Origin of the sequence: Poriferisphaera corsica, assembly GCF_007747445.1 — a bacterium.
Lineage (GTDB): Bacteria > Planctomycetota > Phycisphaerae > Phycisphaerales > Phycisphaeraceae > Poriferisphaera > Poriferisphaera corsica.
On the sequence record NZ_CP036425.1, the window covers coordinates 1095757 to 2018502 of the forward strand.

Sequence of the window (922746 nt, forward strand, 5' to 3'; positions counted from 1 at the left end):
AGAATGTGCAGCAAGCTCCGGTGGTGGAGGATGTGCAACCGGTGAACGATGGGTCGCAGGGTGAGGTGATGGCAGAGGTGGAAGCGGAGCCGGCGCAAGGGCAGCCGAATGTGGATACTGATCGTGCTCAGGCTGGATCGGGTGCGGGGTATTCGTTAGCGGATGCGGTGAATGATCAACCTTCGACTGAGCATCGAAAAATGAGTTCGCCGTTGTTGTCGGCGGCGGCGTCGCAGCAGCAGAAGATACAGGAACGTAAGCAGTAATTGGCTTGATTGTTTTTACTGTGTGCTAGATGGGGTTTGAAGAGTTCTGTATGAGATCATTTGTTCACAAAACTGGCCCGGCAACGCCGAGCATGAATTTGACGCCGCTGATTGACATCGTCTTTTTGCTGGTGGTTTTTTTTATGTTGGCGTCGACGATGGTGACGAAGCAATCAGTAAAAATGATTGTTCCAGATTTAGAGCAGCCTGAGACGCGAGAGATGCCGGAGAAGGATCGGATTGTTGTCAATATCGCCCCGAAGACAGGTGATCGAGACAAGCGTGCTCCGTTGGATTATGACGGCAAGCCAGAATTTGTGCAGATTGGGGCTTACGGGACATTTAAGATTGATGATCATGAGAAGATTGTTGAGGCGATTAAGTTGATGGCGGATCGTAATCCATCGGCGGAGGTTTATTTGCGTGCGGATGCTGCGATATTTTATGAGCAGATCGAACCGATCATGGATGATATTACGAAGAGTGGCATTGCGAGGGTGAACCTCGTGGCGTACTTGCCAGAAGAAGCGGCTAACTGATTGATAGAGGCGTGCTGACTTGAGTACGGATGAAGGACAACAAAATTCAGAGCAGTTTATGGCGCAAGGCTGTGCTGTGGATGACGAATATGTGCCTGTGCGGAAACGGCGGTTGCTGCCTCCTGCGAAGATGCAGTTGCAGATTACCTCTTTGATTGATGTGATTTTTCAGTTGCTGATTTACTTTATCGTGACAGCATCTTTTGTGATGGGTGAGGGAGCGTTGCCGGCGAATTTGCCGCATGGTGGGGATCAGGCAACATCGGAAGCGGCACACCCGGAGCAGCCTTTGAATATTGTGTTGACGCCGGTGGGGAATTCATCTGTGCGTATTGAAGTGGAAGGTTTTCGTAAGCCAACAGAATCGTTTGTGCAGTTGCAGAGTTACTTGACGATGTTGCAGTACAACCCGAAGAAAAAACGATCGGGTTTTTACAAGCCCAGTAATCCTGTCATCATCAAGCCAGTGGGACAGGTCAGGTGGCAGCATGTGTTGAATGCATTTAATTCAGCTGTTTCGATTGGTTATGAGAATGTATCGTTTGCGAGAGTCGAGAGATTTGTTGAGTAGTTTGGGGTGGATGTTAATGGTTAGTAAATATGGGATTTTCGATCTATGAAGCGAAAAAATGGTCAGTTGGTGTCAAAGTTTTGGCGGTGCGTGCTGTGTGTTTTGATCGGTATGTTGTTAGGTGTGAAGGGTTGGTCGGCGGAGTTTGATGAGGGATTGGTCGAGCCGATGGCAATGAATGGGGAGGTGTTGGAAAGCTATACGCACGGGTTGGGAGATTATCATCTTGCGTACTTATTTTCATCAGAGGCGGATCAATCAGAGGTTGTAAAAGAACGAAAGGCAGTTGAAGCTAGGATTCGGTTTGATGATTACATTCGACGCGCACGGCAGGCAGCTGAGACTAATCAGGCGTTAGCGAATCGGTTGCAGGATTTGGGACTTGAAGCGTTGGATGAGGTACAGCGATCTTATCGTGAGATGGTTGAGGCGTTTGGGAATTCGCCACGGCGGCCGATATGGCTGACGAATATGGCGGAGTTGAAGTTACAGCAGATTTTGCAGATCAAGTATGGCTTTGCATCGGAGTCGTGCCGATATGGTGTGCCAACGCGTGTGCAGGAAATTGCATATGCAGAGGTGGTGCGTGAGGCGTTTTTTTTATTAGCAGAGGCAGATGCGAGTTTATATAAGCTGCAGACGCGATTGCCGCGATCGCCGGGTTTTGCAGCGTTGAAGACGCGAGGGTTGCCGGGGATGTTGTTTGATGAGTATGCGGCAAAACGTGTGCCGTTCTATCTTGGGATTGCGTCGATTTATGTAGCGACATTGCCGGCTGATGATATCTATTTTACAGGTGAATATGACAAGACGAATAGTTTGCTGATACGTAAGGAAACGATTGAGGCAGAGCGGAAACGGTTGCTGGGAATTGGATTGGGGCGTTTGGATGGTTTTGTAACAGATCAGGGGGATGTGGCGGGTGTTCGATTTTCGGCGATGTTGCATGCATCTTATGCGCTATTTATGCGTGAAGAATATCAATCATCGATTCAGTTGTTGCAGCCACTGCTTAGATCGCAGCGACGTGATTTGACGACTTTGGGGGCGCAAATGTTATACGCACATGCGCTGGCAAAGAGTGATGTGCGGACGGCATTGGGTGAATTGAGGCGGTTGCAGGGATCACATCCGATTGTGATTCAGTCGCCCATCTTTAAGTTGATGGTTGTTGATGCAATGTTTCGCGTGCAGGTTGATAATCTTGAACAGTTGCGTCGCGGACAGGATGGTGAATCTGCGCTTGGGCAAGCATTCAATGTGTATTATGAATTGATTGAAAGCCCGTCGTTGAGTGAGATGGAGCGGCAACAGATTAGTTACATGGTTGCGCAACGTTTTGAACGATTGGTGGCTTATGTTGATGATGTAAATCAGATGCCTGCACGCGTGCGGATGTTAATGACCGATTATGGTTTACAGCAGATGCAGGAAGCGATTGCGCGTGGTGAGCAAAATGTCGAGGGGAGTGAGCTGAACCGGTATTACCGATTGATACTGGATTTGGCGAAATCTTTGGATGAGGTTGATGTGGAGCCTGAGGTGAGGGCAAGAGTGGGATATAATGCGGCAATAGCGATGTATTTGCCAGATAAGCAATCGATGGAAAATTTGCAGGAGGTGGCAAATATTCTGGCGGAGCTAGCAAAGAAATTTCCGCAGCAATCAGTGTCTGTGAAGGCGATCACTTTTGCGACGGAAACGTTGCAACATCTTCATCAGAAATATCCGGATGTTGGTCGTATTGGTGATGATTATGCGGATGCGGCAGAGACGTTATTTAATGCATTTTCTGTCTCGAAAGCTGCAGACAATCAGCGTGTTTATTATGCGTTTTATCTGTTGCAGGGTAAAGGGCAATATGCTGCTGCGGCGGGGCATTACAAGCTTGTGCCGTTTGATCATCCTCAGTATTACGATGCCCAGCGTGAACTGATGTTTTGCTATGATGCACAGATTTCTCTGAAGCAGCAGGCAAATCAAAACTTTGATATTTTACTTGAGGCGATGAATGCGGATGCGAGGCGGATATTACGTGAGGTATCGAAGGAAGATAAAAATATTGCGGAACGATCTGGGAAAGCGCAGATTGCTGAAGCGGTGACGGTGATGTTGCAAGCGGCAGGAATGGAGATGCGGGGAGCTTATGCGGATGCAGTCGCGTTGCTGGACGAGTCGGATGTAGATTTTGAGGCTTATTCAAACTTGTTACCCCGTGTACTGCAGGTGAGGATTAGCGCTTTGATTGGATTGCAGCAGTTGTCAGAGGCGGCGGCTTTATCGAAGACGTTTATGCAAGCGAGGCCGGAGCTGGCAGCGGCAACGATTGATCAGTTGCTGAAGCAGATCAATCGGCGATTTGATGTCGTGTTGAATCCATTGAATGAGTTGTTGCCACATGAGCGATTAAAGAAAGAAGCGCAGGCAGTTTTGACGTTGGCTGAAACGTTTCAGGTTGCGAATGAGGATGGTTTGATACAGCCGGGGTTGGATGATGAGTACTTGGCGAATATGGACATTATTAAATCGCGGGCGTATCGCGTTCTGGGGAGACCACAGGAGGCTGTGGATTTGCTTGGGCCTCAGACTGTGAAGTTTGGTGATGTGCTTGAATTGATTATGGCATATGGGGATGCTAATTATGATTTAGGCACAAGTGAATCATTGGAAAGAGCACGTGTGCAGTATCGTATGGTGATGGGTTCTTATACTGAGAAACCATATCCCGAGGTGTATTACCATGCATGGTTGAATTACTTGAAGGCGTGTATTGAGGGAGATGTGCAAGTTGAGGACGTGCCGTTGTATGTGGGGCAGCTGCGTATGCGTGATAGTGAGTTAGGTGGCGAGGTGTTTAAGAAAGCATTCGACGATTTGATTGAGCGGGTTAATCAATAGGGCGATGTGTTTGTGGTGGTAATTTAGAGAGTGATGGCCACTTTAACGTGGCCTGTACCGGAAATGGGGATCATGCCGAGATCAGCAGCTTCATCGTTGCCGGTAATGGTGATGCTAGGTTCGAGGGGAGTTGCGCGACGTATTGTTAAGTCGATTGTCCAGTTGTGCCATTTCAGATTAATTAAGCTCATTTCATCAATGCCTTTGGGGAGGTGTGGATGAAATCTCATGCCTGTATCACTTGCACGGATTCCAAGGATGCAGTGGAGGACCATATTCATGTAGGCTGTGGCTGACCATGTTTGATGGGTGCATGATTTTGTTAGGACAATACCGTCTTGCTCGCTGATCTCTTGGAGACCGCCATACATTTCGGTAGTATCTGGATGGTAGATTTCAGCGAATTGTTGATCGCGGATGGCGTGATTGAGTAAATTGTTGAATTCAAAATCGAAGAGATCATGTTGTTTATGTAAGCATGCTGCAAGTGCCCAGAAACCTTGTATGAAAGGCCAAACGGCGCAGTGGCGGCCGACGGCTCGCGCGTCTGGTTCGTCAATGTCTATGAGTTGATTAGGATGGTTGAATTTTTCAAGGTATTTTAGTGGCTTGGGATATGCTTGATAGCGTTTGTAGTCGGGGTAGATTGAGGGGATGCCAGCGTTGCTGATGGGTTGATTTTTGAAGACGAGATTACGCTGCCTATCGTCCGCGATTTTGAAGATGATCGCGTAGCTTTGCCCGAGTGCTTCGGATTCTTCTGTGTAGCCGATGGGGTCGCATAAGTAACGGTAATAGCCTTTATCCTCGCACCAAAAATGCTTGTTAATTGCTTTGATCAGGCGGTTTTCTTTTACTTGCCAATGATGGTGATCGTTGATTCTTATGGTGTGTTTAATTTGATGAAGGCAACTGTATGCTTGAGCGTAGATACAGTTTGTAGAGAAGGTTTTGATTGGGAACCCTTCGCCGAGGTTACGGCATTTATCAGGATTAAAGTTTTTCCAATCGTAGATTCCACCTGTTGCTGTTGCGTACGGATCGGGGTATCCGGAGCAGCCATCCCAACCGGGGCCGAAGAAAAGATCATCTGTAGTGTCCATCTCCTGCTCTTCGAGCTGGCGGATGGTGTTGACTCCAGCTTCGTATGCTTTTCGGAGGAAGTTATTGTCGCGGGTGTGGAGCCAATGATCCCATGCGCCCCAGATCCAGATGATTTTGTCCCAGTATTCGCCACTGATGATGGTATTGTCATTGTGTTTGGTAAGGACGGACAGGAGCGTGTTTTTTGCGATTTGTGGTAGAAGAAGTGAGCAGCTGAATATGCTGTTGATGGCGGCGTCACGAGTCCATGGGGAACTGTAATCATTTCCTGCCATAATACAGGGTTTGGGGTTGGGCATATCTTTGGTTTGGTATGATTTGATATTTGATTTCAGATCCTTGATGGCAATTTGCCAGGCATCGACGACCGATTTCATCGAGCATGAAAGCTGAATGTGGTTTACTTCTCGGATCAGAGTATCGGTCATGAGGTGCTCCGGATGCTTGAAGGGCAACAGTTGCTCAATTTTATGCAACCTCAAATACAAGTCAACGAAATTTTGGGTTTTAGTGATGTGTACGCAGGCAACGTCGACTGATTGCAAGGCAGGAAGATTGGAAACATGAAATGGTTGGTATTAGATGTCAAAAAGCTGAACATTGTTGCGTGTTCAGCTTAGTAATTAGTTGATTGTATATGGGGGTTAGGCGATTCACTCTTCATCGAACTTGCGATCGACGAGGTCTTTAAGGCCGGCTACGGCTGCGTCAGCGTCGTCACCATCTGCGATGATATCGAGTTGGGTGCCTTTGGTTGCGGCGAGCATCATGAGGTGCATGATTGATTTGCCGTCGACTTCTTGACCGTCTTTTACAACTTTGATGGAACTGTTGTAGCCGGTGGCCGTATCAACGAACGCCATTGCAGGACGCGCGTGCATCCCGAGCGAATTCGTGATTGTTACGGTCGTTTTGGCCATCGTTGGCTCCATCGGCTCATTTCAAGGCTTGGTGGTCGTTGTGTGGGTATAGTTTTAGTCGCGAATGATGCGTTTCACTCGCTCCAAGTGATACCTTATTATAGGTAATTTACCACGTAACGTCAGATTACAGTGGATCCATTCTCAGTCCACATGGTTGCTTCCGGAGATGAATCAATGTTTGGGACGTTAACCTGGGAGTTGCTGAGTATCGGCTTCATTGAGCAGATCTTTGATTTCGTCGGCACTGGTTGATTGGCGAAGAAAACGTCGGAACTGATCTTTTTGGAGGTTAGAAAAGATGTTTTCCATTGCCTGGAGGTGTTCATCAGGGCTATCTTTGGGGCTAAGGAGCATGAAGATGGAGTAGACGGGTTGTTTATCAAGGGCGTTGAAATCGACACCTTTTTGACTGACACCGACTGCGGCCTGCATTTTTGTGATGCGTTCATGTTTGACGTGCGGTACGGCGACCCCTTTGCCAAAACCTGTTGAGCCATGATTTTCGCGTTCGATAATCATGCTGACCAGTTCGTCTTTCAGGTCTGCGGGGACGGTGCCTGTTTCAACAAGTTTGTCCAAAACTTCATTGATAGCGGCATCGCGTTCTGTGGCCTGGAGATCTGAAATCAGAGCGTTGGTGCAGACGAAGTCGAGTAGTTTCATTCTATAACCTCAAAAAAAGCAAATGATTACAGGTGTTATCTTGCCGTGTGTATGTTTACACTGCGGCTGATTGGTCTTGGGTTTCAAATCAGGTGGTCCGGTTCCAAGCTTGGAGACCATTGGACTGTTACAGCTTAGGCCGAGTTGGGTTCGGCATGCTGCATACCCTGAGGAGGGATCCCGCCCTGAACACACTCAGATGGGTCGCGTTTAACAGCGACACGATCGTAAACCAGGCGATAATGATGCATTATCATAACATAAAACGCACAAAAAGGGCTGACATGTCGTGCAGCCCTTTTATCACATTATTCGATTTACAGTGAAGCAGCCCCGCGAGGCGGCTTCCAATCCACGTTCCGGCGTACTCAGTGAGTTTGAGTCCGGACAGTGGTCATGATTATCAATCATATCGTACAGCACTTAGTGGTGCTTGTGATTCTTGATTTTTTCTTTGTGGTCGTGGATCTGGCGCTCGATTTTGGATGAAGTTTCATCGATGCAGGCATAGAGATCATCGTGTGCGCCGGTCGCGACGAAGTTGTCATGTCCGTTGATGTGGGCAATAAGCTCACAACCGTAGGTATGACTGTCTGTTTTGTCGATGATGACGTCCATCGAGGTTACGCCGTTGAAATATCTGGCGGCTCGTTTTGCCTTTTCACTGGCATACTCTCTGATCGCTTCAGTAACTTCGATGTGCTTGCCGCTGACAGTCACTTCCATATTCATCTCCTGTCATCTAGGTGAGAAATTGATGTCATGGATCCCGGCCCATTTGAAATTATATATGCATTGAGGGCAGGTATCATCAACTATTTTGTAGTGGATTTATCGTCGATTTCATCGTCGTTCGGTACATCAAGTTTGTTAGTATCAAAAGATTGCGTGTTTTTAAGTGAGTCTTGTGACGGTGGTACCAATACGCCGAGGGAGACGGCGAATTTGAGTGCGTCTTCGATCGTTATATCCAGATCAATCGTGTCATTTTCCGCAATCGTTATGACGTAACCTGTGAAAGGTGTTGGGGAAGATGGAATGAAGACGGTGAGGCATTTTTGGCCGGCACGTTGTTCGATTGTGAGCATGGTTGAGCCGGTGACGAGGCCGACGGACCATAGGCCTTTGCGTGGGTATTCGACTGCAACAACGCGGCTGAATCTGGATTTTGGGTCTTGATCTTCGCTAAAGAAGAAGTCGGTGACTTGCTTAACACTGGGGTAGATGCGTCGGATGATGGGCACGCGGTCGATGAATTGCTCACCCTTCGAGTATAGACGGCGGCCGATGAAGCCGGAGAGGACAACGCCGATGAAGTAGATGATAATAACGGCGACGACGAGGCCGATGAGATTGAGGACATTGAAGCGGCCAATTTTGATGGTATTCCACCATCTGCCAATCGCGTTTTCTCTGGCAAGAATGACGATGTCTGGTTGCTCTTTGGTCCACTGTTCATAGAGAACTTTCTCAACGGCGGGCGAGAGTTCCTGCTGCTGATTTTTGTAGGTTTGAGCAAGCTCAAGGCGTTTGTTGGCCCAGCGGTTTTTTAATTTGGATGTATCGAGATAATCGAGCACGATTTCGCTGTTGTAATCGTCGGATGTGGCTTCGGGCCAATCCGAGAAGGTGACGATGAGCGAGCGGATGCCATCGTTGATGGGGTCTGCGATACGCTGCTCAACGAAGGAGTATGCGTAGTACAAGAGCCAAGCGGTTAAAATGGTTGGCAAGAGGATGCCGAGGCCACGGAAGAAGAATTTTCGGACATGTGATTTTGTTGCCACGCGTTTGCCTGTTTCTTAAATGATCAGTCGCAATGCCCGCCGCGGCGACAGATCGTGTATGAGCATCTGCTCGTGATGCGTGTGTAGATCGTAACGATATTGGTTTGCCATATAACCGATACCAACATCGGCTATTCCCTTAAGGGGAATGTATTTTATCAATCGTACGACCGCTATGCTTATTTCAGGCAATATTTGTGGTTATTCGACAATGCTGGTTATTTCTGATCTTTTGATGATATCGGGGATTTTGAGTGATTCGACGGTTTTTACAGGTCTGGGCATATTAAGAAACGCATATCCACCGGCATCCCCCGTGACTTGTCCACCGAGAACGTAGATGCGGCCATTGCGCGTGAATCCCACAGCATCATCGTGCGCGACCATGGATCGTGGTAGGGGATAGATACGCAAGCCATTGCTGAGAAGTAGGTAGGCTTCGCGAAGTTCAAGATCGCTGCCTTTGAACTGTGATTCGCCTCCCACCATGACTGCGATTGGATTTCCATTGCTATCTTGAGTTTGGATCAGTAAATGGTCTGCGACACCTCGCGTGTGTGGTAGACGTGGCCCTCTCTCAATCTTGTCGTCATCACTGGTTTGCCCGACGTGGATGAGGTGGGTTTCTTTAACTGTTTCGCCGGTCTTGCCGTCTTGTCCACCGATAAGCCAAACTTTTCCATTGCCGATATACATGGCTTGGGCGTCATCGAGTGCGCGAGGTAGTCGAACGCCTAGCAATCTAGAACGTTTAGAATCCATATCGATGAGTTCCATTGTTCGTTTGCTCTCACCTCCGATGACAAGAATTTGCTTCGTGTTGAGTTGGACAGAAGTATGAGCGATGCGGTCTTCACAAAGTCGGATGAGCTCTTTTTCCCATGTGTTGGTTTTTGAGTTGTAGATGGCAGCGTAGTCGTTGCTGATTGCGAGGATATTGCCGTCATTTAATGCATGGGCAGTCGGGACAGCCATAGTGATTGGGAGGCTATCGCCAACAACGGTTTTGTTATAGTCATTTGAAATGATTTCACATGAGCGGAGTGGTTCGTATTGTCCTTTTCCGAATTGGCGGCCACCGATGATTAGTATGCGGCCATCGGGTAGTTCGATTTGTTGATGCATAAAACGGGGTATATGCAGTTTGCTGCCTTTATGCCATGTGTCGTCATTGGGTTTGTAGATAGAAATTTGTGTCGCTTCGTCACCGTTCGCTTTGATGCCGCCTGATACAACATAAGCATCATTTTTACTTGAGTAGCTTCCTGCCGCCGCGATGACTCCAACGGGCATGGATGTGTGCTGTTCCCAACCAATGTCGTCGTGGCTGATTGAAGCAAACGTAGGGTCATAAGCACAACCGGACAATCCGAGAAGAGCTGTTAACGCCAACATGATGATGATTGATACGCTTTTGAGCGTTCGTTGATTCATACTCAACCTCACTTTCAAGTTGCCAGTTTAGCAGTAGATGGGCGTGTCTAATATCGGGGATACACGTATAAAGCCGCAACTTTTGTTGCGGCTTGGATGATTATTCAGAATTAATCGAAGTCGATCGTTGGCAAAGCCAACACTTAGTTCGAGATATCAAATCGGTGCATACGTTTTTTGCCAGCACGAAGCAATATGTATCCGTCTTTCACGTGCTCATCAGTGACCTTCATCAGAAAATCACTGATCTTTTCATCATGCAAACGAACGCCGCCGTTTATGATAAGTTTTTTTGCTTCACCTTTTGATTTGGTGAAGCCTGCCTTGCAGAGCAGATCGCGGACATCCAGCCCGTTATCTAACTCGCTGTTAGGCAAGTCGGAATTTGGAATTGAGTCGCCTGTGACGTCGGCAGCGGCGCTGAATGCTTTTTGTGCGGATTCTTGTGCTGCTGTCGCTTCATCTTCGCCGTGGATGAGCTTTGTGACTTCGTAGGCAAGGCGTTCTTTTGCGGGGTTGAGGGCAGCCCCTTCGCAATCTGTAAGCTGATTGATTTCATCCATGGGTAGGAAGGTGAAGAAGCCGAAGAAGCGTTTGAGGTCGGCGTCTGCGACGTTACGCCAGAACTGGTAGAACTCGAAGGGTGAAGTGCGGTTTGCATCGAGCCAAACGTTGCCTGCTTCGGATTTACCGAACTTGCCGCCGTCGGATTTGGTGATCAGTGGGAAGGTCAAGCCGAAGAGTGAGGCGTCGTGCATTTTGCGGCCAAGCTCGATGCCCATAACGATATTGCCCCATTGATCCTGCCCGGCAATTTGAATGGTGCAGCCTTCTTTTTGGTTGAGGTACGCGAAGTCATAGGCTTGCATAATCATGTATGAAAATTCGAGGTAGGTGATACCGTCGCCTTCGCCGGACATGCGGCCTTTGACGGACTCCATTGAGAGCATACGGTTGACGGAGACGCGTGAGCCAACTTCACGGAGTAGATCAATCCATGTGAGGTTTTTGATCCAATCAGCGTTGTTGACGAGCTTCGCACCGGTGGGCGAATCGTCGAAACGGACGACACGGCCGATCTGCTTGGCGATGCAGTTAGCGTTGTGGTTGACTTCATCAATGGTGAGCATTTTGCGGGTTTCGGTTTTGCCGGAGGGGTCACCGACGAGGCCAGTTGCGCCGCCGACGAGGACGAGGGGGCGATGGCCGCAGCGTTGCATGTGGGCGAGACCCATGATGGGGACGAGTGAACCGATGTGCAGCGAATCAGCGGTCGGGTCGAAACCGCTATAGGCGGTGACGGGCTTCGCGAGGATATCACGAATATTCTCGTCAGTGGTTTGCGCGAAAAGGCCTCGCTCTTTGAGGACGTCAAAGAGGTTACGTGATTCGATTGCGGTGTCATTACTCATAGTCCGTGCATTTTAGCGTGAATAGCGATGCGGGTGAATTTGAGGGTTTGGGATCTGTGGTAAACCGAGTTGTATTGCTGTGTAATTGCCTAGCTTGTTTTGCTTGAGCCGATCTGTAATTTGATAATTTCGATCATGCGATTCACAGATATCAAAAATAATTCACGGGTATCTTGTAAAAATTGCCTATAAATGAAATGTCGGTGCATAATGTAGAGTTGTGAATGTCAATTGTTGTTTGACTAATTCGATCTTGATTCTCAGGCCAAGGTAAAACATGCAAACCACAAATCTCGCACAAACTGTTCGTACCATCATCTCTCAACAGCGGGTTACGGATCTGCACACCCATTGTTTTGCTCCCGCGTTTGGCTATAAATTGAGTATTGAAAAAACTCAGGGGGCAGGCCTATTGCTTTGGGGTGTTGATGAATTGGTGACGTATCACTATCTGATTGCAGAGTTATTTCGGGTCGTAGGAGCAGATCAGATTACGCCAGATCAGTTTTATGGTCTGTCGAAGATTGAGCAAGCGAATTTGATTTGGGATGAGCTTTTCATCAAACGAACACCACTTTCCGAGGCTTGTCGTGGTGTGATTACGACACTTACAAAACTCGGTTTAGACCCGAATACGCAATCGCTTGATCCCATTCGACAATGGTTTAGTGAGCAGGATGTTGATTCATATATCGATCGTGTTATGTCCGTGGCAGGTGTTGATCACATTGTTATGACGAACGAAGTGTTTGATGCGGCTGAACGTAAGTTGTGGCTGTCAGATGCTGAAGCGTTGAAGCGTGATTCACGATTTAGTCCGGTGTTGCGTATCGATAAGTTGCTGAATGATTGGCCGAGTGTATGTCAAGATTTAGTGGAACTCGAATACGCGGTATCTGAGCCAGTAACACCTGACACACTTGCTGAGATTAGGCGTTTCTTAAATGATTGGCTTGACCGTACAGAAGCGATATATGTGGCCACCTCGTTTGGACCGGAGTTTCGTTTCGTGCCAGATGGTTCGGAACCGACAGAGTGTGAGTTGATTATCGAGCATGCGCTCATGCCGGTGTTGGCTGAACGCAATCTCGCTTGGGCATTAATGATCGGGTCTGTTCGTGGGGTGAATCCAAGACTCGGTGATGCAGGCGATATGTGCGGTAAGGCGGATATTTCTTCACTGACGAATCTTGCGTTACGGTTCCCTGAGAATAAATTCATGGCTACACTCTTAAGCCGTGAAAGCCAACATGAACTATGCATCGCGGCGAGGAAATTTGGTAATCTCTTGCCATTTGGATGTTGGTGGTTCTTGAATAATCCATCGATTATTGAAGAGATGACGCGGGAGAGGATTGAACTGCTCGGTACTTCATTTAGCCCACAGCATTCCGATGCTCGTATTCTCGATCAACTTGTCTATAAATGGGATCATTCGAGGCAAGTTTTGTCGAAAGTTCTAACGGAAAAATATGAAGATCTAAGTCGAGCCGGTTGGATCGTTACGGAAGAGCACATCAGAAATGATGCAGAGCGTTTGCTCCGTAATAATTTCAGAACGTTTGTGGGGATGGATGAATCCGCTATGTTGCGAGTTCAAAAGACGGGTCAGTGATGCCGTCTTCTTGGCTGATGCGTTCGAGTCCAGCGTTTAAGAAGTCACGCATTTCGCTTGCTGTTTTAACGTATTGAATATCACGCTTGAGATTCGGCCACGGTTGAAGGTGAGGCGAGTAACGCGACATGCGGACTCGGATCGTGTTGGTTGCGATACGTTCATCACGCATCGTGAGCATATTCTCAAAGTGTCGTATGACACACTTCATGCGTTCAATGCGAGGGTAGGGGCGCGGCAGTTTGCCTGTCTCAAGATGGTAAACAATGTCGCGGAATAACCATGGTTGGCCCATTGCGCCGCGAGCAACCATGATGCCATCGCATCCTGTTTCATCTATCATGCGCTTAGCATCTTGAGGTATTTTGATGTCGCCATTTCCAATAACAGGAATGCTATGATTAGACTTCAACGCGGCAACCGTCTCTGCGATCAACGGGATTCTAACCGATGGTTTGAAGCGTTGTTCCGTGGTCCGGCCATGAACAGTAATCATGGCGATGCCGACATCGGCGAGTTGTGTGGGCAGCGTGGTATGAATTAATGAACTGTCGTCCCAGCCTAGCCGTATCTTTGCGGTTACTGGGATATTGACTGATTTGACGATTGCCTCAGCCATCTTGATGGTATTGCATGGATCGCAGAGCAGTTTGGAGCCGCCGTTTCGTTTCGTGACTTTATCGACGGGGCAACCCATGTTGATGTCGATCATCGTTGCGCCATGGGCTTCAGACCATTGTGCGGCCTCGGCCATAATTTCGGCATTGGCGCCGTATAGCTGCATGCAAACTGGTTTGTCATCGGGAGAAGTGGCGGCCAGCCAGAGAGATTTTTCATTTTCGGATAAAAGTGCCTGAGGGCAAAGCAAGTCCGTGCAAGTTAGGCCAACTGCTGCGTGGCCTTTGTAGCCCGGGACGGATCGGACAACAAGCCTATACGCAAGGTCAAAATATCCCGCGACAGGCGCTAAAAAAGCATTTGAGGGTAGTTGTACGTTGCCAACTTGAAGCATCAGAGGATTTTAGGGGTTTTATGGCCTGAGGCAAGGGTGTGGCGGGTTAGCTGTTGGGTGTGATTGACGATTACGATTTGCGATCGTGCCAATCATATCTGAGGTAATGCTGCCAAGGATGATTTAGATAATGAGCTGAGTAATTGGGTTGTCGTTATTGGTGAAGTCCTCGGCTGCGCGTTTGATCAATGCTTGTTCGAGTGCAGCAAGGGCGGCGCCGTGGCATACCGCTTCTTCGCCTAGCTTGGCGTAATGGATCTGAATTGAGCGGTCAGGAAACTGGATTAACTGGTTTGGCAAATTGTCATAAAGGTATGCTAGAAACTGCCTGTTTTTGAGTGGGAAGTTGGTACCCAAAACATATGCTTGCGGGTCAAGTAAATTCGTGATGATCGCAAGAGAGGTTAGTAATTGTTTCGCGTACTCAAGCAGTGTAGGGCCAAGCTTTGCATCAGGATCAGCTAAAAGATCGAGCTGCTCTTTGGTGAGAATTTCATCATACTGCGGGTAAAGGCGGTGATCGATTTCGCCTGCTGCGTGGTGAAATCCAGCTTGATGTTGGCCGTCAAGATGGATTGAAGAGCCGTAGCCTGCAAATGAAAATCCAGCACCCTTTTTAATGATACTAATCATAAGATAGATGAAAGAGTGCAGGTCACGTGCCGAGCCTGCGGTTTTTTCTGCAATCGCAGCGGCATCTGCGTCGTGCAGGATAGAGATTGGCGTATCCGCAAACTCACGCTGTAATTTGTGCTTGAGTGGGTAGTCTGTGAGCTTCAGATCTGAGGATGTGCAGATGACGCCAGTTTCAGGTTGAACAATGCCTGGGACGCCAATACCCATACCGAGAAATTGTCCTGGAGGCGCATCAAACTCAGCGAGGAACAGATTGATTGTTTGTCGCAACTGTTGAGCGAGATTATCGAAATCATTGGGGATCGCGATTGATTTCTTTGCGAGTTGGTTGCCTGCCGCATCGTAGTAGATGATCGAGACATTACCCGAAAAAATGGAGATGCCTGCGCACCAGCCTAATTTGGGGTTGATTTCAAGGAGTACTTGTTTTTGCCCGACTGTTTTTGATTCTCTCTTGCCGGTGGAAATGAGAATATTTTTTTCGAGAAGCTCTCTAACAATATACGACAACGTGGAATTCTGGAGGCCGATCATCTGTGCAAGCTGCCGTCTGGACAGCTGGTTGTGGTGTTGGAGTAGCTTGATGGCAAGCGCACGATTGTGTGCTGCTGCGAGTTGCTGATTTGCTTTTGTGATCTTAGCCATGAGCGGATTACATTGTTGTTATTGCGAATTTAAGTAGTCCTGGATGAACTAGTGAATCGCATTGTTGTAGGGTTGTCAAATATCATCAGCCCGGAGGTAAGAAAAAACGCTCAGTCACTTCTGAGCGTTTTGGGTTTTGTGTAAAGTGTTAATCTACTTTTTGTTTTTCTTGCCAGCCAGATCAAGGAAGAACTTGCGTGCTTCACCAGCCAGATAGAAAGAACCGGCAACGACGATAATGTCTTCACGTGATACTGCACGAGAGGCAAGTCGAAGTGCATCTTCAAGCTTTGGAGCACATTGAGCCATCTTACCAGACATCTCTGTAAAGTCTGACATCAGGTCTTCTGCATCAACAGCACGTGGATTGTGTTTGGCTCGTGTGAAAATGACTTTGTCCGCGCCAAGAGCGACTTCCTGTAGCATCCCGTTGATGTCTTTATCTTGGCCGCAGCCGAAGACTAGTACCAACGAGTCATAGGCAATATGTGCCCCGAGTGCTTTGATGAGTGCTTTAATTGAAGCAGCATTGTGTGCGCCATCAATAATCACACGCGGCATGGGGTGAACAAGTTCCATACGTCCCGGGAGTTTGGTTTTTGCAAGGCCTTCAATGACCTTTTCCTCAGGAAGATTGAAACCGTGATTTTTCAGTTTATCGATCATCGCCAACGCGAGGCCGCAGTTGAGAGACTGATGCTCGCCCTGAAGTGGAACTGGCAGGTGTTCGAATTTAGATGTTTCCGTTGTCACGCAAACACGTGTATGAGGGCCTAACTCGCGGTTAGCCTCGAAACGAAACGAAAAGTCAATATCTTCGCCCGTAAACTGAAGCGGTGTACTATTTTCTTCTGCGCATTGCTTTAAAACATCGGTCACTTCCTCAGATTGAGGCACAGAGACTGCTGGGATACTTTGTTTGAATGTACCCGCTTTTTCTTTGGCAATATCTGTCAGCTTGTTTCCAAGTAGGTTTGTGTGATCCTTGGAAATCTGCGTGATACCTGTGACAAGTGTGTCGCAAACAGTCGTGCAGTCCAGTCGGCCGCCGAGCCCTGTCTCCAAAACAACAATGTCAACGCATTCATCCGCGAAGTAGCACAATGCGGCAGCGGTCATGATTTCAAAGAACGTTGGCAGGTCTTTGCCTAATGCCTTCTCGACCGATGCAATACGCTTGAAAATATCGGCACAGTCCGGATAGGAAACCATATTCCCGTCAATTGTGATTCGCTCGCGAAGATCAATCAGATGGGGTGAGGAGTAGAGGCCAACGGTGTAGCCACAGTTTTGAAGCATTGAGGCAAGCATCGCACAGGTCGAGCCTTTGCCCTTGGTACCCGCTACTTGGACGCATTGCAGCATTTCATGCGGATTGCCCAAAAGGTCCAACAGCTTGCGCATACGTTCAAGCTTAAAAGTGTCTTCGTTGTAGTTGATCAGACGCATGCGTTCATAATCTACGTGGTCGTAGAGCCAACGCAGGGCAGTTGTATAGTTCGTAATCTGTGATGCTGGGAGGACTTTGACGTTATTGGGATTTTTAGAAGCGCTTGAGCTGGTGGATGCCGCGCGCGACGATTTATTCTTCGAGGCAGTAGTCGTTGGCATAGTCCAGCCAGTGTAGCAGAAGCCCGCCTTTACGTCAAATTGCTTGGCTTAAGTGTATATACTTAAATGGTTTACGTCGAATATAGCGTTTTGCGTAAGCCGTGCCGATATGGCAGATTTTGAATACTCAAACAAGACTAATTGTGGTTTATTATCTTCTGCGATAATAATGACTCGATTTCTAATTCGCTGTCGAAAATAGGTTTATGCCATATACGGACAATCAATGGACATATGTAGGTTGTGTTACAGCTACAAATCTTACAATTGCTATGACCGTGTTTCTGTCGCAAATAGTATGATTTGTCTGCTAAATGATTTGATGGGTATGACGCGGTGTGGTAGTTTTAATCCCATTAAGGGTCAATTGACGAAGTATGCTCCTAAGTTGACCTATCACGAGAGAGACGCGAGAACAACATCATTACAAAGAGAGAGATCATGCTAAAACAAGTATGCAGTGTTTGTAGCTGTGCTATTGCGATATCGATCGCGACACCAGTGCAAGCTGATATCGTGGAGGGTTCGTTTGCAGGTGGCTCATTCTGGGCGGATTCGCCCGGTAGCTGGTTTGGGATGGGCAATAGCACAGCCATCTCCGGCACAGTCCAGTTCAACAGCGATGAAATTTTCGACAACGTGGCAAGCAATAACAAGAGCGTCATCCTCATTGGCGACTACTTCACGCAGCCCGGCTTCAATTTTAATCTGAATATGGGCAATCTGGCGCTGACCGACAGCCATATCGCTTTCAAAGATCAGCAGAATTCCGCGACGCTCCAATTCGGTGTGACTGGCTCAACTTGGAAATTTGAGGGCCTGTTTGCACAACTCGACTTCAACTCTTCAGGTAAAGCGTATCGCCTTGAGCAATCTGGTTTCACATGGGAGGTCAAAGAACGTAACTCTGATGGCACCACGACCCTCAAGCCGGTTCTCGTTTCGGGCTTCTGGAACTACGGCCAGCTTAATATCACGAATCTCAACAAGCCGAAGCCAATCGCGGATGCAGGTGGCGATTACGTATGGACTGCTAGCGACTTTTTTCTCAGCCTAGATGGTTCTGGCTCAAACAGCCCCGATCCAGATCCAGTCCTTTATGTTGACGAATACCAGTGGACGATGGGTGGCAATGAGTACAGTGGCGTTAACCCGCAACTCGGCACGTTCGATGTTGATTTCCAAAGCACGACAGATTCCGTTGATATCACGCTCGACGTGAAGGATTCATTTGGTGTTTGGAGTGAGGCAAGTGATACTGCGACGATCTCGTATCAAAATGCGGACCCGATCATTGATGCGTTTACCGCGGTGAATACAGATGAAGGCTTGGCGCTTGGCGTTGAGTTTAGTGATGTGGATCTGAACGCGATGTTTAATTTCATGACGCCCGGCTTCGAGTCGCATGACGTGGAATTTACCTACGCAGGTCAATTGCTTGGTGAAGATGCTTCTGTAATCTTGGATCAAAAACAATTGCTCGCAATTTTTGGCGATAGCGATGACTACGAAATTACCGTGACGGTGACCGATCGGGCAGGCGTATCCGTCAGTGATTCGATGTTGGTGTCGGTGGTGGTTCCTGAGCCGGCCAGCCTTGCGTTGATGGGTTTGGCAGGATTAATGGTCATGCGGCGTAAGCGTGCGTGATGGTGTTGTAAATATTATCAATTAAAAAAACTGCCTATTATTAGGCAGTTTTTTTATGCTTAGTTTTTTTTCTATTTCGTGGTTAGTCGCTCTGGAGGCAGTCGATCAGCTTTTCTTTTCAATCTTGGTCATGCCGCCCATGTAAGGCCTCAAGCATTCGGGGACGGTGATCGATCCGTCTTCATTTTGGTACATCTCCATCACAGGGATCAAGATACGTGGCGAAGCGATCACGGTGTTGTTGAGGGTGTGGCAAATTTGAACTTTGCCCTCTTCATCGCGGTAACGAAGGTTGAGACGGCGGGCTTGAAAATCGTAGAAGCGTGATGCGGAGTGGGTTTCGCCGTAGGACTCGCGTGAAGGCATCCATGTTTCGATGTCGTACTTAGCAACTTGGCCCATGCCGAGGTCGCCTGAGCAGACGTAGACGACACGGTATGGGAGGCCGAGCCGTTGGAGGATTTCTTCAGAGTTCTGAAGGATTTCGTCGTGGAATTTTTTGGAGGTTTCCTCATCGTTTTCGCAGATGACGACTTGTTCGACTTTGTCGAATTGGTGGATACGGTAGAGGCCGTGGGTGTCCTTGCCGTAGGTACCGGCTTCGCGACGGAAACAGGTGGACATCGCAACGGTCTTGAGCGGCAAATCTTTACGATCCACCATCTCGTCCATGTGATAAGCGGTGAGCGAAACTTCGGACGTGCCTACGAGGAAAGCGGTTGGGTCTTCCTCTTTCATTTCGTATGCCTGATCGCGGCCCATCGGGAGGTAGCCGGTACCTTCCATTGCGTGTTCACGAACGAGCAGTGGCACGTTTTGCGGGGTGAAGCCTTTCTCGAAAACCATCATGTCGTAAGACATGCGAAGGATGGCTTGGTGAAGTAGAGCGCCTGCACCGGTGAGATAGTATGAACGTGAGCCCGCGATTTTGACGCCGCGTTCGACGTCGATCATGCCGAGGTCAGCGCCAAGAGCGACGTGATCTTTTGGCTCGAAGTCGAAGGTTGGGATCTCGCCAACTTTGCGGAGTTCAACGTTCTCAGCATCATCTTTGCCAAGCGGAACGTCGTCAGCTTGTGGCTGCGGTACACGGAGGAGCAAGTCTTTACGCTCAGGCTCGATGGCTTGGATGCGTTCGGTGAGTTGCTGCTCTTCTTTCTTAATTTCGGATGGACGAGCTTGGAGGTCCTTCATTTGTTTTTGAAGGTCTGCTTTTTCATCATCGGAGGCTTTTTTGAGGCGGCCTGCAATTTGGCCGATCTGCTTGCCGATCTGATTTTTCTCAGCGGTCAGCAACTGCTGCTTGGAGAAAAGCTCGCGATATTCATCGTCAAGTTTGATCAGCGCGTCAACATCCACGCCAATATGCTTATCAGCGGCGGCTTTGCGGAATTTGTCCGGATTACTGCGAAATTCTTTGATATCGATCATAGTGAGGGGATTTTAACCGGTATCGCGGCAATGGGCGAGTTCCCAGTATTTCGCCAATCTAGCCAGTTTCCCTGCGTTACAGGCCCTACATGACATTTTACACTCGTATTAAGTGCTGTGGGAGAGAGTGATGCGCAATAATGGGGTACTAACGTGTTAGGAATTGATGAAATTGCGATAACGTTGGTACCTGATTCAAGAACATGCACCAGTAAAAATATTGCCACTTAATCTGAATCCTCATAAAAAAGATGCAGCGATGTGCTCATTATCACAATAGCCATTAACAACTCATTACTAATGGCCTCTCTACCATACTCCTGAAAACGTGAAAGGCAGTTGTTGTTTGTATGAGCTGATTGGATATGTTCGCCTCATCCAAAATGTAGTGCTTCATTAAGTGTTGATCGTTTGTTTGATAATTTTTTACTTCAATGGTTGAATTATTTTGTTGTTATTCTATTTCTATCCTGTAGATTTATATAACAATTAATAAGCGCAACGTGATCTGCACACAATTTGCTCCTACAAACGCAGCCCGACAATCCAATTCCATCAGCCCAACGTTTTGCCTCGTTGTGTTATCCCATGTTCACTCACCATCATCATAGATATCAGGAGTATGTAAGATGAGATGCCAGCACTTATCAACTAGCCTTGTTGCTGTTGTTGCATTATTAGCGATCACTTCAACATCTTTTGCTTGGGAAACAAGCAACCCTTTCGAAGGCGTTACCTACAATAAGCTTCGTGAAAAAGATGTGCATCCCATACTCGGTTGGCACACCAGTCATCTATCTGTTGATGTCTTTGAAATTGATATGGACGCCAATGGTATCTCATTAACTTCTACGCCTTCCAACGGATCCGCGCTCGGCGAAACGAATCGGCAGACCACGCTCAACTTCATGAAAGCCTCTAACACTGAAATTGCATTCAATACCTCCTATTTCTATACACAAACAGACGGCGGCAATAATAATCACGGTATTCTTGCCTCCGATGGCGATCTCATCTCTCCATGGGGGACCGAATTCCCCTTCACCGTTTGGCCAGCCATCAATATCACCTCCGACAATAATGTTGAACTTGTGACGGAAAATGGCAAGAATATTTTCGACTACCATAATGCAGTTACAGGTTCCGCGGTTATCCTACACAACGGCAACGTAATCGGTGACCCAAACTCTGGTATTCATCCTCGTACATCAATCGGTTACAACGAAGTGGATAACAAGCTCATCGTGATGGCTGTCGATGGTCGCAGTTCCTCATCCTACGGCGTACGCCTTTCGCACCTTGGCACACTCATGAAAAACTTCGGTGCAACTTGGGCCATCAATCTTGATGGCGGTGGTTCCACTCAACTGACGATGGACAACGGAACCGCGCATTACGTCAATACACCTTCAGACAAATATCGGGCCGTCGGCGCAAATATGGGTGTTCATGCCAACGTTGATAACACCTATACCGAAATCGCAAACTTCGAGCATAACAACCAAGGCAATTTTAATTCGGCGCTTACTCTCTCCGGATCAAACATTAACCTTTCAGGCTCCTCCAATTATCTAATTACAACCGACAGCGCCGCCATTGGGCACGCTTCAGTTAAATTAGAACTGAATAAGAACAATGATGATTCCGGCTTTTTCTGCCGGTTCCTCTCTGGTGGTGGCGCCGCACCAAATAACACAAAGTATGCAGCCGATGGCTTCCTCGGTATTTGGGCCAAAACCAATGACGCTGATCAGCAAATAGCCATCGCGATCGACGAAGGTTCTGACCTGGAAAAATCAATCAAGCAAGATCTGATTGCGGACGGCCAATGGCATTACTACGAGTGGCAGCTTGATGACAACAGCAACTGGGAAAATTTTGTTGGCAATGGTGAAATCGATAATGCTACTTTTTCGATCGATTCAATCCTTCTCTATGGCGAGCAGAATAGCACGGTCTACCTGGATCATCTCGCTCATGATACTGATGAATCCATGGTCATCCCAGAACCTGCAACCATTACCTTTCTTTCACTGGCCGCGATTACTTTTCTCCGTCGCAGCCAAAAATAGAATCTCTAAAGTTAATCGATAAACGTGCAAGCCCTCAAAAAATTCAGAAGGCTTTCTTGTTAGTAAATTCTGATTAGAGAATACTGATGGTATTTCGATAATGAGGCTATTTTAATATGCGTAGTTACTGCAGTCAGCTTCAGTAAGTTTGAAAATAATCCCACCGCAGCTTGTTGACTTGTAAACCAGGGATTTGTGCGACATCGGTGTGGTTTGAGAATGCGTTTCGGCGCTCGGTTTCAGCAGTGTTGCTTGTTAAATTGAAGGTCATGAAGAGTGGATCAGTCGCATTACTATGTGAGCAAGCAGAATCAAAATCGATTCAGTTAGCAGAAGTATTTGAGCTGTGGGGTTGGTTTTTGAGCCGGAATATCTGAATTAGTGTATGCGATAGCACAACGCAGAAAAATAAACCGATTTATGTCTTTCTGAATTTAGCTTGAAACATCCCCCACCATTCGAGCAGTGTCAGATGTCGTAGGCGGTGAGCCAGCGGAGCGTAATCGTCAGCATGTGGCGCAGCCTGCTTCAGTCGGCGTAGCCACGCTCTTGCCCGTGTCATATCACGCATCTGAATATAAGCCAACACCATATTCCGTAGCGCCTGCGCATTCTCAGGCCGCAATTGCAAACAATGCTTTAACGCCGCAACCCCCATCTCAATATCACCAATCTTTAGCCGAGCAATTCCGCCATATAAATACGCATGGGCTAGTTGATTCTCATCGCTAATGACATACGCTCCTGTGCTGTTTTCCAGCGTAATCAACGCATCCAACGCCTCCTCAGGCAAATCCAACTCGATAAACAATCTCGTCATATCCAGCAGCTGCTCAACCGATTGCCCCAGCGCATCCAATTCCTTGATCAGCAGCCTTCTTGCTTCATCTAGTTGCCCACGCTTGTGCGCTATGATCGACAGCCCCAAATTGATTCCCGGCCTTTGCGGGTCTAGCCGCTTCGCTCTTTTGAACCGCCGTTCCGCCGCATCTACATGTCCTCGCTGCAATGCTAATTGCCCAAGCTCCGCATGCGCCTCGGGCAACGCTGGATCAAGCTCAAGCGCCTGTCGCAATTTTTCAGCACCCTCCGCATCGTAGCCCATATCAATCAACAGATAAGCCAACTGCAGCAGCGTATCCAAATCGCCCGGCTCGACGCGCAGTTGTCTTAAAAACAACCGCCTCGCTCGTTCTTGATTTCCCATACGCATATGGATCCGAGCCAGATTCCCTCTAACACTTGGATAGGATGGATCTAGACGAAGTGTTTGTTGCCAGCACCAGATCGCCCGCTTGAATTCCGAACGATAGGACAGTGACTGCGCGAGAAAGTCATAACAGATCGGGCATTCCTCCTCGATCTGCCTAGCCAAATAAAACATCTCTTCCGCTTTTTCGTGATCCCCTAACTGTGTATAGGCTGCAATGCGTTGGCAGTATGTCGCCTCAGTGCCCGGTTGTAACGCTTCAATTTCTTCTAACAGTTTGATCGCCCGATGAGGTTTTCCAATCCGAATATGGTTCACCGCGACGCACATCCGTGCACCGATGTCTTGCGCATCCAGATCCACCGCCCGCTGATAGCTGACGATTGCCTCCTCGTACCGCTCCATCGCATCCAATGTCAGCCCCAAACCATAGTGCCATTCCGGTTTGTGTGGATTCTGACTCAGCGCTAAATTCAGCGCATCATAAGCCTGCTCCCATTGACCTGCCTCAGCAAATCGGTGAGCTCTTTCCGCATGTTGTTCAGCATCAAACCAGTCGTTCATAAGCCGCGACTTTCCTGTTGATCAGCTATCAACCCGCCGAACCTGTCATACTTGCCGATCCTCTATACTGATCTATCGACTATTTTACCACGTCCTGCCTATCAAAAGGAAGGATAATCACGCGATTCTCCCCTGCGAAATCTGTTATCTGAATTTCTGCTTAAGCCAAAAAAATTACCAGCCTTATGAATGAACCTTGTTAAAACTTTCCGATCTGTTAAACGTATATCCAATACAGTACGCAGATTAACTCCTGAACAACGCACTTAAGCCAATGGAATGGGCACGCATGGGTCTATATTCGCATCGTGGTCGAAATCAACAGTCTCACCATAACCCTGTTTTTGGGGTTCGCTGTCGCCATTGGCTCTCAGTTACCCTTTTCTCATGCTTGCTTTGGGGCTGTTCTGCCGCCCCCACCGGCATGCTCCCCGATGCCATCCTTGATATCACCCCGGTCAAGTCCGAATCCCAAGCCAAATACATTCAGCTCAGCGATGAAAAAAATCCCACTGATCAGCGACGCGAAGCCGCCGATTATCTTCTAGCGCTCGGCTCCACCGAATCCATCAGCCTGCTCAATAAATCCATCGTTTCAAACAGCGATCCGCAAGCCACCGATGCCGTCCTTCAAGCCATTATCCTTTCCCCATCCACGCCGCCGACCTCGCTATACGACAGCCTGCGAGGTCTGCTTCTCCGCGCCGAAGGCAATCTACGCTTCCGCGCCGCCGAGGCGATCAGCCGATATAACAATGACGACGCCATTCGCACCAACATCATCCGCCTTGCCAACAACGACAAGTCGCAAATTGAGCATCGGCAAGCAGCCATCCTCGTCCTCTCGCGTATGCACTCACGCATCGCAGCCCAAGCGCTCATCAATCTAACCGCTCCCGAGCAGCCTGACGCCATCCGTGCTGATACTTACGTCGCGCTTGCTCTTCTTGCTGGCGACAACACCCGAGGCCAGGACCGCGCCAAATGGCTTAGCTGGTGGGAACTCGCACGTACATGGTCCAAAGACCGCTGGTACGCATCACTCATCAACAACACCACACGTCAAAACGCACGCCAACGTCTCGAACTCGAAGAAACCACCCAATACCTCTTTGCCCTTGGTCGCTCCAGCTACCGCAACTCCAGCGAATCCGATCGCCCTAAAATCCTCGCATACATGCTCACCCATCTTCGTCCGGTTCGGCAACTTGCCATGGAGCTAGTCCTTGAACGTATCCTCGATCGCCAACCCTTTGACGAAAATCTCCTCACCGCCTTGCGTGATCGGCTCACCGATAGCAATGCCAACATCCGTCAGCTCGCTGCGCTCCGTCTTAACGATCTGCTTGATCAACCCGCCGCAAAAATGATTGCCAATAGACTACAAAACAAGCAAGAAATCTCTCAAAGCGTTATCAACGCCGACCTCCTCCTCCTGACCAACATGCCCCAAGCTAATGCGGTTGAGACCGCGCTCAATCTCCTTGAAAACCCAGCACTTCAGCACACCGCTGCCGGTATGCTCGCCGCCGCATCCGAGCATTCTCTCTTAAGTGAAACTCAAGCCGCACAAGCTGCAGTCTACGTTCGCCAAATGTTCAAACATCCCAACGGCATCTCACCTCAGTCTATTCGTCTGTTAGGTAAAGTTGGACGTGACAACGATTGGAACACCATTGCCGAGCTCATCGATCACGAAGACCCCGCATTGCGCCAAGCCGCCGCACAAGCCTGGGCAGACTCTGATCGCTCACTTAAAATATTGGCCGACCGTGTCTCCGATCTCATCATTCAACCGATCGTTATTGGTGCCGCAACTCAACGCGGTAACGATCCTTTCACACTTTTTGAACTTGCCAAATATCCACCCGAACAGCAGCAAAACCGTGAAGCGTGGGGCAGGGCACTATCCGCCATGGCCGGCCGCGTCTCACCTGATACCGTCCTAACGATTACTGAGGGCATCCTCAACATCGAGCACGTCAATCCAGAAGCCGCCGTCCTCGCCGAATCCATGATCACCGCCTCGCTCGAAGCGCACCAGCAACATGATCAATTCAAATCCGAAATGATGTTGTTGCGCCTTGACCGTGCAGAGATTTGGCTCAAGGCCAGTAACGTAGCCGGGGCGATTGGTGACTATCAATACATCAACCAAAACATATCCGATCTCCTCATGCCTCATCGCAGCCGCTTCTACCGTGGCTTCATCAAAACTCAACTCCAGCGTGATGCCATCGAATCTGCTTTCGACATCGCCCGAGATCTCTTCAAGCTCATCAAGCTTCGTGGCATCGCCCCTACCGACGACCCCATCGTCAATCTCTTTACGACCCAAGCTAAATACTACATTGATGCCCAGCGTTACGAAGAAGCCCAGCTCATTCTCGACAAACTCCGCGATCTTCTCGGCGACCAGATTTCTCCAGACGCCGCCCTCAAACTCAATCAACTCGATAATCAGCTCTCCTCGCCCTGATTCCTCCCTTCCCCTCAAATATGACCATCCACATCCCATCCGTTATACTGGCACCCCGCTCCTGATTCGGCGGTGGCGTCCTCGCCTCCCCACGCAGGCATCACTCGCGTCTACAATCAAACGCGCCCTGCCATTCTTCTCGGGAGCCTTCATTACGGAGATCCAACATGGAAAACATCATCACCGGCAAAGCATACGTCCTTGGCGATGACATCGATACCGACCAGATCATCCCCGCTGAATTCCTCTCATACGACCCCTCAAAGCCCGAAGAACGCAAGTACTTCGGCATGTACGCAAACGTCGGCGTCCCCAAAGGCCAACGCGGCCTCCCCGATGGCGACATCCCTTTCGTACCCGAAAATGAATTCAAAACCGAATACACCATCCTCATCGGTGGCAAAAACTTCGGCTGCGGCTCATCCCGCGAACACGCACCGCTCGCTATCGCTGAAGCCGGCGCGAAAGTCGTCATCGCTGAATTCTACGCACGTATCTTCTTCCGAAACTGCGTCAACGGCGGATACCTGCTTCCATGCGAATCCGTTCAACGTCTCGTCGAAGAGGTCAAAACCGGCGATAACCTCGAAGTCGACCTCGAGAAAGCTGAAGTACGCAACACCACCTCCGGCAAGGCATACGCCCTGAAACCACTCGGCGACGTCAAGCCCATTATTGAAGCTGGAGGCGTCTTCGACTACGCTCGCCAATCTGGCATGCTCGAAAAATAAATAGCCTGCCTCCCTCATCCCCCCCTTAAAAAACAATCATCAGACCCGCCCCACGGCGGGTTTTTTTATTCTCCCCATCCTCCTCCCCATCCTCCCCGCCTACATTTTTCTCCTACTTCAAGCCCGCCAACAACCAACCCCATTTCCTTCTCCATTCTCTAACTTTTTTTCTTCTCAAGTAGCCGCGACCTGACAGGTCGCCGGTCTTGACCCAATGCGTATTGAATTGAGCTGATGCGTTTCTTTCAAGCCTGCCACCGCCGGTGGCAGGGTGTTTGCAACAACCAACCCCAATCGCCTGCAATCTCATCCCTCCCCCCGCACCTGCCTCCTTACGCCTTTTTTCTCCCCTCCAGCTTGATGTTTCGCCAATTCACGCAATCCTTATTCCCTGTTGACAGCCTTGTAGGACACTTTTTGACGTAATTGGCAAGAATTTCCACATTTTCCGCCGATATCCACGGGCTAGCCGATCGGGAATAATTTCCATGATCCCACGGGTTGGTCACACAATCCCCCCCCCCACCCCCCACTTCCTTCCTCATCCCCTCACGCACCTCCTCATTACCTTGAGCCATACCACGCTCAACCAACCTAAAAGCAAACGGAGAATCATCCCCATGGATGCAGCATTCCTAAAAAGCATTCACGACGCCGCCACCGACTACCCAACCTATGTCGCCACCGGCAAACCCCAGCAGCAAGCCGACTGGACCGATATCTATAACCAAATCGAACTCACAGATGCTCAAAAGCAGCTTCTTGCCGAGTTCTCTCGTGAAATGAAAATTATTGTCGTCTCAGGTATCTGGTGCGGCGACTGTGTTCAGCAAGTTCCGCTTATCGAGAAAATTGCTCAAGCTTCCGATCGCATCGATCTCCGCTACGTAGACCGCGATGAAGTCCCCGAGCTTCGTGATCAGATCACCATTAACCAAGGCACACGCGTCCCTGTCGTCGTCTTCCTTGCAGAAGATTATGAGCAAGTTAGCTGGTACGGGGACCGCACGCTATGCCGTTATAGACGCCTCGCTGCTCAGCAACTCGGCGGCGCATGCCCACTTCCAGGAGCACCCGTGCCCGATGAAGAACTTGAAGAGTCACTCCAGTGTTGGCTCAACGAATTTGAGCGCGTCCAACTCCTCCTCCGTCTCTCAGGCCGCCTCCGCCAAAAACACGGAGATTAATCTCCTCCCACTCCAGATTTCATCCCGCACCGCAAAATAACCCTCATGACAGCGCAAACATTACTGAAATCACGCTAGACACGCCCATTCCCCGTACCCCCCGCAGCCTCACCCACCTGTAGCAGACAATCATGTAAGTACCTTGCAGGTAAACCTGTGCCGGTCATTCCGATCCGTGGAATCCAAAGTTCTACAGATCATTAAAATTGCTTGCGGTTTGTTAATCCCAAAGTTAAGATTCGGCCACCTCGGGCCCAATCGCCTGATTCACACGAGAGAGAGTTCCGGATTCTTTCGATTACACATACCTGTGAATTTTGGTCATTGAAATAAATAATCACTCCCTCTTAGTTGTTTCAGATTAACAACTTACAGAACGCATGGAGTCTCACGTTGGCTAAGAAAAAAGCGACCAAGAAGAAAGTTGCCAAGAAGGCAGCCAGCAAGAAGAAGGTAGCCAAGAAAGCTGCAACGAAGAAAGCCGCCACCAAAAAAGCGGTCGTTAAGAAAGCTGCAACGAAGAAAGCCGCCACCAAAAAAGCGGTCGTTAAGAAGGCTGCCACGAAAAAGGCTGTGACTAAGAAAGCTGCTACCAAAAAGAAAGTGGCAAAGAAGAAAGTGGCCAAAAAAGCAGTCGTTGCCAAGAAAGCCGCGACTAAAAAAGCCGTCACGAAAAAGGCCGCCGCCAAAAAAGCAGCAACCAAAAAAGTGACTAAAAAGAAATCGACAGCGTCCAAAACCCGACGCAAACCCATCATCCCAAAAGCTCAGGAAGAGGAAGTTATCGATAATTTCCTTATCGAGCTCACAGAAGATGAACTCAAAAAAATCGATTCTGGCCTAAGTGCCGCCGACCTCGAAGAATTCACCGAGCTTCTCCTCGAAAAACGTGAAGAAATTATCGGCGACGTCGAGCATATGGAGTCCGCACGCGATAAAGCAGGCAACCTCTCCAACATGCCGCTACACATGGCCGACGTCGGTACTGACAATTACGAGCAAGAGTTCACTCTCGGCCTCATGGAGTCTGAACGCCGACTCCTCCGCGATATCGACGCCGCTCTCCTGCGCGTCCGCAACGGAACCTACGGCATCTGTGTCCAGTCAGGCAAACCGATTCAACGTGTCCGCCTCGAAATCAAACCATGGGCCAAGTACTCAATTGAAGTTGCCCGTGAACGTGAACGCCGCGGCCTGCCGATCTGATTTTTTTCACATCCGCAGCATTTAAACCGATATATAGACTCATTGAGCGTGACCGGCGTAAACTGAGACTATCAACGCTCTCCTCGTGAGAGCGTTTTTTACACCCCCCCCCCCACACACACACTCACCCTCGCATCCCTCTCATTATTCTCGCTACAATATCGTAAAACTAACCTAACCAGCGATTAGAGATACAGATTTGAACCCTGAAAACACACAACCATCTCCTCCATCCCCCCCGTCTCCCGCAAGTGGCACCCCAACGCCCAGCCTCTGTGCCTACAAATCCCCACGCGCCATCATCGTCTTTCTTGCCGCGACTATAACCCTCCTCGCCGCAGACCTGCTCATCAAGCACTACGCATTCGAGTACGTTGCGCCGCATCCGGTCGACATTCTCGCCGCCGCTCCTGACATGACGCCCACCGAATACCCCTCGCTCTCAACCGACGCCAAACGCTATCAAATCTACGTATTCCCAACCGCTGCCGATCGCATCCCAACACGAGAAGAACCCGTCGTTGTGATCCCCTACCTCCTCAATCTTCAACTCACGCTCAACACCGGCGCCGTTTTCGGCCTCGGCAAGGGCGCGCGACCGATCTTCATCGCAATCTCTCTGATCGCCCTTGTTGTCATCTCGCTTTTCTTTGCACGATCACCCGCCAAATCCCGCCTCTTCCACCTAGGTCTCGCCTGTATCCTCGCCGGTGCACTCGGCAACCTCTACGACCGCGCAGTCTACAGCGCTGTCCGCGACATGTTTCACATGCTGCCAACAACACGACTCTATCCATGGATCTTCAATTTAGCTGACGTCCAGCTGCTTATCGGGGTTGCGCTTGTGATCCTGCACGGCTGGCTTTATAGCGACGAGCAGCCTCAACAACCAAAGCAATAGTCCCAAGTCCGCACGCATCTCGCGCACTCCGCTCCGGATGCCACTGCACCCCCAAATAGAACGGCTTACTCGGGTCATCAATCGCCTCAACCGTCCCATCTTCATCACGCGCAACAATTCGCAGATCACCCGGATCTTCAATCGCCTGCCTGTGATAGCTAGTCGTCAAACCCGTCACATCATTCAGCACCGAGTCATTCACAACCAGCTCCACTGGATGCTTCAAATCATTCATGTGTTTCGCATGTGACTCTAGCGTTTCAGGTAAACACTGATTGATCTTCCCGCCATGCATTAACGCCATTAACTGCATACCCAGACAGATCGCCAAGACCGGATACTCCGAATCTTTATGTATCTCGTTGTACAAAGCCGTCTCGAACTCTTGCCTCTTTTGGCAAAGCAGATTCGACTTCGGATGCTGTTCATGCCCGAATTTGGCCATATCTAAATCGTCGCCGCCGGTGAAGATCATGCCATCGCACAAATCGACGTACTCTTTCACCAACTCAACGCGCTGTGGCAACAGGATCGGGATCCCGCCCGCTTCAGCGACGTAATTCGAGTAACCCAGCCCAGACTGATATTTGCCTGAGTCCCAGGTGTTGTCTTTTGTATCTACGGTAATTCCAATAATGACTGACATGCCGACTATTCTACAAATTGTTATATAAAAATCAGCATAATTATCTCCCAAAACACCACCTTTTTCCCTCAATTCCAACCCCCTGATACAATATTCATCTAGCCTCATCCCGCACGCACTCATTCCCACTGGCACTAGTCACTAGCACTAGCACTTTTCCTTCCTAAATAACCTCAATTTGCTTCTCATAACCGGAGTAATTACCGTGCGTTACATCAGTACTCGTGGATCAGCCGAACTTGTCGATTTCGAAGGCGCCCTCATGACCGGCCTCGCCCGTGATGGCGGCCTCTACGTCCCCGAAACGTGGCCCACTTTCTCCGCCGATGACCTCCGCGCAATGCGAGGCCTCTCATACCCCGAAATCGCCTTCCGCGTTATGAAGCCTTTCGTCAGCCCATGCATCCCCGACGAAGACTTCAAGAAGATCATCGATGAGTCATACGCAACCTTCGTCGATCACTCCGTCGCACCCCTCTCACAGCTCGGCCCAAACCTTTGGCTCATGGAGCTCTATCACGGCCCAACCCTCGCATTCAAAGACGTGGCCATGCAAGTTCTCGGCCGTCTCTACGACTATGTCCTCAATAAACGCGATAAACGCATCACCGTCGTCGGCGCAACCTCAGGCGACACAGGCTCCGCAGCCATCGAAGCAATCCGTGGCCGCTCGCGTGCATCCATCTTCATCATGCACCCCAACAACCGCACCTCCGAAGTGCAGCGACGCCAGATGACAACCGTCGATGCAAACAACGTCCACAACATCGCCATCGAAGGCACCTTCGACGACTGTCAAAACCTTCTCAAAGCCATGTTCAACGATCACGACTTCCGTGACGAGATCAAAATCTCAGGCGTCAACTCAATCAACTGGGCGCGCATCATGCCTCAGATGGTGTACTACGTCGCAGCCGCTGTCTCCCTCGGCGCTCCCGATCGCACCATCAACTTCACCGTCCCCACCGGCAACTTCGGCGACATCTTCGCTGGCTACGCCGCAAAACAAATCGGCCTCCCCATCGACAAGCTCGTCATCGCATCCAACCTCAACGACATCCTCACCCGCGTCATGAACACCGGCGCTCACACCCTCGGCGAAGTTCACCCAACCATGTCCCCATCAATGGACATCCAAATCTCATCCAACTTCGAACGTCTCCTCTTCGACCTCTACGACAGAGACGGCAAAGCCATCGCTGACCTCATGAACCAACTCACCGAAACAGGCACCTTCACCCTCGGCCAAGCCCAGCGTGAAAAAGCACTCAAACTCTTCACCGCTCAACGCGTCGATGAAGAGCAAACACTCAAGACCATCGAAAAAGTCTATCAACAAAGCGAAAAACTCATCGACCCCCACACCGCCGTCGGCGTCGAAGCAGCGTGGCGCGAACAAGACGCAGCCACCGACAAGTCCACACCTATGGTCACCTTGTCCACTGCTCACCCCGCCAAGTTCCCAGACAACGTCGAGAAAGCAACCGGCACCCGTCCCCCACTCCCACAACACATGCTCGACCTCTACGATCGCGAAGAACGTTTCACCGTTCTGCCAAACGATCTCGAGACAGTCACCACCCACATCCGCAAAACCCTCGCCGCCGAATCGCAAACCGTCTAATATATGATTGGGTTGTAAAAAAATCGCAAATAAGCCTCGTACTTTGGTACGGGGTTTTTAAATACTAATTCTTTGATAAATTACTTCGATGAAATCAGCTTGTTTGCTTGATGTTTCTTCACTTTGAAGAGTCGTTTAAATCGTGGTATTAAGAAGATTGCGGCAATCACGATGCCCAAAGAAGCAAACTTTAACGCGGTAAATAGAGAGCTATACATTGATAGGTCGGCGGCTGTATTTAATGTACTCACGGAGTGGTCGTTTGGTTGGTAAAACACCTCAATGCGTTTGTTTTCACGTATATTCTCTCTTAACCATTGCTTGGCATCTTCTCGTTTTCTAAATGTTACCTCACGCGCCAATGCAATTCGGCTGCCAGTATATTCCTTCCCCTCAACCTTATACTTATATCGCACCACAGGTTCGTATTGATTCCGAGCGCCCAAAGCAGAGCTGAGGATAACCGTTTGCGATTCTACATGACCTTCAACTGATTGAAATGTATCAGAGCGCCAAGCAAGCTGTATTTCATAAAGCTTCACGGCCACGCCGCCAACTAAGCCCAAAATCATCACCGACCCAACGAGTATCATGTAAGCTTTTATCAACTTTGAAAATGAGAATTTTAACAGCCCCATACGTGTTCATCTCCAGACTATGTCAACGGAATGACTAAAAATGTAAACTACATCCTTCCGACCAATTGTACCGCAAAATTGAATTGACTCGTGTTTATCTGTTTCCTCTGCCAGCAATTATCTGCGTCTAGCAGTTTCGTAATAAATACTCGACCTCTACGACCGTGAAGAACGCTTCACCGTTCTCGCCAATGACCTCAATACCGGCACCGCCCACATCCGCAATACCCTCGCTGCCGAATCGCAGACCATCTAATACACGATTAGTCTAACCATTGAATATACACAAAGCTGACTCGGTCGAGTCAGCTTCTTTTGATCTCGAACGTATATGCGCTTGTTGCTGTTATATATCTAACTCAAATAGCTGCAACCTTTCCAGCTCAGCTCCAGATTCTTCTCAATATCCAAGCCCCCCCCCCCCTCCCATCTCCCTCCCTCAAGCCCACGACCGCCGGTCGTGGGGTGTTTGCAACAATCAATTCCCAGTCGCCCCAGCAGCTTTTCTAAAAACCTAGCCGCAGTATCTTCCATTAGCGACGATTTTCTGGGGCCGCTCATAGATTCTTCCTTTGCTGCTTGCACCAAATCCAACCACAAATTCTCCTGCTTCAAGCCTGCCACAGGTAGTAGGATATGGTTCATCCCATCTCTCAAAATCCTGCAGCCTAGCTCATTTTTTCAGCACACAAAAAAACCTGAAACTTCCAGAGAAGTTTCAGGTCAGATTGGGATTGCTCGATCTTAAAGATCGAACAGGTGGTGTGGGGTCAAATTAATTTAGTTGATGTCCCAGATGTTTTCTGCTTCTTGCGTGCCGATACGGATTAGGTATGAATCGCCAAGTGCATTTTCAGCATATGCAGAATCTTCTACGGCTCGTGCGACACCATCTGCATCTGGCTTCCATGGTGTTGATCTGCTTTCAACGTGACCGTCAGCAAAAGTTACGTTAGCCGCATTCTGGTGGCGAGGATGAACCTCGTAAGTGTTCAGGTTGTTGTATGAGTCGTGGATCTGGAAAATACCTGCTTCGTCACCAGTCAAATTCCACTTAGGATTGAATGAGTCAGCAAACATGATTGTGCTTGTTGGCTTCTTTACTTCAACCATTTTGTGTGTGTATGGGACCCAATCAGGAGCGGCACCGTACCAGCTGCCAGGGCCTGGGACCGTATGTGTTTTATACGACGACACGGAGCGGTACATTGTACCTAGGTTGCCCCAGTTGTAACCGTAGTCTGTTTTAAAATAGCCAAGGTCAGTTGGATCGTTGACATTAATATTCAAAAGAAGATCTTCACGTGCAGGTGTCCAGCCCGGGCACATGAAAAATTCACCACTCTTGATAATGCCGCTTGAGTTCATGATACCAGCCCAATACTTACGATTGGTTGTGCTCGCCATGCCCCATTGGGTCTGAGAAGGCATAAGGAAGTCATCTGAGTCATTGAGGTAGACGTAAGCCGCAACCCCCAATTGCTTTTGATTACTTCCGCACTGAATTTTTTGGGCTGTTTTGCGAGCCGCACCTAAGGCTGGCAGCAAGATACCGATAAGCAATGCGATAATAGAAATAACGACAAGAAGTTCAATTAGTGTAAATGCTTTACGCTGTGTGTTTCGCAACAAAACCATTGTTTTGCTCTCCTTTTAATCCCGAAAACCAAACTGTCAAGAACCCGGAAGCAAAGTGAACATGCCATGCCCATGGCGTTGATTCTTTGTGGTTGTGTTAAGAGTCCATTATGAATCCTAAATCAAACAAACAATCAAGTACGTGTTTGCCAATTACTTATATAACATTAAGCAATACCCCCAGTCAACCTGCATGTTTGGAAATAATTAAAATTTCTTTAGTTCGTCTTATATGATATCAGGATGCTAAATTATGAGCGAGTCATTCGGTTGGAACGGTATTTAAATCATAAAAACAATAATAACAATAGTTTAAATTCGTGTATGATCTTGCTGTACGTCTAGGTTTTTTGAAAATGGGATACGGGGAAGTCTTTGTGCAGCTTAATTTGTATGAAGAATGATAATAACAATATGATCTATAAGTTATATAAGACAAGACGTTAAATGAGCGTCTGAATTTGTTTGATTGCAGAATACTAGAGTAGTAATGCTATGTTAGACGCCTGCAATGCCCAAATTTATGCCATTTGACATTATGCTTCAGCACATTTCAGTGTCACAAGTACGTTCACCATAGATGTTGTGGATTACTGTCCCAACTTTTCAGCAGAGTAATCCATCCGCTGATCCTTGATCGCATTTTCTCAGGCCAGTTTTGTTCACTATCGTGGAAATTTGTACAAAAAAATGTAAAAATACGCCCTTAACCCCTTGGCAGCCCACTCCGCCACCGCTAAAGTACCTCCCATACCCGCAGCGGTGTGGCTGCGATATCAAACCAACAATATCAAAATCGTCTGGAACGAAGCCAACCAAACTCGTTTCACCGGCCCAACCATTCAAACCCGCCCAGCAACCTTCGCTCGATTCACACCAAATCATCGAGCCGCACGGTCGGGGGAGAAGACACGGAGAACAGACCCATGTCAGATCAGAACTATAAACGTGGCACCCAAGCCCTTCACGCAGGTCAAGAAGTCGACCCTACTACAAACTCACGCGCAGTACCCATCTACGCCACAACCTCATACAACTTCAACAACACCGAGCACGCCGCCAACCTCTTCGGCCTCAAAGAGTTCGGCAACATCTATACACGGCTCATGAACCCAACAACCGACGTCCTCGAAAAACGCCTCTCCGCACTCGACGGCGGCGCCGCAGGACTCGCCTTCGCATCAGGCCAAGCCGCAATCAACGCAGCCATCCTCACTATCTGTCACTCAGGCCAGAACTTCATTGCTTCCAAACAACTTTACGGCGGCACATGGACACTCTTCACGCAAACATTCAAGCAGCTCGGTATCGAAGTCCGCTTCTTCGATCCATTAAAACCAGAACAAATCAACGACCTCGTCGATGAGAACACACGCTGTGTTTATTTCGAATCCGTCGGCAACCCCAAGTGTGACGTCCCCGATTTCCAGAAAATCTCAGACGCCGCTCACGCTCACGGCCTCCCCGTCATCTGTGACAACACCGTCCTCACACCCTACCTCTTCCGCCCCATCGAGCACGGCATCGATATCGTTGTCTACTCAACCACCAAATTCATCGGCGGTCACGGCACGCACATCGGCGGCTGCATCGTCGACTCCGGTAACTTCAAATGGGCTGACAACCCCGAAAAATGGCCTGAATTCTGTGCACCTTGTCCGTCTTACCACGGCGCCGTCTTCGAAGAAGCGCTCCGTCCAATCGGCAACATCGCGTACATCATTCACATCCGCACCAATTGGCTCCGCGACACCGGCGCTGCCATGAGCCCATTCGCCGCGTTCCTATTCCTGCAAGGTCTGGAAACGTTGCACCTCCGCCTCCCACGTCATACTGAAAACGCGCTCAAGGTCGCTAAGTATCTCGAATCGCATCCCGATGTGGAATGGGTTAACTATCCCGGCCTCGAAAGCCATCGCACCAACGATAATGCGAAGAAATACCTCCCAGACGGAGCGGGCGCCATTCTCGGCTTCGGCGTTAAGGGCGGTATCGAAGCTGGCAAAGCCGTCGTTAACAACGTCAAGCTGCTTTCGCACCTTGCCAACATCGGCGACGCAAAATCACTCATCATTCACCCTGCCTCAACAACCCACTCTCAGCTCAGCGAAGAAGAACTGCAAGCCGTCGGCGTGACGCCTGAATTCGTCCGCGTATCCGTCGGCATCGAAGATGCCGAAGACATCATCGCTGACCTCGATCAGGCTCTTAAAGCCGCCAGCCTCGCAACTGTTTAACTTTGATTGAGTTCAATTGAAATCAAGTGAATTGGCATGGGGTATCGAATCGATACCCCATGCTGTTTATACCTGCTGTCTGAATTGAGAACCATGCTCGCTACACGAGGAGATCTGTAGGGAATTGGATCGGGAGGAGAAAGATAGGAGATCGATCCCGAGGAGGAATTGAGGAAGGGAAAAAGGGGAGTGAAGATGGCTAATCAACAGTTAGGTAATATCAGAGGGCGGAGCGAAAGCTCCGTCCTCTGTTTGATAAGCAGTGAGCATCTAAAATAGCGCATTTTGCCTGTAATTGAGTAGAATAAGAAGATCAAGCGGTGAGCTACAAAACGCTCCGCTTGCACAATAATCCAAAACAGGGGGCGGATAGAGTGAAGCAATGACAGAGCAATTGCCAATTAGTAGCGATGATGCCCGGACAAACGCACCGCTGAAATATGCAAAGACCGAGACGTTTGAAGGCCCGATTGCGCTCGAACGGGGCGATCATCTGCCTAAGGTTGAAGTCGTTTATGAAACCTATGGCCAGCTTAACGCGGTAAAAGACAATGCCGTGATGGTTTGTCATGCACTCACCGGCGATTCGCATATTGTGGCCCATGATGAAAATGACGACCCCGGTTGGTGGGAGATCATGGTCGGCCCGGGCAAGCCGATCGATACAGATAAATACTTTGTGATCTGCTCAAACGTACTCGGCTCATGTCGCGGTACAACCGGCCCTGGCAGCATTAATCCCGCAACGAATAAGCCTTATGGCAAAGACTTTCCGCTCATCACGATCGGTGACATGGTTGATGTTCAAAAACGATTACTTGACCGCCTTGAAATCGAAAAACTCTTCGCGGTTGTCGGCGCTTCTTTAGGCGGACATCAAGCACTGTGCTGGGCAACCAAGTATCCGGATCGTGTTGGCGCGATTGCTGCGATTGCAACCGGCCCGACGTTGACCAGTCAGGCATTGGCGTTTGATGTGGTGGGGCGAAATGCGATTACGTTAGATCCGAATTTTCATGACGGGCAGTATTACGATAAGGAAACCAAGCCGAATACCGGTTTAGCGATTGCGAGAATGCTGGGTCATATCACGTATTTATCGCGCGAATCGATGCGAGATAAGTTTGATAACAATCGGCTTGAACCACGGGCGGTCGATACTGAGTTTGAGAAACACTTTAGTATCAGCAGCTATCTGGCGTATCAGGGAGATAAGTTTGTTGAACGGTTTGATGCGAACAGTTATGTGGTGATCTCGCTTGCGATGGATCATTTTAATCTGGGTAATACGCATGAACAGTTGGCGGAATCGATTGGGAAATCGGGCTGCCGTTGGCTGATTATGAGTTTTAGTAGTGATTGGCTGTTCCCGCCGTTTCAGGCGAAGCAGATGCGCAATGCGCTGATTAGTCGTGGAAAGTATGTCAGTTACTGCAACATTAAGAGTGATTGTGGTCATGACGCGTTTTTGTTGCCGAATGAGTTTGAGCGTTATGGCGGGATCGTGCGTGGATTCTTAGATACGACGACGGTGGATGCGACGTTTGCCGATGTGGATGTGAATCAGCTGCCACAGGATGTGAAGAGTATCTTCCATAATAAGCGCTTAGATTATGACCAGATCTGCGGATTGATCGAGAAAAATAGTAGTGTTTTAGATCTCGGCTGCGGGCAGGGGGGGCTGCTGATGCAATTAGCAAGGCAGCGTGAGGCGTCGCGATTGGTGGGGATTGAATTGGATGAAGCGAATCTGCAGGCTGCGATTCAGTTGGGTTTTGACGTGATTCAGAGCGACCTTGAAAAGGGCGTTCCGATGTTTGGGAATGGGGAATTTGATTACGTGGTGCTGAGTCAAACATTGCAGTCGGTGGTTCATACCGAGCAGTTAGTTGAGCAGATGGTACGAATTGGGAAGAAGTGTATTGTGAGCTTCCCGAACTTTGCGTACAAGGATCTGCGTAACGAGTTGTACCATGAGGGTGTGAGTCCGGGGACTGAGCATGGGCAATTGAGTTTTGAATGGTTTAACACGCCGAACAGACGGTTCTTGTCGATCAAGGACTGGGAGGATTTCTGTAAGCAAAAGGGTGTTGTGATTCACGATGCGGTTTGCTTGAATAGTGAGACGGGTGAGCGTGTTGCGGATGATCCGAATCTGAATGCTGATCTAGCAATTTATGTCATTTCTAAATGACCCCCGTAAGCTTGAGTCTGGAGTGCTGGGTTTCTGGGTGTTTTGAGGCTTCTGTATAGAGCAGTGGTGACGCGTTTTTGTGCGCGCGGGCGGATGATGATGAGATTGGATGTGGATCAAAAACAGGGGGAGATGGGCTATGCGCAGGTTAGAGAAGGGTTGGCTGTACGCATGCAGTGAACATTTTTTGAACAGTCATAAAAATGCTTGTGCGCAAAAAGGCGCGTTTTGCGTGTGCGCACAGATTTTGTGCGCGTGTTTTGAAATGCATATAAGTGTTTAATTTGATGGTGGTTGGAAAGCGTTTGGGGGGAATTCTCAAATCTGCAACTTTTACGGGTTCTGCGTGAGGAATGTGAAAGTTAGCTGATAAATAGGTGAAAATGAGTGTGTTTTGGTCACAGAATGGGATGAGAAAATGAGAATCACATGATTGGTGGTTGCAAATGGTGTGCCAAATAGCGATGAGTTGATGTGTGTAAAGGTTTCGAAGTGATAGGAAAAGAATTATTATGTTGGCTTGTTTGTTCGTATGAGTTTGAGTGTGGATTATTTGAATAGATGGAGATAAATCGCATGTACAATCGTAGGGTTCAGTTGAGGCGAGAGTTTGTATTGTTAATTGGGATGTTGTTGGTAGGGATGGTTGGCTGTATGGGGTTGCCAGAGGCGAGTAGCGATTGGAATACGGTCTACAACGGTGCGCGGATGCGATATCAACGGCAGCAGTTTATGCAGGCAAAAGGCCTTGGGCAGCGGGCAGTGGATCTTGCGATGGAGCAGTATGGGGCGGGTGATATGAAGGTGGTGGAATCGTTTATTGTTATGGGGATGGCATCATATGCGATGGAGGCGTGGCCGGAAGCGGCACATGCTTTTGAGCGGGCACTTGCGCAGCGGGGGATCGAGGCGTCAGGGAATGAGAACATACAGATTGATGCGGTAAATTTGCTTGGTCTGTGTTACACAGAGATGGGGCGGTATCAGGATGCGATCAGAGCGCATAAGCGGCAGCTTGCATTGGTGGAGCGGAAGTATGGTGCGGAGAGTACTGAGATGGCGATGTCGCTGAACAACTTGGGCTTTGTTTATACTCAGGCTGGGCAGTTGAGCCATGCCGAGCCACTGCTCGTGAGGCAGATTGAAGTTTTGGAGGTGACGGGTAATAAGGCGGGACGAGATTATTCAGATGCTCATTACAATATGGGGCTGCTTCGCTACAAACAGGGGCGGTTCAGCGATGCGGCGGCCAAGTTCAAGAAGTCGGGCGATCTGCTTGATCGAATACATGGCGTGGGTGAAATTGAAGTTGCAGCGTACCGCTTGCAGGCTGGCATGATGTGGTTGAAGGCGGGTCGCGGGGGCGATGCGAAAATCCAGCTTGAAAATGTCGTTCGGGTTTATGACAGGCATGTGGCGAAGCTGGGATTGCAGGTTGCGATTGGTAAGGCGGCGCTTGCGGCGGCATGCGAAAAGGTGGGTGATGTGGAGCGTGCAAAACAGTTGAGAGGTGAGGTGAGGGGGATGTATCGATCGGCGTTTGGTGCTGAAGATGCGGTGATTGCTGAGATGCTTGGGGGCAGAGTGAAGGAGTTGCGATCGTTGAATCGTTGGGTTGAGGCGGATTTCCTAAAGGCGTATTCGGCGAGATTTAAGGCTGGGCAGTGGGTGCAGTGATTGTGAAGACGAGAGGACAGAGCGTCATTCGCAAATCCTTCCCGCGTTGGTTAGTTGGTCGTTATGGCTAAAGATTTTGGGGATTGATTGGCTGCCGCTTGTGGTTTGGATAAGGCGGAAAGTCAATACGCAAATTGCTTTATAGGCCAGTAGCTTTTGCTACTGGCTTTTTTGTATGAATGATGCTGGGCCGGTTTTGATCGTAGCGTCTTGTAGTATGCATGTGAAACAACCCCGCGAGGTGCGGGGTTGCTGAGTCTTCTATTTTGTTGCCTAGCCTCATAATGCCCGATTGGAAGTGGTCAAGCTTCCGGGGGGGGGAGGGGGTGTTAGGCAGCTTTTTTCTTGTTGAGCTTAACAGCGAGACGGCCTTTGTAGCGTGAGGCGGTCTTTTTGTGCATCGCTGAGGTGGAAGCGGTCTGGTCGAGAACCTTGTAGATCTCGGTGAGTTTCGCTTCGCACTGTTCGACTGAGCCGTGGAGGATGAGTTCGTGGTACTCTTTGATTGCTTCACGGTATGAACGCTTGCGCCAGCGGTTGACTGCGCGGCTACGGATATTTTGGCGGATGCGCTTTTTGGCACTCAGTGAGTGGGCCATGTTTTTGATTCCTGTTGAAAAAACTGCTGTCTGTTTGGTTACAAATCCACAATAAAGGGACTGTTTGGCCCGCGAGGGGCCGTGAGAGCAAGTCGAGCGGGGTATTATGCGCGATTGGAGGTGAGTTATCAAGCTGAGGTTGGCCCGGGGGGAGAAAAGTGGGGTTGTGGTGACTGAGAAGGGGATTTTGTGTGGAGTACAGGCGATGGGTCGGGGGTGGAGGAGCTTTATATTAAGGTCTTGTGTCGTTTGGTGTTGAGAAGGATGGCGGAGAGAGGGGTGAGGAGGGGGGGGAGATGGGGGTTAGAATTGGATTAGGTAGTGGTAAGGTGGTGGGGATTCTTGACAGGGGGGCTGTGTGTTATAGACTTAGTGACTCAAGGACAGGCGTTTTGCGCTTGTTGTTTACCGTTTTGTATGGAATTGACAGCCTGAGGCGTATGCGAATGGTCCACGAAAGTGAACATTCAATTGGAGCGTTGGCACAGTGATGGGCGCTGAATCGGCCCATCATGGAAGTTGTGTTTTGCCAACACTTCTTGGAGCTCCGGCACCTTCGTCGGTCTGGATGGAACATGCTGTTCCGGAAGGATCGTTAAGGTTCGCTGATTTGCTTATAGATTGCAGTGATGTGATCGTTAAGTATGCGGCGAGCGAAAAGGAGGTGACGGGCGTGGTGTAACTGAAGTGTTACATTCGCTGCGACTGATCGATCGAAAGATCTGATTGGTTTTCGTCTTAGGCCACGTTTCCAGAAGTTGGAGCGTGGTTTTTCGTTGCAGGACGACTGGGGGGCGGGGGATTGGGAGGGGATTGTGCTCGATGCCTGTGAGAGATTTGACAGGCGAGCCGTGTATGTTGAATTTCGAAGGTGAGCTTGAAGAAGCTTGCTAACAACTGAATAGATGGAAACTGGCCAAATGAACTCTAGTGAAATGCTACGACTGATTGATTCGATCTCACGTGAAAGAAACGTGGATAAGGATGCTTTGTTTGCTGATATTGAGCAAGCGATGGTGAGTGCTGCACGTAAGCACTTCAATACAGAGGGTACAGAAGAGTTTCGTAGTGAGGTTGACCGGTTGACGGGGCAGATTCGGTTGTGGCATGAAGAAGAAGAAATCGATCTTGCGGAGCTTGGCCGAATTCCGGCACAGACCGCGAAGCAGGTGATGATCCAGCGATTCCGTGAGGACGAGCGTTCGAGCATCTATAACGAGTTTGCTGACCGAGTTGGCGAATTGGTGACGGGTATGGCTCAGCGTTATGAGGGTGGGGCGCTTGTGGCACAGATTGGTCGTGCGGAAGGTTTTATGCCGCGCAGCGAGCAGATACCGGGAGAGCAGCATCAGGCAGGTGAGCGCGTGCGTTGTTTGATCTTGGATGTTCGCGAGAGCGGCAATCAGGTGAAGATCGTGCTGAGCCGTGCTTCGACTGAGTTTATTCGCAGACTGTTTGAGGTTGAAGTGCCAGAGGTTAGCGAGCGAATTATTGAGATTAAGGCGATGAGCCGCGAGCCGGGTCACCGCACGAAGATTGCGGTGAGTTCGATTGACTCGAAGGTTGATGCGGTGGGTGCGTGCGTTGGCGTGCGTGGTAGTCGCATTAAGAACATCGTTGATGAATTGGGTGGTGAAAAGATTGATATTGTGCGTTGGAATGAGTCGAGCCAAATCTTGATTCAGAACGCATTGAAGCCTGCAGAGGTTGTTGAGATTTCGCTGTGCTTTGAGCTTGGTCGTGCGACGGTTGTTGTTGCAGATGATCAGTTGTCGCTGGCGATTGGTAAGCGTGGCCAGAACGTGCGTTTGGCTGCAAGACTGACGAACTGGGACATTGATATTCTGACGCCTCCTGAATACACGAAGAACTTGGATGCGATGGAAACATGCTTGCGAACAGTTGAAGGCATGGATGATACGACGATTGATAAGCTGGCTGCACTTGGTGTGATCAGTGTGTTTGATATTGAAGAGGTGGGTGGTGAATATCTTGCTGAGCAGCTGGCGATTGAGTCCGAGCTTGCTGAGAAGATGGTTGACGCTTCGATTGAGCGTGGCAAGACATTGAGCGAAGAGCAGGCGAAGGAGAAGGATGCTGCGGCGAAGCGTAAGGCTTCGGAGCAGGATGAGATCTCGAGTATGCCAGGCGCTGCTCAGGCTGCTGCGATTTTGGGTGATCTGGTGACGCCAGCTCCCGAAACTGCTCCTGAAAGCACCCCGGAAAGTATTTCTGAGAATGCTCCAGAAGATGAAGCTGCTCCCACAGAGGAAGCAGCTGGGGAAGCTGAAGTGACTGCTGAGGTTGAGGAGGAGGCTGAAGAGGCTCCAAAGACTCCAGAAACACCTGCGGCAGACGAAGGTGGCAGTATTGTTGATATGCTCGAAAAACAGCATGAAGATGCGGCGACTGGTGAGGCGGAAGCTTCAGAAGAAGAAAAAGCAGAGTAAGCGTGTTCGCTTGCTTGGTTGAAAATAGATGTTGGGGGAGTGGAATTGTCGATGGGGAGATGATTTGGGGGAGATAAGGGGGGAGTTTGGGAGGGGCGGCCTTTGTGGCCGTTGGGCTTAAAGCGGCGAGAGCCGTGGCGGGCTAATCAGAACCTGCGTTGGGTTTTGATTGAAAGATTGAAGCTGGACTGCGTTGCAGCGGATTGTTAGACGTGAGTATGCGTTGCCGTTGCGATGATAAGTAAGAAGGGTCCAGCAGGACTAACCGCCGATCGAAGAGATCGGAAGGAGTGAGCATTGGCAAAAGCCAAGCGCGTATTTGAGCTCGCCAAGGAACTTGGCGTAAAGAGCAAAGCGATCGTTGATAAGTGTCAGGCCGAGGGCGTGCCGGGCATAACGAATCATATGTCAACGGTGAAGCTGGGCTTGGCGGAGACAGTTCGCCAGTGGTTCAGTGGAGCAGCAGCTGCGACTGATCGAACAGCCGTTGAGACGGCTGAGAAGGTTGACCTTGAGAAGGTTAAAGCCCCTGCGCGTAAGAAGGCGAAGCCATTGAAGGCAGTTGAGCCTAAGGCGGCGAAGGCCGTCCCAACAGAAGCTCCAGCAGCGGTGGTGAAGGAAGCTGAACCCGTTGTGGTTGAGAAGGTTGAGGCAGTAGCTGAAGCGAAAGCTGAGGTTGTTGCCGAGATCCAGGCTGAAGAGCCAGTGGTTGTTGAGGAGAAGGTTGAGAAGAAAGAGCCGCCGAAGAAGGTGGAGAAGGTGGTCGAGCCTAAGGTTGAAGAGGAAGCTGAGAAGCGTCCTGAGAAGCCAGCGGTCGTGACACCAGAACAGATTGCGGGCAAGGCGAAAGCGAAGCCCAAGATTGTGGAAGAGAAGAAAGTCCAGAAGAAAAAGGGCGAGGATAAGAAGCCTGTGGTGAAGGGGCCAACGAAGGTCGCAAAGGTGAGTGGTCCTCGCGTCGTGAAGGCGTTGGGTAAGGTGAATGTGCCTGACCGTCCGGAGATCATTAAGCCAGTTGGTCAGATGATGGAGAAACCGAAGCAGGTAGCTCTGAAGGGACCGAAGGTTATCCGTGTTGAGAAGCCTGAACCAGTGGTTCAGCGTCCTCCACGTGGCCAAGGTGGTGGCGGTCCTCGTCGCGGCGGTGGCGGCGGTGGTGGTCCACGTGGCCCAATGGGCGGCGGTGGCGGTGGGCAAAGAGGCCCACGCGGCGGCGGTGGTGTTCAGATGCCACCGATGGACATGGGTTCAGTTGAAGGAATCTCACGATCACGTGGTCCGGCACGCGGACGTGGTGCTGGCGCTGGTGCTGGTGGCCCGGGCCAAGGTGGTGGCGGTCCACAGCGTGGCGGTAAAGGCGGCGGTCCAGGTGGCGGTCGTCGCGGTATGAATCAACGTCGTGGACGTAGTGGTTCGGCTGCATTGCCATCGGGTCCAAGTAAATTTTCGCAAGCGGATATGGAAGAACTGGATGCACGGCTGAAAGGTGCATCGGGTTTCATGAAGCAACGTCGTCGTGACTTGAATAAGCGCGGCCAAGCGATTGCTCAGACGCCAGCGATGATCGGCGGCAAGGTTGAAATTGCTGAGCCAATTACGATTAAGAGTTTCAGTGCTGCGACCGGTATTAAGGGCGCAGAAATCATGAAATACTTGTTCGCTAAGGGCATCATGGCGACGATCAACTCGGCGATTGATACTGAGGCAGCGATGGAAGTTGCGCTTGAGTACGACATCGAGTTGGAAGTGAAGGAAATGGAGACTGCTGAGCAGACACTTGTGAAGCAGTTTGAAGGTCGTGAGAAGGTTGATGTTAAAGGCCGTCCGCCAGTGGTTACCGTGCTCGGTCACGTTGACCATGGTAAGACGAGCTTGCTCGACCGAATTCGTCAGGCAGACGTTGCAGCACACGAAGCTGGTGGTATTACCCAGCACGTTGGTGCGTACCGTGTGACGATCAAGGGTTCGGATGCTAGTGATAAGACGGTTGTGTTCCTGGATACGCCGGGTCACGAAGCGTTTACATCAATGCGTGCACGCGGTGCTGGTATGACTGACATGGTTGTATTGGTTGTTGCGGCAGACGACGGTTGTATGCCTCAGACGATTGAGTCGATCAATCACTCGAAGGCAGCAGGTGTGCCGGTGGTCGTTGCTCTGAACAAGTGCGATACGCCACAGGCAACACCAGAGAATATTCAGAAAATTTACGGCCAACTTGCTGAGCATGGACTTAACCCAACTGAGTGGGGTGGCGAAACTGAGATTATTAAGACCAGCGCGATTACCGGCGAAGGTGTTGAGGATCTGATTGAGATTCTTGACTACCAGGCTGAGCTTCTGTCACTGACAGCTGATTACGGCGGCCCTGCGAGGGGTACGGTTGTTGAGGCTGAAATGCAGACGGGCCGCGGTAGTGTTGCGAGAGTGTTGCTGCAGGAAGGCCAAATGAAGGTCGGTTCCTACATCAATATTGGGCGTGCGTTCGGTCGTGTCCGTGACATGACGGATGACAAGGGTATTAGCTTGAAGAGTGCTGGCCCGGCGACACCACTGGAATTGTCCGGTATTGATATCTTGCCGGATGCTGGTGACAAGTTCTATGTAACGGATAGTCTGCAACAAGCAGAGCAGGTTGCACAGCAGTACCGCGATGCGGAACGTATGCAGATGCTCGCGGCTCAGACCAAGGTCACACTCGACAACTTTGCGAGTGCGATTAAGGAAGGCCAAAAGCAGGATCTGCGTGTTGTCTTGAAGGCAGACGTGCAGGGTACCTTGCATGTGCTTCGTGATAGTCTTGAGAAATTGTCAAACGATGAGGTCCAAGTCAAGGTGCTGCACAGTGCTGTTGGCGGCGTGACGGAGTCGGACGTTGTTCTGGCGGATGCATCGGATGCGATTATTATCGGTTTCCATGTGACAATCACGCCGGCGGTTCGTGAAATCGCAGAGGCGCGTAAAGTTGATGTGAGACTTTACCGCGTGCTGTATGAACTGACGGATGAAGTGAAACAGGCACTTGAAGGCATGCTCGCTCCAGAGAAGAAGGAAGAGCAAGTCGGCGTTGCGGAAGTTAAGGAAGCGTTCAAGATTTCGAAGCTTGGCATGGTTGCGGGTTGTGTCGTCGAAGACGGTTCAATGCGGAAAGATTGCAAGGCAAGAGTCACACGTAACGGCGTTGTCGTTATTGATGAACGTGATATCGAGAGTATTCGCCGCGTGAAGGATGAGGTGAAGGAAGTCAGAGCAGGTACCGAGTGTGGTATCAGGCTGGTCGGCTTCGAGGACATCAAGTCCGGCGACCGTATCGAGTGTTACCGCGTCATTGAAGTGAAGCGTAAGCTTGAGCTTAACTAATAAAACTAATGAAGCGCGGGCTATGAAAGTAGCCCGCGATCTTCTTTATTGACAAATTGGACGTGAGCGAAGATGGTCATCGGCGTGCTTCAAGTTGAACTGGTCGTAGACGGATCGACGTCGCTGAAAGATAAGCGGCGTGTGGTGAAGAGTCTGAAAGATCGTCTTCACCGTGAGCATCAGGTTTCAGTTGCTGAAGTGGGTATGCAGGACAGCATGACAACGGCGGTACTTGGGATCGTGATGGCAGCGAGTGATGTGAAGTATGCGCAGGGTGCTATGGACAAGCTCGTGGACAAAATTATGGCGGGGCGAGGTTACTACGTCCAGGATCATAACCTGGAACTGTTGACAGGGCAGTGAGTAGTGAGGTCGTCGGATTGAGTTTGAACTAATCGTAAGTTAGATAGTTGGACTTGATCAATCAAGGGAAGAAAAGGTATTCATGTCGCACAAGATTGCACAGATTCAGTCAGAGCTGAATAAAGCCATTTCGAAGGTTCTTCAGACGAAGATTTCTGATCCGCGTATTCGTGGGATGATTAGTATCACACGGATGAAGGTGACGAAGGACATGAAGCAGGCATTGGTGCATGTGTCAGTTTTGCCGAAGGAGTATCAGAACCTGACGGTGGACGGTTTGAATCATGCTCGCGTGCATATTCAGCACTTAGTACGGAATGAAGTGGCGCTTCGGATCGTGCCACACTTTGAGTTTCGACTGGATGAGAGCTTGAAAAAGCAGGCAGAGATTTTTACGGCGATCAATGAGGGGATGGAAAAAACTTCTGAAAACGAAGAGGAAAATGGGGTTGAGGACGTGGTTGAACAGGATGAGACAGGGGAACAGGCTGAGTGAGCTCGCGTTGGCAAGCGGCTGATGAGAGGCTCAGATGACAAGGGTTAGATAAGGAATATCAGAGTGAGTGATCAAGCGAAAAAGTTTGAAACGCTGCTGAAGAAGATAAAGAAAAGCTACAAGCCAGAGGAGTTTCCTCCTCGTGATGGCGTGACGCAGTTGATCATTGGTTTCCTGACTTGGGAAACGACACGCGATCAGGCTGAGGACGCGCTGGGGGCATTGATGGAAGTGATGGTCGATGTGAATGAACTTCGCATCACACACGTTTCAGAGCTTGTTGAAATTATTGGTAAAAAATACCCGTTTGCTCAGGAACGTATCATTCGGCTGCGTGAAGCGCTGAATGCTGTGTATAACCTTGAGCACGGTGTGACGATGAAGTCGATCGATGGCAAAGGCAAGAAAGAGCAGAAGGCGTATCTTGATGCGTTGCCTGCCGTGCCAAGCTATGTGAAATCACAGGTCATGCTGTTGTGTTACGGCGGACATGCGATGCCAGTGGATCGACGTTTGGCGTTTTTATTGGAACAAGAGGGGGTAGTCAGCGATGGAGGTGATCTTCCAGCGGTCGAGTCGTTCTTGCTTAAGCAAGTCAAGGCGAGCGACTGTTTGGAGAGCCATCTATATTTGCAGGCATGGGCCGATGACCAGAAGGTTGCCGGCTTGAAGATGAAGAGCACGGTGATTGAGTTGGCGGATAAGCCTCGTGGTTCAGTTAAGAAAACCACGAAAAAGGCTTCGAAATCCCACTCAGAATCAGCAGCTAAGAAGAGCAGCAAGAAGACGACGGCTAAGAAGTCGAGCAGTACCGCGACTAAAAAAACTGCGGCTAAAAAGACCACTGCAAAAAAAACTGCTGCAAAGAAAAGTTCCAGTAAACAAACCAAGAAGAAAACCAGTAAGAAGAAGTAAATAAAGATGAGTGAGAATCAAGACAAGATGTTGAAGATCGGCATCCCCAAGGGGAGTCTTCAAGATGCAACCGTCGATCTGTTTGCACGTGCAGGTTATGGGGTTCGAGTGCCTAGCAGGTCCTATATCCCTGAGATCGACGATGATCAGATCAGCGGCGTTCTGTTCCGTGCTCAAGAGATGAGCCGATATGTAGAAGACGGTGTGGTGGACATGGGAATTACCGGCCACGACTGGGTTATTGAGAATAATTCGGACGTCGTCGAAGTTTGTGAATTGAAGTATTCCAAGGCAACCAGCAAGCCTGCTCGTTGGGTGCTGGCAGTCGCTGAGGAAAGCGGCATCGATAAGGTTGAGGATCTTGAAGGCAAGATCATTGCAACCGAATTACCTGAAACGACCAAACGCTTCTTTGCAGAAAAAGGCGTGAACGCCAAGGTCGAGTTCAGTTGGGGTGCAACTGAAGTGAAGGCACGTCTTGTTGACGGTATCGTCGACGTGACTGAGACCGGCTCTTCACTTCGTGCGAACAAACTAAAAGTGTTGGCAGAACTTTTAAGCTCGACCACACGTCTGATTGCTAACAAGGATGCATGGAATAATCCTTGGAAGCGTCAGAAGATCGAAGATTTGGCATTGCTTCTTCAAGGGGCAATCGCAGCCAAGTCCAAGGTCGGACTGAAAATGAATGTTGAGAAAACGAACCTGGATGCTGTATTGCAATTGCTGCCTTCGGAGCAGTCGCCAACGGTGAACCAGCTTGCAGATAATGCGTGGGTTGCGATCGAAGTGATCGTTGACATTAAGATCGAACGTGAGATCGTTCCACAACTGATGCGAGCCGGTGCAAAAGCGATATTCAGCTATCCGCTGAACAAAGTAATCCCCTGAAGCTTTGAATCGAGCGAAAGGGATTACGCTTGGCAAGGTGACAGATGAATAGACCAAAGACTGGGTTGATTGCAGTATCGGCAATGTTTGGCGTGATCGCTTCTTGTGGGGTACTGCCTGCTGGCGAGGGAACGATTAAGACCCCGGCTGCAACCAAGCCTGAAAAAGCTGAAGTGAGCAGCCCAGAAGCTGCGCAGTCTTATCAGCGGATGGCGAGTAAGTCAGGTGGCCGCGAGGTTACTGTTCCTAACGGTCTTATTGCTGAGCGTATTGCGCCGATCGCATCTTTCGATGAAAAAGCGCAGCTAACAATTGAACAAGTAATCCAACGAGTAGCTCTGCCTAAATACCTGCAGGAATTGCAGGAACAAGGGCAGGGCTATTCTGCTATCCAGACCGATACAGAATCTGATACTAATCAGGTGATAGAATCGGATGAGTCACTGGATGTATATAAACACCTCTGGGAGGGAAGTGAAACACTCACTTGGGCCGAAGACTTGGAGGATGTGGTCACGGTTGAGGTGGGTGACGTTGATGTGCCTGAGAGTGTTAAGAGCGAGCCATCTCTCGAAGCAACGATCGCGTATGAAAAGGGGATGGAAGCATGGTTGAGCCGGGATTATGAAAACGCTCAGAAGTTTTTCCTGCAAGCCTACAAAATTGAACCCGACAATATCCCAATCATTCGTCAGATGGGTTGGGTTAGTATGCTCAATCCTGCCAACCGGGCTAGGGGTGTACGATTTTTTAAGCGCGTGCTTAAGCAGAATCCGGGCGATGTTGAGGCAATGCATTGGGTTGGCTGGTATGAAATGGAAGAGGGGAATTGGGATACCGCAATCGCTTTGCTCGGGCGGGTATATCAGAAATTAAGCAGCGGAGAAGTGAAAGCTGACGGGGCAATGCTGCCGCTGACTCAACACTACCTAGCTTCTGCAATGAGGCGTGGCGGGTATCTCTATGCAGCCAGCGATATGCTTGAAGGATTTCTTGTATCACCCAAGCGGGTGAATGCGAGGACACTGTATGGCCAGAGATTGATGTTTGTGGGCAGGCAGATCGGATTGGTTTGGCTTGCGGCAGGTGATTTACGCAATCAACTCAATGAGCCAGAAGCGGCGCTTGCGATGTATGAGCAGGGGATGCAATACGGCTTACGGCAAAATGAACAACTCAGACTACGACTGGCCTATACAAAGCTTCGGTTAGATGACGAAACAGGCGCACTTAGTCAAATTTCAGGCATATTGCGTCAAAAAAAACCGCAAGCAGATCACCAGCAGATTGTGGATTGGGTCATTGATGCAGGTGTTGAGCGTGATGATTTGATTGCTCGTTTGCTGGAAGTCTACAACGAATCGAATCAACAGGATGACCAGTTAGCAATTGTCATCAGCGAGACCTATCAGGATACCCGAGGCAAGTTATTACTGGTCGAACATCTGAAAAATAACCCAGAAAACGAAGTGGTTTATGAGCATCTTCTGCGGCAATGGGTTTATGTGGATGTCGAAGATAAGTCGAGAAATGTCAGCAAATACGATCATGAGGTACGTGTCCGTGAAGGGCTCAATATCTGTCTGCTTGCGATGGAGGGTGCGCCCAATAAGGCAGGTGAGTATGCACGCATGATGCTTACGTATGTTGGTGATTGGAATCAGGTTGAGCACGTCATTGATGCAATGAGTGAAGAGGATCGTTTACGTGCGGAAGTGCAGGTTATCTACGGCCTCTCAAAAGCTGCAAAGGCAGATATGCCCAGCGCAAGTGTCGCCTTTGAAAATGCTTTCAATAAAGCGCCAGAATTAATGGTCGCTCGCCTCGAATTAACCAAGATGATGCTTGTCATGCGGCGGTACAACCGGGCTACTGAATTACTTGATGGCGCCCCACAATCGAACCGGCATAGTTCTGAAGTTGTTCAATTGCGTGCAAGGATGTTTGAGCAGCAAAGCAAGATGAAGAAGGCGCTGGAGATCTATCAGACCGCGCTTGATTCGGGTAACAACGATGTAGATATCCTGCTCGGCAAAGCTGATATACAAGTGAGGATGGGACTTGTAAAACCTTGTGAACAAACCTTACTTGATGCTGTAAGTGCTCATCCTAAATCAGAGAAACTCTATGCCGCGGTGTTCAAACTCTACGAGCAACGTGCACTTGAGTTGGGTGATATGAAATCGCGATATCAACGGATTCTCACGCGTTTGATGAGCTCTCTGCCTAATAGTCGATTAGCTCGTATGAAGCGTGGTGAAATTGCTGGGGCGCAGGGCGATATCAAAACAGGTGAACGGCTTCTTCGTGAATTACTTGCAGATTATCCGCAAGATATCGAGGTGATGGGTAGGCTTATTCAGGTTTACATGCGCGATAATCAAGTCGAAAACGCCACGGCATTTATCGAGCAGCAAGCCGTGATTTATGCGGCAAATCCAGCAGTTCTCAAGCTGGCCGCAGATTACTTCAAATCGATCAAGAACATGGAGAAGGTATTTGTTTATACCGAGAAGATGATCCGTTTGGAGCCAACCAATCACGCGCGTGATCTGCAATTGGCTTCACTCTATGTAGCATGGAAAAAAGATCTTGAGGCCGCTGCAATACTAGGTCGCATGATTGCAGATCCATCACTTGAACAGCCGCATGTGATCGCAGGCATGCTTTGGTCCGCTCTGCACCGTGTTGATATGGAAGGGCAGGGCGATGATGAAATGAAGGCCGCGATTGTGCGTTTCCCCAAGCAGGCAGCCGACATCGCATTCCAGTGGTCGTTGCTTGTTGATAGTGTTGGCAACGAAGGCAAATCAGAGCAGCTGATGCTTGAAGTGCTCAAGATCAATCCGGATCATGGGCCTGTCAATAACCAATTGGGGTATCGTTGGGTGATGCGGGGCGAGAACCTCGAAGAAGCCAAATCGATGATCGAGCGAGCTCTGAAAGTTGAGCCAGAAAATGGCGCATATATGGACTCGCTAGGTTGGGCTTACTACAAGCTTGAGCAGTATGAAGATGCGGTCGTTTGGCTTGAGAAGGCAACACAGAGTACCGATGGCGAGTATCCGGTGATTCAAAGTCATTTGGGTGACGCGTATTGGGAGCTTGGCCGCAAGGGTGACGCTGTGCGAGTGTGGGAGAAGGCCCGTCTCAAGCTTGAAAACGAAGCTGGCAAATATCGTCCGGAGCTTGATCCGGAATTGAATGGCTTGCAGGATATGCTCGGTCAGAAGATCCTAAAAGCGGGTGAATAACAGACGGATCAGGTAAGAATGCCAGCAGGAGAAGTGCCGTTAAGACAGGCATTTTCGGGTGAAATGACAGGGTTTTGGACGGGGTGTAGCCGATACCCAATTTAACCCCATTTTGATAGATCTAAGTAGCTTATTCATATAGACTTAAGTTAAGGCTCTTTGTGTTGGCTAGGTGGGGCTGTATGTGGTAAAATTAGGTTCTTGATAACTTGCGAGATGGCAGCATTGGACGAGGTTGGCCGCGTGCGGTTTCGGGGAGGTTTACAAGCTGGCATCACCATAACACAGACAGGAACGCAGGCACATGACTGAAGGTGCTGAGAACCAGAACGCCACCCCTCAGGGCGACGCAGAAATACAGAAGCAAAACGTCTACGGCGAAGAGCAGATTAAGGTCCTTGAAGGCCTTGAAGCTGTCCGTAAACGCCCCGGTATGTACATCGGTGACACCACCGCGCGTGGTCTGCATCACCTCGTCTATGAAATTGTCGACAACTCGATCGATGAGCACATGGCAGGTCGTTGTGACAACATCCAAGTCAAAATCAACGCAGACAACTCGATCACCGTCATCGACGATGGTTCTGGTATCCCTGTTGGCCCATTCAAAGGCAACAACCCGCAGCATCAGGGCCGTCCCACCGTTGAGATTATCCTCACGGTTCTTCACGCCGGCGGTAAGTTCGAAAACGATGCCTATAAAGTTTCCGGCGGTCTTCACGGCGTCGGCGCTTCTGTTGTCAACGCACTCAGTGAATGGATGGAAGTTGAAGTCGCGCGTGATGGCAATCTAAATGCGATGAGCTTTGAACGTGGTCACGTTTCTGAAGAACTCCACGTCATCGGCGAACGCTCAAAGACTGGCACGAAAATTTCTTTCAAGCCTGACAACGAAATATTTCCGGAAATTGAGTATCGCTTTGAAACACTCAGTGCCCGTCTCAAAGAACTCGCTTACCTCAACCCCGGCCTCAATATCATCATCGAAGATGAACGAGGTGATGGCAGACGTGTTGAGTACTGCTTTCCAGATGGCATCGCTTCTTTTGTGACCGCACTCAACGAGGGCAAAGAGCCGCTACACGACCCCATTTACTTCAGAGCCGAAGATGAACCGCAAGGCCTCGTCTGTGAAGTCTCGATGCAGTACAACGACTCATACAATGAGCAGCTGCTGACCTTCGCAAACAACATTAATACCATTGAAGGCGGCACACACCTCTCCGGCTTCAAAGTCGCACTTACGCGTACCCTCAACAATTACGCACGAAGCAATAATCTGCTTAAAGGCGGTGTCGTTCCTTCTGGTGACGACCTTCGTGAAGGTCTGTGTGCTGTCATCTCCGTCAAGGTCAGCGAGCCTCAATTCGAAGGCCAAACTAAGACCAAGCTCGGCAACGCAGAAGTCGAATCATTCGTCAATACAAGTGTTGGCCAAGCCATCGGCACATGGTGTGAAGAAAACCCTTCAAACGCAAAAAAAATCTGCATGAAGGCAGCCGGTGCCGCACAAGCGCGTGAAGCAGCCCGCAAAGCCCGTGACCTCACACGTCGTAAAGGCGCACTCGATGCAGGCGGCCTTCCCGGTAAACTTTACGACTGCACAAGCAAAGAAGTTAAAGACTCTGAAATCTACCTCGTCGAAGGTGACTCCGCTGGCGGCAGTGCCAAAGGTGGACGCGATCACAGAACGCAGGCCATCCTTCCACTTAAGGGTAAGATCCTCAATGTCGAAAAAGCTCGCCTCGATAAAATCCTTGGCTTCGAAGAAATTCGTACCATTATCCAAGCCCTTAAGTGTGGCATTGGTGCTGATGATTTTAGCCTCGATTCGTTGCGTTATGGCAAGATTATCATCATGACCGACGCCGACGTCGACGGCTCCCACATCCGCACACTTTTGCTTACCTTCTTCTTCCGTCAGATGCCAGACCTTATCCGAGGTGGCCACATCTACATCGCACAGCCTCCCCTCTATCAAGTAAGTCGTGGCAAGAAGAGCGAGTATGTCCTCAATGAAAAGCGCATGCACAAAGTCCTCGGCCAGCTCGGTACAGGTGAGTCGCAATTAGCAATCTATTCGCAAGATAGGTCAGAGCTCAAACGTATTCAGCCCGCTGAATTTAAACAGGTTTTTCATGCGGTTGAACAAGTTAGTGATTTCGTGTCCATCATTGAGCGTCGCGGCCTAACACTAAGAGAATTGGCTTCCTTACGCGGTGACGATCCTAAGAGCGAAAACCGTATGCCTCGCATCCACCTCAACGTCCCCATCTCGGATGCTGCGGGTGATCTGGCAGGGGATTACTTCTTCTGGAACGAACAACAGGAAGAAGATTTCAAACAGAAGCACGGACTCCACGCTGAGGATCCCGAATTCGATCAAGTCATCGGCGAAGATGGCAGCGAAGAAGCTCAAGCCGCTAGGCCGAAAAAAATTAAAAGCAAACGAAAAGAGCTTCATGAAGTCAAAGACATCGAGCGTTTGCTTCGTAAGCTTCATGATCTTGCAGATGGCCACATCGTGCTTGATGACTGGTTCGTTAAGCGTGAGCAAGCCGTGACCGGCGAAGAAGTGCCCGCCAAATTTGATATCGTAACCATCGATAACAAAGGTGTTGAACACAACCGTTCAGCTGTTAATCTCAGCGAGATCATCTCAGGCGTTCTCGAAACCGGTAAACACGGCATGGAAATTAAACGCTTCAAAGGTCTAGGCGAAATGGATGCAGATCAACTCTGGGACACAACAATGAACCCAGAAAACCGTGTGCTTCTCCGTGTTACTTGGGATTCAGCCAGCGAAGCTGAAAAGCTCTTCAGTGTCCTCATGGGTGAAGATGTAGAACCTCGCCGTAAGTACATCGAAGACCATGCACTGGAAGTCAAGAATCTGGATGTCTAATTTACAACGATAAATTATCTAAAACCCCATGTTTTCATGGGGTTTTTTTTATTGCGCACGGATAATTCATAGTTTGAGATTGCAGAATTATACTGAAAAATGTATGGTATGTGTTAGGTATTCGAAAACCAATTTTCTGGTGACGATATGATGATCACAAGGAGCTAGCATTGGCTAAATCTAAATCTTCCACGATTAAGCGTTGTGAGTGGTGTTCCAATGATGAACTGTATCAAGCGTACCATGACCATGAGTGGGGTGTCCCAGTTCACGATGATCGTTTGCTCTTTGAGTTTCTGATTCTTGAAGGTGCACAAGCAGGCCTTTCATGGATAACGATCCTGAAAAAACGTGAGCACTACAAGAAAGTTTTCGCCGATTTTGATCCCGTAAAGGTTGCTCGTTTCACTGAAACCAAAATCGAAAAGCTACTCCAAGACCCCGGCATTGTGCGTAATCGACTCAAAGTCAATGCGGCCGTCACCAACGCAAAGGCTTTTCTCAAAGTTCAGAAAGAATTCGGTTCATTCGATAAATACATCTGGTCCTTCGTCGATCAAAAGCCCATCCAAAACACGTTTAAAACACTTAAAGAGATACCAGCTAAAACCGACATTTCAGATCAAATGTCCAAGGATCTAAAAAAGCGAGGATTTAAGTTTATTGGCTCGACGATATGCTATGCTCTAATGCAAGCTATCGGCATGGTCAATGATCATACCACCGACTGCCATCGTTATAAGCCGATTAAGAAATTATCCCATTAAGCGAACGCTTAATCATTTCGGGAGTCGTCATGAGTGAATTGAAAAAGAAACCTAGCAAATTGTGGTACTTGCTTGCGGTGATCTGTTTAGTGTTTTCATTACTCATCATGATCAGTGCAGGTGTCGTTGGCTATCGCGGCATCGTCTCGTTCGTATCTCCCGATCTGCAGCGCGTCATCATCCCCGGCAGCGAAACGCTTTCATTTAAAGAGCCCGGCAGGAAAACCATTTTTTATGAATACACCAGCCAAGTAAAAGGTCGTGTGTTTAGTTCACGCAACCAATCTCCCGAGATGACCATTACCGTTACAGATTTGCAATCGCAGAGCATCATCCCTGTCGTTGATCCCAAAGGTAGCACGACATATAACCTGCCTTCACGCAGCGGCTATAGCATCGCTTCTTTTAATGTTGTAAATCCAAACGCCAAATACAACATCAATGTCACATATCCAGATAACGTGCAGAATCAATCTTCTGTTGTCTTGGCTATCGGAAAGTTGCCAGTGCTACCATTCGTTCTCGCGCTGCTCAGCATCATCTTTGGCGGCATACTCGGATTTGGATTAGCCATTGCCGGGACCGTGATTATTATCATCACGATCGTACGAGCCAAACAGGCTTCAGCCTAAACCGCTCAATAAAAAAGCTGAGCAAACACAGGCGTGCCGCTCAGCTCCGGTTTATGGGGAGGGAATTGGTTCGTTCATACCAGCATCAATCTTCATCGTGCTAGCAGTGACAAAAGCGTTGCTCTGATTGCCTTGTCATGTGCCCTCTGTTCACATAACCACAGTTCTCATTGTTTTATTTCAGGCTTTTTCACCCGCCGTGATGCCGACTGTTCTGGTTGCAGCATTCGCAATCGTATTACATAAAAAAAAGCCCACGAGAATCTCGTAGGCTTTGTAATACCAAATTTTGGGTGGAAGCTGTCCAGCTTTCGTGCAGAATCCAAGGGGATTAACGCTTGGAGAACTGGAATCGACGACGTGCACCACGTTGACCGTATTTCTTACGTTCAACCTTACGTGGGTCACGAGTCAAGTAGTTCAGATCACGCAATGCCTGCTCTAGAGCAGGGTCGTAACCTTTCAATGCACGGGCAACACCAAGTAGGATCGCTCCGGACTGGCCGGTGATACCACCGCCACCAACATTGACGAATATGTCCAGTTGGCCAAGAGTCTTGGTTGCGTCCAAAGCCTTGCGGCAATCTTCGCGGTGTTGTGGCTCGGAGAAGTAGTCATCGACTTCACGGTTGTTCACAAGGAACTTGCCTTCGCCTGGGCGAACGCGTACACGTGCGACTGAACTCTTACGGCGGCCTGTGCCCCATACGAATCCACCCTTGTCACGCTTTGCCGGCTCTGCGAGTGGGCGAGCGATTTCAACTGCTTCTGCTTCTGCGTTGATCTTTATTTCTTCCATAATGCTTCAGTCTCTACTGATCGATGGATTAGCCGCGATTAGGCGGATTTTAGTTCGTGCACTGTTGGCTGTTGAGCCTGATGTGGATGTTCTTCACCAGCATATACCTTCAACTTGCTCAGCATCTTAGTAGCGAGCTTGTTCTTAGGCAGCATGCGGCGAACTGCAAGCTTAATCAACAATTCTGGCTTCTTCTCTACCAACTCACGGTATGAGTAGAGTTTACGACCAGATGGATGACCCGAGTAAGTTTCGTAAAACTTCTGGTCAAACTTGTTGCCTGTCAGCTTGATCTTGGCAGCATTGGTAATCACAACAAAATCACCCACATCATGGTGTGGTGTGTAAGTTGGCTTGTTCTTACCCATCAGGATTACAGCAATCTCGGTAGCCATGCGACCCAGAACCTTGTCTGAGGCGTCAACCAGCAGCCAATCCTGCTTTACTTCATTATTTTTTGCGAGATAAGTCTGGCGATTCATCGTCTTAAATCCGTAATTAGTACCCCATATAGACGCGAATCGTCTATGGAAGGATTGTGAACGGAATAGTTTAGTGAGCACACCCGTCCTGTCAACCGACGCGCTCGGAACCATCTTCCGATCCTCAGCTACCAGGTCGGCATGAATTGGGTTCCATATTCTAGCGTAACCCGCCCTTCGATGCGAACTCACGCACTCCATCTGTTATTTTGCTCAGGCTTCATCCCCATATTCAGCCCAGCAGCTCTTGTTTTTAGTGGAAAACTACCCGTATTGCCCTACAAATCCACTTTTTTATCCCCCACACATTCCCCATTCTCATCACTTCATCTGCCTACCCACACCCTCTCCACCAGCTATACCCATACCCATCTCAATAAAAAAGAGCCCGTTAAGGGCTCTTGTGTTATTCATTATAGATTGTGGATTTCCTTCACCTCACTCATCCACCTCGGCTGAGCGGTGACCATGTCTCCGGTTTGTCGAGCATCTGAAGCTCCGGTGCCGCGTTAGACTCGAATATCCCCTTCGTCTTTGTCAGCCAGATCTTCATCAAGATGAACAGCACCAACCCAGCTCCCAGCATTCCACCCATAATCATCCCCGCCAGTCGCAGCGATTCATCTTTCACTGGCTCACTTCGCAGCGCCGCCGCGTCCGTAATCTCAGTCGAATCCGTCCTATTGAGAATCTGATCCTGAGCTAGCTGATACGCCATAAACGCTCGCGTCATCGCTTTCAGCAGCGGAACCGCACGATCCTTATCTGTCGTCTGGTATGACAACTTCATCATCGGCGCTGTGCCGCTTACTTTCAAACCTTCACCCAAGACTTCTTTAAGATTCGCCACATTGTATGACTTGATATTCATCTGTTGCAGCTGAGCCACCGCTTCCTTCAGCACAGGATCGCTCATCAGTACCTTACGCTGTTGCGGCAGCCATCCCTGATCTTTAATCGTATTATTCCCACTCACCGGCAAATCATCTGCCTTCGCCGTCGTCACACGCATGGGATCAAACGTTAGTCCCGCTGTGGCCTCATACGTCGGCTTTTCCAGCCTCATCGCCGCAGCATACGAAAACAGCGCCGAACCGATCACTGCAAAGATCAGCAGTAACACCTGCGTTGTCGCTTTCGCTGTCGCCCAGCGTTTGACCATCTCCGTCTCAGATTGCTCCAGAAACTTCTTCACATCCATCAGCATCTGACGTTCTTTCTCAACGCCCAACTGCTGCGCATTGGTTGATTCAACATTCACTTCCACCTGACGCAACTCAAAATCGCGTTTCTTCAGTAGCCGCTTCAATGTCTTCAGCCGCTCCATGCGCCGGTGCATGTGCTTCAGCTCCATGCCATCAATCTGTCCGTCCGCCCCGTTGCTTTCACCTCGCGCTTCAAGTTCTGCTTCTTTCTCTTTAAGCTTCGCTTTTTCTTGTTCCAGTTGTTCCTTGCCCTGAGCCAGAATCTGCTTGAATGATTTCTGTTTTTCTTCAAGCTGCTCACGTTTGCGCTCAAACTCAGCCGCCTGCTGCTTGTATAACTCCAACTCCTCGGTCAGTTGATGATTCTGCTCTTCAAGTTGATCCGAACGCTGCTGCAATTCTTCAACAAACTCACCTTCATGTGCCGCCGCGGATGATAACTGCTCTCGCTTCGCCTTCAGTTCACTTTCCATGACCTCAAGCGCAGCTTCCCGTTCGCCCAATGCATGCTCGCGTGTTTCAATTTCGCTCAGCAACTTATCTGCGTCAGCCGTCTGGCCTTCAAGCGCGTCCGACTGTGTATGCAGTAAATCTTCAAGTTCTGTCAGTCGGCCGCGTCCTGTTTCAAGCTCATTTCTGAGCTTCTCATTCTCTGTCCCCATCGCATCCAACTCGCCGCGCAGAATTTCAAATTGCTCAGATCCTTCTTCAGAATCCGCCAGATTCGCCGCCTGCTCTGCAAGTTTGTGGCGTGTCTGATCAAGCTGCTGCTCCTGCGCTTTCAGCGCATCTTCTCGCATCTGCAACTCAAATTTGTGCTTCTCAAATTCTTTTTTCTGCCCAACAACTGCTTCGCGTTCCGCATCAACCTCGCCGCGCACAGCTTCAGCTTCTTCTCGCATCTGTGCAATCGCGACCTGTTCTTGTTCCACTGCCTCACGAGACTGCCGCACTTCTTCGTGCTGCTCTTCAATCAGTTTGGCATGAACATCTTTTTGCGAATCAAACTCACTATATTGCTGCTCAAAATCTGCTTCACGTTTCGTGAGTTTCTCACGATCATCATCAACTAGTTTTTGCAGGTGATTCAGATCTTCACGAGTCTGCTCAATCTCATCCAGCACAGCCGTAAACTTCTCACGATCCTGTTCGAATGCACCGCGTTCTTCTTCTAACTTACGCTTAGATCCGCTGTGTGATTGCTCATCTCGATCAATCGCCTCTCGCCGTTGGCTGATATCAGCCTCAAGATCCTGCAGTGATTGCTCACTGTCTCGGAATTCTGCCCAGCAATGGTCCAGTTTTTGGCGGTCGTCCTCATAAGCTTGTTTCGCTTCCGCAAGCTTCACACGCGCTTCTTCTAATGCTTCGTTTTCTTTCGTATACCCCGCCACTTTTTCCTTCAGATCCCCGCGATCCTTTGCCAACTCCCCCTTCAATCCCTCAAGTTCATTCTTCCACAGATCCAAACGATCCCGCTGTTCATTCAGCTTTTGCTGCGCTGATTCAACTTCACCAATCCGCCCCTGTAGATCTTCTTCACGCGCAGATTGTTCCTCTTGCCTTCCGCGAAGTTCTTCCCATTGGCCTTTTAATTCAACTTTCTGCTTGTCCGCATCTTGCTGCAATTGTTCAACAAGCTGATGCCGCTCCTCCAGCAGCGCCTGCTCCTGATCGTGCAGCTTCACCTTTTCATCATGCTGACGTTCGCGTTCCTCAAGCTCCGCCCGTCGCGCACCAAGCTCCTCGGTCAGCCCTTCCAGCTTATTCCGATCGTCCTCAATGCGCGCAGCTTCACTCTCCAGCCGCTCCTTGCTCGACTCCTGATCCTGCTGCCAACTCTTCAGCTGCTGCAGCTTCGACTCAAGATCACCAAGCAATCCCAGCACCTCACCAGAACCCGGCGAGTCAATCTGTTTCGTTTCGTTAATTTTCTCTTCTTTCATAGGGCGTCTCGCATCCGAATCGTCACATATCCTCCAGATCGACCAGATCCACCCCCGAGATAAGGGCTAACCATGTAAAATCACACACCTGTTTTCCACCCTTCCCCAATCACCGCTCAGCACCACCCCGACTCTCATCTTTCGCCCTCACAATCCGCCCCTAGCATCCCCCCATTCACCCATAATTGATACAATCAGCCGATAATCTTCCTGTTCCTTTATCCGCACCGCACGCAAAAAAAAGATGACCGACGCCACCTCCATATCCCAGCCCGACGCCTCAGACGTCTTCCTTGACGTTAAGAATGTCTCCTTCGCTTATCCGCCTTCTCCACCAAACCCGCACGTCCTCACCGACATCTCTCTCCAACTCCATCCCGGCCGCATCACCGCCCTCATCGGCCCCAACGCCGCCGGCAAATCCACCCTCGTCAAGCTCATGCTCGGCCAACTCGCACCCACCACAGGCTCAATCCTCCTTCCACCACTCGGTTACAACACAACCGTCTCCTCACTACCCCCCATCCAACGTGCCAAGCACATCTGCTATGTTCCTCAACGCCCCACGCTCTCCTTTGCCTACACCGTTCGCCAAGTCGTCGAAATGGGGCGCTTCGCCCTCGGCCAATCCCCCCAAGCCGTCGATTGGGCACTCGAACGCTGCGATCTCCACCCACAAGCCAACAAAATCTTCTCCCAGCTCTCAGGCGGACAGCAGCAACGCGTCACCATCGCCCGCGCCCTCGCCCAAAGCTATACCGATCCCGAAATCGAAAAAACCGCCACTCAGCCTTCTCAAAACCTAAAAATATTCCTACTCGATGAGCCCGGCTCCAACCTCGACCTTTGGCACATCCAGCAAATGATGGCCGTCCTTCGTCAACGCGCCGACGCAGGCTTCGCCGTCCTCGTCGTCCTCCACGACATCAACCTCGCCGCCAGGCACGCCGACGACGTTCTCCTCCTCAATCAAGGCGCACTCGCTGCCGCAGGCCCTTGGCAAACCGTCCTCAATCCACAAATCCTTCAATCAGTCTACCGCGTTAAAATCCAACAACTCGCCATCCCCCACTCCAATCGCCCCTACTTCCTCATCGACTAACCCCCCCTGTTCATATCACCACACTTCCAACTCCGCCCTTGACCCAACGCGCAAAAAAACGTCTTATCTCTATCAATCTCGCTCCAGACCCTAGACCCATTTCTTCACTCCCGCATATCCCAATCCCATTCTTCCCACATTTGTGAGCGCCTTTTCATTCTTCCCCTGTTAGAATGCCTACAACTGGCAACCAACAGGAAACCTCATGATGATCCCACTAATCCCAAACATCCTCGCACAAAACCAGCCCAGCGGTGGCAGCGGCCAACTCATTTTCTGGATTATCATGCTCGTCATCATCTTTGGCTCGACGATCGCAAACGCCGTCAAAGAATATCTCAAATCTCAAAAAGCAAAGTCCAACCGCAATTCGCCTCAGCAAAGCAATCAACGTCAACAGGAAATGCAAGCCCGTTCAGGTAACCGTTCTTTCGACACCGAGCCCGCTAATCTCTCCATGGCTGAACGCATCGCCCGCGCCCGAGCCAAAGCCGAGTACGAAAAGAAACAGAAATCTCTCAATCAACGCCCACCCATCACACAGTCCTCACCAACGCCAACACAACAACCCGACTCCGACGTAACAGCTAGGCGGCAAGCCGCCGAACAAGCACGCATCCGGCAGCAGCGCGAACAAAAGCGCATGGCCGCAGAGCGTCAACGCCAACGCGAAAACGAACGCCGTCAACGTATCCGTCTCGAACAGCAAAAACGCGCCGAAGCAGCTCGGGCACATCGGCATCACGAACACAAAGATCCACCCCCTCAAACCGCTTCCTCTCCTCCTTCGCCACAATCCGAACAAACTCAGCAAGCAGAATCGTCACAATATCAGCGTCCATCTAGACGTGTCGCCTCATCACTCAATACAGCCAGTGATTTGGATTTCGACAAACTCACCACCAACGATCTCCGCACCGCCTTAATCCTCAAAGAAGTCCTCGACAAGCCCGTTGCCCTCCGTTCACCCGACGACAGCAACACCTTGTTTTAATAGACTGATTGCAGATCTCCAAGCAGGCAATCCAGCCTCTCCGTAACCAAGCTTTCACGTATTTTAAAACGTCCTTCAAGCCCACGACCGCCGGTCGTGGGGTGTTCTGCAATCCAACGATCAATGGCTGGCAAACTTTCGTTATCAACCAATAACCCAAAGTGTGAGTATTTTCTCAAAGCGCACTAAAATATACGCATGAGCGATATCCCCCTCCCGCAATCCGAAAACGATCCTGTCCTCTCGCGCATCGAGGTTCTCGTTGCCGACATCACCACGCTCAATGTTGATGTGATTGTCAATGCCGCCAACGAATCTCTCCTAGGCGGGTCAGGTGTCGACGGCGCCATTCACAACGCCGCCGGCCCAGAGCTACTCGAGCACAACAAAACGCTCGACGGCTGCAAAACCGGGCTCGCCGTCATCACTCCCTCGTTCAACCTCGCTTCTCGCAGTATCAAGCACATCATCCACACCGTCGGCCCCATCTGGCGTGAAGTGACTGACAACCCTCTTCCAGGTCAGCCCAACGTCAACGCCAAGATCGGTTACACCCTCGAGGACACACTCCTCGCAAGCTGCTACATGCAGGCTCTCACACTCACGACTAATCATAAGTTAGAGACGATCGCGTTTCCCTCGATAGCCACCGGTGTCTACAACTTCCCCAAACCTCGCGCCGCCAAGATCGCCTTCGGCCACATCTTCGGCTACCTCTCAAACTACGCACCTAACCCTGAGACAGACTTCCCCAAAAAAGTTACCATCTGCTGCTTCTCTCAAGCCGATGCGGATCTCTACATCCAAACTATCGCTACCAAAGATGACTGGATGTTCAATCGAGGCCGCATCTAACTAACATCAGCACCACCTCAAGCCCCGTCCGTTGGTGCGGGGGTGTTATCCCATATAAAAGTAAATACCTGCAACCACACAAACACCTCGCTTGCGTCTTATCTAGCACTAGAACTTATAACTAGCACTATTCCACCCATTGACAATGCCCCCCACATCGCTCACACTGAACCCATCATGCGTGCCCCAAAACATATCCTGACTATCTTAATACTCAGCCTGCTCTTGACTGCATGCAATCTCGGCCCGTCCATTAAAGTTAAATCCGACATTGGCTCGCTTAAAACCGTCACACTTTCCGGCTCACTCACCTTACGGCCTGAACTCAAACAAATACTTCACGAAGAAGATTGGACCATCCAACGTTTCGGCCGCATCGAAGACACCACCGGCCAAATCGATGACTACCCCAGCATCGATCCCGCCAACCAACTCCCTACGTATCATTATCTGGACATTGCCGCGTACGAAACCAAAACTTCCGACAATCCCCAGTTATCAATCTACCGCATCCATATCCGCATGTTCGGCGCAGACCCCAATCGTGATATATTCGAAATAAAGGGTATCGCAAACAAAAATCAAATCCTCGAGAACTTCAGATCTCTCGTCAGCGGTCGATATACTAAATAGGGCGGTCCAGCTCTTACGACCAAGGTGGGATCATGCAACATCTGAAAGCAGTTCTTCAGACCTCCATCGTTATCACTGTTATACTCACAGCAGCCGGCTGCTCCCTCTTCCGCAGCGATGCTGTCGATGACATGATCATCGGCTCTGCGCCATCCAACCCCTCAGCCATCGACTATTACAATGTCTACGAACCCTACAACGATGCAGCCTCCGGCCTCAAAGGCACTTGGTATATGCATAACTCATCAGGTGGCTGGGACCTCATCCTCTACGAAAACGGCTTCTACTCGCTCCAAAAGCTCGTAGGCTACGGCATGGACGACTCGGAAGTCGGCACATTCAAACTCAAAAACAACATCCTCTATCTCTCATCTAACGGCCAGTTAGATGAAACCCGTCGCCGTCAATGGGCACCTCGTAAACTCATCGTCATGCAGAACGAAACCAACACAATCCTCGTACCTAAACGCTACGAGACCCAATTCCGCAAGTACGGCTCATCCCGCTATGTCTGCTTCAACCGTCGCGCGATCGGCGAAACCGTCGATTTTGTACCCGAAGATTAATTCGACTGAACAAACAAAAAAACAAAACCTCGCAGCCATATGCCGCGAGGTTTTTTTATGTCAGCATCTGTCAAATACGACACCTCCCCCCTCCACTCAAGCCTGCCACCGCCGGTGGCAGGGTGTTTGAAATAGTCACGCACATCATCTGTACAGGTGTCTAACCACCAGTTATCCGTACCCTTAATCCAACCACTACTCAAGAATATGTTTGTCCAATAATCCCGCTTTCAAGGAAGCTTGCGTTAAAACGATCGCAGCCGTGTTTGATAAATTGTAAGAACGCACTGGCCCAGGGATCGGCACATAAATACACGTCTTCGCATACTTCTCTCGCCAGCTTTCTGGCAGCCCCGTGTTTTCATTCCCAAAAATCAAAACATCCCCATCCTGATACGCCGGCCCATCAAACCGCATCTCGCCAAACTTCGTAACTAAATATGGTTGCCGATCACCGAGCCATTCCAAGAACGCGTCATCATCCTCATGCAATGTGATGGTTAGATCATCCCAATAATCCAACCCAGCACGTTTTGCATTGGTGTCGGTGATTTCGAACTTGGTTGGGCCGATGATGTGCAGATGGGCATTCATGCCCACGCATTGGCGGGCAATGTTACCGGTGTTTGGCGGGATCGCAGGCTGATAGAGAGCAACATGAATCATGTCCAAATCTTAGAACCACGTAGCAGATCTGCAAGGCGGGCTTTGCTTAGGTCGATGTCATCACCTTCGTGCAGTGACAGCATGACCCAGTATCCGGGTGGCGCACAAAGGCAAAAATCCTGTACAACGGTTGCGCGTTGAGGAGGGGTTTAAAAGCCGAATATGCGGTTCTGGGAATCGTTGTTTGGCGCACAAAACCGTTGAATTTCCGGAGCAACAATAGAGCAAGTGATTGTTTGGTCAGAGCTTACGATGTGGGAATGGATGAAAAGCAAAAGTACTCACTTTCACTCGGAATCTTCAAAGAATGCCAAACTGTGGCTGAGAATCATGAGAAAACCACAAGGAATGGCCAGGAAATGGCTTTTTTTTGTGCGCACAAACCCGACTGTTAAGCAAAACGTGCGCACAGGATCGTATCAAATTAACGTCAACAAAAAGAAAGCATAATTCGCATCTGCTCCGTTAATTTGGGCGAGATATGAATATCAATTTGATTGAGACGGTTTTAGTGTGCTTTGCATTCGGCAGCTTCAATCTTTTTGTCCAAATCATTTGAATCGGAAATTTGCTGGCGCATACTTGCGGGTAGGAGAAAGATCGACTGATGCAATGTCAGTTGTTCCTGTGCTTAAACCCCCAAAAGTTTGTGTAGATCAGAGGAGATAGATAATGCGAGCTATTCTTGCAAAGTTGTGTGTTGTTGGTACATTGCTTGGTTTTGGTGCTGCGAATGTCGATGCTGGGATGTTGTGGATTGCCGATAAAGCTAATCGTTTGGTTTCGATTGATACCAATACATGGCAGACGAGCTATAAGGGTAAAATGTCGAAGCAGATGACGGACATCGCAATGGATGGTCAAGGCAATCTGTTTGGTATTGATTACGGAAAGCTTTATTCTATCAATAAGAACAATGCGAATACGTGGTCGATTACGAATGGGACCAGTGAGGTGGGGAATGCGCTAGGTTTTGTTGACGGCAAGCTATACAGCATGAAGGCTAACTACCTGTTAGAGATCAACAAATCTTCGGGTTATCCGGTGAAATCACGGTATACAGGGCGATTGACGAGTGGCGATCTCTCGGCTCATAACGGCAAAGCATATATGGTTTCGTACTACAATAAAAATAACTACACGAATGTGTTGGCTGAATTGGATGTGAAGACGGGCCGCGTGAGTGATGTGGGGAGTTTAGGCCGAAAGAATGTTTATGGGTTGGCTGAAGCGGACGGGAAGCTTTATGCGGCGAGCGAGAATGTGATCTATGAAGTGAATACGTCGAATGCGAAGATGACGAAGGTCAAGACGTTGAGCGGTGTGGGGCAGATTTGGGGGATGACGAGTTCGCCGTATACGCCTCCTATTCCGGAACCGGCAAGTGCAGCATTGATTGGTTTAGGTGCGATTGCAGTATTAGGTCGCCGCCGCGGCTAATCGAAGAATAGATTAAGTAGGATGTAGAGAAAGATAAAGCCGATCACGTTCGTGATCGGCTTGTTTTATGTTTGTCGTTTATGGTGTAAGGATTTAATCGTATTGGAGGAGGCGGCGATCGCCTTCGAGGGCGCGTTCGTGGGTGAGGTTTTGTGTGACTTCGAGTGTGCCTTGGTATTGGCCGTCTTCGTTGCGGAGGGCGTAGTAGCGGATATGGATGAATTCGCCTTTCATGTTGATCCAGAACTCCGCGAGCGATTGCTTGCCGGACTTAAAATCCTCGAGGATCTGATCGACGATGTGGACGGAGCCGGGCGGGTGGCAGTGCTGGACAAGGCGGCCGATGACGGCTTTGGGGCGATGGAATACGCGTTTTGGCCCTTCGGAAAAGAAGCGGACGCGATCGTCCGCGTCGACGTATGTGAGGTCAACGGGGAGGGTGGAGAAGATGAGTTTGAGTTGGTCGAGCGTGAGATGTCCGGTGGCGAACATGATGTGCTCATCCCCATCCCCCCTCTGTTTTTGATTGTTAGAAGAGGGGGTGTCAGTTGATTCACTGGAGGTGATATCGAGTGGCATGTTGCTGGGGATGTTTGAGGTTGCGGCGGTGGGGGTGTGTTTCGGTGGGATATAGCCTTCTTGTGGGTCGACGAGGCACCAGCCGAAGATGGGAGATTGTTCGAAGATTTCGGCCCATTCGATGTCGGTGAGGGTTTTGTAGGCCATGGGTAGGAGGATGTGCTGCTCCTTGAAGATCATGGAGGTGACGCTGTCGAATGCGGGGGTGAGTGTGTTTTGTGCGTAGGCTTGCCAATCGGCTGGGGATGATTTTTCAGTGGGGAAACGTTCTTGTGTGAGTTTGAGCTGTTCGCGGATTTGGTCATCGATGCCCCACATGACGGTGGAGGGGCCGGTGATGCCGTGACGCTCGAGAACGGAAAAGAGGAGGTTCTCTTTGCGGTCATAGTGCTTGTCGATGTCCATGAGTTCATTGAGTAGGAGGCGGGCTTGATAGCGAGCGACTTTGGCTTCGTCTAATAGTTGGTTAGGTGTTGCGAGTGTTTTAACATGTGTATTGATTTGGGCGATGTGTTCGGCGAGTGCGTTGTTTTCACGGGTGAATGTATCGATGGGGTGGCCGGGTTTGAGGTCGACATTGGCGAGGGGGTTTTGTGCGGCGTTTGCGTGATGATCGGCGCAGCCGAATTGTTTGGGCGAGGTGGGGGATGGTTGTTGCGGTGGTGTGTTGAGTGTGGTGAGGGAGATGGCGCCGGGGTCTTGGTTTTCTTCGTCGATGGTTGTGGCATCGAGGGGGGGCGCGTCAACGAGGATTTCGGAGACAAGCTTGGCGTGCAGATCGCACATGGACATGATTTCTTTGGGGTCCATGCCCTCGTCGATGAGTTCGGACTCCATCTGAGCGATCTCGGTGTGATCGCAGGCTTTGACGATTTCTTTGAGCTGGGTTTGAACTTCTTCGGGTGAGGAGCCGGCGTGGAGTTGGCGGATGATGGATTTGAGGGTGCGGACGCGGTGTGCGCGGTTGTCGAGGTATTCACTCATAATGGGGCTCCAAGCTGATTCAAGGCTGCAAAAGTATATGCAGGAGGGGGTTACAACACAGGCCTAACGCGGGGTCACGGCCTGGAGCGAACGTGAAAATGGTTGGTTCGCAGATATTTTAAGGTAAAAATATCTGCAAGTATTTTATTGAGAATGGGTCTCAAGTCAATAGCCAAGGTATTTCTTTACGCCATTGTGTTTGGGCAATAAACAAGCACGCGGAGGGTACCGGCGTGCTTGTTGGGAGCGATTGTATGGCTGATGTATAGATTGATGAGGTTTGGGGGACTGGGTTTTAAGACGCGATCGGCGTGTTTGAAACCGTTGTGGTATTTGGGTTGTCGAAGTATTTGGTCTTTAGTTTTAGAGCGACGTTGACGAGAGCAATGAGGACGGGGACTTCGACGAGTGGGCCGATGACGGCGGCAAAGGCGGCGCCGGAGGTGATGCCGAAGACGGCGATGGTGACAGCGATTGCGAGTTCAAAGTTGTTTGAGGCGGCGGTGAAGCTGAGGGCGGCAGTTTGTGGGTATGTTGCGCCGACTTTTTTGGATGAGTAGAAGCTGACGGCGAACATGATGAGGAAGTAGATGAGTAGCGGTACGGCGATGACGATAACGTCGAGGGGGCGGGCGATGATTTGCGAGCCTTGAAGTGAGAACATGAGGATGATGGTGAAGAGCAGGGCGATGAGCGTGATGGGTGAGATTTTAGGGATGAAGGTTTGTTCGTACCAATCTTTGGATTTGAGTTTGATGAGTGAGTAGCGGGTGATGATGCCTGCGAAGAACGGGATGCCGAGATAGATGAGAACACTTGTTGCGATGTCGATCATAGAGATATTGACAGTAGTTGATTCGAGGCCGAGGAGTGGTGGGATGAGTGTGATGAAGATGTATGCATAGAGGGAATAGAAGAGGATTTGGAAGATTGAATTGATGGCAACTAGTCCGGCGCAGTATTGGTTATCGCCTTTGGCGAGTTGGTTCCAGACGATGACCATGGCGATACATCGTGCGAGGCCGATCATGATGAGGCCGACCATGTAGGAAGTCCAGCGGGGGTCGGGAGTGAGGAAGAGTGGGAGGATGTAGCCGAAGGTTAGGATGGCGATGGTGGACATGATGATGGGGCCAAGGATCCAGTTTTGGATGAGGGAGAGCGTGAGTACTTTTGTGTTGCGGAAGACGTCGGAAAGTTCTTCGTAGCGTACTTTGGCGAGAGGCGGGAACATCATGAGGATGAGGCCGAGGGCGAGGGGGATGGAGGTTGTGCTGGTGGGTGAGAGTTTGAGTGAGTCGATGGATTGGGTGAGCTGAGGGGCGAGATGGCCGAGGAGGATGCCGATGGCCATGGCGAGGAAGATCCATAGTGTGAGGTAGCGATCGAGGAAAGACAGCGATTTGGAGAGAGGCTTGGCAGGCATGGTTGTTCTCCGAAGTAGGGGGTGTGGTGGTATTGGGCGGCGAAGCACACTTCGACATTTCGTCAATTAACGAATTGTATAGTTTGAATATGATATGTCAAGAGGGATTCGATGACGTTGTTGTTAGAGGTAGAAGGGCTTGGGAAGTGTGACCTATTGCTGGAGATGTAAGGTGATGGAATTGGATACTGGGGGTAAAATGACTATCTTGCGGCTTAAGAGGATATAGAAATGATGGAGATTTGCGATGGGTCTTGAAGATCTTGAGATAGCTTTGGATTTAGAAAAGGAATTTGGGATTCGCTTTGATAATCAAGATTGGCGTGGTGTTGTTACAGTGGGCGATCTATTTGACCGTACACAGTGTTTGGTCAAGCAACGAATTGTTGATGGTGTGATATGTAGTGTGGGTATCGCGTGTAAGAAGTGTCAATATGTATTGAAGGGGCTTGCGTGCAAGGGAGAATGTCCGGAATGTGGCGAGTTGTACGTGATTGAAAGAGAGATAGATGATCATGTGATACAGGAGAAAGTGATTGAAATTGTGGCTGATGTTTGTTGTGTGAAAAAAACAATGGTGCGGTTACAGAGTCGTTTGATTGAAGATTTGAATGTGGGATGAGTAAAAAGTATTGGGGTCATGGATTTGAGTATTTGAGTGAAAAAGATGAAGGCCCAAAACTACTTACGGTTACTACGGGGTCAGGTAGTTGATTTTGCGTCGCGAATTGGTCGGACGATGAGCTTGCGGAGGACGGCGAGGAGGGTGGCGGCAGGGGATAGGTAGTTTTGTGGGGGGCGGTAGTAGATGGTTGTGGGGTTGATGACGGAGACTCGGCCGGGAGCGGAGGTGAGGATGTTTTCGAGGTTTTTAACTTTGTGGGTGGTGAAGATGAGATCCTTGTCGGCTTCGAGTTTGAGTCGGTCTATCTCCAGAGTAGATGCGGCGATGCGGAGTTCGGTGAGGTCGATGAGTGTTTGGGCTTGTTGGGGAGGGGGGCCGTAGGCGTCGGTGAGGTTTTGGGTGACGGCTTCGAGTTGTTCGAGAGTAGAGGCGCGGCTAATCTGGCGATAGGCTTCCATGCGGTACTTATCAGAGGAGATGTAACGCTTGGGGAGCGAGCCGGTGATGGGGAGTTCGAGGTGTGTTTTTGCAGGTTCGATGATGGGTTCGTTTTTGAGTCGCTTGGTTTCGTGTTCGAGCAAGAGGCAGTACATTTCATAGCCGACGGCGGCGATGTGGCCTGATTGTTCGGAGCCGAGTAAGTTGCCAGCACCACGGATTTCGAGGTCACGCATCGCGATTTTGAAGCCTGCTCCGAGCATGGAGTATTGTTCGATGGCTTTGAGTCGTTTTGCGGCAGTTTCGTTGACGGTGCGTTCTTCGGGGAGGAGGAGGTAGCAGTAGGCGCGGTGTTTGTATCGGCCGACGCGGCCACGGAGCTGGTGGAGTTGTGCGAGGCCGAAGTAGTCGGCGTGGTTGACGAACATGGTGTTGGCGGTGGGGATGTCGATGCCAGATTCGATGATGGTTGTGGCGACGAGGATGTCGTATTCGTGACGCATGAAAGCGAGCATGATTTGTTCGAGTTGTCGGGGTGCCATTTGTCCGTGGCCGATGATGATGCGTGCATCGGGGACGAGTTCTTGTAGTTCGTCTTTCATGCGTTCGATGGATTGAACACGGTTGTGGACGAAATAGATCTGGCCGTCACGGTTGAGTTCACGGATGATGGCGCTTTTGACACGGTTGCGATCGAAGGGGATGACTTCGGTGACGATAGATCGGCGGTCGACGGGGGCGGTGGAGAGAGAGGAAATGTCGCGTAGGCCGATCATGGACATGTGGAGTGTTCGAGGGATGGGTGTTGCGGAGAGGGTGAGGACGTCGGCGGTGAGTCGGTATTGGAGGAGCTTGTTTTTGTGCTCGACGCCGAAGCGTTGTTCTTCGTCGATGATGACGAGGCCGAGATCGCCGAAGTGGATGTCTTTGGAGAGGAGACGGTGCGTGCCGATGAGGATGTCGACTTGGCCAAGTTGAAGGTCGGTGAGGATTCGCTTTGATTGTTTTGGTGTTTTGAATCGTGATAGTGATTCAATGCGGAATGGGTAGTCGGCCATGCGCTGTTTGAAAGTGATTTCGTGTTGCTCGGCAAGGACTGTTGTTGGGACGAGTACAGCGACTTGCTTGCCATATTCTGCGGCTTTGAATGCGGCGCGGATAGCGAGCTCTGTTTTGCCGAAGCCGACGTCGCCGCAGATGAGTCGATCCATTGGGCGATCTTGCGACATGTCGTGCTTGATGGCGTGCATGGCGGCGAGCTGGTCTTCGGTTTCGTCGTATGGGAATTCGGCTTCGAATTCGGACATCCATGCGGAGGCGTTTGGGTAGCGGATGCCGGGCATGGTTTCGCGTGCGGCTTGGACTTGGAGGAGTTGTTTGGCAAGGTCACGGACGGAGTCGGCAACGTTTTTCTTTTGTTTTGCCCATGATTTGCCGCCGAGTTTTGAGAGGGGAGGGCGGCCGTGGAAGCCGCCGATGTATTTTTGGATGAGGTCGATTTGTGTTGCGGGGACGTGTAGGAGTGCTTTATCGGCGAATTCGAGTGTGAGGTATTCTTGTGTGAGGTTGTTGCGGCGCATGGATTTCAAGCCGACGAATTGGGCGATGCCGTGGTCGATGTGGACGACATAGTCGCCGAGGTCGATGTCGAGGAAAGCGTCAGAAGCTTCGGTGGTGATGGGGTCGGCTGAGACTTTGCGGACGCGGCGGCGAGTTTCGTAGCGGTGGAAGAGTTCGTGGTGCGGGATGAGGTGCAGTGATTGGTCTACAGATTGGGCGGCTAGTTTGTGTTTACGAGCTTTGGAGAGGCGTCGCGTTTTTGTGGAGGTTGTGTCGTGTGCGTCGTCACGAAGGAGGTCGTCAGAGTCGGCCCAGACGAAGCCGCGGTGGAGGGAGCCGAGTGAGATGTTGACGAGATGTGCGTGGTCGGGGATGAGCTCTTGTGTGAGTTCGGCGAGGCGGTCGGCTTCGCCTTGCTTGCGGCAGAGGACGTGGACAGTGTTATTGGGTGAGTCGGTGAGGTGGCCTAACTGGCGGATGGCGGACTTGGCGTCATTGTCGAAGGGGACTAACTGTTGGATAGGGAGGTCGACACGGTCGGCGGTATCTGTGCGTGCGGCGTATTGTGTGACTTCGATGTGTGTTTTACGGTTGAGTCGGCCGAATGTTGCGTTGGGAGAGAAGATGCCGGAGGGGGAGGTGAGGCGTTCGTAGTAACCACGGGCTTGTTCGGAAAGCTCGACGGTTTCGTGCATGACAACGATGGTTTGTTCGGGTAGCAGATCGATGAGTGAGGTGGTGAGTTGATTGGCTTGAATTTGATCCGCGGAAGCGCCGACGATGCGTGCAATTTTGACGTGGTCTTTTGAGCCTAGCGTTTCAGGGTCGATTTGGTTTATGCGTTCGATTTCATCGCCAAAGTAATCGAGTCGTATAGGGCCTAATGGTTGGTTAGGCCCTTTGGGGGTGTGGCCGATGGATCCGGCTGGTGGGTAGATGTCGATGATGCCACCGCGGACGGAGAAGTCACCGGGTTGGTCGATGGCATCTTGGCGGGTGTAGCCGGCGTTTGCGAGCCAATTGATGAGGGCGTTGAGATCGAGGATGAGGCCTTCTTCGAGGACGAGTGTGAAGTCGGCGAGTTTTTCCGGCAGTGGGACGGACTGCATGAGGGCTTGAATGGGCGCGACGATTAAATCAGGTGTGTTGTTTTCTACCAGTTGGGAGACGACGTGGAGTCGTTCGCCGAGCAGCTCAATTGAGATGTTCGATTCACCGGGGAGGACTTCGAGAGCGCCGAAGCGTTCGGTTGTGAGGTCGAAGCCAGCGGCTTTGACGACATCGAAATCGTCGAGTGCATCGTCGGCTTCATCGAGGTGGGCGACAACGAGAAGTGTAGGGCGTTTAGTTTTTTCGGCGAGGGCTGCTGCGAGGAGGTTGGTGGATGAGCCGCGTGAGCCGTTGGCGACGATGTGGTTGGCTTTGGATGTGAGATCGATGAGCGCGCGGAATTGCCGCGACTCTAGGAGTTGATCGAGCCATGTAGAGGTGGAACTGCTCATTGTGGGTATTGTATCGGCAAGTGGGCGGTAAGTGTAATAACGCAGCTTATATGCTTAGGGCGTTCTGCGTAAATATTTACGGTGTTGATTGCAGATTGTTGTGGACTTATTGGCACGCCGTGTCGCAATGGGGATAGGTTGTAATGATGCGTGTTTATACGGCAGCGTTAGATGATTTGTGGGTGGCTGTTTATTTTTTGGTTTGGATTTGGGTGAGTGTGATGGGGACGATGTATTTGTCCTTGGGCGGCGCGGCGGGGTTGGGTGAGGGGATTTCGGCGACATCCTCGAGGACGTTGATCATGGCGATCTCGTCGCAGGCGTGGTTTTTGGGGCATTGGATGCAGGCGGACCAAACTTTGAGGGGGAGCGTTTGGCGGTCGATGACGGTGAAGTTGAGGGATTCAAAGAATTTCTGTTCGTAGGTGAGGGTCATGATTTTTTTGATGGAGAGATCGCGAGCTTCGTCGAGGCAGTGCGTGACGAGCGCTTTGCCGATGCCGTGGCCTCGATAGTCGGGATGGACGGCGAGGGAGCAGATTTCACCAAGGTTGGCCCAGATGATGCTGAGGCCTGAGACGCCGACAACGGTGGGTGTGGGGGGGGTGTTGTCTTCATTGAGGTTGGCGGTGTCGATTGCGACGTGGTATTTGCGGATGTTTTCGTAGAGCGTGGCGAGGGTTTGTGAAAGCATGAGGCCGAGTTCGGCGCAGTCGTTAATGATCTTGCTGAATGCGGGTACATCGGCAAGCTCGGCTTTTCGGTACTGAATATTGGGTGTGTTCTGTGGCATGGCTGGTACTGCTGGGAGGGTGGTATTTGGGTGTATGGGGAATGAGGGTATGCGAATAGGTCATTATACATGGGGAGAAGGGGCGGAGGAAGGGCGTGATCTCAGAGCGGGAAGTGGTCATGAAGCGGGGGATTGGGGGATAAAACTTAAGGTTGGGCGGGGGGTGGAGAAAGAGGGGGAGATGATGATGTGAAGGTGAGCAGTTCGTAGATGAGGAGAATGACTGCGCCGAATAGGAGTGGGAGTAGGAAGTAGATTGCACGAAAGAGGATGATGGAGCCGAGAGCAATGTCAGAGGTGTAGTATTGGGTGAGCATGAGGAAGGCGACGGCGTCGAAGACGCCGAGTCCGCCGGGGACATGGGAGATCATGCCGGAGATTTGAGCGAGGAGGAAGATGGTTAGGACGATGGGGAAGTGGATGCCAGTGTGATGGGGGAGGAGTGTGTAGAGGACGAGAGCGGCGAGAGAATAGTCGACGATGCCGATGAGGGGTTGCAGGAGTGCGATGCGGAGTTTGGGTAGTTTGAAGATGATGTTGCCGGGGAGTTTGATGAGGTAACGGTAGTTGTGACAAAGGACCATGTATGCGGCAACGAGCGTGAGTAGGAAGAAACCAAGCGGTCGTATGAGGTGTGTGGGGATCGGGATATCGGGAGGGAGATCGATGGGGTTGATGATGAAGGATAGGCCGGAGATAGTGAAGATGCCGAGCCACATGGTGACAGAGCAGAAAATGACTAATCGAAAGATAGACGCGGTGCGGAGGCCCCATAGTGGGTAAAAGCGGAGACGCATGGCAGAGGCGCCGACGATGGACATGCCGATGTTGTTGGAAAAGATGTAAGAAAGGATCGATGCGAATGCGGCTTTGTGTATGGGGATTTTTTTGTGGATGTAGCGTAGGCCGAGGAGGTCGTAGCCACAGAGGACGAGGTATGCGAAGAGGTTAAAGAGGAGTGCGAGAAGGATTTTGTGCGTGGGGACTGCTGTGATGTGGTCAATGATGCCTTGGAGTGTGAGGTGTTTAATTTGCCGTTGTAGGATGATGACGACAGTGATGAGGATGCACAGTCCGAATGCGGGGCCGATAAAACGGCTTATTTTATGGGGTATTTTGAGAGGCATGCCAATGTTATGTCGGCAAGGCCTGGGGCGATGGGTGAGGATTTAGAGGTAAGCGGGTTAGAAGAGTGAGGGCTGAGATGGCGGTGTTGGTGGGGGAGTGCTGTTGAGATTTTTGAGTAGTGTGGGTTCGTCCCAGACAGTGACACCAAGTTTGTTGGCTTTATCGAGTTTTGAGCCAGCGGATTCGCCTGCGAGGACGAGGTCGGTGTTCTTAGAGACGGAGGAGGTGACTTTTGCACCGAGGTTGGTGATTTGCTCGGCGAGATCTTTTCGTCCAAAGGATTCGAATGTGCCAGTGATGACGACGGTTTTGCCTGCAAAGGGAGAATCGGATGGGGCAGGGGTATGTCGTTTGGGGGTGCTGAGTGTGAGGTTGGCGTCTTTAAGTTCTTGGATGATGTGTTGGCCGGCTTCGCTGTGGAGAAAGTGGTGAATAGATTGAGCAGTGATGGGGCCGATCTCGTCAATGTCGGCGAGCTGATCGGACTTAGCGCTGATTAGGGTGTCGATGTTGCCGAAGTGTTGAGCGAGGATGTCGGCTGCGCGTGCGCCGATGTGTTGAATGCCGAGTCCAGCGAGGACGCGGGCGAGGCCTTGGGTTTTGGATTTTTCGATGCCTGCAAGGAGGTTATCGATTTTCTTTTCGCCCATACGGTCAAGGGTTAAGAGTTGATCACGCTTGGAATGTAGGGAGTATATGTCACCGAAGGATTTGATGAGGTTTGCGTCCATGAGCTGGATGACCGCCTTTTCGCCGAGTGAGTCGATGTCCATCTGATTGCGGCCTACGAACCAGATGATGGATTCGCGGAGTTGAGCGGGGCATTCACGGTTGTCGCAGAAGTGGCCGGAGATGTCGGCATTGGTCAGTGATGCGGGCGGTGGAATGTCGAGTGGCTTGCGCTTTTCCTTTTCGGCTTTGAGTTTTTCTTTTTCAATCTTGCGTTGCCAAACGGCGAGTTCATTGGCGCGGCGAGAATCGTACTCACGCGTGACCTCGCTACCACATTCAGGGCAGGCGTTGGGTTCCTCAATAGGCGTTGTTTTTGAGGGGCGTTTGTCAGTGACGACAGAAACGACTTGAGGGATGATTTCACCGGCTTTTTCAATGATGACGGTGTCGTTGACGCGGATGTCTTTTCGTGTGATTTCGCCGAAGTTGTGGAGTGTTGCGTGTTGGACGGTCGTGCCAGCAAGCGGGACGGAATCCATTGTTGCGCGAGGGGTGAGGCGGCCGGTTTTACCAACTTGCCAATCGACCTTGAGAAGTTTGGTTTCGGCTTGTTCGGCAGCGTACTTGTAGGCGACACACCACTTGGGGAATTTGGAGGTTTGGCCGAGTGCTTGTTGTTGAGAAAAATCGTTGACCTTGATGACGGCGCCATCAGTGGCGTAGTCAAGTGAGTTGCGTTTTTGATCGAATGATTCGATGTATTCGAGCGCGTCTTGGATTGAATTGCCGGTTTTGATTTTGGGGTTGGTGGGTAGGCCGAAGGCTTTGACAGTGTCGAGAAGATTTTGTTGAGAGGTGATGGAGGTGATGGGTTCGATTTCACCGTAGCCGTGTGCGAAGAAGGCAAGGCCGCGTGCCACTTGCTTCGGATCTTTGGTTTTTAATGCGCCCGCAGTAGCGTTGCGAGGGTTGGCGAGTAGTTCGTCGCCAACTTTTTTACGTTGTTTGTTGATGCGATCAAACACATGATTAGGCATGTAGATTTCGCCGCGAACCTCGAGAACATGAGGAGCGGTGAGTTTAGACTTTGTTGATGAGGTGAGTTTGATAGGAATCGCAGCGATCGTTTTTACGTTGTTGGTGATGTCGTCGCCTTTGCGTCCGTCACCACGGGAGAGGGCTTGCGTGAGGATGCCGTTTTCATAACGTAGAGAAACGGCGACACCATCGATTTTGGGTTCGAAGATGAAGTCGACTTTGGATTTATCAGAGGTATCAAGTCCTTTATAGACGCGCGTAAACCATGCGGATAGATCAGCTTCATCATAGGTGTTGTCGATTGAGAGCATGCGTTTTTTGTGGGTGACTGTGTTGAAGCCATCGATGGGCTGGCCGCCAACACGTTGGGTTGGTGAGTCGGGGGTGCGAAGATCGGGGTGTTTTTCTTCGAGTTGCTCGAGTTCTTTGAGCAGCGAATCGAACTCTTTATCAGGTATGAGTGAGAGCGCATCGACGTAGTAGCTACGTGAGCATTCGTTGAGATGGTCTTGCAGGTATTTGATGCGTTTTTGTGGAGTGTCGGCCATGTGTGAGATTGTATCCGAGGGTTGTGATTGGGTCGATGATGGTGAATACGTATAGGGCTGAGTGCAAAAGAAAACGGACCCGCGAAGGGTCCGTTTGTGATTGTTGTTCTGGGGTGCTTGGATCAAAGTGATTTGAAGACTTTGTCCATGGCAGATTTGGCAGCGGGGTGTTTAATTTTGGCTGCAATTTGTTTGACTTCGTTGAGTTGGCCGTTGTGTTTGAATTCGACAACGATACCTCGGAGGTGCTGATCGCGGTCACGTGCGAAGCGTGGGAAAGCGTGCTCGAGTTCATGGCGTGTGAATTTTGAGAGTGGATCGTTAAGCCCGGTTTGAATCACGGCCCAGTCGATGAGTGAGCGTGGATCGGTGCTGAAACGATAGGTTTCTAGCGTAGCGATGAGCCGATCCATGAGCGATGTGAATGGGTCAGAGAGTTTACTGGGAAGATCCCAGAGTTCATTTGATTTTTTGATGCCGGCTGCTTTTTCGAGCTCGCCGAGCCAGCCACCAGTGGCTTGTTCTTTTAGTCCAGTGTTCATTTCTTTCGAGTTCCTCTTGTTGACAAGCGGTGCGATGGCTGTGTTGATCACGACGCGACCTCGGTTCGCAAAATCGATGGCGAGACGCTGAGCTTGCGCTCCTTCGTGTGTGATCGTTGAGGCATCGCGTACAACACCGTCACCCCATTCGGGGCGTTTAGGGTGGACGACTTTGTCGCCACGGGTAAATGTTGTGCTGTACAGGTTCATGAGTTCCATCTCATGTTGAACGAGCAATGTACTGGCCAACTGGCGCAGAGCAAGCCAAAGATTGGCTGCGAATCAGGTCAGATTGATGTTGTCATCAAGCGAATGCTGAACGCATGGCTTGAGACACGCAAATCGAATGGAGAAACCATCCAAAACCCAAGTTTGCATGAGCAGCTTGTAGGCTGGCTTGTTAAGAAAGCAGCAAACAAACTGCCGCGTGCATGGCACTACTGGCAAGTCGTTGCTCAGATTTTCACTTTAATACCAACCACGTAAGTAACGTGATTGTACCGCAACATGCTAATTAAATACGGCTTGAGTATATCTCTACGGTGCTTCCGATTGCAAGTAAATCAGTGGTTTTTCCACAGAATTATTGTGGGGTATTATCTGTAAATCCAATGCAATTTAAGAAAATTTGTTGTCATCTAAGGGGAGAAATTGGTTGTTGGTTAGCAGCAGCAACATCAATATTCGTCATTTGTATACCTGAGGAGTCTGCGTTGTATTTGAGTCTTGAACATGTGTTTAGTTTATCCACAATTAAAAAAGTGTGGGTAACTGACTTCAGATAATACTTAGAATGATGGGTAATTATGGTGTGTAAAAAGAGTTAGTGCTGGTCATAGATGATTGGGAAATATGGTAGTTGCGGTGAGAACCTAATCAGATTATCTTAATGCTATCTTGTTTGAGTGGTGGGTATTTGAGCTCATCAAGATAAGAACTAGTTTGCCCCCGGAAGCCCGTATCGTAGCGTTCTGCTGCGGTGCGGGTTTTTTTGTGTTAAGAAAATAAAATAAAATGAAGCGATGAGCGGCGATGTGTGTTACAGCGGATCATTATTGTTTGTGGCATCGGAGCCATCATTTGTTTGATCGTTGAATTCTACGTCTTCGGTCTCGCTTTCTTCCGCAGCTAAGATGTCCTCGCGGGAGTAATCAGTGACTGAGGTGGTTTCAAGAAGTCGATCGATTTTGCGTCTCAGCAGGAAAAGCATTGGCACATGAGGTATACGACGCAGCTCTGAGCGTCCGGTGGCTGAATAGACGATGAGTGTGCCTGCACCAAGTGTTAATAGCTCAAGAATATCTGGGTAGGTGGATCGTACTCGTTTGGCGCCACGCGCTAATGAATCGTCGGCGCGACCCCAAGCAATGTGTTCGAATTCATTATGAGTGATACGCCAGCGGTGTTGAAGGCGGCTCCAGATGAACATAACAAGGTAAGGGGGAGTGAGGAGAATGCTCAAAGCAATTGCGAATCCTGAGCTATAAGTGACCCCCAGTGATGCGAAAAACTTAAAGAGATTACCGAAGAGCGTGAAGCTCTCGTATCGCTGCAACCACATGCCTAGAAAGAAAAATGCAATAAAAATGACAGCCCAGAAAGCGGTATGGTTTCTTTCGACGTCAACACTGATCGTGAGGGTAACCAGAAGGCATATCAGGAGATAGGCCCAGCCTAGTGTGGGGAGCAATGATTCAATACTGGCAAATGGGAAAAAGATATAGCCCGCAGCGATGAGTGGCCAAACAAAGATTAGCTTGGGGTATGTATGAAAGACAACGGCTGACTGGTTCTTGCGGTGTTTTGTTTTGAGGTTTGCCATAAGTATTATGATACCGCGATATTTGCAGTGATGATATTGATTTGATACGTGTATATGCAGAAACGAGAATTGTTACTTGTATGTATGCAATGTTGACTCAATGTTTTCTTAAGGATTCTTTTGTTAGAATGCGAGGCAATTTACCGGGCAGTCAAGGACGTTTAGAAGGGATTATTCTGATGAATCAAATGAGTAAACATAAAAGAACGATTATGGCAAGCGCGGTATTGGCATCGCTTGCGGCGAGTGGGATGGCTCAGGCAGAGGTAGGGCCAGGATTGCTGTTGAAGCCTTGGTCGGAAGAAACTCAAGTTGAAACGGTTAATGGTGGTTTTACGATTTTTGATAATGAGACAGGCCAAGAAGAAGATATCAGTATTGCATACATTTCATCTTCATCGCGTATGAAGTTGGATAAGTATGATCAGCCTAAAATATCGGTCGGTTACACAGCGAACTCGCTGATTGTAGATTCTGATGTTGCTGGGTTGCCGGGCGGTTTAAATAATTATGCAGTTGCGATGGCGTATGACATTGGTCAGGTGTCGGATGACTGGCGTCTTGGATACACCGTTGGGATGGGTACAGCGAATGATGGGCATTTTCAGAATACAGATTCGTATTATGCGATGGGTAGCTTTGCGGGAACCTATATGATTGACGAGCAGCGTAGTTTGGTTGTTGGTCTGACATATGATGGGAATAGGGATATCTTGCCGGATGTTCCGTTGCCGTTTGTTCAGTTTAATCACTATGTCTCGCCGCAGTTACAGTACATGCTCGGTTTTTATAACAGAGTGAACTGGCAGCCCAACGAATCGTTCAAACTTACAGCGGGCTCAGGACTGTTTCCCGGTGGGCAGATTATTGGTGCTGATGTAAAAGCGAGCTGGTTGATATCTGAACGGATTGAAACGTTTGTAAGCTTTGAGCAAATGACCGAAGGTTTCTATAAGGATGATCGTGATGATCGTCGTTTGTTCTATCGTTTCAATGCGGCCAAAGTCGGTGTGAATTACACATTAGAGAATGGCGTGAATATTGAAGGCGGTGTTGGTTATGCGTTCAATCAAAGTTTCAGTGAAGGATTTGATGTGAGGACGCTAGACAAAATTGCAAAGCCGGATGATCACGCGCTGTTGTTCCTGAATGTGAGTGCAGCATTCTGATTTTTTCGGTGGAACCATGTAATTGATAAGCCATTCTTCGGAATGGCTTTTTTCGTGCCTGAGATGGAGTGTTTGTAATAACTACTTGTGAGAACAGAGGTCATAAACTGAAAGCGATCTATTTTGCCCTGTTTAACACGTTTGCCCGAATTTCGTAATTAATACGTTTGTTATTTACTCGGTCATTATGCAAGAAATATGAGATATTTCGCTTCCCAATAGAGGTATTGAATTCGAGTATTGTTTTGATTGTTCAGTGCATTTGAGAGAATCGAGAGTTGATTCTGATTTGCACGGAAAGTAAGAAGAATAAGTAAGGAGTAGAACGGGCTTCTTGCGAGCTCGTAGGTAGTGCGTGATGTCGAAAAGATGTTACGTGGATTGATCGCTTGGCCAGTGTTGATCCAATATTAATTCGTTGACGCAAGGATCCAGAAAACCTTGTGTTTTTGGCGTTTCATATTGGTGTAAAACGAATGCTGGAAATTAAGCGACAAAAAAACCGGCTAATGCACCGATAGGTGGATAAGCCGGTAATCAAGATTGATTCTATCCCCCTAGTGCGCCGAGCCAGACTAGACCCAGACTGGTTCGGCGCCATTTTTATATTCAGTCATTCGGCAAATTAATTACGTCGGATAAGAAGCATCATCGAATATAGGTAAATGTTTTCCATTCACAGGTTTACTGTAATTCGTATAGAACAAGTGTTGAATTAGTCGAACTTTCTATATTGAAATGAAAAAGCCGATGTTAAACATCGGCTTTGTGTAATCTGAAATTGCTTATGATTTTATGCGCGTTTGCGCCGCTGAAGCAGTATTCCCGATAGGGCAAGCAAAGTGAGTGCTGCGGGCTCTGGGATTGCAGTCAGTGAGCCGAATGGATTGTGTGCAATCGTATCGATCATGAATTCCGCGTCGCCGACACCTTTAAAATACAAGCCATCGATGGTTGCTTCCAAAAGGTCAATGTCTCCATCACCACCGCCAGAGGCGAAGATATTCCAGTCAGCGATATCATCGAGTTTCCACTCGTATAGATGCCATAGACCGTCACCGATGACCTCCTGCCAGATGCCGTATTCTCCGGTATCTGGATCATCAATGATAATTGAAGCTGACATATCTTGGTTGGTCGTTTTTAGCCAGAAGCCGATATAGCCTTCGGTGAAAAATTCTTTATTGCCTTCAGTCGCTGCAATTTTATCAATGCCCGAGAGATACCTTAGACGCCAGCCATCGTTGGAACCATCAATCGTCAGTTTTTGAGCTTTTCCGAATTGACCTTGATCTGTCAGTTCTGAAGTTGCACCACTGATGCCCTGGTTACTGCCGGAATATGTTGGGGATGTGTTGAAGTACCCATCCCCATTCTCAAAGTCTTCGATGATGGAGAGTTGTGCGGTTTCACGGATGAGGTTGCGGTTGTAATCGCGTAATGCAAGACCGAATGCGTTGAGGGAGCCATCTGAATTGACCAGATCGCTATAGGAGAACATCTGGTAGCCGTTGGCACCGTTGTTCTTCGCATAGTTGAGTTGGCTATTCAAATCATAGAGCGAATAGGTTGCGCCGCCACTGGTTGGCTGGTCTTTGAGGTAAACACCAATGCCTGCGATCACTGCTGCTTGGCGGTCGTCGGCTCCAGGGTATTTGTCAAAGCGTGATTGGAATGATGAATCGCCATAGGCATAGATCATGGGCATAGCCGCATCAACGTTGCCGTGCTGTACCCACCATTTTGCATCTTGTTGGTATGAGCTTGAACCTGTATTCGGGTCGCCCCATGTTGCAGCTGAAAGCTCAAGATCAGGATTGATTGCTTTGATTGCATCGTCAATACTGTCGACCACTTGAGTCACATGAGCCGCAACCCATGCTTTGTAATGAGAAGAATTCGTGTTGACGTATTGGCCTGAACTCAAGCCATATGCTTGTCTGTAGTAATTGACCGTTTTTGAGTCTGCCATGTATCCATTACTGAACGCATTACCGATCATGCGGATGTAATCGAGGTGAATACCGTCCACATCATATTTTGTTGCGATGTCAGCCGCGACGTTGGCTAGATGCTGTTTTACTTCTGGTAAAACAGGATTAAACGTCACGTAGCCTGATCCAAGTGGTTGTGTTGACCCGTCTGCTTTTTTTAAACGCCAATCTGGGTTTTGACTCCAGACATGGTTGGAGCTCGGCGTGCTTGAGCCGTTCATCATGGGCATGGTGTTCATATATGCATGAAGCTTCATGTTGTAGCCATGAGCATAATTTACTGCGGGATCAAGTGCATCCCAACTGATCGCTTTGGTTTCGTACGCACTATCGTAGTAAGCATCACCCGAGCCGCGTATTTGGAATGAGATATTGTTCAGGCCCATTAATTTGGAATTGCGCATGATGTTCTTCACGCCCGCTTCCGTGCCATACTTATATTCGTAACGCGTCACCCACAGACCACGATAATCGTTGAATTTTGTATCAGCATTGACGGCTGCCTGAGCGGCTGTTGCGGTGCAAAGTGCTAGGGCAGCGATAGTCATGCGTGAATATGTGGCGTGCATTCAAACCTCCAAATGTATCTATTGGTACTTAACGTTCATGTATAGTTATATAACATGCGTGTGAAATACGGAAGATAAATTTGCAATGATTGAACGTATTGCGATGACTTCAGGCAGTATGTATAGATTATTTGCTGTAGTGAAATTGGGTGAGGCCTATCTATTTTGCCTATTTTGCCATATTTAAAAAGCACCGGCCATGATGGATGACGCCGGTGCGATTATGCGAGCCAATTATATGAACTCTTAAGCCCAAGCTTTATTGTGCTTACGCGTGCCGCACACATTTACCTCCATCCCTAACGCTTTCGCCATCGTTGCCTTCGTAAGCATGCATTGGTCTGCGGATTTTTCATCTTTCGCATAAGCAAAATGTGCGTGATTCGCTTGGTGCTTAGCCATGAGTTCATTACGACTAACGCCGTATAGAATTGCATTCATGATCGGCCATTCCGCTGTCGTTTCTGTCCATCGTCTCTCTGTCTCCGCAATGGGTAGCTCAACTGCCTCACCGCGCCCAATATCCATTTTTAACTTCCCGCCTTCCATATAAATACGTGACCAGATAATCTCACCCGCCTTTGATATGCCACGTAATGTCGAACCGCCTAGCGGAAAGTACATAGCAGGTTGCCGCATACCATCCGACCCCTTCCAGCCTCCTTTATTATGCGTGGCTGGAACCGCTCCCGAAATCAACATCACCCAAACATATCCATCAACTGTCCCTGACTGATCCCAATCACCCCAACGGATATCATGCAACGTATTTTCAACCGGCTGCTTCAGCGTTTTGTGCACACGATAGGTCAACAAACTATCTAACCCCGCGCATTCATCAACTTCGTTAAAGCACTTAATCGGCTGTCCTTTAAACAGTACCCGTTTGCCATCTCTCGATTTAACAGGCGGCCGATCTGTTGTATTCATCGTGCCCTCAATCAGATCGGAAGCAGGCAGTAAATCCTTCAAACCTTGTTGATATTGGATGCCAATACAATCGCATCCAAAATCATCTGCTATGCGAGCTGCTGCAATGTACATTTTGCACTGAGCTAAAATCTGATTCTCCGTTAGCTCAGTTTTCTCATCACGACCTGTATGAAAATGCATTCCCTTTTTGCGATACCACTCTCGAACTTCTTTAGCTTCCTTTTTGGTAACTTGCATTGTTTCGTAATACAACGCTGATTGGCTCATTCGTTCTTTAAAAACCCCAACCTCATTCAATAGTTTGTCGGGAATCATCGCATTAATCATCCCCATACACCCTTCATCGAAAATCCCCATAATCGCTTTTTGTTCCTTCAATTCACTTGCTAAGGCTGCACCAAGTTTTATCGTTTTTGAGGGCACCTTTAAACGTTCTAATTTATGAACATGCTTTAAACTATGTGTGCATTTTCCTGTTTCCAACCATTTCCTCAGTCGGCCTGTAAAATACTTATCCGAAAATTCTTCAGACCAAAGTGTCGAATATTCCACACCCATCTTAGTTAAGCTGCCATTCAGATTCAGCATCCCTACTAATCCCGGCCATTGCCCCGACCAATTCGCAACCGTCAAGATCGGCCCCTGATGTGTAAGCAAGCCATGTGCAATATGATGCGAATATTGCCACACAGATTCCGCAACAATCAATGGCTGCTTCGGGTCGATTTTCCGAAAGATAGCCATCCCCATTTTCTGTGAACTGATAAAACCATGTTTCTCAACCGAATCATACTGATGTGCCCGTTTAATCTTAAACTTGCCATCCGAAACTTTGAGAACAGCTTTTTCAAGCTCTTGTTCCATTTTCTTTTGAGCAGCCCAGCAGTTCTGATTGGCAGATAGCCGTAAATCGCCATTCGCGATTAGTAAAACTTCTTTTTGTTTGATTCTTTGTGACTTTGCCTTCGCCATTTCGATACCTCGATATTTGCGGAATCTCTCTGCGTCAGATGTGACCCGATTGTGTTTAATGATCCACCCAATGCGGCTCGTAACAAATAATGCTTACGTACATGCGCGACACCAAATGAAATACTTGCAGCGCACTTCAACCAAAATATAGATCGTCAGTATGAATGGTTAGTAGGGAAATATCTGAGTATTCGAGCGTTATAGCGCCCATAGATAGGCAGGCTCGAACGATCCATACGCATCTGACCCTTACATCATTGTGCAAAACGGTTGAATGTCGTTGTTATCAGAAAATTGCTTCCCGGATAAAATCCTGGAATTTTATCAGCCCCCCACTGTTATGTCACGATATTCGCTTGAGCGAAGCCTCATTTTCGTGTTCAGCCTCAACCACGATATGATGTTGTATCCCCCGTTCAATAGCGCGGCAACAGAATATGAAAGAACTGCGATCCAAACTCAAAGAGCTTCATAAAAAAGCGCGGGCGCTCCCCAAAGTGCCCGGCGTCTATCTCATGAAAGACGACAAGGGTCGCGTTATCTACGTTGGTAAAGCAACACGGCTAGCCGATCGTGTTTCCAGTTACTTTCTCAAGTCCACCGACCTCGGCCCACACAAGCAGCGAATGCTCAATATCGTCGATGATTTTGAGACCATCGAATGTGAGGGCGAATGGGAAGCGCTTCTTGCTGAAAACCGACTCATCAAAGATCTGCATCCCAAGTTCAACGTTCGCCTTACCGACGGTAAAACCTACCCCTACCTCGTCATCACTATGAGCGATGACTTCCCCGGCGTTTTTATCACACGCGAGCCCGGCTCCCCCGAATTCAAAGGCTCCAAAGTTTTTGGCCCGTTCACCAACGCATATGCGCTCCGAGAAGCTATGCAGATCATGCAGCGCATCTTTAAATTCCGCACCTGTCATCTTGATATCAAAGATGACGATGAAACCAAAAAATATTTCCGTCCCTGCCTTCTCTATCCCATCAAGCAATGCACCGCTCCCTGTGGCGCCAAAATCAGCAAAGACGAGTATCGCAAAGATATTCAGCACTTCATCCGCTTCCTCGAATCCAAACGTTCTGTCATGCTCCGCGAGATGCGTGAAGAGATGGAGTATGCCTCGAAGAACCTTGATTTCGAGCAGGCTGCAATTTTGCGTGACCAGATTAAGGCCATTGAAAAACTTGAAGAACGAGGCAAAATGTCGCAAGGTTGGCAACCCGAATCCGAATCCTTTTACGGCGATCCCAAAAAAGGTATCGAATCACTTTCCAAGACCCTCGGCCTCTCAGAGCCTGTTCGTTGTATGGAGGCCATCGACATCGCTCATCTGCAAGGTAACGAAACCGTCGGCTCAAAAGTTTGCTTCGTAGATGGTCGTCCTCTTAAAAATCAGTACCGTCGCTACAAAATCAAAACTGCGAAAAATGACGACTATACATCGATTAGGGAAGTTGTCTCGCGTCGGTATCGTGAAGCAGGGCAGGGCCACGAACTCTACCCCGATGTTATTCTCATCGACGGTGGGCTTGGCCAACTCCATGCCGCACTCGAAGCGTTCCAAGATCTTGACATCAAACCCCCAATGGTGATTTCGCTTGCCAAAAAAGAAGAACTCATTTACACCCAAGCCAAATCCGAACCCATCAAACTTAGTCGCAACAATGCCGGCCTCAAACTCTGCCAAGCAATTCGTGACGAAGCACACCGCTTCGCACAGCACTATCACCACATCCTTCGACGAAAACGCGTCATCGGCGAATAATCCGGAATCGCATGTTCTATATTCGTGACATAATTTTCGGATTATGCAGATTACGCCAGCCCTGAATTCTGCAATTGCAACAACATCTAATATCACGTCGAAACCATACCACGACCCCGCCGATAAATCCTTCATGAGTGATGAACGCAGGATCCTGATTCTTTCTGACACACACATGGGACACCCAAAGGCTGCCGTGTGGGGCCCCAAAGCACTCCGCAATCTTTGGCAGCGGGCACGGGCAACCGATCTCATTATCAACGGTGATATCGCTGAACTACATCATCCCAAGTTTCGCGCGAGTGCAGCAAAGCAAGTCGTTGATTTACAAAATCTCTGCCAAGATGACGGTGTTAAGATCACACTACTTTCTGGAAATCACGACCCACACCTCACCGATCAACGCCATCTATCTCTCAACCAAGGTGAAGTTTTCATGACTCACGGCGACATCATTCATCCCGCCATCTCACCCTGGAATAACTACGCTAAACACCTTCAAGAAATCCGAGATCACGCCTATCAATCGCTTAGTGATCAGCACGAGAATGCTTTTCAAGCACAATCAAAATCCGCTCAACACGCATCACATCTCAAATGGAACGAAATTGCCTCCGATGGTGAAACTATTCAATTTTCTCGTATCGGTAAATTCGAGAAGCGTTTTTCTGAAGCGTTCAAAGTGATGTGGTACTGGCATCGAATTCCCCGTATGGCCGCCGATTTTGCCGCCAAGTATGTTCCCGAATCCCGTTTCTTTATTTTTGGCCATATCCATCGTGCCGGCATCTGGGAGTCACACGGCCGCATCATCATCAACACCGGCTCCTTCGACTTCCCCAAACAACCTCGCGCCGTTGTCATTAAGCGCAATCAACTCTCTGTTTGGAAACTCAAACGCCAGAACATGATCTACGACTTCGCCGCTGAACCACTTCGCAAATGGGACCTGAATAATATTCAAATCTCCAAAGTGGGTGACGGCTTGCACGCAGCATAAACAATGTTCTTAACCATACTCAAACGGCTTCCGTCTACGGTCATGCTTCACCGCTACTTGTTCATGCCTGCGGCAGGATGCCTTAATCGATCGCTGCGCATAATGTACGACCCCATACACCACCATCACAGCCCCTACCGCAATGATCGGTTCCGTCGTATCAAATGCAAATCGACCAGATACATTCATCAGCAACTGCATCGCATAAGCAATCCCAGCAACCACAGCCAGAGTGAGCGTCGCATGGCTATCTACGCGCTTCGATTGAATCAATATCAAAAGTAATAATCCGACGACGGCATATACCACAAAGCTACTACCGATCAAAACAGCCGAGACATCATACGGCTGCAAATAATAAGCATAAAATGGCATCTCACTAAGCCGTCCATCACCAGCATGATCCATGAGATAGTCAACTAATTTTGCATGAAGCATCAACAAACTCAGCACCAGCACCGTTCCAGCAATCACTAAACGCAGCAGATACGTACGACGCACTTCAACATCTAATCGCAATCGTGCCCACCATATATAAAGCTTAAAGGCAAGTACTGATCGCAATTGATTCAAACGTGCGCCACACATCGCCCCAACAATTCCGCCTAAAGAATTACTCAACCAATCGTTCAAGGATCCGACCCGCCAACCGCTCAGCGTCTGTAAACTCTCCACGCAATAACTAAGTCCGATCGTAACAAACATCGCCACACTAATCTGTAGCCACCATTGCCCAAATACTCGCCTCATCGCCAGCCGTACCAACACACCAAACGGTATATACATCAGCACATTGATACCCCAATCACTCAACCAACCCGCGACACCGAGTCGTGAGAAACTACCAGAACCGCTTCGCCAAACGGGCATGCTTCCCATCGCAATCAAAACCCGATCAATATTCAACTCCCCCAAGTCAAATGGAAGCAGCGATCCGTAGATCAGCAACACCCCATATACCAATGCTACAACCCATGGCCGCATCCATAGTGCCGTCGTATCTGCAGTATCTTTACCACCACCAAATAATTCAGTTGGCACAACTTCCTTCACTTCAAAGCCTCCTCCCGAAATCTACATTACGTCCTGCTACCTTACGACCAAATCTCATCACGATCCATTTCATCCCCAAACCTCTCGTCACGCAATCCGTATAATCACTACAACACCACGAAACAAAACCCGCTACACAGCTTCATCAACGATAGCGATCATGACCGAATCACCACACATCATCACCCAGCCAGACGACACGACACTTCTTGTTCGCATCAAAGTTGTCCCCAATGCCAGCCGCACCAAAATCGTTGGCCGACTCGGTGATCGTATTAAAATCGCTGTCGCGGCCCCTCCAGAAGCCGGCAAAGCCAATAAGCAGATCATCGCACTACTCGCCAAAACGCTAAAACTTCCCAAAAAACAGATTGAAATAGACACCGGCCACACCCAGCCTCAAAAAACCATACGCATCAATACCCTCACGCCAGCCACGGCGCATGATCTCCTGAAATCGCACCTCAAAACCAAATGATTAAGTGTGTAATAGCCAATGTCAGCAGCATAGAAATTGATCATTCTCAAAATCTTGCGATCCCGTATAATGCCCCCATGAGGACGGGACTAGTCTACAACGATCAATTCTTGGAACACGACACCGGCCCCGGCCATCCGGAACGCCCCGATCGTCTGTGCGCCATCATCGATAAACTCAAACAGCAGCACATCTACGAGCAACTCATCCCCATCCCCTTTGACCCAATCAACATTGATCAAGTCCATCGCCTGCATGATCCCGCCTATACGCAGCGTCTTCATGAAGCATGCCAATCTGGCTTGCGCTTTATTGACTCAGACGATTCCTCCATCTCATCACGCAGTTACGATATCGCACTCCTCGCAGCAGGTGGCGTGCTCGCCGCCGTCGACGCTATCATGGCCGGTAACATTGCCCAAGCATTCTGCGCCATCCGTCCGCCCGGGCACCACGCCGAGTATGCACAATCAATGGGCTTTTGTTTTTTCAACAACATTGCCTTGGCCGCAGACTATCTAACCGATAGATATGGCCTTGATCGTGTTGCTATTGTCGATTTTGACGTTCACCATGGCAATGGCACTCAGCATCTTCTCGAAAATCGATCCGATATCCTCGTGATCAATATTCATCAACATCCCTCAACTCTATATCCCGGCACAGGCTTTGCATACGAAGAAGGAAAAGAGCAAGGAACTGGTTTTACACTTAATCTCCCCCTTCAACCCGGTGCCGAATTTACCGATTATCGCCAAATCTTTATTCATAAAATCGTGCCTAAGCTCAATGAATTCAAACCTCAGTTTCTCCTTCTTTCTGCCGGCTTCGATGCCTCCAAGGATGACCCACTGGCCAGCATGAATCTCGCCCCATCCGATTTTTCATGGATCACCAACACCCTAAAACAGATCGCCGCAAGGCACGCCGATCATCGTCTCCTTTCAGTTCTTGAAGGTGGCTACGATCTGCGATCACTTGCCGAGTGTGCTGCCGCTCACGTTCAGTCGCTTCTCGATGATCCTGAAGATAACACCATTATGAAAATGAAGGCTGGCTTTTAATTCGTGTTACCCAATACCGCTCACACACCCAACCCCTCAATCAACTTATTACTCGCAACCACTGCTCCCATCCCCTACAATATCCCGCCCGACCAATCCCATATTATTTTTATAGGTCACACATGACACAACCGCCAAACAACAGTGATGAATGGTACAAAGATGGCCTCTCCTTCGAGTGCTCGCTCTGCGGTAATTGTTGCACCGGTGCTCCTGGCTTCGTCTGGTTCAATGAGCAGGAAGCTGACGAGATGGCCACCATACTCAATATCGACGCACCAACGTTCCTCGAAAAATACGCACACAAAAAATTTGGCCGTTGGACACTCAACGAAGTTAAAAACGAAAAAAGACAATACGACTGTGTATTCCTAATCGATCTTCCCGGCGGACAACGCGGTTGCAAACTGTATAAATCTCGGCCTACCCAATGCCGAACCTGGCCCTTCTGGCCGGAAAACCTCAAATCATCTAGGACATGGAAAAACGCAGCCAAAACATGCCCCGGCATGCGCCGTGTCGACGCCAATTTTTACCCCGTTGAAGACATCCGTATCATCCTCAATCAAAATGAGTTCTAATCATCGGATAGTGACAACAACATGATGCAACCACACAATAACTTCCTTTCGACTCGTGACCTTTGGCAGCGTTGGTATCACGCAGCCTCAACCCCCGAAGTTACCGCATCGCTCCTTGATTTGTACAACCAGCTCGCCGACCGTATCAAACAGCAAAATGCTGCCTGCCTCGCTTCCGGTAAATGCTGTAAATTCGAAACCTATGGCCACCGCCTCTACGTCACAGGATTCGAAATCGCTTTCGTCCTTCATCAACTCATCCATCACCCCATGTCACCCGAAAGTGCAGATGACAATTGCGAGCAACCCGCTAAATCTAACAATCACTCCCTCAATGTACTCAACGGCGCAGCTCAATCACTAGCATCTGACAACACCCCCATTGATGGCTGTGTTTATCAAATCGACGGCCTCTGTTCCATCCATCCGATCCGTCCGCTTGGCTGCCGCATTTATTTCTGCGACCAGCAACTTCAAGATTGGCAGAACGATCTTTACGAAGAGTTCCTTAAGAAACTGCAAGAAGTCCATATGCAATACGAGATCCCGTATCGCTACGTCGAATGGCGCACCAGCCTCGCCGAAGCCTCAGAATATATCCAATCTGAATCCGCTTAAATCGCAGCAGCAATCTAAAGCTAACAAAACATAAAACCCCTGCTTTTACAGGGGTACACACACATTCACATCACTTCATCTCTTGGCAGCCAGTTTAATCTTTAACCCTTCACTGCTCCCAATTGAATCCCTGCAACCAACTGTTTTTGCATCGCAACAAACAGAATAATCAGTGGTACAACTGACATCGTAACCGCCGCCATCAACAAATTCGTTTCCGAACTCGATGCCGATTCAAACGATAAAATCCCGATCGGCAATGTATATTTATGTTCACTCTTCAGCATGACCAGCGGCCAGAAAAAGCTGTGATACGTCCCCATAAAAGTGAAGATCGTCAACGTTACTAGCCCCGGACGCGATAGAGGCAATATCACATCCCAATACACTCGCCACTTACTTGCGCCGTCAATCTCTGCCGCCTCATCTAAACTGGTCGGAATAGAGAGCATAAACTGCCGCAACATAAACGTTCCAAACGCCGAGAATGCTGCTGGCAAAATCAGCCCCGCTAATGAATTGACCAGCCCCAATGAAATCATGATCTGAAAGTTTGGGATCATCAACACCAGTCCCGGCAACATCATCGTTGCCAGATAAACAAAAAAGACCTTGTCACGTCCCGGCCACTGCAATCGCGAAAAACTATACGCTGCCAGCGAACTGGTAAAGACCTGCAAAAACGTCACCCAGCACGCAATAAAAATACTATTCCAATAGAACGTCCCGAACGGGATCACCTCGAAAACCCTGGCGTAATTTCCCAAATGCCAACCTGCCTCGCCCGGCAACCAGCTCGCACTACTCACCTCGCTTAGGCTCTTTAAGCTCGTCAGCACCATCCAGACAAATGGCAAAATCAGCGTAAAACTGATCCCCGCCAGCAACAGATGCAGCAACGACGCCCCCATAAACTTCTGGCGGTCTCGCACTAAACCATGTTTCGCATTAATCGTTGACATAGCGATTACCAAACTTCCAGTTAAACAATGTGATCGAGAATATCATCAAGAACAGCACCCAAGCGATCGCTGCCGAATAGCCCAATCGCCCCGTCTCAAAACCCTCGTTGTAAATAAAGAAACTCAACGGCGTCGTCGCACCCGCAGGCCCGCCATTCGTCAGCGTTCTCGCCATCTCAAACCCGCCCTGCAATCCGCCAATGATCGACATCACCGCAATGAAAAAAGTTGTCGGTGCCAACTGCGGCCACGTCACATTCCAAAAACGCGCCCATCGTGATGCGCCATCGATGTCCGCCGCCTCATACAACTGCTGTGGCACATTCGTCAACGCCGCCAAGTACAGCAGCATATTATTCGAACCCATCGCCGCCCAGAATCCAATAATCATCATCGACGGCTTCGCCCACGCATAATCCCCCAACCAATTCGGTGCATTCAACCCCGGATCAATCGGATCACTCACCATCCCCGGTAAGTGATACAGCATCGTCGATAGACCCAGAACAATAAATGACAACACCATCAACCCAAGTGTCAACAAAATCCCATTCCCGAACCCGTCAAAATCCTTACACGTAAACGCACGCCCATTGATCACCATCCGCCCAATCTGATAAACAAATACCGTTCCACACGAAACCGCTAACACCCAACTACTCTCCGACGTATACCTCCATATAGAAGCAACGACAATCGGCAACACTAACGCGCCAATCACTGGAATAAGCGCCGTCTTTCCAATCTCCCCATCATCCCATAGCCCACGCAATCTTCTCAGCCCAAACGCAAACAAACAAACAATAATCCCATACCCAATCCATCGGCACGACCCAAACAGCCCTGTCGGCAACGCCGCCGTTAACTCGCTTACTTCATCAAGCACCGGCTGCAGCGTCGTATTGATCGGTCCTGATCGTGGGTTATATAGCTTTTTCCAAAGCACATACGTCGGCACACCAGCTGTAAAGCTCGGCAAGTAGAACAGCGTGCGATAAACGGTATTCCCACCCATCACTCCAAAAAAGATAATCCCACCCAGTAAACAGATCAGCAGCGTCATCATCCCCATACCCGACCCGCCTGCGATAAACATTAACGCAACGGAGATACCAAGTACTGCTGAAATAATGACAAACGCGCTCTGTTTCAGCCACTTCGCAACCTTATGACTATCCGTCCTAGTATTTTGACTCAACAACACTGCCGAAATTAATGCCGCACCTATCCCAAACGGTATCCCCATCATCAAGAACAGTGTGTTCTTGAAATATTGAAAAAACTCCGGCTCTGTAAATAGCCGCACAAAGTTCTCCACCCCAATAAAGTTCAAATCCGGATTCTCTTTAAACGGATTTGTCTTCGTCAGATTCCAATCCGAAAACGCCATATAGATCGACAGCACCACCGGAAACACCACAAACAGTGCCACCCCACATATGTTCGGCGTCAAAAATGCCAAACCCGTCAAGACATTCTTCTTGGTCTTTGAATTCAACATCATTACTCACCCATGCTCATATCTTTGTAGTAACGCTTCAAAAACGGATTACGAACCAACCGCAACGGTATCTTTTTGCCTTCAGTCTTGCACTGATCAATCACTTTCTGATCTTCAGTCAGTTTGTCATACATCTCCTGTAACGCAGGCTTTTCACGCAGCGTTAACGCGATCTTCTTGTCTATCGCCAGCTTAGTTGCAGATGCCGCTTCTTCTGGAGACGAAATCTTGTTCACCACACGGTCGTAATAGTATTGCGTTGATCTGAACACCTCAGCATCCGCGACAAACGGACTGTACACCCCGCCAATCGCGATCGTCTTCGCCTGATTCACAAACTTTTCATGAATGCCCCATTCGTTCGGAAATTTTTCAGGCCGCAAAAACGCTTCCCCCTTCGCATATTCAGGGTTCGGAGGCAGCGCATCCGCATCATTCACAATCAACATGTTGTAATCTTCACTAGCTAAATACTGATAAAATAGCTTGGCCGCCTCTTTGTGATTCCCACCCTTATACATCGCCGAAGTGCGCGTCGAAATTCGGGCATTCGGATAATGATCGAAGGGCACACTCACCGCACCAAGTTTCATCGGCTCCTCAAATCGCCGTAACTGAATCAACATGTACCGCCCCGTATATATCATCGCAAAATTGCCACGATAAAACAGTTGCGCCGTTAACCCCCCATAACCCGACCCTACATTAAACGAACGTATTTCAGCTTCCGTGGGGATAATATGATCCTCATGAATCCACTTGCTAATCCGATCAAGTGTCTTCACATATCTTTCATCATCCAGCGTACTTGCCGTCAACGTTTCGTTAAAAATGCTCAGCCCCATACTCCGATGCATCAGCGTATAATCCACGCCGATTGCATAGAAGTTCGTCTGCTGCTTGCCTGGCTCGTTCGCAGCCTTAACATACGCTTTACCCAATCGTTCAAACTCATCAATCGTCCACTTCTCAGGCGGTAGCGGTTGACCATACTTCTCAAACACATCTTTATTCACCAGCAGCAGCGAGCAAACCACATTACACGGGAACGCCATCTGCCTCCCATTCACCACAAGCTCAGTTTCTAGCGCTTTATAAGTCTTCGAAAGATCGAAACCCATCTCTTTCGCACTATCCGTAAGCTCTTCCAGCACACCAATATCATCCATGTACCGAACATACCGGCCATTAAACAAATCCATCACATCGCCGCCCACACCTGACACCGTCTGGATGATCTTTTTCGCCATCCGTCCATTCGCCGCGTCAATGCGCAAATCAACCGCAGGCTTCCCATCCGCCGTCACATGACCATGCTTGATGAGCCACTTCTTAAATGTCTCAACCTGCAACGTCCTCGCAGGGTTCGGATCTGTCACCCAAAACAATACCGGCACCTCAGACTTCGCATCTGGGAACCGCATGTATGTCGCAAAGCTAAACAGACTTAATAAAACAGCAACGATCAGAAATATGTACTTCATAGCCTCTTTTCGCGCAGCAGATGGTTCAACAAGTCATTCACACAAACACAACATCCAAAGCACGCCAACTCTCTCAACCCAAACAGGCACCACGCCACTCGACTCACTCATGCAAGGCATGCTTATTCAATCAAATTTCAACATTCAATAAAAATGAGCAAAAGTTGCGTTGAGTATACCCGTAATTGCTCCCTCGAGATAGGACCATCTCAAAAAACTATCATTTGCTAAGAATCTGTCTATTTGCCCAGTATAATCCGCGATAGTTCGCACGCATCATGCACAACCACATCAGCACCATTCTGCTCTAGCTCTTCAACCTCTCGGAATCCCCATGACACACCCACCGTCATCACGCCCCCAGCTTTCCCTGTCAGCATATCCACTTTACTATCCCCCACATAGACACACTCACTCGGCTTGACCCCCACTACGTCCATCGCTTCTCTAAGCCCCGCCGGGTCTGGCTTTATCGCCACGCCCTCACGCGCCCCAAACACCACATCAAACCCATACCCATCAAGTAACTTTGTGACCACTTCACGCGTTGCACCGTCTGGCTTGTTGCTCACCACGCCCAGCTTCACACCCCCATTTTTCAACTCGCGCAACATCTCACCTACGCCCGGGTACAGCCCCGTATGGTCATACATATGAACATCATAGTATTCATGAAACAGCCGCAATCCTTCCTCAAACAACCCCTCATGCCCAGCACCCAAAGCATCCCTAATCAGGTTCTTCACACCCTGTCCCACCAGATACCGATACGCCTCCAGCTCATGCATCGGCCTGCCCAATTCTCGCAAAGCGTAATTCACCGCATCCGCTAAATCTCGCAAGCTGTTCACCAGTGTCCCGTCCAAATCAAATATCGCAGCTTCATAATTCATCCACTCACCCTAAGCCCCACCCACATCACCGTCAAACCACTTGCATCACTACAGGACATCCCTTCCCATAAATGCTATTGCCTATCTTCTCATCAAAACGTATCTTGCATCCATACATTAAGTTAAGCACGCCACATCAATCCGCTTGCCTCGCACAGCTCAACTCAAAAATCTCAAGAATAATTATCTCATCAAGATCGTTGTATCACTGATCCTCCCTCTCCGCCTCACCCATCGCCATCCCCTCACTCCACAGCAACCCACTGGTCAACGAGATCAATCGTAGAAAAGCGCACTAAAAAACCTCGCCAGTTTGGGAGCCGAACAATCGACATCCAAACGGAGGCCATATGCCATCATCCAAATCGGTTCGTAACGCAGATAATCCCGAATCACAAACTTCTGATCTAGCTCAAATTCTTGGCCAAATCCCTAGTGGAATCTACGTCCTCACAGCACACCACGAAGACCGTCGGCTCGGCATGCTCGCTTCATGGATTCAGCAAGTCTCATTCAATCCACCCATGATCTCCATCGCTATCGCCAAAGGCCGCCCCATCATGCCCCTCATCTCCGAGTCTCGGCACTTCGCCCTCTGCCAACTCGCCGACCACCACACCACCATCAAACGCAAATTCGCCGCACCCTCCGACTTCGCCGACGACCCCTTCCTCGGCTACCAGATCATCCACGGCAAATCCCCCTCACTACCCATCCTTGCCGATTCACTCAACTACCTCGAATGTGAAGTCTCTTGCCATATGGACGTCGACGGCGACCACGACATCTTCATCGCCAAAATCCTCAACGCCAAAACCCTCAACCCCGGCCCGCCCGCCATCCACCTCCGCGACTCCGGCTTTCACTACTAACCCCCCCCCTATACGTATGATCAATTTTTCAATCCCGCCCTTGACCCGACGCGCAAATTTTGAATTCAACGCCAAAAGTCCTCATTTAATAATTCCCTCAAGCCCGTCACCGCTGGTGGCGGGGTGTCTTGCCCCTAAACCATCTCATTAAAATTTTTCCGAAGCGCGACCCGCCCCTTCTACCCCTAAGAAAACCCCGCCCACCCTTCATTTAATCCCAAATTCCGCACTCAAAACCGTCCATTATCTTTTTGTAGACAACTCTTTACATCAATCTTGCAATTCGTTCTCGTCTTCTCCACCTGTTACAATTGAGCCTATGAAACGCGAATCCACCCCCCATAATTCCCCCCAATCCCCACAAGACGCGACCTCATTCGACCCCACACCCATCGAAGTCGAGGACCCCATCAATACCCAAATCCTCACCGTTTCCGAGGACAAAGTCCAAGGTTTCGAGCGATGTCCCATCTCCAAAATCGCTGAGATGACCGACCTCCCCACCGACCTCATCCTCACGCGCATCAAAGCCATGCTCGACGCAGGCGTCATCCGCCGTGTCCGTCAAACACTCATGGCCACCAACCTCGCACCCGGCGCGCTCATCGCTTGGAAAGTTCCCGCAGACAAAATCAACGACGCCTTCGAATACATGTTCGCCAACGACCCCTTCACCGGCCACGTCGTTCTCCGTTCCACCGACGGCGACACCCCCGGCTCAACCTACAAACTCTGGACCACACTCAAAGTTCCCAAGCCCTACTCAATGACCAAGCACTGCGATTACCTCGCATCAAAAACCGGCGCCCAAGACTACGTCCTCCTCCCCGCCAAAAACGTCTTCTCACTCGGCGTTGGCCACATGCGCCGTCGCCAACTCAAACCCGGCGATCGCTCCGAAACCCCCGGCCGCGTTCACAACGTCACCGTCACCGACCTTTCCGACCTTGAATGGAAAGTGCTCATGGCCCTCAAACGCGAGTTCACCTCCGCCGAACTTACACTCAACCTTTGGCAACCCCGCGCCCAAGAAATCGGTCTCTCACTCGATGAATTCTGCCACATCGCAGACGAGCTCAACAACCGCCGCGTCATCGGCCGATTCTCAACCTTCCTCGAGCACGTCAAAAAAACAAAGACCGGCAAAACCGTCTCACGTTACAACGCACTCTACCACTGGGCCGTTTCCCCCGGTCAAGAACTACAAGCAGGCATCGAAGTCGGCCGTCACCACTGCATGACCCACGCCTATTGGCGCGACGGCGGGCCAACCTTCGGCAACGTCAACATCATGGGTGTCTCTCACGGCAACGACAAAGACAACGTCCTCCAACACAAAGCCGCCATCGACGCACACCTCAAAGAAGCCGGCATCCCTGTCCTCTACACCAACATCTTCTGGGGCGGCCGATCCGAAATTAAACCCTCAGAAATCTCACCCATCGTCTACAAACAGTGGTGTGAAAAGTTCAACCTCACTCCCGCCGACATGCACGCCTAACCTATCCCGCCGCTGCACATCAACCACATCATTGCTCTACAAGCCCCGCACCGCCGGTGCGGGGTGTCACCCCAACCAAACATTATTTCAACAAACCCTCAAGCCCACGGGTTCCACCCGTGAGGTCTTTATGCAAAGCATCACGAACCTATCACCTGCGTCTTCATTCTAAAATCCCCATCCTCATCCCCCCAATATAAAAGCTGCACCAATCAAAGTCGGCGCAGCTCTCTAAATGATTAAACTAAAAATCTCACGCACGCTTACGTCTAATTAGCGCTAAGCCACCTAAGCCGATCAGCACCATCGAGCTCGGCTCCGGCACGATCTGTAAACTTTTCAAAAGCATCTCAATATCACCATTCGGTAACATCAAGCCAGTACCATAAAACTGGAAATACGGCGTGTGATAGATGCTGTCACGCTCAGCCTCATCCGCAAACGTCAACAGTTTTCCATCGATTAGTGAGTTAGGATTCGGTGTCCCAAGATTAAAAATGTTCCCATGATTAGCGTGTGTACTATTCGTCCTGAGTTCCAGCGTAAATCCTTCACTGTTAATATCAGATTCAAAAGTAATATAGTTCCATCCACCGTTTTCTCCCGGCAATCGATCCCACAACTCAAGCTCCACATCACTGTTCAATGCAATCACCGAATCGCCGTCCGCCTTCGTGAATGTGACATGATTGAACGTTATACCCGAATAGAATGTATCGGAGCCATCCTGCAAAATCCCATTTGATTCCAATTGTAGATTATCAGAAATAGTGAAAATCACTTCGCCGCCAGTGATCGCTCCATAATCAAAACCATCCGATGCGTCGTAATCATCCACATCATCGATCTCGCCAAACGTCGCGCGATAAACCGTCGCATCCGCCGATGTTCCTATGCCAAACCCACACGCCAATAACGCACACATAGCAAGCTGTTTGTGTAACATGCTGTCTCCTCGTAAATCAACAATAGATATGTCTTTTCCCTCTACATCTCCTACGTACAGGGTCGATCATTCCCGAGTAACTCACTCTTTCAATAGCTTGAAATGATCGCTGATCTGGCTAAGTATGGCATAAATTAGAACTAAATCAATGGCTATATGCGTCTGCATTCACTTCAAGCCAGAACCATATTTTTATTCCATAGCAAATCCCGTACCAAAACATACAACTTTCAAACTGTGCGCCAATTCACGAAATCACCCTTTAAAACAGGTACATTTCTCACACATTTCAATCAATATACAATGTGTTTCGCACCATTCTTTGCCCATTTCTCGCAATTTTAGATCTATTTGTGCTAAGGGAAACTCACCGAAAATCGAAATCGGCGCGCACAAGCTCGTCCGTCAATTTCACATTCTCCATCATATCTTTCGCTTTTCGCAACTCCCCATCTCAAAACAAACACAATTCATCTAATTCTTAAAAAACCAAATCAAAAAAAACCTCAAAATCTGCGCGCACAAATCCAACACCTAAACATTTTATGCGCACAAACCTAAATCCCAACCAATGAACCCAAACCATTCAACCCAAGCGGCTCTTTCGTAAAGAACGGCTCGGCATACGGCACACCAATCCGTGATCCCATATACGCATTCATACTCCGCAGCCAATCAACAATCGGCCGATTCTTCTCCGGAACCACAAACTGTGTGTGATACGCCTTAATCGCATCAATCTTCTTTTCCATCTGCTCCGTGATATCAACACAGAACGTCGGATTCGCAACCCACCGCAGATGTGTGCAGTAATAATAAATCATCCACCGCGGATAAATTGGTTCGCCCGGCAAATCAATCTTTGTCAGTTTCGCATCAAATCGCGCATCCTCCACAATCCGTGTCACCGCACGGTGATCCGGGTGCGCATCCTCCTCAAACGGCAAAAAGATAATCTCAGCTTGATGTTCGCGAATAATCCCAGCGACTGCATGCCGCGCGTCGAGGGTGTGCAATACCTCGCGGTTTTTTAAGCCCAATAGTTGCCGCGGCGCGCCCATAATTTTCGCAGCCAGCGTCCATTCTTTTTCACGTTCCTCAAGTGAACCATGCGGTGTTGGCTCGCCGTTGGTGATGTCGAGGATGAGAATATTGTGGCCTTGTTCGGCGAGCTTAATGATTGTGCCGCCCATACCGAGTTCCTGATCATCCGGGTGCGGGCCGACAACTAAGATATTTGCCATAAGTTTCACTCTCTAACGTGCTGTTTTGCATTTCATGCTGCAAAACAAATGTTTTATCAGTTGGGGATCGATCGCAGCGAATCATAAAGATGCTGAAGCGCATCGGTCATCGCCTGTGAGGAATACTGTTTGCGGACGAATTCTCTTCCCGCTTCAGTGAGTTTTTGTGTTTTTTCTTTATTTTCAATGGTATCCACGATCGCAGCGGCGAGCGCGTCATGATCGTGTGCGGTGACGAGGCGGCCGGTGTGCGCGTTGCAGATGGAGGGGATGCCGCCGACGTTATAAGCAACGATTGGGAGGCCGAGCAGGAGCGCTTCGACGAGGGTGCGCGATTGTCCTTCCTGATAAGAAGGGAGAACTTTCATGTCTGCGGCGGCGAGGGTTGCGGCGACTTGTTCATGCGGGATGTAGCCGGTGATGATGATTTTATCGGTGAGGTTTTGGGCTTTGATTTTTTGTTCGAGTTCTTTACGGTAAAAACCGTCGCCAATGAAGAGCAGGTACGTGTTGTCGCCGAGTTTTTGTTTGAGTGTGGGGTAGATGTCGAGCAGGTCGTTGTGCCCCTTGAGTGGGTCGAGTCTTGCGAGGTTGGCGATGACGACGGCGTCCTGGGGTATGTTCAATTTTTTGCGTGCGTCTAACTTTGCGTTAGGTGCGAGTTTAAATCGCGAGAGATCCACGCCAGAAGGGACAACAGAGAACTTGGATGCGGGCGCGATGTTTTTGTCAACGAAGGCTTGTACCATTTCGGGTGTGATGGCGATGATGTGGTGACAGCGTTTGGCTGCAAACTGTTCGAGGCCGACGTAGAGGTTGTGAACCCATTTGGGTTGATGATCGTGGAAGGGCAGGCCGTGCACGGTGTGGATGATGATGGGGCCAGGGTTGGGATTTGAGGAAGTTTTCTGTGAGTATTGAACTTTTGATGCGGCAGCGCGGCCGATGATGCCGGCTTTGGATGAGTGGGTGTGAACGATGTCGGGTTTTTCTTGTTTGATCAGTTTTTTAAGTGCGAGATAGCACTGCGCGTCTTTGAGCGGGTGAATGGATCGCACCATTGATGGGAGTTCGATGAGTTTTGCGCCGGATTGTTGGGCTTCTTTGAGGAGTGATCCTTCGGGCCCGTAGATTGGGCCGTAGACGAGGGTGACCTGATGGCCGGCGGCGACCTGCGCGCGACAACTCATGACGGTGTTTTGCTGAGCACCACCCTGAATGAGCCGCGTGATAATGTGCATGATCTTCATTGATCCCCCCCCTGTTCGTCAGATGTATCTGTCATATCCGGTAATGACGTATCATGATCCTCCCCCTGTGCGCCAGATATATTTTTCACATCCGTCACTTTCGCATCGCGCGATGTGGGTGGTGTAGAGGGCATTTTGTTTGCATCTAATGATGAGTTAGGTGATGGGTCGTCGTATGAGATCCATTCGAGGGTTAGGCCGGAGGGGGGGAGGGTTGGGCCAGCGAGTTGGCGGTCGGTGGTTTGGATGATCTCGTCGATGCGTGAGGGGGTGAAGTGGCTGCGGCCGACTTCGAGGAGGGTGCCGGCGATGATGCGGATCTGGTTCCAGAGGAAGCCGTTGCCGGTGACGACGATGTCGGTGAAGTCGGCGTTTTGTTCGATGTTGCAGGTGTAGATGGTGCGGACGGTTGATTCGCGGCCGTGACCTGCGGTGGCGAAGCCTTCGAAGTCGTGTGTGCCGACGAGACGATTGGCGGCGTCTTGCATGAGGGTGGTGTCGAGTTGATAACGTGTGTGGTAGACGAGGTTGCGGAAGCCGAGGGGTCGGTGATTGGAGATGAAGAAGCGGTAGCGGTATTGCTTGTTTTTGGCACCGAGGATGGATTGGAAATCAGGTGAGGTGACTTCGGCGTGGCGGATGTCGATGTCAGGGGGGAGGCAGCCGTTGACGGCGTGGGCGAGGTTTTCGACGGGGATGCGTGTGGCGGCGTCGAAGTGAGCGACTTGTCCGAGTGCGTGCACGCCGGAGTCTGTGCGGGATGCGCCGGTGAGGGTGATGGGTTGTTTGAGTTTACGGATGAGTGCTTGTTCGAGGACGCCTTGAACGGTGCGTAGGGGTTCTTGGTCGGGTGGTTCTTGTTTTTGCCAACCGAAGAAGTCGGAGCCGTCGTAGGCGACGGTGAGTTTGTATCGCAGGCGTTCGGGTTCAGGTTTTGGGTTGTCGGGGGAGGATTCGGGCATTGGGGTATTTTAGTGGTATTTGCGGAAGAGTGCAGGGGGAAAGAGGAAGGGATATAGGATTGCGGGTTTTTGAATGAAGACACAGGTGATGGGTCTGAGATGATGGAGCCGGGGCAGTCAAAGACCCCACGGGTGGTGAGGGGTGTTGGTTGGGGGAGACGTAGGTGAGAGGGGGAGATTTTATAGGCGATTGATTGGTGGGTTGTAAGACACCCCACGACCGGCGGTCGTGGGCTTGAGAATACTGCGGCATTTTCGTGTGGTTGGGAGGAAAAGATTTGCGCGCAGGGTCAAGGGTGGGTTTGGAAGAAGGATATGACGTATCAGGGGGGAAGGGGGAGGGGGGGTTAGCGATAGATGATGTCGGGGGTGATTTGGCCGGTGGGGGTCTGATGCCAAATGAGCATGGGTTCGGGTGTGAGCCCTTTGGCGAGGATGCGCGGGGGCATGTTGTCGCGCGGCGAGGCGAGGAGGATGAAGTCGGCGGGGAGGCCGTTGCGTTTGAAGGTGTAGAGTCGGGGGTCGTTGGCGGTGATGGTTTGTGTGGTGTTGTTGGAAGTCCATGAGACTTCGATGCCGAAGCGTCGCATGAGGTGTTGGAGTTTGTCGATGTTGCGGGGGATGGTGATGTTTTGAGATTGGAAGTGGCGGAGTGCGACGGAGAGGTATTGCATGCGTTCGGCGGCTTCGGAGACGGGGTCGTTGCGCATGGTGAGCGCGAAGCGTTGCCATTGGCGTTGGAGGTGGCCGCGATCGGAGCTGAAGATTTCTTCGAATGAATCTTTTGGGTTGTCGCCTGAGTTGAGTGCGGCGAGGTATTTGTTGACGTTAGAGGCGTTGCGGCCGTCATCGTGATGGATGAGGAAATAGACCATTGACCAGGCTTGAGCGTAGAGTCGTGAGGCTTGATCGGGGTCGGAGCTGAGGATTTTTGACCAGTCGTCGTGTGACATGTCCATGATGGCGGGGAAGGGGAGGAAATGGTTTGATCTAACCATGAGTTTGACGAGTTTGGTGCGGTTGATATCGGCGAGTCCGGTGCGGAGTGTTCCGTCGGTGATGACGGCGTCTTCGAAGTATTGTGCGAGTCCTTCGTTCATCCAGACGGGGAGGTTATTGCCGATGTAGTTCCATGTGAATTGATGGAAGCCTTCGTGCTGGAGGACGGCTTTGACGTCGCGCATGGGTTTGTCGCCGATCCAGAGTGCGAGGCATTTGAGGTTTTGTTTGTAGACGAACATGCCGCCGGAGTTGTGGGCGTGGATGTTGTATTTTGCGAGGAATCGGATGTAATCGGATTCGCTATCGAATAGATAGATAGGCATGGGGCGGTGCTGAGAGGCGATGAGGCCTTTAAAGCGTTTTTCGTATTGTTCGAACATTTGGTCGACATGTCGGCCGATGGGGATGACGCGATCTTGTGGGAGTTCGGTGTGGATGATGTAGTGGTCGGTGCGATAGCGTTTTGCGTTTTCGCTGAGGATGGGCGTTGTGGTGTTGAGTTTGAGTGAGGCGCTGCGAGAGAAGTTGTTATTGGGAAGGGCGGAGGCTCGGCCGACGGCGAAGTAGATGATTGTGGCGAGTAGGAAAGCAATGCAAAAAGTGAGCAGCAAGAGCTGCTTGAAAAGATGAAATACTACCCCTCGCAGTGTGAATTTGAACATCTATGATAATGTTCGGATGGATGGCGGAGGCGGATGATGGAGAGGTTGATTTGGGGGTGAAGAAGGTGGTGGGATTGTGCGGGATGTGTGGGTGTTAGTGATTAGTGCTGGTGCGAGAATTGATGCGGATGAAGGGTAGAGGGGGCAGAGTTAATGCAGGCGATTGATTGATGGGTTGTAAAACAACCCACGACCGGCGGTCGTGGGCTTGATATTTACGTGCAGGGCCAAGGGCAGATTGAAAAAATAAGTGTGACGAAACAGGGGGGGTTATTTGCCGGCGTAGTCGATGAGGCGGGCGACTTCGCTGCGGAGTTCTTTGCGATGGACGACGCGGTCGAGGAAGCCTTTTTGTAGGAGGAATTCAGCGCGTTGGAAGCCATCAGGGAGTTCTTGTCGGACGGTGTTGGCGATGACGCGGGGGCCAGCGAAACCGATAAGGGCTTTGGGTTCGGCGATGATGACGTCGCCGAGCATGGCGTAGGAGGCGGTGACGCCGCCGGTGGTGGGGTCGGTGAGGATGGAGATGAAGAGGCCGCCGAGGTCATCGAAGCGTGCGAGCGCTGCGGAGGTTTTGGCCATTTGTGAGAGTGAGAGTGAGGACTCTTGCATGCGTGCGCCGCCTGAAGCGGAGACGAGAATGAAGGGGCGATCGGTTTCGGTGGCGAGCTCGATGCAGCGTGTGATTTTTTCGCCGACGACGGAGCCCATGGAGGCCATCATGAAGCGTGTGTCCATGACGGCGATGACGACGCCGCGGCCTTTGACGAAGCCCTTGCCACAGATGAGGGCGTCTTTGTGGCCGGTTTTGGTTTGTTCTTTTTCGATGCGTTCGGCGTAAGGGATACGGTCAACGAAGTCGAGTGCGTCGACGGGGCCGATGTCTTCCCAGAGGGGTTCGAAGGATGAGGGATCAAGGATTTGCTCGATGCGCTGGTCGGCGCCGACGCGGTAATGGTGGTCGCACTCGGGGCAGACTTCGAGGTTTTCGGTGACCTGTTTTTGGTAGCACATGGCTTCGCACTTTGGGCATCGCATCCAGAGTCCTTCGGGGACATCGCTTTGCTTGAGGTCTTGCCAGGTGCGCGCACCGTTTGAGGTGGGCGGATTGTTGTTGGTATCCGAATCGGTTTTTGTTTGCTGCTCAGCCAAAGTCAATGATCTCCTCTTTGCTGCGGCAGAGATGTTATTGAGCAGTGCTTTTGATCGTGGGAAAGTGTTATATAAAACACAGATTATTCTTTTGATCAAGAAAGCAGTTGCTTGAATGGTTCATCGCGTTAACAATGATTATAACCAGATAAACCATGCTGCGAGAAATGCGATGCGAATTGTGAGATTTATTGATGCTGAGGGTGTTGTGAGATTGGGTGCGGAACAAGGGAATGGGACGGCGATGATTTTGGGGGGAGATTTGATGAAGGGGGTTGGTGGTATGGGTGAGACAGGTGAGTCGGCTGTGATTACGAGGCGGTTGGCTCCGATTATGCCGTGCAATATTTATTGTATAGGTCGGAATTATGCGGAGCATGCGAAGGAAGGTGGGGCAGAGATACCGGAGACGCCGGTGATCTTTATGAAGCCGACGACGGCGGTGACGAATCCGGAGAGTCCGGTGGTCATACCGGCTTGTTCGTCGGAAAAGGGGGAGGTGGATTTTGAGGCGGAGCTGGCGGTGGTGATTGGGAAATTGGGGAGAAATATATCTGAGGCTGATGCGATGGATTATGTGTTGGGGTACACGATTGGGAATGATATTTCGGCGAGGAAGTTTCAGAAGCAAGGGGGCGGCGGGCAATGGATCAGGGGGAAATCGTTTGATACGTTCTGCCCGCTTGGGCCGGCGATTGTGACGAAGGATGAGATTGTTGATCCGCAGGAGTTGGGGATTAAGTTAACGTTGAATGGTGAGGTGATGCAGGAGGATGTGACGGGGAACATGATTTTTCCTGTGGCAGAATTGATTGCCTATATTTCGAGGGACACGACGTTGTTGCCGGGGACGGTGATTATGACGGGGACGCCGAGCGGGGTTGGGTTTGCGCGGAAGCCTGCGGTGTGGTTGAAGTCGGGTGATGAGATGGTTGTGGAGATTGAGGGGATAGGTGAGTTGCGTAACACGGTCGAGTCGGCGTGAGGTTAGAATAGTGTGATGGAATTATTTATATCAGAGCCGATTGAACCGCGGGAGGGATCGTTTGATGCGCGTATGATTGCGCGGGGTGAGCCGGGGATGCCGACGCATTTTACGTGGCGGGGCGATGAGTACCGGGTGGATGAGATATTGGAGACGTGGAAACAATCGGGGGCGGAAGGTTTTTCGGGTGAGATGTATTTGAGACGGCATTACTTCAAGGTGCTGACAACGTCGAAGGATGTGATGACGGTTTATTGTGAGCGTCAGCAGAAGAGGAAGAATGCGAAGCAGCGTTGGTTTTTGTATACGATGGAAAAGCCGGTCTAGAGCATTTTGCGTAAATGCCCGCTTGTTGACTAGAAGGTCGTTTAAGATTAACTGAGGTATTGTGAGTAATTTTGCTGTTTACACACTTTGACAAGACCTGTGAATAGTTACGCAAATTGATCTAATATGGTGATAGATTGGTTTTTAATCTGCTTTGTTGATGAGGTATGAAGTGTGGGGTTGTGGTTTATATGATTGCGTTAACGTGGGGGGAAAAATGGGGTATGATTCTGATATGGCAGAACAAGTTGAGAAAGAAATTGATGTGATTGTGGCGGGGTCGTGTGTGGCGGATTTGGTGTGCAGGCCCGTGCCGCATGACATACCGATTGGTGAGAAGGTGCTGCATGAGATTGAGCCGATTCAGATGATACCGGGTGGGATTACGGCGAATGCGGGGATTACGCTGGCGCGGTTGGGATGTAAGACGTCGGTGTTTACATATGTTGGGGCGGATCATTTTGGGCGGATGATGCGGGTGATATTTGAGGAACGTGGTGTGGATGTGTCGGCGATGTATACGCATCCAGAGGCGCCGACATCGACGACAGCGGTGTTGATTTCGGATGACGGAGAGCGATCGTTCCTTCATGCGAAGGGTGCGCCGAAATTGATGGACTTGCGTGCGTACTACAAGAATATGGAGCAATTAGAGTCTGCGAAGTACTTTTTGTGGGCTTATTATGGGCTTAATCCGCAGATTGAGGGATGCTTGCCGAAGCTGTTGGAGGAGTTGCGGATGCGGGGGACGAAGACGGCGATTGATGCGGCGGGCGATGGTGGGGGGATGAAGCCGTTGGAGGAGATGTTGCCGCATTTGGATGTGTATGTGCCGTCGTATCATGAGGCGAAGAATCAGACGGGGAAGAAGGATGTCGAGAAGATTTTGAAGGTGTATCGTGATTGTGGTGCGCCGGGGATTTTAGGGGTGAAGCTTGGTAAGGAAGGTGCGGTGTTGTCAGGAGCTGATGGTGAGTTGATTGAGATTGATGCGGTTGATGCGCCGGGCGAAGTGGTGGATACGACAGGCGCGGGGGATTGCTTTTATGCGGGTTTGCTGACGGGGCTAGTGGATGGGTATACGCTTGAAGGTGCGGGGCGCTTGGCGGCGGCGGCGGGCGCGTGTGCGGTGACGGCGCTTGGAGGTTGGTGCGGGACGAGGGCGCGGGCGTACACGAATCAGTTGGCGGGGTTTGTTGATGTGTGAATGAGGGGAGATGGTCGGGTGGTGATGAAGAAAGAACATGATGGGTGCAAGGTGATTTTAATATGAATATTTTGGAGCTTATGTTCCATACACCCCATGACCGGCGGTCATGGGCTTGAGGTTGATTGGGTAGATGTCCAAGTAAAAAACCACGATGAAAGCATCGTGGTTTTTAAGTGGTGTCGTTGCGAGACTAATGGTTGATTAGTCGAGGTCTGAGGGGTCGTAAGTCCAGAGGTTGGAGGACTTGTCGTATTCGAGTGTGCCTTCGGGGAACCAGAGTGCGAGTTCGCGGTTTGCGGATTCGATGCTGTCGGAGCCGTGGATCATGTTGAAGCCACCGGAGAGGCCGAAGTCGCCGCGGATGGTTCCGGGATCTGCTTTGCGGCCGTTGGTTGCGCCGATGAGTGTACGGGAGACGGTGACGGCGTCGACGCCGCGGATGGCGAATGCCATAATGGGGCTGGATGTAATGAACTTGATGAGGCCGGGGTAGAAGGGTTTGCCTTCGTGTTCGGCGTAGTGTTTGCCTGCGAGGTCTTCGTCTACACGGAGCATTTTAGCGCCGACGACTTGAAGGCCTTTGCGTTCGAAGCGGTTAAGGATTTCGCCGACGAGGCCGCGTTGTACGCCGTCTGGTTTAACGAAGATGAAGGTTGTTTCCATGTTCCAGATTCTCCGAGTTTGAATCGTCGATTTCAGCATTCGCGGACATTGGCGAAGCAGAAATGTAATGCTCACTGACAAAATGGGGATGGCTGGATTTTGGGATCAATGCTCCGGCCAAGTCCCTGAAGATGTGTGTTATCACTGATGTGGCGAAAATAATCAAATCGGCATGGGTACGGGATAGCCCGATCATGGATAACGTGGGAGCAAGTAGCAGGGGTTAAGGGGATAAGCACCTCTTGTTAGGGGTGTAAGAATGAAAAATAAGGGGAACCGCGAGCAGAAATCCGATTTATCACGAATATGATTTAGTGAAACCCTTGGGCGAAATACATCTGGAATGTCCCAGAGGTATTTGTCGAGGTTTTTTGAGATACGGGAAAGACGTGAGAGCGTTTGAGTCGTGTCTTGATTGGCAACTGAATGTTCGAGATAAGTGATACGGTTGCGGATCAGGGTGTGGTTGATGCGATCATGGGTTGGGCATGGGATGATGTGTTGCGGTGCAATGAGTTTCATTTCAATTTGATACTTGAAGCCTGACACAACTTGTATGGATGAATGGGGAGGTTGGTTGAGCGTAGGTGGTGAAGGTTGTTGCGTACGCGATGAAAGCGTTACGGTGCGGCTTGCTGTTTGAGTTTGCGTGAGTGCGCGACTCGGAATGTATGCGGCATCCGGTAAAAACATAACCAAGAATGGAGAAATAACATGCGAAAAGTACTGCATGCGATGGATGTGACGGGGCATGATGTTGATAAGGGAGATACGGTGACGACGCTGAACGGTCAGATGACGGCTCGTGTTTGTGATATCGCGATTGATGATGAGGTATTGGATGAGGAAGTTCAGTTTGTTTGTTTGCGACCTATTCATCAGCCTTATGCGAGAGGTATTTGGTATTCATCGGATCAGGTGATGTGGGTTTCCAAGGGCAGGCGCAGAAAACCTGCGAATAAGGAAGAAGAAAAGGTGGCGGTTCCTGTCGGTGTTGAATCATGATGGATGATTAGGCATTTGGTGTTTGAATATGCTAAATGCTGATTATGAACGGATGCGAAGAAGGTGGACTCGTTGTGCGGAAGTGCAGCGAGTTTTTTTTGTTGGGGTGTTGTGGTGTGAATATGGGTTAGCTGTGTGTTGCGTGTGGAATGAGCGTGATTTGTGGTTAAAAAAAGGTGGGTGAGGGAAATCGATGAGTCGTGTTAATTTGGGTAAGGCAAAACTGAGGAACATTGATTTTGGGGCGATGAGTGAGGGTGAAGAGGTGTGTTGAGTGGCTGTTGGCCTGTTTATCGGGTGGTCACGTAGAGGTGAATATGCACGAGATTTTTTTGTGTCGATGGTGGCTGTGGGGTAGGATGAATGCTCATAGAGAGCGCGGTCATGGAGGGCCCGATTCCAGGTAATACGAATGTAGCTCACGGTTGGGCTGTGTATTACGGACGAATTGGAGAGACGCAATTGAATCGCGAAAAAGAGCGACGTGAAAATGTACGTGCGCACGAAGGTGTCGTGTCGCCGTTGTTGGTGATTGGCTTGGTGTTTGCGAGCTTGTCATTGCTGGCTGTTTGTGTGTACAAGGTGCGTGGTGCGGTGCAGGGAGAGGGAAGTGGCGTGGGAACGGTGAGTTTGATGGCAGTCGTCCCGGAGCAGGAAGAAACGCATGTCCTCGAGTACTACATGCCGGAAGCGTTTGGCGAGGTAGTCTCTAATGAGGCGATAGACGAAGTTGAGGTTGATGCAGAGCCAGAGCTGCAACTGATCGAATCGTGGGATGAGGAATATCTCATGTTTGATGGCAAGATGATGCGGAAGAAAGGCACCCTTCGCATGAAGGTGACCGCTTATAGCCCGGACTATCGGTCTTGTGGTAAGTGGGCGGATGGTATTACAGCTTCAGGCAAGAGCGTTGAGACCAATGGTGGTAATCTGGTGGCTGCGGATACACGGCTGCTTCCATTTGGAACTGTGTTGACGATTCCCGGCTATAACCAAGGACATCCGGTACAGGTGCTTGATCGTGGTGGCAAGATCAAAGAGAACCGGTTGGATGTACTTTACCCAACACATGAAATTGCATTGAAGTGGGGTGTGCAGAATCTTGAGGTTGAGGTTTGGGAATCTGCAGAATAAACATATTCGGCTTATCGATAATCGGGTAAAATGATTGAAGCGGAGTCTCGAAGCTCCGCTTTTTATTTTGTTCGTATTCGATGAGGTATTGAGGATGAGCTTGTTGATACTAGGGCAAGAGGTTGTGGAGGTGGAATGGTTTGGTGTGGGCGTGATGGCGGTGTTTTTATGCGTGTCGATAACGCTGGCGGTTGTGGCGATTGTATTGAGATTTATGGATGCGGTAAGGCGATGGAAGATGGGGTTGTGGGTTAGTGGTGTGATCTTGTTTTTGAACTGGCCACAGATGTGGTTGATGATATCGGGCATGGCGGAAGTGGTTGAGTATCCGGTTTTGATTGTAGGCATTGGCTTAATGATCTGTTTCGTGGTGTCGGCTTGGTTGTTGGCATGGCGGCTGTTTGTGTATGGGGCAGGAGCGGCAAGCTGGTTGCGTGTCCATGAGGGTGGGTATGTGTTGTTGGATCAAAGAATGCTAGGTGGACGTGGAAGAGATAAAGCGTGGCGGCGTGTGTTTGCGGGGTTTGGGATTGGTGTGTTGATGTGCGCGGTGACGATCGTTGCTTTTGCCATGATGGGTGTTGAGATGGGGGATGTATTGCGGCAGATGGTTGAACAGGATACAGATCGCAGTACACAGGTCACAGGTGGTTTGGAGGTCGTTATCGGTGTGCTGTCGTTTATCACGGTGGCGGCTATTGGTGAGGAGTTGATGTTTCGAGGATTGTTGTTGCCTTGGTTGGCGGAGTTGTTTGGGTGGAAGCCTGGGAAGGAAACGGGTTTTTGGGTATCGGTATTGCTGGTTTCATTTTTGTGGGCTGTGATTCATTGGCCGAATACGAATATGCCTGCGGTTAAATTAACGCAGATTTTTCTGGTGAGTTTGGTGTTTTGCTGGATGGCGAGGAAATGGGGAGTTGAGAGCGCGATTGCGGGGCATTTGGGGCTAAACTGGCCGACCATTTTGTTTGTTAGCTAGTGGATTAATGAGGAGTTGTTGTGTCTTTGGCTGCGAGTTTTTGGAAGTATGATTTTAAGGTGTGTGTTCCGGTGGCGGGAGCGATCATGTTCTGGGTGAGAACGGTGAGAAAGAACTCGATTGGGCCGTGTGTTTTGGTGGAAGTGAATGTTTGCATGAGAAACCGTAGCGATTTTGCGACAAATATTGGGATGTGACGCGTGTGGGCGGGTTTGTTGAGAGCGGCAAAGGCTGCGTTTGTAATCTCGTTTTGGGTCAGAATTTCTGGCCCGCCGATAGGCAGCTCTTTCGAGATGGAATTGATATTGTCGACGATGTAATTGGCGAGGTCTAATCCATGGATAGGGTTGTACTGAAGTGTACCATCGCCGAACGCATAGGCGGTGCCGGATTTGGCCATATTAAAGAACTCAGTCATATCTGAAAAGAAGCCATTTGGATAGATGATTTGGTACTGGAGTCCGGATTTTTTAAGCACGTTCTCAAATTTGAGTTTTGCTTTTACCATTTTCAAATTTTGTAATTGATGTGCGTTTAATACAGAGACGTATATGAATTTTGTTGTGGTTGGTGATGTTTGAGCTTCATTCAGGAGATGGAGATTAGCTTTGTAATCGACATCGTTGTAAGTGAGCCCATCTTTTTGGCGCGTAATGCCTAGTGAAGAGATGGCGATGTCGATGTTATCACAGATGCCTTTGATTGAGGTCGCATTAGTTGCTTGGCCGACATGTGAGCTGTCGATGTAGTTTTGCAGCGACTGGAGTTTTTCTGTTGATCTAGCGAGTGCGCGGACGTTGTGGCCACGTTGATGAAGTGTTTGGACGAGATAACGCCCGAGGTATCCAGTTGCACCGGCAACAAGTATGTTTGGCATGGATACCCCTTCGTGTGATGGCTGATTATTCGTTGATTTGCCCAGGCTCGATGTAGAGGCGTTCGATGAGCGTTTCGATTTGTTGTCTGATTTCTTGCTCGTTAAGTTGGAGTCGTTGTGAGATGATGAGTGAGGCTAGGCCGTGCATCGCAACCCAGCAGTCGCGTGTGGTGCGTTCAACATACGGTTGCATGTCTTCTTCTTTGATACCGAGTTCGCTGTAATACTCGTGGACGTCGTGACGCCAACGTTCAAAGTGAGATTGAATGTTGGCGAGTTCATGTTGATCGAGGGGGTGGGTAAACATGAGGGTGTAAAGGTTGGGGTAGTGGACGGCGAACTCGACATAGTTGGTACAGCCTTCGACCCAGCTTTCATGATTGTTCATTTTGGGATGCTCATCGCAATCGCAATGAGAATCCATGATTTCAAAGCCTCGATCGAGAATGGCAGTGCGTAAGCCCTGCTGCCCGTCGACGTAGGTGTACAACGTCATCGCGCCGACACCGATCTGAGACGCGACACGTCGAATGGTGACGTGGCTGATGTCTTTTTCGTTGAGAATGCTGATCGCAACGTCCACGATGATCTCGCGGCGCTGTTCAGGTGTGGCGCTATCCCAATCGGCTTTGGGGTCGTTTATGCGTGTTTGGGTATTTTGTGACTCTGATGACATAATTATTGTTAAAAATGATTTGATTCAGGGGGTCGCGTTTGACCGACGTACGATGGTGTCGTACAGTGTACCAAAGGATATCGTACAGTGTACGGTAGTCAACGCGTCATCGCAAGAAAATTGCCCAGGCAAAGGTATGATAAGGAAAAAATGAAGATGGGCCACTCAACGAACAAGGTGTTCTGGATTTCAATCCTCGCAGCAGGGGGCGGTTTGGTACTTGGTGCACTGTTTACGTCAACGGTTTTCACGTATGTGATCCGAGCGCAAGCAATGAAGGAAATTGAAAAAGTCAAAGAGCAGATTAGAGCAGGTGCCTCGCAGGGTGCTCCACCAGCGTCTGTACGCGTGGATTATGCTGCCTATGAGTCTGTTCAGAATCGATTTGACGTCGTCGGTCGCTTGCAGGAATTGCAGATGTCTGAGATCGCATCAGAGGTCGAAGGCAAAGTGTTGCGGGTTCCTGTCGAAGAAGGTGATCGTGTCGTAGGCGGCGAGACGGTGGTCGCGGAAATTGATGGCACATGGGCAGAACTTGCACTCAAGCAAGCTCAGGCTGATGTTGCTGCACGCAAAGCAACACTGGTCAAGAGTGAGGGTGATCTGAAGTTGCTTGAGCAATTGGCTCGTGCGAATAGTGCAAAGCCGAAAGAAGTGACTGATATGCGAGCACAGGTTGAATCTGAGCGCGCCAACTTGGAGGCTGCTGTTGCTGTTGTCGAAAAAGCACGTGAACAGATTGACCGTTTGAAGATTACGGCTCCGTTTGACGGGGTGGTCGTTAACCAGATGACCGAGGAAGGCCAATGGGTCAGCCCCGGGGGTTCGATTGCGGAGATCATTAGTGATGGCCAGATTGACGCGATTGTCAATGTGCCGGAGCGTTTCATCAACATGATTTCAATCGATGACAAAGTTGCTGTTGTTATCGATGCGATTGGTCAAAAATTCGAAGGTGATGTTGTTTCAATTACACCTATGGGTAGCAACTCATCGCGTACTTTCCCGGTGAAGGTCAGGCTTAATGACGTGAATGGTCGTTTGCTTCCAGGTATGAGTGTGACAGCACGTTTGCCGATTGGCACACAGAGTGACGAAGTGATTGTGCCACGAGATGCGCTTCTGTTTACGGCCAAAGGTCCGGTTGTTTGGGTTGCTGTTCCACCTGAAGATGGGCAAGGCATGCCAATCGCTATGTCCGTTCCGGTGCGTGAACTTTTCGGTCAAAACGGCAAGGTCGTCGTTGAACCAACCAATCCCGCGACGGCTGATCTCCTTGCAGATGGCACGCAGGTTGTGGTGATGGGCGCAGAGCAGATTCTTTTCCCAGGCCAATCGTTGGCAATCGACAATGCTCCGATCGCAGAGCAACCTAAAGATAATGGCTCTAGCTTACCTGAGCCTGCTACGAGTGAGCCGGCCAAGACTGAGGCAAAAATTGATAGCTAATTAACGCTTAGGTTATGGGTTTTGGATGAACACAACTTCACCCTGCATGCAGGGTGAGTTAAAGATAAGAATATTCGCGAGATTAACATGGATTTTATTGGTTTTGCAATCAAAAACCCCGTTAAGGTTGCAGTCGGCGTTTTGCTGATTCTACTTTTCGGCGTCCTTTCGTTGTTGTCGATTCCGATTCAGCTTACGCCAGACGTGGATACCCCGCAGATCACGGTGACAACCTCATGGGTTGGGCGTAGCCCTGAAGAGATCGAGAAAGAGATTATCGATCGTCAGGAAGATAAGCTTAAAGGCGTTTCCAATCTGCGGAAAATGAAAGCCTTGGCTCAGACCGGCACCTCTCAGGTTACACTTGAGTTTTATGTCGGCACGAACATCGACGTGGCTCGTAATGAAGTGTCTGACAAGTTGCGTGAGGTTCCTGATTACCCGGATGGTGTTGATGAGCCTGTGATCAGCTCGACAGAGCAGGGCGGCCAGGACGCGATTGCCTGGATCGTGTTGACGAGTGAGGATCCTAACTTTGATGTTGAGGGTTTTTATGACACGGTTGATGATCGTGTGAAGCCGTTGATTGAGCGTGTCGAAGGTGTTGACGAGCTACAGATCTATGGCGGCCGCGAGCGTGAAGTGCACGTTGAAATCAACCCCATCCTGATGGCTCAACGCGGCGTTACTTTTAATAGTCTAATTAACGCATTGCGTGGCGAGAACGTCAATGTGTCTGCGGGCGATTTCAATGAAGGTCGCCTCGATGTTCGTATCCGTACGATTGGTCAATACGAGACACTTGAAAATATCCGTGAAACCATTGTTTCAACGGATGCTTCTGGTCCTGTTCGTGTTAAAGATATCGGTGATGCGAAGTTGTCTCTCGATAAACGTCGTGCATTCGTTCACCAGCGTGGCATGAACGCGCTCGCTATGGCAGTCAATAAACAAAGTGGCGCCAATGTTGTGCAGGTTCAGAATCGGCTGGACAACGTGATTAAGGACATCAACGAAAATGTTCTGCCCACACTTGCTAAAGGTACCTCGCTTAAACAGGTTTATAATCAAACCATCTATATCAATGACGCTGTGCAGATGGTTCAGACAAACCTTGTAATCGGTGCGATTTTGGCTGGCGTGGTTTTACTTGTTTTCTTGCGAACAGTTCGCCCGACGATGATTGTCTTGCTTTCAATTCCGATCTCAGTGATTGGTACATTTGTTGTGATGACGATGCTTGGCCGCTCGATTAATGTTATTAGTTTGGCGGGTTTGGCGTTTGCTGTGGGTATGGTTGTTGACGCTGCGATTGTTGTTTTGGAAAACATCGACCGTCATCTCGGTATGGGTAAGAGTACGTTTGCTGCGGCCTATGACGGCACAGTCGAAGTTTGGGGTGCGATTCTTGCTTCTGTTCTGACGACCGTTGCGGTGTTCGTTCCGGTTATTTTTATGCAGGAAGAAGCAGGCCAGCTTTTCCGCGATATCTCCATTGCGATTTGTGCATCTGTTCTACTTTCACTGCTTGTATCAATTACGGTTATTCCTGTCGCGTCGGCGCGTATGTTGAAGATGAAGAAGGAGATTCACGAATCTGCCTTTATGCATCAGCTTCACACCTTGTTTGGTATCGCGAATATCGCTGCGAAATTTACGAAATGGTACAGCGACTCGCTTTATTGGGTTGTTGCAAAAATGCCTGCCCGGTTCATTATGCGTATCGTGATCGTTTCGTTGTTCACTCTGATCTCAGTCATCGGCGCGTATATGCTTATGCCGCCTAGCTCATACCTTCCCTCTGGTAACAACAACTTTGTCTTTGGTATCCTTCTGAACCCTCCCGGCTATAGCATTCCGTTCCAAGAGGAAATGGCTAAGGAAATTGAAGATTCTGTACGTCCATATTGGGAAGCGGAAACTTACGCAGATCTGGAAGGCCTTCCACCATTCCTTGATCCATTTACCGGCCAACCTGTTGAGAACATTCCGCCTGTCGAGAACTTTTTCGACGTTGCGTATCCAGGCGGTATGATCATGGGGGCTTCCTCGAAAGATAAAAACAACGTCATGCCTTTGGCGAATCTGATTACGGCTCGTATGTGGCAGATTCCCGGTTCCATGGGCTTTGGTTTCCAGATGCCCATCTTTGGTGACGCGACCAGCTCGTCCGATTCCATCGATGTGGAGATCATCTCTGATGACCTTGAAGACCTGAAGAAGGTCGGTGCTGCGATGGAGCAGGCGATGCGAGCAGAGTTTGGCAACTTTACGCCAATTCAGCCAGACCCGCGTAACTACAAACTTCCCGGTCCGGAGATGCAGCTTTCGATCAAACGTGTTCACGCTGCGGATATGGGTATTGATGTGAACAGTGTCGGCGTAGCCGTCCAGTCACTGATTGATGGTGCAGTTATCGGTGACTATCGTCTCGAAGGCGATACTGTTGACCTTAAGCTCATCCGTGCACCAGAAGTCGAGATTACTCTCGATCAGATTGGTGGCGTTCCTTTGGCTGTGCCAAGCTTCGAAAACCCAGGGCAAATGGATGTTGTACCACTTGCTTCAGTTGTGGATGTGAAGCGAACGCAAGCACCTCAGGAAATTAAACGTATTGAACGCCGACGTGCTGTGAGTCTTTCTGTGACAATGCCGCCTGGGCTTGCACTTGAAACTGCGATTCAAAAAGTCGATCAAATGCAGCAAGGTATCCTTGCACGCATGAAAGGCAACGGTGAAATTGGCAGCAATGTCATTGTTCAAATTGCGGGTTCTGCGGACAAGCTCTCAGCTGTCCGTACCTCGCTGCTCGGCGATTTCTCTGGCTCAATCAGCGACATCCTGATCAGTGTTATCTCATCGCGTATGTTCTTGGCTCTGCTTGTGACATACCTGCTGATGGCCGCACTATTTGAATCGTTCTTGTATCCTGCGGTCATCATGTTCTCTGTGCCGCTTGCAACCATCGGTGGTTTCATCGGCCTATTCATCGTACACAAGATTGACCCGACTCAGCAGCTTGACGTGCTGACCATGCTTGGCTTCGTCATCCTTATCGGTATCGTCGTCAACAACGCGATCCTGATTGTTCACCAGTCTCTTAATTTCATGAAGGGTATTGGTGAATCGACAGCTGACAAGGTGGAGCAGCTTGATCCATACAATGCGATCCGTGAATCTGTTCGTACACGAATGCGACCTATTTTCATGACAACCGCGACATCCGTATTTGGTATGCTCCCATTGGTTATTGCAGGGGGTGCTGGTTCGGAACTCTACAAAGGCCTCGGCTCGGTGGTTGTCGGCGGACTCGTCGTTGCGACACTCTTTACGCTCATTGTCGTCCCGATCCTCTTCAGTCTAATCGTTGATATGAAGGCATACTTCTACAAAGTATTTGGATGGCAGATGGCTGAAACAATGGATGCGGATAAGGCTGAGCATCTACTTGAGGCTTAATCTTATATAATGCTCCGGATTTTCTTAGCTTGATTTTTTTTGAGAATTTCCATCAGACTTTACATAATGTAATCAGAATGAAACCTGCCACGGAATAAAACTGTGGCAGGTTTTTTTATCACCCTCTTTTTAACGTCCGTCCGCTTTTCTTCACCACCTTTCCCCGTTTGACTAGGGAAGATGTGATGGTGCTTTTTTCGCAAATGAACGGACCGCCCAACCGATATAGGGAAAGCAGACCGGTTGGAATCTTTCACGCTCCTTGCGCGTTCTACTCACAGATTAGTAAACAGCATTCATGGCCTAACAAGAGTCGTTACGTGCAATCGGACATAAGGTATCAATTGTATTTTGACTGGCTTTTTTACCATCCAACTTAGTTGACTTGATGGATTCAGCCTCAATAATTCAATGTGTTACCTGACAACAATAGGAAGCGAGATATGCCTTATAACCAAGCACAAGTCAAGGCAGACAGCAACGCTGATCATGGGAAGAAATTCTTCTCTATCGAAGAAGCGAACAATTCGCTCGGCTACGTCAGGCGGATCGTTGATGATATCACGATTGTCTACACGAAGATTGTTGAGATGCGTCGTAGACTCGAAGAACTTGGCGAAAGTCAGTTTTCGCTTAGCCCTGATAGCGAATACGAAAAACTGATGGACCGCCTTGGACTTCTCGTAGATGAACTGCACAGCATGGGGGCCGAACTTAAAGATTTTGAAAAAGGCCTCGTCGATTTTCCTTCACGCCATAAGGACCGTGAAGTTCTTCTTTGCTGGAAACAAGGAGAAGACAAGGTCGAACACTGGCATGAAGTTGATACAGGTTATGCGGGCCGCCAGTCAATCGCTGATCTCAAATAGTTTTTTAATATAGTGCAGCGTCTAGGGACGCAAAATCATTCAATGCCTCATTGCATTGCACCTCAACGACACAACAGCGAAGCATTTTGCTTCGCTGTTTTTTGACTCAAAATGCAGTCCATGATCACGTACGTTTTAGATACAACACCCCAATTGTTGTCAGTATTTTATAGCCTGCTTTGATAGACCCGATGATGGAACCTGATATCTTCGATTTGCCTGCATGACGATCACGATACGCCACATCAAACTCCGTGATATGAAGCTTTTTCGTCGCAGCTTTATACTGCATTTCAACTGTCCAACCCCATGTCCTGTCATTCATGTCCAAATCGATCAACGCGTCGTACAGCATTGCTCGCATTGGGCCAAGATCCGTGTAGTGTTGTCCTGTTGTAAGATTAAGTAATAGGCATGCAAAGCGGTTTCCAAATTGCTGGGTCAGTGTTAATGATCCCGGCTCAGCTAATTTGGTACGTGAGGCAATCACAAAATCTGAGGTCCCCCGCAGGATCGGTGCAATCACATCGCCGAGTTTCGATGGATCATCGGATAAATCAGCATCTAAGAAAGCAACAGCATACGGTTTATCATCTAATGCATGGATAGCTTCCATACCTGCCAGGCATGCCGATCCATAACCACGACTTTTCTCGGTAATCACTTTGAATCCAGAATCGATTCCGCGCTTAGCAGTCTCATCTGTTGACGCGTTATCAATCAAAAAAACGTGACGAAATAGATGCCACGGCAATGCCGCCGCTAACGGTTCAATATTCTCTTCTTCGTTATATGCAGGGATGATCAAGTCAACTGGATGTTTTGGGTCAGCAGAAGTCATGGCTCTCACAGAGTTTGTATGCTAAAACACATAGATCTACACGGACGAATATTCAAAAACATCGGCGAATCGTTACGTCTCGAGATAAACTTATGGCTGGGAATCCTTATTTCAGGCCTAGCATGGAGTTAGCATCGTTTTTTATGCTATGGATGATCCGGAGTGTTTGAAAAATCCGACACTTTAGCGTATCATCACTATATCCGGATAGGCGGATGAATGCTTGTTCACCACGAGTCATTTGTTTTTGATATGGGTGTTGATTCAGGCGAGTGGTAAGAGAATGATCAATCATGCAGGCACGTAAATGCTTGTTAATACAAGGATTGGGAGCATCGCATGCACGCGAAGGATATCTTTGAACAGCACAGTACAACATTTTCATTCGAGTTTTTTCCGCCGAAGACAGAAGCAAGTGCAGAAGCGTTATTTGCTGCGGTGAAAGAGCTTGAGGCATTGAAGCCATCGTTTGTGTCGGTGACATATGGGGCAGGGGGCGGCACACGTGAGCTGACTCATGATCTGGTGTTGCGGATTAAGAAAGAAACACAAATCACGACTGTGCCACACCTTACGTGTGTATGTCACAGTGAGTCTGAAATCGAAGCGATCCTTGAGCGATATGCGAAGGAGGGGGTTGAGAACATCCTCGCACTGGCCGGCGACCCACCAGTAAGTGTTGGTGGTGATGATGGTTATGATCGTAGCCAGGATGCGTTCCAGCACGCATCGGATTTAGTACGGTTTATCAAAAAGTTCAACGATAGTGGCAAGCATCCCAATGGTAAGAAGGGGTTTGGTATTGGTGTCGCGGGTTTTCCGGAAGGTCATCCGGGAACGCCAAACCGTTTACTAGAAATGGATTACCTCAAAGCAAAAATTGATGAGGGCGCGGACTATATTTGTACGCAGTTGTTTTTTGAGAATCGTGATTTTTATGATTTCCGCGAACGATGTGAGTTAGCGGGGATTGATGTGCCGATCATTGCGGGGATCATGCCGATTACGACAGCGGGTGGGATGAAGCGGATGGCTGAGTTATCAGCGGGGTCACGGTTCCCGGCATCGCTCTTAAAGGCAGTGCAGCGTGCGAATGGCGATGCCGAGGCGGTGAAGCGTGTGGGGATTCACTGGGCGACGGAGCAGTGTCGAGATTTGTTAGATAATCACGTAAGAGGTTTGCACTTTTACACGTTGAATAGATCAGATGCGACGAAAGAGATTTATTTGAATCTTGGGGCGCGGGATAGTGCAGCGCTGGGTGGGTGATGCGTTAGGTTGATGGGAAGATGAAATAATGTAGCCGCATGCTTGAGTGTGCGGTTTTTTGTTGCGTGGAAGGAAGAGATTGTGGGATGATATTGTGGGTTTGCGGGGAATGATTCTGGGAGTAAATGATGGAAAGAAAAATTGCTGAACCTTTGGGAGAGTTAGTGTTGAGGCGAGGGGAAGAAGTATTAGCTGTTCGACAGTTGGAGGGATGTCCGGATGATTTGTTGGTCTGGGTGAAAGTGTATGGGATTAATTGGTGGGAAGTGTTGGTGATGTTCTGGCCGGAGGTTTTGACGCTGGTGTTGATGTTGGGGTTATTGGTTTATGTTTGGCGATGGAAACGATTGCGGGGACGGATTAAAGAAGTGCGCAGGGGGGAGTGGTATTGCATGAGGTGTGGGTATGGGGTGAGAGATAGGATTGGAACTAGAAAGGACGATGGTTGTGGTGAGTGTGGCAAGCAACTTGATGGAAAGGTGAGGGTGAGGGGATGGTGGCGAGGTGGGTGGTTGGGGTTGTTAGGCGGCGGGGTGATCGTGTTGGTGCTTTGCATGCCGATAGCGGGTTATGTGGTGTATCGATCGTTTATTGATCCGGATACGAAAGAGTTCATTTTTGGTGATGGCGCAATGGGGTATTTTGGATGGCGGCAGTATAGTTGGGAGTTTGAGAAGTTTGGCGGGATGATGGATTGGTCATCACGTTGGGGATATAGCGAGATTGTTGAGGTCCTTCAGGACAGGGATTGTGATTGGTGGGACATCCCTTCATGTTGGTTTGAGCTTCGTGCTGTGCGTTATGTAGATGGACAGGGGCTAGAGCATAGACGATTGGTGACCGCGGCATTACCGAGTGGTGAAGTTAGCGTGAGAATGCCTAACGGTCGGGCGAATAGAATTGAGCTTCTTAATGTCGAAAATAGCATGAGTTCGAAAGAGGTACTGTTTTCAGAGGAGGGAGAGAAGTATGTTCTCAGTATGGCTGATCAGTTATTTTTGTATGACAAATTGAGTGGTGAACTGGAGAGATTTGAAAGTGATTGGGGGTTGCCGATATTTTGGGATCGAGTGGAGATGCATCGATTGGATGACCGGTATGCAGTGATTTGTGGTTCTGGGAATGGGCGCGGTTTCCATGATCCAGATCCAAGTATAGAGGATGGTTATGCCGTCGATGAATATGAAGAAATGACGACTGGTTATGGTTCACAGTTCAGAGACACATGGTGGGCGATGCATGTTGTGATGTTGGATATGAAGCAAAGGCAAGTCGTGATTGATAGGGCTGTTTTGATGAGAGATGCAAGACCTGAATCTGAGCGCTATCTGGAGGAAATATGTTTAATTCCAGATGATGTCGATTTTGATATGGAGGGGCATCGTCGGTTGGGTTTTACGTATTTCTTTGAGGATGGTTTGAAATGCAATGACACATTATTGAATGAAGACTTAGGGGGAGAAAAGCAAATTTGGTTGATGTGGCGTAGTCATGATCGTTGGTTTGATCAAAGTAGACGGCAATGTATATTTTTAGATCTTGATGAGAATATCGATGAGCTAGTCTATACGCGGGGGTATGTTTGGCCAATACCGATGATGAAATGGTTTAAGTATCGATTGAAGGGCCTTTGCACCGTGGATTGGACCATCATTGCTACGTATTTTGTTGGTGAGAATGATGTCGAACTGTATTTGGATCATGAGCAGAGTTGGGATTCGGGGATGATAACGCATGATGCTTATTTTGATAAGGAGCAAAATAGGCTGTGGGTTGTGGATCAGTTTGGAGATGGAAATTCTGGGAAGTACGGCCACGACGAATTGGGGGTGCGGGTTTATAACATATCGGAAGTGATGGAATATGGGCATTGATACTGACAAGAGGGAATAGATGGGTGAGATGTGTGGTTAGGTGGAGGCGAGTTGAGGTTTTAAGTGGTGGGGAAGCGATTGTTGATGGAATTGGACAAGTGGGGATGTTGATTTAATAAAGAAAAGGAGATGCGTATGTGTTGTGTGATGAAAGGGGGCTTATCGGTTCTGGGGAGGCTTTTTTTGGTGTTGATCTTTGTGATGAGCGCTTTGGGGAATAAGGTGCCGAACTTTGAGAGTATGGCGGGGTATATGGCGAGTGAGGGGATGCCGATGCCGAAGGTGATGCTGGTGGGGGCGATCGTGTTTATGGTGGTGGGCGGTGCGCTGGTGTTTGTAGGATTCAAGGCGCGGATTGGCGCGGGGCTGCTGGCGGTGTTTTTGGTGCTTGCAACATATTATTTTCATGACTTTTGGACATTTGTGGATGCTGGAGAGCGGCAGATGCAAACGATCGCATTCATGAAGAACTTGGCGCTGTTGGGTGCGATGTTGTTTATCGTGGCGAATGGTGCTGGGGCGTGGAGTGTAGATCGGTTGATTGGTAGGGGAAAATCGTGTGCAAGTGAAGGTTGTAAAACAAAAGATCAGAAAGAAAAATCAGTGGTTGATCAGTAATGAATGATGCAGCGGCAGATTAGATATTGAAAATATCAAGATGATGTATGACCCGAGTACGCGAGTGTTCGGGTTTTTATATTGGCGGGCTAAAGGGCAATTCGATGATGTGTTCTTGAGTCATTGATGAGGTGATGGATGATCGTGTGTGCTGAGGTAGGGGTGAAGGTAGGTGGATATATGAGAAAACACTCAGTTGAAGCTGAGGATTATGAAGCGTGTTCGGAATCGTTATTCGTCGTTTTGCTTTTGGCGACGTTCCTTGATCATCGCAATGAATTGCTCACGCATTTGCTCCTGCTTTTTATACTGTTCTTTGGTAAGAACTTCCTTGAGTTCACTTTGTCTGGCACGTGAGATTTCACGAAATTTGCGCAATTTCTTGAAGCGTGGTTCATCGGAACTTTTGAGATCGCGCATTTGAGGAATGTATTTTTTGTTGATTTCGAGGACTTTGGCTTTTTGATTGTCATCGAGGTCAAGTTTTTCGGCCATGCTGTCGGTGATGAGTTGGACGATCTCGTCGTCGGTCATGCTTTCGTCGGTCTTTTTTGTGTCGTCAGAAACGTCTTTGTTTTCGTTTTCGTTGTCGCTGGTGTTGGTGTTATTTTGGAGTGGGGTGAGTTGGGCTGTAGTTACGGCAGCAATAATGAAGAAGCTGGCGAAAAATGAGGTACAAATCATCATGCATTTAGATTGAATAAAATGAGTCATGGCATTCTCCAGCTAGAAAAAGTGTGTAGGTGTTTGGTTTAAATTTCAGGCTAAGCAATGGTAGGAGTGACGTGGGACATGAGGACAGGAAGGTGGGGAATAGCCTAAAAGCGGAGTGATGGTTTTGTGATGAGATGAAGTGATAGGGCAATATGGGATACAATGAGTATGGAGTGTGTGTCTGATCGAGGTGAGGACGCTTGGTTGTCAGAAGGAATCATGAATGAGTCATATTGAATTGTTGACGCGATTGGGGTGGGACGATCATTTTGCAGGGGAGGCAGAACGGTTGGGTTTTGATATGGCTGAGATTGCGCGGGTGAGTGGTGTGAGGCGGAAGGGATTTGTGGTGAGGCGGGGAGATGAGAGTTGGATGGTGAAGGCTGCGGGGCGATTGAAGCGTGCGAAGTTTTACCCAGTGGCAGGTGATTGGGTGGTTGTGAATCAGAAGAATGTGATTACGGATGTGCTGCCGCGGCGGAATGCGCTATCGCGTGGTGCGGCAGGGGTGAGTCGGAAGGAAGGGGGGCCTGCGGTTGAAGAACAGGTGATGGCGTCGAATTTGGATGCGGTGCTGATTGTGTGTGGTTTGGATGGCGATTTTAATCTGCGAAGGATCGAGCGGTACCAGACGCTGATTTATAACTGTGAACTGAAGGCTGTGATTGTACTGACGAAGGCGGATTTGCAGGCGAAGCGTGATGAGATGGTGAAAGAAGTGATGGATGTGGTGGGAGGGACGGGTGGGGTTGAGGTGCATGTTGTTGGGATGGACGATGAGGTTGGGATGGATGGCGTGCGGAGGCATTTGAATGCTGGGGAGACGATTACGATGATCGGTTCGTCGGGGGCAGGGAAGTCGACGCTGATTAATCGGCTGCTGGGTGAGGAATTGCAGGTGACGGGAGCGGTGAGTGATGCGGTGGGCAAGGGAAAGCATACGACGACAAAAAGGGATCTGATCATGATGCCAAACGGGGGGATGGTGATTGATAATCCGGGGATCCGGGAAGTGGCGTTTTGGGGGGATGAAGGGGGAGTGGACGCGACCTTTCCGGAGATTGATGATGTGGCAGGGATGTGTAAATTTGGGGATTGCAGTCATACGCATGAACCGGGGTGTGCTGTGCGAGCGGGGGTTGAATCTGGGGAGATTAAGCAGGAGCGACTGGAGAGTTATTTGAAGATGCGGGGGGAAATGTCACGATTGGCGGAGCGGCAGGAGAAAGGTGTGAATCGGGCTGAAAAGGAGCGATTGAAGGGACTTTCGATCAAGATTCGGGATGTGCAGATGCGAAAAGGTGGGAAACGGCGGTAGATCGTAGAGGGGTGGTTTGGGAATTTGGTCGAAAAGTGTGGGAGAAATGTTGCTGGTATGGGGTGTGAGAAGTAGGATGTTGGGACACAATATCCGTGTATGAACTCTGCGGCTTTGTCTAGCGAGCGGTGGAAGTCTAAAAAGTAGCTGGGCGACAATTGAAATTGAAGCAAACCTGTTCCAATGTATACGTTTGGGGGTAGGGGGATTGCGCCCATTTTGTGTTGAGTTTTTGGGGATGAGTTGGTGGAGAGGGGAGAATGGGGGGCGGGCAGGTTTGATGAAGATATACACGGAGTAAATAGAGATGGCTGGAAGCATAGTGCCTTTGCCGGTGATGTTGGAAGACGAAGAGCGGAAACGCCATGAGAAGACGGAGCTGCCAAAGTCGGTGGTGGTTAGATATGGATTTCAAAAGAAAATCGCAGAGCTGACGTATGACGGTGTAGCGCGTCCGGGCTGTGGTTCTAAGCTCGTGATCAGGACAGATCGGGGTACGGAATTGGCAACGCTGCTGACGACGACATGCCCGAACAGCGGGTGTGGATCTTCGGTGAGTCGACAGCAGATGCTGGACTATATCGAGATGTCGGGTGGAAAAGAGTACCCATTTACGAATAAGGGAAAGGTGCTGCGGATTGCGACGGTGGAGGATCTGAATACGCAGAATGAGATGGATTCGGGGAAGATCGCAGCGATGAAGGAAGCTAGGGGGTATATCAAAGAGCTGGACATGGAGATGCAGCTAGTTGATGTGGAGTATCTTTTGGGCGGTGAGCGAGTGATTTTCTACTACGTGGCTGAGGATTGGGTGGACTTTCGGGAGCTTGTGAAGAAGCTGGCGGGGACGATGCAGACACGGATTGAGATGTGTCAGGTAAATTCTCGTGAGGAGGCGCGGCTGGTTGCGGATTATGAGAAGTGTGGGCAGCATTGTTGTTGTAAGCAGTTCTTGAAGGTGCTGAAGCCGGTGTCGATGCGTGCGGCGAAGGTGCAGAAAGCGACATTGGATCCTCAGAAGATTTCGGGACGTTGTGGCCGGTTAATGTGTTGTTTGCGGTATGAGGACAAGACGTATAGTGAATTAAAGAAGAATCTGCCGGCACGTAAAAGTTTGGTGGAGACTGAGGATGGGATTGGTGTGGTTTGGAATACGCAGATTTTGACGCAATTAGCGTTGGTTAAAATTGGGATCAATCCGCCATCGGCTTATCCTGTAGAGCAGTGTAGGGTGCTGGATAAGGAAGAAGCAAAGGAATGGCGCGAGGCTGAGAAAGAGCGGGAGGAGATGCGTTGGAAGGAACATTCAAAAGCTGCGGAGCGAAAGAAGAGTCGGCGATTTGAGGACAAGAAAGATGGGGAACGTGGAGGAAGACGGTCTCGTGGAGATCGAGAGGCTGGCAAGACGAGAGGGAGTGGTGAGGATCGGCGACCATCGCGTCAGCGTCGCGATGAAAACAAGGGGGAAAGCGGGGAGCGAAGCGGAACGAGCAGGCGAGAGCGAAGCGATCGTCGTGATCGTGGGGGAAGAAAGCGTGATGAAGATCGGAAGGTATCGAGAAGGGATGCGAATGCGAAGGGTGAGGACGGAGTTGGTGAGAAGGTTGAGAGGAATGAAGAAGGGACGAGGCCGAAGCGTCGCAGAACGCGAAGGCGACCGAATAAGAAAAGTGATGGTGGCGGTGAACGTGTAAGGCGCCCGCGTGGTGAGGGTGGAGAGAGGAGTAAGGGAGGAGAAAAGAATGAGGGTGGAGGTGAGCGTAAGCGACGACCGCGTGGTGGCCGGAGAAGAAGAGGTGGTGGTGAAGGGGAAGGTAAAGAGGGTGGGGGAGGCGATAAACCGAGCGGAGGCGAGTAAAGCTTGAAATGAAAAACACCCATGCTTAGGCGTGGGTGTTTTTTTATGTTTTATTTCAGGTCTAATTGATGGTTAGGCTTTGTTGCGGCGACGCATGAGTAGTGGAAGCGCGGTTAATGCGAGTAATGAGGTTGATGCGGGTTCTGGAACTGGAGTGACGGTGAAGGTAACCCAGTGGCGATATTCGCTTTTAGTTGCACTTGGATACCAAATATTGATTGACTGGATCGCTGTTTCGCTACTGAGAGCATCAACGTTATTTTCTTCATCGAGATCGCCCCGTATGCCTGGCTTCCATTGGCTGCCTTGGCTGGTGATCTTGTATGGAATCATAAACGAGTCGCTTTCAACATCGTTGTTGATGTATAGCGAGTCGCCGAGTGCGGCCATGATCTGATTAGCTGCTGATCCCACGCCGGTCCAGCTGCCACCGTTTTTGATGAACATGGGCTCTAGTTCACCGGGGTCGTCAAAGTCGCCATCATTGTTTTTGTCGAAAATATTTTTGAATGGAGCTGGGTCTTTGACAAAATGGGCGGTGTAGGTAACGCCATCCCATTCGACACCCTCAACAGCAATCGCTTCGCCAGCAAGATTGGTGATTGCCATTGGTGCGGCTGTTACACTTGCGGTTATGGCGAGTGCGCTGCATAGATTGAAAAAGAATTTTGTCGGTTTCTCCATAGGATGTTTCCTCATCGAAAGAATGCTTGTCTGCTTAAAATATGATTCATGATTGAGAAAATGATACTTTGGGTCTAGTTTTAGATTTGGCAAAAACGATCATGTTTTTATTGAGGCTTATGAATTGAGATATTTGTGAATAGATACATAACCACTCGTATTAACAAAGTAATGCAAATAAGATACATCGGAAAATGAGTATTTCAATTGTAATAGACTTAAAAAAAAGTGGAAAATAAAAAAAAGTGAATTTGAGAGTAAGTTAGTGTGAAATAGGTTATTGAATGTGGGTTTTTGGGAATACTTTTTGTGGTCGTAAATGCACAGTTTATTTGTATCTATTAAATTTGACTATTTCGATGATTTCGGAATCCATTTGATTTTGCTATGTGAGAAATGATTGAATTGATGTGGATATTCAAAATAAAAAACACCCGCGTAAAAACACGAGCGTTTTTATTAGGTGGTGACGCGTTGAAGTTAATTATGGTTGATGTGTTTACGATGGCGGCGCAGGAGTGGGATTGCTGAGAGTGAGAGAAGGATGGTGGCAGTGGTCGGTTCGGGGACGAGTGTGAAGGTTGCGTAGATACATGCGGCGGTGGTTGTGTGTTGATCGGTGACGAGGGTGTCAGTTGTGAGGTCTTGACGATCTTGGTCGAAGTAAGAGACGATGAGGCCGGATTGAGTGTGGTCGTATGGGACGACGATTTCATCGGTCAGGACAAAGTTGCCGACATGACTGTCCCAGACGTTATTAGTGGCATAGTTGTCAGACAGAACGTCGATAAGAGCTTGCGTAGCGGCCTGTGCACCGGTTGGGTTTTGCCAAAATATTGGAGCGTTGCTGGAGGCAAAGTCCCAGTTGGAGCCGGGTTGCCAACTTTGGATGAATTGTGAGTAGACGATGGAGACGTCATAGGTTTGGCCGTCGATATCGAGGTTGTTGACGTATGAGACGAGGCCGCTGTTGAGTATGATTTCTGCGGCAGTGGCTTTGGTTTGTGTGAAGGTAAGCGTCAGGAATAAAACGGTACAGAGTATAAGGGTATGTAGACGTAGCATCTCGATTTCTCCTCGTGATTGTGTTTGCCTGGTTGGATATTTTGCCAATAAAAAGAATGATTGCTGGCGATAATCATATGACGTGCGCAGCAAAAATTAATGGCTGTTAAACGATGTTGAAATGGGGGGTCTTTCTCCTCGCTTGATAGGGTGCAGGCAGCTCTCCTACGGGCATGCCGGCACGTCATTTGATTGAATTTAGCGTATTGTTAGTAAAGTTAATATATATGGAATGTGATGCAACTAGGGAAAACAGTTACGAAATGAGCGAGAATTTGTAGATTTGCAAGAATGAGGGCGTTTTCGTGTAGGCAGTTAATGCTCTGTTTGCTGAGGGTGGGGCGGGAGAAGGGTATCGCGAGTGGATGGTGAGTGATCTTCTGTTGTATCGTTGGTGGGGAGACTGGGGGGAGCTGGGAGTTTGCTGTTGAGTTTGTATTCGATTTGGGTGTCGGAAGTTGTGGTTGGCAGGAACTGAGAGGTCAGTGTGGGTGGGGTGATTCGGGCCGCATTGTTGCTGGTGGCAGGTATGGTTGTTGAGGAGTTGGTTGTGTCAGTGGGTCGTTTGGGTAGTGATTGGAGGACTTTGTAGGTTGGTTTTGCGGGGAGGTTGATGGGGGTGTCGGGGTTGGTGATATTGATGATGAGGATGATTTGCGTGGGGAAGTTACCGAATGGGTCTGCGAAGAGGGCGCGGCCGAGGTTTTGTGGGAGTGGGGGTAGCTGGACATCGGGCGGTAGGTCGTTGAGGTCATCGATTGGGGCGAGGTCGATCTCTTCAATTGGTGTGTGGTTTTGAGGTTGCATGCTGATTTGTTGATTAGCGTTTGATTTTAGCGCGTTCTTCGTTTTATTGAGTCGGGTTTGCTTTCGCTGGCGTTCAAGTTCTTGGGCTTGTTTTTGTGCGGCAAGGATTTGTTCGCGCCAAGGCCAATGAAGACCGACGACAAGAAACTGATCTTGTGGGATGTGAACGGTGAGTGAGAGGTCGTCATAGATGATGCCATCGAGTGCGGATTCGAGAGGTGAGCGTAGTGAAATAGGAAGGTTGGCGTTTTCGGTGATGTTGTATCGCTGTTGGTACAGTCGCTGGCGGCGGATGGCTTCGATTTGCTCTTCGAGGGTTGTTTTGGGGAGGTAATGGTGGGGTGTGAGTTGGAGTGAAGCTTTGTTGTTTTTGTTGTTGACGAGTTGTGCAAGGAGTTGGAGTTTGCCTTTTGAGAGTGATTTGGTGTTGTTGGTGTAAGGTGGGGTGTTGAGGTCGAGTGTGATGGGTTCACGTATGCGTGCAGAGGCACGGACGGGGAGTGGGTATGAAGTTGCGGCGATCTCGGTGTCGTAATTATTGATGATGCCGGGGAGAGAGTCGAGGAGAGTGGCGAGTTCGGATTTGGGAATGAGTCCGACGCGAAGGCCGTTGTTTTGCCACATGGCGCGGGTGATGGGAGGAATGGTGGATTCGTCGATGATGTTCCAAGATTGATCGAGAGAACGGGCGTAGGGTAAGGTGATGCGTGAGACTTGGGCGATTTGTACGAGTTCGGGATTGGGTGTGAAAATTTGAGGGAGTTGGTTGTAGTTTTGGTTGCTGCGAATGTTCTTGAGGTTGGTGTTTAATGTGGTTGTGTTAGAGGTTGTAGGGTTGATGAGATTGTTGGCGTAGGGATCGGGAGAGGTGCAGGCGGTGAGGAAAAAAAGCATGCAGAGGAGGATTGGCCAGGCGATTACTTGGGGAATGCGGTGATGAAGATGGAGTGAGGATTGGTACATATTTAAAGTAGGATTGTTGAAGTGGTGTGGGCTATGGTGGGTTGTGTCAGATTGGGATATTGGGGGATATATATCCTAACATGAAAATACAAGCCAACGAAGCAGAAGTGCTGTGTGAGGGTTGATTATTGTGGTGGTTGTACGGTTTGAGTGGGCATAAGATGTATGACGTGACTTTTCAGGGGCAGGTTTTAATTGGTTTGGTAAAGCAGGGATATTCGTGTAATTGTTGTTTTGAGGGTAAGGAGTGTGTTATGAGGCGTTTTGCGCTGGCAAGAGATGTGAAAAAATTGGTGATTTTGGTTGCGGTGATTGTCGCGATTGGGGCTTTGGGTGTGGATTGGGCACGGGGTGAAGGGCAGCGAGGAGAGGCTAGACGGGAAGCATTTGACGCGTTTGTTCGTGATTATGGTCAAGAGTTGAAGTTGAACGAAGCTAGGCGTGGCCGATTTCGCGTGATGTATCAAGAAAAGCTATCGGATAAGCGTGAAGAAATTGAAGCTTGGCTGGTGAAGGTTGATGAGCGGGATCGTGGGGATCGTGTTGAGGCGGCCGTTTTAGCGAAGGATTTAGATCAGATTACTGCGATGATTGATGGGCTTGTGGGTGGTCATCATGCGGAGACGGTGGCGAAAAGTTCGTCGGCCGATTTTTTGAAAAAGTTGTTAGGTGTTAATGGTACGCTGAGCTTTGTTGAAGGTGAGGTGGTGTTTGCGATTGTCGATCGGAACGATGTATTTAAGTATGTGCAAAAGGGTGGTGCAGTGCCGGGCGTGAGCATTGATCCGGAGACAGGTAGAGGCAAGGTGGAAGTGTCGTTTAAAGTTGGGTCGGAAACGGGACAGCAGGTGATTGACGGGGTTGAGATGGTTGTGCCGGTAGAGACAGGTGGTGGTGTGAGGCAGGGTGAGCGAAAAGATTTAGTAGATGCGTTTGAAGGGTTGACGCTGCTTTTGTTTGGAGGTGAGGAAGAGGATCGTGGGATCGGACGTGGTGTAGCGATTCATGAGATCGCGGAGCTGGCTATTATCAGGCGACTGAATGCTCAGCCGTTACATTCACGTTGGTTTACAGATGGGATGGCGGAGGTTGTGACTTGGCTGGTTTTGAGAGATGTTTATGGCGAAGAGATGGCTCAGCAATGGGAGCGAGATACAGAGCTGTTTGGGGATATGCTCTCAGAGGTCGATTTGTTGCGATGGGAGAAAAAAGGTGCTCAGATTGAGACGAAGATCGAAACGATATCGCGTTTGGGGCAGGCAAGGTATGCGTTTGCAGGTGAGGAGTTCAGGCGGCTTGTCGATGTGTATGGGGAAGATGTGATTAAGCAGATTATTGGGAACGCTGTTGAGATGGGCGAGCAGCGGCAAGCGACGGATACGAGTTTGGTGGCCGCTGTAGAAGATGTGGATCCGGGTTTTGGTGAGCGTATGAAGCGATATATGAAGTATGAAGGCGGGCAGGAAGCAATGATAAAGGGTTACTGGGCTGAATTGCTGGAAGCGAGAAAGGATGAGCGGTGGGATGAGGCTGTCGCGGCATTTATGCACTTGAAAGAGCAACGTGATGAAGTTGTGCTGGATGATTATGCGAAGTTGGCAGAATTAATGCGGAATGGCGGGCGAGGGCAAGAGGCAGAACAGGGGATGCTTAAGTTGCTGAAAGGGGTGAAAGGTGAGAAGAACAAGGCGAATGTGGGGCGGATATTGATACGGTTTTACTTGCAGAATAATGAGAATGGTAAAGCGGCAGAGTTGTCAGATTTGGTGCTGACGGTGTATCCGGATGATGAGGTTGCATTGCTGGGGCGGGTATTAAAGATGATGAGGTTGAATAAATATAATCAGGCGATACTGACGGCTGAGCGCTTAAAGCGTGTGGCGAAGCCTGATAGCCGGGCATACGAGATCGCAGAGAGTGCGGAAATATGGATTCATGAGAATGTAGGTTTGGTTAACCAGAGGTGATTTTGCTTTGGTGAATGAAAAACCCTGACCTACTATCGGAGCTGGTCAGGGTTTTATTTTTAACTTTGTCACGTATGGAAAATTGCTTTTCCGGTGTTTGGTCTGAGCGGAATGCTCAGGCCGGTGTTACAACACAGATAGGTTGTAAGATTAACCGAAGGAGGGGTCTTAGCTGACCATTTCCTTGAGGTTCTTGAGTGGGCGAATTTTGACCTGCTTGGAGGCTGGCTTCGCTTTGAACATCATTTCTTCGCCGGTGAATGGGTTGATACCCTTGCGTGCTTTGGTTGCAGGCTTCTTCTTGACGATCATCTTAGCCATGCCAGGGATGGTGAAGGTGCCGTGCTTCTTGAGGTTGGCGCCGACAAGTGCTTGCATGCATTCGAAGACGTTTGAGACGTCTTTCTTGGAGAGATCGGTTGCTTCAGCGATAGAAGTGAACAGTTCGCTCTTGGTTGGAGGTTTGACGCCAGCGCGTGCTTTTGGTGCAGCTTTCTTAACGACTTTCTTCTTGGTCACTTTCTTAGCGACTTTCTTCTTTGCAGCTTTCTTTTTGGTAGCTTTCTTCTTAGCCATGGTGCTCTCCTTGCGGTGCTTAATGGGTTGTTCTTTTGCGTCCGTGACAAAGTACGCATTCAAAACACTGTAAATAAAGTGTTATTTGGATGATTTATCGCAATTTTGGCTAGTTTGTCTGTAGTTTTCAATAAGGTTTTTGGAAGAAAAATGATTTTTTTTACTGTATTTGTAGGGTTTTTGGGTTTTTGAGGTGTTAAACGCGGTTTTAGGGGCGCATTTCAGCCTGAAAAATAAGGGGTTTGAGATCCCGCAAGCGGGAAAAAGCTACGAAATAAGGGGTAAATGAACGCTGTATTGTGGATATCTGTCGTATGCGAAGTGAATGATGATGTGATTTTGGGTGTTTGATTGTGCACTAGGCGGAAATGAATTTGTGGTGTTGGAGTCGGATTGTTGGAATGGTGTAGGCATGAGGTGTAGGTGATCGGAGATTGGATTTGGAAAGGGAGTGAGCCATGATAGGTACTGGATTAGTGATGGGAATGGAGGGAATATGAGGTTGCCAAATTGGCAGGGTGTAGGGCGGTACGCGGAGGCATGGCAGAGAAAATAGTAGGCGGATGAATAAAAAATGGCGATTTTGGGCTAAAAACGGAGATTTTGTAAGGTAAGCAAGTTGGCATCGTGTTTGCGGTATATGTGATGAACTTGCGAGCTAGTGCGTAAGCTTTAGGCAGTGAGGTCATGAGTAGGGTGGATACGGGGGCAATGAAGTGAGCAGCAGAAATGGTTGTTCCGGTGGAACGGTTGCTCAGGAAAACTTAAGAACAAACGATGTTGACAGACATTAAAGGAAAGCATCATGGCAAAGACGATTGGTATTGACCTTGGTACGACAAACTCGGTTGTAGCGGTAATGGAAGGTGGTTCGCCGAAGGTTTTAATTAACAGTAGCGGTAACCGAACGACGCCTTCGATCGTGGCATTTACAGATAAAGGTGAGCGTTTGGTGGGGCAACCTGCGAAACACCAGCAGGTCACAAACCCGACGAACACAGTTTTCTCAGTGAAACGTTTCATGGGACGTCGCCACAGCGAAGTGCATAGCGAAGAGAAGATCGTGCCATATGGTATCACTGGCGGCGAAGGTGAGCTGGTGAAGGTTAAGGTGGGTGATAAGGAATATACGCCTCAGGAAGTCAGTGCGATGATTCTGGGGAACTTGAAGAAGACGGCTGAGGATTATCTCGGTGAGAAGGTTGATAACGCAGTCATTACGGTTCCTGCATATTTCAACGACTCACAGCGTCAGGCAACTAAAGAGGCGGGCGAGATTGCTGGCTTGAAGGTTGACCGAATTATCAACGAGCCTACAGCGGCAGCGCTTGCGTATGGCTTGGATAAGAAAGAAAACGAAAAGGTTGTTGTGTTTGACCTTGGTGGTGGTACTTTCGACGTATCGATCCTTGAAGTGGGTGATGGTGTTGTTGAAGTACTGTCAACGAATGGTGATACGCACCTTGGTGGTGATGACTGGGATCAGTGCTTGATTGATTATCTTGCGGATGAATTCAAGAAGCAGGAGGGTATTGACCTGCGTAATGATGCGATGGCGCTTCAGCGTTTGAAAGAAGCCGCTGAGAAAGCGAAATGTGAACTTTCGACAATGCAGGAAACGACGGTGAACTTGCCGTTTATTACCGCGACGAACGAAGGGCCGAAGCACTTGCAGATCACGTTGACTCGTTCGAAATTCGAACAGGTTGCGGCTCCACTCTTTGATCGGATTAAAGAGCCTGTGATGAAGGCGCTTGCTGATGCGAAACTGAATGCTAGCGACATAAATGAAGTGGTCTTGGTTGGCGGTTCAACACGTATTCCTAAGGTTGAAGAGATCGCAAAGGGTATCTTTGGCAAGGAACCAAATAAGACGGTGAACCCGGATGAGGTTGTGGCATTGGGTGCCGCGATCCAGGGTGGCGTCTTGCAAGGTGAGGTGAAGGATGTGTTGTTGCTCGATGTGACGCCGCTGACACTTGGAATTGAAACGATGGGTGGCGTGATGACGCCATTGATTCCGCGTAATACGACAATTCCGACTAGTAAGAAGGAAGTGTTCTCGACGGCTGCAGACAATCAAACTGAAGTGACGATTCACGTACTTCAGGGGGAACGTGAGTTTGCAAATGATAATCGTACGCTTGGTCGCTTTAACTTGGCGGGTATTGCTTCAGCTCCGCGTGGTATGCCTCAAATTGAGGTGGAATTCTCACTGGATGCGAACGGTATCTTGAATGTTGCTGCAACCGACAAGGGAACAGGTAAGAGCCAGAATATCGAGATTAGCGGTTCTTCAGGTTTGTCTGAAGACGAAGTGAGTAAGATGAAGGCGGATGCAGAATCGCATGCGGCCGATGACAAGAAAAAACGTGAGTTAGTAGATACACGGAACCAAGCGGATTCTGTTGTCTTCCAAATGAAGCAGCAACTTGAAGAGCATGGCGATAAGGTTGATGCGGCTGTGCGTGGTAAGATTGAATCAGCGATCTCCAATGTCGAAGACAAAGTGAAGGGCGAAGATGTTGATGCAATCAAGGCTGCATTAGAAGAGCTGAACAAGGAATCTCAGGAACTTGGTAAGGCGATCTATGAATCTTCCGCTGCTCAAGGTCAGGCTGCTGACGGTACACCAAGTGGTGATGCGGGTGCTGCCGGTGGAGATGATAAGGGTGATGATGATGTGATCGACGCTGAGTATGAAGTGAAAGAGTAGCTCCATTGCTACTATTGTTTAAAGTTAAAAGCCCGTGAGCGGAAACGCTTACGGGTTTTTTATTGGTTATGTGGTAGTCAGGGAGTGTGAGAAGAGGTCGATATTAAAGGATGTGTGGGCGTAGGATTGGTGGCGCGAGGTGATGTTTTGCACGAAGAGTCACGAGATATAAGTGGTAGCGGCAAGTTCGTTCGAGAAGAGAACGATCAAGCGATCCGCACGCTGTTTGAGGGCGTACACCCAGCTCAGGTCGCGGATGAGCTATCGTTATTAAATGAACAAGATATTTGGTATGCGATGCGCGTGTTGGGGGTTGATAATGCGACACGTGTATTTCAGTATTTTGATGAGGATCTTCAGGTTCGATTGGCCAGTGGTGAGCATCGACGGATGATGGCGAAGATGTTAGAGGAGATGGATCATGATGATCGTGCCGATTTGGTGAGTGAATTGGATGAAGATGTTAAAGATCGGTTGTTGCCGTTGGTGGCGCATGCAGAACGTGAAGATATCCGGCGACTGGCAAGCTATGGTGAAGGAACGACCGGTGCGATTATGAGTAGTGATTATGCTTCGGTGCGGCCGGGCATGACGGTGGAACAAACAATACAAACACTGCGGCTGGAAGCGCCAGATCGCGAGACGATTTATTACGTTTATGTAATTGATGGTGTGAGGCATTTGGTTGGGTTTGTGGAGTTGAAGGATTTGATTCGTGCGAGACCGAATCAAAAAGTAGAAGATGTGATGAAGCGTGATGTGATTCATGTGACGGTGGGTACTGATCAGGAAGAGACTGCAAGAATGATCGGCAAGTATGACGTGATAGCACTACCTGTGGTGGATGCGCATCATGAGCTTGTCGGAATTGTGACATATGACGATGCGATCGATGTTATTAAACAGGAACAAACGGAAGATTTTGAAAAGTTTATGGCAATTGGTGGAGAACATGAGGCGGGAACATATCTAAAAACGAATGCTTTTCGGCATTTTCATAAACGGGTGTATTGGATTGTGGGGTTGGCTGCTGTTGAATTAGTGAGCGGATTGGTGATTCATAGTTATGAGGACGCGTTAACGACATTAGTGTTGCTTGCACTATATATGCCGATGATTACGGATACGGGTGGAAATACGGGAAGTCAATCGGCAACGGTTGTGATACGGGCGTTAGCATTGGGCGAGATTCGTCCAAATTTTGTTGGATTGGTTAAGGTGTTTCGCAAAGAAATTATTGTGGCAGGGTTGATGGCAATAGTGCTGATGTTTTTAAGTTTTGGGAAAGTGTTGTTTTTATCATATAAGGCCGTGTTACCAGGGGAATTTACACTTTCAGGGATTGGCAGTGTGATCGCATTAGCGTTGGGTATACAGGTTCTTAGTGCAACCATGATTGGTGCGCTTTTGCCAATGATTGCTGCGAGATGCAAATTGGATCCAGCAGTAGTTGCAAGTCCCGCGCTGACGACCTTGGTCGATATTACAGGATTACTGATATACTTCGGAACAGCACGAATGCTGCTTGGGGTTTAGTAAGCCGTTTTTGATCGGATAAATTGTTTGAGTTCTTCCTGTGTTGGGAGAGATGTTTGAGCGCCAAACTTCAGGCATGCGAGTGCGCCTGCAGCGTTTGCATGTTTGACCGCAGCGGCAAGATTGTATGGCTTATTTTGCTGTGCAAGTTCCGTTGCAAGACAGGCAGTGAAAGCATCACCCGCAGCAGTGGTATCAATTGGCTTGATAGGATATGAAGGGATATGACACGATTGATTTGAGGCGTGAATATATGTGCCTTTATCAGACATTTTTGCAATGATCGTTTGGATGCCCATTTGTTTAAGGCAGGTGCATGCATTGATAGTTTGATCAAGTGTATCTGTTGGCAGGCCGGTAAGTGTGGCAAGCTCGGTTTCATTTGGGGAGATGAGATCGCAATGATTTAGTAATTCGAAGGGTATTTGGGTTGTAGCAGGGGCGGGGTCAAGTATGACTAGTGTGTTGCATGCTTTGGCGCGTTGCGCAGCTTCGATATTGATGTCGATAGGGGTTTCAAGTTGCAGTAGGAGTACGTCAGCATTTTTAAAGATAGCATCACTCTTGGGTAGCTTGATGTCTTCATTAGCGCCCATGCCAACCATAATTGCATTTTGTGCGGTATTTGTGTCGAGTGTAATGATAGCAGTACCTGATGATTTGTTGATAGTCAAAAGATGAGTGCAATCGATTCTATTTTTGACAAGTCCGATGCGAAGTGTTTCCGCGAAAGCATCATTACCCACAGCACCCACAATGGAAACATTTGCACCAAGTCTTGCGGCAGCTACTGCTGCATTAGCGCCTTTACCCCCAGGTATAAATTCGATGCTGTCGATGAGTATTGTTTCGCCGGGTTTGGGGTGGCGATTAGTCGAGGCAACAACGTCCATGTTAATACTACCGACAACGAGAATATTTGACATAGGAAAGCTTTTCGAAGTAATAATCGATACAGTTTACGGAAGTTGTATACTGCAATGTTGCGTATTGTACACAAGGTGAAAGTTTTCGCTATGGCAATTTACATCGCGACATCGTCTGTGCGTTTACTAAGAACATCATGTTCGTATTGTTTTACCTCTAACATCCAATCATTACGTGTAGGTACATCGTACTTTAAACAGTAGTAATCCCAAATTGCCCCAAGTGGAAGCATTTTAATTTCTTCGAGTAAAGCTAAGCGATTTGTATAATCAGCTTGATCTTCATAATTTTTGAGCAATGTAACTGGTTCTAAATGTGCGGCGAGTAGAGCTTTAATCATATTGCGAGTGCCAATAGTCCATGCCGCAATTCGATTTATGCTTGCATCAAAGAAATCTAAGCCGATGTGTATGCGATGTGCAAAATTGCCACGGACAATTGATTGAGCAATTGCATGGAGATCATCATTTAAAGTAATCACATGATCACTGTCCCACCGAACACCTCGGCTTACATGTAAAAGTATCTCATCGAGATACAGCATGGTAGAACTGACTTTGTCGGAGATTGTTTCGGTTGGGTGAAAATGACCAGCATCAAGGCAATAGAGTTTTTGGCGACTTATAGCATAACCCAAATAAAATTCATGTGAGCCGGTGACATAACTCTCTGACCCAATACCAAAGAGTTTGCTCTCAACGGAATCTAGGTTATGAGCTTTGTCGATCTTCTCTTGGAAAATTGTATCGAGTGACAGCATGAGACGTTCTCTTGGGGCCATCCTGTCGTAAGGTGTATCTTTGTAGCCGTCAGGTATCCAGATGTTTGTAATGCAAGGCGAGTCTGTGGCTTTACCCATTGCCGCCCCTATATGTCGTGCAGCAACGCAATGTTCTATCCAGAAATTACGTATATTGGGATCTTGATTTGATAGTGTAAATCCAGAATTCGAATGTTGATGCCCAAAGCAGCTTGGATTGAAATCTAAACCAATATTGTTGGCTTTAGCCCAGTCAATCCAACGCGAAAAATGTTCGGGTTGGATATTGTTTCTTTCGATTTTTTTACCACTAGATTCTAAATAAATAGCGTGTAAGTTTAATCGGTGTTTGCCGGGTAAAAGTTGATACACGAGATCCAGATCTTTACGCAGTTCATCAGCGTTCCGGGCTTTGCCAGGATAATGTCCGGTCACAGCGAGTCCACTACCTAGATTTTGGCCTTGATTTTCGAAGCCTGTGACATCATCCCCTTGCCAGCAGTGTAGTGATATCGAGATTTCCGATGTTTTCTGCATAGCGGAATCAATATTTATGCCTAGTGTGTCATACCGTTCTTTTGCTATTTCATATGTTTGCTCAATAGATTGTCTTTTTGGTGTTGGCATAAGAACTCCAGTCTGAGAAAGTGATGATGAGACAATATCATAAAAGAAAGCATGGTAGTTGTGTGCTGTAATTTGCGACATTTTAAAGTCATAAGTATAGACTAATATACTGTAATTTATTGCATATATATTTGATATAGATAATATAGATTATTTAATTGCGCATAATACGACATAAATATGAGTGTGGATTTTCTATGAGTGACGATACAGGACATGTATATCTTCCAATCTCTGGTGAAGTGATGCGATTACCACTTTATGTGATTGGTGTTGGTGCAGAGCAGGTAAAATCTAATACGATATACCCAACTAAATCGCATCCATTGTTGTACCAATTTTTATGGAAAACTGGTCGCGTGTTACCTGAATATCAGTTGTTGTATATTCAAAAAGGAAAGGGAGTTTTTGAGTCAAAATATACCGGACGGATTCAGTTAAATCGCGGATCTATGGTGATGATTTATCCAGATCTTTGGCATCGATATAGACCAGATAAGCAAACTGGATGGAATGAGTTTTGGGTTTCAATTAATGGAGGTTTGTTACACGATTTGCAAGCTGAAGGTGTATCATTGCCAGAAGCATGTCATAAACTGATTTCATCTTCGTATATGAATGAGGTAGAAAGCATATACAACGAAATTAGATATTTAGCGATTAAATATCAACATCAATATCCTATAAATATGTTACCATTAATCATGCGTTTAATTGGTCATATGCTCGAAGCTAAAGATGATAATTCGGATCGTGTAAATCACGCAAAAGTACCTGAAAATGAATGGGGATGTAATGTTAAGGATCCAATTGTACAAGGTGCTGTTAAGGTCATATGGAATCATAGTCACAGGCAAATTAATGTGGCGCAAATTGCGGAATATTTGCCTGTAACAAGACGAACGTTGGAGCGAAAATTTCGAGAGGTAATGGGGCGGACGGTTTTGGAAGAATTGACACGTTGTCGTTTTTTGCGTGCTAGTAGATTTTTGAAAGAAACGCATATGCCAGTGAAACAGATTGCATTGATTACTGGATTTAGTGGGTTAGGACATATGGACAGAGTTTTTATGCGCATAATTGGGCAATCGCCAACTATCTATCGGTCTGGCGAAGGTAATGCAGATATTTAGCCGTATATTTCGCTTGTTGTACGTTGATGAAATGGCTTGCTATAATGCAGTGTATTGCGGGTGTAGCTCAGTTGGTAGAGCGTCAGCTTCCCAAGCTGAATGTCGAGAGTTCGAGCCTCTTCACCCGCTTTAAAGTCTGAGGACGACAGAATACGACTACAGGTGACACATGTTGCCTGTAGTTTTTTATTTGTTTGACGTTACAAGAGTTAGGGCAAAGTGGTGGAGAGTATGTTTTGTGACTTGGAGAGACAGGCAATGACAAACACGCCTCTCCCAGCCTGAGTTACGTGCAAGGATTCGTACCCACATTGCTAATTTGGGGCCAGTTTTGGGGCTTCTCTTGCAAGCATTCGTACAAGCGCTGGAAACGGAAATGTTTATTCTTCATGCTTCTAAAATTGCATATAAATCAGTCTAGATCTATATCGGTTGCGGTTGTGGATCCGGATATAAAGACCTGTTTGAGTAAGGAGCTACGATGCTAGAAGCTAACTCAAAAATTCTAGAAATGTAATTTGGGGTCATAATCTAGAGGTTGTCTCTCCATTTTGTAGTCCCAAATTTCACATTTGTTTATTGATCAAGGCAATCATAATGTTTTTAGGATGGCTTCTAGGCACGCTTGCTCGCATTTTTAATCCGGCTTTGTTTGTGTTCAATAATGATTCATGCGCTAAATAGTTATGACGATATATAAATAATATTTAGTCTAGTAATTTATGGAATATTGCTAGTGGGCAAGCTATATTAATTATTCGTGGTTAGTAAATGATAATCGTTTAATTTATAAATGGTAATGCTAAGAAAGGATCGGATTATGGCAAAAAGTTCTGGTGGAAAAAGCGGTGGCGGTGGTAAGAGTACTGGTAAATCAAGTGGCAACCCAAACTATCCAAGTACGACAGGGAAGCCATCGGGTGGAGGACGTGGAAATACTCCTAAAGGCAAGTAATCAAAATATAGGCATCATGTTTTCTTGAGTGGTGTATGATGCTTGTTTGTGTGAGTCTGCGTAGATGTAATTTGTCTTCTTGCAACCATCTAACATCTGTTTTAGCTCTAAATTTGTTGGCCTAGCGTAAAGAGAAGTGTTCGAACTTCTTATCAAGTTGAATGTTTACTTAAGTTCTGTTGTAAGTATTGCATTATCAATTCTGTTGGAGAGCGTAAAAGTCAACATGAGTGATAATTTAGGTCTAGTGTAAAAAGCAAATCAAACCTACCGGTTCAGCTGGTAGGTTTGATGGCTTTACGCTTTGCGTTATGTAGGTTGATAGATACGCTATGGTAGTTATAGTTATGAGATTTTGCTCAATACTTGCCGTTACATTAATATTATGATTACACCATTTTGACTAGTTGTGTCATGGCTTTACCGAGGGCGCTATGGATATTACTTGCGAACAACGTGCTATTATTCAGCAAGCAGAAACATCAAGGGCAATGATATTTGCAGGTCCAGGTACAGGTAAAACCGAAATTGTAGCCCGGCGACTAAATCATCTGCTGAAGGACTGTTCATTAAAACCATCCCAAATTTTAGTTTTATCGTTTTCTAGAGCTGCGGTGAAAGCTTTGGTTAAGCGTATTCAATTGCTGGGTAGCACAGATAGCGACATTATAGAAGATTTGCGGTATCTCTCTGTAAGAACATTTGATTCATGGAGTTTTCGAATTCTTCGCTTTTTGGGTAAAGACCCCAACGATCTTCTTCGTAATGGGTTTGATAAGAATATATATGAATTAGTACAGGTTATGTCTGATAGCGGTGCAGACTTGTTGAGTAGTCAATGTGCCAAACAGTTTAAGAACATACGGCATATTATTGTTGACGAAGCACAAGATTTATCTGGAATACGAGCGGAACTGGTAAAAGAGTTACTTAAAATGCTTGTCTCTAAAAGTAAGCCTGAAAGCTGTGGATTTACACTTTTAGCAGATCCTAATCAATCAATATATGAATGGGCGTACCGGGAATCAAATGAAAACGGGCTTACTTCTACAGATCTATTTAAGTGGGCGAAATCTTATTACCAAGATTTGTTAAAAATATTTAAATTAAAAAAAAATCATCGTTCATCATCTAAGATTGCCAAATTTGTTCAAGAAATATCAGATTGTATTGATGAATGCGAAACGAACAATGTGAGTCCGCTTCCACTCTTAGATGATATGTTTGCTGATTATATGGATGTAGATGATGGAAATATATTGCATCAGCTACCAGATTCAAATGGAGCAAGCACCGCAATATTATGTAGAAGCAATTCTCAAATTATTAACACAGCAATAAAATTGCGAGATAACCAAGAAATAAATGGCTTTACATTTAATGTTGGTACACCTCCCAAAAATTTGCCAATATGGATTGCGGCCTTACTGCATCCATTGGAAAGTGATGTTCTTACCCAAAGGCAATTTTTTAGAATTGTCGAATGTTATGCTAAGCAACTATTGGGTGGCGAAATCGATAAGCATGCAACATGGCAAAAGTTACTCAGGTTTTCGCGTTTAAATGAAGAAGGTAGATCTATCTCGATTAAACGTTTGGCTGAGCGGATAAATTGGCCTGACAGTTTGCCTGATGATGAGAATTTTGATCATAGCCCAGTAGTTGTTTCTACTGTACATCAAGTAAAAGGGCTGGAATTTGATAATGTCACATTGTTAAATTTCGCTAACAATACTGCGAATAAATTTCAAAATTCTTCAGAACTTGAAGAAAGTAGAATTCAGTTTGTTGCATTAAGTCGTGCCAGGTTTTCTGTAACACATTTTAATGATGATAATTTGGAAACAAATGATTTTTATAAGCATAACTTTCAGCGTCGAACTCGTTCGCGATGGTATAGACGATTGCATTATAAAAAGTCGCATCATCATATTCTTGAAATAGGTCAAGAGGTTGATGTTTATAAAGAAAGTTTTGTTGATACGCAAGTTTTAGGTAATGCAGATAATGTTAAAAAGTTGCAGCAATTTCTTTTACATAACCATGAGAAAATAATAGGTTGTAATATTGAGCTTGTAAGAACTAAACTGCCAGATACAGAAAATTGTTTTGTATATAATATTGTGTTGCAAGGCGATAGTGAATTCGGTGGCAAGGTGGTGGGGCAAACAACAGAACAATTAACTAAGGATATTCTACGATTGAAGAATAGTCGGCAAACGTTGCCTTATAAAATTTATGATCTTAAAGTGAACGCTATATCAACTTTTGCTAGTACACATATCTTAGATTCTCACATACCTAAGCCATGGCAACAAAGTCATCTTTGGCTAGGTGTACAGATACATGGGTTTGGTAGTTTTTCTACATTTTGGTCAAAACGCAAGTAATCGAGGGCATATGAAGAAAAAAAATAATAAACAAAAAGCAAGAGATCGCGTTTTTCAGCAAATGAATAGTTTGCTAGTTGGTCCAATCGAAGAAAATGAAATAATCAAAGATGTGCCTTTAAGTGCAGGGCCAACAGACTATTATCTTACCGGAATTTTATGGCCTAAAAATAGTGTTGTGGATTCTAGTGAAGATGATAGTAATACTGATGCATGCATGAATGCCGAGGACGGTAACGATTACAAGGATTCAGCGCCAATATTTAACCTCTTTCGCCCGTCTTCATTCGGTGTAACTTATACGATAGCAAAAGATTGTCAAGAGTATGAAATAATGATTAGCGGTGCTCGCTATGTAAGGACTAATCCTTGTGATTTGGAATCCTCTGAGAAAACATCTGGTGAGCATAAACAAAAAGTAGCTACATTTGATTGGGTTCGTGAGCCTTTCTGTTATCGATTGGTGGTTGAGAATGAGGCTGTAAATAAAGCGAAGGTTGTGTCTACTTTTACTGATGTAAATGGTGATGAATTAGAAGAACCTTTACTTGAAATGCATATCAAATCAAGAGTATTTGATTTGGGTAATGTAGTAACTGTTAGTGTTGTAAATCAGGCAACTGCAGACCCAGAAACGCAGCGTGATGTAAATTGTATTTTTCAGTCTCAGATAAAAATTCAAGCGTTGCCATCAGAAAAATCAGCGATATTACCTAATTTTAAAACTGATAGATCAGGTGACGATATTGAGTTGCTAATCAATCGAATGCTATATAGCAAAAAGAATGAGTATGCGGTGGGGCATGCTGTGGCTGCTGAGTGGTCTGAGCCAGAAGATGGTTTTGTCAGCAGTGTTTGGACTAACTGGATGCCAAAGCAGCATATTTCATCGGTTACGCCAAAAGGACATTCTACATTACAATTATTTAGTGAAGTATCAGAATCACCGTTGAATTCAGAGTTTATGTCATGTATAGAAAATAAAGATCAAATTATTCAGCAATTAAGAATATTTGCAAGAAAGTATGAGGATTGGTTAGAAAAAACATTTGGTGAAAATATTAGCAAAATACACCATGAAGCTTTCTCTGAAAATCAAAAATGTGCGCATATTGCATTGGACAGAATCAATGCCGGTATTGATACTTTAGAAGGTAATGATGAAGCATTTAAAGCCTTTTTATTTACTAATGAGGTTATGAACAATGTGGCCAGCAATCCAGAAACGAAACTAATACCTCGTAGGCTCATATGGAGGCCGTTTCAGATAGCATTTTTGTTACTAACAATACGTTCTATAGTGGTAGAAGAAGATAATGAGCATGCTATTCCAGATAGAGAAATTATGGATTTGTTGTGGTTTCCCACAGGTGGTGGGAAAACTGAGGCATATTTAGCACTAAGTGCTTTTGTTATTTTCTATCGACGTATAGCAAACTCCAAGTTAAGAACGCGAGCTCATGTAGATATTATCATGAGATATACGTTACGTTTGTTAACGGTTCAGCAGTTTCAACGTGCTGCGGAAATGATTTGCCAAGCTGAAAGTCTGAGAAAACAGAATCTACAATTATTAGGTAGTGAGCCAATATCATTGGGGCTTTATGTTGGACAAGCTGCGACTCCAAATAAGGTAGTAGATGGTGAGTTTAGCGCAAATAAAAAGTTACAAGAAGAAATTAAGGAGCAAAATCCTACATCTACGCCAAGGCTTTTGTTGAAATGCCCATATTGCGGCAGAGCTTTAAGGCCAATTGATTACCGTGTTTGCGAGGATACTCCATCTATTGAGATTAATTGCTCAAATAAAGATTGTCAGTCATTAAATGAACCTTTGAATATATACACTGTTGATGAGGATATATATCGCGTACGCCCCTCAATGATCATTGGTACCGTAGATAAAATGGCTCAACTTCCTCGTAAAGAGGAGTTAAGTTTATTGTTTGGAACGCCTGATAATCCGCCTCCAGAATTAATAATACAGGATGAACTGCACCTTATTACTGGTCCGCTTGGAACAATGATGGGTCTTTATGAAGCAGCAATAGATTTACTTTCAACTCGTAAATATAAAATACCAAAAATTATTGGGTCAACAGCTACCATTGGGCAGGCAAAAAAGCAGGTAAAATCATTGTTTAATCGAGACGTAGCTGTTTTCCCGCCTGCAGGTATTACTTCAGGACACTCATTCTTTGCTGAAGAAGATGCAAATGAGCCAAACCGTATATATAGTGCAATTGCGTCATCGGGACGTAGCCCCAAATTCACTCTTCAAGCTGTTAGTGCTAGTTTGATAGCGTCAGTATATTGTCTTCTTGAAAAAGATGAATTTGAACAAAGTGATCTCGATCCATATTGGACGCAACTTATTTACTTTAATAGTTTAAGAGAACTGGGGGGAGCCAATGTTATGATGCGAGATGACGTTCGTCGCTCAGTGAAATTCTACTGTCGTCGTTTAAATTGTGATCATCAACGTGAGCTAGAACAAAATCCAATTGAATTGACAAGTAATGTTTCATCAGCAGATATTCCAGCCGCGCTAAATCAATTAGAAATTAGTTTGGGCGGTAATCCCTATGAAGGAGAGCCTATAGATATTGTATTAGCTAGTAATATGATTTCAGTTGGTGTAGATATCCCACGATTGGGAGCCATGGTTGTAAATGGCCAACCTAAAATGACTTCAGAATATATCCAAGCAACATCAAGAATTGGACGTGGTTTACCAGGGCTCGTAGTTTCTTGTCTTAACGCCTCGAGGCCCCGTGATATATCACATTTTGAACATTTTAAAAACTATCATCAGACTTTGTATAAACAAGTTGAGGCTGCGAGCGTTACGCCTTGGTCGTCACGAGCAAGAGATAAAGCTTTGCATGCTATATTCATAGCATTAGTCCGCCACTTGTTACCATATATGTCAGGTCGCTTCAATGCCGCGGACTTTAATCCTAATGATTGCGATGTAATAAAAATACGAGACTGGATTGTTGAGCGAGCTAATAATTCTAGCCAGAATAAGACAATCAAAAATGAAGTATATAGTTCACTTAATCAAATAATTAATGACTGGACGCATATAGCAGATTTAATCAACAAATCAAATCGTAAGCTTGAATACTGGGCAACTTTTGACCGTCGTAATAAACCCAATAATCCATACTTAATGCGTAGTGCAGAGGATCAATTCGAAGATTCAAAAGTTTGGCGAACACCAAATTCAATGCGAGAAGTTGAACCGACCGTGTTTTATTCTATTTGGTAGTTTAACGAATTGGAGTTAATAAAATGTGCCCAGTACCAACTGTTGGAAAAGCAAGACGCTCACAATCAGTATTTACGTACGGTATAGGTTCAATTGTTGATACGCCTAAAGGTTCCTTTATGCCGATGGGGATACCGTTTATGCAAATGCAATGGGATCGCATCCCGCATGCAAGCCGCGAATCAATGACAGTCCGGGAACCGAGATTAAGTCATTTACTTGGTGTTGATGAATTTTACTCTATGCCTGTACCGAATGACCGGCAAATTGAAACATATGGAACGAGGGTTCAGCGTTCTGTAACGATACCTGTAAAAAGATTCCCTGAATGGTTACAGTGCACTGGATGTAACCGACTTGGAAAGGTTGGCAATCCATTTACAGAAGAACCAGATGGACAGGTGTCATGTGCAAACGAAAAATGTCGCCATAACGATGCGCACGCTGTGCCAGTCAGATTTCTTACCGCATGTAAACATGGTCATATCGATGATTTCCCATGGATTCAATGGTCGCATTCCGATAATTTCGAAGAGTGTAAGAATCCATGTTTGTATATGCATTCTTACGGTCAAAGTGCGGCAATAAGTGACCTGTATGTACAATGCAAGAATTGTGGTGCAATTAAAAATTTAGGAGATATTTTTCAACCCCATACAATGGCTCGTTTCCGCTGTAGGGGCATTCGTCCATGGCTAGATGATCGTGACAATGAAGAATGTGATGCGCAACGAGAAACATTACAGCGAGGTGCATCAAATGTTCATTTTCCCGTTTCTGCTTCGATGTTATCAATACCACCCGCTTCAGATGCCATATCTAAAATATTAGAAAAGCATTGGGCGTTGTTAAAAAATGCGCCTGAGTCCGCTTGGGAACCTATGTTGCAAGGTTTTATTGATACTCAAGGAATAAATATTGATCACACAATGGCAATTAAATGGATGAAAAGCCGTCTAGATTTAGATAATCTAAATGCTCCGATATCTGAATCGAATGCACGCCATCAGGAATATTTAGCATTAAGTATTGATAACAAAGCCGATTCTATTGCTGGTGTATTGCCGGATTTTGAAAATAAAGTCATGCAGCTCCAACAGCCATACTTAGAATATATTGATTTAGTTGGTGCTGTGAAGCGTTTGCGTGAAGTACGTGCTTATTGTGGTTTCTGTAGAATAAATCCAATTTCAGTACCGGTTGAACAGATTCCTCTAGCTGTTCAGCAAGGATTGATAACTCCCATTTCAACACAAAACACATCTTGGTATCCGGCTATTGAAGTACGAGGCGAGGGAATATTTTTTCGTTTTACTGAATCAGCAGTAATTGATTGGGAATCCAAACAAAAAGTAGTTGATAGGGCTGCTGAAATAAATCATATATTTGCTCAACAATGTTCAGAACGGGGAGCCGAACAATCCTACCCGATAACACCTAGGTTACTATTAGTACATTCTTTTTCACATGCATTAATACGAAGAATTTCATTAGATTGTGGATATTCATCAGCTAGCTTGAGAGAGCGATTATATGTCTCTAATCCAGATGCTCCACCGGATGAATCTATGGCTGGTGTATTGATTTATACTGCGTCACCAGATTCGGATGGTAGTCTAGGTGGATTGGTTGATTTAGCAGATTCAATTACTGTTGGCAATCTTATACAGGATGCAATTGAAGATGCAATGTGGTGTGGAAACGACCCCGTATGTTCAGAAACTGATCCGCAAGTGCGCGGAGACAGATTAAATGGTGCAGCTTGCCATAACTGTATGCTTGCATCAGAAACATCGTGTGAAAAATACAATCGTGAATTAGACAGAGTAATGCTAACGGGTAAAAGTTCAGGAATATCAGAAGAAGTACAAGGTTATTTTGCTGATTTGCTTAAATAATTAACTATACGGAGCAATTGATAATGGCTTATATGGTTCCAAGAGAGGTTAAAAGCGAAACTGTAAGTCGTGCAGAGCGTATGCTTTTTACAAGATTTCGACGAGAGCTACCAGACAATTATATCGTACTGCATTCTCTTGGGTTGAAAAATCATAGTACAAAAATATGGGGAGAATGCGATTTTGTCGTGATAAGCCCTTATGCAATTCTTGTACTTGAAGTAAAAGGTGGAAGAATTAATTTTGTAAACGGGGAGTGGATATTTACGAACCGCAATGGGACTAATTTTGTTAAATCAGAAGGGCCATTTGAGCAAGCAAAATCAGCAATGTTTGCTGTTAGAGAAATTGTGAATCAGCATTGCTCTAGTCAAGCTATTGTAGGTTATGGCGTGATGATGCCAGATGATAAGTTTATTAGTGATTGTATCGAGATTGAACAGCAGGTCTTATGGGATATTCGTAACAAACAATCTTCATTAGATGTTTATTTGAAACAGATTATCGACTATTGGCGTCATCAATATCAGAAAAAGTATAATGCAAACCCTGTTAATCTTACTGCAAAACAGATAGATGAGATCCGCAGAGCATTGAGGCCGGACATAAGGTCAGCCAGAACATTAGATAGTATGTTGTGTCAAGTTGAATCTGAACAAGTAGAGCTGACAGAAGAACAAATAGATGTGTTGACAAGGATTGATAATAATTCGAGAACTTTGGTTTCTGGATCCGCTGGAACAGGTAAAACTATATTAGCTATGGATAAAGCTATCCGGCTAGCGGAAAGTGGAAAAAAAACGCTGTATGTATGTTACAATAAATTACTTGGTGATCATTTAAATAATACTGCAAAAGACATTGATAATTTAACTGCAATTTCATTACATTCATGGTTTATGTCCGTGGTAAAGAATTCTAATTTAGGGCATCACTTAGTTAATTGTGGAGATGAAAAATATTTTTCAGAACAGTTGCCACGGCTTTATATGGATGCATTAACACAGTTAGATGAAAGCTATATATTTGATTGTTTGATAATAGACGAAGCCCAAGATTTGTTGACAGAAAGTTACTTTGATGCGTTGGATCTAACACTAAGAAAAGGCATAAATTCTGGGGAATGCCATATATTTATGGACCCTTTGCAGAATATATATTCTCAGAGCAATGATGATATTCTAGAAGAGTTAAATGATACAGGTTTTGTTAAATATGAGCTATCAGTAAATTGTCGCAACACAAAACAAATTGCAGTAGCGGCATCCATTGTTTCGGGATTAGATGTTTCCACAAACAAGGCTGTAGAAGGACAGAATTGCGATGTAGAATTTGTAGACGACTTAGACTGGCAGGATAAAATTGAGAAAATTATTAGTAAATATATAAAAAATCACATTGAAGTGAAAGATATTATTATTTTAGGGCCTAGAAAATTAGAAAAATCATCACTTGCTAACATGGATCGTATTTACAAAATTAAAATACGAAATCTCAATCAGAAGTCAGAATTACAGAGCAAAAAGTATATCGATTATTCTACCATTCATTCGTACAAAGGATTGGAACGACGTGCTGTTGTTGTAATTGATATTCAAGATTTAAATGATAGTTATTTCCAACTTTTACACTATTGTGGTCTTACTAGAGCTCGCAGTATGATGACTGTTCTAGTAAATAAGAGAGAAAAAGAAGTATATGATGAATTTGCCCGTCAATATGGTATTCGTCAATCTTCGAAGATTAATTGATTCTTTGTAGTTAAAAACGTTGTTAGAATTATTTTTGCTAAGATGAGATGTAGGCTTTGAAAATCATAATAACATAGTTGATAAAAACTTAATTACCAGTGAAATAATATAAAGAATCTAAACGAGTGTTGTAATAATTTTAGGGGCTGTCATAGATAACTAGGTTAAATTTTCTCTAACCCATTGCCGTAGCTGGATTAACTTCTCAGTTGGCTTCGGGTTGTTGAATCGCCACTCATACTCCTTCAGGAACAGGTGGAAAAGCTCCTTCGGGATGCCGTTGAACTTACGCATGTGACGCTTAGCCTAGTTCCAAAAATTCTCAATCCCGTTAATGTGATTCTTACTGTCAGCAAATAATTCACTGTGGTTTATTCGGTAGTGTTTGAATTCTGAAACATCTAACATATCGTAAGACGAAAGCGAATCGCTGTACACGATGCTGTCGGGTTTGATCTTGCTTTGCATGATCGGCATCAGCGTCTTCGCTTGAGCATTCGGGATCATCTTCGTAAATACCTTGTTTTTACGCTTTAAAATACCAAACACCGGTATCTTACCTGCAGCACCTCGGCCGCGTTTGCCTATGCGTCTGCCGCCGAAGTAACTCTCATCAACTTCGATTTCACCCGAAAGCAAATCTTCATCTTCAGTCGCGTCGGTGATGATCCCACGCAAACGGCGATAGTAAAACGCTGCCGTATTGCGATTCACGCCAATTAAATCTGCCGCACATCGCGCTGTCGTGCCCGCCACAAAATGCTCGATCAGACGATCCTGCTTCTGCCTGCTCAGCCGACTTTTCCTCATGCTGTCCCTTATAACTCAAATGAGTTATCTATGACAGCCCCTAATTTTATTAGTTAGTATTTCTGTGTTAGCGGTTTCGCATTCCCAGATGATGATTACTCGCCAACCCAAATCTTGGATCTGTTTGGTTCGCAGCCTGTCTCTTTTAATAGTTTTGCTAAATTTATTTTGCCAAAAATGAATATGAGATTTGGGTTTATAAGCTAGTTTGCAGTCGGCATGTCTATGCCAATAACAACCATGAACGAAAATCACAGTCTTGTATTTGGGTAAGACAATGTCAGGTTTCCCAGGTAAATCTTTGCGATGAAGCCTGAATCGATACCCCATTTTGTATAGTAAAGAACGTACAATAAGCTCAGGCTTTGTGTTTTTGGAACGAATCCTTGACATGTTCCAGCTTCGGTGTTCGGGGCTAATGCGATCTGTCATTGTTTAATTCAGAATTCCAGTATCATTAAGTAACTGAAAAACAATATCAGCAATTTGGTTAGCAAGCAGTGGAGGTACAGCATTGCCTACTTGCCCATATTGTGATGTTCGAGGTCCACAGAAAAAATAATTGTCCGGGAACGTTTGTAGCCTGGCTGCTTCGCGAACAGTCAAGCTTCGGCATTGAGCAGGGTCGTGGTGTATATAGTAGTGCCCATCTTTTGATATATGGCTAGTAATTGTAGTTGATGGGCGGTTGCCTAACTGAACACGAAAACGGTCGGCAAAAAGACTGCCGTTAAGCGCACTTTTTACGTTGTCATGGTTTGGCAATAGATACTTAGGAAAGTCGGCTAAGACGGGCGAGCGTTTGTGTGCCGCACCAAAACTGGACACAAAAAGATATCGATAGATATCTTTTACAATGTGCCCACGTGTTGTATGATTCCATGCGCCTTCTAGACGATCATCTAAAAACCAATCTTTGTTGTGACCAATTGACAAGTTATATTCTACAAATTCACCACCTCGGTCATGCTTGGGAATGGTGATTTTCTCGAGTGTTGTTTTCAGCTTACATGCAAGATTTTCGTCTGAGCTGTTAAGTAAATCAGAAAACCATTTGCGGTTTTGGATTTCTTTTATGTGTTGATACCAGTTAGTGCCGGAATCTACTTCTTTAGACAGTCCAGAGCGTAATTTAGGCAGTCCCTGCAAGATACTTTTGGTATTGATTTGTTTTTGTGGAGTAAGTTTATTGGGAGTTATATGTCCAAGAAGATCTTTACGTACGCCTAAAATGATAACCCTATGTCTAGCCTGTGGGATACCATAGTCTTCCATTTTGACTACATAATCTTGGAAATTTTCAACCCTGTAATTTCCTTTTTGTGTTAATGAAAATATTTCATATTTAGATTCATTCTTTGTACTTGGTGCGGGTCGAACGACTCTTTTTTCTCGCTTTAACGCATCTGTTGGATTTTTTAAATCAGCTACTATGCGTTCGAACATTCTCTTGTTTTTAACCGTCGCCGAAAGCAGACCTTTGACATTTTCCATGACAAAGATTGCTGGTTGATGTTCGGCAATAACGTGCAGATATTCGACATATAGATACTGCCTTTTATCGTCATCGGGTTTATAACTTTGATTTCCTTTGTTTCTGGATCGTCCTACTAATGAATATGCTTGGCATGGTGGTCCACCAATTAATACCCAAGGTTTTCTTTCTCCAATTGATGCTGCAATACGTTTTCTAACATTGTTGTGCTTTTCTTCGCCCAGTTCTGCTTGCCATGTTTCTGAAGAAGCTTGTTCGGCTTCTTTACTAAATGTGTTGTATAGTTCTTTTAAACGCTCAGGTAATAAGCGGCTTGTATCGCTAAGGATGTTGTAATAATCGTTTGGTACTGAATTCCCAAATTGTCTAAAAAAGCTACGAAGCTGCAATGTCATATGAGCTCGTTCATCTTTTTCGATTGATATTGCAATATTAAATGGATTGCCGCCCTCGCTATTACGATATGCGCTAAAACCTTCACCTAGGCCACCGGGGCCTGCAAATAAATCTACTATCGGGATGTTTAATCGTTCCGTCAATTGGATTATCCTGTGAGAACTATGATCGCTTCATGATTGAGATTTAGGCAATCAGATTCAATGCCATTATTTTTACATATTGTTACTGTGTGTGCATGATAAAGGAAATTCACCTTGAATTATCAACCATGGCACATTTTGTTTGTATTTAGAAATCGCTATTGCCTGTACGGCAAAAATAAGCAATTTTGTTTGGGATACTAGCTGGCGTTTTTGTTGTTTAATCGAAAAATGTCCATTACCGGCGAGTTTAAAGCAGGTAATGCTTCTACCGCACTCGCGACATCGAGTAGTGCCGGGTCGGTATAGACGTTCATCGTCAGTTCAATACTGCTGTGGCGCATGGCTGCCATCGCGGTGCGGGGCGCGACGCCTGCTTTGGCGAGATGGGTGCCGAAGGTGTGGCGAAGGGCGTGGATGTCTACGACGCGGCCTCGCTCGTCGTACTTGGGGATGCTGGCTGCTGTAAGATCGCGGCCAAATACGCGGATCATGTCTTGGGTGATTTTAAAGAGCGGTGTGTTGTGAGGCAGATGTAATGTGCGGTGCTTTTTGTGAAGCATTTGAATGTATGACCTTAGGTGCTGGGCAAGATCTGCTCGTAGTGGTATCATCGCGCCGCGTCCTGCTTTCTCGTCTTTAGCAAGAAGCTCAAGATGCGGTGTACGCTCATCCAGATAGACTTGCCCGAGCGTAATACTGGCAAGTTCACTCTTGCGAAGGCCTGTGTAGATCAGCGTGCGATAGATGAGTGAACGTTCTTTACCGAGGAAGGCGAGTTTCTTGGCTTGACGCCTTCTACCATCGCAGAGATGCTCCATGCCGCGTTCATAAGCTTCTTCCAGATTCTCCCACGTCAGTTCAGCTTTCGTCCAATTGCTTCTGCTTTTGGGCTTGGTTTTGTCTTTGATCACGCTTTCGCGGCCAAACTCAGCAATGGGTCTGATTTCTGCGGTTCGAAGTAAGCGGTAGATTTCATCTTCAGTTAGTGCGCGACGTATTCGCCGCTTATCGTTGTATTCATCTGCTTTGTGCAAGCGGTTAAGCGGGTTCACGCTGAGCCTACCAGTATCGACGCACCAGTTGCAGAAGGCTACAATCGCTGCGCGGTAGTGGTTGATCGTGCTGCTACCTATATGCGCTGAATCTTGATTGCCCATCCAGCGTTCCATGGCTTCACGGTTGATGTCTTGAAGACGTTTGAAGTGGCAAGCAGATGTGATGCGTTCAAGTTGCTGTTTGCGGTTACGTTGGTGTTGCTTTGAGATGCTTTTACCGCGTACGGTTTTGATTTTCAGGTGTTGCAGGTATGCGGTGATGTGATCTTGGATCGTCTGATCTGCATAGATCGATTGGCGATGCTGTTCGGGCGTGAAGATGCCGGATTTCACGTGCTCAACGCGTTTAAGTAGTTCAGCCAGTACATGCCTTGCGGATTGCTCATCTTTACAACCAGTTGACTTGATACGTTCAATGCCATCAGCATCGTTGTAGCGGGCGTACCACGTTGGACTGTGGCGAAGCAGTTTGTATTGGCCATTACGCCCAATGGTGACTGGTTCGTAGCGCGTGTGGCCGCGACGGTCGATCCATTTGGCAACGGGCTTGCCATCCTGTTCGATGATCTCACAGTGTTTGGGTAACGGCTGCGTGTAAGATTTCTTGTAGACGTTGGCCATAGGCACTGCTCCTCCCCCGGATCCCCCCCGAAGTTGGCTTACTGGGAGATATACATGAATCAGTACATCACAGTGGGCGGTATTTGACGCCTTAAATCAAGTGGTTTTGTGGATGTGGGCAAACAGATAGATGTGTGCAGGATTGATGTTTCGATTTACGTAAAACGATCTTATTCTTAATTTTTAGATGTTGGCTGTTTGGGGCAGCCTTGGGCGATCCATTGCTCGATGGTATCCGCGTTCCAGCGTATGAGTTGCCCGAGCTTGATAGGCTTAGGCATTAGTCCTGCATCGCATAAGCGGTAAACGGTTCGCGGTGAGCATTGCAATCGACGCGCGACATCTTTTACATTCAACATAGATGTGTGGGCAATGGGATAGGTGTCCTGCATTCGGATGACCTCATCAGGTTTGTCATGGCGAAATATGAATCAGAAAAACATTGTCCCCCCACTCCCCCTACACCCTCTATATCTGCGTCAAAACGAAATTTGTCGCGCACTTTTTGGTGATTTAGTGAGATTTTTTTTCAAAGCTAATAGGTTGAGAACCTGTTATTAGGTATTGATTCGCTTTCGTATTTGGCCAAAAAATGCGATAATGTGGTTTGGAGCTACGAATGACAGGTGTCAAGGATTTGTCCTTACGACTGGTATTTGATAGCTGCCGACAACTGAAAAAGTAAGTTCAGCGTAGAACTTGCTGCGTTCACAGAGAAACTACCACTTTCGAGCAAAAGAACGCACAAGAATTACGCACCCGGAAAGGGTGCTGTCTTGTTGTGTTTCTTTTGCGGGCTGTGGTAGGCCTCTCTGTGAGACACGCAAACGGCACCCCTTTTTATGCGCCGCTCGCGACCTGGGAATACCCGGCAATACCAAATCATTTGGGTACGCCAATGTCAGAACTTCCGGGGGCGGGGGGCAGGAGAACTTGCGATGTTACATATGTTGAATTGCCCTGTATGCGATCATGAGTTTGTGATTCCATGTGAGAAGTTCGGGAATCCGTTTCGCAATTTTGATGCGAAGTTGAGCATGCAGAAGTCGGGGGCGGAGTTGGAAACAGACATGCCGCTGATTACGCCGCCGCCCGCGCCGACGGTTTCAGTGCTGAAGATGTTGTTTCTTCTGGATTTGATTGGGGGCGATTTACCACCGTTGGACGAATTGCCAAAGCTGCCGGAGTATATTGAGTTGTATCTTGATCGGGCGAATGAAGATCAGGTTAAACATTTGATTATTCGTGTGGTGGGGCAGTGGGATCAAATGGTGGATCAGGTGTAGATACTAAAACGAAGCCTGTGTGCCAGCATTCCAAGATGGGGCGGTTTAAGTGGGGCGATTCATTGATGTGGTTGGTGGGGCGGGACGATTCAGATTCAGATTCATAAACGGTTCATGAGACGATTCATAAGTTGATATTGAATCAGTGATTGCTGTGATATCCCCACCCTTGCCGCTCTGTGATATTGCGTTGATCAGAGCGGCGGGGTTTTTGTTTTGGAAATTTGCTGCATCATAAATTATCTCGTTATTGATGATAACGTATTGTTGCATAAAACAGGGGGGATAAAAAGTGTTGCTATTGTTTTGTTCGTCGGTAGATAACCCGACATGAAATAATCTTCGCGATTTGTGTGTGTTGCATTAAAATTGTGATTTCAAATGTGGTTTTTGTAGTGCTTTTTACTTAGAGGTCTGTGTTGTGGTACGTTCGCTGTGCCTAAATCGTTTTTGCGATATCGCAGTCATTGTGCGAATCGATCCGCAGTTGTTGTTGCGGTTTTTATCACCATACAGACATTATCTGGTTGGTGAACGCGGGATGAACTGGCCACGGCACCCGGATGTAACCAACTACCGCCAATCAATGCAGATACTTATAACGCTCGGTCCTGATGCGCCAAGTCGGATGGTCGAGGGACTGTATTACGTCAGTCAATTATCAGATGATGCCAGCTGCCAACAGATTGTTGAGTTAGCGATCGATGCGGGTATCGATCTAGGGGTCTATCAATCGGCACCTGAAGATATTGCGATACGGGTATGGATAGAGAATCCATCGATCTTGCTGCAAGCGTACGCTGAAAAACATCGCATCAAGTCGATGAAATTCGTTTCGTATTATCCAAGGCAGACAACCATCCCTGATTTCACATATCCGAACGATCAAATACTCTCAAAGCTAGAAGCAACGCTGAATTACACATATGCCTATACGCGTACAGGTTGCGGGATGCGTGTATTGCCGCTGACAAAACATAACGGGTTCTGGCTAATGATTCGCCATGGGGCATTTATGAGGCGATCAGGGACAGTACAAAATGATGGCTCTGTAGGGCAGGTTGTATACAGACCGGAGTACTACGATTCGGTTATCTATAACGCGGATACGGGCGAGCTTGCTGTCAACGCCTCAACGAAAAATGAACGAATCAATTACTGCAAGTGTCTGGGGTTCTGTTTATTTGGTGATGGGTCATTCTTCGATATCCAGCAGAGGAAAAGTAAATATTCCCTATCGCCTCTGATTGATTTGAATCGGTTGTCTCTGGTGAGCTGTGATATTGAAGAAATTGAATCAATTTCCCTTTGTGAACTGCTTATACGTCATCGGAGCTGGCAGCAAGATGTCGAGGTACGCCGGGCAGATGATGTGTTTGCTGCGATTGATGAGGATAGCCGAAACTTGTTCGATGATTCCAGCCAAATCAAACTTGTGCGAGCGAAGTTTCGTATCAAATTTTTAGATCAGCAAATAAGACATGTAACAATCAGACCGCCCGGTACCGTCATCTTTGATCGGGCATCTGATTATTGCGTGATAAGTTCGTGGCTCAAGAAGCGGGGGTTTTTAGGTGCGTTTTGCGAAACAACTTCCTCGTTGACCAGCCCCGGAACCCCCGGAAGCCCCGAAAATGGGTTGATATCGCGGCTGTAGGAATCTCAAGCGTTATGTTGCTGCTCATCTTGATTCCAGTCTGAGAAGTTATTAGCGAATTGCAGGATAACCGCATTCAAGGCTACAGATGAAGGCGTTTTGGCAACTATGTGAGAGCAGGTCACGCCGAATCGCGGTTTACAAGGAATGGGTTGATGTTGGCGGCGATGACTGGGAACTTGTCAGGCAATTGATTTTGCCGACCAGTTGTCTTGCGGCCTCATATCCCAATCCTAAGCCGCACCGTGAAAGAATGAAGATTGTCCGGTATCCATCTGATAAGCTGGTTGCGATTGATCCGGATGATCGAAAAAATCGCATTGAGTTAACGCAGCAGGATATCATTTTTCATAAGCTAGACTTGTATAAGCTGAGGAAATTACTGTGCCGCGGGTTAAGCCAATTGCGCACATCTAAGTCAAAGATTCAAGATCGTATGCATGTTATCCGAGTCGGATCTTTAGAATTCAAGACAACCGCGAAATATCCGGTGTATCTGCTGCTGTGTACAAGCCACGTGATTTTGCGTGAAAAGCTTCTCTTGTTGACGGTTAAGCATAACTCTTCAGGCATACTGATCCTGACGCCAACGCGCATGCGCTGGACAGATGAGATTGAGGAGATTGCAAGCAGTAAGCGAATGCTGCTGGTACCGCTTGAAGCAGTTGTAGAATCGAAGCAGCAGGCGTTGCAAGAAACAAGGGTCTGGCAATCATATCTGGAAACATTTAAGCAGTTAGTTGGTGTTGATCGTCCCGGTCGAACCAATATTCAAAAACCGTTTCCAATGCGGGCCACGCGTGCTGCGAGTATCGAGAAACTCGAAAAGCTGCTGGAAGCGCATCTGATTGCTGCGCGTGATTATGCGTACTATCTACAGGATCAAGGACTTGAGCCTACGCTTTTGCCACGTCCTAAACTCAAGGAACTTGCGGTGCTATTGGGAAGCCACAAAACAGAGGTGAGCAGATGCCTGAATGACCCAAGAGCAAAGGTATTAAAGGTACTCTGGGAGGCGGCGGGATCAATTGAAAGTGTGATGAAATATCAGGCCAAAAGGAAGCAATAACAAGCTCCTTGAACTGTAACTGTTACAGTTTGACCAAATAGCTGTAACTGTAACAAAAATATTTTCGATTGTAAGTATATAAAAAATCACGTCTTAAGAAATGCTTGAAAATTAATAACGCGGATTGCTGTAACTCTCATAGAGGTTAGAGCGGCCTTTTGTGGGCTGCGGATTAATACTTCCATGCGGAGAGTTGCTGATGGATACGAGCGATGGTTCATGCATTGATGCGTTTGGCCGAAAGCGGATTGCATACCACGCCAGGCAACTGCAAGAGCAATTGCAATTGTCGTGGCGAGAGCGGGAAGAGCTTTCACAGGAATTGGCGGTGGGTTTACTTGCCGCGATGAAGCGGTTTGATCCGGCGAAGGCGAACCAGAAAACGTTTATCGATCGTGCTCTTGGCCGGTATGTCCTGCACCAGAAGAGAAAGCTGATCAATCGAGGTAAGTATGCTTCGTTAATCGCTAACTTCGATGATATATCCCCTTTCTTTGATCCGATCTGTAACGATCCTAAGCAGGGTGAATTTAGCGAGCAGGACAGAATAGATCTGAGGTTGGACTTACAGGTGGTACTAGCCAAATTACCGGAGCGCGAACGGAAGATCGTTTCGCTTTTAACACATTACAGCATTTCTGATGTCGCTGAACTGTTCGGTATTCATCGCAGTTCGATGTACCGGATTATTGTTCGATTGCGCGAGCGGTTAATACGTGCGGGCCTAGTGGTTTTCCAAAAACAGCGCAACAAATTTCGTTTTGACGCAGATATAGAGGGTGAAGGGAAATTGTTTCTTTATGAGAGAGGTGCGCGATGAATAACCAAAAGTTGGATATCGATCTCTCTGTCCTGCAGGCAGAACCCGCGGGTGATTACCACGCAAAAGCAAATGAGTATCTCAGTAGCCACCAGCTTATGGATTTTATGAAATGCCCCTGGCTTTACCGCAAAAAACATAAAGGCCTGATTGAGGACAAGGATTCACCTGCGTATCTGATTGGTCGGGCTGCGCATAGCCGCATCTTGGAAGGTCGCGATGCTTATGAATCGTCATTTGCGATGGGCGGACCGATCAATGAGAAAACTGGTAAGCCTTATGGCACACAAACCAAAGCTTTTGTGCAGTGGAGGATAGAGCAAGGCAAACCTGTTCTATCGCATGAGCAAGCTGATCTCGTTGAAAACATGGCCAGTGGTGTTGCGATGAACGACAAAGCGGTTGATCTCTTGCTGTATGGCAGAGCAGAAGGTGTTCTGCGTCAGTCTTACTGTGATATTCCTTGTCAGGTGCGCATCGACTGGACGCATCCACATAAGGGGATTGTGGATCTAAAAACCTGCGATGATTTGTTGTGGTTTGAGGCGGATGCCAAACGATACCACTACGCTTACCAGCTTGCTTTCTACCGGGCCATCTTCGCTACCGCAGTTAAAGAAGATCCTGAGAACATTCCGGTTCATATCGTTGCGGTTGAAAAGAAAGAACCTTATCGCTGCGGCGTCTGGCGCGTCAGTGAGCCTTTGCTCGCGATCACGCAGCGCGAAAACGAAGCTGCGATCCGTAGGCTCATTGCATGCCAGGCCATCAACCACTGGCCCACCGGCTATGAAGAGCTGCGTTATCTCGCAACAGCCCCCCGGAATTTTTGACTTGTAAATGCCTGACGCGCATTCAGGTCTTAATACAGATTCAAAATACAAATCAATTCGTGAATCCACCATCAATATTCACGTTAGATAACAGGAGCGTATGAATGTCATTACTCAAGCAGATTCATATTGGCAAGAAGCAGATGCCGCCACGGATGTTGATCTACGGCACAGAAGGGATTGGTAAATCGACGTTAGCTTCGCATGCACCTGACGCCATATTCATCCCGACAGAAGACGGGTTAGGTGAAATCGATTGCTCAAGCTTTCCGCTGGCTAAAAATTGTGAAGCGGTTATTGATGCGATTGATGTACTGATTAATGAAGAGCATCAATTCCAGACCGTCGTGATCGATTCACTCGACTGGCTCGAACGTTTAGTGTGGGATCAGCTCTGCAAAGAGTATGGCACAAGCAGTATCGAAAAAGTCGATGGCGGCTATGCGCGTGGTTACATCCATGCGTTAACCCATTGGCGCAGAATCCTCAATGGGCTGGATGAACTGCGAACCAAACGCGGCATGTGCACGATCCTTTTAGCCCACGCCAAAGTCGAAACATTTTCAGATCCGGAAGTTGGCGCTTACGACCGGTTCTCGCCGCGATTACACAAGCATGCCAATGCGGTGGTGACCGAATGGGCTGATGCGGTACTGTTCGCCACGCGTAAAGTGATTACGCGCACCGAAGATGCAGGATTTAATCGCACACGCACTCTGGCCTCGGGATTAGGTAAGGAGGGTGGGGACAGAATACTTAGGTGTGTAGGTAGCCCATCATGTGTGGCAAAGAATCGTTACGGCTTACCCGCGGAGTTGCCACTGTCGTGGCAGGCGATCATGAATGCATTGATTCAAACGAACAATCAAAAGGAGCAACGCAATGGCTAACTTAAACGGGTTTAATGCAAGTGAAGTTGAGCCGAATCATGTCTTTGAAGCGATTCCTGCTGGCAAATACATCGCTGCGATTACTTCCAGTGAGATGAAACCCACCAAACGCGGTGATGGCAGTTATCTGGAGCTGGAGCTGACGGTCATTGAAGGCGAGTACCAGAACCGCAAGGTGTGGGACAGGCTGTGTATCAATCATCCCAATGAACTAACGCAGAAGATTGCACGCGGGAACCTGTCTGCGATCTGCCGGGCGGTCAGCGTACTGGAACCAAAGGATTCTGTTGAACTGCACAATCTGCCAATGCAGATCACGGTTCGCTGTAAGACACGCCCTGAAACCAGTGAAATTGATAACGAAATCAAAGGTTATACGGCAATTCCATCACAAGAAACGAATGCAACGGAAGAATCGACAAACAGCGACCCACCCCCATGGAAACGCTAACGCAAATGATGAATGATTAGCAGAGATGCTAATCAAATATTAGACGTGAGCTGATCGCTCACGTTGGGGCCGACGGGTAGAGCCATGACCAAGAACCGCACGCGGTACGGTCATGGAACGTGGGTTCGACTCCCACCGGCTCCAATATGATTCAGGTTTTAGATCAATCAACGTTAAAAACCAAGCCGCCCATGGTACTCCGGCCCTATCAGCAGGAAGCGGTGCGTGCGGTCTATGAGCACCTGCGCTTACGTGATGACAATCCGTGTCTGGTGCTGCCAACAGCTGCAGGCAAAACGCCAGTGATTGCAAGTATCTGCAGGGATGTGGTGCAGAAGTGGGATGGCCGGGTATTGATATTGGCGCACGTCAAAGAACTGCTCGAACAAGCTGTTAATAAGCTACACATTATGGCACCGGATCTGTGGCACAGAATCGGCGTGTACTCTGCGGGATTGGGCAGCCGCGATACAGAGTACCCCATCATCGTCGCCGGGATTCAGTCGGTATATAAGCGTGCAACCGAGCTTGGTCATTTTGACCTGATTCTAATTGATGAATGCCACATGTTGCCGCCAGATGGCGAGGGGATGTATCAGAGCTTCCTCAATGGCATGCAGAAGATCAATCCGCAGGTGCGCCTGATCGGCTTAACCGCAACGCCGTACCGCATGAAGCAGGGACTCATCTGTAACTCTGATCCCGAAAGTTTGCTGCATCACATCTGTTACGAAGTGGGTGTTCGCGAGTTGATCGTTCAAGGTTACCTCTGCCCGTTAAAATCGAAAGCAGGCCAGCGCAAGGTTGATACCTCGAAGCTGCATATCCGGGGCGGCGAATTTATTCAATCAGAAACTGAAGCGTTAATGGATGAAGAGTCGCTGGTTCAATCGGCCTGCTCGGAGATCATCAAGCTTACACAAGATCGCCACTCTGTTCTGATCTTTGCTGCGGGCGTTAAACATGCCCAGCATATTCAACAGACGATCGAAAATATGGGGCATGCGTGCGGATTTGTATGTGGCGATACGCTTCCCTTTAACCGTTCGCAAACACTTGATGGATTTAAAGAGCAAAAGCTCAAATACCTTGTGAATGTGAACGTGCTTACTACCGGCTTTGATGCACCAACAATTGATTGCGTTGTCTTATTGCGTCCTACGCAGTCGCCCGGCCTGCTATATCAGATGGTTGGCAGAGGCTTTCGTATTCACCCATCAAAGCAAGATTGCTTGATTCTTGATTACGGCGGTAACATCCTGCGGCATGGTCCAATTGATGATCTGAAAGTGGCAGATAAAGCGAAAGGTACAGGCAAAGCGCCAGCGAAGGAATGCCCAAATTGCCGGGCGCTGATTCACGCCGCATATAGCAACTGCCCCGAGTGTGGTTATGAGTTTGAACGTGAGCCGGATAACAAGCACAACGCGCAAGCGGATTCTGCAAGTGTTCTTTCTGGCCAAGTCACTGAAACAGATTATGAGGTGCAGGAGGTGTATTACAGTGTTCACCAGAAACGCGGCGCACCAGAAAACAGCCCGCGTACGATGCGGATCGATTACCGCATTGGATTCAATGAGTACAAGAGTGAATGGGTCTGCCCAGAACATCATGGCTACGCACATCAGAAATTTCAAACATGGTGGCAGGATAGATCGCTTGAACCATTGCCTGATTCAGCAGAAGAGGCTGTTGCGATCTGCGATGCAGGCGGCATCGCTGAGACGCACGCTATTACGGTGCGATCGGTCGCGGGTGAAAAATTTGATCGTATCACGAGTTACAAATTGGGTGAAAAGCCACCACGGATGGATGGCTCAGCCTCCGGAAGTTCTGGCATATATTCTGATCAATTCGTTGAGGGTCTTCCATGTCCTGATGATGAGATACCGTTTTGAATAGGTGTAGGTCGATTGTGATCGAAGAAATCACGGCAGCTGATTCACTGCAGCAGTACGTCTCAGTAGATCTCTGCGCCCTGCCTGCACTGCGCATAGAGAAACGCCCAAGCTGCGGCAGGTGGAAGCAGTATCAAAAGCGGCTTCCCACAGAGGCTGAATTGTCCGCATGGTCTGCGAACCATCCGGATGCTGTCTGCATCATCTGCGGAAAAGTTTCGAATCACTTGGAGATTTTAGACTTTGATGCGCAGGGTGAATTGTTCGATGCCTGGGCGAAGCAAATATCACCAGAACTCCTAAACCGCCTTGTGATTCAAGGCACACCTTCCGGAGGCTGGCATGTCATTTACCGATGCCAAACGAGCATCAGCGGCAATATGAAACTCGCCCAGCGATTAGATCAATCAACCGGCGAAATCCTAACACTCATCGAAACACGCGGCGAAGGCGGTTTGTTTTTGTGCTATCCAACGCAAGATTACGAACTGGCACAAGGTGATCTGTGCGATTTACCAGTGATCACAGAAGCAGAACGCGACGCACTACTTCAGGCCGCTTGGGATCTGAATGAATATCTGCCACCTGTGTTGAATAGTCATGCGAACAATCAAACATCAGCCAGACCATGCGAATCTCAACCTGCACATTTGAACAGGCCCGGAGATGATTTTAATAAGCGAGGCGATGTGCGAACTGTGCTCGAAGAGCACGGATGGGTGCGCACTAAAGGCGGAGAAAACGAATATTGGCGAAGACCCGGCAAACAATCGGGTACATCAGCGACGCTAAAGGAGAATGTGTTCTATGTGTTCTCATCAAATGCCACGCCTTTTGAACCGGGTCGCGGATACTCGCCCTTTGCGGTCTATGCGATACTTAGTCATGGCGGAGATTTTGAACAAGCGGCACGTTCTCTTGGAGAGCTTGGCTTTGGTTTAAATTGTTCGAATTCTCTACCAGATGATTCGAATAATCCGGACATCTCGGCCATTGTTCAAATGTCAGCCGCACCACTGAAAGAGAATTCGAATAACGGTCAGACAATCGTATTAGCTGGCGAACCAGCCGAGGCAAAGTCAGAGATCCAAGACCCCGGGCCGATCCCTTTGGAGATGTTGCGCGTGCCGGGGTTTGTCAGTGAGGTGATGGATTACTGCCTTGCGACTGCACCTTACCCCAATCCTGTGATGGCGTTTGCAGGAGCATTAGCGCTTCAGGCGTTTTTAGGTGGACGCAAGGTGCGCGATAGCGGCAATAACAGAACCAATCTTTACCTTCTCGGTCTGGCCCATTCAGCGTCAGGTAAGGACTGGCCGCGCAAGATCAATAACCGAATTTTATTGCAGACCAAACTTGGCAATGCATTAGGTGAACGCTTTGCTAGCGGCGAAGGCATACAGGATGCGCTGTACTTAACGCCTTCGATGCTCTTTCAAACTGATGAGATTGATACGATGCTGCAATCGATCAATCTATCTAAGCATGGTCAGCATGAAGCGATCCTCAGTACGCTTTTAACGATGTATTCATCAGCTAACAGCCTGTATCCCATGCGCAAGAAAGCAAACGTTAAGGGCGAAAACGACATCGGCTTGCGTTATATCGATCAGCCCAATCTGGTCATCTTTGGTACCGCGATTCCCAATCACTACTACGCAGCGCTGAGCGAGCGCATGATGACTAACGGCTTTTTCGCTCGCATGATCGTGCTGGAAGCTGGATCACGTAGTCGCGGTCAAGAACCGGTCATGAGCGACTTGCCGAAGCGCGTTCTTGAAACCGCCAATTGGTGGGCTAACTTTAATCCCATCAAAGGCAACCTGACAGATTTGCATCCGCTGCCTGCATTGGTGGAACATACAAGCCAAGCGCAAAAACATTTAATCGAAACCCGCGATCAGGCAGATCATGAATACGCCAAGGCAGAAGCGGGTAACGATGCGGTGGGTACAACGGTCTGGGGACGCGTCAGCGAGCAGGTTCGTAAGCTATCACTCATCTACGCCATCAGCGAGAACCACCACGCCCCGGTCATTGGCCATGAGGCCGTTGAGTGGGCGTCCGAGTTCGTCATGCACCAAGTCAGGCGGATGCTCTACATGGCCGCGTCACATGCCGCGGAGAGCGCGTTTCATGCCGAGTGTTTGAAGGCTATCACTAAGCTGCGTGAAGCGCCTAATCAGGAGTTAGCCCATAGCGTCCTGCTAAAACGCATGAAGATGAAAGCCAAGGATTTTAAGGATCTGATTGAGACGCTGATTCAGCGGGGAGATATTCAAGTCATAACCACACCACGGGCGGGTAGTCCGATGGTCGTTTATAAGCTCAATTAGGGGGTGAAACGTGGGTGAAATGTGGGTGAAACGAGAGAAACCTGACCGTTTCACGTTTCTCTGATTTCACCCTGGTTTCACCCCCTAAAGGTGAAACGTGAAGAAGTGGTAAGTATAGAAATAATAATAAATAATCATTTTTATATCTCACGTTTCCCTCCTTTCACCCCACCCCCCTCGCATATACATTTTTTATAGGTTAAACCCTCGAAAAACACCTGTTTGTATGTGCGTTTGGGATCGCGCGTGAGGGGTGTGAAACGTGAGATTTTACGGGATTACCAATGGTTCCTTCCCGGTACGTCTGTCATCTGATGGCACGGGAACGAGTCGAGCTGTATTAGACACTTTCTTTCTAACGTGGCGAATTTGTAATTCTTTAAGTGGTATGTGTTTATTTACATTTTTTATGCGCAAGGAGATGAACGATGGCGAAACGTGAGCAGGTGATGAAAATTGAACTTCGAAGGTTGGATGAGGTGGTGCCTTACGAACGTAACCCCCGGCTCAATGACATGGCGGTGGGCGCGGTGGCTGAATCGTTGCGCGCGTTTGGGTTCAGACAGCCGATTGTGGTGGATGCGGATGGCGTGATTGTTGCAGGCCACACCCGATGGAAGGCGGCGCAGAAGCTGGGGCTTGTGAAAGTACCGGTGCATGTGGCAACTGACCTCACCGATAGTCAAATTCGCGCTTATCGCATTGCTGATAACAAGAGCGGCGAACTGGCAGAGTGGGACATGGAGATCCTGCCGATTGAATTAACGGAGCTAAACGGCGACTTTGATTTTGAGTCGTTTGGTTTTGGCGAAAAAGAACTCACGCAGCTTCTTGAAGAAGGAGGCGGCATTCAGCAAGGGTTAACGGATCCGGATGAAATACCTGAGCCACCTGATGAAGCTGTGACACAATCTGGCGATATCTGGCAACTTGGCGACCACAGACTTATGTGCGGCGATAGCGGGTCGGAGTCAGATCTAGGCAGGCTTTTGGATGGGCAGGTGATTGATCTTGTTCTGAGCGACCCCCCTTACAACGTAAAGGTGGAGCCGCGCAGCAACAACGCCATTGCGGCTGGTTTGTCGAGTTTTCCCGCCAGCGGTGGTGGGCACCATCAGAAGTTGGATGTCCAGCGTCATCCGGAAAAAGCTAACGCGACGCACAAAAAGCTACGTGCCAAAGATAGGCCGCTGGAGAACGACTTCATCAGTGATGACGAATTTGATCAGCTGCTTCTCGATTGGTTTGGCAATGCATCGCGCGTTCTCAAGTCAGGCGGAAGTTTTTACATCTGGGGCGGGTACGCGAACCTCGGCAACTATCCCAAGCCGCTGGTTGAATCGGGACTGTACTTCAGTCAGGCAGTTGTATGGGACAAGCAGCATCCGGTACTGACACGCAAGGACATGATGGGATCGTTTGAGCTTTGCTTTTATGGCTGGAAGGTTGGCGCGGGACATAGTTTTTACGGTCCTAACAACGCGACGGACTTGTGGCACGTGAAGAAGGTGAGTCCGCAGTCGATGGTACATCTGACTGAGAAGCCAGTGGAATTGGCGGTGCGTGCGATTCAGTATTCATCAAAGCGAGGTGAGAACGTGCTGGACTTGTTTGGCGGTTCAGGCAGTACGCTGATTGGATGTGAACAGACTGAGCGAAAGGCATATCTGATGGAATTTGATCCGCTGTACTGTGATGTGATCGTGAAGCGTTGGGAGATGTTTACGGGGAAGAAAGCGGTGAGGCTTGAACGAATGGCAGGTCAATAGATTTTGCAGGTGACTTTGCTTTTGCTGGCACTTTGGATTTCGACAGGTTGGATGCCGTAAGCCGTGATGACTTTGATGGTGACGGTATCGTGATTGGTCGGGTAGGCATCAAAGACTTCCAGCCAATTCCCGCCAAGACAGATCACATCGCCGGGCTTTAGATCGCACCAGTTACGCTCAATCGTTTTAGATTCATTTGTCATTTGCATTGGTTTCCTTTCACAGTCACATCAGGGCGTATTTGAGCTGATTCATCAAGCAGGATTCATGCCTAATCGCGAGATCGTTATGGCCAAAAAAGCAGATCCCAAGCTGAGCCTTACCTCGTTAACGCCTACGCAGGCAGCACAAGTCCTCGCATCTGCTTACGGCAAACGGGTTGATCCTGGGCAGGTGCAAGCCATTGCGGAGGAAGGTGATCTACTTCGCGCCGATGGCACGCTGAACCTGATGGAGTATGTAGCGTATCTTGCTAGCGAAATGGCCAATAAGCCAAGTCACTGAACTTGCTTAGCGACAAATAAGTGGGGGGATTGGGGGGGGTAAGGGGGGATGGGGATCTGTGTGATGAACCTACGAAAATTAAAGCCCGCAGAATTGCTGCGTGTGATCAATTCGACACGTTTTGGGAATGTGCTGAGTGAATCGCAGCTTCGACGCCATCGCAACATGGCGGGCTATACCATTGGCGATGTGCGTAGTATTGATCTGCTGCGTTACGCGGCGTGGCTGACGTTGCAGTACTCACAAGAAATTAAACAAAGTGGCGGCTACGAGCAGCACAAGAAACGCATGGCAGAGCAGGCTGCTGAGATGGTACGCTCGGCGCAAGATATTGGCGTGTTGCCAGAAGTTGCTGATCCAGAACGTAAGAAGAATGCAACTGAATCGTTCAGAGGTTTATGTGAGACCTATTTCCCTGAAGTGTTTTATCTGCCGTGGTCGGCGGATCATGAGAAGGTCATCAGTAAGATTGAGAAGGCGGTCACCAGTGGCGGCCTGTTTGCGGTTGCGATGCCGCGTGGTTCGGGCAAGACTGTTTTGATGCAGATGGCGTGTTTGTGGGCAGCGTTAACTGGGGCGACACCTTTTGTGTGTTTGATTGCAGCATCAGCAGATCGAGCGAAGGACTTGCTTGAAAATATCAAAGTGTGGCTGGAAACTAATCCGCTTTTAGCGGCTGACTTTCCAGAAGTTTGTTATCCGATTAAGGCGCTGGAGCGCATCACCAATCGCCAAAAGGGACAGAAGTTTCAGGGTGAGCCGACGCGGATCGAGTGGGCGGCAGATAAGATTGTGCTCCCCACGATACCCGGCTCCAAAGCATCGGGCGTTGTGATTTCATGCTCAGGAATGAAGGGGTCAGATCTCCGCGGGCAGAACCATGCTAGGCCAGACGGGCAAGTTGTCAGACCTGCACTTGTGATGGTCGACGACCCGCAAACAACAGAGTCCGCTTGGTCACCTAGCCAATCGCAAAGACGTGAAGCAATCCTAGCGGGTGATGTCTTGGGTATGGCGGGGCCGAGTAAGAAGATCGCAGGTCTGATGGCATGTACGGTGATTCGTCCCGGCGATATGGCGGACAATATGCTTGACCGGCAAAAGCACCCTGAGTGGCAAGGGCAGCGTACCAAGATGGTTTACAAGTTCCCGAGTAACGAAAAACTCTGGGCTACCTATGCGCAAATTAGAGCGGATAGCCTGCGCAACGATAGCGATGGATCGGAAGCAACCAAGTTCTATCAAGAGAACCAAGTCGCCATGGATGAAGGCGCGGTGGTTGCTTGGCCGCAGCGGTTCTATGAAGGTGAACTGTCTGCGATTCAACACGCGATGAATTTGAAGTTGCGCGATGACGCAGCGTTCTTTGCTGAGTATCAGAACGAACCGATCGTCGAAACAGAAGGCGAAGAAATGCTAACTCCGGAGGAGATTGCGAAAAAAACGAATGGTTATCTTCCGGGGGCTGTGCCGATTGGTTGCAATCACCTGACGATGTTTATCGATGTGCAGCAAAAAGTATTGTTTTGGATGATCTGCGGATGGGAGGATGATTTTACCGGTTACGTTTTAGATTATGGTGTATGGCCATCCCCAGACCCCGGAAGACACTACTTCGCGCTCGCTAACTTGCAGAATACGCTCGCTAAAGCCAAGCCGGGCGCGGGGCTTGAAGGACAGATCTATCACGGGCTTGAGCAGCTCACATTGCAAACTTTGTCTCGCATTTACAGGCGCGAAGATGGCGCAGAGATGCATATTAATCGTTGTATGATTGATGCGAACTGGGGGCAGTCGACCGATGTGGTTTACCAGTTCTGCAGGCAAAGTGAATTCGCGACGATCCTATTGCCAAGCCATGGTAAGTATGTGGGCGCATCAAGTACGCCGTTTAGCGAATACAAACGTAAACGCGGCGACCGTATTGGACACCACTGGCGGATTCCTAATATCACCGGGCGAAGACAGGTGCGTCATGCGCTTGTTGATACGAACTACTGGAAGTCGTTTGTGCATGCGCGACTATCTGTCGCGATGGGTGATCCGGGCTGCTTGAGTTTGTATGGCAGGGATACAGAGAGGCACCGGTTACTCGCAGACCACATGACTGCTGAATACCGCGTTAAAACTTTAGCTCGCGGACGCGTGGTTGATGAATGGAAGCTAAAAGCTGCCCGGCCAGACAATCATTGGCTGGATTGCTTGGTTGGGTGTGCAGTCGGCGCGAGCATGATGGGAGCGTCATTGCCGGGTACGAATGCCGTCGTAAAACAAACAGCGAAGCGTCTGCGGTTATCTGGTTTACAACATAAAAAGGCACGTCAAAAACGAGGATAATTCTCGACATCATCGTAGAATTCTCTGGATAATTTTACGATCCTATCGATAATTCTCCGCTTAAGAAACATCCAGACAGATTCCTGTCATCGAGATTTCGTAGCATTCAAAGATTATGAAGAATATGCGTTGAGATAATCAAAACATCAAACCATGTTTTGCCATTTAATGCCAGTCGTTGACAGCATTTCACATCCAACAAAAAAATTCACAAAATCACCAAAAAATGCGCAACAAATTTCGTTTTGACGCAGATATAGAGGGTGTAGGGGAGATAGTGTGGGGGGATGGGTTTTTATGATGGCAGAGGATACCACAACCAACAATCTCAGAGAGAATGCTGCCGGGCCACGGAAGGCGAGCGGCGATTCGGGATCGGTCGAGCAGCATAGCCTGCAAGATCAGATTGCTGCGGATAAATATCTCGAATCTAAGAAGGCCAGCCGATCGAAAGGACTCGGTATTCGGCTGGTCTCTATTGTCCCTGGCGGCACAGCTGACGGAGCAACATGATGAGTCCCTTGCACGCGTGGTTTAAATCCAAACGTCACGATGCGCCCAATCAATCGCAGCAAGTAAGACCGGCTGTGATCAAAGCGCGTTATGACGCAGCGCAAACCACACGTGAGAACATGCGCCATTGGGTGATGGCGGATAGCTGCTCAGCGGATCAATCGGCATCACCTGAAGTTCGCCGTAAACTCCGTGAACGTGCTCGCTACGAGGTAGCTAACAACAGCTACGCTAAGGGGATCGTACTCACTATTGCCAACGACTGCATCGGCACCGGGCCAAGACTTCAGGTTTTAACTGAAGATGATCAAACAAATCGCAAGATCGAAAACGCGTTCAGCGATTGGAGTCAATCGGTCAATCTTGCTGAAAAACTCCGCACCATGCGGATGGCTAAAACGACCGATGGTGAAGTCTTTGCTGTTTTAGCCGCCAATCCAAAGCTTGATTCGCCGGTGCAGATGGATGTTCAGCTCATCGAAACAGAACGCGTCGCCTCACCGCAAGATCAGTTCAACATAAATGCCAATGATGTTGATGGTATTCAGCTGAACCGACTCGGTATACCCGAATCATACACAGTGTTAAGAAATCACTCTGCCCCCGGAGCCCCCGGAAGTTTCGGTTCTAATATTCGTCGTGGTTTCGATGTAATCACTGCTGATTCAATGATTCACTGGTTTCGAATGGATCGACCTGATCAGCATCGTGGTGTGCCAGAGATTACGCCTGCTTTACCGCTTTTTGCGCAGCTTCGCAGATACACACTCGCGGTGATCGCAGCAGCGGAAACAGCCGCAGACTTTGCGGCGGTGCTTTACACCGATGCGCCAGCTAACGGTGAAGCCCAAGCACTTGAGCCGATGGATGTGATTGATCTTGAGAAACGCATGGCCACGGTATTGCCAGATGGTTGGCGGCTTGGACAAGTCAGTGCACAGCAGCCCACAACCACCTACGCGGAATTTAAGCGAGAGATTCTTAACGAGATCGCACGTTGCCTGAACCTGCCTTACAACATCGCAGCTTGTAACTCAAGTGGCTACAACTACGCATCAGGCCGCTTGGATCACCAGACATATTACAAATCCATTCGAGTCGAACAGGCAGATTTAGTCACCAGCGTTTTGGATCCCATTCTGCATGGATGGATACACGAAGGCATGTTAACAACTGAACTTAATGTGCTTCGGCGTTTGAAGCATTTGCCGCATCAATGGTTCTTCGACGGAACGGAGCATGTGGATCCAGCCAAGGAAGCGAACGCGCAGGCAACCCGGCTTAAGAGCTGCAGCACGACACTTGCTGCTGAGTATGCAAGGCAAGGTAAAGATTGGGAAATCGAGTTACGCCAGCGAGCCAAGGAAAAGAACTTGATGCGCGAACTGGGGCTGACAGAAAGTGACGGATCTACGGAGACAGGTCACAAGGAAAGTATGCAGGAGCAAAACGATGATCCAAGCGCAAGCGAAAACAAAGACGCAAGCCACTGAACTTGCATTCTTATGCCCATTGCAGATCAAAGCCGCGAGTGGTGAAGATCAATCCATGCCCCGCTTTGAGATGGTGGCTTACACCGGCGGGCTAATGCAGGTTGAGGGCTTTGATTTTCCAGTGGTCGTCGATCTAGAAGGACTGGATATCAGTCAGCAGCAGATCCCGATCCGGCTAGATCATCAAGCTAGGCAAGGTGTGGGGCACACCAGTACGGTTGATATTCAAAATGGCGAGCTTGTTGCTGAAGGACTGATTAGCCGCGATACTTCTTGGGCGCGAGATGTTGCTAAGAGCGGCTCAAACGGTTTTCCTTGGCAGGCCAGTATCGGTGCGTCTGTGATTCGCAGCGAGTTCATTCCAAACGGCCATCAGGTTGAAGTCAACGGCCAAAGCTTTGATGGACCCATCTATATCGTGCGCGAGGCATCGCTTCGTGAAATTTCTTTTGTTGATAGCGGCGCTGATACCAAGACCTCTGCGAGGGTAGCTGCTAAAAAGGCTGACGATGAAACGGCTGAAACGAAAGAGGATGAGCAGGAAGAAACAGAGGAAGAGGAAACAGCGTCAGATGATGTGAACGCCAATCAAACGATTCAGGCGATGCGATCGCAGATTGCAGGTGAATCGCGGCGCATTGAAGCGATCCGCAAGATCTGCGGCGATGACCACCGTGATATCGAAGCCAAGGCGATCGAAGAAGGATGGGATACCACTAAGACCGAACTGCAGGTTCTTCGGGCTAGTCGGCCGCAGGTACCAGCGATGATAACGACGGATCGGCCGCGTGATGCGAACGTGTTTGAAGCAGTTGCCATGATGAATGCGGGATTGCAAGCATCACGTCTCGAATCCTTGTACACATCGCAAATCCTTGAAGCAGCAGATAAGCTTCGCGGGATCGGCATCCAAGAATTCTGCGAGCTTGCCTGTGGTCAGCAGCTGCCACGATTTAGGCGCGATGCATCAGGTTGGTTGCAGGCAGCGTTCAGCACCACCAGCTTGCCAGGCATCTTGAGCAATATCGCCAACAAGATGCTGCTTGAAGGCTACAACTACATCGAAGATACCTGGCGGCGGATCTGCAAGATCGCCAGCGTGAATGATTTTAAAGAGCACAGCCGTTACCGCATGACCGGCAGCTTTAAGTTTGAGCAGGTAGGCGCAGATGGCGAACTCAAACACGGCCAACTCGATGAACAAAAGTTCGGCCAAAAAGCCGATACCCACGGCATCATGTTCGCACTGACCCGGCAGATGATTATAAACGACGACATGGGCGCGTTCACCGATATCCCGCGGCAGATCGGAATGGGCGCTGCTGAAGCGATTGCCGATGCGGTGTGGGGTTTACTGCTCCGCAATCCGCCGCAGGCTGACGGCCATGCATTTTTCTCAAACGACCACAAAAACCTTAAGACAGGTAACGACAGCATTCTGAATGTCGATGGCCTTACCGCTGCTGAGATTCTCTTTGGGCAGCAGATTAAACCCAACGGCAGGCCGCTCGGGATTCAAGCGGCACTCCTGCTCGTGCCTATTGCACTGAAGGTGCAGGCGCAGTTGCTCATGAACAGCTTGCAACTCAATGAAACCACAACCGCTAACAAAGCGAAGCCTGCGACCAATCCGCATGTTGGTAAGTTCGATGTAATCAGCAGTTCTTATCTTTCGAATAACAGCTTCACGGGTGCATCCAGTAAAGCATGGTATCTCTTTGCCGACCCCAATCGGCTACCCGCACTTGAAGTGGCATTCCTAAACGGCATCGACCGGCCTACGGTTGAGAAAACCGATGCGGACTTCAACACACTCGGCATTCAGTTCCGCGGATTTATCGACTTCGGTGTACGTGAGCAAGATTATCGCGGTGCATTGAAAATGAAGGGCGAGGCGTAAGTCAGAGTGTTCGGCTTGCAAGCAAATCATTCAGAACAACAAACAAGGGAATAAAGCATGATGGCAAGATTTATTCATAACGGTGATGCGATTGATTACGCGCCTGAAACTGATACGCCAGCGGGCACGGTAGTCGTCGTTGGCGATCTGATTGGTGTTGCCAAGCTGGATATCAAGGCTGGTGAGCTTGGCGTGCTACATGTTCGCGGCGTTTTTGATTTTCCAAAAGCGACAGGTGCCGGAAGCGGCAGCGGTATGGGCGTCAATATCTACTGGGATGAAGGCGATCAGATCGCAACGCAGGATAGCGACAGCGGCACCAATAAACTGCTTGGCAAAGCAATTGCTGCAGCGATTGATAGCGATCTGTTTGTGCGCGTGAGGATGACGTAGGATAAAAACAAGCATGACCGTGGGACCCATCGCCGCACGTCCGTAACGTTCAGTATTTCAAATACCGTGCCTTTATGCCACCTCGGTCATGCTTGTTAATGCTTTGATAAGTCCCTCAGCTTTACGTCCGAAACCGCTGTTCTCGCTAAAGAGCATGCTGAATGTCAAGCCTTATCAAGTTGTCGCGACAATATTTAGTAGTAACAGTTTTTAGAAACTATATCAATGAAAAATGTCTTACAAGAGGGCTTAAAGTGGCTGGAGGTACAACGTCACACACACATGGCCAGTCCTGCTCTTTACAAGCGAGTGAATGAGCAAGGCCAGATCATAGAAAAACAGATTGTGGCCACCATCGGTCATACCGAACTTGATGTTTCAGATGGTTACGGCACCACCATCAAATCGCATGCGACCGACTTTCTAATTCTTGCAGAGGATCTAGATTTTGAACCTAAAGCTGGTGACACGATAGTTTTTGATGATCGCATCTATGAAGTGATGACGCTGTCAGGGCAGGGACTTGGTGGGCACTGGCAATGGTCAGATCCATACCACACAACCTACCGCATCCACACCAAAGAGATTGGAGCAGCTGATGAGTGACTGTGATCAATTTGAACTCTGTCAGAAGCAATTGGCCTCAATCCAAAGCAAACTTGATCGGCTGGATGAAGCAATCCGTGGTGCGCCCGGCAACGGCTCCCGACCGGGTATCCTCGTCAGGCTTGACCGTTTGGAACAGGACGCGATACGCCAATCCAAACTGATCTGGCTCATCATCGGCTCAGTCGTTACAGCAGTCACGTCAGTGATCGTGATTTGGCTAACTGTAGGAGGAGCGATCTAACTGATGAGTCTGATCACCGAGATTGCAGACGCTGTTGCTCATGAACTAAATACAGCTAACGCCAGTACATTTAGTCAATCATTTACTGCTCAAAGATCGGTATTGCCGTTATTTGATCTGGAAGACCTCAAAGAACTCAAAGTCACTGTTGTACCAAAGTCGGTTGAGATTAACGGCTCAACAAGAAGTGTCAGTCAGTATGACATTACTGTTGATATTGGCATTCAGAGAAAACTGTCAAACTCATCAACTGTTGACGCTCAGGTTGAATCACTAGGCATGCTAGTCGATGAAATCGCAGAGTATTTGAGGCAACGCAAGCTTACGTCAGCTGCTTTTGCTGCGTGGGTGAGTTCTACGAATGATCCTGTTTATGCGGTAGAGCACCTTGCTGAAAAACGCGTATTTACCAGCGTCTTAACAGTTACTTACCGCGCGATGAAGTAGGAGGTCAAAATGGCAATGCCTGAAAAGAAATGGCTAAAAGCTGCGACACTTGCCATTGATCCGGATGATGGCGCATTGCTGGTTGATATCACCGCGCCAAGCACGTTTACAGGCGGTGGGAAAGCTGTGGCTGATCCCGCAATCCCAGAACCTTTGGTGAATGAATCAACACCATGCCGCTTTGTCTGGATTGCGGCACCGATGGATGGTGAAGGCAATTTTACCAATACAAAACCAGTATTTTTAGGTGACAGCCTGAACCAAAACATGCCACTCAAACCCAGTAATTACCGTGGTGTGGTGATACGGATTGATGATGCCAGCAAGATTTTCGTGAGGGCAGTGGCTGCGAATGAAGGTGTGGTGTTCCGCATTACCAGTGAAGGACCGCTGGAAGATAACACATAAGCGATTTGATGTTGTTGCGGAGAGCTTCGTTGCAACATGTTGGGGTTTCATTTTTCGTTATTCCCCATTTTATTGAATGATCAGCATCTGATGAAGTTCGGCTTTGAAATCAAGCAGATGTTCTTTGATTCATCCGCAGTCAAGCGCGGTGTGGATCGTGCAACACGACGCGTGTTTAGCCGGTTTGGTGCTTATGTCAGACGCACAGCCAAACAGAGTATCCGCAAACGCAAAAAGCCCGCACCACCCGGCAAGCCGCCAAGCAGTCACACTGGATTACTCAAACGATTCATCTTCTTTGGCTATGACAAACCAAACAAATCCGTTGTCATCGGTCCTGCAAAGCTATCGCAAAACAATCGCGGCGAAGCGCCCTCATTACTCGAATACGGCGGCCCAACCCAGCTTAAACGCAATGGCAAGGTAATCAGCGCACACTTCCGGGGGAGAGCATTTATGGGGCCAGCTTTTGAAGAAGAACAGCCCAAACTCTCAGCACTTTGGCGCAACAGTGTTCGCCCCCGGAAATAGCAAGGAGGCTAAAGATGCCACAAGAATTCATACTCGGCATGAACGCCAAGATCTATCGAGGCCCTGCGGGATCGGATCTATCTACGCTATCCGAAATGAGTAACGTCCGTGATGTGACGCTTAACTTAGAAGCCGGTGAAGCGGATGTCACCACACGCGGCAATCAGGGTTGGCGTGCAACCGCGCCGACCTTGCGTGAATGTACCGCAGAATTCGGCATGCTCTGGAAGCCAGGCGATGCAGGCTTTGATGCGATCAAAACCACATACCTGACATCCTCATCCATCGCATTGGCAGTTCTAACAGGTGAAAAGGAGGGTTCCGGCACAGAGGGGCCAAGAGGTGATTTTAGTATCACCAATTTCAGTCGCAACGAGCCGCTTGAAGAAGGTGTGACGGTTTCAGTTACGGCGAAACTTGCGAAGTTTGAGGAGTGGGTGGAGATCGCTTAGCCCCCGGAAGTCAGTAAATAATGAGCGTATATAGCCAAAGGATAGGACATGAAAACTTTCACTGATTCAACAGGTCGCAGTTGGATGCTAACACTCAATCTTGGCACAGCCATGCTCGTTAAAGATCGGCTCGGCATTGATCTTCTGCAACCCGAATCTTCACGTGAACCAACCTTAGATGATCCAGAAGGTCAGCCGGTATTAACGCTCTTGGGTACCGATGAGATGCTGCTCGGACAGGTCTTGTGCTGCATGCTTGAGGATCAGTTCACTAAACACGAAGTGACTGAAGTCGACGTACGCGCAAGCTTTGATGGACAGACGCTACTTGCAGCGCAGAAAGCATTCTATGAGGAACTCGTTGATTTTTTCCAATCACGCGGCCGAAACGACAGGGCCAAGGCTGTGAGCAAACAGATGGAGATGATCAGCGCAGCCATTCAGGCAGCAGAAGCAAAGATCGATATGATCACGACAAGTCCATTGGAGGGGGATGGACAGACATTTTCAGGATCGCAGGAAGCCTCGGACTTGCCGACTTCCGATGGTTAACGCTTCGGCAATTGTTATGGATGGCTGAAGGATTAGGCAGAGAACGCTGGTCACATACTTCAATGATCTGTTCGTTAATCGCTAATGCTCATCGCAATCCCAAAACACATCGCACCTTTAAACCTGCAGATTTTGATCCATACAGCCCATCACGCAATCAGCGTCCTTGGCAATCTAAGCAGGTTGCAAGTAAGCAGGATTTACAGTTCTTAAAAGAGGCTCTTACCTCAAGTCACCAACCTCGTAAACAGAAAGGTGATTAGGATGGATTTAACCAAATTCTTCGAAATGCTGACTGAATTAATGGATTCAGGCGTCGGCATCACACTCACATGGCTTGGTGCAGTCATTATGCTTTTCTGGCTTTCCAGCAAGTTCAATCCGTTTCAGGAGAAATGGAAACAGTGGGAAGGCACGATCATTACAGCCATCAAAATGGCCGAGAAGGAAATCCCAGATAACACACCAAACCGGGGGTTAGCCAAACTCGATACTGCATTGCGATATGTACTCAAAACCTACAGTGACATCAATCGCGGCAAACCACCTTCAGCCAAGACAACCCAGCAGATTAAAGAAGGCATTCAGATCAAACACAGCGAACTGCAGCGCAGCGGTGAACTGTCAAAAACTCCTGTTGATGTGGCGGGCATGAAGGGAGGCCACACATGAGATCCACTCGATCAATCCCAAGGCTCATCGTTTTACTGTGGATCGGTTTTGCAATTGGTTGTGCAGTAACACCCGAGGACCGTTGGTATCAACAACGTGAAGCGTTAACAACCGCTAACCATATCTATCTCGCGCATGTACCCAACATGAGTGACCAGCAGGTTGTGCACTACGGCAAGCTGCTGCAGACTGCCCGTGCATCACTGAACCAAGTAAAAGAACAGTTACCAGAAGGCGGCGGTCCTTTTGATTCAACATTAAACACGATCGAACAGATTCTGCTCAAAGTGATCGCGATGCAGTCGGAACAAGATCAAACAGTAAATAACAAGGAGGCGACTCATGACACCCGTTGAGATTTTAGCGTTAGTGCAATCTGCGCGTTCGTTACTTGATCTTGGCCTTTCGCAGTACCGACTAGCAATGCAGCAAGGCGCGTTATCCGACCAGCAGAAGACTGCAATTCTTGAAGCCGCAAAGCTGACGGACAGGCAGGTAGATGAAGTTGTGGCTATATCGGAGAAGCAGATGGTCAATTATGACGAAGAGAAAGATAAATGAGTTTTGACGTTTTATCGCTACGTTGATCTGTAGAGCTTAAGGATAGATAGATGCTGATTGCTAACGGAATGGTTGAATTAAGTGATTAAGTAAAAGCGGCATGAAATAGAACAATCATGACCAACACGAGCATTAGAAAGGTTAAACAACCTGTGCTGCTCTTCTTCTTTTTTTTATCCTCATGATGGTTCTGGTTTTCGAGATCACGCTCAGCTATGAAAGTACCTTTTGGTACATCTCTTACGGTAACAGGTTCAATCTCGCACTCGCATGTTTCCTCAAGACATGTGTCATATGGAGGTAATAGACCAAGATCCGTTTTGGCATCGTTTACGGCTACCAAAAGGCGATTGAGATGCTTGGAATGATTACATTCAGATCCAATAATTAATATCCAGCCTGCAAATTCATCTTTGTGGTCAAGTCCACCACATTTACGCATATCCTTTTCAAAATCTCTTTGGACTCCAAGATCATCTTTAATCTGTTCGCGAATCTCTTTTCGACGTTCTTTCAACCAATCGCGATGAACTTTATTTATTACTCTTTCAGCCTGCTTAACTGTTAAGCCTTTGAATTCTCTCCCCGCTTCCTTCGCTTTAGCCATTTTGGTCTTACTGTCTTCAATGAGAGCAGAGGCCTCTCCTTTAGATTTTGGATTCGGCCCTTGGTATTTCAGACGCTTCAGGTATGCAAGTTGTTTATCAGTTGGCTCATAAGACATAAATTCAATTATCTATTCTTATCAGCTATTTTCAAGGAGTAACTGTGGAGTATTGAATGCCATCTACCCAATCTATCCGAGCAGGTCGCGCCTTTGTCGAATTGTTTGCTGATGACAGCAAACTCGTTCGTGGATTGCGTAAAGCCGAGCGTAAGATCAAAACGTTTGGCCAAGGTATACGCAGCTACGGCCTCAAGCTTGCAGGTCTGGGTACTGCAATCATTGGCCCGCTAGCGGCATCTGCAAAACTCTTTAGCACCTACGGCGACCAAGTCGCCAAGATGGCCAAACGCACCGGCCTCAGTGTCGAAACCCTTTCGGAACTGCGTTTTGTAGCCTCCCAAACCGGCACAGAATTTGAATCGCTCGAAATGGCATTCCGCAAGATGCAGAGATCAATTTATGATGCCGGTCGTGGTCTATCGACGCAGGCTGATGCGCTCAAAGATCTTGGTGTTGCGTTCAGTCACCTCGAGGGTCTATCACCCGAAGATCAGTTCAAGCTTTTAGCGGATCACATCTCAGATATCGAAGACCCAACACGCAAAGCCGCGATTGCCATGACACTCTTTGGTAGAACCGGTACGAATTTACTGCCGATGTTCGCTGCTGGCAGCCAAGGTATTGAAGGATTGCAGAAGCAGGCACGTGATCTCGGCTTAACGATGAGTAGTGAGGATGCCAAAGCTGCTGAAGATTTTACAGACGCCTTAGATCAGCTTTGGAAGACGCTACGAATGGGCGTTTTTCATATTGGTGCAGCGTTGGCTCCGCTGCTACAAAAACTAACTGAAACAATCACCCGTATTGTCGTGACCGTCAGCAATTGGATCAAAACGAACAAGATGGTGATCGTCCAGGCTTTTAAGATCGCCGCGATCGTGACTGCGGTCGGCATCGGACTAATTGCTCTTGGCGGATTGATCACTGCGACCGGCATCGCACTCGGCGCAATTGCATCTGTAATCGCAGGTATATCAACTGCGTTTGGTGTTCTCGCAAGCGTGATCGGTTTTCTTGTGACGCCAATCGGCTTAGTAGCTATCGCACTTGGTTCGCTTGCTGCCTACTTCGTGTATGCATCTGGCATTGCGGGCAAAGCGGTGCACTGGTTAAGTGAGCGGCTGATGAACCTGAAGACGTTTGCATTTAAAGCGTTTGAAGGCATCGCAGACGCACTCGCAGCTGGTGATATTGCCTTGGCCGCAGAAGTGCTTTGGCTCTCGCTGAAGGTGCAATGGATCAAAGGCGTAAACACCATCCAATCTATTTGGCTTGGGTTAAAGCATTTCATCGCGGATGTACTGGTGGGTGCATTCACAGGCGCGTTAGCAGCCCTTCAGGTCGTCTGGCACGGATTAGAAGTCGCGTGGATCGAAACGACCTCTTTTCTCGCAACCGCATGGCACGGGTTCGTCAATATCTTTCTGCGTTCGTGGGAAAAGATGAAGGCTTTAGCAGCTAAGACATGGAACTACATCAAGAGTTTCTTCAGTGATTCAATTGATGTAACCGTTGCCAACAAGCAGATCGATGAAGCTTTAACAAGACGTTTAGATGAGATTGATCAAGATACCGGTGAGGCAGTGATCGGTAACGATCTACGCAGGCAATCGCGCCGCAAGCAAACTGCAGAACTCAATGATCTTACGCTTGGCGTAATTGGCCAGCGTTATGAAGATGAGCAAACCCGCCAACAGCAAGAACGAGCCAAAGCAGAACTGGAAGCTGAGCGATCACTGATCGAGGCCAAGCAGGCATGGGAAGACGCGATCGCAGAGGCAAGGCGTAAACGTGATCAGGTCCAGCTTGAAAACGGCGACAAATTAGAGCTACCACAATTACCTGATATTGGCGATCTTGTTGCTCGTGAAGCCGAGCGCATCGGTGTACGCGGCACATTCAATGGCGGTTCAATTCAAGCATTGCAAGTTGCAGGGTTAGGGCAAGAGAATGACGCGGCGGATCGGGCAGCCAGAGCCGGTGAAGAAACCGCACGTAACACGCGCAAGCTCTTAGATATTGTTCGTGATCAGCCGGGGCTAACGTTTGGTTAGATAACTGATGCCAATCACTATCGAAGAAAAAATGGGTCGCACGCTCTCAGACCGCTCAGCGGAGCTGACTTTTATTTTGCGCGGATCAAGCAGTGATAGTGAAGTGCGGCAAGCTCTAAGTAATCACGCATCACCCTTTCACAACGGTATCAAACGCAATAACGTCGAGGTCGAAGAACTCACAGACAACCTCTGGCTGGGTATTGTGCGATATGCCAAGCCGCAGTCAAGTTCACTTGATGAAGGGCAGAGCAGTTTTAATTTTGATACAGGTGGCGGCTCGCAGCATATCACTCAGTCACTCCAGACGGTTCATCGCTATGGCTCATCCGGTAATACAGCACCTGACTTTAAGGGGGCGATCGGTGTAACCGAAGGCCGTGTCGAAGGTGTTGATATTACAGTGCCGGTTTATCACTTCTCTGAAACACACCACTTCAGTAGCAGTCAAGTTGATAATGCCTACAAAGGCGTGCTGTTTCATTTAACCGGCAAAGTCAACAGCAACAACTTCCGTGGGCTGAATGCAGGTGAATGTTTGTTTCTCGGCGCCTCTGGTTCGCAGCGAAGTGATGATGATGGTTGGGAGATCACTTTCAGATTTGCCGGATCACCCAATCGTAGCAATTTATCCATTGGCTATATCAGCGGGATCAGTAAGAAAGGCTGGGAATACCTGTGGGTTCGATATGCCGATGCGGTGGATGACTCAAGCAACACACTCGTCAAGCAACCGGTCGCAGCGTATGTCGAGCAGGTTTATGAAGAAGCGAGTTTTAGCGGGTTAGGGATATAAGATGAGCTTTCGTAAAGTCTCAACTGGCGAGCAGCTTCAAATCCCGGCACAGGCATACAACGCGTTTGTCGATGCAGCTATCGCTCATCAAGAAACAGGCCAAAAGCAGTCACGACTAACCCAATCAAATTCGCAGCAAACGAGCATCCTTGTACGCAATACAAGCGATCAAGATATGCCGCGTTTTGCGGTGATGGGGGCCGATAGCCCTGCGATCTTACCTGCAGATAATGAAGATGAATTTACCCGCCAAGTCGCACTGAATTGTGTTGTCCCGGTTGAAGCTGATCACAAAGGCAAGTTCGTTATCCTGCTTGAACCGCTAGCCCCCGGAAGTATTGGCCGGGCCAAGATCAGCGGCGTTTGCCTCGCAAAACTCGAAGTTGAAGATGAAGACGCTAAGTATGCAGACGTTATTGATGGTGATGGCACAATGCTAATTACGGCTAGTGATGGTGCTGCTCAAATCCTATGGCGTGGAGAACCTAAAGGTGAATCATCTAAGGTCTGGGCAGTTGTTCGGCTTGGTTCCTTAGGGGGCAAGAGCGTTTTTGTGATACGCATCACTGGCTCGTCACAGCTCTCCGCTAATAGATGGAACTACAACGCAGTCGAGCAAGTCCCTGAGAAACTTGGTCGCTACAAAGACAAAGCGCTTGGATGGACGGGCACGGCTTACAACACGATCGAAGCCAACAACGCTGCAACCGGAATTCAAGGCAGCGGCGATGATACCGGCCACTTCCCTGAAGGTGTTGAGCTTAAACCCATCGGCAGCGGCGCAATTGTAAACGCATGGCGCATCCTAAACTGTGAAGGCAACGAGGAAGTTCACTTCGCAGCACCCAACAATGCTGGCGGCAGCTGCGAAGGAGGTGCCGCGTGAGTTGGTATTGGGCATGTGCTTCCGGGGGATGTTGTGCTTGGATTGAGGCAACCAAGTGTTCTGGCAACCAATCAGATAAACGCGTATTCGTTCACGTTGACGATCTGCCAGAGCAGGTCTCCATCTTTAATTACGGCGGTGTTCAGTACGAACATAACGATTGCTGGCGAATCGATCCCAATGGCAAGCGAACCTTTCTGCCGCATGGCGCGGATATGGTTAAGCCATCCAAGTATTACGAGTGTTGCCAAGAATGCGAAGATGATGTTGATGAGCCGCCAAGTCCAGGTGGACCGGGTGGAGGCGGCGGTGCTGGTGGTGGTGGACCCGGCGGTGGCGCAGGCGGGGGAGGAGGTGGCGGCGATCCCCCCGACCCCGGAGACCCCGGAAGCCCCGAAACCTGCGGCATCAAACTGCAGATCTGCTCGGCTCATGCAGGTCTGTGGGATGGCCCCGATCTCTACATCTCCTGTGACAGCAAACCCGAGCAGACGCAGTACGTGCGCATCTACGGTTTTTGTTTCAAGGTGCCAACCGGCCCTGAAATCGATCCGGTTCCTGATGATGCTAAGTTCGTCTACACCGGCGGATCGTTCGAAGACTGCGAAGCATGCGCCTACGGCAAGAAAGCACAACTATGCCCTGACCAACCCCCGGAAGCCCCGGAGATTTGGGTACGCAAGCAAGATCTGCCGGGGGTTCCGGATGATGATCAAACATTCGGGTTTATCTATGCCAACTACTGCTACGAGCTGCGCAGTTCAGGCCCGCTTGAACTCTTACCACTTGACGCATTTATCTTGAACCCGCATAAACAGTTTGATGAGTGTTCGCAGTGCAAACAAGGTATTCATGCGATGCCATGTCCAAGTGAACCAGAGCCACTAGAGCAGGTTTGGGTTAGCGCAGATGAACTGGAAGGTAAAAGCGAAGTCATCTACTTCCGCTATAAAAGCCAGTGCTTTGCGCTTGATCCAACAGAAGAGCCATCGCGTATCCCATTTGATGCAAGCGTGATCGTACCCAAAGATGAATTCCCAGATTGCCCAACGTGCATCTGCGGCGAACGTTCAGAAGAAGGCGACATGGGCGTTAAGGCACACTTGTGTCCCAGGCAAAACATTGATCTCGCTGAAGATGTGTGGGTGCTTGAAGAAGACCTGCCGGATGAGCCAACTTACTTCAGACGTTCTGGAAACTCAGGCGATCAATCTTCCGGGGGCGGGGGGTGTTATTACGTTGATCCGGAGGATACGCCGCGTGATATTCCGGTGGGTTCGATTATCTCACGCATTGATAACACGTATGAAAACTGCCACGACTGTACGACCCGCGGCGGATCAAATAACGATGGCGACGACGATGAAGAAGATGATACTCCACCGTGGTGGCCGCCGCTGCCTGAAGAAAACTTCTATGAACTGAACGATTGTGAAACCGGTTCGGGCACCGACAAATGGGTGAGAGAGAATCATGTCTGCGCGCTATTTGGTGTGGTGCCATGCGACCTAAGGGGATTGGTGTTCTTAGCCTCTGATGGCCACTGTTACGAGGTTGGAAGCCAAGCAAGTCCTAAGCCACTCGGGCCGAGTGCAACCAACCAGCTTATAGCACTGCTTTCTGGTGACTGCTTTGGTTACAGGTTGCGTGATTGTGCGGGCGAAGAACCAGAGATCACCACACGCGACAACCTTGTTTATTACGAAGGCAAAGTGGTTCGTATTGCAGGTAGTGATGCGTGCTATACGGTCACCAAAGAACCCGTATGTCTACTCGATAATCCCGTCTCTATCACGATCGAAAAGAATTACCCAGACTGTAAACCCTGCGAAGACGATCCGCCTTCTGATGGCGGTACAAGTGGAGACTGTATCGGATGCGATCAGGTTTAAGAATTGTTCATTCACTTTGGAGTAAGCCGCTTGAGCTTTGCGTGAAACGTAAACGTATCAGCGGCGACTGGCCAAGCTGGAAGCACTACTGGTATAGCTGGGTGCTGTCCGCTTGGCAGGCCCATGAGACCCAAGGCCGCATTGACCTCGTGACGGATATGAAAGGTGCTGAAATTTTAGTCGAGCAGCTTGGTTTACCGTACCGCTCAGTGAGTTTGGCATTGGATGAGTTGCCAGAGTATGTCTCACCTGCACTCTGGGCTTACGGCAAAGTCTTGGCTTACGCTCAGCAGCGATCATCATTCCTGCATATCGATTCGGATGTGTATCTTTGGAAGCAGCTGCCGGAATGGTGTCGTAATGCACCTGTCATTGCGCAGAGCTTTGAAGCGACGCCGCAATACCTTGCCTTTGAGGATATCTATAACCGTCCAAGGCGAACGTTCTGCAATCTGCTAGAGAAAGTGCCACCGTCATGGCAACCATATGCAGAAGAAAACAAATCCCTCAATATGGGCATCTTTGGGGGCCGTGATCTCGGCACCATTCAAGCGTACTGTCAGCAAGTGAGGGAGATGGTGGAGCACAAAGCCAATCGCTTAGGCTGGCAGGCCTTGGCCGCAACAGGGTTAAACAACATCGGCTGGTCGAACATGGTTGTCGAGCAGCAAACGGCGTACTGCGTTGCGAGGCAGCGAGGAGCAAACATTCACACGCTCTTTGATGAAGTTGATCCGAGCAAACTATCCGAAGCGGCAAAGGTGATAGGTTACACCCATGTGATGGGTTCGAAGAAAAAGTCAGTCGATCACGAGTTCATGCAACGGCTCGAGAAACGTGTGAAAGAGATATCTTCGGATGCATATGATCGTATTCAAGAGGGTTTTGGTTTGACGAGAGGATGTGGTGGTACAAAAACAACACGCAAACCATCTACGATTCGCAAGAGTACGAACGTAGTCAAACATGTCAGCCATGCCGGCGCGAGTGTGGCCAAGACATCGCTTGGCATCAATCGAGCGTCTAAGGAGCAGGTAACAAAGCGTTTAGCTGTTTGTGAAAAGTGCCCCGGCGATCACGCGGTTTGGAAGAACGGCAAACTCTATACCTGCGGGCCTATGCTTGAATCGATGAAGAAAGAAGGGAAGGGTACTTGTGGATGTGTTTTGAACCTCAAAGCACGGGATATGGCGGAGGAATGCCCGTTTGGGTGGTGGTAATATTTGATCTGATAAGTACTTATTAAATCACGTATTGTTGAGCATCGTATTTTGACGCATAACCGTGCAATCCCTATCTATTAGCAAGAATAACTGGTAAAATTGACTTTGCTTGCAGCCTGTTAGCTTTCTGACAGGCTGTTGTTATAAAAAATGCTCAAGTATTAGATGGGACTTCCTGATGGGTGATGTAAAGTTGTTTCGGATAAATGGTGAAAGCGCAATTGAGGTTGAAGGCGGAGCTGTAAAGCTGGAAAAACAGCTGCAAGTTATTGTCGAGCGTCATCTCAAACTTCTGCTTCAAATTAGATTGGTTGCTTCTGAATACTCAACAGGCAAAACGCATGCCGGGCGTATCGATACGCTTGGGCTTGATGAAGACAATTGCCCTGTCATTATCGAATACAAGCGGAATGCCAATGCAAACGTCATTAATCAAGGTCTTTTCTACCTCGATTGGCTTATGGATCATCAAGCTGAGTTCGAGATGCTTGTGTTGCGTCAATTTGGTCAGGATGCAGCAGATCAGATTGATTGGTCTTCCCCCAGGTTGCTATGTATAGCGGAAGATTTTTCACGGTATGACGTTCACGCTGTTCAGCAAATCAATAAGAATATTGAGCTCTTGCGGTATGCTTATTATCCCAATGATGACCTTTTAATGCTTGAACTGGTCAATGCTGTTGTTGCCAAGAGTGAATCGCGAACAAAAGTTAATGAAACATCTAGTTCTCAAGTTGCAAAAGTGCAATACACCACTCAAGTTGAATATCTAGAAAAAGCTTCTCCGGAGTTAAAGAATCTCTACGAGGCCGTCCAAGATTATATGATTAGCTTAGGCGATGGCGTACAAGAGCGATTTTTGAAACTTTATATTGCTTTTAAAAGAATGAGAAATTTTGCCTCAATCAAATTAATGACACAAAATAATAGCATACTTATGTATTTGCCATTAAGTCCAGATGATTTTGAACTTGAAGAAGGTTTCACTCGTGATGTTAGAAATATAGGTCATCACGGGACTGGTCATTTCGAATTAACAATACGTAATCTTGAGGATTTAGATAAAGCTAAGTTCTATATCCAACTAAGCTATGAGGGACACCCAAGTTCAAGTCAAATTGCGAAGGTTTAGTACATTGTATTTTATGATTTCTTCACAATAATGTGATGTTAAAAATCAGAAATACACTTCACATCACTTTGCAAAATACCATTGTGATATTTAATCGTTTTTAGACATTGCATGACGGGGCAATCTAATGCCAACAGAAACTTCTTTACAAGTAGACAGAATATCAGATCAGCAGGCATGTTATTACGCGCATGAGTTAACGCGAGTAGGTGCTGTTGGCGAAATAGATCGTTTGAGTGCAACTTTGTTCGATGCCAAGGTAGACTTGAATCCTCATCAAGTTGATGCAGCACTTTTTGCAATATCTAATCCCCTGCAAAAAGGCGTAATACTCGCTGATGAAGTTGGGTTAGGTAAAACAATTGAGGCCGGACTAGTTCTTTGTCAAAAATGGGCAGAACGTAAGCGTCGATTGATTATTGTTTCTCCCGCACATATACGAAAGCAGTGGCAAAGCGAGCTTGCCGACAAATTTAACCTGCCAAGTATTGTGATGGATCGCAAGATCTTCAACCAGTTTAAACGAGAAGGCCATATTAACCCATTTGACTGTGGGAAAATCATTGTAATTTCATACGGTTTTGCCGCGCGTATGCAAGACGAACTCCGCGCTACTTCCTTCGATTTGGTAGTGTTTGATGAGGCTCACAAACTCCGAAACGCCTATCAGCCTAGTCGCAAGCAAGGGCAGAAGTTGCGATGGGCTTTTGAACTACGTCAAAAGCTACTCCTCACTGCAACACCCTTGCAAAATAGTTTATTGGAGTTGTATGGCCTCGGTTGGATGATTGACGAGCACCTCTTTGGCGACAAAGGTGCTTTCCAAAGTCGGTACTGCCGGGCGGACGGGGACATTGAAGGCCTACGTCATCGTCTTAGCCAGTTCTGCAAAAGGACACTACGAAAAGACTGTGAATACGTGCGATATACAAAACGCCGCGCTATTACGCATCCCTTTACACAAAGCCAAGCAGAGAAAAACCTTTACGCTGATGTTCTCGCTTTCATGCAGCAAGACGAAAGCTATGCCTTTCCAGTTAAACAACGCCAATTGGTCGAAATCGTCGTCTTTAAAGCACTTGCTTCATCTCCCCAAGCATTGGCAGGCACATTGCGAACCATGCTTAAACGGCTTGAGAATTTACGTGATGGGATGAAGAAAAATGGGGGCGATGATTACTGGGATGAACTTGCAGCAGACGAAGATCTTGATATCGAAGATCTTGTTGATGAGTGGGATGAGGATGAAGATACCAACAAAGACACGCAATACGTCGATGGCCGCCTGCTCGCCAAAGAAGTTACACTCCTTCAATCGCTTATTGCACAAGCAGACAGCATTACATGTGACAGTAAATCCAACGCACTACTTGCTGCACTCAAGACTGGGTTCGCAGAGCTGGCGAAGCTCGGAGCACAGCGTAAAGCCCTTATCTTTACCGAGAGTCGTAAAACCCAAACCTTCCTCGCTGGATTTCTAGAGAAGAACGGTTACGCAGGCAAGGTCATCCAGTTCAACGGCAGCAACAACCACCCGCAAGCCAAAGCTGCATATGAGCAATTCAAACAGCGTTACCAAGACACCGACCGTTTTACGGGCAGCAAGGCAGTCGATATCCGTAGTGCCTTGATCGAAGCATTCCGTGAAAAAGGCGAAATTTTGCTTGCCACTGAAGCCGCCGCCGAGGGCGTCAATCTTCAATTCTGCTCGTTCGTTGTCAATCATGACATGCCTTGGAACCCTCAGCGGGTGGAACAACGCATCGGCCGCTGTCACCGTTACGGACAAAAGTTCGACGTGGTCGTTTTAAATTTTCTGAATCAGGACAATCACGCCGACCAGCGTGTCCATATGCTGCTTGATGAAAAGTTCAATCTTTTTGATGGCGTGTTTGGAGCCAGTGATCACGTCCTTGGTACGCTGGAGAATGGCATAGACTTCGAGCGGCGCATCCTCGATATACTCAAAACCTGCCGTGACGCCCAAGCCATCGAAGCGGCCTTCAATCGTTTGCAAAGTGAACTGGAAGATGTCATCCAAGACAAGATGGGCAAGGCTAAACAGCAGCTCATGGAGCACTTCGATGCCGATGTCCATGAACACCTCCAAACTCAGCGTCATGATGCCGAGCTGGCGCTTAACCGTATCCAAGAAAAATTCTGGAAGCTTGCTCAGTGGGGGCTAGCGGAGAATGCAAAGTTCGATCATCAGCGATTTAGTCTGGATCTGCTTACTTCGCCTGATGAGAAGATTCCGTCAGGCCAGCACCGGCTGATTTCTGCTGCCAAGCAGGACAAGAACGATACAGGCGACCATCATCTATTGCGGCTATCCAGTCCCTTAGGAGAGTGGCTCTTGGAAACTGCCAAGATGCAGGAATTGCCAACGCATGAACTGTATTTTGATCTTTCTTCACATCCAAAGAAAATTAGCATGCTTGAGCCGTTTAAGGGACAATGTGGCTGGCTTCGAGTCGAACGTCTTCGAGTTCAAACCGATACGGATGAAGACTTCCTCTTGGTCAGCGGGATCACTGACGACCTCAAGAGCATGGATGTCGAGTGCCTTGAGCGTCTTTGGGACCTTTTTGCTTTAGATCAAGGACCACAAACGCTTAGCGACGCTGCCGACACTCGATTGTGCCAAGAGCTTGAGCAACATCGCCAGAGTATCTTGCTGAAACATTCGCAAGGGGTTGGAAAACGTCTTCAGCAATTACAAGACCAGCTTGAACAGTGGGCTGAAGACAAGGTGGAACCCGAGAAGCAGAAACTCGAAGATTTGCGTAACCAAAAACGCCAGTACCGCCGACAAGCTCGATCGGCTAACACGATCGACGAGCAACTGGGTAGCCAAACTCAAGCTAGACAAACCGAAAAGCGGATTCGCAAGCAGGAAGAAGTGATCGCTCAGTTGCAAGACAAGCTCGATGACAAGCTCGATGAGATGTTTGATAAACTGAAAACAAGCAGCCAGCAAAAGGCCACACCCCAGACCGTCCTAACCGTGAAGTGGAAAATCGTATGACCATAGCCCAATCCAATACCCTCGAACAACTCGATGGCGAATCCTTGGACCTGCTGGACCAACGCCTTCAAGCTCTCAAAGCCTTGCTCCCCGAAGCCTTTGACCTTGATGGCAACCTTGTCAAAGACAAACTGCTCGAATCGCTCAAGCCTGCCAGCTATGAGCCCAGCGATGACATCCCAGCCTTCGGTCTGGCGTGGCCGGGCAAACAACAAGCCTTCGCCGCTGCGGGTGTACCAACGACTGCGACGCTACGCCCTTGCCCGGATCAATCCGTCGACTTCGACACAACAAAGAACTTGCTCATTGAAGGCGACAACCTCGAAGTCCTCAAAACCCTTCAGCGCAGCTACCACGGCAAGGTCAAGATGATCTACATCGACCCGCCCTACAACACCGGCAAAGATTTTGTCTACCCAGACAACTACGGCGAAGGTCTGGACACCTACCTCAAACGCACTGAGCAAAAAGATGCAGACGGGTTCTGGCAGAGCACCAACAGTGAAACCAGTGGCCGGAAGCATGCGAACTGGCTGAGCATGATGGCCCCGCGCCTCACGCTTGCTCGTAACCTGCTCCGCGAAGACGGTGTGATCCTTATTTCGATTGATGATAATGAGGTTGCCAATCTGCGGCTACTCTGCGATGAGGTGTTTGGGGCAGAGAACTGTCTGGCAACACTTGTTTGGGACAAGAACCGGAAAAATGACGCAAAATATTTTTCCGTCGGACATGAATACATGCTTGTCTACGCAAAGAGCAAGTCTGTGCTTGTGGAACAAAGTATTATCTATCGAGGTGAAAAGGAAGGTGTTGATCAGCTTAAGGAAGTATTCGAAAGTTTAAGGAGTAGTCATGGCGATAACTGGGGCGTTATTCGCGATGGTTTGCTGAAATACTACAAAGATATTCCTGAAGACGATCCACGAGAACCATTGAAACGGTATCGCAAAGTTGACGAGCAAGGCCCTTACCGTGATGACGGAAATATCAACTGGCCAGGGGGTGGTGGCCCTACATACGATGTTTTGCATCCTGTAACAAAGAAGGTTTGCACACTTCCTACAAGCGGGTGGCGTTATCCGACTCCGGAGCGTTTTTGGGAAGAAGTTGAGAAGGGTAATATTGTATTTGGCGAAGATGAAGTAAAAGTACCTTCGGTAAGAACAAATATTTTCGAGAAACATGACCAAGTCATGGCCAGTGTTCACTATAGCTATGCACAAACAGCCACAAATCAGTTCAATGAACTATTTGGCGGCCAGCGTGTTTTTGAGAATCCGAAACCAACCAAGGATCTGAAAACCCTAACTGCGTACGTTACTGAAAAAGAAGATTTAGTCCTCGATTTCTTCGCAGGCTCTGGCACGACAGGTCATGCGGTGATGGCGCAGAATGCGGAAGATGGCGGCAATCGCCGATATATTTGCGTGCAACTTCCCGAACCTTTGGATGAGCCGGTGACACTTGACGATGGCGTAGTCTGCGAGACCATCTTCGACCTGACCCGCGAACGCCTCAAACGGGCAGGCAGCAAGATTAAAGAAGAAGCAGGACTCAATGCCGAGAAAATCGATACCGGGTTGCGCGTGTTCAAACTCGATAGCAGCAACTTCACCCCCTGGAACAGCGAGCCGACAAGTAGCCAAACGGACATGCTGGAGCGGCTGGAGCAGTTAGCAGACCACACCGTACCGGGCCGAACTGAAACGGACATTCTCTGGGAAATTCTGCTGAAAATGGGTCTAGTCTTGGACTTGCAACTCGAACGATTTGAGGTCGAAGGCACGAGCTTCTTCGGCGTGGGCGACCGAACCAAAGTGATCAGCACGGAGACGTCGATCCCGACCGCTGCGTTGGAAGCTTTGCTGGATCAGGACATCCCGCCGTCCGAATTGGTTGTGCTGGATGGTGCATTTGAAAACGACACTGACAGAGCCAACATTGCCACGTTCTACAAACAACGAAAAGATGACGACGGCCAACCCCTTTGTAATTTGAAGGTGGTATAAGCATGTCTGATGTACATTTTCAATTTGATCCCAAACAGCAGTTTCAACTGGATGCAATCGAATCCACGGTTAAGCTGTTTGATGGTCAACCTCGCAACGGCCAAATCAATGGGAACCTCTCGATCGAAGTAGGCGGTACAAACGCTGGGCTCTATCAAAACGGCCAAACACTGGCAAACCAGCTCGACATCAAACGGGAACAAATCCTCAAGAATCTGCGAGCAGCTCAGGACAGACAAGGGTTGATGCCGGATCGTTGCTTGATTCCAGAACTGCCTGATGATACCGATGCGCCGGCCCCGATGAACTTCACAATCAGTATGGAAACGGGCACAGGTAAGACTTATGTCTACCTGCGTACGATGCGTGAAATGCATGCGGAGTATGGCTGGAGCAAGTTTTTTATCGTCGTACCTTCCGTGGCGATCCGTGAAGGTGTGCTGCAGAGTCTGCGAGATACGGATCAGCATCTGCGGGAGCTATACAACGGTGAGCCGATGGACTTTTTTGTTTACGACGGCAAGAAACCGACGGAGCTGGCGGCCTTTGCCCGTAACAGTTGCCTTTCAGTCTGCATCATCAATATCCAAGCCTTTATCAAGGATGCGGATGTCGATCATACTGAGGAAGAGGCTAAACGTAGTGGAAACGTGATCTACAAGCCAAACTGGGACAAAATGAATGGAAAGGCACCAATCGAGTTTGTGCGCGATTGCAATCCGATTGTCATTATCGATGAGCCCCAGAGCGTTGACAGTACACTCAAGAGCAAAGCTGCGATTCGTCGCCTGAACCCGATGTTCTGCTTGCGTTATTCTGCAACGCACAAAGAGCCGTACAACATGGTGTATGACTTGGGGCCAATCGAAGCGAGACGAAAAGAGCTGGTCAAGGGTATCGTGGTTACATCCGTTCGTGAAGGCGGGCTTCCTGCCGGGGCAGTACTTAAATGCATCCGAGTAGGCTACAAAGGCAAAGATAAAAAACCCAGTGCCGATCTGGAGCTTCTTGCCCTGAATGCAAAAGGCACACCAAAGCTGAAGAAGGTGACTGTGAAAGGGCCTGTCAATGGGAAGAGTGGCGAAGAGTTAGATTCATCCAAAGTATCCAAAGGCAACAGTGCCTACACTGGCATGCGCGTTGACGGGATCTCAATTGATAGTGGCGTGGAGATTAACATCCACGGTCAGCCACGTTACTTCCTTGAGGGTGAAGGAGACGGACAAGTCGATGAGTATGTGCTAGAAGCCATGGTTATTAAGACAGTCGAAAAACATCTTCTTAAAGAAAAGCAATTACAAGGACGTTTAGCAATCGGCAAAGATGAAGGTGGTGATGATCAGGACCGCCGCATCAAAGTGTTGTCTTTGATATTTCTTGATAAGGTTGCGGACTATCGAAAATACGACGAAGAAGGCAAGAAATTGTCGGGCAAGGTGTATACATGGATTGAAGAGGCTCTAAACAAATTTCGTAAAGACAGCCGGTTTGCTGGATTACCTGCACTAACGCATGCTAACAATGATCTGCACGATGGCTATTTTGCCGAAGACAATAAAGGTAGAGCTAAAGACACCAAGGGTAACACCAAGGCTGATGAGTCTGCATATGAAAAGATCATGCGCAAAAAGGGCATGCTTCTTGATCCAGATGAGGCGTTACGGATCATCGTTAGCCACTCAGCGTTGCGCGAAGGTTGGGATAATCCCAACGTATTCCAGATTTGTAAGCTAGGCGGTGCACAGACCGCAACCCGGCGTCGGCAAGAATTGGGCCGAGGCCTACGTTTGCCGGTAGATGCGAGTGGTGTTCGTATCCGCGATAAGGTCATCAATGAGCTGACTGTTGTTGGTGCGGAAGATTACACATCGTATGCCAAGGGTTTACAGAATGAATTCCAAGAGGAATGCGGCGTAACGTTTGGGGTCGTACTTCCACGTGCTTTTGCGGAGCTGGAGTCTACAGAAGGACCTGTCGGTTTCGAGAAGGCAAGCAAACTCCACCGTGAGTTGAAGGATGCTGGTCTTTTAGATGCTGAGAATAAGCTAGTTGAAAACCCAGACTTCAAGACTATGCCAGAGCAACTGTCGAGCAAATTCAGGCCCTTTAGTACCGAGATCGAGAAAATACTTCTTGAGCACAAAATCGAACACCACATTCGGCCTGATAAACCTCGTACCAAGATCAAACTGAATAAGTCAATCCTCGATCATCCCGCCTTCCAGACCATGTGGAAGAAGGTGTCGCAACGAACACGTTACCGGCTTAACATCGATTCTTGTAATCTGATTAAGACTGCTGCAAAATCGCTCAAGAGCCATTTTGATATTCATGACATTAACCGAAAAGTAGAAATCACAACCAGCGATCTTCAGGTATCAGCCAAAGGTGTCTCTTCTGGGAAAGTGCGTGAAAATCGAGCGGAGCATGTTGATTTTGCTGAGCGTCTACCTGATCCCTTGAGTTATCTGTCTGCCCGAATTGATCTGAGTCGCAAAAGCTTGTCGAGTATCCTGAAAGACTCTGGCACATTTGCGAACTTCAGTAAACACCCCGCACGCTATCTAGAAGATTGCACTCGTTTGATTCGCCACACCCTTTCTTCAGAATTGGTTGAGGGGGTCACTTACGAACCAATCGGGGGAACTTGTTATGAACAGCGGAAACTAAACGAGCTTGATGGAAAAGAGATTGCCCATAGTTTGGACCGCATCGTTAACCTACCTGAGGAAGACGGCACACCACTTCGAAGTCTCACACAGCCGGTCGCCGTTGATTCTAATGTGGAATACAAATTTGCCTTGGACATGCAAAATCGCGGCGATGTCCTGTGCTTTGCCAAACTCCCTAACACATTCAAGGTGCCTACACCCGTGGGGGACTATAATCCGGACTGGGTTGTTATCAAAAATGATGGTCACGGAGAGCCAGTTCTTTACCTCGTGCGGGAAACGAAAGATACGCTCGTAGAAGAATCGCTACGGGAAAGTGAACGGTTTAAGATCCGATGTGCCCGCAAGCACTTTGAGGCTTTGGGAGTCGATTACGCTGTTTGTTCTAGTTCAGATCAGGTTTAGTAGCCCGCGTAGTAACATTCTCCTTTAAAAAATATGATGACGTACGCCACGCCACCAATTGCGAGGAAGTTAGTAGATGATGCTGCTTATCCATCAATTTCTTGCATCCGTTGAATGGGTCAAGATCAAATGTCTGTTCATCAAATTTAACAACTGGTATCCTTCATAGGAGAAGGCCATTATGTGATGCTTTATATGTTGGTTTTGCATACAAATGAACTGGCACCTAGGTTGAATTATTCATTTACAAGCACTCGTACCTGCGTGCCATATCTAATACATAACTAACGATGTGTTCGAAAGATACATTGAGTCAAACAACGCTTCCCAAGCTGAATGTCGAGAGTTCGAGCCTCTTCACCCGCTTTGGCCTTTTGCCTAATGAAATTAGGCGACAGAACATGACGACAGGTGACATACGTTGCCTGTCGTTTTTCTATGTGTTTGATGTTTATTGAGATAGGGTGGTGGAGTAAAGATTATAGTTTTTGTTTCACGGCGACAGTTGAGGCAATGGCGGTCAGTTGCGACCTGAGTTTCGTGCAAGGATTCGTATCCATATTGCTAAGAAGCGCTTGTTTTGTTGGGCTGATTTTAGGGAGTTTTTGGTATTTTAGGTGGTAATCTCAAGAAGCATTAGTACCCACTTAACAAGGTCTTTAGTCATCTGATCGGTATGTCCTTCGCCATGATTCAGCTTGTTGACCAGTATAAGCATGAACAGGGTGTATGGGCCGCTGGCCTGAAGAATGAGCGAGCCGATCCGCCACCGCAAAACATTGTAGTAGCAAAACGGTGATCGAAAATGTGAGTCGCAGATGGCTGGACTTGTGAAAGAAAGGTATGAAGTAATCCTTAGTGAGTGCTGGGACTATGAAATCATCTCAGGATAGTTCTTTATTGAATCAAAAATTGAGTGATCGTTATATAGATTCATTAGAATTTAATTTTTGCAGTAATATTGATTAATTCATCATATGAAGCATTTCCCATCACACAAAGCCAACGATTGTCCAAATTAACCATTACCATATTTAATGTACTTGAATCTAATAATGAGTGCTTATATAGCGTTATGTCATTTAGAATGATAGTTTCGCCCATTGGTATCGCAAAATCCTTGCCTTCTGCAACGACAATGCTAGCTACTTGATTGCCGAGTTGATAAGAACATGCTGCAAGGATCTTTCCTTTCACATTCGTCAAGCAACAAGATTCTACATACTGAGGTGACCAATTTTCATCAGCCGTACGATTTGTCTGTGCGGCTATTTCACGATTAAGCAGATCAACATTATTAATAAGAACACCATTGCTATTAGCTAGCTGTGAATGCAGTGATTGAAGGCTAACTACTTGAGCATGAGCAGTATTTGAAGTTGTTCCAAAAATAAGAATCAATGATATGATCGCGGCCAGCACTACAGAAGCAGCAACGCCCAATTGCTTGTAGATAGCAAAAGAACGGTCTTGCATTGCGTTTGTAGATGTTTGCTGAAGTCGATTGATAATGCGTTCCGAGACTAGTTGTTCTTCTGGATGAGCAGAATGCGCATTTTTCAACTTTCGTAAACGTTGTGTTGTCGCGTCATCTAATTGGCTGATATTTCTATAATCGTTGTTTTGATTCATAACATCACCTCGGTTCTTTGGTTGTTTGGTGACGTGTGCTTAGATGCTATATTGTTTTCGATGGCATATTGGTAAAGGAGATTCCTGAGCATGGCACGCCCGCGATGAGTGCGTGATTTAATTGTGCCCACGGGGACATTGAGAGCACTTGCGGCATCGGCATGATTGAGTTGTTCGACATCAACTAAGAGCAAGGTAAGCCGAATGTTTAAAGGTATTTTTTTTAGCGCGTCAATCACGACTTGATCCTCAAAACGATTAAGGATTAACTCGGGAGAATCTTCTTGCATGAAGAATGCTTCCGATTCAGTTGGGGCTGACAAGTTGTTTTCTTGTGTGGCATGAATTGAAACATTGTTCTTAAATTTCTTTTCACGTCGAAGCATGTCTATGTGAGCGTTTTTTAAGATCGTAAACAGCCAGGCCTGAAAGTTTGTATCTAGCTTAAATCGTTTAAAGGATTTTTGAGCCCGAAGTGCTGCTTCTTGCACGAGATCTTCAGCCTGAGCATGGTTGTGAGTCATGTATGTAGCAACTCTGAGCAAGCTGGGGAGTTGTGGTTTGAGGTGGTTTTCAAACTGCTTCTTTAATGATTCAGCATGTTCAGAAGATTTTGTGTCGATCTTAAACATATGTACATAACGCATAGTCTGTAGAAATTGGTTCACTAATTCTATCGAATTGCGAAAAAAGTAACCGATTTTATCGGATGGGATCATTTCTATGTTGCAGTAGTTATTTTTTGGCCTTGAATGAACCTTTATTTGGTGTAGTTACGTTTGTCTATGCGGAAGAGTCATTGTAATAGGGATGTCGAATGAGCAAAAAAACATCTGGATGGTTATATCTTGCTGTAGCTACATCGTTTACAGGATTGGTAGCGGGATGTGGTCCAGAACCGTTTCGTGATTGGAATGAAAGTACGTATGCCCGCATGGATAAGGAGTGGGGGAGGTATAGTGACTGGGAAGACGATCTGAAGAAGCAGATTACAGAACGCACAAAACGGCAGCTTGATCGTGGTGCAGAATCAGTGCAAACACCTAATTCGTTGTCCAATATCACGTCAGGCATAAAATTTAGCGCGGCAACTGGAGGTGAACATTCGGTTGATCGGGGGGTTGAGTGGTATGTTCAAACTGCATTAGAGCGTAATCCGGCGATCCTAGCAGCTTCAGAGCGAGTGAAACGAATCGGCAAGATTGCGCCACAAGCTAGAAGCTTAGATTTCCCGGAAGCCTTCTTTGAAGTTGGCAATTTGCCACAAACCGCTGCGGGGCAGGTGGAATTCCGCTCGGGCATTAGACAGAGGATTCCCTTTCCGGGGAAACTAAAAGCGCGTGGATTAATTATTGAACAAGAAGCTGAGGTTGCTGCAGCAGATATGGAGCGTGTCAAGCTTCAGGTTGTAGCTGATACAAGGCGAGCTTTTTGGCGTTTGTATTATGCAGTAAGAGGCATTGAAGTAACGAGGGCAAATTATCAGCTTCTTGATCAATTTCAACGCATTGCCGAGGCCCGTGTAAGGGCTGGGCAAACGAGCGTTCAAGACGTGTTGCGTGCGGGTGTTGAGATCGGTGTGCTGAATGAACAACTTGTACAGTTTCGTGAGCAAAAGATTGTTGCAACGGCCATGCTAAATCAATTAATGAACCGTCAGCCTAATACTCTTTTGCCTGATCCTCCAGATGTAGAAATGACTGATTTCGATATAAATAAGAAACGACTGCTTGAGCAAGCACAACTATATAACCCTTCGATTCAAGGCGCGAAGTCTATGGTTGGACGGTATCGTGAACAATTAAAGCTTGCTCGCTTAGAGAATTATCCAGATTTTTTACTTGGTTTTGTTTATGGGCCAGTTAGAAACAATGGACCAGTGGAGAGTATTAGCGGTGAAGATCAATGGTGGATCACGTTAGGTTTTACAATTCCAATTTGGACCAAACGGATTCAGGGCGCAAAATTCGAAGCGTATCATGGAGTCAATGAATCTTTGGCAGCTTTGCGTGATGCGAATAATGTCGTTGCTTTTGATGTCTTAGATTCGCTTGCGAATGTTGAGGCGCAGCGTGATGAAGTCGTCTTGTTTCGGGATCAGATTTTGCCACAGGCAAGGCAAGCTGTTGATGCTTCGGTGAGTGGCTATCAAACGGGCGAGTTAGATTTCCTGACGCTGATTGATAATTGGCAACAATTGCTTCGTTTCGAGTTGTTGCAGTATCGCAATGTTGCTGAGCTTGAACAGGCATTCGCTGACTTACGTGAGGCTGTCGGACGTGACATAAGAGCAAATCGATCGAATAAAGGGCAAAATGAAATTAATAATATTATTCAGAATGAAATAGCAGGGGAGAATCCTGGTCCTGAGCAGCAAAAGGAAATGGAATCAGAGCAACAGATGGAAATGTCTCCTGATCAAAAATAATCAGTTATTGAACGATAAGTTGATCGTATCACGTTTAACTTATGAAGGTGGGATGATTACACCGTCACTGGAGACCGTTCTATGCAAATTCGACAGATAATAACTTTGTCATTGACTACGCTTTTCTTGATGAGTATCTATATTTCATATGATGCGAGCGGCCAATCAACAAGCACGTTAAATCAAGCTATTCATGATCATTCAGATGTACAAGGCGGTGAAGATGCTCACAATTTGTCGAAGCAATCAACGCAGATGTACACGTGCTCAATGCACCCGCAAGTAAGATTGAGTGATCCTGATGCGAAATGCCCTATTTGTGGAATGGCATTGATACCGGTAGCAGACAATGAACCTGACAATAACAGTGAATCCGATAGCACGAGTAGCGAAAGACGCATCACGTTATCGAGTCAGGCTGTTGCGCTTCTCGATATTGAAGTAACACCCGTTATCCGTGCACCGGCGGTGATCAATATTGATCTTGTCGGCAAAATTGATTATGACGAAACACGTTTAACCTATATCACCGCATGGTTTGGTGGGCGACTTGACCGTCTATTCGTTGATTATACGGGTACGCCTGTTCGCAAAGGTGATCATCTCGCTGAAATCTATAGTCCTGCTGTATTTACTGCTCAAGAAGAATTACTGCAGGCTCTTCGTGTACAGAAAGCAGCATCGAGTGTTACAAATTTGCAAGTTAAGCGGACGAATCAGTTATTGCTTAAAGCGGCTCGTGATAAACTCAGATTGTGGGGGCTAAGTCCGGAGCAAATTAACAAGATAGAGCAAAGAGGAACTGCAAGTGAACGCGTCACATTGTACGCGCTTAATAGCGGCGTTGTAGTCAATAAAAATGCGAATCAAGGCTCATATGTTGAGACCGGTACGCGGATCTACACTATTGCGGATTTATCGCAACTTTGGTTGAACTTATCAGCCTATGAATCTGATCTTGCGTGGCTTCGATATGGGCAGACCGTTAGCTTTAGCGTTCAGGCGATTCCGGGTCGCGAGTTTACGGGAACCATTGCGTTTATCTCTCCTGTACTTAATGAGGCAAGCCGTACAGTTCAGGTACGTGTTAATGTGCCTAATACCGAGCGGATCCTAAAGCCCGGCATGCTCGCCAGCGCGGAGATTAATGCAACAACAAGCAGCGCGGGGCGTGTAATAGATCCAGATTTAGCTGATAAGTATATATGTCCTATGCACCCAGAGGAGGTGTCTAATGAGGCAGACAATTGTAGCGTTTGTGGTATGCCTCTTGTATCTGCGGAATCACTCGGCTACACCAGTATTCAAGAATTTGAAACCACATTGCCACTATTAATTCCCCGATCATCTGTGTTATTAACAGGTCGACGTGCTGTTGTATATGTCAGTGTCCCCGGTCAATCAAGGCCAACATTTGAAGGACGCGAAATTATATTGGGACCTCGGGCGGGTGAACAGTACATTGTCGAAAGTGGATTACAGGAAGATGATTTAGTCGTTACTTCAGGCAATTTTAGTATTGATAGCGCGCTGCAAATCCAAGCAAAGCCGAGCATGATGTCACCTGAAGGTGGTGGTAGTCTGCCTGGGCACGGAGGAATGGATCATGGTGATATGCAAATGATTTCTCAAAATGTTGATATGCAGGCAGAGGATACTCATACAGATCATGGTTCTCAGATTCAGTTTAATCCTGAAACAATTCCAATCGAAAAAGGCATAAATAAACTCATCAATCAATATTTGGCAATGAGCAAAGCGCTTGCAGATGATGATCTTACTCAAGCTGAAAAAAATGTAAAAGATAGTCAGGAGCAATTGCAGGAGCTATCAAAACTAATCGCCAGAACGGATGATGAGTCTGTAGAAAATTCTGATTTAGCCATGTCGAAAATCATTCAGCAGCATACTGATCAAATAGCAAAACAATGCGATGTGATGGCACAAGCGGATGATATCGAAAGCTTACGTGAACATTTCGCGCCGTATTCTACTCAAATGATTAAACTGGTGCGGGCAATGCCAAGCGGTAGTCGTGATGTAGATATTAATTTGGCTTTTTGCCCAATGGCGCGTGATTTTACAGGCGCACATTGGCTGCAAGCAGGAAAGAATATTCGCAATCCATATTTTGGCGCCTCGATGTTGACCTGCGGTGAAATCCAAGATATCCAGAAAAATGACCAGGAGGCTGGGCGGTGAACGATGACCATGATGTCCAGCTTGCAGATAGAAATGATGGCGTATTAAACCGCGTTATTGGTTTTTGCATACAGCAAAAGCTGATTGTGCTTCTCATGGCGATATTGATTGTCGCATGGGGGATTATGGTTGCGCCTTTTGATTGGAATGTTGGAGATTTGCCTCGTGATCCTGTTGCTGTGGATGCGATTCCAGATACCGGTGAGAATCAGCAAATCATCTTTACTGATTGGCCTGGCAGAAGCCCACAAGATATTGAAGATCAAATCACGTATCCATTAACTGTTTCATTGCTTGGCGTGCCGGGTGTTAAAAGCGTGCGGAGTTTTTCCTACTTTGGTTTTTCAACGATTTTTGTGATCTTTAATGATGATGTGGATTTTTATTGGTCACGCAGTCGCCTGTTAGAAAAATTAAGTAGTCTGCCTGCTGATACGTTGCCTGAATCAACGAACCCGCGTCTCGGGCCTGATGCAACCGCTTTAGGGCAAGTCTTTTGGTATACATTAGAAGGTCGTGATCCCAAAGGTAATCCAGCAGGCGGTTGGAATCTTGAAGAACTGCGAAGTGTACAAGATTGGTATGTACGTTATGGATTAATGTCAGCTCAGAGTGTCTCTGAAGTGGCGTCAATTGGTGGCTACGTACGTGAATATCAGATTGATGTTGATCCCGATGCGATGCGTCTTCATGAGATTAGCCTTGAAGATATTTTTAATACGGTACGCAACTCGAATCAGGAAGTTGGCGCTCGAACCATTGAAGTAAACCGTGTTGAATATCTGATTCGTGGCGTCGGTTGGATTAAAGGTGTTGCTGATCTCGAAAAAGCAGTTATTAAATCTATCAATAACGTGCCGATCACTTTGAATGAAGTAGCGCATATAACCATTGGCCCTGCAGAACGGCGGGGTGCATTAGACAAGGGGGGAGCAGAAGCGGTTGGTGGCGTTGTTGTAGCTCGATTTGGCGAGAATCCGCTTGCTGCAATAAACAACGTTAAAGATAAAATTGAGGAAATATCTCCCGGTTTACCAAGCAAGGCTGTTATTGATTGGGGAAACGTAAAGGCTTCTCAAGTCAGGCAATTTGCAGATACACAGAATATTGATGGCTTTATTTCGCAAAGTATGTTGCTGAATCAGGATGCCTGGCTTGAGTGGATGAACAGTCATTCATATGACAGTTGGCCTCAATGGCTAAACAAAAGCACCATTTCTATTATTCCTTTTTATGATCGTAGTGAACTGATTCAGGAAACGCTTCAAACACTTAATGATGCGCTGATTCAACAGGTACTGATTACGATCATTGTTGTTGTTATTATGGTGTTTCACCTTCGTGCAAGTTTGATTATTAGTTTGACGCTGCCACTTGCGGTATTAATGGCTTTTATCGCGATGAAAATATTTCATGTGGATGCGAACATTGTCGCATTGTCAGGTATTGCGATTGCGATTGGTACCGTAGTGGATATGGGGATCGTTCTAACTGAGAATATTCTTAAAAGGCAGCAGGAAGATTCGGGTAATACAAATTCGCAACGGTTAGTGTACGAAGCATCCACTGAAGTCGGTGGTGCGGTTTTAACTGCGGTCATGACAACCATTGTTAGTTTTTTGCCCGTTTTTACGATGATTGGTTCGGAGGGCAAGCTGTTTAAGCCGCTCGCATTCACTAAAACATTCACCTTAGTCGCATCAATTATCGTTGCACTAACAATCATTCCGCCATTAGCACATTTGATGTTTTTTGTGTGGAGGAAACGAAATGTACCGAAATTTTCATGGGGCAAGCAAAGACTACAATCTTTAGTCAAGTCATATAAGAGATTGTCTAAAACATGGTTTGCTATTAAGCGTATATATAACCGGATTCGACCAGATATTTTTATACGATGGTGTCGACGGGGTATCAATGTGCTATTTGCATTGATTATAGGTATTGTGTTGAGTTACCTATGGGAGCCATTGGGACCGGAGTCTGGATTCTTTTACAATCTACTTTTTGTCGTTTCAGTAATTGGTGGATTATTACTTCTGTTCCAGTTGTTCATACAGATTTATCCAACAATGCTGGATTGGTGCCTTCGATTCCGATGGTTATTTCTTAGTTTACCTTCATTTATATTGATAGTTGGGCTATGTGTTTGGCTTGGTTTTGCACAGATTTTTGCATTTGTTCCTTGGAGTGCCAACAAGCTTGGCATGAATACGGGAAGAGTAATTGCCAATCCTATTTGGCAATGGGGAGATAACACGTTTCCAGGTTTGGGGCGTGAGTTTATGCCAGCGCTTGACGAGGGATCGTTTCTTTTAATGCCTACAACAATGCCACATGCTTCGCTTGGACAAGCATTGGATATGATGAAGCAGGTTGATGCTGCGGCATCAAGTGTGCCAGAGGTAAAGCAAGTTGTTGGGAAAATTGGCCGAGTTGATTCGCCACTGGATCCTGCGCCGATATTCATGTTAGAGAGTGTTGTTTATTACAATGATGAATATGCTATCAATGAAGAAGGAAAACGTGTCAGACAATGGCGTGATGATATTCGTAGCCCTGATGATATATGGCGTGAAATACAAAAAGTAACAACGATCCCGGGTATTACTGGCGCGCCGAAATTGCAGCCGATTGAAGCACGTCGCATTATGCTCGAAAGCGGCTTTCGCGCACCGATGGGAATCAAGGTAAGAGGCCCTGATCTTATTTCTATTGAAAAAACCGTTCTAGAACTTGAATCATTGCTTCGGCAAATTCCTTCTATTGATCCATTGACTGTGAATGCGGATCGAATTGTTGGTAAACCTTATTTGGAAATCATTATCGATCGCGAGGCAATTAAACGTTATGGGCTATCAATAGCAGATGTACAACGTGTCATTGAAGTTGCGGTTGGCGGTGTTACAATCACGCGCACGGTTGAGGGTCGTGAACGATATGGCGTGCGTGTTCGTTATCTTCGCGAACTTCGCGATTCACCGGAAACACTTGAGCAAGTCCTAGTTACGACACCAGAAGGACAACACATCCCGTTAACACAATTGGCAATGATTGAATACAGCCGCGGTCCGCAGATGATCCGTAGTGAAGATACATTTTTAGTAGGTTATGTTACGTTTGGGCCACGTAGCGGTTTTGCTGAAGTTGATGTTGTTGAAGCGTCCCAAAAATACCTCGATAGTAAGTTGGCTAATAACGAACTGATTCTGCCTACAGGTGTGAACTACTCATTCGCAGGTAATTATGAAAATCAAATTCGAGCAAATAAAACACTGCAAATCGTGCTACCAATTGCACTCTTGATTATTTTTGTGATTTTATATTTGCAATTCAAAGAGATTACGACGACATTAATCGTCTTTTGTGGTATTGCTGTTGCATGGGCTGGTGGTTTTATATTGATCTGGTTATATGGTCAGAGCTGGTTCTTAGATTTTGATCTTCTTGGACATAACATGCGCGAGGTGTTTCAGGTTCGTCCAATTAATCTTAGCGTTGCAGTCTGGGTTGGCTTCTTAGCACTTTTTGGTATTGCAACGGATGATGGCGTTGTGATCGCAACTTACCTCAAGCAAAAATTCAAAGGTCAAAAGCAACTCACAAAGGCACGGATCCGATCTTTAACTATTGAAGCCGGTAAGCGAAGAGTTCGTCCATGCCTCATGACGACCGCAACAACCGTTCTTGCATTGCTTCCCGTGTTGACTGCGACAGGCCGCGGCGCAGATATCATGATTCCCATGGCGATACCAAGCGTCGGAGGCATGCTGATTGAATTGATCACCATGTTCATTGTTCCAGTACTCTATTGCATGAGAAAAGAAGTTTCAGTAACGAAGATGATTGACAGGACTCCCCAAAATGATATGCGGTAGCCGATTTATGTAGATATGGTTGATTAGACTATGTTGGTGAATTTCAGCAATGCCTCCACCGCTTCTGCAACATCTAGTAGAGCGGGATCTGTATAAACGTTCATCGTAAGTTCAATACTACTGTGACGCATCGCGGACATGGCGGTGCGTGGTGCTTTAGCGAGGTAGGTGCCAATTGTATGGCGAAGGGCGTGAATATCGACGACACGGCACGCTGGTCGTACTTAGCGATACTGGCTGCTGTAAGATCACGGCCGAATACACGCATCATGTCTTGTGTGATTTTGAAGAGCGGTGTGTTGTGAGTAAGCTGTAATGTGTGGTGCTTTTTGTGGGGCAGGTGGATGTGTGACCTTAGATGCTCAACAAGATCAGCACGCAACGGTATCATCGCGCCGCGACCAGCTTTTTCGTCTTTGGCCAGAAGTTCCAGATATGGGGTACGCTCATCCAGATAGACTTGCCCGAGCGTAACACTGGCTAGTTCGCTTTTGCGGAGGCCGGTATAGAGCAGCGTGCGAGAGATGAGTGACCGCTCCTTGCCGAGGAATGCGAGCTTCTTGGCTTGGCGTCTTCTGCTATTGCAGAGATGTTTCATGCCGCGTTCATAGACTTCTTCAATATTCTCCCACGTCAGTTCGGCTTTTCTTCTTGGTTTTGTCTTTGATTACGCTTTTGTGGCCGAACTCTGCAATCGGTCTGATTTCTGCTGCTCGAAGTAAGCGGTAGATTTCATCTTCGATAAGTGCACGACAAATTTCGTTTTGACATAGATATAGAGAGTGTAGGGGAGATAGTGGGGGGATAGGGTTTTATGATGGCACAGGATACGACCACCAACACGATCAGAGAGAATGCTGCCGGGCCACGGAAGGCAAGTGGCGATTCGGAATCGGTCGAGCAGCACAGTCTGCAAGATCAGATTGTTGCAGGCTGTGCTGCTCGAATCCAAGAAGGCCAGCCGATCTAAAGGACTCGGTATTCGGCTAGTTTCTATTAGCCTTGGCGGCTCAGCTGGCGGAGCAACATGATGCGTCTCTCGCATACATGATTTAAATCCAAACGTCACGATGCACCCAATCAATCGCAGCAAGCAGTACCGGCTGTGATCAGAGCGCGTTATGACGCAGCGCAAACCACACGCGAGAACGTGCGACACTGGGCGATGGCAGATAGTTACTCAGCGGATCAATCAGCATCACTAGAAGTTCGTCGCAAACTCCGTGAACGTGCTCGCTACGAAGTGGCCAACAACAGCTACGCCAAGGGGATCGTGCTTACCATCGCCAACGACTGCTTCGGCACCGGGCCGAAGCTTCAAGTTTTAACTGAAGACGTTCAAATCAATCGTCAGATTGAAAATGCATTCAGTGATTGGAGCCAAGCAGTTAATCTTGCTGAAAAACTCCGCACTATGCGAATGGCTAAAACAACTGACAGTGAAGTTTTTGCTGTTTTAGTCGCCAATCCAAAATTTGATTCGCTGGTACAGATGGATGTACAGTTCATCGAAACAGAACGCATCGCCTCCCCGCAAGATCAGTACAACTTAAACGCCAATGACGTTGATGGCATTCGACTTAACCGCCTCGGTATACCCGAATCATACACCGTATTCTGTTTGAAGCGGCACAAACTAGGATCGTGGAATGAGAGTTATTTTTGAGTCGTTGGTTGGTTAGGTAGCTGGATGCCACGGTTTTGCAGTTCGCTTTTAAGCTCATTTGCGTCATGCTCCATACCAGCGTTCTCGTAAATCCTCAGTAGGTTGACGCGCCATAAAGGATTGTTTGGCTCTAACGTAATTGCCTTTTTCTGTGTTTCAATTGCCTTTTTATAATCTTTATTTGCAGACTGAACGGCAGCTAACGTATCAAGAAAACTTGGATTTGCTGGTGAGGCATTAACCGCTTCCTCTGCTAATGACGCCGCCTCTTTATTTGCCTGAGACTGTTGAATCAAAATGAATGCAAGATTATTTTTCGCAGAAGCCAGGTCAGGATTGATTTTAATAGCTTCACGATAGCTAATCGCTGCATCATTTAGTTGCCCATTTGATTCATGAATTACACCTCGAATAAACCATGCAGTTGCTGGTGCCTCAGGTTTTGAAACAATATTATCAATAAGAGAAATGGCTTGCTGCTTAGATTCATCCATGTCAAAGCGATTGCCGACATCCCATAAACTCTCAGCTAGCAAAGCTTGCTGATCGAGATCATCAACCGGAATACTCGATTCAATCTGCTTTAGCCACGCAGCTATGGCATTTGGATTTCTAGTCGGAAGTATTGCACTTCTTAAAGCGATAGCACGCCATTCAGGGGCTTTCTCAAATAATGGCTGATAAAACTCAACAGCTTGTTGAATACGATTATCTTTTGCAAGTGCTTGTCCATAGAGAGTGAGTATTTGCGGGAAAATATCGGGTTGCTGTTGAGCCTGCTCTACATAGGGATTAAGTGTTCTGATTGCATTATAAGCTTGGTTAAGTTGAATTTGAGCAGCAGCGATTCGTGTACTTGCTTCAAGTTTTGCATCAGAACTTCGACTGATCCATTGATTCGCACTTATAATTGCATCGTTCCATTCACCAAGCGCCATATGTGCATCAGTAGCAATTCGTACAGCCGAAGGAGAATCGGGAAAATTGACAGCTACTCTATCTGCAATCTGAAGTGCTTCGTCAAATTTACCAGTTCGAAGATATATTTCAGCGATGAGATTTTGCGGAGCTAATACGCCTGGGTGTTTGTTAGCAATTGGTTTAATCAAATCAGCGAAATCGGAAGCTTTCAAATCCTGCTTGTCTGCGATCGTTAGTTCATTCAAAATTTTGGAAGATATTGTACGATTTTCAGCATCACCTAAGACACCGAGTATGATTGGCCTGTAGATCGGTTGTTCTGAAAACTTAATAATAGCATTTTGATTGTTAATAAAAGCTTTCAACGATAAATCATTGTCAATATGCTGCATAGCAGTAGTGGCCGCCGCGACAGCATCATTCCCATCTCCTCTGATGACATATCTCGCAATTAACTGCCTCCACGCATTTGGATTGTTTGGCTGCTTCTCAGTACGCTGGATGTCAAAATTGAGAGCTTTATCTAAATCTTGATGGGCAGCCGCATAGTTCGCTAAATATTGTTCCGCTACGCCATCACCTAAATTCAAGTTTTTGATTTGCGCAATAAGTTGATTAGCCTTGTTGTTTTCGCCAATTGATGCGTAATAATCAGCAGACCATGCTAATTTACGTGGAGTAGGGTTTGTTAAGAAATTAGCTAGTAGTGGTTGGAGTTTCCCGTTTTGATCAGTACGGCGATATAACTCTGCAGCAAGTAGAAGATCGTTTTCGGTTAATTGATTGTCATTTTTGAGTTTTTCAATGATCGATAACGCCAAACGGTTTTCATTCTGCCCAGCATATAAACGTGCAGCGGTACTCAGTTGATTTCCTGTAGATAAAGGCGATTGCCTAACAATATCCAATTGATTGCTTGATGAGTTAAATGATCTGATCGACTGATACATTCTTGCAAGTTCAATCGCAACACGTGGATTATCAGGATTATTTTTAGATATATTAGCTAACTCACGCATCGCTATCGGTACATTACCAGATTCCTCATACGCTTTCGCAATCATGAGTCGAGGTTCAATTCGATCCGGAAAATCATTGATGACGCTCTCTAAAATTTTAATGGCTTCTTCTGGATTACGATCCGTATTATTCGCATTGAGTAGTATTCGTGCTCTCTCAATCCTTACATTGATATTGTCAGCACCTGTTAATTGTTCTAAACGTTCTAGTGTTTTTTCAACTGACTGCAATGCGTCCGCCTCTCCGGATAGAGCTCGAATCGCAAGTTGCTGTGCACGCGCACTGTCGGGATAATTGTTGGCAATTGCTTCCCATGATTCAATATAGCGTGGATCATTATTTATTCGCCAGAATGTTGCTTGTGCGATATCCCAATTCAATTTTTCTTCATCATTGATATTCTGTTGATACTGATCTTTGAAATATTGATTTGCTTCGTTTACATTTCCCTCTGACATCATGGCGATAGACCTAGCCAATGCTAGTTGTGGATTCATCCCAAAATCGTTCTGAACTTTATCGTAAATTCGATTTGATAACCCCAGATTCATTCCTCGACTTAGGTTAGCGATAGAAAGCAAGGTTTGTTGATTGATCTCGTTATCATTGTCTAAGGCATCCAATATGACTTGTTTTGCTTGATCTTTATCATTTATTTTTTCCAATAAAGTCAGTTGCATCAGTAGGAGTTGATTGCCCTGTACGCCACGATTTTCGAGTTGTTTGATAACATTCAGTACATCGGTAGCTTGATCCTTTTGATCAGGTTTGATATTCGCAGCAGTCGCTAACGCCCATGTTGCCGCAATAGATGGGTTGGATTGATCTCGTTGTGCTGCCGCGGTTGCTAATGCTTGGGCCTCAACGGTTTTACCTTGAGCTAAATATACCAATGACAATTGTGCAAGTGGCTGTGCCCAACTTGGTCGCAACCTCGCTGCATTCTGCCATACATCTATAGCCATTTCAAGTTCATTCGAATTGTTGTATTCTTCGCCTAAAAATAAGTATAAGTATGCATATGAAGGATGATGTTTGATTGCGGTTTCAATTTTCTCAGCAGTTTCTGATGAAGAGGCATCTTGCTCAATCAAAACATCTTTTAAAGCGATACCTAATGTTTCAGATTGCGGATCATTGCTGCGTTTGATCAACGCATTGACATTCTTATCTGCCTGCTCTTCTTGATCCGTATAAGTTAACGCAATTGTTTGGTACATCAGAATACGTAAGTTTGTTGCAGGGCTTTCCGGATTGATTTCGCCAATGACATCTAATGCATCATTATACCTTGATACTTCCATTAATCTGACGATCAAGGCCTCGTGAATCAAAGGATCGTCTGTACGCGCAGCAGCATTCTGAAGGACGCTAATTGACTGTGAAAACAATCCCGAAGCATCAAGAAATTGAATAAGAGTGTTGATGTAATCCGTATCAGAAGTTTCGTATGCAGCCGCCTTCTGGAGATTTGATAAACTTTTGGAGCTATCTTGTGCAAGTTGATACACATATGACAAAATTAAGTTGTACCGTGCATCATCTGGTTTGGCAGCAGCAAGATTCTCAGCTTCTTCAATCAGTTTGTCTACAGGAACATCAAGTTGATTTTGCACCTCTATGCGCAATAATTGCATTCTGAAGTTGTCGGGATCAAGTGCAAGCACTTGATCTGCAGAGTTAAGCGATTCTTTAAAACGTCTCAATCGGCTATCAATAACCGCTTGTGCTTCCAGAGCATCTATGTTTTGAGGGTCTGCCGCGAGTAATTGATTAATGATTTGATTCGCTTCATCGTTTTGTTGAAATTGAACGTAATAATCAAGTAATCGCTCAGTAGCATCCTTATAATCAAAGTTCTGATCAACAATTTGTTGTAGCTTACCGACTGCAGCCGCAATATTGCGTCCACCAGGCTGTGGAACATTTTCATAAATTTCAACAAGCTTATACGTAGCGTCTAGATCCGTCGGCTCATTACGCACATATTTTGACATGGGCTCTAGGGCTTTGCGATAATCACCTGCGTCATATAACTGATTTGCTTGCGCATAAAGATTACTAACACGTTCTTCATTTTGATCTTGTCGATAAAACCACAAACCACTAATTGTAACACCAATAATGACAATAACCGTGAGTAGTATCACGATTCGTTTTTTAGCTGTTGCATGAAGTGCCATTGAATAAGTCCCTATTTGATAGCACCTGTTAAAGGTATTGTTTTTGCTAATTATTCTTAATGTAAGATTCGCCGTTTAGCAGTGTTTGTATAATCTGCTTATTTGATCCGACGAGTTCTTCAAATATGCGCTGCCGTTGTTCATCAGTATAATTTTTATTTGTGACTAGTTGTAATTGTGCTGCCCCCTGAAAAAATCTAGTATAGTCTGAGGCAGCTTCATTGAGGGCTTTCATGTTTGGTACAACATATCCGTTGGGTAGAATGATGAAATTTGCAACATTCAAATACGTTACGCGATTGCTACGCTGTATGCTAAATGTGTAATCAGTACCATTCATCAGGAGGCCATCTGCGTCCCAATCAACCTGCATTTCATTCGTCATTTGATAGCCATTTGCCGGGTAGCAAACAGGAGGGAAATGTCCTCGCATATCACGCGCATCTTTCGACTGAACGATCAGGAGTGATGCCGTTTCTCCGGTTTTTTTGTTGTAGTAACTACGGCTGATAATTGCATTGGGTCGTAGCAACTTGATCGCACTTGCTGGTATATCTTGGTCGCGGCCCACCCAATCACCAATTTGGCTTGGTAGAGAATATATCGAATTTTTTGCGACCGCATGAAACTCCGAAGCGTCAGAAGGCTGAGGGCGAAATACCGCTTGCAGCCCTATTCCAAGCAATAAGATCATCGCTATGAACACAATAGCGATATTTCGAAAAGAATATTGGTTTATGATTTTGCCTTTCGTCATATGCTTGTATTTATCACTCACTTTCACCTGTATGCTTATTATTATTTTTAGCGCGTACTAAATCCCCATTGCCATTATTCTTTGGGAAAACCGGTAGCTGAAGCCAGTTCAATAAATGTACAATTCCGAACATCATCCCTAGCGCAACAAGCAACATAAACCAGCCTGAATAGTCATGAAATGCCTCCGCAACCCCCTCTGAATATTGGCCATATACATAGACTGTAGGGATCAAACGGATCACGTTGCAGATCACAGCGATAACCGGACTTAGTAAAATGATCACGATACGTACCCACGTGCGAAGAGGCGTGCCAAATGCGAAAGCAAAGGATACAAGTAATAACGCAAAGATCATCCGCATACCATTACATGCCTCTGCGACCGCAACTTCAATCCCATTGTACGACATGACATTACCCGAGCGTTCAACCGTCATCCCTATTAAAACCGAAAAAAACTGGGCAATAGCTGCCGTATATGTCTGCATCGGCACAGATATTTGCGTGCGTATCTGCCCAGGTATCGGCACCATAAACGCTAGTACCACAAATGCCGGCCAAAACCGTTTAACAACGTCCCAACCTGTAAAGGTCAAAAAACAACCCGACACGACCGCAATAGCGCCCGCATGCCTGCCCGATTGAAATGAATGATTGAATCCCGACCACAACAAAACCCACCCCACTCCGATGAGTAGCGGCCCTAGAAAACTTAACCGCAAATTGCACAGCGGAATCTGATCTTTCCTTACAGAAACTAACCACACCAATATAATTGGCACAAGAAAAATATGTGAAGCCTCTTCATCAGTTAACGCAATGTGCCATATATCCATCCACTCCGAGAATGTCGCCCAGATACCGACTAACATCAATGCGACAATCGCCCCTAGACGCCCAGCCGACCACATCATAGGCATTGCAGTGATGCGCTTACCATCATCAGGTTGGCTTGAGTGTATACTCGCATTGTCGGTCAAGTCTTGATCCTTCATTCGTTGCCTGAACTATAGGTCGTGACTGGTTCAAACAGACTTCGGGATCTTAAAACCCAGACAGTATTCACCCTAATAGCTAATCGGCTAAGCAGAATTATCAACCCATAGATATATGATAAACAATCGGAATGCTAAGTGCTAAGGATAAAGTTCTTCATTCATTTTTAGGAATAAAACGTTCAAATCGGAACTTTGGTAAGCTATCTGACACGTATTGAAGGATCGGCATCAAAATTGGATAAAACAGTTCCGACAACTAGAACATACACAGTAACGAATGAGCATGACGGCTCTCGCCTTGATCAGTTCATTGGCAGCCATCTCGAATTATCACGCAATCAAGTCAAGCGACTCCTCGAAGCAGGCCTTGTATCACTTAATAACCGTTCAATCTCGGCTACAGCCAAAGGCAAACTTCTCCGAACAGGCAGCACTCTCACCATTCAATTAAATCATCTCGAAACATCCTCATTAGGCGCACAAGAACTCATCCTGCCTGAGCATATCCCTCTTGCCTCGCTCATTCTCACGCAAACTCAAGACGCCATCATCATTAACAAACCCGCAGGCATGCCTGTTCATCCACTCAAACTTGGCGAGACAGGTACAGCACTCAATGCGATTGTTGATCAATACCCAGCAATCCAAGGCATCGGTGAAGGCGGTCTCCGTAGTGGCGTTGTTCATCGACTTGATGTCACCACCTCAGGTACACTTCTCGTCGCACTCATGCAACCCGCTTGGGAGTACTACCGTCAAGCCTTCGCAAACCATCAAACAGAAAAAGTCTATCACGCCCTCGTGCAAGGCCGCATCAACACATCTCAACAGCTCACCGCACATCTCGGCATCACTCAGCACAAACCCGCCAAAATAACTGTTTTTGATATACCCCCTAAACATTCACATGTCGATACCCGTATTTGCGATCTTAGCTATTCACCGATTAGGCATTTTGAAAACGCGACTCTTTTACGTATATCACTTGGCACAGGCTTTCTCCACCAAATCCGAGCCATGCTATCTCACATCGGCTACCCAATACTCGGCGACTCGCTATATAACGGGCCAACAACCGTCATGGCTCATTCCAAATCTGTTCCATTCCCAGTCTCTCGTCCAATGCTCCATGCCTATTCTCTTGCACTCGATAACATTCGCGCGCAAGCACCGTATCCTCAAGATTTCCAAAACCTCATGAATGATCTTAATTAATTTAATCGCATATTAAGTTGTTCGTGCTAAGGCAATAGTTGTGGTATTAACACGGATGACTTGTTACGCATCCTCTCATCCTATCCACGTTTGACGCCTACAACATATGCAATCCAATCTTGCCGATCAGGATATACATCCGCAGGTTTATAGTACCCATCACTTTGCCCAATCTCAGTGTTGTAAACGTCACACCAAACTTCTGAATCATCAAACCCCGCCTCTATCATCATCGCCTGCAAATCTGCCAAAGACCAAAGACGCCAGTCGTAACAGAACGCATCAACGAGTCGTTCTCCATTCTCTCGTTCAAAATGGATTCGACAATCAATTCGTTGATTGCGAGCATCGTATGAACGTTGTTCCCATTGATACTTAATCTTTAAATCCTGTTCCCCCGGTACAACCATGGCTCTTTCCTGAACGCCAACCTGCTTCGACCCCGCGCCGCCAAACACATCCATCACAAATATACCATTATCTAATAAGCACTTCCTCACATGTTTGAAATACGCAATCAACTCCAGTTTTGAATGGTAGATCAACGTGCTGAAATTCATACTCGCCACAATCTCCACCTCTGGCTCGTTCACATTCATCACATCATCAACCAGAATGATCACGTCCTCGCTACGCTCCTGAATTTCATGTGAAATGAATTTATCCGCCCATACTGCCGTCGGATAGTCAATCTCGATAGCAAGCGCACGGTTATCTTCATCCATCATGACCCACGCACTACTGATGGCACAAGTTCCCGCAAAATCCTCACGCAGCAGTGTAGGCTGCTCTCCCTCAAAATAGTGCATATAGACACGTTCTAAAAACGCAACCTCTGCTTCCGGGTGCTGTACCGCAGAACGATACAACATCAACGGGTCCTGAAACACATCATGATGATTACTATCTAAACTCATCACTGAATTCTAGGTAGAATCGCGCATCGACTCAATCGCACACACAACTAATTACAAACCCCATGTTATTGGATCGCTCTTATGCCAGATTCACACGGTATTTTCAGATAGCAAGCCTCGCATCATCGAATCTCGGCCGCAGCTTTGCTATGGCCGATAGTGTAGTTATCTCACCCGCAAGTAAACGTACCTTTCAGGTTACGACTAACAATTCTCTCTGCTACAAAACTGGAACCCACGTATGTCAGATGCCGAACGAAGACGATTAAAGGAAGATGCAGAGCGTGAGAAAAACTGGAAACGTTGGGGACCGTACCTCGCAGAACGCCAATGGGGCACTGTTCGTGAGGATTACTCGGCCGATGGCGATGTCTGGGACTACTTCACACACGATGATGCAAGATCACGCGCCTACCGTTGGGGTGAAGACGGCCTCCTAGGCTTTACAGATCGTGAATGTCGGCTTTGCTTTTCAGTTGCCCTTTGGAATGAAAAAGATACCATCCTCAAAGAACGTCTCTTCGGCCTCTCCGGTAACGAAGGAAACCACGGCGAGGATGTCAAAGAACTCTACTACTACCTCGACTCACTCCCCACTCACACCTACGCCAAAGCTCTCTACAAGTACCCTCAAGCAGCTTTCCCCTATGACGATTTGGTTAGTGAAAATGCACGTCGCGATAAGACCATGCTCGAGTATGAAATACTCGACACCGGCGTCTTCGACAATGACGCATACTTTGATGTCCAAGCCGAGTACGCCAAAGAATCTCCCAACGACATCCTGATCCGTCTCACGATCACAAACCATAACACCATTGAATCACCTCTTCATATCCTCCCCACACTCTGGTTTCGCAATACTTGGGTCTGGGGATGCACTCACGAAGGTTGTGGCCTTAAACCTCACATGTCCGCAGATAACGAAACCCGAATCCGTCTTGATCACGAAACTTTAAACCGCTTCTACTTCGAGGTATCGCATGGCCCGAATGACATCAAACCTCAACTGATCTTCACAGATAACGAAACCAACACGGACCGCTTATTCAAAACACCCAATAATACCCAGTATGTTAAAGATGCTTTTCATGATTTCATCATCAATGGTGACCATGCCGCAATAAATCCCAAAAAACAAGGCACAAAAGCCGCTGCATGGTACCGACTCAGCGTCCCGCCCAAGTCTTCTATTATTCTCAATCTCAGGCTTTATTCAGAAGAAGAAACCCCAACGCAAATCTTCGGTAATGACTTCGATAAACGATTCGAAGATTGTATCGAAGAAGCCGACACCTTCTATAGCCAACTCATCGCCGGCAGCTTGTCCGATGAAGAAAGAATCATCTCACGTCAAGCCTACGCAGGCCTCCTCTGGTCTAAACAGTTCTATCACTATGTCGTTAAAGATTGGCTTCAAGGCGACCCCAATATGCCCGGGCCGCCTGCCGAGCGAAAAAAAGATACACGTAATCGTGATTGGCCCCACGTCTTCTCTCGTGACGTCCTCTCGATGCCCGACAAATGGGAGTACCCATGGTTTGCAGCATGGGATCTTGCCTTCCACATGATTCCCTTCAGCCAGGTCGACCCCGAGTTCTCTAAGTATCAGTTAGAAGTCCTTCTTCGCGAATGGTACATGCATCCCAACGGCCAAATTCCCGCCTACGAATTCGCTTTCGGTGATGTCAACCCGCCCGTCCACGCATGGGCTTGTTGGCACGTTTTCCACTCCACCGCACCACGCGGCAAACGTGATCGCGCATTTCTCGCACGCTCCTTCCAAAAACTACTCATGAATTTTACATGGTGGGTCAACCGAAAAGATCCACATGGCGACAATCTCTTCTCCGGCGGATTCCTCGGACTCGACAACATCGGTGTCTTTGACCGTTCTCGACCACTTCCTCATGGCGATCACCTCAACCAAGCCGACGGCACCGCATGGATGGGCTTCTATGCCGCCGTTATGCTCGGCATGGGCCTCGAACTGGCAAGCACCGATGTCGCCTATGAAGACCTTGCCTCCAAGTTCTTTGAACACTTCGTTGCCATCATCGACGCCATCAACTCCTTCGGTGGCTCCGGTCTTTGGGACGAAGAAGATCAATTCTACTACGATCAACTCCTCGTCGACGGCTCCGACAAACCGCTCCGTATCCGTTCTCTCGTCGGACTCATCCCTCTCATCGCCGTACTCGTTATCGACTCCAATGTCATACAGCACACCAAAGGTTTCCGAAAACGCATGAACTGGTTTATCGAAAATCGGCCCGAACTCTCTCGCCACATCACCAAACGCACATGCCCCAAAACCGGCAACACCCGCTACCTCCTCGCCATCCCACCTCGTGAACGACTCGAATCCATCCTCCGCTACATGCTCGACGAAGATGAATTCCTCTCGCCCTTCGGCATTCGTTCGATGTCCAAAGTTCACGCCAAAAAACCTTTCACCCTGAAATTCGACGACACCACCTACCGCGTCGATTATGAACCCGGCGAATCACGCACCGCCCTTTTTGGCGGCAACTCCAACTGGCGAGGCCCCATCTGGCTCCCCATCAACTATCTCATCATCCAAGCCCTCCAACGCTATGAACGCTACTACGGCGACGACTTCCTCATCGAATGCCCAACCAACTCAGGCAACATGCTCACGTTCGGCGAAGTCGCTATCGAAATCCAGCAACGACTTACCAAGCTCTTCCTTAAAAACAAAAACAGCATCATCCCCTGTCTCGGCCACGCCGCCGATTGCCTCCAATCTGACAGCTTCCAGGACCTCCATCAGTTCTACGAATACTTTCACGGCGACACCGGTCGTGGCCTCGGTGCCTCTCACCAAACCGGTTGGACCGCACTCATCACCAACATCTTCCACAATATCGCCGAGCAACGCAGCGCTCCAAGCTAAAACGATAGCCCAATGTTTCATAGGGCCTCCCAAAACCCGCTAATCCTCTCACCAAGCACATCTCACGAAAACAATTGCGCTTTTTCCTCAACCCCATATTGTGAATCCCTTCTCATCTCGCTATAAAATACCCCTCAGTCGCCTACACAACCCAAGAAAGGCAGAGTGCAATATGTATCGAGTTGGTGTTATTGGCTTAGGCATGATGGGACTCACCCATATCGAAGCGTGGAGCAAGAACCCACAAGCAACAATTACCGCCATCGCCGATCAAGACGCAAAACGTCTATCGGGTGAAGATGTCGCTGCCGCTAATCTCGACGGCCTCGCCGAAACTAATTTTGACTACAACACCGTCAAAAAATACACCGACGCTTTCGAACTCATCGCCGATCCCGACATCGACATCGTCGATATCTGTCTCCCCACACACCTTCACCTCATGTTCACCAAAGCCGCCGTCGAAGCCGGCAAACACGTCCTTGTCGAAAAGCCGCTCGCACGCAATTTCACCGATGCGCAAGCGATCGTCGAAATCGCGAAATCAACCAACAAAATCGTGATGCCCGCACAATGCATGCGTTTCTGGCCCGGCTGGGATTGGCTCAAGCAAGTCATCGACAACAAAACCTACGGCAACGTTCTCTCCGCAAACTTCAAACGCATGGGCTCCCACCCCAAAGGCGCCTTCTATGAGAACGGCGACCTAAACGGTGGCGGCCTCCTCGACATCCACATCCACGACACCGACTTCATACAATTCCTTTTCGGCATGCCTTCCGCCGTCTCCTCCACTGGCTACAGTTTCCACACCAACAAAACCGATCATGTCGTCACACAATACTTCTACGATCAGGTTCCACTCGTCACCGCTGAAGGCGGCTGGTGGACTGTCGATGACACCCCCTTCGTCATGACCTATACCGTCACATTCGAAAAAGCAGTCGCCATCTTCGACATCGCGCAAGGCAGCCACGTCACCCTCAAGCAACCCAATCAAGATGCAGTGCAACTCTCCATGACCGGCGAGATGGGTTACCAAAGTGAAATCAATTACTTCGTTGATTGTGTCAAAAATAATCAGCAACCCACCATCGTCACGCCGCAAGAAGCTGCCAACACCATCAAGATCTCCGAAGCAGAGCAGGGCAGTGTCGAGCAAGGCAAAAAAGTGTATCTGTCATGATCTAAGTGGTATGATGGAGATCATCATTTGCGGGTGTAGCTCAGCAGGATAGAGCACCGGTTTCCGGAACCGAAGGTCAGAGGTTCGAATCCTCTCATCCGCATTCATCCCCCCCCCCAACTCCCCCCATTTTTTCTCTTCCACTCCCACTCTCATGCACACTTCTATCAAGCCCATGACCGCCGGTCATGGGGTGTTTTGCATCATAACACTCACTTGCCTGCAAGCTGTATCAATGGCATAATCTCATCCTCCATATTTCCCCTCTAAATAATCCAGATACTCGTTGGCATCCAACCCGCTCTCGGTTTTACATTACAGTAAAAACATCATGACCTACTTATAGCGGTAAGCGTAGAAAACACCGTTTACGCCTGCGTTACGCTTGCCATCCACTCGCTCGCGGGCTTGCTGTGCAGCAGTGTGGACTGTTTGTGCGTCCTATGGCACCCCCATTCAGAAATACCACTCAATGAACGAAGTGTGACGCTGTGACGCATCACTCCGTTCAGGTAGGACAAGGGTCGGCTGGAGGTTTTATTTTACATTGCATGCTTTACATCGTTGTTCTGGTCTGAGCGTCCAAGATCGTATGGTATAAACACCTGTTATGAAATCAGAATTATGTGGCAAACTTAGGAATCTCGCCTGCAGCATCTTGGCATACTTGGCAATGCGTTTGTTGCCGAATTTGCTCGCATTCAATTATTTTCCCCGGAATCAATCTTCAGCATCTCTTACAATAGAGATGGTCTGTTACAAACTTTGAGAATAATAAATAGCGATCCTACTACACCTGTTAAATCTGCTGTGTACTAAGTTGATATGCCCAATCAGATAATCCAACTTCTATCTGCTCAGTTGATTTTTTCTCATGCTTTTTTGAAACTAATTTAAGGTTCTCTAGGAGAACCTCAAATAAAATGCCGCAATGATCCAATCTCATTTGGCATCATTTTTGGCATCATTATTTTTCTTATTATGCTGCTGTAAAATCATCTCATTATCACTTTTGTTTATTGAAGATATCGCCATATATAGATGATATCCCGCAAAAATCAATGATATTGCTAGTAAGGTTGCCCAAATGCAGGTTGGTATTTTCCGCTCTAAAGCTTTCACAGAGTGCTCCGCCTATCTCAATGTATAATTGACCAAGTCATTTAATATGAAATATTGCTCAGTAATACATTCTACCTCAGATATAGTGTCCACGCGGTTTTTTCAATTGTGGTAACTTTAGCATCGGGAATTGTTTGCGGTGATGTGGATCGCCTGGCCCAAATACCCTTCTGCAGCGTTCTGAACATGGCAAACAATTATTTTTTCTTCCTAGCCTAATGCCTTCATCTTCCCCTGCAATATCATTAGATGAATCTTGCCCAAAATCCCCACCAGACCTAATTTTAGGATGCTCAGTAACACGATCCCAAATCTCGACCAACCCCTCACCAAATATGCCTAATTTCTTCGACAAGATACAGGCGGCAACGCAATGTCTATATTGACCTCCATCTCCAGGTTTTACTCGACTTTCTGCATCCCAAGCACTCCATGGTCCACCATCATTTGTGTATATACTTTTCCATTACAACATGTTTCACGCAGCGGCTTATATGGGGTTTTATTAGGACCACATGTCGGTTTTTCACATCTAAATTTATGATCTCCAGGCCCTAGTCCTACAACACTTGTGCCGAGTGGATCATTGTGTTTTATGGAGGCACTTATTATATATTGATATAAATTCAGTCCATCATGATATCCACCACCTGTACGGTTTTGGTTAAGCGAATCTCTTTGCATGAACCGTCCAAGCTTAGGATTGTACATCGCCATCGCATCGGTCGAACAAAGCATCATCGTGAAAGTCGCCATGAGAATTGGCAGGATAGATTTCATATGTACCATATATTTGCCCCTTATATATGGGTAGCAGAAAGCAATAAGCAACTTCATTGTCTACATACCATCACAGTCGCCATGACTTGTGTGGCAGGTTGTGAATCACCGCATTTTTAAACTGCGTTTGTTCTTGCTACCCTTCAGACCCACTCTCTGACACTGGCGTTTCATGGCAATAGTACTTTTATTAAGTCTATTTGCTGTGGAATTTTCCCTCCAAATAATCCAGATAACATCTCACATCTAACCCACTCCCCGTCGCGCGTTCACATAACTCATCCGCCTTATACTGCTGTCCATACTGATAAACATGTTCGTTCAACCATGCTCTAATCTGTTCGAAATCCCCACACCTCACCGCATCATCAGCATCCCTAATCTTCGCATAGAGCTGCGCTGCATAAATACTCCCCAGCGTATAACACTGGAAATACCCAAACCCGCCGCATGCCCAATGAATATCCTGCAAATACCCCTCCCGATCATCTGTAATCTCAACCCCTAATTTCTCCCAATACATCTCTCGCCATGCTTCAGGTAAATCCTTCATCGTAAGTTCACCATTCAGTAACTGACGTTCCAAATCAAACCGCACCATCACATGCAGGTTGTAACTCACCTCATCCGCATCCACACGTATCGCCCCGGCCTGTACGCGGTTCACCTGTCTAAACCATGCCTGTCCAGATAGCCCATGAGCGTCATTTAACCAATCGCAAAACGCTTCGCCCCGCCCCACCATATTCTCCCACAGTCGCGCCATCGCCTCATGAATTCCAAACGACGCCGCTAGCCCAGTCGGCAACCCCCACGCATTCTCTCTAAGCCCCTGTTCGTACAAGGCATGGCCTAACTCATGGATAGCTCCCAAAATACCACATGAGCAGTCATCTACTTCATACCGACTCGTTAGCCGCACATCATCCCGCCCCATCTCCGTACAGAACGGATGTGCCGATTCATCAATTCTACCTCTCTCAAAATCAAACCCCATCGCATCTGCAATCTGTCTAACTAAATGCTTCTGCTCTTCGATCGGCATCGCCAATTGATAATCATCCTCAGCCGCTTGTTTTTCACAGTTTTTCAGCAGCTCACGTAGTCGTTTTTCCATGTCCCCGAATACTTGTTCAATCCATTTCGCGCTGCAACCCGGCTCATACTCATCGGCAAGCGCGTCCCACATTTCACCATCCGTCTCCCATCCCAGGCAAGCCGCTTTCTCACGTTGCAATTCAATCATTTCCGTCAATAATCTTAAATACGCATCATCATTCCCGCTCTCTCTTGCCGCAATCCATGCTTGCTCTGCTTCGCCCGCTTTTATTGCAATCGTTTTAACCAGTTGAGGCGACAACTTCCTCAGTTTTTTGTACTCATACTCAATTTTCCGAACATTAGCAGCTAGCTCTGCATCCAGTACACGAGCATCGCATGCAGTGATTAGATCGCCTATTTGTGGGTTAGATCTTTTATGATGCGTGATCTCCGAAAGTAATCCCATCTGCTTCGCGCGTTGCCGCCCACCCTTCCGCGGCATCAAGACCGACAGATCCCAATGTAATTGGCTAAAACAACTCCCTACCATCCATGCCTCGCGCCATTGCCGCATGAGTTCCAAATATGCTTCATGATTTTCCAAATACATTCTCCCGCTAATATTCCGTATCCTAACAATCCCCCCCGAAACGACTATCGATACAACCTCACTTTTTCCCACTCACCCATTCCGTAACCCCGCATGTGAGCATTCGCAATCTAACCATACCTCAATAGAACCATATTGCTTATAGGGTATTTCATCATCAATAGCACTTTGTTCATTGACATCCAGATTCAATTTGTAAACAACGCTTTAACTTCATGCCGTATATACATAAAAATTAGTGCTTTTTAGACTTTTTTTTATAACCTCAAACTGACACGGCCAAACCATATGAATCAAACATTGCTTGCTGCCTCATCAATCAATCAAGACGATGAACGCTCCATAGAAGTTAATCAAGCCATCGATATCGCATTGAACGATATCAAAACACTTGGTTGCAAATGTGAAATTCATACCTACGGCCATGCCATCACCATCTATGAAGCTCGTATCCTTGATCACCACAAAAATGTTCTAGCACTCGGTACCGGCAAAGGTGAGTATCCCTTCAATAAGGCCGGCGCAATCTTCGAAGCTATCGAACATTTCTTTGGCATGAGCAATCTACCCGCACCACAATCCCTTCAAACCATCAACACGCAAGTACTTGCAGATCAATCTGTCGCGCATGAATACCTACCGCTCAAACTTCTCACAGATTTCCCTCATCAAGATCTATTCTGTTCAACCTATCACGAGTACAACCAGCCCAACAACAAGCTCATTCTTCCAGCTTTCCTTTGGGCGCCAGAGATTCTTTCGCGTTCCGAATACATCTGTGATTCTCAAAACGTGCAGCTTTTTTCATACCTCATGAAATATTCCTCCAACTCCGGTATTGCCTCAGGTCTTACCACCCAAGACGCTCTTCTTCACAGCATTAATGAAGCCATTGAACGTGATGGCCTCGGGGCGTTTCTCTATCAATATTGCTACAAACAAACTTCCAGTAAGCTTCCTGTGATCGATAAGGAGTCTTTGCCAGAACCCCTCAAATCGAACATCCAAGAGATTGAACAACACGTTAATGATCAATGCATTCTCATTAACGCAACGACCAATCTTCGTGTACCAGTCATCGCTGCTATCTTTAAGAATTATCACAAACAACAGCTCATTCCCGCACCCGGATTTGGCGCATCTCTTTATCCAGAAATTGCCATAAAACGCGCAGTTCACGAGGCGCTTCAGATTATGTTCGCAGCCGAGAACTATCACGATCAACGCGTCGCTTCATGGAAACGTGATTGGCAACGTGCCCAACAATCCGATGCCTACGCTCGCTGTACGCAATTCAACCTACAGCCATACCTGGACAACGACCGCCTTGATTTCCAATCTTTCGAACGATTACATCACAAGTCAGTCACTCTCGACGCGCATGCACACGTGAATCAACAAATATCACGTCTCATCTCTCGACTTAAAAAATATAACCTCACCGTGTACATGCAAAATCTAAAAAAACTCAAGAATGGCACAAATGTAGTTAGTGTTCAAATACCCGGAGTCAGTTTATTCTACTTAACAAGTAATGGTATGATGATTCCACCACATAGCCGAACAATCACTTGTATGAATCCAAACTGATCAACGAATAATAAATATTAAATCAACGATAAACCATTACACAATACGTGTTAATCACAGGTTTGATTTACGAAGTAACACCTACTATGGTTCACAGTAACTCGCTGATTTAAATGTAAGAACTACTAATAAAGGAACATAATATGAATAAATGGAAAGGCGGCTTCCTCGCCTCGGATAATGATGATAATAAACTGACTGACTCAGAACGCGAAATGATTGAAGATAACAACACAGACTAAGTGTTTATTATTGCATGTTAAAAGAGCAGGATATACTTCGTGTCCTGCTCTTTTTATTTATAGTTACTAACAGTTTGTATATCAGCTGCCCCAATCGCTGTTCGTCATAGCATACAGGTTTAAATCCACACGTCTCCCTCGCCATGTCGCGACTCCGCGTTGGCATCCTTCATAAACAAAACCAGCCAATTCAGCAACACGGCAACTTTTCAAATTATTAGGTTCAACTTGAATGACGACGCGCATCAAACCCATCTCGTTAAACCCATATGCCAACATTGTCCGTATCACCTCTCGCATTAATCCCCGGCCTCTCGCATTACCTGTCAGCCAATACGTCATCTCAGCCGATGCTAAGTGAATAGCTTTTTCTTGATTTTCCAATTCTCGCCACGACTCAAATCCCACCTCGCCCACAATTTTCTCATCATGCAGAATGACCATGTAAACCGCTTCACGCCGCTTAAATTCTCCCATTGCCTTCTCAATAAATCGCTCCGCCGTATCAACCCCGTACCGCTTATCCGCCCATAAAAACCACTCGGACAAGTCCTCATCATTCGCCAATACCACACGAGATAACTCAGCCGCATGACGCTTCTCAACCAATTCCAAATTAGTCCGCTCATTCACCTTAAGCCGCATCACATATCCCTGACCCCACTATCAGTTCTATCGAAATCACCCCTGACTTGCCTTCAATTTCTCGCCTCCATCTCGCCGGAACACCAGCTCTCCAGCTCTCGCCCCGCATTCCCTGCAATAATACGTCCGCCCTTTTAAAGGCCGTCGATGCCGTGTATGCTCATGCCCGCAACCCGCGCAACTTGCCATCCACTTCCCCTTCGGCATGCTCGCCGATCGATCACAACGTTCCGGCCTCGCACCAATCTCAATACACACCCTTTTCCACTTCTCACCATGCCCCGCCTTCGCCCCCGCGATCGCATGCGCAATCTCATGTAACAGCGTATCCCGCACCGCCTCTTCATCGTTCCCATGCACCAGATGCACCGAAAGCTCAATCCGCTTCTTCCCATAGTCACACAGCCCCAGCGTTCGCTTCCGCTGGTTGAACCCAAACGACCATCTCGGCAACAATCCATGTTCCCGCATCAGTCCCTCCGCCATCGCTTTCGCGTCCCACATATTCAAAATCGTATTCTCCTAATCATCTATTAGACTCACTCATTACTCCACTCCCTTTTTTACCATCTCCACCTCCATCGGCACAATCATCTCATGATACACCCCAAGCAAATCCTCCTCATTCGGTAACTCATACCCAAACCCATCCCCCATCTCCGGCCTTACACACTTACCCACCAACGTAAACCGCAACACCTGCCGATCTTCCTTAAAAAGCGCACGCTCAAAATTGACCTGCCCATGACTACTTCGATTCATATACACCTCCTTCGCCTCAATCGGCTCCCCATCGAGCGTCACATCCTTCAAATACCAGAACACCGGCAAATCATCCATACTCACGTAATTCTGTCGCATCCGAAAACTCACAACCATCGGCCATGCCACATTCTCCCGCACAACCATTTCCTTCTGCTCCATCCGAGGCCGCCCCATAATCCCTTCAATCAACCTCGCCAACTGCTCATCTTCAAGATCGCCCCGCTCGCTTACCACTGCCACATAATCAGAAATCACATCGTAACCAACATAGCTGTCTTGCGTTGTTCCCTCTAACCATTCATCAACCAACTCATTCCACTGCTTGATATCTTCCTCACCAAACCGCTCATCCCTAACCCGTTCCGCTGCCTCACGCCATAACCGGCTATCATGTCGATTCTTTACAATCTCAACCTGCGCCCTACGGTACAGCAACTCATCATCAATCAGGCGCAGATTGTAACTGTTCTTTCGCTCCTGCCCATAAATCTTCCACCCCGTCCACACCCCACTAATCAGCGGCAATATCAATACCACAACCCCCATTACCACGAGTCGCCATCTCACCCCACTCACCAGCTTCAACGTGCCACGTTTCCGCAACTCCACGCCACATCCCAGACAAACCTCCGTCTCTTCCGGCAACTTCCCGTTCAAATTCTCACCACACCCCCGACACACCACCTTCGCTTTCCGCGTCTTCCCCTTAAACCCCGACCAGAACAACACTCCCGCCACCCACACAGCCGGCAAGAATGCGATCAGCAACCAAAACAATGCAGCAGGTGAATCCTTATACAAATAGCCAAAAAATTCGCTCATTTTTTACCTCCCATATTCTTCTGCCATGCTTCCAAATCCTCCCCAAGGTCCCACCGCTTCACCCGTACATTTTTCCGCTCAACCCGTCCCTGCCATACCTCATCTACCTCCAAATTCTCTTTCAACTGCTCTCTGTTCCCCGATAGTATAAAGTCCAATTCCCTCACCTCAGGATCCAACTCATCATCTAGATCTAACTTCAAGATAGATTTCATCCTCACCCGCTTCCGCCGCTCGCCATACACATCTTGCTGATGATTCCCAAGCAACTCGTACTTCACCCCATCAATTTCCACCTCTGCCTGCAGATTTACAACCACAGGATCAGCAATCAATTCCCTTTTATCTCGTTCCGGCAAAACGCCCATCTCTTGCTCTAACTCATAGAGCTGATTAACAACCTCCCGCTCCCGCTCAAGAATTAAAATCAGCCGCGTCTTCCCATTAAACGTCCTCGCCATGCAATCCATCACGCGCACCTGCTCATCAAGATCAGCCTCCAGCCCACGATCCTCCACAAACTCAATCGCATCCGCCACATCCTCATATACCGGCATATTCAACCTCAACGTTTTCTCCTCCCGCCAAACTACTTCCTTCGGCCAATCCTCCCGCGTACAGTGTCCTTGTTCAGGCATCAAACTTTTATCAAACAGCACCCGTTCAATATCAACCTCCACCGCATAATTCCCCTCCTTCATAGCACTTCCCGTAAGCCATAACCGCACACCGCGCCGCTGCCCATCCTGCGAATATTCATACTTCACATCTTCCCCATCCAGTCGCACACCCTTTACATGCATCTGATGAACCACCTCATTATTCTGTAATCCATCACTCGCATGAAGATGCGGTGTCGTTCTCACATCAACCCGAACCCGCTCATCATCCACATACACACGCTGGTTTAATGCGGCCCTCGCATTGCGCCCAAACCAATCGCGATAAAACCCCACCATCATCTCATCCGTCACCCGATCGTTTCCAATCGCCGCCGCAACAAACGGGTCCGTCTGATGATCCAAACGATCTGCCATCTTCTCATCATTCAAGCACATCCCCATGACCCGAAACGCTCGCGCCACATCTTCTTCCCCAGACGTCTGATCCACCAACGCGCCTTTGCAAACTTCCATCACACTCCACGCCGCGCCCGGCTCCATATGCTCCTGCAAATAAGCCTCAACAACCTCCAATGGATACCGCCCCAGATTCCAACCCTGCGGCCCGTTCGCCTTCCCATACAGCACCACACCAATCCCGCCCCACCAAGCCACCGGCCCAGTCAACGCGATCACCGCACCAAACAACAACCACCAATTCATCTTCCGCTTCACAAACTCAACAACCTTCGGATCATTCAAGTCCGTACCACATTCCGGGCACCGCTTCTCCTTATACGTCTCATACCCCCGCAGGTCATACCCGCACCGTCCCCGTCTTCCCCCGCATCGCGGCGACGACCACACCATCCGCCCCTTCCAACTCCCCGTAAGCAAACTCAATACCCCGACAATTACACCACCTACTACCGTTACCCCCATCAAGATCATCAATAGCAATTCTTCACCAGTCATACATACCCGCCTTGTAACTGAAAAATATGTACTTCATCATTTGTTATGACGTACTACCTTATCATCAATTTCACCGCCACGAAATATATTCACCTGCACTCAATTTAATTGCTTCAAGCCTGCCACCACCGGTGGCAGGGTGTTTGAAACAACCGTGATTAAAATTGCATGCGATCACATCAATACGACCCAACAATAAAAAAAGCCCGCATCACGCGGGCTTTTTGAGATTCATTTTTTGCACAGCTTACTTATAGAAAACAGGTGCAGTTTCTTTCTTCACGGGTGCAGGTGCAACAACAGGGGTCGGTGCTGCAGCCTTCGGTGCGACGACAGGTGTTGCTTTCACAACAGGTGCCGCAGCCACAGGTGCAGGCATCGCAACCAGGAAGATTTCAACACGGCGGTTTGCCTGTGAACCGGTCACGTTGTTCGCTGCGATCGGACGGTACTCACCATAACCCGCAATGCTCATGCGGCTCGGTGAAACACCAGCCTTCTGCAACACACTCTTCACCGCAATCGCGCGGCCAGCCGACAAGCCCCAGTTGTCACCATACTTATCTTTATTGACTGGGTTCTTCATCGGAACGTTGTCCGTATGACCCACTACGCGCACTTCGTATGCCATCGCTTCGCCGCTGTTCAGTACAACAGCCAACTGTGCCAGTGATGCGCTTGCCGCGCTGCTGACTTCCGTCTTGCCCAGTGCAAACGTCATGTCACTTGCCAAGCGAACCATGCCGCTCTTTGAGTCATAGCTCATCAGGCCCGGATTGCTTGCCGCCAAACTCTCAAGCTTATTGCTCAAGACCACTGGCAACTGATTGCTGCTCGAAGCCATGTCACGGATGCGCTCTTTCGCTTCATCCAGTGCTGCCAGCAACTGCGCCTTTTCAGCCAGTGCAGCTTCCAGAGCTGCTTTTGCTTCAAGATCAACCTTGGGTTCAGCCTGCAGTGCTAAAATTCTTGCATTGGCTTCATCCAGACGGCTCTGAAGTTCAATCTGCTGTGCTTCACTCTTACGATAGAGCTCACGGAATTGGTCAACTTCGCTTTGAGCGACGCAACCTACCATACCAACTGAGCTTAAAATGACTGTTGCCATTGCTAAACGTGCAAAAGACTTCATCGCATCCGTTCCTTTCGTTGTCTATCCGATGACACCCGCGTGTAGAATCTATCAGTGCTAGAGTTGGCGGAATGGGTAAAAGAGGTAAGCCGCCGACCGATTTGGATTGTACAATGGGTGTGAGGTTCTGGAAAATAAAACGTATTGTTCTCGTGTATAAATATCGGACTGCTGGGCATTAAAACATGAAATCACAACCGATAACTCTGATTCATTGCGCTGCGGTTCAAGACGCGGCTAATATCAATATCCGTAATGCTTCAATTGCGATCAGTTCAGGTCGAATTGTCTGGGTTGGTCCGCGCGGCCAACTGCCGGAAGACCTTGCGCAATATGTGGTTAATGAGCAATCATACGATGACCTGCTGGTGACACCCGCGCATGTGAATGCGCATGTGCATCTGGATTTAACGCACGTTGGCCCGCAACCATTCAGCGGCTGCTTCGGAGATTGGCTGCGTGGGATTCGACGAATCCGAACTGAAAAGGCGATCCCGGTGAAGGAGGCGGTTGCACAAGGTGTTCGCCTATCTCGTGATGCAGGCGTGGGTTACGCAGCCGATATTGCTGGGACGGTTGAGGCGATTGAGGCAAGACGCGAGTTGGCGGAGCTGATGCCGTTGGCGGGTGTGTCGTATATGGAGTGGTTTGGGATTGGTGAGATGGCGGAGCCGCGAGGTGAGGTGCAGGAACAGAAGCTGCGTGAGGTGCCGTACGAGACGTCGGTGTCGGGACACACGCGAGGGATCGTTGCGGGGATCCAGCCACACGCGCCTTATTCGACGGGGCGACAGGTGTATATGCGGGCTGCAAAATTAAGCAGACAAAGAGCTTACAGGCTCAGCACCCATATGGCGGAGTCGATGGAGGAATTGGAATTTGTAGCCAAGGGCTCGGGGCTGTTCCGCCAATTTTTAGATGAGATGGAGATGTGGGATGAGTCGATTTTAGAACAAGGGATTGGAGAGGGGTTGCATCCAGTTGAATTCCTTGAGCGGCAATTACAACGAGGCAGGTGGCTGCTTGCGCACTGTAACTTCTTGGCGGATAAGCATATCGAGATCTTGGCGGAGACGGGGACGTCGGTGGCATACTGTCCAATCGCGTCGGATTACTTTGGGCATACAGGGCAGGGTGGCAAGCATGCTGCTGTATGGGAAAATGGCGAATGCAAAGATGGAGGGACAGAGGGGGATAGCGGGGGGAGGCATAGGTATCGAGAGATGTTGGCGCGTGGGGTGAATGTGGCATTGGGGGTAGATTCGGTGATCTGTCAGCCAGAGGATGAAGGGCAAGCGATGGGTATCTTGCCACAGATGCGGTACTTATATGAACGGGATGAGATGTATGGGGAAGAGGATGCGGGGTTGCTGCTGCGGATGGCGACGGTGAACGGGATGTTAGGGATGGATATGCCGGAGGAAGATGTGCTGTTGCTGGAGGGTTCGCCGGCGGTGTTTTGCGGGGTGGTGTTTAATCCGGAAGAGGGGACGGATCCGTTGGTGCAGGTGATGGAAAACCATGAGCCAGCGCGGTTGTTGGATTTCTCGATGGTGCAGATTCCAGAGTGATTTTGGGGCAGATGATTGAGTTATGAGTTGACGGAATCACTTGAAGTTTTGGCATGAGCGATCACACAAGTGCGGGTTCGTGCGCACGATTTCTCGATTTTAGTGATTTTCCTGTAGCTGTTTTAGGTGGGTTTTGGCCTGTTTTGGGCAAACTTTGGTATGAAATGGTTCAATTTTGTTTAGAAACAGCCTGCTTTTTGGGGGTGATTTTGTATGTTTTTTGGTTTTGTGCGCGCGGGGTGCAGATTTGGGAGAACGGTGAATTATTGTTTGGGTTGCGGTTGCAAGTTGCGCACGAGAGAGGTCATGCACGGGGATGGCGGGGCGACGGATGTGCAAGGCGGCTGTTAAGAATGGCGAATTGGAATCGGTTTGGGCGATGAGTGATAGTGAGGGTGAGGCTTATTGGCGCGGTGGGGGAGGTGGTTATCGGCGTGTGGTTGTAGATGGGATCAGATGAATGTAGGGCGGGCGGATTGGGCAATCTAACGGCAAGATAGATGGAGATTTTTGAGATGAGTACCGAGCCAAAGGAATGTTGTTTGGGGAGTGTCGGATTTATTGGGTTAGGGATTATGGGGCAGCCAATGGCGGAGAATCTGCTTAAGGCGGGGTATAAGGTGTGCGTGTGGAATCGGACGGAGAGTAAGTGCGAATGTTTGGTAGAGATGGGCGCGGATATGTTGCGGAGTCCGGGGGATGTGGCGGCGCACGGGCCGAAGGTGCTGTTTGTTTGCGTGACGGGGACGGAGGATGTGAAGGAGATTTTGTTTAGTGAAAAGGGGATTGCGAAGAGTGCGAAGCAGGGATTGATCGTCGTAGATCACTCGACGATTGATGCGAAGGAGGCGGCAGATTTTGCAGACTGTTTGGCGGGCGCGGGGGTAAAATATTTGGATGCGCCGGTGAGCGGTGGTGATGTGGGCGCGAAGGCGGGAACGTTGTCGATTATGGTGGGCGGAGACGAGAAAGCCTATGAGACGGTTAGGCCGATGTTGGAGGTGCTGGGTCAGAAAGTGAATTACATGGGCAAGAGCGGGATGGGGCAGGTGACCAAGAGTTGTAACCAGGTGATGGTGGCGTGCAATTTGATGGGTGTGTGTGAGGCGATGATGTTGGCGAAGAAGAATGGGTTGAGTTTGGAGAAAATGATTGAAGCGGTGAGCGGGGGGGCTGCGGGGAGTTGGTCGCTGAGTAATCTGGGCGTGAAGATTAAGGATGGGGATTGGTCGCCGGGGTTTATGGTGAAGGATTTGCTGAAGGATCTGGGTTTTGTTTCGCATTTATCGCAGGTCTCGCACGCGCCTTTGACGGGGACAAATATGGTGGAGACGCTGTTTCAGGTGTTGGCGGCTGAGGGTGAGGGGGAGCTGGGGACGCAGGCATTGGCGAAGGTGTATGAAAAATTGGGTGGGTTTGAGTTTTAACCCTTCGCTCCACCCCGATCCCCCGGATCCCCCGGATCCCCCGGATCCCCGGAATTTCCCTCCCCCCTCAAAAAAACAACTCGGAATTCTCTTGGAAGAAGTTAGCTTCGGTGGAGTGCTTGTGTTAGTTGATAGCGTTAGAGAAGACATAAGCGAGGGATTGAATGTTGTAGGTAATTGAAGTGTGGTTGGGATGACACCCCACGACCGGCGGTCGTGGGCTTGGTCATAACTTGTAGCGGGTGGATGAATGTGTCTAAGGTGGCAGGGGTGACAGTTTATTTTCAATGCGTGGCTGTATGAGTTACAGTAAGGGCTCAGTGGGTTCAACTGTGCTAGTGCGCGTTTTGTGCGAAGACGCTTTTGTTGAACAAAGGATTGAATATGAGTCAGGCAGCAGTCGGCCCCACATCCCCCCCTCCGCCCCCGGAAGCCCCGGCATTACTTAATCAAGCATCGGGAAATACCAATGCGAAAACAGTGGGGGGTGGGGGAAGAGTTATTTCTATTGATGCGCTGCGGGGGTTCATCATTATTATGATGCTGTTTGTGAATGCGTCGGGGGGTGTGTTTAAATCGCAGTGGTGGATGGGGCATTTGGCTGCGGGGAAGATGGGGATGGCGCTTGCGGATTTTGTGTTTGGTTCGTTTTTGTTTATTACGGGGTTGTCGATACCGTTTGCGTTTAAGAAGCGGCTGGCGATGGATGCGCCGGCGAAGCTGTTTTGGCATATTGGTTTGCGGGTGGTGAGTTTACTGATTATTGGGCATTTCATGATGGGGTCGCCGATTGATCATATTCGGTATTTTAGTGAGATAAATAGTGGGTATGGGGCGTATTGGGATACACGGCTGTGGGTAATTTTGGTATTCGTGAGTGTGTTTATGATTTGGCATCACGTGAATGTGACGTCGGATTTGGGTCGGAAGATTTCGGCAGCGGTGCGTGTGCTTGGGGCGGTGGGTCTTGGGTTTGCGTGGTGGTGTTTTACGGTGAAGGATTGGAAGGGCGATATTGGGATTAACTTTGCGCCTTACTGGTATGGGATTGTGGGATTGATTGGTGCGGCGTATCTGGTTGCGGCTGTGTTTTACTTGCTGTTTCGGGATAACAGGGTTGCGCTGGTGTTGGGGATCTTGACGTTATTCAATGTGTTCTTTGTGGTGATGGCGACGCATGAGGAGTATGGGAATCTGCGTGGTGTGACGGCGATCTATATCACGTTGGTGAGTTTGGGGACGATCTATTATGCGATTAGAGGTGTGAAGGATGCGTGGGCGGATGCGAAGGCGAAGGGGTCGCACTGGGTGATGCCGACGCTGTTTACGGGGATGGGGAGCTTGGTGGTGCTGTTCGTGGGATACATGGCGGTACTGGTCTTGCAGGGGATGGGGACGGAGGCAGGGGTGAAGGCTGATTATGTGATGTGGATGCCTTGGGCGGTTTGGCCGATGGTGATGGGGGTGCTGAGTGTGTGTGCTGTGGGCTGGTTTGTGGTGGCGGGTCAGAAGGCTGCGAATCCAGAAAATCGCTTGTTTTTGTGGGGTTTGGGTGCGGTGGTTGCGGGAGCGATAGTGTATGGATGGTGGTGGACGATTGATGCGGGTTGGTTTGTGAAAGTGGCGGGAGAAGTTGTAGAGAATAAGTTGTGGGCGATGACGCCGATCATTGGGGATAATGGTGGGCTGGTGCAACGTGCGTCGGTGAGTACGCACGCGACATCGGCGATGTTGGGGTTGATGATGGGGTTGGTGATTGCGGATAACAAGAAGTATCCGAATCCGCTGGACAAGATTACGACGATCATGACGTATGCGTTGGTTTGTGTGGTCTTTGCGCTGATTAGTGCGAAGTGGTATGGGATTCATAAGAACGGAGCGATGCCGGCGTATTCGTTGATCTGTGCGGCGTTCTGTATGGTGATGTGGGTGATTTTTTATCTGTGGATTGACGTGAAGGGGTGGAAGAAGTGGTCGGTGTTGTTTGTGATGGCGGGGGCGAATCCGCTGACGATGTATTTGATTGGGTATCCGGTGAATGCGGCGTTTTTCATGTTGGATCAATGGACGTGGGGTGGTGGGAGTGGCGCGGTGTTTACGCCGAACGTATTTAATCGGGCGGACTTGCCGTGGTTTGGGGCGAGTTTGGATTGGAGTTCGTGGCAGCCTTGGATTGGGGTGGTTAAGTGTTTGGTGTGGGCGTTCTTCACGGCGTGGGTCGTGGGCATGCTGGCGAAGAAGAACTTTAAGTTGAAACTTTGATCCTCGTCCCTCTTTTTCCCGCTCGGAAATCGAGGTGAGGGTGTAGTTGCGGTTTGGAAATCAGCGAATGAATTGTATGAGCCCGAGTGAAAGCTTGGGCTTTTTATTTGATGGCTTGGGGAGATGTGAGAAGGGTATGGAGTTCGGTGAGAGCTGTGCGGTTGCTTTGCCAATGAAGGTGATTGAGCGCGGTTTGGTAGTCGTGCCAACGGTAGTGGGTGTGTTCTGCTGAGAGTTGGATGTTGGCGGGGTTGGGATGAGGGAGGCTGGGAGGTGAGGGGGTGAGATCGATGGCGAAGGTGTGTTCGGGGATGTGCGAGAGGGTAGGGGGCCAAGGGTTGTTGGGGAAGGCGGAGGTGGGGATTTGATGCTGGGATTGCAGAGGGATGAGCGGAGAAGTGGCGGGGATGGCGGCTTCTTCAAAAGCTTCACGCGATGCGGCTTGTTGAGGGGATTCGTTGTTCTCGCCGCCGCCGGCGATGAATTGCCAGAGCTGGTTGTCGACGCGACGGAAGAGTGCGTAGCGAGGGTTTGAGTCGGGGAGGTGGATGAAAGGAATGACGAGGATTTGGAAGGGGGCTCGGGGCATGGGGTGCATGGTAGTGGGGGTCTGGGGGTTTGTGAAGTGTCATGAAAAAGCCCAAGCAAGCTGCTTGGGCTTTTGGGGTTCGGTTATATGCCTAATGGAATATTAGACGGCTGCGTTTTCTTCATTGATAGGTGCGCGGCCTACGGAGTGGTAGACGAAGCCGTATTCACGCATGGTGGAGCGGCGGTAGACGTTGCGGCCGTCGAAGATGACGGGGGTGGCCATTTTATCTTTCATGAGTTCGAATTCTGGGTTTTTGAATTCGGACCAGTCGGTGCAGACGATGAGTGCGTCGGCGTCGTTGATGGCCTCGATGGCGTTGTTGGCATAGGTGATGGAGTCGGTGAGGACTTCGCCTGCGGTTTCGTGAGCGACGGGGTCGTATGCGGTGACGGTTGCGCCTTTCTCGAGGAGCTTTTGGATGAGTGTGATGGATGGGGCTTCGCGGACGTCGTCTGTGCCGGGCTTGAAGGCGATGCCCCAGACGGCGATTTTGAGTTTCGACCAGTCGGCGCCTTCGAAATGAGATTCAAGTTTGGTGAGGAAGACGTCACGTTGTTGTTGGTTGACGCGGTGGACGGATTCGAGGAGTTCTGCGGGGTGGCCACAGTCCTGGCCCATAGAGATCATGGCGAGCACGTCTTTGGGGAAGCATGATCCGCCGTAGCCGAGGCCGGGGTAGAGGAATTGGTTGCCGATGCGTTTGTCGGAACACATGCCGCGGCGGACTTCGGAGATATCTGCACCGTATTGTTCGCAGAGGTTTGCGACTTCGTTGATGAATGAGATTTTGGTGGCGAGCATGCAGTTTGAGGCGTACTTGACCATTTCAGCGGATGGGATGTCCATGATGAAGATGGGGTTGCCTTGACGGACGAATGGCTCGTAGAGATCGCGCATTTTGTCGGCGGCGTATTTGGTGTGTGCCCCGATAACGACGCGGTCAGGTTTGTTGAAGTCGTTGATGGCGGCGCCTTCTTTGAGGAACTCGGGGTTCGAGGCCATGTGGAAGGTTTTGCTGGTGCGTGATGCGACGGCTTGCTGAACTTTGATGTTTGTGCCGACGGGAACGGTTGATTTGACGACGATGATTTTTTCGCGTGTGTCTGAGGATGCTTCGATGGCGTCGCCGATGTCTTGAGCGGCGGCGAGGACGTATTGGAGGTTGGCGCGGCCGTCACTGCCGGAGGGGGTGCCTACGGCGATGAAGATGATTTCAGCGTTTTTGTAAGCGGCGGATTTATCGGTGGTGAAGTGTAGTCGGCTGGCTTTTGCGTTGCGGCCGATGAGTTCATCGAGACCTGGTTCGTAGATGGGAGAGATGCCGTTGTTGAGCTTTTCGATTTTGGATTGATCGATGTCGAGGCATGTGACTTGGTTGCCGGTATTGGCGAAGCATGTGCCGGTAACAAGACCGACGTATCCGGTGCCGACCATGGTGATGCGCATGGGTAGGTTCCTTGTTTATGTGAGCTAGGTGGCTCAGTGTATCTTCAGATCCAGTGCCGACTCGTGGCAGGGGATCGGATTGTCTTGTTTAGGGGCGAAAAAAGGCCCTTAAATGGGCAATTAGTATCGCGGGTGGGGGCGGGTGTGTAAAGTTTGGCGGTTTTGGCGATTAATAATCGGGGATTCGGGAATAAGAATGATGATATGCGAGCTAATAGTGTGTTGTGGGTGTAGGTTTGTTGCAGGTATGGGAAGTGAGGGGCTGGCAAAGGTTTATGTGGCGATTCGGAAGAGTGGCTGCGTGTTGCTAAGATAGTAGGTACGAGAAAGCTGGCTTATGGGAATTGGCTGGCGAGGGTCCGTCGTGATAGTCGAGATATGTCGCGGCGGATGAACGCAAACACGAGGAAATAAGAAGATGAGTAATGGCAAGCAGCCGGAGCCGGTGTTCAATACAGCGGACGGCGATCTTAACGAGGTTGAGCGATTTAAGCTCGAGAGTGATGGTGTGCGTGGGATTCTTGGGCCGGACTTCCGGAATCTGGAAGGGCCGGGCGATATCGAGAAGGCGAGCGAGCAGCTTGCGAAGTCGCATGGCATCTATTTGGAATATAACCGGGCGAAGACGGGTCGTGAGAAGGATTGGATGTACATGATCCGTGCGACGATCCCTGGGGGCGGCGCATTTACCGCGGATCAGTGGGACGTGTTTGATGGGCTGGCGGACAAGTATTGTGACAACAATCCGTTTGGCGGTTCATCGCTGCGGCTGACGACACGTCAGAATGTGCAGTATCACTGGCTGCACAAGGACAAGGTGATTGATCTTGTTGGGGAGATGGCGTCGACGGGGTTCTATGCGCTGAATGGTTGTGGTGATAACGTGCGTAACGTGATGGGCTGCCCGCTCTCGAAATTCAGTTCGATTTATGATGCGAACAAGAAGGCGCAGGAGTATGGCGAATATTTCCGTCTGCCTGCCGCTCCGCATATTCAGGTGTTTGCGATTGATCCGAACTTTATTCGTGATCCTGAGAAGCAGTACAAGTATGGTGAAAAGCTTTTGAACCGTAAGTTCAAGATTGCTTTTAGTGCAGTACATCGCAACTTGCAGACGGGTGAGATTGAGTACGATAACTGTGTTGAGATCCGTACGAATGACCTGGGTGTGATGCCGATTGTCGAGGGTGACAAGGTTGCGGCTTATCAGTTGTATATTGGTGGGGGGCAAGGCGAGAAGAATGGTAAGGCGACGTTTGCTGCTCATGGTGAGCCTTTGGGTATCGTGACGGAAGAACAGTTGATGCCTGCACTGGATGGGATTGTGAAGGTGCATGATGAATGGGGGGATCGTAAGAACCGTCACTGGGCGAGGCTGAAGTATGTGGTGAATGCGCAGGGCATCCCGTGGTATCAAGATCAGCTTCGTGAGAAGGGGATCGAGATTGAATCACCTAACTCAGAGTTAGAGCCAGGCGCTCGGATGATGCACCATGGATGGCAGGAGCTTGAGACGACAGGTAAGCTGGCGTTTGGTGCTTATATCGAGAATGGGCGTTTGATTGACGGTGAGAACGGTAAGCTGAAGAGCATGGTGCGCGACACGATGCAGAAGTTTGCGGGTACTGAGCTGATGATCACGCCGAACCAAGACCTGCTGTTTACGAATATTGAGCCTGAGGCCAAGGATGAGTTTGAAGCTTATCTTGGCGAGTACGGTTTTGGTAAGCGTAATGGCAAGGCCTATTCGTCGCTTAGAGTGCTTTCGGGTGCTTGTGTTGGTTTGCCGACTTGCCGATTGAGTTATACGGAGAGCGAACGGTTTGAGCCGGAGCTGATTGATACGCTAGACGAGATGGGTTATGGAGATCTGAAGGAATCGATCGGGATTACCGGTTGTGAACGTCAGTGTTTCCGCCCGGCGACAAAGACGATCGGCTGGGTGGGGCAGGGCCCGAACATGTATATGTTGAAGCTGGGCGGGTCTGAAGATGGCCGTTATCAAGGTACGGCTTTGGTCGAAGATGAGAAGCTGTACTTCAGGCAGGTGCCTCGTGATAAGGTTGCTGTACTGAGCGCGAAGTTGTTTGACTTGGCGAAGGCGCATATGACTGATGAGGAAATTGGTGATAGTGGCGCGGTGTTCCGCAGATTGGGCAGCAAGTTTATCTTGGATGCGCTGCGGGCTGATGAGGAGATTGCACCTTTGATGGAGAAGACGGCCAAGGCGCCGTTCTTGCCAAAGGGCTGTGCGGTCGATCATTATGCAGCGGCAACGATGAGCTAATAGCGTTTTAAATAAATTTATAGAAGCCTCGTACGTTTGTGCGAGGCTTTTTTTATGCGCGATGGGTGAGAGAGCAGGGGGGGGAAAAGGTGGGGGCGGGAATAGTAAAAGTGAGTTTGATGTTGGATTTATAGTGGAAAATGCTTCGAGTTTGTTTTGAAATGGACTAAAATGCAGGATATGGAAGTAGAAACGAAGGCGACGAACGTATTGAATCGCGTGGCTAAGAAGATGGGGCAGCCTGAGGTTGCTTATCCTGGGTATTACAAATGGTTGATTTTTGTATCTGCGATGGATGCGATTATGACGTGGGCGATATTGATGGTGGGTGGGATTGAGGCGAATCCAATTGCGGCGGCGGTGATGTCGGTCTGGGGATATGCGGGGATGGTGATATTTAAGTTTTTATTAGTGGCGTTTTTTGTGGTGATGTGTGAATGGATCTCGCGGAAGCAGTATGAGACGGGGCGAGTGTTGGTGTCATGTGGGGTGATCATTAGCGCGTTTCCGAGTTTATTGGCGGCGGGATTGTTGGTGGGGTCACTCATGATGGGGTGATAGGGGCGTGTTTTAGGCGTTGGTTGCATATGTTGCAAACACTCTACCACCGGTGGTGACAGGCTTGAAGACATTACGCTTTGATCGAATACTTCAGAGACAGTTATATGAAAAACGCCCATCGGAGTGATGGGCGTTTTTTGTTTGGTTGTGGGGTGTCTAATGGTTAGTTAGCTGTCATCTTCGGAGCCGTTGCCATTGGTTGGCTTGACGGTTTGTTCAGAAGATTTTTTCTCAGTCTTCTTTTCTTCGGTTGAGGGATCGGGGAGCTTTTCAGCGGTGAAGGTGAGGTGCTCGTTGTCATCATTGTGGGTAACTTTGATGACTTGGCCGGCTCTGAATTCATCGCGAAGGATGGATTCGGAGAGAGGGTCTTCGATGTTTTGTTCGATGGCGCGTCGGAGTGGACGGGCACCGAAGTCGGGGTTGTAGCCCTTGTCGATGAGGAAGTCTTTGGCTTTCTGATCGACTTGGATGGCCATGTCGCGTTCTTCGAGGCGTTTGAAAACCTTGCGGATTTCGTATTCGACGATGCCGTTGAGGTCGCCGCGGTTGAGTGGACGGAAGACGATGATGTCGTCGAGTCGGTTGATGAACTCGGGACGGAAGTAACGCTCGATTTCGTTGTTGAGCGTGGTCTTCATTTTTTGGTAGTCGGCTTCTTCTGCTTTGATTGCGAAACCGAAGCCGGCTTTGTTTTTGATGAGGTCGGCGCCGATGTTTGAGGTCATGATGAGGATAACGTTTCGGAAGGAAACGTGGCGGCCGAAGGAGTCGGTGAGCTCGCCTTCTTCCATGATCTGGAGGAGCATGTTGAAGACGTCGGGGTGCGCTTTTTCGATCTCGTCGAGTAGAACGACGGCGTATGGGCGGCGGCGGATCTGCTCAGTGAGCTGGCCACCTTCTTCGTAGCCGACGTAGCCGGGAGGCGCTCCGACGAGACGGGAGACGTTGTGTTTCTCCATGTACTCGGACATGTCGATGCGGATGAGTGATTCGGGGTCGCCGAACATGAATTCAGCGATGGCCTTGGAGAGTAGGGTCTTACCGACGCCGGAGGGGCCGACGAAGATGAAGGAGCCCATTGGGCGGCGTGGGTCTTTGAGGCCGGAGCGTGAACGCCTGACGGCCTTGGCGATGGCTTTGATGGCGTCGTTCTGAGAGACAACGGTTTTGTGGAGTTCGTCTTCGAGGTTGAGGAGTCGTTCGGACTCTGCTTTTTCGAGACGGGTGAGCGGTACGCCGGTCATCTTGGAGACGACTTCGGCGATGACTTCGTCGTCGACAATGCCATCGACTTCCTTGGATTTTGCACGCCAATCGCGTTGGATTTGTTCTTTGTTGCGACGGAGTGATTCGGCTTGGTCACGCAATTCTGCGGCTTTTTCGTAGTCGGCAGATTTGACGGCTTCATCTTTTTCGATGGAGAGGCGTTCGATCTGTTCTTCAAGCTCGGCGAGATTCGGCGGCTTGGACATGCTCTTGAGGCGGATGCGGGCACCGGCCTCGTCGATCACGTCGATTGATTTATCGGGTTGCACGCGGGCTGTGATGTAGCGATCAGAAAGCTCAACGGCTTGCTCGATGGCTTCGTCGGTGATGGCGACACGGTGGTGCGCTTCGTAGCGATCCTTGAGCCCCTTGAGGATAGCGACGGTGTCGGCTTTTCCAGGAGGGTCAACGAGGATGGTCTGAAAGCGACGTTCGAGAGCGCCGTCTTTTTCGATGTACTTGCGATATTCGTCGAGTGTGGTCGCACCGATACATTGGATCTCACCGCGGGAGAGTGCGGGCTTGAGAACATTGGATGCGTCGATGGCGCCTTCGGCACCGCCTGCACCGACGAGGGTGTGGAGTTCGTCGATGAAGAGGAGTACGTTTTTAGCGCGACGTACTTCGTTCATGACGGCTTTGATGCGTTCCTCGAACTGGCCGCGGTATTTGGTGCCTGCGACCATCATGGCGAGGTCGAGGACAACGATGCGGCGGTCGTGGAGAATTTCGGGGACGTCGTTGCCGACGATGAGTTGAGCGAGTCCTTCGACGATGGCTGTCTTGCCGACGCCGGCTTCGCCGAGGAGGACGGGGTTGTTTTTTGTACGGCGGCAAAGGATTTGAACGAGACGTTCGATCTCATCTGCACGTCCGATGACGGGGTCGAGTTGATCTTGTCGGGCGAGTTCGGTGAGATCTCGGCCGAAGGAATCGAGTGCGGGGGTTTTGGATTTTCCGCCCTTGGCTCCGGCTTGGGAGGACGAGGAAGAGCCGGACTCGGGCTTGCCGGTCATGGTTGCTTCTTCGGGGTCGACGCCTGCGCCGAGGAGGTTGAGTACCTCTTCGCGAACTTCTTCGAGCTTAAGGTTGAGGTTCATGAGAACTTGAGCGGCGACGCCTTCGTGTTCACGGAGGAGGCCGAGTAGGAGGTGCTCGGTGCCGACGTAGTTGTGGTTGAGGTTGCGCGCTTCGTCAATTGCGTATTCAATGACTTTCTTTGCGCGGGGTGTTTGTGGGAGTTTGCCCATGGTGACCATGTCGGGGCCGGACTTGACGAGTTTTTCAACTTCCAAGCGGACTTTGCGTAGATCGACATCCATGTTTTTCAGGACGTTTGCGCCGACGCCAGATCCTTCCTTGACGAGGCCAAGGAGGATGTGCTCGGTGCCGATCCACTCATGGTTGAAACGCTGGGCTTCCTGGTTGGCCAGTGCCATGACCTTGCGTGCTCGGTCTGTAAATCGTTCAAACATGCCTATTGCTCTTTGGGTTAAGGTTCTTGTCTCTCGTTAGTGCTTTGATGCGTTGAGCGCGTTGGCTCGAAAAAGCGTGCCTCTGTAAGTATTACTCGTACGAAGGCGATTTCATTCTACATGGTTGGTTATCCCATGAAAAAAAACAGATTTTGTGCAGAAATGGTAGAAAAAGATGATGTATTCTCACTCCTGCAGCGTGCTGCATAAGTGTTTATCGGCTGATTTATACCCCCAGAAATACTTGAGGTGGTGGGAAGGGTGAAAATAAGAAAAATCTGTGTAAATGAAGGGGATTTTGCGGGGATTGTCGCTTTATGGTCAGTTGATTTGTTGTGAGAAAAAGTGGGGGTCGTCTTTCAAGGTTTCTCGCAGGTGGGGTAAACGGCCAATAACTTGTATGGGTGAACGGTGTTTGATGAAAGAAAGATGAAAAGAAATGAAGTCTTTTGATGTGGGTTTTTGTGATAGATTGGGTGTGGCTTTGAGGTGGAGAATGTGGTGTGGGATCTGACGATTGAGGGGGAATTCGATACAATCCGGGGCATGAGCGATATAGAAAAACAAAAAGTCGTAACCCGTTTTGCACCCAGCCCGACCGGATTTTTGCACGTTGGCGGGGCGCGGACGGCAATGTTCAGCTGGGCGTATGCGCGTGCTAATGGTGGCGAGTTTATCTTGCGGATTGAGGATACGGATAAAGCAAGGTCGACGCCGGAGGCGACGAAGGCGATTATCGCTGATATGAAGTGGCTAGGTCTTGATTGGGATCAGGGGCCAGCCCCCGGAAGTTGCGATTCCTGCCATGGGGATGCTGATTGGGATCCGTATGCGGAGCAAAAGGGGGAGAACGGGCCGTATTTCCAGAGTCAGCGTGGTGAGTTGTATGAAGCGGCGATCAAGAAGCTTTTTGATATGGGACGGGCGTATTACTGCTTCAAGACGGCAGAGGAGTTGGATGCGGCGCGTAAGGCGGCGAGAGCGGCGAAGAAACCGTATCAATATGACCCGGCGGATATGCTGGCGCTGAATGCGGATGAAGACGCGCTGAAGGCGAAGTTGGATTCTGGTGATAAGCATGTGGTGCGGTTTAAGATGCCAGACCATGATGTGGTGGTGAATGATGAGATTTTGGGTGAGGTCGTTGTGAAGGCTGCTGAGCTTGAGGATTTCATCATTGTGAAAGCGGATGGTGGGCCGACGTTCCATCTGGCGAATGTGGTGGATGATGCGGCGATGGGTGTGACGTTGGTGATGCGGGCACAGGAGCATTTGAATAACACGCCAAAGCATGTGGCTTTGTTTGAAGCCCTTGGATTGAAGTTGCCGAAGTTCGCGCACATTCCATTGATCTTTAACAGCGATGGCTCGAAGATGAGTAAACGCGATAAGGGTAAGGCTGCGAGAGCGGCTGCGAAGGATGCGAAGCTCGAAAGTGTTGAGGGGATTGATGATGAACTCTTTAAAGGGTTCATGGACAAAAAGAATGACGAGATGGTGGTGTCGATTGCGATCGCCAAGCAGCTTGGTTTGGCTTTACCTGAGATTGATGTGGCAGACTTTAGAGATTCGGGATATTTGCCTGAGGTGTTGAATAACTATTTGGCGCTGCTTGGTTGGTCGCCAGGCAATGATATTGAGCGATTTGGTGCTGATCCACTAACGTTTATCAAAGATCATTTTACGCTTGAACGTGTGGGTAAGAGCGCGGCGAAGTTTGATCGTGATAAGTTGGCGAAGTTCAATACGGAAGCGGTTGTAATGCTTGAGCCTGAGGATTTTAAAGCGCGATTGAAGAAGCATCTCGAAACGCATTATCCGGAGTATGGGTCGATCTTGGCGAACGAGGCTCACTTTGATGCGTTCTGTAAGGCGAATCAGGAGCGTAGTCGTTCGTTGGATGAGCCAGCGAAGGGCGGGATGTTCTTTGTGAGTGATGAGGTGAAGTATGACTTTAAGCCAAAGAATATTAAGAAGGCCATAATGAAGAATGAGGGGGAGGGGTTTGTGATGTTGGCTCGATTGAAGGACGCGTTTAGTGAATTGCCTGAAGAGGGATTTGGCGATGCGGCTCATGAGTGGATCGCAAAGACAGCAGAGGAAGAGGGGCTGAATATGGGCAAGATGGCGCAGCCGATTCGTGTGGCCGTGAGTGGTGGGACGGTGACGCCGCCGATTGATGCGACGCTGAACATTTTAGGTAAAGCAAAGACGCTGGCACGTTTTGAAGCGTGTATTGCGGCGAAGCCAAAATAATGATGACTTTAATAGCGATGCTCGGCGGATGAAGCCGAGCATCGTTTGTTTTATATTTTGAGCTTATATTGAAGGGGTTTTTGGATGAAATACTGGTTAATTAAAACTGAACCTGGGACATGGTCGTGGGAAGATCAATGCAATAATCCCGACCAGACGGAGCATTGGGACGGGGTTCGAAATTTTCTAGCGAACAAGCATATGAAGGAGATGCGTCTGGGGGATCGGGCGTTTTTCTATCATTCAGTTAAGGAAAAGAAGATTGTGGGGATTGTTGAGGTGGTGAAAGAGCATTACCCGGATCATACGGACGAAAAGGGTAAGTTTGGCATGGTTGATTTTAAGGTGGTGATGCCTGTGGAACGAGAAGTGACGCTGGAGGAGATCAAAGGGATGAAGGCGTTGGAGGAAATGGTGCTGGTGAAGAATAGCCGACTGTCGGTACAGCCAGTGACAAAAAAGGAGTGGGGGATTGTTTGCAAGCTGGCCGGCGTTAAGGCCTGAAATTGAAAATATAGCGGCTGAATAGATGGCTGCTTAAACGAATTGGAGACAACGATGAGTTTGATTGTAACGGGTAGTATCGGAATTGATACGATTGAGACGCCTGATGGAAAAAAGGCGGACAGTGTGTTGGGTGGTTCAAGTATTTATTTTGCTGCGGCGGCATCGTACTTTGGTGATGTGCGATTAGTCGGTGCGGTGGGTGAAGATTTTCCTGAAGCTTTTATCGGGGATTTTAAGCATTTTCAGGTCGATACGACGGGGTTGGAGATTCGTAAGGGGAGTAAGACGTTCCGTTGGCATGGCAAGTACATGGAGAATATGAACGATCGTGAGACGATCTCAGTTGATTTGAATGTGTTGGCTGAGGCGTTGCCGCCGGTACCTGAGGTTTATCAAGATAGTGCTTTTGTATTTCTTGCGAATACGCATCCCGCGGGGCAGATGGCTTTGCTCGAGAACTTCCCGAAGGCGAAGCTTGTGGTGGCGGATACGATGGATCTTTGGATTAATACGGAAAAAGAAACGCTGCTTAATCTGATGAAGAAGATTGACGGCCTTGTGCTGAATGATTCGGAAGCGGAGCTGCTCACTGGTGAGAGTAATGTCATTGTGGCGGCAGAAAAGATTTTGGAGCTTGGCCCGAAATTTGTTGTGGTGAAGAAGGGGGCTCATGGCGCATATCTGAAGCATGCGGGAGGTGCATGTGCATTGCCAGCGTACCCAACTAAGCAAGTAATCGATCCGACCGGGGCAGGGGACAGCTTTGCTGGTGGGATGATGGGGTACCTGACGGGTGCTGACGACTTGAGCTTCGAGTCATTGCGTAAGGCGATTGCGTACGGGACGATTGTTGCGAGCTTTAATATTGAAGATTTCTCGTTGGGCCGATTGAAGACGTTAAGTCGAGAAGAGCTTGATAAGCGTTATGCAGCGTTCTGTGAGATGCTAACGATCTAATGATTGCATAGATTTGCAACGTTTAAATGGAATAACAAACCTGCCTTTGGGCGGGTTTTTTAATGGGTAAAACAAGAAGTATAAAATCTGTATTGATGTCACAATGCGCTGATTGTGTGGTTTATGAATATAGATATGGTGGTGAAATCGTTATGAGTTGGTTGGTTTTGGGGGTGATCGATCCGAATAACAGGGTAGGTAAGCTGCATAAACAGGTGTGGTTATAACGTTTGTTTAAGTGGTTAACCTGACTGGTCGATGGGATTAGTGATCAGTTCATAGTGTATTGTCATTTTTTTTCGGACTTATAGACCTGTTGGAAGTGTCTAGTGAGGATGAATTTGCTGGATCAGATTCTGGAGTCACCCCAGTTGCCAACTCTGCCACGGATTGCAGTTCGAGTGATCGAATTATGCAAATCGGATCGGTGTGAGTTGCAGGAACTGGTGGATGTAATCAGTACGGATCCGGGGCTAACGGTGAAGTTGCTGGCATCTGTGAACAGCAGCTACTATGGACTGAATCGTGAGGTGGTGACTGTCAGCGAGGCAACTAAGTTATTAGGGTTGCGAGCGGTTAAAACTTTGACGATTGCGTTCTGCTTATCGCAGGTTATTTCAGAACAGTGTCCGCATGATTTTGACCTTGAGGGTTTTTGGCGGCGTTGTTTATATTCGGCTGTTGCTGCGAAATTGATGGCTGAACGGATTGGCAGTGATATAGAGGAAGAAGCGTTTACCGCAGCACTTGTGCAAGATATCGGTTTGGCTGCGATGGTGCAGGTGATTGGGCGTGATTATCAGGAACTGATGAAGTCGACAGGCTCCAATCATTCAGTTTTAAATCGGATCGAACAAAATCAATTGTCGACAGACCATGCTCAGGTCGGCGCATCACTAGCAGATCGATGGGGCTTGCCGGAGATACTGATTGATGCGATCAGATATCACCATAATCCAGAAGATTATAAAGGCGAGAATCAGCAGGTCGTTCAGATTGTGAATTTAAGTAGTTTGGTCGCAGATGCTTTATCGCCGGAGCAGATTGCAGTCGCGACTATTTCTACCTTTTCAAGTCAACTCGAAGAATGGCTTGGTATTCCTGAAGAGCAAGCCCACGATTTGCTGAATGATGTTGAAGAGAAAAGCCGCAAGTTGGGTGGATCGTTTAAGATCAAGCCAAGGCCGCAGCGAGATATTAATAAGCTGCTTATACAAGCGAATGATCGCCTGATTAAGATGGCAATTGAGAGTAATCAGCGCTTAGTTGAGCTAGAAAAGAAGAATTACCAGTTAAAGGCAGCGGCGCAACGTGATCCACTGACAGGGCTGGCGAATCGTCGAATGTTTGATAGTTCATTGCGAGAAGGATACCTCAAGAGTAGTGAGGCTGATTTCCCATTAAGTTTGATCTTATTTGATATTGATCACTTTAAGAAGATCAATGATGAGTATGGGCATCTAGCAGGTGATCGTGTTTTGATCATGATTGCAAGATTGTTGCAGGAGCATGAACCTGATGGGGGATGCATTGCGAGGTTTGGTGGCGAGGAATTCACACTTGTACTGCCACGACTGGGTGTCGCTTCAGCAGCTCAGATTGCAGAACATATGCGATCACGTATTGAACAGTTACGATTCGACATTGGAGGCGGTAAACGTATTCACGCTACTGTGAGTGCAGGCGTTGCCGGTCGTGATCATCTTCGTCAGTTAAGTAGTGAGATTGAATTGTTGGATTGCGCGGATAAGGCGTTGTATGCTGCTAAATCATCAGGTCGAAATTGTGTTCGTGTTTTGAGGCCGATGATGATGCCGAGAGTTACACCAGATAAACCATGCGATCAGGCTGTTGATTGAAGTTAATGCAGTGAATCGTTTAAGTGAAGGTGATTATTCGACGATATTTTTTCAACTTAGGGGAACAATCTTACATGAGGGGGGGATTGACTGCAGTTATTTCGCAGTAGATTCATGTCAGATTCAGCACGTTGTTGTTATACCGGATTTTGAGATTTTTATTTAATAATTCTTTACCGGACGTGAGGGGATTTACGTTAATGAATCAAACGCTTCTAGATCAAGTTATAGAATCACCACGACTGCCGAGTTTGCCATCGATTGCGTTGGAGGTGATTGATCTGGTTCAACAGCCGGATGTCGATATCGCGCAGATTGCAGATACGATCCAGAACGACCCAGCCCTTTCGTCAAAAATTCTGAAAACAGTCAATTCAAGTTTCTATGGCCAAGCCTATACCGTTAGTACGATTAGTCATGCGTTAGTTGTACTTGGATTGAATAGTGTAAAAACGCTTGCCCTTGGGTTTAGTCTGGTGAGTAATCTTCAGAACAGTGGTGGCGATGGATTTGATCACATTCAATACTGGAAACGTAGTATTTACGCTGCGTCAGCTGCGAAGGAATTTGCAAAACAACAACGACTTGTGCAGCAAGAAGAAGCGTTTTTAGGTGCACTTCTACAGGATCTAGGTGTTCTTGCTCTGAACCAAGTATTGGGTGATCAGTATACAGATCTATTAAATCAGACGGATGGATGTCACCGTAAACTCATTGAGCTTGAAACCAGTCAGTTGAAAATGAATCACGCGCAGGTCGGCGCGGAGTTGGCGAATGCATGGAAGTTGCCACCACTTTTGATCGCGCCGATTCGATATCATGAATCGCCCGATGAAGCTCAGCCAGAACTACAATCGTTTGTACGATGTGTTTCGATTGGTTCTGTAGTTGCGGATTTATTTATTAATGAAGCTGATGGCGAATCATTGGAGCGGTATTATGATTTGGCCTCTGAGTGGTTTGGATTGTGCCAGGAGCAATCAGAGCCACTACTTCACGAAATACACAAGCAAACCAAAGAACTACAACGTTTATTCGATTTGCCTGCAAGTGATTATGGAAATGTAGATGATATTTTAGCAAAAGCGAATGAGGCGTTGATGAATATCACGCTGCAGACCCAGAAGCAGCAACACGAATTAACACAGCATGCGAATGAATTGCGTGAGCAAAATGAACATTTAGTGAATCAAGCGAATACAGACTCGTTGACGGGTGTTGCAAATCGCCGCCGTTTTAATGAGTATATCGCTGATGCTTTTGAGTGCACCAAACAAAATGCTGCTGGGCATCTGAGCGTTTTGTTTTTAGATACAGATCACTTTAAGCAATTTAACGATACGTATGGCCATCCTGTCGGGGACCGTGTGCTTGTGGCTTTGTCACAGACGCTGCAAAATATAGTCGGGGATCGAGGTTTGGTATCGCGTTACGGTGGCGAAGAATTTGCAATCGTATTGCCAAACACTGACCGACGTACTGCAGCATTAATTGCCGAGCAGCTTAGATCGGAAATTGAGAAGACGATTGTGCAATCTGATGAAGGTAAAGATTTACACATTACAGCTAGTATCGGTGTCGCTACCTATGAAGGGATGTTCTTTGATCGCGTCGAGATTCTTGTGAAAGCAGCTGATCAGGGTGTTTATGCAGCTAAAAATTCTGGGCGTAACTGTGTGAGGATTTTTGCACCAAAGAATCAACCGGTTGCTGCCTGATCAAGGTATAATTGAGGTATTAAAAAAACGCATGCGATTGAAGCATGCGTTTTTTGTTGTATACAGATATCAGATTTATCAATAGATAGATTGGATCTGATTTCTTAGCATAGATGCTTTTGTGCGCTGGCCGTTGGTTAGGAATTTGTATTTATACTTGATCTGCAGAGCATTCTTCATGCCCGGTTCAAGATGAATCTTCCATTTCAAGGTCGTTTGTGAGTTTGCGCGACCAAGGCCAAGCGGTGTTCTAATTGCTTCCGGTTGTTCATCGGCAGAGACAAGTTCGCCTGAAACGAGCTTTGTGATCTCAAGATTTACAGCATCATTTTTCATGTTCGTGAGTGCCAGTGTACCTTCCATTGTGACCACATCATAGACCATCTGATCAATTTTTTGAGCTCCACGTTGGCGAGAAATTTCTTGCTCTTGAATTTCAGCTTTGACCGAAAGTGCCTGTGTGATTTTAAGCCGTGTTTTGCTGTTAACGGGCGTGTACTTGATTGAATCCTGCCCAAGAATGCGACCATCCTTGATGGTCATGGCAGGTGCGGTTGTCCAAGGTTGATCTGTTTTGTTTGTTAACTCAAGTGAATGCCAAACGATTTGCGGCTCTTCAGGTGATGGCTGACGATAGTTATCGTATGCATCAATGAAATCGGGGATATTCCATGTGTAAATTGAGTTGGCTGGTATATCATTTGTAAAAAGTGGATAGTAGCCACGTTCGCCCTTTTTGAGATCAATCTTGTCGAGCTGATAGAAGTATAGATCTTCAATGGTTTCACCTTTAACCGGTGATTGAGGGGCCGCAGCCATTTCCATGTCCATTGCCATGCCCGCATAGCCACGAGCCTGATTCATCATTGCTGAGCGAGGTATACGTTTACGCATCTCGCGGTTAGACATGATGCTTTGAAGATATTGATTTAGTGGCTGCAGCGTCATTGCGGATTCGGAATCTTGAAATTGAATATGGGGATAGCCTGAAATTAATTCGGTTTCGACTTTTTCAAGATCAATCAAGTCATTCACAACAACAGCTTTGGCTGTAATCGAACCTTGTTGGTTTTCTTCTGTCATACCGGTGATATCAACAACATACGAAGGGCTCCAGGCAATGCCTTTTGCTAAGTAAGTCGTTTGGACTGTTGGTGAGACTCCAGCAATACGGCCCGGCAATATCGTATCAAATTGCAGAACCGGTTTATTTTCAACTTTTTCGATCATCGGCAACGTATCTGATTGCTTGATACGTACAGACTGGATCTGATGCATGTAAATAGCACTAACGCCATTGTCATTGTGTAAATAAACAATATTGGCGTACTGAGGAGGTGGCTGGATTAATGGACGAGGTTCATTTGGGTTTTCGTTTTTAACAACTGGAACGTCAAGAATCGTAGCTTCAATCCATTTTGTTTTATCATCATTACTTCTGAGTTCAATGGCGACCATATTGCCAATATTGGCCCGAATAACTTCATTAATATCTGTCGCGACTGATTGTGTTTTATTGGCTGCATAGGTCGATTTGATATTGCTTAATGCGAGGTTGTTCGTCCATGACATCCAGAACGAACCGAGTTTTGCATTGGGGAATAATGATGTCTGGAATGTGATTGGCTTGCCGTAGTGATCAGGTGTGATTTTTTCGGCTTGCAGCAGATCTGCTTGTGAAACCACAACACCAAAGCCATTTTTGAAAAGCATCACTTTGGTCGGTTTGGATTCTACCTGTATTTGCGGATTCGTCGCTGAATCAGATGTGTCAGGCTCAATCAATGAGTCTTGTGCTTGTAAAGCGGGTGTCGTAATTGTCATCATGCAGAAGGCTGCGAGTAAACAGCCAGTCTGGAATTGTCGTTTGTTACTCGTCAAAGGCATCGTCATCTCCTTGAATGCACTGGGTAACGATAATCAGGTTATATTCTTTGGACGACCCATACGCCCAGAAGTTCCGCCGAGCTTAAGGTTTTTTTAACCCTATCGTTGAACGCATAGTGTGATTCATTCACTGCGGTCTGTCCATGAAAAAAGCCCCACGTACATTGTGAGGCTTTGTGATTCAATAATTTATAGGGTAGCTCATCAGACAAGCAGTTCAGCGATCTGAACTGCATTGAGAGCAGCGCCTTTACGGATCTGGTCGCCACAGACGAAGAGGTCGAGCCCCTTGTTATCAGAACGTGATATATCGCGACGAACACGGCCAACATAGCAGTCATCTTTAAACGAAGCATCAAGCGGTGTTGGGAAGCGGTTCGCTTCACGATCGTTGATAAGCGAAACACCCGCAGCACCTTCGAGAGCCGCAATGGCTTCTTCTTCGGTGATGGATTTCTCGAATTCCAAGTTGATAGATTCGGCATGAGCACGCATGACTGGCACGCGGACGCAGGTTGTGGTGATGGCGGTCTGGTCTCCATTGACCTGATTCCAAATCTTGTGAGTTTCGTGAACCATCTTGAGTTCTTCTTGGTTATAACCATTCGGCTTCATATCCGAGTTGTGGCTAAACAGGTTGAATGCGTATTGGAATGGGAAGATATCCATGGTGACTGGTTTACCTTCGAGTACTTCGCGAGATTGCTGCTCAAGCTCAGCCATTGCAGCAGCACCAGCGCCGGAAGCGGCCTGGTAAGTCGAGACAACCATACGCTTCACACCAGCCACTTTGTGTAGTGGGTTGACAGCCATGAGCATGATGATGGTTGAGCAGTTGGGGTTGGCGATGATACCAACGCCGGGGTTGCCGATCTTGATACCCGCTTCCTTCACGGCTTCAGGATTGACTTCAGGCACGACCAGTGGGATACCGTCCGCCATGCGGAAGGCAGAGGAGTTGTCGACAACAACTGCGCCTGATTCGACAGCGATCGGTGCAAACTTTTTGCTGATAGATCCGCCTGCAGAGAAGAGCGCGAGATCGACGTTTTTAAAGCTATCCTTGGTCAGTTCCTCAACTGTATAGGTTTTGCCTTTGAAGGTGGTGGTTTTGCCTGCGCTGCGTGCTGAAGCTAGAAGCTTAAGCTCAGCAATAGGAAATTGACGTTCATCGAGAACTTGAAGAAATTCCTGACCGACGGCGCCAGTCGCACCAACGATCGCAACGTTAAGAGCTTGTGAACTCATGTTTTGATACCTTCAAAAAGGCTGATTAATAGAAAGTCAATAAAAACAACAGTTTGAGGAAATTGGGCGGGCATTATATCAAGGCTTACTTCGGGAAGCGATCAGCCCCTACCCGTCAATTGCGGAGAATACGGAGATTTACACATCTTGTGACTGACCGATCAATTTAGTTATGAGGCATATTGCTCCCAGATTGTCACGTTCTAAACGATGTAAGTCATTTATTAAAAGTGTTTTATGTTATTTTATGCGATTCCGGTATGAGAGGCGTCTGGTAACTGTGGTATGGATTCTGGGACTTAAGCCCCGCATTTTTTTTTCAATAATTATTCTGACTGCGATCTTAATTTATGCCCAATTTCTCAATGCGGCGCCAATTCGGCCTGTTTATGTCGAAGATTCTCCCGCAGCTATGGAGCTGGTTCAACAGTTTCAAGATGATCTCAATGCAGACCATTTCACTCGCGCTGCTCAATCATTGCAAAAATTGATTGAAGATTATCCAAGCAAGCTAATGACGACAGATACAGATGCGTATCGTGATAGTATTTTCTACGCTTACAAACAGCTGCGCCAAACACCTGAATTATATGAAACGTATATTCGTCTGTATGAACCTGACGCGCAAAAAGCATATGAGGAAGTGAATCGACAGCAGCAAATCAAAGCATACGAACAGCTTCTATCTCGTTTTGGATTTACGCAGGCGGGGCTGGAATCCGCGCTGGATGTTACCGCGATGCATCTTGAGCGAGCTGAGATACAAAGAGCTGTTCGAATTCTTGAGTTCGCCAAGTCGCATCCATTAGTTCAGCAATCTCAAAACCGAGTAATGCAGATGCAGGCTGCCGTGAGTGCGTTGCCCGAAATCTACTCATCAGACGGAAGTGAAATAGCTAAAACGATAGCTCCCGCAATGATCAAGCAGCTTATCGGTGATGGACAAACCCCGCTCTGGGAAACAAACATCAACGATAAGCAGCACGCACTCAGTAATCATGAAGTACAGCAATCACAATGGGCCGTGAACCGCATTGCATTACAACAAGCACTGCCACATCGTGGTGTTCTTGTCGGTAATCAAATTATCGTAAATTTCGGTCAAAGCATTGTCTCGCTTGATCGCTACTCTGGTCGGCGGCAATGGTCATTTCACTACACGCCAGAGCTTAGTGAAGCAACCAAATTTACACTTAAACGCGGTCGTGTCCTGCTCGATACACGAGATATTATTTATAACCAATCTCACATCTTTGGCGTGGTTGGTCGTGCACCAGCATGGGCGAGTAGACGGCAAGATGAAGGTCACGTTACCTCACTTGTTTCAATTAATATTGCTGATGGACAACTCGCTTGGCAGCTTAAACCGTCTGATTTGGCTGACATCGGTCTTGATCGTGCATATCTACACAGCACGCCAATCCTTCAGGACAATATTCTGTATCAGATTGCTGAACGGCGCCCTGCAACAGGATTTCAAGATACTTACGTTCTCGCAATCAATGCCACTACCGGCCAGCTGCTGTGGAAGCGACATATCGCAAGCACTGCTCGAATTAATCGTAATAGTATAGATCTTGTTTCACGCATGAGTTTATCCAATGGCTACCTATACGTTTCCGACTACGCTGGTGTCGTTGCATCACTCAATATTCGTAACGGCAGTGTTCAATGGTTACGCATACTAGATCGTAAAAATGCGATGACAAGAAGGCTCGGTGGAAACTCAGGGACGAGCATTATTAAAATGCCTCCCCCAATTGTAGTTGGCGATAAACTTTTTGTTTTGCCCGACCGCCGTGTTTCATCCGGCCTTATTCTTGATCGTAAAACTGGTAAAGTGTCTCAAAAACTCCCCGATGAGCGTTGGCGTAATATTAGACAAATCTTTCAGTATAAGCAAAATCTAATTCTTGTCAGTCAACAGAATATCTACAGTTATAACGTTAATTCAAATGAGTTTGATTGGGATGTGAGCATTACCGAATCAGGTGTAAATGTTCTTTTAGGAGGATTTGTTCATATCCAAGATCAATTGTTAGTCAGTTTGTCTAATCAAATGATAGTTGTCAATCTCGATGACGGCCAATTGGTTTCAAGATATCATCCGATCAATACCGGGCAAATTATGATCGATAAATCACAGATCATCATTAATGATGCTGATAGTGTACGTAGCTATATGCGTTGGTCTGATGCAGAATCCCGATTGGTACAAGCTCTCAGTGATTCCGGCGTCGAGCCTGGACTGGCTATGGCACATATTGGCATCAATCACAATAAGGCATATTTGATCAACCGTGGTTTGGACCATGTGATGAAATACATGGAATCATTGCTGAAACAACAAAAAATAGAGCAATACTCGCAGAATCAAGCAATCGTATTTAATGAACTATTTCAAATGGCTACGGATAGTTTTGTTAAATCAAATAAAATAAAACAGACACTATTTGATAATATGTCCACAATCGTACAAGGCAGTAAGCAGGAAATGAGATATCATTTTGCTGCCGGACAGTATATGGCTCAGCAAAAAAATTACTTGAAAGCTGTAGAACACTACCAATCAATCCTCATCAACAAAGAACTTTCAAGTGCCAGATATATCAGCTCTTCACTTTCTCGGACAGCTTACATAGAAGCATCAATGCGTATTCAGCAAATTATTGATCAGGTCGGATTGCGAGTATATCAATCATACGATCATATCGCAGATCTACGATTGAAGGAACTGCTTAAGAGTGAGAATTGGCAATCAGAACAGATGCTCGATCTCGTACATCGCTATCCGTTTTCCAATGCTGCAATTGTCTCACTGTATCATCTCGCTAAAAATCATAGACAAAATGGTGAGCAGATTTTAGCTCATGAATATTTTGAAGAAGCAATAGAATATTTACAACCAACCCATAGCATACGCGGAAAACTAATCCCTCGTTTAATAGCTGATTATTACAGCAGTAGTCTTGTGGTTGGCAAATTATCGCAAGCAAAGATTCGCCTGGAGCAAATCTTACAACAGCGCCCAAAGCAAACAATTATGCGGAATAATAGCTTAATGCGCCTCGATGTTTTTGTGAGAAAAATAGCGCAATCATCGCATCAAACACGAGATGGTCTCACTGTTCCGGTTTCGCATCTCGCAACCATGACGGGAACATACATACATGCTGTGAACAATCAACGATCTGAGTATTTTTACCTCCAAACGAACAGCAGTATTAGCAGGATTCATCAATCTTCAGAGAAGCCTGCATGGACAACAAAAATTAATAACGGGTATGTTAATAAAATTGTCGAGCAATCAAAAGTAGATCTGCTTCTGCAAAGTTCATCACACGGTAGGCTCTACATGCTAAGGCCCAACGACGGGCATATTCGTTGGACGTTTAATACTCAAGGTAAACTTAAAAATCAAACTGAGCCTATTCAAGTTGATTTTGATCCCCGCGAAAAAGAATCGAGTTGGCATGATGCAGTTATGCTCAACAATATCATTATTCTTGCAGACAAAGTAAATCATGTTTATGCAATTGATGCAGGTAATGGCAAACTGATTTGGAATAAACAATTTCCTCTCGATCAAATACATCAAGTTCAGATGTTTGAACAAAAGATTCTCATTACTGGTCTACAGCGGAATGAAAATGGTAAAGATGTCGGCATCATCACGATTAACAATCAGAACGGTGATGTGATTAATACGCTTTACAACTTTAAATCACGATATCTTTGGCATCAATACACGCAGGATAAGCTAATCATTGTTTACCGGAACAGTATTGAGGTGCTTGAGCTTCAATCCAAACAACCGATCTGGACAGCAATGCATGATGAAATAGATCTTACGAAAAACGCATGGTATCTGGATGGCCACCTTATCGTGTTAGATGATGATGGTATAATGCATGTGTACAACACGGATAACGGCGAAACACTAAGCCGTATTAGCATCGATTCGCTTGGATTTAATCGTCGCGTTGATGTGCAGTATCTTGAGGGGCGTTGGTACATTATGGCAGGCAGCCGTGCACTCGCGATTGATTGGCGAGGTAATATTGTCTGGCGAGATACTGTTGTAATGCCCGGTCGAAAAATCTTTGCATCCCAAGCGATTACCAATCGTTACATCGTCTATCTTTCCGCTCAATTAAACGCCAATGACTTCTGGGAACGAGATCCTTCACGTATCGATCTTGATCAAGAGCAAGGCTACAAATACCGCCTGTATTTCTTGGATAATAAAACTGGTAAGCTTCAATATATCTATCGTCTTCCTGCTCTTAACAAGCCACTAATCACAGAACACTTCACACTCATAGGGAACCGGATTCTCTTACGTAATAAGAATGAAACACTGGTTCTAGGCCCAGATATCTCACAATAAAAATACCCCGAGAGATCAATCTCGGGGTATATGATGAACACAGGTCATACCTTCTGATTAAGCTACTTCAGCCAACTCATGTTTTTCCATTGCCACTTCAGTTACCTGTAAATCATCATCGTCATCGGTTCGATTTTGATCAATTTTGAAGTAACTAATCAATGACTGCAGCATCTCTGCTTTAGATGCAAGTTGTGCTGCGGCAGATGCCGCTTGTTCGGTTGCCGCGCCAGCTTGCTGGGTGACACTTGATATCGATTCGATACTTTGTGCAACTTCCTCGCTAGCGGAAGACTGTTGTTCAGCCGCTGCTGCAATCGTTTGAATCATACTCGCAACTTGACGTGTTTGCGTGACAATATCATCAAGATTCTTACCCGCACCTTCAATCCGATTCGCACCCTGTTCAACTTCGTCAGTACCCTTCTGCATACGTGTCACCGCTTCGCTGGTTTCACGCTGGATTGCTTCGATCGAGTCTGCAATTTCATCAGTTGCGTTCGTTGTTCTGTCTGCGAGTTTGCGAACTTCATCGGCGACCACTGCGAAGCCGCGACCATGTTCACCGGCACGAGCCGCTTCAATTGCCGCATTTAAGGCAAGCAAGTTCGTCTGATCTGCAATATCATTGATCACCTCAATAATCTTGCCAATTTCTTCGCCTCGTTGGCCTAGTTGTCTAACACTTTCAGCACTACTATTGACTGATTTGTGAATGTTATTCATGACATCAATCGTTTGCGAGACCACAGCACCACCCTCTTCAGCAGATTCGCCAGATCGTTCCGCTTCTTGCGCAGCTGATGTTGATTTTGACGCGACCTCATTGATAGATTGAGACATCTCTTCTACAGCAGTGGTAACCTGCATGATCTGCTGGCTTTGTTCATTCATACCTGTCGATAATTCTTCACTCGAAGATGCAATTTGGGTAGACGCGCTCGCTACTTCATGGGTCGCGTCAGTAACTTCAACAATCACCTTATGTAGCCGCTTAATGAGCAGATTAAACCCGCCAGCCAATTCGCCGATTTCGTCTTTACTTCGGATCTTAATCTCGCGACGCATATCGCCTGCTGAGATGAATTTAAATTCATTCAAGAACACACGAATCGGCCGCACAATACTCCGAGTAATTAATACGCAGATTGTAATAGCCATACCCACCGAAATACATGTCACAATAATGTTTGTAAGCCCCATCGTATTTAGGCTTGCATTTAATGCGACGCACGCGCTTTCAACTTCCTCGGTCAGTTTCTCTTTCATGCTGCGAATGGAGTCTTGTGTCGCTGACAATGCACCGTTTGTCTTGCTGTTCAGAATATTCACTGCTTGAGCCTGTGCGACCTCTATCGAGTCTTCATACGCGAGCGCTTTTTCAAAATCTTGTTCAATTCGCATCAATTTTGGCAGCGTAACTTCATTGTAAATAGAGTTAGCTTTTGCGTAATCGCCTTTACTTAAACAGTCATTAACAGTTTTAGCGGATTGATGTAGCTCGCGATGTGGTTCGGTCATGCTCTCAAAAATGACCATCAATTCCGGATTTGTCGCGATATTATCTCTGAAGTAATCACTCTTTTTGAATGTTCCTAAAGCGCAGTCATGTGGCGATATGCCAACGTGAATCGAATTGTTTTCTGCGAGTAAATCTTCAGCTAGACCTTGGGCCCAACGCATATGAGCTTGCTGGATGTCCCACAAATGCTCTCGCAGTTTCTCCGTGGATTGCACCCATACATCATTGATCTCGCCCGCGGAATCATGAACTTTAGCGTGCGACTGACGCAATTGATCCATCTCAGCTGCTAAGGTTGGATTAACCGCTGCGACACGCTTCGCATCCGCGCTATTCAACCATTTTCCAAGACCACATTTCGAGCCATCTAGTTGTACGGTCGTTTCTTCCTGATTTTCCAAGAATAGCTTGTGCAAGCTACTCAACCATTTGAAATGATCTGTTTCCTTTTCAGTCAACAGCTGATTCCAAGCCATATATTCTGTTGCATTGTCTTTGTAAAATTTGACTTGCGATTCTGTAAACAAGCTCACCGCCATTGTCAGAACGATCAAAACAATAATCGCGCTAAATCCCAATGCCAGCTTTCTACCGATAGTTAGTTTCATGTTGCCTCCCATGTTATGCACATGTAAAAATGTCAAATGTAGTATGCCAGTCTACGTATCGCCAGATGAGAGCCACTTTATAGTTCTTGCTCTAAACTGCAGAAGAATCATGACCCATTCGCTCCGCATAATCGTTACAGTTTGCCTCCCTTAACGCCCGTGCCTGCGTAATGTCTGATAAATATCCTGTTTTTCATCAACATCGCACCACCCTAAGTTGCCTATCACTCCTACCACTGTGCGAACACACATGAAAAGTCGTACAATTCGGCATATCCTTCATCTGTAGAAATGGCTACGCATGGTCGAACACCTCGCGATACCGCTATTTCACTCCTCAAACAGGCTTACGTACCGGAGATAACACCGATGTCGCAAACAACGCAAGTGACTGATGCAGAAAGACTTATCAGTGATCAAGATCCCGCGGTCTGGCAGATCATCGCCGCCGAGCAGGATCGCCAAGAATACACGCTTGAAATGATCGCTTCTGAAAATCACGCCTCACCCGCTGTCATCTCAGCGATGGGCACCTGTCTCACAAACAAATACGCTGAAGGCTACCCCGGCGCACGTTATTACGGCGGTTGCAAGTTCCACGATCAGGTCGAAGATCTTGCACGTGATCGTGCTAAGGAACTCTTTGGCTGCAAATTTGCAAACGTTCAGCCTCATTCCGGCGCAAATGCTAATACCGCTGCGTTCATGGCCATTTGCAAGCCCGGCGACACGATCCTCTCACTTCCCATCTCCTCTGGCGGGCACCTCTCTCACGGCCTCAGAGTCAACTTCTCCGGCCAGTTCTATAACATCGTCGATTACCGCCTCGATCCCGATTCTGAACTTATCGATTTCGACTATGTTCGTGCTCAAGCCCTCGAACACAAACCCAAAATGATTATCTGTGGCTACTCCGCCTATCCACGCACAATCGATTTTGCGAAATTTCGTGAAATCGCTGACGAAGTCGGAGCCATCCTTATGGCCGACATCGCACACATCGCAGGCCTCGTCGCTGCAGGCGAACACCCCTCGCCATTCCCACATGCACACATCGCCACAACCACCACACACAAAACCCTTCGCGGTCCACGTGGCGGCCTCATCCTCACCAACGACGAAGACATCGCCAAGATGGTCGACCGTCGTGTCTTCCCAGGCACCCAGGGCGGCCCGCTCATGCACGTGATCGCTGCAAAAGCCATCGCTTTTGGTGAAGCACTCAAACCAGAATTCAAAACCTATCAGCAGCAAGTCGTCAAAAACGCAGCCGCCCTAGCAGAAGCTCTCACCAAGCACGGCTACCGCCTCTGCTCAGGTGGTACTGACAATCACCTCATGCTTGTCGACCTTCGTCCTAAGGATGACAGCCTAACAGGTGCTGAAGCTGAAGTTTGGCTCGAAGATGCCGGTATCATCACCAATAAAAATGGTATCCCCAACGATCCACGCCCACCAAAAGTGACCTCAGGCCTCCGCCTCGGTACACCAGCCCTCACAACTCGTGGTCTGAAAGAGGATGATATCCGTCAAGTCGCGGAAATGATCGACCGTGTCCTTGCCACCAATGGCCAGGCAGCTTCAGAAGTAGCCAAAGACGTTCGCGCAATGTGTGAACGCTTCCCAATGCCGCACTAATCAAAGCATTAAGTAAACAGCGAAAAGGCAGAAGCATTCATGCTTCTGCCTTTTTTAATGCATATGCTACCAGTTTTATAGCGTATTTCGTTTTACAGTAATCCGATCTCCCAGCCCTACCTCGAATCGTTTAGCCGCACTTCCTTCTCTAACCGCAATCTCTAGCCGCATGCTCGATCCAATATAAACGATAGCCTCCCCAACCCACACATCCGAGAACGTCCGTTTGATACCGCGAATCATTTCGCCTCCACATACTACTGCGACTTTATCGTCTAATTTTCCAATAGACTGATGCAAATCGTCTTCAGTAATATCACAAAGCAGATTTCCAAAATGATCGATCAAAACCACATGCCCCTCAATGCCTTCATCTTCAATTTTCGGTTCTAATAGTTGAATAGTCTCGATATTGTCGAGTTTATCCCCCATCGCTTCCATCTTAACGCCATTAAGCAAATGTCCCGCAATAGATGCGAAAATATCACGCCCGTGAAACGTGTTGCTATGCCCGTACCAATACTTACTTTTGTTCAACTCAACAGCCCCCTCAAAACCGTAACGCTTGATCGCTGCCGTAAACAATCCATTGTCCGGCCCTATCAGAATTCCTTTTTCTGTCTTGACCGCAATCTCTTTTCTTTTGCTTCCAACACCCGGGTCAACGACAGCGATATGTACTGAAGTGTCGTTAAATACACCCATCGCATCGACCAGCAGATACCCCGCACTGTGGATATTCTGGGCTTCAATATCATGCGTCAGATCTATTATATTTGCATCCTCACATACCCCTGATATTACCCCCTTCATCTGCCCGACATAGGTGTCTTTCAATCCGAAATCTGTCAGCAGTGTTACAATTTTCCCCATTCAAAATACCCTCAGACTATTTGATGGTTAGCCTACTGCTGATCTGCCGACGTAGGCTCAATCCCTAATATTAACTCTCGTGGCTTCGTGTCCGCCATCTCGCGTATTCGTTGCTGTGAATACGTTGCCATTGCGATGTCGATCCCATCAATCCGTGAAAAAATCGAATCCGGCCGATGAGCATCCGTCGCTAAGAACGTATAGTAACCAGCCTCCATCCACCGCCTAATGTTCACATCTGCCGTATATCCCGCTTCGCCTGTAAAACACTGGAAATTACCTTGTAAAAGCACGCCTTCCGCCATAATCGTATCGAGATATTTATCGATTTTTCGCATCTCAGGTAGCCGCTCAGGATGTGCCAAAATCGGCACATACCCTTCTCCCAGCAAATACTCAAATGCCTTATTCACCCATCTCGACCATTTCCCTTCCCAGAAATCAACTAACACATACTTAGACCCCGCCAATGTCATCACCCCGTCCTGTTGCCATTCTTCAATTACTTTCTTATGCAACCGAATCTCACCCCCCGCCCAAAGCTCGTACTGCACCCCTCTCGACGACAGCTCGCCCTTTAATTGCTCCACCCAACGCTCAATATGTCCCGGTCCGTTCATCGGGAACATCTCTCGCCAAATATGTGGCGTACATATCGAACCCACATAACCATGCAGCTTTAATTCTTCAATGATCGCCACGCTCTCATCAACATCCATACAGCCATCATCAACACCCGGAATCAGATGGCAATGGATATCAATCCGACCACGTGGTACTTCCAAAGCTTCACCATTGTTTTGTTCTTCTGACATAGCTTATTCTCTCAAACCACGCGAATCTTCCATCCGTCCACCATGAACAACATTATATCCCCATCATCCTCCCTGCCGTTTTCTTTAACTATGTGCCACCGATAACCGCGACTTCTCTCACCCAGCTCATCTTTTCTATCGGCTCATCAAGCATCACAAAACGTAATGCCTGCAAACAACATTTTGCCGCCCGATCTCGGACCCGCGCCCGATCTCCCCATTGGTTCAATAACGCCGTATAACACCGTATTTCCCCATTTTTTGCTCTCGACGCAATACCGATCCATACCGTTCCCACCGGCTTCTCATCACTGCCACCTCCCGGCCCCGCAATCCCGGTCACGCCCACCCCATAATCCGAACCTGTCTGCTCGATCACACCTTTCGCCATCGCCCCCGCCACCTCTCGACTTACCGCCCCATAAGCTTCTAATACTTCCTTAGGCACTCCCAAACAGGTCATCTTCATCTCATTCGAGTACGTCACATATCCCCCTTTATAGACATCACTCGAACCCGACACATCCGTGATCATTTTCCCAATCAAGCCGCCCGTACAGCTTTCCGCTGTAGCAACAGTTCTATTCGTCCGCTGTAATGCTTGTACCACCGCATCTTGCAGCCGCTCATCATCACATCCAAATACAAACCGTCCCATTTTTTCTTCAATCAGACCAACCGTTTCAGCAATCGCTTTTTCCGCCCCATCCGCGTCCTCATATTCCGCACGGATCCGCACCCCACAAATCCCTTCGCTCACCGTTGTCCCAACGACAGGATTCCGATCTCGCCGCATCAGCTTACCCAATCGCTCGCCAACATCCGATTCACCAAGCCCAAACGTATTCACCTTCTTCGTCAGGATCACACGCCGTAGCGTCCCCATTCCTTCTACCTCATCCTTCTTGCCTATCTCTTGGATAGCCGGCTCGACACAATGCTCATACATCCCCCGCATCTCACTCGGAACCCCCGGCATTACAAACACCGTTGCCCCATCCAACTCCGCCCGAATCCCCGGAGCCGTCCCCCAATCATTCTTAATCATTTCTGTTCCCACCGGCTTCATCGCCTGTACCCGATTCCGTGCCGGCATTTCTCGCCCAATCTTATCTCGAAAATACCCCTCCACACTCGCCAGCATCTCCTCGCTCTGCACAACATCCACACCCATCGCTCTTGCCAATCCTGCTCGCGTCAAATCGTCCTCTGTTGGCCCAAGCCCGCCACTCACCAGAACCACGCACGACCGTTCGCACATCGCCTCAATCACCTCAGCCACAGCACCCAGCTCATCCTCAACCGTGATATGCATCCCGACCTTCACACCAATCGCCGCCAGCCGCTCGCTCAGCCAAGCACTATTCGTATCCACCGTCTGACCGAGAACCAGTTCATCACCAATCGAAATAATTGCAGCATTCATGACAAAAGTTTACCGCCCATCCTCCTTTCCCTCCAATCCCCGCCCCTCCTTCCCACCTGCACAAAACCCCATTTCGCCCTATAATCCACACCATGAGCGATCCAACAATCATTGACGGCAAGAAAGTTTCCAAGCAAGTCCAAGAGCAGGCCGCCCAGCGCGTTGAGAAAATCAAGCAAGCCACAGGCGTCACCCCCTGTCTCGTCACCGTACTTGTCGGTAGCGACCCCGCTTCCATCACCTACACGCAGATGAAGCGGAAACGTTGTGAGGCTGTCGGCATGAAGTCCATGAAAGTGGAACTCCCCACCGAAACCACCACCGATCAACTCCTCGCCAAGATCAAAGAGCTCGGCGACGACCCCGCCATCCACGGTATCCTCCTCCAGCACCCCGTCCCATCACAAATCGACGAGCGTGCTGCATTCGAAGCCATCCCAGCCTCCAAAGACGTTGACGGCGTCACCATCGCCTCATTCGGTGCAATGGCTTTCGACCTCCCAGGCTTCGGCTGTGCAACCCCCGCAGGCATCTGTGACCTTATCGACGCCTACGATATCGACTGCACCGGCAAGCACGCCGTTGTCATCGGCCGCTCACCAATCCTCGGCAAGCCCATGGCCATGATGCTCCTCGCTCGCCACGCCACCGTCACTATCTGCCACTCCCGCACCGTTGATCTCCCCTCCGTTGTGAAGCAAGGCGACATCGTCGTTGCAGCAGTCGGCATCCCCAACTTCGTTAAAGGTGATTGGCTCAAAGAAGGCGCCATCGTCCTCGACGCCGGTTACAACCCCGGCAACGTCGGTGACTGTGATTACGAATCCTGCTTCCCCAAATCCTCAATGATCACCCCTGTCCCCGGCGGCGTTGGCCCAACAACCATCGCAGCCCTGATCAACCAAACCTCCATCGGCGCCGCCCGCCAACTCGGCCTCGACCCCAACAACCTCTAAACCACGCACTTCAGTCATCCAATACATCAAGTCCACCACCGCCGGTGGTGGGGTGTATTGCTAATATCAATCCCTATTTACAACCATTGTTGAACCCGCAATTCAAATAGCTGCGAGCTTACAGCTCGCAGACTCTTGATTGTCCGAACCAACGACACACTATAGTGACACAACTCAAAACTAGCCGCCGATCCAAGATCGGCGCGCCCTCAACCCTCACCACCTCACACCGTTTCTACAAACTGTCTTATATCCTGCAACTCAAAATAGCTGCGACCTGACAGGTCGCAGGAAGCATCAAACCTTAATACTCGCAACCTCATCATCACCCATCCATCACCGCCAAAAACTCGTCCGTCTCATCCGGCGAAATCACATACTTCCGCTTATGCGTTTCGATCAAAATTAGATGCTCTCGATTGTTGCCGTAAGACGAAAAATTCTTAAGTGTCGGATTATAAAACCAACCAAAATATCCAAACAATCCGCCGCATCCAAACGTGCGAATCGTCCTTCTCATATCCTTCTTTTCCAGCTCACGTACTTCTGAAATCTCATCCCGACCAATACGCACATTAGCCCCCCATCGACGGATCACCACCTCATTCGCATCAACCGTGTAATACCGCGGTGCAAACCATGCGCATATCGCCAAGAAAAACCCACCAATAAATAACGCGATCCCAAAATATAACCACGCATTCCCCGACCCCTCATCCAAATGCTTCAACAGCACCAATACTGCGACGCCCAAAACCAGCAACACCACAAACGCCGTGATACCCTTAGTCAGCTTGTCCCACGAACTCCGAAATATCTGCTTTTGCATGCGTCTAACCTCGATAATCAGGATATCTGGTACAAAATCAGTATACCTCACATCGGCGAAGCAATTCTGCGAAAAAGGTTGCCCCATTTCCCATCTGTCACGATATTCGCCCACCAATCCCCATTACCCAATAACCTCTCGGTTTGCCCAAGCAAAATCCGCCCAAATCCCCTAAAATAATGCATCAGGTTTTATTGACAGTTGGATCTGAAATCGCTGGATAATCTATTGACGCAAGCAGGTCGCTTGCGTCTTATCTAGCACTAGCACTAGCACTACTCACTAGCACGAAACATGAGCCAGTTCAATACACAACAATACGACATCGAACGCCCCACCGGCCACTGCGCCTTCTCAAGCCGTCAACTCCAGCCCGGTGAATCCTACTACGCCACACTCGTTGAACTCACACCCGAGGAGATGGAGCAACTCGCCAAAACAGACAAAACCAAATCCGCTCTCGGCCTCAAACGCCTCGACGTCTCCGCAGAAATCTGGGATGCAGGCAACCGTCCCAACAACCTCTTCGGCTACTGGAAAACCGTCGTCCCTGAACCCAACGCAAAGAAACGCCAATTCGTCGACGACACCGTCCTCATGGACATGCTCAAAAAACTCGCCCTTACCGATGACGCTGACAAGCTCGCCTTCCGCTACGTCCTCGCCCTCATCCTCATGCGCAAACGCCTTCTCCGCTACGACTCATCCACCAAACAGGAAATGGAATTCGAAGACGGCACCACCGAACTGCAAGAAGTCTGGACACTCACCCCAAAGCTCAACGTCAAGAAAGGCCCCATGTCCAAATGGGACGAAGACAGCAAACTCGAACTTTTCGATCCCAAACTCGATGCCGAGAAAATCGAGCAAGTCACCATCCAACTCGGCGACATCCTCAACGCTGATTTTTAGGTCGTCTTATCCAGCTTCCATACCCACCCCTTCCGGGGTGAGTTGCGGCGCATTTAAATAGCTTGGAACTCAAAATAGCCGCCGCGACACTTCGCGGCGCGACCGCAAGCCCTCACGACCTCATTTGCTCATCAAGCCCACGACCGCCGGTCGTGGGGTGTATGCAAGAAAAACAAAATTCCTGCAACTCAAAATAGCCGGCGAGCGACACTCGCCGTACCCACCACCTCACTCCTCACTCAAGCTTCGCTTGTCTCACGATTGAATTGAGATTGCTCGACATTAGTACGTGTATACCAACTGTTGATCGCCGTATCGCAGATAGCACGAAATGCATAACTCAAGCCATACGTAATTAAACCACCAACCAACATGGTTATGCTAAACATAATAATTAACGTTTCGGTATTAGTTATTGTCGGAGTCCGTTCGCCTGAATAAACGCCTGCATACGGTGGGGCAAACAGAGTTACAATGCCGCTAATAATCATAGCTGACCCAAGTAACTTGCTGAGGTAAATCAAGATAATAAGACGTAAGTAACGTGGAATTCGGTATGCAGTGGGCATTGAATTAATCCTTTTGACCCAAAAAGAAGACGCATTCATTGTAATGCACACTTAAATATATGAAAGTAATCTCTCTCCAATCCGGATCTAACGGCAATTGCATCTTCGTCGAAGCAGACGGCCTTCGTCTACTCTTCGACGCCGGTATCTCAGGCAAGCAAGCCCAACTCCGTCTCGCCGAACATAACATCGACATCAACACCGTCGACGCACTCATCATCTCCCATGAACACATCGACCACGTCAAATCCGCAGGCATCTTTCAACGCAAATTCAATCTCCCCATCTACATCACCCCAAAAACATGGGCCACTGCATACAAACAACACAACCTCGGCCCTATCCACACGATCAATCACTTCGCTCCTGACTCCACCTTCTATCTTCCTAATAGACCCGATGTCGCCATCACCGCCATCCCCACCCACCATGACTGCATCGACGGCTCATGCTTCGTCGTTCAGCACAACCAAAAAAGACTCGGCCTCTGCACCGACCTCGGCCACGCATTCCCTGAACTAACCACCCTCATCCCAACCCTTGACGCGCTCATTATCGAATCAAATTTTGACCCCGACATGCTCTCATTTTCCTCATACCCCATCCACACGCAGCGCCGCATCGCCGGCCCGCATGGCCACCTCTCAAACCACGAAGCCGCATCCTCGCTTCAATCCTACGCCGACCACACCAGCCTCCAATGGGTCCTCCTCGCCCACCTCTCAGAAAACAACAACACCCCCGATGTTGCCGCCAACACTCACCTCGACCACCATACCCTCACCACCCACATCGCCTCCCGCCATCAGGTTTCCCCTGCCTATCACATCGACTAATCTCACACCTCATAAACCCCATCCTTCGACCCAAGCGTCTATACCTATACTTACTTCGCTGCCTCAGCCGATATACCCATACATAAAGCCTCCTCGTCATACGGAACATCAGCATGCAACGATCCAAACCCCACATCCTCCCACTCCTTCTCTTCTGCCTCCTCACCCTCTCCGCATGCCAACAAACCACCATCATTCCCCAGCAGGACAAGCTTCTCCCGCCACCCATTAACACCACCTCTTCCCTCTCCACCTTGGAACTCGTCAACAAGTACAACACCAACCTTCGAGAGCTCGATTACCTTCGTTCTAACGTCACTTTCGATCTCAAATACCTCGACGAGGACGGCGACGCCAATCACGAAAACGGCTCCGGTAACTTCTATTTTCAGCCTCCTCGCGACATAACCCTCGTCCTTAAAAAAGCAGGCATCGAAATCTTCTGGGCCGGTGCTAACCCCGAATACTATTGGCTTTTCGATCTCCACAGCGACAAACTCTTCTATGGCCAGCACAAGTTCGCATCCAACCCGCAAACCCTTCAACTCGCCATCCCCATTCAGCCCCAAGACGTCGCCCAACTCCTCGGCCTCCAGCCCCTCGAACCCACAAACGGCGCAAACGTCGACACTATCCGCGGCTACACCGTCCTGCAATTCGTCAACACCAACTTCCGCTACTTCATCAACCCCGACACTGGCCTCCCCGCACGCATCGACTACCTCGACCCTATCACCAGCACGCCCCTCATCACCACGCTCCTCACGCACGACAAAGCCTACACAGATCATTCCCCTTCACCCAACTTCCCCGCTGTCGCCGATATCTACGCCATCGATTCCGACGCCTACCTCAAGCTCCGTCTTCACGACTACACCCATCGCAAACCTAATCCACGTCTCTTTGATCTAAACGCCATGATCAAAGTCCATAAACCCAAAGAAATTCTTCAGCTCGATGCTGATGTCCCCGGCTCTGATCCTATAACTAACTAATAGTTAGTCCGACCACCTCCAAAAATAAAACCCCGCAGATTAAATCGACGGGGTTCTGTTTTTTATTGTCGGGCACGTCAACGATCACCCACAACCACACCCATTATTACCGTTACCTTTACCGCACGATTCCTGCAATACCCTCAAACTCCGCGGCAAGTTGAAATGCACATCCTCTTCCACAATATGCGATTCATCCACAAGCCCTTCATACTTTTCAATCAATTCTTTAACGATCTCTTCAACCAGATGCTCCGGTGCACTCGCACCCGCTGTGATTAACACACTCTCCACCCCATTAAACCACACATGATCAATCTCTGAAACATCATCCACCAGATAGGCTCGCGTCCCCGCATTCTCACTAATCTCCGTCAGTCGTACGCTATTCGACGAGTTTTTCGATCCCACCACCAACACCAAATCCGACTCCTCAGCCAGTGCTCTGACAGCTAACTGACGGTTAGTCGTTGCATAACAAATATCCTCACTTGGTGGCTGCTTAATCCCCGGATACCTTCGTTTGATCGCATCAATAATCACATTCGCATCATCCATGCTCAGCGTCGTCTGCGTCAGGTAAACCAACTGTCCCTGTTCTTCTTCCGAGAATGGCAACTTCTCAACATCTTCCGGACTCTCAACGATTGAAAACGCATCCGGCGCCTCGCCCACCGTACCCACCACCTCATCATGCCCCGCATGCCCTACCAATAGCAACTTATACCCCTGCTTCGCATACCGAATCGCTTCCATATGCACCTTCGTCACCAGCGGGCACGTCGCATCAATCATCGTGCAGTTACGCGCCTTGGCCGCACCCCGCACCTCAGGCGACACGCCATGCGCACTGAAGATCACCGTCGAATCGTTTGGCACCTCTTCTATCGAATCGACAAACACGACACCCTGCTTCTTAAAGCTCTCAACGACATGCCTGTTATGCACGATCTCGTGATACACATAAAGCGGTGTACCCACAATCTTAAGCGCCTCGTCGACCGTCTCGATCGCCATGTTTACGCCCGCACAAAACCCTCTTGGATTCGCTAGTATGATCTTCATAGACAACATCTTACATCCCATCACCCTCACCAGCCACTCCTGCATTTTCCCCATAAAACCCTTACAAACCTCACACAAGACACCACCCACCTCTGTTCCCCTTGTGCGCTCTATAACGATCCCATACGCCCCTTTTTCCCCCCCATCCCGACCATCCCGCACAATCCTCGCCCCCGATAAGCAACTTTCCCCTAACACTGCAAAGCCCATTAAGCACGCAACACAACTTCCCGATCCATTACCCAGATACAAACGCCCATGCTCGTATGCAGGGCGACAAAGTGGAGCAGGAACCGATCCAGGCCGCGCATCAACGTCTTTCCCGATGTCGCGCCTCTCGCTCATGTTCATACAACAACATGCGCAATCGGTGACGATGGGAAAATACAATGGCTAAAGGTCAATTGAAAAGCGATCTCGCCCTATATCTCAAGCAAATCGATGAGTCACCTCTCCTAACCGCCGATCAGGAGAAAGATCTCTGTCGTAAAATCATCCATCAAAACTGCCCCGCAGCACGCGAGCACATGATCCGCTCCAACCTGCGCCTCGTCGTCTCAGTTGCCAAAAAATACAATCGGCGAGGACTCCCACTTCAAGACCTCATCGAAGAAGGTAACCTCGGCCTACTCCGCGCCGTCGAAGGCTTTGACCCTGAAATGGGCGCGCGATTCTCAACCTATGCCTGCTGGTGGATCAAGCAAGCCATCAAACGCGCACTCATCAACGCCGTTCAGCCCATCCACATCCCAGCCTACATGGTTGAACTCATCGCCAAGTGGAAACGCGCCTCACGCGATCTCGAAGAAACCCTCGGCCGCCAACCCAACGTCAACGAGCTCGCTGAACACATGGAACTCCCAGCCAAGAAAATTAAAATCATTCACAAAGCCGTCCGTGCCGCTCAACGCCCCTCACAAAACGGCTCAGGCGATGATGGCGAAGCGCCAACACTCTCCGAACTCATCTCTGATACCCGCACACTCGCACCAGACCAACAACTCGCACTCAATGACGATCTGGACACAATCTCGCAGCTTCTCGAAGTCATCGACGATCGCGAAGCAACCATCCTCCGTCTCCGCTACGGCCTCGATGACCACGAGCCTATGACGCTCAAAGAAATCGGCCAGCACATCGGCCTCACCCGTGAACGCGTTCGTCAAATCGAAATCGAAGCTCTCAAAAAACTCAACGCCCGCATGTCCTCCAATCGCCCCCTCGCCGCCATCAAGGCTCGGCAACAATACCTCCAAAAACAAACCGCCTAATCCCCCCCCCTCATCCCCTCCTCATCAACCCCACACACCTCAGAAATACTATAAAAACGAATCGTACTCCGCAGCACGTCTAATCATGACATAGACGTGCTGTTTTTTTATCGCAACTATCCTCCTCCCACACATACCATTCTCTACAACATCCATCCACAAGCCCCGCACCGCCGGTGCGGGGGTGTCGCCCCAACCGCGTTTATAAAAACAATTCGCAACTAGCCGCCGCGACACTTCGCTGCGCGTTCTTCGCCCGCCACCCCTCGCATTCTTCCTAGCATCCCCACACTTTAAAACAGCAACATCTCGCTCCGCCTATCTGAGAAGGTACACCCATTCACTCATCAAGCCCCAAAAAATCCTCACGCATATCCCTTAGCGCCGGAAACCTCCCCCGATACTCATCCAAAACATCCAGATCAATATCCCACATCACTAACCCCTCATCTTCGCCGCCGTCCGCCCGGATTTCGCCCAGCGCATCAATCACGAGACTCCGCCCGTTGTACGCCAAAAACGGGTCATCACCCACCCGATTCACCGCCACCACAATCGCCTGATTCTCAATCGCCCGCGCCTGATTCAGTGTCACCCAATGCGCAATCCGCTTCTCAGGAAAATTCGCAATTACCGTGATCACCTCCGCACCCTTCGCCGCTCCATGCCTGAATATTTCCGGGAACCTGACGTCATAACAAACAAACGGAGCCACCGTCAGCTCACCCCATTTAAACGTCACCACCTCATCACCACTGTTATAAAAATCCGTCTCCTGCCCATACGAAAACGGATGGATCTTTGTATACCTGCAAACTTCTTCCCCCTCAGGATTCATTACCACACACAAATTAAGCCCCTTCCGATTACCATTCGGCCTAGGATCCCGCTCCACCAACCCACCCATCATGTAGACCTCATACTTCCTCGCCAGCCGTTTCATAAACTTTTCAGTCACGACCTCATCACCCTCTGCCGTCTTATTCACCTTCAGCGAAAACCCCGTACTAAACATCTCAGGCAAGCACACCATTGCACCCTTCTTGATCTCCCCACACCGTTCATCCAGCAGCGCCTCCACCCTCTCATAATTCATCTCACGATCTTCCCACGCGATATCAAACTGCACCCCAATAACCTGCTGCGTACGATGTTCTTTGGTCTTACTCATTCCCATATTCTACAGCCATCCCCCCCCATCCAGCCACCTTTCCACTGACTTCAATCAACCTCCCTATCCCTCAAGCCCGCCACCGCTGGTGGCGGGGTGTCTATCCAACTCACTTTCAAATCGCCAATTCGAGTCCCGCGCATACGTCCTCTACGCAAACCCCATACCAAACCACCAACAAAAAATTCTGTGCGCAAAATCGCAAAAATACCCTTTAAAACAACTCCAAAACAGATTCATTTCTCGCAATAGCTTCTCAGAATCGCACTGTTTCTAACCAGAACACACACAAATCAACACCAAACCGATAAGGGTAAATCACGAAAAATCAAAACCTGTGCGCACAAACGCGCCGCGCATTTCCCGGCAGTATTCATAACCTCATATTTTTCACTTCAATTTCACATTTTCAATCTCATTCGCCCCAATCCCGCTCATCTCAAATCCCATATTTCAAGCACACACAAAACCACTCATTCAACATTTCATGCGCACAAACAAAAAAAGCGGTAACTTACGTCACCGCTTTCTCAATCTTGATTTCAATTAAGCTTACTTTTTCACAGTTTTATAAAACGGCAAGCTCACAACTTCTGCTTCAATCTCCGCACTCCCCAAATCAACCGTCACCTTATCGCCCACATTCACACTTCCCGGCTTCACATACGCCATCGCGATCGGACAACCCAGCGTTGGCGACGAACAACCGCTCGTCACAATTCCCAAATCCCCAACACCATTCTTCACAACCATCCCCTGACGTGGTGTGCGTTTGCCATCAACCTTCAACCCGATCAACGTTTTCTGTAATCCCGCTTCCTTAACCTTTTTCAATGCATCCTGACCGATGAACTTTTCGCCCATCTCGTCTTCGTCTTTGTCCAAACTCACCGCGAAATCCAAACCCGCCTCAAACGGATTCGTGTCTTCATCCAATTCATGCCCATATAACGGCATGCCCGCTTCCATACGCAGTGTATCACGCGCACCCAAGCCGCAAGGTTTTACATCAGCATCTGCGCTCTTGTCTTTTAGCAACAGCTTCACCGCCATGCTGGCCATGTTTGCACCGAGAATCACTTCGACCCCGTCTTCGCCCGTATACCCTGTGCGGCTAATTGTCATTTTCAAAATCAATAAATTTTTCTGACAAAAACCGTATTTTTTGAGGCTTGGAACCTCTTTTGAAAATTGTCCGATCATATCCATGACCTTCGGGCCTTGCACCGCAACCATCGCGGTTGATTCGGTCTGGTCATCGATCTTAACCACAAAATCACCCTTCACATCTTCAAAATGCTTGAGCAGTTTTTCGCGGTTGGATGCGTTCACAACCAGCATCCAATGATCTTCGAATTTATAAATGATCACATCGTCAAGCACGCCGCCGTCTTCGTTGCAAACCATCGCATATCGGCATTGCCCTTCTTGCATGTTCGACACGCGGCGCGTGAGGATGCGTTCGAGGAATCGTCGGGCGTGCCTGCCGCTGAATTTGATGCGGCCCATGTGCGAGACATCAAAGAGTCCGCCACTGTTTCGCACTTGGTTGTGCTCTTCGATGATGGAACCAAAACTAATCGGCATTTCCCACCCTGCGAAGTCGACAAACTTCGCGCCATTGTCCTGCATGAACTTATAAAATGGTGTTTTCTTCAACACGAATTTCCTTAATGGTTACAGGCGTATTCACTACATATTTGCCGACTGCGTCACTTGCACCTGATTCGGTTGATTCGAGCGGTGAACTAAAAAATGCGGATCGATACGTGTTCGCTCGACAATCTCATCGTAGGGCGCATGCATGCGCGGCTATCTTTTCAAAACACACTCCTTGCCTTATCTCGCATCTGGTTAACATTCTCAACAGGCGAGTAAGGCATAGCATATCTTACCCGCTTTCGAGCGGGCAGGGGGTAAAAACCATGAATTTACCTTGCCCAGGCGCTTTAGTTTGGGTTGTCATCTATAGATAACATCGTGTGACGAATTGTTTAAACCTGTGCGGAGATGTGGGTAGATGCCGGGGCGATTGGATGTTGTGGCGGCAGGGTTGAGATGTAAAAACACCCCTCTGCTAGCGCCCATGAAGCAGAGAGGTGCACGATGTAAATAAGAAGGACTGACTTCTATTTATGCTGTTTGCTTGATCACGCTGGGGTGATCTTTATGTCACGCGAGCTTGTTGCGTAGCGATGTGGTTAATGAGGACGCGTCTGCGTGTTGCTTAACGAGTTCGAGCTCTTTTGAAACCTGTTTGACCCATTCGATGATACGCTCTTCGGTTTTATCGCTTTCACCTTCTTCATCGAGGGCGAGGCCGCAGAATTTGTTGCCATCAATGACGGCGCGGCTGTCGTCGTAGATGTAGTTTTCGGTGGGCCAATAGCCGATGGCTTTGGCGCCGCGTTCAAGTAATTTGTCGTGGAGGATGCCCATCGCGTCCTGATAGGTGTCTGAGTAGGCTCCCGCATCTCCAAGGCCAAAAAGTGCGAAGGTTGAGCCGGAGAGATCGGTATCGTCCAATTGCTCGTATGCATCGAACCAATCGCATTGGAGCTCGCCGATGTCCCAGGTCGAGATGCCTGCGATGAGCAGGTTGGGTTGGTTGAATTGTTCGGGGGTTGCGTCACACACGTCGAGGACTTCCACTTGGTAATCTGCGTTTAGGTTGGTGAGTTCATCGGCAATGATTTCGGCTGCATTCTGGGTATTTCCGGTGCTGCTGCCGTAGATGATGGTGATTTTCATAGTGTGTTGATCCTTGGTGGTACGGATGATGAAAACGTTGTGGGCGTGGTGTGATGAGCGGTGATGAGGGGGGGAGAGATTGTGGGGGGATGGGATTTAGTTGCGGCCGAATGGGTCGTTGAGTGATGCGGGGTGTGGTTCGTTCATCGCATCGGCGGCGAGTTGCTCGGTGTAGTCTAGGGCAGCCTGATTGACGAGCTTCTGGAGCTTTTTGACTTCGCCGGGCCCGAGTTCGAGGCTGGCGCAGCCGATTTTTAGCTCATATTTACCCATCCCGCGGCGGGAAAACTGCATGAGTTTCGAGGTTTCAGGCGTAAAGAACATGATTTTGATCCTGTAAATAATATTGAGAATCAGTTTCAATAACGTTGAGGCATAGTTTACCGCGCCGATTTGGATCGTCAAGGGTAGGTGTGGAAAAGTTGGAAATCGTTAGAGAGAGTCGGATAAGGAGAGGAAGCAGGGGGAAGTGGAGTGGGGAAGGGTTGAGGGTGGAAGTGGGGGGATAGCGTTAGAAACGCTGATGATCTGCAATGTGAGAGTGTGGTGGTTGGTCGCTCGTGAGCATGGCTTAGATTTGGGTTTTTCTTGAGTGTCGTTGAAGAGCTGCAGTCTGTCAGGACGCTGCTGCCGTAGTTGGTGGTATAGGTATTGGTTATGAATATTGATTGTGGGTTGTAGCACACCCCACGACCGGCGGTCGTGGGCTTGATGGAATCATGAGATGAATTGGCGTGAGAGGTAATTGCGGCAATCATTGATTGATCGTGTGAATGGCTTTTGTTGTTTGTTTAAGCATGTCGTGAATGGTTGGGGTATGTAGATGGGAAAATATCGGGAGTGGGTTGGCGGTTTGGATGTTGGCTATCGATATTGATTGTGATTTGTAACATAACCCACGATCGGTGGTCGTGGGTTTGATGGCGTGTTGAGATGATTGATACGAGGGATCGATGGCTGGTTAGGTTGGTTGAAAATGCGTGTCAATAATAATACTGCACGTCTATTAGTTAGATAGACGTGCAGTATTCGTTTGTTGGATTGTATTTAGTAAGGGGGGGATGGGTTATGCGTGTTTGCGGCGAAGGAGTGCGAGGGAGCCGAGTGCGAGGAATGAGAGTGATGCGGGCTCTGGTACGAAGTTGTACTGGATGGCGGAGCCATCGGTTAGCTCAACGGTAAGGCCAGAGATAGAGCCGTCGTATGCCCAGCCTGCACCGGTGTCGCCAGCGTTGATGGAAAGGGCGAGAATGGATTCGGAGCCATAGGAGGATTTGAGAGCGGCAAGGTCATTGCCGGCGGCGTTGAATGTGTTGTTGGTGCTTTGGAAGATGAGTTTGGTGTTGGCATCGGTGCTGCTCGTGTCCCAATGAGTCCAAGTGTTGTCGACGGCGGAGCCGTTGGCTTGTGAGATGTAACCAACTTCAGCGGTGAAGCGGTTGCGGTACCATGAGAAGTCGCCGCCATCATCTTGCTTGGCGGTGTAGATCTGGATATACCAATCGAGTGCATCGGAGACGTTGGCGTCTTTGGTGTTGTAGGTGATGCGAGCGATGTCGTTGATGGTTTTGCTTGCGAGTGGGCCACCGTCAGGTGTCCACGCGAGGTATTGCTTGATGTTGTTGTTGCCTGCGGGGATAGAGGCATTCCAAGTGTTTGAGGCTGGGCCGTCGGTTGTGTGTGTGACGGAGAGGGTGCCGGTATAGGTTGGGAGTGGTACGTTGATTTCAGTGGTTGCAGCAGAAGCTGTCGCGGTGAGGCCGAGTGCGATAGTGGCTGAATAGAATAGTGATCTCATCTTTCTTCTCCTTGATAAAAATGGTTATGAGCCAGCGTAAAGAGCCGAAGCAAATAATCGCAGTAACTGTTAGCAATTACTAACAGCGCAGGCGATATTCACATTGTGTCAATTAAAACTAGAAGAGGGGGGCTCTTCTCTCATTCCTACAATTGTTAATATATAATTAAGTGTGTTCAGATTGCAAGTGTTATTGTACAGATATGCAATAAACACTTGTTTTGTGGTTTATTTGTTAATGTAGGTAATAATAGATGTCTCGAATAACAATCTAATCAGAAGATAGTTTTGTTTTCTAGAAGGGTGTTTGTGATGGCTTGTGCGTTGATATTGAGTGAGTTTGTTGAAGAAATTGGGCGGCGTGGGCTTGGGGTGAAGCATGTGAATGTGAGGGTTAAGGGTGAGATGGTGGGGGAGTATGATTTTGAGGAGGTGAAGCCACGACTTTTGTGGTCGGTGAGTAAAGCGGTGACGGCATTGGGAGTTGGGATAGCGATCGATGAGGGGCTGTTTGGGTTGAAGGATTGTGTGGTTGAGTTTTTTGAGGGGTATGAGATTGTGGACGAGCGGAAAAAGCGGGTGACGGTTCGAGATCTTTTGGTGATGGCGACAGGGCATCGAAAGTGTGGGCTGTCAACGGTGCCATGGGAAGAGGGTGTGGATGTTGATTTTGCAGAATACTTTTTTGATATGCCTATGGTGATAGAGCCGGGTGAGAAATTTGTGTATGACAACTCGGCAACGTATATGTTGTCGCGGATTATGGAAGTGGTGACGGGTGAGTTGTTGGAGGATTTTGTGTATGAGCGCATTTTGAGGAAGTTGGGGATCGAGAAGCCGTATTGGGAAAGATGTCCGAAGGGGCATACGTTTGGATTCTCGGGGTTGCACTTAACGGCGCGTGATTTATCGAAGGTTGGGCAATTGATGTTAGATGGGGGAGCGTGGGAAGGTGAAGAGGTTGTGCCAAGTTGGTTTATCGAGGAGATGGGGAAATGCCAGATTGATAACACGACGCATGAGAAAGAGAAGGGAATCGTGGAGCATCATGCGGGGTATGGGTATCAGGTTTGGTTGAATTCTCGTGTGCCAGGTTCGTATCGGATGGATGGGGCGCGGGGGCAGTATTGTATTGTGTTGCCTGATGAGGAAGCGGTGGTGACGGTGTTGTCGGATCAGGAGGATGAGCCGCTGGATATTTTGGTTGTTGTGTGGGAGACATTACTCGATAAGATTCGAGAGTAGATAGGGGGGGGTAACTAAGCGATAGATCGGCTGGCTAGTTGGTTGTATAGAGATCGATACATGTTTGTGCGATATGTCGCCATTGGTATTGAGCGTTGACGAGATTATAGGCATTTGCTTGAAGTGTTTGCGCTAGTTGTGGGTCATTGAAGAAATTGACGAGGGCTTGAGCGATGATGTCGGTATCAAGGGGTACACAGATGCCGGCGTTATGTTGTTCGAGTTCGGGGAAGTGGCAGTCGTGGGAGACGATGACAGGTGTTTTGCAGGTTAAAGCTTCGAGGATTGCTACGGAGAAACCTTCTTGGCGCGAGGTGAGGGCGAAGCATGAGGCTTTGCGGATGAGTTCGAACTTAGCTGAGCCATAGACAGGGCCTATGAGGTGTATGTGCGGTTTGGCGTTTAGTGAATTGATGATTGTGTTGAGTTCGTTGAGGTAGTTGCTACCCGGTCCGGCGATAATGAGATTGGTGCCTGAAGGTAGGTTGGGTAGTGCTTTGTCGAAACTATTGACGAGGTAGTCGAGACCTTTCTTGTAGTGTATGCGTGAAAGAAAGAGGATGGTGGGGCCTGAATTGAGTAGGTGGCTGATGCTTTGGTCGAGTGTGCCAGTAATGTTCTCGATTTCGTCGTATGTGAGGTCGATGCCATTGGGAATGGTTTTGAGTGGTGCGGTGATTTGGTTTTTGGCTACCTCGATGGTTTCGTGTTTGTTAAGGCAATGGATAAACGCTGATTTATTGAGTATGTTGCGAAGGCCTAGTTTGAGTGAGATAGATTTTTTGAGTTTCTTTTGTTGCATGCACCAATGATCAAGCATGCCGTGTGGGGCGATGGTGTAGGGGATGTTGGCTTTACGGGCGGAGCGACACGTAGCGATGACGAGTGGGTACCAGTTGCCGTGGCCGTGGATGAACTCGGTGTTGGATGGGAAATATTTATGGAGATCAGAAGTGAAGAAGAGGTCGATGGGAGCTTTGCGGGTTTGTGGGACGTCGATGAACTGAAGTTTGTCCGAGCCTTTGATGTGCGCGTATTTAGGGAGGAACTGGACGGGGTTATTGAAGGACATGATATGTACACGATGGCCAAGGAGTGCTTGTGCGGAAGCGAGTTGGACAACAACTGAGGGGGGGCCGCCGTCGGCTGGATTGAGGCTATCGATGACGTGGAGGATGTTCACTGTGGATCTCTGTGAGGTTTTAATGTGGGGTAGAGGTTATAGTTTACCTAAAGGGTAGAGGGGAGGCTACGTTAAGAAGAGATGTGATTGCCGTTGGGTGGGGTTTGCGAGGGTTGTAATGATTATTCTTGAGGCTGTGCTTTGGGCCAATCTTTTTCGGCTTTGTAGATTTCATCAGTCGTTTTAGGGGGGATGCCGAGGTATTGGAGCGAGGCTTCCATGACTTCACGGACGGCTGGGGTGGCGACTTGGCCGCCGTAGTGTGCGACGGATTTGTCTGGATCTTTGACGAAGCAGCCGATGACGAGTTGTGGGTCGTCGAGCGGGGCGCCAGCGACGAAGGAGGAGAAGTATCTATCTTGGAAATAGCCTTTGCCGGGGTTGACGAGTTGTGCGGTGCCTGTTTTGCCGAAGAATTCGTATTTGTTTGAGATGGCGTTGCGGCCGCCGCCTTCGAGGATTTGTCGTCGCATGACTTCGCGTGTGAACTGGGCAACGGGCGTTGAGAGGACACGTTTTTCGACGTACATGGGTGCGAAGGGGTCGCGGGCTTCAATGGTGGGTTGGATGAGGATGCCGTCGTTTGCGATGGCGGCAATGGCGGTGGTGATTTGTAAGGCGGTGACGGATATTTGCTGGCCAAATGGGATGGAGTGTTTGGTGTAGTTTTTCCAGCCTTTTTCGGTGGATCTACGGTTCCATACTTGCCAAGATGGGAAGAGTCCGGAGACTTCGCCGGGGAGATTGGAGCCGGTTTTTTTGCCGAAGCCGAAGGCGGAGACGATTTCGTGTAGTTGCTGGAGTGTGATGCGATTGGTGGCTTTGCCCATGCCGATGTTTGAGGAGTTGACAAGGACTTCTTCCCAAGTGTATTTCGATTTTTTGGGTGTTGTGGCGTCACGGATAAGGCGGCCATAGGAGGTTGTCCAACGGCCTTGTTCGGTGGTGAATGTTTCGCCGGGTTTGACTTTACCGAGCTGTGTGATGCCGGACCAGATGATGGGTTTGAAGATTGATCCGGGTTCGAAAACGTCGGTCACGCAACGGTTTTTTTGGAGTTCGAGGTTTGCGGTACGAAAGGTTCGCGGGTCGAAGCTGGGGGTTGAGGCCATGGCGAGGATTTCGCCTGTGCGTGGGTTGATGACGACCATCATGGCGAGTGGTGAGTTGAAGTGTTTGGTGAGGCGGTCGAGGACGTCTTCAGCCATGCTTTGAATGACTGAGTCGATGGAGAGCCGGATGTTTTCGCCGTTTTGGTTGGGTTGGAAGCGTTCGGAGTCGATGCCGATGGCGCGGCCGCGTGAGTCACGCATGTAAACGAATTTACCTTTTTGGCCGGTGAGTCGTTTGTCGAGGGCGAGTTCCAGGCCGGAGAGGCCGACACCTTCGTCGCCGACAAAGCCGATGATCGCGCCGGCGGTTTTACCTTGCGGGTAATCTCGGACTGGCGCGTCGTCGAGAGCGAGGCCGGAGAGTTTGAGACGTTTGAAGGTTTCGAGCCGCTCATCTGTGAGGGCTTTGTCGATGACGACGTAGCGAGATTTGGGGTTGCGCGACATGAGCTTGTCGATCCAGAGCGGGTCGTATCCGAACTCGTGTGTAATGATGTCGGTGAAGATGCCGCGATCGGCGATGAGTTTGGGGTCGATGAAGAGTTTCTTTTTGATGCGAGAGACGGCGAGCGGTCGGCCTTTTCGGTCGGTGATGGTGCCGCGACGTTCGAGAAGTGGGACTTTGGCGTAGTTGCGGCCGAGCTGTTTAACGAGCCGTTCTTCGGGGTTGGTTTGGAGTTGAGCAACGCGGTAGATGAGTACTGAGAAGAGTAGTGTGATGATGATGGCCATGAAGATGCCGAAGCGGAGGACGCGGTTGGCGCCTGCGGTTTCGTCGCCTTTTTCGAAGGCTTTCATGGGGGGAGCGCTAATGTGTCGCATATTTTTGCCGGCGCCGCCGCGGATGGAGAAGAGACCGCCTTCGCCTAACTCACGGTTAGGCAATTCGTTTGGGTCTGTTGTGTCAGTTGCGCCTGATGTGGGTTGGTTTTGTGCGGGATCATTGTGGTCAGCAGAAGAGGGTGTGGGGGAGGGTGTGCTGCCATGGTCATCGGGGAGATGATCGAACAATCCGTCTTGCATGATGGGGAACCAACTCTTTCAATCGCGTGATGGTTTTAGGTGTGTGAGTCTGGAGAGGCAGGCGGGGAGATCGGGCGAAGTTATGGGCTTATGGGTTGTGGAGGTTCGGCTTGTGCGGTGCGTTGATCTTGGGGTTGAGCGATAGGCTCGAGAACGAGCTTGGCGTTGCTTGTGACGCGTTGCACTTCCTGGGGTTTGGTTCGTTCGGCGATGCGGACTTGGATGTCCCAGATTTCTTTGCGTGTGCGGTCGACTTTACGGTGTTCGGCTGTGATCTCGTTCATGATTTCGAGACGTTGCTGGCGGAGGGAGAGTAGGCCGACCCCGATACCGGCTGCGAGGATGATCGCTACGAGTATTTTTGGAAACATGTTGGGGGGCCTTTTCTGGTGTGCTTGGAGGGTGTGGCGGTTAGGGGAGTTTGAGTGTTTGTCCGACCTTGATGGCATCGGGTGATTTGAGTGTGGCTTTGTTGAGGTCAAAGATTTCCTGCCAACGTGAGCCGTCACCTAACTCGCGCTTAGCGATGCGGATGAGGCTGTCGCCAGATCTGACGGTGTAGGTTTTTGATGAGGAAGTGGGTTGTGTGTTGCGGGGTGTGGTTGCCCTTGTGGCGGAAGATGTTTGTTGGGTTGAAGGAGCGGGGGTGTTGTCGAGGGTTGGGAGTTTGAGTTTCATGCCTGCGCGGAGTTCGGAGGCATCTTTCATGTTGTTGTGGGCGAGGATTTTCTTCCAGTGCTTTGAGGAGCCGAGGTATCTGAGTGAGAGTTCGGAGAGAGTGTCGCCGGGCTTGACGGTGATTTCGTTTGAAGATTGTGTGGGTGTGCGGGTTGCTGAGGCAGTGGATGTTTGGGTGTTTGTTTCGAGTTCTTTGAGGAGTTTGGGGTCGAATGGGATGGTGAGTTTGGCGCCAGCGATGATTGAGCCGTTGTCGGAGACGCGGGTTGGGTTGGCGTTTTTGATGAGATTCCATTTGTCGCCGTTGCCGTAGTACTTGAGGGCGATGCCGTAGAGTGATTCGTTGGGTTTGACGATGTGGATGCGAGCGTCGCGGTTGCCGGGGGTGATGGATGTGGAAGGAGTTGTGGGGATGGCGGTGCCGATGATGCGGTTTGCGGGTGGGCGGTTTGTGGTTGAGGTTGGCCGATCAAAGATCGATGGGCGGCGTGCTGCAGGTGTCGTTGGTTGTTGAGCGGCTGTGCGGTCTTGGTCGTTTTGAACCGAGCGTTCGTAACTGGTGAGTGGGCGCGTGGGCGATTGGTTTTGCGGAGTCGTGTTTTGAGCTGCTCGGTTGAGGAGCGCAGCGGCTCGTGATGAGGTGTTGTTACGGCGCGTCGCGGGTGGTGTTGTATTATTTTGATCGGTGTTGGTGTCGGTGGCCATGGCGCGAACGAATTGTGGTCGTTGCGGTGTGGTTGTGCGAGGGGGGAGTGTGTTGGGGGAGGGGAGTGCGCGTCGGAGTGGTTGCGGGGCGGGGTTGGTGTTGGGGTTGTTGAGGGAGGGGGCTTGTCGACGGGACATGCGCGACTCGTCGGCGGCGCGGTCGACGTATTCGAGAACGTTTGCGTCGGCGCTTGGGGTGTTCTTGGTGCTTGCGAGATGATCGGCGGCGATGATGCCGATGAGCATCACGACGGCAACACCGAAGAGTAGACCTACTTTTGTTTCACGTGTCATAACGCCCTGCCATCCGTGTCAGAGGTTTTAACTGAACTGCTGTTACAAAGTGGCTGCTGGTGGTTGGGTTAGCGGCCAGTGTGTCATCATCCTGATGACGAATTTGAAGGTTTTCTCGCCTCTTGGTGCGTGTGCCTTTGTTAAAAGGCTGTGGTATTCAAGCATAACAAAAAGTGCTTGGTTTTGCCTTGAAAAAGATGTTTCAGGGCGTTGAAATCAGTCTGCTAACAGGCTTTACACAAGTTGTGTGTGCTTGTGAGTTTTTGAGGAGGAAATGGGAATGCGTGTTATGTGAGTTTTTGGATGACACGCATTTTTGCACTGCGTGATCGAGGGTTGCGGTCGGCTTCGTCGAGTTGGGCAGTGAGGACGCGGCGTGTAATGCGTTTGTATATTGGTGAGTCGCCTGAGGAGTGGTCGCGGAAGTTAAATTTCACGCGGCGGTCTTCGAGTGAGTGGAAGCTAATGATTCCGGCTCGGCCGTTGGGTTGTAAAAGCCTTGGCAACTCATTTAAGAGATGGTCCAACGCATCGAGTTCACCATTGACGGCGATACGCAAAGCCATGAAGGTGCGTGTCGCGGGGTCAATCATCCCACCACCCCCCCTATTTTTTCCACCCTTTTTGCCTTTGGCTCGACCCTTGTTGCCAAATCTAAGAGCGGGGCGTTTGCCACCGATCCAAGCTTTGCCGCCGGGATAGCAGCCTCGGATGAGATCGGCGAGTTCTTCAGTATTTTCTATCGGACGTTCGGTACGAGTTTCGATAATTTTTCGTGCAATTCGGCGTGAGAGGCGTTCTTCGCCGAGCTGATAGATGAGATCGGCGAGTTCTCGCTCGGGGAGTTGATGGATGAGTTCGTGGGCGGTGATGCCTTGCGAGGGGTCGAGTCGCATGTCGAGTGGGCCTGCGCCTTTGAAAGAGAGACCTCGGGAAGGGTCATCCATTTGGTTTGAGGCGAAGCCGAGGTCGGCGAGGAGGACGTCGACGGCGGGGATGGGGGGCTTGAGGCTGTTGATCGCGTCGTGTGCTGCGGTGAAGTTGGTGTGGATGATGTCGAGTTTGACGTTGTGTTTTTCGGCGATGGGTGTGAGGCGCTGGCGGGCGAAGTTGGCGTTTTGGGCGTCGGTGTCGAGGCCGATGTAGTGTCCGCCGGTGAGCTGTGGGATGATGAGGGTGGCGTGTCCGCCGCGGCCGATGGTGCAGTCGAGCACGGTTTTGTTGGGCTGAACGTCGAGTAGTTCGAGGATTTCACGCCAAAGCACGGGGATGTGGCCGACGGTGTGCTCGACCTGACCCCAGGTGTAGATTTCGTTGGCGAGATCATCGGGGGATGGTTGGGGGGAGGTCTTTGGGGGGATCTGGGGGGGGATGTTGTCGGGTGTGGAATCCATGTGATTATGATACTGAGATTGTGTGGATGCGTCCTGATAATAGATTGTCGGTGCTAAGGCATAAATTAGATGTGATGGATTGGGAGATGGGTCGTACAATAGGTGTATGAGCAAATTGAAGATCAGATCAACGACGGTGCTGTCAGTGCGGCGTGGCCAAGAGGTTGCGATCGCAGGTGATGGGCAGGTAACGATGGGGAATACGGTGGCGAAGGCGGACGCGACGAAAGTGCGTAAGCTCAAGGGTGTCGGTGCGGAAAAGGCAGGGGTGTTGGTTGGGTTTGCAGGATCTGCCGCGGATGCATTTGCGCTGATGGAAAGATTTGAGGAGCATTTGAAGGATTCGCCTGCGAATATCAAACGGGCGAGCGTGGAGTTGGCGAAGCAGTGGCGAACAGATCGAGCGATGCGCAAGTTGGAAGCATTATTGTCTGTGGCTGATCGAGAGTGCTCGCTGTTGGTTTCGGGGACGGGTGATGTGATCGAGCCTTCGGATGGTGTGTTGGGGATTGGGTCGGGTGGAGATTACGCAAGGTCTGCGGCTCGGGCATTGCTGACGCACACGGATCAATCAGCTGAGGAGATCGTGAAAAATTCGATGGCGATTGCTGGCGACTTGTGTATTTACTCGAACACGAATGTGACGGTTGAGGTGCTTTAGGGCTTATTGTTTAACATGTATATATTTGAAAAGCTTGCTGGTACTCAGTGAGCTTTTTTGTTGAGATATGCGTGGTTATTATGAGAGTCGACGGCGGCGTTGAAGGTATGCGAGTGAGGCGAAAATCTGTCGCAATAGACATTTTCTTAATGGGTGTGTTTGACTTTGATATGGCATAAGCGGTGTGGATATGTTGATTGTATGAGGTTTATCCACAGGTTGGAATGGGTGTGCGAAGTGGCTGAGCCGGTTTGAATGGGTGGGTTTTTAGGCTACAATGCCCCTTCGCAATTGAAAAGAGCCCGTGTGGCGGAATTGGCAGACGCGCCGTCTTCAGGTGGCGGTCCCGGCAACGGGGTAGAGGTTCGAGTCCTCTCACGGGCATTTTTGTGACAACGCTTTACGATGTAGAGCGTTGTTTTTTTATGCGCTTATTGGAGAGAAAAGAGCTGGGGCGTGGAGGGTTATGAGGATGGGATGGTGATGGCGACGGCACCCTTGGTGTGGCCTTGCTCGACATAGGTGTGGGCGTCGGCGATTCGACCCAGTGTGAAGGTTTGGTCGATGAAGGGCGAGATGTGCCCAGCTTCGATGTGAGTGCGGAGAGTGATGAGGTCTTGTTGGCGATCGGGATTGATGGCGCAGATGACGCGCTGTTTGGATGTGAGTTTGGTGAGAAGCATGTGGAGGAGTTCACGTGAGCCGAAGGTTGTGGTGAGGTAGGTGCCGGTTGGTGTGAGGATGTGTTTGATGGCTGGGTAAGAAGATTTGCCGACGGTGTCGAAGATGACGTCGTAGGTTTGGTTGAGCGTGTCGAGTGATTGGGATTGATAGTCGATGGTATGAGTTGCGCCGAGTGATTTTGCAAATGGGTGATTGGATTGGGAGCAGACTGCGGTAACAGTTGCGCCGCTGTGTTTGGCGAGTTGGGTCGCGAAGGAACCAACGGCTCCCGTAGCGCCGATGATGAGGATGTTTTGATTGGGTTTGAGGTTTGCAAGTGAGAGGAAGTAGAGTGCGGTGATGCCGCCGAACGGGACGATGGCGGCTTGTTCGTGCGTGAGGTTGCTGGGTTTGATGGCGATATTTTTTTCGGGGAGACAAATATATTGTGCGTTTGCGCCGAAGCCTGTGCCGGTGAAGCCGAAGACATGATCGCCGGTTTTGAATTGCGATGTGTTGTTGCCAGCGGATTCGATGATGCCAGAAAATTGGTTACCGAGGATTTGTTTGCGGGGTTTGGTGATGCCGAACATGAAGCGGGCAGGGATGTAGAAGAGCAGGGGGATTTTTTTGAAGGCGCGGATGGTGGTATCGCCGGTGGTGACAGAGGAGGCGATGATGCGTATGAGGCATTGATTGGGTTTAGGTGTTGGTTGTGGTACGTCCTGAACGGAGAGAACGCTGGGCGGGCCGTAGGATTTGTAGATAGCAGCTTTCAATTTTGATCCCTCCCTGTATGGCATACACGGGTGAAATAAGTAGGCAGAGTATCATGTGATCGCAATCGTATAAGTTATGGGAAGCACGTTGAATTGCAATGGTAGGGACTAAAGAAAAAGCTCTTTGCGATGGCAAAGAGCTTGTATCTGTTTTGAATGTTTGGATTGCTATGCGGTACGGCGGCGACGAGAGAGTGGGATGAGAAGTGAGCTCAGCAGGAAGAGTGAGGTTGGTTCTGGGATGGTGATGAGCTCGAGTAGTTCGTCTGCGGTTTTGCCGAAGTTAATCGCGATAACGTTGAGGTCGAGCGCATCGACGATGTTGTCGCCATTGAAGTCGCCGGTATTCCATTGCTGATTAAAAGATTGAGGTGATTTATTGAAGTTGACTGCAATGATATTGAGGTCAGACGCGTCGACAAGGCCGTCGAGGTTAGCGTCACCGAGGAGGGCTACTTTGCCAAGAACGGCGGCGCCTTCTTGGTGAATGTTGAAGCCGAGTGATTCGTTGATGATTGTGTTTTCAACGGAAGTGAAGCCGGAGCCGGTGAATGGATCGGTCGTCCAGATGAGGGAAACGATGTCGCCTTCGTTGGCGGAGAAGTCTTCATCGAGGTTAAGGCGGAGTGTGCCGTTGAGAGATGCGCCTTCGGAGAGTGTGAGGATATATTCGGTTGTAGGTTCGGTGACGTTGAGGGTGAGGCCGGCATTGCCTGTGAGGGAGAGGTAGTCGGCGGAGAAGTTTTCGTTGATGTGGAGGAAGCCTTTATGGACGATGGCGCGGTCAACGTGGTTGCGTTGCGTATCATCAGTGAGTGCTTCAGAAGCGAGGTTGAGTTGCCATGTTTGGTCGGGGGTGTCAGCGACGACGAAGAGTGAGTCGACGCCGTAGAGATCGTGGTTGAATGAGCCAGCGCCGGTGAGTTTGAGGATGTCGCCGTATGTGTTTTCAACGAGATTTTCGCCAGCGAGTCGGATGTCGCCGATGATGTTTGCGCCAGTGTTGAGGTTGACGAAGTCGTTGCCGTCGAATTGTGATTCCCAATCGCCGTTGCCGTTGATGAATTGTGTCGTGATCGCGGCGGATTGACCGTTTTGGTCTATGCTGCTGGCTTTGATCGTGCCGGTGATGTTGTTTGCGTTAATTGTGCGAGCCATGACACCGTAGGCTCTGTTGTTGGCTGTGACGTCGATGGTGCCGTGCATCCCATCGGTGATGGTGAGGCCGATGCCACCTGAGATGCCCCAAGCGTATTGATCGCCGCTGACTTTGATGATCGCGGAATCGGTGAAGGTGTTGAATGCGGTGCCTTGGTACCCTGCGATGCCGCGAGCATAAAATGGTTGCATGATGAGTTCGTTGCCGTTTTCGTCTTGCGTGACACCAACAAAGACTTTGCCTGCAAAATCATTGGTGATTGTGAGTTTACCGTGTGAGAGGATGCCGGTGTGGAGGTCACCGCCGATAGTTGCAGATTCATTAAAGGAGCCGATGTTGATATCACTCATGGCTTGGACTGCGGTGCCGTGAGGTCGGATGAAGTCAAGGTTTGGTACTTCGTCGATGGGTGTGAATCGGCCTTGTATATTGATGTCCCCAGAGAATTGATCGATATTGATTTGGTGGGCGGCGACGAGGCCGTAGATTCCGAGTTGAGAGCTGCCGTAGTCGGCGAATTCAGTGGTGACATTGATGCTGGCAGGCTCTGCGAAGTTGTTGATATCGATGTTGTTGGCAGATTTGATCGCGGCGATGTTACGTGTACCCGTGACGTTGATTTGGCCGGCGAATGTATCGGTGATCACGATGTTTTGATCGGGGGAGCCGGATGAATCGTCGGGTTCGCCGGTGATGAGGCCGTAGACATGGTTGCCGTAGATGTAAGGTTTCTCGTATTCGGGCTCATCGTTGTAGTCGGGGTTCACGCCGCGGCCTATGACGTTGATCTGAGCATCTTCACCGATGGATCCGATTTGGATGGTGCCTTGTTCAGCTTTCATGCCGTATGCGTTTGCATTGTAGCTGCTGTCGATCCCGCTGATGACGTTGATTTGGCTGTTGATTTGGGCGATCTGGATACTGTTGTCATTATTAACAGTGTCATCATCATGGATGTAGTTGTCGGCTTTGATTGCAGCGGTTTCGCTATTGTTTGAGATAACATTGATGGCGCCGGTGATACCGTTGCCGCCGATCTTGATGCCACCGTTTTCGGTATACATCGCGTAGGTCTTGGTGCCGTTATTATCTTTGTCGTAATTTTTTTGTTGAACAGAGATGTTACCGCTGATGCCTCCGCCGATTTGGATGCCAAAGCTGTCGTTGGCATATAGAGCGATCGTATTTCGGTCGTTGTATTCGTCTTCAATGTATCGTGCGTTTGCGATGATGTCGCCGGAGATGTCACCACCGATGTTGATGCTTTGGGAGTAGATACCGTAGGCAGAGTTGTTGCCGTTGTATATTTCAGCTTTGATGGTGCCGGTCACATCGCCATCAATCCTGACATTGTCAGTACTGTAAATACCGATTGCGTTCCCACTGAAGCTTGTCGCTTCGATATAGCTGGAAACATCACCTTTGACGTGAAATTTGTAGGGGCTGTAGTAGAGACCGTAAGCGATGCCGATGGCACCGTGTTCGAAATTGTTGTAGCCCTTGACCAGTCGTTTGGCGATGATTTTACCACCCAAATTTTCATTGAATGCCAGATATGTGCTGCGAATACCAAGGGCCATACCATCGTCATTGTCGCTGAGTGCGAAGATGTTGGCATCGAAGTCGATGTTTGAAATAACGGATCCCCAGATGCCGGTTGCATCACGTCCTTTGGCGGTGATTGAGCCATTAAATTCACCAGCGTATGGGCCGACAGGATATCCATCGTCGTATTCGACTGCTTCACCCAAGACGATTCGCCCGTTCATGCCGATTGCTTTCGTACCTTCGACGGTGATGTTGCCGGTGAAATTGTCATACTGCGCGCGAGCGGCGCTGATGCCATATGCCTGATCTGCGATTACAGTGAGATCACCTGCCATATTTTTGAGTGTAGCAGTACCGCGTGTGTAGATACCGTGTGATGTGCCAGTACTGAAGATATTCAGCAGGCTGTTATCTGCAAATGTGAAGGTTAGGTTGTCATCGTGATTGAAGCTTTGGTTAGGGTTGCTGAATGCTTTGAGCGAGCCGCTAATATCGGTGAGGTTAATGCGGCTTGCGTAGTTGATAGTTGCTGTTCCACTTTCGATAGCCAACCAACTACCATCGTCTTCGTTTCCATTGCCATCAAGATTAGGGTACAAGACGACATCGTGTGCGTTGTTGTAGCCTGGGCCATCAATCGATGCGTCAAAATTGATGGTAGGGTTATCCTCGGTCCCTAAATCTATGAACAGTCGTTCTGCGCCGCCTTCTTTTTGGAATAGGTAGACACCGTTGTCGTTTTCTGTGAAGCCTGCAAAGCTTGGGCTCACGAATGTTAATGTGCAAAATGCGCTGAGAAGTGTTGCAGTACGATAGCGATTTCGGATTGTCATCTCTTTGTCCCTCGGTATCCACTTGTCTACATATCGGCCTTGCCCAGCATGTTGGTTGGGTGAGAATTTTTTAGATATGTAACAAGCTTTGCCCTTAAATGGTAGTTTAATAGTCTTGATTCGCGGATGTCATTGGTTCGTTCAATCTTTGTATAGATATATGCCCATGCTATAGATTTTTTCATACGATTTCTACTGACATATTGCTAAAACATGGGTAATCTTCTTAATTGCGTGATATTTTGACTTAAGTACGCTTGGTTTAGGTTTGGAAAATTCGTGTTGAAATGACGTATTTTGCCTGTATTACCTAATTTGGCGAAATGTATTTGCAATGTATTGACGTGATATTAACTGAAAATTTGAACGAAAGTGACCCGCGTGCAGACCTTTGTGCGATATAAATTGGCCTATTACATAACAGATCGCTCAAGATCTATAACCGTAGGAAGAGAGAGATAATATGCATCACATCATGAAAGTTGCTGTCATTGCGCTTGTAACAATGCTTGGCTTGCAGGTTACTCTATTCGCACAAACAGACACGCTGCGTGTCGTTAATTACAACGTGCTTCATGGCCCGAGTGGTTCGCAAGAGATCAATGATTTCTCAAACATCATGCAGGCAATCGGTTCGCAGAATTACAATGGTATTACAAGAGCAGTCGATGTTTTATCCTTGCAGGAAACAAGTAATAGCTCGATTACTGCAGCTCGGAACGCACTTAACAGTGTTTATGGGTCAGGAACATACGGTTCATACATCACGCCGCAGGGGAAGTCAGGCCTATGGAACGGCGTAATCTATAATACGCAAACCTTAAACCTGCTTTCATCAACTCAAATAACTTCAAGTCAATTGACACGCAATGTGGCACGAGTTCATTTTGATCCGATCAACAGTGTTTCAAATGATGATTTTTATCTGTATTCGATGCACCTAAAAGCTGGAAATAGCTCTTCAGATAGAAGTCGCCGCAATGATGAAGTGAATGTTATCCGCAGCAATGCAGATGCTCTTGGTAGTGATGCGAATGTCATCTTTTCGGGAGATTTTAACGTATATCGTTCTAGTGAGGCAGCCTATCAGCGTTTCCTTTCATCAGGCAATGCCAAGGCAAACGACCCAATCAATCGTCCCGGCAATTGGCACGATAATAACTCGTTCTCAGATATACACACGCAAGATCCATCCAATACCATGGATGATCGTTTTGACTTCCAACTGCTGACCGATGAATTTTTTGATGGTGAAGGTATTGATTACATTCAGGATTCATACCGAGCGTTCGGCAACATTGATTCCCATACCTTTAATAATACTATCCTCACAGGTTACTCTCCTTCTCATCCGTTTTACGATGTTGCAGAATCTCTTTTCAATTTTTCCGATCATTTGCCTGTGATTGCAGACTATTCAATAGAAATTCCAGAGCCAGGCACTATGCTAGCCTTGTTGCTGCCAAGCATTGGATTGGTCATTAGACGTCAACGTATCTAATACCTGATCTAATAGTCTTTTGTTTTCACGAGGGCCGTTCTTTATGAGCGGCCTTCTTTATTACCATGTACTTAATTAAGCGGGGTTTTAAAAAAAGATTATCTCTGTTAAGATAATTACTGAATTCTATTCAACGAATACATTAGAAATGTTTAGAAAGCGACGGGGCAACGAGTGTCGCAACAACTGACAAATTCTCTTCCGAATACTTGGTGGGTCGCGCCGGGCAGTGTTATAGCTGGTTGTCATGACCCATCAATTGATCGTAACCAATTGAACGAGCGTTTTAACGCGTTGTTTGATCACGATATCACATTGGGTATCAATCTCGCACCAACCTCACATTACGCTTATAAGAATATTCTCCAGCAGATAGCGGGTCATCGCGAGCAGTGTATCCGTTATATGGTTGTTGATCTTCCTCATCATTCAACTGCTTCAATAGGCGTTGTTAAACAAGCTTTAGATGTGATTGATGAGGAACGTCGTAACCGCGGCCGCGTCTACATACACGCAACACCGGAAATGAATTATGCCGGCCTGCTTGCTGCATGCTATCTGATTAGGCACGGGTATCCATCTGAACAAGCACTTCGTCACCTTGCAGAGATCCAAAAACACATTCCCGAACGTTATAAATCACTACCCACAACCTACACGCATATGAACTTTATCCGTAAATGGAAAAGTTACGACCCGCCGCGACAGCCATCGCCATTTCAAGACATCCCCGACGCAAGTATCTAGTTTCAAACCTCTTCAGGTGTCTGTTCAAGCATACGCTCAATGTAACGCAGGGAATTCAGATGCAGACGGATTTGCTTACCTTGTTCCTCAGTGACTTGATCTTTCCCGATCTTCGCAAACAGTTGACCTAGCATTCCCAAATATTCTTCCCGCTCTTCGATCGCCCATTGCCGCAGCTTTTGCACCACGTCATTGTTCTTCTGTTCAACCGCTTCTTCCATCTCTTCTCGTACCTCCATCATTTCCATCAACAATGTCGGTGGCAGGCTTTTGTCCTGCTCCTTCGTCGGCCCACCCATCAGTTCAAGCAAGACATTCGCCCGTAATTCATCATCTTTCAGCGATTGAAATGCCGTATTGATTGAAGAACTCATTTCTGCCGCATCCATCTGCTCGATCGGGTCCACAAACTTGTCCGGATGATGCTGCGCCGACAATGCCACATACCGCTTCTGTAGCAGATCTGGGTCAATCTCAAACGTTCGCTCAATGCCAAGTAGCTCATATGGGTCTTGCTTCATAGTCATCAATCTTACCTCTAATGTTCTTTCCTCTCATCTAACCCGTCAGGTTCGCGAATTCATCCCCAAATCTCACGTCCCAACCCTGATCGCGTGGCGACAACCAGATTCTTGCAGTATAATTGCCCGGCACAAAACTGCCTGTGCATACCAACACCACGCGGGTGTGGCGAAACTGGCAGACGCGCCAGATTTAGGTTCTGGTGGTAGAAATACCGTGTAGGTTCGAGTCCTATCACCCGCATTCAACGACCCCGTCTCACGATCGGGTCGTTTTTCTTTCGTCTCTTCCCAGCCAGTCAATTCAGTCAGATATGACGGCCCCACACGCGCACGAAAAAACGACGACCAAGCAGCCGTCGTTTCTTTCAAGCGGAGAGGGAGGGATTCGAACCCTCGAGGGGATTGCTCCCCCACACGAATTCCAATCGTGCGCCTTAAACCGCTCAGCCACCTCTCCTGTGTGGATATCGCGAAGCGATTTCAGATCAGATATCCTATTGTTTTTACGTGATTTGTAAAGGCTAGCCCCCAGGAACCCCACGCTGTGAATAACCAAAACGGCATCAAAAGAGGTATTAGTGGCATCATTCTTGTCGACAAGCCACTCGGTCTCTCCTCCATGGACATCTGTCGCAAAGTCCGCCGCGCCGTCCCTCGCATCGTCGTCCAGGGCAAGAACGGCCGACTCAAAGAAAAATGGGCCCGCGTCGGTCACTGCGGCACCCTCGACCCCCTCGCCACCGGCCTTGTCATCGTCTGCATCGGCAAAGCCACCAAATCCGTCTCCCAAATCATGGGTCAGCCTAAAACCTACATCGCTGACATCGACCTATCTGCCTTCACCATCACCGACGACGCTGAAGGCGATCCCGAGCCTGTCATCATTACCCAGCCCCCCACGCAAGCCGATATCCAGTCGGCTCTCGACACCCACTTTGCTGGCATTATTCAGCAAACCCCACCCGCTTATTCCGCCATCCATATCAATGGCCAGCGCGCCTACAAGCTTGCCCGTTCTGGTCAAGATGTTGAACTCAAACCCCGCCCCGTTCAGATCTACAACATCACCATCAATCAGTATGCCTTCCCTCACCTTCAACTCACCATCGACTGTGGCAAAGGCACCTACATCCGCTCCATCGCCCGCGACCTCGGCAAACACTTAGGCACTGGCGGCTACCTTACCGCTCTCCGCCGCACACAAGTCGGCCCATACAACGTCCAAGACGCCGTCTCTATTCAGCGCTTCGATCAGCCGGTAGAGCAGAGAGATTTGATGGAAGCAATCAAAGAGTAATCAGCATTTTTCGGAGAACGATTATGAACAAGATCGATACACAATGGCTTATTGATCAGATCCGACAAGAATTTAAGCACATCCTTCTAGGTGACGGCATTTCGCTTCATCAAACCGATGTTGTAGATGATTATTTACAAGATGACGAAGAATTAATGGCAAAAGCTAAGGCAAATGACACTGACACACGTTGGTGGGACGTGTCAATTGAAAATATCGAAAAGCAAAATTGGGGCTGGCCGTTTTTTGATATTAAAGGCTACCGCTATTATCTGCCAGCATTTATGACCTACTATCTCAAACATGCTCACCGTCATGATAGTGACAATGCAATAGATTCAATGATGTATATTCTAGATTCTGATGATTATTATCAATCATATCACGCCACGTTTAATGAACTACAATCTAGGTGTATTGCCATGTTTCTTTGGCAATATTGTGAGTTGAATAATTGGCAAGATTGTGATCAGGCAAAAAACGCATTAGTCAATTATTGGGATCGATTTCTTAGCTGGTGTGATAATGAAACAGACTTTCAAGGGGATAAAGAATATGGTGATGGTGATACAAAAAATCACAAGTTTGCCGAGCCGTGGTTGTTAAAAGAAATCCGTGCTGCTTTTGATAAAGTTCGTCTAGAGGATGGTGAAACGATACATCAGGCTGATACTGAAGGTGGTGTCGGGCTGACGAAAGAGCAGTTTAAGACTCTACGAAAGAATGATCCGGAGGAATTTTGGTGGGATATCCCATTGGAAAGATTTCATGCTTTTTCAAGCATTTGGTCTTTTCTTGATCCAAAGGGTTTTAGGTTTTACTTGCCCGCGTGTATGTCAGCTATTATTACCGATCCTCATAGATGTATTCATGAAGAGTGGTTAATTTATGCGTTAGAAAATATTTCGCATTATAAACAGCACCCCAGTTTTTTAACATCGGATCGAGTCGATATATTAGACGATAAACAAAAAAGAGTCGTTGCCCTATTCCTTTGGCAATATACTCTGGCCAACAATTGGCAGGGTGATATGCAAGAAGAAGTGAGTAACGCATTAGAGAATTATTGGTTTCAGTTTATTCAGAATGAAGTGTGAATGTCACTTGCATCTGTTTTCACTCCGGCAAATCCGCCTCGTTCTCAGGCGGCGAATCAACCATCTTCATCAGCAATAAACCAAACTCAAACAGCCCGTAAAGCGGAATCGCCAGCAGCAACATACTAAAAATATCTGCAGGCGTTAAAATCGCGCCCGCTGCGAAACAAGCGAAAAACGCATACTTTCGCACCGACGCAATCCGTGTCGGATCAACCAGATGTGTATACCCCACCAGCAGCATCACCACCGGCAACTGGAACCCCACGCACGCACCAAACGTCAGCAAAGATGTAAACGAGATGTAATCATTCACGTCATAAAGCGGATTGATAATTCGATCGTTTGAGAAATAGGTTGTCGCTTCAAGCCGCGATCCTGTCCACAATTTTCTTCGACGTTCGGTTGCGTTATACCACTCCGCACCAGTCGGCGGATTCTTTGGGTCTTCCAATACCACCGGGATCGTCGGGTACGTCACCGCATTCGTATCTAACTGAATATTAGACTCATCATTCCCAGATTGATCTGTCGATCCCGCAACCGCTGTTGTCTTAATAAACACTGAGATCAGTGGGTTCGAGTAACTCGTATTGATCTTTGGATACGTACTCAAGAATGACAAAAAGAAAATCAAACACACCGGCAGCAATATGAAATATGTAAACGCCAACCCCAGCGCCGTCATCACCGTCGAGAACGGCGCCAGAATATAAACAAACTTCTTCTCATTCTCATAGAGCCCCTCCGACGTGAATCGCCACAGCTGATACACAATCCAAGGCGAAGCAATAATCAATGCAGAAATAATCGATACCTTCAAATACGTCGAAACAAACCCGCCCGTCGGATCCGTCACAATCGCCTGCGGCGGATACCCCAGCGCCGCCTGCACCTGATTTAAAGGTGACGTCAACAACGCCACGATATCCTGCCCAAAGTACAACGTCCCAATCAACGCCACTACCAAACCCAAAAGCGCACGAATAATACAGGATCGCAACTCTTCAAGATGCTCTCCAAATGTCATCCGCATATCTTCCGTTCGCTGTTCAATCGGTGACTTTGGCTCTGGATTTTGATCTAATGGCATGAGCAAATTGTAATCGCCTCGTCATAGAAGCGAAAGTAATACGCATCCCTTCCCCTCACCTCCCCCACCTCCGCATCCCCATACCTCTTCCTACATTCCCCAATGTGATTAAACATGAATACCATTTGCGCGCAGGCTCAAGGACGGGCATGCAAGAAAATTGATACGACCTAAAAAATACGACCTAAAAAATAAGCATCGCATCGCCATATGAATAAAACCGGTATCCCTTGCTGATCGCAATCGCATACCACTCCAGTAGCCGCTCCAGACCAACCCCCGGCAACGATGCCACCAATGCCAGCAACGTCGATGATGGTAAATGAAAATTCGTCATCAGCACATCCGTAAACCGAAACTCAAACCCGCTATCCGGCGTGATAAACAGCTTCGTCGCCGTCCTGTAAATCCCCCCCGCATCATCCCCCCTATCCCCCCCATTCCCCATCTCATCTAATCCCATCATCTGCATCGGGAATTCCGGGGGCAACGATTCAATCGCTCGCACCGTCGTCGTCCCCACCACAAAACATTTATTTCCCCGTGCCTTCGCATTCTTTATCGCCATCAACGTATCCTGATGGATCGAAAACGTCTCCGTGTGAATCTCATGATCCTTCAGATCGCCCACACGCACCGGCGCAAATGTCCCCAAACCAATATCCAGCGTCACCGCCTTCCGAATCATCCCCTGCTGCTCCAACTTCCCAAGCAATTCCGGCGTAAAATGCAGCCCAGCCGTCGGCGCAGCCACCGACGTTGCACGATCCGCATACACCGTGTTGTATCGCGTCTTATCGTAATCCGTCACTTCCGCCTCATCATGATGCTTCCGCGCTTTCCGAATATACGGCGGCAGCGGCGTCGAACCCAGCCGCTCCAGCACCTCCTCCGTCGATCTCGCCGACAGCAACTCCGCCTCCCATTCCCCCGCCATCGTCGTACGTTTCACTAATCTCAGCGACGCATCCTCTGCCAGCACGATCTCCTCGTTCGGCTGCAACTTCCCTCGCGTCTCAATCAAAGTCAGCCAATTCACACCATCCGCCGCAGGCTGCAAATACAGCCCTCTCACTTTCCCGCCCGTCCCTTTTCTCACGCCATGCCACCACGCCTGAATCACACGCGACTGATTCACCAGCATCAAATCCCCTGCACCAAACACACCCAAATCGGCCAGATCACGCACCCGTAGATGCTCCACTTTTCCGCTCGCACGATCACACACCATCAGCTTCGCCGCATCCCGCGGCTCAGCCGCCTGCGTCGCAATCAATTCATCCGGCAAATCAAAATGCAAATCATCAGTACGCATGCAAATTCCCGTCTTACTCTTCCCCCTTTTTCTAGTCTTACCGTATCTCGTCTCCCCACCTCACCGGGCGAATCATCATAGCGAATCGCCCATCTGTCAGCGAATAGCAACACCCCCGCTAACCACGTGTTGTTTCCAAGCAACATTCATTCTAATCCGCATCGTGTCGCATTCTTCGGGACTGTCTCAAACCATTATGAAGAAACAACTTAAACCAGATAATTTGTTGCCCCCAAGCTCGGCACACTTCCTGCATCTCCCCTTCACATGAAGATCGAACCAACGCCCCACAATCTCCCCTCATCCCCTGCATCCAGCAAATACAGCCCTGTCGCTAAATTTGATGACCGTGGCCAGCTCCATAATCTCAATCCCGATGAAAACTCGTGGGATGAAGGTTTTGTGCGCCATGACAGCGCTCAGCTCAGCGTCGTTCGCATCGAACTTGACGCGAGCACGCACCCCGCTTGCGGTACTGACAACAAAATCGGCCCCTCCGATGAAGGCTACCCAGTTATCCCCACCGATTCCGTCAAAGCCGGCGTCGCAAACATTCCCACCTCTCTCGGCGGCTACGGCGCAACACTCGGCAACCTCCTCGATATCTTCGCATAACCTTCTTATCTGACCGCTGTTCACCATCTGCCTCATAATCTTCATGTCTTTCAATGTAAGCTCACGTTAAAATGAGTCCTCAAATGACTCAAGCAGCATCATCACTATGAAACGTGGGCAACCCAATACATCCAGCATCACCTTCAACGCCTATATGCGCAAACGCCGTTATCGCCGCAACCTTATCCTCATACTTTCGTTTGTCATCATTGCAGCGCTCTCATACCTCGATCACCAAGGTTATCTCCTCTACCAACCCGATCGATCATCCAAATGGGACGGCGCCACAGGCACCGTTATCAAAATCATTGACGGCGACACCATCGACATCCGTTTTGATCACATTAAAAACAAACAAAACCAGCCCGTCGTTGAACGCCTCCGCTTCTGGGGCATTGATACACCAGAAACTGAAAAACGTCGCAACAATATCATCATCCAGCAAGCCGAGCCTTATGCAGATCAAGCCACACATCTCACCACTCAACTGTGTATGAACCAACCTATCACCATCCGTACGCAACCTTTCCGTCTCCGCGGACGCTTTGGCCGTCTTCTCGCTTACGTCATCCTAAAAGACAAAACCGTACTAAATGAGCACCTCCTGTCTCAAGGCCTCGCCACTGCAGATGACCGGTGGGATCATGAGCATCTCCATCGCTACCAACAACTCCAGCTTGGCGCTCAAAAAGAAAAACGTGGTTTATGGTCCAGCGATTAATCCTGTACACGCTATAAATCCATATCAGCCCGTGAAGATGGGCAACCAATACCTGTTAGCATCATTTTTGCGCAAATTTCCGCTCTTTCTCTGTTTGAATCCGGGGCTCGCACTTGAAATTCTGTGCGTTGCGCAGACAATGCATAGGCATAACAATCGAAGAACATAGAAGTTATGGCCATTTGGCTTAGCCTACCAAGGTGCTGCCATGTTGCCGCTTAGCGAATAATCACAGTTGACGACATCTCTTGTCGTCTATGCATAAATTAGGAAATCCGATGCCCGTTACCGCCAACATCCGATCCAGTTACCGCACCCGCTATGGCATCATCGCCCTTGTCCTGCTCGGCTTCATGGCCTGGTGCCTAAACGACGGCTTCTTCTCATACCCACAACAAAAACGCATCTACGATACCTACATCCAAATCCGCTATCCCCAAGGGCAGGGCAACCTCGAAAACGAAAACTACCTCTCTGATTGGCGCAAGCGAATCGATCAGTTTAAAGCCGAAGACGGCATCGTCATCGACAGCGTTACCCAGCCCGAAGAAAAAACCCAGATGGACATCAACACGCAGTTCGTCATGGCAGGCATCACAGGTCTCCTCGGCTTCGCCGCCGCAGCTTACTTCATCTCCATCGGCGGCGCATACGTCAAAGCCGACAAAGAGACAGGCCTTACAACTAAAAAATTCGAAAGTATTGCATGGGACAGCATTACTTCCGTCGATATCTCTCGTTGGGAATCCAAAGGCATTGCCGTCGTTCACTTCGACACACCTACAAGCAAGGGTGTGGTGACCCTCGACGATTGGAAATTCGATCGCGAAGAGACTGTGGAGATCTACGAACTCGTTAAGCAAAACACCAACCTGATCCCCGACAATGAATCAGGTGATGACGATGAAGAAATGGATGAGATCGCCTAACAGCTAAATAGACATTAACAAAAAGGCCGCAAATCGCGGCCTTTTTTCTTGCGCAATTATTCCATTCAACACTATTCCTTATTCACCGAACTCGTCTTCTCAATCGGCTTCTTCTCTACCCCGCTCACCTGCACCTTCCGCATCTTAACCCGTGTGTGCTTCACTCCGGATGACATTGTCACACCTCGCCCGCCGCTTTTCCCAACTCGGCTCACCACAGGCCCGCGTGTCGACGCAATCCCAATTTGCTCATGCACATATGCTGGCGCATTAACCACTAAATTCCCCTTGAAATATCGCACCGACGACTGTCCACCATTCGCATCCCATATCCCCGGCTCAACCGTTCTCATAATCAATTCGACAATTTCATTGCCACGTTCTGATTTGCTCTTCGCCCTTTCCCCCTCTCGATCATCATCAAATAATTTCCCACGATTCCCACCGCTTCCCCCGCTTGATGTATTAGATAACGCATCATTCAAATCAAACGACGGCGCATTCTTAAACGATGGCACTGTCATCACTAACTCACCAATATGATACGTCCTCAGCACCCGCCGCTTATTCGCTTGTCGCTTCGTCAAGATCGCCACGTAATAATCCGTATCATTTCGGATCAACTTCTCTTCAGGCGAAATCTGCCGCAAAATAAAATCCAACAACTTCCCCGCCTTGATCGCTTTGAACCGCATCGTGATCCGCTGATCGCGATCCACCAAACCCACACCATCATCTTCAAGCCGATCCCATTTCATAATCAGCTTAATACCTGTCTTCGCCGACCAATCACGCAGCACTTCCTCACCACGTACATCCTCATAAACCACATCTGTCAGCACCTGCTCCAACCTTGCTCGAACTGATGTACTCACCTTCCCCTTTTTTGCTTTCGCACGCATTCGCTCTGAGCGCACCTTCTGTACCGCATCCCTAATATCCTGCCCCCCGCTCGTCCCCGGCCAAACCAAAAGCACACCCAACCCTAAACATCCAATCAAACATCCGCGCATAATATCTCTGGCAGGCTTCTTCATACCCACCATTCTAATCCCACCCGCTAAAATCCAAAGATTAATTTTCCTTCGCGATCTCTCTCAGCTTCGGCAGCAAGATCTCCGATGACACAATTTTCACGCACGCCGCTACCGGGATTGCGATCAACATCCCCAAAATCCCCAAGATCGCCGCACCAAGCAATACTACAATCATCACCGTAAGCGGGTCCAGATTGGTTGCCTTCCCTTGTACCAAAGGTTCCACCACCCAACCATCCAACGACTGTGCCACAAAATACACAACCGATGGCCACACAAACACCGCAACGTAATTCAACGTTCCCGCATCCGTCAATAACCCCGGTGCGTCACCCGACAATGCCGTGATGTACGTCACCGAAATAACCGCCGGCCAGATCAATACCGGTGCATATGGAATCAAGTTCAAAACCCCGCCAATGATCGCCAACAACAACCAGAACGGCACGCCGCTCACCGACCAGCCCACCGCCAACACGACTGTAATGACCGACATCTGAATCAAGCGCCCCCGGATAAATGCTGCAATCGAAGCGTCCATCTTCTTCAGCATCTCATACGTCTGCGCTTGATAACTCGCCGGGATAAACGGCTCAAACCATTCCAACATCGCCTGAAACTTCCAGGTGAAAAAGAAAAACGCAAAAGCAATAATACCCAAACTAAGCGCCAGATAGGATGCAAACCCCAGCGTCGACGCAATCGCACCAAACGAAGTCGTCAGAAATTTTGTCGCAGATTTTGTGATCGTGCTCAGCAAGTCAGAAGAAATTCCACCACCCTTCTTCTCACCCTTATCTCCAGCCGATGACGCCGTCCCTTCTCTCGCCGCCTGTTCGCCCTGTAATTCATCTTGCCCTGTTCCGCTTTGCCCATCCGTGATGACCGCTTGCCCGCCATCACCCTCACTTTCATCAGCCCCATCAAAATATCCCAAGATCATCTCTCGTAAATCAAACGATCGATTCGACGAGATCTCATTGATTTTCTTCTCAACTGTCTCGTAGTAAGCTGGCGCTGAATTGATCAGCTTAACCGATTGCGAAACCAGCGGCGGAACCACATATACAACTAATGCCAAGATAGAGATTGCTACCAGCGACATCAGCCCCACCGCGCTAATCGGCCGCGATATCTTCACTCGCCTTTCCAAAATCGTCACCAGCGGATTCACGATATACGCCAGCGTAAACGCGATCGCCAACGGAATCAGTACCCCGCTCACCAGATTCAATAACCCAAACAGCGGCGGCAGCACAATTGTCAGCACCGTCAAACCAACCAGTGTTCCAATCAAAACCTGAAACCATAACCGCCGCCACACCGCAATCCGCGGCGTCGAATGAATATTCTTGCTCTTACCCTCGCCCGACTTCTCATTCCCATGCCCAGATTTGTCTTCGCTCATCTTGCGCTCCAATGCCCTTCATGAAATGCATACCCATCCCCAACCCTTTCACCTCCCCCGAAACTGACCCGCCCATTGTATCAATTCCCCCTTATCATCGTGTCGCAACATTAACAATAACATCACCACGAATCTCATCTTTGCACAGCACAATATCCGCGCACAAAAAAAAGCTGCCCTGAAGAGCAGCCTTGTCATTCATTATTTCATCCAACATTTACCCATTAGCACCAACTGAGGCAAGAAGACATCATCGGCCTCATCACTTCACCACCAACTTCCTAGGAGAGTTGGAGTTCTGGGGTGAATGCATCACGGAAGTCGAAGGTATCGATAAAGTCTTCAAGACAATCTTCATCCGTCTTGTGCATGAGGCCCGCATCAATCATCTCAAAGACAATGTTCCCAAAATCTTCACAGGATGTGATGTACCAGTGTTTAAGCACTGTACGTGCCATCAGCCCATACTCCGCAATCGCGTAATCACGCAGCCCAAGACACAGATCTGAACCCGACACATGCCGAGACTCAATCTCTTCATGGGAAAGATCAGGTTCTTCCGCAGCAAGCGCACCATGGATCTCACGCACCGTGTGCTCCAGTCCTCGCTGAACGAAGACGAACGCATCAAGGGCGTATCTTGACTCACGTGCTATGGCTAATAAATCTTTAGCTGCCATCACATTTACCTACTTGAAGTAACCACTCATATCATGTTGCCCAGACCACAGGCAATCACTGATCTACTAAGTATTATACCCTATGCTCGCGTAAGGCAAGCATCGTCTCGCTTTAATTATCACACCTGAATGTATTTAGTTCAGTTAGTGACAACTGCCATCTGCGCGACAGTATAACCCAAATTTTAAAAGTCACATGAGGGAATTTATAGGGAAAATAGTCTCCCGCCAAACATGTCCCTCATCCTTTCCCCCGTCATTGCTCACAATCCGTAGCAAATACATGACTTGCGACTCATAACAAATTTTCGGTAATTCGGCCCTACGACCAATAAAAAAAGCAGCGAAACTCGCTGCTTCCCATTTATTGGCTAGTTATCGCCCCATCATCCCCCCCCTAATCTCTCCACCCCCTCCGATCCCCCCTCCCAGACCGAACTAAAAGCTATCGCTTGCGTCTTGCCTCACACTAGCACTAGCCACTAGCACTATTTAAGATCCGCCCATCCGCATGTCATCCAGCGAATCTGGGAACGGATACGTCGGATAAACCGCCGTCGGCGCCGACTGCCACATCCAAGGCGACGGATAAACATCACCGCTGAATCCCGACTCATGCATGATTCGAAGCACCGTCTCAAAGGACGGCTCTGAATTCGGATTATCAATATCAATCAACTTGTTCGCCTTCGCGCCAAGGAACGATACAGAAGCCACAGGTCGGCGAATCGGCTTTTGCTTGATCATCTCTGAGACAAACCTGAAACCATACCGCAGATCCGACAGCGTCAGGTGTTCATGATTCTTCGGCCGCAGCAGTCCCAAAACCTCCACCGCATCCATATCAAACTTAATCACCGACAGCGATTCGCGATGTGCAAACCAGCTCGCGTACTCCGTAATCGACTGTGCATCCCACTGCGAAGTCGGCAGCAAATGCGCCAACTGCGCGATAATCCCATGCGAGTTATCTTCTGTATTCACCGCACAAACCAATGAGTGATACCGGCCCGACAGCAAATCATCCAGCAGATTCTGTCCCCATAGCAACCGAATCTTCTGATTCTTCATCGCATTGGGTTCGGATTTCGTGTTCGGCAAAATGACCAGACGCTCATGCAGCTTCTGATCTTCCATGAGAATGTCGCCGTCGCCATCATATATACGTGATCGATTGGGATTCAATGACATGTCGCTGTCCTTGCAGTAAAAAACAAATGAAACATGATTTGCTGAGATGATTGTATCAAAGGTTGCACCAGAGGTCTGCAATGCTAAGGTAGGATTTGTCAGGAAAATGCGACGTTGTTTGGGAGAGCAACAGCCTGGCACTTGGAGAAGAACAGCGTTAATTGTCGCGTTTCCCGCATTGAATCATTAACAGTACGTTTATGCACAGTCTAACGCTGTGCATAACGACACACTGCTCAATGTGTGAAGCCAACCCAAACGCTTTCAAACATAAACGCGAGAATCATCTCATGAGCAATTTCGATCATCTACCCGCCATCGATCCAGCTGTATTGCGGGAACGACGCGAACGTGTTTTCCTCATCATGGCCGGCCTGTTCCTCGGCACGCTCACCATGCTGAATATCCTCGGCATCACACGCTTTATCAAATTCTATGAATTGAATCTCGGCGAGGGAGACGACACATGGTCGCTGGTTTTTGCTGTCGCAGTAGGTGTGCTTCCTTACCCCATGACTTTTATGTGCACCGACCTGATCAGCGAATTCTACGGAAAACGTCGCGCCAATTTTGTCGTTCTCATCGGCCTGCTCCTCAACGCTTGGGTCGTTTTCATTCTCTGGCTCGGCGGTGTTCTTCCCGGCTGGGAAGCCATCGACGCCGAAACCGGCAGGCTTGTTGTTGACGCTGCCGGCCGCAAGCCGCTTTACTTTGAACTTAAAGCGCTCGCATTCGGCGCCGTGGGCGCATCCATGATCGCCTACCTCGCAGCACAACTTTGCGATGTTTGGCTTTTTCACTTCTGGAAAAACCTCACCAAAGGCAAACACCTCTGGTTACGTAACAACGGGTCAACACTCATCAGTCAAATCGTTGACACGGTCGCGGTGATTCTCATCACGTATTACTTCACCGAACCGAGTTTGCCGATCCCTGACGGGACAAGCGTTTGGTTCCAATTGTTGGTGGGTTATATTGCTGCGGGTTATGTGTTCAAGATGGTGGCTGCGTTGGTGGATACGCCCATCATTTATGGAGCGGTTTATGTGCTGAAAGATTACCTGCGCATCGACCCGACCCACATGCACGAACACGGCGAACTTGATGATTAATTTGAATCGGACGCGAGATGAATAAGACGGGCAATGTTTAGGTGAAGCAGGGGGTTTGCTTATGAAAATGAGGCAAATTGGCGCACAGATGTGAGATGTGTTTGAACATGGAAATGCGCACAAAATCGCTTCGATTTGCTGTAAGTGTATTGAATGTTGGAGATTAAGTTCTGATCTCGTGAGATGTGTCAATACTGAGAAAATGGTCTGTGATGTACAAACTTTGGTCAGTAGCCATCCAAGAATCTCAAATTTTGGTGAGAAAAGGGTCAACTTTTCGCGTTTTGAAAAGATTGTGTGCGCCGCGTTGCACGGTTACTGAGCAAAACATGCGCACATCGGTATGATGCATGCTGTCGACTGGGATTGTTCACGGCGATTGCTTTGGGGAGGTGGGCAATCGTATTGGGTGAGAAAAAACTTTTCAGGCAATCCAGATCGCGGATTGAAGCACGCTGAGCGATGTATTAGGTTTTCTGATATCTCATTGGGTTGGTTCTGTATGTCGATGAAATGCGTTACGAAGCAGGGCTGTGGGGCAAAATGTCGGTTACTGTGGGCTGAGGGGTGATGAGGCGAAACAGGAGTGGTTAGTTGGTTATTCTTCTAATGTTGTAAAGTTATAAAATTAAAAAAATTAATACTAAAAACGTCGAAATCGGCGTTCACGCCTTTGATTCAAAGGTTTTTACCTGATACGCTTTGGCGGTTGAGAGCGGATTGGTGGTATCAGTGTGTGTGAGGATTTAATTGGACAACAAGCCCGATGATGGTTCATCGGCTGCGTAAGATTAGCAGCAAGCATCGCTGCATAAGGATTTAAGAACATGTTTAAGTCAATCGAAATGGCTCCAGCGGACCCGATTCTTGGTTTATCCGAAGCTTTTAAGGCTGACACCAATGCGGACAAGATCAATCTTGGCGTGGGTGTGTATAAGGATGAAGCGGGCGCGACCCCGGTTTTGAAGTGCATCAAGTCAGCGGAAGCAAAGCTTGTCGACACGGAAACCACCAAGGGGTACCTGCCGATTGACGGCAATCCGGCTTATGGGCAGGCGGTACGTGAGTTGTTGTTTGGTTCTAATAGTGAGATAGTTGCATCTGCTCGTGCGGCCACGAGTCACACGCCGGGCGGTACTGGGGCGCTGCGTGTTGCGGGTGAGTTTATTAAAAACGTGCTGGGCGTGAAGTCGATTTGGTTGAGCGACCCGAGTTGGGCGAACCATGCGGCCGTGTTTGGCGCGGTCGGTCTTGAAGTGAAGAAGTATCCATACTTTGATAAGGCTTCGAACGGGCTAGACTTTCAAGGCATGATTGAGGGATTGAAAAGTGTTGGTAAAGGTGAAGTCGTTTTGCTTCACGGCTGTTGCCATAACCCGACGGGTGTTGATCCGACTGTCGAGCAGTGGGAGAAGATTGCCAGCGTTGTAGCTGAGCGTGGGGGATTGCCTTTGGTTGACTTTGCTTACCAAGGTTTTGGTGTCGGTCTTGAAGAAGACGCAGCGGGTCTTCGTGCGGTTGCTGCGAAGAATAAAGAACTTTTAGTGTGTTCAAGCTTCAGCAAGAACTTTGGTTTGTACAACGAACGTGTTGGCGCGTTTACCGTTGTGGCGGAAGATGCTGAAGCTGTGAAGAAAGCGCAGAGCCAGGTGAAGACGTTGATTAGACGTATTTACTCGAACCCGCCTGCTCATGGTGGTGCGGCAGTTGCGACGGTCTTGGCTGATGATGCTTTGACGAAGCAGTGGCATGACGAACTTGCTGAGATGCGTGAGCGTATTGCCAAGATGCGTCAGTTGTTTGTTGATGAGCTTAATCAGCGCGGCGTGAAGCTGAGTGATGCGGGCAACCAGTTTATTGTTGATCAGTGCGGGATGTTTAGCTTCTCGGGCTTGACCAAAGAGCAGGTTGATGTGCTTAAGAAGGAACACTCGATTTACATCGTGGGTTCGGGTCGCATTAACGTGGCTGGCATTAGTGAAAAGAATGTTGGCAAGCTTTGTGATGCGATCGCGGTGGTTGCAGGTGCGGCGGTGTAATGTTTTTTACAGTGTTCATGCCAACACGCCATGGCCAGCTCCGGAAGGTCATAGTCTTATATAGAAAAATAAATAATAAAAGCTCGGCTGTGAGGCTGAGCTTTTTTAATGGGTGTGTTTTTCGCTGCTATTGAATATCCCATAAGGAATCTTTAACAGATTTTGATCCGGCTTGTTTGGCTTCAAACCAATGGATGTACCAGTCGCCAACACCGTCTTCGGCGTAGATTGAATCGTTTAGGTTCGCGGGGATGCCGTCGGTTGCGAGGCGGACTGGGCCTGATACGGCTTCTGCGTGTGCGTCAGCAAAAGCGACGTTTACACTTGAACCATTATGCCTTGGGTGGAGTAGCCAGCGTTCACGGCTTTGCCGGCCGTTTAGCCATTCGTCACGTATGGTGCATTGTCCTTGATCGATGCCTTTAATGCATTTGTTTGGGCTATAGGAATCGCCAAATGTTAAAGTAGCTGATGGATTTCGAACCATGCCCAGGCGATTTGTGATGGGTTCTTTGCCGCGGTTGCCGGAGGTCCAGAAGTCTGAGCCGTAGTATTCACCGATTGAGCTTTTGTGTTCCAAACCAAGTGCGCGGGCGCGGGTGCCGATGTTCATATAGTTGTAGCCATAGTCGGTGGTTTTCCATCGCCCGTCGAGGTCGTTTTTCATGTCTTGAATTTCTAAGAATTCACTGTTGTCAGAATCAAAGCTGGGGCAGTCGAAGAACTTGGGAGCAGAAAGGGTACCGTGCTTCGCCAAAATTCCGGGCCAAAGGCGATGCGGTGTGTCTGTGCTGCCGCTGACTCGCCAAGGGAATGCGCAGACAGGGATAAAAAACTGTTTGTAATCTTCAGAGTAAACTGCGGAAGCCAGTGAGATTTGACGTACATTGCTAAGGCAAACAGCAGAAAGAGCTGTTTTTCTGGCTGCCCCTAGAGCTGGCAAGAGAATACCAATTAATAAAGCAATAATAGAAATAACAACAAGTAATTCAATCAGCGTAAACGCTTTTTGATAACGATTGCGGAAGAATAGAAGCATGATCCAAAATTCCTAAATATTGTGTGTGGGATAAAACATCCTGCGGCAAGTGTAATGTTTTTCATTTATGCAACAATTGGCAATAATAAGATAATTAACTCTTATATAACGATAGCTGTACGAAAACCATTTTTAAGATTTCACAAACGGTATTGAGTCCATTCGAATATTTTCGGAAATACTAAATACAAACAGAATCTGAATATTTGGCTGCAAGATATCCACAAGAATATTTTGTTGGGTTGAGGGATGTTGGTTGGTTTTTGTGAGTTGATAAATCACGATGCTGTAAAGGATAAATGTGAAAATGGGGAGGAGGGGAACGCTGCTAAGTTTATCGAGATGAAGTCAGGTGTCATGATCGTGGGTATTACAGTTGCTTTGGATGAAATTTTGGTTTTGGCGGTTATATACACCCCATAGCTGGCAGTCATGGTCTTGATACCTTTAGAAATAGACAAAGCTCGACGGCGGCGTCGAGCTTTGTTAGTGGGTGATGCTGAGGGGGGATTGGGTTATTGAGCGGTTTTGATGAGTTCGTCGACTTTTGTGTAGCTGAAGAAGTCGAGGCGGGTGAGGTTGTATTTGTCGTAGTCACGCTCTGTGGAGAGGATGTTGGGGCGGGCGGTGGTGAAGGTGAAGCCACATTCTCGGGCGATTTGTTCGGCGGTGTCGTTGACGACGCCATTGGGGTATGCGAAGAGGTAGGGTTTGTTGCCTACGTTTTGGTAGATGAGGTCGTTGAGTTTGGTGAAGTCTGTGCGAAGGCGGGTTTTGTAATCTTCGAGAGATTCACCTTCAAATTGGCCGACGCCTGAGCCATCGATTTTGTGAAGGTCGTATGAGTGGTTTTGGATGGAGATGAGGCCTGAGTCGACCATTTCGCGAGCTTGTTGCCACGAGAAGTGTGGGGTGATGTTTTCGTGGACACCGACGCTGACGCCAATGATGCAGATGGCGACTTTGGCGTTGTATTTTTTGATGATTGGGAAGGCGAGTGTGTAGTTGGAGAGGTAGCCGTCGTCGAAGCGGATGGCGTATGGTTTTTCGGGGAGCGGTGCGCCTTTGTCGAAGTGATCTATGATTTGTTTGTGTGTGACGTTGTTGTAGCCTTGAGCCTTGAGGTATTGCAGGTCGGCTTCGAATTTGTGTATGTCACGTGTTACGGCTGAGGCTTTGACGTTTTCGTTTTCTTTGAAGTGGTGGTATGTGAACTCGAAGATTTGTGGTTTTTCTTTTGTCGTGAGAGAAGAGTGTGATGGGGGAGAGGCTTGGGTTGATGCTTGTTTTGTGGTCATAGCTGGTGGTTGCTGCGTGCATGCGGTGATTAGGAGTATGGAGAGAAGTAGGCAAATCGTGTTAAGGATTGGATGGTGGTTGGACATTGCTATGTATCCGTTTTATTTCTGATTCAGTTTGAATTCAAATCGGTTACGGCGAGGTGGTGAGAGAGCGATTCGCTTGTAAAGTAATTTTCATGTTTTGCTTTAATTAAGCAGGTCGCTGAGTTTTGAGTTGCTGTAGATCGAGTAGCGTTTGAGGTTGTATTTTTGGTTGGATGTTTGTTGCGGGATGGTTTCTGGGCGAGCGGTGGTGAAGGTGTAGCCACAGTCTTGGGCGACTTGTTGGGCGATGGGGTTGCAGACGCGATTTGGGAAGGCGAGGAGGTAAGGCTTGTAGCCGAGGTTATATTCGATGAGGGTATTGATTTTGAGGAAGTCTTTTCGGAGGCGAAATTTGTATTCTTGAGTTGATTCGTTTTCGAATCGAGTGACGCCTTGAGGGTCGGGTTTGTGTAGGTCGTAGGTGTGGCTTTGGATGGAGACGAGGCCGGTGTTGATCATTTCGCGGGCTTGGGCCCAGGTGAAGCGTGGGATGACGTTTTTGGATTTGCCGACGTGGACGCCGATGACGCAGATGGTTGCTTTGGCGTTGTACTGTTGCATGACGGGGAAGGCGAGGGTGTAGTTGGAGAGGTAGCCATCGTCGAAACGCATGACGTATGGTTTGGGGGGGAGGGGTGTGCCTTGGTCGTAGTGGTTCATGACGTCTTGATATGAGACGGCGGTGTAGCCTTGCTCTTTGAGGTACTGCATGTCGATCTTGAAGTTGGCGATGGTGCGGGTTGCGCCGGAGACAACGCCTGCTTCTGTTTCGCAGAAATGGTGGTAGACGAGCAGGGGGATTGGGTCTTGGTGCTTGGGTGCGTAGGTGGTGGGCTTTTGGATTTGTGTTGAGGGTGAGGCGGGTTGCGTTGATTGGCAGCTGAGGAGGGGGAGTAGGGTTATTGATAGCAGCAGGATACAAATGCAAGGCGTGTATTTTAGCATGATATTATAATCCTCATGGAACAATATAAGTCTTCATGATACAAAATTGGTGGCGGATGGGTAGATGAAATGGCTGATGAAAGGGAAAAGGGGGGGTGATGTCGCTTTTAAGTCTCCAAGCGGGGTTTGGGGTTGGATGTTATAATGATGGGCTGAATGGGGCGGAGGTGCGGTCATCTGGATGATGATTGCGATGACACTCCCGAGAAGATCTCCGGCACCGGCGGTGCGGGGTTTGGAAGATGTGTCTGAACTGATTCGAATTACTGCTAACGCTTTGGAGACGAGCCTTGAAGCACGAAAATATTGCTGGTTTGCTCAAGGATATGGAGGCGCGAATTTTAACGACTCGCGACTCTCTTTAACTACGATGCACAAAAAGAGCGCTTCAATGAGTGCGAAGAAAAGATGGGGGCGATGGATTTCTGGGATAATCAGGAGAAGGCGAATGAGATCGTTGCGACGCTGAAGGGGATTAAGGCGAAGCTGGGGCCGTTCGATGAGATTGCGCAGAAGGTTGAGGATGCGGTGGTGTTGTGGGATATGGCGGAGGAGATGGACGATCAGGATAGCCGGGATGAAGTGGACGGCATGATTGATGATCTGCATCAGGAGTTGGATCGTTTGGATACGATGCTGCTGCTGTCTGGTAAGTATGATGACAGGAATTGTTATCTGTCGCTGTACTCGCGCGAAGGCGGGACGGAGGCGCAGGACTGGACAGAGATGATGATGCGGATGTACTTGTATTACTTTGAAAAGATGGGTTGGGATGTCACGGAAGTGAATAAGACGCCCGGCGAAGAGGCGGGGTTGAAGGATGTGACGTTGTATGTGAAGGGCGGGATGGCGTATGGGTATTTGAGTGCAGAGCGCGGGACGCACAGGCTTGCGCGCGTGAGTCCATTTAATGCACAGGGGAAACGGCAGACGAGTTTTGCGGCGGTGGATGTGATTCCGGAATTTCCTGATACGGGCGGGTTGGAGATCCCGGATGGTGAGCTGGAGATCACGCCGTTTGCGAGGTCGAGTGGGCCTGGCGGGCAGAACGTGAATAAGTTATCGACAGCGATCCGGTTGGTGCATAAGCCAACGGGGATCATGATCGTGTGTTCGGCTGAGCGTAAGCTGGAGCAGAACAAGAAGCGTGCGATGTCGATCTTGAAGGGTAAGCTTGAACTGCTTGAGGAAGAAAAGCGTCAGGCTGAGCTGAATAGTGCGACAGGCGGGAAGATGGAAATGGGCTGGGGATCACAGATCCGCAGTTATGTTTTCTACGATAACCGTGTGAAGGATCACCGTACGAACTACGAGCAATCAAATCCACAGAATGTGATGGATGGTGACCTGCAAGGGTTTATCGATGCGGAATTGCAGCGGAGAGCGAAGGCTGCCCCCGGAGTGTAGTCTCAGAATTCACATCGGGAATTTCCTTGGAGTCTTCGTTGTCAATTAGTTGAAGATTGAGCAGCCCGGCTGAGAGGTCGGATTTTTTGGTGGGGGCTACCACCGAAATATAGTGATTCAATTGTCAACAGCGGTGTATATGATTGAGGGACTTGCCGCTTTTGATTTTTTCTCTCAGAATTTATTTCTGAAATTTATATGATCTATCAGATTTTTGGCAGATTGTACCTGTACGGCTCCACTGAAGAACACTCTAAGAGTTAGCGCTTTATCGTTGTAAAATGCGTACACGCACTCTTGGCCGTTGTTAAACGATCCTAATTCCCATCGCATATTGTATTCACTGATGTAACTTTCCTGGTCACCGTCAAATAAAGAAATATATGCGTCATTACCTTCCAAATTCCCTAAAAAGACTTCTGCATACCCGTTTAGAAGTTTGATTTTGTAATAATCCTGAATTTTTGTAATCTTATATGAAGATTTAATATTGAATGCATCGAAGATCTGGTTGGTCTGTGGGGATCTGGAATATAGATATAATAATGAAATTACGAAAAGCGCACTGCATATCGTTGCGCCTAATCGTTTTATGCCGATTGTCTTTAAGACTCCATTCATATGAAACTCATCATTATTCCTGGTTATTTGTCGCATTGCTAATAATTACATAGATCGAAATTGCGCGTACTACCTTTTTCTTTCTTCAGCACTGATAATTGCCTCAATTACCTTTCGCAGTTCGTCATAATCCGAGTCTGAAAGTTTATAATTCTCACCGCCATCTGGATTGGAATAGCTACAACTACACCTTGTTCCTTGATTAGGTCTACTGAAATTTTTATTAATGACTATGCCATATGTATACTTGGTATTAGTTACCCGCGATCTGTTTTCCGGGAAATTCTTGAATACGCCTGTGACTCGATTTTTCCAGCAACACCCTCGCCTTGAATATTTTGTTTTTTCCCATTTGCAGCGGCATCTGTAGTAAGTTCCATAAAGTAGATCGCTCATAATTTTGTTTGGTGATATTCCACCTGGCATTCTCCGCCAATCTATATACTCTAAGTCCAGATCTACGCGCTATATCAGTGTACAGGAAAATCACTTCGTGTAATGATGCTGATCTGCAGTTGGTGTACAGCGATTTGCCAAGCTGTGGCTGCTTGATAAGCACGGTTGAGGGGTTGGGATCTTATTGTGTGGCGGTGAATGAGGTGGGTGGGGGTTAGGTTCGGAATCAGCTGAAACCCGGTTACTGAAGTTGCGATGGTTCCAACCTAATGCACTGCGAAAGGGGCGGTGTGACTGGATACTTTTAAATGCTTCCGGAGCTAGGCTACTGGGTAAGAGCTTCCGGGGGGGGCGCAGGTCCAGATAATTTCAGGGTTTGTGGTTTTTTGTTAAAGGAATTATTGGCCCTTTGTCGATATGTAAAACATCAAACAGGGTTCAGCATGCGCGATCGGTGGATTTGTTACACGCACCGGGCTTGTTTGGAGAAGCTGGCGGGGTGGGATGATAGGGGGGAGGGTGAGGGGCTGAAGGCAATGGATTGCCTTTGGTTTGAAATTGGAAGTGGTCATTGGCTTCCGGGGGAATGGAATGGATTCCGAAATGTTGAGGTGCTCAGAATGAGTATGGTTGCAAACATAAAGCTCCCGCCTAAGAGGTATAAGGTCGGTGAGCTTGTTGCGTTTACAGGGTTGACGCGGCAGACAATACATAATTACACACGGTGGGGTTTGATCGATGAGGTGGCGTGGACGGAGGGTGGTCATCGTTTATATGACGAGGCGGTATTTGAGCGGCTTGCACGGATTGTTGAATTGCGTGAGGTGCATGGCGTGGATGAGATGCGTGAGATACTGACACGTGAGTACGTCAATCAGGTCGTGAAGGAAGGATAGGTTCTGTGGCAAGAGAGCAGGAACAATCTGGATTGCCTGAAGATATTGATGGCGATATCGAGGGGGTTGAAGAGGATATTGCGCCGGCGCGCGTGGTGTCGTTTAATGAGTTGCACTGGTCGCAGGTGTGGCAGTTGCCGCTGTTGTTGCTGGGGATGGGGTTGTTTTTTGTGGGGATATGGTCGGTGTGGCCGGAGAAGCCGAACCATGATTTTGATGGGAAGCTTGAGGGGGCGGCACAGTATTTGGCGGCAAAGAATCTGGAAGAAGCGGGACGTGAGTTGGATGAGGTGAAAGATGTGCTTTTTGCAGAGGATCAGGGCGGGAAGGTCGAGCAGCAGGGGCGGTATTATCACTTGCTTGGGGATTTGCTTTATCTGAAATATGAGGATGATCGTGGGGCGAAATCGACGCAGACGTTGGAGAATAATCGCGCGGTTGTGACGATGTATGATGAGGCGGTGGATCGTGGTGAGAAGCTTGGGCCGATCTCTGTGCAGCGAAAGGCTGAGACGCTATTGGCGATGGGGAAAGTGGAACGGGTTTATGATGAGCTTAAGGCGCTTGGGGATGTGGATGCGGGGACGAAACGTAAGATTTACAAGCGGCTAGTGGAGTATCAATATGGGCGGCGGTTTGATGCGGATATTAATGAGTTGTTGGGCTTGATTTCGCGGTATGGCGAGATGCTTGAGGGGATGGGCAAGGCCGAACGTTTGGGTGAGGAGATCTGGATCGCGGAGCTTAGTGCGCAGTTGATGCTGGAATCTGAAGATGGTGAAGGCGCGATTGATTACTTGAATAAGAAGATTATTCGTTTTGGTCGTGGGGCAGGGGCTGATGCCTTAGCGGGGCTGAAGGTGAAGTTGGCGAAGGCGTATGATTTGGTGGGGGAATTGGGGAAGGCGAAGCATTATTATGAAGTGGTTCAACAGCTGATTAAGCCGAATGATGCGTTGAATGCGGATGTGTACGCTGGGCTGGGGATGATTAAGTTGTCGGAAGGCGACAATCAGAGTATTGCGGTGGCGCGTGAGTATTTCACGGTCGTGACGAAGCAATTCCCGGATGTTGGCAGCAATGCATATGTGCAGTCGTTGATTGGTTTGGCTGATTGCGAGGCGCGGCTGGGTGAGTATCCGGCGAGTATGGATCACTTCCGGCAGGCTGTGGCGTTGTTGTTGAGTCAGAGTGGTGATGGGGGAATGGTGGATCGCAGGAAAGAGCGGCTGAAAGAGATTATTCAGGCGCATATTCGTTATGCGATGGAGCGCAGGGCGTATGAGCAGGGGTTGGAATATTTGCAGACGATGTTGCCGCTGTTTGGGCAGGATGTGCCGGCAGATGTGTTGCTGTCGTTTGCGATGACGCATGAGAGGATTGCGGAAGTCTATGATGTGAAGGCTCAAGAGATTGATCCGAAGCTGACGAATGATTTTCGGCCAGAGAAAGAGAAGGCGTGGCGGTATCGAAATCAGCAAAGTGTGATTCATTATGGCAAGGCGGCGGGGCGGTATTTGGAGCATGCGCGTGCGGTGACCATTTCGAATAACAAGCTGCATGGTGAGAGTTTATGGGCAGCGGCGCAGAATTTTGACAAAGCGAATTTGTGGCAGAAATCCGTGAATGTCTATGCGGAGTTTATGGAGACACGTGAGAGTGATCCGAGGCGGCTGCGTGCGATTGTAAATCATGGGAAGGCGCTGTTTGCGTTGGGGCAATATGATGCGGCGGGTGAAGATTTCAGGTTAGTGGTGAAGGATCATCCGCGTACGCTTGAGGCGTACGAGTCGAGGGTGATGTTGGCGAGAACATTTGAAAAGCAGGGCGAGATTGATAAAGCGCTGCGAGGACTGGAGCAGGTCATTGAAGATGACCCGGTGATTACGCCGGACAGTAAGCAGTATCGTGAATCGCTGATTGAGCTGGGCCGGTTGTATTACCAGCAGGTGGCGAAAGATGTAGAGCGATCAGAGAATGCGATCGAAGTATTGACGAAAGCGGTGGAGCGATATGGTGATCGCGGTGAGGGTGGAAAGCTGCGGTATTGGTTGGCGGATTCGTATCGTCAATCTGTGAAAGCAATTGATGATGAGATGGCGAGGCAGTTGTCACATAAGCGGCAGTTAGAATTGAGCAGCGAGCGTAATAGGAGGCTGCAGAAGGCGCAGGAGTTTTTCCAGTCGGCTAAGCGTCAGTTAGAGTTGCGGGATTATGAATCGTTGTCGCCGCTGGAGAAGATGTACCTCAGAAATAGTTATTTTTACAGGGCTGATTGTGCATTTGATATGCAGCATTATGGGCAAGCGATCGCGTTGTACGATGAGGCTGCGAGGCGGTGGGAAAAGGATCCAGCATCGATGGTGGCCTTGATTCAGATTGTGAATTCTTATTGTGAGTTGGGGCAGTTTCGTGAGGCGAAGATTGCGCATGACAACGCGTATTTGCAGTTGAAACGCATTCCGGATGAAGAATTTGAGAAGCCGGGGCTGCCGATGACACGGAAACTGTGGGAGGATTGGTTGCGATGGGAGAGTGAATTGCAGTTGTTTGAAACCTCTGATGAAATGGCGGAGGCTGGTGGGTGATATCGGAGGAGGGAGAGCGGATTCGTTTTTGATTCGCACTGGTAGAAAATGATACGGCAGCGTGGATCGTTGCTGCTTGCAGGGAAGACTGCAAGGGAAAGGGTCAGGATGACCATAGGCATGAAGACTGTTGTGAACGCGAAGCCGGCTGGCGATATACCGATGGTGTTGAAGCTGCTGGTGAGGCAACGTGATCTCTATAAGCTGATGGGTGAGTTCAGTGTGCAGCAGGCGGAGTGTGTTGAGAAGGGGGAGACGGAAGAGCTGCTGAAGGTGTTGTCACAACGGCAGTACCTGGTTGATTCGTTGATGGAGACGAATGCAGAGTTGACGCCCTATCGTGAGCGGTGGGATTCGATCGTGGCGAATATGACAGAGGGGATTAAGACGCAGGTGAATAGTTTGGTGGATGAGGTAGAGGGGCAATTGCGTGAGATCTTGAAGCGGGATGATGTGACACAGAAAAATTTGCAGGCGGCCAAGGCTGAGGTTGGACAGCAATTGCAACAGTCCCGGCATACAGGTGCTGCGATGGGCGCGTATCGTGGTGCGGCTGCGGGCGCCTATGCTGCGAATCAGGTGGCGGCTCGTTATATGGATAACCGTGGATAAATGAGTGCTAGTGCTAGATATTGGTGCTAGAGAAGATGTAAGCGGATGAGATTGATTCGGGTTTCATGCCGATTAATGTTGGAGCTTAGATGTCGGGATTAGAGGGACAACTTGAAGTGGGCGGGCAGGGCGAGCAAGCGGTTGCTGGGCAGGACGATCCGCGGATGGCGGAGCTTGCGCAGATTATCAATGCGTATAACGAGGTGACGGATAAACTGCAGCAGAGTCATGAGAAGCTGCAAGATGAGGTGTTGCGGCTGCGAGAGGAACTCGCGAGCACAAATGCACAGTTGCAACGATCGAAGCGGCTGTCGGCTTTGGGGGAGATGGCGGCGGGGATTGCTCATGAGATTCGAAATCCGCTGGCGGCGATTCAGTTGTATGCGTCGATGGTTGAAGAGGATTTGGGGGGTGATGATGGTGATGTTTCTAACCGTGAGTTAGCGGTGGATAATACGCGAAAGATTGCGAGTGCTGTGCGTGGTTTGAATGGGATTGTGAATGATGTGCTGACGTTTGCAAGAGGGATAGAGTTGGAACGCCGGGAGGTCTATGTTTGTGATTTGTTTGATCGGGTGATGGAGACACATCGACCGGCAATTCGTGAATCGGGGATTGTGGTTGAGCGAGATGATGTGGCGTGTGCGGATCTACGGATTAATGTTGATGAAGGGATGATGGGGCAGGTGTTGTTGAATTTGGTTCGTAACGCGGTGGATGCGATGGGGGATGTTGAGGGGGAGATGCGGATTATGAGAACAGATGTGATGGTGAAGGAGGAGGATCGGATGGTGGTGTTGGTGGTGAAAGATAGTGGGCCGGGGATTGGTGAAGCGGATGTGGATCGTATTTTTAATCCGTTTTTTACGACACGAAATGCGGGTACTGGATTGGGGTTGGCGATTGTGCACCGAATCGTAGATGCGCATGGGGGCGCGATTGTGGTGAGGAATGAGGGAGAAGCAGGGGGGGGAGCGGTGTTTGAGATTAGCTTACCGATGGAATTGAATTCGGTGAGTTTTAGTGAAGAAGATCAAAGCGTCGGCGGAGCTGACGAAGTCATCATGGAAGATGGAGTTAGGGATGAGTAATAAAATTCTGGTTGTCGATGATAAGCAGATGATGCGTGACAGTGTGGGCGCGACGTTACAGCGTGGCGGTTTTACGGTTGTGGTGGCGAGTAATGGGAAGGTGGCGTTGGATATGGTGGCGAAGCATCGTCCGGCTGCGGTGATTACGGATTTGAAGATGCCGGAGATGGACGGGTTGGCGTTATTGAAGGCGCTTAAGCAAGCGGATGATCAGTTGCCGGTGGTTTTGATGACGGCGTATGGAAAGATCAATGATGCTGTGGCTGCGATGAAGGAGGGCGCGTTTGATTTTATACAGAAGCCGTTTGAAGGTGATCAGTTGGTGGTGGTGATGAAGCGTGCGGTGAAGCATCGGCAGCTGGTACAGGAGAATACCGCGTTGAAAACGGCGTCAACGATGCTGGAAAATTCGCCGACGATGATTGGTACGAGTGCTGGGATGAGGCGGGTTGCGCAGCAGATTCATCAGATCGCAAATTCATCGGGAACGGTTTTGATCTGTGGTGAGAGTGGCACGGGTAAAGAGGTTGTTGCGAGGACGTTGCATGCCCATAGTGCGCGGCGGAATCGACTGATGTTATGTTTGAACTGCGCGGCGCTATCGAGCAGTTTGCTTGAGTCGGAATTGTTCGGGCATGAGCGTGGCGCGTTTACAGGCGCGGATCAGTTGAGGAAGGGGCGGTTCGAATTGTCGGATGGCGGAACGCTCTTGCTTGATGAGATCAGTGAGATCAGTCCGCAATTGCAAGCGAAGCTGTTGCGTGTGTTGCAAGAGGGTCAGTTTGAGCGTGTGGGTTCGAGCTTGACGATGAATGTGGATGTGCGTGTGGTGGCGACGACGAACCGAGATTTGGCGCAGAGTGTTATGGCTGGAGAATTTCGGCAGGACTTGTATTACAGGTTGAATGTGTTGCCCGTTTATCTGCCGCCGTTGCGGGAACGAGAGAAGGATATTCCGCTTTTAGCTGAACATTTTCTGAATCGTGTTGCGCTACGAGAGGGTAAAGAGTCGAAACGTTTCGATGATGAAGCGATTGGTGTGTTGAAGAGCTATGCGTGGCCGGGGAATGTGCGTGAACTGCAGAATATTTGTGAGCGAGCGAGTGTGCTGAGTCGTAGCCAGGTGATTGATGCTGGGTTGATCCAGCCGTGGTTGATGACGCCGTCGATGCCGGTGGGTGGATTTTATACGCCGGCGCCAAACGCGATGAATGGGGGGCATGTGAATGGCGGTGGCGTCCAGGCAAGAGGCGGGCATGGCGGAGTGCCGCCGCAGATGGGTGGATATAACGGCGCGGTGGTAAATGGTGCGGGAGTGGGACAAGCTGCAGTTCAACCTCAAGCGATGACAAATGTTCAGGAAGTGCCGATGGCACATTCGTCGGCGGGGAATACGGGTGGATTGACACCTGAGGTGCGGTCGTTGGAAGAAATTGAACGCGAGCAAATCATTAAAACGCTGGGGCATTTTGGTGGGAATCGGCAGCAAACAGCGGAGGCGTTGGGAATCGGGGTGCGAACGCTTGGGCTGAAACTGAAGAAGTGGAAGGAATTGAATTTAGTGGCTCAGACGATTTAGGGGGCCGAGCGGTTTTTGCTGAACATTGGCAGGAATTGCGCGTGTTTAAAAGTCGTTTGTTTAGAAATCAGGGCTAGGGGGTTGCCAGCGGGGGATTAAGGTTCGGCACGGCATTTGCTGCGTATTGGTGCTGGATTGTTTTTTAGAATTTTTTGGGAGTTTTCGTTTGATCGCAGGTTTGTTAGATAGTGGTGCATTGCCAACTTTGGAACGCTTCGTGCAGTTCGCGGGTGAGCGTCATCGTGTGCTGACAAACAATATTGCGAACTTGGATACGCCGTACTTTAAGCCACGTGATTTGAGTGTGAATTCGTTTCAGGCAGAGCTAAGTAAAGCGATCGGCGATCGGCGTGAGCAAAAAAATCCACTTCGGGGTGAGTTGAACCTTATGGAAACGGATCAGATTCGATTTGGAAAAGATCGTATTGAGACGAAGCCTGAGGCGATGAATGAGGGAATCATGTTTCATGATCGGAATAATCGTGATTTAGAAGTCACGATGAAAGATCTGGCTGAGAACGCGATTGCTCACAATGCGGGGGTTGAATTGCTGAAGAATCAGTTCGAGATGTTGAAGATGGCGATTCGAGGTCAGGTGAGTTAAGCCAGGCCGGTGAACATTGTTCGTGATAGATTTTAAATAAGGCAAGAAATAGACATGTTTGGATCTTTGGATATTTCAACTTCGGCTTTGGTCGCACAGCGGACGCGCATGGAGACGATTTCCGCAAACTTAGCGAACAAAGACACGATTCTGAATCCAAAGAACGAATATGAGCCTTATCGTAGGCGAATGGTTGTGTTTGGTGAGGGAGATGCGCGGACTGGTAAGGATGGTGGGGTACACGTACAAGAGATTTTGCTGGACGATGCACCGTTTAAAAAGTTCCTTGATCCAAGCAATAAGTTTGCGGATGAGGAAGGATATATTTATAAGCCGAACATTGATTCTGCGATTGAGCAAATCAATGCATTGGAAGCGGCAAGATCTTACGAAGCAAATATTACTGCTGCAGAGGCAACCAAGTCGATGTTACAAACAAGCTTGCGCTTGTTGGCATAATTGATACAATACATATATACGCTCAAGTGTGTGTGAACACTTGGGTTTAGAGCGTTTAGCGAAAAGATTTCTTCGTTGGTCAGCAGGCCGACAATGTGATTACAGATTCTCAAACAGTTTTGAGATTAGAGAGTCAAAAACATTCTGAGGAAGTCTTGACGCAAACGGCTGTAGAGCAAGTAGGACATTGAAATGTCAGATCCATTAGGACTCATTAACAGCACACAAAATCTTGGCGGCATACAGCCGGGCAAGATTGCGAAGCCAGCAGGGCCGGAGGTTCCGGGTGCGCCGGAAGGGCCTAGCTTCAAAGATGTGCTGATGAAGAATATTGAGCAGGTGAATCGCATGCAGCAGGACGCTGAGATGGCGATTGAAGACCTGGCAAGTGGGAAGCGGGATGATATGGATGCTGTTTTGATGGCGAAACAGAAAGCAGATATTGCTTTCCAAACGCTGCTTCAGGTACGCAATAAGTTGATGACTGCGTTCGAAGAAGTGAAACAGATCCGTGTCTGATGTTGAAAGATGGGGGATAAAGGGGCGATGGAGCACTGGTTTTTGTCTTGCATTGGAAATGCTGGACATGGGCTGGTGAAAGGAGAAAATTGCTCGTAGGAAAATAAGCGGAGCTTAATGTAGCAATATAAGACGGCATGGAGGCCGGCACGACATGGAAGTCTTGAAAAGAAGTTGGGCGCAGATTGCAGCACTGTTTGGCGGCTTGAATAAAGCTGAACGGGCGCTGATTATTGCGTTGTTGGTGATTGTGGTCGGCTTCTTATGGGGAATCGTCATCTGGTCGGGGCAAACGGATCAGGTACGGTTGACAGGGATTCCTTTGGGAACCACATCTCAAGCGGCTCAGCAGCTCAAACGCTTCGGAGTCCAGTACGAAATCAAAAACGACATGATCTATGTCAGTCAGGCCAAGTATCTTGATGCGTTGGCTTATTTAAGTATGTCCGAAGTCATGCAGGTGGATTTGGATGCCGCATTGCTGGAGATGCAGGCAAATCAGAATGCGTGGATGACCGAAGCGCAGATCAAAAATAACTATCGCATTGCGGTGCAGCGGGTTTGTGCGGCTGTGATTTCGAAAATGACGGGGATTAAGTCAGCGACCGTACAGGTAGGTGAGCCAACGAAGGAAGGGTTTGGGGCGGCAAATATTCAGCCGACAGCTTCGGTAAGTGTGATTCTGGATAGTGCAAACGATCGCTTGAATAAGAAGCAGGTTGAGTCGATTGCAGGCGTGGTGAGTGGGCCGTTTGCGAAGATGGATAGCACGAATGTGTCTGTGATCGATCTAACGAATGGTGAGACGCATCGTGTGGGTGGTGTAGATGAGATTGATACAAATGAAATTCTTGCACAGCGCCGTCGTGGTGAGACAGAATTGCGGAATAAGATTTTGAATCTGGTCTCTGAGTTTCGAGGTGCAAAAGTTGAGGTCTCGATTCAGACCGACAATATCGCGAAAAAAGAAACAAATATTTATACATATGATAAAGATCCGCTGAGTACACAAGAGAAGCGAACGAATCGTGAGCGGCAAAATATTGCGGATTCAGGTGAGCCGGGCGTGACATCGAATACCGGATTGAGTATTGCGGGGTCGCAGCAGGCGGGGATGAAGGAAACAGAAGAAACATCTGACACGGTTAACGGTGAGCGGCCGATCACTGAAGTGAGCCATGTGGTGAAGGGGGCTCCGGAAGTTGTCCGCGTATCGGCAACGGTGAAGCTGCCACGCAGTTTCTTTGCGACCAAGTGGAAGATTGAAAATCCGGATAATGAGGATGAGCCGAAGGATGCGGATTTGTTGCCGCTGGTTGGACCGAAGTTGACTGAGATTGAAGAAGATGTGCTGAATCTATTGAATATGGCTGATCAGCAATCGGCGAATGTTCGCGTATCGATGATGGATGACACGATGGTGTTAGCAGCAGCGAATGCTGGATCAGGCATGGGCGGGCCGGTCGGCACATTGGTTGAGTTGGGTGTGATGAAGCATGCGGGTAGTATCGCTTTGGGCGTTGTGGCTGTTGGATTGATGTTATGGATGGTGAGAAGCGCGACCAAGCCAGAGAAATTGCCGACAGTAGAGGAGCTTGCAGGCATCCCACCAGAATTGCCATCTGAGGAAGATCTGGTTGGCGAAGTTGATGAACAAGAAACAACAATGGCTGGCTATGAGCTTGATGAAGGCGAATTGCAGTCACGGCGTATCGCGGAACAGATCAGTGATTTGATTAAGAATAATCCAAACGAGGCGGCGAACATTTTTGGCCGCTGGGTGAGGACAGACGACTAATCGTTGGTTAGTTGTTTGAATACGAGGTAAACGAACAAGATGACAGTAGCAGGCGCACCTGTGACAGAATCGGTGAATGAGATGCCGGGCATCCGCAAAGCGGCGATCCTGTTGCTTGCGCTTGATCCTGAAGCGTCAGCCAATGTGTTGAGTTCGATGCCGGGCAAAGCAGTTGAATCAGTGACGCGTGAGCTAGCAAGTTTGGGAGATATCCCGAAAGGCACACGAGATTCAGTGCTGCAGGAGTTTTATGATCTTGCGGTCGCACAGTCGTGGGCAAGTGAGGGAGGGCTGGATTATGCACGTTCTTTGCTGATGAAATCACTTGATCCGAAGGAAGCCGAGCGGATTATTCAGCAGATCAGCCAGCAGGTTCGCAAGACGCCATTCTCGTTTTTGCAGAAGGCGGAAGCGGGCAACCTGTTGACGTTTATTCAAGATGAGCATCCACAAACAATCGCGCTGATTGTCTCGCACCTTTCGTTCCACAAGGCATCCGAAATTTTAGCGGGTTTGCCAACGCCGAAGCAGATTGAGGTGGTCAAACGTGTTGCGAATATGGAGCAGACCAACCCTGAGGTGATTAGTGAAGTGGAGAAGGGTTTGGAATCACGTTTGGCAAACATGCTGAATCAGTCATTCGAAAAGATTGGCGGCGTAGAAACCGTGGCCGAGATGCTCAACTTGGTCGATCGTACGACAGAAAAGTCGATCATGGAAGGCCTCGAAGCAGAAGATCCGGATCTGGTCGAAGAAATTCGCAGGCTCATGTTCGTCTTCGAAGACATTCTGCTTGTCGACGACAAGGGGATTCAGGCGGTTCTCAAAGAAGTGGACAACGACGAACTCGCACTTGCACTCAAGACAGCGTCGCAAGAACTCAAAGACAAGATCTTTGGGAATATGTCCGAACGTGCTGCGACACTCATTGGCGAAGATATGGAATTCATGGGCCCTGTACGTGTCAGCGATGTCGAGGCTGCTCAGCAGCGTATCGTGGATATCGTGCGGCGGCTTGAAGATGCGGGCGAGATTATCGTCAGCGGTCGTGGCGGCGATTCGGATGTTGTGGTCTGATCTGCTGTGCATGAACTGATAAACGGAACATATATATAGTTCCAGACGGGTAAGAGCATATGGGCGTTCTAAAACATGAATCCGCGATTTCGGCTTTGAAGCAGGCTGTCGTGCTTGATCTGAGTGACATCAACAAGCAGGCTGCAAAATTGCGTATGCGCGCCGAGGCAAAAGCCGCTGAGATTATTGCTAAAGCCGAAACCGATGCTCGGCAGATGGTTCAGGATGCGAAGGAAGCTTTTGAACGTGGGCAGCAAGAAGGTTTTGAAGATGGGCAATCACGCGGCATGCAAGCTGGCATGAAGCAAGGGTATGACCAAGGTTTACAGCAAGGTTATGACGAAGCATTTCAGCAGAAGTTTGAATCACTTCAGCAAGTGCAAACCGCTTGGGCGGATGTGATTCATCAATGGGATGCGTATCGCACACGTATGGAAGTCGAATCCAGCGAAGCGGTGACTGAGTTTGCACTCAAATTAGCAGAACGATTGGTGCACCGTGTGATCGAGGTGGATCACACGGTGATTGTTGATCAGGTTGCGAATGCGTTTTCATATATTTTGCGTCCGATGGATGTGGCGGTTCAGATCAATCCGGATGATAAACCGATTCTTGAAGAAGCAATTCCTAATTTAATGGGTGAATTCCGAAATCTGAAGCATATTGAGTTAGTAGAAAATAAGGATGTGACGCGAGGTGGTTGCGTGGTGGTATATGGTCGAGGCGAAGTCGATGCTCAGATCGAAACGCAGATTGAGCGAGTGATCGACATGATCTTGCCGGAAGAGCCGATTGGCGCGTTTGATAATTCTGGAGTTTCCGAGATGGAAACTGAGCAAGCAGCGCCATCTCCAGACGAATCACTTCAGGCCGCAATGCCGACTGAGATGACGGAAGTCAGCGATGTAAGCAATATTTCAGGCATAGTTGAGAATCATATCACACCAGAAGAATTGGTTATGCCGGATCTATCTGAAGATACGGTCTATCTGAATGAGCAAATGATGGCTCAATCAGAAGATTTAGATGCAGACCATCAAGAGCAGCCCGTGGTTGAGCCAGTTGAAGATGAGTCTGCAACTGATCCATTGCAAGGGTAGGGCGGATCGATCGAATTATTTGTGAAACGAATTTTTTGCGCATTTAATTGGTGCAATTAGGTTGTTTGGCGCGCCATTTGCTAGAAGTACCAAGTATGACGGTTTTATCTCAGCAAATCGAGATGTTGGAGGCTGCTGCCCCGCTAGAATTGCGCGGCACAGTTGTCGAAGTGCGCGGACTTGCGCTTCGTGTTGCTGATTTACCCGTCCCGATTGGCTCGATGGTTCGTATAACACCACGTGGAGGTCGTCAACAATCATCATTCGTGCTGGAAGGTGAAGTTGTCGGATTTGATGAAGATGTCACGATTGTGATGCCGTTTGGTGAGCTGACAGGTGTGAAACGTGGTGATCGTGTGATTGCGACACAGTTTGCTCAGTATGTGCGTGTTGGTGAAGCTTTATTAGGTCGTGTCTTGGATGGCTTAGGCCGTCCAATCGATCATCTCGGTCCTGTCGGTGATACGGTCGCTCGGCCTCTGAATCCCAAACCGGTCGATCCACTTGATCGTCCTCGTATTGACGAACCTCTCGCGACTGGCGTTCGAGCTGTCGATACCATGATGTCGGTTGGTCGTGGCCAGCGTGTGGGTGTTTTTGCCGGACCGGGTATGGGTAAATCAACTTTGCTCGGCATGATGGCAAAGCATACCGCAGCAGACGTGAGTGTGATCGCACTCGTTGGTGAACGTGGCCGTGAGGTAAAAGATTTTGTTGAAGGGATTCTTGGGGCTGAAGGTTTAGCACGATCAGTCGTTGTTGTCGCCACCAGTGACGAGCCTGCGCTTGTTCGCATTCGCTCAGCTTTGGTCGCCACAGCGATTGCTGAATTCTTCCGTGATCAAGGTTTAGACGTGCTAATGATTATGGATTCTGTCACACGCTTCTGCCAAGCCCAAAGGCAAGTCGGCCTCGCAGCCGGTGAACCACCAACCACCAAAGGCTTTCCGCCAAGCGTATTCGCGATGTTGCCTCGTCTGCTCGAACGATCAGGCCGCACAAATAAAGGCTCCATCACTGGCCTATATTCGATCCTCGTTGAAGGTGAAGATATGACCGAGCCAGTTGCCGATGCATGCCGAGGTATTCTTGACGGTCATATTCAGCTTTCTCGCAAACTTGCCGAGCAAGGCCATTATCCCGCTATTGATGTGCTTGGTTCTGTTAGCCGTGTGATGGATGATGTGACCATGCTCGATCACCAGAAAGCTCGCCGCGAGATCATCAAGCTCCTGTCGTCATACGCACAGGTCGAGGATCTCCTCAATATCGGCGCCTACACACCTGGTTCAAACCCCGACTTTGATCTTGCAATCGCCTGCAAGCCGGCCATCGATCGTGTGCTTCAACAAACACGTGATTTTGATCCGGAACTCAGCAACTTTGAAAGAACACGTGCAATGCTCTTAGCGCTGAATAGTAATATGGATTCAGCCCGCCAACAGCTTGCACAACAACAGCTTGGCATGCAAACGAACATGCAGATGCCAAGCTAATCAGTGAGGACGCTTCAGAGGTGAGAGCCTGAAGCATTGATGAAAGAATCGGTAGTCGGAGGATCCGGCCACCACAGAAAGAGGAATTGGGCAATGCCCCGTTTTCGTTTCAAACTTGATGTACTACTTAAGCACCGTGCTTCGGAAGAAGAACTGTGTCAGAGAGATCTCGCGCGTCTTCTACGATCACGGATGATCTTCGAAGATGAACTCCGCAGGATGCAGCAAACTATTTCACAGTCCAAGCATCAGCTTGGTCAAAGTCTTCTTGGTAAAGTTGAAATCAGCCGTGTTGCTGAGTTTGCAAGTTATAGCGGCCAAACCACGATGCGTGGCCATCAGATCGTTAACAAGATGGCTGAGTTGGAACAACACATTCTGATCGCCCGCGAAAAATTGCTCGAAGCAACCAAAAAGCGCAAAGCGCTTGAGTTACTCCGAGATAAACAGAAAGCGGAATGGATTGCGGCAGAAAATAAGCGCGAAACAGCTGAACTCGATGAGATTGCCACCCAGAAATACGCACGCGTTATGGCGATGGGAGGTAATGTATGATTCGATCAATCCGCTTCATTGTTGTCGCGCTTCTACTGGCTCATATGGTTCTTTTGTTGGCAGGTATGGGCTGGCTGGCAGCATCCGGTCGTCTTAATCGTGAACGTTTTGATAATGCTGTTGAGATCTTCAAGCTCACCATCGAAGATCAAGCGAATCAAGAAGAGACACAGTTTGCCGAGGCGCAAAAAGCAGACGAACAATTACAGGAAGCGCTGCGTCTGCAGAGTGCTTCCAATGGCTCTCAATCTTTTGATCAGTATCTCGGCCGTTCCCAAGCATCAGCTGAAGTGGCGATGGAACAATACGCTCGATTGACCCGTGAAATCAAAGATCTTGAACGACGTATCCAGGTTGATAAACAGATTATTGAGCAGCAAAAAAAGAAGCTTAAAGAAGATCGCGACACACTCGAACAAGATCGTATTCGTTATGCAAACGGCAATAGTGACGAAGATTTCCAACGTACTGTTACGATGTTTACAAAGATCCCTTCAAAGCAAGCCAAACAGATCATGCAGCAGATGCTTATGGAAGACAAGCTCAACGATATTGTTGACTATCTCAACGCGATGGGTAGCACAAAATCTGCAGGCGTTCTTAGAGAATTTAAATCACCAGCAGAAATCGATCAGGCTAAGCAGATTATTGAACGCATCCGCACACGCGGTCAATTAGCACAAGGGCAATAAAGGGCACGGATCATGAAAACACTACTTCAAACACTTGATACCCCACGCGTCGCTATGAAAGATGCACCACGTACTTCTTCTCGAAAGAATGCGGATAATGCTGATACGACCAATTTTAAACAATCACTCAGCAGTGCAACAAAAGAATCAAGGCCTAGTGAGTCAACGGCTAATAAAGCCGAAGCAGAATCAAATACGCGTGATGCTATAGAGACTGTTGAAAAGCCTCAACACGAATCTCAAACGCAAAACACGGATAAGACACAAAACAGCGAATCGAATACTGACCAAGAGACCAATGAGACGACAGAACCCGTCGAAATTAGTGAAGATTCCGAGGTCAAGCAAGAAGTCAACGCTGACGCAATAGCAGATGTAATGACCATTCAAATTGATGCTCAATATATCCAACCTGAGCAACAACAGGATGGCCAAAGTAAAGTTCCTACTATCCAGGACTTGCAGAATATCGTTGAAGAGGTTTTTAATACTTCCGATGTTGAGATTAAGATTGAGAACGAAGTTGATGTTAATAAACAATCACCTGTTGCTCAGCAACTTCAGCAGGAACAAACAATTGAAGTAGCCGATCAGATTCAAGTTGTTACCGAGAATACAACACAAACATCAGAACAGACAACAACTCAAACAGTAGTGTCCGAATCGCAAAGCAAACAAGCGACCCAAGCATTAGAGCAAAGTCAGACTGAACAAGCAGACGTCGTAACAAATACTCAAGAGCAATCGCAAAAGCAATCTGAAGTCGGCCCACTTGATCAGAAACAAGCTAAAACAACACAAACGCAAAAATCAGAATCAGAATCCATAATCGCTGCCGATGGTTTCAAGCATGAGAGTAAGAAACAGGATATTAAGCAGAGTGATCGACCCGAAGCAGCATCCTTACGTGATCCTGCAATGAGGGACGCAGCTCCTATGCGTGTAGATGACCATACAAATGGCGCAATCAAAATTAACACAATGAATACGACGCCAGAACGTGCAACACAGCAGGTTCAACTCCCAACCACTGGCACGGATAACGAGCAGCTAAATATGGCACGTGTTGCTCGTGGTCTCCAGTCTGCAATTCATCAAAACGGTGGTAACCTAACACTTCGTCTAACACCGGAATCGATGGGCACTGTACGTATTCAGCTACAGATCACCGGCGCTCAGGTCAATGTTCAGCTACATACTGAACATGAATCAGCACGTTCAATGCTCAATCAACATATCAGTAATCTTCGCCAGTCATTAGAACACCAAGGCCTGAGTGTTGAACGTATCGGTGTGCAAAGCATGCAAAACAGTTCACAGTCAAATACGAACTCGCAATCTGATATGAGCCAATCCGATGGCCGTAGTCGTGGAGAATACTCTGGTCAGCAAGGCCAAAATAATCAAGACAACCAACAAGATCGCCAGAAGCAAAATAACTCATTTACTGATTTATTCGCCGAAGAATCTGCCGCTTAATCACATTGAACTCATTAACCGACTCAGGAGTCAATCATGACAACAACAGGTGTCTCAGCAACCGGTACTCAATCGACAACTTCAACGAGTAGTAAATACACCGAGATGGACAGCGGTCAGTTCGTTAAGCTCATGGTAGCTGAACTCACGAACCAAGATCCTTTTGAGCCAAATGATACCTCCGCACTCATGGAACAACTCAGTTCGTTGCGTAATATCGAAAGCCAAAACGCACTTCAAGCATCGCTTGAATCGATGGTTAGTCAGCAATCAATCTCACAGGCCAGCGGTCTTATCGGCTACGAAGTCACGGGCCTCGATGATAAAAATAATACCGTTACAGGTATTGTTCAATCGATCCGTGTCGTTAATGGCAAAGCGCAGCTTCAACTCAACAACAACAAGATACTTGGTATGAGCCGGGTCACCGACATTAAAGTCCCGACAAATACAGATGAAGAAGCGCCACTGCTCTGGGATACCAATGCGGATGGTGAGGTCACCACGGATGACTACAACGAGTGGTATACACGTTGGGAGAAAAACCGTGATAAGGATCCTGAAGTCGGTTCGGATGGCAAGATTAAGACATGGCAGTTTATCGACGGTGATTTCACCGGCGACGGTAAGGTCGATATGACAGACCTCACATTATTACAACGTGTTTTTGCCGAAATCAATAACCCCACAACCCCCTCAACATAATCATGGCAAACGGATCGGACTTATTGAGAATGCTTGAACCTGCCATTCGGCCGGTACGAACATCCTCTGCCGATCAAACCTCAGCCCCCAAGCAGCCCTTTGAAAAATCTGATTTCGACCAGCTTCTCAAAGATGCTCAAGAAATTACACTCGCAAAGCCTGTGCAAACGAACACTCAAAAAACTCAATCCGCCGCAACTCAATTACCCGCCAACGTGCTTTCAGATCTTTCCCGCATCGATTCCGTTGAGAATGCATCGCTACGATCAATCCTTAACGCAAACATGACGCCGAATCTGAAAGAAGCAAGCTAGATAATAATCACTGCACAGGATGTGCAGCCTTGAATACAGCAGGAGCTAACTATGGGACTTGGAACTTCGATGTACACCGCGTTGTCAGGTTTGACATCAAACTCTCAACTTTTGAGCGTTTCCGGTAACAACATCTCCAATGTGAATACAACCGCTTTCAAGCGTACTCAGGTATCGTTTGAAACCCAGATCTCCACCACCCTGAAAAGTGGCTCCTCACCAACCGATTCGCTCGGCGGCACCAACCCGGTTCAACTCGGCCTCGGCGTTCGAATGGGTTCGACCCGTAAAGACTTCACCAGCGGTACACCACAACCAACTGGCATCAGCACCAACATGGCCATCGACGGCAACGGCTTCTTCATCGTCGAACAAAACGGCTCACGTTTCTTTACACGTGACGGCGGCTTTGTCCTTGACCGTGATTTTAACCTTGTCTCTCCTTCTTCCGGTGCTCTTGTCCAGGGTTACCCCATCGACAATGATTACAACATCGTTGAAGGTGTCTTCCAGCCCATCAATATCCCAATTGGCGTCATGACCATTGCGGAGAAAACTGAAAACGTCAATCTCTCAGGCAACCTTAATGTAGGCGGTGATATTGGCACGCAAGGTTCAACACATGAATCGCAAGTTATGTACTCCGACGCAGCCGGTACCACAATCGCAACAGAAACAACACCTCTCGATTCACTCTACAAAGCCGATGGCACCAAAATGTTCAATGTTGGCGATGTCATCACGATCGAAGGTGTGACACGCGGCGGAGCAACCGTCACCAAAATGACCTTCGAAGTCGGCGCCACTAATACCACTGATAGTGATACCAATGGCACAACCCTCCAAGAATACATGGATTTCATGCAGGGTTCGCTTGGCATTGATACGACACAAACTGGTGCTGGCGTAACGCTCAATGCGGGTAAGCTCACCGTCACAGGGAACTACGGCACAGGCAACGAATACCGTATTGAAGATGGCAACATCATCGTCAATAAAGGTGCATCGCCTACCGTCCCATTTGATATGAGCATTACCGAACACGCAGTTGGTGAATCTTCGAAAACCAGCTTTATCGTTTACGACAGTCTCGGTAACGAACTCAAAGTTAACATGACTTACGTCCTTGAAAGTCGTGACGACTCAGGTTCCACCTGGCGATTTTATGCTCAATCAGACCAAGACACGGATATCGACACCGTCATCGGTACCGGCACCATTCAGTTTGATAATAACGGTCAATACATCGGTGCTGCGGACGCTGAAATTATCCTCAACCGCGATGGCACTGGCGCCGAAACGCCACAATCCATCAACCTCAATTTCAACGCACCAAACGGACAAATCACTTCTCTTCAAAGTACCGCCGGTCAGGTTTCGATGATCCTCCAGGACGGCTCAGCTCTCGGCACGCTCGAAGACTTCACTGTCTCCGCAAACGGCGTCATCACTGGCGTCTTCTCAAACAGCCTTCTTCGTAACCTCGGCCAAATCCCACTCGCTATGTTCGCAAACAATGAAGGCCTCGAAGAACTCGGCGGTAACCTCTATCGCGCCTCAACCAACTCCGGCACACCCATCATGGTCGCACCAACTTCCGGTGGTTCTGGCAAAGTCATTGGCCGTGCTGTTGAAGGTTCCAACGTCGACCTTGCTGAAGAATTCCTAAACATGATCAACGCATCCACCGGCTTCTCCGCCAACTCACGTGTGATGTCCACCAGCAACTCCATGATGCAAGAATTGCTCTCAACCATCAGGTAATCAACAGTTAGACGAATCACATACTGGTGGAACCAGTAGTGCAGAATCACGGATGATAAGGCAACATAACTTATGATTACGGTGACAAGACTCAACGGAAAAAAACTCGTCGTCAATGCGGAACTGATCCGCACAGTCGAAGAGAATCCCGACACCACGATTAAGCTCATTAATGGCGACCACATCATCGTCAAAGAGCCTATGCATCGTGTCGTTGAACTCACCGTTGAATACGGGCGAAGCCTTCGGAGATTGCTTCCCCCTTCATAACTGCAGGATGCAGGAACACGCATGAACTCACAACGTCTGATAACAAATGATCAGGCAACCGAAATACCTGTGCAACGGATGGCACTGTCGCTTGAATACGTCCAATAACATGGCCCAAACTCACAACAAGCACCTTTAACCCAACACTCACACTTTCCCACAAAAGCTCACCCCCAACACGGCCGATAAACAAAACGTATTCTCGCTCGTACGAAAGAGGTAACAAGGATGGATCTCGGTATCCTATTTGGTTTTATTGGTACATGGGTACTTGTCTTCTGGGCTCTGCTCTCAGGCGGCCAGATCGGTATGTACGTCGATGTTCCTTCGGTCATCATCGTTGTCGGTGCATCTTTCACCGTCACTTTCTTTGCGCTCCCCGCCAGTACCGTCAAAGGCATTATCGCCATCATACGTAAAGCCGTATTCTGGCAGTCCGCCCCCGTTGAAAAACTCATCGAAGATATGGTTTCCTACGCCGAGATCGCTCGCCGTGACGGCATCCTCTCTCTCGAAAATTCAACCAAAGACATCGATGACCCCTTCATCGTTCAAGGCATCCAAATGGCTGTCGATGGCACAGACCCAGAACTCATCGAACAGATCATGACCACTGAACTCGAAAATCAGATGGAACGTCATGACACCGGCAAAGCCATTTTCGACACCGTCGGCAAGTACGCACCCGCCTTCGGCATGATCGGTACGCTCGTTGGCCTCGTCGCCATGCTCGCCGACCTTTCCGACCCATCAGGCATCGGTGCTGGTATGGCCGTCGCTCTGCTCACAACACTCTACGGTGCGCTCATCTCAAACGCACTCGCACTCCCTATCGCCGACAGACTCGAAAAACGTTCTGCCGAAGAAGTCCTCTACAAAACAATCATCATCAAGGGCGTCATGTCCATTCAATCCGGCGACAACCCCCGTGTTGTCGAACAAAAACTCCGTACCTTCCTCCCACCAGCACTGAGGCCGCAAGAAGAAAAAGAAGCAGCCTAATCATCGGTTAGTTCCTTGTGAGCAGTGTCCAGATTTAGTTCTGACTCACACCCCGCATTAAACGGTTTTCATCATGGCTAAGAAGCACAAATGCCCACCCGCTGGCGCACCCGACTGGATGGTCACGTTCTCCGACATGACCACCCTCCTCCTATGCTTCTTCGTCCTCATTATCGCCTTCTCCGAAATCAAAAAAGAAGATGAGTTTCAAGCCGTCGTCGAAGAAGTTAAAAAAGCCTTCGGCATGAAAGGTGGTGGCGGTCGTCTCCCAACCAACGACGACCCCGAACTCACACTCATTCAGCGACTCGAAGCGCTCAACCTGCAACGCCAGAAAATGGAAAATGAGTCTAACACCGAAGATCCCGGCATCGAAGGCAAGGAACGCGAAACAACCGTCATTCGCCCCGGCATGCTCATTGTCCTCGGCGGGCCCATCACATTCGAGCACGGCTCCGCAAACCTGACGCAAAAAGCAAAAGAGCAACTCGACTTCATCGCCACACAAACTCGAGGCAACAACAACCTCATCGAAATCGCCGGGCACGCCGCTTCAATGGAATCACGCGATCTCCCCGCACGCTTTACAACACTCTGGGATCTCAGCTACGCTCGCGCCAACGCCACACTCGACTATCTAACCAGTGATAAAGTCGCGCTCAATCCCAACCGATTTAGATTAATCAGTAACGCCGATCGCGAACCCGTTGTTCGCAGACTCTATTCACCCGATCAGCAGGCACCAAACCGCCGCGTCATCGTCCGAGTCAGCGAGTCCATCGTCCGAGATTACACACAACCCATCGCACTAGGCCATTGATACATCTATATAGATAGATAAGTAGAGCAGAGAAAGACAGGACATCACCATGCCTGAAGATAAAACAACAGAAGATCAAACCGATCAGCCGCAGAAGAAACTTCCCATCAAGGCCCTCATCGCCGTTGTCGCCGTGCTCGTCATCGAAGCCGTCGCCATCTCCGCAGTTTTTCTTCTCAATAACCAACCCGATGCAGCCAAAGCCGATACCACTGCGGTGGATGAAGCCGCCGCAGCTGAAAAAGAAATGGAACAGCTCCTACTGCAGGACAAGTTCCAAAATACCCGCACCGGCCGCGCCTATCTTTACGACACAACCATCTACTTCACCGTTAAGAACAAAAACCTTGCAACCGTTGAAGATAAAATTGAGATCAATCGTGCACGTATCGAAGCCGACATCTCTTCAATCTTCCGCAAAGCCGAACCAGCCTACCTCATGGAGTTCGAACTCTCCACACTCACCCGTCAGATCAAAGCCGTTCTTGATGACCGTATCGGCACTGACCCCGTTGAAGACAAACCTTTTATCACCGACGTCATCATGCGTATGAAACGTTTCCGCGCCGATTAAGCCGCGCCCTATCATAAACTCCACATTCTCATATTCGCACTCAAAATCATTTCAATCTTCGGTTACAATGGCATCCATATGGCAGAAGACACGCAACAATCCACCAACGACATGACCCAGGACACATCCGTCCAGGATGCGCTCGATCAAGCTCAAGCTTCGGTCAATGAAATCAAAGATCAGGTCGATCAGGTGAACGCGGACTTCAACCTCCCCGACTTCACTTCAATCCCCGAAGCTGAAGGCATTGAAATGCTCTCAGACGTCGATCTCGGCGTCACCATCGAACTCGGACGCACCGAAATGCTCGTCGAAGATGTACTCCGACTCGCAAAGGGTTCCGTCGTCGAACTCGACAAGCTCGCAGGCGACCCCGTCGATGTTCGCGTTAACGGCCGTCTCGTCGCGCGTGGCGAAGTCCTCGTCCTCAACGATAACTTCTGTATCCGTATCTCAGAAATCGTTGCCAACCTCGACGAACCCGTTGAATCCCTCATCCCCGGCCTCGAAGCCCCTAGAACTCAACCCGAAAATCAACCCACTTCCTAACTCAACCAAAACAAAATAACACCAATAGCTGCATCTCAACGAGATGCAGTTTCTTTTGGTACACATCACATATCCCTTTGATATATCCTTTCAAGCCTGCCACCGCCGGTGGCAGGGTGTTTGGAAATTAAGTGTTGGTCATCTTTGTTAGCTTAATATGAAAACCACATATCCAACGTAACAATTTAACTAGAGCAAGTTGCGTGATTATTCCCAGGTCTTATCAAAGTGTGTAAACAGCAAAATTACTCACAATACCTCAGTTAATCGTAAACAACCTTATGGTCAACAAGTGGGCATTTACGCAAAACGCTCTAGATGTAAGTCATCACGCCTTCTCTCGTAATGACGACGTCAAACCCGATATTCATTATCCCCAAAAATTTCCTACTACATCTCCCGCCCATCTTGTTAAAATAGTTACCAGACAAAATGAATTGTCACCAATTGGTATGTGCATCCCCATTCAGTACACGCACATACACCAAACCAGCGGAGGATCCGCTGCAACTCTCGGCTACCGCGCTTCCTGCGCAACAGCCCGCGGCCATGGAGGGCCAGACACGTGCTTCATCGTTTCGCACACATCCTTATCCCCATCGCATGCCTCATCATCTCGCCGATCCTCTGCGCGCAATCCGACTCTTCCGCCAATCAAAGCCTCGACATTCAAATCAATCTCCCCGAAAATCGCCCAACCAAACCCGCCGCACCGTCCTACCAAACCCTCACCTCCGACGTCACCCCAATCACCACACCTTCACCAAACCAAGCCCGCACCCGCATCCAAAGCATTACCCGCAAGCTGCACAACACCAATCCACAAACAGACACCATCTCCCAAGTTCCAATCGTGCAATCCGTCGCCGCTCCCGACACACTACCCCCGACCACTGATGCCGCCGCTCAAACGCCCCTCACCGAGTCACCCACACGTGCACTTCTTGAACGCAACAGATCTGGCAACGATCCCACCGCCTCCAGTTCACCTGGCAATCAAACACCCGGTGCTTCCCTCGTAACTGGCAATTATCTACTCCAAACCATCACCGCCCTCGGCATCGTCATCGGCCTCCTTTTCCTCATTCGATATCTATACGCCAAAGCCACCGGCCACGTCACCACCTCCAGCGCTGCCGCCGTTCAAGTTCTTGCCCGAACATCCATCGCGCCTCGCAATCACATCATCATTCTTCGCGTCGGTTCACGCATCCTCATCTGCTCCGACTCATCCCACGGCACACGCACCCTCTCTGAAATCACTGACCCCGAAGAAGTCGCTCAACTCCTCGCCGAAACCTCTGCCGCCAAAGAAAACTCCATCACCAAATCATTCAACAACATGCTCGGCCGCTACGGCGCCGACTACGATAAACAAGGTCGTCATCCCGAAGAAGGCCTCGACACCGTCGAATTTCAATCCGATTCCGCACGTGAATCCGTCTCCAAACTCCTAAGCCGTGTCCGCGATCTCGCCGGCAAGGGAGGTCCTCAATGATCCGCATCACACACATCCTCCTCATCATCACCGCGATCTTCCTGCCATCTCTGACACTCACCGCTCAATCCACCGCGACAAACGCCGACGAGCCCAACACAAACATACAACTCGACCTCACAAACCCCGTCTCCATCCTCAAAGGTGCCGAAGACGCCATCGCTGCCATGCGCAGTGACGGAAATACTCAGTTCGACCGATCACAGGGGCTCTCCTCAACCCTTTCCGTCATCATTCTCCTCACCATTCTTTCGCTCGCGCCCGCTCTGCTTGTGCTATGCACCTCATTCACGCGCATCATCATCGTATTGGCACTACTCAGGCAAGCCATCGGCACGCAATCCCTCCCCCCCTCGCAAGTCATCATCGGCCTCGCACTCTTCATGTCATTCCTCATCATGTACCCCACCTTCCAACGCATCAACGACACCGCCATCGTTCCCCTTAATGCAGGCACAATCGACGAGTTTTCCGCTTGGGAGAACGCTAAAGAACCACTCCGCGAATTCATGTTCGACCAGATCAGCTATGCCGGCAACTGGGAGAACATCTACATGATCCTCAACTACCGAGGCGTCGATACCTCCGAACCCGAAACACTCACCGACGACGATGTCGACATGCTCACGCTGATCCCAGCCTTCATCCTCTCTGAGCTCAAAGTCGCCTTCCTCATGGGCTTCCGACTCTATTTACCATTCCTCGTCATCGACATGGTCGTCTCTTCGATCCTCATCTCGATGGGCATGATGATGCTACCACCCATCATGATTTCCCTCCCCTTCAAACTCCTCATGTTCGTCCTCGTCGATGGCTGGATGCTCGTCGCAGGCAACCTACTCAACTCCTTCTCAATCCCCGGCGTAACTTAGCGACCTCATCCTCAAAACCCTTTAAAATAAGCCATAAAACCCCATCAATCCGCTCGCAGCATCACCATGACAGAAGCACAAGCCATCGAATTTGTCCGCGAAACACTCACCCTCATGCTACTCCTCTCGCTCCCCGTCCTCGCCGCCGCGCTCATCGTCGGCCTCACCATCTCCATCTTCCAAGCAGTCACTCAAATCCAGGAACAAACCCTCTCATTCGTCCCCAAAATCCTTGGCATGGGCATCGTCGCCATACTCGCCATGCCGTGGGTTGTTTCCAAGATCCTCGAATTCGCCAACCGAATGTTTTCTGGCTTCTAATCATCTGTTAGCCCATTAACACAACCATCATGCCCGTCGATCTCACCGCCATCCTCCCGCACCTCCCCGCCTGGCTACTTGTCCTGTTCCGACTCTCAGGCATCTTCTTTTTCGCACCTGTCCTCGGCTCGCAACTCGTCCCCCGTCACATCAAAGTTTACCTCGTCCTCGGCATCTCCTTCTGTGTCTACCCCGCACTCCTTAATCCGCAGCACGCTTCCGCATCCTTCATCAACAACGTCATCGATCACCCCCTCTCCCTCTACTACCTCATCCCCGTCATTGCCGTCGAACTCCTCATCGGCTTCGTCATCGGCTTCGTCGCCAACCTCCCACTCATCGGCATGCAAATCGGCGGCCAAGTCATCGACCAACAAATGGGTCTTGGCTTTGCACAAGTCTACAACCCCGACACCGGCGACCAATCTTCACTCGTCGGACGCGTCCTTTTCCTCCTCGCTCTCGTCATCTTCATCATCCTTGGCGGCGAGCGTCTCCTCTTCAATGCACTCGTCAATTCATTCAACCATATCCCGCTCGGCGGCTTCACCGGCTTCGCCGCCGTCGTCGACCTCGCTCTCGGCGTTCTCTCAATTATTTTCGAACTTGCGCTTCAAATCGCCGCACCCATCATCTGCCTCATGTTCCTCGTGACCTTCGCCATGGGCTTCATCAACCGGTCCATGCCACAGTTCAACATCCTCTCCGTTGGCTTCTCCATCCGTATCCTCGTCTCCGCGCTCATCCTCATTGTCATCATCCCCACTATGGAAGGCACTTTCATCTCAATCTGCCGACAGATTTTCTATCAACTCGGAAAATTCGTTGGCCTCTGAGAACCAATTTCGTGTAAACTAACCATACATGTTTCAGGCGCGCAACTCGCCGCCTACACAAACAGTTAGGGCAGGATGCCCGCTCAGTTCAGTGTCCCGATTGGATAATCGTTTCAGTGACACGAACTTAAAACAACGTCATGGATGACAATGGCTGAGAGTGACGCAGAAAAAACAGAATCACCCACACCCCGCCGTCTTGCCGAAGCTCGCAAAGACGGTAATGTCGCGCGCTCACCCGACCTCACCGCCGCACTCGTCCTTCTCGCAACCACAATCTTCATCTACTACGCAGGCCAACAAGTCTTCGGCGGCATGCGCCAATACCTCACCGATTACCTCTCCGCCTCGCACGCCAAAAACTTCAACCCAACTCAACTCTCCGCACTCAGCGAGATGCTCTACTACGGCCTCTACATGTTCCTCTTCACCATCGGCCCCGTCCTCCTCGCCGTCTTCGGCATCTCACTCATCGCCACCGTCTCGCAAGTCGGCTTCCTCATCACAACCAAACCACTCGAACCAAACTTCGGCCGCATGAACCCCCTCAAGGGTGTCGCCAATCTCTTCAACGCTCGGGCCGGCGTTCGTCTCGGCATGTCTCTCCTCAAAGTCCTCATCATCACCATACTCGCCATCCTCCTCATCAATTTCGACCTCGACGCCATCGTTCACATGGCCTCGCTCGCACCAAGGCAAGCCTTCCTCCTCACCGGCCAGCTCGTTTTCGCGTTCTCTCTCAAAATTGTCGCCGTACTTCTCTTCCTCGCCATCATTGACTTCGCCTTCCAAAAATGGCAACGTGCACGCGAACTCCGCATGACCAAACAGGAAGTCAAAGAAGAAATGAAAGCCATGGAAGGCGACCCCATGATCAAGCAGCGACGCTCTCAAGTCGCCAAACAACTCGCCATGCAACGCCTCTCACAAGCCGTTCCCTCCGCAGACGTCATCGTCACCAACCCCACACACTTCTCAATCGCACTCAAATACGATTCCAACAACATGCGCGCCCCCACCGTCGTCGCCAAAGGCGCCGACTTCATGGCCATGCGCATCCGACAAATCGCCAACCTCCACGATATCCCCATCATCGAACGCAAACCTCTCGCCCGCGCCCTCTTCGCTACCTGCGAAATTGGCGACGAAATCCCCGCAGAACACTACGCCGCCGTCGCCGAAATCCTCGCCTACGTCTACCGCATCTCCTCAGGTTCAAAACAACCCGCCATGGCAACATAACCAAACCCACACGTTTCGCGTGTGAACGAACGCAATACTGAACCCTTAACACACAAACCTAAAACTAAAACCCCTAACGCACAATGCCCCCAGTTCAAATCACACTCAACAACTTCATCAACCAACTCAAGCAGCCCGAAAAGCTGCGCTCGATCATTGTGCCCATTCTCTTCGTCCTCATGCTCGGCGTCGTCATCGTCCCCATCCCGCCGGCGCTCATGGACGTCTTCATCTCAGCCAACATCGCACTCTCAGTCCTCATCCTCCTCACCACACTCTACGTCGAGCGCCCCCTCGACTTCTCCGTCATGCCCTCCCTCCTCCTCGGCACGACACTCTTCCGACTCGTCCTCAATATCGCAACTACGCGTATGATCCTTTCCGCCGATGCCGCAACACCCGATGAAGCCACCGCTGTCGCCGGTGACGTCATCGCTTCCTTCGCCGAATTCGTCGCAGGTGGCAACGCCGTTGTCGGCATCATCCTCTTCGTCATCCTCATCATCGTGCAGTTCGTCGTCATCACCAAAGGTGCAACACGCATCTCCGAAGTCGCCGCGCGTTTCACCCTCGACGGCATGCCCGGCAAGCAAATGGCCATCGACGCCGACCTCAACGCCGGCATCATCTCCGAAGAAGAAGCTAAGACACGACGCGAAAATATCTCACAAGAAGCCGACTTTTACGGAGCTATGGACGGTTCCGCCAAGTTCGTTCGCGGCGACGCCATCGCCGGCATCATCATCACCGTCATCAACATCCTCGGTGGCTTCGCCATCGGTATGGCCATCAAAAAATGGTCTTTCTCTGATTCCATCGAAGTCTTCACCATGCTCACCATCGGTGACGGCCTCGTCTCCCAAGTCCCCGCATTCATCATCTCCATCGCCTCAGGCCTCATCGTCACACGCTCTTCCTCACGCAACGATCTCGGCACCGAACTCACCACGCAGCTCACCGCTCGCAAAGCCGCACTCGGCATCACCGCCGGTTTCCTCGTTCTCCTCGCCTTCACCGGACTCCCCAAACTCCCGATGCTCACCCTCGCTTTCGCCATTGGCGCCATCGCATACATCCTCAACCGCGCCTCCAAACGCGCCGCCCAACAAGCCGGCAGCCCCGCACAACAACAAGCCCAACAAGATGCCGCCGCCGCAGAACCAGAACCCGTTGAAGCCGCACTCAAAGTTGACACACTCGAACTCGAAGTCGGTTACGGCCTCGTCAAACTTGTCGACAAAGGGCAGGGCGGCGACCTTCTCGATCGCATCTCCATGATCCGTCGCCAACTCGCCGCCGACCTCGGCCTCGTCATGCCTCCCGTCCGCATCCGCGACAACATGCAACTCCAACCCAACGACTACAACATCAAAATCCGCAACAACACCATCGCTTCAGGCGACATCCATCCCGGTCACTACCTCGCAATGGACGGCGGCCTCGCCACCGAACCCCTCGAAGGCATCCCCACCACTGAACCCGCCTTCGGACTCCCCGCAACTTGGATCGAAGCAGGCCAAAAAGAACGCGCCGAATCACTCTCCTACACCGTCGTCGATCCCTCCAATGTTCTCACCACTCACCTCATCGAAGTCGTCAAAAACCACGGCCACGAACTCCTCACACGCGAAGAAACAAACAACCTCCTCACACAACTCAAAGAAACCGCACCCAAACTCACCGAAGAAGTTCTCACCGCAGAAAAGCCACTCATCAAGCCCGGCGAACTACAAAAAGTACTACAAAACCTGCTCCGCGAGCGCGTCCCCATCCGCGACATGGAATCCATCGTCGAGACCCTCGGCGACTGGTCGCCGCGCACCAACGACCTCGAAGTGCTTACCGAATATGTCCGCAACGCGCTCCGCCGCACCATCTGCAATCAATACGCAATCCGTCAGCCCGAACAGAGCGACGACCTCACCCAAACAGGCCGCCTAGTCTCACGCCTCTACTGCGTCTCACTCGATCCCATGCTCGAAGATCAAATCATGGGCTACATCCAGCGCACCGCTGATGGCACATCCATGACCATGCCTCCGATCATCGCCAATCGCATCACGACATCGATCGTAGAAGAAATTCAAAACTTGGTGCAGATGGGTCATCAACCCGTCATCCTCGCATCACCTCAAGTCCGCGCCCAGATCCGCCGCCTGATCGAACCGCAACTGCCCAACGTCGCCGTTCTCGGCTACAACGAAGTTTCCAAAGGTGTCCAAGTCGAGTCCCTAGGCCTAATCCAAGCCGTCCAAACCACCGATCAGCAATCCCCTGCTCAACCCACCATCCCACAGCCCAACCCCGCCTAATCACCCCCCTTTTTTTGAATCACGTGATAACCTCATTTCTTCAAGTCCACACGTTCCGCGTGTGACGCAATGATATTTCATGAAATGGCACATATATCCATCAAGCCCCGCACCGCCGGTGCGGGGGTGTTAATACAACGCGCTTCCCCGTGACTTCTATTAGCGTTATCCTTCCAATAGCGATATTTATTCAACCCTCTGCAGCAGCGAGTTTGCAACGCAAATGCTCCATGCTTCCAATCAACCGCATTTCATGCAACTTAAATAGCCGCCGATCCAAAATTGACCAAACCCGCAATCGCGATAGACAACTAGAAGCATTTCAGCCATACACTGTGCTTTCTCAACTATGGCGATCACCACAAGACGCTGTACCTTAGCTTTCACAGTGACACGTTCACTTCATCTAAAACATCTAATACCCAGACGCTCTTATCACCCTTTCCAGGAGAATAGCAACGATGAAACCCGTGAATTTTCTCAAGTCAGCCCTCCTGTCCGCCGCAATAGCGATGATCATTCCCACCGCTAACGCTCAAACGGTTGCACATTGGAACTTCGAGAGCGCAGTCAACCACAACACGACTGAACCCGTTGCACTCTCCGACGATCACATCCTTCAGTCTCAAACAGACCCCGGACCCGGAGGCCCCGAATACGTTCCCGATATCTCTGGCAACGAAAACCATCTGGTTCAATATGACAATGCTGGCGCCTTCGCCACCAATGTGCCATACTCCGTAACGCCACAGACTGGTGATAAAAACCAATTCTCATGGAACACCAAAGACGGCTACGACCTCTACGAACAATCTCCCGGTGCTGATGGCAACCCCATGAGCTTGGGCGAACTCATGAGCGGCCAAACCCACTTCACCATCGAAGTCACATTCAAACAAATCAATGGCGGCGGTTTTCAGGCCCTCGTCGCGCATGATCGAGAGTTCGGCGATAGCGGCGATGATGACACACCGCTCGGCACTTTCTGGCTCGGCATCAGCGAAGACAGCAAAATACACTACTACAGCTACAACCCCGACGACACCATCTCAATCACCGACGACACGCAAACCGGTTTCGGAGAGTTTGGCGTCGGCCCATTCATCGAACTCGATCAATGGTATTCCGTCGTCATCACCGGTGATGGCTCAAAAGCCAATATCTACCTCAAAAAAGAGGGCGACACAGACTTCACCTTAATTCACACGCACGACATCATTGGCCTCGCAAAAAGCTCCGCAAGCTGGACCATCGGCCGCGGATGGTTCGAAGGCCCAGCAGACAGTTTTAAAGGCCTCATCGATGACGTTCGCATCAGCAGTTCGGTTCTCGCTCCCGAAAACTTCCTCGCCTCACCTGCTCCCAAACCCGCAAAAACGGATTGAGCAGGATTTAATTCAGCACTCGCAGCATCGCATCCCAAAATACACCATCAACGATCATGATTTCCCCATTTCAAGAATCTGCGATTTATAAGTTCGCAGACTCTTGTGCGTGTTTTCTTCAACCCCACCCGCTCCGCGCAGGGCAGCATGCTTTCAATCAACGCCATGGGTATCCCATGCCAAACCACTTACGAAACAAAACGTGCGCACAAACTCAAAAATCCCTGCAAAAACCGTTCAATTCAGATCTCATTTCTCACGATTTCTAACCCAAAACAACCCAAAACTCGCAATAACTGTGAATTTTTGATTCAAAACCCATACGGGTAAATCACGAAAAATGAAAAACAGTGCGCACAAACGCGTTTGTTCTTCAAGCGTTTCTCACCAAAACAATCCAAACCATCACCATTTCAAATCACTTCTCCCCAAAACGAATCAAACCGAAATCGCAACCCAATTTTTTTGGCTCCGATTTTCATCGCGCATAAAAACAACAAATAAAAATTTTGTGCGCATATCCACGATCTAGCTTTTTGGTTTTCACTAATCACAACATCTTGTGTGCGCATGCAACGATATCTTGTATTCCCCACGCCGCATTTCAATCTACAGATAAGCCAATGAAAACTTAGGAAAAATAAGCGATTTTGATTCCCGCATGTCTTACGTAACATAGAGAAAAATGGTACACTTACACCAACATTTTCTTTCACAATTAGCAACCCACACAGTGCCTCAATCATTCCCATAGATCATTCATTTGATCCCATGTTTTCATCGGCCCAAAGATTCTCGCACTCTGTGAAATGCTCAGGCAGCGTAAACCCGTCAGGATGACACAAAAGGGGTTAACAGGTGAATATCAGGACGTTCACTGCTCGCTCAATGGCAGATGCACTACAACTTGTAAAAGACGCTTACGGCTCAGACGGCGTCATCCTTCATACCCGTACTTACAAACAAGGCGGTATCTTAGGGTTCGGTGCGCGTAACCTCGTCGAAGTAACCGCGGGTTGCGGCCAAGACATCGGACGCCAAAAGCGCCGCTCTGCGCAGCAATCCCCTCGCGCCGTTGCGCTCGCGAATGCAGCTGAACGCCGCCGCAAGCTTCTAGTCCAGCAGCAAAAACAACAGCAAGAAGAACAAAAGCAACTTGAACAAGTTCACGGCACGGCCGGCGATCTGATCAAGAAAACTTACGCTGCCGCTCGCGCTGAATTGCAAACCAATCAAACCACCACTCTTCCTGCGACAGCCAACGAAGTTGCCGTTGCGCAGCACGCCGCTGCAGCGATCACGCGTTCAGCACCATCGATCGCGCCCACGCGTCTGACATCAAACGATGTTCAATCTGTCGTTAATCATCCCGCGTTAACAAAATCGGCACCTGTTCAACCTGCTGCATCAACACAACCTCAAGTCGTGTATGCACAACCTGCGACCGCCTATGCTGGCAATAGCTCCGGGGAGGCGAATGAGCAGATGGCGGATGAACTTAAAGCCGTGAAACGCATGGTCAGCCAGATGATGCGGGAGCAGAATTCGCGGATTGCAAAAACTGAAAACAAACCCGATGTTCCTGATCAACTATTCGATCAGTACCTCGCTTTGCTCGAGCAGGAAGTTTCTGAGGAGCTGGTACAAGAAATTATTGCACAGGTTCGCGAAGAATTAACAGAAGAACAGCTTTCGGATGACAAAGCCTGCAAAGAAGCGCTTCGTAAAGCGATTGCTGAGCTGATTCCGACGGATTGCGGCTGCGATTCGAATGTTAATCCGTTTGAGATTGACCGCGCGAAGCTGGGGGGGCGTCCGAAGACGATCGCGCTGGTTGGGCCGACGGGCGTGGGCAAAACAACAACGATCGCGAAATTGGCTGCGACGTTTAAACTCAAGCACGATAAGAAGGTAGCGCTGGTGACGCTGGACACGTACCGCATCGCGGCGGTCGATCAGCTTCGCACTTATGCGGGCATTATTGGTGTCGATTTGCATGTGGTGACGTCTCCTGCAGAGTTGCAGGACACGCTTGCTCGCACGGCTGATTGTGATGTGGTGCTGATTGACACAGCGGGTCGCGCTCCGAGAGACGATCAAAGACTTCAGGAACTTTCCCAATTTATCCAAGCTGCCCAACCTCATGAGGTTCACTTAGTGCTGTCATCTACATGCACGCAAAATGTACTTATGGAGGCTGTAGAACGGTTTTCAAAGATCCGCACAGACCGTATCATCTTTACGAAGCTTGATGAAGCTGTGACCTTTGGGGTTGTCCTCAATGTTGCCAGAAAGGTCAATAAGCAGTTAAGCTACATCACCACGGGACAGGAAGTTCCACACCAGATCGAGCCGGGTCAATCCGATCGGCTCGCAGCCTTGGTGATGGGAGAGGGAGAGCTCGTATCATGATCGTTGACCAAGCACAATCACTGCGTCAACTGGCAGCGGAGACTGAGATGAAAACAGAAAACGCATCCGGTCTTTCCCTGAGCCGAAAAATTTCTGACGCACCTATTTTGAGGGGGGGAACCTCAGATATGGATGAAATTGAAACCGCTGCGCCCCCAAGACGAGCGCGGATTATTGCGGTGAGTTCGGGCAAGGGCGGCGTGGGCAAAACCACCATGTCAGTCAACCTCGCGGTGCAGCTTTCGAAGCTCGGACGTAAGGTTGTTTTGCTGGATGCTGACCTGGGGACAGCGAATGCGGATGTGATCTGCAACGTTGCGCCTTCCAATAATCTGGCCCATGTTGTAGCTGGGCGCAAAACAATCGATCAGGCGATTATCAATGCACCGGGCGGCTTCGAGTTGATCCCAGGTGCATCGGGTTTGGCGCAGATCGCGAACTTATCTGACTTCGAACGAGCCCGTCTGATGCAGCAGATCAAGACGCTGGAAGACACGCGGGACGTGATCATTATTGATACGGGTGCTGGGGTTTCGCCTAATGTGCTGGGATTCTTGGCAGCGGCAGATGAGATCTTACTTGTGACGACACCTGAGCCGACGGCGATCACGGATGCGTATGCATTGGTTAAGACGCTATCCCGAAAAGTCGATATGACTGGCACAGGCCGAACTGGATCGCAGGTAGGCGGCGCAGCAACCGGTGAAACAGTGATCCCTACGGGGAGTGGCCTGAGAATCTTGGTGAACATGGTGCGAGACGAGGCTGAGGCCAAGATTATTTACGATCGCATCTCTGCAGTTTGCAAAAAGTTTCTAGGAATATCGCCAAGGTTTGCCGGGCACATTGTTTCGGATCCGAGGGTACAGCTCTCGATTCGTCGCAGGAAGCCGTTCACGCTGGAGTCACCGAATACGATGGCTTCGAATTGCATGAATCAGCTCGCCCACCGCATGGATCGGCACGCGACCGAGCCACCATCCGCAGGATTACTAAAACGGATGGCGGCATGGCTGGCAGGTTGATACATCTCACGTAAGCGCTTCCCGATAACGGGAAAACAAAGTCGTAATTTTTTGATTGATACCCACTTGGGTACTTCACAGCGCGCGCGCCAGGCTTTAAAATGAACTCTGTTCTATCTCCCTCCTCCCGGGGAAGATATTATCGGCGACGGAAGGAACCGTTGGTCGGTGAATGGTGTTTGTTAAGTTCCCGGATTGATTGCCGGGCTTTGTTGAACTTTCCGTTGAAAGTTTGACTGAACAGGGAGGGAATTGTTTGGATCATTCTGATCATCAGGCATACAAGGACAAAGGAGTGTCCACTATCCCAGCTAGAGTCATCGCAACTTCATTCTCACTTGTCGCGTTTGCATTGTGTCTGATCGCGGGCACCTATGCAGGTAATGATTATGCGACGGTGCTGTCTCGCTCGATTATGGTGATGATGTTGACATGGATTGTTGGCCGCATCATTGGAACGGTGATGCAGGCAACGGTTGAGGATTACATCAATCGGTATAAAGTGGCGAAACCCGTACCGGTCGTGGAATTGTTGTCGGATGACTCGGCGGATTCAGAGTATGCGAAGATGGGTGAAGAAGTCACGGTTGATGTTGATGAGGAAAATCAGCGTCTATCGAATGACGACATCGACATTGAAGAATTGCTCAATGCGGCGTAATGATTAGCAGGTTCGCGAGAATTCGTTTCGCAAAGCGCTTTTGACTTTTAAATTGAATCATCATCTTTGAATTTTTTCTGCGCCTTCTTATTTCTTTTTCTCTGACTCATGTCACATTAATAGCCGCACGGATGGGCAGCGGCCACAGCCAGGTCAAGGAGTAGACAATGGCAAGAATTCGATCAAGATCAATCACGAGAAAGCCTTCGCCAGAAGCAGAAAAACGCATCAAAGAGGTTTGGCAGATCTATAAGACCGAGGGTGCGACTGAGCCGCTGCGTAATGAGTTGATGGAGCATTATTTGCCGCTGGTGAAATATAATGCGGAGCGGATCCACACCAAGTTGCCAGACGAAGTGGACGTAGAAGATCTGATGTCGGCAGGCATCTTTGGACTCATGGATGCGATCGATGCGTTTGATCTTTCACGCGGTGTGAAGTTCGAAACGTACTGTGCTCCGCGTATCCGTGGGGCGATTTTGGATGAGTTGCGATCGATGGACTGGGTGCCGCGTTTGGTGCGGTCTAGGTCGTCGCAGGTGGATCAGGCGCGAAAGCGACTTGAGATGGCGAGCGGTCGCAAAGCCACGCATGACGAATTGCGTGAAGAATTGGGTGTGGATAAAGACGAATACGAAAAGATCAGACGTGATGCTGGTGCGGTCGGCGTTGTGTCGCTGTCACGTAAATGGTTTGAAACTGATTCGAATAAAGATGTGCGCGAGATTGATGTACTCAAAGATCAGAAGCAGATCAATCCATTGTCTGCTGTACAGAAGCGCGATCTGAAGGATATGATCACCAAGGGTTTGACCCGGGCTGAGCGATTGATCGTGGTGCTTTACTATTATGAAGAGATGACGATGAAGGAGATCGGCGTGACGCTTGACCTCTCCGAATCTCGCGTATCGCAGATGCACTCATCAATTTTGGCGAGGCTCAAAGCGCAGCTGCAGCATCGTTCAGTTGAATTACAAACCGAATCAGCATAATCCCCCTCCCGCTTGTGATGTGTTTTCTCTTGGCGGTTGGGTATGGAAAGAACAATTGTGAAATAAGACTGCGGCTGTGATGGCCGCAGCTTTTTCATCTGGTATGTCATGTTGGATCATAAAATATAAAGATAAAAGCATAAGGGGTTGGCGATGAAAATCAGTTTAAAATGGTTGCTTTGGTTTTTGATTTTTGGTGTTTGCTGTACGGCTTTGATTGTTGGTTTCGCATTGCGGATCGTCGATCACGGGGCTTTGGATGGTTGGGATCTCATTCAATTGGTGGTCTTTGGTGCGGTGCTTGTGGTTGTTTTTGTGAGATTGCTGCGAGTGACAAGGAGAGAATTTTTCGGGGCCAAGGCTTCGGATGGGGGGCAGGGTCGATCTGAATAGATGGGACAGCGGAAGCGATTGCGTGTGGTAAGATTGATGGATTGAATGCTTGCAGCGGAAGGCTGCGTCTTGTGGTCTGGTTTTCACTCAGCCCCCTGATTGCATTACAATATGCGATCTTGTACGCAAATACCGCGATTATTGCTTGTGATCGCTTTTCAAAGGATTTTGTCGCTGTGCCGAATATTCAGAAACGCATCGAATCGATTTTGTCTGACGCTGTGGTGGCCGCATTTGGGCCTGAGCATGCTGACGCAGATCCGCTGATCAATCCGACCAAGGACCCGAAATTTGGCGACTATCAGGCCAATCTTGCGATGGGGTTGGCTAAGAAATTGGGACAGAAGCCGCGTGATATTGCGACGGCGATTGTTGAGAAGATCGATGCAGATGATCTGTTCAGCAAAATTGATATTGCTGGGCCAGGCTTTATCAATTTGATGCTTACGCAAGAGACGGTCAATCAGTCGGCAGAAACGATCTTGGCAGATCTTGATCGGTTGGCGGTCGCTGAAGTGGATGAGAAGCAAACGGTCGTCGTCGACTTTTCCTCGCCTAACGTGGCGAAAGAAATGCACGTTGGGCATATTCGGTCTACGGTGATTGGCGATGCGCTGGCAAGGATTTTTAAGTTTTTGGGTCATGACGTGATCAAGCAGAATCATGTTGGAGATTGGGGTACGCAGTTTGGCATGCTGATTCAATATATGGATGAGATGCCGGAGGCTGATCGGGAAGCGCATGAGGCGGGGGAAGGTGATACGCTCAATACGATCTATCAGAAGTCTAAACAGCGTTTCGATGCAGAAGATGATTTTGCACAACGAGCGCGTGAGCGTGTGGTGGCCCTACAGGCGGGCGATGAAGAAACGCTGGTTGTTTGGCAGAAATTGGTGAATGAATCCGAGACATATTTCGATGCGGTTTATAAGCGATTAGGCATTGATCTGTCGCTCGATGATATCAAAGGTGAATCGTTCTATAACCCACGATTGGGCAACGTGATTAAGGATCTGAAAACGGCGGATCTGTTGAAGGAATCGCAGGGTGCGGATGTTGTTTATCCTGAAGGGTTCAAGGATCGTGATGGAAATCCGATGCCGATGATTGTGCGGAAATCAGATGGTGGGTTCCTGTATGCGACGACGGATTTGGCGGCTGCCCAATACCGTATCAATGACTTGAATGCAGATCGGATTGTTTACGTGACAGATAGTCGGCAGTCACAGCATTTTTCGATGGTGTTCCAGACTTTGCGTGAAGCGGGGTGGGCGCCGTCTAATGTTCGATTAGATCACGTGCCGTTTGGGACGATTATGGGTAAAGATCGTAAGCCATTCAAAACAAGATCGGGTGAGACGATCAAGCTGGTCGATCTGATTGACGAAGCGGAATCGCGTGCAGCTGGCATTTTAGCGGATAAAAATCCAGATATGGACACAGATACCGCTGCGGAAGTTGCTCATACAGTAGGTATTGGCTGTTTGAAGTATGCAGATTTGTCGAATGATCGTATCAAGGATTACATATTCGATTGGGATCGTATGCTTTCCTTTGACGGGAATACGGCTGCGTACTTGCAAAACTCATATGTGCGGTGCATGTCGATTTTCCGTCGCGGTGAAGTTGATCCATCATCTCTATCCGGTGCTAAGATTTTGGCAACTGAGCCAGCGGAGCGGTTGATTGTGCTGAAGTTATTGCAATTACCAAACGTGTTGCAATCAGTTGCGGATTCACTTGAGCCGCATCGTTTGACAAATTATCTTTATGAGTTGGCTTCGCTGTATCACTCGTTCTACGAGAAATGTCCGGTGCTTAAATCGGAAGGTGAAACTAAAATTTCCCGACTCGCGTTGTGTTTGCTCACAGCTCAAACGATCTCAAACGGTCTTGCTTTGTTGGGTATTGATACACCACCGCAAATGTGATCATTGATTCACCATTAGTCAGTTTGTGTACATCATGAAGCTTCCGGATCATACGCATGGCAGATAAACTTTTGAATATTGATGAGGCGTTTACCACGCTTGATCTCAACAGTAAAACCTACCTCCCTTGGCGGGTGCGTTGGGATGAATCTTCTGCTGCATACGATTCAGATCGATTGGTGATTTTTGACGAAGCGGCTACGCGTGAACGGTGCAAGTGGCTTGGGTATGATGATGATTACGCCGCTCAAATTATAAGTCATCGTGAGGAGATGTTACAGAATAAAGCCATGATGCAGTTGCTATGGCATATTTTTTATTGCATGTCGCATCCGACAAACCCCATGCCGGCAAATTACGATACGTCCGTCAATCTGCCGGAATCGCTTGGGCATCAGGGGGAAATGTTTTACATTTATCTGTATTTATGTTTGGTTGAGCATCCGATTGCGATGGCAGAAGCTCGCGATGTTCCGGAGCAGATTACACGTGATACGCTCTATGACATTGTGCGGTGGACGAAGTTTAACTCCGAGGATAAGAAACGGTTGGCTCTGACCCAGGGTGTGTGGCTGAATCACCATATTGGTGGGCGTATTCATACGATAGGTCGATTACAACACGAACGCCGAGCGTGTGATTATGCGGCGATACTCGCGCGTGATCCGGAAACAGGTAAGCTCAATGCTTATCGAGAGGATGAATATGATCAGGTAAGGGGTGAGATCTATTTGCAAAAAGATGATCCGATCATCTCGATTCATATTCCGCGTTCAGGGGCGATGGATCACGAGGCGTGTACGCAGTCATTTGTTGATGCGAAGCATTTTCTTAAGATGCATTATCCTGAGTTTCAGCCTAAGGCGTATTGCTGTTTTTCATGGCTGACCAATCCGCTTTGGTCGGAGTATTTGTCGGCAACGTCGAATGTGCGAAAATTTGTTGAGCGGTATCATTATTATCCATTGCCTGATCGGGAGGATACGGGGCTGTGGTATTGGCTGTACCAGACGTGGAAGCCACATGAGAATCTGGATGATGCGCCACAGGAGAGCTCGGTACAGAAAGCGTTTATAAAGCATCTCAAGTCGGGTAAAAAATGGATGGTTTCTGGCGGGTATATTTTGCCGGAGGAGATACCGGATAAGTAATTGGAATTAGTTATTGATTGGGTGTTGCACGAGGAGTCAAAAGCATGCTCGATATTGCGTTAAAAGAATGGGCAGTCATCACTGATCTGCTGCTATCAGGTGATCAGGTGATTCTGCTTCGTAAGGGTGGGATTCATGAGTACGATGGCCCGGGGCGTTTTGCACTGGAAAATGAGCGGTTTGCGCTGTTTCCTGCTTGGGAGCATCAGAAAACTGACTGGGTTAAACCGGAGTATCAGGCGCTAGCTGAGGAGTTTGATTCTGAGCCGCAGTCCTTTGATCTTAAAGGTATCGGAACGGTGACGCCGGGGTATATCTGGACGGTGCCGTCACGCGAAGCGTTTGATTCGTTGGATGATCTACACGCATGGTTACCGCCGCAGATTGATATGCGGTTTAACTATAAGCCAGAGCGGCCTCTCTATCTCATGGCTGTACGTGCTTATAAGCTGAATACGCCGAAGACGATCACGATGAATGATCATTATTGGGGATGTAAATCGTGGGTTGATTTGGAGTCAGATCATCAAGTTGATGATTCATATGAAAATCTGACACCTGCGATTGATGACGATCGATTCGAGTCGATTGTAAAGCGGATTGCTGAAGCGATGAGGGGATGAATGATATTAAGGTAAGATCAAAGCGCGGCTTGGCCGTGCTTTTTTTATGACGCCGTTTGGGCCATGCTTAGTCGGCTGCTTCGCCATGCCTGGATGTGCCACCACAAACTTGTGAGCCCGACATACCAGTAGCCGGCTGCGAAGAGAATAAGAAATGGCAGGCTGACAACCGTGCGGCTATGAATCATCGACAGGCGGATACACTCAAGAAGATACACGCCCATTGCAATCTCTAATAGGCAGATAGATAGTTTTTGCGTTGGGATCGCGATGACGCCGAATCGTTTTTTGTTTGTTTGCGGTGGGGATATGTGGGTGTGGGAGGTGGGTGGTGATATGGGTGCTGAGGAGGGGGATAGAGGAGGGGATTGGACGTTGTATTTGGGGGTTCGGACGAATGCGCTGTCATGCCCGATGAGGGCTTCGAGAACAGCGATTGCGTTATTAACCGCGATACCGATGCCGATGGCCATGAGCATTGGGATTAGTGCAAGTGTTGAGAGTAGTCCGCGTTTTTGAACGCGCTGACTGATGACGTAGAAGAAGCCGCCAGATACTGTGCCAAGCGCAAAGAAGGTCATGCCAAGCAATATCCCGGTAAGCCGACCGCTGCCTGTTGTGTTCAGGTTGACGTAAATTGCAGGGTAGAAGAGCAGGGCAAGTAGCGTGACGTAAAGATATACCATCGGAGCGGTCAGATGAAAGAACGCTTCGATTTTGATGCGCAGATCGATATTTGATGTGAAGATGCGGGGAAGCAGTTTTTTCGCGGTTTGGATGGATCCCTTTGTCCAGCGATGTTGCTGGCTCTTGAATGAGTTGATCTCGGGAGGCAATTCAGCGGGGCAATCCAGCCATGGCAAAAACAGAAAATCCCATCCAGCTAACTGGGCACGGTACGAGAGATCGACATCCTCAGTTAATGTGTCGTGCTGCCAGCCGCCTCCCGCCTCGATTGCTTCACGACGCCAGATGCCCGCGGTGCCATTGAAATTGATCCAGGCGCCAGAACGGTTGCGTGCGGTATGCTCGATGACAAAGTGGCCATCAAGGAAAATGGCTTGTCCCTTAGTGAGCAACGAATCATCACGGTTCAGATGGCCCCATTTACACTGCACCATGCCAAGTGTTGGATTGGTGAAGTAATGCACTGTTTTCCGTAAAAAATCGCGAGGTGGCACAAAATCCGCATCGAAGATCGCAATCAAATCCCCCTTTACACTCGTCATCCCCGCTTCAAGTGCGCCAGCCTTAAACCCCACCCGATCAATCCGGTGTAGGTATTCAATGTCTATCCCACGATTAGCCCAGTATTTGCATCTGGCTTCAGCGATTTCGCGTGAACTATCGGTTGAATCGTCTAAAACCTGGATTTGTAATCTATCGCTCGGATAGTCAATCTCGCAGGCGGCATCGATGATCCGCTCAGCCACCATTTCTTCATTGAACATGGGCAATTGCACGGTCACGCGTGGCAGCTTCTCAAACCGCTCGCCAGGTCGCTTGGATTGACGTAAGTGTTTGCGAAAAAGAAACACCAGCCAATAACGATGCAGGCCGTACATGGATATGATACTGATCAGTCCGATGTAACCGGCTGTCAGCAACCAGCCAGTGGCCTCCCAAAGTGTTCCAGATTCTTGCCCTAACAGCATCATCAACGCGCACCCTGACATGTGATTCTAAAATATTCTGTTCGCATACGCAGATTCATTTGTCCCTCTCCCGAGCAATCGCGTAACGGTAAAAAAACATCAGATGTTGCCTGCAGCAACAACTCAGGCATCTTACGCTTCTTCATATTTAGGAATCATGAACCAAACACAACAACGCCCGCTACTAACACAAGTAGCTAACACAGGCTGCGTGTTTCGTATGATCAAAACACACTTCGAGGCCCCGCGGCAAACGAATCATACTTAATTATCATCGTCGCACTTAATGGATAACCACAATAGGGGATTCGCCTCGACATCAAACCAACCGCCCTCACTGACGATTTATTGCACTCACTGCAGTTTGCATGCGATGCTCAGTTTCATCAATGTACGCTCCGCAAAATCGATGAACTCGGCGGCAATCGCTTGGTCAGTCAACTGATCAGCAAAAACAGCATTCCATCATAAAGATGAATTGCTGCATCTTTTTATGCTCCTCGTCTTCACCTGGCAATAACAAAGACCCATAGCAAATCGTGTGAACGATATTCACTTCGCCCTTTTTAGTCTTGCCTGACTATATAACTTCCTTTAGTGAGACCATCGCGCAGTCCGATAAACACTAAATCGCGGCCCATTGGAGAAATAACCCCCACATGTCCCGATAAAAGACTAGCACATGCGTGCAGATTGCGTGTTTTATCGCACATAACACATAGAAGTGAATTGTGTGAAACACCGAAATCGTGAACTCGACGTCATTTATCCACGATTTTCACCTTTTAGGTATACGCAATCGGCAAATACGACCTCAGCCTACCGTGCTGGAAGGAGCCGACGATGAAACGACTCACATCACTTGCCGCTTTACTTGCTGCATCAGCCACACTGATTGCTGGATGCACACAATCTTACAATGGCGGCCTCGGGTTCACTGATTCATTGACCTCTCCACTTGAAGTGCGTGAGTACCAAAAGCTGAAAAAAGAGCAAGCTACACAACTTCAATCTGGCCGCATGACTCAGAAGCGTGCGGGCCGCGTTGACTTCGGCGATTCAACGATCGCTCCGACCGATCGTGGCATGATCTATAACACCGCATCCACCAGTGTCGATCAGCTCGGCATGTACGGTCAGATTGATGCATCGCAATCCCACTCGGCGATCAGCCCGATGGACGCTGGCGGCAACGCATCCAAGATCACGAATACCGAAGAAGGCGGCGACTTTGATCCTGAAATCAACCGTTCAGGGCAATGGATGGTCTACTCATCCACACGCCATCGCCAGACCGCAGATATCTACAAAAAACGCCTCGGCTCAGCATCTCTCATTCAGCTCACCAATGACCCAGCGGAAGATCGCATGCCGACTTTTTCGCCTGATGGCAAGCTGATTGCTTTCTCATCAAACCGCTCTGGTAATTGGGACATTTACATCATGGACTCAGACGGCGGCCCCGCTCGCCAACTCACCAGCAGCAACGATCTCGACGAGATTCATCCATCATTCTCGCCAGATGGTTCGAAATTGGTCTACTGCACCTTCGGCGGCCCATCGGGACAGATGGAAATGGTCGTCATCGATATCAACAGCCCAACAACCAAACGTTTTATTGGCTACGGAACACTCCCAGCTTGGTCGCCTTCCGACAATACCATCCTTTTCCAGCGAGCCCGTGAACGCGGTACCCGTTGGTACTCCATTTGGTCGGTCACACTGCTGGAAAACGGCAACGTCACACCACCAACTGAGCTGGTTTCTTCAGCCAACGCTGCGGCCATCACCCCAAACTGGTCGCCTGACGGTAAGTACATTGTTTTTTGCACTGTTATCGACCCAGAGTCCGATGATTATCAGAGAATGACCAAGGCAGATGTTTGGGTCATGAATGCCGACGGCTCCGGTCGTGCCAGAGTCACCGCCGGCCCATATGCTCACCAACAGCCAGCCTGGTCCGCGGACGGTTCAATCCTCTTCGTATCAGACCGTGCTGGTGAAGAAGCGAAAAACATCTGGTCACTGAGACCAGACCGTGCACTCAGGCTTGCCTCGCCAGGCAACAATAACCTGAACGCACCTTCAGTCATGGTCCCGACACAGTAATTAATCTGGGCCTGACTTGAAGTTTTCAGATTTTTTTCCAACAGCCGTGTTTCGTGAATGGATTTCACCCTCGGCTTAGGAAAATCGGGTCCAGAACATGAAGACTTACTCGCATCAGCGGAGGCTGATGCCTAATAACCCCAGGCAGGATGCCATGACAAGTAAACAGGTCATGTTGATACTCGCGGCCACCCTTTTGCTGCAGGTACTCGCAGGATGCACGCTCTTTCAATCTGAAAAGATTGATCCCATGGATGTGCAATCCACCGGTATCTACCCACGCAGACAACTCTGGGCTGTCGTGCCACTCCGCAATGAATCAGGCTCTGCCCTCGATCCAGACCGTGGTGCACGTATCGCCGACACACTCGCAGGAAGACTCGAGACCCAGCCGGGGATTGATGTTTTGCCGGTAAACCGTGTGTTGGCCGCGATGGAATCTCTGCAGATGACAGAGATCACCACCCCCGCCGAGGCGCTGACACTCAGGCATGTGCTTGAAGTAGATGCCCTTGTCGTTGGCACCATTAGCGCGTTTGATGCTTATGATCCACCAAAACTGGGTCTTGGGATTGAACTCTACGTTGATGATAATTTGCCTTGGTTCCGTGGTGTGGGCGATCTTTCCACTTTGCAGCAATCCAGTACGGACACACTTTCGCGTCCGGTTGGATCGAATAATTCCGCCTATCAGCAGAATAGATCACATCAGCCGCTCACAGTAGCCGTCGGATATTTCGACGCAGCTGAGCCCGGCACGCGTGATCTACTCAAGCAATACGCCAAAGACCGCGGGGTGAAGCCCAGCGATAAAAACAATTGGCGTCTGTATCGCATCAACATGGATCTGTATACCGAATTTGTAGCCCACATTGTGAGCGACCGGTTGATGCAGTCTGAGACGCTTCGTCTCAATCCGCCACCGCCGCTCGCACCGTCACACGTTGACGAAGATATAGACCCCGAATTCTTCTGATCCGGTTCACGCCGGCAGAAGCCGGAGCGAACCGAATGTCCGATTCATTCAAAATTTCACACGATGACTTTGACGAAAATTGTATGTTCGAACTTCGTGATACCGATCACGGTAATGAGTTCGAGCTTATTTTCGTTAAGCACGGCACACGGTATACATTCCGTTGCCGGCACGGACAGGAAGCCGAATTGCTCGGCGAGCTGGCCGATCATGTCCGTGATCCCGATAACAAGCTCGATTGGTTCGATGCGGCGGTGATATCACATCAGATGGGGCTCAAACTTAAAGAGCGGCTTGGGCAGATGGTAAAACGGAAAACAGGTTGATAAAAACACTTATCAAGCAAGAATATTCAAGATTTAGTAAGCGCAGATTCGAGCGTAGTTAATACGCAACAAAGGCGTGAAGTAGACAATCAAAGGACTGTCAGCTCGTCAGGGGCCCGCGGGTATTGGCGAAACAGCGTTTATGAGGAACCATAGTTATGTCAGGTGAAATCGCATTAATTGAGCAGTTCGTATCATACCTGCGGAATGAGCGGCACTTCAGCCCTTACACCGCAAGATGTTACGGCGCTGACCTCCGTCAGTACGCGGAGTACATCGCTACGACTCGCACCAGTGGGGAAAATGAGCAGCAGGACGCAACCGAGATGACCACAGACGAGATCGGGCAGCGCATGCTGACCGGTGACGCCATGCTCATCCGAGGCTTCCTCACGCATCTGGATCATTTCGGTTACTCACCCGCGACAACCGCTCGTAAGATTGCGACCCTTCGCAGTTTCTACAAGTGGATGCTCAAGCGTGAGATGATCGAGAGCAATCCGATGATGCTCATCCGTACCCCGAAGCAAACCAAACGTCTGCCCAAGGCGATTTCGGTCGATCAGGTTGAGAAGCTTCTCGCTGCTCCTGACAACCGTGACACACTGGGCGCCCGTGACCGCGCGATCCTCGAAACCCTTTATTCCACAGGGGTTAGAGTGAGCGAATTGGTCGACTTAAACCGTTCTGATCTTGACTATGCATCGCAGACATTGCATGTGCGTGGTAAGGGTAAGAAGGAACGCATCGTGCCGTTGGGCTCGCATGCGATGGCGGCGATCCGTCATTACTTGACGCTGCTTGAGCCAGATCCCCGCTTTACGCATCTGCGTCAGCAGTCGATGGTGGAGACGATTGTGCCGTTGTTTGTGAACAAGAACGGTGGTCGTCTGTCGAGCCGCTCGGTGCGTCGTAAGCTCGATAAGTACCTGAAAGAATCAGGTTTGGATCTGACGATCAGCCCGCACACACTGCGTCACAGCTTTGCAACGCACTTGCTGGACAACGGTGCGGATCTCCGCAGTGTTCAGGAACTGCTTGGGCATCAGTCACTTAGCACGACACAGATTTATACTCATCTATCATCGATGCGTATGCGTAGTGCTTATGACGAAGCTCATCCACGAGCAAGTTAGTCAAACGGTTTGTGTTGGGGTCTAATCGCAGATTAGATGACGCGACATGAGGCGGTTGGATTCCTCATACGCGAATAATGATACTGACGATCGGCTCCTTCCTTTAAGGAAGGAGCCGTTTTTGTGCGCGCGTTTGGTTGTGTGCTCATGTGCGCGCGAATAGCAATTTGAGTGGGACATATTTGTTAAATCGTTTACTAATTAAAAGTTGCGAATTTATGGAGTATAAGATGTGTCAAAATGACAGTGGCCAGAAATGATCAGGAATGAAGCGGTTTTAGCTAAAAACGGTTCGTTTGGGTTGCGTTTTTGAAAGAAATGGGTGAGAAAAATGAACCACAAAAAAACGGTGCGCGGTCAGGCTTTCAGATGCATGGGATAAAAACAGTGGACTAATCAATGATTAGTCCACTGTTGGTTTTTTGGGAAATGGTTGAGGTGTTTTGAAGGTTGAGGTTGGCCTCAGTGCGTTTCGCGAAAATATCTGGAGCGTTGATCACGAGGTTGTTTCGTAAAGGTAGCGACTATACGAATTGGCTGATGTGCTCTGAATATTCGGATGTTTCAGCGAGTCTCGCAACTAGCTTTAGTCGAGATCGAAGTGGAGGAGTTGAGTGTTCGGGGCGGTGGAGGTGAGTGTGAACTGGGTAGGGGTGGAGAGTGCGAGTGCGTCGCCGGCGCTTAGGGTAATGAAGTTGGGGGCTGCAACAGAGGTAGATGAGGAGGATGATGGGTGTGGGGGGGATGGGGTGAGTGTGATTGAGCCGGTGTTGATGTGGAGGTATGTGTGCCGGGAGGGTTGGTTGATGAGAGGAATGCTGTGGCCGGGGGTGAGGTCGGTGATGTAGAGGTTGAGGTCTTGGTTGATGGTGAGTGTGTCGGATGAGGGGGTTGTGGTGATGAGTGGGAGCCAATGGTCTTGGCGTGATTCTTGGGAGAAGTGTTTTTGTTGGTATGCGGGGGTGAGGTTGAGTTTATTGGGGGTGACCCAGATTTGGAGGAAGTGGGCGGGATCGGTTTTTGAGGGGTTGAATTCGCTGTGTCTGATGCCTTGACCTGCGGTCATGATCTGGAGATCGCCGGGGGCGATGATGTGGTGTTGGTGGGTGGAGTCGGCGTGCTCGAGTTGGCCTTGGAGAACCCATGAGATGATTTCCATGTTGGCGTGAGGATGTTCGCCGAAGCCTTGATCGGGTGAGACGATGTCTTCGTTGAGGACGCGGAGTGCGCGGAAGTTATTGCGTTTTGCGTTTTGGTAGTGGCCGAAGGAGAAGGCGTGATGGCTCTGAAGCCAATCGATTTGTGTGATGCCTCGTGTGCCGGCCCTTCGGATGTCGAGTTGTGCTGTCAGGTCTTTCATGGTTCTGTTCCTTTGGATAGGTAACAGCCAAGTTGGCGGGAGTATTTCAAGGAGTTTTGCGGGGTATCGGTTGGAACGATGGGGTGGATGAAATTTATGAGGGGTGATTTCGTCTATTGATATGATGGTGGGGCATAATCTTGGAGCTATTTGCGTGAGGTAAGCTGATGCGGAAGATTGAAATCGTAATGGATGAATGCGAGAGAGAAGTGGTGGAGGTTGATGTGGTTGACGGGGATGATGTGGTTAGTTGGGTGAGCAAGTCTATGCGCCAATTAGATCGAGGCGAGGGGGTAGGCAGGGGGATAAGTGGGGGGGGGGTGGCGGATGGTGTTGATGAGTTTGGGGATGGGGATTGTTTGGCCGAGGTAGGTGACGAGGCGGGCAGGGGAGATGAGTTGGTGGATGGTGGGGCTGCTGCATGTGCTTGGCTGGGCGGTCAGTGTGATTGGGTATGGGGTGTGGCGCGGTTTTGATTTGGATGTGATGAAGGGGGATATGGGTTGGCAGTGGTATGGGTGGAATGGTTTAGTGGGGATGTGGGCGGCGATCGAGGCGGGGTGGCTGTTTGGGATTGTGGTGATGAGTGGTTGGGGGGCGCGGCCTTGGGAAGGTTTTGGTGAGAGTGTGCGGCGGGGGTTGAAGCGGGGGCTGAGTGTGACGGTGTTTGGTGGTGTGATTTTGGGGTTTGTTGCGGTGGGTGTGGAATGTGTGCATGTCATTTTTGATACGGCGAATGTCGGGTATGGTGATCCGGCTGGGTTGTATATGATTGCAGTTTTTGGTGTGTTTGTTGTGGGGTGCTGGGTTTGGCCGGGACTGGTTTTGGTGTGGGCGATGGGTGTGGGGAGTAAGGGATGGGACTGGCAGACGGGCGAGGGGATGCGCGAGTTGTGGCCGCTGCGTTGTGAGGGGGAGGAAGGGAAATGTGGTTATCAGTTGGTGAATTTGAAACGTGGTACGAGTTGTCCTGAGTGTGGGTTGGCTGTGAAGGGGAGTGTTGAGAAGAAGTGTGAGCGGTACGCGGAGATGGATGGCGGGGTGTTTTGGTGGGAGGATGGATGTGGGTTTGCCGCGGGTTTGGAAGACGGGGAAGATTGTTAGTGCGATGATCGTTGGGTTGTTGGTTAGGGTGGTGAGTGCGTATGTGATGGGTGGTATTGTGATGTTGGCGACGTGGTCGCCGTATTCGAATGGATCGGAGTTTTGGGTTGGTGTTGTGATATTGCCGACGATGATGACGGTTGCGTGGAGCGTGGAGCGTGGTGTGTTGGATGAGTTATGGGGCGATGCAGGGGTTGTCGTTTTTGCTGGGAATGTTGATTGCGATGGGTGGTGGGGGGAACAGGTTGTATGCGCTGCAGCGGCTGTTGTGTGAGCAGGCGTGGGTGGGCGTGTTTGGGACGCTGTTGGGTTTGTTGGTGGTGATCATTTCACTTTTGGTGATGCAGATCGCCAGCGGGGGCGGTGGTGCGTTGATGGCGGCGGCGGTGATGAGCTTGAGCGGGCTGTTTTTTGTGTGGCTTGGTGTGGTGTTTTTGGTGTTGCAGGTGATGGGGGTGAAGGGTGTGAGGGGGGGATGAGGGGGGATGGGCATTTGGTTTTGTGTTGAGGTTGTGGGGTCCGGGATCAGGTGTGATCCCGGCTGATGGGGAGAGGGGGTGTTGAGGGGGGATGTTGTGGGGGTGGGCTTAGCGTTTGGGGGGAGGTATGATGGGGGGATGAGTGAAGTAGCGACAGATATTGTTTCGGGCGAGCAGGCGGAGGGAGCGGCTATTGGTGTGGTAGGGGAGCAGACTGCGGAAGGGTGGTTAATAAGAAAAGAACTGTGGGTGGGGGGGGCTGGTGGTGATGTGGTGGATACGGTTGTGGGTGCGGTGGGTGAGACTATGCGCCGATTAGATGGTGGGCGGCGGATGCAGAAAAATGCTGCAGAAAAGAAGGGGGAAAGCAGGGGGGGGATGGGGATGTTGAAGTGTTTGGTTGTGGGTGCGGTTTGGCCGCGATGGGCGGTGAGGGTGAGTGAGGGGATGAAGGCGTGGGAGTTGTGGCTAGTACATGTGCTGGGTGTGGTGATTGCGGGGGGGATGATGCTTTTGTTTGGGGTTTGGCAAGAGCAGGTGACGCATCGTGGGCGATATGTATTTGATCTGTGGGGAGAGCTGTTTGGAGCATTTACGGAAGGGGTTGGCGAGTTGTTTTGGGCGATGAGCGGTGGTTTTTGGTGGCAAGCGGCGCTGGGGTTGGTGTTTGGGGTGGTGCTTATTGAGGTGGGGATTGTGTTTGCGGGGTTATTGTTGATGGGTTGGGGGGCGCGGCCGGGAGAGAGGTTGCGGGAGACGATGTTGCGGGGGGTGAGGCGGATGTGGGCGATGAGCGGGCTTTTTATTGGTGTGGTGAGCGTGATGGGTTTGATGTGGCTGATTGGGTTTCCGTTTTACTGGTTTGAGTGGGTGGATGACACGTTCCGCAATGGGGTAATGGAAACGCTGGCGATGTCGGTCATGATCGGGATGGTTTGGCTTGTCGCGCTGGCGGGGATTTTGTGGGTGATGGTAGGCACGCTTCGGGGGGTGAGTGTTGGAGGGAAAGGATGGGATGCGGAGTTGGGCGAAGGGATGCGGGAGGCGTGGCCGTTGCGGTGTGAGGGAAATGAGGGAGTGTGTGGATATCAGCTTGTTGAGGTGGAGGAAGGGGTGAGTTGTCCGGAGTGCGGGATGGATGTGATGGCGAGCGTGAGAGTGAAGCGTGGGCGGTATGGGAAATGGGGGAGAGAAAGCTTGTGGGAGAAGGTGGGCGGATGGTGGGGCTGGTCGGCGAGGCAGTCATTGGTGCAGCCAAGAAGATTTGCGCGGGGGATTGAGGTTCATTTGCCGCGGACTGGAGGGGGGTGGATGATGGCAGGAAGTGTGGTGCGGATGATGGTGTTGGCGGTGATAGGCGCATGGGCTTTTATTTTGTTTGAAACAGTTATGCGTGGGCAATGGTATGCGTTTCGTGATTTTGAAGATGTGTTGGCTTTTGTGTTTGCGCCAATGATGATTGTGAGTGTGATGGGGCTATGGATTTTGGGGTGGTTGCTCGGAGTGTTGGGTTTTTATGAGTTAGTGCTGGGGGTGGTGATCCGGATGTTTGGTGGGCGGAATCGTGTTTACGAGTTGCATCAGATTGTTTGTGGGCAGTGTTTGCTGGCGTTTATTGGGGTGTGTGCTGTGACTGGGCTGATGATGTTTGGGTATGAGATTTTGCGGATGATGGGTGGTCAGGGATTGGGATATAGGCAACTGGAGACTTACGCGTTCATGGCGATGTGGGCATTTGCGTTGTTGCAGTTTGTGATGTTGATCGTTGGGGTGATGGGTTGCCCGCGAAAGGTGGAGGGTTAGGGAGGGGATGCGAGTGGGGAAGATGGGTGGGCGTAAGTTTAGAGGGGTGATGTTTGTTGAAGTGGTGTAAGATGTGGGTGTATGGAGAGTTCAATGAGACGATCAGGGATGAGTCGTGGTAAGCCTCAGATGACGGTGCAAACGGTCTGGGGTCATGGTGTGTTGTTGGGGTTGAGTGCGGTATTGTTGGGCTTAGCGTTTCCGCGGCCGGGGATGTGGCTGCTGGGTTATGTGGCACTGGTGCCTTGGGGTTATGCGTGTGTGCGGAGTGAGAAGTTGTGGCGGCTGTGTTGGACGAGTTTTGTGGTGTTTATGTTGTTTTGGCTGGTGCGGGTTGGCTGGGTGATACCGGTGACAGCGGCGGGGTATGTGGTGTTGAGCGGGATTATGGCGGGGTATGTTGCGATTGGAAGTGTGCTGCTGTGGTTGATTGCGCGGCGGACAAGGTTGTTGATGGTGGTGGCTGTGCCGGTGGTTTGGGTTGGGATGGAGTTTTTGAGGAGCCATTATCCGGCGGGCGGGTTTGGATGGTTTACGTTGGGGTATGCGGTGGGAAGTTATCAGGAGGGGCAAGGCGCGGGGATTGTGGCACAGATCGCGAATGTGTTTGGGGTTTGGGGTGTGAGTTTTGTGGTGGCGATGACGAGCGGTCTTATCGTTGATTTGATGACGCAAAAGATGCTGCATATGCGGCGAACGGGTGCGAAAACAGTACGAAAGACGGTGCGGGGTGCGGTGGTGATCTGGGTGCTGGTGTATGGGTGTGTGATGGTGCATGGTTTGGTTTCGGTGGGGCGATATGACCGGATGATTGAAGAAGCTGGGGACAGGGTGCGTGGTGTGACGGTGGGGGTGGTGCAGACGGATGATGTTTTGAGTAATACTTCTTTTCGGGATCAGGATGAGTTATGGCGGGATTGGGGTGAGTTGGTTGAATGGACGCGTGAGGTTGGGATGCAGGAGGTGGATGGTGAGCGGGTTCAGATTGTGGTGTGGCCGGAAAGTGTGGCGCCGACGTGGGGGCTGAATGCGGAAACGCGAGCGTTCTTGGCGCCGTATGGTGGGATCATTAGTCCGACTGATATTCATGAGCAGATCGGGCGGCTGGCGAGGGAATATGGGCTGAATGTGTTTGTGGGGGCGCAATCGCAGAGCGAGTGGGGGTTGCGTACGGTGCAGCGGAAGACATTCCCGGTGGCTGAGGTGAAGTCGAATTCGACGTATTTGTATTATGCGGATGGTGTGCAGTCGCCGACGCGATATAGCAAGATGATTTTGGTGCCTGTGGGTGAGTATTGGCCTTGGATTGAGAATTGGCCGGGATTGAAGAATTGGATTATTGAGAAATTTAGTCCGTGGGGAGATTACACGTTGGATGCGGGGGAAAGGGTTGTTGTGTTTGAAGTGCCGGTGTTGGGCCGGGATGTTGAGGGGATGCGTGAGGTGGAGGTGGTGAAGGCAGTGACACCGATCTGTTATGAGGATGTGGTGCCTTGGCAGGTGAGGCGGATGGTGTATGAGGGAGGTAAGAAACGCGCGGATCTGATCGTGAATCTGACGAACAGTGGGTGGTATAGCGGGATGTCGATGCGTTTGCAGCACATGCAGATTGCGGCGATGCGGAGTGTGGAGAACGGTGTGCCGACGGCGAGGAGTGTGAATACGGGGGTGAGTGGGTTTGTAGATGCCGTTGGGCGGGTTGTGAAGGTGGTGAAGGATGAGGAGGGTGAGGTGCAGTATGTGGGCGGGAGTGCGGCGGAATTCGTGAGATTTGACGAACGGGTGACGGTTTATGGGCGTATAGGTGATGTTGGGGCGTGGGTTTTGGTGGGTGTGTTGTTAGTCGTGACGGTCATGTGTGTGTTTGGCCGCGGTGGGGAGAGAGGTGTGAGTGGTGTTGGGGGGATGGGGGTGAGATAAGCCTGGGCTTGTTGCTTGGGCGGTTTTGGATTGAGATTTCGGGCTTTGATTTGAGTAGCACCGGGGCGAGCGAATTGGACGCAGGGTGCGATGAAAGGGATGAACGACATGGGTTTGAATGTGAGAAATGTAAGTGCGCATCTTGTGATGGCTGGGGCTGTCTTTATGGGTGGTGAAGGCGTTGTGATGGGGCAGGCGCTCGAAGAGGCGGTGAGTGGTAAGCCAGCTGCAGAAATAGCGGAGACGGCTGCTGAGCAGACGCTCAGTGTGGACGAGATTTATATGGGTGGGAGGGCGAGAGCAGTTGAGGTGGTGCTGAATGCGTCACGGAGTGCGAGCCCGTTTTTTAGAGCGAATGCAATGGAAGCGGCGGCCTATACGGGTGATCGTGCACTTCCGTTGTTGCAGTTGGGGCTGGATGATCGCAGTGAAGTGGTTCGATTTGCAGCACTGGTTTCGATCGGCAAATTAGCGGATCCGGCGCTAGGCAAGAGTGCGGCAGCGTATGTGAATGATTCAGATCCATCTGTGCGTGCTGCGGCTATTTTTGCAGCGAAAAAATGCGGTGCAGAAGTGAATGAAAGCTACTTAGCAGAGCTTTTAAATTCGAAAGATGCGCGGCAAAGGCGTAATGCGGCATCGGTATTGGGATGGCTGGGCAATAAGAGCGCTGTGCCGATGCTTCGTGAGGGATCTTGGAAGGGGAGGATGCGGAATCCAAATGAGTATGAGATTGACCAGATCGCGTTTGCCGAGGCGATCGCGCGACTGGGAGAAGAAACAGCTTTGGACGTTATTCGAGGCAAGTTGTATACAGGTGGAGCCCCGGACGAGACCCGCGTTTATGCGGTGACGGTTTTGGGGGATCTAGGTGATGCGAAGATGGCTCGTGTATTTGAGAATATGTTGAATGATACGAACATGCAGGTCAGGATTGCGGCGGCGACGACGTTGACGAAACTGGGATATGGGGTTGGCGGTACGGTTTTGTTGGATGCGAGTCATTATGATGGGGAGCGGGTCGAGATGGATATAAAGTCGTATTTGTCGCAACACAAGAATCGTGAGGATAACGAGACGTATCGTCGGCTGTTGGCAAGTGACAAAGCGTTGGCTGAGCTTGCGGGGCAGATCCGTGGTCAAGCGGCGTTTGGGCTGGCGATGGTCGGTAATGCAGGGGCTGCACAGCGGGTTGTGGCGATGCTGGATGATGAGATGGAACAGGCTCGATTGTCGGCTGCGGCAGCAATGCTGAAGGCTCTTACGGGGCAGGGAGTTAAGTAAATCACAGAATGTGAGAAAAAAGGGACTTTATGGGGTGATGAATGGTTGACAATTTTAGCAATTTCCGGTAAATCTTACACTGTCGTAAAGGCGCCTATCGAGGGAATTGTGAGCGTCTTCCTTCCTTTTCGCATTCCTCGCTCTGAGAGGTAGCACATTGAATCTCCTGACCAAAGTATTTGTTGTTGTCGTCGCGTTGCTGTCGGTGTTGCTTGTCGCACTGACTGTTTCGTTTGTTGCAAACACTGAGAACTACAAGGAAAAGGCGAATGAGTATAAGGGCGAAAAGCTCGCTGCTCAGAATCGCGTGACCATCTTGCAGGACGAAGTGGCGAAGCTTAACACTGAAAAAGCTGCAGACGCGATCGCGATCAGCAACGAGAATGCAGAACTGAAGGCAACGATCGTTCAGCTCCGTGGCACGCTTGCTACTGAGCAGATGAACGGCCAGAAGCTTGAAGCAGATCTTGCAAGCATGAAAGCATCGGTTGACCGCATGAGCGCGACTGGCAAGCTGAACGTGACTTTGCTTGAGAAGGTGAATGGCGAGCTGAATGTAAGCCGCGGCAAGTTGGTTGGAACTGAGCAGAAGCTTGCAGAGGCTCTGGATAAGATCAACGAACTTAAGACCGAAAACGAAGGCGTGATCCGCCAGCTATACCAGAACAAAGAACAGGTTGTGGCGCTTAAGGGCGAGTTGGACAAGCTGAACGGTGGTATCGCAACACTTTCAGACGAACAGAAATCAATGATCTTCGCAGCAATGGAAGGTACAGCTAAGGTTGTATCAGAAGTCCAAATCGCTGGTGAGATCGTTCAGGTTGTCGAAGACAGCGGCGTGACACTGGTTCAGTTGAACGTTGGTCAGAGCGACGGTGTGAAAGAAAACATGGAATTCATCGTGCACCGTGGTGCCGATTATCTGGGCACAATTGTTGTGTCAAAGGTTGATGCTAGCCAGGCTGCTGGTCAGCTCACAGAAGCGAACGGTGCAATCACTGTTGGCGACAATGTGATGTCAGGTATCAACTAAACCTACTCAGAGATTCGTCACAAGGTGAGCTGAAAGGCTCACCTTGTGTTTCACCAAATATTCCGTGCTTTTTGGGGCTAAGGGTGTTGGCCTGAGCACGATGCGAAGGTAAAGACGGAATCAAGGCTGGGTGAGCCAAAACGGATTGTTGTTACACAACGTAAATTGAGATCGGTCAAGACCGATTTGGAGTAACAAGACATGGATTCAGAAAACGGTATTTACACAGTTCTCTTGGCAGTCGCATCACTGTCACTGCTAGTAGCAGTTGGCTTTGTCGCGATGTGTGGCATGGACCTGTATGGTGGCCTGTTCATCTCCTAGTAGATGAATGGTTGCAGATATCACAATCGACTTTAGGAGCGTTTCAGTGAGACAGATCAGTATGTCCGCATTGCGGATAGGACTGTGGGAGACTGAAGCGTTTTTTTGTAGGGGGTGGGGAAATGGCCTTTGTTGTGTGTAGATTTTGGGCTTTGGTATGATAGAAATCATATTGGAGCGCATGAGGTACGTGGGGTAGGCACTTGCGATGTGAGTGTCGAATCGAAACTCCGAAAGGACTTGGAGGCTGACATTTCTTTTGGCGTAAGGTCAGCCATTTATACAGCGTGATGTACCGTTGATAATTAGCGGCATGAATCATGCCTTGAAGTTTGATCCAGATGTGATCGATGCAAGGCTTAAGGAATTGTTCGTTGATTGTTTATAGTTGTCATGTTACAGCAGCCCATGAAGTGTAGAAATGGGGATCAGCTAATTGATTCTGGACAGTGTACTGAGCTTGTTTAGTGTGGATATGGGGATTGACCTTGGCACGTGTAACACGTTGGTGTGTGTACGTGGTGAGGGTATTGTGCTGAACGAGCCAAGCGTCGTGGCGGTGAAGAAGGGGACCAACCAGGTTTTGCAGAATGGCAATGCGGTAGGTTGGGTTGCTAAGGAAATGCTGGGTAAAACGCCGGGCTCCATATCGGCAATCCGTCCGATGAAGGACGGCGTGATCAGTGATTTCGAAATTACTGAAGCGATGTTGGCGTACTTTGTGCGTAAGGTGAACGGGAAACGGCCATTGGTTAGGCCACGCGTGGTGATTGCGGTGCCGAGTGGTATTACAGCAGTTGAAAAGCGTGCGGTGCTAGATAGTGCTGAGCGTGCGGGTGCAAGGCGGGTCTATCTGGTTGAAGAGCCGATGGCTGCAGGTATTGGCGCGGCACTCCCGATTGTTGAAGCGACGGCCAGCATGATCGTCGACATTGGTGGTGGTACAACGGAAGTGGCGATTATGTCGCTGGCCGATATTGCTCAGTGTGAATCGGTGCGTGTTGCGGGTGATGATATGGACGAGGCGATCATCAATCACATGAAAAAGGCTTACAACCTGATGATTGGTGAGCAGACTGCTGAGCGGATTAAGGTCGAAATCGGCTCGGCTGCGCCAGACGGTGATGAGCGGAGCATGGAAGTTCGTGGTCGTGATATGATCTCAGGCTTGCCGCGAAAGACGGTGATCACGAGTGAAGAAATTAGGGAAGCACTTCAGGAACCACTCAGTGCGATCATCGAAACAGTAACACGTACGCTTGAACGTGCTGAGCCTGAATTAGCTGCGGACTTGGTAGATAACGGTATTGTGCTTGCGGGCGGTGGCGCACTGCTTCGTGGAATTGATATTGTGATCAGCAATGCAACGGGACTGGATTGCCGAATTGCAGATGACCCGCTGACTTGTGTGGCCCGTGGTACTGCGATCTATTTGGAGCACTTGGAAGAGTGGAAACAGACGATGGAAAGTGATATGGACGAGCTGTAGAAATCTTTGTCATAATGAATATAAAAAAAGCCGAGCGAAATGCTCGGCTTTTTTGTGCTTAGTTTATTCAATCGGAGTGATGGATCCATCGGAAGGTGTGTATGTGTAGACGACTTCCAAGTTGCCCGCAGTTGTTGTGTGTGCGGATGCTGTGAATGCCGTACATACCCATGTTTCTGGACCGGTGTAATGATCATCTATTTGGCAATACCACTGGCCGTCCATGTATACATCGGCTTCAACTTCTATTGCGATTTGATTTGATACTGTTGTGCCAACAAAGTTATTCGGATTCGAGATCGTGCTTGATTGATCGGGAAGCATGATGATTCTGTTGTTCGCCCATTTGAAGGATGTGTAATCAATGATGCCGCCGCTTAGGTCTTCTGTCTTTAGAAGCAGTTGTTGATTGAAACTGCCATTTTGCAGTAGTGATATTTTTACTGCATGACCACTCTTGCTTTGACCGGGCATGCCATTGCCTTGGAATGCAGAACCTTGTGAGCCGGAGTTCATTGATAGCTGTTTTGTTCTGATCTCAACTTTTTCAAGTGTCCCTTTTGAGCTATCAAATGCTGGGATATCAATCACTTCGTTCATAAGATTTGCATTTTCAGAGACGATAATCCATCCTGGTATGTGGTGTGTTTCTCCAATAACTGGCGTGGTAATCGATACTGTGATCTCATGAACTTCTTCTTTCATTTCGGCGTAAGATGATGATGAAAATAATAGCAAACAAAGTGATGTGGTGATAACAGATAAGTTTTTAAACATAGAACTGCTCCTATAGAAAAATGAATCATAAAGTGTACATGTAATGTAGAAGCGACAAATAGATAGTTCAATGAAAAAACAAATCGTGTATTAATCCACACAATAGGTTAGCACGAGATTCTTTGGTGTTATGTGGTCGGCGTATGATAAAAACGGAGAGCTTAGCTCTAGGAGCTAAACCCTCGCGATGCATGTTTAAGTTGTTGTTATGATTTATTGCAGCTTAGGATCGAGATCTGACCAGAGTACATCAAGTGTGCTGGTTTCATCGCCATGATTGACGACGCCCTCGTCATCGTAGATTGAAACGTGGCCATCAACAAAAGAGAAGTTGGCTTTGCCATCTGCTTTTAATTCGTCTTCACCGCCATGACGGGACCAGTCGATTGCAGATTCAGTTGGGTTGCCTGAGAAACGACCGGCGCTGAAGCCATGTTTTATGAATCGGTTATAGAGGCTGCCGAAAGTGCCGTAGTAGTTACCCGACCAGTAAAGCCTATTGTCGCCGGCAGGTCCCCAGACTGAATGAAGTTCTCCGTAAAGCAAGATTGAAGATGAGTTTCTTGGGGCATCGGTGAAGAAGGTACCGACATCATCACTTGCATTTGCACCTGCCCATGGTGAGCCGTCACGGACGAGTTGATAGCCAGATGATGAGAAGCCGTTAATGGTGTAGCTGCGGCCAGCTTCATCAATATCACTTGGGCAGACTAAGACTGTACCGCCAATTGAAGCATTGGGATCCGTGCTGGTGTTCGCTGTTGTTTCTGCTGCAGGTAGATAGGCTCCCAGAGTTTTGTATTGATACCAATAGTACTGTTGATTTTCGTTTGAGTTTTGGGCGTTTAAAGGGAATCTTCCTTTGTTATCTGTGGCGTATGTAACTGTTGCAAGCGTTAACTGACGCATGCGACTTGCGCATTGGACTGTCATTGCTGTTTTACGTGCTGCACCGAGAGCTGGCAAGAGGATTCCAATAAGTAACGCAATAATTGATATAACAACAAGTAACTCTATGAGCGTAAAAGCAGATTTTTTGTGAAGTGTAAACATTTCAATCCCTATCTCTAGCAAAGCTGTTTTGTTTCAACGCGATTTCCGTATACATCTTGCGAGTCGCATTGGGTGTTTCATTTACTGATATAATGATTACATTACTCTTGTAATGTACCCAGATGGTGACAAAAGTAAATGCTATTTTCTATAAATGTACCCAAAAAGCAACAAATAGGTTTATGTCGAAATATTCTTGAGATATATTGCTAAGTAGTGGTGGGCTGGGAGGCGTCTTTGGTCACGCTCTTAGTTTCGTAAGTGTAGTTTATATTGAAAGATATAAATATGATGGGGATTTGCATCAATAAGAAAAGCAGCCACAATTAACCAATTGTGGCTGCTTTTCTTATTGATATCACCGGTGTTCTAATCCATTTTTTTATCGAGTGGCGACCATAGCAGCGTCTTCGTTGATGTTTTTGTGCTGTGATTAACCACATCATCATCGCTGAACATGGCGACGTGCCCATCGACCATCGCAAAGTTTGCCTTGCCACGAGCAGCATACATGTCATCAGTGTTGACGTGCCTGGTCCAGCAGATCGCGGACTCGGCTGCTGTGCCGGTATATGTCATGTATGGGTAATTGTTCTTGACGAATTTGCCATAGAGTGTTGCCGAGTTGTAGAAAGAGCCAACATACCAGCCGGTGTAGTAAAATTCACCGACAGGCCATTGAGGCCATGCCTCGGCAAGGAGGATCGTCTTTGAAGACTCTCTAACAGAGTCATTGAAACGGACACCACTTTGGTTTAAGCCTGAGCCCCAGCCGTCATACCAATCTTCGTTCGTAACCGTTGTGTTTTTTTCGTCAAAATTACTCGAAGTCCAGCCATTGACGGTATAAGAGCGTCCCACATCATCCCCATCAGCCGGGCAAGGCATGACGATTCCGCCTATAGATCCTGGGTTTTTATCTCCAGCAGGCAGATAAGCACCGAGTATCTCATGGTCGAACCAAAAGTGCCCACCTTCCGGCAAGTTGGCGTCCAGGACATTGGGAGGGAATGAGCCTTTGTTATTGGTCGAGTACATGATCAGTACTGTACTAATTTGTCGCATATTACTGGCGCAGCTAATCGTTAGAGCAGTACGCCGTGCCGCACCAAGAGCAGGTAGCAAAATACCGATAAGTAGTGCAATGATTGATATAACGACAAGAAGTTCTATCAAAGTGAAACCTTGACGGCAAATGTAAGGGGTCTTCATTTTCTTCTTTCCTCTATGCATGAGATGTGTTTGTTGCTTTAACTTTCCTTAGCAAGATTCTGATTAAAAGACGTGCGATGGAAACGCTTGTCGCTCGAATATAGTCTGATCGAATTGCCCGGACTGAGTCTTGTTAGCACAAATATTGGCGGATACATGTCAAGGCGAGGAGTGGTTTAATAGATCATGAACAAATATGGAGATCGCCTTGCACTTAATAGTATAACTATGCATGAAGACTTTAAAACCATTTGAAACAGTAGTGGCATATATTTGTATCTAAGTGAGATTGATGTGACTAAAAGTTGCGCTGGGGTGTCGCACGCGCTAAATATTCCCATCGATAAAGTTAAAAATCGAACAGTGTGGAAAAGATTTTTACCAACAATGCTGATCAGTTAGAAGTGTGCAGGCAAAAAACAAGGCGATCAGGATGATCGCCTTGTTTGTCAAGTTATCCAAAAATGACGAGGTGCTATTGGCGTTCTTCGAGTTCATCGGGTGGTGTGATGTCGGATTGTGTATGTAGATGTTCAGGCGCTTCTGGAACAGAGACAACCTTGTAAATGCACCAGCTCAAAAGTGTCGTCATGCCGCCAATTGCGAGGATCATAATGATGATGCCAAGTGGCGTGATACTGTGTGTATTAGATTGAGCTGTGAGATCAGATGCTTGTGCGATCAATGTGATGAGTGTACTCATAGTTCAGCTCCTTTCATTGATTTATCTCTGCGATCCCATCGGCGAACGGCTTCAGATATAACGAGGATAATAAATACAATCGTAAGAATGATCATGCCAAGAGTAATTTGGACAGGAAGACTATTCTGAATCTGATCGGTGATGGTTTTGTCGAGGATCAAATTCGTAATGACCCAGTATGTGAATACGCCAATCAGGTAGACCGGACAGATGATTGTCACGACATATGGGATGATTCGAGGCACACGGATCTCGGCGCCACGATCAATTTCTTCCTGACCTTTACGTATACCCATGATGAAGCCAAACATGAGGACTTGGATTGTTGCGAGAATGTAGATACCAACGGTTGCAATCCATGTATCAAGAGTTGCCAGGGCCGCGAAATCTTGTGTGAAATAAACAACAATGAATGTGCCTGAAATCGTGATAAAGCCGAGGATCGCACAGGAGGCGCGACGTCCGAGCCCAAGAGCTTCTTCGAGGAAAGCAATGGCGGGTTGGAGCATGGAGATGGATGAGGTGGCTGCTGCAAGAAATAGTAGGAAAAAGAAGAGGAAACCGAAGAAGTTGCCAAAGGGCATCGCATCAAATACGGCTGGTAAAGCGACAAAACCAAGGTTAAACGATGAGCCGTTAACAGCAGGGTCAGACATCGTTTCGGGGCCAAGGAAGTAGATTGCGGCAGGGACGACGATCATGCCACCCAGAACGACTTCTGTGAAACCGTTACCCGCCGCAGCGGTAATAGCTGATAACGATATATCGTCATTTGGTTTCAGGTAAGAGGCGTAAGTGATGATGATGCCAAATCCAACAGAGAGTGAGAAGAAGATTTGACCCGCAGCATCAAGCCATATGTCACCAGACATCAGTAGATCCCATTTGGGATTCCACATGTAACCTAAACCATCGAGAAGCGATCGATCGGGGAATTCTGGATTGCTGCCTAGGGTAAGGACTCGGATGAGTATGATGATCGCGCAAAGGATAAGCGTCGGCATCGCAATTTTACAGAAAAGCTCGATACCCTTGGAAAGTCCGCGATAGATGAGAAAGAAGTTGAGTATGAAGCAGATGCCGAGGAAGATGAGTGCGTTGCTAAGTGGGTTTTCGAAGAGGATGCCGTTCTGTGATGCGCCTGTGAATGCGGCAAAGAAATCTTTGATGTTTTCGGGTTCGGGCATCGTGCCGGTAGCGTATTTGTAGGCGTAGCCGAGGCACCATGCTTCGATAAAGACATAAAAGGTGTAAATGAGTATCGGAATGACGGGGCCAAGCGTGGCAACGTATGAAGCTAAGTGCGAGCGTCTGCCAACAGCTCTAAAAACGCCGGGAGTGGAGTTGTATCCGTATCTGCCACCGTATCGACCGAGCGCCCATTCGGAGAAAGCGATAGGCAATCCCAAGATAAGAAAAGCAATAATGTAGGGGATCATGAACGTGCCGCCATATTCGGCGAGCAAACCGGGGAATCGGAGAAAGTTACCGAGGCCGACGGCTGAACCGGTAACCGCGAGGATCACGCCAACACGCGTACCCCATGATTCCTTCGGCCGTTGTATTTCTGACATATACCATTCCTGTGAAATGAATAAAAAGATATGGTTAATTTTTCATTTAGCCACAATCCGGTACTATAAAAAATAACGATTTAGGCGCAAAAGGCAACTGGTGATTTCTATGGTGACTGGAACTATTTGTCTATTTAGCAGAAAATATGCCGACTGGTTTTTGTTCAGTGCAAAGAAACGCAATAACTCGATAATGGATAGCTATGGATTCAACATCAAAGCAGCCACCTTCTGAAGATGAGTTGCACGCCGCTGAAGCTGGGGTGGGCCCCGTATCGCGTTGGGCGATACATAGGCGAATGTATGACTGGGTCTTGGGGTTTGCTCATAGCCGGCATTCAAGTTGGTCCTTGTTTGGCCTGAGTTTTGCTGAATCCAGCTTTTTTCCGATACCACCAGATGTTTTACTCGGCCCATTATGCTTGGGAGATCGAAAGAAAAGTTGGTGGTTTGCGACAGTCACGACAGCGGCTTCTGTACTGGGCGCATTTCTCGGGTATCTGATCGGTTGGGGTTTTCTGGACCTTGCTTTAATGATTCCCGGCATTGATCAGGCAAAAATAGACTGGCTCGATCAAGAATTTGCATTACGTGGGCAGCTTTGGGTTTTTGTAGCTGCGTTAACGCCAATCCCATTTAAATTGCTCACAATCACTGCAGGTTTTGCGAAGATGAACTTGCTCGTCTTTGCTGCCGCTTGCCTCGTCGGACGCGCAGCCCGATTCTATGGCGTTGCATTCATGTTCTGGTGGATCGGGCCAAAAGCCATCCCGTTTATCGACAAGTATTTTAATTGGTTGTGTATCGTATTTACCGTTTTATTGATCGCTGGCTTTGCCGCAATCAAACTTATTAGCGGGTAACGCGTCGCGGCGGTTCGCTTAAATTTTCAGGATAGGGTTTAGTGTATGAAAGTATTGGTAACTGGTGGTGCAGGCTATATCGGTTCACACGCGGTTAAGCATTTGGACGAAAGCGGACATGACGTTATTGCAGTGGATAACCTTTCTTTAGGGCATCGCGCTGCGGTCGCGGAACATATCCCGTTTTACCAAACAGACATCCGCAATGTTGCAGAAATGTATGAAATCTTGAAAGATCATGAGATCGAATGTGTCATGCACTTCGCTGCTTTCTCGCAGGTCGGCGAATCGGTCGGAGATCCACTCAAATATTACGATAACAACACCTATGGCTCGACTTGCCTGCTCCAAGCGATGAATGAAGCGGGTGTTAAAAAACTTGTTTTTAGCTCAACATGTGCAACTTACGGCGAGCCGGAAGAAGTTCCAATCGCTGAAACATGCAAGCAAAACCCAATCAATCCATATGGTTGGTCTAAGTTGTTTGTTGAAAGAATGCTAAAAGACTACGCTGCCGCGAATAAAGACTTTGCCTATTCCGCGCTTAGGTACTTCAATGTCGCAGGCAGTGCCGCCGACGGCAAGATTGGTGAAGATCACCATCCAGAAACACACATCATCCCGGTAATCTTGCAAGCCGCTCTAGGTCAACGCGACGCAATCACGATCTTTGGCAAAGACTACCCAACACCAGACGGCACCTGTATCCGTGATTACATTCATGTTGAAGATTTAGTTGATGCCCACGCGGTTGTCATGGGAGCATTGCAGCCGGGCGATGCACGAATCTACAATCTCGGCATCGGCAACGGGTTGAGTGTGAAGCAAATCGTGGATGCCGCAAAGAAAGCAACCCAGATAGATTTCCAAGTAAACGATGGCGATCGTCGTGCTGGCGACCCGCCCATGCTTTATGCAAACCCATCCAAAATTAAAGAAGAGTTGGGTTGGGAAGCAAAGTATCGTGACGTCGAAAAGATTATCGAGACCGCTTGGCGATGGTTTCGAGCCAATCCCGATGGTTACAATGACAGATAATCAATTTTTTTGAAAAACAAAGCCAATCAGCTTTCTGGTTGGCTTTTTCTATGCGCACTCGAATGAAAGACCTAAAATATAGCCATGAATCAAGATCAAAATGATTTAGAAGAGGGAATGCAGGAATGGTCGCCTCCTGTTGGGTGGGTCGGCAAACTTTTCGCTTGGCTAATGCTGCTGATTATCGCAATTGTTATTGTTTGGATGATCATATGGATCTTTACGCCAGAACCTCCTGGCGTATAGAAAGCGATTCAATGTCGTGGGCAATAAATGACAAGATAAGGGGATTTAATAAGATTTTTTCTCGTGGAAGCGGAAGAGTGGGCTAAGTCGATAGAGCAGGGCCCCGATTGGAAATGATAGAACCGTCGTATAAAGCACCATCATGAAGTAGCGGTACATTTGTGTTGCAGAATCCCAGCCTTCGATCGGATCGTTCGTTAGCCATGAGAATGATCGCATCTTGAAAAAGCAGATGGTTGTGAGTCCTGCGAATACGCCCGCGCTGAAGGTGAGGATCGCAAGTGTAAAAACCGATTCTTTAAAGACAAGACCACGCATCTGAATAATCGTAAAGCCTGCCAACAGATAGCCAAGTGAGGCCGGCCCAATAATCGTTGCGCTAGGATTTGTCGTTGTGATCAGGTCCGTCAGAATGCCCAAGGCAAGCATCGCCCAAAGCGCAAGATAGGCTCGAGCTGACAGGCAAATATAAACACCAAAAATCAGCAATAACGACGGTGCCATACCACCAAACGCTTCAGGCAAAGAGATCAGCGAACCAAACCCTTTTTGAAGTGCTAAGAAAATATATGCGAAGATGGCGAATACGACCCAGTTCATAGCTATTCTTTGATTAGTATCCTTGTTGAGGAATGACGATATCAACCTCCCGCAGTCGTGAAAGTTCGATACGCGGTTGAATAATCATGCGATTCAATAAGAACGGTTTGTTTGGATCCGGGATAATCTCGATGACCTGACCGACGATCGCACCCTTAGCTTCACTCGGCCAATATATGTTTCGTTGATCCGATAGGTGAGCCCAGTCACCAATCTGAACCGGTGCCTCGACTTCAATCGACGCATAAAACGTTTGGTAATTATCATCAGGATTACGTTCGAGCAGATACTCTTTGCTCAGCCTAGCAGCGTCGCTTTCATTGTGCGAGCTGACAATCACCGGCAATTGCACCGACTGACTGTTAATCAATCGCACCTCTGCGGTCAACGGCGAAATCTGATGGATCACACCAATCAGGTTCCCCGCATATATAGCCACATTCCCAGCAGACAAGCCTTGGTTTTGACCTTTGGAAATCGTGATCGACGGATTGATCTTATCGTTTGATGTGGATGTCGTCCTCGCTTTGACCAGCGTAATACCTTCAGCTCCCTGATTGCTGCTCGGTGCGTTTCGTAAGAGTTGGTTTTCCATCCGTAATTGCTGGTTTTCGATCTCAAGTCTGCGGATGTAAAACGTTGCTTCAGAGTATTCCGCTTGCAGCTGATCAAAGCTGCTGATATTCGGCACATCCAATTTCTTTTGAGGCCGTACCGACAACGATAGCCCGTGAAAGATCGCGGTGATTGGCGTGAGGGCCATCGATAACATGGTCTGCGGGACGTACGTAACCTTCCCCGCAATTGATGGTGGCAGCATGCTACTAACCAGCAATGCCACCGCAACAAGCACCAACGCTCGTTGTGAGTTGTGTGATTTCAAACTCATATCGTCTGGATTATACCGCTTTTAGCTCACCACCAATAGGCCCGGATCAGATAACGGACCTTAATTTACTCACCCAAAAATACAATCGGCCCTGCAGCTGCTAACTGCAAGTTAGGTTTCCACTCATTCATGATAAACCTTGGATATCCCAACGCATTGTTGACCGCAAGATTGACCGAATACAACGCTCTGGAAAAATCATCATCATTCCGAATCGCCACTAACTTCCCGGTCATGACCGTCTCGTTTAAGCGATTGCTGAATCCTTCAGTTGAATCAGATAGCCGAATATTCGCCTGCCAGATCCCTGCCGACAGCTTGCGACCGCCCACATCATTGTAGATGTACAAGAACCCCGCGCCCGAATACACGCCCACCGTTCGTTGTCCAAGCTCATTCTGGCCAAACGTCACATAATGCAGTGTCGCGTTTGTTGCCGTCTCGTCGATCGGTGTCTGTGACGGGATTGGCTTCCAGAACATCCGAATCGTAAGCGCTTCTGTCGGATTTCTAAACGTCCCCTTCACCATCAAAATCGTCAAATTCTCTTTGTCATCAATCATATACGCGCTGCGTTCGAACTCAGTCAGCAGAACCCGCTCGCCGCTGATCTCATTCGTCAGCGTGATCTTACCTGATTCGCCACTTAAAACAGGCAATGACGGTATCTTTGTGATGCAACCACCAGCCATGAGCATCATGACCGCGCACGCACTAATTATCAGAGCAAAAACAGGATTGATCTTCACGTTTTATTTCTCCTCTGATTCGGCTTCTTCCGTGTCCGACTCAGATTCAATGACGGGCATCTGTTCGACAATCGGCTCATCGTCCGCAAGCTTCAGCGTCTGCGCCTCACTTGCCGCGGCTGCGTCCGCTGCCTCCGCATTCTGTTCGTCTGGCGATGGCACAACCACTTCCATGACCTCAACCAATTTCTGTTTTGACGCATCCCCATCGTTCGCACTCGCAGGCTTTTGCAGCCCCAGCAATCCAAGCGTGTCACGCTCAATAATCGATCGCAAGACCTCTCGCGGCACCGATGGTAACTGCATCCCCTGGACCAGCGTATTCACCGAGTAAATCGTCATGATCGCTTTTTCAGGCGTGCAATACGGGAACCCCGACCCAAAAATAATCTGTGACGTGACACCCTGCTGGTGTGCCAACAGCAGCGCGTTATACAACTGCCATGGCCTTCTAATCAGATCTGTCAGATCTGTATACACCGTCGGATGTTTACCAATCAGTGCAATTGCCTGTTCAATCCATGGATGTCCAAGCGAGTTGATCACAATCTTCAAGTTCGGGAACGTCCGTGCAACCTCATCAAGTAAGTATGGCTGCCCAAACTCCATCTTCACATCACGTGCAAACATCGCATCAAACTCGATGAACACCGGCACGTTCCGCGCTTCACACGCCTCATACAATTCCATCGCATCCGTATTCGATGGATGGAACCCACCAGCCGACGGACTCACCGTCACGCCAGCCAATCCCAAGGCCAATCCACGTTCCAGCGATGCCACCGCATTCCCCGCCGTCGGATCAATCCCCATAAACCCTAAATACTTCGATGGATTGCGTTTCACGTACTTCGCAACGCACTCATGTGCGATCGAAGCCTTCAGGTATGCCGACTCAAAACCCAAGATGACAGCCGTCTCGATTTTCGCCATCGCCGCATCATGCGCATCCGTCGATGCCGCCGGCCTGTCCCACGGGGTCACCTGACGACGCAGCATCTGCTGTGCCACCGCCGGGCCAAGTTGTTCCGTAGACTCCCAAATCCGTGTGTTGATGTCGACAATCATGAAAAACGATTCCGAAAACCTGTGATGATCTCTTCCCCGCATTCGGGGGCCTGTAAATGAGCTAACAGACAGGTTGTTATGGTAACGCGCAGCAGACAATGCAGCCAGTACAGATACCGCCCATGTGAAAACTCAATACGTCCTGATTCCCCCTGTCTGCAGCATATCCACGCATAATCCCCCATCTCAAGCTGCTTACCCCCAGGTGAGGCCAGTTAATTAGCCCGCCTGAGCGTCGTAATCCGCAGCCGAAAGCAGCCCGTCAAGCTGTCCAGCATCTGAAACCTTGATCTTCAGCAGCCAGCCCTTGCCGAACGGATCTTCGTTAATCAGTGACGGATTATCAATCACTTCCTGATTGACAGCAATCACTTCACCGTCAATGCCGGTATAGATTTCGCTTGTTGCTTTCACAGATTCCACCTCAGCAACGCTGTCTCCCTTCGACACCGCGCCTTCCTGGACCAGTGCTTCCACATACGTAATGTCCGTCAATTCTTCCACCGCGAATTGACTGATCCCCAGGGTGACCACATCACCCTCAAGTTTGTGCCATTCGTGTGATTCAAGATATCGGCAATCAGCAGGGCTACTCATATCCCAGGCTCCTGTTTCGGAAAAAGCATCATAATAAACAACACAAACACAAAATTACGATAAGCCATCATAGGCTCGTTATTCCCCCCTGACAAAGCAGCTTAAGCATGTTAATTCATGCTTGCTACTCGCATTCTTACTATCAGGCATTTCATGAAAGCGAGTTGCGTGAAGGCGCTAGAGCAAGTTGCATGATTATTTAGCCCGAGCGCATCTGCAAGTCTCAGCAGCCAACCCGTGTCATGGCTGCTTTTTTACATAACGACCTATTGGTCAACGTACTAAGTGATTTCGAAAAACGCTCTAAAGCGTCTTCTTCAGATGCTCCAGCACCAATCCGTGTAATTGTTCACGATGCTCAACCGATTCAAAACAATGCGACGCACCATCCATCACTGTATGCGACACATCAAGCCCCGCCTCAGTCATGACTTCCAAATACTTAGCCGAATTGCTGGCCAGTGGGACCGCCTCATCCGCTTCACCAAATATCAATGCCGTAGGCCGCGGATGCATCACACATGCCTTTAAGGAATCCAGCATCTGAATGTCATCGTAGAATTCCGGATTCATGCGGAACGGCCCAATCTCTTTGACCTCGCCCTCCGCCAATTGTCGACGCATCATATTCTTCACCGTTGTCGGGGCGATCAGCACCAAACTCTTCACAAAATCCACCTTTTCCATCAGACATGCCGACACTAATCCGCCCAACGAGAATCCCACAACCCCCATGCGATCACGGTCAACAAACGGCTGCTCCCGTAAATCACGCAATACACACGCCGCATCCGCCAATTCGCCCGACACAGTCGCAAATTCGAACGACCCATCTGATTCGCCAGAATTGAGAAAATCAAACGTGACCGCCGCAATCCCCTCACTCGCCAGCATCCGAGCCATGTTCACAAACATCAGCCCAGCCTCATATCGATTCCCTGTAAAACCATGACACAACATCACTGTCGGGAACGGCCCATCCCCCTCGCTATTCCCCCCGCTACCCCCCTCCGGTAAATACCGCATACCACGTATCAATTGCCCGCCATGATCCAATTCAAAATAAACCTGTTTCATGCACGCATTGTGCTTTTGTCGCCCTAAATTGCAACAAAAACCATTTCATTTCGTCATTTCTTTTGAAGACACTATTCCTGGCATCCTCATATTCAGCAACCTCACGCAACACGCAAAATTACCCGAGCATCACCCGCCAAATCGCGGTATCGTATGGGCACGGAGTCAACCATGAACAGCAGATCATTTACACATACAGTCTTACTCGTTTGCACATCCCTCATCGCATTCAACCCGCACGTAATCGCACAACCCGCCGCCCCCGGCTCAGGTGCATCCCAACAACAAAATCCTCAAGCCACACACAGCCAACTCCAGCAACGCGTCGAAGAAGCCTACAAAAACATCAATCAGTATCAGGCCACCCTCCAATACCACTTCGAATCACAATCCGGCCGGTGGAAACGTGATGAACGAGGCGAGTTCTACTTCGCCTTTGATCGATCCACAGGCCGCCTCAAAATCGACCATCCCGGTGTCTACGTCGTCATCAAAGATGGCACGCTCTACGTTCGCTCCGACGACTTCATGGGCCGTTACCTCGAAACACAGGCCCCCGACCCACTCACCTACGCCACACTCCTCGAAGCCACCACCATCAAAGGCGAACCCCTCCTCTCCAACCCCATGCTCCTCGCTCTCGGCTTCCTCATCGGCGAACAACCCATCACCGAACTCACCGAATGGACCGAAAATGCTGCCGAATTCCTCCCCCCCGAGGCCGGCGACACACATCCACGTCTCCGCATCGACCTCTACGCCGCAAGCACCATCATGAAAATCGACCCCTCAACCTTCCTCATCGACTCTGCCACCGATGAAACCGACATGAGCATGATGACCGGCAACGCAAACACCTCAGACTTCCAACGCAAGCACTACAAATACATCATCGAAAAACAAAACGAACCGCTCGAGGATCACCTCTTCGATTTCGATACCCAAGGTGGCAAATCATTTAGCTCCTTCGACACACTCGTCTCCGACATCTTCGGCTCCCCCGGCGGCGCCCCAACTGCCGGTACCTCCGGTACCCCCGGCTCAGCAGGTTCAGCCTCGCAACCACAATCCCCACTCATCGGCACAGCACCCTCCGACTTCACCCTCAAAAACCTCGATGACAAAGACAACGCACTTGCAGACCTGCTTGAGAAAAACAAAGTTGTCATCCTCGATTTCTGGGCCACATGGTGTCCGCCTTGTCGCATGGCTCTCCCCGAGATGGAAAAACTCCAGAAATGGGCCGATAGCACCGATCTCTCACTCCAGATCTACGCCGTCAATGCCGGCGAAGACCCATACACCGTCAAAGATTTCTGGGAGCAGAACAACATGACCCTCCCCGTCCTCCTCGACGCCGACGGCTCTGTCATGGACAAATACGGCATCAACTCCATCCCTCAAACCTTCATCATCATCGACGGCAAAATCGAGCACATCCACGCCGGTTACGTTGAAAACATGAGCAAAGAGCTTCAAAACAAGATCGAATCCCTCCTCGCCCCGAAACCTGAGCCGGAAGCCGTCACACCCGACGCCGCTGATACAACTCAGTCAGATGCAAACCCAAACAGCTCCCCCGCCTCTTCAGAGCCGCAAGCCAAGCCTAAGAAGCCTAAACGCGCTCCCGCCGCACCGCTTTAATCGCATCCCCACCAAGATTCCGACTGTTTACCACCCAAGACACGCATCATCGCGTGTCTTTTTATACCGCCTCAATTTAATGTCCAATGAACGACATTCTGCCACGATCGAGATCACAACTGAATTTATAGCAATTGTTTACACACAATAGTCCCGTCCGTGATCAAACGTCTTTCCCAGTATTGCAACATTTCTCAATGAACCAAGACACAAATTTTCTTTACGATAATTTAACAAATTGGTAAACTGTTTTAACAGTGTCGATTTGGCAAACCAACCGCTTCTCGCAAGCGTACTACAGCTACTTCGACACGCGAGCATACCGCTCGCCTCAGCTATCGGGGTGAGGCCGACTTACCATCGACCTCAACTTCAGCATCGGCCTTCGCGTTCCCGCGCAAAGCACACCAACCGTCAGTAGGTTTGCTTCGAGGCCGTGCAATTCTTTGATCCTGAATTTGACTGGGTGAACTATGACACAGCCGAATAAGCTGACTTCCGTCCTTCTCCTCCTCCTCACAACCCTACTTTTACCGGCCACAACCTCAGCAGCACCAAAGCTCAACGCCTCAGCACCCGATATGAATAAGGTGCGATCACTCGCACTCAAGCCAACAAATGGCACAACTTTTGTTCTACACTATTACCGTCCTGACGGTAAGTACGACGGCTGGAACATCTGGACTTGGGCTGACGGACAAGAAGGCCGTTCCGTGAAATTTACCGGCAGAGACGCTTTCGGCGCCTACGCCACCGTCAAATACCCCGTACGGCTTAACAAAGCCAACTTCATTATCCGTTACAAGGAATGGGAGCGTAAAGACGTGGATCGTGATCGTTCAACCACCGTTAACGCCGACGGCATCGCCGAAGCATGGGCTGTCTCCGAAGACCCAAACGTCTATCAAAACCCCGCTGACATCGACTTCTCACTCAGAGTCAATGCAGCCTTCCTCGATAAGGCCGACAACGTCCTTGTCACCCTCTCGCAGCCCGTTGACAAACGCGCCCTCAAAGCCTCGGATGTCAACCTCTCCGTCAATGGCACACGCCTCCCCATCCGCGCAATCCAAGCGCCAAACGCTCAAGGAAACTCACACAAAACCTTCACACTCGTCACTGCTCGCAAAATCTCAGCCGACGAACTCGCAACCCCAATCTCCCTCACACTCCCCGGCCAGAACCCCGTCACCGTCTACGTCCGTGACGCGCTCGACAGCAAAGACCTCTTCCCAGCTGACGCAAAGCTTGGCTCTTACGTCACCGAAAGCAAAACAACCTTCCGCACATGGTCACCCGTTGCCTCTTCCGTCGATCTTCTACTCTTCGATTCCGAAGACGCAGCAACCCCCAATAAATCCATCTCCATGACCAAAGCCGACTCAGGCCTCTGGGAAACCACACTCCCCAGCGATCTTCACGGCCTCTTCTACCAATACTCCTTCACCTCCTATGGCAAGACACGCACCGTCGCAGACATCAACTGCTTCGCCGCAGCCCATGACTCATCCAAATCAATGGTCGTCAATCTCAGCAACACCAACCCAGAAGGTTTCGCTGAACACACACCGCCAGCCTCAAAATCGCAAACAGACGAGATCGTCTACGAAGTTCACGTCCGTGACTTCTCAATCCAAGACCAAAATGTTCCCGCTGAAAATCGCGGTAAATACTCCGGCCTCGCCATCGTCAACCCTTCCACTGGTGAAGAAGTCTCCACCTCAATCTCACACCTCAAAGAGCTCGGCGTCACCGCCGTCCACCTCCTCCCAATCCAGGACTACTCCGCTTCACTCACCGAATACAACTGGGGCTACTGGACCGCACTCTTCAACGTCCCCGAAGCTCAATACTCATCAACCCCACATCAACCCGCTGAGACAATCAAAGAACTCAAGAAAACCATTCAAACCCTCCACGAAAACGGCATCCGCGTCATTCTCGACGTCGTCTACAACCACACCTCCACATCCTACGAATACTCACCCTTCGACCAAGCCGTCCCCTACTACTACTTCCGCACCGGCGCCGACGGCACACTCGCCAACGAATCAGGCTGCGGCAACGCATTCGCCGACGAACGGCTCATGGCCCGTAAGTACATGATCGACTCACTCAAATACTGGGTCACCGAATACAAAGTCGACGGCTTCCGCTTCGACCTCCTCGGCATGCACTACCCCATCACCGTCAAAACCGCTGCTCAAGAACTCCGCAAACTCCGTTCAGACCTCACCATCTACGGTGAACCCTGGACCGGCGGCGGCCCAACACACTTCGGTAAAGGTGTCCAACGCGGCACAACCGTCGGTGTCTTCAACGACCACATCCGTAACGCCATCCGTGGCGATCTCGACGGCACATCCACAGGCTTCGCCACCGGCTCAGGCGGCGACATCGAATCCGTCAAACGCGGCATCATGGGCGCTATCGACGACTTCGCCTCAGCGCCAACCGAAACCGTCTCCTACATCTCCGCTCACGATAACCGCACCTTCTGGGATAAGCTCGAATACACATACGCAGGTATGGACGACAACACCAAGCGTTCTATCCAGAAGTTAGCCCACGGCATCGTCCTCACCTCACAAGGCATGGCCTTCCTCCACGGCGGCTCTGACTTCGCACGAACAAAATTCGGCAACCACAACTCATACAACGCCGGCGACGACATCAACAAATTCGACTGGGACCGTAAAGCCGAATACATCGACGTATTCAACTATTTCAAAGGCCTCATCGCTCTCCGCAAAGCTCACCCAGCCTTCCGCATGACCACCGCGTCAAACGTGAAACGCAACATCAGCTTCCTCTCAGCACCCAACGGCGTCATCGCATACACAATCGATGCAAAACGTGTCGGTGACGACTGGAACCGAATCCTCGTAATCTTCAATGGCGAGCCTTCCGCTCAAACCATCGAACTCCCATCCGGCCACTGGAACATCGTCGTCGACGATCAAAACGCAGGCACCTCACCGCTCCGCAAGGCCAACAACCGCGTCACGCTCCCACAATACTCCATGATCGTTGCCTACAAATAAGCATACTCATACAGATCACAACTCACATAAAAACCAAAAAACAGACGCGGCCTTACGCTGCGTCTGTTTTCTTTTTACAACCATATCTTCAAGCCCACACGCCCCGCGTGTGGCGCGCCTCGCACCTTCCCCTCCCATGCCTTCAAGCCTGCCACCGCTGGTGGCAGGGTGTCTGAAACATAAACATGCAACCTATCAAATCGCGATCATCATCCCATCCCGATCAAACTTGCAGTAGCTATCACTCCCCACCATCTACATCTTCCTCATGCTGCGCACCAATCAGCTCCAACTCGACAACCACCGGCCGGTGATCCGATGCGATCCGATCATCAATCACTTTGATCGATTTTGTCTCAAACTGAATATCACCACTCGTCATGAGATGGTCTATCTGTATGTTAGGCTCGTCTGCCGGATATGTTTTACCCGTGTCAATTTTCGAGCTGACCTTCCAAAATTTCAACATCTCATCCATCACAACCGATGCGTATCCCGAATTAAAATCGCCCCCCAAAATCACCGGCGTCACATCGCTGTTCGCAAACACACGGTTCAACTCACGGGCTTGCAAGTATCGGTCTTCCTCCGGCTGCCATTGCAAATGAGTCGAGACCAATCGCACTTCACCCATCCCCGGCACATCCACTAACCCCGACAACGCAATCCGTCTTTCACTACCCACACTATACGGCAACTCATGCACCGTAATATCGGTGATCGGCCACTTCGACATCAACATCACACCATACTCACCACCTTGGAAATCAATCGCCTTCCCAAACGTGTGGTACATCCCCGTCTGTTCCTGCAGCCGCCGCGGCATATCCACATGGCCACTCCGTATCGTATTCTTGTCCACTTCCTGTAGCGCAATCAGATCCGCATCGCCCGATTGGATCACATCCGCAATCCGTTCAACATCATATTCCCCATCTAATCCACGGCTGTAGTGTACGTTGTATGTCATCACGCGCAGCGTCTTGCGACCACTCGCATCCGTCTTCGCATCATGCTTCATACTGCTCATACAACCCGCGCCTGCAATCATGATACTCACCAGTGCAAGCACCCTCAGGAAATTCATATGCATTGGGCCTACCTCTAATCGTTGTTGGAAATACTTTGAAATCATCGCCGCATCATAACAGAATTGTGACCCAACTCGCTCAGATCAATACCACCCATCCACTCTGGATCTACCAAAATCACAGCGCGCACATTTTGCTTTGACTTTGAACAATCAAAAGAAAAAAGCAACCCAAACTTTGCCGTTCTTTGCCCATTTCTCACCAGAGTTGCACATTCTTTGGCAGTTTTCGCTTGTTTTAAGCTGTTTTCTCAATTCTGAAACTAAAGTTACAAACGCTTGCCAGATAAAGAGATAGCCCTGAATCTGTACGTGTCGTGTCATTTTTGTGCGCGCGTGTTTTGGCGCACAAACGCGCCGCAATGTTTCATATGCCTAGACCGCAATCGCCGTTTTTTATGCGCAATGAATCGGTATCATCCACCCACCAGCTTCATCTGCCGTCTGACCAGCCCCTCAATTTTCGCATTAATCTCATCTAGTGGCACCTGTTCATAAACCTTCTCAAGTGTGCGCACAAACCCATCATCACTCACACCTCCCCGCACATAAATATCAGCCGCCTCAATGCTTACACCTTCCACCATGACCTTGCGTCCGACCACCCCAATGTCCGCAGCCGCGTGACGTCCGCACCCCGCCTTGCAGCCTGATACGGATATGGTTGGCACATTCTTTTCATCCTTCAACACATCAGCAAGGTGATGATTGATTTGTACTTGCAGCGTTTTAGTATCAATATGCGACATTCCGCAATGCGGCAACCCACTGCATGCAAGTGAGTTGCATGCAAACTCACTCGGGTTTACCACAAACCCATCTAACCATCGGTTAGCACAATCCTTTTGCTGTTCTGTACAGGTTGCGTGATGAGCGATTTTCATACCTTCATCTGATAGGTTGGGAATCAAAACGCTCTGCTGTGCGGTTAAACGCAGTTGAGATTTTCCAAAATGCTGCGCAAATTCAGCGAGCCGCTTTAACTGTTCGGCGCACAATTGTGATTTCGGAACATACAACCCAAGTGTTGGTTTGTATTGATCTGAAGCGTTCTGATGTGTCTTGATTGTAGCCCTTGTATCTAATGGCTGATTAGGTTTGGGATTCGTGTCGATGATGCCAAATAAATTGATCCGTTGATCAGGATGAGGTGTTTGCAATTGCCCCTCTGGTGTGAGTTTGAAATGACACTTGTTTTGTAGCGATTTTCGGATATCGGGCAAAGATTGTTCGTCGATCCAATCGCTTAATCTGGCTTTGGTTCGGCGATCACGTGGGCCTTGTTCCTGATATAAATCAATTAGATTCTCCAATAGGTCGGCCGCTAATTCTGACGGAGCAAACACGTTTAATGATTTCGAAACATGTAGTTCCTGACCTGAAGCTCTTCCGCCAATATAGAAATTGAATCCATAAACTGATGGCGTTATTGAATCTGTTTTGCCTAATCGAGTATTAGTATTTCTGGCAGCTGGATGAACCGCAGGCAGCAGTGAGATGTCTTGAATACGTGAAACCGGATCGGGCAGGGTGGTCGCTGAGATGTACAAGTTGAGTTTGCGAGGCAGGTTACGCCAATGTGTTTTGGTGATAATCGCTTTTTCAATCGCTGCGAGTACCGGCGACACATCGAAAAGATCAAACGGCGTAACTCCCTGAAGCGGGTGCGTCATCACGTTTCGCACCGAGTCCATCAGTGTTTGTTGTGAGATCAGTTCAGCTTCGATGAGCTGCGAGATGAAATCAGCGAGATGCATTTGTTTGATGTTGCGGATTTGGAGTTGGCAGCGTGAGGTGAGATTCATCTGACCGTCAGCGTACTGTTCGGCCAATTGCGCGATGGTAAACGCTTGAGCGGCAGTGAGTTGTCCTTGCGGGATGCGTAGGCGAAGGGTGTATCGATCGGGTCTGGCTTTGCTGGAAACCAATCCCATGAGCCTAAGGCTGTACTTAATAGCTGCGGTGGGTGAGGTGGGGCTGTTGTGTGGAGTATTGATATGAGGGGGGGGACAGGTTTGCTTGAGCGTTTGCTCAATTGAATCCAGTTTGATTTGGGATTTAATCTGCTCGAATCGGTTCATTACAGGCACTCATGAATCGGAAGGAACAACATGAAACATGTTGTAACACATGTGTTGAGCTACTCATATTACAAATTTCACCCATTAGATCCAGTTAAATCACTCAATACCAAGCGGTTAAGTGTGGTGATCGGTTGAACGTGGCGTGAATGGGTGTTGTGTCTTGACGTTGTAATTGAAAAAACGGTCAAAAGCTAGAAAACGCTGGCAACAGGCAGGTTCTGCGCGACTGTGAATTCATTGATATGACTAACGTGTCGTTAGAAAGGTTTGTTGTAGATCCGTAAATTAAGCTTGAATCGCGGGTTACGAAAAAGGAAAATATATTTCTGTAACGTGATGTAACGATTGGAATCGTTACGTCTGAGTTTAGTAATATCAAATCATCATTGAGAAATGTGCTAATTGAAGGTTTTCAGCAGATGGCAACAGTTCGAGAAATAGCAAAACGATTGGGGGTATCGACAGCGACGGTATCACGATCGTTGAATGACTCATCTGAGGTGAGTGATGAGCTGAAGTCGAAGGTTGTGAGTGAAGCGAAACGGATCGGTTATCGTTTGCCAAGATCGAAGCGTTTGGTGCGGCCGATGACGATCGGGATTGCGTTTTTGAATCGGACGAGTGGGCCGAAGTTTATGGGGTATGACGCGGCGGTTTGGGGCGGTGTGGCGCGTGGTGCGAGTCAGTATAAGGCAGAGGTGATGTTGGTTGAGATTGATCCACAGGCAAGCCAGGCGGAGTTGGATCGGGTGATGAAATATCGCGGTTTGGATGGTTTGGTATTACGCGTTGATGCTGAAGCGAAATACATGGTGGAGCGGCTAGCGGATTATGATTTGCCGATTGTGGTATTGGCAGATCATGGTGATGTTGATGGGGTGAGTTATGTGTATTGTGATGCGAAGCCGCCGTGTCAGATGGTGGTTGAGCATTTGATTCACTTGGGTCATAAACGGATCGGGTTGTGTCATAACCACGTGATGGATACGGACCATCGTGATCGTATTGAGGCGTATATGAGTGCGCTGAAGGAGTCGGGTATTGGTTATGACCCTGAATTGATTGTGCCTGCGACGGTGGACTTGAATGGTGGGGCAAGAGCGATGAACAGATTTTTGTCGTTGCCGAATCCGCCGACAGCGATGTTTGTGATCGATCCGGTGTTGGTTGTGGGTGTGTTTAGAAGGGCACATGAGATTGGTTTGAAGATACCGGAGGAGATGTCGATCGTGGGGATTGATGATGACATGCTGCGGCAGGTGACGTTTCCGTCGTATACGGCGGTGTGTCAGAATGCTCCGGAGGTTGGCTTTCAGGCGGGGGTGGCCTTATGTAAGCGGCTACAGCATCAGATTGCCGATGAGTCGTTTACGATCAAGTTAGATGCATTTTTGGAGATTAATGAGTCTACGGCGCCGCCGCCGGTGGAATCGGTGCGGGCGACGCCTCAAGGACAAAGGATATTGGTTTAGCATATTCACACTGTTTAGAGCGTTTACGGAGTTGCATTCTTATTGGCCAGTAGGTCATTGCGTTAGAAAACAAGTTTTGCGTTCGCTGGTAGAGGCTGGCAAAAGCGTGAAAAGTTGGTAACAACGTAAAAGCTCGGATAACTGCAGGTATAAAGTCATGTCAAAAAAACGGAACAGAACGAGGAACTGGCGAGCTTTCACGCTCATTGAATTGTTAGTCGTGATATCGATTATCGCGTTGCTTATTGGGATATTGCTGCCGGCATTGGGAGCGGCCAGATCGACGGCGCGTAGTTTGCAATGCAAGACGAATCTGAAGCAGATCGGCATTGGCATGTACACCTATGCTGATAGTTTTAAGGGACATTTACCTTATGCGAGAAACTGGGGCTGGCAGCATGGTGGTTACGATATCCCATTTGTGCAGGACGTCATGATTCCATATTTAGGTGGTAAAGAGGGTGGCGGCGATTTTTCAAAAGTATTTCTTTGCCCGTTACAAGAAGATGGCTGGGGTGAAGATTGGATTGTAGGGGACGTTAATGCGACGCATTACCGTTACAACATCGATAAGGCGATTCGTTATGAAGCGTATGCCGAGGGTGATGAGCAGTCACGGCGAATTGATGACATGCTTGATCCGGGGATTACGGTATGGTTCTGGGACATTGCGTGGCCGGATTGGGTTGATAATCCTGATAAGATTTTCCCACATGCAAAGAACGGTGCTGCGTTTAATCTGTTGTACGGTGATGGGCATGTGACAAGTATGTCTGAAGACGAATATGGTGAGCAGGCTCCGAAGGATCGTGCTGAATGGGATACGGACTTTATCACTCAAGGGTGGCGTAAGGAATAGATGAAGATGTCGATAAAGAAACATATTGGGATAGTAATCGGTTGTTTGACATTGGTATCGGTGCTGAGTGTACCGGTGCTGGCGAAAGCTGAGCCGATGGAAAAGTTACGGATAGATGGGCAATATTTTGTGGATGGTGAAGGGGAGATGGTCGCGCTGAAGGGTGTGAATCTGGGGAATTGGTTCTTGATTGAGCCTTGGATGTTTGGGGTGGGAGAAGTGAACGATCATTATGGTTTCTGGAAGAAGCTGTCAGATCGTTTTGGTGAGGATAAGGTTGATGCACTAAAGGAAGTGCATTATGCGAATTGGATTACGCCGCGGGATTTTGAGGGGATTAAAACGTTTGGTTTTAATGTGGTGCGTGTGCCGTTCCATTTTGAGCGTTTGGAGACGAAGGCTCAAGATGGGACGCTTCGGGAGGATGCGTTTAAGTGGTTGGATAAGGCTGTGGATATGGCTGAGGATGCTGGGTTGTATGTGATCCTTGACATGCATGCTGTACCGGGTGGTCAGAGTGTTGATGCGCCGTCTGGCCGGATTGGTGAGAACAATCTGTGGACGGATGTGAAGGCACAGAAGCGTGCAGCGAGCATGTGGCGTGCGATTGCGGAGCGTTACGGTAAGCGTGGTGTGATTGCTGCGTATGACGTGATGAATGAGCCATGGAGTGACTTTACGTCGGATAATCGTGATGATCTTGTGAAGATTACAGGGATGATTCATGATGCGATACGTGAGGTTGACCGGGATACGTTGATCTGGGCGGCGGGGAGTCTGCGCGGCGTTGATTTTTATGGTAAACCTGCGGAACGTGGTTGGGTTAATGTTGGATATACCGAGCATCATTATCCGGGGCTATTTGGCGGCGAGCCAACGGTTGAAACGCATGCAAAGAATTTGGCATACGGGTTGATGGGTTTGGATAAGATGCTTGCAGAGAAGAATGTGCCTTACCTGATTGGCGAGTTTAATGTTGTATTTGATCTTGTGAATAATGGCGCATTGATGCGTAAGTATTATGACGAATACGGCAAGCGTGGTTGGGCTGCGACGATGTGGTCTTACAAGCTTGTGAAGTCGGGCGGGGGCATTGAGCCTGATGGCTGGTACTTGTCGACGAACGCAGACGCGATGAGGTTCCCGGAGCTTGAGACGGGGAGTTATGATGAATTTTATGAGCTGTTTGGTAGTTGGAGTTCGATGCCTATGGCGTTGGATGAAGTGCTGCGAGAACGGTTGACTGAGAAGAATCCGGCACCATTGAATCTGCCTGAATATCCGGTTCGACGTGAAGCGCCTAACCAAGCATTAGCTGGCTGGAAGAGTGTTGAGATTGGCGGAGCTGTGAAGGGCGGTCTGGAGAAGTTGGCGGATGGGACGATGGCTGTATATGGCGGCGGACGTGATATCTGGACGAATCATGACGAGTTTCGGTATGTGTATCGGCCTGTGAATCAGCGGTTTGCTTACCATACGGTGATTGAATCACTTGAGGATATTGACCAGTACACGAAATCAGGCTTGATGCTGCGAAGCGGCGCGGGTGATGATGCGGCGATGTTGTTGTTGCATGTGTTTCCGAATGGTGAAGTTGTGCTGGCAAGGCGTGAGAAGGATGGGGTGAATGCGACGGAAGAACGTCTTGATTATGGTCAGTTTCCGACGGGTCTTTCGATGAGTCGTGATGGTGATGTTGTGACGATTGGTTACACAAATCAGGCTGGTAAGTGGATTTACCGCGAGGTGAAAGTGCCTGATGGTGTGAAGGCGAAAAGTATGTTCGGTGTGGCGACAATGTCGCATAGAGCAGGGCTTTTGGCGAAGTCGGTGTACCAGCCGATCCGTGAGGGTGAACCTAATCAGGGGATAGACCGTAAGATTCGTCGTGGCGAAAATCTGCTATCAAATGCTGGTTTTGAAGAAGCTAAGAACAAGCAATCGGATTCGGATCAGGCGAAGCAGTGGGATCGTTGGGGGCAATGGATGAACCGTGCTGAGGCTAAGCAAGCAGGTGCTGATGGAAAGTATGCGTTGGTGTACTTCCACAATCGGATACCGGACGGCGGGAATTCGGGCACTTGGCAGGACATGAAGCAGGCGAAGCCAGGTCAGAAGTACGAATTTTCAGTTGATGCGAAGATGGTTGATGCCACTTCGAAGAAATATCTGCCTAAGAACGTTGAGGTTCAATTTGAAGGTGTGGATGCTGACGGTCGATCACGTTTGATATCAAAGCGTAATTATCGGATTGAAACGATCTACAACAGCCAAGATTGGATGAATTTGAGTGTTCAGGGTGTGGCTAATCAAGAGATAGTACGGGTATTGATTGTTGTCAGCCCGAATGAAGAAGACAGACGCGTTGGTCATCTAGTATTTGACAATGCTCAACTTGTCGAGATCAATCAATAAAGTGTGGTCAGTTCATCTTACAGATGTAGGAGGATACGTTTAAAAGCAAAAACCATATACACGAGATATTGAGATGCTTGCGGGAAACTGTAAGTCTCTCATTTAGGAAAAATTAGTTTAGAATTTGGGGTTTAAAGATGACTCAAGTAACCATTGGTATGGAAAAAGAAAGTTTAGTTGGCCGAGCGGAAGTGTATCTGACGGCTAAGGATACGAAGGATCGTTTGACACAGAAGTGTGTTGAAAGCAACAAGGTTGAGGGCGATGTCGTTCCGATCGTTGTAAAGAAAAATGTGACGTATCAGGAGATTGAAGGCTTTGGTGGCGCGTTCACTGAGGCGACAGCCTATACGCTATCACGCATGCCAAAAGAGCTGCGTGATCAGGCGATTGCAGCCTATTTCGATGAAGAAAATGGGCATAAGTACAACTTGTGCAGGACTCACATTAACTCGTGTGACTTTGCGTTGGGCAATTATGCTTATACGGAGGTTGACGGTGATGTTGATTTTGAGCATTGGAGCCTTGAGCGTGATCATGAATATTTGATCCCGCTGATTAAGGATGCGATGTCTGTGAGTGAGAAGGGGTTTAAGTTGTTTGCGTCGCCGTGGAGTCCGCCTGCGTGGATGAAGACCAATGGCAAGATGAATCATGGTGGGAAGCTTAAGGCTGAACATGGTGATACATGGGCGCGGTATATCGCGAAGTACGTGAGGGATTACGAAACACTTGGGATTCCGATTTGGGGGTTGAGTGTACAGAACGAGCCGGCTGCGGTTCAGACGTGGGATTCATGTATTTATGAGTCGGAGGATGAACGTGATTTTGTGCGTGATCACCTTGGGCCGGTGCTTGAAAAGGAAGGGCTGGACGATAAGAAACTGATTGTGTGGGACCATAATCGTGATTACTTGTTTGAGAGAGCGAGTACGATTCTTGATGATCCGGAAGCTGCGAAATATATCTGGGGTGTTGGGTTCCACTGGTATTGCAATGGGAACTTTGAAAATCTGAGTATGACGCAGGAAGCGTATCCGAATGTGAAGTTGTTGTTTACGGAGGGTTGCCAAGAGGGCGGGCCACATATCGGGTCGTGGGATATTGGTGAGCGGTATGGTTACAACATGATCAATGATCTGAACAACCATACGGTTGGCTGGGTTGATTGGAATTTGGTGCTCGATGAAACGGGCGGCCCGAACCATGTTGGGAACTTATGTAGTGCACCGATTATTGCAGACACCGAGAAACAAGAGCTGATTTTCCAGAGTTCTTACTACTATATTGGGCATTTTTCTCGGTTTATTGAGGCAGGGGCGAAACGCGTGCTTTGCTCAACGTGTGATCGTGAGATTCACGCAACAGCGATGGTGAATCCGGATGGCGAATGTGTCGTCGTGGTGATGAACCAAAAGGATGAGGCGAAGGCTGTTGAGCTTCGCGGTGTGAGTGATGAGATGATTGGGTTTGAGTTACCGGCTCATTCGATTGCGACGTTTGTTATGAAGTGAGTGAATCAAAAATAATAGATGATAAAAAGGACAGCTATAAAGCTGTCCTTTTTCCTTGGAGGGATTTGAGTTTTTGAGTGGTTCATGAGGGGGTGGGTTTGCGTTAGTCGAAGTAAAGGGGCTGGCTGGCTTTATCCCAAGCGGAAATGCTAAACATCCAGTCGCCGCCGCCTTGGCTGATGCGTGCGATGATCTGGTGCTTGCCGGGGGTGAGTGTGAGGGTGGCCTGATCTTCGTTGGCGGTGTAGCCGCGGAATTTTTCGGCGTCGATCACGAGCTTGCCATCGACCCAAAGCATGAGGCCGTCATCTGAGCCGGAGCGGAAAGTGACGGGTTGTTTGTCTTTGAGTGTAAGAGTTGTGTTGGCGTAAACAACTTGATTGCTGCCTTGGCCAAAAAGATTGATAAGGTCGATCGTGTTGTTAGTTGTGGTGATGCTTCGTTTGTTTTTAAAAATGGGTTGATTGAGTGGTGAGGTGGTACTGATTGATTTTTCGAAATCGAAGTTGCCGATGACGGTATCACCTTCAAATGTGGATGTGGTTGAGATGGCCCAGTGTTGAGCAGGTGAGGTGATGAGGTTGTTTGAGGTGGGTCGGTTTGGGTTAAATTCTGAGAAGTTGACGAAGCCGTCATGGAGATTTGTGATGGGTTGGTTGTCTGGGGCGGTGATGCGGAAAAGTGCTTCCCATCCATATTCACCTTGCGCGATTTTAACGACAAGACGGTTGGCGCCTTTTTTGAGTGTTGCGGGAATGATGTCTTGGTCAGGAGCTGCAGCGCGAGCGGATTGATTGGCATAGAGCGGTTCGTCATTGAGCCAGACGGAGAGGGTGTCGTCAGAGCCGAAGCGAAGTTCGACAGGCTGGTCGATTGGGCTGTCGATATAGGTCATGAGGTATGCGGCAGCGTTGTCGGTTTGGCCGAAGAGTTTGTTGAAATTGATGCCATTGTTTTCAATGATGAACTGTGCGGGGATTGATTCCCAGCGGTATTGTTGATCATCGTACTTGAAGGTGGCGTCTGCTTCTGGGATCCATTGTGGTGGGAATGCGTTGGTGAATGCGTCGTTGACATTTGCGGTTTTGATGGGGCCTGCAACTACCCAGCGGAGTGGGTTGACGAGGATAATGTCTTGCTGATCAAGCGTGAGATTGCCGCGAGTGGCGGTGAGTGTGGCGCGGAGATCGCCGACGTTTTGGGGGTGGTTTGGAACGGTGAGTTCGACGTTGATTTCTCGTGATTCGTAGGGTTTGAGCATGATCGTGCGTGGAAGGGGCTTGATTTTCAGCTGTTTTGAAGTTGGTTTGAGCATAAGCTCGGTGGTGAGTTTTTCTGCGGTATTGTTGGTGATCGTTGTTGAGATTGTGTGTGTCCCCGTCGTGGTGATGGCTCGTGCGTTGTTGGGGATGGTAATGTCGAGTATTGCATCCCAATCCATTGATCCTTTTAACAGGATGGATTGAGATACGGTGTCGATAACCTGGTAGTGCTGTATGCCTGAGAGTTGAGCATCGTTTGTTTCAGGTGTGAGATGGGCTACAAAACTTTGTGCGTTTGACTTGAGCGGTGTAGTGTAGATTTTGTCAGGTGAGCTAGCGAACCAGTACTGGGTTTGAATGTTGTTTATTGATCCGGTTTGTAGCTCGAATGAGAGGCGATTCATTGCTTTGTCTGGGTGTGGGGTGAGCGGCGCGTTGATATTTTTTAGGATTGTATCTGAGGTGTAGAGGTAATCTTCGTTGATCGTTTGAGTTTTAGCGGTGGCTGAACGGTCCCATTCACCAAGTTTGTTGGTCGTGGTGAGTTGCAGGTTCAGTTGCGCTTTATCTCGGATGAAGAGTGGTGCGTCTACGAGGTTGATGGGGACGTGGTAGATGGCTGGGCCTTCAAATACGATTGGCGAGAAGGGGTGAAGCCATTTGCCTTTGGGGAAGTAGATAGGGCGGGCAGATGCGCCTTTGTTGAGGATTGGCGCAACGAGCATGTCATTGCCGAGCATGAACTGCGTGTCGGTGAATTGTGTGTCGAGCGTTTCAGGGGCTTCAAAGAAAAGGGGGCGCATCATGGGGATGCCGGTTTTTGAAGCGTTTTTACCAATCTTGATGAGTTCAGGCATCAGGTTCATACGGAGTTTGGCGAGCAGTCGATAAGCATCGATGGCGGAATCGCCAAAGTTGTAAGGTTCGCGTGGTTCGATGCCGTGAAACTGCATGAGTGGGGAGAGGGTACCGAGCTGGAGCCAACGGATGTAGAGTTCGGGTGATGCGGTGCCGAAGTATCCACCGATGTCGTGGCCCCAGAAAGGCATGCCTGAGACAGAAGTGGAGAGGCCTGCAGGGATGAGCGATTGGACTTGATCCCATGAGGCGCCTTGATCGCCAGCCCAAAGGGCAGGGGCCTTTTCGATGCCGATGCTACCGCTGCGAGCCCAGAGCAGGCCGTCGGCTTTTTCTTGGGTGAAAAGGTCGAATGTGGCTTGGTTGTAGAGGGAGGAATACTGGTTGTGCATCTCCACGCCGTTTTTACCGTTGTAGAAGACGTCGGTGGGTTTGATCGATTCGCCATCGTCGGCTTTAAAGCCTTTTACGCCTGCTTGTACGAGTGGACGAAGCATATCTTGCCAGAATTGAACTGCTTCGGGATTTGTGAAGTCGTAGTTAGCGAATCCAGCGAGCCACTCTTCGCGTAGTGAAGGCTTGCCTTCGGGGTCTTTGACTAACAGATTATTAGAAACAGCTTTGGGGTAGAGGATTGATGAGGGATGAAGAATGGGGACTTGCCAAAGGATGACCGCAATGTCGTCGGTGTTGCAGTTTTCCATGAAGGATTTGAAATCAGGCCAACGCTCTTTGGAGACTTGATTGAATTGCCCTTTTTCGCTGTGCCCTTTCCAAGCTTCAAGAACGATTGCACCGAATGGAAGATCAAGCGACTTCATTTTGGCGATCATGATCTCGGCTTCTTCTTGCGTTTCGTAGCTGTTTTTGGAAGCCCAGGGCTTGTAGGCCCAGTCGGGGATCGTGGCGAGGCCACCAATCATTTGCGTGCGGATTTTGATTTGCTCTTCGACAGTGTCAGCGAAGACGAGGTAGAAAGAAACCACAGACCCAGCTCGTTGGTAGTTGTTCCAGTTGTCTTGTTTACTGTTGAGATCGAAGCGGCCCTTGGGGTTGTCGGTGAAGAAAAGTGCATAGCCTTTGGATGAGAAGATGGTGGGGGACGCGAAATAGGTTGCGCCGCCGCTCTGGCCGGGTGCGTCAAGGATCCACATGGAAATGATTTTGCCAGCCTGATTGAAGGAGTCGAAACGTTCGCCGAGGCCGAAGATTTGCTCACCCTTGGCGGCAGTCCAACTGACATCAAGTCCTTGATCGCTAACATCGCTAAAAGCATTTAGCGAACTAAGCTTAAAAGAGAGTTTTTTAGCGTTTTGGGTCGTGATGTTGAGTTGCTGATTCGAGGTATCGAATCGATAGAATTCGGAAGTGCTAGAAGTTGATACTGGGGATCGAAAAGCAGCCTGCTGAGCGGTGATCTTAAGAACGTTATCCATACCTTTGATGGATTCAATCTTGATATTAATATCGTTTAACTTGTTTGTATATAGCGTATTAGACTTTTGAGTCATATAGTACCCCGATTCAGCGTTGCTGATAGATGGGGTGATTAATGTCACAGAAAAGCAGCCGACAGCAGCAACAATTGGGAAAAGCTTGCGATTAAATCGATTGATTGCTGCGAGTTTGCTCGTGAACCTCATGGATATACCTCGAACAGATTGGTTGGTTGGGAACCCTTTTTATACTAACTACAACGTTTTAGTTAATATTTGGTGAATGTCAAGACTTTTTCACTTACTCAAGATTCACTTTTGAGGTAAAGAATGGTGATGGTAGGCCATATGGGGATTTGTGTGAACGTTCCAGAAATATATCTATAGAAAACGCGGCAATCGGTTCGACTGCCGCGTTAACTGGGTTGAGTAGAGTTTCGTTTAGCTGGGTAGCGTCTATTTCATTTGAATACCATAGGCGAGGTCATTGAAGCGTAATTCATTGTTGAACTGATTGATATTGGTGTGCTGGTCAATCACCGCAAGCTCAACGTCAGCAATTTGAGCGAAATCACGGATGTGCTGTTGGTTGAGTGCGAATGAGAGACATGTGTGGTGAGCGCCACCCGCATAGATCCATGCGGTGGCACTGGTTTTCAGATCAGGCTGAGGCAGCCAGAGAACACGGGCAACCGGCAGCTTAGGTAGATTGAAATCAGGCTCGATCGAGTCAATTTGATTGAGAAGCAGTCGGAATCGATTGCCCAGATCAATGACCGAGGCGTTAACGGCAGGGCCCGTCATGGCATTAAAGATCAGTCGAACAGGATCAGCTTTGCCACCGATACCGAGAGGATAGATTTCGCATCGCGGCTTTTCATTTGAAATAGAAGGGCAGATCTCCAGCATGTGCGAGCCTAGAACAGCCTCATTGTGCTGATCAAGATGATAGGTGTAATCTTCCATGAATGAGGTGCCGCCATCCAGACCGTAGGCCATGACTTTCATGGTGCGCACGAGCGCTGCATGTTTCCAATCGCCTTCAGCGCCAAAACCGTAGCCATCATTCATTAACCGTTGAACCGCAAGGCCCGGCAATTGCTTCAGACCGTGCAGATTTTCAAATGTGTCGGTGAAGGCGGTGAAGTTTCCTGCGGTAAGGAAAGATCGCAGGCCGAGTTCGATCTTGGCAATTTCAAGCAATGAATTATGAGATACACCGTCCGAAGATAGTGATTCATCAATGCTATATTCATCGGCATACACTTCGCAAAGTTGTTTGATCTCAGTCTTATTGATCGTATCGATATGAGCGATCAGATCGCCGAGGCCGTACCCATTGACTGAGTAACCAAAGATACGTTCAGCTTCGACTTTGTCCCCTTCAGTTACCGCAACATCGCGCATGTTGTCGCCAAAACGAGCAATTTTCATATTGTTAGAATCATGCCATCCAACAGCAGCACGAATCCAAGATTCAAGCGATTGTTGAACGGATTTATCTTTCCAATGTCCAACGATAACTTTTCGTTTGATCCGCATCCGTGTGCAAATATGCCCAAATTCACGGCCACCGTGCGCTGACTGATGCAGATTCATGTAGTCCATATCAATCGTATCCCATGGTATTGAGACGTTGTATTGCGTATGAAGATGTACAAGCGGTTTGTTTAGCTTAGACAAACCACGGATCCACATTTTTGCGGGGCTGAATGTATGCATCCATGTGATCAAGCCAATGCATTGATTAGATTGATTGGCTTCAAGAATAATGGATTGAATCGCATCCGATCCGGTAAGCACTGGTTTATGGACGATTTTGGCCGGCAGTTCCGTATCCTGATTAAGATATTTAACAATGTGTTTCGCGTTTTGATCGACCTGTCCGAGCAATTCATCACCGTAGAGATGTTGCGAGCCTGTAAGAAACCAGATTTCCATGGGAGCCAGATTTAGCATGGTGTTGAACCTGTGAAAAAGTGAACATATTGAGAGTGCAAATGCTTAATGATCTTTAATGTTATTGGCCGTAATAGGCATTTTTCCCGTGCTTGCGTGTGTAGTGCTTTTGAAGCACATATGACTCAAGCACTGGACCAAGTTGACCTGTGAGCTGTTTGGTTTGAAGAGCCATTTGCGCGATTGCTTCAAGTGCGACCGCGTTAGTGACAGCTTTTTTAGAATTTTCACCCCAGACAAAAGGAGCATGCCCTGCGACAAGAACTGCAGGAATTGCCTCGGGATCTATCTGAGTCATGCGTTCTACAATAACTCGACCCGTATTGACTTCGTAACCTTCTTCTATTTCTTGCTTAGATAACGCTCTTGTGAGTGGAACATTACCTATAAAATGATCCGCATGTGTCGTGCCAAGGCAAGGTATCTCAACGCGAGCCTGCGCGAATGACGTCGCATACAGACTGTGAGTGTGAACGATCCCGCCAATCTTATCGAATGATTGGTATAGGATACGATGAGTTTCTGTATCAGAACTTGGGCGATAATCACTCTCAATAACATGGCCATCAAGATTAACGATAACCATTTTCTCAGGAGATAGTTCATCGTAACTCACGCCACTCGGTTTAATCACAAACGCTTTGCCATCCGGCGTCAATTCACTGACATTACCCCATGTCAAAATTACTAGATTTTTTTCGGCTAATGCTATGTTAGATTCATAAACACGCTGCTTAGTTTTTTCATACATGTGCTTTCCCCTTTGTAACTGCGTTTTCACGAATCACGATCAGTTTCTTCATAACGTGGTATAGATGTCGAGACTCATCAGAATGTATGCCAAAGGCATCATGTAGGTCTGTGTATAGTTGATACAGTTCTTCGTATACCGCGACATTTTCTGTGATTGGTTCAAAAATTATTTCTTTCGTTCGTGTCATCTGTTCTGCTGCTTCTTGTACATTCTTATAGGTCTTGCCTACGATTGCCCCGAACATGGCCGCACCTAATGCGCATGTCTGATCGGATGCGGAAATTTTCATGGGCTTGTTACATACATCAGCGTAGATCTGCATCACTAGCCGATTTTTTTCCGAGATGCCGCCACAATTAATGACCTCATGCACAGGCACATCGTACGTTTCCCATCGTTCAATGATCTTGCGCGCACCAAAGGCTGTTGCCTCAATCAGTGCACGATAAATCTCGCAAGGCTTTGTATGAAGTGTTTGCCCGATCAACAGACCACTTAGTTGTGGATCAACAAGCACCGTTCGATTGCCATTATTCCAATCAAGTGCGAGTAGTCCCGATTGGCCCGGCGTAAGTTTCGTAGCCTGTTCGGTTAGTTCAATATGCCTGTCACCCGTGGATGTTGTGCCGGGAGAAATATGATTTACGAACCAATTGAAGATATCACCCACAGCCGATTGGCCTGCCTCCATACCATACATCCCGGGTACGATCGACCCCGGTACAATGCCGCACAATCCCGGTATATCCGGCAGATGATGGTCCAACGGTGAAACCATCATGTCGCATGTGCTTGTCCCCACAATCTTCACCAATGTATTCTGCTTGATCCCTGCACCAACAGCGCCCGTATGTGCATCGAATGCGCCAACAGCGATCGGCAATCCAGCAGGTAAGCCAACTTTAAGTGCAACAGATTTCGAAAGTTTCCCTGCTTCTTGATCACATGTAATCGCGTGCTTTGCGTAGCGTTCTCGTAGTGGTGCAAGGTCAGGATCAAGCATCGCAAGGAATGCTTCACTTGGCAGTCCGTCCCAATCCTCGTGATACATCGCCTTATGTCCTGCAGCGCAGATGCTGCGAGGCATCGTATTTGGATCGAGCTGATCCGTGATGTACCCCGGTATGAAATCGCACAATTCAACCCAGGCATACGCTGCCTCAAACACCTCTGGCGCTATGCGTTTGCAGTGCAATATTTTTGACCAATACCATTCAGAACTGTAGGTTCCGCCGCATTTACACAGATATCGCGGATCATAAGCTGCAGCTTTTTCAGTGATCTCCGCAGCTTCCATATAAGAGGTGTGGTCTTTCCAAAGCCATGCTTGTGCATTGAGGTCATTCTTGAACTGTTCCTGGAATGCTAAAGGTAGTCCAGTGCGATCGACAGGCAAGGGCGTAGAGCCAGTTGAGTCAATTCCCAATCCTACTACCTGTTTGACATCAAAGCTCGATTGCCCCATCGCTTTTGTGACCGCTTCATTTACAGAGGCCATGAATCCAGCGATATAATCTGCCGGGTTCTGTCTTGCAACATTCGGGTCATGTGGGTCAAGCAATATGCCAGCATCACCGCTTGGGTAGTGATAAATCGCTGAAGCAATTTCCCGACCATTACTAACATCCACGATCAGCGCACGGACACTATTCGTCCCATAATCCACACCGATCGCATAGCCGTTCTTATTCATGAAAACCTCACTAAGTAGTAATTCGTCATTAAATTCTTGCTCAGTTGCAGATTTAGCTCTATTCTTAATTGCGAACATTAATATTGATATTGCGCAAAATTGTTATTACACAATGAATCCACTTACTCGCTTATCTGAGCTATTTTTTTTCGGACATCATGAATCGATCTATTGAATCCATTCCAAGAGTCGGCTTGCTCGTCGAGACTGCACGCGGTTACGGCCGTGATATGCTTCGTGGCATCATGAAATACGAGCAAGAGCATGGCCCGTGGTGTTTTCATCTCACACCCGGTGATTTCAAGCAAGCTCTCCCGCAAATGAGCCGGTGGCACGGCACAGGCATCATCGCACGCACCGATGATGATCTTGAGTTTGAGCAAGCCATTCTTTCTGCGAAGATCCCTACCGTTCTACTCGATATGTCTGAGCGGCAACTTGCCCCAAAACATCCATTCTCTAAACTTGCTGAAATACATCCCGATTCCGAAAGTATTGGACAGTTAGCCGCGGACTATTTCATTAATCGGCACTTCATCCAATTCGGTTTCGTCGGCATACTCGATCGCATTTGGTCTGACAAGCGTCGCCAAGGTTTCATGACCTCTGTTCAAAATTATGGCTATAACGCACGTTATTTTCATTTCGATATTCAAACCGCTTATGCGCCATCAGATTCACATCTCACGATCAACCAAACCCTCGACGATCAACAGGTTCAACTCGTTGATTGGTTACGCAAAATGCCTAAACCCATTGCCATCATGGCCTGTGATGACGTCATCGGGCGATATGTTATCGATGCCTGCCGCATTGCCAATATTTCCGTGCCACAAGAAGTCGCAGTGCTTGGTGTCGATGATGATCACTTCTTTTGCAATCTATCGCATCCTTCACTTTCAAGTATTGCCGTCAATGCTATGAAGGGTGGCTACGAAGCTGCTGCTTTGCTTGACAGAATGATGAAAGATGAGAAGCAAAGTTCCGAACGCATCATCGTTGCGCCTATGGATATCAAATCACGTCAATCCACAGATGTTCTTGCTATCGACGATCAACTGATCAAACAAGCCATGCAGATTATCAATGAGAAAGCGATGCTTTTTATTACCATCGATGACATCGCACAACAATGTCATGTATCGCGTCGTCACCTTGAAATCCGTTTTCGTAAAGTTCTCAATCGATCAATTCTGGATATGCTGCAGGATCGTAAAATACGTTATGCTTGTGAACGATTACAAAACACTGATTCACCAATCGAGCAAATCGCAGAGAATACTGGCTACTGTTCAGTAAGCTATTTTATACAAGTATTCCGTAACTACATGCATACCACACCAGCCGGTTATCGACGTAAGTTTTCCGCGGATCTTTATTAAAACCAATCCAGAGACAATCATTTTTTTCGACTCAACAACCACTCAGTGACTCCGTACACAACGAATCCACCAAGAACTCCCCACAGTGTTCCATACGCAACAATAATCAGCCCGGTTGCCATCGTGGCCGCAATCAATCGTCGTTTCATCGCATCTTTCGCAGTCCATGCAAGCGCCATTCCTGCGTACACCAGAGCGACCGCTAGTATCGAAACCGGATACGCCTGTACAAACCCCATCAGCACGGACCCCAACGTCACCGCAGCTAAAATCTTCAATCCACCCAGCATGATCACGCTGCCACCAGTTCTTGCCCCAAATCTGTACTGCGCAGCCAATCCACCAGATCCGTGACATGCCGGCATCCCTCCAAAGGGCACGCACACCAGATTCATCAACCCCACGCTCATCGCCATTTTCTTTTCGCTGATCCTTTTCCCAGGATAGTAATCAGCGCTTAGAGCACACACCGCGATCACCGAGTTTAATAGTGTTAGCGGCAACTGCGGTATCGCCCCTTTTGTCAGACCGGTCCACCATGCTTCACTATTTGGCCATACCCACCTCACATGCGGTAACCCCCATCCGTAACTTTCAAATAACCCATTTTTTGTGATCAGCATGATCACCATCCCACCGATAAATACCATCAACATTATCGGCAGCCACCTGACCCGAATCAATAAAATGAGCCCCGCCACCACGAAGGCTGTCATCCACCCATCTATTGCTTGGATAGGCAGTATCCAAATCATCATAACACCTTTGATTGCTAGTTTTACGCCGACCCCCAACTGTATACCTCTCACAATTGCCTTCGGCACACGTCCTGTCACCCAGTCAACGCCGCCGCCCAACGCCATGACAAAGAGTATGACCCCCATCAACATCCCTGCTGCCGCAATCTCGCCAACCCCTAACCCTTCTGCGATCGCAACCGCTGCGATCGCTTTCATCGGTTGTACCGGAATTGGCTGCCTGAAATACCATCCTGTTGCAACATTCATTAGCCCCGCAAACAAAAACACCACTGCGATATCAAGCCCACATATCAACGACATTGATACCGCCAATGGCAAAAATGTGCCCAGATCACCTAACGACCCCGACAACTCCCTAAAATTATACCGGTTTTTGTCTGATTCCCCACTCGCATGTTCATCAATACTGATCGTTTGCTCATCAGTAATTAATCTCATCATGAATCACCATTTATCTATGAATTAGGCTATTTACTTGTCCTCACGCAAATACTCGCCCGATTTTCCGCCCCGCTTTTCAAGCAGCTTCACCTCACCGATCACCATCTCCCGATCAATCGCCTTGCCCATATCGTAGATCGTCAGCCCCGCAATCATCACTGCCGTCATTGCCTCCATCTCAACCCCTGTCTTCGCACATGCTTTCGCTTTTGCTGTAATCGAAAATCGATCATCTAATATCTCAATCGTCACCTCCACGCAATCCAGCGGCAGCACATGGCACAACGGCACAAGTCGTCCCGTTTCCTTCGCGCCCATCATCCCCGCTAGCCTCGCCACCTCAACAACATGACCCTTCTTCACCGACCCTTCTTTAACAGCATCCAAATACGCCCGCCCGCATTTCACCTCCCCATACGCCACCGCCTCACGTTCATTCACCTCTTTTCCCCCAACATCCACCATCACTGCTCGTCCTTGCTCATTCAAATGCGTCAATTGCTGATTATTCATACCGCGATCATATCCTCTCTAAGCCACACTGCGATTAGGCATCCCCCCATTCCTATTTCTATCTCCCTTCACGTCTCAACACCACATCGTTGTTGTCATCACATTTCACCCCCCGCTGATCATCGCCACCAGCCCGACCTCATCACCTTCATGTATCACCCGATTGCCCAGAGCGTATTGATGATTCACCGCCACTCGGCTTGTATCTAGCACGTCTCTTATCTGCGGATACTTGGCCGCCAACATTTCAATTAATTCCTCGCATCTCATTTCTCTCCTATTCGTCTCAATACGCAAAATTTCCTCGCCTCCCATTGCCTCAACATGTGGTCCGAACAGCCTGACATCAATCTTCATAATACTTTCCCTTCAATTTCGCCCATGACATCACTATGCTCAATCCTAACCAGCCCGAGCAAAGATACCATGCTGATTCTCCCCACCTTCAGCAACTGTATATTTATCTACTCAATACCTGTTGATTGTGATGTCCAAATATTCGTTTAAGTTGGCCGTTGTCGGCGCAAGCATAAAAACGCAAGATACATCGCCGCTCTACAAATGATCTCAACATCCACACGGACGTATCCACATGCAAGATATTGATGGCATACTGGTAATCCATGACTACAATCAACATGTTCACGAAACCATGCACTCATACGTAACGATTCCCGGTGGCAACAATATTCCCAACCCTTTGCTCGTTCTCTCAAGGCGTACCTCAACTCACCCAGCCGTAACACCGTGATATCTTCTCCGGGTATACTGGCCTACGTGAACTGCAAGCCGAAGCGGCGCTAAAGCGTTCCATCGTTTATGCAAACCTATAGATGTTCAAAACGAACTTCCCATTGCCGCTTCATTAACAGGAACACAAGCATCATGAAACAAATCTTCTGTCTGGGCAACTCCTCTGTAAAAATGGGCGATACCGAAATCCCCGAAATTCTAAACGATCAAGTCCTTATCAAGACCGCCGTCTCCGCACTCTGTGGCTCAGAACTCCACGGCTATCGTAATGATGGCTTCGGCAACGGAAACAATGGCCATGAAGCTGCCGGCACCATCGTCAAAGTCGGCGATGAAATCAAGCACCTCAAAGAAGGTATGCGCGTCGGCGTTTCCGCTGTTCACGGCTGCGGCACTTGTGAACAATGCAAACACGGCCGTTACACATGGTGTGAAAACGGCTTCGACTACACAGGCAACATGCACTCCGAATACTTCGCCATCCCCGCGCTCGCCTGTCATGTCATCCCCGATGACGTCCCTTGGCCCGTCGCTGTCCTTATCTCCGGTGACGGCCTCGGTGTCCCATTCCACACTTCAACAAAAATTCCCGCCGACACTAAAACCGTCGCCGTCTTCGGCCTCGGCCCCATCGGGCTTGGCAATGTGATGCTCCAAGCCTCTCTCGGCCGCACCGTCATCGGTATCGATCTGGCGCAAGATCGCCTCAATATCGCCAAATCACTCGGCGCCGCACACATCATCAACGCGACCACAGACGTTGTTGAACAAATCAAAGGGCTTACCGATGGCAAAGGTGCTGATGTCTGTATCGAAGCGGCCGGCATCCCCATTACCGCGCAACAATGCTTCCCCGCAACACGCACCGCAGGCACCGTCATCTTTAATGGTGAACAACCTTCCGTAGAGCTATCGCCCAGTGAAGATTTCATTCGCCGCGATATCACCGCCATGGGCGCATGGTTCTATCACTTCCACGAGTTCACCGACATGCTCAAGCTTTATCGCCTCGGCTTCCCCATTGAATCACTCGTTACACACATCTATCCCCCGGAACATGCTGACGTCGCCTTTAAAATGATGGCTTCCGGCCATACCGGTAAAGTACTTATCGATTATGCCGCAACTGAGCCACTCATTAAAACGGATATGCATCTTCAAGCAATAGAAGCCTAACCAAGAAATAGATAATCTGCCATTGACATCAAATCAAGAGCAACGCTGAGTTTTTATTCAACGCGCTTTTTATGTTGCATATTGATCACCCATCACTTACGCATTGCGGAAGCGTGTTTCGCGTGTTGGTTTGATGTGAGGGCAATCTTGATCATTGATTAGTCGATCCTTGACACGTTTGTGCTTTACTACCGTCACACCTATCCGGCAACACCGAAAGCCATGCGATCGACATGCTTGAGATTCATTCGCAGACGTAAAGCGCTTTTGTGCGCGCATAGAGTTGTGTGACGAAGCCGCGCAGCGCACACAAAATGGTCAATGCCTAAAAAAGTTACCCATTTCTCACCATTATTTGCCAGTTTTTGATCAATTCTTCTTAAACATTGATCAGAGTTGAAGGTTTTCTCAAGTTTGAGAAAGTTCAGTGTTTTCAGACGTAAGAAATGAATGAAAAGTCACTTATAAAAATATATGACGCATTTGTGCGCATCTTCATGTTTGATTTGTTGTTGTTACTGTGCGCAAAAACGCGCCGCGCGATAAGCGTTTTTGTCAATTCTAATCGTGAAATAGTCAAGTTGTCTACATACCGATCTATTCAGATATCGGCTGAAGAGTTGCGATGACACGGAAAGCGCCCCGTGTTGGTTCGTTTGGATTCGCCCCGCGTCTTGCTGCTGGATCAATATTCTGAATACCATCATTAAAATTGCCACCGCGTTGAACGCGAGCCGATCCACTTTTAGGGCCGGTCGGATTGATAATCGTAAATTCCTCTGTAGTCGGAGTATACGGCCCATAAAAATCCAATACCCATTCCGATTCATTACCTCGCATGTCGTAGAGACCCAATGCATTGGCATTTTTTGTCGCAACTTCATGTACGCGTCCACCGCTATTCACTGCATACCATGATTGGCTGTCATTGATTTGGCGATTCAGATTTTCGGACTGCTCGCCAGCGCGGCAAGCATATTCCCATTCTGCTTCGGTAGGTAGGCGATATACTAACTTATTGTTAGATAAGCTGTTAAGCCAATCGCAATAAGCATTGGCATCGTTCCAGCTGATGTTTATGGCAGGCAATTGATCGGTAATTTGAATATCACCCATCTTTCGCCAGCTATAAGGCCCGCGCCGCCATGCACCATTCACATATCCCCAGCCGGTTTGTTGTTCTGCTTGAGTGGTATAACCTGTTGCCTTCACAAACTTTCGGAATTGTGCAACCGTGATTTCCGTCGTTGTCATTAAATATGGGTGAGTCAAAGTGACCTGGGATGTCGGACGCGCATTCACGATGCGATCATCACCCATAACAAATTGACCTGGCATGACTTGCGCCCATATCAAACCATGAATTTCGTATTGCTCTTTAGCCATTCTACTTAGGTTTTGTATCGCATTTTCGTTAAGGAGTAATTCAGGTTTTTTGCTTGTTGATGGGGTAGGGACAAAGGATTTGTTGTCAGTTGATCGTAACTTTTGCTTACTCGTTGAGTTTGTATCGAAAATATAACTCGTCTCATGATTTCCGGTTATCTTTTCTCCACTTTGATAGATGCTAACTAACCAATAGATAGTAATGAGAATAAGCATTATAATTGACGTGAGTATTGTGATCGGTTGGGTTAATTTTCGGATAGGTTTTTTTGAGATGTCTGATGAGATACTCTGAGATTCTTGAATAGCAGTCATCACTTGATCCATGCTGTGGTAACGATCAGCGGGCTTTTTGGCGATCATCTTTTGAAAAACATCGTTGAGTGGATCACTGACATCATTGCGAATAGATTTTAGTGAAGGCACAGGGCTTTTCTGATGAGCTAAGAGCTTTGATATAGCAGAGTTGCCGGGATAACAAGGTTGTGCGGTTAGCAGGAAATGCAGACAGCAGCCGAGACTATAAATATCGGATTGTACGCTGGCGGCGGATGGGTTTTCGGCTTGTTCAGGGGCCATGTAGTCGACGGTACCGAGCATGGCGGTGGATAGGGTGAGATCGCTTTGAATATTAAGTGTGGTCGCTAACCCTAAGTCGAGGATTTTGATTTGGTTATCATCAGTGAGCATTAGATTGGATGGTTTGATATCGCGGTGGATGATCTGCTTTTGATGTGCGTGGTGTAATGCGTTTGCGGTTTGAAGGATGATGTTAATGGTTTGTTTGATTGAGAGTTGGCCGTGCTGGGTGATGTGATCATGAAGGTTTTGTCCAGGCACGTATTCGCTGATGAGAAAAGGTGTGAGGCGATGACGGCCTGCATCGAAGGCTTGCGCGAGATTGGGATGATTGAGTGCGGCGGCGGTTTTAACTTCACGTTCAAAACGTTTTTCAGCGGTCGAATCGAAAAGATGAGGGGAGAGGATTTTGAGTGCAACGGGGCGGTTCATGTGTTTGTGAGTGGCTTTGTAGACGATGCCCATGCCGCCTTTACCGATAAGGGATTCGATTCTGTATTCGCCGATGTTTGCACCGGGGGCGAGGATGTTGGGGTGTGTGGTTGGCTCGGAATTGCTTTGATTTAAGAGATTTTTGATCCAATCCGGATCGAGATGAGGAAATTGATCGAGGTAGGTTTGCGGAGTGGATGGCTGATGAATGAGATTGCGATAGTCGATGTCGAGCTCAATCAAATTTTGAAGCAAGCGGTTCTGGTGAGGTTTGGAGAGATTGTTGGGGATGAATGATTGGAGATTAGGTTGACCTGTTGATTGCCAAGCATCCTCGAAAGCGTTGCATTGCTGGTTGATGATTTGCAGTGTTGTGAGCGGGTTGTTGTCGGGAGATTTGCGCATGTGTGATATTGATGTGATAACTAACTAATCGAGGGTTAGATGAGTTGACTCAAGCCAACATTGCTGGATAAGTTGAAGCTTACGTTCGATGGTTCGGGTGACGCAGCCGAGCTGTTGGGCGATATGTAGTTTATCATGGCCTTGCAGGCGGAGGAGGGCAATCTGTTTGAGTTTGGGGTCTTTGATGTTGTCGAGTGAGTTGAGGAGTTGTTCGATCTGCTCTTGGAAAATGAGGATGAGTTGCGGGTCGGATTGATGGGTGAGTGCAGCGATGGCTTGCTCGTAGATTTGGGTATGAGCGTATTGGTTGCCACGTTTGGCGCGATTTTCGTGTCGGATGTGATCAACGGCTTTATAGGTGGTGATGGCGACGAGGAGGGGCCAGAGTGTGTCGCGGTCTTTGAGTTTAGGGAATTGGTTATTTTGAAGGCCCGTACAGAAGCTGTTGAATGCGGAGAGTGCAATGTCTTCTTCGTCTCGACGGGCGCGGGGGGTGTGGATGAGTTTGTTGTTTGCGAGATTGACCATACGGTCGAAATAGATGTCCCAAAGTTGTTGCGCGGCTTGGGATTGGCCGTCTTTGAGGTCTTCGATTAAGGCTGTGATGGGATAGTCGTTCAAGTTCAACACCTGCGAAGTTTGTGGGTTACAGCATTTTAACTGGTTTTTATAGGGGTTTAAAGAGCGAATGATGAAGCATGAAACACGGTCAACGGATGGAAGCGTCTGATGTGATAAAAAAAATGCGGTTTGATGTCGTGGATGCGAGTGAGAAAACGAGTTATATGCGCGGGGGTGTTTGTGGATCAATTGCACTGATAAGAGGAAAGAAAGGTCATCGTTATGATTACAAATTACACGAGATTTGGGCGAGGGTTATTGATATGTGGTGTATTGGGAATGGTATCGATTGGGACTGCGCGCGGAGATTCACTTGGACATCTTAATGATGAGTTTGAGGATGGTAGTAAGCTTGGAGATTGGACACAAAACGATGTGGCGGAAGGGTGGGCGTCACATTGGGAGACATGGGATATTGATGGATCGAATGCGGGTAAGATGACGGTGATGCCATATTCGAGCAGTTGGTTTGGTGAGTATGTGAGTGGGCTGGCGTATAAGAAGGTGAGTGGCGATTTTGCGATTACGACAGAGGTGTCTGTGACGAATCGTGCGGGTGATGGATTGCCTACGGCGGCGTTTTCACTGGCGGGGTTGATGATTCGTAAGGGACGGCCTGAGATGGAGGCTGGTGGGCCTGATGCATGGACGCCGGGTGGGGAGAATTATTTGTTTTTAGCGCTTGGTTATGCGAGTGCGGGGTTTGGTGGGCCGGGTCAACCAGCGCCGGGACCGGGGCCTCATTTTGAACGAAAATCGACGACGAATAGTAGTTCATCGTTAGTTGCGACGCAGAATGAGGCGACGACTGCACAGTTACAGATTGCGCGTGTGGGTGATAGTGTGATTTTGATGTATAAACGGCCGCAGGATACGGAGTGGCAGGTGCACTGGCGGTATGATCGGCCGGATATGGCAGGTGAATTGCAGGTGGGTATGCATGCGTATACGAATTGGCCTGAGGCGTCATCGGTTCCGGCGTTTGAGCAAAATACGACGACAAATGATGGGCCGGGGTTTAATCCGGATTTGATTGCGCAGTATGAGTATGCGAGGTTTGCAAGGGTTGAGTTGCCGGATGAGTTGGTTGGAGTTGATTTGGTCGGTGATGCGACGGATGAACAGTTGTTAAGTTTTTTAGGTGAGAGTTTATCACAGCCGGTACCTGAGCCATCGGCGGTGGCGCTGATGGGGATGGGCGCGTGGATGTGTATCGGAAGACGGAACAGGCGGCGTATGGAATGATGAAGATGTGCGATTTTGTAGGGGATATGAGAAAAGCTGCCCATGACTGGCGGCTTTTTTGTTGGGATGAATATACGGAGGAACTACGCGGTGATTGTAAGCCCGATAGTTAAACTAATCACAAGATAGGTGGCGAGTTTTGGTTTGAGAATGATGAATGTGAGATAGTCGAAAGAAACGTGACTATTGGTTGTATGTGTATTATTGATGCTGACGTGGATAATTGTTGTTTTAGGATTAGGAAAAGTATTGTTCGTTTTTTTGATCAACATGGTTGACCCCTAAAAAATAAGGGAATACGATCACCCTGTGGGACGAGGAAAATCGGATCGAAATAGCGATCAGGTTTTGAGGTTGAAGTCGGAAGCGAGTCTCCTTGCTTGATGTGACAATCGAGGTAGGAGCAAAAGCAAAGCATGCATGGAAGAACGGGTACGTTCGACGCATGTTAAGAACGACGTAAACAATTGAAGATAATCGTGAGTGTGTTAATTCCATCTTTGGATTCGCCGTGAGGAAGAGGTTAGTCCTTCTTGGATAACGCGAATTTGGATGAACAGCTCATGTCATCTTGTGAAGGCAGTACGTCTATTCTGCGCTTACAGCGCAGTTTAGAAAATAGCCTTGGCCTGATATTGGGTGAGGCACTGCAAGAAAAAAACGTGGTCGAGATTTACCGTAGTTCCAACGGTACGGTCTGGGTGGAAAAACTGGGTTGCGCGCCTGCGTGTGTTGGAACGATGACAGATCATGATGCGGCGAGTGTCGTCTCGTTGGTTGCGTCTGTGATGGGAAGAGGCGTGCATGCTGATTCACCGTCGATCTCGGGAACATTGCCGGGCTCGGGTGACCGATTTCAGGGGTTGATGCCGCCGGTGACGACGTCGCCGGTATTTGTGATTCGTAAACGGGCACATATTGTATTTACGTTGGATGATTATGTTGAGTCTGGGACGCTGGATGTGGGTTGGGCGGCCTATCTGAAACAGGCGGTTAAGAAGCGCAGCAACATATTGATCGTCGGTGGTACGGGTTCGGGTAAAACAACATTAGTTAATGCACTTCTAAGAGAACTGGCGGACAAAAAGTGTCGCGTGGTATTGCTTGAGGATACCCGTGAATTGCAATGTCCGGCGGAAGATACGGAATCATTGTTGACGAAGGAGAGCGAGCCGCGCGTGACGATGCAGCAGCTGGTGCGGATTACGCTGCGCATGAGGCCAGATCGGATCGTGATGGGTGAAGTGCGCGGGCCGGAGGCATTGGATTTACTGAAGGCGTTTAACACGGGACACCCGGGTGGTATATCGACATTACATGCGAACTCTGCGATGGATGCGATTCATCGTGTTGAGGATTTAGTGGGTGAAGCGCTTGCTGGGGAAGGCGGTGTGGGACAGGTGCCAAAACGAGCTATTGGATCGGCGATTGACTTGGTTGCGTTTATTGAGCGCGATCGTAGTTCGCCGTCGGGTAGACGGGTGAAGGAACTCGTCGAGGTTTGCGGATGGACAGAGCAGGGCGGATATGACCTGCGGTCTTACGCGGCTGATGATTTATTAAACCAAGAAATGTGTGAGGTGCAGTATGAGCCCCAGACTTAAAAAGGTTATATGTGCGTGTGGTGTGTTGGGATTGATGTTGGTGCTGTGTTCACCTGCTTTGGCGGGAACTAGTACGGGCATGCCTTGGGAAGATAAGATGGAAGCGATTCAGAATTTCTTTACTGGGCCGTTTGCGAAGGTCGCTGGCGTGATTGCGATTGTTGTGTTGGGTGTGTCTTTTGCGATGGCGGAAGGTGCTGGTGGCACACGTCGCTTGATTGGTGTGTTCTTTGGTTTGGCTTTGGCATTCTCGGCTGTGAGCTGGGGCCTTGATTTCTTAGGCTTTAAGGATTCAGGATTGGCTGAAGAATATCAGGGGCCGGCTGTTGAGATGCGGATCGATGCGGATGAACAAGGTCAAGCTGCGACGGATGATCAGGTAGTTGATGTAGATCAGGCTGGGGAGATTGGTCAGCCGGAAGTAGCAGGACAAACTGATCAACTGGGTCAGGTTGAAGAACCTGTAGTTGATGAGTCGATTGTCGACGAACCTGTTGCGGATGAGCTACAGGTGCAAGAATCAGATGCTCAGGATGTACCGCAGCAAGACCATGGTGTGAGGTATGAGGAAGATGATGGTGGTGGTACGCGTCTAGAAGTGAACCGGCCAACACCAGCGTATATGGATCAGATCCTGCATCGTTCGGATGCTTCACAGGAATGAGCGTGTTATGGAAAGCGAAATGCCTAGAAAGTATTACGCGCCGGTGCATCAATCGTTGATTCAGCCGGTGATGATCGCGGGGGTTCCGAGACAATTTGCGTTCATTAATTGGACAACGGCTATGGCGATCTCATTTGGGATGCACATGCCTTGGATCGGACTTCCGCTTGGGCTAGTGTTGCACATTGTTGTGGCGAGGATAACGAAGAATGATGTGGACTGGATGACGATATTGATGCGTTATCTGCGTCAGCCGATACGATTGGAAACTTAATCCTGTGTGATGGAGCGAAGTATGTTTGATCTACGCCCTTATCAGAATAAGCAAAGAGTTCTGGCGGATTGGCTGCCGTGGGGGATGATGTTGGATGAGCAGACGATCGTGAATAAAGATGGCAGTTACACGACTGTGATCGAATTCAAAGGGCCTGATGGTGGGAGTGAAACAGCGACGATGCTGACAAACTTTCGTGAGCAGTTTAATAATATATTTCAACGCTTTGGTGATCGTTGGTGTGTTCAGGTTGAGGCGAAACGACAGGCATACAAACCAGAAGTTATTGATTTACCGAAAGATGCGCCGAAGGCGGCGATGTATATTGAAGATGATCGACTGAACATTTTTGGTAACGGTGAGTATTTTATTACGCGGTGTTATTTGGTTTTATCGTATTTGCCGCCAGAGGATAGTCATCGGAAAGTTGCGGATCTATTTATTGAGTATCCGTCTGATCAAGATAAACCAAATCCTCAATCACCACCACTCGCTACTTATAAAAAAGTTATTGGCGAAACGGTAAGTTTACTGGGCGGCGTTGTCAAAGAAGTAAATGTTCTGAAAAATGAGACGTTGTTAACGTTTTTGCATAGCGCGATTAGCTCGCGATCACATCGTATTGCGGTGCCTGATTGTCCGATTGACATTGCGGAAAAATTAACGGATTCACCGCTGGATATAGGGTTGGGATTACGTTTGGGTGGACAGCATGTGTCGATGATTGGTGTTCGTAATTGGGTGAATGCAACTGAGCCGAATATGTTGGATTCACTGTTTTTGCTGCCGTTTGAATTTAGGTGGTGTATTCGATTTTTGCCGATGTCGAGGCAAATGGCTCATAGTCATGTTACGAAATTGAAGCGGCATTGGTTTAGTAAGCGGAAAAATCTGTTTACAATGATTAAAGAGATGGCGTCCAAGGAAGAGAGTCAATTGGAAGATCCGGATGCGCGAGTGAAGGCGGATGATGCTGACCATGCATTGGCGATGATTGGAAGTGATGAGGCGAGTTTCGGGTATACGACGATGGCGTTTTGTGTATGGGATTCAACAGAAGAGGCTGCGGAATCAAAGGCGAATATGCTGCGTGAAGCGACGGATCGAAGTGGTTGGGTGACACAGATTGAAACGACGAATGCGTTTGATGCATGGTTGGGAACGATACCGGGCCATGCGTATGCGAATGTGAGACGGCCGATTACGAGCTCGCATAATTTCTGTGATGTTTCTCCGTTGATGATGCAATGCTCGGGTGAGCAGTGGTGTGATCATTTGGATGCGCCGGCATTGATGCAGTGTGCAACGGGTGCGTCGACGACACCGTATTGGTTGAATATTTTTCCTGGAGGTACGGATGTTGGTCACACGATGATTGCTGGCCCGACGGGTGCGGGTAAATCGACGTTGTTAAATTTGATGGCAGCGCAGTGGATGCGATATGAGGGGGCGCAAGTCTATATTTTTGATAAGGGCGGGTCTGCGCGCGTAATGACATATGCAATGGGAGGACAATTCTACGATCTGGGTGAAAAGGAGTCGGCCTTGCAATTGCAGCCGCTGCGTGAGTTAGATAGCAAGTTGGATCGGACGAGAGCATTTCAATGGGTGATAGATGTTTTAACGCGTGAGAATGTGCCGTTGAGTGTGTCGGATAAGGAACATATTCTTGAGAAGGTAGATCAGCTTGCTTCGAGGCCTAAGGATGAACGCACGATCAGCTTATTGATTGGATATTTGCAGTTTCAGCATTTGAAACAGGGGTTGTATAACTATTCGGCTGAGGGTGCGTATGGGCATTTATTCGATGGAGATTGTGATCCACTGGGTAGCAACCGTTGGCAAGCATTTGAGTTGGAGGGTGTTTACCGGATGGGATTGGCGCTGCCGGGCGTGCTTTCATATTTGTTTAATCGACTGGAAGATCGGTTTGCATCGGCGAGAGATGTGGAAGAAGGGATGGATAAGAACGGTACGCCAACAACGAAGCCTACATTGCTGATATTGGATGAAGCGTGGTTGTTTATCGGCAATGATATGTTTAGGGGACAGATTCGTGATTGGTTGAAGACGCTACGGAAACGAAATGTGGCGGTGGTGTTTGCTACCCAATCGCTGGCTGATATCGAGTCTTCTTCAATTGCGGCAACTATTTTAGAAAGTTGTATGACGCGGATTCTGTTACCTAATCCAACTGCAGCTGAGCGGCATATGCGTAGATTGTATGAGGAATTATTGGGTCTGAATACAGAAGAAATGGACAAGCTGAGCGTTGCTGTAGCCAAGCATAATTATTATGTAATTTCTGATGTTGGACGGCGGATGGTGAGTTTAGCGCTATCGAACAAGCAATTAGATCTGGTGGGGGCATCGCAGCCCGCTCAGCAAAGGTTGGCTGAGAGTATATTTAGTGAATACCCGGATGATTTCTTGAAGCATTATCTAAGTGCTATTCAGCGCGAGAAAGCGTTAGAGCAGGTTAAGGAACATGAAACAAAAATAGAGATATTTAGAAAGGGAGCGTCGCGATGAAACAACAATTATCTTATAAAATCAGGGTTTACGTAATAGTTTTAGTATCGATCACAACGATTATGGCAAATAAATCTTTTGGTCAATTCCAATCGCCAATTATACATGACCCGACTAATGGAATTCAGTTGATTGAATCAGTGCGAGATTCAATACAGAAGGCGGTGCAAATGATTAAGCAGATTGATCAGATGGCTAAGACATTAAAGGGTCTTGCTAACTTAAAGATGCCGGGGATTGGCGATGGGTTTGGTGATGTGAATTCGGCGTTGAAGCAGGTTGCAGATCAAGAAGAAGGTTTGGATAACTATCCTGTGAAATTCGATGGCCAGATTACAGTCGAACAGATGATTGATTTGGATCAGCAGGCAGCAAAGGCAGTTCGCGATTTTGCGGATAAGGTGAAATCAGCGGCGGAGAAAATTGAGCAGGATCGGAAGGCGGTATCTGATCGAATTAGCAGCATTATTGGTGGTAGTAATGCTGCAGAGGGTGAAACGAGTGCATTTCAGGCGCATAACCATTTGTTATCGGTTATGTCTGTAGAGCAGGGTAAATTATCAGCTTTGCGATCACTGCGAGCGCGGCTAAGAGAAGAATCGCAAGCAAGGGATCAATCTCGGGAGTCATTGAAAGAAAAATATCGTGAACAGGCTATTGAGTCAACCAAGGTGCTAACAGGTGAATAGTAGGTCTTATGTTCCATAGAGCATTGAAGAAAGGTTCTGTGATGAAAAAGCAAATGATAAAAGTTGTGGTTATGGTTGTGGTAACTACAGGGAGTTTGATAGTGATACCAGAAGCGAAGGCTCAAACACCTGTCCTTGATCCGATTAATCTAACACAAAATATCATTTTGGTTACTAAGAAAATTGAGGAACTACAGAAGATGGCTCAGCAAATCAAGATGTACGAGGAACAGATTAGAAAGTGGTCGTTTTCTGATGTTTTTAACACGCTCAAACGTATGGGGTCGTTGACGGATCAGATTAATGACAACCAAAAACGGTTAGATGATTCACTGGGTAAGTTACCTGATGAGTGGAATCATGTTGATTTGGGTGAGCTGAAAAAATTTAAGGATGAAAGACGGGATGCAAATCGGGAACGTACGAGAAACATACTTAAAACGCAAAATGTTGTGAAAGAGAATGCGGACAAAATCAAGGGTCAGATCGAAACATATGTGAGTAAATCGAATGGTGCATCTGGTCCATTGTCAGCGATTCAGGCAGGGAATGAAATGTTGGCTGCGACAATTGCACAGATTCAGGATATGCAGGCCATTGAGATTGCGAATTTGCAGACGGAGATTGAAAAGGCAGCAGAAAAGCAATCAAAAGAGGCGTGGGATCAAGCGTATGGCAAAGTTGCTGCGGAATCAGACAAAGTGTTAACAGGTGAATGATTTGTACTATCGTTGCTGAGAATGAAGGATTAATGAAAGGGTGAACAATGTTGTTTGAGATCGCCCAAAATGGGGATGTTGGAAGTTTGATTACAAGCTTCTATAGCACAGTCGAGCAAGCAATCAACAATGGTACGCAGAACTTGATTGGCGATGTGACGTATGTGTTTAACTTTCTGCTTGTATTGACGATAGTATGGACGGGGATTATGTGGGCTGTGAGTGAGAGCCCGATTGCACCTTCGATTATTAGACGATTGGCGTTTATTAGTATCTTAATGTTCTTTATTAATAATTGGGTGGATTGTGTAGATGCAATCCGACTTACTTTTGAGCAGTTTGGGCTAAGGGTAGATAGTACGAATTCGGATTTGGTGACGCAGCTGTTTAATGAACCGGGCAAGATTATGGGGTTTGGTGCAAAGACGGCTCAGCCGATTTTGGTTCACATCAATATGGTAGGTTTTTCTCAAACACATATGCAGATCATGATGGCGTTTACGTATTTTATGATATTAGGATTTTGGGCGGCGCTTAGTTTTGTTGTGTTGTTGAATTTGGTGATCTTTAAGATTGGCGGAGTGATTGCATATGTACTGTTGCCGTTTGCGATGTTTGATAAGACGTCATTTTTGGCAGAGCGGCCGATTTCTTGGGTATTCTCTGCAGGAACTCGAATTATGGCGTACGCAATGACATTGGGAATTTCGGTTTCGTTTATGCAAGACAGCATTCCGAAGTTGGATCCTAATACATTGCAGATTGGACAAGCGATTGAATTATTGATTATTTCGGGTTTATTAGGTGTATTTGTTATTTTCTGCGGCAAGATTGCATCGAATATTGGTGGTGGTATCGCGTCGTTAGGGTTGCGTGATACAGAAGCAACGAAGCGTGCTAGTACAACAAGAGAGATTCAAGTCAGAACACCACTGCAGCCTGTTGTGTATACAGGGAGACACGATACGACAGCTCTTATAGAGGATAAGGGTACTTTGATTGAAGGGTACGTGAGCAAGCATCGAGCTGCGAGTAATCGTTATGAACGGCAACGCGAGTTAGCTGTGCTTGCGAAGCGGTATCGGCATTAAATGGTGTCCTCAGATAGCTGGGTATGACCAGGGAAGAGGAATATTATGAATAAAACAACACAGAGTTTTGGATCGAATGGGCTACCGGTTGAACTTGATACACCATTTGCTAAGGCAAAGGCGAAATGGGATGAGCGTCTTGGTATGGCGTTATCGAATAATCGTCTTTTACGGTTGATTGCAATCGGCTCGACATCTTTATGCGGGATTCTTGCGATAGGCTTGATTTTTGTTTGCAGTAACAAACAGGTGGAAATGTTTGTTGTTGAGATTGACGGCAACAAAGCGCAGACGATTGGTGTGGAGTTGTCGGGGCGGCGTTATACGCCAACGAATTCTGCAACGGGGTATTTTGTTGCAGAGGCTGTAAAGCTTTCAAGATCAAGGCCGACGGATAAGGTTGTATTAGCTGAGAACTGGAAGCGGCTTTACAAATTTATTCGTGGAGATGCAAAGCCTCGGATGGACGAGTATGCAAGGGAAGCGAATGGGATGCGGGCTAAAGATATTGCGAAACAAGTTGAAGTCGAATCCGTTTTGCAGCGCAGCGATGATTCGTATCAGGTGCGTTGGAAAGAAAAAATCTATACATCGGGTAAGCTGACTGGGCAAGATAATTGGACGGGTTTGTTCACGGTTGTTCATCAAGCACCGAAAGACAAGAAATCCATACTAGATAATCCAGTTGGTCTATATATAACTAATTTTGAATGGAGTCGAGATTTCTCGAATCCTATGGCAAATAGCTAGAATTTAAGGGGTTTAAGATGCGTAACAAAATAACTATGCCCACATTATTATTTGTTTCGGCAGTGATGATGCTGTCGGGATGTCGAACGGAGAATATTCAAGCAAAAAAGGAGCTGACGCGTCCAACGAGTCCAGATCTCGAAAAAGTGATTGAGCTTGAAGTGGCAAGACGGGTTTCAGATCGTGAGGTAATGAATAGAGATTTACCGGAGATTACATTGCCCGCGCCACAGCTTGTTCCTTTGCCAGAACCATTAGCTAAATCAGGAATGAGTCAAGGACCATCGGGGAATGGTCTGGATGGAATGCTTCAGGATTTGGGTGTTGCAAACAAGGAAGCAACACGCAAACCAGCACCTGAGGGATTTGTGAATGCGATTCAGTATTATGATTACGCTCCAGGTGTAAGATATAACGTTGTTGGCGCGGTTGGCTATGTCACAGCCATTGAGCTTGAACGCGGTGAAGAGATAGTGTCGTGGAGTGCTGGTAATACGCAGGATTTCGCAACAGAAACAACATCTTCGGGTATTGGCGGCAATATCAAACAATTGCTTCTAGTGAAGCCGACGAAGCCGCATATGACAACAAATTTTGTGATTACAACATCAAGGCGTGTGTATTTTATTGATATGTATGCTAATAGTTCTTCTAACTATCAATCTGCAATTGCATGGAATTACCCTTTATCTAGATTAGTACAGCATGTTAAACGTGTTGATGGACGAGAAGATGTGACGGGAAGTATCGTTTCAGGGAAATTCGATCTGGATAATCTTAATTTCGATTACAAATTGTATTATCAGGAACGCGGATCTGATGGTAAGAAAAAGGATGCGGTGGCACCATATTGGGCCCCATTGCGTGTATTTGATGATGGTGCAAAAACTTATATACAGTTCCCAAGTTCGGCTCGCTATATGGAACTGCCACCATTATTTGTGCTTCCTACACCTGACAGCGAAGAAGCGCAGGTCGTGAATTACCGTAAAGAAGGTAATTACTATGTTGTGGATCGGTTACTCGGCGTTGCGGAGTTACGCTTGGGTGAAGCACCACAGACGATCGTCAAAGTTATTCGTGAGCATCAACTGAACTCATAAATGAAAGGTTGTCCGTCATGAAACATGGACCAAACTTTATTGATGCTACACATTCGGTCGGCGAGATCACACGAATCAGGCGGAATGCTGTGATTCTGGTTGTTAGCGTTGTGATAGCGATTATTGTTTTCACGCTGTTTTATGCGATTCAACCTCGCGATAACTCGAATGAAGTTCGTGATGAGGTTGTTTTGGATCAGCGTAATGAATCGAACAATAATGGTCTGCCTCATAGTATGTTTGATGTGTCGTACGATGATATGCCAAGTGCTAAAGCAGGCGAACCGGCAGATTTCAGTGGTATGGTTGCTGACGGGAATTTTAGTCCTGAGCAGATGAAAGAATACCAAGATGCTTTACAGGCTTTGAAGAAGCAGAAGCAAGAAACCAATGAGCAGCTTGCTGCGATGCGGCAATTGCAGGCACAGCTTCAGAATCAACAGATTGAGGAAGCGCGTAAGGCATTGGACAGTCCAATTTCATATGTCAACTATGCTCTTCGTAAAAGTCGCCAATCGGATGGAACAGAGAAAGATACTGATAATACAGTTGATGGCTCATATCCAGATATTGGGAAGATGGTTTCTGATGCGACTAGCGCGATGGTTTCTGCTTCGCAAGGTATGAATGGGGGCAATCTCGGTACGCGTTCAGAGAGTCCTGATGAAGCATTCATGCGCAATGGTGAGTTTGATACAGAAACTTATCAAGTCACGCATGTCACACCGGTGTTATCGAAGTTTGATCTTTCAGCTGGAACATTTATACCTGGTGCTTTAATTACAGGTATAAATACAGATCTGCCAGGCGTTATTGTTGGGAAGATTACGCAAAATGTTTATGATAGTACGACTGGTAAATACTTACTGATACCACAAGGTACGAATGTTGTTGGCGAATATCAGAGCTTAATTGCGAATGGTCAGAGTCGCGCTTTAGTTGTATGGCATACACTGACGATGCCGAATGGTACTTCTATACCATTGGGTGGCGCTCCAGGTACGGATGCTAGCGGGTTTGCAGGTCTATCGGATCATACAGATTTCCATATTGATAGTATGATTGCGACAACTGCGATTACGACCGGCTTAGGCTTTTTGGCGAATAGTGTTTCTAGCAGTAGTGATGACGACATCAGTATTCTTGGTGACACATTAGCACAGGAATCTTTACAGCTTGGGCAATCGCTAATTGATCGAGCATTGGCTCATCAGCCAACCATAACGATTCGCCCTGGATGGACATTCAATATTGTGCTTAGAAAGAATGTTTCATTAGCCCCTTATAAGTCATAGTTTATTCGAAAGTACTTGCAGAGATGTGAGTACTTTTTTTACACAGGTATTCAGTATGTGTTTGCGGACCAAGCAATGTATTCAACGGATTTTACATACCGTCTGTCTATGGATGGGTATGCTGATTTGCTGCTTGATAATCTTTGGTTCAATTATGTCATATTTTCAGATTAGTTATAGCTATACAGGCAGCTTGCCATGCGGAATCTATCGAGGTATTACGGGCCAAATTAAACGGGGATCTTATGTCAGTTTTGATCCAAAATTAAATGATCGAATAGAATGTTTTCTCAATCAGTATGCTAAAAGGGGGGCAAGCAAAATTTGGATGAAAAAAGTGGTCGGTATGCCTGGCGATCTCATCAACATTGATGAGATGAATCGTGTGACGGTTAATGGGCAAGGACTTGATGGTTCGAATTGGTTTCCCATCGTTTCGAGGAGCGGTATACCGATGGTGACTATGCCACATTATCCCATTAGATTAGGTGATCATGAAGTCTTCGTGTTGGGTACAGATCCGAAGTCACTAGATTCGCGGTTTTTTGGACCAGTACCACTCGCGATTATTACCGAGATCAACGAGCCTCTATTTGTGTTTAGTTCTGAGAAGTAGCGTACTGACCAATCTGCATTTGATAAATTTATATTGATATACAGATTTTAATTTAAGCAGATAGCATATATCTATGATCGCTTAGACTGGATTTTGACTGCGTAGAAGCATTCTATTCACGATATTTCCTTTCTTTGGTATGGTGTGAGTTTACATCTCTAGCACGAATCTTGCGGGATGCTCAAAATTGGAGTGTGGATATGTGCTTTGTAATCGACTAAGTCTGTTCGAACAAAACTTGAAAAGACAATGTTGTCTGATATACTTCGCAGCGTCAACTCCACCCCTAGCCGGTTTTCTCATGCTTTGTTTGTGTTGGGGACAGCCGGCCTTAAGAGCATAACAATGAGTGATTCAGTGAAAGTCGGTAATCCGGCTGTGGTCGGTCTAGCAGGATTTGGCCTGACAACCTTACTTCTTCAAGTTCATAACCTCGGGCTTTGCTCGATCGGACCAGTTTTGGCGATGGGCCTGATCTTTGGTGGGCTTGCGCAGATGATTGCTGGCTTTCAAGAGCAGAAAATCGGAAATAATTTTGGTTTCTCGGCTTTTGTTGCTTACGGGTCATTTTGGATTGGTCTAGGTATTATCTGGATTCTTAATAGTCTCGGTATTTACGAATCCAGCAAAACAGACGTTGGTTGGTTCCTTGTCGCATGGACCGGTTACACGACAATCTTGTGGATTGCATCGATGTGGATACACAAAGCAATGTTCAGTACTTTCACGTTGCTGATTGCTGGCTTTATACTTTTGGATCTTGGGCATTTTGGTCCGGCGATCTTTAATACAATTGCTTGTTATGTCTTGATCCTCTGTGCATTAAATGCTTGGTATATGATGGCGGGGATCATCATCAACGACCTTGCTGGTAGAACAGTGCTACCAATGGGTACACCAGTGATCTCTGCTGGACCAGCACCAGCTTCCAGTCAACCTGCGACACCAGACATGGTTCCAGCCAACGCCTAGGTTGTATATACTCAGCAGGTTAACTAACGCGTTAAATCAGAGTAGATATCAATTGCATCTTAGGGTTGTGAAGGTTGGCGTAAATATGCTTATCATGAAAACTATACGCTATCTTCGATGTACCAATTACCAGTAGCATGAGACCGGTCTCAAAATAGATCAGAGGTTTGTTCCAATTGCGTTGGTCGTGTTAGTTAGGTGCTAATGAATTTCTCACATCGCCCATATGCTCGGGAAGATGTTCTGATTTAAGATGAAGCTTACCCATTATTTTAGCTATCATCTCGCGAGTTCATTGACCTTGATACGTATTTCACAAGCAATGTTGTGGACTTGGCCGCCAGTCTTCTTTTCAGAACGAGCAGCTAATATATTTGCGTGAACAGCATTATTGATAGGGATGAAATCGTGTGACTACTCGCCATCACCTTAGATTTTTGATGTTTCATTAGCGATCAATGATTTTGCAAATGTAACGATTACTGCAGTATCGGCGGAGTTCACATTCTGACGTGGACCAAAGGTATTGAAGTAGCGAAGAGAAACGGTATTCAAGTTATATGAATCCGCATCAGCACGCATCAAAGCCTCATATATGTGACCTTATTGGTTGGATAAGGTGACTTAGCTAAAACGGGCATCGTTTCGATTTTAGGTAAAGTTTCGGAATCACTGTATGCAGCTAAAGATGCAGAAAATGTTATACGTTGAACGCCAGCGCGGCGTACAAGCTCAAGAATATTGATGGTGCCAGTTGTGTTAAAGGTGGGATAAACGATGGGCTACACTTGGTTCTTGTACAGAACCAAGTGTAGCTTGATGAAAGATAAAGCGGTATCCATTAATAAATGCTCGCACTGCTCTTTCATCTAAGATAGTCGCTTCAATAAATATTAATTTGTCCTCAGCTTGATCTTTAAATGTGTCAAAATTGGTTATATCACCACCAGATAGATCGTCTATAACAACTACGACTGAATCGAAGTCAATCAGCGCTTGGGTCAGGTATGAATCAATGAATCCAGCCCACCTGTAACACAAACTTTTGTTCTTTCAAAAATTGCCATAATATTCACGTAAGTTAGTCAAAGCCATATTATCATTACCTAATATTATTTATCATGAACCAATTGAACGTCTATATTGATTCGTTTAATACCTAAATTTTTTCTATACTTCTAAATTGTGAGGAAAGTGCTTGATAAAGTTTTGTATATTGATTGTGATAACGCGCATATAAAACTGATCTATCACTAGATGGGTTGAGCTTTTCTTTTTCGATTACAATAGCTTTGCAAGCAGTTTGAATATCTGGCCAAATGTCTGCGCCGACTCCAGCAAGAATCACGGCTCCATATGCAGGACCTTCACTTGTGTTTATCGTTGTAACTGGGGAATTATAAATATCAGCTTGGATTTGTCGCCATAAATTACTTTTTGCCCCACCACCAGTTAGTCGAATGATCTCTGTAGAAATATCCATATTACGTAAGATTTGAAGCATATCATTCATGCCGAACGTGACACCTTCCAGTAGAGAACGAATCATGTGTGCTCTCGTGTGCCGTTGCGTTAAACCAATCCAACACCCACGTGCATCAGGATCCATGTGTGGACAGCGTTCGCCTGCGAGATATGGAAGAAAGAAAAGACCTTCGCTGCCGGGTTGTATTTTACATGCCTCTTCAATTAATAGTGTGTAAATACTTTGATTGAGCGTCTTTGATTGCTCGAATTCGAAAGTTGCCAACTGGTTGCGAAACCATTGGAATGCACCACCCGCTGAAAGCATGCATCCAAATATACACCATTCACCATCAACTGCGGAGCACATGGTATGAACACGACCATGTGGATCTACTTCAGGTACTTCAGAGTGAGCATACATCACACCTGATGTTCCTATAGAGGAACAAAGATGCCCATGCTGGACAACACCATTCCCAACCGCAGCGGCTGCATTATCTGCAGCACCGCCTACAACTGATATACCTGATTGAAGACCAAGTTCTTTTGCACCAGTATCGGATAGTTCAGCTGTAACAACATGTGATTCCGCACAATCTGGGAACAATGAGGGATCTAGGTGAAGTTTACGCATGAATGCGTGATCCCATTTTCGATTATTAACATCAAAAAGAAGCGTGCCTGAGGCATCTGAAACTTCTGTGGCGTAAGTGCCGGTCATGCGCAATCGAATATAGTCTTTCGGCAGAAGTATCTTTGCGGTTTGCTCAAAAAGATCGGGTTTATGTTTACGAAACCAAAGAATTTTTGGAGCGGTAAATCCTGGTAGAGCAGGATTTCCAACAGCTTGAATTAGTTTCTTTTTTGATCCAGCGATGGATTCAATCATGTCACATTCTGTAACAGTTCGTTGATCATTCCAGAGAATGGCGGGATGTAGGACTTCATGATTTTTGTTCAGAAAAACCGAGCCATGCATTTGGCCTGATAATCCAATTGCAAGAATCGATTCAGGAGAGATTGAAGCTTTATGCATGACTGAACGAACAGATTGACAAGTAGAATTCCACCAGTCGTGTGGGTTTTGCTCACTAAAACCGGGCCTTGGCATTGAGATTGGATGTGTTGCAGTAGCCGTTGCGAGTATATTGCCATCGGTTGTACTAATAAGCGATTTTGTACTGGAAGTACCAATATCAATTCCTAATAAATGTGCCATGATCGACCTATAGTTGTAGTCTGATTTCAACTAACTGTTACATTCATAAATACAAGTCGCTGCATAAATCACTATTACGCAGCGGCTTGAATAAAAATAATACACATAACATTATTAACTAACACTTGTTTGCGGGGTATTCATGACACAGATAGCGTGTTGCAATCGTATCTTCTTCAATTTGAGGAAATCTTTCAGCAGGCTCTAAGAAGAAGTTATCATGCCAGTCATCACATACACTGGATACTTCACTGCTAACAGTGAGACCAGTTCCTTCTTCTCCCCAGAATTGATGAATCGTGCGTGGCATAATACATACACTCATGCCGGGTTTAAGCCGAATAATCTCTCCTGCTTCGATAATGCGTGCGACGCCATCAACTTTAACTGTAAGTGGTTTATCACTTGGCGTATTGTCTGGATTGACGCCACGTAATTGCACACAAATATTGCCTCCGGCGAGACAACAGATGTCTTCCATCTTGGCTTGATGAAAATGCGCCGGAGCGCGTTGTAACTCAGGATCAAACAAGTATTTTTGAGAATAAACTTTCTCATACCCCAACTTCTTTGTCGTGCCATTACGTAATGTGAATAGAACGCGTCCGATCTCATTAAAGTGCTTAGAGCCAAAGTCTGTAACATCCCAACCCAGCATGCAATCACGAATTTCATCAAATGCCTGGTCACTAGCACGGTTCTTCCAATCCTCTTTAGACCAGTATGCCCAGTCGGGTAGTGCAAGTCGAAAATGCTGAAAAGCATCGATTGCTTGTTCAATACTTGATTCAATAACAGTACGAGATAGTTCTGGCATAGATATTTTACCCTGTTAAATGTGTAATTATGATGGGTCGGTGTCCCAAAGACTTTTCAGACGAACAAAGTCGCCGCGGATTGCATAAACTTCACCAGTGGTGATTTTTAACTCTAGTTGGCGACGTTTGCCATTACAAGCTTGCCCAAAGTGCTTACCATTCCAATTTGGTGACCAAAATAAATCATCTCCTTGAAAGGGAACGCAATCATCGAATGTAAAACCATCAAGTGGATTACTGTCTTCATCAAGCAGTTGCGCACGAACCTCTCCCCAAGGGCATCGTATATTGATACGTAGATCATCGCCTGTGATATAGAACGCACGGGTACGCATGCGGCCATCACCTGCATGAGTTTTTAGATACATAAACCCGTCCAGCCGCATATCATGAAGCATTAATGCTGCGTCAGTAAGTTCTTGATTTTGGAAATGCTCGGCTTTAGATCCGCCAGAGTAAAAGTGAATTCGATTTTCAGGTGTGACGAGCATCGATCCAGTGTAAACGCAACCGCCACCATGCTCGCCAAGTTCATTACGGGGAATGAATGCTCTGCGGTACGTACGATTAAAACGCAAACCATCATAGCTATAGCAAAGCTCAGCATCGATGCCGCCATTGGGGAGATTGTTTGATGCGGGATCGCAGAAGATACGCCACAACAAACCAATATACATATCCTCGTAAGGAAAAACAGGCATACCATAGAATCCAACGAGCGGCGGGTCTTGTGGATCAGGATGCATCACTAATTCAGGTCGAGTAAATTCGGTGAAGTCTTTTGTATGGAAGAAAAAGACACGTCGATCACCTGCATACTGACGAACGTTGAATGTATAGTGCTGAAATTCTTGATTATAAAACACACTCGTGGGTGTATCAGTTGCTTTTTGGTCATAGAAAACATGTGCAATGGTCCAGTTTTTTCCATCAGGCGAAGTGACCAAGCCACGACATCCCTGATGTAATGCACCGTTTGTTTCTTTCCAATCAGATGGTTCATAGTTAATCAAGAGTTTGAATCGTCGGTTTGGATCCGGATCGTGTGGATCATAGGTTGCAGGACCACCTTCAACGCCGTTGTTCAAACCGAATACCTGATTTGGTGTGCGTACGGAACCTTCGAATGAAACCGCGTCTCGAAGATCAGGCTTTTTCCAGTGAATACCATCTTCTGATTCAGCATAACAAACGATTGGTGCTCGAGGTGATACCTTACTATCCGTGCCAGATGGTGTTCTAATTGTACCGTGCTCAGGATGTGATGGTGCGGCACCATATAGACCGATGTATTTACCATCATGGTAGGCGACAAGAGGAAAATCCCACGTGCCTTCACATAAAGGATCTTCTAACGTACCTTCTGGGACATAGCGAGGTTGCCCCATTTCACGTTCAAGATTCTCACGTGCGATCAATGCCCAATCATCAAAAAAATTAATATATCCCATAGAAAACAAATCCTTCTTCCTGATAAGTTACTTAATACGCGTCTTGTAACAGCTCATCCAGATTTGCATACTCAGCATGTAGATGGAAATTGGTTTGGGTTAAGCCAGGTGAACTGCTAAGCTCGCGATGATCTTTATCAATTATTTTTTTGTAGTTTTGGCGTGCGATAAGCACGTACCATGAACGGTCTAAAGGTAAAGTGTCCCCCATCACCCCAAAATCTTTGACGGAAAAATAGACGGTACCAGACCAACCTTCATCTATATCAGACGAATCATTTAGTGTGCCGTGGAGTTTGACATCAACACGAGGCCATATACGTAAGCTAGGCTGATCTTCATCGCCTCGATGATGCTGCTTCGTCCACAGCAGAGATGATCGGTAACTGCGTGGCGTTACAAAAATTTCCCAATAGTGTTTACGTTGTGGCGATTGAAGAAAGATTTCTAACACATCGCCAAGTTTATAATGGGGCAACTGATCAGACTCACCTTTTGCAAGTAAATCAGAATCTACGAAGTAGAATCGCAATTCAAGTTCATCTGTGGCTTGATTATACGACCATCTATACCAGCCACCCTCGTGCGGTGTTGATGATTGATTATCAAGTCGGTCCGCAGGTAATTTCAATTCATTTGCATATTGTGTATCTAGCAGTGTGTGTGTATTCGAGTGGTTTTTTGTTTTTGAAACTGGTGAGCATCCTGACAATAATCCACATAGTACAATAGTAACTGAAGTGCAATAAAGGCATATTCTAAAATGTAGTTTCTGTTTAATGAGCATCACAAACGTATCTCCTCTAAGCGTTCATCTGATTCGGATGCGTCGCTTTGAACATAGCCATCATCAAGCGCATTTCTTTTCGCCGATGCCATCGTTCGAAAGATGCCAATAACTTCAAATGTGCCACCGATACCGAACCATATCGCTGTAATTAATCCAACGATGCAAGTAATGATCACATAGATCCACCAAAAGTTCGCCCACATCTTGAATGAAATTTCAACAAACATTGCAGCAATGGTTCCGAGTAAAAAGATAGAGAACAAGCCAAGTGTCCATGTGATGACGGCAATGTAAATCAATTTATCAGCGCGTGTGAATTCGGATGTGATGAGTGATCGCCAACCTATATTCTTCTTAACATTTGCTTGTCCATGTTCATTCTCTGCGTACCTGCCCCGTAGTAGTAACTTATCAAGATTAAAGCTTTGCTTTCTCGTCAGCAGTGAAACCACGATATAAGTTGTCGATGCAAGAAGCATTGTCAGGCCAAACATGTGCATCCCATTAAGTGGAAATGCATCTATGTAATTTGTTGCATAGACACCAAAGAGAGCAAACATTGAGCCAATAATCATGGTTGCCCATGCAGCTTCTGTCGTGCCCCATCGTGTATACAAGCCGCCAATGATGACGGCACCAGCACCACCCATAAAGATGGCACCAGTGATCTGGAAATACATTGCAATGTATTGTGTCTGTTGGAAGAGTAAACCGAAAAAGAATGCAAAAACAGCTACAAAGATAATTGAAACTCGAAGCATCCAAAGATGAGCACGCTGACTGAGTGGCTTGCCACGGAGTGGAATTATGACATCTTGCACCAGAATCGAACCCCATGAGTGGAGATATGGTTGATCGGTTGTTGTCATTGCCGCAAACATCATGGCAGCAAACAAACCCATAAGTCCTGCAGGAAGTAAATGTGTGAGTGCAACTGGAACCATGCCCTGTTGGCGCATCGTTTTATCAGGAAGGGCGTCAACAGATGCTTGAATGGCTGCCGCCTGATCTGCTGTTGAAGAATGATGCATGACTGCCCATACACAAATCGGCAAGACCACCATCACGGTGACATTGACCAGTTGACGCCAAGTACCTAGCACTTTTGCCATTTTTGCTTCATGCGGGCTTGATGCCGCAACATTAAATCCAGATCGTCCTTGCCAGGCAATGTTGTTAAAGAAAAAGGCTACTGCCCAAATTGCAAAAAAGACAAAACCAAAATCATCATCCGCGCCACCAATCATTGGATCCATTAAAGCACGACCAGATTCGCTCGAAGCCATCGCTTCGGTAATCATCGACCATTCAAAATTCAAAAGTGCCCAAATGATCATTGTTACAAAAACTAAATTACAGAAGACGCCTTGATAAAAATCCGTGACCATTACCGCAAGCTGACCGCCAACAAAGACGTAGCATAGTGACAGTGATAAGAAGAATGCCATAATGGCCGGTACACAGGGTATTGTTAATCCCAAGAATGAAAACTCTAAAGGTAAGCCAAGGAACAGCACAAAAAACTTAGCGCTTACAATTGGGAAAATGCCATAATTAAGTATGCCGGAAATATAACCTAATGCCCCAGCAAAAATCCGGAATCGCCTGCTGTATCGCATCTCTAAGAATTGAGCAAGTGTCAGTACACGTGTTTGACGATATCGATATATCACCCAACCTGTCACAGCTACAATAATGCCAATTGGAAGTTGCATGAGTCCCCACCAGACAGCAGAGAAGCCGGACTTGTAATACATCTCAAACATGAGCACAACAGAGATCGCACCGATCATTGCAATACCTTCGGAAACACCTAGCACATAACGGCCAGCGCAACGATCTGCGGCAACAAAGTCAGCAACACTTTTCGTATAACGACGTGTCCACCACGCAAGTGAAGTCGTCGCAAATACAACCAGTCCTAATATAAACCAATCAATAGTGTTCATTTCAGAATGATAACGCGCTCTATCAAATAGAGCAAGCGATGTTTGGCCATTTTATAGATTAAGGTTTTTTATTGTGAGTACAACAAGGTGTAGTCGTAGGAGTTGCTACTAACACTAACGAATACAGACGGTAAAACGTAATGACGCTGGGAATGCTACAGAAAGTACAGGAGTAATTTGAAGATACAATAAAAGATGGTAATCAATGCGCATTAAAAAGATCAGTCCGACGATCCTTCGATAATCAGTGGCGTAATCAGGTTCGGTGTGGACGGAAGCTCTTTGTTTTCGATCAAATTAATCAAGCGTAAGACAGCCTGTTTAGCTAAAAGATTTAGTTGGAAATCTACACTTGTGATAGTCGGTGTGACATGTTGCCGGATTCGGTAGTTGCCAAACCCTGTAATCGCGAGTTCGCTAGGTATTGTGATGCCAGCCTTTTTAGCTGAGGAGATTAGACTGCTTGCAAACCAGTCATCAAAGCATATTATTGCATCAGCTGACGCTTCTTGAGTTAATGCATGAAGGGCGTTATCTGCCGCCTGTTCGTTAAAATCATCGTAATAGTTATCACGAGTATATGGCACACGTTCGGAGTGTATGTATTGAAGTTTCTTAAATACCTTCATACCATGTCGTTTCAATGCTGCTTTGTATCCGTGCAGCATCTTCGGCGGTTGGTACCACTGTGTATCCGGCAAAACAAGGGCGATTCTACGTCTTCCATTTTTTATCAGCCTATCGACCAGCATTTCTACACCGGTTTGATAATCAACGCCGACCCATTCAGCATTTGATATTGTAGGCTCATCAATAAAAATTGCTTTATTTGTGACATTCAATAGCGATTCAACAACGGTATCTGAATCATTTGGATATACGTGGTGGATACACAATATGCCAGCAACACCTCGCATGAGGAAATTTCTTGCAAGGCTGTCGATTGCTTGCTTATCTGGTTGTTCATAACTGATTAACAGGTTGTATCCCATTTGTCTTGCTTCTGATTCAATAAGCATGAGACGCGTATGATTCAAGTCATTGGCTTTGGAGTCAACAAGTACACCAAGAAGTTTGCTAGATGCGCCTGCAAGTTGTCTCGCTACTTGGTTAGGTACATAATCAAGGTCTGTTGCAGCCTTACGAATGCGATTAGCAGTATCTTTACCTACACGAATTTTACCTGCACCACTTCCTAAAAGAACATGTGATGCAGCTGCTCTTGAAACGCTTGCCTTCTTTGCAACATCTGCAATAGTAATGGATTGTGGATGATTTGCTTTTGGAGCCATTTTTTTTGCCATAGCATAAGATTGTATACTTTGATTGAATTGTTAGATAGTTTAGCAAAATATATTGACACAATAATCATTGTGATATATATTTGATATTAGCATGATAACGCGCTCTATCAAGTGTTTTAGTCTTGATTATTGTTATTGCTTTTGTTCGTGTGAAGCCTCAATACGGGGCAAGTTGAGTTAGAGCGGGCGAGTTTGAATGATTTTAGGCAAGTTAATTAGTGATTCTAAGTTTGATTAAAATAGCCATTCGGCATGATAACAGGAGACGATGCGATCTATGAAATATAGCTATTTGTTCAAGTTGATTCTGGCTTTTTTCATTTGTGTGGCTATGAGCAGCAATGGGTTTGCCGAAAGTTCCGCAAATGTTTGGTCTGTTAGTTCACTTGATAAGTTGTGGCGTAACGGTGCCAATCTAGGCAGAATTGATAAAGCGAAACGAACCTATCTTGAGTTGGCAAAAAACGAAGCAGAGTCTTTTCAGATTGTCATTGATAATCATGGGCAACCGGTCAGCCAAGGCCATTTTTCTATTACGCCGATGATCAATACAGATGGCGTTGTGCTCGATATGCGTTGGCATGAAGTAGATTATGTTAGAACAGGTAGTGCTTCATATGCTACTGAGCATGTTGGCTGGTGGAGTGATATTCTGAAACCACAGCAATCAGAATTCTCAATTAGAGGTAACCGGATCGGCGCTTTTTGGATCACTTTGACTGCGTCAGCAGATCAACCAGCAGGAATCTATCGCGGCAATGTTGAAGTGACTATTGATGGTAAGCTGCACGTTATTCCTGTACAGGCCAATGTTAGAAAATTTAAATTGCCAAAGCCAGGCAATTTTGCAACACCTTTCGGTGTATACGCAAAGTTCTTGTCAAAGCACTACTACGATAACATCAAGCCTGAAGAATGTTTATCTATAGATAACTTTATGAGATGGGCAAATATTTTAGATGAATATCGTATGGCCCCTAAAAATATTGGTTTTGAATATCGTCAAATTAACTTCCAAGAAAATGCACATGGTATCAATGTAATTTCATCTGTTGATCTGACTAATCTGAAAAATACCGTTGGTGTAATTCAGAATAAAGTTCCGCCATACAGTTTTTGCATATATCGAATGGCCAGTGGTTTTACGATTGAGAAATGGCTTAAAGAAAAAACACCAGGCAAAACACCTCAAGATGTAGCAGCTCCAGTTAATAAGATCCTGAAGGAATGGAAAGCTTTAGGTTTCCGAACCGATCAATACATCTACGGTTTTGATGAACCAAAAGCACATAACCCAGAGCTAATTAAGTTTATTGAAGAGACGTATAAGTACATCAAGCGAGAGAATCCAGAAGTTAAAATTATGCAAACGATCGGCGCGCCAGCTCCAAAATTAGCGGGTCTTGTGGATATTTGGTGTGCAAAGCTTGATGTACTGTCCAAACCATTTTTTCAAGAAAGAAAGAAGAAAGGTGATACCCTCTGGTCCTACGTTTGTATCAGTCCAACACCACCGACAGCTAATTTGTGTGTAGACGAACCCGCTATTGATCATCGTATGCTAGTTTGGCACGCGAGAAAGTTTGGCGCAGAAGGTTTCTTATATTGGGCAGTAAATGGCTGGACCGATTGGGCAGGGCGAAATATTTCCAAAGATTTGCCTATTGATGCAACAAATCCAATCGATTATCGAGATCATTTGATGTACAACTTGGAATGGCAAAATATGAATGGCGATGGTGTACTGCTGTATGCGGGGCCAAATCTTGAGCCATGGCGATCAGTTCGTATCGAAGTCATGCGTGATGCAATTGAAGATTACGAGTATTTTGAGCTTTTAGAAAAGTTAACCGCGAAAGTAAAAGCTATACCCATCTTTCAGAAATCGAATGGTATTAGAATTGTACGAGCTGCAGAGAATTTGCTAACCATACCAGACTCAATTGTAAAGGAACATAATGAATTCAATCAAGATCCAACATTAATGATGATACGCCGTCGAGAAATTGGTGACATGATTGAGCAAATGTTGAATATACTTGAAGATCAAGATTACAAGAAGTGGGTCTTCTATAAAAGGCAGAATGCCAAGAGTACGGATAAAAATATAGAATAGTATGTCGGGAGTGACATTGATCAAAATATTGAATTAAACACTTAAGTTAAAGGGATGATGATGAAACGTGCATTTACGCTCATTGAATTATTAGTGGTTATATCAATTATTGCACTTCTAATAGGAATATTACTGCCGGCGTTGAGTGCGGCTAGACAAACTGCGATGACACTGCAGTGTCTGAGTAACGCAAGAAATATCGGTCTTGCCACGCAAATGTATGCTAATGACAATAAGGGAAGTTTACCCGGAACACATGGTGGATTATGGGTTGGGATTCCAATACAGTATGGAAACGCCGGACGGCAGTATTTCCTGCCATACCATCTTGGATCATATCTTGGTACCAAGCCGGACGATAATGGTGAATTGAATACTGAAGCAGTAATTTGCCCAACAGCTCATGATTTTTATGGCGGCGAAGTGAAATTATCAAATACATTAAAAACGATTACGCACTACAGGTTAGTCGGTATAGTTTATCAAGCGGGCGATCCAAGCCAATGGCGGCGGCCTTTTGGCTACCCCAACCAAGAAGCTCCTATGAGAATCGATGAGATTGTATCTTATACAGGTCTTGGTGATTCAGAGATCCCATTCTTCTATGATAATGATCAAAAGGCAATTGGTGGACATAACACTTTGGAGCCATTAGAGCCAATTCATAATGGTGCTCGGAATTACACTTTTCTAGATGGACATGGTGCGACGATTCCGGGCGATGATTTGCCTGCTTACGTTGATAACAATCCACCAAACTAACTTGAATCACTCAAGTATATTATTTCATATCAAGTTTCATATTGATGATTAGATGAATTAAAGTGTTCTATGATGCAGCGATAGAACAAATGTACTTCAACACGAGGCTGCATATACGGAGGTTTATGTGATGCGATTAAAGAGAGTTGAAATGTATGGTTTGGCTGGTGTGTTAATCTTTGGGGTCGCAAGAATATCACAAGCAGGTACAGTTAGTTTAGATTTAAGCCCACATGGTGATGCTGACATTCGTTCAAAAGACCTTGCAGATAATGGTTATAATCGAGAAACACTCGTTATTGGTAACACAGGTGCAGACCCATCTTCAACACGAAGTTATAAAGCATATATTCGGTATGCACTCCCTGAGGATTTTTATGAGGCAACAGATGCAACATTCACGATAACACGTGCAGTTGCCGGCCCGTGGAACTACACATATAAAATTTATGGTCTTGATGATGGTATTGGTGAAGATTGGATCGAAGCTAATGGACCTAGCGGCACAACATGGAACAATGCCCCGGGAAATGTGGCTACAAGCCCTTGGGAATTTAGCAGCTCAATAGTAGTAGGTGAGTATACTGTGATTGGCACTAAAAATGATGGTGTTGCCGGTGACAGCTACAGCATCGACAGTGAAGATTTAGTTGATTTTGTCAATAATGATAGCAATGGATTTATTACTCTGATGATAGGTCGTACAAATCTCTCCAGTGCTGTCGAGCAGTTTGCCTCAAGATCTCATGGTTCATTTAACGCCCCAACTTTATCACTGACTTATGATCAAGTTCCTATACCTGAGCCCAGCAGTATGGCACTTCTTAGTATGGCAGGTGGTTTGCTCGTCTTACGTTCTTGTAAAAACTCATAACTATAATGGCATAGTATTTACCGATACTATGTCACATTTCTATACGAATTGTCGTTATTTTTATATTAACTTCATGGTAGAGAGGTAAGGCATATGAAGTACTCGACGCTAAATAGCAATCTATATCGAATCACAATCTTGCTGGCAGCATTTTATATTCTTCTAATAGGTAAAAGCCATCAAGTTTTGCAGGCAAGTGCGATTACCTTAAATGCTGTTGCTGATGTTGATGTTCGATCGGGTGCCGCGGCCAATGATGCATATAACCGTAATGTTTTATTTATAAAGCAGCAGAATACTGACCCTAATATCGGTATATCAGGAAAAGCGTATATTCGTTTTGAATTGCCAGACGATTTTGGTTATGCCACTTCAGCAACATTTACTATGACAAGAAGTTTAGTTGGTGCATGGAGCTGGAAGTATGATGTGTTTGGGCTTAATCAGGATGCAGAAACTGTACCCTTTATTGAATCTGAGAACACCCCGCCTGGGATGACATGGAATAATGCACTCGGGAATGACATCGAATCAAGTCGTGGTTTCGATCCAACAAAGACAACATTCCTCGGTTCATGGCAAGTACAGAACGGTGGTAACGGTGGATATGTTGGTGATCAGTACAGTGTTGCCGCATCAAGTGTTAAAGGGCTATTGAATTCTGATGTGAATAGAAGCATCACTTTTATGGTCTCAAGAGATGGCACTTCAACCTCTCATGATCACTGGGCTTCAAAAGAAGATGGCGTTTACTCCGGGCCACTGCTTAGCATTGAGTATGTCGCGAATCCATCATCAGCTAGATGGAACCAATGGCTTGCAAACAGGCAAGGGGCATTACCAATCTCAGCATGGTCATATTTTGATCGATATGGCGGAACAGTCAGTGAGTATGAGACTTACAGAAATGCTGGTCTTACAATGGCCAATGTACCACGTTTACTTATTGGAGGTTCAACGCATCAAGTCGCAAATGCGGAAACAGCAAATGTCGGTATTATTCTCGGGCAATCTGAGAGCCTGCACTTGAATGAATCAAAGCTTATTAACACAGTAAATTTCGCAAATAATAACAGCTATAACGTGATTGGCTATACGCTGAAAGATGAACCAGAGCCAGATCAATTCTCTGCACTAAGACAAGCACATAATTATATCTACGAGAACGATCCAGATGCATTACCCATATGTAATATACTGCCAAATTATGCATGGTCATATGGGCGGCCAGAAAAATACGGGATTGATTATGAGGGATACGTACAGAAGTATATTGATGAGGTGCAGCCAGCAGTCATTGGACATACGCACTATGCACTGCTAGAGGATGGTACAGATCGCACCGATTTTTACAGTAATCTTGAGCTGTTTCGGGACAAATCGTTAGAGAATGGCATCGGTTTGTTTGGATTTGTATTAGTGACAGATCATTGGGCTGGACCTTACCGACGAGCTAGTGGCTCAGATATTCGATGGCAAGCATATAGTCATATGGCTTATGGAGCGAAGGGCTTGTATTACTATAACTACCGTATTGACGATAGTCGTTTTGGTGAAGGTATTGTTGATCACGTCAATGGACAACCAACCGATTTGTATAATCTTGTCCAGAATACAAATGATAAAGCTTTCGTGTTGGGGGACGAACTTCTCAAATTAAACTCAATTGGCGTTTATCACACAGGCAAAATCACTGATAACACGATTCCTGACGATACAACAAGATATACAACATCTGTCGATTCACCTTTTGATAGATTTTGGGGCCAGGAGTTCCTTCACGGTGTATTTGAAGCCGATGATGCTGCTTCGATAGATCGTTATATTCTTCTCGTGAATAAGCGCCATGGTAAAGATATGAATATCACTTCGCTTGCCAGAGGAACTGCATACTTCACGATAGATGACATGTACGATACCGTGTTTATACTAAACCCACTAACTGGTAATGAAGAAATTTTAGCGGCACACGGTGTATATAATAATAAAGATCTCTATCAAATTATTCTAGACGGAGGTGATGCCGCTCTCATCCGATTTACACATCTGCCAGAGCCGACATCCTTCTTTATGTTGGGTTTTGCTGGATTAATCTGTGTGCTAAAAAAACGCAATGTTGTATAAATCGTATATTCTGTTTAATGATAAAATATCTGTAGTACTTGCATTTATAAAGTTTGAGATGTAGTTGAGACCTAATTGTATTGAATATAAAATATTTATACTAAAAATCTTTTATCATTTGATTTGTGCTATATTCGCCTGGAAATTAACTTAATCAACATTGTTCTTAGATTATTAAATATATAGTGCCATCTTTAGCCTTGTCATCTCGAACGTACTCAATCATTTGAGTGATATTCGAGTGCTTCTTCAAATTCCAGTACTGATTATCTTTCAATTTAAGAATTGTCTAGAATGTTTGTATGAGATAATAGGTCAGTAGGAAAGGGTAGTCACATTCGATCATTGTAAGGATCAGTTCGCTGATTTGATCGGTCACGTCCTTGTCATCTCAAAATGGTAGATGATCATAAATGCTGCCAACAATAAGATTGACTAACGGCCAATTCTGTATACATTTCGTAAGATCCTCGAAATCCTCAAGATCGTGGGAAAATTCCATATGACTCGCTTTGGTATTCGTATGCATTTAGATTGTTATAGAAATAACTTTGGTGAAAACAGATTTACATATATCAATTATAACATTATTGTGTGTGATTCTGGATCTTGTTGATAATAACGTTGAATTCAATCAATCTAATTTGAGTTTGTGTGCTAGTAGAGGTGTGTGGAGACGGTTTTAAAATCGAATTGATGGCTTTGGGGGTCAACGAACGGTTAAAACAAATTGTATTCGCGTGTTGTAGTTTTGATTGTCTTTTTGTGTTGAATGTGTGTGGCGTTGTATGCTTTGAATCGTTCATGTTTATATTTATGTTGTTGTTTTGTAGTTTATCTCTGTTGCCTGATTACTTGTGACGAATTGACGTGTAATAGCTCAGCCGTTGGTGCAGGTTTGTTATGGGGGTGTTTTGGCAATTTACAGGTACCGTCAAGACCGACGAAACCCAGCTGGAGGTCTTGTGTAATCGAGAATTGCGGCGAGGTTTGACCGAGTAGCGTTTTGTACGTTTGCCCGACCCCATCCAGAGCTATGTCTTTAAAACACGAGAGCATCGCACCTCGTGCATTCAGTGGCATTCTGTGAGGCAGGGGCTTTGCTATTTTCGGCAGGCTGTGTGGTGTTGCCAAGCCATATATCGTCCATGTTCATGTCAATTCTTGGGGGCTTACTCCTCTAACCTAATTGCCTGTATCAGATTAACGTAATCTTGTTTGCCGCCGGCGCGATTGGTGCCTCCGGGCTGTGGGCATAGGTGGTATTTGCGGTCAGAGGTTTTGACGGTTACGTCGGTTTTGCAGGGAGGATTGGTGTGAGAGGATGTGGCTTTAAGGGTTGGAATCGGGGGTAGGGGAGTGGGCAGGGTACGGTTTTGTTCCTGACCTACGGTTATTTGAAATGGATGTCACACGCCTCGGCAAGCCCAAACAAGCCCACGGCAAGCCTGAGGCAAGCCCGGCTTGGCGCACTAAAAAACGCCGATCACGTAAGTGACTGGCGTTTCTAGTTTTAAAATAGCGGGGACAGGATTCGAACCTGTGACCTCCGGGTTATGAGCCCGACGAGCTACCTGGCTGCTCTACCCCGCAATCAATAGTCATAATTTCTTGATTGCGAACTCGTATATTATACGAATGCTTGCTCACAGTCTTGTGAGACAAGTATTAAAGCACAAAGAAGCTTTGTAGTCAAAAAGCCTATCTGTCGTATACAAAATGCTGCGTTATCCACACTTAAGGCATTAACCCATTGCTTTGGGGTTAGGTTTGGGTTTCGAAGCACTTTGTTGCACTTTTTTTGTGATTGGCATCGATTCTGGCTGAATCAAAAAAGTGATGAGAATAATCGAGCAAGCAATTAAGAATATCGTTTTGCTTTCAAATGCCGCCGTACTTGAAATCATGACGGAATCTGGATTCATCGCGATCTGTCCACTCAAGATGCTTAATCCAGTACAGCATGATATCGCTAAGCCAAGACTCGCGAGCCATTTTGCTCGATGAAAAACTGATTGATCTCGAAATGAAAAAATGAGTAGCACGATGACCCCTAAAGCTGAGCATGTCGCTGCAATCAAGTTTGTGGCATGTATGGCGGTTCGGAAATGATTTCTGCTTACAGTGTCGAGATCGAATTTATAGCCAAAGATTGTGTGTTTAGTTATACCATTCGGTTCAATATGTTCTCTTGCGAAAAGATCTGTTCGCTCATGGCGATCCAAATGATATATGGCGTTGCTGCCTAGCCAAACTGCAAAAAGGCTGATGAGCATAATTTGCTTAGTCGCAGTACGAATGTTGTCATGATAGTCTTATCGTTGTGCTTGCCGCAGATGTTAACGCGATGCGGCTATTCCTTACATTGCCTTGTAGTTCTCTGTATATCAGTTTGGATCATGGCTTTATCTAAGGTATGATAGTCACCAGCTAAAGCAGCTGTTGGTGCCCTTTTGATGCATGTAATTTGGTGTAACAAAGATTTGCTTCCGGTAAATCATCTTGTTTGTTGCGCGAAATAAAATACATCACCGATAACAGGAGCACATAAATTGAAATTTAGTATTCTGTCGCAATTTTTATTAAGCATCGTTGTTTTTGCACTTGTATGTACAGCAACGGCATCGATTCTGAATGCCGCCGATATTCAATCTGAAGTACGTGGAACGTGGTTAACAACAACGGCCAATAACAATATAGAAACGCCATCTGCCACTGCTCGAAGCATGCGACGCCTGAAAGATTTAGGCTTAAATACGGTTTATGTGGAAGTTTGGAAAAATGGGTACACGCAATTTCCTTCAAATACGATGCATGAACTTATCGGGGTTGAACGCAAACCCGAATTAATGCCAGGCAAGCAAGGTCCTTCGCAAAGGGAAATGGCCGGACGCCCCAGAGATTTGTTAAGTGAAACTTTGATACATGCGCATCGAAATGGCTTGGTCTATATCGCGTGGTTCGAATACGGATTTATGGCCGCATACAAAGATTCACACCCAGAACTCCGCAAGCAGTATTCAGAGTGGCTAACACTCACCAAAGAAGGCAAGCAAGTTAGCAGGCAAAATCAGTTTGTTTGGATGAACCCGCTTCGCCCTGAATCACGCAATCTCTTGCTTAATATCATCAAAGAATCTGTCATTAGATACGATCTCGACGGTGTTCAATTAGACGATCGTATTGCGTGGCCAACATCAATGGGTTACGACCCATACACACAAAAAATTTATGCGCAAGAGCACAACGGTAAGTTGCCTCCAGCAAATGAACACGATCCTGAATGGATTGCATGGCGATCAAAAAAAGTTACAGAATTTGCTGAAGATTTTTATCGTGAACTCAAAACAATCCGCCCCAATCTGATCGTATCAATTAGCCCTGCTGTTTATCCATGGTCGTTTGAGCATTATGCATGTGATTGGAAAGCATGGTCAGATCAAGGTCTTATGGATGAGTTTGTGCCACAAGCTTATCGAACTTCATTTTCATCGTTTAAGCCAACTTGGGAAGAACAAGTTGCTACTGCAGGCAAGCGTAAATCAGATCTTATTGCCGGCTTGAGAGTTGTTGGCACAGGAGCACCAACTTCCTGGCCAGACATGAAGAAGAAAATTCAACAAGTTCGCGACTCAGGTGCTGCCGGTCATTGTTATTGGTTTAGTAAAGCAGTGCTCGAACTTTACCCCGAGCAAATTGCCGCATTCTATAAAGACTCACCTGTTGCCAAGCATCCAAAGCTTCCCGCGGATTGGCGTCCCGGTAGTATCGCCCTCAAACGAGACGGGAGATATTGGAAAGGTAGTGTGCCGGCTGATGCCAATTACAGAATTATCGTTCAGCATGGCACCGTATGGGCAGAGCAGGATATCCGTGCTTTTGAAGCTGGCCCGATCAGTCTTAGCGATATCAAAGCCGATGCTGTGGAATTATTGGTAGATCGGCGATAACCAAGCCCCTAGATCCTGCGAAATGAAGCATCATCCAAGGCCCGCAGTGGGCCTTTTTATGTCATGACCTGACAGATTCATTTCTCTGCTTCTGTCAGGTTGGCAGGTTTGTGGGCATGCCATACGATTCCTGATAGCAATCAGAAAACGATAAGTGACATGTATTAATGTATTTATGATTCCGAAGAGGTGCTCAGGTTGCAGCTTATTTCTGGCACACCAATTGCCATACATATTGGCAGTCGGTGTGAGTGCGCATGCTTCGCATTAGGTGCTCAGCGACGAAATGGCGGGGACACACTGTTCAGAAATACTCAATCCATGGACCCCTAAAGGAGATACGTGGTAATGGCCGCAAAAGAATTGGCCTTTGAATCGGAAGCTCGTGCAGGACTCCTGCGTGGCGTTGAAAAACTCGCCGCAGCAGTCAAAAGCACGCTTGGCCCGCGTGGCCGTAACGCAGTCATCGACAAGAGTTGGGGTGGCCCAACCGTCACCAAGGACGGCGTAACGGTTGCTGAAGAAATCGAGCTTAAAGACAAAAACGAAAACATGGGTGCTCAGCTTGTTAAAGAAGCTGCAAGCAAAACCTCCGACAAGGCAGGTGACGGCACCACAACATCAACCGTCCTCGCAGAAGCACTCTTCCGCGAAGGCCTCAAGCAGATCACCGCAGGCGCCGATGCTAACGCAGTTGTTCGCGGTATGAAGCAGGCTGTCAACGCAGTCATCGAAAATATCCAGTCGCTCTCCAAGGGCATTGACGGTAAAAAGGATATTCAAAACGTTGCCACCATCTCAGCTAACAACGATCCTGCAATCGGCAAAATCATGGCCGACGCAATGGAGCGTGTCGGCAAAGACGGCGTCATCACCGTTGAAGAAGGTAAGGGCCTCGAAACATACGTCGACGTTGTCGAAGGTATGCAGTTCGATCGTGGCTATCTTTCCCCGAACTTTGTCACCGATGCGGACAACATGCTCGTCTCAATGGACAAAGCCCTTATCCTCATTTTCGAAGACAAGATTAGCTCTATTCAGAAGTTAGTCCCATTGCTTGAAAAAGTGCAGCAAGCCAAACGCCCACTCGTTCTCATTGCTGAGGACATTGAAGGCGAAGCCCTCGCGACCCTCGTCGTGAATAAGCTGCGTGGCGTGCTTAATATCTGTGCGGTCAAAGCTCCAGGTTACGGCGATCGTCGCAAGGCAATGCTTCAAGATATCGCTGTCCTCACCGGCGGCGAAGCCATCATGAAAGATCTCGGCATCGAACTCGATAACGTAGAACTTTCACAACTTGGCATGGCGAAGAAAATCATCATCGACGCGGAAAACACAACCATCGTCGAAGGTGCTGGTGAATCCAAGCAAATCCAAGCTCGCATCGAGCAAATCCGTCATGAGATCGCAACGACAACAAGCGATTATGACCGTGAAAAACTCCAAGAACGTCTCGCGAAACTCGCAGGCGGCGTCGCACAGATTAATGTCGGTGCAGCCAGTGAAGCCGAGCTTAAAGAGAAGAAAGCTCGTGTTGAAGATGCATTGCATGCAACCCGCGCTGCAGTCGAAGAAGGCATCGTCCCCGGTGGCGGCGTCAGCTTCATCCGTTCTATCGCGAAGTTGAATAAGATCGAAGCGACAGGCGACGAAGCCAACGGCATCTCCATCGTTCGCAAAGCTCTGGAACTTCCACTCCAGACCATCGCAGATAATGCAGGCGAACGTGGTACCGTTGTTGTCAGCAAAGTTGCAGACGGCAAAGGCTCTTTCGGATTCGACGCACTCAAGCTCGAATACGGCGACCTCATCGAAAAAGGTATCATGACCCCAGCCAAAGTCGATCGCACCGCACTAGAGAATGCTGCATCTGTTGCAACACTTCTTCTTAGCTGTGACTGCATCGTGACCGAACAATCATCCGACGACGCTGCTGGTGCAGCCGGCATGCCCGACATGGGCGGCATGGGCGGCATGGGTGGTATGGGCGGCGGAATGCCAGGCATGGGCGGAATGGGTGGCATGGGCGGTATGCCCGGAATGGGCGGCATGGGCATGCCCGGCATGATGTAATCAGCCCCACCTTCTCATAACCCTCTAACTAATCATTAGAACACTTAAAGCGAAACAATCGCTTGGAGATAAAACAAGATGGCAAAGAAAACAACTGTCAAGCCATTAGACGACCGTATCGTCCTCAAGCCGACCGTGGCTGAAACCAAAACCGCTTCCGGCATCTTTCTTCCTGAGTCCGCCACCGAAAAGCCAATGACCGGCACCGTCGTTGCTGTTGGCCCCGGTAAACTCAACGAAGATGGCTCACGCACCGAACTCACCATCAAAAAGGGTGACGTCGTCCTCTACGGCAAGTACGCCGGTACTGAAGTCGACATCGACGGTGTCGAGCACATGATCGTTCGTGAAAGCGAACTTCTCGGTGTTATCGAAAACTAATTTGAGTTGCACTGTCATCTCCTTCGCGGAGATTCCCTCTCCCTGGATTTTGCGAAGTCAAAACTTCCGGGGGAGGCAGTGTGTAATCACTAGCTAATCATCAGATTTTTGGAGCCAACACAATGGCAAGCAAACAGTTAATGTTTGGAACTGATGCGGCAATGCAGCTCAAAAAAGGTCTTGAGCAACTCGCCGCAGCCGTGAAGGTCACCATGGGACCCACCGGCCGTAATGTCGTGATGCAGAAATCCTTCGGCGGACCCGCTGTCACCAAAGACGGTGTCTCCGTTGCCAAGGAAGTCGAAGTCAAAGAACCATTCCAGAACATGGGCGCCAAGATGGTCGTCGAAGTCGCCAAGAAAACAGCCGACAAGGCTGGTGACGGCACGACCACAGCAACCGTCCTCGCAGAAGCCATCTTCTCCGAAGGCCTCCGCCACGTCACCGCAGGCGCAAACGCTATCGCTCTTCAGCGTGGCATCAATGCTGCCTCCGATGTCGCCGGCGAAGCCATCAAAGCTATGGCTGTCCCCTGTGACGGCAAAGACGACTATAAAAAAGTCGCTACCGTCTCAGCTAACCATGACTTAGAAGTTGGCGAAGCAATTGCAGAAGCCATCTCAAAGGTCGGGAAAGACGGTGTCGTCGAAGTCGAAGAAGGCAAAACCGCCGAAATCGATCTCAACTACGTTGAAGGCATGCAGTTTGATAAGGGCTACCTTTCTCCTTACTTCATGACCGATCCTAAATCCTCCGAGTGTATCCTCGAAGACGCGATCATCCTTCTCCACGAGAAAAAGATCAGCAATCTTCAGGATTTACTTCCACTGCTCAACAAAGTTGCGATGGCTCAAAAGGCTCTCGTCATCGTTGCCGAAGACGTTGAAAACGAAGCGCTCGCCGCACTCGTCGTCAACCGTCTGCGTGGTACCATCAAAGTCGCCGCCGTTAAAGCGCCCGGCTTCGGTGATCGCCGCAAAGCTATGATGCAGGATCTCGCTGTCCTGACCGGTGGCCAGTTCATCAGTGAAGATCTCGGTATTCAGCTCGAAGCTGTTGAACTCGAACAGCTCGGTTCAGCCAAGAAAATCATCATTGATAAAGACAATACCACCATCATCGAAGGTGCCGGTACAAAAGCCGATCTCGAACAACGTATCGCTCAGATCCGTAAGCAGATCGAAACCACAACCTCCGATTATGACCGTGAGAAACTGCAAGAACGCCTCGCTAAGCTCACCGGCGGCGTCGCCATCATCAATGTTGGCGCACCCACCGAAACAGCTATGAAAGAGCGTAAAGACCGCGTCGATGACGCACTCCACGCCACCAAGGCCGCGGCTGCTGAAGGCTACGTCCCCGGCGGTGGTGTCGCACTTGTCCGCGCAGTTGAAGCGATCGAAGCCAAGCGTGCCAAAGCACGCGGCGACGAAAAGCTCGGCTTCGACATTGTCGCAAAAGCACTCGAAGTGCCCCTGCGTCAGATCGTCGAAAATGCAGGTGATGACGGTTTCATCGTTGTCGAGAAGGTCAAAGAAGCGACCGGAAACAACGGCTACAACGCTGCGACCGGTAAGTATGTCGACATGGTCAAGGCTGGTATCATCGATCCCGCCCTCGTCGCTCGTACAGCCCTTCAAAATGCAGCGTCCGTCTCCGGCCTCATGCTCACCACCAATGTCCTCGTTACAGAGCTCGAAGGTGATGAAGAGGCAGTCGAAGGCGCAATCAGCTAATCAACGCGTGCAGCGTCCGATTAGATACAGGCCGGCAAAACTGCCATGCCGACATAAATGAAAATTTCAGGGCTCACCGGTGAAAGCCGCTGAGCCTTCTTCACTCAACACCGCAACCGCTCCTCAACCTCATGCCGCACCAAAACCCCTTGACCTCCCAAACCGGATCACAACATGGCCACAGAGCGCGACTATTACGAAATCCTCAGCATTGAACGCACCGCAAGCGGTGATGAAATCAAACGCGCCTACCGCAAAATGGCGATGAAATATCATCCCGACCGCAATCCAGACTCCGAAGAAGCCGAAATCAAATTCAAAGAATCTGCTGAAGCCTACGAAGTTCTAGCCGACGAAGATAAACGTCGTCTCTACGACCAGTATGGCCACGCAGGCCTCAAAGGACGCGCCGGGCATAACTTTAACCAGATGGATCCCAACGACATCTTCTCGATGTTCGGTGATATCTTCGGCGACATGTTTGGCGGCGGCGGTGGACGCGCACGCGGCGGCCCACGTGGCAATCGACCAACCCGAGGTTATGACCTCGAAACACTCGCCGAAATCTCACTCGAAGAAGTCCTCTCAGGCTGCGAAAAAGATATCGACTTCACCCGTCAGGATGAGTGTGATACCTGTCATGGCTCCGGTGCAAAGCCCGGCACAGATCCCACCACTTGCTCAACCTGTGGCGGCAACGGTCAAGTCATGCAATCCGGCCTCGGCGGCATGTTCCGCATGGTCGCAACCTGTCCCGACTGTAACGGCCAAGGTAAAGTTGTTAAAGAACACTGCCCCGATTGTCGTGGCAAAGGACGCATCCTCAAAGACCGCAAAATTTCAGTCAAAATCCCCGCGGGCGTTCACGATGGCCAAGCCGTCCGAGTCGGCGCAGAGGGCGAACCCGGACTCAATGGCGGCCCACGTGGTGACCTTCATGTCGTCATTCGTGTCGAGCAGCACAGCCTCTTTGTCCGTGATGGCGATGATATCATCCTCAAAATGCCTATCAGCTTCACGCAAGCCTCACTCGGCGCCAAGGTCGACATCCCGACCCTCGAAGGCGAAGATGAAATCACGATCGGCGCAGCTTCGCAGCATGGTGATGTGATCAAGATTTCTGGAAAAGGACTACCAAACTTACGCTCCGGCCGCCGAGGAAATCTCCTCGTCGTTCTCCTGATCGAGATTCCCAAGAAGCTCACCGATAAGCAGGAGCAACTTCTACGTGAGTTTGCTGAGACAGAGGATCATGATGTGCTTCCGCATACCAAAGGTTTCTGGGAGAAGATCAAAGAGCACCTTGGCGCCTAGCACGGTTTAATCACCAACATCACTCGGTAGCACACTGATAAACGCAACATGACCACAAACCCGCAAATTTCAACAAGAAACGCCGTTCAGAACCCAAAGCGCAGTACCGCATATAAGTAATACCTGACAATCAAAACAAAATCGCCTGATAAAGTAGCTCAATTATTTTGGCTATACTAATCAGGAGATAGACGGCAGATAATGCCATCAATAAACTTAAAACAGCAATGAGGCTGATATGAGTCACGAAGACATAAACAACATGGAAGAACCACAGGACGACAACTTCAAGTTTGAAGGTAATGATAATCCTGAGGAGCAGTTCGACACCGAGGCCGAAGGGGAAATCGAACTGACCGAAGAAGATAAGCTTCGTAAACAGTTGCAAGAGCTTAACGATAAGTACCTGCGTACGGCGGCGGATTATCAGAATTATGTTCGTCGCGCTGAGCAAAATGTTGGTGTGGTTAAGGAACAGCAGGTCATGAGTATTGCTCGTGAACTGGTTACTGTACTTGACCATTTCGATCGTGCGGTTGAAGTTGATAAAGAGAAGGTTACGGTCGACGATCTGCTTGGCGGCGTTAAGATCGTTAAGGATGAGCTTTTACGTTCAATTGGGAAATTTGGTGTTCAAAGAGTTGAAGCTCAAGTGGGTGAAGAATTTGATCCGAACAAGCATGAAGCGATGATGCGTCAACCAAGCGAGGAAGTTGAAACGAATCATATTGTTCAGCAGTTCCAGCCGGGATATGTGATCAACGATAAAACGATCCGTCCGGCGGGTGTGATTGTCGCGCAATAACGTGGTGTGTAAGTGTTGGATTAAAAGGTAGTTGTGAGTAAAGGATATTGCGATGCCGACGTATGATTATGTTTGTGATAACTGCGAGCATGCGTTTGAAGAATTTCAGATGATGAGTGCGAAGCCGCTGAAGAAATGCTCTGAATGTGGCAAGATGAAGTTGCGCCGGTTGATCGGGGCGGGGGCCGGGGTGATTTTTAAGGGCAGCGGTTTTTACGAAACTGATTACAGATCAGAAGGTTACAGCAAAGATCAGAAGGCGGCAAAAGACGCAAAAAAAGCGGATAAGAAAGAAGCTGCGACGCCGAAATCTGAGAGTAAGAGCAGTGATTCAGGCAAGGCGGATAAGCCTGCGGCGAAGAAAGAATCGACTCCGAAAAAATCATGAGTTGATCGAATAGATAGAACATATTGAAAGCCGCGACAGAAAATGTTGACGGCTTTTTTATTTGCGCATGTGCGCACGTTTTGGGTGCGAGACGTATTTCGTGTCTGTAAATCTATGGAATGATCGTAGTTACAATTCCAATACAGCCACAAGTGCGGATTTCGTTTTGATGCGTTTTGGGGCAATAATTATGTGTTTTTGAAAGAAATAGCCAAGGAATTGTAAAGTTTAGCAGGTAATCATTAATCCATGTATTGTGCAGTCGTTGATTAGACGGAAGTAGCTGGCCAAATTTGCGCACAAGTGTAAATCATGGCACATTTTAAATTGATCAATACGTGATTCGTTTTGATTCATCATGCTTTTTACTGTGAGTGTTTATTGGTAAATGCTGCGATCGGTTGGATATGTTCGTGTTCGCCGTGTTGTATTTGAAAAAAGCGCATGGTCTATCAGGTCAGTTGTTATCCGAGCTATGGTGGATTGTCGTGTGTGGATTTTCGATAGTGGGTATTAGATGTAAATCATAAATTTTCATTGACAGTGTAAGACGGTTTCGATAAAAATAGATAAAGATCATTGATTGAATAAATGTAAATTCGAGTTCCTTTCAAGTGAAAAACATCAATGATTTGAGATGTTGTGGGATTCATTGTCTACCGATTGATTGAATTGTTTTTAATAGAAGATTGAATATGAAAGCGTGACGCAATGTGTTTGCGCTCATGCATTCTAACCCTGTTTTGGGCTTAGCAGATGTTTCTGCTGAGTATGTCTGTGTTATAAATTGAACTATTCTATGAATAAGGATGCTTGAGATGAATAGAGCGAGGTTATTGTATGGATTAAAATACGGCTTTACATTGATCGAATTGTTAGTGGTTATATCAATCATAGCATTACTAATTGGTATTTTACTGCCCGCGCTTGGGGCGGCTAGAAAATCAGCCCAAGATGTGCAGTGCATGTCGAATGTCAGGCAGGTTGCGATTGCGGCGGCAGCGTATTCGGTGAATTATGATGATTTCATTGTTCACATGAGCAATTTTTACGAGGTCAGCGGCCAGTCATGGTGGAGTCATGGTGATTACTATTGGTCGAGTGCGTTGACGATTGGTGGCTACGGATCGACACGTGAGATGTATACATGTCCATCATTTGCGGAGCCGGACGATAATATATATTCAGTGCGCTATGCAAGCATGACGGATAAGAGTGATGATAAATGGCGTAACGTGGATTACGGTGTGAATTGGGTGACATTGTCCGGGCGGTTTATTTATACAGACGAATCGATGGAGGCTAGGTATTTGCAGTCCTCGCGGTATAGTGACGTTAAAAATCCGACGGAAACATTGTTATTTGCGGATAGTTGGTATGACATGGCGGATCCAAATTCACGATATCATTGGCCAACGATATCGCAGCGAGGATCGGGTGTGATCGGGAGCTTGCCAACGGAATGGGGCGGGGTGCATGGTCGACATAATGCGGGCTCGTGCAATATTGGTTGGGTGGATGGGCATGCTTCGTCGGTTAGTTTCCCCGATATCTACTTGGATAAGAGTGACCTGAGTAAAGGGCCTTGGGGAGAGGAACAATTGGGATATATGTGGTCATTAACGAGTAAGTCTGATGAAAATGTTTGGGATTTGGATTAAGCGGCATGGCGTGCGGATGATTGTGTCGCTATAGGCATTGGGTTATGAAATTGAATGGAAGGTGATCCGTACAAATAGCTAACAGAATAATTGTGGGGTTTATCTTTTGAATGTATAGTGATGCGTGAAGTCATTCTTGGATATTTATGAAAGGTCCATGATGGAGCGATTCAGGCATCATAGTGGTGAGTGTGTTGTCGTAGATGGTGCGAAAATATATTACGAGCAAACAGAAGAAAGAGATGGTTTGCCTGTTGTATTTTTGCATGGCGGGTTAGGGAGTATTGAGGATTTTTTGCCGATGATCGATCGGATGAGTGAATCATTTCGATGTATCGGCATTGATAGCCGTGGGCATGGGAAGTCGACTTTGGGCGATGGTGTATTGAATTATGAACGATTGATGAGAGACGTTGAAGCTGTTTTATCGCATCTGTGCGTAACGGCATGCAATGTGGTTGGATTTAGTGATGGGGGGATCGTTGGGTATCGGTTAGCGATTGATAGGCCGGGGCTTGTGAAGAAACTGGTGACGATTGGTTCGGATTGGAATCCGCCCGTGGGAAAGGTACGCGAGATTTATGCGGGACTTACGGCTGCGAGCTGGGGGGAGATGTTTCCGGAATCTGTTGCGTTATATGAGCGGTTGAATCCGGACGCTGATTTTTCGCGTTTAGTTGGGGAAATCGTTTCGATGTGGTTGGATGAAAGTGATGCGGGGTATCCGAAGGCGAGAATTAAATCTATTGCTTGCCGAACATTATTTATACGAGGTGATCAAGATTTTCTGGTGCCACGATCCGTGTTGGGTGAGATAGATGAAATGTTACCGGGAGCGCATGTGTTTAATATTCCATTTACAGGACATGCCGCAGTGCATGAGCAGGGAGAGATGGTTGGGGTGGTCATAGAAAAATTTTTAAGTGAATGAATCATTCATGGTTTCGGCTTGCGCATCTTCCCATTGCTTGGTAAGGGAGGTTAGGTGGCTTGATACCATTCGACTGCTTTTCTTTCGTGTAGTTGTACAAACTCGTGTTTGCCATCGCAATATTTGTCCATGTCATTTCTGCATTCATTTGCACATCTAATCTTGAGTTGTTCGTACTCTCGGGCGATATTGGGGTGTGCGATGAGGTAGTCGCGGAAAGCAAGATGCCGGATGGCATCGAGGGATTGTGACTGGAATGCGTGGATGTGATGTGTTCTGTTATAGAGTCCCTTTAGATAGAAGCGTCTGCCGAGGATCCCGAATTCGCCTTTGGGGGTGTACCCGATCTGCTCCATGTCATTGTTATATCGATCAAGAGCTGAGACAGAGTCAACTTCGAGCATGATGTCGATTATGGGTTTTGCTTTGAGATTGGGAACGGATGTGCTGCCGATGTGGTGGATTCGTACGATGTGATTGCAGAAAATATCGACGATGATCTGCGATTCTTTTTGATAGGCCATTGGCCAAGCCGGGTTGTAATCTAGGATTTCGATGATTTGTTTTTGCATGGGTGGTCTGGTGGGGATGAGCTTCGATGAAGCGGTCATTATGAGGACGGGCCAGTGTATCACGTGGCGCGCATTTTTCGAATCGACATCTGCGGAGTTATTGTGAGAAAAAAGGTCGAACTCATGTGAGTTCGACCTTTTGCATTTAAAATCGTCGCTAACCAGTGGTTAGAGGATTACCTTATTTGGTAACGGGCTCTGCGGTTGGTGCAGCTTCTTCGATTTCCTCTGGGGCTTGAGTGAGGACGTCGGCGAGTTGCTTGTAGACTTCGACGCGGCGTGAGGCTTGTTTCTCTGCAATCTCGACTAAATCTGAGTAGATCTCTGGGTACATCTTCTGAACCATTCGGAAGCGGTTCTGGCCGGCCATGTAGTCGGTGACGGAACCCTTGAAGATCTTGTTGTCGAGTGTGAGGTTGGACTTGCCAGTGCCTGCGTTACGTGGGTCGAAGCGGTAGAGAGGCCAGATGCCGGAATCAACGGCGAGTTTCTGGTGATCGAGGCCGTGCTTGAGGTCGTAGCCGTGAGCGATGCAGTGTGAGTAGGCAATGATGATGGACGGGCCGTCATATGCTTCAGCTTCGCGGATGGCCTGGATGGTCTGGTTGTCTTTGGCGCCGATGGCGATTGAGGCAACGTAGACGTGACCGTATGACATGGCCATGAGGCCGAGGTCTTTCTTGGAGACAAGCTTGCCGGAAGCGGCGAACTTGGCTGCGGCACCGATGGGTGTTGCCTTTGAGGCTTGGCCGCCGGTGTTGGAATAGACTTCGGTATCGAGTACGAGGATGTTGATGTCACGCGTTTGAGCGAGGACGTGGTCAAGTCCGCCGTAACCGATGTCGTAAGCCCAGCCGTCGCCACCGAAGACCCATACGGATTTGTGTACGAGTGTGTCTGCGACAGTGATTAGACGCTGTGCATTAGGATCGGTGGAATTGGCGAGCTGCATCTTGATTGTTTCGACGCGGCCGCGCTGTTCTGAGATGGCGGCTTCGTCTTTGTTGTTGACGTCGGCGAGGACGGCTTGGACGAGGGCAGTGCCGAGTTCAGATTCGAGTGATTTGACGAGGCCGATGGCTGCTTCTTTTTGCGAATCCATGGCGAGTCGCATACCGAAGCCGTATTCGGCGTTGTCTTCGAACAGTGAGTTAGACCAAGCTGGGCCACGGCCTGCGTCGTTGCAGGTGTATGGTGTTGTTGGGAGGTTGCCGCCGTAGATTGATGAGCAGCCTGTTGCGTTGGCGACCATCATGCGGTCGCCGTAGAGCTGTGTGACGAGCTTGACGTATGGCGTTTCGCCGCAGCCTGCACAAGCACCGGAGAACTCGAACATTGGTTCGAAGAACTGTGAACCCTTGGCATCGATGCGAACGATTTTTTCGCGTGGCGTTTCGGGGAGCTTGGTGAAGAAGTCCCAGTTGGCGGTTTCTGCGACATGGTGATCGAGGCGAGCTTCCATGTTGATGGCTTTCTTGCCTGGCTCGGTCTTGCTCTTGGATGGGCAGACCATGACGCAAAGATTACATCCGGTACAGTCGTCAGGTGAGACTTGGAGGACGTATTTGGAACCCTTGAGATCCTTGGCTTTGTAGTCCATGGATTTGAAGGAATCAGGTGCGCCGGCAAGTGAATCTTCGTCGACTGCTTTGGCGCGGATTGCGGCGTGAGGGCAGACGAGAGCACACTTGTTGCACTGGATGCAGGTGTCTTCTTCCCAGATTGGGATTTCGGTGGCGATGCCGCGTTTTTCCCATTGGCATGTGTCCATTGGCCATGTGCCGTCGACAGGGAAAGCAGAGACAGGGAGGAGGTCGCCCTTACCGGACATGATTTCAGCGGTGACTTTCTGAACGAAGTCAGGTGCTTCAGCTGGGACGATTGGTGGGCGTTTGAAGTCGCTGTTTGCGGCGTCTGGGAGCTTGACTTCGTGGAGGTTGGCGATGGTGCCATCGACAGCCTTGAAGTTTTTCTCGACGATATCCATACCCTTTTTGGCGTATGTTTTTTCGATAGCGCCCTTGATCTTTGCGATTGCTTCGTCCTTGGGAAGGATGCCAGAGATGGCGAAGAAGCAGGTCTGCATGATCGTGTTGATGCGGCGGCCCATGCCTGTGGATTGGGCAACCTTTTCGGCATCGATCGCGAAGAGTTTGATTTTCTTGGCGATGAGTTCGTTTTGCAGTTCTTCAGGGAGTTTGCTGAAGACTTCATCGGCGGGGAATGGTGAGTTGAGCAGGAAGATCGAATTTGGCTTGGCGAGTTCGAGGACATCAACCTTTTCGGTGAAGTTGAACTGGTGGCAAGCGACGAAGTCTGCGTCGTTGATGAGGTATGGAGCGCGGATGAGATCCGGGCCGAAGCGGAGGTGGGATGTGGTCATCGCACCGGACTTCTTAGAGTCGTAGACGAAGTAGCCTTGGGCGTAGTTGTTGGTTTCCTCGCCGATGATCTTGATGGTGTTTTTATTTGCACCAACAGTTCCGTCCGCACCGAGGCCGTAGAAGACGGCGCGGAAGACATCGTCGGTTTCGATGGACATGTCCATATCCCACGTGAGTGAGGTCTTGGTGATGTCGTCGAGGATGCCGACGGTGAAGTGGTTTTTGGAGCTGTCTGCGGTGGCGTTTTCGAAGACAGCCTTAACCATGGCAGGGGTGAATTCCTTGGAGGAAAGACCGTAACGGCCGCCGATGACTTTTGGCTCTGCAGCGAAGGATGAGTAGCCTTCTGCTCGTGCTTCTGCGAGTGAGGTGACAACGTCGAGGTAGAGTGGTTCGCCGGTGGCGCCTGGCTCTTTGGTTCGGTCTAATACCGCAATAGACTTGACGGTTTTAGGTAGTGCATCGATGAAGTACTTGGCTGAGAATGGGCGGTAGCAACGGACCTTGAGGAGGCCGACTTTTTTGCCTTGAGCGTTGAGATGGGCAACGGTCTGTGCGATGGTTTCGCAACCAGAACCCATGGCGACGATGACTTCTTCAGCGTCTTCGGCACCTTCGTATTCGTATAGCTTGTATTGACGGCCAGAGATGGCGGCGAACTCGTCCATGGTCTGCTGAATGATGTCAGCGGCCTGGTCGTAATAGGTGTTCGCAGCTTCACGAGCTTGGAAGAAGACGTCCGGGTTCTGAGCGGTGCCGCGGATGGCGGGGTGATCAGGTGTGAGTGATGACGCACGGAACTTAGCGATGAGATCAGCGTCCATGAGTTTGGAAAGCTGGTCATCGGTGAGAAGTTCGATTTTCGCGACTTCATGAGAAGTGCGGAAGCCATCCATGTAGTGGAGGACAGGGAGATGTGCTTTAAAGGTTGCAGCGTGCGAGATGGCGGCGAAGTCGTGTGCTTCTTGAACAGAGTTCGAAGAGAGCATGAGGAAGCCGGTTTGGCGGCAAGCCATGACGTCGGAGTGGTCGCCGAAGATAGAGAGTGCATGAGTGGCAACTGTACGAGCGGCAACGTGCATGACGAATGGCAGCATTTCGCCGGCAATCTTGTACATGTTGGGGATCATAAGAAGCAGGCCCTGCGAAGCAGTGTACGTGCTTGTCAGAGAGCCAGCTTGCAAAGCACCGTGGACGGCACCGATGGCGCCGGCTTCTGATTGCATTTCAACAACATCGGGGATGGTACCCCAGAGGTTGGTTTTGCCCTTGGCGGCCCATTCTTCTACGAACTCGCCCATCGGAGATGAGGGGGTGATGGGGTAAATTACAGCAACTTCTGAGAGTCGATGAGCAACGGAAGCGACCGCTTCGTTACCATCGAGAGTCATCATTCGGCTAGACATAGTCGGTCAGTCCTTTATTACGGCCGTGGGGATTACGACTGGGGCAGGGTGGCGAAACGTGCCCTAGCTCATGGTGCTGAAATCCAATTCAGCGAGCCAACGGCTGGTTGTTTGTGGTTGGCCGGTGTGCCGGGGTGATTGCCTCCAGGCGATGGGCAAACACGCGGCCTCAACCAGGCCTCTGAAGTGACAGGTCATGGGCGACCCGCCGAACCATATTATAAGACAATTAGGCCCTGTTTTCTTGTTTCCTGTCCAATTGACGTAAGTTTATATTTAATCGTAGGTTGAGAGATAGTCTTGAGCGGTGAGAAAATGTCGACTCAGGCAAAACGCGTAGGTGTGGAAAAAGGTGAAATTTTCGAGGTTTGGGTAAGTGTTCTTGAAGAGCCTGGGATTAGGACTTGTGGACTGCTGAGCGAGTCTGGAGATTGGATAGGATTCTGATAGATTGTGTGAGCAATTGTGAGAAAATGGGTGGGGCGGATTTGGACGTGCAGTGGGTCAAACGAGCAGCTTGGATGTACAGGTTGTTTGAAGAAATGCTGAAAGAACTGCGAGTCCAGAATGAATCATCAAGAAATAGAATGTGATGTGTTGATTGTCGGCGGTGGATTAGGCGGCGTAGCGGCGGCGCTGTCTGCATGTGAAGCTGGCCGGAAGGTTGTGATGACCGAAGAGACCGATTGGGTGGGTGGTCAGATGACAGCCCAAGCGGTTCCGCCGGATGAGAGCCCGAATGTTGAAAGCACGGTATACGGTACACGGCGTTATCATCAGTACCGTCAAGGTGTGAGGCAGTACTACCGGCAGCACTATCCATTGAATAGAAAAGCATACAGCAATCAGCATCTGAATCCGGGGGGTGGTTGGGTGAGTTTCATCTGCCACCTGCCTGTGGTTGGCCATGCGGTGATGCAAAGCATGTTGTTGCCATACCAAGCAATGGGACTGCTCGATATTAAATACATGGTGAGACCTGTCACTGCGGATGTGGATGGTGACACGATTAAATCTGTGACGGTGCATGGTGTGAATGATGAGGCTTATCATTGCACGATCGCCGCGGAAGTCGTGATTGATGCGACGGAAGTGGGGGAGGTATTGCCGATTGCGGGTTGCGAGTATGTGACAGGGCAAGAAGCACAATCAGTCCACGGCGAGCCGAGTGCGCCGGGTGAATCTCGCCCGTTAAATATGCAGGGTGTGACATGGTGCTTCGCGATGGATTACGTTGACGGTAACCATGTCATCGATAAACCTGAGGGTTATGATCAGTGGCGTGATTTCAAACACACATTTAGTCGTGATTGGGATGAAAACGTATTCCAATGGCAAGATTATGTTGAAGGTGATATTGACGGCGATCGTGCTCATATGCGGCTTGAGCGGCCACGTCCTAACGAAAGCTTAGGTGAGCTGTGTTCGTGGTGGGGATATCGTCAGATTCTTGATCCGTCGATCTTTGACGCAGATATTCCTTGGGTGAACCAATCCCAAAACTCAAACCCATATCTGCCTGGCATCACGATGGTGAACTGGTCGCAGAACGATTACTACGGCGGCAACATCTTTGAAGTTGAAGACGCTGATTATCATAAGCAGATGGCCAAGCAGCAGAGTTTGTGCTGGTTTTACTGGATGCAGACTGAGGCACCGCGCGTTGATGGCGGGACAGGATACGCTGGTTTGCGTATGCGAGGTGATGTGCTGGGTACGGACGATGGTTTTGCAAAGAGTATTTATGTGCGTGAGAGCCGTCGTATCCAGGCGATGTTTACACTGACGGAAAATCATATCAGCCAGCACGTCCGCAAAACTCAAGGCGAGGCTGAACGCTTCTGGGATTCAATCGGAATCGGACAGTATCACTTGGATCTGCATCCATCAACAGAAGGTGATGGCCCATGCTATGTGCCGACATATCCATATCAAATTCCGCTCGGTAGCCTTGTGCCGATACGCGTTACGAATTTGATCCCAGCGTGTAAAAATTTTGGTACAACGCATCTGAGTAATGGTTGTGCACGCGAACATCCGATTGAATGGAATGTTGGAGAAGTGGCTGGCGTTCTTGCTGATGAATGCCTCAAGCAAGATGTCACGGTTCAGGGTATTTATCATGATCGAGCCAAGGTTGAAGCGTTGCAGGTGCGCTTAGTGGCTGAAGGTGTGAAGCTCGATTGGCCGGCGATACGCGTTCCCCGTTAAGAGCTGAACATTTGGACATAGAAAAAGCTGCACAATATTAAGTGCAGCTTTTTTATTTATTGATATAGCATTTGTTAGTTGACGGGCGGAAATGCACGCTCAACTGCTTCAAGGACGATGTGCATAAGCAAGGTGTGCGCTTCCTGTACGCGTGCGGTTTCATGTGACTTGACAATGAGCTGATGCGTTGTTTGATCCTTAATGTCGCCGCCGGTTTTACCTGAAATCGCGATGGTTTTGATACCGTTTTGATTCGCATAGTTCACGGAGTCGACAAAGTTTTTGCCATTACCTGAAGTCGTGAACATGACCAGAACATCACCCGGTTTACCATGAGCTTGAAGCTGCCTTGGAAAGAGCGCATCAAACCCATAGTCGTTGGCTATGCAAGTCAGGAGCGGGCCATCAGAGACGAGACAGATTGAGGGTAGCGGGATGCGATCTCCCATGAAGCGGCCCACAAGTTCTTCGGACATATGCAACGCCTCAGCAGCGGAACCGCCATGACCTGCGGTGAGGATCTTGTTGCCGTTTTTGAGTGCGCCAACAATCTCATGGCAGATCGCCTGGATCGTGTCGCGCTGCTCGTTTAATGACAAAATCACTTCAGCGGATTTTGCTATCGACTCGGCAATCTGTTTATCCATTTTGGCTCGCTTAACTGCTGTGGGTCATATTCAATCCGTATGAAAGCAACGACACTCACTACGGTTTGCGTGCCACATCATAACAGGTCTGCCTATCAAATGGGAATGGACATGTTAAGGCGTCTGTACAGATTTTTCTGTATCAACCTGAGCTTGAGCTGTGTTCAATGGAGTCATACTGGAGAGATGTGCGGTGAAGCCGGCTGGGAGTTTGTAGTCAGGGTTCGGGATCTCGAAAACGCATCTAAACGTTTGACTCGCCGAATCAATGATTGGGTCTACATAGGTTAGTTGTGCTTTAAGTGGGCCATTGATCGGCTCGTCCGCAATGATCGTGTACGTTTGATCCTTTTGCAGTTGCCCAAAGACTGATACGGGCAAGTACATGTTCACTTTTAGTGGATCTAGGGATGCGATGCTCACCACGGGCTGATCATCTTTTAGTGTTGCTCCAGTTTCTGTATGGATTCGGATTACCTGCCCATCAAAGGGTGCTTCAATGCGATGTTCATTGAGCTTTTCTAGTTCCAGTTCATACTGCGTTTTCATCTGGTCTTTGCCTTCAATAGCCAGATCATAATCCGCTCGTGCTTGTTCAAGAACAACCTTCGCTCGCTGTTCTTCGAAATTAGAAGCTGCATGTCTTGCAACCATTTCGTTTGTCTGGTTATAAACAAGATCTGCTTCATCTAAAGCTGCCTTCGCACGCTCCATTGCTGCATTAGATTCGGCTTGCTGTTTGGCAACCAATACTACAAATGACTGCACCCGATCATCCATCTGAGCCATGCGATCACCTTCAATGATGCGATCACCTTCCTTGACCTCGACATTCTTAAGAATGCCTTGGAATGGAGCAATCACCTCAACTTCTTGTGATGGAATAACAACGCCTTCATACTTCTCGAAGTCGATTAATTGCTCGGATGTCTTTTCAGCTGTCTGATCTTGCCCATGTAGTCCCGTACTTACGTTGGCAAGCAATACGATAGCCAAAATTGTTGGAATTGTTCTCATGTATTTAACGCTCATTTCGGATTAATGTTATGGCCCAATACATTTATAAGTTCCGCAATTAATATTAGCCATCTGCTCTTAACCACAATTGGTTTATTAGGGAAGAACACGCAAGGGAAGTAGATCAATGGTTATTTTGATGTTCTGTTTCATTTCCATGCTACTGACTCAAATGTGAATCGAAGCTTAAGCACAATTATTAAGCAACTCTACGTCGCACTTGTCTTGTAAGTGGCGAAGAAAACACAACAAAGTAGGCTTAGAAAATACCCCAGAACGTTTAGCGTTAAGCACAGCTTAATCATGCGTTATGTACAATTCCACGCAAATAGAAGGGTATTACCAAGTATCGCTTGATCTGTAACGTGAACCGTGTGCATGTTTTTTAAGCATGATTTGATTTTTAGGTATTGAATGGGATAAATACAGCACTTGGTGAAACTGGAATCGTCCAGCGAAGCAAATTACCCTCGTTAACAACTACACACATAGAATTTTGCAACAGGTCAGCATTAACCACATTGACTAGCAATCACATGGATGTCATCAGCGTATTAAACAGGAAGTTAAATGCGTTTGCTATCGTGCGGCAGCCTGATGCAAGTGCAGCAGCGGAGCAAGGTGATGTTCTTCTCCTACTGCTTCATTGAAGGAGCTTCTGAAATATGGTACGTCAAAGCAAAAAGTCATCAAACAGCAAAAAAGAACAAAAACAAAAACGTAAATCTAATCGTTCTAAAAAGGATGAAAATGCACCACGAGGTCTTGAATCGCTTGAGCAACGCCTCATGATGAGTGCCAGTCCGCTGGGTGATGACGCCAGTATCGTGCAAGACGAGCCGACTTCAGCAGCTATTGAAGCTGCCGCGCAATCAGTTGAGCAAACCGCAAACATCGTTGTGTCTGCTACGGACACATGGAGTTCTGGCTTTACCGGTTCGCTAACTCTCACCAACAATAGTGCAGAAGCTTGGGACAGTTGGCGCGTCGAGTTTGAAACGCCACATGATATCTCAAGTGCATGGAATGCGCAGTTCGAGAATCTTGGCGAAGGACGCTACGCGATCTCTAACCCTTCTTGGGCATCCGCACTTGCTTCAGGTGATTCAGTAGAAATCGGTTTCAGTGCAAACTCCGCTTATGATGGCCAAGGTGCCACTATTACGAATGTCGAGACAACCGCTGGTACTGGCGAGACTCCAGATACAGGTACAGGCACGCCCACAACCCCCGGCGGCACCCCCGGTGAAACCGTAGGTGAAGGCGCGCCTGCCATTGCGAATATTAATATCACTGACGAACGTCCAAGTGACGGTGAATTCACCGTCAGCTTTGCAAAATACTCCGGCGCTGCAGCCACTTCTTGGGAGTTACTTGAGAACGGCGAAGTGGTTGCTTCAGGTGATTTTGATACGCTTGGAACGACTCAGACCGGCTCTGTCGATATTACCGGTCACGACTACGGCGTCTACGAATATCAAGTCCGTCTAATCAACGATGAGGGCAGCAGTATCAGCGCCTCATCAGCCAAAGCAACAAATGGTGCCAGTTTCATTACAATCGACGAAGTCGACGCTGGTGATCAAGCTCTACAGCTAACTGTCGAGCAGGGACAAACCGTTTTTGCGCTCGATGATCTTCGCAGTGAAAATGAGTCATTCGTTGCCTACACCAACAACGGCAGTGTGCTTGATGTTGCCATCAATGCCGACGGCGATTTAGTTGTCTCAGGTCTTGATGCCGGCCGTGGTTCTGTCCGTATCGTCAACACCGAAACAGGTGAGGAGCGTTTCGTCGGCGTCCGTGTTCTGACAGATGAAGGCGAAGTCCCAGGCCGCCCAGACTATCTCGCGATTGGATCTGTATCAGAAGACAGCGCTGCTGATATCGGATTTTGGCAAGACTTTGGTGATGGTGAAGAAGGCACGAACAAACGCGTCGATTCCCGCTACATATACCTCAATGGTGGCCCAGAAAACGGATGGCGTTCATGGCAAGACGGTCAACGTCTTCAAAGCTATCTTCGTGAATCCCTTAAGCTTGGTATCACCCCGCAATTCGTCTACTACAACATTCCCGACGGCGGTGAATCCTACTACACCAACAATGAACACCTAAACAGCGAAGAATATATGCGAGGTTATTTCGAAGATCTGCAATTCGCACTCGAAACAATCGAAGAAATCGCAGGTGATGAAAAAGTTGAACTTATCTTCGAGCCAGATTTCATCGGCTATCTCATGCAGCTTGGCCAAGTCCCTGCAGATCAGGTATTCGCATTCACCGATCAAGTTTACGAAGTCGGCCTTCTTGAACGTGGTGTCGACCCCAATTTTGATAACACCGTCACAGGTCTCATCCAAGCCATCAACTATTCCGTCAGCAATGCTGATGCAAATATCGATTTTGGTTGGCAATTCAATCTCTGGGCATCGCCCGGCATCAATGTCGGTATTCCATCTACCGGCCTCATTCGAATAACAGATAGCCTCGGCCTCGACGCAGGCCGTGAAGCAATCGTTGCTGAAGCCCAGGAAATCGCGAACTATTATCTCAACGCTGGCGTCACAAGCTATGGTGCCGATTTTATCTCTATTGATAAATATGGATTGGATGCAGTCGGCTATCAAGCTGGCGCAGCCGCCGATCCAGAGTCAGGCACATGGTTCTGGAATCAGGATCACTGGGATAACTATCTTCTTTTCACCAAAACGCTTCACGAAACAACCGAACGGCCCGTCACACTTTGGCAGATCCCCGTCGGACGCATCAATGGTTCCGAATCCGTCAATCCATACACTGGCGAAGCATTTGAAGATCTCCCTAATACGACAGCTCGCTATGAAGACTCAGCAGGTACATACTTCTTCGGTGACACATTCACCGGCGATCAAAACCGTGTTGACTACTTCGGCGAAAACTTAGACGGTAACGACGGCGTGACCGTTGATGGCAACAGCATTACATGGGAAGCCGCATGGGAAAAAGTCGCTGACGCTGGCGTCACCCAAGTCCTCTTTGGTGCAGGTGTTGGTATCTCAACCGATGGCGTAGGCTCTCCTCCAACCGATGGCTATTGGTTCATCTCCAAAGTTCAAGAATACTACGACAATCCAGTTGAACTAGACGGCGAGTATGCTGAAACCGTACCCGATGCTGGTTCAGGTGTCGTAACACCACCCGACTCTGGTACAGGCGAAACCCCAGATACCGGCACAGGTGAAACGCCTGATTCCGGCCAAGAAGTCACGCCAAACGCAGCTCTCGCTGTCGCCATTGACTCCGCATGGAGCAACGGCTTCTCCGCCAACGTGACCATCACCAACCCAACAGATGCTGCAGTCGACACCTGGACCGTCGAGTTCTCCGTCCCAGATGGTGTCGATATTACAAGCCTTTGGAACGGCAACCTTGAAGACCTTGGCGATAACCGTTTCCGTATCACCGATCTCGGCTGGAATGGATCACTTGAGGCTGGTGCTTCGACCGAAGTTGGCTTTGTTGGTGCCGGCGCTGTCGGTTCTGCAACCCAACTAGCTGTTTCAAACGTCACATTCAATGGCGTTCCAGTTGGTGTTCCTACAACCACACCCGGTGAAACAGAAACACCTGACACAGGTACCGGCGAGACCCCAGATACCGGCACGGGTGAAACACCTGACACAGGTGTTGGTGAAACGCCAGATACCGGCACGGGTGAAACACCGGACACAGGTGTTGGTGAAACGCCAGATACCGGCACGGGCGAAACGCCGGACACGGGTGTTGGTGAGACGCCAGATACCGGCACGGGCGAGACACCGGACACAGGTGTTGGTGAGACCCCAGACACCGGCACGGGTGAAACACCGGACACGGGTGTTGGCGAGGAAGTGAATCCAGCCGTCGCACTCACAGTCGATTCTGCATGGAGTAATGGCTTCAATGCATCACTAACTGTGACCAACACAACCGATGGCCCAATCGACAGTTGGACAGTTGATTTCACTTTGCCTGATGGCATTGCGATCTCAAGCCTATGGAACGGCGTTCTCGAAGATCTTGGCGACAACCGTTTCCGCGTCAGTAATGTTGATTGGAACGGCAGCCTTGGTGTTGGTAGTTCTCTGACCATCGGCTTCGGTGGCACCGGTGACCCTTCTAACTTGCAGATAGCTGACGTCGAATTCAATGGTACCGCAGCCGTTGTCACTAACCCAGAAACCAACCCAGGCACAACCCCCGGCGCAGGTGAAACACCAGATGCTGGTGTCACTGACCCAATCGCAGCCCTACCGAGTGCGACTATCGAAGGAGTTTCGGTCACTGATTCGCATGACGGCCAGAAACAGGTCATGGTCACCGTCTCAATCGATGAACCATCCGATGAAGCAGTGACTATCGAGTACCGTACACAGGACCGCTCTGCAGTCGCCGGTGAAGACTACGTTGCAACCAGTGGTGTAGTGACCATCGAACCCGGCGAAACAACCGCCAGCATCGCTGTCGGCATCATCGGTGATAATATCGAAGAATACAACGAACGTTTCGACGTTGTTCTTCACACCGCTGAAAACGCAAAACTCTCCATCGCTCGAGCAGGTGTCGTGATCGTCGGCGAAAACGGCGAAAAACCAGCCGGTATCGGCGAAGACGATTACCGTGTCGTCGGCTACTTCCCCGAATGGGCTGTCTATCAGCGTGATTACCACATCGCTGACGTCCCTGCGGATAACCTCACCCACCTCATCTACGCATTCGCTGATGTGACTGCTTCTGGTGATGTCACACTCTTCGACAGCTACGCAGCCGTCGAGAAGTCCTATCCAGGTGACGTTTGGGATCAAGAGCTGCGCGGCAACTTCAACCAGATGAATCAGCTCAAAGCCGAAAATCCACACCTTAAAACCATGATCGCCCTCGGCGGCTGGACCCTCTCAGCACACTTCTCGGATGTTGTTTCAACTGAAGCAGGTCGAGAAATCCTTGCTGAAAACGCAGTCCAGTTCATGCTCCAATACGGCTTCGATGGTATCGATATCGACTGGGAATTCCCAGGCGGTGGAGGCCTCGAGGGCAACTCATCGAGCCCTAATGACCGTGAGAACTTCACACTCTTTATTCAGGAACTCCGCGCACAACTTGACACGCAATCACAGGTTGATGGCAACGAATACGAACTCTCCGTTGCAATTTCTGCAGGTTACGACAAGTTCGCACACGTTGAACTCGAAGCGGTCTCACAATCCATCGACTTCTACAACATGCTCACCTACGACTTCCACGGTCGCTGGGACGCAACACAAACCGGTCATCTCTCTGGCCTCTACAACTCAGACTCTAATACAAACTTAGACCCGCGATATAACGCAGACTCAGCCATACAGGAATTCCTCGCCGCTGGCGTTGATTCCAAGAAGATTGTCCTCGGTGCGCCACTCTACGGCTTCGGCTGGACCGGTGTCTCTGATGTCAACAACGGTCTTCATCAAGCAGCCGCAGGTCTTGCTCCAGGCGGTATCGAAGAAGGCTACTACGAGTTCCGTGACGTTTACGAGCTGGTCAAAAATAACCCAGATTCCTACCAGTTCTACTACGACGAGTCCGCTCAAGCCACATACGTCTATGCCAAGAACATCGCAGGCGGCACCTTCATCACCATCGAAGATGCTCGCTCCATGCAAGCTAAGATTGATTACGTTCAGGAATACAATCTCGGCGGCATGATGTTCTGGGAAATTTCAAACGATCTTCGCGAAACGGATCATCCCGACAGCCTTGTTCTACAGGTTGCAGATCAGCTCCTTCGCGGCGTGACTGTCTAATCACAACAAAAATCAACCCCTGGCGATCTGGTGAGAAATCATCAGATCGCCATTCCTATTAAACCCAACCCTGACACGCACAAGGAACCCACAGCGGCATTAACAAATGAAACATGAGGTCGAATATGATTGAACCACGTAAACAAGCCGTTGTTCAAGGAAGACAGCGAAACCCAAAAATACAAGCAAAAACTAACACAAACATTCCTCAATCCGATGTGCAGCGTCGTTCGCAAAACCGTAGCATGTCTCTTTCTTTTGATACGACTCAATGGATTGATCGTCTTGATAATTTTCAAGGCGCATTCCCTGATTTTGTCAAAGAACTTCTCTCCGTTCAATGCCTCGTTGCAAAAGCTTCCGCCGGGGCTATTATCCAGCAAGGTGCTGCTGATGCTGGAGGTTGGGGTGTAATCGCCTCCCGCCCAGTCCTTGATAATAAATCTGGCTTACCAGATTGGCTCAATCGTGCTCTCAAAGACGTTCCCCCGATCAACAACGCAAAGCAAGCCTACCTCAAACGTCACAACGTTTCCAAACGCAACCAGCGATCCGAAGGCGCAAAACTCGAATTCATCATCTATCTTCCATTGATCTACGATAACACCAAGCGTGTGTTAGGCGCATTCTGGATAGCTGTCGAAACCGAAGCTGTTGCTCGCGAACGCGCCAATCAACTTAAACTTACTCAAGGCGCATACACCACTTTTGAGTTACGCAACCAGCTATTGAAACAAGAAGACGATATGAAAATCGTCACCCGCGCCGTTGCTGTGCTTGATCAGTTTAATACGCATCAAAAATTTCAAGCCGCCGCGATGGCTCTTTGTAATGAGATCGCGACAGAATGGCGTGCCGATCGTGTCTCACTTGGCCTGCGTCGTGGCCAATACGTCAAAGTGATCGCGATCAACCAAACCGAGAATTTTTCTCGGAAAATGCAGCTCATTCATGACATCGAAGGGGTCATGGAAGAGTGTTACGATCAAGATATCGAGGTTTTTGTTCCGCAACCACCCGATGTCCCAATCATTTCCCGCCAAGCCAAGCGTCTCTCAGATCGTTACGGACCGTGTAACATCTACTCATTCCCGCTACGCCGTGACGATCATCTCATCGGCGTTCTAACCGCCGAAATGCCACTTGATCGACCACTTAATGAAAACGCACTCGAAGGCATGCGACTTCTCGCTAATCTCATCGCACCACGCGTAGACGATCTCGAAAAATCTAATAAGTGGATAGGTCTTCAACTTCTCGAATCTACCAAAAAAGCCGGCCAAACAATCGTCGGCCCCACACACACATGGGTCAAGCTTACCGGCATCGGCCTTCTCACAGCGATAGTTCTTCTCTTCACAATCCCCGCCACTGATTGGGTTGAATCTTCCTTCCAAATCGACGCCACCAAACGTCAAGTCATCGCATCACCATTTGATGGCTATATCGATGAAGTATTCGTCGAACCCGGCGACGTCGTTACATCCGATCAACAAGTTCTCGCCTCACTTGCCATCGGTGATCTCATGCTAAACCGTGCCGCGCTGAATGCGCGTCTTGCTGAATCCACCATTGACGCTGACATCGCTCGCCGTGAAGGCTCTACCGTTGACGTCCACATTGCTCAAGCTAAATCCGATGCCATTAAAGCCGAGCTCGGCATCGTTGATGATGATATCGAGGACGCTCGCATGCAAAGTCCGATCACCGGCATCGTTATTGATGGTGACCTTCAGCCCCGTACCGGCGGCGCCGTCCAACGTGGCGAAGCTCTTTTTGAAATCGCCCCTATCGACTCACTTCGCGCCGAGCTATACGTACCCGAAGACCGCATCAATGATGTTCAGCCCGGTCAACGTGGCTCGTTATCCACTGCAGCCTCACCCGGTAACTACATTGATTTTACCGTTGAGCGAGTAGAACCCATGGCCGAGGTTCGTAACGGCCAGAACGTTTTCCTCGTCCGCGTCAAACTAGACACCATGCCCTCATGGCTACGACCCGGCATGCAAGGCCTTGCCAAAATCGACACCGGGGAAACTAACTACGTTCATCGCTGGTCACGTGGTGCCATCAATTGGCTACGCATGAAGCTCTGGCTCTAAAAACAGACATATTCAACTAACCATGAGATAGTAACATGGCAACTGATAGACCAACATTTTCGGAATCATGGTACCGTGTCGGCCCGCTCAAACCACGACTTCGTTCAGTCGTCCAAACCACACGTCAACAATACCGTGGCCACATTTGGCATATACTTCGTGACCCCGCGAATAATAAGTTCTATCGCCTCGACGAACCTTCCTACCACTTCGTTGGCCTTCTTGACGGTAATCGAACCATCGATGACGCATGGAAAAAAGCTTGCGCCGATCTTCACGACGCCGCCCCCACACAAGGCGAAGTCATTCAAACCCTCGGTCAGCTCTATCAAAACAATCTTTTAGACGCTGACATCACCCCCGACGTCTCAGGCATGTTTGAACGCCAGCGCGAACGTAAAAAACGCGAAGTTGGCGGCTACCTCATGAACCTCCTCTTCTCAAAAATCCCCGTTTGGGACCCCGATCGATTCCTCAACCATTGGACGCCCCTCGTAGGCTGGATCTTCAGCCCAATCGGATTCCTCCTCTGGACTGTTCTCATCATTTACGGCGTCTTCAACGTCATCAATCATGGCTCGCAATTCTTCAATCAAGCTTCCGCCGTCCTCTCGCCGTCCAACCTTGGTTGGCTCTTCGTCTCGACCATCATCATCAAACTCGTCCACGAGTCAGGCCACGCTTTCGCCTGCAAATACTTTGGCAATAAAGAAAATCGCGGCGGCGTCGAAGGCATCGGTGGTGAAGTTCACACAATCGGCGTTATGTTCGTCGCACTCATCCCCATGCCCTATGTCGATACCTCATCATCATGGACCCTACGCAATAAACTCCACCGCGCATTTATCGGCGCAGCCGGCATGTACCTCGAACTCGCCATCGCAGCCGTCGCCGCGATTGTTTGGGCAAACACTGCCATGGGCACAGTTCCTCATGCCGTCGCCTACAACATGATCTTCATCGCATCCGTCACAACCTTTCTCTTTAACGCCAACCCTCTCATCCGTTTTGATGGCTACTACATCCTCTCAGACCTCACCGAAATGCCCAATCTCGCCAATCGCTCGAAAGAATACCTTTACTGTATCATCAAAAAATACATTTACGGCGTCCCCAATCCAAACGACCCATCCCACTCAGCCGCAGAACGACCCTGGCTTCTAACCTACGCATTGAGTAGCGCTGTTTACCGTGTTTTTATCTCTGTCGGGATCATTCTCTTTGTAGCCGATAAACTCATCATCCTTGGCCTCATCATGGCCCTCTCCACCGTCATCGGTATGGTCATCGTGCCATTCGGAAAATGGATGCACTACCTCTTCACTTCCGGCGAACTTCGAAAGAATCGTACTCGCGCACTCACCGCTACTTTCTCAACAGCTTTCGTTGCCTTCCTCCTCATTGGCGCGATCCCCATGCCTGATCGCTCACGTGCGCAAGGCTTCGTTCGCCCCGACCAGATCACCACGGTTTACGCCGAAACCGAGGGTTACGTCGAGGCTATTCTCCCATCAGGCGCCTTTGTACACCCTGATGATGACTTGCCACTGGTCGAGTTGCGAAATGTTCATCTCGAATTTGAACGTGATAAGCTCACCGCTCAAAAACACGAATACCTTGCAAAATACCGTAAAAATCGTACTGAAGATATTGCTTCGGCCAAAGCTATGCGCGAACACCTCGACGCAATCGATGAGGAAATCAAGCGTGCGGATCGTGATGTTCAGCGCTTGAATGTGAAAGCGCCATTCACAGGCAACTGGATCGTTGGTAACGGCGATTCGATTACTGGGCAATACGTCCAGCGCGGCCAAGAAATCGGACAAGTCGCATCACTCAATGATATGCAAATCGTAGTCACCGCAAACCAGTTTCTCGGGCCTCGTCTCTATGAATTACCCAACGAAAAAGTACCCGTTGAAATCCGCATTCAAGGCAGGCCTGATCTGAAATTTAAGGGCACCATCGAACGCGTCATCGCCGCAGGACAACGCGATCTTCCATCCGAAGCGCTGGGACAACAGGCCGGAGGCGAAATGGCTATGCAGCAAGATGAGCAATCCGGCCAGATGATGGCCTCGGAAGTATTCTTCGAGGTTCTTGTTAACCCCGATAGGGATGTTGATTTCAGACTTTACCCCGGACAGCGCGTTGTTGTTCAATTTGATATGCCAAACAAAACGGTACTCGCTCAAGGTTGGCGTACTTTCCGTCAACTGATTCAAACCCGTTTCCAAATCTAAATCCTCTCCCCAATCCCCCTCAAGACCACGACCGCCGATCGTGAGGTGCGTTTTGGTTTAATACACAAAGAACACAGCTCATTGACGAACCTAAAGAATTTTGCAACACGACTGAACATCGTAATTGGATAGATCCATGGCAGAAGTCATCAAACAACACGAACGATTTACGATCGCAGATGATGAAATCAAGTCCGCACTCGATCCCGCCAATATGCCCCGCATTCACGCCCAGATTGCTTGGGAGGCATGCAAAAGGTGGCAGCCCCTCAAAGGTGATCGTGAAGCCAAGAAATTGCTTAAAGGTTTCGATGCTTTCTGGGACACCGGCATCGCGCGGTTCGTCAATCTCTATCCTCGCACGCATGTACTCATGAAACGCGCAGCCAAAATCATCGAAATCTCAGAAACCTTTAAAGATCTATCCGAAGCAGATTTCAAAGAAAAAATCCAAGAATACCGTGAAATTTACCGCAGAAGTAAAGATGATGATCAATCGCAGATGATCGCACTAGCCATCGTCCGCGAAGCTTCTCGCCGTTCTACTGGCATGGCCCACTATCAAAATCAGATCGCTTGCGCCCTTGCGATTACCCGTCACTCGCTCGCAGAGATGGCAACCGGTGAAGGCAAAACACTAACCGCGACAATGCCAGCAGTCCTCGAAGGTTGGCGCGGCCGCGGCGTTCATGTGATGACTTCTAACGACTATCTCGCGCATAGAGACGCTGAAGAAATGCGGCCAGTTTATGAATACTGCGGCCTAAAAGTGTCCGCTGTCACCAATGAGATGGCGCCCAACGATCGCCGTAATGCATATTACGATGACGTCACATATGCGACGCATCAGAACGTTGCCGCTGATTACTTGCGTGACAAACTTCAGCTCGGCAGTATCCGCTCACTCACGCATTCAATCCTGGACCGTGTACGCTCAGGTAAGAAGGGCGTCTCAAACAAACTCGTGATGCGCGGCCTCGCCGCCGCTGTTATTGATGAAGCCGATTCGATTCTCGTTGATGAATCCGTGACCCCCCTCATCATCTCCGGCGATTCCGATTCTACCGAGGAAGAAGCCGCCTACCATGAAGCCCGTGAGCTTGCTCAGCAACTCATTGAAAACGTGGATTATAAAGTTAACGTCAAATTCAAAGAGGTTGAATTAACAAGGCAAGGTAATCATCATCTTGAGGAACTAACTGAAGAAATGAAAGGTATATGGCAAAGCGGTCGCATGCGTGAAGAGTGGGTCAATCAGGCACTTACCGCGGCTCACCTATTCAATGAGGGCGAGCAGTACATCATTGATGATAAGAAGATTGTGATCGTAGATGAGTCAACCGGACGGTTGATGCCCGACAGAACATGGCGAGCCGGTTTACATCAGGCGGTTGAGGCCAAAGAAGATGTCCCGGTAACCGGCGCGAAGGAAACACTTGCACGGATCAGTTTCCAACGGTTTTTCAGGTTATACCCACGTATCGGCGGCATGACGGGAACAGGATGGGAAGCACGAAACGAGATGTGGCAGATGTATCGACTGCCAACTGTTCGTATTCCGACGAACAAACCATGTGTCCGCGAACAGTTGCCTGAAAAAGTATTCAGCAACGATGAGCAGCGCTGGCAGGGTGTGATTGAGGAAGTGAAACGTGTGCATCAATCCAAACGCCCGATCCTGATTGGCACGCGCAGTATTGAGACAAGTGAGAAAATGAGTGATCTGTTGAAGAAAGCGGGGATTGAACATCAGGTACTCAATGCAGTCAATCATGCGGAGGAAGCGGACATCGTTTCAGCGGCCGGCCAAGAAGGTCGGGTTACTGTTGCAACCAATATGGCGGGGCGTGGAACAGATATCAAGTTGAAACAGGAGGTGAAGGATTTTGGCGGATTACATGTGGTGTCGTGCGAACGAAACGAGACGGGCAGGGTGGATCGACAGTTGTTTGGTCGCGCGGGGCGGCAGGGTGATCCGGGTAGTGCGATTTCGTTTGCAGCGATGGATGATGATCTGGTGATTCGGTATGGGCCGAGCAAGATTGCGCGGTATTTGGGTAAGTTTATGAATGGTAGCCGAGCGTTTGATAAAGCGCAGCAGAATGCAGAGAAGCAGGCGTATCGACAGCGGAAGAGTGTGTTGAAGCAGGATGATTGGCTGCGAAAGAATCTTGGGTTTGCGGGTTCTGAGCATTGATGTTTTTGCTCTGTGCGCACGGTTTGTTTTGATGTTGGATTTTACAATGGTCATCAATTGTGTGTTTTTAAAAGTTGGTAGTTTGAAATGGACGTGATGCGTGCTGTATTGGGTTGGTTTTTTGCGAGAAACGTAATAAATACTGTGAAACAAGAAGATACAGTGTGCGAATGTGCGCACAGTTTTAGATTTTTGATGACTTTCCCGTAGATGGAAATGGTCTAAAAGGCTAAGAAATGATTAGAAATGGCGTGGAATGAGTAAAGAATGGTGAGTAATAGTGAAAGAATTGCACGCTTTTGAAGGGCGATTGCGTGCTTGTGCGCATGTTTTGGATAGGGATGAGTTTGGTATGGGATTTGCTAATTACTGTTGAGTTGTTGCACTGTAGCGTATCGTTGGTTGGGTGGGGAAGGAGTTGTTCCACTTGAGGGTATGGTTAGTTGGGTGGTTGTATTTTGTTTGGATGGAGGCGTCTTGGATGGGTAACGGTTATAGAAAAACCGCAAGTGAAGGTGCTTGCGGTTTTTAGTTTGTGTTTGTAATGGAGGAATTAGAAGAGGATGCGGAGTTTTAGGGTTAGGGATTGAGCGTTGTAGCTGCTGCGGTGTTGGTAGTTGTAATCGAGGGATGTATTGATGGTGTCGCTCGTTTGGTAGCTCATGCCGAGGCCGAGTTCGATGGCGGATTTGTCGGTTTCGATGCCTTTGGTTGAGAAGGGGGTTGAGCCGGGGGCCTGGAAGGTTGCGGTGGCTTCGGGTGCGTCGTTATTGATGTCGTATATGTATGCGAGTTTTGAATTGAGCGTGAGTTGATCGTTGTATTGGTAGGCAGCGGCGAAGCTGAGGGTTGAGGAGAGGGTGTGGGCATCGAATGAATCGACGGCGAGGTTGAGTGCGTCGGCTTTGGACTCTTCGTATGAGTCTTGTGTGAAGTAGGTGTAGGAGATTTGTGCGTGTGGGGTGAGGGTGAGGCGGTCGTTGTTTGAGGTGAAGGATTGGCTGAGCCCGAGGTAGTTGGTGAATGCGTGTGAGGTGACATCGTCGGCTTCAGCGGTGCGGCCTAGGGCGGTTTCGCGTTTGTAATCGGAGAAGCCGAGTGTGTAGATGACGCCGCCGTCTATTTGAAGGTTAGATGGTGTGTATGCGAAGTATGCTGCGGTGGTGAGTGCGTCGAGGTCGGTAGAGCCGCGTGATTGGTTGGTGTCGATATCAGCGTGCGCGAAGCCGAGGGCAGCGCCGATGAGGAGATTGTCTTGTTTACGATCAATGCCGATGAGTGAACCGGCTGATCGTGATTGATAGCCTGCGATGTTGTCAGTGTCGTCTTGCTCTGCGATTGAGCCAAAGGCTGAAGTCCAGAATGCGTACTGGTTCTCTGTGTCGGGTTCTTCGGATTGTAGGAGTAGAGGATATGCGTTGGGTGAGGAGGTTGAGGCTAACTTTGAGTTAGACATTGTTGAGGTGCGGCCTGCAAGTTTGCCTGAGAATGAGGTTGTGATTGAAGATGAGGCGGCAACGGTTGAGAGAGATTGCTGTGGTGTGATTTTTTCTAGTTCTTTTTGTAGGGTCGGTTCATCCATGGCTTGGAATTGTGCGAGGACAGAGTCGACGTCGGAGATGGATGCGGAATCGAGTGCGTTTTGCAGGGATTTTGCAGCACCAAATGAGGTTGATGCGGCGTGATCTTGCAGGTCGCCGAAGGTTGTTGCGGTGATGATGATGGAGCCGCCATCGACTGAGAGTTCGGATTCATAGTCGATGAGTGCAGTGTCTAACATGTAGATAGGGTTATCGCCAGCGGATGTGTCGATGGTGAAGAGAGTGTTTGATTTGATGAGCGTGAATGAGGTTGTTTGGCGAATTGGGCCATCGAGTTTGGATTTGATAGTGAGGTTTTTGCCGATGCTTACGGTGTCTGCGACGAACTTGCCAGTGGATTTTTCAGCGGCATTGATTGGAACGATAAGTGTGCAGTTGTCGCCGATGGTGAGTGAGTCGGAAGTGATGTTGCCTGTGGTTTGGATGGTTGTGTTGTTGGCGGCGTTGAAGGTTGTTGATCTTAGGTTGCCAGCGAAGTTGAGTGTGCCTGCCTGGAGGTCGATGGTGTCGAGTGTATTGATTTTGTTTGTTTCGTCGACTTCAGAGTTGGTTGTGATATTGAAGACTGGTGCGGGGATGGTGAGGGAAGGGGTGTCTTGGATGAGGTTAAGTGTTTCGACGTTGATGAGGTCGCCGATGACCGTGGCTTGGTTTTTGAGAGTGAGTGTATCGCCTGTGGTGACTTGGTTGCCAAGACGGATGTCGCCGGTAACGGAGCCGCCGTTGGCGATGGTGACGATGTCGTCACTTGGGTTATTCTCTTCCCATACGTTGTTATAGATACGTTCGGTCGTAATAGCTGCAACTTTCGCATCTGTGTCTGTCGCGGTCGCAGTAATGGTGCCTGTGATATCTGGCAGGTTTAGTGACCGGTAACCCCCGATTGCGATTGCTTTGGTTTTGCCAGAAGCGGAGATGTTGCCATCGATGTGCTGAATGTCGATGTCATTGCCAATGATTGCGAATGCACCGGTATTGGGAGCGGATACGGAGATTTGTGAATCTGCTGTGATGGTATCAATATTGAGTTCGGTGAAATATAGTCCGTAGCCTAGCCAAGCTTGTGAGTTTGTGTGTGCGATGATGTCGCCAGCGAATGTGCTGGTGTTCATTGTATCGCCATGCATGCCGCGAACATCACCTTGCTCGGAATGCAGAATGATGGATGCTTCTTTGGCAAAGGTTGGCATATTGAGGGTGTAGCCGTAGTAGGCGAACATGCCTGTTGCATCTGAGTTGTAGCCTGTGGCTGAGATGTTGATTTTGCCTGAGAAGTCGTTGGTGAAAGTAAGGTTTTTTCTTGCGAAGATGCCGGTGCCGCCCCCTGTTCCGGAGATGAGGAAATCTTCGGTGACGTTGTTGATTGTGATATTGCCTTCGTCTGCGAATAAGCCGGTAACGCTTGCGTTTTCTGCGCCGATGATTTGGCCAGCGAGATCGCCGGTGATGTCGATGTCGCCTTCATTGGCGCGGATGGCTGTGCCGCCGTTGCCGATGAGATTGATTTGTGAGTCTTTGGTGATTGAGCCAATGGTGATGTTATTTTCAGCTGTGATCGCGGAGCAGAGAAATGTGCCGCCATAGGTATTTAGTGTGAGGTCGCCTGCAAGTTGATTGATGGTTAGGTTGCCTTCGGTGTTGCCGAGTGTGTCGTTGGATTTGATGACGTTGGTGTAATCGCCACCTGATGCGTAGATGTGTGCGGATTCGGTGATGTCGTTGATGACGATGTCGCCATAACGTTGGATGGCAGTGACGTGACTTGAGTTTTGATTGGTGTGGATCTCGATGTTGCCGTTGATGTCGTTGAAGTATTTGGCGCTGTAAATTGCTGCGGCGTGATTGCCGGTGGCGTGGACGATGAGTTGTGTTGATGCTGAGGTGTTTAGGGTTGAGTTACCGTAGAAACCGATGCCCCGGAAGCCGGATTTGTCGGAGGTGATATCGACTTTGCCGTTGATATTTACGGTTGCGCCGTTGCCATGGAGCCAGTAGTTGGCGGTGTTGCCTGTGAGGTCGATGATGTAGGGTGAGGAAGGGTCTGAACTGTGGATGGTGTCGGCGAGGTTGAAGGTTGTGCTGGAAGCGCTTTCGAAGACGGTAGCGGTGCCGGTTGCATCGGCGTGGTAGTCGTAGGTGGAGCCGGTTTTTACCCAGCCTGCGTGGGAGGGGGTGGTGAGCGTGAGGGAGGAGAAAGCTGCAAGAAGGGCGGCGGTGGAGTGTGTACGAAAAGATATCATAGCCTGTGCTTTCAGGTAGATGTTACGGGATGATGTTGTGGATTGAAAGCTGTTGAAATGGCTCAATCGCCAACGGAAATTAGCACAGGCGGTGAGGCTTATTGCGAACAATAAGTGTTTGGAATTTTAGTGTAGTCGGTATGATTAGTAAAATTCTGAGGGTGTGCGGGCGTGTGATAAATAAAACGCAAGCGATTGGCTTGCGGTGTGTGGATCGGGGTTGGCTTATGTATGTTGGATGATGTCTTAGGCGATGTGATGCTAGTGGCCGGTGGATTCGCAGAGGAAGAGCTGTGGGATGTCGCTGGCGAGGAGGAGGGGTTGGTTCCAATCTTTTTCGGAAGAAGAAAACCATTTGAGGCAGGTCAGGAGTTGGTTGTGGATGTCGGGGAAATCGAGGCCTGTGATGGAGGGGTAGAAGTATCGCGAATCGGAGCCGATGTTGAAGGCGGCGATGGCGAGGTCCTTGCCGATGTTGATTTTGATATCGTGGCAAGCTCGGATGGCACCGACGGCGACGTCTTGGGTTGTGCAGATGAATGCGTTTGCGGAGGAGAGCTTTTCTTGCGTGATGCGTTTCATGAATTTGTATGAACGTTCGCGTGAATCGGTGAATGCGGGGGAGGGGTCGTCCCAAATTTGTGTGTTGATGCCTTGGGATGAGGCCCATTGTTGCCAAATGCGAAGACGTCGTTGTATTTCGACGTCGTGGCCTTGCGTGTTGAGCAGGTCGATGTTGCTGCCCCATTTTTTTGCGATTTTGTCAAAGAGCATAAGCAGGTGCTGCTCAGGGAACATTTGGATGGAGGGGATGTTGTGCTGCGTGAAGTCGGAGTCGAAGATGACGACTTTGTGATTGTTTGAGTTGAGTTCATTGAGGACATTTTGGGTGATGGGTTCGGTGTTTGCGATGAGGATGACGCCGTGTGCGTTGTCGAGGGCTTCGAGGATGATGGGATCGTCCCAATGGGTGTACTGCATGGGGCGGATGGCGGCGTCTTGGTCGGCGAGGTTGTCGGAGATGAGTGTGCGGCATTGGTTGAGGTGATGTGAGGGGTAGGAGGGATAGAGGAGGACGACGTGGGTTTTGCCGAGCTTGCGGTTGTAGTGTGGGTGGATGTTGAGTGTACCGTTGTCTTGTCGTTCGAGAACGCCGGTGTTTAGGAGTTCGTTGACGGCTTTGCGTGCGGTCATGTAGCTGACGCCGGTGATGTCGGCGATGCGGCGTTCGCCGGGCAAGCTTTTTAGACAGTAGTCGCCGGCGTTGATACGGCGGGTGATGATCTTGACGACTTCCTGGTATTTGGGTTTGGGTGCCATTGTTTTAGCTGTATTTTGAAGGAGATTGTTTAGTTTTGGTTTAGTCGGGGGTAGGTGGGTATTTTAGGGGAATTATTGAGGGCGTGTTGAGTTGATTTTATTAATGTGTTTGTGGGCGAGATTTGTTTGGCCAGTTGCGATGAGTTGTGCGATTTGATCGAGTTGATCCTGTGAAGTGTGTTTTAATTTCCTGAGGTTGAAAAGTTGGCGCGGTAATCGGAGGTCTTGCTTGGTGTAGATGAAGTTTGGGTTGTGTTCTATTTTGCGCTGATCTTGGATAATTTCGAGGAAGAGGTAATTGAATTCAATGGTGGGTTCGATCATGGTGCCTTCGCCGTAGTCGTTCCAGGTGACGAGTTGGATGATGGGCCATTGTCCGGCGAATGTAGCGCTGAGTGATTCCTGGAGCGTTTTGCCGTTACGGTGATCAATGCCTTCGTAGCTATTTTCGTAGACGTCATTGAAGCCGGGTAGGGCTGAGGGGATGATTTTGTTGGGGTCATTTGATGTGTAATTAAATTCGTGAAGAAGTGAGCGGCGGATGTTTTTGTTTTTCTCTTTGTCATTCCAAGCAGAAGGATGAACCCATGTGAAGCCGCCGTCGGCTTTGACGCTTTTCCATAAATGATGGAGTGGGAAGAATGCGGGTGGTGTATTAAGGAGTTTGAAGGCTTGTTGCCAATGGCTAGCGTCTTTGATGTAGATCGGGCCGAAGTTGAGCAGGAGTGGGCGATCATTGACTTTGACGTAGTTGGGTTGGTTGAACCAGTTTTGTTCGAGCCACTGCATGGTTTGAGTGAGGTGTTGTGTGATGTTCTCTTTGGGGAGATGCTTTTTTTGAACCATGTATTCGACGGTGCGATCTTCATAGCAGACAGCGAAATCCATGTTGAATTTTTTTGTGGCTTTAAAGAGTGCGTTGGAGGCGATGTGTATTTCGCCGTAGTCGGCGAAGTCTTCGATGCCGTACCAGTCGACGATGACGCCGTTGATGCCGGCGATTTTCATGAGGAGGAGATGGTACTCGAGAACATCGGGGTCGGAGGAGTCGTATGGGCCAATGAGAGGATGGTAGTTTGACCAGATATCGGGGAGGCCGTTGGGGGAAAGTTTTTCAGGGTTGTGCTGGTTGTTAAAACCGGTCCAATGCTGGCCCCATTCGCCTCGGATCTCAGGGGTTTTGTACCATGGCATATAGTGCATGAGGAGTTTTTTGGGGGTGTGCTGATTTGCATTCAAAGCGGGTGTGGATGTGATAAAGATGAGCAGGCAGAGGCACAACGGCATGAGGGCAATGTGTTTTGATAGATGACGGTATTGCATTGTCATATGCTTTATGTACGTATGTGAAACGGTATAAGTTTATAACATGATTGGGTTGGTGAATGCTAATGTTTGATTAGTGTTCGGGTTGTTCGGCATCCCATTGCCGACTGTTCATGCGTGCGGAGCAGCCTTCATTGATGCTGTCTGGCGTAGGTTTTTGTACGTTGCCTTCCTGGGAGTCGGCGCCGCGGGAGTAGATGTTATCTAAGGTGTTGGTGACACGGCCGATGTATGTATTCTCGACGACGGGTGAGTTTGAAAATGCGACATGTCCGTCATTCCAGACTATGCCGGCTTCGAGACTGCCGGGCTTGTCGTTGTACATGCCGATGTAGTAATCATGGTTCCATTGGTTGACGGATCCGCCAACGAGTTTGTAGAGGCGATCTGAGATGACGGGCGTGCGTGCATCGAGGGTTTCAGACCATTCTTCGCGGACGTTTTTGTAAGCGGGGAGCCCATCGTCCCAGCCGAGTTCGTTGAGTGCGTATGAATAATGGATGTAGTCGAAGTCGGGGCCGCCTTCTTTCCAGGGTTGTTTGTCGAAAGGTTCGGCGGGATGGATGAGGTATTCGGAGGTGACGTAATTAAACTGGGTAAGCTCAGAGAAGCGAACCTCGGGCATGGTGCCGTTCGTGTCGATGGAGATCATGTCGTAGCCTTTCCATTTGGCTTTCCATTTGGTGGATGCGGCATCAAATCCGGTGTAAAAACCTTTGTTGTTTTGGGCGTGGATGATGAGGCCTTGGTGCATGCCGCGAAGTCTGGTGTTGCTTTTCATCTTTAATGCAGAAACGCGAGCGCTGCTCAAGGCTGGCAAGAGTATGCCGATAAGCAAAGCAATGATAGAAATGACAACTAACAATTCGATTAATGTGAATGCATTTAGGCTTGCTGAGAATTTACTTTTTGTAGACATGATGGGAACCTTAAAGTGTTGTAAATGACTTAGAACGTTCGTTTGATGATTTATAACCGTTATGGATGAGATTGGGTTATTGCTGAGTTAATGTGAAGATTACAAGTGGTTTTGTGCTGCGTTCCAAGTATGTATTAAAGATGAATCTCGTGTATAAAATGATATTATAGCAATAATGATATAAAATCAATATCTCTTCTTTTAGAAATGTCCAATGGCATCACTTAAAGGTTCTATGAATTGGTCGTAAATCATCGAGTGTTGTCTGTGGGGTGTTGCTCTAAATGTTGGTTATGAAGGAGGTTAATTGTAGTTACTCTGAGAGGTATTGCGATGGGTATGTGGGGGAGGGCATGTGTAAAAAAAAATCGCAAACTGTTGTTTACGGTTCATAATGGGCTGCGTTAGCGCGTGTTTGTGTAATGGTGTGCTTGTTGAGTCGTTAGTTGATTAGGAGCAATTGTGTTTGCGTGGGTTTGTCGCTTTGGCTTATTGCTTATGCTCTGTTTAAGCTTAGTGTTGATGTTTTGGTGGTTAGATGAGGGGTTTGAAAGTCGTTTGATTTGCGGTCGTAACGCGCTTGGGTGTTTTGCGGAGGGGGCGGTGTGAGGAGAGTCGATGAGAGGTTGGGGAGATATTTGGCTTGGGTGAGATTTCTACTTTGCCGCGGAAGGAAGCGCCGTGAGCGATGGAGAGGGATTTTGCGACGAGTGTACCTGTGGTGAGTGAATGTGTTTGGAGTGTGATATCGCCATAGACCATAGCTTTGCCGTTGAAGTTGCCGTCGGAAGTGAGAGCGCCACAGACGAGTCTGCCTGACATTTCACCGTGCTGGTCGAGTTCAATGTGTCCCATGGTGGAGACGTCGCCTTCGACGCGATCACGGAGTGTGAAGTCAGAGAATTGCAAAGGTCTGGTGCATTGTGGGCAGCGGATGGAGAGAGCACGTTTAGAGATCTCGAAATTTTTCGAGCAGTGTGGGCACATCACGCTGCGGACAGCTTGAGGTTTTGGCCCTTTTGGGTGGAATGCGACTAATGCCGGTTTGATGGGCATTGGTGAGGCTGCCTTATGAGGTGAGTGCTAACCGTAGGATAGACGAAGAAGCGAAGGAGGGGTAAAAGCCGCAGGCCCGAAAGCCTGCGGTTTATATCGCTTAATGTCAGTTAAGAGAATTTGATTCGCGGTTTAGCCGCGAGTCGAGAGTACTTTGGCACGACGACGCTGAAGGATTGCGTTGACGGAGCCAGGTACGGTTTTGACTTCACTGGCTTCGACTTCTTCGATGGTGTCATCAATGATCTGGTCATCGGTGTAGTCGTGAGCTGTAGGGGCAGGTGCTGGGATGTTGGACTGTGCGAGGACGTCGCCAGCAGCTTCCATAGCTTTCGGGCCGATGCAGACATCGCCTTGGAAGGAAGCGCCTTCGACGACGTTGAGGTTCGAGGTGTAGACTTGGCCGATGAGCTGAGCGCCAGGTAGGAGCTCGAGGCCGTTCTCGGCAATGACGTCGGCTTCAGCGCGGCCTGCGAGACGTAGATGGCCAACGATGATGGTGCCAGCGACTTCGGCGGAGTCGGTGAGTTCGAGTGTGCCGCTGACGCGGAGTGTGCCTTTGAACTGACCCATGATGACCGCGTCGTTGTCGAGTGCGAGTTCACCAGAGATACGGCAGTCTGGGCCGAGGATCGTTTTGTTTTTAGTGTGTTCTGACATTTTTTCGTGCTCCGTAAAGTGGAAGTACCGGCGTTGGCCGGGCGTCTGGAATGCCGCGTGTGGACGTACGTAATGTTGGTTACAGGACGTCGGGCGACTCGGTATATTCATCGGGCAACGGGGTGAATTTGTGTAAAAACAAATGAAAAGGGGATTGTTGGGTGGTAGAGGTGGTTTTCTCGGACGCATGTGGTCTGGTGAGGTTAGAAGGCGGGTCCGATTTTGGGTATGCTTGTTAGGTGATGGATGAATCAACGAAAAAACGGATTGCGCGTCAGCATGTGTTGGCCGATAAATTGATGGGTTTGGATGCGGTGCCGTGCGATCAGGGGGTTGCTGCGGCTGCTGTTGAGCAGGCTCCGGTGGTGAGTGGCGGTGTACCGGGTGGCGGGAGTGTTATGGGACAGCAAGGGGGGCGTATGGGGGCGATGTCGGGGCGAGTGCGTGGGCAGGGGGGAGTCTCTGGAGGTGTTGGTGGTGGGGCTGTGAGCCGGGGGAATGTGCAGGTAGGTGGAGGGATGCGCGAGTTAGTGGCGATTGATGCGCTTGGGCTAGGGCGTGAGGATAAGACTGAGCGGCTGAGACGGATGTATGAGGATGAAGTGAGTGGGTGTGAGAAATGTGGGTTGTGTCGGGGTCGGACGCAGGTGGTGTTTGGTGAGGGTGATGTTGATGCGGCGGTAATGTTTGTGGGAGAGGGGCCGGGCTATCATGAGGATGTGCAGGGGAGGCCGTTTGTTGGGAAGAGCGGTGAGTTGCTGGATAAGCAGATTGGGGCGATGCAGATGGAGCGGGGTGAAGTTTACATTGCGAATGTGGTGAAATGTCGGCCGCCGAACAATCGGACGCCAGTTGTTGAGGAGGTTGAGGCTTGCCGGGATTATTTGCAGAGGCAGATTGCGATTATTGAGCCGAAGGTGATTATTACATTGGGCGGGCCGGCGGCTAAGTTGTTGTTGGATACGACAGAGGGGATTACGAGGTTGCGTGGGAGGTGGCATTCATATCGTGGTGTGAAGCCGGGGATACCGGTGATGCCAACGTTTCATCCGGCGTATCTGTTGCGGCAGTACACGAAAGAGAACCGCATGAAGGTGTGGTCGGATCTTCAAGAAGCGATGAAAAAAGTTAAAGAGTAGAATAACTAATCAGTAGATAGATCATTAATGATGGCTGGAATTATATAGAAAATTCAGCCATTTTTTAATGTTTGGAAGATGCTACTTGTTGATGAGATTTTTTAACTGATCGTAGAGTTCTAGTAGTTCGCGGCGAGAGGAGATGTTGAGCTTGTTGTAGATGTTTTTGACGTAAACGTGGATGGTGTGTTTTGAACGTGACATGACCTGAGCGATTTCTTTCTCGGTCATTTCTTTGCGGAGATGATCGAAGACGATGCGTTCAGTCTTGCTGAGCTTGTTGATTTGATTGAGTGGAGATGGGGTATTGGGTGCATGCGGTAAGTCGCTGTCGTGGCCGAGCAGCTCGCGTTGAGCTCCGAAGGTAAGCATGCGGGCAATGTTTGGTTTGAGTTGCTCGAGGAGGCTGATGGCTTGTTCGGTGAAAGGTGTGGCATCGTTACAGCGGAGATAGACGATGAGGATGTTGGTGTTGATGTTGACATCTAGGTTGAGGCAAATGAGGTCTGAGATCGTTGTACTGTCGTTTAGTGGTTGCTGGAGGATGAATGGTGTGTGATTGGGGTGCGATGCGATATCGGTAATTGTGATCGTGCTGGAATTCAGTTTGAGGCTGCGGATGTGCTGCGTGATGGGGATGAGGTTGTTAATTTTGTCTTGGCTAGTGTTGAAGTGGTTTGCGCTGATGTAGTGAGATTGTGCATTGTTTTTATGATCAACGATGCAGCCAATGGCGATGTGCGATTTGAGAATAGATGAGGATACTTCGGTTGCGTGTATGAGAGAGCCGAAGAGCGGGGATTCAAGCTGATTATTATTGGTGATATCGTTGGTCATTTTCTGTATGCGTAATTACAGATAGTGGGAAAACTAGTAGTAGTAACATTTTGCGACAATTGTGACACCTGCCAACAGCATTATTCAGGTGTGAATAAGTTTTTCAAGAGCTAAACGCGCGTTAAAAGTTTTATATTTAAAAAGATAGAGCGTTTTGCGGGTTAACCTGTTTGTTAGAAAATATCATCAGTGCTTGATTGATAAGAAGTTAAACGAAAAGAGAGAATTGATTACATCGATAAAAAAAGAATTGAGCCTAGCGATTTCTAGTGACAGGGTGTTGGCACTGGGAGAGGCCTGAATGTTGATAACTCCTTAATGTTAAAGCTGTTTACGAAACTTATTTTCGTTTTCTGAAGTGTGTCGTTACGAATAACCATGAGACCATGATGAAGGCGAGGATGTATCCCAAGACTCCGAAGCCGAGGAGGTAACCTGTGCCTTGTGCGATTCGATCGGAGAGTATGAGCATGGATGATGCGATGAGAAGTGCCGCGATGATCAGTGCTTGGGAGGTTGAGCGGGAGGCGTGTTCGATGGTGTTGTCTAATTGCTCAAGTTTGGCGAGTTCAAAGTTGATAGTGAATTGGTTGTGTCTGAGATGATTGAGCAGGCCGAGAATGTCGGAGGGTGCGTCTTCGATGATGTCGATGTAACGAGAGATTGTGCGCTGAATTCGATGGCGAATGGCAGTTGGTGAAATGCGTTGTTTGATGAGTTTGGTGAGATGAGGTTCGACGTGGCCGACGAGGTCGAAGGTTGGGTCGAGTTGCTCGGCGACCCCTTCGATTGTGGTCATGGCTTTGATGAGGAAGACGAGATCGGAAGGGCATTTGATGTTGTATCGTCGTAGGAGGTCAAAGAACTCGCCGAGCAGATTGCCGAGGTTGAGTTCAGCGATTTCATTGATACGAAAATGGCCAATGAATTCTGTGACGTCAGATCGGAATTTGCGTTGGTCGGCAACGTCAGGATCGAGGTCGACGAGTAGTGCGACGGCGCGTATCACTTTTTCGGTGTTTTGGTCAATGACGGCTGAGACAAGATCGCCGAGTTGCTCCGCGGTGCGTTTGTCGATTTGGCCGACCATGCCGCAGTCAATGAAGCATACTTTCTGGTTATCGAGGACGAAGATATTGCCGGTGTGCGGGTCGGCGTGAAAGAAGCCAAATTCAAGACATTGCTGGAAGACGGCATCGGCGCAATTGGCGAGGACTCGTTGAAGTTGCTTTTTTGTGAGATCGCCTTGTTTGTATTGAGAGAGTCGCAGGCCATGGACTTCCTTCATGGTGAGAATGTTTCGGGTTGTGGCATGCCAAAAAATTTCGGGGAAGAAAATATTTGGATTTTCTGCAAAGTATTTGCTGAGTCGATCGGCGGCACGGCCCTCATTGGTGAGGTTGACCTCTTTGTGGATTTCTTGAGCAAATTCTTGGACGACTTCGGTCGGGGAAAAGCCGAGAGAATGGTCATGCTTTTCGAGCATTTTCGCGACTGTTTCGAGAATACTCATATCGGCTTCAAGGACTTCACGGATATTGGGTCTTAGTACTTTAATGACGACTTTGGTGTTGTTGGCAAGGGTTGCGCGATGTACTTGCGCGACTGAAGCAGCGGCGAGGGGTTGAGGTGAGATATACTTGAAGATTTTAAAGAGCTGATCGCCGAACTCATCTTTGAGGATGGCTTCAACTTCGTTGTATGGGAATGGGGGGCATTCATCCTGTAGTTTTTTAAGTTCATCAATCCACTGGCTGTCTAGCAGATCGCCGCGTGTGGAGAGGATTTGGCCGAGCTTGATGAAGGTGGGGCCGAGTTCTTCCATCGCACGTCGCATACGGACTGGTCGGGGGAGTTCAGCGAGGTCGGAGATATTGTTTTTTTCAGGTGGTGTGGCAGTTTTGCTTGATGGATCTTTGTCGTCGCCATTGGATTTTAGAAATCGGTTGAGGCCTGTTGAGGCGAGGATATCGCCGAAGCCGTAGCGCAAGAGTACATGGGCGATGTCGGCGTATCGCTTGGCATTTCGGACAGTCGATTTGAGATTGCTCAGGGGCATCCGCGGGCCTTGTGGGATGGGGAATAATTGAGAATGCTCCGTAATAGTAGTCGGCTAAAGACGGGGGCTGGTTTGTAGGGGGAATTGCAGGTTTTTGGGAATGCTTTGTAACCTAGTTGGAGGTGTAAGTGTTTGGTAAACAGCAAATTAAGGTTTATTGGGAAAGAAAATCCAGTGATTGGACTCAAGATACCAAAGAATATCGGACGATAAATAGATTGATACGTTGTGATATCGTTGTTTTGAAAGAGGGGGTCCATCAAGATGGGCCAGATTACTACTAGTGTCGGTTTGATCAGTGGTATTGATTCCGGAGCGCTGATTGACCAGTTAATTCAGCTTGATTCGAAGCCCAAGACGCTGATTGAGCAGAAGAACCTGAAGATTGATACGCAGAAGACGGCGTATCAGACTGTCAATGCGCAGTTGTTGGCATTGAAAGGACAGTCCTCGAATCTAGGCTTACCAACTACTTTCAACGCGACGTTAGCGAGCACATCAAATGAGAGTGTGTTGACCGCAACGACATCAAAAACAGCGGTGCCAGGTAATTATTCATTTATCGTAAAGCAATTAGTGGCGAGTCAGCAGACGGTCACAAAGGGTTTTGGTGCGAAAGATGATGACTTGGGTTTAACCAATACGATGACGTTTGAGCCGGGCGGCGCGAGGTTGGATTCGACATCGAAATTGAGTGCGATGAATGGTGGTGAAGGTGTTGAGCGTGGGGTAATTCGTGTGACCGACCGATCGGGGAACGCGGCATTCATTGATTTGGGGACAGCGGTGACAGTGGATGATGTCGTCGACACGATCAATAACACATTGGGTGTGAATGTTATTGCCAGTATTACACAGGACGGTCTGACGATTCGTGATAATACCGGTAGCACATCGGGCAGTCTTATTATTGAGGATGTTGGTAAGACGAAAACAGCGACGAGTCTGGGTATCAAGGATTCTGTGGCGAGTGATACGCTTGTAGGGAGCAGTATCAACCGTGTTGGGCGAAATACGTTGCTATCAGATCTGAATGATGGCAACGGGATTCATATGAATCAAGATGAGACGGATGATTTTCGAATCAAGACAAACAGTGGTGAATTTACGGTTGATTTAGGGAAGGCGACGACGCTTGGGGATGTGATCGATAAGATCAATGAGGCAGCCACGACAGCAGGTATTAGTGTGACGGCTGATATCAGCGCGGATGGTACGGGGTTGGCATTGAACGATGGGACTGGGAGTGGAACCGATTTTCGTGTGAATGTTATAAATGGTTCGCAGGCTGCGGTTGATCTTGGTATTGAGGGATATGATGCAGATGGCGACGGTGTGATGAGTGACCGTTTGATTGCTTCGATCAACTCAAAGTTATTAAAGAATATCAATGGTGGTGATGGGATTACCAATGGATGGGTGGGCTTAACTGGCTCGACAAGTTTGAGTTTGCTCAACAATGGGGAAGGGATAAAAACGAGTGGTAATAGTGATGCAGATCTTACGATTACTGATCGGGATGGGGATTCGTATGCGATCGATATTGATGGTTTGTCGACCATACAAGAATTGATTGATCATGTTGAGAGTGAGACTGGCGGGGTGATTTTGTTGTCATTTAGTGATGGGCATTTAATCGCGGATGATGATAGCGGTGGCTCGGGTGAATTTCAGATCGAGTCGACTTCGGGGAGTGTTGCGACTGCTGAGAGCTTGGGACTAGCGGCGGCGAAGACAGAGGATACGATCACAGGTTTGGATTTGAGTAACCTACAGCCAAATAATAATAGTGGCATGGGGATTGTTCGGATCAAGAATGCGGCAGGGGATACAAAAGATGTTGATTTAAGTGCTGCGCGTAGTGTGAGTGATGTTGCACGGTTGATTAATGAAAGCGGAGCAGGGGTTGAGGTTAAGATCAATAATAATGGTAATGGCCTACAAATCGAGGATAAATCGGGTGGAAGCGGAGCTTTAGAAATTTCCGATGTGAGTGGTAAGGTTGCGGAAAGTTTCAATCTAAATGGGACGCATACGAGTCGTTTGGTGGATGGTGGTAATGTACAGATGCAATACATTTCTGAAGCCACGACACTTGAAAGCTTGGGTGTTACACGCGGTAAATTTAAGATCACAGATAGTAGTGGCAGGACAGCAACGGTTGACTTGACGCAGGGTAATGAAGTGACATTGGCGGATGTGATTAGTGAGATTAATAGCCGCGGTTTGAAGATTCAGGCTTCAATTAATGAAAATGGTGATGGGATACTTTTAAGGGATATGGGGCCGGGGACTGTAAAGATTAAGGTTGAGGAGGATGGATCCAGTACAGCATCTGATTTAGGGTTTTTAGGTGAGGCTGCGGAACCTGGGGAGGATTTGGATGGCAGTTTTGAGAAGAAAATTGAAGTCGAAGCGACCGATTCGTTGCAAGAAATTGCGACGAAAATCAATGATGCAAATTTGAACATGCGTGCAACAATCATCAATGATGGTTCGGGTAACGCACCGTTCCGTCTGAGTATGACGACACGTGAGCCGGGCACTGATGGTGCATTTGTTTTTGATGATGGTGGTGCAGGCTTTAATGCGTTTAATCTTGCTGAAGCACAGGATGCGGTCGTGTTTTATGGTACGGGCGATGCGGCTGATGCATTGGCTGTTACATCAAGCAGTAATACGATCAAGAATCTGGTTCCGGGTGTGACGATTGACTTGAAATCGACTAGTACATCACCAATTCAGGTGACAATCGCTGAGGATAATGAAGCAATCAGAGGCTCGGTGAAAGGTTTTGTTGACGCGTTTAATGATATGCTAGCCACAATCAATAAGTATGATACGTATGATGCGGATACAAATACACGCGGTTTGTTGTTTGGTGATTCTGCAACGTCACAGATAACACGATCAATTTATAACTCAGTACTTTACGGGAATCCGGAAGTGCCGGGCCGCTATCACTCATTATCAGAGGTTGGTGTGACGGTCGGTTCAGGAGGGAAGTTGAGGTTTGATGCAACGAAGTTTGATGAGGCGATTCAGGAGGATCGTGATGCGGTGATCGATCTGTTCACATGGAGGCAAACAGAAAAGGTTGATGAAGATGGTGATGGTGAGAAAGATGAAGAAAAACTGATCGCATCTGGCATCGGGGTGGAGCTTGATTTACTGATAAAACGTTTGTCAGATAAAGATTCCAGCCCGATTGAACGCGCCATTGGTATTTTAGACGCACAAAAGAAACTCAATGATCAGAAAATCAAAGATTTGGACGCGAGGTTGGCAGCGAAAAGAGAAAGGCTCGTTCGAGATTTTACCAATATGGAAAAGTCCTTAGCGAAGATGCAAGGGCAAACATCATCAATTTCTCAAATTCAATCAATAACTACGAATAACTCGAAATAATAAGAATTTGTAGTGAAAATCAGGCGGCCTGATTGGTTGATGATTGTTCGGCATATTATTGGACGTTGGGGGTGTTTGTATTGCGTGCAAATTGCACTGTGATAACCGAAATGGACGATAGATTCTTTGTCGTTTGATTAGTTTTTACGAAAGAGGAAGGCACATAAGGTCATGAATCAAACAGGCCAGAATCCTTATCTACGCACAAAGATACTCACAGCCAGTCCGCATGAACTGCGGTTGCTGTTGTTTGATGGTGCGATTCGTTTCTGCAATCAGGCGAAAAAGGCAATCGATGAAAAAGATTTCGATACAAGCTATCACAGCATTATGAAAGCTGAAAAGATTATTCTTGAGCTTTCTAGTAGCCTGAATCATGATGTGAATCCTGATGTGACCGAAAAAATGGTTGCGCTGTATAACTACATGTATCGTCGGCTAATTGATGCGAATATGTCACGTGATCTTGAAACGATTGACGAAGTCATCAAGCTGCTTCAATATGAACGTGAAACATGGCAAATGTTGGTCAATAAGGTTCAAAGCGGTGCTAAGCCTGCGGCTGCACCTAAACAGGCGATGGGTGGTTACGGACAGATGACAAGTGCTCAGCAAACCGCGATTAGCAGCTATTCACACAGTGCGTGATGGCAATCAAACTGATTAAAACAAAACCTCGAACAATTTGTTCGAGGTTTTTTAGTTCGTGAATTTTATTGGCAGTGGCTATAAGCCAGCCGCCTTGCGAGCCCGATCAGTCACATTGCCAATAATTTTATTGGCTGCTTCGGCTCCGTCTTTGAGTACTTGCTCAATGTAGCCGGGATCGTTTGTGAGTTCCAGACGCTTGGAGCGTGCATCACGAAAGTGTTCGAGGATGAATTCGAAGAGTGTTTGTTTCGCTTCGCCGTAGCCCATGCCGCCGTTGCGGTAGCGAGATGCAAGGGCTTGGGTCTGTTCAGAATCGGGGCCTGCGAGTGCGCGGAAGATTTGATAGACGGTGCAGGTGTCGGGATCTTTGGGGTCATCTACGCCAAGCGAATCAGTTTTGATTTTCATAATGCGTTTGCGAAGAGGTTTTTCATCCATGAAGGGGTCGAGTGTGTTGCCGTAAGATTTGCTCATTTTCTGACCATCTACGCCGGGCACGACGCCCGCTTCTTCGCGAATCATCGCATCTGGCAGCTTGAATACGTCGCCGTAGTAGTGATTGAACTTGGAAGCTAGGTCGCGAGTGATTTCGATATGCTGACGCTGATCTTCACCCACCGGGACAAGGTCCGCATCCACTGCCAAGATATCTGCTGCTTGTAGAACTGGATATGTGTAGAGGCCGATGGAGGCGGCGAGACCTTTGGCCACTTTGTCCTTATAACTGGTGGCTTTGTCCATCATATGCTTAGGGCAAATACAGGAGAGCAACCAACTCAATTCGGTGACCTGCGGAACATCCTGTTGTAGGTAGATGTTTGTCTTAGCTGGGTCGAGCCCGAATGCGACGTAATCAATGACAACCTGGCGGATGTTCTGGCGGAGTTCGTTCGCATCGCGTGATGATGTAAGTGCATGATAGGACGCGATAAACACGTACATTTCATGCGAATCCTGGAGCTGCACGAACTGCTGGATCGCACCGGCATAGTTGCCGACATGCAGCTGCCCCGAGGGTTGTAAACCTGATAATACTCGCTTCATAGTGGCGTATTTTAAGCGGATTTTGGTATTTGGCCAATTGAGCCTGCAGGAAGATCAATGTTTTTTGTGTGATGTTGCCGATATCTGGTCATGGTTAGGCTTGGGGCCGCCCGTTCGGGTATATCTGGTTGGATTTCTATTCTGTTTCAGGGACGAAACAATGCAAAAAATGAAACGATTATCAGCGGTACTGATGTTGGTGTTGGTGTGTGCGAGCGGCAGTGGTTGTGTTGCCCTAGCATTAGCGGGGATTGCCGGCGCTGCGGGGATGGGTGTGGCTTTCTATATGGGGGAATATGAAGGCTATTTAGCTGCGAACCCACCACAGATCACGGATGCTGCGGGCGATGTGCTGCGAGGCATGGGTGTGAAAATTGAAACAGAAGCTTCCAGTTGGGATCGCGGCAAAATCACCGGTCTGATGGGCAACGAAGATGAAGTCGTTATTAAGATCCGTAAGAAGTCTGAGCAGATGAGCCAGGTCGCTGTTCGCGTCGGTGTATTTGGTGACGAACGCACAAGCGCTAAGCTCTATAATCAAATTAAAGCACGGCTGCAATCAGACTAAACTAACCTACGGTTAGATAGTCGGTTGAACGGCAGGATATAGTTATGATGTGCCTCCTCGCATGTGTTTAAAGCTACGATAGCATCGTAGCTTTTTCCTATAAAAACACATATTTAGTCGCATTTAGCTTGTTGAGATTGTTCACAGAATTGAACGATCAGATCAGGGTCTTTGATGCCGCGTGATGATTCGACGCCGCTTGATACATCAACCGCATAGGGCTGGACAATCTCGATTGCATGAGCAACATTGTCGGGGTTTAATCCGCCTGCGAGAATCGGTTTGGGCAACCTATCTATCTTGCCGCTGTAGATTAGCTTGGCGAACGCGTCCCAGTCAAAGCGATGGCCAGTGCCGCCAAGCAGTCCTTCATTCGCATCGCTTGCATCAGCATCCCAGAGCAGTGCCTTAAGGTGAGAAGGCGGGTCGCTCCATTCGTCGATCAGTTCCTCGAGTTTTTGGGGATCGTTAGAAAACGTCACTGCTTTGAGGACCGTCAAATTATCAAGTGCTAAGACGTCATCCATGGATTCGCGGCCATGTAATTGAACGGTATTAATTCCAACCTGCTCGGCTACATGTCTTACATGGTCCGCGTCTTCATCCACAAATAAGCCAATCGGCTCAACCAATGGCGGGAGCGATTGAACAATCTGTCTAGCGGTATCGATAGCGATGTTGCGAGGTGACTTTTCTACAAAAACCAATCCAATCGCATCTGCACCTGCTTGGGCAGCGATATTGGCCATTTGCTCATCGCGTATGCCGCAGATTTTGATTCGGGTTCGAGACATGATTCCCCAGTCCTCTTGATGCCACAATCTGTTAGATCCTTATGATTATCATCGCCGATTGGTCGGAAAGCAAGAACTGAACACTAAGTCACACAGGATTAAAATGGCAGATCATCATTCATATCGACAATTTCAAGTTTTGCATACTCAAGAATCAGTGGTTTTACGCCATACTGATTAAAAGCAACTGAAGCTTTCGTATGGCCACCCGAACTTGACACCTGCTGGATTCGCCCTAGGCCAAACTTCGGATGACGGACCAGCATGCCGACTTGATATTTACTGTCGCGTGCACTTGACGATGTTTGCCCCCAAGATGAGCTTGAATCAGATGACGTATCACCGAAGCCGCCATCTGAAAGATCGATCTGTTCGCAAAGCTCTTCAGGTAGTTCTTTGAAAAAACGGCTTTTCATCGTTGGCATTGTTTGGCCAAAAACCGTTCGGTAGCGTGCGTTTGAAAGAATTAGCCGTTTCATAGCACGCGTTATGCCTACAAAACATAGACGCCGTTCCTCTTCCAATTCATTGTCATCGTTTTGCGACCGTTCGTGTGGTAATAAACCATCCTCAACACCGATCATTGCGACAGCATTAAACTCAAGCCCTTTCGCTGCATGCAGTGTCATCAGCGTGACTGATCCTTGGTCAGATTCAATTGCATCGACATCACTGACTAATGCGATTCGTTCCAAGAAGCCTAGCAATTGCTGGCTTGCAGGGGCGTCATCTGCCGCTTCATCATCGATGATGAATTCTTCAAGAAAGTCCTCGGTGAATTGCTGCGCACTATTGACAAGTTCGCTGAGGTTAGCCAGACGTTCACGATCTGGGTCTGACTTGTCGTTCTTATAGAAAGTCGCCAGCCCCGAACCTTCAAGCACTTGCTCAACAAAATCTGGCAACGACATATATCCCGCGGCTAATGTTGCGGTTTCATTCAGACCAATCAGGCGACGCCATTCACGCAGTTGATCCAGGAATTTATTCACACTGTTTATAGCACGCGTGTTCAAGCCGGGGATTTGTTCGGGTTGGCTGAGAACTTCGATGACTGAGCGGTTGCTGGCAACAGCCTGAGCTTGTGCTGTCTTGACCGTTTTATCGCTGATACCACGTGCAGGTGTATTGATAATACGCAACAGATTGATTTCATCCGCTGGGTTGACGATCGTTCTCAGGTACGCAATAGCGTCCTTGATTTCCTTACGGTCATAGAACGCTGTACCCCGGGCAATCTGATATGGAATCCCCGAATCTCGGAATGCATCTTCCATCACGCGAGATAAACTATTCATGCGATAGAAGACAGCCATGCTCCCCCAAGGAATGCGTTCATCGCTATTAAGCTTCTCAAATTCTTGTACGATCTGTCTTGCTTCATGACGTGAATCACGGCAAGTAAGACATTCGATTAGATGGCCCTGCTCATTATCTGTCCAGAGTTCTTTATGCTTGCGTGCTGTATTGGACTGGATCAGCGCATCTGCCGCGGCAAGAATCGTTTTCGTGGAACGATAATTCTGCTCAAGCCGAACAGTTTGCGCATCAGGGTAATGCGATTCAAAATCGAGTATGTTCTGAATATTCGCGCCACGCCAACCGTAAATAGACTGGTCAGGATCACCCGTTGCACAGATATTCTTATGTCGGGCTGCGAGCGCATTGGCGATCATGAATTGAGCATGATTCGTATCCTGATATTCATCGATCATGATGTACTGATACCGCTCTTGTAATTCTGCGAGCACGATCGGATGTTCGCGGAAAAGCTGGACCGTTTTCATCAACAGATCATCAAAATCCAGGGCGTGGCTTTGATTAAGAATACTCTCGTATTTCTTGTAAATTTGGGCGATTTTTTTTGTATAAAAATCACCCGCCATCGCTTCAAATGCGCTCGCGTTCTGGAGCTCATTTTTTGCGTTACTGATCGCGCTTAAAACACTCGCAGGAGGGAAATTCTTTGTGTTGATTTCCAGTTCTTCAAGAGCGCGCTTGACGGCTCGTTGTTGGTCAGAAGAATCGTAGATCGAATACGAAGCAGGCAAGCCAATCTTGTCTGAATAGATACGGATGATGCGGGCACATAAGCTGTGGAATGTGCTGATTGTGGCCGCGTCACTTTGTCGCTGGCTGACGACTTGGCTGACACGTTCACGCATCTCGCCGGCCGCCTTATTCGTAAAAGTAATCGCAAGAATATTCCAAGGCGGGATACCGCACTCAAGCATCAGGTACGCGATACGGCTCGTAATAACCCGCGTCTTGCCTGATCCGGGGCCGGCCAAAACAAGCAACGCACCTTCGGTCGTGGTGACAGCCTGAACCTGAGGTTCAGTGAGTCCTTCAAGAAGATTACGCTTACCCGACGGGATTTCGTAGGGTTCATCAGTTAGTGGGGCATCAAAAGCATCGTTCGACATAGACCGTTATTTTATCATATATCTGCGACAATGTTTGGGGGTTGTTCGTGAGAAATTTGAAAAGGTTTAGCAGGCTTCGGAAGCAGACTACTGGCGAGAGGCGAGGAGGCTATCACGTATACCCTCAACAAAATCAGTGTATCGAGGTGTCCACCCGGTCCGTTGACATGTGATTTCATTGCTGAGTTGTTTGGATGATGAGCGTTTGAGCCGTTCGAGATTCAAGCCGAATCGCGCCGCCGCCGTTTCGTTACTTATTGCTTCGGGTTCTGGTGCCGCAATCAATCTTGCAAGCGTTGCGTAATATTGTTTGCGTTGTATCGGATGGCCATCACATCCCAGCTCAATCCGGTTAGCCAGCCGATCTTGTTTCATTATCTGAATCAATAGATCGGCAGCATCCTCAACATGAATCAGATTGAGATACGCATCGCGATCCCCAATTAATGGGCTGCCTGCCTGGATCGCACTCATGCCAATGATGCGCCTAGGCCCATAAATCCCAGCCAGCCTGACGACACTAAAATTATTCCCACTTGCCAGCCACGTTTGTTCAGCATCAAGTAGCCATTGCGCACGTTGATTGTTCGGTTTGGCTTCCGTATCCGCATCAATCAATTCGCCATCCGATTGCCCATAAACAGCGGTTGAAGAAACAAGTATGCTCTGTTGGATATGCGATTTGAATTGGCTCATCACATTGCAGACATTTGTAATACCCTCATGTAATGCCTCTTCCGCATTCTCACGGCCAGGCGGGATCATATAAAAAATATCAACCCGTCTGTCAGGATTCTCAGAGGCTTTGCCCCAAAGCCTATTGATCGGATAGAGTGTCATGGGTTGCAGGATATCGCCAATAATAGCGCGAACGCCCAACTGCGATATTTGCTTGCCGCTTGTTTGTTTGCGCACGAGACCATAGACATTTTCATATAGCGGATTTTCGATAATTTTCTTTGCCAAAATCCGCCCGAGATACCCGCAGCCCAAAATGAGCGCATCTCGTTTTTTATGATGTCGGGGTTCACTTCTCATGTGAGTGATTGTATAGCGAATTGGTTTTGTGTGATAATTGATGTGTTGGATGCTAGTTCAGGCAATACCCATCATCTGATCTGGGTAAGCCGTACTTCTCAGCAATTTCAATTAAATGGCGAGTTTTTTGCAGGTATTCTGTTAGCCATGCCGCGCGTTGATATACATCACGCTCACGCAGCATGCTGTATCTTATCTCGTTATCACTGCATGTCATTAATGTGGTCTGGTCTATAAGCGTATCTGTTGGAATTTCGCTACTAAGCCAGTGATTGACCGCGCCAATACTTGATAGGCCCATCAATCTGGAATCGTGAAGCAATCGTTCAATCCGTGCTCTCTCTTCCTGTAGGTCAATTTCCATAATTTGATCACCGGTCGTCGGCTGCACGGTAACCTTTCGGTAGGGCGTGTGTATCACTTCTTCAATGATTTTCGCTCGACATATACCTTGTAGCAATATGTGATATCTACCCCCAGCGAGCATCTCGTATTTGGCAATATAACCCACGCAAACACATTCACGAATTGAATGATCGTCCGGTTGGCTATCGCTCGAATAGATTCCCATCGAAATGATACGATCGCTACCAAGTGCATCCTCAACCATCACGCGGTATCGGGGTTCAAAAATAGTTAATGGCACGGTTGTATGTGGAAGCAGCACACAACTGCCCAGTGGAAATAATGGAATTGGCTTACTGAAATCGATTGCTCGCTCTGGCATATCCTCACGCCCCTATAACCCGAATGCACCCTGAATTTTAGCCTGCTATTTATTCTTTCGCTCACGTTTCGGTTTTATTTTTAGATCCAAATTATCCATCGAGACCGTTGTATTGCTTGGGATTGACTGTGTAATGAACACTGCGCCGCCAATCGTTGTGCTTTCACCAATCGTCGTTGATCCACCCAAAATAATGGCACCACCATAAATTGTGACGTTATCTTCAATTTTTGGATGCCGTTTCATGCCTTTCCAATCCTGTCCTCCCTTTGTAGATAACGCGCCCAAAGTTACGCCTTGATAAATCTTGACGTTATTACCAATATCGCAAGTCTCGCCAATCACAATTCCAGTGCCATGGTCAATGCAGAATCGTCGGCCAATTGTGGCGCCGGGATGGATGTCAATTCCCGTTTCGTTATGCGCATACTCCGTCATGATCCGAGGTAGCAGAGGGACATTAAGTTTGTATAGTTCATGAGCCATGCGATAGGTGAAAATCGCATCAATACCGGGGTAGCAGAAGATATTCTCATCTGTCGATGCTGATGCCGGGTCACCATCAAATGTTGCCCGGACGTCATCAGCAAGAATTTCACGAAGCTCAGGAAGTTTTCGCATAAATGCTTCCGTGGCTTCCATAGCCACATCGCAGCATTGGTCGCACTCATTGTCTGTTTCGCCTCGCTCATTTTGCCCATAGCACATCGCCTGATGCACCTGCTCGTATAGCAAGTCATGAGTCTGCACCAAAAGCTCCCCCACGTGATAGCTTACGTTCTCGCTTGTAATACGCTGTTCATCAAAAAAACCTGGAAACACCAGCTTTCTCAATCGCTCAATAATCTCAATCGTTTTCTGGCGATTAGGTAGAAAAATAGAATCCAGATGCTGCATGCTTGATTCGCTCTGATAGCTTGCAACCAAATCACGCACTAGATCTTCTAGGAACTGCTTCTTGTCACGTTGTGGTTTCTCTAAATCGCTCATTTTTGCTTATATCCTAGCACGAGCCGCGTGCGCTTTCCCCGCCTTGCATTCTTGAATCACCTCAACCGGCGTTCTGACCGTATTATTCCATATCACCCATCCCGACCATTCTACCTAAAAAAACACGGCCCACATCTGCGGGCCGATTCAAAGTTAACCGTTTGTCTCGAAGGGGAGCTCTAGAAGGATTTGCTCGAACCCCAATTTAAGGTGGGTGCATTGCCAGATCATCCCGGTCTTCCACTCGTAGGTGGCTTGGCCATTGTGCCCAGTTCCAGCTCCCTTGGGGTTCTCAAAGGTTCGAGCAAATACGCGACAGACGCTCTTGATCCCTTCGGGCAAACGTTCACTTTCTGCAAACTATTATACCCACCCAATCAACCTCAACCAACACCATTCTCTTTTTCACATGTCATGAACATCAAAGTTTCTTTTTTGCAAGAAATTAAACATTATTTTACTTGACTTGACGAAAACAGTATTCATCGCGTACATAAATGATGGACATGCAAATTCCAACAAAAAAGAGACTGCTATGTAGCAGTCTCTTTGTCTATTCAGTAAATAGTCTGACCTACTTATTTGGTACGACTAGCTTCATACCCGGTTGGATTGCGTCTGGATCGTCATTCAACGCTTTTTTGTTTGCATTGAAGATTTCACGCCAACGGTTAGGCGTTCCGAAATACTTATTCGAGATACTTGAAAGCGTTTCACCCGCTTTGATTGTATGAACCTTCACCTTGCTGCCTGTTGTCGCATTGCTTGAGGAGCTACGGCTGCGTGATGTCACGTTCGATTTTGCACGCGTTGCCTCAGCTGCTTTAAGCTTATTAATGTCAGGTAAATTCAGCTTCATGCCCGGCTTGATCCGCTTAGGATCTACTGTTGGATTCGCCTTCGCAATTTCTTTGAAGTACTTAGGTGTTCCAAAAACCTTCACGCTAATCTTATACATGCTATCACCCGACTGCACCGTGTATTGTTTTGCAGAAGCAGGCGTAGAAGTACGAGGTATAACGCGTGATGCCGTGTTTGTTGCCCGCGCAGGTGATGTTGTCGCTGTAGCAGTTGTTCGCGTACCTACAGAGCGAGAAGATGGGGCTGGGCGATTCACCCTTGTTGGAATGGAGCGGCCTGCCGTTGCCGGCGTTGCGATTGCTCTCGGCCCTGTCGCTGATGGCGAGGTTGGACGGGCTTGATTGCCGCCTAGTGTTAAGCTTCTTGATCCGGTTGTATTAGGCGTTGTTGACCCGCTTGCCGTGGTAGCGTTTCGAGAAGCATTTGCTGTGTTACCTGTCGTAATTGGTGCCCGAGTAGATGCTCTGCTAGTCGGTGTTACCGTGCTGCCTACTGACGAACCGGTACTTGGTTCGCTCGTTGTATTCGCATTTCTGCGACTACGGTTCAGCAAATCACGCACACTATTCGAAGTCGATCGGTTTCCCGAAGCGCTCGTTGATGTACCTTGCGGTAATGATCGCCTCGCACTGCTCGTAGATGAGCTGCTCAGTGAATTACCACTCAGTGTTCTACGCGAACGATTAGTCGAAGCAGTTGTGTTACTCGTCGGTTTAATCGTCGAAGTGTTTGCGTTTTCTGTCTGTTCAATCGTGGCACCCGGTTCACCAGTCTCAGCAACCGTCGTTTTGTCGGCATTGATATTGATGTAGTAAACCACGCAAAAAACAAACAAAATACAGGCAAACAACAGCGCGATCTTGTAAGAGCTGTTCATCGCAGCGCCTCCATGCAAGAATTATCAGACAATAGTGTAACATCCTACCCACAAATCAGCTAGGCACACTTTGCGCAGCTTTATACCTACTGCTCATCCCGCACTGATATCAACCGTCCACGCTCAACCGCATAGACCTAAAAACGTGATACTTCTACCTTTTCACCGTAAACTATGGCTATGCCCAAGTTTTCCGTCGCTATCTGCTCTATGAACGCCGCCGACACCATCCGTCAGGCTTGCGAATCCGCCTCATTTGCCGATGAGATCATCATCGTCGACTCTGGCTCCACCGATGCCACGCCTGAAATCGCAAAGCAATACGCTTCCAAATTTGTCCACCAGCCCTGGCTTGGCTTCACTGAACAGAAAAAATGTTCTGCTTCACTCTGCTCCAATGACTGGGTTTTGATCCTCGACTCGGATGAAGAAATCTCCCCGAAGTTAGCTCAGCAAATCCAATCACTCACCGATGAGCAACTCGAAAAACTCGACGTCCTCAATATGCCTCGCCGTAATTACGTCATGGGCCGATATGTCCGGGCTTGGGATCCTGACATGCAGTCTCGCCTGATCCATCGCGATCGGGCTGTTTGGCCCGATGAGACCCTGCATGATGCCCGTCTTCCCTCCCATCCCTCAAGAGTTAAAAACCTGACGGGCCATCTTGAGCACAAAAAAGCTTCTGCTGCCGATTTTGCGGACTACTTCTCAGGCAGCCGTATGGATGCTCGACTCATGAAAGTCGCAAAACAGATGTATGAACGCGGCAAAAGGGCGAAATTCACTGATTTCCTCTTCCGCCCCTCATTAGCTTTCATCAAGTTCTTTATCCTCAAGCGAGGTTTCCTCGACGGCACCTTCGGCTTCATCATTGCCCAAAAGGCAGCTTCCTCGGTTCAACTCAAATATGCCGCTCTCTGGGCCTACCAACAGCAGCAACGCAACCAATAATCTCAGCTCTCTTGCCGCTCAACCTGCGATAACCCACGCTACGCCCTTTCCAGCCTCCTCAGCAGACCCATTTGTCGTGATTAATCCGATTGTGACGCCTTCACCACGTCCTTCTTAACTTATTCTCCCCATTTTTATATCTTCACCTCGCAGTCCAAAGCCCGAATAACCGAACAGAACCATAGGGCCGGGAACGTGTTATGATACGATGCGATGGCATCCGTTTTTGCCCGGATTGCCCATCTTGACATTTGTATTAACGAACGGTAATTTCATAAGTTACGTTTATTAAGCATCATTATGCATGGCATTGGAGATAGGGTAGATGACCGCGAAGGAATCCCGTTTGGTAGTCAGGGAAGAAGACGAAATCGTCAAGGTTTCATTCCTCGACCGTAATATCCTTGAAGAAGCATACATTCAGCAGATCGGAGACGAGATCTCCTCGCTGATCGATGGGTCCACTAATCCCAAGATCCTGCTCAATTTTGCTAACGTTGAGCATCTCTCTTCTGCAGCCCTAGGCACACTTATTACGATTAATAATAAAGTGAGGCAGAAAGGCGGCCAGCTGCGCCTCTCAAACATCGACCCTCAGATCTATGAGGTCTTTGTCATCACCAAACTCAACAAGCTCTTCCAAATACACGAAGAAGCCGATGCAGCGCTCGCCAGCTTTCAGTAACTTCTACTGACAACGGTAGTGTTTTTGTAATCTTGCCAGTTCAATCTACTGATGGTTACCGCATGGGTGATGTTTCTCAAAATACCATAACCATCCCGTCACGCCTCTCCGAAGTCGCCAAAGTTCAATCTGCGATTGTCGGTGCCGCGCGTGAACAGGGATACTCAAAAGAAGTGATCTTTGCAGTACAGCTTTCGCTCGACGAAGCTGTCACCAATGCAATACGTCATGGCAACAAACTCGACGAATCCAAATCCGTCTCTGTTAACTATGTCATCACGCCCTGTAAAATCACCATCACCATCTGCGATGAAGGTGACGGCTTCGACCCTCACCATATCCCCGACCCAACCCTCGACGAAAACCTTACATGCCCCTCAGGCCGAGGTGTCATGCTCATCCAAGCCTACATGACCTCCGTCTCATACAACGATAAGGGCAACTGCCTCACACTTGTTAAAGAAAAAGACTGTGCTTTGCCTCAGTAATAATCATCCCCTCATCTTACGTCGACAAAATTGAACAAATCGCCCCGCACACTGCGGGGTTTTTTATTCCCCGTCAAACCATTTGGCTGCAATCCAGCTCCCATATCCCTGCTTTACCGCTCGCCACTTTGTTGACCTACGCTTCTACAGTTATAATGACCCGTTTCCCCCACGCCCCCACAAACCAGACGTTACCGCGGAGCAGTACCATGGCCGACTTCATCAATCAGGAAGCAATCACAAAAGCCGCTGCACTCGTCGAAGCACAGCGCTACATTCAGCAATTTGCCGGCAAAACCGTTGTCGTCAAAGTCGGTGGCTCCATCATGGATCAGCCTGACGATCTCCGCGCCGTCATCAACGACATCTGCTTCATGGCCTCCGTCGGCATGCGCCCCATCATCGTCCACGGCGGCGGCAAAGGTATCACCGCAGCCATGCAGAAAGCCGGGCTCGAAGCGCACTTCGTCCAAGGTCGGCGTTACACCGACGAACGCACCCTCGCCATCGCCGAACACGTCCTCACTCAAGATATCAATACCGAGATTCAAACCATGATCTCGGATCGTGGACTCCAGCCCATGGGCCTCCACTCACTCTCATCCTGCGCCATCATCGCAAAACGCCTTTTCCTTGATGGTGAAGGTGACCGCAAAATCGACATCGGCTTCGTTGGCGAAGTCGAATGGGTCAACGGCGAACTTCTCAACGCGCTCACCCTCTCTGGCGTCATTCCTGTAATCGCCCCGATCGCCCGTGATAAAGCCGGCGGCAAACTCAACGTCAACGCCGATTCCATCGCCGGCCACGTAGCCGCTGCAACCAAAGCCGAAAAACTCGTACTCATCTCCGATACCCACGGCATCCGAACGTCCGCTGACGCCGATGACCTCGCTCGCCACCTCACAAAACCACAAATCGAAAACCTTATCGACACCGGTATCATCACCGCAGGGATGCTCCCCAAAGTCGAATCTTCTTTCATCGCACTCGTTGGCGGTGTTAAAAAAGCACACATCGTCGACGGCCGCATCCAGCACGCAGCCCTCCTCGAAGTCTATACCGACACCGGCATCGGAACCGAAATCGTACTCTAATCATTAGTTAGGCCGCCACAAAAAAACACACGCCACGTTAAATCGATTGATAAATCTCGAATAAACGACCGCCGCCGCGCGTTTGACAATTGAGTGTTACTTTCAGTGAGGTACTCATCATGAAACATTGCATCACCATCGCAGACTTCACCCCAGAACAGATCAACCACATCCTTGATGTGGCCATCGCCCTACGCGATCAACGCGCTTCTGGCCGTGGTAATGATCCCATCCTCAAAGGCCAAACACTCGCGATGCTCTTCGAAAAACCCTCGCTCCGCACACGCGTTAGTTTCGAGCAAGCCATGTACGAGCTTGGCGGCAACGCGATCGTTCTATCTAACAGTGAGGTAGGCCTCGGCAAACGCGAGTCCGTCGCTGACGTTACCCGTGTCCTCGCCGGCATGGTCGATGGTGTCGCCGCGCGTGTTTTCGAACACACCAAACTCACCGAGATGGCCGACAACACCTCAATGCCCATCATCAACATGCTCAGCGACTACTCCCATCCATGCCAGGCACTAGCCGACATCATGACCCTCATCGACGAGTTCGGCCGCGACCTCGCCGGACGCACACTCACCTACATCGGCGATGGTAACAACGTTGCCCTCTCTCTCGCTTCAATCTGCTCAAAACTCGGCATCAATTTCTCCATCGCTACCCCAGTCGGCTACGAACTCCCGCAAACCGAAGTTGACGCGATCCTGGCCCACAACCCCGCCTTCAAATTTAAAGCCTCAACCTCTCCCGCCGACGTCGTTAAAGATACCGACGCCATCTATACCGACACATGGGTTTCCATGGGACAGGAAGAAGAAAAAGCTCAGCGTCTCAAAGAATTTGATGGTTTCCAGATCAACGACGAGCTACTTGCGCAAGCCCCCGATCACGCCATCGTCCTCCACTGTCTTCCCGCCTATCGCGGCATCGAAATTACCGACTCCGTCATGGATGGCCCGCGCTCTCGCGTCTTCCCAGAAGCGCATAACCGTCTGCACGCACAAAAAGGTGTCCTTGCCGTGCTCATGGGCAACCAGTAACCCAACCGTTTCTGAGAATTACAGCTATCGCTATTCGCACTTATGCGAATCTCTAGCGCCCCATCTGTCTCAACTCATTACAATGGATGTGCTGTATTAGCGCCCATTGCCAAAGCCAACGGAGTATCACTTGTCCGATTCAGAACAACATCCAGACCCAACCCCCACAAGCGGAAAGCCCTACAAGCTCCTCATCGTTACGGGTTCTCATCTCCGCGCTGAAACTGCTGACCGCCCCCTCGCGTACAAGCTTCAAACCAAAATCGAAGAATGGCTCACCGAGCACGAGCAGTTTCTTAACGTCAACATCGACCCAATCGTCTGCTCTGACATCTGGTTCCTCAACAACCAGGACCTCCAGCAGCGCCCCGTCATCTGCATCGGCGGCCCCGGCGTCAACGCGCTCTCCGCATATTTCGCCAAATTCATACCCGAATCCGCCGAAGACGAAACCACCGGCGAACCTCGCGTCCTCATCCAAATCGACCCCGAATTCACCGATCTTCACGCCTGTATCTGGGGCACCAACCACGAACTCACCACCAAAGGCCTCGACCTCTTTTCCGAGCAATACCTTGATCCATACCTCCGAGCTGTCGCCAATCAGGTCGAACCCGACGTTGACTAACCACTCCACACCTCCTTCGCCTTGCATTATCCTCACGAACCCATCACAATACCCACCCCTCAGCGACCCACTCATGACACAATCTCACACAATTCCACAACGCAAAATTTCATGCCTTGTCGCTGTAACTGCAATTTAAACCAAAGGATACAACCCTTGGCTGACACAAAAACCATCCTCATGGTCTGCACCGGCAATACCTGCCGCTCTCCCATGGCCGAAGGTTTCGCCAAGCACCTCATCGCTCAACACCTCGGCATCACCTCAGATGACCTTCCCGCTCGCGGCTACGACATCCGCTCCGCAGGCTCTTTCGCCTACGATGGCGCACCCGTATCCCCCGAATCCGTTCAGGCACTCCAAACCCACAACATCGACATCGCCGCCCACACCTCCTCAGCCCTCACCCCAGATCTCATCGACAAAGCCGATCTGATCTATTGCATGACCGATTCTCATCGTCAGGCAGTCCTCTCAATCGCCCCCCAAGCTGCCCATAAAACGCACCGCCTCATCCCTGATCAAAACGTCAGCGACCCCATTGGCATGGGCCTTACCGCTTATCTCAAAACCGCAGACATGATCCTTGCAGGCCTCAAAAACCGTCTGAGTGAAATGCTCTGATCCTCACCCGCTTCCACCCAATTGCGACACCAAAAAATCGCAAGGAAAACCGTAAATACCCATTGGATTGAACACCCAATCCGTTTAACCTGATGGAGCACACGCTCCCTTTCTTCTCCCCCGCGTTAGACGCATTTTCTGTTCGGAGACAACGCAATGATTATTGCAGTAGGTAGTGACCACCGCGGCGCCGATGTCCTTTCAAAGCTCGTCCTCGAGCTTCAGGCACGTGGCTGCAAAGTTCTCGAAGTCGGAGCCTGTGAAGGCAAAATCTGTGATTACCCCGATATGGCCTACCCAGTCTCAAAAGCCGTCTCCACCGGCGAAGCTGATCGCGGCATCCTTATCTGCGGTTCAGGCATCGGCATGTCCATTGCCGCCAACAAAGTCAAAGGCGTCCGTGCCGCCCTCGTCCACGACGAAATCGGCGCAGAAATGTCACGTCGTCACAACGATGCCAACGTTCTCTGTCTCGCCGCCGACCTCCTCGGCGTCAGCGTCATCGATCGTGTTATCAAGATTTGGCTCGAAACCGAATTTGAAGCCGGCCGTCACGCCCGCCGTGTTGAAAAGATCTCAGCCATCGAAAACGACACGTTCGAAGAATTCGCTTGCGATCAAACGACCGCCTGAGCCTGATGATCCCGTTTTAATCAATCCCCATGACCCACCAAGGCTTCCCTTGCGCCCTATATTACTGCGCGCCGATCCTTCCTAACCTCACACTGCCACTTCCCCGCTATTGGCACACCACCTCACCTCACTTATCATGTCCCTGACCGCTGTGCACCAGCATCGGATCACGGATGAATCTTCTTCACACTTTCCCACACACGGGTGACACAACCACACGGAGTAACACATGCTGCAGGACAGATCCTACCGCGTCCGCGTTGAAGGCCTCGACTGGAACGCCCTCTTCTCATTCATCAACATCACTCGCGCCTTTCGCACCGCCATACACCCCGCAAAAATGCTCCTCGCCATGCTCATGGTCATCATTACCTACCTCTCAGGTCTCGGCCTCGACGAGATCTTCACCCAATCCATCTTCCAAAACACCATCCAAGCCGAACTCTTCGCTTTCCGTGACCTCATCCTCTCCGCTGTCTCGCTCGACTTCGGCTACCACAACTTCATGGCCGACGTCCCCACGCAATCTTCCGGCGTCATCGGCGCTCTCTTCCAAATGGTCGTCGGCATTCCCATGTCCCTCGCCATCAACCATACCGCATACTTTGCCATCTTCACCTTCTGGATCTTCATCCTCAACCTCTTCTTCGGCGGATCCATCTCACGCCTGGCCGCACTACAGGCCACACGCAATCTTAGGCCCTCATTCATCACCGGCCTCCAGTACGTCTACCACAACTTCTTCTCCTTCCTGGGCTCCGTACTCCTCCCCCTCATCCTCATCACACTTTTCTCAGTCATTCTCGCGCTCGTCGGCCTCCTCTTCAACCTACCCGTACTCAACTTCATCGCCGCACTCACCTTCGGCCTGCTCATCTTCCTCGGCATCATTATCTCACTCCTCCTCATCGGCTTCGCCGGCGCCGCCAACCTCATGTTCCCCTCGGTAGCCACCGACAATACCGATGCCTTCGACACCATCTCCAGAACTTACAATTACGTCATGCGCCAACCTTGGCGTTTCGTTGCCTATAACGCTTTCGCACTCTTCTACGGCGCCATCACCTACCTCTTCCTCGCGCTCGTCATCTTCCTCGCGCTCTGGGTCACCATCACCTTCACCGGCTTCTTCGTTCCCTCATTCCACGAACTTCTCCCTGACCCCAAGCTCGGTGAGCTCCCCTTCTACACCTCACAATCCTCGCTCGGCCAGACCACCATCGCCAACGTCGTCACCGTCTGGGTCAAGCTCCTCATCGCCCTCCTTCCCGCTTTCGCCTTCTCTTACTATTACACCGCACAAACCTTCATCTACCTCCTGCTCCGCAAGCATTCCGACGGCACCGAACTCGAACACGTCCACCTCACCCCCGGCGATGACCCCCTCGAGAACTCCATGGACGATCCCACCTTGGCCGACAAGCTCATCAAAGACAAAACACCAGACCCTTCCAGCGAGACAGAATAGTCTGGCCAGCAACCCATAAAAACAATTTCAACGCGCAGTTCTCGGGTTACGCTTCGTGAACTCTATAACTCCCAATTCAGCCCACAAATCACCCACGTAACCCAAATCGGCTCATAGCCTCTACTTAGCAATCAGAAGTTTCGAGCACGAATCACTAGCACGAGCACGCCCCCATATTTGCTACAATACCCCCACTATGACAAACACCCCCCAGAAGTTTCTGCCGCTCCTCTTGACCCTCACGCTCACCTTTCTTCTCTCTGCATGTGGCGAACAATCAGCACCAGCACAACCCGCAAATCGCAACGCACCACAAAGCACCAACGCTGCTCCCGCACCAGACACGAACCCCGCGTCTAATTATCGAATAGTGACCCTCGCACCCACCCTCACCGAGATCGCCTTTAACCTCGGCTTCACCGATCAAGTCGTGGGTGTCGGCCAGTATGATATGATCGCCTCACCCGACACACCCGTACTCGGCACGTTCTATCAGATCGACACCGAAAAACTTCTTTCACTCAAACCCACCCATATCTTCATGCTTACCGGCAAAGACGGCCCTCCCGCCGACCTCACTAAACTTGCCGATCAAGGTCTCTTCAAACTCTTCGCATACAGTTACCCTGAAACCATTGACGATGCGCTTCAGCTTCTCGACTCTGATGGAACCGCACTCACCAATATCGATACACCGCAAAACTCGTTTACCGGCCCAGATGCTCCCGGCCTCGGCCAAGCACTCAATAAAACGCAACTTGCTTCCGAACTCAAATCCGAACTCTACACACGCCTCAATAAAATCATGCAGCTCACCAAAAACCTCGACAAGCCAAATACCCTCATGATCTTCGCACTCGCCGAACCCGTCATGGCCTCCGGCTCCGGTTCTGTCAACGATCAATTGCTCGGCATCGCCGGTGGTACAAACGCCGCCGCCAACGCCGCCATCTCCGCACCTACCTTCGATCGCGAATCGCTCATCGCACTCGCCCCCGATGCTATCCTCGCTCTCCTCCCCGACGTCAACCCGCAAGTCGAAAACGATCCCCGCCTCGCCTCACTCACCTCACTCCCCATTCCCGCCGCAAAAAACAAACAAATCTTCATCCTCAACTCACCAACCATCCTCATCCCCGGCCTCACCATGCATCAAACTGCCGCCAGTTTCGCGCAATCAATCCACCCCAATCTCAAAGATCAACTCGCACCCATCGCCCAAACCCCTCTCACGCAACCACTCCCAGAATCCGAACCCGCAAACCAAAACTGACCATTGAACCCTGCAAGCACTCCCAATTGCCTCGCTTGCGTCTAGCACTAACAACTAGCACTATTCATGACTACCCAAACCACACAACCTCAATCTAATCAGCCGCTGCAAGATGCTCCCGCCATCGCAGCCACACCCGCGACGCGCACATGGATCGTCCTCAGCCTGCTCACGCTCATGCTCGCACTGACCGCTTTCCTCCGCCTCTACGTCGGCTCCTCATCCATCGGTTTTCCTCCCGATACCTCGACCCCTCAAGCCCAGCAACTCGCTGACTACATCATGCAAACCCGCCTCACCCGCCTCTACATCGGCCTCATTATCGGCGCCGCGCTCGCCGTCTCAGGTGTCGCCCTCCAGGCCCTCCTTCGCAACCCGCTTGCCGAGCCCTACATCCTCGGCCTATCCACCGGCGCAGGTCTCGGCCTCTTCCTCACACTCTTCCTCGTTAACTACACAACACTCATCGCAACCACACCCTTACTCCAGGAACTCTCCGGCGCTCTCGTCAACTCACTCGGTGCTCTCGCCGGCGCCTCCGCCTCGATGCTCATCGTCTACCTCGCCTCACGCCGCCGCGGCATCATCGACCCGCTCGGCCTCCTCCTCACAGGCGTCGTCCTCTCGACCATTAACGGCGCACTCATCATGCTCGCCAACTACATCAACGGCCCCGCAGGCCTTCGCGCCGATATCGCCCAATGGATGATGGGCAACATCAACTCAGCTGTCACCACCCCACTCCTGCTCACTGCCGCCACCGTCACCATCCTCGGCTTCCTTCTCCTCCTCCTCTACGCCCGTCACATGGACATCGCCACACTCTCCGACATCGAAGCCCAATCCCTCGGCGTCAACCTCCGCATACTCCGCATCATCCTCTTCTTTGTCTCCTCCGTCCTCGCCGCATGCGCCGTCACCCTTGCCGGTCCCATCGCCTTTGTCGGTCTCATCTGCCCACACATCGTCCGCATGCTTCTCGGCCCCAAACACCTCACCCTCCTCATCGGCTCCGCCATCACCGGCGCAGCCCTCATCGTTGCCGCCGACACCTTCAGTGCATACCTGAAAATACAGGTCGAAATCTCCTTCGGCTACAACATGGGCCTCCTCCCCATCGGTATCTTCACCGCCCTCCTCGGCGGCCCCGTCTTCCTCTACATCCTCCACCCCAAACTCGGCCGCACCGACGCCTAAACACCACTCCCATTTGATATGCAACCTTATCGCCGTGCTCTCCCTCATACTCCTCACTCAACTAAAAAAAGCCCACCTGCAACCACAGATCTTTACCCCCAAACCAAACGGCATCCTGTATACCCCGATAGATTCACTTCATTTTCCAGAACCACACGCCATGGGAAATACTTTATACATAGTATTTCTCACATTCCTCCTCTTTCTAACCCTCGGCTGCAATGAACTAACCAACTACTGGGCAGCCAAGATTATCCGCATCATGACAAAAGGAAATACCTTCATCGTAGCTGTTGATTTCACTAACGATCAGCCCGCCATAATGGGCATCATACGCTATGATCAACCAGAGAACAGTCCATCTAATCGTATCATAGACCTTTGGTAGATCGTGTTTACACTGCGCAGTATCTTTGCTTATGTACGTGAAGTACTGGGCGACAAACTTCAATTCTTCATCCGAAAATCTGATGGACAGGGCTTCCTTGCAATCAAAACAGTATTCCATTAGCTTTTACTATTCATAACACGCTCTAACTGTTAGCATCGCCCACAACGTGCAGGTCTGTAGGAAAACCATGAAAAACTATGCTCAAGTTTATGTGAAAAACAGTTTTGAAGCGGCAGCAATATATTGCGAAGCTTTTGGTGCAGAAATTACATTTGAAGTGAAAAATGATGACAAGACTGCTTATGCGCACTGTGAATTGTCTATAGACGGCGAAGGATTTTTAGCATTAAGTGAAGCAGCGAATCCTTGTGATATTAACATAGTTCATAAAATGAAATGGGAAACAATGACGTTTAATGTTTTTGAAATGGGAAGCGAAGAATCTGTTTATAACGCCTTTAACGTTTTAAGTAATGGTGGTGTCGTTATTAATCCCATTCAGAAAGTGCCATGGAGCAAATGCTGCGCGACTGTTATTGATAAGTTCGGAGTGTGTTGGTGGATTGCAATTTGATATACCTGTATGAGCATAGACTACAGTCTAAAATATGTATTTGATAGTATGGTAAAAATGACAGGTCTAGCGGGATTGCTTTGAAGCTGAGTGAGACAATTTCTTATAACAAAAGATATGCGCAAGTTCCGGGTAGGAACAAGAAACCTCAATGGGTAAACGAGGTTGTATATGATGGCATATTAATACCCTGAGATAGAATTAATTCATGGTCAATTTTGCTAAGCCCAAAAAGTGAACAGCTAATTTTTCATAGAGCATTTTTCGCAAATATTCTAGACACGCGATCATAGCAAGCATGAGCTATTCTCTCTGCAAAGAGCAAATCTATATCACGGCTAAGGTAATCCAAGATGCCCTCTAATCATCAGTTAAATTTCATCCACAGAGCGAACATATATCGCTTGCCCAACTCGCATAGGGTGGGGTTGGTCGCTATTCTTTTTGCAGGAATGTGACTGGTTTTTCAGTTTGGGATGGGGCAACTTTCGGAGAATGCGTGATGGTAACTCATTTTGCAGACAAATTTTACGAAGCGGCGGCGGCGAAGGGTGCGCCGGTTTGTGTCGGGATTGACCCTGTTTTCTCAAAGATGCCAAAAAAGCTGACCGGCGGTGCGGACGTGCCGGACGACGATCAGCATGCAGCGGAAGTGTTTGAAAAATATACAGTTGCGCTTCTTGAAGCGGTCGCGCCGTATACACCCATCGTGAAGCCACAACTTGCCTGCTTTGAACGTTATCACGCGGCCGGTTTTGTGGCGTATCACAACATTGTCCAAGCCGCGCAAGGTCTTGGTATCATGGTACTTGCGGACGGCAAGCGTGGTGATATCGGCATCTCATCCGATCATTATGCGAATGGATTATTGGGTTCGCCGGACGGTGCGGACGCGTTGACGGTCAATCCGTACCTCGGTATGGATGGAGTCGAACCGTTCGTAAAGCTTGCAGCAGCAGAGGGTAAAGGGATATTTGCTCTGGTCAGAACGTCGAATCCCGGCAGTGATGGGATCCAATCACATGAATTGGCAGATGGGCGAACAGTTGCGCAAATGGTTGCAGATGAAGTATTTAGGTTCGGGCGAGGTGACAAAGCATACATTGGGGACTGTGGTTATTCACTTTTAGGGGCGGTTGTCGGGGCTACTAAGTCCAGTGATGCTAAGGATTTGCGAGAGCGTATGTCGGAGCAGATTTTCCTTGTGCCGGGCTTTGGAGCGCAGGGCGGGACGGCGGATGATGTGCGTGCATGTTTTAATGAGAACGGCACAGGTGCGATCATAACCGCTTCCAGGTCTGTAATTTATGCTTACATGAACGGCGATGGATCGCAACAGGATGACTGGAAATCGGCGATTGCTGCAGGTGCCAAAGACTTAAACGAGCAGATCGCGGCTATTCTGAAATAACCTCAGTAAAGTTTGAATTTGGATGCATGATTCATGGTATATCTCCTTCTAATCAATGATTAGAATGTGGGCTTTTGCTTTTTGTGTTTGTGCGCGCGTTTGGCGCGATTTGCCTATACCTTTTGCTGTAAGTATTGGACGGAGCAGGGGATGACGATTGTGGATAAGCCGAAATTACGGATTTCGGAAATGGGCTGAAATGAGTTGGAAATCGTTGATTTTGCCAAGGATTGGTTCACTTTGGCGCGTTTTTTGCCAGAAATCGTGAAGTTTTTAAATTTATTTTGCACAACAAAATCAGAAGTGCGGTGGATTGTGCGCGCCAGCAGGTATTTGAGTCATCGCAGTGGTTTAGCTTACGAGTTTCGTTTTGGCATGAGGTGATATTTTTGGTGGTTGGATGCTTGTCGCTTTGGGAATATGGTTTACTTTTCGGAATTGGGTTGCTTTAATTAAATTAAAGTGTACTTTAATAAAAATAAAGTATGAGGCGATGCGAAATGAAGGTCAAAATTGAAGACATACCGGCATGGGTGAGGGGGTTAGGTGATGAAGATTTACAGTTTGTGAAGAAGTTGGTTTTGGCATCGGGTTCGCTAAAGGAGATGGCGAAAGCGTATGGGGTGACCTATCCGACGCTTAGGATTCGTTTGAATCGGTTGATTGAGAAGGTCAGGGTTTTGGATGACCCGAAGCCACGTGATGCTTTTCATGAGAAGTTGCAGGGGTATGTGTCGGAGGGAAAATTAGATTTGAAGATGGCGAAGTTGTTGTTGAAGGATCATAAGCGTGCAGTGCAAGAAATAAAGGAATAGAACGATGTCGAGATTTAATTGGGCGGATGCGATCCAGAAGAAAAAATCGATTGATGTGATGCAGGGTTTGAAACGCACGGAGCTTTATTATTGGGTGGGGATTGTGGCCTCGGTGCCGTTTGTTGTGGTGGGCTTGGCGATGATGTTTGTGGCATCGGATGGTGATGCGAGACAGATGATCTGGGGCCTATTTTTTGCGGTGATGGGTTTCATGGAGATTATGTACATGAAGCTATGGGCGCAGGTACGGATCGGGATGTTTATGGCGGTTTGGGACAGGCAGAAATGGGTGGAGGATGAGATTAATAAATCGGAGAGCGAAGATTTCTGAGGTGAGAGTGAGTTATTTTGTAGCTGGCAAAATAAGTGTGATCACAATCAATGCAAGTTTGACGAGTGGTCACCTTGCAGGGTTGATTCGGCTATGTGGGTGTCTAAATAGTTGAGATTGATTCGCTCATTTAGTGGCGGAGTTGGGAAAGTGAGCTATTGAGGGGTGAGGTGAGCGGCATCATTAAAAATGGAATCCCAAAGCAGGGCGATGGGATTCCGAAGAAATCTAGGATGAATGCTGTTTGTAGCTTTAGTTATTATGCTGACGTTTAAGCAGAAGTGGTAAGAGTAATACGAAGCCACCTATTGCGGCAGGTGTTGGTACGGCTGTTGGTGGATCAACGATGTTTGGTGGTATAACGCTGAGGGGCGTATCAAGTAGGCTGATGCTGTCTGCATTGAATGAGATTCTGGTGTAAGAACCATCTTCGCCATAAACGAAAAAATCACTTGTGCTGGATTCGGTGCGTAGCGGTTCGAAGCGGACACCAAAGTCGTCGTATGCGCCGAAGGTGTCTACGTCGTAGGTTAATGCGATGATTGCGCGGTCAGGTGGGAAGTTACCGTTGGAGTAAGCAGGAGCGTCTCCTGTAGAGTCAGCAATGAAAAAGAGTGCATCCTCGACACCGCTGAACCGGTCATCTATTTGGCGGATAGAATTGTAAACATTATCACGCCCTTCAACGAATTCATAGCTTTGGTCGCCTGACTGAAGAGAAACAGAAGCGATTAGGTTAGTACCATCGAGGTCGCCATAAAAGTATTGGTTGATGGTCACTTCGCCGAATGTGGGATCGTAGACGACTCTGAAGGAGGCGACGTCGCCGACCGTTGCATCGCTTAAGACATGTTGTTGGTCGCCGGTATTTGTTATTCCAGAGATTGTGCCGGTGACTTCAAATGCAACAGGCGCAGCGTACGTAGTAACAGGTATTGCAGCGACTGAAAGAACGCCTAGAAGGGGGCGCAGTATGGGGTGGATCATCATAAAGTCCTTATGTTATATGCAATCGCTTGGTGCGATATGTCGGCAGCATATCTATGGTTATCTGAGTGAAATAATGACGATTAGCTTTGCTGAAGCTTTTAACTTTTATTGAAAACAAATACTGTCGCGTTCAGAGCCGAGGTATATATTGAGAGGCTGTTGAGAGGCTGTATTGAATTTACACAATTGGCCTAGTTATTCGAGAGTGATGTTATTGATTAACAGTTGTGAATTCTGGCGTCAGGTAATTAAAAAGTGATATGAAGATGACATATGGGCTATACGTGCAATTAGTTGCAGGTATGTTGGTACTTTGTAGACAGAAAGCTGTGAGAATAGTAGGAAATCCTAAAACGTCTTTACCACGTTTATTATGCCACTTAATAGACAAGGTTTCAGATGATGGATGGGCTTGCGTGATTATGTGATAAGTGTTTGGGGAATTTGTGAGGTTAGGATACTTCGTGGTGTTTGATGATGGCGTAGGCGACGTGGGTGACGCAGGAGTTGATGGATTTGAGGTGGGTGAGCATGTCGAGGTGGACGGCTGAGGATTCGTGTGTGAGTTGTACGCCGGTGGAGAGGCGGGCGAAGTGTTGATCGCGGAGTTCACGTTCGATATCGCGGAGGCGTTCTTTGTGGCGGAGGAGTCGTTGGGCGAGGACACGGTCGGAGGTTGCGAAAGCGGTCTCTGCGATGAGGACGTTTTCAGCAACTTTGGTGTAGAAGTCTTTGAGTTCTGACCAGCCTTCGGGTGTGAAGGAGATGTTTTCGCGGCAGCGTTTGATGACGATTTCCGCGAGGTTTTTGTCGATGATGTCGCCGATGGTTTCGAGCTCGTTGAGGTAATCGAGTTGGCGGATGATTTCGTTGGCGGTGGCTTCGGAGTTGTCGGCGTTGGAGACTTTGGCGAGGTAGCGTTTGATCTCTGCGTCGAGGAGGTCGACTTTGTCGTCTTGTTCCTGGATCTGTCGGGCGTTGCGGATGTCGCGGTCTTTAAAGGCGAGCCACAGGTCGTCGAGCATGCGGCGGACGAGTTCGGAGACGCGGAGGATTTCGCGGAGCGATTGGCCTGTGGCGAGTCCGGCTTCGTCGACGAGTTTGGGGTTGATGTAGCGCGGGCCGAAGGCGTCGGATTCGCGGATGGGGGGTGTGGGGATGACGCGTTGTGTGAAGGTGTCGATGAGTCCGATGAATGGGAAGAAGACGATGGCCATGAGGACGTTGAAGCCGGTGTGTGTTGCGGCGATTTGTTTGTCGAGTGTGGTGGGGATGTCGGCGATGAGGTCGGCGACGAAGGGTAGGGCGATGAGGATGGCGGTGGCGATGATGGTTTTAGCGGCGAGGTTGCCGAAGCCGAGCCGGCGGGATTCAACCTGAGGCCAACCGACGATGGTGGTACTGACACCGATGCCGACGTTTGCGCCGACGACGACGGCGATGCAGGTGTCGAGTCCGAAGAGGGACTGGCCGTCTGCGGCGGTGAGGCTGGAGAGGCCGATGAGGAGTGCGATGGCGGCGGTGGAGGATTGCATGGCGACGGTGAGGAGGGCGGCCATGATGGCGATGCCGATGGGGTAGTGCGAGAGGACGCGGACGAGTTCGATGAATTCGGTAGAGGGGGTGAACTGTTGCGCGGCGGCGGAGATGGTGCCGATGCCGGTGAAGATGAAGCCGAGTGAGAGGAGGAGTTGTCCGACGCCTCGGGAGTTGTTTGCTTTGGTGAATTGGAAGAGGAGTACGCCGAGGAAGATGAGGACGGGGGCGTAGAGTTCGAGTCGTAGTGCGATGAGGAGCACCATGACGGTGAGTCCGACGTCTGCGCCGAGGATGACGGCGAGCATTTGGCGAGCGGTCATGTGTCCGGCTTGTACGGACTGGACGGAGAGGATGGACATGGTGATGGAGGAGGGTGCGAGCACGGAGATGCCGAGGCCCATGAAGAAGGACTTGATGCGGGAGTCTCCGACGGATTGCATCCATCGAGCGAGTTTGGGGCCGAAGAGTCGGTCGAGTCCTTTTCGGAGAAATCGGACGCCGAAAAGAATCAATGCAACACCGCCGGCTGTTGTCAGCAAGGTCATAAGAGCCATGAGTCGTCAACCCAGTAAAGTATCGTGAATGTAATGTGGAAGTGTGACTTAGATTGCTGCGCTTGTCCGCGTGCAAGCGTCTGGCTTTCTCTAGATCTCGTGTGCCGCACAATCGGGAAACGTGTTAGCGTTGCGTGAAGATTGTGAACAATGTAAGTCAGTACCAAACAGTTCAACGATAAGCATTTCGAAAGATCTGTCAATGATTGATGCGTTTTGCGTGATGAGGAGGGGATGAGGTTGGGCATGAAAAAACCCCTGCCAAATAAGCGGAATCAGGGGTTGTATTGGCCTAGGTTGTTATCGGTTGTGTGGCGTTTGAGGGGTGAGAAATTGTATTAGGGGAATGAGTTAAGGAACGCACGCAAGCCTGGTTAGGTTGTGACGTTCCAGCGGTTTGTCATCCATGAGCTGATGGCGGTGTCGTACTCGGCGGTGCGTGTGAATGCGGCGGCGGCGAGTTCGCGGCGGAGGTTGAAGGTTGTGGAGCCGGCGTTGTCGTCCATATCGTTACAGATGCGGTCGTATTGTTTGGGATCGGTGACGCAGGTGACGAAGCGGTGGTTTTTGGCTGAGGAGCGGATCATACATGGGCCGCCGATATCGATTTGCTCAATGGCTTCGGGGTCGGTGACGCCTTCTTGTGCGACGGTAGATTCGAAGGGGTAGAGGTTGACGCAGACGAGATCGATGGGCGTGATTTCGTGGTCTTTGAGTGCTTTGACGTGGTCTTCTTTGTCGCGAAGAGCGAGGAGGCCGCCGTGAACTTTGGGGTGGAGTGTTTTGACGCGTCCATCCATCATTTCGGGGAAGCCGGTGAGTTCGGAGATGGGTGTGACGTCGATGCCAGCTTCGATGAGGGATTTGGCGGTGCCGCCGGTTGAGACGATGCGGACGTTGTGGCTGATGAGTCGTTTCGCGAAAGCGACGAGGTCGGTTTTGTCGCTCACGGAGACGAGGGCGGTTTTAATTTTGACAAGCTCACTCATGGTGGTTGATCCTTGTATTTACTGCGCTGGCTGATGGCCAGTGATGCTGGTATTGCTTTTATTTACGATTGTTATCCGATTCTAGCTAACTGTTGAGTGGTGTCCATCTGGCAAGAAAAACGGTCACGCGGGTGAGCATTTTAGATGCTGTCCGGTGACCGTGTGGATTTTGTAGTTGGATGTGTGATTTAGCGTTTGTTGAGTTTGATGATGTCGCCGTTGCGGCCAATGAGGATGAGGTTGTCATCTTTGAGTGGTGTGGCTTTGAGGATTCTGTGAGCAGGAGCTGCACGGAGGATGTCGCCTGTTTTTGCGTCCAAGACGGCAAGAACGTTTGGCTGTGCTACGAGGACGGAGTTGTCGTCACCAGTGATGGCGTAGATGGATGAGTTCTTCTTCCACTTGATTTCGCCTGTCAGAGCGTCGAGAGCGTAGAGCCCGTCGCCATTGACTGGGAGGTAGACGGAGAGGCCGATGGCCATTGGGTCGTGTTTGAGAGGCGTGCCGAATGGGCGTTTCCATTGTTCAACGCCATCGGTGCGGTTGAGAGCGTAGACGAATTGGTCTTCACTTGCGATGAAGATTGAGAGGTCGTTGACGGCGGGCTTGGCGACGATGGGGCCAAAGGTTTTCTCGCGGAAAAGCATGGTTCCGTCGAGGCCAGAGACTTTGCCGAAGATGCCGCGGATGTCAGCGATGACGAGCGATTGGTCGGCTTGAGCGATTGGCGCTTTGATTTCGCTGTGGAATTTGTAGCCCCAGAGTTCGATGTTGCGTAGGAGGTCCATCGAGTAGACGAGGCCGGTGATTGTGCCGAAGATGGCGCGGTCGTCGATGATGGTTGCGCCGGTGGAGGACACATGAGGAAGCTTGATGATGTTAACAATTTCGCCGGTTTGCTCGTTGAGCAGGAAGGCTTCAGCTTCGTTGTTTACGAGGATGTATTCCTCGAGTTTGGATGCAGGGTAAAGGTTGCCGCTTCGTTCGATGCGTTTTTTCCAGATGACGCTGCCGTTGTTGATGTCGATCGCGGTGATGACACGGCTGGCACCTTGGATGACGACAAGCATTTTGTCGTCGAGAACGGAAGTTGCGGTAACGGGGTCCGCGTTTGAAGCGTTGACGGCCTGATGCCAGGCAGTGGAGTAGCCGAGATCAACGGCGGCTTGAGGTGTGATGAGAAGTTTAGCGGCAGGTGCTTTAGCAGCCTTTTTAGCAGGTGCGGAAGCCTTGCTGGATTGCGCTGACTGGCATGCAACCAGTCCGAGCATGCCAAGGACGATCAACGACCGGAACAACAGTGATTTCATGCGTCTACACTCCGTCGACTCGAATGGAGGATTATTCTTCGGACCAGAGCGGCCCTTTATATGGCTCCAAGTATCAACCCTGAGGGCTTCTAGGTCAAGCCGAATCCTGATTTTATGAAAAATTCTCGCTGTAAAAATGTGTGGTTTGGTGGTGTGAGAATGTGTGAGAGGTTGAGGTTTGGATCAGAAGCGAGAATTAGAGGCATAGGTGTGGTTAATTACGTGATCTGAAGGCGTCTTGGAACATCTGTGGGTTGAGGTTTTGAGGGACAGATTTGCCTGTCGCGTAATTGTACAAAATTGCTTTAAATACGACGTCGGCTGCGGAACTCCAGATGGAGACGATGAGGACGGTGAGGACGATGATGGCGATGCCGAGTCCGATGAGTAGGCCGGAGGATGCGGCGCCTGCGCCGAGGAAAAGGATGATGCCACCGATTAGGATGCCGGGGATCATGAGAAGGAGGCCGACCCAGCCCATGGAGAAGTTGCCGACGAGGGCAGTGCCCCAGTTGTCTTTGAGTATGGAGAGAGAGCGTTTGACGCTGGTGATGGGGCCGGAGCCCTCGATGACGAGTGTGGGGACGACGAAGTAGGTGATTGCGGTCCATGCCATGCCGAGGATTGAACTGATGAAGGCGCCGACTTTTTCGTTTGAGTTTTCGATGGCTTTGAGGATGACGCCGATGACGGCGGAAAGGAGTGCCCAGCCGAAGATTTGGGGTAGGCGTTTGGAGGCGATGCCGAAGCCGTGTGAGATGGATGGGGGTTCGCCTGAAACGACCTGCATGGCGCAGGCGGTGAGGGCGGTGTTGAAGAAGACGATGACGAAGTAGTTGCAGAAGTAGAAGAGGAAGGTGGTGGTCCAGATGGCGATGTGTGTTGCGGGTGTGGCTTGTGCTGTGTTTGAGGAGTCCATGAGTTCTAGCCAAGATTGCGCGGTGCCGGTGAGGAAGAGTGGGCCGAGGAAGCTAGCGGAGACGAGTATGGTGGCGATGCCGGAGATGATGGGGAAGATTGTGAGTTGTTTGTGATCCCAGATGACGCGGTAGGAGCACTTTGCGTATTCCCAGCTTCGAGAGAGTGTGTCTAAGAACATTTGAGGTTCCTGTGTGAGATTAAGTTTCAGGTTGATCCAACTGACGTTATGACTTGGCTCAATTGTAACAATCTATGGCTACGAAAAATGAGAGGAAAGTGGTGAGGATTCCCATTTATGTGTGCGGATATACGGTGTATGTGGTATTGGGGGACGTGCGATGAATGCGCAAAAAACCAGCTCGATGCTGGTTATTATGCAGAACATTCGAGCTGGGACAGTTGGCGAATAGGTTGTTTTTGCTAAATGAGGTTTATGGTTGTTTGTTGCGGAGGAGTTGGTCGGCTGTGAAGTTGATGAGGGCTTGTGGGTGGGATTGGTCGTTGAGGTCGTTTGAGACGTCCCAGAAGAACATGCCGCCGAGGTTGTGTTGGTTGACGTAGTCGATTTTGGCTTGGAAGGATTCACGGCTGGGGCATGTTATCCAGGTGCCGCCATCGACGGTTGGGGCCCAGACGTAGGCGGCTTTGGCTTCGGGATCGAGTTTGAGTTGGAACTCATGGGAGCGATCTTCGAGGAGAAGTTTGACGATAGATCGCCATTCCCAATAGCCTTTGTGCTCGGTGACGCCGAAGGCGAGGGATTTTGCGGGTTGTGAGATGCCGTTGTCTTTGTGGGAGACGCCACGCCAACCTGCGGCGTAGAGTGGTGCGCCCATCATGACTTGTTCGGGCTTGAAGCCACGGGTTAGGTAACCTTGAATGCCGTTGTCGCCATTGATGTTTTGGTTGATACCGCCGGCGGCGCTACTTGGGTAGAGAGCTGAGAGATGGCCGGTTTGGTCTTTGACCCAGCGGCCGTGCATGTCGTAGACCATGACGTTGACGAAGTCGAAGATGTTGGCGAGTTTTTCGAGCTCAAGATGTTTCTGACGGAAAACGCCTACAGTTACAGCAGCAGTGAGCAGGTATTGTTTTTGGTCTTGTGACTGGAAGCGATCCATTTCGTCGCGGATGTCTTGCATGAGCAGTGTGAAGTTTTGTTTGTCTTCGGGGCGTTGTTTGTCTTTGTATTTGCTGCCTGAGACGGGGAATTCCCAGTCGATGTCGATGCCATCAAATTGATATTTACGCATAAATTCGACGGCGTTTTGTGCGAGGGTTTGCCGGCCTTGTTCGGTGGTGGCGAGTGAGGAGAAGTGCATGGAGAGTTCCCAGCCGCCGATGGAGATGAGGGTTTTGAGGTGTGGGTATTGTTTTTTAAGTTCGATGAGTTGATTGAGGTGGCCCCTAACGCCTGGCGTACCTTTATCAACAGGGTAAATGTGGTCGAGGGCTTTTTCTTTGGAGTCTACGGTGACGGAGCCATCGGCGTGAAGTTTCGCGAAGGCGTAGAAGATATGGGTGAGGTTTTGTGCGGGGATGTCGGCAACGGTGTAGTCGCCGTAGATACCGCCCCATTCGGGGAAGTATGCCATGACGTATTTGTTGGGGTTATTGAGGTTTGGGTGAACGGTTTGCTGTTGCGTGTCGTTAAGTGGCGGTGTGAAGGATTGGCAGCCAATTGATAGGCAAGAAATTAAGAGTGCAATGCAAGCTGCCAGCGTTGTGTTACGAATGTTGGTGTTTTCGCGTGTATTCATGGTGTGCTCACAACATGGTTGTGTGGATGTTGAAGATGATGCAATGATCATGTTGTTGCCTTGGGTTGAGGCAACCCCATTGGGGTTGCCCCCGGAAAACCATCCCCCCCCTTTTCCCCTATCCCTCCCCCCATTTTGAATCCCTCCCTCGAATCCTTTGCATCCCCTCCCGTCCCAGCTTTAACTGATCCATCATGACGAGGATGCAGTTGGATTCCCCCCCCCCCGCTTAATCCCCCGCCTAACCCATTCCAGAAGCGCGGCCGAACAACGGCTTAACTCTGCTGTACTGATGTGGAAGATCAATACAGATTTTGCCCAAAAATTGTCCCCGGTAATGTCGAGTATAATAAATGTTCAATGATTGACAAGATAATTATTGAGTTTGAGCGAATTAAAAAAGCCTACCCAAATGGGTAGGCTTGAACTCCTTACTCTTTCGAGTGACACCGTTTGCTCATCACGCCCTGTTGGACAATTCGGTGTGTTTGTTTGGATTGTTAGGCGACGGCAAGTTTGCGTCGTTTTTCAGCGATGTTGCTGAGTAGTTGTTTGAATGGGTCGGCGAATTTTTCGGTGCCTTCGCGCATGAGTGTTTCTTCGAGTAGCGTCATGTCGACTTTATGATCGATGTCGTTGAGGATTTCGGAGGCTGGGAGTTGGTTGACTCGCCGCATATAGGATTTACCGAGCTTCTCGACAGCGTCGTTCGTTTCGGGCGGATTGGTTTGGATGTCGCTGCCGGCGAGGGCTTCGACGTATTTGTCGGGTGAATCTTGAGGGTTCTTGGTGCCGGTACTTGCGAAGATGATTTCCTGCTCGAGCGGTAGTTTTTTCTCGCGCCACCATGCTTGGTTTGAAGACCAGATGCGTTTTGCATTGACAATGCCGACAAGGCCTTGCGCTTGTGGTGTGAGGTTGGTGACGTGTTGTTCGGTGTAGACATCGACACGTGAAACGAAGATGGAATAGACTGATTTGAAGTTATCGAGTTGGCCGAAGCGTTGGCGTCCTCGCCATAGGTTTTCGCGAGCGATCTCGTATTGGCGTTCAGTGAAGATAAGTGTGACGTTGATGGTGATGCCTGCAGCGGCGAGATCTTCGAGCGCGTCGAGGCCTGCGGCGGTGGCGGGGACTTTGATCATGCGATTTTTTTGGCTGGCGGACCATTTTTTACCGAGTTCGATGTACTTTCGGACACGTTCTTCGTGGGATGGGCCGAGTTGATTGTCTTCGAGGAGTGGGTCGAGTTCGAAGGAGACGTAGCCATCGTTTCCGAGGGTGCGTTCCCAGGTTGAGATGAATTCTTTTTGTGCGAGGGAGACGAGTTTGTCGGTCATCTGCCAAGCGACGGCGTTGTCGTCGAAGCCTTGCTGGAAGAGTTGTTGCATGACGCTGTCGAAGCGGCCGGTGTTGATGAGTTTTGAAATGATGATGGGATTGGAGGTTGCGCCGGTGGCGCCGCGTTTTTTATTGAGTTGGATTTCATCTGGATCAATGGAGTCTAACCATAGCTTAGTGCCACATTCAACAAGAGAACGGAGTGGAGAAGACATTGCTGGAACCCTTTCAACGATGAATAGCGTAGGTGGTGTTAAGTGATGATAGCGCAGTGATCTCATGTTTGCTCAAGAAAGGCAATAAGGTTTAGCCGCAATGTGAGCAAATGAAACGGTATAGTTGATACAGAGTGAATGAATGGGAAAGGCGTTATGGGATGGGTTGTTTGGGGGCGGCGTTTTGGGCCGATAATGTGACCCATTCGGCGAATTGCTGCTTATCCATGGCGCCTTCTTGGCGGGCGACGACGTGGCCCTTGTTGTTGAGGATGAGGTAGGTGGGGGTGGCCCAAATTTCGTACATGGTAGCGAGCTGATTGGCTTGCTGGACGTCTAGTTCGGTGATGTCCAAGCGGATAGGGATGACGTTGCGTGTGATCGTGTCGGCGGTTTTCTGATCAGAAAAGACGTTGATTTTCATGGCAACACATGCGGGGCAAGAGGGGGACGTGAACTCGATCATGGCGGGGATGTTGGAATTGCGGGCTTGCTTGAGGCCTTGTTCGTAGTTGAGAACCCAGGGGATTTTTTCGTTGTTTTTGAGGTAATATTGACGTGTTTGGACGGCGAAAATGACACCAATGCAGGCGAGAAGCAGGAGCAGCCATCCGAGCCGCCCTTGTTTTTTCATTCGCTGTTCTTCGGTACGATCACTCATATTAGCCTCGGTATGCTGTCATTGGGTAATGCATTAAGGACGTCTGCATGAAAGTCGTGTTTACCCGGTTGTGATGCCAACCATCACGTACCATCGGTATAACTGGCGGATAGCGATCGACTATTCCCAAGATTTGAATATGTCGTGATTGTGTTTGTGTGAAGAGATGGGTTAGCGGGGTGCCATGACGACGAGAATGACGATGAGGATGAAAACGAAGATCCAGCCAGCGAGTGCAATCCAGAAGAGCGGGCGTTCGGCGAGGGGTTTTTCGGATCGGTGTTCGATGTTGGCGAGTTCGTCGCGTGTTGTGGCTTCGCTGTTGTCGAGTGCGGCCCAAGAGGAGATGTCGAATTTATTTCTAGCGTGAATGGGTGCGTCGCCCAAAAGAACTGCTTCAAGGTCTTCGACGAGTTCGGAGGCGGAGCCGTAGCGTTTGTCACGGTCTTTGGCCATGCATACTTCGATGATTTCGCAGATGCCGGTGGTGAGTTCTTTGGTGATGTGGTCTGGCGGGACGAGTTCTTGTTTGAGGTGTTTGTGCATGACGGCAGAGGGGTTTGGCCCGTCGAAAGGTACGGAGCCAGTGACCATGTGGTACATGGTTGCGCCGAGCCCGTAAAGGTCAGCGCGGAAGTCGACGTCAACTTCGCCACGGATTTGTTCGGGTGAGATGTAGTAGGGTGTGCCGAAGGCTTTGCCGGATTCGGCTTCGGCTGCGTCGCGGTCTTCGATCGCGCGGGCGAGGCCCATATCGGCGAGCTTTGCGACACTATCAGTAGTGATCATGATATTTTTCGGTTTGACATCGCGGTGGATGAAGCCGGCTTGGTGTGCGTGGTGGAGTGCTTTGGCGATCTGGATGCCGATGTTGAGGGCATTTTTTTCGGAGTAGATGCCGTTGTCGTTCATTTCCTCGAATACGCTTTTGCCTTTGACGTATTCCATGACGAAGTAGTGGGTGTCACCGGCGCGGCCGACGTCGAGTGCGCCGACAATGTTGGGGTGATTGAGTTTCGCGGCGGCGCGGCCTTCGGCGTAGAAGCGGTTGATGAAGTCCTGATTGCGTGTGTATTTTTTGGGCAGGACTTTAATGGCAACGAGGCGGTCGAGAGAGATTTGACGGGCTTTGTAGACGGTGGCCATGGCGCCTGCGCCGAGTTTTCCGAGGATCTGGTAGCCGGGGATTTGGCGGCTGACCTTTTGTTCCTCGATTTCGGGCATGAGGCGTTCGATTTGTTTTTTTGTGACGTGGCCTTCTCTGATGAGAAGCTGGGCAAGGGAACTCTGATTTGGGTCGGAGTCTTCGAGTGCTTCTTTTTGGCGTTTGACACAGATATCGACTTCTTGATCGGTAGCGAGGCCTCGTTCGACAACGAGTCGCCCCAGAAGTGTGTCTGCTCCGGTCTGTGATTGTGAAGACTGATCCGTCATAAAAGCTCGGTAATGGCAGGTAATGGCCTGCTTCTTCGGAAATTAAAAACTGCCTTGATGCGTTTATAGACATATTAGGCATAAAACCACGGCTGACATCAGTTTACCCGCATTTGAGGAGAGTTACACACTCTTTTGTGATATGTGAACTGAGAAAGTGTGTTCTAAAGGTGCGTGGCGGGGTTGTCAACTCATAAAAGTTATATCGGACTGAGAGGTCTGCTAATTGATGTATGTTTTGAAGAAAATAGTCCTGACTAGGCAAAGAACCCCAAACACGATTACAATCAGGGTTCGATATGATCCGCCGCGGGTATGCGGCTTGTAGAAGGTGCTATTTTCATGCTGGTGTTGGCACAACAGGACAGTTTGATCATTGAGCAGTTAGGCGAAGATCTCGCTGATGTTGAGGCGAGGTTTGCAGAGGAATTGCGTTCTGATCTGGAATGCGTGAATGATCTTGCTGCGCATATCGAACGGTACCGTGGAAAAATGCTGCGGCCTACGCTGGTGCTAGTCTCCGCGTTGGCTTGCCCTAAGGAAGATGGGGAGGCTGCATCGACGAGCGATGCGCACCGTATTATTGCGACGGTTGCTGAGATGGTGCATATGGCAACACTGGTGCATGATGACATCTTGGATGATGCTGAGATTCGGCGGCGAGGTAAGACGATTAACAATCTGACGACGAATGAGACCGCGGTCATGCTGGGGGATTATCTGATCTCACATGCTTACCATCTGTGTTCATCGTTGCCAGATGCTGAGTTGGCGCGGATGATTGCATTTGCGACGAATACGGTTTGTGAGGGGGAGCTTTATCAGCTTCATAACCGTGGCAATTTTGCGCTTAGTGAATCCGCATATTTTGAAATAATCCGAAGAAAAACAGCTTCTTTGTGCGGTATGTGCTGCAAATTGGCAGGGTATATTAATGGGGTCGATGAGGCGGTTTGTGAAACGTTGTATGGGTACGGGGAGAAGCTTGGGATTGCTTTCCAGATTGTGGATGATGTGCTTGATCTGACGGGCGATGAGCAGACGGTTGGTAAGTCGCTTGGGCGAGATCTTGAGAAGTCGAAATTAACTTTGCCTTTGATTCATTATCGGGAAACGAGTTCGGCTGAGGACGCGGCGAAGATGGTGGAAGTGTTGAAGCGGTTGTCAAACCCGGAGCTGGATGTTGCGGAGAGAGAGAAGCATGTTGGGCAGATCGCGATCGATCTGCGTGAGCATGCATCGGTTGAATATGCACGTGATGTGGCTTCGAAATTGATTGAGGAAGCGAAAGAGAGCATCATAGCTTGCCTGCCAAAGTCTGCAGCACAAGAATTAATGTTGAGCATGGCGGATGCGGTGTTGTCGCGTGATTTTTAGATGACGTATGAATTCATTTTCAGGGTTGAGCGACAAAATGGACTTGCAGAGACAGATTTATCTGGCAGAAACTTTCCAATCACTGCACAGGGCGAATGAGATGTTCGTTTTGCCCAATGCTTGGAACGGTGGGTCGGCGGTCGTATTTGAAAAGCAAGGTTTTAAAGCGATCGGTACGACTAGTGCGGGGATTGCGTATGCGATGGGGTATGCGGATGGTGAGCAAATTACAATCGATGATTTGTGTTATGTGACGAAGCAGATGACGTCCCGGGTTGGGTTGCCGGTGTCAGTGGATATGGAATTGGGGTATAGCAGTCACATTGAAGGCATCAAACGCAATGTTGCGCGGATCATAGAAGCGGGGGCTGTGGGGATTAATATTGAGGATGGGTATCCGTCTGTGAATGGGCGTAATGCAAGGCTTGAGGATCTGAGCCGACAGATTGAAGTGATCGAGGCGATTCGTGAAGTTAAGACAGATTTGGGGATTCCATTTGTCATTAATGCTCGAACATGTGCTTACTGGCTGAAGATTGGTGTAGAGTCGAGCCGTCTTGGGTTGGCGATTGAACGTGGTAACGCATTTGCGAATGCGGGTGCGGATTGTGTGTTCATTCCCGGTGCGTTGAGTGAAGATATTGTGAAGGAATTGGTCGAGGGGATTGATGTGCCGTTGAATACGATTGCGAATCCAGCATTTCATGATTTTGAGAGATTGAATGAGATTGGTGTGAGGCGGTTGAGCATTGGGTCTGGGGCGGTGCGAGCGGTTTTTGCGGCGTTGATGGGTGTTTCGGAAAGCTTGTTTGTGGATGGCGATATCAAGCCGATGTTGAATCATGAACTAACGTATGATGCGGCAAATCTTTTTTTTAGGAAATTGCGGTCGTTTCAAGGCCGATAATGCTAAATTTTTCAGTGATTGGCGGTGGTTTGAGGTGATATTTGAGGGATGTGTCGGCATAATTTCATCGTTCTAGCTGTTTTCACTTACCCATGAGTTCTAATATTCATTAAACTCATGTGATCAAGCGGGCAGCATATTCGCTGTGGTATGTGCATTGTGGGAGCAGATAGCCGATAAGTAACTTGTCGAGCAAGACATCTGTGGGTTGATATTCGAATCGGAACTGGGATTTGGTAATAAAGGGCTTATGAGTATCCAGCGACCGAAAGTATTGGTTTTCAAAGGACGTGTCACCGGCAACATGAATGTTGCGGGTCTTCTTTCTGATCATTTCGAAGTCGAAATTGTGACGACGATGGAGGATGCGTTAGAAGCGATGAGGACGGAGACGTTCCACGCGGTTTATGCTGATACTGGGGATTTCTTGCCGCTGGAACGAGCGTTGGTCGGTGAGAAGGCATCTATGGTGCTGAACACGATTGGCGAAGGGGTGCTGATTGTTGATTCGGACGGGCGGTGTTCATGGTCAAATACGAAGATGCAGGGCTTTGCTCCCGAGGTTGCGGAGCACGCGAAGCGGATCTGTACGCAGGCACTTCACATTTTCTCATCGTTGATTGCTAGAAGTTCTTCGAAGCAGACACCAAGATCTAAGAAGTTTACGTTCCAAGTTTTGGATCGATACTATGAGATGATTACCTCGCCAGTGGTTGATGATACGGGCAAGGTAAGGCAGGTTGTCGCGGTGGTTTGGGATGCAACATCGGGTCGGCGTTTACAGTCGAAAATTGATGCGATTGACTCGGCGGGTCGTGAGCTTACAAGAATTGAGTCGGATGTTGTGGCGAAGGCAACGCCTTCAGACCGGCTGAAGATACTGCAAGAAAAGATCATCAAGTATTCGAAAGACTTGATGCATTTCGATCACTTCTCTATTCGACTATTAGACAAGCGTACGAATAAGTTGGAAGTGGTGATATCTGAGGGGTTGCCTCACGAAGCTTTAGAAATCGATTTGTATGCACAGCCTGAAGGGAATGGTATTTCAGGTTATGTCGGTGCGACAGGGCGTTCGTATATCTGTCATGATACTGAGAAGGATTCGCGTTATGTGATTGGGCTTGCGCATTGCAAGTCGTCATTAACGGTTCCGTTGACGATGTTTGATGATGTTGTTGGTGTGTACAATATTGAATCATCTCAGGTTGGCGCGTTTACAGAAGAAGACAGGCAATTTGCTGAGATCTTTGGTCGTAATGTGGCGCTTGCGCTTAATATTCTAGATTTGCTGGTGGTGGAGCGGTATACGACATCCGGACAGATTACGGATTCGGTTGCACAAGAGATGTCGCAACCGATCAACGATATTGTGACTGAAGCACAAACGCTGATGGAAGAATACATCGGTGACGATTCGATGCGTGCACGTTTGAATCGAATTTTGGAGAACGTGATTTCCTTGCGTGATTCAGTGCGTGCGGTGACAGCTGGGCCGAAGGCTGTATTGGGAACGGAGAAGGTCGCTGAGTCGATTGATGATCCGGCACTTAAGAGTAAGAAGATCCTTATTGCGGATGACGAGCCAAACATTCGACAGACGATTTCGGATGTGCTCAAGAAGCATGGCTGCAATGTGACGTCTTGTAAGGATGGTTATGAGGCGTGTTCACAGTTGGAGCAGCATCAAGATTTTGATCTTGTGATTTCGGATATCAAGATGCCATACCGTAATGGGTATGAGATTTTTGCTGCGGCCCAGCGAACGCAAGAGGGGTTGCCGGTCTTGCTGATGACGGGGTTTGGATATGACCCGCATCACTCGATTGTGAGAGCATCGCAAGAGGGATTATCCTCAGTGCTGTTTAAGCCTTTCAAGGTTGATCAGCTTATCGAAGAAGTACGTAAGGCATTGGGGATTGTCGAGCCGGAATTGCCACCTGCAGATGAGATGATCGAAGCGGATGAGCAAAAAGGTCGTGCGACTTCCGATTAAAATTGTTAAATTGGTACTATCATCTTTGGCCGTTCAAGCCCTGTCTCACGTCTTGAAGCCTATGTTATGAGAATCATTTGGGTCATTGGCACCATGTCACAGAAAGCCAATAACCAATTATGGGGTGGGATGTTCGTGATTCACTGGCCAATGTAAAGAAGAGAGCGTTCTGCAGTTTGTTACTTGTGGAGCGGTTTTTGGGGCATATTTGTTCGTTAGCTGATCCGCGTATGATCAGCCTGACCTGTCAGGAGGAGCTTTGAATGGCCGGCAAGCAGATACAGACTCAGGCTCTGCAGCAGTTGATGCCACCATTTGCCAACCCACGAATTGCGGTTGCGGCTTCGATTGCGCGGATTGTTGATCGATTTCCTAATTTGCCGCCAACGCCTCTAGATACGACGGGTTTGTCTCATCTTGATACAGCTTTGGCGACAGCGATTCACCGAACGGTTCTGCAGCGATACATCACGCTGGAGTTTATTGTGTCGCAATATTTGAAAGGGAAGCCGTTTTCGGCTCTAGAAGCTCCTGTGAGGGCCATATTGCTTTCAGGGGCAGCTCAGTTGGTCTTCATGACCCGATTGCCAGCCTATGCGGTGGTGGATGAATCTGTGAAGATGACACGAACTCATGTGCGTGCGAAAGCAGCTGGGCTGGTGAATGCGGTGCTACGCCGTGTTGCAGAGGTTGTGGAAGGATATGATCCGGATGAGCCTTGGCGGCCTGCTGCAGACGCTCTGCCGCTTGAAGCGGGAACGCTGAAGTTGAAGCAGCCTCTGTTACCTGATCCGAATGATCTGGTGGCGAATCTAGCTCTGGCGACATCTCACCCCCGGAGGCTACCACGTCGCTGGATCGAGGCTTATGGGGCTGAGGAAGCGACGATGCTTTGCCAACACAATATTCTGACGCCACCCACGTTGGTTGTGACAGAGGCTGAGTTTGAAGCAGATCCGGAGTCGAATGATTATGACATCCACACGACGCCGAATTGTTTGGTCTGGCGATCGACACATGCGGAGTTAGTCGCTTTTTTAGCGCAGTCTCATCATCGACGGGTTCAAGATCCCGCACACACCAAAGCGGTTCGTTCGACAGCGGATTTGCCGATTAAGTCGGCATTGGATTTTTGTGCGGGCAGGGGGACTAAAACTAGGCAATTGGCAAACCTTCACCCCGAAGCAAAAATCATTTCGACAGATGTTGATGATAAACGCAGGCGAGATTTATCACAGATTCCGGATGAATTCCCAAATGTTCAGGTTGTTGAGCCAGAAGCATTACCTGCTGAGGAATTTGATTTACTTTTGCTGGATGTGCCATGTTCAAACTCGGCTGTTTTGGCAAGGCGGCCAGAGGCTCGATACCGGCTTAACGATCAGTCGCTTAAGGAACTTGTCTCACTTCAGCATGAGATTATCACGGAATTGTTCGGGCATGTACGAGATGGGGGATATATCTTGTATACGACCTGTTCATTAGAGTCAGAGGAAAATCAACAGCAAACACAGTACATCCTCGACACCACAGGTGGATCGTTAGTTCGTGAAACAGCCATTTTCCCGGCTGGGACGACACCGCCTACCTATCATGACGGTTCGTATCATGCATTAATTCAATTGCCGTGATGCTGGCGAGAGCTTTTCATTGGGTAAGACTAGATCTTTCACCCAATCCTGCCCACAATACATGTAGCCTCACGATTAGCAGAAGGGGACATTCATGCTTATACAGGTTGAATTAACACGAATTCTGATTCAGGAAACCGACGACACGCACATTGTCGAATTGCGTGAAAAAGATGGGGAGCGAGTCATGCCCATCACGATCGGTTATTACGAAGCAGCTGCGATAGAACGGCGATTATTGGGCAACCTACCACCACGTCCTTTGACACATGAGCTTTTAGCCAACGCGATTGCTCAATTGGGGGGTAAGATTGACAGAATTATCATATCGGATTTGCAAGAGCATACATTCTTCGCTCAGATCGTTTTGAGTGGTCGTGAAAAAGAAATTGTGCTCGACGCTCGACCTTCAGATGCCATTGCACTGGGTTCGGCCACAAATGTTCCACTTTTTATTGAAGATCATATTCTCGATCAAATAACAAAACCTTTTTGATCACGGTGATTGATTGAGTGTCGTAAGTCATTTTGTCTATTGATTTTATGATTTTATGGTATGACTGAAAATGAGCTGGTTATCCTTTAGAAAACCCACAAATTGATGAGATAGCGAAGGTAAACAGAAGTTTAACTGAAATTTATTTGCGGATTTAGTTGCTTATTTCTGTGAATATGCCGAGAATGGACTAAGTCTGTTACGGCGTACGTGCGGTAAACAGGAGAGTACGCGTTTTCTGGTCTAAGATCTGAACTCTTCTCTATCTGCTAATCACACATTAAGTTTCCGCTTTTTCAGATTCGTTGATTGAATCGGTGCACCCGCATCGACTTATGACTCTATGGGTCTGGCCACTTGGTTTGGCCCTTGTATTTTTTCTTAGATGAGCTGCAAAAAAGGCAGCAGATGGAGAACGTTTCCAATGAACATTTATGTCGGCAACATGAGCTATCAGACGACTGAAGACTCACTTCGCGCTCTGTTCGACAACTTTGGCACCGTTGATGAGGTGAAAATCATCATCGACCGTGCGACCGGCCGCTCAAAAGGCTTTGCCTTTGTAATTATGTCAGATGACGAAGAAGCGAATACTGCGATTGCCGAGCTCAACGATACTGAATTCGAAGGCCGTAATCTCAAGGTTAATGAAGCACAACCTCGCGAATCACGCCCACGCGGCGGTGGTGGCGGTGGCTACGGTGGTGGCGGCGGCGGTGGCCGTGGTGGCTACGGTGGCGGCGGCGGTGGCGGCGGCGGTCGTCGTGGCGGCGGCGGTGGTTACGGTGGCGGCGGTGGCGGCGGTGGTCGTCGCGGCGGCGGCGGTGGCTACGGCGGTGGCGGCGGCTACAGCGGTGGCGGCGGCGGTTACTCAAACCGTAGCTTCTAAGACTGTAATAGGTCTTACACCTAGTAGACTGCACATTTAAACATTCACAGCCCTCTTATCGGAGGGCTGTTTTTTTGTTTACATGACGATCATTGTCGGATCAGCACTTGTCTATGATTCCTATCACGACCGTCTTTGCGCAAAGAGAGGTTCTAATGACTAAAGAAGTTCAAAATGTCTATCCGCGTCGATTCTCACATGTTGGCTTATCTGTACCAAATCTTGATAAAGCGGTTGAGTTTTATCTTGAAGTGATGGGTTGGTATATCATCATGCCGCCTACCACGATTCACTCGGATGATTCTGCGATCGGTGTTATGTGTGATGATGTGTTCGGCAAAGGCTGGGGTTCATTCAAAATTGCCCATATGTCTACCGTCGACGGGATTGGTGTAGAGTTGTTCGAGTTTAAAGACAACTATACGCCAGATGAAAATCTCGACTACAACCGCACAGGGACATTCCATTTTTGCATACAGGATCCAGATGTCGAAGGTTTGGTAGAAAAAATTGTCGCACTAGGTGGTAAGCAACGAATGCCAATTCGATACTACTATCCTGGCGAAAAGCCATACCGTATGGTTTATGTCGAGGATCCATTCGGTATAGTTTTTGAAATTTACTCGCATTCTTATGAGCTAACATATTCTGCGGGGGCGTATCAAGAGTGATACGAAATTCGTACTGAAATCATTGAGACGTGGCCAAGTTTGGGTCACGTTTTTTTGTGGATTCTCATGTCCTACTGCTCTTGTTATAATCCGCCTCAATCGATTATGTTTCCCCACAATGAAGTAGAAGCACATGAGTAAGCAGTTAGATTCGAAGTTCCTCCCCATCATCGCCTTTTGGACAGTTGGTATCGTCTGGGGGATGACATACATTTTCATGAAATACGCGACCGATTTAATCACGCCAGATCAGGTCGCTTTTAGCCGCGTATTTTTTGGTTTCATTCCTGTCTTTATTGCGGCGCTTATTCAAAGAGCGATGAGTTTTAGTCATATTAAGCATATTCACCATTTCTTTGTCGCATCTTTGTTGGCTGCAACCGTCTACTACTTTGGATTCGCAAACGCAGCCGCATTACTGCCTTCAGGTATTAATGGTGCATTGGGTGGGAGCATTCCGCTGTTTGCTTTTATCTGTGCGGTGCTATTTTTACGAGATGAAAAAATCAATCTGAAAAAGATTGTTGGTGTACTTGTTGGGTTTGTTGGCGTCGTACTTATTGCTCGGCCAACGGGCCAAGATGTTAACGCGATCAATCCAATGGGCGTGTTCTACATCTTGCTCGCATCACTCAGTTGCGGTGCATCTTTTGTATATGTCCGGAAGTATATTTCGCCGCTAAAGATTCAACCCATCGCATTGGTAACCTATCAGCTTGGGCTCGCTACAATTACTTATCTGGTAATAACTGATTTTACAGGCTTTAATAATATCTGGACGTCACCGCGAGCTTATCTCGGTCTCATCATTGGGCTTGGACTGCTTGGGACTGGTTTTGCCTACATGATCTATTACTACATCGTCGATAAACTTGGAGCGATCACCGCATCTGCTTCAACTTATATTCCGCCCGTCGTCGCGTTATTAATCGGCTCTCTATTCACTAGTGAGTCTATTAGCCTAATAGACTACATTGCGACAGCTATTATTTTTCTTGGGGTACTATTACTCAGAGATGGTAAGCCAAGTAAGGCTGGCAAAGAAATTGAGAAGCAACAAAAGATCGAATCTGAAAAAACAGTTGTTCATGCAGATAGCATGTAATCAAGCAAGATGCAATTGGCTTATTCGCGGCCCAGATCGACAATCCAGATCATGATTCTGCCATCAATAGCACTTGTTTTCTTGTCCGTGCTCTCACTATCTTTGCTTAATTGCTCTTCGTTACTGAGATCCCACCAAACACTTTGGACAACAACCAGACTACCTGGCAACCGAACTTCGCTTACCGAGCGATAACGCCCGCCATACTCATTCACGCCACCTTCAGCATCGGTTTTTTCTAGCCGAGTTTCTTTTGTCTTATCTTGGCTTAAGCCAAGAAAGTGCTGTCTGCGATAGGCTTCCTCGTCTAGATCAGGATTAATATCCGCTTCGACTTCAACCTCGCGATAGCCTGCGGTTTCTGTACCTTGAGCACGCAAGCCAAGTGTTAATCCGACTCGTGCTATACCGTCGTCATTGATCTCGAACACCTTCACTTTCGCGCGAGCATGCCCTTGCATATTAGAATATGCAGCTTCGCCAACACCTTTTGGATTATCATCTGCGGATACCATCCACTGTTTACCAATGCGGCTTACCCAACTACTTCCGCCACCTTCAATCACTTGCCCCATCATCTGTACGGCTGCCCCACCGACCATCCCATCCAATCGTCGTTTGAGTTCTGTTGAATCCGCCGTATCAAGTGTGTGATGCTTCATTCGTACCAAGCCATCAATTCCTTCAGCATCAACATCAACCAAATAACCTCTGACAGTTATACCTAGCACATGTTTCGCATGCATCTGTTGATACATATTGAGTAACTTTTCGAAACGCTCTACTCCAGCTAAATCGCCTTCGACAAGCATCATTCTCCCGCCTTCACCCAGTACTCGTACTTGTACATCCTCAGACATATCACTCAAAAGCTGCATATCCTTTTGCATTCGCATGCTGATTCGAAGATTTCTTGAGGCGAAACGCCCTTCTTCACTCACACTGACGCCAGCTCGATCTGTTTCATCTGAAACATTTCGCTTTTCCAGGTCCTCAAGTCCCCAATTATCCTCTGCTAGTCCCCAATCGAGAACAGCAGCTCCCCATGACATGTCGTAAGTACGCGTCACGGATGTGTTGCCATTTGTGTCAACGACAGATATTTCATCTGTGGCGGTGATAGCAGAATGGCCTGTGGAGACAAATGAAATCACCACGAGGATAATCAAAAACATGATCAAAACGTGGATAAGACGGTAGGGTGTCATATCGTACATCGCGCATCCCGTCTCTCCCCATTACAGAACTACATGAAACCGAAGCGCATCGACAGCTTTCGTCGTTTTAGTAACTTTCTCCTTACTCACCTTATCATCCAATCCAAACTCTTCGCCTTCTACCTTCCATTTTTCATCCGCCATCAAACCTCTTGAATCCATCTTCCAAATCTCTATCCACACAATCGATCGGATAGATAAATCATCTTTCATTTTTTAGTTTATCACGTAGTTATCAGCCGCCTGTTTCTTGTCGGACGCACATAAAAAACGGCCAACTGCAAGAGCTAGCCGTTTTAATATTTATTGATGTCGAATCAAAGATTACTCTTTGTCTTCTTCAACCTCAGCTTCAACTTCTGCTTTCACCTCAGGGGCTTCCTGAGCTTCTTCCTTCGCGTCAGCCTTGCGTAGTTTCGCAGCGAACTCCATACGCTTGTTCGCTTTATCGCGACGACGTGAGAGCTGACCGCCGACCTGTGGTCCGGTGTCTTCATCACTCACGAGCATGATCACGCAGAGATCCGCACCGTCACCGATTCGGTGTTTGCCGAGCTTGACGATACGAGTGTAGCCGCCGTTACGGTCAGCAAACTTCGGTGCGATTTCATCGAAGAGATGCTTCACAACCTTAGGTGCTGCTTTACGCTCAATCTTTGTGATTTCGCCGTACTTGTTACGTGGTACGTTCTCGTCGTTTTCACCACGAACCATCAGCTTGTTTCCGCCGAGTGCAGCGATTGCACGACGACGTGAAGCAAGATCACCCTTCTTCGCGGATGTGATCAGCTTTTCTACGAATGGCTTAAGTGCTTTCGCCTTAGGGATGGTCGTTGTGATCTGACCATGTGTGAACAGAGCAACAGCCATGTTGCGGAACAATGCTTTACGATGTGCAGTATTTCGGCCAAGTTTACGGCCTGCGATACGGTGTCTCATCTTGGGTTCTCCTTATTGGATTATTGACGGGTCATCGCGGCTGAGACTGCTGCAATAACGAGCCACTCCCGTGAAACCAATCTATGCGTCACATAGATTCATTTACAACACATTCACGGGGCGGAGGTCTGACATCAGACCGAGGCGTTGAGGCCTCTTGAGATCACTATGTTTCAAGTGTTCTCGAAAGACACAGCCGTGACGTTAATCAGGGCTGTGCGTAAATTGCCTTATTTAACATCTCTAATCATAAATTAGAGGCCGGGGTTGCCGGTTTCGACTGCCTTCTTGATCTCAGGTGGCAATTGCATGCCAAGCTCAAGGCCAAGATCTGACAGTTTACGCTTCACTTCGCGGAGTGAAGTCTTGCCGAACGAACGAACCTTCATCAGGTCAGTCTCTGCGTATGCAACCAATTCTGCAACCGTTGCAGCTTTTGCTGACTCAAGGCAGTTGTTTGCACGGACAGACAAGTCTAATTCGCTGACAGGCATCTGAAGCTTACGGATCAGTTCCTCATCAACACGAGCAGCTGCAGCAGCTTGCTCTGAAGCTGTTTCCTGGCCCAACTCGAAATACATCACGAATGGGTTCAGGTGCTTACGCATGATCTTAGCGGCTTCAACCATGGCCATCTCAGGCGTCACAGTACCGTTTGTCCAGATCTCAAGCGTGAGTTTGTCGTAGTTGGTCTTTTGGCCCACACGCGTGTCATCGGTGCGGTAACGCACACGGGTAACAGGTGAGAAGTTCGCGTCAACCGGAATCACGCCGACTTCCTGATCCTTCGTACCATCGTACTGCTCGGAAGCAGGCATGTAGCCGCGGCCTTTTTCAACCGTGAATTCCATATCAAAGTCGATCTGCTTTGTCAGCGTAGCGATCACTTTCTCTGGATTCTCAATCGTGATTGATGTATCTGCTTCGATCAGTTCAGCGGTAACTTCACCGGGGCCTTCCGCCTGCAGACGCATGGTGCGGGTTTCATCACCTTCCATGTCAACGATGATGTCCTTGACGTTCAAAATAACGTCCGTGACATCTTCCATTACACCGTCAAGTGAGGAAAATTCGTGAGCAGCACCCTTGATTTTCACATTCGTGATCGCAGCACCTTCCAAAGAGGAAAGCAGGATGCGGCGAAGTGAGTTACCAATCGTCGTACCAAAACCACGCTCGAATGGCTCAACAGTAAATTTACCGTACGTGTCGGATGCGGTTGAATCTTCAAGATTCACGCGGTGAGGAAGTTCTAAACCTCTCCATCGGATTCGCATATCATGCTCCAATGATTCAGCAGATGTTATGAGGTAGTTGGCCGTGATTATCGCAATTCAGTTCTCTGCCGAATTAAACCAAATGCTTCTCTTCACGGGTAACAAAGAAAACAACCCTACTCTCGTTAAAGAGCAGGGTGCGAATCGTTTATTAGACGCGACGTTTCTTGCGTGGGCGGCAACCATTGTGAGGAATGGCAGTGTGATCTTCGATCGCTGTGATCTTGATACCAGCTGATTGAAGAGCAGTGGTTGCTGATTCGCGGCCAGGGCCTGCACCCTTGATGCGAACTTCAACTTCCTGAACACCCATCTTAGCAGCCTTTTGAGCCGCCTCTTCTGATGCACGCGTTGCGGCAAACGGGGTTGACTTACGTGAACCCTTGAAGCCGACTGCGCCAGCAGAACCCCAACAGATCGTTTCACCATTCATATCGGTGATCGTGATGATCGTGTTGTTGAAGGTGGATTTGATGTGGGCGATGCCACGTGAAACGTTACGACGTACTTTTTTCGTGCGCTTTGCCATTTGGCTATTACCTCGAAAATTGCTTGCGTTGCCACTCTCCTGAATGAACAAAAGGCGGGCAACTCATCCTCGATTATGTAGAAACGCGACCCACAATGAGTCGCGCATCAATATTTTGTCTGCATGCAGTAAGCTTGTCAAATTCAAGCCGCATGTAATTCCAGCATTCCCAATATCTTGAGAACAGTATCCAGAAGCTTATGATTAGCTTCCAGAACCCGTGGATTACTTCGCGCCCTTGATTGACTTCTTACCTGCAACCGTCTTCTTACGCCCCTTACGGGTACGAGCATTCGTCTTCGTTCGCTGACCACGACAAGGAAGACCTGCACGGTGACGGTAGCCGCGGTATGAACGAATGTCACGTAAGCGTTGGATGTTCTGGCCGATTTGACGACGCAGTGCACCTTCAACAACGTAATTGTTCTCAATCAGGTTTGCTAACTGAGCGAGTTGGTCCTCGTTCAGTGTGTGTGCACGAACCTGGCCGTCAATACCGGCTTCTTCGAGAATCAATTTGGCATGGTGGGGACCAACGCCGTAGATATACGTGAGTGAGATCCGGATTGGCTTATTATCCGGGATGTCAACACCGAGAATACGTGGCATGTTTAATTCCTCTTATCAATTCAAAACGGACGCGGATTATAGCAGAATCCGTCCGATTGTGTGCGGTTAATTACCCTTGGCGCTGCTTATGCTTTGGGTTTGTGCAAATCACGCGAACGACGCCTTTGCGACGCACGATCTTGCAGTTCTCACAGATACGCTTGACTGAAGCACGTACTTTCATAATTCACCTCAAGATGCCCTTAACAGGCTTTATCTTAGTGTCTATAGGTAATGCGGCCCTTCGACAGATCGTATGGACTGATCTCAACAGTCACTCGGTCACCGGGAAGAATACGAATGTAGTGCATACGCATCTTTCCAGAGATATGAGCGATCATTTCATGATCATTTTCCAGCTTTACTCGAAACATTGCGTTAGGCAACGCCTCGAGAATCTCGCCATCAAATTGAAGTTTGTCTTCCTTGGCCAAGTTTTACCTCGTTTTTCTCACAGTTATGCGAGTTATCTTATCTCTACATCAGCACGCTGATGTTACTTACTTCCTTGTACAGGCTCAATTACCATCAGTCAGAGGCACAGCGCCGTCTTTCGTGATCGCAACCGTGTGCTCGTAGTGAGCAGATGGTTTCCCATCTAGTGTCACAACCGTCCAACCATCACGAAGTGTTTTCACTTCTTTTGTGCCCAGATTGCACATCGGCTCGACCGCCAAAACCAGTCCCTCGCGTAAATTAATGTCATTTCGCATCAATTCACGCGACACATAGTTCGGCACCTTCGGGTCTTCATGCATTTGTCTGCCAATACCGTGGCCAACAAAATCCTGAACAACACCATAACCCTGCTTATCAGCATACCTTTGCATCAGTCGAGCGATCTGTGACCACTTCCGACCTGGCTTCATTTCACTGATCGCCAGATTCAGGATGTGCTCCGTATCCTCACACAGTTTGCGTGTTTCAGGAGCGACATCCCCGACTAAAATCGTTACTGCTGCGTCTCCACACCAGCCATCGATCTGTACGCCAACATCCAGCGAGATGATATCACCGTCTTTTACGACTGTTTCATCAGCGATCCCATGTACCACAACTTCATTCATGCTGATGCATGCGTTGCTTGGGAACCCCTCGCCAGAGCGGTAGGTTGGATAATTGAGAAAGAGGTTTCGGGCACCCGCATCTTTAATCAGACGCCCTACTTCTTCATCGAGATCCAGCAGTGTCACGCCTGGCTTGCAGATTTCTTCGATTCGACGATGAATCCGCTTCACTATGCGGCCGGCTGCACGCATTTTCTCGATTTCTTTGGGGGATTTCAGTACTACTGCCATGGGGCTGTCCTCATGAATGGTCAGCCGACTGGCGAATCTGAAATCGTACCACGGCTGTACATCCTTGACAAGTCAAGCTTGCTTACGAATGAACGATTGTCTAATAGCCCATGAGTCTTCAGGAACTGTCTAGTCCGCCTTATTTTCAGCGATCTAGTTCTCTCGGCTTACCGAGAGAACTATTCCGGGGGGGATGAGTGCCGTGTTTGCGTGTTGGGGCTGAGTTTTCGATGTACTTCTTTGCAGGGCAGGGGCTTACAGCGATTTAAACCGCCTTAATGCCTAGCTCCGCGTATTTTCGGTCCCTTGCCATCGCCTTGAGCGAGGAAGCCAGGATAGTTACGCATCAGTAATTGAGCCTCGATCCGCTGCACGAAGTCCAGCATCACGGAAACAACAATCAATAGACCCGTACCACCGAGGAACTGTGATACCCGGAAATCGACGTTCATTAAACCCGCCACAATGGTTGGGATAATCGCGATCACTGCCAAGAAGCCAGCACCGACATATGTGATGCGCTCCATGACTGTTTCCAAATATTCAGCCGTACGTGGTCCCGGACGACGGCCCGGGATAAATGAGCCATGATCTCTTAGCTGATTAGCCATTTCCTTCGGCTGGAACTGAACCGTGGTCCAGAAGTAAGCGAAGAAGAAGATCATACCCACGAATGCCAGCACATACAGGTAGCCCTGAAGGTTGGCAAAGTTTTCATTCAGAATCCGAACAACATACGCCCACCATACCGGGCTGTCGTTACCAACCGTGTTATTGAGCAAACCAACCAGCATTGACGGGAAGATCATCAGTGACTGAGCAAAGATGATCGGCATCACGCCGCCGTGGTTCACTCGCAATGGCAAGTATGACTTCTGACCACCATACACGCGGCGACCGCGAGTGTGTTTCGCCTGCTGGATCGGGATGCGGCGCTGACCCTGTGTGATAATGATCGCACCAGCGACAACCGCGATAAACGCAGCCACTAGGAACACAACCGTCATCGGGCCATATTGAGCATCACCCGCGTTCAGCGAGAAACCATCATAAATCGTACCGATTGCTGCTGGCATGCCTGCAATAATACCCGCCGTAATAATCAGCGAAATACCGTTACCGATGCCGTACTTATCAATCTGCTCCCCCAACCACATCAGGAATACCGTACCCGCGGTCAGACAGACAACGCCTGTGACCCAGAACAGTAAGCCACCAACATACTCTGGATAAACCAGTGGTGATGCACCAGACTGTAAGAATTTCAGCCAGAAAACTGACTGTACCAGACACAACGCAACCGTCGCGTACCGAGTATATTCTTGAATCTTTTGACGTCCCGCAGGCCCTTCCTTCTGAAGTGCCTTCAGTGGTTCCCAAACCGTACCCAGCAGCTGGAAAATAATCGCAGCTGAGATGTATGGCATGATCCCCAGACCAAAAATCGTTGATTGTGCTAGGTTACCACCGGTGAAAATACCCACATAGGCAATCAAGTTGCCCACCGCTCCGCCTTCTGCCTTTTCAGCCCATTCCTTCAGAGCGATCTGGTTGACGCCCGGGAGTGTGATGAAGAAGCCGATGCGATAAATCGCGAGCATCGCAAGCGTAAATAGTAGCTTGACTCTGAGTTCGCGGATTCGAAATATGTTGAAGAATGCTTGCAGCATGTGCTTTTCAATCCTGATGCGTCGTCTCTTGGAATTCCGGAAATTCTATCCCTCTCCCGTACAACCCTCTTTAGGCCTATGTAAATGGGAAAGGAGGGAGTTTAGGCCCTCCTGTCACTTTCATCTTTAGACCTGCTCATAGTTTAACGAATTTGAGCGATTCATGTGTAATTGTGGGATTGTGTTTGCCGTGGATTGTAGACGGGGCTGCTGCTGATTTACTCAGCAACTGTGACCGAACCGCCAGCTTTCTCGATTTTCTCCGAAGCAGACTTGGAGAATTTCGCAGCCGTTACGTTCAGCTTCTTCGCAATGTCACCCTGACCAAGGATCTTCACCGGCAGCTTCGTGCTGCGGATCAGGCCAACCTTGACCAGCATGTCTGGATTGACTTCTGCACCATCGTCAAAACGAGCTTCGAGAGCTTTCGTATTCACGATTGAGAAGTGTTTACGGAAGTTTGCATTCGTAAACCCACGCTTAGCGACACGTCTAAACAGCGGCATTTGACCGCCTTCGTGGGCACCATTATTGGAGTACCCTGAACGTGACCCGGCACCCTTATGCCCGCGACCGGCAGTCTTGCCAGTTCCGGACCCAGGACCGCGGCCGACTCGCTTGCGCTTTTTGTGTGCGCCAACCTTTGCTGTAATCTCGTGGATCATCATGGTGATTTATCACTCCTGCTTTCAGAGCCTCGCTCCGATAAAGCTAATTAATCTTGTTCAATCGAATTATTCGCTCTTGGTTTCTTCCGCAGGTGCGTCAGCCTTAGGAGCTGCTGCTGCCGGGGCTTCTGCCTTTGGAGCTTCTTGCTCGTTGCGACGTGGACGACGGCCACCCTTTTTACCACCGGGCTTCTTCTGCCCAACAGTGTTAACAGGTGCTTTCGCCTTCTCGGTTGCTCCAGCCGTGTCAGTTGCTTCTGACATGTACTTCTTCGAAGCATCGAGAATCTCGTCAACAGCAGTCTTCTCGAGTTTCACACCGCGAAGTGCTTCAACATCTGTACGAAGACGTAGTGCGAGCAAACCTTCAAGAACAGCCTTAGAAAGGTTCTTGTGATTGTTTGAACCGTAAGACTTCGTCAAACAGTCAACAACACCAGCCATTTCCAATACCGCACGAACTGTCGCACCGGCAATAACACCGGTACCAGGTGCAGCAGGGATCAAACGTACGCTTGAAGCGCCGAATTTGCCCTGAACTGGGTGAGGAAGGGTACCTGCTTTAAGGATCACCTTCTTCATGTTCTTTTTAGCGTCTTTTTGTGCCTTTTCGATTGCAGCTGGCACGCCTGGGGCTTTGCCATAGCCGATGCCGACGGAACCGTTACGGTCACCGACAACAACCAATGCTGCGAAGGAGAAACGACGTCCGCCTTTAACGACAGTCGCGGTTCTATAAATGCCCAGGGTGGTTGATTCCAGGGCTTGTGTTTCTGCTAATACTTCCGCCATGTTCTTTCCTATCAGCCTTTGGTATTAGAACTTCAGCCCAGCTTCACGAGCAGCGTCGGCAAGAGCCTTGACGCGACCGTGATAACGGAAGCCGTTTCGATCAAACTGAACTTTTTCAATGCCCGCAGCCTTGGCTTTTTCAGCAATATCCTTGCCGATTAGCTTTGCCGCTTCAACGTTGCCACCATTGCTGGCCTTCGCTGCGATCGAGCTGGTAGACACAAGTGTCTTACCCGCAAGGTCATCAACGATCTGAGCATATGTGTGCTTCGCTGAACGGAAGATGCTGAGGCGTGGGTGATCCGCCGTGCCGATGACACGCTTGCGGATGCCGATCTTTCGGCGGGTGCGACGCAATGTTTTAAGTTTATTCTTTTCCATCTCTTACTCTCATCTTCAGGCGTCAGGTGCGCCTTACTGGTTGATGGTTGATATTCTGGTTTAGCTACCGAATGCTTTGCCTTGCTTACGCGTGACAACTTCGTTGAGGTAGCGAACGCCCTTACCGTTATATGGTTCAGGCTTACGGTGGGAACGACAAGCCGCGGCACATTCGCCAACTTTCTGCTTGTCCGCACCAGTAATCGCAATGTGCTGCTGCTGTTTAACTTCAACAGTCACACCCATTGGGATAGGCACGATTCGTGTGTCAGCATAACCCAAGTTCAGGTGCACTTCTTGCCCCTTCACCTGTGCCGACCAACCGACACCAACGATCTGCAATTCTTTTTTGTAACCCTTAGTCACACCTTCGATCATGTTAGCGATCAGTGTGCGGGTTGTGCCGTGCATTGACTTCGCAGCTCGAGAGTCATCGATGCGTTCCACAACGACTTCTTTTGCTTCTTCGTCAACTTTAACAGTCACTTCAGCACGGTGTGCGTATGTCAGGGTTGCATTACCCTTGCTAACGACAATGTCATTGCCGTTGAGCTTCACATTAGCGCCGTCTGTGATCGGGACTGCTTTTTTGCCGATTCTTGACATTACTTATTCCTTTAAAGTCTGCATCCCATGCAGAGATTACGACTGAATAGTGACTCGCACTACTCAACAATACAAATCAGTTCGCCACCGACGTTCTCAGTGCGTGCTTTACGGTCTGACATCACACCCTTAGGGGTGGAAACGATACAGATACCGAGGCCTGCGAGAGGACGTGGGAGATCACTCACCTTCTTGTACACACGACGGCCAGGCTTGGATTCACGAGTCATACTGTGGATCACTTGTTCGCCATTAGGGCCGTAGCGCAGGTCGAGTCGAAGAATACCTTGGCGGCCATCTTCAATGACATTAAAGTCATTGACATAGCCTTCCTCTTTAAGGACGCCAGCTATACCACTACAGACTTTGCTGTTGCGGATATCAACGTTCTTCTTATTCGACCGAGCCGCGTTGCGGATTCGGGTGAGCATATCAGCGATAGGGTCGCTCAGAGACATCTACGTTCTCCAGAAATTCGCTGGTCAGTGGTTCGTTTATGTCCGAACCGGGGACTGACGATGGTGTTCGGTTTACCAGGAAGCCTTACGCATGCCGGGAATCTTGCCTTCTAATGCAAGCTTGCGAAGCATGTTACGGGAAATCTTAAACTTGCGATAATAGCCCTTGGTTCGGCCTGTCAACGCACACATATTTACCTGACGAGTCGGGCTGGCGTCGCGGGGCAGACGTGTCAAACCAACGTAGTCGCCTTCTTCCTTCATCTTCTTACGGATTTCAGCATACTTATCAATGGTTTTTTGCACGCGGGCATTGCGAGTATAAGTCGATTTCGAGGACATTTATCTCTCCAATCTTCGGCTTTCACCGAACGATTTTCTTATTCCTTAGTTACGCTTCTCTTTCTTAGCAAAGGGCATGCCAAGCTGCTTCAATACTTCACGGGATTGATCATCAGTTGAGTTTTTAAAGACCATCGTGATGTTCATACCGTGCGTGAACGATGCATTCGCCATATCAACTTCTGGGAAAATCGCTTGTTCTTGGATTCCGAAGTTGTAATTGCCGCGACCATCAAAGCTTTTGTCGCTAAGGCCACGGAAGTCCTTAATTCGTGGAATCGAAAGATTGATCAAACGATCCAAGAACTCCCACATACGGTCACCGCGAAGTGTCACCATGGCACCGACTTCATAACCAGCACGAAGCTTAAAGTTAGAAACGGATTTCTTCGCCTTCTTCATTACAGGTGCCTGACCTGTAACCATAGCGAGCGTTTTGATGACCTGTTCACGAGCAGCTGGCTTAATCTTCGTGCCTTCAAGCTGCTTACCAAGACCGACACTCAGGACGATCTTTTCTAAACGAGGCAGAGCCATGATATTCTTCACGCCGAATGTTTCAGCGATCTTGGCTTTGATCTCGTCGTTGTATTGTACTTTAAGCCTGGGTTTCATTGTTTTATCCTTGCTTGGCAGGGGTCAAGTACCGCTACCTGGATGCGAAATTAATTTACTTCTTTGCTTTTTTAAGCTCAGGTCCGATCTGTTCACCGGTTGACGCTGCAACACGGATCTTCGAACCGTCATCTTTCTTTACGAAGCGTACGCGGGTCGCTTTTTTGTTCCCGTCGACTGGCTGTACGTTGGAAATGTGTATTGGCATTTCCTTTTCGATAGTGCCGCCTTGTGGGTTGGTTTGCGTTGGCTTCAGGTGCTTCTTGCGAACATTAACACCTTCAACGATAACGCGATCTTGCTCAGGAATGACGCGGAGGATCTTAGCGATCTTTCCTTTGTCACTACCAGCGTTGACCTTCACTTCGTCGCCTTTTCTTACGTGTCTTGCCATGACTTTACCTTTTAAATCTATCTGGCTGTTTCGTGCTGAGCTTGCTTACACAACCTCAGAAGCGAGCGAAACGATCTTCATGTAATTCTGTTCACGCAATTCACGGGCGACTGCACCAAAGATACGTGTGCCGCGTGGGTTGCCGTCGTCGTTGATCAGTACGATCGCGTTACGATCAAACCGAACATAAGAACCGTCTTTACGACGAACAGGGTAATTTGTGCGGACGACAACACCTTTGACGATGGTGCCTGTCTTCATGTCACTGCCGGGCAGGGACTTCTTAACAGAGCAAACCACTTTGTCACCAACGCCTGCGGATGGGCGAGTGCTTCTTCCGCGAGCAGTACTTGTACCGAGTACGCGGATTACATATGCAATCTTTGCACCCGTGTTATCTGCTACATCTACTCTGGATTCTTGCTGAATCATTGCTGTTATCCTTCAAGCGGCCTTGCCGCCGTACACAAACTGTCAGCTGTGATTAGTTTTCGTTACGAGCTGCTTCGACCACGCGGACGAGTCTCCAAGACTTCGTCTTGCTGATTGGCCTGCAGGATGCGATCTCAACGCGATCGCCATTCTTTGAGGCATTCTCAGGGTCGTGCACATGGAACTTCGCTGTACGTGCAAGGAACTTGCCGTACTTTTTGTGCTGCGACTGGTAGTCGATCGCAACGGTACGAGTCTTGTCACGCTGGTCGCTCACGACAGTACCGATCTTAGTACCGGTCAAACGCCTTTTGTTTTCAGTTGCATCAGTCATTATTTGCTCTCCTGCAGCTGGCGCTGGCGCTGCTCTGTCAAGATACGTGCGATATCGCGTTTGATGTTGCCGAGCTGACGGGGGTTCTCAATCTTCTCAGTCACTGCCTGACACTTGAGTTCAAACAGTTGCTTGCGAAGACGAGCAACCTCTTCGGTCATCTCTGCATCGCTCATTTTGTGAACTTCGCTCTTCTTCATGGTCTTTATCCAATTCCGCTTTCACGGATTAATTCTTCCTTACGCGTGACGACGCTCAACGAAGCGGCAACGGAATGGCATCTTGTACGCAACACGCATGAACGCGCTACGTGCCAAGTCTTTTGGCACACCGGTCAGTTCGTAAATCACCTGACCAGGCTTGATGCATGCCACCCAGTATTCGGGCTCAGCCTTACCTTTACCCATACGGGTTTCCAGTGGCTTCTTACTGATAGGCTTGTCTGGGAACACGCGGACAAACAATTTGCCTTCGCGGCTCACATACTGACGGGCTGCAATACGACCAGCTTCAATCTGGCGTGCTGTCAGCCAGCCACCTTCAGTGACCTGCAGACCGAAATCTCCGTACGCAACATAGTTGCCACGGGTCGCAACGCCGCGGTTTTTACCACGTTGTTGCTTGCGGAATCTAACTCGTTTGGGCATAAGAGGCATGGTATTGCTTCCCAAACACGACGAAACTCGCCGTGAAAAACGTTTTTAATATTGAATTTAGCGACGACCACGGGCACGAGGACGTGCACCTGCTGCCTTCGACTGAATTTCACCTTCTTTGATCTCTTCATACAGACCCTTGTAGATCCATACTTTGACACCAAGAATGCCGTACGTCGTGAGTGCTTCAGCGAAACCGTAATCAATGTTTGCTTGAAGCGTTGCCAGTGGAACCGCACCAAGGCGGATATCTTCCCGGCGACTCATCTCATGACCACCAAGGCGGCCTGAAAGCTGAATCTTCACGCCCTTCGCACCAGCTGTCATACATGCGTCTGCCTTCATCTTCATGATGCGGCGGAAGCTTGCACGCTTCTTCAGCTGCTCTGCCAAAGATTCTGCAACCAACTGAGCTTCAAGATCAGGATTACCAATCTCAATACAGTTGATCACTACGTTACGGCCAGTTAGCTTCTGAAGTTCCTGAGTCAGAGCGTCAATCTCTGAACCCTTAGGACCAATCACAAGACCCGGACGTGCCGTGCGAACGATGACTTTCAATTCTTCGCGGGTACGCTCGATATGAATGTCACTCACCGCTGCGAACGGAGGACGACGATTCAATCGCTTATCACAGAACTCACGGATTTTCTGGTCTTCGACCAGCAACTCGCCGTATAGCGCCTTTGGTGCATACCAGCGACTCTTGTGAGCTTCCGTAATACCGACGCGGAACCCGAATGGATGTACTTTCTGTCCCATGTTATTTCCTTATGCTTCGCTTACCGCAACGGTGATGTGGCTTGAACGCTTCATAATCGGGTGAGCACGGCCACGGTCCTTCGGTTGGAAACGCTTCATCGTCGGCCCTTCATCTACACGTGCTTCTGTCACCTGCAAATTCCGGATATTGACCTCTGCCTGATCTGCATTTGCGATCGCGGCATTCAGAGCATTTTTCACAAACACGGCTGCGCGTTTCTTGGACGTCGCCAGCATCGACAGTGCTTCATCCACTGACTTGCCGCTGATCATGTCCGTCACCAACCGAGCTTTGCTCGGGCTGATGCGTGCACCGCGATGTACATTTGTATAAGCCATCGTAATTTTTCCTGCTTATATTCAGGCTTCGATTACTAACTAAAGGCCGCGTGCTCGCTGTGCCTTCGTACCAGTCGTGTGCTGTCTAAAAGCACGCGTCGGAGCGAATTCGCCCAACCGATGTCCGACCATATCTTCTGTTACGAAGATGCGAACGAATATCTTGCCGTTGTGTACCTCAAAGGTATGACCGACGAATTCGGGGATGATGGTGCAAGCACGTGCCCAAGTCTTAATTGGGGAGTGACTGCCCGCTTCATTCAACTTCTCGACCTTACGAAAAACTTTTTCGTTGATGTAAGGTCCTTTTTTCAGTGAACGTGCCATCTATTATTTCAACCTCAGCTGGCCATAGCGCTTCGATACGCGACGACGGATGATACGTTTGTTAGAGGCTTTACCACGCTTACGGGTGCCGCCACCTTTTGATTGAACACCAGTTTTTGACGCCGGTGGACGATTACCTTTACTACGACCATCACCACCGCCCATTGGGTGATCGTGGTGGTTCTTTGCCGCACCACGAACATGTGGACGTCTGCCCATGTTTCGTGCGCGACCCGCTTTACCCAGGACAACGCGGTTGTGATCGGAGTTGCCGACCGAACCAATCGTTGCTCGGCACTCAAGCGATACCTGACGTACTTCACCAGATGGGAAGACGAGCGTTGCCCATTTCCCTTCCTTATTGGTCAAGCGAGCATAAGTACCAGCCGAGCGGCAGAGCTGTGCGCCCTTGCCTGGAAGCATTTCGATGCAGTGAACATTCAAACCTGCTGGAATCGACTTCAGAGGCATGCAGTTACCTGCTTCTGGCTCAGCCTTACCCTTGGTTGACACAATCGTGTCGCCGTCGGTCAGGTTCGCCGGAGCGATGATGTATCGCTTCTCGCCGTCTGCATACTCAAGAAGAGCAATGTTTGATGAACGGTTCGGGTCGTATTCGATCCCGATGACCGTTGCCTCGACATCCATCTTATTGCGGAGGAAGTCAATGACACGGTAACGCTGCTTATTGCCGCCGCCACGAGATTGAACAGTGATCTTACCATGATGGTTACGACCGCCGTGCTTCTTCTTAGCGCGGAGCAGAGACTTTTCGGGCTTGTTCTTAGTCACCTCTGAGTAGAGGTTGACCGACGCATTGCGGCGCCCGTTAGTCGTTGGTTTGTAGATGCGAATCGCCATTGTGGCGTTTCCTTTACTATTTTGGGCTAATCAGTGATTAGCGTTCTACAAATCAGAACAATTCGATTGTTTGCTCAGCCTTGAGCTCAACAGTCGCTTTTTTCCAGGTAGACGTTTTCGCAGGGCCGAAGCGAGTACGGAAGTACTTGCCTTTGCGGATCTGAGTCGACACCTTTTCAACTTCAACGCCGTAGATCGCTTTCACTGCAGACTTAATGTCTGTCTTGTCAGCTTTCATCGCTACTTCAAACGAGTAGCGGTTACGGGCTTCAGCTTCCCATGCTGTCTTCTCTGTAATCAGCGGCCGCTTGATGACTTGGGTTGCGTCGAGTTTCATTTACGCAGCCTCCTCATTTGCTTTTGCCTGAGCTGAAACCTTAGCGATAAACGCTTCAAAGGCATCTTTGTCAGCCAGAAGATAGCGGTGATTAAGCAGGTCAAACACATTGAGATGGTCGACCTGAATGGTATCTACATTTTCGAGGTTTTTTGCAGACCGCGCTTCGTTTGAGCGGGTGTCTGCGAGAGCAACCAGACATGTGCGGTTGATCTTTAGAGCAGCCAGAAGTGAATTGAACTGGCTTGTGGAAGGTTTGTCGAAGTTGAGTCCTTCGACCAGCTTGATTTCGCTGTCAACCGCTTTCGCTAGAATCGCGTTGCGGTTTGCTAACCGGCGCATCTTTGTCGGCATCTTCTGACGCCATGACTTCGGACGCTTCGCAAAGGCTTGGCCACCATGACGCATGATGTTCGTGCCAGCCGAACCGCGACGGGCGTTACCTGTACCCTTTTGCTTATATAGCTTGCGGGTTGAGTATGCCGTGTCCGCACGGTTCTTTGTGCGAGCAATACCAAGACGTCGGTTCGCATGGTAGCGTACGTAGGCCTGCTTGAGCAGGACGTCGCGAACTTCGCCGCCGAGAATTGCTTCGTCGATGTCGACGCTCCCGACTTGTTCGCCTGAAATATTATGTACTGGGATCTGAATCATATTCTTCACCTACGGTCCCGTAATAAGGGATGCGTTTTGTTCGCCGCCATAAAGACCTGATACATGGTGGATGTTCAGTCTTCGCGACTCGGTTCTACTTAAGGACCAAGTTGTGGCGGCGTTGCAGTTTCGGGGTTCTGATTCACCTGCCCAAACACAGGGCAGGATGAGTCACCGACACACTACGCCTTGGCGATTCTCGCCTTACGCTTCCAGAGCCGTGTGGCCTCCCTGATGTAAACTAAACCTTTGTTAGCACCGGGTACTGGACCCTTCACCAACAAAAGATTCTTCTCTTTATCGATGCCGATGATCTGAGCACTACGCAGCGTCACACGTTCGCCGCCCATACGCCCAGCCATGCGGATACCCTTCTTCGGGCGACCACCACCCAAGTCACTTGCGCGACCTGAAACGGAACCCGGTGAACGGTGCTTACGCTCGACGCCGTGTGAAGCTTCCTGCCCTTTAAAAGCATACTTCTTCATGACACCAGCATGGCCTTTGCCTTTGCTTGTGCCGATCACGTCGACGAACTTGATTGCTTCAAAATCTTCTACAGAGACTTTTTGGCCGAGTTCGACACCGTCTACTGATTCGACTTTGAATTCCTTGTGAAAGCGTTTAGGTCCAACACCTGCTTTAGCATCATGCCCGATCAAAGGCATTGTCGTGTTGCGGCCCTTGACGTCTTCAAATGCGATCTGCACCGCATTATACCCGTCAGCTTCCTCAGTCTTGATCTGACTCACAAAACAAGGACCCGCCTCGATGATCGTAACAGGAACATTATTCCCATCATCATCGTACAAGCGAGTCATTCCAATTTTGCGGCCAAGAATAGCGTTAGCCATTTTTTTTAACCTCCCAGGGAGCCGTACTACTGGCGGTCTTGCAAGCAGCGGACCCGGCCCTGATTGATTGAGTTTACGTTACTGTTATCTAAGCTTTGATCTTCACGAACACACCAGCCGGTACCACCAAGCGATTCAATGCTTCAACTGTGCGAGCATTGGGTTCCTTGATGTCAATGATTCGCTTATGTGTGCGAATCTCGAACTGTTCACGGGATTTCTTGTCAATATGTGGTGAACGAAGAACCGTGTAACGCTCGATGCGTGTTGGCAGTGGAACTGGGCCCGCTACCTTGGCTTGGGTGCGCTTGGCGTGATCAACGATCTCACGAGCCGAAGCGTCGAGAGCCTGGTGATCATAAGCTTCCATTCTGATGCGAATTTTACCCGCAGTCATAAGCTTCTTGCCTTTAACTTACTGTTGTAAAAGGACTGACACGTGGCATTCGCGCTGAACGCCAACGGTGAGCAAGGTAGTTTACATAAACGTAAACCCATGTCAAATCGGGCTTCCAACACCAATTTGCAGTTGGGGATTGTTGTGGGAACCACCGACCGAGTCAATCAATCTCACGTTCATAATCACTCAGATTACCCCTCACTCACAGCCAATTTCCTGCCTTCTTTATATATAGATCAGTGCAGCCATGCCCTAAATCCCTCCTGATCGTCTCAAAACAGCATTCCCCATCTTCCAGAGTATTCCGCCACCTGTTCATCTTCTTCCCACCAATCTTTTCGTGATAATCCGCATCCGCTTAGGCAATGTGGATAATTACCGGACCTTCCTCAGAGCTTTGCTCACTCGCTTCTTGCCCATGCCCAATAACCCAGCACGCAACCCATAATCTGAGACAGGCCAACCATTTCTGGCGATAACACACCAAGCGGCCTCGCCGCATCAGGTGTCTTGGTACCTGTCTCCTACCTCAATCGCATCAATCCACTCTAGGTCTCACCCCTCCCACCATCACGTTTACCGCGTGACCTATGACCCAATACCGCCTCAACCTACTCCCATATGCTTTCAGACAAAGACCAACTTCAGGACATACCTCACCATAAGCGATATCACGCTCTCACTTATGGGTCACGCTATACCGCCGAACCCATCCCCAAACTCGTCCTCCCTGAAAAAGGCATGCCCTCAAAGATCGCCTACCGCATCATCAAAGACGAACTCAATCTCGATGGCAACCCTTCTCTCAATCTCGCCTCTTTTGTCACCACCTGGATGGATCACCACGCCGATCGCCTGCTCGCCGAAACCCTCGGCAAGAATTACATCGATCAGGACGAATACCCCCAAACCACCAAAATCCAGAACTACTGCATCAACATGCTCGCCCGCCTTTTCAATGCCCCCGAGCACGCCCAATCCACAGGCACCTCAACCATCGGCTCTAGCGAAGCCATCCACCTCGCCGGCCTTGCCATGAAATGGAATTGGCGCAAAAAACGCAAAAAACAGCGTAAAAAGATCGATTCACCCAACATCGTTATGGGCCAGAACGTCCAGGTCGTCTGGGAAAAGTTCGCCCGTTACTTCGAAGTCGAACCCCGCTATGTCCCCCTCACTCATGACCGCTACATTCTTGGTGTTCCCGAAGCTCTCAAGCTCATCGACGCCAACACCATTGGCGTCGTCGGCATCCTCGGCTCAACCTACACCGGCGAATACGAACCCATCGAGCAACTCAACGAAGCGATCAATCAACTCAACAATCAAACCAACTGGGACGTACCCATCCACGTCGACGCTGCATCCGGCGGCTTCGTCGCTCCATTCACCCAACCCCAACTCAGATGGGACTTTCGCCTCAACTGCGTGAAGAGCATCAACACCTCAGGTCACAAATACGGCCTCGTCTATCCCGGCATCGGCTGGGTCGTATGGCGCGATAAACAAGACCTCCCCGAAGACCTCATCTTTCACGTCAACTACCTAGGCGGAGATCAACCCACTTTTCATCTCAACTTCTCCAAATCCGCATCCCACATCCTCGGCCAGTATTACAACTTCCTCTTTCTCGGTAGAGACGGCTACCGCGCCATCATGCTCAACCTTCAACACATCACTGAGCATCTCACGACCGCCATTGAAGGCTTGGGAATCTTTAAGATCCTCTCAAAGCTAGGCGACCTCCCCGTCATCACATTTAGCATCAAAAACCCCGAAAAACACAGCTTTTCTGTATACGACATCTCTCAAAAACTCCGTGAACGCGGTTGGATTGTCCCCGCATACACCCTTGCACCAAACGCTAGTGATATCACCGTACTTCGCATCGTTGTTAAAGAATCCATGTCCCTCGATATGGCAGAAAATCTAATCAATGATTTGAATAGTGCAATCCAAGCACTCACATCTTCAAAACCACAGCCCCCCGAACAAACCGACAACAAGCATCAAGGTGTCTGCTAAGCAAAGTGAGCATCATGAAACGCATACAGTATTACGTCACGCTCGCCATCACAATCATGTTCCTTGTCGCATGCAGTGACCGTGTCGATCTCAGCGACGATTCCATGAAAGTTCAGATGAAACTCGTTGGCAAAAACGTTGTTCCCGAGAAAACCATCATCACAGACAACAAAAAAATCAAACTCGCTGTCATCCCCAAAGGCACCACACACAAATACTGGAACTCCGTCAAAGCTGGCGCCGAACAAGCCTGTAAAGACCTTGGCGTTGAAATGGTCTGGAAAGGCCCACTCAAAGAATCCGACCGTGCAGGCCAGATCGTTATCCTTCAGCAATTCGGAACCTCCGACGACATCGACGGTATCGTCATTGCTCCGCTCGATGAAAACGCACTCCTCCGACCCATCCAACATGCGCTACGCATGGGCAAACCAGTGGTTCTTGTCGACTCTCCCCTCAACGGCAAGCCCGGCGTTGACTACGTCTCGCACGTTGCCACCGACAACGTCAAGGCCGGTGAGCTCGGCGCTAAAGAGCTACTCAAATACATGGGCGGCCCCAATAAAGTCGTCCTCATGCGATACCTCGAAGGCAGCCAAAGCACACTTGCCCGTGAAAAAGGTTTCCTCGACGTCATGCACAACACGCCTGGTGTCGACATCCTCGTCGACAACCGATACGGCGGCGCAACCTCCGGCGAAGTGAAAATCTCCGCGCTCAACCTCATCGACAAAATCAAAGAGGCCGACGGTATCTACGCACCCAACGAGCCCTCATCCATCGGCGTCATGCTCGCACTCGAACAGGTTCGACTCGCAGGCAAAAAACACTTCGTCGGCGGCGACGCAGCACTACCTCTCCTCCGCGGCCTGCGCAAAGGTGAAATCGACGCACTGATCGTTCAAAACCCCTACAAAATGGGATACGAAGGCGTAAAGCTGATGGTCGAATTCCTCCACGGCAAACCCGTCCCCGCAAAAATCAATACCGAAGTTGCCGTTGTCACAAAAGAAAATATCGATTCACCCAAAATCCAGGAATTCTTCAAATAGCACAAATCACACGATGGCTCATGAACGCTGCCAAATCCGTCCTAGGTATCAGGAGCATCAAATCAGCGATTTGCAACGGCCAGACCAATTTATCAACACCATGGATAACCTCGTGAGATACGCAAAAAAATGGGGATGCACACGTGAATCAGCCAGTACCTCGATTAAAAATTGAGAACGCAATAAAACACTTCGGCCAAACCATCGCGCTCGACGGCGTCGACCTCGAACTCATGCCCGGCGAAATCCATGCCATCATCGGCGAAAACGGTGCCGGCAAAAGTACACTCATGAAAGCCCTCTCTGGCGCACACAAGCTCGACACCGGAAAAATGTGGCTCGACGGCCAAAGCTACAAACCTTTATCTCCTCACGACGGTAGATCCTCCGGCGTCAGCATGATCTATCAGGAGCTTTCACTCGCACAACATCTCTCTGTCAAAGAAAACATCCTCCTAGGCGTCGAACCCAACTACCGTGGTCTCATAAACTGGCCTAAAGTTAAACGTCAAGCTAATCAGGCATTAGAGGGTGTTGGCCGCCCCGATATCAACCTGGATCTACCTGTGATGGAACTCTCCAACGCTGAACAGCAACTCGTAGAAATCGCCCGATCACTCGCCACCGGTTGCAAAGTCCTCGTACTCGATGAACCCACGAGTTCACTGACTCAATCCGATACCCAAAAACTCTTCAGCATGATGCGGACCCTTAAAAAACAGGGTGTTTCTATCCTCTACATCTCTCACTTCCTCGAAGAAGTCAAAGAAGTCTGTGATAATTTCACCGTCCTCCGTGACGGTGTCTCCGTCGGCAACGGTTCCGTCGCAGAGACATCCACTGATGAAATTGTCTCCATGATGGTTGGCCGCGACGTCAAGCAGATGTACCCCAAGTCGAAACACGATGTCGACGAAGTTGTTCTAACCGTTCGAAGCCTTCAAGGCGAACATCGCAAACCCGAAGAAGTTTCATTCGAGCTACATCGCGGCGAAGTCCTTGGCATCGCTGGCGTCGTCGGCGCCGGACGCACCGAAATGCTCCGAGCCATCTTCAGCCTTGATGAAATTAAGAAAGGTGACGTCAAAGTCGCTGGCTTCATCGGGCATGCTTCCCCCTCCGCGCGTTGGCTCCACGGAGTTGGCATGGTCAGCGAGGATCGGAAATTCGAAGGCCTCGCCACTGGCCTCTCAATCGCCGACAACATCGTGATGAGCAGCATGAAAAACCTTGGCCCCCTCGGATTCATCACACGACGCGGCCTTCTCAAAGCATCTAAGCCTTGGATAGAAAAAATCCCCATCAAATGCGCAGACGCCTTCGCTGCCGTTGATTCTCTCTCAGGCGGTAATCAGCAAAAAGTTGCCATCGCTCGCCTCCTCCACGCTGATGTCGACGTCATGCTACTCGATGAACCTACCCGAGGCATCGATGTTGGCTCAAAAGCCGCAATCTATGAAATGATTGATCAGCTTGCCTGCGGTAAATACGACGGCGACGGGCGTAAACGCGCCGTCCTGATCGTCAGTAGTTATCTCCCAGAACTTCTCGGCATATGTGATCGCATCGCCGTTATGTGTCGCGGGCAACTCGGCCCCGCTAAACCCATTTCAGAATGTAATGAACTCCAGATCATGCGCGAAGCCACCGGCACAGGCGACAAAACAGGAGACAACTCATGAGTGATGATATGAAAGTGCTCGAACTCTCTGAAGAAGAGCAATCCGTACGCGATAAATTCATCTACATGCTCACTCATTGGTTCGGCCCCATCCTCGGCCTCATCGCCATCTGGGCATTCTTCGCCATCACCGCAGGTAAAGATTTTGTCGACCTCTCAAACCAGCAACTCATCGTCTTGCAAACCGTTGTTGTTGGCACCGCCGCAGTCGGCGCGACCATGATCATCATCTCCGGCGGGATCGACCTTTCCATCGGCGCTTCCATCGCACTCACCACCATGACTGTTGCCTGGCTCCTTGATAAAGGTTACTCGCCTGCGCTCGCATTTGTCGGTGGTATCTTCACCGGCATGCTTGTCGGATTCACCATCGGCTCACTCGTCATCGGGCATATCGGCCGCGTCGGCGCCACCGTCGGTGGCATCATGCTCGGGCTCTGGATCGCGTCAACCGATGCCGGTTGGCTTGGCGGGCTCATCTCCGGTTTTATTCTGTTTGGCGCTGTGATTGCATTCAACGAGATTTATATCAAGCGTGTGCCAATCTCGTCGTTCATCGTGACGCTTGGGATGTGGGGCGCACTGCGCGGCGTTGCCAAATGGGTCGGTAACAATGAACCCATTTACCCGGAAAATCGCGGTTGGGTAGGCGATCTCATGGCAGGTGTTCCGATCGGCGATTCAGGTTTTGCATTGCCCGCGCCAGGTGTGTGGATCATGATCATCTCAGCAGTCATCATGGTTCTGATTTTAACGTTCACGAAGTTCGGGCGATATGCTTTCGCGATCGGTTCAAATGAGAAAACAGCACTTCTTTGCGGGATTAATATTCGCGGTACACAGCTGTGGATCTACACACTGGCGATCGCATTCGGCGGCCTGGCGGGCATCCTGCAGTTCGCATTTCTTTCAACGGGCGATCCGACGACGGCAGATGGTTATGAGTTGCAGGTCATTGCTGCGGTCGTGATTGGCGGCGCGTCCCTGCTCGGCGGCGAAGGTTCGGTGCTGGGTACAATTGTCGGCGCGCTGATCATGACGGTGGTTGCGAATGGATGCACAAAACTTGGTTTGGAAAATTATGTGCAGCAGATCGTGACCGGCGCAATTATTGTGAGTGCGGTCGGGTTGGAACAATGGCGGCACGGCGCGAAATATGCACGTTAAGTTGTTTACTGGTTTAACTGCAATGAACACGATGATGAAATGCGATGACAAATGAATATTTGTCATCGCATTTGTATTTGTATGATTCAGAAAAACATGTTTATGCGCGCACGTTTTGTTTCGTTGTTGGATTTTGAGTGTGCTGAAATGAGGGTGGTTTTAGGGGGGTGTGTGAGCGGTGGTGTTAAGTTGTTGATTGCCTGGGCTAAATGAGGATCGAGAAATCATAAGTTATGAAAAAAAATGTGCGTGTTTGTGCGCGCGTTTTTTTGTGTCGGTGTGTTTTGGTGATGAAAACGGTCTGGAAATGGTGGGAAATGAGTCAGAAAGATTTGGAATGTGGACATAATGGTTAGAAAAGTAGGGGAAATGAAGCACATTTTTGGGAAAATGACATGATTGTGCGCACAAAATGAATGTGGTATTTGCGGGGTTTGTGACATGGTTGGATGGCAGTGTTTGTGTCGTCGGCGGGGAGATGGGTATGGCCTGTATTGTATATGTGTTTGATGGAGTGTGATATTGGATATTCTTGCGTTTTGGATTATTCATATACTTGTGCGGTTGATTGAGGATTAAATGATAACCCGGTGTTGAGAAATCAGATCATGATTAAATTGATACGCAGTGAGAGCGTTTTATTGGTTTGGGTTTTATTTGTCGTGATGTGTTCGGCTTTCGTAACAGGTTCTACTGCGAGAGCGGCGCTAAATGACTGGGAAAATGAAGAGGTTATTGGGATTAATAAGGAGCCTGCTCGTGTGTCTTCGATTCCGTTTACGGATCATGAGAGTGCGCTGAGAGGGGATCGAGAGGGGTCGCTGTACTTTCAGTTATTGAGTGGGGCGTGGAAGTTTCATTGGGTTGGTAACCCGGAGGAGCGGCCGATTGATTTTTATAAGATGGGGTATGACGTCAGTGATTGGGATGAGATTGAGGTGCCGTCGAATTGGCAGCTACAGGGGTATGGAACGCCGATTTACGTGAATGTGAGGTATCCATTTAAGCGGGAGCGGCCGCGGGTGACATTGGCGCCTGAAAAGGATTGGACGGCGTTTAAGGCGCGTAATCCGGTGGGGTCGTACCGGCGCAATTTTGAAGTCGCTGAAGGGTGGGATGGGCGTGCGGTGTTTATTCATTTTGAGGGTGTTGAGTCTGCGTTTTATCTTTGGGTTAATGGCGAGAAGGTTGGATACAGCCAGGGCAGCTATACGCCTGCGGAGTTTAATATCACGGCGTATTTGAAGGAGGGCAAGAATACGGTGGCGGTGGAAGTGTACCGTTGGTCGGATGGGAGTTATCTGGAGGGTCAGGATTTTTGGCGGTTGAGTGGGATTTTTAGGGATGTTTATTTGTATTCGACCCCGCGGGTTGGGATTGACGACTTTTTCGCGTTGGCAGATTTGGATGCGGATTATGAAGACGGTCAGTTATCTGTGAGTTGTGAGATTCGGAATTTGGATCGTCAATCGAAGGTTGTGCCTCGGGTTGAAGTGAGTTTGTTGGATGATCAAAACAAGGAGGTTGCCTCGGGTGAGATTGGGGCAGGGCAGTTTAATTTGAAGTCGGGTGATAAGTGGGAGGGGCAGGTTACGTTAGGTATTGAGAAAGCGCGGAAGTGGACGGCGGAAACGCCGGAGCTATATACGCTGCTGTTGAAGCAGATGGATGAGCATGGGAAGGTTGTAGATATTCGCCGGAGTCGGGTCGGTTTTCGTAAGGTTGAATGGCGGGATGGTCAGTTGTTTATTAATGGGGTGTCGTTGAAGCTGAAGGGTGTGAACCGTCATGAGCATGATCCGGATCGAGGTCGGGCGGTGACGGAAGCTTCGATGGTAGAAGATATTAAATTGATGAAGCAGTTTAATATCAATACGGTTCGGACAAGTCATTATCCGAACCAGACGCGGTGGTATGAGTTGTGTGATGAGTATGGGATGTATGTGGTGAACGAGGCGAATGTTGAATCGCATGGTTATGGCTATAAGAAGGAATCGATTGGGCATGATGCGAGTTGGGAGAAGGCGCATGTTGATCGTGTGATGTCGATGGTTGAGCGTGATAAGAATCATGCGAGCGTGATTATGTGGTCGTTGGGTAATGAGGCGGGGCCGGGTCGGAATTTTGCGGCGGCGTCAGCGGCGGTGCGTGGGTTGGATGTGTCGCGGCCGATACATTATGAGCGTGATTGGGGGACGGCGGATGTGGATAGTGTGATGTATCCGAGTTTGGGGCATTTGAAGAAGGAGGGGAAGAAGGAATCGGATCGGCCGTTCTTTGTGTGTGAGTATGCACATGCGATGGGTAATGCGTTGGGAGATTTTAAGGCCTATTGGGATATTATGAATTCGCATAAGCGATTGATCGGCGGTTGTATTTGGGATTGGGTTGATCAGGGGCTACGTTTGAAGGGGGCGGATGGGAAAGAGTTTTATGCGTATGGCGGTGATTTTGGAGACAAGCCGAACGATCGCAATTTTTGCATGAATGGGATTGTGTTTTCTGATCGCAGTCTTTCACCGATGATGTGGGAAGTTAAGAAGGTTTATCAGTATGCTGATTTTGAGGGTGTTGACTTATTAAAGGGGAAAATTCGGGTTCGCAATCGGCATTCATTCACGAATCTGAGTGAGTATGCGTTGTCGTGGACGTTAACGGTTGACGGACGGGTGATTCAGAAGGGGGAATTGGAGGGGTTGGATATTAAGCCGGGCGAGGTGAAGGATTTTGATATTGCGTTGAAGCAGCCGAAGCTTGTTGCGGGAGGCGAGTACTACTTAAACCTGAGCATGGCGATGACGAAAGATACGGCGTGGGCGGATGCGGGGCATGAGGTGGCGCGTGAGCAGTTGCAGGTTCCGTTTAAGGTTGCGGATCGTCCTGTGATGCAGGTTGCAGAGATGCCTGTGATTCGCATGAAGAAGCATGCGCGAGGGGTGAGGATATCGGGCCGAGGTTTTGTGGTTGCGTTTGATAAACGTTCCGGGCGGATATCGGAGTTAACCTACGGCAAGCAAAAGGTTATTAAGGAGGGGCCGATGTTTAGTGCGTATCGCGCCCCGATCGATAATGACAAGTGGGTTCGTGAGAAGTGGAAGAAAGCGGGGCTGAATGAATTAACGCATGAGGTGTTGGAATTTAAATCAGAGAAGGTTGGGCCGCGTGTTGCTGAGGTTTATGTGCGGGTGTTGTCTTCGAGTTCAAAGGGTGCGGCTTATGAGCATCAGGCGAAGTATCGTGTTTATGGGAATGGTGTGATTGCGGTGGAGAATAAGTTTGAGCCTCAGGGGACAAGTCTTGATGTGGCGAGGTTGGGTGTGGATATGACGTTGCCAGGGGCGTATGGGAATGTGATGTGGCAGGGACGCGGGCCTCATGAGAACTATGCGGATCGGAAATACAGTGCGCATTTTGGTGTTTATGAGGAGACAGTGAAGGGGCTGTTTGTTCCATATGCGAAGCCACAGGAGACGGGGAATCGAGAGGATGTACGTTGGGTGTTGTTGAGTGATGAGGCGAAGGATGGGTTGTTGATTGTTGCGGGGGATAAGATGAGCATGTCTGCGTTGCCTTATACGGTTGCTGATCTGGAGAAGGCGCGGCATCCATCGGCATTAAAAGCGCGTGATGAGGTGGTTGTACATGTGGATTATGGTCAGTTGGGTTTGGGGGGAGCGAGTTGTGGGCCTCGTCCGATGATGAAGCATATGCTGCCGCGTGGTGCTGTTGATTTTGCTTATAGTTTGCGGCCATATCGGGCAGAGATGGGTTCGGTGGTAGAGCAGGCGAGATTGAAGACGCCGGAGTAATGGGAGGATTGTGGTTGGTATTCGTGGAATTAAATACTAAAACACTTCGTGGATGTTGAGATGCATCTTCGAAGTGTTTTTTTGTGGTAATTCGTTGAGGGCAATGAAACTGATTTTAGGCTGGTTTTTTTGTTTGCAGTCGCATGATTTGGTTTGAATGATAATGGCGTGGGAATTGGTATGTGGAGATGGTGAGTGGTTGATATGTATCGAAATTTGATCGGAAAGGGTTATTTTCAAGGGTTTGAGCCATTGACTTGTGGATTAATGAGATGGCGTAGGTTAACTGTCATCGGAGATAATAAATATAGCAACAATGATGAACCTTATTGATTGATTTGATTGTGTGTAGGATGAATTGTTGTTGAACCATTTCTTCGGGAGCAAAATTATTTATGGGAGCGGATTCGGATGGCTGCGTAGCTATCCGTGTGTAATTATGGTTCGTTAATGAATCGTATTCATTAATTGAAATTATATAAATATTTAATTTTTATAAGCAGAGGAAACGAGATGAAACGGATATTTAGCTTGTGTTTATTGTTGTTAACGATATTGATGGGGGGGCAGGTGTTTGCGGATGCGGATGATGGGGTGTTGGCGTATTGGCGGGCAGAGGGTGATGCATCTAATTCTTCTGAGGTCAAGCAAGATTATTCAGGCAGTGGTAATAATCTAGGAGGGGGCTGGTATAATAACGGAGCAAGAAAATATGATGTTGTGCCGTATACACAAGAGGGCAATACAAAGAGCTTTTCGTTTCATCCATTTTCAAATAGCAGAAAATTAAAGACAAGCACGGCGGTGGCTGGGTCACCAGATATTGGCGTCGCAAATTTTGATGAGTTTACCATCGAGGTGCTTTATCATCCGAAATTTGGTCAATATACAAATGATATGGATCAAAATGATTATACGTTAGCAGCGGGTCATATTCGCGGAATTTTGACCTGTTATATTATGGATGGAAGTACGTATCAGTCTCAACCATTTGGATTAGGTTTATTTGGGGTCACAAAGACTGGTGATCCGGCGGTTTATGGTAAGTTTGCGGTCGCTTATATTGATGATGATGGGCAAGATCATTTTTTGGAAGTAGCAGAAGAATTTGTATTTGATGCTTCAGATTCTGCAAATCACAAATGGTATCACCTGCGAATTGTCAAGAGTTCAGATAAATTCGAACTTTGGGTTGATGGGAAATTAATGGCTGATGAGGATATAACGCCGGTTTTGGGTAATCTCAAATCGCATGAATTTAGAAAGTTGTCTGGTAGTCAAAAATACCAATGGAATCTTGGGTATGCGCGTGACCATATTAATGGTCATGATGCGTATAGTGCGAAGGGGTATATTGACGAGATTCGGATTGCGAATAAGGTGTTGGATCCCAGTGAGTTGTTGATCAAGAATACAAAGGTGATTGCGATAGAGAAGTATCGTGGGCCGGGACCGATTCGTAGTATTATAGAATTTGATGGTTGTTTGTGGGGTGTTCGGCCGGGGCCGCATGAGGTGGTTACGTCAGATGGCAATGGCGGATATTTGATCGGGCCAATACAGATCGGTTATTCGGCTATTCATTTGTTTCGCAGTACAGATAACGGTGAAACTTGGCAGCGGATGCGGGATTTGGATGTTTCCAATGCGTTCGATTATCACGATCCGGTTCTGTGGACGGGCAATATTGATGGAAATGATAAACTTATTTTGGCTTATGGCTCGACCCAAAAGAATGGTACATATTCAGGTAGACGTAGAGTTCGGGTTGCAGAGGTTGCTGGGGCATCTGATACAGTATCACCTTCAGATGGTGTGAATCCACGAGTGCAATATGATCAGACAATTGATTACCTCGCAGATTACACTGATTCAAACGGTAAGATTGTGCATCCCTTTGTCGGAGCGCCCTTTATTTTACAGAAATCCAATGACCGTTTGCAGGTTTATTATGATTATGAAACGATTGATAATGACTATAAGGGGCATCAATGGATCGCTATGAAAGAGGTCGAATTTACTGGCTCTGGTTTTAATTACGATGCATCTCCCCGGATTGTATCGCGGGAACCAGCGGGTAACGGGGTGTTGAGCCGGGATGGAATGGCGACAGCTGTGATACTTGAAAGTAATCTTAATAGCCCGGGTAATGATACGATTCTTGTAGTAATGGAAGGTGTGAAGAAAGAAACGTATCAAAGTGGGGGACAGAGTCACGACAACTTCTACAATGTCATTCGCTCGAATGTAAGTACCGATGGTGGTGTGACATGGCAGTATACCGATAGTAATCGTAAGATTTTGTATGAGGTGCCGCATCAGGGGCCGGATGGCCGTACGTATAATACGTATAACCCGTTTGTGTTCCCATACAAATATACGGACTCATATGGAAGCACTATAAACGATGTGATGTTGACGTTTTGTACAGATGAAGATTTGTATCCAAATGGGTGGCGGCCGGATCAGTCGAATATGCCACCAGAATTTCGGACTTCTTCGATCAAGGCAACGCGTATAAACCAGAGATTACGTCGGTTAACGACAAATAATACGATTCATACGTTTGATTTGCCAGACATTGATTTGACGGATTGGCACCCATTTATTGATTCAACAACTGTTGGATTTTCCGTCAGAGAGAACAATAACTATAACTCCACGATATATAAAGGGGTGGACGGTAAGATTCGTTGTATGGTTGATTTCTTCAGGAATGAGCAGCGGATGTATGAGCTAACTGTGCCTAAGTAATTTGTTTGTGATTTGAATGTAAGAACGCGTGGCGGAAGCTGCGCGTTTTTTTTTGTTTCGTGTGTGATGGGTTTGTGAGTGGTAAGGGTTAATGAAAAACAAGCACGCGGGGCGTGCTTGTGGAGTGGGTTGTTGTACTTTTCGTTGCGCTATAAATCTGGGGCAGGTTTGTGAGATTATGTGGCACGAGCAGGGGGTGATTAGCAGCAGCAGGATTTGGCTTTGGTGGCGATGATGTCGGCGGAGGTGATGTAGTCGGCGACGGTTTCACCTTCGGGTAGGGCGTCGGCGACCTTATCGTAGATTGGGGCTTTGAGGCGGGCCATGGTGTCGATGTATTCGGGTTTGGGTTTGAGGTGGATGTCGGTGAGGCAGGCTTGCTGCATCATGTTGCGGTATTCGTCGAGGAGGACGGCACCGGCGACGCAGCCGACCATGGCTTCGGCGAGATCGCGGATTTGTTGAGGGATGGGTTTGTAGAGGACGATATCGGAAGCAGCGACGATGCCGCCGGGTTTGAGTACGCGTGAGATTTCTTGCCAAACGCGGTTTTTGTCGGGTGAGAGATTGATGACACAATTGGAGATGACGACGTCAACGGATGCGTCTGCGACAGGCAGGTTTTCAATTTCGCCGAGACGGAATTCGACGTTGTCGAGGCCTGTGGATTTGGTGTATGAAGCGATGTTTTTACGGGCTTTTGTGAGCATTTCCGGTGTCATGTCGACGCCGATGACGCGGCCTGTAGCGCCGACTTTTGGGCCGGCGAGGAAGCAGTCGAAGCCGCCGCCAGAGCCGAGATCGAGGACGACTTGGCCGGGCTTGAGGTTTGCGATGGCGGTTGGGTTGCCGCAGGAGAGCCCCATGTTAGCGCCTTCAGGGAGTGCTTTGAGTTGTTCGGAGGAGTAGCCGATTTCTTCGGCGAGTTGGTCGGCGGATTTGGTGTTGGTTGATCCACAGCAGCCATTGAATCCGGGGTCGTCAGATGGGGAGCAGCATGATGAGGAGACGGGGAGCGAGGTGTCGCTTTCGCCGGTTGGTATTGAGATGGAATCGAGTGAGCCTGTTTCGGCGACTTTCTTGTAGCCGTCACGGACGACGTTGCGGATTTCTTCTTGTTTTTGTTTATCGGTCATGATGCTTCTCCTTGAAGCAAGGTGATTGGGCTTAATTGTATGATCGTTAGTTTGAGGTTTGTGCGATTAAAGTTGCAGGGAGTTTGAGGATGTAGGCTTCGATCTGATCCCGGACGCGGCGGTAGTGATCGAGTGCTTTTTCAGGGTCGGATTCGTTGGCGGCGAGGGCGGGGGGGTCTTCGAATGGGGCGTGGATGATAGCGGTTTTGGCGGGGAATGTGGGGCAGGTTTCGTGTGCGTTTGAGCAAACGGTGATGACGAAGTCAAAATCTTGGGTGGGGAGCTGGTTGACAGTGTTGCTGGTTTGTGAGGTGATGTCGATGTTGCGTTCGGCCATGACTTTAACGGCGTTGGGATTGAGCCCTTGGGCAACGATACCGGCAGAGTAGGGGGTGACGAGGTCGGAGATGAGGCTGTGGGCGAGGCCTTCGGCCATCTGGGAGCGGCAGGAGTTGCCGGTGCAGAGGAAGAGGATTTTTGGTTTAGGTTTAGTTGTCATAATTAAATCTATTCGAGGGTTAGGTGTCGACTGTTGTGTTTGCTTATAAATGGGGGCGTTAGCGGTTGTAGCATTCACAGGTGACTTCGAGTTCCTGTTTAATGACGGCTTTGCGCGTTTTGCGATCGGTGAGGATTTGGGGCTCGCTTTCGAGTGAGCTAATGGTGAGTTTAAGGAGTTGTTTGGCGGGTGAGGTGGGAGAGGGATTGAGTTTGTAGTATTGCCATTTGCCTTGCTTGCGTTTTTGGAGGAAGCCAGCATCGTGGAGAAGGTTCATGTGTTTGGAGACGGTTGAGGGGGCGAGGTGGAGGATGTCAATGATCTGGCAGAGGCAGAGCTCGCCGTCGGTTAGAGTCATGAGTGCGCGGAGACGGGTGGGGTCACTGAGGGCTTTGGTTATTTGTGTGAACTGTTGCATGAGTTGCCTTATTTCAGGTTAACAATATTACACTTCGTCAATTAACGAATCATATATTGCTGACTTGATAAGTCAAGCATAAAATCGAATCGTGGCGAAAAGAGGTGTTTTTGAGGCTGCAAGGGCGGTTTGAGTCTGTTTGCGGTGGCTGTATGCGTTTTGGAGTTGGGGGATACGTGCTATTGGGATCGTCATGATCAAGCAAAAAAAGATGATCGGAGACCGTGAGATTCTCGATTAGATCAGCGTGTTTGGGGAGAAAGGTATTGCGTTTTGAGTGGGCAGCCTTATATTTGTAAGTGATTGCAGACGAAATGAATCAATAGAAGAAAGGGAAGTTATGGGCCGGCCGAGTTTGTTAGAGGAGAAGCGAAAGATGTTTTTGCCGATTGTGGCGAAGACATTTGTTGAGTTGGGGTATCGTCGGAGTACGACTGCGGAGATTGCGGGGCGGTGTGGCGTGCAGGAAAACGTGTTGTACCGGATTTGGCCGAACAAGAAGGCGATGTTTTTGGCGGCGATCGGTTTTAATCGTGAGGTGACGACGACGACATGGCGGGGTGTGGTGGAAGCGGCTGAAGAGAGCCAAGGGAAGAAGCGGGGAGGTCGGAGTGCGGCGGAGATGATTTTGGAGCACGAGGCGGGGCATCATGGGGACTGGGGATTGCATCGGTTGGCGTTTGCGGGGTTGAATGAGATTGATGATGAAGAGATTTTGCTGGCTTTGCAGGGGATGTATGAGACCTTCGTGGGGTTTATTGTGGATGTTGTGGCGAAGCATCGTGAGGCGGCGGGGTTACAAAAGAAAACTAAGGGTGATTTGGAGGTGCTGGCGTGGGGTTTTGTGGGGCTGGCAACGGCGGCGGATATTGGAAGGGATTTGCGGTTGATGGATGGGAAAAAAAGGGCGAAGTTGATGCGCGAACTGGGTGGGGTTTTGTTGAAATAGTTGATGATTGATTGAGTTGGATCACTGATTGTATGGGCATATGAATTTCCGGTGCCTGCAAAAAACCGTTGAAGGGATAGCAGGATGATTGAGGTGATTGTTGTGCTTTTATTACTGTCAATACCGCTGGCTGTGATCGGTTGTGCTATCTATTTGCTGGTTAGAGTGATGGTGTTGGGTCGAGAAATGCGGCAGACGAAGCTTGATGTGGAGTTGTTGCGAGGGGCGCTGAATGAGCAGAAGCGAGCGTTTGAACGGTTGAAGCAGGGGGTGGCTGGTGTTGATGAGAAGAAGACTGTTCCGGTTGCGCCAACGATGAAGGATGTTGATGGGGAAACTGAATCTAAGAAGGCGGAAGTAAATGAAGGGGTGAATGAGGGAGGGACTGATCAGGTGGCTGAGCCGAAGACGGCGGAATCGACGGAGGCTGATACGCAGGCTGTTCATCAAAAACTGGTTCAAAAGAAAAGCGATATACGAGAGCGGGTTGCGCGGGCGAAGGCGCAGGTTGAAGGACGCGAGGAGGCGAGTGTTGAGAAGCGGATGTCGCCGCAGGTAGAGAGTCGGCGGATTGAGGCGGCGGAGATGGTTGAGCAGAAGCAGAAGGTTTGGGAGCAGAAGAAGGGGGAAATGAAGAACCGGGCTAAGCGCAAATTAGATGATTTTCGTTCGACATTCGAGGAACGGTTCGGGGCGTATTTGTATTATTGGATTGGCGCGTTGGCGGTGATGTTGGCTGGGGGGCTAGGTGCGCATTATGCGATTCAGCAGGGGTATGTGACGCCGATACTTCGGGTTGGAGTTGGGGCGGCGATGGGGATGGGGTTGACGATATTTGGGTATTTTATAGTGGGTAAGAGTGTGAGGCTGGCGAATGCGAGCGCGGGGGCGGGGGTATCGGTGTTGTATACGACGATATACATTGCGTATCACGTGTTTGAAATGATGGGAGGAATGTGGTGTTTTGGGGGGATGGCGGTGGTGACGTGTGTGGCGGTGATCTTGTCGTTGAGGTTGGGACAGGTTGTGGCGATGTTTGGTTTGTTGGGTGGGTTTGCGACGCCGCTGCTTGTGGATGGGGGGCATGGGACGCAGGGTGTGCTATTTGGGTATTTGCTGCTGCTGGAAATCGGGTTGGTTGTTGTGGCGAGAAGGCGGGGTTGGATTGGGGTGTCGCTGCTCACGTTGATTAGTTCGATGGCATGGGCGGCGTTTACGATGTTGTTTAGAGATGTTGAGCAGAATGGGACGATTGTCGGCGGATTTTTGGTGTTGTCGTATGTGGTGTATCTGGTGAATATGTCGGGAGGATCGCGAGATCAAGCGGGAGGGTGGAAGTTGCTGCGGATGTCGATTGGAGCGGGGATATCGAGTTTGGTATTGATGGGTGTGTTGGCGATTGCGGTGAAGTTTACGATGGTGATCATGGGGATGATGTTGCTATTGGGTGGCGGGATGATGGTTGTGGGGCGACTGGATGATCGTCAGCGGATGCTGGGTTTAGCGGGGTTTTTGTTGGATTTGGTGATGGTGGGGGCTTGGATGGTCGGTGAGCGGCCGCATTATGTCGAGAAGAGGCAGTGGGAGTTTTAACTGATCATGGGTGGGCTTGGAACTATCTTCTGGTTAGGTGGTATGGTGTGTGCGCTTGGCAAAAAACGGGCGATGTATTGGTCGATTCTGAGCGGTTCCGCGATGGTCGTGGTGTACGTATTGGTGGGGATTGTCGGACATGAAGCGATCAAAGTGGATGGGTGGGTACTGGGTGCGGGGATGAGTGTGCTGAGCGGGATCGGATGCTATTTGATGGTTAGGCGGCGGGAGGTGAGCAAGCGGTTTGATGTGGCTGCGGGCGTGTTGGCGAGCGCGATAACGGCTGTATTGGTGTTGTGCGTTTGGATGGACGCAGCATTGCCCTGGCAGGCGGTTTGGTGTGGGGGGATTATGTTGGGGGTTGTGGTTGCGGCGGAATATTTTGGGAAGGATGTGCTGCGATGGACAGGGATCGTGGTGAATGGCGTGGTTGTGGTGGGGGCTGCGTTTGGGCTGCTTGTGTCGAATCAGTATTTGGTTGGCGGGGTTGTTGCAGGGAATGCGCTACTTGGGTTCTGGGGCGGGCTGGCGGTGTTGTACGGTTTGTGTGCGTGGCGGTATCGGGTGAGGGGCGAGGGGATTTTATCTCAGGTGCAGCAAGTGATTGGGCTGTTGATGTTTGGGCTGGGTTTGATGATGCTGGTGCATCATGGGTTTACGGGGAAGGCTTGGCATCAGATTTGGGAGGCGGGGCTGATTGAGTATGGGGTGATGTCAGTGGTGCTGGGTTCTGCGGGGCTGTTGCTGACAGTGAGTTGGCAGCGATGGCTTAGGGGGTATATGCGGCTACGTGAGGGCGGGATTGTCTATGCGAAGATTAGTGGTGCGATTGCAATTGCGGGGGTTTATGTGATCTCGAATCCGCTGTTGGAGGAACGGGGTGTGTTGGGGAGTGGCGATGAGGGGATGGATGTGTGGGGCATGGGGAGCTTGATGGGTTGGATTGGGTATGTATTGGTGTGCTGTTTGCCGGTGGTTTTGCTGGGGGTGAATGGGGTGGTGATTCGTGATAAAGCGTTGGCAAAAATCAGGCAGATTTTTCTTGGGATGATATTGTTGCTGCTGGGAATATGCGGCGTGCTGCTGGTGCGTCAAGGGTTTTCGGATGGGGTGATGTTGGTGGATGATGTGCGGGTCGGGCTGTATGAGTTTGCTACGGATGCGATTGTGTTTTTGGGCTTAGGGTTGGTGATGTTTGTGTATGGGGATCGTGGCGTGTTGAAGTTGTTGGGTATGCGGGTTGGTGGATTGGTGATGAGTGTATTGGGTGTGATTGGTTGGGTGTTGTATTGCGGGGTGTTTGAGAATCCGCTTTGGTGTGAGGTGATGGTAGGGGATTGGGTGGTATTGAATTGGCTGGTTTATGTTTATGTATTACCGCTGCTGATGGTGGGGGTATTGTGCTGGTGTGTGAAGCGATGGGGTCATGAGCCGATGAAGGCGGCATACGAATCGTTGGTAAAGGTTTTGTTTGTGGGGATCGGGTTGGTGTTGATGATGTTTGTTAGGCAGGGGTTTGCGGGGAGTGATATGCGGCTGCAGGAGCATCCGGTTGGTTTGATTGAGTATGCAACTGATGCAATTGTTTTAATAGGAGTTGGTGGGCTGATGGTGTTTATGCGTGAACGGCTGGGTTCGATTAAGAAGGAATTGAGTTGGGGGGGGATTGATTTACAGTGGAGTGGGGATGGGGATTTTGGTGTTGATGTGCGGCTTGAAAGAAAATCCGCTGTGGGTGCTATACGAGGTTGGTGATGTGAAAGTGGTGAATTGGTTGCTGTATGTTTATTTACTGCCCATGGTGATGTTGGGTGGGGTGATGTGGTTAGCTCGTGAGATGACGTTTAGTTGGTTGAAGTCTTATCGATTAGTGGTGGGGTTGCTCAGCTTAACGATTGTGTTTGCGTGGTTGTCGCTTACGGTGAGGCAGGGGTTTGTGGGATCGGTGATTGATTTGGAAGTGCATTCGGTGAGCCAATATGAGTGGTATGCGTATTCTGCGGCGTGGATTGTCTTTGGTGTGGGGTTATTGGCGAGCGGGATTGTGATCAAGAGTCAGATGCTTCGGTATGCATCTCTGGGGGTGATGATGGTGAGTACTTGTAAGATATTCTTGTTTGATATGAAGCATTTAGAGGGTTTTTTAGAGGCGGGGAGCTTCCTGGGGCTGGGATTGGTGTTGATGGGATTGGGATTGGTGTATCAGAAGATCGTGTTTGCTAAGCCTAAGGGAGAGAGGAATTTGCCGAAAAACACGGATGACATGGAAGAAGATGGAGATGTGTTGTGTTAGGTGATTGTACTAGAGTTTGCATCTAGCAGGGGGATGTCGCTAGGATTGTGAGCCTAGGGGGTGCGGAATGGGAGGAGATGAGGAGATAAGGCAGGACGTTTTGGAGAGCGTTCGGCTGGAAATTAAGTTGTTGACTGAAACGGGAAGAACGCATTGAAATCGCATCATTTGACACATTTAAAGGAACTGGAAGCGGAAAGCATCCAGATTATTCGCGAAGTAGCGGCTGAGTTTGATAATCCGGTGATGTTATATTCCATCGGTAAAGACTCGGCTGTGATGGCGCATTTAGCAATGAAGGCGTTTCATCCGGGGAAGCCGCCATTTCCGTTGATGCACGTTGATACAACGTGGAAGTTTAACGAGATGATTGAGTTCCGTGATCGGTTCATTAAGGATGAGCTGGGATGGGATTTGATTGTGCATATTAATGAGGAAGGGGTGAAGGCGGGTATTAATCCGTTTGATCACGGGAGCGCGAAGCATACTGATATTATGAAGACGCAAGGGCTGAAACAGGCGCTTGATAAATATGGGTTTGATGCGGCGTTTGGTGGGGCGAGAAGGGACGAGGAGAAGAGCCGAGCGAAGGAGCGGGTGTATTCGTTCCGTGATCGACATCATCGTTGGGATCCGAAGAATCAGCGGCCTGAGTTGTGGAGCTTGTATAACAGCGAGCACAATAAGGGGGAGTCGATTCGTGTGTTTCCGTTGAGTAATTGGACGGAACTGGATGTTTGGCAATATATCCATCTGGAAGACATTCCGATTGTGCCGTTGTATCGTGCGGCGGTGCGGCCAGTGGTGGAGCGTGATGGTGTATTGATTATGGTGGATGATGATCGGATGCCGCTGAGGGAAGGGGAGGTTCCGATGGAGAAGATGGTCAGGTTCAGGACGTTGGGCTGTTATCCATTGACGGGTGCGGTGGAGAGTGATGCGACGACGTTGCCAGAGATTATTCAGGAGATGCTGGTGGCGAAGAATTCGGAGCGTGAGGGTCGGGTGATTGACCATGACCAAGATGGGTCTATGGAAGAGAAAAAACGCGAGGGGTACTTTTAGGCCGTAGGCTGTTTTGTGATTGTTTGTGCGTTGGACGAGGTGTTGACCGCATGAACGAGGTGAGGAGATGAGGGGTTGGATGGCTGTCTAACTGATAGTTAGTTGGCTTGATTTACGAGGAAATTAACGCGGGAAGAGATGCGAAAATGAGTCATCAATCAGAATTGATCGAGAAGGATATTGATGCGTACCTGGCACAGCATGAGCAGAAGGAATTGCTGCGTTTGCTGACGTGTGGGAGCGTGGACGATGGTAAAAGTACGCTGATTGGGCGGCTGCTGTATGATTCAAAGATGATCTATGAGGATCAGTTGAAGGCTGTGCAGAGTGCGTCAGTCAAGCATGGGACGACGGGGACGGACTTTGATCCGGCGTTGCTGACTGATGGTTTGAAGGCGGAGCGTGAGCAGGGGATTACGATTGATGTGGCCTATCGATATTTCTCGACTGCGAAGCGCAAGTTTATTATTGCGGACACGCCGGGGCATGAGCAGTACACAAGGAATATGGCGACGGGTGCGTCGACGTGTGATCTTGCGATCATTTTGATTGATGCACGGCATGGTGTGGTGACACAGACGAGGCGTCATAGTTTTATCGCATCACTGCTTGGTATTAAGCACGTGGTGGTTGCGGTGAACAAGATGGACTTGGTTGATTACAGTGAATCTGTATTTGACGAGATTTGTAAAGATTACCGGGATTTTGCTGCAAAATTGGATTTGCCTGATGTGCAGTTTGTGCCGATGAGTGCGCTGCTGGGTGATAATGTGGTGAATGTGAGCGAGAAGATGCCTTGGTATCAGGGTGCTTCAATGATGCACATTTTAGAGCATGTGCATATTGCGTCGGATAGGAATCTGATTGATATGCGGTTCCCCGTGCAGTATGTGAATCGGCCGAATTTAGACTTTAGGGGGTTTAGTGGGACATTGGCATCGGGGATTGTGAGGCCAGGGGATAAGGTGATGGCGTTGCCTTCGCGACGAAAGAGTGTCGTGAAAGAAGTGGTGACGTATGAGGGGAATCTGGATGAGGCGTTTAGCCCGCAGGCGATCACGTTGACATTGGAAGATGAGATTGATGTGAGTCGTGGGGATATGTTGGTGCATGAGCATAATGTGCCGCATCTGGATTCACGATATGAGGCGATGGTGGTATGGATGGCGGATGAACCGTTGGTGCCACAAAAACAGTATTTGATTAAGCACACAACGCGTAAGACTGCGGGTGTTGTGAGTGATGTTCGGTACCGAATTAACGTGAACACGATCCATAGAGAAGATACAGATCAATTGAGATTGAATGAGATTGGTCGGTGTGTGTTTGAGTTGTCGCAGCCGATTGCATTTGATGCATATAAGTCAAATAAGGATACGGGCTCGTTTATTATCATTGACCGACTGACGAATACAACGGTTGGGGCGGGGATGATTTTGGATCGTAGCCCGGAAGAAGAACGTGGTAAACATGCGGCTAAGCGCGGGATAGATGTACGGACGCATGATAGTTTGGTGAGTGTTGCGGAGAAGGAAGCTCGCTATGGCCATAAGCCGGCGACAGTGTGGCTGACTGGGTTGACGGGATCGGGTAAGAGTGCAATTGCATATGCTCTTGAAAGAAGATTGTTTGATGAGGGTAAGATTGCGCATGTACTGGATGCTAGAAATGCACGACTGGGCTTGAATGTTGACTTGGATTATTCGGAGTCGGATCGTCGCGAGAATCTACGCCGTGCTGGTGAGGTTGCGAGGTTGATGAATGAATCGGGCTTGATTTCAATCTGTGCATTCCTGTCGCCGAACGAGGCGGATCGTAAATTGGTTAGGGAGATTGTGGGAGATGGGTTTTATGAGGTGTATCTGAATGCACCGGAGGATGTGTGCGAGTCACGGCGAGAATCCATTAATGCGGATGAGAATGATCCGGCGACGAAACGGGCGCTTCGGCCGTTCTTTGATTTGAACGCGGGTTATGAGCAGCCTGAGGAGCCTGAGATTGAACTGGCGACGGATAAGCTAAGTGTGAATGAATGTGTTGAGCAGGTTATGGCGCGGCTTCGGCAGGATGGAATTGTCTAAGTCAAGGTTATATATGTAGATATAAGAAATAGGTCGCCAATGGGCGGCCTATTTTTGTTTTGTAATGAAGAAGGATGATGTTGCGTCATTTGCTTCTTTGAATAAAAATAGGAGAATGAGACTCAGGTTCAATAATGTTGATAGCCTAGCCAACAGGGTTGAGGAAGCGTGGGTGTTGTTTGTTTATTGAAGTATATAGAAGAGGATGGACTGAATCGTGTTGAAATATTTGCCTGTGTTGATTGTGATGGGAGTGTTTGGTGTGGCGGCTTTGGAATCGCAGGTGGCTGATGGTGTGCGCGGCGTGCTTGCGAAGATCCGTGATCCATTTCGATCAACAACTGTTGATGGGTTTGTAGGAGAGAGCCGTCGGGATCGGCGGCCGAAGCTGACAGGAGCAGAGTATGAGGAGTTGGCGAGTGTGCTGCGCGATGTGTACTCAGGTTCGATTGAGGCATGGCCTAAGCCACAGTTAGATGAAGGGGTGTTATTTGAAGAGATGGGATTGGTCGGTGAAGTGGATCATCCGAAGGATAATCCGACGAGTCGTGAAAAGGTGCTGCTTGGGAAACGATTGTTTTTTGATGGACGGCTATCAGGGATGGGGCAGATGTCGTGCGCTTCATGTCATATTGCGGATTTGGGTTGGGCAGATGGTAGAGCGCGGTCATTGGGACATGGTGCGGGGCAATTGGCGAGGAATACGCCGACGATGTTGAATAGTGCGTTCAGTAAGAAACAATTTTGGGATGGGCGAGCCGAGACGTTGGAAGAACTGGTGGTCGCGGTGTTGACGAATCCGGATGAAATGAGTAATTCACCGGAGCAAGTGGTGGAAACGGTGCAAAAAATCAAGGGATATCGCGAGCAGATCAAGGATGTGTTTGGTGAGGATAAGGTCACGATTGAAGTCATTGCGAAATCCATTGCGACTTATGTGCGGAGTGTTGTGAGTGACGGGTCGAGTCAATTCGATAAGTTTTTAGCTGGTAAGCAGGATGCTTTGAGTGATTCTGAATTACGGGGTCTGCATTTATTTCGAACTGATGCACGGTGTATGAATTGTCACAGTGGGCCGTTGTTAACGGATCAGGGGTTTCATAATTTGGGGCTTGTGTATTATGGCCGCAAGTATGAAGATTTGGGGCGGTATAACGTGACGGGTGAGGCAGAGGATGTGGGGAGATTTAAGACGCCGAGCTTGCGGAATGTGGGGCGAACGATGCCGCTGACGCATACAGGGTTTTTTGATGTGCGAGGTATGTTGAATATGTATAACGCAGGGATGGTGGATCAGAAGGTGAAGCCGGGTCAGGAAGAAGATCCGTTGTTGCCGATGAAGGATGTGCTTCTGAAACCGTTGCATTTAAATGATCAGGATTTGGATGATCTTGAGGCATTTTTGAGGACACTGACGGAAAGACGGCGCCGGGATATGATGCCGGTTTTGCCGGAATAAGATTGGGGCTAATGTGGAGATAGAAAAAGCCGAAGCTTGATGCTTCGGCTTTTTGATTGGATGTATGCGAATTGTGTTATCCGATCGCAATGGACGGAGATTTGAGGGCTAGGTGTGCGAGGGCGGCGAGGATAGCGCCGACAACAGGTGCGATGACGGGGATCCATGCGTAGCCCCAGTCTGAATCACGTTTGCCTTTGATGGGTACGAGTGCGTGAATGATACGTGGGCCAAGGTCGCGGGCGGGGTTGATGGCGTAGCCAGTGGTTCCGCCGAGGGAGAGGCCGATGGCGAGGACGAGGAGTCCGACTGGGAGTGCGGAGAGAGAGCCGATTTCATTGCCTGCAGCGGGTGCGGCAAGATAGAAGACGCCAAAGACGAGTGTGAAAGTGCCGATAACTTCAGACATGAAGTTGTTGAAGGTGCTGCGGATGGCTGGGCCTGTGCTGAAGACGGCGAGTTGTAGGTTGGGGTCTTCAGTTCGGTTGAAGTGTTGGTTGTAATGTACCCAGACAAGGAAGGCGCCAAAGGCTGCGCCGAGCATTTGCCCGATGATGTAGGTTGGGACGCTGGCCCAAGGGAAGAGGCCTGCGGAGGCGAGGCCGATGGTGACGGCGGGGTTGATGTGAGCACCGCTGTAGCCTCCAACGGCGAATACGCCGACGAAGACGGCCATGGCCCAGCCGAAAGTGATGACGATCCAACCGGCGTTGTTGCCTTTGGTGTCTTTCAGGACGACGTTAGCGACGACCCCATCACCAAGTAGGATAAGAAGTGCGGTACCGATAAATTCTGCAATGAAGTGTGAGAGCATGATGAACCTCAGTCATGTCTAATAAAGAGTTAGTTCGAAGGTAAATACTGATTAGCAAGTGTGGTGTAGTGATTGATTTGTTGTTCAGCCCAACTGTCGTTGTGGTTGAGTTCCCGAGCAAGTGTGTGGGCTACGAATGGAGCCATATCGATACTTGCCTTAGCGTCGAGCAGGAGGGCACGTGTACGTCTTGAAAGGAAATCTTCAACGGTGCGTGTGTGTTCGTGTTGGATGGCCCAGATGAGTTGGGCTTTTGAGATGGGCAGGCGTTGGTCGATACGCTCCGCGAGGTCAGGGTTTTGCTTTTCAAGATCGTGGATATGATGCGCATCGGAGCCGTAGTGGGCGAGGGAGCTTCGTTCGAAGAGATCTTGTGTCGAACCGTGGATTGCGAGTTCAGTAGTTTTGCAATCTTTGGTTGGCAGATCGGCGACGATGGATGCTTGATCGATCGTGTCTTGTGCCATTTTTCGGTATGTGGTCCACTTTCCGCCGGTGACTGTTAGGAGGCCTGAGCGAGAGATTGAGATAGTGTGGTCGCGTGAAATGGCTGCGGTGTTTTTGTTGTCGCTGTCGGGATTAACGAGTGGACGAATGCCTGCAAAAACAGAGAGGATGTCAGAGCGTTTGGGGTGTTTGATGAGGTACTGCGAAGCGGTTGAAAGGAGGAACTCTATTTCGTCGGGGAGGGCTTGGGGTTCTTGAGGGATATTATCGAGGGGTGTGTCGGTGGTGCCGACGAGGACTTTGTCGAGCCATGGAATGAGGAAGATGACGCGGCCGTCCGAGGTTTTGGGGACCATAATGGCTGTGTTACCAGGGAGGAATTTGCGATCAAGAACAATATGAATGCCTTGGCTAGCACTGATCATTGGTGAGGCTTTGGGGTCGTCGATGAGACGGAGTTGATCTGCGAATGGGCCTGTCGCATTGATGATTGCACGGGCTCTGATGTGGTATTGATTGTTGGTTTCGATGTCTGTTGCGGTAACAGCGTTGAGTATGTCGTCTTCCTTGTGGAGTTGATCGACATTCATGTAGTTGAGGGTTACGGCTCCGAGATCTTCAGCGGTTTGAGCGAGGTTGATTGCGAGGCGAGAGTCGTCGAATTGACCGTCGTAATAGATTGTGCCGCCGCGTAGTCCGTTTTGCTCCAGTGTGGGGATGCGCTCAAGGGTTTGAGATTGTGAGAGGTGTTTAGACTTACCAATTCCAAGGCGGCCGGCCATGAGGTCGTAGATTTTCATGCCGATGCCGTAGAAAGGTGCTTCCCACCAATCGTAATTTGGGACGATAAAGGGTAGGGGGTGAACGAGGTGTGGCGCGTTTTCGCAAAGGAGGCCTCGTTCTTTGAGTGCTTCTAGAACGAGAGAGAGATTGCCTTGCTGGAGGTAGCGGACGCCGCCATGCACCAGCTTGGTGCTGCGGCTAGATGTGCCTTGAGCGTAGTCGAGTCGCTCGAGGAGGAGGGTTTGGTAACCACGTGAGGCGGCATCGACGGCGCAGCCGAGTCCGGTTGCGCCGCCACCGATAACGAGGATATCCCAGATTTTATCTTTGCTTGAGATTGAGCTAAGTGAACTACCGCGATCCATAGTTATCTCCGTGTAATGACCAACCGAGGTAACCCAACCACCGGGTTACATTACGTGGACTATGTGATTAAAGAGCCTGATTAATCGTCGGCCCATTGTTTGGCACGATTGAGAGCTTTGAGCCAACGTTGACGTTTCTTGTTGGCGTCTTCTTCACTCATTTCTGGTTTGAATTCACGGTCGACGGCCCACTGGCTTTGGATTTCATCGATGTCTTTCCAGAAGCCAGTGGCTAGGCCTGCTAGGTAGGCAGCGCCGAGAGCGGTTGTTTCTTGGACTTGTGGCCTGACGACGGGGATGCCGAGGATATCTGTTTGGAGTTGCATAAGCAGGTTATTGACGGTTGCGCCGCCATCAACGCGCATTTGCGGGATGGCCATTTCTGAGTCAGACTTCATGGCATATAGGACGTCATCGACCTGGAAGCAGATTGATTCGAGTGCTGCACGGCAGATATGGTTCGCTGAGGTACCGCGTGTGATGCCGACGATGAGGCCGCGGGCGTATGGGTCCCAATGTGGTGCGCCGAGGCCTGCAAAAGCAGGAACAAGATAGACGTCACCAGAGTCTTTGACGGCTGCGGCTTTGGCTTCGATATCAGCAGAGCTTTTGATGATACCGAGCTCATCACGAAGCCATTGGACCACTGCGCCGCCGATGAAGACCGAACCTTCGAGGGCGTAGGTCGTTTTGCCGTTGATTTTCCATGCAACAGTCGTGAGGAGATTGTTTTTGGTTGTAATGGCTTGATCACCGGTATTGATAAGCATGAAGCATCCGGTGCCGTAGGTAGATTTGATCATGCCGGGTTCGATGCACATCTGACCGAAGAGGGCGGCTTGCTGATCGCCAGCGATCCCAGCAATAGGGATTTGTGAGCCGAGGTTGTTTCCGGACGTGGTGCCGTAGATTTCTGAGGATTCTTTTACGACAGGAAGTACTGAAGCAGGGATGTTGAGGATGTCGAGTAATTCCTGATCCCATTCGCCGGTGTGGATATTGAATAGCAGTGTGCGTGATGCGTTGGTTGGGTCGGTGATGTGCAGATCACCGCCGGTGAGATTCCAGATAAGCCAAGAGTCGACAGTACCGAAAGCGAGGTCGCCAGCTTCAGCGAGTTCGCGTGCGCCTTTGACGTTATCAAGTATCCAAGTAATTTTTGTACCAGAAAAATAAGGGTCTAAGCGAAGTCCCGTCTTAGCAGTAAAGGTTTCTTCATGCCCATTACTAACAAGGTTTTGGCAGAATTCAGCAGTTCGTCGATCTTGCCAAACGATTGCATTATGAATTGGTTTTCCGGTTTTCCGGTTCCACAAGACAGTGGTTTCACGTTGGTTTGTGATGCCGATTGAATCGATGTCTTTTGTTGTGAGTTGTGCTCTTGCGATTGCTTCTGAGGCAACGCTGACTTGTGAAGACCAGATTTCATCGGCATCGTGTTCGACCCAGCCAGCTTTGGGGTAGTGTTGGGCGAATTCTTTTTGAGCGACCGAGTGTATTTTGCCTTGGTGGTCGAAAAGGATCGCTCTGGAGCTGGTGGTGCCTTGATCGAGTGCGATAATAAACTTGTTACTCATGGGGTGTTGTCCTTTGCATGCCACAACTGCGTCTTAGGCTCGAATGTGGAGGCGATAAAAAATGGGGGTACAACGAATATGCGAATTGGACAGTAAAAAAGAAAATATAGAACTACATTAAACATATTTGTGCTCGGTATTTTATCGAGCGCTTTTTGGAAAGGGAACCAAAAAAATACGATTTGGTCGTAAGATTTTATGTTGTTCTGGTGTGATATTACGTAAGACACGTTGCTTGCCTTGCGTGTCGCAGTGCGGTACTGTAAATTCAACGCAATGGAATCTGGAGTAGCAGTCAAATTATTTAAGATTATTGAATCACTAGGTGCGGCTGGAGAGCCTATCGGCTTAGCTCCTCTGGCAGCGAGAGTTGCGCTTACAAAATCTACGGTACACCGTATTTTGAGTGATTTAGTCGCCTTGGGCTATGTCGAACGCGTACGCCCGGGTGTATATACATTGACCAATAAGCTACAGCGGGTGATTACCGGTAAGGATGATCAGCGGCTAATGAATTGCGCGGAGCCGCTTTTATGGGAGCTGCATGCTGAGACGGATGAGACCGTGAATCTGGGCGTTTTGAGTGAGGATCGCGTGATTTATCTGAAGGTTATCGAGTCTGCACAACCGCTACGTCGTGTGGCGGAAGTAAATTCGACAGACCCATTTTATAATACTGCGTTGGGTCGGGGGATTGTGTCGCAATTGCCGATGGAGGAGCGTGAGGCGATCGTGCAGCGTGCAAATCTTGTGCCACGGACAGATAAGACGGTGGCTGACAAGCAGCGATTACGTGAGATATTGGATGCTGCGAGGCGTGATGGTTTTGCGTATGAGCAGGACGAAAGTGACATGGGGGTGACATGCTTGGGCGTTCCCGTGTTCGAAAATAATCGTGTGGTCGCGGCGATGAGTGTGAGTGTGCCAACGGTGCGTATGGATGACAAGAGGTATGCGATTATTGTCGATTTGCTTAAATCTGCTGCGACAAGACTGTCGGACATGCTTAGCATGAAGACGCATGGTTAGGGTTAGCTCATTCGGTTGGTAGAAAACGATCGAGCTATAGGAATACGCTTAATTTGAGCGGGTGTTTATTCATCATGTTTGAATTAGTTGTTGTCTGTTTTGTGTATTAATGAACAACAGGGAGGGTCGAGTTGGCGTTATTGGGTGTTGTGGTTATTCTTAAGTTATTGTTTTGGATGAGGGGGCTGATAGCCGCGAATGCTTGTGTGTTTAATTGGGAAGAGATAAAAGATGAATCAGCCGATCTGGGTGACAGGGCGCGTGCCAAATGGGTACTGGAGTACACGTTCAAATCGTGCGCAATATATGAAATGGCTGGGCAAGAAGCTTCGGGTGCGCAGCAATAAACAATGGTATAAGTTATCGCGTAAGCATTTTCAGGATAACTATGGCGGTGGGTTATTGGCGACGATATATAAGGATTCGCCGTTAGCTGCACTTCAGGATTACATGCCACGAGAGAAGTGGATTCCTTGGATGTTTAGCCGGACACCGCAGGCTTATTGGCGTAATCCGAAAAACCGTAGAGCCTATATGAAGTGGTTGGGCAAGGAATTGGGGTATACGAAAATGAGTGACTGGTATGCGCTTAGCCAGCAAGATTTTCGTGATCATGGGGGAAATGGATTGTTGGCGAATTACTATCGAAATTCGCCTGTTGATGCGGTTCGTGAGTATATGCCAACGCGGAATTGGAATGAATGGCAATTCCACGCGACGCCACAGCGTTTTTGGCAAGTTAAGCGCAATCGTGCACGGTATATGGAATGGTTGGGTAAGCAGCTAAAGATTCGCAAGCCAGAGGATTGGTATCGCGTGACACGTAAAGATTTTTACGATCACGATGGTGCGGTGTTTTTGAAGAATTTTCGGGATAGCTCGCCTCAAGAGGCGCTGAGGGAATCCTTGCCAAAATATCAGTGGAAGCCGTGGCTGTTCACGCGTGTCCCGAATGGCTACTGGAAGTCACCGAAGAACCGTGTTGCCTATGTGAAGTGGCTGGGGAAGATGTTGGGATGTACGAAAAATGCGGATTGGTATGTTCTGACTCGTGAGGATGTTAAGGCATCGGGTGGTGGGGCCATGTTGAGTATGTATTACAACAACTCAGTATTGAGCATGTTAAAGGCGGCCTATCCGAAAGCGAAATGGGATACGAGTCGTTTTAATGCTTCGCTGCCTTCAAAATCCGGTAAGTTGTGGAAAAAACTAATACGCGGTCAGCGTAAAGGTTGATAAGATTTTTGTTAGCTATTTGATAGGCTGTAAATATTTTTATCTTTGAGTCTCAGAATGGATTGCTAGGCAGAAGTTCCATCGATAAAATCCTCGATCTCATAGGCAGTGCGTGTCTTTGAGTGTGGTGTTAGGCTGTTGCGAGGCAATCAGCCTTTTATCATGGCTCGGTTTGAGAACTGATGGGGTTTTAGCGACGTAGCGTGGTTATCGAAGTCAGTTAGCCGATTTTATTAGTTTCAAGTGGAAGGAATTCTGTGGACGTAAAGCTCAGGATCGATCCTGGTTGACGTTTATATTCACCTTTTGCTGAAGGAGGTTGCGTTGGTATACCCCCCCATTCCCTCTCCCATATCTTCTGCTTTGTCTTCCGAAGTTACTTCTATCGTTTCGGAGCACATGGTTCCGCCTGTAGGAATACACTGTATTTTAGAACTCCGAGGTTGTTGTTCGGGGTTGCTTGATAGTGAGCCATATATTCGTGAATCGTTAGAACAAGCGTCGCGTGAAGGGATGTCAACCTTATTGAAGATTGACAGCCAAAAGTTTGAGCCTCAGGGGGTGACGGCTTTCGCGATCTTGGCAGAATCACACATATCAATTCATACATGGCCAGAATTGGGTTATGCGGCGATCGATGTTTTTACATGTGGTGAGACGGCGCGGCCGCGATTGGCTTGCGAGTTTTTAGCACGGGCATTGAAAGCTGAAAGCTATAGTTTACATGAAGTTGAGCGAGGTATGCTTGCAGCGGGGCAGGTTACTGAAGCAGAAATGTTGAGCGATGAGACAGCGTAGGGAAGGCGGATTTACGGGGTGATTGTTGTTGGTTGAAGATTAATTGATAGCGTTAAAGGAGCATGCAATGCCAGGCTCAAGAGTAAATGCGGATGTTTGGGTGAATGAGTACATCTCGGAATATGATGTGCGACAGTTTGGTGTGGATGAGATTTTGTATGCGGCGAAGACGCAATATCAAAACGTTCAGATTGTGCGCTCGGGACAAGATCGGTTGGCATTGGTGTTGGATGGTAAATGGCAGTCTGATACGACAGATGAATTTATGTATCACGAACCTTTGGTACATGTCGCGTGCGTGAATCATGGGACGCCCAAAAAGGTGCTCGTATTGGGTGGTGGTGAAGGCGCTACAGTGCGTGAGGTGTTGAAATGGAAAGATATTGAGAAGGTTGTCATGGTGGATATTGATGGGGAGGTTGTGGATGCTTGCATAAAGCATCTTGAGCCCATGCATCAAGGCTGCTTTGATGATCCAAGAATGGAATTGGTTATAGGTGATGCTCTAAATTATTTAGATGATTCAGAAAATGAATGGGATATTATTATCTCAGATTTATCTGATCCGATTGAAGAGGGGCCGTCTTTTCCATTGTTTACAAAAGAATATTTTGAGAAATGCAGACGAGCGATGAAGGCTGACGGGGTACTTGTCGTTCAGGCAGGGCCAGTTTCGCCTACGGAAGTGGTGTGTCATGCTCGGCTGCATAATACAATTGCGGCAGTGTTTGAAAGTACAGCATCTTACTCGACACAGACCACATCCTATGGTGCGCCATGGAGTTACGTTCTTGGATCGGCAAAACAAATGGATAGATTACCGAACCCTGAGCGAGTAGATTCTTTGTTGTCAGAGCGGACAACGGGTGAATTTAGGATGTTTGATGGCGTTGCATGTTTAGGTTTGATGGGGATTGGCAAGCATATTCGCCATGCAATCGAGACGGAAACGACCATTTATACGCAGTCAGATCCTCGAAAATTCTTTGGAACAGGTGTGGCAAGTCAATCATGACAAGATATTCAAAAAGCCTTCAACTGTGTTGAGGGCTTTTTTGTGTAACTCTATGCAAAATAACCCTTTTCCACTGTCATGTGTTTGTGATTTAACCCTTGACCGAAAGGGGATTTGGGGTTCTAATAGGGACTGCTTTGCCGGTGTTATTCAGGCTTTGCGCTATTCATCGCCGTGTCATAGACATGTGATGATGAATTGATTGTAAAGACTTAGCCTCATCCTGACCCAATCCTCCTAGCCGGAAGATCTTCAAGATGTAGCGAAGACATCGAAGTGATCAAAGTACAGGCCCTCCAGCTTTGACACTTCAAGTAGACCTGGCAACAGGCTGCTGGCAAGTAAACTGGAACATAAAGCGATCCGATGCGTCAGATGAAACAAGTCCGGACAGTGACGTAGCGGTTATTGAAAACATTCTGTACGCACAGCTACAGGAGATTGGCATGCCGAGTAAGAACGACTGCTGGGGTATTGAAGTTGGATCCCACGCCATAAAGGCGGTGCGTTTAGTGAAAGCCGGCGGCAATGTTCACTTAGAAGATTACGCCATCCTTCCTTTCAAACAGGTTCTGACAACCCCAGACATCAACGTCGAAGAAGCGATTCAGGTAAATCTTGATACGTTCCTTTCTAAACACGACGTTTCCAAGAGCACCATCGTTACGTCGGTGCCAGGCAATAAGGCTTTCGCTCGATTTGCCAGTCTGCCTCCGATTGAAAAGAAAAAGGTACCTAGCATCGTTCGTTATGAAGCGGTGCAGCAAATCCCGTTCCCGATTGAGGAAGTCGAATGGGATTACCACATCTTCCAACAGGACGAGTCGCCGGATGTAAAGGTTGGTATTTTTGCGATTACCAAAGAACGTATCGCACATTACCTGAGTAATTTTAATGCAGTAAATATGCGTGTAGACGCGGTGACTTTGTCATCGCTAGCCGTGTTCAATGCATTTAATTACGAGAATCAGGAATCAGAAGATGGGGTGATTTACATTGATATCGGCACAGAATCGACAGATGTGATCATCGTAGAAGGCGGTTCGGCTTGGACACGTACCTTGCCGATTGGTGGTAATAACTTCACAAATGCTTTGGTCGAGAGCTTTAAGTTGTCGTTCCCAAAAGCTGAGAAGTTGAAAAAAGAAGCACGTACATCGAAGTATGCCCGTCAGATCTTCCAAGCGATGCGACCAGTTTTTGCTGAGCTTGTGCAGCAGGTTCAGATTACGCTTGGCCGCTATAAGACGATTAATCGCGAATCTGAATTAACCAAGATTGTTGGACTGGGTTCTACATTCAAGCTGCCTGGCTTGCAGAAATTCCTGAAGCAGCAGCTACAGATGGATGTTTCTCGTCCAGATGGATTCTCGCAGATTGATATTAATGGCCGATTGGAATCTGACATCGCTGAGAATGCGGTGAATTTGTCAACGGCATACGGCCTTGCACTTCAAGGCTTGGAGATGGAATCGCTGACCGCGAATATACTGCCCGACATGATTTTGCGTGAGCGTATGTGGAAGGTGAAGCAACCTTGGTTCGCGGGTGCAGCAGCAGCATTTGTGGCCGTGGCTCTCGGTTCTACGGCTGTCTATCTGAGTGATAGCTCTACGACAGAAAAATCATTCCAAAGTGCGAGTGCGAGCACAATTAAGAGCATTGTTCGTCGTGCAAAAACTGAAAGCCAAAAGTATGGTGAGGTTTCGACAGAAGATCCACGCGTGAAGATTGAGAATCTTTACCGTATGCTGGATTACCGTGAGCTTTGGCCAGCAATTCTTGCAGATATCAGTGAAGCAACGAATTCTCTTGTTGATGGTGAGGATCGAGAATTACAATTGGCCGCGTTTAAGGCTGATTACGACAAGATTGAGAAATTGGCTGAAGAAGGCACATTAGCTAGAGCTCAGCGTAAACGTGTCTATATCGAATCCATCCGTGCTGAATACGTTCCAACACCAAAAGAAGAGGATGAGGAATCTTCAGGTGGTATGGGGATGATGGGAATGGGAATGGGTATGGATATGATGGGTGGTGATTTTGGCGGTATGGGTATGGGTATGGGTATGGGTATGGGAGGTGGTGGAACTGTTAGCTTGGATCAAGCACAGATCACTGGTCGATACGATCTTGATGAGTTTTGGCAGGAAGTAGAAGTTGAAGAAACATCAGATGATTCATCCAGCGAAGATTCGTTCGATGTGATGAGCGAAACAGAAGCCGAACCAGCAGGTCCGGTTTATAAAGGCCCTCAAATTGTTATCACGATTGAAGGTACAACGCCATACGGCGAGCCATATGAATTTTTGAGTTCACAGTTTTTGGGTTGGTTTGAGAAGTATGGTGATCGTGATGACCGGCCATATGTGATTGAGGTACCTGAAAACGCTCTTGAGAAAGTGGTGCGTCTCGGCGATTTGAATCTTGGTAATAATAGACCAGGATCTAGCAGTACAGGCGGAGCTGACATGGGAGCTGAGATGGGCATGGCGATGGGTGGCGAAATGGGAATGGGGATGATGGGTGGCGAGATGGGAATGGGGATGATGGGTGGTCAAATGGGAATGGGACGTAACATGTCTTTGGGTAGCACCAAGACTGCTAATCTTCTCCCGCTTCGTCCACTCATGGATGAAGATATCAAAGATGACCACAAGTTTACGATCAAGCTGCACTTTAATCTGCGTCGCCCAACAGAAACGCGTGTGAGTGCTGTTGATGAGAGTATTCGTAACGACAATTCGTCAGTGCCGCCAGATGAGACTGCCAATGACAATGGTGAGATGGATGAGCAGGCGAGTAATGAAGGTTCAATTATGAACAGTGAAGAGGTGCAGGCATGAAATCAGTTCTGAACTGGACCAAATCAAATCCGATTAGTGTCGCTTCGATTTTTATCGTGATCACTTCATGCGTTATCTTCTACATGTTTGCCATCCAAGGTGGGGCAGATGTGCGCAAAAGAGCAAACGAATGGAATAAGCGGTTATCAGAAGTCGATCGGTTTATGCGTGCTAGCGTTGTAATCCCTTCGCCAGTAAGTGGTGAATCTGAGCAAATTTCTCCCATCACGATCAATGGCAAAGTGATTGATAAGATTCGTAATATCTATAGCAAAATTAATGATAGCTACGATTCGCTGTATCAAGAGACTGTTGCGCGTAGTAAAGAGAATCATGAGTTGTTGATTCCTGAAATTTTTGATCCAAAGATGAAGGATAACCGTGATTTACCGTTTAAATTTCGCACGAAATATAAACAGGCATTTATTGATTTGTTAGCTCCTTTTGATCCCGCGATCGGTATACCACAGCTGAATGCAGGTCTGCCGCCTAGTGCAAATGATCAAGCTATGGCAATCAAGGAAGCTCAAGAGAACTATATCGCTTCTGTGGAAGTAGCTCGTGGTACAGGCGGGGCGGGTACATTGACTTCCGAAGATCAAGAAAAGATTGTAGCAGCTCAACGTGAACGCCTGTTGGAAATGCTGCAGAATCAAGCATTGAATATCAATGTCTACGCTAGTACGAATTTTAATAGTCCATTATTCCCATTCCAGATTGGTTCATGGGCGTTAGATACTTCTGGGCGTTCACCTGAGCCGTTTGAACTGTATGAAGGTCAAATGGAACTCTGGATTCAGCAAGATATTGCTTCTGCAATTGCGAAAGCAAATGGTATCTACCAAATGGATACGCAAGGCAATTTCCTGCGTGATTCTCAAGGCAATTTGATGTTAGATGACAACAATAGTGTTCTAAATGCACCATTTAAGAACTTGAAAGTTGTTGAGATCGTTTCTGGCTATGTTGGTATTCAGAGTCGTGGCGGTATTACTGGTGACAGTAATAAAAGATCAAATGCTGGTGGCCGTGGGCAAACTCCTCGGCGATCAGTGATTGCGTATAGTCCGCCAGCAGAAATGATGGATGATAATCCAGATCAGAAAATCAAAGAAAACTTCTATATTAGCCCGACGGGTCGTGCGAGTAATGCAGTTTACGATGTTCGCCACGTACGGATCGTTGCTGATGTAGATTATCAAGAATTGCCAGAAATTTTTGATGCATTCAACAAAGTCAACTTTATGACTGTTGTTGATTGTCAGATTTCTCAGATAGATGAGTATGAACTGCTCGCTCAAGGCTACATGTACGGTAGTTCTGATTGTGTGCAGATTGAAATGGTAGTCGAGAGTGTTTGGCTTCGTGAATTGACACGCGAATATATGCCTAACACCACACTTGAGTACCTAGGGCTCAAAGAGCCTTCAAACCCAGATGCAGCAGGTAGAGGGATGATGTTTGGCCCGGGAATGTTCTAGTCATTTCCTCGGAACCATACGACTCACCGAGCGTCTAAATTAGTAATACAAGATATCAAACGTCACATTTGAAGAGAGCTTCAAGATGATGAAACCAAAAGATGCAGGCTTTTTTTCACTCCACATTGAGAAGATCATACTTCTGGTCGTCCTGCTGATTTGTGCTTTGCTTGCCATGAAGTATGTATTGACTTCACCTAATGCGATTACCATGAATAGGCAAAAGGTTGATGCGAATAAAGCATCATCAATGGTAGAAGAGAAAGCACAGCAACTACGTCGTGGTCTTGAAGGTGACGCTGAAGAAATCCCTGAGATTCATACACCTGACTACAGCAAAGAGTTTAACAAGCGTTTGGGTGCTAGCGCGACAGCGATCGCAAGTAGCTTTAATCCGTTAGGGCAGCCCGGTACAGATGTAAATTTAACTCAAGATTCCAAGGATGTTCCAAGATATTATCTACCAAGCCCGCCAATGGCAGAATCTTTAGCGATACGTATTGGTAATGTGGTTCTTGGCAAGCTTAATAATGGTGATGTTGAGCGTGATATTCTGAAGCTGGTTCCAACAGGGAATGTATCGAACTTTCGTTATGCATCAGTAAAAGCAGAATTTCCAATTGACAAATGGATCGAAAGACTCACCGCTGACATGGTTGATGCTGCGATGATGTCATACCAGTCAACTGTTCTAGATGAAAACGGAGCTCCACTTCTTGATGAGAGCGGCAATGTCATTACTGAAACCAAGCAAATGCAGCCAATGCCTAAAGTTTGGTGGCAGCCCATGCTCGCAGTTACCGCTGTTGTCCTCGAGCGTGAAGAGCTAGACCCGTTAACAGGGAAATGGGGTAATCGTAGGTTGGTCACGAATATGCCAACACAGATTGCTTTCCGGCCAGATGATGCTCAATATAATGGTCAGAAAAGTATGCCGAAGCAAATGGCACAGCAAGTTGTGCGTGAGGTGAAAGTCAATCAAGTCGATGTATGTCGACCCGAATTTCTTCCAATGGAGTTTCCTTTGACTTGGCTTCCACCAGATGCGAAGAAGCTATCACCAGACGAAGAAAAAGAATTATTTAAAATTCGGCGTAAGATTGCGCGTTACGAGAAGCAGCTCACCAAAATTCAAGAGAATATGAAGCGCATGAAAGAGCGCGAAATGATGAGTCGCGAACGCAACACCAATAGTCGTGGTACGACCAATAGAAATAGCCGAAGCACACGCAGTAGCCGTAGCAGTCGTAGTACCGGCGGCGGAATGGAAGGCATGATGGGTGGCGGAGGTATGGAAGGCGTAGGCGGTCGATCCACACGCTCTCGTTCAAGGTCTACCTCCAGCCGCGGTTCATCTAATAATTCTCAAGCACAAAACCTGCAAGATCAAATGTTGCTTCTTAAAGAAAAGATGATTGAGGAAATTGAAAAGCGCGAAGTCTTGATGGGGCGCCGTGAAAAATATATGCCAGGCCAAAATAATAACAATGATATGTATGGAGCTGGTATGGCAGGCGGAATGGGAATGGGAATGGGAATGGACATGGACATGGAAATGGGAATGGGAATGGGAATGGGAATGGGAATGGGAATGATGGGTGGTATGGGGCAACAAATGGGAATGGGCAGCTTTGGTCGATCGCAAAGCTTCTCTCGGCAGCTTTCAAATGCTGTTGAATCACAATATGAACAAAAAGAAGACGGTACACGTGTCATCAAAGTTTGGGCACACGATATCACGATTGAGCCAGGCAAGACCTATCGTTACCGTGTAATCGTTTCGATGCTGAATCCGTTGTTTGGCCAGCACCGAGTTGCACCGGAGCAGAAAGACGAAAATTACTACAAGCTTACGCTCGCGCCAACTGAGGAAGAGCGTATGGCAGGTGAATGGACAGAAGCTGTTACACCAGATCCGCAGAGCTACTTCTTCTTGGTTGGCAATTCTTCGAACAATGCTCGTGTTGAAGTTTGGGCACTTAACAACGGTAAGTGGCTGAATAAAGAGTTTACCTTCGAGCCAGGTGATGCGATTAGTGGTTACATTGAAGTTGAGAACGAAGATGACGGTGATACACAACTTTTAGTGAGTAGTGGCTCTATCATGATTGATATGATTCAAGCTTCACAGGGTCGCGAGGCGCAGTTGCTGTATATCGACTCCAACTCGGATAAAATTGCGTATCGTGATGCGAACTCAGATAAGGACAGCCCAATTCGAGTGCGTATTCAGAATGAAGCGATTTCCTATGATGAACTGCTTATTGAGCAGGATCGTGAGAACACCAACTCACCTGCGAATATGATGGGGCCCGGAATGGATATGATGGGACCTGGTATGATGGGTGGCGAGATGGGGATGTATTAAATTACTGAACGATGAGCAAAACCGTCGACTTAGACGGTTTTTTTATGCGCCCACTTGAACTAAGGCAATTGAGCAATAACCATTACCTGTTCTATCTGTAATCTTGAATGCTTCGATTTCAGGATATTGAATTGGCAATCCCAACAAAATGCATTGATTATACCAAGCCGTGATATCATTCTTGGCGGTCTTGCGATCGGATGTGAAAAGTATTAGTAATAAACCACCATGAGACAATCGTTGTTCTTTCCATATTTTTGCAATATCTGCAGGAACAGGTCGCCTCAAATCATTGCTATAGCGATTATGGATCGTACCTTCCGTAAATTGCTTAACGACTTTTACTTCCAACCAATAAGCATCTTCTGGATCCGCAGCTTCTATCACATTGCTGAATAATGTTCCGATTAAATCATAGTCTTTCAATGGAGTATTATTTTTTGTGAGAACAAAGTCGCAGCGTTGCCCTTCGTTTTTACGTTTGAGTTGCCAGCTAGCCGGGTACCGAACTTCGCGCAGAACACCATAATTACTGTGTTGGAAAGCATCTTCGAGAATCTCGTGAAGTTTGATTTCTTTCCAGCTATCGAAACCATAGACAACTTGCTCAAGGTCATCCATATCACGTTGTTGTGTTAAACGTGATGTAATGTGCTGCAATATCTCAATGTTACACCAATCCATTGTATGCTCTCGCCTCATCAAAAATGGCTAATGCTTCCCGTAATTGGCTCAATAAGATCTTTGACAGTCACGATACCAAGAGGTTTGTTCATTGAGGAGCAAATTATGCCCATATATCGGTGATGATGCTGCAAGGCTTTTAGGCCGTCACGAACACTGGTGTTTTGATTGATCTGAAATGGCTTCAACATTAAATCTCGAATCGGTGGGCATGTATCAGCATTATGTATTAATACATCATTAATGAGTAACACACCAATAACATGATTGCTATCATTAATAACCGGATATCTTGATCCTCGGTTTTTTCTAGCAAAATCCCACAGTACTTCTGGTTTTGAATCAATATGTACTGTCATAACATCATGCCATGGCACCATTTTTTGGTCTACGGTTATTTCAGACATCGCAAGTACACGTCCTGCCATTTCCGAAATGTCATCGCTCAGTAAACCGTATCCTACACTTTCTTTAACAAGTAATTCGATATGATGTCGTGGTTGATTTCGTGGATTAAATGTTTGAACATCAGCGGAACTTCGGAAGAGCTTCATAAGACAGTGTGTGAAACCACTGACGAGAGGCACGAAGCCAAGCGAGGTAAAAGCAATCTTGGATCCTCGTAGTATGTTGTAAAAACGATAAACCAATTTATCTGGATGAGCCGCAAATAGATCTTTTGGAAGTGTTTCACCAAAAACAAAAAGGATAGGTGTTACGATTAGTGTATTCAGAAGGATTGATTGCCATTCATTATATCCCCACAACGATAATATCACGGCCAGTGCCGCTGTACCTAACTGATTCGTTGCGTTGTTGCCAATCAATAAGGTACTAAGCAGCGTACTTTGGTTCGTTAGCAGTTTATCGATTGATCGGGCACGTTTGCTTCCTCGCTGAGTTTCGATATGAAGCATAACTCTATTCAAACGATAGACGCCGGTTTCCAAACCCGAGTAGATAGCAGAACCCATGAACCCCAGAAGCATCATACATGTCCAGAAAATCAATTCATGATTCATGGTTACCAACTCCTTCTGCATGTAAGCTTACGGTAACCCATCGAACCCGATTTTTTTCAACTTCTTCAACACGAATTACGATGTTCTCGATCGATATTTCATCGCCAATGACAGCCAATCGTCCTAGTGCAGCTAGCACCAAACCAGCTATCGTCGTTACTTCATCTAATGCCCCATATTGCTTAACAAAATCGCTACCCCCAAATAATCCTTGCCAATCGTATACCGGTAAATCAGCACTAACTCGCCACTTCCCTTCAGTTTCTTGTATAACTTCAGGTCCGCCGTTTTGTTCATAGCCACCAGCAATCTCACCGACCATATGCTCAACAATATCTTCGATTGTGATCAGACCGGCAGTGCCGCCATACTCATCAACGACGATGGCAAAGCTTTTATCATTCTCACGTAAATAACGCAATAGCTCATCTGCGCGTTGTTGTTCTGGAACAAACAATACATCTTCGGTCATACTTTTAATATCATTTGCGTAACGTGGTTTATTAAGTAGCGCACGTCGACTTGGTATTACACCAAGGATTTTATCCAAATTACCTTCATATATCGGGATGTAGCGAAGTTTGGTTTCTTTGATGATATCTATAAGTTCTGAAGCTTCTACAGCTGAATTAAATGCGATGACATCGACTCGTGGTACCATCAGATCTCTAACTTTGATTTGAGCTAGCTCAAATACTTGTTGCAGCAAATCTTCTTCATCACGATCAATTACACCACGTCGCTGGCTAAGTTGTAGCAATGATTCTAATTCAGCTGGGCTCATCTCGAAGCCAGCTTCACGGGGTGCGATCAGTCTTGCAAGTGGTGTTATTACAAACCATGCGGCAAACCATCGAACCGGCGCAATCGTACGATGGACAAGATACAATGGTAGTGCAATCAATTTTGCGAAAGTTAAGCTCGCTCTGATTGCAATCATTTTTGGCAAAACCTCACCAAACAAAATAATTGCCAACAATGATCCGATTGTGATTAATGGGATCATCCAATTATTCAGAACCCCGAGATCAATTTTCGTCGCATAAAGTGATAAAGCTGAGCTAATCGCAAAGTAGCTCACATTGACGGTCATGTTGCCTAATAGAAGTGTGATTAATATTTGGCGTGTTTCACTCAGCAGCAGAGTAATAAGTTTTCCAGATGCGCCACTTCTGGGTAGCTGCATTCGTTCCAATTTCGTCAAATTGAATAAAGCAGTTTCGCTTCCACTAAAAAACGCGCTCAATACCAGCAATATCGGCAGAGCCAATATCATCAGCGTGATACCTATCTGCGCTTGTATTTCCATAACTGACGTAACGGGTTAGTCCCCGCTCAAGCCTCCATGCCGACAACATGATTTAGACGAAATAGGTGATCTATAATACGTTGCCTAGCTATCACTATTTCTCATGGCCGTATTAATATCTTGGTTTGATATGATCGAGCTATCGCGCCCAACCCATTTGTGTTCCTTAATCGCTTGCACAACTCGCTCAGCCGCATCAACCGCAGCATACCCATCCAATGCGGTCACAGCTGGTGTGTGCTTATTAACAGCTGCATGCAAGAATGCTGTAGCCTGTGCTGTTAATGGGTCTTCATCGCCGCCCAGAACATCCATATCAAGTTCCTCAATATCAATCATTTCTGTGTAATCAAGATCAGAGAGGTCTTTACCCGCACCAAGCTGATCGCGAACCTCGGCAAGAACATTGATATTTGCTTTAGAAGATCTCACCGCTATCCCACTGCGTGAGGCATAATTTAAGCTGACATACCCTTGTTCGCTGAACAGTCTAAGCTTACGTTCTGTTTTAAGCGCGAGCCTGGATGCCGTTAAATTTGCCACGCAACCACTTTCGAAAACGATCCGAGCAGAGCAAACGTCTTCTTGCTCACCAAGTACCGATACGCCTGTTGCATCGACCTGTCGTATTGGCGATTTGGCAAACATTAAAATAATGTCCAAATCATGGATCATCATGTCCATCACAACACCGACGTCCAACGATCGGAATGTCATCGGACTCACGCGATCCACCTCGATATAGCGAGGTGTTAGATCCATCGCAGAGACCGTTCTAACTGCGGGATTAAATCGCTCAGTATGTCCCACTTGTAAAACTGTTCCGCAGCCTTCAGCATATTCTGCCAACCCACGCGCTTCAGCGACACTCTGTGCCAATGGCTTTTCAATTAAACAAGCGATCCCTGCTTTCAGAAGCGGCTTAGCCGCCTCTGTGTGGTAAATCGTAGGCACAGCCACACTCACACCCTGTAGGCTTGGCTCGTTCGCCATAAGCTCTTCTACGCTCGTATAAGCCTTGCATCCATACTCATCTGCGACTGTTTCTGCACGATCCTCATCTTGATCCACAACAGCAACGAGGTTCGCAATGTCCATATTGTGATATGTCCGTGCGTGATGACGACCCATTCGCCCAACACCGACAACAGCCACATCAACCGGTTTTTCGATCTTATCCATGTCCATATCCTACGGTACATCCCCCCTGACTGCGAGTCCTCTAAACCCTTATTAGGACAACTATGGATAACCCCTCAATCATGTCTCACCCTTAGATTCGCAGCAATCTCCTAATCTTCGTGATAACATACATAAATGGTTCAAAATACCCCTGACAACCCAGCTCCCCAGCCTGTCCGCAAGCCTGTCATCGGCATTACACTAGGTGATCCTGCAGGTATCGGCCCCGAAATCATCGTCAAGGCACTTGCTGATCCCGCGATCAGAAAGCTTGGCCGTTTCGTTATTTATGGCCTCAATGAACTGCTTCACTACGCAGCTGATCTCGCTGAAATCGAGCCTTTCTGGTGGCGGCTCCAGCATGACTCTGAACGCGCAACTTACTCTCTTGTCCACGATATCGTCTGCTTGGATTTTGATGAACATTCCATGCTCGCTTCACCGTATCGCAAGGCCTCTAGGCAAGGTGGCCAAGCTTCGTTGGCCTTTCTAGAGGAAGCGGTCAACGCTGCACAGCGCCCGATCGAGCAAGGCGGCATCGATGCCCTCGTGACTGCCCCAATCTGCAAAGAATCATGGACGCTCGCAGGCGCCCGTTTCCCTGGCCACACGGAATTTCTACAGCATCGCACAAAATCTAAACGCGTTGCCATGATGTTTCACTCCCCACAACTCAATGTCGTACTTGCTACGATCCACATTCCTCTTATGGATGTCCGTAATGTCCTCACTATCGGTAAAGTCTTTGACCCAATCGATCTTGCGAATGAATCTCTTAAAAAATTCGGCATCAAGAATCCCAAAATCGCTGTTTGTGGCCTAAACCCTCACGCATCCGAGAACGGTCAGTTCGGCGATGAGGAAGCTCGCATCATCGAGCCTGCTATTGAGCACGCGAGAAAATTTGGCATTGACGCACACGGGCCATTTCCTGGCGATACGATTTTTATCCAAGCCGTCAAAGGAAAGTACGACCTAGTTGTTGCCATGTATCACGATCAAGGCCTCATCCCACTAAAACTTCTCGCATTCGATGAAGCCGTCAACATGACACTCGGCCTCCCCATCATTCGCACCTCGCCTGACCATGGCACAGCATTTGATATTGCAGGCAAAAATATAGCCTCCCCAGATTCCATTAAATCTGCCATCAATCTTGCCGCTAAATACGCTGCAACCCGCATCGCGGAACAAGCTAAAGCATGACTTTTTCGCAAGTTTTGCCTAGTGCCACCCCCGCAAACTATAATTCAGCTATGCCAACATACGTATACGAAGTCATTCTTGAAGACGATGAGCAAGGTCAGGTTTTCGAAGTTACTCAGAAAATGAGTGACCCACCACTTACCGAGCACCCCGTTACAGGTCAGCCCGTTCGACGCATCATCCAAGCCCCCAGCATTGGTGGTAAGCATATCGACATTGGCAATACAAAAAATATTTCCGATGATAAACTCGGCAAACTCGGCTTCACGAAATATGTGAAAACCGATACAGGTAAATATGAGAAGACTGTCGGTACAGGTCCTCAAAAAATCCATCACAAACGAGATTAGCTTTTCCATCTTTAATTCAAGCGAAAAAAAGCCCACACATATAAGTATGGGCTTTTTTATAATGTATATCCAAAAATAGAGTCAGGTACTTAACCCTTCAAACCAGACATCGAAATGCCTTCGATAAACGTCTTCTGTGTGAAGAAGAACAGCACAATCACAGGCAGTACGATCATCGAACTGGCTGCCATCAAGAAGTGCCAATCCGTACCACCCTGCTTACTTTGATAGAACTGCAGGCCTAATGCCAGTGTAAAGTCCATCTGATCAGTCAAGAATAGCAACGGTCCGAGGAAGTCATTCCAGGTAGCCATAAATTGGAATAGCCCAACAACCATCAATGCTGGCTTTGCAAGCGGCAGAATGATCTGCCAATAAATACGAAATTCACTGCAGCCATCAATTCTTGCCGCTTCCGACAAATCCTTTGGTATTGCCATAAAGAATTGCCTCAGCAGGAACACATTAAACGCACCCGCAAAGAATGTTGGTACCCAAAGCGGCTGTAGTGTACCAATCCAGCCCAATTCCTTGAACAAGCTATACAACGGCACCATCACAACTGGGAACGGAATCATCATTGTCGACAGTACGACGATAAACATCGTATTCCTGCCTCGCCAATTGATCCGCGAAAAACCATACGCAACTAGAGAGCAACTGATGACAGTGCCGATTACGGTCAAGAAACATAACGTAATCGTATTCCATAAGTAGCGTGTAAAGTACAGCTTTTCTTTACCAGAGCGAGATTCATATTTACCCATATCAAGAATTGAATCGCTGTAGTTTTCCCAACGAGGTGAAGTCTCTTCCGTGATTTCACTTTTCGGAACAATCCATCGGCGCCCAACTTTGAGGACATTCGACACACCACTCCCTGTGTTCTCACTGACCTTAGGCAATACTTCATTCACAAGCACGCTTGGCGCTTCAGCTGAAGCATCAGCCTGCATCGTCACTGTGATCGGCATGCCGTCATATGTTCCACTCTGACCATCAGCATCAAGTTTTAGTAGCTTGTCACTAACACCAGCAATCATCCATTTCCCAGATTCCTTCATCGTCATTAAATATGATGGTGCTGTTATCTCAATTCCTTCTTTGACTTCAATCTTTTTATTGTTTTCTGTAATGTAGCTTCGGAAAGGTACGAACGATGGCGGAGTCGTCATCGCTTGATCCAGTGGCTTCAAAGATGTTGCCAGCATCCAAATCAATGGCAACATGAATAAAGCCGAACCCGCAAACAATAACACATACAAAATTATCTTTGTTAATTTACTCTGCTTCTTCATCAATCAAGCTCCCGCATAATGTACAAAACGCTTCGTTAGTTGCGTCGCCAGGAGCGTAAGACCTAGCACAATCAAAAACATCACCCATGCCATCGCACACGCATAACCCATATTCAAGAATGAGAACGCGTTGTCGTATAGATACACCGCAAAAAACAGTGCCGATCGGTCTGGACCACCATTTGGAAACATGATAAATGGTTGCACAAACACTTGAATAGAACCAATTATTCCCATCACCATATTGAAGTAAATCACAGGTGATATCATTGGCATTGTGACATGCAACAATCGCTGCAAACCATTCGCGCCATCTAGCTCTGCTGACTCATATAAGTGTCGCGGTACGTCCTGCAATGCTGCAAGATAAATAACAATCTGATTTCCCACGCCCCAAAGCGACATGAGAATCAGCGATGGCATTGCCCATCTTGCGTCATTCAGCCAATTAGGCCCGTCAATACCAATTTTATCTAAACCAAAGTTAACTAAGCCATGTTGGCCATTAAACAGCCACATCCAGATCATCGAACTTGCAATGATTGGAACAAGCGAGGGCAAAAAGTAAATCGTTCGAAACATTGGACGACCAACGATCTGCTGGTTCAGCATCACCGCAACAAGCAATGAAACGACCATCCCTAACGGGATAGCAAACATTGAGAATTTCAACGTGTTCCAGAGTGCTTTCCAGAATACTTCATCGAAGAACATATCCACATAGTTCATCCCGCCAATCCAAACAGGATCACTCAATACATCATAATCCGTGAATGAATAGTACAGTGACGCAACTAGCGGGTAGCCCGTTAGCACTAAAAACCCAAAAATCCATGGCCCAATAAATAATAGGCCCTTCAATAACTCTTTTCGTTCAAAACGTGTCATCGTTAGCCCACTGCTCCAATCTTTCGGTTTTTACTGCATCCCAACGACGTACCATGCCGTCGAGTTTTCTCTGAATCCGTTCTTGCACAGACTTGGCAGCATCTTCAGGTGTTTTTCTCAATGAAAGAACCTGCTCGTAACCAACGCCCATTTCACTTGTGTACTCCTTCCAGATCGGAGATTTTGGCACAGTCTTTGCATCCTTACTCCACGCACCATCGATGAATGTTTGGATGTATGGATTCGGATGCGAGCTCACAAAATCATCACTCACCTTTTTCAATGGCGAGAATTTCTTCTGTCCCATACAAAGCAATTCCATATTCTCTTGCTTCTGTACAAACGCGATAAAATCAAATGCTTCTTCGGGATGCTTTGCACCCTTAGGCACAACCAACGTGTCGCATTCGGCAATCGTTACAAATGGTGTTTTTTTGGGATTAACAGAAGGGAACGGTGCCGCTGCCCATTCCATACTTGGAGCATATTTTTCAATAAAGTTGTGCATCCAAACACCCTGAATCACCATCGCCACTTTGCCTGAGAGAAACGCATCTTGCGGTGAGGCAAAGTTCCCAAAACCAGCCGCAAACTGCTGCACATTCTTGACGCCGAGTTTCTCCGTATAACTCCGATACCAAGCCAGAGCGGCAAGATTTTCAGGGCTATCTGCTAGTATTTTTCGGTCGCCTTCCAGCAAATCGCCGTCAAACCAATACACCCACATCGTATTGAACCAGCCCGGAACGTGCGGTAAATGTCCAACTCGTACGAGATCGAAATTTTTTGCCTCTTTCTCAGTATCAGTTAAGTCAGTAAACCGAACTTCGACATCTTTGCCTTCACGCTCTATCCGTACGATAGTAAGTGCATCCGACATCGCATCCAATTCTTCCAGCGACTGTGGCGCCATATTTGGATCGAGCCCAGATTCTCGGAAGAGCTTTTTGTTCCAATGTAGCGCAATTGTCGCAGGTGTTGCAGGCAGTCCCCACGTAAATCCTCGATGTTGGCACAAATCGATCAATACCGGAATGTAATCATCGGTTGAGATGCCACGCTTTGCCATCGCCTTGTCCAGCGGTGTTAAAGCGCCTTTCTCAGAGAATGTTTTAACCAGATATGACCACAACCCCGATACGTCAGGCGGGTTCCCACCAGCCGTCGCCAGCAACAACTTGCTGTCTAGTTGGCTCACCGGCAGCATCTCGACAAAGACCTTGTCCTGAGACTCATTGTACTTGTCAACCACCGCCTTCATGGCGTCGTACTCGAAGCCCGTCCACTTCTCCCAATACTGAATCACAAGCTTGCCATCATCGGTATAGCGATCACTCTCGCCACATCCACTCAGCATGCTCGTCATCAGCCCAATCAATCCAATGATTAGAACCAAACACTTATTTATTCTCATTCGTTGACCTCGATCGCTCTTGATGTTAACGACACATCACATACCAACAGCAAAGCTCGAGAGCTTTTGCTTCGGTAATTCCGGCTGTTTTCAATTCGCTTTCAGAACGCTTCTAAAAGATGCCTTTGCGATCTAAATGCCTGAAAACAACCAATATAGGCGCTGCCCTCAGGATAGATTTTCCTGCAGACAGCGAACGATATACACGAGATTCAACAGACCTTTTTATACCTTCTATGTAACATTCAAGCAAGCGCAACTCTTGGTTACATCCAGTTACATTACAATGATCGTTCGCCTTACATGACTTTCCCGATACATGATTCAAATCACCACCTTTGAAAATAGGCCTTAATTCATTTGAACGATCCGATTTTGAATATTGTCTTTACCTAATATTTCACATATGCCGTAGCTCAAAATGTAACATTCATTGTGGATTACAAAAAAACCCGCCGTTTGTGGGCGGGTTTTTCAATTCGTATTTTTTCAATCTCTTACGCTGTGACCGCTTGAACTGGTGCAGTCTTCTCAACGCGTTCGATCCCACGCTTTCTCTTCGCAGGAGCCGATGATTCAACAGGTTCATGATCGACGACGTTTTCGCCTTCGCGTACCAGCCGTGCACTGTTAAACACAACAATAATCGAGCTGACACCGTGTGCAATCGCCGCAACTAACGGCGTCACAATGCCCAACCCAAACAACGCCGCGACCATCGCAAGAATATACAGCAACGTACCCAGCAGATTCTGCCGAATCACAGTCACAGTTTTCTTACTCAGATTCAGCAAGAATGGGATACGGTTCAGGTTATTATTCATCAACGCAATCGTCGCCGTATGAATCGCAACGTCAGAACCAGCAGCACCCATTGCAATCGAAACGTCGCCCGCCGCGAGGGCAGGGCCATCATTCACACCATCACCAATCACTGCAACTGTATGACCTTTACTCTTGAGCATCTTCACCAGCTCAAGTTTATCACCCGGCAAAGCCTCGGATTCAAAGTCAGTCAAATGCAGTTCCTGAGCGACACGCAACGCTGGCGACCTTCTGTCACCAGTAATCATTACGCGGCGTTTCACGCCAAATTCCTCCAGCTCATCCATGACGACCGATGCGCCAGCTCTGACCTTATCTTCAAGACCAACCCAGCCCATGATCTTCCCGTCACGAGCGACAAACAGCAAGCTCATCCCTTCACTAGATTGCATATCCAAGCCAGTGCTATCAATCCCTTCATCCTCGAGGAACGCTTCACGCCCAACCAGAACCTGATGGCCATTGATTTCTGCTTTGACGCCGCGGCCAGTTACTTCCTCAAAATTAATGGCTTCCGGCAGATCCAGTTGAGCCTTCGTACTCATGCGAACCACTGCTTTGGCGACCGGGTGTTTTGACCCAATCTCAGCTGCCGCACAAGTTTGCAGCAGGTCACCCCCGCTAATCCCTTCAGCAGGGTTCAGCTTTGTAACATTCAATTCGCCAACCGTTAATGTGCCAGTTTTGTCAAAAACAATAGCGCTGACAAAACGTGCAATTTCCAAGTCCGAAACCGTCTTGACATAAACACCCAGACGGGACGCACTCGAAAGCGCCGCTACCATCGCCGTTGGTGCCGCAAGAATAATCGCACAAGGACATGCAATCAGCAGTAGCGTGATACATGTATCTAAATCCTGTGTGAAGAACCACACAATCGCTGCAATCATCAACACAACGGGTGTGTAATAGCCCGCATACCTATCCAGCATACGCACAACCACAGGCTTCGTCGCTGACGCCTGTGTGATCAAATCCTGCACGCGGCCTAAAGTCGAATCCTTACCCGCTCTTGTAATCTCAATATGCAGCACACCCGTCTCATTAATCGTGCCGCTAAAAGCCTCGTCACCCACCGACTTCTCAACAGGCACACTCTCCCCCGTAATATTCGCCTGATTAATCGCACTGTTGCCTTTTTGAATCGTACCGTCGCCCGGGATCTTATCACCAGGACGCACAATCACCATATCGCCCGGCTCAAGTTTTGCCGCATCAATTTCTTCTTCGCCGCCACCTTCAAGCAATCGTCTCGCTCGAGTCGGCGTGATGCGGATCAATGCTTCGATCTGCTGCTGTGCGCCAACAGCCGTTCGGTGCTCAATAAATGATGCAATCAGCATGAAGAAGGCGACCGCGCCACATTCCAAATACTCGTAGCGTGCAAAGGCCGCGATAATCGCAAGCGCCACCAATTCTTCCATATGAGCGCCGCCCTCATGGTCATGGTCGTGGTCACAACCTTCAATACCATGGTCATGTGGACACTTGCCCGTAATCATCGCCTTGAACGCGTCGATCACAATAGGCCCGCCCAGCACCACCGCAGCAATTGCCGCCAAGATGTCCGACTGTATCTGTGTGTCAAACACATAGCGCGCCACCGCTGCCGTGATCAGCATCATCCCGCCAACCAACACCAGCTTGATCTTGAAATCGATCTTCTGTTCGCTCTCTACTGGATGATGATGCTCGTGATCATGATCGTGGCCGTGATCTTGGCCGTGAGCTTCTTCAAGATCCATCTGAGCTCCTGCAACCTGCGCCATGAAATACTCCTTGAGAGAGTCTCTTGATTTCTTAAAAGACAAAATTCTGGGTTAGAATAACCCGACTAAATAATCAATAACGTTCTAACACCAATAACAGCAGGTGTTTGCGTAAATAACTGATCGCCGCAATTGCCTCGCTGCTCTCCACGGAATCTCTTCCGTTCGGCGCTTATCAAAACTGCTTCATCGCAGATATGTAGCTAGCCGCACTTTAATACGGCAGTCATCTCTCACCAGTTTGGGCAAATTATAACTTTTTTCCGACATTCTTGCCCCCTCATCGCCTATTTCTCATCATATTGTGGTAAATCTAACCTCTGCCCATCTTTCGATTTACCCATCCACCTCAGGCTCATATCAATTCGCTACCATCGCCCTCCCATATGCCCCGTGCATGAAAAAAATACTCACCCTCACCTGACTATTAGAAATCGGGTATGGGCAAGTATTTTGTGCCAGATCAAATTGCGAACGCCTCCCCTTATCTCCATGATCTAGTTTCTACGCTAATCTTTAAGATTCGATCTCATCCTCCCTTTCGCCTCGGGTCGACCAGCCAAATACCAGTCCAAAAATGAACCACGCAAAGGCCAAAATGCCAATCGCAAATATCGTGTCACCCACGACTCGCAACCATCTCAGATTGTCCATCAGATCTGATTGCAAAAATTCCGCACTCCTTGCATACCACAACCCATGCGTCACACTCGCCCATGTCTGCATCAGACCCACCGGCAACAGCGAAATCAATACCATCAACGCCAATCCAATATTGATGGCCCAGAACCCAAACGCCAGCGATCCCGTTCGCCAGATTTTCCGAGTACCCAATCCCTTCACACAGAACAACGTCAGCCCCATCCCCAGCATCCCATACACACCAAACAACGCCGTATGAGCATGCACCGATGTCGTATTCAGCCCTTGCATGTAATACAACGCAATCGGCGGATTAATCAGGAACCCAAACAGTCCCGCCCCGACCAGATTCCAGAACGCAACCGCGATAAAGAAATAGATCGGCCACTTATACTGCTTCACCCAAGGCGTCGCCCGACTCAACGTCAAACTTTCATACGCCTCCGCACCAATCAATACCAAAGGCACAATTTCTAACGCACTAAACAACGCCCCCAACGCCAGTACTGCCGTCGGCGTACCCGTGAAATACAAATGGTGGAACGTACCAATGATCCCGCCCGTCAAGAAGATCGTACATGAGAAGATCACTGCCGCAGAAGCCGTCGCCGTTCGCAGCAATCCCATCCTGGTAAACAAGAACGCAATCACAACCGTCGCGAATACCTCAAAGAATCCTTCAACCCAAAGGTGCACCACCCACCAACGCCAATACTCCGCCACCGCCAAATTCGTCTGACGACCCCACATGAACCCCGCACCATAAAAGATCGCAATCGCCGCAGACGCAATCAAGAACATGCCCAGCAACTGCTTATGCTGCCCTGGCTGTTTAAACGCCGGCCAAATCGCACGTATCATCAACAACAACCACAAGAACAATCCTATGAGTAAAAACAACTGCCAAAAACGTCCCAAATCAACATATTCATAACCCTGATGACCAAACCAGAAGTTCATCTCTAAACTCATCGTCTGTCGTGTTGCATACCACGTTCCAAACAGCGAACCCGCAACAATGATCACCAGACACACAAACAAAAAGTTCACACCCAGCCTTTGAAATTTAGGCTCATGCCCCGACACCGCCGGCGCGATAAACAAACCTGTCGCCAGCCACGCCGTCGCAATCCAGAAGATCCCCAACTGTGTATGCCACGTCCGCGTCACCGAATAAGGCAACCATTGGGCTAAAGGTAAATTGTAAAAACCCTCACCCTCAACCCCGTAGTGCGCCGTCACCGCCCCCATCAACATCTGCACCAATAACATCGCTACCACAACCCAAAAATATTTCAGCGTCGCCTTCATCGAAGGTGTTGGATTCATCGCCAACAGCGGGTCGTGCTTCGGCGGAACATGCTCATCATCCGGCCGGTGTTTTAGCACAGCGTAATACCATGATAGCGTCCCAATACCAGCTAATAGCAACACAAAACTAAGTACCGACCACACGATGATCTCACCGGTAGGCCGATTTCCAATCAGTGGCTCCGCCGGCCAGTTATTTGTGTAAGTAATCGGCTGCGTCGACAAGTACCCATCTTGACTGATCCCCGCGACCTCCTCGTTCACTAGTTGTGGCCGTTCCGTCGTACATGCCCATGTCGCCCAGAAAAAAAACGCGTACATCTGTCGCTGTCTTTCATCCGAACGAATCGTGTTCGCCGGAATCGCATACGCATCTCGTAGCTCTGGCGGCGTCCGATTATCATCTGCCAAAAATCGCACATCCTCCGGAAATTCTTCTGCATCTCCAAATAATGCTGCGTAATACCCAGCCATTGCATGATACGCCTTCACACGATCTGCACTGATCGTAATATCCCCCGTTTCAGGGTCGTATGTATTCGCCCGCAGTTCTTTTTTTAACCTTGAAAGCAGTATTGCCTGTTCAGCTTCGCCAATTTCGCTGAATGATTTCGAGTACGATTCCATCGCCCACAAATGCAGTAAATAGATACTCTCACGATGCAGCAGGTCAGCCGTCCAGTCCGGCGCTAAATAAGCGCCATGCCCCCAGATACTCCCCAGCTCCTGCCCGCCGATCGATTGCCATACATTCTGCCCATTTTTTATATCCTGCTCTGTCGCCACAACCTCGTTATTCGCTGTCACAAACGCTCTTGGCACCGGCGGCGCCTTGCGATAGATCTCAAGTCCGTAATACCCCAGAACCATAAACGACAGCACAATCACCAACCCGAAGGCAATCCATAGTTTGACATAGCGCATATTAGATAGGCTTTCAGTTATCCAATGTGATCTTTGACTACACCACTGAAAATATGAACAGATAACTGAGTATCTCGGCTATAGAAACGCCTCAACATCATTATTATGACACGTAAAATAACTACAATTAAAACCATCATTCCCGCTGTATACAAGTTTTTACGTAGTTTTATACCGGCTTTAACCTATTTGCAATCAATAGTAACCAATCATTCTTAACGTTCCCGTCGTCGTTGTTCGCTCGCCGCCCATGCTGCCGCATACCACCCCTTCGCTATCCTCTCTTGACCTCGTGCATTCAAATACCCACCATCGTCTGTCCAGTGTTGATGTAACCGTTCATAGGTTTCGCCATCCCACTGGAACGTTATCGACTTCCCATTCGCATCAGTCGACTCAATCGCCGCAATGTCCAGCAGCAACTTGCCCCGCCTTTTACAGAACGCTCTCACCACCTGATTAAACTTATTCCGGCGTACATTTGCTTCACTACGCTCAACCTTCAACGGCATCGTCATATACACAAAAATCACTCCCCGGTATTTCGCCTCCAACTGATTCATTTTTTCACAATATTCACCCGCATCCGCCTCGTCATCATCAAGCCCCAGCATGTCCATCACAACCAAACCATCTCGTTTCCCCTGCCGGCCGTCACGCTCATGTTTTGCCTCTACCCATCCACCTTTTTCAAGCAGCTTCTCAAGAAATTTCAACTTTCGATCCCACCTCGGATTCCCTCGGGCCAACGCATAAACCCGCCCTTTATCCAATTTACTCTGAATCGAGAATCCATCCACGCGATCCGTCCTCTGCTCAGTAATCATTAGCCGATACAGCTCCCAATCGCCGCCATCATCATCACGTAGCGAATTCATCCCAGTCAGCATACTTCTTCCCAAATTCGCATGTGTGAATAGCCACGTTTGCTCTGCCAATTTCTCGCCCATTTTTTTTGCGTCCGGCTTTCGTAGCCTGTCAATTTTTCGCATTTCCCGATAACCGATGACCTGTGCTTCACTACCCGCGCACATTACCGCCATCAGGCACATTGCCATCAGCCAATTCAATATCCATTGCAATCGCATTGTTGTCTCCGGAATTCACGTAGATGCTATATCTACTACCCATCTTAACAACGACATCATCAGCATCAATCAATTTTTCATATCTTCATGACGTCAAATCCTAACAGATGTCTTACCCATTTTAACGATATGGATCAGCCCATCATGATCGATTCGATCGCTCAAATTTTGTCTGTAAAAATTCTTCCAGTATCACAACTTCAATGTTATCTTACACATAGAGCATACCCGTCTGATACTTCGCAATGTTTCAGACCACACCCGAGTGACGTCTATGAACATCACCATTGAACCCATGAACGATTCGCACATCACCGCGTATCATCACGTTCTCAACACAGTCTGCCGTGAACGCCGTTATCTTATCCACACGCAAGCTCCAAGCCTCGATGAACTTGCCATAGAAATCAATACGGCTTTAGCGTCAAACAATGCTCAATTTATCGCTGTCGCGCACAACACTGAAACCTCTCGCAATCATCTTGTCGGGTGGTGCCAGATTACTCCCAACCAAGAAGAAGGCTTCACGCACATCGGCTCGCTTTCGCTCGGCGTTCTTCCAAACTATCGCTCACGAGGTATCGGCCGAAAACTATTACAAGCCACACTCAATCACGCGCACGACCAGGGACTCACGCGTATCGAGGCCGACATCTTCGCCTCAAATATCCCCTGCATTCGCCTACTTGAATCCTTCCTCTTTGCACATGAAGGTTTTAAAGAGCGTGCACGTTTTCTCGACGGCAACTACGATTCCCTCGTCTCCATGGCTCTCATCTCCAACGTCGTTGCGCCTAATTAGTGATTAGCCATTAATCTGAATTACATACCAAATAAAATTGTCGCGACCCACACAGGCCGCGACAACGCAGTACGCTTTCACTGTCGTTTCAAGCGATCTCCCCTCCCAGTGTGTTTTATTTTGGTAAACTAGTTTTTTCTATACCGCATCACCCCCCGTCTCCCCAGTACGAATTCTCACCACCTTCTCCAATGGCAACACAAATATCTTTCCGTCACCAATCTTCCCGCCATTATTTTTCGCTGCTTTACAGATCGCCTCTATTGCAGGCTCTACAAAAGCGTCATTGAGCGCAACCTCTAATCTTACTTTGGTCAGCAGATCAGGCACAACCTCCTGTCCGCGATACAAATCAATATCCTCCTGCCTTCCATGCCCAGTTACCCGTGTGACGGTAACACGGCTAATGCCTGTATCAATTAATGCTTGTCTGACCTCATCCAATTTTTCCGGCTGGATCACCGCAACAATCATTTTCATCTTATTGATCTCCACATCTTTATCGATGTCTATCTCAAGGTTAGTTATATATCACTCGTTTCTCTCAGCACATTAGTTCAAGTTCAATAACCCATAACCATGTTCGCCGTGCAGCACGTGATCCATCCCCGCACTCTCTTCACGTTCGTTCATTCTGAAACCGATCGTCTTATCAATCAGCACGATTAAGAGGTAGGTCATAATCCCCGCGTAAACGATACTCACTAACGCTCCTTCAATCTGATACCATAACTGCGTCATCAATCCGTGTTCCGGCACTTCACGCAGCACAAACGTCAAACCAATCGCTCCCACTAACCCCGCGACGCCATGAATACCAAACACGTCCAACGTGTCGTCGTAACCTAGCTTCCCTTTCAAAACCACCGCGCCGTAACTAATCAACGCGCCAAGTGCTCCCAGAACCACCGCCCCATAAGGCGGCACATCGCCCGCTGCAGGTGTGATCGCAACCAGGCCCGCTAAAATCCCCGAGACCAACCCCAAGCTTGTTGCCTTACGCAAGTGCACACTCTCAATGAGGATCCATACAACCGCACCTGTCGCCGCAGCAATCTGAGTCACAGTCAGAGCACGAGCAGTCGTCAAGCTGCTCGATACTGAGCTGCCTGCGTTAAAACCAAACCACCCAACCCAAAGTAGGCCAGCACCCAAAAGCGTCAATACCAAACTGTTTGGATGCATCGCAGTTCTCGGGTACCCCTTGCGAGCACCGAAATAGAGCGCTGTCACCAGCCCCGCAACACCAGCAGAGATATGAATCACAGTCCCACCAGCAAAGTCAATCGCGTAACCCGTTAAGAATCCGCCGCCCCAGATCCAGTGGCAAAGTGGTGCGTAAATCACCAAACTCCACAGCAGAATAAACAGACAGTACCCGCGAAACCTAACACGTTCCGCAAATGCGCCCGCAATCAATGCCGGCGTAATAATCGCAAACTTTCCTTGGAACATCGCAAACACCAGCGATGGAATCGCAAGTCCACCGCCAATGTCATACAACGCTCTCGGCCCACTATCCAGACCACTAAGCATCAGATAGTCACTATTCCAACCAATCAATCCCCCTAAAGTCGTCTCGCCAAAGCACATCGCATAACCAACAACCGCCCAGCTTAAACCAATGATCCCCATGGCCACAAAGCTGTGCATCATCGTCCCAAGCACATTCTTTGTGCGAACCAAACCCCCGTAAAATAGCGCCAATCCCGGCACCATCAACAGCACTAATGCCGTACTCACCAGCATCCACGCTGTTGTGCCCGTATCAATCACAAGCTTCCCAGCCTGATTGACCTCACCTGCATCACTGATCACCTTGTCAGCCACTTCTCCCGTCGACTGTGCCAGCCCGACATCACTAAGCCCAAACAGTGCAATCACGCACACCGCCAGGCTCACCTTGTATCCCAATGTTTTCATCCTGAATCACTCCATCTCATATAAAAGTGCGTTTCTCAATCGCTCAGCATTCCGCTGCTAAACTTAATTCTCTATATGCACAACGCGTGCCAAACCATATGTTGGCAAGCTAAGTGTTATAAGTTGCTGTCAATCCATATGTTTAAGATTTGGTGTGTTGCCCCGCCTCTTTCCGATAGCCTGCCTCGAATTTAAGCATTCACTGCTAACCTCTTATGCATTGCCCAATCATTAAGCAGCCTCAAATCACGCGCTACCAACATAAAATCTGTCCCACATCCGCAATATTGCCTTAAGCATTGCCCATTAGCACGCAAAAAAAGTGCACACAATCCTGTATGCACTTTCATAGATATCTATCTCACGGTTATATTAATCCGTCTACTCCTGACCCGCGCCACCAGATCTTGGATACGTAGCATTCTGCAAACTCATCAGCGAGTACGCCGTCACAAGATTTGCATCATCCTCCATCCAACGGTCTGCCGAATTTATCCATGATCCATCTGCCGCTTGTACCGACACAAGCTGATCAATCAAATCATTGCCCCAATTTTTTGCACCTTCAGGTGTGACCAATTCTTCCTGCCCCCAAACACGCAATGCCCGCGCCGCAGCCATGTAGTAATAAAACAGCCCCTGGAGTTTCACCTTCTCCGGCATCCCCGGGTTCTGTTCGAACGTATAGTTTTCACGCATCCAGTTATATGCCGCTACAACACGCGGATCGTTCTTCGTCAGCCCCGCATACAGCAGCGACTTGAACCCCGCATACGTCATCGAACCATAGGCTCGCAAGCCCGACACCGGTCGGCCTGCTTTCGCTTCATCCTCCATCTCCGGTGAGGCCTTACTCTGAGGCACACCAATATTGTCTTTGTTCAAACTCACCGCATAAACAAACCCGCCTTCCAATGCTAACTCCCCATTCTTAAACATCTCATTGCTCTCAACCCCCTGATGTCGGCTAATAAACACGAGCGCCCGCTGAAATGCTTCATCATCAGAACTCAATCCCGAATCATGCAAAGCCTGCAGCATAAACTGCGTGTTACTCATATCAGGTCGGCCATGCTTTCCATACCCCGCGCCACCATAGTACGGATGATCCTTGTCAATCACTTTCCCATTCGGATCAAGCTGCCCCGCCCACTGAATACTCTTCAGGTAATCCTGTGCTCTTTTCATCACCGCATCAATCTTCGGATCACCTTTTAGACGCGACAATGCCGACAAACAAATCGACGTGTTGTAGTTCGTTAAAAAGTCTCCATCCGCAATCGACCCATTCGGCTGCGCCTTGCTCAATACATACCCAAGCGCTTTCAATACACTCGGATCGTCTAACCCAACATGAGGGTCATCAATCATCACCTGCATCGCCATCGCCGTAATCCCCGGCCCAGGCTGCGGTGTCCACGACCCATCCGCATTCTGTGTTCCCTTTAAGAACGCAACACCCTTCGCAATTGCTGCTTCCCCTTTCTCAACATGCTCCGCATCCGCCCCCATCACACTCCCCGCCATCACCACAATCCCCAATACCCCAGCCATCATCTGCAAACCCAATCGTTTCAAATTTATCATCATCTTGACATCCTTGTGATCTAATATCTGATTAGCCCGTTTACCGAAAGTACCCCGCGCCCTTATCATTCTGTTTTATTACATCTGCTGATTCCACGGATCAGTCGTGAAACCATCCCGCCCTTCACCGCCTTGCCCATCAATATACCGTCCGCCGTCTCGAAGAGCTCGCGACAAATACACCGCGCTCATCGCATACCCCACCACAATCGGCAAGATAATCACCAGATTACTCAACTGACTCGTCAGCAATGAACTGATACAAAGAAAACCAAAGACCCCAACCAGCTCGATACAGCAAACCATCGCCCCGATTGTTGCCCCGCGGGATCCTTTTCTGACGCCAAAACTTAGCACGATCGTCAAAAGCGCCGGCAGCACAATCAGTAAAAACATGATCACAGCCACCCACGGCAACCAAGGTTGGAAACTCGGATACTGATCCTGCAACTGCGTTAAAGCCGTCACATACGCCTCATCCGGCGCCTGCGCCTTTTGTTCCTCGAAAAACTGATTAACCTGCTCGATCGGGACATTTGCGACCGCAACGATTAGCGCCGAGCAACACCCATACATCAGTGTCGTCACCCCCGATGTGACCCACATCAGCACCGCAGCAATCTTCCTTGCCCGCTTGCCGCCGCCGTTATTTCCGTACCCATCATTCACGAATTCATTCATGCCCTAAGCATATCATCAACACCAGCCCGTTCGCAATCCGCTGAATCCCCATTTTCACACATAGAACTAGAGCAAGTTGCATCATGGCGTGCCACATGTCCTGTGAAGCAATCGGAAACAGCCTCATGTTGGAAGCGTTCTTACGTAACGCCCCACCGGCCAGCGAGCCAAGTAATTTCGCAAGACGCTAAAATATACACCTTCTCCCGCATGTCCGTTATCATATCCCTATCAGTTATCCGCACCACGCACCATATTTCAAGACCATCCGGAGCCACCCACTTGAACCTGCCTCCCAACACAAAAAAGTATCTCACCACCACGATCCGACTCCTTGTCGCCGTTGCAGGCCTCACCTACATCGCCTACTCACTCACATGGACCGACTCCATTCTTGTTCCAGCCAACTACACCCTTCCCAGCAACATCACATACGCGAAAGCTACCCAGCTCAGAATCATCAGCCACGACCAGAGCAGCTACCTCGTTCAACTCAAACCAACCCCGCAATTCCCTAATATAGATAGCCAAATCACCATCTCGGATGCCGATCTTGGCGAGAAGCTCACGGACCTCCAATTCCGGCTCGGCATCATTTCCACAATGGCTGAAGCGAATTACGCTCTCCTCGCGCTTGGCTTGCTCCTCATCGGCATCATGTTCCCCGTTCAAGGCATCCGCTGGTGGATTCTCCTCCGTTGTCGCGGCATCATCGTCCACCCTTTCAAAGCAATCCGTCTCACACTCGTCGGGCTCTTCTTCAATTTCTGTATGCCCGGCATGACCGGCGGCGACGTCGTCAAAGCCTACTACGCCGCCAAAGGCTCAGATAACCGTTCGACCGCAGTCATGTCCGTCGTCTTCGATCGCATCGCCGGCCTCTTCGGTCTCATCATTCTCGGTGGTATCGTCGGCTTATTCCTCCTCCACAACCCTCTCGCACAGCGCATCACAATCAGCATCTGGATTCTCATCGCCGTCATCACAACCCTCGGCATCGCCTATTTCTCCCAACACATTCGTACCCTCATCGGCCTCAAATTCCTCATGGATCGCATGAGTCCCGGCAACATTTTTGCCAAACTAGACCATGCCACGGTCGCCTATAAACACCATAAAAAAGCAGTGTTTTCTGCCATCCTCATCAGCATACCCATCCACCTCTGCCAAGTCACCGCCGTCGCGCTCGCAGGCTACGCACTGCAAATGCAAACCCCCATCGGCCTCATGTACTGCGTTCTACCCGTCATCTTCCTCGCCGGTTCCATGCCCATTTCCTACCAGGGTCTCGGCGTCATGGAAGGCCTCGGCTTCGCCTTTCTCGCATCCGATCAATTCGCCAGCAACAACCAAATCGTCGGCATGCTCCTGATCATGCGCATCTTCTTCGTCATCTTCGCGATTCTTTCTTCTTTCTTCGTCCTTCGTGGCAACATCCAGCTCCAACCTCAAATATTAGAGCCAGTTGCGTGATTAATCAGAGGGATAGCGTTGAGAATTGATGCAGCAAACTCACAATAACACTTCGGTATTTAGTTATCTACCCAACACTCCGCGAGTCGATAATTACGGAAGGCGATTTAGTTAGTAGTGATCTCTAAATTACTACAAACGAATCGCCGCATCCTCCCAATTCGCCTTCCCGATCTTCGCTCCCGTCAGCCCATTCTCCAATTGTCGCAAGTCCAGCACCACAGGCCCAACACGCCCACTCGCCATATCGCACCCCAGCCGATACCCCATCACATCCAACCCGCCATCCTGATTTCCTGCCGCCACGCGTCGCGGCCCAGCCTGCTCCACAGCCACCGTTGACAAATCTGACAACCTCCCCACTTTCAGCACCTTTCCATGTTCTTGCACCCACTTCACCGCGTCACCCCCAAACGCCATCACTGCGGCAGGATCTAGCCCGCATCCAAGCATCGGTAAGTCCTCTTCTTCAATCAACCCCACCAGCGCTTTCAGTTTATCCTCACCATGGATCGCCAAGCCCACACCCAAACGATCCGCCGTCTCCAGCATTCCCTTCAGTACATCCCCCTCCACACCCTCAGCATCAATCGCCACACTAACCGGCACACGCCCCAGATCTGCTGACAAACTCATCGTCTGCACAAACGCATCCATCGCCCGATCCTGATGCGCCGTGTCGTTGAAATGTATCCGCGGGATAAACAAATCGATCCCCGCCACACGCATCCCATGCCGACCTACCGTTGCCGCTAAATCCTTACGGTCGCGATCCGAGAGCTCTCGCGCACGCATACCACTCAATGTCCCATCCAACTGGACGCTCGAAAATCCAATCGTCGCCAAGCCTTTCAACGACTCACCAAACGTCATGCCTTGACGCACCAAAGGCCCCACTGTGGGCGCCAACGATAAATCTGAACTATTCAAAATAATACTCATTCCCGAAGTGTACCCCCATATTTTTTGCCCGCAACCTCATCTCACAGCCAACCGTTTGTATGCGACGCCCTTCGCGCATCACCGCTCAAAAAAATCAAAAAGGGCGCCCCGCCCCCAATGCAGAGGGGATATGAGCATGGGGGCGGGGCAGGCGGTGTATCTGTTATTAAATAAAACTTCTCAATGTATCCATTAGTTAGACGCAGCAATTATTTATACGTCTCATATAAATGATTAAAAAAACAAACTCGAATCATGTGCATAATTCACAATAAACACAGGACAGCAAATGCCGTTCGCAGCACGTTCATTCACACAGCAACACAAGCAATATATGATCACCTTCACGCTAAAACAGGGCGTCATAAACGTAATGGCACCGCATCTAACAGCCGCCCGGTATAAATAACTAAAAAATTCCCGGCACATGCAGCCGCTCATTAGATTGCCTGACGCATGATCAATTCTATCATGCGAAAATCATCATCTAATACGATGCATGTCTAATCGTCGTGAAGTATAAACATGGCCCGGTATCTCTGATCCTGTTAAACCGCTCGTTCTCATACAAGCCGTACTTAACACACACTTGTCGATCAGACTTTACATATAAATTTACCACACAATCATCATATTGTGAAGGATTTATTCAGAACTTTCGACCTGACATTACTAGCCTATATTAACAGCCGAGACCGCAATAAAAAAACACAGTCCGAACATATTCGAACCGTGTCTTAGTCTAATCAAGCGTTAGTCATGTGCTATTGGCGCCGTCGGGCCAATGCGCCTGCCAACAATCCGCCTAACACCATCATGGTTCCTGGCTCAGGTACGCTTGCTAAGATCTCCATACTGCCTAATCTAGAGATAGATGATGCTGACCCAGTGTCATCACCCCAAAAAATGAAATTTTCATACTCATACGGATCAATCGGCCCGCTAAACGCTGTGTAATCACGCACCGCGCCAGTCAATATCTTCGACCCATTGGCTTTCAGCTGATACGAGCTGCCCAATACCTGCAACTCATAATCAATCATCCCCGTCGTTGTATCAAACACCGCGGACTCGCCCTTGGTAAACAGCGATCCCGTCGTGTCATCATGATACACAAACACTTCATCATCCCAGAACCCAATCTCCATCCCCTTACTGTTGTCGTCCAAAATAATAATCGAGAACCCAGCACGCCCACCATGGACATGTGATTCTTCCTCGATCATCAAATTGAAATTCAACGTAAATCCACTTGCCGCATCAACCGTCAGCATCCCCGGGTGGGTGATGGCAGGTGCAAATGGATTAAGTGAAAAATACCCAATCTGCTCGCCTGTGGCCCCACTCGAATCAATCCGCGTGTAATCCGAATTGAATGTCGCAGTTGACGCGCCACCCGAAGGCGGATTCTGTCCCAGTGTAAAACCCTGCGCACTCGCTGAAGTATTCAACGACGCGTCATACAACATCGATCCCTCAACGGTTGAATACCCGATCAGCAAACAACCTGCAACTGCAGCACATCGAAATAGTAATGGCATCTCTAGTCTCCCTTGTTTCACAAGTTTAATGATAATTTCTTCGTGATAAACACATCAGACACCATGACATGATGCCCCGCCTTTGACATGACCTGTACTTCAATATCACACCCCTTCATTCAGGTAACCACATACACACGCAATCGGCAGCCCGTAGTTTATCTGCTAATAACAGCAATACAAGACAATTTCATATACGTTACAACTCCACTAAACAGGTTAATCTATTCAATGATTAGTGGCTGCAAGAAACCAAATATAAAAGGTTGGACAGATAGTTTTAGGTATTTCCTCTAGGCGGGAATAAACTGGAATGCGTCTAGGTATTTCATGCAGGTGAGTGTCGTACACGCGCATATCTATATTTCTTGCCGTGCAAATCAAATATAAATGTTGCTTTTCCCTGACTCAAGCAAATTGCATCATGACGTGCCACATGCCCTGCGAAACAATCGGAAGAATGAGGTAAGTAATTTCGTAAGACGCTCTAATCAGGGACCGCTATCCTGCAGACCTCGCTGCTGATAGCTTCAATACTCGACGAGGAGGCCGCGACAATCCACGATTGTTCGCAACAATGGAGAGCCAGTTCATGCCAACAATATCACTCACCACATTATTTAGGAAAACAACTTTACTTTGTCTCAGTTCTTTATTCGCTTCAGCATTACTATCGACGACTTCAAACGCCATACTTCTTCCTGACACATCACTTGATTACTTCACAAAATTCCAGGAAGTCAACGGCAACAACCCCACTGCGACCATCACTAAAGGCGCATACAGCGTCGATTTCACCGGCCACATCGGTATACGACCCGATGGGCCGCTCTACTTTCAGGACGCTCGTTCATTCTGGACTGAAGAAGACAATATTGACAGTACAGCTATCCTAAGCCATGCCGCCAATCACATGCAATTCGTCGCGCGTGATCGTGTCCTGCCCGGCAACGCGGATCCCAACGGCACAATCTCTTTTTTCAACGCTTCAAATAGCCTGATCAACGTGGATATCGAAGTCTATGACGCACTCTCCAATGCGTTACTCGCCTCTGACCCCAACCACGGCTCAAACAAGTCAACCATCACGCTCAGCAACGATTGGGTCCGCTACGTCATCACACCAACGGATAACACACAATCAATCTCTCGCCTACTGCTCACCAACGATGACGACACCGGCCGCAGCGCCATCGATAATTTCGGCTTCGTCGTTCCCGAACCTGCAAGCGCATCACTACTCGCGCTCGGTACGCTCAGCCTCTTTGTTCGTTCACGTAAAAAACGCTGAGTACCTCAACTTAGAATAAAAAAAGAGACACGCATTTATGATGCGTGTCTCTTTCTATTCATTCAGTTCTATAACCAACCCAATAATCTCATCAAATCAACCTACAAGTTCCCATTCCAGTTCGCAGGCAGCAGCAACACCGGCAAGTCTGTCTGGCGAATCAGATTCCCCGGCACGTCTCCCGCGATCAATCGCTTTAATACGCCCTTACCTGTTAGCCCAAGCAAAATCATGGTGCATTGCCGTGCGTGAGCGGTGTTTAAGATCGCCTTTGATGTGTCATCCGAAAACAGCATGATCCCCTCACTGTTGATGCCCTTATCCGCCAGCGATTCAGTCAGCAGCTTCAGTGTCTGCTCGCCTCGATTCGTCGCATCCGATTCATGCTCATCTTCATCCTGAAGTGTTGCCACATGGGCAATCACCACATCCGATCCCAACCGGGACGCTAAATCCGCGACAGGGCCCAACAGCTTTTCGCTGGCCCACGGTGAACTCACTGCTACAAGGATGCGGCTTTTACTCAAGATATTTCACTCCTTAAACGATTGAACGCAGCGAATGATATAACCTATCCATTCAAAACCGTCAAAATTAACCCCTCATCCCCACGGACTGCGTCGTCCCTCATCGCCCTTACCAAGACATCAATCCCGCAAAACATGCAATAACATTGCTTTATCGCAGTTTACACGAATATCCATAGGTCTTGTCTGCGAATAACAGCAGCAAAGAATCGCTGAAATACCTTCGTTTCATGTGATCGACCCATTGGTCAACGCATAGATAATTACGCAAGACGCTCTAGATGACTTAGCTGACTAACTTCCAGTAATTGAACACACATTACTCGTTCTTAAACAGGATTGACAATCTTTTTATCGATATCCCTGCATGTTCCGCCTGCTGTAGGCCAATTATCGCAGTTATCGCTGTAAAATCGCCGTTTTATGGCGATTTATTTTTGCCGATTTACCGCCTGGCACGATTGAATGTCCATGGATCGTTCCCAAGGATAACCATACAAAGCGCTCTAAAGACATGTCGATCCAGACTTCCCTCGCAGCATGCACTGGTCAGGGGTCGTTTTCAGAATTTTCTGGCCTAAAATTACTTTTGTCAGAATATTTTCTCATTCAGCAAGGTTCGCTATCTATATACCGTTCCATATAGCGGTTTTATGAAGAAATAAAGTAAGTTGCATTATTACGTGTCACATGTCCTGCGAAACAATCAGAAGCAGGCTCATGTAATAACCGTTTTTTACTTAACGACCTATTGGTCAACGAGGCAAGTAATTTCACAAGACACTCTAAAGCGGCCGAATAACGCGACTTAGGTGGTGTTTCAAACTCATGTAAACACCAACGTCTGCGCACACGTATTGATGCGCTGTTGATCAGACATGCGACGAGACAGCATGACATATGATACAGGCCGTATTGCCTTTGATGACATATGACGCTACGGATGTTCATTCTTGAAGGAAATCACATGGTTAATCATCGTAACCTTATCAAAACCATCATGCTCGGGTTGAGTATGCAATGTGCCCTTACACTTTCTCAGACACTCTACGCTCAAGAAGCCCCCGCATCACCGAATGCCGCGACGCAGCAAGCAGGTGCAAAAGATCATGGCCCGTGGCAGATCGACGCAGATCTCAAAGATGTATTCGCGCAAGCCAAGCGTGAAAACAAAGACGTTGTGGTTAAGTTCACCGGTTCAGATTGGTGTCCACCCTGTATTGCACTTGATAAATCGATCTTGAGTCAGAAAGAATTTCAGGACGCGGTCACTGATGATTTTATTCTTGTGAAGCTGGATTACCCAAGACAAAAATCTCAATCCCCAGAGGTTAAGCAGCGTAACGCAGAAGCGCAGCAGAAATATCGTATTGAAGGTTATCCCACGTTGATCCTTTTTGATCAGAACGGAACGCCGTACGGGCAGACCGGGTATCAACCGATTAGTCCTGAGAAGTATGCACAGCATTTGTATCAGTTGCGCGAAAGCCGGTTGCTGCGTGACAGGATTTTGGATGAAGCGGAAAAACTGCAAGGCACAGCACGTGCTGAAAAACTTGATGAAGCAATCAATGTGATTGGCATCGATAACGCTGCACTGGGGATGCGCGATCAGATCAAAGAAATTTCAGAACTCGATGCAAATAACGAAGCGGGTTTAAAAGAGAAATACGCATCAATCTTGCAGAACATGAAATGGGAAGAAGCGATGCAGCGCGTGATGATGGCTGCCAAGTCGGGAGATCTCGATGAGGCGCTGATTCAGTTGCAGGTTGTGTTTAATGATGATCCGCCAGCCGAAGCAGATAAGGTACAGGAAATGTACATGCTCAAGGCTCAGTTGTTGGTTGCTAAGGGGGATAACGAAGCGGTGATCAAGGCTGTTGAGGATGCGATCGAAGCGGCGCCGAACTCGCAGATGGCTCCGCAATTACGTGCAGCACTCGACAACATGAAAAAATCGTTGGACAAGAATGTGTCCACAACAAATTGAGTTTATTTGACTCGATTGATACATCGTGAGGGGGTGTGATGCGGGATGAAGTTGATTTAAAATTTAGTTGAAGAACTAATTGATTGTGTGGCTGAACATGTGATGTGTTCAGCCATTTTTTATGATTGTGCGCTAAGTTTGCTCAATTGTTGAAAATTGAAAGTTGCTTTTAGGGGTAAAAAAAATGGAAGTTGTCGTGCGTGAGGGGCGGGGTGGTTTGGTATGTGTGCTTTTGACGTGTTTTGTGGGGCGGGCAGACTTGCTTGGGATTATATATGGCGCTATTTTGCGCACAAAAAGTGATTTTCTAAGATTAGTCTGAATTGAAACGATGCAGAATTGGTGAGTTTTTGGCTGTTTTAATTAGTTTTTGACAAAAAAAATGAGAAAAGAGAAAGAAAATGAAGGTGTTTTAGATTGGGTTTCGTGTTTGTGCGCGCGTTTTGTCTTGTTGTTGATTTGGCATGTAAATTGCTAGGGTGAAAGAAAATACTTGAACATTTCACTGTTCTATGAAGGATGTGTGTAGTAGACCAATCTATCAGATGTAGAGCAATATTTCGGGAGAACGATGATGGCAGATCAAGTTTCGGTGATGGAAGTTGAGCATTCGGGAGAGTTGGCTCTGAAGGTTGGACAAGAGATGGGATGGTTGTGGGGTGTGAAGGGAGTGGAGACGAAGCATGAAATTTTGGGGTGGGTGGAAATAAGCAGTGTGGATTTATGGGAGGTTGGGGTTTGGTTGTGGCCGGAGATTGTTGTGATGGTGGGGAGCTTGATGGGGCTGGTGGCCACGGTGTATATGTGGCGATGGATGAGGATTCGCAGGAAGCTGCAGGATGTACGAGTGGGGGAGGGTTATTGCAAACGGTGCGGTTATGTGTTGCGTGTGGCTGATGGGAAGAGAGATGCGGTTGTGTGTGCGGAGTGTGGGAAGGAGTTTAAGGTGGAGAAGGTTTCGGTGAGGAAATGGTGGCAGGTACGGTGGGTGTGTTTTGCTGTGGCGCTTATGGTGATGTTTGTGTGTTGGGGGGGAGCGGCTGTGGTGGGGGTGAGCGCGTGGCGGGCGATGAAGGGGTATACACAGGGGATTGGTTATGGAGAGTGGCGGGATGGGACGTGGTGGGATATGAGTGGTGGTGAAGTGATTGACTGGGTGGATTTGCCTTCAGCGAAGTTGTATGAGTGGATGATGGGGTGGGACGAAAAATGGCGAGTGGTTGGAACGCAGAGGAGTGATGGTATGCATCATGAATTATGGGGGATGTGGTTTGACGAGGTAAGTGGTGAGGTGAAAAAGGAGGTGCTGGCGCGAGAGTATGCGAGTGAAATTTATTATGAGGTAATCGATGGCGAGAGACGGCGGTTTCAATTGATGAGGGATAGTTGGGACGGGTTGTTGCCTCGGTTTATCGCGTTTGATGGTGGTTATTTGCTGACCTTGGGGCAGCGGCTCTATTGGTATGAATCGTCTAATGGAGAGTTAGAGAAGATCGAGATGACAAAAGGTGATGCCGTACCGAAAACGAATGTAATGAGTACGAAGATGTATGATTTAGGGGATGGTTTTGTGGTGGTTGTGGGTACGATTAACGAGAAATTTAGTAGTGATAAAGCGTATGATGCAGTGGGGAAGCGGGTTAGTACGCGGTTTAGCCGCATTGTGGTGGTGGATGTGATGAGGAAGAAGGTTGTGAATGAACAGAATTTTATTGTGAGGCGAGAGGATGTGAACTTGGATGGTGCGCAGTGTGAACCGATGAGGATAGGGCGTGATGGGGAGTTGTTGTATGACGGGTTGTGTGTGAGTGTAAGTGGTGGTGGAGAGGGCTTTGGAGATTACAGTTGGGGGATTGTAGATGCTGATGGTGTGTGGCATGGTTTGGGGTTGGAGAAGTTGCGCTCGGTGGGTTTTGAGAAGTTACCTGAGAAGGGATGGCAGCAAGGATGTGATTTTGATTTTGGTGAAGGGGAGAAGGTGATTGATCAGCGTAGTGCCGATTTTACGAGGAGCTATTTGGGGGAACTGGCAGCGGTGGTTCCGAAACATGGTGATATAACAAAGATGAATCTAACGGCGGAGCAGAAGGAGATGAGGACGCGGATTGCGCGAGGGGTTTACAATAGTTTTGGAGGGATTGCGTGGCAGCCGGGGTATGATCGACAGAAGTGGGCGATGCTGGCGGTGGTATCGAAAGATGATGAGAGTGTGGGACGGTTTGTGGCGCTTGAGTTGGGAGAGCTGGGCCGGTATCAGGTTAATCGAGGATGGTTGGCTGCAGATGGGAATAACAAACGGGTGTGGGTGAGCCGATTTGGATGGGATAAGGCAATCGGAGGAAGCCGAGATGCAGAGGAGGGGTGGGTGAAGGTTTATGAGATTGGGGAGTAGTGAGGTGCGTGCATCATGAAATGTACTTTTCGAGGAGGCAGGGTTGGTGGGTGTGTTGTTGGGTCGCGGCGGTACACGATTCTGTGGCTAGGAGGGGGAGTGGTGTATCTATAAACTATTAGGATGCTAATTGTTTTGATAGCCAGGTGGTGAAGGCCTGGATATTTTTGTCGTGACGTTTGCAGTAAGACCACTTTTGGTGTTTGCGAACGGTGATGAATCCGGCTTGCTTGAGGATGTCGAGGTGGCGGCTGGCGGTTGGTTGGGCGATATCCAGTGCTTCGGCGATAAGTGTCATGCATACACCAAAGTTAACGGGGTCGGCGGACCATTGATGTTTGAAGTGCCTGCGTGGTTTGGCGAGCAGTTTAAGGATTTGCATGCGCGGTTTGCTGGCGATGGCTTTGATTTGTATTGACCGATCCATAGCGTTTATTATATAGTCATATCGCTAAATGACAATATGAAAGTATGGTGCTTATGCTTGAGTTACAGTATGAATCGGTGATTGATGGGAATGTCGTGCGGTGGGGGAAGATGGCGTGTCGTGATAAGAACAAGGGAAAAAAAGGGGGGGGTCAGGGGGGGATGGCGTTGATTGCGATACATGGGACGCCGTTTTCGTCACAGGTATGGCGGCGGATATTGCCACATCTGACGGGACGATTTACGGTTTATTATTATGATCTTGTGGGGTATGGGCAGTCAGAGATGCGGGAGGGTCAGGATGTGTCGTTGGGTGTTCAGAACGGGGTGTTGGCGGGGTTGATAGAGGAATGGGGGTTGGAGCGGCCGCATGTTTTGGCGCATGATTTTGGTGGTGCGACGGCGCTGCGGGGGTATTACTTGAATGGTTTGCGGTATGGTTCGTTGACGATTTTTGATGCGGTGGCGTTGCCGCCGTGGGGGTCGGCGCTTGTCCAGCATGTGCGGAAGCATGAAAAGGCGTTTAGTGAGATGCCAGGGTATATGCATGAGGCGATGTTGCGAGCGTATTTGCAGACGGCTGCACATCGAACATTGTCGGAGGAGGCGTTTGAGATCTATAGCGAGCCTTGGCTGGGGGAAGTGGGGCAGGCTGCTTTTTACAGGCAGATCACGCAGATGGATCAGACGTATACGGATGAGGTGCAGGGGTTGTATGGGAAGATGGATTGCCCGGTGAAGGTGTTGTGGGGGGAGCAGGATGAGTGGATTCCGTACGGGAAGGGGGAGGCGTTGGCGGCGATGATTTCGGAGTTGCCGTGTGAGGTTGTTCGGGATGCGGGGCATCTTGTGCAGGAGGATTGTCCGGAAGCGATTGTGGCGGCGGTGTTGGGAACGTGGCTGCGGAAGAAATAATTGATTGCAGGTTGATGATCGCTGAATTGTGCAAACACCCCATGACCAGAGGTCATGGGCTTGAAGAAATCTGATTGGATAAGACGCAATAGGCAAATGGGTATTGATGCATGAAAAAACAACCTCGCAATGCGAGGTTGTTTTGGTTTGTTTTTGGTTTTAGAGGGGAGAAGGTTTAGCCTTCGAGGGTGCGAAGCCCCATGCCCATTTCGGCGAGTTTTTCTTTGATCTCGAGGAGTGAGGTCATGCCGAAGTTTTTGACGCCCATGAGTTCGGCCTCTGTGCGGAGGACGACGTCGCCGATGCATGAGACGTTGAGGAGTGCGAGTGCTTTGCGAGCACGTACGGAGAGGTTGAGGTCAGCGATGGGGCGTGAGAGCATTTCGTTGTCGCCCTGTGAGTCTGCGAGTTGTTCGTAGACTTGTTCTTTGACGGCTTGCTGATGCTGCTCGACGGATTGGCCGAGACGGAGGCCTTTTTGTGCGAGCATGGCTTTGATCTCTTCGAGAGATGCGTCGCCGAAGTTTTTGAATGAGCGTAGTTCCGCTTCGGTGACTTTGAGGAGGTCGCCGAGGGTTCGGATGTTCATTTTGCGGAGCGCGTTGCGTGTGCGGACAGAGAGTTCGAAGTCGGTGACAGGCGTGTCGAGAAGCACCATGTGCTTTTCGTTGCGCTTTTCGGCTTCATCATCGATGATCATGGCTTTGGAAGCGATGATGTCTTTGATGTAGAGCGAAGCGCGTGGGTGATTGGGGCTTGTGGCGAGAACTTGGCGGATGCATCGTTCTGCTTTGGAAAGCTCGTTGCGGTCTTCGTAGAGAATGGCGAGGTTGATGAGTGCGTTGAGGTGAGGCTTGTCAGCTTTGATGCACTCTTCGTAGAGGTGTAGTGCTTCGTCTTCTTCGCCGGTGACGTCGAGGGCGTAAGCGAGACGGAAGCAAATGTTGGCATCATCAGGGTTCGCGGTGTAGGCGGCCTGGTATGCTTTGATAGCGGCAGGGCGGTCGCACTCGGTCTCGGCTGCAAGGCCTTGCTCGTAGTATTTGGTTGCGGTTGCGGAATCGATTGCCTGTGCGGCACCGAATGTTGCATCAGCGTCTGTCATAGTGATTTAACCCCTGAGGTTAAAAGTGTGTTTATATTTTGGTTTATAAGGATGTAAATGATAATCGTGTGCGGTTTTGGGGGCAAATATTGGGGGTTGGGGAGAAAGTGGTGGATGAAGAGATTATCGGCTTTCAGAGGTTTGGTAGATGAGTGAGAAGGGGTCTGAGGGGTGTGTCAGGTCGATACTGCGGCGGGTTTTGGGGTGAGTGGTGTGAGATCAGGTAGGGGAGGAAGATGGGGCTCAAGGGCTTGAATGGTGGATTCGGGGCGTGGGAGGTGGCACCAACGGAGGTATTGGTCTGTGGATAAAGGCTTGCGTTTTGGGAGGTTGGCGAGGCAGGCGAGAGCGGATTTGAGGAGAACGAGAGGGATGCGCCGGCGGTGGTTGATATTTTTGTAGCGGTTGTAGATGGTTTTTAATTGGTTGAGGAGGACAGGGGGGATGCGGGTGAAGGGGACGTAACGGGTGGTGAAGAGGAAATTGTTGCGGGTGTGGAGGTCGGCTCGCCAGAGGGGGGAGTAGGGGGTGGATGCGGATTGAGGTGTTGAGGAGGGGGTGACGGCTCGTGGGCCGGGGTCGTGGTTGATGGGGGCAGTGTTTGCGAGTGCGATGAGGAAGCCACGTTGGAAGAGACGTGTGGAGAGGTCGGCGGCTTCGGTGTACATGGCGAGGTCTTCACGGAAGCCTTGGGCATGGAGGTAGGCGTCGCGGCGGTAGAGGGAGGTGGACTCCATGTATGCATTGAGAAGTTTGGGTGAATGTGGGTTGGACTGTTTGGATGTGTTGGGAGAGCCTTGCTCCCAATTGTTGGTTTGTGGGTTGAAGCAGGGGATGCCGACGATTGCGATGCGGAGGTTTGAGAAATAGGGAAGGGCGCCGGTAACGATGTTCTCGTCGGTGAGATATGCGTCGTCATCAAGGAGAAGAACGATGGGTGTCTGGGCGAGTTTGACGAGATCGTTTCTGTGTTTGATGTAGTTGTGCTGTTTGTTGTCGGGTGTGAGGAGTTCGACTTGAGGGAATTGGCTGCGGATGACAGAAACAGTGTCGTCGGTCGAAAAGTCATCGAGGACAATGATGTGGGGTGGGTATGGTTTTTGAGATAGAGTGGATTCGATAGCGCGGATTACGCAGTTAGAACGGTTGCGTGTACAGATGAGAACGGTGACGTCATCGATTGAGAGTGGCATTGGATATGACCCTGTTTCGTGCATTTAATAAGAAGTGGCATCATACCATAAGCGCAAGATAGATCGGTCTGATGTGTTGTGGGATTTACCCTGAAAATAGGGTTGAAAAAGTGTAATTGAAGCGGATTGAATGTAAAAAAAACGCTGCACCATTTGTGATGCAGCGTGTGAATGTTTATTGGCGAAGTCGTGGTTATCGTGTGAGTTTGCGGTATTTGATGCGGTGGGGTTGATCGGCGTCGTGGCCTTTGCGGCGCTTGTAGTCGGCTTCGTAATCGGAGTAGTTGCCGGGGTAGAAGACGATTTCTGAGTCGCCTTCGAAGGCGAGGATATGGGTTGCGATGCGGTCGAGGAACCAACGGTCGTGGGAGACGACGACGGCGCAGCCGACGAATGAGGTGACGGCTTCTTCAAGTGCGCGAATGGTGTTGACATCGAGGTCGTTGGTGGGTTCGTCGAGGAGTAGGACGTTCATTTGCTGTTTGAGCATGTTTGCGAGGTGGACTCGGTTGCGCTGTCCGCCGGAGAGGTTGGAGAGCTTTTGTTGTTGGTCTGGGCCAGTGAATGAGAAGCGAGCGCAGTAGGCGCGAGAGTTGATTTGGGAGTCGCCGAGTTTGATGATTTCGTTGCCGCCGGAGAGCGTTTCCCAGATGGTTTTGTTATCGTCGAGGTCGTCGCGCGTCTGGTCGACGTAGCCGAGTTCGACGGTTTCGCCGACGGTGAGTGAGCCGGAGTCGGGCTGTTCTTCGCCGGTGATCATGCGGAAAAGTGTGGTTTTGCCTGCACCGTTGGGGCCGATGACGCCGACGATTCCGCCGCGTGGGAGTTCGAAGTTGAGGTTATCCATGAGGAGTTTGTCGCCGTAGGCCTTGGTGAGGTTGTCGGCTTTGATGACGAGTTCGCCGAGACGTGGGCCGGGCGGGATGTAGATTTGCGCGTCTTTGGCGCGGTTGCGTTCGTCGTTTGAGGAGAGTGATTCGAATGATGAGATACGGGCTTTGGATTTGGCTTGTCGGCCTTGGGGGGTTTTGCCGATCCATTCGAGCTCGTGCTTGAGGGCTTGTTGACGCTTTTTGTCTTGTTTCTGTTCGATGGCGAGGCGTTTTTGTTTTTGGTCAAGCCAAGATGAGTAGTTGCCTTTCCATGGGATGCCTTCGCCGCGGTCGAGTTCAAGAATCCAGCCGGCGACGTTGTCGAGGAAGTAGCGGTCGTGAGTGATGGCGATGATGGTGCCTTCGTATTGCTGAAGGTGCCGCTCTAACCAAGAGATAGTCTCTGCATCAAGGTGGTTGGTTGGTTCGTCGAGGAGCAAAATGTCGGGTTTTTGTAGGAGTAAACGGCAGAGTGCGACGCGACGTTTCTCGCCGCCGGAGAGGACGTTGACGGGTGAGTCGGGTGGTGGGCAGCGGAGTGCGTCCATGGCCATGTCGAGGCGTGAGTCGAGATCCCATGCGTTTAAGAGGTCGAGTTTTTCCTGGACGTCGCCTTGACGGGTCATGAGTTTGTCCATGTCGTCGTCGGACATTTCTTCGGCGAATTTCTCGTTGATCTCATCGAATTCTTTGAGGAGGTCGGTGACTTCGGAGACGGCTTCTTCGACGACTTCGCGAACAGTTTTGGTTTCGTCGACGAGTGGTTCCTGCGGGAGGTAGCCGACGGTGTAGCCTGGTGTGATTTGAATTTCGCCGTCGAAGTCCTTGTCCATACCAGCGATGATTCGGAGGAGTGTGGATTTGCCGGAGCCGTTGAGGCCGAGAACGCCGATTTTGGCGCCGTAGAAGTATGAGAGAGAGATGTCTTTGATGACGGTCTTATTATTGTATTTTTTAGATACTCCAAGCATGGAGTAGATGATTTTTTGTGGATCGTTGCTCATGTAGGGCTCTTATGTGAGGATTAGGGGGATTTTCGAGGGGGTATTTTAGTCAGAATCATCAGATGTGACGAATAGGGGGGGGATGCTAGAATGGGAAGGCTATGAAAGATCACCGAAGTAACAAGCAGTTCCGCCCTCGGAAGCCACAGGGTTCGTATAAACAGTCGCAGCCGCAACAGTTTAGGAAGCCGCCACTGCGGATACAGCCGACGACATTGTGGGATTATCCGTCCCAGCATTACGGTGATGATGTTCAGGGTGATCCTAATTATAGAGGGGCGACGCCGAGCTATGTGATCTGGAATCTGCTCCAGCGGTATACACAAGAGGGTGATCTGGTGGTTGATCCGTGCTGTGGGAGCGGGACGACGCTGGATGTGGCGAAGGATTTGGGGCGCAATGCGATGGGGTTTGATGTGAATCCGACGCGTGAGGATATCACGAATGCGGATGCAAGGGATTTGCCAGTGAAGAATGGTGAGGTGGATTTTGTGTTTATTGACCCGCCTTACTCGACGCATCTGGAGTATTCGGATGATGTGCGGTGTATCGGGAAGTTGGATGCGGCGGATGGGAGTTATTATGAGGCGATGGATCTGGTGTTGGAAGAGATCAATCGGGTGTTGAAGCCGGGCGGTTTTTTGGGGTTGTATGTGAGTGATTCGTATGTGCATCGCGGGTTGGGGAAGGGGTTCCATGCGATCGGTTTTGAGTTGTTTGATCAGATGCGAGCGATGTTCACGCCGATTGATATTGTGTCAGTGGTGAGGCATAACCGGACGCTTGAAATGGGGAATTACAGGGCCTCGGCAGAGGAAGAGAACTTCTATTTACGTGGGTTTAATTACTTGTTTGTGATGCAGAAGCCGGGTGGTGAGCATGAGGGGCCGCGTCCATTGCGGGCACCAAAGCAGGCGAAGCCGGATCGGCGCGGTGAGGGGAAGAAGTGGGAAGGTAAGAAGCAATATAGTAAAAAGGTGGCGAAGCGAGATGCGTTTATAGGTAAGGGTAAGAAGGCGGCGAAACGGCAGCGTGAGCGAGGGCAGGGGCCTGAGTTTCATGGGTCAGGGGAGAAGATTTATGGGGGTAAGAAGCGGACGTTTCGTGTTGAAGGGGGTGGTCCGACGGATATGCCGGCGAAGAAGAAAAGGTGGAACAAGAAGGGGCCTCGTGGAAAGAATGATTCGTGAGAGGTTTGAAGCAGATTGGTTGATGTTTTGTTACACTGATAAGAGCAGGGGGCTGGATATTTTGAGTGTTCTATCAATCTTTTGAATTTTACCCAGTCGGGAGTAAATGATGTCCGAGAATCAGAAGCAAGTTCGTATTCGTATCAATGATCGTGCTGAGAAGTCAACCTATGTGAATGCATTCCGTACGGAAACTCAGGCGGATGAGTTTGTGTTGGAAGTGGGTATGAATACAAGCGTGCAGAGTGTGCAGGGCGACGACGATGTTGCTGGTGAGATTCGCTTTGACCTAGAGAATCGTCTGGTTATGAATCCATACACTGCGAAGCGTTTGGCAATTACACTGGGCAACTACATTCGTGAACACGAAGAGAAATTTGGTGAGTTGAAGCTGAATGTTGCTGACCGTATGGTTCAGCCAACATCATAAAATTTGGATGATAAAATTAAAAACGAGAGCCGGCAAAGCCAGCTCTCGTTTTTTTGTGCTTAGTATTGATCGTGTTATGTGGTTGAGACCGCATCTTCCAAAGGTGAAGGATCATCGAGATAATGTTGGATGCGGATATTCGCTCCAGTTGTCATCTTATTGATCATCTCGATAGGGATTTTTGGTGTACGGTCCATTTTCAGGAGGCCGTTGGCTTCTTGATATGTGTCGGTTAGTTGCGTGTAACAGAAACCCCCAAAGAGGTCTTTCTTGTTGGCGAAACGCAGCAATAACATATATGCCTGCGCGAAATCTTTTGTATCGGAAGCGTTTGTGTAACCCCATGAATCGTTGCCCTCATCGGATAGCTTGACGCCGCCGAATTCGCTTAGGACAACAGGTTGATTTTCGTATACACGGTCATCGAGCAGAAGCTGCCTGTGTCCGGGTTGCTCTTGCTTGAAGATTTCTGGCCAAGTACGTTGTGAGAGATCGTAACGTTGGTTGAGTATATCAGCATTGCCTTCGTAGTCGTGCACTGCGATGATGTCGGTATCAAACATTTCCCAGCCATCGTTGCCGATGACAAGGCGGGTTGGGTCGATTGCTCTTGTGAGATGATAGAGACTACGCATTGCATGTACTTGTTGTTGATCTTCGAGCAATGCTGGGTAGCCCCAGGATTCATTGACCGGTACCCAAGCGACAACACACGGATGGTTGAAGTCACGTTGTACGCGGCGGATCCAGATTGATTGTATTTTGGTGAAATCATCGGGAACGAATGCGTAGTTGCTTCCAAGTTCCCCCCATACCATGAGGCCTAATCGGTCAGCCCAATATAGGTAGCGTTCTGATTCTACTTTTTCATGTAGACGTACGCCGTTGAAACCCATGGCTTTGGTGAGTTCGACCTCTTTACGCAGGGCATTGTCGTCGGGAGCGGTGAGGCCACTTTCCTGCCAATAGCCTTGCGCAAGAACCATTCTGCTGAAGTATGGCATGCCATTGAGTGTGAGGCGTCCATCAAGGGAACCGATCGCACGCATAGCAGTGTAGCTTTTTATTTGGTCAATAGTATTGCCTGAGTCATCAACAAGCTTGATATCGATGTCTATCAGATTTGGGTGTTCTGGTGACCATGTAAGTTCGGCTCGTTCATCGATGACGCCGGGATCATCTATTGTGATACGACGTTGGATGAGCTTGCTGCAAACTTGATAGCGATCAGATGCTAGAAGTTTGTCGTTGTGGGTTAAGGTAACTTCGAGCCAACCGTTCCATGGGGCGCGTCGCTCATCGTTTCCTGAGAGCATTATGTCTAGGCCGATATTCCATGAGGTGACGCGCGGGTCGAAGCGAACTTTTTCAATACTGGTTTCAGGTACATCTTCAATCCAAACGGATTGCCAAATGCCTGTCGTGCGTGGATACCAAATGATGTGTGTTTGTTCACGCCAATCTTGCTTGCCGCGTGATTGAGTCATATCAGAGGGGTCGTCAATGACGTGTACGACGACCTCTTGTTCACGCTGATTGAGATGCTGCGTAATATCAAGAGATGAGCGTACAGGCCCGCCAATTTTGCCGGCGTATTGATTGTTGACCCAAACTTCAGCAGTTTGATCGACAGCCTCGAAATGAAGAATCGACTTGCTGTTGTTTTTCGTATTCCATTCGAATTTACGGCGGTACCAACATGACATAAAACGATCAGGTACGGTGACACCACTAAGTTCTGTTTCAGGAGCAAAGGGAACGCAGATACGTTGATCATACGTAATCTTATCGTGTGAATCGGAGTTACTTAGATTTACAGTAAAGTCCCAAAGTCCGTCAAGTAATTGCCATGCGTTTTCGCGTTTTAGTTGTGGACGCGGGTAAATCATTTCAGCATTGATATTATTACTTGGTTCGTTCATCACATCCTCTTTCACATTGCGCTAGCCAGATTTGACGTAAATATTTTGATGTGGATGCGGTAAGAGTATTGTTTACAAATCGTCATCCAGCAGGCCCGCAATTTACTGTTAAAAATCAACGGTCAGGGTAATGCTAGGGTATTTAAATGACCTTTCAATGCTACTGATCTTGATAATATTGAAATTCAATAAAATACTGAAAAATACGAGAATTTCATTGCGCATATCGTTTGTAGCATAGCTGTGATCACATGTGCAGAGGTGTGTTAGAAAAGGAGAGAAGAGCGGTGATATCGTTTGTGTATAAATGTGAAAAATAAAAAAAGTGTGTATTGATCTGAGTATGTGTTTCAGCGTTTTGAATATGAAAAAAGCCGCAAGAAAATTGCGGCTACTGTTTATGGTTGTTTTATTAATGGTATAGGTTATGGATTGTTACTAAACAGGCTGATCATTCCTATTTAATACTATAGTTTATAAGGACCTGTAAGCCATTGGTGAGTAGCCCATAATTCGCTTGAAAGCGCGTGAGAATGAAAATGCGTTGTCGTAGCCAATCGTAATGGCGATTGCTTCGAGCTTAAGATTAGTTCGTTTGAGGAGGTTTGCGGCGTGCTGCATGCGTAAATATGCAACGTAATTCATGGGGCTAGTATTATGGTGTTTGCGGCAGAGTACGCGGAGGTATTCTGGTGAGATATGGCCATATTTAGCTAGGGATTGAATACACCATTTTTTGTTTAAATTACGATTCACGTGATCCCAGATATACCAAAGCCGATCTGGTATGCGCCACGATTCTAGAATAGTCGAGACGTAATCATGTACGAGATTACTCCAAATCTCTAGCTTGTGCGGGTCAGCTTTAGAACGATATTCCTCGTTTAAGCCAGTGATTGCAGCATAAAGCGTTTTGGGGTTCGCTTGTGTTATTGTGGGGATATCGAGAGAGACAGTTGGGACGATGTCTTTGGGGTCATGATAGGTTACCCAGCAAACGGTCCACATTTTTCGTGAAACACCTCGGTAAGCGTGCATGATATCACGTGGGGTGATGTATGCGTGACCTTCGGGTAATGGTTGCCAACCATCTTCAGTATAAACTTCACCTTGGCCTTTTACGGTAATTAGTATTTGACTTAGGTCGGGTTTTAATCGAACAAATGAAAATTCATCAGACGCAATTGATGTACCCGTGAAAATAATATTGTTGTTTCGAAGAGCAGGTATTTGTTCGCTGCCAACAAGCTGTTCGTATGTATTTTCACCGATGTTGTAAGTTTCAATGCTTGGAATATCTTCGTGTTTTGGTTCGCAGATAAGTGGCATGATGGCACCTCAGACAATTAAGAATTGAATCGAAAGTGTGTTATCTGCAATGAATCATAATTCAAATAGTGCAAAGTACAAGAGTGTATTTGCAATAAAAACAAAAATCATTCAGTCGATATTTACGCGATAGATTTAAAGATGTATTTAAAAAATAGTGTAGATGGTTATTATTTATGAAGTTAAGCTAACTGGTAAGGTGTGATAGTGAATTGGAAACTTTATTTATTTCAATAAGCGCATTTGGTATTTGCGCAATAGAGTTCTGTAACATAGGTATGGTTAGTCTTTTGTAAAGTGATACACTACGTGTGAGAAATTAATGCTCATTATCATCGTGTATAGCAAGACCCGTGTTTAAAGACTTAAAGAGTTAAACCATATGTATAGAGAACACATCAGTTATTCTTTTAATAAACGATTGCAAGCATATATGTGCATCTATGTTTTAAGGATAGTTTGGTGTTTAGCTTTTTTGTTCTTTACTACTAATATACTTTTGTACGGACTTGCTGTAGATAACATGTCGATTCGATGGGAAGATAGTTACAAGAGTGCCCCCAGTGCAAAGGGGTTTGTTGTTCTGGAAAATGGACGACTTTTGACTACGGAAACGGTCAGGCGAGATGATGAGCATGTGATTGTTTGTTGGTTGAGTGATAATGATGGACGCGATTGGCGTGAGCAATCAGTCATCAAAACTGCGGACAAGGATGTCGATCTTGGTGATGGGCATCTTATTGAATTGCAGGACGGCGTCTTACTGTTTTCTTATCGATACAATTTGTACCGAGGTGTGTATCAGCATGAGCGATCGTATCGTATTGCTGTTTCTGCGAGTCGGGATGAGGGCAGAACCTGGAGCGATCATTCAATAGTAGCGGAATCGAATATTGGGGATAGCCAGGTGCAGGCAGGTTTATGGGCGAGCTTCTTATATGAAGATACCAAGGGTAATGTTTTTTGTTTATACGATGACGAGGAATGGCCAAATCGAATAGGATTTAAACGTCACCAGTGGGTGACGATGAAGAAACTGAATCGTTCAAAGAAGACATGGGGGAGGCCACGGATCGTTGGACGTGCCTCTAACAAAAAAGAACTTTCAAGAGATGGCATGCCTAGTGCTGTGTCATGGGAAAATGGCGAGGTGCTGGTCGTTTTTGAATCGGTTGATCCTAATCGGCCGCATGCGAATGTTATTAATGCGACGCGATCGTATAACGGCGGCGCTTCATGGAATTGGCGAAAAAACCGTGAGGTTGTTTATCGAACGAAGGTAAAAAACCATTTGGCGATATCGCCATGGATTACGCGCATCGGTGAGGATGGCGTTATCTGCGTTTTCGCGACGGATGAAGATGAATCGAAGGCAAATAGATCTGGAACACCTCCTCATAAAATGAGAATGAGCTTGAAATACATATTGAGTGCTGATCGGGGACGGACATGGAGTAAATCGTATCGTTTGAATAGTGAGGCCGGTAGTATTTATAAGCCGGGAGTTGGCGTTGTGGGTCGTACAAAAAAAAACAACGAAGCTGAAGTATTAGTTATGTATCAAGATTTCAAGAAGAATGGCTTTTTTTCATTTCATGGACGTATAAAAAGTGAGGCCATAGATAATGAGTAATCTTTTGATATGGTCAAAGCGTGTTTTACTGATCGCTGTTGTTTGCCTGTTTGTGGTTGTATTACTAGCACGGATTGGTGGTAATTCCATGGGTGGAGGCAAGGTACAGATTCGGTGGTGGAATATGTTTGCTGGACCAGATGGGAAGCATGCATTAGGGATGGTTCGAGCTTTTAATGAATCGCATCCCGAGGTACATGCCAGTATGCAGCGGCTGGAATTCAATACGTTTTATAGTAAAGTTTTTGTTGCTGGGCTTGGTGGCAGGTCGCCAGAAGTATTTATTGTCCACTCAGATTTATTGCCTCGTTTTGTGCAGGCAGGGCTTGTACGGCCGCTAGATGATTTGATTGCGGAGAGTGGGATCAGTAAGCAGGATTTTGATCCAAATATATTTGAAGCAGTCACTTTTGAGGACAGCGTTTATGCGATCCCGTTGGATATTCATCCGATGGGGATGTATTACAACGCAACGATGTTTGAGAAGGCGGGTGTTGTCGATGAGAATGGAACTGCTAAAGCGCCGGAAACGGGCTTAGAGTTTTTAGAAGCAATAAAAAAGATAACAAATATTGGGGGTAGGGCATTTGTTATTACATGGGCGCGAATCAACATGTATACGATCATGCAGCAGTTTAATGGACGCATGTTTAATGAAGATTTTTCAGTGTGTACTTTAAACAGTGCTGAGAATGTTCGAGCTCTGAAATATATCGTTGATTTGATTTATGAGGATGAATTGATACCTAGGCCACAAAATCTCGATCCCTATACGGGCTTTCGCCAGGGCAATGTAGGCATTGTTTTTGAGGGGCCGTGGATGATGCATGATTTTATGAAATCAGAGGATTTTGAGGTAAAAGTCGCGAGTATACCGCAGTTTGGTGAGCGTCCGGCGACTTGGGCGAACTCACATAGTTTGGTCATTAGTGCGGATATTCCGGATGAAAAGCTTGATGCAGCATGGTCGTTTATTGAGTACATATCTGATGAAAGTTTGACATGGGCGAAGGCAGGGCAGGTGCCTGCAAGACGATCAGTGCGTGAGAGTGAAGGATTTAAGTCAATGATTGCGCAGGGTGAATTTGCTCGTCAGATTGAGAATGTCGAGTATTTTCCACGCGTGCCTTATTTGTTTGAGTTTTTGGGTGAGTTTGATCTGGCAATTGAAAGGGCTTTGCGGGGTGAGATGAGTCCCCAGGAAGCTTTGGATCGTGCGACGGATCGGATTAATGATGTTATTGAGCGGAATCATGATATGAAAAGAAATGGTGCCTCATGAAAAAACATATCACAGGTTATTTATTCGTCTTGCCGTACATGTGTGTGTTTTTACCCTTTGTTGTGTTGCCTTTGATCATTGGTTTAGGGTTGGGTTTTGTGCGTTGGGAGATGTTATCTTCTGAGGGACCAAGCTTTATCGGTTTTGAACAGTTTGCAAGGGCGTTTAACGATCCATATTTTTGGTTTGCATTAAAAGCGACAAGCTTATTTGTGGTGTTTTGCGTTCCATTGACGGTGCTGCTGTCATTGACGATTGCGATGGGCTTACAGGCACTTAAAAAGCGTCAAGCGTTTTACCGAAGTCTATTTGTGCTGCCGATGATGGTTAATATCACGGTTGTCGGCATACTTTGGCGGTGGATGTTGAATACAGATTTTGGGGTGTTTAATGGATATTTAAAGTCGATTGGACTTCAAGTGCCGTGGACAGGGGAGCCGGGTTGGGCCATGTTATCGATTGTGTTGCTGACACTCTGGTGGGGGATTGGTGCACCGACTATCATTCTACTGGCGGGGTTGAAGCAGATTCCTACGCAGTATTATGAAGCAGCGATGATTGATGGCGCGAACGGATACAGACGGTTTTTGGCGGTCACAATACCGTTGCTTAAGCCATCTATGATCTTTGTCGTGATTACTCAGTTGATCGGGTCGTTTCAAATTTTCGGACAGACATTTATTGTAACGCGTGGCGGGCCAAGTAATTCGACGCGTGTACTTATGCAGCATATCTATGAGACAGCGTTTGTTCAGTATCGCATCGGTTATGGTGCGGCGATGAGCATGATGCTATTTGTTGTGATTGCTATCGTTTCCTTGACGCAGTATTTAGTGATGCGAGAACGTTGATATGAAAATGCGTAGAGTGATTGAATTGGGCGTGTTACTATTGGCGATTTGTTTTTTTCTGCCAGTACTGTTGATCTTTGTGACGTCGTTTAAGTCAGAAAGTGAAATATTGCATTTCACTTCATTTTGGCCTGAGAGTTGGTCATTAAGCAATTACTGGCAGCTTTTCGCGAATCCAGAGGAGATTCCGATTGGCGTATGGACAATCAATAGTTTCTTGTATGCTTCAACTACGACATTGATTGTGCTGAGTGTTGACGCACTTGCGGCTTATGGTTTGGCTCGCTTGAATCTGCCGTTTGCAAAAATCATGCTTGGTATTTTCGTTATCACGATGATGGTTCCAGCTCAAGTTCAGTTGATCCCGACTTATTTGGTTCTCAATCAGCTTGGTTGGTTGGATACGATGTTGGCGATTGTCATTCCACCCGCATCAAATGCTTTTGGTGTTTTTCTGCTTTATCAATTTTTTAAAGGCATACCAAAAGATTTAGAGGAGGCGGCGGCATTGGATGGATGTTCACGGATGGCGATGTTTTTTCATATTGCTTTGCCGCTCTCAAAACCAGCGCTTGCCACGTTGGCGATATTTATTTTCTTAGGCAGCTGGAATGATTTCTTGGGGCCGTTGGTGTTTCTTGACTCATCTGATCGACTGACGCTGCCTGTGGGGATTGCTACTTTCCAGTCAAGCTACTACAGCGAATACGGGCTCACATTAGCTGCAGGCACTATCGCCACTGTGCCTGCTTTGATTGCATTTCTTGTCTTCCAGAAATCAATTATTGAGGGGATCTCACGCAGTGGGATGAAGGATTAGATTCTTTCGGAAAAGTGATATCAGATCTAATCGGGGGGCAAGGTGTCATTGCTGTTTTGGTTACGTAAGAATGACGCAGGATGTGTGAGTGTAAGAGCGAAAGTAAACAGCATCTTAGGATTTTTGCATTGCTGCCGATGCGTTGGGTTTGGGTAACGGGCTATATGCTTGCACTTGAGGTGGGCACGTGGTGTATTTCTCATAGGAATGAGGCAGGACGCAATCTTTTTGTGGGCCTTGTTTTTATCATGCTCATATCTTGAGAAGCATACTTTGAGTGCAATTCGCCTGAATTTGTCAGGACTTGGATAGATATTGTGATCGCTGGGTAGGTTATGCACTCAAGTAGCATGACTTAAGTAGCATTAATGACATAATAGCAAATAATTATCGGGTCAAGATCTGGAATGTAGGTTAAATTACGTAAATCATTTGGGGATAAAGCAAGCGTTTGTCATTGAATGAACGATTTGTAAGCGCATTATTTACAGTAACTTAAGTTTGAATTTTCGCAAGATGGAAAAATAAACCTCTCGTTATTGCGACAATCACTTATCAGCCGTTATACTGCACTTCTTATGGGGCATTAGAAATATAAGTCGAATAAATTATTTATTTCTATTAAGTCGCATTTATTTAACGATCATTCTGGGCAATCACACCCGTCTAATAAAACTACGGAGTATGAGGTATGACTGTAATTACGAAGACTCGCCGCAGGTTAACCCTAAGTACGAGCGTACTACTCAGCGCATGGATGTGCATGGGAGGCTCAGCGTTTGGCGCTGATGTCGATTGGGATGATGAGGGCGGAGACATGGCATGGTCCACAGCGACCAACTGGGGTGGCGACACCGCACCGGGCACAATTGACACGGCAGTATTCAATGCTGATAACTCGTATGTCATCAATGTTGATACGGACTCAACTGTTCGCAGTGTGAAGTACGAAGGTGGGCTTGCAACCATCGCCGTCAATATCAATGCAGGCACAACACTTAATACTGCAAGTATTGTCAATGAATCTTCGAATCGTAAGACAATCACGGGCACTAACAATACCGCTCTCCTTCAGGCCAACGGTATTTTAGGGCTGACTGTCAGTGGTGCTGTGGATTATAGTGGTGGCCAAATTGACACCAATGGTCGCGCGCTCACCGTATCCAGTGGTGGTTCATTCCGCGTAAGTGGTGATGCTTTCCAAGGTGCTCAAGGAATTATTAAGCAGGGTGATGGTACTCTTCATTTATATGATGCGAATTCATACGCTGGTGATACTGATCTGAACGGCGGTATGATCATTGCAGGTAATAATGGTTCTCTTGGTACTGGTGACATCGACTTCAACAGCAACTCAGCTGTTCTACAGATGGGTAATGGCGTTCAGATTACGAATGTGATGGACATCGCAAGTGTCAGTACGATTAATTTAGACGGTTATCGCCCGAATAATGTCGCGAGCCACATCTCAGCCGAGATGACTTCAGATCTTCTGCTCAACGGCAATAAGACCTTTAATGTTAGTGACGCCTATAGTCATATCACACTCTCTGGTGTTATTGACAATGACTTGACTCGTCGTGAGCTTATCAAGACCGGTGCAGGTGATTTGATCCTTGCAGGCAATAATATCTTTGATGCTGATACCATACTTCAGGCAGGTACGCTGACGCTAGCTCACAACAATGCACTTGGCCAAGAAACAAACGAGTTGCATGTCACCGGTAGTGCGGCACTATCAACGGTTGATGCACTGACTGTTGCAAACAACTTCATTATTGATGGCGGCTCTAACGTCAATGTGGTCATTGAAAACCAAAGTGCACCAGGTAATCCGGCTACAACAACAGAGTTCACAGGTGTTATTACGGGTGCAGGTAGCCTGACAAAAGGCCAACTTGTTTTCCGTAATGGTAATGGCCGATTGATCCTCTCAGGGCAAAACACCTACTCAGGTGGAACAACTCTAGCTGAGGGTATTCTTGAGCTCACTAACGATAGCGCAATCGGTACCGGCGCATTAACCTTCTATAAAGAAGATGCTGTTCTTGAGTTGCATGATGGTGTTGTGATCTCGAACCAACTCAACTGGAATCCAGTTAACCGGGTCACGATTAATTCATTCGGCAATAGTGAACTCACTAGCAATATTCAGTTGAACTCTGAAAAATCGATTGAAATTCAACAGAATGTCATCAAGCTTTCCGGTGATATTTCTGAAGATCAGTTTGCTCGTATCATCGCAAAAGATGGTGATGGTACATTGGTCCTTTCTGGCAACAACTCATACTCAGGTGGTACACAGCTCAACCGCGGTATTCTGGTTGTTCAAAATAATAACGCTTTGGGTAGCGGCACATTTGTTTTCCAGCCAGGGACGAACCCAGCCACACTTAATCCATACTATGCTGAACTGAACGTGGCGGATGGTATCAACATCGGTAACGACTTCGAGATTGAAGCTGGTGTTGACACGATCAACCTCAATAGTGATGGCACGGGTACGCTGTCTGGTGATACGCAACTCACTGGTGGCGACAAGACGATGAACATTGTTAGCAATAACATTGTTCTGTCAGGTGTCATCAGCGAAGAGGCTGGCAACGCACGTGCAATCATTAAAGATGGTGCAGGTAACTTGATTCTTCAAGGTGACAGTACCTACACAGGTGGAACAACGCTTGATAACGGCACATTGACCCTTCAGCACAATAATGCGATTGGTACTGGTGCACTGACAATCAACAGCAATACAGCAAACCTGATTCTTGGCAACAATATTACTATTGACAACGATCTAAACATTGATGCGGTCAATACCGTCAATGTTCTTAGTGAAGGCACCAGTACGCTCTCCAGCGATGTGACATTCAATGGTGATAAGCTGATCAATGTTGGCGTCAATAAGGTTGTACTTTCTGGTGATATTGATGAGGATGCTCCAGGTCGTACGCTCACAAAGAGTGGTGCTGGCGATCTTGAAACTTCCGGTTCATCAATCGTTGTAAGCAATACTAATATTCTAGCGGGCAAAATGATCAATTCATCGAGTTCAGCAGAATATGGCGTAACGCAGATCTTAGGTGGTGCGACTCTTGTCAATGAGGGTGATCTGATGGTTAGGAATCTCAGTGGTGCAGGTGGCCTTGAAATCAAGGATTCATCAACAACCACCATTGATTCCAGCAGTGATGCGACCTTCTCCGGCATTATCTCCGGTGATGATGGCCGCATCGATTTTATCGGTGATGGCGTCGCTAAGCAGACCATTACTGGCAACAACACATATAGCGGCTACACCGCCTTGAACTCAGGTGCTGTTGTCGTTGCAGCCACACATACTGCTTTCGGCGACAGTTTAATCTCGTTTGAAGACAATACTGCGAAGCTGATCATCAATAACAACGTCATTCTTGAAAACCAAATCGACATTGATAACGCTGGCGTGATCAATCTTGATTCAGATGGTGTTGGTACCATCAAAAATGACATTGAACTTTTTGGTAATAAAACCTTCTCGATCGCGAGCAACACCATTGTTTTTGATGGTGAAGTTAGTGATTTTGGTTCCGCAAAATCTATAACAAAAACGGGTGCAGGCAATCTGATTCTAAATGGTTACAACGAGTTCTCTGGCGGTGTTAATCTGTCGGCAGGTACCATTACTGCGGGTCACAACCTCGCATTCGGTTCAGGTCTCTTTACAGTTAATGGCAATGCCACAATGAGCTTTGCAGGTGATCGCCAAATCGCCAACAACGTTGCTTTGGCTGCTGATCTTACCATTGACAATGCAACCAGTGCGGAACTCTCAGGTATCTTTAGCGGTACAGGTAGCCTTACCAAAACGAGCGTGGGCAACCTGACATTGTCTGGTGCGAACACATACTCCGGCCAAACCAACTTAAATCTCGGCACACTGACTCTGGGCAACGATACCGCACTCGGTACCGGTGCACTGGTTATGGCTAATAATACGACACTCGCAACAAGCGGCGCCCGTTCGATCAATAATGTGATCACTTTGGCAGATGGCGGCAACGCTAACATCTCTGGTGATGGCTCACTGACGCTTAATGCGGATTTGAATATCGGCGGCACAGGCAGCACGATTACCAATAATTTTGCTAACGGTAACGAGATTGTCTTCAACAACAAACTACTCGGTGGAGACCTCACATTAGAAGGTACCGGCGTGAGCCGTATCACGACCAATGCGACATATGCTGGCACGATTACTGTTAATGACGGTGTTGTGATCAATGAATCCAACCTTATTACGATCACGGTTCCTGTTGGTGGAGACGGTATTTTGCTGAAAACCGCCTCTAGTCATGTTGGAAACATCACACTTGATGCCAACAACGGCTTCGCTGTATCACATGTCGATGGTGTTTCAAATATCATTATCGACAACCTCATCGTCGCTGGTGACAGCACGATTGCTGGTACGGGTACTCTTGAAATTCAAGGTTCTTCGACATTCGGTAACACCAACCGTACCCTTAACATTCTCGAAACGCGTTTCGTACTCTCCGGCAGCCTTGTTGATACTAACGGTCAACTCACGCAAACCGGTACAGGTACACTTGTCCTAGATAGCACTGATCAGTACATCGGCGATGTCATTGTCAATGGCGGCACGATGGAGGTACGTGGTGCAGGTCTTGGCGGTGACACGACTGCAAATAACGCGACGATTAATCTCTTTGCTGCAACGGCAGGCGATGTTGGAATCGGCGATAACAGTACACTAATTCTTTCAGCTGATAATGTCCTCACCTCTGGTAAGACACTAACGCTTGGTAATAATTCAAGCGTCACGACAGCTGGCGGACCACGCTCAATAGATACGCAACTCGCACTATCTACTGGCAACACCGTTAACTTTGGTGGTGGTGAGACAATTACATTCACTGCTGACCAAGACATTAACGGTATGAATGTGGCTCAGACATTCGATATTGCTGACAACACGACCCTCGTGCTCGCAGGCAATATGACGGATAGTGCTGGTGCGGACGATAACATCAATCTCACTAAGAATGGCAACGGTAACCTCGATATCACCGGTACATTTACTGGCGACGTCACCATCAACAATGGTAGTACAACCATTAATGGTGGCGGTGTGATCGGTAACGTCAATATCAACAATGCTGTGCTAGCGGGTACGGGTGATATCTCAGGCAACCTTAGCGTTACTGGTAGTACTCATAATCCAGGCAATAGCCCAGGTGTTGTGAATATTGCAGGTGATTACAATCTTGGTGCAGGTTCAACTCTGAACCTTGAACTCGGTGATGTGAACTATGATCAAATCAATGCGACTAACATCACATTGGACGCAACTGCTACGATTAACGTCATCAAGCTCAATGATAACATTGCCAAGGGCCAAATCTTCGACGTCTTGAACGCAACAAATACACTAGACGACCAAGGCGCGGAGCTTGTAGAAAACTATGTGTTCTACAACTTTGATAAAGTTACGTCTGGTCCAGACTACGATGCTAATTCCTACAAGATCAAAGCAAGCCGTGCAGCTGACTTTAGTGATATTGTTAGAAATGATAATGCTCGCTCGCTAGCAATCGCAGTTGATGACTACGCTTATAAGGGTGGTCTGACGGCTGATGAGCTAAACGATCTTGCACTTGTAACATCAATGTCACTTAACGAATTCGAGGAAGCTGCACGTCAGCTTTCCACCGAAGTTCACCTTGTTAGCCTAAGCAGTATCTATGACAACGTAATGTCCAACAACAACTACGTTAGTGACCGTATGCTTAGCATCCGCAGCAATATTGAAGAAGCGACGCCGCAAGCAATTGAAGATATCGATTATCGTAAATTCATCAATAGCTCCACGAATCTCGCTCCAACCAAGCAAGAAGAGAAGCCACAACCTACGTTTGATGAAAAAGGCTACAACGCTTGGGCTAACATCTATGGTTTGTTCTCTAATCAGAGCGACACAGATGACCGATCAGGATACGAGGCTACGACTGGTGGCATCATTGGTGGTGTCGATTTTGCACTCAACGATAAAATGTCAGTCGGTGTCCTTGGCTCAGTTAGCCAAACTTCACTTGATTTCACATATGATCGCGGCACAAGTGATATCACAACTGCCCGTACCGGTGTCTATGCCACCGGCTATGTCAACGAGAACATCTACATCGATACGATTGCATCTGTCGGCATGAACTGGATTGACACCGAGCGAAGCATCAAGTTTGCTAGCCGTGATACTGATGCATCCTACGAGTCATACGACATGTCACTCTATGTCAGTGCTGGCTACGAGTTCGAGATTGATTCATTCACGATTGCTCCAAATGTTTGGGCAAACTACACCTACTACAGCCAAGATGGTTTCAAAGAAGATGGTGCAGGTACCTTCAACCTTGATGTTGATGAGTACACCAATACCTTCTTCCGTACACAGCTCGGTGTGACAATCTCGCAGGTTGCAGAATACAACGGCATCCCATACATGCCTGAATTCTCAATTGGTTGGGCTCACCACTGGGGTGATCTCGAAGAAATCGAAGCGACATTCGCAAACGATAACAGCACGTTTGCGTTCCAGCAGGAAAGCGTGAATCGCGATGCAATCGTATTTGACGGTGGCGTTTCGCTCCTTATGGACAACGATAGTGCTCTGTTCGCCAAGTTCAACGGAGATCTCGGTGCTGATGGCAACATCTTTGGTCTCTCCGCTGGTTATAAGATGAACTTCTAAATCAGCTCTAAATAGCAACTCTGCAAGGCCGGCTTTTGCCGGTCTTGCTTTTTTATATGTGTATAGTGCTATCGCGTTAAGTTTGTATTTACGAGAGTATTTGGTGTTTCTTACACGATTTAGCACAGTCGAATGCAGGTAATAAGTGGCTATTCTGACTGTAAATATCTTCTTCACAGCTGATTATTTCGATTATTATTTCCAGAATGTTTGTGAATATCACAGTGAAGTAGTCTGGCTTGCCATAGTCACATTTTTCGCTAAAATACCTCTCTCCAAGGCGATAAGCCTCGGTGCCACCCTAGCTCAATTGGCAGAGCAGCGGTTTTGTAAACCGCAGGTTGTCGGTTCGATTCCGATGGGTGGCTTTTTTCATATCCGCATTTTCTGCATCAACTTACAGTTCAAAAACAGACTACCGCCTTTTCGCGGCAAGCGTGGAAAATGCCATTTACGCTTCCATTACGGATGAAATGCGTGAGCGTGTGCAGCGCATATTCAATTTGCTATAGCGATGTGCAGCGGTTCATGAACGATCAGCGTAAAGCAGGCAAAGCGCCACGCACAATCAACGGCTACCTGCAAGCGTTCAAGCAGTTCTGCAAGTGGGCAGTGTAGGAGGGGCGGCTATCACAGTTACCAGTTGAACATGTGCAAGCCGCATCATTGAACGGTGATATTCGCAGAAAACGTCATGTTTTCAGCATCGAGTAGCTTGATAAGCTGCTAAGTTTCACAATGACAACTAAGAAAAGCTACAAGATTAGTGGCTTTGAACGTGCGATACTGTATCGCTTCGCAGTTGAGTCAGCATTCAGAGCGAATGAGATGCGTTCGTTATTTGTCCGAAATTTTGATCTATCATCAAAAAAGCCATCTGTATGATTGGAAGGTAAGGATGCGAAGAACCGCAATGAGGCGAAGCAACCATATAGCAAAGATTTGGCTTTGTGCCTAGCGGAGCTATTCGAAGGCAAGCCGCCAAGCGATGCAGCATTCAACCTCCCAAGCAAGTACAACATGGCCAAAATGCTTCGAGCTGATGTCGAGGCAGCAGGGCTTGAGACGGAAGGCGAGGATAGACTTCCATTCACTTCGTCACCAGTCGGTCACATTGCACAGCATGTCGGGAACAAATCTCAAGGTCACTCAAAAACTCATGCGGCATAGTGACCCCAAGCTAACGATGGGTGTATATACACATACCAATCAGCAAGCGATGCGTGAAGCTGCGGATGGTTTGCCGATCCGAGATATGGCAGGGTCAAGAGTGTATGCAGGTGAAGAAAATTGCGGGAACGGATCGGGTGATGAATCATCCGATCCTGCTTATATCTTCGATCCGGTCGAAAATGCTTGCGCCGTGCTTGCGCGAGAGCATGGAAAAACACGGACAAAGTCCTAACAAACGAAAATGTAAATATTGACTGTGAGATTGACGCTAAAGATATGGATTGTAAGGAGTTAGCGTCCGAAATAGTGGGTAAGATTAAAAGCCACCCATCGGATTCGAACCGACGACCTATGCTTTACGAAAGCATTGCTCTACCAACTGAGCTAGGGTGGCAACATCCTGACAATAAAGTGCTTGCAGCATTCAGCAGCCACGAGACCGCATCCTAGCAAACGCCCTGCAGGACAGGCAAATATTTTACGCCCATCCACTTTTTCTGCAACCACAACATCGATATAAACAATCAGCCATCCGCAATTCCCGATCAACTAAGATTTCGACAAGCCCAACTCCCCCTTTGGCCGATAAATACCCCCAAGGAGAACACGAACCATAGCTTTCCAAACCACGGTTCAGTTGCTGTTCCTCTCTCTTATTCTCCACAATAAACCCGGAGAAATATCCTAAGCCGGTAGCCAGTTCATACTCAGAGTGATACGCTCAAGACAGCTGCCGCATCCGCCAACGAAAGGATTGTTAAGCATGACCATCAGACTAAGCACTTCAATCTTACTCATCGTGCTGACCGCATACTCTCTTATCAGCTGCACCGCAGCCACAGATCCCATCGACAAACCCGCCTCAGCTTCCAACAAAACCAAATCAACTTCAGCTCATCCGCTTGAAAAGGACAATGGCTTGCGCGTACTGCAAAACCGTCAAGATCGTCTCATCGTCGAACTCCCTAATCGCATGATCGTCATCGCGCAGGAAGTTCCCACCGCTCCCGTTATCTCAGTCCAAACTTGGATCAAGACCGGCTCCGTCTATGAACAAGAGCACGTCGGGGCAGGCCTCTCACACTTCCTCGAACACCTCCTCTCAGGCGGCACAACTGCCACACGTCCCGAGTCCGAATCCTCCGCAATCCTCGGTTCAATGGGCGCTCAAACCAACGCCGCCACCAGCCTCGACACTGTCCGCTACTACATCAACACAACAAATCAACACACAGAAACAGCAATCGATCTACTTTCTGACTGGATGCAGAATAGCTCCATTACAGACGAAGAATACGCACGTGAACGTGACGTCATTCAACGCGAGTTCGACATGGGCAAAGGTGAACCCAGCCGCATCATGTGGAAGCTCTCGCAAAAAGTTCGCTACGAGCACCACCCCGCCAAGCATCCAACCATCGGTTACATCGATGAATTTCTCAAAATCTCACGTGATGAAATCTACGACTTCTACAAACGCATGTACGTTCCGAACAACATGGTCTTTGTTGTCGTCGGTGACATTGATAAAGATAAAGTTGTTGAGCAAATCACCAACCTCTGGAGAGATCAGCCCACCGGCCAACTCCCCGAAATCAAACTCCCAATCGAACAAGAAATCACCGGCCCCAAATCTTCAACGGGCTACGCAGATATTCAACGCACACAAATTCGGCTCATGTGGCCTGGCACACAGCTCACCGAGCCCGGTGATTATGAACTTGATCTCCTCGCCAAAATCCTTGGTCAAGGTGAATCGTCACGTCTCGTCCAAACCATCCGCGACCAAGACAAACTCGTCACCTCCATCTCCGCTTACAACGCATCCTTCCCATGGGGAAAAGGCTTCTTTGGTGTTGACGCTGAAATAGCGTCCGAAGAGATAGCTCACGATCAAATTAAACAAGCGATCCTCGATCAGATCACCCTTCTCCGTGATCAACCTGTCACGGATGAAGAACTCGCACGTGCAAAACGACTTGTTTTGTCGAGTGTTTTGCAGTCCAATCAAACCGCCCAAGGCATCGCCTCCACCATCGCTAGCGACACCATCGGCTCTGGTGATCCCGATTACCTTCAAAAATACGCAACCAAAATCCAGTCTCTCACACAGTCAGATATTCAGAACGCAGCGCAGCGTTTCCTCAACGATAACCGCCTCATCCTCGTGACTCTCGAGCCACAAAAGGGTGAAGCTCCCAACGATCTTGCACGTGATGAGGTTAAAGACGAAAAACTTGCAGGCATCGAATTTGAGCCGGTTGACCTTGATAACAGCAGCGTGATTAATGAAATGATCGCGAACTTTGCTAAAGCGAGCAATGACGTAAACCCCATCGAAGTTGATAAGCCTGTTCACTACACACTGGACAACGGTCTACGCGTCATTGTCCAGCGATCAACCGTCGTACCAGCCGTCTCTATGAACATGTACTGGAAAGGCGGCCTCCTTGCTGAAAAACAAGGCGAAGAAGGAATCGCAAACGCCGCCGCGATGATGCTCACCCGCGGCACGACTTCCATGACCTCTCTTGAGCTTTCAAATACGATCGAGAATCTTGGCGCAGGCATTGGTGCAGCTTCCGGCCGCAATACCTCTTATATCACCTCCTCCGCACTCAAAGAGGATTGGAAGCAGGTCATGTCCATCCTCGCCGACGTTGTCTTAAACCCAACCTTCCCCGAAGAAGAATGGCTCAAGCTCCAGCCACGTCTGCTCGCCGCGATTGATGGCGAAACCAACTCATGGTCTGGTGAACTCCGTGAAAGCTTCCGTAAAACCTATTTTGGTGATTACCCTTGGGCATACTCGACTCTCGGCCGAAAGGATGTTGTCGAGCAACTCAATTCCGATAAACTCAAACAATATCACATCAATCATCTCGGCGCGTCTAATACAGTGTTAGCGGTGGTTGGCGACGTGAGACCAGAAGAAATCAAAGCTGAGATTGAAAAGCTGTTCAGTGATCTGCCCGCAGATTCGGCGATCGCTTTTGAGCCTAAAACACCTCAAACCCCGCAAGCAGAAGTTAAGCAGTTTGCTACTCAAAAACCACTCGCCGCCGTGCAAATCGGTTTCGGCCCAGGCATCACTCGAGATAACCCTGACTACGCAGCACTTCAAGTCCTGAGCCGCGTGATGAGTGACTTCCCCTCCGGTTGGCTTGAACAACAGCTTCGCGGCAAAGGGCCCGGTCTCGTCTACGCCGTCGGCGCAGGCAACGTCACTGGCCTTGTCCCCGGTTACATGACCATCCTTTTTAATACTTCCGCGCAGCAAGCACCTGAAGCCATTCGTCGCACGATGTCCGTCGTTAATCGTGCAAAACAAGGCGATTTCCCCAAGGCCGACATTGACCGTGCTATACAAAAAGTGCTTACCGATGAGTTTATGTCTAAGCAGAGCAATGGTTCACTCGCAACAGAGGCCGCGCTTGATGATCTTTACGGTGTCAACGACCCCGGCGCGAAACGCTTCATGGAGGATGTCACCAGCATGAATGCTGACAAACTGCGTGAGATTGCTCAAAAATACCTTAATAATCCCGTTGTTGTGGTGATCACCGACCAGAAAATTCCGCAAGAACTTCTTGACGAAGCAGCAACGATAAAAGTAGAGCAGCAAGTAAAACAATAACAATTAAGTTTACGTCAAGTAACAATGCAAAACCTCAGCCAGCGAAGGCTGGGGTTTTTTGCTTACTAACGATCTTGATACGTGAGCTCACATCCACTTCTTCAACCCTGCCACCGCCGGTGGCAGGGTGTTTGACAATGAATCGTTCATTGCGATACCGAGGAAGTAGATCTCTTCATATGCGCGCACAAATATGATGGTTGCAGCGCGCAAATTCTGAATCTCACTGGCCAAAGTTGGCCGTTTATCGCGCTAACTCTTAAATTCTTTTACATTCTTGGTGCGTATATTTTCAAAATTAGCTAAATCTTGCTCTAAACGTAAAAAAGCACGCTTTTACAAGCGTGCTTCGTAACATCTTACGATTACATATGTTGACAGATCTGTGATCAAAACATGCGAGAATCAGCATGTTTTGCGATCCGAATGATGCGCACAAATCCGCATTTCTGCTGCGACTCATTTGCAATTTAAACGTTCAACTGACGTTCCGATTGATTTCCAGATTGGCTTAGAGTGCGCTGTATTGGCTGCGAGCTTTTTTCACCAAACGTTTGTTTGCCGCAATATGTTCAACAATATGGAAGATCGATTCAACGGCATCTTCCTTACCCATACCAGCAGCTAACTCGTCAATATTAAATGTGTTGCCCTTATTGGATTGCAGGAAGCTGATAATCTCATTTTGTAGTTCAAGAACTGTTGCTGCCGCTTTCTTGCCGGCTTCAACGCCCGGCTGATGGTACGCATTAATATTTGTCAATGTACCGTAATAGCCTGTTGCGCGTTCATATAAGGCGATCAATGCGCCGAGTGTTTTCGCATCCATCTTATCGCACGTGATGGTCATCGATTCGCGGCCTTCTTCATACAATGCCGTACGTGTACCTTGCCAAAAACCGTTGAGGTAATCACCGGATGTAACATCTGGATCGACATCAACTTCCGGATCGCGGCCGGGTCTTGCTGTGTCCTGCAATACGACAATAAACGTCGCGAAGAAGTTGTTCACACCTTCGCGGAGTTGTTGTACGAATGCGTGCTGGTCGGTTGAACCTTTGTTGCCGTAGACGGCGATGCCCTGATTGACGACGTTGCCGTCGATATCAAATTTCTTGCCGAGTGATTCCATGATCAATTGCTGCAAGTAGCGAGAGAGTAAAAGTAAACGGTCTTTGTAGGGCAATACGACCATGTCTTTTTCACCTTTGCCGCCTGTGGCGTAGTACCACATGAGTGCGAGCTTTGCGGCTGGGTTTTTCTTCACGTCCTTGACGCGAGTCAACTCGTCCATCTTCGCAGCACCGTCGAGCAGCGATTTCATATCAATGCCTTGGAGGCCGCAAGGCACGAGACCAACGGTTGCCATGACGGAGGTGCGTCCGCCGACCCAGTCCCACATGGGGAAACGCTTGATCCAGTTTTCTTTGACTGCGATTTTGTCGAGGTGCGAATCTTTGCCGGTGATTGCAACGGCTTGCTTGGCGAAATCAAGGCCGGCGCGTTCGAATGCGGCTCTGGCTTCGAGCATGCTGTTACGTGGCTCGGGTGTGCCGCCTGATTTTGAGATGACGAGCACGAGTGTTGATTTGAGACGAGCGCCAAGTGATTTGATCACGCGGTGCATGCCGTCGATATCGGTGTTGTCCATAAAGTGGAGTTTGAGTTTATCGCGATGCGTGCCGAGCGCGTCGGAGATGAGTTGCGGGCCGAGCGCTGAGCCGCCGATGCCGATGGAGAGGACGTCGGTGTAACGTGCGGCGTTGGGCGGGATGATTTCTTTTTTATGGACTTTAGAAACGAAATTCATGACGTCGGCGAATGTGTCGTTGATTTCGTTTTTGATTTCGGCGTTTGGCGCGATGTCTGCATTACGTAGCCAGTAGTGTCCGACCATGCGGCCTTCATCGGGGTTGGCGATGGCGCCGGATTCGAGTGCGTCCATGGCTTCGAAGGCTTTGTCGATTTGTGGCTGCATGGAACGGAAGAAGCTGTCTTCAAAGTTCATGCGAGAGATATCGAGGTTGATGCCGAGGCCTGGGCATTTGGTGAGGTGCTTTTTGTAACGCTTCCAGAGTACGCTTGGTTCCACTGATGTAACTCCCAATATATCTGATAGTTGTGATGGCATGGGCGGTCAAAAAGGCCCGTGCGGGGCTGCGATGCAGGTGCACCACAGAGTGTATACATCGGTAGAGTTGAAGTCAGAAGTAGGTTTTTGTCAATTTTTGGGCGATTTAAGCCGTTTATTTGCGTGAAACGGAGCGAAATGGGGGTAAGTGGCGGTTTATCTCAGGGGCAGCATGTTTGCGCACATTTATGTGTAAAGTCATTTTGATCTTGATAGTCAAGAAAAAATAATGTTTAATAGAAATTGTTACTGTTTGTAGATTTATCACGGGGCAAATGATGTTACATCCAAAACCACTTCTGTCTGTATTAATCGCTTTTATCGTCATGTTTGTATGTTCTACCGATGCAATGGCGATGTACAATCCCAAGCTTGCGCGGTTTATGCAAAGAGATATTTCAACCCAAAATGTTGCGATGGGTGAGTATAAAGATGGCTTGAATTTGTATCAATATGTGAAATCAAATCCGTTGAGATATGTTGACCCGTCAGGTCTCACACTAACTAGTGTTCATCAGCCAAAGAGCATTGCACTATTGTGTGAAATGGGTATGGATGGAGTTCTTGCGGCAGCGGGGGTTGCAACTGTGACTGTAACAACACTCACGGCGATTGATTGGGCTAAGAAAATGAATAAAGAGTTTGGCCCTACATGTCGCCCATCTTTGTTAGATGCTTTTAATAAAGCAATCGATGCATTGAAACCAAAAGCAAGGAGATGTAAACCGAATATGTCATGTGCAGAGCTTACTGTATTAATTGCTTTACGTCGTGCAATGATAACTTTACGCCTTCAACGTGAAAATAGGTGTTGGCGGGGTGGGGATTATGGACATAGAAAGCAAACTGCAGATCATCTTACTGGTCTTCGTAATTGTGTTAGAGAGTTTTATGCGAATAATTGTGCGTGTGTAATGTGTCCGAAATAACGTGAATGTATTATCTAGGATATAATAAAGGTTGTGAATGAATAGGTATTTACAGGTTCGGGATAGTTTTGATTCGGTTTTCCCCGGTATTAAGCTTGCGGCAGAAGTCATAAGTCAACCGTATAGTAGAAGTGAAAGAGAATTTGAACAGCATCTGATGCACCATTCTAGAGACGATATTGCACGAGATTTCTGGCGACAAAATGGTGATAATGTTACATTGCTATTACCAGAGGCATTTCGGTATTTCTTGCCGTCAATAATTAAATATTCAATTAATGAATTGTTGCTTGTGTACGGTGAGGATAGTTTGTGTGAAGGAGTTACCGAATGTGTAGTTATGAATAATATTTTGCTAGCCTCAGGTGCAAATTTGACTGGGAATGATTGGTATCTGTTGCGGATAAAGCAAATGCCAAATAGTGAAAGATTATGTGTGATAGACTATATTAATTTGTTGAGTACTCATAGTGACATATTATTGGAATTTTATATAGATCGTACACACATACAGAAGTGTATAGATGTGTGGCGATAAGTGATATGTGTTGAGATAAATTTCGTGAACTCCATATTGTGCTTACTACACATGTTGACTTATTTGCCGGTGTTTATCGCAAGCATATGCATATATTGATGTTTGAATTATTGAGGAATTGCAGGATGGAATGTGTGCACACCTGATTAACCGAAGAATCAAAATTGCACATTAGCAGAGTAGCTTAGCCTTATGAATTAAGGCACTTTTCCGTTTACCAGAAGAGGCCGGGGTCGTCGCGGACGGGGGGGGAGTTGAGGCGGTAACGTTTTTCGGAGATTGGGTCGTAGAGTTCGGTGAGGACGACAGGGAAACTTCGTTCGGGCTTGAGGAATGTGCCGGTGGGGAAGGGTTGCTCGAATTCATTGATGCAGGTTTCGAGGCTGTAGAGGTTGTTGGTGCCGATCTTGATTGTGTCGATGCGCTTGACGTACTGCTGGTTGATCCAGAGTTGGATGTCGGTATATTCCCATGGCGTGCGGTTGATGAGGCGGAGGTTATGGCCTTCACGCTGTGCGACGATGTCGGGGTTTGGGGCGTATTGGGCGTCTGCGGGGTAAGGGATCGCGGCGAGTTCTTGGCGCTGCTGAGGTGTGGTGGCCATGGAGGCGCAGCCGACGGAGAAGAAGGCGGTGAGGATCAGTAGGAGCAGGATGGGTAAAGTGGTCTTCATAATGTGTATAATGACGGAATGTGGGCGATTGGGCAAACGTTTTGCTCCCCCCGGCCCCCGGAAGTTATCTGCGGCTCACGGAAGTCGGAAGATGGTGGGTGATCGGCATTGGGGAAGCGCCGCGAAGTGTCGCGGCGGCTAATGGTAGAAGTTGTGTGGGTTGTGAAGCAAGGAAGATAAGTTTAGAAGATGAATGAATTGAGATTACCGAGTGATGGGCCGCTGAGTTGGGCGGCGGAGTTGCCGTTCTATCAGGCGGGGCTGGCGGGGTATTCGGATTATGCGATGCGCATGGTGGCACGGAAGCATGGCTGCCCGTACTGTATTACGGAGGCGATGCTGGATCACTTTTTGATTAACGGTGGGAAGGGTTTGGAGGTGGCGGAATTGCGAGAGGATGACCATCCGATTTGCGGGCAGTTGATGGGTTCGCATGCGGATGAGATCGCGGCGGGTGCGAAGATTCTGGATGGGCTGGGTTATGATGTGATTGATGTGAATATTGCGTGCCCGCAGAAGAAGATCAAGCGGAAGAGCAGAGGGGGGCATTTGCTGTCGGTGCCTGATGAGGCGATTGAGATTTTAAAAGCGGTAGCGGATGCTGTGGAGGGGAGCCGGCCGCTGACGGTAAAGATGAGACGTGCGTTTGATGATTCTAATGAGGCATTAGATGGATTTCACAAGATTTTTCAGGCGGCGATTGAGCTTGGGTATAGTGGGGTGACGGTGCATGGGCGGACGGTTGAACAGAAGTATATCGGGCCATCGACGTGGGAATCGCTGCGGAAGATTGTGGATGAGTATGGTCATGAGCATGTACGTCATGCGGCGACGAAGCACCAAAAATTTATGATTGGCGGGTCGGGAGATATTTGGCAGACGAGCGATATTTTTGCGATGATCGAGCAAACGGGCGTGGATGTGGTGTCGGTGGCGAGAGGTTGTATTGGGAACCCGTGGATTTTTGAGCAGGCACGCGCGATGGCGCAGCGTAAAAAGGGTGGGGGCCAAGGGGTAGGTGATAAACAAGGGGGAGATGCGCCGAGGATTTATGAGCAACGTGATGTTTTGCTTGAGCATTTTGAGTTGTCGATGCAGTTGTATGGGGAGCAACAAGCGGCGCGGATGATGCGTAAGTTTGGAATCCGGTTTTCGCGTCATCATCCGGAAGGTGAGCAAATCAAGGCTGCGTTTATTAAGGTAAAGGGGTTGGATGCCTGGCAGGGAGTGCTGGATGAGTTTTATGCGGTGGATGGAGTAGGGGTGGGTGTTGATGCTGCGGTGCCTGATGAGGCGCGGACGCAGGTGTCGGAAGAGAGTTGCGGATCATAGTCGACTAATCAACGGATAGCTAGCGACAGTTATTGACTTCGCAAGCGGAGTTGCTGTTGTTGGTTTGGTGGTTGGGATCGATTATCGATTTGTTGTATTTTTGCTTGTTGACTGGAGGTAGCGTGTTTGCGGCTGCTGATTTTTGCATTTGCGGCAAAGATAAGCACGGCGATGGTCAGGGTGGTGAAGACAAAGAGAACGATGACGCCTGAGGCATATTTGGCGCGTCCGATCTTTTGGCCGTGCTTACGACCGAGGAGGTTTGAGATGAGTGTGTGAACCCATTGCCAATGGAGAGCGAGGTGGATGAGGATGATGGCGATGGCGGCGATGCCGAGGTAGAAGTGAAGGGAGCCTAGGTCGTGGCGTGTCCAGCCCCAGACGGTAGATGAGCGGCTACCTGGGGGGAGAATGTAGTACATGATGAGGCCGGTGAGCAGGATAATATATAAGATTAGGCCGAGTGTTATGTCTAATATAAGGTTGATATGGTTGCGTTTCATGGCCAACCTCCGATGTTATTTAGGGCGATAAAAGGATCATAATGTCGTTAAACAGGTCAAATCAATGGTTGGATGAATAAAAATTGTTGGAGTTTGGGCGGGATTAAGATTTGGAGTTAATAGGGAGAGTCGTGTGAGCGATGTTATATAAGGTGGTGTGAAGGGTTATTGTGATCCGATAATGATGTGGCATTGCTGTCATTCGAGTGAAGGATCACTTAGAATGAGTGACTTTATGAAGTGTTGGGTATGACGAAAGGTAGATCACTTGCGAATCGCTTTGATTGGTGACATTCATTTGTATAACTTGCAGCTTAGGCCGCGACAGTGGTTTAGTCGTCGGGTGATGGGGCATACCAATCTGTTGCTGAACAGGCGATTTCGGTTTAATCATGGGTTGCTTCATCCACTCATGGATAAGATCCGCGAGATCAAGCCGGAGATGGTGCTGTGTTCGGGTGATGTGACAACGACATCGTTGGAAAGTGAGTTTTCAGATATCGCGAAGTTTTTGAAACCGTTGTCTAAAGAGATCCCAACGGTGGTGGTGCCTGGGAATCATGATCGGTATACGTTTCGTGCGCAGCGGAAGCTTCGGATGGAGAAGATATTAGAGGGGATTATGCCGGATACGTTTCCGTATTACAGACGGTTGACGGACAGGTGGCATTTGATTGGGTTGGATTCGGCGATACCACAGATTTTGATGTCGCGTGGTGCTTTGAAGAAGAAGCAGTTCAGCGCGTTTGAGATGCAGTTGGGTCAGTTGTCGAAGGAAGATGCGTTGGTGTTGTTGTGTCATTATCCAGCGTCATCGCCGCCGGGGATACCAAATAGCTGGGCGCATAATCTGGCGGAAGCGCATCAGTTGCGGAAGATGTTGAATGATTGTCCGGCGCGGGTGTTGTATATGCATGGACATATTCATCAGCCATGGTATTGGCAGGCATCACATAAAGGGGTGGCCGCAAACACGGATTGTACGGGAGAGTTAGCGTTTTTGAATGCGGGTTCGCCGTGCATGACGAGTAGCAAGTATCCATCAGGGCAAGGTTTTTGGGAGGTGGAGTTGCCGCAAGATCCATCAAAGCAGATTGGTCTGATGCATCATGTTCCGGTAGCGAAGCGTGTGATTGGCTCAAAGCGGCCTAAGAACCAGGATCATCTGACGGTGATTGATGGGATCACATGGAATAGCAGAACTGTTTTATAATCGATAATTCATCGATCGCTCAAGATTGTTTGTTAGCATGCAGTAGATTGGAATGCTGACAGGTGAGTGAAGCGAAGAGAAGGAAACCTTAGGAGAAATTGCTCAATGTGTGGGATCGTAGCTTATGTAGGGAACAGGGCGGTGACGCCGCTGTTGATAGAGGGTTTGAAACGTCTTGAATATCGAGGGTATGACTCGGCAGGGATTGCTGTGCGAGGGAATTCGGGTGAATTGTCTGTGACGCGGGCAGTTGGTCGAGTGAGTAACCTTGAGTTATTGGTTGAGGAAGATGCACAGTACGACGAGGGGTTTATTGGGATTGCACATACACGTTGGGCGACGCATGGTGAGCCATCGGTTGATAATGCACACCCGCATGTTGGTCTGACAAAAGATGGGCATACGGTTGCGGTGGTGCATAACGGGATTATCGAGAACTATTCATCGCTTAGAACGTATCTTGAAGGGAAGGGGCATACGTTTTATTCGCAGACCGATACGGAAGTGTTGGCGAAACTGATTGCTGAGTTGTATGTTGATGATCTTGAGACGGCGGTGCAGAAAGCATTGCAAGAGGTGAGCGGCGCGTATGCAATTGCGGTGATGATTGATGGTTGGCCGCATACGTTGGTGTGTGCGAGGAAAGGTTCGCCGTTGATTGTCGGTGTGGCGGATCATGCATATGTAGTGGCGTCTGATGCCTCAGCGATTGTTTCGCATACGACGCAGGTGTTTGCGTTGGAGGATTATCAGGTTGTGAAGCTAAGTGCTGGGCCTGTGGATGAGAAGAATGGGACGGGTGAGCCATGGTCGAGCGAGTTGCGAACGACGACGATTGATAATGTGGTGGTGGATCCGGAAATCACTGAGCTTGAAATGGATCTGGAACAGATCGAGCTGGGTGGTTATTCGCATTATATGTTGAAGGAGATCATGGAGCAGCCGGAGGCGGTGAGGGACTGCTTGCGTGGTCGTGTGGATCTGCGTGATAGCAAAATTATCTTGGGTGGGATTCAAGATTTTAAACGGCAGATGGTACGTGCGAAACGATTTATTTTGACTGGTCAGGGTACGGCTTATCATGCGGGGTTGATTGGTGAGTATTTGTTTGAAGATCTGGCGCGTGTGCCAGCGCGGTGTGAGTATGCGTCAGAGTTTCGATATCGTAACCCGATTATCGAGGACGATACGATTGTTGTTGCGGTAAGTCAGTCGGGCGAGACGGCAGATACGCTGGCGGCATTGGCTGAAGCGAAAGATCGTGGCGCGTTGTCGATTGGCGTGGTGAATGCAGTTGGTTCGACGATTAGCCGGGAGACGGATGCAGGGGTTTATTTGCGAGTTGGGCCAGAGATTGGTGTGGCGTCGACGAAAGCGTTTGTGGGGCAGGTGATGGTGTTGACGTTGTTGTCACTGTACTTGGGCAAGCGGAAGCATATGTCTAATGAACGCGTGGATCATTATCTGAAGCAGTTGAGCCAAATACCGGATCAGATTGAGAAGGTACTGAAGCAGACAGATCATATTAAGAACTGTGTGAAGCAGGTGGCGGATCGAGATAATTGGCTGTTCCTTGGTCGCGGGTATAACTATCCTGTGGCGATTGAGGGGGCATTGAAGCTGAAGGAGATCTCGTATATTCATGCTGAGGGGATGCCTGCGGCGGAGATGAAGCATGGGCCGATTGCGCTCATTGATGAGGGGATGCCGGTGGTGTTTGTGGCGACGCAAGGCACGCAGTATGAGAAAGTGATTTCGAATATTGAAGAAGTGCGTGCGCGTGGCGGGAAGATTATTGCGGTCGCTACTGAGGGGGATACCCATATCCACAAATATGCGTCAGAGGATTGTATTTTCTATGTGCCGGACGTGATGGAGGCGTTGCAGCCGTTGTTGACGTCTGTGCCGCTGCAGTTGTTGGCGTATCATGCGGCTGTGGAACGTGGTCATGACGTGGATAAGCCTCGAAATCTGGCGAAAAGCGTGACGGTCGAGTAATCGGCCTGAGAAATGAATGAAATACTAGCCCGGTCGTATGGGCGATCGGGTTTTTTTATGCGCGAGTAGGAGGAAAGGAGGAAGACAGGGGGGATAGATCCACAATGGAAATCTAACTAGCCCATTTTCACGCGCTGAATTACAATTGGGGCTGTCAGATTAATCTTCATGGTTAGTGAGGTATCTTGGATGAGCAAGCACACAATGACATACTCGTTTCTCGCTGGCCTTTGCATGATTTTTGCGGGCTGTACCACATACATCAATATTCCTGCAGAGCAGGGGAGTATCGCGTCGAGCGATCCGAATACGGGAACGGTTAATAAGGTTATCGTGTCGGCAATTGATGCGCTGATGGTGCAGCAGGGGACGACTGAGCAACCGATTGAATTGCTATTGCCGGAGGGGACGAGTGGGGCATCCGCCTGGATGATTCAGGAAAAATTGGGCGATTACGTATTCAGTCGAAGTGCTGAGAAGGTGGTGCTCAAGCGGTTTGAGGATTACAACCCAGAGATCGATGTGCTAGCTGAGGGTGAAGTGACCGAGCTGGAGGTGGATGGGTCGGTTGAAGAAGAAATGATCAATGGAGAGGAAGGTATCGTCGAGGATACTGACGCTGAGCCAGAGGATGCTGTTGAAGTGGTGACAGGGATGGATGTGCTGGCTGAAGTCGAGGAGAGTGAAATTGCTGAAGGTGAGATGGTAGAAGCGGTGGCTGAAGTTGAAGATGTGGAGCCATTGAGGCCAGAATTTATACGAGTGGTTTTGTCGCAAGGCGATGCGCCTGAGACGGATGTGCAGTACGACGTGAAGGGTGTTCGGGTACGTGGGATCAAGGCTGAGGTGGATGTGTATAAGATGACTCACTACACACTTGATCAGTTTTATTCGATCAAGCTGAATTATGAGGCGTTTACGGGCTGGCGTGTGAAGCGGATAGATTCACTGGGCGTGTTGCGTGATGCGAAGCTGGATGGGGATGTGTTGCCGGTGAAGGAAACGCCGTAAACCTGAGATGAAATTGATACGTATAAAGGCTGGCAGAAGATTCTGGCAGCCTTTTCGAATAGAATGTCATATAAGAGATGTGATAGTTATAGTGATCGATCAGTTTGGATGCAGTCAGATCCATGATGAAATTTGATTGAGTTTGGAGATCAGATGATGAGAGGTCTTAGCAGATTTGTAATGATATTTGCCGCAGCGATTGCGTTTGTACTGGGGTCGGCGTCGTTGTATTCGCAGGCACAGGATTCGGAGAATGAAGAGGCAGGGGTTGGGCAAGCACCTGCGGTGATTGATACATCGGATACGGGGAAGGCGACGGATGTACCGGAATCGGATGAGGTGATGCGTGAGTTGCTGCTGAAGCGTAAGAAGCCGCCGGTGATTACGCCGTCACGCAGGCCGGATGTTGAACCGAATAAGGAAGCGTTGCCGGTGATGCCTGCTGCGACGGTGAATATTGATCCGACCGTATTGGGTGTTGCTCCGGGTGATGAACTTCCGCCGCTTTTGGTTGATGGGACAATGGTTGTGAATCGTACCGGTCGTTTGAAGCGGACACCTGAGGGGTTCCAGATTTTTGTGTTTGAGGCAGATGATAGTGAGAAGCCAGAGCGGCCACTGATCATGCAGCCTTGCAAGAAGCTGGAGAGTATGGAGAAGATCGTTCAGGAGTTGGGAGATCGTGTGATCTTTACGGTTTCGGGTCAGGTGCAGTTGTATCGGAATAATAACTATCTGCTGCCAACGATGGTGAAGTTGGATTACGAGCGTGATAATCTGAGTAACTAACGATTGATTAGTATGAGATTGGTCTGGGAGATTGAGCCATGCCGTTTTATGAGTATGCGTGTGCAGATTGTGAAGAGGTGACTGAAGCGATGCGTTCTATGAAGGATGCGGATGATGCGCCTGAGTGTGAGCATTGCGGATCGAACAAGACATCCCGAAAGATCAGCTTGTTTATGGCATCCTCTGACGCGGCACCTGAGATGCCGGGTGGTGGAGCGGGGGGAATGGGTGGATGTTGCGGCGGCGGGGGATGCGGGTGCCATTGATATTGACAGAAACATATGAAAAAGAAAAGGCAACATCAAAAACGATGTTGCCTTTTTTGTTGGTTGAGCAGTGCGAAGCTTAGCTTTCGATGAGCTCTTCGGTGAGTGACATGATGATTTTCTTTGCGTCGCCGAAGATCATGCCTGTGTTTTCCATGAAGTAAAGCTCGTTTTGGATACCAGCGAAGCCGGGGTTCATGGAACGTTTGATCACGAAGACTGTGCGCGCTTTATCGACATCGAGGATGGGCATGCCATAGATTGGGGAGCCGGTATCGTGACGTGCTGCGGGGTTGGTGACGTCGTTCGCGCCGATGACGAGGGCGACGTCGGTTTGCTCGAATTCGGGGTTGATCTGGTCGAGGTCAGCGAGTTGTTCGTAAGGTACGCCTGCTTCTGCGAGCAAGACGTTCATGTGCCCGGGCATGCGGCCGGCGACGGGATGGATGGCGTACTTGACGGTGATATTGCGTTTGGCGAGTTCCTCGGTGAACTCTTTGACAGCGTGTTGCGCTTGGGCGACAGCCATGCCGTAACCGGGGACGATGATGACTTGACTGGCGGCATCAAGGACGATGGCGGCGTCTTCTGGCGTGAACTCGCGTGCTTCACCTTGTGGGCCTGCACCAGAGGATTTACTGGAGCCGCCGCCGACACCTCCAAAGAGAACATTTAAGAGTGAGCGGTTCATGGCCTTGCACATGATATTGGTGAGAATGATACCGGAGGCGCCAACGAGTGAGCCGGTGATGATGAGTGCGGAGTTGTTAAGTACGAAGCCAGCCATGGCGGCAGCAATGCCGGAGTAGCTGTTGAGAAGTGAAACGACGACGGGCATGTCGGCGCCACCAATGCCAATGACAAGAAGAATACCAAGGATGAGTGAAGCAATCGCGATGATGATGAGGCTTGACCATGCCTCATGGTTTGCGGTGATGTAGAAGGCTAAGAAAAGCGAACCGATGAGAAGGATGCCGATGATCGCTTTTTGTCCAATGAATTGAACAGGTTTATCGGGGATGATTTTAAGGCCTTGCAGCTTGGCAAAAGCGATGAGGGATCCGGTGAAGGTGACACCGCCGATGAGGGTTGCCAGACCGATGGCGAGGATCGCGTTCCAAGGTTCATCGAGAATGAGATTGTTGTTGTAGTTGCGTGCGTATTCGCCACAAGCGACGAGAAGCGAAGCGATGCCACCGAAGCCGTTTAGGAGGGCAACCATCTGGGGCATGCCGGTCATGGGGACTTTGATGGCGAGAGTTGAGCCGACGATAGCGCCAATGATGAGGGCGACAGCAATCCATGTGAAACTGATAAAAAAACTGGTTTCACCGGCATTGTTGTTGATTTGGAAGAGTGTGACGACGGCGGCAATGAGCATACCGATGGCGGAGATCAAGTTGCCACGTCTGGCGGTTTTGACAGAGGTGAGTAATTTTAGACCGTAGATGAAGAAGACTGCAGCGGCAAGATAGATGAGGTTGACGACATCATTCTGCGAAAGCACTGCGAGAGTGTTGATGGGTGAGGTGAAAAAACTCATTTGTCACCTCCTTCTTTTTTACTGAACATTTTGAGCATGCGATCGGTGACCATGTATCCGCCGACAACATTGATGGTGGCGAAGATGACGGCAAGTGTTCCGAGAAAGACACCTAGGCTGCCGAAGGAGTCACTGAACGAACAGAGCAGGGCACCGACGAGAGTGATGCCTGAGATGGCGTTGGAGCCGCTCATGAGTGGCGTGTGTAGTGTGCTAGGAACCTTGGTGATGATCTCGAATCCAATAAAGATGGCGAGAACAAAGATAATGATGCTGACAACGAACGGGTCGATGACGTTCGTTGCTGGATCAGTATTTATAAGAAATGTGGGCATGATTTTACCCTTATATTTAAGGTGTATTGCAAGTATGGAAAGAATTTTGTGTTATGCGGTGGCATCCGCGACACGTTGATTGGTGATGTTGCCGTTATGTGTGATCATGGTGCCTGCGATGAGGTCATCTTCCATGTTGAGGTTGATGTTCCCCTCTTTGATGAAAAGTTCACAAAAAGCATACATGTTGTTGGCGTAGACTTGCGAGGCATTGCTGGAGAGCAGGCCTGCAAGGTTTTCGTAGCCGATGATGGTGACACCATTATCGGTATTGAAAGATTCGCCGGGTTTGGTAATTTCGCAGTTGCCACGATTGTGTTCTGTGCTTGCTGCAAGGTCCACGAGAACTGAACCGTTCTTCATATCGCTGACAACGTTTTGATCGATGAGCATGGGTGGATCTTTGCCGAAGATGGCGGCTGTGGTGATGACGATGTCGGCGCCGGTGACGTGCTTGGCCATGAGTTCGGCTTGCTTTTGCCGCTCTTCATCGGTTTGTTCTTTGGCGTAGCCGCCTGTGGATGCGTCGTCTTGGGCTGCGGTAGGGAGTTCGACGAAGCGAGCACCTAATGACATGATTTGTTCTTTGGTCGCGGCTCGGACATCGAAAGCTTCGACTGTTGCGCCGAGACGTTTGGCGGTAGCGATGGCTTGAAGGCCTGCAACGCCAGCACCGATGATGAAGACTTTTGCTGGGGCGATGGTGCCTGCTGCGGTGATCATCATCGGGAACATTTTCGGGCAGGCATTGGCAGCTAAGAGAACCGCTTTGTAACCTGCAAGGTTTGCTTGACTGGATAAGACATCCATCGACTGTGCGCGGCTGGTACGCGGGAGATATTCCATTGAGAAAGAGGTAATGCTGCGATCACAGAGTGATTGAAGCAGTTCCTTTTCACCCACGGGGTTGAGCATGCCGACAAGGATAGCATTGTTTTTGAGTTTGCTGGCCTGATCGGTTGTGGGTGGATTGATGGTGATGACGATATCGCAATCAGCCCAGAGTTTTTCTGAAGCATCGCCAGGCGGGATGATCGTCGCGCCTGCGGCTTGGTAATCCGCATCAAGATGATGCGCATATTGACCAGCACCACTTTCGACTATGACATCGCAACCAAGTTTGACTAATTTTTTAACGACTGCTGGGATAATGGATATGCGTGATTCATGCTCACGCTGACGGGGCACACCTACTTTCATCAAGCTGCCTCACTCTCATTCATTAGAATCATCATTACGGATTACGGTATATATAACCGCGTTATCAATTAACTGATTTTTGTTCGGATCAACGTAAACACTGCGGTTTTAAGCCATCACTGACGGGTAGGCATTCACGATCGCAAGCAGGATTCTGTTAAGTTAATACGATGAGCCAAACATTTCATACAACACGACTTGAACTTCAATTTATTAGACAGGCAATACATACTGTTATATCAATACACTAACGTCTCTTCTGTATTGGTATATCGGACATAACATCCCCATCTCATCTGTTTTCCCTTATGATTAACCATATGCATAAGACAAATCTTGCAATCAAGACCGATAAGCGTGACCAAATGGTTGAGATTACGCATCAAGTACAGCGCGTCATTGATGCATCTGGCATACGTGATGGTTATGTCATTGTGTACTGTCCGCATACAACTGCTGGGATCACGATCAATGAAAACGCTGATCCTGATGTGGTGCATGACATGTTGCTGCAGTTGGATGAGATGGTGCCGTGGCGGCAGCCGTTTTACCAGCACGCTGAGGGGAATTCCACTTCACACGTCAAAGCGACGATGACGGGTCTCTCGCAGACGGTGATCGTCGAGAATGGGCGCATGATTTTGGGCACTTGGCAGGGCATCTATTTTTGTGAGTATGACGGCCCGCGCAATCGTACGGCAATTGTGTCTGTATTCGCTGCGTGAGAGCCAATCTGGTAACCTATCTGCCCGATTCCGCTTTTTCTTTTCTTTTGTGTAAAAGCGGCAGATATTTGAATTAAACCGTGTTTACTGTGTTGGACACGCAATAGGAGCAAGAATATGCCAGATTATAAACAGATTAAATTCGAAACTACTGAAGGCGATTTTATTGTCGAATTGTGGGACGATGTCGCCCCTGGGCATGCTGAAAACATGACCAAACTCGTCAATGAAGGCTTCTATGACGGTCTTGCCTTCCACCGCATCATCCCCGGCTTTGTCATTCAGGGTGGCTGCCCTCGTGGTGATGGTACAGGCGGTCCCGGCTGGAACATCAAGGCTGAATTCAATGATCGTGAGCATCACCCTGGCGTTCTCTCCATGGCTCGCTCAGCTGATCCAGATTCGGCAGGCTCACAGTTCTTTGTTTGCCTGACCCGCGAATACTGTCAGCATCTTGACGGCCAATACACGGGGTTTGGTAAGGTTGTCGAAGGCTTTGAGAATGTCGAAAAGATCGCAGCCACGCCGCTTAGCAATCCGCAGGCAGGCACACCTGAGAACGCCCCCAAGATTAACAAGGCAACCTGCCTCTAAAATCAGTATATTTTGATGTATTCAATAAACGTGACGGATTGATTCCGTTGCGTTTTTTTATTCGATTTGAATCTTTGATCGTGCTTCCGCCTCGCCTCCAACACGTTTCGTACGGTCTACTTCCGATAATCCAATCTCGGAACTAATGACTTTGCCTAAAAACAAACCCCGCTGTCACCGAAGCGACAACGGGGCGGAGGGGAGAAAGCAATGTTGATAGTCATGAATTCGACAACATCAGACGAATTTCTGCACTTTTTTTGATAAAAACTCACAATTAAATTCGTCTGCTTGCGATTTATAAGTCGTTCACTATTCAGACTTTTGGCTTAGGCGTTCGCAGGCGAGCAGCCCAGCTCCGATAATCCCTGCGTCGTCGCCAAGCTCGCTGGCAACCACCTTACAATCGTGGCCGTGCGGGAAGACGTATTTTTTGTATTGTTCATTCACCATCTTGATCCATGGTTTACCAAGTGCTTCAGTGAGTCCGCCGCCGACCACAACGTGCGGCAAGCTGAGCATGGTGACGGTGTTTGCGATCGCAATACCGACATACTTTGCTGCATCTTGTAAGACTAGCGTGGTGAGTTGATCGCCTTGTGCGAACGCTTCTGCGATCACGCGCGATTTGATCTTGCTTAAATTACCTTCGGTCAATTCAGTGATCACACTGGGGTGGTTTGCAGCGATGAGCTTACGCAAGATGTCCGCGATCGCGGTGCGGCTAGCCAAGTTTTCAAGTGTTCGTCTGCCCAAGCTGCCGTCGGCTTTGACAAGTGTGTGTCCAATTTCGCCAGCAGTCATGTGGTGGCCGTAGTAAAGCTTGTTGTGAATCGCCAGCCCGCCGCCGATCCCTGTGCCGATGAAAATGCCGAGCATGTCCTCAGTGTGACGACCGCCTCCGACACAAAATTCGCCCCATGTGCCCACGTTCACATCATTGTCAACGGTGACAGGCCAGTGTGTGTGCTTTGAGAGCGAATCCGCTAAGGGGAAGTTATTCCATCGGAGATTGGGGGCGACGATGACGCTCCCTTTTTTAACATCAATCGCACCAGGTGCGCCGATGCCGACGGCTTGGACTTCATCATGCGTAACGCCAGCTTGATCGCAAACTCGATCCATGATTTTGGCGATGCGTTCAATGACAGTATCGCTACCACCTTCGGCTTTGGTTTTTATTTTATCTCGCGAAAGAATCCCGCCTTCGGGTGTGACGACACCCGCACCGATATTTGTTCCGCCAAGATCGATACCAATAAAAAGCTTCTGCTTCTCTGACATGCTAAATTCTCACTCACTGCATTCAGGGTATGTGCAGCTTCATCCGTACTGCACGCATTTTCTCCACCCGCGATCATAAACACCATCGGCCTGATGATCGACCCTAATCTCGTTTTTCCGTATTAAAAAAGCTGGTAAATTGCATTACCAGCTTTTGCTTTGTCTTGTGTTTACATTTTCGGACGTTCAAGATTGTAATCGGTTGCCGCTTCGTAGATTCTTGCGATGCGAAGCAGGCTCGTTTCTTCAAACGCAGGCCCAAGTAGTTGCATTCCGATCGGCATCTGCTTGCCGTCAACCTCTGCTGTACCCGCCGGCATGCTGATGCCAGGGATGCCGGCGAGGTTTGCTGTGACGGTGTATATATCGTTTAAGTACATCGACAGCGGATCATCTTTCTTCTCACCAAGTTTAAATGCTGGCCCTGTTGTCGTCGGGCAGAGGATTGCGTCGCACGATTCAAACGCAGTCTTGAAGTCGTTGCTGATCAAGCGGCGAACCTTTAACGAACGATTGTAATAAGCGTCGTAGTAACCGCTGCTCAGTGCATAGGTGCCGAGCATAATGCGGCGTTTCACTTCATCGCCAAAACCCTCAGCACGGCTTCTCGCATACAAGTCCACTAGATCGTCCGGCGTCTGCGTCCGATGGCCATAATGCACACCGTCATAGCGAGCTAAGTTCGAGGATGCCTCGGCTGTCGCCACGATGTAGTACACAGGGATGCCATACTCGGTGTGGGGCAGGTCGACTTCAACAATCTCGGCTCCAGCAGCTTTGTAAATCTCGATAGCTTTGACCAATGCAGATGCAACCGCTGGATCATTCGCTTCATCGCTCATGTATTGTTTGGCAATACCAATGCGTAATTTTTTGGGCTTCGTATCAACATCATCCAAATCTTCGGGAATCGCGATGTTGGCACTGGTTGAATCCAGTTCGTCATGACCACCCATATATTTCAGTAGCGTTGCGCAGTCTTTCACACTGTGGCCGAAAGGACCGATCTGATCCAAGCTTGATGCAAACGCAACCAAGCCCCAACGTGACACACGACCATAGGTCGGCTTCAATCCTGTGACACCACATAAAGAAGCAGGTTGCCTGATCGAGCCGCCCGTATCACTGCCCAATGAACCCGCACAGAAGTCCGCAGCCATTGCCGCAGCCGCGCCGCCAGATGAGCCGCCCGGAACATAATCTGTATCCCATGGATTCTTTGTCGCACCGAACGCACAAGTCTCGGTTGATGAACCCATGGCAAATTCATCCATGTTTGTTTTACCCAAGACGATCGCACCCGCGTCTTCAAGACGTTTCACAGCGGTGCTGTTGTAAAATGCTTCGAATTTTGCAAGCATTTTTGATGAGCAGCACGTCTTGCCGTACTCCGTACACATCAAATCTTTGATTGCGATCGGTACGCCAGCTAATGGCCCTTCGATTTTGCCTTCATCCACCAGTTTCGCACGTTCAAGAGCTCGCTCATCGTAAGTCTCACGGTACGCGTTGATCTTGCCGTCATACTTGGCGATGCGATCCAGATACGCCTGCGTCATTTCGACAGCCGACACCTCTTTCCCTGTTACCGCTTCCCGCACCTCACTTAACGTCGTCTTGGTAATATCCATTGCCATTCAATTCCATGTATAGCTTCAACTCGAGACATGCTGCGAATAAATAAAAGCCGCATTATGTCACGCGTATGATTTTTAATTCACACTTCTAAAATTAAGCCCCGGAGCCTTCACCCAAAACCTTGGGGACCTCGAAGTACGCATCATCACTTGCAGGTGCATTCTTTAAAGCATCCTTCGTCGAGATACCGTCCACTTCAATGTCTTCACGCAGGACATTGCTCATGTCCATCGCGTGAGCCATCGGCTCCACACCCTCAACGTCCAGCTCATTCAGTTTGCTGATATATCCCAGCACTGCTTCTAGCTGTTCCGTGAAATGATGGATCTCATCATCGTTCAAGCGCAAGCGGCTTAATTTCGCCACATGCCTTACGTCTTCTTCTGTGATTTTCTGCTCACTCATAGTCTCAACAGGATACCAGAAACTGCCCTCTTAGGAGTCCGCGCCCACTTTTTCACCATCCATTCTCTCTTCGCGTTCAGCTCACCGAGTCGATACTTTCGCTCTCCGCCTTCGAGCCCCGACAAATACCCAACAAACCTGCATAATCCACCGACCAACACCAGTTTAGACCCCATATTTGCCCCCCACTCACACTCACCACTATCATACGCTCATGGCTGATACAAAAATCCTCGATTTCTTCGACAACCCCAATGGAACAGACGGTTCCGCTCACCCCTTCGTCATTGAACATATTAACGAAGAGTTCACCTCCGTCTGCCCCGTCACAGGCCACCCCGACTTCGGAACCATTATCCTCCGATACATCCCCGATAAAACCTGTGTCGAACTCAAATCTCTAAAGCTCTACTATCAGGATTTCAGAAACGAAGGCATCTACTACGAAGCCGTGACCAACAAAATTGCCAAAGACCTGAACGACGCTATGTCACCTGTCTGGCTCCAAGTCGAAACCCAGTGGAAAGGACGCGGCGGCATCCGCTCCAACATCACCGTCGAGTTCGGCAAGAAACCATAACTAAAAACCCATACTCCTCCTGAATGATCTCGGGAGGAGTTTTTATTTCACGCAATCCTCATCCCACACCTCCCCCTCATTGCCACACCCTCCCTCAGCCCCTCGGCATAATCTCACACAAGTGCAACACCGCACCAGCCGATAAAACACTAAGCCGCCCGCTCTGCCGGACGACTTGACCTAACGTCAACACCCGCTGCAGGGCTAATACAAACCATTTTGTGAACCAACTTACACAAAGTGACTCTTAAATCATGAGCATCTTAGTCGACAAAAATACACGCGTTATCTGTCAAGGCATTACCGGCTCCGCCGGCGCTTTCCACACCAAAGGCTGCCTCGAATACGGTACCAACATGGTGGGTGGTGTCACGCCCAATAAAGGCGGTACCAACGACGTTAATGGTCTGCCTATTTTCAATACCTGTCATGAAGCCGTACAAGCTACTGGCGCCAGCGCGACCATGATCTTTGTACCACCTGCCTTCGCTGCTGATGCGATCCTCGAAGCCGCAGACGCAGGCATCGAACTCGTCGTCTGTGTCACCGAAGGCATCCCTGTTTCCGACATGATGCGTGTTCGCCGCGTACTCGATCAACCTCGTTTCCGATCACTCCGCCTCATCGGCCCCAACTGTCCCGGTGTCATCACACCCGGTCAGTGCAAAATCGGCATTATGCCCGGTTACATCCACAAGGCCCCACAGGAAGCTGAAGCCAAACGCTCCGTCGGCATCATCTCACGCTCCGGCACGCTCACCTACGAAGCTGTCTGGCAAACCTCCAACCTCGGCATCGGTCAGACCACATGCGTCGGCATCGGCGGTGACCCCGTTCGCGGCATGAACTTCATCGACAGTCTCATCATGTTCAACGCCGACCCTGAAACCGACGGTATCGTCATGATTGGTGAAATCGGTGGCACGGACGAGGAGAAAGCTGCAGAGTTCATCAAGAACCACGTACACAAACCTGTTACCGCATTCATCGCTGGCCGCACAGCTCCTCCGGGCCGTCGCATGGGCCACGCTGGCGCGATTATCTCAGGTGGTGAAGGCACCGCAGATTCCAAGATCGCCGCACTCCGTGCTGCAGGCTGCTTCATTGCAGAATCCCCAGCCGACCTAGGCTCGACCATGCACGCAGCACTCGGCCTCTAATCAGCCGCTGCAAACAATCTAGAAAACACCAAAGACTGTAGACTTCCTGCAGTCTTTTCTTTGGCCCATTGTCAACCGCGCTTAATCAATTACACTCATCACTATGAGCGACCCGCAAATCAACGAAACAGAATTGGACAATCTGACCCAGCTCCTCGAACACACCGACGTTCCATGCCCCAAGTGCAATTACAACCTCCGCACCAACACCACTGGCCTATGCGCCGAGTGTGGCTCCCCCTTCACCTTTCAATCGCTCATCAATTCCCCTCGTGAAAAGCTGCTTCCATATTTGCTTACACTCATCACACTTGCGACCATCCTTCCCCAATCTCTTATCCTTTGGCAGCGTCTTGCCATCCGTCATGCCGTCCATTACGGCATCCAATGGTACAACGGCCAGTGGCAGCTCCCGCCATTCACAATTTTTCAAAGCCTCACCATGATCGCTTCTCACCTCTTCTGGTTCGGTATGCCCCTTTGGGTCACCTGCCTGCTCATCTTCCGACGCCGTTTCATCGCACTCCCAAAACCGATCCAATGGGTTATCGCCGCCACCGCCTTCGTTCTCGTTTTTCTTGCCTACCGTCGCTATCAATTTTGGTACTACAGCTTCAATTTTCACAACGGACAATGGCCACCCAACGATCTCTGGTATCTTACGCCTTAATCTTTCAGTTCACACTTCATCGATCCACGGGTATGATCACATCTAGTCATGTGTCAAAGCCTCCCCCTATTTTCCGAAACACCATCAGTTAATCGCATCACGCCCGATGATTGTATTGTCCTCAGCCTTCATCCAAACGCATGGCAGATGGTTCTTTCAGGACAAAAATCTTATGAATTTCGCCGTCGTTTCCGTCGACACCCAACACTTGCCTTCATCTACGTTACTGTTCCTGTAAAAGCAATCGCTGGTGCAATTCTGCTTGATAACTCAATAGAAGGCACAGCTAAGCAAATTGCAGATATTGCCGATGCCGCCATTCCCGGTAACTATCAGTCGGTCTACGACTATTTCATCACTAAAAACCACGGCCTCGCCATCCCAATTCGACATGTATGTCAAATCCGCACACCGCTCTCACTCGAATACCTTCGTCAGACCTATCAGTTTACCGCACCCCAATTCTATCTTACACTAAAAAACCGCATAGATTTGCTCAATGAACTGCTCCATGCGGCTAATATATCTATCAATAAACTAATGCTCGATTAGTTCATGTTTATCTTTCACACATACCGTGGCACAAGACAAACCTCCAGCATCTCAACCTCACCTGTACGGTCAAATATAGCTCGGCTTGTTTTTTTATCTAACTTTAAACTCTCAATCGATTCAATCGCACCATCCTTACGATTCACCAGTACATGCGGTTCCCCAGTTGTCGATTGCTTATACAAAATCGGCACCTGACAGAACGTATACCCCAGCGAATACGGCGGCAACGTCATCCGTTTTTCCTCACCATTCACATCTAAATATGTGATACGTTGATCTGCCCCAAAATACTCTTGTTCACGCAGTAAATGCGGCCTAAATACCACACAGCCATCCTCAACAAACAAACCCAATTCCTTATATCGTGTCAGTATTTCTTCTTTAACTTGACCTGTCATCCCCGGTTGTTGTGCGCCCCTTTCCCAAGGCGTATGCGAGTATGGGTCCGATGGAAATGCGCCATAGGATTCTGCCGTTTTATTAAAACCAAGTCCTTCGCGTATGTCGTAGTACGCTTCGCGCAGAGCATCAACAATCTCACTATCCACATCCATCTCATATGCTTCCACATATACTTCCTGCACCGCGAGTAGCAGCTTACTAACCATGTGCCAATAAATACTCCCTAGTCCCTCATATGCATACATCGTTCCTGATCGTCCAGTGAAACTGTGATGATTGAATTCCGTTTCGAATTGTTTAATCGTCTGTTCGTAGCATGCGTCAACAAGCTCATCATATTCCGCCACCTCACGCAGCTTATCCATCGCCATTTTCAAGCTCGTTGTATCTCGTAATTCAGCGCTATACCGCAGGTTTCCTTCTTCATCTCGTGCCACCAATCCCGTATCCCCATCAGATAAGCATTGTTTTAGTAGTTCATTGTTTTCAATCACCGTTTTATCAAGTCGATTTCGAAGCAAATACCCCGCGATATCTCGGAAGGGATACAAGATGTAACTATGCTGATCGGATCTGTAAAGATCACTTTGTCGTAAACGTTTCAATAAGCGAAGTGCATTCGGTGCGTCTAGATACCCTGAACTAAGCACCGCCACTTGGCCCTCTAACATTAAAGTTAGCTTCTCAATCTCAGCACTGTTTGCTTCAATTTTCACAACGTTATAACTATCGAATAGATAGTCAGATCGCATACTCGTTTCAAGTGTCTGATCTAAACATTCAAGTGTATTATCTAGTACCGATAGAATTTCTTTATTACTAATTTCTTCAAATCCCTCGGAATTTTCAGTGTAGGCAGATTTACGGTATGTCTCATACATTCGCCCTGCCCGAGACATATACTCCCAGCGCGCTGCTGGATCGTCAGCTCCCTTGCCGATTTCACAATGTGCTCGCAATGCGTCACCTATGCCACGCGCCCACACCACCACACTTGATGTGACATCGTAGCTCTCCCTTTCATCTCCTTCTAGCAACTGCTTTATAAACGCGCAGTACCTTCTCAAGTAACATAACGTTACTATTGAAACCCCATACCCCGCTAACGCATTATTCGCATCATTCCATTCAGGCCGTTGCGTATTCATCCATATCCCTCCACCAGGAACCAAATTTGATACCTTTGCCAGCATCGCGATCAGCAACTTCTCCATCATCGTGACATGCACAACCTGATCTGTTTCATCCATAACCAAGCGAGCATCAGACCCCAAGGCTTCAACCTTTTTAGCAATCGAGTCATTAAGTTCACGATCAAAATCTATCGTAATACGAGGATTATCCGCTATTGCCTCAAAACCTCTCAATCGATATGGAACATTTGCAAATGAGAATAACCGTTCATTTAATAGCAGCCTCAACTCACCCGCATGGTACGACTCCGACAACTCCAGCAGCTTTAGCAGATATATAATTTGATGATCACCCCAATACCCATAGTTCGCCCACGCCGTTCCCTCCTCCGGCACCTCCCAGTCAATCCCCTCTCTTGAAATACGATACGGATTATTTCCATCAGTTGTCGATGCATTTAAAAACTTCGCAACAATATGGGTGATAAATCCCGGGTAACTAACTGATAACGCTTCCCAATTCTGAAAGATATCTCGCCAATTTCCCTGATAATCCAACACATCATTCTGTTCATCGTCTTTCAAATTTATTTCAAAGTGATTCCAAGGCCGTGATGGGTCACCATGCCTCCGCCCAAATGTGATCGGTAAATATTCAAAAGTTAAACGAATCACATCTACATCACCCGATTCAAATGCCCGCCTTTTCAGTTCATGCAAATCAACCCTTGTCTCTGAATCAAGCAAGATCTTTGTGAACTTATGAGCCGCAGCCTTATTTCGCATCGATACAAAGCTCATCAAATCATGCTTAGGCGCATATCGCGTGTCGTCATACACCCCACCACGCATATTATTGAACAGCACGTTCCCAACATGATGCGCACATGCCGCTTGGTCAGCCGTCCATTGCTGTGCATCAGTCCTCGCAAGGTTTCGACGCAATGCTTCTGTTGCATCATCACATGCCCGCCTGATAGCACGATCTAAATCTCCCTTGTTTTGTAGCATTACTTTTGTCGCTACCACATTATTCTGTGTTTGATGCGCATCCATCACCATGTGCCATACCTGCTCACTTTCTGCTTCGATTTGTACCTCCGCTGCCGCAAAATACGAACTCCGCTCACCCCTTAATAGATGCTCTTCTTTGATCTCCTCTGCACCTTTCTCAAAAAACACCCTCATCTGTTTTTGTGATAACAAATACTTCGCATCCTTTAGCCCCCATTGCCAGAACGTATTCGCATGAAACGATTCAGCAGGTTCAGTTGTGTCAGAAATCTTCGACGTTAGCGCAACAACACACAAACTATCCGCATTAATCAGTTCAGTCTGGATATACGCGTTCATCAAGCAACTTGTTGTTTGCAGCATCCCAAGCCCATCCATGCCCGCAGGCAACAAATTTGTCACCCCATCTAGTACATCGACCTTTACCCGCACCGCTGTCGTATTCTCAAGGTAACTCGTCCGTATCAATCCCAATTTTTCTGTTGCGCACCACTTGTAAGCAAAACGCAAACCCAACCTCTCATTGAACTCTTCAAACACCACCACATTACCCAACACACTCTTATACAAATTTCGTTTCACATCCTCACTCGTAAAATCAAAGAACGGCCGCCAAACCTCACCACCCACACGCAGCACCGTCATCGGGCCCGTACGATGCCCCGCTGCATGTAAGTTGTTATCCGTCTCATACGGAAATAAGCAATGTTCAGGTTTCGTCCGACCCGCCGTCAATGCACCGCTACTCGATACATACACCCAAAAATCACTCGCACTCACCACATTCATTAGGAACGGGTCCATCCGATCAAAATCTGCAATTCGGTACATCTCTTCCCCGTAGGCCGTCACAAACCCTTCGCCACCAATCAAATTCTCTGCTAGCTTCGTATCACGCATCACAACATTCCCTTCCTTATCAACCATAGTTTCTGTCCCTTCGCATTCTAATTAATAGTCAAAATACTAATCATGACAAAACAAGTAATTAGTTTTATCCGCCTTTACAACCATCATGCAGAAGTCGTTCTATCTGGCTTTCAAGTGTCCTACCTCAATATTTGAGCAACTAATTTTTAAGAAAAATGTGATTCAACTGCATAATTAACACAACTCGTATCGTTCAATATACTTTGCCACAAAACGAGTTATGCTCCGATGCACAGTTCACATTTCACACGTAAAAAAGTCTTGACACTCAAGAACGCCCTTGTATGATACATGGGTGAAACAGTTTCATCAACAGTTTTGAACGGGAAACGGATGAGTACAGTCAGATCAATCGCTAAAAAAGCCGGTGTCTCAATCACCACTGTCTCGCGTGTGCTTAATAACCACCCACGCGTCTCAAATGAAGTACGTGAACGCGTCCTCGCAGCCGCAAATGAATCCCGTTATGTCCCCTCCGTTGGCCGCAAATCCACCACCAATATCGCCTTTATGTATACCGGTGAACTGACACTCGGTTCGCCATTCGATGCCGCTCTTATGCGTGGTATGGCTCTCGGCATGGAGGAATACAGCTACGATCTCATGGTCCTTGATGCACGCCGCGCTCGATTGCCCAAAGAAACATTCTCGCAAATGTTTATGCGGAAAGGCATCAAAGGTGTCGTTCTTCGCACCACGCAAGACACCCTCTCCATTGGCGATACCATCGCCAATGAAGGTTTTCCTTGCGTTATGGTCGGTGCCAGATCAGACAACCCAAACACCAGTTATATCTACAGCGACTCGCGTAGCTCATCTCTCGAAGCTATCGAATATCTCATCGGCCTCGGTCATCAACGCATCGCAATTTGTCTCAATGTCGTCGATGACTCCGATCACGTTGATCGTTACGAAGCCTACAAAACAGCTCTTGAAATCAACAACATTGATTTCGATCCCAAGCTCGTCCTTCGCGCACCGGCAAGGCGTGATGGCGGCGAGCAACTCATTAAACGCATCATGACCATGCCTCAACGTCCAACGGCTGTTTTCATAACCGATCCCATGACAACGATCGGGGCTCTCTCTCAAGCTCGCCGTATGAACGTCGACATACCCAAAGATCTTTCTGTTGTCGGCTTCGACGATTCCGAATCACGCTATACAGTCTTTCCGGAAGTGACATCCGTTTGCCAGGATGCAATCAAAATCGGCCGTGACGCCTTTACCGTTCTTCACGACCGTATTGAATCATCAAATTCAGAGAAAACAATCAACGAATCTATTCATGCTGCACTGACCAGCTGGTTCGAAATTCACGAATCCACATGTGCAGTTACCGAGATGAACACTTAAAGCAGTATCTCTCGAATCATCAATATGACATTCGCTTGCCTCTTAACAAGGAGACTACTTATATATTGGTATTCGCGGCCTACCCATCATTTCAACCTACGCCGCAGTCAGTCAAAATGTCAATTGCAGCTATGTCGTTCCGCTGGCAATCATTCACTTCAATATTTTTATCTATAGCATTTTCAACACAATATAAAAAACAGGACAAGGAGAGATTACACCATGGCAATGACATCACACAAGATACGATCCGCAGGGACTCTATTAGGCATTATTGCATCATTCGGATTAATGACAGTGAATGCAAATGCAGCGAATTTGCTCACTAATTCCGGTTTTGAAGCGGATACAATTCCAGACGGTGTCGATGATGTGGCCGGAGCATCAGGATGGGGTTCGTTTAACTTCACTTTTACTTCAAAAGCCTTATCGAATACAGACGAAAAATCGTTAAAGCTTTATGGCCCTTGGTTCGATGGTGGCGGTTCAGGCGTGACCCAAGGCGGCTTTGCAGCCTCGGAAGGTCAGCAATGGCACGCTAGCACAATGGCACTCAATTCCAGTATCGATGCGTTGACAGAAAATAATTTTGCGTTGATCAAAATCGAATTCTTTGATGCCGCAAACAATGTTATTGCAGCTGTTGAAAGCGACAAAGTAGAGTCAACTTCGCCTCTGGATACATGGACAATGCTGACCGTTGATGCCCTTGCTCCAGTCGATACCGTTTCGGCTCAAATCGTCCTTGTACATGTGCAGTTAGATCCAGTTGCAGGTGGGGCAATCTTTTTCGATGATGCGGTCCTTGAACAGGTTGTACCAGAGCCTGCCTCAATTGCTCTACTCGGACTAGCCAGCCTCGTACTTCTACAACGAAAACAGCATTAGCAATCTATATAACGATATACACGAGTTTTACAACACTGTCTGTTCGCATAATCGTGTGCAGACAGATTCTAACAAAGTTTATTCATATTTATCAAAAACAAAGTCCTCTCTTACAGTGAGACATATCATGGCTAGATCTAAACACGCCTTTACACTAATTGAACTGCTAGTTGTAATTTCCATCATAGCTCTCCTTATTGGCATCCTTCTTCCTGCGCTTGGAGCCGCAAGAAAAACAGCACTATCTATGCAGTGCCTCTCCAATGAGCGTCAAATGGGCATCGGCTTCGCTGCCTTCTCGATGGCAAATGATGACTTCCTACCTTGGGGTTGGTATTGGATTGATAGTGATGGTTCAGATTGGACCATCGAAATCAGTGGTTACATAAATTCCAGTAATTCAACTTATGAGACCGGCGGTAAATCTAACCCCGTCTTCCAATGCCCAAGCGGCCTTGATATCGGCGACAAGCACTACACCGGCCACCCAATACTTCTACCTTCACTCGGCTGGGGCATACCAGATGATAAGGTTCGTTACGATTCGCAACGTCGTACCACAGAAATCATGATCATCGCCGATGGTACGCAAATACCAAACCCCGGCAGCATTTATGAGGACGGTAACGCGCGCGCTAATGCTTATAACGTCTTTAATGGGGACAACCTCACTCTTTCCAATCGCGATAATTGGCTATACCGCTCATCCAAAACCGACAGTGATGACGTCGTAGACATGGGCCCAAACACCGACGACTACGGCTCCGAAGGCTATCTACGCTTCAGGCACGCTTCTGAAAAAGCATGCAACATGCTCTTCCTTGATGGCCACGCTTCAACTGTACAGGAAAACGATTTCGTATTGAAAAATATACGTCTTGATTATTATCCAGAAATGAATGATGAATCGTAAGTACATTACAACAAGTTTTATACCATTCGATTGATTACAACATAAGGCCTACGTTCGTGATTACACATTCTATCAATTATCTTTGCGTGTTAGCCGTCGCAATATTCATAACCCCGTCGCTCATGGCCAAGCCCAGTGAAACGTTGATTCGCAAACAGAACGACTCGTGGGTTCTCATCCACAACAATCAGCCATACCGTATCAACGGGGCAGGCGGCTATCAATACCTCGATAAACTCAAACAGGCTGGTGGAAACTCTATCCGCACATGGGGCATAAGCGATAAAACCCAGGCTATCCTCGATGATGCGCTCGCTAATAATATCACTGTGACCCTTGGCCTATGGCTTGGTCATGAACGACATGGCTTCAATTACAGCGATCCAAGTCAAATCAAAAAACAACTGGATGAAGTACGACAAGCCGTCCAACAATTCAAAGACCATCCCGCTCTTCTCATGTGGGGTGTTGGCAATGAAATGGAAGGTGATGGTAGCAACCCTATTGTGTTCAAAGCCGTCAACGATGTTGCCAAGTTGGTCAAGCAGCTTGACCCCAATCATCCCACCATGACTGTTATTGCCGAGCTTGGGAGCGAAGCTTCCAAAGTAAAATCACTCAACAAGTTCTGCCCTGACATCGACATCATCGGCATCAACACCTACGGCGGTGTCTACAATGCACTCGATCGTTACAAGCAAGCCGGTGGCGCCCGTCCTGTCGTTGTCACCGAACACGGCCCGCTCGGCCACTGGGAGTCACCCAAAACTAAATGGGGCGCTCCACTTGAACCTACAAGCACCGAAAAAACAAAGTTCTATCGTGAGGGTTACACAAACGCCGTCCTCAATCACCCAGAGACTACTCTTGGCTCATATGCTTTTCTCTGGGGGCAAAAACAAGAAACAACTGCAACGTGGTATGGCATGTTCCTCCCCGATGGCACACGTCTTGCTGCCGTCGACACCATGACCAAACTTTGGACAGGCAAGCCTCCTACCAACGCTTGCCCCGAAATCATTGAACTCAAAATCACCAGCGACCATATCGTTGAGCCTAACGATTACATCTCTGCTGAACTCAATGCAATTGATCCAGATAACGACCCACTTGATATTCAGTGGATACTCAGAGCTGCCGACGGCAAAACCGGCTGGGGTGGTGACGCTGAAGAACGCAACACCGCATTCAACGACGTCATTGAAACCTCAACTGATAAAAGTGTTCGCATCAAAATGCCTGAAAAACAAGGCCCATACCGCCTCTTCGCCTATGTCCGTGACAATAAAGGTAACGGTGCTGTTGGCAATATCCCGATCTTTGTCAGAGTCCAGCAAGCAATGAATGAGACTCAGCCAGCACCCATTCCTTTCCGTATCTACACGGACACGCAACCCGACATGCCATACCAACCATCTGGCTATATGGGCAATCATTCACAAGTCCAAATGAATGAAGCTTCAAACCAAAATCAAAATTCTGGCGCCACTTGCATTGAAATCAAATACAACGACCCAGGGCAATGGGCTGGTGTGGTATGGCAGCACCCGTACAACGACTGGGGAGACAAGCCCGGCGGCTATAGCCTGACCGGCGCTAAAAAACTGACATGGTATGCACGAGGTGCCAAAGGTGGTGAAAAAATCAAGTTCGGCTTCGGCCTCCTCGGTATGGATAAAACATATCATGACACCGCCTCTTTCGAATCAGAATACACACTCACGGATCAATGGATGCAATATTCAACCGATCTCACAGGTAAAGACCTCTCGCGCATCAAGACCGGATTCTACTGGGTTCTTGCCGGGCAAGGCGCCCCAATAACCTTCTACCTGGATGATATTAAATACGAGTAAGGCGTCCCTCATCATAAATAATGGGTTACTTGGTATGATAAGACTTCACATCAAATCAATGATGAAAATAAAAACATAGTGCCATTATTGATATAAAAACAAGGTGAAGTTTATATAACTATACTGGGATACTACGCATGTTTCGATTCGCCAGAACCATAAGTGTTGTTGCATCTTTACTCCTTACTTTACTCCTTAATGTCACTCTGAATGCAGAACCAAGCAGCACGAAGCTCGAGAAAAACGGTAAGTTTTGGTCACTCATTCACAACGGAAAACCATACCGTATCAAAGGCGCTGGTGGCCAGGTATACCTTGAGCAAGTCATTCAAGCTGGCGGCAACTCCATCCGAACATGGGGTGTTAATGACAATACGCAAAACATCCTTGATGATGCATTCGCAAAAAATATCACCGTCACCTTCGGTATATGGCTCGGACACGAACGGCACGGATTCGATTACAGCGATCCTGATAAAGTCAAAAAACAGATCGATAAAGTTGAAAATGCTGTCCTGAAATATAAAGATCACCCCGCATTACTCATCTGGGGGCTCGGCAACGAAATGGAGTGGAAAAATAACAACCCAGATGTTTACAAAGCCGTTAATGACATCGCAAAACGCGTCAAGCAACTCGACCCCAACCACCCCACCATGACTGTCATCGCCGAACTCGGTAAGAACGGCTCGAAAATCAATGCACTCAATAAATACTGCCCAGATATCGACATCATCGGCATCAATACCTACGGCGGTGTCAACACGGTACTCAACCGTTACCGCAAAGCCGGTGGCACACGCCCCGTCATCATCACCGAATATGCCGGCCCCAGAGATAAGGAATCAAAAAAAACATCATGGGACGCTCCCATAGAAGACACCAGTACTCAAAAAGCCCACGACTACTACAACGGCTACAAGAACACCGTTTTGAGCAATCCTGACCTCACACTAGGTTCTTACGCTTTCAAATGGGGCGAAAAACAACAAACAACCGCCACCTGGGTCGGCATGTTCTTACCCGATGGCACAAGACTCGCACCAGTTGACACCATGACGCAGCTCTGGTCAGGCAAGCCTCCAAAAAACAAATGCCCCAAAATCACGAAACTCAAACTTTTGGGCGAAGACATTGCTAAACCAAACCAATACATCACCGTCTTACTCAAAGCACACGATCCTGACGACGACCCGCTTCAGATTGAATGGATTCTCCGTGCAGCAGACGGCAAAACTAAAGATGGTGGTGATTACGAACAATTAAATGCAATCCACACAATCAAACCCGAGCGCATCTCTGACACAATAGTACGCATCAAAATGCCTCATGCGCAACGCCCCTACCGACTTTTTGTTTACATCCGCGATGGCCAAGGAAACGGAGCCGTTGGTAATATCCCACTTTTAGTGAAAGCTTTGAAATAAGCAATCTAAAACATAACGAACAATATATCGATACAGCTTTATCGGAGGTGAGACTCAATGTTAATAGTGAAACAATCAATACTTACGCTAGTATTAATTTTTGCAGGGTTTATAACCGTGTCCACCACAGCACAGGCAAACTGGGAACTCACATGGTCTGATGAATTCACAGGCTCCGCGATCAACACCAATCAATGGCACGTTGAAAACCGTGGCTACTGGAATAACAACGAACTCCAATACTATCTCCCGCGCCAAGTCTCCGTTTCCACGGGCCAACTCTTGATCAAATCAGAAAACATTTCTGTAGCCGGTTATCCGCACCCTTATATCTCAGGTCGCGTCCAAACCAAGTACACCCAAAAATTCGGCCGCTTCGAAGTGCGAGCCAAACTACCATCTACAAAAGGCATTTGGCCCGCCATTTGGCTACTCCCCGCCAGCACACCTTGGCCTTCAGGCGGCGAGATCGACATCATGGAAGCCGGGGGCTCGCAGCCTTTCCGTGTGACCCAAGCCTATCACTGGGGCGCTAACTACGACCAAAGGCAGTACGTCTCAAACGAAACATGGGGCAGCACACCTTGGCCAGATGAATTTCACACCTTTGCCGCTGAATGGGAACCCAACGAGATCCGCTACTACGTTGACAACAATCACGTCTATACCGTCAACTCGTCCATGGCCCCAATCTCAAATACACCCATGAATCTCATCCTCAACACAGCTGTTGGGGGTTGGTTTGATGGTAATCCCGACAATTCAACACAATTTCCGCAAACATTCGCAATCGATTACGTTCGCATGTATCAAAAATCAGCCCCGCAAACTCACGCTTTACTTAACGCAGCATTTGAAGAGGATGCAAACGGTTGGAATCTTAGCGGCAACGCCTATATTCAAACCCATAATACAAACACCAATCCTCAAAGCATTGCCTTTGAAGGCGAGGGCGGCGCCGCTCTTAAACTCTTTGGCTACAGCAATACACACGTCACACAAAACTTGATCGACATCACTCCCAACGAAACAGTCACGCTCTCCGCTCGCGTACGAACGAATGCCGACGACACCATCAATAACACCCAAAACTATGTCGGTATGTTCATCAATTTCTATGACCGTTACGATCAAAAGGTAGGCGAAAAATGGGTCAAAATTGCAGAAAACGGTATGGTTGAAGACCAATGGCTCGAACAATGGATCACCGCCACCGCACCTGAGGACGCAGTCAGCATGGAGGTTGGCTTTAATTTCCTTCAACCTAATAATGAAGGCGGCGCAGTGTGGATCGACCATATCGTCATCCCTGAGCCAACCACGTTTCTCACGTTAGCCGTCGCAACAACATTTGTTCTTGTAAAACGTAAAACCTCATCGCGGTAATTATCGCAGTAAGAGGATCAATTTTTAAGACATGGATTGGCAGCGTACTTTTTGTCTGGACGCTCAATATTTTTGCAACAATAAATTTCCAAAAACCCTAATCGACGATTAGGGTTTTTAATTGTTGTTTTTTATTGCCCCCCCCATCGGTTTCATTTAAACAGATAGATATTGAGATTGAAAATCTTTTAGATTGCGCACAAACACGCATTTCACTCAATTCGCAGTCATGAGGAAAATTCAGTTAGCGCGCGTTTATCACGCAAAGCCTGTGATTGTTTGAGCATTTCTCTTTGTTTTGAGCTTATTGCAACTTAGGGTAAATCACTGATTCTGTTTTATTGTGCGCACAAACGCGCAGGATCCAGTGGAAAACATCGTTTTTGTGCGCGCAAAATCAGCTGGTTAACACCTGTTAAATCAGCGAAATTGGCGTACAAACAAAACTGATCACTAGGAAAATCGATTGACTACACGCGCTTCTTGGGATGCTTTTTCGTCTTATTCCCCTCGTTAGTACCAAGCACCTCATCAGCAAGCTTCTCAGTAACCTCTTCATCATCAACCGTCGCAAAACGGCTAAAAATCATACGCCCCGCCGAGGTCTGTAACGTGCTGGTCACAATCACATTGCATTCCTCCCCAACGTGATTCTTGCCAGATTCAACGACAACCATCGTCCCGTCGTCCAGATACCCTACACCCTGTTCTTGGCCTTCACCCTGCTTGGCAATTTTCACGTGCAGTTTCTCGCCAGGCAGAACCACTGGCCGCATTGCCTTGGACAAGTCATTAATATTGATCACTTCAACACCACGTAACTGAGCGACCTTATTGAGGTTAAAGTCATTCGTCATGACACGCCCCTGCATGTCAGCCGTCAATGCCAGCAACTTCTGATCGACCGTTCTGCCTTCGATATCGCGGTCTTCGATATGAACCTCGATGGTTTGGCTGTTTTGCATTTTCTTTAATACATCCAGGCCGCGCCTGCCTCGAGCACGCTTCAGTTTATCATGCGAGTCTGCAATGGTTTGCAGTTCATTCAGGATGAACTTCGGTACCACCAGTGTTCCCTGCACGATTTTCGTTTCGATGATGTCCAGAATGCGGCCATCAATAATCACCGAGCTGTCGACGACAATGGGCTTCTGTCCGCGTATTTGTTTCGTAAATTCAACATACGGAATCACAAACCGGAAATCGTCTTTCGTCTGTAAAACCAGCGATATGCCTAAGTAAACGCAAACCAGGCCCGAAAGCACCTTAACGCCTTCGAGCATATTCCAAAACACGCGGTTGGCTTCAAATTCCTTATCGTACTCGAGCCATTGATTTTTTAAGTCGATCTGTTCTTCATCGGTCAGTGTTTGATATGCAATGCTGTTCTCTTTGATAATCGGCCTTACGACATCCGGTGACGGCTCGTAAATGATGCCAAAGAGGTTGATGACGAATGAAAGCGCGTAAGTTGCCAGTAGACCGCCTATTAAGCCAAGAAAGATGCCGGAAACCTGTGAAAGCTTCTTGTCTTTGATACCTGCGTCAATGCCGATGATCGCCAGCATTAAGCCTATGACGGCCGAAAGGATGATGATGAATTTCACATCATCCACATTCGCTGCCCATTGATTAGACAGCAGGTACAAACTTGCCACAGCCATGGCCAGCAGCAGCAGTGCACCTCGCATGATTAAGAGAATCATCTCGGTAGCTCCAGATTGTCGGATAATAAAACAAAAAATAAATCAGTGGCCGATCTGTACGGACAATCTGAATACAGGTACAGATCAGCGCAGTATGTATGCTATGAGAATAAACTGAAAAGCTCGCAAAGCCAAGACAAATACGCACTTGTGAGCGGTTGAGTCACGAAAGACGCACTTATGCACGGGTTGGGGAGAGAGGCTGATTATTTGAGATATCGCTGATTTCGGGCTATGATGCGGGTCTGTAAACGGCCCCAAGCTGTTTTCACGGATCGCCGTGAGGATATGTGGCCGGACCCAATGCACGGGTTGGCTCACGAACCGGGTCAGGCCTTGATCGGAGCAGCCCTAAGTGGTTTCAGCCCGGTGCCGTTGGTGTTCTGGCCACTTATCCACGCGGCGTTTTTTCATGCAACATGAGCCGCCGATTTCACTATCATCATTCTTATTATGGGTTACACAGTACTCGCAAGACGATATCGTTCGCAGTCCTTCGACCAGGTCGTGGGACAGCAACCTATTGCGACGACCCTGAAAAATGCGATTTCGCACGGTCGGGTGGCACATGCATATCTGTTCTGTGGGACGCGCGGGGTCGGCAAGACCTCGATGGCCCGTATTTTCGCCCGTGCTTTGAACGCACCCGATACGATTGAAGACGCCCCGAAACAGGACAGTCTTGAGTATCCGGAGCTTGAGGTTCAGGAGCGGATGGCGAACGCGATCATGCGGGGTGAAGACCTGAACGTGATCGAGATCGACGGTGCGTCGAATCGTGGTGTTGACGAAGCGCGACAGTTGATCGCCAATGCGGGGCTCGCGCCGACGGGGAATGCGAATTACAAAGTTTATATTATTGACGAAGTTCACATGCTGACGCGTGAAGCGTTTAATGCGCTGCTCAAGACGATGGAGGAGCCGCCTGAGCATGTGAAATTTATTTTGTGTACGACGGAACAGCATAAGGTTCCGCCGACGATCCAGTCGCGATGTCAGCGGTTTGATTTTCGCAATATCCCAACGGGTCAGATTGCAGATCACTTAACGAATGTTCTGGCTGGTGAAAAGATCGAGGCGGAGGATGTGGTTGTTTGGCAGATTGCGAGGCTGGGTAATGGGTCGATGCGTGACGCGTTATCGTTGCTTGATCGGTTGATCGCAACGGGGCAGTCGCCGCTGACTAATCAGACGTTAGAAGAGATGTTTGGTTTGCCTGCGAGTGAGCTTGTCGCGAAGTTGGTGGATGCGATTGCTGGGGGTGATCTGAAGGGGACGCTTGAATCCGCAAATGCGGTTCTGACGACAGGGATTTCGCAGGAACAATTTATTGATGTTCTGATTGAACGGTTCAGGCAGTTGATGCTGATTGCGGCTTGTGGTGCTGATTCGGATCTGGTTGAGCTTTCAGATGAAGCGAAACAGGAAGCGGCAGAGCAAGCGAAAAAGTTTGATGCGCCTGCGATTACATACATGATTTCGTTGTGTGAGAACTTGCAGCGGATGACAAAACAGACCGCGAACCCTCGGGCGCTGTTTGACGCGACGATGGTGCGGCTTGCGCTGGCTGAAAAATACGCGGATATTTCATCGCTTCTTGCAGGTGGTTCACCTGCCCAAAAAAAAAACATAATTCCTAAGGCTGCAGCGATTGCTGGTGGTCAAGCTGGCGGAACCGTTTCGTCTGCTCCTGCTGGTGTTGGTGCGCGTCCAGCGATGGCGGCGGGGCAGGGAGTACAAGGGGGAAGAGGTGTTCAGCCGACGGCGATGCAGCCGCGTGTGAGTGGCCAGATGAGTGGTGGCCAGCAAGCATCTAATCAACCGCTTCAAAAGGGCGGTGATGTGAGCGTGCCGGGCAGTGGGCCACATGGCGAAAAGCGTGCGGTTGAGCCGACATCAGATGCGGCGGTTGCTTGGAAGCGATGTAAGGCAGATCTAGGGGCGAAGCCGACGTTTGCGTGGTTGAAATTTTTTGAGTTAGTGTCTTTGGATGAAACGACAGGTGTGTTGGCGCTAGTGACGGGTGAAGTTGGCATTTTACGGATTGTCAATACGCCTGATCGTATGAAGGCTTTGGCGGCAGAGATGGAGCGTTATATCGGTAGGCGGGTGACGCTGAAGGTTGATACGTCGATACGTCCAGCTGATGTGGCAGGTAGGAGTGAACGTGGTGGTGCGGGTGCAGGTGGTGGGCGGCCGCGACAGATGTCGCAGAATGATCGGCAGGATGCGTTGGACTTGCCTTTGGTGAGGAAGGTGCTGGAGGTGTTCCCGGATGCGATCATGGTGGGGTTGTCGGATGAGGTGGTTGCTCTGCCGACGGAGGGGTCGATGCCGGAGGCGGGGGATTCTGATGCGGGTGAGGTTGAATCGCTTTCGGAAGGTGAAGACGCTTGATATTTGGGTGTGTTGGGATGGATGGTTGATGAGCGATATAATTGGAGGTCGGCGGAGAAACGCAGGTGTGCGGCCGATAACGAAAAACCCTTTGAGATAAGTCAAAATACTATGTTTGATCAATTGAAGAACTTAAAAAATCTTGCAGGCATGATGGGCAACATGGGGGATATGAAGGAAAAATTTGAGCAGATGCAGGCTGAGCTTGCTCGGGTGGAGGTGGATGCTGAGGCGGGTGCAGGTGCGGTGCGCGTTACGGTGAATGGCAAGTTTGAAATGAAGCGGATTCAGATTGATCCGTCGATGGTCGCAACGCTTGCGGGCGAGGGGTCGGAGGCGGATAAGGAAATGATTGAGGAGTTGATCGTGTCGGCGACGAATGCGGCGATTGTGAAGGCTCAAGAGCAGATCCGTGAGCAGATGTCAGAAATGACCGGCGGAATGAATATACCGGGGCTGGATGGCTTGTTGGGTAACTAATGGTTAGTTAGATAATTATTATAAGACGTCAGTTTTGGCTGGCGTTTTTATTTTGCGCCCATCGCATGATATGGATTGGTTTATTTTATAGGATTGTGTGGCTATAGAAAAAGACCGGCCCCAACCCGAGGCCAGTCTTTTTTAAGATTAAAATGGACGAATTGTTAAGCGGAGGCGGCGTTGGAGAATGGTTCGATCGTGACGTCGTGGTCGCGGTCTGAAATGAGGGTACGTATTAGTCCATAGGATCCACAATTAAAATAGGTACTGCCTGAGGCGGTGTAGTATTTAAAACGGTACCAGCCTGCGGCGAGGTGCATTCGGATGGACCATAGGCCACGGCTTTCGAAGACCATTGGGATCCATGCGGAGGTGCCATCGGCTGTTTCGCTGACCAGGAAGATCTGGTCGACGGGTTCATGGCAGTGAACTTGGAAGTCCCATGTTTCGCCTTGATTGCGTTGCATACCCACACCCTTCAGGTTAATTGCATGTGATGCGACGATCACGTCCCGAGCGTGAGCGGCATCATCGGTTTGTGCCTGCATAGCTGCTTACCAAGTAAAACTAGAAAGATATCCGGGAACCGATATTTCACTGTTGTTGTGAAATAAAAAAACAGGAAATCGGTATCCCATATTTCGGCCATCAACCGCTGGAAGTTCAGGAGTCCAAACAAAAAGCAGGAAGCAACGGCCCCGGTAGTTGTGAATACGATACACACGCCATGAGAGAGAATCGAACTGAGGTATTCACACGTTTCAGTCTTTATTGTATCGGCGCTTTTGTGACTTTTTATGTAGTGAACTTTCGGGTTCTGCTTAAGAAAAATGAGAAGAGGACGAGTGCGTTAATTTGGGATAAATATCAGCGGTTATTGGTGGCTGAAGAGGTGCGATTATCGGGTTTTGCGAATTGGTTATGGATATGTGCTGAATGGTGTTCGAGTTTTTGGATTTGTTTGCAGAGTTTGTTGCGCTCATGCCTATGTGCGAGGAGTGAGACGATAGAAGCTGCGAGGTAAAGGATGACGATGAGGGCGAGGCCGTGAAGAGCGTATTCGTGGGGTTGACGGTCGAGGGTGGCGTGTAGGAAGAAGAGGTCGCCGATGTTGTGCAGCGATTGTTCGAGTGATTTTTCGCCAAGGATTGATGCGAGTGGGAGGGATGGGAAGTCTTCGCGCCAGATGCGTGGGAGGTCGGGCGTGATGGCAAAGAGCCCACCTGCGGTGATGATGAGGGGGAGGTACTTGGGCGAGCGTTTGAAAAGAAGGCAAGCGGTGGAGGTGAGGAGTGCGGAGCCAGCCATACCAGTTGCGAAGTGCATACTTGTCCAAGCCATGATGAACCTCTTTCGAGTGGCGGTTGAATGATGTGTGGTTAGGCAGCTTTGTTAGAACGTTTGTTATGTTGCGTGATTTGGTCAGGTGAGCTGGTGAGTAGGCGTTGGTCGAGTGGGAACATGGTGTTGATGTATCGGATAAGTTCCCGTGCGGCGTCTTGCCAATTGTGTTTTGCGGTGACCCATTGGCGTGAACGCTGGCTGAGTTGCTGACGGTAGGTGGTGTCATGCCAGAGATGCCAGACGTGATCGGCCCAGAGGTCGGGGTTGTGTGCGATGTGGAATGGTTTTTCGAGGCAGCTAATGTCTAACCCATGAATAGCCTTAGGAGAGGCGATGGTTGGGATACCCATTGCGGCGGATTCGAGGAGCTTGTTTTTGATGCCGGCACCGCAACGCATGGGAAGAATGGCGACGGTGGCATTCTGGGCATGGGTACGGATGTCGGGGACGGCTCCGAGGACGTTGATGCCTGGGATTTGAGTGAGGGCTTGGATGGCGGGTGTTGGGTTTTTGCCGACGATGTTGAAGACGGCGTTTGGTGAGCGTTTGACGAGTTGTGGCCAAGCATTTTTGGCGAACCATGTGACAGCGTCGATATTGGGTTCGAAATCCATGCGGCCCCAGAAGACGACGGAGTGGTCGTCGGGGAGATTGGATTTTGGAGAGAAGTATTCGAGGTCAACGCCGTTACGGATGGTATGGATAGATTTGACGGCGGCGATGCGCTTGAGGCGTTTGGAGTCGAGTGGGCTGACACCGATGGCGCCGTCGAGGCCACGTGCGAAGAGGCGTTCGATAGCGGCGAAGGTGAGGATGTTCCAGAAGCGAGGTGGCCAATCTTTGATGGGTTCTTGTTTGAGGCAGGAGAGGTGGAAGGTGATGGGTTCGTCTGCGGCGTACCAGATCATTTTGACGCGGGGAAAAGCTTGTTGAAGGCCTTTGAGGAGGACAGGGCCGTGGAGGCCGACGGCGATGACTGTTTTAGGTTTGCAACGTTTGATTAGGCTGATAGCGCCGGCGAGTCGGTGGATGTCGATACCTTGATGACTGGCGGCTTTGTGGCGGAGTTTGGAGAGGGGGCCTGACCAGCCTTCGTGGAAGAGTTGGATGTCATGAGGTGTTGCATTGGGCCAATCGATGATTAGGTCGTTGAGCCAATCGGGCGCATCGGTGGTAGGTTCGGCAGAAGCGACTTTGGCAGAGATGCCGAGTTGGTGCAGGGATTTGAGCATGTTGCAGCCGTGGACGCGGAAACCCTGATCGAGCGGCCACATGGGGCGTTCTGCGAGGAATAGAACGTCGGCGGTCTGGTTGTTGAGATGTTTGTTGAGTTCTAACTGATGCATAGTTGATATTTGTGTATTGGGTAATGGGTCAGGCTGCGATATTTTGGTCTTGTGATCTGGCGATTGTTTCGATGGTTTGAGCGAAACGTTCGGCGCATTGCTGCCAGGAGAAATCGGCGAGGCGTTCATTGCCTTTGGCGATAAGTTGATTGCGAAGTTTGGTGTTGCTCATGACAGCGTTCAGAGTTTGGGTCATCTGCTGTGCATCGGTTGGGTCAACGAAAGCGGCGGCATCAGAGGCGATTTCGGGGAGGCATGTACGGTCGCTTGTGATGACGGCGGTGTTGGCGGCGAAAGCTTCGAGTATGGGGAGGCCGAAGCCTTCGGAGAGGCTGGGGTAGGCGAGGACGTCGGACGCGTGCATGAGGCTGGTAAGGTCGTTGGCGTCGATGAAATCGTAGAGGAGAACTGAATTGCCGAGATTGAGTGAGGAGGCGTAGCGTTTGAGTTCGTAGAGTGTTTGGAAATCGAGGCCGACGACGATGAGTTGCCATTGCTCCTGGAGGTTGTATGGGAGCATGGACCAACTTTTGATCAGGCGGCGTGTATTTTTGCGGACTTCACCTGCGCCGAAGTGAAGGATCGTGTTGGGGCTGGCGATGCCGAACTTGTCTTTGATTTGAGCTTGATTGGAGATTGGTGTTGAATCGGTGGTGACAGACCAATGCGTGGTGGTGATGAGATCAGGATTGGCGTGATAATCGGCGATGAGGCGATCACGGGTGTAGTTGCTGGGACAGGTGATGGCGTCGGCGCGTTGACATGCGTGTTTGACGGATTGATCGAAGCGTTTGATGAGTCCGGGCTGCTGGCCGTGGGGCATGTCGATGGGGATGAGGTCGTGTATGGTCACGACGGTGGGGACGGGCATCCATTTGGGGCATATGTTGGCGGGACAGTGGAGTACGTCGACGTGATCCTGGACGGCTGCGAGGGGTAGACGCATTTTCATCCATGCATCGAAGCGATCGCCAGGCATTTCGATGAAGCGGGTGTCGAGCCAATCGGCGGGGATGTTGTCTGGGAGTAAGGGGCTGTCTTCGCGGTGATAGGCGATGACGTGCCAATTGGGACGGATCTGAGCGAGATGACGATACATCTGGACGAGGCTACGGGCGATGCCGCGTTGCTCGGGTGCGAAGATCGTTCTTGCGTCCAGTCCGATGAGCATTTGATTGGGGTCTTTCTGAGATGCTTTACGCAGCCAGGAGTTGGCGTAGCGACCGAAATGCATTGTCTCTCCTCCAGCTGCGAGATTAATTGACACGACACCGTATCGTGAACTGAATAACTAACTTACGAACCGCGTCCGCATTGGTTATATCGACAGTCGTCACAGATGTCTTAATCGGCTAATCGTCAAAAACGTTGAATAACATTGGGCGGACGTCGAGTTATCCGGACGGAGGCTAACTTATTTGTCTGGGCATAAGTTACGCACCGGATGTGTGCTGTTTATTAGTAAGGCATAACCCCTAATACGGGTGTTATGGATTCCACAATTGCTGTAAACCTTTCCCAAAGAGCGGTGTATCAAATATCATAAGCGTGTCAGGGCAGCAGGGGAGGGCATCGTTCGCTCCACTCTGACGCCAGCCAAGAAGCTAGCGAGCAATATGAACTTCTCGATTCATGACCAACTGAAACAATACGGCCCGGAGCGTCTGAATGGCCACATATTGACGCTTGAGGAAGCAACGGCGTATACGCGCTCGTTGACGCTATCGCATTATGAGAATTTCACGGTTGTGTCGTGGTTCTTGCCGAAGCGGCTGCGTGCGGATTTTTCAAATGTGTATGCATTTTGCCGATGGGCTGATGATTTGGGGGATGAGATTGGGGATCAGGAGCGATCGCTTGAATTGCTGGAGTGGTTTGAGCAGGAATTGGATGCTTGTTATGCGGGGCGGCCACGTCACCCGGTTTTTGTGGCCCTGTCGCCGACGATCGAGAAGCATGATATTCCGAAGAAGCCGTTCCGTGATTTGATTGATGCGTTCAAGCAGGACCAGCGTGTGACCCGGTATGACAACTGGGCGCAGGTGGTGGATTACTGCACACGATCAGCGAATCCGGTTGGGCACTTAGTGCTGTATATGTGCGGCTATCGTGATGCGTATCGCCAACAGTTGTCTGATTCGACATGTACGGCATTGCAATTAGCGAATTTTTGGCAGGATATTCGCAGGGACATTATTGAGCGTGATCGGGTCTATATCCCGTCTGATATTGCGTCGAAGCATGATCTGTCTGTTGAGAGTCTTGTTTCGGCAATCTTGCATGATCATGCACATAAGAATCCAAACAGTTGTGCGGCTTGTCCGACGACTACGGTTGCGCTTTCAGCGTTGCGTGGGCCGGCGGAAAAGACGGTGCGCGAATTGGTGCAGAAGACGTGGCCGTTGTTTGAACAAGGTGCGGAGTTGTTGCCATTGATTGCGCCGGATGTGCGGTTGGATATTAAGCTGTTTTCAATGGGTGGCGAGTCGATTTTGCGGATGATTGAGCGGAACGGTTATGACACGCTGACGAGAAGGCCGTCGTTATCGAAACCTGCTAAAATGTCATTGATGATGCGTGCATTTGTAGGCAAGATATTGACGCCGTTTGCGACGCCTCAGACGTCAATCTGACATTAATGAGTGAAAGACTCATGCAATATTAGATTACCCTGTGACGTGATGGCCAAACTACTGCGGCATCCGGTTTGATGGTCAATGAAAACGTAACGAAATACAGAAGCCGCTTTAGAAAAATCTATGCCTGAATCCCCCACACAATCTATTCAGCCAGTCAATGCGAAGATCGAAGCTTCGTTTACGCATTGTCATGAGGTTTCGAAGAACCGGGCTAAGAACTTTTATTACGGGATGAAGTTAACGCCGGAGCCGAAACGCTCAGCTCTTTATACGATCTATGCTTTTATGCGTGAGTGTGATGATTTGGCTGACGAGCCATTGGATGGTCGTGGTCAAATGGAAGAAGGTGTGGCTGAGATTGAAGCCAGCCCGGAGATTCGGCGTGAACGCATCAATCAATTCCGATCACAGATGCAGAATGTAATCGATCATCCGCTTGACGATCTTCCAGAAGATTTATCATGGGAAGCGTTTCGGTATGTCATGCAGACGTATCCGATTGATCCGGCCCATCTACACCACATGTTAGATGGACAGATTGCAGATTTGCGGCAGCATCGTTACTCGAATTTCGATGCGCTTTATCAGTATTGCTACAACGTTGCTTCGACCGTTGGACTAACGTGTACGGCGATTTGGGGATTTCTCCCGGGTACTGATATGACGGAGAATTTAATGTTGGCGGAGTATCGCGGGATTGCTTTGCAGTTGACGAATATTCTGCGGGATATTGCAGAGGATGCTGAGCGAGATCGGATCTATTTACCGTTAGATGAGTTGGCTTCGTATGGGTATGCTGAGGACGATTTGTTGGGGCTGCGTGTGAATGAAGCTTATGACCGGTTCATGAAGTTTCAGATTGATCGTGCGTATGATTATTATGAAAAATCACGCACGCTTGAGCAGCGATTGACGCCAAATTGTCGAGGAACGTGTTGGGCGATGATGCGAATTTATCGTGGTCTTTTGGATCAGATTGCGGCTGACCCCAGACGGGTGATGCATGAGCGGGTACGGTTGTCGACGCCGGCTAAACTGCGGATTATGCTTGCGGCAAAGCTAAAACGTCGCTACTAATCGTTGATTAGGCAAGATAATGGTTTGGCAGTCAGTGATATTTGTATGAGTGAATGTATACCCGAAAAATTACCGAAGGATTTATTTGCCGATCAACGTGTTGCGATCATCGGAGGGGGTGTCGCGGGTATTGCGGCGGCAGTTCGGCTTGCAGAGTGGCATGTCCCGGTAACGTTGGTTGAAACACGCACGAAGCTCGGCGGGCGGGCAACATCTTTTCTGGACCCCAAAACTAAAGATCCATTGGATAATTGCCAGCATGTTCTGATGGGATGTTGTACGAACCTGATTGATCTATATAAACGGTTGGGGGTCTACGATAAGATTGAGTGGCATGATCAACTCTATTTTGCGAATAGTAAAAAAACTGAGTTGGATGGTGAGTTGTCGGTTGACGTGATGAAAGCTGATCCATTGCCGGCGCCATTACATTTGGCACGTGCGATGCTTGGGTTTAACGGCTTGACGATGCGAGAAAAAATTGCGATTGCATCAGCGATGTCTGCGATTATTCGAACGAGTTTTGATAAGCGGAATGAATTAGACTCGTTATCTTTTTTGGATTGGCTCAAGCAACATAAGCAGCCGGATTCTGCGATCAAGAAATATTGGGAAGTGGTGATTGTTTCCGCTTGTAACGAATCGCTTGATCGATGTTCAACGCGCTATGCGATGCAGGTTTTGCAGGAAGGCTTTTTGCACCATCGTGATGCGTGGCGGATGGGGCTTTCGGTTGTGCCATTGCTTGATTTATATGATCCTGCTGAGGCATTGCTACGAAGAGCAGGGGGGACACTGGATTTATCGATGGGTGTGCAATCATTGGATTACACGATGAGTACGGGTCTGATCGAATCGATTACGTTAAGTAAATCAGAGAAGCAGCTTGCAGCCGATGCATTTGTTTCAACGGTACCGTTTGATCGTTTGGATAAGCTGACCTCAGAGCAATGCAAAGATGCTGATTCGCGTCTTGTTCATCTGGACAAGTTTACGGTTTCGCCGATCATCGGTATTCATGTTTATTTGCGGTCAATTGATGGTAAGGCGGTTATGAAGCTGCCGCATCTAATTCTGAACGATTCGCCGATCCAATGGATATTCAACAAAGGGATGAACGATGATAGTACGCAGCATCTGCATTGTGTGATTTCCGCGGCGTATGAGTTGGTTGATGCTTCCGTGAATGAGATGCGAACACTTGTTGAAAGCGAGATTAGACGTGTTTTCTCGATATCAGATCAGGTAGAAATTGTGCATATTCGGCCAGTTAAGGAAAAACGTGCGACGTTTTCTGTGTATGCTGGATTAGATCAGTACAGGCCAACAACGTCGCCGAATGAGCAACAGATTCAAAACCTTTTTGTTGCTGGCGATTGGGTTGATACAGGTTGGCCTGCGACGATGGAGGGGGCTGCTCGTTCAGGTTATAACGCTGCGCTCGATGCGATACATTTTCTTTTATCACGATCTAAGCATGCTGAGGCATCGCGTATTCTAGTCACAATGCCTGATACATTTTTGTGCAGCGATCTGCCTTCTTCGCCGCTATATCGCTCAATCAGTAAATTGCCGGGTTGAAAGATATAAAATAATCGGCCGCCCAAAATGGACGACCGATTTCACATCAATCATATAGATAGATCAAATATTGATCTTTAGAAAAACATTAGCTTGCGCGCTTGATGCCACAGCCTTTGCTCTTGGTAACTTTATACGGCAGCTCTTTGCCTTCAATCTCTGCGTTTAACACAGGGACGAGATATGGCGTATCCATATGTCCGCAATTTTCTGGTGTGTTCGGTGCATTTTCGAATCCACCCATGTAGACAAGCTTGCCGTCTTTATCAATCACGTAAAAATGAGGTGTTGTACGGCCACCATACTCGTCAGCCACAACATTGCCTGGATCTTTTAGGATTGGGTAAGGTACTTTGCTTTCGCGTGCATAGGATGCCACTTCTTCGACAGTCTCGTTTGCGTTGGAGTTGATCGCGATAAACTGCACGCCTTTGTCAGTGTACTCGGGGGCTAGTTTGCTTAGGATTCGCTGATAACCGCCTTCTTCACGGTATCGATCCCAAGGGCAGTTTATGCTTTGGAACGTCATGACAACGATCTTGCCCTTGTAATCATCAAGGCTGATTTCTTTGCCGGTTGTAACATCTTTGAGCGTAAAGTCTGGGGCTTGCGCTCCGACTTTCGCTTTCATTTCATCCGCTGCATTTGTAACGCTGACGCCGGCCACAATAATCAATGCGACCAACATTAAACCTAAAATACTTCCCGTCAGTTTTTTCATCACACAGGCTCCTTCATGTCTTCATGAATTGCTCATGAAGTGATTGGATATCAAGAATCGAGAACAATTAGTAGCTACCGTATTGCATCTATTGCTTGGTAACAACAGATTAACGTGTATCTATACTCTAAAAATTCCCACTTAACCAATATTTTGTCAATCCAGTAGTCGTTAGCAAGAATTTCGCTAAAAATGATAATTTAAGCGATATAAAACAAAGTCAATAATTTGATCATTAGTCATATCACTTAGACGATTAATTTGTAGCCCCATTGTTAACCATTCGAACATCAACGGTGCCGATGCCGTTTAGATGCACATCACGCTGAGGATACGCAATAACGATCTCTGCTTCTTTAAATTCGCGATCAATCGAGAACCTGATATCACTCTGAAGTATCAATCGCTGCATAGGTCTTTTTAGCTTTGCCCAAAAATACACTTCGAACATCAGCGCATTGTCGCCAAAGTCATCAAATACAACAATCGGTTTGTGTGTATCCAAGATCTGCTGATGTGCCTCAACAACTTTCATTAGCAACGATTTTACTAGTTCAACATCACTTCCATAGGCGACCCCAACACATACGCAACTGCGAATCACATCATCACTCAAAGTCCAATTTGTTACAGACTGATCCACAAACTTACTGTTTGGCACAATCACGTCTACACCATCAATCCGTCTGACTCGCGTCGATCTTTGCCCAATATCCTCGACTAATCCTTCCATCCCACCTTCCAGCACGATCGTGTCTCCTAACCGAATTGGCCGTTCGGTCATGACAATGATCCCCGAGATAAAATTGCCAATCACATTCTGTGCGCCAAAACTAACGCCAATCGCAACCGCACCGCCTAGCACTGTAAACAGTGTGATTGGTATCCCCATCAGTTGCAATGCAAACAGTGTTACAAAAATGGCCAACAGGTAGAACAATAATTTTTGAGCTTGCAATGCGGTCGTAGCGCTTACCCGTTTCATTTTTCTAAGTCTGTGATAGACCATCATACTAGCACGTTTGCTTAGCCAGAATCCGATGACCGCCGCCAAAAGCGCAACCACCATATGCTGGATAGAGATGTCGCTTTCACCCACCTCGTATATGGGGGTATACCAAATCTTTTTTGTAATATAAACGATCTTCCGCCAAACTCGCTTCCAGCCTTCCACGCTCACCGCATCGCCTGCTGTCAGATCAATGTCATCACCCAGCAGTAGCATCGGATCTACGTCATCTGTCGCATCGCTCATTTCTTGAGTAGCCTGATGAACGTCTACTTCCGGCGCACCAAAACTTTCGCTTAGATCAATCCCAATCAAGCAAAAAAAGCCAATCACAATCAACATAAGGTAAAAAGGCCATCGACCGAAAATATGCTTCATCCCAAACTCCCATGTATACACAGATATGATTCAAAAACCGTTATGAGCTTAGCACCGCGACATCAATATCACAACGATTTTCTCACCCCAAATCCGGTTTACGTAAGAGCTCAATTTTCACCCTCGCTGCTTCTTCTTTGATCATCTTCATATCGCTTACAGATTTTCGTTTCAGGTTGGCAATCTGAAACTTCATCCGTATATTTTTTTCAAATTGCTTTTCATGTCGTCCCAAGAAATCCCAATACAGCACCGTCATAGGGCACGCCTTCTCACCCGAAGCTAGCTTCGGATCATACCGACACCCTTTGCAATAATTCGACATCTTGTTGATGTAATTTCCGCTTGCACAATACGGCTTGGTTCCCACTACACCGCCATCGCCCCATTGACTCATCCCCAAAGTATTCGGCAATGACACCCAATCGATCGCATCCAAATACATTCCCATATGCCATTCATGAAATTTGTATGGGTGCACGCCAACCAACTGTGCAAGCAATCCCAGCACCATTAACCGATGTATATGGTGTGCATACCCATGATCAATCACATGCTTCATCGAATCCGCCACACATTTCATGTCTGTCTCACCATCCCAAAAGCAGCCCGGCACATCCGTCTTTTCAGAACATTTCAACGCATTACTCTTCGCATACTCTGGCATCTTCAACCAATAAATCCCTCTGATAAACTCACGCCACCCAGCGACCTGTCGAACGAACCCTTCTGTTGATTCGATTCCAACCTTCCCATTACGATATGCCTCAATCGCCAAATCTATGACGCGCTTAGGGTCTAGTAATTTCACATTCAACAGACACGAAATCCGAGAATGGTACAAAAAAGCCTCGCCTTCCCACATCGCATCCTCATACTTACCGAACAGCTTGAGTCTGTTCGCTATGAAGTCCTTTAAATATGTTTCCGCGTCTTTTCGTGTCACAGGTAAATTGAAATGCTCTAGTGATCCTGGATGGCATGAAAAACGCTGTCTGACCATTGTGACTACATCCTCACTGATCCGATCGAGCTTAAATTTTTTAGGATCGCTCATTTTGTCCCCTGGCCCATCCTTCCCAAAGCTATCCCGATTCTCTGAATCGTAATTCCATTCGCCACCTTCAGGTTTTCCATCCTCACGTATCAGATAGCCATATTTTTTGCGAACACCACGATAGAAGCCTTCCATCACAAGCTGTTTTTTCCCTTTTGCCCAATCTCCAAACGCATCTACGCTCATTAAAAAGTGCTTATCCTCCAAGACCTCAAGCTCAATCTTCATACGTTTGCACAATTTCCTTAACCCATCTAATACACGCCAATCGCCTGGCCTTACGCATCTTACACGCTTTATTTTTTTCGCTCGTAAATCTATCTCCAACATTTCCATCAGCCCATATCCTTCTCCTTTTTTCTTACGCGCACTTATTTCGCGATACATGACCTCATAACCAGCTTGCTTCAACTCTTCACGAAAGTGCCGCATGGTCGAAAAGAAGAATGCCAGCCTGAGTTGATGACTCCACACATACTCAGCTTCCTCTATCGCTTCCGCCATCCACACCAATCCAGCCGGCTTACCATCATCACGTAATGCAACCGAATGAATATCCAATTGATCGCCAAACACAACAACAAACGTTTGTTTATTTTGTAGGTTATTCAAACGATCCCAATCCCATTCGAAATGCATACTTGCATTCTCATCGAAAAACAAACGAAAATGTTTGTGCCCGTATGCTCTTGTTTTTCCTGTGAAAGATACATGCCCATCCAATTAAACCAAGCGATACACCTGTTACATCGTGTTTCTGGTAGCTCTTATCATAAAAAACATTGTTTTTAATAAAAAAGAAGTGTAACAAACTGTAACCGATTGAAGCTTAATATCGAGGTTTTCTAGAATACCTTCATCATTAAATCATGAAGACGGATATCACTATCTGGTCACATCTAAGAGACTTATTTGAATCTAAAGAGAGAGACAGAAACACTAAGGAGGTTCCTATGTATCGTACATTACTCGCACTTTCAGCAGCTGCACTTTTCTGCACATCCGTAACTCAAGCCAATATGCTTGAAAACCCCGGCTTCGAAGAAGGCGATTATCAGCGTTTAAACGAAAATAAATTGCCCGGTTGGGAAACCTGGGGATGGAACGGTTGGCAGTTTGGTGATGAAGGCTACACCTTCGGCGATAAGTCCATCAAGCTCTGGGGCAACCATACCGGCATTTTTCAAGACGTCGCAATCAATGCAGGTGATACTGTGTCCTTTGGTATCAAAGGCAATCTGCCAAATGACAACCCCGCCAATTGGGACATGGAGCTAAAGATGGAATTCTATAACAGCTCCGATATGGGATTCATGCTCGATAAGGTGACTGTTAATTTCGATCCACAAGGGTTAGATTCAGATACTTGGTATGACATCGAAGGAACCGCAGTTGCTCCGGAGAACGCTGATACTGTTCGTTTCGTGTTTATGTTCTCAGATCCAGCAGAGGGTGATAATCATTCCGGCGATATATACATTGATGATGCCTATATCACTGTCCCTGAACCCGCCAGCCTCGCACTCTTCGGTCTTGGCGGCCTTGCCATGCTCCGTCGTCGTAAATAATTAGTTCATAACCTAATTTATAGTTAGTAGCACAACACAAAAGCTTGCCGTCATAATCGGCAAGCTTATTTAATATATGATCATAAAAATCTCAGATGCGAAGCTCTTGAAATCATCACACTTAGTAGGCTAGCCTGTTGCGTGTAATGATTTCTTAATTTCATTAAAAATTAATTAGTAGACACATGTATGTGTGCGAGTTACTATCCAGTAAATTGACAAATAGTTTAGGATTTAATCTAAATTAATTTCTGTTTCATATCATTTGCGATTCAGCATTTAGAAATTGTAAAAGGGCAAATCGATGAAAAGTGGGCAAAATTCACGTCTTAGCGAATCCGATTTGAACGCATATGTTTCCCATAAAAATATACTTTCGAAAGTTAATAATGCTATTTCGGGTGCAACGCACGGTGTAAAAAGCACATTAAAAACACAAGTGCTTAGACGTGATCGCGCAGATGAGTCAGTCTATCTAAAAAGATTGGATGTTTGTCGTAATTGCCCAGGCGGGTATGTCGTAGTCAATGACGCCGGTGGCGTACAGACATGTGGTCATATGTTGCAATCAATGATAAGTAAAGGAGGCAAAAAACCATGTGGCTGTATTCTCAGCCAAAAGGCGCGTGATATTAAAGAGGTTTGTCCATTTGGCTATTGGCCGAAGGAACACCCCGCTGAAACATCACCAGATTCAATCGTGTCGTTACCAGTTGCGACAACAGGAGCAATAGATAGCTATCATAAAGGCTTAACACGACGGCACTTTATATCTCAGGCTTTTGCGGGAACAGCGATTGGCGTCTTAGCGACAAATAAGTTGTGGGCTAGTTCAACAGAGAATAGCACGGTCGACGATTTAACTTGTTATGTCGAGTTAACGCCATGCCTAGCATCAAAAGAAACAATTTATACAGAATGCAGCAACGTTGAAGGGTTGCTATATGAATCGATTTTGCGTATTGAAAATGAAGACAAAGATATACAAGGATGCTATACGATAGGTTTAGCGGAGCCAAAATCTAAGCAGCAGATTGGCGCAGAAGCAACAGTCATTGCAAATGTCGGTGATTTGTATAACTATGAAGACTGTGACACATGTGGTTGTCTCAGGGAGCTTCAAAGTTGCGAAGGAAGTGAGAAGAAGTGGGTTCCTTGTGATGGATCAGAAAGTGCAGTTATAGGAAATGTATATCAGTTTGATGGTGACTGTTTTGTCCTATCCAATACAACAAAGAAGTACGGCGAAATAGATGAAAACGATGAATTGATTCATGGGATAGGTGGTAACGGATTCGATTCCTGTAATGAATGCAATGGATATGAAGCGTGGGATATCTATACACCATGTCCTGGTGAAAGTGGTGGTACATATCAGAGAAGACGAAACGCTCCCGATGACCCAGGTCCGTCTGTAATAAAGAAGGATGGTGTCTGTTATCAAAGAAGCGGAAGTGTTACAAGTGATCCTGGATATTCAACTATTTCCGGTGAACGATTTAATAATTGCGATGAGTGTGGCAAAAAATGGGATATATACAAGCAATGTTCAGATGAAGGAAGTAGCTACTATCAACGTTTACATTATCCCTCTGAGGAAGAAGATTATTCTGTCATAAAAAGTGGTGAAACATGCTATAGCCGAATAAATACCGTGAGTGAAAATCCAGGTTTACCGCCAATCGGCGGCAGTTCTTACTCATCTTGCGAAGATTGTGAAAAAGAAGATATCTGGGATATCTATATACCTTGTCCAGGCGAAGATGCTAGTGGTGAATTACAGAGGTATCGTAACAATACAACAGAGCCTCATCGGCCAAGATTCTTGAAGACATCAGGCGGAAAATGCTATCGTTGGACGCGGTACAGTACGACTGATTTGGGCTTACCAACAATAAATGGTCAAGAGTATGACAACTGCAAAGCATGTATGTGTTGTGTTGTTGGTGATTGTAAGTTTGACAAAGAGAGCACGATTAACGGATTAATTCAAGCAATTGATGAGAGTTATAATCAAGGTGAAGGTAAGTATGAATTTAGCGAGTTGCCTATGACAGCATGCGGGACATGGTCAGGCGATGCTCAGTTTACGCCTTGGGAAAGGAATACCGATGATAGTGGCGGGCATTGGGGCGAAACACTTACAAAGTCAATTACCATTAAATTTGATGGTAGCTGGAGTTATCCACTTAAATTTTATCCATCAAATTCAACGTCATGTAATGGAGCGGATTTATCAGGTGTGTTTGATGATGGTGATGTATATATAGTTTGGACAGTAAATTTTAGTGTGAGCAATAATAATTCTTGTGAGTAATAAGGTATCGGATTTACATGATGTTACATCACAAGTATCGCAGTCAAAATGAAGTAAAGTGTTAGTTATATATAAATTCAATATTCGACAAGTAGTTTTATATATCCGGACAAGGGTAATGTCATGGCAGCACGCAAATTAGATTTTATAGTTATCAGGTTTTTCTTTACCTATATTCTTATACTTGTCTGCGTTAATTCAGTGATAGCGAATGAGGATGATGGCCCTGTGGTAATCTGCCAAGTTCGACTGAAAGAAAAGATGGCGGAGAATAAAGAATGGTTGGATGCACAAAGGCATGGTGTTTCGATAGGCGATGAGTATTATTTTAGACCTGGTGTCGGAAGTGTAGGGACACCACTCAATGATATTCAAGAATTTCAGTTCAAACTGTATTTACAGGAATACACTGGAATTGCGAGCAATCCATTTGAAAATATTTCTAATTTGGGGAATAACGAATCACCACTGGATGATGAAATATCATTATTTTATAAAGGTGAGCGGATTACTGAATTTCCTTTTACTTTTAATGTTCATATAAGCGAGGTACATGATTGGGGTAACTATGGGGCATATCCACAGTTTACATTAACTGTGAATAAACGCCGTAAATCTAAAAGGTTTCTTTTGGAACTGCAGACTAGTTCTAAAGTAAAATACAATCTGACTGATGATCTATCATTCAAAGTACGAGATATTCCTGATATTTCACCTCAAGGTGATAGCATCAGCCTTCAGTCAAATATGCGTGTAGATATTCATGGTGTTCCACTGCCAGATCCCAGCCCAATTGGTGAAGGTGAATCTGATCGTACTCCAAACATGGCTTCTATTGACATGTTTAGTTTGCAGCCAACTTTCAGTACAACTGATTTAGCTGTTCCTATGCCTGGTGGTGAAATGCTCTTAGAGTTTCGAAGAACTTTGAGAGTTGGTTCGCGTGTAGACTCAGGTTCAGATGGTTTTGATGATGACGAATTGCCATGGCCGGGTGAAAATATTCTTGGCGAGGCATGGAGTACGAATATAGGCTCCAGAGTAATTGTTCGGGAGCGAACTGGGGCAGATGCATGGCGCAATATGTATGATCCACGTGAAACCGCAATGGTTTATGATGAGGTGGGTGCTGCTGCAAGGTATAATCTTGATGCAATAATAAAAGGTGACGATGGAAATATTATTACTTTCTATCCCGATGTACGTAGTAATTTTTCAAATGCTGCGTTAAGAGGAACTCTTAAAAAAGATGGAGACGGCTTTGTTTATACAAAAAAATACGGAACTAAGCTGTATTTTGAAACTGTGCCCGGACTTACTAGAACAAAAACTGGATTGAAAGAAATTTACTATCGATTGTCACGAATTGTTGATAGAAATGAAAATCAAATTACCTATGAATACGATGAACTGAGCCCAACATTAGTATCGAAAATATTAGATGAAAATTATCAGGCAAGAAATATTGAATTTACGTATACAGATGGAAAATTAACGAAAATTGTAGGTCCGCTTGGACAGGATCAATCATTTTTATATGAATACGATGATATTGAGAAGAATAATTTTACGACAAAAATACTAGCTTCTGTAAAGAAACCAGAAGTCCAGCATCCAGTTTCGGGTGCGCTTGTACGTCCTGAAATTCAATTCGAATACGAAGCACAGGTAAAAGATAGGCAATTATTAACGAAGTTTGACGGTCTTGAGTCTATCAAAGCTGATGATAAGGTTTATTGGTACTATCCAACAAAGATCATTGATGCAAGAGGTCATGAGACTGATTTTGATTATATTTTCAGACAAACACCTACCAACATCCAAGCCGTTCCAATGGTTGCTGGCAGAATAATATTAGCATATATACCCATCAAGCAATTTGAAGAACAGCCTCGTATTACATCTGTGACCACAGCTGATAGCGTTTTAAATGGTGGATCCCCAGTTACTTTTATTGAAGATGATGATCGTTCACACATATATGCGAGAACACTCGTTGCTGATACAAGAGGTGTATCTACTGAGTATATATTTGAGGGAGAAGCAATTACAACGGATAACGACCTCAATCATGCCATTGCTTTGACAAAAGTGACCAGAAACACGAAAAGTATTCTAATCCCAGATCAAAATATTTTGTCTATAGCATATGAATATGCAAAGGATCTTCATGGTAATTTGATTAAGGTAACCGATAATTGGGGAAATATTGTTGAGTTTGGATATGACCCAAACAACATGCAAAATGATGAGTATGGCGAAGAACAATATAAACTGGCGAATATTGAATTAACTGATGATGACTATTCCGCTGATGAAGGCAGTGAAGTATACAGTGCGTGGGGAAATCAATACCAAATCTATGGCAATCCGTCAGATAGTACTATCTATGCTGACGGTATTATGTGTAAAACTAGATATAGTTATGATGTCACTTATAACAAGCTAATTGAAACTATAGATCCTGAGAATATTAAAACACTGTATATCTTAGACGATAATGGAAATCGTAAAAAGATGATTTCGGCAGCAGAGACATCAATTGCAACAACAACCGAATTTCAGTATGACGATGATGGTTTTCTTAATAGTATTATCGATCATGAAGGAAGAACGACAGAATACTATAAGAACGAGTTTGGTTTTAATGAATATACAGTTCAGTTATCAAATATATCGGAAGACCTAAGTCCATTAGATGATAATAGTTCTTACATTCTAGGAAGTGAGTTGACTGATTTAAGAAATCAAATAGGTGCGAGTCAGCTTGATAATTATTTAATCACTAAGCGTGTAGCAGATATCATGGACCGTGATATCTATGTATTTGATGGATTAGGAAATAAGATTACATATGAATACGATAATTTAAGTCGTATAAAAAGTATTGAGTATCCCCCATCTCAATATATTAATCCTTTTGATCCCGCCCCAGAAACATACCCAACTAACATTATTCAAACAAATGATTCAATACTTAATATAGTTAGATTTAAGTATGACTTAAATTCGAATGAAATTTGGATACGTGATCAACATGGTGTTGAATCCTCAAAAGTATACGATGATTTCGGAAGAGTGAAAAAATCAACCTTAACAATGTTGGAAATTCCAAACATAGTTACTGAGTATGGTTACAATCCTGTAGGACTTCTTGAGTGGGAAAAGGATGCTAATGGGAACATTACGAATTATGAGTATGACGAACTGCTTCGCCTGAAAAAAACATATTTACCATCAGTCAAAGTTTCTAATTCAGAGAGCACGACAGCACGCTTTACAGAAATTTATGAATATAATAGAAATAGTGGTTCGGGAGCATTTACGCTAAGCGGCTTCAACCCAACTAGAGTTATAAATACGAGAGGCTATGTAACTGATACGCAATACGATACTGCTTATAGAACGAAGCGTATCATAGAACGAAAATTACATGCTGATATATTGTCTGCAACGTCGGAATCTAACCCAGAATCAGATGATGCGGTTGTTGAAACTGAATACAACAAATCGCATAAGCCAATAAAGGTGATGGTTTATAATAAAGATTCTAATGGTAATGATATAAATAAATCACGGTACACATTCTACGATGCTCTTTATAGAAAAACGCTCGAAATTATTGACTCAGATGGTGACGGAATTGGAACAACAGTTTCGACTCCACTTAATAATCCGTCTGATGTAGGCGGTATTGATTCGAGCGATATTGTAAATAAAAAATATTATGATTATAGCGGCAATGTATTAAAAATTGTTGATGCTGAAGGTAATGAAACCGCATTTAAATATGATGGTGCTTCGAGATTAATCGAAACAAAATTACCAGCCATCCCCGTGCATGGCGTTGATTGGTTAGCTAGTCATCACCCAATTACAAAGTATACGTACGATGCCCGGAGCAACCAAGCTATAGTAGCTAACCCTCGAGGAGCGAAGACCAAAACATACTACGACAATTTAAATCGCCCTATACGTACGGTATTAGATCTAAATGGTGATGATCAGTTTGAATATTTTGATAATCCAGTTGATTATGAATCTGGAGAAGATGTTGTTAATACGACTATCTACGATCTTAAGGGCAATGTCGTTTCGACAACAGATCCACGAGGAAATCAATCGTTTGTTAAATACGATCAAGCTTATAGGCCAGTTAAAAATTATTCACCCCTAGTTCAGGATCCTCAACAAAATAATTTGTCTGTAAGACCGGTAGTCATTACCGCTTATGACCAAAACGGGAATATTGTAAAGATTACTGACCCACTCGGTGTGACTACAAAAACAGAATACGATGCTCTCAATAGAATTCGTAAAGTTATTGCTGCATTTGACTCGAACGAATCCATCGTAACGGAAAAAGAATACGATAATGCAGGCAATGCTCTCTCAATTACACTTAACAATAATCTATTTAATACAGACCCAGTTACAGATAAGCCTCAGACGACGACCTACGAATACGATGCATTCAACAAGCAGACCAAAGAAATATTACCAGCTGTTGAAGATGGTCAGCCGCGGGTAACAATCACTGAATATAGTCCCGCAGGTGACATTACTCGTGTAGTCAAGCCATCAGGCAAAAAGCATGAGTATGACTACAACAGACTAGGCCAAAAGGTAACGTCTAAACACTATCAGCCAAACACGAGTACACCCGAGGAAACACGTACCTTTACTTATGATAAGGTTGGTAATCTGCTTGAAGTTACTGATATTTCAGGCACAGTCGAATATGAATATGATGCTGTATATAACTTGCGTAAAGAAGCAGTGTCAAGAACTGCGGATGCAGGGGGTGATAGTTATGACATCGAATATAGATATGATGCCGTAGGTAATAAAACAGGCGTCGCTTATCCATATAATGACGGTGTTTCATCCTTTGGCGGTTTTGATACAGTTCTTTATACTTACGATAATCGAAATTTAATGAAATCTGTTACTGGCTACCATTTGGCCTCCAGTATTCTGCGCACAACCGAATACCAATACGACCTGGCCGGTAACCAAAAAATCAGAACATTGCCCAATGGCAGTACGACCACATCCGTATTTGATAGCTTAAATCGCGTTACGTCTATGACTAACGCCAAAGCTAACGGCGACCTTATCCTTAAATTTGACTACACATACGATCTTGTAGGCAATAAACTTACAATTGATGAAACTGGCCTGAATAACTCAGAGGCGAAAAATTGGGTCTATGAAGTTGGCATGGAAGATATGCCTCAAAGGAAAATATACTACACTTACAATAAGCATTATTGGCTAACTAAAGAATCAATAAAACATAACAACGAAATCTCACAAGTTCATAATTATCAATACGATAAATCAGGCAATCGGGTCAGGTATCAGCATCCAACAAAATTTTACGAGGATATGGAAACTGGCTACACAGTTGAAGCAAATTATATTGACAGCTATGAATACGATGATCTGAATCAACTTAAGAATACTGTACGTACGGGTACTAGGGAGATTAATTCCAATATAGAATCCATTGACCCGATTACTACGACCTATCACCATGACCTTGATGGCAACATGCTCGTAGGCTGCAATTACGATGCGCATAATAGAATCACTTCCTTCAATAAAGAATACACAGAAACTATCGGCGGAGGTGAAACTGGCCCAGGGCCCGTTGTCGAACAACGCCGTGATGAATGGAATTACATCTATGATTATCGCACAAGGCGTGTAGCCAAAGATTACAAGAAGATCAATGTGACTGCCGATGAAGTCATGGATCATAAGATTACGAAGTTTAGATATGATGGCGGCGTTAGCGTCCAAGAAGTTGATATAGATAATCTGATCACCAACATACTCGTTCGAGGCACCGGTAAAGGTGGCGGCATTGGTTCCATTCTCTACCAGTTTAGCCCGAACATTAATTACAACAGTGGCGATGTCTTTAACACCAGATATTTCATCTATAACGCAGTCGGTACCACAACTGTTCTTCAGCAACAAGATGAAACCGCCGTCAAAGTCACGCTCTTCGATGCCTTCGGCAATGATGATATTAGCAGCAATTATTCAAACGACAATTTCTTTGGTTTTGGTGCAACTTCAATCACCAATCGACTTTTCACAACCAAGGAGCGCGACACTGAACTCGGCTTAGATAACCACGGCTTCCGATACTACAACCCAGTTCTTGGTCGTTACATTACCCGTGACCTCATCGGCTATGGCGATGGACTGAATGTATATCTCTATGTTCAAAACAATCCAATTAATCATATTGATCCATTAGGACTAGCGCGAAAAATACCTCGCATGAGCAGGCAGCAATGGGCAAAAGCAATGTCAAGGGTAAAATCGATTAATAAACTAACAATGAGGAACAAGCAGTATGCTGGAAAAACGATCAAAATGAGGACGCATTTGAATAATGCCAAGGATAGAGGTGCTAAACTTAAAAGTGATACACCTGCATTTCGTAAAGAATACGGTGATAGGGATTTAACATTTGATAAAGATGGTTTTCTAGATATGTCGAACCATCGCATTGGTAAACCTGCGAAATTCGAACCTGGTGAGCTTACAGGCAATTCGAGAATAGATAGTAAAAAATCATGGGACAAGTATGATGCTGATTCTAGTAATCCAGAGATTCCAGCATCTAAACGAAAAAATTATGCTTGGCATCACGAGGCGGATGGCTTGACAACATCGTTAGTTCCAAAGCCATTGCATCAGGCAATTGGTCATACAGGTGGTGCAAGTACAATTAGGGGAGCATTGGCTACAGGTGGTAAGCTAACAGTTACTGTTGCAATGACCCACTTCCTTACCAATAACGCGCAGGCCAGAAATTATGGGTCGAAGGAGCAGATGTTTTTGATGGAAGCGGCCAGAGTGTCGGATGCTATTGCGGATGGCCGAGTACAGCATGCAAGTGATTTGGCTGGTTATGAATTCAGATTAGAATACGATGACTCCATGGGATTAAATCATGGAGGAGAATTTCAAGCGGGTGCAATTATACATTATGTAGAATATGAGGCACTGAAGCAGAAACAGCGGTTGGATAAAATCGCGGAACAAGATAAAGATGATGATTAAAGCTATGGTTTATGGATAGATTTGATATATTTTCAATGTACTAGTACATAGATTCTTGTTATGGATATGATCCCACATAAAACAGTCGAATTTCATAGGATTTTGTCACAAAAATACGAGTTATTAAGTGCCAAAATCAATAATAATTATGCTACTGTAATGGCATGTTCATTTACCGACCAAAATGGTTATGAAGGTGTTTATCCAATCATACCGCTCGATCGAGATTTGATTGAAATAAGTAAACTGAATCCAAGTTGCTATGAAGTTGCGTTCGATGATCTGGGAAATAGATTCGGTATTACTTTGCATGATCAATCAATAATGTATTTAGATTACCTAAATTCGTGTTACGAAACGATAGCTTCCAGTACTAGAAGTTTTTATAAAATGCTATTCGCTCCAGATGATTTATGTGATCCAGTTGAGAAAGCAGTTATTCGAAAATATTCAAAAAAAGAAGTTCTAAGAATATTATTTGACAGTGGTTACACCCTAGATTCGTATTCATCACATAAAGGCCGTAGTTTTTTGCACACAGTGTCTACGTTCGGTCATTTAGAATTAGTAGAATACTTGATCGATGAATGCGAATTTTCTGTGAATGGCTTATTGCCTATTGCAGCAATTAATAATCAAATTGAGATTGTTCAATATTTATTGGGTAAGAAAGTAAATGCATTCGCGATGTACGAAGGTAGAGATTATTTAGATACTGTTAAATTATTGGGCTATAGTGACATAGTATCGTTGATAGAGGATACACGTAACAAGAAGTGATATTTTATATGGTGTACAATTGAAAATGAATATTATCGCAACAGATTTACAACGCATAAATACCTTGTATTTCCAGCAGTGACCTACGCGTGGTATGTAGATCTATACTATGTCCAACTAAGATTATATCAGTAATCAAATCCCCATTTGAATACTGAAAATCTTCTAGAATGCGCACAAATGCGCCGTTCATCCTTTTCGCACTTGCGCGGAATATTCGGTTAGCGCGCGGTTATCACGTAAAGTTCGTTATTCTTTGATCATTTTAATCAATATTCAACTGTTTTAGTTAGGGGTAAATCACTAATTCAGAGGTTTTGTGCGCACAAAGCCGGATTTTTATGCTTCAAAGCGCGCGTTTGTGCGCGCATTTAACGCCAGTTAACACCCCCCTCTCATAGAATTCTCTGCGCACAATAGCGGCATGTGAGGTTTAGCGTTTTTCCACAATCGGGTAAAGCGAAATCCACCGCACCCGAACAAACCAACTCTTAAACCCAAACAAAACGCTGCTCGATCAAGCTCAAACTGACATGAGGGTGTCATTAATCACAATGTTTGGGGTACGTTAACCCAAACAAAAACTTAAAATAAAGAAGATAACACCCTTGACAGAACCCGAACACAAGTTACTGTAAGGTCAACAACGAACCAACGACAGGTCAACGAACTTTTAACCTAGCTGGGAGTGCGATATGGCACGTAAGAAAAATCTACAAAGTACTATCGTTAAAGAAGATGCAGGCCGTGAGCAAGCCCTCGAACGCGCCCTCGGTCAGATCGAACGCTCCTTCGGTAAAGGCTCGATCATGCGGCTTGATGACGATCCGACCAATCTCCCTGTAGGCATCCCTACGGGCGCTCTCAGCCTCGATCTCGCCCTTGGTGGTCGTGGTATTCCCAAAGGCCGTATCATCGAAGTCTACGGCCCGGAAAGCTCTGGTAAAACAACACTTAGCCTTCATGTCGCGGCTTCCTGTCAGAAAGGTGGCGGCGTCGCAGCCTTCATCGACGCAGAGCACGCACTTGATCCATCATGGGCTCGCCGCCTTGGGGTTAACCTCGAAGATTTACTCGTTTCGCAGCCAGATACCGGCGAGCAAGCCCTGGAAATCGTTGAAATGCTCGTCCGTTCCAACGCAATCGACATCATTGTTGTCGACTCTGTGGCTGCTTTGATCCCGAGATCGGAAATTGAAGGCGAGATGGGCGATGCGCATGTCGGTTTGCAGGCAAGGCTTATGTCGCAGGCAATGCGTAAATTGACTGGCGCAATTGCTCGTTCGAACTGTACGGTGATCTTCATTAATCAGATCCGTGAAAAGATCGGCGTGATGTTTGGTAATCCGGAAACGACACCGGGTGGTCGTGCACTTAAGTTCTATTCATCAGTTAGAATTGATATTCGTCGTACAGGCAGTATTAAAGATGGTGATACACCGATCGGCAACCGTGTTCGCGCTAAGGTCGTAAAAAACAAAGTTGCACCGCCGTTCCGTCAGGCGGAGTTCGACATTATGTTTAACGAAGGCATCAGTGTTACGGGTGACCTGATTGACTTGGCTGTAGCCGAGAATGTGGTTCAGAAATCCGGCGCGTGGTTTAGCTTCGGCGAGGTTCGTTTGGGGCAGGGCCGAGAGAATTCGAAGAACTTTATCAAAGAAAACCCGGAACTATTCGATGAAATCAAGCAATTGGTTTTGAAAGCAAAAGGCATTTTACCTGAGTCAGAGGCGCCTGCTGAAGTTGAAGCGGAAGCTGAAATGGGTTGATCGATCGTTGGATAGTAAATGGATTGTTGGTGTAGCCTTCTTGGGGTTATAGCTAATAGTGCATTGTGAAGGATTGTCGCGATTAAATAATGAGACGTGACGATTTAGAAGCTTAGGGAGAGGGATTTGTGGGGGAAAAGAGAGTGTGAGTGTGAGAGGGGGGGGAGGTGTTGGGAGATTCATTTGCAGCTAGGTAGCCTCGCGCGTCGGTCACGATGTGCGAGGCTTCATTTTAGTTAGACGCTTTTGTAGGCCATTCCCATGCGGTGTGTGTAACGGTCTTGTCTATTGTGTCATGTATTTGTAGAACTCAATCTTGATGCGTTTTGTGTGTACGTTTTGTTTGTTATCAATATTGTGATTTGCATATCATCCACCGGCTTGAGATGCGGGTATGTCTATGGATTATTTTAGCTGCGAGTTTTGCATTCACAGTCGAATGTATTGATTGGCTTCGTTGGTATCTGTATAGAGCGATGCTAACTGAAATATTGATGCGAACTTCCAAAGGATTCGTTATGCAAGTGCTGCACTGTTGGGCGTGAAGCCTGTTTGATCTCGTCGCAGTGTATTCGGTTTGCAGGCTGTGATGTTTGAGGTATTTCAAAAATGAGATAGAGAGTGCAAGTAATTCTGGCAATTTTGCCATATGGAACTAGAAAAGTATGGTTCGCAGTCAGACTGTTGAGAGATTAGTGTTGTTTGGAAATGATGCTTGGGTTGTCTGTTGTGATGCTGGTTGATTGGTTATAATTACGGGATGCGTGAAGAAGATTACATCTTGGATTTGAGTAGTATGCGCTCGAGAGATCAGGAAGATACCGCGAATGAGGGTGTTGCTAATCAGGAAGTAGATGGGCAGGTGGGGAGTGGCGGTGCTGAGATGAAGGGGCGGAAGTGGATTGCGGTTAAATGGAAGTGTTGCGGGGCGTATAGTCGTGTGTATAGAAATCGGGTGGGGGATGCGTATGAGGGACGATGTCCGAAATGTATGAAGCCGTTGAAGGTACAGATCGGGCCGGGGGGAACAAGTGATCGGTTTTTTGAGGCAAATTAGTTTGCTGGTTCTTCGTGTGCTGGTTGGCTAATCAAACAATAAATTCATGTTTGGTTGTGATAAGGGCATCACTTTGATTCGTGATCTTTACGAGGTTATGAATTTAATGATTGAAATGGGCCTTAGTTTTGGTGCGTCTTGTGTGGTTATTCATGTGTTGATTAGTAGGCCGATCGTATAAAACAAAAGTATTTCATTGATTCTTTACTGCTGTTATTCATAGGCAAGACCTATGGGTATTCATGCAGACTACTCTAGTGCATGGGAATACATGAGTATTGAGTTGACATCTAACTGACTGAAGATATTTACGTTTTCCTCGTGAGGTCTACATCGTCCACGATTTGATATTCCACTGGCTCAAACTTAATCCAGCCATGAAAATATTCTTGCATCCAATTAAGTGTATCGCCTTCTGCCAATGTCATCCTCCTTAAAACTGACTCACTTAAAAGTAGAGGCTCTGTTACGATTTCCCTAACCAAGGAGCCTTTGATGAAGAGCAGTAAGTTCAGTGAATCTCAGATTGTTTCGATCCTTAAGCAACAGGAAGCCGGTGTGAAGGTGGCGGATATTTGCCGTGAGTACGAGATCAGCTAAGCAACGTTTTGCAAGTGGCGTAGCAAGTACGGCGGGATGGATGCGTCGATGCTCAAGCGGGTCAAAGAACTTGAAATAGATACTAATTAATAACTAGTGCCATCTAAGCAATTTTCTAATACTATAATGATGAAATATTTTATCAATCTTTATAGTAAAAAGCTGAGTTATAGAATTTTAATATGCCTGTGTATAAACAATTAAACAAGAAACTGGTGTATTGTCCAGTAAATTCAATTATATAATATTTTAAACATTTAATTTTTTCTATTTTCTGGTGGCTAAAATGAGTACTAATGAACGTGAAAATGCAGAAATAAAATCAAAACTGTTCTCAAAATTTGGAACTGCTTTTAATGCTTTAACCCATGGCGCAAAAAGCACAATTAAGACACAAGTGTTACGTAAGGATAGACTCGATTCTGAACTCTATAATAAAAGACTTGATATTTGTCGATCATGCCCCGGCGAATACGCACAATTCACTGCTTCAGGTGAATTGTATACATGCGGCCCTATGATTAAATCGATCACGACTCAAGGTGAATCAAAGCCATGCGGCTGTATCTTAAAGCAGAAAACGCAAGATGTTAAAGAGGTTTGTCCCTTTGGTTATTGGCCTGAAATCAGCTCGACATCTACACCTACATCTCTTGGAAAATATGAGCCATTAACGCGCAGACATTTTATATCTACTTCGCTTACAACCACAGCTATCATGTTGTTTTCCAAGAACATACTTTGGGGAAGCGAAAAAATAAACATTGAGGATTTCTGTTACTTGAAATTAGATGCATGCAATTCAACCTCTGGTCCGGTACATTTTTGCTGTAAACATATTGAAGGTGCAAGTTATAATTCCATCATAAGACTCAGCTTTTCACGTGGGTATGAAATAATAAGAGGTTGCTATAATATTTCAGATTTGCCTCCGATTTCATTCAGTAGCCCAGAAGAAATATTACAGCTACCTAATGTAGTAGGACCAAATCAAAACTGGGATACGGGCTCTGTTAAGAATAAATTTTTTCAATTTTTTGATGACTGTGAAACTTGTAATTGTGTTAGGCAATTAACAGATTGCAGCAATAGAAAAATGCTATTAGATTGTACCGATGCCGAAGATTTGATTGATGGTAAATATTACCGTTTATCAAGAGATTGGAAATGCTTCAGATTAGATCAAACCCAACCTTCATCTTTTCATGATTCAGAAGGATCATACTATTCTGCTAACCCACTATGGATTAGCCAAGATGGCTATGACGCCGGCTTCGACAACTGTGATGATTGTCGAAACTGTTGCCATGCAGGTGGCTGTATGTATCCTTTACCTTATTGGAAAATACAAGAAGATTATACCCAGGATATGGTACCTTCTACATATATTGAGTATTATGAGTATATAGAATGGGTCCATAAAGACTATACAGAATATAAAAAGAAGGATTATAATTTATACAGCAATACGAATGTATGCGGTACATGGGCAGGCGGCGGTACACATACTGAATACAAAGTACATTTTGGTGATTCAGAGCCTACACTCAAACACATATTTTCAAATACAAATGCAAGCATTAATGGCTGGCCATGGACCCTCAACTGCAATAACAATGCCTCTCCTAATGTTTTTTGTGAAATAAGTAAAAGCTGTAGACATTACAACAGAACATATATTGTTAGAAAAAATGGCGAGATAGAGCACCAACATATCATTAAAATGCAAGTTAAAATTGCAGATGGTGATTTTGGTTATCAATCGGGACCACCGAATGATTGTGCGACTTAATCAAAACATGTTGTTTGTTTAGCAAACAATCGACAAAGCGCGCATTAATTCGTACTTTATCAATCGATAAGATGGACGACTCTTGGGAGATACGCTGCAATGTGCTTAAGGGCAGATATTATGCAAAAATCCAGGCTATTTTGATGGCAGTATATTGCATATCACAAACGATTCACCCGAGACTGCCAAGGAATGTGGTTTTCTTTGAAGCATTTGCTGTTGGTGTAATCCTCCCCATCTTTAGCGCTAGCAGATGCTTTGGTCATTAGGCTGGACGGAATGATAAATATGAGTGAGGTATTGCAGTTTAATCACTAGAATGTGTGGATGTTTATTTTATTGTGGTATGTCGCTTGTTTTAGAGTTATGACCTTAGGAGGTCGTGATGCTTTTCGGTGGGCTTGTCTCAATTACGTTTAGACAGTTGGGGGTGAGGGATATCGTTGAGCTTGTGAAAGAAGCGGGTTTAAAATGTATTGAATGGGGTAGTGATGTACATGTGCCGACGGGGGATGTGAAGGTTGCGGATGAAGTGCGAAAGATGATGAGAGATGAGGGGCTACGTACAGCGGCGTATGGATCTTATTACAGGGTTGGTGAAGGTAAACAAAAGGCGAGCCAATTTGAACGTGTGTTGGAAAGCGCGGTTGCGTTGGGTGCGCCTGTGGTGCGAGTTTGGGCGGGGAGTGTGGGGACTGAGGAGGCGAGTGAAGAGCAATGGGGCAGGGTGATTGAAGATGGGAAACGGATTGCGGCGTTGTCGAATGATGTAGGGGTTGGTATTTCGTTTGAATTTCACAATCAAACGCTCACTGATCACGGTGAGGCTGCGGTGCGGTTAGTCACCTCCATTGGATGTGAGAATGTGAGCCTGTATTGGCAGCCATTGGATCATGCGATGGGGAGGAATCCGATGGATGATTTGAATTGTGTGGCGGATTGGCTGAGAGATGTACATGTTTTTAGTTGGGCTAAAGGGGCAGATGGTGGCGGCATTGAGCGGCAGGCATTAGTTGAGCGGGAAGATGATTGGCGTGGTTATTTGAAGCAGATTTCGGGAGTTAGTGGGGATCATTGCGTGATGATTGAGTTTGTGAAGGGGGATGATCCAGGGCAGTTTTTAGAAGATGCGGCGGTTTTGAGGAAGTGGATTGATGAGGTTTCAGGAGGTGTAAAGGAGGATGCAGCGGATGATTAGTCGAGAAAATCGAGATGAGATGATTGGGCTCATTGATGGTGGATTGGATGGCCGAATCAAGCCCGATGCTTTGGGGGAGCGGGTTGAGTGGTTGCTTGAGAATACTGAGGATCAGTCGATTAAGCTGAGCTATGAATATCTGTCGGGTTGGTTTGAGGAGTGGGAGGATTGGGGTGATGTGGAATCAGATCAATATGGTTGGGATGTTGCGCAGCGCGTGTTGCTTTTATTGCATTCGAATGAAGAGATAGCGTGTCGAACGTTTTGGAGGTGGTCGTGGCGGCAGGTGATGGGGATTGGATTACTGGTCGTGTGGTGTGTTTGGGCTTATCGATATGGGTTGAGCTATGCGATGTTTGAAATGGGGTGGATGCATGTCGTTTTGTCGGCAGCTTTGTCGGGGATGTGGAGCTGGGAGTATCGGGAGGAGTTGGCGTTATGGGGCGGTTTAGGATATCGATCGCGCGAGTGTCAGCCGTTTGGGAGTTTGGGCGAGATGCGGCGAGTGCGGCGAGAGGTTACGGCATTTAAGAAGCAGCGGTATTGTGCTGAAGATGTGCCGATTCGCCGCGGTTTGTCTTTCTGGATGATGCGGTATTTAGGGTACAGTCTTGTCTTGTTGCTGCTCGTCGCGATTGTGTTGGGTGTTATTTGGTGGTCGTCGGTCGTGATGCCTGCGCTGCTATTGATTACGGTAATGCCGGTGCGTGCGAAGATCTATCGGTTGATTAGTGGTGAGGATGCTGCGATGAGTGATGAATGTGCCGAGATGAAGTAGTGATGTTGGCGCGTCTGCAAGGATTTGTGGGATGTGTGGGGTGTTGAGGGAGGCATTATTTGCTCGTTCGAAGACCGGTGACCTGTCAGGTCGCGGCTACTTGAATGGGAAGTGCGGGATGTGGAATTTGTTGGATATTAAGTAATGGGGGGGAGGTACTCTCTTGGATCGGTGCTGCAAGGCCTGATTATTTGCATGAAAAAGACTGTCGCTGGGTGAGCGTGACAGTCTTTTACTTCTTCAGTTGGGTTGTCTGAGAGGTAGTTAGTGGGGTGAGGTGGCTTCGGCTTCTTCGGCGGCGGCTTGGTTGAGGACAGCGAGGAACTCGGTGGGGGATTTGATTTCGAGTGCGCGCTGGCGGATCTCGTTGCGAGAGAATGATTTTGCGAAGAGGGACAGGAGTTCGATCTGGGTTTCAGGTTGATCGGTTGGTGTGAGAAGGAGGCCAATGATTTGAGCGGGTTTGCCGTCGGGTGCATCGAAGTCGATACCATTGCGGTGACGGGCGATGACGACACATGGTTTAGGAAGGTTGTCGAGACGAGCGTGAGGTACGGCGAGTCCGCCGGGGAGGCCGGTGTGCATGATGCGTTCACGCTGGAGGACGGCTTTGTAGATGTCGTGAGCTTTGAGGTTTGTGATTTCGGCGGCACGTTTGGAAAGTTCGCCGATGGTTTGCATGATGTCGGTGGAAGTGGGGTCGATGATGACTTGTTTGTCGGTGAGGAAGTCGATGAGTTTGCGTTGATGTTGGAGACGGAGAATGATCTGCATGATCGGGCCGGAGATGAGTGAGGTGGTGAGGGCCATGACGACGATGGCGACCATGAGTTCGTCGTTGATGAGTCCGGCTTCACGGGCAAGTTGTCCGAGGATGATGCCGACGGCGCCTTGTGCGGCCATGCCGAAGGAGAGTGCGGATGCTTCACGTTTGCCGAGTTTAGCGAGGCGAGCGCCGAAGTATGAGCCGGAGACTTTGCCGACGGTTGCGAGGACGAGAACAAGCAAAACGATGGAGATGTTGAACTCACTAATGAAGTTGATGCGCAGGCCAATGGAAGCGAAGAAGATGGGTGAGAAGATGTTCATGATGAACTGGTTGATGGTATCGCGTGTGCGTTCGCTGAGGTGAGTGGAGTCGCCGATGGCAACGCCTGCGACAAAAGCGCCGAAGATGGAGTGGATGCCGAGGTATTCGGTGAATGCGGCACAGATGAGTGAGATACAGATGACGAAAGAGAGAACGCCGCCGGGCCATGACCAACGTGCTTGTACGTAGGGTAGTGCTTTATGGCAGGCGAGTCGGCCGAGGGTGAGCATGAGTGCGAGGAAGACGAGTGTGATGAGGATGGTGGTGACGACTTGGGATGAGCCGGTGTTGTTGACCGCATCGGTGACGACTTCGGTAGCAGAATGGATGGCAGCGGGGTCGGGAATCACCATGGCGGTGACGGGTAGGAGGGCAAGGACAATGGCGAAGCCGATCCAGCCGACGAGGTCGTTGAGCATAGCGGAGGAAATGATGAGCATGCCCATGTCGGATTTGGCGATGTTGAGGTCAAGCAGGATTTTTGCGATGACGGGTAGGGCGGTGATCGACATGGCGATGCCGAGGAAGATGGCGAATGGGAGTTGTCCATCTTCACCTATGCCACGGGGGCCTGCGCCGAGGAAGTCGGGGAGATACCAGGCGATGACGAAGCCGAAGGTGAAGGGGAGGACAATGCCTGCGAGTGAAACAGCGATCGCCTCTTTGCCTTGGCGGATGACGGTGGAGAGATCGACTTCTAGGCCGACGACGAATAGGAGTAGGGTTGCTGAGATGGTGATGAAGCCGTCGAGGGCGATTTTTTCACCGCCTTCGAGTGGGAAGATGAGTTCGAAGAGGTTGTGTGAAAGGAAGCCTTTGGCGACGAGGTAAGTTGAGAGGGCGCCGAAGATTGTTGGGCCAAGGATGATGCCTGCGAGGATTTCGCCTAATACGGAGGGTTGGCGATAACGGCGAGCGCGCTCACCGAGGATTCGGGCGAGGCCAAGAAGGATGGCGATGCCGAGGAGCAGGGCGGTGATATCGTTGGCTGAGAGTGAAGAAGCACCTAGCTGAAGCATATATAAAGATCTCTTAAGTGGTGAAGCGTGCTTGCTTGATTGAAACGAGTGATTGGCAAGGTTGCGGCACCTGAATGCGTTTTCCGGATCGCATTTTACATGGGTAAAGCGTCAGAGGCGACATGAAAAGGCGGAGATGTGGAGGGTTGGTTGTGAATTTGAAATGTTGGATATAGTTCGATGATTGTACGGATAAGAACGATTGTACGGCGGCGATGTTAAAGTGGGCGGATTATGTGGAGGAAATGGGTTCGAATGGGTTTAGGATGAGAGAAAAGTGAGTGAAAGGAGCTGGTAGGGTAGGTTATCGGGAGTTGTGAGGTTAGAATGGGGGCTGATGGGAAATGATAGGGATAACCCGCTGATTGGTGATGAGGGTCGCTTGAACGAGAAAAAGCGGCTTGTGGTTTTGTATGGGGGTGAGAAGCGAGATGTGGGTGAGATTGTGGCTGGACTGCAACGAAGGGGTGGTGAGGTGATGCTGGCGGATAAGGCTGCGGATGTGATGGTATTGGCAGCAGGGCGAGAGATTGACGGTGTGGTTTTGGCGGTGGGCGAGAAGGATGGTGTGGCGTATGGGCAGGAGATGGTGCGAGCGATAGAAGCATATTGGCCTTGGGTTGGATGTTTGAAGGTGATGGTTGGGGGGAAAGATGGAGTGGGGCAGCAGATGGATCGCGTGAGGTTGGAGCAGATGGATGATGTGATTGAGGTGAAGGTGGATGAACGCGGTGATACTGGCGTTTTGGTGAGTGAGGAGGAGTTGGATATGCTGCTTGGCCCGATTGAGGTTGAGTAGATGTAGCGGATGGGATGGGATAAGCGAAACGTTGGGTGGTGATTGAGAGTGGAGAGAAGCATGACATCGCATGTGCGAGACGAGTTGCAAATTGAGATTGAGCGTAGCGAGATGTTGCGTGGTGAGCGACGATTGCGCGTGTTGTGTGTGGGGGGTGGGGAGTTGATCTCAGCGGTGAGCAAGATTGGAGATCGGGTTGAGATTGCGTGTTGTGAAAATTACATGATGGCGCTTGGTGAGTTAGCGAAGCGTGAGGTTGATGTGGTGATTGGTCAGGCGAGTGGATTGGTGCTTGCGGCGGGATCGATTGCGAGAGGGTTGAAGCGTCTTGCGCCTAATGCACGATTAGTCATGGTTGCAGATGTGGATGAAGGAGTTTTGCGGGAGGCGGCTGAAAATGGATTTGATGCGATGGTGGGGTGGCCGTTGGATACTGAACTTTTGAGGGTAGCGTTGATGGGTGGTAGTATTCAGCAAGTGACTGAGCCTGATGTTGTGGTTCATGAGCTTAAGCCTATAGAACAAGATGAAAATGCTGATCACGACATCGATCCGAGTGAAGATATTGATGCGGATGATGCGTTGGGTGATGTGGATTTAGTGGATGCTCTTTTAGATGATGAAGGCGGGTTGCGGAAGATGGCGATGCGTTTGATTGCACAGCAATCTGGGATGGATGGGATGAGATTGGTTGGGCCAAGCGATGAAGTGAATGGAGGGGAAAGTAGTGTTGCGGTGGAATATGGGGGACGCGTGTTTGGCGTGTTGTGCGGGCCGAGGGATGTGATGGGTGAAGATGATCTCGCGATGTGGAGCGCGTGGTTGTCACGTTGGCTTGCATTAGAAGATCAGGTACGACAGTTGCATATGGCGGCGATGAAAGATGATCTTACGGGTGCGTGGAATAGGCGGTATTTTTATCGATTCCTTGAGAAGATTATGGTGAGGGCGCGGAGTGATCGTTCACAGGTAACGGTAATGGTTTTTGATATTGATGATTTTAAGAAGTATAACGATCGATACGGCCATGCGGCTGGAGATGAGATACTAAGTGAGACGGTGAGGTTGATGAATTCGGTGGTGCGTGAGCATGATGTGGTTGCGCGGATAGGTGGGGATGAGTTTGCTGTTATATTTTGGGATGCGGACGGGCCGAGAAAAGCGAATAGCCGACATCCGGAGGATGTGATTATGGCGGCGAGACGTTTTCAGAAAGCTGTGTGTGGATGCGAGTTTCCGAAATTGGCGGACGAGTCGAAGGGTACATTAACGGTAAGTGGTGGTCTTGCGAGCTATCCATGGGACGGGTGTACGGGCGAGGCATTGGTGGAGAAAGCGGATGGGATGGCGTTGGAGTCGAAGCGTAAGGGGAAGAATGCGATTATGTATGGGCAAGGGGGCGATACGGCTTGCGGGCATCGCGTATAGGGTTTTGGGTGAAATGACTAGCAAAAGGATGTGGATTAAAGAATTCTTGATCTGAATAAACGAATTTTACTTGACTAAATGCTTTTATTTAGTTTAAATTACCCTATCGTAGAGCAGAATTAGAGCATATCACGTAGATTTATACGGCTTAGAATTGGTTATTAAGTAGTAAAATCGTTCGTTCAGGACCGTTATTCATGGGTACAGACACACCGACAAAGAAGCAGGAACGTATTACCACGTTGAGTGGTTTGGCGAAAAACCTTGGGTTGTCGCCGACGACGGTTTCGTTTGTTTTGAATGGTCAGGCGAAGGAACGGAAGATATCAGATGCGACGGTTCAGCGGGTGTTGGAATATGTTCGTGAGGTTGATTATGTGCCGAATGCTTTGGCGCGTGGGTTGAGGCAGAAGCGAACGCATGCGGTGGGTGTTGTGTTTCCGCATTTACGAGGAGACTGGGCGCACCGGATTATGCAGGGGATTGTGGATGTGTTGGGCGAGTCGCGAACTGTGCCGTTGATTGTGTGTCATCATGGTTCGGGCGAGCATGAGATTGAACTGTTGAAGTCGTTGGTTGAGCGAAGAGTTGACGGGATTATTTGTAACCCGATTGCGGATGGTTTTAGACGATACAGGCAAGTGATAGAGCGTGGGACACCGATGGTTTTTTTAGGCGATTCACCGCGTAATTTGGATGAAATCAGTTATGTCGGGTGGGACCCGGGTGCGGTTGAGATTGCGGTTAAGCATTTGATTGAGTTGGGCCATAAACGAATTGGATATTTGGGGATTAAAGATGATCGGAAGATGGCTCGGATGCGTCAGCAAGCGTTTCGCCAGACAATAGAGGAGGCGGGGTTGAAATGCCGTGATGGCGATATTGTTTTGAATGATGCAGGGGTAGAATTTGATCATGAAGTTGATCGATTGATATCGGGTGAGGATGGTTGTACCGCTATGTTTGCGCTTTACGATGATATTGCGATTAGTGTTTTAACGTATTTGCGCAATAAGGGCGTTCGTTGTCCTGAGGATGTTTCGTTGGCAACGATCGGGGATGCACCGTTGGTGTCTGCACCGGGTTATGAGATTACGACAGTGCATGCGCCGGTTGAAGATGAAGGGCGAGCTGCGGCTGAATGCTTGAATGAATTGATCAAGCAGCCGAAGCGTGGAGCGATTCATCGAATCGTTCCGGGTGGTTATTTGATTCGTGGGGCGACAACGACGACTGTTTCTTGATTTAAAGGTGTTTGCAAAGCCTTAGTGTTGGTTTTGCTGCTAACTAAAACGATTAACCACTTTGAGCTAAATCGTTTTATCAGATAAGAGGTCACTTCTTTTTTTAGAGGAATTCAAGGGTTATGAAAACAAAAAAAGCATTTACGCTAATTGAATTGTTAGTTGTAATTTCAATTATTTCACTACTGATAGGTATCTTGCTGCCTGCTCTGGGTGCTGCGAGAAAGACGGCGAGTAAGTTGTCATGTATGTCGCAGATGAGACAGATCGGGACTGCGAATCAGATTTTTGCGGTTGATCACGATGATTTTCTGGTGAAGCATTGGGAAAATAGAGGGCCGTTGGATGCAGACCCATCTGGATATGGCGGGGATGCATCTTGGGGTTACGAATTTCCCTTTCAGAGTTGGGATTACATTTTGTCGCAAGTTGTGAGTAATAAATCAATTTTCAAATGCCCTGATGAAGATGGTGAAGTGATGTATAGCTCATGGGTTGGAGATTGGGCAGGCCCGAATTTTGCGGATGCTCATATCCATGCCTCATATCGGCTTAATATGGGCCACCATGCAGACACGCGAAAAGGGATGCGTGTAAGTGATTTTAAGAATCCGTCATCTTCTATGGTTATTGCGGAAGGTTTGAACGCTGAAGATCCGGAACGCTATCTTGCTCAATGGGTTTCTGATATGAAGTCTCGAGTTGGCGAACTAGTGGTCGATAATACGGCGTTCAATCGTCATGGCGGCGGTACGACAGAATCGATTAAGGATGGTATTTCAAATTATGTTTTTGTTGATGGTCATGCTGAATCAATGGCATGGGGCGTGAGTTGGGATCGATTGGGCGGTACGGATAGCAAGCCAGAAACGATTTGGCGAATGGAATATGAGGATAGTCGTTACAACAATGGTCAGCCTTTGACGAACCAGAACTGATTGAGAATTAGTTAGATTATTCTTTGCACTTTTAGGTGATCATTATGAGTTTAAAAGAAAAGCTTGAACAAAATAAGCCGCTGAGCATGATAGTAATGTTGTGTGTGATAGGACTATCTTTGAGTTCTGTGTGTTACTACATGCTTGGCGGTGGTGGGGTCGTGAGAGATTACGAGCAGGCGTTCTTTACGGTTGATGATGGCGTGAACTATTTCGCGGCAGATGCGATGAATGTGACGGGGTTTGAGCATGAGGGGCAGATCGCGTATCGAGCGTATATATTCCGTGACGGAGATGGGGAGCCGTTTGTGGGGTATATGGAACGGTATACTGCTGCAGGTCGCAAAGCTGCACTGAAAGCGATGGCGGATTCAAAGGCTGGGAAGCCTACAAGCTTGAGTTTGCCGTTGGTCGATCAGGAGGTCAAGAAGCCGGGCGATAAGTCTTGGACGAAACGATCAAATCCAAGAATTGGTCGGGTGGTCCGTGTGGTTGGGGTGGATGGTTCGAGTCGAAAGATCGAGCCGGTTTACCCTGATTAAGTTTAGTGACGTTTATGTAAAGTGTGAAAGCTCAGCTGATAGGCTGAGCTTTTTTGTGGTGGTTGTTTGTGTAATTGGAGTTGGCGAAGCGTGAGTGAGGTTTGCTGTCTGGTGGAAATTGTCGATAATCGAGACTATCCAAATAGATGAAGTATGGGGCTGGGGAGGAATTGGGGAGGATATCCCGTTGAGGGTGTTTGGGGGTGTCTAGGATGGGGGGTGTGTTGTTGGGCAAAAATAAAGTAGTTTGGAAATATAACATAGTATTTTAAAAGGGTTTACCGATATGTCGCTCGATTCAACTATTCATGCTAAGGCAATTGAACTCATCAAGCTGAATTACGAAATGACAAGTGCGGCAGGATCGGGTCATCCGACGAGCGGTGCAAGTTTGGGGCATTTGGTCACAGCGCTAATGTACGCGCATATGCGGTACGAGCCGAGCAATCCGAGTCATCCGGGGTCGGATCGATTGGTTTTGAGTGAAGGGCATGCTGTACCCATTGTATATGCGGCGTGTGCTGACAAGGGGGTGATGATTGGAAAGGATAAAGAGAGTTGGCGGGCGATGACGCGGGCAGATGCATTGACGCTGCGTCAGTTGGATTCTGTCGTGGATGGGCATCCGAATCCTGTAGAAGGGTTCCCATTTTTTGACGCGGCAACCGGCTCTTTAGGGCAAGGGTTAAGTGTTGCTGCTGGGCTTGCGATTGCAGCTCGCGCGGATCAATTAGATAAGCGGATTTTTGTATTGATCGGTGACGGTGAATCACGTGAGGGACAGATTTGGGAGGCGGTTGATTTTTTAAAGGACCATGACCTGAAGGCAGTATGTCCGATTTTCAATTGCAATGTATATGCACAGTCTGACAAGGTGAGTCCACAGCAGGGTTGGGAGACGACGGAGAAGAAACTAGCTGCGGTGGGTTATGAAGTTTTGGTGATTGATGGTCATGATCCGAAGCAGATTATGGATGCGCTGAATCGTCATGCTGAGGTACAAGCGAGTGGTGTTGGTGAGCCTGTGGCAATTGTCGCTAAGACAGTGAAAGGATGGGGAGCTGAATCGCAGCAAGGGAATGGTCATCATGGTTCTGCAGTGAAAGCTGGAGAAGCTCTTGAAGCGGTGCTAGCGGAATATGATGAGAAGGGTAAAGCGTTGGGTGCGTACGCATTGGGTGGTTTACGCGTACCGGATATGTCGCCTCGGAAGAGTGTGAAACGTGAGACAGGTGATTCGGTCGGATTTGATAAAGCGCTTGAGCAGTTTGGGATGGGCGATGTGATTGAGAAGGGGCAGATCGCGACGCGGAAAGCGTACGGTGTGGCAGTCAAGGCGCTTGGGCATGTGAATACTGAAGTGTTCAGCTTGGATTGTGATGTTCAGGGCTCAACATTTGCGAGTATGTTTGCGAAAGATGAGTCAATCAATAGCCGCTTTGTTGAGTGCCGAATTGCAGAGCAGAATATGATGTCAGTTGCAGCGGGTTTGAGTGCAGGTGGTAAGATTCCATTTGCATCAACGTTCGCGAAGTTTGCTGCAAGGGGATATGACCAGATTGAGATGGCGGTGAATAGTGGTGCAAATCTGAAGGTTGTCGGATCACATGCGGGGATTACATTGGGAGCGGATGGCCCGAGCCAGATGGGGATGAGTGACGTGGGCTGGTTCCGAACATTTACGACGATGAAACGGCCTAATGGCGAGCCAGGTTTTTATGTGCTGACGCCGAGTGATGGGTACCAATGCTATTCGCTAGTTAGAGAGATGGCGAAGTATGACGGGCCATGCTATTTACGGACGTTGCGTTCTGATACGGAATTTTTGTACAGTGATGATGATGAATTCAAATTGGGTGGGCATGAAGTGCTGTGTAAAGGAAAAGATTTATTGATCTGTGCGAGTGGGCATATGGTGCATGTGGCAAGTGCGGCGTTGGAGCAGTTGTATGATGAGGGCGTTGATGTGACGCTGGTTGATATGTATTCATTGCCGTTTGATGGGGATGCGATTTTGGACTTGGCGAATGAGTGTGAAGGTCGAATTTTAACACTTGAAGATAATTATGGTGGCGGAATGGGGAGCGCGGTTGCCGACGTGATCGCGGCAGATGGCGGGGGTTTTGAAGTGAACCAGATGTATGTGAAGAAGTGTCCGAAGAGTGCACTGAGCGGAGAAGAAACTTTACGTGCTTGTGGTTTAGGGATCGAGGATGTCGTGCGTGAAGCGAAGGAAATGCTTGGAATTAGTTGAGAATTTTAAATAGTACGAATAATATTTGAAGCGGCAATGTTGTGCATTGTCGCTTTTTTTATTTTTCGTTTTAAGGAGGTGAATTATGGTTGAATGGAAGCAGATGTGGGATGAGCGTTATTCTGAGAAAGAATATATATATGGGAGGGAGCCGAACGAATTTTTGGCAAGTGTGACAGATCGGTTACCTCAGGGTGGCCGTGCGCTGTGTTTGGCTGAAGGGGAAGGGCGTAATGCGGTGTGGCTGGCAAAACAGGGGTTTGATGTTGTGGCTGTTGATATGTCAGCGGTTGGTCTGGCGAAAGCGGAACAGTTAGCTGAAGATGAGGGTGTTTCGATCGAAACAGTCTGTACAGATCTTGAGAATTTCGAGATCGGTCATGAGCAATGGGATGTGATTGTAGTGATTTTTGTGCCGGTGCAGCCAGCACTGCGCAAGAAAATTTATCAATCAGTTAGGGATGGATTAAAAGCGGGAGGTAAGTTTGTGATTGAGATGTATACGCCGCGCCAACTAGAAAAAGGGACTGGCGGTGGATCGGATATCAATGTGATGGTCGATGAATCGATCATCCGTAAGGAATTAGTTGGATTAGATTATGAGATTCTCGAAGAAATGGATCGTGAGATCATTGAGGGAAGCTATCACACAGGTGATAGTGCGGTCATCCAAGTGTTAGCAGTAAAATAGTTGATAGAAGTGAATTGTAGAATACTAAAAGGGCAGCGAATCATCGTTGCCCTTTTCTTTTGATGTTGCTTAGGTGTAGGTCATTGCTTGCAACTTTTGGTTGAGTCGAGGTTCAGCGAGGTAATTGAGCATGTTGAGGGTGAAGTCACCTTGCATGGATTTATGTGAGCCGATGCTGTCGAAGAAGAAAGATGTATTGACGATGACGCGGCCGCTACCGATATTACCAACGACAAGGATTGGTTTACGTGTTGGTTTAGGGCATGCGATACGGTAATGGTGGCTTGTTGGTAGGACGGCTTGATCGTTTTGTAGGAGTATTGTGGTTTCGGGCTTTGGGATGAAGACCGGGCCGCAGCCGGGGATGCTGAGTGAGTCGCCGGGGGCGAGACCTTGGATGATGGGGTGACGTTTTAGGACGGTGCTTTTGAGGGGGATGTGGCAAATGTTGGGGTGGACGTGGTGGTAGCCGAGGTACGACTGGGCGAGCATAAGATTTTGTAAGCTGTGGTGATGGTGGCCAGGGATTGCGCCGCCACAATGCCCTTCGTTGAGCAGGCCAACACCTGATTCGACGGCTTCGGTGATGGCACGGATGATGGTTGGGCTGATGGCGAAGTTGTAGCCAAGGGTGATAACATCGAGTGTCTTGAGTGCTTCGGCGTTAGTCGCGTCCATGTAACCTGCGTTGAAGGAGAATTCGCGGAGTGAGGCTTCAACGGGGCCGTAGTCGATGGACCCGGGTTCGATGAGGCCTACGATGTGGAGGTTGGGATGAGTGATGCGGCCCATATTGATGAGTTGGAAGGCGAAGTGTAATCGTGTGCCATGCTTACTGCGGAGCATGTGTGATTGTTGAGAGATAAAGATACCGATGCGGATGGGTTTGAGCGTGCGGTCGCGTTTGTGAGGAGACATGGGGAGTAGGTGAGTGTTTGTTGGGGCAACGTGTTCGGGTGTGTAATTGAGGACAGCGGATACGAAGAGATGATCGTTGCACAAATCGTCATAAGTATCGAGCTGCATCTCTTTGAATGTTGAGCGCAAAGCGTATTGTGCATCTGCGAGTCGGCGTGATGCGGTAGATTTTGAGATCTGTTTTTGTTCTGCAATTTGGTAGAGCGGTTTGTGTTGGATGTGGTGATGGATGATGTAGGACTGATATTCTTTGGAGATTTGGTTTAGTGCGTGGTCGAGTCTGTAATAGAGCGATTCCCAAGGAATGGTATGCTCGGGAAGGGTTGCTTTTGTTTCACGGCGGAGGCGTTGGGATTGCTGGTGTCGGTTGATGGAGATGGCGGTATTGCGAGCAGTGCGCGCGAGCCAAGCGAGGTGGTTGCTATGAATGTTTTGAAGATGGTTCGCGAATTTAATGAGTGTTTCTTGGATCGCATCGTCGGTATCAGCAGAATCTTCGATGTATTTACGGCAGATGCTAGTGATGTATGGGGTGACTTCACTGACAAGGTCTGCAAAAGTATTTTCATCCAGCGTTTGGATGTAGCGGTTTACGAGTTCTTGAAGTCGTTCCTGCATGGCTATTGGTGTGCTGTTAGTAATGATTGTTTTTGTTTGATGCGAGGTTCGGCGAGCCAATTAAGCATTTGGCGGATGAAGTTGTTGTTACCACCTCGAAATTTTGGATGTTCGCCGATGCTGTGAAAATAGAATGACGTATTAATAATGATTCTACCAGACCCCAGATGGCCTGTAAGAAGTACGGGTTTTTTGATTGGAGTTGGGTGCTCTACATATTGTGAAGCAGGTGAAGGTCGTACGGGTTGTATGTCTTCGATGAGAATTTTGGCATTCGCTTTTGGGATAAACACTGGTCCACATCCAGGTATAGGTAATTCGGTGCCTTTTGATAAGCCCGGGATGATTTTATGTGAATGCTTGACGCAGCTTTGGGTTGGTATATGACATCGGTAAGGGTGTGTGTGGTGGTATCCCAAGTATGTGTCAGAGAGTAGGAGTTGCTGGATTTTAGGATGATGTAATCCTGGGAAAATAACACCTGCGTGGCCCTCATTGAGAAGTCCGACTCCGGATTTGACGGCTTCATGTATAGCATCGATCACGGATGTAGCTAACACACTGTTGTAGCCGAGTGTAATCACGTCGAGTGTTTTCAATGCTTCGGTATCAGTTGCATCCATATATCCGGCATTGAAAGCGTACTCGCGGAGCGTAGATTCGATCGGACCATATTCGATTGTTCTGGGTTCAATCAGCCCAACGATCCGGACGTTTGGATGCTCGAAACTACGTAGATTTACGATCTGAAAACGCATGAGTGAATGATTACCGTTGCGATTCTTTTTAAAAAAAGATTGATGTGAAATAAAAACACCAATACGAAGTGGTGTTGATTGATTGTTGTGTGCGGTAAGTGATTCAATTTCAAAAGAATTGGGTACGGGCGTGTGTTGAGGTGTGTAATTGGCTATCGCTGTAACGAACAAATGATCATTGCATAAGTCTTCGAATGTATCGAGTCCGAGATCTATGAAGGTGGTGCGGAGTTGATGTTGAGCTGCTGCCAATCTACGTGAAGCTGTTGCACGTGAGATGTGCATTGTGTTGGCAATTTCATAGAGAGGAGTGTGTTGGAAGTGGTGTTGAATGATATAGAATTGGTGTTCTTGTGTAAGGTTATTAAGGGCTTGATCGAGTCGATAGTAGAGTGATTCCCAGGGGATGGTATATTCGGGGAGTGTGGCTCTCGCTTCACGGCGAAGGCGTTGAGATTGCTGATGACGGTTGATTGAGATGGTGGTATTTCGCGCGGTACGAGCGAGCCAAGCGAGATGGTTATTGTTGATGTTGAGGATATTGTTAGCGAACTTAATTAGTACTTCCTGAACGGCATCGTCGGTGTCGGAATTATCTTGGGCATACTTTCGGCAGACACTATAGATGAAGGGTGTTACTTCATTAACAAGCTCCGCAAAGGTGTTCTCGTCCATTGCGTGGATGTAGCGATTAATGAGTTCTTGAAGACGTTCCTGCATAATTATTGGTGGACTGTCAGTGATGATTGTTTTTGTTTAAGGCGAGGCTCAGCGAGCCAATTAATACAATTGGCAAGGAAGTTGCCTTGTATTTTTGGATGATTGTTCATGTGACTGATGTTGGTCATGTTGCAGATGACGGTTCGGCCTTTACCGATGTGACCAGAGACGATCGCGGGGCAACGTATTGGGCGATCGATGGGAAATTTGTTGTTGTAAGATGAAGCTAATAGATTTTTTTCGACAATCAATTGTGCATCGGGTTTGGGAATGAAGATCGTACCGCATCCAATAGCTGTGATTGAATCTCCAGGCTGAAGGCCTTTTAGGATAGGGTGTTTCTTACGAACTGTTGCAGGACATGGCTGGCAGCACTGAATGCCAGCTCCTGGGACATGATGAAAACCGAAACATTTTTGTGCAAGCATCAAGCGGTGTAAGCGGGGTGAATGGTAACCGGGTATACGACTACCGATGCGGGATTCACTGAAGAAACCGACCCCTGAATGGACTGCGTCATAGATGGAGTCAAGCACTGCATTTGGGGTGGCGTAATTCGTGCTAACGAAAATGACATCAAGTGTTTTTAGATTTTCCGTGTTGGTAATGTCCATGTAGCCACCAGTAAATTCACGCTCACGAAGCGTTGCTTCAATTTGAGGGCATTTAATAGAGCCGGGCTCGATGAGGCCGATTATACGGACGTTGGAGCAATTTTTGAGGAATGTGGTATTGTAAAGTTGAAACCATGTGCTGAGGTAGATCTGTTTAAAGTGGTAGTTTTCGGGGGTTTCTAAGGAAAATTGTGAGATGTATACGCCAACGTTAATCGTAGGGGTATTAGGATCGTAATCAGTTGTTCTGTAAGTTGGGGCAGGGGTATAGTTGAGTATGGCGTGGGTGAAGAGGGCGTCAGTACAAATTTCATCAAGTGTATTGAGATTAAGACCACGGAACACATTACGGAGTTTTTTGCTGGCGGCGGCGAGCCTACGTGAGATGGTGGCTACTGAGCATGATCGCTGACTGGCAATAGCCGAAAGAGTTTGGTGTTGAAGAAAATGCGAGAGGATGAGTGTGCGTTCTTCGTCTGTAAGCTGTTCTAGAGCAATATCGAGTCGTGTATAGATAGCATCCCAAGCGATAGACTCTTCGGGCATGGTTGCGAGATGCTGGATACGTTGGCGTTGTGATTGAGCTTTACGGTTGTAGCTAATGGCGATGTTGCGCGCGGTGACAGCGATCCAAGCTTTGAGATTGGTGTTGATGTTTTGTGCATGTTGGGCGAGTTTGATGAAGGCGTCTTGGATGACATCTTCGTGATTGGCCTTGTCGACGAGATATTTATTGGTGACGCTTGAGACGAGGGGATATAGCTGGTCGACAAGCTCCGCAAAGCACTGCTCGTCGCAAGTCACCTGATAATGGCATAATGTCTTATTGATGTCTGCCAAATTTGCCCCGAGAAAATGGAATTGCGCTTACGGAAAGCGGGATGCACCGCATTGGATTAAATCATGGGATAAAGCAGGTAGATCGTCAAGCATGGTGGGAAATCAATATATCAAGGGTGATTGATTGTGAGAATGGGTAAAAAATGGCAATAAAGCATGTTTGAGCTTGGGGATATAGTTGGGGCGCTTTATAGAGAGGGCGGTGTTGAGTAAGATTGCAGTATGAAGAAGCTAGCAGATGCACAAGAGGTCGGAAAACTTGTTAGTGAGCTTGCTGGAAAAGTGAGTGGGCGGTTATTGGGTAATGGAGGCAAAGCATCTGATTGGGCATTGGTGGGGATCAGGAATCGCGGAGATAAGCTAGCTGAGCGGTTGGCAAAGGCGATTGGAGAAGAAAAATTTGCAGATCGTGTTGGCGTGCTGGATATCACGTTGTACCGAGACGATTTGTCGGAAGTGGCGGCTCAGCCGATCGTACAGACGACAGAAATCCCGTTTAGTGTGGATGGAAAAGATGTGGTTTTGGTGGATGACGTACTGATGACGGGGCGGTCAGTGCGGGCAGCGTTGGCATCATTGATGGATTTTGGGCGGCCTAAGCGGGTGTGGTTAGCGGTTTTGGTAGACCGAGGTGGCAGAGAATTGCCGATTCGTGCGGATTTTGTTGGTTTAGATCTATCCAAGGGAGCTGTTGGGTTGGAAGATGGGGATCATGTGCAGGTATTATTAGATGAGGTGGATGAAGTGGATGCGATTGAGGTGCGTGAAGCAAATTAAGTGTAAATCCGTCAGAACGGAAGCAAAACAGAAATAATGGAGGGGCGGGATTGGGTTGAGACATGAATCCCGATTTGAAGGGTAATGCGATCGTGAATAGCGAGCTGAATGTAAAGAGCGAATATCAATGGCAGCATAAGCATCTGCTGGGTATTGAGGGGCTGGATGCGGAGGATGTTCGTTTTCTTTTGAAGACGGCTTTGAGCTTCGAGAGTGTATCGACACGGAGTGTGAAGAAGGTCCCAGCTCTGCGAGGCAGGGTTGTGGTGAATCTGTTTTTTGAAGATTCGACACGCACACGCGCAAGTTTTAATCTCGCGGCCAGCCGATTGAGCGCCGATGTACTGGATTTTTCAGCAAAAGCATCCAGCGCATCCAAAGGGGAAACGTTGAGTGATACCGTAAGAACAATTGAGGCGATGGGGATTGATGCGATTGTTTGTCGTCATAGCTTAAGCGGGGCGGCAGTACAGATTGCAAAATCCGTCAAATGCTCTGTCGTGAATGCTGGGGATGGGCAACATGCTCACCCGACGCAGGCATTACTGGATGCATACACGATTGCAAAACGTAAGGGATTAACCGATACCTTTGATTTCACGGGATTGAAGGTGGCGATTGTGGGCGACATTGCTCACAGCCGAGTGGCGAGATCAAATATTAAGTGTTTGCAGAAATTGGGGGCAGAAGTGATTCTGGTTGGACCACCAATGCTGGTGCCGAGCACTTTTGAAGCTCTGGGTTGCCGTATTTCTCACCGATTAGATGAAGTACTACCGGAGGTTGATGTCGTGAATATGCTTCGCGTGCAGTTTGAACGGTTGGAAAGTCAAGCGTTTGCGAGCAAGCGTGAGTATGCTGCATTTTATGGGCTAACGGAGGAAAAAATGAAACTGGCGAAGAATGATTTGCTGGTGATGCACCCGGGCCCAATGAACCGTGGATTGGAGATTGAGTCTCCGGTAGCAGATGGACCGAACTCGGCAGTACTCGAGCAGGTCGCAAATGGATTAGCAGTCAGGATGGCAACGCTATTCTTGGTGACTGGGGTGAATGACGCCTGATTTGTTGATACTAATACTGGAACCGAAAAGAGTTGAATGTGAGTCAAGAATTGCAAGACAATATCGATGCCATCCGAGAGCAAGCTAAGAGCCAAGGCTTGCTGTTGATCATTTCCGGCCCGAGTGGTGTTGGAAAGACAACGATCACGACGCAGGTCGTAAAAAAGCTTGAAGCGGCTTTTAGTGTTTCTATGACGACACGGCCGATGACACATGAAGATGTTGATGGGCGTGATTACCACTTTGTTTCGGAAGAGCAATTTCGCCAGGCCGTAGCGAGTGGTGATTTACTTGAATGGGCAGAGGTGTTTGGAAATCTATATGGCACACCGCGTGGAGCCGTCGTGAAGCAGTTGAATGAAGGCAAGATCGTCATTCTCGAGATTGATGTTGAAGGTGCGATTTTGGTTAAACAGAATATGCCTGAAGCGTTTGCGTTGTTTGTATTGCCACCAAGTGAAGAGGAACTTTTGGGACGATTGCGTAAGCGGCAGCGTGAATCTGAAGAGATTATTCTGCGACGGTTTGCAAAATCAAAAGCAGAAATTGAACGCGCAAAAGCAAGCAGTGTTTACGATTGTTTTCTTACGAATGATATTCTCGAGCACACAATTCAAGAGGCTGTGCGGGTCGTGGAATCAGAACGGATGCGCCGTGTTATTGCTGAGTGATCTGGTTGAGTACAACAGCATACGATGAACAGGATAAGCCTTGAACGAGCCAATAAAGAAAAAAAATGCAGCGGTGTTTCTGGATCGAGACGACACTTTGATTCATAACAGTGGCGATCTTGGTGACCCTGCTGATGTAGAATTGATTCAAGGAGCTGCGAGCGCAATCGCTTCATTACGTGGGCTTGGATATAAGATCGTGGTGGTAACGAATCAAGGTGGAGTGGCTCGAGGTAAGTACACCGAATCTGATGTCGATGCTGTCCATCAACGGTTAAGCGAGTTGCTTGAAGAGCAGACCAGTGGTGCGAAGGTCGATCAATATTATTACTGTCCATACCATCCACAGGGATTGGTTGAAGAATACAAGCATGAGCATCCGGATCGCAAGCCGGCACCGGGAATGTTGCTTCGTGGTGCTGAAGATCTAGAGCTAGATCTTTCTAGTTGTTGGATGGTTGGCGATCAAATGCGTGATGTTCAGGCAGGTGCAGCCGCGGGCACACGAACAATCTTAATTCGCGAAGATGCTGACCGTTTAGCCCCGTTAACGATTAGCCAGATGGAGAACGTGAAATCTGAAGCGGACAACGAGATCGTCAAGCCAGATTACATGGCAAAGAATGTCGTAGAAGCGGTCAGGATTATTGCCCAGCAACGTAAGCCCGAGACTAGCGAAGAAATCAATCGCGGCAAAGGCAATAGGCGTTGGGATGCAGAAGCTGTCGCTGCACTTCAGAAAAAAAAGAAGGCAGAAACGGAAGAAGATAAAAAAAAACAAAACCAGGCCGATCGAATGACAGGTAATCGGCCGTTCAAGCCGTGGGCGAGTCAAGAAGCAAATTATGATGTTGATGAACGTGGTTGGATTAAGAAACCTGCCGCGGTCCTAAAAGAAGAGCAATTACACGATCGCAAACTCAAACCATCAGAAGCCATAGATAAAAATAAGCCGGAAGCAGCTATCAAAACGATTGAGGGTAAAAACGAAACTCAACCCTTGATTGAAGAAAATACAGATAAACCGGCTAAGACGAAGCAAAATCTGATAAATGAAAATATGCCAAGTGAACCCGCCACTGCGGTCAAGGTGAATGAACGGACTGTCCCCGCAAATCAGAAAATTGAGGCAGCTGCAGGGATCAGTAGCCAAACCGAGCCGGTTGCTACGAATCGCACACATGTGTCAACCGAGTCAGAACGAACACTCAAGCTAATTCTCAAAGAACTCAGACAGCTTAAAGGTGTGGATGAGCTATCAGCGCTTAAGGTTTTTGCAGTTGTGCTTCAAATGGCAGGTGTGCTGTGCTATATCGGTGGGATTTGGCTCGGACAGCAGGACATGACCATCTTCGCAAAATGTGTAGCGGCAGGGATAATGATCCAACTTGGCACGATCGCCATGCTGCTGACGGTGAATAGTCGACGTGGTTGATCCATTCTGTGGGAAATTCACCAGAGATTAACTACAGGGCGACATTTTGTCTCTGTTGGTATAATTCTCTTTATGACCATATCGCAGGATCAGAATATACAAAAGCTTCTCGTCTATATGCCAACCTGGCTGGGCGACTGTGTCATGGCTATCCCCACGCTTCGCAGCCTGAGGGAGATTTATCCAAAGGCTCAGATTACGTTGTTGATTCGTGCAAACGTGAAGCCGCTTTTTTTAGATTTGCCTTGGGTCGACCGAATTGTCACTGTTCGATCGAAAAAAGGTGTGAAGGAGTCAGATGGTCGGCGAGGATCGCTTGTCAAACTTGCTCGTAGACTGTCAGTTCGAAAATTCGACCTTGTAGTTTTGCTGCCCAATAGTTTCAAATCAGCTTTGGTGGCGAAGTTGTCAGGTGCCAAGCGAGTAGTGGGTTACGAACGTGATGGCCGCGGCTTTATGCTGACTGATCGTTTGATTCCAAGAAAAAATCCAGACGGTTTCGTACCTGTGCCAACGCTTGATTATTACCTCGGCATTGCCCGTTATCTTGGCGCAACAAAAGTCGATCATGACATGGTCCTTTTTACGCGTGAAGAAGATGATAAGCAGATTGATTCTATGCTTGAAAAAAATGGTATTAATCTGGCTGCAGGTGATGAGTTCGTTCTATTAAATCCCGGTGCTCAAAAATTAATGAAGCGTTGGCCTGCGCCACAATTTTCTGAGATTGCGAACAAACTGTACGAACAGCATGGCCTGAAAATTGCGATTACCGGATCACCTTCAGAGCATGGTATTCTTGAGTCCATCGAAACGGGAACAAACGTTCCTGTTGTGAATTTTGCGAAGCTGGGAATGAACTTGAGATTGCTGAAAAGTGCAGTCAAATTTAGCCGCTTGATGATTACTAATGATACGGGTCCGCGTCATATCGCTGCAGCAATGGGTACGCCGGTTGTGAGTCTATTCGGCCCCACCGGGCCTGAATGGACAAAGATCTATTTCGAAGATGAAATTGAATTATCTGCTCCCGGGATTTGTGATGCTTGCAAAAGCGAATCATGGGCAAAAACAGGCAGATGCATGCACACGATCACGGTTGATGCTGTGTATGACAGTGCAACTGAACTGTTGGGTTTCTAGAACTGCGATCAAAGGATATCTCATGAAAATCGCAGTTGCGATCGAACATTTCAATCCCATGGAAGGCGGCGCAGAACGTTCAACCGCAGAGACCGTGCGAGAACTTCTTGCACGCGATCATGAAGTGACAGTCATTGCAGGATCTGCGAAGGCAAGCACGTTACCAGACGGTGTGAAGTTGTTGGCAATGCGCGAGAAAAAATCCAGCGGAGCATTACAACTCAAACGTTTCTCTTTATGGGCTAATCATCAGATAGATAATGGTGGTTTTGACACCACTTTGTCAATCACGATGGCTGTCGGTGCTCATGTGCTTCAACCACGTGGCGGAACGGTTCGTGAGACGCTCGAACGTAATATTGCTTTGCGTAAAGGCGCGATGAAGCAGCAATGGAAAAGGTGGATGATCTCACTGAATCCCAAGCAGCGGGCATTGCTGAAACTTGAACGTCAGCACCTTGCGCCGGATAGCCGTGTGAAGAAAATAGTAGCGCTCAGCGAATATGTCGTTGAGCAATTACGAATTCATTACAACGTAGCAGATGATCGTATCGTCGTTATCCCGAATGCCGCGGCTATGCCTGAAGCTAGTCATCAATTGAAATCACAATGGCGGCAGGCGGTTCATCAACAATATGCAATCCCTGAAGACGCTACCGGCATCTATCTTTATGCTGCACAGAATCCTCGGTTGAAGGGCTTCGGTACTATTCTCGAAGCTGTGCGATTAATGGTAAAGGCTGGCCAGAGGCCAGTCGTTCTTTTAGCCGGCCGATTTGGATATAAAGACCAAGATGTAGCGGCAAGAATGGGCATACGCGATAATTTGCGTTTCATTGGTGAAACCAGCCAGATGGCCACGCTCTACGCCGCCGCAGATGTAACCGTGCTGCCTAGTTACTATGATCCTTCCAGCAAAGTCGTGATCGAGAGTTTGATGATGGGCCGGCCCGCGATCAGTTCCGGCTTTAATGGGGCGAGTGACTTTCTTTCACCCGTGATTGATGCAGATGGGAACTCAGCCGATCGGGGAATTGTCGTCAATGACCCTGGAGACGCGCCCGGCTGGGCTCAGGCCATGACTGCGATCGTTGAAAAATCGCAATACGATGCATTTGCCGCCGCCACCGATGGATTGCGTGAACAGCTCTCCATGAAACGTCATGTGGATCAGCTAGAAAAAGTACTATCCGACGCATGTGGTTGAAAGCTGTAAGTGTTTATTTTGAAATGAATTATGTGATTGTTTGGTGGGGCTGAGCTTTGCCAAATGTTTTTAAGTGTTAGTACCCTGAGGTCTGACCGGTCACGATTTGCAAAATTGCCCCTCTGACGGATATAATGCCCGACTCGACTTATAACTGGAAGACTTAGGAAAAGTTATGCCAACTATTAACCAACTCGTACGAAGCCCTCGCGTCACACCGAAGGCCAAGTCAAAGGTCAAAGACCTTGATGCATGCCCACAACGTCGTGGTGTGTGTCTGCAGGTGAAGACTGTCACCCCTAAGAAGCCAAACTCCGCTCTCCGTAAGGTCGCACGTGTGCGTCTCTCGAACGGTAAGGAAATCACGGCTTACATCGGTGGTGAAGGTCACAACCTTCAGGAACACAGTATCGTACTCGTCCGTGGCGGTCGTGTTCGCGACCTTCCCGGTGTACGTTACCACGTTGTTCGCGGTGCTCTCGACTGCCTCGGCGTCGAAAACCGCAAAAAGGGCCGCTCGAAGTACGGCGTCAAGAAGCCTAAGGGCTAATTGACCGAACGGATTCGTGATCGTTGATGTGTCTTCACGATAACAATCACGGCAAGTAATTGTCTTTCACAAGACAGTGAACATGATCCTGCTTCACCGCAGGATGGATGAGCCAAAAAGGAAACAAAATGGCAGGTAGAATTACCAAAGCAGAACAGCAATTAAAGCCAGATCCAAAATATAAGGATTTGGTTCTCTCACGCTTCATTAACTGCGTGATGCTCGACGGCAAAAAGTCCGTCGCCCAACGAGTCATCTATGATGCACTCGATATCATCGAAGATCGCATGAAGGGCAAGCCCGCTGCGATCGAAGTCTTCCACAAAGCCCTCGATAACGTGCGTCCGAACGTCGAAGTTCGCTCAAAGCGTGTCGGTGGTACCAACTATCAAGTACCTATGCAGGTCAACAAGAAGCGTCAGCAATCATTGGCCTTCCGTTGGATCATCAAAGCATGCCGTGCAGACCGTGGTAAGCCAATGTCTGTCCGTCTTGCGAATGAATTGATGAATGCGTTTAAGGGTGAAGGTAAGGCCATGAACACGCGTGACCAAACGCACCGCATGGCAGAAGCGAACAAAGCTTTCGCTCACTTCGCTTGGTAATTTATGTAATCCAGCTGCTTCGAGAGCTCGCTTTGAATCAAACTCAAATCTAGTAGCGCCGAAGCATGCCAGTATTAAAGTCGAGGCCCTTCCATTTTTCAATGGAAGGGTTTTTATTTGTACCCATTCACCGCTATCATTGATGATTGTTAATTTGCTTACAAGCCCACACACTTTGTGTATGGGATAACTAATCGCGAGTTAGATCACATGGACCTCCACCGCTATCATCGCCAAATGCTCCTCCCCGACATCGGTGAGCAAGGCCAGCAAAGCCTTCTCTCATCCACCGCACTCATCGTCGGTTGTGGCGCGCTTGGCTGTATGATCGCCAGTATGCTCGTTCGCGCAGGTGTCGGCAAGATCATTCTTGTCGATCGTGACTTTGTGGATCTCACTAATCTGCAACGACAGGTTCTTTTTAACGAAGATGACGTTAAAATAGGTCTTCCAAAAGCCATAGCTGCACAAGAAAAACTCTCGCGCATCAATTCCAATGTCGAGATTCAAGCTGAAGTTGCTGACATCAACTTCATGAACATCGAAACCTATCTCAAGGACTGCGACATCGTCATCGACGGCGTCGACAATTTTGAAACCCGCTACGTCGTGAATGACGCTGCTGTCAAGCACGCAATCCCCTACGTCTATGGCGGAGCAGTCGGCACCACAGGCACCATCTATCCCATCTTGCCGCATACTCCTGACCAGTCCGCTCGCTGGGAAGCAGAACCGGACGTTTCCATCGCAGGCCCATGCCTTCGTTGTATTCATGAAAGCATGCCAGCCCCGGGCTCAACGCCGACCTGTGATACTGCAGGCGTTCTTGGCCCAATTGTTTCTATTATTGCGAACCTGCAAGTGTCTGAAGCGATCAAGCTTCTCACAAAGAATTGGCAACGGGTAAATAGGTCGATGGTTCATTTGGATCTATGGCTTAATCGATTTAATCAATTCGATGTTGCGGATCTTTACCGACATAATGATTGCATCTGTTGCAAACAACGTCATTTCGAATTTCTTGATGGTCAGTATTCCAGCCAAACCACGACGATGTGCGGACGAGAAGCCGTGCAAATACTGCCTACTCAAGAAATGGTGTCAATCGATTTAAACAAAATCAAACAACAACTCCAATCTTCATCGCATATTGAAAAACATAATCCATATATGCTTCAAATTAAGCTTGAAGAGCAGGGCAAAATGATCAACTTATCCATTTTCTCAGATGGAAGAGCCTTAATTCAAGGCACCCGTGATGAATCAATTGCGAAAAGCATCTATGCGAGATATGTCGGTAACTAACTCATACATTGAATTGCTTCATAGAAACATGTTTACGCTCTAGATCAACATCATAAATCCGATACGCATGTGGTTGGTTGCAAAATGCAGTACCCGTTGCAAAGTACGCATATTTCATATGCAATAATTCAGTCCCCTGATGATAATGCCCTGACAATGAGAGAATCACGCGTTCTGATTCATCTACTTTCTCGGTGATTGTGCGGTCATCAAGATAGGAATGCGGATAACCTTCATGCAATGTGGGTGTCAAAACATAATGCTGGAGATGGACTTGTGGCATCTCAGACACACAATGCAACGTCTCTTCAAATCGCTCACGTTCCAACCCAAGCCGTTGCGGCATATGGTTCTCAGTTTCTTCATCATGAAATGCGATAAATTTGAAACCATTCAATGACAAGTCATCAAACCGTTCAAATATCTGCCACAAAAGATTTGGCAAATCATGATTACCCGCAACGACCATATAAGGCAGCTCCGAGTTATCAAGCACATCTTTGATGTATAGATAATCTGCAAGGCATGCTAGCGTTTCCTCTTCCCCAAGCATGCCATTCGCTTGAGCCGAAATCCAATCATCTGGTACGTCTAGCAGATCACCCGTTACAACAATGATATCCGGTGAATGCTCTTTTGCTGACCTGACTGCTTTAGCAAAAAGACTCGGCACTTCTCGGACCAAACGCTCCGAGTGCGTTGTCACACCCGGTATCGCTTGCCTTAAGTGCAAATCAGTAATCTGTGCGATTCTCATAACGATTGATTTTACCTCAAACCGATCTGATAGACGACTCATTGTTCAGCATCGGTGAATTGCCCATGTCGCTTGATCACACATTGATCATCACACGCAATTATAAACAGCAGGCAATGTTACTTGCCTGCTGTCTGGAAACGGATCATGTTGACCGTTGTATCAATGTTAAATCAATCAAAAACTCATACTCAATCCAGCCGACATAATCACACGTGTCTCATCATCACCCGTACCCGCTGCAACGCTGATATCACGTAATTGGTCCGATAGCATTAAGTAATCAACACCACAATATCCTTCCCACGATCCATCCATCTGAATCACATCATCTAGTGGCATCGACGCATGAAAACCAACACTTGCGTAACCAAAAAAATCACCGTCACCATTACTCCCCGTTTGATAGTAATCGTTCAAGTTCAACCCAAATGTCACTGGAACCGACAACGTTATCGGCGTACTCTCAGATTCTATGATCAGTATTGAAGGCGATATGCCAATTTCCAGATATACCCCATCTGCATTTCCTATCCCATCAGCTGCCGAGCTCGTTTCGAAAGCAACAAGCCCATATGGTTGTAATCCTTCAAAGCCCGGTATCACAATCCCAGCTTCTTCCCACATCCCCGTATCATCGAATGCTAAGCTCACATCAAGTTCTTGATTAAACTCACCGCCACCCGCGGGATTCTCTAACCATATGTAAGTTGCATCGAACGACAATGTATCACTCAACGCAAAATTGATTCCCGCTGTTAAGTCCGCTTCATACCAAGCAGATTCGCCGCCACGATCTTGTGACGAAAAACTTGACCATACCCCAAAGGTTGTGGAGACCTGTTCATTCACTTGATAAGTGACCGCTGCAGATGGCTGTACAATCAACCCATTCACATTCTGCTTCCCCTGTGAAATCCCTCTAAACCAATATTCAGTCGTAAAGTGTGTATTTGCCTCAAACGACCATTTCGAACTAGCTTCAGTTGTCGCTGTTAACTCTTCTATAACACCCGGCTCAGCAAATTCATTCTGCGCATAAGTCGGCAAGCAAATTCCTATCGAAGCAATCGGCAATGCACAGACAACAGCACGCAAGGGGTTAGCCTTGTAAAACATAATATTCCTCTTTCTATAACTTTCTTGGGACCTACTGACTAAAAAACATACAAATACGCTTTCACCATTACCTCTAAGCAACCCGTGTGCCAAACATTGATTTGTTGTATTTCAGTATTGCTTTTGAGGGTTAATGATATGAAATTGCATTTTTATCGCTTTTACCGCCCACATTCATTGCCTGAATATCGCGCAGTCGTCCAACATCGCCTATAAGTTGCGCAATTATGCAACTAACAACCCGCGCAAAAAAAAAGCGACCTAAGCCGCTTCGAATAATTCAGGTTCAATATTAACCCGGCCCCAATCCCCTTGAAAAATCCTGCATCCGCTGAACATGATCCCGCCGCACTGTATCAAGTGTCAGTTTCGCGATCAAGTAATTTTGATCCTCATCAGAGACCTGCCTGCAATGTTCCTGAATCACATCATACAAAAACTTAAACGCGTCCCTTGGCTGGTGCATTTGTTCCAGCCCATCAATAATACCTTCGCGCGTCACGTCGTCAGTGAACAAATCTTTCAGCGATACGCTTTCACCATTCTCGCAACACATCCGTAGCCGCACATTGCACAGATCGTATAACGTCGATCCCGACCACCGTAATCGGTCAATCATCGATTGCTTATCGAGTCTTGCCCGCTGGAAAAACTCCGGCGTCTCACGTCTGATCGAATAATGCAATTCCAAAGGCAGCAGCAATTTCACGCCGATCCCCTGTTGTTGCAAAAATTTGTTATCCAGCATCGGCCTCAAAATCGCCTGCATCCGCGACGGATCGCCCGACACTAACGTCGGTTCATCCAAGCGATCCAGCAGCACAATCATCCCCGCATAATCCAATTGTTTTAGAACACCGATAAACCGCCGCGTTAGTTGATACCTAGCGTCCTGCGGTGATTCCTCATCCTTCGGTGGAACCGGGAACGGCTGACGCTGCATATCACCGCCTTTAAGCTGCATCAATATCTGCCTGAGCTCAGCTCCCGTTCGCGTCACTGCCGGCATCTCACGACGCACTCGCCACGATAAACGCAATCTGGCGAAGTAGCTCCAGCCCACCAACCCTGCCAGAAACAGCGCGCCCGCTAATGCAAACCCAGTGGCAGGCAGCACCCACCACGCCGGTTCTTCCATCAACCGCTCTGCCGCATAAAACCCGCCCGAAGTGAGTAGCAGCAATGCACTAATCACCAGATAAAACTGACTTGGGAAGAATCGTCTAACACGCAGCATTGTCGACAGGCGTTCCCACCGATCCGTCACCGATCCTGTCGTTGGCTGGTCATACAATGCCGCCAACACCGCCAGATCCACACGCTGCTGCCTGGACAGGATTTTCCTTAAATGCCGTTTGTTTTTTTGCTTCTCGCTTGGCTCATCTGCTTCTTTTGCCCCATGTTGATCCAAGATCGCCGACACCAACTTCGTGACTGCCACCGACAATATCGAGTCTTGATGATCCTCAAGCCTGAATTGCTCCAGCACCGCCTTCGCATTCTGTTTGCGCGACCGCATCAGATTGTCCAGCATCGGGTTCAGATCATCATATGTCACCGTCAGAATCCGCTCATTCGGCTTCTCAGTGTTATGCCGTTCAATATGCTTCTCTAATTGCAACCGAATCGCCGTCTTGCCGGACCCCTTTTCACCAAACACAATCGACGTAGATGGCTTGTCCAGCGGCCCCAAGATCTTCTGAAAGTCAGGATGCATCGGACTATGCCCCAATAGCCGATCAAACACCGGATCCAACCCAGCCTCTTCAGCCGCAAATGGGTTCTCGGTAATCTTGTAATGGGCAAAAAAGCTATTGATATCCATCGAAGCCCGCCTTATTCCGTGGGTTCCAAAAATCCGCTCTCACCGACGCTCAAGCCAAATCACCAGACGACCAAGTTTTCTATCCACCTGAAAACGTCTGCAGTGCCACCAGTTTTTCATCCACTATTGATGCGAACGGCCTGAGAACATTATAGACTATTACCTCTCTACGAGATATCCATCAAACACCCGGCCACCGCCCTTTGTATCCCCAGCAGCCGGCATTCACGGAAGAAACCCTACCAATGGAAAATCCAGAACAATCCAACCCCGCAACTCTCGAAGGCACCACACCCCCTCTCACCGACGACACCATGCGCCGCAAAGCCATCGATACCGCTTTTGACTACCGTGGCGACGTAACCCTCACCACATCTGGTGGAAACGCCTACAAAGGATATCTCTATAACCGTGATGATTCCGCCTCAGAGCCTTACGCAATGATGATGCTCAAAGCCGGTGGCGAACAAAAAATCATCTACGCCGATATCACTGCACTCACCTTTTCAGGCAAAGACCCCGCCGCCGGTAAGACTTGGGAATCATGGCTCAAACGCTACGCAGAAAAGAAACTCAAGGGTGAAGCCGCGAATATCGAATCAGAAAACCTCGAAGATTAAGCGCAATTCTGCTAACATAATCCAAAACAGCAGGACCTTTCATTAATCTGAACTAAAGATCATGAATCACAAACACGCCGCATATTGGCAAGTCTATTGGCGACGCTGGCAAAGCTGATTCCCAGCTCACGCGTCTATCGTGTGCATTTCTTTTCCATTGCACACACCAATTTACAGTTTGTTGAGACTACAACGATCATCACGATGAAAGGCTCGGTTGCCCATCATGCCATACCAACTTCCCGATTTCGAATCATTTGAAAAACTCGCGCTACAAGATCACCCCCCCAGTGATTCCCCACTCATCCCCGTCTGTAGACGCCTCTTCAGCGACACCCTCACACCAGTCCTCGCCTATCGCCGTCTCATCCGCAACGACCCACGCATGGCCCCCAGTTTCCTCTTCGAGTCTGTCGTCGATGGTGACCGTGTTGGCCGCTACAGCTATGTCGGCGCGCACCCTATCATGCAGATCATCGCACGCGGACACAACGTCGAAGTCCTCGATCATTCCGGTGCAGGCCACACCAAATCCATCATCTCCGAAGACCCGCTCATGGAGATGAAACGCCTCATCGATAACTGGAAACTCCTCCTCCCCGATGAAACTCAAATCAAGCTCCCCGACTTCACCGGCGGCTGGGTCGGCTTCGCCGGTTACGACACGGTCCGCTATCTCGAACCCGAAAAACTCAACAATCCACCCACTGACGATCGCAACCTACCAGATCTGCACATGCAGCTCTACAACGATCTTGTTGCCTTCGATCACGTCCAGAAAGTCATCCTACTCATCACCCACGTTCAGCCCGACGATTACGCTTCAATCCACAAAGCCTACGATGCAGCCGTCTCAAAACTAGACGAGATGACTCACGCCCTCGTTGGCCACTCCCACATCGAAGATTCAGAAACCTCCCTCCTGTCAGGTGGGCATATCAACCTCACCTCCCCACCATGCAAGCTCCCCCCCAGCAACATGGGTGAAGGTGGCTACCAGCAAGCCGTTAACAAGGTCAAAGACTACATCAAAGCCGGTGATGCCTTCCAGATCGTCCCCAGTCAGCGCTTCGAGATCAATACAAAAGCCGACCCATTCGATATCTATCGTGCGCTTAGAGTTGTCAATCCCTCACCATACATGTTCTATCTCCAGATCGACGGCGGCATGCTCATCGGCTCATCTCCTGAAATCCTCTGCCGTGTTCAAAACAACCAGGTCACCAATCGCCCGCTCGCCGGCACACGTAAGCGCGGTAAAACAAAAGAAGAAGACCTCGCTCTCGAGAAGGATCTTCTCTCCGACAACAAAGAGATCGCTGAGCATGTCATGCTCGTCGACCTTGGCCGCAACGATGTTGGCCGCATCGCACAGCAAGGCTCCGTCGAGATCCTCGAAACACTCCAGATCGAGCGCTACTCGCACGTCATGCACATCAGCTCCACCGTCGTCGGCGACCTCCAGCAAGGCCGTGACTGCTGGGACGCACTCCGTATGTCACTCCCCGTTGGCACCGTCAGCGGCGCTCCTAAAATCCGAGCGATGCAAATCATTGATGAGCTTGAACCCACACGCCGTGGCCCATACGCCGGTGCCGCAGGCTACGCCGACTTTGCCGGCAACATGGACATGGCCATCGCTCTTCGCACCATGGTTGCCATGCCTAATGACAAGGCCGAAAAGGGTGAATGGAGTATTCATCTCCAAGCCGGTGCTGGCATCGTCTACGATTCCGACCCTGATTCTGAGCATCAGGAAACCGTCAATAAAGCCGCCGCATTGGCCAAAGCTATTGATGTCGCGGAAGCTGCCTTTATTCGATAATATATTCTTAAGAACAGGTTACTTTTTTCAGCCGAGGCATTGCGTCCGCATCGGTAACAAATCTACCGGGTAATCGTTGAAGAAATGTCCGGCTGACTAATCAGAAAGTAATCTCGCAAGACGCTTTGGAATTTACACACGCCTGTGTAAATCGTCGGGCTGGGTTTGAGTGTCTACGATCGAACGCGACCAATCTAAATCATGTCGCACTCATTTTTGTATGCTCGTTCAATTATTTTCGAGCCAAACCCACCTCAGCGCTACAGGTGCACCATGCAGACGGCCGATAAACATCCCAGTATGGCAACAGATGTCAAAACCATCCTCAAGCTCAAAGTCCCTGTCATCGTTCAGATTGGCAAGCGGCGTATGACCATGGAAGAGATCCTTGATCTCGCCCCAGGCGCGATCCTTGAACTCGACAAAGGCTCCGAGCAATGGCTCGAACTCATGGCCAACAACAAGCCCATCGGGAAGGGCAGTGCTGTCAAAGTCGGTGAAAACTTCGGTATCCGCATCGAAGAGATCGGCTCACCCCGTGAGCGCGCTGAAGCCATGGCCGGTTAGATCCTACCCGCACACCACAACCAAAACAAAGAACAAAAACCTCGACACTACGTCGAGGTTTTTTTTATGACAGAGTTAGTACGTGTTTAAACCTTTTTCACCTTGACCTGCATCCCATCAACAACCGTCACTTCAACCTCATCCCCTTTTTCAATCATTCCGCTTTCTGCAATACATTCTTCTCTCTGTTTTTCAAATACGCACGTTCCCACAGGCCGCATCGGCGTCATCGCTTTCCCCTTCATTCCCACCTCAACTCGCTCAACCGTTTCTTCGACAACTTCATGGGTATCATCTTCACTCGGATTCTCCGCATCAAGCGTCAACCATCTTGCGAAAAATGTGTGTGGCCAAATCTTAATCCCAAACCCAATCAAAAACGGCAACGCAAACATCGCCAGCAATGTCGCGATCACACCCGCTGTCGTACTGAAGCCAAACAGCATGGCGATCCCCGCTATCAAACACCCGACCGACATCACCACAATCAGCCCCGCTGTTGGAATAAAAAGCTCGATCACAAACAGCACTAAAGCCACAAAAATCAGCACGATCCCCCAAATCAAAAGCGTACTTGATCCCCCCTGTGCTGGAGCCTGTTGAGATGCCACTTGCCCAATCGTATAAATCAGATTTTCCATACGATCATTATAAAACAAACCCCCAGCCAAGCCGAGGGTTTGCATTCATTAAATTCAACTTCGTTACTAACGATCAAACTGACCATCAAACGCAATCTTAGAAGGCTCAAAATCAATCGCCCTCACAAAATCGCACGCCTCCATCGCCCCATGCTCCCGATCCATCCGTGAATCTTCCCACTCAACACTCAAAGGCCCCCAATACCCCACATCATTGAGCGCCACAATAATATCCTCAAACTCAATATCCCCATGCCCCAACGATCTGAAATCCCAATACCGTCTCGGATCAGCAAAATCTGTATGTCCGCCAAACACACCCACGCTCCCATCCCCATGTCCCCACCAAACATCCTTCATGTGAGCATGATAAATCCTGTCTCCAAACTCACGCACAAACTTTACATAATCAACACCCTGATACCCAAGATGCGACGGATCATAATTAAATCCAAATCGCTTATGCCCATTCACCGCCTTGATCGCTCTAGCCGCAGTCACCAGATCAAACGCAATCTCTGTCGGGTGAACCTCTAATGAAAAATTCACATTCTCTTTCTCAAACGCATTCAAGATCGGTCCGAATCGTTTCCCAAAATCCTTAAACCCTTTATCCCAATATTTCTGATCCGTTGGCGGGAACGCATAAATACTGTGCCACACACTCGAACCCGTAAACCCATTCACAACCGCCGGAAATTCATCTTTTTTCTTCCGGCCCGGTTTGTGATTCATCAAACGGCGACACGCCTTCGCTGCCTTCGCCATATGCTTCGCCGCACGTTTTCTCACACCCTCAGGTTCACCATCACCCCAGATGTCCTCAGGCAAAATCGACTTGTGGCGTTCATCAATCAAATCGCAGATCGCCTGGCCGACCAAGTGATTTGAAATTGCATAACAGCTCAGCCCATGATCCGACAACACTTCCCATCGACCCTTGCAATACTTATCCGACCTTGCCGCTTGATCAACGTCAAAATGATCGCCCCAGCATGCTAACTCCAAACCGTCATACCCAAACCCAGCCGCTTTCTCACAGATCACCTCAAATGGTAGATCTGCCCATTGCCCTGTAAATAGCGTCACAGCTCTTGCCATAATCAACCATCTCCATCAAAAGATATCAATAAAACGAAAAAATAATCAGGTTTCCTTTTTACCCAACAACCTCTCTTCTTCCAACCCTTTACACCTGAATTTCTTTTGTTTCACAAAGTTTCTCAAACATCCTCACTCAGCTCAATCATTTTTTCTCGCACAAGCTTTAGTGCGTCCTCTGTCTCCATCTCTTTCCCCACAACAAACGGCTCCCCAAACTTAACCACCGCACGGCATGGCAACAAGATATGCCAAATCATCCACTTCGAACGTGTCGTCTCACTAATCCATACCGGCACGACCGGCGCACCCGTCCGCCTTGCAACGAGCGCAACCCCCGCCTCAAACTCCTGCAATTCTCGATGATCCCGCTGCAGCCCACCTTCTGGAAACATCCCCAAAATGTCGCCACGATTTACCGACTTAATCATCTTTCGCACCCGTCCGCCATCCGTTCCATCCAAGCTCACCTCAATCGGCCGCGTCATCAACCAAAGCGGCCACAGCAACCTCACCTTAAACTGATCCCACATGACCCACCGCACAAATCTCGGACACACACACTGGATCAAGAACGGATCAATCGCCACCGTATGATTACTCGACAATATCGCCCCACCTTCGCGCGGCACGTGATGCCTTCCTTCCCATCTAAGCCGATACCACACCATCGTAAACAGCCTTAACACATGCAAACTCAAATTCGTAATCCCTGCCGGCATATCTCCACGCTTCATCAGCTTCAACCCAATCCACACCCCCATCACCACCAACAATCCCCCAAGTGGATACAAACTCCAAACAATCATCTCATCCGCATTCGGCGTCTGCCAGATCACCAAATTCACTAACACATTCGTGGTCGTGTTCAACATTGCATTCATCCCCATCACCCGACCCCGCATATAGTTCGGCGATAATGACTGCAACATCGTAGCAATACTCACGATCGCCATGTTTCCAAACACACCCACCCCGAACGCAAACACCAACGCCACCCAATAATTCCTACATGCGCCTAATAGTGCAATAGACAAACCCGTCATCACCAAACTCACCATCAGCGTTACATCCGACTCGCGCCGTGTCTGTATCCACGCCATGACCCCCGCACCGCCAAGCATCCCAAACCCAACGCCCGCCGACAACACCGTAAATCTAAACAGACGTTCTTGGTCCGTCATCCCAATTTCAAGAAACCCATAATTCAATTTCGTCAGCGACAGCACCGCGTTATACACCACCATCGCACCCGCCCAGATCATCATATTCAGCAAGATCAACCGAACAATGCGCCCATGCCCCCTGATATAACTCACCGCCTGCTTATAGCTCCGCGGCTTCCGCTTCGCATACTTAATATCAATCGCCGTCCCATGATCCTCCACCTCCAATGCCAACGCATGCTGCTTCACCCGCAAAAATGCGAAGAACGAACCCGAGATCAGATAAAAACCAGCACCCACTAATAAACCAAACCGCACCGTACTCGCCTGATCAGGATCAATGATCTTACCACCCGCCACTTGACCGATCATCGATGCAATCACCGTAATTGATAGCACCAATGCGTTCGCCGCCTGCAACTGCCTCAGCGGTACAACCTGCGGCACGATCGCGTTTCTTGTCGGATTAAACACCGCTGCAAACACACCCACCAAGAACAAAATCCCCAAAACCTGCCAATGATACGCCTCTGGTATCGCTCCCGTCCCCGTCACGTCATACACCAACCAGAAACCCAAAAACAGCAGCACACCCCGGAACTCATCGCACGCAAGCAACAACCACTTTCGAGGCAAGTGATCCGCTAGCCATCCGCCACCTACGCTCAATAACACGTATGGCAGAAAAAAGAAAAACTGAATTTGTGCCTGAATACTCACCTGTTGCGCATCCGCAACATACCCACCGAGCAGCACCAGCGCAGCCAGCATCATCATCCGGTCCCCAAAGCCGCTCGCCGCAACGCTCGTCCACATCAGCGTAAAGCTGCCATTTCGCCACAGTCGCCCGCCCTCACGCTTCTTAATATTTTCATCCTTCATCGACATGCCACAAAGTATACCGCCTCGACATTCACTTATCATTGAAAAAGGTCGGCGCCTGAGCACCGACCTTCATATTCCATTCAAGCCCACGACCGACGGTCGTGGGGTATCTTGCAATTTACTCAGATTGCCTGCGATTCACATGAAGTATCAATGCAGAATCGCAAACTACCGCCCACTTGCCGCCGCCGCACCCGCTGATCGCGTGGTATTCGCGCCAGTATCACCCATATGCATCAAAGGCAACGGCGTCGGGCTATCACCGTTAATAAAGTACATTTTCGCCGCCGGATCTTTCGCCATCGCTTGCAGCGTCTTGAGCGCCTCTAACTGCACATACGCCGGATTGTTCGACGCCGCCTCATTAATGCGTTCAATTTCATACGCCTGTGCGTCCGCGATCAGCTTACGCTTCTTCGCTTCACTTTCAGCCGCCTTCTCTTCTGCCTCAGCTTGAGCAACCTTTTGTTGCTGCTCCATGGTGTACCGTTCCAACTCAGCCTTCTGTTGCTCGACCGCTTGTTCGCGTTCCTTCTTACGCTCAATCGCCTGCGTAATAAACTTCGGCAACTTGATATCTCGCAATAACACCGCTTGAACTTCGATTCCCTTCAGCCCCAAGTATTCCTTCAATTGCATCTGCAATGAATTCTGGATTTGTTGCTGTGTCTCTTCTAGGAAAAAGTCTTCCGCTCGTTTAATCGATTTCCCTTGCTCACGCAGCAAACTGCGAAGCTTCGGCACCAAATGCACATTCGTCATCTGCACCGAATCACCGGTCTCTTTTAAAATCTTTGCCGCCATCTGTCCATTGATTCGGTACTGCACCGACACATCCAGAACCGTTGACAACTGATCTTGTGTTGGAACCGGCGCCGACTCGAGGTGTGACTTCTCACGCACATCATAAAGCGTCCACTTATACAGCGGGTTTACAAAAACATGTAGCCCTTCCTCATACGGCTCAGGCTGCACACTGCCAAACAAGGTCGCAACGCCAACATGACCCGCAGGTACCGTTTTCATGGCACACGACCCTGCCAGAAAAATAATCCCCAGCACCAGCAGTATGAGTATCACAGTCACGGCCTTGCCCGCATTCACAGGTGGCTCACGATGATCAAATTTTATTGGTTTATCCATGCCGCCCATTATACAGAAGTCCGCGTGATTATTGACATCGTATGTATACGTAGTTGGCAGCAAGCCAACTTAATTTGCATATTCTCCATATCAATCCACTGGGTAACGAGACTATTGATCTCAAAGCGCACTAAAAATGGCTGTCACATCACTGCAACAGCCACGTTTATTTCCGCATTTCCGCGTTTTTTACAATGAATCGATGATTACTAGCCCAAAAGACGCATTTTAGACAAGTTTGCGTCGTTATTTTTGTATAAGTCGAGCCATCATCAGCAGAAGATTCACTCAATTCAGCATTTAATATGCAACGGTCTATTGGTTAACGTGGCAAGTGTCTACGCAAACCGCTCTAAGAATCTTTCCATCGCTCCACAACAGCATACGCATTGTGATTATGGATCGACTCGAAATTCTCGCTGCTGACGCTGTACCACGCAATCCGATCATCAGCCTCCATCGCACGCGCTAAATCACGCACAATATCCTCGACAAACTTCGGATTGTCATACGCCGCCTCAGTGACCCATTTCTCATCAGGACGCTTCAGCACCGCAAACACCTGCGTGCTCGCGCATTGCTCGACGATCTCGAACAGATCCTCGATCCACATCCGCTCGCCCTTCTTCAGCCGCACGCTCGCAATCATATGGCAACGCTGATTGTGCGCCCCATACGCCGAGATTTCCTTCGAGCAAGGACATAAACTCGTTGCAGGCACCATCACCGTCATCACAAAATCGTCTTTATGATTGCTCGTACATTCCAACTTCACTTCAAGGTCAATTTTCCCAATCTGACCTGAAACCGGTGCTTTTTTATCGATGAAATACGGGAAACTCAATTCCAGATGTGCCGTCTCAGCGTTCAAACGCGTCTTGATCTCTTGGCATACATCCACAATCTCATCCGACCGCAAACTGTCGTGATGCTTGTTCAACACCTCCAAAAAGCGACTCATATGCGTCCCTTTTTGGTAGTGTGGTAAACCCACGTACATGTTCACATTCGCAACCGTACCCTGCGTACCACCCGTTGCCGGGCAATGCAGCGTAATCGGATACCGAATATCCTTAACCCCCACCTTGTTAATCGCAATCTGCCGGCTATCTTCGCTGCCCTGCACATCAGGCATCAACTCAGATACTTCCGCGCTTACATCGCTCGGCATGGTGCTTACCTTTTCTTTCCGTTATTCATCTCGCCAATCACCGCCTCATTGCAGCAATCAGCACTTTAGAAGCAAGCTAGCCCAAACATCTGGCCAGCCTTTGGAACACTATATTTTACGTCCTTTTACATACAAATTAAAGTTGACCACGGAATATTCCCCCCACCCATGACAGTTTCGCCATTAGTACCACCAGGCAACCTTTTAAACCCCGTTTTTAGCCTCAAAACCCCCATCTGACCGATTCTTACGATAGAGCAATTAATACGCCCCAAGATTCACAAGGCCACGCGATGAAGAAACCAAAATCTCCACAACCCCAACACGCTTCATTACGCAGTGTCGTCATCGATTCCGTCACACACATGACTCCCGATGAAGGTTGGCAACCCCCCGTCAACACCTACGAGACCCCGCACATGCTCTGCATCTGCTTCGAACTGCCCGGCCTCGACAAATCTCAAATTCACGTCACTGTCCAAGACAACCTCCTGCAAATCGCTGGCACGCGCCCCGCGCCAATCCCGCCATGCCACAGTTCCCCTAACGCCACACGCATACACGCCATGGAAATCAACCACGGCACATTCTCTCGCAAAATACGCATCCCGAACAATGTCGACCTCGACAAAGTAGAATCCGAATACACCCTCGGCCTACTTTGGGTAAAATTACCTCTAGTAGAGTAGCCTACTGACTCATAAGTTGGTCTAATGCCTCGTTTCATGACCCGAAGCAGACCAAAACCAACGCATACAGCGTCCTACAACCTTTAAGGTCATGAACAGCATTGACTCAATCGATCTTTTAAATACAAAACATCTCCTATATGTCAGGGCAGGGATACACAGGGCGGAGGACTCACAGGAGCTGGATGAACCAACAGACACACAGGGATTAATCTGTGCCGAAAAAGAAAACAACCAAAAAGCGTGGCTCACGCAAACGTCAATCTAAAAAAAACCCGCCACTCACCGGGATTAACATCGAAACGCCCGGCATGATCGTCGAACTCGAAGGTCATCACGACCTCGACGTCCAATCACAAACCATCCCATCTGTCATGCCCGTTATGCCCGTTCGCGGCATGGTCATGTTCCCCGGCACCATCATGCCCATCTCCGTTGGCCGCCCCTCATCCCTCAAACTCCTCGAAGAATCACTCGCTTCCTCCAAGGTCATCGCGCTCTTCACACAAAAAGATGAAGACATCGAAAACCCAACCATCGACGACCTCTACTCCGTAGGCACCGCCGTCATGGTTCTCAAGCTCATCCGCCAACCCGACGAATCCGTCCAGATCATCGTCCACGGCCTCGGCCGTGTCACCATGGACGAAGTCATCAAAACAGATCCCTATATCGTCGCACGCATGAAGCCTTCCGAGGAAAAACTCTCCTCAACCTCAAAAACATTCTCCGCCGCAATCAACCAACTCAAAGATCAAGCCCGTGAACTCATCGAACTCTCACCCAACGCGCCCGAGCAAGCCGTCACCGTCCTCATGAACATTGAGGACCCCTCCAACCTTGCCGACTTCCTCGTAGCCAACCTCAACCTCGACCCCACTCAAAAGCAAGACCTCCTCGAAGAACTCGACATCGCCAAGCGTATCCGTCAGGTTCATCAACACGTCTCCATGCAGTTGGAAATCCAAAAGCTCCAGCACAAAATCCAGCAAGACGTTCAGTCATCCATCGGTGACACGCAACGCAAATTCTTCCTCCGTGAACAGATGAAAGCCATCCAACGCGAACTCGGCGAGGAAGGCGAGGGCGAAGACTTCCTCATCCGTCTCCGCGAGCAACTCGATGAAGCCGATCCGCCTGTAGCCGTCATGGAAGAAGCCCAGCGTGAGCTTTCACGTCTCGAACTCATCCCCCCAGCCTCACCCGAATACTCCGTCATCTCAAACTACCTTGAGCTTATCGCCGACCTGCCTTGGAACAAACTTTCCGAGGACAACCTTGACCTCGAACGCGCCCAAACAATTCTCGACCGCGACCACTTCGGCCTCGACAAGGTCAAACGTCGTCTCATCGAGTACCTCGCCGTTCGCAAACTCAACCCAGAAAACCGCGGCCCCATCCTCTGCCTCGTCGGCCCTCCCGGCGTCGGCAAAACCTCACTCGGTCAATCCATCGCCGATGCGCTCGGCCGAAAATTCGTTCGTATGTCCTTCGGTGGCATTCGTGATGAAGCTGAAATCCGCGGACATCGCCGTACATACGTCGGCGCCATGCCCGGCCGCATCATCCAGGAACTCCGTCGTGCAGGCACTAAAAACCCCGTCATGATGCTCGACGAGCTCGATAAGCTCGGCGCCGACTTCCGTGGCGACCCCGCATCCGCACTCCTCGAAGTCCTTGATCCAAGGCAAAACAATAACTTCGTCGATCGCTATCTCGATGTCCCATTTGACCTCTCGCAGGTCATCTTCATCGCCACCGCAAACTACATGGGCACCGTTCCCGGCCCACTTCAAGACCGCATGGAAGTCATCGAAATCCCCGGCTACACCGATCACGACAAGCTCGTCATCGCACGCAAATACCTCGTACCTCGACAACTCAAAGAGAACGGCCTAACCCGCTCACTCTGCGCGTGGCAAGCCTCAGGTATCCGCAAAACCATCGAAAACTACACTCGCGAAGCCGGCGTCCGTGAACTCGAACGACAAATCGGCTCCGTCTGTCGTGGACTCGCCGCAAAAATCGCACCACTCACACCCGCACGACGAAAAAGCAAAAAATACACCGTCGACGCCAAGCAAGTCCGATCTGTTCTCGGCATCGAAAAGTTCATGCGCGAAGACGATATCAAAATCACAACCCCCGGCGTCGCCCTCGGCCTCGCCTACACAACCGTCGGCGGCGAAGTCCTCTTCATCGAAGCCACCCAATATCCCGGCAAGGGCGACTTCAAACTCACCGGCCAGCTCGGTGACGTCATGAAAGAATCCGTCTCCGCCGCGCTCTCCGTCTTCAAGTCCAAAGCAGCCGACTTCGACTTCGATCTCGAACACCTCAACAACCACGACATCCACCTCCACGTCCCCGCCGGCGCCATCCCCAAAGACGGCCCGTCCGCTGGCATCGCCATGTTCACCGCAATCACCTCACTCCTCCTAAACCTCCCCATGAAGTCAGGCATCGCCATGACCGGCGAAATTACCCTCCGCGGTAAAGTCCTCCCCATCGGCGGCGTCAAAGAAAAAACACTCGCCGCCGCACGAGCCGGCATCAAGACCGTCATCCTCCCCGAGGACAATCGCCGCGACCTCGAAGACATCGACCCGCAAGTCCAGAAGAAACTCACTTTCCACTTCGCCGCCGACGTCTCCGATGTCCTAACCATCGCCTTCGGCCAACCCCGCCTCAAAGCAGCCATCAAAAAACTCAAACCCCACCCCCGCAAGGCAACTTCAGAAAAGAAGTAGCCCTCTAATCAACCGCTGCATATAACAACAAGGCCCATCAAACCCACATCCCAAACGATGTGGGCTTTTCTTTAGATGCCTCAATCTCTACAACTCCAATAGCTGTGACCTTCCCGTGCAACAGGTCGCGGGTCTTTCCAAACCTCACAAACCCATCGGCTCTCATTCACTTCAAGCCCGCCACCGCCGGTGGCGGGGTGTCAATACAACCACCTCTCAATCACCTGCAATGACTCCATTGCCTCGCCAGCATCTGCTCACACGCCTTCCACGCTAGCACTCATACCAGCACTCCCCTAAAATACTCCCATGAAGCTTTACACCAAGACAGGCGACGACGGCACCACAGGACTCCTCGGCAACCACCGCATCGGCAAGGACGCGCTCCGCGTCGAAGCTTACGGCACATCCGACGAACTCAACGCATTCATCGGCCACGCTTTGATTCAATGCGCCGATTCACAAGACCCCCAAATCAAAGCCATCTTCACATACCTCTCCCAAGTCCAGTCCCGCCTCTTCGACCTAGGCTCCCAACTCGCATCCCCCCCCATTCAAGAGCAAGATAGCGAAGCCGAAACGAAATCCAAAATTAAAGCAGCTCAAGGCATCCCCACTATCACCGATGAGATCATCACCGAGATGGAAGCCGAACTCGATCGCGTCTGCGCCGATCTTCCTCCCATGAAATACTTTATCTTGCCCGGCGGCTCCGAACTCGCCGCCCGCCTCCACATCGCCCGCACCGTCTGCCGTCGCACCGAACGTCTAACCGTCGCATTGAGCCGCATCGAACCTGTCGATGCAAATCTAATTAAATACTTAAATCGCCTCTCCGACCTACTCTTCGCCTACGCCCGCAAAGCCAATCAACTGCAAAACATACCTGACACCCCATGGTTAGGACGGAATTCATAAAATAATTGCACCGAAGAAATCTATGGAGTAAGTTTAAATAAACTGAATCTTGTAGCTTAACTTCTTCGGGGCAGATCATGTCTTTAACTAATTTTGTAAAGAAATCAGCTTTATTACATCCATTACTTGTATTGCGACGCAGACTAAAAACGAAGCTTAATATCATTAAGGGGTTGGATTTTTCAATCAAAAAAGATATTAAGATCCCATCTTTATGTCTCGGTTCAGGTTATGGTGGTTGGTGTATCATTCCTCGCGAAATTAACAAAGACTCAATCATTTATTCTGTAGGCATTGGTGAAGACGTTTCTTTTGATATCGCTTTGATTGAAAAGTTCAATGTCACGCTACATGCATTTGATCCTACCCCGAAATCAATCAAATGGATTGAACAACTTGATTTGCCCCAATCATTCGTCATGCACCCCATTGGCCTATCAAATTACGATGGTGAAGCGTCATTTTGTCCACCTGATAATCCCGAACATGTCTCACACACCATGATTAAAAGATCAGGCAGTGACACAATTACCGTTAAAGTGGTCAAGCTCGCGACAATCATGAAAGATCTAAATCATGATCATATCGATCTGTTAAAAATGGACATTGAAGGAGCGGAATTTGATGTCATTGAAGATATGATCAAATCCAACATTCGACCAAAGCAGCTTCTTATTGAATTTCATCACCGTTTCCCAGAAATTGAAGTAGAAACTAGCCGAAATGCAATCGAATCGCTTCGAAAGATTGGTTATAAAGTTTACAGCGTTTCTCCGACCAATGAGGAAATTTGTTTTTATTACGATAAGTAACCTATCCATATAATGTGATAAATTGTTGTGATCCTTGTGTCCTATATCGTACATATCTAGATAGTAAAGCATGAATGACTCAGACCATGGGTTACGCAAGCAATTATGTCCGTGTCTCAATCTACAAATAGCCTGCATGAATATAACTAATAATTAGTTGAACAAGACTGGTATATTGCTGGAGCCAAGATTCAATATAGATGTTTACCGGGAATATTTTTAGACGAAAAGAATTTTTTTGATGGTCGCATGAACGCCGCATTTGGATATAGAAAAGGTCTAAGTCATAATCTTGCGCACAAAAACATACTTTTGCATTCAATGGTGTATTAATATAAGTGTGCGAATACTGCCTTTTTCTACCTAAAACTGATCGATTTACGATCGTTTTTCTCTATTCTTAACGTAAAAGGGTGAAAAGTTAATATTTCAAAAATTTCTAAGAATTGCTCTAACTTTCGGTTGAACAATCACTTCGACAAGTGCTGAACAAAATGCGCGCACAGTAATTTATTCGCGGGCGCAATTGCGCGCACATATTATGCCCGGTCTTATACAGAATTCCCGCGCATGTTTGACTCAACATGCGAACGAAAATTTCTACCAACCTAAAAATTCAAAACTGAAAGTCGTCTGGTTCGGGCGTTGCTTTGGCAAGGTCGATATGAGTGCCTTTGGTGACGACTGGGAGATCGATTTTTTGTTGCCGCAGGTGGTGGATCAGGGTGCGCATCGGCTCGTGAACCTTGGCCGTAAACACCATGTCCTCTTTCTTAATCGGATGCCTAAGTCCAAGCATAGCAGCATGTAACGCCGGTGTGGCCATCAGCATGTCGTCCCGTTCTTTGGACGCATTCTCGATCGCAATCCCGTCCTGCTTGCTACGAGCGAAGGTCATACTCACTCGGCTGCCAGCCGCGATGGGGGGGTCTTTAAGTTCTTTCAGGCCAACAGGTTCCCCGCCGTAGATGATGTCGCCGACGAGTGGATGCCCGATGTACTGCATGTGGACGCGGATCTGGTGCGTTCGACCAGTTTTAAGCTCCATCTCCACCAGCGCGTAACCTTTGTACTGCTCGCGAACTCTGTAAATCGTTACTGATGGTTTACTTACAGAGTCATGCCGGATCGCCATCGCTTCGCGATAAGTCGGATGTTTGGCAATTGGCTCATCAATCACCGCTCCTGCAGGATCAGGATTCCCATGCACGACTGCCAGATAAACCTTAAGGTTGGTGCGGTCTTCAAACTGTTTCGCGATCAGCCAATGCGGTTCTTCCTGTTTTCCAACCACAATCACGCCGGTGGTGTTTTTATCGAGCCTGTGAATCACGCCCGGCCGGGCGTCTTCCGCGCCGACTCTTGAAAGTTTGGAACTCCCTGCTGTACCGTCATTTAGCACCGTTGAGTTGTTCTGAAAATGGTAACTCAAGCCGTTAAGCAGCGTCCCATTGAGTCGGCCACGGGCGGGGTGAACGATCAGATTCGCTTGCTTATTTACGACGATAAACCCGTCATCCTCATAGATGATATCCATGGGAATCGGCTCGGGATTCAAGTCCGATGCCGGCTTCGGCGGAACCATAACATCGACCACATCCCCAGCTTTTAATTTCGTGCTTGGCTTGGGGAGTTTGTTGTTCACTTTCACACCTTCAAGTGCGATGAGCTTTTGGATCTGATGGCGAGATAAACCTTTAAGTCGATTTTGCAGGTATTTATCAAGTCGCAGAGACGCGTCTTTAGAGAGCGTGTAGCGGACACGTTCGCCGCCTTCGAGTTCGTCAGGCAGTTCCTCGAACATATCGTCTTCAGGTATTTTATCGCGGTCTATCTTACGCATAGGTTTACTGCTTTAATGTCGCTTATGGTTGTTGCGAGACCTTAGTCTAATCGAATATTAGAAGGTAAGGGTGAGCTTGCGGGTTGCGCCGCTGCGGTTGGATTTACTGCGGTATACGGGTGGGTTTGCGGTGCTGTGATTGGTGGGCTGTACATAGGTGTCTATGTTGTGGTGAATCTGTGTGCTTGGTGTTGGTTGTAGGTGATTTTTCTGGGGGGAGGAGGGAGTGCGGATTGAGCGTGAGATACGTTGAGGAGGGGAGGGGTGAGATAAAAACTGCCCGGTTTAGGCCGGGCAGGGGGGATTCGGTTTGTGTTACTTGCAGGTGTGTTCGTGAGTTAGATCGGTTGCAAGTGATGTGTCATTTTACTGGTTTTCAGTGGGAACTGCCGCCGGTTCTGTGGCTGGTGCTGCGGGTAAAGCGGGCGTGATTTCAGTTGCGGGGATTGAACCTGGTGCGGCTGCTTCGGGTGTGGTTGCTTCCGGGGTGAACTTAGGAAGTTCAGCTTCCGGGGCGAACTTGATTGGGGATTCGATCTCTGGGAGCAGAGTAATACGGAGTTCCGCTTGCTTTTTAATCGCAGGCAGGCTGGCTGCCTCTGCAATCGTGATGGTTTCGTCGTAGTAACCTTTGGCGGCTGACCAGTTGGCTTGTGACTCAGCAATGGAGGCGAGGCCTAACTTGGCATTAGAGATCCAGATTGGCTCCTTGGTGAGCTTGATGACACTTTCGTATGCGGCTGATGCATCTTTGAGTGATTGGTCGCGGTCTTCCTGTGTGATCTCACCGATAGGCGGGGTTGAGCCTTCAGCGAGGTAGAGGTCGCCGGAGCGGAGGAAAGCCATGATGCGGACGGTTGGGTTGCTGGTGTCATTGGCGAGGTTGTTGTAGCTGAGCGGCGCGGAGGTTCCAGCGAGTGATGCCCAAGCGTCTTCGTGCTGCGTAGCAGAGCGATTGGTGAAGAACTTATAGAGGAAGAGTGAGAGAAAGAGGACGGTCACGAAGATCATGACCTGGTTGCCATACTTTTCCCAGAATATTTGAATGCGATCGACTGCGTCTTGCAGGTCTTCATCGCGGAATTTTGGTTCGGTGCTTCTCTTGTCGTCCATGGGGGTTGCGTTCCAGATGTTACGGATGAACGGGTAATGTTTAGATTGGCTATTTTAGCGTATTTTAGGCGAGTGTGTGTGGGTGAGGGGCAGCGGGTGTCATGAAAGTTTGGATCGTGGGGATTGAGGTATGAAGTAGAGGCTGGACCGCGATGTAGGGGATTATTGCGTGATTTGGACGGGTTGCGGGAGATACTGAGTGGGGGATTGAGACATCATGGAGCCTGCAGAGCGTGGCTGAATGTAGATGGTAATGGTCGCGATGCCGACACGTTTGGAGAGGGTGATGCGGAGGTCTTCGGGGCCTTTGGTCCAGTTGAGGATGAGTGATCGGGTTGCGAGATCATCCATGCGGTTGACCATCTCCCAGTTCGCATCGGTGAGGTGGGTTTGGAAGTACTGAATGAGTTCCGCGACATTGGCTTTGCCTTGGTAGGTGTGGCTGACGGTGCGGTAGAGGCCGTCGGAGGTTGCGGTGCAGCGGGCTGGAATAGGCTTGAAGCCGATGGGAACCATGACATCGGGGATGGGTGAGGTCGGGTCGGCTACGAGGCCCGGGCCGGACTGATTGGACAGGGGTTGCCAGTCGTCGGAGTAGCCGACGAAGGCGGGTATGGGGGTGTTGTTGCATGCGGTGAGCAGTGGCAGGAGGAAGAGAGTTAAGATGGCGAGTTTCTTCATGTTGTTACCCATCCAGTTTGGCGGTGTGCAGGGGCCATATTTCCTATATTGACAAGAGTTTATCTGATGTGGGTGGGATCAGCAATTGATATTTGCCGTTCTTGAAGATGAGTTGATGGTGTTCATATCAAAGTGCTGCTTTTTGGGTTGTTTTGTCGTCAAAAAAAGGTTTTCGTTATTGACGGTAATGTGGTCACTGTAGTTGGAATTGGAGTGTAAAAAAAGCCGACGTTTTTGAAGCGTCGGCTTTTGCTTTTATGTGAGATTATGCAGATTACCAGCCGACTGCTGCCTTGCCGCCTTGCTTGGTGATCATTTTTTCATCTTCCCAGACGGCGAGGCCAGAGTTCACCTCGGTGAGAGACATCTGGAAGATGTAGGTGGTCTGGCGTGTGCGGCCAGCACGGACTTTGTTCTCAAGAAGCTTGAGGGTCATGGTGTAGTCTGGTTTTGGTGGGGCAGGGTTGTCGGAGAGGAATGCGTTGACTTGTTGCTGACGAGTTGCGATGGCGTCTTCTGTACCTGTGGTGCCACCTTTTGAGTTCATGGTGGTGAAGGTCTGAGCAACGCCGGCTTTGTTGAGCGTGACGCGAACTTTCTTGATGATGCGATCACGGTCGATGTGCTGCGAGGTGTTGTTGACGTAGCTAGAGATGGCGATTTTAGAGGGCTTGCCGTTTTGACCAAGGACACCTGCTTGGAGGAGTGATTGGGACATTTCAGCGGCAGCGTCCATGGCGTCTTGGATGTCGAGGCCGGAGACGGTGGTGATCGTTTGGGTGCCAGTGGGGTCGATACGCTGAGCGGAGGGGCCGCTGCAGCCTGTGAGGGCGGCGGCGCCGATGGTGAGGCTCAATGCGAGCGCGAGCTTGTTCATGTTTAATACCTTTCTGAATGGTCTAATGGCTTATTAGGGCAAGAGCGCTAATAAGCCTTGTTTTGCTGATGTTGGGTTGTGTGACTTATTTTGCTTCGATGAGTTGCAGGCGGAAGTCAGAGGCTTTTGGAGTTGGCGCGACGGCTGTGAGGAAACCTGTCTCTTTGCCTGCGAGAGTTTTTTGTTTCCAGCTTGAGAGTAATGAGGAGATGGACATGCCATTGGCATCGAGCCAATCGACGCGGTAGTTGAAGTTTTTGCGAGAATGCGTCGTGTTTTGGATTTCGACTGAGATGGTGAGCAGGTCACTGGCGTTGCGGCTTTCACGGATGTCGATGACGCGCGCTTTCTTTTTGAGGCCGTCGTCGGTGAGGATTTTGCGTGTTGGGACAGAGTTATAGCCGGGAGTGCCAGCATCCGAGGCAACGGTGTTGACGGAGGAGGTGCAGCCAGCGAAGAAGAGCAGGGCGGCAACGATCATCGGGATGAATTTAGTAGTTTTCATAGTGATATAGACGCCTCTTGTGTCTGTTTGGTTTTAAGCATTTTGTGAATCCGTACTGAGGGTTATTTCCTGAGGACGAATTGCGTGACCTTGGGGGGATGGCCTAGTGTGATCGATTTTACATAAACCACGTTGATTAAGCCCGAGTCGAGTTTGACTTCTTTGAAGAAGCCTTCGCCCAGGCCGATCTTAATTGTTTTGTCAGCAGGGGTTGCAACGCGGGCATACTGGAATTCTTTGGGGAGTGTTGCCCATGTACGGAGGTCAGCCTCGGCTGTTGCCGCTTGATAAATGGCTGTGCCTAGCTGAACCATGAATTGTACATTGTCGTCTTTTTTAGTTGCATTCTTTGCAGCCCATGCGGCGGCTGCTTTAGTCGCGGAATTGAGGACGGTTTTTGTGACGATGATAGGCAGTTCATTGGTGAACTCTTGGGCGATGATGCTGTCCATACTTGCGATGGGTTGTGTGGCAATGCGGCCTGCAGGGGTGGAAATGCTGATGGTTGCGATGTAGTTGTTGTGCATCCGAAGCGTTGGGAATGCCATTGCGACGTAGTCGACTTCGTCGTTGACGAGGAAGAGGGGGAGATCGATACGGACATCATCACGTGAAGGCGCGAGGCCGGCCTCGTAGATGACGTAGGTGATGGGTTCACGTTCTGAACCGGCCTGGAGGCGAAGAATAGCGTCGAGGTCTTGGCCTAAGTATGCGTTAGAAGGAACCATATTGCGGACACGCTGGAGTGAAAGGCGAGCTTGGTCGAGGTCAGAACCATCGAGCGAAGCATGCATGTAGTATATGCCTTGCAGGAATTCGGTGAATGGGTTGACGTAGTCGGCGTAGGCTTGGTGTTTTTTAAGTTCGGCAAACTGAGCACCCATGCTTGCTTTGAGTTTGTCGCTGTTTAGTGTTTTATCTGCGTTAAAACCACCCGACTTTTTCTTACGTTCTTGCTGGGCTTTAGCTTCTGCTTGCTCTTGCATTTTTTCAAGACGCTTAGCGTTTCGCGAGACGGCTTCGCGTTGCGCGTTGAGAGCCCGCTTCATTTCGACGCGTGCTTTGTCGACGTGGCCGAGCTGCATGTAGTTGAGTGCGCGATAGGTGTAGAGCATGATGCGGTCGTAGTTGTAACCGCGATAAGGAAGCATGTTCAGATTTGTGAGCATGGCGGCAGATTCATCGCCGATTTTGAATTCAGGCTGCATGTCCCAGTATTCAAACTGCTGATTGGCGATTTCAAAGGCGGCATTGCTTTGCTCGTATTGCTCAAGAGCTCGGTAGATTGAGCCTTTTTCAAGTTGTGCAATGATGGCGTTGCGGCCTTCGATATTTTTTTCGCTGTAGAGATCAATTTTTACTTGCGCAGTTGCAAGATCGCCCTGTTGATAGGCGGATTGAGCATCGCGCAACGCAAGGTTGCTGCAGCCGGAACAGAGGCTGAGTGTGAGCGCGAGGAGTACGCCCCAGAATGTGTAACAAATACGCATGGTGTTGTTTCTATCCGTGAAAGAAGGTGTCCATTATACAGACATGACGTTAAGAATTACTGATTGGATTCATCGGAACGTGCGACATGAAGTTTTTCGACGCCGTAGTTCTCGATGAGCATGCCTCTCGAGAATTTCGGTGTGACTTGTGTGACTTTTATCTTGCCGACGGGGATTTCTTCTGCGCCAAGTTCTTCGCCGGTATCCGGATCGATCATGGATTCGCCGGTGGCGTAGATGGTCCAGACCTGGTCTTTGGTTATGCCGGTGCCGTCACCGCGATTGATGGTGACGAAGTTGCCGGTGAGACCGATGACTTTGGCGGGGAAAAGGACATCCATCACGCGGTTGGCAGACTTGTCAGACATCCGACGGGCAAGCTCAGTGATAAGTCGATCGGAGATGCGGCCGTCGCCAATTGCACCTGCCATCTTTTGTGCACCATCTTTGTTGGAAATCTGGAAGTTGGCTGATTCCAGAAGAACGCCAGTGGTGTTGTCGTAAAGTTTTGAGATGGCGGAGAGGCGGATCGTACGTTTAGTTGCAAGCACTTGGCCGCCTTCACCTCTGAGGTGCTCGCTGAGATCTTGGTAGTCATCGACGCTGACGATCAAAGAGTATTTACAGCCTGCAACTTTGAAAGCTTGTGCGGTGTTTACGTCGGATGGATTTGAAATAACGGATTGCAAATCTTGCTCGTCTAGAATAGTTTTCAGATCGCTACGTGAAACGATCTGGAATTTACGTGTATTGTGCATACGATCGATGAGCTGTTGATCCATCGATTGGGTGATGCGCTCAAGCGTGAGGTATTGGTTTGATCCTGCTTCTTTCGTAGCTGTTTTGATCGCATCGTTGATTTGAACAGCTTGAATCCCGATGGAAGGTTTGCTTGGCTTCTTAGCGGCTTGTGCCGTCACCATGTTCGGAACAAGTATCGTGACTACGATTAGTATTATTGTGTTTAACAGATTAGTTTTCATATCTCGAGTTTCTTTTCTAACTCATGGATTGATAGTCAGGTCAGTTGATGGGGGAGTCAGATCATTGCGGCCAAACTGAGCCAGTGGTGTTTTGACGTTCGATGTTGTTTTGCGTGATCGTTGGCGCTAGGTCGGTATCAATCTTGACATCACTCTTTTTATCGATGTTGATCTTCTTTTCAACCGTCGTGTCTGAGTGTTGATCGATGCGGTAGCCAGATTGATGAAGCATCTGAGCGAAGCCTTTGATTTTCTCCGCTTGTGCGTCAGAAAGTGATTGGTTGGCTTTAAGCTGAGCGAGAAAAGCAGACATCTCTTTCATCTTGACATTGGCTTGGTCCGTCATGACCAGCGGCACATTTAGTGTCATGCCAGGACGGATATTGATGACGCGTTCCCATGTTTTAAAATTGGGATGATGTACTTTAATGGTGTGCAAGCCAGGCGAAGCTTGTAGTTTGCCCGGCGCTGTGCCGATGATGGCCCCGTCTAATTCGACGTCGACATCAATCGCTTGAAGGGGCAGTGTGTTTGTGCCGATCTGGTATTGCCCGTTCTTGTCAACGGTGATGTCAGGCACACGCAAGCCTTGGATGCTGGGCTTGACCACGATCGTTGGCAAATCGGTATTAAGCTTAACGTCCGCAACAGTGAGTGTCGCACCTTTGATTTTCATTTTGCTGGCGAGCGATTGAGAAGCTTCCGCGATCAATGTGTTTATGACATCGCTGTCGATGCTTTGCAGGCTATCTGATTGCTGTGTTTGTTTTGAAGCATCAACGTTGCCAGCGGTTAGAGATTTACCATCATTGCCGTCTAATATCTTGTAAGACACGCGAAGTTTATAGTTGGTTACAAAGCGATCAATACCAAGGTCAGCACGTTTGAGATGTTGATTATTTTGGCCATAGGTGCTGATCGAAGCAATGAAGAGATAGTCAGCATTGAGCATCTGGGAAAGACGGATCGCGCTGCTTTTATTTTTGAGATGCTGATCAAGTTCAGTTGGTTTGATCTCTTTCCCGTCTTCCGTGCCAGCAAAGCTCTGGAGAGCGAAAGCTGTATCCTCAGGGGATATGGTTTGGAAGCCCATGTCGGTGATGTCGCCTACGATCATGCTTTCGAATGCACCAAGCTTGTCTTCAAAATTCTTACCCGCCCGGTTTTTGACAAAGATTGCTACTGTTCGAGCCTGAGGCTGCTCTTCAATCACTTCTTCCTCAACCACACGTGTTGTTGTCACAGTGGTTACTTTTTCACGCACCTTGGTGATGGTCTGGGCATGAGATAACGCTGGAATGCAGGTCATTACGAGCGCATAAATCCAGCACATAACAGGTATTTGTTTATTCATATTTATCCCGAAATCGCTATGTATGGGAGTTGTTGAGACTTATATATCAAGTGCAGATTATATAACATCCGTTTGTTTCAGCAACAATAATCGAAATGGATGAGTCTCAATTGCGATTCTTAGAAGTGCCTTGATGGGCAAGAAACAACCCCTTGCAAAACAAGGGGTTGAAAGGGTGACTGAGGGGATTCGAACCCCCGACCCCCGCGACCACAACGCGGTGCTCTAACCAACTGAGCTACAGTCACCATACATATTGGTAGCCCGCCAAAGCGAGCTGTGGAGCAACAAGATTAGTGATCTATATTACTTATGTCAAATGGATTATGGCCCATTTGCTGCTGTGTAAAACGTCCATAAGCACACCCACGCGTTTCTGGCTGGTGGGGGCAATATCGAGTATATCACTTTGGGTTTAGCCTGAAAAACAGGCATTGCTGCAGCACAATTACATAGTCAACTCACATTTCGGAGAGTGACGATCACTTGGCAATTTTTCAGTTCTGCTGCGCGCTAATATTACCCTGATTGTCCCGTTTGACTGTAGCAAGGCGTAAGTCCTCGCTAGTTCAGGAGTTCTTGATGAGTGAGGTAAACCCGCCTGAGATTCCCCATATCGAAATACGCAAAACATGGTTCGGCCACCCGCGAGGTCTCTCAGTTCTTTTCTTTGCTGAGATGTGGGAACGTTTCTCCTACTACGGCATGCGAGCCTTACTCGTCCTCTATCTCACCCAGCACTTCTTATTTTCAGACATCCAAGCACAAGGTATCTACGCGGCTTATGCAAGCCTCGTTTACCTCACGCCCCTGATCGGGGGTTTTATCGCAGACCGGTATCTAGGTTCTCGTAAAGCTGTCCTCATCGGTGCCATTTTTCTAACGCTTGGCCACTTCTTAATGGTCTTTGAAGGTGAGGGCTCATCGCAATTTCTCGACTACAACAACCAGCAATATGAGGTTCAATCAGAGGGCAGGGGAGAGACACGACGATTGTTTGCAATCGACCAAAATGACAATCGACTTCCTTTAACATTCTCCGCAGAAGGAGCGCATATCGGTTCGCGAGCAGAAGCCGATTCAACTCTTCTCCCAGCAGGTCAATACACCTCGTTTACGCAAACGCAACCGATGTACCAGACCTTTCTATTCTTTGCGCTCTCACTCATCATTGTTGGTGTTGGTTTTCTCAAAGCCAACATCTCAACAATCGTTGGTGATCTATATGACAAAGATGATGACCGTCGAGATTCAGGTTTTACAATCTTTTATATGGGCATCAATCTCGGCTCATTACTCTCGACGATTCTCTGTGGCTGGTTGGGCATTGTGTATGGCTGGAAGTACGGATTCGGTCTTGCGGGATTCGGTATGCTCACAGGACTGATTACATTCATGATTGGAATGCCGCTTCTTGAAGGCCGCGGTGAGCCGCCTCGTCAACTTCGCCCAAGATGGGAAATGCTTACATGGATCGGCGGCACGATCTTTCTACTTCCCCTCTGGTGGTTAATTCAAAATGATCATGTTGTTGTGACCAGTCTCGCATATATCGCTCCCGGCATGTTCCTTTTCATGCTCGGTTATTCAATCCTCGCTCTCAAAGGAAAAACGCGCTCACGTATGATTGTTGCGATCGTGCTTATGATCTTTTCAGTTCTTTTTTGGGTACTATTTGAGCAGGCTGGATCATCGCTCTCGTTGTATGCCGCACGCAACTCAGAACTCACAATCATTCCTGATTTACTCACGATCACATCCGCGCAAACACAATTCTTCAATCCCGCTCTCATCGTCTTGCTTGCCCCGTTTTTTGCTTGGATATGGCAAGCTATGTCACACAGAGGCATTGAGCCATCCACACCCGTTAAGTTTTCATGGGCTCTTATTCAAGTTGGCCTCGGATTTCTTGTACTCGTTTTTGGCGCAAAATTCTTTGCAACTGAAACTCAAACCGAAGATGGTATACGCATCTTGGTGCCACTGATTTGGTTGTTTTTCGCTTACTTACTTCACACGACAGGTGAGATCTGTCTTTCACCCGTTGGTCTATCAAGAGCAGAGGATAGAAGAGGGGAAATCTTTTGTAGATTGTCGATCAAAAGAAGAACACTATAAATGTAATGGTTATTGCATCCATACTTGCGATCATTGCACAATAGCAATACCGAGTTAAGTTACAAACACCCCGCGATTTTACCGATACGTGCAAGCCGACCTGAATCTACATCAGAGTGGTTTTTCAGTTCAGTGTATGCTTTTTCGAAATAGTGTTTGGCGGCATCATCGTGACGACTTAATGAACGTAACGCATGGCAAACTGCCCATTTTGCAATACGTGTTGCGATACCCAGTTCACCCGCCATTCGAAACTCATATCCACGTCCAAATTTCGTTGAGCCTCATCGAAATTGCCTTGCAAGCCTTGAACACGTGCAACTTATGAAATGAAACTGAGTCTGATTTCTTTGTTAGCTCCCCCAAAGCCTACTTAATTATACATAACATATAATAAGTCACTGACAAATAAGGATTTACATTAAAATCCTCACATCTTACCACAAATCTGTGAATTAAATTCCCCAACAACTAAAGACGCGATTCTCGGTGAAATTGGTTCACCGGCGCAAAAAAAATGCTTCGCAGGTGCACCAACACCTCGAAGCCCGGCCTGCAAAGTTCCGTTTATGCAAATGTGCAGACTCACACAGTTTACACGCGACAAGCTCGGCAAACAAGATCGTTTGTGCGGGCATTTTCCCGTGGGCTGGATTTGAGTCTCGGCCGTTCCGGAACTTTGCGGGTCACTGCTTCAATGGAGACCCCACATGTCGACCCCTCTCAAGAGGCACGATCTGCATTTAGATCGTGCAATCACGTACCGATACAGTGAAGTTTTGCAATATCAAGGAACAATCCGCGGATTCATGGTTTGGCATGAATCCTGCGAATGTGCGGTGAATATCAGGCTCACCAGTCGCGTCGAGCGCGGCAAGACACACCCACTAGATCGACCTCGCACCGAAATAGTGAGCAGCGACTTCCTGGAAGATGGTTGGGAAAGGGGTGAGTGATGGCATATCTAATTGTCAAAAAAGGCTTTAGTAATAAACCATTCGTGGTTGCTGCTGGGGATAGTGACCAAATTGTCCTAAGTTACTGCAAATTGTGTGAGATCCATAAGAATCACGCTTTCTTGTATTGCAATGGCGAGCATCATCTAAGTAGAGGTTGTAAAGGTGACTATTCGTATGGCACGCCCGCATATCGGATAGAAAGCAAAGAAGTAGAGGCGGCCATCGTTGCATATAAAGGGGGTGAGTGATGGCATATCTCATCGCAAAAAAAAGCGAAATATCACACGCTTATGTTGTTGCTGAAGCTGATTTAAAAACAATCCGCGATATTGGTGCGGCAGTTGTTTCAAGCAACGAAGACGCGCTGATTATTTTCGCTGAAACTCCAGATGGCCCGGTGGATTATCCCCACCCGAATCTCCGTCCTGATTGGTTCAAGCGAGGTCATCACTCATTGTATTTTGTTGAATCAATGGGAGCGATTAAGCGTTACCGCAAATATCAGAAAGCTAAATTTTAATCCATTGAAGCCAGATCGCACCGCAAAGCCCTCGCGGTGCGGTCTGTTTTTACGTACTCGTTAGCGGAGCTAATCAAGTGTTAGAACAGCATCCTGAATATGTCGATGGCCGTCCCTTAGAGCAAGGTTTTCATTTTATCGAAATGCCTAAAGGCGCTTTTCCTGGTGATATTGCATACGCCCCCCATGAGACATGCAACATCACCAGTCAAACCGTTTGGCGGCGTTCGATCATCGAAAAGATCGACGATGCGGAGCTTTACACGGTGCGTTTTCGTGACGGTTCAACAGCTCGGCGATGGCGTGATGAGCTGCGAATGATTTTGTGGCGTGAAGAAAAGCTGCAACCGTCAAAACGCGGAGCCAATACAAAATCTCTAATCAAGGGATAGGCAAGGAAGCCATGAAGCGACGAGGTAGACATTATGGATCGGCGAATGAGCGGCAGATGATGCGCAAGGTGGCAGCGTACGCGCTACCACATCGTCGCAAGGTGTCGGAAATCGTCTCAATCATCATCGACGAGATCCTCCCAGCTTCGGAATATCGCAAGGTTTGCCCGTTTTTCACCCATCAACACATTTCCCGCGTAAGAGGCCGACAGCACCGCAACACATCACGCGAGATCATCGGTGAGCTGAAGGAGTTGGGCTTGCTCATCATCCACGGCTACCGTCATACATGCACTGAAAACTGCACGAAATTTGATATCAATTGGCGGCGTGTGCGTGAGCTGTTCGGTAAATTCGGTCTCGGCCTCAAGCTCAAGAAAATTACCGACGTGCGCCCAGGATCTGCGAAGGCCTGGCGTGAACAATTTGCGGATTTTAAGAAGCGCGAGGATGAAGCAAAAGAACGTCAACGCCAGGAACGCATCGAAGCAGCAGAGCGTGAGCGTGTGGCACGCATCCAGAAAGAGCGAGAGAACGCCATGAGCAACGCCGAACGTGTCGCAGCAGCCAGAGCCGCCAACCCATTCGCAAAGGCTGAGCAGCCATGTAAAGCCAAAACACCAGACGAAATCAGAGCCGAGCTTGAAGCAATTAAGGCTCAAAATTAACCCCGTGCGCGATCGGTGCGCGCATGCACGCCAGTTTTAGGTAAAAGTTAGGTATCAAATCACAATTACCTACGGTCGTTTAACTAATCAACGGTTAGACGGCCGTTTTTTGTGCGCCCCTAGGCCTATGGTGTGGACGGTAGACGTACCCAATGCGCTACTGCGTAGCGTTATAGGCGTAACAACACGCACCGCTTCGCGGTTTGCGTGTGTTGGATGAATGAGGAACGGGAGGGACAACGCTTCGCGTGCCTCCCTTTGTCTCCGGCAGCGGGGCTGATACGTTTTTTCTAAGCCTGATCGGTTTTTAAGAGTCGGTTCATAGGATGAGGTTGTCTAGCGAGCGGTTCACGGCCTGCTGATCGCGTCACAGGCGTTCTAACGTCACAGGTGGGGAATGTAATCAATTAAAAATAAAACCCCGCAAAATGGATTTACGGGGATTTAAATTAAATTCTGATTTTATATTTTCCAACCCATTACAAATACGCATTCAATTAGCAGGCGTGATTTTCGCCAAAACACCATCATATGAGGGCGTTTCCTGCTCGGCGGGTGGTTCATAATTCGCCATGATTATATTTTGTGGTTTATTTTCTTCTTCAAATTCAGGTTCTTGATTTTTAATTGCTGCATCGGTGATCTTGCCCAAAAAATAATACGGATTAGCCAGGCGAATTAATTTAAATAAATAAATAAATATTACGCCCAGAACAATTACCGCAATAAAAAACGCTCCAAACAAGGCGGGTTTGAGCATATGCAGTATGGCAACCGGAATAAAAATTAAATTAAATATTAAATTAATTATTTTTTGCATTTTGATTTTTCCCTGTGCTAGTTTGGATTCAACACATGGAGCGTAGCACATGGAAAATGACAAAAACAAACATAAATCAGAATTAAATTCGAAATTAAATACGGAAATTAATTCAGATAATAAATCGAAGCCAATGACGCTGGGTGAGCTGACCAAGCGGCAAGATGTGAATTGGGATGAATTGCCTGTCGAAGCTGATGCGGGCATGTCTGACGCTGTGGATTCGACGATCAACAAGATCCAAACCACCATCAAGCAGAAGAATATCAAATTAAATAATTCGGAAATTAATTCCCCCGAAAATTCAGAAATTAAATCAGAAAAAAAAGGGATTTTTGGGCGAATATTTGGCAGAGATGACGTTGCCGGCAACGATGAAAGTGCGGGCGGCACAACGGATGCCGGCAACGTTCCTGCTTTACCACATGAACCGTGGCACGATCATTGTGCGTCATGTTATAAGCGAGATCAAGATGGAAAAATCAAACTCAACGAAAACGGGAAGCCCATTAAAGTCGGACGGGGCAGACCCAAAAAAGCAAAACCAGGTGAAGAACGAGCAGGAGACTGCCTTTCCGTGGGTCGGGTTAATTGTCGTCCTCTCGTTGTTCCTGGCCGGGGCGACGATGGGAGCAATGGCGGTCATGATATCGCCCAGGGCATGCCAGCGGGCACAGAGTTGCCGCCAGGGGCCGGGGATGTAATTACCGATTTATTCAGCAATATCGCATTTACCGTCTTCGGGCCTGATGCTGCGATGAACACCGCTGAGCGTGCGAGCATCACAAGTGCAGCTCGCGGGATGTGTGGCGGGCGGCATGTGCCGTGGTTAATCGCATTGTTTATTTTTGCGGGGGCATGGATCGGGCGTGTAATTCTCGAAAATTATAAAAAAAAGCAAGAATTAAAGGGTAAAAATGATTTACCACATGACACACAGGCTAATCGTGGGCGGGTCGGGGAGCGGCAAGAGCCATCAAGCGAAAAAACTGACGAAGCAACTGGCGGCTCGTGGTTATCCAACGCTGGTTTTATGTAGAGGTGGCGAGGAGCATGATTGGGCACATGCGCAATACGTGACAAGTTCGTTCGATGAATTTGAAAAGGTATTTTGGGCGAATCATGGATTAGCGGTTGTTGTCGATGAAGCGATGAATATTTTTGACGGTGAAACGGCTTTGCGTGCAAAGCGAATGCTCACAGAAGGTCGACATCAAGCCCACGTTGTTCACCTGGTCGCACAGCGAGCAGTTGACCAGCTCAACGCAACAGCACGCCAACAAGCCGACACAGCGTTTATATTCCGCATTGCAGAGGCAGACGCAAAATCATTAGCCGGTCAGTTTGGCATACCCGCACTTGCGCAAGCCCATTTACTGCCACAGTATCACTACTTCGCAGTCGGGCCGTGTGGTTACTGCAAGCTGGGAGAGACGACACCATGACGAAAAATCCTAGTTATATCGAACAAATAGTACAGAAATCGATGGATGATTTGAACGGCACAAACTTAAACGTATTTCAGCGATATGAAAAAACACGCAGTAGTATTGAAAACTGCAAACAAACGCTAACGCATCTTGAAAAATGTGAGCAAGAATTAGAATCTGAAACGGTTTGGACGTTATGCAATTGTCGCAATAAACCGATCGAAACCACCATTAAAACATCGCTGTATCAAATACAGCATTTATTTGCGACGAAAAATGAAGCTATTTCAGCTTGTATTGAAAAAGCAAAAAGCGCAAGGCGAATGGGTATCAGATCAAAAATAGCTGAAGCTAAAGAAACCAAAGAATATTGCGACCAACAAATTCGGGATCTCGAAGAAATGAGAAGCACATAAAATCAATCTTAATGCTAACGGGAAGTAGTATAGGTTTCATAAAACCCCTTAAAAACAGGGGTTTTTTATTTAATTAAAATATTTATTACATAAATTTGATTATTGCATTTCTCGCGTGAGATACTGGAAGCTCAATCGAAACGTGTTGCCCGCACATGAACCAACCTATTTTTATAGGGATATTTTCTTATGGCGACTAAAGCAACACCAAGCAAATCACAGGTTAAGACCGTGGTGTGGACGACTGTAATCGCGTTCGCAACTCTCGGTCTTCTCAAGTACGGCCTTAAATTCCTCCCTGCAAACGTGCAGGCGTATGTGAATGGAGGTGCTTAATGGCTGATGCAGCAAAAACAAACGCACTCGCTCAAACGCGACGAGGCCAAAAGCTCAAGCCCCTCAAGTACGAGGAAAACAGCTATAACACACTCAAAATCCCACGCCAATACCCACTGGAACGTCTTCAGTGCCGTTTCTCATGCTCTTATACAGCATCAGGCGGCCCGACTGTTCGTAAGTTCGGTTTATCGAACATCGTTGACCGTGTTGACATCAAGCGCAACGGCAACGACACCATTGCATCGATTCCCGGCCATATGCTGCGCTTGATTTCGCAGATGCAGACCAACGTTAAACCTAACGAGAAAAAGCCAGGCACATCGAATGCCGCACACACTGCTTTTTTCGCGTTCCGCTTGCCGTTTAACATCCTCAGCTACCTCTCACTACTCGACCCAACCAAAGACCATGACCTGGACTTGACGGTTCATTTCAATGATCCCTCAGCAGTCTTTGAAGGTGGCAGTATCACCAATTTCGTTGGGCAGATGGATGCGGAAACCGTGGCGATTGCTGGCGGCATTCCGGGCATGGCCGGTGGTGCTGGCAAGAAGTATGCGGTGCGTTATTTGGTCGGGCGTAACGTCCCCATCGAAATGACGCAGACCGATATGCAAATCCCGCTCTCAAAAGCACGGATTTATAACCGCATCATCTTGAAAGCGATGGACAAATTTGGCAACCCATCTGAAGACATCTTCAAGGGCTTGCGTGTTGTCATGGGTCAAACCACGTTCCGCCTCACCGCTGATTTTACGTTGCGTGATGAACTCATCGAACGCTACAACCTTGATCCTGATGAATGCGAAGGTTTGTACGTCTACGACTTCACTACCGCACCTGAGCGGATCCACGAAGCATTGTCGAACAATGACGCAACGATGATCTTCAATATGGAGTGGGACGTTGAGCGGCATAACGAAGGCGACAAAATCGTCATGCTCGAAGATTTGCTGATGGAAAAACAGCGAGTCGCCTAACCCCCACCACCCCACCTTAAGGAGGTGCATCATGGCGGAAGCCACAACCCCAGCTGAAACAGCTGGCGGTGCAAAGGATTGGCTGGGATCTTTAGGCAGCTCGTTTGGCAGCATGATTGGCGGGGCGTTCACTCCTGAAACGGGGCAGAACATCGCCAACACGCTGCTTAGTCAGCTCAACAAAAACCAGTCATACGATGCGCAAAATCGTGCCAACGACATCCCGCAGATTGCGGGGCAAGGCGGCTATGTTCGTCCCACCATCGCCAGCAGCGTCAACCCTATGTATCTCTACATCGGTGGTGGTGCGCTACTTTTGGTGGTGTTGATTCTTGGCTTTGCAAGGAGATAGTCGTGGCATGGACGGAAGACCAATTGATGGACTACATGGGCTGGCAAACTAAGCCGGTTGATGAATGGGGTGATATGGAATGGGCTGCGTTTTATGAGCAGCAACCCAACGCCGGGTCACCCGCTGAGTACTTCGCCTGGCACGGCGCAATCACCGAGGGAACCGTCGGCCCCGATACCACCAACTGGGGCGAGGTATTCGTTGAGGAATACGGCGATGAATCTGAAAAGATGTATGGCGTGCGAAACCCGCTCAAATCCTACTGGGATAACGCGAATAGGCTGGTGCGATTGGGAACGATCGCACTGGCCGCCATCGCCATCATCAAAGTTGTAAACCTAATCAGGAGATAGTCATGGCAGCAGGTACACCACCGCCCATGAATTTTAATACGGCACAGACTGACGCTGGGCACATGTCAATGGGCAACAGCACAAGCGGTGCAGTAAATTTTGGAGGTGACAAATGGAGTGGACGGATGATGTGGATCGTTGTCGCCTTAGTTGGAACCATGTTGCTTTTACCGAAGCTCATGGGCAACTCCTCCGGCTCATCCCGCAGGCGACGAGCTGGCAGATCGCGGAAGCGATGAACGGGCGGGCCGGTCAGTGTATCGAGGCCATCGAGAACGGCGAGTTAGTCGGCGTGCTGATCCTCGATGTAATCAACACAGATCGGGGTCGCATGATGGAAGTGTGGGCGGCGGCATTTAAGCCAGGCCGGTCACGCATCAATGAAATCAAAAGCTTTGTTGAGGTCGCAGCGAAACAAGCGGGATGTTGCGGAGTCCGATTTGAAACAGGACGCGCCACCGCCTTCGCTCGCCTCGTCAAAGATTATTCAGCGGTTAGTACGACCTATGAGAAGCTGATATGAATAAATCAAGCAAAAAGCAATCCCAAGCATCGGCCACACTCGGCACAGAGCAAAGCATGACGCAGCTCGGTGACGGTATCGCCATCGAAGGCGGTAGCGTCCACGGCAATCAAGAGATTACCGTCAATCGCCACGGCGTTACGGCTGAGGAAGTCGGCGACCTCATGACACAGATGGGCGAGATGGCAGATTCGGCGATGGGCTACCAGGCGAAAAGCCAGCAGGCATTGCAGAACATCGCACAAACCAGTGTCGCAGCTCAAACATCAACCGAGCGTATGGTCGAGCGATTGACCGGCCCGCTTGTCCTGGTCGTGCTGGGGATTGCTGCATTGAGTTTCTTCAGGAGAAAACGCAAATGAGACTCCCAGAACCTAGTTTCAAAATGATCAAGCTCGATCAAGAGCGTCATTCCGTTGAAGATCAATCATTCACCGGCCACAGCTTGCGTGTGGTGGATGCCAGCTCGCCCAATGCGACACTCCACATTGAAATCAACAACCCCGAAGGCCGCACGCCCTATATGCTGCGTAATCAGGTGAAGCTCACCGGCGTATCAATGAGCTGCGCGTATCTCTCCAATGCCGCACAACCTGGTGAATGGGTACGTGTCATGGTTTGGGGTCACTCCGGCGAGCAAGTGCCGTTTGATTATGAAACCCCGACCACTGACCAGGTGAGCATCGCCAATGGCCCATCAAACCCATTGCCTATTCAGCAGTTAGAGCATTTAACCGTCAAGCAAGTTGAAACGCTCAATGCTCGCGTGTGGCAGGCGAATGATGCCCAGGCGTTTACGGTGCGTGATGAGCTGCTGACGCTCTACCAGCCAGACAACGCATGGGAGTTAGTGACGAATCCGGGCAAGCGAATCGGTGGGGCAGGGCCGGGTTTAGTTCGTGAGCTTCCCAGACCCGTTGGCGGTGGCGAGTATGAGTATGTTATTCGAGAAATCCAGTCATTCACTGAGGGGGGCAAAGGAACCGGCACGGTTTGGGTTCAGTCATTCGATGGCAATGATTGGGCAACCGAGGAAGTGATGGATTTTGGGCTTTATACAGGAATCGACGTTAAGACGTTTGTTGGTACAAGATTTGTCACTTCGAATCAGAAGCAAAAATTCCAAGTGCTGCACCGTTTAGATCAAAACAGTAGTACATACATTGTTTCAAATCTGATTGCGTTCAGGAGGAAGATTGATGTTTAGCGACGAATTTAAAGCATTGTTTGAGAACTTGAGTGAAAAAGAACTATTGATGTTTATTGGGTTGTTGTTGTATGAATCCACCCAAAAGATATCGGAAAGAGTGCCTGTTGGTGAACCAAAGTTAATCGTTAGCGAGATTGAGCGTGTACGCTCGAAGCTGGGTGAAGTATTAACGGTGGATGATTTTGTGGATGATTCTGATACTGAAATTGTAGATGTTCTAGAAAGCGAAGGTTAAAAGATGAGCAGAGTAATTGATTGGATTTTGATTGTTGGCGTAGTGGTCTGTATTGGCTGGGTCATTATTGATTACCAGGGCAAACTAGCACCGCAAACCGATACCGCCCAAGTCGAGCAGGGGGATGATGTTGATCCGCGATTTGAGCAGATGGGCAAGCAGCTCGAAACGATTGGCGGCATGGTCAACAACATTGAGCAGGCCGTGAATGGAGAACAGCCAGCAGGCTATCGAAACGACACGGAGCGAATTGTCGGTGAGGTGGGGAACGCGCTTAATGGTGCAACCGGCGGCTTGTCCGGCCTGGCTACTACGCTCTTGATTGGATGTGGTCGATTGGTATTCAAGAATAAGCAGAAAAAGAAGGCTATTCAAGAGATAGACACCGCACCAAACTCACCGCCCGCCATCGAGCAGGTCGCCAGTGCAACGGCGAAAAAAGTGGTGGCAGCTCTCACGTAAATTTGTCCCCACCAGGTAAACGCCTGGTGGCGGCTTTGGGGCTTCGGCCTTTGCTTCGGCGGCTGGAGGGTATTTAGTTTGCCTTCGGCCCCTTTTTATTAACACAGGATGTTAATCAAAATGGATTTTCTAAAAGCATTTCTAGGCACAAATAAGATCGCAGCTGAGGCCGAGGGTTACAAACAACAAGCCATCATCGGCGGCTACATGGTTGGCGGTTGGGCATTGTTCCTGGCGTTTATGATGGTGCTGATTTACCGTGAGCTGAGGCGAAAGGGGGGTAAGCGATGAAGCAAGTAAAACGCAATTGGCCGCAGCTGGTTGCGATCATCATATTCGCAGTCGGTTGGGGGAGAATCGAAGCAAGATTGAACAACCAACAACGCGACCTCGATCGCATTTACACCGCTATCATGCCTCGACTTGCAAAGGCTAACCCATTCGCGACAATAGCGACTTATGAATTTGAAGGCAGCCAAGCAGTTACAGGAAGCCCAGGTGAAATACGGGAGTCTCATCCCCGCAACGACAGCGGCGAGGATTCTAGGGTGCGATGTGAAGACTATTCAACGATTAGCTTTGCATGTGAAGTACCAGGACAACGACGAAGTCCCGCCGATTCGAGGTGTGAAGTTGGATGGGGAATCGAGGTTGTTAGTGTCGGCGAATGATGTGCTTGCAAACGTCCAATATGCTGAATCTTGTGTAACAGATCGTGCAGAGCTAACGGCGCAAGGTTTTATTAAAGGCTTGCATAACTGGCGGCATCGCCGTATGTTACGAGTGCAAAGGGAATCAGATTTGCGTAAGAAAATCGGGACGAATTATACATAACATATATTATCGGACTTAGTATGTATTTCCCGTTTTACTGCCTCTCAGAGCTGATTTGTCATGCTAAATCATCAACGAGTTGATGGAGTGCTAAACTAAAACGATGCGATGAAATACGTCTTTAATTATTGAATCTGAGTAGTGCGGCCAGTAATGGTGACGCGACCATCTGCAATCATTTGAATGGCTTCCGGGAACGCTTCGCACTCTTGTTCAAACACACGAGCCTGCACATCATCCGGCGTATCGCCGGTTAACACCGGACACGTCTTTTGCAAAACAATCGGTCCAGTGTCGTAAGTCTGATCTGCAAAGTGGACCGTGCACCCAGAAATCTTTACGCCATGATCAACGACAGCCGAATGGACATGCATGCCGTGCATCCCCTTCCCTCCAAACGATGGCAATAAAGCTGGGTGGATGTTGATGACCTGATTTGCGTAGTCATCTGGTATATCTAGCAATGACAAGAAGCCAGCCAAGCAAACCAGATCAGATCCTGTCTCACGGACAAAGTTGAAAATAACGTCCGAGAACTGCGATGTGGTCTCGAAATCCTTTCGCAAGACTTTTTGCACTTCAAACGTGCCGTATCGGCTTGTCATTTCTTTTTTGCCGAGTGCTTCTCCCCTGCCCGCGAGCTTCGCTGATATTTTCTCGTAAGCCTTGCTATTTGAGCAGATTACAGTTGCGATTTGCGCTTTGAGTTTGCCTTCATCGATCTTGTCGAGCAGGTTTGTGAGCGTGGTGCCGCCGCCGCTGATGAGTACTGCCAGGCGGATAGGATTGTTTTTAACAGCTGGGACGATTGGACTTACTGATGATTGAGCGTCTGGCATCTGTCTACTCTTTATAAAGTTGGTTGCTTGCGAGTGTTGCGGCGTTTGGCGTGCGTGCGGGATCGTGTTGTTGTGAGGGATGAGGGGATTGAGGGGGGATGCGGGGGGGATTGATTGTATGTGTTTATCTTCAGGCGTCTTACGATTAACATAGCGTGCGATGAGTACAGATCAAATTCCCACAACAAGACTAGCACCTTCACCGACGGGCGCATTACACCTGGGCAACGCGCGGACGTTTCTAATTAACTGGGCGATGGCACGGCAGGGAGCGCGTTTTAATGAGAAGACGGGCAAATGGCAGGGGGGCGAAAAAGTGGTATTTCGGGTGGAAGATCTTGATGGGCCACGAGTTAAAACGGGCGCGGATGCGGGAGCGATTGATGATCTCAGGTGGTTGGGATTGGATTGGGATGAAGGGCCCTACTACCAACGAGATGATCTGAGTCGCTATCAGGCGGCACTGAACAGTTTGTATGACAAGGGTTTAATTTATCCTTGCCGGTGTACGCGGAAAGATATCAGATTGGCTTTATCAGCGCCGAATCAGGGTGATTTGGCGGGTCATGAAACACGATACCCAGGGACTTGCCGGGACTCCGATATGGATGCAAAGCCTGTGTTGTCAGAAAGTTCGGAGGATTGGACGTGGCGATTGCGGGTGCCTGATGAAGCGATTGTGTTCGAAGATTCAGTGCATGGTCAGATCAGTGTCAATGTGCAGCGTGATGTGGGCGATTTTATTGTGGCGACGAAAATGGGTTTGCCATCGTATCAATTGGCAGTGACGTTAGATGATGCACATCAAGGGGTTACACACGTTGTAAGGGGGGATGACCTGCTGGGGTCAACGGCGAGGCAGCTCTTGTTGTACCGGTTTTTAGAGCTTGAGCCCCCTACTCGCTGGACGCATTTACCGCTGGTTGTGGGCGAGGATGGGCGGCGGCTGGCCAAACGGCATGGGGACACGCGTGTCAGCTATTATCGTGATATGGGCGTGCCTAGTGCATATATTATCGGACTTCTGGGGTCATGGTCGGGTATGCTTGCTGGGGACGATGAGGCGGGTGGCGATGGCCAAGGGGATTTGAGTAGCCGGGATGATGAGCGGAACTTGGGGCGTACAGCGCATATGGCGATGGATGCGAGGACGTTCAGTGAGCGGTTTGATTTGCGGCGAATGGGCGGCGAAGAAGTGGTATTTACGAGTGCGGATCATCGCTGGTTAATGTCCGGTATCTCTGATGATAAAACGTGATTGCCCTATCGAATTTGTGTTTTTGTGCGCACGTTTTGTTTTATTAATGCTGTGATTATGACGTGAATATCGCGCATAAAAGCGATGTTTTAATATCTAACTTGCGATTAGGTGGTGAGTTAGCGTCTGTGATGTTCGATTTTTCTTAAAAATGCCATTTTGATTAGTTTTGGTCAAAGAATCTCATCATTTGCAGAGTAATGATCAAAGAACAATGAGAAAAACGGCAACTTTTGTATGATTGTAAAAAGTGTGCGCACAAAAGAGGCCTGTTTGTGATGGGTTATCGTTCAAATCGTGCGTCACCCCCCTTCCCTATTATCCCCCCAGGCTTTCGCGATTGCTTCTGCCCCTGTCTATAAATTCTTGCTACAAGGGTGATGTTGGCATGTCTCCAATAATCAGAAAACCGTGATCGATCACTTTGGTGGGTTCTAGCCTTACATATAAAAAGGTTGAAGCTTTGTGTTGCTTCAACCTTTGCGTTTTAGATTTTATCATTGCTTATCAGCCAATGAATCTTATGCGTGTTCGCCTTATGATGCGGAGCGTCTTCTGACAAAGAGTAGGCCGCCCATACCCAGTAACGCGAGGGATGAGGGTTCGGGGACATTCTTGAATGTGAAGTATGCTTGAGTGTTAGCGGCGGCGTTGAATGTTTGGGAATTCAATGAGCTTGTGCTAGTTCCATAATGAGAAGCGAGTAACAACTCATCGAAGTATCCGACAGTACCGTCACCGTCGATATCGCCGGTTGCCCAGCTAAATAGGCCGGTCTGGCCGTATGAGGCTGCCAAGATTGTTGCATCAAGATCATTAACAACACCGTTAAGGTCGATGTCGCCGACAAGTGCTGTTTGGGCAGTCACGCTATCCGTTGCGTATAGAACTGCTAGTCTGGTGTGGTAATCAAGGCGGTTGCCAGTGATGTTATCGAACTTGCCGGTGATGGCGGCTGCATCAATGAGTGTATATTGATCACCTATCTGGCTGATAGACGTGTTGTCAATATTAGCGATTTTTAATGTGCCTGCGAGGGCTGCGTTTTGAGTGACGTTGAGTGCGATATCCTCGGTTGGGGTTGTGAGTGTGAAAGCGAGACCGCCGTCGTTTTGGATCGTCAGGTTTTCAGTCTGGAAGTTTTGATTGACTGAGAGGAGGCCGTGATTGATGTTTGTGTTAACGAAACGGTTTGTACCGGCAGCATCCTGTTTGTCGAGGTTGAGTTTCCAAGTGTGGTCTTTGGTGTTTGCGTCGCCTTGTTCTACGTTGAGTGTTTCGATGTTGTAGAGGTTGTAGTTGTATGAGCCGGAACCACGCAGGGTGAGTGTGTCTTGATCGCCCTCACTGGTGTTACCATTAAGATTGATATCGCCGACGATGTTTGCACCGGTCGCAAGCGCAACAAAGTCGTCACTAGAACCTGAGGCTACGATTGCGGCGGTCGCAGAGCTTGTATTTGTAGCGACTGCGGAGACAGTGCCTGAGATGTTGTTGAGGTTGAGCGTATTGCCGTATATACCGTATACCGCAGTTGCACCTTCAACTTTGACTGATCCGCTGAGGTCATTGAGGGAGATAGTGCCATTTTTGGCGTACATGCCGTAGGCGTAGCTGTTAGGTGTGGAGACATTGATTTCGCTGTTTTCAGTTAGCGAATTCATTGTGATGTTTTGAGCGGCGCTGATGCCAACTGCTTTTGAGTTGCTGCTATTCACAATGATATCACCCGCGTAATCCTGATTGATTGTGATGCTACCGTTGCCGGATATTATGCCACAACTATCATCGATTGCAGAGATTTCAATACGACTGTTTTCCGTCACAGCATTTGCAGTGATACCATTGTGCGCGTTGAGGCCGTGAACTTTACCACCTTGAGATTCAACGATGATATCACCGGCAATATCGCCTGCAATGGAGAGTTGATTGCCAGCAATTATACCGTATATATAAGTACCATTGCCTTTTACTGTGGTGTTGCTTGAATCTGCGATTTCATTGAGTGTTATATTATTTTTAGCGTAAATTCCGCGTGCGTTTTGATGGCCAGATTCTACATTGATGTTACCAGCCACACTGCCGATGCTAATGTCACCGTAGCCTGCGAACAAGCCATTAACATCCCATCCTGTTGCCGCGACTGAGATCGAGCTTTTATTGGTTAGATTACCGATGGTAATGTTTTGATAAGCAGAAAGGCCGCATGCCCTGGAAAGATTATTCACTTGATTTTTGTCGGCATTAATGGTGATATCACCCGCAAAATCATTGGTGATACTGATACTACCAAAGGCTGCTTCGATGCCTCTAACACTACTGTATCCACTGACATTAATATGGCTCGTTTCGGCTACGGCATTAGCGGTAAAGTTATGGTTTGCGTAGATACCACTGTTCGCATTTCCTGTTGAACTTACATCAATATCTCCGGCGAGATTGCCTGCAATGACGATGTCGTTAGCGCTTGCTCTGATCCCGCTGTTATAACCACCATCGGCATTGACTCGGATATAACCCGTATCGGCCATGCTGCCGAGCGTTATGCCTTTGGCATCAAGGCCGTATGCGTTGGAGAATGTGTTGCGGTTTCCGGCTGTTACGAGAATTTTCCCTGCGAGACTGCCAGCAATATTGATATCGCTGCTGTAGGAGTGCAGTCCGCTTGCGTAGTTGCCATCACCAGAAATAGAGATGGTGCTATCCGCGGTTATTGAGCCGCCAATATTAATACCGCCGTTGCCAGCCAGACCCATTGCTCCAGATTTGAGGTGTGTGTTTACTTGATTTGGGTCAGTGATTTTGTCAGCTTTGATGTTGATGTCACCAGCGAAATCATTGGTGATATACAATGTACCGACTTGCGAGTTCAGGCCACGAATGTTGTAGCTGCCGGAGACGTTCACATTGCTGGTGTTGCTGACATTGTTGATGGTCATATCATTGCGAGCGTAAAATCCGTATGCGTTATAGCCACTAGAAATTGTGTTAACTTGCCCTGCAAAGCTGCCGTTTACGTTGATGTCGCTACCCCATGAGAACACACTGGCAGTCTGATCGCTATCGCTGATGACGCTGATTATGCCTGATTGGGCGATGCTGTCGAAGTTAATGTCGCCTCTATATGCATACAAGCCGTAAGTGCCGAGACTGGCTGCTGAATCATCATATCCAGACTGAACCTGTAGGGTGCCAGCGAAATCACTGAAGTTGATATGACCTGTGCCTGAGTGGTTGAAGCCCCGTGTGTTTAGGCCGGTGCTTGTTACTTGTAGTAAAGCGGTATTCGAAAAATTGACATCAAGGGTGGTGGCTGAGCCTGTTGAGAATCCTTGGAAGGTGGCTTTATCTGTGTTGATCGAAACTTTGCCATCGTAGTTGATTGTTGCAGGATGATACGTGTAGAGCCAGTATCCGTTGTTGGTGCCTGTGAAATCGACCTGATGAGGAGAGGCGGGATTCGTGCCTGTGATATTCTGGCCTACATTGATGATGTTATCACCAGTGGTTTGGACTTTGTAGGGTTCTTCGCCAATACCGATTTGATAATCGTGTGTATTTGTTGAAGTTTCGCTGAAGCCGGCATGGGAAGTGCTGACTAAGGACATCGCGCAAAACGCGGCTAGCAAAGTAGCGGTTTGATACTTGGGTACTTTTATCATTGGGGTGATTCTCTCTTAATAGAAATTGCCTGCACGGATAACCAATCTGACTAAATGCAGTGTTTAGCAGATACATTTACTTGCTCAATGAAATGAATGTGATGATTAGGATATTACTTGTGACTATTAAGACAATAAAGTATTAAAATATACTTTTCAATGGTTAATACTTATTAACAAATAGGTAGGTATTGCTAGGTGTATGTAGATTGTAGATATAGATGAAATGTTGTTAATGATTTGATGATCTTTGTCTATGTCTAATCTATTCGTGTGATGGATTTTGAATTGATGTTACGTGTTCGGGCCGATGATTGGTTGTAGATGCGCTTTTATGGGATCGGTTTAATACGCTTAGGTTAGCTTGCGGCAAGCTAACCTAGTGGGAAGGTATATGACGGACAGGGTGCTTGCGATTACGTCTGATTATTTAGTTAAGAAAACACTTCTTGGGAAGAAGGTTGTGGAGTATGTGTGCGGGCATTGTGGGGCGGAGCTGGTTTCATCTTTAGATGAGGCGGGGATGCTGGATCGTTGTCCGATATGTCGTGGGGCGTTTCATGTGCCGGGTGATGCGGTGAAGGCTGGTGAGGAGCTTAGGAAACAGCAGAAAATTGATTGCGAAAAAGAGGCGGCCAATAAGCGACTGAGTCAGGCAAGGAAGCAAGCGTTTAGGCAAAGAGAGCAGCGAAAGATTCAGGTGGCGGCTGTATTAGCACAGCATCAAGAATTTGAAAAGTTAAGCCAATATGTACCAAGCTACTGGGCGATGAAAGCTGTGGGTACGTTATGTATTGTTCTGGGTTATTGCACACTGGCTTTATATGTCGTATTTCTTGTGTGTGTTGTCATGTTTAGCATGCTTGGTGCTATTCAGGAATATTACGCGATTAGTGTGGTTGAAGTTGCCATGATATTAGGAGGTAGCACAGCTATAGTTATCACGCAATTCATCATTGCGATTGCGCTTGGTAATGCGTTGCATTGTTTAAGAGATATGGCGCAGAATAGCTATCGGCTGTTAAAGAAATAGCAGCATTGGTAACTAGATCAGTTCGTGGAGGAATTTGAGAGTTTGGGTGATTTTGGTGGTGTTGTTTTTTTGTAAAAAGGTGCGGAGAAGCATGAGGCTGCGGAGATAGAAGGCGGCTTGGAGGATGTGGTTAGAAATGGGTTTTGTATCGCTTTGCTTTGCATGCGCGTGGTAGCCGGCAAGGAGCTGTTTAGTTTCGGCATGAGAATGGGGAGGATGGCTAATTGAATCGATATGGATGCGAATGATGGCGAGTGCGAGGCACATAGCGGGGTGCGTGATACGAGAATTGGGATCGAAGATGATGAGTTGATCGTTGGGTGTGATGAAGATATTGCTGGGTTTGATATCACAATGGCAGTTTGAAGGAGGGCGATCTTTAAGATCGTTTTCCAAAGTGCGGATTGCTTGCTGGGCGAGTTTGGTGCTGATGGACGGGATGATATTTTGATTGATGAGGTTGGGGAGGTGATGTGTGAGTAGAGCGTCGTTGATTTCATCGGTGAAGGTGGGGTGTTGGCCGATGTGTGGGTTTTGAGGTAAGGGGCGTCCAAAGTTAGAGGCTGTGGCCTGATGCATTCGAGCAAGCGTTTGCCCGAGTTTATGGGGGACATTGCGGGCGATACGTTCAGGTTGATCGATTGCGTCTAGTAATGGATATGGTAGATACTCTAACAGTAAGATAGGTAGTGGTGTGATGTGATTTGCTGGGAGGACGTCGAAGACGATGGGGGTTTGGATGTTTTGGTTTTGCCAAGCGGTAAGGAAGGCGGCTTCGGATGGGATAACGTTAGGGTGCGGGGCTATTTTGGCGATGAAAGTGTGGTGATGGGTTGAGGTGATATGAGCGACGATGGATTCTTGTGCGTCATGATGGGTGAGGTAGGTGATGGATTTTATAGTGTGGTTGTGTTGCTTGAGAGAGTGGGAGAGCCAATGGTGTGCATTTTTGCGTAGGTTGATTTGTGAGGAGTTCATCCATGATTGGATGGTTTTTGCGGGCGGAATGTTTGTGAGTGTGGGCATGAAGTCTGTTTTAGTGTGTGATGTGTTAGGAGTAAAGGATAAGTCTGGAGAGTAATGATATCGTTCGCTCTAATCGGTGGAGGATGTTTGTGGTTCTGGTGTCGTCGATGTGTGGTGTGGGGATTGTTGGGTTGATGATTTGGTGAGGATGAGTGTTACGAGGAAGATGAGGCCGAGGGATGCGGAGAGGATGAGGGAGTTGGTGTAACCGTTGCCGGGTAGGAGGCTCCATGAGATGAGGAGGATGGCGAAAGAGAGGCGGCCGAGGAGAGATTGTATTGAGTAATAGGTTGCGCGGAGTGAAGGCTCGATGAGTGGTGTGGTTTCTCTGCGGACAATGGGCTGTGTGATGGCGCCGGGGAGCGAGCGGCCGAGGAGGAGAATAAGGATGATGAAGTAGCCTTGTACGATGAGGAGTGAGATGGTGAGGATCTGAAGCAGGGTTGCGAGAATGATGACGCGACGTGAGCCGAGTTTGCTTGCGAGATTGATGGATTGGTGAGTGAGGTATGCGGCGAGGAGTGTTGAGAGGGTGGTGTGTATGGCTGTGTATAGGGGGATCGTGTCGGGGGTACTGACGAGGTAGTTTTTGAAGTAGACCTGATAGAACTCGTAAGGGACGTGGTTGAGTACGGTGATGCCAACGGTGAAGATGAAGAGGAAGCGGAGATTGGGGATGGCAAGTGGTGCAAAAGATCTGCGGAGTTGCTTGAGGAAAGGTGGTGGGGCTTGACGTTTGTGGCAGCCGATTTCGGGGTCGACGAGGAGGAAGGCAATGATGAGGAAGTTGAGGAATGCGAAGAGGAAGGAGACGGCGTAGGCGAGTCGGTATTCGCCGACCCATGCGAGGAGTCCGCCGATGATCGCGGCGGATGCGGAGATGATGAGGCCGTTGGAAGCGAGTGAGGCCTCGCGCTGGCCGTAGGATTTTTCGAGGTTAAGTGAGGCGAGTAGCGCGTAGTGGAGTGTTGTGTCGGTGCCAGAGAAGAAGGCGAAGCCTGCTGCGAGAAAGATCTGGCCGACGGCGAGTAAGAGGAATGAAGGGGCGAGCGTGAAGGAAGCGTAGGCCAGGGAAAGTGAGATGCTGCCGATGAGGAGGGTTCTTTTGCGTCCGAGTTTGTCGGAGAAGTAGCCGGAGGGGACTTCGAGTAGGAAGACGGAGGTGTAGTAGATGGCTTCGAGGAGGAAGACTTGTTTGAGGGTGACGATTGATGAGAAGAAAAGGATGAAGAGTGAGGCCCAGAAATAGGCGCGAGTTATGAGCGCGATTGCGGTGTAGGCTTTCAGGGCGCGGAGTAGAGCATGTTGGTTATGGTTGCAGCTCATTGATTACAGATTCTGAGGTTGCAGGTGGTGATGTCAGGAACAACGCTATTTTAACAAGATCTATTAGCGAGGGTAATTCGTTTGGATGGTCATGCGTATGTGGGACTGATGGCAGTTATACGTCATGGATGTGATACTAGTTCTAATCAGATGATAGTTTAATGATCTGTATCGCATAAGGATTAGTTGTCGTCATTGCAGTTGGTTGAAGGGTGTTTGTAAAAAAGCCCACGACCGGTGGCCATGGGCTTGAAGATATTGAAATTATGATTGAGATGGTGGCGTTAGAAAAATTTCTTGTATTGAGGGAGTGATTTGAGGACGGCTTGCGTGACGGCTCGGCGTTGTGGGTTGACTGATTTCATTTTTTCGCCTTTGGCGGTGAGGCAGCGATTGGTGAGGAAGATGATGTAGGTGTCGGTGTATGTATCGAGCCAGAGGAATGTGCCGGTGTAGCCGGTGTGTCCGATGACGTAGCGGCCGGGCTTGTTGTTGAGCGGGGTGACGTAGGATTTGGCTTCCCATACGTCGAAGCCGAGGCCTCGGTCTTCGTTGACGTTGCGTGGTGTTTGTGGTTTGGATGCGTCTTTGACGATGTTGGCGTTGATGATTTGTTTGCCGTTGTAGTTGCCGTTGGCGAGGATCATTTGGCAGTATTTGGTGAGGTCGGGTGCGGTGGAGAAGAGGCCTGCGTTGCCGGGACAGTTGTTGGCTGAGCCGTGGTATGAGGCGAGGGGGTCGTGGACGATGCGGCGAACAAGTGTGCCATCGGGTTTACGGTGAGATGGGGTTGTGCGTTTGACCTGAGCATCTGAGAGGACGTAGCGTGTGTCGTTCATCCGGAGTGGGTTGAAGACACGGTCGATGAGGAGGTCTTCGTTGCGGATGCCGGTGGCGTTTTCATTGAGGCGTGCGAGGGTTTGAAAGTTGAGGCAGGAGTATTCGTATTTGGTACCTGTTTTAGAATTGAGTGGTAGTGATGCGTAGTGGGCGATGAGTGCATCTGCTTTGGACTGACCTTCAGTGCGTTTTTTTTCTGCGAGTGATGCGGCGGTATAGGCTTTGATGCCAGAGACGTGAGTGAGGAGATCTTTGACGGTGATCTGGGTTTTGTCAGGTTTGTCGTACTCGGGGACGAGTTGATAGATAGGGGTCGAGAGTTTGAATTTTTTGTCTTGAAGGTTGAGGAGTGTGGCGGTGGTTGTGCCAACGACTTTGGAGCAGGACGCCATGTCGAAGATGGTGTCGAGTTGTACTTTTGGTGCGTTGGGCTGGTAGGTTTGTTTGCCGTAGGCTTGCGCATGGATGATGCGACCTTTCTGGCCGACGATGAGTGTGGCGCCTGGGTAGTTTTGTTTCGTGATGCCGTCGATGACGATCTTATCGAGTTGAGGGGACAGATCGGCGGCGGTGACGGGTTTCATAGTTTGAGCCTCGGATGATGCGGCGAGTGATGCGGTGATGATGAAAAGCGGCAAGAGTTTAGTGGCGAACGATCTAATCATTTAATAGTCTCCAAAGATAATTTTGGTTGGCCACACACATCCCGTTGGTTCAGATCCCTGTTCTTATCCCCTGCCCTGTTCCCAATCTGGCTTTTGGTCAATAAAAAGCCGCACTCATTGTAACGTGAGGCGGCTGGGTATACATGGAGAAAATTGGGTTAGATTCCCATTTTTTCAGTGTTCTGGATGATGCCTGCGGCCCTTAGGAGGGTTGTTTTGGTGATGTCGCGGAGGAGTTCAGGCGGCCAATCGAGATCCTGATTTTTTTGGAATTTTTCAGGAACGACGGCGAGGGTGATGTGTTTGACCTCTTGCTCGATTCTTGTGCGACGTTTTTCAGCGGTGGCTTCGTCGTCATCAAGGATGGGGTCGTTGACATCGTAGGCGAGCATGAGGGTTGAGATTTGCCACTCGAAGTAGCCTTGGAGGAGATCTTCGGGTTGTTGGTGTTGTTGTTCCATTATCCGTTTCCTTCGAAGGCTTCGATGGCCTGATTGATGGTGAATTGGTTTTCGTAGAGGGCGCGGCCAATGATGGCGCCTTGGACATTGAGCGTGCGAAGGTCGCGTAGGTGCTGGAGTGTGCCGACGCCGCCGGATGCGACGATGGGGACGTTGGTGGCTTCAGCGATTTTACGGGTTTCTTCGACGTTCGGGCCTTTGAGTGTACCGTCGGTCGCGATGTCGGTGTAGACGATGGCGGCGAGTGGCCAATCGGAGACTTTTTGTGCGATCTCGAGTGCGGTGGTGTCGGTTGTTTCTTCCCAGCCCGAGACGGCGATTTTCCCTTCACGGGCATCGAGTCCGAGGACGATGCGTCCGCGGTAGGTTGGGTTGGCCATGAGTGATTCGAACCAGTCCCATTTTCGTAGTGCGGCTGTACCGACGATGACGCGTGTGACGCCTGCTTTGAGGAGGACGTCGATGGAGCCTTCTGCGCGGACGCCGCCGCCGACTTCGACTTTGAGGTTGGTGTTTTCGCAGATACGTTGTATTTGTTTGACGTGTGACATGGAGCCGGAGCGTGCGCCGTCGAGATCGACGACGTGGAGCCAAGTTGCGCCTGCATCTTCGAAGATTTTGGCTTGTGTTAGTGGGTCGTCGCCGTAGGTTGTTTGCTTGTCGTAGTCGCCTTGGAGGAGGCGGACGACTTTGCCGCCACGGAGGTCGATGGCAGGGAAGAGGTATTTGTGTTGATCGGTCATGATTGAAGGATCTTTCTTGAGTCTTCTTATTTGGATCTAACTTAAAGTTAGACGTTTGACTTTATTAATATTGGGAAAGGTTTAGATGTTGCCGTTCCATGTGATGACGCGGGGGTCGGTCGTTTTCTGTTCGTAGTGGAGTTGAGCGAGTTTGACGTAGTGAGGCGGGTTGCGCTGCATGAAACCTTTTTCGGCTTCGTTGGCTGGGCGGATGACTTTGCCGGGGATGCCCATGATGAGCATGCCATCTGGAACTTCTGTGCCGGGGGGAACAACGGTGCCTGCTGCGACGACGCAGTTCTTACCGATTTTGGTTCGTCCAAGGAGGATAGCGCCCATGCCGATGAGTGAGCCATCGCCGATGTATTCGCCATGACAGACGGCATTGTGGCCGATGGTGACGTTATCGCCGATGACGTTGGGGAAGCCGCCGTCGCAGTGGACGGTTGCATTGTCTTGGACGTTGGAATTTTTACCGATGGTGATTTTGGCAACATCGCCTCGGATGGAGGCGCCGTACCAGATGTTGGCACCTTCTTCGAGATGGACTTCGCCGAGCACGGTGGCAGTGTCAGCGATGTATACGCCGTTGATTTGTTTGAAACTCATAAAAGAGATTTTAGCGAGTGGTTCGTGAGGTGCGAATTGGTGGAGAAAAGGGATAAAAAGGTTGTTTGCGGGGGGTGAATGTCAGGTTAGAATGAGTTTGGAGATATACGTGAGAACGCGAGAGTTCAAATGGCTGATGGTTGGGCTGTTTGTGTTATGGTTCGCAGTCGTTGTGCCGGGCCACCAACGCGGTGCTATTGCATTGCCGGGTGAGAGAGCGGCGAGGGGCGATGAATTTGGTGCAGGGGGTGGGATTTTTGGGGATGGCTTGTTTAGCGGGTCTGGATGTCCATTGTGTGTGGTTGATGAAAATGGAAAGACTGAAGGGGAGGAAGAGCCGTATAAAGCACCAACGGAGCGTTGTGCGATTTGCTATATCACGGGTGTGTTGGATGTGCCGTTGGTCATAGATTTGACGCCACCACCGTTGTGGGAGGTTGATTATCTACCGCTAGAAGATCGAGAATCTGTTATTTACATATCTGCTGTTTTTTCACCGATCAGTGGGCGTGCCCCACCTCTAGCCACGAGTGAAATATGATTTGCTGATTTCATGGGCTGTATGTCCGTGAGGTTGCTATCCACTTTTAATGAATCGATATGTTTGCGATAGTCGAGTGTATTCATGCGCTTGATGTCTTGTAGAACATGGTTGTCCTCCACACATGTGTGATAAAGGATACGCTTATGGTGCGTCAGCAGCACGCGTTTACATTAATTGAATTGCTCGTTGTTATTGCGATAATCGCAATACTGATTGGATTGCTACTGCCAGCGTTGGCTACAGCGAGAGATCAGGGATTGGCTGTTCAATGTCTTAGCCGAATGCGTCAGTTAGGAATCAATACGACTTTGTATGCGATCGATAACGATGGGCAGTTGCCGATGAGTACACATTCGAGCGGGTTTAATTACATGCTCCGATGGGAGTATGCGTTGGTGCCGTATTACACAGGATCAAGGTTTGATCCATCTAATCTGGAGCCAATAAAGTTGTTAAGTCGCACGGTGTATCGTTGCCCAAAAGATGACCGAGAAGAATGGCAGCACTGGAGTTATGGTGCGAGTGTTTATTTCGATGATTTTGGGGATGGACGCGCGTATGGGACGCTTGTTTCGATACCGAATACGAGTGGGACGATTCATTATGGCGAATTGAAAAGTGGCAGTAGCGCGGATCATATTATGTCGGCGTTTTGGAAATCATTTGGAGCCGAGCCTGAAGTTGATATGGAGCGGCATGGAAAGCATCAACAGTATGTGTTTATTGATGGGCATGCTGAGGTGATGCGGTTTAAGGAGACTTATGATTTGCCAAATGGGGTTGATCGTTGGGATCCGAAAGTGGCAAGATAGCTTGCTAAATAATGGAAATATAACGAAGGAAAAGAGATATGAAATTTGTTGTTAAAAATATTGTAATGATTGCGGTGATGTTAATGGGAGTTGGGCAAGTGTGGGGGATGGGTATGGCGATGTCTGGGCCGAAGTTTGGTGGTGGTGGTGCGGCACCGATGAAGCATTTGGATATTGAATTGGTTAATAATGCGATTCAAGTGCATATTGATGAGACGGTACCAATGCCGATTTTGGCTGTTTCGCCGGATACGTATGCGGCGGAAAAAAAGTACTCGATTTTGAATGGTAAAGCATTCAATGGGCAGTATGGTTGGAATCCGAGAGGTTTTTTCAGCGGTTTGAATACGGCAACTCAGAGTATTTGGGTCGAAATGATTTCAATGAGTGATGGTCTGAATGTATATGAAGGTGGGATGGGCATGACGGTGGATATGCACACGTTCGATCCGATATTGGGTACTCAAGGCAGTGCGAATGGCGCGATATGGGAATGGAACGGTACGATGGTGCACAACTGGTATGCAGCGGATGCTCCGGGTGAGTATTCGGCAACGTATAAGGTTTATGTTGGTGATAAGGCTGGGAATGAATTGAGCAGCTTTGTTTCGGATACGTTGACGATTCAGTTTGTGCCAGAGCCGGCCAGTGTGGCGGTTGTTGGATTGATGGGGATTAGTTTGCTTGGATTACGTCGTAAAAAAGCATAACCGTCATTGATTAGATGAATGGAAAGGCCTCGTCTGTGATGGGGTCTTTTTTATTTGCTGAATCGGTGGTTAATTTGAATCGGTGCGGTTGATGCTATCGGATTGGGAGAAGCCTTTGGGGTATCGGTTGCGGAGTTTTTTGAGGTTGGTGTTGGCGACACGATCAAGATCAAGGTTCAGGAGTGCGGCGGCGCGGGCGAGGTAGAAGAGGATGTCGCCGAGCTCTTTGTTGAGATGATCGGTATCGAGGGGATGGCCGTGAAAAATGTGTTTTTTGATGGCGTCCGCGAATTCGCCAGCTTCGCCGGTGAGGCCGAGTGCGCAGTTGATTAGGCCATCTTTGTTATGCGGTGTGGAGAGTGCTTCGTTGGCGGTTGTTGCGGTTGCGGATTGGTAGTCGTTTAATGAACTGACTTGGTTTTTAAGATTATCATTCATGATTTGAGTGGACCATCAAAGAGTGGCGGTACAATAAAAGATGACGATCGTATTTTAGCATGATTAAGGGTTATGGCAGTGTTGGAATGATGATTGGATAACAATGGCAATCTGGGATTGAATAATGTTAATTCGTGAAGCTCGTGAAAGTGATTTTAATGATATTTGGCCGATATTTGAAGATATTGTCGGTGCAGGTGATACGTATGCGTATGAACGAAATACGGGTGAGGATGAAGCTTTTGAGATTTGGATGGTAAAGCCTCGGGTTACGTATGTTGTAGAAGATAATGGGGTGATTTTAGGGACTTATTACATTGTGACGAATCAGTCAGGGCCGGGGAAGCATGTTTGTAATTGTGGCTATATGGTGGCGCGTTCTTCGCGGGGCCAAGGCTTAGCAACAAAAATGTGTGAGCATTCACAGGTGATGGCGAAAGAATTGGGGTATTGCGCGATGCAGTTTAATTTTGTGGCGGAGAGCAATGAGGGGGCGGTGAGGTTATGGGAGCGGATGGGTTTTGAGATTGTGGGAAGATTGCCGCGAGCATTCAATCATCCGAAGAAAGGTTTGATCGATGCATTTGTGATGTATAAGCGGCTGAAATGAATTTATTAGTTAATGGGTTTGAAGGTTGGCGTTTCTGAGCCGATGTGCCAAATATCGTGGACTTTGAATTGGTCACTGGTTTGGTTGCAGTCGGTGCGCTGGTGTGTGCCGCGAGATTCGGCTCGCCAGCGAGCGGCTTGTGTGATGAGTGAGCCTAGGGTGAGCATGTTTTGAGTTTCCCAGCCGTGACGGTCGTCGAAGATTTTGTCGAGCGTATATTGCGCCCAGAAATTGATGGATGTTTGGACTTCGTCGAGCATTTGACCGCTGCGTTCGATGCTGACGTTGCGCCACATGATGCTGCGGAGTGAGGAGCGGACATCGTCGAGGTCGAGGTTGGAACGCTCGGAGATGCGGATGTCAGAGATGATTTTAACAGGAGGTTTGATGGTGTTTTTGTGGGCCATTTCGAGGGCGGTTTGTCCGGCGGTTGCGCCCATGACGAGGCCTTCGAGGAGCGAATTGCTAGCTAGACGGTTTGCGCCGTGGAGACCTGTGGCGGCGACTTCGCCGCAAGCGTAGAGGCCGGTGATGTTGGTGCGACCGTTGAGGTCGGTTTTGATGCCGCCAACCATGTAGTGGGCGGATGGGTGAACGGGTATGAGGTCGGTGAGTGGGTTAATATCAAAGGCTTGTAATTGCTTGGAGATACCGGGGAAACGTTTGAGGAAATTCTTTCCGAGATGTCTAACGTCGAGATAGACATTGGTGTGTTGCGTTTTAGAGATCTGCTTGATGATCGATTTGGCGACAACGTCACGAGGTGCGAGTTCTCCGCGTGAATCGTAATCTTGCATGAAACGGTGGCCATCTTTATCGAGAAGGTACGCTCCTTCACCGCGTACTGCTTCGGAGATGAGTGAGCGTGCAGCGCCTGCGATGTACAGGGTTGTGGGATGGAACTGTACGAAGGCCATGTCTTGTAGTTGCGCACCTGCTCGGAAAGCGGCGGCGATGCCGTCACCTGTGACGGTGGAGGGGTTAGTCGATTCACGGTAGAGGTGGCCGCAGCCGCCGGAGGCGACGATGGTGGATGATGCCCAGATGACTTGGAGGCCGTATTTGGGGTGGTGGGTGATAGCGCCGAGGCAGGTGTGGTTGTCTTTATCGGTGATGTAATCCAGGACGAAGCAGTCGTCGAATAAACGGATGGCGTCGTGTTCGAGGATCTGATCGTAGAGTGTGAGGGCGAAAGCTTTACCTGTGCCGTCACCATCGGCATGGAGGATGCGGCGATGTGTGTGGCCGCCTTCACGTGCGAGTGATGGTGTGTTTGATTCGGATGATTGGTCGAAGCGCATACCCCAGTCGATGAGTTCTTGAATGCGCTTGGGGGCTTGTTTGACGATTGTTTCTACGGCGTACTTATCGCAGAGCCCTGCCCCGGCGATCATCGTGTCTTCGGTGTGGCTTTCGAAGGAGTCGGCTTCGTCCATGACCGCGGCGACACCGCCTTGAGCCCAGTAAGTGGAAGAGTCCTGGAGGATGCCTTTGGTGGCGATGATGACGTCGGTGGATTCGGATGCACCTTCATCGGCGGCTGCAAGCGCAGCACGCATGCCGGCAACGCCTGCACCGATGACGAGAACGTCGGTGAAGATCTGTGGGAGGAGTACAGCTCGGAAAGGGATGAGGTAACGGCGCTGGTGGAAGATGCTGTCCATGAGAAAGATTGCTTGTCTATGCGATGATTAGGTTGTGAGGGTTATTGTTCGGTGGAAGGGGGTTGAATGACACCACGGGCGATGAAGGAGGAGGAAGGTTGCGGGAAGCGGTATTGATCGAGGATTTCGCGGAGTTCGCCGGGAGTGCGGTAATAGACTTCACCAAAGACGGCGTAGCGTTTGCCATCAATAGGGATGGAGTCTGTGAGAGGGAATGCAGCAGAGAATGAGACGGTTTGGCTACCGCCTGCGGGGAGTGTTGCATCGCCGAGTTCAGAGGATTCAAAGACGCCTGCACCTTCGAGATACACACGGTAATTGGTACGTGTGAGTGGGAGTGGGACAGCGTTTGGGTTTTCGAGGTCGACGGTGATGGCCATTCGGATGCCTTGCGGAGAGCGGTCGGTGACTTCGACGGAGCGTACGTTTGAGAAGGGACGCTGAATTGAGCAGCCAAGGGTGAGTAGGGTTGCTATGAGAAGCGTGAGAAGATGTAAAGGTTGGCGTGTCATTGCCTCTCCTGTGTGTCGTCTGATCGATGGTAAGCGCGCCGGTGACGCGATGATGGGGTGTATTATCGCAGAATGTGCGAGATTAACAATTCATGCCTGAGGGAGAAGTGGTTGAAAGTTTTTCTTCTGCGGTTGGCTCGAGGATGCCTTTTGCTTGGGGCCAAAGGAGAACGGCTTCGAAAATCATCCAAATTTCGAGGAGGATGGTGGCGATGCCGATGGCGATGAGGAGGAAATTGGGGTCGTCAGCTTCGATCCATGCGGGGAAATCTTCGGAGCCGATGAAGAGCTGATAGACCATAGCCCATGCGGGCATGATGAGCATGAAGATCATGGGGAGGAGAACGAACCAAACGGGTTTGTTGCGACGCCAGAGGTAGAAGGTGATGACGAGGAAGGCGAGGCCGCCGAGGAGCTGGTTGGTTGCGCCGAACATGGGCCAGAGCAAGAGGCCGCCTTTGCCGGCGTTGGTGGTGAGGAATGACCAGATACCTGTGATGCCATCGTCTTGAATGTGGGTGATGAGTGATTTTTCAACGGCACCAGCAGGGAGTGCGGCAATGATGGTTGCAACGATGATGGCAAAGATGGTCGCGGCGTGTTTATTCGTGAACCATGTTGCTGGATTGGCGGTTATTCGGATGGCATCAAGGCCAAAGAGAGGTTGTTCTGTTTTGTCGCTGCTTACAGCGTCAGCAGCAGGTTGGCGGACGAATGTGGCGGCAAGTTCTTGGACGACGTATCGCTGAAGACGGCAAGCGGTGTCGAGGGTTGTGCCTGCGAAGGATGCGACGAGGACGCCCATGAGTGCATTGGCAATGGTTTTGGAGAAGCCCATCGCGACGAGAAAGTTGCCGGAACCATCGACGAAGGCGCCGACTTTTGCGCCGAGGCCGTTGGATGCGTTCCAAGATGAGTAACGGGCTTCCCATGCGGCTTCGCCGAAGAGCATGGTGTCGCCGGATTTGACGCCGAGGCCGAGGCCGGCAACGCATGCGATGATGACAAGTGTGGCGAGGAAACCTTCGAGAAGCATGCCGCCGTAACCGACGAATTGTGCGTCGGGGACTTCGTTTTTGAGTTGTTTGCTGGTTGTGCCGGAAGAGACGAGGCAGTGGAAGCCCGAGATGGCGCCGCAGGCGATGGTGATGAAGAGGAATGGGAAAATGAGTGGAGCGCCAGCGGGTGAGAAATTGAAAGCAGGCCCGATGATTTCGAGGGTTGGTGGGGCGCCGGATTCCATGACCTGGACACCGTTGATGGTCGGGGCGCCGCCGAAGAGCGAAGCGATCGTGAGGCCAACGACGATGAGGCCGAGGGCTGTGATGAGTTGAAGGGAGTTGATGTAGTCACGTGGTTGGAGGAGGAGCCAAACGGGGAGTACGGAGGCGACGTAGGAGTAAAGGAGGAGGACGATGACCCAGCCGATGATGGGCCACGATGCGAGTGAAGTGTTGAAGGTATGGAGGAAGCCGACGTCGCCGTAGATGACGGTGAGGTACATGATGGCGAGGGCGATGAGTGAGGGGATGAGGAGATTTTTGCCTTGTTTATGGAGGTATGAGCCGATGATGACGGCGATGGGGATTTGGATAAGGCAAGGGAAGATGGCTGAGGGGTACATTTTGAAGACGGCAGCGATGACGAGGCCGAAGATAGCGAGAACGATGGTGAGTGCGAGGAAGAGGACAAAGAGGAAGAGGAGGCGGACACGTTTATTGAGGACGCGTCCTGCGATGTCACCGACGGTTTGACCGTTGTTGCGTAGGGAGACGATGAGGGAGCCAAAGTCGTGGACGGCGCCGATGAAGATAGAGCCAAGAATGACCCAGAGGAGCGCGGGAATCCAGCCCCACATGACAGCAATGGCAGGGCCAACGATTGGACCGGTGCCAGCGATAGAAGTGAAGTGGTGGCCGAAGACGACGCCGCGGTCTGTGGGAACGTAGTCGAGGTCATCACGGAGCCTGTAAGACGGGCAGACGTAGTTTGCTGATAGATTGAAGATTTTTTTACCAAGCCATCGGCCATAGGTGTGGTAAGCGATGATAAAAGCTAGGCCGGCACCGATTGCGATCAGCAGCGTGCTCATGAATTGTTCCTGTGTTTGTATCTTTGAAAAATAAAGCAGGCAATTCAAAGAAAGACGAACGTTACATGATAGCCAAGTTATTGGCTTTGATTATTGTAACTAGTTGATCAAGCGCGTGATACAGTCAAGCGTATTTGATATGACGGGGGTGAGGTATGAGAGTTAAGAGTCTTGTGAGGGAGCTTTGCCGAGCTTGACGCGTGCATCTTGGAAGAGTTCTTCGACTTTTTCCTGGATGAATTTTGTGGCTTGCTTGCCCTTCATGCTACAGATTTCTTCGTTGCTGATGGGCTGTCCGAAGTTGACGCCGATATGCTTGCCTTTACTGGGTTTTTTTTGTCCACGTGGCCATACGTCGAAAGCGCCTTCGATGGCGGCAGGGATGACGTTTGCTTTGGTGCGTTTGACGAGGAGCATGAAGCCGGGCTCGAATGGAGCGATTTTGCCGTCCTCACAGCGTGCGCCTTCGGGGAAGAGGATGAGGGCTTCGTTGTGTTTGAGGACTTCGAGGCAGTCGCGCATGGCTTTGATATCGCCGTCACCTTGTTCGACGGGGATAGCGGAGAGGAGTTTGATGAGCAGGCCAAAGAACTTGTTTTCGAAGAGTCCTGAACGGGCGAGTGACCAGAATGGGCGTTTGCGCGAGCCAATGCCGAGAAGGATGGGGTCGAGGTAGCTCTGGTGGTTGCAAACGACGATCGTTGCGCCTTCAAGCGGGATGTTTTTCCAGTTCCAGACTGTTACTTTGTTTTGAGATCTAACCCACCAGCCAGACAGTGTGCTGCCGATGTACCACATGGGCTTACGCCACCATTGAAATTTCACACGTGATTCGATGTTCTTTTCGTTGCTCATGAGTTGCGTTCTTTGCTTGGTGTTTGTGGTGTTGATTTACGGCTTATTGATCGGGTGATGGAGGTATGTTCATTTTCTCGCGAACAAGATTTTCAAGGTGGCTGATGACTTGTTCACGGTTCATGCCAGAGGTATCGACGCGGATGGCATCGTCGGGACAGATGAGTGGGCCTTCTTTGCGGGTGGAGTCGCGGCGGTCACGCTCGATGATGTCGCGACGTATCTGTTCGAGGTCAGCGCGTTTGCCTGCTTCTTGAAGCTGCAAAACACGTCGTTTCGCTCGGATGGTGGGGGTTGCGTCAAGGAAAAATTTGACATTGGCTTGCGGGAAGACGACGGAACCTTGGTCGCGGCCTTCGGTGACGAGTTTGGGGTGTTCTTTACCGATGCGGCGTTGAGTTTCGACGAGGACTTGGCGTACGGCTGCGAGGCAAGCGACCTCGCTGGTGGAACCGGTAACGTCGCGGTCGCGGATGCGGTCGGTGACGTCGAGTTTGCCGACATAGAGGCGTGGTGGATCTTCGTTCCAGTCGAAACGCATGGGTGTGTTGCGAGCGAGTTCGATGACAGCGTGAGATTCTGTGGCGGGGTTGATACCACGGTGGAGGGCTTTTGCTGTGAGGCCACGATACATGGCGCCGGTGTCGAGGAATTCGAGACCGAGTCGCTTGGCGAGGAAGCGAGCGACAGAAGATTTGCCTGAGCCAGCGGGCCCATCCAATGTGACGATCAGTTGATCCATAATGGTCAGTTTAACCGAGTTTTTAGTCTTATGGCGGTATCCACATCGTTGTGGATCAGGGTTATATCGATCATTTATAAGTGTGTTTGGTGATATTGCTGCGTAATTTAGCTGACTTTGATTGTGACATTTTATCGTACCAGTACTGGACGCGGTCGGGCTTGAGCAGGAGGTAGTACATTTGCCCGGTTGCGGCTTGGTGGCCGGCAATGGCTTCGGCTTGGGAGCCTACGCCGAGGTAGATGTCGGCGCGGCCGGCAGCACGTATTGCGCCGCCAGTATCTTGATCGACCATGAGTTGGGTGAACGGTTGTTTATTGCCTTGATTGTCGGGAAGTGTGGTGGTGATGAGCATGGGGCAACCACGCGGGAAGATGGATTTGTCGGTGGCAAGTGAGCGGTATGGTGTGACATTGACGCCGAGAGAGCCGGCGGGCCATTGATCGGGCTTGTACCATTTGAAGAAAACGAATCGGTCGTTACGAGAGATGTATTGGTTAAGGAGGTTGGGGTTTTGATTGAAGTAAGCGCGGATTGAGGAGAGGTTGATTTCGTGTTCGGACATGACGCCTTTTTCGGCTAGGAGTTTGCCGATGCTGGTGTAGTCGTGCCCATTGTTGCCCGCATAGCCGACGTATCGTGTGGAGCCATCAGTCATTTGGAGCTTTGCGGAGCCGTTGACTTCAATGATATATGCGTCGAGGCGTGATGGTAGGTAGACGAGTTCGAGCCCGATGAGCTTGCCGGATTGTTCGAGCTGGTTACGTGTGTAGTAGCCGCCGATGACATCGCCAGTATTGGGGTTTGATCGAAGATCGGAAGGTCGTTTGAAGAGGGGGTATTGGTATGGGCCTTGACGTGTGGCAGAGGCTTTGAAGACTGGGGAGTAATAGGCGGTAAAGAGGACTTCACCGAGATTGTTCCAGCCAACGGATTGCCATAGGTCGAATTCGTCGAGTAAATCAGAGTATTTACGGACTTGGAGGAGCGCGTAGACAGAGGTGTAGGCGTGAGCGTGGCTGATTTGGGCAGTAGGGAAATATTGTTTTGTGGATTGCAGGTCAAACCAGTTGAGGCTTTTTTGTAGTGATTCGCGGTATGCAGGATCGGCGAGTTGCGAAAAAGCCTGGGCGAGTGCTGGAATATTGCTGGGGTTTTGGATGCGGACGAGGCTGGAAGAGCCGTCCGCGAGTGGTCGAGCATAGTCGGGAGCGGCGGGTGGCAGAGGTTGTGCTTGCTGGCAGGCAGCGAGAAAGAGAGATGAGAGGATGAGGCAATAGAAGCGACAGGTCAGCGTCCGTGCATGAATCCGCATCATAATATTTCCTTTTGAAGTAATGCTGTGTCACAGGTATGACATGAAAGATATTATCATCTTTGCGAGTAATGTGTATGCTGAAGTTGGGTGGATGTGGAGATGGGCAGAATGGTTGAGATATGTTATGGAACATAAAGGAATGTAATGGATATATTTATCTCGTATTTATTTAGTCCAGAAACACGGTTTTTGTATTTTTCATGGGTGGTGATCGTGGTGATTAGTATTGTTTTGCACGAATTGGCGCATGGGTTAGCGGCAATTAAGTGTGGGGATGATACGCCTGTACGGTTGGGACGCATGACGGCGAATCCGTTGGTGCATATGGGGCCATTTTCATTGTTTGCGTTGTTTGTGATGGGGATTGCGTGGGGGGCGATGCCGATCGATCCTTCGAAGTTGAGAGGGAAGTATGCAGAAGCGTATGTGGCCATGGTAGGGCCATTGACAAACGTGTCGATTGCGATGGCATCGCTAGTTGTTGGTGGGTTATTAGTGAGGTTTAACTTGCTTCTACCCGATCCGCATCAGACACAACGGTTATTGCAGTTTTTGTTAACGGCGGGGTATGCGAATCTGTTTTTGGCAGCCTTTAATCTATTCCCAATACCGCCACTGGACGGGGCGCATGTGTTGGCAAATTATAGCCGCGGGTATGCGACTCTTGTGAGCGACCCGTCGAAACAGGGAATATGGATTATTGGTTTTATATTTGCGGTGGCGGTGTCTTGGGAAATGACACCTTACTTTTATGATGTGGCAGCCAGTGTGTTTAATTTTGTTGCGGTTAGTGGGATGTGATCAAGTCAGGCTGTTTGCTCGATTAGCATCTGGTGATATACCGCACGCAATTGATCATCAATCAGAAGCTTGTAGGCTTCGTGGATTTTTTTTAACTTGGATTCTGTATCTGGGTTCGAAGTCTGCGATGCGTAGATTTGAATAAGTTTGTCATATGCGCGCTGGATTTGTGCAGTATTTGCATTTTTGGACAGATCAAGGATGCGGTAGTAATTGGGGAATTCAAATGATGCATGAATTGGTTTGGGACTGATATAAGGTGTGGTGCTGGATTGTGGGGTGAAACCAAACCTAGCGAGATGGTCGAGGTTTTGCTTTTGCTGGGTGGTGTGGTTCATGAACATGAGGCCGACTTCGTGTTTGAAGAGGCCGCGACGTTTGATCCAACGAGCTTGCGATTCGAGTCGCAGTTCCGTGGCTTGATGTGATAGCGTGAGTATACCGGTTTGTTGCTCGATTATGGGGCAAAGTTTGCCTTTGGACTCGACGCGCATGCCATCGGTTGAGATGTCGATAATCTGACCAAGCTCACAATGCAACGACTTGATTGAGTAGCGAGTCGAAGAACGACGGTAAGGGGATTGATTATCGGGCTGGTTGTGCTCGTCTTCAATAATATACAGATTGTGTTCGGGTTTCTTTTGCATTGCTATTTAGATCAATCGGCAAAAGTCTTTGGTTATCGGCGTAGAAGTAGTCTGTGAAATGCGAGATATCTCGAACGTTGTCGATACAAACCGCATATTTTGTCATCACCCCTAGTTGATCAGCCTGATATGACTATTTGATTTAATGAAGTTTAGACAAAATGCAGTTCTACCATTGTATGTTTCGATGAATGGTAGTATTGCTACTGATGCAAATGGTTGTGGTGCTGCGTTTGCAGTTCTAAATAAATTAGGTGGTTTCCGATATGAATGAAGAGAATGAACAAGATCAGTGGTCACTTGATGTTTTCAAGAAGGCTGGAGTGGATGAGGTGCTTTCTCATTTGAACACAAGTTCATATGGATTGACGATATCGGAAGGTGAGCAGAGGTTAGGTGTGTTTGGAGAGAATGCAGTAAAGGAGAAAAAAACATCGCTGCTTCGGCAAGTGATGTCATATTTTTGGGGGCCAATACCGTGGATGATCGAGATTGCGGCTATTCTATCGGCTTGTGTACAGCATTGGCCAGATTTTATTATTATCGTGATTTTGTTGATTTTTAATGCTGCGGTGGGGTTTTGGCAAGAATATCAGGCAGCGAATGCGGTGGAGGCGTTGAAATCGCAATTGGCCGTCAAAGCACGTGTTAGACGGGGTGGTCAATGGGGTGAGATTAATGCGGAGAAATTAGTGCCTGGGGATGTGATCAGGATTAGATTGGGAGATGTTATTCCAGCTGATTGCAAGTTGACTGAAGGATTTTATCTATCGATAGATCAATCGGCTTTGACAGGAGAATCTTTCCCGGTGAGGAAGGGGATTGGGGATGTGGTCTATTCTGGAACAATCACGAAGCAGGGAGAGATGATAGCTGTTGTAGTTGCGACGGGTACTTCGACTTTCTTTGGAAAGACTGCCAAATTAGTATCATCCGCGAGATCGGTTTCACATTTCCAAAAGGCAGTTTTACAAATCGGAGATTATCTGATTTATCTTTCACTTGGACTAGTATTCATATTGGTTGTTGTGCAGATGTTTCGTGGAGAAGATTTGATTAAATTAATTCAATTTGCATTGATTTTAACAGTTGCGGCGATTCCTGTGGCAATGCCTGCCGTCCTAGCCGTGACAATGGCTCTCGGTGCAGTGGCTTTGTCTAAGAAAAAAGCGATTGTGTCGCGGTTAGATGCGATTGAGGAAATGGCGGGGATGGACATTCTTTGTTCTGATAAAACAGGAACATTGACACAGAATAAATTGACTTTAGGTGATCCGATTACATTCGGACAAGTAACCAATGAAGAATTGATTCGTTGTGCAGCCTTGGCATGTAAAGCTGAGGATCAGGATGCGATAGATCTGGCTGTTTTGGCTGGATTAAAAATGGATAATAGTCTTGATGGTTTTGAGCAGAAGCATTTCACACCATTTGATCCGATTTGCAAACGGACAGAAGCGGAGATTGAAAGCAGTGGGAAAGTGTTTTGTGTGACGAAAGGTGCACCACAGATTGTTTTGTCGTTGTGTGATATGGATGAAGCTGACATGGCGGATATGACAAAACACGTTGAGAACCTAGCGATGCAAGGGTATCGAACGATTGGTGTGGCGCAAATGATGGGCAAAAAGGGGCAGTGGGAATTTTTGGGGTTGTTGCCATTATTCGATCCGCCCCGAGAAGATTCAAAAGAAACGATCGCGAATGCGAATAAGTATGGTATTGATGTGCGTATGGTGACGGGAGATAATTTAGCGATTGCAAAAGAAATATCATCACAACTGGGTTTAGGTACGCAAATTCATGTAGCGGAAGATTATTTTGATGGTATTCAAGATGATTCACGTATAACGCTAGATATTGCTGAGAAAGTGGAGCGCTCCGAAGGTTTTGCGCAAGTTTTTCCAGAACATAAATACGATATTGTAAAATCACTTCAGGAGCGAGAACATATTGTGGGGATGACTGGCGATGGTGTAAACGATGCACCAGCACTCAAGCAAGCTGATATCGGTGTCGCGGTATCCGGGGCAACTGATGCGGCAAGGGCCGCAGCTGCATTAGTATTGACTGCACCAGGGCTGTCAGTCATCATTAGTGCGATTGAGGAGGCGAGGAAAATTTTCGAGAGGATGAACTCGTACGCGATTTATCGAATTACTGAAACGATAAGAATTATGTTCTTTGTTGTGCTGGCGATGCTTGCTTACAACGAATATCCGATTACTGCAGTTATGATTATCTTGCTGGCTTTGTTTAATGATTTGCCAATTATGACGATCGCCTACGATAATACGGTGTTGAATCCCAAACCTGTGAAATGGAATATGAGAAGGGTATTGACCATATCGACAGTGCTGGGTTTGATTGGTGTTTTTGAGACGTTCATACTTTTAGTTGGATTTATGAGATACACCAACTTTACGATAGATCAAATCCAATCCCTAATTTTTTTGAAACTAGCTGTTGCAGGGCATCTGACGTTATTTGTGGCGCGTACTCCATATATGTTCCTTAAACGTCCCTTCCCTGCCCCCGTGATGTTGTGGGCAGCAGTCGTGACGAAATTGTTAGCGACTATTCTTGTAGGATTTGGTTTCGGATTGATTTCGGCCGTGCCATGGTATGCAATCGGCATTGTTTGGGGGTACTGCTTGTTATGGATTTTTATTGAGGATTACGCAAAGATCCATGTATATAAGCATCTTGATAATCAATCGTCACATCACCGTGCAATGCTACGGCATACAATGAAGCGACTTGTTCATTACACACACGCGGTGCATAAATAAGGCGAACCTAAAAAGGTTCGCCTTTGAACAAATCGACGAATGCGGCGTTGTAATATTATATTTAGTTAGGCATTTTTACGGCGGCGCGCCCCAACCATACCGGCGCCACAAAGCAATAGCGCGATACTTGCAGGTTCTGGGACCGGAGTGAAGTTGCCGATTGAATTTTCGGGGTACTTGCTAGGTGAAGCATGTACGATTTCATCAGCTTTTTTGTCATCTATGTTCTGAAGCAAAATTTCGACTTCCGTGATGCCTGCACCAGCAAGTGCAGCTGCGGTTAGACTAAATTCATAAGTAACATCGAAACGCCAATCACTGTATGAAGATGGGTCTACAAGATCATATGAACTGTCGCTAACCGTATCAGGAGAATCTGTAACGAGGCTTTCACTGCCGCTGATGAGGCCGCCACTACCATCAAGCATGAAATTATTCATATTCCATTCCATCGATGATGAGCGACTGAATTCACTCCAAAACGGATCAAGCTTGTTGGCGTCTTTTTCATCAGCTTTGATTTCTTTTCCGCCATTGATTTTAGCCTTAGATTCGTCCTTGTATTCGTTTTTCTTTAGTTTTCCTGCATCTTTACCTTTGTCTTCGATCTCGAGTTTTCTAGCGAGGTAATCAACTTTCAAGAATATATTATTATCGTGATTATTTTTATCTCTAATCAAGAAATAGGCTTTGTCACTACCGCTTAACTCGGTGAGTTTATGGTTTTTATCCCAACCGACACTGTTGTCGCCATAACTATTATCAACATAGCCCGTTGGTAAAGTAAGAGCGACTTGAATACCACTGGTGTTGACTTTGTGGCGGAACCATGCTGTTTCAGGCGCGACAATATGCTCGTCAGCATCTTTGCCTTTACCTTTATTCTTGTAAGTGAAAGACATCTCTTGGTTGTATGTATAACCATCAGCGGCAGTAATAATGCCATCAACGGTCATAGAAGCACTGGTAAAGGTTGCCATACCACAGGACGCAAGGATAGCGGACGCAGCGATAGCGCTTGGTGAAAAGGACTTGGACATTTTAACTTCTCCCTACTTGAGAAATCGTCGAATTGTTATCTTTCGCAAAAGGCACGGAGCCAATTGCTCTCCTACTAATATCTTTCGGACAGCAACTATACGTCCGGAGTGTCTTAATGCAAGAAAAAACGGCTTAGGGTTTACAGTACGCTATTTGTATATGTGAGCCAAAGAATGCTACAGAATAATGTTTTGCTAAATAATGGAAATGCATATATTTAACAGTACTTAGTGGTAAAAATAGAAAATAAGACATGAAGAATGGCAAATGTATTTTTGAAAAATTTTATCAAGAAATTATGGCGATTCGATATCCATATTATTTGGCAAGCTTAGCTATAAATAAGTTTGTTTTATCTTAATAAAGAATATGATTTGAGAGTTCTATTCGACATCATATAAAAAAGGGCCTCTGATTTCAGAGGCCCTTTGGAATAGATATAACATTTAAGTTTTAGCTGAGTGCTGCCTGAGCTGCTGCCAAACGTGCGATTGGAACACGGAATGGTGAGCAAGAAACATAGTTCAGCCCGACCTTATGGCAGAAATCGATGGAAGCAGGGTCACCGCCATGCTCACCACAGATACCACACTTAAGATCCTTCTTCGTGCTGCGGCCGTTCTTCACACCAGCTTCGATCAGCTGCCCAACGCCGCTGGTGTCGATGGATTGGAATGGATCGCGCTCGAGGATTTCCTGGCCGAGGTAGTCAGGCAAGAAACCATTGATGTCATCGCGGCTGTAGCCGAAGGTTAGCTGCGTGAGGTCGTTGGTGCCGAAGCTGAAGAAGTCTGCGTCCTTCGCGATCTCATCAGCAGTCAATGCTGCACGTGGGATCTCGATCATAGTACCGATTGTGATACCGAGGTCAGCGCGAACCTTCTTAGCAGCCTTGACTTCAGTGATCGTTTGCTCAGCAAGCTCGCGAAGGATCGATAGTTCCTTCTTCGTGCCCACGAGTGGGATCATGATTTCAGGCATAGCTTTAATTTGCTTCTTCTTACATGCAATCGCAGCTTCGACAATCGCGGTCACCTGCATCACCAGAATTTCTGGGTAGGTAACGCTGAGGCGGCAACCACGGTGGCCGAGCATTGGGTTCATTTCATGGAGCTGAGCAACACGCTGCTTAACAACAGCTGGCTTAACACCAAGAACGCCTGCCAATTCTTTCTGGCTTTTCGCATCGTGAGGAAGGAATTCGTGCAGTGGTGGATCGAGCAAACGAACCGTTACTGGCAAACCCTTCATTGCGGTGAAGATACCGACGAAGTCTTTACGCTGGTATGGAAGAAGTTTCTTCAGAGCAGCTTCGCGAGCCTTTTTCGTCTCAGCAAGAATCATTTCACGCATTGCAGTGATACGATCGCCTTCGAAGAACATGTGCTCGGTACGACACAAGCCAATACCTTCTGCGCCGAATTTACGTGCACGCTTCGCATCGGCTGGCGTATCCGCATTGGTACGAATATTGAGTGTGCGGTACTTGTCAGCCCACTTCATCACAGTTGAGAAATCGCCAGAGAGCTTTGGCTCAACTGATGCAATTTCACCAGCGAATACTTCGCCAGTTGAACCGTCGATTGAGATGACATCTTTAACACCGTAGGTCTTGCCATTGACGGTGAATTTCTTAGCTTTTTCGTTGATGATGACTTCACCAGCACCAGCGACGCAGCATTTGCCCCAGCCACGAGCAACAACAGCTGCGTGTGAGGTCATGCCACCAGTCGAAGTGAGGATGCCAGCAGCGTTATGCATACCGTCAACGTCTTCTGGTGATGTTTCTTTACGAACCAAGATAACTTGTTCGCCAGCATGCGTCCTATCAACAGCCTCGTCAGCTGTGAAGGCAGGCTTGCCAAAAGCAGCGCCAGGTGATGCAGGCAGACCGATAGTCAATGCTTTTGCATTTTTCTTGGCTGCTGAATCAAAGCTTGGAAGTAGGAGTTGTGTCAGGTCACCTGCAGGAATACGCTTGACCGCTTCCTTTTCAGTGATGAGCTTTTCTTTGACCATGTCGCATGCAATCTTCACCGCAGCAGCACCGGTACGCTTACCGTTACGTGTCTGTAGCATGAAGAGCTTGCCTTGCTCAATCGTGAACTCAATGTCCTGTACATCGCGATAATGCTTCTCAAGAATCGTCTTGATTTTCATCAATGTGGTATGGGCTGCTTTACCAACAGTCTTGTTGTTTGAAGCTTTCCACTTTGGCATTTCAGCGACAGGTTGTGGTGTACGGATACCCGCAACAACGTCTTCACCCTGTGCGTTGATTAGGAACTCGCCATAGAATTTGTTTTGGCCAGTCGCTGGGTTACGTGTGAATGCAACACCTGTACCACAATCTTCGCCCATGTTGCCGAAGACCATCGTTTGTACATTAACCGCAGTACCAGCAAGACCAATGATGCCTTCAATGCGGCGATAGATCACAGCCTTGTCGATCATCCAGCTTGAGAACACAGCTTCAATAGCAAGTGCGAGCTGTTCCATTGGATCTTGTGGGAAGTCAATACCAGCATGTTTCTTGACGACATTTTTGTACATATCACAAAGCTTGATCAAGCCTTCGATGGATACATCATTGTCTTCAGAAACGCCTTCGCTCAGTTTAATCTTGTCAAACTCAGCTTCGAATGCGTGGTGAGGAACTTCCAAAACAACGTCGCCGTACATGTTGATCAGGCGACGATATGAATCGTATGCAAATCGTTCGTTGCCAGACATATTTGCCAGACCAACAACAGCATCGTCATTCAAACCCAAGTTCAAAATCGTGTTCATCATGCCAGGCATTGAAACCGCAGCACCAGAGCGAACTGATAGGAGGAGTGGGTTGCTTGTTGAACCGAATTTTTTACCAGTTTCTTTTTCAAGAAGTGATACGGCTTTTTCACATTCTGCAATTAGACCCGTTGGAAATTTGCGGCCATTCTTATAGTAGGCTGCACAACATTCCGTTGTGATTGTAAAACCAGCTGGAACTGGCAGACCGATTGAGGTCATTTCAGCAAGGTTTGCACCTTTGCCGCCCAGCAGTTCTTTCATCGTGCCATCACCGTCGGTCTTGGTTTTGCCAAAGTAGTAAACCAATGCCCCTGCCTTAGCAGATTTCCGCTTCACGGAACTCTTTTTCTTTTTCGCCATGCCTGTCTTATCCTTTATAGATAATGCATCAAACACATGTCATACAAACAAGCCACTCAACTACTTCGTCGAGTTCGCCTGCAAAAATAGCTGACTCGCAATAGATAGATCAGCGATTCTAGTGGATCACAGCATCCCGTCAATTTGAACGCCCATGCCAACATAAGAGATTTAAAGCCAAATCCCCCCAGCAAGGCAAGTCTTGATAGGCCATTTTCAATAAATTTCACATGATTCTTACATCTAGAGCATCAGCTTTGGGGGAATTTTGCTTCGATGATCTTCCCCCAATAAACACCCCAGACGAGCTAATTGCGAATGAGATAGTGTTGTTAAATAGCAGGTTTATTAGTTTTTATGCCTGAAAACAAGTACTTTTCTCAGATAGTACTCTTCGAATTCGTTTCGGTTCAGGTATAGGATCCCGTCTGTGGGGTCAGCTAATTTGACGTGCTCAGAGCTGATTTCTAGAAGTGTGACCATGTGCTGCATCGTTGCTTCAAATTGCAAAGGGGCAATGGCAGGCAATGGCAATAATTTCAGTTGATTATAATCCGGGGCAACGAGCTCGACCGTGAAAGATGTGGTCGCGAGGCGTTTTCGCAGGCCGTTCATTGCGCGGAGCATGGTCGCCCCACTGCCAGGTCTGGTATCTGTTAGTACACCCATTTCCGCTTCGGTCGTCGGAATACCCAAGATATTCAGAGCTGAAGCACATGCTGCCGGCACGCAAGAATAATATTGAGTCTGTCTGACATATTGGCCACGATCGACTTCTGAAGCTAGTGACTCTTTTGGGGTGGTCTGAAGCATCCAAATACCGCCGTGCAGAAAATAGACTGTGCCCAAAACACAAGCCCATCCAACGACATATTTTTGACGTGTTTGCTGACTTTTGCTCCAGGCGATACCGATAACGAGCATGAATATTGGGACCGCACCAATCCCCTCGACCATGCTAAGTATACTGACGGGGATCACTTGGACAGCAACTGAGGGATTACGGACCAACCAAGCCCATGTTCCTAGCAGAATGATGCCAACTGCAATGCCAACCCTACCTACAGATGGATTGCCATTACGGCCAAGCCGTAAGCCAAGCATCCATCCGCCAACTGCCACCAGCGCTGAAAGTAAGAACCAATTTGCTGATCCCTGCATCATTAGGCTCCATGTTAAATGTCAGGCTTGTAATATTGAAGCATGCGCAGGCCACGCTCTTATCAGCATTAACTTCGGTTAAATCGTAATATAACTTTGATTGTCAGATGTCGACCCTGGTAATGGTGCGAATATCTCAAGGATGTGAGCATTAACTAGGTATATATGATTTGCACGTATATATAAAGAATTAGAGCGGTTTTCTAACCGTCCTAATAATCGTATTAAATTTAGAGATATTAACGCGAGCAAATGGTGCTTGATGCTGAGCATTTATTAACAAAAAAAGCGATTGAATTTAACCAATCGCTTGGTGATTTACATGAGTTGTATTTAGCGTAGGATTTCCGGAATTGGTTGTAATTTCCCATTACGATCTACACAAACGACGGTTGTTTCGCCGCGACAAATGATCTCGTTTCCACGATGGATCTCATATAGATGCTCGATTTTTACACCAGCAGTGGGTTTGATTTCAGCTTTGATCGTAAGTAAATCGTCATAAAATGCAGGTTTCAGATATTTGACATTGAGTTTGGCAACAGCAAAGAAATGACCGGCCACTTCAATGTTTCGGTATGTAAAGCCTCGTTTTCGTAGTAATTCCGTACGTGCCATTTCCATCCAAACAGGATATACAGCATGGTGGACAACATTCATCGGATCGCATTCCGGATAGCGAACACGTACTTCAATCTCGATATTATTTGCGGCAGTATCTGTTTCGGGTGATTCAGCCACTTCAACAGAATTGACTTTTGATGCTTCGATCATGTTTATCCGTACCTTGCTAATCATGAGGCAATTATAGGCAAACCTAAATAATGGCTCATCTATAATCGTATCACCCCATTTGTGACAATTTATTATATGCGAATGCATTTCCTAATTCATGAAATACACAATTACGGCATACTCAGCACGGGTTCTGGATATTTTACATCGTAAAAATCCAACATGGCTCGGTATTTTGGAGCATCAAGAAGCGGCTCATTTTGATAGCTAATATGCCCCCATGCACCAAAGTTGGTGACTGGTCCACAGAAATAATATGCACTAAATAGTTGACCACCAGCTTGAGAGAGCAGTTTCATATTAAGCAGATAGGCTTCATACATTTCGGGTAATTGTTGTGCCATGCCTACAACTGATGTTGCAGTGTTACCACCGGGAGTAAAGTGCTGGCCGCCCTCGTATGTGAGATAAGCAACGCTATATTCTTTTGCAACCTGTCCATGCTTAACACGTGCTGGGCCACGTTTTTCATTTAAATACATAACACCTGCGCGAATCATAGCTTTAGCGCGTGGTAAAATTTCCGCTTCAGAAACCTTGGGTATAGGGCCTCGTTCATGTGAGTTGCCAAAATAGGCAGTTGTTGCGAGTGCATCAAAATTACCTTTGCCAATTTTGGTGCATAATTGTTCCGAGATCCAAGGATTCATTTCTTGGCTAGCAATAACACGAATGAAGCGACCAGGTTCATCTTTGAACACATCTTCCCAAATTGAAAATATTCTTTTCATCTCCCATGCCCACTCGTCGAGCCAATCCCATTTTATGCCCTCTTTTGCAGCTTTATTCTTCGCTTTATTCATAACATACGTGTGCTGCTTGAATACACCATTCCAAATTTCATTTGAGTACTCAACATAGACTTTCCCATCAGGATGCAGACGTTCTTTAACCATTAATGCAAACTGTCGAACGAAATCATCATCCGCTTTTGCAGGCATACAGAACCATGCATCACTACCTAATTCATTGACCAAGGCAAGCATATTTTCTAAAGCGACTCCCCTACCCTCTTGGTTTTGATTTTCCAATGTAGGCCGGTTTTGCCAACTGGTTAATTCACTATTATTGATGAGTTGCCAATCCATAAAGCGTATTGTTCCAAACGGCTTCAAACGTTCTACAAACAGCGGGAAAAATGGTGAAGTTTGCTTTTCAGTTCCTGGCATCCACAATTTGAGATTTTTTAAGCCATCATTCGGCTGGCTTCTCACCCATATTGTCAATCCTTTACGCGGCACGACATTGACAACAATTCGTCCCGGTTCGTAGCTAACAATCGTACCGTCACCGCCAAATCGTATTTCAGCCATCCCTTCCCATGTGCAGACATATTCTCCAGCAGGAAATCGTCCTTTCGTATCTACGAACATCTCACCTTTACGCCATCCACGATCATCGGTCCATTTGGCTGTGGTCAAAATATCCGCCCAAGCCCAAGCAGTGCCCCAAAAACTGACAGCCGATAGGTTCATGCCTAGCTTACCACTGGTGACAATACTTCCTTGTTCATTTTTTTTATCAAGCCCTAACCGTCGAATTTTAGCTAATACTGCTTGCTCGCGTTCAAATGAGTTGACGTCAAAAAGTTGTTCTTCGTGTATTTCTTCTTTTTTGCGCGTTTCAACCTGTTGCTCTTCCTGCATTTTTCTCAGGTTTTCGATCCATTCCGAATCACTGCCGGATTGACCCGCATTTTGCCCCCAAACTAATGCAACAGCGATGATCAGCACTACCATTACACCAAAATTTGCAAGCAGAACTCGTTTGCCCAATTTAAATCGTCCCACGTGATAGCCTTTCATTCACCTGTTCATGATGACGTAAGATATATCATACTTCGACTTTAACGAGTGCTTCGCATCATGAATTGCCAGCCAATCTGACTTACAAACTACAGAATGTTCCTAATATCGTTCGATGATTCCTAGCCTAGACGTGATTACACCGATATAGCATCGTAGTTGTTACATCAATGCAAAGTAATATAACTCACTTGCTGTAATCTATTTGAGAAATAAAAAACCACTCAAGTAATAGAGTGGTTTCGAATCAAGCATTAGTTCTTGTTATTAACGATAAATCGTTAATAAATGGGAGCACCTGGGTTCGAACCAGGGACCGATCGATTATGAGTCGACTGCTCTAACCACTGAGCTATGCTCCCTATAGGGGTCATGGTAGTATAGCGAATTCGTCGTTTTTGTGGATCATTGCCCATAATTGTGAATATTTCCCCTGCCAGATCACACAGCATCAATAATTATGCCATCTTTGGATATATCGCTTATGACACGGATTCACTCTGTTACCGTACAACTTGCAGTGCTCTTGCTAAGTTTTTTATCCTTATCTGCCTGCTCACCAATGACGTTTGTGGTGGGATTAGGCCCCAGCCAAAAAGAACTTGAAACTCAGGTTGTACAGAGCGAACCCGGAGCACAAACACGCCAGGTAGCCATTATCGACGTCTCAGGCGTCATCATGAACGCACATCAGCCCGGCCCTTTATTTACTGAAGGCGAGCATCCAATTTCACTTTTTAGAGAAAAATTAGTCAAAGCCGCCAATGACCCGAATGTTCGAGCAATCATTTTGCGTATAAATTCTCCTGGCGGCGGTGTGACTGCGTCTGATGCAATGTATCGCGAGGTACTCAGATTCAAAGAAATCACAAACAATCAAAAACCAGTCATTGCGCTCCTCATGGATGTTGCAGCTTCCGGCGGCTACTATCTCGCATGTTCAGCTGATGAAATCGTCGCATACCCAACAACTGTAACCGGATCGATTGGCGTGATCTTTCAAACCCTCTCTGTTGAACCGGCTCTCACCCGCTTAGGCGTACAATCGAATACGATCACTTCAGGCCCGAATAAAGCCGCAGGTTCGCCATTACAGGCGATGACGCCTGAGCAACGCCAGGTACTTCAATCGATGGTAAATAACTTCTATAAGCGTTTTACGAAGATCGTGCAGCAAGCACGCCCCGATATCCCACAGGATCAGTTTGAAACAGTAACCGATGGCCGTGTTTTCGATGGTGATCAAGCGCTAGCATTAGGTCTAGTTGATCAACTGGGGGATATCCAGACCGCCTTTGAAGAAGCCAAAAAACGAGCTCACATATCTAAAGCTAATCTTACAATTTTTCACAGACCACTTTCGTATGTGCCCACCCCATATGCAGCTACGCCAATAAACCCAAATCACTCAGCATCAACATCCAATAGCCCTGCATTTAGTATTTCCACATCAATTAATCCGTCGAATTTACCAACGGGTTTCTATTTCCTCTGGGCACCTGCGCTACAATGATTTACAATCCCTCCCACACAATCAATTAAGTATGTGTTCATCGCGAGCTATTCGCCTGAAAATTTGTGAGCAGGCCATTCATGCTTGAACTTAAATGCCCAAATTGCCAAAACACACTGAAGCTTGATGACGGATTCGCAGGTTCTGTTTGTCGTTGTTCGTTTTGTGGCTTGCTCATGACAGTACCTGATCTGCCCAATCTGCGCGATCATCAAACTAAAATCAGCGAGATCGCGGAATCTACGATATCACGTTTAGATTCGCCATTATCAGAACTTCCGAAGCAAATACCCAGTGAAACCTACAAGCTGAAACGAAAATCGTCACGCCGTACGAAGGCTTTTAAGTTGATCATTCTGTTACTGTTGACCCTTTCAGCGATAGCATTAACGATTTATATCGTAATTTACTTAAATGCTCATCCAATCACGCTTACGTGATACTCGCTTATTTCCATTAAGGCAGATCTATCAGCACTCTGTGCGCATTGCCTATGAAAAAAGCGAGCCGTTAAACTCGCTATACTGTCTTATCTTATAAGATAATCAACCAAAGGCTGTTGGCCCACCGGATCCCCATATCAATGAATAAATATTCTTGAAGAATGTCGCGAGGAAGAAGTTGCTGATAATGATCGCAATAAAGCTCGTAACAAAAGCATCTGTCGCAGCACGTCCAACACCCGATGCGCCTGCCCCGCAGTTAAATCCTTTATAACAACTGATCATTCCAATCGCGCCGCCAAAGAAAAAGCCTTTCCCCAAGCCGGTGAAAATATCCCAAGGTCCGACAAAGCTTTTTGAAAAAGCCCAATACTCACCATTATCTACGCCATAACCGCGTACGATTACAAACCAGCCGCCCAATACACCAAGCAGATCACTAAAAACAGTGAGCACCGGCACCATAATCAAACACGCAATTACGCGTGGTACCACCAAGTATGCAATCGGATCAGTCCCCATGACACGCAACGCGTCGATTTGTTCTGTAACCTTCATCGTCCCCAGTTCAGCACTAATCGCACCACCAACGCGACCCGCAATCATGACTGCTGCTAGAACAGGCCCAATCTGCTTCAGAACAGAAATACTGATAATCCCGCCTAGCCTTGCTTCTTGTCCAATGGCCGCAAACTGATCGTAAGCTTCAACCCCAAACACCATTCCGACAAAGGCACCAACCAACATCACCACCCACATACTTTTCGTGCCGATATAGTATAGTTGTGGGATCAGCAGTCGAAATCGACCAAATGCTTGGCCACCCCAAATCATCCAGATTGCAGTCGATACGCAAAACCGCGTGAAAAGGCCAAGCAACTCAAGTTGCTCCTGTACCTTTCTGCCTACTTCACCGACTCGATTAATTACCAGACTGTACATGAAGCTGCTTTTCCCATTATTGGTCGTATGCGTCAATCTTCAATTCCACCCTCAGTTCGACACATCATACCCAGACAGTGTCCTATTCGCCTCCCGATTGATTCCTCATCCCTCAAGTCATCTCTTTTTTCATCGGACTATCCCCCTGTCCGCTCGTAATCTATTATTGCTATATTCTCTTTAGGAACCCGACTTATACCAGTTTTATTCGGACATGAGCAGCGATCATGAAACAAATCACTCAAGTACCCATGCTTCTAATCCTTCTAATGGCATTACTGCATGTTTCATGCTCATCTCAACCCGTACCAAGCCCGCAAGATCCCATCAAAGTGCAGATCAAGGACCAAACATATACGCTTGAGCTCGCAATAACACCTCAGCAGCGATTCCAAGGGCTTTCAGATCGGGAAACCATGCCAACCGACCAAGGCATGCTCTTTGTTTTTCCTTACCCTCAAATACAGAATTTCGTCATGAGACGCTGTTATTTCCCGATCGATATCATTTATCTCGATCCCTCTGGGCGCGTCATTACCACCCATAACATGCAAACCGTTCCATTTGATACTCCCGAGTTCGAGCTGCCTCGCTATTCATCTCGTTATCCTGCTCAGTTTGCCATTGAGCTTCATGGCGGCGAACTCGAAAAACTGCACCTCAAAGAAGGCGATCTTATCCCACTTCCCCTGCAATCCCTTAAGAAGCTGGCCCAATAACCCGATATCAACCCCTAGTAGCACACCTAACGCCCAAAGTGCGTCCACACAAACCTCATTATCCGCACAACCCTGATACAAACCGTTACTTAGAGGATGGATCGTGAGCAAGCTGATTCTCATTGCTGAAAACCAAACGCTTCAGGATGCCGCCCAAAAGCACATCGATACCCTTCTTTCCGCATGGCATGGTCCCGACAAGCCACAAACACATTTTGTTCTTGCCAAAGATTTACAATCCAGCGCCCAAACCCTAACCACCGGCATCGCGTGGATTTGGTACGACAACTCATCATCCTCATCACTCTACGAAACCCTCTCTCACGTTCAGGATGCTCACGCTCCCTCTATGATTACGTTCACCTCAGAACTTGATCCGCATGGCTCCTCATTCGATGATGGCATCGTTTACTGTCACCCTGATGCAACACCAGATCAAACCGCAGTCATGATCCGTACGCTTTTTTGTCAATACCACATGATTGATGGAATGCGTCGCGAGATGCGTGTCCTAAATGCTCATCAAGGCGGGCTTGCCGATCAAATCGGAAAAATGGACGAAGAACTCCGTCTCGCAGCACAGCTTCAAAGAGAATTTTTACCCCGAGAATTGCCCACCCTTCGCGATGTCTCATTCCAAGTCCTTTGGCGTCCCGCAGGTTACGTCTCAGGCGATATCTATGATGTACAACGTCTCGATGAAAACCACATAGGCTTTTTTGTTGCCGATGCTGTTGGGCATGGCGTACCCGCCGCTCTCATGACCATGTACATCAAACGATCACTTCAAACCAAAGTGATCGATCCAGATTCGCCACGTGGTTACCGCATCCTCACGCCATCAGAAACACTTGCAAAACTCAACCACGATATGATCGAGCGTCAAGCAGGCAAAGTCCGCTTCGCCACTGCATGTTGTGGATTAATTAATTGTGAAACAAACACACTTCAGATTGCTCGCGCAGGGCACCCATTCCCCATGGTGCTAAAAGCCGATGGCGCAAATATCATGATCGAGCCTGAAGGTGGCCTACTAGGCGTGTTTCCAGATGAAATATTCGAGCAAGCTGAAGTGACTCTGAATCCGAATGATCGCTTACTTCTATATTCAGATGGTTTTGAAGTCGCCTTCCCACAAATCGGCACACAATCCTCACAAGGCCGTATTGCCAATGAGCAATATCTTGAAGAATTTAATATGCTTCGAGAAGGACACCTCGAAGAGGTATTCGATCGGTTCTGTTCGCGTCTTGATCAACAGGCTGGTTCACTCAATCAACGCGATGACCTCACCGTCATCTGTCTAGCCGTGAATGAGAAGAATGCACAGCAAAACGCAGCCTAATCATTACCTCAACATTACCTCAATAACACGGTTTTGACCACACAGCATCGCATCAAAGTGATCCTTCGGTATCATAATCCCACCTTCACGATATCGGTTTTCCTCACGCTGATAAGCCTCAACTTCTCGGCCATTGATGCGCACTGCCTCAACACTATTCCCATTCAAAGCAACATAAAAAACAAACTTCACAGGTTTGCCTTCGTAATCAACCGTCCATTCCAAGCCATCCAACTCTTTAGGGATGATTGAATCAATCACAATATTCCCTAAGTACCGTCTGAACCCAAGCATCCGACCAACGACAAGACCATACGTGATGCCCGGCCCACTGGAATAAATTCGCCAACCTCCATTCACCTGCACTTGCCCATCACGCAGTTCATCAAACCGCTCATAAGATTCATAGCGATCCGAAAACGCCGCATCAGAACTGCTGAAGTATGCGTTCGATTGTCTTAGATCCGCATTCTTGACGACACCAGAAAGACCGACTGGATTAACCTGACGGATTGCCAAATATAGCTCATCAGCTTTCCCAAGCTTCGCCATCGCTTCGCAATATCGCAAGTGTGCATGTATATAATGCAAACTAATCTCACGTAGGAAACTGGCGCAAGATTCGGCGCGTTTAAAGATCTTCTCTTCACCACCCATATAACGCATCGGCCTGTCCATCAACCGAACACCATCAGCGTGCTTCAGCTGATTCTCAATCAACTTAAAGTGCTGATTAGCCTGTTCAGGCGTAAAAATCTCACTGATCATTCCTCTTGTATATGGCAGAAGGCGATACTTGACACCCGTTTCATCGTCACTTGGATGTAGTAAATACTGCCACCGACTCTTAGCTTCATGTGTCACAAATCCTGCAACAATATGATCTTTCAATAAAATCTCTTGGAAATCAGTTTCGATTCCTGCGCAAATGTCCTCAAGGTGTTCTGCAAGTTCGACATCATAGCCCGATACTTTGAGCAGTTTCGCAAAGCGCTTCAGTGTTTGGTACAGGATTTCAACGGTCCATGTACTAACAAGCTTGTCACGCAACTCATCCGATGCTGGTTGTAATGAATCGTTCCAGTCGCCGTCACCAAAACGTACTAAAGAAGTTCCTTCAATGAAACGAGATTCAATCGTTTGAATTGCTTTCTTAACGTGGTCTAGCAAGCTGTTTCGTTGCTCGGATATCTCCAATGTACTATCCGTAACATATGGCAATTCTTGATCCAGAATCTGCCAATCCATTGTAGCTTCAAGATAATCACACACGCTCTTTAGCGGCCAAACAATGATATCGCCATGACTATCAATTTGCCTTAGCTTGCGGTACTCACCAAACATAAACCATTGAGGCCAATCACCACTATCTAAATACTGTTGGCTGAACACAATCTCAATAATTTTTCGAACATCAGAAAAGCGACTGAGAGCCAATAAATACTCCGTTGGTCCCTGGCACACATCTCTCACCCCCCATGCAGCGCCAGAATATTGTTCAAGCCCATGTGGCGACGACATATGAATAATGGCATTGTGGCTAAACCATTTCATCATATCGTCAAGCTCACTGGCCGACGCCACGTTCGCGTGCCGTAAAGTCGAATGGCACTCTAGCTGCCTCCAGTACTGATCCGATCCACCATGGATCAATGGCATTTCGCAAACATTTTGTGAAGCATCCAAAACACCACGAATATTAAGTGCAATACTCCGTGTTGATCCAGTCCTGATGACTAAATATGGGAGGTTCTGCGTTTCTGAATTTGTGCTTAGCAATTCATCCATTCCAAGCACTAATTCGGTACCTTCAGCTTCCGCTTGAATTTCATATGTTGGGCATTTAATACGATTATCGTAAACGTACTCATCACCGATCACTTCAAACGAATGATTTTCATGGTCAATATTAACTTTCATATCATGATTCCAGTCATTCACACCCATGATAAGATGGGAAAGAATCATAAATGAAATGGGTTCGCCTTTAATAACATCAGCTTCCAATGTTACGCCATTTTGCTCATCATTTTCTCGAACAATCACCTCAATAACACGCTCATCAAATTGATAAATCCACCTGCAATGGCTTCGACTCATTTCAAAAGCTGAAGGTAATCCAAGCATTTGATATTCGCCATCAAGATTCACTGATATTCGCATACCACCATGTCGCAAAACATCTAACGGATTACGTGGCAATGACATGAATTTATGATGCGAAGTATTTCCGTAAGCAATATGTGATAAGAATGCACCATTCATCCAGCTAGTCAGGCAAAAATCGGTCTGTTGATGCAATAAGCTTTCACCAAAACGTAGTATATGCCCGTGCGGTCGATTAACTGCGATCTCTTTTTGTCTCAGTACAACATGGCTATCATTATCGTAGAAAAAGGATAATACACCATTACTGTTACGCTCAATGTGCCTATGATCACCTTGAAAATATAGTGCTAAATCTCTCTCATCCAAGTCTTGGCATATAAGATTACTTGAAATCTCAATCTCATTTACCCTGTTTTCACTGAAACTTGAGTCGGCGATATGGTTTTCGAAATTTGATTGATCCCATTGACTCAATAGTTGTAAATCGTCCAAGCAATCAATAGATGTTGTATCAATATTATCAGGACGATAGCTACAACCAAACGAGACAGATTTTGATTGTTTTATTTCATGTAAACGAAATACTTCAGATTGAATCGCACCACACGAGAATTCATATTGTTTGCGTTCCGTACCAATATTCTCTTGGCTAAGACATTTGAATTTACCATCAATTCTTGAAGTCGTTCCAAAAATATCATATCCATCAGTTAAGCATCCCATTCCACCTGTTAAACAAGCTTGTATCAATTGTGGATGAAACCCATTTTGGCTTGAATTTTGTCTTGAGACTAAGACCCGTCCATATGGCTTTTGCTCGAATATTTGATGATCAATATATTGAGAAACATATGATTCATTACTTAAAATTGCATCCCGATGCGCTATACCTACATCTTGCATATAGATGACATCAAATGCGCAATTCCCTTGATCCTCAGAGCTAGTGATTGAAACGTCCCATTTCCAACTACTATGCTCTGGATGCAATCGCAGTACACATATGTAACTGCAACCACCCCATTCGCCAGACCAGATGGCACTATTTTGTGTCACATGAAATTGACAATCAGAACGATTTGAATTCATTAAGTGGTAGTTGATTCCATCGCTATTAATTCGTCTCAAATACAATCGTGACAGAGAACCACTCAAAGAATTGCCCAATTGCAAATTAATCAATTGATCAGACTTGGATATATCGTAGATCAAACCATTGGGAAACAAACGAATACGTAAATCAGCATTGTTCTTTAGTTCAACAAACGGATAGTCTGTGACTTTACCAATATGACGAACATCAGGTGTGTTGATTTTTTCAAGGGAAGGAATTGCTTTATGAATGCTCATTTTTGTACCGTTTATCATCTAAATATTGCGTTCTAATTACTACACTGATCGCATCTCAATTTATTTCGTAAATGAAATGGCCCCAAGCTCTACCGATCGATCCTTAGGCTGAAAATGCCAGTCAAGCTTGGAAACATCGCCTGGCTTCTTTTGGTTTGCAATTGCCGCAGAAAATCCCATTTCTACGTCTTTTGCAGGCCGCGTTCCTAATATTTTCCATGGAATAGCGACTTCAATTTGAAAACCTTTTTTTGTTACTTTCACGTCTGATTTGACCGTTCTATTTTTCTTGTCAAGGCTCCAGCCGGCAATTCGACCAGATGCATAAAAGATAAACTGAAAATCTTCTTTACCATTCCAAATTAACCCATCATTATTCGGATCTATATAGACTTCAAAACGATCAGTTTTATCATCAAACGTTGCATCAACAACATCCGCAGTGAAGTACAGATAGTTTTGATCCCAATTGGATTTGAACCAACCCCCTGTATCCGAAATAGCCTTATTCAAACCTAGTTTCGTACTTCCCAAAAATCGGGCTTTGCCATTCTTAGGCTTGCCATATTTTGACGATATGTTCGGGCGATATGAGACCGGCTTTTTCTTTAATCCATATATTGATGAGTTAGGCATAAAACCTTCACGATTTACTCCAATTTCAACGAATCCAGCTCTTTTCATGCCACGCTTTGCAACAGGATGTTTCATGAACGTATCCCATACAAAACCATCTTGCATATTTGCAATCATCACCAAAGTAATCCCTACATCAATCCCAATGACATCGCTAGCGACCCACCCATTCTCTGGGTTAAAAGCATCAACAAAGCCGAATTTTTTCCATATCTCATCGCCATACTGCGTATACATCGCATAAAGAGCGTCCAGGCATTCATCAGGCTTAAATGCGACTGAACCTCCCGCCGCACACGGCACAACAGTTCCATCTAACGACTCTAATGGCGCAGGCGGACCGCCCCACGCACGATATCCTTTTTCGCCATCACTTGCCGTTAATCCCCATATATTCTCTCCCCAACTCTTAAACTGATCAGACAAATTGATGCAAAATTCTCGATTTGCTTCGGTTGCTAACACACTATTTGTCCAATAGTCAGCATAATCATCTCGCTTGTTACGAAAATCAAAATATCCCTGAGAATATTGATGTGTAAACAAAGGTGGGCAATTTAAATAGACCCGATCACCATACACCATCACTGGACCACGTTCCCACGCATGCCAAGTTTTCTCTGGCAATGGATAAGTCTCTGAACCCAATCCCAGCAAATACAAAATCATCAGCTCACTGTAATTGCCCCATGCCGCATTCAAATACCCATTCTCTGGTGTCCACCCCATTGATAGGATCCCGTCATCACGCATCAGGAAATCCCATCGAACGCGATCAAACAATTGATTGCCGATTTCTTCAACCTCCGTACCCTTAAAGTACTCAGCAGCAGTCAGGACACCACCCATTAACAACGCCGTATCAATATTTGAGAGTTCACACTGCCAAACTCGTTCACCACTTTGCATATTCTTAAAATGATAGAAATGTCCTTCAACATGCTCCATCGTCATCAAGAACCGTAATACCTTCTCCGTACGCTCGTATGCAGCTTCGCGGCTAATCCAACCACGATCCGCCGCAATACAGTACGCAGTAAGCCCAAAGCCTGTTGCCGCTGAACTACTTACGTTCGTGACTTGGCTTCCATCTGCAGCTGTCCGATCAGGTAATAAACCAGTATCGGGGTCAGCCTTATCCCAGAAAAACAGAAAGCAGCGCTTAGCAAGCTCATCCAGAAATTGATCTTTGGGAATGACACCCTCACGAAACTCGATATTCAACTCATCAGCCGCCTCAATACGGCTCCATGGTGAAACTGTTACATAAAGCACACATAAAAGCCAAGTTGTCAATAATGTGCATTTCTTCATCTTCGCATTCAGCATAAACTTAACCTGCCAATCAATTTTACATAGGTTCTGTAAGCCAAAATTCAACTATTCCCACTTGATTTTACAATGATGGCAACAAGGATAAACATTGATGTCATGAAATGTAAACGCTTACAATATAACCTTAAATACACGACAGTCAATCACAAAATCACCGAGATTATGACAAAATATATTCAATTAAATGCAGTAAAATCTAAAAAATAATGAAAAAGGGCTTGTCAGAGAGTGCCAACACACGCTAAGATGTAATCGCTTACATATCATGTCTTGTTTGTTTGTCTTTGTTAACCAGATCATATAGGTGATATGAGAAATCATCAGGAGACGTCCATGTTGGCTAGAAAACTAGGAAAAAACTTCAGTCACGCCTTTACATTAATCGAATTACTCGTTGTCATCAGTATCATCGCGTTGTTGATTGGTATTCTTCTGCCAGCTCTCGGTGCTGCGCGAGATAGCGCGAAGAATATTTTATGTTCATCCAACCTACGCCAGATTGGCATTGCGATGAATGGCTACACTGTTGAGAATGATGGGTTCTTACCTTGGTCAGGAGATCCTGTTGGTCATTTCTGGCCACCTGTTTTATTAGAGTACATGGAAGGCAGTGAAGATCGCTATTGGGATGCGGATACAAATGCAGCCCACTCAGGTACTGTTGCTGCCTACCAATGTCCGTCTATGCCCTATGAAAACACGCATTTCCGTGAAGTAAGCTATGGGGCAAATCAAGCTGTTCTACATCATGGACGTAGAAATTTCCCAATACAATTGCCCGGAACTGAATTACAGGGCAGTAGTTATCGATGGCTTTCTCCTAGAAAAATAGAATCCATTAGAAGAGCCTCAGAGAATATTGCGATGTCGGATTCTAATCAAATGCTTACCGATTCAAAAGGTGGTGGTTGCGAACCTTGGCTTTGGTGGACTGATAACCGTACACCAGTAGGGCACTATGGAGGTTATATATTCCAACCGCTAGATAAAGCAGATGTGCAGCCAGATCTCCCGCTTCCTATTACAACAGATTTGGAAAGTATCCAAGGTGAACGATGGGTTCCTGGCGCAATGAGATATCGACACAACGAGGGCGATCTTGATGTTGTAGGCGATGGGTCAACAAATGCAATGTTTGTTGATGGGCATGTTGAATCCGCACAAGCAGGCACTCTGACACAAAAGCATATTGCCGTTACATACTGATATACACGTGATTCTAATTATCACACCAGCTACAAGCTGCAGGCCTAAAACCTGCAGCTTGTTTCATTTTATCGTCATCTCAATCCATCAACAGAGTTTAAGATTGCTATAGATGTCCGCATTTGATTTCGTTTCAATAATTATGCAATTAAAACGCTAAAACCATATAAATCGGTGTGTTATGGCCAATTCTATTTGCGTTCAATACGTGGATGTATAATAATTGATGCATGAGCAATTCAAGTTTACGACAGGTTAGTGAACGCGCAGGCGTTTCGATTGCAACCGTATCTCGGGTTATCAATGACTCACCTTCAGTTTCGCCAAACACACGCGCTCGTGTTTCTAGAGCCATACGTGAGCTTGATTATCAGCCGTCTTTCGCAGCAAGAACACTTGCCAAGCAAAGCACAGATACCATCGGCGTCATTTTCCCCAATCTTGATGATGGCTTTTTCGTCGATGTTCTCAAAGGGATCAATACCGCAGCATTTGAAAGCAACTATCATCTGATGGTTGCTTTTGGCCGCGGGCCCGCAGATGAAATCAAACTCATCAGCCAATATCTACAACAACAGCGCGTTGATGCACTGATCGTGATGAATGTTGATTTGCCCAGCCGTTTTGCCAAATCACTCAATAAATACAGCACAAAGCTTGTGCTCGTAGATAGGCCTATTGAAAACGCAAACCTCACCTCGATCACAATGGATAACTACAGTGGCGCTGCTCAGATGATGGAGCATCTCATTGTTGACCATAAATACAATGAGATTGCCATCGTCACCGGCCCGGATGACACCTATGACTCTATCAAGCGTCTAGATGGTTGCATGCATGCCGCCAAAAAGAACGGAATGTCGATTAATCCCAACCGTATCTGGAAAGGCGGGTTCACCGAAGATAGTGGATACTCAATAATCTGTGATATTCTCACGCAGAAAACAGAATTGCCCGAAGCGATTTTTGCCCTCAACGATAACATGGCAATCGGCATCATTGATTGCCTCACAGAAAACAACATTTCCGTTCCCGATGATATCGCTGTTGTCGGCTACGACAACATCCCCTTAGCCGATCGTGGCAACATTACAACCGTTCGAACGCCAATGGTTGAGATGGGGCATCTAGCAGTAGATCGAGCCATAGATCTCATCAAATCGGATGATGCAAAAAAGCTAATTAATGAAACATGTTTGCCAACTGAGCTAATCGTACGTAGCTCTTGTGGATGCAATAAAAAGAGGCGATAAAAATATCGCCTCTTTTCACAATAAGATTGAGTTCTCTTACTTAATCATATATTCACCGATCGTTTTGAACATTTTTTGGTAATAAGTATTATACTGTTTCCCAGCTCCAGGTCGGGACATCGTAATCACCAACTGATTCTCTAAATCAACTCGGAATAACGAAGCTGTTGCTGAGCCATGCCCAAACATACGTTCGCTGAAAACCAGTTCGCGTTCGCCTTGCTCATTTTGTTTCCAAATATCTCGATACCAGTCACTCGCTAAGCCGTACACAACATTAGGTGTTGACGTATCGTCGTATAAATCACCGATACGCACAGGCAGCATTTCATCACGAGTTTTTGCGTCAAAGAACTTCAAATCACCATACGATCCACCATTCAGTAGCATTTGGCCAACTTTCGCCAAATCTCTTGCGGTCGTTCGTGTATAGGTTGAAGTATCAACACTCGTAGTATCCACACATCCCAATGGTCGCCATAGATGCTCCTGCATCAGCCGCGGGAAACTCTCGCCACTCGCAAGCTCACAAGCTCTGGCGACAAGATTTAAACTCAAACCATTGTACTGATACTTCTCACCCGGATATGTGTATGGCCACATGCTTCTAACATAATCATCAAACCATAAGTTTGGCATCCCACCATAATTCACATGCCCTTCTGTACCTGCCAAATGCATCATGCACTGCCGAACCGTGACCGCTTTTTCACCCTCAACAGGGAATCCATCAACGTATTTTCCTAACGGCTTATCTAACTCAATCAAGCCTTCATATCGCATCATTGAAAGCAATGAGCTAAACATTAACTTTGAAATCGATGCAACCTGATACGTCGTCATCTCATCAATCGGCCCACTTTCCTTACTACCATGAGCACTGTCGTATGCAATCACACCATTCCTTGCTACAACGACTGTAAACGGCATGCCGCCTTCCTCTGCCCACGCATCACACACTTCACGCATTGCTTCAGCAAAACCTTCCTTAAAGCCTGCTTGTGATAGTGAACCATCGCGAAGAATCGTACTATTCAAACCGTCAACACGTTTTGGATAAGTCAATTTACCCGTAGCTTTACGATCTGTGACTCTCATCCTGACTTTAAGGAGGTAGTCCTGATTGCGGATCATTGGGCTAAGCCACTCAGGTTCTTCAGTGACCTCACCGCGTTGATACATCATTTCACGTTCAAACAATCCGCTCAGTAATGCCGCACCATCGGGGTTCGTGAACATGTAATCACGGATCCCGTAATACATCCCTTTATTAATCCAATCACCCTGCTCTTTCCAAACTTCTTTGCTGATTCCTAGATTTTGGAAGTATCCGACATCTACTTTCTCAAGAATTCGTTTCCAGTTGTAGCCACCGGGGTAACAAATAAACGTGTAACCGCGATTGATCTCACGGCCATTCTCGCCTGTTACCTTAATAACAGCGGCATAGCGCCCCGGTTGCGTTGCACGCTCAACTTCTACAGAATCAGTATCAAACCATCGAACCGATATTTCGTAATCACCTAAAAGTTGCTTTGCAAGTTCAGGATTCTCAAAATCCAATTTTGGAAAACTGCCTAACCCAAACATATATCGCAGCGTGCCACCACCATTGTCACCAATCACACGACTTATCCGTGTCTGCATCAATCGTTCATACAAACCACGTTCAGCTAGCTCCTTGACCTTTTGTTCGTATGACGCTTTGGAGCTAAGTTTAAGCGCAAAGCCCCAGCCACCATGCCCATTCTCAACCTTAACTAGAACACGGTTTTTGCCTTGTTTTACAGGGAAACTAAATTTGTCATCCCCCAGTACCGTGCCACGCCCGTATGCTCGGAATTCATGGACCTGTTCGCCATTCACCCATACTTTTGCCCGGTCATCCGAGCCAAATAATGCATACATCTCACCATCTGAATCCGAGGCAATCTCCGTGTACGCATAGGCAACACGTCTATCGTAAGGCTTTACCATTCCCGTAAAATCCATCATCGCCCCATGACGAAGCGATACCGCTATCCCCTCAGCTTTCCATGCCTTACCCTTGTCATCGACATAGGTGACAACGCTGTTATCACGAAGCACCGCAATATTTTCGCCGCCCATCGCATCCAGATAGTCACGATCAAACCCCGCACCGTCATTGCCGCCTACCCGCTTATCCGCAGGTAGTACCTCATTAGGCAATCCTCCAACAACCACCCAATCCAATTTCACATCATCACTTAATTCGCCACCAGCAATCTGCCCGTGCAATGTCACGCCACCTAAAGCGCACACCAGAAGCACCGCAAATACGCGATTAAATAGTTTCATCAACAGACTCCAAATAGAACAAGCTAAACGATACTTTCAAAAAAATCCCCCCTCATTATCCTCTTCCCTCACTTCACTTACATTGCGCGTTCAACCATGCCATACCCGACTCAATGTCATCGTAAATAAGCGACTCACACACACAGCTTTTACCATGTATCGTAAGATGCTCTCTGCATCGCGCTTCGTATCTTGATACAACGAAAATAACGGGTCTTGATAGAAATGTAAACGGTTACATGGCTAAAATATTAAAAAAAATGAGATGTAACGATAACCGCCTATATGACACCAATAATCGGCATATCGGCGCATCGCACTACCTGATCGTGCTCCAGTGCAGCTCACACCATTGATCTAAGTAATAGCTTACCCGTTACAGGGTGGCGAATAAGCCGCCACTAAATCCGCAGCAATCTTTTTGCGATCCTCATGATTGCTTTTCCGGTAAACACAAATCATGTTCGCCTTTAGCTTCCGCAATTTGTCTCGCTTGGGATGATCCGGAAAGATGCTTTGAATATCACCGGTTTCACCGATTAGCAAACTTTGATGGATATTCTTTTTAAGCTTATTTTTATGACGATTACTCACAAAATACACTCCCGCAATCCCATCATCCCAAAGCATATCAAACGGGTAGACATCAAACGGATACGCCACTCCCGATTTGCCCGTAAATTTTACAGTCGAAATACGTGACATCGCATCACCTCAGAAAGGGATTATCAAACAGCTTAGGAACCAAAATCAAACACACCAATATTCTCATCTCAAATCATCCCAGCAGCAAGATATTTTTCGTCCAATTCATACCCATTAAACGTTTGTCACATCCTTGCCAAAAAACAAGGCTCGCTTCCAGAAAGGAAACGAGCCTACATGATTGATTCAGTAAAAAAAGCGTTCTACGCGGTAAAACCACCTGCATTTTTCAGCATGTCAAGTGTAACACCGCCTGCTTTGCCTTGGCCTTTCGCAGCCAAATTCAGATTATGGACAACTGTCTTGCTGATGATATCTGCCTCGAGGTTCAGCCGATCCCCGATTTTAGCTGCGCCCAGCGTCGTCACGGTTAACGTCTCAGGAATTAAGGCCACCTCAAATGTCATCGTATCCAGACAGACACTCGCGATCGTCAAGCTGATTCCATCTAGTGCAATCGATCCCTTATAAACCACATAAGGCATCAATGCCTCAGTCGGTTTCACCCGCACTCTCACCTCTTCTTCACTCATTTGGATATCAACAATCTCGCCCACCTCATCAACATGCCCCTGCATAAAGTGTCCACCTAATGGCTGATTAGGGAACACCGCAGGCTCCATATTGATCTCATCCCCAGCTCTCAAATCGCCCAGCTTTGTCTTGTCCAGCGTTTCCGCGATCACATCAAAGCTCAACGTTGTTTCCGTTTGGCCGATGACAGTCAAACACACCCCGCTACAGCAGATCGACTCCCCCTGCCCCGGCTCATATCCATTCGCCGGTTTCCAAGTACTTCGATCAACAACCAATCGCTTACCCATTGCAATATCCTGCAATTCAGCGATACGACCTTTAGCTTGTACGATGCCTGTAAACATGCCCCCATTCTACTCCCCACCCTCGGACAAGTAAAAACATGTACGTTTAGTCAAGCTTCCACCATCACGCGTTCTCCAAGCACAACACGCTGCCATGTCTCACGAAAAGCTTGCTCAGAGTTCAACTCGCTAAGCCTTCTTGCCCCCGCTTCATCCACCACAACGTCATAGCTCAAGACTTTCTCAATACCCCGTGAGAACTGTTCTGGATCCATCACATCACAACGAATTCCCAGACCATATTCTTCAATTGCCCACCCGATCCAATGCCGATCCGTACCCAAGACCAACTTCCCCGCCTGAGCCGCGCGAAGCACGAGACTCGCCGACCCCACATGATCCGGATACGGGACACACACCACATCGACCGCATTAAAAAACGCTCGAAATTCTTCATCGCTCAGATACCGATTCAAACAAATGACACGCTCACGTAGCGCTTCATTTTTTTCTGAGAGATGCTTAATCACGTTCTCTCGATGCTTCCCTGCCAGCAACAGCTTCGTCCCATGATTATCAGCACACGTTTTTTCAAACGCATCAATAAGTCGTGGCACACCTTTTCTTGCATCGATCAACCCCGCAATACCAAGCAATGCCCCCCTTTCCTCACCAATTCCCAGCCTTTCTCTCGCCTCAGCCCGTTCCATTCTTTCATCCATCGGCACAGGATCGGCTGTTCCCACAACACGCCTTGCTAACATTGGCTCATGCTTCTCTAGATACTTCACCACCAATGGATCGATCGAAAAAATCGTATCCCAAGGCGACGCCTTCGTTAATTTTATACTCAACCAATTACGTAACCGCTCTTTGATACCCTTTAAATCATACGCGTACCGTGGACTCAGAATTACCGCGTGAGAACGCATCTTTCGCTCGCTCCAATCTAACCGTCTAATCAAACGCTGCATGCCAAGATACTGTGTGATACCATTTCCATATGACACGATCAGTTCATCAGGCTTGTACTGATCAACCAACGTCATGATCCAATCACCACTCATCCGCCGCCAAAGTTTACTGTAAGGCAACACCTTCCGATCACTCGCAAACTCATCAACCAATTCGAATGAATCGCTCAAGTCTGCTAAATACGTCTCATACTCAGCCCGCTCTCGCACATCCTCGGCGGTTGCGAAAACAACATCCACGTGCTCACCACGCAATGCTTCAATAATGAGCCGAACATAATTTAAATGATGACCATCAACGATCGTATCGACGATAAGAATTCTCAGACTCACTTGCCCTCAATTCATATATTTGCACATGGTGAACGAACCCGTTAGTGACTTTTTACGACTGGTACGCATTCTCATCGCCTGCCTACTCGACCGCAACCTGCTAAGCTGAAATATCTTCAATAACTTGCGATCACCCATCTACGTAATGACTCAGCAAACCTAAGAACACCGCCACCATATATGTGCGCACAAACGCGCGTTTGTTCGATTTTTACCGACCTTTTTTCGTTATTTTTTCGCTTTTTTGACCCTTGTTTGATAAAAACTGTCCGTTTATGTCCGATTTTCGCCCTATTTTGACCCCGAAAAACGGGTTTTGCGCCAAACGCGCGCACAAAACCGCCGTGAAATCACATTCTGCTGCTTATTTCTTAGGCAAAATTCAGAAATACCTGATCCAAAAACAATCTGAAATCTCGCCGAATAGCACCCAGTCTGCGTGTCATTTGTGTTATCACAGCATCCCTACCGACCACCAAGAAAAGCCCGTCAAATGGAGCAATAATCCCCCTTGTGGTATCATTCACGCCCTCCCATTTGTGACCACATACAATCACTCACTCGTGGGAACACAACAGGTTTTATTAACCCTCAAACAGTGATCGAAATCATCATGAAAAAGAGAACTCACAGTTGCGGCGATTTACGCAAAGACCATGCAGGACAAACAGTTACGCTCGCAGGTTGGGTTAATAATTACCGCGACCACGGCGGTGTCATCTTCATCGACCTCCGTGACCGTGACGGCATCACCCAGTTCGTCTTCCACCCCGAAACCAAAGCCGCCCACGAACTCGCCGCAAAACTCCGTCTCGAAGACGTGGCGCAGATCACCGGCGAAGTTCTCGAACGCGGCCTGGATGACAAGGGTAAATCACTTAAAAACGACAAACTCGCCACCGGCGACATTGAGGTCTCAGCCACTGATCTTGAAATCCTCAACAAAGCTGAAACCCCACCATTCGTCCCGAATGACGCTCATAAAGTTAGTGAAGAAAAGCGTTTACAGTACCGCTTTATTGACCTGCGTCAGCCGCGCATGCAAGAGATCCTCAAGACTCGTCACCGCGTCACCAAAATCATGCGTGATCACTTTGACGAAAACGGTTTCTACGAGATCGAAACCCCATTCCTCTGCAAATCCACCCCTGAAGGTGCACGTGACTTCCTCGTCCCGTCCCGCTTACAAGCTGGCAGCTTCTACGCATTACCTCAGTCGCCACAACTCTTTAAGCAGATTCTCATGGTCTCCGGCATGGAAAAATACTTCCAGATCGTCCGCTGCTTCCGTGATGAAGACCCGCGTGCTGATCGCCAAGCTGAATTCACCCAGCTCGACGTCGAGATGTCTTTCGTTGAAGTCGAGGACATCATCTCCACAAACGAATCACTCATGCGAAAGATCTGGAAGCAAATCCTTGATCTTGAGATTCCTGAGATCCCACGCATGGCCTACGACGATGCGATCAACAACTTCGGCTCCGACCGACCTGACCTTCGCTTTGATATGCAACTCGTTGACGTGACTGAACTTGCATCCAAGACAGATTTTAAGGTTTTCACAGGTGCAATCGCCAAGGGCGGCATCGTTAAAGCCATCCGCGTTCCTGGCGGTGCCAGCCTCACACGTAAACAAACCGATGCACTCGCTGAATGGGTCAAAGACTTCGGTGCAGGTGGTTTGCCCATCACCAAGGTCGTTGATGGCAATGTTTCGACAGGCATCGCGAAATTCATCGAACCTATTAGCAGTGAACTGGTTGCAGCCATGGGCGCTGAAGACGGCGACCTCATCTGCTTCGGCGTCGACGTCAAGTCAGCAATCGTACACCGCGTCCTCGGCGAACTCCGCGTTAAACTTGCTCACGACCTTGGCCTCATCAAAGAAGATGATTGGAAATGGGTTTGGATCGTTGATTTCCCATTGGTTGAATATCGCGAAGAGGAAGGCCGCTTCTTTAGCACGCACCATCCGTTTACCGCACCTAACGATGAAGATATCGATAAACTTGAAACCGACCCGGGCGCGATCAAGAGCAAGGCATATGACCTGGTTCTCAATGGTTCTGAACTCGGCGGCGGATCGATTCGTGTGCATGACATGAACATGCAGAAACGCGTCTTTAAGATGCTGGGTATTGATGAAGCTGAAGCTGAAGAGAAGTTCGGCTTCCTGTTGAATGCTTTGAAGTTCGGTGCTCCGCCACATGGTGGTATTGCGTTTGGTTTGGATCGTATTGTGATGCACCTTTGCGGTACGACGAATATTCGCGACGTGATTGCGTTCCCGAAAACGCAGAACGGTGCAGACTTGATGCTTGATGCACCATCGCCGGTGGATGAAGCGCAGCTCAAAGAGCTTTCGATCCGTCAGAATCTGACGAATGAGAAGATTGTTAAAGCGTAATTGATTGCTTTAGACTTGAATTTAAAAACACCCGGTATTAGCTGGGTGTTTTTTTATACACGTGTGAGTCGGGGGGCTTGGCCATTGCACAAGTGCTGAAATGCACAAAAGATGCGTGCTGAAATGCGCGATTAATTGTATGATATTTATTCGTGATGAGAGTTTATACTGCGTTTAAGTGCGTTTCATATGAGATGTATTACGTTGACCAGAAGGTCATTACATCCATCTTGAATTCGAGTTGTGATTTGTGATCGATTCGAATGAGTCCGCTCAAAGCGTGGTTCGTAGATACATTCGGGAGTGAAGGTTATGTGCGGTATTGCTGGTGTCGTGAGACGTGATCGTGGTGCGGTGGGTCGTGAGCTATTGGAGCGGCTGCTGTCCAAGATTTCGATGCGTGGGCGTGATGGTGCGGCGGGTTGGATGAATCACGAACAGCAGGTGGGTTTGGTGCATGCGAGGCATAGTGTGATTGACTTGCCGGGTGGTGGTCAGCCTATGACCGCGGAGCTTGATGCGAAGTTTGGCCAATTGTCGGTGGTGTTTAATGGTGAGATTTATAATCACCGGGCGTTGCGAAAAGAGTTAGAGGGGATTGGGCATAAATTCACATCGGATCATAGCGATACTGAGGTGCTGTTGCATGGGTATCGTGAGTGGGGCGGGAAGATGATGGAGAAGTTGGAGGGGATGTTTGCGTTTGGGATTTGGGATCAATCGAATCGGTCGTTGTTCTTAGCGCGAGATAGATCGGGGAAGAAGCCGCTGTTCTATTGGCGGAGCGATAAGGGGATTGTGTTTGGTAGCACGGTGAGTGTGGTGTTGGCGGGGATGAAGTCAATGAGCGCGATGAATGTGGAGGTGGATGGCGAGGCGATGCTGCAGTACTTGCGTTTTGGTTATACGGGCGGGCGCAGTTTGGTGAAGGGGATAGAGGAGTTGGAGCCGGGCTGCTGGGCGCTTGCGGGGAATGATGGTCAGTTATGGAGTGAGCGGTATTGGGAGTGGCCGGGGGTTACGGGGATGGTTCGGGTGGCGGATAAGTATGATGACGATACGGCAGAGTTGATTGCACGTTCGCATTTGACGCTGAAGCAAGCGGTTGCGAAGCGGCTTGAAGCGGATGTGTCGCTAGGGTGTTTTTTGAGTAGTGGTATTGATTCGTCGGTGGTAGCAGCGCTTGCGCAGGAAGCAATGTATGAGCGTGGTTTGGGTAAGTTAAAGACGTTTTGCGTGGAGATGCCTGAGAAGAGTTATGACGAATCGAGGGCGTCGAAGATTATCGCGAAGCATTTGGGGACGGAGCATGTGACGTTGCGTACGCCGGTGGGCGATGCGTTTAGTGACTTGGAATATCTGATGAATAGCTGTGGGGAGCCGACGGCGGACAGTTCGATCTTGCCGACGTATTGGTTGTGCAAAGCAGCGCGTGAACATGTGAAGGTGGCGCTCTCGGGTGATGGTGGGGATGAGCTGTTTTGTGGTTATGATCGCTATCAGGCGCTTAGAATGATGGGCAAGCATGGTTGGTGGCTGAAGGGTATGCCGAGCGGGATGTTTAAGGGAACGGATGCGAAAAATAGGCGTGTACGGATGGGGCGATTGGTTGATGCGGCTAAGGCGAAAGGCGGGGTTGGCCAGAAGTATCGACGGATGGTGGAGATTTTTGATGATGAATTGATTGGTGAAGTTGGTGGGCAGAAAGCAAAGGACGCGCTGCTTGCAGAGGACGGGTTTGTGATGGACGGCTGGGCGGAGATTGAGGCGGGGATGAAGTTGGGAGGCGGAAATGGGGATGTGATGAATACTGCGATGCGATGGGATTTTAGCCATTACCTTGTGAATGACATTTTAAGGAAGGTTGATCGGGCGAGTATGGGCGTTCCTCTGGAGGTGCGCTGCCCGATATTGGATCAGGATGTGTGTGAATTGGCAATGCGAATGAAGGGTAAGAAGTTGATGGTGGATGGGATGCAGAAGGGTGTATTGAGAAGGATTGCGGGGATGTACTTGCCGAAGGATCTGACGCAACGAGAAAAAATGGGGTTTGCTGTGCCGATTGGGAGATGGTTCCAGTGGGAGCTTCGGGATGAGCTGCGTGATCGATTGTTGGATGGGAATCTTGAGGCCATGGGCTTTGAGATGGAAGCTGTGAGGCGGCTGATGAACGAGCATCAGGTGGGTGAGAAGGATCACACGCATCGGTTGTTTGGTCTGCTGCAGCTGTCGATCTGGTGGAAGTGGCTCAATGGGTGATGTTGATGGTGGTTGTGGTGATAGAGAGGGGGTATGGAGGACGTGACAGATGTGACGAGGCAGGATTATATAGGTATTTAGGGGTGGATCGGTTAAGATGGGGGGCTGTAAGCAGATAATAATGATCGCGCATTGGAGCGAAACGATGAACAAGTTGATGAAGCGGATTGTGATGTTGGCGGTGGTGGGGATGATGGCCGCGGGAGGGATTGTTGGTCAGGTTCAAGCTGAGGAACTGAGGGTGGCGACATACAACGTTGAGAACATGTTTGATGTGTTCAATGATCCGTATACGCAGGATGAGGGAACGGATGTGAAATTCCGTGAAGAGCTTGAGCAGATTGCGGAGACGCTTCGGGTGATGAATGCGGATGTGGTGGTGTTCAGTGAAGTTGAAAATGAGTTTGTTCTCAAGGCGCTGGTGAAGGAATTTTTGCCTGACATGGGTTATGACTATGTTTCGGCGATGCGTGCGAATGATGGTCGTGGGATTCGAAACGGGGTGATTAGCCTCAAGCCGATTGTGAAGGCAACGAGCTATAAATGGCGGACGTTTACGTTGCCGGGGTATGATAAGGTGTATCGATTTAGCCGTGATTTGATGCACGTGACAATCCAGGCAACGGATGAAAAAGTGGTGGAAGTATTTGGTGTACACCTGAAGAGTAAGCGTGATAGCTCGGGCGATCCGAAGTCGGCTAAGCGCCGATTAGCTGAGGCGCTTGAAGCGAAGAAAATTATTGATGGGGTGATGAATCAATCAAGCGATTCTTGGGTCGTGATGGCGGGGGATTTTAATGACACGCTTGATAGCGCGGTGATGAAATCGCTTCTGAAGGATGGTAAGCTCAAGGATATGCACGAAGGGATGGGCAAAGAGGAGCGCGTGACGTATCTGCATGGGCCGTACCGCAGTACGATTGATTTTGTGTTGGCGAGTGATGCGCTTGCAAAGCGGAAGGTTAAAGGTTCAGAGCTGGTGTTGCATGACGAAGAGCTGAATAAAGCTTCTGATCACGCACCGGTGGCGGTGAGTTTTGATCTTGATTGATTGACCGGAACATAAGCAATAAGACGCGCACTTCGGTGGGCGTCTTTTTTTATTGATAGTGCAAAACGCCTGGAATTTGATAAAATACAATAAAGATTCATTGGTTGAATTAATGTAGGTTCTGTCATGAGGTTGAATTGATGAAACGAAGATTGATGTTGATGCTGGCAGGAGCGTTGGTGGTGGGAGGGTGTTGCGCGAATATGTCTAATCATGAAATAGTTAAAGAGGAACAACAGGCGATGCAAGAAGCGCATAAGGCAAAGTTGACGTATTTTGAGGGCGCGGTTGTGAGGGGACCTAAGGATGAGAAGGTGATGTCGTTTGTGTTTACGGGTGGGAGTTTTGGTGAGGGGATGCCTTACATACTTGAGACGCTGAAGAAGCATGGGATCAAGGGCGCTTTTTTCTTTACGGGTGATTTTTTGGAGAATGAATCGTTTAAGCCTTACGTGAAAGAGGCGTATGAGGCAGGGCATTATGTTGGGCCGCATAGCTATGGGCATCCACTGTATTGTGATTGGGGTGATCGTAGTAAGACGTTGATTAGCCGGGCTGATTTTGAGGCAGATTTTGAGAAGAATTTGAGATTGATTGAGGATGAGTATGGGATTGGACGCGGGGAGTTGAAGTGGTGGATTCCGCCGTATGAGCATTACAACACAGAGGTGGCGGGTTGGGCAACGGCGTTGGGATATCCTATGTTTAATCTGACGAACGGGACGTTGACGCATGCGGATTATACGGAGGCAACGGCAAAGAACTATCGCGATTCAGAAACGATTTGGAATAGTGTTTTTGAATATGAAGCTAAACATGAAGATGGATTGAATGGTTGGGTCATGTTGATTCATGCGGGGGCAGGTGATGGGAGGCCGGATAAATTTTTCTTGAAGTTTGACGCTCTAATCAATGAGTTGAAGACTCGAGGGTATTCGTTCGTACGAGCGGATGAACTTATTGAGGGGACTTATAAGTAGCGATTATTGATGTTGGAATGAATATTGAAAAGGCTCTAATCATATGATTAGAGCCTTTTTTTATGCTTACTATTTTGGAGTTATGGGCGAACGAAGGGGTTGGTTTGCTTTTCCTGGCCGATGGAGGTTGAGGGGCCATGGCCGGGGTAGACGACGGTGTCGTCTGGAAGGGTGTAGAGTTGTTCGAGGATCGACTTGCCGAGGGTGGGGCCGTCGGATGTTGGGAAATCGTATCGGCCCACTGAGCCTGCGAAGAGGGTGTCACCAGAAATAATGAAATGGTTTTCTGGTTGATAGAAACCAACGCCGCCGGGGGAGTGGCCGGGTGTGTGTCGAACTTCGAAGGGGATACCGGCAAGATGGAGTACTTGGCCGTGCTCGAGATAGTGGTCAGCTTCGGGCGCAACGGCGGGGATGCCGACAATAGCGGAAAGATTAAGAGTGGTGTCGGTCAAGAACTCTTTTTCTGATTCGTGAATGTAGATTGGGATATCAGGAAAAGCTTCACGAACCTTGAAAACGCCTTCGATGTGATCGTGGTGCGCATGTGTGAGAAGCAGTTTTTCTGGCTTTAGTTCATTATCTTTTATGCAGGCGATGAGTGCGTCAGGATCAGTCCCCGCATCAATAATCCAGCATGCTTTGTTCGGAGCTTCGAGGACGTAACAATTGGTTTGATATGCACCAAGGGGAAAAGTGTGTATTTGAATGGTTTTTGTATCTTCCATGATCGATCCTTATGTGCTGTTTTTGTGTGTTGGTTTTGGCAATTATAGGCCGAACTCGTGCCAACGCTCGGTGACTTGTTGTTTGATATCGGGTGACATTTCGAGGATGGGTGGGTAGTCTCGGATTGGGTGGCCGTTGCATTCTTCGCCTGGGATTTTACGTGTAGCGTCGAAGCCGATTTTATGCCCTGCCCCGAGGCGCGGTGCGGCGTGGTCGAGGATATCGAGTGGGCCGTTGACGATTTCGATGTCGCGACCGGGGTCGCAGTTGGCGGCGAGTTGGAAGAGGACTTGCTCGTGATCGTGGACGTCGACGTCTTTGTCGACGATGACGATGGACTTGGTCCATGCCATTTGGCCAGCACCCCAGATGGCGTGCATGACGCGGCGAGCCTGGAGTGGGTATTGTTTGTCGATTTTGATGAAGGCGCAGTTGTGGAAGCAGCCAAACATGGGAAGGTCGTAGTCGATGACGTCGTGGACGAGGGTGCGGAGAGGTGGGAGGAAGAGTCGTTCGGTGGCTTTGCCGAGGTAGTAGTCTTCTTGCGGGGGGAGGCCGACGATGGTGGTGGGGTAGATGGGGTTGTTGCGGTGTGTGAGTGCGGAGGCGGTGAAGATGGGGTAGCGATCGGGGAGTGAGTAGAAGCCGGTGTGGTCGCCGAAGGGGCCTTCGAAGACGGCGCCGGGGCCGAGAGTCTGGCCTGTGCGCGGGTCGTAGCCGATGGAGGCGGCGGTTGTGTCGACGTGACCTTCGATGACGAATTCTGCGTTGGCAGGAACGTGCATGTCGATGGTTTTGCACTTGACGAGTGGGATGGATGCGTTGTTAAGGAAGCCAGCGAAGAGGAGTTCGGAGATGCCGGGTGGGAGCGGCGCGGTGGCTGCGTATGGGAGGACGGATTCGCCGCCGAGGACGATGGCGCAGGGCATGGGTTTGCCGATTTTTTTCCATGCGCGCCAATGAGCAGCGCCGTCGTGGTGGATGTGCCAGTGCATGGCGGTGTGTTTTTCGTCGATGAGCTGAGCACGGTACATGCCGACGTTTCGTGAGGGACGTGGAGTACCGTCGGGTTTGCCTGCGTCGTCGGGATGGATGGTGTAGATGTGGGCGAGGGTGATGTAACGGCCTTGGCCTTTGGCTGTGCCGGCTTGTTTGGGTGAGAGGGGGTAGCCGACGGAGGTGGGGTCGCCGTCCTTGGGCCAGCATTTGATGACGGGGAGGTCGAGGAGATTGATGTCGTTGCCGGTGATGACGTTTTGCTGGGAGAGGCCGGACTTGACGACTTTGGGTGCAAATGAGGCGATTTTCGCGAGTTCTAGACCTTTTTTCATCTTGTCCATCAAACCCGATGGCGGGACGGGCTTGAGGAGTTGGTCGATTTTGTCGGCGAGGCCTTGGAGGCCGATGTCGGCGCAGCCGAGAGCGAGTTCTAGGCGGCGGTAGGAGCCGTAGGCGTTGATGAGGAGGGGGTGCTTGGATGATTCGATATTTTCGAAGTAGAGTGCTTTGCCGCCGAGATGGGCGTGGTGGGGGTCGAATGATTTTGCGTGGATGGATTTTTTGTGTGCGGGTGATTTTGAGACACGGTCGGTGATTTCGGTGACTTCAAGATGGGGAGAGACGGTTGCAGAAATGCGATGAAGTTCGCCTTCGGATTCGAGGGCGGCGATGAACTGTTGAAGGTCACGGAAAGCCATGAGATATCACCTTTTGCGTATGGTTTTCATGAGGCAGGCGTATAGTGTTTGGCCAGCGTGCGTATTTTACAGGATTCGCGGAGGAGGTGATATTTGAGTTTTATCGGTGTTCATTACCTATTGAATTACTGTTTTCTCGACGCTCATGCTCGTTGTAGGTTGTTTCTTGGTGTTCGGAATATTCGTTTGAATGTTCTGAACGAAGTGTTGGTGCGTTACGAAGAGAATCCATGTCGTCTGAGTGTTCGGCTTCAATCATACTAATTGCGGGTGCAAAACTAGTGATGCTCAAAATAATGAGGATTGAAAACAGCAGGCAGTAGCGTTTGGCTGGTGCTTGCTTTGATGAAGCAGCGGGTGAAATGAGACGTTCAACGCGTGATCTTAGGCCTGAATGTCGGCGAGCCATGCAGGCAACAGGTATATGTTTGTCTTTGGGGATGATCCATGTGGCAACTTCTGTGAGGCATGACGCCATGGTGATGGGATCGTTAATTTGAGTTGCGGCCCATTCGTCGCATTGCTGTTCAGCGGCTAGGTGGAGATCACGGCTTGCGATATGAAAGAGTGGCTGGAAGAAAAAGATGGAGCGGATCAGGTTTAGCGTAAAGAGGCGGATAGTATCGCGTCTAATATGGTGGGCGATTTCGTGAGCGAGTATGGCATCGATCTGTTGATCGTCAAGCTCAAGCAGAGCGCGGTTAGGGATACAGATTTCGGTATTTTTGCCTAGGCCGATTGCGATGGGTGAGCCGAGGGATTGGCTGGTGGTTAATCGTGGTATGTTGGAGAGTTGGGCTTTGTCACTGAGTTCAGTGAGTTTTTGTTTTGTGTTTATATTTGTGACCGATTTTCGTTTTCTTAATCGCGTATTTAGTGAGGTCACATTGATGGTGTAGCGTAATAGGAGGAGACCGGCGATGGCGAACCAGGCGTAGTTGATGATTTGAGATTGATATATGTATGTGCGTTCTTCGTTGTCGCTTGCGGTGATCAAAGGGTTTAGGCTTGCATTTTGTTCGTTTGATTCGCGTTCGGTGTGCTGGGATTGGGCAAGAATACTTTCGGGGAGACGTATTTGCCACAGCGAGGATTGATTGGATGTTAAAAGTTGTGCTGTTGGTGTTAGCAGGCTGGCGGCAATTGCGGTGTACCAGATCGCTTCGCGTATTCTTGGGTGAAGTGTTGGGCGTAAGCGCAAGACAATCCATGCAAAACCACACCATAAAGTGCTGTGCAATAAGAATGCGAGGAGCCATGTGATCATTTTGTTTTCTTTCGCTTTTTAGCGCTAAGTTGGGCTTTGAGTTCTTCAATTTCGTTTACGTCGATTTCACCTTCATTAAGCAGATGATTGACGAGAGCGGTACTGTCGCCGGAGAACATGCGTTTGATGAGGTCGTGGACCATACCTGTACGCGTTTCCTGTTTTTCGATGAGAGGAATGTAGATAAACTGTCTGCCGTTTTCACGATGTGTGACTAATCCACGTTCTTCCATTTTGCGAAGCATGGTTTTGATGGTTGTTATTGCCAGGCCGCGCTCTTCGAGAAGCGTGGTGTGTACGTGGCTTGCGGATGCTTCACCTTGATCCCAAAGGATGTGCATGATGGCGATTTGCAAGTCGCCGAGTCTGTGTTTCTGATTCATGGTATTTCTCGTATTTGTGTCGTTATTATACCAATTCGAGCCGGAGAATGAGAGCATGATATTTGGGATGAGGTAATAGAAAAGGGAGAGCCACGGGAAGTGACAGTGCTTCCCGTGGCATCCACAATGGTTTATCGCTTTGATTTGCTACGCATGTTCTTCATGGCTTCAATGTCTTTGCAGAGAAGCTGTAACTGGTTGTAGACGGGGCGAAGTGAGGCGCTTTGTGGGCGTTTGTCATTCTTCATGCCACTGTGTTCGCCGGACTCTTCGCTTTCTGAGCCGTGTCCTTCTTCGATGCCGTATTCAGGGTGGGTTGTCCACCAAGCAAATTTCTGATTATTGGCGGCAAGTTCGATTTGAAGTTTTGCACCGGGCTTGAGATTGACGCGTTTTGTAGGCCCAAGCTCTGTGCCGTTAGACAGGTGAACTTCGACACGTACATCGGGGAGCATTTGTTTAGTGGTGTTGTGGACGTAGCCTTTGAATGATTGTGAGCTTGGATTGTATGCAAGTATCAAACGTGCACCGTTGCGAACACGATCCCATTTTTCATATTTTCCGATACGGTTGCCGCCTTCTTCGCCGCCTTCAGCTTCGCTTTTTGAGCTGTTGCGTTCTGAGCGTTCATTATGTGATTCGCTGCGTTCTCGCTTGCTGCTTCGCTCGCCACGGCCTTCGCGTTCGCCACGGTGTTCGCCGCGTGATTCTCGACCGGCGCGCTCACCGCGATGCTCACCACGGGCTTCACGGCTTTCACCGCCTTCACGGAGCTCACGGGCTAATTTATTTGATGTCATGCCTTTCTGAATCTTAATAATATTTAAATCAGTGCGGGCTTGCTTGATAAGAGCCATTAGGATTGTTGCATCAGTTTTGCTGTCTTCTTCTGCAAATGTTGAGGCTGTCATGCCTAATGGGGCAAGTAAAGCCAGAGATACACATGCAGCTTTTAGAGCTTTATAGGTTTTCATTGTGTTGTCCTTGTTGGTCAGATCGTTCACTGGAGGGAGGTAAGGTGGCAGTCATTTCAGTTGACTACTCTTATAGTCGACTACAAGGGTAATCGTAGTGCAAGCCGCATACTCGGTCAAGTAAAAAAACATAACGACAAGGATTCGCATCAAGTTGATAGTTTTTGGAGATTAATGTGCATGTATGGGTGTTCAATGTGCGCGCAGAATATGTGTGAATGCAATTGAGGCATCGTTAAGGTTGTGCAGATAGGTGTGGACGCGGCTCGTTAAAGGTTGCCAAGCTCGATGGAACGCTTGAGGCAGGCGGCGGCGCCTTGTTCAATGGTATTGGGTAGGTTGAGGTCGGTCATTTTGTTGATAGCGGCTTCTGTGGTGCCTTTTGGAGAGGTGACTTTGCGGCGTAGTTCGGCGGGCGAATCGGGAGATTGATTCATCAGGAGGGCGGAGCCGAGGATGGTCTGGGTGACGAGCTCGTGAGCATGTTCGGGGAGGCCGATATCTTTGGCGGCTTGCTGTAGAGCTTCGGCGATGAAGAAAATGTACGCGGGGCCGGAGCCTGAGATAGCGGTGATGAGGTGGAGTTGTTCTTCGGTGACGCGGACAGCTTTGTTTGTTGCGGCGTTGAAGAGTTGGAAAGCGAAATCATCGTCGCCGGGATTGGTGTTTTGGCCGAGAGAGACACCAGCCATGCCGTAGTTGACCATGATGGGTGTGTTGGGCATGACGCGGACGACTTTGATGCCGTCGGCTTGAGGGTTGAGGTTAGTGATAGCGGTGTGGATTTTTTCAGAGGAGATGCCGGCCATGATGGAGATGATGGTTTGAGCGGGGGTGAGTGATGAGGCGAAGGTAGAGAGCGCATCGTTCATCATTTGGGGTTTGAACGCGAACATGATCTGCTCGGCTTGTGCGGCGGCGTCTGAGGATGAAGGTGTGACGTGGAGGCCGATGGAGGCGAAGAGGTCGCGGCGGTCGGGTGAAGGGTCTGCGGCAATGATTTGATCAGGGGTAAGCGTGCCGGAGGAGATGGCGGAGCGTGCGATTGCTTCGGCCATGTTGCCTGCGCCGATGAAAGCGAGTTTGTACTGCATGGTATTGATTCCGTCTAATGGTTAGATAGTACGAATGCTTGGTGTGTGATGTTATGCCGGTGAGGGATTGCTGGGGTTAATGAAAGGAGTCGTCTAGCCAGTGGTCACGAGAAGTTTGTGATAGTGTGAGTAGGTCAAGAAGGGCTTGCCGATCATTGGACTCGAGGATGGCCATGAGGTTTGTGATTTGATCGCGGTATTGGCTGAGTGCAGTGATGAGTGCGGGGCGGTTGGCGGACATGATGTCGACGCGCATCGGTGGGTTGGAGGAAGCGAGGCGTGTGGTGTCACGGAAGCCTGTGGAGGCAACATCGTATCCGCCGAGAGTGTTGGCTGTCTGGATGAGGAGGGCGGCGGCGGCGTGAGGGAGATGTGAGACGACGGCGGTTTGCGTGTCGTGCTGCTCTGGAGTCATGGTGAGGATATTCATGCTGAGCGCTTGCCAGAGCGCGGTGACGGTGTTGATGAGGTTGCGGTTTGTGTCGGGCTCAGGGGTGAGAATACAGGGCTTGTTTGGGAAAAGGTTTGCTGAGGCCGATTCTGGGCCTTGCTTTTCGGAGCCTGCCATGGGATGGGAGCCGAGAAAAAGGGTTGGATCAGTGAGATGCTTTTTGGCTGAGGCGATGACGGAGGATTTTGTGGAGCCAACGTCAGTGATGAAGAGATTAGGACGCTGTAGTGGGGCGATGAGTGAAAAAATATAGTCAAAGCCTGAGAGGGGAACAGCAATGACGGCGAGATCTGCATCAGCAAGTGAATCGGAAATTTTGTCAAAGGGCATATCGATCGCGCCGACGGATGCGGCTTTTTCGGCAGATTCGAGGTTTCTTGAGACACCGGCAACTTTTTTGGCAAAGCCTGACTGTTTGGCAGCGAGGCCAACGGAGGCTCCGAGGAGGCCTGTACCGATGATGGTGAGTTGGTTGATTTGCGTCATGATTGCTGTTCCTAAGTGTGAATCCACGTTAAGATATCATGATTGTCGATTCAAGTCCCCTGCCCACTTGTCTGTAAGTGAGATGTGCTGCTGGATGAATGTTCTGCGGCTTGTATGTGGGAGATGAGGGAATGGTAGGCTGCAAGGAGATGCGGCTGTTGGCGACGGCGTTGGAGATCGCTGTTGCGAAAAATGGAGATACGCGCGAATGAGTTCTGTGAATATGTATGAATTGGATTTTGAGCGGCCGCTGATGCAACTTGAGCGTCAGATTTCGGAGCTTGAAGTGCAGAATCAGCAGGAACAGTCGGTTGTTGGGGGTGAGGGTGATGTTGATCTGGGGGCGGAGATTGGGGAGTTGCGGGCATCGCATGAGATGATGCTGGAGAAGATCTATGCCAATCTAAGCCCGGTAAATACGGTGAAGGTGGCACGCCATCCGAACAGGCCTCAGGCGATGGATTACATCAAGGCGTTTGTGAAGGATTTTTGCGAGCTGCATGGTGATCGACATTATGGAGATGATCGAGCGATTGTTTGTGGGTTTGGTCGTATCGGCAAAACGAAGTGCGTCGTGATCGGCCACAACAAGGGGAAGGATACGGCTGAGAAAATTAAGTGTAATTTTGGGTGTGCTCATCCGGAGGGATACCGCAAAGCGCTTCGGGTGATGAAATTGGGTGAAAAATATGGTTTGCCAATTGTGACGTTGATTGATACGCCAGGAGCTTATCCGGGGATCGGGGCGGAGGAGAGAGGGCAAGCAGAAGCGATTGCGGTGAACTTGAGGGAGATGAGCCGACTGAAGGTGCCGATTGTTTCTGTAGTGATCGGTGAAGGGGGATCGGGCGGTGCGCTGGGTATTGGTGTGGGAGATCGGATTGCGATGATGGAATATAGTTGGTGGTCGGTGATCAGTCCGGAAGGATGCGCTTCGATTTTGTGGAAGACATCGAATCCTGAGACGAATGCTCAGGCGGCTGAGGTACTGCACTTGACCGCGAAGGACAATCTTGAGTTGGGTGTTGTAGATGATTTGATTAAGGAGCCAATGGGCGGGGCTCACAGGGATCTGAATCGAGCTACGGCTAATGTAGAGAAATACTTGTTGGGTGCATTGCGGGATCTGAACCGCTTTAAAACGAATAATCTTCTGAATAAACGATATAAGCGACTGCGTTCGATGGGGCGGACAACAGGTTGAAATAGTTGAAAAGCGGTATTATCGGTAGTTGCGGATGATAAGGATTAGATAAAAGAAGAAAACTGCGATTTTAGGATATCGTGGTTTTTTTTATTGGTTTTTCCTACTAAAAACCGATAATACAGGTACAACTCGTGACCTGTTCATAATGCAACGAGAAGCCCAATCTTTACGGCATTTTCTGGAATACTGGAGCAGAGCGTCACGGGTTTTTTAATGCGCATTGCGTGCTGGGGAGCAGTGGGTTGAAACGATGGTCGCGGTACTCATTTCTAATCGTTTGTTCGTGATCTTGGTGGTGTATTGGTTGGTTTAAGATGATAAAAAAACAAGACGCCGATGACGTTAGTCATCCGCGCCTTGTCAGTGGGTCCAAGATTAATAGCTGCTTGTTATGAGCAGCATTCACATTGTGTGTGGCCTTGTGCGTCTGCGATCACATTTGCAACGTTGAGGCCGTCTGCGAATGTGGCGAGGTCGCTTTCTGTGCCGTTGGTAATTTTCTCGACGAAAGCTTTGAGTTGGCCGCCGAAGCGTCCGGGTTGATCGCCTAGGTTGATTTCTTCGATGCCTTCAACGCCTGCGGTTTGTTTTGAGACGATGTTTGGTTTGCAGTAGTCGTAAGCAAAGCTTGCTTTTTCAGTGACGACATTGACTTGGAATCGCATCGCTTCATTCCAGCCTGAATTGATTGTTCCGGCGACAGGCAGTTCGGATTTATCGGTTGCTGCGACTAGGACGGTGGCATTAGATTCGCCACGGCCTTCCCATCCATTGAAGAGAACGGCGCCGACGAGTTCGGGTGTCCCTGCGAGGTATTGGAACATGTCGAGGCTGTGGCATGCGGTATCGATGAGAGAGCCGCCGCCGCTGACTTTGGGGTCAGACATCCAGTGATCTTTCATTTGCGGTGCCGGTGCGGCGAAGGTGTTTTCGACGCGTACGAGACGGCCAAAATCGCCGGACTCTACGAGCTTTTTGATGTGCGTGATGCCGGATTCAAATCGATGGCAATATGCAATCGCACAAGTGATTTGAGGGTTTTGTGCTGCAAGCTGGGTCAGCTTTTCGGCGTCTTCAAGCGTGCTGGCGATTGGTTTTTCCATCAGCACATGCATTTTGTTCTTTATTGCAGCCTCTACGATTGGGAGGCGTACTGAAGGTGGTGTGCAGATGATGACAGCATCGATTGTGGAGGCGATGGCTGAATCTGCAAGAACCTCTTCAAAGTTGGTATATGCTTTGGCGTCGAGATTTGTAGCTAATTTTTGGGCTACCTCCAGATTGGGGTCTGCGATCGCTGTGATCTTGACTGAACTGCTTAGGAAGTTTGCTGCATCAATGTGTGCTGCTGCAATTCCACCCGCACCTATAAGACATATACTTGTTTGTTTCATAGTTTCTGGATTTTAGCAAATGTTTTTTGTTATGGAATATGTAAACAACATAAAAAGAAAAAAAAGTAATTTAGATTATAAGTCTTTTATTAATAAGGGAATGTGATTTAAAAGTATTTGTGTATTACGCGAATTGTTTGTGCTGACGCCGTTATTTGATTGGGTATAACGTTGCTCGATAGACCTGGAACTTCCAGTTTTAATGGCGTCGTCTGATTATAAATGTATTAAATAAAATTACTTAAAATGTTTCAATGGTCTTATATTCATCCGTTTCGGTTGGAATTCGCATTGCGCAAAAAAAAGCAGGTCAATTGACCTGCTTTTGTATTTATTAAATGTGTGTGACGCTTACTTCAGGATCGCTTTGACAGCTTCTGAGGTAGGCATTGCCAAGGCACCATAAGTTTTGGCAGCAGTGATTGCGACTTCATCAGAGCCTTCTTGGGCGAGCTTATGAATTGCAGCTGCTTGTGCACTGGTCAATTGGTTGCCGAATGCGTTAGCACTCTCTGCGAGGCTGTCGAAGAGAGCGAGCTTGAGATCGCCAGATGCTTCGAGAGCAGCTTGTGCAATTGCTCGTTGTGCTTCAGTGTCGTTCATAAGAGCGAGTACTGAGGCGGCTTCTTCAGCGATTTCGAGACGTGCGTCGCTTAGAGCGGCTACGAGAGCTGCTTGTGCGTCGGTCACATTGAAGATCGCATCGGAACCAAGTGCCATATCGTAGAGGATTGCGAGTGCGTCAAGTGCGTTCTCGGTGGCTTCCTCTTCGCTGATTGCTTCACCGGCGTATGCCTGTGCTGCGGTCTCAACGGCAGTTCTGATTCCTTCAGCGTCATCAGAATTAACGGTAACGAAGACCCGACCGATTCTAGAAGCCCAGTCGGAGGTCTGTACCTGATTGCTAGCATCGGTAGCCACAATAAATGGTACAGCACCGAGTTTGTAATCAGCGTTGGTTAATTCGTATAGACCCTTTGTGTCTTCGAATGCTACATCTGTGAAGAGTAGATCGACGGCAGCGGTCTTGTTGAGCTCAGGTTTGATTTCATCGTAGCTTGTGCCGCCGAAGACGTCGTAACCGAGTTCGCTGAGCATCGCGATTTTGCTGTTGAGTGATTCCTGGTCTTTGGCGATGACCAAAGCAGTTTTCACATCAGTCGAGCGGATCGCTTCAGCGAGGATTGGAACAACGCGGAAGGAAGCATTGAAAGCTTCTTCAGGGCGAGCGTTTGCAAGCGTGACGGCTGCTGAGAAGCGTACGCGGGCATCTGGGTATGAGAGTGCTGCGAGCAATGGCTGAACTGCTTTGCCACGGTTGACGAGTGCATCGGTTCCTGCTGTTTGAGAGAGGATATCGATGGCATCAAGTGCGAGGGTAGCATCGCGGTCAAGGATTGCTTTCGCGAGTACATCGTGCATACGGTCTGGGCCAGCGAGCATGCCGTAGTATGAGGCAGGCTGCATGTCCGGGCCGTAGCTCGGATCGATGGCGCCATCAGCAAGCTTGTTTTCACGACGAAGGTTCGCAGTGAGGTAGAGGCTGAGAGCGTTATCGAGGTTGTTATTGATCTCAAGAGCGCGTTTAGCGGAACGCATGGCGAGGATGTCGCCGTAGATTTCGCCGGGAACTGGTGTGGCGAGTAGGCCGAGCTTGTCGGTGTACTGCCAGAGAATTCCGGTTTCGCTGGATGGGTCGTAACCCATTAGCGTTTCGCCCTTGGTTGTCAGATTGTATTGCTGCTGACCAAGGAAGAAGTAGAGATTGGCAGCGTCGAGTTCGGTTGAGATGCCGGCTGAATTAGCAAGCTTCTCGAAAGCGATTTTGGCAACCTGTTTGGCGGAAGCATCGGTCTTTGGATTTTCGATGACTTCTTTGAGCTGTGGCATGGCTTGTGGGTAGCCAATTTCAGCGAGGATCTGAGCAACTTGAGCCTGAGTCACTGGGTCGAGACCTGTGATGGCGGTTGTCAGTGGGGTGACCATAGGTTGGCCGACGGCGATCATCGCTTCGACAACGTATGGGTGAAGATTAGTCTTGGTATCGTCACGTAAGGTTTCCAAGAGCTGTGGGGCGGCGTACTGGCCTGCATTTGTGAGTCGGGCGACTGCATTGCGATATTGCCGCTGACCTTGTGCGAGAAGCTCGATGTCTTCTGCGATTCGGTCTGCATTGCGGCTAAGCGCGGTGCGAGCTGCCTGAATGCGAGTATCGAGCTGCTGAGCGACATCCTTGATGTCAGCAACGCGAGCTGCACGTAGCAGGTTTTGCTCGTAGTTTTTGTAGTCGCCTTCTTCTACAATTTTGAGAAGTGTGGCGTCATTGACTTGCTCAAGCAGGGCTTGGCCGGCTGCTTGCGCGAGGTCTGGACGAGCAATTAGAACGTAGTGATTAAAATCAGCCCAGAGAGACTTGGAATCCTGCTGTTGTGCAGATACCGAAGCGATCTGGCCGCCGATGAGGTTGATAGACACAATCGACGCGCCGAGCATCAAAGCGAATGGTCGCTGCATGGGAAAACTCCATTTTCTATAACGTCGGTAATGACCGCAATCTATCGGAGGTTACGTGAATCGTCAACCCTTCAGAGACGTGTTTGTGTGTTTATATTTCGTCTTGGGGTGGAATGGTGGCTCTCAAGCAGGCAAATTAGACAAAAATGACTGTGATGTTGCTGATTTGTAGGGGTCAGAAATGACTTTGTGAAGTGCTTGTTTGGAGCGTGCGACTGGGCTTCACATATGAAATGTGGTTATGATCTGTGGCATGTGGACTACGATTGCGATTGTGCTGATCATTTTGGGGCTGTTACTGGTGAATGCCATTGGCGTATTGATGGTTGCATTCCAGTTGCCGGGTACGTGGCTGATCTTGATTGCAACGGGGACTGCGGCGTGGCTGCGCTGGGATGATGTGGGGGGATGGGGGCATTTGGGTTGGTGGGTCATAGGCATCTTGTTTTTTCTCGCAATTCTTGGCGAAATCATAGAATTTGTTGCGGGAGCATTAGGGGCTGGGAAGGCGGGAGCGTCAAAACGAGCGATGGTGGGGGCTGTTTTTGGTGGTGTTGCGGGTGCGATTTTAGGCACAATATTCTTATGGTTTATTCCGATTATTGGAACGCTGATCGGAGCTGCGGTTGGTGCGGGAGTGGGCTCATTCCTGGGTGATCTATGGGCGGGACGAGAGATCAAAAATGCGTTAGAGGGGGGGAAAGGCGCTGCGATTGGTCGGTTCTGGGGTGCATTGGGCAAAATCATTGTGGCTGGGATCATGTGGTTAGTCGTCTTGATTGGGGTTTTGATTTGAATTGGTTGGATAGGGCTAGGGATTGGTCGCGATCTTGTACAATAAAGCTAGTCAGATGGGGGCTTTGCATATATTGTGGTGCAGCGTGATAATTGCTGATAGTTCTATGGTTGCGCGTAGGTTGAGTTGGGGGTAAATAGTGTTGCGGCTTAAGGATGGGTCGCTGATTTGAAACCCAGAATGAAGTTGCCGGTTTATGCTTAAGTTTCAGGTATTTAATGGTTCTGTTCCTGCTGCAAGTTGGTCTTTGCGGAATGCTTATCTGATTGGTTCGGATAACAATGCAATGCGTTGTGAGGTCAGCTTCGAACCGGGTGAGATTGTGTGTGAGAAGCGGGATTCTGGGGCATGCGCTCTCGCGCTTCAGCATCGTGTTGGAGATTTGGGTGAGATGACGTTGCAGACGTGCTTGTTGCCAGAGCGTGAGGAGCCATATCTGCTGACACTGGAGTTGGCGCGACACAGATTGATGACGCTTTATACAAAACTCGAAGATTGGGCGATGTTCGATCTCGAAGAAGATCATGCTGTTACAAAGCGGACTGAGTTTGCGAAGCAGCGGTTTATTGAAGCGATCAGTTTGCAGCACGACGAGCCTGCTAAGGCGGATCAGTTGGCATTTGAATCACTGATGGCGTCGATTGATGGTACGGAAGAGTTGGCGTTAGCGCACTCGGAATTGCTGCTTAATAAACGTGTGAGTACGTCTTCATTGCCTGCTGCACCGATCACTTGCCGTGTGAATCACGATGAAGCTCATGAGAAATTACGCGGTGGTGTGAGTAAGCATTTTGATATGGTTTATGTGCCGACTCCTTGGAAGACGGTTGCGCCAGAGGAGAATGTGTTTAAGTGGAATAAGGTAGATTCCTGGACTGATTGGGCGAGATCGATTGGTAAGCCAATTATGGCAGGGCCGTTGATCAGCTTTGATCCTGCAAATCTGCCTGACTGGATCTACATCTGGGAGCATGATTATGACACAGTTCGGGATTTGGTTTATGAGCACGTTGAGCGAATGGTGATGCGTTACCGTGATTCGGTCACTGTTTGGAATGTGATCAGCGGTTTGCATGTGAATTCACACTTTACGTTCAATTTCGAGCAGTTGATGGATCTGACACGAATGACGACGATGTTGGTGAAGAAGCTGCAGCCGAATGTGAAGGTCATGGTCGAACTACGTCAGCCGTTTGGGGAGTATTTTGCGAAAAGTCCAAGATCTATTCCGACTTTGATGTATGCAGATTTACTAGTTCAGTCTGGTATCAATTTCGATTTGCTTGGGTTGAAATTTCCAATGGGTCAAGCTGTTGCTGGGCAGTATACGCGTGATTTGATGCAGATCAGCAATATGATGGATGCTTTCAGTCATTTTGGTAAGCCGTTGGCATTGACGGTTGGTGTGCCTAGTGAACCTGTCACGCAGATGATGATTGCATCCAATGACAATGATGAAGTCGATGCGAATAGTGGTTACTGGCGCCGGCCATGGTCGCAAACAGTTCAGAGTCACTGGCTAGAAGCGGTGTACCAGATAGCGCTTAGTAAGCCGTTTGTTGAGACTGTGGTATGGGACGCTCTAGTCGATCATCCGGAGATTGAGTTGCCTTTATCAGGGTTGATTGATGAAGAACTCCAACCAAAAGCAGGTTTACAGCGATTAATTGGTTTCCGTAAACAAATTATGAACGCTGAGCAGCATATTGAATCCGCTCAGTTAAATGAAGAAACACAGATGGGTGATAGCGTTTGAATCCGCGTCGATGATGGGGCTGAATGAGTAAGAAAGTGATTAAAGCGGGTGTCGGCTGGGCTTTGGCGACGACTGTATTGTTGCAGTTTTTGCTGGTTGTTTATTGGTTTGCAAAGCCAATACGTATTGGCGAATCACGGTGTAATAATGTTGGCTTTAAGTTAAATATCAATGAAGTATCAAAAGAAATGTTAACTATTTTACCTCGCGTTGGGCCAGCTATCGCTGAAAATATCGTGTTGTATCGTGAGGCAAACGGTAGATTTGAGCAAGCTGAGGATTTAGAGAACGTGCATCGTATTGGGCTGAAAACGCGGCGGTTGATAGAGCCATATATTACTTTTGATGGTGCTGAAGATATCCAATAATTAATAGTGCAATGAAAAACCCTGCCTTAATTAAAAGACAGGGTTTTGTGATGCCTGCTTGTAAGCCGAGTTCTGTACCCGTTGAGGGTGGCGACCATTTCTCTAGGCCTGCTGTTGCCAGCAGGCTCAAGCAACCTACCCGTCCCCATTACGCCCGGACAGAGCGCGTTGCGGAGCAACTGGAGACTGCTTGGTCTTGCACGCGGTGGGGCTTGCCATGCCTAATCTGTCACCAGATCAGCGGTGCGCTCTTACCGCACCATTTCACCCTTACCTTGCAAAGCAAGGCGGTATTATTTCTGTGGCGCTATCCCTCGCATGATCGTCGCCAACCATGCGGGTGGGTGTTACCCACCACCGATGTCCTATCGAGCTCGGACTTTCCTCGTACATGCGAACATGCACGCGGCCGCCCGGCAGGCATCACGCAATATCTTAGCAGGTATTCAGAAATGTGGGATATTGAAGGAGTTACATAAGTAATTTTTATAGGTTTCGGTTATGATCTGGAATTATGAAAGAGCAGGATTCTGCAAAACGAGTCATTGTTTGGGCGGATTCGCGGCAAATTGCGTGGTGTCGGGACGTGGTTGCGTGTTTAGGTGATGCGATCAAAGTTGTGGGTATTGGTGGGGAACGCAATAATGATGTTGTTGGATTTGCAGATGAATTGGGGTGTGAATTTACAGATGATTTGCGGCAACTTTTAATTGAGCAGCATGCCGATTACTTGCTTAATGCAATAGGTAAGCCAATGGATCTCGATGATCTCGCGACCGCTTGCCAGCAAGGTGTCGCTGTTTTGTCGCCTGAACCATTTGCCGCAACACTTCAGGAGTACAATGCGGTTGAAGAGTTGATTAAAAAAGCGGCTCAAAATGCCCGCTTGATTCGAGTGCCAGCCTTTGTACGTAGCGAAGGATATCTATCAGCGGCGAACCCACAAGAAGTTTTGGGTGTTCAGCGTATTGTTCGTGTCGCGAATATTGGGCGCGTTGGGACGCTAAGTCTTTTTGCAAGACTCTATGATGCGTGGTTTACCGCATTGCGATTTGTGGAAATGCCGGGATCTGTCGATGCTTCATTGGTTGGGGCGCTTGGAGATGTGCCAGAGCAGTTGAATCATTTGACAGGGACATTGTCCTGCCATGCGAGGCTTTTTGATAATGGTGCTGCACTCATACAAGTCTCTGATCGGGCAGGTCAAAGTTGCAGATCACTTCATGTATTGGGTGATGACGCTGAATTGACGGTTGGTGAAAATGGGTACGATTTGCGTCATACAGCAAATGATGGGGATGAGAATCCTGCGGGTGGGGTGATTGATCATGTGGATGATTCTGGGAATGTTACGTTTATTCAACAGGTTGCCGCCCAATGGCAGGGCCTGATGGATGAAGTGGCTATTAGTAATGATGAGACGAAGCATGAAATCCCCAATGGCCGCGAGGTATTGGCTTGCTGCTTGGCGACATTATTGAGTGCCAGAACTGGGCAGCCTGAATCGCCGAAAAGAGCATTAGAGATGGGTTGATTGTGTTTTAGTAGATGTGGTTGGCAGATTTGCCCGCAAAAATGACGATATCTTCTGACTAACGGGTGGTTTGTGAATAAAATGCATCTTGATTGGCTGTGAGCATGGTTGAGTTGACAGTCGCGAAGCGAGTATTAAACTCTTTGTATCTCAGATTGAGCCGATCGTGATGATGAGCTGGATAAGAAGCTCAGAGGCGCGGACAGGAAATGAGCCTATACCCTCCGGCAAGGTACATTTCGAGCAAATGTGAGAAGCCGGACGCCCCTCTTTAACTGGTTGTTCGTCCTGAACAACTGCCAAGAGGCCGTCCTTTGATGAAAAGATAACGGTAATTGGCCCGTAGTGTAATGGTAACACCCAAGTTTTTGGTACTTGTATTCAAGGTTCGAGTCCTTGCGGGCCAGTTTTCTTTCTTTTCCAGCCAACTCAGTTTTGAGTTTGTGAAGGATTGTCTATTTGGCCTAGACCATTCGACATGTAATCCTTTAGAAATGGCTGGTGATGGCCTGCTTTGTTTTGCACAGGTCAGTGTGAAACAAGACAGGTTTTTAATGCTGCTGTACCTGCAGTGAGCGAATGACGGAAGGAAAAAGAAGATGGCTAGTGACGTTGCAGATGTGAGTTTGGATCAAGAAAAACGCCCTGCCCCGGCTGCGATTATCCTCGCTGCAGGCAAAGGTACGCGTATGGGTGGCGATTTGCCTAAAGTCTTGCATCAGACTGCAGATGAGCCAATGGTAAAATGGGTGGTGCGAGCCTGTAAAGATGTGGGTGTTAAGAAATGTGTGATCGTGGTTGGTTACAAAGCCGAGTTGGTGCGTGAAGCATTAGCAGATGAAGAAGGTGTTGTGTTTGTCGAACAGACAGAACAATTGGGGACAGGTCATGCGACACAAATGGCGCAGCCTGAATTTGAGAACGAGCCTGTGACTGATATTTTTGTATTGGCTGGCGATGGCCCATTGATCCGCAGCAAAACACTTGCTCGGCTTCTGGAGGTTCATCGTCGCCGTAAGGCATCTGCGACACTGGCAACAGCGGTGATCGACGATCCGAGCGGCTATGGCCGTGTTGTTCGCACATCATCCGGTGAGTTTGATGCGATTGTTGAGCAGAAGGATGCTACGGATGCTCAGTTGAAGATTAACGAAGTTAATCCGAGTTACTACTGTTTCCGTTCGGATGCACTTTTTAGCGGATTGAGCGAGACAGACAACAAAAATAAGCAGGGTGAGTATTACCTGACCGACGTACCGGGATTGTTGAAAAAACAAGGCCAAACTGTGGCCGTTGTTGATGCAGTGCCGGCGGAGGATGTGTTGAGTATCAACACACAGGAACAATTAAAAACGGTTGATGAAATTCTTCGCAACAGAATCAGTCAAACTACAGTTTCAGGAGGCTGACGGCATGAGTCGTGGCAACATGGATCAGATGAAAGTGTTTTGTGGTCGGGCAAGTCGCGCACTTGGTGAGCGTATTTGTCAGCACCTTGATATCCCCATGGGACAAGGGCATACCGACTTATTTCCAGACGGTGAAGTCTTCGTGAAGATTGAAGAAGATGTTCGTGGTCGGGATTGTTTTGTTTTGCAGTCTACGCACCACCCCGTTAACACGCATCTGATGGAGTTGTTGATTTATATCGACTGCCTCAAGCGTGCGAGTGCGAAGCGTATCACCGCTGTGATCCCATATTTTGGTTATGCCAGACAGGATCGCAAGGATGAAGGACGCGTGCCAATTACCGCGAAACTGGTTGCGAATATGCTGACCCGAGCAGGCGCTGATCGCGTGATGGCTATGGATCTGCATGCTGAGCAGATACAGGGTTTCTTTGATATCCCCGTTGACCACCTGCATGCGGCCCCCGTCATCGTTGACTACTTTAAATCTCTACGTGAAGAGATGGGTGAGCTCGTTTTGGTTAGCCCTGATGTTGGCAACGTGAAGATGGCGAATTCATACGCGAACTGGCTGGGTGGAGATCTCGCGATCATCGACAAGCGGCGAGTGTCTGGCAGTGAGGTTGTTTCTAACAACATTATTGGTGACGTTGAAGGCAAGGTTGCGCTGATGGTTGACGACATGATCTCAACTGCAGGTACGATGTGTGAAGCGGCACGCCTGCTGAAAGAGCGTGGCGCGAAAGACATCATTGCTGCGTGTACGCACCCTGTTTTGGTTGGTTTAGCGATGGAGCGTTTGGCTGAAGCGCCGATCAGCAAGATCATTGTTTCAGATACGATCCCATGCGGCCCGCGTACCGCACCAATTCAAGACAAAATTGTGGAGCTTTCAACAGCCGAGTTGCTTGGCGAAGCGATGCTCCGCGTTCACAATAACGAATCTGTCTCTAGCCTGTTCCGTAAAGGCAGTGGGGGCAAACGCTGAATTATTTTCAGCAATAAAAGCGTAATCAACCGGCCTAGCCGGACACAGCATTCACTAATAAACGAGTAAAACAAATAAATTTGGAGAGAATCAAATGAACGCAAAAAGTGCACCAAAAATCGAAGTCAAAGTTCGCGAAAAACTTGGCAGCCGCTACGCAGCGCGTGCCCGTAAAGAAGGCCTGATCCCAGCTGTTGTCTATGGCCACAAACGGGATGCCGTCGCAGTTACCGCTGATGGTAAAGCATTGGTAGAAATTCTTCACGCAAACGCACACCTCGTCGATGTTGTTGTTGACGGTAAAAGTGAGCACTGTGTTGTGAAAGATATGCAATGGGACTACCTCGGCGACAATATTATCCACGTTGACTTTGAACGTGTCGATCTGTCTGAGAAAGTCGCTATGGAAGTGGATCTTGAATTGGTCGGCGAGCCTAAGGCTCTTGCACAGGCCGGCGCTTTCCTTGATCACCCACTGACCAAGTTGGAAATCTCTTGCCGTGCAGACAGCATTCCAGAGAAGATTGTTGTTGATATTGCTGAACTGGATGGCGAAAAAGCGATTACCGTTGCAGACATCCAGCTTCCTGCAGGAATTGAAGCAACAACTGATGCGGATTCTGTCGTGGCCCAAATCAAGATTGCGAAAGAAGAAATTGTTGAAGAAACTTCCGCTGACGAAGGTGCTGAGCCTGAAGTCGTTGGCAAGGATAAGGAAGATGCTGCTGAATAATCAGCAGATGAATCCAGATACTCAAGCGGGTTTACACCATGTAAACCCGCTTTTTTTATGCCTATAATGACATCATTGGCGAAAGGATCCTGTTCATGCTCAAATGCAATATTGATAACACTGGTAAACGCCTTAGGCTCTATAGCGGCTTGTTTGATCTATTGGTGGCAGCGATCGTCATGCTTATCACGTGGTTTGGGCTAATCGAAACATGGGGATGGATCGCAGGTGGGGTTTTATTGCTCATCGGCTTGTTTGCCATATTTGAAGCTCTAAGAGGCTGGTGTATTCTGCGAGCTTTGGGTATCAAAACACCTTTCTGAATGATCGAAAATTCTTGAATAAAAGGTAAAGATGCGAAAGATCCTGCGAATGTTAAACTGGTGGGCTAAACCCAGCATATTGGAAAGCTCGGGAGATGTTCAGCAAGATTCAATTGAAGAGAATTGTATTGCCATGAAGTTGATCGTAGGAATCGGTAATCCCGGCAAAGAGTACGAAAAAACACGCCATAATGCTGGCTTTATGGCGATTGATCGTCTAGCCGAACGCAACTGCCTATCGAGTGATAAAACCAAGTTTCATGCTCACTTCATTGAAGGGGTGATTGCGGGTAAAAAAACGCTGCTTATGAAACCAATGACATTCATGAATCGTTCAGGTCTTGCTGTTGGCGAAGCCGTACGTTTTTACAAAATTGAACCCAAAGACGTACTCGTACTGGTTGATGATATTGCCCTGCCCTGCGGACGTATCCGGTTGCGTTCTGATGGCTCTGCTGGTGGCCACAACGGCCTTACTGATATTAAGCGAGTCCTAGGTACGCAAACTTACCCAAGGCTTAGAATCGGTATTGACGCCCCTGGGCGTGTTCCGCAGAAAGACTATGTTTTAGGTCGTTTCTCGCCTGATCAGGAATTTCAAGTTGAGCGAGCGATCAATCGTGCAGCCGAAGCGATCGAACATTGGATACGCGAAGATGATATGGCTCAAACGATGACGATATACAATAAAGCTGCAGAAGAAGAATAAAATAATTTTTAGCACAAATAAAAAAGCTGACTCGCGATGAGTCAGCTTTTTATTGTCATGATTTATATTAAACGGGAGCGTCAGCTTCATATTCTGCGATTAGCTTGAATAAGTCTTCGCCAGTTTTAGCATCTTTGATTGTCGAGCGGAAATCCTCATTCATTAGCATACGCGAAATTTTCGCAAGCGCCTGAATATGAGGTCCTGTTTGATCTACAGGTGAGGCGAGCAAGATAATCAGATCCACTGGCCGCCCATCTATCGAATTGAAATCGACCGGTGTGGAAGGAAGGCCAATCGCCATACAAAGCGAGGCAACGCCTTCGCTTTTGCCGTGAGGAATCGCGATACCGTGTCCTATACCAGTCGTACGGGTGGTTTCACGTTCCCAGATGGCTTTCTGGAGACTGTTCGCATCTTGTATACCGTTGCTGCTGACAAGCGCATCGGCCAACTTGAAGATCGCCTCTTGCTTGTCTTCGGCATCAAGCGGCACGACCACAGACTCAGGTTGCAGAATATCCGTTAAACGCATGTTTTCACCATCTGTATCCAGGAATTATCAGGGCTGGCGGTAAACCGGAGGGATTGAAGTCAGCAATTATTCTGAAACAGACGAATCTGTCCCATTCTGACTGCCCTACGAGAATACCCAGCCAATGGCTCCTGAGCAAATTTCCCAGTTCCTCATGTTGATATGTATCGGTCACTGGGGCTTTCTCATTCATTATGATACCCTTCACAGATCATGATGGAGATTTTCGAGCAGGGAAACGCTCAAATAGCCGATAATAATACGCTTGACCTAGCGACAACGCTGCAGGATACATTCGGACACGCCCAGTTCCGGCCTCTGCAGCAGGAAATTATTCAATGCCTTCTCAAAGGTAACGATACGCTCGTTATCATGCCGACAGGTGGTGGTAAATCACTCTGCTTCCAACTCCCAGCCCTCCACCTGCCTCATACCACACTGGTCATATCCCCACTCATTGCTCTTATGCAAAATCAGGTTGATGCTCTTCAAGCTAGCGGTATCGCCGCAACCTGTATCAACTCATCACTGGAACCAGCCGAAGCTTCTGAACGTGAACGAGCTGCAATTCGCGGTGATTACAAGCTCGTCTATCTTTCCCCCGAGCGTCTTATGTCTTCAGCAGGATATCGACTGCTCACTAAAATGCCCGTCAACCTCATTGCGATTGACGAAGCCCATTGTATTTCTGAATGGGGACATGATTTCCGCCCTGAATATCGCATGCTCGGTGACTTGCGCATTCAGCATCCTGATCGTTTCGCTAAAACGCCCATCGTTGCGCTCACCGCCACCGCTACGCCGCGTGTTGCTGAAGATATCCAACGTCAACTCCATCTAATCAACCCTCAAATATTCCATACCAGTTTCGAACGACCCAACTTACGTTATGAGATTCGTCCTAAGCATGAAATGATGAAACAGGTTCTGGAGTACCTGGAGCAGAATCAGGATCATGAAGGCATCATTTACTGTCAGTCTCGTGCGCGTTGCGAGCAGATCGCTGAACAACTTCAACGGCGTGGTATCTCAGCCCTGCCTTACCATGCAGGCCTTGAAAATAACGTTCGGAAACAAAACCAGCACGATTTTATTTACGGCTCGGCCCGAATAATTGTTGCCACCATCGCTTTCGGAATGGGGATCGATAAGCCAGACGTACGATTTGTATTCCACGCAGATCTTCCCCGCCATATTGAAGGTTATTATCAGGAAACAGGTAGAGCGGGCCGCGATGGCATGATCGCTGACTGTATCCTCTTCTACTCTGCTGCAGATCGTACCAAAGTCGAATACTTCATCGAGCAAAAAGAAGATCCCGAGCAGCGTGATCATGCCTATTGGCAACTCAACAAAATGATTCGGTACGCTCACACAACTGATTGTCGTTGCATTCCTCTACTTGATTACTTCGGCGAGGAGCATTCTGGTGATTGCGGCCACTGTGATAACTGCCTCAACCCTCCAAAGCTAATTGAAGCCACTGAGGACGCTCGTAAGCTCCTCTCCGCTATCGCACGCACCGACCAGCGATACGGCCTCTCTCATATTATCGACATCCTGCGCGGCTCTAATGCCCAGAAAATCATCGACCGCAATCACCACAATCTCTCAGTTCATGGTATTGGGCGTGATAAACCAAAATCGCATTGGCTTAATGTCGCCGAAACCCTACTGCGTGACGGGCATCTTGGCATGACCATTGACGAATTCCGCACGACGCATCTCACCGAATCTAGTCCATCGATTCTTCGAGGCGAGCTCCCCATCACCGTGGCAATCAGCCGCGCCATTAGCACGCGAGAAGATATCACTGTAAAACGCACAGCCAATGAGCCAACACGGCCTGTCGACGCTTCACTCTTCCAAGCACTCCGTGAACTTCGCAAGCAGTTAGCTCAAGAGAAGGGTGTCCCTCCTTACGTCATATTTGGCGATATCTCACTCAAACACATGGCCGCTGATTACCCCATCAATGACTTCGCTTTTCTTCAAATCCCTGGTGTTGGTCAGACAAAACTACAGCGGTACGGTGAAGCCTTCATGGATATTATCAAGCAATTTGCCCCGCAAGCCGCCTCTTGCGACTAATCGTGAAATTACACTACTCCCAAACCTCAAGCGACTCAGAAACGTAACCACATAGTAAAACTGATTCTTGCTACGAAATCCCTTTAATTTGCACACGACTTTCTTGACCTGAAGTCGTTTTCAATGCATTATTTACAGTCATAACCCACCCCATGACAGATAGTTGGTAAGCAATAAACCCCGCACGCATCTGTCAGCGTCAAACACAGCAAGTAAAATCCTCACACAGCAACACGCCTACGCTCAAAACCTCATACCTGTGACGCTACTATCAAACCCACGAATCGAGTCGTATTTATGATCATCGCAAAGAATCTGGTTAAGTGGTATGGCCCAACTCTCGCCGTTGATGATCTCTCCTTTGAGATACCCAAAGGCGAAATCGTCGGCTTCCTCGGTCCGAACGGGGCAGGTAAATCCACAACCCTCCGCATCCTCACCGGCTATCTGCCACCTACCGCAGGCTCTGCCTCTATTGCCGATTACGATATTCTTAAGCAGCCACTCGAAGCCCGTACACAAATTGGCTACCTCCCCGAAGGCACGCCCCTCTATGGCGAAGCTCGTGTCACCGAATATCTGCACTACCGTGGTTCGCTTCTCGGCATGACCCGCAAAGATCGCAATCAACGAATCGAAGAAGTTTGTGACCGTTGTGGCTTGTCTCATCTGAAACGCCGAGTTATCTCCCGCCTTTCCAAAGGTAACCGACAACGTGTTGGGCTCGCACAAGCTCTCCTTTCAAAACCCCCGATTCTCATTCTCGATGAGCCCACTGCCGCACTCGATCCCAACCAGATTTCAGAAGTTCGTAAGCTCATCAAAGAACTTCGTGGTGAACACACCATCCTGCTTTCAACTCATATTCTCCCCGAAGTCGAGAAAACCGCTGATCGTGTCATGATCATCGCGGGCGGCCGCCTCCTCGCTGACGGCAAACCATCCGAGCTTCGTCAACAGATCGCTCAAGACGCTGCCATCATCCTTGAAGCCAAAACTTCAGCAACCCAACTCACTTCCATGCTCAAACCGCTTACGGATATAACATCCTTTGAAACACTCACCGACAGTGATTATTCACGCCTCTCCATCACACCAACCTCACATTCAAATAACACACAGCTCCTCACCGCTATCGGCAACAAACTGCTAAAAGAGCAAATCGCTGTACGCGAACTGCACACCGAGCAAGCCTCCCTTGAAACCTTCTTCGTCAAAATCACTGATCGTCTTGCCACGCAGCAATCCTCAGAATCCGCGTAACGACATTCCTTCGTGACTGACCGAATTTTCGTATCAAAGCTAAAAGTTTCACTATGACCAAGATCCTGACATTAGCTAAGCGTGAGTTAGAAGCACTCTTCTTCTCCCCTGTCGCCTACCTCGCATTGGCGATCTTTGCTTTCATCACAGCCTTCCTTTTTACCTTTGGAATCTTCCAGCCAGGCTTCCCCGCCACGATGGCCGAAATGTACACCAATATCGTTTGGCTACTCATCTTTATTGCTCCCGCCATCTCAATGCGGCTCATTTCCGAAGAAGCTTCATCAGGCACACTCGAAATGCTCATGACCTCACCGATCTCTGATACTCAGATTATTTTAGGCAAATGGCTCGGTGCTTTGGCTTTCTACGTTGTACTCCTCTCGCCAATCTTCCTGCAGATTATTCTCCTTGAGGTTAAAGCCGATCCTGACTACGGCCCCATCCTCACAGGCCTTCTCGGTATGCTCTTTGTCGGCGGTCTCTATCTGGCTATCGGGATCTTCGTTTCGGCTTTCAATAACTCGCAACTCGTTTCTTTCATGATCACTGTACTGATCACCGGCCTATTTACTTTCGGTATGTACTTCCTCGCTCGCGCCGACTTCCTCCCAGCTTCAATCAAAATGGCTATGTTCACCATGAACGTTAACGAACAATTCAGCAATTTCTCCAAAGGTCTCATCGACATCCGCAACATCATCTACTTCCTCTCCGCCATCGCATTCTTTCTCTTCCTCGGCATAAAAACGCTTGAAACCAGACGCTGGAGCTAAACTCTCTCGCGCCGCACTAAATTAACAGAAACAACAACGGCTCATAACAGAACAACACCATGAGTAATCAAGATAAAACAATTTCAACCTTATCTCATCGTGCTCGTCGCACACGCTATACGCTCATCCTCGCGGTCAGCATCATCGCAGCTCTCACCATCATCATCCTCATTAACCTCATTGTTGATCGAGGTTTCCGTTCTCTCTCCGAACAGGCTTCACCCGCAACTCGATACCTTCGGTACGATTTTACCGCGACACGACAATACTCTCTTTCCCCTCAAACACTCAAGGTTCTCAAATCACTTGATAATGATTACCGCCTTATTACCGTCATCAACGCCACCACACCTCAAGAGCAGCGCGTCCCTGAACTCGTCAACGAGTACAAGCTGTACACAAATAAGATCACAGTAGAGCAAATTAACCCAACCTCGGACGTTAAAGCTATTGCTGACTTCTATGATCAGCTCGAAGGCCGTTACACCAAACACTTAGGCCCAATTACACAAACAGTCGCTGACGGCCAAGCACTCGTTTCATCCGTCGTTGACCAGCTCAACCCCGTTGTCGAACAGCTTAAAGAATTAGCTCAAAGCCCTGAAGTTAAGCCCAACCGAACGCTCTCTCAATTATTTGCTTCAATCGTCCTTAACTTCAGCCAGCAACTCAAAGCCACTGAAGACATCAATGGCACGATCACGACAAATCTGTCAACTCCCTTGCCGGCTTATCAGTCCGCAAAATCTGCCATCGTCAATCGCCTTCTCGAGTTTGATAGCGTGATTCTTGCAGAGACAATTTCAGCATTCGACAAGCTTTCACGCTCACGCTCAACCCCACCAGCGACTGCTGATGCGATGCTGAAAATTAACAAATCACTCAATATCGTACGAGATGAAATACGCCGTGATGTGACAAAATTGCAAAAGGTACAATCCTACCTGCCCTATGAAGAAGTTAGAGCAGCAATCCAAGCGAAAGGCTTCGTCGCAATCCTTGCCGATGATGAGGCGCGGATCATACCGGTAAGTAAGATGTATCGTGAACTGCCAGCCGAGTATACCGCAGCTGCAGGAGAACCTGAGCTCGGCTTTATTGGCGAAGAGCAGCTTACCGGCTCACTCATCTCAATGTCCTTTAATCCACCTCCGCTTGTCATATTCGTTCAGTCTGACGGTCAGGATGCATTTGGTGAGAAAGGCATGTACAACCAAGTTGGTGCACGCCTCAGGACATCAAACATACAGTTAGCTCAATGGAATCCGATTCCCGCCAACAGTATGGACACCCTTCCCAAAATTGAAAACGCTCAGCACACCGTCTGGGTGGTGCCAGCTTTTCCGGCACTTGATGTGACCAATCCCCAACACGCCACTATCCAGGCCGCACGAGATCGTACCGCCCAATTGATCAAAGAGCGTATTGCTAAAGGCGATTCTGCATTAGTCATGATGGCTTTAGATCCGCTGAAGGAAATTGCGTCACAAAACCCAATCATTGCCTACCTCAACAAATCGTGGGGCATTTATCCTGAAAACGATCGCGTCATTCTTTCCGAACAAGTGCAGGGACGTGATACCTTTGCAGGCACTCGTTTCAAAATAACAGAATGGCCGACCTCACTTCCCATCACACAATCAATCAAAGGGATGTCCGCCGCTGCACTCATCAGTTCGCCAATCAAACTCGATGATGTCGAAGGTATCAAGCAGTTTGCAATCATGCAGATTACCTCACCACGCATGTGGACATATAAAGATTTCACCGACTCGACTTCCTACCGCACTGCAGAATTCGACCCAGAAACTGCGTCCTCTCACTTCATTATTGGCGTTGCCGCCGAAGGCTCGCCTAAATCAGAAGCGGTATCAGAAATCGAAAATGAAAGCACCGCTATCACAACTGATAACGCAGAAAATAATCGTATTATCGTGACCTCAACATATGCATGGGCGACTGATTTTATTACGACAAATGCAGACCCGAATCTGACTTCACAAGGGCAAAATCAAGCCGATGTATTTGGGGCCGCATTCCCTGCGAACTCCGATCTTTTTGTTAACAGTATCTACTGGCTCTCCGGTAACGACGATCTCATTGCAGCCTCACCACGATCACAAGATCTGCGACGTGTTGGCGCAATGACTGAAAACGGCATTTTCTACTCTCGTCTTTTCCTCATCGGCGGACTTCCCATTTTCGTTTTTGTCCTCGGTATTGCCGTCTGGTCAATCAGAAGAAGAGATTAGTCGAGAAAGAAGATCATAAAACCGATTCTACCCTGTTTACAACAAAAAACTGAGTCATGAATACGAAATCAACACTCATACTTCTCGCTCTTGTGACCGCGCTCGGTTTAGCCTATTACTTTATGATGCTAAGCACACAATCGCCTTCATCAAACCCCATCATTACGCAGCGGCAATCCGAGCTTCTATTAACCCTAGACGGCCAACCTCTCTCTGCTAGACAAATACAGCAAATTAGTATTATCAAACGCGGTAATCCCGAGCCCCTCACGCTTGCCAAAAAGGCAAATACGTGGCAGCAAACCTCGCCAGTCCAATTTCCTCTCGATCAGGAGTACATCACCCAACTCCTCAATGCGATAACGACACTACGGTTCACAGAATCGTTTCCTCTTGATTCTCCAAATATCCCTTCAACCCAAGATATCGGCCTTGAAGACCCACACGCCATCATCACACTCAAGTTAGAGAACAACACTGATATCACGATTATTTTGGGCAACGAAACAATTGGTGGCAACGCTTATCTTACGCTAAACCAATCTCCAACCATCTATGTCACGAGTAATTTGTTTCAGCAAGTCCTAACAACTGCAGAACCGCAAAATCTCTGGACAGCTTCTCTTTCGCTACCACCCGAATCAAAACTCAATCAATTTACTCTCAAAACGCCAGAATTTAGCCAAACATTTTATGCCAATGGCAATAGCTGGTACCTCAATCGAAAAGCCACCGCACGCGCCAATACGAATAACATTAAGCAGCTCTTCACTCAGCTCACACCCCTCAAAATCAAGCCCCTCGAAACCAAACTTAATCTGACATCCGAGCAGATTTTTTCGGAGTCAAACACCGTAGCCACACTCACCTGTTCACTCGCAGGTCAAAATTACACGCTCAAAATCGGCCCATCTGCTGATCTTAAAAAGCAATATGTCTACGCATCACTAGCCTCACCCTTAACCTCAACAGATGCAGTCTTCACAATAGATTCAGACACCGCTCGTATACTCACTGAAAACATGAACTATTGGCAGGACAATAAACTCTTCGATATACCTAAAGATCGTTTTCGTTCTATGACGATGCGTAATGCAGATCAATCCATACGCCTTGCAGTTAGTTATAACCCCATCACTGCAACGTTCAGCTATCTTAACCCCATGCCAAGCTATCCCATAGATCAGCAATTCACGAACATCTACATCAACAGCCTCCTCCAAGCGGAAGGCTCCGCATATATCGCCCTATCAAAGCCACTAGCAAAACCTTTCGCTTCTATCACAATCAATCAATATCGTTCTGCTATAGCGCAAACGATCAACCTCTATTCGTTCGATAGCACCAAACATGACGTGACATGGATCACAACCGATCATGGTTCATCTAACACACTCACAACGCTTGCTGTGCGTCCCGGCGAAACGGTCGGCTACCTCCTCACCGATGAACAACTCGCAATGCTAAATCTTTCAGCCATCGATTTGCGCGATCGAACCATGGTCGATCTTTCTGTGGATCTTCCCAATTCCATCACGCTGAAGCGTTCCGATGCGCCAGCCTACAAGTTTGACAATGCTAGCGGCGATTGGTCACTCGAAGGAACATCCTCACGGTTTGAACGTCTTGCCTTCAATAAGCTCTTAGCAGCTCTCTCCCCATTACGGGCCGAGCAATGGCACTCGCAAATGGAACTCCCAAATCACGACATCTCGCTAACGCTCACATACAGACAAGATTCACCCCCCACAGAAATTTTCATTAATTCCCGCACTCAAAATGCTCAAATTCAGACCAGTAAAACTAGCAGCGTTTTCAAGCTCAATAAGCAAATCATTGACCTCTTGAATCTTGAGTACCGTGATCGAACAATCCTCAATCTGCTGCCTTCACAGATCATATCGATAAACATTAATAACAATCAATTGATTGCCCGCAATCGACGATCTGAATACATATGTAACGGACTGCCCATATCAGATCAATCTATTCCCGCATCGATAATAAACGCGTTATCGTCTTTGCACGCCGATCGTATGTTTGTTGATTTACCCAAAGCGGAAGTCAAACAACAGAACATTTTTACAATCAAGACAAAATCAAAAACATACTCAATGACGATATATCAGTTTGATGGTACATCAATCACATATGGCCAACTTACCCCGCCATCACCCGCAAGAACAATAACATTTACGATGCCAAAACAGGCTGCCGAATCCTTTGATGCCGCTGTAGCCAAACTCCCCAAACTGACGCAATAAAAAAGTGCCGCCATACAGCAGCACTTCACTTTTCGATTTTACAATATACTCTGATGATCAACTGCCATTATGCAAGTCGATGGGGGCGCTTTCTCCTTGCATGCCATTCAAATCCTGCACCTTAGCTTGATCACTTCTCGCTATTTCCAACCTGCTCAGGTATGACGCGTCAACATCACCCGTCACATAATGACCATCAAAAACAGAGCATTCAAATTCTTTAATATTCGGGTTCCCCTCACGAACCGATGTGACTAGATCTTTCAGATCCTGATAGATAAGATCATCCGCGCCGATCTCTGCACAAACATCCGCAGTTGTTCGCTCGTAAGCAATTAGTTCTTGCGCTGCTGGCATGTCAATCCCATAGACATTGGGATGTCGAACTGCAGGCGCTGCAGATGAAAAATACACCTTGTTTGCTCCCGCATCACGAGCCATCTGAATAATCTCACTACAAGTTGTACCACGCACAATCGAATCATCTACCAGAAGAACATTCTTACCTTTGAACTCAAGCTCAATCGGGTTTAGCTTCTGCCGGACTGACTTCTTCCGTTGGCTTTGCCCAGGCATAATAAATGTTCTGCCAATGTACCGATTCTTAATAAAACCTTCGCGGTATTTAACACCCAAATGGTGTGCCACCTGAAGTGCTGATGTGCGGCTACTATCCGGGATCGGAATCACCACATCAATATGATGATCCTTCCACTCGCGTTTAATTTTTTCAGCTAAATGATCCCCCATCCGCAATCGTGCCTTATACACCGAAACCCCGTCAATCATTGAGTCTGGCCTCGCAAGATAAACATACTCAAAGATGCACGGATTTTTTTGTGTCTTCTCCGCCGTTTGCTTCCGCTCGACCTTGCCATCCAAACTAATAAAGATCGCTTCGCCCGGCTCCACATCCCCTAATAATTCGTACCCCAATGAATCGATTGCCACACTCTCCGATGCAAGCATGTACGCATCGCCACCATCCTGTAACTCACGTTTCCCAACAACAATCGGCCGAATCCCGTGTGGATCACGAAACGCCACCATCCCATACCCCGTCAGCATCGCAATCACTGCATACGCGCCCTTACATCGTCGATGCACGCCTTCAACTGCTTTAAAAATATCTTTTGCTTCCGGCCGCAGCTTGCCCAAAGCCTGCAACTCATGAGCGAATACATTCAACAGTACTTCTGAATCAGATGTCGTATTCAGATGCCGCAAATCTTCACGATAGATTTCTTCTCGCAACTCGTTCGCATTTGTCAGGTTACCATTGTGTGCCAGCGTAATCCCATACGGTGAATTGACATAAAACGGTTGGCTTTCTGCCGAGCTACAACTCCCCGCTGTCGGATACCTGACATGGCCAATACCCATCGTTCCCGTCAGCCGCTGCATGTGCCACTGCTGAAAGACATCTCTGACCAGCCCGTTTCCTTTTCGCAGATACAACCGGCCCTCATCGCACGTTACGATACCCGCAGCATCCTGTCCCCGGTGCTGAAGGACTGTCAGCGCATCGTACAAGCCCTGATTAACATTCGTCTTACTAACAAGGCCAGCAATGCCGCACATAAACGCAACTCCCAGTCAATCGCATCTGAATTCTGTCTCACAATCTCAGGCAATCGCACCAAAAATAGAAACAACCGTAGCCTTCAAAGAAATACGCCCCGCTCCTGTCGTACCACTTCATTCAGCCACTTATTTTCATTTCAGGTAACCCTTGAAACATAATTATATCCGACATCCACCCTCAATGCGCATCGCCTTCCCTTCATCCACAACAAATCTCCCTCAAAGCCGTTGTCGACGCCCTTCTCCATCCTCCAAAAAATGCAATTCCATGTATCGAGCTACATAGTCAATAATGCTCATCGCCTCTGGTATTTCCGGATTGCTCGTGGTTCCAAACGGCTCAAAACGCATCCCTTTAAACCGTAATACCGCCTCCTCGACAGGCAATCCATACTGAAGAGCGATCGAAAAAGCTCTACAAAACCCCTGTACCAGTCCCGATAAAGTGGACCCCTCCTTGGCCATCTTGATAAAGATCTCCCCCGGCCGACCATCCTCAAATAGCCCCACCGTCAGATATCCCTCGTGACCCATGATTGAGAACTTATGCGTCACTGAGTCCCGAATTTCAGGCAACTTCTCGCGGCTAATCTCATTCTTTCGACTCATCAATCAAACCTCGAATCTAACGCCATTTCTCACCTACTAGCACCATATGACCCTCATACCAACCCTGTCAACTGACTTTCTCACACCTCTGTATCGCTTCATACTTCTTCATCATCGACAAACCCTCACACACACTGTACCTTGTCAAACCCAAGATTATGACTTAATTGCCCGGTATCGCCTGATGTTCAAACCCCATTCCAATACCATTAAAGCCATCCGTTCCCGCCTACTTGATTGGTACGATCAAAATGCCCGTTCACTCCCTTGGCGACCCGCTTCACCCACATCCGCTCCCATCCCTCCATATTACACGCTTGTCTCCGAGGCCATGCTTCAGCAAACTCAAGTCGCAACCGTCATTCCCTACTTCCACCGTTTCCTCGAAACATTCCCGACGTTAGAAACGCTTGCCAACGCTGATGAGCAGCAAGTCCTCACCCTATGGCAAGGTCTCGGCTATTATCGACGTGCACGTAACCTCCACGCTTGTGCCAAGACCATCATCACCGAACATAACGGCATCATCCCTTCCGATATCGATTCCCTCCTCGCCCTGCCAGGCATCGGCCAGTACACCGCCGGAGCCATTGCCTCTATCGCCTTCAATCAGCCAGCCCCAATCCTCGACGGCAACGTCATCCGCATCCTCTCACGTATCTTTTTCATCACAGACCCCACTGATCACACTCCTGTCAAAAAACAACTCTGGTTACTCGCCGATCAACTCGTCCCCGCTCCCGTAAGTACAGATTTTCGACCCGGCGATTACAATCAGTCTATGATGGAGTTAGGCGCTCTTATCTGCTCACCTCGTAATCCAAAATGCGACACCTGTCCCATTCAGAAACTCTGCAAAGCCTACGCCGACGGCTCCCCCGAATCTCTCCCCGTCACCCTTCCCAAGTCCAAACCCCGTCCCGTCAATCATCACATCCTAGCCATCACCCATCCATCCCAACCCAACACATACCTCTTAGAACAGCGCCCTCCCACTGGCTTGTGGTCAAATATGTACCAACTCCCAACCCTCGAACTCAATCACAGCAAAGACATCGCAACCGATCAACTCGCCGCCTACGCGCAAAAACATCTAAAAATCAAGCCTCAAGCCATCACTCCCCTAAAAACCTTCAAACACCAAACCACCCATCTCACCATCACTTTCCATCTCCATGCCATTACGCCAGCATTCATACCATCACAACTCAAACCCAAAACTCAATGGCGATCGCTCGACAAACTCGCAGATCTTCCTTTTTCAAATCCACAACTAAAAGCAATAAAAGCCATGAACTAATTCATGGCTTTTATTAATTGAATATTACATTTCGTTAGCAAGTTAAAGTTCACACCCTTTCAGCCGCGCCCTGATCATCGCCGCTCGCTCTGCTCTCCGCTCTACAGGATCCATCGATCGCCCTGTAATCCGTTGTAAATGCGCGGGCTGTGTCAGCAAAAACAAATCATTAACAGTTTTCATATCAATCTTGTTGATACGCCCAAGATTGACACCTAATCGCAAATGCGACAGTAGTTGCAAGACCTCTTCAGTTCCCATCATCCGAGCGTGCTTCAGTATCGCCAATGCCCGATAGATCTTATCATCCAACTGCTCTGGTCGTTGTTGCAAAAGCGCCTGTCTCGCCTGTTTCTCATATGCAATAATCTGCGGCACAACCGTCGTCTCAAAATCAGCCAAAATCTCCATCTCACTCTTTCCGAGTGTCGACTGATTACTGATTTGATATAGATCCCCGATCGCCTCAGACCCTTCCCCAAACAGCCCTCTCACAGCTAAATGCATATCCCGGGCCGCACGTCTGACTTTCTCAATCTCGCCTGTCAGCTTCAACGCCGGCAAGTGCAGCATCACACTCACGCGAATCCCGGTCCCCACATTCGTTGGGCAAGCCGTTAAGTAACCAAATCGCTGTGAATACGCATAATTCAGCTTAGATTCCAGTACATCATCCAGATGATTGATGTGGCTAAAAGCCTCAGTCAACTGCAAACCACTGCGGAGCACCTGCATCCGCAAATGATCCTCTTCGTTAATCATGATCGCAAAAGTTTCATCAACACCCACCGCCACAGCGCGAGGCAACTCGTTATTCGAACCGGCATGCTGTTTACTGATCAAATGCCGCTCAACTAAAAGCTCCCGATCTAACTGCGGGCTATCTCGCAGATCAATCCATAACACATCATCATCAAGCTTCTGCTCGACAATATGTTCATGACACAACGCAAGCACCTCATGCTGCTGACGCACATTCGCACGATTTACGAACGGAAACCCCGCAATATTTCTCGCCAACCTGATGCGGCTACTAATTACAATATCATGATGTGGCCCGCTCCCCCTCAGCCATTCCCCAGCATGATCCGTCATCTTGTTGATATTCATTCCGCACTCTCCTCAAACGTGCGGATGTCGTCCCGCAATCTCGCCGCCAACTCATAGTCTTCGCTGTTCACCGCCTCATCCAATCGCTTACGCATCCGCATCAACTGCGATTGTCTGTTCTCATCTGCCCCCGCTCTGACCGGCACTTTGCCAATGTGATGAACGCCGCCCTCATGTGCCCGCTCAAGCAAACTACACAACTGCCGCTCAAATGCCTTATAGCACTCCGGACATCCCAGTAAACTTTTCTCACGAAATTGTGCAAACGTCAGTCCGCATTCAGGACATGCAAACCCAGCCTTCACCTCCATCTCGCTCGCGTCCGCCGTTGGCCCCGTCACCGATTCATCGCCCTGATCAACCTCTTCAGGTTGCCCACCCTGCAGCTTCACAAAATTACTCAGCAGCTCATTGATCGGTGCCTGTACGGTCTTGATCGAGATCCCTTCCTCAGCCGCATGCTGATCACACAGATGCTTCTCAATCTTCTCACCGTTGATAATTTCAACCGAGTGATGCGTTGCCGCCTTGTCACATTTGTCGCATTTTCGTTTCACTAAAGCAGTACCCTTCTCAGCCCCGCCGTCCCCACATTGAATCGTCAATCTTCCCGACCATGATCCTACACAATAACTATCCACCTAGCCTTCTCACACCATAATTATCGGTTAATTCTAAGTCCCCTATCCACGCGCATCAATCAGAAATTCCCATCCAGAAACGACTTGCCGTGAATCTATTCACCCATTCATTCGCTCTGGTTGATCGTCAGCACCAGATTCCCACTCCCGGATCGGAATCCCTCCAGATCCACCGAAACATACGTATACCCCGCTGCTTTCACCACCCCGATCACGCGCTGCCTCAGATCCACATCCCCCACGACCCTCACCAGGTCATCCTGATTCAATTCCACCCTCGCAACATCTTCGTGATGCCTCACACGGAACGCTCTCATCCCGAGTGACCGGAGTCCTCGCTCCGCACCCTCAACCCGCTCCAGCCGTTCCTTCGTTACAGGCACCCCATACGGGATTCGCGACGATAAACACGCTGCTGCTGGCTTATCCCAGCTCTGAATCCCGACCAACTTCGCAATCTCACGCACATCCCGCTTATCCATCCCTGCCTCCACCAACGGGCTCACCACCTTCGCCTCTTCCGCCGCCTTCAAGCCCGGCCGGTAATCCCCCAAATCATCCAAATTCGTCCCATTCGCCACCCATTCTGTTCCCCGCATTTCTGCCACTTGTTCGACCGATTCATACAAATGTGATTTGCAAAAATAGCACCGGTCTCCCTCATTCCGCACATATCCCGCATCATCCATTTCCCCCGGCTTCGCCACCACCAAATCAATATCATGACGTGCTGCAATCGCGACAGCCTCCTCCAATTCATACCTTGGCAAGGACGGTGAATCCGCAATCACCGCCACCCCCTTTGTCTTACCCAGTACCTGCCGAGCAACGACCGCGATTAGCGTCGAATCGATCCCACCCGAATAAGCCGTCAAAAGCGACCCATATCCTTCGATCACAAACTGTAGTTTCGCTAATTTTTTCTCAAATTCATTCTCAGGCATACCCATATTGTAACAACCTCAAACACCCTATCATCACAGCACTTACATCACCGAAGATTCCCACCATTTCATCCCTAATCTTCAGAGCGAATTCTCCACAATTCCTCGCCGCGACAAGGCCACAAACTTGCCTTGCGCCGAAAACCTGATATTCTTTTTCACCTACTCATCGCACGAGTAGCTCAATTGGATAGAGCACTGGTCTACGGAACCAGCGGTTGCAGGTTCGAATCCTGCCTCGTGCATTAACAGTCAAAACCTCTTGCTTTGCAAGAGGTTTTTTCATGCAATCATATCCCCTCCCCTCCCTATTTTACTTAACGATTCAACCCAGCCACCGCTGGTGGCGGGGTGTCCCACAATCTATCACATAATTGCCTGCAATCACGCCCCTCCCCTTCAATCCTAAGCATTCGCCCATCGCAATTTCCGTATCAATCTCACATTCGCGATCAGACCCCAAATCAGTACCACGCTCACATAGCACCCAATCAATATCACAGGCAGTACACTTCGGTTAATCACAAAACTCCCAAACACCACCTTCCCTCCTCTCTCAGCAAACCATCCCAACAACCACGGCCACTCCAGTTCCATACCCACCCAAAATCCCATCGGCACAGCCGTTAACGCGAATAGCAACACAACTGATCCCCAAACATAACACGATACCTTGTACCCAAGTCCCAACTGCCCACGCGCTCCAAACAACCCAAACACCCCATTCAAAACCCACGGCCACCACATCTGCCAACCAACCAATAGCAACCCAGCACCAATCACAATCCCCCATACTCCCTCCCAAACTAATTGCATTTTCGCATCTAAAGAATGTCGAAATCCTCTCCCACCCTCATCGAAAAAGTAGTACCACATATAAATATTCATCGCCATTAACGACAAAACTATGGCTATCAAAATCGAACTCAGCATAAACCAATGATGCATCTCATTTACAACCCGAGTGCGCATCAATCTTCCAACCCGCTTGACTTCAAATAAAAACATCCAAGCTGTCTTCAAGTACCGCCTCACACAATCAATCGGCCTTGCAATTCTTGCCCCATCCATCGGCAAGCCGATCCGGTGAATCGGCGGCAACGAATCGCAAACATGCTTACCGCATTCGCCACAGACCTTGGCCTCATCATTAACCTTCTCTAAAAACACCTGATATCCGCACTCATCGCAATACCCAGGCCACGGCCACGCCTCTCTGAAATACCGCCCCTTCACTCCAATCAATAAAACCATCAACGGCCCGAAAATAATCGGCAAGACCATACTCGCTTCAATGATCTCATGGTATTGAATCAAGACCCCTCCTTTTGCCAGATGTACTTCTCGCTCAGCCATATACTGCGCTCGATACGCATCTTTTTCCTCCCGTAAAGTTCCCAACTCCGCATATTGAGCAGTGGTATATCGCCCCCCCGCGGCCTGAACTTTCTTGTTTAACGTTGCAGTTTTTTGAGAAAAAACTCTCCATGGCTCCTGATGCATCTGGTGCCAACTTAAAAAATGCTGATGTGTTGCAATATACGGATAGTTAATCAAAAACACGCCAACACAAATCATCAAGGAGATGCAAGGCAATACACCTGCGACACGCCGATTTGCTTCACCCCATATTTCCAAAAAGCCCCGCTCATCCCCAACTTTCGCAACACGACAAACAAGCAGTAACCCAATCCCCCAAACGCACGGCAAACTCAAAAGTCCAAAACTCACAATACCCAACAACGAAATCAATATTGGCGCATCAAATTTCCCCAAAAATGGTAGGCCGGTACTGACATTGTGCTGAAACAACTCAGGCATGAACGCCAAAAATCTCCACAGACTCCTCTCCTCATCCAGACTAAAATAACCACGAGGCCAATCACTGAAGCACATGCCAATAAAAACCAATATCCCCGTACTCAACACGACCAATGGCAATAACCTTAATCGTCCTCCAGACCCATGCATTACTGAGGCTCGATCTGCCGCATACCTCGGACGCACCCATGACCATAAAAACAACACCCACCAAGTCACGGATTGCGGCGACGCTCGCAATGCTCGCTCGTCTTGATCGATCTCCTCGACATCTCTCTTTTCATCCACTAGTATTAATTTCATGCCTTGCCTCATCCAGATAAAACGTCTTGCTATCAGTATGACGCTTTTAAAACCATTCAGATACAGGCTTATTCATTTTATTTGTGTCATAGCACCGTGAATGTGCGCACAAAAAAGGGCTCAGCGTTGCACTGAGCCCTCGAAAGAGGAGGAGGAGGATGAAAGCTTGTTAAGACCTCTATCACAGCACATCTCGGTGTGGACTGAGGTGGTAGTTGAAGATCTAATCTTGGAGTTCTTTCGTCTGGTTCGCCTCGTCTTCAATCGGCTTCCCAGACCGAGTTTCACTCCCGTATGCTCTTCATTATCTTCTTTCGGCTAAAGCGGAAATTACTTTGAATCATTTTCCATTTTTACTGGAAAACGCCCATCACCCCTCCCCCCACCTACAGGCCTTGTCGTAAGCATCCTCCCCACTCCTGCAGGTTCCGCTCTCTGATCCGCACAAAACGCACAGCACGCATCACACCACCTTAAATACACCATTGAAGCACCCTTTTTACTCAATTAAATAACCACCTCGGACGATGAAAAAGCTGATCAAAGGGGATATTACGTTACGAACCAGATTCACCACTACCGGAAGGATCAGAATGGAACGCCGCAGATTTCAACGTGTGGCGGGGATTGGGGATCTTAACTGCTGTCTTGGCGAAGTCGTCGACCTCTCCGCTGGCGGTATGCAAGTTATCCGAAAAGGCAAACAGCCCATTCAGCAAGGCGATTTTGTCAACGGTATGCTCGAACACGATGAAGGCCAAATCGATATCCGCGCCCGAGTGGTCTGGGTTCGCAAACTCGGCTTCTTCCGTTGGGCATTCGGCCTCGAGTTCATCGAAATGAACGAGAAAGATCTCGACAACCTCGTTCAGCTCGTCGAGTGCGGACATCACGAATGTGTCGGCCCGCGTCTCTGGGCTGCCGCATAAGCCACTAAACAATCAACAAAAAGCAGGCTCGTATTAATTATACGAGCCTGCTTCTTATTTTCTATTCTCAGATTAGATCAGACGCAAAGCGTCTCAGCTTTCGCCTCAATCAAATGATACGCAAACGCGTCCGTGAGTGCTTCCCATGAAGCATCAACGATATTCTCATTCACACCCACAGTTGTAAAGTGACGCAGTGTTTCCTGATTCTCATCTCTTACTGCAAACTCGATCATAACGCGTACTTTCGCAGCAGTCCCTTCGTTCGGGTTCACAACGCGGACCTTATAGTCCATCAACTTGACATCATGCAACTGCGGATACGCATGCTGCAGCGCTTTTCGCAGCGCGCCATCCAACGCATTCACCGGGCCATCCCCCTCAGCAACCGTGTGTTCGTAATCATCTCCGACCTTCACCTTGACGATCGCTTCAGTTGACGATGCATTCCCATTATTCTTCAGGATCACGCAACGATAATGATCCAAATGCCAGAAGTCCGGGCACTGATTCATCGCCTTATAAAGCAGCAATTCAAACGACGCTTCCGCCGCCTCAAACTGATACCCCTTGTTTTCCAGTACCTGCACGCGATCCAAAACTTCACGCTGCAAATCGCGATTGTTCTCAATATCAAATTTTTTACCCAGTGTCGCCGCAATATTCGAAGCGCCCGACAACTCACTCACCAAAATTCGTCTCGAATTCCCCACACTCTCCGGCGTCACATGCTCATACGAATGCGCGATCCGCTGAACCGCATGCACATGCATCCCGCCCTTATGGGCAAACGCCCCCGACCCAACATACGGCTGCCCCGGCACCAAATTCTGGTTCGCAAGCTCATACACATACCGTGATAGCTCTGTCAGATGCAGATTTGAATCTTCGCGCTCAAGCGCCTCAAATCCGAGCTTCAACTTCAAATTCGCCACCACCGTGATCAAATCGACATTCCCGCAGCGTTCGCCTATCCCATTGATAGTTCCTTGCACCTGCACCGCACCCGCTCTTACAGCAACCAGCGAGTTTGCGACAGCCAAGCCACAATCGTTATGTGTATGGATCGCTATATTGGCCTCAGGCAATGTTTCTTTCAGCCTTTTGATCGTCGTCAACACAAACTCTGGCATCGACCCGCCATTTGTATCACACAGCACCAGCCGCGTTGCACCGCCCGCTAGCGCAGCCTTCAATGTCTGTATTGCATATTCAGGATTCGCCTTGAACCCATCAAAGAAATGCTCCGCATCATAAAACACCTGCTCTACATGATCATGACCCGTACAAAACGCAATCGAGTCCTCGATCATTGCCAAGTTCTCTTCACGGCTTATCCCAAGCACTTCATCAACGTGTAAATCCCATGTCTTTCCTACAATCGTGATCACCGGCGACTTCGAATCGACCAGCGCATTCATCCCCACATCATCCTTCGCCTTAATCCCTTTTCGACGCGTCATCCCAAAAGCACACACTTTCGCATGCTTCAGATCCAAATCTCTCACCTGCTCAAAGTATGCCACGTCCTTCGGGTTCGATAGCGGATACCCACCCTCAATATAATCAAACCCAAGCTCGTCCAGCTTTTGTGTAATCTTCAGCTTGTCCACCAGCGATAACGTTACCCCCTCGCCCTGCGTCCCGTCACGCAGCGTCGTGTCATAGATCTCAATCCGTCTTGGTTGCTCGGTGCTCATAGCGATCTCGTTTTCTTTTGGATTACTCACTCAGGTCCCAGGCGTCACAAAAAAACCCTACCATCTTGGTAGGGCTCTAGTTGGTTTATTTGAACGACAACCGGCCCTACATCGGGTAGGTAATAATAATGGCGATGGCGATAATGCTATTATTCGCAGTTGTCATAAAAAGAATTGTAACGCTTCTGCAAACCCTAGCAAGTTCATCCTACCCTTACACCTGTTAAAACCGCGCTATCGCCACTTTCCCAACACAGATATCCACCACATCATCAGACCCGTCAGTATCCTGTTCCCCTCTCATCTTGCCATAACCCCTAACCCGACTTCACCCCCTTTCCTGTCGCATCACAATCGTCCTAAAGCTATAATCGCACACGAGAAACGTTACCTGACATACCTAATTTTTGAGAACCAACCCGCCTGTGTACATGGGTTTGGATGCTATGAAAAACCAAAAAAACGACCAACCCCCCCGTGCTGACGATCAGCTCACCACTCATCCCTCAGCCAACTACAGCCTACTCACGCACATCACCGCCATCCTCCTCTTCCTCATCACCTTCATCCTCATCACCGTAGGCGGCAACGTCACCTCCCTCGATCAAGGCCTCGCCGTACCCGACGGTTGGACGACCTTCGGCCACTGGACACTTATCGCCCCGCCCTCCGTCTGGTGGGAAAATATGGGCACATTCTGGGAGCACTCGCACCGTCTCTTCGGCAACGCCGCAGGTATCCTCTCCATTGCCCTCGTCCTTCTCGCTTACATCAAACAACGTGATCGCATTTGGCTACCCAACACCGCACTCCTCCTCCTTCTTATGATCGTCGTCCAAGGCATCATGGGCGTCTACCGCGTCACTGAACTTTCCACTGCCCTCGCCCTCATCCACGGCGTCTTCGGCCAAGTCATCCTCGCCACATGCGTCCTGCTCGTCGCCGCCACCAGTAAACTTTGGATCAATTACACCAAAAGTTGGAAACCGAATCAGCAGTTAACCCTCAAAACGCTCCGTATCATGAGTCTTCTCATGGTCTTCTTCCTGCTCATCCAACTCATCCTCGGTGCAGGCGTTCGTCATTCCAAATCAGCACTCGCAATTCCAGACTTTCCCAAAATGCATGGCGAATGGATACCACCACTTACACAAGCCGCCGTCGATGCAAAATTCGATGAATACAAAGCGCAAAAAGTCTTTACGCGTGAATACACAGTCTCCCAAGTTCATCTCCACCTCACTCACCGACTTCTCGCCTTCTTCATTCTCTTCTTCGGCCTCATCTACTTCATCATGATGCTCAAACAATCTCGCATCTCCCCCATACTCCTCGGCCCCGCCTTCACCGTCATTAACCTCCTCTTCCTTCAAGTCATCCTCGGCATCCTTGTCATCTGGTCCAATGACTACCCCATCAACGCAACCGTCCATCAGGCTTGCGGAGCCGCCCTCCTTGCAGCATGTGTCTGGGCCGCCATCCGTATCCATCTCGCAGCAGCCGGTACATATCTACCTCAAACCACGAGCACAACCTCCTCCCCGCAAAAGCCCTCCGCACAAGGAGGACTCGCATGACCCTCGCTGAGCAAAACATCACACAACCATCTATTGAACCATTAGACCAGCCAAGATCCATCTTCGCTCGACGTTCTGACTTCATCGAACTCGCCAAAGTCAAGATCACGCGCATGGTCATCATCACCGCCTACATCGGCTACGGCTTCGCCAACGATGCAGGCATCTCAAACGCCCAATGGTACGCTAAACTCTTCATCATGCTTCTCGGCGTTGCACTCGCCTGTATGTCCGCTTCCGTACTCAATCAACTCTACGAAATCGACACCGACCAACTCATGGATCGCACGAAAAAGCGTCCACTGCCAACCAGCCGCATCTCCAAGACCGAAGCCCTCATCTTCGGCCTCGCCCTCGGCGTCCTCGGTATCGCCCTCCTCTCGCTATTCACCAACGCCGCCGCCGCACTCCTCTGCCTCTTCACTATCGTCTCCTACGTCCTCATATACACACCCCTCAAGCGTATTTCTCCCGTAGCACTCCTTGTCGGCGCTATCCCCGGTGCCATGCCCCCCGTCATCGGTTACGCCGCAGGCCTCGAAGGTTCTGGCTTCACCGTCTTCAATAACACCGGTTGGGCCGCATGGATCATCTTCGGCATCATGTTCGTCTGGCAAGTCCCTCACTTCCTCGCACTCGCCTGGATGTACCGTGATGACTACGCCAAAGCCAACATGCCCATGCTCCCCGTCATCGACCCCGACGGCTCACGCACCTTCATGCAGATCCTCATTGGATGCATCACACTCGTCCCACTCGGACTCCTCCCCACCATGATCGGCATCTCCGGCCTCGCCTACTTCTTTGCCGCACTCATCTGTGGACTCATCTTCCTCTACTACGGCTACAAAGTCGTCCGCTTCCCCTCAAGACAACACGCACGCACACTCTTTCTCGCCTCACTCGTCTACCTCCCCGTCGTCCTCCTCTTCATGCTCATCGACAAAATGTAAATCCCCCCACTCGCCTATCCACTCGCCTCTCAATCATCTATCCATCAGTTAGCCATATGACACAAACCACCATGACACAGCCCACGACCAACACCCAATCCGCCATCAGCGTGAACGCCCTCTCACATCAATACCCTCCGACCCGCAAAAGCACCGCTCCCGTTCAAGCACTCAACAACGTCTCATTCGCCATCACCCCCGGCGAAGTCTTCGGGATCCTCGGCCCCAACGGTGGCGGCAAAACCACACTCTTCAAAATACTCTCCACCATACTCACACCCTCAGCCGCTGACGCAATCACCATCAACAACCACAACCTCCTCACCAACCCTCACCTCGTCCGACAATCCCTCGGCATCGTCTTTCAATCACCCTCACTCGACGGCAAACTCTCTGCCCGTGAAAACCTCACAACCCACGGCCATCTCTACGGCCTCTCCGGCCCCACCCTCAAAGCTCGCGTCGATGAACTACTACAGCAATTCAACCTCGCCGACCGTGCAAACGACCTCACCGAATCCTTCTCAGGCGGCATGAAACGCAAAATCGAACTCGCAAAAGCTATCCTCCACCGCCCACAAATCCTCATCCTCGATGAACCCTCCACAGGCCTCGACCCCGCCGCTCGCCGCGATCTTTGGCTCACCCTCCACGACCTCATCCAACACCACGGCATGACCGTCGCTCTCACCACACACCTCATGGAAGAAGCCGAAAAGTGTGATCGACTTGCCATCTTGTCTAATGGTAAGTTAGTTGGATCAGGTTCCCCCTCCCAGCTCAAGGAACTCATCGGCGGATCCGTCATCACCATCCTCCCAGACATCCACGAATCACCTCAGCCTCTCCTCGACGATCTCGTCGCCCAATTCGACGGCTGGGAAGACGGCGGTGCTCCCGCACTCATCGACAACACGATCCGCTGCGAACACGCTCAAGGCCCTGAGATGGTCGCCAAAATAAGCGCACACCTCGCAGGTCGAATCAAATCCATCACCGTCGGCCAACCCACTCTCGAAGACGTATTCGTCCACCTCACCGGCAACAAATTTACCAACTAAATCCTCTTCCCCTATCCCCCCCCACCAGTTTTTATAACATATTCCTGCATCAAGCCCGCCACCGCTGGTGGCGGGGTGTCCTACAATCCCATCAATTTACCTGCGCCCTACCCTTCCCCCTTTCATCCAATCGCAACCCCTCGCCTGCGTCTTCTCAAGCACTCGCACTAATCATTTGTACATACTAGCATGCAGAACATTCACACGCAGCTTGCACCGCATATTACATTACAGGTTCCCAGCCAAGCTGCTTCAACAGTGCTCTATGTTCTATGCTCTCAGCGCAGAATTTGATTTCATAGCGCCTAAGCCAAAGGTTTGAGTTCAAAGTTACCTTATGCAAAATCCGCTCGGGAAAGCAGTTTATTCCTCAAAAGGTGTTGTATAACATATGTAATCGAGAGGGCGTCATCCAATGCGTCGTGCCCTTTTAATGGGGGATGCTCTAATTCAAAATAATCCGCCAAGGCGTTACTAGGCGTCCGTTTAATATCCTCATAAGGCATTCCCGCAGCGAGCAAGAGCTTGCACGCGTTATCAAATTGATGTGCGGGTATGGACGGTTCAATACCTGCGATATAGCAACTAATTGCCATCATGTTCAGTTCGTCTTTACCCCAAGACCAGAGCTTAGCACCTTCGGCAAATTCGCGAAGCTGCTCGTTGGCGTTTTGCAATGAGACACCCACGTTATCAATCGTCTGTTGCTCAATACCCGTTAGTTTTGTGAAGAATGGATCGAGTTTGTATCGATTGCCAAATCGATCAATAGGATTGACATAGGCTTTGAAGGTATCAATACAATCAAAGTTATCACTTAGTGATATTTTTACTGCTCCAATTTGGGCGATAACTGGGTCAGGATCATGTGGCCCGCACCAAAACCGCCGGTGAGCATTTTCAGTTACAAGGAATTCACAGTCAAAGACGATTGCTGTTTTCATATACGTCCTCACTACGATAACTCTGTCTGCTTTGCTGCAACGTAATCAAAACTATTTTCGATCTTAGATGCAATATGAAACAGCAACAACTAAAAAGAGCAAGAATATGCCGGTTTTTGTTGTGAAATTCCGTTTACTTCAAAGCAAACCACGTTCTTTCTATGCGCACCGACCTTACGCGTTTTCGATCACAATCGTTTCCTAGCACTAACACTATTCACTAGCGATATTCTTAACATAAAGAACATTCACGCGCCGCTTGTCCTGCTTGAATTCCAATACTGGTTTCCAGCCAAACTGCTTCATGAGCGCATCATTGATCTTGTCCTCATCCGCGATCATGTATGTTTTACCCCTTAAGTCCGCAGTAAACAGTTTGATATTCTCGATCGAAACACGAGGTACAATCCGCTGTGTGTAAATCAAAAATTCTTCATTGATCGCATCAGTTTCACTCGGATTAAACAGCACATACATCGGTGCTTTGCCAATCACTTCACTCACTCGCTCAGCCTCCACGCGGATCGGATGATTACGATCCGGTGAAGCCGAGTACGCCAGCCAAATCGTCGTTGAGGCAACCAACATCCATGCCGCAGCAAGATAAATAGCTTTCATCGGCTTCTTGAACGCCACATGCTCTTTAAACCCAAGATACGCAATCAAAACCAGCGTCGGTCCCGTCACAATCACCAACGACATCGGCAGCGGCCCAAGAATATATTTTGGAACCACTGCACCTATCTGCCGGTAATCGAGAATCTGTACGACGAACAAGCCAATACTTGCGCACACAAACCCGATCCATTGCGGATAGATCATAAAATTTCCGCCGGGATCGCGCTCGTTATTCGCAGCCAGAGATACGTGCCAACGCAGCAATTGCGCGATGAGCAAACCCGCAGCCGGAATGATCGGCAAAATATATCGCTGCTGCTTCGCGCCCGGAATCGACAAGATCACAAACAGCACCATGAACCACAGCCACGGCACCAACAACTTACGCCGATCCAATCCCCCTGCTCTGACATATGGCTGGAAAAACGAGCCGAACAGGAACAGCGACCACGGCAACACAAGCCCAAGTAATCCGAAGTAATAAACGGGGATCTGATATTCTTGCCGTGAAGCCTTGTATTCACCCCACCAAGTTTGAGCTGCTTCCGGGTAATGCATCAAAGCATAAATAAACCACGGAGCCGCAATCGCGACCGCAACGATCATCGCACTGACCAGCAATAACGTCGATCGCAAACGATGTTTCGGCGTCAGAATAATCGTCGTAATAATTGGCACAAACGACCATAGAATCCCCAGCGGCCATCCCTTGGTCATGACCGCAGCGGCAGCAAAAAATCCAGAAAGTGCTGTGAAAATAAGTGTTTTTGTGATTTTGGGTGTAGGTCGAAACGGTTTGATCGCAGCAATCAATGATGCGACCGACATCGCCGAGAAGGCTGCCAATTCGATGTCATAAGAACCGATACGCGCTTGTTTTTGAAAAAACCACATCGTCCCGGTTGCCAGGGTGGCAATGATCGCAAATTTATGATCCCCCAGATTTAGCCCGATCCAGAACACCCCCACAAGTAAAAGCAGACTTGATGCAACCGCGACAAGCCGCGAGCGATAAATAATGTCCTGTGGCGATCCCGCCACTGTTTCTTCGCCCATCATATCTTGGCCGGGTTTAAGTCCTGTATATGCAAGGAGATTCAACCAAACCGTGAGCGGCGGTTTCTCAAATCGCGGCACACTGTTACGTGTGGGAATGAGATACGCATCTGGTTCGGCAGCGATGTGATCCGTGCCATGCCAACGCATCCAGGTTTCTTGCGATGAGAGGACGGTGATATTTTCCATCGTGCGATTGGAATCGGCGCGCGAGAGCGACATGAGCAGCGGTATGGTGCAAACAAAAAGGATGAGCAGCAGCGATAGCAGGTTTCGCAGCGGTGCGGGTGCGTCGGGCTCAAGGAATCGATAGATGGGTGAATCGTTCATTAGGGAGTATTGTCAGCGAGGTTAGGTCGGGTGACAAGTTGGGGAAGCGCGCACAATATTGAAATTAATACGCAAAGAAATGGGTTGATATTGAAAAGTGAAATGATCGATTATGTTAAATTAAGGATCGGTAATGCAAAATATGTGTATGCATACAGAAGAAAGAGGATGTGAGCGGCACATCTGTGCGCACAATTGGATCAAATCAGGTGATTTGAAGCGATTTTTAGGCGCGAAATGAGGGTGTTTTGAGCCAAAATGGTGCATTTACGATTAAAAAAAAGCGAAATGGACGGGAAATGATCGATTTGTGAACGCTGATTTTGGCTTTGTGCGCGCGGTTTGCGACTAGCTTGGAAAGAATATGGAGGTGTCAATGACGCATGCATGTGTGTTGCATGTATTTGAGCTGTAAGATTTCCCTCGATCGGCGGTCGTGGGTGTGTCGCATTTATATTTTGTGGAGAAGCTAAGCTGAGATGAGTTTCACGCGTGGGGCATATATAAGTGCTGGTGTGTGTGTTGAGGTGGCTGGGGGGGTGAGGTGTGTGGCGGGGGGAAATGGGTATGATTGGTGCGATGCTTGAAAATGGTTTGCTACTTGAGATGGGTGATGGGATTGGGCTTAAGGATGTTGTGCGCGGATGGCCTGCTGAGAGGCGGTTGTTGGTTTTGAGTTCTGGGCGTTTTGATAAACGGTGGGCGCGGCGGTGTGTGGTGGCAACGGCGGATGAAGGATGGGGATTTGTAGAGGACGAAATGCGAAGTGGTGAAGGGGAGCGGGGCGCGGGGCGGCATGTGTGGATGCGCGAGGGTGAGGTGGCTGAGGTTTTGGAGGGGAATGAAGATGATCCGTTTTCAGGATTGCGGGATGTGATGTGCGGCGAAAAAGGGCCTACGGAGCAGGGAATTTGGATGGGGTATTTGGGTTATGAATTGGGGCGGTGGGTAGAGGATTTGCCGAGCACGGGGGCGCGGGATCGGGGATGGGAAGCTGGTGTGATGCATCGGTGCAGCGGATGGTTAGTTTATGAGATGAATGAGGATGGTGGTGGCGAGTGGTATGGATGCGGTGATTGGAAGGAGGACTTGCCGGGATGGGTGAAGGATGTGTTTGAATGTGGGGATGATGGAGAAAATCGGGGGAAGGAATATGAAGTTGGCGAGTTTGTGGGTGATGTCGATCGAAATGGTCATGAGGCGAATGTGCGGAAGGCGCTGGATTATATCGAGGCGGGTGATGTATTTGAGGTGAATGTGGCGCAGCGTTTTAGTGCTGCTTTTAAGGGGGGCTTGAAGGGGTCACGGGGTTTGTATCTGGATATGCTGGATGCTTCGCCGAGTTGGTATGGAGGGTATATGGAATGCTTGACGGCGGATAGATCTAAGCGCGTGTTAGTAAGTATGTCGCCTGAGCTTTTCTTGGAGGTCGGTCTGGATGATGAGCTGAAAGAGGGGGGAATAGTGACGAGGCCGATTAAGGGGACGCGGCCCGCGAGTGTTTGTCCGAGTGAGTTGGCGGATAGTGTGAAGGATTGGGCTGAGCTTAATATGGTGGTGGATATGATGCGGAATGATTTGGGGCGGGTGTGCCGCTATGGGAGCGTGCGGGTATTGAACGGGCGGGAGATCGAGACGCATCCAACGGTGCATCATGGGGTGGCAACGATTGTGGGAAGGTTGCGGGAGGAGTGTGATGTGGCGGATCTGCTTCGTGCGGCGATGCCTGGTGGTTCGATTACGGGGGCGCCAAAAGTGCGAGCGATGGAGATTATTGAGGAGCTTGAGGGGGCGAGACGGTGCGCGTATACGGGGGCGATGGGGATGATCGGCGGCGATCAGATGCTGCTGAATATTGCGATCCGGACGGCGATGATCGAGATGGATGAGGGTGGGGAGGGATTATTGGATTATTGGGTTGGTGGTGGGATTGTGGCGGATAGCGTGCCGCGTGAGGAATATGAGGAAACGCTGGATAAGATGGCGGCGATGAAGAAAGCAGTCGGGCAAGAATCGATTCGATAGTTTTTTAGTTACACTTAGAAAAATTTTAATTGATGTTATTGATCACCTTACGCAGGAAAAAATATTTCCTGTTGCTGACATAAAACTATCTTTACTTTATAAGACGATAGTTTAAATTTTGAATGTGTTGTTATTAATATGAATGTCAACGCACATTGATCTTGTTGTTTACTCTGTAGTAATAGATCTGTTTAGCGATATATATTGACTAAAAGATGTCTGTTTTGGTTTCAAATCATTGCAATGATTCGTTTTCAGCGTGGATGTGTTCGCTATGGATTCAGTTGGTGGTCGAAGATAATAATTTATCGTTAACGGTAGAATGTACAATGAATGATATTCATATGAATTGCTGTTTTGTGAGTGTATTTATGAGGTTGGGGGTAAGTTAAGATTTATGTTGACTATGGATTGGATTGTGAAGGCATTTATCATGTGAGGCGGGCAATACATTGTTGGGCTACAAGCATGGTAAACATTGAAATTAATCATAGGATTTAATTTGATGATGAAATGCATTGGTTGAGTATCGATATGTATTTCATTATGCATGACAAATATTGCGGTAGAAATATACTCGCAAGGTATATGTACGTGTGCATTGAAGGCGCGATAGCATCATTAAAGGTTGATCATTAATTTCAATGGGAACTATTTACGTGGTCAAGAATCTATTCATTGCGTTATTCACGATAGGAATATTCACCAGTAATATTCACGCTGAGGAACAGACTTTTAGCGGCCAAATACCGTTGAATGATCAGGCGAAGTGGGAAGAGATTTTCAAGCAACGCAAAGCATTTCAAGAGAAATGCTATGAGAATGCTCGCCAGCTTGTTGAGCAGATGACATTGAAAGAAAAGGCTGCACTTTTTGGTATGGATTCAAAAAGTGTTGATCGGTTTGGGATTTCACGGCACCACTGGTGGAACGAGGCGATACATGGAGTGGCTCGAAATGGTCGGGCAACTCAATTCCCGGTTTCTATTGCGATGGGCAGCACGTGGGATCCGGAGTTGATTTATAACATGTCCTCAGCGATTGGTCAGGAAGCGCGGGCGAAATATCATGAATCGCCTGGAAAGGTAAGACGCTATGAGGGGTTAACGATTTGGAGTCCAACGATCAATATGGCTCGTGATCCGCGATGGGGAAGGAATGATGAGACGTATGGTGAGGATCCGTTTTTAACTTCGGAAATGGCGGTTGCGTTTGTTAAGGGGATACAGGGTACGCATCCTGAGTATTATCAAACGATCGCGACGATTAAGCATTTTATTGCGAATAATACTGAGCATAATCGTGAGTTCTCTTCGCCGCAGATTAAACAGTCTGTATTACGTGATTATTACATGCCGGCATATCGCGAGGCGGTTCAGAAGGCGGATGCGCAGTCAATTATGACGGCGTACAATGGTGTGAATGGTGTGCCTTGCACGGTGAATGAATGGTTGCTGACAGATGTGCTGCGGAATGAGTGGGGGTTTCACGGTACGGTTGTGACCGATGTTGGTGCTCCAAAATTTTTAGTAACGCGTCATAAATATGTAGAGACTTATGCTGAGGCGATTGCGTTGATGATTAATGCGGGGGTTGATCTTAATGCAATGGGTACGGATTTGTTATACAAGTATCTTGGTCATGCGATTGAACGAGGGCTAATAACAGATGGAGCGATTGATCGTGCGATTACTCAGAATTTGACGACGCGTATGCAATTGGGACAGATCATTGATGATTCTAGTAACCCATACAAGAACACGCCGATGTCTGTTGTCGGCAGTGATGAGCATTTGGCGATTGCGCAGGAGATTGCTGAAAAGGGTACGGTTCTGCTTCAGAATAAGCCAGTCAAAGGTAATGCTTTGCTGCCATTGGGTAGTAGGAAGATAAAAAAAATTATTGTGGCGGGGCCTTATGGTAATGTTGGTGAGCTTGGCGGATATAGCGGTACGCCGACGCGGCGTGTTTCGACGGTCTATGGTGCGCTAAAAGAGGCGGCGAAGGATGTCGATGTTGAACTTGAAGTATGGATGAATTTTTCTGAGCCGGTGCCGATTCCAAATAGTAATCTGCGGCCACCAGTGGGCTTTGAAGGAGAAACAGGTTTAAAAGCAGAGTATTTTAGAGGGACGGCTGTTCAAGGTGTGCCTCAAGCTGTTCGTCTTGACCCGTCAATTGACAGGGAATGGGAGAAACCTCTTGAGAATATCGATCCAGAAGTGCCGCAGCCACAGTTTGCTGTTCGCTGGTCGGGTTCGCTTGTGCCAGATGTTAGTGGTGAGTATAAAATCAGTGTTAAAGTTGATGACGGCATGCGGGTTTGGCTTGATGGTCAGGAGATCATCAATGAATGGAGGCGGGGGGCGGCTCGGGTCGTGGACGCTACACCTGTGAATCTTGAGGCTGGAAAAGCTTACCCTTTGAGAGTTGAGTTCTTCGATAATGGCGGTAAAGCGAGCTCGCATTTGATGTGGTCGCTAAAAGAAAAGCCAGAAGAGAATAAAATTGAGGAGCCGGATTCAACGGTTGTTGTTTTTGTGTGTGGATTTAATCTACAGATAGCTCGTGAATTTGTTGATCATGAGGATCTATCGTTGCCTGAAATCCAGATGAGATCGCTTCGGAAATGGTTGGCCAAAACAAAGAATGTGATTGTTGTTTTGAATGGCGGCACGATTATTACTGAGCCGTGGCTGTTTGAGAATGTTCCTGCTGTTCTGCATGCTTGGTACCCGGGGCAAGAGGGTGGGTATGCACTATCGAATTTGTTGCTTGGCAAGTCGAATCCATCGGGTCACTTACCCATGACTTGGTTTAAGTCTGTGGAGCAATTGCCGCATTTAGATGATTACGATGTTACAAAAGGCAGAACGTATCAGTACTCCACTGCGATGCCGCAATTTCCGTTTGGGCATGGCTTGAGTTACACCAGTTTTAGCTATGAAAACGTCAAGCTATCGAGTGATCGATTGGCTGAGGATGATACAATCTTGGTGAGTTTGAACGTGCGAAATACAGGTGATGTGGCAGGTGCTGATGTGGTTCAGATTTATGCTCGAGACTTAGATCCTACGAAACAGAATGTGATTAAAAAGCTTGTTGGGTTTGGTCGAGTTGAAGTTAAGCCGGGACAGACAGAAGAAGTTAGTATTGAGATTCCCGTCGAGAGGCTTGCAAGTTGGAATCAGAGTAAGCAAGTGATGGATGTTGGACAAGGAAAATTTGAGTTGCAAATTGGGACTTCAAGCCGTGGTATTGAGGCTCGCGAAACTATTGAAATAAGCCAGTAGGGACAAATTCAACAAGATCGTGATGGTGATTTTTTAACAATACAATGATCAAATTGAATTCAAGTGGATGGGTGTCGCGAGGCTGTGTGAAGTGCTAATGCGATGCTCATTTTATATGTAATGAGATATAATAAAATATACGATGTTATAGAGTATTTGAAGTTTTCTATGTGTGACTATTGAATAGCTCACGGCTATTGGCGACATACACAGGCGTTTTACATATCAATTGGGTTGTTCTCAACATGGTCGAGTTATGATATTCAGTTGCGGGATTGCCCAAGTCATCGGTGGTGATTGGTCTGTGTTATCGGATAATACAGTAGGGCCAGATTTGAGTGTTGAGGTAATTCTTGTGCTGATATTTGGGGATAGAATTAATGTAGTGTTAACTAGAAGAGTATTGGATCGTTTGATGGTTTGGTAATCGAGCGGTTGATGTTGTTATGCGCGTGGTGTCGATGGATGAGGTATGCGATTGATGCGATGACTATTGTCGAAGAACGAATGAGCAATCGAAAGTTTAAACAATGATGGTTTTTCATAAAGGTATGCAGTACCACAGCGGACATGATCGGGGTGGTGGTGTGAGTGGGGGTGGGGTGTGTTGTGGTGACCATGATCATGCTGGTGTGGCAGGGCATGGGGGATGGTTGGGTGAGAATTCGGAGTTGATCTATGCGATAGCGTCTGGAGTGTGTTTGGTGGTGGGAGCGCTGCTATGGTGGCTGACTGGATTGCCAGAATGGGTGGGGTTGGTGTGGGTGCTGGGAGCTTATTATTTTGGTGGATGGTATACGCTGAAAGAAGCGATTGAAAGTGTGAGCGGCGGGCGGTTTGAGATTGATTTTTTGATGCTGGTGGCGGCGGGGGGGGCGGCGTATTTGGGTGAATATGGGGATGGTGCATTTTTACTTTTTTTGTTTAGTTTGGGGCATGCACTTGAACATTATGCGATGGGGCGGGCTAAGCGTGCGATAGAAAGTTTGGCTGAGCTTACGCCGACGTTTGCGCGGGTGATCCGAGATGGTCAAGAAGTCGAGGTGGGTATTGAAGAGATTGTGGTGGGGGATTTGGTGAAGGTCAGACCGGACGAGCGGATCGCGGTTGATGGGGTTGTCGTGGAGGGGGGGAGTGAGGTTGATCAGGCTGCGGTGACGGGAGAGAGCGTGCCGGTTGAGAAGGTTGCTTATGAGGTGGATGGTGGTGAACGTTCCAGTCGTGTGATTGAGATGATTGATCGGGTTGGGAAGGAGAGTTTGGTTTTTGCGGGGACGATTAATGGTCGCGGGTCGATGTCGGTTGTTGTGAGTAAGGCGGCGGGAGATTCAACGTTGTCTCGGCTGATTAGAATGGTGAAAGAGGCTCAAGGGAAGCGATCGAGAACTGAGTTGCTGACTGCGGGGTTTGAGCGTGTGTACGTGCCGTGTGTGATCGGGTTTGTGGTGATGCTGTTGTTTGCATGGGTGGTGATTGATGAGGGGTTTGATGTGAGTTTGTATCGAGCGATTGCGGTGCTGGTGGGAGCGAGTCCGTGCGCGTTAGCGATTGCTACGCCGAGTGCGGTGTTGTCTGGAATTGCAAGGGGGGCGCGAGGTGGGATACTGATAAAAGGTGGTGGAGCACTTGAGGCGTTGGGTGAGGTGGATGTGGTTGCGTATGACAAGACGGGGACGTTAACGAAGGGTGAGCCTCGGCTGGTGGATGTGGTGAGTTGTGAAGGTGTGAGTGAGCGAGAACTCTTATCGGTGGCAATGGGCGTTGAGAAAGAGAGCGGCCATCCGCTGGCGATGGCTGTTGTTGAAGGGGCTAATCATCGATTAGATGGTGGCGATGGCGTAGAGGTGGAAGAGGCGGAGAGTGTGACAGGTTTTGGGGTGAAGGGTGTAATTGATGGTGAAGCTGTGATGGTTGGCAAGCTGGGAATGTTTGAGGAGGTAGGCGGCGAGGCTAAGGCGGAGGTAGAGCGTGAGGTTGGGCGGCTGAGTGACGGAGGGCGAACAACGATGGTGGTGAAGAAGGGGGAGCGATATTTGGGTGTGCTTGGTGTGATGGATGAGGCCCGTGAGGAGGCTAAGGTGGTTGTAGCGATGATGAGGGAGATGGGCGTTAAACGGCAGGTGATGTTGACGGGGGATCATGAGCGGGTGGCTGAGGCAGTGGGGCAAGCGGTAGGGGTTGATGAAGTGATGGGGGGGCTGCTTCCAGAGGATAAGGTGGGAGCCGTGGAGCGATTGGGGACGGGGGGAGAGGTTGTGGCAATGGTGGGTGATGGTGTGAATGATGCGCCTGCGATGGCAAGGTCAGGGGTTGGGATTGCGATGGGAGCGGCGGGGAGTGATGTGGCGTTAGAGACGGCGGAGGTGGCACTGATGTCAGATCGTTTGGGAGGGTTGCCGACGGCTGTAGGGCTGGGGCGGAAAGCAAAGGTGATCGTGCGAGAGAACTTATGGATTAGTTTGGGAATGGTGGGGATATTAATTCCGGCGGCCATGTCGGGCTTGGAGATTGGGCCGGTGGTTGTGCTGCATGAAGGGTCGACGGTGGTGGTGGTGTTTAATGCTCTAAGGTTGTTGGGGTATGGGAAGGGTGAGTAGCGGTTAGGGATGGCATAAAAAAAAGGCATCGAAATGAATCGATGCCTTTTGAGTTTACCGTTGAAGGGTCTATTGAAGTACTGCGTTTTCGATGCGAACTTCGTAGGATTTGATTTCGGCGTCGTATTGGCCGGCATTGTCGGATGTGACGGAAGCAAATTGCTCGCGTGCATCTTGGATGGCTTGCTCAGCGTCTTTGAGGATTTGAACTTGCTTGTTAGAGATGTTGTTGTAAATCTCTCTGACGAAAGCGAGTTCTTCTGAGGAGATCGAGGTGTTTGAACCGTTGTTGTTGTCGATAATGACAGCAATGTTTTCGGCGAATGACGCGGCGGCTGATGCCTGCTCGGACAGGATGTTGGCTAATGCACAGTAAGCGATGAGCAGGTCGTTTTGAACCTGAGCACGGCTTGATGAAGACGCTTTGCTGGAGGCTTGCTGGAGAGCAGCGATGGAAGCGGTTGCGCTTTCGATGGCGGCGTCAAAACCCTTATTCACATCTTGAGCATAGTCGGTCGTGATCTTATTGAATTCCTGGCGGAATGATTCGTAAAGGTCATCACGTTGACGGACAGCATCTTCGAGGTTTTGTTTGCTGGCGTTTGAGGCCACTTTGGCGGCTTCTTTGCCTGCGTTGAGTTCATTGACAACATTGGTTGCGGCTTGGGTTTCGGTGGCATTGAGTGAGAGTGCGACTTGAAGGCGTTCGGCTGCAGCGGTTAGCTTGTCGGATTCGGCAGACGCTTCGTTTGCTTTACGGAGTTCTGCGGAAGCTTCAGCTTCGAGTTTGTAAGCCATATCGCCGGTGACTTTGAAAGCTTTATTTTTCAGTTCACGTGCGTTTGCGAAGTGAGTCTGAGAATTATCGAGGTAAGCTTGCTTTTTCTTGTCGATGGCATTGAGCTTGGATTGGACTTCTTTTGCAGCAATCGCGAGTTGGCTGATGCGCTGTTGCTGGATTTTGATTTCAGCGGAAGCGGTGTTAACGATTGGTGAGACGTCGATGGAAGTATCGATGTCTTTGACGGTGGATTCAGCGTCATCGACGGCGACTACGTAGCGAAGCAGTGAAGCGGCTTTAGGGCCGATCTTTGCGAAGAGCTTTTTGGCGCTATCGAGTTCGAAGCGTGCGTTGGAGAGGAGGATGTCGGCTTTTAGCTGTGAGGCTGCGACGACTTGGTAATCGGCACCGTCTTTCTGAACCTTTGAGAGGTCTTTGAGTGCTTTGGCGAGTTCAATGTTGCGGAACTCGTCGAATGGGATGCCTACGCTTTTATTGGGGTCGTAGCTATTGTCTGCGACGTTGATTTGAGCGATAGCTTTGTCGAGATTTTCTTGAGCTGTTGCGGTCTGAGCGGCCTGTTGATCGCAACCAACGATGGTGAGACCGGACAGGGCTAACGAACTTAACATGATCAGTGTCTTACGCACGTGTCAATCCTCATATGAAGCCGCGATTGGCGGATGGTAAACGTCCTAATAAGATAGCCGAAAAACGGGGCATTTAAAACGATTACGCTGAATTAAAAGTTATAAACAGTGAGCCGATTGAGGCTTAGTTGTTGTTTGGTGTTGGTTTAGGTGAGGCGGGAGAGTGTGGTGAGTATTTGACGCCATAGTCAGGGACGGGGAGTTCCTGGTAGAGGCCTTTGATCCAATAGATTGCGTCGATGAATCTCTGGTCTTCTTTGCCCCTGAAGAAAGGTCTCCAGCCGGTTACTTTTGGAGCTGGGTATTCGGCGACGTCACGGGGGAGGCCCCATTGGAAGAGTATTGATTTTTCGGGATCTGCGCGGTTGATGAGGGGCATGCCGTCGCGTTCGAGTTGGGTGAGGATGAAAAAGTTTGAGTAGGCTTCGAGTTCGTCGTGTGGGCGGCGGTCGAAGAGGATGAGGCCGGGGATGGTTGTGTTGTTGAAATATTTTTTAAAATACTTGCTGGCGTAGGAAGCGTTGAGCTTTTGTCGCCAATATTTGAAAGCGGGAGGATCGTCGAAGATTTCGATGCCTCGGTAGAGTTCGCGAGCGCCGAGTTCGAAGAAGAGGTCGATTTGTTTGTAGCCCTTCTTGCCATAGAAGCGGGAGCGTTCACGCTTGCCTTTGGGGACAGCCTCTTCGGCGTTGTATTTTTCGAAGAGTTTATCGATATTTTCGCGTGGGATTTTGATGCGTGGTTTATAGGCATCGAGATCGGCGGGGAGCTCCCAGAGCCGAATGAGGTTCATGTCTTCATCAGAGATGAGTTGGCTACGCTCGATTTGGTTTTTTGAGCGGGAATTAGGTTTTGGTTTCTCAGCGGTTTCAGGCTTATTCTTTGCGGTTTTGGTTGCTTGCGCGGCTTTGTGTTGTTGCATTGCGAGGCGTGTGTTGATGACTTTGAGTAAGCGTTTTGCGGGGCCGTGTCCGGGTTTATCTTTGAGTATCGCATCGAGTTCACGTTTTGCGATGGCATATGCTTTGATGTCATTCATCGAATATGCGAGCGACATACGAGCGTTGAAGTCATCGTCTTTAATGTCGAGGCGTTTTTCGATGTAGATTTCTTCAGGTGTTTTTGCGATGGTGACATTTTTGATGAGCTTCTTCTGAAGCGGAATTTTTTGGCCGGTGATGTTGATGATGAGGACTTTGTCGGCGTCTTTGACTTTTTCGCCTTTGTGGATGGTGCCATCGATCATTTCGACGATGAGATTTTCGGCGAAGGTAGAACTCGTGAGCAGGAACGCTGCGAGGAAAAAAGAAGCGAGGGGAACAAGAGAGCGTTTGAAAGAAAAAAGCATGGGTTTGCCTCCAGAGGGCGATGCTTTGTGATTGAAGAGAAGGTTGGAATGTGGCAGGCATGGGGGGCTGGCCACAAGGGAGCGGCGTGGAGTAGGCGGAAAGCCGCGGGTGTGATTGTGGTACACGGTCAAACGGGGAGAAGGAGATTGGCTCCAAATCATTGATCCGAGTGACGTTACAACAATGGGTACAGTATAAATGATGATGGCGTTCACGAAAACCGTGGAATTGGGCAAATTAAGAAAACTGGAGCGATTTTTTGTGTGTTTTTAATTTATGGCAAGCCAGCGAACAGATGTTCTTACATGTAATGGAACCGAGCGTGACAAAAATGACAAAAGCCCAGGTTGCGACCTGAGCTTTTGTGAGCTTGTTGGGATTCGAATAACGTGAATTATTCTTCGTCTGCTTCGTAGTCTGCGTCGTCATCAAAGTCGGCGACAGGTTCTCTTGGCGGCATTGCGTCAATGAGTTCCTGAGCGAGGGTGATGAGGCGTTCGAGGCGGACAGGCTTAAGCATGTAGCCGTCAACGCCAAGCGCTTCTGCGTACTGTTGATGGCGGCGGCCTTCGTTGGCGGTGACCATGACAACGCGAGGTGCGTTTTCGAAGCGTTTGATTTTTTCGAGAACGAGGAAGCCGGAGCGTTTGGGAAGCATCATGTCGAGAATGACGAGTTCTGGCGGATCGACTTCGCAGATTCTAACGGCGGAGTTGCCGTCGCCACAGGATTGCGTGAGAGCGCCTTCGGCTTGGAGTGCGTTGTCGATGGCTGCGCGGACTTCGTAGTCATCATCGACGATGAGGATCTTGCGTCCTTCGAGTCTTAGTTGTTCATCTTCGAGCATGTTTGATTTCCTTATCGAATGAGCGGATGACGCGCTTGGGGCGTGAATCCGTACACAGATTGTTACGTCAAGTAAAAACGCGGTCAAGCGAGCGTTTTTGTTGTTGCAAGTTTAAGAGCGTTTTGCGAAATAGCATTTCGATGATATTTAGATCTTTATACTAAATATCTTGCTTTGGTTAGCCTGCTGCTGGATGCAGTTAAGGTTATTAAGGCAATCATCACGCGAACTACTCTAATTGTCGGCCACTGAATAGGTTAGTGTCGTGTTTGGTGGGCGAAAAAACGTGAAAAAGCGTGAAAAAATAAATGAGTTGCTGTTTAAAGCATCGACTGAGTGGTGTGGATTGGTGCAAATTCGCGTGATTCGTGGTGCCTGAGACACATCAGGCAGGGTTGGAAACGGGGGGGTGTTTTAGGATTTCCATTTCCTTGGGGGTCATCCATGGGAGGGATTCGATGTTGCGCTGTAGGGCTTTGGGTAGGGGCTTGCCGAGGCGTTCGTGCCTAGGGCGAGATTTCCATCGGCGGTGCATCCAGAGGTATTGAGCAGGTCGCATGCGGACCATGGTTTCGAGTGCGCGTGAGTATCGTGCGGTGATGTAGTATAAGGGATCGGGTTGATTGGCCCAATCTTCGGGGTAGATCGTGTCGACGACGCCCATTTCGAAGGAAAAACCGGGGGTATCTCGGTGGGCGTAGCCGCAGATGACTGGGATGTTCTGGTTCATGGCAAGGAGGCCGATGGATTTGTATGTGGAGGCGAGTCGGCCGAAGAATGGGACGAATAGGCCTTTGTCACCTGCGTTTTGATCGGCGATAAAGCCGAGTGTGCCACCGGCATTGAGGACTTGCAGCATTCGTTCGGTGGCATCGAATTTGGTGATAATTCGCATGCCTTTGGCCTCACGGATGCCGAGGAGCCAATCGTTGATGAGGGGATTGTCGATGGGACGGGCAATGGCATCAATGTCGTAGCCAAGCATGGCTAGGTAGTATCCGAGGACTTCCCAGTTGCCTATGTGCCCGGTAAGCATGATGGCGGGCTGGCGTGCATTGAGGATTTCGAGTGTTGGGCCCATGTTGCGGACGGTGATTCGATCGGCCCAGGTATCGTGCTGAATTTCACGCGGGGTGTGGATAACCTCAAGCGCAAGGCGGAGGAAATGTTGAAATGACTCGCGGGTGACATGGTCGACTTGTTCGGGGGACCAGTCTGGGAAAGCGATGGCGATGGAGTTACGAGCACGCTCTCTGTGGCGTTTGTCGATGAGATAGAAGTACTTTGAGAGTTCAGTGGCAGTACGTAGGTTGCGATCGGCATCAAACATGGTGAGTCCCATGGCGGCGAGGCGAGCGGCCATGTATTGATACCAGTTAGTGAATTTGCTTTGGTTACGTGCCATGCAGGTGGATATTTTAGCTGATTCGATGGTGATGTGGTGCTGCGATTGATGAAGTCGTCAGATGTGGAAAGAAAAAAGGCAGGATGATGAGTCATCCTGCCTTTGTAAATGTTATGAATTAGATTTAGCGCTGGTAGTAGCCGACGAGGGCGAGGAAGCGGTTTTGGTTGAGTACTGGGATCTTGAGTGTGCGGGCTTGACCGACGAGTTCCTGGTAGGTTTCGTAGTCTTTCTGAGCTTGCACGATGAGTTCGATTTGAGCAGGGTCAGTGATGTTGTCGGTGAGCGGTGCGGGGACTTCAGGCTCTTCGCCGAGGACGAGGAAGTCGATGTCAGCAGTGATCTTGCTGGTGAGTGTGCCGCCCCAACGCTCGATCATGCTGAGAACTTGCTTGTGGTCTTCGCGGGTTGTCGCACCTTTGCCGTTGATGTCGAAGTCGCCGTAGACGTAGAACTTCTGGCCAACGTATGGGTTGTAGACTGCGTTGACGATCTGATCACCAGAGGTGACAGCCTTGCCGCGGTTAAGTCGAACGATGCGAGCGGTAGCACTGTTTTCGTCGACTTTGATGACTTCGATGGTTGCTTTGCCGCGAAGTGCATCGTAATCGTTGAGCTTGATGAGTTCGCCAGCGTTGAAGATTTCAAAGGTCATACCGAGCTGGATGCGGTTATTGTAACCACGGTTGATGTAGACGAGGTTGGTGTCTTGTTCTGTGACGCCAGAGATTTGGCCGTCAGCAGAGGTGATTGCCACAGAGTTGTCGCCGTACTCTTTACCAGCGTTAAGTTCACCTTGAAGGCGTTTAACTTCCGAGGTAAGCGATTCATTTTTGCGTGTAAGCTCGGCAATTCTGCCTTGAAGCTCTGAACGCGTGTCTTTCATTTGGCCTTGGAGCTGGGCACCCATCTGATCGATGCGGTCGTATTGGTCCTTGGCAAATTTGTCGTGTTTGGCGATTGTGCCGCTGATCTGTGACTGAGCAGCGTTGTAATCTTTTTTGGTCTGGTCGCGTTGAGCTGCTGCTTGCTGCGCCATGTTTGAGAAGCGTTTGTTTGAAGCTTCAGCATCTTCGATGTTTTTTGAAGCTGCTTTGAGCTTGGCGTTGAGTTCAGCGATTTTGCCTTGTGAGGCAAGAACTTGAGAATCAAGATTAGCCTTTTGATCAAGTAGCTTTGAAATAACGCTGCCGGAGCCAGATTTCAGAGCGGCGATTTCATCGCGGCTTCTTTCGCCTTTAGTGACGAACTGGTTGAGCTCTTTCTGAGCGCTCTCCATTTCTTCCGTAACATTGCCCTTTTGGACATAGAGGAAGAGAGAAATGAAAGCGAAAATAATTGTGGCTAGAACTGAGCAGACTAAAGCTACTACTACGCCTCCACCGCCGCTACGTGCACGTGCCATATGCAAACTCCAGGTTATGCTGAATGTCAATGGCCGTTCGAGGGAGTGTTGGGGAACGGCCTTAGTCCAGTCCTGATTAACGAGACCTAAGTCTCCACAAGTGTCTTAGAGAATCGGACTTTCGTCAAGTGCTAAGCGCTGTAAGTCCAGTAAAATTCTCACCAAATATACGATGTTGAAGAGGCTGAAGCACCTCTAAGTGTCATTCTATGCTATTGGGTCAGTTTTACGAGGGTTAAAAAGTGCGGAAAAACGCGAAAAGTATGGCGATTTTCCAATTTGCAAGTGAGCAGGTTGCTTGCGGTGTGTCTTTGCGTGATTGAAGTGGGTTGACTGGCCGAAATAGAGAAAATTATTTGATTTCAACAGTAAATTCGACTTCGACTGCTGCATCGAGCGGTAGTGCGGAGACGCCGACGGCTGATCGAGCGTGAATGCCCTTGTCGCCGAGAGCTTTTGCGAGGAGTTCTGAGGCGCCATTGGCAACGAGATGTTGCTCGGAGAAGTTGGCGTCAGAGCTGACGAAAACGCCAAGTCTTACGATTTTGACGAGGCGATTCCAATCGTTATCGAGTGCGCCTGCAATTGCGGCGAGGCCGTTAACGGCACATTGAGCTGCTGCTGCTTGTGCGTCTTCGAGTGAGCATCGAGAGGGGATTTGTCCTGTTGCGGTGAGCTGGCCGTCTTTCATGGGGATTTGGCCGCTGAGGGTGAGTGTGTTGCCAGAGATCTGCCATGGGACGTAAGCGGCAACAGCTTTGGGAGGGGCAGGTAGTTCGTAGCCGAGTTCGGCGAGTTTTTCTTTGATATTCATCGTGTTTACTCACAAGGTTTGTCGGACTGGAATGACATAAACAATCATATTTCCGACGTTGCAATGAAATCCAATTATTTTTTGGATTCAAGAACGGAATTAACTTTATAGTTGGCAACGAAGCTGATGGGGATTGAGGTTTCAGCGACAGCGTCGTTATTTTCGTCTGTAATGCGGATTTTAAGGCGGAATTTACCGACGCCGATGCGTGCGGGTAGAGTGAATTTCATGGCGGTGTAGAAGTCGCGGCGTGGATTGCGGCAGACGTCTTTGATGCGTTTGGCTTCGTGTTTCCAGACCTGATAGCCGTTGGAGTCGTAGAGGGAGATTTCCTGCTTGAGATTGGCCTCGTATTGATCATTAGGGGTTTGATTGATTTTGTAGTTATCGAGTTCGCAGTAGAGAGCGAGGCGGTTATCTTTGCCTGCGAGGAATGTGGTTGATTCGAATGGTTTGTATACGCCGTAGCTGAGGACGGAGTAGATGAGTTTGGCTGTGGTGATATTGAGTGGCTGGTTGCCAAACAATGAGTTGAGCTGAAGGTCAATTTTCGCGCGATCGAGTTTATATTTTGAATCGGCAGCTTGGGAATAGAGGGCCAGGAGCATGGCGTGATAGCGTTCGACCATGCGCTTTTGGTTCGGGGAGAGTTTTGTTGTGATTGACCAATCCATCTCCTGATTTTGATCAAGGAGGGAAAGCGATGCTGCGAGCATTGCTTTCTGCAGGGCTGGTGAATTTTCTTCTCGGCTGCGGCGGATGAGTTCAGAGAGGATTTCTTGTTGTTCGAGGCCTGCGAGTGGGTTTTTAAGGTCAACTGAGATAGCAACAGGCGGTGTTGTGGGCTCTTCAACTATGGGGGCTTGGTTTGCTTGCTGGGGTGATGGATTAGGTTGAGATGGTTTTATATTAGTGGTGAGTGGGGGAGCGGGTTGTGTGGGCATGGGCTGTTCGGCGAGTTGCGGCTGAGCTTTGAGTTGCTCGACAAAACTAGAAATTTCTTTGAGTTTGTCGATCTCGGATTGGGAGAGTGAGTTCTGTTTCTTGCTTGAATATGGCGCAGTACAAGCGGGAAGGAAGAGAGTGATGATGAGCAGCGCGGCCAAAATGTTTACGGATGTGTGGCGAAAAGGTCGCAACATGATGCCTCCTGCAAAAGGCTGATGATGGTCAGCGTGGCTCGTCCGTGAGCTTGAAAGCGACGTTTAAGTCATCATTGAAAACGATTGGTTTCAATTACTTAAATGAATAAGGAGCATGATAGCTGAAGATCCAGCCCCGCGTCTATCTTTTACAGAAGTCCACAAAAGGAAAATGTGTGAGCAAGATGCGTAGAAGAGAAATGGGTGTTTAGAGGGCACCGAGCTTGAAGGTAAAAGTTTCGAGGTTGCTGAGAGCATTGCCAAGGCCAGACTTTGAGCGTTTGTCCATTTGAACGGCGTTGTCGAAGACAGTCGCGATCGCACCGGGCTTTGAGCCGAGGATGGAGAGTGCGCGGAAAAATTTTTGTTGGCGAGGACCCCAGAGTTTGAGTTGTTTGGCGATGGTGGCATCGGGGATTTTAGCGAGCTTCATGGAACGCGCATTGGCGAATTTTCGCATCAGATCAGCAACGAAATACATGACCAGAACATCAGGCTTCCCTGAGAGATCGATGAGTTCGTGGAGCATTTCGATGGATTTGCCAGGGGTATTGTTGACGATCCCGTCGAGGATCGCTTCCTGAATGGCCCAAGCTTCTTCGTCAGAACCTTTTTGGGTCGTTTGTTCAACGAGTTGGGCGGTGATGGGTTGGTCGGGGGATGAGGTCATGAGTGAGAGTTTGCCGAGCTCTGTGTCGAGCATGAGCAGGTCTGGGCCGAGACGCTCAACGAGGAGTTGAGCGGCGGGGCGATCGATTTCGGTTTTGTACTGTTTTTTGCAGTGTTTCACGGCCCATTGGATGGCTTGGGCTTGGGTGGCCGGTTCGCATTTGATAATGGCGCCGATTGGGGTAATTTTCTTATCGAGATTACCTCGGTGCCATGTATTGGCGCGGAGAATGAGGGTGGCGTGATCAACGGGAGCGTCGGCGTAGCGTTCGAGTGCGTCGCGGTGAGATTTTACGAATTGATCTGCATCCTCGACGATGACGATTTTGTAGGTCATCATGAGCGAATAGGCGCGAAGTTCGTCGAAAACGTCAGCGAGTGTGGCAGTGCGGGAATCGAAGTTGAATGTCTCAACTTCACCATGTTGCTTGGCAAGGGCATTGCGGAGAGTGGTGAGGTGCTCGCGCTTTTGCATCTCATCAGGGCCATGTAGGACGAGTATGCGCGTTGAAGCGTCAACAGTTGCGGCGGGTTTGGATGTAGCTTTTTTCTTTGCCATGCTTGGGTCAGTTTACAAGAAAATTATGGAATGATAAGCCAGGTGGCGAGGCCGAAGATGAGCGCGAAGCCGCAAACGTCGGTGATGGTAGTGAGAATTGGCCCGGAAGCCATGGCGGGGTCCATTTTGAGACCTTTGAGTACGAGTGGAACCGTGCCACCGATGATGACGGCAATGATGCAATTGAAGAAGAATGCGAGTGCCACGACGAGGCCAAGCATTGGTGCGATATTGGGTTGGCCTTGTAGTGGGCCAAGGTCAAAGCTGCCGACACCCCACGCGAGTAAGCCGATCAGTATTCCAAGGATCAAGCCATTGATGATGCCGACCGCAGCTTCCTTGATAACAGTTCGCCAGATGTCGGTTGGGCGGACAAGGCCGAGTGCTAACTCGCGCATAGAGACGGCAACAGCTTGGTTGCCTGAGCAGCCGCACATGTCGGAGATCATGGGCATGAAAACAACGAGTGCGACGATCTGTGAAATCGTATTTTGGTAATAGATTAAAACACCAGCAGCGATGAGGTTGAGGAAAATGTTTGGGCCAAGAAAAGCGAGGCGGCGAGCGGCGCGCGGGAATGTGGGCATGGTACGCATTTCGTCGCCAGCGATGATGCCGCCGAGTCGGAGGAGTTGGCGTTCAGAACGGTCGCCAAGTGCTTCTTCCATGTCGGCGCGCTTTAGGACGCCGACCATTTTGTTTTGCTCGTCGAGTACGGGAACGGCGTTAAAAAAGATGGCGTCGAAGAAGTCTTCGAGGAAGTCGAGGTGGTCGTTGACGTGAACAAATTTTGGGGAGGACATCATGATGTCTTTGACTTTGACTTCGGGGCGACACATGACCATGTCACGCATGCGAACAACGCCAAGGAGTTCTTCCTGCGGGTTCACGACATAGAGGTATTGGACGTCGTATTCGTGATATTCTTCTGCATTTTGACGGATATTGTCGGCCATATCGCCGACGGTGGTGTCGCCGAGGAAGGTGAGGAATTCGGTGACCATGAGGCCGCCAGCGGTATCGCTGTCGTATTTGGATAGAAGCCTGACATCTTCGGCTTCCTCAGGCTCCATTTTTTCAATAATGGCTTCGGCGTCATCGTCGTCGAGTTCGCCGATGATGTCGGCCTGTTCGTCGGACGGTAGTTCGTCGATAATATCGGCTGCGTCATCGGGGTGGAGTTCCTCGATAATGTCGGCGGCTTGTTGGTGAGAGAGTTCTTCGACGATCCAGGCGGCGGCGTCGGCGGGGAGCCGAGTGAGGAGGCTTTTCTGATCCTCTTCATCAAGTAGCGAGATGGTACGGGCCATTTCGCCGGAGGGGATTTCGTAGACGAAAGATTCGAGTTTGTGGTTATCCGAGGTCGAAAGAATCGCTTCGAGCTGTTCGATAGGCTCGAGTTTAGGATCTGTGATGGATGGCTTTGATTGCTCTGGCATAGCTGGCATTCCCGAACAGAGTCAAATCGATAGTTGGGAGAATCGGCTATAGGGTCGTTTCAGCAAATGAAGTTTGTTGAATAACGACACGATTGACCGCACTGAAATTCCCCTTGTGGGCCCTGCCCTTGTTGGCTTAGATCATCGGGGATAGCGTGATCTAGCCGATTCTAGATGGTATACCAGACTTATGTGCTGCGATGTGTGCTTGCCAATGGTTGAGCTGTTTCAGATGAGTCAATTCAAAGTGCAGCGGAGTGATGGTGGTGTATCGTTGGAAGATCGCATCAACATCAGTGTCGGGGTCGATTCGGCTGAATTCCATAGCATTATGTACGGCGTATGTTTCGTGGCCATCGGGATCTGAGTCAGATTTATAGCGAGTGATCATGGGGGCGTGAGAAATGGGAACGGCTTTAATGCCGACAGGAGGATCGCCGGAGTCGAGTATTGGGATGTTGATGTTGATGACCGAGTGAGCGTCGCGAGGGCCGTCGATGACGAGTTTGATGGCTTCACGAGCATGTATTGCGGCTTGTTCCCAGCGGATGTTATCAAAGTCACCGATATGCAGTGAGACTGCAATCGCGGGTATGCCTTCGAATGCAGCTTCGCGTGCGGCGGCAACTGTCCCTGAGTAGATGACGTTGATGCCGATGTTGGCGCCGGCGTTCATGCCTGAGATGACAAGATCAATGGGTTTGTCTGAGATGGCTTCGACGGCGAGTTTGACGCAGTCAGCGGGGCGGCCGTGAACGGCGTAGCCAGTGAAGTCAGGGTAGGTTTTGTGTTCGACGGGGACAGGCTTGTGGAATGTGACAGCGTGGCTCGTGGCAGATTGCACGGTGGCAGGAGCCACAACGAGGATATCGCCAAGGTCTTTGATGGCGTTGTAGAGCGCGATCAGACCTGGTGCTTCGATGCCATCGTCATTGGTGAGCAGAATCCGCATGATTTGATTGTATCACTCCTCATGCAAACACGCTCTAGTGAATGGATTTTTCACAATCGGGGCATAGAAATTGAAATCTATGACTATTGTTTGCGTGGTTTATTGGGGGGCTGAGGTTGATTGTCGGATGACAAGTTCTGAGCGTAGCGTTTGATTTTGGAGTTGGAGGGTTTCGCCACGGAGGTATTCGACGAGTAGAGAGAGGGCGGCGTGGCCGGTCTCGATGAGTGGCTGCTTCATGGTGGTGAGGGGGGGGAGGAGATACATTGCGCTGCGTGGGTCGTCGACCCCGATGACGGAGATTTTCTCAGGGACTGAGAGGTGGAGCTTGTTCGCTACCTCATAGGCGTTGAGTGCGAAGTAGAAGCCGGAGGCGAAAATCGCTGTGGGGCGGTTACTTGAGGCGAACATTGTGCTGAGCTGCGTTTTTTCTGTTTGGCTGAGGATATTGCTTTGCGAGAGAAGGATGTGGTCGCCGGATGTACCAAGGCCGAGTTTTTTACAAGTTTGAATGTAGCCGGCGTGGCGGTCATAGTTGTCAGAGAGGATGAGAGGTCCGCCGACATAGGCGATTTTTCGGTGGCCAAGTTGGTAGAGGTGCTCGACTGCTTGCCTGCCGAGATCAACGTTGTCGACGCCGACGGAGGCGATGTTTTTCATTTCGGTGTTAGCCGCGAGAACAATGCCGGGTGCCTCTTTGGGGAGTCGAGAGTTGAAGTAAGCGACTTCATTTTGCATTGGGTTGATATGGATGTAAGCGTGGCATGGGTTGGACATGTCGGATTCGTAATGAAGTAATGCGACTTCGACACGGTGGTTATTGGCGGCTTGACGCATGCCTTCGAGAAGTTGGCCGTGATAGTGGTCACCAATCATGGCTTGCGAGCGGATGACAACACCTATACGAAGGAGTTGCTTGAGTTGTCGTTCACGTTCATTTTGATCGACGATGAATGTGCCGAGGCCTTGGCGGCGGTCGAGGATACCGGCGCTGACGAGTTCTTGTAAAGCGCGGTGAACCGTAACAACGGAGACTTCAAGAAGGCGAGAAAGCTCCTGAGTGCTGTTGATACGTTCGCCAGGTTTGAAGTGAGCAGACTCGATTGCGGCAAGAACCGTGTCTTTGACGTATTGGTGAAGAGGTTGATCCCTGCGGGGTACTAAATCTTTGAGTGATTGACCGTTCATGCGCGTGTTAATTCCCAGCTAATAATAGCGAACCCACTGAAGTCTTTGCCATATGTTTCATATTAGCAAAGGGTTAAAAGCCTTGCGGTCTGATGTTTAAGTCAATAAAGACAGCACGACTGGGCGTATTTTATACCTTTTCTGGGGGTAATTTGCGAATGATTCATGTCAAAGTTAGCGAAGTTATTTCAGAAAAGTCTGGAAAAACGAGATGATTTCAGAAGCAGTTTCATTAAACAGTGGCAAATAAAAAGCCCGGTTTAACCAGGCTAGGGTATATACTTATTTTGGCGATAAGGCTTTAGAGTGAGCCTTTAGTGCTGGGGATTTGGTCTCCGGTCACCGCAATGGCTTGGCGTAGAGCGCGGCCAAAGGCTTTGAAAACGGCCTCGGAGATATGGTGGTTATTCTCACCCCAAGGGACTTCAATGTGGAGATTCATTTTGGCGTTATTGACGACGGCATTGAAAAACTCTTTGACGAGTTGTACGTCGAACGTGCCGATTTTGCCATGACCTTTGAAATCAACGTGGAAGACAAACGCAGGGCGGCCTGAAAGGTCGAGAGCAACACGGGCAAGAGATTCATCCATGCAGACATCAGAGGAACCGTAGCGTTCGATACCCCTTTTATCACCGAGTGCTTTGTCGATGGCTTGACCGAGGACGATTCCGACATCTTCGACGGTGTGATGGTCATCGACGTGAAGATCACCTTTTGCGGTAATGCTGAGGGCAATTTGGCCATGGCGGGCGATGTGATCGAGCATATGGTCAAAGAAACCGACACCTGTATTCATTTCGTAGCCGGAGTCGTCGAGATCAAGGTCGAGCTTGATCTCGGTCTCGTTTGTTTTTCGTTCAATTAGTGCGGTGCGGTTGCTCATTTGAGTTCTTTCATTGCTTGGAGGAGAGTGTCGTTTTGCTCTGGCGTGCCGATTGAGATGCGGATCTTATCACGCATATTGGCCATGCTGAAGTGCCGAATGTATATGTGCTGTTCGGCAAGCTGCCGGTAGATTGCCTCCGCCTGCGGTGCATCTTTGGGTGGGATGGCGAGCAGGAAGTTGGTTTGACTGGGGAATACGTGGTAACCCATGCCAATGAGTTTATTTTCGACACGTGACCGCTCTGATTTTACTAAATCCCATGTTTTTGCGACATCATCGTGTGCCAAAATGGCTGCGGTCGCGAGTTTTTGAGAGATAAAATCGGTGTTATAGCTGTCTTTGGCCTTATTTAGTGTGTCAATGATGCTGGCAGGGGCGATGCCATATCCGAAACGGAGGCCGGCGAGTGAGTAGCCTTTGCTGAATGTTCGTGAGATAAGGACGTTGTTGAGGCCAGAGTTTTCACGAACGAGGTCGAGCGCATTGAAATCGGCAAAATCGGCATAGGCTTCGTCAATAATGAGGATGCCGTTGAAAGCTGTGGCGATCATTTTGAGTTGATCGATTTCATACACACGGCCTGATGGGGCGTGGGGATTTACGATCATGGCTAATGTACAGCCTGCTCGATTCCACTGCTCCGCCAAATCAGTAGGCATCTGATATTGGTCATCGAGGTCGATAGAGACAATTAGGGCGTCATGAATGTCCGCGAGAACGTTATAGAGCGAGTAGGTGGGGTCAGTGAGTCCAAGAGCGCCTTTTTTCTTTGAATCGCTATTAGGCTCACAGTAGCAGGTGATCGCGAGGCGTAGTAGTTCGTCGCTGCCATTTGTTGCGATGACCTGATCGGGTTGGACGCTATGGACTTTTGCGGTTGCTTCTCGGAACTCAATCGCGGTGGCTGGGGGGTATTTCCGCAGATGCTCGCCCTGAATGGACGACAATGCATCCATAATGCTCTTTACGGGCGGATATGGGTTTTCGTTGGTGTTGAGCTTGATGATATCCGCGGCCTTAGGCTGCTCACCCGGCGTGTATGCACTCAAGCGTCTGATATTATCTCGTTCATAACTCATGGCTACCCAGTTTCCCACTACACGCTCAGCTGGTCAACACGACAGATTTGAGGTGTAGGGCTCTTAACACTTTACCCACGCAAAACTTCATTTAAACTGTCATTAATGATACATCACCAATTGCCCAATATTTCTGCCGTGACTGATCGCCTAAAGCGATCAAAAATAGCGTTTATTATGATGCTGTTGGCCTTCAGTATGGCCTATGTGTCACCTTTACGGGCTCAAGATCCGGCATACGATTCGGGAGTTTTACTACTACGAGCGGCCACACGGGCGTCTCGAACAGGACAGCATCACATGCTGCTCCAGTCAATTCGACATCTGAAAGACCCGGAATTACAACCCATCTATCAATCTCTGGTCGCGTCATCCAATCCCACGCTCAATATTCACGGCGTCTTAGCTCTGGGGGAAATAGATCCCGCGGGCCATGTGGATATCAATACGATTGCTGAGATGACGGATACGATCGTTCAAGGCCAGATTATTACAAATGCGCTGGATTCAGATTTACTCAATGATGAGCAGTTGGCGCAATTGCTGAATTGGCCTGGACTGGATATTGGCGTAAAGCTGTTGATCATGACGCGGAAGCTGAATCTAATCGATGAACAGGCAATTAACGATCTAAAAGGTGCGTTGGAATCCAAGAAGCTAGGTCGAAGATCCTTAGCGGGATACATTCTGAATGAAATAAACCAACCTGATGGGAAGCAATATCTTAATGATCTAGATCTCACAGATGATTCTGAGCGTGATGCCATCAGGCAGCAACTACTTGGGATTACACTTCGTAATCAGTACCCTGCATATGCTCCCTGGGCTTTGAAAATTGCTAAGGATGCGGATGTACCAATCAAGCTACGTAACACAGCGATTATTGCAGCTCTTAGATTTAAATTGCCAGAGGCTGAGCAGGCTTGGTTTGATTTATATGAAGGCACCGAAAAATTTTCAGTCAAACTCCGCTTGTCTTATAGTGCCCTATCGGTTTCGCCTTTCATCGGGCCTGCAATCTTTGAGCACTTAAGCAAATCTGATATTTCGCTCATTAAGCAGATTGGTATGACGGGGAAAGCCGTATCTTTGCAATCCGATGATATCGCTGACCAAGTGATTGCCTTGATTGAGACGCAACACAATTTAGCGATCAATTGGGCGCAAAGATATGCTCGCGAATACGCTTCGCCAGATAATGCGAATATGATTTTGCTCGGCATTATTCTGTCATATGAAAAAGCGAATGAGAAAAATCGAGAACAACGATTGCTTGATTCTGTAGCTGCATCACAGTCGTTATATGACAAAGATCCTGAGTTAGCGAAGAGTGTATTGACCGAAATTGCTAACGATCCCAAAACACATTTCAGGCTGACTCAAGCAATCATGCTGGGATTAGTTCGATCTCGAAACCCTGGCATTTCTTCACTTGTGCAGCAGATCAGTTCATATAAATCAGCTGAAGCAGAGTCATTAGCCTTGTTAATCAAGGCGAGAGAAAGTCAGCCGCTTGATCGCAAGCAGCTTGAAGAACTGGGGCTTATTGTTCGAGGTGGGAGCGAGTTACGAGAGTCACTGCGTATACAGGCAGCCTGGCTCTATTTGAAATATACTCAGCAAACTCAAAAGGCAATTGCTGCGGTTCTTGCACGCTGAGATGCCTATGATTCTTAGTTTTACCTTTCCCTGTGTTCTCACAAGAATTTGGATCAAACCATGAGCGAAATCCCCTTAAGTCAACCTGATATTACCGACAAGGAAATTAACGCGGTTGTTGACACATTACGATCAGGTCGTCTCTCCATCGGGCCACGTCGTGATCTGTTTGAACAAATGGTTGCTGAGCGATGCAAGCGTCATGAAGGGATTGCCGTCTCATCAGGTACCGGCGGTTTGCATATGCTCATGGTTGCCCTTGGCATCGGGCCTGGCGATGAAGTGATCACGACGCCATTTTCATTTATCGCTTCCGCAAATTGCATATTGATGGTCGGTGCGAAGCCCGTTTTTGTCGATATTGATCCATCCTCACTTAATATTGATCCTTCGAAGATTGAGCAGGCAATCACACCAAAAACAAAAGCGATTATCGCTGTGCCAGTTTTTGGTAACACACGGCATATGGATCGCATCGAGCAAATCGCTCAAGTTCATGAGATCACACTCATTGAAGATGCTTGTGAAGCCTTGGGTGGTATGTGCGCGAATCGACCCGCTGGCAGTTTTGGCCGCGCCTCCGTATTCGGCTTCTATCCCAATAAACAGATCACCACCGGCGAAGGTGGAATGATCGTGACCAATGATTCGCATCTCGCCAATGTATGCCGGTCACTTAGAAATCAAGGACGTGCAGAAGGCGCACCTGCTCCAGCAGCGATGTCATCTGTACCCGGCGATAATTGCGGTTCATGGCTTGCTCACGATCGTCTTGGATACAACTACAGGTTGTCGGAAATCGCATGTGCCTTAGGTTGTGCTCAGATGGAGAGGTTGGATGAAATTCTCGAAAAACGCCGTGTTGTTGCTTCACGTTATATGCAAAAATTGATGGATTGGGACGATCTGATTTTGCCGAATGTAGCGCCAGGTACAGAAGAAACCACGTCATGGTTTGTATTCGTGATCAGATTGTCTAACCAGTACAACGGTACAGAACGTGATCGCGTCATCTCAGGCATGCGCCGCCATGAAGTGGGTGTATCAAACTATTTCCCATGCATCCATCTTCAGCCATTCTACCGCCAAAGTTTTGGCTACAAACAAGGTGATTTCCCAATTTCAGAATCGATTAGCCAGCGAACGATCGCTTTGCCATTCCATAGTAATCTTGACGAAACGCAAATTGAACTTGTCTGCCACACTTTGAAAGTCATGTTGCAGAGAGAGCAACTACTCAAACGATAACCAAAATTCCACCGGGGTTATAATGAATCAGCACACAACAGGTACTTCGAATCAAACCGAAGATTTTGATCCTTATGATTTAGCAACAGATACAACACATCTCTACACTCGCCGAGACATCAATGCCATCCCGATAGCGCCTGGTACTAAAATAAATACGACGACCAAAGCCAAATATTGTCTTGATTGCAGCTATGATTTGCGCGGCACCAAATCGAGGCAATGTCCAGAGTGCGGACGGACGTTCAATCCAAGTGATTTTAATACATTTGCTTTAACATCTGGTGATGCACGTAAGCTACGACAACAAGGCCTTTGGTCTTGGCTGACCCCTTTGATTGTTACCGTATTGCCATTGATATGCTACATTGGTCTTTACAGCGCCGCATTAGTCGCTAAACCGGGGACAGCTATACACGATGTGATGATGATTATTGCAATTACGCTCATCGTAATCAGTCCAGTATGGTATGTTGCCACTTTCATCACCATCATGCGTTGTTTTGCTCATCATTACAATACATTAAGTAAACTATGCATTATGATGCCAATCGCATGTTTGGTGTCAATCCCGATATTGCTGATCGGCAGATTTAGCTCTTACAGTTTTGTATTCGTCTTGATTTGTATCGTTTTTTATTTCATAGGCGTGATGTTCTATGAAAGTCACTCAGATGCATGGACATCGTAGTACGTAAGGCTAATCATAGCTCGTGCTGTAGTCTTTTGATGTTGATCATAAATCGCTTTATCAGTACATCCGAGTTCTCACGTTTGACTGCTTTGCTTTCTCTCAGTGATTGTTGCTCTTTAATCAGTTCTTTCATGAGGTAATTCTTTAAGAGCGTGGAGAATCGAGATGAGCGGCTGGGATTATACGATCTCAAAGTATCACTCAAGCACGCGCTTGCACACAAAAGTAATCTAACAATCAACCAAAGGGGAGCTTCCTGGTAATCAGGTAGATGCAGTTTTACGGTAGAGCCGATATAGGACTGGAAATACCGCATTAATAAGCTGTGAATTTGTATACCTTCATGTAAATACTGGTCAAACTCCTTTAGCTCATAAGCCCTTGGATTATTGGCATCAATCTGACTTCTAACATGATTGGCTTTGAATTTTACATAGTTATATCGAACGAATAGAGATCGTATAATCTGGTCAGATATTCTGGGTTGTTCTAAAAAAACAAGCAAATCATTCGGCAAGCTGGGCCAATCAAGTCTTGTCACTTTTCCCTGATTCAACTGTGATACGATTTCTTCAATAGACTGGCGACGAATTACCGTCTCTGCATCATCGCGATCGAACACATTGAGCATTAAATAATCGATATTGATATCAGAGATGAGACGATATTTTACTTCATTGATGATTCGGTAGATCGTACTCAGAGAACGGTTATAGCGATTCGCAATTTTCTGAGTTTTTATCCCCCACACATGCATTCGCATAATACGCTGTTTTTCTTTTGCTTTTATCCCCTTGTCCTTCGTGATAAAAACAGCATTCTTTTCAGCTTTGTCATCATGTTTTCGAATGATCTGGCGAACTGTCTCATTGGCCAAGTCTAGTTCGCGGCTAACATGCACTGCGATCCGATTAAATGATAAATCAGGATTTGATAAACGATGTGATTTGGCAAGCTCAATGACTTGCATGTGAATTTGCTCATCATGACGCTGGAAATGTGCAGCATGGTGAATTCTATTTTTATTTTGTTTCTGGAAATTTTCAATCGCTTTTTCGGTAAAGACGATTTGCCTTTTTTTACCTTTAGTGAGTCTTACCTGTCGCCACCGTAAGCCCTCTTTTCGCCATCGCATTACGGTTTTTGTGCTGACATTAAAACGGTCAGCCAAATCACTAATTAGTACGACAGGCTTCGTGTCCTCATTCCCATCCAATTCAAGTGATCGAGTAATTGCATCAATCATTAAGCGTAAATCAGGTTTGATTGCTTCACCAATTAGCAATACCTCATCGTCATGGCCAACTCGGCTATCTGTTAATCGATAAACTACAAAATCAAGTGGATAATATTGTTCATCAACAATCTGATCGTGCAGTTTCTCCGCACGTTGATACTGCAATTTGCGTTGCTTGGCAGGTGCATAAAGCAATTGGCGA

The 922746-nt window shown here is 48.5% G+C and carries 749 protein-coding genes, 12 tRNA genes, 2 other RNA genes and 8 pseudogenes (2 of these 771 cut by a window edge); 431 read left to right on the forward strand and 340 right to left on the reverse strand.

The features are described 5' to 3' along the window. The 4 genes in view from KS4_RS04405 to KS4_RS04420 are tightly spaced (at most 50 nt apart) and all read left to right on the forward strand, a layout consistent with a single transcriptional unit that may run on beyond the window. Nucleotides 1-266, forward strand: the 3' portion of a protein-coding gene (locus KS4_RS04405) for a MotA/TolQ/ExbB proton channel family protein (protein ID WP_145075149.1). The gene continues 901 nt to the left of window position 1, outside the view; the window shows 266 of its 1167 coding nt (coding positions 902-1167); its start codon lies beyond the left edge, outside the window; its stop codon occupies nt 264-266. Nucleotides 267-316: 50 nt separating this feature from the next. After that, entirely contained in the window at nt 317-805 is a 489-nt protein-coding gene (locus tag KS4_RS04410) for an ExbD/TolR family protein (RefSeq protein WP_200761569.1), read from the forward strand. 19 nt (nt 806-824) lie between these two features. Next, entirely contained in the window at nt 825-1376 is a 552-nt protein-coding gene (locus tag KS4_RS04415; protein WP_145075155.1) for an ExbD/TolR family protein, read from the forward strand. A 45-nt stretch (nt 1377-1421) separates the two neighbouring features. Then, complete coding sequence (locus KS4_RS04420) at nt 1422-4274, forward strand: hypothetical protein (protein ID WP_145075158.1); 2853 nt, start codon at nt 1422-1424, stop codon at nt 4272-4274. 23 nt (nt 4275-4297) lie between these two features. On the opposite strand, the gene KS4_RS04425 is transcribed toward KS4_RS04420, so the two are convergent. From KS4_RS04425 to tyrS, 7 genes are all read right to left on the reverse strand, one after another. After that, complete coding sequence (locus KS4_RS04425; RefSeq protein ID WP_145075161.1) at nt 4298-5806, reverse strand: MGH1-like glycoside hydrolase domain-containing protein; 1509 nt, start codon at nt 5804-5806, stop codon at nt 4298-4300. Between the two features lie 225 nt (nt 5807-6031). After that, nucleotides 6032-6298: an HPr family phosphocarrier protein gene (locus tag KS4_RS04430; protein ID WP_145075165.1), complete on the reverse strand. Its 267-nt coding sequence runs from the start codon at nt 6296-6298 to the stop codon at nt 6032-6034. 189 nt (nt 6299-6487) lie between these two features. Beyond that, a complete protein-coding gene (locus tag KS4_RS04435; protein ID WP_145075168.1) occupies nt 6488-6964 on the reverse strand; it encodes a PTS sugar transporter subunit IIA in 477 nt (158 codons plus the stop codon). A 423-nt stretch (nt 6965-7387) separates the two neighbouring features. Continuing rightward, a complete protein-coding gene (gene hpf / locus KS4_RS04440; protein WP_200761570.1) occupies nt 7388-7690 on the reverse strand; it encodes a ribosome hibernation-promoting factor, HPF/YfiA family in 303 nt (100 codons plus the stop codon). Nucleotides 7691-7779: 89 nt separating this feature from the next. Then, nucleotides 7780-8751: a DUF502 domain-containing protein gene (locus tag KS4_RS04445; RefSeq protein ID WP_145075174.1), complete on the reverse strand. Its 972-nt coding sequence runs from the start codon at nt 8749-8751 to the stop codon at nt 7780-7782. Nucleotides 8752-8952: 201 nt separating this feature from the next. Beyond that, complete coding sequence (locus KS4_RS04450) at nt 8953-10185, reverse strand: Kelch repeat-containing protein (RefSeq protein WP_145075177.1); 1233 nt, start codon at nt 10183-10185, stop codon at nt 8953-8955. A gap of 143 nt (nt 10186-10328) precedes the next feature. Continuing rightward, nucleotides 10329-11597 (reverse strand): tyrosine--tRNA ligase, encoded by a 1269-nt coding sequence (gene tyrS, locus KS4_RS04455; RefSeq protein WP_200761571.1) that lies wholly within the window; start codon nt 11595-11597, stop codon nt 10329-10331. Nucleotides 11598-11874: 277 nt separating this feature from the next. Here tyrS and KS4_RS04460 point away from each other — a divergent pair, with 277 nt between their 5' ends. Next, nucleotides 11875-13212, forward strand: coding sequence for a glucuronate isomerase (locus KS4_RS04460; RefSeq protein WP_145075180.1), 1338 nt, complete (start codon nt 11875-11877; stop codon nt 13210-13212). Here the strand turns inward: KS4_RS04460 and dusB are convergent. From dusB to KS4_RS04475, 3 genes are all read right to left on the reverse strand, one after another. Further along, nucleotides 13181-14224 carry a tRNA dihydrouridine synthase DusB gene (dusB, locus tag KS4_RS04465; RefSeq protein WP_145075183.1) on the reverse strand — a complete coding sequence of 348 codons (1044 nt, stop codon included), beginning with the start codon at nt 14222-14224 and terminating at the stop codon, nt 13181-13183. The genes KS4_RS04460 and dusB overlap by 32 nt on opposite strands. A gap of 123 nt (nt 14225-14347) precedes the next feature. Continuing rightward, the gene (locus KS4_RS04470) at nt 14348-15505 is read right to left on the reverse strand and encodes an ROK family transcriptional regulator (protein ID WP_145075186.1); all 1158 of its coding nucleotides are present in this window, start codon (nt 15503-15505) and stop codon (nt 14348-14350) included. Nucleotides 15506-15658: 153 nt separating this feature from the next. Next, on the reverse strand, nt 15659-17116 hold the full coding sequence (locus KS4_RS04475; RefSeq protein ID WP_145075189.1) for a bifunctional folylpolyglutamate synthase/dihydrofolate synthase: 1458 nt from the start codon (nt 17114-17116) through the stop codon (nt 15659-15661). A 441-nt stretch (nt 17117-17557) separates the two neighbouring features. On the opposite strand from KS4_RS04475, the gene KS4_RS04480 reads away from it, so the two are divergent. Then, a complete protein-coding gene (locus tag KS4_RS04480; protein WP_145075192.1) occupies nt 17558-18766 on the forward strand; it encodes a PEP-CTERM sorting domain-containing protein in 1209 nt (402 codons plus the stop codon). Nucleotides 18767-18871: 105 nt separating this feature from the next. Here the strand turns inward: KS4_RS04480 and serS are convergent, their stop codons facing one another. Further along, the gene (gene serS, locus KS4_RS04485) at nt 18872-20197 is read right to left on the reverse strand and encodes a serine--tRNA ligase (RefSeq protein WP_145075195.1); all 1326 of its coding nucleotides are present in this window, start codon (nt 20195-20197) and stop codon (nt 18872-18874) included. Between the two features lie 629 nt (nt 20198-20826). Here serS and KS4_RS04490 point away from each other — a divergent pair. Beyond that, nucleotides 20827-22269, forward strand: coding sequence for a phosphodiester glycosidase family protein (locus KS4_RS04490; RefSeq protein WP_145075198.1), 1443 nt, complete (start codon nt 20827-20829; stop codon nt 22267-22269). A gap of 418 nt (nt 22270-22687) precedes the next feature. On the opposite strand, the gene KS4_RS04495 is transcribed toward KS4_RS04490, so the two are convergent. Next, nucleotides 22688-24043, reverse strand: a complete 1356-nt coding sequence (locus KS4_RS04495; RefSeq protein WP_145075201.1) for a tetratricopeptide repeat protein — start codon at nt 24041-24043, stop codon at nt 22688-22690. Nucleotides 24044-24332: 289 nt separating this feature from the next. Between KS4_RS04495 and KS4_RS04500 the strand changes: the two genes are divergently transcribed. Further along, entirely contained in the window at nt 24333-26522 is a 2190-nt protein-coding gene (locus tag KS4_RS04500) for a HEAT repeat domain-containing protein (RefSeq protein WP_145075204.1), read from the forward strand. 167 nt (nt 26523-26689) lie between these two features. Next, nucleotides 26690-27253 carry a LeuD/DmdB family oxidoreductase small subunit gene (locus tag KS4_RS04505; RefSeq protein WP_145075207.1) on the forward strand — a complete coding sequence of 188 codons (564 nt, stop codon included), beginning with the start codon at nt 26690-26692 and terminating at the stop codon, nt 27251-27253. Nucleotides 27254-27365: 112 nt separating this feature from the next. Here KS4_RS04505 and KS4_RS04510 read toward each other — a convergent pair whose 3' ends face one another. Further along, a complete protein-coding gene (locus KS4_RS04510; RefSeq protein WP_145075210.1) occupies nt 27366-27563 on the reverse strand; it encodes a hypothetical protein in 198 nt (65 codons plus the stop codon). A gap of 310 nt (nt 27564-27873) precedes the next feature. On the opposite strand from KS4_RS04510, the gene KS4_RS04515 reads away from it, so the two are divergent. The 3 genes from KS4_RS04515 to lspA all read left to right on the forward strand — a co-directional run bounded on the left by KS4_RS04515 (nt 27874) and on the right by lspA (nt 30547). Then, entirely contained in the window at nt 27874-28440 is a 567-nt protein-coding gene (locus KS4_RS04515) for a thioredoxin family protein (RefSeq protein ID WP_200761572.1), read from the forward strand. Between the two features lie 393 nt (nt 28441-28833). Beyond that, nucleotides 28834-29646 carry a TraR/DksA family transcriptional regulator gene (locus KS4_RS04520; protein WP_145075216.1) on the forward strand — a complete coding sequence of 271 codons (813 nt, stop codon included), beginning with the start codon at nt 28834-28836 and terminating at the stop codon, nt 29644-29646. Between the two features lie 199 nt (nt 29647-29845). Then, complete coding sequence (lspA, locus tag KS4_RS04525; protein ID WP_200761573.1) at nt 29846-30547, forward strand: signal peptidase II; 702 nt, start codon at nt 29846-29848, stop codon at nt 30545-30547. Here the strand turns inward: lspA and KS4_RS04530 are convergent. Continuing rightward, on the reverse strand, nt 30474-31193 hold the full coding sequence (locus tag KS4_RS04530; protein WP_200761574.1) for a gamma-glutamyl-gamma-aminobutyrate hydrolase family protein: 720 nt from the start codon (nt 31191-31193) through the stop codon (nt 30474-30476). The two genes, lspA and KS4_RS04530, sit on opposite strands and share 74 nt — an antisense overlap. A gap of 205 nt (nt 31194-31398) precedes the next feature. Here KS4_RS04530 and thrC point away from each other — a divergent pair, with 205 nt between their 5' ends. Then, the gene (thrC, locus tag KS4_RS04535; protein WP_145075225.1) at nt 31399-32817 is read left to right on the forward strand and encodes a threonine synthase; all 1419 of its coding nucleotides are present in this window, start codon (nt 31399-31401) and stop codon (nt 32815-32817) included. Between the two features lie 80 nt (nt 32818-32897). Here thrC and KS4_RS04540 read toward each other — a convergent pair whose 3' ends face one another. From KS4_RS04540 to KS4_RS04550, 3 genes are all read right to left on the reverse strand, one after another. After that, a complete protein-coding gene (locus tag KS4_RS04540; RefSeq protein ID WP_145075228.1) occupies nt 32898-33455 on the reverse strand; it encodes a DUF3592 domain-containing protein in 558 nt (185 codons plus the stop codon). A gap of 354 nt (nt 33456-33809) precedes the next feature. Then, on the reverse strand, nt 33810-34100 hold the full coding sequence (locus KS4_RS04545) for a hypothetical protein (protein ID WP_145075231.1): 291 nt from the start codon (nt 34098-34100) through the stop codon (nt 33810-33812). A gap of 135 nt (nt 34101-34235) precedes the next feature. Beyond that, the gene (locus KS4_RS04550; protein ID WP_145075234.1) at nt 34236-35093 is read right to left on the reverse strand and encodes a prepilin-type N-terminal cleavage/methylation domain-containing protein; all 858 of its coding nucleotides are present in this window, start codon (nt 35091-35093) and stop codon (nt 34236-34238) included. Nucleotides 35094-36019: 926 nt separating this feature from the next. Between KS4_RS04550 and KS4_RS04555 the strand changes: the two genes are divergently transcribed. From KS4_RS04555 to KS4_RS04565, 3 genes are all read left to right on the forward strand, one after another. Beyond that, on the forward strand, nt 36020-37330 hold the full coding sequence (locus tag KS4_RS04555; protein WP_145075237.1) for an O-acetylhomoserine aminocarboxypropyltransferase/cysteine synthase family protein: 1311 nt from the start codon (nt 36020-36022) through the stop codon (nt 37328-37330). Between the two features lie 382 nt (nt 37331-37712). Then, the gene (gene metX / locus KS4_RS04560) at nt 37713-39524 is read left to right on the forward strand and encodes a homoserine O-acetyltransferase MetX (RefSeq protein ID WP_145075240.1); all 1812 of its coding nucleotides are present in this window, start codon (nt 37713-37715) and stop codon (nt 39522-39524) included. Between the two features lie 576 nt (nt 39525-40100). Beyond that, nucleotides 40101-41201 (forward strand): tetratricopeptide repeat protein, encoded by a 1101-nt coding sequence (locus tag KS4_RS04565; RefSeq protein WP_200761575.1) that lies wholly within the window; start codon nt 40101-40103, stop codon nt 41199-41201. A 329-nt stretch (nt 41202-41530) separates the two neighbouring features. On the opposite strand, the gene rpsT is transcribed toward KS4_RS04565, so the two are convergent. Further along, entirely contained in the window at nt 41531-41800 is a 270-nt protein-coding gene (gene rpsT, locus KS4_RS04570) for a 30S ribosomal protein S20 (RefSeq protein WP_145075245.1), read from the reverse strand. A 490-nt stretch (nt 41801-42290) separates the two neighbouring features. Here rpsT and KS4_RS04575 point away from each other — a divergent pair, with 490 nt between their 5' ends. The 11 genes from KS4_RS04575 (at nt 42291) to KS4_RS04625 (ending at nt 57833) form a co-directional block, all read left to right on the forward strand. Continuing rightward, nucleotides 42291-42482: a hypothetical protein gene (locus KS4_RS04575; RefSeq protein ID WP_145075248.1), complete on the forward strand. Its 192-nt coding sequence runs from the start codon at nt 42291-42293 to the stop codon at nt 42480-42482. 238 nt (nt 42483-42720) lie between these two features. Then, nucleotides 42721-44250, forward strand: coding sequence for a transcription termination factor NusA (nusA, locus tag KS4_RS04580; protein ID WP_200761576.1), 1530 nt, complete (start codon nt 42721-42723; stop codon nt 44248-44250). Nucleotides 44251-44547: 297 nt separating this feature from the next. Continuing rightward, complete coding sequence (gene infB, locus KS4_RS04585) at nt 44548-47610, forward strand: translation initiation factor IF-2 (RefSeq protein ID WP_145075254.1); 3063 nt, start codon at nt 44548-44550, stop codon at nt 47608-47610. Between the two features lie 84 nt (nt 47611-47694). Next, entirely contained in the window at nt 47695-47973 is a 279-nt protein-coding gene (locus tag KS4_RS04590; RefSeq protein ID WP_200761577.1) for a DUF503 domain-containing protein, read from the forward strand. 82 nt (nt 47974-48055) lie between these two features. After that, on the forward strand, nt 48056-48469 hold the full coding sequence (gene rbfA, locus KS4_RS04595) for a 30S ribosome-binding factor RbfA (protein ID WP_145075259.1): 414 nt from the start codon (nt 48056-48058) through the stop codon (nt 48467-48469). Between the two features lie 63 nt (nt 48470-48532). Next, on the forward strand, nt 48533-49384 hold the full coding sequence (locus tag KS4_RS17500; RefSeq protein ID WP_200761578.1) for a hypothetical protein: 852 nt from the start codon (nt 48533-48535) through the stop codon (nt 49382-49384). A 6-nt stretch (nt 49385-49390) separates the two neighbouring features. Next, nucleotides 49391-50275 carry an ATP phosphoribosyltransferase gene (hisG, locus tag KS4_RS04605; protein WP_145075262.1) on the forward strand — a complete coding sequence of 295 codons (885 nt, stop codon included), beginning with the start codon at nt 49391-49393 and terminating at the stop codon, nt 50273-50275. 44 nt (nt 50276-50319) lie between these two features. Further along, on the forward strand, nt 50320-53529 hold the full coding sequence (locus tag KS4_RS04610) for a tetratricopeptide repeat protein (protein ID WP_145075266.1): 3210 nt from the start codon (nt 50320-50322) through the stop codon (nt 53527-53529). Nucleotides 53530-53833: 304 nt separating this feature from the next. After that, the gene (gene gyrB, locus KS4_RS04615) at nt 53834-56434 is read left to right on the forward strand and encodes a DNA topoisomerase (ATP-hydrolyzing) subunit B (protein WP_145075269.1); all 2601 of its coding nucleotides are present in this window, start codon (nt 53834-53836) and stop codon (nt 56432-56434) included. 170 nt (nt 56435-56604) lie between these two features. After that, a complete protein-coding gene (locus KS4_RS04620) occupies nt 56605-57201 on the forward strand; it encodes a DNA-3-methyladenine glycosylase I (RefSeq protein WP_234698853.1) in 597 nt (198 codons plus the stop codon). A 29-nt stretch (nt 57202-57230) separates the two neighbouring features. Continuing rightward, entirely contained in the window at nt 57231-57833 is a 603-nt protein-coding gene (locus KS4_RS04625; RefSeq protein WP_145075272.1) for a hypothetical protein, read from the forward strand. 331 nt (nt 57834-58164) lie between these two features. Here the strand turns inward: KS4_RS04625 and rpsI are convergent, their stop codons facing one another. From rpsI to KS4_RS04640, 3 genes are all read right to left on the reverse strand, one after another. Then, the gene (gene rpsI / locus KS4_RS04630) at nt 58165-58632 is read right to left on the reverse strand and encodes a 30S ribosomal protein S9 (protein WP_145075275.1); all 468 of its coding nucleotides are present in this window, start codon (nt 58630-58632) and stop codon (nt 58165-58167) included. Between the two features lie 38 nt (nt 58633-58670). Then, nucleotides 58671-59114: a 50S ribosomal protein L13 gene (rplM, locus tag KS4_RS04635; protein ID WP_145075277.1), complete on the reverse strand. Its 444-nt coding sequence runs from the start codon at nt 59112-59114 to the stop codon at nt 58671-58673. Between the two features lie 442 nt (nt 59115-59556). Further along, nucleotides 59557-62265 carry a hypothetical protein gene (locus tag KS4_RS04640; RefSeq protein WP_145075280.1) on the reverse strand — a complete coding sequence of 903 codons (2709 nt, stop codon included), beginning with the start codon at nt 62263-62265 and terminating at the stop codon, nt 59557-59559. Between the two features lie 244 nt (nt 62266-62509). On the opposite strand from KS4_RS04640, the gene KS4_RS04645 reads away from it, so the two are divergent. The 5 genes from KS4_RS04645 (at nt 62510) to KS4_RS04665 (ending at nt 66415) form a co-directional block, all read left to right on the forward strand. Then, nucleotides 62510-63367: an ABC transporter ATP-binding protein gene (locus KS4_RS04645; RefSeq protein WP_145075283.1), complete on the forward strand. Its 858-nt coding sequence runs from the start codon at nt 62510-62512 to the stop codon at nt 63365-63367. A 205-nt stretch (nt 63368-63572) separates the two neighbouring features. Then, complete coding sequence (locus KS4_RS04650) at nt 63573-64361, forward strand: hypothetical protein (protein WP_145075286.1); 789 nt, start codon at nt 63573-63575, stop codon at nt 64359-64361. 198 nt (nt 64362-64559) lie between these two features. After that, on the forward strand, nt 64560-65216 hold the full coding sequence (locus KS4_RS04655) for a macro domain-containing protein (protein WP_145075289.1): 657 nt from the start codon (nt 64560-64562) through the stop codon (nt 65214-65216). A gap of 177 nt (nt 65217-65393) precedes the next feature. Further along, nucleotides 65394-65849, forward strand: a complete 456-nt coding sequence (locus tag KS4_RS04660; protein ID WP_145075292.1) for a hypothetical protein — start codon at nt 65394-65396, stop codon at nt 65847-65849. 32 nt (nt 65850-65881) lie between these two features. Further along, entirely contained in the window at nt 65882-66415 is a 534-nt protein-coding gene (locus KS4_RS04665) for a hypothetical protein (protein WP_145075295.1), read from the forward strand. A gap of 195 nt (nt 66416-66610) precedes the next feature. On the opposite strand, the gene KS4_RS04670 is transcribed toward KS4_RS04665, so the two are convergent. Next, nucleotides 66611-67081 carry a tRNA (cytidine(34)-2'-O)-methyltransferase gene (locus tag KS4_RS04670; RefSeq protein ID WP_145075298.1) on the reverse strand — a complete coding sequence of 157 codons (471 nt, stop codon included), beginning with the start codon at nt 67079-67081 and terminating at the stop codon, nt 66611-66613. A gap of 672 nt (nt 67082-67753) precedes the next feature. On the opposite strand from KS4_RS04670, the gene KS4_RS04675 reads away from it, so the two are divergent. Then, entirely contained in the window at nt 67754-68521 is a 768-nt protein-coding gene (locus KS4_RS04675; protein ID WP_145075302.1) for a PEP-CTERM sorting domain-containing protein, read from the forward strand. Nucleotides 68522-68614: 93 nt separating this feature from the next. Here KS4_RS04675 and KS4_RS04680 read toward each other — a convergent pair whose 3' ends face one another. Both KS4_RS04680 and arsB read right to left on the reverse strand, forming a co-directional pair. After that, nucleotides 68615-70084, reverse strand: a complete 1470-nt coding sequence (locus tag KS4_RS04680; protein ID WP_145075305.1) for a DUF438 domain-containing protein — start codon at nt 70082-70084, stop codon at nt 68615-68617. Nucleotides 70085-70379: 295 nt separating this feature from the next. Continuing rightward, nucleotides 70380-71510: an ACR3 family arsenite efflux transporter gene (arsB, locus tag KS4_RS04685; protein WP_145075307.1), complete on the reverse strand. Its 1131-nt coding sequence runs from the start codon at nt 71508-71510 to the stop codon at nt 70380-70382. A 247-nt stretch (nt 71511-71757) separates the two neighbouring features. Between arsB and KS4_RS04690 the strand changes: the two genes are divergently transcribed. Continuing rightward, nucleotides 71758-72132 (forward strand): acyl carrier protein, encoded by a 375-nt coding sequence (locus KS4_RS04690; protein ID WP_145075311.1) that lies wholly within the window; start codon nt 71758-71760, stop codon nt 72130-72132. 80 nt (nt 72133-72212) lie between these two features. Here KS4_RS04690 and mfd read toward each other — a convergent pair whose 3' ends face one another. From mfd to KS4_RS04715, 5 genes are all read right to left on the reverse strand, one after another. After that, nucleotides 72213-75635, reverse strand: a complete 3423-nt coding sequence (mfd, locus tag KS4_RS04695; RefSeq protein ID WP_145075314.1) for a transcription-repair coupling factor — start codon at nt 75633-75635, stop codon at nt 72213-72215. Between the two features lie 190 nt (nt 75636-75825). Further along, complete coding sequence (locus KS4_RS04700; RefSeq protein WP_145075317.1) at nt 75826-76428, reverse strand: N-acetyltransferase; 603 nt, start codon at nt 76426-76428, stop codon at nt 75826-75828. A gap of 146 nt (nt 76429-76574) precedes the next feature. Next, nucleotides 76575-77555, reverse strand: a complete 981-nt coding sequence (locus KS4_RS04705; protein ID WP_145075320.1) for a putative bifunctional lysylphosphatidylglycerol flippase/synthetase — start codon at nt 77553-77555, stop codon at nt 76575-76577. A 57-nt stretch (nt 77556-77612) separates the two neighbouring features. Then, entirely contained in the window at nt 77613-79814 is a 2202-nt protein-coding gene (gene ligA, locus KS4_RS04710; RefSeq protein WP_145075323.1) for an NAD-dependent DNA ligase LigA, read from the reverse strand. A gap of 122 nt (nt 79815-79936) precedes the next feature. Continuing rightward, nucleotides 79937-80566 (reverse strand): DUF3553 domain-containing protein, encoded by a 630-nt coding sequence (locus KS4_RS04715; protein WP_200761579.1) that lies wholly within the window; start codon nt 80564-80566, stop codon nt 79937-79939. A 12-nt stretch (nt 80567-80578) separates the two neighbouring features. Between KS4_RS04715 and KS4_RS04720 the strand changes: the two genes are divergently transcribed. Next, nucleotides 80579-80842 carry a hypothetical protein gene (locus KS4_RS04720; protein WP_145075329.1) on the forward strand — a complete coding sequence of 88 codons (264 nt, stop codon included), beginning with the start codon at nt 80579-80581 and terminating at the stop codon, nt 80840-80842. 553 nt (nt 80843-81395) lie between these two features. On the opposite strand, the gene KS4_RS04725 is transcribed toward KS4_RS04720, so the two are convergent. Then, the gene (locus KS4_RS04725; RefSeq protein WP_145075332.1) at nt 81396-82178 is read right to left on the reverse strand and encodes a hypothetical protein; all 783 of its coding nucleotides are present in this window, start codon (nt 82176-82178) and stop codon (nt 81396-81398) included. Between the two features lie 188 nt (nt 82179-82366). On the opposite strand from KS4_RS04725, the gene KS4_RS04730 reads away from it, so the two are divergent. After that, nucleotides 82367-83347: a hypothetical protein gene (locus KS4_RS04730; protein ID WP_145075335.1), complete on the forward strand. Its 981-nt coding sequence runs from the start codon at nt 82367-82369 to the stop codon at nt 83345-83347. 793 nt (nt 83348-84140) lie between these two features. On the opposite strand, the gene KS4_RS04735 is transcribed toward KS4_RS04730, so the two are convergent. Both KS4_RS04735 and KS4_RS04740 read right to left on the reverse strand, forming a co-directional pair. Beyond that, nucleotides 84141-85910 (reverse strand): glycoside hydrolase family 10 protein, encoded by a 1770-nt coding sequence (locus KS4_RS04735; RefSeq protein ID WP_145075338.1) that lies wholly within the window; start codon nt 85908-85910, stop codon nt 84141-84143. Between the two features lie 246 nt (nt 85911-86156). Further along, nucleotides 86157-87815: a fucose isomerase gene (locus KS4_RS04740; RefSeq protein ID WP_145075341.1), complete on the reverse strand. Its 1659-nt coding sequence runs from the start codon at nt 87813-87815 to the stop codon at nt 86157-86159. Between the two features lie 437 nt (nt 87816-88252). Between KS4_RS04740 and KS4_RS04745 the strand changes: the two genes are divergently transcribed. Next, nucleotides 88253-89587, forward strand: a complete 1335-nt coding sequence (locus KS4_RS04745) for an excinuclease ABC subunit UvrC (protein WP_145075344.1) — start codon at nt 88253-88255, stop codon at nt 89585-89587. 43 nt (nt 89588-89630) lie between these two features. Further along, on the forward strand, nt 89631-90587 hold the full coding sequence (locus tag KS4_RS04750) for a metallophosphoesterase (RefSeq protein ID WP_145075347.1): 957 nt from the start codon (nt 89631-89633) through the stop codon (nt 90585-90587). Nucleotides 90588-90596: 9 nt separating this feature from the next. On the opposite strand, the gene KS4_RS04755 is transcribed toward KS4_RS04750, so the two are convergent. Then, on the reverse strand, nt 90597-91640 hold the full coding sequence (locus KS4_RS04755) for a VanZ family protein (protein WP_145075350.1): 1044 nt from the start codon (nt 91638-91640) through the stop codon (nt 90597-90599). 160 nt (nt 91641-91800) lie between these two features. Between KS4_RS04755 and KS4_RS04760 the strand changes: the two genes are divergently transcribed. From KS4_RS04760 to KS4_RS04775, 4 genes are all read left to right on the forward strand, one after another. Continuing rightward, a complete protein-coding gene (locus KS4_RS04760; protein ID WP_145075353.1) occupies nt 91801-92118 on the forward strand; it encodes a DUF167 domain-containing protein in 318 nt (105 codons plus the stop codon). Nucleotides 92119-92195: 77 nt separating this feature from the next. Next, nucleotides 92196-93182 carry a histone deacetylase family protein gene (locus KS4_RS04765; protein ID WP_200761580.1) on the forward strand — a complete coding sequence of 329 codons (987 nt, stop codon included), beginning with the start codon at nt 92196-92198 and terminating at the stop codon, nt 93180-93182. 122 nt (nt 93183-93304) lie between these two features. After that, complete coding sequence (locus KS4_RS04770) at nt 93305-93763, forward strand: YkgJ family cysteine cluster protein (RefSeq protein WP_145075359.1); 459 nt, start codon at nt 93305-93307, stop codon at nt 93761-93763. Between the two features lie 21 nt (nt 93764-93784). Continuing rightward, nucleotides 93785-94381, forward strand: a complete 597-nt coding sequence (locus KS4_RS04775; protein WP_145075362.1) for a YkgJ family cysteine cluster protein — start codon at nt 93785-93787, stop codon at nt 94379-94381. 101 nt (nt 94382-94482) lie between these two features. Here the strand turns inward: KS4_RS04775 and KS4_RS04780 are convergent, their stop codons facing one another. The 4 genes from KS4_RS04780 to KS4_RS04795 all read right to left on the reverse strand — a co-directional run bounded on the left by KS4_RS04780 (nt 94483) and on the right by KS4_RS04795 (nt 99221). Further along, on the reverse strand, nt 94483-95343 hold the full coding sequence (locus KS4_RS04780) for a carbohydrate ABC transporter permease (RefSeq protein ID WP_145075365.1): 861 nt from the start codon (nt 95341-95343) through the stop codon (nt 94483-94485). Then, nucleotides 95330-96844: a carbohydrate ABC transporter permease gene (locus KS4_RS04785; protein ID WP_200761581.1), complete on the reverse strand. Its 1515-nt coding sequence runs from the start codon at nt 96842-96844 to the stop codon at nt 95330-95332. Before KS4_RS04785 ends, KS4_RS04780 begins: the two co-directional genes overlap by 14 nt. A gap of 2 nt (nt 96845-96846) precedes the next feature. Beyond that, a complete protein-coding gene (locus tag KS4_RS04790; RefSeq protein WP_145075371.1) occupies nt 96847-98328 on the reverse strand; it encodes an ABC transporter substrate-binding protein in 1482 nt (493 codons plus the stop codon). Between the two features lie 239 nt (nt 98329-98567). After that, entirely contained in the window at nt 98568-99221 is a 654-nt protein-coding gene (locus KS4_RS04795) for an HAD family hydrolase (RefSeq protein WP_145075374.1), read from the reverse strand. Between the two features lie 350 nt (nt 99222-99571). Between KS4_RS04795 and KS4_RS04800 the strand changes: the two genes are divergently transcribed. Next, a complete protein-coding gene (locus KS4_RS04800; protein WP_145075377.1) occupies nt 99572-100093 on the forward strand; it encodes a flavin reductase family protein in 522 nt (173 codons plus the stop codon). A 319-nt stretch (nt 100094-100412) separates the two neighbouring features. Further along, on the forward strand, nt 100413-101594 hold the full coding sequence (locus KS4_RS04805) for an Lrp/AsnC family transcriptional regulator (RefSeq protein ID WP_200761582.1): 1182 nt from the start codon (nt 100413-100415) through the stop codon (nt 101592-101594). A 253-nt stretch (nt 101595-101847) separates the two neighbouring features. Here KS4_RS04805 and KS4_RS04810 read toward each other — a convergent pair whose 3' ends face one another. From KS4_RS04810 to accD, 6 genes are all read right to left on the reverse strand, one after another. Next, a complete protein-coding gene (locus tag KS4_RS04810; protein WP_145075380.1) occupies nt 101848-102540 on the reverse strand; it encodes a PEP-CTERM sorting domain-containing protein in 693 nt (230 codons plus the stop codon). Between the two features lie 557 nt (nt 102541-103097). Then, on the reverse strand, nt 103098-103784 hold the full coding sequence (locus tag KS4_RS04815) for a PIG-L family deacetylase (RefSeq protein WP_145075383.1): 687 nt from the start codon (nt 103782-103784) through the stop codon (nt 103098-103100). 56 nt (nt 103785-103840) lie between these two features. Beyond that, a complete protein-coding gene (locus KS4_RS04820) occupies nt 103841-105034 on the reverse strand; it encodes a glycosyltransferase family 4 protein (RefSeq protein WP_145075386.1) in 1194 nt (397 codons plus the stop codon). Beyond that, on the reverse strand, nt 105031-105996 hold the full coding sequence (gene truA, locus KS4_RS04825) for a tRNA pseudouridine(38-40) synthase TruA (protein WP_145075389.1): 966 nt from the start codon (nt 105994-105996) through the stop codon (nt 105031-105033). Before truA ends, KS4_RS04820 begins: the two co-directional genes overlap by 4 nt. A gap of 347 nt (nt 105997-106343) precedes the next feature. Next, nucleotides 106344-107660 carry a DUF1570 domain-containing protein gene (locus KS4_RS04830; RefSeq protein WP_145075392.1) on the reverse strand — a complete coding sequence of 439 codons (1317 nt, stop codon included), beginning with the start codon at nt 107658-107660 and terminating at the stop codon, nt 106344-106346. A gap of 270 nt (nt 107661-107930) precedes the next feature. Then, nucleotides 107931-108812 (reverse strand): acetyl-CoA carboxylase, carboxyltransferase subunit beta, encoded by an 882-nt coding sequence (gene accD, locus KS4_RS04835; RefSeq protein WP_234698854.1) that lies wholly within the window; start codon nt 108810-108812, stop codon nt 107931-107933. A gap of 115 nt (nt 108813-108927) precedes the next feature. On the opposite strand from accD, the gene KS4_RS04840 reads away from it, so the two are divergent. The 3 genes from KS4_RS04840 to KS4_RS04850 all read left to right on the forward strand — a co-directional run bounded on the left by KS4_RS04840 (nt 108928) and on the right by KS4_RS04850 (nt 111331). Then, the gene (locus tag KS4_RS04840; RefSeq protein ID WP_200761583.1) at nt 108928-109797 is read left to right on the forward strand and encodes a fumarylacetoacetate hydrolase family protein; all 870 of its coding nucleotides are present in this window, start codon (nt 108928-108930) and stop codon (nt 109795-109797) included. 15 nt (nt 109798-109812) lie between these two features. Beyond that, a complete protein-coding gene (locus tag KS4_RS04845; RefSeq protein WP_145075395.1) occupies nt 109813-110124 on the forward strand; it encodes a DUF6504 family protein in 312 nt (103 codons plus the stop codon). 235 nt (nt 110125-110359) lie between these two features. Continuing rightward, a complete protein-coding gene (locus KS4_RS04850; RefSeq protein WP_200761584.1) occupies nt 110360-111331 on the forward strand; it encodes a carbohydrate kinase family protein in 972 nt (323 codons plus the stop codon). A gap of 204 nt (nt 111332-111535) precedes the next feature. Here KS4_RS04850 and ndk read toward each other — a convergent pair whose 3' ends face one another. Continuing rightward, a complete protein-coding gene (ndk, locus tag KS4_RS04855) occupies nt 111536-111997 on the reverse strand; it encodes a nucleoside-diphosphate kinase (RefSeq protein WP_145075401.1) in 462 nt (153 codons plus the stop codon). 714 nt (nt 111998-112711) lie between these two features. Here ndk and KS4_RS04860 point away from each other — a divergent pair. The 3 genes from KS4_RS04860 to KS4_RS04870 all read left to right on the forward strand — a co-directional run bounded on the left by KS4_RS04860 (nt 112712) and on the right by KS4_RS04870 (nt 115115). Next, nucleotides 112712-113002, forward strand: a complete 291-nt coding sequence (locus tag KS4_RS04860) for a hypothetical protein (RefSeq protein WP_145075404.1) — start codon at nt 112712-112714, stop codon at nt 113000-113002. A gap of 363 nt (nt 113003-113365) precedes the next feature. Then, nucleotides 113366-114136: a 3D domain-containing protein gene (locus KS4_RS04865; protein WP_145075407.1), complete on the forward strand. Its 771-nt coding sequence runs from the start codon at nt 113366-113368 to the stop codon at nt 114134-114136. Between the two features lie 94 nt (nt 114137-114230). Continuing rightward, nucleotides 114231-115115 carry a CPBP family intramembrane glutamic endopeptidase gene (locus tag KS4_RS04870; RefSeq protein WP_145075410.1) on the forward strand — a complete coding sequence of 295 codons (885 nt, stop codon included), beginning with the start codon at nt 114231-114233 and terminating at the stop codon, nt 115113-115115. A 4-nt stretch (nt 115116-115119) separates the two neighbouring features. On the opposite strand, the gene KS4_RS04875 is transcribed toward KS4_RS04870, so the two are convergent. Further along, nucleotides 115120-115992 carry an SDR family oxidoreductase gene (locus KS4_RS04875; protein WP_145075413.1) on the reverse strand — a complete coding sequence of 291 codons (873 nt, stop codon included), beginning with the start codon at nt 115990-115992 and terminating at the stop codon, nt 115120-115122. A gap of 25 nt (nt 115993-116017) precedes the next feature. Next, nucleotides 116018-116668, reverse strand: a complete 651-nt coding sequence (locus tag KS4_RS04880; RefSeq protein ID WP_145075418.1) for a TetR/AcrR family transcriptional regulator — start codon at nt 116666-116668, stop codon at nt 116018-116020. A gap of 156 nt (nt 116669-116824) precedes the next feature. Between KS4_RS04880 and KS4_RS04885 the strand changes: the two genes are divergently transcribed. The 3 genes from KS4_RS04885 to KS4_RS04895 all read left to right on the forward strand — a co-directional run bounded on the left by KS4_RS04885 (nt 116825) and on the right by KS4_RS04895 (nt 122445). Further along, nucleotides 116825-118117, forward strand: a complete 1293-nt coding sequence (locus KS4_RS04885) for an efflux RND transporter periplasmic adaptor subunit (RefSeq protein WP_200761585.1) — start codon at nt 116825-116827, stop codon at nt 118115-118117. 87 nt (nt 118118-118204) lie between these two features. Further along, a complete protein-coding gene (locus tag KS4_RS04890) occupies nt 118205-121576 on the forward strand; it encodes an efflux RND transporter permease subunit (RefSeq protein ID WP_145075423.1) in 3372 nt (1123 codons plus the stop codon). 443 nt (nt 121577-122019) lie between these two features. Next, nucleotides 122020-122445 (forward strand): DUF2203 domain-containing protein, encoded by a 426-nt coding sequence (locus KS4_RS04895; protein ID WP_145075426.1) that lies wholly within the window; start codon nt 122020-122022, stop codon nt 122443-122445. A gap of 124 nt (nt 122446-122569) precedes the next feature. Here KS4_RS04895 and KS4_RS04900 read toward each other — a convergent pair whose 3' ends face one another. Beyond that, nucleotides 122570-123286 carry a glycosyltransferase family 2 protein gene (locus KS4_RS04900; RefSeq protein ID WP_145075429.1) on the reverse strand — a complete coding sequence of 239 codons (717 nt, stop codon included), beginning with the start codon at nt 123284-123286 and terminating at the stop codon, nt 122570-122572. Between the two features lie 339 nt (nt 123287-123625). On the opposite strand from KS4_RS04900, the gene metF reads away from it, so the two are divergent. The 3 genes from metF to KS4_RS04915 all read left to right on the forward strand — a co-directional run bounded on the left by metF (nt 123626) and on the right by KS4_RS04915 (nt 127047). After that, the gene (gene metF, locus KS4_RS04905; protein ID WP_145075432.1) at nt 123626-124555 is read left to right on the forward strand and encodes a methylenetetrahydrofolate reductase [NAD(P)H]; all 930 of its coding nucleotides are present in this window, start codon (nt 123626-123628) and stop codon (nt 124553-124555) included. A 128-nt stretch (nt 124556-124683) separates the two neighbouring features. Then, nucleotides 124684-126429 carry a hypothetical protein gene (locus KS4_RS04910; protein WP_145075435.1) on the forward strand — a complete coding sequence of 582 codons (1746 nt, stop codon included), beginning with the start codon at nt 124684-124686 and terminating at the stop codon, nt 126427-126429. A gap of 147 nt (nt 126430-126576) precedes the next feature. Beyond that, nucleotides 126577-127047, forward strand: coding sequence for a DoxX family protein (locus tag KS4_RS04915; protein WP_261341887.1), 471 nt, complete (start codon nt 126577-126579; stop codon nt 127045-127047). A gap of 231 nt (nt 127048-127278) precedes the next feature. On the opposite strand, the gene KS4_RS04920 is transcribed toward KS4_RS04915, so the two are convergent. Further along, entirely contained in the window at nt 127279-127761 is a 483-nt protein-coding gene (locus tag KS4_RS04920) for a hypothetical protein (RefSeq protein ID WP_145075441.1), read from the reverse strand. A 223-nt stretch (nt 127762-127984) separates the two neighbouring features. Between KS4_RS04920 and rsgA the strand changes: the two genes are divergently transcribed. Both rsgA and KS4_RS04930 read left to right on the forward strand, forming a co-directional pair. Further along, nucleotides 127985-129079, forward strand: a complete 1095-nt coding sequence (gene rsgA, locus KS4_RS04925) for a ribosome small subunit-dependent GTPase A (protein ID WP_145075444.1) — start codon at nt 127985-127987, stop codon at nt 129077-129079. A gap of 307 nt (nt 129080-129386) precedes the next feature. Further along, on the forward strand, nt 129387-130937 hold the full coding sequence (locus tag KS4_RS04930) for a PSP1 domain-containing protein (RefSeq protein ID WP_200761587.1): 1551 nt from the start codon (nt 129387-129389) through the stop codon (nt 130935-130937). A gap of 72 nt (nt 130938-131009) precedes the next feature. Here KS4_RS04930 and KS4_RS04935 read toward each other — a convergent pair whose 3' ends face one another. The 3 genes from KS4_RS04935 to KS4_RS04945 form a co-directional block, all read right to left on the reverse strand. Then, nucleotides 131010-131621: a hypothetical protein gene (locus KS4_RS04935; RefSeq protein ID WP_145075447.1), complete on the reverse strand. Its 612-nt coding sequence runs from the start codon at nt 131619-131621 to the stop codon at nt 131010-131012. Between the two features lie 480 nt (nt 131622-132101). After that, entirely contained in the window at nt 132102-132686 is a 585-nt protein-coding gene (locus KS4_RS04940; RefSeq protein WP_145075449.1) for a hypothetical protein, read from the reverse strand. A 315-nt stretch (nt 132687-133001) separates the two neighbouring features. After that, on the reverse strand, nt 133002-134456 hold the full coding sequence (locus tag KS4_RS04945; protein ID WP_145075451.1) for a hypothetical protein: 1455 nt from the start codon (nt 134454-134456) through the stop codon (nt 133002-133004). A gap of 254 nt (nt 134457-134710) precedes the next feature. On the opposite strand from KS4_RS04945, the gene KS4_RS04950 reads away from it, so the two are divergent. Beyond that, complete coding sequence (locus KS4_RS04950; RefSeq protein ID WP_145075453.1) at nt 134711-136423, forward strand: tetratricopeptide repeat protein; 1713 nt, start codon at nt 134711-134713, stop codon at nt 136421-136423. 168 nt (nt 136424-136591) lie between these two features. Here KS4_RS04950 and KS4_RS04955 read toward each other — a convergent pair whose 3' ends face one another. Beyond that, nucleotides 136592-136999: an HU family DNA-binding protein gene (locus tag KS4_RS04955; protein ID WP_145075455.1), complete on the reverse strand. Its 408-nt coding sequence runs from the start codon at nt 136997-136999 to the stop codon at nt 136592-136594. 805 nt (nt 137000-137804) lie between these two features. On the opposite strand from KS4_RS04955, the gene dnaK reads away from it, so the two are divergent. Together dnaK and mgtE (KS4_RS04965) are read left to right on the forward strand one after the other, a co-directional pair. Beyond that, a complete protein-coding gene (gene dnaK, locus KS4_RS04960) occupies nt 137805-139715 on the forward strand; it encodes a molecular chaperone DnaK (RefSeq protein ID WP_145075457.1) in 1911 nt (636 codons plus the stop codon). 147 nt (nt 139716-139862) lie between these two features. Further along, nucleotides 139863-141251, forward strand: coding sequence for a magnesium transporter (mgtE, locus tag KS4_RS04965; protein ID WP_145075459.1), 1389 nt, complete (start codon nt 139863-139865; stop codon nt 141249-141251). Here the strand turns inward: mgtE (KS4_RS04965) and KS4_RS04970 are convergent. Both KS4_RS04970 and KS4_RS04975 read right to left on the reverse strand, forming a co-directional pair. Beyond that, nucleotides 141248-142177: a ribokinase gene (locus tag KS4_RS04970; RefSeq protein WP_145075461.1), complete on the reverse strand. Its 930-nt coding sequence runs from the start codon at nt 142175-142177 to the stop codon at nt 141248-141250. The genes mgtE (KS4_RS04965) and KS4_RS04970 overlap by 4 nt on opposite strands. A gap of 98 nt (nt 142178-142275) precedes the next feature. Continuing rightward, nucleotides 142276-143565 (reverse strand): L-rhamnose isomerase, encoded by a 1290-nt coding sequence (locus KS4_RS04975; RefSeq protein ID WP_145075463.1) that lies wholly within the window; start codon nt 143563-143565, stop codon nt 142276-142278. Between the two features lie 197 nt (nt 143566-143762). On the opposite strand from KS4_RS04975, the gene KS4_RS04980 reads away from it, so the two are divergent. From KS4_RS04980 to KS4_RS05005, 7 genes are all read left to right on the forward strand, one after another. Then, entirely contained in the window at nt 143763-144698 is a 936-nt protein-coding gene (locus KS4_RS04980) for a helix-turn-helix domain-containing protein (RefSeq protein WP_145075465.1), read from the forward strand. Nucleotides 144699-144754: 56 nt separating this feature from the next. Further along, a tRNA-Gly gene (locus KS4_RS04985) sits at nt 144755-144827 on the forward strand. A 691-nt stretch (nt 144828-145518) separates the two neighbouring features. After that, entirely contained in the window at nt 145519-145653 is a 135-nt protein-coding gene (locus KS4_RS18000; protein WP_261341882.1) for a hypothetical protein, read from the forward strand. Nucleotides 145654-146087: 434 nt separating this feature from the next. Then, nucleotides 146088-148043, forward strand: a complete 1956-nt coding sequence (locus KS4_RS04990) for a UvrD-helicase domain-containing protein (protein ID WP_145075467.1) — start codon at nt 146088-146090, stop codon at nt 148041-148043. 10 nt (nt 148044-148053) lie between these two features. Beyond that, on the forward strand, nt 148054-151317 hold the full coding sequence (locus KS4_RS04995) for a hypothetical protein (protein WP_200761588.1): 3264 nt from the start codon (nt 148054-148056) through the stop codon (nt 151315-151317). Nucleotides 151318-151340: 23 nt separating this feature from the next. Beyond that, on the forward strand, nt 151341-153215 hold the full coding sequence (drmB, locus tag KS4_RS05000; RefSeq protein ID WP_145075471.1) for a DUF1998 domain-containing protein: 1875 nt from the start codon (nt 151341-151343) through the stop codon (nt 153213-153215). Nucleotides 153216-153238: 23 nt separating this feature from the next. Beyond that, entirely contained in the window at nt 153239-154966 is a 1728-nt protein-coding gene (locus KS4_RS05005) for a nuclease-related domain-containing DEAD/DEAH box helicase (protein WP_145075473.1), read from the forward strand. A 159-nt stretch (nt 154967-155125) separates the two neighbouring features. Here the strand turns inward: KS4_RS05005 and KS4_RS05010 are convergent. The 5 genes and pseudogenes from KS4_RS05010 to KS4_RS18105 all read right to left on the reverse strand — a co-directional run bounded on the left by KS4_RS05010 (nt 155126) and on the right by KS4_RS18105 (nt 159881). Next, nucleotides 155126-155776, reverse strand: a pseudogene (locus KS4_RS05010) (IS1595 family transposase). 24 nt (nt 155777-155800) lie between these two features. Beyond that, on the reverse strand, nt 155801-156208 hold the full coding sequence (locus KS4_RS18100; protein ID WP_145075475.1) for a very short patch repair endonuclease: 408 nt from the start codon (nt 156206-156208) through the stop codon (nt 155801-155803). A gap of 3 nt (nt 156209-156211) precedes the next feature. Continuing rightward, nucleotides 156212-157810 (reverse strand): DNA cytosine methyltransferase, encoded by a 1599-nt coding sequence (locus tag KS4_RS05020; RefSeq protein ID WP_145075477.1) that lies wholly within the window; start codon nt 157808-157810, stop codon nt 156212-156214. A 200-nt stretch (nt 157811-158010) separates the two neighbouring features. Beyond that, on the reverse strand, nt 158011-159489 hold the full coding sequence (locus KS4_RS05025) for a tyrosine-type recombinase/integrase (protein ID WP_145075479.1): 1479 nt from the start codon (nt 159487-159489) through the stop codon (nt 158011-158013). A 176-nt stretch (nt 159490-159665) separates the two neighbouring features. After that, a complete protein-coding gene (locus KS4_RS18105) occupies nt 159666-159881 on the reverse strand; it encodes a helix-turn-helix transcriptional regulator (RefSeq protein ID WP_145075481.1) in 216 nt (71 codons plus the stop codon). A 546-nt stretch (nt 159882-160427) separates the two neighbouring features. Between KS4_RS18105 and KS4_RS05035 the strand changes: the two genes are divergently transcribed. The 11 genes and pseudogenes from KS4_RS05035 to KS4_RS05080 all read left to right on the forward strand — a co-directional run bounded on the left by KS4_RS05035 (nt 160428) and on the right by KS4_RS05080 (nt 172498). Continuing rightward, complete coding sequence (locus KS4_RS05035) at nt 160428-160775, forward strand: hypothetical protein (protein ID WP_145075483.1); 348 nt, start codon at nt 160428-160430, stop codon at nt 160773-160775. Nucleotides 160776-161316: 541 nt separating this feature from the next. Beyond that, nucleotides 161317-162432 carry a hypothetical protein gene (locus KS4_RS05040; protein WP_145075485.1) on the forward strand — a complete coding sequence of 372 codons (1116 nt, stop codon included), beginning with the start codon at nt 161317-161319 and terminating at the stop codon, nt 162430-162432. 88 nt (nt 162433-162520) lie between these two features. Beyond that, nucleotides 162521-163501: a hypothetical protein gene (locus KS4_RS05045; protein WP_145075487.1), complete on the forward strand. Its 981-nt coding sequence runs from the start codon at nt 162521-162523 to the stop codon at nt 163499-163501. 199 nt (nt 163502-163700) lie between these two features. After that, nucleotides 163701-164321, forward strand: coding sequence for a sigma-70 family RNA polymerase sigma factor (locus KS4_RS05050; protein WP_145075490.1), 621 nt, complete (start codon nt 163701-163703; stop codon nt 164319-164321). Nucleotides 164322-164332: 11 nt separating this feature from the next. Continuing rightward, nucleotides 164333-165154, forward strand: coding sequence for a PD-(D/E)XK nuclease-like domain-containing protein (locus KS4_RS05055; RefSeq protein ID WP_200761590.1), 822 nt, complete (start codon nt 164333-164335; stop codon nt 165152-165154). A gap of 104 nt (nt 165155-165258) precedes the next feature. Then, the gene (locus KS4_RS05060; RefSeq protein ID WP_145075496.1) at nt 165259-166044 is read left to right on the forward strand and encodes an ATP-binding protein; all 786 of its coding nucleotides are present in this window, start codon (nt 165259-165261) and stop codon (nt 166042-166044) included. Continuing rightward, the gene (locus tag KS4_RS05065; protein ID WP_145075499.1) at nt 166037-166495 is read left to right on the forward strand and encodes a DUF669 domain-containing protein; all 459 of its coding nucleotides are present in this window, start codon (nt 166037-166039) and stop codon (nt 166493-166495) included. The genes KS4_RS05060 and KS4_RS05065 overlap by 8 nt, the downstream gene beginning before the upstream one ends. A gap of 65 nt (nt 166496-166560) precedes the next feature. Continuing rightward, nucleotides 166561-166639: pseudogene (locus KS4_RS17505) on the forward strand. A 47-nt stretch (nt 166640-166686) separates the two neighbouring features. Next, nucleotides 166687-168393: a DEAD/DEAH box helicase family protein gene (locus KS4_RS05070; protein WP_200761591.1), complete on the forward strand. Its 1707-nt coding sequence runs from the start codon at nt 166687-166689 to the stop codon at nt 168391-168393. Nucleotides 168394-168410: 17 nt separating this feature from the next. After that, nucleotides 168411-170729, forward strand: coding sequence for a bifunctional DNA primase/polymerase (locus KS4_RS05075; protein ID WP_200761592.1), 2319 nt, complete (start codon nt 168411-168413; stop codon nt 170727-170729). Nucleotides 170730-171157: 428 nt separating this feature from the next. Further along, nucleotides 171158-172498, forward strand: a complete 1341-nt coding sequence (locus KS4_RS05080) for a DNA modification methylase (protein WP_200761593.1) — start codon at nt 171158-171160, stop codon at nt 172496-172498. Here KS4_RS05080 and KS4_RS05085 read toward each other — a convergent pair. Next, entirely contained in the window at nt 172492-172701 is a 210-nt protein-coding gene (locus KS4_RS05085) for a hypothetical protein (protein ID WP_145075507.1), read from the reverse strand. The genes KS4_RS05080 and KS4_RS05085 overlap by 7 nt on opposite strands. Before the next feature lie 64 nt (nt 172702-172765). On the opposite strand from KS4_RS05085, the gene KS4_RS05090 reads away from it, so the two are divergent. The 17 genes from KS4_RS05090 (at nt 172766) to KS4_RS05170 (ending at nt 184111) form a co-directional block, all read left to right on the forward strand. Next, a complete protein-coding gene (locus tag KS4_RS05090; protein ID WP_145075510.1) occupies nt 172766-173002 on the forward strand; it encodes a hypothetical protein in 237 nt (78 codons plus the stop codon). Between the two features lie 63 nt (nt 173003-173065). Further along, a complete protein-coding gene (locus KS4_RS05095; RefSeq protein WP_200761594.1) occupies nt 173066-175339 on the forward strand; it encodes a terminase gpA endonuclease subunit in 2274 nt (757 codons plus the stop codon). Between the two features lie 297 nt (nt 175340-175636). Then, nucleotides 175637-175852 carry a hypothetical protein gene (locus KS4_RS05100; RefSeq protein ID WP_200761595.1) on the forward strand — a complete coding sequence of 72 codons (216 nt, stop codon included), beginning with the start codon at nt 175637-175639 and terminating at the stop codon, nt 175850-175852. Continuing rightward, complete coding sequence (locus KS4_RS05105) at nt 175852-177345, forward strand: phage portal protein (RefSeq protein WP_200761596.1); 1494 nt, start codon at nt 175852-175854, stop codon at nt 177343-177345. Before KS4_RS05100 ends, KS4_RS05105 begins: the two co-directional genes overlap by 1 nt. Beyond that, on the forward strand, nt 177305-179245 hold the full coding sequence (locus KS4_RS05110) for a phage major capsid protein (protein ID WP_145075519.1): 1941 nt from the start codon (nt 177305-177307) through the stop codon (nt 179243-179245). Before KS4_RS05105 ends, KS4_RS05110 begins: the two co-directional genes overlap by 41 nt. Nucleotides 179246-179302: 57 nt before the next feature. Next, nucleotides 179303-179638, forward strand: a complete 336-nt coding sequence (locus KS4_RS05115; RefSeq protein ID WP_145075522.1) for a DUF2190 family protein — start codon at nt 179303-179305, stop codon at nt 179636-179638. Nucleotides 179639-179863: 225 nt separating this feature from the next. Next, nucleotides 179864-180244, forward strand: coding sequence for a hypothetical protein (locus KS4_RS05120; protein ID WP_145075525.1), 381 nt, complete (start codon nt 179864-179866; stop codon nt 180242-180244). Then, entirely contained in the window at nt 180237-180488 is a 252-nt protein-coding gene (locus tag KS4_RS05125) for a hypothetical protein (RefSeq protein ID WP_145075528.1), read from the forward strand. Before KS4_RS05120 ends, KS4_RS05125 begins: the two co-directional genes overlap by 8 nt. Before the next feature lie 3 nt (nt 180489-180491). Continuing rightward, nucleotides 180492-180935 (forward strand): hypothetical protein, encoded by a 444-nt coding sequence (locus tag KS4_RS05130; protein WP_145075531.1) that lies wholly within the window; start codon nt 180492-180494, stop codon nt 180933-180935. 9 nt (nt 180936-180944) lie between these two features. Then, entirely contained in the window at nt 180945-181343 is a 399-nt protein-coding gene (locus KS4_RS05135) for a hypothetical protein (protein ID WP_145075534.1), read from the forward strand. Nucleotides 181344-181433: 90 nt separating this feature from the next. Beyond that, nucleotides 181434-181874, forward strand: a complete 441-nt coding sequence (locus KS4_RS05140; protein WP_145075537.1) for a hypothetical protein — start codon at nt 181434-181436, stop codon at nt 181872-181874. Nucleotides 181875-181888: 14 nt separating this feature from the next. After that, nucleotides 181889-182326, forward strand: a complete 438-nt coding sequence (locus tag KS4_RS05145) for a phage tail tube protein (protein ID WP_145075540.1) — start codon at nt 181889-181891, stop codon at nt 182324-182326. Nucleotides 182327-182374: 48 nt separating this feature from the next. Further along, nucleotides 182375-182878, forward strand: a complete 504-nt coding sequence (locus tag KS4_RS05150) for a hypothetical protein (RefSeq protein WP_145075542.1) — start codon at nt 182375-182377, stop codon at nt 182876-182878. 20 nt (nt 182879-182898) lie between these two features. Further along, nucleotides 182899-183141: a hypothetical protein gene (locus tag KS4_RS05155; RefSeq protein WP_145075545.1), complete on the forward strand. Its 243-nt coding sequence runs from the start codon at nt 182899-182901 to the stop codon at nt 183139-183141. 1 nt (nt 183142) lies between these two features. After that, the gene (locus KS4_RS05160; RefSeq protein WP_145075548.1) at nt 183143-183550 is read left to right on the forward strand and encodes a hypothetical protein; all 408 of its coding nucleotides are present in this window, start codon (nt 183143-183145) and stop codon (nt 183548-183550) included. Then, on the forward strand, nt 183547-183906 hold the full coding sequence (locus KS4_RS05165; RefSeq protein ID WP_145075551.1) for a hypothetical protein: 360 nt from the start codon (nt 183547-183549) through the stop codon (nt 183904-183906). The genes KS4_RS05160 and KS4_RS05165 overlap by 4 nt, the downstream gene beginning before the upstream one ends. Nucleotides 183907-183919: 13 nt before the next feature. Further along, nucleotides 183920-184111: a hypothetical protein gene (locus KS4_RS05170; protein ID WP_145075554.1), complete on the forward strand. Its 192-nt coding sequence runs from the start codon at nt 183920-183922 to the stop codon at nt 184109-184111. An 85-nt stretch (nt 184112-184196) separates the two neighbouring features. Here the strand turns inward: KS4_RS05170 and KS4_RS05175 are convergent, their stop codons facing one another. Further along, complete coding sequence (locus KS4_RS05175; protein WP_145075557.1) at nt 184197-184835, reverse strand: hypothetical protein; 639 nt, start codon at nt 184833-184835, stop codon at nt 184197-184199. A 56-nt stretch (nt 184836-184891) separates the two neighbouring features. Here KS4_RS05175 and KS4_RS05180 point away from each other — a divergent pair, with 56 nt between their 5' ends. The 9 genes from KS4_RS05180 to KS4_RS05220 all read left to right on the forward strand — a co-directional run bounded on the left by KS4_RS05180 (nt 184892) and on the right by KS4_RS05220 (nt 200938). Further along, nucleotides 184892-186892, forward strand: coding sequence for a phage tail tape measure protein (locus KS4_RS05180; RefSeq protein ID WP_145075560.1), 2001 nt, complete (start codon nt 184892-184894; stop codon nt 186890-186892). 7 nt (nt 186893-186899) lie between these two features. Next, nucleotides 186900-187688, forward strand: a complete 789-nt coding sequence (locus tag KS4_RS05185; RefSeq protein WP_145075563.1) for a hypothetical protein — start codon at nt 186900-186902, stop codon at nt 187686-187688. A 1-nt stretch (nt 187689) separates the two neighbouring features. After that, complete coding sequence (locus tag KS4_RS05190; protein WP_145075566.1) at nt 187690-188574, forward strand: hypothetical protein; 885 nt, start codon at nt 187690-187692, stop codon at nt 188572-188574. Then, the gene (locus KS4_RS05195) at nt 188571-190466 is read left to right on the forward strand and encodes a hypothetical protein (protein WP_145075569.1); all 1896 of its coding nucleotides are present in this window, start codon (nt 188571-188573) and stop codon (nt 190464-190466) included. Before KS4_RS05190 ends, KS4_RS05195 begins: the two co-directional genes overlap by 4 nt. Then, nucleotides 190451-191686, forward strand: coding sequence for a DUF6734 family protein (locus tag KS4_RS05200; protein WP_315851390.1), 1236 nt, complete (start codon nt 190451-190453; stop codon nt 191684-191686). Before KS4_RS05195 ends, KS4_RS05200 begins: the two co-directional genes overlap by 16 nt. A gap of 181 nt (nt 191687-191867) precedes the next feature. Further along, the gene (locus KS4_RS05205; protein WP_145075574.1) at nt 191868-192821 is read left to right on the forward strand and encodes an endonuclease NucS domain-containing protein; all 954 of its coding nucleotides are present in this window, start codon (nt 191868-191870) and stop codon (nt 192819-192821) included. A 127-nt stretch (nt 192822-192948) separates the two neighbouring features. Further along, nucleotides 192949-195849 (forward strand): SNF2-related protein, encoded by a 2901-nt coding sequence (locus tag KS4_RS05210; protein WP_145075577.1) that lies wholly within the window; start codon nt 192949-192951, stop codon nt 195847-195849. Then, complete coding sequence (locus KS4_RS05215; protein ID WP_145075580.1) at nt 195846-197861, forward strand: site-specific DNA-methyltransferase; 2016 nt, start codon at nt 195846-195848, stop codon at nt 197859-197861. Before KS4_RS05210 ends, KS4_RS05215 begins: the two co-directional genes overlap by 4 nt. A gap of 2 nt (nt 197862-197863) precedes the next feature. Then, entirely contained in the window at nt 197864-200938 is a 3075-nt protein-coding gene (locus tag KS4_RS05220; protein WP_145075582.1) for a restriction endonuclease, read from the forward strand. Between the two features lie 936 nt (nt 200939-201874). Here the strand turns inward: KS4_RS05220 and KS4_RS05225 are convergent. Beyond that, a complete protein-coding gene (locus KS4_RS05225; RefSeq protein ID WP_145075585.1) occupies nt 201875-202570 on the reverse strand; it encodes a hypothetical protein in 696 nt (231 codons plus the stop codon). Next, nucleotides 202567-203202 carry a sigma-70 family RNA polymerase sigma factor gene (locus KS4_RS05230; protein ID WP_200761597.1) on the reverse strand — a complete coding sequence of 212 codons (636 nt, stop codon included), beginning with the start codon at nt 203200-203202 and terminating at the stop codon, nt 202567-202569. Before KS4_RS05230 ends, KS4_RS05225 begins: the two co-directional genes overlap by 4 nt. A 185-nt stretch (nt 203203-203387) precedes the next feature. Between KS4_RS05230 and KS4_RS05235 the strand changes: the two genes are divergently transcribed. The 3 genes from KS4_RS05235 to KS4_RS05245 all read left to right on the forward strand — a co-directional run bounded on the left by KS4_RS05235 (nt 203388) and on the right by KS4_RS05245 (nt 211078). After that, the gene (locus tag KS4_RS05235) at nt 203388-204998 is read left to right on the forward strand and encodes a TolC family protein (RefSeq protein ID WP_145075590.1); all 1611 of its coding nucleotides are present in this window, start codon (nt 203388-203390) and stop codon (nt 204996-204998) included. Between the two features lie 81 nt (nt 204999-205079). Then, on the forward strand, nt 205080-207200 hold the full coding sequence (locus KS4_RS05240) for an efflux RND transporter periplasmic adaptor subunit (RefSeq protein WP_145075593.1): 2121 nt from the start codon (nt 205080-205082) through the stop codon (nt 207198-207200). Further along, the gene (locus KS4_RS05245; protein WP_200761598.1) at nt 207197-211078 is read left to right on the forward strand and encodes an efflux RND transporter permease subunit; all 3882 of its coding nucleotides are present in this window, start codon (nt 207197-207199) and stop codon (nt 211076-211078) included. The genes KS4_RS05240 and KS4_RS05245 overlap by 4 nt, the downstream gene beginning before the upstream one ends. A 100-nt stretch (nt 211079-211178) precedes the next feature. Here KS4_RS05245 and KS4_RS05250 read toward each other — a convergent pair whose 3' ends face one another. Next, on the reverse strand, nt 211179-211676 hold the full coding sequence (locus KS4_RS05250) for a site-specific integrase (protein WP_145075596.1): 498 nt from the start codon (nt 211674-211676) through the stop codon (nt 211179-211181). A gap of 219 nt (nt 211677-211895) precedes the next feature. Between KS4_RS05250 and KS4_RS17510 the strand changes: the two genes are divergently transcribed. Together KS4_RS17510 and KS4_RS05255 are read left to right on the forward strand one after the other, a co-directional pair. After that, nucleotides 211896-212048, forward strand: coding sequence for a hypothetical protein (locus KS4_RS17510; protein WP_234698855.1), 153 nt, complete (start codon nt 211896-211898; stop codon nt 212046-212048). A 135-nt stretch (nt 212049-212183) separates the two neighbouring features. Next, nucleotides 212184-212744 (forward strand): phage portal protein, encoded by a 561-nt coding sequence (locus KS4_RS05255; protein ID WP_145075599.1) that lies wholly within the window; start codon nt 212184-212186, stop codon nt 212742-212744. On the opposite strand, the gene KS4_RS05260 is transcribed toward KS4_RS05255, so the two are convergent. The 3 genes from KS4_RS05260 to KS4_RS05270 are packed head-to-tail and all read right to left on the reverse strand — an operon-like array spanning nt 212735 to nt 218607. Beyond that, nucleotides 212735-216868, reverse strand: coding sequence for a tetratricopeptide repeat protein (locus KS4_RS05260; protein WP_145075602.1), 4134 nt, complete (start codon nt 216866-216868; stop codon nt 212735-212737). The two genes, KS4_RS05255 and KS4_RS05260, sit on opposite strands and share 10 nt — an antisense overlap. Nucleotides 216869-216914: 46 nt before the next feature. Continuing rightward, complete coding sequence (locus KS4_RS05265) at nt 216915-217652, reverse strand: exosortase-associated EpsI family protein (protein ID WP_145075605.1); 738 nt, start codon at nt 217650-217652, stop codon at nt 216915-216917. Then, on the reverse strand, nt 217639-218607 hold the full coding sequence (locus tag KS4_RS05270) for an exosortase/archaeosortase family protein (RefSeq protein ID WP_200761600.1): 969 nt from the start codon (nt 218605-218607) through the stop codon (nt 217639-217641). The genes KS4_RS05265 and KS4_RS05270 overlap by 14 nt, the downstream gene beginning before the upstream one ends. A 252-nt stretch (nt 218608-218859) precedes the next feature. Between KS4_RS05270 and KS4_RS05275 the strand changes: the two genes are divergently transcribed. Next, a complete protein-coding gene (locus tag KS4_RS05275; protein WP_145075611.1) occupies nt 218860-219840 on the forward strand; it encodes an RluA family pseudouridine synthase in 981 nt (326 codons plus the stop codon). An 80-nt stretch (nt 219841-219920) separates the two neighbouring features. Here KS4_RS05275 and KS4_RS05280 read toward each other — a convergent pair whose 3' ends face one another. Then, nucleotides 219921-220757 carry a hypothetical protein gene (locus tag KS4_RS05280; RefSeq protein ID WP_145075613.1) on the reverse strand — a complete coding sequence of 279 codons (837 nt, stop codon included), beginning with the start codon at nt 220755-220757 and terminating at the stop codon, nt 219921-219923. A gap of 241 nt (nt 220758-220998) precedes the next feature. Between KS4_RS05280 and KS4_RS05285 the strand changes: the two genes are divergently transcribed. From KS4_RS05285 to KS4_RS05295, 3 genes are all read left to right on the forward strand, one after another. Then, the gene (locus tag KS4_RS05285; protein WP_145075616.1) at nt 220999-223674 is read left to right on the forward strand and encodes an MGH1-like glycoside hydrolase domain-containing protein; all 2676 of its coding nucleotides are present in this window, start codon (nt 220999-221001) and stop codon (nt 223672-223674) included. Nucleotides 223675-223846: 172 nt separating this feature from the next. Next, nucleotides 223847-224860: a Gfo/Idh/MocA family protein gene (locus KS4_RS05290; protein WP_145075620.1), complete on the forward strand. Its 1014-nt coding sequence runs from the start codon at nt 223847-223849 to the stop codon at nt 224858-224860. 29 nt (nt 224861-224889) lie between these two features. Next, nucleotides 224890-224963, forward strand: a tRNA-Arg gene (locus KS4_RS05295). A gap of 839 nt (nt 224964-225802) precedes the next feature. On the opposite strand, the gene KS4_RS05300 is transcribed toward KS4_RS05295, so the two are convergent. From KS4_RS05300 to KS4_RS05310, 3 genes are all read right to left on the reverse strand, one after another. After that, nucleotides 225803-225982 carry a hypothetical protein gene (locus tag KS4_RS05300; RefSeq protein ID WP_145075622.1) on the reverse strand — a complete coding sequence of 60 codons (180 nt, stop codon included), beginning with the start codon at nt 225980-225982 and terminating at the stop codon, nt 225803-225805. A 402-nt stretch (nt 225983-226384) separates the two neighbouring features. Then, complete coding sequence (locus KS4_RS05305; RefSeq protein WP_145075625.1) at nt 226385-226771, reverse strand: hypothetical protein; 387 nt, start codon at nt 226769-226771, stop codon at nt 226385-226387. A gap of 187 nt (nt 226772-226958) precedes the next feature. Continuing rightward, nucleotides 226959-228407 (reverse strand): carboxypeptidase M32, encoded by a 1449-nt coding sequence (locus tag KS4_RS05310; protein ID WP_200761601.1) that lies wholly within the window; start codon nt 228405-228407, stop codon nt 226959-226961. Nucleotides 228408-228701: 294 nt separating this feature from the next. On the opposite strand from KS4_RS05310, the gene KS4_RS05315 reads away from it, so the two are divergent. Further along, the gene (locus tag KS4_RS05315; protein WP_145075631.1) at nt 228702-230003 is read left to right on the forward strand and encodes a YcaO-like family protein; all 1302 of its coding nucleotides are present in this window, start codon (nt 228702-228704) and stop codon (nt 230001-230003) included. 323 nt (nt 230004-230326) lie between these two features. Here KS4_RS05315 and KS4_RS05320 read toward each other — a convergent pair whose 3' ends face one another. From KS4_RS05320 to KS4_RS05340, 5 genes are all read right to left on the reverse strand, one after another. Further along, nucleotides 230327-230890: a GNAT family N-acetyltransferase gene (locus tag KS4_RS05320; RefSeq protein ID WP_145075633.1), complete on the reverse strand. Its 564-nt coding sequence runs from the start codon at nt 230888-230890 to the stop codon at nt 230327-230329. A 36-nt stretch (nt 230891-230926) separates the two neighbouring features. Then, the gene (locus tag KS4_RS05325; RefSeq protein WP_234698877.1) at nt 230927-231394 is read right to left on the reverse strand and encodes a SprT family zinc-dependent metalloprotease; all 468 of its coding nucleotides are present in this window, start codon (nt 231392-231394) and stop codon (nt 230927-230929) included. 42 nt (nt 231395-231436) lie between these two features. Continuing rightward, a complete protein-coding gene (locus KS4_RS05330; protein ID WP_145075639.1) occupies nt 231437-232477 on the reverse strand; it encodes a hypothetical protein in 1041 nt (346 codons plus the stop codon). After that, on the reverse strand, nt 232474-234054 hold the full coding sequence (locus tag KS4_RS05335) for a hypothetical protein (RefSeq protein WP_145075642.1): 1581 nt from the start codon (nt 234052-234054) through the stop codon (nt 232474-232476). The genes KS4_RS05330 and KS4_RS05335 overlap by 4 nt, the downstream gene beginning before the upstream one ends. 247 nt (nt 234055-234301) lie before the next feature. After that, the gene (locus KS4_RS05340; protein WP_200761602.1) at nt 234302-235132 is read right to left on the reverse strand and encodes an OmpA/MotB family protein; all 831 of its coding nucleotides are present in this window, start codon (nt 235130-235132) and stop codon (nt 234302-234304) included. Between the two features lie 239 nt (nt 235133-235371). Between KS4_RS05340 and KS4_RS05345 the strand changes: the two genes are divergently transcribed. From KS4_RS05345 to KS4_RS05355, 4 genes are all read left to right on the forward strand, one after another. Then, the gene (locus KS4_RS05345; protein ID WP_145075647.1) at nt 235372-236757 is read left to right on the forward strand and encodes an amidohydrolase family protein; all 1386 of its coding nucleotides are present in this window, start codon (nt 235372-235374) and stop codon (nt 236755-236757) included. Nucleotides 236758-237088: 331 nt separating this feature from the next. Further along, the gene (locus KS4_RS18005) at nt 237089-237217 is read left to right on the forward strand and encodes a hypothetical protein (RefSeq protein ID WP_261341883.1); all 129 of its coding nucleotides are present in this window, start codon (nt 237089-237091) and stop codon (nt 237215-237217) included. Nucleotides 237218-237272: 55 nt separating this feature from the next. Next, complete coding sequence (locus tag KS4_RS05350; protein ID WP_200761603.1) at nt 237273-238184, forward strand: NAD(P)-dependent oxidoreductase; 912 nt, start codon at nt 237273-237275, stop codon at nt 238182-238184. Between the two features lie 384 nt (nt 238185-238568). Beyond that, nucleotides 238569-240446: a hypothetical protein gene (locus KS4_RS05355; RefSeq protein WP_145075653.1), complete on the forward strand. Its 1878-nt coding sequence runs from the start codon at nt 238569-238571 to the stop codon at nt 240444-240446. Between the two features lie 103 nt (nt 240447-240549). On the opposite strand, the gene KS4_RS05360 is transcribed toward KS4_RS05355, so the two are convergent. Both KS4_RS05360 and KS4_RS05365 read right to left on the reverse strand, forming a co-directional pair. Beyond that, a complete protein-coding gene (locus KS4_RS05360; protein WP_200761604.1) occupies nt 240550-241035 on the reverse strand; it encodes an NUDIX hydrolase in 486 nt (161 codons plus the stop codon). Between the two features lie 102 nt (nt 241036-241137). After that, entirely contained in the window at nt 241138-242484 is a 1347-nt protein-coding gene (locus KS4_RS05365) for a UDP-glucose dehydrogenase family protein (protein WP_145075658.1), read from the reverse strand. A gap of 418 nt (nt 242485-242902) precedes the next feature. Here KS4_RS05365 and KS4_RS05370 point away from each other — a divergent pair, with 418 nt between their 5' ends. Both KS4_RS05370 and KS4_RS05375 read left to right on the forward strand, forming a co-directional pair. Next, nucleotides 242903-244771, forward strand: coding sequence for a nitrite/sulfite reductase (locus KS4_RS05370; protein WP_145075662.1), 1869 nt, complete (start codon nt 242903-242905; stop codon nt 244769-244771). Between the two features lie 156 nt (nt 244772-244927). Next, complete coding sequence (locus KS4_RS05375; protein WP_145075664.1) at nt 244928-245329, forward strand: DUF5658 family protein; 402 nt, start codon at nt 244928-244930, stop codon at nt 245327-245329. A gap of 170 nt (nt 245330-245499) precedes the next feature. Here KS4_RS05375 and KS4_RS05380 read toward each other — a convergent pair whose 3' ends face one another. Next, nucleotides 245500-248076: an ATP-dependent Clp protease ATP-binding subunit gene (locus KS4_RS05380; protein WP_145075667.1), complete on the reverse strand. Its 2577-nt coding sequence runs from the start codon at nt 248074-248076 to the stop codon at nt 245500-245502. 546 nt (nt 248077-248622) lie between these two features. Here KS4_RS05380 and gltX point away from each other — a divergent pair. The 5 genes from gltX to KS4_RS05405 all read left to right on the forward strand — a co-directional run bounded on the left by gltX (nt 248623) and on the right by KS4_RS05405 (nt 255373). Next, the gene (gene gltX / locus KS4_RS05385; RefSeq protein WP_145075670.1) at nt 248623-250332 is read left to right on the forward strand and encodes a glutamate--tRNA ligase; all 1710 of its coding nucleotides are present in this window, start codon (nt 248623-248625) and stop codon (nt 250330-250332) included. A gap of 84 nt (nt 250333-250416) precedes the next feature. After that, complete coding sequence (locus tag KS4_RS05390; RefSeq protein ID WP_145075673.1) at nt 250417-250836, forward strand: EVE domain-containing protein; 420 nt, start codon at nt 250417-250419, stop codon at nt 250834-250836. A 54-nt stretch (nt 250837-250890) separates the two neighbouring features. Continuing rightward, nucleotides 250891-251796, forward strand: a complete 906-nt coding sequence (locus KS4_RS05395; protein WP_145075676.1) for a PfkB family carbohydrate kinase — start codon at nt 250891-250893, stop codon at nt 251794-251796. Between the two features lie 371 nt (nt 251797-252167). After that, a complete protein-coding gene (locus KS4_RS05400) occupies nt 252168-253655 on the forward strand; it encodes an HDOD domain-containing protein (RefSeq protein WP_200761605.1) in 1488 nt (495 codons plus the stop codon). A 200-nt stretch (nt 253656-253855) separates the two neighbouring features. Continuing rightward, the gene (locus KS4_RS05405) at nt 253856-255373 is read left to right on the forward strand and encodes a sensor domain-containing diguanylate cyclase (RefSeq protein ID WP_145075682.1); all 1518 of its coding nucleotides are present in this window, start codon (nt 253856-253858) and stop codon (nt 255371-255373) included. A gap of 78 nt (nt 255374-255451) precedes the next feature. Here KS4_RS05405 and KS4_RS05410 read toward each other — a convergent pair whose 3' ends face one another. Together KS4_RS05410 and KS4_RS05415 are read right to left on the reverse strand one after the other, a co-directional pair. Then, nucleotides 255452-257260, reverse strand: coding sequence for a DUF4139 domain-containing protein (locus KS4_RS05410; RefSeq protein ID WP_145075685.1), 1809 nt, complete (start codon nt 257258-257260; stop codon nt 255452-255454). 204 nt (nt 257261-257464) lie between these two features. Further along, on the reverse strand, nt 257465-258508 hold the full coding sequence (locus tag KS4_RS05415; RefSeq protein ID WP_145075688.1) for an aspartate-semialdehyde dehydrogenase: 1044 nt from the start codon (nt 258506-258508) through the stop codon (nt 257465-257467). Nucleotides 258509-258788: 280 nt separating this feature from the next. On the opposite strand from KS4_RS05415, the gene KS4_RS05420 reads away from it, so the two are divergent. Continuing rightward, nucleotides 258789-262898 carry an outer membrane protein assembly factor BamB family protein gene (locus KS4_RS05420; RefSeq protein WP_200761606.1) on the forward strand — a complete coding sequence of 1370 codons (4110 nt, stop codon included), beginning with the start codon at nt 258789-258791 and terminating at the stop codon, nt 262896-262898. A 57-nt stretch (nt 262899-262955) separates the two neighbouring features. Here the strand turns inward: KS4_RS05420 and KS4_RS05425 are convergent, their stop codons facing one another. Then, nucleotides 262956-265028: a methyl-accepting chemotaxis protein gene (locus tag KS4_RS05425; RefSeq protein WP_200761607.1), complete on the reverse strand. Its 2073-nt coding sequence runs from the start codon at nt 265026-265028 to the stop codon at nt 262956-262958. 369 nt (nt 265029-265397) lie between these two features. On the opposite strand from KS4_RS05425, the gene glyA reads away from it, so the two are divergent. After that, nucleotides 265398-266666 carry a serine hydroxymethyltransferase gene (gene glyA / locus KS4_RS05430; RefSeq protein WP_145075697.1) on the forward strand — a complete coding sequence of 423 codons (1269 nt, stop codon included), beginning with the start codon at nt 265398-265400 and terminating at the stop codon, nt 266664-266666. 75 nt (nt 266667-266741) lie between these two features. Here the strand turns inward: glyA and KS4_RS05435 are convergent, their stop codons facing one another. The 3 genes from KS4_RS05435 to KS4_RS05445 all read right to left on the reverse strand — a co-directional run bounded on the left by KS4_RS05435 (nt 266742) and on the right by KS4_RS05445 (nt 269780). Further along, complete coding sequence (locus KS4_RS05435) at nt 266742-267539, reverse strand: SAM hydrolase/SAM-dependent halogenase family protein (protein WP_145075700.1); 798 nt, start codon at nt 267537-267539, stop codon at nt 266742-266744. A 32-nt stretch (nt 267540-267571) separates the two neighbouring features. Then, nucleotides 267572-268354 carry a tyrosine-protein phosphatase gene (locus tag KS4_RS05440; RefSeq protein ID WP_145075703.1) on the reverse strand — a complete coding sequence of 261 codons (783 nt, stop codon included), beginning with the start codon at nt 268352-268354 and terminating at the stop codon, nt 267572-267574. Nucleotides 268355-268442: 88 nt separating this feature from the next. After that, a complete protein-coding gene (locus tag KS4_RS05445) occupies nt 268443-269780 on the reverse strand; it encodes a competence/damage-inducible protein A (protein ID WP_145075706.1) in 1338 nt (445 codons plus the stop codon). 92 nt (nt 269781-269872) lie between these two features. Between KS4_RS05445 and KS4_RS05450 the strand changes: the two genes are divergently transcribed. After that, entirely contained in the window at nt 269873-270736 is an 864-nt protein-coding gene (locus tag KS4_RS05450) for a bifunctional 5,10-methylenetetrahydrofolate dehydrogenase/5,10-methenyltetrahydrofolate cyclohydrolase (RefSeq protein ID WP_145075708.1), read from the forward strand. A 325-nt stretch (nt 270737-271061) separates the two neighbouring features. On the opposite strand, the gene KS4_RS05455 is transcribed toward KS4_RS05450, so the two are convergent. Further along, complete coding sequence (locus KS4_RS05455; RefSeq protein WP_200761608.1) at nt 271062-271565, reverse strand: PH domain-containing protein; 504 nt, start codon at nt 271563-271565, stop codon at nt 271062-271064. A gap of 294 nt (nt 271566-271859) precedes the next feature. Here KS4_RS05455 and KS4_RS05460 point away from each other — a divergent pair, with 294 nt between their 5' ends. Then, entirely contained in the window at nt 271860-272477 is a 618-nt protein-coding gene (locus KS4_RS05460; protein ID WP_145075714.1) for a hypothetical protein, read from the forward strand. Nucleotides 272478-272716: 239 nt separating this feature from the next. Here KS4_RS05460 and KS4_RS05465 read toward each other — a convergent pair whose 3' ends face one another. Beyond that, complete coding sequence (locus KS4_RS05465; protein ID WP_145075717.1) at nt 272717-273046, reverse strand: hypothetical protein; 330 nt, start codon at nt 273044-273046, stop codon at nt 272717-272719. Between the two features lie 59 nt (nt 273047-273105). Here KS4_RS05465 and KS4_RS05470 point away from each other — a divergent pair, with 59 nt between their 5' ends. Together KS4_RS05470 and KS4_RS05475 are read left to right on the forward strand one after the other, a co-directional pair. Next, nucleotides 273106-273882: an MBL fold metallo-hydrolase gene (locus KS4_RS05470; RefSeq protein ID WP_145075721.1), complete on the forward strand. Its 777-nt coding sequence runs from the start codon at nt 273106-273108 to the stop codon at nt 273880-273882. 113 nt (nt 273883-273995) lie between these two features. Continuing rightward, entirely contained in the window at nt 273996-274877 is an 882-nt protein-coding gene (locus KS4_RS05475; protein WP_145075724.1) for a hypothetical protein, read from the forward strand. 84 nt (nt 274878-274961) lie between these two features. Here the strand turns inward: KS4_RS05475 and ispH are convergent, their stop codons facing one another. Then, nucleotides 274962-276287: a 4-hydroxy-3-methylbut-2-enyl diphosphate reductase gene (gene ispH / locus KS4_RS05480; protein WP_234698856.1), complete on the reverse strand. Its 1326-nt coding sequence runs from the start codon at nt 276285-276287 to the stop codon at nt 274962-274964. Between the two features lie 44 nt (nt 276288-276331). On the opposite strand from ispH, the gene KS4_RS05485 reads away from it, so the two are divergent. After that, a complete protein-coding gene (locus tag KS4_RS05485) occupies nt 276332-277213 on the forward strand; it encodes a sigma-70 family RNA polymerase sigma factor (RefSeq protein WP_145075727.1) in 882 nt (293 codons plus the stop codon). Between the two features lie 340 nt (nt 277214-277553). Here KS4_RS05485 and KS4_RS05490 read toward each other — a convergent pair whose 3' ends face one another. The 5 genes from KS4_RS05490 to KS4_RS05510 all read right to left on the reverse strand — a co-directional run bounded on the left by KS4_RS05490 (nt 277554) and on the right by KS4_RS05510 (nt 282933). Then, entirely contained in the window at nt 277554-278384 is an 831-nt protein-coding gene (locus tag KS4_RS05490; RefSeq protein ID WP_145075730.1) for a carbon-nitrogen family hydrolase, read from the reverse strand. Between the two features lie 552 nt (nt 278385-278936). After that, a complete protein-coding gene (gene gcvT / locus KS4_RS05495; RefSeq protein WP_145075733.1) occupies nt 278937-280043 on the reverse strand; it encodes a glycine cleavage system aminomethyltransferase GcvT in 1107 nt (368 codons plus the stop codon). Between the two features lie 513 nt (nt 280044-280556). Continuing rightward, complete coding sequence (locus KS4_RS05500) at nt 280557-281135, reverse strand: flavodoxin (protein WP_145075736.1); 579 nt, start codon at nt 281133-281135, stop codon at nt 280557-280559. A gap of 96 nt (nt 281136-281231) precedes the next feature. Further along, a complete protein-coding gene (locus KS4_RS05505; RefSeq protein WP_145075739.1) occupies nt 281232-281459 on the reverse strand; it encodes a hypothetical protein in 228 nt (75 codons plus the stop codon). 742 nt (nt 281460-282201) lie between these two features. Continuing rightward, nucleotides 282202-282933: a PEP-CTERM sorting domain-containing protein gene (locus tag KS4_RS05510; RefSeq protein WP_145075741.1), complete on the reverse strand. Its 732-nt coding sequence runs from the start codon at nt 282931-282933 to the stop codon at nt 282202-282204. A 312-nt stretch (nt 282934-283245) separates the two neighbouring features. Between KS4_RS05510 and KS4_RS05515 the strand changes: the two genes are divergently transcribed. Continuing rightward, entirely contained in the window at nt 283246-284178 is a 933-nt protein-coding gene (locus KS4_RS05515; protein WP_145075744.1) for a serine hydrolase domain-containing protein, read from the forward strand. A 34-nt stretch (nt 284179-284212) separates the two neighbouring features. Here the strand turns inward: KS4_RS05515 and KS4_RS05520 are convergent, their stop codons facing one another. From KS4_RS05520 to rsmH, 5 genes are all read right to left on the reverse strand, one after another. Beyond that, nucleotides 284213-285361 carry a glycosyltransferase gene (locus KS4_RS05520; RefSeq protein ID WP_145075747.1) on the reverse strand — a complete coding sequence of 383 codons (1149 nt, stop codon included), beginning with the start codon at nt 285359-285361 and terminating at the stop codon, nt 284213-284215. 122 nt (nt 285362-285483) lie between these two features. Continuing rightward, a complete protein-coding gene (locus KS4_RS05525; RefSeq protein WP_145075750.1) occupies nt 285484-287496 on the reverse strand; it encodes a peptidoglycan D,D-transpeptidase FtsI family protein in 2013 nt (670 codons plus the stop codon). 80 nt (nt 287497-287576) lie between these two features. Next, nucleotides 287577-287867 carry a hypothetical protein gene (locus KS4_RS05530; protein ID WP_145075752.1) on the reverse strand — a complete coding sequence of 97 codons (291 nt, stop codon included), beginning with the start codon at nt 287865-287867 and terminating at the stop codon, nt 287577-287579. A gap of 40 nt (nt 287868-287907) precedes the next feature. Next, the gene (locus KS4_RS05535; protein ID WP_145075755.1) at nt 287908-289173 is read right to left on the reverse strand and encodes a LysM peptidoglycan-binding domain-containing protein; all 1266 of its coding nucleotides are present in this window, start codon (nt 289171-289173) and stop codon (nt 287908-287910) included. A gap of 287 nt (nt 289174-289460) precedes the next feature. Beyond that, a complete protein-coding gene (gene rsmH, locus KS4_RS05540; protein ID WP_145075758.1) occupies nt 289461-290567 on the reverse strand; it encodes a 16S rRNA (cytosine(1402)-N(4))-methyltransferase RsmH in 1107 nt (368 codons plus the stop codon). A 106-nt stretch (nt 290568-290673) separates the two neighbouring features. On the opposite strand from rsmH, the gene hslV reads away from it, so the two are divergent. After that, nucleotides 290674-291228, forward strand: a complete 555-nt coding sequence (gene hslV, locus KS4_RS05545; RefSeq protein WP_145075761.1) for an ATP-dependent protease subunit HslV — start codon at nt 290674-290676, stop codon at nt 291226-291228. A gap of 300 nt (nt 291229-291528) precedes the next feature. Beyond that, a tRNA-Leu gene (locus KS4_RS05550) sits at nt 291529-291612 on the forward strand. Nucleotides 291613-291692: 80 nt separating this feature from the next. On the opposite strand, the gene KS4_RS05555 is transcribed toward KS4_RS05550, so the two are convergent. Together KS4_RS05555 and KS4_RS05560 are read right to left on the reverse strand one after the other, a co-directional pair. Beyond that, nucleotides 291693-292670: an NAD(P)-dependent alcohol dehydrogenase gene (locus KS4_RS05555; RefSeq protein WP_200761609.1), complete on the reverse strand. Its 978-nt coding sequence runs from the start codon at nt 292668-292670 to the stop codon at nt 291693-291695. Nucleotides 292671-292838: 168 nt separating this feature from the next. Next, nucleotides 292839-296210 (reverse strand): dockerin type I domain-containing protein, encoded by a 3372-nt coding sequence (locus KS4_RS05560; RefSeq protein ID WP_145075767.1) that lies wholly within the window; start codon nt 296208-296210, stop codon nt 292839-292841. A 475-nt stretch (nt 296211-296685) separates the two neighbouring features. On the opposite strand from KS4_RS05560, the gene KS4_RS05565 reads away from it, so the two are divergent. Together KS4_RS05565 and KS4_RS05570 are read left to right on the forward strand one after the other, a co-directional pair. Then, nucleotides 296686-297711 carry an endonuclease/exonuclease/phosphatase family protein gene (locus KS4_RS05565; protein ID WP_145075770.1) on the forward strand — a complete coding sequence of 342 codons (1026 nt, stop codon included), beginning with the start codon at nt 296686-296688 and terminating at the stop codon, nt 297709-297711. A gap of 273 nt (nt 297712-297984) precedes the next feature. Next, nucleotides 297985-298458 carry a protein-tyrosine phosphatase family protein gene (locus tag KS4_RS05570; protein WP_200761610.1) on the forward strand — a complete coding sequence of 158 codons (474 nt, stop codon included), beginning with the start codon at nt 297985-297987 and terminating at the stop codon, nt 298456-298458. Nucleotides 298459-298460: 2 nt separating this feature from the next. Here KS4_RS05570 and hscB read toward each other — a convergent pair whose 3' ends face one another. Then, the gene (gene hscB / locus KS4_RS05575; RefSeq protein WP_145075776.1) at nt 298461-298985 is read right to left on the reverse strand and encodes a Fe-S protein assembly co-chaperone HscB; all 525 of its coding nucleotides are present in this window, start codon (nt 298983-298985) and stop codon (nt 298461-298463) included. Between the two features lie 154 nt (nt 298986-299139). On the opposite strand from hscB, the gene KS4_RS05580 reads away from it, so the two are divergent. Further along, a tRNA-Leu gene (locus KS4_RS05580) sits at nt 299140-299223 on the forward strand. 129 nt (nt 299224-299352) lie between these two features. On the opposite strand, the gene KS4_RS05585 is transcribed toward KS4_RS05580, so the two are convergent. Beyond that, a tRNA-Ser gene (locus tag KS4_RS05585) sits at nt 299353-299439 on the reverse strand. An 87-nt stretch (nt 299440-299526) separates the two neighbouring features. On the opposite strand from KS4_RS05585, the gene truB reads away from it, so the two are divergent. Together truB and KS4_RS05595 are read left to right on the forward strand one after the other, a co-directional pair. After that, nucleotides 299527-300279 (forward strand): tRNA pseudouridine(55) synthase TruB, encoded by a 753-nt coding sequence (gene truB / locus KS4_RS05590; protein ID WP_145075779.1) that lies wholly within the window; start codon nt 299527-299529, stop codon nt 300277-300279. 23 nt (nt 300280-300302) lie between these two features. Beyond that, entirely contained in the window at nt 300303-301376 is a 1074-nt protein-coding gene (locus KS4_RS05595) for a DUF6714 family protein (protein ID WP_145075781.1), read from the forward strand. 19 nt (nt 301377-301395) lie between these two features. Here the strand turns inward: KS4_RS05595 and tatC are convergent, their stop codons facing one another. Together tatC and queA are read right to left on the reverse strand one after the other, a co-directional pair. Beyond that, nucleotides 301396-302469 carry a twin-arginine translocase subunit TatC gene (gene tatC / locus KS4_RS05600; protein WP_145075784.1) on the reverse strand — a complete coding sequence of 358 codons (1074 nt, stop codon included), beginning with the start codon at nt 302467-302469 and terminating at the stop codon, nt 301396-301398. 184 nt (nt 302470-302653) lie between these two features. Beyond that, nucleotides 302654-303784: a tRNA preQ1(34) S-adenosylmethionine ribosyltransferase-isomerase QueA gene (queA, locus tag KS4_RS05605; protein ID WP_145075787.1), complete on the reverse strand. Its 1131-nt coding sequence runs from the start codon at nt 303782-303784 to the stop codon at nt 302654-302656. Between the two features lie 267 nt (nt 303785-304051). Between queA and KS4_RS05610 the strand changes: the two genes are divergently transcribed. The 3 genes from KS4_RS05610 to KS4_RS05620 all read left to right on the forward strand — a co-directional run bounded on the left by KS4_RS05610 (nt 304052) and on the right by KS4_RS05620 (nt 306049). Then, complete coding sequence (locus tag KS4_RS05610; RefSeq protein ID WP_145075790.1) at nt 304052-304399, forward strand: hypothetical protein; 348 nt, start codon at nt 304052-304054, stop codon at nt 304397-304399. Nucleotides 304400-304505: 106 nt separating this feature from the next. Further along, nucleotides 304506-305120, forward strand: coding sequence for a thermonuclease family protein (locus KS4_RS05615; RefSeq protein WP_145075793.1), 615 nt, complete (start codon nt 304506-304508; stop codon nt 305118-305120). Between the two features lie 278 nt (nt 305121-305398). Next, a complete protein-coding gene (locus KS4_RS05620; protein ID WP_145075795.1) occupies nt 305399-306049 on the forward strand; it encodes a hypothetical protein in 651 nt (216 codons plus the stop codon). Nucleotides 306050-306120: 71 nt separating this feature from the next. Here the strand turns inward: KS4_RS05620 and KS4_RS05625 are convergent, their stop codons facing one another. The 4 genes from KS4_RS05625 to KS4_RS05640 all read right to left on the reverse strand — a co-directional run bounded on the left by KS4_RS05625 (nt 306121) and on the right by KS4_RS05640 (nt 310365). Beyond that, a complete protein-coding gene (locus KS4_RS05625) occupies nt 306121-307086 on the reverse strand; it encodes a hypothetical protein (protein ID WP_145075798.1) in 966 nt (321 codons plus the stop codon). A 37-nt stretch (nt 307087-307123) separates the two neighbouring features. Further along, nucleotides 307124-308494, reverse strand: a complete 1371-nt coding sequence (locus KS4_RS05630) for an AI-2E family transporter (RefSeq protein WP_145075801.1) — start codon at nt 308492-308494, stop codon at nt 307124-307126. Nucleotides 308495-308775: 281 nt separating this feature from the next. Beyond that, nucleotides 308776-309174: a Minf_1886 family protein gene (locus KS4_RS05635; RefSeq protein WP_145075804.1), complete on the reverse strand. Its 399-nt coding sequence runs from the start codon at nt 309172-309174 to the stop codon at nt 308776-308778. Nucleotides 309175-309666: 492 nt separating this feature from the next. Further along, entirely contained in the window at nt 309667-310365 is a 699-nt protein-coding gene (locus KS4_RS05640) for a hypothetical protein (RefSeq protein ID WP_145075807.1), read from the reverse strand. Between the two features lie 290 nt (nt 310366-310655). On the opposite strand from KS4_RS05640, the gene KS4_RS05645 reads away from it, so the two are divergent. Further along, nucleotides 310656-311477 carry a queuosine precursor transporter gene (locus KS4_RS05645; protein ID WP_145075810.1) on the forward strand — a complete coding sequence of 274 codons (822 nt, stop codon included), beginning with the start codon at nt 310656-310658 and terminating at the stop codon, nt 311475-311477. Nucleotides 311478-312304: 827 nt separating this feature from the next. Continuing rightward, nucleotides 312305-313516 carry an amino acid aminotransferase gene (locus KS4_RS05650; protein ID WP_145075813.1) on the forward strand — a complete coding sequence of 404 codons (1212 nt, stop codon included), beginning with the start codon at nt 312305-312307 and terminating at the stop codon, nt 313514-313516. 127 nt (nt 313517-313643) lie between these two features. Here KS4_RS05650 and KS4_RS05655 read toward each other — a convergent pair whose 3' ends face one another. From KS4_RS05655 to KS4_RS05665, 3 genes are all read right to left on the reverse strand, one after another. Beyond that, complete coding sequence (locus tag KS4_RS05655; protein ID WP_145075816.1) at nt 313644-314555, reverse strand: type II secretion system protein; 912 nt, start codon at nt 314553-314555, stop codon at nt 313644-313646. A gap of 515 nt (nt 314556-315070) precedes the next feature. Next, the gene (locus KS4_RS05660; RefSeq protein WP_145075819.1) at nt 315071-315940 is read right to left on the reverse strand and encodes a polysaccharide deacetylase family protein; all 870 of its coding nucleotides are present in this window, start codon (nt 315938-315940) and stop codon (nt 315071-315073) included. Nucleotides 315941-316042: 102 nt separating this feature from the next. Further along, nucleotides 316043-316885, reverse strand: a complete 843-nt coding sequence (locus tag KS4_RS05665) for a polysaccharide deacetylase family protein (RefSeq protein ID WP_145075822.1) — start codon at nt 316883-316885, stop codon at nt 316043-316045. Between the two features lie 363 nt (nt 316886-317248). On the opposite strand from KS4_RS05665, the pseudogene prfB reads away from it, so the two are divergent. After that, nucleotides 317249-318292: pseudogene (gene prfB, locus KS4_RS05670) on the forward strand (peptide chain release factor 2); the annotation flags it as partial. Between the two features lie 878 nt (nt 318293-319170). Here the strand turns inward: prfB and KS4_RS18010 are convergent. Beyond that, nucleotides 319171-319293: a hypothetical protein gene (locus tag KS4_RS18010; protein WP_261341884.1), complete on the reverse strand. Its 123-nt coding sequence runs from the start codon at nt 319291-319293 to the stop codon at nt 319171-319173. A 459-nt stretch (nt 319294-319752) separates the two neighbouring features. On the opposite strand from KS4_RS18010, the gene KS4_RS05675 reads away from it, so the two are divergent. The 38 genes from KS4_RS05675 to KS4_RS05860 all read left to right on the forward strand — a co-directional run bounded on the left by KS4_RS05675 (nt 319753) and on the right by KS4_RS05860 (nt 359506). After that, nucleotides 319753-320205, forward strand: coding sequence for a helix-turn-helix domain-containing protein (locus tag KS4_RS05675; RefSeq protein WP_200761611.1), 453 nt, complete (start codon nt 319753-319755; stop codon nt 320203-320205). A 5-nt stretch (nt 320206-320210) separates the two neighbouring features. Further along, nucleotides 320211-322793, forward strand: a complete 2583-nt coding sequence (locus KS4_RS05680; RefSeq protein WP_145075831.1) for a tetratricopeptide repeat protein — start codon at nt 320211-320213, stop codon at nt 322791-322793. Nucleotides 322794-322913: 120 nt separating this feature from the next. Next, nucleotides 322914-323405 carry a flagellar protein FliT gene (locus KS4_RS05685; RefSeq protein ID WP_200761612.1) on the forward strand — a complete coding sequence of 164 codons (492 nt, stop codon included), beginning with the start codon at nt 322914-322916 and terminating at the stop codon, nt 323403-323405. A gap of 89 nt (nt 323406-323494) precedes the next feature. After that, nucleotides 323495-324496, forward strand: a complete 1002-nt coding sequence (locus tag KS4_RS05690; protein WP_145075837.1) for a sensor histidine kinase — start codon at nt 323495-323497, stop codon at nt 324494-324496. Then, nucleotides 324429-326075 (forward strand): sigma-54-dependent transcriptional regulator, encoded by a 1647-nt coding sequence (locus tag KS4_RS05695; RefSeq protein ID WP_145075840.1) that lies wholly within the window; start codon nt 324429-324431, stop codon nt 326073-326075. Before KS4_RS05690 ends, KS4_RS05695 begins: the two co-directional genes overlap by 68 nt. 166 nt (nt 326076-326241) lie before the next feature. Beyond that, the gene (gene flgB, locus KS4_RS05700) at nt 326242-326679 is read left to right on the forward strand and encodes a flagellar basal body rod protein FlgB (RefSeq protein WP_200761613.1); all 438 of its coding nucleotides are present in this window, start codon (nt 326242-326244) and stop codon (nt 326677-326679) included. A 54-nt stretch (nt 326680-326733) separates the two neighbouring features. Continuing rightward, nucleotides 326734-327138 carry a flagellar basal body rod protein FlgC gene (gene flgC / locus KS4_RS05705; protein WP_145075846.1) on the forward strand — a complete coding sequence of 135 codons (405 nt, stop codon included), beginning with the start codon at nt 326734-326736 and terminating at the stop codon, nt 327136-327138. Nucleotides 327139-327330: 192 nt separating this feature from the next. After that, complete coding sequence (gene fliE, locus KS4_RS05710) at nt 327331-327657, forward strand: flagellar hook-basal body complex protein FliE (protein ID WP_145075849.1); 327 nt, start codon at nt 327331-327333, stop codon at nt 327655-327657. Nucleotides 327658-327811: 154 nt separating this feature from the next. Then, nucleotides 327812-329455, forward strand: coding sequence for a hypothetical protein (locus KS4_RS05715; protein WP_145075852.1), 1644 nt, complete (start codon nt 327812-327814; stop codon nt 329453-329455). Nucleotides 329456-329494: 39 nt separating this feature from the next. Then, on the forward strand, nt 329495-330532 hold the full coding sequence (fliG, locus tag KS4_RS05720; protein ID WP_200761614.1) for a flagellar motor switch protein FliG: 1038 nt from the start codon (nt 329495-329497) through the stop codon (nt 330530-330532). A 59-nt stretch (nt 330533-330591) separates the two neighbouring features. Then, complete coding sequence (locus KS4_RS05725) at nt 330592-331632, forward strand: FliH/SctL family protein (RefSeq protein ID WP_145075855.1); 1041 nt, start codon at nt 330592-330594, stop codon at nt 331630-331632. 95 nt (nt 331633-331727) lie between these two features. Then, nucleotides 331728-333128 carry a FliI/YscN family ATPase gene (locus tag KS4_RS05730; protein ID WP_200761615.1) on the forward strand — a complete coding sequence of 467 codons (1401 nt, stop codon included), beginning with the start codon at nt 331728-331730 and terminating at the stop codon, nt 333126-333128. Between the two features lie 93 nt (nt 333129-333221). Continuing rightward, on the forward strand, nt 333222-333683 hold the full coding sequence (gene fliJ / locus KS4_RS05735) for a flagellar export protein FliJ (RefSeq protein WP_200761616.1): 462 nt from the start codon (nt 333222-333224) through the stop codon (nt 333681-333683). Then, a complete protein-coding gene (locus KS4_RS05740; protein ID WP_145075861.1) occupies nt 333680-334375 on the forward strand; it encodes a hypothetical protein in 696 nt (231 codons plus the stop codon). The genes fliJ and KS4_RS05740 overlap by 4 nt, the downstream gene beginning before the upstream one ends. Nucleotides 334376-334387: 12 nt before the next feature. Further along, nucleotides 334388-335854: a flagellar hook-length control protein FliK gene (locus tag KS4_RS05745; RefSeq protein WP_145075864.1), complete on the forward strand. Its 1467-nt coding sequence runs from the start codon at nt 334388-334390 to the stop codon at nt 335852-335854. A 36-nt stretch (nt 335855-335890) separates the two neighbouring features. Then, a complete protein-coding gene (locus KS4_RS05750) occupies nt 335891-336559 on the forward strand; it encodes a flagellar hook capping FlgD N-terminal domain-containing protein (RefSeq protein ID WP_145075867.1) in 669 nt (222 codons plus the stop codon). 29 nt (nt 336560-336588) lie between these two features. After that, nucleotides 336589-336873, forward strand: a complete 285-nt coding sequence (locus KS4_RS05755; protein WP_145075870.1) for a hypothetical protein — start codon at nt 336589-336591, stop codon at nt 336871-336873. A gap of 51 nt (nt 336874-336924) precedes the next feature. After that, nucleotides 336925-338637, forward strand: a complete 1713-nt coding sequence (locus KS4_RS05760) for a flagellar hook protein FlgE (RefSeq protein WP_145075873.1) — start codon at nt 336925-336927, stop codon at nt 338635-338637. Nucleotides 338638-338709: 72 nt separating this feature from the next. Next, nucleotides 338710-338907 carry a flagellar FlbD family protein gene (locus KS4_RS05765; protein WP_145075876.1) on the forward strand — a complete coding sequence of 66 codons (198 nt, stop codon included), beginning with the start codon at nt 338710-338712 and terminating at the stop codon, nt 338905-338907. A 228-nt stretch (nt 338908-339135) separates the two neighbouring features. Further along, nucleotides 339136-339909: a motility protein A gene (locus KS4_RS05770; protein WP_145075879.1), complete on the forward strand. Its 774-nt coding sequence runs from the start codon at nt 339136-339138 to the stop codon at nt 339907-339909. Between the two features lie 73 nt (nt 339910-339982). Next, nucleotides 339983-340729, forward strand: a complete 747-nt coding sequence (locus tag KS4_RS05775; protein ID WP_145075882.1) for an OmpA/MotB family protein — start codon at nt 339983-339985, stop codon at nt 340727-340729. Between the two features lie 49 nt (nt 340730-340778). Further along, nucleotides 340779-341303, forward strand: a complete 525-nt coding sequence (locus KS4_RS05780) for a hypothetical protein (protein WP_145075885.1) — start codon at nt 340779-340781, stop codon at nt 341301-341303. 78 nt (nt 341304-341381) lie between these two features. Beyond that, entirely contained in the window at nt 341382-341852 is a 471-nt protein-coding gene (gene fliN / locus KS4_RS05785) for a flagellar motor switch protein FliN (RefSeq protein WP_145075888.1), read from the forward strand. Nucleotides 341853-342417: 565 nt separating this feature from the next. Further along, nucleotides 342418-343350 carry a FliO/MopB family protein gene (locus tag KS4_RS05790; RefSeq protein WP_200761617.1) on the forward strand — a complete coding sequence of 311 codons (933 nt, stop codon included), beginning with the start codon at nt 342418-342420 and terminating at the stop codon, nt 343348-343350. Beyond that, the gene (gene fliP, locus KS4_RS05795; RefSeq protein ID WP_234698858.1) at nt 343347-344222 is read left to right on the forward strand and encodes a flagellar type III secretion system pore protein FliP; all 876 of its coding nucleotides are present in this window, start codon (nt 343347-343349) and stop codon (nt 344220-344222) included. Before KS4_RS05790 ends, fliP begins: the two co-directional genes overlap by 4 nt. Before the next feature lie 66 nt (nt 344223-344288). Next, nucleotides 344289-344543: a flagellar biosynthesis protein FliQ gene (gene fliQ / locus KS4_RS05800; protein ID WP_145075894.1), complete on the forward strand. Its 255-nt coding sequence runs from the start codon at nt 344289-344291 to the stop codon at nt 344541-344543. A gap of 29 nt (nt 344544-344572) precedes the next feature. Then, entirely contained in the window at nt 344573-345379 is an 807-nt protein-coding gene (gene fliR, locus KS4_RS05805) for a flagellar biosynthetic protein FliR (protein ID WP_145075897.1), read from the forward strand. Nucleotides 345380-345529: 150 nt separating this feature from the next. Next, nucleotides 345530-346621, forward strand: coding sequence for a flagellar biosynthesis protein FlhB (flhB, locus tag KS4_RS05810; protein WP_200761618.1), 1092 nt, complete (start codon nt 345530-345532; stop codon nt 346619-346621). Nucleotides 346622-346704: 83 nt separating this feature from the next. Next, the gene (flhA, locus tag KS4_RS05815) at nt 346705-348933 is read left to right on the forward strand and encodes a flagellar biosynthesis protein FlhA (RefSeq protein WP_145075903.1); all 2229 of its coding nucleotides are present in this window, start codon (nt 346705-346707) and stop codon (nt 348931-348933) included. A gap of 470 nt (nt 348934-349403) precedes the next feature. Beyond that, the gene (locus tag KS4_RS05820) at nt 349404-350318 is read left to right on the forward strand and encodes a LamG domain-containing protein (protein WP_200761619.1); all 915 of its coding nucleotides are present in this window, start codon (nt 349404-349406) and stop codon (nt 350316-350318) included. Nucleotides 350319-351176: 858 nt separating this feature from the next. After that, nucleotides 351177-352730, forward strand: a complete 1554-nt coding sequence (gene flhF / locus KS4_RS05825) for a flagellar biosynthesis protein FlhF (protein ID WP_145075910.1) — start codon at nt 351177-351179, stop codon at nt 352728-352730. Continuing rightward, complete coding sequence (locus KS4_RS05830; RefSeq protein WP_145075913.1) at nt 352727-353755, forward strand: MinD/ParA family protein; 1029 nt, start codon at nt 352727-352729, stop codon at nt 353753-353755. The genes flhF and KS4_RS05830 overlap by 4 nt, the downstream gene beginning before the upstream one ends. Nucleotides 353756-354050: 295 nt before the next feature. Then, nucleotides 354051-354416, forward strand: a complete 366-nt coding sequence (locus KS4_RS05835; RefSeq protein ID WP_145075916.1) for a hypothetical protein — start codon at nt 354051-354053, stop codon at nt 354414-354416. A gap of 167 nt (nt 354417-354583) precedes the next feature. After that, the gene (locus KS4_RS05840; protein ID WP_145075919.1) at nt 354584-355408 is read left to right on the forward strand and encodes a FliA/WhiG family RNA polymerase sigma factor; all 825 of its coding nucleotides are present in this window, start codon (nt 354584-354586) and stop codon (nt 355406-355408) included. A 153-nt stretch (nt 355409-355561) separates the two neighbouring features. Continuing rightward, a complete protein-coding gene (locus KS4_RS05845; RefSeq protein WP_145075922.1) occupies nt 355562-355801 on the forward strand; it encodes a hypothetical protein in 240 nt (79 codons plus the stop codon). Nucleotides 355802-355977: 176 nt separating this feature from the next. Then, on the forward strand, nt 355978-357732 hold the full coding sequence (gene argS / locus KS4_RS05850) for an arginine--tRNA ligase (RefSeq protein ID WP_145075925.1): 1755 nt from the start codon (nt 355978-355980) through the stop codon (nt 357730-357732). A 56-nt stretch (nt 357733-357788) separates the two neighbouring features. Beyond that, nucleotides 357789-358883: an acyltransferase domain-containing protein gene (locus KS4_RS05855; RefSeq protein ID WP_145075928.1), complete on the forward strand. Its 1095-nt coding sequence runs from the start codon at nt 357789-357791 to the stop codon at nt 358881-358883. 44 nt (nt 358884-358927) lie between these two features. After that, nucleotides 358928-359506, forward strand: a complete 579-nt coding sequence (locus KS4_RS05860; RefSeq protein ID WP_145075931.1) for a DUF1802 family protein — start codon at nt 358928-358930, stop codon at nt 359504-359506. 44 nt (nt 359507-359550) lie between these two features. Here the strand turns inward: KS4_RS05860 and KS4_RS05865 are convergent, their stop codons facing one another. Then, nucleotides 359551-361164 carry a cellulose synthase family protein gene (locus KS4_RS05865; RefSeq protein ID WP_200761620.1) on the reverse strand — a complete coding sequence of 538 codons (1614 nt, stop codon included), beginning with the start codon at nt 361162-361164 and terminating at the stop codon, nt 359551-359553. Between the two features lie 840 nt (nt 361165-362004). On the opposite strand from KS4_RS05865, the gene KS4_RS05870 reads away from it, so the two are divergent. The 4 genes from KS4_RS05870 (at nt 362005) to xerC (ending at nt 365708) form a co-directional block, all read left to right on the forward strand. Continuing rightward, the gene (locus KS4_RS05870; protein ID WP_145075934.1) at nt 362005-363270 is read left to right on the forward strand and encodes a TolB family protein; all 1266 of its coding nucleotides are present in this window, start codon (nt 362005-362007) and stop codon (nt 363268-363270) included. Between the two features lie 154 nt (nt 363271-363424). Next, the gene (locus tag KS4_RS05875; RefSeq protein ID WP_145075937.1) at nt 363425-364246 is read left to right on the forward strand and encodes a hypothetical protein; all 822 of its coding nucleotides are present in this window, start codon (nt 363425-363427) and stop codon (nt 364244-364246) included. 35 nt (nt 364247-364281) lie between these two features. After that, nucleotides 364282-364572 (forward strand): hypothetical protein, encoded by a 291-nt coding sequence (locus KS4_RS05880; RefSeq protein WP_145075940.1) that lies wholly within the window; start codon nt 364282-364284, stop codon nt 364570-364572. Nucleotides 364573-364730: 158 nt separating this feature from the next. Beyond that, complete coding sequence (gene xerC / locus KS4_RS05885) at nt 364731-365708, forward strand: tyrosine recombinase XerC (protein WP_145075943.1); 978 nt, start codon at nt 364731-364733, stop codon at nt 365706-365708. 586 nt (nt 365709-366294) lie between these two features. Here the strand turns inward: xerC and KS4_RS05890 are convergent. Next, on the reverse strand, nt 366295-367068 hold the full coding sequence (locus KS4_RS05890; RefSeq protein ID WP_145075945.1) for a pirin family protein: 774 nt from the start codon (nt 367066-367068) through the stop codon (nt 366295-366297). Between the two features lie 167 nt (nt 367069-367235). Here KS4_RS05890 and KS4_RS05895 point away from each other — a divergent pair, with 167 nt between their 5' ends. The 9 genes from KS4_RS05895 (at nt 367236) to KS4_RS05935 (ending at nt 376504) form a co-directional block, all read left to right on the forward strand. Further along, nucleotides 367236-367544, forward strand: a complete 309-nt coding sequence (locus KS4_RS05895; protein ID WP_145075948.1) for a hypothetical protein — start codon at nt 367236-367238, stop codon at nt 367542-367544. After that, the gene (locus KS4_RS05900; protein WP_145075951.1) at nt 367462-368172 is read left to right on the forward strand and encodes a hypothetical protein; all 711 of its coding nucleotides are present in this window, start codon (nt 367462-367464) and stop codon (nt 368170-368172) included. The genes KS4_RS05895 and KS4_RS05900 overlap by 83 nt, the downstream gene beginning before the upstream one ends. Next, nucleotides 368132-368446, forward strand: a complete 315-nt coding sequence (locus tag KS4_RS05905; RefSeq protein ID WP_145075954.1) for a hypothetical protein — start codon at nt 368132-368134, stop codon at nt 368444-368446. The genes KS4_RS05900 and KS4_RS05905 overlap by 41 nt, the downstream gene beginning before the upstream one ends. After that, nucleotides 368439-368651 (forward strand): hypothetical protein, encoded by a 213-nt coding sequence (locus KS4_RS05910; RefSeq protein ID WP_145075957.1) that lies wholly within the window; start codon nt 368439-368441, stop codon nt 368649-368651. The genes KS4_RS05905 and KS4_RS05910 overlap by 8 nt, the downstream gene beginning before the upstream one ends. A gap of 138 nt (nt 368652-368789) precedes the next feature. Then, nucleotides 368790-370454, forward strand: coding sequence for a hypothetical protein (locus KS4_RS05915; RefSeq protein ID WP_145075960.1), 1665 nt, complete (start codon nt 368790-368792; stop codon nt 370452-370454). A 93-nt stretch (nt 370455-370547) separates the two neighbouring features. Further along, entirely contained in the window at nt 370548-372374 is a 1827-nt protein-coding gene (gene lnt, locus KS4_RS05920) for an apolipoprotein N-acyltransferase (RefSeq protein WP_200761621.1), read from the forward strand. A gap of 90 nt (nt 372375-372464) precedes the next feature. Continuing rightward, on the forward strand, nt 372465-373658 hold the full coding sequence (locus KS4_RS05925) for a HEAT repeat domain-containing protein (RefSeq protein WP_145075966.1): 1194 nt from the start codon (nt 372465-372467) through the stop codon (nt 373656-373658). A gap of 157 nt (nt 373659-373815) precedes the next feature. Beyond that, nucleotides 373816-374691 (forward strand): hypothetical protein, encoded by an 876-nt coding sequence (locus KS4_RS05930; protein ID WP_145075969.1) that lies wholly within the window; start codon nt 373816-373818, stop codon nt 374689-374691. A gap of 760 nt (nt 374692-375451) precedes the next feature. Continuing rightward, nucleotides 375452-376504, forward strand: coding sequence for a rod shape-determining protein (locus tag KS4_RS05935; RefSeq protein ID WP_145075972.1), 1053 nt, complete (start codon nt 375452-375454; stop codon nt 376502-376504). Between the two features lie 63 nt (nt 376505-376567). Here the strand turns inward: KS4_RS05935 and KS4_RS05940 are convergent, their stop codons facing one another. From KS4_RS05940 to KS4_RS05960, 6 genes and pseudogenes are all read right to left on the reverse strand, one after another. After that, complete coding sequence (locus KS4_RS05940; RefSeq protein ID WP_145075975.1) at nt 376568-377281, reverse strand: hypothetical protein; 714 nt, start codon at nt 377279-377281, stop codon at nt 376568-376570. A 213-nt stretch (nt 377282-377494) separates the two neighbouring features. After that, on the reverse strand, nt 377495-378190 hold the full coding sequence (locus KS4_RS05945; protein WP_234698901.1) for a hypothetical protein: 696 nt from the start codon (nt 378188-378190) through the stop codon (nt 377495-377497). Between the two features lie 60 nt (nt 378191-378250). Continuing rightward, nucleotides 378251-378334, reverse strand: a pseudogene (locus KS4_RS17865) (type II secretion system protein); the annotation flags it as partial. A gap of 369 nt (nt 378335-378703) precedes the next feature. Further along, nucleotides 378704-379546 carry a prepilin-type N-terminal cleavage/methylation domain-containing protein gene (locus tag KS4_RS05950; protein WP_234698859.1) on the reverse strand — a complete coding sequence of 281 codons (843 nt, stop codon included), beginning with the start codon at nt 379544-379546 and terminating at the stop codon, nt 378704-378706. Nucleotides 379547-380021: 475 nt separating this feature from the next. Beyond that, a complete protein-coding gene (locus KS4_RS05955) occupies nt 380022-380249 on the reverse strand; it encodes a hypothetical protein (protein WP_145075985.1) in 228 nt (75 codons plus the stop codon). After that, on the reverse strand, nt 380246-381823 hold the full coding sequence (locus KS4_RS05960; RefSeq protein WP_145075988.1) for a sodium-dependent transporter: 1578 nt from the start codon (nt 381821-381823) through the stop codon (nt 380246-380248). Before KS4_RS05960 ends, KS4_RS05955 begins: the two co-directional genes overlap by 4 nt. Before the next feature lie 203 nt (nt 381824-382026). Between KS4_RS05960 and KS4_RS05965 the strand changes: the two genes are divergently transcribed. The 3 genes from KS4_RS05965 to KS4_RS17515 all read left to right on the forward strand — a co-directional run bounded on the left by KS4_RS05965 (nt 382027) and on the right by KS4_RS17515 (nt 383970). Further along, the gene (locus KS4_RS05965) at nt 382027-382686 is read left to right on the forward strand and encodes a YqaA family protein (RefSeq protein ID WP_145075991.1); all 660 of its coding nucleotides are present in this window, start codon (nt 382027-382029) and stop codon (nt 382684-382686) included. Nucleotides 382687-382731: 45 nt separating this feature from the next. After that, nucleotides 382732-383724 carry a UDP-glucose 4-epimerase GalE gene (gene galE / locus KS4_RS05970; protein WP_145075994.1) on the forward strand — a complete coding sequence of 331 codons (993 nt, stop codon included), beginning with the start codon at nt 382732-382734 and terminating at the stop codon, nt 383722-383724. Nucleotides 383725-383808: 84 nt separating this feature from the next. Then, a complete protein-coding gene (locus tag KS4_RS17515) occupies nt 383809-383970 on the forward strand; it encodes a hypothetical protein (protein ID WP_200761622.1) in 162 nt (53 codons plus the stop codon). 45 nt (nt 383971-384015) lie between these two features. Here KS4_RS17515 and mreD read toward each other — a convergent pair whose 3' ends face one another. The 6 genes and pseudogenes from mreD to KS4_RS06000 all read right to left on the reverse strand — a co-directional run. Continuing rightward, nucleotides 384016-384570, reverse strand: a complete 555-nt coding sequence (gene mreD, locus KS4_RS05975) for a rod shape-determining protein MreD (protein ID WP_145075997.1) — start codon at nt 384568-384570, stop codon at nt 384016-384018. A gap of 13 nt (nt 384571-384583) precedes the next feature. Then, a complete protein-coding gene (gene mreC / locus KS4_RS05980; RefSeq protein WP_145076000.1) occupies nt 384584-385459 on the reverse strand; it encodes a rod shape-determining protein MreC in 876 nt (291 codons plus the stop codon). A 65-nt stretch (nt 385460-385524) separates the two neighbouring features. After that, on the reverse strand, nt 385525-386208 hold the full coding sequence (locus KS4_RS05985) for a hypothetical protein (protein WP_145076003.1): 684 nt from the start codon (nt 386206-386208) through the stop codon (nt 385525-385527). 3 nt (nt 386209-386211) lie between these two features. Further along, the gene (locus KS4_RS05990; RefSeq protein ID WP_200761623.1) at nt 386212-387276 is read right to left on the reverse strand and encodes an amidohydrolase family protein; all 1065 of its coding nucleotides are present in this window, start codon (nt 387274-387276) and stop codon (nt 386212-386214) included. Nucleotides 387277-387495: 219 nt separating this feature from the next. Beyond that, complete coding sequence (gene gcvH / locus KS4_RS05995) at nt 387496-387873, reverse strand: glycine cleavage system protein GcvH (RefSeq protein ID WP_145076007.1); 378 nt, start codon at nt 387871-387873, stop codon at nt 387496-387498. Between the two features lie 303 nt (nt 387874-388176). Next, nucleotides 388177-388956: pseudogene (locus tag KS4_RS06000) on the reverse strand (alpha/beta hydrolase family protein); the annotation flags it as partial. A gap of 1071 nt (nt 388957-390027) precedes the next feature. Here KS4_RS06000 and KS4_RS18110 point away from each other — a divergent pair. Together KS4_RS18110 and pulA are read left to right on the forward strand one after the other, a co-directional pair. After that, nucleotides 390028-390594: a TlpA family protein disulfide reductase gene (locus KS4_RS18110; protein ID WP_390620473.1), complete on the forward strand. Its 567-nt coding sequence runs from the start codon at nt 390028-390030 to the stop codon at nt 390592-390594. A gap of 473 nt (nt 390595-391067) precedes the next feature. After that, nucleotides 391068-393638 (forward strand): type I pullulanase, encoded by a 2571-nt coding sequence (pulA, locus tag KS4_RS06010; protein ID WP_145076015.1) that lies wholly within the window; start codon nt 391068-391070, stop codon nt 393636-393638. A gap of 241 nt (nt 393639-393879) precedes the next feature. Here pulA and KS4_RS06015 read toward each other — a convergent pair whose 3' ends face one another. Then, nucleotides 393880-394668 carry an endonuclease/exonuclease/phosphatase family protein gene (locus KS4_RS06015; protein ID WP_234698860.1) on the reverse strand — a complete coding sequence of 263 codons (789 nt, stop codon included), beginning with the start codon at nt 394666-394668 and terminating at the stop codon, nt 393880-393882. A 476-nt stretch (nt 394669-395144) separates the two neighbouring features. Next, nucleotides 395145-396809 carry a nitrite/sulfite reductase gene (locus KS4_RS06020; protein ID WP_145076021.1) on the reverse strand — a complete coding sequence of 555 codons (1665 nt, stop codon included), beginning with the start codon at nt 396807-396809 and terminating at the stop codon, nt 395145-395147. A 422-nt stretch (nt 396810-397231) separates the two neighbouring features. On the opposite strand from KS4_RS06020, the gene KS4_RS06025 reads away from it, so the two are divergent. From KS4_RS06025 to KS4_RS06040, 4 genes are all read left to right on the forward strand, one after another. Beyond that, on the forward strand, nt 397232-398284 hold the full coding sequence (locus KS4_RS06025) for a LacI family DNA-binding transcriptional regulator (protein WP_145076024.1): 1053 nt from the start codon (nt 397232-397234) through the stop codon (nt 398282-398284). A 157-nt stretch (nt 398285-398441) separates the two neighbouring features. Continuing rightward, the gene (locus KS4_RS06030) at nt 398442-399143 is read left to right on the forward strand and encodes a type II secretion system protein (protein WP_145076027.1); all 702 of its coding nucleotides are present in this window, start codon (nt 398442-398444) and stop codon (nt 399141-399143) included. Between the two features lie 6 nt (nt 399144-399149). Beyond that, nucleotides 399150-401558: a glycoside hydrolase family 5 protein gene (locus KS4_RS06035; protein WP_200761625.1), complete on the forward strand. Its 2409-nt coding sequence runs from the start codon at nt 399150-399152 to the stop codon at nt 401556-401558. A 137-nt stretch (nt 401559-401695) separates the two neighbouring features. After that, a complete protein-coding gene (locus KS4_RS06040; protein WP_200761626.1) occupies nt 401696-403072 on the forward strand; it encodes a glycoside hydrolase family 30 protein in 1377 nt (458 codons plus the stop codon). Between the two features lie 103 nt (nt 403073-403175). On the opposite strand, the gene KS4_RS06045 is transcribed toward KS4_RS06040, so the two are convergent. The 4 genes from KS4_RS06045 to KS4_RS06060 all read right to left on the reverse strand — a co-directional run bounded on the left by KS4_RS06045 (nt 403176) and on the right by KS4_RS06060 (nt 411034). Then, a complete protein-coding gene (locus KS4_RS06045) occupies nt 403176-406835 on the reverse strand; it encodes a TIM-barrel domain-containing protein (protein WP_145076033.1) in 3660 nt (1219 codons plus the stop codon). A gap of 249 nt (nt 406836-407084) precedes the next feature. Continuing rightward, entirely contained in the window at nt 407085-408587 is a 1503-nt protein-coding gene (gene araA / locus KS4_RS06050; protein ID WP_145076036.1) for an L-arabinose isomerase, read from the reverse strand. Nucleotides 408588-408648: 61 nt separating this feature from the next. Beyond that, entirely contained in the window at nt 408649-409338 is a 690-nt protein-coding gene (araD, locus tag KS4_RS06055; protein WP_145076039.1) for an L-ribulose-5-phosphate 4-epimerase AraD, read from the reverse strand. Then, nucleotides 409331-411034, reverse strand: a complete 1704-nt coding sequence (locus tag KS4_RS06060; RefSeq protein ID WP_145076042.1) for a ribulokinase — start codon at nt 411032-411034, stop codon at nt 409331-409333. Before KS4_RS06060 ends, araD begins: the two co-directional genes overlap by 8 nt. Before the next feature lie 158 nt (nt 411035-411192). On the opposite strand from KS4_RS06060, the gene KS4_RS06065 reads away from it, so the two are divergent. Beyond that, the gene (locus KS4_RS06065) at nt 411193-412416 is read left to right on the forward strand and encodes an AraC family transcriptional regulator (RefSeq protein ID WP_145076045.1); all 1224 of its coding nucleotides are present in this window, start codon (nt 411193-411195) and stop codon (nt 412414-412416) included. Between the two features lie 17 nt (nt 412417-412433). Here KS4_RS06065 and KS4_RS06070 read toward each other — a convergent pair whose 3' ends face one another. The 3 genes from KS4_RS06070 to KS4_RS06080 all read right to left on the reverse strand — a co-directional run bounded on the left by KS4_RS06070 (nt 412434) and on the right by KS4_RS06080 (nt 414488). Further along, entirely contained in the window at nt 412434-413615 is a 1182-nt protein-coding gene (locus tag KS4_RS06070; RefSeq protein WP_200761627.1) for a putative sulfate/molybdate transporter, read from the reverse strand. 33 nt (nt 413616-413648) lie between these two features. After that, entirely contained in the window at nt 413649-414131 is a 483-nt protein-coding gene (gene moaC / locus KS4_RS06075) for a cyclic pyranopterin monophosphate synthase MoaC (protein ID WP_145076050.1), read from the reverse strand. Between the two features lie 105 nt (nt 414132-414236). After that, the gene (locus tag KS4_RS06080) at nt 414237-414488 is read right to left on the reverse strand and encodes a MoaD/ThiS family protein (RefSeq protein WP_145076053.1); all 252 of its coding nucleotides are present in this window, start codon (nt 414486-414488) and stop codon (nt 414237-414239) included. Between the two features lie 528 nt (nt 414489-415016). Between KS4_RS06080 and KS4_RS06085 the strand changes: the two genes are divergently transcribed. After that, on the forward strand, nt 415017-416060 hold the full coding sequence (locus tag KS4_RS06085) for a zinc-dependent alcohol dehydrogenase (protein WP_200761628.1): 1044 nt from the start codon (nt 415017-415019) through the stop codon (nt 416058-416060). Between the two features lie 597 nt (nt 416061-416657). On the opposite strand, the gene KS4_RS06090 is transcribed toward KS4_RS06085, so the two are convergent. Next, nucleotides 416658-418862 carry a bifunctional serine/threonine-protein kinase/formylglycine-generating enzyme family protein gene (locus KS4_RS06090; RefSeq protein WP_145076059.1) on the reverse strand — a complete coding sequence of 735 codons (2205 nt, stop codon included), beginning with the start codon at nt 418860-418862 and terminating at the stop codon, nt 416658-416660. Nucleotides 418863-418886: 24 nt separating this feature from the next. Continuing rightward, nucleotides 418887-419483: an ECF-type sigma factor gene (locus KS4_RS06095; RefSeq protein ID WP_200761629.1), complete on the reverse strand. Its 597-nt coding sequence runs from the start codon at nt 419481-419483 to the stop codon at nt 418887-418889. Nucleotides 419484-419705: 222 nt separating this feature from the next. On the opposite strand from KS4_RS06095, the gene KS4_RS06100 reads away from it, so the two are divergent. Next, complete coding sequence (locus KS4_RS06100) at nt 419706-420728, forward strand: PEP-CTERM sorting domain-containing protein (RefSeq protein ID WP_145076064.1); 1023 nt, start codon at nt 419706-419708, stop codon at nt 420726-420728. Between the two features lie 83 nt (nt 420729-420811). Here KS4_RS06100 and KS4_RS06105 read toward each other — a convergent pair whose 3' ends face one another. Then, nucleotides 420812-421000 (reverse strand): hypothetical protein, encoded by a 189-nt coding sequence (locus tag KS4_RS06105; protein WP_145076066.1) that lies wholly within the window; start codon nt 420998-421000, stop codon nt 420812-420814. A gap of 291 nt (nt 421001-421291) precedes the next feature. Here KS4_RS06105 and trbB point away from each other — a divergent pair, with 291 nt between their 5' ends. The 12 genes from trbB (at nt 421292) to KS4_RS06165 (ending at nt 433037) form a co-directional block, all read left to right on the forward strand. Beyond that, the gene (trbB, locus tag KS4_RS06110; RefSeq protein ID WP_145076069.1) at nt 421292-422332 is read left to right on the forward strand and encodes a P-type conjugative transfer ATPase TrbB; all 1041 of its coding nucleotides are present in this window, start codon (nt 421292-421294) and stop codon (nt 422330-422332) included. Beyond that, nucleotides 422316-422996, forward strand: a complete 681-nt coding sequence (locus KS4_RS06115) for a TrbC/VirB2 family protein (RefSeq protein ID WP_145076072.1) — start codon at nt 422316-422318, stop codon at nt 422994-422996. The genes trbB and KS4_RS06115 overlap by 17 nt, the downstream gene beginning before the upstream one ends. Nucleotides 422997-423003: 7 nt before the next feature. Further along, the gene (locus tag KS4_RS06120; RefSeq protein WP_200761630.1) at nt 423004-423270 is read left to right on the forward strand and encodes a VirB3 family type IV secretion system protein; all 267 of its coding nucleotides are present in this window, start codon (nt 423004-423006) and stop codon (nt 423268-423270) included. A gap of 21 nt (nt 423271-423291) precedes the next feature. After that, complete coding sequence (locus tag KS4_RS06125; RefSeq protein WP_200761631.1) at nt 423292-425802, forward strand: VirB4 family type IV secretion/conjugal transfer ATPase; 2511 nt, start codon at nt 423292-423294, stop codon at nt 425800-425802. A 62-nt stretch (nt 425803-425864) separates the two neighbouring features. Further along, nucleotides 425865-426491: a hypothetical protein gene (locus KS4_RS06130; RefSeq protein WP_145076081.1), complete on the forward strand. Its 627-nt coding sequence runs from the start codon at nt 425865-425867 to the stop codon at nt 426489-426491. A gap of 41 nt (nt 426492-426532) precedes the next feature. Continuing rightward, nucleotides 426533-427210: a hypothetical protein gene (locus tag KS4_RS06135; RefSeq protein ID WP_145076084.1), complete on the forward strand. Its 678-nt coding sequence runs from the start codon at nt 426533-426535 to the stop codon at nt 427208-427210. A 47-nt stretch (nt 427211-427257) separates the two neighbouring features. Next, entirely contained in the window at nt 427258-428301 is a 1044-nt protein-coding gene (locus tag KS4_RS06140) for a type IV secretion system protein (RefSeq protein ID WP_145076087.1), read from the forward strand. A 45-nt stretch (nt 428302-428346) separates the two neighbouring features. Next, a complete protein-coding gene (trbF, locus tag KS4_RS06145) occupies nt 428347-429051 on the forward strand; it encodes a conjugal transfer protein TrbF (RefSeq protein WP_145076090.1) in 705 nt (234 codons plus the stop codon). 17 nt (nt 429052-429068) lie between these two features. Further along, nucleotides 429069-430154, forward strand: coding sequence for a TrbG/VirB9 family P-type conjugative transfer protein (locus tag KS4_RS06150; RefSeq protein WP_145076093.1), 1086 nt, complete (start codon nt 429069-429071; stop codon nt 430152-430154). 17 nt (nt 430155-430171) lie between these two features. Next, nucleotides 430172-431449, forward strand: a complete 1278-nt coding sequence (locus tag KS4_RS06155; RefSeq protein WP_145076096.1) for a TrbI/VirB10 family protein — start codon at nt 430172-430174, stop codon at nt 431447-431449. A gap of 112 nt (nt 431450-431561) precedes the next feature. Further along, the gene (locus KS4_RS06160; protein ID WP_200761632.1) at nt 431562-432065 is read left to right on the forward strand and encodes a S26 family signal peptidase; all 504 of its coding nucleotides are present in this window, start codon (nt 431562-431564) and stop codon (nt 432063-432065) included. A gap of 345 nt (nt 432066-432410) precedes the next feature. Next, the gene (locus KS4_RS06165; protein ID WP_145076102.1) at nt 432411-433037 is read left to right on the forward strand and encodes an acetate uptake transporter; all 627 of its coding nucleotides are present in this window, start codon (nt 432411-432413) and stop codon (nt 433035-433037) included. 429 nt (nt 433038-433466) lie between these two features. Here the strand turns inward: KS4_RS06165 and KS4_RS18115 are convergent, their stop codons facing one another. The 8 genes from KS4_RS18115 to KS4_RS06205 form a co-directional block, all read right to left on the reverse strand. Next, the gene (locus KS4_RS18115; RefSeq protein ID WP_145076105.1) at nt 433467-433619 is read right to left on the reverse strand and encodes an NAD-dependent epimerase/dehydratase family protein; all 153 of its coding nucleotides are present in this window, start codon (nt 433617-433619) and stop codon (nt 433467-433469) included. Beyond that, the gene (locus KS4_RS18120) at nt 433619-433816 is read right to left on the reverse strand and encodes an NAD-dependent epimerase/dehydratase family protein (protein ID WP_145081489.1); all 198 of its coding nucleotides are present in this window, start codon (nt 433814-433816) and stop codon (nt 433619-433621) included. The genes KS4_RS18115 and KS4_RS18120 overlap by 1 nt, the downstream gene beginning before the upstream one ends. Before the next feature lie 380 nt (nt 433817-434196). Beyond that, nucleotides 434197-435723, reverse strand: coding sequence for a xylulokinase (xylB, locus tag KS4_RS06180; RefSeq protein WP_145076108.1), 1527 nt, complete (start codon nt 435721-435723; stop codon nt 434197-434199). A 118-nt stretch (nt 435724-435841) separates the two neighbouring features. After that, complete coding sequence (locus tag KS4_RS06185) at nt 435842-436540, reverse strand: D-lyxose/D-mannose family sugar isomerase (protein WP_145076111.1); 699 nt, start codon at nt 436538-436540, stop codon at nt 435842-435844. A 27-nt stretch (nt 436541-436567) separates the two neighbouring features. Then, the gene (locus tag KS4_RS06190; protein WP_145076114.1) at nt 436568-437992 is read right to left on the reverse strand and encodes a glycoside hydrolase family protein; all 1425 of its coding nucleotides are present in this window, start codon (nt 437990-437992) and stop codon (nt 436568-436570) included. 31 nt (nt 437993-438023) lie between these two features. Further along, a complete protein-coding gene (locus KS4_RS06195; RefSeq protein ID WP_234698861.1) occupies nt 438024-438782 on the reverse strand; it encodes a hypothetical protein in 759 nt (252 codons plus the stop codon). Next, a complete protein-coding gene (locus KS4_RS06200; protein ID WP_145076120.1) occupies nt 438779-440731 on the reverse strand; it encodes a sodium:solute symporter family protein in 1953 nt (650 codons plus the stop codon). Before KS4_RS06200 ends, KS4_RS06195 begins: the two co-directional genes overlap by 4 nt. 221 nt (nt 440732-440952) lie before the next feature. Continuing rightward, a complete protein-coding gene (locus KS4_RS06205) occupies nt 440953-442035 on the reverse strand; it encodes a LacI family DNA-binding transcriptional regulator (protein WP_145076123.1) in 1083 nt (360 codons plus the stop codon). 277 nt (nt 442036-442312) lie between these two features. Between KS4_RS06205 and KS4_RS06210 the strand changes: the two genes are divergently transcribed. The 4 genes from KS4_RS06210 to KS4_RS06225 all read left to right on the forward strand — a co-directional run bounded on the left by KS4_RS06210 (nt 442313) and on the right by KS4_RS06225 (nt 447911). Further along, complete coding sequence (locus KS4_RS06210; protein WP_200761633.1) at nt 442313-444151, forward strand: glycoside hydrolase domain-containing protein; 1839 nt, start codon at nt 442313-442315, stop codon at nt 444149-444151. 60 nt (nt 444152-444211) lie between these two features. Continuing rightward, nucleotides 444212-444913 carry a type II secretion system protein gene (locus KS4_RS17870; RefSeq protein ID WP_234698862.1) on the forward strand — a complete coding sequence of 234 codons (702 nt, stop codon included), beginning with the start codon at nt 444212-444214 and terminating at the stop codon, nt 444911-444913. 130 nt (nt 444914-445043) lie between these two features. Beyond that, on the forward strand, nt 445044-445787 hold the full coding sequence (locus tag KS4_RS06220; protein ID WP_145076132.1) for a PEP-CTERM sorting domain-containing protein: 744 nt from the start codon (nt 445044-445046) through the stop codon (nt 445785-445787). 93 nt (nt 445788-445880) lie between these two features. Beyond that, entirely contained in the window at nt 445881-447911 is a 2031-nt protein-coding gene (locus KS4_RS06225) for a hypothetical protein (protein WP_145076134.1), read from the forward strand. Between the two features lie 1519 nt (nt 447912-449430). On the opposite strand, the gene KS4_RS06230 is transcribed toward KS4_RS06225, so the two are convergent. Beyond that, nucleotides 449431-449504, reverse strand: a tRNA-Met gene (locus KS4_RS06230). A gap of 152 nt (nt 449505-449656) precedes the next feature. Beyond that, nucleotides 449657-450187, reverse strand: coding sequence for a hypothetical protein (locus KS4_RS06235; RefSeq protein ID WP_145076137.1), 531 nt, complete (start codon nt 450185-450187; stop codon nt 449657-449659). 276 nt (nt 450188-450463) lie between these two features. Between KS4_RS06235 and KS4_RS06240 the strand changes: the two genes are divergently transcribed. From KS4_RS06240 to KS4_RS06280, 9 genes are all read left to right on the forward strand, one after another. Continuing rightward, complete coding sequence (locus KS4_RS06240; RefSeq protein ID WP_200761634.1) at nt 450464-451861, forward strand: glycoside hydrolase family 10 protein; 1398 nt, start codon at nt 450464-450466, stop codon at nt 451859-451861. A gap of 348 nt (nt 451862-452209) precedes the next feature. Then, entirely contained in the window at nt 452210-453934 is a 1725-nt protein-coding gene (groL, locus tag KS4_RS06245; protein WP_145076143.1) for a chaperonin GroEL, read from the forward strand. A 78-nt stretch (nt 453935-454012) separates the two neighbouring features. Continuing rightward, a complete protein-coding gene (locus KS4_RS06250) occupies nt 454013-454315 on the forward strand; it encodes a co-chaperone GroES (protein WP_145076146.1) in 303 nt (100 codons plus the stop codon). A gap of 122 nt (nt 454316-454437) precedes the next feature. Further along, nucleotides 454438-456051 (forward strand): chaperonin GroEL, encoded by a 1614-nt coding sequence (groL, locus tag KS4_RS06255; protein WP_145076149.1) that lies wholly within the window; start codon nt 454438-454440, stop codon nt 456049-456051. A gap of 174 nt (nt 456052-456225) precedes the next feature. After that, nucleotides 456226-457365, forward strand: coding sequence for a molecular chaperone DnaJ (gene dnaJ / locus KS4_RS06260; RefSeq protein ID WP_145076152.1), 1140 nt, complete (start codon nt 456226-456228; stop codon nt 457363-457365). Nucleotides 457366-457603: 238 nt separating this feature from the next. Next, the gene (locus tag KS4_RS06265) at nt 457604-458170 is read left to right on the forward strand and encodes a nucleotide exchange factor GrpE (RefSeq protein ID WP_145076155.1); all 567 of its coding nucleotides are present in this window, start codon (nt 457604-457606) and stop codon (nt 458168-458170) included. A 52-nt stretch (nt 458171-458222) separates the two neighbouring features. After that, the gene (locus KS4_RS06270; RefSeq protein ID WP_145076159.1) at nt 458223-458558 is read left to right on the forward strand and encodes an FmdB family zinc ribbon protein; all 336 of its coding nucleotides are present in this window, start codon (nt 458223-458225) and stop codon (nt 458556-458558) included. Nucleotides 458559-459376: 818 nt separating this feature from the next. Next, entirely contained in the window at nt 459377-460219 is an 843-nt protein-coding gene (locus tag KS4_RS06275; protein ID WP_234698863.1) for a type II secretion system protein, read from the forward strand. A 157-nt stretch (nt 460220-460376) separates the two neighbouring features. Continuing rightward, the gene (locus KS4_RS06280; RefSeq protein ID WP_145076162.1) at nt 460377-461150 is read left to right on the forward strand and encodes an alpha/beta fold hydrolase; all 774 of its coding nucleotides are present in this window, start codon (nt 460377-460379) and stop codon (nt 461148-461150) included. 50 nt (nt 461151-461200) lie between these two features. Here the strand turns inward: KS4_RS06280 and KS4_RS06285 are convergent, their stop codons facing one another. Together KS4_RS06285 and nifJ are read right to left on the reverse strand one after the other, a co-directional pair. Then, nucleotides 461201-461722 (reverse strand): GrpB family protein, encoded by a 522-nt coding sequence (locus KS4_RS06285; RefSeq protein WP_145076165.1) that lies wholly within the window; start codon nt 461720-461722, stop codon nt 461201-461203. 181 nt (nt 461723-461903) lie between these two features. Continuing rightward, nucleotides 461904-465512 carry a pyruvate:ferredoxin (flavodoxin) oxidoreductase gene (gene nifJ, locus KS4_RS06290; protein ID WP_145076169.1) on the reverse strand — a complete coding sequence of 1203 codons (3609 nt, stop codon included), beginning with the start codon at nt 465510-465512 and terminating at the stop codon, nt 461904-461906. Nucleotides 465513-466079: 567 nt separating this feature from the next. Here nifJ and KS4_RS06295 point away from each other — a divergent pair. Further along, nucleotides 466080-467723 (forward strand): FAD-dependent oxidoreductase, encoded by a 1644-nt coding sequence (locus KS4_RS06295; RefSeq protein ID WP_145076171.1) that lies wholly within the window; start codon nt 466080-466082, stop codon nt 467721-467723. Nucleotides 467724-467797: 74 nt separating this feature from the next. Here the strand turns inward: KS4_RS06295 and KS4_RS06300 are convergent, their stop codons facing one another. Both KS4_RS06300 and KS4_RS06305 read right to left on the reverse strand, forming a co-directional pair. After that, complete coding sequence (locus tag KS4_RS06300; protein WP_145076174.1) at nt 467798-468370, reverse strand: D-sedoheptulose-7-phosphate isomerase; 573 nt, start codon at nt 468368-468370, stop codon at nt 467798-467800. 114 nt (nt 468371-468484) lie between these two features. Further along, a complete protein-coding gene (locus KS4_RS06305) occupies nt 468485-469387 on the reverse strand; it encodes an efflux RND transporter periplasmic adaptor subunit (RefSeq protein WP_200761635.1) in 903 nt (300 codons plus the stop codon). Between the two features lie 665 nt (nt 469388-470052). Between KS4_RS06305 and KS4_RS06310 the strand changes: the two genes are divergently transcribed. From KS4_RS06310 to KS4_RS06325, 4 genes are all read left to right on the forward strand, one after another. Continuing rightward, the gene (locus KS4_RS06310; protein WP_145076180.1) at nt 470053-475191 is read left to right on the forward strand and encodes a glycosyl hydrolase family 18 protein; all 5139 of its coding nucleotides are present in this window, start codon (nt 470053-470055) and stop codon (nt 475189-475191) included. A 125-nt stretch (nt 475192-475316) separates the two neighbouring features. Then, entirely contained in the window at nt 475317-477296 is a 1980-nt protein-coding gene (locus KS4_RS06315; RefSeq protein WP_200761636.1) for an HlyD family efflux transporter periplasmic adaptor subunit, read from the forward strand. A gap of 35 nt (nt 477297-477331) precedes the next feature. Continuing rightward, complete coding sequence (locus KS4_RS06320; protein ID WP_145076185.1) at nt 477332-479539, forward strand: efflux RND transporter periplasmic adaptor subunit; 2208 nt, start codon at nt 477332-477334, stop codon at nt 479537-479539. Nucleotides 479540-479675: 136 nt separating this feature from the next. After that, nucleotides 479676-481736: a preprotein translocase subunit SecA gene (locus KS4_RS06325; protein WP_145076188.1), complete on the forward strand. Its 2061-nt coding sequence runs from the start codon at nt 479676-479678 to the stop codon at nt 481734-481736. Between the two features lie 553 nt (nt 481737-482289). On the opposite strand, the gene KS4_RS06330 is transcribed toward KS4_RS06325, so the two are convergent. The 6 genes from KS4_RS06330 to KS4_RS06355 all read right to left on the reverse strand — a co-directional run bounded on the left by KS4_RS06330 (nt 482290) and on the right by KS4_RS06355 (nt 490858). After that, the gene (locus KS4_RS06330) at nt 482290-485577 is read right to left on the reverse strand and encodes an autotransporter outer membrane beta-barrel domain-containing protein (RefSeq protein ID WP_145076191.1); all 3288 of its coding nucleotides are present in this window, start codon (nt 485575-485577) and stop codon (nt 482290-482292) included. Nucleotides 485578-485838: 261 nt separating this feature from the next. Further along, on the reverse strand, nt 485839-486897 hold the full coding sequence (locus tag KS4_RS06335; protein WP_145076194.1) for a substrate-binding domain-containing protein: 1059 nt from the start codon (nt 486895-486897) through the stop codon (nt 485839-485841). A gap of 72 nt (nt 486898-486969) precedes the next feature. Next, nucleotides 486970-488220, reverse strand: coding sequence for a glycoside hydrolase family 71/99-like protein (locus tag KS4_RS06340; protein WP_200761637.1), 1251 nt, complete (start codon nt 488218-488220; stop codon nt 486970-486972). Between the two features lie 76 nt (nt 488221-488296). Beyond that, nucleotides 488297-489142, reverse strand: coding sequence for a prepilin-type N-terminal cleavage/methylation domain-containing protein (locus KS4_RS06345; RefSeq protein WP_145076199.1), 846 nt, complete (start codon nt 489140-489142; stop codon nt 488297-488299). 534 nt (nt 489143-489676) lie between these two features. Continuing rightward, entirely contained in the window at nt 489677-490198 is a 522-nt protein-coding gene (locus KS4_RS06350; RefSeq protein ID WP_145076202.1) for a polymer-forming cytoskeletal protein, read from the reverse strand. Between the two features lie 132 nt (nt 490199-490330). After that, the gene (locus KS4_RS06355) at nt 490331-490858 is read right to left on the reverse strand and encodes a bactofilin family protein (RefSeq protein ID WP_200761638.1); all 528 of its coding nucleotides are present in this window, start codon (nt 490856-490858) and stop codon (nt 490331-490333) included. 242 nt (nt 490859-491100) lie between these two features. Here KS4_RS06355 and KS4_RS06360 point away from each other — a divergent pair, with 242 nt between their 5' ends. Continuing rightward, a complete protein-coding gene (locus tag KS4_RS06360; protein WP_200761639.1) occupies nt 491101-491997 on the forward strand; it encodes a uracil-DNA glycosylase in 897 nt (298 codons plus the stop codon). Nucleotides 491998-492078: 81 nt separating this feature from the next. Here the strand turns inward: KS4_RS06360 and KS4_RS17525 are convergent, their stop codons facing one another. Both KS4_RS17525 and KS4_RS06370 read right to left on the reverse strand, forming a co-directional pair. Next, nucleotides 492079-492834, reverse strand: a complete 756-nt coding sequence (locus tag KS4_RS17525; RefSeq protein ID WP_200761640.1) for a helix-turn-helix transcriptional regulator — start codon at nt 492832-492834, stop codon at nt 492079-492081. Between the two features lie 340 nt (nt 492835-493174). Further along, nucleotides 493175-494893 (reverse strand): ABC1 kinase family protein, encoded by a 1719-nt coding sequence (locus KS4_RS06370; RefSeq protein WP_145076208.1) that lies wholly within the window; start codon nt 494891-494893, stop codon nt 493175-493177. Nucleotides 494894-495157: 264 nt separating this feature from the next. Here KS4_RS06370 and fliD point away from each other — a divergent pair, with 264 nt between their 5' ends. Both fliD and fliS read left to right on the forward strand, forming a co-directional pair. After that, nucleotides 495158-498301, forward strand: a complete 3144-nt coding sequence (fliD, locus tag KS4_RS06375; RefSeq protein ID WP_145076211.1) for a flagellar filament capping protein FliD — start codon at nt 495158-495160, stop codon at nt 498299-498301. 171 nt (nt 498302-498472) lie between these two features. Next, the gene (fliS, locus tag KS4_RS06380) at nt 498473-498949 is read left to right on the forward strand and encodes a flagellar export chaperone FliS (protein ID WP_145076214.1); all 477 of its coding nucleotides are present in this window, start codon (nt 498473-498475) and stop codon (nt 498947-498949) included. 78 nt (nt 498950-499027) lie between these two features. Here fliS and trpS read toward each other — a convergent pair whose 3' ends face one another. Then, a complete protein-coding gene (trpS, locus tag KS4_RS06385) occupies nt 499028-499996 on the reverse strand; it encodes a tryptophan--tRNA ligase (protein ID WP_145076217.1) in 969 nt (322 codons plus the stop codon). A gap of 169 nt (nt 499997-500165) precedes the next feature. Between trpS and KS4_RS06390 the strand changes: the two genes are divergently transcribed. Further along, nucleotides 500166-500564, forward strand: a complete 399-nt coding sequence (locus KS4_RS06390; protein ID WP_200761641.1) for a DUF3568 family protein — start codon at nt 500166-500168, stop codon at nt 500562-500564. A 113-nt stretch (nt 500565-500677) separates the two neighbouring features. Here the strand turns inward: KS4_RS06390 and KS4_RS06395 are convergent, their stop codons facing one another. The 6 genes from KS4_RS06395 to KS4_RS17530 all read right to left on the reverse strand — a co-directional run bounded on the left by KS4_RS06395 (nt 500678) and on the right by KS4_RS17530 (nt 507497). Next, the gene (locus KS4_RS06395; protein ID WP_145076223.1) at nt 500678-501358 is read right to left on the reverse strand and encodes a phosphoribosylanthranilate isomerase; all 681 of its coding nucleotides are present in this window, start codon (nt 501356-501358) and stop codon (nt 500678-500680) included. A 98-nt stretch (nt 501359-501456) separates the two neighbouring features. Then, nucleotides 501457-503784, reverse strand: coding sequence for an ATP-dependent helicase (locus KS4_RS06400; protein WP_145076226.1), 2328 nt, complete (start codon nt 503782-503784; stop codon nt 501457-501459). Nucleotides 503785-503871: 87 nt separating this feature from the next. Beyond that, complete coding sequence (locus tag KS4_RS06405) at nt 503872-504822, reverse strand: NAD-dependent epimerase/dehydratase family protein (protein WP_145076229.1); 951 nt, start codon at nt 504820-504822, stop codon at nt 503872-503874. 52 nt (nt 504823-504874) lie between these two features. Further along, nucleotides 504875-505549 carry an LON peptidase substrate-binding domain-containing protein gene (locus KS4_RS06410; protein ID WP_145076232.1) on the reverse strand — a complete coding sequence of 225 codons (675 nt, stop codon included), beginning with the start codon at nt 505547-505549 and terminating at the stop codon, nt 504875-504877. Nucleotides 505550-505594: 45 nt separating this feature from the next. Further along, on the reverse strand, nt 505595-506539 hold the full coding sequence (locus KS4_RS06415) for a serine O-acetyltransferase (RefSeq protein WP_145076235.1): 945 nt from the start codon (nt 506537-506539) through the stop codon (nt 505595-505597). Nucleotides 506540-507113: 574 nt separating this feature from the next. Continuing rightward, a complete protein-coding gene (locus KS4_RS17530; RefSeq protein ID WP_200761744.1) occupies nt 507114-507497 on the reverse strand; it encodes a LysM peptidoglycan-binding domain-containing protein in 384 nt (127 codons plus the stop codon). Here KS4_RS17530 and KS4_RS17535 point away from each other — a divergent pair. The 18 genes from KS4_RS17535 (at nt 507496) to KS4_RS06500 (ending at nt 521889) form a co-directional block, all read left to right on the forward strand. Continuing rightward, nucleotides 507496-507741 carry a hypothetical protein gene (locus tag KS4_RS17535; RefSeq protein ID WP_200761642.1) on the forward strand — a complete coding sequence of 82 codons (246 nt, stop codon included), beginning with the start codon at nt 507496-507498 and terminating at the stop codon, nt 507739-507741. The genes KS4_RS17530 and KS4_RS17535 overlap by 2 nt on opposite strands. Next, complete coding sequence (locus KS4_RS17540; protein WP_200761643.1) at nt 507742-508212, forward strand: hypothetical protein; 471 nt, start codon at nt 507742-507744, stop codon at nt 508210-508212. Between the two features lie 245 nt (nt 508213-508457). After that, entirely contained in the window at nt 508458-509231 is a 774-nt protein-coding gene (locus tag KS4_RS06425) for a glycosyltransferase family 2 protein (RefSeq protein ID WP_200761644.1), read from the forward strand. A 325-nt stretch (nt 509232-509556) separates the two neighbouring features. Further along, nucleotides 509557-509916: an STAS domain-containing protein gene (locus KS4_RS06430; protein ID WP_145076244.1), complete on the forward strand. Its 360-nt coding sequence runs from the start codon at nt 509557-509559 to the stop codon at nt 509914-509916. Between the two features lie 62 nt (nt 509917-509978). Then, entirely contained in the window at nt 509979-510404 is a 426-nt protein-coding gene (locus KS4_RS06435; RefSeq protein WP_145076247.1) for an ATP-binding protein, read from the forward strand. Nucleotides 510405-510613: 209 nt separating this feature from the next. After that, entirely contained in the window at nt 510614-511501 is an 888-nt protein-coding gene (argB, locus tag KS4_RS06440; protein ID WP_145076250.1) for an acetylglutamate kinase, read from the forward strand. A gap of 119 nt (nt 511502-511620) precedes the next feature. After that, nucleotides 511621-512544 carry an ornithine carbamoyltransferase gene (gene argF / locus KS4_RS06445; protein WP_145076253.1) on the forward strand — a complete coding sequence of 308 codons (924 nt, stop codon included), beginning with the start codon at nt 511621-511623 and terminating at the stop codon, nt 512542-512544. Between the two features lie 130 nt (nt 512545-512674). Next, nucleotides 512675-513172 carry a hypothetical protein gene (locus tag KS4_RS06450; RefSeq protein ID WP_145076256.1) on the forward strand — a complete coding sequence of 166 codons (498 nt, stop codon included), beginning with the start codon at nt 512675-512677 and terminating at the stop codon, nt 513170-513172. A gap of 156 nt (nt 513173-513328) precedes the next feature. Beyond that, entirely contained in the window at nt 513329-513796 is a 468-nt protein-coding gene (locus KS4_RS06455; RefSeq protein WP_200761645.1) for a low molecular weight protein arginine phosphatase, read from the forward strand. A 156-nt stretch (nt 513797-513952) separates the two neighbouring features. Next, on the forward strand, nt 513953-514429 hold the full coding sequence (rpiB, locus tag KS4_RS06460) for a ribose 5-phosphate isomerase B (RefSeq protein WP_145076262.1): 477 nt from the start codon (nt 513953-513955) through the stop codon (nt 514427-514429). 229 nt (nt 514430-514658) lie between these two features. Beyond that, nucleotides 514659-515897, forward strand: coding sequence for a hypothetical protein (locus tag KS4_RS06465; protein WP_145076263.1), 1239 nt, complete (start codon nt 514659-514661; stop codon nt 515895-515897). Between the two features lie 196 nt (nt 515898-516093). Next, nucleotides 516094-517170 (forward strand): ABC transporter substrate-binding protein, encoded by a 1077-nt coding sequence (locus KS4_RS06470; protein ID WP_145076265.1) that lies wholly within the window; start codon nt 516094-516096, stop codon nt 517168-517170. Between the two features lie 66 nt (nt 517171-517236). Next, the gene (locus tag KS4_RS06475) at nt 517237-518367 is read left to right on the forward strand and encodes a FecCD family ABC transporter permease (protein WP_145076267.1); all 1131 of its coding nucleotides are present in this window, start codon (nt 517237-517239) and stop codon (nt 518365-518367) included. Between the two features lie 160 nt (nt 518368-518527). Beyond that, nucleotides 518528-518755 (forward strand): hypothetical protein, encoded by a 228-nt coding sequence (locus KS4_RS06480; RefSeq protein WP_145076269.1) that lies wholly within the window; start codon nt 518528-518530, stop codon nt 518753-518755. Nucleotides 518756-518945: 190 nt separating this feature from the next. Then, nucleotides 518946-519332 (forward strand): VOC family protein, encoded by a 387-nt coding sequence (locus KS4_RS06485; RefSeq protein WP_145076271.1) that lies wholly within the window; start codon nt 518946-518948, stop codon nt 519330-519332. Nucleotides 519333-519834: 502 nt separating this feature from the next. After that, nucleotides 519835-520743: an orotidine-5'-phosphate decarboxylase gene (gene pyrF, locus KS4_RS06490; RefSeq protein ID WP_145076273.1), complete on the forward strand. Its 909-nt coding sequence runs from the start codon at nt 519835-519837 to the stop codon at nt 520741-520743. A gap of 500 nt (nt 520744-521243) precedes the next feature. Then, the gene (locus KS4_RS06495; protein WP_200761646.1) at nt 521244-521558 is read left to right on the forward strand and encodes a DUF2089 family protein; all 315 of its coding nucleotides are present in this window, start codon (nt 521244-521246) and stop codon (nt 521556-521558) included. A 4-nt stretch (nt 521559-521562) separates the two neighbouring features. Continuing rightward, the gene (locus KS4_RS06500; RefSeq protein ID WP_145076276.1) at nt 521563-521889 is read left to right on the forward strand and encodes a hypothetical protein; all 327 of its coding nucleotides are present in this window, start codon (nt 521563-521565) and stop codon (nt 521887-521889) included. Between the two features lie 252 nt (nt 521890-522141). Here the strand turns inward: KS4_RS06500 and KS4_RS06505 are convergent, their stop codons facing one another. From KS4_RS06505 to KS4_RS06545, 9 genes are all read right to left on the reverse strand, one after another. Then, a complete protein-coding gene (locus KS4_RS06505; protein WP_145076278.1) occupies nt 522142-522879 on the reverse strand; it encodes a hypothetical protein in 738 nt (245 codons plus the stop codon). A 452-nt stretch (nt 522880-523331) separates the two neighbouring features. Next, entirely contained in the window at nt 523332-524972 is a 1641-nt protein-coding gene (locus tag KS4_RS06510) for a Na/Pi cotransporter family protein (protein WP_145076280.1), read from the reverse strand. A gap of 374 nt (nt 524973-525346) precedes the next feature. Further along, a complete protein-coding gene (locus KS4_RS06515) occupies nt 525347-525961 on the reverse strand; it encodes an IMP cyclohydrolase (protein ID WP_145076283.1) in 615 nt (204 codons plus the stop codon). A 188-nt stretch (nt 525962-526149) separates the two neighbouring features. Next, nucleotides 526150-527271 (reverse strand): outer membrane protein assembly factor BamB family protein, encoded by a 1122-nt coding sequence (locus tag KS4_RS06520; RefSeq protein ID WP_145076285.1) that lies wholly within the window; start codon nt 527269-527271, stop codon nt 526150-526152. 214 nt (nt 527272-527485) lie between these two features. Then, nucleotides 527486-528370, reverse strand: coding sequence for a DUF6159 family protein (locus KS4_RS06525; RefSeq protein WP_145076287.1), 885 nt, complete (start codon nt 528368-528370; stop codon nt 527486-527488). Between the two features lie 253 nt (nt 528371-528623). Beyond that, the gene (locus tag KS4_RS06530; RefSeq protein ID WP_200761647.1) at nt 528624-529952 is read right to left on the reverse strand and encodes a glycoside hydrolase family 18 protein; all 1329 of its coding nucleotides are present in this window, start codon (nt 529950-529952) and stop codon (nt 528624-528626) included. A 500-nt stretch (nt 529953-530452) separates the two neighbouring features. Further along, nucleotides 530453-531508: a transaldolase family protein gene (locus KS4_RS06535; RefSeq protein WP_145076290.1), complete on the reverse strand. Its 1056-nt coding sequence runs from the start codon at nt 531506-531508 to the stop codon at nt 530453-530455. Between the two features lie 154 nt (nt 531509-531662). Next, nucleotides 531663-532169, reverse strand: a complete 507-nt coding sequence (locus KS4_RS06540; RefSeq protein ID WP_145076292.1) for a thioredoxin family protein — start codon at nt 532167-532169, stop codon at nt 531663-531665. A 171-nt stretch (nt 532170-532340) separates the two neighbouring features. After that, nucleotides 532341-533603: a serine/threonine protein kinase gene (locus KS4_RS06545; protein ID WP_145076294.1), complete on the reverse strand. Its 1263-nt coding sequence runs from the start codon at nt 533601-533603 to the stop codon at nt 532341-532343. A gap of 315 nt (nt 533604-533918) precedes the next feature. On the opposite strand from KS4_RS06545, the gene KS4_RS06550 reads away from it, so the two are divergent. The 8 genes from KS4_RS06550 to KS4_RS06585 all read left to right on the forward strand — a co-directional run bounded on the left by KS4_RS06550 (nt 533919) and on the right by KS4_RS06585 (nt 542675). Continuing rightward, nucleotides 533919-534980 carry a polyprenyl synthetase family protein gene (locus KS4_RS06550; protein WP_145076296.1) on the forward strand — a complete coding sequence of 354 codons (1062 nt, stop codon included), beginning with the start codon at nt 533919-533921 and terminating at the stop codon, nt 534978-534980. Nucleotides 534981-535017: 37 nt separating this feature from the next. Next, complete coding sequence (locus tag KS4_RS06555) at nt 535018-535887, forward strand: isocitrate lyase/PEP mutase family protein (protein WP_200761648.1); 870 nt, start codon at nt 535018-535020, stop codon at nt 535885-535887. A gap of 250 nt (nt 535888-536137) precedes the next feature. Continuing rightward, a complete protein-coding gene (locus KS4_RS06560; protein WP_145076300.1) occupies nt 536138-537883 on the forward strand; it encodes a response regulator in 1746 nt (581 codons plus the stop codon). A 263-nt stretch (nt 537884-538146) separates the two neighbouring features. Beyond that, nucleotides 538147-539514 carry a transcription antitermination factor NusB gene (locus tag KS4_RS06565; protein WP_145076302.1) on the forward strand — a complete coding sequence of 456 codons (1368 nt, stop codon included), beginning with the start codon at nt 538147-538149 and terminating at the stop codon, nt 539512-539514. 94 nt (nt 539515-539608) lie between these two features. Further along, nucleotides 539609-540010 carry a bifunctional nuclease family protein gene (locus KS4_RS06570; RefSeq protein WP_145076304.1) on the forward strand — a complete coding sequence of 134 codons (402 nt, stop codon included), beginning with the start codon at nt 539609-539611 and terminating at the stop codon, nt 540008-540010. Nucleotides 540011-540434: 424 nt separating this feature from the next. Beyond that, entirely contained in the window at nt 540435-540899 is a 465-nt protein-coding gene (locus KS4_RS18015) for an RNA recognition motif domain-containing protein (protein WP_145076306.1), read from the forward strand. Between the two features lie 155 nt (nt 540900-541054). Beyond that, complete coding sequence (locus tag KS4_RS06580; RefSeq protein ID WP_145076308.1) at nt 541055-541570, forward strand: lactoylglutathione lyase family protein; 516 nt, start codon at nt 541055-541057, stop codon at nt 541568-541570. 133 nt (nt 541571-541703) lie between these two features. After that, a complete protein-coding gene (locus KS4_RS06585) occupies nt 541704-542675 on the forward strand; it encodes a DMT family transporter (protein ID WP_145076310.1) in 972 nt (323 codons plus the stop codon). Between the two features lie 20 nt (nt 542676-542695). Here the strand turns inward: KS4_RS06585 and KS4_RS06590 are convergent, their stop codons facing one another. From KS4_RS06590 to rpsJ, 30 genes and pseudogenes are all read right to left on the reverse strand, one after another. Beyond that, a complete protein-coding gene (locus tag KS4_RS06590) occupies nt 542696-543892 on the reverse strand; it encodes a hypothetical protein (RefSeq protein WP_145076312.1) in 1197 nt (398 codons plus the stop codon). Between the two features lie 21 nt (nt 543893-543913). Further along, nucleotides 543914-544054, reverse strand: a complete 141-nt coding sequence (locus KS4_RS17545) for a hypothetical protein (protein ID WP_200761649.1) — start codon at nt 544052-544054, stop codon at nt 543914-543916. A gap of 162 nt (nt 544055-544216) precedes the next feature. Next, nucleotides 544217-544831, reverse strand: a complete 615-nt coding sequence (rplQ, locus tag KS4_RS06595; protein WP_145076314.1) for a 50S ribosomal protein L17 — start codon at nt 544829-544831, stop codon at nt 544217-544219. Between the two features lie 254 nt (nt 544832-545085). Then, nucleotides 545086-546108 (reverse strand): DNA-directed RNA polymerase subunit alpha, encoded by a 1023-nt coding sequence (locus tag KS4_RS06600; protein ID WP_145076316.1) that lies wholly within the window; start codon nt 546106-546108, stop codon nt 545086-545088. Between the two features lie 151 nt (nt 546109-546259). Then, nucleotides 546260-546637 (reverse strand): 30S ribosomal protein S11, encoded by a 378-nt coding sequence (rpsK, locus tag KS4_RS06605; RefSeq protein ID WP_145076318.1) that lies wholly within the window; start codon nt 546635-546637, stop codon nt 546260-546262. A gap of 225 nt (nt 546638-546862) precedes the next feature. Beyond that, nucleotides 546863-547246 (reverse strand): 30S ribosomal protein S13, encoded by a 384-nt coding sequence (rpsM, locus tag KS4_RS06610; protein WP_145076320.1) that lies wholly within the window; start codon nt 547244-547246, stop codon nt 546863-546865. A 70-nt stretch (nt 547247-547316) separates the two neighbouring features. After that, nucleotides 547317-547430 carry a 50S ribosomal protein L36 gene (gene rpmJ, locus KS4_RS06615; RefSeq protein ID WP_145076322.1) on the reverse strand — a complete coding sequence of 38 codons (114 nt, stop codon included), beginning with the start codon at nt 547428-547430 and terminating at the stop codon, nt 547317-547319. Between the two features lie 34 nt (nt 547431-547464). After that, on the reverse strand, nt 547465-547680 hold the full coding sequence (gene infA, locus KS4_RS06620; protein ID WP_145076324.1) for a translation initiation factor IF-1: 216 nt from the start codon (nt 547678-547680) through the stop codon (nt 547465-547467). 84 nt (nt 547681-547764) lie between these two features. After that, entirely contained in the window at nt 547765-548544 is a 780-nt protein-coding gene (map, locus tag KS4_RS06625; RefSeq protein WP_145076326.1) for a type I methionyl aminopeptidase, read from the reverse strand. 275 nt (nt 548545-548819) lie between these two features. Further along, the gene (gene secY / locus KS4_RS06630) at nt 548820-550214 is read right to left on the reverse strand and encodes a preprotein translocase subunit SecY (protein WP_145076328.1); all 1395 of its coding nucleotides are present in this window, start codon (nt 550212-550214) and stop codon (nt 548820-548822) included. A gap of 218 nt (nt 550215-550432) precedes the next feature. Next, entirely contained in the window at nt 550433-550882 is a 450-nt protein-coding gene (rplO, locus tag KS4_RS06635; RefSeq protein WP_145076330.1) for a 50S ribosomal protein L15, read from the reverse strand. Nucleotides 550883-551185: 303 nt separating this feature from the next. Next, a pseudogene (rpsE, locus tag KS4_RS06640) lies at nt 551186-551674 on the reverse strand (30S ribosomal protein S5); the annotation flags it as partial. A gap of 24 nt (nt 551675-551698) precedes the next feature. After that, the gene (rplR, locus tag KS4_RS06645; protein ID WP_145076334.1) at nt 551699-552055 is read right to left on the reverse strand and encodes a 50S ribosomal protein L18; all 357 of its coding nucleotides are present in this window, start codon (nt 552053-552055) and stop codon (nt 551699-551701) included. Between the two features lie 60 nt (nt 552056-552115). Next, the gene (gene rplF / locus KS4_RS06650) at nt 552116-552661 is read right to left on the reverse strand and encodes a 50S ribosomal protein L6 (protein WP_145076336.1); all 546 of its coding nucleotides are present in this window, start codon (nt 552659-552661) and stop codon (nt 552116-552118) included. 59 nt (nt 552662-552720) lie between these two features. Next, nucleotides 552721-553119 (reverse strand): 30S ribosomal protein S8, encoded by a 399-nt coding sequence (gene rpsH / locus KS4_RS06655; RefSeq protein WP_145076338.1) that lies wholly within the window; start codon nt 553117-553119, stop codon nt 552721-552723. Between the two features lie 72 nt (nt 553120-553191). Continuing rightward, a complete protein-coding gene (gene rpsN, locus KS4_RS06660) occupies nt 553192-553461 on the reverse strand; it encodes a 30S ribosomal protein S14 (protein ID WP_145076340.1) in 270 nt (89 codons plus the stop codon). 45 nt (nt 553462-553506) lie between these two features. Further along, nucleotides 553507-554076, reverse strand: a complete 570-nt coding sequence (rplE, locus tag KS4_RS06665) for a 50S ribosomal protein L5 (RefSeq protein WP_145076342.1) — start codon at nt 554074-554076, stop codon at nt 553507-553509. A gap of 55 nt (nt 554077-554131) precedes the next feature. Further along, on the reverse strand, nt 554132-554470 hold the full coding sequence (rplX, locus tag KS4_RS06670; RefSeq protein ID WP_145076344.1) for a 50S ribosomal protein L24: 339 nt from the start codon (nt 554468-554470) through the stop codon (nt 554132-554134). A gap of 45 nt (nt 554471-554515) precedes the next feature. Next, nucleotides 554516-554902 (reverse strand): 50S ribosomal protein L14, encoded by a 387-nt coding sequence (gene rplN, locus KS4_RS06675; RefSeq protein ID WP_145076346.1) that lies wholly within the window; start codon nt 554900-554902, stop codon nt 554516-554518. A gap of 52 nt (nt 554903-554954) precedes the next feature. Next, nucleotides 554955-555236: a 30S ribosomal protein S17 gene (gene rpsQ, locus KS4_RS06680; protein ID WP_145076348.1), complete on the reverse strand. Its 282-nt coding sequence runs from the start codon at nt 555234-555236 to the stop codon at nt 554955-554957. Then, the gene (gene rpmC / locus KS4_RS06685; protein ID WP_145076350.1) at nt 555236-555436 is read right to left on the reverse strand and encodes a 50S ribosomal protein L29; all 201 of its coding nucleotides are present in this window, start codon (nt 555434-555436) and stop codon (nt 555236-555238) included. Before rpmC ends, rpsQ begins: the two co-directional genes overlap by 1 nt. A gap of 39 nt (nt 555437-555475) precedes the next feature. Beyond that, nucleotides 555476-555892: a 50S ribosomal protein L16 gene (gene rplP, locus KS4_RS06690; RefSeq protein WP_145076352.1), complete on the reverse strand. Its 417-nt coding sequence runs from the start codon at nt 555890-555892 to the stop codon at nt 555476-555478. Between the two features lie 57 nt (nt 555893-555949). Then, nucleotides 555950-556654: a 30S ribosomal protein S3 gene (gene rpsC / locus KS4_RS06695; protein WP_145076354.1), complete on the reverse strand. Its 705-nt coding sequence runs from the start codon at nt 556652-556654 to the stop codon at nt 555950-555952. Nucleotides 556655-556663: 9 nt separating this feature from the next. Further along, complete coding sequence (gene rplV, locus KS4_RS06700; protein WP_145076356.1) at nt 556664-556993, reverse strand: 50S ribosomal protein L22; 330 nt, start codon at nt 556991-556993, stop codon at nt 556664-556666. A 39-nt stretch (nt 556994-557032) separates the two neighbouring features. Continuing rightward, nucleotides 557033-557320, reverse strand: a complete 288-nt coding sequence (gene rpsS, locus KS4_RS06705) for a 30S ribosomal protein S19 (protein ID WP_145076358.1) — start codon at nt 557318-557320, stop codon at nt 557033-557035. A gap of 3 nt (nt 557321-557323) precedes the next feature. After that, nucleotides 557324-558181 (reverse strand): 50S ribosomal protein L2, encoded by an 858-nt coding sequence (gene rplB / locus KS4_RS06710; RefSeq protein WP_145076360.1) that lies wholly within the window; start codon nt 558179-558181, stop codon nt 557324-557326. Nucleotides 558182-558233: 52 nt separating this feature from the next. Next, a complete protein-coding gene (gene rplW, locus KS4_RS06715; RefSeq protein WP_145076362.1) occupies nt 558234-558518 on the reverse strand; it encodes a 50S ribosomal protein L23 in 285 nt (94 codons plus the stop codon). Further along, nucleotides 558519-559172, reverse strand: a complete 654-nt coding sequence (rplD, locus tag KS4_RS06720) for a 50S ribosomal protein L4 (protein ID WP_145076363.1) — start codon at nt 559170-559172, stop codon at nt 558519-558521. Nucleotides 559173-559354: 182 nt separating this feature from the next. Next, nucleotides 559355-560026 carry a 50S ribosomal protein L3 gene (rplC, locus tag KS4_RS06725; protein WP_145076365.1) on the reverse strand — a complete coding sequence of 224 codons (672 nt, stop codon included), beginning with the start codon at nt 560024-560026 and terminating at the stop codon, nt 559355-559357. 88 nt (nt 560027-560114) lie between these two features. Further along, nucleotides 560115-560423: a 30S ribosomal protein S10 gene (rpsJ, locus tag KS4_RS06730; protein WP_145076367.1), complete on the reverse strand. Its 309-nt coding sequence runs from the start codon at nt 560421-560423 to the stop codon at nt 560115-560117. Nucleotides 560424-561047: 624 nt separating this feature from the next. Between rpsJ and KS4_RS06735 the strand changes: the two genes are divergently transcribed. The 6 genes from KS4_RS06735 to KS4_RS06760 all read left to right on the forward strand — a co-directional run bounded on the left by KS4_RS06735 (nt 561048) and on the right by KS4_RS06760 (nt 572914). After that, nucleotides 561048-562451 (forward strand): glutamate decarboxylase, encoded by a 1404-nt coding sequence (locus KS4_RS06735; RefSeq protein ID WP_145076369.1) that lies wholly within the window; start codon nt 561048-561050, stop codon nt 562449-562451. 14 nt (nt 562452-562465) lie between these two features. Continuing rightward, nucleotides 562466-563503 carry an ABC transporter substrate-binding protein gene (locus tag KS4_RS06740; protein WP_145076371.1) on the forward strand — a complete coding sequence of 346 codons (1038 nt, stop codon included), beginning with the start codon at nt 562466-562468 and terminating at the stop codon, nt 563501-563503. Nucleotides 563504-563646: 143 nt separating this feature from the next. Then, nucleotides 563647-565185, forward strand: coding sequence for a sugar ABC transporter ATP-binding protein (locus KS4_RS06745; protein WP_200761650.1), 1539 nt, complete (start codon nt 563647-563649; stop codon nt 565183-565185). Beyond that, nucleotides 565182-566351: an ABC transporter permease gene (locus tag KS4_RS06750; protein WP_145076373.1), complete on the forward strand. Its 1170-nt coding sequence runs from the start codon at nt 565182-565184 to the stop codon at nt 566349-566351. Before KS4_RS06745 ends, KS4_RS06750 begins: the two co-directional genes overlap by 4 nt. A gap of 608 nt (nt 566352-566959) precedes the next feature. Next, complete coding sequence (locus tag KS4_RS06755) at nt 566960-570160, forward strand: glycoside hydrolase family 2 TIM barrel-domain containing protein (protein ID WP_200761651.1); 3201 nt, start codon at nt 566960-566962, stop codon at nt 570158-570160. Nucleotides 570161-570673: 513 nt separating this feature from the next. Next, entirely contained in the window at nt 570674-572914 is a 2241-nt protein-coding gene (locus KS4_RS06760) for a LamG domain-containing protein (RefSeq protein ID WP_145076375.1), read from the forward strand. Nucleotides 572915-573114: 200 nt separating this feature from the next. On the opposite strand, the gene arsM is transcribed toward KS4_RS06760, so the two are convergent. The 3 genes from arsM to KS4_RS06775 are packed head-to-tail and all read right to left on the reverse strand — an operon-like array spanning nt 573115 to nt 574967. Further along, nucleotides 573115-574050 (reverse strand): arsenite methyltransferase, encoded by a 936-nt coding sequence (gene arsM / locus KS4_RS06765; RefSeq protein ID WP_145076377.1) that lies wholly within the window; start codon nt 574048-574050, stop codon nt 573115-573117. A gap of 46 nt (nt 574051-574096) precedes the next feature. Beyond that, a complete protein-coding gene (locus tag KS4_RS06770) occupies nt 574097-574549 on the reverse strand; it encodes an arsenate reductase ArsC (protein ID WP_145076379.1) in 453 nt (150 codons plus the stop codon). A gap of 58 nt (nt 574550-574607) precedes the next feature. After that, complete coding sequence (locus KS4_RS06775; RefSeq protein ID WP_145076381.1) at nt 574608-574967, reverse strand: ArsR/SmtB family transcription factor; 360 nt, start codon at nt 574965-574967, stop codon at nt 574608-574610. 376 nt (nt 574968-575343) lie between these two features. Here KS4_RS06775 and KS4_RS06780 point away from each other — a divergent pair, with 376 nt between their 5' ends. From KS4_RS06780 to KS4_RS06810, 7 genes are all read left to right on the forward strand, one after another. Further along, nucleotides 575344-575916 (forward strand): TetR/AcrR family transcriptional regulator, encoded by a 573-nt coding sequence (locus KS4_RS06780; protein ID WP_200761652.1) that lies wholly within the window; start codon nt 575344-575346, stop codon nt 575914-575916. 84 nt (nt 575917-576000) lie between these two features. Beyond that, nucleotides 576001-577509 (forward strand): DUF2339 domain-containing protein, encoded by a 1509-nt coding sequence (locus KS4_RS06785; RefSeq protein WP_145076385.1) that lies wholly within the window; start codon nt 576001-576003, stop codon nt 577507-577509. 6 nt (nt 577510-577515) lie between these two features. After that, nucleotides 577516-579264: a DUF2339 domain-containing protein gene (locus KS4_RS06790; RefSeq protein WP_145076386.1), complete on the forward strand. Its 1749-nt coding sequence runs from the start codon at nt 577516-577518 to the stop codon at nt 579262-579264. Continuing rightward, a complete protein-coding gene (locus KS4_RS06795; protein ID WP_200761653.1) occupies nt 579215-579802 on the forward strand; it encodes a DUF2339 domain-containing protein in 588 nt (195 codons plus the stop codon). Before KS4_RS06790 ends, KS4_RS06795 begins: the two co-directional genes overlap by 50 nt. A gap of 153 nt (nt 579803-579955) precedes the next feature. Next, nucleotides 579956-580867, forward strand: a complete 912-nt coding sequence (cysD, locus tag KS4_RS06800; RefSeq protein WP_145076390.1) for a sulfate adenylyltransferase subunit CysD — start codon at nt 579956-579958, stop codon at nt 580865-580867. Between the two features lie 146 nt (nt 580868-581013). After that, a complete protein-coding gene (gene cysN, locus KS4_RS06805) occupies nt 581014-582948 on the forward strand; it encodes a sulfate adenylyltransferase subunit CysN (protein WP_145076392.1) in 1935 nt (644 codons plus the stop codon). A gap of 217 nt (nt 582949-583165) precedes the next feature. After that, the gene (locus tag KS4_RS06810) at nt 583166-584407 is read left to right on the forward strand and encodes a cytochrome-c peroxidase (RefSeq protein WP_200761654.1); all 1242 of its coding nucleotides are present in this window, start codon (nt 583166-583168) and stop codon (nt 584405-584407) included. Nucleotides 584408-584483: 76 nt separating this feature from the next. Here the strand turns inward: KS4_RS06810 and KS4_RS06815 are convergent, their stop codons facing one another. From KS4_RS06815 to glpK, 3 genes are all read right to left on the reverse strand, one after another. After that, entirely contained in the window at nt 584484-585221 is a 738-nt protein-coding gene (locus tag KS4_RS06815) for an MIP/aquaporin family protein (RefSeq protein WP_145076394.1), read from the reverse strand. A gap of 29 nt (nt 585222-585250) precedes the next feature. Continuing rightward, nucleotides 585251-586816, reverse strand: a complete 1566-nt coding sequence (locus KS4_RS06820) for a glycerol-3-phosphate dehydrogenase/oxidase (protein ID WP_145076396.1) — start codon at nt 586814-586816, stop codon at nt 585251-585253. Nucleotides 586817-586896: 80 nt separating this feature from the next. Next, on the reverse strand, nt 586897-588393 hold the full coding sequence (glpK, locus tag KS4_RS06825; RefSeq protein WP_145076398.1) for a glycerol kinase GlpK: 1497 nt from the start codon (nt 588391-588393) through the stop codon (nt 586897-586899). A 276-nt stretch (nt 588394-588669) separates the two neighbouring features. On the opposite strand from glpK, the pseudogene KS4_RS18125 reads away from it, so the two are divergent. From KS4_RS18125 to KS4_RS06860, 8 genes and pseudogenes are all read left to right on the forward strand, one after another. Next, nucleotides 588670-588822, forward strand: a pseudogene (locus tag KS4_RS18125) (helix-turn-helix domain-containing protein); the annotation flags it as partial. Between the two features lie 30 nt (nt 588823-588852). Then, nucleotides 588853-589422 (forward strand): IclR family transcriptional regulator, encoded by a 570-nt coding sequence (locus tag KS4_RS06830; RefSeq protein WP_234698865.1) that lies wholly within the window; start codon nt 588853-588855, stop codon nt 589420-589422. Between the two features lie 231 nt (nt 589423-589653). Beyond that, nucleotides 589654-590658 (forward strand): hypothetical protein, encoded by a 1005-nt coding sequence (locus tag KS4_RS06835; RefSeq protein ID WP_145076402.1) that lies wholly within the window; start codon nt 589654-589656, stop codon nt 590656-590658. 399 nt (nt 590659-591057) lie between these two features. Beyond that, nucleotides 591058-591456: an adenosylmethionine decarboxylase gene (gene speD, locus KS4_RS06840; protein WP_145081510.1), complete on the forward strand. Its 399-nt coding sequence runs from the start codon at nt 591058-591060 to the stop codon at nt 591454-591456. 67 nt (nt 591457-591523) lie between these two features. Continuing rightward, nucleotides 591524-592471, forward strand: coding sequence for a spermine/spermidine synthase domain-containing protein (locus KS4_RS06845; RefSeq protein ID WP_145076404.1), 948 nt, complete (start codon nt 591524-591526; stop codon nt 592469-592471). 446 nt (nt 592472-592917) lie between these two features. Then, the gene (gene pilM / locus KS4_RS06850) at nt 592918-595317 is read left to right on the forward strand and encodes a type IV pilus assembly protein PilM (protein WP_145076406.1); all 2400 of its coding nucleotides are present in this window, start codon (nt 592918-592920) and stop codon (nt 595315-595317) included. Beyond that, nucleotides 595314-596798, forward strand: a complete 1485-nt coding sequence (locus KS4_RS06855; protein WP_145076408.1) for a hypothetical protein — start codon at nt 595314-595316, stop codon at nt 596796-596798. The genes pilM and KS4_RS06855 overlap by 4 nt, the downstream gene beginning before the upstream one ends. A gap of 88 nt (nt 596799-596886) precedes the next feature. Beyond that, on the forward strand, nt 596887-599166 hold the full coding sequence (locus KS4_RS06860) for a hypothetical protein (protein ID WP_145076410.1): 2280 nt from the start codon (nt 596887-596889) through the stop codon (nt 599164-599166). Nucleotides 599167-599208: 42 nt separating this feature from the next. On the opposite strand, the gene KS4_RS06865 is transcribed toward KS4_RS06860, so the two are convergent. The 4 genes from KS4_RS06865 to KS4_RS06880 form a co-directional block, all read right to left on the reverse strand. Continuing rightward, nucleotides 599209-599850: a hypothetical protein gene (locus KS4_RS06865; protein ID WP_145076412.1), complete on the reverse strand. Its 642-nt coding sequence runs from the start codon at nt 599848-599850 to the stop codon at nt 599209-599211. A 17-nt stretch (nt 599851-599867) separates the two neighbouring features. Then, the gene (locus KS4_RS06870) at nt 599868-600872 is read right to left on the reverse strand and encodes a CNNM domain-containing protein (RefSeq protein WP_200761656.1); all 1005 of its coding nucleotides are present in this window, start codon (nt 600870-600872) and stop codon (nt 599868-599870) included. Next, a complete protein-coding gene (locus KS4_RS06875) occupies nt 600862-602181 on the reverse strand; it encodes a hemolysin family protein (protein WP_145076416.1) in 1320 nt (439 codons plus the stop codon). Before KS4_RS06875 ends, KS4_RS06870 begins: the two co-directional genes overlap by 11 nt. A gap of 84 nt (nt 602182-602265) precedes the next feature. Beyond that, a complete protein-coding gene (locus KS4_RS06880) occupies nt 602266-603363 on the reverse strand; it encodes a Gfo/Idh/MocA family oxidoreductase (protein ID WP_200761657.1) in 1098 nt (365 codons plus the stop codon). A gap of 135 nt (nt 603364-603498) precedes the next feature. Between KS4_RS06880 and pdxA the strand changes: the two genes are divergently transcribed. Next, nucleotides 603499-604569: a 4-hydroxythreonine-4-phosphate dehydrogenase PdxA gene (gene pdxA / locus KS4_RS06885; RefSeq protein ID WP_145076420.1), complete on the forward strand. Its 1071-nt coding sequence runs from the start codon at nt 603499-603501 to the stop codon at nt 604567-604569. A 50-nt stretch (nt 604570-604619) separates the two neighbouring features. Beyond that, the gene (locus tag KS4_RS06890; protein WP_145076422.1) at nt 604620-604919 is read left to right on the forward strand and encodes an FmdB family zinc ribbon protein; all 300 of its coding nucleotides are present in this window, start codon (nt 604620-604622) and stop codon (nt 604917-604919) included. An 89-nt stretch (nt 604920-605008) separates the two neighbouring features. Here KS4_RS06890 and KS4_RS06895 read toward each other — a convergent pair whose 3' ends face one another. The 6 genes from KS4_RS06895 to KS4_RS06920 form a co-directional block, all read right to left on the reverse strand. Next, a complete protein-coding gene (locus KS4_RS06895; protein ID WP_200761658.1) occupies nt 605009-606217 on the reverse strand; it encodes a carbohydrate ABC transporter permease in 1209 nt (402 codons plus the stop codon). Nucleotides 606218-606220: 3 nt separating this feature from the next. Beyond that, on the reverse strand, nt 606221-606946 hold the full coding sequence (locus KS4_RS06900) for a carbohydrate ABC transporter permease (protein ID WP_234698866.1): 726 nt from the start codon (nt 606944-606946) through the stop codon (nt 606221-606223). A gap of 145 nt (nt 606947-607091) precedes the next feature. Then, nucleotides 607092-608519: an ABC transporter substrate-binding protein gene (locus KS4_RS06905; protein WP_145076426.1), complete on the reverse strand. Its 1428-nt coding sequence runs from the start codon at nt 608517-608519 to the stop codon at nt 607092-607094. Nucleotides 608520-609016: 497 nt separating this feature from the next. Beyond that, nucleotides 609017-611113 (reverse strand): heavy metal translocating P-type ATPase, encoded by a 2097-nt coding sequence (locus KS4_RS06910; RefSeq protein WP_145076428.1) that lies wholly within the window; start codon nt 611111-611113, stop codon nt 609017-609019. A 516-nt stretch (nt 611114-611629) separates the two neighbouring features. Beyond that, on the reverse strand, nt 611630-613990 hold the full coding sequence (locus tag KS4_RS06915) for a nitric-oxide reductase large subunit (RefSeq protein ID WP_145076430.1): 2361 nt from the start codon (nt 613988-613990) through the stop codon (nt 611630-611632). A gap of 215 nt (nt 613991-614205) precedes the next feature. Beyond that, nucleotides 614206-615078 carry a hypothetical protein gene (locus KS4_RS06920; protein WP_145076432.1) on the reverse strand — a complete coding sequence of 291 codons (873 nt, stop codon included), beginning with the start codon at nt 615076-615078 and terminating at the stop codon, nt 614206-614208. A gap of 274 nt (nt 615079-615352) precedes the next feature. Here KS4_RS06920 and KS4_RS06925 point away from each other — a divergent pair, with 274 nt between their 5' ends. Then, nucleotides 615353-615880 carry a GNAT family N-acetyltransferase gene (locus KS4_RS06925; protein ID WP_145076434.1) on the forward strand — a complete coding sequence of 176 codons (528 nt, stop codon included), beginning with the start codon at nt 615353-615355 and terminating at the stop codon, nt 615878-615880. A 138-nt stretch (nt 615881-616018) separates the two neighbouring features. Here the strand turns inward: KS4_RS06925 and KS4_RS06930 are convergent, their stop codons facing one another. The 4 genes from KS4_RS06930 to KS4_RS06945 form a co-directional block, all read right to left on the reverse strand. Then, a complete protein-coding gene (locus KS4_RS06930; protein ID WP_145076436.1) occupies nt 616019-616360 on the reverse strand; it encodes a P-II family nitrogen regulator in 342 nt (113 codons plus the stop codon). A gap of 72 nt (nt 616361-616432) precedes the next feature. Then, nucleotides 616433-617803: an ammonium transporter gene (locus KS4_RS06935; protein WP_145076438.1), complete on the reverse strand. Its 1371-nt coding sequence runs from the start codon at nt 617801-617803 to the stop codon at nt 616433-616435. A gap of 381 nt (nt 617804-618184) precedes the next feature. Beyond that, nucleotides 618185-619393: a prenyltransferase/squalene oxidase repeat-containing protein gene (locus tag KS4_RS06940; RefSeq protein ID WP_234698867.1), complete on the reverse strand. Its 1209-nt coding sequence runs from the start codon at nt 619391-619393 to the stop codon at nt 618185-618187. Nucleotides 619394-619468: 75 nt separating this feature from the next. Next, a complete protein-coding gene (locus KS4_RS06945) occupies nt 619469-620071 on the reverse strand; it encodes a hypothetical protein (protein ID WP_145076442.1) in 603 nt (200 codons plus the stop codon). Between the two features lie 282 nt (nt 620072-620353). Here KS4_RS06945 and KS4_RS06950 point away from each other — a divergent pair, with 282 nt between their 5' ends. Then, nucleotides 620354-621544 (forward strand): lysylphosphatidylglycerol synthase transmembrane domain-containing protein, encoded by a 1191-nt coding sequence (locus tag KS4_RS06950; RefSeq protein WP_200761660.1) that lies wholly within the window; start codon nt 620354-620356, stop codon nt 621542-621544. A 132-nt stretch (nt 621545-621676) separates the two neighbouring features. Here the strand turns inward: KS4_RS06950 and KS4_RS06955 are convergent, their stop codons facing one another. Both KS4_RS06955 and KS4_RS06960 read right to left on the reverse strand, forming a co-directional pair. Beyond that, nucleotides 621677-622474, reverse strand: a complete 798-nt coding sequence (locus KS4_RS06955; RefSeq protein ID WP_145076445.1) for a sugar phosphate isomerase/epimerase family protein — start codon at nt 622472-622474, stop codon at nt 621677-621679. Nucleotides 622475-623250: 776 nt separating this feature from the next. Continuing rightward, a complete protein-coding gene (locus KS4_RS06960) occupies nt 623251-624027 on the reverse strand; it encodes a choice-of-anchor Y domain-containing protein (RefSeq protein WP_145076447.1) in 777 nt (258 codons plus the stop codon). 592 nt (nt 624028-624619) lie between these two features. Between KS4_RS06960 and KS4_RS06965 the strand changes: the two genes are divergently transcribed. Next, nucleotides 624620-625318: a PEP-CTERM sorting domain-containing protein gene (locus tag KS4_RS06965; protein WP_200761661.1), complete on the forward strand. Its 699-nt coding sequence runs from the start codon at nt 624620-624622 to the stop codon at nt 625316-625318. A gap of 101 nt (nt 625319-625419) precedes the next feature. Here KS4_RS06965 and KS4_RS06970 read toward each other — a convergent pair whose 3' ends face one another. Continuing rightward, entirely contained in the window at nt 625420-625845 is a 426-nt protein-coding gene (locus KS4_RS06970) for a universal stress protein (RefSeq protein WP_200761662.1), read from the reverse strand. A gap of 967 nt (nt 625846-626812) precedes the next feature. Here KS4_RS06970 and KS4_RS06975 point away from each other — a divergent pair. After that, nucleotides 626813-627838 (forward strand): thioredoxin fold domain-containing protein, encoded by a 1026-nt coding sequence (locus KS4_RS06975; RefSeq protein WP_200761663.1) that lies wholly within the window; start codon nt 626813-626815, stop codon nt 627836-627838. 574 nt (nt 627839-628412) lie between these two features. Continuing rightward, nucleotides 628413-630230: a hypothetical protein gene (locus KS4_RS06980; protein ID WP_145076454.1), complete on the forward strand. Its 1818-nt coding sequence runs from the start codon at nt 628413-628415 to the stop codon at nt 630228-630230. A gap of 118 nt (nt 630231-630348) precedes the next feature. On the opposite strand, the gene KS4_RS18130 is transcribed toward KS4_RS06980, so the two are convergent. Further along, nucleotides 630349-630657, reverse strand: a complete 309-nt coding sequence (locus tag KS4_RS18130) for an ArsR/SmtB family transcription factor (protein WP_145076456.1) — start codon at nt 630655-630657, stop codon at nt 630349-630351. Between the two features lie 53 nt (nt 630658-630710). Here KS4_RS18130 and KS4_RS06990 point away from each other — a divergent pair, with 53 nt between their 5' ends. Then, complete coding sequence (locus tag KS4_RS06990) at nt 630711-631571, forward strand: alpha/beta fold hydrolase (RefSeq protein WP_145076458.1); 861 nt, start codon at nt 630711-630713, stop codon at nt 631569-631571. Nucleotides 631572-631746: 175 nt separating this feature from the next. Here the strand turns inward: KS4_RS06990 and KS4_RS06995 are convergent, their stop codons facing one another. From KS4_RS06995 to ettA, 3 genes are all read right to left on the reverse strand, one after another. Further along, nucleotides 631747-632676, reverse strand: a complete 930-nt coding sequence (locus tag KS4_RS06995) for a DNA-directed RNA polymerase subunit alpha C-terminal domain-containing protein (RefSeq protein ID WP_145076460.1) — start codon at nt 632674-632676, stop codon at nt 631747-631749. Nucleotides 632677-632852: 176 nt separating this feature from the next. After that, nucleotides 632853-633869: a glycosyltransferase family 2 protein gene (locus tag KS4_RS07000; RefSeq protein WP_200761664.1), complete on the reverse strand. Its 1017-nt coding sequence runs from the start codon at nt 633867-633869 to the stop codon at nt 632853-632855. Nucleotides 633870-634062: 193 nt separating this feature from the next. Next, nucleotides 634063-635745, reverse strand: coding sequence for an energy-dependent translational throttle protein EttA (ettA, locus tag KS4_RS07005; protein ID WP_145076464.1), 1683 nt, complete (start codon nt 635743-635745; stop codon nt 634063-634065). A gap of 101 nt (nt 635746-635846) precedes the next feature. On the opposite strand from ettA, the gene KS4_RS07010 reads away from it, so the two are divergent. Next, nucleotides 635847-636935 (forward strand): TRM11 family SAM-dependent methyltransferase, encoded by a 1089-nt coding sequence (locus KS4_RS07010; protein WP_145076466.1) that lies wholly within the window; start codon nt 635847-635849, stop codon nt 636933-636935. A gap of 109 nt (nt 636936-637044) precedes the next feature. Next, entirely contained in the window at nt 637045-637365 is a 321-nt protein-coding gene (locus tag KS4_RS07015; protein WP_200761665.1) for a DUF3467 domain-containing protein, read from the forward strand. 74 nt (nt 637366-637439) lie between these two features. Here KS4_RS07015 and KS4_RS07020 read toward each other — a convergent pair whose 3' ends face one another. Both KS4_RS07020 and KS4_RS07025 read right to left on the reverse strand, forming a co-directional pair. Beyond that, on the reverse strand, nt 637440-639287 hold the full coding sequence (locus tag KS4_RS07020) for a glycoside hydrolase family 2 protein (RefSeq protein WP_145076470.1): 1848 nt from the start codon (nt 639285-639287) through the stop codon (nt 637440-637442). 474 nt (nt 639288-639761) lie between these two features. Continuing rightward, nucleotides 639762-640616 carry an AraC family transcriptional regulator gene (locus KS4_RS07025; RefSeq protein WP_145076472.1) on the reverse strand — a complete coding sequence of 285 codons (855 nt, stop codon included), beginning with the start codon at nt 640614-640616 and terminating at the stop codon, nt 639762-639764. 601 nt (nt 640617-641217) lie between these two features. On the opposite strand from KS4_RS07025, the gene KS4_RS07030 reads away from it, so the two are divergent. The 7 genes from KS4_RS07030 to KS4_RS07060 all read left to right on the forward strand — a co-directional run bounded on the left by KS4_RS07030 (nt 641218) and on the right by KS4_RS07060 (nt 653355). Further along, nucleotides 641218-642249, forward strand: coding sequence for a sialidase family protein (locus KS4_RS07030; protein ID WP_145076474.1), 1032 nt, complete (start codon nt 641218-641220; stop codon nt 642247-642249). Next, nucleotides 642242-643531, forward strand: a complete 1290-nt coding sequence (locus tag KS4_RS07035) for an ABC transporter substrate-binding protein (RefSeq protein ID WP_145076477.1) — start codon at nt 642242-642244, stop codon at nt 643529-643531. Before KS4_RS07030 ends, KS4_RS07035 begins: the two co-directional genes overlap by 8 nt. Continuing rightward, nucleotides 643528-644382 (forward strand): carbohydrate ABC transporter permease, encoded by an 855-nt coding sequence (locus KS4_RS07040; protein WP_145076479.1) that lies wholly within the window; start codon nt 643528-643530, stop codon nt 644380-644382. Before KS4_RS07035 ends, KS4_RS07040 begins: the two co-directional genes overlap by 4 nt. Before the next feature lies 1 nt (nt 644383). Next, complete coding sequence (locus KS4_RS07045; protein WP_145076481.1) at nt 644384-645202, forward strand: carbohydrate ABC transporter permease; 819 nt, start codon at nt 644384-644386, stop codon at nt 645200-645202. A 691-nt stretch (nt 645203-645893) separates the two neighbouring features. Then, on the forward strand, nt 645894-651950 hold the full coding sequence (locus tag KS4_RS07050; protein WP_145076483.1) for an autotransporter domain-containing protein: 6057 nt from the start codon (nt 645894-645896) through the stop codon (nt 651948-651950). A gap of 295 nt (nt 651951-652245) precedes the next feature. After that, nucleotides 652246-652318 (forward strand) — tRNA-Thr (locus KS4_RS07055). Nucleotides 652319-652938: 620 nt separating this feature from the next. Next, the gene (locus KS4_RS07060) at nt 652939-653355 is read left to right on the forward strand and encodes a tyrosine-type recombinase/integrase (protein WP_145076485.1); all 417 of its coding nucleotides are present in this window, start codon (nt 652939-652941) and stop codon (nt 653353-653355) included. Nucleotides 653356-653444: 89 nt separating this feature from the next. On the opposite strand, the gene KS4_RS07065 is transcribed toward KS4_RS07060, so the two are convergent. Next, nucleotides 653445-653517, reverse strand: a tRNA-Thr gene (locus KS4_RS07065). Between the two features lie 369 nt (nt 653518-653886). On the opposite strand from KS4_RS07065, the gene KS4_RS07070 reads away from it, so the two are divergent. Next, on the forward strand, nt 653887-656760 hold the full coding sequence (locus tag KS4_RS07070; protein WP_145076487.1) for a M16 family metallopeptidase: 2874 nt from the start codon (nt 653887-653889) through the stop codon (nt 656758-656760). Between the two features lie 511 nt (nt 656761-657271). Here the strand turns inward: KS4_RS07070 and KS4_RS07075 are convergent. Beyond that, on the reverse strand, nt 657272-658852 hold the full coding sequence (locus KS4_RS07075; RefSeq protein WP_145076489.1) for a glucose-6-phosphate isomerase: 1581 nt from the start codon (nt 658850-658852) through the stop codon (nt 657272-657274). A 317-nt stretch (nt 658853-659169) separates the two neighbouring features. Between KS4_RS07075 and KS4_RS07080 the strand changes: the two genes are divergently transcribed. Beyond that, nucleotides 659170-659820 (forward strand): RHS repeat-associated core domain-containing protein, encoded by a 651-nt coding sequence (locus KS4_RS07080; RefSeq protein ID WP_200761668.1) that lies wholly within the window; start codon nt 659170-659172, stop codon nt 659818-659820. Nucleotides 659821-660572: 752 nt separating this feature from the next. Here KS4_RS07080 and KS4_RS07085 read toward each other — a convergent pair. Then, entirely contained in the window at nt 660573-661031 is a 459-nt protein-coding gene (locus tag KS4_RS07085; RefSeq protein ID WP_145076493.1) for a hypothetical protein, read from the reverse strand. A gap of 189 nt (nt 661032-661220) precedes the next feature. On the opposite strand from KS4_RS07085, the gene KS4_RS07090 reads away from it, so the two are divergent. Further along, the gene (locus KS4_RS07090; protein ID WP_145076495.1) at nt 661221-662363 is read left to right on the forward strand and encodes a tRNA dihydrouridine synthase; all 1143 of its coding nucleotides are present in this window, start codon (nt 661221-661223) and stop codon (nt 662361-662363) included. A 29-nt stretch (nt 662364-662392) separates the two neighbouring features. On the opposite strand, the gene KS4_RS07095 is transcribed toward KS4_RS07090, so the two are convergent. Further along, complete coding sequence (locus tag KS4_RS07095) at nt 662393-662866, reverse strand: DUF4405 domain-containing protein (protein WP_145076497.1); 474 nt, start codon at nt 662864-662866, stop codon at nt 662393-662395. Between the two features lie 268 nt (nt 662867-663134). Here KS4_RS07095 and KS4_RS07100 point away from each other — a divergent pair, with 268 nt between their 5' ends. From KS4_RS07100 to KS4_RS07120, 5 genes are all read left to right on the forward strand, one after another. After that, nucleotides 663135-664079, forward strand: a complete 945-nt coding sequence (locus KS4_RS07100) for a metallophosphoesterase family protein (RefSeq protein WP_145076499.1) — start codon at nt 663135-663137, stop codon at nt 664077-664079. A 105-nt stretch (nt 664080-664184) separates the two neighbouring features. Continuing rightward, nucleotides 664185-666077 carry a glutamine--fructose-6-phosphate transaminase (isomerizing) gene (gene glmS / locus KS4_RS07105; RefSeq protein WP_145076501.1) on the forward strand — a complete coding sequence of 631 codons (1893 nt, stop codon included), beginning with the start codon at nt 664185-664187 and terminating at the stop codon, nt 666075-666077. 189 nt (nt 666078-666266) lie between these two features. Continuing rightward, on the forward strand, nt 666267-667088 hold the full coding sequence (locus KS4_RS07110) for a hypothetical protein (protein WP_145076503.1): 822 nt from the start codon (nt 666267-666269) through the stop codon (nt 667086-667088). Between the two features lie 180 nt (nt 667089-667268). Beyond that, complete coding sequence (locus KS4_RS07115) at nt 667269-667877, forward strand: hypothetical protein (RefSeq protein ID WP_145076505.1); 609 nt, start codon at nt 667269-667271, stop codon at nt 667875-667877. A 38-nt stretch (nt 667878-667915) separates the two neighbouring features. Then, nucleotides 667916-668143, forward strand: coding sequence for an FmdB family zinc ribbon protein (locus KS4_RS07120; protein WP_145076507.1), 228 nt, complete (start codon nt 667916-667918; stop codon nt 668141-668143). Between the two features lie 79 nt (nt 668144-668222). On the opposite strand, the gene KS4_RS07125 is transcribed toward KS4_RS07120, so the two are convergent. Genes KS4_RS07125 through KS4_RS07135 form a run of 3 tightly spaced genes read right to left on the reverse strand, consistent with a single transcriptional unit; the run spans nt 668223 to nt 671221 of the window. Next, nucleotides 668223-669686 (reverse strand): NAD(P)(+) transhydrogenase (Re/Si-specific) subunit beta, encoded by a 1464-nt coding sequence (locus KS4_RS07125; protein ID WP_145076509.1) that lies wholly within the window; start codon nt 669684-669686, stop codon nt 668223-668225. Next, entirely contained in the window at nt 669683-670021 is a 339-nt protein-coding gene (locus tag KS4_RS07130) for an NAD(P) transhydrogenase subunit alpha (RefSeq protein ID WP_145076511.1), read from the reverse strand. Before KS4_RS07130 ends, KS4_RS07125 begins: the two co-directional genes overlap by 4 nt. Before the next feature lie 51 nt (nt 670022-670072). Beyond that, nucleotides 670073-671221 (reverse strand): Re/Si-specific NAD(P)(+) transhydrogenase subunit alpha, encoded by a 1149-nt coding sequence (locus KS4_RS07135; RefSeq protein ID WP_145076513.1) that lies wholly within the window; start codon nt 671219-671221, stop codon nt 670073-670075. A 320-nt stretch (nt 671222-671541) separates the two neighbouring features. Here KS4_RS07135 and KS4_RS07140 point away from each other — a divergent pair, with 320 nt between their 5' ends. Both KS4_RS07140 and KS4_RS07145 read left to right on the forward strand, forming a co-directional pair. Continuing rightward, nucleotides 671542-671946 (forward strand): secondary thiamine-phosphate synthase enzyme YjbQ, encoded by a 405-nt coding sequence (locus KS4_RS07140; RefSeq protein ID WP_200761669.1) that lies wholly within the window; start codon nt 671542-671544, stop codon nt 671944-671946. Between the two features lie 117 nt (nt 671947-672063). Next, nucleotides 672064-672540: a peptidylprolyl isomerase gene (locus tag KS4_RS07145; protein WP_145076517.1), complete on the forward strand. Its 477-nt coding sequence runs from the start codon at nt 672064-672066 to the stop codon at nt 672538-672540. Between the two features lie 312 nt (nt 672541-672852). Here KS4_RS07145 and KS4_RS07150 read toward each other — a convergent pair whose 3' ends face one another. The 3 genes from KS4_RS07150 to gatC form a co-directional block, all read right to left on the reverse strand. Next, nucleotides 672853-673824 (reverse strand): ROK family protein, encoded by a 972-nt coding sequence (locus KS4_RS07150; protein WP_145076519.1) that lies wholly within the window; start codon nt 673822-673824, stop codon nt 672853-672855. A 170-nt stretch (nt 673825-673994) separates the two neighbouring features. After that, nucleotides 673995-675455: an Asp-tRNA(Asn)/Glu-tRNA(Gln) amidotransferase subunit GatA gene (gene gatA / locus KS4_RS07155; RefSeq protein ID WP_145076521.1), complete on the reverse strand. Its 1461-nt coding sequence runs from the start codon at nt 675453-675455 to the stop codon at nt 673995-673997. Between the two features lie 100 nt (nt 675456-675555). Next, nucleotides 675556-675867, reverse strand: coding sequence for an Asp-tRNA(Asn)/Glu-tRNA(Gln) amidotransferase subunit GatC (gene gatC / locus KS4_RS07160; RefSeq protein WP_145076523.1), 312 nt, complete (start codon nt 675865-675867; stop codon nt 675556-675558). A gap of 214 nt (nt 675868-676081) precedes the next feature. On the opposite strand from gatC, the gene queF reads away from it, so the two are divergent. From queF to KS4_RS07180, 4 genes are all read left to right on the forward strand, one after another. Then, nucleotides 676082-676447: a preQ(1) synthase gene (gene queF / locus KS4_RS07165; protein WP_145076525.1), complete on the forward strand. Its 366-nt coding sequence runs from the start codon at nt 676082-676084 to the stop codon at nt 676445-676447. Between the two features lie 254 nt (nt 676448-676701). Further along, a complete protein-coding gene (gene sucD, locus KS4_RS07170; protein WP_145076527.1) occupies nt 676702-677607 on the forward strand; it encodes a succinate--CoA ligase subunit alpha in 906 nt (301 codons plus the stop codon). 103 nt (nt 677608-677710) lie between these two features. Beyond that, nucleotides 677711-678277 carry a hypothetical protein gene (locus tag KS4_RS07175; RefSeq protein ID WP_145076529.1) on the forward strand — a complete coding sequence of 189 codons (567 nt, stop codon included), beginning with the start codon at nt 677711-677713 and terminating at the stop codon, nt 678275-678277. A 48-nt stretch (nt 678278-678325) separates the two neighbouring features. Beyond that, entirely contained in the window at nt 678326-678829 is a 504-nt protein-coding gene (locus KS4_RS07180) for a hypothetical protein (protein ID WP_145076531.1), read from the forward strand. Nucleotides 678830-678843: 14 nt separating this feature from the next. Here KS4_RS07180 and KS4_RS07185 read toward each other — a convergent pair whose 3' ends face one another. Continuing rightward, on the reverse strand, nt 678844-682308 hold the full coding sequence (locus tag KS4_RS07185; RefSeq protein ID WP_145076533.1) for a hypothetical protein: 3465 nt from the start codon (nt 682306-682308) through the stop codon (nt 678844-678846). 336 nt (nt 682309-682644) lie between these two features. Here KS4_RS07185 and KS4_RS07190 point away from each other — a divergent pair, with 336 nt between their 5' ends. The 6 genes from KS4_RS07190 (at nt 682645) to KS4_RS07215 (ending at nt 690137) form a co-directional block, all read left to right on the forward strand. Further along, nucleotides 682645-683667: a LacI family DNA-binding transcriptional regulator gene (locus KS4_RS07190; RefSeq protein ID WP_200761671.1), complete on the forward strand. Its 1023-nt coding sequence runs from the start codon at nt 682645-682647 to the stop codon at nt 683665-683667. A 222-nt stretch (nt 683668-683889) separates the two neighbouring features. Then, the gene (locus KS4_RS07195; RefSeq protein ID WP_145076537.1) at nt 683890-684555 is read left to right on the forward strand and encodes a PEP-CTERM sorting domain-containing protein; all 666 of its coding nucleotides are present in this window, start codon (nt 683890-683892) and stop codon (nt 684553-684555) included. A 127-nt stretch (nt 684556-684682) separates the two neighbouring features. Continuing rightward, nucleotides 684683-685468 (forward strand): type II secretion system protein, encoded by a 786-nt coding sequence (locus tag KS4_RS17890; RefSeq protein ID WP_145076538.1) that lies wholly within the window; start codon nt 684683-684685, stop codon nt 685466-685468. A gap of 122 nt (nt 685469-685590) precedes the next feature. Beyond that, on the forward strand, nt 685591-687324 hold the full coding sequence (locus tag KS4_RS07205) for a glycoside hydrolase family 2 TIM barrel-domain containing protein (RefSeq protein ID WP_145076540.1): 1734 nt from the start codon (nt 685591-685593) through the stop codon (nt 687322-687324). Between the two features lie 137 nt (nt 687325-687461). Beyond that, a complete protein-coding gene (locus KS4_RS07210) occupies nt 687462-688751 on the forward strand; it encodes a glycoside hydrolase family 2 TIM barrel-domain containing protein (RefSeq protein ID WP_145076542.1) in 1290 nt (429 codons plus the stop codon). 117 nt (nt 688752-688868) lie between these two features. Beyond that, nucleotides 688869-690137 (forward strand): glycoside hydrolase family 16 protein, encoded by a 1269-nt coding sequence (locus tag KS4_RS07215; protein ID WP_200761672.1) that lies wholly within the window; start codon nt 688869-688871, stop codon nt 690135-690137. Between the two features lie 470 nt (nt 690138-690607). Here KS4_RS07215 and KS4_RS07220 read toward each other — a convergent pair whose 3' ends face one another. Beyond that, nucleotides 690608-691843: a PIN/TRAM domain-containing protein gene (locus tag KS4_RS07220; protein WP_145076546.1), complete on the reverse strand. Its 1236-nt coding sequence runs from the start codon at nt 691841-691843 to the stop codon at nt 690608-690610. Nucleotides 691844-692135: 292 nt separating this feature from the next. On the opposite strand from KS4_RS07220, the gene ffs reads away from it, so the two are divergent. From ffs to KS4_RS07235, 3 genes are all read left to right on the forward strand, one after another. Then, nucleotides 692136-692235: signal recognition particle sRNA small type (gene ffs, locus KS4_RS07225), an RNA gene on the forward strand. Between the two features lie 61 nt (nt 692236-692296). Beyond that, nucleotides 692297-694240, forward strand: coding sequence for a DNA polymerase III subunit gamma/tau (gene dnaX, locus KS4_RS07230; RefSeq protein ID WP_145076548.1), 1944 nt, complete (start codon nt 692297-692299; stop codon nt 694238-694240). A gap of 111 nt (nt 694241-694351) precedes the next feature. Beyond that, entirely contained in the window at nt 694352-694720 is a 369-nt protein-coding gene (locus tag KS4_RS07235; protein ID WP_200761673.1) for a YbaB/EbfC family nucleoid-associated protein, read from the forward strand. A gap of 164 nt (nt 694721-694884) precedes the next feature. On the opposite strand, the gene KS4_RS07240 is transcribed toward KS4_RS07235, so the two are convergent. The 4 genes from KS4_RS07240 to KS4_RS07255 all read right to left on the reverse strand — a co-directional run bounded on the left by KS4_RS07240 (nt 694885) and on the right by KS4_RS07255 (nt 698644). Beyond that, on the reverse strand, nt 694885-695268 hold the full coding sequence (locus KS4_RS07240; protein ID WP_145076550.1) for a hypothetical protein: 384 nt from the start codon (nt 695266-695268) through the stop codon (nt 694885-694887). A 319-nt stretch (nt 695269-695587) separates the two neighbouring features. Beyond that, nucleotides 695588-696061 (reverse strand): hypothetical protein, encoded by a 474-nt coding sequence (locus KS4_RS07245; protein WP_145076552.1) that lies wholly within the window; start codon nt 696059-696061, stop codon nt 695588-695590. A gap of 38 nt (nt 696062-696099) precedes the next feature. Then, on the reverse strand, nt 696100-697410 hold the full coding sequence (locus tag KS4_RS07250; protein ID WP_200761674.1) for a glycosyltransferase: 1311 nt from the start codon (nt 697408-697410) through the stop codon (nt 696100-696102). A gap of 28 nt (nt 697411-697438) precedes the next feature. Beyond that, nucleotides 697439-698644 carry a glycosyltransferase family 4 protein gene (locus KS4_RS07255; RefSeq protein WP_145076556.1) on the reverse strand — a complete coding sequence of 402 codons (1206 nt, stop codon included), beginning with the start codon at nt 698642-698644 and terminating at the stop codon, nt 697439-697441. Nucleotides 698645-699026: 382 nt separating this feature from the next. Between KS4_RS07255 and hpnC the strand changes: the two genes are divergently transcribed. From hpnC to hpnE, 3 genes are all read left to right on the forward strand, one after another. Then, the gene (gene hpnC / locus KS4_RS07260; protein ID WP_145076558.1) at nt 699027-700043 is read left to right on the forward strand and encodes a squalene synthase HpnC; all 1017 of its coding nucleotides are present in this window, start codon (nt 699027-699029) and stop codon (nt 700041-700043) included. Nucleotides 700044-700169: 126 nt separating this feature from the next. Then, nucleotides 700170-701126 (forward strand): phytoene/squalene synthase family protein, encoded by a 957-nt coding sequence (locus KS4_RS07265; protein WP_145076561.1) that lies wholly within the window; start codon nt 700170-700172, stop codon nt 701124-701126. Between the two features lie 45 nt (nt 701127-701171). Next, nucleotides 701172-702707, forward strand: a complete 1536-nt coding sequence (gene hpnE / locus KS4_RS07270) for a hydroxysqualene dehydroxylase HpnE (protein WP_145076563.1) — start codon at nt 701172-701174, stop codon at nt 702705-702707. A gap of 88 nt (nt 702708-702795) precedes the next feature. Here hpnE and KS4_RS07275 read toward each other — a convergent pair whose 3' ends face one another. The 3 genes from KS4_RS07275 to KS4_RS07285 form a co-directional block, all read right to left on the reverse strand. Further along, nucleotides 702796-703428 carry a redoxin domain-containing protein gene (locus tag KS4_RS07275; RefSeq protein WP_145076565.1) on the reverse strand — a complete coding sequence of 211 codons (633 nt, stop codon included), beginning with the start codon at nt 703426-703428 and terminating at the stop codon, nt 702796-702798. A 256-nt stretch (nt 703429-703684) separates the two neighbouring features. Next, on the reverse strand, nt 703685-704815 hold the full coding sequence (locus KS4_RS07280; protein ID WP_145076568.1) for a mechanosensitive ion channel family protein: 1131 nt from the start codon (nt 704813-704815) through the stop codon (nt 703685-703687). Nucleotides 704816-704897: 82 nt separating this feature from the next. Beyond that, entirely contained in the window at nt 704898-706511 is a 1614-nt protein-coding gene (locus KS4_RS07285; protein WP_145076570.1) for a cryptochrome/photolyase family protein, read from the reverse strand. Between the two features lie 314 nt (nt 706512-706825). Here KS4_RS07285 and KS4_RS07290 point away from each other — a divergent pair, with 314 nt between their 5' ends. The 10 genes and pseudogenes from KS4_RS07290 to KS4_RS07335 all read left to right on the forward strand — a co-directional run bounded on the left by KS4_RS07290 (nt 706826) and on the right by KS4_RS07335 (nt 724820). Continuing rightward, the gene (locus tag KS4_RS07290) at nt 706826-707440 is read left to right on the forward strand and encodes a PEP-CTERM sorting domain-containing protein (RefSeq protein ID WP_200761675.1); all 615 of its coding nucleotides are present in this window, start codon (nt 706826-706828) and stop codon (nt 707438-707440) included. A 304-nt stretch (nt 707441-707744) separates the two neighbouring features. Further along, nucleotides 707745-709757: a hypothetical protein gene (locus KS4_RS07295; RefSeq protein ID WP_145076575.1), complete on the forward strand. Its 2013-nt coding sequence runs from the start codon at nt 707745-707747 to the stop codon at nt 709755-709757. Nucleotides 709758-709880: 123 nt separating this feature from the next. Continuing rightward, the gene (locus tag KS4_RS07300) at nt 709881-716843 is read left to right on the forward strand and encodes an RHS repeat-associated core domain-containing protein (protein ID WP_145076577.1); all 6963 of its coding nucleotides are present in this window, start codon (nt 709881-709883) and stop codon (nt 716841-716843) included. Between the two features lie 60 nt (nt 716844-716903). Next, nucleotides 716904-717623, forward strand: a complete 720-nt coding sequence (locus KS4_RS07305) for an ankyrin repeat domain-containing protein (RefSeq protein WP_145076579.1) — start codon at nt 716904-716906, stop codon at nt 717621-717623. A gap of 695 nt (nt 717624-718318) precedes the next feature. Then, on the forward strand, nt 718319-719395 hold the full coding sequence (gene recA / locus KS4_RS07310; RefSeq protein ID WP_145076581.1) for a recombinase RecA: 1077 nt from the start codon (nt 718319-718321) through the stop codon (nt 719393-719395). Between the two features lie 760 nt (nt 719396-720155). Further along, nucleotides 720156-720452: a hypothetical protein gene (locus KS4_RS07315; protein WP_145076583.1), complete on the forward strand. Its 297-nt coding sequence runs from the start codon at nt 720156-720158 to the stop codon at nt 720450-720452. Between the two features lie 495 nt (nt 720453-720947). Next, nucleotides 720948-721127 (forward strand): annotated as a pseudogene (locus tag KS4_RS17895) (transposase); the annotation flags it as partial. Between the two features lie 211 nt (nt 721128-721338). Then, a complete protein-coding gene (locus KS4_RS07325) occupies nt 721339-722844 on the forward strand; it encodes a hypothetical protein (RefSeq protein WP_145076588.1) in 1506 nt (501 codons plus the stop codon). A 385-nt stretch (nt 722845-723229) separates the two neighbouring features. After that, complete coding sequence (locus KS4_RS07330; RefSeq protein WP_145076590.1) at nt 723230-724042, forward strand: sugar phosphate isomerase/epimerase family protein; 813 nt, start codon at nt 723230-723232, stop codon at nt 724040-724042. Continuing rightward, a complete protein-coding gene (locus KS4_RS07335) occupies nt 724035-724820 on the forward strand; it encodes a hypothetical protein (RefSeq protein ID WP_145076592.1) in 786 nt (261 codons plus the stop codon). The genes KS4_RS07330 and KS4_RS07335 overlap by 8 nt, the downstream gene beginning before the upstream one ends. A 264-nt stretch (nt 724821-725084) precedes the next feature. Here the strand turns inward: KS4_RS07335 and KS4_RS07340 are convergent, their stop codons facing one another. Continuing rightward, nucleotides 725085-726929, reverse strand: a complete 1845-nt coding sequence (locus tag KS4_RS07340; protein WP_145076594.1) for a cation:proton antiporter domain-containing protein — start codon at nt 726927-726929, stop codon at nt 725085-725087. A 337-nt stretch (nt 726930-727266) separates the two neighbouring features. On the opposite strand from KS4_RS07340, the gene KS4_RS07345 reads away from it, so the two are divergent. The 7 genes from KS4_RS07345 (at nt 727267) to KS4_RS07375 (ending at nt 734825) form a co-directional block, all read left to right on the forward strand. Further along, nucleotides 727267-727728, forward strand: coding sequence for a hypothetical protein (locus tag KS4_RS07345; RefSeq protein ID WP_145076596.1), 462 nt, complete (start codon nt 727267-727269; stop codon nt 727726-727728). 60 nt (nt 727729-727788) lie between these two features. Further along, nucleotides 727789-729156: a GGDEF domain-containing protein gene (locus tag KS4_RS07350; RefSeq protein ID WP_145076598.1), complete on the forward strand. Its 1368-nt coding sequence runs from the start codon at nt 727789-727791 to the stop codon at nt 729154-729156. Nucleotides 729157-729353: 197 nt separating this feature from the next. Continuing rightward, nucleotides 729354-730400, forward strand: a complete 1047-nt coding sequence (locus KS4_RS07355) for a LacI family DNA-binding transcriptional regulator (RefSeq protein WP_145076600.1) — start codon at nt 729354-729356, stop codon at nt 730398-730400. A 122-nt stretch (nt 730401-730522) separates the two neighbouring features. Beyond that, nucleotides 730523-731338, forward strand: a complete 816-nt coding sequence (locus KS4_RS17900; RefSeq protein WP_145076602.1) for a prepilin-type N-terminal cleavage/methylation domain-containing protein — start codon at nt 730523-730525, stop codon at nt 731336-731338. A gap of 44 nt (nt 731339-731382) precedes the next feature. Further along, entirely contained in the window at nt 731383-731880 is a 498-nt protein-coding gene (locus KS4_RS07365; RefSeq protein ID WP_145076604.1) for a hypothetical protein, read from the forward strand. A 286-nt stretch (nt 731881-732166) separates the two neighbouring features. Beyond that, nucleotides 732167-734134 (forward strand): transketolase, encoded by a 1968-nt coding sequence (locus KS4_RS07370; RefSeq protein ID WP_145076606.1) that lies wholly within the window; start codon nt 732167-732169, stop codon nt 734132-734134. A gap of 103 nt (nt 734135-734237) precedes the next feature. Next, nucleotides 734238-734825 (forward strand): class I SAM-dependent methyltransferase, encoded by a 588-nt coding sequence (locus tag KS4_RS07375; protein WP_145081519.1) that lies wholly within the window; start codon nt 734238-734240, stop codon nt 734823-734825. A 69-nt stretch (nt 734826-734894) separates the two neighbouring features. Here KS4_RS07375 and KS4_RS07380 read toward each other — a convergent pair whose 3' ends face one another. The 3 genes from KS4_RS07380 to KS4_RS07390 are packed head-to-tail and all read right to left on the reverse strand — an operon-like array spanning nt 734895 to nt 739293. Continuing rightward, nucleotides 734895-736361, reverse strand: coding sequence for an RNA polymerase sigma factor (locus KS4_RS07380; protein WP_145076608.1), 1467 nt, complete (start codon nt 736359-736361; stop codon nt 734895-734897). Between the two features lie 2 nt (nt 736362-736363). Further along, nucleotides 736364-737839, reverse strand: a complete 1476-nt coding sequence (locus tag KS4_RS07385) for an RNA polymerase sigma factor (RefSeq protein WP_145076610.1) — start codon at nt 737837-737839, stop codon at nt 736364-736366. 2 nt (nt 737840-737841) lie between these two features. Next, the gene (locus tag KS4_RS07390) at nt 737842-739293 is read right to left on the reverse strand and encodes a sigma-70 family RNA polymerase sigma factor (protein ID WP_145076612.1); all 1452 of its coding nucleotides are present in this window, start codon (nt 739291-739293) and stop codon (nt 737842-737844) included. Nucleotides 739294-739515: 222 nt separating this feature from the next. On the opposite strand from KS4_RS07390, the gene pyrR reads away from it, so the two are divergent. The 9 genes from pyrR to KS4_RS07435 all read left to right on the forward strand — a co-directional run bounded on the left by pyrR (nt 739516) and on the right by KS4_RS07435 (nt 748050). Next, entirely contained in the window at nt 739516-740070 is a 555-nt protein-coding gene (gene pyrR, locus KS4_RS07395; protein WP_145076614.1) for a bifunctional pyr operon transcriptional regulator/uracil phosphoribosyltransferase PyrR, read from the forward strand. A gap of 62 nt (nt 740071-740132) precedes the next feature. Continuing rightward, nucleotides 740133-741134, forward strand: coding sequence for an aspartate carbamoyltransferase catalytic subunit (locus tag KS4_RS07400; RefSeq protein ID WP_145076616.1), 1002 nt, complete (start codon nt 740133-740135; stop codon nt 741132-741134). 38 nt (nt 741135-741172) lie between these two features. Further along, nucleotides 741173-741805 (forward strand): guanylate kinase, encoded by a 633-nt coding sequence (gmk, locus tag KS4_RS07405; protein ID WP_200761677.1) that lies wholly within the window; start codon nt 741173-741175, stop codon nt 741803-741805. A 40-nt stretch (nt 741806-741845) separates the two neighbouring features. Beyond that, nucleotides 741846-743240: a D-glycero-alpha-D-manno-heptose-1,7-bisphosphate 7-phosphatase gene (locus KS4_RS07410; protein ID WP_145076620.1), complete on the forward strand. Its 1395-nt coding sequence runs from the start codon at nt 741846-741848 to the stop codon at nt 743238-743240. A 72-nt stretch (nt 743241-743312) separates the two neighbouring features. Continuing rightward, a complete protein-coding gene (gene waaF / locus KS4_RS07415) occupies nt 743313-744383 on the forward strand; it encodes a lipopolysaccharide heptosyltransferase II (RefSeq protein WP_145076622.1) in 1071 nt (356 codons plus the stop codon). A gap of 22 nt (nt 744384-744405) precedes the next feature. Next, on the forward strand, nt 744406-745590 hold the full coding sequence (locus KS4_RS07420) for a glycosyltransferase family 4 protein (protein ID WP_200761678.1): 1185 nt from the start codon (nt 744406-744408) through the stop codon (nt 745588-745590). A gap of 175 nt (nt 745591-745765) precedes the next feature. Beyond that, a complete protein-coding gene (rpsL, locus tag KS4_RS07425) occupies nt 745766-746140 on the forward strand; it encodes a 30S ribosomal protein S12 (protein ID WP_145076626.1) in 375 nt (124 codons plus the stop codon). 128 nt (nt 746141-746268) lie between these two features. Then, nucleotides 746269-746745, forward strand: a complete 477-nt coding sequence (gene rpsG / locus KS4_RS07430; protein ID WP_145076628.1) for a 30S ribosomal protein S7 — start codon at nt 746269-746271, stop codon at nt 746743-746745. Between the two features lie 210 nt (nt 746746-746955). Then, the gene (locus tag KS4_RS07435) at nt 746956-748050 is read left to right on the forward strand and encodes a ThiF family adenylyltransferase (RefSeq protein WP_145076630.1); all 1095 of its coding nucleotides are present in this window, start codon (nt 746956-746958) and stop codon (nt 748048-748050) included. Nucleotide 748051: 1 nt separating this feature from the next. Here KS4_RS07435 and KS4_RS07440 read toward each other — a convergent pair whose 3' ends face one another. From KS4_RS07440 to KS4_RS07450, 3 genes are all read right to left on the reverse strand, one after another. Continuing rightward, nucleotides 748052-748849, reverse strand: a complete 798-nt coding sequence (locus tag KS4_RS07440) for a metallophosphoesterase family protein (protein WP_145076632.1) — start codon at nt 748847-748849, stop codon at nt 748052-748054. A gap of 135 nt (nt 748850-748984) precedes the next feature. After that, nucleotides 748985-749926 (reverse strand): TorF family putative porin, encoded by a 942-nt coding sequence (locus tag KS4_RS07445; RefSeq protein ID WP_145076634.1) that lies wholly within the window; start codon nt 749924-749926, stop codon nt 748985-748987. 292 nt (nt 749927-750218) lie between these two features. Further along, nucleotides 750219-751751 carry a hypothetical protein gene (locus KS4_RS07450; RefSeq protein WP_145076636.1) on the reverse strand — a complete coding sequence of 511 codons (1533 nt, stop codon included), beginning with the start codon at nt 751749-751751 and terminating at the stop codon, nt 750219-750221. 245 nt (nt 751752-751996) lie between these two features. Here KS4_RS07450 and KS4_RS07455 point away from each other — a divergent pair, with 245 nt between their 5' ends. From KS4_RS07455 to KS4_RS07465, 3 genes are all read left to right on the forward strand, one after another. Next, nucleotides 751997-752371 (forward strand): hypothetical protein, encoded by a 375-nt coding sequence (locus KS4_RS07455; protein ID WP_145076638.1) that lies wholly within the window; start codon nt 751997-751999, stop codon nt 752369-752371. A 226-nt stretch (nt 752372-752597) separates the two neighbouring features. Further along, nucleotides 752598-754196 carry an anthranilate synthase component I gene (gene trpE / locus KS4_RS07460; RefSeq protein WP_145076640.1) on the forward strand — a complete coding sequence of 533 codons (1599 nt, stop codon included), beginning with the start codon at nt 752598-752600 and terminating at the stop codon, nt 754194-754196. Between the two features lie 300 nt (nt 754197-754496). Beyond that, complete coding sequence (locus KS4_RS07465; RefSeq protein WP_200761679.1) at nt 754497-754763, forward strand: FliM/FliN family flagellar motor switch protein; 267 nt, start codon at nt 754497-754499, stop codon at nt 754761-754763. Between the two features lie 86 nt (nt 754764-754849). On the opposite strand, the gene KS4_RS07470 is transcribed toward KS4_RS07465, so the two are convergent. The 5 genes from KS4_RS07470 to folE2 form a co-directional block, all read right to left on the reverse strand. Beyond that, the gene (locus tag KS4_RS07470) at nt 754850-755404 is read right to left on the reverse strand and encodes an NfeD family protein (protein ID WP_200761680.1); all 555 of its coding nucleotides are present in this window, start codon (nt 755402-755404) and stop codon (nt 754850-754852) included. A 66-nt stretch (nt 755405-755470) separates the two neighbouring features. After that, nucleotides 755471-756505, reverse strand: coding sequence for a sugar phosphate isomerase/epimerase family protein (locus tag KS4_RS07475; protein ID WP_145076645.1), 1035 nt, complete (start codon nt 756503-756505; stop codon nt 755471-755473). A gap of 122 nt (nt 756506-756627) precedes the next feature. Then, a complete protein-coding gene (locus tag KS4_RS07480) occupies nt 756628-758559 on the reverse strand; it encodes an MFS transporter (RefSeq protein ID WP_200761681.1) in 1932 nt (643 codons plus the stop codon). A 165-nt stretch (nt 758560-758724) separates the two neighbouring features. After that, a complete protein-coding gene (locus KS4_RS07485; protein WP_145076649.1) occupies nt 758725-759699 on the reverse strand; it encodes a prohibitin family protein in 975 nt (324 codons plus the stop codon). A gap of 352 nt (nt 759700-760051) precedes the next feature. After that, on the reverse strand, nt 760052-760870 hold the full coding sequence (folE2, locus tag KS4_RS07490; protein WP_200761682.1) for a GTP cyclohydrolase FolE2: 819 nt from the start codon (nt 760868-760870) through the stop codon (nt 760052-760054). A gap of 293 nt (nt 760871-761163) precedes the next feature. Here folE2 and KS4_RS07495 point away from each other — a divergent pair, with 293 nt between their 5' ends. The 4 genes from KS4_RS07495 to KS4_RS07510 all read left to right on the forward strand — a co-directional run bounded on the left by KS4_RS07495 (nt 761164) and on the right by KS4_RS07510 (nt 766039). Next, entirely contained in the window at nt 761164-761559 is a 396-nt protein-coding gene (locus tag KS4_RS07495) for an Hsp20/alpha crystallin family protein (RefSeq protein ID WP_145076651.1), read from the forward strand. 215 nt (nt 761560-761774) lie between these two features. Continuing rightward, a complete protein-coding gene (gene lon, locus KS4_RS07500) occupies nt 761775-764309 on the forward strand; it encodes an endopeptidase La (protein WP_200761683.1) in 2535 nt (844 codons plus the stop codon). A gap of 309 nt (nt 764310-764618) precedes the next feature. Continuing rightward, nucleotides 764619-765227, forward strand: a complete 609-nt coding sequence (locus tag KS4_RS07505) for a cob(I)yrinic acid a,c-diamide adenosyltransferase (protein ID WP_145076653.1) — start codon at nt 764619-764621, stop codon at nt 765225-765227. A 77-nt stretch (nt 765228-765304) separates the two neighbouring features. After that, nucleotides 765305-766039: an FkbM family methyltransferase gene (locus tag KS4_RS07510; RefSeq protein WP_145076655.1), complete on the forward strand. Its 735-nt coding sequence runs from the start codon at nt 765305-765307 to the stop codon at nt 766037-766039. 616 nt (nt 766040-766655) lie between these two features. Here KS4_RS07510 and KS4_RS07515 read toward each other — a convergent pair. The 9 genes from KS4_RS07515 to KS4_RS07555 all read right to left on the reverse strand — a co-directional run bounded on the left by KS4_RS07515 (nt 766656) and on the right by KS4_RS07555 (nt 775133). Next, nucleotides 766656-767882 (reverse strand): RluA family pseudouridine synthase, encoded by a 1227-nt coding sequence (locus KS4_RS07515; protein WP_145076657.1) that lies wholly within the window; start codon nt 767880-767882, stop codon nt 766656-766658. 366 nt (nt 767883-768248) lie between these two features. Next, nucleotides 768249-768995: a hypothetical protein gene (locus KS4_RS07520; RefSeq protein ID WP_145076659.1), complete on the reverse strand. Its 747-nt coding sequence runs from the start codon at nt 768993-768995 to the stop codon at nt 768249-768251. A gap of 162 nt (nt 768996-769157) precedes the next feature. After that, on the reverse strand, nt 769158-769676 hold the full coding sequence (locus KS4_RS07525; protein ID WP_145076661.1) for a hypothetical protein: 519 nt from the start codon (nt 769674-769676) through the stop codon (nt 769158-769160). A 274-nt stretch (nt 769677-769950) separates the two neighbouring features. After that, nucleotides 769951-770553, reverse strand: coding sequence for a penicillin-binding protein activator LpoB (locus KS4_RS07530; protein WP_145076663.1), 603 nt, complete (start codon nt 770551-770553; stop codon nt 769951-769953). An 85-nt stretch (nt 770554-770638) separates the two neighbouring features. Further along, on the reverse strand, nt 770639-771058 hold the full coding sequence (locus KS4_RS07535; protein WP_145076665.1) for a YcfL family protein: 420 nt from the start codon (nt 771056-771058) through the stop codon (nt 770639-770641). Between the two features lie 62 nt (nt 771059-771120). Continuing rightward, complete coding sequence (locus tag KS4_RS07540) at nt 771121-772548, reverse strand: COG3014 family protein (RefSeq protein WP_145076667.1); 1428 nt, start codon at nt 772546-772548, stop codon at nt 771121-771123. Nucleotides 772549-772604: 56 nt separating this feature from the next. Next, nucleotides 772605-773531 carry a CsgG/HfaB family protein gene (locus KS4_RS07545; RefSeq protein WP_145076668.1) on the reverse strand — a complete coding sequence of 309 codons (927 nt, stop codon included), beginning with the start codon at nt 773529-773531 and terminating at the stop codon, nt 772605-772607. A 61-nt stretch (nt 773532-773592) separates the two neighbouring features. Next, nucleotides 773593-774774: a PEGA domain-containing protein gene (locus KS4_RS07550; RefSeq protein ID WP_200761684.1), complete on the reverse strand. Its 1182-nt coding sequence runs from the start codon at nt 774772-774774 to the stop codon at nt 773593-773595. A 285-nt stretch (nt 774775-775059) separates the two neighbouring features. Beyond that, a tRNA-His gene (locus tag KS4_RS07555) sits at nt 775060-775133 on the reverse strand. 334 nt (nt 775134-775467) lie between these two features. Between KS4_RS07555 and KS4_RS07560 the strand changes: the two genes are divergently transcribed. Then, on the forward strand, nt 775468-777003 hold the full coding sequence (locus KS4_RS07560; protein ID WP_145076672.1) for a peptide MFS transporter: 1536 nt from the start codon (nt 775468-775470) through the stop codon (nt 777001-777003). Between the two features lie 59 nt (nt 777004-777062). On the opposite strand, the gene KS4_RS07565 is transcribed toward KS4_RS07560, so the two are convergent. Beyond that, nucleotides 777063-777251 (reverse strand): hypothetical protein, encoded by a 189-nt coding sequence (locus KS4_RS07565; RefSeq protein ID WP_145076674.1) that lies wholly within the window; start codon nt 777249-777251, stop codon nt 777063-777065. A gap of 958 nt (nt 777252-778209) precedes the next feature. Here KS4_RS07565 and KS4_RS07570 point away from each other — a divergent pair. From KS4_RS07570 to KS4_RS07580, 3 genes are all read left to right on the forward strand, one after another. Continuing rightward, nucleotides 778210-778482, forward strand: coding sequence for a hypothetical protein (locus KS4_RS07570; protein ID WP_145076676.1), 273 nt, complete (start codon nt 778210-778212; stop codon nt 778480-778482). 77 nt (nt 778483-778559) lie between these two features. Further along, a complete protein-coding gene (locus KS4_RS07575; RefSeq protein ID WP_145076678.1) occupies nt 778560-778874 on the forward strand; it encodes a tudor domain-containing protein in 315 nt (104 codons plus the stop codon). Between the two features lie 11 nt (nt 778875-778885). Next, complete coding sequence (locus KS4_RS07580; protein WP_145076680.1) at nt 778886-779542, forward strand: hypothetical protein; 657 nt, start codon at nt 778886-778888, stop codon at nt 779540-779542. Nucleotides 779543-780035: 493 nt separating this feature from the next. Here KS4_RS07580 and KS4_RS07585 read toward each other — a convergent pair whose 3' ends face one another. After that, nucleotides 780036-780362, reverse strand: a complete 327-nt coding sequence (locus tag KS4_RS07585) for a hypothetical protein (RefSeq protein ID WP_145076682.1) — start codon at nt 780360-780362, stop codon at nt 780036-780038. A gap of 49 nt (nt 780363-780411) precedes the next feature. Here KS4_RS07585 and KS4_RS07590 point away from each other — a divergent pair, with 49 nt between their 5' ends. From KS4_RS07590 to KS4_RS07645, 14 genes are all read left to right on the forward strand, one after another. Beyond that, nucleotides 780412-781401 carry a hypothetical protein gene (locus KS4_RS07590; protein ID WP_145076684.1) on the forward strand — a complete coding sequence of 330 codons (990 nt, stop codon included), beginning with the start codon at nt 780412-780414 and terminating at the stop codon, nt 781399-781401. Further along, the gene (locus KS4_RS07595) at nt 781292-781807 is read left to right on the forward strand and encodes an ATP-binding protein (protein WP_390620470.1); all 516 of its coding nucleotides are present in this window, start codon (nt 781292-781294) and stop codon (nt 781805-781807) included. Before KS4_RS07590 ends, KS4_RS07595 begins: the two co-directional genes overlap by 110 nt. Continuing rightward, complete coding sequence (locus tag KS4_RS07600) at nt 781804-782208, forward strand: hypothetical protein (protein WP_145076688.1); 405 nt, start codon at nt 781804-781806, stop codon at nt 782206-782208. Before KS4_RS07595 ends, KS4_RS07600 begins: the two co-directional genes overlap by 4 nt. 189 nt (nt 782209-782397) lie before the next feature. Further along, nucleotides 782398-782544: a hypothetical protein gene (locus KS4_RS17560; protein WP_200761685.1), complete on the forward strand. Its 147-nt coding sequence runs from the start codon at nt 782398-782400 to the stop codon at nt 782542-782544. Continuing rightward, nucleotides 782544-783527, forward strand: a complete 984-nt coding sequence (locus tag KS4_RS07605) for a hypothetical protein (protein ID WP_145076690.1) — start codon at nt 782544-782546, stop codon at nt 783525-783527. Before KS4_RS17560 ends, KS4_RS07605 begins: the two co-directional genes overlap by 1 nt. A gap of 31 nt (nt 783528-783558) precedes the next feature. After that, nucleotides 783559-783879 (forward strand): hypothetical protein, encoded by a 321-nt coding sequence (locus KS4_RS07610; RefSeq protein ID WP_145076692.1) that lies wholly within the window; start codon nt 783559-783561, stop codon nt 783877-783879. A gap of 2 nt (nt 783880-783881) precedes the next feature. Further along, the gene (locus KS4_RS07615) at nt 783882-784232 is read left to right on the forward strand and encodes a hypothetical protein (RefSeq protein WP_145076694.1); all 351 of its coding nucleotides are present in this window, start codon (nt 783882-783884) and stop codon (nt 784230-784232) included. Between the two features lie 112 nt (nt 784233-784344). Beyond that, nucleotides 784345-784755 (forward strand): hypothetical protein, encoded by a 411-nt coding sequence (locus KS4_RS07620; protein WP_145076696.1) that lies wholly within the window; start codon nt 784345-784347, stop codon nt 784753-784755. Beyond that, nucleotides 784752-785117: a hypothetical protein gene (locus tag KS4_RS07625; RefSeq protein ID WP_145076698.1), complete on the forward strand. Its 366-nt coding sequence runs from the start codon at nt 784752-784754 to the stop codon at nt 785115-785117. Before KS4_RS07620 ends, KS4_RS07625 begins: the two co-directional genes overlap by 4 nt. Then, nucleotides 785114-785962, forward strand: coding sequence for a hypothetical protein (locus KS4_RS07630; protein WP_145076700.1), 849 nt, complete (start codon nt 785114-785116; stop codon nt 785960-785962). Before KS4_RS07625 ends, KS4_RS07630 begins: the two co-directional genes overlap by 4 nt. Next, nucleotides 785955-786200, forward strand: coding sequence for a hypothetical protein (locus KS4_RS07635; protein WP_145076702.1), 246 nt, complete (start codon nt 785955-785957; stop codon nt 786198-786200). The genes KS4_RS07630 and KS4_RS07635 overlap by 8 nt, the downstream gene beginning before the upstream one ends. Before the next feature lie 3 nt (nt 786201-786203). After that, on the forward strand, nt 786204-786662 hold the full coding sequence (locus KS4_RS07640; protein ID WP_145076704.1) for a hypothetical protein: 459 nt from the start codon (nt 786204-786206) through the stop codon (nt 786660-786662). 120 nt (nt 786663-786782) lie between these two features. After that, a complete protein-coding gene (locus KS4_RS17565) occupies nt 786783-786953 on the forward strand; it encodes a hypothetical protein (RefSeq protein ID WP_200761686.1) in 171 nt (56 codons plus the stop codon). 168 nt (nt 786954-787121) lie between these two features. After that, entirely contained in the window at nt 787122-787496 is a 375-nt protein-coding gene (locus tag KS4_RS07645; protein ID WP_145076706.1) for a hypothetical protein, read from the forward strand. Nucleotides 787497-787621: 125 nt separating this feature from the next. On the opposite strand, the gene purN is transcribed toward KS4_RS07645, so the two are convergent. Beyond that, a complete protein-coding gene (purN, locus tag KS4_RS07650; RefSeq protein WP_145076708.1) occupies nt 787622-788335 on the reverse strand; it encodes a phosphoribosylglycinamide formyltransferase in 714 nt (237 codons plus the stop codon). 160 nt (nt 788336-788495) lie between these two features. Here purN and gluQRS point away from each other — a divergent pair, with 160 nt between their 5' ends. Beyond that, entirely contained in the window at nt 788496-789593 is a 1098-nt protein-coding gene (gene gluQRS, locus KS4_RS07655) for a tRNA glutamyl-Q(34) synthetase GluQRS (RefSeq protein WP_145076710.1), read from the forward strand. A 536-nt stretch (nt 789594-790129) separates the two neighbouring features. Here gluQRS and KS4_RS07660 read toward each other — a convergent pair. Next, nucleotides 790130-793255 carry a beta strand repeat-containing protein gene (locus KS4_RS07660; protein ID WP_145076712.1) on the reverse strand — a complete coding sequence of 1042 codons (3126 nt, stop codon included), beginning with the start codon at nt 793253-793255 and terminating at the stop codon, nt 790130-790132. Nucleotides 793256-793649: 394 nt separating this feature from the next. Here KS4_RS07660 and KS4_RS07665 point away from each other — a divergent pair, with 394 nt between their 5' ends. Continuing rightward, nucleotides 793650-794288 (forward strand): hypothetical protein, encoded by a 639-nt coding sequence (locus KS4_RS07665; protein ID WP_145076714.1) that lies wholly within the window; start codon nt 793650-793652, stop codon nt 794286-794288. Between the two features lie 12 nt (nt 794289-794300). Here KS4_RS07665 and KS4_RS07670 read toward each other — a convergent pair whose 3' ends face one another. The 6 genes from KS4_RS07670 to KS4_RS07695 all read right to left on the reverse strand — a co-directional run bounded on the left by KS4_RS07670 (nt 794301) and on the right by KS4_RS07695 (nt 799958). Beyond that, nucleotides 794301-795314: an aminoglycoside phosphotransferase family protein gene (locus KS4_RS07670; RefSeq protein WP_145076716.1), complete on the reverse strand. Its 1014-nt coding sequence runs from the start codon at nt 795312-795314 to the stop codon at nt 794301-794303. Nucleotides 795315-795383: 69 nt separating this feature from the next. After that, a complete protein-coding gene (locus tag KS4_RS07675; protein ID WP_145076718.1) occupies nt 795384-796640 on the reverse strand; it encodes an MFS transporter in 1257 nt (418 codons plus the stop codon). A 284-nt stretch (nt 796641-796924) separates the two neighbouring features. Beyond that, on the reverse strand, nt 796925-798145 hold the full coding sequence (locus KS4_RS07680; RefSeq protein WP_145076720.1) for a serine hydrolase domain-containing protein: 1221 nt from the start codon (nt 798143-798145) through the stop codon (nt 796925-796927). Between the two features lie 158 nt (nt 798146-798303). Next, entirely contained in the window at nt 798304-798606 is a 303-nt protein-coding gene (locus KS4_RS07685) for a hypothetical protein (RefSeq protein WP_145076722.1), read from the reverse strand. Further along, nucleotides 798606-799349, reverse strand: a complete 744-nt coding sequence (gene hisA, locus KS4_RS07690) for a 1-(5-phosphoribosyl)-5-[(5-phosphoribosylamino)methylideneamino]imidazole-4-carboxamide isomerase (protein WP_145076724.1) — start codon at nt 799347-799349, stop codon at nt 798606-798608. The genes KS4_RS07685 and hisA overlap by 1 nt, the downstream gene beginning before the upstream one ends. Before the next feature lie 81 nt (nt 799350-799430). Further along, nucleotides 799431-799958, reverse strand: a complete 528-nt coding sequence (locus KS4_RS07695) for a gamma carbonic anhydrase family protein (protein WP_145076726.1) — start codon at nt 799956-799958, stop codon at nt 799431-799433. A gap of 109 nt (nt 799959-800067) precedes the next feature. Here KS4_RS07695 and KS4_RS07700 point away from each other — a divergent pair, with 109 nt between their 5' ends. The 3 genes from KS4_RS07700 to KS4_RS07710 all read left to right on the forward strand — a co-directional run bounded on the left by KS4_RS07700 (nt 800068) and on the right by KS4_RS07710 (nt 802024). Then, nucleotides 800068-800499: a hypothetical protein gene (locus KS4_RS07700; protein WP_145076728.1), complete on the forward strand. Its 432-nt coding sequence runs from the start codon at nt 800068-800070 to the stop codon at nt 800497-800499. 149 nt (nt 800500-800648) lie between these two features. Next, complete coding sequence (locus tag KS4_RS17905) at nt 800649-801314, forward strand: prepilin-type N-terminal cleavage/methylation domain-containing protein (protein WP_234698869.1); 666 nt, start codon at nt 800649-800651, stop codon at nt 801312-801314. A 38-nt stretch (nt 801315-801352) separates the two neighbouring features. Beyond that, on the forward strand, nt 801353-802024 hold the full coding sequence (locus KS4_RS07710) for a PEP-CTERM sorting domain-containing protein (RefSeq protein ID WP_145076731.1): 672 nt from the start codon (nt 801353-801355) through the stop codon (nt 802022-802024). Nucleotides 802025-802093: 69 nt separating this feature from the next. Here the strand turns inward: KS4_RS07710 and KS4_RS07715 are convergent, their stop codons facing one another. After that, nucleotides 802094-802462, reverse strand: a complete 369-nt coding sequence (locus tag KS4_RS07715; protein ID WP_145076733.1) for a nucleoside triphosphate pyrophosphohydrolase family protein — start codon at nt 802460-802462, stop codon at nt 802094-802096. Nucleotides 802463-802586: 124 nt separating this feature from the next. Between KS4_RS07715 and KS4_RS07720 the strand changes: the two genes are divergently transcribed. Further along, nucleotides 802587-803072: a GNAT family N-acetyltransferase gene (locus KS4_RS07720; protein ID WP_145076735.1), complete on the forward strand. Its 486-nt coding sequence runs from the start codon at nt 802587-802589 to the stop codon at nt 803070-803072. A 5-nt stretch (nt 803073-803077) separates the two neighbouring features. On the opposite strand, the gene nadB is transcribed toward KS4_RS07720, so the two are convergent. The 6 genes from nadB to mltA all read right to left on the reverse strand — a co-directional run bounded on the left by nadB (nt 803078) and on the right by mltA (nt 810252). Then, entirely contained in the window at nt 803078-804736 is a 1659-nt protein-coding gene (gene nadB / locus KS4_RS07725; RefSeq protein WP_145076737.1) for an L-aspartate oxidase, read from the reverse strand. Between the two features lie 41 nt (nt 804737-804777). Next, nucleotides 804778-805248, reverse strand: coding sequence for an LEA type 2 family protein (locus KS4_RS07730; RefSeq protein ID WP_145076739.1), 471 nt, complete (start codon nt 805246-805248; stop codon nt 804778-804780). An 82-nt stretch (nt 805249-805330) separates the two neighbouring features. Next, the gene (locus tag KS4_RS07735; RefSeq protein WP_145076741.1) at nt 805331-807340 is read right to left on the reverse strand and encodes a carbon starvation CstA family protein; all 2010 of its coding nucleotides are present in this window, start codon (nt 807338-807340) and stop codon (nt 805331-805333) included. A gap of 162 nt (nt 807341-807502) precedes the next feature. Beyond that, on the reverse strand, nt 807503-808195 hold the full coding sequence (locus KS4_RS07740) for a lysophospholipid acyltransferase family protein (protein WP_145076743.1): 693 nt from the start codon (nt 808193-808195) through the stop codon (nt 807503-807505). A 43-nt stretch (nt 808196-808238) separates the two neighbouring features. Beyond that, entirely contained in the window at nt 808239-808937 is a 699-nt protein-coding gene (gene cmk / locus KS4_RS07745) for a (d)CMP kinase (RefSeq protein WP_200761687.1), read from the reverse strand. Between the two features lie 70 nt (nt 808938-809007). Beyond that, nucleotides 809008-810252: a murein transglycosylase A gene (gene mltA, locus KS4_RS07750; RefSeq protein WP_200761688.1), complete on the reverse strand. Its 1245-nt coding sequence runs from the start codon at nt 810250-810252 to the stop codon at nt 809008-809010. 147 nt (nt 810253-810399) lie between these two features. Between mltA and KS4_RS07755 the strand changes: the two genes are divergently transcribed. After that, the gene (locus tag KS4_RS07755; RefSeq protein ID WP_145076747.1) at nt 810400-811056 is read left to right on the forward strand and encodes a site-2 protease family protein; all 657 of its coding nucleotides are present in this window, start codon (nt 810400-810402) and stop codon (nt 811054-811056) included. A gap of 5 nt (nt 811057-811061) precedes the next feature. Here KS4_RS07755 and KS4_RS07760 read toward each other — a convergent pair whose 3' ends face one another. Next, nucleotides 811062-811703 carry a DnaJ domain-containing protein gene (locus KS4_RS07760; RefSeq protein ID WP_145076749.1) on the reverse strand — a complete coding sequence of 214 codons (642 nt, stop codon included), beginning with the start codon at nt 811701-811703 and terminating at the stop codon, nt 811062-811064. A 266-nt stretch (nt 811704-811969) separates the two neighbouring features. On the opposite strand from KS4_RS07760, the gene KS4_RS07765 reads away from it, so the two are divergent. Further along, nucleotides 811970-814495, forward strand: coding sequence for a plasma-membrane proton-efflux P-type ATPase (locus KS4_RS07765; protein ID WP_145076751.1), 2526 nt, complete (start codon nt 811970-811972; stop codon nt 814493-814495). Nucleotides 814496-814560: 65 nt separating this feature from the next. Here the strand turns inward: KS4_RS07765 and KS4_RS07770 are convergent, their stop codons facing one another. From KS4_RS07770 to KS4_RS07795, 6 genes are all read right to left on the reverse strand, one after another. Beyond that, a complete protein-coding gene (locus KS4_RS07770; protein WP_145076753.1) occupies nt 814561-815535 on the reverse strand; it encodes a PEP-CTERM sorting domain-containing protein in 975 nt (324 codons plus the stop codon). Nucleotides 815536-815989: 454 nt separating this feature from the next. Beyond that, nucleotides 815990-818689 (reverse strand): pyruvate, phosphate dikinase, encoded by a 2700-nt coding sequence (ppdK, locus tag KS4_RS07775; RefSeq protein WP_145076755.1) that lies wholly within the window; start codon nt 818687-818689, stop codon nt 815990-815992. Between the two features lie 348 nt (nt 818690-819037). Further along, the gene (locus KS4_RS07780; protein ID WP_200761689.1) at nt 819038-819850 is read right to left on the reverse strand and encodes a cysteine peptidase family C39 domain-containing protein; all 813 of its coding nucleotides are present in this window, start codon (nt 819848-819850) and stop codon (nt 819038-819040) included. Between the two features lie 333 nt (nt 819851-820183). Beyond that, a complete protein-coding gene (locus KS4_RS07785; RefSeq protein WP_200761690.1) occupies nt 820184-820648 on the reverse strand; it encodes an acyl-CoA thioesterase in 465 nt (154 codons plus the stop codon). Between the two features lie 107 nt (nt 820649-820755). After that, nucleotides 820756-822450 carry a hypothetical protein gene (locus tag KS4_RS07790; RefSeq protein ID WP_145076761.1) on the reverse strand — a complete coding sequence of 565 codons (1695 nt, stop codon included), beginning with the start codon at nt 822448-822450 and terminating at the stop codon, nt 820756-820758. Between the two features lie 289 nt (nt 822451-822739). Further along, nucleotides 822740-822812, reverse strand: a tRNA-Ile gene (locus tag KS4_RS07795). A gap of 122 nt (nt 822813-822934) precedes the next feature. On the opposite strand from KS4_RS07795, the gene sppA reads away from it, so the two are divergent. Beyond that, complete coding sequence (sppA, locus tag KS4_RS07800) at nt 822935-823963, forward strand: signal peptide peptidase SppA (protein WP_200761691.1); 1029 nt, start codon at nt 822935-822937, stop codon at nt 823961-823963. 80 nt (nt 823964-824043) lie between these two features. Further along, nucleotides 824044-824403 (forward strand): hypothetical protein, encoded by a 360-nt coding sequence (locus KS4_RS07805; RefSeq protein ID WP_145076765.1) that lies wholly within the window; start codon nt 824044-824046, stop codon nt 824401-824403. 105 nt (nt 824404-824508) lie between these two features. Here KS4_RS07805 and KS4_RS07810 read toward each other — a convergent pair whose 3' ends face one another. Further along, nucleotides 824509-825348: an MlaE family ABC transporter permease gene (locus KS4_RS07810; RefSeq protein ID WP_145076767.1), complete on the reverse strand. Its 840-nt coding sequence runs from the start codon at nt 825346-825348 to the stop codon at nt 824509-824511. Between the two features lie 227 nt (nt 825349-825575). Here KS4_RS07810 and KS4_RS07815 point away from each other — a divergent pair, with 227 nt between their 5' ends. Both KS4_RS07815 and KS4_RS07820 read left to right on the forward strand, forming a co-directional pair. After that, nucleotides 825576-826067, forward strand: a complete 492-nt coding sequence (locus KS4_RS07815; RefSeq protein ID WP_145076769.1) for a DUF192 domain-containing protein — start codon at nt 825576-825578, stop codon at nt 826065-826067. 103 nt (nt 826068-826170) lie between these two features. Then, a complete protein-coding gene (locus tag KS4_RS07820; protein ID WP_145076771.1) occupies nt 826171-827412 on the forward strand; it encodes a PP2C family protein-serine/threonine phosphatase in 1242 nt (413 codons plus the stop codon). Nucleotides 827413-827415: 3 nt separating this feature from the next. Here KS4_RS07820 and KS4_RS07825 read toward each other — a convergent pair whose 3' ends face one another. Then, nucleotides 827416-830871 (reverse strand): GH36-type glycosyl hydrolase domain-containing protein, encoded by a 3456-nt coding sequence (locus tag KS4_RS07825; protein ID WP_200761692.1) that lies wholly within the window; start codon nt 830869-830871, stop codon nt 827416-827418. A 60-nt stretch (nt 830872-830931) separates the two neighbouring features. Beyond that, on the reverse strand, nt 830932-832836 hold the full coding sequence (locus KS4_RS07830) for a glucoamylase family protein (RefSeq protein ID WP_145076775.1): 1905 nt from the start codon (nt 832834-832836) through the stop codon (nt 830932-830934). A gap of 339 nt (nt 832837-833175) precedes the next feature. Between KS4_RS07830 and KS4_RS07835 the strand changes: the two genes are divergently transcribed. Together KS4_RS07835 and KS4_RS07840 are read left to right on the forward strand one after the other, a co-directional pair. After that, nucleotides 833176-834048, forward strand: coding sequence for a DUF1559 family PulG-like putative transporter (locus tag KS4_RS07835; protein ID WP_200761693.1), 873 nt, complete (start codon nt 833176-833178; stop codon nt 834046-834048). 230 nt (nt 834049-834278) lie between these two features. Next, on the forward strand, nt 834279-835301 hold the full coding sequence (locus KS4_RS07840) for a LacI family DNA-binding transcriptional regulator (protein ID WP_145076779.1): 1023 nt from the start codon (nt 834279-834281) through the stop codon (nt 835299-835301). Nucleotides 835302-835337: 36 nt separating this feature from the next. Here the strand turns inward: KS4_RS07840 and KS4_RS07845 are convergent, their stop codons facing one another. The 4 genes from KS4_RS07845 to KS4_RS07860 form a co-directional block, all read right to left on the reverse strand. Next, complete coding sequence (locus tag KS4_RS07845) at nt 835338-837620, reverse strand: serine hydrolase domain-containing protein (protein WP_145076781.1); 2283 nt, start codon at nt 837618-837620, stop codon at nt 835338-835340. A gap of 369 nt (nt 837621-837989) precedes the next feature. Continuing rightward, entirely contained in the window at nt 837990-838325 is a 336-nt protein-coding gene (locus KS4_RS07850; protein WP_145076783.1) for a hypothetical protein, read from the reverse strand. 203 nt (nt 838326-838528) lie between these two features. Continuing rightward, a complete protein-coding gene (locus KS4_RS07855) occupies nt 838529-839206 on the reverse strand; it encodes a riboflavin synthase (RefSeq protein ID WP_145076784.1) in 678 nt (225 codons plus the stop codon). Nucleotides 839207-839256: 50 nt separating this feature from the next. Next, the gene (locus KS4_RS07860; RefSeq protein WP_145076786.1) at nt 839257-840453 is read right to left on the reverse strand and encodes a glycosyltransferase family 4 protein; all 1197 of its coding nucleotides are present in this window, start codon (nt 840451-840453) and stop codon (nt 839257-839259) included. A 613-nt stretch (nt 840454-841066) separates the two neighbouring features. Here KS4_RS07860 and aspS point away from each other — a divergent pair. The 4 genes from aspS to KS4_RS07880 all read left to right on the forward strand — a co-directional run bounded on the left by aspS (nt 841067) and on the right by KS4_RS07880 (nt 847150). Then, nucleotides 841067-842860, forward strand: a complete 1794-nt coding sequence (gene aspS, locus KS4_RS07865; protein WP_145076788.1) for an aspartate--tRNA ligase — start codon at nt 841067-841069, stop codon at nt 842858-842860. Nucleotides 842861-843172: 312 nt separating this feature from the next. After that, a complete protein-coding gene (asnB, locus tag KS4_RS07870; protein WP_145076790.1) occupies nt 843173-845119 on the forward strand; it encodes an asparagine synthase (glutamine-hydrolyzing) in 1947 nt (648 codons plus the stop codon). 145 nt (nt 845120-845264) lie between these two features. Further along, nucleotides 845265-846170, forward strand: coding sequence for an endonuclease/exonuclease/phosphatase family protein (locus KS4_RS07875; protein WP_200761694.1), 906 nt, complete (start codon nt 845265-845267; stop codon nt 846168-846170). A gap of 140 nt (nt 846171-846310) precedes the next feature. Next, nucleotides 846311-847150, forward strand: coding sequence for a polysaccharide deacetylase family protein (locus KS4_RS07880; protein WP_145076794.1), 840 nt, complete (start codon nt 846311-846313; stop codon nt 847148-847150). 80 nt (nt 847151-847230) lie between these two features. Here KS4_RS07880 and KS4_RS07885 read toward each other — a convergent pair whose 3' ends face one another. The 7 genes from KS4_RS07885 to KS4_RS07915 form a co-directional block, all read right to left on the reverse strand. Further along, nucleotides 847231-847878 (reverse strand): MBL fold metallo-hydrolase, encoded by a 648-nt coding sequence (locus KS4_RS07885; protein ID WP_145076796.1) that lies wholly within the window; start codon nt 847876-847878, stop codon nt 847231-847233. A gap of 42 nt (nt 847879-847920) precedes the next feature. Next, nucleotides 847921-849576 (reverse strand): UbiD family decarboxylase, encoded by a 1656-nt coding sequence (locus KS4_RS07890; RefSeq protein ID WP_145076798.1) that lies wholly within the window; start codon nt 849574-849576, stop codon nt 847921-847923. Between the two features lie 100 nt (nt 849577-849676). After that, the gene (locus tag KS4_RS07895; protein WP_145076800.1) at nt 849677-850843 is read right to left on the reverse strand and encodes a M56 family metallopeptidase; all 1167 of its coding nucleotides are present in this window, start codon (nt 850841-850843) and stop codon (nt 849677-849679) included. Then, nucleotides 850840-851226 (reverse strand): BlaI/MecI/CopY family transcriptional regulator, encoded by a 387-nt coding sequence (locus KS4_RS07900; protein ID WP_200761695.1) that lies wholly within the window; start codon nt 851224-851226, stop codon nt 850840-850842. The genes KS4_RS07895 and KS4_RS07900 overlap by 4 nt, the downstream gene beginning before the upstream one ends. Nucleotides 851227-851357: 131 nt before the next feature. Next, the gene (locus tag KS4_RS07905; RefSeq protein ID WP_145076804.1) at nt 851358-852200 is read right to left on the reverse strand and encodes a hypothetical protein; all 843 of its coding nucleotides are present in this window, start codon (nt 852198-852200) and stop codon (nt 851358-851360) included. Between the two features lie 269 nt (nt 852201-852469). Next, nucleotides 852470-853294 (reverse strand): pyrroline-5-carboxylate reductase, encoded by an 825-nt coding sequence (gene proC, locus KS4_RS07910; RefSeq protein ID WP_145076806.1) that lies wholly within the window; start codon nt 853292-853294, stop codon nt 852470-852472. A 76-nt stretch (nt 853295-853370) separates the two neighbouring features. After that, nucleotides 853371-854231: a prephenate dehydrogenase gene (locus tag KS4_RS07915; protein WP_145076808.1), complete on the reverse strand. Its 861-nt coding sequence runs from the start codon at nt 854229-854231 to the stop codon at nt 853371-853373. Nucleotides 854232-854439: 208 nt separating this feature from the next. On the opposite strand from KS4_RS07915, the gene KS4_RS07920 reads away from it, so the two are divergent. Next, nucleotides 854440-855435, forward strand: a complete 996-nt coding sequence (locus tag KS4_RS07920; RefSeq protein ID WP_145076810.1) for an acetyl-CoA carboxylase carboxyltransferase subunit alpha — start codon at nt 854440-854442, stop codon at nt 855433-855435. 392 nt (nt 855436-855827) lie between these two features. Here KS4_RS07920 and KS4_RS07925 read toward each other — a convergent pair whose 3' ends face one another. Both KS4_RS07925 and KS4_RS07930 read right to left on the reverse strand, forming a co-directional pair. Continuing rightward, nucleotides 855828-856832 (reverse strand): Gfo/Idh/MocA family protein, encoded by a 1005-nt coding sequence (locus KS4_RS07925; protein ID WP_145076812.1) that lies wholly within the window; start codon nt 856830-856832, stop codon nt 855828-855830. Nucleotides 856833-857183: 351 nt separating this feature from the next. Beyond that, a complete protein-coding gene (locus KS4_RS07930; RefSeq protein WP_145076814.1) occupies nt 857184-859346 on the reverse strand; it encodes a response regulator in 2163 nt (720 codons plus the stop codon). Between the two features lie 253 nt (nt 859347-859599). Here KS4_RS07930 and KS4_RS07935 point away from each other — a divergent pair, with 253 nt between their 5' ends. The 3 genes from KS4_RS07935 (at nt 859600) to KS4_RS07945 (ending at nt 862266) form a co-directional block, all read left to right on the forward strand. Beyond that, nucleotides 859600-860142: a DUF456 domain-containing protein gene (locus tag KS4_RS07935; protein ID WP_200761696.1), complete on the forward strand. Its 543-nt coding sequence runs from the start codon at nt 859600-859602 to the stop codon at nt 860140-860142. A gap of 196 nt (nt 860143-860338) precedes the next feature. Continuing rightward, on the forward strand, nt 860339-861898 hold the full coding sequence (locus KS4_RS07940) for an endo-1,4-beta-xylanase (RefSeq protein WP_145076817.1): 1560 nt from the start codon (nt 860339-860341) through the stop codon (nt 861896-861898). Nucleotides 861899-861921: 23 nt separating this feature from the next. After that, the gene (locus KS4_RS07945) at nt 861922-862266 is read left to right on the forward strand and encodes a ComEA family DNA-binding protein (protein WP_145076819.1); all 345 of its coding nucleotides are present in this window, start codon (nt 861922-861924) and stop codon (nt 862264-862266) included. A 45-nt stretch (nt 862267-862311) separates the two neighbouring features. Here the strand turns inward: KS4_RS07945 and rnpB are convergent. Continuing rightward, nucleotides 862312-862691, reverse strand: an RNA gene (gene rnpB / locus KS4_RS07950) — RNase P RNA component class A. 89 nt (nt 862692-862780) lie between these two features. Here rnpB and KS4_RS07955 point away from each other — a divergent pair. The 7 genes from KS4_RS07955 (at nt 862781) to pth (ending at nt 867962) form a co-directional block, all read left to right on the forward strand. Then, nucleotides 862781-863800 carry a hypothetical protein gene (locus KS4_RS07955; RefSeq protein ID WP_145076821.1) on the forward strand — a complete coding sequence of 340 codons (1020 nt, stop codon included), beginning with the start codon at nt 862781-862783 and terminating at the stop codon, nt 863798-863800. Nucleotides 863801-864136: 336 nt separating this feature from the next. Then, a tRNA-Gln gene (locus tag KS4_RS07960) sits at nt 864137-864207 on the forward strand. Nucleotides 864208-864399: 192 nt separating this feature from the next. Continuing rightward, complete coding sequence (locus KS4_RS07965) at nt 864400-865209, forward strand: sugar phosphate nucleotidyltransferase (protein ID WP_145076823.1); 810 nt, start codon at nt 864400-864402, stop codon at nt 865207-865209. 19 nt (nt 865210-865228) lie between these two features. After that, a complete protein-coding gene (locus KS4_RS07970) occupies nt 865229-866197 on the forward strand; it encodes a ribose-phosphate diphosphokinase (protein ID WP_145081531.1) in 969 nt (322 codons plus the stop codon). A 94-nt stretch (nt 866198-866291) separates the two neighbouring features. Continuing rightward, nucleotides 866292-866930 (forward strand): 50S ribosomal protein L25, encoded by a 639-nt coding sequence (locus KS4_RS07975; RefSeq protein ID WP_145076825.1) that lies wholly within the window; start codon nt 866292-866294, stop codon nt 866928-866930. A gap of 95 nt (nt 866931-867025) precedes the next feature. After that, on the forward strand, nt 867026-867253 hold the full coding sequence (locus KS4_RS07980) for a hypothetical protein (RefSeq protein WP_145076827.1): 228 nt from the start codon (nt 867026-867028) through the stop codon (nt 867251-867253). Nucleotides 867254-867284: 31 nt separating this feature from the next. Then, nucleotides 867285-867962 (forward strand): aminoacyl-tRNA hydrolase, encoded by a 678-nt coding sequence (gene pth, locus KS4_RS07985; RefSeq protein WP_200761698.1) that lies wholly within the window; start codon nt 867285-867287, stop codon nt 867960-867962. 67 nt (nt 867963-868029) lie between these two features. Here pth and KS4_RS07990 read toward each other — a convergent pair whose 3' ends face one another. Then, nucleotides 868030-868497: a PTS sugar transporter subunit IIA gene (locus tag KS4_RS07990; protein WP_145076829.1), complete on the reverse strand. Its 468-nt coding sequence runs from the start codon at nt 868495-868497 to the stop codon at nt 868030-868032. A gap of 213 nt (nt 868498-868710) precedes the next feature. Between KS4_RS07990 and recQ the strand changes: the two genes are divergently transcribed. The 5 genes from recQ to KS4_RS08015 all read left to right on the forward strand — a co-directional run bounded on the left by recQ (nt 868711) and on the right by KS4_RS08015 (nt 877143). Further along, complete coding sequence (gene recQ / locus KS4_RS07995; protein ID WP_200761699.1) at nt 868711-870588, forward strand: DNA helicase RecQ; 1878 nt, start codon at nt 868711-868713, stop codon at nt 870586-870588. Nucleotides 870589-870885: 297 nt separating this feature from the next. Next, nucleotides 870886-871851, forward strand: coding sequence for an ABC transporter ATP-binding protein (locus KS4_RS08000; protein ID WP_145076830.1), 966 nt, complete (start codon nt 870886-870888; stop codon nt 871849-871851). 53 nt (nt 871852-871904) lie between these two features. Continuing rightward, nucleotides 871905-872627 carry an ABC transporter permease gene (locus tag KS4_RS08005; RefSeq protein ID WP_145076832.1) on the forward strand — a complete coding sequence of 241 codons (723 nt, stop codon included), beginning with the start codon at nt 871905-871907 and terminating at the stop codon, nt 872625-872627. A 59-nt stretch (nt 872628-872686) separates the two neighbouring features. Then, nucleotides 872687-874879: a DUF7088 domain-containing protein gene (locus KS4_RS08010; RefSeq protein WP_145076834.1), complete on the forward strand. Its 2193-nt coding sequence runs from the start codon at nt 872687-872689 to the stop codon at nt 874877-874879. Nucleotides 874880-874935: 56 nt separating this feature from the next. Next, a complete protein-coding gene (locus KS4_RS08015; RefSeq protein ID WP_145076835.1) occupies nt 874936-877143 on the forward strand; it encodes a DUF4340 domain-containing protein in 2208 nt (735 codons plus the stop codon). Nucleotides 877144-877200: 57 nt separating this feature from the next. On the opposite strand, the gene purF is transcribed toward KS4_RS08015, so the two are convergent. Together purF and KS4_RS08025 are read right to left on the reverse strand one after the other, a co-directional pair. Next, the gene (gene purF / locus KS4_RS08020) at nt 877201-878724 is read right to left on the reverse strand and encodes an amidophosphoribosyltransferase (RefSeq protein ID WP_145076837.1); all 1524 of its coding nucleotides are present in this window, start codon (nt 878722-878724) and stop codon (nt 877201-877203) included. Nucleotides 878725-878946: 222 nt separating this feature from the next. Next, nucleotides 878947-879336, reverse strand: a complete 390-nt coding sequence (locus KS4_RS08025; RefSeq protein ID WP_145076839.1) for a TSCPD domain-containing protein — start codon at nt 879334-879336, stop codon at nt 878947-878949. Nucleotides 879337-879520: 184 nt separating this feature from the next. Between KS4_RS08025 and mutY the strand changes: the two genes are divergently transcribed. Continuing rightward, nucleotides 879521-880636 (forward strand): A/G-specific adenine glycosylase, encoded by a 1116-nt coding sequence (gene mutY, locus KS4_RS08030; protein ID WP_200761700.1) that lies wholly within the window; start codon nt 879521-879523, stop codon nt 880634-880636. Between the two features lie 42 nt (nt 880637-880678). On the opposite strand, the gene KS4_RS08035 is transcribed toward mutY, so the two are convergent. The 3 genes from KS4_RS08035 to larE all read right to left on the reverse strand — a co-directional run bounded on the left by KS4_RS08035 (nt 880679) and on the right by larE (nt 883331). Then, a complete protein-coding gene (locus tag KS4_RS08035; RefSeq protein ID WP_145076843.1) occupies nt 880679-881746 on the reverse strand; it encodes a protein arginine kinase in 1068 nt (355 codons plus the stop codon). After that, nucleotides 881743-882387 (reverse strand): UvrB/UvrC motif-containing protein, encoded by a 645-nt coding sequence (locus KS4_RS08040; RefSeq protein ID WP_145076845.1) that lies wholly within the window; start codon nt 882385-882387, stop codon nt 881743-881745. The genes KS4_RS08035 and KS4_RS08040 overlap by 4 nt, the downstream gene beginning before the upstream one ends. 107 nt (nt 882388-882494) lie before the next feature. Next, a complete protein-coding gene (larE, locus tag KS4_RS08045; RefSeq protein WP_200761701.1) occupies nt 882495-883331 on the reverse strand; it encodes an ATP-dependent sacrificial sulfur transferase LarE in 837 nt (278 codons plus the stop codon). Between the two features lie 171 nt (nt 883332-883502). Here larE and KS4_RS08050 point away from each other — a divergent pair. Further along, nucleotides 883503-883576 (forward strand) — tRNA-Arg (locus KS4_RS08050). A 160-nt stretch (nt 883577-883736) separates the two neighbouring features. Here the strand turns inward: KS4_RS08050 and KS4_RS08055 are convergent. Beyond that, nucleotides 883737-885455, reverse strand: coding sequence for a hypothetical protein (locus KS4_RS08055; protein ID WP_145076849.1), 1719 nt, complete (start codon nt 885453-885455; stop codon nt 883737-883739). A gap of 593 nt (nt 885456-886048) precedes the next feature. On the opposite strand from KS4_RS08055, the gene KS4_RS08060 reads away from it, so the two are divergent. Next, nucleotides 886049-886384: a PilZ domain-containing protein gene (locus tag KS4_RS08060; protein WP_200761702.1), complete on the forward strand. Its 336-nt coding sequence runs from the start codon at nt 886049-886051 to the stop codon at nt 886382-886384. 77 nt (nt 886385-886461) lie between these two features. Here the strand turns inward: KS4_RS08060 and cimA are convergent, their stop codons facing one another. Further along, nucleotides 886462-888084, reverse strand: coding sequence for a citramalate synthase (cimA, locus tag KS4_RS08065; RefSeq protein WP_145076853.1), 1623 nt, complete (start codon nt 888082-888084; stop codon nt 886462-886464). 446 nt (nt 888085-888530) lie between these two features. Between cimA and KS4_RS08070 the strand changes: the two genes are divergently transcribed. The 3 genes from KS4_RS08070 to KS4_RS08080 all read left to right on the forward strand — a co-directional run bounded on the left by KS4_RS08070 (nt 888531) and on the right by KS4_RS08080 (nt 891675). Then, entirely contained in the window at nt 888531-889661 is a 1131-nt protein-coding gene (locus tag KS4_RS08070) for a COX15/CtaA family protein (protein ID WP_200761703.1), read from the forward strand. Next, the gene (gene cyoE, locus KS4_RS08075) at nt 889658-890614 is read left to right on the forward strand and encodes a heme o synthase (RefSeq protein ID WP_200761704.1); all 957 of its coding nucleotides are present in this window, start codon (nt 889658-889660) and stop codon (nt 890612-890614) included. Before KS4_RS08070 ends, cyoE begins: the two co-directional genes overlap by 4 nt. A 71-nt stretch (nt 890615-890685) precedes the next feature. Next, on the forward strand, nt 890686-891675 hold the full coding sequence (locus KS4_RS08080) for an ATP-binding cassette domain-containing protein (RefSeq protein ID WP_200761705.1): 990 nt from the start codon (nt 890686-890688) through the stop codon (nt 891673-891675). Nucleotides 891676-892010: 335 nt separating this feature from the next. Here KS4_RS08080 and KS4_RS08085 read toward each other — a convergent pair whose 3' ends face one another. Further along, a complete protein-coding gene (locus KS4_RS08085) occupies nt 892011-892619 on the reverse strand; it encodes a 3'-5' exonuclease (RefSeq protein ID WP_145076861.1) in 609 nt (202 codons plus the stop codon). Nucleotides 892620-892832: 213 nt separating this feature from the next. Next, entirely contained in the window at nt 892833-894623 is a 1791-nt protein-coding gene (locus KS4_RS08090) for an ArnT family glycosyltransferase (RefSeq protein ID WP_145076863.1), read from the reverse strand. A gap of 561 nt (nt 894624-895184) precedes the next feature. On the opposite strand from KS4_RS08090, the gene KS4_RS08095 reads away from it, so the two are divergent. The 3 genes from KS4_RS08095 to KS4_RS08105 all read left to right on the forward strand — a co-directional run bounded on the left by KS4_RS08095 (nt 895185) and on the right by KS4_RS08105 (nt 902538). Beyond that, on the forward strand, nt 895185-896648 hold the full coding sequence (locus tag KS4_RS08095) for an anthranilate synthase component I family protein (protein WP_145076865.1): 1464 nt from the start codon (nt 895185-895187) through the stop codon (nt 896646-896648). Between the two features lie 659 nt (nt 896649-897307). After that, entirely contained in the window at nt 897308-899941 is a 2634-nt protein-coding gene (locus KS4_RS08100) for a beta-glucosidase (protein ID WP_200761706.1), read from the forward strand. A 533-nt stretch (nt 899942-900474) separates the two neighbouring features. Continuing rightward, nucleotides 900475-902538, forward strand: a complete 2064-nt coding sequence (locus KS4_RS08105) for a heavy metal translocating P-type ATPase (protein ID WP_145076869.1) — start codon at nt 900475-900477, stop codon at nt 902536-902538. Between the two features lie 69 nt (nt 902539-902607). Here the strand turns inward: KS4_RS08105 and KS4_RS08110 are convergent, their stop codons facing one another. From KS4_RS08110 to hisC, 13 genes are all read right to left on the reverse strand, one after another. Beyond that, nucleotides 902608-903969: a hypothetical protein gene (locus KS4_RS08110; RefSeq protein WP_145076871.1), complete on the reverse strand. Its 1362-nt coding sequence runs from the start codon at nt 903967-903969 to the stop codon at nt 902608-902610. A gap of 124 nt (nt 903970-904093) precedes the next feature. Beyond that, nucleotides 904094-905317 (reverse strand): hypothetical protein, encoded by a 1224-nt coding sequence (locus tag KS4_RS08115; RefSeq protein ID WP_145076873.1) that lies wholly within the window; start codon nt 905315-905317, stop codon nt 904094-904096. 395 nt (nt 905318-905712) lie between these two features. Further along, a complete protein-coding gene (locus tag KS4_RS08120; RefSeq protein WP_145076875.1) occupies nt 905713-906165 on the reverse strand; it encodes a response regulator in 453 nt (150 codons plus the stop codon). Nucleotides 906166-906550: 385 nt separating this feature from the next. Continuing rightward, nucleotides 906551-907570 (reverse strand): lysophospholipid acyltransferase family protein, encoded by a 1020-nt coding sequence (locus KS4_RS08125; RefSeq protein WP_145076877.1) that lies wholly within the window; start codon nt 907568-907570, stop codon nt 906551-906553. 124 nt (nt 907571-907694) lie between these two features. Then, a complete protein-coding gene (locus KS4_RS08130; protein WP_145076879.1) occupies nt 907695-908975 on the reverse strand; it encodes a hypothetical protein in 1281 nt (426 codons plus the stop codon). A 352-nt stretch (nt 908976-909327) separates the two neighbouring features. Further along, the gene (locus KS4_RS08135; protein ID WP_145076881.1) at nt 909328-909789 is read right to left on the reverse strand and encodes a RidA family protein; all 462 of its coding nucleotides are present in this window, start codon (nt 909787-909789) and stop codon (nt 909328-909330) included. A gap of 74 nt (nt 909790-909863) precedes the next feature. Further along, on the reverse strand, nt 909864-910931 hold the full coding sequence (locus tag KS4_RS08140; protein WP_145076882.1) for a hypothetical protein: 1068 nt from the start codon (nt 910929-910931) through the stop codon (nt 909864-909866). Between the two features lie 208 nt (nt 910932-911139). Then, a complete protein-coding gene (gene holA / locus KS4_RS08145) occupies nt 911140-912159 on the reverse strand; it encodes a DNA polymerase III subunit delta (protein WP_145076884.1) in 1020 nt (339 codons plus the stop codon). Between the two features lie 23 nt (nt 912160-912182). Continuing rightward, the gene (mgtE, locus tag KS4_RS08150) at nt 912183-913598 is read right to left on the reverse strand and encodes a magnesium transporter (RefSeq protein WP_200761707.1); all 1416 of its coding nucleotides are present in this window, start codon (nt 913596-913598) and stop codon (nt 912183-912185) included. Nucleotides 913599-913758: 160 nt separating this feature from the next. Continuing rightward, complete coding sequence (surE, locus tag KS4_RS08155) at nt 913759-914550, reverse strand: 5'/3'-nucleotidase SurE (RefSeq protein ID WP_145076888.1); 792 nt, start codon at nt 914548-914550, stop codon at nt 913759-913761. A 99-nt stretch (nt 914551-914649) separates the two neighbouring features. Beyond that, nucleotides 914650-915738, reverse strand: coding sequence for a LacI family DNA-binding transcriptional regulator (locus tag KS4_RS08160; protein WP_145076890.1), 1089 nt, complete (start codon nt 915736-915738; stop codon nt 914650-914652). Nucleotides 915739-916039: 301 nt separating this feature from the next. Further along, a complete protein-coding gene (gene hisB, locus KS4_RS08165; RefSeq protein ID WP_145076892.1) occupies nt 916040-916624 on the reverse strand; it encodes an imidazoleglycerol-phosphate dehydratase HisB in 585 nt (194 codons plus the stop codon). Then, nucleotides 916621-917706, reverse strand: a complete 1086-nt coding sequence (hisC, locus tag KS4_RS08170) for a histidinol-phosphate transaminase (protein WP_145076895.1) — start codon at nt 917704-917706, stop codon at nt 916621-916623. The genes hisB and hisC overlap by 4 nt, the downstream gene beginning before the upstream one ends. Nucleotides 917707-918006: 300 nt before the next feature. Between hisC and KS4_RS08175 the strand changes: the two genes are divergently transcribed. The 3 genes from KS4_RS08175 to KS4_RS08185 are packed head-to-tail and all read left to right on the forward strand — an operon-like array spanning nt 918007 to nt 921304. Next, complete coding sequence (locus KS4_RS08175; RefSeq protein ID WP_145076897.1) at nt 918007-919365, forward strand: hypothetical protein; 1359 nt, start codon at nt 918007-918009, stop codon at nt 919363-919365. A 60-nt stretch (nt 919366-919425) separates the two neighbouring features. Then, nucleotides 919426-920613, forward strand: coding sequence for a DegT/DnrJ/EryC1/StrS family aminotransferase (locus tag KS4_RS08180; RefSeq protein ID WP_145076899.1), 1188 nt, complete (start codon nt 919426-919428; stop codon nt 920611-920613). 22 nt (nt 920614-920635) lie between these two features. Beyond that, nucleotides 920636-921304, forward strand: coding sequence for a hypothetical protein (locus KS4_RS08185; RefSeq protein WP_145076901.1), 669 nt, complete (start codon nt 920636-920638; stop codon nt 921302-921304). Nucleotides 921305-921317: 13 nt separating this feature from the next. On the opposite strand, the gene KS4_RS08190 is transcribed toward KS4_RS08185, so the two are convergent. Further along, nucleotides 921318-922746: the 3' portion of a hypothetical protein gene (locus tag KS4_RS08190; RefSeq protein ID WP_145076903.1), read on the reverse strand. Its footprint extends 107 nt past the window's final position; 1429 of the gene's 1536 nt are visible here — the last part of the coding sequence; its start codon lies off the right edge, out of view; the stop codon is at nt 921318-921320.

Bases quoted from the DNA above. Each gene is read 5' to 3' on its own strand.
- rpsG (WP_145076628.1), top strand. From the start codon at position 746,269: ATGGCAGGTAGAATTACCAAAGCAGAACAGCAATTAAAGCCAGATCCA.
- KS4_RS07885 (WP_145076796.1), bottom strand. From the start codon at position 847,878: ATGGAAGATACAAAAACCATTCAAATACACACTTTTCCCCTTGGTGCA.
- KS4_RS06540 (WP_145076292.1), bottom strand. From the start codon at position 532,169: ATGAGTGATCGTACCGAAGAACAGCGAATGAAAAAACAAGGGCGGCTC.
- KS4_RS07890 (WP_145076798.1), bottom strand. From the start codon at position 849,576: ATGGCTTTCCGTGACCTTCAACAGTTCATCGCCGCCCTCGAATCCGAA.
- KS4_RS08160 (WP_145076890.1), bottom strand. From the start codon at position 915,738: ATGAACGGTCAATCACTCAAAGATTTAGTACCCCGCAGGGATCAACCT.
- KS4_RS08080 (WP_200761705.1), top strand. From the start codon at position 890,686: ATGACACAGCCCACGACCAACACCCAATCCGCCATCAGCGTGAACGCC.
- KS4_RS05180 (WP_145075560.1), top strand. From the start codon at position 184,892: ATGCCATCTACCCAATCTATCCGAGCAGGTCGCGCCTTTGTCGAATTG.
- KS4_RS08180 (WP_145076899.1), top strand. From the start codon at position 919,426: ATGAGCGAAATCCCCTTAAGTCAACCTGATATTACCGACAAGGAAATT.
- KS4_RS07815 (WP_145076769.1), top strand. From the start codon at position 825,576: ATGAAACAAATCACTCAAGTACCCATGCTTCTAATCCTTCTAATGGCA.
- arsB (WP_145075307.1), bottom strand. From the start codon at position 71,510: ATGCCTGCCAAGCCTCTCTCCAAATCGCTGTCTTTCCTCGATCGCTAC.
- KS4_RS04665 (WP_145075295.1), top strand. From the start codon at position 65,882: ATGCAACATCTGAAAGCAGTTCTTCAGACCTCCATCGTTATCACTGTT.
- fliJ (WP_200761616.1), top strand. From the start codon at position 333,222: ATGCCCCGTTTTCGTTTCAAACTTGATGTACTACTTAAGCACCGTGCT.
- KS4_RS07060 (WP_145076485.1), top strand. From the start codon at position 652,939: ATGCAGCATTCAACCTCCCAAGCAAGTACAACATGGCCAAAATGCTTC.
- KS4_RS06305 (WP_200761635.1), bottom strand. From the start codon at position 469,387: ATGAGAACAATTCCAACAATTTTGGCTATCGTATTGCTTGCCAACGTA.
- KS4_RS06090 (WP_145076059.1), bottom strand. From the start codon at position 418,862: ATGCGCAAATCTCCCGACAACAACCCGCTCACAACACTGCAAATCATC.
- KS4_RS05445 (WP_145075706.1), bottom strand. From the start codon at position 269,780: ATGAATGCTGCAATTATTTCGATTGGTGATGAACTGGTTCTCGGTCAG.
- KS4_RS04955 (WP_145075455.1), bottom strand. From the start codon at position 136,999: ATGGCTAAGAAGAAAGCTACCAAAAAGAAAGCTGCAAAGAAGAAAGTC.
- KS4_RS04425 (WP_145075161.1), bottom strand. From the start codon at position 5,806: ATGACCGATACTCTGATCCGAGAAGTAAACCACATTCAGCTTTCATGC.
- KS4_RS04700 (WP_145075317.1), bottom strand. From the start codon at position 76,428: ATGCCACAGAACACACCCAATATTCAGTACCGAAAAGCCGAGCTTGCC.
- trbB (WP_145076069.1), top strand. From the start codon at position 421,292: ATGTCATCTTGTGAAGGCAGTACGTCTATTCTGCGCTTACAGCGCAGT.
- KS4_RS05945 (WP_234698901.1), bottom strand. From the start codon at position 378,190: ATGCGTCAGTTAACGCTTGCAACAGTTACATACGCCACAGATAACAAA.
- KS4_RS04470 (WP_145075186.1), bottom strand. From the start codon at position 15,505: ATGGCTAAGATCACAAAAGCAAATCAGCAACTCGCAGCAGCACACAAT.
- KS4_RS04555 (WP_145075237.1), top strand. From the start codon at position 36,020: ATGTCAGATCAGAACTATAAACGTGGCACCCAAGCCCTTCACGCAGGT.
- fliQ (WP_145075894.1), top strand. From the start codon at position 344,289: ATGACAGAAGCACAAGCCATCGAATTTGTCCGCGAAACACTCACCCTC.
- KS4_RS06270 (WP_145076159.1), top strand. From the start codon at position 458,223: ATGCCGACGTATGATTATGTTTGTGATAACTGCGAGCATGCGTTTGAA.
- KS4_RS05410 (WP_145075685.1), bottom strand. From the start codon at position 257,260: ATGCCTTTGACGAGTAACAAACGACAATTCCAGACTGGCTGTTTACTC.
- KS4_RS08095 (WP_145076865.1), top strand. From the start codon at position 895,185: ATGGGTATGATTGGTGCGATGCTTGAAAATGGTTTGCTACTTGAGATG.
- KS4_RS05565 (WP_145075770.1), top strand. From the start codon at position 296,686: ATGAAAGTTGCTGTCATTGCGCTTGTAACAATGCTTGGCTTGCAGGTT.
- KS4_RS06350 (WP_145076202.1), bottom strand. From the start codon at position 490,198: ATGCCCATCAAACCGGCATTAGTCGCATTCCACCCAAAAGGGCCAAAA.
- KS4_RS08140 (WP_145076882.1), bottom strand. From the start codon at position 910,931: ATGTTGCGACCTTTTCGCCACACATCCGTAAACATTTTGGCCGCGCTG.
- KS4_RS04760 (WP_145075353.1), top strand. From the start codon at position 91,801: ATGACCGAATCACCACACATCATCACCCAGCCAGACGACACGACACTT.
- KS4_RS07955 (WP_145076821.1), top strand. From the start codon at position 862,781: ATGAAAGAGCAGGATTCTGCAAAACGAGTCATTGTTTGGGCGGATTCG.
- rplD (WP_145076363.1), bottom strand. From the start codon at position 559,172: ATGATTCAGATCCCAGTACATAATATTTCAGGCGAACAAGTCGGGAGC.
- KS4_RS05940 (WP_145075975.1), bottom strand. From the start codon at position 377,281: ATGTTTAAAAACTTATCTGTTATCACCACATCACTTTGTTTGCTATTA.
- KS4_RS07140 (WP_200761669.1), top strand. From the start codon at position 671,542: ATGCATAAGACAAATCTTGCAATCAAGACCGATAAGCGTGACCAAATG.
- KS4_RS07495 (WP_145076651.1), top strand. From the start codon at position 761,164: ATGAAGAAACCAAAATCTCCACAACCCCAACACGCTTCATTACGCAGT.
- aspS (WP_145076788.1), top strand. From the start codon at position 841,067: ATGAAAAAGAGAACTCACAGTTGCGGCGATTTACGCAAAGACCATGCA.
- KS4_RS06495 (WP_200761646.1), top strand. From the start codon at position 521,244: ATGAAGGTCAAAATTGAAGACATACCGGCATGGGTGAGGGGGTTAGGT.
- KS4_RS07535 (WP_145076665.1), bottom strand. From the start codon at position 771,058: ATGAAAACTACTAAATTCATCCCGATGATCGTTGCCGCCCTGCTCTTC.
- KS4_RS06565 (WP_145076302.1), top strand. From the start codon at position 538,147: ATGGCCGGCAAGCAGATACAGACTCAGGCTCTGCAGCAGTTGATGCCA.
- KS4_RS06990 (WP_145076458.1), top strand. From the start codon at position 630,711: ATGCTTGAGTTACAGTATGAATCGGTGATTGATGGGAATGTCGTGCGG.
- KS4_RS05745 (WP_145075864.1), top strand. From the start codon at position 334,388: ATGAAAACACTACTTCAAACACTTGATACCCCACGCGTCGCTATGAAA.
- sucD (WP_145076527.1), top strand. From the start codon at position 676,702: ATGAGCATCTTAGTCGACAAAAATACACGCGTTATCTGTCAAGGCATT.
- KS4_RS07135 (WP_145076513.1), bottom strand. From the start codon at position 671,221: ATGAAAGTAGGTGTGCCCCGTCAGCGTGAGCATGAATCACGCATATCC.
- KS4_RS05490 (WP_145075730.1), bottom strand. From the start codon at position 278,384: ATGAGTAAGACCAAAGAACATCGTACGCAGCAGGTTATTGGGGTGCAG.
- KS4_RS07450 (WP_145076636.1), bottom strand. From the start codon at position 751,751: ATGGATATCAATAGCTTTTTTGCCCATTACAAGATTACCGAGAACCCA.
- KS4_RS07290 (WP_200761675.1), top strand. From the start codon at position 706,826: ATGTATCGTACATTACTCGCACTTTCAGCAGCTGCACTTTTCTGCACA.
- KS4_RS07220 (WP_145076546.1), bottom strand. From the start codon at position 691,843: ATGATTCTCTTAATCATGCGAGGTGCACTGCTGCTGCTGGCCATGGCT.
- KS4_RS06025 (WP_145076024.1), top strand. From the start codon at position 397,232: ATGGCAACAGTTCGAGAAATAGCAAAACGATTGGGGGTATCGACAGCG.
- KS4_RS07365 (WP_145076604.1), top strand. From the start codon at position 731,383: ATGAGTTTAAAAGAAAAGCTTGAACAAAATAAGCCGCTGAGCATGATA.
- KS4_RS08090 (WP_145076863.1), bottom strand. From the start codon at position 894,623: ATGAACGATTCACCCATCTATCGATTCCTTGAGCCCGACGCACCCGCA.
- KS4_RS05120 (WP_145075525.1), top strand. From the start codon at position 179,864: ATGAAAAATGTCTTACAAGAGGGCTTAAAGTGGCTGGAGGTACAACGT.
- KS4_RS06485 (WP_145076271.1), top strand. From the start codon at position 518,946: ATGAAAAACTATGCTCAAGTTTATGTGAAAAACAGTTTTGAAGCGGCA.
- KS4_RS07825 (WP_200761692.1), bottom strand. From the start codon at position 830,871: ATGAGCATTCATAAAGCAATTCCTTCCCTTGAAAAAATCAACACACCT.
- fliN (WP_145075888.1), top strand. From the start codon at position 341,382: ATGGCAGAAGACACGCAACAATCCACCAACGACATGACCCAGGACACA.
- KS4_RS07355 (WP_145076600.1), top strand. From the start codon at position 729,354: ATGGGTACAGACACACCGACAAAGAAGCAGGAACGTATTACCACGTTG.
- pyrF (WP_145076273.1), top strand. From the start codon at position 519,835: ATGGTAACTCATTTTGCAGACAAATTTTACGAAGCGGCGGCGGCGAAG.
- KS4_RS07895 (WP_145076800.1), bottom strand. From the start codon at position 850,843: ATGATCACATGGCTCCTCGCATTCTTATTGCACAGCACTTTATGGTGT.
- KS4_RS04785 (WP_200761581.1), bottom strand. From the start codon at position 96,844: ATGTTGAATTCAAAGACCAAGAAGAATGTCTTGACGGGTTTGGCATTT.
- fliE (WP_145075849.1), top strand. From the start codon at position 327,331: ATGTCAGATCCATTAGGACTCATTAACAGCACACAAAATCTTGGCGGC.
- KS4_RS05250 (WP_145075596.1), bottom strand. From the start codon at position 211,676: ATGAAACATCTCTGCAATAGCAGAAGACGCCAAGCCAAGAAGCTCGCA.
- rbfA (WP_145075259.1), top strand. From the start codon at position 48,056: ATGTCGCACAAGATTGCACAGATTCAGTCAGAGCTGAATAAAGCCATT.
- KS4_RS04970 (WP_145075461.1), bottom strand. From the start codon at position 142,177: ATGTCAAATATTCTCGTTGTCGGTAGTATTAACATGGACGTTGTTGCC.
- argB (WP_145076250.1), top strand. From the start codon at position 510,614: ATGGCCGACTTCATCAATCAGGAAGCAATCACAAAAGCCGCTGCACTC.
- rsmH (WP_145075758.1), bottom strand. From the start codon at position 290,567: ATGGATTCCACACCCGACAACATCCCCCCCCAGATCCCCCCAAAGACC.
- rplP (WP_145076352.1), bottom strand. From the start codon at position 555,892: ATGCCTCTTATGCCCAAACGAGTTAGATTCCGCAAGCAACAACGTGGT.
- KS4_RS06210 (WP_200761633.1), top strand. From the start codon at position 442,313: ATGAAATATAGCTATTTGTTCAAGTTGATTCTGGCTTTTTTCATTTGT.
- KS4_RS06070 (WP_200761627.1), bottom strand. From the start codon at position 413,615: ATGAGATTAATTACTGATGAGCAAACGATCAGTATTGATGAACATGCG.
- KS4_RS05840 (WP_145075919.1), top strand. From the start codon at position 354,584: ATGGCAAGAATTCGATCAAGATCAATCACGAGAAAGCCTTCGCCAGAA.
- KS4_RS07900 (WP_200761695.1), bottom strand. From the start codon at position 851,226: ATGAATCAGAAACACAGACTCGGCGACTTGCAAATCGCCATCATGCAC.
- KS4_RS04680 (WP_145075305.1), bottom strand. From the start codon at position 70,084: ATGAGTGAATACCTCGACAACCGCGCACACCGCGTCCGCACCCTCAAA.
- KS4_RS06750 (WP_145076373.1), top strand. From the start codon at position 565,182: ATGAGTGATGATATGAAAGTGCTCGAACTCTCTGAAGAAGAGCAATCC.
- KS4_RS05070 (WP_200761591.1), top strand. From the start codon at position 166,687: ATGGTACTCCGGCCCTATCAGCAGGAAGCGGTGCGTGCGGTCTATGAG.
- KS4_RS05530 (WP_145075752.1), bottom strand. From the start codon at position 287,867: ATGTTTCCAAAAATACTCGTAGCGATCATCCTCGCAGCCGGTATCGGG.
- KS4_RS07480 (WP_200761681.1), bottom strand. From the start codon at position 758,559: ATGTCGATGAAGGATGAAAATATTAAGAAGCGTGAGGGCGGGCGACTG.
- KS4_RS07935 (WP_200761696.1), top strand. From the start codon at position 859,600: ATGTGGACTACGATTGCGATTGTGCTGATCATTTTGGGGCTGTTACTG.
- KS4_RS05560 (WP_145075767.1), bottom strand. From the start codon at position 296,210: ATGACAATCCGAAATCGCTATCGTACTGCAACACTTCTCAGCGCATTT.
- KS4_RS08105 (WP_145076869.1), top strand. From the start codon at position 900,475: ATGGTTTTTCATAAAGGTATGCAGTACCACAGCGGACATGATCGGGGT.
- KS4_RS04460 (WP_145075180.1), top strand. From the start codon at position 11,875: ATGCAAACCACAAATCTCGCACAAACTGTTCGTACCATCATCTCTCAA.
- KS4_RS08185 (WP_145076901.1), top strand. From the start codon at position 920,636: ATGAATCAGCACACAACAGGTACTTCGAATCAAACCGAAGATTTTGAT.
- KS4_RS05950 (WP_234698859.1), bottom strand. From the start codon at position 379,546: ATGAAGACCCCTTACATTTGCCGTCAAGGTTTCACTTTGATAGAACTT.
- cimA (WP_145076853.1), bottom strand. From the start codon at position 888,084: ATGAGCACCGAGCAACCAAGACGGATTGAGATCTATGACACGACGCTG.
- KS4_RS06115 (WP_145076072.1), top strand. From the start codon at position 422,316: ATGAGCCCCAGACTTAAAAAGGTTATATGTGCGTGTGGTGTGTTGGGA.
- glmS (WP_145076501.1), top strand. From the start codon at position 664,185: ATGTGTGGGATCGTAGCTTATGTAGGGAACAGGGCGGTGACGCCGCTG.
- KS4_RS06325 (WP_145076188.1), top strand. From the start codon at position 479,676: ATGGCAGAAGTCATCAAACAACACGAACGATTTACGATCGCAGATGAT.
- rplC (WP_145076365.1), bottom strand. From the start codon at position 560,026: ATGGCTAACGCTATTCTTGGCCGCAAAATTGGAATGACTCGCTTGTAC.
- KS4_RS06310 (WP_145076180.1), top strand. From the start codon at position 470,053: ATGGTACGTCAAAGCAAAAAGTCATCAAACAGCAAAAAAGAACAAAAA.
- KS4_RS08055 (WP_145076849.1), bottom strand. From the start codon at position 885,455: ATGAAATTAATACTAGTGGATGAAAAGAGAGATGTCGAGGAGATCGAT.
- secY (WP_145076328.1), bottom strand. From the start codon at position 550,214: ATGCTGCAAGCATTCTTCAACATATTTCGAATCCGCGAACTCAGAGTC.
- KS4_RS07125 (WP_145076509.1), bottom strand. From the start codon at position 669,686: ATGAGTTTTTTCACCTCACCCATCAACACTCTCGCAGTGCTTTCGCAG.
- KS4_RS06335 (WP_145076194.1), bottom strand. From the start codon at position 486,897: ATGGCACCCAAACCCAAATACCAGGAAGTCGTCAAGATCATCACCCGC.
- ispH (WP_234698856.1), bottom strand. From the start codon at position 276,287: ATGAGCGAGAGGCGCGACATCGGGAAAGACGTTGATGCGCGGCCTGGA.
- KS4_RS05405 (WP_145075682.1), top strand. From the start codon at position 253,856: ATGAATCAAACGCTTCTAGATCAAGTTATAGAATCACCACGACTGCCG.
- KS4_RS04940 (WP_145075449.1), bottom strand. From the start codon at position 132,686: ATGCTACGTCTACATACCCTTATACTCTGTACCGTTTTATTCCTGACG.
- proC (WP_145076806.1), bottom strand. From the start codon at position 853,294: ATGCAGTACAAACTCGCTTTCATCGGCGCAGGCAACATGGCCGAAGCA.
- KS4_RS05830 (WP_145075913.1), top strand. From the start codon at position 352,727: ATGATCGTTGACCAAGCACAATCACTGCGTCAACTGGCAGCGGAGACT.
- KS4_RS04845 (WP_145075395.1), top strand. From the start codon at position 109,813: ATGGAATTATTTATATCAGAGCCGATTGAACCGCGGGAGGGATCGTTT.
- KS4_RS04990 (WP_145075467.1), top strand. From the start codon at position 146,088: ATGGATATTACTTGCGAACAACGTGCTATTATTCAGCAAGCAGAAACA.
- trpE (WP_145076640.1), top strand. From the start codon at position 752,598: ATGCCATACCAACTTCCCGATTTCGAATCATTTGAAAAACTCGCGCTA.
- KS4_RS06995 (WP_145076460.1), bottom strand. From the start codon at position 632,676: ATGACAGACGCTGATGCAACATTCGGTGCCGCACAGGCAATCGATTCC.
- KS4_RS06515 (WP_145076283.1), bottom strand. From the start codon at position 525,961: ATGAGTGAGCTTGTCAAAATTAAAACCGCCCTCGTCTCCGTGAGCGAC.
- KS4_RS04720 (WP_145075329.1), top strand. From the start codon at position 80,579: ATGTTGAACGAGCAATGTACTGGCCAACTGGCGCAGAGCAAGCCAAAG.
- KS4_RS08120 (WP_145076875.1), bottom strand. From the start codon at position 906,165: ATGCTCGAAGATGAACAACTAAGACTCGAAGGACGCAAGATCCTCATC.
- KS4_RS04625 (WP_145075272.1), top strand. From the start codon at position 57,231: ATGAGTGAATTGAAAAAGAAACCTAGCAAATTGTGGTACTTGCTTGCG.
- KS4_RS07015 (WP_200761665.1), top strand. From the start codon at position 637,045: ATGTCCGAGAATCAGAAGCAAGTTCGTATTCGTATCAATGATCGTGCT.
- serS (WP_145075195.1), bottom strand. From the start codon at position 20,197: ATGATCGATATCAAAGAATTTCGCAGTAATCCGGACAAATTCCGCAAA.
- KS4_RS05855 (WP_145075928.1), top strand. From the start codon at position 357,789: ATGGCAGATAAACTTTTGAATATTGATGAGGCGTTTACCACGCTTGAT.
- KS4_RS07665 (WP_145076714.1), top strand. From the start codon at position 793,650: ATGACGGACAGGGTGCTTGCGATTACGTCTGATTATTTAGTTAAGAAA.
- KS4_RS04675 (WP_145075302.1), top strand. From the start codon at position 67,754: ATGCGAGCTATTCTTGCAAAGTTGTGTGTTGTTGGTACATTGCTTGGT.
- KS4_RS06935 (WP_145076438.1), bottom strand. From the start codon at position 617,803: ATGAAAACATTGGGATACAAGGTGAGCCTGGCGGTGTGCGTGATTGCA.
- KS4_RS05285 (WP_145075616.1), top strand. From the start codon at position 220,999: ATGTCAGATGCCGAACGAAGACGATTAAAGGAAGATGCAGAGCGTGAG.
- KS4_RS05610 (WP_145075790.1), top strand. From the start codon at position 304,052: ATGAAGATCGAACCAACGCCCCACAATCTCCCCTCATCCCCTGCATCC.
- KS4_RS05890 (WP_145075945.1), bottom strand. From the start codon at position 367,068: ATGAAAGACCTGACAGCACAACTCGACATCCGAAGGGCCGGCACACGA.
- KS4_RS07670 (WP_145076716.1), bottom strand. From the start codon at position 795,314: ATGCCCACACTCACAAACATTCCGCCCGCAAAAACCATCCAATCATGG.
- hslV (WP_145075761.1), top strand. From the start codon at position 290,674: ATGAGCAAATTGAAGATCAGATCAACGACGGTGCTGTCAGTGCGGCGT.
- KS4_RS07620 (WP_145076696.1), top strand. From the start codon at position 784,345: ATGGAGTGGACGGATGATGTGGATCGTTGTCGCCTTAGTTGGAACCAT.
- KS4_RS04800 (WP_145075377.1), top strand. From the start codon at position 99,572: ATGCCATCATCCAAATCGGTTCGTAACGCAGATAATCCCGAATCACAA.
- KS4_RS17530 (WP_200761744.1), bottom strand. From the start codon at position 507,497: ATGTATAAGATTAGCGTGAAGGTTTTTGGAACACCTAAGTACTTCAAA.
- xerC (WP_145075943.1), top strand. From the start codon at position 364,731: ATGTCAGGTGAAATCGCATTAATTGAGCAGTTCGTATCATACCTGCGG.
- KS4_RS07470 (WP_200761680.1), bottom strand. From the start codon at position 755,404: ATGGAAAATCTGATTTATACGATTGGGCAAGTGGCATCTCAACAGGCT.
- KS4_RS06835 (WP_145076402.1), top strand. From the start codon at position 589,654: ATGAATCAGCCGATCTGGGTGACAGGGCGCGTGCCAAATGGGTACTGG.
- KS4_RS04730 (WP_145075335.1), top strand. From the start codon at position 82,367: ATGAGTAAACATAAAAGAACGATTATGGCAAGCGCGGTATTGGCATCG.
- KS4_RS05330 (WP_145075639.1), bottom strand. From the start codon at position 232,477: ATGAGCGAATTTTTTGGCTATTTGTATAAGGATTCACCTGCTGCATTG.
- KS4_RS05780 (WP_145075885.1), top strand. From the start codon at position 340,779: ATGCCTGAAGATAAAACAACAGAAGATCAAACCGATCAGCCGCAGAAG.
- larE (WP_200761701.1), bottom strand. From the start codon at position 883,331: ATGCCTGAGAATGAATTTGAGAAAAAATTAGCGAAACTACAGTTTGTG.
- rplM (WP_145075277.1), bottom strand. From the start codon at position 59,114: ATGAATCGCCAGACTTATCTCGCAAAAAATAATGAAGTAAAGCAGGAT.
- KS4_RS06415 (WP_145076235.1), bottom strand. From the start codon at position 506,539: ATGAGCGATTTAGAGAAACCACAACGTGACAAGAAGCAGTTCCTAGAA.
- KS4_RS05080 (WP_200761593.1), top strand. From the start codon at position 171,158: ATGGCGAAACGTGAGCAGGTGATGAAAATTGAACTTCGAAGGTTGGAT.
- KS4_RS05955 (WP_145075985.1), bottom strand. From the start codon at position 380,249: ATGAGTACACTCATCACATTGATCGCACAAGCATCTGATCTCACAGCT.
- KS4_RS06155 (WP_145076096.1), top strand. From the start codon at position 430,172: ATGAAACATGGACCAAACTTTATTGATGCTACACATTCGGTCGGCGAG.
- rplW (WP_145076362.1), bottom strand. From the start codon at position 558,518: ATGAAACTCGACGCAACCCAAGTCATCAAGCGGCCGCTGATTACAGAG.
- KS4_RS06975 (WP_200761663.1), top strand. From the start codon at position 626,813: ATGGTTAATCATCGTAACCTTATCAAAACCATCATGCTCGGGTTGAGT.
- tatC (WP_145075784.1), bottom strand. From the start codon at position 302,469: ATGCCATTAGATCAAAATCCAGAGCCAAAGTCACCGATTGAACAGCGA.
- waaF (WP_145076622.1), top strand. From the start codon at position 743,313: ATGACCATATCGCAGGATCAGAATATACAAAAGCTTCTCGTCTATATG.
- KS4_RS04545 (WP_145075231.1), bottom strand. From the start codon at position 34,100: ATGAACCATATCCTACTACCTGTGGCAGGCTTGAAGCAGGAGAATTTG.
- KS4_RS06815 (WP_145076394.1), bottom strand. From the start codon at position 585,221: ATGCTCTCACACTTCATTGCAGAATTTATCGGTACCGCACTTCTTATC.
- KS4_RS07000 (WP_200761664.1), bottom strand. From the start codon at position 633,869: ATGCCACTCTCAATCGATGACGTCACCGTTCTCATCTGTACACGCAAC.
- KS4_RS04935 (WP_145075447.1), bottom strand. From the start codon at position 131,621: ATGGAGAAACCGACAAAATTCTTTTTCAATCTATGCAGCGCACTCGCC.
- KS4_RS05350 (WP_200761603.1), top strand. From the start codon at position 237,273: ATGAGTACCGAGCCAAAGGAATGTTGTTTGGGGAGTGTCGGATTTATT.
- hisG (WP_145075262.1), top strand. From the start codon at position 49,391: ATGAGTGAGAATCAAGACAAGATGTTGAAGATCGGCATCCCCAAGGGG.
- KS4_RS06560 (WP_145076300.1), top strand. From the start codon at position 536,138: ATGAGTATCCAGCGACCGAAAGTATTGGTTTTCAAAGGACGTGTCACC.
- KS4_RS07210 (WP_145076542.1), top strand. From the start codon at position 687,462: ATGTTTCGATTCGCCAGAACCATAAGTGTTGTTGCATCTTTACTCCTT.
- KS4_RS07965 (WP_145076823.1), top strand. From the start codon at position 864,400: ATGGCTAGTGACGTTGCAGATGTGAGTTTGGATCAAGAAAAACGCCCT.
- KS4_RS06130 (WP_145076081.1), top strand. From the start codon at position 425,865: ATGGCAAATAAATCTTTTGGTCAATTCCAATCGCCAATTATACATGAC.
- KS4_RS07600 (WP_145076688.1), top strand. From the start codon at position 781,804: ATGACGAAAAATCCTAGTTATATCGAACAAATAGTACAGAAATCGATG.
- KS4_RS07790 (WP_145076761.1), bottom strand. From the start codon at position 822,450: ATGAAAGGCTATCACGTGGGACGATTTAAATTGGGCAAACGAGTTCTG.
- mltA (WP_200761688.1), bottom strand. From the start codon at position 810,252: ATGCGGATTCATGCACGGACGCTGACCTGTCGCTTCTATTGCCTCATC.
- rpsM (WP_145076320.1), bottom strand. From the start codon at position 547,246: ATGCCACGTATTCTCGGTGTTGACATCCCGGATAATAAGCCAATCCGG.
- KS4_RS04880 (WP_145075418.1), bottom strand. From the start codon at position 116,668: ATGTCATCAGAGTCACAAAATACCCAAACACGCATAAACGACCCCAAA.
- KS4_RS07930 (WP_145076814.1), bottom strand. From the start codon at position 859,346: ATGCAGCGACCATTCGCTTTGATGCTCGGCGCGTCGATTGTGTCTATC.
- tyrS (WP_200761571.1), bottom strand. From the start codon at position 11,597: ATGAGTAATGACACCGCAATCGAATCACGTAACCTCTTTGACGTCCTC.
- KS4_RS06980 (WP_145076454.1), top strand. From the start codon at position 628,413: ATGGCAGATCAAGTTTCGGTGATGGAAGTTGAGCATTCGGGAGAGTTG.
- KS4_RS05005 (WP_145075473.1), top strand. From the start codon at position 153,239: ATGGCTTATATGGTTCCAAGAGAGGTTAAAAGCGAAACTGTAAGTCGT.
- KS4_RS06520 (WP_145076285.1), bottom strand. From the start codon at position 527,271: ATGAAATCACTGTTGTTCCGGTCGTTGATCGTCCTTGGCATGCTCGGA.
- KS4_RS04745 (WP_145075344.1), top strand. From the start codon at position 88,253: ATGAAAGAACTGCGATCCAAACTCAAAGAGCTTCATAAAAAAGCGCGG.
- KS4_RS07715 (WP_145076733.1), bottom strand. From the start codon at position 802,462: ATGAATGATAATCTTAAAAACCAAGTCAGTTCATTAAACGACTACCAA.
- KS4_RS06390 (WP_200761641.1), top strand. From the start codon at position 500,166: ATGAAACGATTATCAGCGGTACTGATGTTGGTGTTGGTGTGTGCGAGC.
- KS4_RS04655 (WP_145075289.1), top strand. From the start codon at position 64,560: ATGAGCGATATCCCCCTCCCGCAATCCGAAAACGATCCTGTCCTCTCG.
- KS4_RS07150 (WP_145076519.1), bottom strand. From the start codon at position 673,824: ATGTCAGAGAAGCAGAAGCTTTTTATTGGTATCGATCTTGGCGGAACA.
- KS4_RS07770 (WP_145076753.1), bottom strand. From the start codon at position 815,535: ATGTCCAAGTCCTTTTCACCAAGCGCTATCGCTGCGTCCGCTATCCTT.
- dnaK (WP_145075457.1), top strand. From the start codon at position 137,805: ATGGCAAAGACGATTGGTATTGACCTTGGTACGACAAACTCGGTTGTA.
- KS4_RS04930 (WP_200761587.1), top strand. From the start codon at position 129,387: ATGGCTGGAAGCATAGTGCCTTTGCCGGTGATGTTGGAAGACGAAGAG.
- KS4_RS06930 (WP_145076436.1), bottom strand. From the start codon at position 616,360: ATGAAAATGATTGTTGCGGTGATCCAGCCGGAAAAATTGGATGAGGTC.
- KS4_RS07570 (WP_145076676.1), top strand. From the start codon at position 778,210: ATGGCATATCTCATCGCAAAAAAAAGCGAAATATCACACGCTTATGTT.
- KS4_RS04775 (WP_145075362.1), top strand. From the start codon at position 93,785: ATGATGCAACCACACAATAACTTCCTTTCGACTCGTGACCTTTGGCAG.
- KS4_RS05425 (WP_200761607.1), bottom strand. From the start codon at position 265,028: ATGAAACTAACTATCGGTAGAAAGCTGGCATTGGGATTTAGCGCGATT.
- KS4_RS05535 (WP_145075755.1), bottom strand. From the start codon at position 289,173: ATGACACGTGAAACAAAAGTAGGTCTACTCTTCGGTGTTGCCGTCGTG.
- KS4_RS05260 (WP_145075602.1), bottom strand. From the start codon at position 216,868: ATGGCACTTCATGCAACAGCTAAAAAACGAATCGTGATACTACTCACG.
- gluQRS (WP_145076710.1), top strand. From the start codon at position 788,496: ATGAGTACAGATCAAATTCCCACAACAAGACTAGCACCTTCACCGACG.
- holA (WP_145076884.1), bottom strand. From the start codon at position 912,159: ATGGCAAAGAAAAAAGCTACATCCAAACCCGCCGCAACTGTTGACGCT.
- metX (WP_145075240.1), top strand. From the start codon at position 37,713: ATGACAGAGCAATTGCCAATTAGTAGCGATGATGCCCGGACAAACGCA.
- KS4_RS07250 (WP_200761674.1), bottom strand. From the start codon at position 697,410: ATGCATCAGTTAGAACTCAACAAACATCTCAACAACCAGACCGCCGAC.
- KS4_RS06020 (WP_145076021.1), bottom strand. From the start codon at position 396,809: ATGAACCGATTCGAGCAGATTAAATCCCAAATCAAACTGGATTCAATT.
- KS4_RS06295 (WP_145076171.1), top strand. From the start codon at position 466,080: ATGAATCATCAAGAAATAGAATGTGATGTGTTGATTGTCGGCGGTGGA.
- KS4_RS04820 (WP_145075386.1), bottom strand. From the start codon at position 105,034: ATGAAGATCATGCACATTATCACGCGGCTCATTCAGGGTGGTGCTCAG.
- drmB (WP_145075471.1), top strand. From the start codon at position 151,341: ATGTGCCCAGTACCAACTGTTGGAAAAGCAAGACGCTCACAATCAGTA.
- KS4_RS05090 (WP_145075510.1), top strand. From the start codon at position 172,766: ATGCCTAATCGCGAGATCGTTATGGCCAAAAAAGCAGATCCCAAGCTG.
- KS4_RS07680 (WP_145076720.1), bottom strand. From the start codon at position 798,145: ATGATTAGATCGTTCGCCACTAAACTCTTGCCGCTTTTCATCATCACC.
- trbF (WP_145076090.1), top strand. From the start codon at position 428,347: ATGAATAAAACAACACAGAGTTTTGGATCGAATGGGCTACCGGTTGAA.
- KS4_RS07020 (WP_145076470.1), bottom strand. From the start codon at position 639,287: ATGAACGAACCAAGTAATAATATCAATGCTGAAATGATTTACCCGCGT.
- mfd (WP_145075314.1), bottom strand. From the start codon at position 75,635: ATGAGCAGTTCCACCTCTACATGGCTCGATCAACTCCTAGAGTCGCGG.
- KS4_RS08130 (WP_145076879.1), bottom strand. From the start codon at position 908,975: ATGGCACGTGCACGTAGCGGCGGTGGAGGCGTAGTAGTAGCTTTAGTC.
- KS4_RS04840 (WP_200761583.1), top strand. From the start codon at position 108,928: ATGGTTCATCGCGTTAACAATGATTATAACCAGATAAACCATGCTGCG.
- KS4_RS07115 (WP_145076505.1), top strand. From the start codon at position 667,269: ATGATATTTGCCGCAGCGATTGCGTTTGTACTGGGGTCGGCGTCGTTG.
- KS4_RS05650 (WP_145075813.1), top strand. From the start codon at position 312,305: ATGTTTAAGTCAATCGAAATGGCTCCAGCGGACCCGATTCTTGGTTTA.
- KS4_RS05620 (WP_145075795.1), top strand. From the start codon at position 305,399: ATGCCCGTTACCGCCAACATCCGATCCAGTTACCGCACCCGCTATGGC.
- KS4_RS07765 (WP_145076751.1), top strand. From the start codon at position 811,970: ATGAATGAAGAGAATGAACAAGATCAGTGGTCACTTGATGTTTTCAAG.
- rplF (WP_145076336.1), bottom strand. From the start codon at position 552,661: ATGTCAAGAATCGGCAAAAAAGCAGTCCCGATCACAGACGGCGCTAAT.
- KS4_RS05345 (WP_145075647.1), top strand. From the start codon at position 235,372: ATGAAATCACAACCGATAACTCTGATTCATTGCGCTGCGGTTCAAGAC.
- KS4_RS08115 (WP_145076873.1), bottom strand. From the start codon at position 905,317: ATGCTTTTTTCTTTCAAACGCTCTCTTGTTCCCCTCGCTTCTTTTTTC.
- rpsK (WP_145076318.1), bottom strand. From the start codon at position 546,637: ATGGCAAAGCGCACGAAAAAAGTACGTCGTAACGTTTCACGTGGCATC.
- KS4_RS05155 (WP_145075545.1), top strand. From the start codon at position 182,899: ATGGCTGAAGGATTAGGCAGAGAACGCTGGTCACATACTTCAATGATC.
- KS4_RS05415 (WP_145075688.1), bottom strand. From the start codon at position 258,508: ATGAGTTCACAAGCTCTTAACGTTGCGATCGTTGGTGCGACTGGCGCC.
- KS4_RS06040 (WP_200761626.1), top strand. From the start codon at position 401,696: ATGACTCAAGTAACCATTGGTATGGAAAAAGAAAGTTTAGTTGGCCGA.
- queF (WP_145076525.1), top strand. From the start codon at position 676,082: ATGGCTGATACAAAAATCCTCGATTTCTTCGACAACCCCAATGGAACA.
- KS4_RS05690 (WP_145075837.1), top strand. From the start codon at position 323,495: ATGTCGGGATTAGAGGGACAACTTGAAGTGGGCGGGCAGGGCGAGCAA.
- KS4_RS05205 (WP_145075574.1), top strand. From the start codon at position 191,868: ATGGGTGATGTAAAGTTGTTTCGGATAAATGGTGAAAGCGCAATTGAG.
- KS4_RS04735 (WP_145075338.1), bottom strand. From the start codon at position 85,910: ATGCACGCCACATATTCACGCATGACTATCGCTGCCCTAGCACTTTGC.
- KS4_RS05990 (WP_200761623.1), bottom strand. From the start codon at position 387,276: ATGATTGTCGACATCAACACACGGATTTGGGAGTCTACGGAACAACTT.
- KS4_RS07940 (WP_145076817.1), top strand. From the start codon at position 860,339: ATGCTTAAGTTTCAGGTATTTAATGGTTCTGTTCCTGCTGCAAGTTGG.
- KS4_RS04915 (WP_261341887.1), top strand. From the start codon at position 126,577: ATGAAAGGGGGCTTATCGGTTCTGGGGAGGCTTTTTTTGGTGTTGATC.
- fliG (WP_200761614.1), top strand. From the start codon at position 329,495: ATGACAGTAGCAGGCGCACCTGTGACAGAATCGGTGAATGAGATGCCG.
- KS4_RS06590 (WP_145076312.1), bottom strand. From the start codon at position 543,892: ATGTACGATATGACACCCTACCGTCTTATCCACGTTTTGATCATGTTT.
- KS4_RS07235 (WP_200761673.1), top strand. From the start codon at position 694,352: ATGTTTGATCAATTGAAGAACTTAAAAAATCTTGCAGGCATGATGGGC.
- KS4_RS07625 (WP_145076698.1), top strand. From the start codon at position 784,752: ATGAATAAATCAAGCAAAAAGCAATCCCAAGCATCGGCCACACTCGGC.
- KS4_RS07945 (WP_145076819.1), top strand. From the start codon at position 861,922: ATGAGTAAGAAAGTGATTAAAGCGGGTGTCGGCTGGGCTTTGGCGACG.
- KS4_RS05230 (WP_200761597.1), bottom strand. From the start codon at position 203,202: ATGTTTAAGATCGACACAAAATCTTCTGAACATGCTGAATCATTAAAG.
- KS4_RS05875 (WP_145075937.1), top strand. From the start codon at position 363,425: ATGACAAGTAAACAGGTCATGTTGATACTCGCGGCCACCCTTTTGCTG.
- folE2 (WP_200761682.1), bottom strand. From the start codon at position 760,870: ATGCCGAGCGATGTAAGCGCGGAAGTATCTGAGTTGATGCCTGATGTG.
- KS4_RS05185 (WP_145075563.1), top strand. From the start codon at position 186,900: ATGCCAATCACTATCGAAGAAAAAATGGGTCGCACGCTCTCAGACCGC.
- cyoE (WP_200761704.1), top strand. From the start codon at position 889,658: ATGACCCTCGCTGAGCAAAACATCACACAACCATCTATTGAACCATTA.
- groL (WP_145076149.1), top strand. From the start codon at position 454,438: ATGGCAAGCAAACAGTTAATGTTTGGAACTGATGCGGCAATGCAGCTC.
- cmk (WP_200761687.1), bottom strand. From the start codon at position 808,937: ATGGATCAACTGATCGTCACATTGGATGGGCCCGCTGGCTCAGGCAAA.
- dnaX (WP_145076548.1), top strand. From the start codon at position 692,297: ATGGGTTACACAGTACTCGCAAGACGATATCGTTCGCAGTCCTTCGAC.
- KS4_RS07875 (WP_200761694.1), top strand. From the start codon at position 845,265: ATGAACAAGTTGATGAAGCGGATTGTGATGTTGGCGGTGGTGGGGATG.
- KS4_RS07920 (WP_145076810.1), top strand. From the start codon at position 854,440: ATGAGTTCTGTGAATATGTATGAATTGGATTTTGAGCGGCCGCTGATG.
- KS4_RS07760 (WP_145076749.1), bottom strand. From the start codon at position 811,703: ATGCAAAAGAAACCCGAACACAATCTGTATATTATTGAAGACGAGCAC.
- KS4_RS18115 (WP_145076105.1), bottom strand. From the start codon at position 433,619: ATGCGTGCTGATGCGGATTCATATAACTTGAATACCGTTTCTCTTCGC.
- map (WP_145076326.1), bottom strand. From the start codon at position 548,544: ATGGCAGTAGTACTGAAATCCCCCAAAGAAATCGAGAAAATGCGTGCA.
- KS4_RS04815 (WP_145075383.1), bottom strand. From the start codon at position 103,784: ATGGCAAATATCTTAGTTGTCGGCCCGCACCCGGATGATCAGGAACTC.
- KS4_RS05960 (WP_145075988.1), bottom strand. From the start codon at position 381,823: ATGTCAGAAATACAACGGCCGAAGGAATCATGGGGTACGCGTGTTGGC.
- rpmJ (WP_145076322.1), bottom strand. From the start codon at position 547,430: ATGAAAGTACGTGCTTCAGTCAAGCGTATCTGTGAGAACTGCAAGATC.
- KS4_RS06100 (WP_145076064.1), top strand. From the start codon at position 419,706: ATGATTACAAATTACACGAGATTTGGGCGAGGGTTATTGATATGTGGT.
- KS4_RS04645 (WP_145075283.1), top strand. From the start codon at position 62,510: ATGACCGACGCCACCTCCATATCCCAGCCCGACGCCTCAGACGTCTTC.
- rpsN (WP_145076340.1), bottom strand. From the start codon at position 553,461: ATGTCCTCGAAATCGACTTATACTCGCAATGCCCGCGTGCAAAAAACC.
- KS4_RS05105 (WP_200761596.1), top strand. From the start codon at position 175,852: ATGAGTCCCTTGCACGCGTGGTTTAAATCCAAACGTCACGATGCGCCC.
- KS4_RS06875 (WP_145076416.1), bottom strand. From the start codon at position 602,181: ATGGAAATACAAGCGCAGATAGGTATCACGCTGATGATATTGGCTCTG.
- rpsS (WP_145076358.1), bottom strand. From the start codon at position 557,320: ATGGCACGTTCACTGAAAAAAGGACCTTACATCAACGAAAAAGTTTTT.
- KS4_RS06160 (WP_200761632.1), top strand. From the start codon at position 431,562: ATGGGTATGCTGATTTGCTGCTTGATAATCTTTGGTTCAATTATGTCA.
- KS4_RS06585 (WP_145076310.1), top strand. From the start codon at position 541,704: ATGAGTAAGCAGTTAGATTCGAAGTTCCTCCCCATCATCGCCTTTTGG.
- KS4_RS05200 (WP_315851390.1), top strand. From the start codon at position 190,451: ATGCGATCAGGTTTAAGAATTGTTCATTCACTTTGGAGTAAGCCGCTT.
- moaC (WP_145076050.1), bottom strand. From the start codon at position 414,131: ATGAATAATCAGCAATTGACGCATTTGAATGAGCAAGGACGAGCAGTG.
- KS4_RS05860 (WP_145075931.1), top strand. From the start codon at position 358,928: ATGCTCGATATTGCGTTAAAAGAATGGGCAGTCATCACTGATCTGCTG.
- KS4_RS05635 (WP_145075804.1), bottom strand. From the start codon at position 309,174: ATGGCAGCTAAAGATTTATTAGCCATAGCACGTGAGTCAAGATACGCC.
- KS4_RS07830 (WP_145076775.1), bottom strand. From the start codon at position 832,836: ATGCTGAATGCGAAGATGAAGAAATGCACATTATTGACAACTTGGCTT.
- KS4_RS07560 (WP_145076672.1), top strand. From the start codon at position 775,468: ATGAGTGAGGTAAACCCGCCTGAGATTCCCCATATCGAAATACGCAAA.
- KS4_RS07525 (WP_145076661.1), bottom strand. From the start codon at position 769,676: ATGAAGAAACTCGCCATCTTAACTCTCTTCCTCCTGCCACTGCTCACC.
- KS4_RS06300 (WP_145076174.1), bottom strand. From the start codon at position 468,370: ATGGATAAACAGATTGCCGAGTCGATAGCAAAATCCGCTGAAGTGATT.
- KS4_RS07905 (WP_145076804.1), bottom strand. From the start codon at position 852,200: ATGAAAACCTATAAAGCTCTAAAAGCTGCATGTGTATCTCTGGCTTTA.
- KS4_RS07785 (WP_200761690.1), bottom strand. From the start codon at position 820,648: ATGATTAGCAAGGTACGGATAAACATGATCGAAGCATCAAAAGTCAAT.
- KS4_RS04810 (WP_145075380.1), bottom strand. From the start codon at position 102,540: ATGTTACACAAACAGCTTGCTATGTGTGCGTTATTGGCGTGTGGGTTT.
- KS4_RS06545 (WP_145076294.1), bottom strand. From the start codon at position 533,603: ATGACGGATCAGTCTTCACAATCACAGACCGGAGCAGACACACTTCTG.
- KS4_RS04660 (WP_145075292.1), top strand. From the start codon at position 65,394: ATGCGTGCCCCAAAACATATCCTGACTATCTTAATACTCAGCCTGCTC.
- KS4_RS04690 (WP_145075311.1), top strand. From the start codon at position 71,758: ATGGGTCTTGAAGATCTTGAGATAGCTTTGGATTTAGAAAAGGAATTT.
- KS4_RS04830 (WP_145075392.1), bottom strand. From the start codon at position 107,660: ATGTTCAAATTCACACTGCGAGGGGTAGTATTTCATCTTTTCAAGCAG.
- araA (WP_145076036.1), bottom strand. From the start codon at position 408,587: ATGCTAAATCTGGCTCCCATGGAAATCTGGTTTCTTACAGGCTCGCAA.
- ettA (WP_145076464.1), bottom strand. From the start codon at position 635,745: ATGAGCAACGATCCACAAAAAATCATCTACTCCATGCTTGGAGTATCT.
- galE (WP_145075994.1), top strand. From the start codon at position 382,732: ATGAAAGTATTGGTAACTGGTGGTGCAGGCTATATCGGTTCACACGCG.
- KS4_RS06890 (WP_145076422.1), top strand. From the start codon at position 604,620: ATGCCAACATACGTATACGAAGTCATTCTTGAAGACGATGAGCAAGGT.
- KS4_RS05760 (WP_145075873.1), top strand. From the start codon at position 336,925: ATGGGACTTGGAACTTCGATGTACACCGCGTTGTCAGGTTTGACATCA.
- KS4_RS07635 (WP_145076702.1), top strand. From the start codon at position 785,955: ATGTTTAGCGACGAATTTAAAGCATTGTTTGAGAACTTGAGTGAAAAA.
- KS4_RS04495 (WP_145075201.1), bottom strand. From the start codon at position 24,043: ATGAACGACTGGTTTGATGCTGAACAACATGCGGAAAGAGCTCACCGA.
- hisC (WP_145076895.1), bottom strand. From the start codon at position 917,706: ATGAGTTATGAACGAGATAATATCAGACGCTTGAGTGCATACACGCCG.
- KS4_RS06795 (WP_200761653.1), top strand. From the start codon at position 579,215: ATGTGCGGCTTGAAAGAAAATCCGCTGTGGGTGCTATACGAGGTTGGT.
- KS4_RS05390 (WP_145075673.1), top strand. From the start codon at position 250,417: ATGAAATACTGGTTAATTAAAACTGAACCTGGGACATGGTCGTGGGAA.
- KS4_RS06535 (WP_145076290.1), bottom strand. From the start codon at position 531,508: ATGTCTTCTCCACTCCGTTCTCTTGTTGAATGTGGCACTAAGCTATGG.
- lnt (WP_200761621.1), top strand. From the start codon at position 370,548: ATGAGACGATCAGGGATGAGTCGTGGTAAGCCTCAGATGACGGTGCAA.
- KS4_RS06925 (WP_145076434.1), top strand. From the start codon at position 615,353: ATGAACATCACCATTGAACCCATGAACGATTCGCACATCACCGCGTAT.
- KS4_RS04530 (WP_200761574.1), bottom strand. From the start codon at position 31,193: ATGTCAGTCATTATTGGAATTACCGTAGATACAAAAGACAACACCTGG.
- KS4_RS05040 (WP_145075485.1), top strand. From the start codon at position 161,317: ATGAACTGGCCACGGCACCCGGATGTAACCAACTACCGCCAATCAATG.
- KS4_RS04490 (WP_145075198.1), top strand. From the start codon at position 20,827: ATGAGATGCCAGCACTTATCAACTAGCCTTGTTGCTGTTGTTGCATTA.
- hscB (WP_145075776.1), bottom strand. From the start codon at position 298,985: ATGACTATGAAGCAAGACCCATATGAGCTACTTGGCATTGAGCGAACG.
- rplQ (WP_145076314.1), bottom strand. From the start codon at position 544,831: ATGAGACACCGTATCGCAGGCCGTAAACTTGGCCGAAATACTGCACAT.
- fliD (WP_145076211.1), top strand. From the start codon at position 495,158: ATGGGCCAGATTACTACTAGTGTCGGTTTGATCAGTGGTATTGATTCC.
- KS4_RS06910 (WP_145076428.1), bottom strand. From the start codon at position 611,113: ATGGCGCAGGTTGCAGGAGCTCAGATGGATCTTGAAGAAGCTCACGGC.
- glyA (WP_145075697.1), top strand. From the start codon at position 265,398: ATGTCGCAAACAACGCAAGTGACTGATGCAGAAAGACTTATCAGTGAT.
- KS4_RS08085 (WP_145076861.1), bottom strand. From the start codon at position 892,619: ATGAAAACAGCAATCGTCTTTGACTGTGAATTCCTTGTAACTGAAAAT.
- KS4_RS05915 (WP_145075960.1), top strand. From the start codon at position 368,790: ATGAGTGAAGTAGCGACAGATATTGTTTCGGGCGAGCAGGCGGAGGGA.
- KS4_RS06280 (WP_145076162.1), top strand. From the start codon at position 460,377: ATGATGGAGCGATTCAGGCATCATAGTGGTGAGTGTGTTGTCGTAGAT.
- KS4_RS05675 (WP_200761611.1), top strand. From the start codon at position 319,753: ATGCGCGATCGGTGGATTTGTTACACGCACCGGGCTTGTTTGGAGAAG.
- KS4_RS07010 (WP_145076466.1), top strand. From the start codon at position 635,847: ATGAAAGATCACCGAAGTAACAAGCAGTTCCGCCCTCGGAAGCCACAG.
- KS4_RS06435 (WP_145076247.1), top strand. From the start codon at position 509,979: ATGGGTGATGTTTCTCAAAATACCATAACCATCCCGTCACGCCTCTCC.
- KS4_RS07780 (WP_200761689.1), bottom strand. From the start codon at position 819,850: ATGCAGGGATCAGCAAATTGGTTCTTACTTTCAGCGCTGGTGGCAGTT.
- KS4_RS04765 (WP_200761580.1), top strand. From the start codon at position 92,196: ATGAGGACGGGACTAGTCTACAACGATCAATTCTTGGAACACGACACC.
- KS4_RS07735 (WP_145076741.1), bottom strand. From the start codon at position 807,340: ATGAGCACGCTGCTGATCGCAATCGGTGCCGGCCTAGCTTTTATCATC.
- KS4_RS07565 (WP_145076674.1), bottom strand. From the start codon at position 777,251: ATGGCGGGTGAACTGGGTATCGCAACACGTATTGCAAAATGGGCAGTT.
- KS4_RS07045 (WP_145076481.1), top strand. From the start codon at position 644,384: ATGAAAATGCGTAGAGTGATTGAATTGGGCGTGTTACTATTGGCGATT.
- hpnE (WP_145076563.1), top strand. From the start codon at position 701,172: ATGAGTGAATGTATACCCGAAAAATTACCGAAGGATTTATTTGCCGAT.
- KS4_RS05065 (WP_145075499.1), top strand. From the start codon at position 166,037: ATGGCTAACTTAAACGGGTTTAATGCAAGTGAAGTTGAGCCGAATCAT.
- KS4_RS07465 (WP_200761679.1), top strand. From the start codon at position 754,497: ATGGCAACAGATGTCAAAACCATCCTCAAGCTCAAAGTCCCTGTCATC.
- rplN (WP_145076346.1), bottom strand. From the start codon at position 554,902: ATGATTCAGCAAGAATCCAGAGTAGATGTAGCAGATAACACGGGTGCA.
- KS4_RS06400 (WP_145076226.1), bottom strand. From the start codon at position 503,784: ATGTCGAACGATGCTTTTGATGCCCCACTAACTGATGAACCCTACGAA.
- KS4_RS07805 (WP_145076765.1), top strand. From the start codon at position 824,044: ATGCTTGAACTTAAATGCCCAAATTGCCAAAACACACTGAAGCTTGAT.
- KS4_RS07640 (WP_145076704.1), top strand. From the start codon at position 786,204: ATGAGCAGAGTAATTGATTGGATTTTGATTGTTGGCGTAGTGGTCTGT.
- KS4_RS05215 (WP_145075580.1), top strand. From the start codon at position 195,846: ATGACCATAGCCCAATCCAATACCCTCGAACAACTCGATGGCGAATCC.
- KS4_RS07475 (WP_145076645.1), bottom strand. From the start codon at position 756,505: ATGGCAAGAGCTGTGACGCTATTTACAGGGCAATGGGCAGATCTACCA.
- KS4_RS07540 (WP_145076667.1), bottom strand. From the start codon at position 772,548: ATGCGTATTTGTTACACATTCTGGGGCGTACTCCTCGCGCTCACACTC.
- KS4_RS06525 (WP_145076287.1), bottom strand. From the start codon at position 528,370: ATGTTCTTAGACACACTCTCTCGAAGCTGGGAATACGCAAAGTGCTCC.
- KS4_RS05130 (WP_145075531.1), top strand. From the start codon at position 180,492: ATGAGTCTGATCACCGAGATTGCAGACGCTGTTGCTCATGAACTAAAT.
- KS4_RS05305 (WP_145075625.1), bottom strand. From the start codon at position 226,771: ATGGTACATATGAAATCTATCCTGCCAATTCTCATGGCGACTTTCACG.
- cysN (WP_145076392.1), top strand. From the start codon at position 581,014: ATGAGTCATCAATCAGAATTGATCGAGAAGGATATTGATGCGTACCTG.
- KS4_RS05485 (WP_145075727.1), top strand. From the start codon at position 276,332: ATGGCTAAAGGTCAATTGAAAAGCGATCTCGCCCTATATCTCAAGCAA.
- KS4_RS04450 (WP_145075177.1), bottom strand. From the start codon at position 10,185: ATGAATCAACGAACGCTCAAAAGCGTATCAATCATCATCATGTTGGCG.
- KS4_RS07175 (WP_145076529.1), top strand. From the start codon at position 677,711: ATGAGCGACCCGCAAATCAACGAAACAGAATTGGACAATCTGACCCAG.
- KS4_RS17900 (WP_145076602.1), top strand. From the start codon at position 730,523: ATGAAAACAAAAAAAGCATTTACGCTAATTGAATTGTTAGTTGTAATT.
- KS4_RS05395 (WP_145075676.1), top strand. From the start codon at position 250,891: ATGAGTTTGATTGTAACGGGTAGTATCGGAATTGATACGATTGAGACG.
- KS4_RS08010 (WP_145076834.1), top strand. From the start codon at position 872,687: ATGAGTAATCAAGATAAAACAATTTCAACCTTATCTCATCGTGCTCGT.
- KS4_RS06900 (WP_234698866.1), bottom strand. From the start codon at position 606,946: ATGAACTATGTGGATATGTTCTTCGATGAAGTATTCTGGAAAGCACTC.
- KS4_RS04780 (WP_145075365.1), bottom strand. From the start codon at position 95,343: ATGTCAACGATTAATGCGAAACATGGTTTAGTGCGAGACCGCCAGAAG.
- KS4_RS04945 (WP_145075451.1), bottom strand. From the start codon at position 134,456: ATGTACCAATCCTCACTCCATCTTCATCACCGCATTCCCCAAGTAATC.
- sppA (WP_200761691.1), top strand. From the start codon at position 822,935: ATGACACGGATTCACTCTGTTACCGTACAACTTGCAGTGCTCTTGCTA.
- KS4_RS05870 (WP_145075934.1), top strand. From the start codon at position 362,005: ATGAAACGACTCACATCACTTGCCGCTTTACTTGCTGCATCAGCCACA.
- KS4_RS05865 (WP_200761620.1), bottom strand. From the start codon at position 361,164: ATGATGCTGTTAGGGCAAGAATCTGGAACACTTTGGGAGGCCACTGGC.
- KS4_RS05615 (WP_145075793.1), top strand. From the start codon at position 304,506: ATGAAACGTGGGCAACCCAATACATCCAGCATCACCTTCAACGCCTAT.
- KS4_RS06330 (WP_145076191.1), bottom strand. From the start codon at position 485,577: ATGATATCTTTTCGTACACACTCCACCGCCGCCCTTCTTGCAGCTTTC.
- KS4_RS05455 (WP_200761608.1), bottom strand. From the start codon at position 271,565: ATGCAAAAGCAGATATTTCGGAGTTCGTGGGACAAGCTGACTAAGGGT.
- KS4_RS05525 (WP_145075750.1), bottom strand. From the start codon at position 287,496: ATGCAAGACGGATTGTTCGATCATCTCCCCGATGACCATGGCAGCACA.
- KS4_RS06185 (WP_145076111.1), bottom strand. From the start codon at position 436,540: ATGCCAGAACTATCTCGTACTGTTATTGAATCAAGTATTGAACAAGCA.
- KS4_RS06895 (WP_200761658.1), bottom strand. From the start codon at position 606,217: ATGAAGAAGCAGAGTAAATTAACAAAGATAATTTTGTATGTGTTATTG.
- KS4_RS06060 (WP_145076042.1), bottom strand. From the start codon at position 411,034: ATGAATAAGAACGGCTATGCGATCGGTGTGGATTATGGGACGAATAGT.
- KS4_RS18010 (WP_261341884.1), bottom strand. From the start codon at position 319,293: ATGGAACTTACTACAGATGCCGCTGCAAATGGGAAAAAACAAAATATT.
- KS4_RS07695 (WP_145076726.1), bottom strand. From the start codon at position 799,958: ATGAGTTTCAAACAAATCAACGGCGTATACATCGCTGACACTGCCACC.
- KS4_RS08035 (WP_145076843.1), bottom strand. From the start codon at position 881,746: ATGAATATCAACAAGATGACGGATCATGCTGGGGAATGGCTGAGGGGG.
- KS4_RS04920 (WP_145075441.1), bottom strand. From the start codon at position 127,761: ATGACTCATTTTATTCAATCTAAATGCATGATGATTTGTACCTCATTT.
- KS4_RS07080 (WP_200761668.1), top strand. From the start codon at position 659,170: ATGTTACATCCAAAACCACTTCTGTCTGTATTAATCGCTTTTATCGTC.
- KS4_RS18015 (WP_145076306.1), top strand. From the start codon at position 540,435: ATGAACATTTATGTCGGCAACATGAGCTATCAGACGACTGAAGACTCA.
- KS4_RS07505 (WP_145076653.1), top strand. From the start codon at position 764,619: ATGAAGCTTTACACCAAGACAGGCGACGACGGCACCACAGGACTCCTC.
- KS4_RS04975 (WP_145075463.1), bottom strand. From the start codon at position 143,565: ATGCCAACACCAAAAAGACAATCTATTGAGCAAACATATGAAATAGCA.
- KS4_RS05360 (WP_200761604.1), bottom strand. From the start codon at position 241,035: ATGCCCCGAGCCCCCTTCCAAATCCTCGTCATTCCTTTCATCCACCTC.
- KS4_RS05775 (WP_145075882.1), top strand. From the start codon at position 339,983: ATGGCTAAGAAGCACAAATGCCCACCCGCTGGCGCACCCGACTGGATG.
- rpsJ (WP_145076367.1), bottom strand. From the start codon at position 560,423: ATGACTGCGGGTAAAATTCGCATCAGAATGGAAGCTTATGATCACCAG.
- KS4_RS05740 (WP_145075861.1), top strand. From the start codon at position 333,680: ATGATTCGATCAATCCGCTTCATTGTTGTCGCGCTTCTACTGGCTCAT.
- gcvH (WP_145076007.1), bottom strand. From the start codon at position 387,873: ATGAGTAGCCCTGCTGATTGCCGATATCTTGAATCACACGAATGGCAC.
- KS4_RS05160 (WP_145075548.1), top strand. From the start codon at position 183,143: ATGGATTTAACCAAATTCTTCGAAATGCTGACTGAATTAATGGATTCA.
- KS4_RS05335 (WP_145075642.1), bottom strand. From the start codon at position 234,054: ATGACTGGTGAAGAATTGCTATTGATGATCTTGATGGGGGTAACGGTA.
- KS4_RS06915 (WP_145076430.1), bottom strand. From the start codon at position 613,990: ATGCGCTATGTCAAACTATGGATTGCCTTCGGGTTGGTGATTGTGCTG.
- KS4_RS05895 (WP_145075948.1), top strand. From the start codon at position 367,236: ATGCGGAAGATTGAAATCGTAATGGATGAATGCGAGAGAGAAGTGGTG.
- KS4_RS06235 (WP_145076137.1), bottom strand. From the start codon at position 450,187: ATGCTCATCAGCCTTTTTGCAGTTTGGCTAGGCAGCAACGCCATATAT.
- KS4_RS04860 (WP_145075404.1), top strand. From the start codon at position 112,712: ATGCGAAAAGTACTGCATGCGATGGATGTGACGGGGCATGATGTTGAT.
- KS4_RS07440 (WP_145076632.1), bottom strand. From the start codon at position 748,849: ATGAGTCGTCTATCAGATCGGTTTGAGGTAAAATCAATCGTTATGAGA.
- KS4_RS04610 (WP_145075266.1), top strand. From the start codon at position 50,320: ATGAATAGACCAAAGACTGGGTTGATTGCAGTATCGGCAATGTTTGGC.
- KS4_RS05765 (WP_145075876.1), top strand. From the start codon at position 338,710: ATGATTACGGTGACAAGACTCAACGGAAAAAAACTCGTCGTCAATGCG.
- KS4_RS06530 (WP_200761647.1), bottom strand. From the start codon at position 529,952: ATGAATACACGCGAAAACACCAACATTCGTAACACAACGCTGGCAGCT.
- KS4_RS06465 (WP_145076263.1), top strand. From the start codon at position 514,659: ATGCTGCAGGACAGATCCTACCGCGTCCGCGTTGAAGGCCTCGACTGG.
- KS4_RS05050 (WP_145075490.1), top strand. From the start codon at position 163,701: ATGGATACGAGCGATGGTTCATGCATTGATGCGTTTGGCCGAAAGCGG.
- KS4_RS07050 (WP_145076483.1), top strand. From the start codon at position 645,894: ATGACTGTAATTACGAAGACTCGCCGCAGGTTAACCCTAAGTACGAGC.
- rpiB (WP_145076262.1), top strand. From the start codon at position 513,953: ATGATTATTGCAGTAGGTAGTGACCACCGCGGCGCCGATGTCCTTTCA.
- KS4_RS06550 (WP_145076296.1), top strand. From the start codon at position 533,919: ATGCGGCTTGTAGAAGGTGCTATTTTCATGCTGGTGTTGGCACAACAG.
- KS4_RS06755 (WP_200761651.1), top strand. From the start codon at position 566,960: ATGATTAAATTGATACGCAGTGAGAGCGTTTTATTGGTTTGGGTTTTA.
- KS4_RS07240 (WP_145076550.1), bottom strand. From the start codon at position 695,268: ATGCAGGCACAAACCGATGATGCCGCTCACGCTCGGGACGTGATCGTC.
- KS4_RS05475 (WP_145075724.1), top strand. From the start codon at position 273,996: ATGCAACGATCCAAACCCCACATCCTCCCACTCCTTCTCTTCTGCCTC.
- KS4_RS07280 (WP_145076568.1), bottom strand. From the start codon at position 704,815: ATGAAGCATATTTTCGGTCGATGGCCTTTTTACCTTATGTTGATTGTG.
- purN (WP_145076708.1), bottom strand. From the start codon at position 788,335: ATGCCAGACGCTCAATCATCAGTAAGTCCAATCGTCCCAGCTGTTAAA.
- KS4_RS06265 (WP_145076155.1), top strand. From the start codon at position 457,604: ATGAGTCACGAAGACATAAACAACATGGAAGAACCACAGGACGACAAC.
- KS4_RS07980 (WP_145076827.1), top strand. From the start codon at position 867,026: ATGCTCAAATGCAATATTGATAACACTGGTAAACGCCTTAGGCTCTAT.
- KS4_RS07180 (WP_145076531.1), top strand. From the start codon at position 678,326: ATGTGTCAAAGCCTCCCCCTATTTTCCGAAACACCATCAGTTAATCGC.
- metF (WP_145075432.1), top strand. From the start codon at position 123,626: ATGCACGCGAAGGATATCTTTGAACAGCACAGTACAACATTTTCATTC.
- KS4_RS07975 (WP_145076825.1), top strand. From the start codon at position 866,292: ATGAACGCAAAAAGTGCACCAAAAATCGAAGTCAAAGTTCGCGAAAAA.
- KS4_RS07300 (WP_145076577.1), top strand. From the start codon at position 709,881: ATGGCAGCACGCAAATTAGATTTTATAGTTATCAGGTTTTTCTTTACC.
- KS4_RS07925 (WP_145076812.1), bottom strand. From the start codon at position 856,832: ATGAAACAAACAAGTATATGTCTTATAGGTGCGGGTGGAATTGCAGCA.
- gatA (WP_145076521.1), bottom strand. From the start codon at position 675,455: ATGGATATTACCAAGACGACGTTAAGTGAGGTGCGGGAAGCGGTAACA.
- KS4_RS04505 (WP_145075207.1), top strand. From the start codon at position 26,690: ATGGAAAACATCATCACCGGCAAAGCATACGTCCTTGGCGATGACATC.
- KS4_RS08060 (WP_200761702.1), top strand. From the start codon at position 886,049: ATGGAACGCCGCAGATTTCAACGTGTGGCGGGGATTGGGGATCTTAAC.
- ligA (WP_145075323.1), bottom strand. From the start codon at position 79,814: ATGGCCGACACTCCACAAAAACGCATCAAATACCTGCAAGACCATCTC.
- rplO (WP_145076330.1), bottom strand. From the start codon at position 550,882: ATGATGATCCACGAGATTACAGCAAAGGTTGGCGCACACAAAAAGCGC.
- KS4_RS06740 (WP_145076371.1), top strand. From the start codon at position 562,466: ATGAAACGCATACAGTATTACGTCACGCTCGCCATCACAATCATGTTC.
- KS4_RS07110 (WP_145076503.1), top strand. From the start codon at position 666,267: ATGAGCAAGCACACAATGACATACTCGTTTCTCGCTGGCCTTTGCATG.
- KS4_RS07265 (WP_145076561.1), top strand. From the start codon at position 700,170: ATGCCTGAATCCCCCACACAATCTATTCAGCCAGTCAATGCGAAGATC.
- rplE (WP_145076342.1), bottom strand. From the start codon at position 554,076: ATGAAACCCAGGCTTAAAGTACAATACAACGACGAGATCAAAGCCAAG.
- KS4_RS07595 (WP_390620470.1), top strand. From the start codon at position 781,292: ATGACACACAGGCTAATCGTGGGCGGGTCGGGGAGCGGCAAGAGCCAT.
- KS4_RS07120 (WP_145076507.1), top strand. From the start codon at position 667,916: ATGCCGTTTTATGAGTATGCGTGTGCAGATTGTGAAGAGGTGACTGAA.
- rpsQ (WP_145076348.1), bottom strand. From the start codon at position 555,236: ATGACTGATGCAACTGAAAACAAAAGGCGTTTGACCGGTACTAAGATC.
- KS4_RS06080 (WP_145076053.1), bottom strand. From the start codon at position 414,488: ATGAAGATTGATGTCAGGCTGTTCGGACCACATGTTGAGGCAATGGGA.
- KS4_RS05645 (WP_145075810.1), top strand. From the start codon at position 310,656: ATGAGCAATTTCGATCATCTACCCGCCATCGATCCAGCTGTATTGCGG.
- fliP (WP_234698858.1), top strand. From the start codon at position 343,347: ATGATCCGCATCACACACATCCTCCTCATCATCACCGCGATCTTCCTG.
- KS4_RS04865 (WP_145075407.1), top strand. From the start codon at position 113,366: ATGCTCATAGAGAGCGCGGTCATGGAGGGCCCGATTCCAGGTAATACG.
- KS4_RS05320 (WP_145075633.1), bottom strand. From the start codon at position 230,890: ATGCGGCTTAAGGTGAATGAGCGGACTAATTTGGAATTGGTTGAGAAG.
- KS4_RS07685 (WP_145076722.1), bottom strand. From the start codon at position 798,606: ATGGAACAACAACACCAACAACCCGAAGATCTCCTCCAAGGCTACTTC.
- KS4_RS06410 (WP_145076232.1), bottom strand. From the start codon at position 505,549: ATGCCAGAGCGAGCAATCGATTTCAGTAAGCCAATTCCATTATTTCCA.
- flhA (WP_145075903.1), top strand. From the start codon at position 346,705: ATGCCCCCAGTTCAAATCACACTCAACAACTTCATCAACCAACTCAAG.
- KS4_RS06780 (WP_200761652.1), top strand. From the start codon at position 575,344: ATGTTTTTGCCGATTGTGGCGAAGACATTTGTTGAGTTGGGGTATCGT.
- KS4_RS07515 (WP_145076657.1), bottom strand. From the start codon at position 767,882: ATGCGTAAGATAGACCGCGATAAAATACCTGAAGACGATATGTTCGAG.
- KS4_RS06345 (WP_145076199.1), bottom strand. From the start codon at position 489,142: ATGTCTACAAAAAGTAAATTCTCAGCAAGCCTAAATGCATTCACATTA.
- KS4_RS05370 (WP_145075662.1), top strand. From the start codon at position 242,903: ATGAGTAATGGCAAGCAGCCGGAGCCGGTGTTCAATACAGCGGACGGC.
- KS4_RS05365 (WP_145075658.1), bottom strand. From the start codon at position 242,484: ATGCGCATCACCATGGTCGGCACCGGATACGTCGGTCTTGTTACCGGC.
- KS4_RS07580 (WP_145076680.1), top strand. From the start codon at position 778,886: ATGAAGCGACGAGGTAGACATTATGGATCGGCGAATGAGCGGCAGATG.
- KS4_RS04950 (WP_145075453.1), top strand. From the start codon at position 134,711: ATGAGGCGTTTTGCGCTGGCAAGAGATGTGAAAAAATTGGTGATTTTG.
- KS4_RS04995 (WP_200761588.1), top strand. From the start codon at position 148,054: ATGAAGAAAAAAAATAATAAACAAAAAGCAAGAGATCGCGTTTTTCAG.
- KS4_RS06320 (WP_145076185.1), top strand. From the start codon at position 477,332: ATGGCAACTGATAGACCAACATTTTCGGAATCATGGTACCGTGTCGGC.
- KS4_RS17545 (WP_200761649.1), bottom strand. From the start codon at position 544,054: ATGGATTCAAGAGGTTTGATGGCGGATGAAAAATGGAAGGTAGAAGGC.
- KS4_RS07855 (WP_145076784.1), bottom strand. From the start codon at position 839,206: ATGTTTACAGGCATCGTACAAGCTAAAGGTCGTATCGCTGAATTGCAG.
- KS4_RS06845 (WP_145076404.1), top strand. From the start codon at position 591,524: ATGCCAGGCTCAAGAGTAAATGCGGATGTTTGGGTGAATGAGTACATC.
- KS4_RS06870 (WP_200761656.1), bottom strand. From the start codon at position 600,872: ATGAATCATGAATTGATTTTCTGGACATGTATGATGCTTCTGGGGTTC.
- KS4_RS07285 (WP_145076570.1), bottom strand. From the start codon at position 706,511: ATGCATTTCGAATGGGATTGGGATCGTTTGAATAACCTACAAAATAAA.
- queA (WP_145075787.1), bottom strand. From the start codon at position 303,784: ATGCGTACTGATGATTTGCATTTTGATTTGCCGGATGAATTGATTGCG.
- KS4_RS06905 (WP_145076426.1), bottom strand. From the start codon at position 608,519: ATGAGAATAAATAAGTGTTTGGTTCTAATCATTGGATTGATTGGGCTG.
- rpsH (WP_145076338.1), bottom strand. From the start codon at position 553,119: ATGTCTCTGAGCGACCCTATCGCTGATATGCTCACCCGAATCCGCAAC.
- KS4_RS06140 (WP_145076087.1), top strand. From the start codon at position 427,258: ATGTTGTTTGAGATCGCCCAAAATGGGGATGTTGGAAGTTTGATTACA.
- KS4_RS18000 (WP_261341882.1), top strand. From the start codon at position 145,519: ATGGCAAAAAGTTCTGGTGGAAAAAGCGGTGGCGGTGGTAAGAGTACT.
- KS4_RS06285 (WP_145076165.1), bottom strand. From the start codon at position 461,722: ATGCAAAAACAAATCATCGAAATCCTAGATTACAACCCGGCTTGGCCA.
- KS4_RS07485 (WP_145076649.1), bottom strand. From the start codon at position 759,699: ATGGATAAACCAATAAAATTTGATCATCGTGAGCCACCTGTGAATGCG.
- argF (WP_145076253.1), top strand. From the start codon at position 511,621: ATGAAACATTGCATCACCATCGCAGACTTCACCCCAGAACAGATCAAC.
- KS4_RS07990 (WP_145076829.1), bottom strand. From the start codon at position 868,497: ATGCGTTTAACGGATATTCTGCAACCTGAGTCTGTGGTCGTGCCGCTT.
- KS4_RS06315 (WP_200761636.1), top strand. From the start codon at position 475,317: ATGATTGAACCACGTAAACAAGCCGTTGTTCAAGGAAGACAGCGAAAC.
- KS4_RS05470 (WP_145075721.1), top strand. From the start codon at position 273,106: ATGAAAGTAATCTCTCTCCAATCCGGATCTAACGGCAATTGCATCTTC.
- KS4_RS06190 (WP_145076114.1), bottom strand. From the start codon at position 437,992: ATGGGATATATTAATTTTTTTGATGATTGGGCATTGATCGCACGTGAG.
- KS4_RS05440 (WP_145075703.1), bottom strand. From the start codon at position 268,354: ATGTCAGAAGAACAAAACAATGGTGAAGCTTTGGAAGTACCACGTGGT.
- KS4_RS17535 (WP_200761642.1), top strand. From the start codon at position 507,496: ATGCTATCACCCGACTGCACCGTGTATTGTTTTGCAGAAGCAGGCGTA.
- KS4_RS05730 (WP_200761615.1), top strand. From the start codon at position 331,728: ATGACGGTTTTATCTCAGCAAATCGAGATGTTGGAGGCTGCTGCCCCG.
- KS4_RS06405 (WP_145076229.1), bottom strand. From the start codon at position 504,822: ATGAGAAGTGAACCCCGACATCATAAAAAACGAGATGCGCTCATTTTG.
- surE (WP_145076888.1), bottom strand. From the start codon at position 914,550: ATGCGGATTCTGCTCACCAATGACGATGGCATCGAAGCACCAGGTCTG.
- KS4_RS18100 (WP_145075475.1), bottom strand. From the start codon at position 156,208: ATGACAGATCGCATTAGCCCCGAACACCGAAGCTGGAACATGTCAAGG.
- hisB (WP_145076892.1), bottom strand. From the start codon at position 916,624: ATGAGCAACCGCACCGCACTAATTGAACGAAAAACAAACGAGACCGAG.
- KS4_RS08000 (WP_145076830.1), top strand. From the start codon at position 870,886: ATGATCATCGCAAAGAATCTGGTTAAGTGGTATGGCCCAACTCTCGCC.
- mreD (WP_145075997.1), bottom strand. From the start codon at position 384,570: ATGAACTGGGTCGTATTCGCCATCTTCGCATATATTTTCTTAGCACTT.
- KS4_RS05515 (WP_145075744.1), top strand. From the start codon at position 283,246: ATGGCTTGTGCGTTGATATTGAGTGAGTTTGTTGAAGAAATTGGGCGG.
- KS4_RS07335 (WP_145076592.1), top strand. From the start codon at position 724,035: ATGATTAGTCGAGAAAATCGAGATGAGATGATTGGGCTCATTGATGGT.
- KS4_RS17890 (WP_145076538.1), top strand. From the start codon at position 684,683: ATGGCTAGATCTAAACACGCCTTTACACTAATTGAACTGCTAGTTGTA.
- KS4_RS06220 (WP_145076132.1), top strand. From the start codon at position 445,044: ATGCGATTAAAGAGAGTTGAAATGTATGGTTTGGCTGGTGTGTTAATC.
- KS4_RS05100 (WP_200761595.1), top strand. From the start codon at position 175,637: ATGATGGCAGAGGATACCACAACCAACAATCTCAGAGAGAATGCTGCC.
- KS4_RS06770 (WP_145076379.1), bottom strand. From the start codon at position 574,549: ATGACAACTAAACCTAAACCAAAAATCCTCTTCCTCTGCACCGGCAAC.
- KS4_RS06085 (WP_200761628.1), top strand. From the start codon at position 415,017: ATGAAACAAATCTTCTGTCTGGGCAACTCCTCTGTAAAAATGGGCGAT.
- KS4_RS04435 (WP_145075168.1), bottom strand. From the start codon at position 6,964: ATGAAACTACTCGACTTCGTCTGCACCAACGCTCTGATTTCAGATCTC.
- KS4_RS06045 (WP_145076033.1), bottom strand. From the start codon at position 406,835: ATGAGGTTCACGAGCAAACTCGCAGCAATCAATCGATTTAATCGCAAG.
- hisA (WP_145076724.1), bottom strand. From the start codon at position 799,349: ATGACCGATCAACACAAATACCTCTTCCCTGCCATCGACCTCCGTGGC.
- KS4_RS05965 (WP_145075991.1), top strand. From the start codon at position 382,027: ATGGATTCAACATCAAAGCAGCCACCTTCTGAAGATGAGTTGCACGCC.
- KS4_RS07130 (WP_145076511.1), bottom strand. From the start codon at position 670,021: ATGCCCACATTTCTTATAAATACTGATCCAGCAACGAACGTCATCGAC.
- KS4_RS17515 (WP_200761622.1), top strand. From the start codon at position 383,809: ATGAATCAAGATCAAAATGATTTAGAAGAGGGAATGCAGGAATGGTCG.
- KS4_RS05340 (WP_200761602.1), bottom strand. From the start codon at position 235,132: ATGGTAGGTTGCGTCGCTCAAAGCGAAGTTGACCAATTCCGTGAGCTC.
- mutY (WP_200761700.1), top strand. From the start codon at position 879,521: ATGTTCAAACCCCATTCCAATACCATTAAAGCCATCCGTTCCCGCCTA.
- KS4_RS06960 (WP_145076447.1), bottom strand. From the start codon at position 624,027: ATGCCATTACTATTTCGATGTGCTGCAGTTGCAGGTTGTTTGCTGATC.
- KS4_RS07380 (WP_145076608.1), bottom strand. From the start codon at position 736,361: ATGCAGGAACGACTTCAAGAACTCGTAAACCGCTACATCCAAACGCTG.
- KS4_RS08125 (WP_145076877.1), bottom strand. From the start codon at position 907,570: ATGGCACGTAACCAAAGCAAATTCACTAACTGGTATCAATACATGGCC.
- KS4_RS05630 (WP_145075801.1), bottom strand. From the start codon at position 308,494: ATGAGCGAAGACAAATCTGGGCATGGGAATGAGAAGTCGGGCGAGGGT.
- KS4_RS05225 (WP_145075585.1), bottom strand. From the start codon at position 202,570: ATGAATCAAAACAACGATTATAGAAATATCAGCCAATTAGATGACGCG.
- KS4_RS05175 (WP_145075557.1), bottom strand. From the start codon at position 184,835: ATGTCTTATGAGCCAACTGATAAACAACTTGCATACCTGAAGCGTCTG.
- KS4_RS07605 (WP_145076690.1), top strand. From the start codon at position 782,544: ATGGCTGATGCAGCAAAAACAAACGCACTCGCTCAAACGCGACGAGGC.
- KS4_RS07245 (WP_145076552.1), bottom strand. From the start codon at position 696,061: ATGGCTTGGACAAGTATGCACTTCGCAACTGGTATGGCTGGCTCCGCA.
- gltX (WP_145075670.1), top strand. From the start codon at position 248,623: ATGAGCGATATAGAAAAACAAAAAGTCGTAACCCGTTTTGCACCCAGC.
- KS4_RS05165 (WP_145075551.1), top strand. From the start codon at position 183,547: ATGAGATCCACTCGATCAATCCCAAGGCTCATCGTTTTACTGTGGATC.
- KS4_RS05450 (WP_145075708.1), top strand. From the start codon at position 269,873: ATGAGCGATCCAACAATCATTGACGGCAAGAAAGTTTCCAAGCAAGTC.
- KS4_RS07085 (WP_145076493.1), bottom strand. From the start codon at position 661,031: ATGAAGACCACTTTACCCATCCTGCTCCTACTGATCCTCACCGCCTTC.
- KS4_RS07340 (WP_145076594.1), bottom strand. From the start codon at position 726,929: ATGCTTCAGCTAGGTGCTTCTTCACTCTCAGCCAACGATATCACCGCC.
- KS4_RS07275 (WP_145076565.1), bottom strand. From the start codon at position 703,428: ATGAAAAAACTGACGGGAAGTATTTTAGGTTTAATGTTGGTCGCATTG.
- KS4_RS05900 (WP_145075951.1), top strand. From the start codon at position 367,462: ATGAGTTGGTGGATGGTGGGGCTGCTGCATGTGCTTGGCTGGGCGGTC.
- KS4_RS05045 (WP_145075487.1), top strand. From the start codon at position 162,521: ATGAAGGCGTTTTGGCAACTATGTGAGAGCAGGTCACGCCGAATCGCG.
- gatC (WP_145076523.1), bottom strand. From the start codon at position 675,867: ATGAGTGAGCAGAAAATCACAGAAGAAGACGTAAGGCATGTGGCGAAA.
- KS4_RS06865 (WP_145076412.1), bottom strand. From the start codon at position 599,850: ATGGATTGGTGTAACATTGAGATATTGCAGCACATTACATCACGTTTA.
- KS4_RS07755 (WP_145076747.1), top strand. From the start codon at position 810,400: ATGGATATATTTATCTCGTATTTATTTAGTCCAGAAACACGGTTTTTG.
- KS4_RS05640 (WP_145075807.1), bottom strand. From the start codon at position 310,365: ATGTCATTGAATCCCAATCGATCACGTATATATGATGGCGACGGCGAC.
- groL (WP_145076143.1), top strand. From the start codon at position 452,210: ATGGCCGCAAAAGAATTGGCCTTTGAATCGGAAGCTCGTGCAGGACTC.
- KS4_RS05770 (WP_145075879.1), top strand. From the start codon at position 339,136: ATGGATCTCGGTATCCTATTTGGTTTTATTGGTACATGGGTACTTGTC.
- KS4_RS06150 (WP_145076093.1), top strand. From the start codon at position 429,069: ATGCGTAACAAAATAACTATGCCCACATTATTATTTGTTTCGGCAGTG.
- KS4_RS06580 (WP_145076308.1), top strand. From the start codon at position 541,055: ATGACTAAAGAAGTTCAAAATGTCTATCCGCGTCGATTCTCACATGTT.
- KS4_RS05210 (WP_145075577.1), top strand. From the start codon at position 192,949: ATGCCAACAGAAACTTCTTTACAAGTAGACAGAATATCAGATCAGCAG.
- KS4_RS07880 (WP_145076794.1), top strand. From the start codon at position 846,311: ATGAAACGAAGATTGATGTTGATGCTGGCAGGAGCGTTGGTGGTGGGA.
- KS4_RS07675 (WP_145076718.1), bottom strand. From the start codon at position 796,640: ATGAGCTGCAACCATAACCAACATGCTCTACTCCGCGCCCTGAAAGCC.
- pulA (WP_145076015.1), top strand. From the start codon at position 391,068: ATGACACAGCCGAATAAGCTGACTTCCGTCCTTCTCCTCCTCCTCACA.
- KS4_RS04575 (WP_145075248.1), top strand. From the start codon at position 42,291: ATGGGCGCTGAATCGGCCCATCATGGAAGTTGTGTTTTGCCAACACTT.
- KS4_RS07850 (WP_145076783.1), bottom strand. From the start codon at position 838,325: ATGTCACGTATTTCGACTGTAAAATTTACGGGCAAATCGGGAGTGGCG.
- rpmC (WP_145076350.1), bottom strand. From the start codon at position 555,436: ATGAAGAAGAGCGAAGTTCACAAAATGAGCGATGCAGAGATGACCGAA.
- KS4_RS07840 (WP_145076779.1), top strand. From the start codon at position 834,279: ATGAGCAATTCAAGTTTACGACAGGTTAGTGAACGCGCAGGCGTTTCG.
- KS4_RS04795 (WP_145075374.1), bottom strand. From the start codon at position 99,221: ATGAATTATGAAGCTGCGATATTTGATTTGGACGGGACACTGGTGAAC.
- KS4_RS04650 (WP_145075286.1), top strand. From the start codon at position 63,573: ATGATGATCCCACTAATCCCAAACATCCTCGCACAAAACCAGCCCAGC.
- KS4_RS04500 (WP_145075204.1), top strand. From the start codon at position 24,333: ATGGGTCTATATTCGCATCGTGGTCGAAATCAACAGTCTCACCATAAC.
- KS4_RS07145 (WP_145076517.1), top strand. From the start codon at position 672,064: ATGCCAGATTATAAACAGATTAAATTCGAAACTACTGAAGGCGATTTT.
- KS4_RS18105 (WP_145075481.1), bottom strand. From the start codon at position 159,881: ATGCAGGACACCTATCCCATTGCCCACACATCTATGTTGAATGTAAAA.
- KS4_RS04725 (WP_145075332.1), bottom strand. From the start codon at position 82,178: ATGGCAAACCTCAAAACAAAACACCGCAAGAACCAGTCAGCCGTTGTC.
- truA (WP_145075389.1), bottom strand. From the start codon at position 105,996: ATGCCCGAATCCTCCCCCGACAACCCAAAACCTGAACCCGAACGCCTG.
- KS4_RS04640 (WP_145075280.1), bottom strand. From the start codon at position 62,265: ATGAAAGAAGAGAAAATTAACGAAACGAAACAGATTGACTCGCCGGGT.
- KS4_RS05325 (WP_234698877.1), bottom strand. From the start codon at position 231,394: ATGTGGGACGCGAAAGCGATGGCGGAGGGACTGATGCGGGAACATGGA.
- pyrR (WP_145076614.1), top strand. From the start codon at position 739,516: ATGAAGAAGCTAGCAGATGCACAAGAGGTCGGAAAACTTGTTAGTGAG.
- KS4_RS05025 (WP_145075479.1), bottom strand. From the start codon at position 159,489: ATGGCCAACGTCTACAAGAAATCTTACACGCAGCCGTTACCCAAACAC.
- rplX (WP_145076344.1), bottom strand. From the start codon at position 554,470: ATGGCAAGACACGTAAGAAAAGGCGACGAAGTGAAGGTCAACGCTGGT.
- KS4_RS07095 (WP_145076497.1), bottom strand. From the start codon at position 662,866: ATGAAACGCAACCATATCAACCTTATATTAGACATAACACTCGGCCTA.
- KS4_RS05235 (WP_145075590.1), top strand. From the start codon at position 203,388: ATGAGCAAAAAAACATCTGGATGGTTATATCTTGCTGTAGCTACATCG.
- KS4_RS06965 (WP_200761661.1), top strand. From the start codon at position 624,620: ATGCCAACAATATCACTCACCACATTATTTAGGAAAACAACTTTACTT.
- xylB (WP_145076108.1), bottom strand. From the start codon at position 435,723: ATGGCACATTTATTAGGAATTGATATTGGTACTTCCAGTACAAAATCG.
- KS4_RS05060 (WP_145075496.1), top strand. From the start codon at position 165,259: ATGTCATTACTCAAGCAGATTCATATTGGCAAGAAGCAGATGCCGCCA.
- KS4_RS08005 (WP_145076832.1), top strand. From the start codon at position 871,905: ATGACCAAGATCCTGACATTAGCTAAGCGTGAGTTAGAAGCACTCTTC.
- pdxA (WP_145076420.1), top strand. From the start codon at position 603,499: ATGGTTCAAAATACCCCTGACAACCCAGCTCCCCAGCCTGTCCGCAAG.
- KS4_RS05655 (WP_145075816.1), bottom strand. From the start codon at position 314,555: ATGCTTCTATTCTTCCGCAATCGTTATCAAAAAGCGTTTACGCTGATT.
- KS4_RS06570 (WP_145076304.1), top strand. From the start codon at position 539,609: ATGCTTATACAGGTTGAATTAACACGAATTCTGATTCAGGAAACCGAC.
- KS4_RS04510 (WP_145075210.1), bottom strand. From the start codon at position 27,563: ATGAGATTGCAGGCGATTGGGGTTGGTTGTTGCAAACACCCTGCCACC.
- KS4_RS06200 (WP_145076120.1), bottom strand. From the start codon at position 440,731: ATGAACACTATTGATTGGTTTATATTAGGACTGGTTGTATTTGCGACG.
- rpsI (WP_145075275.1), bottom strand. From the start codon at position 58,632: ATGGAAGAAATAAAGATCAACGCAGAAGCAGAAGCAGTTGAAATCGCT.
- KS4_RS04805 (WP_200761582.1), top strand. From the start codon at position 100,413: ATGAAACGCGAATCCACCCCCCATAATTCCCCCCAATCCCCACAAGAC.
- KS4_RS06355 (WP_200761638.1), bottom strand. From the start codon at position 490,858: ATGTCAGAACACACTAAAAACAAAACGATCCTCGGCCCAGACTGCCGT.
- KS4_RS05435 (WP_145075700.1), bottom strand. From the start codon at position 267,539: ATGGGGAAAATTGTAACACTGCTGACAGATTTCGGATTGAAAGACACC.
- KS4_RS05190 (WP_145075566.1), top strand. From the start codon at position 187,690: ATGAGCTTTCGTAAAGTCTCAACTGGCGAGCAGCTTCAAATCCCGGCA.
- rplR (WP_145076334.1), bottom strand. From the start codon at position 552,055: ATGGAAAAGAATAAACTTAAAACATTGCGTCGCACCCGCCGAAAGATC.
- KS4_RS07375 (WP_145081519.1), top strand. From the start codon at position 734,238: ATGTGGGATGAGCGTTATTCTGAGAAAGAATATATATATGGGAGGGAG.
- KS4_RS07325 (WP_145076588.1), top strand. From the start codon at position 721,339: ATGAGTACTAATGAACGTGAAAATGCAGAAATAAAATCAAAACTGTTC.
- KS4_RS06015 (WP_234698860.1), bottom strand. From the start codon at position 394,668: ATGAGCAGTATGAAGCATGATGCGAAGACGGATGCGAGTGGTCGCAAG.
- KS4_RS05505 (WP_145075739.1), bottom strand. From the start codon at position 281,459: ATGTTCTTTACGCCTGAAACCTCGAAACTCATGCAGTTTTCCCGCCGC.
- KS4_RS07810 (WP_145076767.1), bottom strand. From the start codon at position 825,348: ATGTACAGTCTGGTAATTAATCGAGTCGGTGAAGTAGGCAGAAAGGTA.
- KS4_RS07385 (WP_145076610.1), bottom strand. From the start codon at position 737,839: ATGCAGGAACGTCTTCAAGAACTCATTAATCGCTACATCCACGCAATG.
- trpS (WP_145076217.1), bottom strand. From the start codon at position 499,996: ATGAAGCGAGTATTATCAGGTTTACAACCCTCGGGGCAGCTGCATGTC.
- KS4_RS04980 (WP_145075465.1), top strand. From the start codon at position 143,763: ATGAGTGACGATACAGGACATGTATATCTTCCAATCTCTGGTGAAGTG.
- KS4_RS06370 (WP_145076208.1), bottom strand. From the start codon at position 494,893: ATGCCCCTGAGCAATCTCAAATCGACTGTCCGAAATGCCAAGCGATAC.
- KS4_RS08175 (WP_145076897.1), top strand. From the start codon at position 918,007: ATGCTGCTCCAGTCAATTCGACATCTGAAAGACCCGGAATTACAACCC.
- KS4_RS07510 (WP_145076655.1), top strand. From the start codon at position 765,305: ATGTCTTTAACTAATTTTGTAAAGAAATCAGCTTTATTACATCCATTA.
- KS4_RS04770 (WP_145075359.1), top strand. From the start codon at position 93,305: ATGACACAACCGCCAAACAACAGTGATGAATGGTACAAAGATGGCCTC.
- KS4_RS05665 (WP_145075822.1), bottom strand. From the start codon at position 316,885: ATGCTAAAATACACGCCTTGCATTTGTATCCTGCTGCTATCAATAACC.
- KS4_RS06165 (WP_145076102.1), top strand. From the start codon at position 432,411: ATGAGTGATTCAGTGAAAGTCGGTAATCCGGCTGTGGTCGGTCTAGCA.
- purF (WP_145076837.1), bottom strand. From the start codon at position 878,724: ATGTGCGGCATTGCTGGCCTTGTTAGTAAGACGAATGTTAATCAGGGC.
- nadB (WP_145076737.1), bottom strand. From the start codon at position 804,736: ATGGACAGCATCTTCCACCAGCGCCGTTACCTCATCCCTTTCCGAGCT.
- KS4_RS06475 (WP_145076267.1), top strand. From the start codon at position 517,237: ATGACTACCCAAACCACACAACCTCAATCTAATCAGCCGCTGCAAGAT.
- KS4_RS04900 (WP_145075429.1), bottom strand. From the start codon at position 123,286: ATGACTTCTGCTGACCCAAAACATCCAGTTGACTTGATCATCCCTGCA.
- KS4_RS06030 (WP_145076027.1), top strand. From the start codon at position 398,442: ATGTCAAAAAAACGGAACAGAACGAGGAACTGGCGAGCTTTCACGCTC.
- KS4_RS04430 (WP_145075165.1), bottom strand. From the start codon at position 6,298: ATGGCCAAAACGACCGTAACAATCACGAATTCGCTCGGGATGCACGCG.
- KS4_RS05925 (WP_145075966.1), top strand. From the start codon at position 372,465: ATGAAAGGGATGAACGACATGGGTTTGAATGTGAGAAATGTAAGTGCG.
- KS4_RS06820 (WP_145076396.1), bottom strand. From the start codon at position 586,816: ATGGATCGCGGTAGTTCACTTAGCTCAATCTCAAGCAAAGATAAAATC.
- KS4_RS07630 (WP_145076700.1), top strand. From the start codon at position 785,114: ATGAGACTCCCAGAACCTAGTTTCAAAATGATCAAGCTCGATCAAGAG.
- KS4_RS05460 (WP_145075714.1), top strand. From the start codon at position 271,860: ATGAGCCAGTTCAATACACAACAATACGACATCGAACGCCCCACCGGC.
- KS4_RS04875 (WP_145075413.1), bottom strand. From the start codon at position 115,992: ATGCCAAACATACTTGTTGCCGGTGCAACTGGATACCTCGGGCGTTAT.
- KS4_RS04515 (WP_200761572.1), top strand. From the start codon at position 27,874: ATGGATGCAGCATTCCTAAAAAGCATTCACGACGCCGCCACCGACTAC.
- KS4_RS05510 (WP_145075741.1), bottom strand. From the start codon at position 282,933: ATGAGATCACTATTCTATTCAGCCACTATCGCACTCGGCCTCACCGCG.
- KS4_RS06945 (WP_145076442.1), bottom strand. From the start codon at position 620,071: ATGAATGAATTCGTGAATGATGGGTACGGAAATAACGGCGGCGGCAAG.
- KS4_RS05355 (WP_145075653.1), top strand. From the start codon at position 238,569: ATGAGTCAGGCAGCAGTCGGCCCCACATCCCCCCCTCCGCCCCCGGAA.
- KS4_RS07730 (WP_145076739.1), bottom strand. From the start codon at position 805,248: ATGACACGCCAACCTTTACATCTTCTCACGCTTCTCATAGCAACCCTA.
- flgC (WP_145075846.1), top strand. From the start codon at position 326,734: ATGTTTGGATCTTTGGATATTTCAACTTCGGCTTTGGTCGCACAGCGG.
- KS4_RS07190 (WP_200761671.1), top strand. From the start codon at position 682,645: ATGAGTACAGTCAGATCAATCGCTAAAAAAGCCGGTGTCTCAATCACC.
- KS4_RS05280 (WP_145075613.1), bottom strand. From the start codon at position 220,757: ATGAGTTTAGATAGTAATCATCATGATGTGTTTCAGGACCCGTTGATG.
- KS4_RS07350 (WP_145076598.1), top strand. From the start codon at position 727,789: ATGACATCGCATGTGCGAGACGAGTTGCAAATTGAGATTGAGCGTAGC.
- KS4_RS05095 (WP_200761594.1), top strand. From the start codon at position 173,066: ATGAACCTACGAAAATTAAAGCCCGCAGAATTGCTGCGTGTGATCAAT.
- KS4_RS04790 (WP_145075371.1), bottom strand. From the start codon at position 98,328: ATGAAGTACATATTTCTGATCGTTGCTGTTTTATTAAGTCTGTTTAGC.
- KS4_RS05085 (WP_145075507.1), bottom strand. From the start codon at position 172,701: ATGACAAATGAATCTAAAACGATTGAGCGTAACTGGTGCGATCTAAAG.
- KS4_RS18005 (WP_261341883.1), top strand. From the start codon at position 237,089: ATGTGCAAGGCGGCTGTTAAGAATGGCGAATTGGAATCGGTTTGGGCG.
- KS4_RS04550 (WP_145075234.1), bottom strand. From the start codon at position 35,093: ATGGTTTTGTTGCGAAACACACAGCGTAAAGCATTTACACTAATTGAA.
- KS4_RS05145 (WP_145075540.1), top strand. From the start codon at position 181,889: ATGCCACAAGAATTCATACTCGGCATGAACGCCAAGATCTATCGAGGC.
- KS4_RS05110 (WP_145075519.1), top strand. From the start codon at position 177,305: ATGATCCAAGCGCAAGCGAAAACAAAGACGCAAGCCACTGAACTTGCA.
- speD (WP_145081510.1), top strand. From the start codon at position 591,058: ATGGTTCCGCCTGTAGGAATACACTGTATTTTAGAACTCCGAGGTTGT.
- KS4_RS05290 (WP_145075620.1), top strand. From the start codon at position 223,847: ATGTATCGAGTTGGTGTTATTGGCTTAGGCATGATGGGACTCACCCAT.
- KS4_RS06120 (WP_200761630.1), top strand. From the start codon at position 423,004: ATGGAAAGCGAAATGCCTAGAAAGTATTACGCGCCGGTGCATCAATCG.
- KS4_RS04870 (WP_145075410.1), top strand. From the start codon at position 114,231: ATGAGCTTGTTGATACTAGGGCAAGAGGTTGTGGAGGTGGAATGGTTT.
- KS4_RS07035 (WP_145076477.1), top strand. From the start codon at position 642,242: ATGAGTAATCTTTTGATATGGTCAAAGCGTGTTTTACTGATCGCTGTT.
- rpsT (WP_145075245.1), bottom strand. From the start codon at position 41,800: ATGGCCCACTCACTGAGTGCCAAAAAGCGCATCCGCCAAAATATCCGT.
- KS4_RS05150 (WP_145075542.1), top strand. From the start codon at position 182,375: ATGAAAACTTTCACTGATTCAACAGGTCGCAGTTGGATGCTAACACTC.
- KS4_RS05465 (WP_145075717.1), bottom strand. From the start codon at position 273,046: ATGCCCACTGCATACCGAATTCCACGTTACTTACGTCTTATTATCTTG.
- KS4_RS07435 (WP_145076630.1), top strand. From the start codon at position 746,956: ATGGACCTCCACCGCTATCATCGCCAAATGCTCCTCCCCGACATCGGT.
- KS4_RS07315 (WP_145076583.1), top strand. From the start codon at position 720,156: ATGCGTGAAGAAGATTACATCTTGGATTTGAGTAGTATGCGCTCGAGA.
- hpnC (WP_145076558.1), top strand. From the start codon at position 699,027: ATGAACTTCTCGATTCATGACCAACTGAAACAATACGGCCCGGAGCGT.
- KS4_RS06275 (WP_234698863.1), top strand. From the start codon at position 459,377: ATGAATAGAGCGAGGTTATTGTATGGATTAAAATACGGCTTTACATTG.
- KS4_RS05660 (WP_145075819.1), bottom strand. From the start codon at position 315,940: ATGTCCAACCACCATCCAATCCTTAACACGATTTGCCTACTTCTCTCC.
- KS4_RS07070 (WP_145076487.1), top strand. From the start codon at position 653,887: ATGACCATCAGACTAAGCACTTCAATCTTACTCATCGTGCTGACCGCA.
- KS4_RS04670 (WP_145075298.1), bottom strand. From the start codon at position 67,081: ATGATTCATGTTGCTCTCTATCAGCCTGCGATCCCGCCAAACACCGGT.
- KS4_RS04475 (WP_145075189.1), bottom strand. From the start codon at position 17,116: ATGCCAACGACTACTGCCTCGAAGAATAAATCGTCGCGCGCGGCATCC.
- KS4_RS07205 (WP_145076540.1), top strand. From the start codon at position 685,591: ATGGCCAAGCCCAGTGAAACGTTGATTCGCAAACAGAACGACTCGTGG.
- KS4_RS07345 (WP_145076596.1), top strand. From the start codon at position 727,267: ATGGGAAATGATAGGGATAACCCGCTGATTGGTGATGAGGGTCGCTTG.
- KS4_RS05500 (WP_145075736.1), bottom strand. From the start codon at position 281,135: ATGAAAATCACCATCATCTACGGCAGCAGCACCGGAAATACCCAGAAT.
- KS4_RS06510 (WP_145076280.1), bottom strand. From the start codon at position 524,972: ATGGCTCTTATGACCTTGCTGACAACAGCCGGCGGTGTTGCATTGATT.
- KS4_RS08070 (WP_200761703.1), top strand. From the start codon at position 888,531: ATGAAAAACCAAAAAAACGACCAACCCCCCCGTGCTGACGATCAGCTC.
- KS4_RS07400 (WP_145076616.1), top strand. From the start codon at position 740,133: ATGAATCCCGATTTGAAGGGTAATGCGATCGTGAATAGCGAGCTGAAT.
- KS4_RS06785 (WP_145076385.1), top strand. From the start codon at position 576,001: ATGATTGAGGTGATTGTTGTGCTTTTATTACTGTCAATACCGCTGGCT.
- dusB (WP_145075183.1), bottom strand. From the start codon at position 14,224: ATGCTTCAAGTTGGCAACGTACAACTACCCTCAAATGCTTTTTTAGCG.
- KS4_RS06500 (WP_145076276.1), top strand. From the start codon at position 521,563: ATGTCGAGATTTAATTGGGCGGATGCGATCCAGAAGAAAAAATCGATT.
- nifJ (WP_145076169.1), bottom strand. From the start codon at position 465,512: ATGTCTAGCCGAATGATGACTCTCGATGGTAACGAAGCGGTCGCTTCC.
- KS4_RS07255 (WP_145076556.1), bottom strand. From the start codon at position 698,644: ATGCATTTCGGTCGCTACGCCAACTCCTGGCTGCGTAAAGCATCTCAG.
- fliS (WP_145076214.1), top strand. From the start codon at position 498,473: ATGAATCAAACAGGCCAGAATCCTTATCTACGCACAAAGATACTCACA.
- KS4_RS06600 (WP_145076316.1), bottom strand. From the start codon at position 546,108: ATGCGAATCCGATGGAGAGGTTTAGAACTTCCTCACCGCGTGAATCTT.
- KS4_RS07195 (WP_145076537.1), top strand. From the start codon at position 683,890: ATGGCAATGACATCACACAAGATACGATCCGCAGGGACTCTATTAGGC.
- KS4_RS04850 (WP_200761584.1), top strand. From the start codon at position 110,360: ATGGCAGAACAAGTTGAGAAAGAAATTGATGTGATTGTGGCGGGGTCG.
- asnB (WP_145076790.1), top strand. From the start codon at position 843,173: ATGTGCGGTATTGCTGGTGTCGTGAGACGTGATCGTGGTGCGGTGGGT.
- KS4_RS07645 (WP_145076706.1), top strand. From the start codon at position 787,122: ATGAATTTGAAGGCAGCCAAGCAGTTACAGGAAGCCCAGGTGAAATAC.
- rplB (WP_145076360.1), bottom strand. From the start codon at position 558,181: ATGGCGATTCGCATCTACAAACCAACGACTAACGGGCGCCGCAATGCG.
- KS4_RS05240 (WP_145075593.1), top strand. From the start codon at position 205,080: ATGCAAATTCGACAGATAATAACTTTGTCATTGACTACGCTTTTCTTG.
- KS4_RS06760 (WP_145076375.1), top strand. From the start codon at position 570,674: ATGAAACGGATATTTAGCTTGTGTTTATTGTTGTTAACGATATTGATG.
- KS4_RS06360 (WP_200761639.1), top strand. From the start codon at position 491,101: ATGGATGAATCAACGAAAAAACGGATTGCGCGTCAGCATGTGTTGGCC.
- fliR (WP_145075897.1), top strand. From the start codon at position 344,573: ATGCCCGTCGATCTCACCGCCATCCTCCCGCACCTCCCCGCCTGGCTA.
- KS4_RS06735 (WP_145076369.1), top strand. From the start codon at position 561,048: ATGCTTTCAGACAAAGACCAACTTCAGGACATACCTCACCATAAGCGA.
- KS4_RS18130 (WP_145076456.1), bottom strand. From the start codon at position 630,657: ATGGATCGGTCAATACAAATCAAAGCCATCGCCAGCAAACCGCGCATG.
- KS4_RS06555 (WP_200761648.1), top strand. From the start codon at position 535,018: ATGGACTTGCAGAGACAGATTTATCTGGCAGAAACTTTCCAATCACTG.
- KS4_RS06250 (WP_145076146.1), top strand. From the start codon at position 454,013: ATGGCAAAGAAAACAACTGTCAAGCCATTAGACGACCGTATCGTCCTC.
- flhB (WP_200761618.1), top strand. From the start codon at position 345,530: ATGGCTGAGAGTGACGCAGAAAAAACAGAATCACCCACACCCCGCCGT.
- KS4_RS17510 (WP_234698855.1), top strand. From the start codon at position 211,896: ATGGCACAGGATACGACCACCAACACGATCAGAGAGAATGCTGCCGGG.
- KS4_RS04420 (WP_145075158.1), top strand. From the start codon at position 1,422: ATGAAGCGAAAAAATGGTCAGTTGGTGTCAAAGTTTTGGCGGTGCGTG.
- KS4_RS07915 (WP_145076808.1), bottom strand. From the start codon at position 854,231: ATGACGCAAATCAACCAACTCACCATCATCGGTACAGGCCTCCTCGGA.
- dnaJ (WP_145076152.1), top strand. From the start codon at position 456,226: ATGGCCACAGAGCGCGACTATTACGAAATCCTCAGCATTGAACGCACC.
- KS4_RS08015 (WP_145076835.1), top strand. From the start codon at position 874,936: ATGAATACGAAATCAACACTCATACTTCTCGCTCTTGTGACCGCGCTC.
- KS4_RS07835 (WP_200761693.1), top strand. From the start codon at position 833,176: ATGTTGGCTAGAAAACTAGGAAAAAACTTCAGTCACGCCTTTACATTA.
- KS4_RS06470 (WP_145076265.1), top strand. From the start codon at position 516,094: ATGACAAACACCCCCCAGAAGTTTCTGCCGCTCCTCTTGACCCTCACG.
- KS4_RS05755 (WP_145075870.1), top strand. From the start codon at position 336,589: ATGCTTGAACCTGCCATTCGGCCGGTACGAACATCCTCTGCCGATCAA.
- KS4_RS06135 (WP_145076084.1), top strand. From the start codon at position 426,533: ATGAAAAAGCAAATGATAAAAGTTGTGGTTATGGTTGTGGTAACTACA.
- KS4_RS07455 (WP_145076638.1), top strand. From the start codon at position 751,997: ATGGAAAATCCAGAACAATCCAACCCCGCAACTCTCGAAGGCACCACA.
- araD (WP_145076039.1), bottom strand. From the start codon at position 409,338: ATGTATGAAAAAACTAAGCAGCGTGTTTATGAATCTAACATAGCATTA.
- KS4_RS06505 (WP_145076278.1), bottom strand. From the start codon at position 522,879: ATGATGATCCACCCCATACTGCGCCCCCTTCTAGGCGTTCTTTCAGTC.
- KS4_RS05625 (WP_145075798.1), bottom strand. From the start codon at position 307,086: ATGAAGAAGCCTGCCAGAGATATTATGCGCGGATGTTTGATTGGATGT.
- KS4_RS05220 (WP_145075582.1), top strand. From the start codon at position 197,864: ATGTCTGATGTACATTTTCAATTTGATCCCAAACAGCAGTTTCAACTG.
- KS4_RS07305 (WP_145076579.1), top strand. From the start codon at position 716,904: ATGGATATGATCCCACATAAAACAGTCGAATTTCATAGGATTTTGTCA.
- KS4_RS06940 (WP_234698867.1), bottom strand. From the start codon at position 619,393: ATGATGATAAATTTGAAACGATTGGGTTTGCAGATGATGGCTGGGGTA.
- KS4_RS07420 (WP_200761678.1), top strand. From the start codon at position 744,406: ATGAAAATCGCAGTTGCGATCGAACATTTCAATCCCATGGAAGGCGGC.
- KS4_RS04885 (WP_200761585.1), top strand. From the start codon at position 116,825: ATGGGCCACTCAACGAACAAGGTGTTCTGGATTTCAATCCTCGCAGCA.
- KS4_RS07040 (WP_145076479.1), top strand. From the start codon at position 643,528: ATGAAAAAACATATCACAGGTTATTTATTCGTCTTGCCGTACATGTGT.
- KS4_RS06790 (WP_145076386.1), top strand. From the start codon at position 577,516: ATGGGTGGGCTTGGAACTATCTTCTGGTTAGGTGGTATGGTGTGTGCG.
- KS4_RS05685 (WP_200761612.1), top strand. From the start codon at position 322,914: ATGAAGACTGTTGTGAACGCGAAGCCGGCTGGCGATATACCGATGGTG.
- KS4_RS17565 (WP_200761686.1), top strand. From the start codon at position 786,783: ATGGATTTTCTAAAAGCATTTCTAGGCACAAATAAGATCGCAGCTGAG.
- KS4_RS07530 (WP_145076663.1), bottom strand. From the start codon at position 770,553: ATGAACAAGCTCGCGCTCGCATTGAGCCTCACCATCGGCGCCGCCGCC.
- KS4_RS07845 (WP_145076781.1), bottom strand. From the start codon at position 837,620: ATGAAACTATTTAATCGCGTATTTGCGGTGCTTCTGGTGTGCGCTTTA.
- KS4_RS05845 (WP_145075922.1), top strand. From the start codon at position 355,562: ATGAAAATCAGTTTAAAATGGTTGCTTTGGTTTTTGATTTTTGGTGTT.
- KS4_RS07330 (WP_145076590.1), top strand. From the start codon at position 723,230: ATGCTTTTCGGTGGGCTTGTCTCAATTACGTTTAGACAGTTGGGGGTG.
- rsgA (WP_145075444.1), top strand. From the start codon at position 127,985: ATGAGTCATATTGAATTGTTGACGCGATTGGGGTGGGACGATCATTTT.
- KS4_RS05715 (WP_145075852.1), top strand. From the start codon at position 327,812: ATGGAAGTCTTGAAAAGAAGTTGGGCGCAGATTGCAGCACTGTTTGGC.
- KS4_RS05135 (WP_145075534.1), top strand. From the start codon at position 180,945: ATGGCAATGCCTGAAAAGAAATGGCTAAAAGCTGCGACACTTGCCATT.
- KS4_RS04540 (WP_145075228.1), bottom strand. From the start codon at position 33,455: ATGGGGCTGTTAAAATTCTCATTTTCAAAGTTGATAAAAGCTTACATG.
- KS4_RS07610 (WP_145076692.1), top strand. From the start codon at position 783,559: ATGGCGGAAGCCACAACCCCAGCTGAAACAGCTGGCGGTGCAAAGGAT.
- KS4_RS04750 (WP_145075347.1), top strand. From the start codon at position 89,631: ATGCAGATTACGCCAGCCCTGAATTCTGCAATTGCAACAACATCTAAT.
- mgtE (WP_200761707.1), bottom strand. From the start codon at position 913,598: ATGCCAGAGCAATCAAAGCCATCCATCACAGATCCTAAACTCGAGCCT.
- KS4_RS05035 (WP_145075483.1), top strand. From the start codon at position 160,428: ATGTTACATATGTTGAATTGCCCTGTATGCGATCATGAGTTTGTGATT.
- KS4_RS04910 (WP_145075435.1), top strand. From the start codon at position 124,684: ATGGAAAGAAAAATTGCTGAACCTTTGGGAGAGTTAGTGTTGAGGCGA.
- KS4_RS05595 (WP_145075781.1), top strand. From the start codon at position 300,303: ATGAACAAGATCGATACACAATGGCTTATTGATCAGATCCGACAAGAA.
- rpsL (WP_145076626.1), top strand. From the start codon at position 745,766: ATGCCAACTATTAACCAACTCGTACGAAGCCCTCGCGTCACACCGAAG.
- KS4_RS07585 (WP_145076682.1), bottom strand. From the start codon at position 780,362: ATGCAAAAAATAATTAATTTAATATTTAATTTAATTTTTATTCCGGTT.
- KS4_RS07520 (WP_145076659.1), bottom strand. From the start codon at position 768,995: ATGGACGACAAGAGAAGCACCGAACCAAAATTCCGCGATGAAGACCTG.
- KS4_RS05125 (WP_145075528.1), top strand. From the start codon at position 180,237: ATGAGTGACTGTGATCAATTTGAACTCTGTCAGAAGCAATTGGCCTCA.
- KS4_RS05115 (WP_145075522.1), top strand. From the start codon at position 179,303: ATGATGGCAAGATTTATTCATAACGGTGATGCGATTGATTACGCGCCT.
- KS4_RS06395 (WP_145076223.1), bottom strand. From the start codon at position 501,358: ATGTCTCGAACCCGAATCAAAATCTGCGGCATACGCGATGAGCAAATG.
- KS4_RS06065 (WP_145076045.1), top strand. From the start codon at position 411,193: ATGAATCGATCTATTGAATCCATTCCAAGAGTCGGCTTGCTCGTCGAG.
- KS4_RS06480 (WP_145076269.1), top strand. From the start codon at position 518,528: ATGGGAAATACTTTATACATAGTATTTCTCACATTCCTCCTCTTTCTA.
- KS4_RS05750 (WP_145075867.1), top strand. From the start codon at position 335,891: ATGACAACAACAGGTGTCTCAGCAACCGGTACTCAATCGACAACTTCA.
- KS4_RS07740 (WP_145076743.1), bottom strand. From the start codon at position 808,195: ATGAGCAACGAAAAGAACATCGAATCACGTGTGAAATTTCAATGGTGG.
- KS4_RS06105 (WP_145076066.1), bottom strand. From the start codon at position 421,000: ATGTTGATCAAAAAAACGAACAATACTTTTCCTAATCCTAAAACAACA.
- arsM (WP_145076377.1), bottom strand. From the start codon at position 574,050: ATGACCGATAAACAAAAACAAGAAGAAATCCGCAACGTCGTCCGTGAC.
- KS4_RS07185 (WP_145076533.1), bottom strand. From the start codon at position 682,308: ATGGTTGATAAGGAAGGGAATGTTGTGATGCGTGATACGAAGCTAGCA.
- KS4_RS06860 (WP_145076410.1), top strand. From the start codon at position 596,887: ATGAAACCAAAAGATGCAGGCTTTTTTTCACTCCACATTGAGAAGATC.
- KS4_RS07025 (WP_145076472.1), bottom strand. From the start codon at position 640,616: ATGCCACTTATCTGCGAACCAAAACACGAAGATATTCCAAGCATTGAA.
- KS4_RS05315 (WP_145075631.1), top strand. From the start codon at position 228,702: ATGAATCAAACATTGCTTGCTGCCTCATCAATCAATCAAGACGATGAA.
- rpsC (WP_145076354.1), bottom strand. From the start codon at position 556,654: ATGGGACAGAAAGTACATCCATTCGGGTTCCGCGTCGGTATTACGGAA.
- KS4_RS07545 (WP_145076668.1), bottom strand. From the start codon at position 773,531: ATGAAAACTAATCTGTTAAACACAATAATACTAATCGTAGTCACGATA.
- KS4_RS06425 (WP_200761644.1), top strand. From the start codon at position 508,458: ATGCCCAAGTTTTCCGTCGCTATCTGCTCTATGAACGCCGCCGACACC.
- KS4_RS04480 (WP_145075192.1), top strand. From the start codon at position 17,558: ATGCTAAAACAAGTATGCAGTGTTTGTAGCTGTGCTATTGCGATATCG.
- KS4_RS08025 (WP_145076839.1), bottom strand. From the start codon at position 879,336: ATGAGTCGAAAGAATGAGATTAGCCGCGAGAAGTTGCCTGAAATTCGG.
- rplV (WP_145076356.1), bottom strand. From the start codon at position 556,993: ATGGCTTATACAAATGTACATCGCGGTGCACGCATCAGCCCGAGCAAA.
- KS4_RS08135 (WP_145076881.1), bottom strand. From the start codon at position 909,789: ATGAATATCAAAGAAAAACTCGCCGAACTCGGCTACGAACTACCTGCC.
- KS4_RS04715 (WP_200761579.1), bottom strand. From the start codon at position 80,566: ATGAACCTGTACAGCACAACATTTACCCGTGGCGACAAAGTCGTCCAC.
- KS4_RS05880 (WP_145075940.1), top strand. From the start codon at position 364,282: ATGTCCGATTCATTCAAAATTTCACACGATGACTTTGACGAAAATTGT.
- KS4_RS17525 (WP_200761640.1), bottom strand. From the start codon at position 492,834: ATGACCAACGATATCACCAATAATAATCAGCTTGAATCCCCGCTCTTC.
- KS4_RS04895 (WP_145075426.1), top strand. From the start codon at position 122,020: ATGCCTTATAACCAAGCACAAGTCAAGGCAGACAGCAACGCTGATCAT.
- KS4_RS04410 (WP_200761569.1), top strand. From the start codon at position 317: ATGAGATCATTTGTTCACAAAACTGGCCCGGCAACGCCGAGCATGAAT.
- KS4_RS07295 (WP_145076575.1), top strand. From the start codon at position 707,745: ATGAAAAGTGGGCAAAATTCACGTCTTAGCGAATCCGATTTGAACGCA.
- mreC (WP_145076000.1), bottom strand. From the start codon at position 385,459: ATGAGTTTGAAATCACACAACTCACAACGAGCGTTGGTGCTTGTTGCG.
- ppdK (WP_145076755.1), bottom strand. From the start codon at position 818,689: ATGGCGAAAAAGAAAAAGAGTTCCGTGAAGCGGAAATCTGCTAAGGCA.
- KS4_RS07710 (WP_145076731.1), top strand. From the start codon at position 801,353: ATGAAATTTGTTGTTAAAAATATTGTAATGATTGCGGTGATGTTAATG.
- KS4_RS07660 (WP_145076712.1), bottom strand. From the start codon at position 793,255: ATGATAAAAGTACCCAAGTATCAAACCGCTACTTTGCTAGCCGCGTTT.
- KS4_RS06225 (WP_145076134.1), top strand. From the start codon at position 445,881: ATGAAGTACTCGACGCTAAATAGCAATCTATATCGAATCACAATCTTG.
- ndk (WP_145075401.1), bottom strand. From the start codon at position 111,997: ATGGAAACAACCTTCATCTTCGTTAAACCAGACGGCGTACAACGCGGC.
- pth (WP_200761698.1), top strand. From the start codon at position 867,285: ATGCGAAAGATCCTGCGAATGTTAAACTGGTGGGCTAAACCCAGCATA.
- KS4_RS06205 (WP_145076123.1), bottom strand. From the start codon at position 442,035: ATGGCAAAAAAAATGGCTCCAAAAGCAAATCATCCACAATCCATTACT.
- recA (WP_145076581.1), top strand. From the start codon at position 718,319: ATGGCACGTAAGAAAAATCTACAAAGTACTATCGTTAAAGAAGATGCA.
- gyrB (WP_145075269.1), top strand. From the start codon at position 53,834: ATGACTGAAGGTGCTGAGAACCAGAACGCCACCCCTCAGGGCGACGCA.
- KS4_RS05140 (WP_145075537.1), top strand. From the start codon at position 181,434: ATGAAGTTCGGCTTTGAAATCAAGCAGATGTTCTTTGATTCATCCGCA.
- KS4_RS17560 (WP_200761685.1), top strand. From the start codon at position 782,398: ATGGCGACTAAAGCAACACCAAGCAAATCACAGGTTAAGACCGTGGTG.
- nusA (WP_200761576.1), top strand. From the start codon at position 42,721: ATGAACTCTAGTGAAATGCTACGACTGATTGATTCGATCTCACGTGAA.
- KS4_RS06920 (WP_145076432.1), bottom strand. From the start codon at position 615,078: ATGCGATTGCAATGGATATTGAATTGGCTGATGGCAATGTGCCTGATG.
- KS4_RS05725 (WP_145075855.1), top strand. From the start codon at position 330,592: ATGGGCGTTCTAAAACATGAATCCGCGATTTCGGCTTTGAAGCAGGCT.
- KS4_RS06340 (WP_200761637.1), bottom strand. From the start codon at position 488,220: ATGCAATACCGTCATCTATCAAAACACATTGCCCTCATGCCGTTGTGC.
- KS4_RS06880 (WP_200761657.1), bottom strand. From the start codon at position 603,363: ATGGATAAGATCGAAAAACCGGTTGATGTGGCTGTTGTCGGTGTTGGG.
- pilM (WP_145076406.1), top strand. From the start codon at position 592,918: ATGCCGAGTAAGAACGACTGCTGGGGTATTGAAGTTGGATCCCACGCC.
- KS4_RS17870 (WP_234698862.1), top strand. From the start codon at position 444,212: ATGAAACGTGCATTTACGCTCATTGAATTATTAGTGGTTATATCAATT.
- KS4_RS07370 (WP_145076606.1), top strand. From the start codon at position 732,167: ATGTCGCTCGATTCAACTATTCATGCTAAGGCAATTGAACTCATCAAG.
- KS4_RS04565 (WP_200761575.1), top strand. From the start codon at position 40,101: ATGTACAATCGTAGGGTTCAGTTGAGGCGAGAGTTTGTATTGTTAATT.
- KS4_RS06775 (WP_145076381.1), bottom strand. From the start codon at position 574,967: ATGCAACAGTTCACACAAATAACCAAAGCCCTCAGTGACCCCACCCGT.
- KS4_RS06855 (WP_145076408.1), top strand. From the start codon at position 595,314: ATGAAATCAGTTCTGAACTGGACCAAATCAAATCCGATTAGTGTCGCT.
- KS4_RS04740 (WP_145075341.1), bottom strand. From the start codon at position 87,815: ATGGCGAAGGCAAAGTCACAAAGAATCAAACAAAAAGAAGTTTTACTA.
- KS4_RS06125 (WP_200761631.1), top strand. From the start codon at position 423,292: ATGTTTGATCTACGCCCTTATCAGAATAAGCAAAGAGTTCTGGCGGAT.
- hpf (WP_200761570.1), bottom strand. From the start codon at position 7,690: ATGGAAGTGACTGTCAGCGGCAAGCACATCGAAGTTACTGAAGCGATC.
- glpK (WP_145076398.1), bottom strand. From the start codon at position 588,393: ATGAGTAACAAGTTTATTATCGCACTCGATCAAGGCACCACCAGCTCC.
- recQ (WP_200761699.1), top strand. From the start codon at position 868,711: ATGATGGAGATTTTCGAGCAGGGAAACGCTCAAATAGCCGATAATAAT.
- KS4_RS04890 (WP_145075423.1), top strand. From the start codon at position 118,205: ATGGATTTTATTGGTTTTGCAATCAAAAACCCCGTTAAGGTTGCAGTC.
- KS4_RS07720 (WP_145076735.1), top strand. From the start codon at position 802,587: ATGTTAATTCGTGAAGCTCGTGAAAGTGATTTTAATGATATTTGGCCG.
- KS4_RS04705 (WP_145075320.1), bottom strand. From the start codon at position 77,555: ATGCCTCTCAAAATACCCCATAAAATAAGCCGTTTTATCGGCCCCGCA.
- KS4_RS05380 (WP_145075667.1), bottom strand. From the start codon at position 248,076: ATGTTTGAACGATTTACAGACCGAGCACGCAAGGTCATGGCACTGGCC.
- KS4_RS07590 (WP_145076684.1), top strand. From the start codon at position 780,412: ATGGAAAATGACAAAAACAAACATAAATCAGAATTAAATTCGAAATTA.
- KS4_RS07090 (WP_145076495.1), top strand. From the start codon at position 661,221: ATGAATGAATTGAGATTACCGAGTGATGGGCCGCTGAGTTGGGCGGCG.
- KS4_RS06430 (WP_145076244.1), top strand. From the start codon at position 509,557: ATGACCGCGAAGGAATCCCGTTTGGTAGTCAGGGAAGAAGACGAAATC.
- KS4_RS07445 (WP_145076634.1), bottom strand. From the start codon at position 749,926: ATGTTTTACAAGGCTAACCCCTTGCGTGCTGTTGTCTGTGCATTGCCG.
- KS4_RS06035 (WP_200761625.1), top strand. From the start codon at position 399,150: ATGTCGATAAAGAAACATATTGGGATAGTAATCGGTTGTTTGACATTG.
- KS4_RS07970 (WP_145081531.1), top strand. From the start codon at position 865,229: ATGGATCAGATGAAAGTGTTTTGTGGTCGGGCAAGTCGCGCACTTGGT.